Origin of the sequence: Lentzea sp. JNUCC 0626 (assembly GCF_043632865.1) — a bacterium.
In the GTDB taxonomy this organism is placed as follows: Bacteria; Actinomycetota; Actinomycetes; order Mycobacteriales; family Pseudonocardiaceae; genus Lentzea.
Window position 1 is genome coordinate 2,452,208 of the sequence record NZ_CP171635.1, and the last position, 922,746, is coordinate 3,374,953.

Sequence of the window (922,746 nt, forward strand, 5' to 3'; positions counted from 1 at the left end):
GCCCTTGACCGCGGGCAGGGTGCCGACGGACTTGGCGAAGTCCTTCATGGCGTTGCGGGAGAACAGCATCCGCAGGAACTCCAAGCCGCCCGCGACGTTCTTGCCCTGGCTCGGCACGAGGTACGCCTCGCTGCTGGCCGCATGGATGGCGTTGGTCTTGAGCTTGCTGTTCGCGAGCGACGGCACCGCGCCCATCACCATGTCGAACCCGGCGGGCGTGACGGACTTCTGCTCGGCCTCGAGCCACGAGCCGCTCGGGATGATCGCGGCCTTGCCCTGGCACCACGCGGCCTGGGCCTCGGTGTGCGACAACGCTTCCGAGCCCTGCATGAGGTAACCCTTGCCGGACAGCTCGGCGATCGCCTCCGCCGCGGCCTTCACCGACTCGTGACGCCAGGCGTTCGGCTGGAGGTTGTCGATGGACTTGAGCAGGTCCATCCCGCCACCCCGGACGGCCATGACCAGCAACGGATCGGTCATGTACTCGGGGAACTTGCCCTGGTAGGTCCAAGGCGCGACGCCGGTCTTCTTGATGTCCTCGCAGAGGTCGAGCATCTCCTGCCAGGTCTGCGGCCACATCCAGCCGTTCTTCTCGAACAGCGGCTTCGAGTACCAGAGGCCCCAGGCGGTGTAGGCGTAGTTGAACCGCACGAACGCGCCGTCGTAGACGCCGTCCTCGACCACGCCGGGCAGCAACGTGTCGCGCAGCTTGACGTTCGGGTCGTCCCAGGACGGGGCGTCGAGCAGCTTGTCGAGGTTCTCCAGCTGCCCGGACTGGTTCAGCGCGGCGATGTCGAGCCTGCCCGCGCCGGTGTTGTTGACGACGTCCGGCGGGCTGCCCGCGACGAACCTCGGCCGCAGCGTGTCGCCGACCTTCTGGATGCCCTTGTGGTCGATGACCGCGGCACCGAACTGCTTCTTGTACACGCCTTCCGCGGCGAGCACGTAGTCGTCCCCGTAGGCGCCCTTGAAGACGACGACCTCCAGCGGGGCGTCGGCCTTGACGCCGAACGGGTTCGTGGCGCTCTTGTCGCCGGTGCTCTGGGTCTGGCCGCCGCTGCCGCCGGCGGTGACGCACGCGGCCAGCGCGGGAGTGCTCAGGCTCAGCACGGCGGCGGCTCTGAACATGGTGCGCCGCGAGAACTCGGTGGAGGACATGGCGGGGTCCGTTTCTTCTTGTCGGGTCAGGGAAGGGCGAGCCAGCCGCAGCCCTGGCGCCAGTGGCCGCCCGACTGGAGGTGGCGGACGATGGCGCGCTGCAAGGTGGTCGTCTGGGGCAGGTGCGCCAGGTCTCCGGTGCCGGGCGGGAGGTGGTAGACGAACTCCAGGACGTCGCTGTCGCAGTCCGGCGTCGGTCCGAACGCGCTCCAGCGGCGCTGGAACCGGACGATGTTCGAGGTCTCCGGCAGGTGGTCGGCGAGCTGCGGGTCGAGCAGCCACGACCGGCACGTGCCGTGCTCGTAGCGCTCGTCCGGGAAGTGGGCCGCGAAGAACGGCCTGGCCCTGCGGAACGACTCGTCGCACGCTTCCGGTGTCATCGGCCCGTCGCCGGGGATGTGCACTTCGAGAACGGGAGTGCCTTCCTTCGGGCCGTTCTCGCTCTCGGCCTTGTACTCGTCGACGGTGAGGATTGCGCGGTCGAACTGGAGCTTGCCGAGGCGGAAGAGCGTGCCGCGGAAGTGCCGGACGAGCCAGCCCTGGCGGTCGAACCCGCCGGTGTCGTAGTACTTCCGGTAGCTGATCACCTTGGCGCCGAGGTCCTGCACGGTCGCCGTGGTGACGTCGAACGGGATGTTCAGCCTGCGATGCAGGCCGAGCAGCGACGGCAGTGCGAGTAGGAAGAGGTGGACGTAGAAGTACCGCCCGGCCTCGCCGAGTTCGGCGGGCGCGTTCGGCCAGTCGATCTCGCGGCTGGGGATCGGGTCGGCCGCGTAGAGCACCTGGTGGCAGCGCAGCAGCGCCTCCCACAGCTCCGGTGTCCGGTGTGGACTCGGCAGCGTCGCCAGGACGCCGTGGTGGTCGACGTCCGGAACGCCGAGCAACGCGAGCCGCCGCGCGGCCTCCTCCGTCGTCACCGGTTCCAGGTCCGGGACGTCGGCCTGAGGCTGTTTCAGCAGCGCGGCGAGCCAGTCGCCGGTCTCGCTCATGGGCGGCACCTGCTTTCGGAGATTCCTTCCCCGAAAAGGGAATGAATATGGCGTGTCTTGCCCTGGTTCGGCACATCATTATGTGTGACCTCCTGCACGTCAATGATTCTTCGCAGGTCACACGAACAGCTGAAGAATGACTACCCTGCGCTCATTCCCCCAGGTCCGAGCCTTGCCGTGCGTGAGGATTCATTCCTTCGCCGCCGGATTCATACCGTTGACTCGGCAATCCGCCGCGCATTTCAATGGACTGCATGCCCGATCCCGTTCTCCGGCTCGCTGTCGCCGGAGCAGCGCATCCGCACGTGTCCTACGTCCTCGACGAACTCCCTCTCCGCACCGATGTCGAACTGGTCGGCATCAGCGATCCGGACCCGTCTCTCGCGCAGTCGTGGGGTGTGCCCGCCTACTACGACCACCGCTCGCTGCTCACCGCCACCCGGCCCGATGTCGTTGTGGTGGCAGGCATCTACTCCGATCGCGGCACCGTCGTGGTCGACTCCCTGCGTTCCGGAGCGCACGTGCTGGCCGACAAACCGTTGTGCACCAGCCTGTCCGCTTGGGATGCGATCTCCCGGGCCGCTGACGAGACAGGCCGGTTCGTCTCGTTGCTGCTGGAGAAGCGCGGCTACCCGGTGACGCTGGCCGCCCGTTCGGTGCTGGACTCGGGGGCGCTCGGCGCGGTGACGCTGGCGGCCGCCTCGGCGCCGCACAAGCTGAACCGGGACGCTCGACCGTCGTGGTTCCTCGACCCGGAGACCTACGGCGGGGTGATCGGTGATCTGGCCGTGCACGACATCGACCTCGTGCTGTGGCTGTCCGGCGCTCGCGAAGGCACGGTCAGCGCCATCGGTAGCCGATGGTGCGGCGCGGTGCTGCTGCGCGCCGGTGACGTGGCGGCAACACTTGAGGTCAGCTGGCTGACGCCCGCTTCGGCACCGTGGCACGGCGACTACCGGATGCGGCTGACCGGCACGTCCGGCACCGCGGATCTCCTGTGGGCACAGGAAGAACTCCTCGTGGAGACGCACGACCGTCCGTTGTGGAGCATGCCCCTGCCAGATGTCGAACGCCCTGCGGTCGCCGCGCTGGACGCGTTCGTGGCGGGCGTGGAACCCCCGGTGACCACGGCGGCGAGTCTGCTGGCGACGCGGATCGCCCTGCTGGCCCAGGGCAGCGCCGACAACGGAAGCGTGGTGCACAGGTGGGCGGCATGAGGTTCGCACTGGTAGGAGCCGGGGTGATCGGCGAGGCACACGCGCGCCTGATCGCCGCCTCGGCGGAGTTGGCGGTCGTCGTGGACAACGACCTTGAACGCGCCCGGCGGGTGACGTCCCGGTTCGGCGGCATCCCTCTCACTTCCCTGGCCGAGGCGTTCGATCTCGTCGACGCGGTGAGCGTGTGCCTGCCGAGCGGTGCGCACGCCGACGCCGCCGTGCTGGCGTTGCAGGCGGGCAAGCACGTCGTCATCGAGAAGCCGATCGACATCACCCTGGCGGCGGCCGACCGGATCATCGCCGCCGAACGCGCGTCCGGCCGCACCGCCGCCGTGATCAGCCAACGCCGTTTCCAGCCGGAATCCGTTGCCGCGCAACGGCTCGTAGCCACCGGTGCGCTGGGCCGGATCACCTCGGGCATCGCCGAGTCGACGTTCTGGCGGCCCCAGTCCTACTACGACGCCAAGCCGTGGCGCGGCACGTGGGCGCTGGACGGCGGCGGGGCGTTGATGAACCAGGGCATCCACGCCGTGGACCTGTTGCTGTGGCTGATGGGCGAACCGGTGGAGGTGCTGGCCCGCACCGCCTGCCTGGCGCACGACCGCATCGAGGTGGAGGACACCGTCGCCGCCGTGGTGACGTTCGCCGGCGGCGCCCTCGGCACGATCACCGCCACCACCGCCGCCAACCCGGGCCATCCCGTGCGCGTGGCGGTGCACGGCGACCGCGACAGCGTGGTCATCGGCGAGAGCGACGACCTCGACGTCGCCCATCTGGCTCAGTACACCGACTTCTTGGAGGCCGTCCAAGAAGGCCGTCCGCCGCTGGTGACGACGGCGGACGCCCGTCGCGCCCTGGCCGTCGTGCTGGCCGTCTACGAGTCCGCCCGAACCGGAACCCCGATCGCACTGAACGGAGACCCCTGGTGCGCCTAGGCATCATCGGCACCGAGAACAGCCACGTCGACCACATCATCGACCACTTGGCCGCAGGTCCGTCCGAGGTGGTGGCGATCAGCGGCGGGGACACGCCCCGCAACAGGGCGTTGCGGGCCAAGGGAGCCCCGGATCGGCTGCGTCTGGTGGACCGGCCCGAGGACCTGCTCGGCCTGGTCGACGCCGTGGTCGTGGCCGACCGCCACGGCGATCTGCACCGCGCCCACGCCGTCCCGTTCCTGCGCGCGGGCCTGCCGGTGTTCGTCGACAAACCGCTGGCCTGCACGGTGGAGGACGCGCAAGCGATCATCGCCGAGGCCGCGACGGCTCCGCTGACGTCCTACTCCGCTCTCCGCTGGCTCCCCGAAGTCGACGCACTCGCGTCCACTGGCCCGGCACGCCGTGTGACGGCATCCGGCCCCGTGGACCCGGCCAGCCCGTACGGCGGCATCTTCTTCTACGGCATCCACCCGGTGGACGTGGCGCTACGCCTCGCCCAAGGCCCGATCCACTCGTGCGACGTGGTCCGGCTCACCGACCGCATCACCGTTTCCGCCGAGGTCGGCACCACCGAGGTGGAGGTCACCCTGATGCTCACCGACGCCCCGTTCACCGCCTCCGCCGACTCCGCCGTCCGCACCTTCGAACTCGGCGAGCACTACTTCGTCCCCGGCCTGGAGGCGTTCCTGACGATGACCACCACCGGGGTACCACCCATCACGCACGACGACCTGCTCCGCCCGATCCAGCTGCTCGAGACCGTGACGAAGGCGATCGCATGATCATCCCCAAGCCCCTGCACCTCACCCGTTCCCCCGGCAGCTACCGCCCGGCCGCGATCGCCGCGACCGGTGACGCCCTCCCCGCCGCCGAGCTACTGCGGACCTATGTGGACCTGCCTTTGTCGGCGGACGGGGACGTCGTGCTGGAGACGTCGGGCGAGGGCGAGGCCTACACGCTCTCCGTGACGCCGTCCGGCATCCACCTGCGCGGCTCCACCACCGGCCTGCTGCACGCCGTCCAGTCGTTGCGCCAACTGATGTCCCACGGCCGCGACGTTCCGCTGGTGGAGGTCCGCGACGAACCCCGCTTCGCCTGGCGAGGCGTCATGCTCGACGTGGCCCGCCACTTCCAGCCGATCTCCTACCTGTACCGCCTGGTCGACCAGATCGCCCTCTACAAGCTCAACGTCCTGCACCTGCACCTCACCGACGACCAGGGCTGGCGGATGCCGATCGACCGCTACCCGGCCCTGACCTCCACCGGCGCGTGGCGCACCGAGAGCATGATCGGCCCGGCCGGCAGCACCACCCGCGACCACACCCCGCACGGCGGCGCCTACACCAAGGCCGAAATGCGCGCCCTGGTCGCCCACGCCGCCTCCCGCGGCATCACCGTGGTCCCCGAGATCGAGATGCCGGGCCACGCCCGTGCCGCCCTAGCCGCCTACCCTGACCTGGGCAACTTCCCGTCCCGCGCGCTACCGGTGTGGACGGACTGGGGCGTCTCGGACGCGTTGTTCGGCGTCCAAGACCACACCTTCACCTTCCTGCACGACGTCCTGACCGAGGTGCTGGAGGTGTTTCCGTCCCCGCACATCCACATCGGCGGCGACGAGTGCCCCACCACCGAGTGGCAGACCAGCCCGTTGGCCGCCACCCGAATCGCCGCCGAGGGTCTCCCCGACGCCGCCGCCCTGCACGGCTGGTTCCTCGGCAGGATCAGCGAGTTCCTGGTGTCCCAAGGCCGCCACCCGCTCTGCTGGGACGACGGCGAGAACCCGCACGGCCTCCCCCTGAGCGCCGCCGTGATGATCTGGCGGGACCCGAAACACGGCCTCGAAGCCGTCCGCCGGGGCCACCACCTGGTGATGGCCCCGTTCCGCAACACCTACCTCGACTACCCGCAGTCGTCAGCCGGCGAGCCACCCGGCCAACCGGCGGCCGTCGTGTCCCTGGAGGACGTCTACCGCAACGATCCGCTGCCAGCGGAGTGGGACGAGGAGTGCGCGGCACGGGTGCTCGGCACGCAGGGACAGCTGTGGACCGAGTTCGTGAAAACCCCGGAACACGCCGAGTACCTGGCGTTCCCGCGGCTGTGCGCGCTGGCGGAGTCGGCCTGGTCGGTGGACCGGTCGTGGCCGGACTTCACCGACCGCCTCTCCGCCCACGCGCCGATGCTCGCCCAGATCGCCCCGCATCACAGGCCGCTCGACCTGGCCTGAGCCTCAGGCCTTGACGCGGCCCTTGGTCGTCCACATCCGGTAGCCCGCCGACAACGCCTCGGCCTCCGAGCCGAACGTCATGTCGCCCTTCATCCGCCGGTAGTAAGGCGATTCGGGCGTGTGGTAGACCATCGTCTTCGAGTTTCCCTTGACCGGCAACGGGTCCTGCTTCGGTGCCTGCCGGGGCGCGGGCTGCTCGGCGATCACGACCTGCTCGGTGGCCGGGCGCGGGGCGGGCAGGGCGAGGCGGGTCTTCGGGCGTTCGGGCTGCAGGCGACTGCGCACCGACAGCCACGTCACCAGGACGCCGACGGCGAAGGACGCCAGGCACAGCAGGAACATCTGCGAGAACAACCAGAGCACAGGACTCTCCTAACGGACTACGACGTCGACCTGGCGCGTGGCCGGGTCGTACTCGCCGTCGGGGGCGGGACGGGTCTCGATGGCGATCAACGCGGGTGACACGCCCTGGCCCACCAGGACGTCGCGGACCATCTGGCCGCGCGTCTGGGCCATCTTCTGGTCCGTGCCGTGGGCCACCAGGGTGATCGAGGCTCGGGGTGCGACCAGCAGCATGCGGCCGACGCGCTGGATGAGCACGGTGCCGTGGCCCTCGTAGGCGGTGGTGCCCTGCACGAAGCGGATGGCGCCGTTGCCGTTGACCAGCCGCGAGATCGAGTCGTGCAGCGCCTCGACGTTCAGGTCGCCTACGGAGGTGGACGGGCCGACCTCGATGCGGTCGGTGACCTGGAGGCCGTTGGCGGCCTGCTTCAGGGCGTCCCGCACCACGACGGCTCTGGCCTCGTCGGGGACGCGGGCGGCGACGACCACCTGTCCGTTGTGGACGGTGGTGGTCACCTCGGACACCTTGGCGGACAGCGCTGCGGTGACGACTCTGCCGATCACGGCGGGCGGGATCGGCAGCAGTCCGCCGAGTCGCAACGCCGCGGTGACGCGGTGGCCGTCGGTCTGCACCGCCTCGATCAGCGCGCGGCGTTCCGCGTCGTCCGCGACCGCGCCGGACACCAGGATCTCACCGCCGCGCACGGCCACGAGCAGCTGTTCCGGCTCGGCCTGCCGCACGTCCGCGCTGCCGACGCCGGAGACGTCCGACACCACCGCGCGCACGGCGTCGACCGAGCGCGGCGAGACCTCGCTGACCACGACGGACCGGCCGTCGACGGCGACGACGCCGTGGTAGCCGGCCTTGCCGAGCGCCGCACGCACTTCCGCGTGCAGGTCCCGCTCGATGCCACCGCCGTAGACGAACACGCCGGTGGCGGCGAGCAACGCGGGCACCAAGAGCCCGCCAATCCAAACCGCGTGAGGCAAACGCACGGCGAACTGGCTATCGAACCTCGGCCCGGCAAATCCAGCCAGTACATCCGTTCGGGCGGAACTTCACCCGGTCAGGTGGCCGGGTGAAGTTCCGAAGGGCTCAGTCCACCACGGTCCGCGTCCGGCGCCACGCGATCACGATCAACGCGATCAGGCCGAAGAGGGGGATGGTGCTGATCGCCCAGGACAGGCCCATCGGCGGGCCGGGCTGGTCCATCACCTGGAGGTTCTTCAGCTCGCCCGAACCGGGGCCGGCGGGGCCGTCGACGTCGAACTTCATCGACCAGCTGCCCTGCTCGGGCAGCGCGAAGATGTCGAGCCCCCACACCTCGCGCTTGCGGGGGTGCCGCGCCAGCGGGCTGTCGTCGGCCTCGACGCCCTCCCGGAACAGGGTGAGCGTGCCCTTCTTGCCGTCGATGCCGTTCTCCGGCGCGAAGGTGAAGTCGAGCGACTGCATGGCCTTCACCGGCCACGTGCTGAAGCCGATCGTCAGGTCGTACGGTCCGGCCTGCACCTTCTCGGTGTGCACGACGTTGACCGGTTCGAACGCGAGGGCAGGAGAGGCCAGCCCGAACAGCAGCGCGGCCGTGCCCGCGAGTGCCAGCAGAGTCTTACGCATGGCGGTTTTCCTTTGCTGGTGCGAGATGACGGAGCATGTGACCGAACCGCCTGCCGAGCATCCCGGCCAGCGCGCCGAAGACGGCACCCGCGACGACGGTGGCGATGTAGCGCTCGGCGTTCGGGAAGCCCGCGCCGTAGGTGATCATCCGCTGCACCGGCGCGAGCGCCGTGATGATCACGCCGGCGGCCGCGCCGGTGATCCACGCGGGCAGGCCGCGCAGCAGTTCCACGAGGACGGCGACCAGGATCAGGCTCATCGGGATCATGTTCGGCAGACCGGGCACGCCGTCGACGTAGTCGCGCAACGGCAGGCCGGTGGCGTCGGCGTAGACCTCGGTGGCCCACGGCGAGAACCACCAGAACACGGCCTGCAGCGCAGCCACCACGACACCGACGGCGAGCGCGCCGCCGCGGCGGTTGAGCACGTACGCGCCCATGAACAGGATCATCACCGAGAAGAACGCGCTGCCGGCGCTGACCGTGTTGACCGGACCGCCGGGCAGGGCGCGCAGGCCGAGCACGGTGACCATGCTGAACGCGAGCAGCGTGCCCGCCGCGCCCGCGACGCCGTAGACGCCCCAGCCCCGGTCACGGGCGACCGCGAAGATCATGACCGCGCCGACCATGGTGATCGAGATCGACAGCAGCAGGCCGATGTGCGGCGGCGAGTCGATCACCGCGTCGAACCCGTACAGGCCGTGCCACCACTGGTCCCACAGGCCGTAGACCAGGAACAGCGCGGCACCGATGCCCGAGACCAGGTAGCCGACGGGCGCGGCGAACGTGCGGCCGAAGACGCCGACCGCCCTGCCGCCGACCAGCGGGTCGACCTCCTTGTCCCGCTTGGCGTTCGCGGTCGTCAGCAGGACGACGGCGAGGCTCGCGAGGCCGGAGATCGCGCTGCCCGCGTACAGGAACAGGTGCGGCATCGTGAAGAACGTGTCCGGCCCGACGTCGCTGTGCCACTGGATGTCCCAGGTCAGGCCGATCAACGAGAGCAGGGTGCCGCCGAGCACGACGCTCGCCGGGACCAGGCCCCTCGGGACCGTCCTCGCCGACGACGCCGAGGTCGCCGCCGTGATGTCCGCTGTGGTCAAGGTGTTTCCTCCCCCTTCAGGTGAGCAGCAGCGGGATGACGACCCGCTCGCCGCGCAGTGACACGGTGATTTCCCATTGGCCCGGCATGGTCAGGTCGACGCCCGCGACCCGGTACCGGCCCGGTGCCTGCGCCGCCGCCGTGATCGGGGCGAGCGCGTGGCCCATCTGCGGCATCGCCGGTTCGACCGTGACGTCGCCGTCGGCGGCGTTGCCGGAACGGTCGGTGATGCGCAGGTCGAACGCGTTGCTGCCGGACCTGGTGCTGTCCGGGGTGAGCTCGAACCGCAGGTCGGCGCTCTCGGCCAGGTGCGGCTGGGCCTCGACTGTGCGCGGCCACAGCACGACCACGGCCGCAAGCACGGCGAGCACGCCCGCCACGACGGCTATGACTGATCGCTTCACTTCACGGCCGCCTTTCCCGGAGGAACGTCGACGGTCCTGGGCACGGTGACGACCGAGTAGTCGCGTTCGACCTGGATCCACACGAGGTACTTGCCCGGCAACGGGAACGAGTAGGTGAACGGCACGTCCGGCCCGTACGCGGCGACGCTCTCGTCCGGCTGGTCGGGCATCCCCGGCCGGGGCGGGAGCATCGAGTGCACGTGCGCCCAGATCGGCGCTTTCGCGGGCACGTCGGTGATCGGGCCGACGACGATCATGTGGCCGAGCATGCCGAGCCACGGCTGCAGGTCGCGGTCGCCGAACTTCGCGGTGATCGTGCTCGGCCGCCCGGCCTCGCGGATCTCCATCGCCGTATCGGCTTCCCCGTCGTGCGCGGGAGCGGCCGCACCACCCTCGACGTCCACAGTGGACCGCAGCAGCTGCACTCCCCCGCCACGCCGGGCGATCTCCGCCGCCAGCGCGTGCATGCCCTGTTCGGGGTCGCGCAGCTTCGCCCGGTACTCACCGGGTGCCGTGCGGACCGGGTGCAGGTGCCGCAGGTGCCCGGACGGCGACACCACGACGAGGTGGATGAACGCGCTGTCGTGCACCAGCAGGTCGTCCACCGGCCGTCCGGACGAGCCGTCGGTGAGGCTCAGCACCAGGTCCCGGCCGTCCATCCGCGGCACCAGGTTCACCGGCGGCCGCGAGAAGTCCACGATGGACGTTCGCTCCCAGGGGTTCATCACGGTGTCGTAGGTGGGGTCCAGGTCGGTGCCCGGTGCCGCGGCCGGCGGGATGCTCGGCGACAGCAACGCCGCCGTCACCCCCACCGCGATCGCCGCGACCATCCCGGCCGCGGGCACGAGCGCGAAGCCCGGTTTGCCCAGCACGGCCAGCACCAGCGCCGCCAGCAGCAGCACGCCCGCCGCGATGAACCCGCCGTAGGTCGCGTTCTCCCAGGGCGACGGCACGAGCGCGGGCACGACGAACGGGATCGTCGCCTCGTCCACCGCGAGTTCCCACGGGCCGGGCCGGTCCACGTGCAGCTGACCGGAGTAGAAGCCCGGCGTGGCACCGAGAACCACCTTGGTGTCGCTGGACGGCGCACCCGCCGAGCGCAGGGTCAGCGAGAGCTCACCGGCCGGTGTCCCGGCGTGCGTCACGACGTCCACGTGCACCGGCCCGGGCACCTCCGCGACCCGCCGGATGATCACCGTGAGATCGCGGTCGCCGAGGCTCTGCGCGACGTGGACGTCCGCGCCGTTCTGGGCACCGTCGGCCAGTGCGGGGGCCGCGATCGAGAAGATCGCCCCCAGCACGAGCAGCAAGGTCACAACACGTCGTTTCATCGCGACCGAACGTAGCGATCATGCGGTGCCCGGCGCGTCACTGCGGAGTCGGAAACCGGGTCCCCCGCGCGGGGGATCCCCGACCCCTGCGACGCGGGAGGTTCTCAGGGACGCGATGGGGCAAGATTCTGGGCGATGGATCTCGTCAAACTTCCCCTCAAGCACCAGTCGTGGCTGGTCGCGGCCGTGTGCATGGTCGTGGACGGCGGGTTCGTGCTGCTCGACCGCGAACCGATGCCTCAAACCGTGGTCGTACTGCTGATGACCCTCGCCGTGGACGCGATGCTCGCCGGTCCCGCGCGCCTGTCGTTGTGGGTGGCGGTGGCGCAGGCGGCGGTCCCGGTGATCGTCCTGCTGACCTGGTTCAACGGCGCCGACGCGAACGACGCGGGCCTGCTGATCGCCGGGTACCGCGCCGGGGCGTGGTTGCGCGGCGTGCCCGCGTGGGCGGCGCTCGGCGTGCTCACCGCGAGTCTCATGGCCACCATGTTCATCAACGGCCATGGCCTGCTCGTCGCCGTGCTCGTCGCGGCCAAGGGCGCGCTGCTGCCGTGGCTCGTCGGCCGCTACACCACGGCCCGCCGCGCCTACCTCGCCGAACTGGAGAAGCAGTCGGCGATGGCGGAGAAGGACGCGAAGGCGGCGGTGGCCAAGGCGGTGACCGAGGAACGCGGCGCGATAGCCCGCGACCTGCACGACGTGATCATCCACCACGTGAGCGCCATCAACCTGCACGCCGGCGCCGCCCGGCTCGGCACGTCCGAGGGCAACCCGAAGCTGATGACATCGTTGCGCGCGGTCGAGACGTCCAGCCGCGCGGCCATGGTCGACCTGCGGCACCTCTTGGACCTGTTGCACGGCGACAAGTCCGAGGGCGCGCGCCAGCCCGGGCTCGACAACCTCGACGAACTGCTCGACGGCATGCGCGCGGCGGGCACCCCGGCCCGGCTGGAGGTGCGCGGGCAACGGCGGGACGTGCCGGAGTCGTTGGACATCACCGTCTACCGGATCATCCAGGAGATGCTGACCAACGCGCTGCGGCACGGCGACTCGTCCGGCGTGACGGTGACCTTGGAGTACGCGCCGGACTCGCTGACCATCGCCGCGGAGAACGTCGCCGGGCGCGGTGACGACTCGGGTGCGGTGCGGCGCGGGCTCGTCGGCATCCGCAACCGCGCGGGCATGTTCGCGGGCACCACCCGGTCCGGACTCGACCCGGACGGCCGCACCTGGCGCACCGTCGTCACGTTCCCCCTGGAGGCCTCATGACGCTCTCGGTGCTGCTCGCCGACGACCACGCGATGCTGCGGTCCGGCATGCGCGCGATCTTCGACACGCAGGACGACCTCCAGTGCGTGGCCGAGGTCGCGGACGGTCACGCGGCGGTCGCGGAGGTGGCGCGGCTGCGGCCGGATGTCGCCGTGCTCGACATCCGCATGCCCAAGCTCGACGGACTCGGTGCCACGGAACGGATTCTGGCCGATCCCGGCAACCGCACGAAGGTCCTGCTGCTCACCACCTACGACACCGACGAGTACGTCTACCGGGCGTTGAAGGCGGGGGCGAGCGGGTTCCTGCTGAAGTCGTTGCCGCCGGAGGAGCTGATCTCCGCGGTGCGGGTGGCGGCGCGCGGGGACGCGTTGATCGACCCGTCCGTCACGCAACGGCTGATCGCGCGGTTCGCCGTCAGCCTCGCCCCTCCCCCGACGCCGCCCGAGCTCTCGTCGCTGACCGCGCGCGAACGCGAGGTGCTGCAACTCGTCGCGGCCGCCTACAGCAACGCAGAGATCGCCGCGCGGCTGCACGTCGGGGACGAGACGGTCAAGACGCACGTGTCCCGCGTGCTGGCGAAACTCGGGCTGCGGGACCGGGTGCACGCCGTGGCGTACGCGCACATGAACGGGCTGGTGCAGAACCGCTGAGCCGCGGGGACCCCTCGTCGTACCCCGCGGCTCAGCTCTCCCAGACCACCGGCGACTTCCCGTAGTCGCCGCGGTTGTACTCGCCCGCCACGACCGCGGAACCGTCCGGTGCCGCGGTGAGCACGCAGGTCTCGTAGGTCTCGCCGGACGTCTTGAACGTCCTCGGCGCGCTGGTGGAGTCGCACTTCGGGGTGTCGCCGCTGATGATCACGCCGGTGCCCTTGCCGTCGGTGCCGAGGCCGCGCAACGAGACCGAGGTGTAGCTCAGGTCGGTGCCGCTGAGGTTCTCGACCTTGACGCGCAGGTAGAACGGCGTGACGTTCTTGGCCTTGTCACCGAACTTCGCCAGGTCCTCCTTGGCACCCGCCTCGATGGCGGTGAGGGTGACGGAGATCGTGCCGGTCTTGTCGCCCGACGCCATCGGCAGCACGGCGCGGGCGCCGACCTTGAGCTTGGTGCCGGGCGCGGTGATGTCCCCGCCCGCCGCGACCGGGGTGTCTGCCTTCTTCGACGTGGTGGCCGGACTCTCGGACGTCGTCTCGGTCTTGGTCTCCGGTGCGGCGACGGGTGATCCGGTGGTCTCCGAACCGCAGGCCGTCAGCAGCAGACCTGCTGCCGCGACGGTGGCGAGGAACAGGGGGCCACGGGCGTGCGTCACTGGTGGAACTCCATCCGGCTGCGGAACCTGGGGATGCCCAGGAGGCTAGGCCAGATGCCGCAACGTCCGGTATCGGTCGTTCACACCACATCGATCTTCTACAAGTCGTCGAGGCCGATCAGTCCGTCCTGGATGGCCCGCGCCACGAGTGCCGCTTTCGTCGGGGCCTGCCTGCCGATCGCCGCGTACTTGACGCGGATCCGCTCCAGGTGGGAGTTGACGGTGCTGAGCGTGATGTTCAGCCGTTGCGCCACGAACTCCTTCGACTCCGACTGGAACCACTCGACCAGCACCTCGGTCTCGCGCGGCGACAACGCGGGTCGCGTCTCGGACCGGTCCCCCGCCAACGCGCCCGCGAGTGCCGGCGGCGTGTACGACTGACCTTCCGCCGCCGCCTTCACGGCCTGCACGAGGTGGTCGGCGCCCTCGGCCTTGGTCAGGTAGCTGAGCGCCCCGATCTCCAGACACAGCAAGGCGATCTCGTCGTCGGACCGCATCGAGTAGACGATGACCTTGCGCCCGTCCTCGACCAGCTTGCGCAACTCCGCCGTCGCCGGGGTGACCGAGTTGAGGTGCAGGTCCAGCACCACGACGTCGGCCGTCGCACCGGGTCCCGTCCACGCGGTGTCGGGGTCCTCGCCGGACGCCACGAGCTCGATGTCCGCTGTGGACAGCCAGTGCGCGACCCCCGCCCGCACCACGGGGTGGTCGTCGACCAGGACCGCCGTCACGCCGTCCGCCATCGCGCCTCGCTCCTCACCAGTCCGCTGTGGACACTAGTCTCGACCGTGATCATCTTCGGCGTTCCGGCTTGCGGCGGTTCGTGCTCCGCGTCCGCCACCACCGCGACCCGCACCTCGGTCGCGGTGCGCAACAGACTCACCTTCGCACGCCCCTGCGCCGCGGCCAGCGCCTGGGCCATCGGCGCGACCAGCTCCCGCCGCACCTCCGTCGGCACCGCCGTGGCCATCCCGCTGACCGCGAGCTGCACCACGACCCCGCGCCGTTCCGCCACGTCCACGCACGCCGTCAACTCGTGCAACAACGGATCGGGCACGTCGTCGTTCTCCGCGAACAACCGCCGCAACTGCACCGCGGCCACCGAACACCTGAGCCGCGTCTCCGGGTCGTCGATGCTGACCCGTTCGTCGGCGAGGTCCGCCAGCAGCGGCAGCAACGCCCCCAACTGCCCCTCGAACCCGGCCCGCAGGTCCTGCTCCCGTTGGCGGGCGAGCTCTTCCTGAGTTCTGGCGGCCTCGAGTTCGGCTGCGGCCTCGGCGGCGAGTTCCGCGTCGCGCTGCAGCACGCGGGTGATCACCAGGACGCCGAGCTGGAAACTCGTGCCGCTGAGGATCACGACCCCGGCCGTGCCGACGTCGCCGTTCCCGTCGTGCGCGAACCAGCCGACGCTGAAGCAGATGTGCGCGGCCAGGGCGGCGATCAGTGCCGGCGGGCGGTCGACGAGGACCAGCAGCAGGTACCAGCCGACCAGGCCGAAGCCCCAGTCGGCGGGGCCCAATGACGCTCCGTCGGGGAGAGCGGTGGTCGCCAGGACCGAGGCGCCGAGTGGGAGCGCGGCCAGGATCGGGGGCACGGTCGGGGTGCCGGCGGCGACGAGGGTGGCCACCGCCGCCAGGACGGCGGTGAGAAGGGCGTAGGCGAGCCAGGCCGGTGGGGCGTGGGGGTGGTCGATGAGCTGGGGCAGCATGAGGACGAGTTGGACGGCGAGGACCACGACGAGCAGGACGCGCCGGGTGAGGGTGACGACGGCGACGTCAGGCATCGGCCGCTCCACCGTCCGGCCGCACGCTCATCGGCCACTCCAGCCGCACCCGCGTGCCCTGTCCCGGCGCCGACTCGACCACGGCCGTCCCACCCGCGGCCGCCATCCGATCAATCACCGACCCCCGCAACCCTCGCCGGTGTTCCGGCACGTCAGCGACCTCGAACCCCCGCCCTTCATCCCCGACGACCACCACCCCGGGTGACACCACGAGATCCGCCCGCCCAGTCCCCGCGTGCCGCTCTACGTTGGTCAGCAACTCCCGCACCGCCCGCACCAACACCAACGCCACCCCGGCCGGCACCGGCACCACGGCGGCCTCCACCCGCACCTCGACCCCGGAGTCCCGAGCCACGGCCGAGAGCGCCGCCCCGAGGTCGACCGTCCCCGGCACGTCCCGCTCAGCCAGCACCACCAGGTCCCGCCGAGCCTGCGCCGCCACCGCCGACGGGTCTCCGTCATGCGCCGCCATCAGGAACGTCGAAGCGGCCGTGTCGTGCAGCAACGCCAGGTACTCGCGCTCCCGCCGCCCCTGGTCCAGGGCGACCGCGGCGGCCCGGCTCCGCAAAGCAGCACGTTCCCGCAGCCCGTCCACCCGCCGACTGGACCGGCGCAGCAGCTCATAAGCCAACCGGGCGAGCACCGACTCCAGCACGGCCCGCACCAGCACCCCGGGCCCGGTCGTCACCACCTGGACGGCGAGGAGGGCGGCTGTCGCGGGCACGGTGACCTTGAGCGGCCACTGCCACTGCCAGGTGATCAGGGTGCTGGTGAGGACGGTCAGCACCCACTGGTCGGCGTCGGCTCCCAGCAGCACCGAGAGCAGCACGACCCGCAGGAACGCCACCGGCAGCGCCACTCGGGGCAGCCGGAAGTCGGCGACGGTGCTCAACCCGACCACCACGAACAGGCCCCAGCCCAGCGGCGAGTTCAATGAAAAAGCACCGAAGAGGCTGATCAGCGCGACGCCGGCGCCGCGGACAGGCCCCGCGAGACGCGAGACGGTCGCAAGCAGTCTCGCCTCCAGCACGCCAGCATTCTGCACATATCGTCCGCGTATGCAAAAACGTGTACGCCCCGGCAACGCGGACGAAGCTTGAGTGGGCACCTTCGTCACCGGAAGCTGGAGAGAACGTGCTCAACACCTGGCAGGAGTGGGTCGGAACGGAGACCGGGGTGGTGCTCGGGTCCGTGCTGGGACTGCCGCTCGCGATCCTGGCCGTGGTGCTCCTGGCGCTGTTCCGCAAGGCCCCCAAACGACTGGCGCTGGCCGACGTCGGGATGGTCTACGGGACGTTGCCGTGGGTCTGGATCATCATGCTGCCGGGCGCAGAACCGGGGACGACCGGCGAGGTGAGCCTCGTGCCGTTCGCGGACATCGCCGACCTCCTCCAACACGACGACTGGGGCCAGATCGTCGGCAACATGCTGGTGTTCGCGGCGCTGGGCTGCTTCGCGCCGCTGCGGTTCGCGAAACTCCAGAACGTGGGGCGAGTCTTCGTGTTCGCGGTGGCCTGCTCGGCCTCCTTGGAGGTGCTCCAGTTCGTGTTGATGTTGGACCGGGTGTCCTCTGTGGACGACGTGCTGCTCAACGCCACGGGCGCGGCGCTCGCGAGCCTGCTGTCCTGGTACTGGTGGCGCCCCAGCCACACCACGAACGAGCGGCACCTGGTCGCGGTCTGAATACGCGGCCGATATGCACGACTCCCTAGGCTGGGCCGCATGCGCGTGCTGATCGTGGAGGACGAACCGTTCCTGGCCGAGGCCGTCCGGGACGGGCTGCGGCTGGAGGCGATCGCCGCCGACATCGCGGGCGACGGCGACACCGCGCTCGAACTGCTGAGCGTCAACTCCTACGACCTCGCCGTGCTCGACCGCGACATCCCCGGGCCGTCCGGGGACGAGGTCGCGCGGCGGATCGTCGCGTCCGGCAGCGGCATGCCGATCCTCATGCTCACGGCGGCCGACCGGATCGACGACAAGGCGTCGGGGTTCGGGCTCGGCGCGGACGACTACCTCACCAAGCCGTTCGAACTGCGGGAGCTGGTGCTGCGGTTGCGAGCGCTGGCCCGTCGCAGGGCCTACGCGCGGCCGCCGGTCAGCGAGATCGGCGGGCTGCGGCTCGATCCGTTCCGGCGGGAGGTGTTCCGCGACGGGCAGTACGTGGCGTTGACCCGCAAGCAGTTCGCGGTGCTGGAGGTGCTGGTCGGCGCGCAGGGCGGGGTCGTCAGCGCCGAGGAGCTGCTGGAACGGGCGTGGGACGAGAACGCCGACCCGTTCACCAACGCCGTGCGCATCACGGTGTCGGCGCTGCGCAAGCGGCTCGGCGAGCCGTGGCTGATCGCGACGGTGCCGGGGGTCGGGTACCGCATCGATGCGTAGACCGCCCGGCCTCAGCGCCCGCCTGAAGCTCACGCTGAGCTACGCGGGCATCGTGATCGTGTCCGGCACGGTCCTGCTGGTGCTGGTGTGGTTCTTCCTGCTGCGGTACCTGCCCGACACCCAGCAGGGACTGCTGTGGCGCAATCCCAGCCGCGACCTGCTCACCATGATCTTCGGCCGGGTCGCCGCGATCGCGATGGTCGCGCTCACCGCGTTCGGGCTCGTCGGCGGCTGGCTGCTCGCCGGACGGATGCTGGCGCCGCTGACGAAGATCACCGATGCCGCCCGGCTGGCCGCGCAGGGGTCGCTCGCGCACCGGATCCGGTTGCCGGGCAAGGCGGACGAGTTCCGCGAGCTCTCGGACGTCTTCGACACCATGCTGGAACAGCTCGAGTCGCACGTCGGCGAGCAACGCCGGTTCGCCGCCAACGCCTCGCACGAACTCCGCACGCCGCTGGCGATCTCCCAGTCGTTGCTGGACCTGGCCCGGCAGGACCCGAGCAAGGTCGACGCGGCACTCCTCGACCGCCTGCACACCGCGAGCCGCCGCGCGATCGACCTCACCGAGGCGTTGCTGCTGCTCAGCCGGGGCGAGCGCGGCGCGTTCACGCGCGAGACCGTCGACCTTTCCCTGCTCGCCGAGGAAGCCGCGGAAACCCTGCTGCCACTGGCCGAACAACGCGGCATCACGCTCGACGTCTCTGGTGAGAACGCGACCACGACCGGATCACCAGACCTGCTGCTGCGGATGGTCACGAACCTCGTGCAGAACGCGATCGTCCACAACGTGCCCGACGGCCAGGTGACCGTCCACGTCGAACCGCAGCACCAGGCGTGCGTGCTGCGCGTCGAGAACACCGGCAGGCACCTGCCACCCGACCTGGTGCCGACGCTCGCCGAGCCGTTCCAACGCGGGTCACGGGCCCGCACCGACGATCACGCCGGCGTCGGGCTGGGCCTCGCGATCGTGCACAGCGTCGCGCGTGCCCACGGCGGGGCGCTGGACCTCGCACCCCGCCCGGACGGCGGCCTGCGCGTCACGATCCGGCTGCCCAGCGCGTGAGCCCCGGCCCGATCTCGGTGAAGAACGCCGTCTTGGCACGGGTGTAGTCGTCGTAGTCGGCCGCATCCGCGTGGTCGTCGGCGAGATCGCGCTTGATCCGTTCGTAGCGGGCGGCCTGGTCGGGGTGGGCGCGCAGCCAGTCGCGGAAGTCGACGACGAACCGCGCGAACGGCGAGTCGGCCCGCCGGACGTGCAGGATCACGGTGTCCGGCACGTGGAACAGCCGCTTCTCGTAGACGGCGTCGTCGTGCTCACCCGGCCGTCGTGCGTCGCGGTACACACCCGGCGAGTCCGGCCGCGACCCGTGCGCCGGGACGAACGGCGTCGGGGCCAGCAGCGCCGCCAACTCGTCCAGCGCGGGCAGTTCCGGCAGGCACACCTGGAGGTCGATGATCGGCTTCGCTCCCAGGCCCGGCACGGACGTGGACCCGATGTGGTCGTAAGTGAACCCTTCTGCTCCAGGCAGCACGGAGAACGCCGCGCGCACCTCGTCGAGCAGGTGGTGCGCGCGAACAGGCCACTCAGGGTCGTACTCGGCGATCACAGCGGAGGGCATGCCCTCCACCCTAGGCAGATCGGCGGACTAGACGCGGCCGAGCAGGTGGCGGGCGGCCTCGAAGTCCCGCACCCCCACCAGGAACTCCCGCAACGCCTGCTCCAGCTCGTCGCCGTGCACGGTCCCGTCCCCGTCGTGGTCGAGCTCCCGCAGGGCCGCGATCAACTCGTGCCGCCGCGGACTGTGGTCGAGCAACCGCGTGTACTCGTCCTGCCGCACCTCGCCGTTGCCGTCGCGGTCGATCAGCCCGCGCACCACCGCCGCCACCGCGCCGTACCCGCGATGGCGATCAGCGGGACCGGGGTACGCGCGATCGGCCAGCGCCACGGCGTACGCGGCCTCGGTCACGCTGCCGTCCAACGGTGTTCCGGTCGCCGTGGCCAGTTGCTCCCACCACGACCGGAAGGCGTCGTGCAGCCTGTCCTCGTCCTTCTCGTCGAGGTCCAGGTGGGTGCTGATCTCCCGAGCCATCGCGAGCAGGTCGCTCCACCGCAGCACCCCGTCGCCGCTCTGGTCCAGCACCGTGCCGAAGAACGACTCCGGCACCAACGCGGCAGCAGGCTGTTCAGCGGCCCTCAAAGCGGCGGCGGCCAGCGGCAGGTAGCGCCACGGCTTCGGCAGCAGGTCGGCAACCATCCGCACGGCCAGGTGCAGGCCGTTCACCGCCAACTCGGAACCGGGCACCGGCGTCAGCCGCAGCCGTTCGCGGTACGCGGCGGGCAACGTCGCCGTCGTCGCCTGCACGGCGGCCGTCACGACGGCGAACCGCAGCGGCGCCCACAGCAGGTCGGGAATCGGCACGCCGGACGGCGGCGGGATGCGGTAGATGCTGCCCGACAACAGGTCCCGGACCGTCGCGTTGTCCTCCAGCACCTCGGCCACCACGTGGTCGAAGTACGCGCGGAACTCCTCCGGAGTCGCGGGCAGGTCGTCCTCGGCCAGGCCGAACTGGCGGCCGACACGGCGCCACTCGTCGTAGAAGCGACCGGTCTCCTCCGACGACAACGGTTCGCCACCAAGCCGTTGCATGGTCAGCACGGCCTCGAACAACGTCAGATGCACCCACGCCCTCGACGAGGAGTCGCCCGCGTCGTACGTGCGGCCGTAGCCGTCGGTGCCCTGCATGCGGCGGTGCAGTCGTTCGAGGCGGGCGAGTTCACGACGTTGTTCGGCGGGGCTGCCGTAGACGTAGGTGTGCAGGCTTTCGATGGTGCGGAACAACCTCCGCCACGGCCGTGCGTTGTAAACCGAGTACTCGGCAACGGCGGCACCCACGGCGGGATGGGCCGCCTGCAACACCAACGCCCGGTGCATCACCATCAGGAAACGCCACTGCCCCAGGCGTTCCCACGTGCTCGATCCCGGCCCCAACGCCACGTCCACGGTCATTGAGCCGAAGCTAGTCATGACGTCGGGACCGGAGAACGACATTCACCTCATGCGGTCACGGATTCCACCCGGTCGCCGCAACTCACCGCCGGTACACGCCCAACTCGTACAGCGAGTAGCCCCAGCCGGTGCCGCGCTGGGTGGCGTGCAGCCGCACGTACCGGCCGGTCGCGGTCACGTCGATCGAGTCGACGCCGCCGTTGCCGGTCGTGGTGCCGTAGACCGAGCGCCAGTTGTTGCCGTCGTCGGACACCTGGATCTCGTAGGCACGGCCGAAAGCGCCTTCCCACACCAGTTGCACGTGCTGGAAGGTGGTCACGGCACCGAGGTCGACCCTGAGCCACTGCGGGTCGGCCCAGTCCGTGGCCCAACGCGACGACCCGTTGCCGTCGACCGCGTTGGACGGCGGGAACGGCGCCCCGTCGCCGACCTGCTGGTACGACGAGGCCGTCACCGGCTTGCCCAGTGCGACGTTCGTGCCTGCCGGCTGGGGTGCGACGACCCGGACGGACTTGGTCTCGATGCCGATGTTGCCGCGCCCGTCCTCGGCCATCACGTACACCTTCCAGACGCCGAGGCGGTCCGGAGCGGTGACGGTGAGGCGGTTCCCGTTGACCTGCACGGGCGCGTTGGCGAGGCCGCCGCTGTTGTCGATGTACTTGCTGTTGAACGCCGCCGACCAGGTGATCGCGTCACCGTTCGGATCCGACGCGGCCACGTCGATGTTCAGCGGCGCCCCGGCCGCGATGGTCTGCGGCAGGTTCATCGCGGAGATCACCGGCGGGGTGTTCGACGGCGTCGCGCCACCGAACGCGCGCTGCACCGAGTAGAACGACAGGCGCTTCTTGCCCGCCGGAGTCAGGTTGAACCACACTGCGCCGAAGTCGTACTCCGTGCCGTAGTGGAACAACGTGCCACCGAAGGAAACGCCGGTGTGCCCGGTGATGCAGTTCCAGGCCTGGGTGTAGCCGTCGCGCTTCTGGATGTCGGTCGGCTCGGCCGGGACACCGTTGGCGTCGTTGGGCACCTCCCACTCTCCGGCGGGACCGGCCTCGGTCAGGATGTACGGCTTGGTGTAGCCGCCGTCGATCCAGTCCTGGCGGACCTTGCACACGTTGCCGTAGGAGTTCACGGAGTAGAGGTCCAGGTCCGGCGTGTGCGCCTTGAGGTACACCCACGCACCGGTCCACGCGTCCGTGTTCGTCACGGGGTGGTTGGTGTCGATCGCGTGGATGGCCCGGGACGCCTCGTTGATGTACTTGGCGTACTCGACGCGCTGCGTCTCCAGCTCGGCGCCGGAGTAGCAGTTCTGCAGGCCCAGGATGGACTCGTTGCCGACGTTCCACATGAGAACGCCGGGGTGGTCCTTGTACGTCGTGACCCACTGCCGGATCTGGCCGAGCATGTCGGCCTTGTAGGCAGTGTCGGTCACGTAGTTCACGCAGCCGCCGGAACCGGGACCGCCGCCGGGCTGCAACCAGAACCCGTTGATGACGCGCAATCCGTTGGCGGCAGCGGCGTCGAGCAACGGCCGGGTGGACGCGTCGGTGCCCCAGGTGCGCAAGGTGTTGACGCCCATGGACTTCAGCTCCGGCATGTACCGGGCGGCGTCCGCGGCCGGCGGACCCCAGGTCAGGCCCTTGACCGTCCACGGCGCACCGTCGACGGTGAGCTGCCAGTTGCCCTGCGAGCCGGTCACACGCACACCGGTGCCGGGTTGCGGGTTCGTGCCGCCCTGTTCGCCGAAGACGCGGAACTCCCACAGCGAGACGCCGTAGCCGTTGGCGCGCTGGGTGGCGTTCATGCGGACGTAGCGGCCGGTGCCGGTGACGTCGAAGCCCTGGTTGCCGCCGGTGCCACCGGTGACGGACCTGATCGTCTGCCACGAGTCGCCGTTGTCGGAGACCTGGAGGTCGAACGCCGTGGCGTAGGCGCCTTCCCAGTCGAGTTCGATCCTGGACAGCCGGGACGTGGCGCCGAGGTCCACGCGCAACCACTGCGGGTCGCTCCACGTGCTCGACCAGCGCGTTCCTGAGTTGCCGTCGACCGCGGCCGGTGCGGGCGTGCCGGCGCCCTCGATGGACGAGGCGGTGGCGGTTTTGCCTTGGGACAGCAGTGAAGGCGCGGCACTGACCGTGCCTTGCGCCACTGCTAGTCCCAGCAGCACGGCGATCACCGTGCCGACAGAGCGGAGGCGGTACATGGCGTCTCCTGCAGGGGAATCGGTGGGTTGAAGTGCGGGAGAGCGCTCTCCCAACCCTGGCGGCGAATGTTACGAACGGACTTCACCGATGTCAACCAGGCCCCTTGACACCTCGCGGTACGAGCGGGACTCTTCTTGGGAGAGCGCTCTCCCAAGCCGGTTCCCACATCGGCAGGAGGACACCGTTGTCCCGAAAATTCAGCGCGCTGGCCGTCGCGGCCAGTCTCGTCGCCGCGGTGCTCGCGGTGGCGACCCAGTCGGCCCAGGCCGACGACTACGTGAGTCACCACGAGTTCCAGGCGAACTGCTCCTTCGCCACGGACCGCCCGGACGACCCGATCGTCTTCCCCGGTCTGCCGGGCGCGTCGCACCTGCACACCTTCCTCGGCAACAACTCCATCAACGCCAACAGCACCAACGACTCGCTGCGGCAGGGCAGCACGAACTGCATCACCCCCGACGACAAGTCGGCGTACTGGTTCCCGTCCGTGCTCAACGGCGACCAGGTCGTGCGCCCGACCGGCAACCAGGTCGTCTACTACAAGTCGGGAATCCTGAAGTACCAGGACGTCCAGCCGTTCCCTCCGGGCATGCGGTTCGTGGTCGGCAGCCCCACCTCGACCCTCGAGCAGTTCCGCGACCACCCCGGCGCGATCGAGGGCTTCGAGTGCGGGGACAGCGCCAAGAACTGGGACATCCCGTCCTGGTGCGCTCCCGGCAGCCAGCTCAACGTCCGCTTCCAGGCGCCGAGCTGCTGGAACGGCCGTGACCTCGACTCGGCGGACCACAAGTCGCACATGGCTTATCCGGACCGCGCAACGCTCGTCTGCCCGCCGTCACACCCGGTGGCGGTGCCGATGATCGAGTTCAAGATGGCGTTCCCGGTCTCCGGGGACATGTCGCGGGTGAGACTGTCGAGCGGACGCGGTTACACCTGGCACTACGACTTCATGAACGCCTGGGACGCTCCCACCCAGGCCGCGCTCGTCCGGCACTGCATCAACGGTGGCCTGCAATGCGATCCGCGCGGCTACGACCAGTACAAGCCCCACCGGGGCGCGGCGCTCGGACCGGACTACCGCCTGCCGCGGTGATCCTCCGGCGCTGACAACGTGGAACCCTGCACGAACTCGCACGCGATGAGCTCGTGAGGACGCTTCTGGGGCAGGCGGGCCAGCAGGTACACGGCCCGCCTGCCCGTTTCCCACCTCGGCACGCGCAGTCCGGTGAGGCCCAGCAGGTCGGTCTCCGGCACGTCGAGCGCCAGCACCGAGAGTTCCCCAGGTACGGACATACCCCGGCTGCGCGCCGCACGGACGAGTGCGGAGGCGTCGTCGGGGTGTTCTGCTATCACGGCCGTCACGCCGATGCGCACGAGCTGGTCGAGCCAGACCGCCGGCGCGTGCAGTCCCTTGACGTTCATGGCTTCCGCCGCGGCGAGGAATCCCTGCCGGCGTTCGACGGAGGCGGTGCCACTCGGCAGTCCGATGTAGACGATCTGCTGATGGCCGAGAGCCGCGGTGCGCGCGACGAGATCGCGCACGCCCGCGGCGTAGTCGACGTCCACATAAGGGACCTGCCTGGACGCGCTGTCCCGTCTGCCGATCGACACGAACGGGATCGCGTGGTCGGCGAGGCAGGCCAGGTCGTGCTCGTCGGCGGTGCGGTCGAGCAGGACGCAGCCGCTCAGGGCCACTCCCCGCGTGTCCACGAAGTCGAGATCGGCGCACAGGAGCAGGCCGCTGCCCGCCCTGTGCGCCGCGTGTCCGATGCCCGCCAGAGCGGGCGTGCTCTCACCGGGAAGGGTGTCCCGGGAGAGCACGCCGATCAGACTCACGGATAGGTCACCAGGTATCGGACCTGGTTGGCGGTGTTCGCGACCCCGCCCACGCCGTTGATGACGTTGGCGATCGTGCCCACGCCGCCGAGCGACACGGTGACCAGGTGCGTGAAGCGCACACCGGGCCGGTTCGGTGCCTCGAAGCCGTTGTCCGTGACGATGCTCGGGTCCGCCTGGTTGAAGGCGTACACCCCGACGCCGAACGCCTCGTGGGTCGTCACGGTGTCGGCGACCTTGTACCCGGCCCAGCCGCGCTTGGACCCGTTCATCCAGGCGGCCTGGTTCGGCGGGTCGTACGGCAGCTCGTTCTGGTACAGGTAGACCTTGCCGCCGTTGGCGTTCCACACCAGGTTGTGCTGCTGGTAGTGCTCCACGAACAAACCGTACGCGATCACGTTGTCGCCGTTGACGACGACTCCGTTCTGGCCGGGGTTCGCGGTCCAGCTGACGCCCTCGCCGTGGTCGGCGCGCCAGACCCAGGTGTGGTCGATGATCGTGTTGCGGCTGTTGACGCGGAGGCTCGTCGTCGCCTTGCCGGCCTGCGATCCGCCGACGCGCAGGTACACGTCGTGCATCGACGTCGGGTTCGCCGCGTGGTCGGTGGTGTTCGAGTTGCCGATCTCCAGCAGCACCGGGGAGTTCTGCACGCCCGCGTCGACCAGGAAGCCCGCGAGCTTCACACCGTCCACATCGGACGTCGTGAGGGCGGCCTTGCCGGTGGTCGGCGTCAGCGTCGCGAGGCCGAGGCCCAGGACGACGGTGTTCGGCCGGGTGATCCGGATGGTGTCGTCGAGCTGGTGGATGCCCGGCGTGAGCAGGAGGTGCTTGCCCTGCTGGAGCGCCGCGTTGATGGTGGCCGCCGGGGTGCCGGGCTTGACGATGAAGAAGTCCGCGAGCGACATGGACGAGCCGGGGTTGCCGTTCTCCCAGCTGGTGCCGCGCGAGTTCTGCCGCAGCGCCGGGACGAACACCCGGTACTCACCGTCGTTCGTGAAGTACAGGTAGGGCTTCTCGCGGGTGACCGGCGAGGTGTCGACGGTGGTGTGCGAGGGGTTCGGGAAGTTGTTGGGCGGCGCGCCCTGGGTGCCCGCGAAGACCATGTTCCAGACCGAACCGGCCCAGCCGCCCGCGAGGTTGCTGTTGCGGGTGAGGAACTGCTGCTGCGAGCCCGAGATGACGGTGCCGTCGATCTTGCTGTCCACGATCAGACCGCCGCTGGCCCAGCCGTCGTAGCCGTTCCACAGGTGCTGCTGGCCGCGCAGGTGCATCCGCCGGTACGCGGTGGCCTGCGAGACCGCCCAGCGCTCGACCTGGTTCGCCGGCAGCGTGACGGACAGGTTCTCCGCTCCGCGCCAGAAGTTCTGGGTGGCGTTGCCGAGGTTGTTCGGGTCGTCGCCCTGCTGGAGCCAGTCGGCCTCGACGCGGATGTGGCCGTTGATGTTCACGTCGTCCGGCATCAGGCCCAGACCGGCGACCTGCGTGTAGAAGCGCAGGTTGACGTCGGCGTTGTAGGTGCCGGGCTTGAACAGCACGGCGTGGCGCTGCGGGCCGAACTGGTTCGTCTTCATCTGCGCGGAGATCGCGTCGAGCCGGGCCTGCATGTCCGACTGCGACGATCCCGGGCCGTAGACGTACACGTTCGGGCCGAAGTCCGGGTTGCGCGGGTCGGTCGGCGTGACGCCGGGGACGTCCGGGGTCGTGGCGAAGACTCCCAGTTCCCACAACGAGTAGCCGTAGCCGGTGCCGCGCTGGGTGCCGAACACCCGGACGTAGCGACCGGAACCGGTGACGTCGAGCGTCTGGTTGCCGCCGGTGCTCGTGGTGGTGGAGTACACGTCGCGCCACGAGTTCGCGGCCGCGGTGTCGGACACCTGGATCTGGAACGCCTTGCCGTGCGCGGTTTCCCAGTTCAGGGAGACGCGGCAGACCTCCTGAGTGGAGCCGAGGTCGACCTGGAGCCACTGCGGGTCGGCGAACTGAGACGACCAGCGCGTTCCGGCGTTGCCGTCGACGGCCGCACTCGCAGGAGTGCCACCGTTCTCGGTCGTCGACGCCGTGGCTGGTTTGTTCAGCGCTACGTTGGTGGTGCCGCACGCGGCGGCCCCGGCCGGGAAGCTGATGCTTGCTGTGGTCACGAGACACAAGGCAGCGGCCGCGAGACCGGCCGCCCTGGACAGGGGAGAGCTCATGAGCCTGCCTGACACCTTTGGGGCGAGTGAGCCCGAACGGTGACGCCCGTGGCACCGGGCGTCGGGAGAGCGCTCTCCCGCAGATTAACTCGTGATGTCCGGCAGGTCAATCACGCGGACCCCCTGAGGACGAGTTCCGGTTCGAAAATGATGGACCGCGGCCGCAACTCGGGGTCGTCCAGGGTCGTGAGCAGCACTTCCGCCATCGTGGCCGCCATCTGCTCGACGGGCTGGCGAATCGTGGTGAGCGGCGGGCGGCAGGACGCGGCGGGCGCGCTGTCGTCGAAACCGACCACCGCGACGTCCCCGGGAACGTGCTTTCCCGCAGCTTGAAGCACCTCCACGGCCCCTTGGGCCATCAGATCGTTGGCCGCGAACACCCCGTCGACCTCGGGGTACTCGACGAGCAGCCGGTGCATCGCCCGCGCACCGCTGACCGCCGTGAACCCGCCCTCGATCGCCGGCACGTACGGAATCCCGTTGCGCGCCATGGCATCCCGGAACCCGGTGAGCCGGTCCTGGCTCGCGAGCACGTCCAACGGCCCGGCGATCACGGCGACCTTGGTGCGTCCGATCGCAGTGAGCCGGCCGGCCGCGAGCCGTCCTCCCGCCTGGTGGTCGAGGTCGACGAAGCTGACCGGCAACGGCCTGCCGGGCCGCGCGTAGAGCACCGCGGGCACCCCGGCCTCCAGCAGCCGATCGGGCAACGGCTCGGCGGCGTGCGTGGTGACCAGCAACGCCCCGTCCGTGCTGCCCTGCTTGAGGAACTCGACGACCTCGGTGCGCGCCTTGTCGGTGTCCGCGAGCATCAGCACCGGGTGCACGCTGTGGCCGCGCAGGAAGTCGACCACCCCCGCCGTCACCCGGCCGAAGAACGGGTCCACGAACACGTCCGACCCGCCACCGGCCCCGGAGATGATCAGCGCCACCGTCCCGGTCCGGCGCGTGACGAGCGACCGCGCGGCGTGGTTGGGCGTGTACCCGGTCTGCTCGATGGCGTCGCGCACCGTCTCCTGCAACGTCGGGTCGACGTTGCGCGTGCCGTTGACGACGCGACTGACGGTCGCCCGGGACACCCCGGCGACCCGCGCGACGTCCTCCAGCGTCGGGATCCCCCTGATCATGTGCTTACCGCGGCCTCAAGACGTGCCTGGCCGCGAGTCTTATGCGCGTGGCGCCCGCGTTCGGTCCGATGTGGACGGTGAACCCGCCCGACTCGGTGACCCACCCGTTCTCCCAGTGCCGCGTGGCCTGCGGCGGGATCTCGACCAGCACCTCGACCGTCTCCCCCGCGTCGGCGACGACGCTCGCGAAGCCTCCCAGCCACCTCCGGGGTCGCGGGGTGGTGCTGTCCTCGCGCGACAGGTAGACCTGCACGACCTCCCGCCCGCGCCGCCGCCCGGTGTTGCGCAGCCGCACCCGCACCGCGCCGCGCTCGGCCCGCGCTCCCAGGTAGTCCCAGGTGGTGTAGCCGAGCCCGTGCCCGAACCAGTACGCGGGCTCGACGTCGTGCGCGGCCCAAGCCCGGTACCCGATGTCCAGGCCCTCGTCGTACTCGAGCTTTTGGTTGTCCGGCAGGAAATTCGCGACCGGCACGTCGGATTCCCTGACCGGCCAGGTGGTGGGCAGCCGCCCGCCGGGTTCGCGCTCGCCGAACAGCACGTCCGCGAGTCCGTGCCCGCCCTCTTGCCCCGGGAACCAGGTGAGCAGCACCGCCGCGGTGTCGTCGCGCCACGGCAACAGCACCGGACCGCCCGAGTTCACCACGACGACGGTGTTCGGGTTGGCCAGGCACACGGCCGTGACCAGCGCGTCCTGCTCCCCCGGCAGGCTGAGGGTGGTGCGGTCGCGGCCCTCGCCCTCTATCGCGTCCGTGGTACTGACGACCACGATCGCGACGTCACTCCGGCTCGCCGCTTCGATCGCGGCCCCGAACTCCTGGTCGGCGTTCGGGGTGGGCGGGTCGGCGGCGAGCAGCGAGGCCATGCCGCTGTCCTCGCCCAACTCGCGGCGGGCCACCAGCTCGACCTGCGTCTTTTCGAGGTGAACCTCGACCTCGTGGTGGGGCGGGCGGAGGTGCTTCACGGCGGGGTCGTCGGTGTCCACGGGCTGCACCACGTCGAGCACCCTGGTGCCGTCGACGTCCAGGGTCAGCCTGCCGTAACCCGCGACCGCGAGTCTCCACGGGCCGGTCTCGGTGACGTGCAGGGTGGTGCTGATCTCCAGGACCCGCGCGCCTGGCACCTCCTCGGTTTCGAGGATGCGGCCGGTGAGGCGGCGTTCTTCGAAGAGCACCTCGTCGTTCTGACCCAGGACGCGGACTTGGACGGGTGCGCGGACCGGGGTGGGCTCGTCGTTGATGCGGACGCCGGGTGCGTGCACGACCTCGGCTCGGCTTGTGAGGGCGTCGAGCAGGGAGTTCTCGGCGGACGGGTAGAGGCCGGAGCTGCCACCGCCCTGGACGCGCGGGGCGGCGGCGCCGGGGCCGATCAGGGCGATGGTGCGGCCGGGGTGGAGGGGGAGGATTCCGTTGTTGCGCAGGAGGACCGTGCTCGCAGACACCGCTTCGCGAAGCAGCGCTGCGTCGTTGACAGCAGGAGCGAACTCCTCCCGCTCTGCACCGCTTTCCAACGCTCCGACCCGTGCGGCCAGGCGCAGCAGCCGGAGCACCTTGTCGTCGATCGCGCTCTCCGCCACCTCCCCGGCCTCGACCGCGGCCACCAGCAGATCCCCCCACGGCCCCCAGGGCCCGGGCATCGACAGGTCCTGCCCGGAGGACGCCGACTCCACCGTCGTCCGCACCGCCCCCCAGTCCGACACCACCACCCCGTCGAACCCCCACTCCTCCTTCAGCACGCCCGTGAGCAGCGGGTTCTCCGACATCGGGTGGCCGTTGACACCGTTGTAGGCCGACATCACCGCCCACGCGCCCGCCTCCACCACCGCCTCGAAGGGCGCCAGGTAGAGCTCCCGCAAGGTGCGCTCGGAGACACGCACGTCATGGGTGAGGCGGTCGGTTTCGGTCTCGTTCGCCACGAAGTGCTTCGGGGCCGCCGCCACGCCGCCGGATTGGACGCCCTGCACGTAGGCGACGCCGAGACGGGCGGTGAGCAGCGGGTCCTCGGCGAAGCACTCGAAGTGGCGACCGCCGTACGGGGTGCGGTGCAGGTTCAGGACCGGGGCGAGCAGGACGTCGACGCCCTTGCGGCGTGACTCCGCAGCCAGCAGGGCTCCCAGGCGGTGCACCAGGTCCTCGTCCCAGGTGGCGCCAAGGGCTGTCGGCGATGGCACGGCGAGTGAGGTGCGGCGTTCGTCCCAGCCCGGGCCGCGGACTCCTGCCGGGCCGTCGGAGAACGTCAGGGCGCGCAGGCCGATCGACGGTTCGGCGCAGGTGCGCCAGACGGAGCCGCCGGCCAGCAGGCGCACCTTGGCGCGCAGGTCCAGCTTGCCGACCAGTCTGACCAGCTCGTGGTCGTCGTGCACGGAACCTCCTCGGAGAGCGCTCTCCAAAGAGTCGGGGTGTGGGGCTCCGCTGTCAATGCGTCGGAAGGTCCCTTCTCGGACGGGTCAGCCGGACGCGCCGGTCTCCAGGAGGGCGGCGAGCGGGAGGGTCGCGGCACCTACGGCTACGGCATCCGGGCCGGTCAGGGCCAGTTCGATGCGGACCTGGCCGAAGGGGTGGCGCAGGGCGTGCGAGGAGGTTGCGGCGATGATCTCGTCGAGCTTCGAGGCGCCGAAAGCGAGTCCGGCCCAGCCGCCGAGGACCACGCGTTCCGGGTTGAAGAGGTTCACCAGGTTCGCGATACCCGCGCCCAGATAGCCCACCGACTCGTCCACCACCCGGCGGGCGACGGCCGAGCGCGAGGTGAGGAGTTCCTCCAAAGCGGACTGCTCGTCCGGCGAGGAATCCGCACCCCGCCGGGCTTCCCGGTAGCGGTCGAGCATGGCCGAGGCACCGGCGTAGGCCTCCAGGCAGCCGCGCGCTCCGCACCGGCAGCGCCTGCCGCCGTACGCGATCGTGGTGTGGCCCCACTCCCCCGCGTTGCTCGTGGCACCCCGGTGCACCACGCCGCCGGTCACCACGGCGATGCCGACGCCCGATCCGACCAGCACGATCACCGCGTGCCGGGCGCCGCGGCCCGCGCCGAACCACATCTCGGCCTGGCCCTGGGTCTTGGCACCGTTCTCCACCAGCAACGGCAGCGAGACGCCCGCCGCCCGGATCATCTTCTCGAACGGCACGGCGTCCCAGCCGATGGTCTGCGCGTGCACGACCGCCGACTCGCCCTGCTCGACCGTGCCGGGCACGCCGACGCCGACCCCGAGCACCGACGAGGCGTCGATGCCCGCCAGCACCTCGTCGACCCCCGAGGCGATCAGGTCGGCGACCAGCGAGGGCTCCAGGGCCGTCAACGGACGATCCACAGTGGACAGACGGGTCATGGCGAGGTCGAACAGCTCGACCTTGATCCCCGTCTCGCCCACGTCGACCCCGATGACGTGCCCGAACGCCGGATTGACGCGCAGCAGCACGCGCGGTCTACCGCCGTCGGAGTCGACCGAGCCGGCCTCCACCAGCAACCCCTCGTCGAGCAGTTCGCCGGTGATCGTGGACGCCGTCGCCGGACTCAGTCCGGTCGCCAGACTCAGCTGCTGACGGCTGAGCGGGCCGTCCAGGAAGAGGGCTGTCAAGAGCACCGATCGGTTCTGCCGGCGGAGGTCTCGCACGGTCGCCCGAGTACGCACCATGGACGCCGAGGTTAGTTCGCGCCTAAAAATAAGCCTCGGGTCGTGACCTCTTCGTTATTGACTTGCCCAAGAGGTCAGGCGTCTACTCTACGGCGACCAGAGGGCCCCGACGGCCTCACCCGCGATGGCACGCGCGGTCACCTTCTTCCAGCGCTCACTTGATTCTTCTCGCTTTCGTTGGAGAACAAGGAGTTTCCATGAGAATGAGGCGTGTTTGCGCTGCCGTCACCGCGACCGCCCTGGCGTTCACCGGTGCCTGTTCAGCGACAAACCCAGGCAGTGGGGGCAACTCCGCCGGCGTGCTCAACGTGGGCATGCCGAACGGACCCCAGACCGAGAACAACAACCCGTTCCTCAACTCGTCGGCGTCCTCGTCGCTCGGCTACCGGCGGTTGCTCTTCGAACCGCTCGCCATGGTCAACGAGGTCAAGGTGACAGACCAGCCGAAGCCTTGGCTGGCAACGAAGTTCACCTGGTCGGACAACTTCCACAAGCTGTCGCTCACCATCCGCGACGGCGTCTCGTGGTCCGACGGCAAGCCGCTGACGGCCGAGGACGTGGCGTACACCTTCGAGCTCCTCAAGAAGAACCCCGGGCTCAACATCGAAGGTGTGCCGTACCAGGACATCTCGTTCTCCGGCAGCGAGGTCACCGTCGGCTTCCCGAAGTCGCAGTTCGTCAACCAGAAGAAGATCCTCGAGCAGTTCGTGGTGCCCAAGCACCAGTGGTCGACGTTCGCCAACCCGTCGACCGAGACGTTGAAGGACCCGATCGGCAGCGGCCCGTACACGCTGAAGTCGTTCACCCCGCAGACGGTGACGCTGTCGGTCCGGGACAAGTACTGGCAGGAGCTCCCGAAGGTCAAGGAGCTGCGCTACACCTCCTACAGCGACAACAACGCGCAGACCAACGCGCTCGCCACGGGTGCCGCGGAGTGGAGCTTCGTCTTCATCCCCAACTACGAGGCCGCCTACACCAGCAAGGACCCGCAGAACCACAAGCTGTGGTTCCCGCCGGTCCTCGGTGTGCACGGACTCTGGTTCAACACCAAGGCGAAGCCGTGGGACGACCCGGCTCTGCGCCGCGCCGCGAACATGGTCGTCAACCGCGACGACATCTTCATGCAGGGTGAGGCCGGTTACTTCTACCCGAAGGTCGACAACATCACCGGCATCCCGACGCCCGCCGGTGAGTCGTTCATCGCGCCGCAGTTCAAGGACAAGAAGGTGACCGTCGACGTCGAGGGCGCGAAGAAGGCGCTGACCGAGGCCGGCTACACGTTCGACGGGAACACCTTGAAGGGCAAGGACGGCGCGCCCGTCACGATCACGCTCACCGTCCCGTCCGGGTGGTCCGACTACGTCACCGACCTGGAGATCATCAAGGACAACTTCTCCAAGATCGGCATCAACGCCACGGTCAACCTTCAGAACGCCGACGCCTGGACCAAGGCGCTCGACGTGGGCGACTTCGGTGCCGCGATGCACTGGACCAACAACGGCCAGACGCTCTACGACATCTACCAGTCCATCATGGACGGTGCGCTGTACAAGCCGATCGGCACGCCCGGTGTCAACGGCAACTACGGCCGCTACGAGAACCCCGCCGCCACCAAGGCGCTCGACGACTTCGCGAACGCGGCGGACGAGTCGGTGCGCAACGCGGCGTTGCAGGAGCTGCAGAAGATCTTCGTGCAGGACATGCCGGTGATCATCACGTCGGCCGCGAACGGCGGCGGCCAGTACAGCACGAAGAACTGGGTGGGCTGGCCGAGCGACTCCGACCAGTACGCCCCCGTGCAGCCGACCCTCGAAAACGCCCTCGACATCGTGCTGAAGCTGAGGCCTGCCTCGTGACGGCCGAGGCAGCGCCGGCGGTCTCCGGGACGGTCTCTTCGGAGATCGTCCTGGAGGCCGACGGCCTCACCAAGCACTTCCCGATCAGCAAGCCGTTCGCGCGCACCAGGAAGGCGGTGCGCGCGGTCGAGGGAGTGTCGTTCCAGCTGCGCAAGGCCAGCGTCACGGCGCTCGTCGGCGAGTCCGGCTCGGGCAAGTCGACGGTCGCCCGCCTGCTGGCCCAGCTCTACCCGCTGACGTCCGGCGAGATCCGGATGCACGGCGCGAACGTTGCCGTAAGAGGTGGCCTGACGCGCGGCAGGAAGTTCCGCGCGTACTGCCGCCGGGTCCAGATGATCTTCCAGGACCCGTTCGCGTCGCTGAACCCCGTGCACACCATCCGCTACCACCTGACCAGGGCGCTCACCATCCACGGCAACCGCGGCGACGACCTGGAGACGTCGCTCGCGGACCTGCTGACCCGAGTGCACCTGACGCCCGCCGAGCGCTACCTCGACCGGTACCCGCACGAGCTCTCCGGCGGGCAACGGCAGCGCGTGGCGATCGCGCGGGCGCTGGCGGCGAGCCCGGAGGTGCTGCTGGCCGACGAACCGGTGTCCATGTTGGACGTCTCGATCCGGCTCGGCGTGCTGAACCTGTTGCGGGACCTGAAGGAACGCCTGCACCTCTCGATCCTCTACATCACGCACGACATCGCGTCCGCACGGTACTTCGCGGACGAGACGATCGTGATGTACGCGGGTCAGATCGTGGAGGGCGGGGACAGCGAGACCGTCACGCAACGGCCGGCGCACCCGTACACGCAGTTGCTGATCGAGTCGGCCCCAGACCCCGACCGCCCGGCAGTGGAGGACAAGGACGGCGGGTTCGGCGAGCCGCCGTCGTTGATCGAACCACCGCCGGGCTGTCGGTTCCACCCGCGCTGCCCGTTCGCGAAGGACGTCTGCCGCACGGACGTCCCGCCGCGCTTCGAACTCGGCGACGGGCACTTCGCGGCCTGCTGGCTGTACGGCGAGCACGGCGAGCGGGAGGCGTCGTGAGCTATCTGCTGAAACGGATCGGCTTCTACCTGCTCACCGTCTGGGCGGCCGTCACGATCAACTTCTTCGTGCCGCGGATGATCCCCGGCGACCCGGTGCAGGCGCTGATCACCAAGCAGCGCGGTCAGATGACCAGCGAGGCCGTCCGGTCGTTGTACGTCCTCTTCGGACTGGACAAGAACGAGAGCCTGGCCAGCCAGTACTTCTCGTACCTCGGCCAACTCCTGCGCGGCGACCTCGGGATGTCGTTCACGTTCTTCCCGAGCCCGGTGGCGGACGTGATCGGCGACGGCCTGCCGTGGACCGTCGGACTGGTCGGCATCACGACCGTGATCGGCTTCTTCCTCGGCACCGCCGCGGGCGCCGTGGTGGGCTGGCGGCGCGGCACGTGGGCGGACTCGCTCATCCCGGTCACCACGTTCGTCTCGTCGATCCCGTACTTCTGGCTCGGCCTGGTGGCGATCGCGCTGCTCACCGGTCCGGGGAGCTTCTTCCCGGCGTCCGGCGCGTACGAGATCGGCCTCGTCCCCAACTGGGACTGGCAGTTCATCGGCAGCACCGTCCAGCACGGTCTGCTGCCCGCGTTCACGATCCTGGTGTCGTCGGTCAGCGGCTGGATCCTCAGCATGCGCAACATGATGGTGACGGTGTCGTCGGACGACTACGTGACCGTGGCGCACGCCAAGGGCCTGCCCGAACGCCGGGTGATGCTCGCCTACGCCGCACGGAACGCGTTGCTGCCCAACGTGTCCGGCTTCGCGCTGGCGCTCGGGTTCATCGTCGGCGGCACCCTGCTGGTGGAGATCGTGTTCTCCTACCCGGGCCTGGGTCTCCAGCTGTTCCAGGCGGTCGGCGCCAAGGACTACCCGTTGTTGCAGGGCATCTTCCTCATCATCACGCTGTCCGTGCTGCTGGCGAACCTCCTCGCGGACGTCGCCTACCTGGCGCTGGACCCGCGCACCCGCAGGGAGGCCTGATGCGCCACAACCGCAAGGCGTTCGTCGGACTCGTCGCGCTCGGCGTGTTCGCCGTGCTGGCGGTCGTCGGGCCGTGGCTCGCGCCGTTCGAGCCGTCGGGACGCAGCAACGCGCTGTTGCAGCCACCGTCGGCGGAGCACTGGTTCGGCACCACGCACCTCGGCCAGGACATCTTCAGCCAGGTCCTCGTGGGCACCCGCAGCGTCGTGTTCGTCGGTGCCGTCGCGGGCATCGTCGCGACGGTGCTGTCGGTGCTGGTCGGCGTCACGGCCGGGTACCTCAGCGGCTCGGCGGGCGAGGGACTGTCCGCGCTGTCCAACGTGTTCCTGGTGATCCCGGCGCTGCCGTTGATCGTCATCATCACGTCGTCGCTGCCCGAGACGAGCAACCTCACGATCGCGCTGGTGATCGGCTTGACGTCGTGGGCGTGGAACGCCCGTGTGCTGCGGGCACAGACTTTGTCTCTCAGGCGCAGGGACTACGTGGAGGCGGCCCGCGCGAACGGCGAGTCGACCTGGCGGATCGTCCTCTTCGAGATCCTGCCGAACCTGTACGCGGTGATCGCGTCCGGGTTCGTCGGCACCGTCCTGTTCGCGGTGATCTCCGAGATCACGCTGGCGTTCATCGGCGTGTCCGACGCGGGCGGCTGGAACTGGGGCACAGTGCTCTACTGGGCCCAGTCGCAGCAGGCGCTGGCCCAGGGCGCGTGGTGGTGGTTCGTGCCGGCCGGTCTCGCGATCGCCCTGCTCGGCACGGCGTTGTCGCTGGTCAACTTCGGCATCGACGAGTACGTCAACCCGCGGCTGCGCACCCGGTCGTCCCTGCGGGGCGTGCGCATGCGCGTCGGCTTCACCCCCGTGCTGATCAAGGAGTCGTCATGAAGGAGCGCATCCTCGACGTGCGCGGGCTGACCGTCGGCTACGGCCTCGGTGACGACGCGGTGCGCGCGGTCCGCGACGTCGACCTGACCCTGCACAAGGGCGAGGTGCTGGGCCTGGCCGGAGAGTCCGGCAGCGGGAAGTCCACTTTGGCCTATGGCATGACCAGGCTGCTGCCGCCGCCCGGTGTCGTGACCGGCGGCGAGGTGATCTACCACCTGGAGGACGGCACGTCGGTCGATCTGCTGCGGTTGCCCGACGCGGACCTGCGCAGGTTGCGGTGGTCCGAGATCGCGATCGTCTTCCAGGGCGCGATCAACTCGCTCAACCCCGTGCAACGGATCTCCACCCAGCTGATCGACGTGCTCAAGGCCCACTCCCCCGGCACGCCGCACCGCGCCCGCCAGGACAAGGCGCGCGAGCTGCTCACCCTGGTCGGCATCGCGACGGACCGGCTGCACAGCTACCCGCACCAGCTCTCCGGCGGCATGCGGCAACGGGTGATGATCGCGATGGCCCTCGCCCTGCAACCCCGCGTGGTGATCATGGACGAGCCGACCACCGCGCTGGACGTGGTGGTGCAGCGGCAGATCCTGCGCACGCTGGTCGACCTGCGCGAACGGCTCGGGTTCTCGGTCGTGTTCATCACCCACGACCTGTCGCTGCTGGTGGAGTTCTCGGACCGGATCGCGATCATGTACGCGGGCCAGGTGGTCGAGGAGGCGCAGTCGGCGGAGCTGTACCGCACTCCCCTGCACCCCTACAGCGACGGGCTGCTGCGGTCGTTCCCCGCGTTGAAGGGGCCGCGCCGCGACCTCGCGGGCATCCCCGGTTCGCCGCCGGACCTGCGGATGATGCCGAGCGGGTGCGCGTTCCACCCCAGGTGCCCGCGCGCGTTGGACGTCTGCGACAGCCAGACCCCGGCGTTGGGGCAGAGCAGGCAGAACCGGTCAGTGGCCTGCTGGCTGCACCCGGTCGCGGTGCCCTGATCGGGCCCAGTCTCGCAACGAGGAGAAGCAGGCGTTCGCCGCCTCGCACGCCGCCGGAACGTCGGCGGCGGGCAGGGCGGCCTCCGCCATCGCGGCGAACCTCCGGAAGCGGCGGCGCGCGTCCCCGTCCCCGGCGAAGAACGAGACGGGCACCGGGCCGAGGGCGTCCACGACCCAGCGCGTGATCACCTGGCCGCCGAGCCGCGCGCCTTCGACGACGTACAGCGCGCCGATCAGGGCCGGCAGCGTGCTCACGTCCGGTGGCGCCGATCGCGGCAGAGAGGAAATCCCTGCTGGGCTCCAGCCGAGTCCACTCAGGTCCGAACGGAGCTTTTCCGCGCCGGGTAACAGTTCCCAGTGCGGGAGGTGTGCTCGGGCCGACACCGCCAACGCCCGTTCCAGCGGCTCGTGGAAGCCGAGGAAGAGCGCCAGCACGTCCTCGTACCGAGCCGCCGAGATCGTTCCCGGACCGAAGCCGAGCTCGTCCTCCAGCGCGAGATGAGCCACGCGAGTTTCCGTGCGCAGGCGGGAAAGCAGCGTCATCAGTCGGTGCTGGGACGCACGAAGTCGTTTGTGTGCCAGTAGTCGACGGCGCCCTGGAGCACCGTGCGGAACAGCGTGAAGTTCACCGGCTTGTAGACGTAGCTGTCCGCACCGGCCTCGTAGCACCGGTCGATGTCCGACGAGGTCGTCGACGACGTGAACACGACGACGATCACGTCCCGCAGCCGGGGATCGGGGTCGGCGCGCACCTCCGCGAGCACCCGGTAGCCGTCGACGCCCGGCATGTTCAGGTCCAGCAGCACTAAAACCGGGAACGGCCGGGTGTCGTCGTGCAGCCGGTCCGCCACCCGGTCCCCGTCGGGCAGGAACTCGAGGACGAGCTCGGGGTGCGAGCGAGAGAGGGCGCGCTGGATCGCCTCCCGGTCCTCCTCGCTGTCCTCCACGATCAGCACGACCTGGTCGTCGCCCGCGGTCACCGGATCTCCCACCACGTCTGCCCGTCCTGGTGGAACTCGACGCGCGCCCACTCGGCGTCGCCGTCCACGGTGATCCGCACCTCGCCCGGTCCGAGCGCGGTGGTGAGGCGGTCGACCGGCCGGCCGAGCGCTTGAACGGCGGCGTGCGCGGCGTCGAGCGCCTGCTCCGCCGGGAGCGTCGTGTCGAGGACCCGGTCGCCCCGGTACCGGATCAGCAGGACGGCCGCGTCGTCGTCCACGGCGTACCGGCCGTCGCCCTCGACGAGCGTGCGTGCCATCCGCGGCAGCGGGAGGTCGTGCAACGCCGCCAGCGTCGGCTCCAGGTCGGTGTCGCCGAAGAACGCCCCGGCGGGGTCGCGGGCCTCCACCAGCCCGTCGGTGAAGAGGATCACCGCGTCACCGGGCCGCAGCACGTCGTCGGCCGGGGTGAACTTCAGCTCCTCGATCACGCCCACGAGCTGGCCCCGGCAGGTGCTCTCCTCGATGCCGCCGTCCCTGCGGATGATGATCGGTGGCGGGTGGCCGGCGGTCAGCGCGCGCAACGGCAGGCCGTCCGGTCCGGGCGTGCCGAACGTGATCGTGGCCAGCGTCAGGAACTTGGTGACCTCGTTGCGCAGCATCTTGGCGTTGAGCAGGCGCACCGCGTCCTCCGCGCGCCCACCCTCCTCCAGGATGGTCTCGACGGTGTGCCGGGCCAGGCCGGTGAGGGCAGCGGCGGCGGCGCCTCGGCCGCACACGTCGCCGATCAACGCGGTGAAGCCGGTCGGCTGCCGGACGACGCCGTAGAAGTCGCCGCCGACCTCCAGCAGGTGGCCCGCGACGTTGTAGCCGGTGGCGATCTCGACGCCGGGCAGCTCGGGCAGCACCGAGGGCAGCAGGTGCAGCTGGAGTTCCTCGACCTCCGCGCGCCGCTGGCTGTAGAGGGTGGCGTTGTCGATGGCGAGCGCCGCCCGTGCCGCGATGTCGCGGACGAACTCCCTGGTGGGCACGCGGCGCCCGCCGGAGCGGTGGAAGAAGGTCAGCACGCCGAGCACCCGGCCGCGGGCCCGCAGGACCGCGCTGGTCATCAGTTCCAGCCCCACGTCGGCGGGCAGCAGCGACGGCGTCGCGTCGATCTCGTCGCCGGACGCCTGCACCCCGGCCCACCGGCCGTGCCGCAGGTGCTCGTTGAGCAGGCGTTCCCGGCGCACGTCGACGTGGGCGGCCGCGATCTGCACCAGCTTGTCGTCGCGCTGGACGTGCACGGCGGCGCCGTCGGCGAGACCGGGCACCGCCATCCGCACGACCGCGCGCAGCGTCTCCTCGACGTCGAGCGACCGCGCGAGCCTCAGCGAGACCTCGGCCAGCACCGCGTCCGCCGCCAGCCTGGTGTCGAGCAACGCCTGGTCGGCGATCCGGTCGTCGGCCGCGATCACCACGTCGGCGATCTGCCCGAGCGCGGTCGCCACCGTCGCGGCTCCGGCCGGAGCGTCCATGGTGACGAGCAGCAGGCCCCGATCCCCCTCGGCGGCGCGGAACGACGCGGCCACCACGACGGTGCCGCCGGCGTCGCGCATCCGTTCGGCCAGGTGCGGGGCGAACGCGGCCACCTCGTCGACGGTGAGGTCGGCGATCTTCGCCTGGCCCTCGTCGCGGGTCACGAGTTCGGGTGAATTCCGCACCCACGGCCGCACGTCGGCGGCGAGCCCGGCCGGTCCGGTGCGCACCCCGCCGTCGTGGTCGGCCCACCGCACGACCGGCAGGTCCCCGGACGGGCGGATGCGGGCTCCGAGCACGCCGCGGACGTGCGGCAGCTCCAGGAGCCCCAAGTAGAGTTCTTTCGCGAAGACCTTGGTGCTGCCCGCCGCGAACGCGGCCCTCCAGAGGGCGTGCAACAGGTCTGGCCAGGTCGGCACTTCTCGCTCGGTCACGCGGCCCGGCGCCTCCTTTCCGCACGTCCACCGGGAGCAGGAACGAGTATGCACGACGATCAAGAACGTCCCGGTACCGATGAGATCGCGTTGGGGGCCGAATGGGCCCTGGTCGCGCGGGCGGAGGCCGAGGCGGGCACGACGTCGTTCGACCTCACGGTGTGCCTGACCGAGCCGATCCACCTGCTGGGAGGCATCCAGTCCTACGGCGCGTTGCTCGCGGTGGACGGCGCGGATGTGGTGGAGGTCGCCAGCGCGAACACGACGTCCGTGCTCGGCGTGGCGCCGGAGGATCTGCTCGGCACTCCGGTCGAGGCGCTGGTCGGTGCCGAGGGGCTGGCGGCGGTGCGAGCGACGCTGGACGCCCCGACCGGGGACCGCGGCCTGGTCGGCCTGGTGCTGCCCGGCTCCGGCGGCCACTTCGACGTCACTGTCTACCGCGCGGACGGCCGGACGGTGCTGGAGTTCGAGCCGCGCCCGGCGCAGGAGGCGTTCCGCTTCTCCCAGTTCTTCCCCCGGCTGCGCGCCTCGCTCACCAAGCTCCAGCACGAACGGACCGTCGTCGACGTGTGCGCGTCGGCGGTGGCGGAGATCCGGGCGCTGACCGGGTACGACCGGGTGGTGGCGTACCGGTTCGAGGGCCAGGCCGGCCCGGGCGAGGTGATCGCCGAGTCGGTCGCTGCCGGGCTGGAGCCGTGGCTCGGCCTGTGGTTCCCGGCCACCGACATCCCACCTCAGGCCAGGCGGCTCTACGAGCGCAACTGGATCCGGGTGATCCACGACGTCGACGACGAGACGGCCACGCTGGTCCCGCAGGTGCTGCCCGGCACGTCGGCGCCGCTCGACCTGTCCGACTCGTCGTTGCGCACGGTCTCGTCGTTCCACCTGGAGTACCTGCGCAACATCGGCGTGGCGTCCTCGATGTCGGTGTCGCTGCTGCACTCCGGTTCGTTGTGGGGCCTCATCGCCTGTCACGGCGTCGCGCCCCGGCGACTCGACCCGGAGGTGCGTTCGGCCTGCGAGTTCTTCGGCGTGACGCTGTCGTTGCAGCTGGCCGCGCTGGAGGAGGCGCAGACCTCCCGTGCCCGGCACGACACCCGCACGGCGCTGTCGCGGCTGGTCACCGAGCTGAGCACGGACATCACCCAGTCCGTCTCGACCAGCGTCGACCTGCTGCACGAGCTGATCGACGCGTCGGCTGTCGTGCTGCGGCTGGAGGGTGCGACGACGATCGTCAGCGGCGACCAGGAGGCTCTGGTGCCGGGCCTGCGCGCGTTGTGGGACGTGGTGCCGCCGCTGGACGCGGGCGAGGTGTGGAGCACCGATGAGCTGTCCGCGCACTCCGACTCTCTGGCGGCTCACGCCGAGCACCTCAGCGGGGCGCTGGTGTTGTCCCTGGCCAGCGGGACTGGTGACCTCATCGCGTGGGTGCGTCCGGAACGCCGGGCGAGCCGCACGTGGGCGACGGACCCGAGCAAGCCCGTGCAGCTCGGTGAGCGGGGCGAACGCCTCACCCCGCGCGGCTCGTCGGCGGTCTACCAGGCTGTGACACGCGGCCACTGCGTGCCGTGGACCGCCACCGACGAGGCCGTGGCGAGTGAGTTCGGCCGTGCGGTCACCACGATGGTGTTGCGCCACCACGCGCGGTTGGCGTCTCTGAACGACGAGCTCAGTCGCGCGAACCGCGACCTCGACACGTACGCGCACGTGGCCGCACACGAGCTGAAGGAGCCCCTGCGCGGCATCTTCAACTCGACGGCGTTCATCCGTGAGGACGCGACGGATCTGGACGACACCACGGTCCGTCGCCTCGACACCGTGCAGCGGCTCGCTCAGCGGATGGACGAGCTGATCAACTCACTGCTGCACTTCGCCCAGCTCGGGCACGGGTCGTTGATGCGTTCGGAGATCGACCTCCGTGACGCGGTGGTGGCGGCGTTGGAGGTGGCTGGGCCCCGGCTGGACGAGTGCTCGGTGTCCGTGGTGCTGCCTCCGCCCGGTCAGCTCGTGTGGGCTGATGCTGCCCGGCTGTCCGAGGTGCTGGTGAACCTGCTGGTCAACGCCGCCAAGTACGCGCGTGCCGAGGGACCTCGTGTGGTGGAGGTGTTCGCCGTCGGGGATGCGGTGCACGTTCGGGACAACGGCATCGGGATCGCTGTGGAGCACCGGACCGAGGTGCTGCGGTTGTTCCGTCGGCTGCACAAGCGGGATGCGCACGGCGGCGGGCACGGCGCGGGGCTGGCGATCGTGCACCGGATCGTCGAGCGGCACGGCGGGGAGGTGTCGTTGCTCGGCACTCCCGGTGGCGGCACGACCGTCGTGTTCACGCTGCCGCGCTGAGAGTTTCCATTCGTCCAAGGCTTCGTGGCCCGGTTGTTGCGACGATGGGTTCATGGCTACCTGGGACGACGTGGTTTCGATGGGTTTGCGGTTGCCGGAGGTCTCGGAGTCGACCTGGTACCGGACGCCTTCGTTGAAGGTGGCCGGGAAGGGGTTCGCCCGGTTGCGCAGCGAGGCCGAGGGTGGGGTCGTGTTGATGTGCGGCCTTGACGAGAAGGCCGCGTTGCTCGCGTCCGGGGATCCGGCGTTTTACACGACCGCGCATTACGACGGGTACGGGGCAATCCTCGTCGACCTGGCCGTCGTGGACGTCGGGCAGCTCGCCGAGCTCGTCGAGCAGGCATGGCGGATCAAGGCCCCGGCTCGCGTTCTCGGGGCGTTCGATCGCGGCTGACTACTCCTTGGTGCCGCGCCAGGCTCGGACGCCGAACCATCCGAACACCGCCAGGACCATCGCGGCGCCCAGAGCGATGACGATCTGCGAGGCCAGGGTCACCCCCGTCATCACCACGACCAGGCCGGCCACGTAGAACGCCAGCACGCCGGCCAGCATCAGGGTCCGATGAGGGACTCTGGGAGCGGGGCGGTTGAGCTTCGCCGCGAACTTGGGGTCGTCCTCGGCCAGTCTTCGCTCGATCTCTTCCAGTTCGCGCTGCTCGTGGTCCGGCAGTTTCACGTCCGGTCCTCCCGGTGGATCGCTGGGCGTTCACCTTCACCAACGCACGGGAGGGGCTGAGGTTCCCCGTTCTCTATCGGTCCAGCCACAAACCCGTGCAGATGGCGGCTACCGCTATGACCATCGTCAGGTGGGTGGCTCGTTGTTTCAGGGCCAGCGATCTGGCTGTTCTGGGTGAGGTGGGTTCGGCTTTGACCAGCGCGTATGCCAGGAGAAAGACGACAGAACCCACCAGCAGTGACGCCCCCGCGAGCAGCAAGGCACCACCCACTCCATGCATCGCAACCACCAACTCGTCACCAGGCCCGGTGCGCGTGGCCGTTCTTCAGCGCACCCGATCACTTGCGAGCATATGGCTATTGCGAAATAGTGGCGATAACGGGCCGCGGCAGCGGGTGCTCCGACAGAACACCGGGCTGCCGGAGCGTGTCCTCGCCGAGCGAGGGCACGCTCAGCGGTCCGGGTCGTGCGCACGGTCGTGCAGCAGGCAAAACGTGAGATAGTGGACATCCACACCGCCTCCCGGTCTCCGCACCGGCGGGCGCGTCTTCATCCCGGAGCGAACGCCGCCTCATCCAGGCGCGTTTCACCGCTCCCGGAAAGCATCACTCCACGCCCTCACCGGGCTCGCGAACGACCCCACAAGGGAGACCTCCCATCACCATTTCGGCGCTCTCGCCGGCCACGGCCGCTCCCCGCACGCTCACCGACATCTACGGTCCTGACGTCGCCGTCTGCGCTCGTCCCGCGCAGGAGCCCACGGTGTCACCGAGCAGGCACCGCACCATGCGCGACGTGCTGTCCGCCCGGCCCCTCGCCGTCGCCGCCGGCACGCCCGTCATCAGCAGCGCGGGCGGCACCGAACCCAACCTGATCGCCGCCCTGCGCGACGGGGGCCTGCCGGTGGGCACCGACGCGCGCGAGTTCCGCACCGAGGCCGAGTTCGCGTCCCGCGTGGCCGAGGCGCTCAGCGACGGGCTGCGCCTGTCCATGGAGTACCCGCAGCCGGCCGACCTGGGGCCCGACGAACGGTCGGTGAAGAGCGCCGAACTCGTCGGGTACCTCAACAACAAGGCCAGCATCAGCACGTTCGTCGACCCTCGTTTCCAGGCTCGCCGCCAGATCGTCGCCACCGGCGACCTCGCCCAGGCCGCGCCCGCCGAGAAGTCCTGGGTGCTCAAAGCCGCCACGAACGCGGCCCACGGCGCCAGCCTCGACGTCTACCTGCACCGCGCCGGGGACCTGGTGTGCCTGCCCGCGTTCACCGACCTGCTCAGCGAGGTCGTCGTCGAGGAGTACCTGAACATCCACCGCAACTGGGGAGTTCAGCTCTACGTCGCCGCCGACGGCCTGGCCCGGCTGCTCGCCGTCACCGACCAGCGGATCGACGCGGACGGCGTCTACACCGGCGGCCGCTTCGGGCTGGTCGTGCCGCTTCCCGCCGATCTGCTCGCCGAGTGCCTGGCGATCGCCCAGCGCGCCGCCGACGTCGGCTACCGCGGCATGTGCAGCCTCGACTGCGCACAGACCCACGACGGCAGACTCGTCATGCTCGACCTCAACTTCCGCATCACCAGCGGCTCCATTCCCCTGCTGGCACTGCACACGGTCCGCCCCGACGCACTGGACCGCCCGTCCGAGTCCACGAAGCTGACCACCGCGGCCCCCATCGCCGCGCTTCTCGCCGCCCTGCGGCCCGCGCTGCTGGCCGGAGGACTGCTCGTCACCGGCGGCCACGACACCCGCCGCACCGACAACCTGGTCAAGCAGACCACGTTGCACCTCATCGTCTTCGGCGACGATCCCGGCGACGTCACCTCTCGCCGCACCAAGCTGGAGCACATGTACAACCACTGACGCGGGGCAGCGTCCGGAATCGGCACGCGGTAGGTTGGGCGCGCTGATCCCGATGTGGTCACGTACGGCGTGGGCCCAGACCTCGCTACGTCCAGGTGTGACTGGAAGCAGTCTCGACGTGGTGGAGGATTCCGGTGGCGGACACGGATGATCTGAGGTTTTCCGGTGGTGTGACCACCTGTGCAAGTTCCTGACGGGGTCCACGAGTCGGTGAGCCGGGCGCGGGCGACGGTGATGGCCGCCTTGCGCGACAACGAGAACAACCTCAACGCGTTGGCTCGCGTGATCCGCGCCTGCGTCGACGTGCTCCCGGTGGACGGCGCGTCGGTCTCGGTGCTGAGCGGACCGCGCGAGCGGGAGACGTTGTACGCCACCGACGAGCTCGCGGCCCGGATCGAGGACGTGCAGTTCGGCCTGGGCGAGGGGCCGTGCTTCGAGGCGTTCGCCTCACGCAGGCCGGTGCTGGTACCCGACCTCGCCCAGGCCTCCGCGGTGGAATGGCCGGTGTTCGCTTCGACGCTCGCCACGTTGCCCGTGGGCGCGATCTTCGCGTTTCCGTTGCAGGCCGGCGCGATCGGCGTCGGGGCGGTCGATCTCTACCGCCGCCGGCCGGGTTGGTTGTCGGGGGACGAACTGGCGGTCGCGCTGGAGGTCGTCGACCTGATGACAGCGGTGTTGCTCGGTCTGCTGCTCGGGGACACCGAGGACACCGACGGGGCGCGGGACGTCCTGTCGCCCGGACGCGAGCAGGTGCACCAGGCCACGGGCATGCTCATCGCGGCGTTCACGATCTCCGCGGACGAGGCGCTGGCCCGCCTGCGCGGGTACGCCTTCGTGAGGGACCGGCCGCTCGACGAGGTCGCCCACGACATCGTCACCCGCCGGCTCTCGCCGCTGGAGCTCGGCACATGACCGCCTGCGGTGACGCTGGCGGCAAGATCCGGGCGGCACTACCTTCGGACGAACGAGACAGGAGCGGTTGATGAGCGGTAGGGCACCTTCCAGGACGGAGCGGGAGTCCCGGCTGCTTCAGGCGTTCGTCGAGCTGGCCGACACGCTCGTCGACGACTACGACGTGGTCGACGTGCTGCACCGGCTGGTGGACCACTGCGTTCGGCTCCTGGACGCGACAGCGGCCGGGTTGATGCTCTCCGACCAGCGCGGCGGTCTGCGCGTGATGGCGTACTCCTCCGAGCAGACGCAGATGCTCGAACTGTTCCAGCTCCAGGCGAGCGAAGGACCCTGCCTCGAATGCGTGCGCACCGGCGAGCCGGTGTTGATCGCGGACCTGGCGGCGACCACCGAACGCTGGCCCCGCTTCGCACCGCTCGCCATCGCGGAGGGATTCGTCTCCGTGCACGCGGTGCCGATGCGGTTGCGGCGCGAGACCATCGGCGCGCTCAACCTGTTCCGGCGCGAGGCGGGCTCGCTGAGCGACGAAGACCTGCTGGTGGTGCGGGCGCTGGCGGACACCGCGACGATCGGGATCCTGCAGGAACGTGCGATCCGGCGCGGTGAGATCGTCACCGAGCAACTGCAGACGGCGCTGAACAGCCGGGTGGTCATCGAGCAGGCCAAGGGCGTGCTCGCGTTCGCCGGGAACCTGGAGATGGAGGAGGCGTTCGAAGCGTTGCGGGGGTACTCACGCGGCCACAACCGTCGCCTCGCGGACGTGGCGCGGGAACTCGTCGTCGGAGAACTGCGCCCGACCGAACTCCTCGCGGTGCGGCGACAGTCCGGCAGCGGATGATCCGTCACCATCAGCCACATCTGCTGGGCCGGGTGCCTCGGAGCCGCTAGGCTCGGTGTGGCTGTCTGACGCAGCACACCGCCCTGCCCCCGCGGTCTCATCACCTCGTCGTGAGGAGAACACCGTGGCCGCCGGTACGCAGGGAATCCCGTTCGACCGGATGAGGATCGCGCTCGTCTCGGAGCACTCCAGCCCGCTGGCGGCTCCCGGCACGCTCGACTCGGGCAGCCAGAACCTCCACGTCGCGGAGCTCGCGACCGCTCTGGCCGCGCTCGGCCACAAGGTCGCCGTCTACACGCGGCGCGATGATCCCCATGTGCCACAACGGGTGCAGACCGCGAGCGGCTACGAGGTGGTGCACGTGAACGCCGGACCCGCGATCAGGATGCGTGGAGACGACGTCCTCGACCACACCGGGGATTTCGTGCAGTTCCTCAAGCTCGCGTGGAAAGCGCGCCGCCCCGACGTCGTGCACGCCCACGGCTGGCTGTCCGGTATCGCCGCGGTGCTCAGCGCACGCAACACCCAGGTGCCCGTGGTGCAGACGTACCACCGGATCAGCACCGCCACGCCGCAGCACCGCCGCCTCAACGGATCGACTTCCACCAAGCGCATGGCCGTCGAGCGGCTCGTCGGCCACGAAGCCGCGCGCATCGTCGCGACCTGTCAGGCCGAAGCCCGTGACGTGCTCGGCATGGGAGTGGACAAGTCGAAGCTCTCCGTCGTGCCGCGCGGTGTCGACCTGAACCTCTTCTGCCCGCCGACCACCCTTGTCGACCGGCTGTGCGCACGCCGGGTCGTGTCGGTCGGCAGGGTGATGCCGCGCAAGGGTTTCGAGGAGACCATCCGCGCTCTGTCCACAGTGGAGGGCGTGGAGCTGGTGATCGCCGGTGGCGGCGCGCAGGGCGACGTGCGGGACGAGCCGGAGACGAGGCGGCTGATCGCGCTGGCCGAGTACCTCGGGGTGGCCTCCAGGCTCGTGTTCGCGGGCCACCTGCCGCACGCCGAGTTGCCTGTCCTGCTGCGGTCGGCGGACGTGGTGGTGTGCGCCCCTCGACAGTGGTCGTCGGGCTGCGCGGCGCTGGAAGCGATGGCGTGCGGCACCCCTGTCGTCGCCACGTCGGTCGGCGGACTCACCGACGCCGTGGTCGACGGGGTGACCGGCGTGCTGGTGCCGTCGGGGAAGCCGGACGGAATCGCCAAGGCGCTCAGAGGTCTGCTCGCGGACGGCACCCAGCGAACACTGCTCAGCGCCGGCGGGCAGGAACGCGCTCGGGCGCGGTACTCGTGGCATCGCTGCGCCGCCGACCTCGTGCGGATCTACACCGCGGTGTCGGGGAAACGCACGGCCGGGAACGGTGGGAACAACCGCACCATTCGTTCCACGAGGAGTAACGGCCTCGCTCCGAAGCGCGACAGTCGGTAGCCTGGAAAGCGTTCACACCGCCTGGCCCCCGCGGTCTCGTCACCTTCGCAGTGAGGAGATCCACCGATGGGCAGGATCGCGCTGGTGTCCGGGCAAGCCAGCCCGCTGATGGCGCCGAGCGGGCTCGACGCGGGAAGCCTCAACGTCTACGTCGCCGCACTTTCGGCCGCGTTGTGCGGCCTCGGTCACGACGTGGTGGTCTACACCCGGCGCACCGGGCCACGCGCCCCCAGCCGGGTGCGCACTCCGGCGGGGTACGAGGTGGTGCACGTGCTTTCCGGTCCGCCCAAGGAACTCTCCGAAGACGAGGCGACGGTCCGCGTCGCCGACTTCGCCCGCTCCCTGCGCGCCGACTGGCACCGGAAACGGCCTGACGTCGTGCACGCGCAAGGATGTCTGTCCGGGATCACGGCGGTGCTCGGAGCACACGACACGCAGGTGCCGGTGGTGCAGACCTTCCACGCGCTGGCCGTTCCCCACCGCGAACCCACCGTCGAGCGACTGCTCGCGCAGACGGCGGCACACGTCGTGGCCGTGCGCACGGACGAGGCGGACGACGTGGTCAGCATGGGAATCCCGCGGGCCAAGGTGTCCGTGATTCCGCACGGCGTCGACCTTGCCCTCTTCACCCCGCACGGCTCGGTCGCGCCACGTGACCGCACCCGCCGGATCGTGACGGTCGGCCGGCTGCTCCCGCACCAGGGATTCGACGACCTCATCGTCGCACTGTCCACTCTGGACCACACCGAGCTCGTGATCGCAGGAGGGTCCGCCACCGGGCACCTCCGCGGCGACGCCGAGGTGAGAAGACTGCGGGCGCTCGCCCGAGTGCGCGGTGTGGCGAGCCGCGTCGCGTTCACCGGGCACGTGCGGTACCACCAGTTGCCCGCCCTGCTGCGGTCAGCGGACGTCGTGGCGTGCACACCGCGGCACGGATCGTTCGGCGTGACCGCACTGGAGGCCGTGGCGTGCGGCGTCCCGGTGGTGGTGACCGCCGCCGTGGGCCTGCTCGACGCGGTGGCCCACGACCAGATCGGCCTGCGGGTCCCACCGCAGGATCCCCGAGCCCTTGCCGAGGCGTTGAACCGCCTGCTCACGCACACGACGCGAAGGGCCTTGCTGGTCGCCGCCGGACGGGAGAGGGTCCGAGCCCGGTACTCGTGGGATCGCATCGCCTCCGAGATGGCGCAGGTCTACACCGCGGCGCTCAGCTGAAGTTCACCGGCCGTGCCCGACCACCGGCCGGTGCCGCACCTGCGGGAGTTCAGGAGCAGATGCAGCCTCGGGTCAGGGCCGCCGCCGCGGTGGCGGTGCAGTACCGCACTCCGAGCCGGTCGTGCTCCTGCCACGGGTGCGGGCAGACGTCGCAGGTCACCGCGGGGTCGACGAGGATGATCAGCTGTTCGGCCGTGGGCATGTGGACACTCCAGACATCGGGGGTCGGACAGTTCGTCAGGACCACCGCGGCGCGATCGCGAGGTCTTCCTCCGCGTGCACGACCATCGATTCCAGGATCGGACCACCGAACGTGGTGACCATCGCGACGTCGGCGGCGTCCCGGCCTCGTCCGACGACGACACGTCCCTTGCGGGGCGTGTTGTTGCGCGGGTCGAAGGTCCACCAGCGGTCTCCGAGCCAGACTTCCATCCAGGCCGCGAAGTCCATCGGCGCGTCGGTGTGCGGCACGTCGACCTCCGGCAGATAGCCGAAGACATAACGGGCGGGGATGTTGAGCGCACGGCAGAACGAGATCGCCAGGTGCGCGAAGTCGCGGCAGACCCCGATGCCCGCGGCGTTGACGTCCGCGGCGGTGGACAACGAGGTGGAGGTGCCGTAGCCGAAGCCCAGCGATTCGTGGACGTGCCGGCAGATCTCCCTCACCCTGCGATAGCCGGGCGCCACCGCGCCGAACCTGGACCAGGCCTCGTCACCGAGCACGTCGGACAGGCAGTAGCGGCTCGGCAACGTGAACACCAGCACGTCGTCGGGCAGTTCGTCGGGCCGGGTCTCCGGCGCGTCGTCGTCGACCTCCTCGGTCCGGTCGGGCGTCACCGCGCGCGCACGGTAGTTCACAGTGGACAGTCCGGCCGGCAGCACCAGGCGGGCGAACCGGTTGCCGTAGAGGTCGACGTAGTGCCGCACGGCGAGATCGGGTTCCGACGTCAGGCGTTCGTCGCTCACGCGCACGGCGCCGTGCCGGTCCGGACGCACGAGGAACACAGCCGGTGTGGGAACTTCGGCTCGATAGGTGAACGCACAGCCGACGCGGAGCATTCGGGGTGCCCGCGCCGGCTGTGCCTCGCTGCCGTGGTTGCGGTGCGAGGTCAACGAACGCGCTCCGGGATGTGGTCAAGAACGCGCAACACGTGCACGGCGAGTTCGCGGGCGGCCTTGTCTTCGAGTCCGGTGTGGCTCGTCACCTCGTCCTGCACCATCTTGAGCCTGCGTTCATACCTGGTCAGGTACTGCGATGTGGTCATGGGTTACCTCGCGCCGTCTGCTGGATGACGTCGACCGCCGGCCTTCTGCCGGAGAGCAGTTTCTCGACGGTGTCGGTGTTCTGGCGATGTGCGGCGTGCAGCATCGCCTGGTGCGCGGTGAACGGGTCGCAGTCCGGTGGCACGAGCAGCAGGACGAGGCGCCGCCGGTTGCCCGCGACCACGGCCACCGTGTGCTCCGGCCGGGACCAGAACCCGTCGAGGTGGACGCGCACGCCTTCGACCGCGATGTGCCGCGGCGCCGTGTCCCACTCCGTCAGGTTGTAGCTCACTCTCGAGATGTCGCCCAGCCGAACTGCCGGCACCGCGAGCAGTGCGGGCAGTTCGGCGGCGAGGTCCCGGGTGCGCGGCCACCAGGCACCGTCCACGTGCCCCGTGGTGGGCGCCTTCGGCCGCAACCGCACTCGCAGCGGACACCGAGGCTGCACGCTGGCCCTGGGGGCCGGTGGGGCGTGGAAGAGGTGCGGAGCCGACGTCATGCCGGAACTCCCGTCTCCGGCCGAGAACGACCGGTTTTGGTCGCCGGGCACGACATGAACTTGACCGCTCACGCACAAAAAGTTCCCGACGAATTCGACCCTACACGCCCGGAGCCGTGATCCGCCGAAATTATCGCAATTATTTTCCCAGGCCAGCTATCGGATCACGGACCGGACGACGACGTCTTTGAGCCATTCAGACGTAAATTCCCGTTCAAACTCGAACAGCACGCGAAAAAACAGAAATCGCCTCAGGCCTGAAACCGGTAGCCCATCCCGGGTTCGGTGATCAGGTGCTGCGGGTGCGACGGGTTCTTCTCCAGCTTGCGCCGCAGCTGCGCCATGTACACCCGCAGGTACTGGGTCTCGTTGAGGTGCTTGGGACCCCACACCTCCTGCAGCAGCTGCTTCTGCGTCACCAGGCGGTCCGGGTTGCGGGCGAGGATTTCGAGGATGCCCCACTCCGTCGGCGTGAGGTGCACCTCGCGTTCGCCTCGGTGCACGCGTTTGACGGTGAAGTCGACGGTGAAGGTGGCGGTCTGGACCAGCGGTTCGTCCGGAATGCGGACCGTGGTGGCTTTTCTGCGCACCGCGGCGCGCAGGCGGGCCAGGAGTTCGTCCATGCCGAACGGCTTGGTCACGTAGTCGTCGGCGCCTGCGTCGAGGGCTTCCACCTTGGCCGCCGAGTCGGTGCGGGCGGAGAGGACGATGATCGGGGTGGAGGACCAGCCCCGCAGGCCCGCTATCACGTCGACTCCGTCCAGGTCGGGTAGGCCGAGGTCGAGGACGACTACGTCGGGTTTGGCTTCTACGGCGATGGTCAGGGCCGTTCGGCCGTCGTAGGCCGTCATGACGTTGTAGCCGCGCGCGCTGAGGTTGATGCGGAGCGCTCGGACGATTTGCGGTTCGTCGTCTACTACCAGCACTGAGGTCATTTGTGGTTCTCCTTGTGCACCGGCAACGAGATGACGACGGTCAGGCCGCCGCCTGGGGTGTCCTCTGCGGTGATGTCGCCGCCCATGGCGTTGGTGAATCCCTTGGCCACGCTCAGGCCCAGGCCCACGCCCGGGGTGGCGTCGCGGTCGCCCAGGCGTTGGAACGGGGTGAAGACCGTGGCCAGGGCCTTTTTGTGCAGGCCTGGGCCGTGGTCGACCACGCGCAGTTCCACGAACGCGCCGTGGGTGCTGGCGCGGACTGCGATTTCTGGTTCGTCCTGGGATATTCGGCCGTCGCCGTCCACGTCCACGGTGCGGCGCGGGGTCATGCGGCCGTGGCGCAGGGCGTTGTCGATCACGTTGGCCACCACTCGTTCCAGGAGGCCCAGGTCGGCGTCCACGGTGGGGAGGTCCTCGTCCACGTCGACTGTGACGGTGCGGCGTTCGTCCACGGCGGAGAGGGCTCTGGCCACCACCTCGTAGTAGCCGACCGGGCGCATGAGCGGGGTTACTGAGCCGGTGGCCAGGCGGGAGGAGTCGAGGAGGTTGTCCACCAAGGCGTTCAGGCGGTCGGCGGAGTCCTCGACGGTTTCCATGAGGTCGTTGGTGTCCTCGAAGGACAGTGCAAGGTCGTGGTCGCGGAGGCTGCCTATTGCCGCCTTGATGGACGTCAGCGGGGTGCGGAGGTCGTGGCCCACGCCGGAGAGCAGGGCGGTGCGGAGTTCGGTGGTTTCCACCTTGCGTTGGGCGGTGCGGGTTTCGTCGGCCATTCGTTGTTGGCGCAGGGCCATCAGTGCTTGGCCGGCGGCGGCTTCCAGGACGCGTTGGTCGCTGGCGGGCAGGGTTCTGCCCTTCAGAGCCAGGTGGATGTCTGCCGTCACGGCTATGTCGGCGTCGGCCTCGTCCGGTTCGTCGCACGGGCGGGCGCCCACGCAGGCCACGCGCTCCCAGTCGTTGCCTCGTTTTTCCAGCAGGGCGACGGAGTCCAGGCCGAAGTTCTCGCGGATCTTCTCCAACAGCCGGGCCAGTGGATAGGGAGAGGTGAGGACGGTGCGGGAGTAGGAGGCCAGCAACGCGGCCTCGGTGCGGGCTCGGGCGCCCTGTTCGGCCAGGCGGGCCGCGCGGTCTACCACCAAGGCGACGATCACGGCCACGATCACCATGGCCGCCAGGGTGATCACGTTCTCCGGCGAGTTCACCGCCAGGCTGTAGTAGGGCTCGGTGAAGAAGTAGTTGAGGAGACCGGCGCCCAGGAACGCGCTCACCAGTGCCGGGCCGAGGCCTCCGATCAACGCGACCACGCAGGTGGCCAGCAGGAAGCCCACGAGGTCGGTCGAGTAGGTGACGTCGTCACGCCAGGACATGCCTAGCAGCGTGGTCAAGGAAGGCAGCACTACCGACGCCACCCAGCCCGCGAGTTGGCGGGACGGGCTCAAAGCGTTGCGGCCGATCTTCCAGCGCAGTACGCGGTGCGACTCGTCGTGCGTGACCATGTGCACGTCGATCGCGCCGGACTCCTGCACGACCGATGCGCCGATGCCCTCGTCGAACGCGCGCGCGAGCCGGGAACGGCGGGAGGTGCCCAGGACGAGTTGGGTCGCGTTGACGCCGCGGGCGAACTCCAGCAGCGCGGTCGGCACGTCGTCGCCGACCACCTGGTGGAACGTCGCGCCGACGTCCTCGGAGGTCCTGCGGCACTTGGCGATCAGTTCCGGGGTCGCGCCGGTGAGGCCGTCGCCGCGCAGCACGTGCACCACCAGCAGTTCGGCTCCGGCGCGCAACGCTATCCGGCGGGCGCGGCGGATCAGGGTCTCGCTCTCTCGACCGCCGGTGACCGACACGACGACCCGCTCGCGCGTCTCCCACGTGTCGGTGATGTGTTGTTCGCTGCGGTAGCGCTGGAGGGCGACGTCGACCTGGTCGGCCACCCACAGCAGGGCCAGTTCGCGCAACGCGGTCAGGTTGCCGACCCGGAAGTAGTTGCCCAGCGCGGCATCGATCTTGTGCGCGGCGTAGACGTTGCCGTGCGCGAGCCTGCGGCGCAGCGCTTCCGGGGTGATGTCGACCAGTTCGAGCTGGTCGGCGCCGCGCACCACCTCGTCCGGCACGGTTTCCCGTTGCGGCACACCGGTGATGCGTTCGACGACGTCGTTGAGCGACTCCAGGTGCTGGACGTTGACCGTGGACAGCACGTCGATGCCCGCGTCGAGCAGCTCCTCGACGTCCTGCCAGCGCTTCGCGTTGCGCGAGCCGGGAACGTTGGTGTGCGCCAGTTCGTCGACGACGGCGACCTCGGGGGCGCGGGCCAGCAGGGCGTCGACGTCCATCTCGGAGAAGTCGACGCCCCGGTGCCGGAACTCCCGGCGCGGCAGGATCTCCAGGCCGTCCAGGAGGTTGCGGGTCTTCTCCCGGCCGTGCGTCTCGACCAGGCCGACGACCACGTCGGTGCCGCGCTCCCGGCGCCGGTGAGCCTCGCCGAGCACGGCGAAGGTCTTGCCGACACCGGGAGCCGCGCCGAGGTAGATCCTCAGCTCGCCGCGGCGACGCTCAGGCTGCGTCGAGGGCACGGTTGAGCGCCGTCACGTTGACGGTCGTGGTGAACGTGCCCTCGGTGGCGGCCGCGACCAGCTGCCGCACCTTCTCCACCGGCAGCCCGCTCTCCCGAGCGACCCGGGGCACCTGGATCTCGGCGTAGGCCGGACTGATGTGCGGGTCGAGACCCGAGGCCGACGCGGTGACGGCGTCCTGCGGCACCGACGATTCGGCCACGCCCTCGCGTTGCGCGATCTCCGTCCGGCGTTCGGCGACGACCTTCGTGTAGTCCTCGTTGATCTCGCTCTTGTTGGTGCCACCGGACGCGGGCAGCGTCGCGGCGGACGGGCGCGGCACGAAGTACTTGCCGCCGTCCCGCACCACCGCCACCAGCGAGGTGTCGGCAGCTTCGGCATTGGCGTGCAGGCCGGGGACGCGCGAGACGCCCCACACGACGGCCGGGTAGGCCACGCCGAGGATCACGGTGAGCGCCAGCAGGACCCGCAGTCCCGCCCACGCCTGCTTGAAGAAGTTGTCCATGGTTCAGCCGATCCCGGGGATGAGTCGCACGAGCAGGTCGATCAGCCAGATCCCGGCGAACGGCGTGACGACGCCGCCCAGGCCGTAGATCAGCAGGTTGCGCCGCAGCAGCGCCGAGGCACTGGACGGCCGGTACCGGACGCCCTTCAAAGCCAGCGGGATCAGCGCCACGATCACCAGGGCGTTGAAGATCACCGCCGAGAGGATCGCGGACTGCGGCGTGGCCAGGTGCATGATGTTGAGCTTGTCCAGCGCCGGGTAGATCGCCGCGAACATCGCGGGCAGGATCGCGAAGTACTTCGCCAGGTCGTTGGCGACGGAGAACGTCGTCAGCGCGCCCCGCGTGATCAGCAGCTGCTTGCCGATCTCCACGATCTCGATCAGCTTGGTGGGATCCGAGTCCAGATCCACCATGTTCCCGGCCTCCTTGGCCGCGGACGTGCCGGTGTTCATCGCCACGCCGACGTCGGACTGCGCGAGCGCCGGTGCGTCGTTCGTGCCGTCACCGGTCATCGCGACGAGCCGGCCGCCCTCCTGCTCCTTGCGGATCAGGGCCATCTTGTCCTCGGGCTTGGCCTCGGCGAGGAAGTCGTCGACCCCGGCCTCGGCGGCGATCGCCCTGGCGGTCAGCGGGTTGTCGCCGGTGACCATGACCGTGCGGATGCCCATCGCGCGCAGCTCGGCGAAGCGTTCCTTCATGCCGGGCTTCACGACGTCGCTCAGCCTGATGACGCCGAGCACCCGGTCGTTCTCCGCGACGACGAGCGGGGTGCCGCCCTGGCCGCTGATCTCGTCCACGATCTCGCGGGCCGTGTGGGGCAGGTCGAACGCGGACGCGGCGCCCTTGCGGATGCGCCGGTCACCCAGGTCGATGCCGGACACGCGGGTCTGCGCCGTGAACGGCACGAACTCGCCGGTCTTCTCGTGATCGCTCGCCTCGGCGGGCAGGCCGTACTTCTCCACGCACAACTCGACGACGCTGCGGCCCTCGGGCGTGCCGTCGGCCAGGCTCGACAGGCGGGAGGCCTCCGCCAGGGTGCGTTCGTCCGTGCCGTTGACCGCGATGAATTCGGTCGCGCGCCGGTTGCCCCACGTGATCGTGCCGGTCTTGTCCAGCAGCAACGTGTCGATGTCGCCCGCGGCCTCCACCGCCTTGCCCGACGTGGCCAGCACGTTGCGCTGCACCAGCCGGTCCATGCCCGCGATGCCGATGGCGGACAGCAACGCGCCGATCGTCGTCGGGATCAGGCAGACCAGCAACGCGGTCAGCACGATCACCGACTGCTCGCCGCCGGAGTAGATCGCGAACGGCTGCAACGCGACGACCGCGAGCATGAAGATGATCGTCAGCGTGGACAGCAGGATCGTCAGCGCGATCTCGTTCGGCGTCTTCTGCCGCTCCGCGCCCTCGACGAGAGCGATCATCCGGTCCACAAAGGACTCACCGGGCTTGGTCGTGATCCGCACGACGATCCGGTCCGACAGCACGGTGGTGCCACCCGTGACCGCACAACGGTCGCCACCCGATTCGCGGATGACCGGCGCGGACTCCCCCGTGATCGCGGACTCGTCGACGGTCGCGATGCCCTCGACCACGTCGCCGTCGCCGGGGATCACCTCGCCCGCCTCGACCACGACCAGGTCGCCGATCTTGAGTTCGGTACCGGCCACGACGCTGCCGCTCACGAGCCGCGCGACGGCGTCCTTCTTGGTCTTGCGCAACGACTCGGCCTGCGCCTTGCCCCTGCCTTCCGCGACGGCCTCGGCGAGGTTCGCGAACAGCACCGTGAACCACAGCCACAGCGTCACGGCGACGTTGAAGACGTTCGGGTCGGTGACCGCGAAGAACGTGACCAGCAGCGAACCAACCCAGACGACGAACATGACCGGGTTGCGCAGCTGGTGGCGCGGGTCGAACTTGCGCAGCGCGTCCGGGAACGACTTGAGCAGCTGCTTCGGGTCGAAGATGCCCGCGCCGACCTGGTGGCCCAGGTTCTCCGCGTGCCGGGTGCGGTTCTCTTCCGGAGACCGCTGAAGTGTGCTGGTCACAGCAAAGCCTCCGCGATGGGACCAAGAGCGAGAGCGGGAACGAACGTGAGCGCGGCGACGAGCACGATGCTGGCGCCGAGCAGGGTGGCGAACAACGGCCCGGTGGTGGGCAGCGTGCCCGCCGTGACCGGCACCTTCTTCTGCGCCGCCAACGATCCGGCGAGCGCGAGCACCGCGATGATCGGCACGAACCGGCCGAACAGCATGCACAGGCCGAGTGACGACTGGAACCAGTCGCTGGTCACCGTGATGCCGCCGAACGCGCTGCCGTTGTTGTTGGAGGCCGACGCGTAGGCGTAGAGGATCTCCGACAGCCCGTGCTCGCCCGGGTTGTTCAGCACCCCTTGGGTGCTCGGCAGGATCGCGGCGATGCCGGCGCCGATCAGCAGCACGGTCGGCATCGCGAGGATCGACACCGCGGCGGCGGTGACCTCGCGGCGGCCGAGCTTCTTGCCGAGGTACTCGGGCGTGCGGCCGACCATGAGGCCCGCCAGGAACATCGCGATGATCGCCATCACCAGGATGCTGTAGAGCCCCGTGCCGACACCGCCGGGCGTCATCTCGCCGAACAGCATGTTCAGCAACGTGCCGCCACCGCCGAGGCCGGTGTAGCTGTCGTGCCACGAATTGACCGCGCCGGTCGACGTGCCGGTCGTCGAGTTCGCGAAGAGCGCGCTGGCCGCGACGTCGAAGCGGAGTTCCTTGCCCTCCAACGGCCTGACGCCGTTCGCCTCGGCGGCCCAGATGACCGCGAGCATCGCGGACCAGATGGTGCCCATGACGCCCAGCAGCACGTAGCCCTGCCTGGTCTGCCCGACCATGCGCCCGAACGTGCGGGTGAGCGCGACCGGGATGACCAGCAGCAGGAAGATCTCGACGAGGTTGCTCCACTCGTTCGGGTTCTCGAACGGGTGCGCGGAGTTGGCGTTGAGGACGCCGCCGCCGTTGGTGCCGAGCTCCTTGATGGCCTCCTGCGAGGCCACGGGGGCGTTCGCGACGGTCTGGCCATCAACGTCCACACCGGACTTGAGTGACATCGTGACGCCCAGCGCGATCAGCACGATCGCGAAGACGAACGCCATCGGCAGCAGGATCCGCAGCGTGCCGCGGGTGAGGTCGACCCAGAAGTTGCCGAGCCGGTCCGTCTGGTGCCGCACGAACCCGCGGATCAACGCGACCGCGACGGCCAGCCCGACGGCGGCCGACACGAAGTTCTGCACGGTCAGGCCGATCATCTGGACCGTGTGGCCCATGACGGCTTCCGGCACGTACGACTGCCAGTTCGTGTTGGTGACGAAGCTGATCGCCGTGTTGAACGCCATGCCCTCCGGCACGTTCCCGCGGTCGAAGTCGAACGGCAAGACCGCCTGGATCCGCTGGATGACGTAGAGGAACACGATGCCGACGAACGAGAAGCCCAGCACGCCGTACGCGTAGGTGCTCCACTTCTGCTCGGCTTCGGGGTCGATGCGGGCGAAGCGGTAGATCGCCAGCTCGACCTTCGAGTGCTTCTGCTGTTCGGTGTCCCGGACGCGGAAGACGCGGGCCATGTAGTCGCCGAGCGGGCGGTACGCGACCGCCAGCGCCGCGACGAGGATGCCGACCTGCACGAGGCCGGCCACGAGGGGTGACATCAGAACTTCTCCGGCCGGACTAGTGCGACGAACAGGTAGACGATCAACGCGAGGGCGAGCACGCCCGCGACGACGTTCGCGATCAGACCGGTGCCGCTCACAGCTTCTCCAGTCCGCGCACGGTGAGTCCCAGCACGAGGAAACTCACGATCAGCAGCAACGCGTAGGCCAGGTCGGCCATGGCGCGCTCCCTTCCGACTTCAACGAGGTTTTCCTGACGCCGGGAAGCGTGCATCAGGAAAACCCGCAGGTCAGCGCCGCCTGACAACACCTTGACACCGGCGGTGCCTTCCTTGACGGGTTCTTGACGCGGAGCGACCTGCGTCTCACCCGAACGGGCCCGGAGAGGGTTACGCGATGTGACCTGGACGACCGAGCGAGCGTCGATCGGGTCGGCTGTCGTCACTCGATGCGGGGGCGGCCTTGCGCGGTTCTCACGCCCGCGCCAGGCCGCGCCGGTCAGCCTCCGACGTGGATGCCGGGCCTGCGGTCGGGGTCGGGCTCGCTCGCCCGGATGATCTCCCGCACCACCGGCGCGGTGTCGCCGCGGCCGAGCAGCAGGTACCGGAACAGGTGCCCCAGCGGGTTGCCCTCGCTCCAGGCGAAGTGGCAGTGCGGCCGCACGCCGGTGCAGTCGCGCAGGGCCAGCAGGATCGCGGCGATCGCGTTGGGCGCGGCCGGGCTGTCCGCCCGCAGGATCCGGTGCCCGTCCACCTCGACACCGCGCACCTGGAGCACCTCGCTGAAGTCCGACGGGTCGACCACGTCGATCTCCAGGAACACCACGTCCGCCGTGCCGGGCACCGGGTTCATCCCCCGTTGCTCGGCCTCCTTCTCGGCGTACTCGGCGGCGTCCCCCGCCTGCCTGCGGTTCGCGATGAGGGTGACGGCGCCGTCGTGGGCGAGCGTGTCGGCGACGAACCGGCGCGCGGTCTCGTCGAACTCGATGTGCTCCACCCGCAGCTCGGTGGTGCGGGTGACGCGGGAGACCAGCGAGATCGCGATGATGCCGAGGATGAAGAACAACGAGATCGTGAGGCCGTCGGGCTTCTCGATGACGTTCTCGACCAGCGCGTACACCAGGATGAGCGTCAGGACGGTGAACGCGGCCGCCGCCTTGCGCTGCCTCCGGCGCACGGCCGAGATGGCCACGGCGACCGACGCGGACACCATCATCGCGAGGATGCCGGTCGCGTACGCGCCTGCCTGGGCGTTGACGTCGGCGTTGAAGACGACCGTGACCAGCACGCAGATCACCGTGTAGACGATCACCACGGGCCGCACCGCGCGCGACCAGTCCGGCGCCATGCCGTACGACGGCAGGTAGCGCGGCACGATGTTGATCAGGCCCGCCATCGCGGACGCGCCCGCGAACCACAGGATCAGGATGCTGCTGATGTCGTAGGCGGTGCCGACGCCCTCCCCCAGCAGTTCGTGGGCGAGGTAGGCGAGCGCGCGGCCGTTGGCCTCCCCGCCGGGCCGGAACTCCTCGGCCGGGATCAGCACCGTCGTGACGAAGCTCGTGGCGATCAGGTAGACCGACATGATCAGCGCGGCCGTCGTCAGCAACTTGCGAGTGTTGCGCACCCGGTCCGCGAGCCGCTCCTCCGCCGTCTTCCCCTTCGACGCCACCAGCGGCATCATGCTCACGCCGGTCTCGAAGCCCGACAACCCCAGCACCAGCAACGGAAACGCGAGCACCGCCGGCCCGACCGCGCCGCTGAACCCGCCACTGGCCGTCAGGGCGTCCACCCACCGGTCGAGCACGACCGGTTCGGCCAGCACCTGCACGACGCCCGCGACCACCACCACGGCGTTGAGCAGCAGGAACACCGCGACCAGCGGAATCGCCACACCGACGGCCTCGCTGAACCCGAGCAGGAACACCCCGCCCAGCACGAGCAGCAGCACGACCGTCACCGCGACCTCGTGCCCGTGCAGAAACCCTGGTGCTAACGGGTTCTCCAGCAGGTGCACCGTCGCGTCCGCAGAGGACAGAGTGATCGTGATGATCCACGACGTGGCCACGAACCCCAGGAGGACGAGAACGAACAGCTTGCCGCGCCAGAACGGCAGCAGGTTCTCGAGCATCGCCACCGAGCCCTGCCCGTGCGGACTCTCCTTCGCCACCCGCCGGTACATCGGCAGCATGCCGAGCAACGTCAGAGCCACGATCAGCAACGTGGCGAGCGGCGACACGGCCCCGGCCGCGAGCGCCGCGATGGCCGGCAGGTAGGACAGCGTGGAGAAGTAGTCCACGCCCGTCAGGCACATCACCTTCCACCACGACTGCGGCACGGCGTGGGTCTCGCCGCTCTCCGGCCCCACCACCGGCTGCACGCGGTGCTTCAGCAACCACCGTCCCAGCCCCGTCGCGGGGACGGCCGGGCGCACCGGGCTGTCCACGCGTTCAGGTATCGCGTACTGCGACGTTTCGGTCATGCCGGTGCCCCCGAGGTGCTGTGCAGTCATTTGGGAGCGAGTCAACTTCGCGTGAAGTCCGGCCTTTGTGAGGAAAGGAGGGGTAAGGCGTCAAGATCGCGTAAAAACGGTCGGCGCGTCCGGGTGGCGCCCCAAGACCTAGCCATACAGGTACCGGACAGGTATGGTTCAGGTATGGACAAGCAAGCGCGCGGCCGGTCGTCGCTCAAACGCCAGGAGGTCGCCGAACGCCTGCGCGAGGCGATCCACTCCGGCGAGCACCCGACCGGGTCCCTGCTGCCGGGCGAGAACGAGCTGGCCCGCCGGTTCTCCGTCAGCCGCAGCACCATCCGGGGCGCGCTCGAAGGACTGGCCCGCGACAACCTGATCGAAACCCAGACGGGTGTCGGTTCGTTCGTCACGTTCGACGGCCGGTCGCTCGACGAGTCGCCGAGCTGGGGTCTCGCGCTCGCGATGACCGGTGTCCACACCAAGGCCGAGATCGTGCGCGCGGAACGGGTGGTCGATCCCGATCTGGCCGCCACGGTCGGGGCGGGGGCGATGGAGTTCCTGGCACTTGACCGGATCCGGCGGCTCGTGGGTGACGGGACCGCCGTGTCGCTGGAACGCAGCCGGGTGCCCGCAATCGGTGCAATCAAACAGGTTCCCGAACTGGGGCTCACCGACGACTCCTTGTCGGAGACCATGACGGCTTCCGGGCTGGTGCCGGCGCGCGGCGACCAGTGGATCGCGGTGGCTGCTCTCAACGACGCCGACGCGCGGCTGCTCGGACGGGAGCCGGGCGAGATGTTCCTGCACACCACGCGGATCGCGCGGGACGCCGACGGGAACTTCGTCGAGAAGGTCGTGAGCTGGCTGGATCCGACGCGGTTCCGGCTGCACGTGAGCTTTGGGGGCTGAGGTGAAGAGCAACGCGCTCGGGGCGTTCTGGGGACTGGCGCTCGGCGACGCGCTGGGGATGCCCACGCAGTCGATGTCGCGCGCCGAGATCCTCGCCGACTACGGGGGCATCACCGGGCTGGTCGCCGCCGGGCCGCGGCAGCGGATCGCGCACGGCATGGCGGCCGGGTCGATCACCGACGACACCGAACAGGCCGTGCTGCTCGCCGAGTTGCTGGTCGAGAGCGACGGCGTGGTCGACCCGGCCGAGTTGGCGCGACGGTTGCTCGCGTGGGAGGACCGGATGCGCGAGCGCGGGTCGCTCGACCTGCTCGGGCCGTCCACGAAGGCGGCGCTGGCGCGGCTCGAGGACGGGGTTCCCGCGGACGAGGCCGGTCGGAACGGGGCCACCAACGGGGCGGCCATGCGCATCACGCCGGTCGGGATCGCGGTGGACGCCTCGGACTTGAGGTCCTTTGTGGACGTCGTCGCGCACACCAGTGCTCCCACGCACAACACGGGGCTGGGCATCGGGGCCGCTGCCGCCGTCGGGGCCGCGGTGAGCGCGGGTGTGGGCGGGGCGAGTCTCGCTGAGGCCGTCGAGGTCGCCGTTGCCGCAGCCGACGAAGGTGGTCGGCGCGGGCACTGGGTGGCGGGCGGCACGATCGCGGCACGGCTGCGCTGGGCACTCCCCTACCTGACGTCACTTCCCGAGAAGGCGCGGGAAGAGGCGTTGATCGAGGTCGTCGGCACGTCCGTGGCCGCGCAGGAGTCCGTGGTCGCCGCTGTGGCGCTCGCGGCGTTGGCCGAGGACCCGTGGGCCGCGCTCTGCCAGGCCGCGAGCCTCGGCGGGGACACCGACACCATCGCCGCCATGGCGGGCGCCGTGCTCGGGGCGGTGCACGGGATCGAGGTCTGGCCCGCCGCTGCCGTGGCGACCGTCGAGAGCGCCAACGACCTCGCGCTCGACCCACTGGTGAGCAATCTGCTCGCTCTCCGCGAAAGGCCGCAGAGCCGACCCTGAAGCGTTTCCACCACCGTCGTCTGGAGACAGCCATGTCCACCACCACCCGCGGCGCGCTGAGCGCCGTCGAGCAGCGCGGCATCGAACCCGTGCCGAACGCCGAGCGCAACGGCAACCCCCTGCAGCTGTTCTGGGTGTGGTTCGCCGCCAACATCTCCATCCTCGGTCTGCCGCTGGGCGCCACGCTGGTCGCGTTCCAGTTCCTCAACATCTGGCAGGCGCTGATCGTCGCGGCGGTCGGCGCGGCGGGGTCGTTCGCGGTGGTCGGTGTGGTGTCCGTCGCCGGACGGCGGGGTGGCGCGCCGAGCATGACGTTGTCCCGCGCCGTTTTCGGCACGCGCGGCAACGCGGGCCCGACGCTGGTGGCGCTGGCGTCACGCCTCGGCTGGGAGACGGTGAACACCACGACCGGGGCGTTCGTGCTGCTGTCGTTGTTCACGATCGCGTTCGGCACGGCCACCGACGCCAAGTCCGTGCCGGTGCTGACGATCGTCGCGATCGCGATCTTCGAACTCTGCACGCTGCTCGTCTCCGGCCTCGGCCACGCCGCGATCCTGGTGATCCAGAAGTGGGCGACGTGGATCTTCGGCGCCCTCAACGTGGTCGTGGGTGTGGTGCTGGTGGCCACAGTGGACTGGAGCGCCGTCGCCGCGATGCCGGCGGGCCCGATCACCGCGGTGCTGGCCGGGATCGGCGTGATCGCGGGCGGCACGGGCATCGGCTGGGCCAACGCGGGCGCCGACATGGCCCGTTACCAGAAGACGAGCGTGCGCGCGGGCAGGCTGATCAGCGCGAGCGCGGCCGGTGCCGGCATCCCGCTGGTGCTGCTGATCGGCCTCGGCGCCCTGCTCACGGCGGGTGACGACTCGCTGGCGTCCGCGTCCGACCCGGTCGCCGCGATCCGCGAGCTGCTGCCGTCCTGGATGGCCGTGCCCTACCTGATCGCCGCGTTCGGCGGCCTGCTGCTGTCGAACCACCTGTCGGTCTACTCGGCCGGACTCACCACGCTCACCCTCGGCGTCCGGGTGCCGCGGGTGTACGCGGTGGCGCTGGACGTGACCGTCACGTTCCTCGGCGCGATCTACTTCATGCTGCTGGCCGACAACTTCTACGGCCCGTTCATCGGTTTCATCTCGCTGCTGGCCATCCCGATCACGGCCTGGCTCGGCGTGTTCCTCGTCGACATGATCAAGCGCCGCCACTACGACCCGGCCGCACTGCTCGACATGACCCGCAAGAGCGCCTACTGGTACCGGGGCGGCGTCGAATGGCGTGCGACCGCGGCCTGGGCCGTCGCCATCGTCGCGGGATATCTGTTGCTGGCCAACGGACTCAGCTCCATCGGCTGGATCGTCACGTTCGTGGTGGCGGCGGCGGGCTACTTCGCTCTGAGCGGTGCCCGTGACTGAGCCGAGGCTGATCTCGACCGGCAACGTGATCGTCGACATCGTCATGACCGTCGCCCACCTGCCGGAACCGGGCGGCGACATCATCGCCGCGGACTCCCGGATGACCGCCGGCGGCGGCCTCAACACCCTCGTCGCCGCTCAGCGCGCCGGCCTGCCCGTCGTGTTCGCGGGCCAGTACGGCACCGGACCGATGGGCGACATCGTCCGGGCCGCGCTGGAGGAGAGCGGCGCGACAATCGTCCAAACAGGACTCGAAGACGCGGACAGCGGCTACTGCGTCGTCCTGGTGGATCCTTCTGCCGAGCGGACGTTCGTCACGACGGTGGGCGCGGAAGGTCACCTCACCCGCGCCGACCTCGACCGCGTGGACGTCACCGAACACGACCTGGTGCACGTGTCCGGCTACAGCCTGGCCCACCCGGTCAACGCGGCGGCACTCACCGGCTGGCTGCCCGGCCTGCCCGGCGGCACACGGGTGATCACCGACCCGTCCCCGCTCGTCGGCGATCTCGACCCCGCCGTGCTCGGCCCGGTGCTGCGCCGCACCGACGTGCTGAGCGCCAACGCCCGCGAAGCCACCATCGCGACCGGACTCACCGACCTCGCGTCCGCTGCCACGGCGTTGGCCGAGCGCATCCGCCCCGGCGGGCTCGTCGTGGTGCGGGACGGCGCGGCGGGCTGCTGGCTGGCCGGGTCGACGGGCCCGGAACCGTTGCTGGTGGCCGGTTTCCCGGTGCACGCCGTCGACACCAACGGCGCGGGTGACGCTCATGCCGGGGTGCTGGCGGCCGGGCTTGCCGCCGGGTTGACGCCTCTGGAGGCCGCTCGCCGGGCCAACGCGGCTGCTGCTCTCGCCGTCACCCAGGCTGGTCCCGCCACCAGCCCGACTGCGGCCGAGATCGACGGGTTCCTTGGCGCGATCGTTCAAGACAGGCGGTAGCGACGGGCTTAGCGTTGTCCCCGACCGGTTCGGAAGGGGGTGGCGCGGGTGGACGAGTTCGCGAGTGGGGCCTTGGTGGCGGCGGTGCGGCAGTCGCTCGCCGCTGAGGGCATAGAGGTCCCGCAGATCCCTACGACCGCGTTGGTGCCTCTCGAGGTCAAACGCGCGCTGCTGGCGGACGTGGCGCGGACACACGGCCTGCTCCCCCTCCTGCGGGCGGGCCAGATCCTCCCGACCCTGCCGCCCGACCCGGCCCTCTCCGCCCTGACAGCCGCGACCACCCCCAGCGATCTGTTCGAACGCTGGACCCGCCTCGAACGCTTCGTCCACTCCCACCACCGAGTCGTGGTGCGCGAATCGTCCCCAACCCACCTGGTAGCCGAACACGTCGGCCGAACCCCTCCAGCCCCCTCCGAAGACGCAGTCGTTCTCGGCGTGCTGGTGGCGCTGCTGACGATGATCGGTGCACGCGACGTCACCGCCACCCTCGAACCGCACGGGCAGAAGGTGTTCGGCAACGGTGAGTTCGCCGAGCCGTCGAGTGGGCACGGCACCGCACGATGGGGCTTCACCTGGTCATCGGTCCCCCGGCCGGAGCCGGCCCCACCACCCGGCGACCTGGCCACGCACGCAAGGGAAGTCCTGTCCGCCGACCTCCCCGCCCGCTGGACGGTCCAGACTCTTGCCACCCGGCTGGGCCTGTCACCCCGCACTCTCCAACGGCAGCTACAGCCCGGCGGCGGGTTCCAAGCGGTGCTCGCCACCGCGAGGGCCGACGCCGCCGCGGACCTGCTGATGAACACCGCGCACCCGCTCGGCGTCGTGGGCTTCGCCTGCGGCTACACCGACCAGCCGCACCTCACCCGCGAGTTCAAGAGGCGCACCGCCATGACCCCGGCCGCGTACCGCTCAGCGTTCACCCGGCTGCCAGAGAACGAGGCCACCGCATGAACCTCCACGGCACCACCGCCCTCGTCACGGGCGCGACCCGCGGCATCGGCCGCCACCTCACCCGGCACCTGATCACGCACGGCGCGCAGGTCGTGGCCGTAGGACGCGACCGGAAACTGCTGGAGGACCTGGCAACGGAGCACGGCGAGGTCCACCCCTGGCCGCTGGACCTCGCCGACCCCAACGCCGTCGACGCCTTCGTCACAGCGGTGGCGGACAAGCACCCCGATCTGTCCATCGTGATCAACAACGCGGGCGTGCAGACGCTGACCGACTTCCTCTGCGACGACCCCGACACCCTGCGACCCAAGCTCCGCCAGGAGATCGCGATCAACTTCGACGCCGTCGTCGCGTTGTCGACCGGACTGCTGCCGTATGTCCGCCGCCACCACACGGCCGCGATCGTGAACATCACCAGCGGACTTGCGCTGGCTCCCAAGAAATCAGCGCCGGTGTACTGCGCCACCAAAGCCGCCGTGCGCACGTTCAGCCGGGCGTTGCGCTACCAGTGCCAGGACACCGCACCGCACATCAACGTGATAGACGCCGTGATGCCGTTGGTGGACACCGAGATGACGCGAGGCCGCGGCCGCGACAAGATCAGCCCGGACCGTGCCGCGGCGGCGGTTGTCGACGGGATCGTCAGCGGTGCCAACGAGATTTACGTCGGCAGGACCCGGTTGTTGCCCGCGTTGCTGAGGCTTTCGCCTGCGCTCGCTCACCGGGTCCTGCGCGACAGCTGAAGAAACACCACCGGTGGCGGCCCGGCCCTGCGCACGGGCCGCCACCGGGGATCAGCGGAGGCCGACCGCGCGGAGCACCGTCTGGCTGACGGTGTTGCCCGCGGAGTCGTCACCGCTCACCCGGAGGGAGGCGAAGTGCGCCTTCCTGGGTGCGTCGAACCGGTACTGGCCGCCGTGCTCCGACAGCCGGGACCACGAGGCGCCGTCGTCGTAGGACACCTCGACCCGCGGCTTGCCGACCCTGCCGCCGCCTCCGACTTGGATGTCGGTCAGGCCGACCGACACGGCGGCGCGTTGCTCGACGGTGATGCCGAACTTCGCGTCGCGCGACACGGTGCCGTCGCCGTCCGTCTGGAGGCCGTAGCGGATCTGGAGCAGCGGCAGCAGTTCCCGCGTCCCGGCCACCTTCGGCTTGGCGGAGTTGAACGTCCACGTCGTCGTGGTCGCGGTCGAGTGCGGGCTGACCGTCGCGTCGCGCTTGTTCTCCACGACCAGGCGGTACCGCTGGGACTCGGCTTTGGCGAGATCGGCGTACATGATCAGGCCGCTCGACGAACCGGCGAGCCGGGTGTCGCCCTGGTAGAGCGTGGTCGTCTGGGACGCGCGCGACCAGTCCTGCATCGAGCCGGTGTGGTCGGCGTTGCCGTAACCCGGGACGTCGATGCGCAGCTGGTTGTCCGTGCGGGCCGGGCCGAGGTAGTTGTTGTTGAGGTACGGGCGCTGGACGGGCTTGAACCACTCGTCCTTCGTGGTGCTGGCCGGCACGTACTTGCGCCGCACGCCCCACTCGTTGAGCACGCCGTCGGTGACCTCGTGGCCCCACCTGTTGTCGCCGTCGGTGCTGACCCAGTCCGTGCGGCGGGTGCCGAGGGCGACCGGGACGTAGTTGCCGATGCCCCACTCCGTGTACGCCGGGAAGTCGTACCTCCACTCCTCACCGCGGCCGCCCGGTGAGGTGGCGGCGAAGTTCTCGTCGATGCGCGCGAGGTTCTTCTTCGACGTGGGCACGACCATGTTCTTCGGCAGGTCGTTGTGCCAGGTGTGCGCGATGTCGTAGAGGTACGACGGCACCGGGTGCGACTCGGCGCGCAGTTCCGCTCCCCTGCGCTGGGCCTGGCCGATGAGCTTCTCGCCCTCGTCCCGGCTCAGCAGCGCGACGTCGATCGTGCTCGCGCCGAAGTACAGGCGTTCCCGGCCCTGCCTGTCGTTGGCGACGATCAGCAGCTTGGCACCGGCGTCGGCCGCGGCCTTGGCCAGTGCGGCCGGGGCGAGGGCGTCGGTGCGGCGCACCACGACGGCCTTGCCTCGCGCGTTGACGTTCTTGTAGTTCGTCCCGTCACCGGCGAAGACGAGGTCGAGGTTCCGGGTGCCGTCGGCCAGCGGGGTGACGCCGGACTGCCGCAGGACGTCGGTGTAGTCGTCGCCGCGCACGGACAACGCCAGCGCGGGCTGTTCCTTGCGCCACCGCGCGCCGAGGGCGAACTCGCCGTGCGTCACCTTCTCCTGCGCCTGGACCCAGAGGCTGTCGACGCTGGTGCTGGCGAGGCCGAAGTCGTGCATGCGGCCGTCCGCGTGCAGCATCCGGGAGTACTCGAGCCGCAGGTAGCTGGAGGCCGAGGCCTGCGGGGTGGTCTTGTCGACCAGCCGGACCTTGGTGCCGTCCAACGTGATCGTGGTGTCCTTGTCCAGCGTGAAGTCGGGGTCACCGACGAGCGCGAGCCCCTGCGAGTTCGGACCGTGCGCGCCGCGGACGGCCATGAACGCGAGCGCCGAGTAGTGGTCGCGCGGCAGGTAGAAGGTCGTGGTGCGCTCGACCCAGACGGGGATCGGGTTCGGGTCGCCCGCCCTCAGCATCATCACGAACGCGTTGGCGGGCGCACCGGTGGCGTCCTTGACGTTGAGCGTGATCTTGTGGGTGAGCCCGCCGAGCGAGACGGCGGTGTGCGCGGCGAGCGCGCCACCGGGTGCCTTGGCGAGGACCTGGCCGCTGAAACCGTCGGAACCGGAGCCTTCGACCTTCGGGTCCAGCGTCACGGTGACCTTCGCCGTGCCGTGTGCGGGCACGGTGACGCGCTGGTCCGAGAGCCGGAAGACCCCTTGCGGCACACCGGGTGCGTCCAGTGACAGGTCGAGGTTCACCGGTGCCGCGCCGAGGTTGGTGTAGGTCACCGGGCGCTGCACGGCGGCCGGTTCGTTCTGCCCGGCGTAGGCGGTGGCCGAGGCGAAGATCCCGGTCTTCGCGGCGGCCGCCACGTCCACGCGTCCGCTGCCCGCCTGGAACGCGGTGTAGTCGGGAGTGCGCTTGGTGGTGCTGGTCAGCAGGTCCTTGAGCTGCGCGCCGGTGAGGTCCGGGTGCTGCGCCGCGAGCAACGCGGCGGCGCCGACCACGTGCGGCGTGGCCATCGACGTGCCGCTGTGGGTCGCGTAGTAGCCCTCGCCACCGGAGTGCTGGGACCGCGCGGCCGAGATGTCGACACCGGGAGCGGTGACCTCCGGCTTGAGCGCGCCGTCCCCGGCCCTCGGTCCCTGGTTGGAGAAACCGGCGAGTTGGTCGCCCGCGTCCACCGCGCCGACGGTCAGCGCCGCGTCGGCGGCACCGGGCGCGCTGACGCTGCCCGAACCGCCCTCGTTGCCCGCCGCGATCACGAACAACGCGCCGGTCTGCGCGCTGAGCCGGTTCACCGCCTGCGACAGCGGATCGGTGCCGTCGGACGGCATCTGGTTGCCCAGGCTCATGTTGATGACCTTGGCGCGGGCCTCGGTCGCCGCCCACTCCATGCCGGCGAGGACCTCGGAGTCGCTGCCGGAGCCCGCGTTCGACAGCACCTTGCCGATGTGCAGCCGGGCGCCGGGAGCAACACCCTTCTCGGTGCCACCGGACGCGGCACCCGTGCCCGCGATGGTGGAGGCGACGTGCGTGCCGTGGCCGTGGACGTCGGTGGTGTCCTCACCGGCGATGAAGCTGCGGGTCTCGGCGATCCGGCCCACCAGGTCGGGGTGGGTCGCGTCGACACCGGTGTCGAGAACGGCGACGTCGACGCCCTCGCCGGTGTTCCCGCCCGCCCAGACCGCGGGCGCGCCGATCTGCGCGACCGACTCGGCCAGATCCGGGTAGACCTTGCCGTCGAGCCAGATCCGCTCGATGCCGTTCGTGAACGCCGAGTTGTCCGGAACGAGCGATGACAACGTTGTCTGCTTGCCGGTCAGCGAGGTCCAGAAGTCACTCGCCCGTGCGTGATCCGCGGTGATGGCGGCACCGCCGACGCTCGCGAGCGGGCGGACCAGTTCGGCACCGGCGGGGGCCGCGTTCGCCCGGAGACCCTGCTGCTCGCCGTAGGAGACGATCAGCGGGAGGTCGTCGCGGTGGGCGTCGTCGTAGCCGTCGGCGATCAGGTCGGTGACGTTGAACAGGCGCCGGTCGAGCTTGCCGCCGGCGAGGTAGGCCAACGCCGAGTTCGGGTAGACGTAGACGTCACCGCCGGACTCGACGACCCGTGCGTCGGCGGGACCGCCGTCGGGCCGTGCGACGGAGATGGTGCGGCCGGAGGTGTTCACGGTGACCACGTCTCCGGTGATCAACGTGACGGTGCCGGCGGTCAGGGCGGTGCCCGCGACCGGCTGACCCACCGGCGCCGCGGCGTGGGCCGGCGTGAGCGGGATCAGCAGGGACGCGAGACACCCGGCCGTGACGACGGCCCGGCGCTTGCGGGAGGTTCTCACCGACGGAGTCCTCTCTGTACAGGGGGTGGCGGTGGTGCGAAGCCTGGGTGGCCGAACAGTGCCAGTCGGCAACTACCTGCCACAAGAAGTTGGTTGGCCATTCACTGCCACCTGGCACAACCTCGACAATTCCTGTACGACTGTCGGATGGAACTCGCCGTACTGGGTCTGTCCGCCGACGAGGAACAGGTCTACGAAACCCTTGTGGCACAACCCGGTGCGACCGCCGCCGCACTAGCCGACCACCTCTCGACCCCACAGGCCGCGGTGCAGCGCACCCTCACCGCACTCGCCGCGAAGCACCTCGTGAGTTGCAGCGGCCGCCCGTCCCGGTTCGTCGCGGCACCCCCGGACATCGCGATCAACCAGCTCGTGCAGCTGCGCGAACGCGAACTGAGCGCCGCCCGCGCGAAGGTCCACTCGCTGTCCGAAGTGCACCGCAGCGCCCACCGCACCAGCCCCGAACTCGTGATCGAACAGCTGACCGACCGCGAGACCATCGCCGCGGCCGTCGCCCACCTGGAATCCGAGGCACGCCACCAGGTCCGCGTGTTCGACACCCCGCCGTACTACGAGAGCCCCGGCGGCGAGGGCGCCGCCCGGTTCACCCAGGAGCAGATCACCCGGCACCAGAACGACGGCGTCACCCATCGCGTGATCTACAGCCTCGACGCGGTGAACTGGCCCCGGAAGCTGGAAACCGACATCCTCCCGGCCGTGCACGGCGGCGAGCAGGCCCGCACCCGCCGCAGCCTGCCGATCAAGCTGATCATCCGGGACGACCAGGACGCCCTGATCCCGTTCGACCTCAGCAGAAGCGGCCTGCAGGTCGCCTACCTCGTCCGCCGCTCCCCGCTGCTCACCGCGCTCGAGGCGTTGTTCGAGGGCGAGTGGGCGCAGGCCGCACCGCTCGACGTGTCCACACCGGACCCCGGCGACGGCGCGCACCCGGACGAGGAGACCAGGGCGTTGCTCACGATGATGAAGGCGGGGCTGACGGACACGGCGATCGCGCGGGCGAACGGCTGGAGCACCCGGACCACGTACCGGCGGTTGCAGCGACTGATGAACGAACTCGGGGCGTCGTCGAGGTTTCAGGCGGGATCGCTGGCGGAGCAGCGCGGCTGGCTGTGAAGTGAGCTGAACTGCGCTCCGTTGCTCAGGGCTTCGCGGACAACGGGAACGTCACCCCGGTGAGGCGTTCCGACGTCTCCCACAACCGCCCCGCCAGCACCGGATCGCTGGCCGTCGCCGACCGCCCCACCAGCGTGGGATGGCCGTGCAGCTCGAACCGCCCGTCCGGCCCGACGTAGCCCGCGCCCGGCACGTCCTGAGTCGCCGCGTACAACGACGGCCAGGCGCCCTGCGCCTCGGTCTGCGCGAAGTGGCGGCCCACGAAGTTCGCGATCTTGACCAGGTACGGGTTGCGGCCCTTGGTGCCCAGGTTGCTCGCCGTGTAGCCGGGGTGCGACGCCACCGCGAGCACCGGCGACCCGGCCTCCCGCAGGCGGCGGTCCAGTTCGAGGGTGAACAGCAGGTTCGCGAGTTTCGAGCGGCCGTAGGCCTTCGGCGGCGAGTAGCGGGCGAGGTCCAGGTCGTCCAGGTCGAGCACGCCCACCTTGTGCGCGCCCGACGCCACCGTCACGACCCGGCTGGTGATCGACGGCAGCAGCAGGTTGGTCAGCGCGAAGTGGCCGAGGTGGTTGGTGCCGAACTGGAGCTCGAACCCGTCCGCGGTGCGGCCGAACGGCGTCATCGCCACGCCGGCGTTGTTGACCAGGACGTCGAGATCTCCTTGCCAGGCCTCGGCGAACGCCCGCACCGAGGCGAGGTTCGCCAGGTCGAGCTCGCGGACCTCGGTGGTGCCGGACATGGCGGCCGCCGCGCGTTCACCGGCGGCGACGTCGCGCACCGCCAGCACCGTGCGGGCTCCTGCGGCGGCGAAGGCGGTGGCCGTGCCCCGGCCCACCCCGCTGGCGGCCCCTGTCACGACGACGGTGCGCCCGGTCAGGTCGGGAAGATCCTCGGCGGCCCACCGGTGCTTCGTCATGATCGCCAGCCTAGTGCCGCCGTGTCGAAACGGCCGACGCCCGATCGACGCAGAGGTGAGCACCGGAAAGGGGCACTCACCATGGCACTCGTCATCTGCGACATGTCGATCTCGCTCGACGGCTACGTCACCGGCCCGAACGCGAGCCGCACCAACGCGTTCGGCGACGGCGCGCACAGCCTGCACGACTGGATGTTCGAAGATCCGATCGACGCCGACCGCCGGTACCTGGAGGACGCGATCGCCCACTGCGGCGCGATCGTGATGGGACGGACGTCGTTCGACAAGACCGTGGACGCGTGGGGTCCCGGCGGCCCGGTGCCCGGTACCCCCAACTTCGTGGTCACCCACAACGCGCCCGCAGAGCCGTACGAGGGCTACACGTTCGTCACCGACGGCGTCGCGAGCGCGATCGAACAGGCCAAGAGTGCCGCCGGGAACAAGTGGGTCGGACTGCACGGGGCCACGGTCATGCAGCAGGCGTTGCCGCTCGGCCTGGTCGACGAGATCTACGTGCACGTGGTGCCGTTGCTGCTCGGCGGCGGCACGCCGTTGTTCGCCGCGCTCGGCTCCGCGATCCAGCTGGAACGCATCGAGACGCACCCGTCCCCCGCCGTCGACCACCTGCGGTACCGGGTCGGCAGCCCCACCCCATAACGCGAACGCATTCCGCTCCGATGTACCGGCCGAGTCGAAGTCGTGTCCGCACCAGGAGGAATTCCCGCCGATCCGAGGAGCAACGATGGCCAGGTCATCCGTCGACGAGATCGACAACGCCCGCCGCCGGGCAGAACTGAGCTGGGACGACTACGCGCGCCTGCTCCGCGGCCATCCCGACGGCCCCCGGTTGCTCCGCGAGTACCGGGTGGTCGGCGGCCGGGACCGGCAGGGCCGGCTGCGCGACCTGGAGGATCTCGGGCGGCTCGGCGGGGGACGGTGACCGGCCGTGGCCCTCTCCGTGGTGAACGACCAGCGCATCAGGGCAGCCGTGCGCGCCTACCTCGAGGCGCAGGTGGCCGCCGCACTCAACCCCGCGGCGGCGCCCGCCGTCTCCGCCCGGTTCAGCGAGCTGATCTCGGTCGTGTTCCCCGTGTCCGGGGTGCAGGACCGGTCGGCGTGCATGATCAACGAGTTCGCCGAGTTCTGGGGCAGGTCCGTCGCCACCCTCATGGACGTGGCGAGGGCCAGTGGCGCAAGTCCCGATCTGGCGCAGGTCGCGAAGGTGCTGCTGAAGGGACCGGGCGAACTCATTTGACGGAGTGAGCGCTCACTCCGCACAATGGAGGCATGACACCAGCACCCGAAACCCGGCGGCGAGCGCCGGGCATGAGCGTCGACGAGCGGCGCGCCATGATCGTGCACGCGGTGCTGCCGCTCCTGATCGAGCACGGCGCCAACGTCACGAGCAGCCAGATCGCCCGTGCGGCCGGCATCGGCGAGGGCACGATCTTCCGCGCGTTCAAGGACAAGGACGAGCTCCTCGAGGCCTGCACGGCCGAGGCGTTGAAGCCCGACCACGTGCTCGACGCGATCGCCGAGATCGGCCTCGACCAGCCCCTGGAGGACCGGCTCGTCGAGGCCGCCGAGGCACTCGGCGCGCACCTCGAACGCATGGGTGCGCTGATGAGCGCCTTGCACGCGTCCGGCCGGGTCCGCCACCGCGATCCGAAGGGCCCCCGCAAGGGCGGCCGCCGCGAGTCGATGGCCGCCATCCGCGCGGCGATGGTCGACCTGTTCGACCCCGAGAAGGACCGGCTGAGGCTGCCACCCGAGCAGCTCGCCGGCCTGTTCCTGACTCTCCTGTTCGGCGGCCGCAGGCTGGCGCCGGACGTCGAGCCGCCCACCACGCGCCAGGTGGTCGACTTCTTCCTGCGTGGCGCTGTGGAGGCTGAATGATCCCGGGCATGGAGTTCGCGCTGGGGCGGCGCAACCGTCGCCGGCGCGCGTCGACGGTGCCGGACAGCGGACTCACCGGACCGGTCGACATCCCGGAACCGACCCAGGACGACGAACCGAAGGACCTGCGCTCGCGACTCAAGCGCGTGCGGACGTCGGTGGCGGGCACGGTCCGCGGCCTGCCGAAGGTCGCGCGGCTGACCTGGGAGGCCAGCCCGGTCCTGACGGTCGTGCTGGCGCTGATCACGGTGCTGGCGGGGCTGCTGCCGACCCTGACGGCCTACATCGCGAAGCTGTTGCTGGACTCGGTCGTCGCGGCGATCCAGGGCACCGGCACCACCCGTGACATCGTGAACGTCGCCCTGTTCCAGTTCGCGGTGCTCGCCGCCACCGCGTTGAGCAGCGCGCTGACGTCGATCGCGCAGTCGTTGTTGCAGGAACGCATGACGCTGACGATCCGGCACCGGGTGATGGGGCACGCCAGCGACCTGCACCTCGCGTACTTCGAGGGCTCGACATCGTACGACATGCTGCGTCAGGCCGCGCAGGAGGCACCGACGCGCCCGCTCGCGATGATGAACTCCGCGCTGGGCTTGGTGCGCACGCTGATCACGTTCAGCAGCATGATCGCCCTGCTTGTCGCGATCAGCCCGCTGCTGGCCCTGGTGGCGTTGCTGGCGCCGATTCCGGCGTTCATCTCGCAGTCGAAGTACGGCTCGCGCGCGTTCTGGCTGACGTTCATGATGTCGCCGATCAAGCGCCGGATGGACTACCTGTCCTCTTTGGTCACGACGGACACGTACGCCAAGGAGACCAAGCTCTTCGGCCTCGGCCCGTACTTCGTCGACCGGTTCCGCCGGCTCGGCACGGTGGCCTACGAGCGGTCGCGCAAGCTGACCATCAACCGCAACATCAGCTCGACGTCCTGGGGACTGCTCAGCACCGCCGCGGGTTCGGCGATCACGCTGTACATCGCACTCGAAGCGGTCGGCGGCCGGCTCACTTTGGGCGACCTGGCGCTGTACACAGCAGCGGCGGCATCCGTGCAGGCGTCGGTGTCCGGGCTCTTCACGGCGTTCTCCGGGATGTACGAGAACAACCTCTACCTCGACACGCTGTACCGGTTCCTGGACACGAAGCCGGAGATCACCGCGCCACCGGAGCCGCGCCCGATGCCGTCCACAGTGGAGGGACACATCAGGTTCGACGGGGTGACCTTCAGCTACCCCGGCGCGCAGGAACCCGCCCTGGACCACGTCAGCTTCGAGATCCGTCCCGGCGAGACGGTGGCGGTCGTGGGCCGCAACGGCGCGGGCAAGTCGACGTTGTTCAAGCTGCTCTGCCGCCTCTACGACCCGACGGGCGGCCGAATTCTGCTCGACGGCGTCGACATCCGCGAGTACGACCCGGTGGCATTGCGCACGAAGATCAGCGCGATGTTCCAGGACTACGTGACGTACCAGGGCACCGCGGCGGAGAACATCGGCCTCGGCGACCTGACGCGACTGGAGGACCGGGACCACATCGAGGACTCGGCCCGCCGCGCGGGTGCGGACGAACGGATCGAACGACTCCCCCGCGGCTACGACAGCCCGCTCGGCCGGTGGTTCGACCAGGGCGTGAGCCTGTCCGGCGGCGAGTGGCAGAAGATCGCGCTGGCCAGGGCGTTCCAGCGGGAGGCACCGATCCTGGTGCTCGACGAGCCGACCTCGGCGCTCGACGCGCAGGCCGAGCACGACCTGTTCGCGCGGCTGCGGGAACTGTCGGAGGGCCGGACGACGCTGTACATCTCGCACCGGTTCTCGACCGTGCGGCAGGCGGAGCGCATCCTGTTGCTGGAGCACGGGAAGGTCGCCGAGTACGGCACGCACGAGGAGCTGATGGCGGCCAAGGCCGGTTACGCCGAGCTGTTCACGCTTCAGGCGCAGGCGTACCTGGACGAGGTGCCGAGCTGATCCCGTAGAGACCGGCGATCGCTTTCGCCTGTGCGGCCAGGGCTTCGCGCGCGGCGTCGGGGCTGAGCACCTCGACGCCCGCGCCGAACGCGAGCAGCGTCTCGACGGCGCGCAACGACCGGAACCGCACACCCACCTCGCTCCAGCCCGGCTCGCGCGGCACGGGCGGACCGTCGAGATCTCCCTCGTGCATCCGCAGGAACAACGCCAGGAGGTCGTCCCGGACGAGCGCGGTGACGGCCACCGGTGACGGGAGGTCGTCGATCCGGCGGCGCAACGCCTCCCAGACGTCGTCTAGTTCCACCCCGGCCCGGCGCCGGACGGGCTCGGCGACGACGACGGCCGACTGCGCCCGGTCCAGCCGGTAGAGGTTCGGTTCGCCCTTGTGGTCGGCGACCAGGTACCAGACGCCCGCCTTGTTGACCAGGCCGTACGGGTCGACGGTGTAGGTGCGGACCCGGTTGTCGCGGCCGTGCCGGTAGCGCAACCGCAGCCGCCAGTCGGCGAACACGGCCCATTGGTAGACCTCCAGATCCGAGGCTCCAGGAGAGCCGCGCCAGCGGACCGGGTCGATCAGGATGCGCCTGCTGGTCAGGTCGGCGCCACCCTGGTGCGGGGCGGGCAGGGCGGCCATCACCTTGCGCAGCGCCGACCCCAGGGCCTGGCCGAGGCCGAGGTCCGCGTGGGCCGAGCCCGCCAGCACCACGAACAACGCGCGCGACTCGTCGGCGGTGAGCCCGGTGACGTCGGTGTGATAGCCGGGCAGCAGCGCGATCCCGCCCTGAGGTCCGCGCACGGTGTAGACCGGCACGCCCGCAGCGGACAACGCCTCGAAGTCGCGCATGATCGTGCGCGCCGAGACCTCCAGCCGTCCGGCCAGGTCCGCGGCGGACAACTGCCCGTGCGTCTGCAGGAGCAGCAGGATCGAAAGCAACCGGTCCGACTTCATGGTCCCCAATCTCCTCGACGTACATGACAGGGGATGTCATATAAGTAGCGCAAGACTCAGGTCCACATCGGATCGAACGAGAGGGATCACCGAGTCATGACCGCGCAGATGATCGCTGAGCAGTACGTGCAGGCCTGGACGAGCGGCGACGCCGAGACGGCGTTGGGCTTCGTGGCCGACGACGTCGTGTGCGAAGCACCCACGGGGCGCATCGAAGGGATCGAGGGCTACCGGCAGTTCCTGGCGCCGTTCGTCGGCAGGCTCACCAGGGGCGAGGTGCTCGACGTGCTCGCGCGCGACGCCCGTGCGGTGACCGTGTACTCCATCGACCTGCCGTTCGTGCAGAACGTGCACGGCACCGAGTACCTGACCGTGACCGACGGCAAGATCAGCCACGTGATCAGCGTGTTCGACATGGCGCCGATGCTGCGGGCGCAGGGCTGAGCCAAGCCATCAGGAATTCCTATGTATCGCCGGGCGAGCGTGGGCGACTTCTCCGGTTATGGGAGAGAAGTTCCACGTCGAGCCGGATGAGCTCCGTGGGTACAGCGGGCTGCTCGATCGTCAGGCAGAGCACTTCCTGACGATCCGGGAGCACGCGATCGAGAAGGGCGGGGACACGTCCGGGTTCACCGGGCTGCTGTCCCTGCTCGATCCCGTCGTGATCGGGGTCGCGCAGCTCTACGGCGAGACGCTGACGGCGGCGAACGAGAAGATGGGCCAGGACGCCGAGTCGCTGGTCAAGGCCGCCCACGCCTACGAGAAGGCGGACGAGGTCGGTGTCTGCCTGATCGACTCGGCGACCGGGCAGATGGAGGCCCCGTCGTGGCTGGGCCGGTTCCTGGGGCTGGGCGGATGAGCGCCGGAGTCTGCAACGGGTACCAGGACGTCGAGGACCCGAACGTCGCGTTGCGCGCCGCGCCAGAGGACCGGCCCGGACGGCAGACGGTCAAGGAGCTGATCGAGGCCGCCGGGTGGAAGATCCAGGGCGTCAACTGGATCTACCAGCAGGTGACCGGCGACGACCTGGTGCGCGACCTGGTCATGCCGCTGGCGGGCGACTTCGAGAAGATCGACGCGAACGCCGCCGCGTGGGACCGCATCGCCAAGGCGCTCGACAACGTGCGGCACAACGTGAACAACGGCATCGAGGAGCTCTCGCCGCACTGGGACGGCGGCGCGGCGCAGAGCTTCGAGAACCGCATGCGCCGCACGTGGACCACCGCGATCGAGTGGGACTCGCAGATCGCGAAGTTCATCGGCGACCGCTTCAAGAACATGGCGAGTTCGTGCCGTTCGGCCGCGAAGCTCGCGCTGACGTTGCTCGACAAGATCTGCGACAAGCTGATGAAGGCCGCGATGACGGCGTGGATCCCGCTCGTCGGCTGGGGCCGGGCCGTGTGGATGGTCTACGACGTGGTCAACATCGTCGACCAGGTGCGCAAGCTCATCCAGTCGATGCAGACGCTGATCGAGGGCGTCAAAGGCATGATCAACGGCATCAAGCTGATGGGCACCGCCCTCGCGCGCATCCCGGACGTCCGCGACGTCAACGACTTCTTCGACGTGGTCGACGCGTGGCAGGACGGCAGGGAGAAGTTCAGCGACGGCGCGTCCGCGGCGGGCAGCGGCGCGTGGGGCGTGGCCAAGAGCGGCTACAAGGCGCGCAGCAAGTTCAACGAGACCGCGAAAGAAGAACGCTGGGCCGACAAACCCGCTTCGGGCGGTGCGGAATGACGTTCCCCTACGACAGCGCCCGGCAGCAGTTGCAGGCGTGGCAACAGGATCTCGACGCACGCGGCGCGCAACTCGAGAAGGTCGCGCTGGAGGCGTCGCGGGTGCAGAGCCGCGGTGCTGACCTCTCCCCCGCCGACATCGCGGAGATCGAGAAGTTCGCGAAGTCGAAGGACGCGCCCAACGCGTTGAAGGACCTCCAGCGCAAGGTCGACTCGGGTGCGTTGTCCTGGCAGGACATCGCGTCCGGCCGGGCCGTGCGCGACCCCGACGTGCAGCGGGCGATGCAGACCAGCATGCCGTCGTTGAAGCGCGCGTACACCGGGATCAAGGAGGGGCAGAACCTCGACGAGATCGTGGCGGCCGGGCAGCAACGGGCCAGGCCGTCGCGCGGTGACTACGACGACGATCTGCCGAGCGACTTCACGGAGGACGCTTTCTAGCGCGCGTCGGTAAGGTCGTGCCGTGGAGCTGAAGGAGACCGCCACCCTGCTCGGTGTTCCCTTCGAGGAACTGGACCGCGTGCACGACCTCGCCGGCGACCGGCCGTCCGCTCCCCTGCCCGCCTTCGCCGAGGCACCCGCGCTGCTCGAACGGCTCGGGGTGCCTGCGGATGACGCCGCCGAGATCCTGGCGGGCTGGCCCGGTTCTCCACTGTGGACACCGGAGCTGGACTGGTTGCTGGACCGGTCGATCGCGCTGGTCCGCGCCGACCTCGGCGGCTTCGAGTGGTTGCCGCCAGGCCCGGAGCTGCCCCGCGAACGCGGTCCGGCGTGGCGGTACTTCTACGTGTACGTCTACCTTGCGCTGGTCGGCGTCGTGCGCGGCTATCACCGCGAACGCGGCATCGCCGACTCCGATTCGGGGAGGACCCTCGCGGACCTGGGCCGCAACCTCGCGATCGATCGGCGCATGGGTGGTGAGGGCTGGCCGGTCATGCAGAGCTGGCTGACGCTGCACGTGCGCGGCGGTGTCTACCAGCTCGGCCGGTTGCAGCACCAGCGCGGTGCCACCGCGATCTCGTTGCACGTGCCGGACGAAGGACCGTTGGCACCTGAGGAGGTCGACATCTCGCTCGACGCGGCCCGCGCGTTCTTCCCGCTCCACTTCCCGGACGAGCACTACACGGCGTTCTCCTGCGGGTCGTGGCTGCTGGACCCGCAACTCCTCGACCACCTGCCCGCCGACTCCAACATCATCCGGTTCCAGCGGAGGTTCGAGCTGGAGCCCCACGAGGAGTTGGAAGGGATCGACGCCGACGTCGAGGTGCTGCGGTTCGTGTTCCGGACCCTGACCACACCGCTCGACCGGCTGCCCCGCCGCACGTCGTTGCAGCGCGCGGTCCTCGACCACCTCGAGGCCGGTCACCACTGGCAGTGGCGGGTCGGAAAGTTTTCTTTCTAGGTGTCGAAACCGCGTCTCGCCGTTCGTGTAGAGGGTGACTTCGACTTCCTAAGGGGTGCGGTGATGCGTTCAATCTCGGCAACGATGTTCATGACGCTCGACGGTGTGGTGCAGGGTTTCGGCCGCCCGGACGAGGACACCCGCGGCGGGTTCACCCACGGCGGCTGGGGTGGGGCGTACAGCGACGACGTGCTGGCCGCCGAAATGGGCAAGGGCATGGTGCAGAGCGGGGCGATGCTGTTCGGGCGCCGCACGTGGGAGGACTTCATCGGGGTGTGGGCGGGGGCGACGGACGGCAACCCGTTCAGCACGCACATGAACGCCGCCCGCAAGTACGTGGTGTCGTCGAGCTTGGAGGACGCGGCGGCGTGGGAGAACTCCGTGCTGCTGCGGTCGGTTGACGACGTGGCCGCGCTCGACGAGGACCTGTCGATCATCGGTAGCGCGGCGCTGGTGCGGTCGTTGCACGCGGCCGGGTTGATCGACCGGTACACACTGGTGATCCACCCGCTGACGCTCGGCACCGGCGCGCGCCTGTTCGACGGGAGCGCGCCGGTGACCGAGTTCGAGCTGACCAGCAGTGTCACGACCACCAAGGGTGTGATCGTCGCGACCTACGCGCGGATCACGTCCCGTTGATCAGCCGGACGGCCAGGTCCGGGTTGAACGTGCCGGCCGGGGTGGACGGCGCGATCCCGCACGGACCGTCCGACACGCCAGGTGTCTTGACCCACAACAACATCTCGGCGCCGCCGCCCGTCTGGGCGGTCACCCCGAGCTTGGCGCCTGCCGGGTTGCACCAGCCGTTCGGGTCGGAGTTGCGCCCGTTGGCGTTGCGGCTGGTGTCGACCACGAACGGCTTCGCCGCCGGCAGGAAGCTGTTGACCTGGTTGGCATAAGTGATCGACTGGCTGGTCGTGTAGTAGTTGGACACGTTGACGGCGAACCCGCGGATGTTGGCCACGCCGGCCTCGTTCAGCCGGTACGCGATCGTCGACGGGGTGCCCCAGCCGGCGTTGCCCGCGTCGAGGTAGGCGTAGGTGTTGGGCGCCTTGGCTTTGAACTGCTCGGTGGCGTACTTGAGCAGCCCGGCCATCTCGTCGCGTTGCGCCTGGGTCAGGCAGCCGTACGCGGCGAGCGCGTCCGGTTCGATGATCACGACCGCGGGTTTGGTGCCGATCCCGGCCGCGAAGCTCGCGATCCAGGTCCGGTACGCGCCCGCGCTGCCCGCGCCGCCGCCGGAGTGGCCGCCGCACGCGTCCCTGTTGGGGATGTTGTAGGCGACCAGGACGGGGAGTTTGTCCTGGCCGTCGGCGGCGCCGGTGTAGTTGGCGACGGTCGAGGCGATGTTCGTGTCGTTGCCGAACCAGCGCGCGATCGGCTTGGAGCTGATCGAGTTCTGGATCTGGGTGCGCCGCGAGTCGTTCGGGTTGTTCTGCACCCAGGTGGCCGGAGCCGAACCCGGGTTGACGTACCAGCCGCTGGTCAGGCTGATCGGACTGGCTGCTGTGGCAGGGGTTGCGGGTGACAGCAGCAAGACCGCGCAGACGGCGACCGTGGAACGGACAATCCACCGCACTGTGGATCTCCTCTCGGACGGGGACCTTTCCTCTCACCCGCCGCGGGTCCCCGCCCGCACGACGGTGTGCGGGCGGGGAGGCGGCGGGAGTTCTCAGCGGGTGTCGGCGAACGCCGCCACCCAGGCGAGCGCGGAGTTCCAGTTGATCGCGACCTCGTTGGTCGACCAGGACCCCAGCTCGTCGATGTAGCACTTCGCCGGGGCGCAGCCGGGCAGGTTCTGCTGCGCGACCGGGTCCTGCAGGCCCGAGTTCGGGCCGCCCGCGAGCGATCCGGCGGGCGGGTTCGGGTAGGCGGCGTTGACCGAGTGCGCCCAGTGCCGGTGGTGCTGGTTCTTGCTGGCCTGCTCGCCGTAGCCGCTGACGAACGACTGGTTCAGGCCGTTGCGGCCGAGCAGGTAGTCCATCGACTCGAGCACGCCGTCGCTGTACTTGCGGTTGAGCGTGGTGTCGTAGGCCATCGCCATGATCATCGACGCGGTGAGCGTGGCGCTGGTCGAACCCCAGGCGTACTGGCCGTCGGCCGGCTTGGAGGGATTGGGGTAGCCCTGCGACTTCAGGTCACGCAGGTGGCCGTCGGCGACGTTGATCAGCCGCGCGCGGGCCGTGATCACGCGGTCGAGCGGGAACTTCAGCGGCAGCCTCATGATCGTGAGGTCGGCCAGGCCGCCGGTGTCCTTCCAGGAGAACCCTGCCGAGGTCAGCTTCGTGGTGACCTTGTTCAGGTACTCGCGCTTGCCGGTCGTCGCGTAGAGCTCCGCGCCCGCCCAGGAGAACTCGTCGGTGACGTTCGTGTCGTCGTAGGCACCGCCGCCGACGCTGTCCTCGTCCGGCGCGTACTTCGCGGGGTTGGCCAGCGCGGCCTTCCACGCGGTCTCGGCCGCGGCGAGGCACCGGTCGGAGAAGGCGCGGTCCCAGATCTTGAAGACGCGGGCGCACTGGGCACCGGCGGCGGCGAGGTTCAGGGTGGCGGCGGTGGACGGGGCGTGCAGGTAGCGCGGCTGCGGGTCGTTGCTCGGCAGCATCGGGTGGCCGGTCCAGGCCAGGTCGTGGATCTTGTGGTGGGCCATGCCCGCGAGCGGCTTCCCGGCCGGGACCTGCATCTTGAGCAGGAACTCCACCTCCCAGCGCGCCTCGTCGAGCACGTCGGGCCGCCGGTTGTCCTGCTCGGGGATGCTGAGCAGGCCGTCGCGGATGCCCTCGATGTCGAACGTGTAGAGCGAACGCTCGTAGGTGTCCATCAGCTGCCACGCGGCGAGCGCGCCGTTCACGACGTACTTGCCGTGGTCACCGGCGTCGTACCAGCCGCCGCTCACGTCCAGGGTGTAGTCGCACTCCCCCGGCAGGCACGGCACGGAGATGTCGCCCTGGTTGGGAGCGGCGCCGACGTGACCTGCCGGCCGCGCGTAGGCGTCACCGACGTACTTCGCCTCGATCGGGGTGCCGCTGCGGTTGTGGTAGAAGTACGCCAGCGAGTCACGTCGTAGCTGGTCATAGGGCTTGTCGGTGATGTCGAACGGGTAGCTGCTGTCGGTTCCGACAGTCATGCTGTAACCGCTTCCAGCCTTGCGGTAGGACGAGAAGTCGGCGATGTGCACGTCGTCGCGCGTCATCGCGTCCTTGCCCTTGACCTGCGTCCTTCCCGTCTGGACGACCTTGCCCGCAGCGTCTTTGAGCTGCCAGTCGAGCGGGGTCGTGGAGCTGCTGACGATCGAGGCGCGCTTGCTGCCCGCCGTCGGGTACGCGTACTGGTTGGTGCGCACCGGCGAGCCGTAGTCCCAGCCACCACCCGGCGCGACGATGCCGCCGGTCAGCGACACGTCGTCGATGCACAGCGTGTAGGGCTCGGCGGACGCGCCACCGGCCTGGATCGCGACCTGGCCGCCGGTGCGGGTGGCCACTGTGGACGTTCCGGTGAACTCGAACGTCTTGGGGGTGCTGGTGAGCGCCGCCGGCTTGTTCAGCACGGTGGTGTTCGGCGGAGAGGCGAGCGCGACCGCGGCCCTGACCGTGACGTTCTTCGTGGCGGAGGCGGTGAAGCGCAGCGTGTAGGGCTGGCCGGCTTCGAGCGGGACGTCGTTCTGGCCGATCATCGCCGTCCACGGGTTCGCCGTGCCGCCGGGGATCTGCGCGCACAGCTTGCCGTCGGCCACTGTGGACGGAGCGATTCCGCTGCTCCACCACGGGGTCTTGACCGAGTCGAACGTGCCGTTGAGCACGCGCTCGTAAGCCTCCGCGGCGTGGGCGGACGGCACGAGCGCGCCTATCAGGACCAGCGGAAGGCCGACCGCTGTCAGCCTGGTTTTCACGGACATACCGGAGCCTCTTCTGGAGTCGAAGGTCGTCCGGCACGACCGCAGCGTCGGAGCGAATGTTCACCCACCCGACTCGCGGTGTCAACGACCCCGCGTCATCGAAATGTGATCGGGGCGAGGTCTTCCCATCCCGATGAACTCGTGGTTACAGTCCTGTAAGCGCTCACAGTCTCCCCCGATCCCGCTGGGCGCACACCGGCCGAAGCCGCAGCGTCGCAGCAGTTGAACGGTGTTCCAGGGGTCCGTGAAGCAGCCAATTTCAGGTGTTAGCGCTTGCGGACCATCCGCCGACTGGAGGTACTTCGATGGGTGTTCGACCAGGGCGCGCTCTGCTCGCCACGACTCTGCTCGGCTCGCTCGTGGCCGTGTCCGCGTGTGGTGGCGGTGCCGCCGACTCCGCGTCGGGGGACGTCACGCTGATCGTGAAGACGTTCAGCCAGTTCGGCTACGACGAGCTCTACAAGGAGTACGAGGCGAGCCACCCCGGCATCAAGATCAAGGAAGAGAACATCGGCAAGCTCGGCGACTACACGCCGAAGCTCCAGCAGTGGCTCGCCACCGGCAAGGGCGCGGGCGACGTCGTGGCGATCGAGGAGGGCATCCTCTCGCAGTTCATGGCGAAGCCCGACCAGTTCGTGAACCTGCTCGACCACGGCGCCAAGGAACTCTCCGGGAACTTCCTGCCGTGGAAGTGGCAGCAGGCGTCCACTTCGGACGGCAGCAAAGTCGTCGGCCTCGGCACGGACGTCGGCGCGCAGGGCATGTGCTACCGCAAGGACCTCTTCGAGGCCGCCGGACTGCCGACCGACCGGGAGGCGGTCGGCGCGCTCTGGCCCACCTGGGAGAAGCACCTGGAGACCGGCAAGCTGTTCAAGTCCAAGAAGCCCGACATCGGCTTCTACGACTCGACCGGCAGCGTCTACCTGAACATGCTCATGCAGTCCGGCGACCACACCTACTACGACGCCGCGAACAAGCTGGTCATCGACTCGAACACGGCCGTCAGGACCACCTGGAACTCCTCGATCGACATGGTGAAGGCCGGACTCTCGGCCAACATCGAGCAGTGGAGTCCGCAGTGGAACGCGGGCTTCAAGAACGGCACGTTCGCCACGATCCCCTGCCCCTCCTGGATGCTCGGCACGATCGAGAAGCAGGCCGGGCCGGAGAACAAGGGCAAGTGGGACGTCACCCGCGTGCCCGGCAACGGCGCGGTGCGCGGCGGCTCGTTCCTCGCGGTGCCGACGCAGAGCACGCACCAGAAGGAGGCCGCCGAGCTGGCGAAGTTTCTGACCAGCGCGAAGGGCCAGACCGCGGCGTTCAAGGCGAAGAACAACTTCCCGTCGTCCCCGCAGGCCATCGACGACCCGGTGGTGCAGGACTTCAAGAACCCGTACTTCAACGACGCGCCCGTCGGCAAGATCTTCGGCGACAGCGTGAAGGCGTTGAAGCCGGTCTACCTCGGCCCCGACAACAACGCCATCGGCGACCGCGTCGGCAACGCGCTGCTCGCCGTGGAGCAGGGCAAGCTCCAGCCCGACGAGGCGTGGGCCAAGGCCGTCGACGACGCGAAGCGCCTGGCCAAGTGATGGTCGACCTGAAGCCGCGCCCGGCCGTTCGCAAGACGGCCGGGCGCACGCCCCCAGAACGACCACGGCTGCGGGATCGCGTCTCGCGCGTCGAGGTGCGGTGGTCGCCCTACCTGTTCATCGCGCCGTTCTTCGTGATCTTCGCGGTGTTCGGGCTGTTCCCGCTGGTCTACACGGCCTGGGTGTCGTTGCACGACTGGGACATCACCGGCGCGGGCGCGTTCGTCGGGCTGGACAACTACGTCACGTTGTTCGCGGACCCCGACTTCTGGAACTCGGTCTACAACACGGTCGGCATGCTCGTGCTGGCCACCGTGCCGCAGCTGCTGATGGCGTTGGTGCTCGCGAGCCTGCTCAACCAGCACCTGCGCGCCGTCACGTTCTTCCGGATGGGCGTGCTGCTGCCGATCGTCACGTCGGTCGCGGCCGTCGGCATCGTGTTCAGCCAGATCTTCGACCGCGACGCCGGCATGGTGAACGGCCTGCTGGGCCTCGTGAACGTCGACGCGGTCGACTGGCGCGCGGACAAGTGGTCGTCCTGGACGGCGATCTCGACCATGGTCAACTGGCGGTGGACGGGCTACAACTCGTTGATCTACCTCGCGGCCATGCAGGCGATCCCGCGCGACCTCTACGAGGCGGCCACTGTGGACGGTGCGGGCAAGATCCGGCAGTTCTGGAGCATCACCGTCCCGAACATCCGGCCCGCCATCGTCTTCACCGTCGTCATGTCCACCATCGCGGGCATGCAGCTCTTCACCGAGCCGCTGATCTTCGGCCAGGGCAGCTTCGCGATCTCCGGCGGCAGCCTGCGCCAGTTCCAGACGGTGTCGATGTACATGTTCGAGAAGGCGTTCCGGGACTTCGACTACGGCTACGGCTCGGCCGTCGCGTGGATGATCTTCCTGCTGATCACGCTGCTCGGGGCCGTCAACTTCCTGATCACGCGGAGGTCTCGTTGATCACGCGCAAGACCCAGCCGCTGCTCTACGCGACGCTGCTCCTCGGCATCGTGCTGTCGGCGTTCCCGCTGTACTGGCTCTTCGTCGTCGCGACCCGCTCCAACGACGTGGTCGGCGACTGGCCGCCCCCGCTCGCGCCCGGCGGGAACCTCTGGGACAACCTCGGCAGGCTCTTCGCCGCCGAGGACGCGAACTTCCTGCTGGGCATGGGGAACTCGCTGCTGACGTCGGCCGTCGTGACCGTGTCGGTGGTGTTCTTCTCGTCGCTGGCCGGGTTCGCGTTCGCCAAGCTGAAGTTCTGCGGCCGCAACGGGCTGCTGCTCGTCATCCTCGCCACCATGATGATCCCCGTGCAGATGGGCATCATCCCGCTGTACATGATCATGGTCGAGCTGGGTTGGCAGAACCGGATGGAAGCAATCATCGTGCCCGCGCTCGTGTCGGCGTTCGGCGTGTTCCTGATGCGCCAGTACGCCGAGCAGGCCGTGCCGGACGAGCTGATCGAGGCCGCGCGGATCGACGGGTGCAGCACGTTCCGGATCTTCTGGTCGATCGTGCTGCCGGCGTTGCGGCCTGGCGCCGCGGTGCTCGCGCTGACCACGTTCATGGGCACGTGGAACGAGTTCCTGTGGCCGTTGGCCGTGCTGGAGGCGGACAACCCGACCGTGCAGTTCTCGCTCTCGCAGCTCTCGACGACCTACTACACCGACTACACGCTCATGTTCACCGGAGCGCTGGTCGCGACCGTGCCGCTGCTGCTGGTGTTCATCGCGTTCGGCCGTCAGATCATCGGCGGCATCATGGAGGGGGCGGTCAAGGCATGACCACGTTCGTACCGGATTTCCTCTGGGGCGCCGCGACTTCCAGCTACCAGATCGAAGGTGCCGCTGACGTCGACGGCCGTGGTCCGTCCATTTGGGACACCTTCTGCGCGACGCCGGGCAAGGTCGACAACGGCGACACCGGTGCCGTGGCGGCCGACCATTACCACCGCTATCCCGAGGACGTCGCGATCATGCGCTCGCTCGGGCTCGGCGCGTACCGGTTCTCGATCGCCTGGCCGCGCGTGCAGCCGCTCGGGTCCGGCGCGGTCGAGCAACGCGGCCTCGACTTCTACCGCCGTCTCGTGGACACGTTGCTGGACAACGAGATCCAGCCGTGGCCCACCCTCTACCACTGGGACCTCCCCCAGCCGCTGGAGGATCTTGGCGGCTGGCCCGAACGCGACACCGCGCTCCGGTTCGCCGAGTACGCGCAGATCGTGCACGAGGCGCTGGGCGACCGCGTGACACACTGGACGACGTTGAACGAGCCGTGGTGCTCGGCGTTCCTCGGCTACGCCACCGGCAGGCACGCGCCGGGCCGCCAGGAGCCCGCAGCGTCCGTCCGCGCCGCCCACCACCTGCTGCTGGGCCACGGACTCGCGGCACGAGCCATGCCCGGCGCGTCCGTCGGCATCACGCTCAACCTCACCCACGTCACGCCGGGCACGAGTGCTGCTCCCGACGTCGACGCGGCGCGACGGATCGACGGCCTGCAGAACCGGTTGTTCCTCGACCCCGTGCTGCTCGCCGAGTACCCGGCCGACGTGGTGGCCGACCTCGCTCCGGTGACTGACTTCTCCTTCGTGCAGGAGGAAGACCTCAAGACCATCGCCGCGCCGCTCGACTTCCTGGGCGTCAACTACTACTCCCCCATGCTCGTCGGCCACGGTTCGTCGTCCGGCCCGTCCGCCTACGTCGGTTCCGAGCACGTCTCGCACCTCGACGGCGGCCGCGCCCGCACGTCGATCGGCTGGGAGATCGACGCCCGCGGCCTGCTCGACCTGCTGGTGCGACTCGACCGCGACTACCCCGCGATCCCGTTGTACGTCACCGAGAACGGCGCCGCGTTCGACGGCGTGCAGGACGCGGATCGCGTGGCCTACCTCGACGGTCACGTCCGGGCGTGTTGGGCGGCCGTGTCGCGCGGCGTCCGGCTGCGGGGTTACTTCGCCTGGTCGTTGCTGGACAACTTCGAGTGGTCCTACGGCTACGCCCAGCGCTTCGGCCTGGTGCACGTCGACTACCAGACCCTGGACCGCACGCTCAAGGACAGCGCGCACTGGTACGCGGCCCTGATCCGGCGTGGCGGACTGTGAGCGCTTACAGAGTTGCTACGCTGCCCGTACGCCGACGCACACAGGGGGACCCCACGATGACCAGACCTCCCACCCTGGAGGAAGTGGCGCAACGAGCGGGAGTCTCCACCGGCACCGTGTCCCGCGTCATCAACAACGCCCGCCACGTCAGCGAGAAGTCCCGCCTGGCCGTGCAGAGCGCCATCGCGGACCTCGGCTACGTCCCGAACACGGCGGCCCGCTCCCTGGCCACCCAACGCCGAGGCGTCGTCGTCCTGGTCATCTCCAGCGACGACCCGGCCCTGTTCGCGAATCTCTTCTTCGCCGAGGCCATCACCGGCGTCAACGCGGCGTTGGAAGAAACCGACCTGCACCTCATGCTCCTGCTGGCCGCCTCCCAACGCGGTCGAGACAGGTTCGCCCAGGTGATCCAGTCGCGCGGCGCCGACGGCATCATGCTGCTGGCGTTGAAGGAGAACGACCCGCTCTCCAAGATGGCGGAGGACAGCGGCCTGCCCGCGGTGCACGGCGGCCGCTCCCTCGACCGAGCCCCGCAGTGGTACGTGGACGCCGACAACCGGGGTGGTGCCCGCACTGCTGTGGAGCACCTCATCGTCAAGGGCCGCAAGAACATCGCCACGATCACCGGTGAGTTGGACACCCACGCCGGTATGTCGCGTTACATGGGGTACCGCGAAGCTGTGGTGTTGGCGGGGTTGAGCGATCACCGGGTGGCACATGGCGATTTCAGCGAACCCAGTGGTGCTGCTGGGATGAAGTTGTTGTTGGACGACCATCCTGATCTGGACGCGGTCTTCGTGGCCTCTGATGCCATGGCCACCGGGGCGTTGACCGTGCTGCGTTCTGCGGGCCTGCGGGTGCCGGAGGACGTTGCGGTGGTCGGGTTCAACGACATCGTCACGGCGCAGCACACTCAGCCTGCGTTGACCACCGTGCGCCAGCCGATCGAGGCGTTGGGGCGGGAGATGACTCGGATGTTGGTCAGGTTGTTGAACGGGGAGCAGCCTACGTCGCTGATCCTGCCGACTGAGCTGGTGGTGCGCGACTCGGCCTGATTTTCCCGGTACCGCAACGGTGTTCAGTCGATCAACTGAGGTTTGACGCGCCTCGCCGAGGCGGTCGACCCTCTGGAGGCGCGGCGGTGGGCCGCGCTCCTGGGGAGGTCGAGAACGTGCCGAGTTCACGAGCGAGAAAACTTCTGGCCAAGGGTGCCGCCGTCGTCGCGGTGGCCCTCAGCGCGATGTCCGGCCTGATCGGCACCGCGGCGGCGAATCCCGAGACACAACTCGCGTCGGACGCTCAGTTGTTCATCAACTCAGGTAGCGGTGACGGTTGCATGGACCTGACTTCCTACGCGGCCGGCACGCCGGTGTCGCTGTACCGCTGCAACTTGGCGATTACCAGGAGCCAAGTGTTCCTCACCTCTGGAGACGGGACGATCCGCAGCCTCCACAACGGTTACTGCTTGGACCTGCGCTCCTACACGACCGGTGCGGTCGTGCACATACAGCCGTGTCACCAAGGCGCCAGCCAGAAGCGGCACTTCTGGGGGGACAGGACAATCTCGCCGAACAGCAGCCGCACGTTATGCATGGACCTGACTTCCTACAACAACGGAACGCCCGTGACCTTGCACCCGTGCAATGGTGCCCTCAGCCAGGTGTGGCGAAGCCATTCCTGACCAGGTGAACGAAGTGCTGCCCGCCATCGCCGTGACAAACGAGATGGCGGGCAGCACGGGTTCACCACTGGTAGGGCAGGAACTTCCCGTCCAGCGTCACGACCACGCGGTCGCCCGCCGGGTCCTCGACGCGTTCGACGTTCATCCGGAAGTTGATCGCGCTCATGATCCCGTCGCCGAACTGCTCGTGGATCAGTTCCTTGATGGTCGGGCCGTAGACCTGCACCACCTCGTAGAACCGGTAGATCGTCGGATCGACCGGCACCGCCGTCTCCAGCGCACCCCGCGAAGGCTGGGCCACCAGCGCCTCGACCTGCACGGGGGACAGTTCCAATAGCTTGCCCGCGACAGCGGCGGCGTCGACCGGCACCGGGTGCTGGCCCAGCAACGCCGCGGTCGTCCACACCAGCGGGCGGTCGAGTGCCTCGGCGATCGCCGCCCAGGTCAGTCCCAGCCGGGTCTTGGCGGCCAGGACTGCCTGTGCCGCTTCGGGTTTCGCGGTCATCAGCTGTTCGTCGAGTAGGAGTGGGCGCCGGTGCCGGCCAGCTTGCCGCCGTCGACGATCAGGTACTCGTCGCGGATCGGGGTGCCGGCGAAGAACGACTCGAGGATCTCGCGCGTGCCTGCGGCGTAGCGGGCCTGGGCGGACAGCGAGCTGCCGGAGATGTGCGGGGTCATGCCGTGGTTCGGCATCGTGCGCCACGGGTGGTTGGCCGGGGCGGGCTGCGGGAACCACACGTCGCCCGCGTATCCGGCGAGCTGGCCGCTCTGCAGGGCCCTGACGACGGCGTCGCGGTCGGCGATGCGGGCGCGGGCCGTGTTGATCAGGTAGGCGCCGCGCTTCATCGTCGCGATGAGTTCGTCGTCGAAGAGGCTTTCGGTTTCCGGGTGCAGGGGTGCGTTGATCGTCACGACGTCGCAGTGCGGGACCATGGCGGCCGCGCTCTCGTGGAACGTCAGGTTGTACTCGCGCTCCACGCTCTCGGGCAGGCGGTGGCGGTCGGTGTAGTGCAGGTGCATGTCGAACGGCGCCAGGCGCTTGAGGACCGCGAGGCCGATGCGTCCTGCCGCGACGGTGCCGACGTGCATTCCTTCCACGTCGTACGAGCGGGCCACCGCGTCGGCGATGTTCCAGCCGCCGTCGAGCACGATCTGGTGGGACGGCACGAAGTTGCGCACCAGGTTGAGGATCGACATCACGACGTGCTCGGCGACGCTGATCGAGTTGCAGTACGTCACCTCCGCGACCGTGACGCCGTGCGCGATCGCCGCGTCCAGGTCGACGTGGTCCGAGCCGATGCCCGCCGTCAGGGCGAGCTTGAGCTTCGGGGCGCGCGCGATCCGTTCCGCCGTCAGGTAGGCGGGCCAGAACGGCTGGGAGATCACGACGTCCGCGTCGGCGAGTTCCCGGTCGAACACCGAGCCGTCGCGGTCCTTGTCGGAGGTGACGACGAGCGTGTGGCCCTGGCTCTCCAGGTACTGGCGCAGGCCCAGCTCACCGGAGACGCTGCCGAGCAGGTGGCCCGGCGTGAAGTCGATCGCGGACGGCGTGGGCAGCGTCTGACCGCCCGGGTAGCCGTCGAGGTGCGGCAGGCCGTCCCTCGCGTAGGTCTTGGGGTAGCCGTTGATGGGGTCGTCGTAGAGGACGCACAGGACCTTCGCCATTGCAGGTCTCCCTTGCCGGATTCGGTGAGGTCGAGCGATTTCGACCTTCCTCCGGCAAGGGATCCGCTGTCCAAACGAACGTTTCTATTGCCTGATAGTCCTCAGCTATCAGGCGGGTCAGACGAGGGTGTTGTCCACGAAACACCAGCGCCAGGTCTCCCCCGGCTCGAACGAACGGATGATCGGGTGGCCCTCGTCGGCGAAGTGCTTCGAGGCGTGCTTGGCGGGCGAGGAGTCGCAGCAGGCGACCTTGCCGCAGCCGAGGCACAGGCGCAGGTGCACCCACCGGCCGCCGACGGCCAAGCAGTCCTCGCAGCCCTCCAACGTGGACGGTGCGGGCTCGGCGGGAAGCTCGGCGACGTGTGCACAGGTCTTGGTGGTCACGCGACGACGGTACCTCTGTTGAGGACATCGACAAGTTCTGGTGTTTGACTGGACGCATGACGACTGCCGGTCGCGTCGCGCGGCCTTCGATTCTCACGGTGGACGACGACCCTGCCGTGTCCCGGTCGGTCGCGCGCGACCTGCGCCGTCAGTACGGCGAGCACTACCGGATCGTGCGGGCGGAGTCCGGGGCGCAGGCGCTGGACGCCCTGCACGAGATCAAGCTGCGCGGCGAGGAGGTCGCGGCGCTGCTGGCCGACTACCGGATGCCGCAGATGAGCGGCATCGAGTTCCTCGAACAGGCGATGGACGTGTTCCCGCAGGCCCGCCGGGTGCTGCTGACGGCGTACGCGGACACCGACGCGGCGATCCAGGCGATCAACGTCGTGGACCTCGACCACTACCTGCTCAAGCCGTGGGACCCGCCGGAGCAGAACCTCTACCCGGTGCTCGACGAGCAGCTGCGGGCGTGGGCGGTGAGCGACCGGCAGCCGCCGCAGCGGGTGCGGGTGGTCGGGCACCGGTGGTCGCCGCGGTCCTACGAGGTGCGCGACTTCCTGGCGCGCAACAGCGTGCCGTTCGTCTGGCACGCGCTCGAGGAACCCGAGGCCCAGTGCCTGCTCAAGGCCGCGCACCAGGACGGGACGACGTTGCCGATCGTGGTCACGGCGCAGGGCAAGGCGCTGGTGGACCCGTCCGACGCGGACCTCGCCGCCGAGGTGGGGCTGAGCACGCAGCCGTCGGCCGACTTCTACGACCTGATCGTCGTCGGCGGTGGGCCCGCCGGGCTCGGTGCCGCGGTGTACGGCGGGTCCGAGGGGTTGCGGACCGTCCTCGTGGAACGGATCGCGACCGGCGGACAGGCGGGCACCAGCAGCCGCATCGAGAACTACCTGGGCTTTCCCGACGGCGTGTCCGGCGGCCAGCTCACCGAACGCGCCCGCAGGCAGGCGGTCAAGTTCGGGGTCGAGCTGCTGACGACCCGTGACGTCGTCTCGCTGGAACGCCGGGGTTCCGCCCGCGTGGTGCGGTTCGGCGACGGCACGGAACTCGCCGCGCACACCGTCATCCTCGCGACCGGCGTCTCGTACCGGCTGCTCGACGCGCCGGGCCTCGGCACGCTCACCGGGCGTGGTGTCTACTACGGCGCCTCGACCACCGAGGGCCCGAACTGCGCCGGTCAGGACGTCTACCTGGTCGGCGGCGCGAACTCGGCGGGCCAGGCGGCCGTCTACTTCTCCGGGCACGCGCGCAAGGTCGTGCTGCTGGTGCGCGGCGACGGGCTGGAGCAGTCGATGTCGCGGTACCTGATCGACCAGCTGGACGCGATCCCGAACGTCGAGGTGCGCACGCACACCGAGGTCTGCTCCGGCACGGGCGAGGACCACCTCGAAACGCTCACGTTGCTGCACAACAAGACCGGCGAGCGGACGACGGTCGAGGCCAGCTGGCTGTTCGCGTTCATCGGCGCCGCCCCGCGCACCGACTGGCTCGACGGCACACTGGAACGTGACGACCGCGGCTTCCTGCTGGCCGGGCCCGACCTCGGCACCACCCCGCCGGGCTGGGACCTCGGCCGGGCGCCGTACCACCTGGAGACGAACGTGCCGGGCGTGTTCGTGGCGGGCGACGTCCGCGCGGACTCGGTCAAGCGCGTCGCGTCCGCCGTCGGCGAGGGCGCCATGGCCGTCACCCTGGTCCACCGTTACCTGGAGAGGTCCTGATGGACAGGCTCACCACCGCGGAGCTGCGCGAACTGTTCCTCTTCGAAAAGCTCGACGACGCCCAGCTGGAGTGGCTCGCGTCCCACGGGCACATCGAGACGCGCGACGCGGGCACGCCCGTGCTCACCGAGGGCGACGCCGCGACGTGCTTCTTCGTGCTGCTCGACGGCACGGTCGCGCTCTGCCGCACGATCGGCGGCCAGCGCATCGAGGTGAGCCGCAGCGACCAGCGCGGCTCGTACTTCGGCGCCACCCAGGCGTACCTGGAGCTCGACCAGCCGACCTACCAGATGACCGTCGAGTCGATCACCGCCACGTCGATGCTCCAGTTCGACGCCGACGAGTTCGGCCCGATGATCCGCACGTGGTTCCCCATGGCGATGCACCTGCTGGAGGGCCTGTTCTGGGGCATGCGCAACACCCAGGCGACGGTGGGCCAGCACGAACGCCTCACCGCCCTGGGCGCCCTGTCCGCAGGCCTCACGCACGAGCTCAACAACCCGGCCGCCGCAGCCGTCCGAGCCACCGCCGCCCTGCGCGAACGGGTGGCGGGCATGCGGCACAAACTCGCGCTGCTGGCCCAGGGGGCGCTCGACCCGGCCGAACTGCCCGCATTGGTGAAGCTCCAGGAGAAGGCGGTCGAACAGGTCGCCAAGGCACCGAAGCTCAGCCCGCTGGAGACCAGCGACGCCGAGGACGAGGTGTCCGACTGGCTCGACGACCACGGCATCACCGGCGGCTGGGAACTCGCGCCCGTGCTGGTCGCGGGCGGCCTCGACGTCGAGTGGCTGGAGACGTCGCTGCTGCCGTGCTCGGCCGCGATCACGGGCTCGGCCGTCTACTGGCTGCGGTACACGGTCGAGACCGAGATGCTGATGAACGAGATCGAGGACGCCACCACCCGCGTGTCCACCCTGGTCGGCGCGGCCAAGCAGTACTCGCAGATGGACCGCACGCCGTTCCAGGTCGTCGACGTGCACGAACTGCTCGACTCGACCCTGGTCATGTTCGGCGGCAAGCTCGGCGACGTGCAGGTGGTCAAGGACTACGACCGAGGGCTCCCCCGCATCTCCGCGTTCGCCGGCGAGCTCAACCAGGTGTGGACGAACATGATCGACAACGCCCTGAGCGCGATGGGCGGCTCGGGCACGTTGACCGTGCGGACGTTCCGGCAGGAGCACTACCTGGTCGTGGAGATCGGCGACACCGGGCCTGGTATCCCCGCTGAGGTGAAGAGCCGGATCTTCGAACCGTTCTTCACCACCAAGCCGGTCGGGGAGGGCACGGGGCTCGGGCTGGAGATCTCGTGGCGGATCGTGGTCAACAAGCACCACGGCGACATCCGGGTCGAGTCGGTGCCGGGCGACACGCGGTTCCAGGTGCGGCTGCCGCTGGAGGCCTAGACCAGGCCGGACCTCTGCTTGTGGCCGTTCGCGTGCGTTTCCCGCCTGCCCGTGAGGGCGGGCGGGTACTCGAGCACGTCGAACCCCCACGCGTGCCGGAACCGCGACACGCCCTGCCAGGCAACGCTCGGGCTCGTCGCGAAGGCCTGCCGCGCCGTGGCGAGCGATCCAAGTGACCTGGGTTCGTTGCCGGCACCGGCGACCTGCCACCGTTCCTCGTCAGCGTCATCGTCGAAGAACTCCAGCAACGTGGCCGCGTAGTAGTAGAAGCCAGCGAGCTCCCCGATCAGCCGACACAGCTGCCGGGTCGCCTCGTCCACGGGCATGATGTCGCCCGGCACGATCTCGCCCGTCAGTCGTGCCAGGACGTCGTGATCGATCTCCCGCCGGGCCACCTCGTCGCACGTAGCGAGGAAGCAGCTCATGAGCGGCTCGGCGTCCAACCGCCGCGCCGCGACTACGACCGCACGCGTCTTGCGCCTCACGTCCTCCGACACCAGCCGCTTCGCGATCACCCGGAGACTCGTGGGCGGCCGCTCCTGCTGGCTGTCGAGCATCATCCGGACAACCCGGATCAGGTCACGAGGCAGACCGCCCGATAAGGTGAAACACAACTGCTTGAACGGAATCGGCACCAGCACCCGCCGGTCGATCGTCGCGGTCGCCTCCACGGTGCTGAGGTGGTCGAACCAGACGATCTCGTCGAAGGTGCTGTCGAAGACGTCGCGGAACGGCAGTCCGCGCCGTTCGAACGTGCTCATCGCCTCCTCGGACACCGACACGAGGAAGTAGACGTTCTTGATCCCGAAGATCCCCTTGATCTCGTTGAGGAACTGCTCGGCCGCCGTCTCCGACTTCATCTTGTCGAGTTCGTCGATACCGATGATGACCCGGCCGCGGTCGTGCGCGACCTCGGCGAGGAAGCTCCTCAAGGAGTCCACGATTTCGGGCAGGTGCATGGGTTGCCGGACGAGGCCGCGGGCCTTGCTCAGCGCACCCTCGATGCCGATGGGCAGTTTTACCGTTCCGGTCGCGGTCGTGGTGTAGGTCTGCTGGTAGCGGATCTCTTCGAGCCGGTCGGCCGCTCTCGCCCGCAGCGATGAGCCGTATTCCAGATTCCGCCGTTGTCGCGGAACCAGAGTGCTCTCACGGGCGAGTGTCACGAAGCTGACAGAAAGACCCGACAAGAGGAGCGCCAATCCCCACAACTGACTGGGCGCAGCAGTCTGTATCTCTCGGCTGAAGCCGTACACCACCATGCCCAGCGCCGCCACCAAGAATCCGGAAGACATCACGGCGATGATCCGATTGGCGCGGCGACGCTCGGCACGAGCGCGTTCCCAGAGGAATCGCATGTCGCGTTCTTCGCCGAGCACCTCCATGCACACCTTCGAGTAGAGGTGCAGGAGAAACTCTCGCGCCGCGTACTCCACGGGCGCGGCGACCATCGTCGCCAGCGTCTTGTCCGGATTGACGCAGTAGGACTCCATCAAGGTCGTCTTGCCCGAACCTCGCGACCCCGCCAGTCCGATGCTGCCGCCGGGCATGCCCTTCAGCAGGACGCCAACCCTCGCTGCGGCGGCCGTCGGAACCCGGTAGAGGCTGTCGAACACCTGGCTGATCCCCGGCGCGTCGGGGACGTTCAGCTGTACCGAGAAGTCGTCGAGGTGCCTGGAGATCTCACCTCTCAGGAACGGGAGGACGTGTTCCTGCACCAACGACTCGATCAGCGCCTCCTGCCGCCACGTGTGAACGGCACGCACTTCCTCGACCGTCGGCCTCCACCTGCCCACCAGCACGATCAGGCCGCTGGCGGCCAGGACGACCTCGCCGGCGATGACGAAGACCAGATCGGGCGTGCCCGTCAGCATCTTCATCGAATCGATCTGGCTCACCAGGAAAAACATCACCGGCACGCTCACCGAGGTGGCCGCGAGCAGCCAAAGACCCAGGAGATCTCTACGGCGACCAACCCCTCTGTTCAGGCCTGCGAGCAGCGGTGCAAAGACCAGCGCACCCGTGAACGCGCTCGCGATCGCGAGCCAGCCCGCCTCGTCCGCTCCCTGGACCGTCTTCAGCTCGTCGCCTCGCACCACCCGCACGACCTCCAGGTAGAAGAGCGCCACGCCAATGCCGATGAGCAGAACCGGGCTGGGGACGTCACCTCGCCGGCGTGCCCGGTGCGCACGCTTCTTCTTCGCGGTTCGGCGATCTCCCGAGTCGGTCAGGAACACCAAGGCCGCCAACCCGAAGAACATCTCGACCACGACGAGCACGGAGACGCTCACGACGGTGTTGGACGCGCCGGGACCAGCACGTTGAAATCCCAGAACGATGAGCAGCAGCCCTACCAGCGGCAGCAGGCAGTACGTGCGCCAAGACGTGACGAAGTTCCACATCACCCGCCCTGGCTTGCCCAACGCCTCCACGCGTTCGACGCGTTCGATTGAGATGTCGAAGGCCTTGACCTGCTCTCGGAGTTCGTCCCAGATCCGGTCCGACTCGCGCAGGCATCGCTCCCGGAGTACTTCCCCAGTGATCGACTTCGTCTCGCTCAACCCTCGCTGGATCTCGTCACCGGCGAGGGCCTTGTCCAGTTCCTCGGCAAAGAGTTCGTTCCGGCTCATGGGCATGCACGTAAATCGGGACGTGATCAGCGCCGTTACACGAGTTCGCGGTGCTCGCGGGCCCCTCTCGCGTGGAATACCTCCCGTGCCCGCGCAAACGCCGCGTCCGCCGCGACAACGTCGCCGCGGGCCCGATGCAGCAGGGCGAGGTCGTGTTCGGTGCGTGCCTGCCAGAGCGGGGTTTCCATGCTCTCCCACAACGACATGGCAGCGTCGAGGCAGTCCTGGGCGAGGTCCAGCCGGCCCCCGCCCAGATGCAGTTGGCCGAGGACGCGGAGGGTGGCGGCCTGGCCCCAGCGGTCCTCGTGGGCGCGGGCCGTGGCGAGGGCGGATTCGAGGCGTGGCAACGCTTCTGCGGCGAACCCTGCCCGCATCTGCGCTTTGGCGTGGGCTCGGACGGCGTAGGAGTGCATGAGGTCGTCGCCCAACTCGGCGAAGATCACGGCGGCGTCGGCGCAGGCGGCCATGGACTCGTCGTACTCGCCGCGTGCGCGGTGGTAGAGGCCCATGGTGCGCAACGAGAGTGCGACGCCTCGGCGGCTGCCGGCTCGGTGGTAGGCGGCCAGGGACTCCTCCAGGTCCGACCAGGCCGCGGGGAAGTCGCCCAACTCGAGGTGCACGGAGCCGCGGATGCGCAGTACCTGGCCGATGCGGACCTGGTCGTCGAGCGCCTGCGAGAGGGTGGCGGCCTGGCTCAGGAAGTGGACCGCCTCGGTGAGGTGGCCCGGTTCGCGGCAGGCGACGCCCATGCCGGCCAGGGCCGCTGCCTGGCCGCGCACGTCGTGCTGGTTGCGGCAGAGGCTCAGCGCCTCGCCGTAGAGGCGGCGGGAGTCGGCGAAGCGGTCCTGGGCGTAGCGCAGGGCCGCAAGCACGGCGAGAACGTCGGCTTCGAGAGCGGGGTCGCCGGTGTGCTTCGCGGACGTCATGGCGACGGCGATGATCCGGTCGCGCAACTCCTTGCGGTTCGTCACCTGCTCGATCGCGTTGTGGGCGGAGACGAAGTCGCAGACCTGGCGGTGCAGGCCGATCGCGGCGGCGCGTTCGACCGCCACGGCCAGGGACGGTTCCTCGCCCTGCAGCCACGTGTCGAGGTCTGCGGGCAGGCGGGCGGCCAACTCGGCGATGTCAGCCGGGTCTCGGTGGTCCAGAGCTGGGTGCCAGGTGGACTCCGCCGGAGGGTTGTCGCGCGTCGTGGCGCCCAGCAGGGCGATCCAGCCGCTGAGGACGCGGGCGGTGGAGCCGGTGAGCTCCAGAGGTTCATCGGCCTCGGCTCGTTCGCGGGCGTAGAGGCGGACCAGGTCGTGCAGGCGGTAGCGCAGGACGCCTGCCGCGTCGGCGCCGGACAGGGTGGCGAGTTGCGCGTCTACTAGGACTTCCAGGACCTTCTCGGCTTCTGCCTCGGAGGTCTGGAGCATCCAGCTGACGACCCAGGTGGAGAAGTCGGGCAGGCCCAGGTGGCCCATGCGGCCCAACGCTGTGCGCGCCGAGGTGTCCAGGGATCGGTAGCTCAGCGAGATGCTGCTGCGGACGGCGAGGTCGCCGGCGGCGAGTTCGTTGAGGCGGCGGCGTTCGTCGGTCAGGCGGTCGGCGAGCACCTGCAACGGCAGCCGGCGTTGGGAGGCGAGGCGGGCTCCGGCGATCCGCAACGCCAGCGGTAATCGGCCGCAGGCGTCGACGATCCGGCGCGCGGAGGATTCTTCTCCGGCCAGGCGGGCGTCACCGGCGATGCGCGCCAGCAGGTCGTGCGCCTCCTCCGGCGTCACCAGGTCCAGCTCGGTGAACAACGCGCCGGCGAGCCCGGCCAGGCGGTCGCGTGACGAGATGAGCACCGCGCAGCGGGCCGCACCTGGAAGCAGCGGGCGCACCTGTTCCTCGGACGCGGCGTCGTCCAGCACGACGAGAACCCTGCGGCCGGACAACAGGGTCCGGTAGAGCTCCTGGCGTTCCTGCGTCGACTCGGGCAGCGCCGGGGTGTCGATGCCCAGTGCGCTCAGGAACCGGCCCAGGATCTCGCCGGGGGTGGCCGGGACGTCGGAGGTGCCGCGCAGTTCGGCGTACAGCTGGCCGTCGGGATACCAGGCGGACGCCTCGTGCGCGGCGCGGACCGTCAGCACGGACTTGCCGCAGCCTCCCTGTCCGGCCACGACGTGCACGGCGGGCTGCTCGTCGGCGAGACCGGCGGCCAGGGCGGCGAGCTCGCGGACTCGGCCGGTGAAGTCGGCGGGTGAAGCGGGCAGCTGCGCGGGCACCACGGCGGTCTGGCCGATCGGCGCGACCTCGGCCGGGACCAGTTCCAGCGTGCCGCGCAGGATCGCCGAGTGGATGGCGACGATCTCGGAACCCGGCTCCACGCCCAGTTCGTCGACGAGCGCGTCCCTGCCCTCGCGGTAGCAGGCAAGGGCGTCCGCCTGCCGGCCCAGGCGGTAGAGCGTGACCATCAGCTGGCCCCGCAACCGCTCGTTGGCCGGGTGCCGGGTGACCGCGCCGGTGAGTTCGGCGAGGTGCTCGACCCGGCCGAGGCCCAGTTCGGTGGCGAAGCGTTCTTCCTGCACGGCCACGAGGAGTTCGTCGAGCCGTCTGGCCTCGCCGCGCAGCAACGTGTCCTGCAGGCCGGACAACGCGGGCCCGCGCGACAGGGCCACCGCCTCGCTCAACAGCCGCGCGGCGTGCGCCTGGCTCTCCTGCTTCGCCTGAGAGAGCAGGAGAGCGAGCGCATCGGCGTCGACCTGGGCGCCGTCGAGGCGGACCAGGTAGCCGGGCGAGCGCGACACGATCACGTCCGGGGCACCGTGGTCCGCCAACGCCTTGCGCAGCTTGGAGACGTACGTCTGGATCAACGACCGGGCGCTGGTGGGCGGGTCCTCGCCCCACACCAGTTCGACGAGCCGGCTCGTCGACACCACCTTTCCCCGTTCCAGCACCAGCGCGGCCAGCAGCACCTGCGGCTTGAGCCCGCCGAGTGGTACGGGCGTGCCAGCGACCACGGCCTCGACGGGGCCGAGCAACCGGAACTCCAGCAAAAGACGCGACCTCCCCGGTGTCACCAAGGGGAAGTAGATCAGATCGTGCGGCCGCGCGGGGACGTTCAGGGCACAGTCGGTCCGTACCAGGCTTGGGGGGACCCAGTCAGGTGAGCCCAGTACCGGTCGCCGTAGGACCAGTGCCACCACGCGTCCGGGCAGTTCACCAACCCCGCGCCGCGCAACGCCTCCGCCAGGACGTCGCGGTGGCGCAGGTCCTCCGTCGTCAGGTCGAGCTCGACCTGGTCCACGGTGCAGAGGCTCAGGTCGACGGCCGCCCCGGCGAGGTGCGGCGGCCCGAACCCGGCGGCCGGCTCAAGCGGCCTGGGCAGCGCCAGGGGCCGGTACCCCTCGACGACCAGCAGCCGCAGTCCTTGGGGCAGCAGGGTTTGCGCCGTGACGAGCCGGTCCACCACGCCGATCCGCAACCGGGCGTACCAGCCCTCGTCGTCGGCGAAGCGGCTGTCGAGCCGTAGGGCCGCGACGGTGCGCAGATCGACCAGGGGCTCGCCGCGCTCGCACACCGGGATGTCCGCGACCGCAGGATCCGACAGCGACACCTTCTCCAAAACGTGCTCCTCCAGCTTCACGCGTACCGACACGGGTCGCGCCCGAGGGTGCCGTCGGATCCTGGAATTTTTCTTTAACGCACCGCGGGCCGTCCGGACGCGGGCGGTTCACCCAAGCGGCGCACCCCTTCCGGAACCGCGCCGTCCGAAGGCGCTTTCGCCTGCGGATAAAGGATTCCTGAACCATCTTGAAACCCGGACTGACGAACTTGGGATCCAACAGCGGCCCGGCCACCACGACCGAGCCGCCCACCACAGGAGGAGATCCCGTGAAGAAGTCAGGAATCCGGATGATGGCCGCCGCGATCGCCATGGCGGCCGGTGCGCTGCTGATCGCACCGCCCGCCCAGGCCGCGCCGTCCAGAGACCGGATCGTCGACGTCGCCACCGGCCAGATCGGCGGCTCCGCCTGCAACCCGGGCTACTTCAACAGCTGCGGCATGGCGTGGTGCGCCGAGTTCGCCCGCTGGGTGTGGGACCGGGCAGGCGTCGAGGACATCAAGGGCCTCGACGGCTGGGCGCAGTCGTTCAAGACGTACGGCACGAAGCGAGGGCTCTACCACTCCCGATCGAGCGGCTACAAGCCACAACCGGGCGACGCGATCGTGTTCGACTGGGACCACAACTCCGGTGACGACCACCCGATCGACCACGTCGCGATCGTCACGAGCTCCACCAGCTCCCGCGTCTACACGATCGGCGGCAACCAGGGCGACGCGAGCAGGGTCACCCGCGCCAACTACAGCCTCTCCAACGGCGACATCGACGGCTACATCTCCCCCGCGGGCGTCGGCAGCGGCGGCGGAGGCCCCGAGGAGAAGGCCGGGCACAGCGTCACCGGTGACTCCTACCACGACCTGGTGGCCCGCAAGACCGACGGCACTTTGTGGCTGTACGCCAACAACATCATCCGCGACAACGGCGACGCCTACAGCGCCACCCGGCAGATCGGTCAGGGCTGGGGCAACCTCGACATCATCCCGGCCGACGTCACCGGCGACGGCTTCACCGACCTGGTCACCCGCCGCACCGACGGCACGCTCTGGCTCTACGCCAACAACTACGTCCGCGACAACGGCGACGCCTACAGCGCCTCCCGCCAGATCGGCCAGGGCTGGAACGTCTTCGACAAGATCATCGGCGCGGACGTGACCGGTGACGGCTTCACCGACCTCGTGGGCCGCAAGCCCGACGGCACCCTGTGGCTGTACGCGAACAACTTCGTGCGGGACAACGGCGACGCCTACAGCGCGGGCCGGCAGATCGGCCAGGGCTGGAACGGCTTCAACGAGATCCTCGGCGCCGACGTCACGGGTGACGGCTTCACCGACCTGGTGGCCCGCCGCACCGACGGCACGTTGTGGCTCTACGCCAACAACATCATCCGGGACAACGGCGACGCCTACAGCGCTTCCCGCCAGATCGGCCAGGGCTGGGGCAACCTCGACATCATCCCGGCCGACGTCACCGGCGACGGCTTCACCGACCTCGTCGCCCGCCGCACCGACGGCACGCTCTGGCTCTACGCCAACAACTACGTCCGCGACAACGGCGACGCCTACAGCGCGTCGCGGCAGATCGGCCAGGGCTGGAACGGGTTCAACAAGATCGTCTAGTCGACCGACCCGACGTGGCGCGTCCGGCCTCCTGCCGGGCGCGCCTTTCGGCGTCCACGGGTTTGCGGCTACCGGGGGTTCTCGCGCTCGTCCTGGGGCTCTTCCCGCAGCCCCGCCGACTCGGCCTTGAGGATCTTCGCCGAGCGTCCCAGCGACCGCGCCATCTCCGGCAGCTTCTTGCTGCCGAACAACAACAGCACGACCGCCGCGATGATCAGCAGTTCGGTGGCTCCGAGGTTGCCCATGTGCTCACTTCCTCCGGTTGTCCCTGAACTCGACAATAGCTTGCGCCACAAGGAGAACAGGCACCGGCAGCAACGACCCAGAACGTCCATGTCGGACGTTGCGGCACAGGCGAGGACAGTCCGGGCCCGCGAAGTCCGCTGTGCCCGAGTTGCCCGGTTGTCCGGTTGGGGTCAAACTGTCACCGGGTCGCAGCGGAGGTCTGGGCGAAATGCGTTTCGAGTTCCTTTCCACCACAGAGGAATCCGCGGTGGTCCGGGCGGCTGAGCTGACGGCGTTGGAGTCCCGTGTGGACGCCGTGCGGACCGGCGGCCGGTGCGCGGCGGTCGCCGTGGCGGGTGATCCGGGCATGGGCAAGTCGACGTTGCTGGCGCGGCTCGCGTCGGCGGCGCACCGCGACGGGTTCCTCGTGCTGGCCGGACGAGTCGGCGAACTCGAGCGGACGCTGCCCTACGGGGTGTTCGTCAGCGCGCTCGACGACCACCTGGCCGGGCGCGAGGACCTCTGGTCGCCGACGTTGGGCTCGTGCTTCCCCGCCGTTCCCGGGAACGGCGAGCCCGTCGGTCGGCACGTGCTGCACCGGGAGGTGCGGGCCCTGCTCACCCGGCTGGCCGGAACCGGGCTCCTGCTCGTGCTGGACGACCTGCACTGGGCCGACGAGGCGTCGCTGCACCTGCTCACCTCGTTGCTGCACGACAAGCCTGCGGCCCCGGTGCTGATCGCCTGCGGCTACCGGCCCCGGCAGCTCACCACCGAACTGGACGTCGAGGTCGTCGAGCTCGGGCCGGTGGCGCTCGACGACGCCGCCCGGATCGTGGGCAGGGCGCCGCGGCAGTGCGCCGAGATGTACGAGCTGAGCGGCGGGAACCCGTTGTACCTGGCGGCTCTCGCGGACGACGGCACCTCGCTGGGCGCGGTGCTGCGGGGAGAACTCTCGGGGCTGAGCGACGACGCGACCAGGGTGTTGCAGGTCGCGGCCGTGCTCTCGGACCCGTTCGAACCGGCCGTGGTCGCCGAGATCACCGGGCTCGGCGTGGACGAGGTCTACGGCTTCCTGGACGAACTGAGCGCCGCCGACCTGGTGCGGGGCGGCGAGGACCTGCGCAGCTACCGGTTCCGGCACCCGACCGTGCGGACAGTCGCCTACCGGTCGGCACCGGCGTCCGTGCGGCACCGGGCCCACCGGTGTGCGGCGACCGTGCTGGAACGGCGGGGCGCGTCGGCGGGCAGCCGGGCGATGCATGTCGAGTTCGCGGCGCAGCCCGGCGACCACCAGGCCGTCGCGGTGCTGACCGCCGCGGCCGACGACGCGCTGCACCGGGCACCGGAGACGGCGGCGCACTGGTACGGCAAGGCCCTCGAACTCGATCCCGACGCGGGGCTCGACCTGCGGTGGGGGCGGGCTCGGGCGTTGGGGCTCGCCGGGCGGCTCCGGGAGAGCCGGGACGCGCTGCACTCGTTGCTCGACCAGCAGCCCGCAGGGCACCCGGACCGGCCCGCAGTGGTGGCGTTCTGCGCCCACGTCGAACGGTCGCTCGGCCGGCACGCCGAGGTCAGGGCCCTGGCCCAGCGCGAACTCGCGGCGATGCCGGACCACGGCTCGCCGCACGCCGCCGTGCTGAAGCTCGTGGTGGCGCTGTCGTTGTCACAAGCGCTCGAATCGCCGCTGGCCGTCACCGCGCACCTGGACAGCGCGCGGACGCTCGCCCGCCGGTTGGCCGACCCGGTGCTGGAGGCCGGTGCGCACGCGGTCGAGGCGTTGGTGGCGGGCAAGGACAGCGCCGACCTGCGGGAGGCAGCGCTGGCGATCGACAACGCGACCGACGAGGCCGTCGCCGAACGCATCGAATCGGTGGTGTGGCTCGGCTGGAGCGAACTGCGCGTCGGCCGTTATCGCGACTCCCTGCGGCACTACGAACGCGCGCTCGCCGTGGCCGGGGTGACCGGGCAGCACCACATGCTGGGCAACCTGCTGCTGGGCCGGGCCAACGCGGTGCGCTGGCTCGGCGGGCTGGAGGAGGCCGAACGCGGGGCCGAGGAAGCCGTCGAGGTTGCGTATCTCAGCGGCAGTGCGGACCTGCACGCGCTGACGCTCGCTGTGCACTCGTGGGTGCTCATCCTGCGTGGCGATCACGTGCGCGGCATGGAGGTCGCGCGGCGTGCGGCGGACGTAGCGCGCACGCTCAAGGGCTGGCACCACACGCTCGCACGGTTGCGCATCGGGCACGCACGACTCGCCGCAGGGCAGCACGAGGCCGCGTTGTTCGACCTGCGAGCCGCAGGCGGTGGGCCGGAGCTGCCGGCCGTGCCGCAGGCGTACCGGCCCGAGTTCGCCGAACTGCTGGTGCAGTGCTGCCCGCAGGACGTGGCGGAGGCGGAGAGGTGGGCGACGGAGGCGAGCGCGGGCGCGGGCAGGTTGCGGTTGCCGGGCTGCGCCGCGTTCGCCCACCTCGCCTGGGCCCAGGTGCACCTGGCGCGGCGGGAGTTCGACAGCGCCGCCGAACGGGCCGGGGAGGCGATCGCGTTGTTCGGCCGCACCGAGCAACGCCTCGAAGCCGCACGCGCCCACCTCGTCCGTGCGAAGGCCCTGACGGCACTGCGGGCCGACGCCGAACCGGACCACCGGCGTGCGCGCGCTCTGTTCACGGCGTGCGGGGTGCAGTCACCCGAGCAGGTGAGCACGACGGCTGCGGACGTGCTGACCAGGCGGGAACGGGACGTCGCCGCTCTGGTGGCGGACGGCATGACGAACCGCCAGGTGGCGCGGCGTCTGGAGATGTCGGAGAAGACGGTGGAGGGACACCTCTCCAAGATCTTCGCGAAGCGAAGCGTCCAGTCCCGATCAGGCCTGGTCAAGGTGTTCACCAGGCCGACGTGACCGCGCAACGTGCCCGGTCAGGCCGTGCTCACCCGGTCGGGTGCCCGGGGTTTCCCTCGTTGAACTCCAGGGGCGGCCGCCGACAGCCTTGGTCCCAGAGCAACCCACCGTTGAAGGGACCGAGGACATGACGATCAAGCGCTCCTCTCTACTGGTCACGACCTGCGCGGCCGTGCTGGCGTCGCTGACCCTGACCTCACTGCCCGCCACCGCGGCACCGTCCGCCGAGGCCGCGCGGCCGGGCTTCGAGATGCCGTTCCCGTGCAACCAGAGCTGGCGGGCCGGGACGCGCACCAACCACAACCCGCAAGTACGCGATCGACTTCAACATGGGCGGCGGCGACGCGGACCGGTACAAAACCGTGTCGGCCAGCGCGGCCGGTACCGCGACCGTGACGCACAAGTCGGGCAAGGGGTACGGCACGTACGTCGTGATCAACCACGGCGGCGGCTGGTCGACGCTCTACGCGCACCTGGAGGACGCGGCGGTGAAGAGCGGCGCGAAGGTGACCAAGGGCCAGAAGATCGGCCGCGTCGGCAAGAGCGGCCAGCAGGACTCCGCCCACCTGCACTACGAACAGCGCCTCAACGGCAACGACGTGAAGGCCGTCCTGCACGGGGCGAACGTCTACTACTTCGGCGAGCGGACCCTGACCAGCAAGAACTGCTGAGCGCCCGCACCGGGAACCGCGACCTCGCGGTTCCCGGGCGTCGCGGGTCAGGACTGGTCGAACTCCGGGATCAGCTCCCCGATCAGCCTGATGCTCGTCATGACCTCGTCGGCTCCGATCGGCCCGATCTGCTGCAGGCACATCAGCCGGTCGATCCCGAGGTCCGCGTAGGCCCGCAGCTTCTTGCGGCACGTGTCGGGGCTGCCGACGATCAACGACTGCTGCGCCGACAGCACCTCGAACAGCTCGTCCTCCGGCACGTCCTCGCCCTGGATGATCCGGCCGATCACGAGCTGCGCGTCGGTGGGCGCGGCGTCCACCTCGGCCCGCAGGAACTCGCCGGTCAGGCCTCCGTCGCCGGCCGCGAGGATGTCCTGGTGGCGTTGCATGGTCGCGGCGAACTCGGCGGCGGCGTTGAAGAAGCGCAGCGCGGTCACCGTGTACCAGGCAGCGGCGGCGGCCGCTCCGTTGCGCATGGCCTGCTCGTCGGTCTCGGCGCAGTGCACGAAGGTGAAGTAGGCGACCTGGTTGTTGACGAACGAGCCGACCGGTGAGGTGCACTCGTTCGCGGCCGAGCGGTACAGGTCGATCATGCGGGCGACGCGGTCGATGGACTCCCAGATCGTCGTCCCCAGCACGCCCACGCCCCGGCGGCCCGCCTCCTCGAACGACGTCGGGGACGCGGCGGCCTGCCACAGCGGCGGGTGCGGGCTCTGCAACGGCTTCGGGATGATCGAGACGTCGGAGATGTCGTAGTGCTCGCCGCGGTGCGAGAACCGGTCGGTGGTCCACATCTTCGGCACCATCTCGAACGCCTCGGCGGTCTGGGCGCGGGCGTCGGCGGGCTCGATGCCGAAGAGGTTCCACTCGGGGATGGTGGAGCGGGTGAGGCCGAGTTCGACGCGGCCGCCGCTCAGGTGGTCGAGGGTGGCGGCCCGCTCGGCCACGCGGATCGGGTGGTTGAACTTCCCCGGCGCGAGCACGGCGGCGTGGCCGAGGCGCATGCGGGAGGTCTGCTGGGACAGCGCGGCGAGCATCAGTTCCGGCGCGGAGGACAGGCTGAACTCCCCCGCGCCGTGGTGCTCGACCTGCCACCAGCAGCCGTAGCCGAGTTCGTCGGCGAGTCTTGCCTGGTCGAGGGCCTGACGGAAGCGGAACTCCTCGGGCGCGGGGCCGGGGTTCTGGATCTCGTTGAACAGGTCGATCTTCATCGGCACACACCCTCAGCTCGTGCGGACACCAAGGCTGATGTCTCTGAGAGCGACCGACTCGTTACGCCGGCGATACAACTCGCCCGAGACGGAGCAACCCGGACGTCATTCGCAGGCGCAGCAACTCGCGTCGGTCCCGCACTCCGGCCGACCCGGCGTGGGCTCGTGGACCGGGCCGCTGCGCGGGGCGAGCGGCGGCAGTTGCCGCCCCTGGTCCGAGCACCGGTCGGTGCCGGGACAGCTCTTCACCAGCGTCACGGCGGGCGCCTCCGTGATCACCGGCGGGCGGCGCTTGGCCCCACCCGGCCACTGCACGGAGATCGAGATGGACGAGGAGTTGTTGTCGTAGCGCGATTCCACCAGCGTGCGGTCGGAGTTGACGGTGTTGACGAGGTCGTAGGTGCCCGAGGTGACGTTGGTGAGGTCGAGCCACTGGAAGTCGACGGCCTTGCGGTAGTCGTCGCCGCTGCCGACCGAGATGCCCTCGAACATCTCGGTGGCGTCCGGGTTGTCGCGGCCGCAGTTGCTCTTCTTCAGCCGTTCGGCGAGCTGACCTTCCGGGCTGGCGGCGTCACGGACAGCGCCGGGCAGGCGGTCGGCGTCGGCGGTGCGGTAGCGGTCGCCCAGGCAGAAGCCGTTCTTGCGGTCGGCGACGACGGTGCGCCCACCGGGTGTGCGCAGCTGCATGCGGGCGAACCCCATGAGGTGCCAGTGCTTGTGCGTCGGGGCGGGCTCGAAGTACATCGACGTGGCCGTGGCACGCCGCGCGTCGTCGAAGGTGGCGGGGATCTGGGCACCGCGCGTGGTCTGGAACGCCTGCCGCACGTCCATCGCCGACCCGCCGGAGCGGCGGCCGTGCAGCATCAACGGGCCGTCGCCGACGTTGTCCATGGCGGTGGTGAATCGGATGCGGACGGCCCTGATGTCGCCCGACGTGACGCACTCTCCGTTGGGCGCCTTGGCATCGGCGACCGGGCACACGTCCCAGTCACGACACAGCGACGGATCGCCGCCGTACCCGCCGGGGCAGCCGACCGGTGCCTGGCGGAGGTCGGGGAGCAACGGGCCGTCCGCCTGAGCCGGTTGCGCCAACGCCGCGGTGAGCGCGAGCGCCAGGCCTGCCGCGCTCCACGTCTTGCCAGAACCCATGGGGCACAAGGCTAGGGGCGCGAAGTGACATCACCCGCATCGCTGCGGAAGGTGTACCCGGCCGAGTGAACGCGCACAGCTCGGCCGGGGACCGCCGACTGCCGAATCCTTGGGCAGTCAGCGATCCCCCGACACGCGGAGGCGTTACGGATCACGGCCTGTCCCCGGCGCGGTCGACCACTCCGGTGTCGACGGCCGTGAAGGAGACGTCGGTCCCCGCCGGCACACCCGCCCACGAGTCGGTTCCCGGCTCCGTCAGCACCATGCGCATGCCGATGTAGCGCCCGGACTCCGGGTCGATGATGATGTCCTCGCGGGTTGCGCCGCCGGGCACGCCGAGCGCGGTGCCGACCCTCCCGTTGAGGTTCGCCGCCCGTTCGGTGACCTGGAGGTTCGGCAGGTGCTGCAACGCCTGGTAGAGCGCGGACCGCAGTTCCTTCGAGGCATCCGGGGAAGCCAGGACGATGCCGGCGTTGTACAGCGCGCTCGCGCCGTTCTGGTGGGACTCGTTCCACAGGCGGTCGTACAACGCCTGGGGTTCGGTCGGCAGCGCGCCCAGGAACCGGGGGTTGGGCGTGTACCAGCTGCCCACCCGTTCGAGGCAGGGCTTGCCCCAGTCGGGGTCGCCGCCGAGGGGCTCGTTCCAGCCGGGGTAGTCGCCGCACAGACCCCGCATTTCCTCCATCGCTTTGCTGCTGGCGAACAAGCCGCCGTCGCCCTCGGCCTTGGCGAGCTCCTCGCTGCCGACCACCCACCGGTGGTCGAGGACGGCACGGCGTTCGAGCCACTCGCCCGTGCGGTCCGCGGGGATCCACTTCTCCTGGAGGTTGTGGAAGAGCACGGACAGGGGCTTGCCGGTCCTGGTGTTGGCGCCGCCGAGATCCCAGGAGTGCGTGGCGATGTAGCGGTACTGGCCCGTGGACGGGCCGGGCTGCGCGGTCGTGGCGGCGGCAGCCTGACGCAGGGTCTCGGCCGCGCTCGCGGCGGGGCCGGAGTCGCTCGACCACAGGGTGGGGGCGGCGACGAGAGCGCCGGCGACGAGGGTCACGGCCGCGGCAGCCACGAGCCACCGCCGGCCGACGGCCCCCGACCCGCGCCTTCCGCCACGCTGCGGTACTTCGCCCGCGGCGACCAGCCCGCGCTCCTCGGCTCCTTCCTCCGCCACGGCGGCGAGCACGCGGGCGAGCGCTCGTTCTTTCGCCTCGGCCGAGAAGGCGGGGCCCTCCGGCTGCGCCGCGATCGCGGCGTCCAGTTCCTCTTCGGTCCAGGTGGTGTCAGTCATCGTTGCTCTCCAGGACGACGGCGGGACAGGCGGCGCGCAGCTGCTGCCGGACGCGGTGGAGCCGGGAACGCACGGTGCCGACGGGGATGTCGAGCGCCTGTGCGACCTCGGTGGTGTCCAGACCGGCCCAGCTCGTGAGCAGCAGCACGTCGCGGTCCCGTTGCTTGAGCTGTTGGACCGCCACGGCGAACTGACGTGCCTTGGTCTCGGCGTCCACGGTGTCGACCACTCGGCCCTCGTGGCTGTCGCTCTCGTGGCCGGGCGTCAGGCGCGCGTAGGCCTCCCGTTCCCGCCTGCGGCCGCGCAGGTGGGTGTGCAGGAGGTTGGTCGCGATGCCGAACAGCCAGGCCCGCGCGGTGCCGCGGGTGGCGTCGAAGCGGGTGCGGCTGTGGATCGCCGAGACGAACACGTCCGCGACGAGGTCGTCCGCCGCCATCGGCACCCATCTGGCCAGATAGCGGTGCAACTCGTCGGCGTGGCGGGTGAACAGAACTGTGAAGTCCTCCCCGGACTGGTGCTCGCCCAGGCCGGGTGGGACTTCGTCCCGCGAACTACGGTTGATCACGGTCATCACGCTGGTTCTTAGCCGCAGACCGCTTCGACGTTCACGCGCCTCAGCCTGCCAGGGCGGCTCCGAGTTCCGCGATCAGGTCGGCCGGGTCCTCGATGCCCACGGACAGGCGGATCAGGCCGTCGGTGATGCCGAGCGCGTCCAGTTCGGCCTGCGGCAGGTCCTTGTGGGTGGTCGTGGCCGGGTGGATCAGCGTCGTGGACACGTCGGCGAGGCTCGGGGACAACGGGATCGTCCCGTTCAGACGGTGGATCAGCCGGTCGACGGCCGGACGCCCCGAGAGTTCGAACGAGAGCATGCCGCCGGTGCCGAGCGGGTAGAGCTTCGCAGCGGTGGCGGCCTGCGGGTGGTCCGAAAGCGACGGGTGGTGCACGCGCAGAACGCCAGGGTGCGCAGCCAGGAACTCGGCGACCGCCGCAGCACCTCGCGAGTGCGCCTGCATGCGCAGGCCGAGGGTTTTCAGGCCCAGCAACGCCATCCACGCGTCGAACGGGCCGACCGTGGCGCCGAGGTGCACGACCGTCTGCCGGATCCGCGCCACCAGGTCGGCGGGACCGGAGACGATGCCGCCCATCGCCGCCGAGTGCCCGCCCAGGTACTTCGGCACGCTGTGCCACACCAGGTCGGCGCCGTGCTCCAACGGCCGCAGCAGCGCGGGCGTGACGAACGTGGCGTCGACGACGAGCTTGGCCCCGACGTGCCCGGCCAACGCGGACAACGCGGGCAGGTCCGGCACCCGCACGGTCGGGTTGGTCAGGGCCTCGACCAGGAGGAGCTTGGTGCGCGGCGTGAGGGCGCGGCCGACTTCGGCGAGGTCCGCGCCGTCCACGAGGGTGACCTCGATGCCCAGCCGCGGCAGCTCCGCCTCCAGCAGGCTGCGGGTGCCACCGTAGACGTTGCGGTCGGCCACGACGTGGTCACCGGCACCGGCGAGGGCGAGCACGGTGCCGGTGATCGCCGCCATGCCGGACGCCGTGGTGACCGCGTCCGGCGCGCCCTCCAGGTCCGCCACGACCTGTTCGAGCACCTGGCCGTTGTAGTGGCCGAAGCGGTAGTAGGCCTGACCGCGTTCCTCGCCGTTGTTGACCCGGTGCAGCGACGCCAGGTCCGGGTAGCCGTACACCGTGGTCTGGTGCAGCGCGGGCACCAGCGGCAACGCGGCTCCGGGGGCGACGTGCGCGCCCGCCCGTGCGGCGCGGGTCGTCAGGTGAGAGCGGTCGTTCATCGGCACCGTCCACTTCGGTTGCGAGCGAGCACCCATGATTACCGAACGATCGGTAAGGTTCAAGGGTGCTCGTGCTCACTACTCCGTGTCCGTCTTGATCGCCGTCAGGATCGGGATCCGCGCCGCCCGACGAGCCGGGACGAACGCCGCCGCGACCCCGATCACCACCGTGATCAGCATGAACAACGCCAGCCGGTCCCACGGGAGCACGGGACTGGTGCCCGCCTGCCCGCTCACCGTCATCGCCCCGATCACGCACCCGGACACCACGCCCGCGAGCGCGCCGATCACCGCGATGATCACCGACTCGATCCGCAGCACCGACCCCACCTGGGACCGGCCGAGGCCGATCGCGCGCAGCAGGCCGATCTCGCGGATGCGTTCCATGGTCGACATCGTCATGGTGTTGACCACCGACATCGCGCCGATCAGCACCGAGACGCTCAGCATCGCGTAGAGCAGGTTCAGGTACAGGTCGTACTCGGAGGCCTGCGCCTGGACGTACTCGTCGCGCGTCTGCACCACGAGGACCGGGTTGTCGAGCTTGGCGCGGATGGCGTCGCGCACCTGCTCCGCCGACCCGCTCACCTTGACCAGCACCTCGCGGTTCCACAGCTCGTCGGACGGGACGTTCGCGGTGTCCACGAGAGCGTCGGCACCGAACTCCGCAGGGGCGTCGAAGATCGCCACCAGCGGGAGCGGCTTCTCCTTGCCCAGCACGGTTCCGAGCGTCCAGCCGCGTTGTGCCGCGATCTCGCTGCTGACCGCGATGCCCGACCCCAACTGCTCCAGCGAGCCGGAGCGGATCTGCAACGGCACGAGCGTGCTGATCGCACCGGCGTTCACCGCCGTCACCTGGAGAAAGCCCTTGTCCAACGGCAACGACGCCTGCCGCAACGCCGTGACGTGCGTGACGCCGGGAACCTGGGCGATCTCGTCGGCCACGCTGGGCGCGATGTCCGCGAACGGCAGCGCCTCCAGCCGCACGTCGGCGGTGTTCCACGTCTTGGCGGACTCCTCGGCCTTCGCCGAGATCGACGCGATCGGCACGGTGACGGCGGCGCACACCGACAGCCCGATCATGAGCGCACTCGCCGTCGCGCCGGTGCGACGCGGGTTGCGACGCGTGTTCTCCACAGCGAGCGTGCCGGTCAGTCCGGCGACGCGGGTCAGCGGACCGCGCAGCAGAGCCGTCAACCCCGACGCGAGCAACGGCGTGAGAATGATCAGGCCGATCAACATGGTCGGCGCCCCGAGGTAGATCATCGTCTCCTCGGTGCGTCCGAACACGACCATCGCCGTCCCGAGCGCGGTCACCACGAACCCCGTGATGTTCCGCAGCCGCAACGACTTCGCCGACGGCGGCAGCCCGGTGCGCAGTGCCGCGATCGGCGGCACCGAAGCTGCCCGGCGAGCCGGCAGCCACGCCGCCAGCAGCGTCACCCCGAGCCCGACGCCGAACGCCGCGAGCAGTGTCGTCGGCGCGAACAGCCGCAACGGCACCGGCGCCCCGTCGAACACGGCGAACTGCGACTTCAGCACCGCCGCTCCCCCGACCCCGAGCAGGTAGCCGACCACGGTCGCGACGACGCCCAGCAGGGTCGCCTCGGTGAGCACCAGCCGCAGCACGTACCGGCGTCCGGCGCCGACCGCCCGCAGCAACGCGTGTTCACGCGACCGGGCGGCGGCGAGCATCGTGAACGTGTTGGCCACCAAGAAGACCGACGAGAACAACGCCACGCCCGCGAAGATCAGCAGGATCATGGTCAGCTTGTCGTTGTAACTCGCCTCGAGCCGAGTCAGTTCGTCCGCAGTGGACACCCGGAACAAATCGGAATAGGCCTTCTCCACCGCGACGGCCAGCTCAGAAGGACTCGTGCCAGGCGCCACGGTCAGCAACGCCGTGGTGTACCCGCCGCCGAAGTACTCCTGGGCCGCCGCGTCCGCGAACGCCACGAGCGTCCCGCCCTGCGCGAGTTCGGTGCTCTGGAAGTCGAACACCCCGGCGAGCCGGGCATCCCGCGCCACCCCGGCCACCACGACCCGCAGCTGGTCACCGACCTGGTAGCCGGTGCGTTGCGCGGCCCACTTGTCGAGCGCGACGTCCGAAGGCCCGGATGGTGCGGACCCGCTGATCAGCTTGTGCCGCTGCGGATCGAAGTTCACGCCACCCTTCGAACCGGGCGTGCCGACGAGCGCACCGTCCTTGCCCACCAGGAACGCCGGACCCTCCGCGACCGGCCGCAGACCACCCACCCCGGCCACGCCGCGCAGTTTCTCCAGGGTCTCGGCGGACAGGGCGTTGTTGTCGCGCTGGTCGACCTGCACGTCGAAGTCCTTGGTGACGCCCTCCACGGCCGCGCGCACGGTGTCGCCGTAGACCAGCGACCCGGTGACGAACGCGACGCCGAACACGATCGCGATCGCCGGCAGCAGGAAGCGCAGCCGGTTGTCGGTCATGGACCGCCAGGCCACCCGGATCATCCGCGCACCGCCTGACCGTCGAAGTGGCGCATGCGGTCCAGCACCAGGTCGGGCGTCGGGTTCAGCATCTCGTCGACGATCCGGCCGTCGGCGAGGAACAGCACGCGGTCCGCGTACCCGGCGGCGATCGGGTCGTGCGTGACCATCAGCACCGTCTGGCCCCACTCCTTCGCACACCGGCGCAGCAACGAGAGGATCTGAGCGCCGGTGCGGGAGTCGAGGTTGCCGGTCGGTTCGTCCGCCACCACGATCTCCGGCCGCGACACGAGCGCCCGCGCGCACGCCACGCGCTGCTGCTGACCACCGGAGAGTTCGGACGGCCGGTGCTGCAGCCGGTCGCCGAGGCCGACCGCGTCGATCACCCGCCGCGTCCAGTCCTGGTCGGGCTTCACCCCCGCGAGCGTCAACGGCAGCACGATGTTCTCCCACGCCGTGAGCGTCGGCAGCAGGTTGAACGACTGGAAGACGAACCCGATCTTCTCTCGCCGCAGCTTCGTGAGCTCGGCCTCCTTCAACGCACCGAGGTCCACCCCGCCGACCCACGCCTTGCCCGAGGTGGGCGTGTCGAGCCCGGCCAGGCAGTGCATCAGGGTGGACTTGCCGGACCCGGACGGTCCCATCACGGCGGTGAACTCACCACGCCGGAACCGCGCGGACACCCCGGCCAGCGCCGTCACCGCGGCCTGGCCGGACCCGTACACCTTGCCGAGCTGGTCGGCCACCGCCACCGTTGCCTGATCCATCGGACACCGTTCTCGTCGTCGTGAAAGGGGAACGGCTCCCAGCCTGCTGACGAGAACGATCACGCGGATCCACCGCACTGTTGAGTGACTTCGGGGTCGGTCCGCCAAAAGGTTGAGGCCCCCGGCGACCGCTCTGACCTACCGTCGCTGCCATGACAGGCATCCTGACCCGGCTCACGTGGTGGCAGCGCGTCGTCTTCTGGCTGATCATCGCGGCCGGCGGCGCCCTGCTGACCGTCGAGGCGTTCAGCTCACCCAGCGTCTACGGCGCGGTGGGCCTGGTGCTGTGCGGGGTCCTGCCGTCGGCGGCGTTGTTCAGCCGCAACCTCACCGAGGGCGCCGTGGCGGGCATCGGCACGTTGTCGATCGTCTTCACGATCGTGTGCGCGACCGTCCTGCCTGGACACCTCGACAACACGTTCGGGCTGTTCGAACTGATCGGGCTGGCCTGCCTGTCCGTGCGGGTCCTGCTGGCGTTCCCGGCCTGGCGCGCGGCCGGGCTGTGCGTGCTGCTGGGGATCGCCGCGACCACGTTGCCGTTGCGGCTGGAGGACCTCGACCCCCAGCTGACGCCCGCCATGGCGTTCTTCATCGCCGTGGTACTGGGGTTCGTGCAGCTGCTCGGCCTGGTCATGCGGCTGCACGACCGCACGCGCACCGACTCGTTCCAGCTCTCCCGCCAGGCGCAACGGCTGGAGTACGCCCGCGACCTGCACGACTTCGTGGCCCACCACGTGACCGCGATCGTCGTGCAGACCCAGGCGGTCCGGTTCGCCACCGGCAGCGGGCAGCTGCCGGACCCGGCGGTGCTCGACAAGATGCTCGACGGCATCGAGAAGGCGGGCTCGCAGGCGTTGACGTCGATGCGGACCATGGTCGACGTCCTGCGCGACGACAACGCCCCGATGCACCCCCACCAGGCGCTCACGTTGATGGTGAACGACCTCGCCACCAGCTTCACCGGCCCGCCGGTCAGCACGAACGTCGACCCGGCGATCGCCGACCTCGACCTGCCGACGTCCACTGTGGACGCAGCGCGGCACGTCGTGCAGGAGGCGCTCACCAACGTGCTGCGGCACGCCACCCACGTCACCCAGGTGACGATCAACGCGACGTCCCGGGGCGCCGAGGTGGAGATCAGCGTCACCAACGACGGTCAGGCGAACGACAACGGCCTGCCGAAGGGCGGGTTCGGGCTGGTCGGCCTCGCGGAACGGGTCGAGTCGGCGGGCGGCAGCCTCACCGCGGGACCGGCGGGTCGCGGGTGGACGGTCACGGCGCTTCTGCCATCCTCGGGCGCATGACGATCCGAGTACTCATCGCCGACGACCAGGAGATGATCCGCTCGGCGTTCGGGATGATCCTCGGCACGCAGCCCGACATGGAGGTCGTGGCGAGCGTCGGCGACGGCGAGAGCGCGGTCGCCCAGGCCCGCAGGCTGCGCCCCGACGTGTGTCTGCTCGACATCCGGATGCCGGCGCTCGACGGGCTGGAGGCGACCCGGCTGCTCGCCGGGCCGGGCGTGGACGCGCCGCTCAACGTGCTCATCGCGACGACGTTCGACCTCGACGAGTACGTCTACCGGGCGTTGCAGAACGGCGCGTGCGGGTTCCTGCTCAAGGACATGTCCCCGGCGTTGCTGGTCGAGGCCGTGCGCGCGGCGTCCACCGGCACCAGCCTCATCTCCCCCGCCATCACGGTGCGGCTGCTGTCCAAGCTGGCGCCGTCACGCCAGTCCGAGCCGCAGCACCGGCCGTTGCCCGAACCGCTGACCGACCGCGAACTCGACGTGGTGCGGCTCGTCGCGAACGGCAACACCAACGACGAGATCGCCGCGAAGCTCTACGTCTCCGTCGCCACCGTGAAGACGCACCTGGCCAACGCCCAGCGCAAGCTCTCCGTGCGCAACCGCGTCGAGGTGGCGGCCTGGGCGTGGCGCACCGGCGTCGTCACCCGCTGAGGGCCGGCACCTTCACCTCGTCGGGCTCCCGCGTGGTCAGCAGGCTGAACGCGCCGTTGGCGAGGACCGCGAGCACGGCGATGACGATCGCCATCGGCAGCGCGGAGTGCCCGGTGCCGACGCTCACCAGCGGCGAGATGGCCGCGCCGAACCCGAACTGCGCGGCACCCAGCACGGCCGATCCGGTACCGGCGGCGCCCGGCACGGCGTCGAGCGCCAGCGCGGTGGCCGAGCCCATGACGAAGCCGAGCGAGGAGATGACGAAGAAGATCGGCGCCACCAGCCAGATCGGGCTGATCGGCAGCACCGCGACCACCAGCAGCACCGCGGCGGCGACGAGCAGCCAGCGCTGCCCGATGGCCAGCACCTCGCGCGGGTGCCGGGTCTTCAGCAGGCGTGAGGCGGTCGCGCTGCTCGAGACCAGGCCCAGGGCGTTCAACGCGAAGAACAGGCCGTAGCTCACCGGGCTCATGCCGATGACCACCTGGTACAGGAACGGCGAGGCCGAGATGTAGGCCATCAGCACGGCGAACGAGAACACGAACGTGGCCGTGGCGGTGAGGTAGGCGCGGTGGCCCAGAGCGCGGAACCGGCCTTCGCGCGCGGTGCCCCGGCGTTCCCGGGGCAGGGTCTCCGGCACGACGACCGCGGACCCGGCGAGCATCGCGACCGCGAGTCCGGCGAGCACGAACAGCACGCCGTGCCAGCCGATGCCGTCCACCAGCAGGCTGCCCAGCAGCGGCGCGACCACCGGAGCCACGCCACCGACGATCATCATGAGGCTGAACGCGCGGGCGGCGGCCCGTCCCGTGGCGAGGTCGGCGATGACCGCGCGCCCGATCACCATGCCCGCGGCGGCGGTCAGGCCCTGCACGAGCCGCCCGGCCAGCAGGAGCTCGATCGTGGGCGCGAGCGCCACGAGCACGCTGGCCGCCACGAACACCGTGGAGCCGATCAGCAACGGCCCGCGCCTGCCCCAGCGGTCCGAGATCGGCCCGAACACCAACTGCCCGGCGGCGAGCCCGAGCAGGAACATCGTGAGCGTGAGCTGGATGGACGTGTCACTCGTCTGCAGGTCCAGTGCCATGCGCGGGAACGCGGGCAGGTACAGGTCGATGCCGAACGGCGCCACGCTCGCCAGCAGCGCGAGCACGAGCAGCAACGGCGTCGGGATGGTGCTGCGAGACGGCGCGTCCACCGCAGTCCCCTCTCAGGTGATAGCTATCATCTGAGAGGAAAAGTACCATGGGCAGGTGGACGAGGCGCAGAAGTCGCGGTTGTTCGAGCTCGCCGACCTGATCGCGGCGGTCGGCCGGCAGATCACAGCGACCAAGGAGGGCGTGACCAAGGAGACCTGGTCGGCGTCGGACATCGCGGTGATGCGCTACGTCGACCGCAACCCCGGCACGTCCGCCCGCGCCGCCGCCGACGCCACCCAGCAGACGTCCAGCAACTTCAGCCGCTCCCTGCGCGGGCTCGAGGAGAGGGGCCGGGTGCGCCGGGAGACCGACCCCGAGGACGCCCGCAGGGTCCGCCTCTACCCCACCGCCCGCGCGCAGGAGAACCTGCGGCGGCTCAACGACATCTGGAGCGACCTGCTCGACGGCGTGGTGACCGACGAGGACGAGATCGACGCGATGATCGCGATGCTGCGGCGCCTGGAGTGCGGGATCGCGGAGAAGACGCGCGCACGCCGTTAGTCCGCCGCCACCAGGTGCCCGCAGTGGTCGCACGAAGCGGGCCTGTTCTCCAGCACCTCCGCCGCCGACACCACCGTCAACCCGTGCGTGGCGGCGAACGCGGCCAACTCCTCCGGCCCGGCCATCCCGACGGACCGCTCCGACACGATGCCGCTGAGCACCGCCGCGCCGCCCTTCCCCGCCAGCCGCACGAGTTCCAGCGCGGCCTCGGCCCGTCCGGCCCGCGCAGGTGACGTGCGGATCGGCACGACGTGGCCCGGCCGCGCGAAGTCGGCGGCGTGCGCGGCCGGGTCCGCGAGCAGGCGGATCGTGTGGGCGCGGTCCGTCGCGGAGATGCCGGTGCCGCCGGTGCGCGCGTCGACCGTGACGGTGAACGCCTCACCGCCCGCCGCCACCGCGCCGTAGTACATCGGCGGCAGGCCCAGGCGGTTGCAGTTCTCGTCGGTCATCGCCACGCACACGAACCCGTCGGTGTGCCGGACGGCGAGCGCCACCAACGCGGGCGTGGCGGCGGAGCCCGCGAAGACGAGGTCGCCGTGCGTGCCCGCGACCACGACGGGCCGTCCGGCGGCGATCTCGGCGAGTGCCTCGGTCAGCGGTCCCACTCGACCTCCAGGCTGATCGGGCCGCGGAACGAGATGTTGCGCGGGTAGCGGACGTCCTGGCCCGGCACGAGCCGCATGCTCGGGAACCGCTGGGACAGCAGGCCCAGCACGGTTTCCAGCTCCACGCGGGCGAGCAGGTGGCCCAGGCAGAAGTGGATGCCGCGACCGAACGAGAGTTGCGTGTGCGCGTTCGGGCGTTCGACGTCGAACTCCTCCGGGTCGGGGAACACCGCCGGGTCGTGGTTGGCGGCACCGAGGGCGAGCATCAGCCGGGCGCCCTCGGGCAGCGCGGTCCCGCCGATCTCCGCCGGGCGGGTGGTGACGCGCCGCCACGCGATGACCGACGAGTCGTAGCGCAACGTCTCGTGGACGGCGCCCGCGATCAGGCTCGGGTCCTCGCGCAGGCGGCGCCAGAGGCCGGGGCGGGCCAGCAGGTGGTGCAGGGCGTTGCCGATGAGGTTCGTCGTGGTCTCGTGGCCCGCGAAGCTCAGCGCGAACACGACGCTCGCCACCTCGCGGTCGTCCAGGGCGTCCGGATTGGACTCCCGCTGCCGCAGCAGGTCGCTGGTGAGGTCGTCACCGAGGTCCTGCTTGCGCACCGAGACGTACTTCTCGCAGTAGTCCCAGAACAGGACGATGTTCTTGGTCGCCCGCAACTGGTAGTCGGCGTCGGGGCGGCCCCAGTTGACCTCCAGCTTCTCGCCGCACCACGACTTCAGCCGTTCGGCGTCGTCCTCGGGGAAGCCGAGCAGGCGGAACAACGTCAAGGCGGGCAACGGGAACGCCAGCGCGTCGATGATGTCGGCCCGGCCGCGCGACTCGACCACGTCGAGGAGTTCGGTGGTGAACCCGGCAATGCGCGGCTTGAGCTCGGCCACCCTGCGCAACGAGAACAGCGGCGCGAGCAGCCGCCGCACCCGGTTGTGGCCGGGCGGGTCGAAGTTCGACAGCACCGGGGTGTTGCGCAGGCCGGAGCGCAACGTCTCCGCCGCCTCCGGGACGAGAGTCGTCAACGGTGACTGGGCGTTCGCCGCGGAGAACGTCGCCGGATCGGCCAGGATCGTTGCCACGTCGGCATACCGCGTGACGATCCAGTGGTCGATCGACGGCACGTAGTGCACGGGTGCCTGCGAGCGCAGGTCGTTGAGCACGGGGTACGGACTGCTCAGGTAGCCGTCCGCGAGCGGGTCGAAGTCGTGGGCGACAGGACAACCGGACATGGAACCTCCTTCAGCCGATCGGCCACTGGGGTGCACGGGGACCGCCGAGCACGGCCTGGGCGGAGGCCGCGGCCTCGTCGACCTCCAGCGCCAGCGCCGGCACGTCGACGGTGGTGAGCACGCGGTCGCGCAGCACGACCCGGCCGCCGATCACGACGGTCGTGGCGTCGGCGCCGCTGCCCGCGTAGACGAGGTCGGCCACCGGGTTGCCGAACCGGAACGGCCGGTAGGCGAGACCCGACAGGTCGAACAGGGCGAGGTCGGCGATCTTGCCCGCCTCGACCGACCCGAGCCGGTCCCCCGCCCGCAACGCCTCGGCGGCGTTCACGGTCGCCATCTCGAACACGGACGTGACGGGCATGATCCGGGGGTCGCGGTGAGAGTCCTTGTGGCACACCGCGGCCAGGTTCATCACCCGCACGAGGTCGAGGTGCCGGCTGATGGACGCGGCGTCCGTGCCGAGCACGAGGTGCGCGCCCGCGTCGACGAGTTCGGGGATCACGCCGCAGGCGATCCAGCCCTTGCCGCCGAGCAAGCTCGTGGACGGGCAGTGCGCGACGAACGCCGGCGACTCGGCCAGCAGCTTCACGTCGGCGTCCGGCAGCCAGCCGACGTGGGCGAGCACGGGCGCGAGGTCGAGCACGCCCAGGCAGGCGTAGCGCTCCAGGTGGGCGTTGCGGTCGGACCTGTCGGGGAACCCGATGAAGTGGCCGGAGATCCCGGTGTTCCGCGCGGCGGCGTGCCGCACCACCCCGGAGACCAGCTCGTCGCTGACCGACGTCGGGTCGTCGAGGCCGTACCAGACCTCGATCCGGCCGCCGGCCGCGCCGTGGAAGCGGTCGTAGACCTCGTCCGCGCGCGCCAGCACGTCCTGCGCGGGCTCCGGTTCGCGGCCGAGCATGCCGGGCAGGTCGCCCGTGTGCGGGACGACGACGCCGCGAATGCCGATCTCCTCGGCCGCCGCGGCCACCTCCGCGACCTGAGGGCTGCCGGCGTCGACGAACGTCGTGGTGCCGTGCCGGATCATCTCGGCGAACGTCGCGAGCGAACTGACCCGGGCCTGGTGCGGTGTCAGCAGTTTCTCGTGCGGGACCATCGTCCTGAGCCCTTGCCCGGGCGGCAGTTCGTCCAGGAAGCCTCCGCCGACGAGGAACCCGCTCGCGGGGTGGTGGTGGGCGTCGACGAGTCCCGGGGTCAGCAGGCTGCCGGGTTCGTCGACCAGGACCTCCGGCCGGTACCGCGCGAGGACGTCCTCCCTGGCGCCGACCTCGACGATCCGCTCACCGTCGATCGCGACGGCGGCGTCGAGCAGGATGCGCCGCCGACCGTCCATCGTGGCGACCGCGCCGGCGGTCACCACCAGCGACACCGGCCGCGCGTTGTCGTTCGCTCGCAACGGGAAGACCTCCAGAATCGGGTGAAGGTCCAAGAATCTCCCCGCCGCGAGCGTGCGGCCATAACCCCTGGGTGTTACTCGAGCTCGGAGATCTCCGCCGCGATGACCTTCGCCGCGTCCAACAGGTGGCGGGTCAGCACGCGCGCGCTCGCCGACGGCGGGCGGTCCACGAGGGTCGTGACGCCGATGGTGCGCGGCACGGTCTCCAGCCGCACCGGCAGGTGGTCGAGGCCCTCGTCGGTGGCGCCGACGAGCAACGGCAGCGGCGCGATCGCGTCGGTCTGCACCAGCACGGATCGCATGGTCAGGATGGTCGAGCACTCGATCACGTTGCGCGGCAACGCCATCCCGTGCCGCGTGAACAGCTCGTCCAGTTCGTCGCGCAGCACCGTGGGCCTGCCCGGCAGGATCCACGGGTAGTCCTGGAGGTCCTCCAACGACGACGTGCGCGCCCGCGCGGCCGGGTGGTCGCGGCGCACGACGAGCCCGACCGGTTCGTCGTACAGCGGGACGTGCTGGAACCCGTTGGACACCAACGGGAACGGCAGGCGGCCCACGATCAGGTCGATCTCGCCGCGGGAGAGCCGCACGTCGAGTTCGGTGCCGACGCCCTCCACGACCGTGACGGTCATGGCCGGGTGGTCGGCCTTGAGCCGGATGAGCGCCGACGGGAGCAACGTGTGCGCGCCCGCCAGGTGGGTGCCCACGCGCACCGGGTCGAAGCCGTCGCGGCGCAGGCCGTCGATGCGGTCCTGGGCCGAGGTCATGTGGCTCACCACGGCCTGCGCGTGTTCGAGCAGGATCTCGCCGAACGCCGTCGGCCGCACGCCGCGAGGGCCGCGCACGAACAACTCCTCGCCGACGATGAGTTCGGCCTCGCGCAGCGCCCTGGTCACCACCGGCTGGGTCACGTGCAGCTCCTTGGCGGCGCCCACGAGGCTGCCGTGCGCAGCGATCGTGATCACGAACATCAGGTGGCGGAGCTTGAGCCTGCCGTCGAGCAACAGGGTGCGGTCCAGGGAAATCACCCCCTCACCGCAGAGGTATAGCACATGCACCAGCTATGCCCAGGCGGTTATAGCTGGTGCTCAATAGGCATTGGTGCGACAACACCGTCGAGGCACACCATGAACCGCATGCCCCTTTCTCCCGACGCCGGAACCCTGTCCGCGCTGGCCTCCGCACTCGCCGACGGCACGGTCTCGGTCATCGAGCTCACGGCGCCCCTGTCCTCCGACACGCCCGTGCTCGACCTTCCGCCGGACATGGCCCCGATCCCCCGCTTCCGTCTGGAGGAACTGGCGAACCACGACGAGCGCGGGCCGTACCAGAACGGCATCCACACCGGCGAGCACGTCGGCACGCACTTCGACGCGCCCATCCACTGGATCACCGGCCTGCATCTGGAGGACGTGGCGTCCGTGCCGCCGGCCCGGCTCGTCGCGCCCGCCGTGGTGATCGACCGGACCGACGCGGTGGCCGAGAACCCGGACTTCCTGCTGCGGCGCGAGGACGTCGAGGAGTGGCAACGCGAGCACGGCCCGTTGCCCGCGGGCTGGCTGCTGTACCGCACGGGCTGGTCCGCGCGGTCGCACGACCAGAAGCTGTTCCTCAACGCCGACGAGAACGGACCGCACACGCCCGGAGTCGACCCCGAGTGCGCGCGCTGGCTCGCCGAGGAGACGCCGCTGCTGGGGTTCGGGGTCGAGACCGTCGGCACGGACGCCGGGCAGGCGTTCGGGTTCGAGCCCGCGTTCCCCGCCCACTCGTACCTGCTCGGCGCCGGGAAGTACGGCATCACGCAGCTGCAGAACCTGCACCTGCTGCCGGTCACCGGCGCGGTGCTGATCGTGGCGCCGCTGCGGATCGTCGGCGGGTCCGGCAGTCCGGCGCGCGTGCTGGCGCTGGTCGAGGGCGGGGCGTGAGCATGCGGGTGCACGAAGCGATCGGCCGGTACCTGGCCGACCAGGGCGTGCGGACGGTGTTCGGCGTCGTCGGCAGCGGCAACTTCCACTTCACGCAGGCGCTGGTGGACGGCGGCGCGCGGTTCGTGGCGGCCCGGCACGAGGGCGGCGCGGCGACCATGGCCGACGCCTACGCGCGCATGTCAGGCGAGGTCGCGGTGCTGTCGCTGCACCAGGGTTGCGGCTACACCAACGCGATCACCGGAATCGCCGAGGCTGCCAAGAGCCGGACACCGTTGCTGGTGCTCACGGCCGAGGCGCCCGACCCGGCGTCCAACTTCGCGATCGACCAGGCCGCGATCGCCGCCGCCGTCGGCGCGGTGCCGTTGCGCGTCACCTCGGCTCAGACCGCGATGCGTGATGTGGCAAAGGCTTTGGCGCTCTGCGCCACGCAGCGGACCGTCGTGCTCAACGTGCCGATCGACGTCCAGGAGCTCGAACTGCCGGACCAGGCGCCGCTCGCCGCACGCGTCGAGGTGGCCGCGCCGCAGCCCGCGTCCGGGCCGTTGGAGGAGTTCGCGCGGATGCTCGCCGAGGCGTCGCGACCGGTGTTCATCGCCGGGCGCGGTGGGCGTTCTCCCGGTGCGGGAGAGGCGATCCGGGCGCTCGGGCGGCAGGCCGGGGCGTTGCTCGCCACGTCCGCCGTGAGCCGCGGGCTGTTCAACGGCGATCCGTGGAACATCGACGTCTCCGGTGGGTTCTCGTCGCCGCTGACCGCCGAGCTGATCGCGGACGCCGACCTCGTGGTCTCGTTCGGCTGCGCGCTGAACATGTGGACGACCCGGCACGGCGCGTTGCTCGGCCCGGCGGCGCGGCTGGTCCAGATCGACCTCGACCCGGCCGCGATCGGCAGGCACCGCCCGGTCACCCTCGGCCTGCACGGTGGTGTCGCGGAGACCTCGCTCGCGGCCGCCGCGCTGCTGCCCGAGGCACGGGTGGGATACCGGCGCCCGGAGATCGCCGAACGTATCCGGACGAGCCTGCGCTGGCACCAGGTCCCGTTCACCGACGAGTCCACTGAGGACCGGATCGACCCGCGCACGCTCTCGGTGGCGTTGAACAGCGTGCTGCCCGCCGAGCGGACGGTGTCGGTCGACTCCGGCAACTTCCTCGGCTACCCCAGCATGTACCTCGACGTGCCGGACGAGCGGGCGTTCTGCTTCACGCAGGCGTTCCAGTCCGTCGGGCTCGGGCTCGCCTCGGCCATCGGCACGGCGCTCGCCCAGCCGGACCGCCTGCCCGTCGCGGCGCTGGGTGACGGAGGGTTCCTGATGGGCGTCTCCGAGCTGGAAACCGCGGTGCGGCTGGAACTCCCGTTGCTGGTCGTGGTCTACGACGACGCGATGTACGGCGCGGAGGTGCACCACTTCGGTGTCGTCCCCGGCCTGGACAACGTCACGTTCCCGGACCGCGACCTCGCCGCACTGGCGCGGGGGTACGGGTGCGAGGGCCTGACCGTGCGGTCGGCCGACGACCTCGGCGCGGTGAAGGACTGGCTGTCGGCGCCGACGCGGCCGCTGGTGGTCGACGCCAAGATCGCGCCCGACGGCGGATCTTGGTGGCTGCACGAGGCTTTCGGGCATTGAACCGTCTACATTGAACGTCCGCCGGACGGGAGGAGTCGCAGATGGACCGCGTCGACTGGCAGGACGTCGCTCGTTTCGGCGAGGTCGCCTGCGGCTCGCTCTCGCCAGCCACGGTGCTCCAGCGGACGTTGCCCGAACTGGTCAGGGCGCTGCGCTGCGACTCCGGCGCGGTGCAGCTGCTCGACCGCCACTACCGGGGCAGGCTCTCCACGGTGACGGGCGCGCCGGTGCAGATGCTGCTCGACTTCGAGATCATCGCCGGGCCGGCGGAGCCGTACTTCCAGCGCTCGACGTCGTCGCGGTTCCCGATCCACGACGCGGTGATGTACCCGCACCCGTCCGATCACCTGAGCTCGCCGGTGGGACGACTGCTGAACCGCTACGGGTTCGACCACTGCCTGCTGGTGTCGCTGGTCGTGGACGGCCGCCCGATCGGCAAGGCCACGTTCGCGCGGCGGCTGGGGCAGCCGCCGTTCAGCGCGCAGGAACAGGGCACGATCCACCGGATGGCGAAGTTCCTGGCGCTCGGCCTGTCCAACGCCGTGACGCACCAGGAACGCGTGGGCGGCGCACCGAGCATCAGCCCGTCGCACCGCGTCGACACGGTCGACCTGTCCTCTCCCTCCGGCCGGCCCGCGACGTGCGCGCCCCGGTCCGGCGACGTGCTGACCAGGCGCGAACGAGAAGTGCTCGTGCTCGCCACGAGCGGGCTGACGAACGCCGAGCTCGCGGTGGAGCTCGGCATCGCCGTCAACACGGTGAAGCAGCACGTGCGGCACGCGTTCCACAAGATCGGCGTGCGGTCCCGGCTGGAAGCGTTGCGGTACCTGCAGAACGGGTCCTGACGCTCACCGCACCGGAGCGCGCAGACCCGCCTTCTCCAGCTGCGGCAGGACCTCGGCGGCGAACTTCTCCAGGCCGCCCTCGTAGTCGAGCCAGATCAGCATCAGGCCGTCGACGCCCGCCTCGGACAGTTCGATCATGCGCCGCGCGATGTCGTCCGACGAGCCGACCAGCGGGTAGCCGCCGTAGCCCGCCTTGAACTCGTACGACATCTCCTTGATCGCGTCGTCCGGCATCGTCTTCGAGTTCGGGATGTTGGCCTCGATCATGTCCCGGACGGCCCTGTCGTCGCCCTGGGTCACGATGTAGTCGAGTGCGTACGCCTCGGCCTCCTCCGTGGTGTCCTTCTGGACGACGTAAGCGGAAAGCCAGATCTGGATCTCCTTGCCGAATTTCTGCCGCGCCTCTTCGCGGTATTCCTCGACGCGCGCCTTGACCGCTTTCGGGTCCGGGTCGTCGGGAATGGTGAACGCGACGTCGGCGTGCCGGCCCGCGAATTCACGGCCGCGCGGCGAGCCACCCGCGTTCATGAGAACGGGACGTGACTGCAGCGGCCGCGGCTGGGACATCGCGTGCGCGAGGTCGAAGTGCTCGTTCTTCAGCGCGAAGCTCTCGTCCGAGGACCACAGCTTGTCGAACACCTCCATCCAGCTGTCGGAGTAGTCGTAGCGATCGGCGTGCTCGCGCAGTTCGAGACCGAACAGGTCGAACTCGGGCGGGTACCAGCCGCAGACGAGGTTCAGGCCCGCCCGGCCGTTCGAGATGATGTCGACCGTCGCCTCGGCCTTCGCGACGAACGCCGGACTGATCAACCCCATCTGGAACGTGCTGATGATGCTGATCTTCTCGGTGATCGCGGCGATCGCGCCGGCCCACGCGAACGTCTCGTGGTAGTCGCCCGAGTAGTGGTTGTCGCCGCCGAACGCGATCCAGCGGGCCGCCGAGACGAACCCTTCGATGCCGATCTCGTCAGCGCGCCTGGCGAGCCTGGTGATGGCGTCCCAGTCGCCGGAGAACCGGTCGGGGTGGTGCGTGAAGGAACCCCCGGTGCCGTTCACGCCGAAGATGCTCAGCTTGAGCTTGTTGGCCGAGTCCCTGATCGGGTTCGGTTTCACGGTCCTGTTCTCGTTCATGAGGAAGAAGATTCCAGCGCGCCCGTCCGCCCGGCCATAACACCTGGGTGTTATTTCTTTCTGCCTATTTCAGCAAATCGGCGAAGAATGTTGACCGAAGCGCAATCGCGTGGCTAGTTTCGCTGTCGTGAAAACCACCGTCGTCGTGGGAAACCCGAAACCCTCCTCCCGCACCCTGCAGGTCGCCGAGGCGTTGCTCGACCGCCTGGTGCCCGGCTCCGACCGCCACGTGATCGATCTCGCCGTCGCCGACGACCTCCAGCCGCTCACCGAGCGCGTCGCCGCGAGCGACCTGGTGGTGGTCGCGAGCCCCACCTACAAGGCCACGTACACGGGCCTGCTCAAGTCGTTCCTCGACCGCTACGGCAACGACGGCCTGGCCGGTGTCACGGCCATCCCGGTGATGACGGGTGCGAGCCCCGCGCACTCGCTGGGCGTCGACATCCACCTCACCCCGCTGCTGACCGAACTCGGCGCCGTCGTCCCCGGCCGCGGCTGGTACTTCGTCACCTCCGACATGGACCAGCTCGACGCCCAGGCCGCCGAGGCCGCCGCCCGTTACGCCCGCGCGTTCGCCCGGATCGCGCGCCTGGCAGAGGAGGTGCGCGTCCCTTGATCACGCTGGGCTCCCGCGCCTACCGCGACGCCGTGGGCAGGTACGCCTCCGGTGTCGTGGTGATCGGCGCGACCACGCCGCAGGGCGAACGGATCGGCTTCACCTGTCAGTCGTTCCACAGCGTCTCGCTCGACCCGCCGCTCATCTCGATCGGCGTGGCGAAGACGTCGACGACCTACCCGGCGATCAGGGACGCGGGCCGGTTCTCGGTGTCCGTGCTGGGTCATTGCCACCAGGGGCTCGCGTCGACGTTCGCGTCGAAGGGCATCGACCGGTGGAGCGCCGTGGAGTGTGCGGAGACCCGCGCGGGCAACCCCGTGCTCACCGACAGCCTGCTGTGGATGGACTGCGAGATCGACGCCGAGCACGAGGCGGGCGATCACCACATCGTCGTCGGCCGCGTGCTGGAGATGGCCACAGTGGACACTCACGACCGTGATCCGCTGCTGTTCTACCGCGGTGGTTTCCACCGCATCGAACCGCGTTGATAACGCGGTGCCGGGCGCCCGGTTTCGGAGCGCCCGGCACCGCGTGGTCCTACTTCAGCAGGAACGCGTCCACGATCGTCTGCGTGACCGAGTTGCCCGCGTTGTCCTTGGCCGTGGCCTTGAGCGACACCGAGGTGGCGCCCTTCGGGTGGCTCAGGACGGCGAACCACTTGCCGTTGCCGCCCAGCAGCGGCGCGGTCCGCCAGGTCGCGCCCTTGTCGTGCGACACCTGGACGCTCGTCGGTCTGGCATCGGCACCGGTGTTGTGGTTCACCCACAACGGCACGATCGTCGACGCCAACCGGCTCGCCCTGTTGTGGCCGTCCAGGGTGGGCGCGAACTTCACGGCCATCAGCGGCAACGCCTCAACACCTTCGGCGACCGTGTCGGACCGGAAGGTCCAGTCCGCGACGATCTTGCTGGTCAGCGTGCGATCCCTGACCGCCTCGGTGTGCAGGCGGTAGGTGGCCGCACCGGGCTGCGCCTCCATCAGGCCGCCGGTGCTGTTGAGCTTGGCGATCTCCTTGCCGTCCCGGTACAGCGTGGAGCTGCCGGTGTGCGCGGAGAAGCCCTCGCGGTCGGTGCCGGAGTCGGCCCACAGCGGGACCTGGAAGATCATCGTGTCACCGGAGCGGCTCGCGTACCTGGTCGGCCTGCCCGGGTTCCTCGGCAGATCAGGGCCGAACACGGCGAAGTTGTACGAGTCCGTGGCGGTCTTCACCCGAGGGAACGACCTGGGGCCGCTGGAGAACAGCCGCGACCGGTACTCCCCTGCCGCCGTCACCTCGGTGAACTCGTTGAGCCACGGCGTTTCCGGCGAGTAGAGCTCGTCGAGGACGAACGGCAGCGGCTTGGTGATCATGCCCTCCCGGTTGCCGGTCGTGCCGGGCGTGGTCGCGGCGTGCGTGGTGCGGACCTTGACGAGGTCCTTGTCCCGCACCCTGAGCACCGGGTCCGCGGGCATGCGGCCGGTGACGTCACCGCGCACGTTGTAGAGGTACGGGCTCGCGTCGAAGCTGCCGGCGGTGTCCTGCTCGGCGAACCGGCCGCCGGTCGAGTAGCGGAACTGGCCGGGTGCTGAGGTCTTCGACGGGCTGACGAGGACGTCGCCGAACTCGGCGGGGCTGATCTTGGTGAGCAGGAAGTCCTTGCCGCCGTAGGAGGTGGAGCGGGCGAACTCGACGAACTTCTCGCCCGCCTTGGCGTTTTTTCGGTCGAGCACGAGTCCGGCGGGCTTGCCCTGCCGCGCGTCGACGGTGATCGCGGTCTTCGCGCCGAGGTTCACGTCGGGCTCGATGGCCACGGACAGCTTGCCGTCCGCGGTCAGCACCTGGGACTCGAAGTAGTAGTGGCCCTTGGGCGCGCGGAGCGTCACGGCGCCCGACGCGTCGTACGGCACCCGCATCTCCGGCTTGGCCAGGTCGACGAGCCGGAACGCGTAGTCCGGCGTCGGCTTGCCGTCCGTGCCGAGCACGGTGACGCTGAGGTCGTAGCTCTCGACCTCGCGCGTGACGGTGATGGGCGTGCGCACGTCACCGGCGGTGATCACGCCGCTGTAGATGCCGTCCGCGCCGTTGACCCTGGTGTTGGTGGTGACGGTGGCCTGGGCCGCCGCGCCGGGTGCGATCGTCAGGGTCGCGGGCGACACGGTGAACATCCCGGCCGCGGCGGCCTTTCCGCTGGGGTCCTTGACGTCCGCCACCAGGTTCAGCGTCACGGGCGCCGTTCCGGTGTTGCGGTAGGTGACCGCGGTGGGGATGGGCGCGTCGTCGGTGTGCGGCCACTGCACGATGCCGTTGTTGATGCTGCTGACGGACGCGTGCACGGTGTTGCGCACCGCCTTGGCCACGTCGACCCGGCCGGCACCCTGCTCGAACACGGTCTGCGCGGGGTGCGGCTTCGCGCTGCCGACGAGGGCGGCCTTGAGTTCCGCCGCCTTCCAGTCGGGGTGCTGCCCGGCGAGGATCGCGGCGGCGCCCGCCACGTGCGGGGTGGCCATGGACGTGCCGTCGAGCGCGACGTGGTTCTCGCCCACGTGCGGGAACTGGCGGCTGATCAGGCTGTCCTTCGCCAGTGCCGCGACGATCGCCACGCCCGGCGCGGTGATCTCCGGCTTGATCCCGTTGTCCCCGAGGCGCGGGCCGCGGCTCGAGAATTCGGCCAGCGCGTCGGTGTGGTCGACCGCGCCGACGGTCAGCGCGGCCTCGGCGGCGGCCGGTGAACCGGGCGTGCGCCCGCTGTTGCCCGAGGCGATCACGAACAACGCGCCGGTCCGCGCGGTGAGTTCGTTGACGGCCTGCTCCAGCGGGTCCGTGCCGTCGCTCGCGGCGGAACTGCCCAGGCTCATGTTGATCACCTGGGCGCCGCTGGTCGCGGCCCACTCCATGCCGGCGATGATGCCGGACTCCGTGCCGCCACCGCTGTCGCCGAGGACCTTGCCCACGAGCAGCTTCGTGTCCGGTGCAACGCCTTGGTACTGCGCGTTGTCGCCCGTCACGATCGACGCGACGTGCGTGCCGTGGCCGTGCTTGTCGACGGTGCCGCTGGCGCTGCCGGTGAAGTCCTTCGCCTCGATCACCGCGTCGGTGAGGTCGGGGTGCGTCGGGTCGATGCCGGTGTCGAGGATCGCCGTCACCGTGTCCTTGCCGGTGAGCCCCGCCTGCCACGCCGCCGGCGCGCCGATCTGCGGCACGCTCTTGTCCAGCACGGCCTGCACCGGGCCGTCGAGCCAGATCCTGGTGGCGTCCCTGGTCTTCCAGAACGCCGTGTCCTTGGCCGCCACCACGGCGGCGCCGCCGATGCTCGGCAGTTCCCGCACGGCCCGCGCGGTCAGGTTGCGGGGCTGCGTGACGATCAACGGGATGTCGGCCCGGTCGGCGTCGCCGTAGCCGGTGCTCAGGAGCTCGGTGACGTTGAACAGCCGGGGATCGAGCTTGCCCTCGCGCAGCATGCCGAGCGCGTCGAACGGGGTGACCGTGACGTCGCCGTCCGGTTCGGTGCGGGTGATGAACCCGACGTTCTCCCGGCCTTTCGCGGCCCGCACCCGAGCGTGCCCGGACGCGGTCAGCACGACCTGGTCACCGGTGACGAGGGTGACCGTGCGGTTCTCCCCGTCCGGCGCCTGGGGTGCGCTGGGTGCTGCGTGCGCCTGCGTTGCCGGACCGGCCAGACCGGTTGCCGCGATCACGGCGACCGCAACCGACCTTCTCCACCTGTCGCTCACTACGACCCCTCCAGAGGTTGTCGGGCGCCCAGGTAGAGATCTACTTGGTGGGAGAACGTTTTCCACGCCTTGCCAGTTGCCAGAACTGTGCTCTCCGTACCGGGAAAACGGTGCCCACGAGCCAAGTTCGCAGGCACCGTCCCTCTTTCGTCGCTAGCTCACCGGCGGCAACGTCGGCCCCGTGGTCCCGAGGTGCTCCTGCGTGATCACCTGCGGCACCGGCCAGGTGATCCCGGCAGGCGGGAACGTCTGTCCGGTACGGGACAAGAAGTCCGCGGGCGGTTGGTACAGCGGCTGCTGGATGCCGTCCGGGATCATGCTCTTCCACTGCGCGGGCGCGGTCCGGGCGACGAACTCGTCCTTCATCCGCTTCAGCAGGTCCGGCTGGGTCAGCAGGTCGATCGACGTCGCCGCCAGATACCGGGCCGCCGACAACGCGGCCTGGTGCCCGATGTTCGTCGACGCGACCGCGGACACCGCCCAGTTGTGGTGCGGCACGCCGATCGGGAACGTCGCCACCAGCGCGGTGACCTTGGGCGCCTGCCAGCTCACGTCGGCGGCGTCGGTCGACGGGCCGCCGAGGTAGACCGGCGCGGGCGCGGTCAGCGGCACCAGCGTGGTCGACATGCCTGCCTCCGGCCGTCCCAACGCCCGTTGCAGGCCCTTGGCCAGGTCGTGGTCGGCGGCGGTGAAGGCGGGCGGGCCGATCTTGACCATGTTGTCGTTGAGCACCTCGGCGGCGACCTTGTTGCCGAGCGAGTTCCAGGTGCCGGAGTGGAACTTGTGCACCAGGCGGGTCTGGCTGGCCTGCGCGGCCGCCTTCGCGCACTCGACGATCTTGTCGTAGAGCACCTGGGCGCGGGCAGGACTGCCTTCGCGGACGAAGAACCAGATCGAGCACATGTCCGGGGTGACGTTGGGCGCGCCACCGCCGTTGATGATCGCGTAGTGGAACCGGCCGGACGGCGCCACGTTCTTCTCGCGCAGGTACTCGCTCATCGTGGCCATCAGCAACGCGCCGTCGAGGCCGCTCTTGTTGCCCAGCGGGGTGCCGCCGTGGCCCGCCGCGCCGAGGAACGTGAACGTGGCCGACATCAGCGCGGCCGTGGTGCCCCAGTCGGCGAGCGTGGAGGTCAGCGGATGCCAGTCGAGGTAGGCGTCGAGTCCGTTGTAGACACCGGCCTTGGCGCTGAACGCCTTGCCCACCAGCTGTTCCTCGCCGCTGGAGCCGTAAACCTTCAGCGTGCCGGTGAGGTTGTCCTGCTTCATCGCCTTGCTCACGGCGATCGCGGCGCCGATCGACCCCGCGCCGAGCACGTTGTGCGCGTCGCCGTGACCGGCACCGTAGGTCGGGCCGTACGCGTCGTAGTTGTAGACCAACGGGTCGTGCGTCGCCACGCCCTTCTTCTGCGACAGGCCGGGCAGCGCGTCGTACTCGGCGTTGAAGCCCAGCACCGGCTTGCCCGACCCGTACGTCGCGGTGAACGCGGCCGGGAACCCGCCGGTGCCCCACTCGATCGTGAACCCGTGCCGCTTCAGCAGTTCCGCGCTGTCCCAAGCGGAGTTCCACTCCCGCAACGACAACTCGGCGTGCTGCCAGATCCGGTCCGACAGCCCGGTGACCTCACCGCCGTGGTCGCGCAGCCAGTTCAGCGCGGTGGTCTTGCCCGCGCTGTCCTTCGCGATGCCGGTCGGGGCCGCGTACGTGGCCGGGTCGACGCCGATCGACTCGTCGTAGCCGAGCGTCGCCCCGAGCACCGGATCCGCCGCGTACATCGCGGCGGCACTCGCGGCACCGGCCGCACCGAACGCTTGCAGCACCTTGCGGCGGTTGAGCTGATAGCTCATGGAGAAACCTCTTCAGTCTCGCTCCAGGTATTGCCTCCTCTCCATGAAAACCACGGGCACGACGACCGGAGCGATACGAGACGGGAAGCGTCTATCGCGAACGTCACAACCAGCCCGTTCAGGCAGATTTCCCGGTACTTGCGGCACGATTTCCGGGATGTTCAACGGTTTTTCGTCACTTGGCGAGTTCCTGGTCGAGCGCTTCCTTCAGGCCCTCGTAGCTCGCCCGGCCGGTGAACTTGGTGCCGTTGAGGAAGAACGTGGGCGTGCCCTGCACCCCGACGGTCGCGCCGTCCTTGCGGTCCTTCAGGACCCGCTCCAGCGTGGCGGGATCGTTGAGGTCGGCCTCGAACTTCGCCATGTCGAGCCCGAGGTCGCGGGCGAAGCCGACGAACAGGTCGCGCTGCTCGACCTGCTTCTCGCCCCACTCGGCCTGGGTCTCGTACATGCGCTTGTACATCGCTTCGAGCTTGCCCTGCCTGCTCGCCGCCTCGACGACGGTCGCGGACAGCTCGGCGTTGCGGTGGCTGGGAATCGGGAAGTACCGCAGCACGAACGTCACGCGGTCGGCGTACTCGGAGCGCAACCGCTCGACGCTCGGGTAGGCGGCCCGGCAGGACTCGCACTCGAAGTCGAGGAACTCGACGAGCGTCACCTTCGCGTTCGGCACGTCGGTGAGCTTGTGGCTGTCGGGCCGGACGAGCAGGTCCGCCGGGGCCGCGGCCACCGGTCCTGCCGCCTTGGTGTTCCCGGCCTGGGGCTGCGACGGGCTGGCGAGTCTGCTCAGCAGGATGAAACCGCCCACCACCACGACGACGGTGGCGATGATGATCAACGAGATCCGGGCGTTCTTGGACATGACGACACACCTCTGGGGTTCGTGGACGTGGAACGAGCGCTGAACGGGCTCGGTCTACGTCCGCAACACGCAGAGCTGGGCGAGACGCACTTCAGGACGCCTGCGAGGACCACCGCGCCGCACCGGCACGGACACGACCTGTGCCAGGAACAGCTGAGGGAGCCGGAGTCCGCCGACCACCAGCAGCACGGCGAACAGCAGGGCGAGACAGATCTCGGGCACAGCGCCGAGATCACCGGGATCGGCCATCACCTGGACGCTGGAGATCGAGCACTCCGCCGACGGCACCAGGTCGCCTTCGCACGGCGTCCCCTGGAGCAACGCGATCCCCACGACCAGCGCGAGCACGGCGAAGACGCGCACGAGACCCACTCGCGCGATCTTCCGCATCGTGCCGACCACGCGCCCAGGCTAGCCCGTGTCCCGAAAGTCCGTCGGGCGGCAGTAGCGGCCGAGGGCCCCGCAGACGACACCGCCGCGAAGCCCGAATACGCCCGGTATGAGGGCAACGCGGCGGCGCCGTCTGCGGGTCTCTCGCCCGCGCCTGCCACCGGACGAACTTTCGGGACACGGGCTAGCGGTACGGGTGTGGCGCTCGGGTCAGGACAGCTCTGTGATGATCTTCTCGATGCGCCGGGCGCGGGTCTCGGCCTGCTTCGCCGCCGCCACCGCCTCGGCCCGTTGCCGCTGGTTGCTGTACGACAGCGCGGTGAACGCGGCCTTGGCCTCCGGGTGCCGGTCGAGTGCTTCCGCGAGGTCGGCGGGCAACTCCACGGTGCGTTCCGCGAGGTCGAGTTCGAGAGTCACCTCGACGGTGTCCCCGGCCGCGACGCCCGCCGCCTCCCGGTTCGCGGCACTCAGCGGCAGCATGAAGTCGCCGTCGTAGACCGCGACGGTGCTGCGGTAGGTGTGGGCGCCGATCGTCACCAGCACCCTGGGCTTCTTGCCCTGGCCGAGCGCCTCGACCACGGCCGCCGGGACGCGCAGCCCGGTCGCGGTCTTGCCGTTGAGTTCGACCGGGGTGCTGAACGAGTGGGTCACGGGTCGTCCCTCCGGGGATCGGGGTGCCTGGATTCGACCACATATGCTGCGGCCGTGCCCGGAACCTCCTTCGACGCCGCCGACCTGCCCGCCTTCGAGTCGCCGGAGTTCGACGAGGAGCAGCCGGACGACGACGAACGCCCGCCGTTCCGCGGCGCGACGACGCCGCCTGCCGGGATGGCCGACGTCGACTGGGCCTCCCTCGAAGACGCGTACGACACGGCCGACCAGACGCCGCTGTTCATCGAAGCGATCACCAGTGACGACGCCGGCGACCGGGGCTTCGGTCTCTACGGTCTGTACTCGGCGACCACGCACCAGGGTTCGGTCTACACGGCGTCCGAGGCCGCGATCCCGTTCCTGGCCGAACTGGTCCGCCACGACAACGCTCTGGCCGTGCAGTTCCTCGCCCGGATCGCGGTCGGCGAGACGCACTTCGTGACGCGGCCGGACGACCTGCGCGACGCCACCAGCCGATACGCGGGCGCGGTGGCGGAGTTCGCTCCGGACGTCGAGGCGATGTGGACGCGCACCGGCGACGACGAGGCGTTGCGGCTGCTGGTCCTGCTGGGCCGGGAACCCGCGTTGCCCGCGCTCACCCCGGACGCGTCCGCCGGTCTGTGCCTGGCGCACGGTTTCGCCGCCGCCCGTGCCAACGGAGTCACGGCGGGCGCTTCGCGGCAGACCGACGTGCGGGTGGATCACGTTGCGGTGGCCCGGGATCTGATGACGACCAGCCCGTCGCTGTACGTGCGGTGCGCGGCGGCGGCGTCCATTGTGTACTCCGGTGTCGCAGACGAGTACGCGCTGGCGTTGCTGCACCACCTCGCGCAGGGCGAGTACCGGGTCTACGACGCGTGGACGGGCGACCTCGCCGAACTGGCCGCCGCCGCGTGGACGTTCGGCACGACCGACGACGACCTGCTCGCCACGCCCTCGCACGCCACCCCGACCCTGCACACCAGACTGCTCGAACGCATGACGCGGCAGTTCCGCCGCAGCGGCGAGGTCTACCGGCCGCTGGCGCCGGAGGAGCTGACGGCGGCGCAGCGCACCACGCTGGAAACGGCGCTGCGGTCCGCGCCGGCAACGATCACCGGCGCGGACATCACCTACCGGTGGGTCGACGTGCCGGGATCGGTGCCCGCGGCACACCGGTTGCTCGGCACCGCGACCGGCGAACTCACCCGGCGCACGTCGGCGGGCCTGCTCTGGTTCGTGCTGGAGGACGGCCTGCTCGCGTCGGGCGATGCGAAGACCGCGCTCACCGCGCTGGCCGAGGTGGACGCGTGGGCCGCGCTCGGCGAGGTGTTCGCGCCGCCGCGACCCGACAGCAAGGCCGAGAAGATCACCCTGACCGTGCGTCATTTCTACGGCGACCGACGGGAGAACGCCGCAACCCTCCTGCTGTGCTCGACGTTCGCCGACGCCCTGGTCGGCTACCGCGCGCAGGCCGAGGCGTTCCTCGACGAGTGGCTGCCGGTGGTGTCCGAAGTAGAGGGTCACGACCTGGCGTTCCAGGTGCCCGGTCAGCGCATCGGCACGGCACTGGCGGCGCTCGCCCGGTCCGGCGGGGTGCCGGACCGCTTCCGCCCGATGGTCAAGCCCTACCACCGGTTCCCGGAGTACTCGACGGTGCCGCTGCCGCTGCTCAGGGAGATCGCCGAGACGCTGGACATCCGCGCCGAGTGGGCGGACTGACGCCCACCCGGCACCCGCGCGTCAGGCGACCTTGGTGGAACCGCCGTCCACCGCCCAGTTCGAGCCGATGACGCTCGGCATCGTCGGCGACGCGAGCACCAGCACGGCACGGGCGATCTCCTCCGGTTCGATCATCCGGCCGGTCAGCATGCCGAGTTCCTTCGGCAACGCCGCCAGCAGGTCGCCGTGCTCGACGCCGATCGCACCGGCGACCTGCGCGATGTAGCCGCCCTCGCCCGCGATCGTGTGGGTGCGGGTGAGCGACGGCGACACGGCGTTGACCCGCACGCCTTCCGGGCCGACGCGTTCGGCGAGGGCGCGGGTGAACATGTTGATCGCCGACTTGGCCACCGCGTAGGGCAGCGGGGTGGCGCCGGGAGCGCCGATCCGCCGTCCGCTGTCGGAACTGATGTTGACGACGGCCCCGCGTGCCTCGAGCAGCGCCGGCAGCGCGGTCCTGGTGACGCGGACGGTGGCGTGCAGGTTCAGCTCGAACACGTCCTGCCAGATCTCGTCGCCGCCGTCGAGCACGTCACCGAACGAACCGTCCGGCAGGCCGTCGCCGCCACCGGCGTTGTTGACGAGGACGTCCAGGCTCCCCAGGGTCTCCAGCGCCGCCTCGACCGCACGGCGTGGTCCGTCCACATCGGACAGGTCGGCCGCGACGAAGGTGGCGCCGGTGGCCTCCAGCTCGGGCGTCGTGCGGCGCGAGACCGCGACCACGTCCGCGCCCTCCTGCCGGAAGGCCCGCACGATGGCGAGGCCGATGCCCTTGCTGGCGCCCGTCACGAGCACGCGCTTCCCGGCGAGGTTCAGATCCATGACTCTCAACTCCTTGTCGAACGACCGATGCCACAAATGCAACACCTCAGTCTCACTTCTGTCAACAAGTGCGACTTCGGTGTTGCATTTATCCTGGTCGTTAGGCTGAGCCACCATGGAGGTCAGATGAGCGCGCCCAAGCCGGTCCGAGCGGACGCCGAACGCAACGTGACGCGCATCCTGGAGGCCGCCAAGATCGTTCTCGCGGATGACCCGACCGCGTCGCTGGAACGCATCGCCGACGAGGCCGGGCTCGCCCGCGCGACCGTGCACCGCCGGTTCTCCTCGCGCAGGGCGTTGCTGGAAGCGTTGTTCGCGCAGCTCAACGACCAGTACGTGCACGCGTTGAACGAGGCCAGGGCGGAGACCTCTCCCCCGCTCGTCGCCCTGCACCGCATCACGGAGCTGGTCATCGAGATCAAGTTCCGGCACCGGCTGGCCGTGGAGATCGTGAACGGCAGCGGCGTCGGCCACTCGTTCCTGAGCGCCGAGGTGCAGGACCGCGCGAGGGCGTTGTTCGTCCGGCTGCACGAGGCCGGAGCGATCACCGCCGCGAACCCGACCTGGTGCCTGCGCGTCTACCTCGCGATCCTCGACGAGGTCCACCAACTGCCGGTCGGCGCACCCGAACTGGGCGACGGCGACGACCTCACGGCACGCACCGCCCTGCAGGTCTCGACGGTCCTCGGGGCGCTCGGCCACCGCTGACAGCCCCCGTACCGGTTGCGGACCTGATCGCACAACGGCAGCCCGGCGGTCCCGCCGTCCACCGGCACGTACGGCACCACCACCTGGGACGACTACGACGCCGCGGACGTGCAGCGAGTCGCCGACGCGATCGCGAACGGCGCGAGCTCCGGGAACGCTGGAACGCCGGCTTGATCGCGTTGCTGGTGCCGGCGGGGATCGAGACGCTGGTGCTGCTGACGATCTACGGCTGAGCCGGTCAGATCGTCGGCGCGGCGGACGGCAGCCTGCCGCCCAGCAGCCGCGTGGCCTGTTCGGCGGCGTCGACGATCAGGTCGATCCACTCCGTGGCCCGCTCCAGCGGGATGCGCAGCGTGGGGCCGCTGATCGTGAGCGCTCCCACCAGGTCCGCGCTCGCGTTGAACACCGGGGCGGCGAGGCCGGACGCGCTCTCCTCGCGTTCACCGACCGAGATCGCGTAGCCGTCCGCGCGGGTCTGTTTCACCGCGAGCCGCAGCTCGTCGGCGCTGGTGATCGTGCTGCCGGTGATCTGCCCCAGCGGGTGGGACAGCACGCTCTGCGTCAGCTTCTCGTCCCACGCCAGCAGGACGCGCCCGGCGGCACCCGCGTGCAACGGCAGGATCTTGCCGACGTGCATCTCGCGCCGCAGCGGGTGGTCGGTCTCGGCCATCGCCACGCACACGCGGTACTCCTGCTCGGCGCGGAAGAAGCACGTCGTCTCCCCCGTCACGTCGCGGAGTTCGCGCAGCACGGGGAGAAGCAGATCGAGGACGTCGATGCCCTTCACCGCGGGCGCGGCCCAGTAAGCCATCTTCACGCCGATGCGGATCTGGTCGCCGTGGCGGTCCAGGATGCCGAGCGCGGCCATGTTCGTGACCAGGCGCTGCACGGTCGAGGTGGGGAACCCGGTGGCCTCGCGGATCTCACCGAGCGTCATCGACGGGCGGGCGAACGAGAACGCGTCGAGGATCTCGACGATCTTGCCCAGTACCAGTAGTGGCTGGCCGCTGGTGCCCGAGTCGCCGTTTCCCATGTCGTCAGGGTAGCTCACTGGGTGTCACCGCCCAGGCGAAAGCCGTGGTACCGGCGAGCGCGCCCGCCGCCGACCGCGACCGGTTCGGCTCGCCCAGGTCGTCGAGCAGCCGGGCGGAGTGCCGCACCACCGCACCGAACTTCTCCGGGTCGAGCCAGTCCGGCCGCAGTGCGAACAGCAGGTCCTCGGTGGCGGTGTTGCCGGCGGCGCCGGGCGCGAACGGGCAGCCGCCGAGCCCGCCCAGCGCACCGTCCACAGTGGTCGCTCCGGCGGCGACGGCGGCCAGCGAGTTCGCCACGCCGAGTCCCCACGTGTCGTGCCCGTGATACGTGATCTCCCTGCGGTCCAGGGACTTCGTGCGGCTCACCAGGTCGTGCACCTCCTGCGGGACCGCCTGCCCGAGCGTGTCGCACAGCACCACCTCGCTGGCGAGCACGGCCCGTTCGTCGCGCACGATCGAGAGCACGCGGTTCGGGCTGATCGCGCCTTCGAACGGGCAGGTGAACGCCGTCGCGACGCACAGCTGGACGGTGCCGCCGACGGCCGCGGCGAGTTCGGCGGCCTTGGGCAGGGCCTCCAGGCTGGCGTCGGTCGTGCGGCCGATGTTGGCCTGGTTGTGGGAGTCCGACGCCGACAGGCAGTACTGGAAGTTGCGGGCGCCCGCCTCCGCCGCCCGTTCGACGTGCCTCGGCGTCGCAACCCACACCCAGCAGTCCGCGAGCTCCTCCGCGGTGAGTTCGGAGATCACCTCGACGGTGTTGGCCATCGACGGCACGAGGTCCGGCCGGGCCATCGACCCGATCTCGAGCAGCGGGACGCCCAGCTCCCGCAACGTGCGCACGGTGTCGAGCTTTTGCGCGGTGGACAACGGTTTTCCGGTCAGCTGGAGCCCGTCGCGCAGGGTCACGTCGCGAAGCCTGGTCATGCCGGCACCTCTTCCCCGATCGCGGTGATCTGCTCGTCGTCGAGGCCGAGCAGGTCCTGCAGCACGGACTTGGTGTGCTCGCCGAGGTCGGGCCCGAGGCTGCGGATGGGCAGCGACCGCCCGCCGATCACCGGCACGATCCCGGGAAAACCCACCTGTGGCAGGACTTCCTCGCCGTTGGACACGTCGAAGTGCTGGATCATGCCGCGCGCCGCGTACTGCTCGTCGCGCGTGATGTCCTCGGCGGTGTAGATCGGGCCGGACGGCACGCCCGCGTCCTCCAGCGCCTGAAGCGCCTCGACCGACGGCAGCCCGGCGGTCCACCGGCCGATCGCCTCGTCGAGTTCGTCGCGCCGGTTCCACCGTCCGGCGTTGGTGCGCAGGCCGGGGTCCGTCAGCAGATCGGCGCGCCCGATGACGTTCATGAACCGCTCGAAGATGCGGTCGCCGTTGCCCGCGATGACGATGCTGGCGCCGTCCGCGCACAGGTAGGCGTTGGTCGGCGCGATGCCCTCCATCCGGCCGCCGACGCGTTCCCGGAGCACCCCGTACGCCTCGTAGTCCGGGATGAGCGACTCCATCATCGAGAGCATCGACTCGTTGAGCGCGACGTCGATGATCCGGTCCGCCAGCGGCACCGTCTCCGATTTTCGCTGGTACAAAGCCATGATCGAGCCGAACGCCGCGTAGAGGCCCGCGATCGAGTCCCCGATGGACACTCCGACGCGCGCCGGTGCCCGGTCCGGATGTCCGACCAGGTCGCGGAACCCGCCGTGCGCCTCGGCCACCGCGGCGAACCCCGGCCGTCGCGACATCGGGCCGGTCTGGCCGAACGCCGAGATCCGGGTGAGCACCAGGTTCGGGTTGGCCTCGTTGAGCACCTCCGGCCCCAGGTCCCACTTCTCCAGCGTCCCAGGGCGGAAGTTCTCCAGCACCACGTCGCACCGCGCGGCGAGGTCGAGGACCGTGCGCCGGCCGAGCGGTGTGCGCAGGTCGAGCACGACGGACTTCTTGTTGCGGTTGATGGTCCGGAAGAGCATCGAGGTCGTGCCCGCGTACAGCCGCCAGTTGCGCAGCTCGTCGCCCGTGCGCGGCCGTTCGACCTTGATCACCTCCGCGCCGAAGTCGGCGAGCAGCCTTCCTGCCGTCGGTGCCGCGATGTAGTTGCCCAGCTCCAGGACCCGGATGCCGGCGAGTGGTGCCTTCATCTTTTCCTTTTCCCGTCAGAAGATCAGGCTGATCGGCAGCAGCAGGCAGAGCGCGACCACGGACGCGACCGACACACCGGTGGTGCAGGTCTTCAACGTGCCGCGGGTCGTCTGCCCGAGCAGCGACTGCAACAGCCAGAACGTGTTGCTGGTGACGTGCACGGCGAACAGCGACCCGGTACCGGCCGCGAGCGCGATCAGCACGGGATCGAGCCCGAGCGCGGGGGCGATCGGCGCGAGGATGCCCGCGGCGGTGATGGCCGAGATGGTGACCGAGCCGACCGCGACGTGCAGCACCGCCGCGATCACCCACACCAGCAGGATCGGCGCGAACGTGTGGGCGCCGAAGTAGCCGCGCAGGATGTCGCCGAGCCCGCCCGCCGCGACGACCGCCGCGAGCGACCCGCCGACCGCGGTGAGGATCAGGATCTGGCCGCTCTCGTGGAACCCGCGGGCGATGGCCTTCTCGACGTTCGGCTGCCCCACGACGTACCGGCCGACCACGCACGTCCCGACCAGGCCGACCAGCAACGCGAACACCGGGTCGGACACGAAGGCCAGCACGCCGTTCTCCCAGTCGGCGGCCTCGGCGATCGCACCGCTCGCGATCAGCAGCAACGACGCCAGCAGCGGCGTGAAGAGCAGGATCAACGGCCGGGTGAGCCGTTCCTGTTCGGGCGCCTCGCTCACGTCCGCGGAGTCACCACCGCCGGTCTTCACCGCCACGGACGACGTGCCGCTCTCCCCGGACTCCGCGACCTCCCTGACCACCGCGGCCTCGTCGACCGCCGCGTTCCAGAACCCCTTGCGGAACAGGAACGTCATGACGGCGATGGAGATGATGATCGTCGGGATGATGAGCACCAGGCCCCACAGCAGCATCTTGCCCAGCGGCACCTTGAGCAGCGCGGCGAGCGCGAGCGTGCCGACCCCGGGGACCATCAGCACGATCCCGCACTCCAGCCCGATCGCCATGGCGACGGCCATCCGCGGCGTGCCGAGCGGCCCGATGCGCTTGGCCGCCGTCCGCGCGAGCGGCGCCGAGATGACCAGCAGCACGTCCAGGTAGATCGACTGCAGCAGCGTGCCGATGGTCAGCGCCATCGAGTACGGCATCCGCTTCGGCCCGAACAGCTTCAGCAGCTGGTGCACCAGGCGTTCGATCGCGCCCATCTGCTGCAGGATCGAGCCCATCAGCACGCCGAAGGCGATCAGCAACCCGACCTCGGCCATGATCTCGCCGAAGCCCTTGGTGATCGTCTCGATCGTCTTGCCGAGGCCGAGCTTGGTGACGATCCCCAGGTAGAGCGACCCCACCACCAGCGAGATCACGGGGTTCACGCGGAAACGCACGATCAGCACGACGATGGCCAGGATGGCCACCGCGGTGTTCGCGAGCACTCCGATGTCAGACATCAGGCGGTTCCTTTGCACGACGACGATGTCGAGATGAGTTGCTCACAATATGAGCACGCACCCACTTTATGAGCAAGGTCTTCGACGCTGAAGAAGCAACCGGATCGGTCCAGACTCGGTTACCGGTTCACGAACCGGTCCGACCGGAACGGTGGCCGGGCCCTTGACCTCCAACAACCTGGAGGGTGTTGGCTCGCGGTCGTGGAGATCACCGGATTGGGTTGGCTGGGCACGAAGACCAGGCACGCGAGCGCGTTGGCGGAGTTCTACGGCGAGGTGCTCGGGCTGCCGCTCGTGCACCGGGAGGAGGGGTTCTGGGCGTTCGGGCTGCCCGACGGCCGCAACGTCGAGGTGTTCGCCGAGGACTACCGGACCAAGGAGCACTTCGTGACCGGCCCGGTCGCCGGGTTCGCGGTGCGGGACCTGCCGGCCGCCGTCGCCGAACTCGAGGCGGCGGGCGTGGAACTGCTGGGCGTCCCCGGTCCGACCTGGCAGCACTTCCGCGGGCCGGACGGCAACGTCTACGAACTCGTGGCCGCGGACGGCGAGCACGAGTTCTGACGTGAACGCCCGTCAAATGACGGGCGCTGCGGGCCGGCGCTCCCGTCGAGGATGGAGTCGATCGACCTCGACCTCGACGGGAGCACGGACATGTCGAACACAACTGCGGGCGTCGACCCGGCGGCGGCGCCGAGCGGGACGGGGTGCGCCGAGTGCGAGGCGAGCCAGGGCTGGTGGTTCCACCTGCGACGGTGTGCGCAGTGCGGGCACATCGGCTGCTGCGACTCGTCGCCGTCCCAGCACGCCACGGCGCACTTCCAGGCCACCGGCCACAAGATCCTGCGCAGCTTCGAACCCGGTGAGGAGTGGTTCTGGGACTTCGAGACGCAGACGGGTTTTGACAGCGGCCCCGAGCTCGCGGCTCCCGCGCACCATCCCATCGACCAGCCCGCCCCTGGTCCCGCCGGACGCGTTCCTGCCGACTGGGTCGAGAAACTGCACCGGTGAGTTCCCTCGGCCAGGTGGCCTACGTTGGGGTGCAACGACTTTCGGCCCGGCAGAGCCTGGTGTCGTTGGCGTGGCGGGAGAATGATCGGACGCATGACTGGGGCCACGTGGGAGCGGGACGTCGCGGAGAACGCGCGCCGGCTCGGAGCGTTGCGGGATCGGTTGTCCGCTCAGACGGTGCGGGAGGTCTCTCGCGACGGGACGATCGAGGTGAGCGTGTCCACCAGCGGCGCGCTCACCGGGCTCGTGTTGCGCGAGGGGCGTTTCCGGGAACCGCTGCCGGTGATCGCGGCGCAGGTGATGGACTGCGTGCGCCGGGCTCAGGCGCGGATTCCGGAGCTGATGGGGCAGGCGATGGCGGAGACCATCGGCCCGCACGACCCCGCCGCCCAGCTCATCCTGGCCGAGACGAGAGAGCGCTTTCCGCAGCCGCCCGCACCCAGAGACGGACACGGCGACAGGCACCGGGAAACGCACCAGGCGCCCCCACCTGCACCGTCCGGGCCACCACCCGCCCGTCCCTCCCAGGACGGCGACGACTGGGACGGGCCGGAGATCTTCGAACGCGGCTGAACCCGCTGTGCGCTGTACGGCCCAACTTCGGCGGTAGCGGTGTCGTCACGGGTTGTGGCTGGGCCATTGTTGACCGTGACAGGTGTGGGGTGACACCGGGAGCGGAAATGCGGGATGGCTACAGCGTTTCAGCCTCAGTTCTCGTGGAGCAGGCGCGCAGGGTCGGTGAGCTGGCAGCAGAGTTGCAGGCGGCCGCGAACACGGCCGGATCGGTCGCGCTGACGCCCACCGCGTTCGGAGATGCCGCCGGTGCAGCGGTTCCGGCGCTGGACCGGCTCGGTGCCGACGCGCTCGACGCCGTGGTCGCCGCGCTGAACGCGTTGACGGAGACCGGTTCCCGGCTGCGCGCGACGGCGCAGGAGTACGAGCGCCGCGAGACCAACGCGGTGACGTCGTTCGGTGCGGTCGGAGAGCCAGCCGAACAGCCCGGACTCTCGGCATGACCACCGCCGAACAGCTGGCGACCACCGTCTCCGGCGGCGAATGGGTCGCGCCGGGGTTGAGAAGCGGTGCGGTGCCTCAGGGTGGGACGCGTCCGGCGCAACGGCTCGCCACTGCGGGACTCGGCGACCTGGTGTCGTTGATCGAGCCGATCCAGCAAGCCGTCGACCGGATGGTGGTCGACGGGTCGGTCGCCGCGTTCACCGAGGCCGTGCAACGTGCCGGTACCGCCGTCGAGGAGGTCGGCCGCGAGTTCGTGCGCACGGCGACGGCGGGTGAGGCCGAGTGGACCGGTGACGCCGGTGACCGCTACCGCGAGCGGGCCAAGGCGGTCAGCGAGGCGCTGGCCGGTGTCTCACGGCTGCTGGCCGCCGGTGGTGCGGCGGCGAAGTTGCTGGGGACGGCCGTCGGTTCCGCGCGGGCGCAGGCCGACGCGTTGCTCGACCACTGCGTCACCCAGCTCATCTCCTACGTGCAGATGGCCATGTCCGTGCAGGGCGGCAACTCCGTCGCCATCCGCGCCGAGGCCGCGTCGCTCGTCGCGTCCTACGCCCGTCCCGTGGCCGACCTGGAGCAGATGCTGCGCCAGACCGCCGGACAGCTCGCCGGAGCGTCCGGCGTGGGCCAGGCCGCCGAGGTGCTGGCCGGGCTGCGCGAAGCTTTCGTGCTGCCAACACAAGGCTCTTCCGACTTCACGCACGCCGCCGGTGGCGTGTCCGTCGGCGATCCCCTCCTGATCAAGGCCTCGTTCGACGGTGGCACGGGCGGTACCGGCGACGCCAGGAACGTCCAGGTGGCCGCCGCCGGTGGATGGCGCAACACCTGGCGCCCGAACGTCCAGAAGGGGAAGACCCCCGGTGGCAGGCCCGGCACGCAGCGGCCCGGCTCCATCGGACGCCCGGTCGGCTCGCCGGGCTCCGCGCAGAAGGTCACCGGTCGCAAGACCGACCCGTTCGACCTGAGCAAGCTGCGGCCCACGCCGAAGAACAAGCCCGGCCTGGACCGCTCCAAGCCGAAGGACCGCGAGGAGATCCAGGAAGCGGCCGAGGAAATCCATCACCAGCTCGAAGAGACGCTCATCGACCTCACCAACGGTATGCGCGACGAGGTGGCCCACGACCTGGCGAACGTGCGCAAGAACTACCCCGCTGACTGGACCACCGAGCGGGTCATCGGCACCGAGACCGACAAACGCGTCGGGCAGTGGGTCACCGACAACCACAACAGCCTGATCGACCCCGACAGCGGCTGGCGGATGCGCACGCAGGTCGCGTTCATGAACCCCGAGGCCGAGGTGCCGTGGAGCACGGACCGGTCGAAGCGCCCGGACCTCATCCTCGAACGGGAGATCCCCAATCCCAAGTGGAACGGCGGCGCGAACTCGTTGCCGCAGTACGGGCACGAGGTCGTCACCGTCTACGACGTGAAGACCGGTGACAAGGGCATCACGGACGAATGGGCGCGTGACGTCAAGCGCAAGTTCGACCCGCTGTTCGAGCCGGTGGAGATCCATCCCGACCGGGGCATGGTCGACCGCAGCTCGCTCAGGAGCATGCGGATCAAGTGAAGCCGGGGCACTTCGGTGCCCAGGGCCGCGTTCCGCTCCGCGAAGCGGAACGCGGCCCCTGTCACCTCACCAGCCGGAGTTTCCAGTCCCCCGCTGGATCGTGTAGCGGTTCTCGTCGTTCGCCATGCCCTGACTACCGCTTCCCTTGACACCGCTGACCGTCACCCGGTCGAACCGCCCGGTCCCGGACACCAGGTTGAAGTGCATCCCGTGCGATCCGGCGTTCGACACCGCCACGCCCTTGTCGTCGGTGAACGCGTCGGTCGCCCCGCCCGTCCCGCTGATCCGCACGTCGGCGACGGTCAGGTTGGTGATCGCCTTGTTCCAGCTGAACAAGATGCCGTGGTAGCTCGCGTCGACGATGTCGAGGTCCTTCAGCACCAGCGCTCCGGTGATGTCGGACTTCTCCGCGAACACCCAGACCGCGCCGGTGTGCGTGTTCCAGTCCCAGTTGCGGGTGCCGGCCCGCGTCAACGTGGTGCGCTGCACGGCCGTCGTGCCGCCGAACGGCTTGGCGTCGTGCCAGCTCGACACCATGACACCGGAGCCGTTGAAGACCGTGTCGGAGATGAGCGAGTCCTCGATGCGGTTGTCGGTGCCGCCGTAGATCGCGGCGCCGTTCGCGAGGATCGGCAGCGCGATCGTGTTGAACGCGAACACGCTGCGGCTGACGGCGTTGTTCGGGTTCCACGACCACATGGCCATGCCGTCGTCGCCGGTGTTGCGGAACGTGCTCTGCTCCACGCGGACGTTGGTGGTGGGGCCGTTGTTGCCGTTGATGTTGAGGCCGTCGGCCAGGGTGTTGCGCACGCGCAACGCCGCCGCGTAGAAGCCGTCGGCCTGCTTGAGCCAGAGACCGGTCTTGGCGTGGTTGGTGGCCACGTTGAAGACCGTGGCGCCGGACCCGTTCTCCACCTCGACGAACGAGTCGGAGTTCGGCGCGTCGTCGGGGTCGCGGGTGGTGACGTCGCCGTCGAAGGTGAGGTCGGCGATGGTGGCGGCGCCGGTGATCGCGAAACCGCCGCGCCGGTTCGCACCGGTGAGGACGGTGTGCCAGATGCCCGCGCCACGGACGTCGACGCCGCTGACGTTCACGATGCTGTTGAGGTTGTAGGAACCTGCGGGCAGCCACACGCCCTTTGCCGTAGTCCCCTGTGCCGCGGTGATCGCCGCACGGAGGCCCGCGCTGTCGTCGGTACCGTCACCGGGGTTGGCGCCGTGGGTGCGGACGTCCACGTAGCCCGCCGGTGCGGTGGTCGCGGCGGCGATCTCGGCGTCCACCAGGTCCACGGTGATGTAGGCGCTGGCGGTGGTTTCCTTGATCAGGCGGATCACCGTGCCCGCCGGGTAGGTCTGCGGGAGCAGGACGCGGGCGTCGTCGAAGTAGCGGTGCGGACGGGCGCCGCCGGGCGATTCGGCGAACGGGTAGCCGCCGTACATCCAGCTGTACTTCGAGGTCAGCGTCAGGTCGGCGACCTTGGTGCCGCCCGCGTGCACGGCCAGCGGTGCGGTGGTGCCGTCGGGGATGCTCGCGCGGACGGTCAACGCGTTGGCGGGCTTGGTCAGGGTGATCTGGACGTGCTGGCCGGTGCCGGTGAGCTTGACGGCGCTGCGACCCGAGGCTTCGGCCGCCTCGGTGGTGTAGGTGCGGGTCGGGGTGATCTTGGTGCCGGTGGTGGTGCCGGACTCGGCTTCGTAGGTGGTGAACGGGACGGTGGCGCCTCGGGCGTCGAGCGCGGCCGAGCCCGTCACGGCGACGTTGTCGAGCACGGCACCCGTCGCGTTCTGGTAGCCGAGGATGTTCACGCCTGCCCTGAGCACCGCGGTGTGCGTGACGGTGCGCCAGCCGCTGCCGCCGGTCAGCGAGAGTTGGGCGCCCTGCACGCCGTTGACGTACGGGGTGACGGTGCCGGACGCCGATGCGGTGTAGCGCAAGGTGATCGTCGCGGCGCCGGCCGCGGTCTGGTTGATCGTCCTGATCACGCGGGCCGAGGTGGCCGGGAGCGACACCGCGCCGGAGCCGGTGGCGCCTGCCGTGGCGGTCGTGACAGCGCCGCCGCCGAGGAAGCCGGTTTCGAGTTCGATCGTGCCCTCGGGGGTGGTGGTCTCCGGGGTGAGGGCGATGTTGTCGAGGTTGATGTTGCCGTTGTCGTTGCTGCCGAACGACACCACGACGGTGTTGGCACCCACGACGGAGTTCACCGAGACGCTCGCGGTGGACCACTCCGCCCACGAAGCCGTCGCGGGCAGCGAGATCTGTTGCGCGGCACCGTTGACCGTCGCGGTCATCGTGCGGGTCGAGCCGGTTCCGTTGGCGTAGCGCAGGGTCAGGTTCGACCGTCCGGCGGTGCCCGTGACGGAGAACGCCGCCGCAGCGCCTCGGTTGGCGTCCACGAACCCGCCGACGTAACCCGAGCCGGTGTACCCGGCGTGCTCGGACTCCACCCGCGCGCCGCCGGAGAGCACGGCGGACTCGGCTTCCCCTGCGGTCAGGGCGACGGGTTCGACCGCCAGCGAATCGATGTTGACGTTGCCGTTGGTGCCGTACGACACCGCGAGGGTGTTCGCACCGGCGTTCAGGGTGACGTTCTGGGTCACACTCCCCCACGACGCCCAGCCGACGGTGGCCGGGAGGGTCAGCTGGCGGGCGGAGCCGTTGACGGTCAGCGTGAGCGTGCGCGCGGAGCCGGTTCCGTTGGCGTAGCGGAGAACCAGCTGGTTCGAACCCGCCGTCGCACCGCTGGTGGTGACGGTCAGGGCGGCGCTGCGGTTCGAGTCGACGAACCCGCCGACGTACCCGGAACCGGTGTACCCGGCGTGTTCGGACTCGGCACGGGCGCCGCCGGACAACGCTCCGGATTCGGCCTGGTAGACGGTGGGGGCGGCCGACACCGTTGGTGTGACGGCGATTCCGCCCGCTACTAAGACGGCCACGAGGGCCGCGCGGATCTTCGACAACATCGTTGTTGTTCTCCTGGGACTGGGGACGGGGGCTTAGCCCTTGACGGCGCCTTCGAGTGCGCCGCTCTGCAGGAACAGCCGTTGGAACACCAGGAACAGCGCCACCGGGATCACCGACGAGATGGCGAGCGCGGCGAGGAACACGTCGAGTTCGACGTAGCGCTGCAACGCGGGCAGCCGCACGGACAGCGGCTGCACCGCCGGGTCGGGCAGCACCAGCAACGGCCAGAGGAAGTCCTTCCAGCTGGCCACCACCGCGAACACCGACACCACGCCAAGGATCGGGCGTGACAGCGGCAGCACCACCGACCAGAACACCCGCACGGGACCGGCGCCGTCGACCCTCGCGGCCTCCAGCACCTCGCGCGGCAGGTTCGCGAAGAACCGTTGCACCAGCACGACGTTGAACGCGCTGGCACCGGCGGGCAGCCACACCGCCCAGAACGTGTTGATCATCCCGGTGCGCACGACCGTCAGGTACAGCGGCACCAGCAACACGATCGCCGGGACGAACAACGTGCCCAGCACGACCGCCGTGATCAACGGCCCGTAGCGGGGCCGCAGCACCGCGAGGGCGTACCCGGCCGTGGTGGCGACGACGAGCTGCACGAGCCACGACCCGGCGGCGATCACCACGGTGTTGAGGAAGTACTTGTCGATCTCCACCCGTGTCCACGCCGTGGCGAGGTTCGCCAGGTCGAAGCCGGTCGGGAACAGCGCCAGCGGCGTGCGCAACGTGTCCTGCGTCGGCGTGAGCGCGGCCTTGGCGAGCCACAGCATCGGCCCGAGACCGGTCAGCAGCAACGCCCCGAGCAGCACCGACTGCACGACCCGCAACGCGATCCGGATCGACGGCGTCGCCCGTTCCGACGGGGAGATCAGCCCGCGTTTCACGACGCGCTCCAGGACCGGGTGATCCGCAGGTAGAGCGCCGAGAGCACGGCCAGCACGGCGGCGAGCATGATGCTCAGCGCCGTCGCGGCGCCGTAGTCACCGCCGAGGCTGCTGGCGAAGGCGTAGTCGTAGATCAGCAACAGCACCGTCATCGTCGAGTTGGCCGGACCACCGCCGGTGAACAGGAACGGTTCGAGGAACACCTGCGCGGTCCCGATGATCTGCAGGATGAACGTCACCAGCAGCACGCCCCGCAACCGCGGCAGCGTCACGTGCCAGATCTTGCGCCAGATCCCGGCCCCGTCGATCTCGGCGGCCTCGTACTGGTCGGCGGGCACCCCGGCGAGCGCGGCGAGGTAGATGATCACCGTGCCGCCGGCCGCCGCCCACGTCGCCTCCAGCACCAGCGCGGGCATGACGCTGCCGGGGTTCTGCAACCACTGCCACGGCCCGAGCCCGACCCACCCGAGCACGGTGTTGAACACCCCGGACGGGCTCGCGTCGTAGAAGAACTTCCACAGCAACACAGCGACCACCGGCGGCACCACGACGGGCAGGTAGGCCAACGCGCTGAACAACCCGCGCCGCGCCCGCACCTCGCTGATCAGCACGGCGGCCACCAGCGGGATCGGGTAGCCGAACAGCAGTGCCAGCACCGCGAACCACGCCGTGTTGGTGATCGCGGTCCACAGGAGAGGGTCGCTCAGCACCTGCGTGAAGTTGTCCAGGCCGACGAACTCGACCGGCCCGACCAGGTTCGTCCGCTGGAAGCTCATCACCACCGACTGCACGATCGGCGCCCACGAGAACACCCCGAACACCAGCAGCAACGGCAGCAGGAACAGCAGTGTGGTCAGCCCACCACGACGGACCCACGTGACCACCTGATCATCCCCGGCCGATCGTGGCCTGCGCGTCGGCGTCGGCCGCCTTCAGCAGCGCGGCGATGTCGGCACCGGACTCGGTCAGCAGCTTCTGCACGGTCGTGTCCAGGATCTTGTAGACCTCCTGGGTCGACTTGGTCGGCTCGGTGACGAGCGGCTGGTCGAACATCGCGTCCGTGTACGGCTTCATCTGCTGCAACGGCACGTTGACGTACTGCTTGACCCACTCCTGCTGCTTGTCGTAGGTCGCGCGGTCCACCACCGGCAGCGCGGGCGCACCGACGGGTTGCTTGGTGTCGGCGAGCGTCTTGGCGTCGGCCACCGCCGCGTCTTGGTTGGTCAGCTTGCCCATGTAGTAGAAGTCGATCCACTTGACGGCGGCGTCCTTGGCCTTCTCGCCCGCGTTCGAGCTGACGACGGCGAGCGTGCCGCCACCGAGCACCCCGGCGTCGGGCTTGTCGGCGAGTGGGAGCGCGGCCACGCCGTAGTCGGCGGGCTTGAGCCCGTTCTGAGTCACCAGGTTGCCGTAGTTGCCGCCACCCGACACGTACATGCCGATGCGGCCCGCCGCGAAGTCCTGGTTGATGCCGGCCCAGTCGTAGAGGAAGTTCGCGCCCATCGAGTTGTCGTCCCACCGCATGGCGCGCAACGTCTGGAGCACCTCGGCCATCTCCGGCGTGTCCACTGTGGATTCGGCGTTGTCACCGCTGATCTTCTCGGTGCGGCCGCCGAACGCGTAGTCCAGCGTCGTCAGGATCCACCCGCCGGTGTTGCCCTGGGTCATCTGCGCGTAGCCGGCCTGCCCGGTGCGTTCGGCGATCTGCTTGGCCGCGCCGCGCACCTCGGCCCAGGTCGTGGGCGGCTTGTCCGGGTCGAGCCCGGCCTGGGTGAACAGCGTGCGGTTGTAGTGCAACGCCTGGCCGTAGGCCGCGATCGGCACGGCCCACTGCTTGCCGTCCGACGACTGGCCCGCCTTCGCGACGGTCGGGTTGAGCGACTTCGCGTACGGCAGCCCCGACACCTGAGTGCTGATGTCAGCGATCTGCCGGCGTTCGATGAGACCGCGACCGTCGGTGAACGGCACGGTCAGCACGTCCGGCGCGGTGCCACCGGCGAGCTGGGCGGTGAACGTCGCCGCGGTCCAGGTGTACTCCTGCGGCTTGACGTCGACGTCCGGGTGGGCCTGCTCGAACTGGGCGACGCGGGCGTTGAACGCCTCGATCGCCTTGGCCTCCAGGCCCGCGTCCATGGCGACGGTGAGCACGACCTTGCCGTCGGCGTTGAGCTCGTCGTCGTTGGCTGTCGAGCAGGCGGCGAGGGTCAGCGCGAGGGCGATGAGTGTCAGGCGGTGGGACTTCATTGTCTCTCCTGGGGGACTACGCGCGGAGCCACGCGGCCGCGTCGGTGTGCAAGAGGTTGTTCGTGAGCGGCGTGCTGGTGAGCAACAACTCCTGGTGTGCGGGCAGGGCGAGCGGCTCGGGCCCGAAGTTGACCACGCACACCACGTCACCGCGGCGGAAGGCGAGCGCGTCCGGCCCCAGGTCCACCCACTCGAACGACTCCCCACGCAGCCCTTCCTCGGCCCGCCGCACCCCCAGCGCGGCCCGGTACAGCGCCAGCATCGAGCCCGGATCGCCCTGCTGGGCCTCGACCGACCGGCTCCCCCACCCGTCCGGCTGCGGCAGCCACGTCGGCGAACCGTCCTCAGGCCCGAACCCGTACGACCGCCCCTCCCGCGTCCACGGCAAGGGCACGCGGCACCCGTCGCGACCGGGGTCGACGCCCTCGGAACGGAAGTGCATCGGGTCCTGCAACACCTCCAGGGGCAGGTCCTCGACCTCGGGCAACCCCAGCTCGTCGCCCTGGTACAGGTACAGCGCGCCGGGCAACGCCGCCGTCAGCAACGCCGCCGCCCGCGCCCGCCGCTCCCCCAGCTCCAGATCGGTCGGTTGCCCGAACCGCTTGGCCAGGAACGAGAACGACGTCTCGGCACGCCCGTACCGCGTCACCGGCCGCGTCACGTCGTGGTTGGACAGCACCCACGTGGCGGGCGCGCCGACCGGGGCGTGCGCGTCCAAAGTGGACGAGATCGAGTCGCGCAGTTCCTTGGCGTCCCAGGGACGGCCCATGAAGTCGAAGTTGAACGCCGAGTGCATCTCGTCGGGGCGCAGGTAGCGGGCGAAGCGCTTCTGGTCGTCCAGCCACACCTCACCGACGAGCACACGCGGTTCGGCGTAGGAGTCGGCGACGGCACGCCAGCCGCGGTAGATGTCGTGGAGTTCGTCGCGGTCGATGAACGGGTGCCCGCCGTCGGCGTGCGTCTCCGGCACCTCGGGCAGCGCGGGATCCTTGACCGGCATGGACGCCGAGTCGACGCGGATGCCCGCGACGCCGCGGTCGAACCAGAAGCGCAGCACGTCCTCGTGTTCGCGGCGCACGTCGGGGTGGTTCCAGTTGAGGTCGGGCTGCTCGGGGGCGAACAGGTGCAGGTACCACTGGCCGTCCGCGACCTGGGTCCAGGTGCCGCCCGCGAAGCTGGAACGCCAGTTCGTCGGGGGTGCGTCGCCGTCGCGGAACCAGAAGCGCTCGCGTTCGGGCGAGCCCGGCCCGGTGGCCAGCGCGGCCTGGAACCACACGTGGTCGCTGGAGACGTGGTTCGGCACCACGTCGACGATCGTGCGGATGCCCAGCGCCTTGGCGTCGGCGATGAGCGCCTCGGCGTCGGCGAGCGTGCCGAAGGCGGGGTCGATGGCGCGGTAGTCGGCCACGTCGTAGCCGCCGTCGGCCATCGGCGAGAGGTACCAGGGCGTGAACCAGATGGCGTCCACGCCGAGGTCGCGCAGGTGCCCGAGCCGCGCCCGCACCCCGGCGAGGTCACCGACGCCGTCGCCGTTCGCGTCGGCGAAGCTGCGCGGATAGATCTGGTAGATGACCGCGGTGCGCCACCAGGGCGGGTCCGTCGTCACGGCTGCGAGTCCCCTCGTTCGGAGTTGAGGCGCGCGACACCGTGCCGATCATCGCTGATCAGAGTAGGTATAGCGCTAAATCATCGTGGTGTGGAAAGCTAGCCTGCGGCACGGAAGGTGTCAACGACGGAAATGGAGGGGCAGCTCTTGCGGGTCACCTTGAAGGACATCGCCGAAGCGGCCGGCGTCAGCGTGATGACGGTGTCCAACGTGATCAACGGCAAGAGCGCGCGCGTCTCGGCCGACACCGTGGAACGGGTGCGCCGGATCATCGACGAACGGGGTTACGTCCCGAGCGCGTCGGCCCGCAGCCTCGCCGCGAACCAGTCCCGCCTGGTCGGTCTACTGGTGCCCGCGGCCAGCGAGGACAGCCTCGCGATCAGCCCGCACAACATCGCGATCATCGGCCAGATAGAGCGACGCCTGCGCAAGCGCGGCTACCACCTGCTGCTGCGGGGCGTCGCCGACACGTCCGAGATCGGCGAGGCGCTGCGCTCGTGGAGCCTCGACGGCGCGGTGCTGCTGGGGTTCCTGGACGAGGAGATCGCCGACCTGCGCCGCCAGGTCACCGGCGCGACCCCGGTCCTCGCGATCGACAGCTACGCACCCAACCCGCTGACCACGGGCGTGCGGTCCGACGACTTCACCGGCGCCCGCCTGGCCGCCGCGCACCTGCTGTCCCTGGGCCACCGCCGGATCGTCTTCGCGGGCCCGTCCTTCACGGACGTCGGTGTCGTGCACGAACGCTTCCTGGGCTTCCAGAAGGCCTTCGAGGAAGCCGGTGCGTCCACTGCGGACTGTCCGATCGAGACTCTCAACACCACGCACGAGAACGGCGTCGCCCTCGGCCGGCGCTGGCTCGACACCCACCCGGACGCCACCGCCGTGTTCGCCACCGCCGACATCCTGGCGATCGGCATCATCGAGGGCATGCTCCAGGCCGGGGTGAGCGTGCCCGGCCAGGTGTCGGTGGTGGGCTTCGACGACCTCGACATCAGCGCGTACATCACGCCGAAGCTGACCACCATCGCGCAGGACATCGTCGGCAAGGCCACCCACGCCGTCGACCGCCTGCTCACCCTCATCGACGGCGGCGACCGCCCGGCCGACCCCCTGGTCCTGGACGTGCGCCTGGTGGAACGAGGCTCGACGGCCCCGTCACGCTGACTTCCGCCGCTCCCACAGCAAGGCACCGGCCGTGATCACCGCCCCCGCCGCCTCCCACACCGCCGCCCCGACGTACGACACCGGCGCCACCCCGGTAGCGATCATGACGAGGAACCCGGCGGCCTGCGCGGTGCGGGTGGCTACGGTCAGGGCGGGCAGCCACCGCCAGCCCTGCGCGACCCCCAGCACGTACACCGCCCCGGTGTTGAGAGCAGCCACGGAGGCGCTGGTCATGGTGACGCGCAACGGATCGGCGGCAGGGTGCGCGGCCGGGTCCAGGCCGACGGCGCTCAGCTGACTGTCCTGATCCACCAGGCCCAGCACGCCGAGCCCGAAGGCGATCACGCCGGCCACGGCGACGGTCCAGTCGGCGACGCGGTACTCCCGCAACGGTCTCATGTGGACGCACGCTAGTCACGGTTTCCGCTGCCCCCAAAGACTTGTCATGCTGTGCACGCACCGCCGATCCCCGATCACGACGTGAACCGGCGAAGGCCCCCCAATCATCATGTGATCGAGCTTTGACAGGCCCGTCGCCCGCCCGTTCACTCGCGTCATGACCTGGGAACCACCCGATCTGAGCGGCCGCACCTACGCCGTCACCGGTGGCAACGCCGGCATCGGACGCTTCATCGTGCGCCGGCTCGCCGACGCCGGAGCCGACGTGCTCGTCCTCTCCCGCGACGCCGGGGAGGCAGCGATCTGGCTGGACCTGGCGGACCTGGACTCCGTCGCGGCCGCCGCGACCGAACTGTCGGCACTGCCCCGCCTGGACGGTCTGATCCTGAACGCGGGCACCAACGCGGGCAAACAACGGCTCACCACCGAGCAGGGGTTCGAGCTCGCGATGGGCACCAACCACCTCGGCCACTTCGCGCTCACCGCGCTGGCGATGCCGGCACTCACCGCGACTCCGGGCAGCCGCGTGGTGTCGATCGGCAGCATCATGACCAAGGCGTTCGCCTTCGACCCCGACGAGCAGCGCTACTCTCGACAGAAGGCCTATGCGCGGTCGAAGCACGCCGTGCTGTTGTTCGCGTTCGAACTCGACCGGCGGTTGCGGGCCGTGGGCGCGGGCGTGCGGTCGCTGGCCGCGCACCCCGGTCTCGCGGTCGAGGGCATGCCCCTGCCGTGGCCGATCCAGGACAAGGATCGCGGAGCCCGGCCCGCCGTGCGCGCGGCGAGCGACCCGCATGCGCTCGGCGGCTTCTACTACGGTCCGAAGTTCGGCACCGCAGGCGTTCCCGTCCCCGTGCGTCCTCCTCAGGTCAGCAAGGATCCCGTCCAGGCCGAACGGATCTGGACGTGGTCCGAGGAGCAGACCGGCATCACCTTCGACCTCCCGGCAGGCACCCCATGACCGCGCTCGACACCATCGCGAAGAGCAGCAACGTCAGCCTCACCACCTTCCGCAGAGACGGCACGCCCGTGGCGACGCCCGTCGGCGGCGTGGTCGACGCCGGCAAGCTCTACGTGCTCAGCTACGCGAACACGGGCAAGCTCAAGCGGCTGCGCGCCAACTCACGCGTGGTCGTGGCGCCGTGCGACTCGGCCGGCCGTATTCCCGCAGGCGCCCAGCACCTCCACGGCACCGGCCGGATCCTGGACCGCGACGAGACAGAACGGGCCTACCGATTGATGGCGCGCAAGACGCCGCTCGCCCGGCTCGCCCGCGCGTGGTACGCGCTGCGCCGCAAGAAAGATCCGTGGGTCGGCGTCGAGGTGACGTTCTGAGGTCGCGTCCGCACCGCCACCCGTCCAGAATCGGCGCGTGGAAAAACGCGTGACCGACGAGCCCGCGGTGAGCGGTACCCAGAGCGTGTTCCGGGCCTTGTCGATCCTGCACGCGTTCACCGCCGACAGGCCCACGCTCACCGGACCCGAGGTCGCGGACCTGTTCGGTTACTCGGTGCCCACGGCCTACCGGTTGCTGCGCGCGTTGGAGGCGGAGAACTTCCTCGTCTTCCACCGGACGACCCGCGCCTACGGTCCCGGTCCGGAGATCCTGCGGCTGGCAGGGGTCATGCTGCACCGCGACGCTCTCGTGGCCCATACGCAGACGAGCCTCGTCCGGCTGCGCGCGCTCACCGGCGAGACCGTCGCGATCTACTGGCGCCTCGGCAACCGGTGCACCTGCACGCAGGAGATCGCGCGCCCCGAGAGCGTCGAGGCCGGCATTGGCGCCGACTTCCCGCTCACCCGCGGCGCAGCGGGCAAGGCACTGCTGCTCCACCTGGCAGAAAACGAGATCCGCGCCCTGCTCGACGATCCGGACGTGCCCGCACCGCCCGGCGGGGCCGACGCGTTGCTCGCCGACCTGCGGGCCAGCCGGGAACGCGGGTACACGATCAGCGCCGGGGAGATCGCCGCGCCGCTGCCGTGGGCGGGTGACGAGCTCGCGGCTTACAGCGTGCGTGCCCCCGAGGCCCGGTTCGGGCGCCGGGAACGGGACGCGGCCGGTCGCACGCTCGTCGACGAGATGGCGCGGCTGCGGGCGATCCTGCACGACCAGGTGCCCTGAAACGTCGCCGCGGCCGGAGGGTCGTCCCTCCGGCCGCGGCGGTTCAGCACACTCAGATGCGCTCGGACTCCACGGTGGTCGCCGGCGCCTGCGCGGCGGGCTCCTCGCGGTTCTCCAACTTGATGCCGCACTTGCTCACCAACGCGAGACCGGCACCGATCGTCGTGGCCACCGGGGCCGCCAGCGCCGCGACGACGCCGAGAGCCACCGGCACCTCCAGAACCACGTCGTCCTTGCTGTCACGCACGACCACGCGGCGGTTGATGCCCTCGCTGACCAGCCCACGAACGGCGTCGACCACCGAGTCGACGGCGGAACGGGCGGACTCGGGCTTGGGTTCGCTCATGACTCTCCTAGAACTGCGGTTGTCCCTGACAACTACAGAGTGCCCGCGTTCGGTCACCTGCGGCATCAGGGTTTCCCCTGACGATCGCCTGATATCCCCCTCAGACCCCAGGCGGATCTGCCCGAACGGTCAGCGCCTGGTCGCGGTGAGACCCCAGGTGGCGTACCTCAGGGTCACCTCGTCACCGATCTCGGCACCCACCACCGCGAGCACCGCGTCCACATCAGACGGTGGCAGCATCGTCAGGCCGCCGGAGGTCGGGATCAGGTCGAGGAGTTCGGCACGGGTGTAGGTGCGTTCCCAGTCGTGGCGCCAGATCTCGGGTTCACCGAAGCCGCCCGCCTCGCGAATTCCGTCCGCAGCCCGGACGTACAACCCCTGGTAGGCGTCCAACATGGACGTTCGCGGCACGATCGGCGAGTCGGGGGCAAGTCGCCGGAACGCCGTGGCCAGTGCCGCGGCAGCAGCTTCGGGGAGTTCGTAGACGTGCCCGAACGGCGCCAGCACGCCTCCCGAACGAAGGACCCGGGCGGCTTTCCGGGCGCCCGCGACGGGGTCGATCCAGTGCCAGGCGGTACCGGAGACCACGGCGTCGAACGTGCGCCCGGCCGGTTCCCACTCCTTGAAGGTGCCGACCTCGACGTCGACGCCAGTGCCCGTCGCGAACTCGGCCATCCGCGCGTCCGGTTCGACGCCGAGGACAACGTGACCACGCGCCAGCAACTGGCGAGCGACGATGCCGGTCCCACAGCCGACGTCGAGAAACTCGTGGCCAGGCAGGCGGTCGAGCAACGCCTCGGGATAGGCGGCACGGGTGCGGTCGTAGCGGGCGGGGTCGATGCCGAACGACTCCGCCACCGCGCGGTGACTGTGCGGCGGTAAAGTGACCATGCGCCCACCCTAGTGGGCAAGTGCCCACTAAGGAGAAGCCTTGCCCACCGGAGTGGCGCTGCACGACGCGCGCCGGCAGTTGTTCGACGCGGCCGCACGGGTCCTGCTGCGGGACGGCCCGAGCGAGCTGACCAGCAGGTCCGTCACGACCGAGGCCGGAGTCGCCAAGGGCGTCCTGCACCGGCACTTCACCGACTTCGACGGCTTCCTCACCGAACTCGTGCTGGACCGCATCACCCAGATCGAGGCACAGGCCGCCGACCTGCGCGACGCCACCGGTTCCGTCGCCGACAACCTCACGAACGCCCTGGTCAAGGGCTTCGAACCGGTGATGGTGTCGATCATCGTGCTGGTCATCGCCCGAGACGAACTGCGTAGGCGACTCCGTGCGGCCGGTACCGCACACCTCCCCCTCGTAGGCGAGTACACCGCGATGATCGCCGACTACCTCAGGTCCGAGCGCGCAGCGGGCCGCATCGCGGCGGACGCCGACGTCGAGACGCTCGCGCCGACGTTGATCGGCGCCGCGCACCTCAAGTTCACCGAGAAGAGCGACACCGCACCCGAGGCGGTGCACAAGGTGGTGACGTCGCTCCTTTCCGGGAATGCGGCCGGGACCCGAGACGTTGATCACTGACATGGCAGACGTAGAGCTCAGCCCCACCGGATGGGTGCACGACCAGACCAAGAAGATCCTGGAAACCGGGACGACCGAGGGCGTGAAGGTGCTCGGCCGCCCGATCGTGCTCCTGACCGTGCGCGGCGCGAAGAGCGGCAAGCTCCGCTACACACCGGTCATGCGCGTCGAGCACGAGGGCAGCTACGCGGTAGTGGCGTCCAAGGGCGGCGCGCCGGAGCACCCGGCCTGGTACCACGGCATCAAGGCGCACCCGGAGATCGTGCTGCAGGACGGCGCCGAGCCGAAGCACTACGTCGCCCGCGAGGCCGACGGCGCCGAGCGCGCGCAGTGGTGGGAACGCGCCGTCAACGCCTTCCCGAACTACGCGGAGTACCAGGAGAAGACCGACCGGCTGATCCCGCTGTTCGTGCTCGACCCGAAGTGACGGCCTGGGGCTGTCCCGCTCACCAGGGCCGAGACAGCCCCGCCAGGTAGTCGCTCAGCTTCAGCCCGGTAGCGCCGCTCAGTGGCTGAGGTGGCCTTCGCTCGCAGGGCAACATCCTCGGCTGATCGCATGACGAGTGGTGCTGGGTGGCTGTCCGATGACGAGTGGACGCTGTTCGGTCGATTGCTTGCGGTACTGCGAGTTCGACCTCGACCAGTACAGCAGCTGGATCGTGACCACCTCGTGCAGCGATGCCTTTGTCACCTCACGCGTCAAGATCCTCCAGCCGACCACATGGCGTCCTACCGCCGCTTGCCGACCTAAGCGCCACACGACGATGCCGGTGGGCACAGGCGCGAACAACGTTTCGTCAGCCGAACGCCTGCTTCGGCCGATGAGCGTGCGGCCATTCGCGGCCACACCGCGTCGCCACTTGGTCGGAGTCCACGCAGGAACTACTGCCGTGCAGGCAATGCTGCCTCAAGTGCCGCCAGGTCGCGCACCGCGTACCGGTGGTGCTCGGCTTCTTCCTTCAGCACAACTTTGAGGCACCGGCGCACGACGTACTCCTGCTCGGGATACATGTCCGCTGGCTTGCGGCCACACACTCGGTCGAGTTCGTCCGCGGTGAGCCCGTCGACGACACGCCGCATCGTGGCCATGCGGGCGAGCCGCGGCGCCAACGCCTCCTCGAACGTCGGCGTGGCTTCGAGGGTGAGGCCAAGCTTCGCCGCCTCCTCCGGCGGCGTCCCCCCGGCGGGGAAGCCCAACGGGTGGTAGGGCGCTTCCTCCTCGAGCACGGCGTTGCCGAGCCAGGCATCGCTGGCGAACAGCAGATGCCGTTGCGTCTCGACGAACGACCACTCGCCGCCGACTTGCTCGTGCAGTGCGGCCTCGGGCAACTGCCTCGCCCGAACGAGGGTTGCGTCCCACAGGGTCTCGATGGCGTCCCAAGCAGCCCGGTAGTCCTCGGGGGAAGCCGCCTCCCGCGCCAGCACGCGGGCGGGGTGCCGGCGGTCGAGTTCGGCCTCCACGTAGGCGGTCACGTCGACGTCGTTGACGACGAGGCGCTCGAAGTAGCCACCGAGGTAGATGTCGCTGCCGTAGCTGTCGACGATCTTCAGACCAGTCACGTCGCAGTCGCGGATCTCGACACCATCGAGGTTGCACAGGTGGAAACGAGCGCTGCGGAATTGGTCGCTCTGGGCGTATTCGGAAACCATCGACGCAGTCTCGCTCAGTCATCATGCCCGCGCCAGGTTCGGCAGTCCGGTGTTCGACACCGAGCAGTTCAGGCGACGACGACCTCGACGCCCGCCGCCCGCAGCCGGTCCAGCTCCTCGGTGTTCGCCGAGGAGTCGGTGATCAGCACGTGCACGTCGGTGATGGCGGCGATGCGGGAGAACGCCCGCTTGCCCACCTTGGAGCCGTCCGCGAGCACGACCACGCGGGCGGCGGTGCGCAGCAGGCAGTGGTCGGTCTGGGCCTCTACCTCGTCGTGCGTGGTGATGCCGGCGCGGCCGTCGATGCCGTCTACGCCTAGGAACACCAGGTCGAGGCTGATGCCGGCGAGTGCCCGGTCGGCGATCGGGCCCACCAGCTCGTAGCTCTCCGGGCGCACGCCGCCGCCGGTGACCACCAGGTCGATCGTGGGGCGCGAGCACAGGTCCGAGGCGATGTTCAGGGCGTTCGTGACGACCTTCAACGACCTGGTGGTCGCGAGCAGGCGGGCGAGTTCGGTGGTCGTGGTGCCGCCGTTGAGGCCCACGGAGTGCACGGCCTCGGTCACGAACTTGGCGGCCGCCTCGGCTATCTGCCGCTTCTCCTCCTGCTGGCCGACCCGGTAGCGCAGCGGCAGTTCGTAGATGACCTCGACCGCCACCGCGCCGCCGTGGGTTCGCTTGAGCAGCTTCTGCTCCTCCAACGCCTGGAGGTCGCGGCGGATCGAGGCGACCGACGTGTCCAGGGTCTCGGCGAGCCCGGTGACGGTGACCGAGCCCGTGTCCGCCAGCTGACCCAGGATGGCAGCGAGCCGCTGCTCTTGACGCATCCGATCACTATAGCGCACGAATGTTGCTCGCTTTACGCGAACTTGGTGCCCAATCACGCATCGGCCCTGCGCGTTATCTCTACCTGATGCGCCAGCGCCGACGCCTCGGCCCACGTCGGCTGGGTCGCCGTTCCCCCGGCACCGCGCGTGGACAACGCCCCGGCGGCCGCACCGAGGGCCAGCGCGAAGGCGAGGTCGAAGTCCCGCAGCCAGCCCGCGAGGAAGCCCGCGTCGAACGAGTCGCCCGCGCCGACGGTGTCCACCGGTGCCAGCACGGGTGGGCGGGCGGTGATCCGTTCGCCGCCGAACAGCGCGACGCACCCGTCGGCGCCGTTCTTGACGACCGGGATGGCGCCGGTGGCGGCGAGTGCGGCCAGCGGGTCCTCGGCGCCGGTCAGCGCCGCCGCCTCGGCCCGGTTGGGCAGCACGAAAGTGCAGTGGCCCAACAGTTCTGGCTGCACCTTCCAGTTCCCGGACGGGTCGTCGTTGGTGTCGAGCGAGGTACTCCCCCGAGCCTGCCGGAACACCTCGGGCAACCCGGCGGCCAGGCGCGGCTGGAGGAAGTACGACGCCGCGTGCAGGTGCCGGGCCTCGACGTCCGGCACGTGCTCCGGGCCGAACTCGCCCAGACATCCCGGTGCCGTCAGGATCGCGCGGTCACCGCCGGACTCGTTGAGGCAGACCGTCAACGCGGTGGGCAACGACTCGTGTCTGATGCACGTACTGATGTCGACACCGGCAGACTTCAGCTCGTCCAGCACGAAGTCCCCGGCCGCATCCCGTCCGACCATCGCCGCCAGTCCAACGGACAGCCCGAGCCGCGCGGCGCCGTGCGCGACGATCGCCGCCGAGCCCCCGAGCGCCAGCACCCCTTGCTGCACCAGCGTTTCCGCCTGTCCGTAGGCCGGGACGGCGGGCGCGCCGAAGACGAGCACGTCCGGGTTCGCGTCCCCGACGACGAGGAGGTCCAGCATCACGCGCCCCGCAGCAGGTCGCCGTGCGCTGCCATCATCGCCGACACAAGGTCGTCGATCTGCCCGACGGTCAGCGCGGCGGCAGTCGCCGGATCGCACAACGCCGCATGTCGAACGTGATCAGGATTGCCCTCGACGGCGGCGGCCACGGTCAGGTCGACCACGTTGAGGAAGCTGCGGTTCAACGCCGCGAGCTGCCGTGGCAACGCGCCGACGTGGTGCGGGTGCACGCCCAGCCGGTCGAGCGTGGCGGGCACCTCGACCGCCGCTCCGGCGGGCAGGTTGGTGATCAGGCCGTCGTTCGCGACGTTGACCTGGATCGTCCGCCGCTGCCCGGTGACGAGGCTGTGGATCACCTGCGGCGCGTACTCGACGGCGTCCTCGGTCAGCGGTGGCGGCTCGTCGCCAGCTCGAAGCGCATCTCGCGTCTTCTCATACGTGGCCACGTTTTCCGCGCTGATCGTCGCGTAGTCGCGGATCGGCAGCCGCAGTCGCTCCACTTCGGACTCGTGCTTGAGGTACCACGGCACGTACTCCGACGAGTGCTCGCTGGTCTCCGTCGGGTAGAAGCCGAACCGGCGGTACAGGTCGACGCGCACCCGCCGGGCCAGCCCTGGATCGGCGGCGATCGCGGCGTCCAGCGCCGGGTACAGGTCACGGCCTTCGTGCTGCCACCGCAGGATCCACGCCTGGTGGTTCACCCCGGCCGACAGGAAGTCGACCTCCTCGGGCGGCACCCCGACCAGCGCGCTGAGGTCGTGGATCGTCCAGTGCACCGAATGGCACAACCCCGCGACCTTGAGCCTCGGCGCGACGGTCGCCAGGTACTGGATGTTCATGGCCATCGGGTTCGTGTAGTTGAGCAGCCACGCGTCCGGGCACACGGCGAGGATGTCCGCCGCCAGCCCGTCCAGGAACGGGAACGTGCGCAGCCCCCGGAAGATCCCGCCGATGCCGAGCGTGTCGCCGATGGTCTGCCGCAGCCCGAACGACTCCGGCACGTCGAAGTCCTTCAACGTCGCCTGATGCCCGCCGATCGCGACCATGTTGACGACGACGTCCGCCCCTTCCAACGCCTCGCGGCGCTCGAGTGAGGTGCGCACGTTCGCCGCCCCGGCCAGCCGCGCCAGCTTCCCGGCGACTTCCAGCCGTTCGGAGTCGATGTCGTGCAACGAGATCGTGCACCCGGCCAACTCGGGAAACGACAGGACGTCGCGGAGCAGCTGGCGGGTGAACTCGACGGAACCCGCGCCCACGAACGCGATGGTGAACATTGATCAGCCTTCCAGTACCCGGATGAGCCGAGCGACCTCGGCGGACATGGCCTCGCGACCGGCACCGAGGTAGCGCCGGGGGTCGACGAGCGACGGCTGCTCGTCGAGCACGGTCCGCACGCTCGCGGTGAAGTGCTTGTTGAGCTGGGTGGCGATGTTGATCTTCCGCATGCCGGCCCGCACCGCCGCCGCCAGACTCTCGTCCGCCACCCCGGACGACCCGTGCAACACCAACGGCACCGACACCGCGTCCCGCAACAACGAGATCAACTCGAAGTCCAACTCGGCGTCCCGGGTGAGCATCGCGTGCGACGACCCGACCGCCACCGCTAGCAGGTCGACCCCCGTCGCCGCCACGTAGGCCGCCGCGTCCTGCGGATCGGTGCGCACCCCCGGCGCGTGCACGCCGTCCTTGCCCCCGATCTCCCCGAGTTCCGCTTCCACGGCCACCCCGGCGTCGTGACACTCCCGTACCACCGCCGCCGTGCGCTCGACGTTCTCCTCGTGCGGCAACGCGGACGCGTCGAACATGACCGACCCGAACCCGAGCCGCACGGCCTCCCGCACCAGGTCCTCGGACGTGGCGTGGTCGAGGTGCACGGCGATCGGCGTGCGCGCGCCCGCCGCCACCGACAGCGCGGCCACCCCGATCGGCTTCAGCGAACCGTGGTAGCGCACGGCGTTCTCGCTGATCTGGAGCACCACGGACGCGCCTGTCTCGTCGGCAGCGGCGGCGATGGCCTCGGCGTGCTCGACCTGGATCACGTTGAAGGCGGGCACCGGCGCGGGCCCGTCGATGATCTCGCGGAGCTGGATCAACGGCATGGTCTTGGTCCCCGTCAGAGTCGTCTGGGCACGATGGTGGCCCGGTGCTGGTCGTAGAAGGAGCGGTCGAAGTCGCCGGCGAGCGGGGCGCGCACGGCCGCGGCGGACAGCGCGACGGCCTCGACGAGTCGTTGGGGCCACGGCAGGTGCCAGTTGGCGACGAGGGCGGCGACAGCGGCGTCACCGGCGCCGGTGGGATTGCCTTGGAGGACTTCAGGTGGCGACGCGGTCCAGACGCCGTCGGGGGTGTGGGCGGTCATGCCGTGAGGGCCGTCGGAGACGAGGGCGGCTTGGGCACCGAGAGAAAGCGGATCGACGTCGGACGACGCAGCGGCCAACTCCTTGCGGTTCGGCGTGATCACCGCAGGCCCCGCCGCGGCTCCCCGAGCGAGCGGCGCTCCGTCCGCGTCGAGCACCACCGGTGCCCGCGAGGCCCACACCAGCGTCGCGTAGGCATCACCGGGCACTCCCTGCGGCAGCGACCCCGACAACACCACGACGTCGGCCTCCAACCCCGCGAAGTGCCGCACGAAACCCGTCCACTCCTCAGCCGTGACCACCGGCCCCGGCTCGGCGAAGAGCGTCGCGTCGCCCTCCCCCACCACGGCGACCGTCCGCCGCGTCTCGCCCGCGATGGGGAACATCGCTTGCGCAACCCCGGCTCCGGCCAGGTCGTGGCACAACAACTCCCCCGCCGTCCCACCCACCAGCCCGGTCGCGACCACGGACACCCCGAGCGCGTGCAACACCCGCGCCACGTTCACGCCCTTGCCCCCGGCCCGCACCGCGACCGAAGAAACCCGATGCGTGGCACCAGGTTCAAGCGCGCGAACCCGGTAGGTGACGTCCAAAGCCGCGTTCAGGGTGACCGTCAACGCCTTCACGGCGTGCCGTCGAGGATGACCGACCGGGTGAGGTTGCGCGGCGCGTCGGGGTCGAGCCCGCGCAGCAGAGCGACCTCCACGGCCAACCGGTGCACCGCCACGAGTTCGGCCAGCGGGTCACGGTCGCGCGCGACCCACCGACCCCCGACAGCAGCGACGTCAGCGTCCAACCCGGCCGGTGGCGTCCCGAAAGACCACACCAACGACCCCTCGTCGGTGATCGCGATCGGCCCGTGCCGGTACTCGGCGGCCGGATACGACTCGGCCCACGACAACGAAGCCTCACGCATCTTCAAGGCCGCCTCGGAAGCCAGCCCGGTAGTCCAGGGCGCGCCGCCCAGGAAGGTGAACTGGTTGCGCTCGACCAGATCCGGCCCCAGCGGATCGGCCAGCGCCTGCTCGGCGTCGAGCACCGCACGGTCCAGGCGTTCACCGAGGTGGGCGCGCAGCAGCACGAGGGCGGTCGTCGCGAACCGGGTCTGCACGACCGAGCGTTCGTCGGCGAACTCCAGCGCCACCACGTGGTCGGCCAGCGCGGTCACCGGCGTGCCCGGCGTCCCGACGATCACGGTGGTGGGCACCTCCGACAACCGCCGCACCACGTCGATCACCTCGGTCGTGGTCCCTGAACGAGTCAACGCCACCACGCGGTCGTAGGCACGGCCGAACGGGAACTCCGAGGCGGCGAAGGCGTCCGTCTCGCCCAGGCCCGCGTCCTCGCGCAGCCGGGCGTAGGCCTGGGCCATGAACCACGACGTGCCGCAGCCGATCACCGCGACGCGCTCACCCGGCGACGGCAGGGCAGCCACGGTGTCCGGGTCAAGAGCCAGTGCGATCGCCCGGCGCCAGCACGCGGGCTGGGACGCGATCTCCTCGGTGGTGTGCAGCTGAGTGCGCATGGCGGATTCCTTTGGTTGTTCAGTCACTTGATGCCCGCTGCGGCCACCGACCGCACGAAGAACCGCTGGGCGAAGAAGAAGACGAGCAGGACGGGCAGCTGGCTGAGCACCGTGCCGGCCATGAGCTTGGGCCAGTTCGTGGTGTGCGCGCCCTGGAACGACTGAAGTCCTAGTTGGACGGTCATCACGCCGGGGCTCTGCACCGCGATCAACGGCCACAGGAAGTCGTTCCAGGTCTGGAGGAACGTGAGCACCGCCAAAGTCGCCAGCGTCGGCCGCATCAACGGCAGCAGCACCTGCACCAACGTCCGCAGGCGAGAAGCGCCGTCGATCCGCGCGGCCTCCTCCAGCTCACGAGGCAACGTCGTGAAGAACTGCCGCATCAGGAACACCCCGAACGCCGTCGCCAGGTTCGGCGCGATCAACGCTCCGAGCGTGTCGACCAACCCCAACGACCGCATCATGATCAGCAACGGCAGCATGACGATCTGGAACGGCACCATCAGGGTCGCCAGCATCAGCACGAACGCGACCTTCGACCCGATGAACGGAATGCGCGCGAACGCGTACCCGGCCAGCGAGCACAACAACAGGTTGCCGCCGACACACACCACGGACACCACGAAGCTGTTGAACAGCCACGAACCGAGTGGCGCGTCCTGCACGGCGGCGAGGTAGTTCTCCCACTCGATGCCGCTCGGCAGCCCCGGCGGGAACCTGCGGGACTCCTCCTGGGTGGAGATCGACACGAGGATCATCCACACCAGCGGCGTCACCATCACGAGCGAGAGCGGCAGCAGGATCAGGTGCAGGGCGCTCGGCCTTCTCATCGGACCTCGTAGTGGGACGTGCGGCGGTTGAACCGCAGCTGGACGAGGGTGAACGCACCGATCACCAGGAACACCGCGCAGCCGATGGCCGCCGCGTAGCCGCCGTCGAAGCTCACGAACGCCTCGTTGTAGAGGTGGTAGACCAGCACGGTGGTCGCCCGCAGCGGCCCGCCCTTGGTCGTCACGTAGACGGCGTCGAACAGCTGCAGCCCGTTGATCGTCAGCCACACCAGCAGGAACCCGGTGGCGGGCGCGACCAGCGGCAGTTCGACGTGCCAGAACGACCGGGCGCGACCGCAACCGTCCAAACTGGACGCCTCGATCAGGTCCTTCGGCACGTTCTGCAGCGCTGCCAGGTAGATGATGACCGCGAACCCGAGCCAGCCCCACACCGTCATCGCGACGACCGAGAACAACGCCTGGCCGGGGTCGGCGAAGAAGCCCTGCTTCGGCAGGCCGACAGCGTCCAGCGCGGCGTTGACCAGCCCGAACTGCGGGTTCGCCAGCCAGCTGAACATGATGCCGGTCGCGACCGTCGACGTCACCAGCGGCACGGACACCGCGAGCCGGTACAGCACAACACCGCGGATCTTCTGGTTGAGCATGACCGCGATCGGCAACGCCAGGGCCAGCGTCACCGGCACGAACAGCACGACGTAGATCAACGTCCGGCGGGCCGCGTCCCAGAACAACGGGTCGGCGACGAGCTTCGCGTAGTTCTCGCCGCCCGCGAACGTGCCGGGCGAGGTGAGGTCGGTGTGCTGGAACGACAGCACCGCCGACCACACCACGGGAACCAGGCCGAACACGCCGATCAACACCACGGCCGGAGCGGCGAAGCCCCAGCCCGACAGGTGGTCGGCGGCTTTCCGGGACGTCATGAACCCGCCAGCTCCTGGTCGATCTCACCGCGGGCCTGGTCCAGGGCCGCCCGCGGTTCGGCCTGCCCGAGCAGCACCGACTGCACCGCCGTGCCGAGCACCTGCGAGATCTTCGGGTACTGCGGGATGTTCGGTCGCGCCTTCGTGACGTTCTTCGAGAGGTTGTCGACGAACACCTTGGTACCGGGGTACTTCGCCTCGAACTCCGCGTATCCGGCCAGGTCCACTTCGGACTGCCGGATCGGCAGGTGCCCGGTCTCCATGGCGAACTCGAGGTGGATCTCCGCCGACAGCAGCCACTTCAGGAACGGCACGGCGTTCTGGCGACCGTTCTCGCCGAACACGACGAACGTGTCGGGGCCCGCGATCGTCGCGTGGCTGACCTTGCCCGGCAGGAACTGCACGCCGTACGACACGTCCTCGTTGATCGAGCCGAGGTCCCACGGCCCGGTCCAGAGCATGCCGATGCGCCCGGAGTTGAACAGGTTCAGGTACTGCTGGTCACCGGCGTCGAGGTAGACCGACTTGTCCGTGACCGCCATGTCCTTCAACAACTGCATGGCCGCGACACCGGCGTCCGACGCGAACGCCGACTTCTTGCCGTCGGACGACAACAGGTCCCCGCCCGCCTGCCAGAGCAGCGCGAGGAACCGCCAGACCGTGTCCTCGGTGCCGTCGTTGACGTAGGCCCAGCCGAACCGGCCGTCCCCGGTCAGCTTCTGCGCCGCCGACCGGAACTCGTCCCAGGTCCAGGACTCAGTCGGGTGCGCGATCCCGGCGTCGTCGAACAACTTCTTGTTGTAGACCAGCGAGAGGTTGTCGACGAGCGCCGGGACGCCGTAGATCTTGCCGTCCACGGTCGACGCCTCGCGGCCCGCCTGGAACAGGTCGTCCCAGTTGAACGCGCTGTCGCCGCGCAGCAGGTCGGTCAGGTCCTGGGTCTGCTGCCTGCCGGTGAGGCCGGTGATCGAGGAGCCGTACTGGTAGGCGGCCTCCGGCGGGTTGCCCGAGGCGAACGAGGCCAGCGTCTTCTGCAGCGCGTTGTCGTTGCCGCCGTTGAAGACGAGCTCGACCTGCTGGTTCGGGTGCGTGGTGTTCCAGCGGTCGGCGAGCTTGGTGAGCGCGGACGCTTCCTTGTCGGTGTAGCCGTGCCACACGCGCACCTTGCCGTCGGAGCTCGACCCCGTTCCGCAGGCGGCCGTCATGACCAGCGCGGCGCCCATCGTCAGCACCGTGCGGCGACTCAGCCCTCTGCCGTGCGCCATGTCGACTCCCTCACGTGGTGGTCCGGCTCTGTGGTCGGGGACACTAAGCCGAAATCGCTCAAACACGCAAGAGTCGTGACCGATTGAGATTGCTTCCTAGCCTGATTCGGACATTCTCGGTACGGTCGCTCACACCCAATCAGTAAGCCTGAGCGATCAAGGAGATTTGGCGCCTATGACCTCCCCTGCCCGCGCCCTCGCCGGAACAGTCCTCACCGCCCTCGCCGTGGCTGCTTGCGCGGTCGCCCCGCTGACCTCCAGCGCGGCGAGCCCCGCAGCGATCCAGCTGCCGCCCACCGGCGCTGTGCTCGACTACCAGCTCGGCGCCGCGTACACCCCGCCGTCGGGCGTGAACCTGGTGACGCGCGACAGCACGGCCTCACCCGCGTCCGGGATGTACTCGATCTGCTACGTCAACGGCTTCCAGACCCAGCCCGCCGACCGCGACGTCTGGCTGAACCAGCGGGGACACCTGATCCTCAAGGGTTCCAACGGCAAGCCGGTCATCGACCCGAACTGGCCGGACGAGTTCCTGCTCGACACCTCGACCTCGGCCAAGCGCAGCGAGCTCGCCGGGATCATCGGCGCGACGATCGACACCTGCGCGAACAAGGGCTTCAAGGCCGTCGAGGTCGACAACCTCGACTCCTACCTGCGCTCCAAGGGCAAGCTGAGCGTCAACAACAACCTGGCCTACGCCAAGCTGCTCGCCGACCGCACGCACAACCGCGGCCTCGCGATCGGCCAGAAGAACTCGGCCGAGCAGACCGCCCGCGCCCGCAGCGAGGTCGGCTTCGACTTCGCCGTCTCGGAGGAGTGCCACCGCTGGGAGGAGTGCGCGTCGTACTCCGACGTCTACGGCGACCACGTGATGGACATCGAGTACACCGACGACCTGCGCGGCACGTTCGAGGACGTCTGCAACGACCCGGACACCCCGGCCACGACGACGTTGCGTGACCGCTACCTGGTGGCGCCGGGCAACTCCGCGTACGCCTTCGACCACTGCTGACGAACTGAAGCGGGGTGGGCTTCCCCAGCCCACCCCGTTCTCACAGCTCCGTGTTGATGATCGCCTCCACGAGCACCTCGCCGTCCTCGGTCAGCGCGACGCCCTCAGCGTCCACGGTGACCAGACCGCGGTCGGCCAGCGACGCGAACTTCTCCCGCCACGGGGTGTCGTGCAACGACTTCCCGTACCGGGCGCGGTGCAGGTCCTCTCGCACCGGCTGCAACGTCGACAGCGCCATCTTGACCGCGCGGGCCTCCTGCGCGCCCGCGTCGAACCCGGTCGCCGACCCGAGCGGCACCCGTCCCGCCTCGACGGCCTGCGCGTAGTTCTTCCAGTTCACGTCGGTGATCGCCTCCGACACCCGGCAACTGGAACTGCCACCGAGGCCGATCGCGACCTCGGCCTCCTGCTTGTCCTGGTCCACCATGATGGACTTCCACTTCTCCGGCCCGAGCCCGTCGCGCGCGAAGTACATCGTGGGGTGCTCGGTGTAGCCGGCGGCCCGCAGCCCGTCCGTCAGCACCTCGCGCATCTGGTACTGCTCCAGCAACGTCGGCCAGAAGTGCCCGTCCCGCACCAGCTTCTCCCGGTACTGCGGCAGCTGCCACGGCGCGGGCTGCTCCCCCGCCACCCCGGTCCTGGTCTCGGCGTACGACTTCAGGTGCAGCTTCGTGCACACCACGGCCGTGACCTCGTTCTCCAGCACCACGTCCAGGTCGCGCCGGACGCTGTCGACGGTCTGGTCGAGCAGTCCGTACATCAGGTCGATGCTGATCCACTCGAACCCGGCGGCCTGCGCGTTGCGCACGAAGTCCACGCACATCTGGGACGAGTGCTCACGGCCGCACTCGCGCAGCACGTGGTCGTCGAACGACTGCACCCCGCTGGACAGCTTGGTGCAGCCCAGTTCCCGCAACGTTTCCAGCTTCGCCGGGGTGAACGTGCTCGGGTCGCCCTCGAACCGGATCGTCGTGTCGTCGGTGAACCCGAAGTTCTCCCGGTAGAAGTCCAGCAACCGCCGGATGTCCCGCTCCGGCAGCAACGACGGGGTGCCGCCGAAGACGTTGAACTCGCCGACCGGAGCGCTCCGCAGTTCGGGCACGCGGTCCAGCCACAGCTGCGCCTCGCGGATGTTCCAGTCCACCCACTGCGAGAGCTTCTCCTCGTTGCGCCCGCCCTTGACGAGCACGACCGGGTACTGGCAGAAGCGGCACTTGTAGGCGCAGGTGGGGATGTACGACCAGAGGTGGATCGGCGCGGTCCCGGCCAGCTGCGAACTCAGGTCGCCGAGGAAGTCGTCGACGCCGTACCCGGGAACGTTGCCGGGAAACACGTGCGCACCGAACGGGTCCTCGGTGACGTAGTCGAGCAGGTGCGCGTTCGCGGGATCCTGCAACGCCGCCCACACCCTGGGTTCGGCCGTCAGCACTCGTGCCATCAGAACACGCCTCCATTGCCGAAGTAGTTGTGCGCCTCCCCGGACTCGCGGTCCTCGCAGTAGTACTTCACGAACTCGGCGAACCGCCCCTCCGGCACGTCGGCGAAGCATTCCGGCAACGGCGGCGGGTAGCCGATGTCCTCCCCGACGGTGGCGCGCAGCCGGGCGAAGATCTCGTCGCGGAACTCCAGGTACAGCCGGTACGACGGCGTCTTGTAGGAGTGGATGGGGAGGAAGTCGGTCACGCTCATCTCGGTCTTGATCTCCGAGATGCGCGTCGCGAGCCGGGCGGCCAGGTCCTCGCCGAAGAACGCGACCACCGCGTCCTCGTCCAGAAAGGACGGTGTCAGCAGGACCGGCAGGATCGTGTTCTTCGGGGTGAAGTCCTTGATCGAGAACTCCCACGCCTGGAGCGCCTCGGCCTCGGTGAGGTCGGCGGTCTTCGCCGGTGCCTCCGGCCGGATGTCGCGCATGACGATGATGCCGTCGTTGCCGTACGCGCGGCCGGTGATGACCTCGTCGATCGCGTGGTTGACCCGCCGCGGGTTGATCTCGACCTTCGACAGCGGGGCGTAGGCGATGTCGTGGCCTGCGCCCGCGACCCGGATGCCGAAGTCCCAGTCGTCGGACAGGTGGTTGACGAACCGCCCGTTCTGGAGCTGGTAGAAGATCTCGATGCCACCGACGGACTCGTACGCCTCGCGTTCGACGGCGAAGCCCTTGCCGTCCGGGAAGCCGCCGAACAGTGAGAACGTCACCGCGCGGCACCGCAACGTGCGCTGGATGGCGTCCCAGAGCCGTGGCCTGCCGACGAAGTGTTCTTCGTTGTAGTAGTAGTCGCAGACGCCGATGGCGGCCTTGTCCTTCTCCATCACCGCGATCAGCTCGGTGATCCACCGCCGGTCGACCTGGCAGTCCGCGTCGGCGGAGAGCAGGTAGAAGCGCTCGCCGGGGTCCTTGCGGTGACGGCTGCGGCGGACCGCGAACTCCATGCCTGCTCTGCGTGCACACGCCACGCCCTGTTCGGACTCGCTGATCACGTGCACGGCGACCGGCGAGGTCTCGGCGAACCGGCGGGCGAGTTCGACCGTGGCGTCGGTGGAGTTGTTGTCCACCAGCACGATCTCGTACGTCTCGGGGTCGACGTCCTCCTGGTCGCGCAACGACGCCAGCACGGCGTCGATGTTCGCGGCCTCGTTCAGCACCGGCAGCACCACGCTGACCTGCACCCGCGGCCCCATCGCGGGCGGGAACAGCTCGCCGACCAGGCCGGTCGCGGCCTCACGGGTGTGCGTGCCGAGCCGCCTGTTGTGCTCCACCACTTCCGCCCGCCTCTCCGCGTTCGTCATCAGCTCGTGCACCTGCTGGGCGAACTCCGCCGTCGGCAGGTCGTGGTCGAGGATCTCGAGCACCGGCGCCTCGTAGCCGCCGTACACCGTGTCGTACAAGGCGTACCGGCTCGCGACGTACGGCACCCCGGCCGCGATCGCCTCGCCGATCGGGTTGCCGAAGCTCTCGTAGTCGTACGAGGTCAGGAACGACACGACCGAGGCGTGCGCGAGCAGATCGCGCACACTGAACCCCGCACCCGCCGACTCGCACGGCTCCAGCACGCCACCGAAGACGACCGGCACCTTCAGTTCCTCGGCCAACGCGCGGAGCCTCGCCGTCTCGGCCGGGTCCTCCTCGGTGTCGCCCGCGACGAACAGGCACGTGCCCGGCAGCTGCGCGACCAGGTGCAGATCCCGGTCGACGCGCTTCTGCGGGATGATCCGCGTGAACCGGGCGATGACGGGCGTACCGGGCGCGATGCCGTGGTGTTCCAGGAAGTCCGGTCTGGCCTCACGCGTCGGCGCGGTGAAGGTATTCGGCAGCAGGTCGAGGTTGCGCAGGTGCGGCATCCACTCCAGCGTGCGCAGCCGCGCCTCCTCGTGCAGCGCGAAGTAGTGGACGTGCGGCGAGTTCACCATCGGAGGCGTTGCGGGATAAGGGAAGCTGCCGTACTTGACCGGCTCGCTCTGCCACATCAGGTCGTGGTCGCGCCACAGCACGAACCGGCCGAGGTCGTGCGCGGCCCCGTACCGTTCGATGGCACGGTAGAGCGCTCTCGTGTAGGCGACGTTCTCCGGCAGCGTGCCGTTCTCGACCATGACGAGCGAGACCTCGCGGGCCTCCCACGTGCGCACAAGCGCGTCGGCCAGCGCCTCGGTGACGCGCTCGGTGTCGGGAAGCTCGTTGCGGCGCACCGAGTCCAGTGTGGCCGCGACGAATTCCCGGTCGTATCCGGCGATGTGCTCGATGCCGTCAACGCGATCGAGTCTTACCCACTCCGGCACCAGTTCATGCCGATACGGCTCGAAAAACCGGTTCTTGTCGGCCTTGATGTCGTAGCCGAGGTCGAGGTGAACGCGAAAACCCTGCTCCGCAAAGGATCTGGCGGTCTTGAGGAACTCCACCACCACGCCGGACATGGCCGTGGCGTCGAACGAGACACCCCAAAGAGCCGGCATAGGCTGCTCCGTTCCGAGAGGTCACTCTCACCCGAAGCTAGCATGAAAGCGCTTCCCCGCCAGGTCGCGTCTCAATCGGTCAGTGCGCTCACCAGTCGATCTGAACAGGCAAGAAGGGCTCCTCGTCGGACGCCTTCTTGCGTGCTTCCAACGCCTTCGCCGCAGGCGCGCCGACGGGCACACGCAGCGGTGGAGCGGGGTGTTCGATCGTGTCCGCGACGGCCGCGGCGACCTCCTCCGGCGTCACGGACTCGCCGCGCAACGCGGGCACCTGACGCAGCAACGGCAGATACGGATCGTCATCGGTGAAGAACGACTTCGCCCGTTCGGCCCCACCGGACGACACCGCGCCGGGCTGCACGATGCTCACCTTCACCCCGAAGTGACCGGTTTCGAGGGCCAGCCCCTCGGCGATCGCCTCCAGCGCCCACTTGCTCGCGCCGTACGGGGCGATGATCGGCAGCACCACCCGCCCCTGCACGCTCGACACGAAGACCAACCGGCCGTCGCCGCGTTCGCGCATGCCCGGCAGCACCGCCTGCGCCACCCGCAGCGCACCGAACGTGTTGAGCTGGAACAGGCTCTCGACCTCGCCCAGCGGAACGCTCTCCAGCGGCGCGCGGACCGTGGTGCCCGCGTTGCTGACCAGCACGTCGACCTGTCCTGCCCCGGCCACGACCTCGTCGACGCTCGCCTGGTCGGTGACGTCGAGCCGCAACTTCAAGGCCACCGGCAGGTCGGCGAGGTGCTCGGGGTTGCGGGCGGTGGCGATCACGCGGTGACCCCGCCCGGCCAGTTCGACGGCGATGGCACGACCGATCCCCCGCGACGCACCGGTGATGAGCACTGAAGACATGACGACCTCCTGAGTTCTGCGTACCTCCGATGCTATGTCGGTCGTCATACATGTCAAGAAGCTATGTCGCACGACATACTTTGGAGTACGCTCGGCCTCATGGCAGGACGGCGCTCTGACGCGCGGCAGAAGATGGTTTCCGCAGCTCGGGAGCTGTTCCGCGAGCAGGGCTACCACGCGACGGCGTTGTCCGACGTGCTCAAGCGGAGCGAGGCGCCCCGGGGTTCGGTGTACTTCCACTTCCCCGGAGGCAAGTCCGAGCTCGCGGTGGAGGCGGCCGCGCTGCACTCGCAGGAGCAGGTCGACGCCATCGACAGCGCGGCGGCCGCGGCCACGTCCCCCGCCGAGCTGGTCCGCGCCTACCTGGAGCGGGCGCGGACCAACCTGACGGCGAGCGACTACCGGCAGGGCTGCACGATCGCGCCCCTGGTGATCGAGTCCACCCGCGACTCCGACGAGCTGGACGCCGTGGGTGGACGGTCCTTCGAAACGATCATCGCGGCGCTGGCCGGGCACTTCGCCGCGTTCGGGATGGCCCCCGACGACGCCCGCCGGCTCGCGGACGCGACCGTGGCGGGCGCCGAAGGAGCGTTGATCACCGCGCGGGCGTTGCGCGACGACGCCCCGTTCGACGCGATGATCGACGTGCTCACGCGCAGCGCGTCGTGAAGCCCGCGCCGAGCAGGCCGCACAGTGCCGAACGGCCCTGCGGGTACTGGCTGATCAGCGAGTTCACGAACCATCCCGACGAGTTCGGGAACCCGAACGGCGGGTTGGCGCCGACCTTGCCGTCGAAGCCGTAGCGCCAGTCGAGGTCGATGAACACCACGGAGTCGATCACGTCCGACAGGTCGTAGCCGGTGCCGAGGAAGTCCGTCTGCCTGCCGTCGACCACGCCGTTCGGGATCGGGCCGCGGTAGTTCAGCAGCGTGCCGAGCCGGTCCACGAACGTCCGGTAGTCGCCGTCGGACTGCCTGCCCGAACCGTCCAGCGAGCTGCTCATCCGCTGCACGCCGACCTCCGACAGCACGATCTTCTTGTTGTGCTGCTTGGCCCACCACAGCATGCGCAGCACGTTGAGGTCGACCGGGTACTCGTGCCGGACGGCGTTGCGGTTGCCGTTGATGATCGCGTCGTAGTAGCCGAGACACGTGCGGTTGGCGGTGTTCTGCTCGCCGTTCCAGTACGCGGTGCCGTTCTCCCAGAACGGCTGGCACAGGTCCTGGTTGAAGATGCTCAGGCCCACCTGGTCGACCACGTCGTCACCGGGGTAGAGCTTGTCGAACTCCCCGCGCACCGGGTGGTAGACGTAACGCACGTCGGCACCGCCGGTGCGGGCGTCGATGAGCTGGACGAGCTTGCGGAACGCGTTGCGGTACGAGGAGCAGTCGGTGCCGTTCGTGCAGTGGAACGCACTGCTGACCTCGTAGTCCAGCCGCAGCAGGAACGTCGAGCCGCGATGGGCGTTGATGTAGTTCGTCAGCGCGGTGAACTGGTTGTCGTACCGGCCGTTGGCGATGTCCACAGTGGCCTGACGTGACGCCTGGAGCTGCGTGTTCGGGTCGCCGTTCCAGGCGGGCGGGTAGTCCTTCCAGCTGATGCCGACCTGGATCTGCTTGCCGCGTGCCGCCAGGAAGTCGGCGTAGGCGAGGTGCGACGACGAGCCGGACTGGCCGGCGAAGTTGCCGTCGCGCACGCCGTAGTAGACCGAGCCACCGGCCGGGTCCGCTCCGGTCGCGGACGTCAGGTCCTGCCACGCGGCCGTGTTGCTCTGGCCCACCAGCAGCTTCCTGCCCGAAGCAGGAGGCGGCGGGGTGGTGGTGCCGGCCCCGTTGACGTACTGGGACTTGCGGATCTCGGCGATCCAGCGCGCCTTCACCGTCGGGTCGGCCTGCACCCGCGAGTCACCCCAGTAACCGTTGGCGCAGCCGGGCTGACCGGCCGGGGCGCCGTTGCACTGCCACTGGGTCTGCACGTCCCAGTTGGTGTTGATGTAGGCGACCGACCGGATCACGTCGCGGTTCGCGGTGACGTAGGAGAACAGGTCCTCGAACCAGGTGTCCACGATGGCCTGACCGCTGACCGGCTGCGGGTTCTTGCTGAAGATGCAGCTCTGGGTCTTGCTGCCGGTGGTGAAGCCCTGCGGCGCGGCCTCGGCGATCATCACCTTCTTGCCGTGGCCCCTGGCGAAGCTCAGGATCCGGTCCTGCAACGCACGCGGGTTGATGCTCGGCGCCTTGCACGACCACTGGTAGCGGTTGTGGGTGCTGCCGTAGAACGCGGACATGCCGACCCAGTCGACCACGTCGTCGCCGGGGTACCAGACGTCGAAGTGGTTCGGCGCGGTGACGACGTAGTTCCACTCCGGGTTGCCGGTGTGCTCGTTCAACGGCCAGGCCGCCGACTGCCAGACCGTCGCGATCTTGTTGGCGCCCAACGCGTTGATGCGGCCCTTGATGTAGCGGAAGGCCTGCTTGTAGAAGTCGGCGTTGTAGCAGTTCCACGGGCCGTCGTACTCGTAGCCGATGCGCAGGAAGATCTCGCGGTTGTACGACTTGAGCTTGGTCACCATCTCGTCGACCTTGGCGCGGTACTGCGCGACGAGGTTGCCGGAGACGAGGTCGGCGTCGTTGCGGCCGATGATCGCGCGCAACGGCTGGTTGCCGCAGCCTGCCGAGGCGTCGGACAGGTACAGGCCGACGGCGAGCGAGGCGCCGGGGAACTCGCTGAGCGTGCGGTTGAAGTCCACCGTGCCGGAACCCCAGTTGACCGGGCCGTTCATGCCGGCCAGCGGTCCGGGATCACCGCCCAGCACCAGGTTCGTGTACAGGGTGACGCCGCCGGGCTGGGGCACGCCGCTGGTGAGCACGTCGCGCTTGTAGTCCGAGAGCGTGTCGCTGTCCTGGCCGACGAACATGCGGATCTTGTCGTTGGCCGGGATGTTCGGGTCGGCGGTGGCGGGCTGGGCGAGCCCCAGAGCTATCGCGGCGGCGACCACGATGGTGAACAGAGATCGTCGTTGACCCATGTTGCGTTCTCCTTCGATTGCAGGGGAATCAGGAGGCGTCGAGCACGTCGCAGACCATCCGCGCACCGGTCAGGTCGGTGGCGCAGACGCCGAGGAACGCGCCGGTGAACCCCTCGACCGCGGTACCCGTGCTGCCGGCGACGGCCGTGCGGGCGGCGTGCTCGTCGGACAGCAGGCGCGTGTCGAGGACGGGCCCGACCGGCTGCCACTCGCCGTGCGGGCGGGCGACGGCGAACCGCAGTTCGGTGCGGTCGACCCGCGCCCGCATCCGCACCGGACCTTCGTGCGGCCACGGAATCGGGGCGCCGAGCGGATCGAGCAACGTGCCCTGGTCGCAGGTGAGCACGGTCAGGCAGCGGCCGATCCGCTCGTCGTGGGTGAGCTGGAGCCAGTGCCACAACGCCGAGTCGTAGTAGTGGATCAGCCCGGCCATCTGCTGGAAATGGCTCGGCTGGGCGTCGATCACAACGGTCAGGTCCTCGGACATCGCCTGCTGGCGGCGGGCGAACAGGCTCACGTCGTGCCGGCTCGCCGGTGACTGGTCGGCACGCAACCGGATCGCGCCGAGCCGTTCGCTGCGCGAGAGCCACGACGGATCGGGCACCCGCCGGACGCTCTGCCACTGCGGCCCGAACGCCGTGACAGGCGCGGCCTGCTGCACCGGGTAGTCGTCGGGAATCGGCACCGACGTGGCGGGCACTCCTCCGTCGACGCGCGGCCAGCCGTCGATCCACTCGACGCGCTGGATCGACGTTTCCCGCCCCAGCACGCAGTGTCCGGCGTTGTCGACCGGGCGGGCGGCGAGGTGGGCGACGAACCAGCGGTCGCGTTCGTCGTGCACCAGGCTGCCGTGGCCCGCCTTCTTCAGCTCCAGCCCGGTGTGCCCGGCGCTGGTCAGCATCGGCCCTCGAGGATCAGCCTCGTAAGGGCCGTGCAGATCGCGGGAACGGGCCACCGTGACCGCGTGCGACCAGCTCGTGCCGCCTTCCGCGACCACCAGGTAGAACCAGCCGTCGCGGTGCAGCAGGTGCGGTCCCTCGGTGAGCCCGATCGCGGTCCCGGTGAAGATGACCTCGGCATCGCCGATCAACGTCCGGGTCGCGCGGTCGAACTCCTGCAACAGGATCCCGGAGAACCGCGTGCGGCCCGGCCGGTGGTCCCACTGCATCGACAGCAGCCACGACCGGCCCTCGTGGTGGAACATCGACGGGTCGAAGCCGCGCGCGTGCAACGGCACTGGATCCGTCCACGGCCCGTGCAACGACGGCGCCTGCACGTGGTAGTTGGGCGAGTCGTAGAAGCCGTCGACGTTGTAGCCCAGCATGTTCGTGTAGACGAGATGGAACGTGCCGTCCACATGCGACAGACCAGGCGCCCACACGCCACCGGAGTCCGGCACCCCGCGCAGGTCGAGCTGCGCGCGCCGGGTCAGCGGGTGCGGCAGCGGTTCCCAGGTGACGAGGTCCGTGCTGCGGTGCAACGTCACGCCGGGGAACCACTGGAACGTCGAGGTGGCGACGACGAACTCGCCGTTCACCCTGATCATCGACGGGTCGGGGTGGAAGCCCGGCAGCACGGGGTTCTGCGCCACCCGTACGCTCGTGCGCGTCGCCGTCACGCGACCACGCTCCCCTGCGCCAAGCCCTGCCTCCAGTGCCGTTGCAACAGGAGGAAACACACGACGAGCGGCACCACGGCCAGGAACGCTCCCGTCACGACGAGGTGGAAGATGACCTGGTTGCCGACCGCGGGCTGGGTGTTCCAGTCCTGCAACCCGAGCGTGAGCGGGAACAACTCGCGCGAGTTCAGCATCACCAGCGGCAGGAAGAAGTTGTTCCAGATCGCCACGAACTGGAACAGGAACACCGTCACCAGGATCGGCGACATGATCCGCAGGACCACCGTGCGGAAGACCCGCCACTCCGAAGCTCCGTCCATCCGCGCGGCCTCCAGCACCTCGTCGGGCACCGAGGAGATCGCGTACAACCGGCAGAGGTAGACCCCCATCGGCGACACCAGGCTCGGCAGCAACACCGCCCACGGCGTGTTCTGCAGGCCCACCGCCGACATGAGGAAGTACAACGGCAACGCCAGCGCCGTCACGGGCACCAGCACCGCACCGACGATCAGCCACGACACGGTTCCGTTGCCAGGGAAGGAGAACTTGCCGAGCGCGTACCCGGCCATCGCGGCCAGCGCCGTCGCCCCCAGCGCCCCGCCACCCGCGTACAGCAGCGTGTTCGCCGTCCAGCGCAGGTAGATGCCGTTCTCGTAGGACAGCGTCTGCCCGATGTTGTCGAACAGCGCGAACCGTTCGGGCAACGCGAACCCGAACGTGCTGAACAACTCGTCCCGGCCCTTCGTCGCCGAGATCACCAGCCAGAGCAACGGAAGCACGAAGTAGGCCGACGCGAGCACCAGCACCACGTGCGCGGGCAGGAGTTTGAGCCTCATCAGATCACCCCGTGCCGACGGCCGAGTCGCAGGAAGTACAGGCTGCACAGGAACGTCACCACGGCGAGCGCCACCGCGATCGCCCCCGCGTAACCGGACTGCCCCTCCGCGAACGCCTTCTGGTACGCGTACACGTTCGGCGTGTAGTAGCTGGTGATCGTCGCCGACAACGGCTTGAGCACCGCGGGTTCGTTGAAGAACTGGAACGCCCCGATCAACGAGAACAACAGGCTCAACCCGATGGCGGGCAACACCATCGGCAGCTTGACCCGCACCGCGAGCCTGAACTCACCGCACCCGTCGAGCTTCGCGGCCTCGTGCACGCTCACCGGGATCGCCTGCAACGCGGCCAGCACGATGATCATGTTGTAGCCGATCCACTCCCACGCGGCGATGTTCGTCATCGACAGCAGCACCGCGTTGCCGTTCAGGAAGTCCGGGCTGTCCCAGCCGACCGCGGAGAACGTCCGCACGATCGGGCTGAACTGCGGCTGGTAGAAGAACCCCCACAGCAGCGTCGCGATCACCGCGGGCACCGCGTACGGCAGGAACACCAGCAGCCGGAACACCTTCCGGGCCCGGACGAGGGCCGAGTCGAGCAGCAGCGCCAGCACCGTGGCGACGACCATGATCAGCGGGATGGTCAGCAGCGCGTAGGCCAGGACGCGGAGCAGGCCCTCGTGGAACTTCGGGTCGGCGAGGACGTCGAGGTAGTTGGCGAGACCCGCGAACGTGTCGGTGGTGGTGCCGAGCAGGCCGTTGCGGCGGGGTTGGAAGAGGCTCTGCCAGACCGCGACGCCGATGGGGACGAGGAAGAACGCCGCGAAGGCGAGGGCGAAGGGGGCGAGGAACAGCCACGGCGCGAAGGACTTGCGGCGCGACACGAGCGTTGTCACGAGGAACCTTTCGAAGTGGGGCCCACCCGGCGCCGTGCCCAGGACGCGACGACGCCAGGTGGGTGTCCGGTCAGCCGCCGACGGCGAAGCCCTGCTTGCCCATGTCCTCGACCGTCCGCCGCTGCAACGCGTCCAGCGCCTGCGACACCGTCTGCCCGCCGCCCGCGACCTTGCCGAACTCGTCGGTGAACGCCGGGAACGCGCTCGTCATCGTCGGCCCCCAGGTGAAGTTCGGGTTCACCTGCTTCGAGGCCTCGTTGAAGATCTCGTAGATCTTCTGGCCGCCGTAGAACTCCTGCGGCTTCGCGAACGACGGGTCGAGCAGCCCCGACCGGTCGGCCGGGAAGATCGACGACTTGGTGATCAGCGAGTTCAGCGACTGCTGGTCGGTGTTGAGCCACTCGATGAACTTCGCGGCCCGATCGGCGTGCTTGCTGCTGCTCGTCACCGAGATCGACGAACCGCCCCAGTTGCCGACCTGCGGGGTGGCCGGGTCCCACTGCGGCAGCGGGGCGACGGCCCACTTGCCGGTGCTCGCGGCCATGGCGCCCTTGAGGTACGAGCCCGCCCACACGGGTGCGGCCCAGGTGGCGACCGTGCCGGTGGTCAGGTCGGAGACCCAGCCGGTACTGAAGTCCGGTTCGGCCTTCACGAGCTTGCGGCTGATCAGGTCCTGCCAGAGGTCGGCGACGGGCTTGGACTCCGGCGGGTTCATGGACACCGTCCACTTGTCACCCTCGGTGCCGAACCAGCGCGCACCGGCCTGCCAGTTGAGGCCCGCCCACTGACCGGCCTCGTTGGTGGCGAACGTGGCGAGGTACTTCGACGGGTCGGCGGCGTGCAGCTTCTCGGCCTGCGCCTTGTACTCGTCCCAGGTCTTCGGCACGGTCAGGCCGTACTGGGTGAAGACGTCGGTGCGGTAGAACAACGCCATCGGCGCGATGTCCTGCGGGACGCCGTAGAGCTTGCCCTGCTGGAAGACCTGGTTCCACACCCACTCGGGGAAGCGGTCGCGCAGGCCGTCGCCGACCTTGCCGGTCAGGTCCGCGAGGCACCCGCAGGCGATCATCGACGGCACGAACTGGTACTCGACCAGGGCGATGTCCGGCGCGTTGCCGGCCTTCACCGCGGCCTGGAGCTTCGCGTAGTAGTCCTGGGCGGGGACCTTCTCCGCCTTGATCGTCGTGTCCGGGTTGCGCTCGTTCCAGATCGCGACCTCGGCACTGTTGTCGAGGAACGTCCAGAACGTGAGCTCCACCGGTCCGGTGCTCTGGGTGGAGCCGGTGCCGCAGGCGGCGACGGCGAGCAGGGCCGCGACGACGACGGCGGCGAGGCGGCGTCCGCGTTGACTCATGGCAGGTTCCTCCGACGAGGGCGAGGTGTGTGCCGCGAGACGCTAGGAACCGGCGTTCGCAACCGACAAGGTTTCGGCTCCGAAAAGCGTCCGACTTTCGACCCAGCACCGAAAACCCGCAGTTCAAAGTTACGAAACTCGACCGAAAGCCATCGCAACCCTTATCGTCGCGGCGTGACTGGCAAGCCCACGTTGGCGCACATCGCGGACCTGGCCGGGGTGTCCGTCCCGACCGTGTCGAAGGTCCTCAACGGACACCGGGACGTCGCCGCGAGCACCCGCGAGCAGGTCGAGCGGATCGTGGCCGAGGAGGGGTATGAACGTCCACAGAGGACGGCACCGCGACCGCGCCGCAGCCGGGCCGCGCTGCTGGACCTGGTGATCAACGAGTTGGACAGCTCGTGGGCCACCGAGATCCTCGCGGGCACCGAGGAGGTCGCTCGCGAGCACGGCATGCACCTCGTGCTGACCGCCGTGCACAAGTCGCCGACGCCGGACAAGGGCTGGCTCGAGTCGCTCACCGCGCGCGGTACCCGAGGTGTGCTGCTCGTGCTCTCGGACCTCAGCGCCCGGCAACGCTCCGAGCTGCACCGGCTGTCGATCCCGTTCGTCGTGGTCGACGCGCTGGGCAGGCAGGACCCGGCGTCGCCGTCGGTCGGCGCGACCAACTGGCACGGCGGCTATTCGGCGGTGCAGCACCTGGTGTCGTTGGGGCACAGGCGGATCGCGGTGATCGGCGGCCCCGAGCAGATGATGTGCACGAAGGCGCGGCTCGCCGGGTACCACGCGGCGCTGGAGGTCGCGGGCATCGCGCCCGACCCCCGACTGGTCCGCTACGGCGACTTCCGCCACGAGCAGGGATACCTGCACACCAAGGCGTTGCTGGCGCTGCCCTCTCCCCCGACCGGCATCTTCGCGGGCAGCGACCTGCAGGCTCTCGGCGCGTACCAGGCGTTGCACGAACACCACCTGCGCGTGCCCGACGACGTGAGCGTGGTCGGGTTCGACGACCTGCCGTTCGCGCCGTGGACCGCGCCCCCGCTGACCACGGTCCGGCAACCGCTGCGCGAGATGGGCGCGCTCGCGACCCGCATGCTGATCTCGTTGATCCGGGGCGAGAAGCTCACGGCCCCCAGGGCCGAACTGGCGACCAACCTCGTCGTGCGCGGCAGCACGGCCACCGCGAAGCGCGCCTGACTGCCACAGAGCGCGTCCAAGCAATACGCTCGAAGATCATGGGCGCACACAAGCCGAAACGTCCCGTCATCAACGACCCGATGCTCACCACACCGATGGCGAGGCTGATGGCGCTGGCCATGGGCACCAACATCCGCGTGTTCGACGTGCCCGCCCGGCACAGCATCGGGCTCGCCGGTCTCGTCGGCGTCGACCTGGACGCGCCGGGCGGGCCGGTCTGCAAGATCGGCCTCACCGACGACCTCGACGACGACATGCGCGCCGACGTGCTGGCGTTCGGCATCGCGGTGCTCGTCGGCACGCCCGAACTGCTCAACGAGAGCGAGGACGGCGTGCTCGGCATCAGCCGCGAACGCCTGCCGCAGGCGAACAACGGCCCCGGCAACCTGGCGTGGCACATGCTGGAGACGTGCGGCCGCAACTCGCCGTCGGCGACGTTCCGGCTGATGGTCATCCAGTCCGACGACGACTGACGGGGTGCGGGCAGGAAGCCCGCACCCCGTTCCGGATCAGTCCACCACGGCCTTCAGCCGGGCGATCGCGTCGGTCTCGGCGTCGTACAACGCGCTGAGCTGCTTGCCCATGTCCGCGAACTCGGTCAGCGCGCCCAGCGCGTGCCACATCTCGGCGATCTCCCGCCAGCGCGGCGCCTGCTCGGAATGCCCTGCCTCGTCGAGGAAGTCGGCGAACAACGGCCGCAGGTTGCCGCCGGTGACGCCGTACCGTCCGTCGACGCCCTCCCGCACCCCGCGCAACGCGACGTCGAGCCCCTGGCCGTCCGCGAAGACCTTCGGCCACGCCTTGGCGGCCTTGGTGTCGGTCATCATCCGCGCCCACTTGCGCCACGCGGGCAGCGAGAACGAGTCGGACTTCTGCGACAGGTGCTCGACGCAGTCCCGCAGCCCCTCGCGCACCGCCACCTCGACGTCGATCGCGCGGTCCTCGTCGGTGATCACGAGCGCCTGGTTCTTCCAGGTCCCGACGCGGGCGTTGGCGCGGTCGAGGTCCTCGCGGGCCACGGTGAACGGCGCCAGGTTGCGGTCGTCGAGGTACACCTGGTCCCCGGCTGTGGCGTAGGCGACGACCGGGTGACCACCGTGGCCGTCGAACTCCTCCGGCAGGTCCCAGTAGCCGATCTGGAAGCGGTCCGGCCACACCATCACGGCGTTGCCGGCGTCGAGCTGTCCGGTCAGCCACGTCTGCGCGGCCTTGTTCGCGGACCGGTGCCACTCGTGCTCGATCCCCAGCCGGTTGAGCGCCTTCTCGGTGCGGCGGGTGATGTACTGCCAGGAGTTGCAGAAGCCGAGCGTGACGTGCCGGCTGTTGTGCTGCTTGAACTCCCACAGGATGTAGCCCGCGCCGAGCCCGCCGCCGATGCCGAAGAGCAGCGCCTCGGTCAGGCCGGTGATCCCCCGCGCGGCCAGCATCGTGTTCACCCCGGCCGAGTCCGGGTCGGTGCCCCCGCGCAACGTCCAGCCGCCGGCGGGCGACGCGCCCGTCAGGTGGGCCAGTGCGGTCGTGTAGCGCTCGCCGGTCTTCGCCATTCGGGCACGGACCTGGGCCTTGAGCTGCTTGCGTGACGTCATCGCCGAACTCCCCGGCCGTCGCACCAGACACCCGAACCCCACGCGCTCCGATGTCACGACAGCCTTGGTTCGGAAGGCATGACGAGGTCGGCGTCCCGAGGCACTCAGGTCCCCTTTGCCCCCGCGAGAGCCGGGTGGCGTGGGCACCCGGTCAGGAGGTTCGGCGTGGAACTCGCCGGGACGCATCCTAACCGCAAGAGCGCTTCTCGGGCATCCCGCCGCGCCGACGGTTCACATCTGCCAGCCGACCCCGTACCCCAGGTAGAGCGCCGGTCGTTCGAACCTCAGCTCGGCCTCCCCCGCGTCGTCCAGTTCGACGGGAGTCGCGGCGGGTTCGGCGTTGTCGAACGTCCGCACGGTCTCCCCGTCCACTCGCCGGACCCACCTCGGTGTCGCGCCGAACCGCACGCGCACGATGAACCGGTTGTACTGGCACTCCGCCGTCAGCACGTAGTGCGGGCGCATCGGCTGGCCCGGCGGAATCCTCAGCAACAACCCGTACTCGTGGCTCTGGCCCGCGCGCAACGGCTCCGGGAACCTGATCGCGAACCGGAACTGACTGCGCGTGGGCTGCTCGCGGCGCACGATCCGGCCCCCGTAGAGCAGCTCGCCGTGCAGCGCGGGCCGGGACCCGCCGTCGTCCTGGGGCACGTCCATCCACGCCCGCACCTCGCGCAGGCCGTCGCGGAGGGCCACGATCCTGCGGTGCTCGTGGAACTCGGGACTCGCGACGTCCAGGCGCACCAACGTTCTCAGCTCGTCCACGTACCAGCCCGTCGGCGCGGTGCCGTCGCGGCGGTGCAGTTCCACCGCGATCTCCCGCGCGAGCAGCCGTTCGGCGTCGTCGATGCGCCGCAACGCCGTGCGCTCGTCGCGTTCCAACCGTGCCGCGAGCCACGACACCCTGTCCTTGAAGTGCCGCATGTCCTTCGTCTCGCCGGCCAGCCCCAGACTCGCCCGCACGGACGTGCGCAGGTCCTCCGGCAGTTCGGCGGCGCACGAGTCGAGCGCGGTGATCAGCACCCCGCGCCCGACCAGTTCCCGCAACGAGTCCCCCAGCAGGTCGTCCACGTTGCCCGCGCGGACCCCACGCCCCTTGCGCAACGCGCGGATCTCCGCCCTGATCAGCTCGGCCGACCCCACCACTGCGCTCCCCCCGCGGATGTCAACTACCTGACACTCGTCGCCCCTCCCTGTCATCTTCGGCACGAGCTGTCGTCCGTTACGACTCCCCCGCGGCGGCCGCGCCCCAGAGGATTTGGGCCGGTACAAACCCGGAGGGGATTTCATGAGACGTGTCATTTCAGGTGTTCTGGCCACGGTGTTCGCGGCGGCGGCGCTGGTCGCGGGCTCGGGGACCGCCTCGGCGGACTGGACCTTTCCGCCGGGGCAGACCGGATCGACCTGCACCAGCCCCGAATACCTGCCGGGGAGCACCTCGCGGTACTGGACGACCTGCGTCCACGTCACCCCCACCGAGGTCTACTTCACCATGAACTTCAGCAACTACGGCGGCTCCCCGTGGCTGATCGAAGTCGCCCTCAACATGTACACGGTCAACTCAGGCACCCAACAGGGCTGCAACCCGTTCTTCAACTTCACGGTGCCCACCTCCTCGACGTGGACCACCCCGGCGTCGAACTGCACGGTGCCCCGCCAGATCGCGACCTACCAGGGCAGGGGCTTCGTGGCCATCGGCAACCTCTACCGGGACAGGTACAACGTGCCGGTCCACGCCCAGTAGCGGGGCTCGGGGGTGGCGCCTGCACGCGAGAGGCGCCGCCCCGAGGGTCACTTCTTCAGCCGGCGGCTGCCCGCGTGCCAGTCCTCGACCTGCCCGGTCTCCTCGACCGTCACGCCGAACGACGGCAACTGCGGGCGTTCGCGCAGACTCCGCTTCAGCTCGGCGAAGCCGGGGAACCGGGCGAGGCCGACCACGTGGTCCCACAGTTCGGCGGCCTGGTCCTCGTCGGGCAGGCGGCTGATCACCGGTCCGAAGAACGCCACGCCGTGCGGCGGTTCGAAGTGGACGATCGGGGTGCCGACGTCCTTGCCGGTCAACGACAACGCCTCGTCCGACTCGGCCTGGATCTCGGCGTCGCGGCTCTCGTCGTCGAGAGCGCCCGCGAACAGGACGGGCAGCCCGGCCTCGGCGAGCGCGTCCGAGGCGAGTTCGCGGGAGCCCTGCCAGCCCGGTGCGCGGGTGTCGTCGGGCAGGACTTCGAGGATCCGCTTGCCGAACGCCTCGTACAGCGGGCCGATCGCCTCGCGGCCGTGCTGCTCCCGCACCGCCGACGCCACCCGCAGCAGTCGCAGGCCCGCCGTGTGCTGGGCCTCGTACTCGGGCGGGAAGTGCGTGGCGTAGTCGAGGTGGGAGTTGATCTGGCGCAGCGAGATGAACCGCCAGTCGACGGTGTAGCCGCGCTGCGCCTGCACGATCCGCAGCCACTTGCTGGTCATCCAGGCGAACGGGCAGATGGGGTCGAAGTAGAAGTTGACGTCGGCGTTGCTCATGACTGTCCTTTCGGGACTCAACGGGTCGGGAAGGCGTGCTTGCGGGCGAGGATCACGACAGCGACGGCGGGCAGCAGGAGGACCACGGCGGCGATCATCAGCGAGCCGGAGCCGAAGCCCGCGAGCAGCACACCGCCGACGAGTCCGCCGAGTCCGATGCCGAGGTTCCAGGTCGTCACCATGGACGACTGGGCCACGTCGGCGTGCTCGCCCGCCGCGCGCATCAGCGCCGACTGCAGGAGGATCGCCGCGCCACCGAACGCCAGGCCCCACGCGGTGACCGCGAGGTAGTCGGCGAGCGGGCTGGAAGTGGCCACCGCCAGCACCGCCGCCGAGACGGCGAAGAGCGCGGTGCTCGCCACGACCAGCCTGCGGTGGTGCCGGTCGATCAGCACGCCGGTCAGCCAGATGCTGAGGATCGAGGCGATGCCGAAGGCGAGCAGGATCCACTGGAGGTGATCCTGCAGGCCGACAGAGGCGAGGACCGGCGCGATGTAGGTGTAGAGGATGGTGTGCGCCAGCACGAACGCCCCGGTCACCGCGAGCACGGTGCGCAGGCCGTCGAGCTTCAGGATGCGGCGCAACGGAATCCGGTCGCCGGCGGGACGGCCCGGGAAGTTCGGCAGGGTCCACGCGGTCCAGGCGATCAGCAGCCCTGCCAGGGCCGAGACGAGTCCGAACGTGAGCTGCCACCCCACCACCTTGCCGAGGTAGGCGCCCACAGGCACGCCGAGCGACAACGCGACGGGCGTTCCAGCCATCGCGAACGCCATCGCCCTGCCCTTCAGACCGGGAGCGACGAGCCGCGCGGCGTACCCACCGAGCAGGCTCCAGACGACGCCGGAGGACGCGCCCGCGAGGAACCGGGCGACCATCGTGACGGTGAAGTCCAGCGAGACGGCGGTGACGAGGTTGGCGATCACGAACCCGGCCAGCGCGGTCAGCAACAGGTTCCGGCGCGGCCAGGACGCCGTGGCGAGCGAGACGGGGATGGCGGTCAGCAGCGTGCCGATCGCGTAGATCGTGACGGTCTGGCCCGCCACGGATTCGGGGACGCCGAGCGCGGTGCTCATCTGCGGCAGCACGCCCGCGGGCAGCGCCTCGGTGAGCGTGGTGATGAGTCCGGCGGTGAAGAGCGCGATGAGCGGCAGCAGTGGCAGGCGTGTCGCGGGAGCCACGCGCGAGACGTCGATCTGGGTGGTGGACACGATTTCCTCGATCTGGGGTCGAAGTCGCCGCGTTCGCGGTGACTTCGGCTAGGCTCCAACGTTGACATAGGTGTGAGGGCAAGCCGCGGGAGCTGTGATGCGCATCAAAGAGCTGTCCGAGCGGACCGGCGTCTCCCCGCGACTGCTGCGCTACTACGAGCAGCAGGGGCTCCTCGCACCGCAGCGCCAGGAGAACGGCTACCGCGACTACGACGAGCCCCTGGTCGTGCGGGTGGAACAGATTCGCAGCCTGCTGGACGCCGGACTGACGACCGAGATCATCAGGGCCGTGCTGCCGTGCATCGCCGAGGCGGCCGATTCCCGTTACCCCGCACCGGATTTCGTGAGCAGGGTGTGCGAGGAGCGCGAACGCATGGCGGAGCGCCTCGCGCATCTCGCCAAGAACCTCCAGGCGATCGACGACTACCTGGCGGCGGTCGTACAACGTTGAAAGGGCGTGGCTCATCGCGAGCCACGCCCTTTCCGTTGAACGACTCTTCAGTTGAACCGGGAGTACGCCGGATCCGTCCACGAGCCGGGGAAGGCGTTCTCGGTCCACACCGCCTCGTGCACGCGGAAGACCGTCTCCTGCCCGTTGCGCGGTCCGCCGCCCTGCTCCGCGGACCAGCGGACCTCCGCCGTCCCGGTCAGCTGCAGCGTCGCGCCGGACTCCCAGTCGGGGAACAGCAAGCCCGCCAACGGGTTCACGGTGAGGTTACCCGCCGTCATCATCATCGCGTTGCCCACGAAGTCCGGCCACACCAGCTCGGTGGGCGAGACGACCCGGACGAACCCGGGGTTGCCGCCGCGATGCGAAACGTCCACACCGGACTCCACGCCCGTGGCGATGAAGAAGGTGTCGGCGGTCGACACCAGCACCGACTGCCGCGTGTCGAGCGCCTCGCTCCGTTGTACGACGGGGTGGAACTCCGGCGGCTCCTCGGTCATGACGCGGGCCTGGATGTACTTGGGGCAGTTGCCGAACGCCTGGTGCACGTCGACTTCCCCGCCACCGTCGACGGGCCGCCACCGGCCGTTGATCCGCAACCTCTTGCGCATCACCAGGTCGATGGCGAGCGTGCCGACGTCCGCCTCGTGCCGCAGGACGTCCGCCAGCGGGTCGGTCGGCACCACGGTCGCCTCGGCGCGCAACGTGTATGCGTCGGGTGCCGTCAGGAAACCCTCCGACCCCACCAGCGTGGTCGCCCACGGGCGGCCGCGTTCGTCACGGGCGCCCAGCACCAGCATCTGCTGGCGCGTCAGGAAGTCGAACGCTCCGCGCGGGATGGCGTCGGAGATGATCGGGTGCACCCTCGCCGCCGGCTCGGCGGTTCCGGCCACCCGTTGCGCTTCGAGCTCGCCGGGGTGGAAGGCGAGCCGGTCGACGAGGTCCGTCATGGCGGCTAGAAGGTCAGGACCTGGTAGCCGGTCGCCACCAGTTCCCTGATGCTCGCGCCGGCCGGGATGCCGGGCGCCTGGTTCTGGCTGAGCTGCTTGACGTCCTCGCCCTCGACGCTCTCGGTGGCGCCGAAGACGGTCGCGCACCCGGCGGACGCGACCGTGGCGACCTGCTTGCGCACGGCGGTGTACAGCTCGTGGGCGGGGTGCTCGGGGTCGGCGAGCACGGCGGGCCAACGCGTGCCGGTGCCCTGGAACACCACCAGCGCCTCGCCGCCCTGTCCGAACTCCCACGCGGTGGCGAGGGCGTTGACGACGCGGCCGAGCGCCTCCTCCGTGCCGGTCGACGGGTCGGACAGCACCACGACGGCGGTCTTGCTGGTCATGATCGTTCTCCTTGCGGTCGGAAACTGACTCGCTCAGCATTACCGAACGATCGGTAAACTTCAAGGTGACCAACCCCACCTCGCTCACCAGCGGGTATTTCTTTACCGTTCGTTCGGTAACCGCTCGGCCACTGCTGTGAGGAACCCCCGCATGAACGTCACGATCACCGCCAGGACCACCGTCGCGACGGGTGTCGTCGCCCTGTCGCTCAAGTCCGGGGACGACCTGCCGCCGTGGCGTCCCGGCGCGCACGTCGACGTGACGCTGCCGAACGGGCTGACCCGGCAGTACTCGTTGTGCGGCGACCCGGCCGACCGGTCGACGTGGCGCATCGCGGTCCTGCTCGAGGAGTCGTCGCGCGGCGGTTCGGCGTGGATCCACGCGCAGGCGTTCGAGGGCGACGCGCTGACCGTCAGCGCGCCCAGGAACCTCTTCGAGCTGGAACCCGCCGAGCGGTACGTGTTCATCGCGGGCGGGGTGGGCATCACGCCGATCCTGCCGATGATCGCCGAGGCCGAGCGGTCGGGAATCCCGTGGACCCTCTGGTACAGCGGGAAGTCCGGCAAGTCGATGGCGTTCACCGACGAACTCGAACGCTACGGCGACCACGTCCGTCTCGTCCCCGGCGGCCGTGTCCCCGTCGACGAGGTCCTGGCCACCCCCGCGCCGGGAACCGCCGTGTACTGCTGCGGACCCGAGTCGATGGTCGAGGCCGTCGAGAACGCCTGCCGCACCTGGGAACCCGGCACGCTGCACGTCGAACGCTTCACCGCGGCCACGCCCCAGGACGGCAGCTTCGACGTCCACCTGACACAGTCCGGAGTGGACATTCGAGTCGAGGAGGGCGTCTCGGTGCTGGACGCCCTGCTTGAGGCCGGGGTCGAGGCCGACTACTCGTGCACGCAGGGGTTCTGCGGGACGTGCGAGACGCGGGTGCTCGAAGGCGTGCCCGAGCACCTCGACGACTACCTGGACCACTCCGCGCCGACGGACACGATGATGATCTGCGTGTCGCGCTCCCGGTGCGCGCGGCTGGTCCTGGACCTCTAGGGCATCAGCAGCTTCGGCAGCAGTTCGATGCTCTCGGCGAACGCCGTGTGGTCCCCCATCACGCGGCCCAGCACCAGCGCGCCCTCGATCCGCAGGAAGACCTCCCTGGCGGCCCGTTCCACGTCTTCGGGCGAACGCCCGGCGCGTTGCGCGGCCTCGGCCATCGCGTCGATCCACGCCGTCGCGAGCGAGCGCGCCTGGTCGCGGATCTTCTGCGGCGTCCCGCCGAGCGTCATGGTGTCGAGCACGCAGGACAACGCCCCGGCGCCGTAGAAGTCGCCGATGCGGCGGGCGGTCTCGGCCATGCCCTGCGCGACGTCCTCGTCCTCCTTCAGCGGCGCGAGGATCCAGCCGAACGTCTCGCCGATCTTGGCGAGGACCGTCTCCGCCATCTCCTCCTTGCCGCCGGGATACCGGTGGTAGAGGCTCGCCCGCTGCAGGCCGGACGCCGTCGAGAGGTCGCCGATCGCGGTGCCGTCGAAGCCCTTCTCGCGGAACACCGCCGTCAGCGCGATGAGCAGGTCGGCTTCGTCGATGGAGGGAGGTCGTGCCATCCCCCCATGTTACCGAACAATCAGTCAAATAGGCCGGGGCAGACCCACTCACGGTGTCCCCTGTCCGGCTCCGGCTGACCGAACAGGTGGTTTACCGCCTCACCGGCACTGGCCCGTTTCGGAACGGGGTACCTCAGCGGGGAGTCTCCAGAGCCAGGAGGAACGATGCTTGAGCAGGCAGGCAAGATTCTTCTCCCGGTGGTCACGCTGATCTCCGGTCTCGTCGCCGGACCGACCGAGGCCACCACCATCAGAACAACGGCCCCGGTCGCCCGGACGCAGTCGTTCTGGCTGCACCTCAACAGCACGCCGGTGTCCGACGCCACGATCGCCACCGAGGCCAAGCGCCGTGCCCACGTCGTGCTGAACGCGTGGGAGGGCGACATCCTGAAGAAGCTCAAGGCCGCCAACCCGGCCGTGAAGGTGTACGTCTACAAGGACCTGTCGTCGACCCGGTCGTACGCGTGCAAGGGCGGGAAGGACGACGCTCACCTGCCTGCCGGGCTGGGCTACTGCGCCGTGCAGGCGTCCAATCCGGACTGGTTCCTCAAAGGACCGGACGGCCGGAACCTCGAGTACGCGGGCTACCAGGACCACTGGCAGATGGACGTCGGCAACCCCGCCTACCGCAAGGCGTGGGTGGATGCTGTCGTGACCACCTCCAAGGCCACCGGGTTCGACGGGGTGTTCCTCGACAACGCGCTGTACACGTGCGACGCGCACCACCCCGGCGTGTGCCCGCCGAAGTACCCCGACAACGCCTCGTTCCACGAGGCCTACAAAGGCATGCTGGCCGAGGTGAAGGCCGGGTTCGGTGCCGCGGGCCTGCTCTCGGTCGGCAACCTGACCAACGCACGCCTGCACGAGGGCGGCTGGGACGCGTACGGCGCCTACCTCGACGGCGGCTTCGACGAGTGGTGGCTGACGTTCTCCAGCGACCGGCTGCTGGAGGACTACCCGCAGGGCTGGCGCCGGCAGGTCGCCGAGATCGCCGGCAACGAGTCGAGCGGCAAGATGACCTGGGTGCAGCCGCACTTCGACGCGGGCGACACCAGGGCGTTCCGCTACGCGCTGGCCAGTCTGTTCATGACCACGAGCGGCAACGCGGCGATGGCCGAGATCGCGAAGACCGACGGCTACGCGGACCCCACGCCGTGGCACCCGGAGTACGACTGGAACCTGGGCCACCCGGCCGGTGCCTACCGGGCCATCGGCGACAAGGTGTTCCGCCGCGACTTCACCTGCGGTGTGGCGCTGGTCAACGCGAACCCGACCGGCAGCCCGCCGACCACGGTCCAGCTCCAGCGCACCTATCAGGACCACGACGGCAAGCCCGTGACGTCCGTGAGCATGCCCGGTACTACCGGCGTGCTGTTGCGCGCGAACTGCTGACCGCGAGCGCCGCGCCCGCCACCGTGACGACCGCCCCGACGAGTTGCAGCTCCGTCAGCGACTCGCCGAGGAACACCACGGACAACGCCGCGCACCCGACGTACAGCAGATCGCCCGCCAGCCGCCCGCCGCTGAACCCCGCCGCCAGGACCCCGGCGAAGAACACGACGGATCCGCCGACGCCCAGCACCAGTCCGAAAACCCGTGCGGGAGTGGCAGTTTCCTTGCCGCGCGCCAAGAAGAAGATCGTCGTCAGCACCGGCACGATCACGCTGCCGTCGATCGCCGGGGCCAGCGACACCGCCCAGAAGAACAGCACGTTGTAGCCGAACACGCCGATCAGCCCGGCGCCACCGGCCCGCCTCGAGAACCGTCCGGCGGAGCGAAACCGAAGCAGCACAACGAGAACGAGTGCCGCGCAACCGAACCGCAGCGGCGTGTACGTTCCTGACGCTCAGGCCTGCGCGCCGACGATCGCGGCGAGCAGCATCATCAACTCGGCGTCCCGTCCGGACGGCACCACGAACACCGACCGGGCCAGCGCGGTCCCGATGAGCACGAGGGTGAGCACGTCGATCTGCGCGGGATCGATCTCCCGCGCCAACTCACCACGCCGCACGGCCTTGGCGATGAGCTCGCCGAGCTGCGTGCGGACCGCGAGATACACGTCGTCGTGCAGGATCTGCCGCAGTTCGGGGTCGTGCGCGGCCTGGCCCATCAGGGAGAGCAACGCGGGACCGGTGGCGGTTTCGAGGATCTGCCGCTTGCGGTCCAGCAACTCCCGCAGGTCGCCTTCGAGCGTCCCGGTGTCGATGCCGGACAGCTCGGACTGGGCGATGTGCCGCGCGACGGCCCCGGCGAGCGCCTGCTTGGAGGGCCAGCGTCGGTACAACGACGCCGTGGAGGCACCGGCCCGCTTCGCGACGGCGGTGGTGGTGAAGGCGGCCCAGCCCGACTCGGTCAGGACCTCGATCGCCGCGCTGATCAGGGCCGCGTCCACCCGAGGATCTTTGGGGCGTCCCTGTGCCGCATCGTTCGTGGTCATCGCCGCCGAGTCTACAGGCCGCAGGAAACGAAAAGGATCTGTTTCGTATTGGTGTACGGTGGGCGCCATGCCCACGACGACAGCCGACATCCCCGCGGTCGTGTCCGCCGCGCGCGAGGTCTTCGACTCCGGTGCCACCCGCTCCCCCGCCGTGCGGGCAGCGAGCCTCAGGGCGATGCGCGCCATGCTCGTCGAGAACGAGGCCGCGTTCGAGGCCGCGCTGCACGCCGACCTGCACAAGAGCGCGGGCGAGGCGCAGTTGACCGAGATCAGCGTCGTGCTGGCGGAGATCAGCCACACGCTGCGCCACCTGCGGAAGTGGACGCGCCCCCGGCGTGGCCCGGTGCCTATGGTGCTGTGGCCGGCGCGGGCGAAGCTCGTGTCCGAACCGCTGGGTGTGGTGCTGGTGATCGCGCCGTGGAACTACCCGGTGCTGCTCCTGCTCGGCCCACTGGTCGGAGTGCTGGCGGCGGGCAACACGGCGGTGCTCAAGCCGAGCGAACTGGCTCCGGCCACGTCGGCGTTGATGGCGAAGCTGGTGCCGCAGTACTTCCGCGACGGTGCCGTGCGCGTGGTCGAGGGCGCGGTGCAGGAGACGACGGACCTGCTGGAGCAGCGGTTCGACCACATCGTGTTCACCGGCAGCGGCACGGTCGGGCGGATCGTGATGCGCGCGGCCGCCGAGCACCTGACGCCGGTGACGCTCGAACTCGGCGGCAAGTCACCGGCCTGGTTCGACGACGACGCGCACCTGGAGCAGGCGGCGCGCAGGTTGGTGTGGGCGAAGTTCACCAACGCGGGTCAGACCTGCGTGGCACCGGACTACGTGCTGACCACCCCGGACCGGGTGCCCGCGCTGGTCGAGGCGTGCCGGAAGGCGATCGCCGACCTCTGGGGCACCGAGCCGCGGGCGAGCCGCGACTACGGCCGCGTCGTGAACGAGCGGCAGTTCGACCGGCTCGTGTCGTTGCTGGACGGCACGAACGTGGTGATCGGCGGCGAGCACGACCGGGCCGAGCGGTACCTCGCGCCGACGGTCGTGACGTTGAGCGGCACGGCGGCGATCGGCCCGGACGCCGCGCATCCCGTGCTGCGGGAGGAGATCTTCGGCCCGGTGCTGCCGATCGTCGCCGTCGACTCGGTCGACGACGCGGTCGACCTGATCACCGGCTGGGACAAGCCGCTGGCGCTCTACGTCTTCTCGGCCTCGGCGCGCACCCGGCGGCTGTTCGAGCAGCGCACGTCGTCCGGCGCGGTCGTGCACGACGCCGGCCTGGTGCACGTGGCCGCGGCCGGACTCCCGTTCGGCGGAGTCGGCGCCAGCGGGATGGGCGCCTACCACGGCACCTACTCGTGGCAGTCCTTCTCGCACCTCAAACCGGTGCTGCGCAAGCCACTCCTGCTCGACACGCTCCGCCTGGCGCAGCCGCCGTTCCACGACCTCGGCCGCAAGCTGGCGCAGCGGCTGATGCGCCGGGGCTGACCGTCAGCCCAGCACGACCTTCAGCTGGGCCGGCAGGATCTCGCGGAACCCGGCGGGCGACGGCGCGGGCAACCCCTGCGCCTGGCACACGATCGCGCCGGCCAGCGCGGCGATCACCAGGTCGGTGATCTGCTCCGCGTCCCCGGACGGCCCGATGTCGCGCACCGCGGCCAGAAACGGTGCGCGATACCGGGTCTGCACCTCGGCGCTGTACGCACGCGTCGGCGACGGCCTCGAGCTCCGCGACCTCGTGGTCGGTGGCGAGCTCCACGGCCTCGATCACCATGTCCTCGCGCGCACCGAAGTAGTGCTGCAGCTTGTCACCGCCCGCGCGCCGCCTGCGCAGCGTCGTCGCCATCAGCAACCCCTCCCGGGCTCGTCACACAGCCGCGAGAGGCGGGATGTCGTGGTTCCGGGAACGTATCAGGCCGCACCCGATCTCGACGGTCCGCGACCACTGTCAGGCGAATTCGACGTTCGCGCTTGACCTTCCAGCGGCTGCAAGGTCGAGGATCGCTTCATGGACGAAAGCACGGACCTGCTCACCATCGGCGAGCTCGCGCGGCGCACGGGTCTGCCCGCGCGCACCCTGCGGTTCTGGTCGAACGAGGGGGTCATCGCGGAGGCGAGCCGCTCGGCGGGCGGCTACCGGCTGTTCGACGCCGCCGGGGTGGCGCGCGTCGAGCTCATCCGGACGTTGCGCGAACTGGGCCTCGGGCTCGACGACGTGCGCCGGGTGCTCGACCGGGAGGACACGGTCGCCGACGTCGCCGCCGCGCACGTGGCCGCGATCGACGCGCAGATCCGCTCCCTCAAGGTGAGCAGGGCCGTGCTGTCCACAGTGGCGCAACGCCGCTCGACCCTGGAGGAGACAGCACTGATGAACCGGCTCGCACGACTCTCGGCCGCAGAACGGGTGCAGATCATCGACGAGTTCAAGACCGAGGTGTTCGGGCGCCTCGACATCGACCCCGCGGTGCGCGAACGGGTCGCGGCCCTGCGCATCGACCTGCCGGAAGACCCGACGCCCGACCAGGTCGACGCCTGGGTCGAACTGGCGGAACTGGTGCAGGACCAGGACTTCCGCGCCCGGCTGACCACCTTCCTGGAACTCAACACGCCCACACCGGAGCAGAAGAAACCGCCTGGCGCGAACATCTGGTGGGCGCGGCAGGTGGTGAACACCGTCGCGCAGGCCAGGGAGCAGGGCGTCGAGCCCGGCAGCGAGGCCGCCGCCGAGCTGGTCGACACCACGTTCCGCAACACCGATCTCGGAGCCGTGCTGGCGTCCCTGCGCGCGGGGATCGACGCGGGCGCGGAACGCTATCGCGTGCTCGTCAGTCGCGTGCAGGGACGCCACAGCGCACCGGACTCCACTGTGGACCTGTGGTGGCTGAAGACCGCGATCGAGGTTAGGCTGTCGTGAGGCGTTCGAGCCTGGCCGGCACGTGCTTGTGCCACGGCGTGCCCGCCCACTCGTCGCGGTCCTCGGCGGAGGTGAGCTCGTTGGGAGCGACGCCGGTGCGCTCGTTCACCGTGAGGCCGAGGCCGTTGGGCAACGAGATGTGGCCGACGCGCATGGTGTCCGTGGTGTCCACCGACACCTCCGCGCTGCCACGGCGGGTGGTGAGCCGCACCCGGTCGCCCGTCGTGACGCCCAGCCGGGTCGCGTCGGCGACGCTCATGCGCAGGCGGCCCTCCTGGTCCCGCCGGCGCCAGCTCGGGTCGCGCATGATCGTGTTGGCGGTGAAGGCCCGGCGTTCGCCCGCGGACAGCACGAACGGCCAGTCCGGATCCTGGTGCGGCACCGGCCTTTCGCCCAGGGCGGCCACGGCGGCGAGCAGTTCCGGCACGTCCAGGTTGACGCGCTCGCCGGAGATCCGCCCCCACGACACGTCGTACTCGTCGTCGGTGATGTGCACGCCGTGAGCACCGTCGACGATCGCCGCGAAGAGCCGCTCCCCCGCCTCCAGTCCCGTGCCGTACCCGGCTTTCTCGACCCCGGAAGGGTTCTTGCGGGCGCACTCGTGCGCGGCCATCCACAGCACCGCGGCTGCCGAGGCGTCGTGCGGCAGCGTCGGCCCGAGCGTGCGGTACAGCAACACGGACGCGAACCGCCGCTTGGCGGGGTCCGCGAGCAGGCCGAGGAACGCCTGGGCGAACTGCACGCGCCCCTCGGCAGCAGCCGCGCGCAGGGGTGCGTAGTCGGCCTCGGTCAGCGCGCCGGACGCCTCCACCAGCCGGGCGTGGATCTCCGGCTCGGGCAGCACGCCGTCCGGGGCGGTCACGACCGGGTGGCGCAGGTGGAAGACGTTGCGCGGGAAGTCGAAGTTGAAGAACGTGGCCTCGAACTTCTCGAACTGCGTCGGCGCGGGCAGCACGTAGTCGGCCAGCCGCGCGGTCTCGGTCATCGCGATGTCGATGACGACCACCAGCTCCAGGGCGGCGAGCGCCTCCCGCATCCGCGCCGAGTCGGCCAGCGAGTGCGCGGGGTTCGCGCTCTCGACCAGCATCGCCCGGTAGCGCGCCGGGTGGTCGGTGAGGATCTCCTCGGCGATCACGTTGCACGGCACGAGCCCGGTGATGATCCGCGCGCCCGCGACAGGGCTGCGCGGCCCCTCGACAGGGCTGCGCGGCCCCTCGTCCCCGGCGTGCCCGCGGTCGCGGCCGATCGGCACGAGACTCGAGGGCACGTACTGGGCGCCGCGCTTGCCGAAGTTGCCGGTGAGCAGCCAGACCAGCTTCTCGACGTAGCTCACCAGCGTGGAGTCGCGGTTCATCTGGACGCCGAGGTCCTCGAACACGGCCACGGAGTCCGCGGCGGCGATCCGCGCGGCGACCGCCCGCACCAGCGTCTCCTCGACGTCGGCGACGGAGCAGTATTCGGCGACGGGCACCTGCCGCAGCACGGCGGTGACGGCGTCGAGGCCGTCCGCGTGCGCGGCGAGCCAGTCCGCGGCGACCAGGTCCTCCTGCACGAGCACGGCGGCCAGCGCGGTCAGCAGATAGAGGTCGGTGCCGGGCCGGACCTGGAGGTGGAAGTCGGCGAGTTCGGCGGTCTCGGTCCGCACCGGGTCGATCACGACCAACGACCGGGCGGGGTCCTTGCCGATCTCCTTGAGCACCGAGCGGGCGCGCGGGAACCCGTGCGACTGGTAGGGGTTCTTGCCGACGAACAGCGCGACCTCGCAGTGCTCGAAGTCCGCGCGGGTCATGTTGCCGAGCATGCGCGCGCTGACCCAGAACTCGCCGGTCTTCTCCTGCGCGAGCGCCGAGGAGCGGTACTTGGCGCCGAACGCGGCGAGCGTGGCGGGCGAGTAAGCGCCGCCGAGGTGGTTGCCCTGCCCTCCGCCGCCGTAGTAGAAGATCGTCTCGCCGCCGAACGTGTCGCGGACCTCGCCGAGGCGGGCCGCGATCTCGCTGATGGCGGTGTCCCAGTCGATCTCCTCGAACCCGCCGTCGGGAAGCCTGCGCAGCGGGCGCGTGATCCGGCCGGTGTCACCGTTCTGGTGCAGGTCGAGGCGCAGCGCCTTGTTGCAGGTGTACCCGGCGGACGCCGGGTGGAGCTTGTCGCCGCGGATCTTGTCGAACGACCGGCCGTCCTCGCCGACGAGGATCTCGATCCCGCAGTTGCACTCGCAGAGGATGCAGGCGCTGGGTTTCCACACGGTCGGACTCCTAGTCTCGTCGCTCCAGCAGAGGCCCGATCTCGGCGAGCACGTCGTCGAGCGGACCCAGGTCGCGTTGCGCGCGGCAGAGGATGATGGCGCCCTCGATCGCGGACACGACCAGCGTCGCCAGCCGCTGCGCGCGGTCGGGGGTGAAACCGTTGGCGGACAACGCCTCGGCGATGCCGTCCTGCCACCGGACGAAGATCTCGCGCACCAGGTCACCGGCCTGCGGGACGAGGTCGCGGCTGTCCATCGCCATCGCCGCGGCGGGACACCCCGCCCGGTAGTCGGTCTTGGCCAGCGACCGCTTCCAGAAGGCACCGAGCCGGTCCAGCATCAGCCGGACGTCACCCTCGGCCGCGGACTCGCGGACCATCGCGCTGATGTAGTCGCCGGCCTGGCGGACGGCGCCGAGCACCATCTCGTTCCGGCCGCCGGGAAAGTGGTGGTAGACGGACCCGCGCGGCGCACCGCTGTGCGCCAGCACCGCGTCGACCGTGACGCCGGCGGCGCCGCGTTCGCGCAGCAGCAGCACGGCGCTGTCCAGCATCCGCTGCTTCGTGCCCCGCCTGCCTGGCTCGCCCATCGCACCTCCCTGATTCAGGAGTATGGCAGAGACCATAGTCGCGGCGCACGGGTTCGCACCCGCACGCACCTTCGAGCAGGTCAGCCGAGGAGTTTGCGGATGATCTCGGTGGCGGTGTCGATGTCCGGCGGCGCGCCGGTGATGACGTCGGAGTAGCAGAAGGACTCCGCGAGCCGGACCACGGCGTAGGCCAGCTTGGTCACCGGGATCTCGAATGCCGCCTCACCGCGTTCGGCGCGGATGAGGTCTGCCAGCCCGGTCACGAGGCGGTGCTGCACCACCCCCTGCTGGGAGGTCAGCACCCGCAGCGCGGTCTCGGGGTCGCGTTCCAGCAGGACGCGCAACGCCGACGACGCGACCGTGTCGCGCATCGCCTGGTCCAGCACCGAGACCACCCGAGCCATGCCCCGTTCCGCACTGGCCCGCCACAGCCGCGCCCACACCCGGTGCGTGATGGCCCACAACACCTCGCCGAGCACGCGGTCGCGGTCGCCGAACCGGCGGTACAGCGTGGCCCGGCCGATGCCGGCCTCGACCGCCAGTTCACCCATGTCGATGCGGCTCTCCCTGAGGAACTGCCGCAGCGCGTGCGCGACGACCGGATCCACCTCGGGTTCGGTGGTCAGGTCCACGTTGGCCACCGCGTGAGACACCATGTATAAATTGTCTCACCTGAGACATCGAGCCACAACGTCTCACCCCTGCGCTGAGGAGGACCGCGTGCCGAGGCTTTCGAGCATGCTCCCGTTCGCGCTGGTAGGACTCGCGTTGCTGCTGGCCCCGGCCACCAACGGAGCCGCCGGCTGGAACCTGCTCGTCCAGGTCGTGCTGTTCACCCTGGCCGCGGCGATCCCCGGCTACCTCACCCGGCACGTGTCGTACGTCGACGTGGCCTGGCCGTGGGGCCTGGTGGGCATCGGCGTGGTCACCCTGCTCACAGCGGACGACCTCACCGCGGTGACCGTCGCGATCTCGCTCGCCTACCTCGCCATGGGCCTGCGGATGGGCCTGTGGAGCCTGGCCCTGACCGCGAAGCACGGCTGGTGGAAACCCGGCGCCCCCAAGGTCGAACTGCCCCGGTACCAGTACCAGCGGCAGCGGTGGGAACGGCAGGGATTCCGCAACGAGACGTTGTCGGTCCAGTACGAGATCTGGTTGCAGGGCCTGGCGAACGCGACGGTGCTGGCCGTCCCGGCGTTCCTCGTGGTCGGCGATCCGGAACGGACGCTGTCCTTCTGGTCCGTGCTGACACTGGCCGTGTGGGTCGCCTCGTACGTGCTGGAGTCGTTGGCAGATCGGCAGAAGCAGCAGTTCGCGGCGCGCGGCTCGCGCGGCACCTGCGACACCGGACTGTGGCGGTACAGCAGGCACCCGAACTACTTCTTCCAGTGGATGCAGTGGAACGCGTTGGTGCTGTTCGCGTTGCCGTCACTGTGGACCCTCTTCAGCGACACCGTTCTGCCGGTGTGGGTGGTGCTGGCGCTGGGTTTGTTCCTCGCATCGTGGACGCTGTACGTCACGCTGACCAAGCACACCGGCGCGCGTCCGGCCGAGTACTACAGCCTGCGCAAGCGTCCCGACTACGCGCGCTATCAGGCCACCACCAACATGTTCTTCCCCGGCCCCGTGAAGACCCCGACGGACCAGTGATCGGCCTCACGCCGGCGGGATGTTGTGATTCCAGCGGAACGTGTTCGCCGGGTCGTACTCGGCCTTGATCGCCTGGAGCCGCCGGTAGGTCGCGTCGTCGTAGACGCGGCGCACGACCGACGGGTCCGCGTCCGCGCGGTTGAGGTTCTGGTCGACGCCGCGCACGTCCGGGGGCAGCACGGTCAGCGCGAACAACGCGTACCCGGCGTCGCGGCGGCCCACAGCGTTCGGGACGGCGGGCGGGTTCGCGAACGCGCCGTCGAGTTGGCTGATGTCGACGAGGGTGAGGCGGCCGGCGGAGTCCGGGCCCGCCTCGGCCAGGATCGCGTCGAGCGCTTCGGGCGTGAGGTCGTCGAGGAGCGCGAAGTGTTCGACGGACGCGCCGGGCTGGGTGGGGTCGTTGGTGATCGTGGGTAGGACAGCCGGACGGACACGGTCAGGTTGCCGCGCATGAACTCCGGGACGAACGGCAGGTCGGGTGCGCGCAGGAACAGCACCCGACGACCTCAGCTCGTCGGGTGCCTTCGTGAAGAACAGGCCACCGGACTCGCGCGTCACGTGCCGGAACTCGCCGTCGGCGGTCACGACGTCGATCGAGTGGACGTGGTCCGTGTTGTAGCCGTGCTTGCGGCCCAGCAGCACGCTCGACCCGCCTCCCAGCGTGTAGCCGACGACGCCGACCTCCGGCGAGGAACCCGCCAGCGGCACCAGGCCGGACTCGGCGGCGGCCGCGACGACCTGGCCCCAGCGCACGCCCACCTGCACGCGTGCGGTGCGGCGGTCGGCGTCGATCGTCATGCCGGACATGCGGCGGGTGGTGATCAGCACCGCGTCGCCGGTGACGTCCCTGGCCGGACCGCTGCCGGTGTTGAGCACAGCGACGGACCTGCCCGCGGCGGCCGCGAAGCGCACGGCGGTCTGCACGTCCGCGGCGTTCGTGGCGCCGATGACGATCTGCGGTTCGTAGGACACGGCGAGGTTGAACGCCGCGACCTCCTCCGCGAAACCGTCCTCACCGGACAGCAGGACGGGCCCGTCGATCGACGCGCGCAGCTCGGACGTGCTCGGGACGGTCATGGCGAAACCCCTCGTCAACGGTTGGTATCGCCATACGGTTCTGCCGTACCGCCATTGTGGACGGTGCGAGATGACGAAGGAGACGCCGCTCAGGCCGCGGAACGGTGGATCGGGCCGGAAAGACCGCCCAACGGCACCCCGCTGCCGCCGCCGCGCACCGCGACCATCTCGGCGGCGATCGACAACGCCGTCTCGGCGGGTGTGCGTGCCCCCAGGTCTAGGCCGAGCGGCGACCGCAACCGGCCGAGTTCCGCAGCGGTGAGCCCGGCCTCGGTCAGCAGCTGCACGCGTTCGGCGTGGGTGCGGCGCGAGCCCATCGCCCCGACGTACGCCAACGGCATGCGCAACGCCCGTGTGAGCACCGGGATGTCGAACTTCGGGTCGTGCGTCAGCACGCACACGGCCGTGCGCTCGTCGGTGCCGGTCTGCTCCAGGTAGCGGTGCGGCCAGTCGACGACGACCTCGGCGGCCGGGAACCTCGCCGCCGTCGCGAACACCGGCCGCGGGTCGCAGACGGTGACCCGGTAGCCGAGGAACGCGCCGACCTCGCTCAACGCGGCGGCGAAGTCGAGCGCGCCGAAGATCAGCAGGCGGGGTGCCGGAGCGCTGACCTCGACCAACGCCTCGACGGGTTCACCAGTAGCGCAGCCAATCCAGCGCACGACGCCGGTGGCCGGGGCGGCGAGCGCGAGTTCGTCCAGTGCGGGATCGCCGAGCGTGCCCGCGATCTCGCCGTCGCGGGCGGTCAACGTCGCGGATCGTCCACTGAGGACCCTCGCCACGACGACCCGGTCGGCGGGCGCGGGCACGTCCGGTTCGGGGTCGACGAAGACCTCGATCTCGCCGCCGCAGGTCAGTCCGACGGCGAACGCCGACTCGTCGGACCAGCCGAAGCGGTGGACGCTCGACTCCCCCGTGGTCAGCGCCTCGCGGCACAGTTCGTAGACGGCGCCCTCGACGCAGCCGCCCGACACGGTGCCGAGCACCTCGCCCGCCGAGTCGACCGCGAGGGCTGACCCGACCGGGCGGGGAGCGCTGCCGGACACGGACACCACGGTGGCGACGGCGAAGCGGCGGTCCTGCCGCTTCCACTCCGTGAGCCTGTCAGCCAGTTCCAGCATCTGTCGGGTCCCTCAGAGCAGCTTGTCCTGCGTGATCGGCAGGTCGCGGACGCGTCTGCCGGTGGCGTGGAAGATCGCGTTGCCGATCGCGGCGGGCACCCCGGTGATCGGGGTCTCGCCGAACCCGCGCGCGCCCATCGCCGTGCTCGCGGGGTCGGGCTTGTCCACGAACAACGTCTCCACCTCGGGCGGTGCGTCGGCGTTGACCGGCACCAGGTAGGTCGACATGTTCGGGTTCACGACCCGGCCGGTGGTGCGGTCGAACACGGTGTGCTCCATCAGCGCGTGCCCGATGCCCCACGTGACACCGCCGAGGACCTGGCCACGTGCCGTGCGGCGGTTCATGACCCGGCCGATGTCATGTGCGGTCACGACTCGTGTGACGCGCACGGAACCCAGCCGTGCGTGGACGCGGGCCTCCACGAACACCGCCCCGTAGCTGTGGCCCGCCTTGTTCAGCACGGTCGCGGTCCGCAGCACGCTCGCTCCCGAACGGCCGACGACGGCGCGGTAGCTCTCGCGGCGACGGCCGTCGCGGGCGTGCACGAGGAAACCGTCGCGGGTCACGACTTCGGCGGCCGTGGCACCGAACAGCGGCGATCGCGGGTCGGCCACGGCCAGGTCGATCACGGCCGCGCGGACGGTGCGGGCCGCCTGGTCGACCGAACCGCTGATGCTCGCGATCGTGGCCGACGCGGCGGACAGTCCGGCCGGGGGCAGCGCGCTGTCCCCGATCTGCGCGCGGACGTCGGCGAGCGGCATGCCCAGGGCGTCGGCGAGGATCTGGCAGAGGACCGTGTACGTGCCGGTGCCGATGTCCTGCGTGGCCAGCTGCACCAACGCCTTGCCGTCGGTGCCGACCGTGACCGACGCCGTGGAGGGCATGGCGTTGAACGTGTGCGTCTCGGTGGCCATGCCCCAGCCGACGTACTCGTCGCCGTCTTTCGTCGCCCCCGCCTTCGGCTTGCGCCGTGCCCAGCCGAACCGGTCGGCGGCCATGGCGTAGCAGTCGAGCAGGTGCTTGTTCGCGAGCCGTTCGCCGGTCTCCTGGTCGAACTCGGCGTGGTTGCGGCGGCGCAGTTCGAGCGGGTCGAGGCCGAGTTGCCAGGCGAGCTCGTCCATCGCGGTCTCCAGGCCGAAGTGCGACGTGGTCTCCGGCGAGCGCATGTAGCTGGAGGAGGCGACGTCGAGCCGCACGCCCTCGTGCCGGACGTGGACGTTCGGGCACGTGTAGAGCTCGACCGTCGAGTCGCTGCGGTTGAAGATCGACTCCTCGGTCTGGGTGAGCTGCGCGGCCGACGTCTCGACGATCGAGGTCAGCTTCCCGTCGCGGGTGGCGCCGAGCCGCAGGTGCTGGCGGTACTCGGCGCGGTGCCCGGTCAGCGTGTACATGTGCGCACGGCTGAGCACGAGCCGCACCGGCTTGCCCAGCACGCGGGCCGCCGCGACGGTGAGGATGGTGTGCGGCCAGCCCGGTCCCTTGGCGCCGAACCCGCCGCCCAGGTAGGGCGCGATGACGTGCACGGCGTCCGGCGGCAGGCCGAACGCGGCGGACACGATGGTCCTGGTGACGAGCACGCCCTGGGTGGACTCGTGCAGCGTGACGCGGTCGCCGTCCCACTGCGCGGTGGTCGTCGGCGGTTCGATCGGGTTGTGGTGCCGGGTGGGGCTGGAGTACCGCGCCTCCAGCCGGACCGGTGCCTGGGCCAGTGCCGTTTCGGCGTCACCGCGCCGGATGTCGTTGGGCAGGTCGCGGAAGTTCGGCGGCAGGTACTGCGGTTCGCGGCCGTCCTCCAGCACCACGCTCGGCTTCAGCGCCCGGTACTCGACGCGCACCAGCTCCGCGGCCTCGTGCGCCTGCTCCACAGTGGACGCGACGACGATCGCGACGGGCTGGCCGACGTGGTGGATCGCGGTCCCCTGCATCGGGATGAACCGCCGGAAGTACGGGAAGTTCGGCACGACCAGCTTCGGGATGTCGTGGTGCGTCAACACCGCGACGACTCCGGGCACTGCCAGGGCGGCCGAGGTGTCGATGCGCACGACCTCGCCGCGCGCCACCGTGCTCATCACGAAGAACGCCTGGAGCACGCCCGGCACCGGCTGGTCGGCGGCGTACAGCGCGGTGCCGGTGACCTTCGCGCGTCCGTCGACCCGGGCGACCGCCCGTCCCACGAGCTCGGTCATCGCAGTCCCTCCAGCACCTCGGCCAGCGCGCGCTGCACCAGCTCGACCTTGAACTCGTTGTCGTGCCTGGGTTTCGCGTCCCGCACGAGCGCCTTGCCCGCCCGCGCGACCGTCTCAGCGCTGAGCTCCCGGCCGCGCAGTTCGTTCTCGGCCTCCCGGGAACGCCACGGCACGGTGCCGATCCCGCCGAACGCGAGCCGGACGTCGCGCACCGACCGGCCGCGCAGGTCAATCGCGACCGCCACGGACACGACGGCGAACTCGAACGTCGCACGATCGCGCAGCTTGAGGTACTTCGACTTCCGCGCGGCCTGGCTCCTCGGCACCTCGACGGCGGTGATCAACTCGCCGGGGCGCAGCGCGTTCTCGACGTGCGGGGTGGTGCCGGGCCGCCGGTAGAAGTCGCCGATCGGGATCTTGCGCTCGCCGGCCTGCCCGCGCACCGTGAGGACGGCTTCGAGCGCGGTCAGCGCGACGGCGAGGTCGGACGCGTGCACGGCGATGCAGGCGTCGCTGCCGCCGAGCACGGCGTGGCCGCGGCTCCAGCCTTCGAGGGCGGGGCAGCCGCTGCCGGGCACGCGCTTGTTGCACGGCGAGGCGGAGTCGCGGAAGTAGCCGCACCTGGTGCGCTGCAACAGGTTCCCGCCGATCGAGGCCATGTTCCGGACCTGCGGCGACGCCGAGGCGAGCAGCGCCTCGGAGATCACCGGCCAGCCGCGCGTGACGGCCTGGTGCTCCGAGACGCCCCGCATCCGGGCGAGCCCGCCGATGCGCAGACCCGTCGCGTTCTCGGTGATCCGCGCGAGGTCGAGCCGGTTGACGTCGATCAGGTGCTCGGGCCGGGTGACGCCGTCCTTCATCAGGTTGAGCAGGTCGGTGCCGCCGGCGACGAACGCGGCCCCCGGCGTGCGGCCGGCCAGTCGCACTGCCTCCCCGGCGTCGCGCACGGAGGTGTACCCGAAGTTCTTCATCGGCCTGCCCCCTTGGCCACGTCGGCGACCGCCGCGACGATGTTCTGGTAGCAGGCGCAACGGCAGATGTTGCCGCTCATCCACTGCCGGATCTCCTCGTCCGATCCGGTGTGCCCCTCCCGCACGCAGGCCACCGCGGACATGATCTGGCCGGACGTGCAGCCGCCGCACTGGAACGCGTCGTGCTTGATGAACGCCTCCTGCACCGGGTGCAGGCGGTCGCCGTCGGCCAGGCCCTCGACCGTGGTGATCTCGGCGCCCTGCCGCATCACCGCGAGCGTGAGGCAGGACTTCACGCGCTCACCTTCGACGAGGACGGTGCACGCGCCGCACTCTCCGCGGTCGCATCCCTTCTTGGTGCCGGTCAACTTCAGCCGTTCACGCAGGGCGTCGAGCAACGTCACCCTGGGTTCGACCTGCACGGCGTGCCGCTCGCCGTTGACCTTGAGCGTGATTCGCGCGGCGCCCTCGACGTGCTCGACGACCTGCTCGGGAGCGGCTTCCGCCGTTCTGGGCAGCAGCGCGGCGCCACCCGCGGTGACCGCCGCGGTCTTGAGGACCGTTCTGCGGGTGTGCTCGGTCGCGGTTGACTCGGCCACGTTCCCTCCCCGACTCCGTTATCGTTGATATCAGCGTTGCCGTATCGCCGGTAACGTAGCGGAGGGTAGGTAACTGTGACAAGTATGCGTATAACAGCGATATAAGACGCTCAGGATTCCGTGGCGCGCCGCTCCCGGAAGGCGATCATGTTCATCCGGTTGCCGCACCGGACCGTGCAGAACCGCTTCAGGCCGTTGCGCGACAGGTCGAGCAGCAGGCCTTCGCAGTCGTCGGCCGCGCACACCCGCAGGCGATCCATCTCGTTCATCCGGATCACGTCGATGAGCGCGAGAGCGGCCTCGACGCGAATCCGCTCGGCCAGCGGCGAGGTGGGTTCGGTGGCGTGCATGTGCCAGTCGAGGTCGTCGTGCCGCACGAGGTGGGGCAACGCCTTGGCGTCGCGCAGCATCTTGTTGACGGCCTCGACGGCGTCGTCGCGATCGAGCGACCACACCCGCCTGAGCAGGGCACGAGTGCGGTGGACGTCCTTCAGTTCCGCCTCGTCGCCGTCGATGCGGCCGGTGTAGTGGTACTGGCCGAGCAGGGTCTTGAGCTGCCCGACCGTGGTCAGCTCGTCGTCCCCGCCGCGCGAGGCCGACGGATCGGTGTTGCCCAGCGCCACGACGAACGCGAGCGACTCCTCCGTGTCAGGGGCAAAACGCAAATTGACTCCTTACTTCGACTGACTTAGCGTCAGGAGTGTCAGCCAGGTTAGGCCATGACATCGCTCGGAGCTGGGAGGCAAGCGTGGGGATGCCGTCGAAGTCCACCGGCCTGATCGCGGCCGCGGTCTCGTTCATCTCGTTCGGCACGTCCGGCGCGTTCGTCAAACCGCTGCTGGAGGCGGGCTGGTCACCGGCCGCCGCCGTCACGTTGCGCGCGCTCACCGCCGGGCTGGTGCTGCTGCCGTTCGTGATCGTGCTGATGCGCGGCCGCTGGAACCTCTTACTGGCAGCGAGATGGCCCGTGCTGGGCATGGGTCTCGTGGGTGTCGCGATCACCCAGGTCCTCTACTTCGCCGCTATCGCCCGGATCCCGGTCGCCACGGCGTTGCTGATCGAGTTCCTCGCGCCGCTGATCCTGGTCGGGTTCACCTGGGCGGTCAGCCGCAAGACGCCCGCGCCGGTCGTGCTGATCGGGTCGGTGCTCGCGGTCGGCGGTCTCGTGCTGGTGATCGGGCCGGGCGCGATCCAGGCCGTGGACCCGCTCGGGCTGCTCGCCGCGTTCGGTGCGGCCATCGGGTGCTCGGTGTACTTCGTGATCGCCGCGCGCCCCAACAACGGGCTGCCGCCGGTCGCGCTGGCCGGTGCCGGACTGCTGCTGGCCGCGCCGGTGCTCGCCGTGATCGGTGGTCTCGGACTGCTGCCGTTCACCGCGACGTTCGGCGACGTCGCGCTGTTCGGCACGCCGGTGGCCTGGTGGGTGCCGTTGCTGATCGTCGCCGTCATCGGGACGGCGCTCGCTTATGCCAGCGGGATCACGGCTTCCGGGATTCTCGGGTCGCGAGTAGCGTCGTTCATCGCGTTGCTGGAGGTCGTGTCGGCGTCGATCTTCGCCTGGCTGCTCCTGGGTGAGGCACTGTCCCCGTTGCAGCTGCTCGGCGGTCTGCTGATCCTCGCGGGGATCGCGTCGGTGCGGGCGGAACGGCAGCAGGTCGAGCCCGTTCCGGCAGCGGCGGTCGCCTGACGGACGGGCCTGCCGAGCGCTTCGGCAGGCCCGTCCCCGTCTCAGGTCAGCTCTGCCGGGTCCACATCTGGTAGGTGCGGCCGTTGCAGCCGACGAGCCGCACGCCCTTGCTCACGCTGCCGTCCAGGCACAACCCGGTCCCGCGGTGGACGATGGCGTCGCTGTCCTTCGACCAGGTCCACTGCTGGTAGGCGCTGCCGTTGCAGGCGTTGAGCCGCACGCCCTTGGTCGCACTACCGTCCAGACACAGCCCGGACTGCACCTGCTCGATCTTGCTGCCGATCTCGAGCCAGACCTGGAAAGTGCTGCAACACTCCCCCAGACGCACCCCCTTCGTCTCACTGGCGTCCAGGTGCAACCCGGTCTCGTAGTTCCTGATGTAGATCGACGGGTCAGCCGACGCCGACGCGGGCGCGGCGAACGCGGCCGTCGCCAGCGCGGCGGCGACACCGACCACGGCCATCCCCCTGGAAAACTTCATCAGACTCCCCTTGCCGACTGCTCTCACGCGATGGACGTCGGAGTCACGACCGAGCAGGGGCGTCCGTTGCCGTGGCCGGCTGATCAACCGTTGACACTGCGGCGGAACCACGACGGCACGGACGCGAGCGCCACGACGACGAGCATCGCGAGTCCGGCCACGGACAGGCCGTTGATCCACTGTTCGGCGGCCTGTCCGACGTAGTAGATGCCCAGCGTCGTGCCGAACGACCACGCCACCGCGCTCACCGTCATCGCCACCGCGAACCGCCGCACCGGCACGCCCAGGGTCCCCGCGAGCGGAGCCGCGATCATCCGCAGCACGGCGGAGAAGCAGCTCACCACGACCACCCACGCACCCCAGCGTTCGAACAACCTCTCGGTCGCGACGACCCGCTTCTCCGGCAGCACTCGGGGAAACCGCGTCACCAGCCGGGCCAGCACGGCCCGGCCGCCCCGCGCTCCCAGCCGGTAGCCCACCGCACTGCCCGCCAGCACTCCGGCCGCCGCGACCAGGCTGATGCCCACCGGCGACACCGCGCCCTGCACTGCGATCAGCCCCGCCGTCGTGAGGACCACCCCACCCGGCAGCGGCAGGCCCACGAACTGCCCGCCGATCAGGAAGAACACCGCCAGGTACACGACCACGGCCGGTACCTCGGACAGCCACGCCTGCATCGGATCTCCCTGTGCGACGGCCTCCCGATTGGCGGCCCCTCGACGTTCACGGTAGCGTGTTCATTAGCCGATTGGCTAACCAAACTCGACACGATGAGGTTCCGTTGACGAACGTCGTTCTGCTCGGCGCGACCGGACTGGTCGGCCACGGCGTCCTGCACACCTGCCTGGCGGACCCGTCGGTCAAGAAGGTGACGGTGATCAGCCGCCGCCCACTGGAGGTCACGCACCCGAAGCTGGACGTGGTGCTGCACCAGGACTTCACCGACCTCCGCCCGATCGCCGAACGCCTCGGCACCCCGGACGCGTGCTTCTACTGCATCGGCGTGCCGTCGGCGGGCGTGAGCGAGGCCGACTACACGTTGGTGACCGTCGACTACGCCGTCGCGGCTGCCGATGCGCTCCTGCCGCTCAATCCCGCGCTCACCTACGTCTACGTGTCGGGCGCCAGCGCGTCGGCCGACTCGAAGCTGATGTGGGCACGGGTGAAGGCGCGCGCGGAGCAGGAGCTGCTGGCGTATCCGTTCCACACCTACGTGTTCCGGCCCGGCTACATCCGGCCGATGTTCGGGGTGAAGCCCCGGGTCGGAGCGGTGCGCGTGGTGTACGCCGCCACGTCGTGGCTCTACCCGTTGCTGAAGCGGATGTTCCCGGACAGCACGACGTCGATCGGCGCGATCGGCAAGGCGATGGTCGCACTGTCCACGATGGACGGAAAGGGCGAGCGGATCCTGAACAGCGGCGCCATCAACAGGCTCGCGGGCGAAGCTTAGTCTTCACGGCCGTACGCGCGGCGGGCGAGACGGGCGGCGGACGGAGCGTGCGCGTCCGCCTCGGCCCTGACGTCCGCGATGGTCTGCGAGGCGAGCGACTGACGCCACTGGAGTTCGGCGCGTTGCATGGCGCCGTGCACAGCGCACGGACGGCGGAACGCGCTCTTCGGCGCGTCCTCCCCCATGCCCTTGCGGCGGATCTCGGTGCAGGTGAACGCCGGTTCGGGGCCCTCGATGGCGGTCACGACGTCCATCAGCGTGATCTTGTCCGCCGGACGGGCCAGCAGGAACCCGCCGCGCGCACCCGGAATCGACTCGACCAGGCCGGCCCGCGCGAGGGCTTGCAGCTGTTTGTGCAGGTACGCCTGAGGAAGGTCGTAGCTCGCGGCGAACGCTGCGGTGCTCACCGGACGGTCGTCGTCGAGCCACGCGAGCGAGAGCAGCACGTGCACCGCCCACTCGACGCCCTGGTTCATCCGCACCCGGCCGATGCTAGGAACCTGGACATCGAGCGTCAAGTTTACGCGCCCGGACAGTTAATATGGACAGCTGTCAATTTCCGAGCTATGTTGACATCTGTCCATATAAAGCCGACACCGGGGGCTCCCATGGCCACCACCACACCCTCCTGGCCCGCTCACCGCAGCCGACGCTCCACAGTGGAGGTCCAGTTCGGCGCGGACAGAGCGGAACTGCTCCGCACCGCGCTGGTCACCGGCGACCCGCTGGCCGACGCCGTCGTGGACGAGATCCACGAGCAGGGCAGGCACGTCCGGGTCGCCCTCCACCAGGGCATCGCCCACGGCCTCGACTCGCTCACCGATCCCCCGCCCGCCGTCGCGAAGCTCCTCGCGCAGGTCGAGGCCACTCCGGAGTACGTCGACGACGCACTGCTCGACGAGGGATCGCTGCCGTTCTTCACCAAACCCGCCGCCGTCACGGCGATCTCGCTCTCGGCCGGCGCGCTCGTCCGCACCTACCAGTCGCCGTCGATCTCCACCGTGCTGGACCTGACGGGACGGCTGGTCGAGGGCGCGCCACGCCGGTTGCAGGAGACCGGGAAGTGGCTCAACGCCGCGATGTTGCCCGGCGCGATGCGGCGCGGCGAGCCTGGTTACGTCGGCACATTGCAGGTCCGCCTGCTGCACGCGGCGATGCGCCGGCTCGCCCGCGACCGCGGCTACGACGAGGCCGGGTACGGCGTGCCGATCAATCAGGTCGACCTCGCCCGCACGTGGATGGACTTCACGCTGACGTCCCTCAACGCCGAGCAGCAGATGGGCTTCGACATCACCACCAAGGAACAGGACTCGCTGTACCGGTACTGGTGGTACGTCGCGCACGTGCTGGGCGTCGAGCCGAACCTCGTCGAGGGCATCACGAGCAACGAGCAGGCCCAGCGGGTCGACGACCTGCTGCAGTCGGTGACCGGACCGCTGATCCCGCAGGCCTCGACGCTCACCGCCGCCACCATCACCGCGGTCGCGGGCCGCTTGCACGAACTGCAGAAGGTGCAGCCTGCGGTGGCGACGGCGGCGCTCAGGGCGTTGACCCGCAAGATCCACGGGCCGGAGATCAGCAGGGAGTTGTCCGTCCCGGAAGGACGGTTCGCCGACCGCCTCCTGGTCGCGGCGGTACCCGTCGTCGCACGGAAACGCGCCAAGCTCCGCGCCGACCCCGAGGCCTGGCGCCGGGAACAGCGGAAGAACATCGACTTCGCCCGGCAGCGGGTCACCGCGCCCGACTCCCCCACCGGCTACGAGCACAACGCCGCCGCGTGATCAGTAGGATCCGGGTCGTGCCGGAGGAGACCCCACGCCGTCCAGGCCGCCCCCGCAAGGGGACGGCCCCGGCGTCGACCGAGGAGATCCTCGCGGCGGCACTGCGGGCGTTCGCCGCGCAGGGCTTCCACGGAGTGTCCATTCGCGACCTCAACCGCGTGCTCGGCGTCAGCCACAACGTGCTGCACCAACGGTTCGGCTCGAAGGAGGGCGTCTGGTACGCCGCCGTCGACTGGGGTTTCGGCGCCATCGTCGCCCTCGTCGCCGACGCCGACGTGCCCGGCACCGACCCCGGCGCCCGGCTGCGCACCATGATCCGCACGTTCGTCGGCTTCTCCGCCCGCAACCCCGACCTGGGCGCGATCATGAGCAACGAGGCGCGGCAACCCAGCGAACGGCTCGACCACCTGCTCGAACGGTTCGTGCGGCCGATGCTCGACGCGTTCACGCCCGCGTTCACCGACCTCGTGAACGCCGGCAAGCTCGACCACGTGCCGCTACCCACGCTCTACTACCTGATCACCAGCGGCGGCGCGGCCCCGTACACCAACGAGGGCATGACCCGGCGCCTGTTCGGCGACGACCCGTTCACGCAGAAGGAGATCGACCGGCACGCGGACGCCGTGAGCCGGTTGCTCGCGGGCGATCTGTGAGCACCAGGTCCGGTTCGAAGGCGCGCAACAACAACTCCCGCATCCGCTCCGGCGCCATCTCGGTCGACCCGGCCAGGATCTGGATCGCGAGGCCGTCGACCAACGCCGTGAACCGATCGGCCAGCGCCTCGACGTCGGCGTCCGGGGACAACCCCTCCGCACGGCAGTCGTGCAGCAGCGCCACGACCACCCGCCGCCACTCCGAGTAGACCCGCCGCTGGGCGGGGCGCAGCCGCGGTTGCAGCATCGCCTGACCCCAGAACTGCACCCACACCGACCACTCGTCGATGTCGTCGGCGGCCAGCGGGAGCTGCACCTCCACCAGGCGCCGCAGCTTGTCGCGCACCGACGTGGCCTTGCCGAACTCCCGTTCCACGCGAGCGCGGAACGTGCCGGCGTAGTACTCCAGCGCGCCGTTCAGCGCCGCTTCCTTGGTCGGGAAGTGGTAGTGGACGGTCGCGGTGCTGGTGCCGCACTGCCGGGCGATGTCCGCGACCCGCACGTTGTGGTAGCCGCGCCGGGCGATCAACGCGGTGGCGGCCGCGAGGATCTGGTCGCGCCGGTCCGGTGCCGCCAGCGCGCGGTCCCGAACGTCCTGCGGCACAACGGGTTCCGGGCCCGCCCCGGTCGTGAGGTAGGCGACGCTGACCTCGCACGCCGCCGCGATCGCCGCGATCTCCTCGTCCCGCAGTCTGCGCGTGCCGCGCAACGACTTCGACAACGCCGTCGGGTCCATCCCGATGCGCCCGGCCAGCGCGCGCTGCGACAGCATGGCCGCCCGAAGCGCCGTGCGCACCCGGGAGGTGAGGCCATCTGTGCTGGTCATCGCGGTCAGTATGGCAGCGCGACGACCTTCACGCCGGTTGTCCGGGAATCTTCAGCGCGGCCATCACCTCGTCCGCGGCCCGCTCCCCGGACGTGAGCGCGCCGTCGACGTAGCCGTTCCACACCGACGCCGTCTCCGTGCCCGCCCAGTGCACGCTGCCGGTCGCCCGCCGCCAGCCGTGCTCGCCGTACTCGGCCCAGCCACCGGGCGTCACGAAGCACTCGTAGCCACCCATCGTCCAGCCGTCCTCGGACCACGCCATCTCGACGTACTCGATCGGCATGCGCGCCCGCGGCCCGGCCACCTCGCCCAACGCCTCCAGCACGTCCGAACGCCGCGTCGAGTCCGGCGCGGCGACCCAGCGGTCCACCCGGTCGCCGTAGACGAACGCCACCAGCACCCCGCGCGAACCGTCCTCCGGCGAGTTGTCGAACACCACGCCGACCGGACTGCGGCTGAACAGGCTGGCGATGCCGGAGCGGTCCTTCTTGCGCCAGAACGGTTCCTCGAACACCGCGTGCACCTTCGCGACCCGCCCCATCGGCGTGTGCCCGGCCCAGCCACGCCGCGCCATCGGCAGCGCGGGCTCGAACCCGATCCGTCCCACCGCGGCGGGCGGCACGGTCACGATCGCCCGTCTCGCGCGCACGATCCCGTTGTCCGTCAAGGCTTCGACTCCCTGAGCCGAGTGCCGGAGCGTCAGCACGGGCTCGCCGAGCCGCACGACCCCGGGCAACGCCGCCGCCATCGCCACCGCGAGAGCGTCCGCGCCGTCGGTGAACCGCGAGTCCTGCGCACAGCCCGAGGTCTCCATCAGCTGCTCGAACCCACCCGCCGACGCGAGGTAGAACAGCACGTGGAAGAACGAGATCTCCCTGGGCTCGCAACACCACACGCCCTGCACCGCGAGGGCGAGCCTGCGCTGCGCGTCGTTGTCGTGGGTCTGCCGCAGGAAGAAGTCCTCGGCGGACTGGGTGTCGAACTCCTCGAACCGCGGCGTGCGCCACGGCTCCTCCAGGTCGACCGTCCGCGCGAGCTCGTCGAGCGTCTCGGTGACCCGCCGGTACTCGGCGATCCCCGGTCCGTTGTTGGGCTCGTCGGCGGAGTAGTCCGTGCGCGTGCCGTCGTGCCACACCTCGACGTGCCGGCCGGTCTCCCAGGTGGGGAACGTCGTGCAGCCGAACCGCGCCGCGAGTTCGTGGAACCGCTTCTGCGACGGCCCGATCCACTGCGCGCCGTGGTCGATCCGCACCCCGGACGGCAGCACCTCGCTGAACGCCCGCCCGCCCACCCGGTCCGCGGCCTCCAGCACGACGACGTCCACGCCGGCGGACGCCAAGCGCGTCGCTGCCGCCAGTCCCGCGTACCCCGCGCCGACGATCACGACGTCGGCCGAGCGCTGCTCCACTTCAGTCACGCCGCACACCCTGGGCAACATTGACTCCGGAGTCAAGATTTCCCCGAAGAATTGCGATTCTTCGGACCTACCGCGGCGGCAGCACCCGGTGGATCAGAGGCAGCACGACCGACCTCGGCGGGTCCCAGACGTGCCGGTCCTCGAACCGCCACGCGTACGTCAACGCCCCGTCGCGCACGCAGTCGAGCAGCCCGGAAGCCCCCAGATCCGCCGCCGACCACTCGTAGAGCCGGTCCAGCCGGGGCACGATCATGCCGAAGTCGACCAGCCGCGCGAACCCGTGCTCCTGCGCGAGGTAGTAGCTCACCTCGTCGTCCAACGGGTACCGCGCCGGCAACACCCGCGAGAGCTGCAGGAAGATCCCGGTCATGCCCAATCGGGGGTCACCGAGCACCGGCGCCAGCCCGCGCAACCAGCCCAGCGAGAGTCTTGGCGCCGCCACCAGGGCGTGCGTGTAGAGCACCCGGCACAGGATGACGTTCAGGAAGAACCGCTCGGGCTCGTTCTCCCGCTCCGCCAGCGCCCGGTGCTCCAGGTAGGCCGCGACCACGCTGCCGTTGTGCGCCCGGTACCAGGCCCGCGCCGTGGGTTCGAGCGCGAACGCCAGCCAGTCCGCGGCCGTGCGCGACGAGGGCGGGCCACCGAGCCCACCCGACAACGCCACGGCCTCGCAGCCGTCGCGCAGGATGCGTTCGTTGACCGCCCGCCACCACGGACTGCCGGTCTCCGGCCGCAGCACACCCCGGCTCAGCTGCCAGCGCATGAACGACCGCGCGGCCCGGCGGAACGGCAGGTGCCGGGGCGCCTGCCCGAACGGTCCGCTGTAGCAGCGTTCCATCAACGCCAGGCGCCCGGCGGGGTCGTCGCGGACCGCCGCCACCTGCTCTTCAGCCCAGGCCGCAGCTGGTGGCACTAGAACGCGTCGCGGCTCGTCAGCTCGTGCTCGATCACGTCCGCCCGGCCGACCAGCAGCGCGAGCGGCCGTTCGAACTCCTCGCGCACGCTCAGGTCCTCCAGCGGCACCACGTGCTTGAGCAACGCCAGCCCGTCCACCACGGCGGCCCCGCCGACCTGCGACTCACCCGCGAGTTCGAGGAAGCGGCGCAGGTCCACGTCGTCGGCCCGGCCGACCGGCGAGGAGATCTCCACCCACGCCGCCCCGCCGAGATCGCTCAGGTGGTGCACGGACACCTGCTGAGTGCGGTCGCCCTCGGTGTCGAGGCGGAAGCGCAGCCAGTCGTCGGTCTCCTCCAGCACCTCGTAGCGCAGCCGGACATAGTTGATCACATCGACCCAGGACGTCACGCCCGGTTCCGCCTCTCTCACGTCCCTTTGCCGTCCCCACCGTAATGCGGCAACAGGGCGTTCGTGTTGCTTTGCGAGATCGTGTCGGATCGGTGTCACAACCGGTGTGCGGCTACCGTTCGCCCGTGGCCACTGGCAATGAGAGCGCCGTCAAGCTCGCGGTGCTGATCGACGCGGACAACGCCCAGCCCTCGATCACCGAGGCACTGCTGGCCGAGATCGCCAAGTACGGGACCGCGCACGTCAAGCGCGCGTACGGCGACTGGACCGGCACGAGCCTCAAGGGCTGGAAGGACCACCTGCTGGCCCAGTCGATCCAGCCGATCCAGCAGTTCGCGTACACGACCGGCAAGAACGCGACCGACGCGGCGATGGTCATCGACGCGATGGACCTGCTCTACTCCGACCGCTTCGACGGCTTCTGCATCGTGTCGAGCGACTCGGACTTCACCCGGCTCGCCGCCCGGCTGCGCGAGTCGGGGCTCACCGTGTACGGCTTCGGCGAGCGCAAGACGCCCAAGCCGTTCGTCGCGGCCTGCGACAAGTTCATCTACGTCGAGAACCTCGTCTCGCCCGAGTCGGAGGTGCCCGCCGAGACACCGCTGGCACGCAAGCCGGTGGCGGCCGCGGCGCAACTCAAGGGCGACACGACGCTGGTGAAGCTGCTGCGCAACGCCGTCGAGGCGGCCTCGGACGACGACGGGTGGGCGTCGCTGTCGTCGGTCGGCAGCATCATCACCAAGCAGCGGCCGGAGTTCGACTCCCGCACGTACGGCTACTCGAAGCTCAGCGACCTGATCACGGCGACGACGTTGTTCGAGGTGGACCGGCGCGGTCACGGCGAGGGCAAGCAGTCGGCGGTCTACGTCCGCAACCGTCGCCGCTGATTGCCTTCTGGGCTGGTGGCGACTCTCCTGATCCCCGGTCGAAGACTTCTTTTGGTCTGCACTGAAGCTATTGCAACACCTGACTGAGGATGTCCTCGAACCGGGCGATCGAGTCCTCGTCCTCCAGCGGGGCCGTGCCGGCCATCGAGGTGCGGCCGATCAGGACGCCGCACCGGCGATCCACCGCGACCCCGATCGTCACGGCCGTGTCCCGCGACGCCGCCCTGGCCGCGGCCGCGATCACCACCGCGTCCTGCGCACTCGCGGCCTCGGCCAGGTACACCAGCACGAAGTGGCCGGTCCGCCCGTCCGCGTCGGGGGCCGGTTCGGCGTGCACGCTGACCACCGCGGACAGGCCGCGGAGAGCCCGCATCGCCTCGTCGTCGTCCTCGTCCAGCCACACGGCGTGCAGGGTGGAGCCGACGGTGATCTCCGCGTGCGGGTACAGGTCGGCTTCGAGCGCGCCGGCGACGGCCAGGGCCTGCGCACCCAGATCAGCGCCGCGGACACCGTTCCCGCTCTCTGTCTGGAAGTAGACGACGCCGTCGGCGGTGGTCACCTCGCACAGGCCCCAGTCGCCCGCCAGGTCGATCTCCTCGGTGACGGAGTCGAGCAGCAGGTCGGCGGTCTCGCCGTCGGCGCGGGAGGCCGCGGCCGTCGCGGCGACCTGGGCGACGCCGACCCGTTGTCCCGCGTGCGCGACAACGGCGGCGGCCCAGCTCACGTCCCGCCAGTCGAGCTTCTCCAGGTCGATCGCGGCCAGCGCCTCGAACCCCGCGGACACGTGCGACGGGTCGTTCGTGCGCAGCGTCGCGAGCGCGGACCGGCGGGCGAACGTGATCAGCGTGTACAGGTCCGATTCGGTCAGGCCCGCCCGCAGCCTCGTGCGCGCGTCGACGTCCAGGGACGCCTGGCGCGCGACGAAGTCGGCCACCTCGGCGTCCTGCGGCGCGTCCACCCAGCGCCAGAGCCGGTGCGCGGCGGACGCGTACCGGGTCCCGGCCAACGGCGATCGCTGATCGTCCATGGCCGGACCCTAATCACTGAGACGTGCGCGGCGGCCGTGATCGCCGTCAGCGCCACCCGAGTGCCGGAGCGACGTGCACGAGGATGTTCTCCAGGACGTGCGCGTTGAAGTCGACGCCGAGCTGGTTCGGGACGGTCAGCAGCAGCGTGTCGGCCTCGGCGATCGCCTCGTCCTCCGCGAGCTGCTTGACGAGCAGTTCGGGTTCGGCGGCGTAGGAGCGGCCGAAGATGGCCTTCTGCGGTCCGTCGATGAACCCGATCGAGTCGGTGCTCTTGCCGTCACCGCCGAAGTACATCCGGTCGAGGTCCGTGGTCAGCGCGAAGATGCTGCGCGACACCGACACCCGCGGCTCGTGCTCGTGCCCGGCCTCGGTCCAGGCCTTGCGGAACGCCCTGATCTGCTCGGCCTGCTGGACGTGGAACGGCGCGCCGCCCTCGTCGAACTTGAGCGTGGAGCTCATCAGGTTCATGCCCTGCTGCGCCGCCCACACGGCCGTGCCGTTGGAGCCCGCGCCCCACCAGATCCGGTCCCGCAGGCCCGGCGAGTGCGGCTCGAGGCGCAGCAGCCCCGGCGGGTTCGGGAACATCGGCCTGGGGTTGGGCTGGGCGAACCCGCCGCCTTCCAGCACCTTCAGGAACAGCTCGGTGTGCATGCGCGCCATGTCGGCGTCCGTCTGGCCCTCCGCCGGCCCGTAGCCGAAGTGCCGCCAGCCGTCGATGACCTGCTCGGGCGATCCCCGCGAGATGCCGAGCTGGAGCCTGCCACCCGAGATGAGGTCGGCCGACCCGGCGTCCTCGACCATGTACATCGGGTTCTCGTAGCGCATGTCGATCACGCCGGTGCCGATCTCGATGCGCTCCGTCTTCGCGCCGATCGCCGCGAGCAGCGGGAACGGCGACGCGAGTTGCCGGGCGAAGTGGTGCACCCGGAAGTACGCCCCGTCCGCGCCGAGCTCCTCCGCCGCGACGGCCAGGTCGATCGACTGCGTCAGCACGTCGGCCGCCGACCGCGTCTGCGAGTGCGGGCTGTCCGTCCAGTGCCCGAACGACAGAAAACCGATCTTCTTCATGACGTCCAAGATAGTTCAATTTTCAAGTAAATGCGCGCGGCGTCGGTCACTGCCGCTTGAGCAGCCGATGTGTCCTGCGCACGGCCGCCAGCCGCTCCTCGCCGTTGATCGCGAGCGCCTTGACCACGGGGTCCTCCGGCCCGCGCCGCTGCCGGATCTCCTGCAACCGCCCCTGCACCGTCGTCGGCTGCCCGTCCGGCCCGGTACTCATGTCGCAGTACCAGAGCGCGTCCCGCAGCCGCCCCCGGTTGTCCGGGAACTCCGCCAACTCGCCCCCGAGCCCGACCAGCTGCGCCACCGCCGACGCCCCCGAGTGGTGCGCCACCAGCGAGCAGACCCGTTCACTCAGACCGGCGCGCTTCAGATACCGCGCCCCGTCCAACGAGTGCAGCCCGGTGTCCTTCACCTCCGCCGCGTACCCGATGTCGTGCACCCAGGCCGCCGCCACGAGCAACTCGCGTTCGTCCTCGGGCAACACCCGAGCCACCCGCTCGGCCCGCCGCGCCACCCCGGCCGTGTGCGCCCACCGCTTCGGCAACTCGGGGGCGAGCAACCTGCGTGCCGTGTTCCGCGCCCAGGTGGCCAGGAACGAGCTCTCCTGCGCCTCCACCGGGAACGCCTTCGCCGAGGCCCGCACCTCCCGCGCCACGAAGAGAGGCACGTACTCCTGCACCCTCGCGCTCCCGAACCGCGCCTTGGCCCGTTCGATCCACTCGTGCACGAGGCTCGGCGGAACGTCCCCGAACTCGCGCACCAGCCGCGACTCCAGGCGCCGGATCCGCTCGTCGGCCTGGCTCACAACCTCCGCCGTGGTCGTCACGGCTCCACCGTAAGCCTTCAGCGGGACGCGGTCACCCGGTCGGCCGCACCCCGCGCAGCCGGAGCACCTCGGCGCGGGCGTGCGCCACCTCGGCCGTCTCGTGGCCGCGCGCACGGGCGATCTCCCGGGCCAGGTCCGCCGCCGCCTCCTGGAGGTGCCGGGCCCGGCCCCGGTTGTGCACGAGCTTGCGGAACGCCTTGCGGTCCTTCCGCAGACCGCTGACAGCCGACAACAGCGCCGGATCGACGGCCTCGCTCTCCGGCCCGAGGATCTGGCGGATCCAGATCCGTTCCTGCCGGGCCGCGTGGCGCAGGACGTAGAAGAGCGTCAGCAGTTCCACGACCGCGATCACGAACGGCAGCAGAATGGCCAGCACGGCGACGCCCCCGCTCAGCCCTCCCATGTCGTCCCAGGCGAAGTGGAACACCATCGCCGTCAGCATGGTCAGGACGCCGCGCGGCACGTTGCGGTCGCCGGGCGTGCGCCCCAGCACCCACATGAGGCCCGCGCAGAAGATCGCGCTGAACAGGGCGTGCGAGACGATGCCGACGGCGCCGCGGACCACGAAGATCTGGACCGACGAGGCGAGCTGGTTGGTGCCGAACGTCTGGGCGGCGCCGTTGTAGACGTAGAGGACGTCCTCGAACACCTGGAAGCCCAGGCCCAGGAACGCGCCGATGATGAACCCGTCGTAGGCACTGCGCACCAGCCGCGGGGCCAGGCCGATCAGCAGCACGAGGCCGAGCGCCTTGCCGAACTCCTCGTTGATCGGCGCGGTGAGGCCCGCCGCCCAGTCGGAGGCGAACTCGGTGCCGCCGACCTTGGACCAGATCTCCAGCAGCGCGGTGTTGGCGGGCAGCGCGATCCAGAACGTCGCGGCCAGGCCACCCCAGGCGAATGCCGCCGCCAGCAACGTCGCGGGCTGTGCGGTGTACCGGTTGTGGTGGCGCAGCAACAGCAACCACGGCACCAGGTACAGGCCGAACAGCAGCACGCCGCCGGTCAGCGCCGGGCTGTAGAAGTGCGCGCCGGGGCCGAAGTAGCGCAGGATCGCGAGCGCACCGCCCCCCACGCCCACCAGGTAGACCCAGAACGCCAGGTTGCGCGGCTGCACGAAGCGGAACGGCAGTCCCCAGCCCGACTCCTCGATGGCGGCGAGCTGCGCGGTCTTCGGGTCGGCTGTCGTCGTCATCGGGTCGCTCCCGCGGTGATGCTGCGGACGAACTCGCCCACGACGTCCTGCTGCCGTTCGTACTGCCCCGGCGCCGTCCGCACCCGCACCAGCAACGCGGGCGCCGTCTCGGCCTGCCCGGCCGGTCCGGCCATCTTGAACGCCACGTCGAGGCCGTCGCCCTGTGGCGAGGTGCTGCCGAGCGCGACCCCGACCAGGCCGCTCGCCGTGGTCACGGTGCCGCGCGGTCCGTCGACCCCGGCACTGCCCTCCGACCGCACCACCTGGTCCAGGAAGGCGTCCGCCGTGCCGGTGAACGCCGTGCCGCGCAACGAGATCGTCGCGCCGCCGGTCGCGAGCTGCACCTGCAGGCTCGCCGGGGAGGCCGAACCGGAACCGGTCAGCGCGCCGTCCTCGAGCTGCCACCCGACCGGCGGGACGGCGGTGGCGCCGCCGCCGAGGTCCAGCACGTCGCCCGCGCGGATCTCGTTGTGCCACGGGATGAGGGCGTTCACCGCGGGCAACCCGGCCAGCAGCACCAGCGCGATGACCAGGACGCTCAGGGCGGCGCCGAACGTCCGCCGGTCGAGTCCGAGGAACCGGTGCTCGACCGGCACCCACCCCTGCGGTGCCGCCTCTGTCATCCCCAGCTCCTTCGTCGTCGCCGCGCACCACTGGACCACAGTTGACCGGGCTCGGCAGGGCGACGAGCAAGATCGGACTACGGTGTGATCATGACGTTGAGCGGTGACGCCACCCTGGTCCTGCCCGAGTTCGACGCGCCCCCGGCCGACCCGGTCGTCCTGCTGGCCGAGTGGTTCGCCGGCGCCGTCTCCCGCGAGGTCAGCGAGCCGTTCGCGATGGTCCTCGCCACCGCCGACGACCGGGGCCGTCCGTCCAGCCGCGTCGTGCTGTTCAAGGAGTTCGCGGACGGCGGCCTGGTCTTCGCCGGCTCGAGCACCAGCCGCAAGGGCCGTGACCTGGCGGCGAACCCGCAGGCCGCCGCCAACTTCCACTGGCGCGAGACCTTGCAGCAGATCACCGTCGTCGGCACCGTGCAGAAGGTGGCGCCCGAGGCCTCCGACGCCCTGTTCGCCGACCGCCCGCGCGCCGCCCAGGCCGCGGTCATCGCGTCGGAGCAGAGCACGCCGCTCGACGACGAGTCCGCTCTGCACGGCCGCGCCGCAGCCCTGGCCGACAGCGACGAACCGCTCTCCCGCCCGGAGGCGTGGACGGGGTATCTCCTGGTGCCGGAGGAAGTCGAGTTCTGGCAGGGCAAACCGAACCGCCTGCACCGCCGCCTGCGCTACGTCCGCACCGGCGAGGGCTGGCTCGCCGAACGCCTGCAGCCCTGACGGTTCACACCGGGTAGGTGTGCGTCTCGGTCGCCTTCACCGCCGCCCACAACGAGTCGCCGGGCCGCAGCCGCAGGTCCGCGAGCGTGGCCGTGGTGATGTCCGCGAGCACGGACGGCACGCCGTCGAGCCGCACGCGGGTGGTGTGCGCGTGCTGCTCGATCGCCGACACGGTCACCTGCCACGTGTTGCGCGGGCTGCCGTCCGGCCGGGCCACGTGCAGACTCACCGCGGTGGGCGGGAAAGCCACGTGCACCTCGCCGGTCACCGGCGCGGCGACGGTGAGCACACCGCCGTCCGCCAGGTCGACGACCGTGCCGTTCGCCTTGCCCCGGTAGAGGTTGAGGCCGACGAGGTTGGCCACGTAGTCGGTGCGCGGCTGCCGGGCGACCTCGGCGGGCGGGCCCTGCTGGACGGCGCGGCCGTGCTCCAGGATCACCAGCCGGTCCGCGAGGACCATCGCGTCCAACGGGTCGTGCGTCACCAGCAGCGTGTGCCCGCCGAACTCGGCCAGGTGCCTGCCCAGCTCCGTGCGGACCTGCAGCCGGGTGCTCGCGTCGAGCGCGGCCAGCGGTTCGTCCAGCAGCAGCAGGCTCGGGCCGGTCGCGAGGGCGCGGGCGAGCGCGACCCGTTGTGCCTGGCCTCCCGACAACGCGCGGGGCTTGCGCTGGGCGAACTCCGCGAGCCCGACCCGGTCGAGCCACCGCGCCGCTTCCGCCCTGGCCTCGACGCGCCGGGTGCCGCGGGCTCGCAAGCCGAACGCGACGTTCTCCAGCGCGGTCATGTGCGCGAACAGCAGGTAGTCCTGGAAGACCACGCCGATCGGGCGCTGCTCGGCGTGCAGGAACGCGCCGTCACCGTCCCAAGTGGACTCGCCGAGCGTGATGCTGCCCGAGGTCAACGGCGACAGGCCGGCCAGCGCACGCAACGCGGTCGACTTGCCCGCGCCGTTCGGGCCGAGCAGCGCGACCACCTCGCCGGGCGCGATCGCCAGGTCGAGTTCGAGGTCGAAGGTGCCGCGCGTGACGCGCAACGCAGCGGTCAGGGTCATGTCGGCCCGCTGATCCACCGGTCGCGCAGACCGGCCAGCACACCGACGGACACCAGCAACAACACGATGCTCAGCACGATCGCCGCGTCCGGATCCGTTTCCAGCGCCAGATAAACAGCCAACGGCATGGTCGTCGTCTCGCCGGGGAAGTTGCCGGCGAACGTGATCGTCGCCCCGAACTCCCCCAGCGCCCGCGCCCAGCACAGCACGGCACCGGCCACCACCCCCGGCAGCACGGACGGCAGCGTCACCCGCCGGAACGTCAGCCAGCGCGACGCCCCCAGCGTGGCCGCCGCCTCCTCGAACCGCGGATCGGCCGCCCGCAGCGCGCCCTCCACCGAGATCACCAGGAACGGCATCGCCACGAACGCCTCGGCCACCACGACCCCGGCCGTCGTGAACGGCAACGAGATCCCGAACCACGCGTCGAGGTGCTCACCGATCAGCCCACGCCGTCCCAAAACAAGCAACAGCGCCACACCGCCGACGACCGGCGGCAGCACCAGCGGCACGGTGACCAGCGCCCGCAGGAACCCGCGACCGGGCAACCCCGAGCGCGCCAGCAGCCAGGCCAGCGGAATCCCGAGGAAGAGGCAGAGCACGGTGGCCAAAGAGGCACAGATCAACGACAGCCGCAGCGCCTCACCGACCTCGGCGCTGAGCAAAGTGGACAGCGACGTCCACGGCGTCTTGATCAGCAGCCCGGCCAGCGGCACCAGCAGGAAGGCCAGCCCGAGCACGGCGGGCAGGACGAGGACGACGGGCAGCCGTCCCCGCACCCGGTTGCGCGTCACGGGCGGCCGGAGCCCGGCGCGATCGGGAGTGTGGACATTTCAAGCCTCCGGCACTTCTCGACGGCGACGTGGATCCGCAGATCCGACACCAGATGATCCTAGTTGCCGCTTCTGCGGAACAGCGACAGGTCCCGTCCCGACGTTCGGCGCGGCCTAAGGTGTGGCCATGGCGGACCTGCTGACCATCGACGACGTCCGGGCCGCGGCCGAGGTGCTCGACGGCCGTGTGCTGCGCACGCCCACGCTCGCCTCGCCGGGCCTGTCCGCGCTGCTGGGCGCACCGACGACGGTGAAGCTGGAACTGGTGCAGCGCAGCGGTTCGTTCAAGATCCGCGGCGCGCTCGCGAAGATCCTCTCGTTGTCCGACGAGGACCGCGCAGCCGGTGTGGTCGGTGTCAGCGGCGGCAACCACGGCATCGCGCTGGCCGCCGCCGCACAGGAACTCGGGGTGGCCGCGACCGTCGTCATGCCGTCCTCGGCGCCCGCCCGGTCCGTCGAACTCGCCCGCGCCTCCGGTGCCGACGTGCGCCTGACCGACGGACTCGCAGCGGCGTTCGCGCTGCTGGGCGACCTGGTGGAGGCGGGCGCGACGCTCGTGCACCCCTACGACGACCCGATCGTCGTCGCCGGGCAGGGCACGGTCGGGCTGGAGTTCGCGACCGACGCGCCGGACGTCACCGACGTGCTGGTGAGCGTCGGCGGCGGCGGGTTCATCTCCGGTGTCGCCACGGCGTTCCACTCTCTCGTGCCGGGTGTGCGCGTGTGGGGTGTGGAGACCGAGGGCGCCGACGCGATGCGCCAGGCACTCGCCGCGGGCGGACCGGTCGACATCACCCCGACGTCGATCGTCTCGACGTTGTCGGCGCCGCACGCCTCCCAGCTGACCTACGACCACGTCACGTCGCTGGTGGAGGACGTGGTGCTGGTGTCCGACGCGGACGCCGTTCGCGGGTCGATCACGCTGGCGGAGACGCAGAAGGTGTGGGCCGAGCCCGCCGCCGGATGTCTGCTGCCGGCCGCCCGGACGGTGCTCGACCGGGTCGGGCCCGGCGCGCGGCTGGGCGTTGTGGTGTGCGGCGGCAACGTGACGTTCGACGACGTCGTGCGCTGGACCCGTTAACGGAGCTTCGCGAGGCGCGTGACCATCTCGCCGATCGCGGCGTCCAGCGGCGGCAACGGGAACGCGTCGCGCGTCTGCACCAGCCCCGTCAGCGCGGCCAGCAACAGCGCGGTGTCGAGGGCGGGGTCGGTGCTCGCCGACTCCCCGGCCGCGACACAGCGGTTCAGCACGTCCACCAGCCCGTCGAACGCGACCCGCGCGCCGAGGCTGACCTCGTTGCCCGGGGTCAGGATCAGTTTCCTGCGCGCGGGATAGGCGAAACCCAGCTCGACGTAGGCGGAGTAGCGCGCGAGCATTTCCGCGCGCGGATCGGTGATTTCCGCGACGGCGGCGTTCGTTTCTTCCGCGATCTGGTCGAACGCCATTTCCCGCAGCCGCGCCTGCAACTCCGACAACCCCGGGAAGTGCGGGTAGATCGCCGGTCCGGTGATCCCCGCCGCCCGCGCCACCCCGCGCAACGTCACCAGCTCGGGTGAACCCAGTTCGTCCAGCAGCTTCAGGGCCGCCTGCTCGATCTCGGCGCGCAGCAACCCACCCTGGCCGCGCCGGTTCTGCCGGCGGCGCGGCGCCTCCCCTGCCGTCATGAACCAGATCGTACCCATTCCGGAATGCCGTCGATCGAGTCGTGACCAGCATCACTATGCACCCGTTTAGCGATGGTGCATGCTGGAAGCCGGAAACACCGATCGAGGGGAACGAACATGACGACCGTGGACAGGCCCGCGTATTTCGACGGGTTCATGGCACCGGTGCCGGACGAGATCGAGGCCGTCGACCTGGAGGTGACCGGCACGCTGCCGCCGGAGCTCACCGGCCGCTACTTCCGCAACGGCGCCAACCCACTGCCCGGCACCTACCCCGGCCACAACTTCATGGGCCAGGGCATGCTGCACGGCATCCGCCTGGAGAACGGCCGCGCGGGCTGGTACCGCAACCGGTGGGTGCGCACGCCGATGCTCGACGGGGTGCACCCGGACATGGGCGACCCGTTCGGCCCGAACGGGATCATGCGCAACAACTCGTCGAACACCAGCGTGCTGCACCACAACGGGCGCATCCTGTCGCTGGTGGAGAACGGCTTCCCGACCGAGGTCGCGCCGGACCTCACCACCGTCGGACCGTTCGACTTCGGCGGCAGGCTCAGGACGGCGATGACCGCGCACCCGAAGGTCGACCCGGTCACCGGTGAGCTGCACTTCTTCGGCTACGGCATGCGCCCGCCGTTCGTGACCTACCACGTGGCGACCGCCGACAGCGAGATCGTGCACAGCGCCGACATCGAGGTCCCGGCGCCGACGATGATGCACGACTTCGCGATCACCGAGCACCACGTCGTGTGGCTCGATCTGCCCGTGGTGTTCGACTTCGACCTCATTCGCACGCCGGGGCTGCCGTTCCGGTGGAGCGACCGGCACCGCCCGCGCATCGGCGTGATGCCGCGCCACGGCACGAGCGCGGACGTGCGGTGGTTCGACGTGCAGCCCGGTTACGCCTTCCACGTGGGCAACGCGTTCGAGGACGCGCACGGCCGTGTGGTGCTGGACGCGGTGGCGTACAACGCTTCCGGCTTCAACGAGATCTGGACGGGCCTCGGCGGTTACGCGGACCTCTCGACCGCGCTGTCGAACACCCCGACCCTCGGCGGCAACCTCTACCGCTGGACCCTCGACCTGGCGACCGGCACCGTGACCGAGGCGCCCGTCGACGACCTGCCCGTCGAGTTCCCCACGGTCAACGACACCCGCACCGGCGTCGGCCACCGCTACGTCTACGCGGTCAGCACACCGCTGCTGCTCGACTCCGTGCGCCGCCCGTCGATCGTCAAGTACGACTCCACCACCGGCGAGCGCCGCAGCCACGTGCTGGCCGACGGCTGGATCCCGGGCGAGGCGGAGTTCGTGCCCGCCGCCGACGACACCGGCGAGGACAGCGGCTGGCTGCTCTCGATCGTCAGCAACGAACGCGCCGACACGGCCGAACTGCTCGTGCTCGACGCCTCCGACGTGACGGCGGGGCCGGTAGCCTCCGTGCGGCTGCCCAGGCGGGTGCCGTCCGGTTTCCACGGCGCGTGGATCGCCGACGAGGCCTAACGGAGGATCCGACCGTGCGACACGACGATCCGCTGGCCGTCGCGGTGGTCACCGCTATTCAGACAGGTGACGTCCCCGCGCTGGCACGCCTGCTCGCGGACCATCCGGGCCTCGCGACCGCGCGGATCGTCGACGAGCACGGCCACGCGCGGAGCCTGCTGCACGTGCTGACCGACTGGCCCGCACGCCGCCCCAACTCCGCACGGACCGTGGCGGCACTGGTGGAAGCGGGCGCCGATGTGAACGCACGGTTCGAAGGCCCGCATCGGGAGACGCCGTTGCATTGGGCCGCCAGCGCCGATGACGTCGAGGTGCTCGACGCGTTGCTGGACCACGGCGCGGACATCGATGCCGACGGGGCGGTCATCGCCGGCGGCACCCCGCTGACCGACGCGCGGGCGTTCGCGCAGTGGGCGGCGGCGCACCGGCTGGTCGAGCGCGGCGCGGCCGTGACGCTCGCCGACGCCGCGACGCTCGGGCTGCGCGACCGGCTCGAAGCACTGCTGGCCGGGGCGAGCCAGGACGAGCTGAACGTGGCGTACTGGGGCGCGGGCCAGGGCGGTCAGCCGGAGTGCGCGGCACTGGTGGCGGCCGCGGGCGCGGACGTGGACTGGGTCCCGCCCTGGGAGTCGCGGGACACGCCCTAGTCGAGGAACGCCCAGTCGATCTCGCCGTCCCGCACCTGCGCGCGGTACTTCCCGAGCACCACGCCGCCCGTCCGCAACGCCTCCAGGACGTCGGCGAGCATCGCGTCGACGCTCGGCCACAACTTCGCCCACATGTAGTCGTCGTGCCACCACTCGCACACGCAGCCCGACTCCGGTCCCGGCCGTTCGTCGACGTAGAGGTAGTCACCGGAACCGTTGGAGGCGATGGGCAGGAACGTCCGGCGGAAGTCGGCCGACGGCGTTCCAGCCGGTCCGTCCGGGTCCTCGGGGTGCGGCGAGTCCTCGCACAGCTCGGCGAGCCGGACACGATCCGCCGCGGCGTCGTCGGGGGCCAGGACCTCGTACATCGTCGGGATGAGGTTGCGCAGCCCCGCCAACAGCCAGATTCTCTGGTCGCCGGGCCGCGCTGTGGAGGTCGCGAAGGTGACGGGCGCGTGGACCCGCACCCAGTCGTGCAGGAGAACGGCGGGATCATCGGTCACGACGACGATCTTCGCGTCCCCGGCGGCTACCGGGTCGCGCGGGTCCCGGTCACCGCCGCCCAGACCGCGAGTCCCAGATAGGCGACGCCCTCGACGCGGGGCTGGGCGGCCCGCAGGCGCGGTCTCGTGCGCAGCCAGCCGCCGATCGTGCCGGACGCGTAGGCGAGCAGGACGTCCCAGACCACGCCGATCACCCAGAACACCGTGCCCAGCACCAGGATCTGCCGCGCTTCCGGTCCTTGCCCGGCCTGCACGAACTGCGGGATGAACGCCAGGAAGAAGATCAGCGTCTTCGGATTGCCGAGGCCCACCAGCAGCCCTTTGCCGAGCGAACGGGAGACCGGGGCGAGTTCCGGTGCGGGCGCCTCCTGCCACCGGCTGCGCAACGCCTGCACGCCCAGGTACGTCAGGTAGGCGACGCCGGCCCAGCGGATCACCTCGAACACCGCGGCGGACGACGTCAGCAACGCCGACAGTCCGACCGCGGCGAGCAGGACGCGGATCGCGGACGCCGTCGAGATGCCCGCGACGGCGGCGAGCGCCGCCCTGCGGCCGTGGCCGATGCCCTGGGCGAGCACGAAGATGGTGGACGGGCCGGGACTGACCATGGCGATGACCGAGACGACCGCGAACGTGAGAAGTGTCTGCTGCGTGGGCACGGCGTTCACGCAACCCCACCGGACCGCCAGCTACAAGCGATGATTTCCACCGGACCGTTCGGTGTCACCGTACAATCGCGGTGTGCTGGACATGCGCCGCCTTCAGGCACTGCACGCCGTCGTGGAACACGGGTCGGTGCGGGCGGCCGCGCAGGTGCTCGGGTACACGCCGTCGACGATCAGCCAGCACATCAGCGCGTTGGAACGGCAGACCTCGACGGTCCTGCTGGAACCGTCGGGCCGCGGCGTCCGGCCCACGGCGGCTGGTCTGCTGCTGGCCGAACGAGCCGCGGACCTGCTGGCGCGCATGGCGGAGACCGAGGCCGCGCTGTCCGCGCTCACCGCCGGGGAGATGGGCGTGCTGCGGCTGGCCTCGTTCGCGACGGCCGGCGCCGAACTCATCCCGCCCGCGCTCGCCACGACGCGCGCCCAACTGCCCGGCCTCGACATCACGTTGCGCATCGCCGAACACGACGACGCCCTCGACCTGCTGCGCGCCGGAATGCTCGACCTGATCGTCGTCGAGACGCACGACCACCCCGAGAACACCGGCGCGTTGAGCTACCTGCCGTTGCTGACCGACCCGTTCCGCATCGTGCTGCCGAAGGGCCATCGCCTGGCGCGACGCCGGGTCGTGTCGCTGGCCGACGCCGCGGACGAGCCGTGGATCGACATCCGCAGCGAGATCGGCTGCTGCCACGCTGCGACGAACGCCGCCTTCCGCGCCGCCGGGTTCACGCCCCGGCGCGAGGTGGAGGCCGACGAGTACTGGCCGGCGCAGGGGTTCGTCGCGGCCGGGCTCGGGCTCGCGCTGATCCCGGTGCTGGCGCTCGGCGTGCAGCACACCGGAGTGGTGGTGCGCCGGCTGGCAGCTCAAGACCAGCCGGTGCGTCACGTCCTGGCGGTCACCCGCCCGGCGGTCGAGCAGACCACGCCGGTCCGCACGATGATCGCCGCGTTGCGCCGCGAGATCAGCCGCTGAAGTTCGCGAACAGCAGGCTCGCCAGCCCGAGTCCCACCAGCAGGTTGAACACCGTCGCGCTGGCGAACACCCCGATCGGCTTCCAGCCCGCCTCCCGCAGCGGCGCGACCCGGAACTCCAGTCCGATCGACACGAACGCGAGGATCAGGAACAACGTCCGCAGGTCGTTGACGGTCGTGATCACCGTCTTGTCGCCACCGGACTCCAGGAACACCGTCGCCACGACCGACGCGACCAGGAACCCGAGCACGAACTTGGGGAAGCGCTCCCACAACGCCCGCCCGCTGACCTTCGCCTCGCCGGTCTTCTCGACCTTCAGCGCGAAGTAGGCCGTCAGCGCCACCGCGACCACGCCGAGCAACGCGTTCTGCGTCGTCTTGACGATCGTCGCGATCTGCAACGCCTCCTCGCCCACCAGCGCACCCGCCGCGCTCACCGCCGCGGTCGTGTCGATGTTGCCGCCGATCCACGCGCCCGCCACCGCCGTCGGCAACCCGAACGCGTCCACCAGCAACGGCAACACGAAGATCGACGGCAACGCGAAGATGATCACCAGGCTCGCGGTGTACGCGAGCTGCTCCCGCCGTGCCTGCACGGCCCCGGCCGCCGCGATCGCCGCGCTGACCCCGCAGATCGACACCGCCGACGACAGCAACGCCCGCAGCTTCGGCTCCAGCCCGACCTTCCCGCCCAGCCACCAGGTGAACCCGAACACCAGCGTGATCAGCAGGAACGCCTGGGCGATCGCGGGCCCCGCCGCCTTGACGATCACCGCGAAGTTGATCGACGCGCCGAGCAGCACCAGGCCCGTCTTGATGAAGAACTCGGTCCGGAACCCGGCGGCCAGCTTGTCCCGGAATCCGAGACCGGTCAGCACCGCGTTGCCCAGCAGGCCGAGCACGATCGCGTAGACGGGGTACTCGACGCTCTTCGCGATGCCGCCGAGCCAGGTGCCCTTGGTGAACACCGGCACGTTCTGCTCCAGGTACCTGGTGAGCGCGCCCAGCACCACCACGACCGCAACGCCGCCGACCGCCCACCAGAGCTGAGACCGTTGCCGCGCCTGGACTTCCGTCATCAGGGCACCAGCCAGCCCGGGATGAACTGCGTCAGCACCAGTGCCAGCAGCACCAGTCCGACGATCGTGGCGGCCCAGTCCTCGTTCCACGCCAGCCTGCGCTCGCGGCGCACGCCCTCGTCCGTCTCCACCCGGTCCTCCTCCGCTCGGGCGTCATCGTCCGAGCCGAGCGGCAGGCCGGGCAAGGGCTCCCGCTATGTGGAACGGCGTTCTCGTGCAATACCTCCTCCTCCGACGTCGTCACGCGATAAGGAGACAGCGCACACGTGACGACCCGGAGGGGAAGCAATGCGTCGAGTCGGTACAGCAGTGATCTTGGCGGTGCTCGCGAGTTTGCTCACGGCACCGGCCGCGCGCGCCGCCGAGAGGTTCTGGACGTTGCAGCTCAACCTGTGCAACAGCGGGATCGCGGGCTGCTACGCGCAGGGCCGGTCGGTCGCCGAGGCCGCCGGGCTGATCCGCCAGGTGCGCCCGAACCTCGTGACGCTCAACGAGATCTGCTCCGGCGACGTGCCGGGTCAGCTCGCTCCGGCGTTGACGGAGGCCTGGCCGGGCGACCGGATCTACCACTTCTTCGCACCCGCCCTGCGGCGCGATACTGGCGCCCCGGTCAAGTGCGCCAACGGTCAGGACTACGGCAACGCCGTGCTCGGCCGCGTGTCCGCCGCCGCCTACCAGGGCGTGACGACGTGGACCGGGAAGTACGCGACGCAGGACAGCGGCAACGAGCAACGCACCTACGCCTGCGCGTACGCCGTCGGTGACCACCTCGGGTGCACGACGCACCTGTCGGCGAGCAGCGAACCGGTCGCGCTGGCGCAGTGCCGGTCGTTGCTGTTCGACGTGATCCCCGGCATCCGGTCCTCGACAGGTCTGACCGGCAAGACGATCGTCGGCGGCGACTTCAACCTGGAGTACGACACGTCCGATCCGGAGAACGCGCAGAACTGCGTCCCACCGGGACACGTCCGCAAGGGCGACGGCAGCGTCCAGCACGTTGTTTTCACACAGGACAACGCGTTCGTCAGTTCGTCGAAGTACGGCCTGCGGTACACCGATCACCCCGGCTGGCTGGTGCGCCTCACGAAACCGTGAGCCGGGATCAGGCGGGCGGTGCGAGCACCACGGCGGAGTTGTGGCCGCCCATCCCGAGCGACGACTTGACCGTCAGCCCGTCCCGCACCGGCGTGGGCCCGTTCAACAACCGGGGGTGTCCCGGCGCGACGATCGGCGGCGCCGGGATCACGCCGCTGTCGTACCCCATCGCGGCCACGGCCACCTCGATCGCCGACGCCGCCCCCTGGCAGTGCCCGGTCAGCGGTTTCACGGAATAGATCCCGGTCTCCGGACCGAAGAGCTGCTCCAGCACGGCGGCTTCGGCGGTGTCGCACTGCGCGGTGCCCGGCCCGTGCGCGTTGAGGTAGCGCACGTCGGCGGCGCTGACCGAGGCGTTGTCCAGGGCGTCGGTGAAGCAGGCGGTGATCTGGTCGAGCGCCGGATCGATCGACGTCACGTGGTACGCGTCGTGCGACATAGCGCCGCCGAGGGTGAGGGCGTACGGGTTGGTGGCGTGCCGGGACAGGACGAACGCGACGGACGCCTCGCCCATCACGAAGCCCCTGCTGCCCTCCTGGAACGGCCGGCACGCGTCGAGCGGTTCGGAGTCCACGATGGCCACGCCGAGGCGGACGAAGTGGGACACGTTCTCCGGCGTGAGAGACAGATCGGTTGCGACGAACACCACGTCGTCGACGATTCCGGCGTCCAGCCAGGCCTTCGCGGTGATCAGACCGGCGTTGCCGGACGCGCACATCGCCGAGACGTTCATCGCGGGACCGTGGAACCCGTATTCCTGCATGAACGTCGACATCGGAGTCGAAGGCATCAACGCGAGGTAGTCGTGGACCGGCAACTTCCCGCCGCGGGTGACGTAGAAGTCGCGCCACAGGTCCACTTCGCCCAACACCACTGCGTGCATTAGGCCCACTCGCCGACCGGGACGCCACCCGCGCGTTCCGGCGTCCTCGATGGCCTCCCGGGCCGCCGCGCGCATCGCCCGCGCGAACCGGCTGGGACCGTCCACCGGGTCGCCGCCCTCGCCGACGTACGCGGCCCAGACCGTGTCACCGGGGTATCGGCCCAGCTCAGGAACTATGGACGCGGCGGGCTTGCCGCTCATCAGCCCCTCCCAGAGCGACGGGCGGTCCCACCCGTACGCGCTGACGACACCGATTCCGCAGATGCCCACACCAGGCGCGACCATAGCTTCCAGCTCCCCCACACCGAGGGCCAACGACTCGAATGCCTGCAAGGATAACTGGGCAAAAGGGCTCCCAGCGAGCACCTCCCCCGTCCACAATGGACCAGGAAGGGACGGACCCTGGTCACGACCCGGTAGGTTCGACCGGATATAACGGCACACCATGTTGAAGCCACACGTGTGATCTCGGAGCCAAGACGTGAGCGACCTGATCGGTGACGCCGAGTTCGACCACGAACTGCTGGTCGACCTCGCGCTCTCGGTCGGTGCCGCCGTGGTGTGGTGGCTGGACCTGGGCACGGACCGGCTCGGCTGGGCGCCGGGGCTCGACGTGGTCATCGGCGTGCCCGGTGAGGACGCCGACGCGGTGCGCGCCCGGCTGGCCGAACTGGTCGCACCGCTGACCGTCGCGACGAAAGCCGCGGCGGCGTGGCAGGACTTCGAACTCGAACAGCCGCTGAACACCCCGACCGGCACGCGCTGGCTCCAGTTCCGCGCCCGTGTCTCGACGCACGACTCGGCGCGCGCGTTGGTCGGTGTCGTGGCCGACGTCACCCGCAGGCACACCCAGCAGCAGGAGCTCGCCGACCTCGCGGACCGCTACCGGCTGCTGGTCGACCTCGCTCCCGAGGCCATCGTCGTGCACGAAGCGGGCCTGCTGGTGTACGCGAACCCGGCGGCGGTGCGGTACGTGCGGGCCAAGTCCGAGGCGGACCTGCTGGGCAGGCCGATCACCGACTTCGTCCACCCGGACTCCACGCAGGACATGCTGCGGCGCATCGCGAAGCTGACCGAGCCGGGTGCGGCGAGTGATCCGGCCGACGCCGTGCTGGTCAGGTTCGACGGCGGCACCACGGACGTCGAGTCGGTGTCGGTGCGCACCACCTGGGAGGGCAGGCCCGCGTTCCAGGTGATCATGCGGGACGTCACCGAGCAGAAGGCGGCCGCGGCGGCGTTGCGCTACCAGGCCGCCCTCGCCGCGCACGTCAGCGACGCGTTGATCGCGACCACCTCGGACGGGATCGTGACGAGCTGGAACCCCAGCGCGGAGACCGTCTACGGGCACAGCACCGCCGACGCCGTCGGTCAGCCGATCAGCCACGTCGTGGGCGCGCCACTGGATCCCGTGGCGGTTCTCCAGTCGGGCGGCGTCGTCCACGCCGTGCACCGCCGTTCGGACGGAGCCACGCTCGCGGTCCGCGTCTCGGTCGCCAGGATGGACGACGGGTACGTGCTGATCTGCGCGGACGAGACCGCGCGCCGCCGGGCCGAGCACCACTTCACCGCCGTGGTCGCCGCGATCGAGGAGGGCGTGCTCGTCGTCGGCCCCACCGGCCTGGTCGAGTCGGTGAACCCCGCCGCCGAACGCATCCTCGGCGTCAGCGCGCACGAGGTGATCGGCAAACCGGCGTCGCTGGCCGAACTGCACGACGAGTCCGGCCAGCCCGTGCCGCACAGCGACTACCCGTCCGCGAACACCCGCGCCAACGGAAAAGCGCAGCACGGCCGGATCCTGCGGTCGCTGCGCCCGGACGGCACGCACGTGTGGCTGTCGCTGAGCGCTCGTGCGTTGTCCCCCGACGGCTCCGTGCCGTCCGCGACGGTCGTGTCGTTCACCGACATCACCGAACGCCGCATGATCGACAGCCAGCTGGAGCACGAGGCGACGCACGACTCGTTGACGGGCCTGAACAACCGCACGGTCATCATCAACCGCCTCAGCCCGGCCGCGCGCTCGCACCGGTCCGGCCCGACCACGGTGCTGTTCATCGACCTGGACAAGTTCAAGGTCATCAACGACTCCCTCGGCCACAGCGTCGGCGACGAGGTGCTCCGCGTCGTCGGCACCCGGCTCGGCCGCAGTTCCCGCCGGGGTGACGTGATCGGCAGGCTCGGCGGCGACGAGTTCACCGTGATCGCGTACGGCCTGAGCGGCCCCGAGGAGGCGGCCGCGCTGGCCGACCACGTCCGGTCCGAGCTCAACCGCCCGATCACGGTCGCCGGACGGCAGCTGCACGTGGACGCGAGCGTCGGCATCGTGATCGCCGAACCGGGCGACCGCCGTGACGGCGCCGACCTGCTGCGCGACGCGGATCTCGCCATGTACCACGCGAAAACGCGGGGCCGGGGGCGCACGGCGTTCTTCGACGTCGAGCTGCGCGAACGCATCCAGCGCCGTCTCCAGCTCGAGCAGGACCTGCGGATGGCCCCGCTCGGCCACGAGCTGTGGGTCGCCTACCAGCCGATCGTCGACCTGCGCACGAACCAGCGCACCGCCGTCGAGGGCCTGCTGCGCTGGACACACCCGAGGTACGGCCTGATCACCCCGGCGGAGTTCATCGTGCTCGCCGAGGAGAGCGATCTCATCAACATCATCGGCGCGCACATGCTGCACACCGCGACCCGCGAGATCGCCGAGCAGGCCCCGGAACTCCAGCTGACCGTGAACCTCTCGGCCCGCCAGCTCGACGACCCGTGGCTCGTCTCGGCAGTCCGCAACGCCACCCACAAGGCGGGCCTGCCGCCCAGCTCGTTGTGCCTGGAGATCACCGAGAGCGCTCTCACCCGCGACCCGGCGCTGGCGTCCCGGACGCTGGCCGCGTTGCGCGAACTGGGGGTCCGGCTCGCGATCGACGACTTCGGCACCGGCTACTCGTCGCTCGCGCAGCTGCTCACCCTGCCGCTGGACACGCTCAAGATCGACCGCTCGTTCACGGTCGGGCTGGGCAACTCCGGCGAGGCGAAGGCGATCGTCACGAGCATCATCGCCATGGCGCACGCCGTCGACATGACCGTGGTCGCCGAGGGCGTGGAACAGCCGGAGCAGCTGGAGATCCTGCGCGAGCTCGACTGCGACCTGGCGCAGGGGTTCTACCTCGGCCGGCCGGTGCCGATCGCCGAGCTGTGAGTCAGCGCAGGTACGAGGCCCCGTTGAGGTCGAGAACCGCACCCGACGACCACTGCGCCTGCGGCGAGGCCAGGTAGACGATCGCCGCGGCGATCTCCTCTGGCGTGCCGACCCGGCCGAACGGACTCTGCTCGCGCACCCCGTCACCCTCGGCGCCGTCGAGCTTCGCGGCCTGGCGTTCGGTGGCGACGAACCCCGGCGCCACCGACGTCACCGAGATCCCGTGCGGCGCGAGGGTGATCGCCGCCGACTGCCCGAACGCGTGCAGCGCGGCCTTGCTCGCCGCGTACGCCGGGTGGTCGGCCTCGCCCCGGAACGCACCCCGCGACCCGACGTTGACGATCGCGCCGGGCACACCGCGTTCGATCAGGTCCCGGGCCACGGCCCAGGTGACGTTGACGGCGCCGTGCAGGTTGACCGCGAACATCTGCTGCCACGCGCCGGTCCACGTGTCCCACCCGGCCTCGCCGACGCGGTGCTGGTTGGCTCCGGTGGGTGCGACGGCGGCGTTGTTCACGAGCACGTCGACCGCGCCGAGGTGATCGACGGCCTGCGCGACGAGGGTGCGGGCGGCCTCCGGGTCGCCGAGGTCGCCGCCGAGCACCGCGTGCCCGTCGCCTTTCAGCAGCGACAGGGTTTCCTCGGCGTCGTCACGGCGGCTGCTGTAGTGCACGGCGACGCGGTGCCCGAGTTCGGCGAACGCCTGCGCCGTCGCCCTGCCGATTCCGCGTGACGCACCCGTCACCAGCACTGCCCTGTTCTCCGCCATGGTTCGCACCGTACGTCAGAACAGGCGGCCGTCCTCCTCGGCGGGCGGCTCCTCGAGTTCGAGGAGGTACCGCTTGCGCTGCAACCCACCCGCGTACCCGGTGAGCGTTCCCTTCGAGCCGACCACCCGGTGGCACGGCACGATGATGCTGATCGGGTTCCACCCGTTGGCGTTCCCGACGGCCTGGGCCGCCGCGGGGTCACCGAGTTCGGCGGCCAGCTGCCCGTACGTCCGCGTCTCGCCGTACGGGATCGCGACCAGCATCTTCCACACGCTCCGCTCGAACGCGGACCCCCGAGGCGCCAGCTCCAGGTCGAACTGCCTGCGCTCGCCGGCGAAGTACTCGTCCAGCTGCCGCCGGACCTCGTCGAACCCGGCGTCCGACTCAGTCCCGAAGTCGAGGCGCGGGGTGCGCAGGTGGCCGTCGAAGTAGAGGCCGATCAACGCGGTGCCGTCGCCGACGAGCGTGAGCGGCCCGACCGGGGAGGAGATGACGGTGTGGTGCATTCCGCCCATTCTCCTCCCCCGCCTGACTCGCCCCTACAGGCCGTGGCCGAACGGGAAGAGCGGGTCGTCGTACCCCGCGACGTCCTCGGCGTGCTGCCGCACCTGCTCCATCGAGCGCGGCAGGTCGAACGGCAGCCTGCCCACCGGCGGGATGGCGCCCGTCAACGCGTCGGCCAGCGCCTCGTCCGTCGATCCGTAGCTGACCACCAGCGTCGAGGCGAGCGGCAGCAACGGTGTCAGCACCGCGGGCCGGTCCAGCGTCACGTCCACCACCAACGGGCAGACCGCCGCGATCCGCGCCAGCCGCGAGGCCAGTCCGGGCTGGAACTCCAGCGATCCCTGGTGGAACCACGACTCCAGGAACAGGTCCGCCCTGGGGTCGAACGGCGCCATCAGCCGCACCAGCGCCAGATCGGCCTCTTCCGGGGTGGCGACGACCGTGCCGAACCGTCCCGCGACCTCGGCGGAGAAGTTCTCCAGGTACAGCTTCAGCCCGGACCGCAGGGGCAACGAACCCTTCTGCAGGACGGTCACCGACCGGGCCTGCGCGGCGTGGCCCTCGTCGCGGAAGTCCTGCCGTCCCACGACCTCCGCCGCGCGGTCCTCGTCCACGAACGGGTTGTCGAACAGCCCCAGGCGGAACTTCACGGCCAGCAGCCGGCGAGCGGACTCGTCGATGCGCTCCTCGGTCACCCTGCCCTGCGCGACCAGTTCCAGCAGAACGTCCACGCACTCCTCGCCACCGAACTGATCGGCCCCCGCTTCGAGGATGAGTTCCATGCGCCCCAACGCGTCCAGGTGCTCGACGCCCCACGCGCGGGCGGGCAGCACCTTGTCGCCGACGTGGTTGTCCATGACCAGTTCCCAGTCGGTCAGCACCACGCCGTCGAACCCGAGCCGGTCGCGCAGCATCCCCGTGACGACCTGCTTGTTGTAGCCGAACCCGACCTGCTCGATGGCCTCGCCGTCCACCTCCAGCCCGACGGGCATCCCGTAGTACGGCATCACCGCTGCGGTCCCGGCGTCGATCACCGCCTGGAACGGCGCCATGTGGTCGTCGAAGCGGCCGCCGGGGTAGACCTGCTCGCGTCCGTACGGGAAGTGCGCGTCCTCGCCGTCCTTCTGCGGGCCGCCGCCGGGGAAGTGCTTGCTGGTGCAGGCCACCGACTCCGGCCCGAGCGCCGGACCCTGGAACCCGCGCACGTACGCGACGGCGAGTTCCGCCGTCAGAGCGCTGTCCTGGCCGAACGTGCCGGCCTGACGGGCCCAGCGCGGTTCGGTGGCGAGGTCGATCGCCGGGTGCAACGCGCACCGGATGCCCGCCGCCACGTACTCCTGGCGCGCGACGTCCGCGAAGCGTTCGACCAGCTCCGGTGAGCGCAACGCGGCCAGTCCCAGCGACTCCGGCCACTGCGAGAAGGCCTTGGCGCTGAACGACACCCCGGCGTTCTCGAGGAACGCGTGCCGGGGGTCGGTGGAGATCGTCACCGGGATGCCGTGCGGGGTGCTCTCGGCGATCAACTGGAGGTTGTTGTACCAGCGCGCCGCCATCCGCGCGTCGTGCAGCGCGTGCACGTTGAAGTGGCTCAAGTGCTTCTGCGTCACCACGACGCTGGTCGGCGACTTGCTGATGTCGCCGGGCGCTTCCTTGACCGTGCCGTCGGTGCCCGCCTCGATGACGGTGTGGAACAGCAGGCCTGCCTTCTCCTCCAGCGACAGGCGCCCCAGCAGGTCGGCGACCCGGTCGGCCACCGGCAGGCGCGGGTCCTCGAAGGGGTCCATCACGCCGTTGCCGTTGAGGTCGCGGTACTCGACGCCGTCCTCGGAGATCAGCCGTACGGGCCGCATTCCCTTACCTCCTGAGATTTTCAGACTCGGCTCGCGCCGAACTCCTCGACACCGATCACCGGACGCAGCGCGCGTTCGACGGCCGGCGTGCTGAACGCCCTGCGGATCACGTCACCGCACAGGACGTTCCCGATCGCTCCCATGACCATCGCCTGGTCGAGGGAGAGGTAGCGGCGGGCGATGGTGCCCGACCGGACGGCGACGGCGTCGAAGAAGCCGCCCCTGCCGTACGCGCGCAGGTCGTTCTGGACGCGCGCGAGGTTCGCGAACGCCTCGTCGCGTTCGTGCATCATCGCGAGGAACGCGGCGTGCGGGGTGACGACGCCGTCCCCGTACGCCGGGGTGGGCGCGGTGGCGGGACGGCAGGTGCCGAAGCCGACGTCGTAGTTCGTCATCTCCTGGTCGGAGAAGTAGCCGTTGGCGCCGTTGCCCGGTTCGTTGCCGGGGCCCATGCCGAGCGCGTCGACGCCGTACTCGCGGTAGCCACCGGCCGGGTTGCTGGACGGGCTGAAGCCCCAGTAGCCGTACTTCGCTTCCAGGAGACCGTGTTCGCGTTGCGCGCGGACGTGCAGACGGTGGTTGCGGCCCCACGACCTCGGCGCCCACTTCGCTTCCGGCACGAACACGTCCGGCATGAGTTCCTCGAACATCGACCCGCCCCAGCCGGGCACGATCCGCATGCCGCGATAGGTGTAGGCGCCCTCGAAGACCTCGATGCCGTAGTAGGTCCGGTTCTCCCCCACCGGCTGCATCTCGTGCCACGACCAGTCGCACGACGCCGGGAACGTCCGCCACATCGCGAAGTACTGCTTCGCCGGCACCTGCCCGGTGATGATGCCGAGGTAGCTGGTGATGCGGGTTTCCGACACCGTCGTGTCGTAGTGGTGGTTGGTCAGCCACACGGGCTCGCCACCGATGTGCGTGCCCTGGTAGACGCCGCCGGGCCGGTCGTGGTCGAACGGGAAGAACCCGCCGTGGATCAGCCCGCCCGGCCGCACGGCAGGATGGCCGGCGACGTCACCGGGGTTGTAGAAGGAGTCCCACCGCATCCGGGCGAAGATCCGGCGCGCGAGGTCCGCCGCCGCCCGGTCCGCGCCCGCCACGACCAGCAGGGCCGCGCCGAGCCAGCCGTTGTCGACGCTGGAGCAGAACGGGTGCACGACCGCGCCGGTGCCAGGCCAGGCCCGCAGCGCCTCGCCGGTCTCCTCGTCGTACCAGTTGTAGTACATGCCACTCGCGGTGTGGTGTTCCATCCGGTCCAGGGTGGACAGAGTCCGGACCAGCCGCGCGGACGCCTCGTTCTTCGAGATGAAGCCGAGTTCGCGGGCCACGACCGTGGACCACAGGTAGCCGCCGATGTTGGTCGGCGAGGTGTAGCCGGACCGGTCCCCAGCCGCGAGCGACTCGGGGATGTTGTCGGCGGGCAGGCCCGTGTTCGACGGCGTCATGGCGACGAGGCTGCGCCAGGTATCCTTCGCCCAGCCCCGGACCCGGACGGGATCGAAGCGCTTCGGTGCGGCGGTGGCGGAAACGGCGGGTGCGGCGAGCGCGACGGCGCTGCCGAGGAGCAGGGTTCGGCGGGTGAACGTCACAGGAGTCCCCTTTGGACTGGTCACTTGATGCCGGTGGTCGCGATGCCTTCGATGAAGCGCCGCTGGAAGACGAGGAACACGAGCAGCACGGGGACGACGACGATCGTGGCCCCGGCGAGGAGCAGGCCGTACTGGATGGAGTTCTGGCCGGTCGAGTACAGGGCGAGCGCGACGGGCAGGGTGAACTGGCTCTCCTGCTGCGCCACCACGAGCGGCCACAGGAAGTTGTTCCAGCTGCCCAGGAACGTGAGGATGCCGAGCGTGGCGAGCGCGGGCCCGCACAGCGGCAGGATGATCCGCGCGAAGATCCGGATCTCCCCCGCGCCGTCGACCCGTCCGGCGTCCAGCAGCTCCCGAGGCAGGCCGGAGATGAACTGGCGCATCAGGAACACGCCGAACGGCGAGACGAGGAATGGCAGGATCAGCGCGGGCAACGAGTTCGCGAGGCCGGCGTTCACGACGAGCACGTACAGCGGCACGAACGTGACCACGCCGGGGATCATCAGCGTCGCCATGACGATCGTGAAGAGCAGCTTCTTGCCCCGGAAGTCGAGCATGGCGAGCGCGTAGCCGACGGCCGAGCAGAACAGCAGGTTCCCCAGCGTCACCGCCACCGCGACGACCGCCGAGTTGAAGAAGTACGTGCCGAACTGCAGGCGGGAGAACAGCTGAGTGTAGTTGTCGAGCGAGGCGCTGTCGGGCCACCACGTCGGCGGGTTCCGCAGGATCTCGCCCTCGCCCTTGAAGCTGCCGAGCACCATCCACACGAACGGTGCGACGACGGCGACGAACGCGACCGTGAGCGGCAGGTAGAGCCAGCGGTTCTTCACGTCAACTCCTCTCCCGCAGCAACCGGAACTGGATCGCCGTGACGATCGCGATCACGACGAAGATCAGGTAGCTCATGGCGGACGCGAAGCCGTAGTTGCCGAAGCCGAACTGCTTGTAGGTGTACATCGTCGCGGAGATGGTCGAGTTGAGCGGGCCGCCGTTGGTCATGACGAACGGCTCCTCGAAGAACTGGAGGTACCCGATCGCCGTCGTCACCGAGACGAACAGCAGCGTGGGCCTCAGCAACGGCAGCGTGATGTGCCGGAACCGCCGCACCGCACCCGCGCCGTCGATCGACGCGGCCTCGTGCAACGACTGGGGCACCGCCTGCAACCCGGCCAGGAAGATGATCATCGCCGTGCCGAAGTTGCGCCACGCGGCCATGAGGATCATCGCCGGCATCGCCCAGTCCGGGTCGCCGAGCCAGTTCGGGCCCTCGATGCCGACCCAGCCGAGCATGGTGTTGATCAGCCCGTACTCGTCCTGGAGCAGGAACCGCCACACCACCGCGATCGCGACGATCGACGTGATCACCGGGGTGTAGAAGCCGAGCCGGAAGAACGCGCGGAACCGGTTGATGCCCTTGTCCAGCACCACGGCGGCGGTGAGCGCGATGACCAGCGTCAGCGGCACGCCGACCAGCACGAAGTACGCGGTGTTGCCCGCGGCCGTGCGGAAGAGCGGGTCGCTGAACGCCTGGACGTAGTTGTCGAGCCCGACGAACTCCACCGCGAACGGCGTGCGCAGGTCGCGGTTGCGGGTGTCGGTGAAGCTCATGAACAGCGACTGCACCACCGGCCACGCCGTGAACACCGCGAACAGCAGGCAGAACGGGAGGATCAGCAACCACGCCGCCCGTTCTGCCCCGCGGCGGCGCAGCGTCACGGACGAGCTCACTTGCCGGTACCGATGGAGTCAGCGGAGGCCTGGGCGGCCTTGAGCGCCGATCCCGCGTCGGAACCCGAGCGGGCCACCTTCTCGACCTCGGTGTCGAGCGCGGTGATCGCCTGCTCCCAGGTGGGGAAGGTGGGCGGCGACTGCGCGGTGTCGAGCTGCTTGCCGAACGTCGCGAGCTTGGTGTCGGCGGTCAGCGCCGGGTCCTGCCAGGCGCTCTTCACCGACGGCAGGTCGGTCGAGGACTGGTACCACTTGACCTGCGTCTTGGCGTCCGCGAGCCACTGCACGAACTTCCAGGCGGAGTCGCGGTTCTTGCTCTCCTTGAACACCACGAAGTTCGAGCCGCCGACGAAGCTCGACGACGTCTTCTTGGTCGGCATCGGCATGACGTCGTACTTGTCCTTGAAGCCCTCGCCGCCGAGCTTCTCGACCGCGGACATCATCCACGGGCCGGAGATGAACATCGGCACGCGACCGCTCGCGAAGTCCGGTTCGGTCGTGGGCTGCGCGGGCGCTTCCTTGTCCGCGATGCCCTCGGAGAAGAAGGAGCCGTAGTACTCCAGCGTCTCCTTCATCTCGGGGCTGTCGAAGTTGTAGGCCTTGCCGTCGTTCTTGGTCAGCTCCGCGCCGTTGGACCAGGCGAACGGCAGCAGCGACTGCCACGACCCGGTGCCGCCGGGCTGCAGACCGATGCCCCACTTGGCGCCGGCCTTGGCCTGCAACGCCTTGGCCATCTCCTTCACGCCCGCCCAGTCCTTCGGCGGCGTCTCGAACCCGGCGGTCTTGGCGAGGTCCTTGCGGTAGTACAGCAGTCGAGTCTCGACGTACCAGGGAATGCCGAACGACGTTCCGTCCACTTCGGTCGTCTTCTGCGCGCCCTCGAAGAAGGAGCCCTTGTCGATCGCCGACGGCGTCGCGTCGAGCGCGCCCATCCCGGCGAACTCACCCATCCACGTCGACCCGACCATGGCCGCGTCCGGCGCCTGCCCGGCCGTGATCGCCGAGGTGAACTTGTTGTGCGCGGAGTCCCACGGGATCGCGGTCACCTGCACGTCGACGCCGGGGTTCGCGTCCTCGAACTCCTTGGCGAGCGCCGGGAGCTTCTCGCCCTCCGCACCCATGGCCCACACGGTGATCGTCCCGGTGGCGGGCCCCGAGCCGATCTCCGCACCCGTCTGACCACCACCCTGCTCATCCCCGCGCCCGCACGCGGCCAGCACCAGCACCAGGGCGGACACGCTCGCGAGCATCTTGGAAGTGCTGCGCGCCATCGGCTTCTCGCTTCCTCTCGGCGTTCGTCTGAAGTGGACTGCGGCGTCAGCAGCCGCAGGAGGAGCGCACCACGAGCTGAGTGGGCAGCGTGCGCGCGTCCGACCGCGCCGCCTCACCACCGATCAGCTCGTGCAGCCTGGTGGCCGCCAGCGCTCCGAGTTCGTGCACGGGCTGACGCACCGTCGTCAGCCCAGGCCTCACGTACCGCGAGGTCATCACGTCGTCCCAGCCGACCACCGCCACGTCGCCGGGCACACTGCGTCCCGCGTCCTGCAACGAGGTCATGACCGACAGCGCGAGCTCGTCGTTGGCGCACATCAGCGCGTCCGCCTCGAGCTCACCGTCCAGCAGCTTGCGCGCGACCACGAGCCCGTCGGCCTCGTTCAACGCGACCCGCACCGGCTCGGCCGCCGTCAGCCCGCGATCCTGGTGCGCGGCAACGAATCCCGCGTACCGGTCGCGGATGTCGGGCCCACTGTCCGGGTCACCGACGAACAGCACCTGCCGCCGTCCGTGCCCGATCAGGTGCCCGGCCAGTTCCCGCGCGCTCTCCAGGTTCTCCGCCGACACCGCCTCGACCCCGTCGCTCGCCTCTCCGGCGATGACCACGACGGGTTTCTTGGCGCGCAACAACCGCACCACGTCCTCCGAGGCCGCCGACCCGAACACCGCGATGGCGTCGACCCGCGTCGCGAGCTGCCGCACCGCCGCGGCCAGGTCGGTCCGGCTGTTGGTGAGCACGAGCACGACCGACTGCGCCAGTTCCGCGGCCCGCGCCTCGAACCCCATGAGCAGCTCGGCGTAGTAGGGACCGGACAGCTCCGGCAGCACCAGGCCGTGCGCCTCGTGGTGCCGGACGGCAAGACTGCGCGCCGCGCCGAGCGGCACGTACCCGAGCTCCTCGACGGCGGCCAGCACCTTCTGCTTCGTGGTCTCGGCCACGACCGTCGCGCCCTGCAGGACCCGCGAGACGGTGGCGATGCTGACGCCGGCGCGCTCGGCGACCGAGTAGATGGTCGCCCCCGCGGACCTGGCCTCGGGTGAGGCCTGCTGCTTGCCCATACGCGCTGCCTGCCGCCTCTGTCGTCGCTGACTGTTCATGTAAGCGCTTACATGTCACCTTTTGTGATGTAAGCGCTTACATTCGGCTGTTTCGGCAAATATAGGCACGTGATGCGGACCGGCACAAGGGCAGCACCGCCGGAGACCGTCGCCGAGACGCCGTTGAGCAGCTCAATTGCCCACGAAATCGCACCGCGACTGGACCACGACCGCGGGCCAATCCGCGGCTAGCGTCGTGATCATGACAGTCATCGGATCCTCGACCACGAACTCACTGGACGTGCTGCTGCACCAGTCCCCCGAGATCCCGCGGGGCTCGGCGGGCATGGTCGCCACCGTCACGATCCCGCCCGGCGACCCCGGCTCGGGCCCGCACCGCCACTCCGGCCCGGTCTTCGGCTACGTCCTGCAGGGCGAGATCCTCTTCGAACTGGAGGGCGAGGAACCCCGCGTCTACCGGGCCGGCGAGGCGTTCTGGGAGCCCGGCGGCGACGTCGTGCACTACCAGGCCGCCAACCTGCGCACAGACATCGACAGCAAGTTCGTCGTGTTCATGCTCTGCGCACCCGGCGTCCCGATGATGACCTACCTCGACGCCGAAGAGATCGCCGACCGGTCCCACCTGCGCGTTCAGTCCCCCAGCAACGCCTGAGCCATCGCCGCGACCGCCGTGACGACCGCCTGCCGGTGCTCGGCCTGCCGCTGCGCCGGATCGCCGCCCAGCGGATTGCGAATCCGCACCGCCGTCGTGTTCCACGCGAGCGCCGCCGCCAGCGCGATCATCATCGCGTCGGTGGCGGCGGTCAGCGACACCCCGGTGCGTTCGGCGATCTCCGTCGCCTTCGCCACGTGCGCCTGGATCTCACCCTCGGACGGCTCGTCGAACTCGAGCATCCGCCACTGGCTCAACCGCTGCAGCCCGGGGTCCGCCACCAGCGCGTCGAACAACGCCCCCGCGTACCCGGGCAGATCATCGGCCGTCAACGGCGCCTCGTCCGCGAGCACCCGCAGCCGATCGGCCATGACGGCGTCGAACAACGCCTCCTTGGACCCGAAGTAGGCGTAAATCGCCTGCTTGTTGGCCGAAGCCGCCGCCGCGATCCGATCCACCCGCCCACCGGCGAGCCCCACCCGCACGAACTCGTCGTACGCCGCGTCCAGCAGCCGGGCACGGGTCGCAGCCGAGTCGTAGCTCATGCCGTCCACTCTAAACCAACTAGATGGTTGACATCCAGCGAGCCGCCGTTCTACGGTCGTCTCCAGATCCAACCAACTAGTTGAATTATTTGAGGACGGACTTCGCATGACCCCCAAGACCTGGTTCGTGACCGGCGCGTCCGCCGGCATCGGCCGCCTGGTGACCGAACAACTCCTGGCCGCGGGCCACCGCGTCCACGCCACCGCGAGGCGCCCGGAAACCCTGGCCGCACACCCGAACCTGACCACGGCCGCCCTCGACGTGACCGACACCGCCGCCCTGCGCACCGTCGTCGACCGCGCGTTCCACGACCTCGGCACGATCGACGTGGTGTTCTCGAACGCGGGCCGAGGAGCCGTCGGCGCAGCCGAGGAGATGACCGACGCCGCCATCGCCGAACAGATCGCACTGAACCTGACCGCACCGATCCACCTGCTGCGCGCCGCACTCCCCCACTTCCGCGCGCAAGGCGGCGGCCGCTTCATCCAGACCACGACGATGGGCGCCCACATCACCACCCCGGGCGCGAGCCTCTACCACGCCTCGAAGTGGGGCGTAGAAGGCTTCCTGGAATCGGTGATCCCGGAGGTCGCCCCGTTCAACGTCGGCATCACGATGGTCGAACCGGGCGTGGTGCGCACGACGTTCGGCGCCAACCTCGACGTCGCCACCCCGCTGCCCGCCTACACCGACACCGTCGTGGGCCAACTCCACCGGTACCTGGCCACCACCGACAGCGTCACCGCCGCAGCACCGGGCGACCCCACAAAGGTGGCCGCCGCCATCGTCGCCTCGGCAGACACCACCCCGGCCCCACGCCGCCTGGTACTCGGCTCCGACGCCCACGAAGCAATCCGCGCGGCACTTACCGCCCGCCTGACCGAAATCGACGCCACCAAGGAAACCGCGGCAGCGGCCGACTTCTGACCCCGAAAGCACCTCGATGACCCCCGTGATCGCCATCTTCGGCGCCGGCCCCGGCCTGGGCACCGCTCTCGCCCGCCGTTTCGCCAAGGAGGGCTACCGAGTAGCCCTGGTAGCCCGCAACTCCACAAAACTGGCCACTCTCGCATCCGACCTGACCGCCGAAGGCATCGAGGCAGCCGCCTTCCCCCACGACCTCTCCACCCCGTCCAACGGCAGAGCGGCAACGAACGCGATCCTCGCCCACTACGGCAGAATCGACGTCGTCTCCTACCAGCCACTCCCAGCAGGCACGGCCTTCACCCCAGCGACCACCCTCACCGCCGAAAACCTGACCCCGCTGACCAATCTCTTCTTCCTGACCCCGGTAGAAGTAGCCGCGACGGTCGTCCCCACCATGGTCACCCGCGGCAGCGGCAGCTTCATCGTCACCGGAGGCTTCACCGCCGCCGACCCCCAGCCGTTCATCAGCGGCATAGGCCCAGCGATGGCCGCGATCCGCAACTACATCCACTCACTGCACGGCGAAATCGCCACCGCGGGCGTCCACGCGGGCGTGGTGACCCTCGCCGCCCTGATCAAGCACAGCGAGTCCTACAACGCCATCACCCCAACCCAACTGGCCGAGATCACCGGCGGCACCACGGGCCTGACCGTCCTGGACCCGGACGACCTGGCCGAAACCTACTGGCAGCTCCACACCACCCGAGCCCAACTCGAGTACCGCTACCCCACCACCTGACAGGCGCGCTCCGGAGCCGGCCCGGAGCACGCCCGCCGCTCACTCACCCGATCCGAAACGACTGAGCCGCACTCCCGTTGCACCCCAACTGAACCAACTGCACCTCATCAGCCGAAGACCCACCGGGCACCGTCAAACACTTCCCACTGTGCCGAGCAACCAGGTGGTAGTACCCACCACCTTCGGCCACCGCCTGCCACTGCTGGTTGTTCCCACCGCCATAGGTCCACAACTGGATCCCGGCGTTGTCAGCCCCCGAAACACCCGCCACGTCCAGCACCAACGCCGAGTTGGTCCGGTTGTTGGCCCGACTGAACCCACCACTGGTCCCCTGGAACTGGAACTGCTGAGCCGTGGTCCCGTTGCACGAGTACTGCTGGATCACCGTCCCGTTGACAGCACCAGCAGCCTTGGCGTCAACACACTTCCCGTTCCCCTTGTTGACCACCGCATACCAAGCAGCAGGGTCGATCCCACCCGGATCACCGGTCCCGCCACCACCAAGCCCGCGTAGCCCGTCCAAAATCATCTTGTTCTGCTGAGCACTCTCAAACGTCGACGACAACGCGGTGTCCGTCGCGTAGTTCATCTTGTTGTGCCCGAAGTTGGCGTACAACATCTTGTAGTTCTTGTTGGTCCACACGATGGGGTAGTCCCCAGAGAACCAGATCTCCCCGGGGTTGTCTCCCACCGGAAACGTCGACTGGTCCAGCGACGCCAACACCGTGATGTCGGGGTTCTGCCGAACGTTCTTCTCCCACGCGTACCACTCGCTGGCCGACGACAGGATCGTGTCCGGCAACCCGGCCGTAGCCGGATTCCCCTTGTTCTCAATGCGCAACGTCTCAGCCGTAGGCGACCAACTGTTGTCAGCGAGGTGCCCGGACCCGAGGAACTCGTAGTGGTACCACCGCGTGTACGCCTGATCGTTGGAGTCCGAGTACCCCGACACGTGGAACCCGAAGAACGCCCCACCAGCATCCAGATACCGCTTGAACCCCTCGTACTGCGACTGCGTATGAGGCTTGTCATCCAAGAACATCACCACCTGGTACTGCCCAGGAGTGATGCTGTTCAGCAGGTTCCAATCCTTCGTAGCGGTATAAGCAAACCCGTTGGCCCCAGCCTGCTGAGGAAACCACACGTTGGCCTCACGCTGAAAACTGCGGTGAGCCTGATCCGCAGCCTCACTGTAGAACGCGAGCACCTTGAACGGCGCGGCAGCCTCAGCCCGCGGCACGACAGCCGCAGAACCAGACACCGCCGCCACCACCGCACCGGCAGCGGCAAGCGCTTTCCAGGCACGCGACAAGAACCTTCCGGACATACAGGATTCCTTTCCGGCACTGCAGGGCGGGCACCGGGCCAGCGGACATCCGGATTAAGGCACACCTCAACCCGAGTGGTCCAGACCTTTGGGGGCCGTTACGACGACCGGAACAGAAACCGCGCCACGCCAAGCACATCAAAAGTAGTGCGGTGCCAACCGCAGTCGTCAACGCAGGCCAACCACCTACGCAAGCCAGGCGCGCGCACTCAACCGGACAGCCACCAACGCAACGCAGCCACCTACGAGTCCTGGCGTGGCGATGCGAAGCGAGCCCGAACGGGCTGATGCCTGGTTGGCCAGCCGGTTACGCCGTTCATGGCGATTGGGGCTTGACCTTGAGGGGCTGGATGCCAACCTGTCCGGTCCGGCCGGGGAGCTTCTATCCCCGGCTTTGGAGGCCGCGAACGCATCCAGCTAGAGGCTCAAGGTCAAGCCCCAATCGCAACCCACTTCTTTCGTCACGACCCGCGCGCCCACCCTCGCAACCGCAGCCCAACCAACAAAACGCGACCAACCCCGCTGGAACCGCAACGGCAACGCAAAGCCGACCCGCGAACTACCCCCTCAACGCCCCCACAATCGAAACCCCGCCCCCGTCCCACCGAACCGACCTCAAATCCGGCACCACAACAGCAGCAGGCGTCTCCAAAGCCGAAACCCCAACCCCCACCACGGCACCGGCCGAAGCAGCGATCCCGGCCGCGACCCCGTTGCCGCTGTCCTCGAACACCACGCAATCCCCAACAGCCACCCCAAGCTTGGCAGCAGCCCTCAAATACCCCTCAGGATCAGGCTTCCCAGCCCCAACCGAATCCCCGTCAACCACCACAGCAGGCAACGGAATCCCCACCGCAGCCAACCGAGCCTCCAACAACTCCGCCGGAGCCGAGGTGACCAACGCCCACCGCTCCCCCAACGACGAAACCAACTCCACCGCCCCAGGAATCGCCACCGCATCCCCGGAATCCGCGACCTCGATCTCGTTGATCCGCCGCAAAGCCCGAGCGTGCAACGAATCCGGCACATGCATCCGAACGGTGTCCGAGGCCCGCCGCCCGTGCAGCCCGCGCAACACCGCCGAAGGCGAAACCCCGAACTCACCGGCCCACTGCGTCCAGGCCCGCTCAGCAGCCGCAGTCGAGTCGGTCAACACGCCGTCCATGTCGAACAGCACGGCCTGACAACCCAGGTACATCGTTCTCCCTCAAGACGGCAGCGGAATCTCCAGGCTCACCGTGCCCCGCAGATCCAGCCACGCACGATCACGGCCGCGAACCAGCCGCAGCACCACCTCTTCACAGGCGGGACAACGCGCCACCACGCCAGGAGCGTTGTGATAGACCCGCAAACTGGCCACCGACCCCTTGTACCCGCAGCCGGAACACTGTCCGGTGGCGACGGTCAGGTCCACGGCGAAGATCTCCCGCAGATCCCCGGCCAGCGCGTTGCCGTCCACGTGGGTGTCGCTCATCAATCCACTCCCGTCAGCCAAAGCGTTCCGTGCGAATCCGGCGCGGATCGTGCCCGAGCGCCACGAACACGTCCGACACGGTCTCGACGAACCCGGTGGGCCCGCACACGAACACATGAGGCGCGAAATCGGCAGGCCAAGCATGGGTGTTCAGGACAGCCAACCCAAGCCGCCCAGGCACCCCGGGCCACCCCTCAGGCGCAACACGCGTGTACACGATGTGGACGTCCAGCCCACCATCCTCACGAGCACGCCGCCGCAACTCATCGGCGTAGTAGACGTCATCAGGCGTCCGAACCGAGTAGATCAACCGAAACGGCACCCGACTCCCGGAAAACGCCCGCGCCCGAATCATCGCCATCAACGGCGCGATCCCCGACCCACCGGCCACCAACGTCACCGGCGCCTGATCAGCACCACGCCACACGAACCACCCGCCAACGGGCCCGCGCAGCTCGACCTCGGCCCCAACAGGCAACACATCGCACAGGTAAGGCGACACCTCACCACCATCAACCCGTTGCACGGTCAGCTCGAACCGCTCGCCGTCCGCCGCAGACGAGATCGAGTAGCTGCGCTGCACCGAGTAACCGTCCTCGGCGGTCAACCGCACGTCGACGTGCTGACCGGGCAGGTGACCTGGCCAGCCGGGCACGTCGAACACCAGACTCCGCGCGCTCCCGGTCACGTCGGTGGCCTCGGCGAGTGCCGCCGTCCGCCAGGTCAGTCGCCCTGATACCGCTGTTCGCGCCATGGGTCTCCGTAGTCGTGGTAGCCCGCGCTCTCCCAGAAGCCGGGTTCGTCCTCCAGCAGCAACTGGATCCCGCGGACCCACTTCGCCGACTTCCAGAAGTACAGGTGCGGCACCAGCAGGCGGGCCGGGCCACCGTGTTCGGGGGTGAGTTCCTCGCCGTCGTAGCGGTAGGCGATCCACGCCTGGCCGTCGATCAGGTCCTCGAGCGGCAGGTTCGTGGTGTAGCCGCCGTAGGACTGGACGAGCGCGAAGTCCGCGGCCGTCTCCACGTCCTCCAGCAACACGTCGAGCGACACGCCCTTCCAGCGGGTGCCGAGCTTCGACCACTTCGTGACGCAGTGGATGTCCGTGGTGATCTTCTCCGCGGGCAGCTCGATCAGCTGCTGCCACGACCAGTCGTAGCGCTGACCGGCCTCGGTGTTGATCGTGAACTGCCACCGGTCGGTCGGCACGCGCGGCGTCGGGCCCGCGGTGAGGACCGGGAAGTCTTCCGCCAGGTACTGGCCGGGCGGCAACTGCACGTCCGGTGACTGGCGCCGCCCGGTGAAACCGGGAGAGACGATTGGCATCGTGTCAGTAGACGACAGCGGCGACCCGAACGCCACTGCTGATCACGGAGGTCACATGGACGTGCTGGTCGAGACCGTCGGCGTGGTGACGGTGATCCGGATGAACCGCCCAGACCGCCGCAACGCGGTCGACGGGCCGATGGCCGAGGCGCTGAAGACCGCGTTCCTGGAGTTCGAGGAGTCACCGCAACGGGTGGCGGTGCTCATCGGTGAGGGCGGGACGTTCTGCGCGGGCGCGGACCTGACGTCGGTCAGCGATCCGGAACGGCGCAACGAGCTCGATCCGTCCGGCGGCGGCAGTGGCCCCATGGGTCCGACGCGCCTGCTGCTCACCAAGCCGGTGATCGCGGCGGTCAGCGGGTACGCGGTGGCGGGCGGGCTGGAACTCGCGTTGCTGGCCGACCTGCGGGTGGTGGAGAGCGACGCGGTGTTCGGGGTGTTCTGCCGCCGGTGGGGTGTGCCGTTGATCGACGGCGGCACCGTGCGGCTGCCCCGGATCGTCGGCCTGGGGCGGGCACTGGACCTGATCCTCACCGGACGCCCGGTGCACGCCGAGGAGGCCCTGGCCATCGGCCTGGCCAACCGGGTGGTTCCGAAGGGCCAGGCACTCGCGACCGCGCTCGAACTGGCCGAGCAGATCGCCGGGTTCCCGTTCGAGTGCGTGCTGGCAGACCGTGCGTCGACCTACGGCGCGCTGGACCTGCCGCTGGCGGACGCGCTCAGAGCCGAAGGCGCGGCGGGGGTGCCGATCGTGGCGCTGGAAGGTGCGGCCGGCGCCGCCAGGTTCGCGGACGGCGCCGGTCGGCACGGCACGTTCACCGAAGGCGGGTGACCACCAGGTCCGGGTTGCGGGCGATCTCGCGTTCGGTGAACTCGCCCTTCACCCACTGCTTGCGCGCGTACAGCCGCGCCTGGTCGGTGTGGTGCGGCGAGGCCGGGTCAGCGGACTGCCCGTAGACCAGCAACGAACTCATCCGCGGCCCGGACCTCGTCAGCTCCACGGCCATCACGAAGCTCGTGCCATGCGGAATCCCGACAGCCATCCCCGGCCGCGGCGGCCCGGGCACCGAGATGACGTTGAAGCACCCCTCGGGCCCACGGCAGCCGTGGATCGGGACACCCTCGTACTGCTGGACGGCGTCGAGCGGCACGTCCACCGCGACCCCGGCCTCCGCGAACAGCTTGACCGTCTGCGCGAACGCCCGCTGCACCCCCGGATCGGCCGTGTTGATGCCGCGCGGCGTGTGCACGGGGTCGGCAGGGTCGAACGGCACCTGCCACACCTGGTTGCCGGGCCTGCCCGAAAGAACCAGGAAAGAACGCCAGAAGTACGCACCACGGCTGGTCTCCCCGGTATCTCCCGTGCCGGGCCAGGAAGCCAACGCCGTGCACGCCGCAGACACGTCGACGAGCTGACCGTCGACAGCGGGCAAGCGAGGATTGGCCTGGCACATCGCGACGACAGCGGCCAGTCCCTGCTCAGCGGTCAGATTCCGGTTGCCGAACATAGAGGATTCCAGCGAGGACAACGAGAATCGGTTGGTACCGATCATGTCCAGCCCCAGCCGGGTGCGCGCGGACCGTTCGGTCCCGACGTCGCCGACGATCGACGGGTAGCCGGTCAACGGCGCGGCCGGATTGGCCAGCCACGGACTGTCGTTCATGTTGCTGACGTGGTCGCGGCGGACCAGCGACGGCAGGCGGCCAGGCCCGAACCTCCCCGGCGTCACGGCGTCGGCATCGGTGCCCCAGCCGCACTCGGAACGGCTGCCGTCCAGCACGACCAGGCCGATCTGCGCCGGGGCGCTGCACCGGGCGCGCTGCTCGTCGGTGACGTGCGGCACGACCTGGACGTCACCGAAGTAGGCGGTGCCAGAGGCATCAGAGGCGAGCGTGTTGACCCAAGGCAACGCCTGGTGCCGAACCAACGCCTTCTGCAGGTCGGGGACGCTGCGGGCACGGGCGATGGCGAGCCACTGGTCGACGACCTGGAGGTTGCCGAGGTTGGCGTCGCGCAGCACGAACGCGCTGCTCTCGGTCCACTGCAACGCCCGGTCGTCCTCGACCACCGGCCCGTCCGGGGTGCGGTACAGGGTGCGCGTGACGCCGCCGGCGGTGACCTGCTCGGCGATCATCCGCTGAGCCTTGCCGTCGACGAGGTAGCTGGTCGGGTCGCCGGGGACGAGGGTGAGCTTCGAGAGCGTGATCGTGTGCGCCTCGGACGCCGTGTGGGTCCAGCCGAGGCTGTCGTTGTGGCCGATGTTGACGACCGGCACGCCGTACAGGCCCGCGCCGCTGACGTTCAGCTCGCCGGGGATCGTGAGGTGGTGCTGGTAGAAGCGGAACGTGTCGGCCCAGTCGAAGTGCGGGTTGCCGAGCACCATGCCGGACCCGGACGTGGTCGCGTCCCGGCCTAGCGCGATTCCGTTGCTGCCAGGGCGTTCCTTCTCCACACGCGCGGGTGCCACGACCGAAGCTCCCGGTGGCTGGGCGGACACGAGTTGCTCCTGGAAGCCCTCGCTGCCGGTCAGTCCGGCGACCTGGTGCACCCGCCGCCACACCTCGATCTCGGTGATCGGCCGTGCGTACGCGGCACACGTCTCCGGCACGCGATGCCTTGTCAGGTAACGGTTGTACCCGGCGGCGTACCCGCGCACGAGATCGCGCGCCTGCTTCGACGGACCGGACGCGAGCGCGCGTTCGACCACTTTGGACTGGTTGAGCCGCTGGTAGTAGAGGTCGCTCGCCGCGTTCTCCGGCCCGAACCACCGCGACCGCTGGGCCGCGAGCGTCACGACGATCTCCGCCATCACGCAGACGTTGTCCTGGGCGAACGCGTACCCGAGCCCCTCCCCCGCCCCCCGGTAGTCACCGGCGAGCACGTGCGGGATGCCGTACGAGGTCCGCCGGATCACCGTGCCGCCGCTGTCCGCAACGGCTGGACTCGAACTCACCAACACGGTCAACACCAGCAAAGACGCCACTAATCGGCGCATGAAGACCTTCCCCCTCATTCGTTGTGCAGAACGGTGGCGATCGATTGGCGTGCCGCTCCCCTGGCCGGCACGACGGCGCCCAGCACGGCGATCAGCACGCCCGTGCAGGCGAGCAGCGCGAGTGACGGCGAGTGGTAGACGTTCATGAGGATGTCGATGGCGTCGGACTGCCCCGCCGCGGCCATCAACGGCACGACGAACTGGTGCGCGGCGATCCCGGCGGGCACGCCGACCAGTCCGCCGAGCACCCCCAGCCCGCCCATGGACGTCACCAGCAGCACGGTGACCTGGCGCGGGGTCATGCCGATCGACTTGAGCATGCCGAGGTCGCGGCGGCGTTCGCGGGCGTTGAGCACCACGGTGTTGAAGACCCCCAGCGCCGCCACCGCGCCCAGCACCAGCGTCAGCACGACCGAGGCGCTGATGATGATCACGGCGGTCGACGACGTGCCGTCGCGGGGCGGCAGCACGCGCAGCCCGGGATCGGCCGCACTGACCGCAGCGGTGAACGCCTCGCGGTCGGCCGAGGTCTGCACGAGGTAGGAACTGGCGCGGGCACCCGGCGCGAGAACGTCCACTGTGGACCAGTCGGCGAAGATCTGGTCGGCGTTGTTGGTCAGCACGACTCCGACGATGGTGAGCTGCGTCCGGTTTCCCCGGTACTGCACGGTGATCGTGTCGTTCAGCGCGAACCCGCGCTGGTTGAGGAACCTCGACGGCACCGCGACCTGACCCGACTGATCCGGCCAGTGCCCGCTGAGCACCCGAGGCCGCAACGAGGTGTCGCCGCGCTGGAAGTGGATCGTCGTCTCCTGGGTGCCGCCCGCGACCTCGGCGTCGATCCGGGTCGTGGCGAGGACGGCCTCGGTGCCCGGCGCCGCGCGCAGCGCCGCCTCGTCCTCGGCATCGCTCAGCCGCGCGGCGGGTCGTTGCTGTCCCGGGATGCCCACGTCCGGGGCGCCCGGCGGCGGTCCGGCCATCAGCTCGAACCGGCCGGGGTAGGTGTAGCCGGGGCGGACCGCGTCGTTGTAGGCGGTGACCGACGTGGTCAGGCCGGTCGCGAGCGTCACGACCAGGACGCCCAGCACGACCGAGGCGAGCGTCAGCGCGCTGCGGCCGACGCGGACGAACGGCATGCCGAGGCCGAGGCTGACCGAGCGGGGCAATCGCGTTCCACTGAGCCAGCGCTGGATCCGCAACGCCCGGCCGGTGTGCGCGGTGGTGCCCGCGCTGATCGCCCGCGCGGCCGGGAGCGCCCGTGCCCGCAGTGCCGGGACCAGGGCGGCCAGCACCACCAGCAGCGGCATGCCCAGTGCCGCCACGAGGTTCACCCACAGCGGGAAGCTCAGCTCGTCGACGCCGAAGCCCTCGACGGCGTCCTGCACGATCGGCTTGGCGAAGAGGTTGCCGGCGAGCGTGCCGACGAGGCACCCCGCGACGGCCGGGATGGAGATCATCACCAGGTACACGGCCATGACCTGGTCCGGGGTGAACCCGATCGCCTTGAGCATCCCGATGTGCCGCAGCCCGGCGACGACCGCGCCGCTCACGACGTTCGCGACGATCAGCACCGCGACGATCAGGCCGAGCACGCCGAAGATCAGCAGGAACGGGATGAACACGCCGAGTTCGGAGGTCGCCTTGTCCTTGACGGTGAGGTGCGAGAGCGTGCCGAGCAGCCCGTCCTGCGGCAGCGACGCGGCGAAGGCGGCGACCCCGGCGGCCGTGTCGGCGTGGTCGAACCGGTAGAGCACCTGCTGCGCGGTCGGCTGCAGCGCCTCGACCTGCTCGGGCGTGACCCAGGCGTCCGCCGACCCGGTCACCGAGTGGGCGAACCCGACGACGGCGAGCGCCGGACCTCCCGGCGGGGTCAGCCGGAACCCTACGTCGATCCGGCCCTCCGAACCAGGCGCGCGGTTCAGCACGATCTCGCCGGGTTTCGTGGCCCAGGAACCCTTCCAGACCGCGAGGCGATCGACCGGGCCGGCGGGATCGGCCCGTCCGACGACGGTGAGGCTACCCAGGAAGACGTCCGCGGCCGAAGTGTCCACAGTGGCCTGGCGGAACGGCCCGGCGGACACCCCTCGCGTGAGATCTCGCGCCGTCAGGTCGTACTCGGCGGCCAGGTGCGCGCCCTGCCGGTCGGCGAACGCCCGGTCGAACGGCGCGGCCGCCGCGGCCAGCAGGCCGAGCGCCATCACGAGCGTCGCACTGGCCGCGCACACCACGACGCCGATCACGACGGTCTGGAGCTTCCTGCGTCGCACGGCCGCCCACGCCGCGGCCCAGACCGCGTTCACGCCCGGGCCACGCTGTTCTCGCGGGCGATCCGGCCGTCCACGACCTCGATCAACCGGGTGGCGCAGCGGCTGGCGAGACGCTCGTCGTGGGTGACGAGCAGCAGGGTCTGGCCGATCTGGTTGAGGTCGAGCAGCAGGTCCACGACCTGCTCGCCGGACCTGCTGTCGAGCGCGCCGGTCGGTTCGTCGGCGAGCAGCAGGGCGGGGCGGTTCATCAACGCCCGCGCCACCGCGACGCGCTGTCGTTCCCCGCCGCTGAGCTGGGCCGGGTAGACGTTCTTGCGGTTCGCGATGCCCAGTTCCCCGAACAACTCCAGCGCGCGGGCGCGGGCCTGGCTCGGTTTCGTGCCGGTCAGCTGGGCGGCCAGCGCGACGTTGTCGAGCGCCGACAGGTCGTCCAGCAGATTGAAGAACTGAAAAATCATGCCAATGCCCCGGCGGCGGAACAACGCCAGGCCGGTCTCACTCAACCTCCCCAGGTCGGTGCCGTGCACGACGACCTCGCCGGACGTGGGGCGGTCGAGGCCCGCGATCATGTTGAGCAGCGTGGACTTGCCGCTGCCCGACGGCCCCATCACCGCGACGGCCTCGCCGGCGTGGACGGTGAGCGACACCCCGTCGAGCGCGGTCGAGTCGCTGTACTCCTTGCGCACGTTCGTCAGTGCGACGACGGCGTCTGCGTTCTGCATGGCGGCAATACTTCTCAGTCGCGCGGGCAGACGCGTCAGCCTGCGGAGGTAAGTCACCGATCGGGGTCATCCCGGGGATGTAGGGCCTGCATCCGGGGAGTGATGCGCGGGCCGTGCGCGCTCTGACACAGTGACGGGGTGTGGGAGCTGGTGGTGGCCGTCGTCGCCTGCCTCGTCGCCGGATTCCTGGCGGCCCGGCTGGTGGTGGCACGACGCGCGTACACCCGCGCGATGGAGGAACGCGGCTGGCTGCTGGAACGCGAACGCGAGTCGGCCGCCCGTGCCGCCGTCGACGCCGAACGTGCCCGGATCGCGCGCGAGCTGCACGACATCGTGAGCCACAACGTGAGCGTGATGGTGGTGCAGGCCGGTGCCGCACGCCGGGTGCTGTCGTCCGGCGACGAGGCGACCGACGCGTTGCTGGCCGTCGAGAGCGCGGGCCGCGACACGATGACCGAGCTGCGGCACATGCTGGGCCTGCTCGCGCCGTCCGGTGACAGCGACGATCTCCTGGCGCCGCAACCAGGTCTGAGCAGACTGGGGTCTCTGGTGGACAGGATGTGCTTCGCCGGGCTGCCGGTGGAGGTCCGGGTGTCGGGCGAGCCGCGCCCGTTGCCGTCGGGCGTCGACCTGACGGCGTACCGGATCGTGCAGGAGGCGTTGACCAACGCGCTGAAGCACGGCGACGGCCGCCAGGCCGAGGTGACCGTCCGCTACGCCGACCACGCACTGCGCATCGAGGTCCTGAACTCGGGCCCCAGCGCACTGTCCGGCACCCCGGTGTCCACTGAGGACGGCCACGGCCGCGGCCTGCTGGGCCTGCGCGAACGCGTCGCGGTCCTCGGCGGCGACCTGGACGCGCGCCGCCGCCTCGGAGGCGGGTTCCGGGTCCGCGCCAAGATCCCGATCGAGCGTCCGTGACCGCCCCGCGCGTGGTGATCGCGGACGACCAGGCGTTCGTGCGCGTCGGCTTCCGGATGATCCTGAAGTCGGGCGGCATCGACGTGGTCGGCGAGGCGGCGGACGGCGCCGAGGCGGTCTCGGTCGTCCGGGACGTGCGGCCCGACGTAGTGCTGATGGACATCCGCATGCCGACCATGGACGGCCTGGAGGCGACGAGGCGGATCGTCGGCTCGTCGGCCGCCTGCCGGGTGCTGATGCTGACGACGTTCGACCTGGACCGCTACGTCTACGACGCCCTCGCCGCGGGAGCCAGCGGCTTCCTGCTGAAGGACGTCACACCGGAGCACCTGGTGGCGGCCGTGCGCCTGATCGAGACGGGCGACGCCCTGCTCGCGCCGTCGATCACCCGCCGCCTCGTGGAGCGGTTCGCGTCCGGCGCGGCGCCTGCGGTGCACGGGGACCTGACGGCGTTGACGCCGCGCGAGCGCGAGGTGCTCACCCTGGTCGGCGGCGGCCGGTCCAACACCGAGATCGCCGGGCTGCTGACGTTGAGCGAGGCGACGGTGAAGACGCACGTCGCCCGCATCTTCGCGAAGCTCGGGCTGCGGGACCGCGCGCAGGCCGTCGTCCTCGCCTACGAGACGGGCCTGGTGACGCCTGGCGCGTGACGTCCGTGCCGAGCCTGCACCCGTCCGGTCACCGAAGTGGACCCAAGGATCCATTGGAAACCGGTCCACCTCTTGTACCGGTCTTTTCCCGAGCCGGGACCGGTACCGGCCAAGCGCTGTACCGTTCTCCCAGCACAACACCCCAGCACCGATCCAGCTCGATGACATCGATGTCGTCCCCGCTCATTCCTGTCTCGTTTGTCTTGTTGACCATTCGTGTTACGAGCCTGAAGCTTCCTGGCAACGTTGTCAGGACAGGGATCGGAGCACGGCATGGCGGAGGACTTCGGCAGCGGTGTGTCGCGGCGGCAGGCGTTGACCATGGGTGGCGGGCTGCTCGCCGGGTTCGGGTTGAGCACCCTGCTGCCGGGGACCACGTCGGCCGCGCCCCAGCAGGCCGCGGCGCAACCGAAGACGATCGACCTCGCGCTGTTCCGGCCCGTGTCGGTGTCCTCGACGGACTACGCGGCGACGCCCGCCGAGTTCGCGGTGGACGGGCTCGCGCAGGTCGGCGTGCAGGGGTCGGGGTGGCGGGCCGGGCAGGGCGACGGCCAGTGGATGATCGTGGACCTGCAGGGCCGGTGCGAGATCGGCTCGATCGTGCTGACGTTCGAGGCCAAGCCCGGTGACGGCCCGTTCGACGCCAACGGCTCGCGCGCCGACACCATCGGCACCGAGATCCTGTCCAGCTACGCGGTGGCGTTCGACCTCGACGTCTCCGACGACGGCCGGGTGTGGCGGACGGTGCACCACACGGAGTCCGGTACGGGCGGAGCGATCACGATCCCGTTCACGCCGAACGTGAAGGCACGCTGGGTGCGGTTCTCGGCGACCCGCAGATCGACGACGAACCCGTTGGGGCTCAACGGCTTGCAGGTCTACGGCACGAGCCGCGACAACCGGCCCGCGGTCAAGGGCTGGACCAACTGGCCCGTCAAGGACCACCCGAAGCCCGCGTTGACGGTGGCGGCGGACGGGTCGGTGCCGCTCGAGTCCGGCTGGGTGCTGACGATGCAGGACTTCGCACCCGGCAAGGACGGCGCGGCGCTCTCGGCTCCCGACGTCGACACGCGCGGCTGGGTGCCGGCGACCGTGCCCGGCACGGTGCTGGCGTCGCTGGTCGAGCAGGGCCACCTGCCGGACCCGGTGTACGGCATGAACAACCTCAAGATCCCCGAGGCCCTCTCCCGGCACACCTGGTGGTACCGGCGGTCGTTCGGGCTGCCGCGCGGCCTCGACACCGGTGCGGGCCGGCACGTGTGGCTCGAGTTCGACGGCATCAACCACGAGGCCGAGATCTGGCTCAACGGAGCCAAGATCGGCGCGGTCAGCAACCCGTTCGGCCGGGCCGCGCTGGACGTGACGCCGACGTTGCGCCGCTCCGGTGAGCAGAACATCGCCGTGAAGATCACGCCGATGCCGTTCCCCGGCAGCCCTGGCGACAAGGGGCCGCGCGGTGAGGCGTGGGTCGGCGCGAACAGCACGATGTTCAAGAACTCCCCCACCTACCTCGCCGTGTCGGGCTGGGACTGGATGCCCGCCGTTCGCGACCGCGCGTCGGGCATCTGGAACCACGTGCGGCTGCGCTCGACCGGTGCCGTGGTCGTCGGCGACCCGCGCATCGACACCGTGCTGCCGGACAAGACGACGGCCGAGGTCACGTTCACCGTGCCGGTCCGCAACGTCGAGGCGTCCGCGAAGAACGTCACCGTCACGGCCGAGTTCGACGGCGTCAAGGTGAGCAGCCCCGTCAGCGTCGCGGCGAACTCCACGCAGGACGTCGTGTTCTCGCCGAAGACGCACTCCCAGCTGCGGATCAAGAACCCGAAGCTGTGGTGGCCCAACGGCTACGGCGACCCGACGCTGCACGATCTGACGCTCACCGCGTCGATCGGCAACGCCGTCAGCGACCGCAAGAAGCGCAAGTTCGGCATCCGCCAGGTCACCTACCAGTACGACCTGCCGATCACGATCGTCGACGGCGCGGCCGACCAGCTCGTCGAGTTCCCGTACCAGCAGGCGCGGTACGTGCGGATGCAGGGCGGGCGGCGGGCCACGAGCTGGGGCTTCTCGATCTTCACGATGTCCGTGTCGGACAGCAAGACCCCGGACACCGACCTGGCGCGCGGCAAGACGGCCACCGCGTCGTCCGCCTCCGACTGGACCTCACCGGGGGCCGTGACCGACGGCGACCCGAAGTCGCGCTGGACGTCGAACTACAACGACAACGAGTGGGTGCAGGTCGACCTCGGCGCGGTGACCTCGTTCGACCGCGTGGTGGTGCGCTGGGAGACGGCGTACGCGGCCACCTACAAGATCCAGGTGTCGCAGGACGGCGACACCTGGACCGACGTCGCGGAGAAGGACAACTCCCCCAAGCCGCTGATCATCCTGGTCAACGGCGTGAAGATCTTCGCCCGCGGCGGCAGCTGGGGCTGGGACGAACTGCTGCGCCGCATGCCCGCCTCCCGCGCGGACGCGGCCGTGGCGCTGCACAAGGACATGAACTTCACCGTCATCCGCAACTGGGTCGGCTCGTCCTACCGCGACGAGCTCTTCGACGCGTGCGACAAGTACGGAATCCTGCTGTGGAACGAGTTCTGGCTCGGCTGGTCCGCCGATCCGGCCAACCACGAGCAGTTCTTCGCGCAGGCAAAGGACACCGTGCTGCGGTACCGTTCGCACGCCTGCTGCGTGGTGTGGTTCGGCTGCAACGAGGGCAGCCCGCCCTCCGCCGTGGACAAGGTCCTGCGGGAGATCGTCCACACCAACACCGACCTGATGTACCAGCCGAACTCGGCCAGCGGCGTGATCACCGGCGACGGCACGTACCGCTGGGTCGACCCGCGCACGTACGGCACCGGCGAGGCCACCGGCGGCAAGTTCGGGTTCTGGAGCGAGATCGGCCTGCCGACCGTCTCCACGGTCGAGAGCATGCGCAACCTCGTAGGCCAGGGCAACCCGGGCTGGCCGATCGGCGACGCCTGGTACATGCACGACTGGTCGGAGAACAGCAACCAGCAGCCCAAGGGCTACCAGGCCGCCATCGACGCCCGCCTAGCGCCGTCGAGCAGCCTGGAGGAGTTCTGCCGCAAGGCGCAGTTCGTCAACTACGAGAACATGCGCGCGATCTTCGAGGCGTGGAACGCCCGGCTGTGGAACGACGCGACCGGCGTGCTGCTGTGGATGTCGCACCCGGCGTGGCACTCGACGGTCTGGCAGACCTACGACTACGACATGGACGTCAACGGCAGCTTCTACGGTTCCCGCAAGGGATGCGAGCAGCGGCACGTGCAGGCGAACCTGACCACGTGGCAGGTCACCGCCGTCAACCACACCGCGTCGCATCTTGTGGGCGTGACGGTGCGAGCGCAGCTGTTCGGCCTGGACGGCAAGGCTCTCGGGCAGGCCCAGGAGCAGAAGCTCGACGTGAACGCGACCACGGCGACCACCCTGTTCACCGTGCCGTTCGCGGACTCGTTGCCCGCGTTCCACCTGCTGCGGTTGACTCTCGCGGACGCTCAGGGCAAGCAGATCTCCGAGAACACCTACTGGCGGTACCGCACGCCGGAGTCGATGCACGCGCTCAACCAGGTGGCGTACACGACGCTGACCACGACGTTGAGCTCGACGAAGGACGGCTACACCGCGGTGGTGCGCAACACCGGCAAGACGGTGGCGTCGATGGTCCGGCTGTCGCTGCGCGAGCGCAACGGCACCGACCGCGTGCTGCCGACCCTGTACAGCGACAACTACTTCTGGTTGCTGCCAGGGGAAACCCGGACCGTCACGATCGACCCGCAGCGCGACGTCACCCGTCCCCGCCTGCTGGTCGAGGCGTACAACTCGGCTCCGAAGCTGAGCTGAGGTCCTCCCGACCTGGGTGCCGCCGTGCCGACCACAGCGTCAGTGCGGCGGCGCCCAGCCCCACGATCAATGACGTCCAGATGTTGAGGCGCAGCCCCAGAATCGTGTTGGCGTCGTCGATCCGCAGTGCCTCGATCCACAGCCTGCCCAGCGTGTAGAGCGCCACGTACACCCCGAACGCCCGGCCGTGGCCGAGCCGGAACCTCCGGTCGGCCCAGATCACGACGGCCGCGACACCGAAGGTCCACAGCAGTTCGTAGAGGAACGCCGGGTGGAACGTGCCGAGCACGACCGGTAGCCCGTCGGCGCCGATCACGCCTTGCCGGCGTCCTGGTCCCACTCGTGGATGGTGAGCGCCCACGGCAGGTCCGTCGGACCGCCGTAGACCTCGTTGTCGAACCAGTTGCCGAGCCGGCCGATCCCTTGAGCGATCGCGCCCCACACGCCCATGCCGCCTTCCCAGATGTACGGGGCCCTGAGCGGGTCGCCGTCCGGGCCGAAGCAGGGGTGCCAGGACGTGGCAACGTGCTGCAGCCGCGCCAACGATGCCGAACGGCACACCCCAGGTCGCGATCTGGTTGATGACCCCGTGTTTCCGCCGCACTGCACGTACTGGCGTTCGGTCAGCCAGGCCGCGACGAGGACGTCCGCGATGATGCAGAACACGTAGGCGCGGATCGAGGTGCCACACACACCTGGGTCGGACTGAGAATGGCGGCGAGGAGCAATTCGGCAGGCTAGTTGTAGCGGGCCCTGTGCACCGGCGTTTCCGGTGCACAGCGCCCTCAGTTGATCAGATCGCGCCGCCGACGATCGGCAGCACCACCTTGCTGACACCCAGCGACACGTTCAGCGCGATGCCGCTCGCCCCGGTGTCGGTCGCGATGTACCCGCTGTGGTTGGTGACGAGCACGATGCCGATCCGGTGCCCGGCCGGGATCATCGCGTCCCGCGCGTGCAGCTTCCAGGTGACGTCCACGGTGGTTCCGTTGGTGGGCAACGGAGTCGCGGTCTCCAGCGACGACCTGTTCTTGGCGTCGATGGCCCCCTTCGTCAGCATCGTCGCTGACACCGCCTGGATCGAGACCTCCGGCGGCTTGGCGCAGCCGGTGCGGTCCCGCAGGTCGTTCTTGGCGCACGTCTCGGTGGAGAGTTGCAGCGGGCTGCGTTCGCTCAGCACCGCCTGGCTGGTCGGACCGTAGTCCACCAGCAACGCCGTGAGCGGCGTCGACGCCCGGTTCGAGGCGATCCGCGCGGTTACCCGGACCTCGCCTGACAGCCGCGCGTCCTTGGTGAGAGGTGCCGTCACGTAGGCGAGTCGGCGCGAGTCGGCGTTCTCCGGGTTGGCCATCATGAGCGACTCGCTGAGGTTCGCGTTGTCCCCCAGGCGTTGCGTGCCGCTGGTGACCGGGGACGTCGTGAGGGAGCCGGACATGCCGTTCGCCGCCGGACCGAAGTACAACGTGGTGTCCTGCGTGTTCGGCCGCGGCCAGCTCGCCGCCTGCTCCCAGCTGCCGTCGGGCTTCTGCACGTCGGCCATGGGCTCGCTCATGATCCCGTTGTTCGCGCCCTTGAGCCAGTGATCCATCCACAGCCCCATGACGCGCTGCCACTCGGCCTGCCGGAACGAGATCGGGTCGAGGTGACCGCCGCGGTGCAGCCAGATCTTGCGCGGCACGTTGCGGTCCTGGAGTTCCTTCCACCAGCGACCGAACTGGGACGGCTTGACGTTCCAGTCCGCCTGCCCGTGCACCACGAACACCGAGGCGGTCGTATTCTGCGCGCCCGGCCGGTAGTCACGCGCCTTCCAGAACTGCGTGTAGTCCCACGACTCGTCGCCGTCCTGGGCCGTCAGCCTGTCGAAGACCGGCTTGCACTTGGCCTTTTGGGCTGAGCTGACCACGTAGTTGGCGAGGAACGTCGGGTAGTTCGACTCCCAGCCCTTGTAGCCGATCCCCTGGTCCCGGGCGTACTCGTACCAGCTGGAGATCGCGGCGATCGGGACGATCGTCTTGACGCCGGGGATGTTGGCTGCCGCGGCGGCGTTCGGGAGCGTTCCGTTGTAGGAGACGCCGAGCATGCCGACGTTGCCGGTGCTCCAGGTGGCCTTGGCCTCGCTGCCGTTGGCGTAGAACGCCTTGGCCCTGCCGTTCAGCCAGTCGACCACGGCCCTGACGCTCGCGGTGTCCTCCGGGCCGCCGGTGGTGGGGCAGCCGGTGGAGCGGGAGGTGCCTTGCATCTCCATTTCGACGACGGCGTAGCCGCGCGGGACGAAGTACTCGTCGTACCAGCGGCCGAAGCCTCTCGGGACGTTCGTGGAGGTGGCGGCCGCCGCGCCCAGGCCGTAGTAGGGGCTGGCCTCCATGACGATCGGGACTCGTTCGGCGGTGTCCGGGCGCATCACGTCTGCGGCGATGCGGTCCAGTTTGCCGTCGGCGTCACTGTCGATTGTGGATTCTACGTAGACCGTTTCGGTGATGGCGGCTGGTGCGGCTTGGGCGGTGTGGACAGGGGTGTAGACGGTCGCTGCCGTTAGCAGGGTGGCCGCGACCAGGTAGGCCTTTCGCATGGTTCCTCCGTTGGAGGGCCCTGTTCAGCTGCAGGGGGTTGGGGCCCTCACTTCGGATCTCACCGGGTTTTGGGTGGGTGGCGGTACGGCCGAAAGATCTATTTTGGTGCGGGTCGGCTTTGCGGTTGTGTTCCGGTTCCAGCGGGGTTGGTTGCGTTCTGTTGGTTGGGCTGCGGTTGCGAGGGTGGGCGCGCGGGTCGTGACGAATGAGCGGGGTTGCGATTGGGGCTTGACCTTGAGCCTCTAGCTGGATGCTGATCGGCCTCAAAAGCCGGGGTTGAAAGCGCCCCGGCCGGTCTGAAATGTTGGCATCCAGCCCCTCAAGGTCAAGCCCCAATCGCCATGAGCGGGGTTTACCGCTTCCCAACCTGGTAGCAGCCCGTTCGGGCTCGCTTCGCTTCGCCACGCCAGGATTCGTAGGTGGTTGGCGTGCGTTGGTGGCCGCCGGTTGCGAACGCGCGCCGGGCCTAGACGGCGGTCACCTTGCGTTCGCGAGTGCGGTTGCGTGCTTGCGCGCGCCTGGCTAAGGCGGTGGTTGGGTTGCGTTCGCGACTGCGGTTGCGTGGAACGACGCAGGGGCCCCATCGCTGGGACCCCTGCGTCAGCTTGCTGTCGGACCTGTCGTGGTCAGGCCGCGACCAGTTCCTTCTTGCTGTCCGGGGTCTTGACCTTCGGCTTCTTGTTCGGCAGCGACAGGCGGAACACCTTGCGCCACGCCGAGAACACCTGCTTCGGCAGCGGGCCGGTGACGTACTCCAGCTCGTACTTCTCGAAGAGCGCGCGGACCTTGACGGCGACCTCGGCGTAGCGGTTGCTCGGCAGGTCCGGGAACAGGTGGTGCTCGATCTGGTGCGACAGGTTGCCGGTCATGAAGTGCATGGCCTTGCTGCCGCTGATGTTCGCCGAGCCCATCATCTGGCGCAGGTACCACTGGCCGCGCGTCTCGCCCTTGATCGAGCGGCGCTCGAAGACCTGGACGCCCTCCGGGAAGTGGCCGCACATGATGACCGAGTGGGACCAGAGGTTGCGGATCAGGTTCGCGGTGAAGGTCGCCGCGAGGGTCGTGAGGAACGACGGGCCCGAGAGGAGCGGGTGGATCACGTAGTCCTTGAGAACCTGCTTGCGGATCTTGCGGCCCACTGCGCGAGCGCGGGCGCGGAACTCCGGGTTGTTGCGGCGGCGCTTGTGGAGGTTCTTGCCCAGTTCGAGGTCGTAGGCGGCGATGCCGTACTCGAAGAAGCAGGCGTTGATGAAGTTCCAGACGGGCTGGCCGAGGTGGATCGGGTGCCACTTCTGGTCCTCGTCCACGCGCATGATGCCGTAGCCGAGGTCGTTGTCCTTGCCGATCACGTTCGTGTACGTGTGGTGGAGCTCGTTGTGCGAGTGCTTCCACTGGTCGGCGGGCGAGACGTGGTCCCACTCCCAGGTGGTCGAGTGGATCTTCGGGTCGCGCATCCAGTCCCACTGGCCGTGCAGGATGTTGTGCCCGATCTCCATGTTGTCCATGATCTTCGCGACGGACAGACCGGCCGTGCCGATGATCCACGCCGGCGGGAAGAACGAGAACAGCAGGATGCCCCGGCTCGTCAGCTCCAGCTTGCGCTGGGCGGAGATGACCTTGCGGATGTAGGCGGCGTCCTTCTCACCACGGCTCGCGATGATCTCGTCGCGGATCGCGTCGAGCTCGCGGCCGAGTTCCTCGATCTGCTCTGCGGTGAGGTGCGCGGTGGGGTCGATGGCGGTCATGAAACTCGCTTTCCGGGGACAGTGGCTGGGGAGGGCCACTTCGCGGGGGAGGAAGTGTGTGGTGGGTCAGCGTTCGAGTTCGCAAGGGCCCGCCGCGGCGGACACGCAGGTCTGGACGAGCACGTGGGCGGTGGGGCTGTCCTCGGCCTGGGTGATCTCGCCGGTGCGCAGGTCTCGCACCGCGCCGGACTTCAGCGGCGTCACGCAGCCGAAGCAGATGCCCATGCGGCAGCCGGACGGCATCAGCACGCCCGCTTCCTCGCCGACGTTCAGCAACGGCGTGGCGCCGTCCGCGTCGACCGTCTTGCCGGTCTTGCCGAACGTGACCTCGCCGCCCTCGCCCGCCACGACGACGGTCGGGCGGAAGCGTTCGGTGTGGAGCTTGTCCGCGATGCCGTGCTCGGTCCAGTGTGCCTCGGCGGCGTCGAGCAGGCCGGTTGGGCCGCAGGCCCACGTCTCGCGCTCGGCCCAGTCCGGGACCAGCCTGTGCAGTTCGGCGACGTCGAGCATGCCGTCGGTGTCGGTGTGCAGCTCGACCAGCGTCAGCGACTTGTCCGCGACCAGGTCGTGCAGGTCGTTGCGGAAGATCACGTCTTCCTTGCGCGGCGCGGAGTGCACCATCACGACGTCGGTGAGCTTCGCGTCGCGCAGCATGCCCATCGCGGGCGTGATGCCGCTGCCGGCGGTCAGGTAGAGCACCTTCGCGGGCTTGGCCGCGGGCAGCACGAACTCGCCGGTGGCCTGGTCGAGCTGGATGATCGTGCCGGGCTTGGCGTTGCGGACCAGGTGGTTGCTGACCTTGCCGTCGGGGATGGCCTTCACCGTGATGGTGATGCGGCCGTCGGCGCGGCTCGTCGGCGACGTCACCGAGTACGCACGCCACAGGCGCACGCCGTCGACGTCGATCCCGATGCGGATGTACTGGCCGGCCACGTGACCGCGCCAGCCCTTGCCGGGCCGGATCACGATGGTCGCGGCGTCGGCTGTCTCGCGGTGCACCGCTTCGATGCGACCGCGCAGGTCAGCGCCCGCTCGGAGGGGGCTGACCAGGTCGAGGTAGTCGGACGGCAGCAGTGGCGTCGTGACCAGCTCAAGCAGTTTCCACGCCCTGCTGCGGAGGGCGGCACTCGTCATGACTCCAGCTTGATGCGCCCCAGGGCGTAAAGTCCTGTCCGTAGGACGTGAATCTGCCGGGCCGGATTGTTCGCAGGGAACAAATCGTGACGCACGCAATGCGGCGAGCCACCGAACTCGCCCTCGATGAGAAAACAGTGACCGCGCTCCGAGCGGTGCTGAAGACGACAGCCGACGAGGTGGTCCGCGCCATCATCGCCGAGGTGCCGAGCTACGCCAACGCACTTTCCGGACGCATGGGTGGCACCATCCGCCGTGCCGTTCGCACGGCGCTCGGACACTACTTGGACTTGGCCGGCGGCACAGGCGGAGGCGGCGACGCATCGGATGCCGCCTATGAGCTCGGCCGAGGCGAAGTCCGCGACGGCCGCTCGATGGACGCCTTGCTGAGCGCCTACCGCGTGGGCGCTCGCGTGGCCTGGCGAGGCCTGGCCGCCGGAGCCGTTCCCGCAGGCCTGCCCGCCGCCGAGGTGGCGAAGTTCGCCGAGCTGACGTTCGCCTACATCGACGAACTCTCCGCCGCCAGCGCCGCCGGCCACGCCGACGAACTGGCCGCCCGAGGCCTCGCCCACGAACGCCACCTCGAACAACTCGCCCGCGACCTCCTGGCCGGCTCCAGCGCCGAGGTGCTGCTCGCCGCCGCCGGCCGCGCCGCGTGGCAACCGCCGTCGACCCTGACCGTGGTGCTGCTGCCCGCGTTCCAGGCGCGGCCCGTCTACCGTCTGCTCGACCCCGGCACTTTGGTGCTCGACGACCTGCCCGACTCCACCGGCGTGCTGCTCGTGCCCGAAGCCGACCGCGCGCATCTCTTGCGCCAGCTCATCGGCCGTACGGCCGTGGTCGGCCCGGCGCGTCCATGGATGCGTGCGTCCGCTTCTTATGCACGGGCTGAACGCGCGCGCTCCTTGTCCCCCGACATCCGCGACACCGAGGAACACCTCGCATCTCTCGTGCTCAGCGCCGACCCGGACGCGTACGCCGACCTGCGGGCGCGCGCGCTCGCACCGTTGCGCGAGCTGCCGGTCGCGACTGCCCGGAAGTTGGAGGAGACGTTGCGGGCCTGGTTGCTGCACCACGGGCGGCGGGAGGAGGTGGCGGCGACTTTGTTCGTGCACCCGCAGACCGTGCGGTACCGGATGCAGCAGCTCCGCGACCTGTTCCCGGACCTGGGGTCGGCGCAGCGGGTGCTGGAGTTGACGCTGGCGGTGGCGCTTCCGACAGCCTCGGACTAGCGAGGCGCTGGGCTGGCGAAGGCACGAGGTCGGTGGCGAGACGGCGGCTTCGCCTTGGTGGTGAGTCGTGGCTGATGCGTGTTCCTGACCTGTCTGCGGCCTTGACCACGGCCCGAGCATTCCTTTTGGTCTGCACTGAAGCAATAGCGAAGCTTGGGGTGGCGCACGTCACGTGCTCGCGAGAACCTCGATCGCGATCTCGACGTCTTGCGGAGTGTGAGAGCCATCCGGGGTGAGCCGGCCGACCTCGACGAGGAGCAGCTCGTGCGCCGTGTCGCACGGGGTGATCGGCGTGCGTTCGAGGAGCTGTACCGGCGGACGTCGCCGTGGTTGACGGTGCGGTTGCGCAGGCGGTGTTCGGACGACCAGGTCGTCGCCGAGGTGCTGCAGGAGACCTATCTCGCGGTGTGGCGGGCGGCTGACGCCTTTGCCGGGGCCGCTGCCGGCGGAAGTGCGGTCGGGTGGTTGTGGACGATCGCGGCGCGGCGGTTGATCGACGCGTTCCGGCGGCGGGCCCATCACGCCTCGCCTCCTGCCACGGCCGCTCCCGAACATTCGACGCCTGGGGCTGAGGAGGCCGTGTTGGACGGGGTCGTCGGGGACGAGGTGGGGGACGCGTTGCGGCGGCTCGCTCCTGAGTTGCGGCAGGTGTTGCAGGCGATGGTGTTGGACGGGTTGTCGGTGCGGGAGACGTCGGTGTTGCTCGGCGTGCCGGAGGGGACCGTCAAGACTCGGGCCCGGCGTGCCCGGATCGCGATGAGGGAGGCATTGGCATGAGCACGAACCACCCGTCCGAGCCGTTGTTGCGGCGGTATGCGCGTGGTGATGCCGACATCGCCGCTGATCAGTTGTGGGCGGTGGAGGCGCACCTGGAGACGTGTGCGCCCTGCCGCGGAAGACTGGCGCCCGAGCCGATCGCCGAGGCCGTGTGGGCTGAGCTCGTGCCTCAGCTCGAACGCACCCCGCAGATGCCCCGATCGAGGCGGCGGTACTGGTGGGTTTCGCCGGCGGCCGGACCGTGGCTTGCGATGATCTTGCTGGTGACCGCGGTGGCCGTGGTGCTGGACCGGGTCGGGTTCGCGGTGGGTGATCGGGTGTCGGTGGTGCTGCTGATCGCACCGGTGTTGCCGGTGCTGGGGGTGGCGGCGTCGTGGAGCCGGGCGCTGGATCCCGCGTACGAGGTGGCTGCCGCCACGCCTCGGGCCGGGTTGCCGCTGGTGTTCCGCAGGACGGCGGCGGTGCTGGGCGTGCTCATCCCCGGCCTGGCCGTTGCGGGCCTCGTCACGGGTGTCGGGTTCGCGCGGTGGTTGCTGCCGTGTCTGGCGTTCACGCTCGGCACGCTCGCGCTCGGCACGCTCATCGGTGTCACGCGGGCGGCCATCACGCTGATCGCGACGTGGGCCGTCGTGATCGTGGCGCCGACGATCGCGTTCACGAGGACGTCCACGGCGTTCGACCCGAAGAGCGCTCCGGTGTGGGCGGCCGTGCTGGCGGTCAGCGTCGTGGTGATCGTGGCGCGCAGGATGACGTTCACACGGCTGGAGGCCACCCGATGACCGCGCCCACCACGTACGCCTGGGAGATCGCGGCCGAGCACCTCAGGGTCAAGGCCGGGAAGAGGATGGCCGTCGACGGCGTCACCCTGAAGATGGGGCGTGGCGTGCATGGGCTCCTGGGGCCCAACGGCGCGGGCAAGACGACGCTCATCCGCACGCTCGCGACCGTCCTCAAACCCACTGCGGGCGAGCTGAACCTGTTGGGTGGCCTGGAATCGCGAGAGCTCCGGAAACGGGTCGGGTACCTGCCGCAGGAGTTCGGGCACTACAAGCGGTTCACGGTCCGGGAGTTCGTCGCGTACGTGGCGTGGCTCAAGGAGATGCGCGACATCCCCGCGGCGACGCAGAGGGCGATCGACCGGGTCGGGCTCGCGGACCGGGCCGACGACAGGATGAAGACGTTGTCAGGCGGCATGATCCGCAGGGTCGGCATCGCGCAGGCGATCGTCAACGACCCGGAGATCCTGCTGCTCGACGAACCGACCGCGGGCCTCGATCCCGCGCAACGGCTCAGGTTCCGCGAGCTGCTCGGCGAAGTCGGCACCGACGCGTGCGTGGTCGTGTCCACGCACCTGGTCGAGGACGTCGCCGCCGCGTGCACCGACGTGGTCCTGCTGTCCCAGGGGAAACTCGTCTTCCAGGGCACACCGGACGACCTCAAGAACCGAGGCGCAGCACAGCATCCCGGCGACAGCCCGATCGAACGCGGCTACAGCGCCGTGCTCGGCCTCCCCCACCGCCCCGGTACGTGGTGACCCAAGTCACAGCATCCGGAGAACCCGCAGGGCCGCACCGCCGTCTAGCCGGGTGAAGCGGAAAACACTTGAGGGAGAACAGGATGCGGGCGATCGAAACCGACACCCTGGTGGTGCGCAAAGGAAAGCGCAACGCGGTGGACGGGCTCAGCCTGAGCCTCGGTCAGGGCGTGCACGGGCTGCTCGGACCGAACGGCGCGGGGAAGACGACGTTGATCCGCACGCTCGCCACCGTGCAGCAGCCGACCAGCGGCACGCTGCAACTGCTCGGCAGCAACGACTTCAAGGCGGTGCGCCGCAAGCTCGGCTATCTGCCCCAGCACTTCGGCTACTACAAGCGGTTCAAGGTGCGGGAGTTCGTGGAGTACCTGGCGTGGCTGAAGGAGATGCCCGCCAAGGAGATCCCGAAGGCCGTCCACAGCGCACTCGACCGCGTCGGTCTGGCAGACCGCGCGGACGACCGCATGAAGTCGTTGTCCGGCGGCATGGTCAGGAGGGTCGGCATCGCGCAGGCCATCGTGAACGACCCGGAACTCCTGCTGCTCGACGAACCCACGGTCGGCCTCGATCCCGCGCAACGGCTCAGGTTCCGCGAACTCGTCGCCGAACTGGGGCAACGGAGTTGCGTGCTGATCTCCACCCACCTGGTCGAGGACGTCGCGGCGGCCTGCACGGACGTCGTGCTCGTGAACGAGGGATCGCTGGTGTTCCAGGGAACTCCGCGCGACCTCACGAACGCCGGCACGGACGCGCACGTCGGCGACAGCCCTATCGAACGCGGCTACTCGGCGTTGATCAGCGCGAACGCCGGAGGTGCCTGGTGACCGGACTGCGCATCGAACTGCGCCGCTCGACCGCGCTCTGGGCAGGCCTGCTGGTCCTGGTGTCCGGCGGCGGAATGCTGTGGCTCATCACGTCGGAGGGCTCGCTCTGGAAGGGCAACTCCACGTCGGCCCTGCTCGAACTCCGCCTGCCGATCGCCTACGTCTGGGCGCTCGTCGTCGGACTGGCCACCCTGCAGGGGATGCGCGACAGCCGGGCGGGCGTCACCGAACTGTTCGCCACCACGGCGAAACCCACCTGGAAGCGGCTCGGCACGCTCGCGGGCTCGGTCGCGGGCGTCGTGGCGGTGGCGACGGCCCTGCTGTGCGCGGGTCTGGTCGCACGGGTCGTGTTCCACGGCGGGTTCGTGTCGATCGGGTTCGTCCCGCTCGCCCTGACCGCGATCCTGGCGCTCGCGTCGAGCACGCTGCTGGGCCTCGCGATCGGCAGGCTGCTGCCGCACCCGCTGACCGTCCCGGTGGCGCTCGTGGCAACGTTCATGGTTGCGACGACAGGGGGCCGGGCGCTCGAAGTCCGCTCCCCCGGCGACGAGATCTCCGCGCTCGCCCTGCTCACCCCCGTCATGAACCCGCCGAGCTCGGACCTCGTGACCACCTCCACGTCGGTCGACCTGGGCCAGCTCGCGTGGTTCACCGGTCTCGGCGCGACGGCGTTCCTGCTGCTCGTGGCGCGTGGCCTGCTCGGCCGCCTCGCCGCGCTGGTCCCGGCCGGCCTGGCGCTGGCCCTCGCGCTGTCGATCATGCCGACCAAGTACTCCGACGTGCTCGTGCCCGACTCCATCGCGAGCAAGCTGGTGTGCGACGACGACGTCTGCGTCGGCCAGGTGCACGCCGACCGCCTCCCGGCCGTCGCCGAGGCGGGCAAGGCGGCGCTGGCCAAGCTCGCCGTGCTGCCCGGCGCACCGAAGGCCGTCCACGAGGACACGTCCGCGATGGCGCATCTCACGGCACCGCAACGAAGCCAGCAGATCGTCTACCTGAAGACCACGGGCTATCCCAGGACGCTCGCGATGTCCGCGGACGAGATCCGCCTCGAACTGCTCTCCGGAGCGGGAGTCGCCTCCTGCGACGCACCAAACTCCTTCAACACCTTCGAAGGAACCGTCCGCTACATCACCGCCGGGTACTTCAACGGCGACCTCGCGAAGCTCGCCTCCGAGCCTCTCATGTGGACGAACGGCCAACTCCGTGGCGAGATCGACCAGACGTGGCAGCGGTTCCGCGCCCAGCCCGCCGGCGAACAGCTGGCCAGGATCACCGAGGTGCGGCGGATGATGCTGGCGTGCGAGGACGCCGAACGCATGGTGGACGTGCTGAAGGCGGGCCGATGAGGCCTCTCACGCTGTACGCCCGCTCCCGCAACATCCCGTCCGCCCTGGTCGTCCTCCCCGTCGTGGTGCTGATCGCGTGGTCCGCGCTGCACTCGCCGTGGACACCGCTGAGCGCGTCGCTGACCTGCCTGGCCGCCGTGCTGGTGGCCACCGTCGGCCTCGCGGGCCAGGACCCGGAACTCGACGCCTCCACCGCTGTGCCCTGGCCGTTCTGGCGGCTGGCGCACCTCCTGCTCGCCACGCTCGCCGCCACCGCGGCGGTACTTCTGGTACAGGAACTGGGATACGAGCCGTCCAGCGCCACGTTCGTCGTGCGCGACACGGCGGGCATGATCGGTCTGGCCGGGCTGGCGGCGACCTTCGCCGGAGCGAGGCTCGCCGCCACCGCCCCGGTGCTGTGGTGGGCGGTGGCGGCGATCATGCGGCCGGGCGAGTCCCTCACGGCCAGGATCGTCTCGTGGCCGCTCGGTTCCCCCGACGACGCCGTGACGACGTGGACGGCCGCGATCCTGTTCGCGGCCGGTGTCACGGCCTACAGCGTCAAAGGCAGCCGTTAAACGAGGGTCTCCAGCGCGATGTAGTCCGCGATCGCCTGCTGTCCGGTGATGTTCGCGTGAACGCCGTCGCCCGTGTCGTAGCGCGGGTTGACGGCGTTCGGCCGGATCGGGTCCTCCAGCACCTGGTCGAAGTCCTGCACCGTCGCGCAGGCGTCCGAGCAGTCGCCGCCGCGCTTCACGAAGTCGTTGACGGCGTGCCGGTCGACGTTGTTCTGGTCGCTGTACCCGGGACGCGGCGTGATCGGCGTGACGTGCACGGCGATCCCGTCCTTGCGCAGCCGCTCGAACACCGCCCGATAGCTCGCCACGATCTCAGCGGCCGTGCAGCCGTTCGCGAGGTCGTTCGTGCCGTAGTAGTAGATGACGTCCGTGACACCGTGCAACGCGAGCACGTCCCGTTCCAGCCGCGTCATCGCGTCCAGCCCGACGAACGGCGCCGGGGTGCGCGGACACACCGCGCTGGTCGTGCCACTGATCCCGGCGTTGGCGACGGCGAACTGAGGGCCGCCGGACGCGACGATCCGGCGGGCCAGCACGTCGGTCCACCGCTTGTTCGTCCCGATCTCGGTGCACCCAGGCCCGCAGTTCGTGCTGCCCACGCCGTCCACCACCGAACTGCCGAACGGCACGACCGTCCCGCGCAGCCGAGGATTCACCACGTCGACCGCGCTGACCACGTACGTCGACTGGACCTTCTCCGTGAAAGCGCCACCCTTGTCGGTGGTCTTGTCCCCCGCGCCCGACGGCGTCAGGTAGTTGTCGCGGAACGCCGACTCGTGCCGTCCGGGCACGACGTCCCCGGCGACGTGCATGCTCACCGCGAGGTCCGCGCCCGGTGTCGACACGAGAGTGGTCCGGTCGCTCCACATCTCGCCACCGGCGGGGATCGTCACCGACCGGCGCCCCTCGAACGTCACGTCCCGCGTCCCGTCCACGGCCGCGCCACCGGCACTCAACGCCACGGTCGTGCGGTCGATCGTCAAGGGCGTCTTACCGAACGTGTTCTGCACCCGGATCCGGACCGCACTACCGCCCTGACTCAGGTGCGTGATCATCCGCATCGACTGGTCGTGCAAGGTCACGGGCGCGAGGTGCTGCTGCGACTGCGCCCACGACGTGAACCACACCGGACGGTCGGCTTCGGCAACGGGCGTGAGCAGGGCACCAACGGCGAGCACGGTCGACACGAGCGCAGGAGTTCTCATGCCGAGGTTCTTACCGCCTCGTGACGAAGAGGTCACGTCTCGTAATCGCTCGATAAGGTCAGTTGACGAGCCCGCGCCGATACGCATAAACGACCGCCTGCACCCGATCCCGCAGGTCGAGCTTGGTCAGGATGCGCGACACGTAGGTCTTCACCGTCTCCTGGCTGATCACCAGCGCCGCCGCGATCTCGCTGTTCGACAGGCCCTCCGCGATCAGCCGCAACACCTCCAGCTCCCGGGGCGCGAGCTGCGACTCCGCGACCTCCTCGGCGGGCCGGATGCGCGCCGCGAACCGCCCGACGAGCTGCCGCGTCACCTCGGGCGCCAGCAACGCGGCACCGCTCGCGACCGTCCGGATGCCGTGCAGCAACTGGGCCGGCGGCGCGTCCTTCAACAGGAACCCGCTCGCCCCGGCCCGCAACGCCTCGTAGACGTACTCGTCCAGGTTGAAGGTCGTGACCACGAGAACCTTGATCGGGTCGGGCACGCCGGCGCCCGCCAGCAACCGGGTCGCCCCGATGCCGTCGAGCACCGGCATCCGCACGTCCATCACGACCACGTCGGGCCGCAGCCGCCCGGCGAGGTCCACCGCCGCGCGCCCGTCCCCGCACTCGGCCACCACCTCCAGGTCGGGCTGGGCGTCGATGATCGTCGCGAACCCCGTGCGGATGAGCGCCTGGTCGTCGCACACGAGCACGCGCACCGGTGCGGTCACGCCGGGTTCCCCGCCGGGATCCGGGCCTTCACCACGAACCCTCCGCCGCTCCGGCCCGCCGAGAACTCGCCGCCGAGCACGTCCACGCGCTCACGCAGCCCGGCCAACCCGCGACCGCTGCCCCCGACCGGACTGGACGACGCGGCGCCCTCCGTGCCGACCTCCACCGTGATGTCCCTTTCGCCGTACCGCACGTACACGTTCGTCGCGTTGCCGTGCGCGTACTTCAGCGCGTTCGTCAACGCCTCCTGCACCACCCGGTACGCCACGGCCTCGGCACTGCCCGCGTCGCCGGTCGCCTCGCCCTCCTCGGCGAACTCGACCGGCTGCCCGGCCAGGCGGGTCTGCTCGACCAGCATCCGCAGGTCGCCGACCTGTTCGGGGCTGTGGTCGGGGTTCAGCAGGTCGAGCAGGTGCCGCAGGTCCGTGAGCGAGCGCCGCCCGGTGTCGGTGATCGCCTGGAGCGTCTGGTCCAGTTTTTCCGGTGCCGCGGACAAGTAGCGTGCCGCCTCCGCCTGCACGACCATCGCCGTGACGTGGTGCGTCACGACGTCGTGCAGTTCGCGGGCGATCAATGTCCGTTCGGCGACGCGGGTGGCCACCGCGACGTGCTGCCGTCGTTCGGCCTCGGCACTGCGCGAGAGCCGCAGCCACGCCCCGATCGCCCACGCCGCCGCCAGCGCCAGGTAGAAGGTGACGAACCCGGCCACGCCCTCGGTGGACCCGCTGAGGTCCAGCGCCACCGCCAGCCCCAGGTAGGCCGCGGAGGCCGCGATCACCACCGCGCGCCGGTCGCGGTCCAGGTGCAGTCCCGCGCTGATCAACGCGATCGGCAACGCCGTCCCCGCCACGGTGTGATAGCCGCGCAGCTGGTCGACGACGAACGCCGCGGACACCAGTGCGAGCACCACGAGGGGCCACTTGCGGCGGAACACCAGCGGCAGGGCCTCGACCGCGATCACCAGGATCGCCAGCCAGTCGAACGGCCGGGTCGGCAGCTCCCCGAGCTGGGTTCCCTTGCTGTGCAACGCGGGGATCAGCGATCCGACGACGAGCGCCAGCGCGATCGGCGCGTCCTGGACGCGGACGTCCAAGGCGCGCCAACGCTCGAGGCTGATCACGCGCCGAGGGTAGCGGCCGGGGCGGTGCGGCCACCGCGGGGCACGAGGTTGCCCCGGCGCTTCGCGAGCCACAGGAACACCACGGTCACCGCGACGCCGACCCCCACCGAGTAGATGCTGGCCTCGGGCCCGAACGCGCCACCGGTCACGATCGACGGACCGGACGTGACGCCGTCCAGCAGCCCCTGCGGCGCGTCCTGCCCGGACACGCTCGTGCTGAAGATGCCGCCCTGCGCGTAGTTCCAGGCGAAGTGCACCCCGATCGGCACCCACAGGTTGCGAGTCGCGGCGTACGCGGCGGCCAGCATGAACCCGGCTTCGACTGCAATGGCGAGCGACGTCCAGAGCGTCGCGTTGGCGTTGAAGAAGTGCGCGAACCCGAACAGCACACCGCTCAGCGTCAACGAGATCCACGTGCCGAAGCGTTGTTCCACCAACCGGAACAACAGGCCGCGGAACATCAACTCCTCGGTCACCGCGACCGCCGCCATGAACCCGAAGATCGCCAGCGCACCCGTGACCGACCCGAGTCCGCGCACCTCGTACCCGCCGAGGAACGCGATGTTGACGATCACCGCCACGAACATCAGCAACCCGATCAGCACGCCCCGGCTCAACGCCCCAGGCGCGGTCGCCCACGCCACCTCGGTGGGTTCGCGGTTCTCGGTCTTCCGCACGATCCAGCCGTACGCGACCACCGCCAGCACGGCCGCCAGCAGGCCGACGACCAGCGTCAACGGCCAGTTCCAGCCAAGCGCCTGCACCCCGGTGCCGGCCACCCAGGACACCGCCACCACCACGACGATCTGCAACAGAATTCGCATGGCCGAAACGCTAGGGATCACGCCGCTCCGGCACGTCCCCGCGCGGTGGACACCTGCGTGTAGCTCGCACGGGGGACACGGCGTTGATAGGCGCGAGCTCTCACCGTCCCACCCGTGGTGACCACGCCACCCAAACCTCCCGCGCCCTGAGATCCACCCCACTATCGGGTTACTTGAGCATTACCATTCCTTTACCTATGCTGTCCGGCGAGGGGAGTACTTCCCAAGCGCCTGCCCGGTCAGTACGGACGTCCCCAGCGGTGTCCCCGGGAGGCCGCCCCACCAGGGGTGAAGGAGACCTCGAACGATCTTGTTCGAGGAGGTCCCTGCCCGTGCACTCCGTGGCATCCCCCGCTCTGTGGTTCATCAGCATCGCGGTGCTGCTCGGCCTGCTGGTCGTCGACTTCCTGGTCACCCGGCGCCCGCACGAGGTGTCGATCAAGGAAGCGGCCGGCTGGTCGATCTTCTACCTGGCGTTGCCGTTCGTGTTCGGCCTCTGGCTCTGGTACGAGTTCGGCAGCGGCCAGTCGCTGGAGTTCATCACCGGGTTCGTGGTGGAGAAGTCCCTCTCCGTCGACAACCTGTTCGTGTTCATGCTGCTGCTCGCGGCGTTCAGCGTCCCCAGCGAGATCCAGCAACGCGTGCTGCTCTACGGCATCGTCGGCGCTCTAGTGCTGCGCGGCATCTTCATCGCAGCCGGTGCGGCGATGCTGTCGGCGGGCACCTGGGCGTTCCTGGTGTTCGGCCTGGTACTGCTCGCGTCGGCGGTGAAGATCCTGCACGCCGCGCTGGCAGGCGAACCCGAGGCCAAGGACACGTCGAAGATGCGGTCCGTGCGGTTGCTGCGCAGGCTGATGCCGGTCACCGACGACTACCGCGGCACGAAGATGATCGTCCGCGAGCAGGGCCGCCGCGCCCTCACCCCGCTCGCCATCGTCGTGGTGGCGATCTTCGCGACCGACGTCGTGTTCGCGATCGACTCGGTGCCCGCCGTCTACGGCATCACCGAGGACCCGTACCTGGTCTTCACCACCAACGCGTTCGCGCTGCTCGGCCTGCGTGCCCTGTATTTCGTGCTGCACTCGGCGCTGGCCAAGCTCGTGCACCTCAACCACGGCCTCGCGCTCATCCTGGCGTTCATCGGCGTGAAGCTGGTGCTGCACTGGGCGCACGACGTGTGGCCGTCCGTCCCGACGATCCCGACGCCCGTGTCGCTGGCCGTCATCGTGGCCACGCTGGGGGTCGTCACCCTCACCAGCCTCCGTGCCAACCGCAAGGAACCAGCCAGTTTGGACTGATCGCCATGGCCACCGCGCGCCTGCTCGATTTCCTCGTCGACGTCAGCGTGACACTGCTCGTGCTGTCCGCACTGGTGATCGCCTGCGCGGTGCTGGCCTCCAGACCGTAGGCCGCGACTATCGCGGGCGAGACTCCCAGGACGTGGCCTAGGTTCGGTGCATGCAGGAACAGCCTCTGGCCATCGAGGTGCGGGGCGCGCGGGTGCACAACCTGCGCGACGTCGACGTCACGGTGCCGTTGCGCAAGCTCGTCGCGATCGCCGGTGTGTCCGGGTCGGGCAAGTCGTCGCTCGCGATGGGCGTGCTCTACGCGGAAGGCTCGCGGCGCTACATCGAGGCGTTGTCGACGTACACGCGGCGCCGGATGTCCCAGGCGCCGCGGGCAGCGGTGGACAGCGTGCGGCACGTCCCGGCCGCGCTCGCGTTGCGGCAACGGCCGGGCGTGCCGGGGGTTCGGAGCACGTTCGGCACCTCGACCGAGCTGCTGAACGTGCTGCGGTTGCTGTTCTCCCGGCTCGCCTCGCACGTGTGCCCCAACGGGCACCGGCAGGAGCCGTCGATCAACGTGGCGGCGGAACTCGGCATGACCTGTCCGGTGTGCGGGGTGGCCTTCTCGCCTCCTGGTGCGGAGGCGCTGGCGTTCAACTCCGACGGCGCGTGCCCGCACTGCTCGGGCACTGGCGTGGTGCGGGAGGTGGACGACGACCGGCTGGTGCCCGATCCGTCGTTGACGATCGCGCAGGGTGCCGTCGCGCCGTGGGGCATGTTCGGGCTGTCGATCATGCCCGAGGTGATCGGTGAGTTCGGGGTGCGCACCGACGTGCCGTACGCCGACCTGACCGACGCCGAACGCGAGATCGTCATGAACGGCCCGGCCGAGAAGCGGCAGATCCGGGTGCCGTCGAAGGCCGGTCGGCTGTTCGACCTGAACTTCACCTACCGCAACGCGCGGCTCGCCGTGCGGGAGGCGTTGGACAACGCCACCACCGAACGCGGCCTCAACCGCGTCAACCGGTTCATCAGCACCCAGACCTGCCCGACCTGCCACGGCACCCGGCTCTCCCCCGCCGCCCTCACCCCGCAGGTCGACGGCATCAACCTCGCCGAGGCCACTGCCAAGACCCTGGACGACCTGGTCGCCTGGGTTCCGCTCGTGGTGAAATCCCTGCCCGAGGACATGTTCGCGATGGGCCGGAGCATCGCCGCCCAGCTGTTGGGCACCGCGCGGCGGCTGGTCGAACTCGGGCTCGGCTACCTGAGCCTGGACCGGGCGTCCTCGACCCTGTCGACCGGCGAACGGCAACGCGTCCAGCTCGCGCGGGCGGTGCGCAACGAGACGACCGGGGTGCTCTACGTCCTCGACGAACCGTCGATCGGGCTGCATCCGTCCAACGTGGACGGACTGCTCGGCGTGGTGCGGGACCTGTTGCGGGACGGCAACTCCGTGGTACTGGTGGACCACGACGTGCAGGTGCTGCGCGAGGCAGACTGGCTGATCGAGATCGGCCCGGGCTCCGGCGCGGAGGGCGGGCGGGTGCTGACGACCGGCACCGTGGCGTCGCTCGCGGACGACCCCGACTCGTTGCTGGGCGGCTTCCTCGTCGGCCGCGAGTCCGTGGTCGTGCGGGACCGCGCGCTCGACCTGTTCGAACACGGGCGCATCCACCTGGCCACCCGGCCGGTGCACACCGTTCATGCCCTCTCGCTCGACCTCCCGGTGGGGCGGCTGACCGCTGTCACCGGTGTCTCCGGGTCGGGCAAGACCACGCTGGTGCTGGAGAGTCTCGTGCCGGCGGTGCGGGCCAAGAACTCCGGCGAACGGCCGCCCGCGTGGGTCGCGGAGGTCGACGCCGGCGCGATCACCAGGGTGAACGTCGTCGACGCGACCCCGATCGGCGTCAACGTCCGCTCGACCGTCGCCACCTACAGCGGTGTGCTCGACGACCTCCGGCGTGCCTACGCGGCGGTGGCGGACGGGCTGACCGCGAGCGACTTCTCCTACAACACCGGGTCGTTGCGCTGCCCGCGCTGCGAGGGCACCGGGGAGATCTCGCTCGACGTGCAGTTCCTGCCGGACGTCGACATCGCCTGCCCGGACTGCGGCGGCACCCGCTACTCCCCCGCCGCATGCGCGTACGTCCGCGACGGGATCACGTTGCCGGGGCTGCTCGCGCTGACCGTGCGGCAGGCCGTCGACCACGTGCGGGGCCTGCGGAAGGTGCGCACCCGGCTCCAGTCGTTGATCGACCTCGGCCTGGGTTACCTGACCCTGGGCGAGGCGACGACCGCGTTGTCCGGCGGGGAGGCACAACGGCTGAAGCTCGCCTCCGAGCTCGACCGCGACCAGTCGGACGCGCTGTTCGTGCTGGACGAACCCAGCGTCGGCCTGCACCCGCTCGACGTCCGCACGCTGCTGGCGGTGATCGGGAGGCTGACGGACCGGGGCGCGACGGTGGTGGTCATCGAGCACGACCTCGACCTGATCGCCAACGCCGACTACGTGGTGGACATGGGGCCGGGTGGTGGGGCGGCGGGCGGCACGATCGTCGCGGCGGGCACGCCGTCGTCGGTGGTGTCCGAGCCGCGCAGCCTCACCGGCCAGTACCTGGGCAAGCACCTCCAGCCGTAACGGACACCTGTCCGTTATCGTGGGCACATGCCTGCTCGCCCTGACACCGGCCCCGACTTCATCGAGGCACTGGCCCGCGGCCTTGACGTGATCCGCGCCTTCGGGCCGTTGCGCCCGGTGATGACGCTGAGCGAGGTCGCCGCCGCCACCGACCTGGCCCGGCCGACCACCCGCCGCATCCTGCTCACCCTGGTCGAACTCGGGTACGCACGGCAGAGCGAGGCCGGCTTCGCACTCACCCCGAGGGTGCTCGAACTCGGTGTCGCGTACGTGCGCTCGATGGGCCTCTGGGACGTGGCCCGCCCGCACATGGAACGGCTGTGCGCGCGCACGAACGAGTCGGTGTCGATCGCCCAGCTCGACGGCTCGGACATCGTCTACGTCGCCCGCGTGGCCGTGCCGAAGATCGTCACGCTGTCCGTGCAGATCGGCACGCGCTTCCCCGCCCTGCCCACATCCCTCGGAAAAGTACAGCTGGCGGCACTGCCGCCGGACGAGCTGGAGGCCGTTCTCGCGCAGCCGACCCGGTCCGGGCTCGCCTCGCGCTGGAACCCCGAACCGGCCGAGCGCGACGCCGAACTGCGGGACGTGCGGGCGCGCGGGTGGGCGTTGACCGACGAGCAGCTGGCGCTGGGCATCCGGTCGATCGCGGCGCCGCTGCGGGACGGGACGGGCGCGGTGATCGCCGGGATCAACGTCAACTGCCACGCGTCGGAGACCTCGGTCGAGCAGATGGTCGATCATCACCTGCCGCTGCTGTTGCAGGTCGCGGGCGAGATCAGCGCGGACTTCGCCCGGCTGGGCACGGTGCCGCACGAGGTCGTCGCGTCCTGAGGGCTTGACCAGGCGCCGGAGAAGGTTGAGGATTCAACGGACACCTGTCCGCCAGACGGTCAAGGAGTTCCCTCATGAGTTCCATCGTCCTGAGAAACGGCACTGTCCTGACCATGGCGGGCCCGCCGCTGCCCGACCACGACGTCCTCGTCGTCGACGACCGGATCGCGGCGATCGGTCCGGCGCTCGAGGTGCCTGAGGGGACCGTCGAGGTCGACGCCACCAATGGCATCGTCATGCCGGGCATGATCGACACGCACCGGCACATGTGGCAGACGGCGATGCGCGGGTACGGCGCCGACTGGACGCTGACGCAGTACTTCGTCTGGTACTACCTGGAGTGGGGCAAGGTCTTCCGGCCGCAGGACATCCACGCCGGCAACCTCCTGGGTGCCGCCGAGGCGTTGGACGCCGGGGTCACCACGACCGTCGACTGGTCGCACGGCCTGCAGACCCCCGACCACGCAGATGCGGCCGTGGACGCGTTGCAGGCGGTGCCGGGCCGGTTCGTGCTGGCGTACGGGAACATCCAGGACAGCCCGGCCTCGTGGACGGCCAAGCCCGAGTTCCGCGACTTCGTGTCCCGGCGCATGACCGGCGGCGACATGCTGGGTTTCCAGCTCGCGTTCGACGTCACCGGCGACCCGTCGTTCCCGGAGAAGCCCGCCTTCGAGGTGGCGCGCGAACTCGGCGTGCCCGTCACGACGCACGCGGGCGTGTGGGGCGCTACGAACGACGACGGCATCAGGTTGATGCACGACAACGGGTTCATGACGCCGGAGTCGATCTACGTGCACGCGGCGACGCTGACCGCCGACTCCTACCACCGCATCGCGGCGACCGGCGGGTCGATCTCCGTGTCGACCGAGAGCGAGCAGAGCGCGGGCCAGGGCTACCCGCCCACCTGGGCGATCCGCGAGCACGGCATCCCGGTGTCGCTGTCGATGGACACCTCGGTCTGGTGGAGCGGCGACCTGTTCTCGGCGATGCGCACGACGCTGGGTGCCGACCGGTCCCGTGAGCACATGGCCGCGCACGCCAACAACGACACCGTCACGCACTCGGCGTTGCGCGCCGAGCAGGTGGTGCAGTGGGCGACGCTGGGTGGCGCGAAGGCGTTGGGACGGACGGACCTGGGCAGCCTCGAAGTCGGCAAGAAGGCCGACGTCGTGTTGCTGCGCAACGAGAACTCCCCCGCGATGTTCCCGATCCTCAACCCGTACGGCCACGTGGCGTTCCAGGCGCAACGGTCCGATGTGGACACCGTGATCGTCAACGGGAAGATCGTGAAGCGTGATCACAAGCTCGTCGGCGTCGACCTCGGCGCCATCCGCTCGCAGGTGTCGCAGACCGTCGACCACCTGCGCGCGCAGCTCGGCGAGGAGGCGTGGCAGAAGGGCATGAACCCCGACATCCCGGAGTCGAAGGTGCTGGACAACCCGTACACCTACACCGAGTACCGCGGCGACACCAGGACGTCCGTCTGATGGGTGCGCTCGACGGACTGCTCGTCGCCGACTTCTCCCGCGTGCTGGCGGGCCCGTACGCGACCATGCTGCTGGCCGACATGGGCGCCTCGGTGATCAAGGTGGAGGGCCCGGCCGGGGACGAGACCCGCACGTGGACGCCACCCGTGCGGGAGGACGTCTCGACCTACTACCTCGGCATCAACCGGGGCAAGCGGTCGATCGCCCTCGACCTGCGCTCGGAAGAAGACGCCGCACTGGGCCGCGAACTGGCCCGGCGCGCGGACGTGGTGATCGAGAACTTCAAACCCGGCGGCCTGGCCAAGTACGGCCTCGACCACGCCTCGGTCAGCGCCGCGAACCCGCGGGTCGTCTACGCGTCGATCACCGGTTTCGGCTCGGGGGCGGGCAGTCACGTGCCCGGCTACGACCTGATGGTGCAGGCGATCTCGGGTCTGATGAGCCTGACCGGCGACCCGGACGGCCCGCCGTACCGCGCGGGCATCTCGGTGTTCGACGTGATGGCGGGCAACCACGCGGTGATCGGCATCCTCGCGGCGTTGCGGCACCGGGACGCGACCGGCACCGGCCAGCTCGTCGAGGTCAACCTGCTGTCGTCGGCGTTGACGGGCCTGGTGAACCACAGTTCGGCGTTCGTGGCCGGTGGGGTCGTGCCGTTCCGGATGGGCAACGCGCACCCCAGCGTGTTCCCGTACGAGCCGCTGCCGACCGCCGACAACGACCTGATCGTCGCCGCCGCCAACGACGGCCAGTTCCGGCGGTTGTGCGAGGTCCTGGAGTTGCCGGAGATCCCGGACGACCCGAGGTTCGCCCGCAACGCCGACCGCACCCGCAACCGCGAGGAGTTGCGGCCACTGCTGGAGGAACGGCTGCGCACCCGCGGCGCGGTGGAGTGGTTCGACCTGCTGGTGGCGGCCGGGGTGCCGTGCGGGCCGATCAACACGATCGACGGCGGGTTCGCGATGGCCGAGCGGTTCGGGCTCGACCCCGTCGTCGTGGTCGGGGACGTCCCGACGACGCGGCACCCGATCCGGTTCTCGCAGACGCCGGCGGAGTACGAACTGCCACCGCCCGCCCTGGACGAGCACGGCGAAGAGCTGCGCGCATGGCTGAAAGAGGAGCAGTGACGGTCTACGAAACGGCGCTCGGCGCGTCGACCACCGACACGATCACGTTGCTGGGCAAGGATCTCGCCCGGGACGTGATGGGCAACGTCGGCTTCGGCGAGCTGGCGTTCTGGCTCGCCACCCAGCGCAGGCCGAGCGCCGGCGAGACGAGGCTGTTCGAGGCGGTGCTGGCGGCGCTGGCCGACCACGGGTTCACGCCGACCGCGATCGTCAGCCGCCTCACGCTGCTGTCCGCGCCCGACTCGGTGCAGGGCGCGCTCGCGGCCGGACTGCTCGGTGGCGGGTCGAGGTTCCTCGGCGTCACCGAGGACGCCGGGCGGTTCCTGAACTCGGTCGTCAGCGGCACCGACTCCACCGACTGGGACGCGCTGGCGTTGGAAACCCTGCAAACGCAAGGGAAAGCCCGCATCCCCGGGCTCGGCCACCACGTGCACAAGAACGGCGACCCGCGCACCGCCCGCCTCTACGAGATCGCCGAGGAAGAGGGCCTGGTCGGGCCGCACCTCTCCTTGTTCGCGGCGATCGGCCGGGTGCATCCGCAGGTGCTCGGAAAGACGTTGCCGCTCAACGGCGCCGGCACGTGCGGGGCGGTGCTCGCCGACCTCGGGCTGCCGCTGGAGTTGTTGCGGGGATTCGCGTTGCTGGCCCGCACGGCCGGGTTGATCGGGCAGCTCGCCGAGGAGCTGCGCAACCCCGTCGCCAACCAGATCTTCCTGTCAGTCGACACGAACACCAGGTCAGTCGCGCCTGTCGAGGAGTGAGCAATGCAGCTCGTCACCGAGGACAACATCACCGCGCTCGCGCAGCAGCGCTGGGCGACCGCGAAGGAACCGCGCACCGCCGAGCTGATGACCGCGCTGGTGCGGCACCTGCACGACTTCGCCCGCGAGGTGCGGCTCACCGAGGCCGAGTGGATGGCCGCGATTCAGTGGCTGACCGCCACCGGGCAGATCAGCGACGAGAAGCGCGAGGAGTTCATCCTCGCCTCGGACGTGCTCGGGCTGAGCATGCTGGTCGTGCAGATGAACCACCAGTTCGACGCCGCCGCGACCCCGGCGACGGTGCTCGGGCCGTTCCACATCGACGGCTCCCCCGAGCTCGGCTTCGGCGGGGACATGTCCGACGACGTCGACGGAACTCCGCTCTACGTCACGGGAACCGTGAAGTCGCTGGACGGGACGCCGGTGGCCGGGGCGGTGCTGGACGTCTGGCAGGCCGACGCCGAGGGTGCGTACGAGGCGCAGCTCGAGGTCGACGAGGCGCGGTTGCGGGCGAAGTACCGGGCGCGCGAGGACGGGGCGTACTGCGTGCGGACGATCACGCCGAAGGGCTACGCGATCCCGATGGACGGGCCGGTCGGCGCGTTGATCGAACAGACCGAGATCAGCTACTTCCGCCCGGCGCACGTGCACTTCCTGCTGACGGCCGACGGGTTCGAGCCGTTGATCACGCACCTGTTCGAGGAGGGTGCCGAGTACCTCGACAGCGACGTGGTGTTCGGGACGAAGCAGGAGCTGGTGGTGCGGTTCGTGCCGCAGGAGCCGGGGCCGACACCGGGCGGCGGGTCGTCGGAGGTGCCCTGGGTGTTGGCGGAGTACGACTTCGTGTTGCAGCCGTGCGCGCCGCGGTAGTCGTTCGTCCCGGTCAGCCGCCGTCGCTCGCTGACCGGGGCGAGCCTTCCGCCGGGCCTGGGCAGGTCGTGGTGGACGTGCTCGCCGCGCCGATCACGCCGCTCGATCTGTTGTGCGCCAGTGGGACGTCGTACTTCGGGGTGCCTTCGACACCCTATGTGCCTGGCGTGCAGGGGATCGGGACGGTCGACGGGCGTGCGGTGTGGTTCCCGACGAGCGCCGGGATGGCTCCCGGCGACGGCAGCATGGCTCCGCAGGCGGTGGCACGGCAGGAAGATCTGGTGTTCCTGCCGGAGGTCGACCCCGTGCTGGTCGCGGCGCTCGGGTTGTCCGCGGTGGCCGCGTACATGACGTTGCAGGTCGGCGGGCTGGTCGCGGGCGAGTCGGTGGTGGTGCTCGGCTGTGGTGCGGTCGGGCAGTCCGCGATCCAGCTCGCCCGGTTGCTCGGTGCCGGGAGGGTGATCGCGGCGGCGCGGTCTGCGGCCGGGCGGGACTGTGCGGTGCGTGCTGGGGCTGACGTGGTGGTGCCGCTGGAGGACATCGGTGCCGCCGCTGCGGGTGCCGATCTGCTGATCGACCCGTTGTTCGGGGAGCCCGCCGCCGAGGCCGCCCGGGCGTTGCGTCCGGGCGGCCGGTGGGTGAACCTCGGCGGGTCGGCGGGCGAGACGAGTTCGATCACGTCGTCCACGTTGCGCAGCAAGTCGCTGCGGCTCTTGGGGTACACCAACAACGAGCTGACCGCGCAGCAACGGGCCGAGGCCATCTCGGTGATCGCGCGGTACGCGGCCGAAGGTGTGCTGACCGTCGATCACGAGGTGGTGCCGCTCGCCGAGGTCTCCGAGGCGTGGCACCGCACGGGTCAAGGCCGGGTCGTGCTCACGCCGTAGTCGTGCGGGGGTGATCATGGCGTGCCACCATGGACCGGGTGGATCGCCGCAGGTTCCTGAAGATCGCCGGGCTGGCCGGGGCGGGTGCCGTGCTCGCGGCGTGCTCCTCCCCCACCACCCCGGTTCCGCCACCGTCCACTTCGTCCGTTTCGAGTGGACCGCCCGACTGGGCCGCGTTGCGCTCGCGGATGTCCGGTCAGCTCGTGCTGGCGGGCGAGGACGGGTTCGCCTACCAGGGCTTCAACCCCGTGTGGGACGCCCAGAAGCCGGCCGCGATCGCCAAGGTGACCTCGGCCGCCGACGTGCAGGCGTGCGTGTCGGCTGTGCGGGGCCGGGTCGCGATCGCCGCGCGCAGCGGTGGCCACAGCTATGCCGGGTACTCGTCACCATCGGGTGGTCTCCAGGTTGACGTGCGCGGGCTGGCGGAAGTCGAGATGCTGCCGGGTGACCAGGTCCGCGTCGGCTCTGGTGCCGCTTTGAGCGCCGTGTCGAGTGCGTTGGTCGCGTCGGGCCGTTGTCTGCCTACGGGCACGTGCCCGTCCGTCGGCGTCGCGGGCCTCACGCTCGGCGGTGGCATCGGCGTGCTGTCCCGCAAGTACGGCCTGACGTGCGACCACCTGGTGTCGGCGAAGGTTGTCACGGCCGACGGACAACTTCTCGCGGTCTCCGCCTCCGAGGAACCCGACCTGTTCTGGGCGTTGCGCGGCGGCGGTGGCGGCAACTTCGGGATCGTGACGGAGTTCGTGTTCTCGACCCTGCCCGCGCCGGACGTCACCGTGTTCTCGCTCGCCTACCCGGCCGGCGCCGCCGCGGACGCCCTGGGCGCGTGGCAGACGTGGCTCGCCCAGGCACCGCCGGAACTCTGGTCGAACGTCGTTGTCCGCGGCGGAGGACAACCGTCCGCCCGCATCGGCGGCTGCTTCGTCGGCGGCGTCGGCGCGCTGGCCTCGTTGCTGAACGGTCTGCCCGCGCCCGAGTCGCGGTTCATCCAGCCGCAGACCTACGCCGAGGCCGTGCAGTACTTCGCGGGCGGCCCGATCTCCCGCGAGTCGGCCGTCGCGTCGTCCCGCGTGGCCCGAGAGCCGGTCGACGCCTCGCGCGCGGTCGAGCTGCTGGCGGGCCAGTCCGACGAGACGTACCTGATCTTCGACGGCCTGCGCGGCGCGGTGGCCGACGTGGCACCCGACGCCACGGCGTTCCCGCACCGCACGGCCCTCGCGAACGTGCAGATCTACCTCAAGACCCCGCCGGAGTCCGCCGACGAGGCCCGCACGAAGCTCGCCGGCATCCGCGACGGCCTGGGTGCGCTGACGGGCGACACCGGCTACGTCAACTACATCGACCCGCAGATGCCGCGCTGGGCCGAGGCGTACTACGGCGGCAACCTCGCCCGCCTGCACTCCGTCGCCTCGCGGTACGACCCGGATCGCGTGTTCGCCTTCGCGCAGTCGGTGACACCGGGCCAGTGAGGTGACCGGCCCGGTGTTGACCGCGTCCACTGGTCGGACCGTGCGGCCGTCAAGTTCCTGATCTCACCCGACCGAGGGAACTGATCACCCGCGCGCACCGACTAGATGCTCGTGGAAACGACAGGTCTGCCGGTGCGGCTGGCGGGGGTGAGCTGTGCGCACGGCGGCAGAACCGTGGTGCGCGACGTCTCGCTCGACGTCCCCGCCGGCCAACGCGTGGCGCTGACCGGCACGAACGGCTCCGGCAAGACGACCCTGCTGCGCGCGGTGCTCGGCCTGCACTCGGCTGCGCGCGGCGTGATCGAGGTCGGGGAGCACCAGGCCCGCACGTCCGCTGACTGGACTCGCCGTCGTCGGGAGATCGCGTGGATTCCGCAACGGCAGGCCGCCGGACGGTTTCCGTTGCTGGTGGACGAACTGCTGGCCAGCGGTGGCGCGCCGGAGCGTGCTCGGGTCGCGGCTGCTGAGCTCGGGGTTGGCGAGTTGGGGCGGCAGCCGGTGCACACGTTGTCCGGTGGGCAGTTGCAGCGGGCCTATCTGGCTCGGGCGCTCGGATGCGTCGAGGCCGGGGCCGGGTTGTTGCTGGCCGATGAGCCCACGGCGGCGCTGGACTTCGAGGGGCAGGCGGCGGTGGCCGAGTTGCTCGCGGGGTTGCCGGTGACGGTCGTGGTCGTGACGCACGACCGGGCCGTGGTGGAGCGCTGCGAACGCGTCTTCGAGATGGCCGCGGGTGCGCTGCGGGAGATCACGTGATCGAGCTCCTCGAACTCGCGGCCGTCCAGCGCGCCGCCTTCGCACTCCTGCTCGGCGCGGTCGCGTTGCCCATCATCGGCGTCGTGATCATCGGCCTCGACATCATGCCGGTCCGCTTCGCCATGATGCACATAGCGTTGCTGGGCATCGCGATCGGCCTGCTCACCGGCCTCGACCCGTTGCTGTGCGCGGTGGTCGCCTGTGGACTGTCCGGCGCCGGACTCACCCCGCTCGCCCGCAGCCCGTCCGGCCTGTCCGGCGCGATGGGCCTGCTGATGAGCCTCGCCATCGCGGCCGCCCTGCTGGTCCTGTCGATCTCCGGCGTCAACGCCTCGGCGGCGTTCGAGCTGTTGTGGGGTTCGATCCTCGCCACCAAGACCGGTGACGTGGTGCTGCTCGGCGCGCTCGCGGTGATCGTTCCGGCGTTGTTCGTCTGGCGCCGCAAGCAACTCGCGTTGCTGCTGCACGACCGCGAGTTGGCGGCGTGCAGTGGCGTGCCGGTCAACCGCCTCACGCTCGTCCTGCTGGTGCTGGTGGCCGTCGCGATCGCCGGCGCGATCCGGCTGACGGGCGCGTTGCTGGTGGACGCGCTCACGTTGCTGCCCGCGCTGGCGGCCCGGCGGCTCGCGCAGTCGTTGACCGGCATGGCGTTGTGGGCGGTCGGGATCGGTGTCGTCGTCAACCTGGCCGGGTTCGCCCTGGCCCTGCTGCTGGACCAGCCGCCTGGTCCGGTCCTCGTGCTTCTGGCGGGCGCCGTCGCGCTCGCCGCTCATTTCCTTCCCGAACGGAGAACCCTCGCATGGCAGTCCGCCTCCTCGTCCCACTGACCGCCGCGCTGCTGCTGGCCGGATGCGGATCGGCCGCGGCACCCCAGCAGCAGCAACAGACCGGACCCAAGGTCGTGGCGACGACCAGTTGGGAGGCCGGCTTCGCGAAGGCGGCCGGTGCCACGAACGTCACGGTGATCGTGCCCAAGTCCGTGCTGCACGCGCCGGACTACGACCCGAAGCCGTCCGACCTCAAGGCCGTGGCGGACGCGGACTACGTGCTGTACGCGCCGTTCGAGTCGTTCGCGCCGAAGATCACCGACGCGGCCGGGTCCAACGCGAAGAAGGTCGAGGTCGCGCTCGACAACTCGCGCGACAAGGTCAAGGCCGAGGTGACGCGGCTCGCCGAGTTGTTCGGCACGCAGGACGCGGCACGGAAGTGGATCAGTGACTTCGACGCCGAGTACGCGAAGCTCTCCGGTGAGGTCAAGGCGAAGTGGCCCGGCGGCAAGCAGCCGAAGGTCGTCGCGCAGATGTTCGTCGGGTACGCGGCCGACCTCGCCGGTGCCGAACTGCTCGGCGTGTACGGGCCGGAACCGGTGACGCCGTCGCAGCTCGCGGAACTCAAGGGCAAGGCGCCGCAGTTCGTCTTCGAGAACTCGCACATGAGCACCGGCACCGTGCTGCCCGACGGCGGCGCCAAGCAGGTCGACCTCGTCAACTACCCGGAAGAGGACAACGACCTGCTCGGCGTCTACCGCGCCAACGCGAAGAAGATCAGCGAGGCGCTCGCCTAGCCAGGTGGCGCAGCGCGTCGCGGTCGACCTTGCCCGCGGGGGTGAGGGGGAACTCGGGCAGCACCAGCAGGTGCTCCGGGTGCTTGTAGCGGGCCAGCCCGCTCAGGAACTCCCCCAGCCCCGCGACGGTCACCGGCTCCGACACCACGAGGCAGGCGCACAGCCGTTCGCCCATCAGCTCGTCCGGCACCCCGACGCACGCGACGTCGCGGACCGACGGGTGCGCGGCCAGCGCCTGCTCCACCTCGGCCGGACTGATGTTCGCGCCGCCCCGGATCACGATGTCCTTGCGCCGCCCGACGACCGACAGGTACCCGTCCGCGTCGAACACCCCCAGGTCACCCGTGCGGACCCAGCCGTCCTCGGTGCGGTAGCGGGCGTTGAGGTCGTCGTCCACGTACCGCAACGGACTCATCGGCCCGCGCGCGATGATCTCCCCGACCGAGCCTGTGGGCAGCGGCTGCAGGTCGTCGTCCACCACCAGGATCTCGGCCACGGCGGGGTTCGGCCGTCCGGCACCGGAGTTCGGCGGGTCGTCCAGCGCGGTGTGGCAGTTGACGCCGTCCGCCGAACCGTAGACGTTGACGACGATCGCGTCGAAGACCTCCCGGCACGCCTGCGCCGTCGCCTCGTCCAGCTGCGCACCACCGGGCGCGATCACGCGGATCGACGAGTAGTCCCCGGGCTGCGACAACAACATCTTGAACATCGTCGGCACCCCGAACAGGTGCGTCGGCCGCGCCCGTTCGATGAGCTCCACAGTGGACTCCGGGCTGAACCTGCTCTGCAGGACGAGAGTGCCGCCGTGCCGCGCCAGCGTGACCGTCGTGCCGTTGCTGCCGAACGACGACGCCAAGGGCACCAGGAACAACGCCCTTAGTTCTTCCCCTGGTGGGATAAGCCTGCCGACGAAGGCCCCGCGCCCGCCGAGCAAGGCGTTGTGCGAGTACAACACCATCTTCGGCTCGGCCTCCGACCCCGACGACACGAGCACACGCGCCGGACCGTTGGGATCCGGCCGGTGCGGCTCGACCACCCCGGCCGGAGCGAGCAACTCCGCCGTCGACCAGGCTTCTTCCAGGTCGTCGGCGATCAACCCGGCCGCGCCGCTGCGGCTGACCAGCGACCGCGCCTCTTGCTCACCCCGCCCCACCGGGAACGGCAACACGACGCCCCCGACCGCAGCGACGGCAAGATCGGCGGCGACCGCGTACCGGCCGTTCGGCAACTGCACGGCCACGACATCGCCGGGCCGCACCCCTCTGGCGGCGAGGTTCGCGGCCATGCGCAGGGCGAGTTCGTTGAGCTGCACGTACGTCAGCTCACCATCGTCGTCGATCACGGCTGTTCGCAACGGATCTAAGAACACCCGCACGGCGAACAGGTCGTAGATGTCGCGATCCGGGTAGTGGCCCTGCTCGGCCCACTCGTGGCGCAGCGCGGCGGGCACGAGGTCGTGGACGGCGGTGGTCGTCATCGGAACCTCCAAGGTGTCAGGACTTCGGGACAACGGTCGGAGTCGAGCCCGACCACACCGGCGAACCGGGGGTCGGCGGGAATCGAGGCGAGGTCGTCGGTGACCGGCACGCCCTCGTGCGTCCAGCCACCGTCGCCCAGCAGCGGCCTGCGGAACCCCGGCGCCGGACGGCCGTTCGCGTTGAGCTGCAGCAGTTCGGCGGCCGCCAGCAACGACGACTCGGCCCGGATCGCCCGCCCGGTGCGCTCGCGCTGGAGCAGGGCCGCGACGGTGGTGTAGGCGCCGAGCAGACCACCGAGCACGTCGAGCAGGGTCACGAGGGACGGCGCGGGTGGTTCGTCCGACGGGCGCAGGAGGGCGCCGAGGCCGGTGCGGGCCTGGGCCATGAAGTCGGTGCCCATCGGGGCGTCTGCGAGCCTGTTCGCCCAGCCCGAGGTGTGCACGAACACCAGGGCCGGGTTGACTCCGGCCAGGTCCTGGGCGCCCAGGCCGAGGCGTTCGGCGGTGCCGGGGGCCCAGTTGTGCAGGAAGACGTCGGCGGTGCGGACCAGGTCTCTTAGGCGGTCGCGGTCGGCCGGGTTCTTGATGTCGATCTCGACGGCGGACTTGCCCCGGTTGAGGGCCAGCCAGCGGGCCGAGGTGTCGCCGCACATGGGTGGCATGCCGCGCAACGGGTCGCCGCCTGGGGGTTCGACGCGGATCACGGTGGCGCCGAGGAGGTGCAGGAGGTGGGCGGCCAGTGGGGCTTGGACTCGGCGTCCCGCCTCGAGCACGACCACGCCGGACAGAGGAAGCACGCCGGTTTCACGAACACGACTGCCGACGAAGTCCAAAGTGGTCAGTTCAAAGGCTGGCCCACCCGTCACGTTCGGCGCGTGCAGCCGGCAGATGCTCATCCCGGTCGCCCCCGCCAACTCCTCCAACTCCCCGAACGGGCGCGCCCCCATCGCCTCCTGCAACTCCCGAGGCAGCGGCGCGGTCGCCGTCGGATAGCGGAACTGGAACGGCCGCCACCCCGCCCCGATCACCTTCCCCGGCACCCCGAGCCCGGCCCAGAACCCCTGCCACACCGACGGATCGAGCGCCTCGATCTCGAACAACACCCCGTCCGCGCTCAGGAACGGCGGCCCGCCCGGTTCCAGCGCCGTCGCCTCCGCCTCCGGTGCCCCGGCCGCCGCCAGGTACTGCGAGACCGTCAGCAAAGCAGCCTCGGCCACGCTGGTCGTGACGCTCGACGCACCCCCGAACAGGGCCGCGAGCAGTCCGGTGCCGCCGACCACCCCGGCCGCCGTGGAGCAGTAGTCGAGGCCGAGGCCGCGCGGCGAACCCTGGCTGCGGCCGTGCACGTGCATCAGCCCGCACACGGCCTGGGCACTTACTTCGTCGCGGACGTCCGGCACCGATCCCCAGCCGACGGTGAGCGAGGCGCCCGCGTCGACGTGGGCGGGTTCACCGGCGGCGTCCGGGAACCGGGAGACGGTCGCGCCCGACTGGTGCAGAAGCGCGCCGAGCACGTCGGCCGCGGCGGTGTCGCCGTGGACGGTGATTTCGGTGGCGGACAACGGCGGATCGCTCGTCGTCCGGTCGAGGTGCAGGGTCACGCAGGCCTCCTCCTGGCGGCGACGGTCGGTCGTCCACCAGTCGGGCGGAATGCCGCCCGAGTTCCCAGCGGAGAGGAAAAGGCAGGTGCTAGAACGGGTTTCCGCGTTCTTGCGCGAGCGGGTGTGGCCAAGTGAGACGGTGCTCGACGCCGGTGGTCAGGCCGCACAGGAGGAACTGGCGCGGCTGCGCGGCGAAGCGAAGGCCGAAGGGTTGTGGGCTTTGCCACTGCCGCGCGAAATCGGCGGTGGCGGACTAGGCCTGACGGAGTACTTCTCGTTGGCGGAGCAGGAAGGCAGCAGCGATCACGGACCGGCCGCGCTCGGGTCGGCGTGCCTGCTGGACGTGCGGATGTTCCAGCGCTTCGGCAGGCCCGCGGTCAAGGAGCTGCTGAAACCGTTGGTGGCCGGGGAGATCAGCGGCAGCTACGCGATGACCGAGCCGGGAGTCGCCGGTTCTGATCCACAAGCCGCACGCACCACGGCCGTTCGGACGAGTGACGGCTGGCTCCTCAACGGCCGCAAGTGGTTCACCAGCGGCGCCGGAAGTGCCTCGTACGTCACGGTTCTGGCGAGCGGGTCGCTGTTCGTCACCACGGACTTCAGCGTAAAACGGGAGATCCCGGTGCTGGGTGCCGCCGGGCAGTTCGAAATCGCGCTGGACGACGTGCACGTGCCGCACGACCACCTGCTCGGCGAGGAAGGCGACGGGCTGCGAATCGCCGGAACCCGCCTCGCACTGGGCCGAACACTCCGATGCCTGCGGTGGCTGGGTATGGCCGAGCGCGCGTTCGATCTGATGTGCCGTCGCGCGACCGAACGCCAGGTGAGTGGCAGCGCGCTGGCCGACCGGCAGTTGGTGCAGCAGCACGTGTTCGAGTCGGCACTGGCGATCCGTTCGGCGCGGGCGTTGACGCACCAGGCGGCCGATCTCGTTGCGGCAGCAGCAGACGCGCGCATCGAGATCGGACTGGCGAAGGTCGCGGCGGCCCGCACCCTGCACCAGGTGTCCGATTCGGCGATCCAGGTGTTCGGCGCGGAAGGCCTCGGCCCGGACACGCCGCTGCCGATGCTCGCACGGATCGGCCGAGCGGCACGCATCCTCGACGGCGCCGATGAGATGCACGTCTCCGACACCGCACGCCGCCTGCTCAGAACTCGCGCGGACTGACCTGCCCGGCCACGATCGCCCGCACCAGCACGGAGAAGAACGTGCCCCACACCAGTTCGAGGTTCTCCTGGCCGTCGTAGACACCACCGAGCAACCGGCCGTCGTGCATCGCGCCCCGCAACCGACTCAGCGGCCCCGACGCGTCCAGTCCCAGCTTCAGCAACGCGACCGCGGCAATCGCGTCCGCCGAGGTGTCTCCGGGATCCGACCACTCCCGCGCCCGCGCCTCGGCATCAGCCCGGTAGTCCTCGCCGAGCCACAGCACCGCGTCCGCCGCCGCCAGCAACAACCAGGCACGACCACGCGGCCACGTCTCGGCAAGCCGCAGGTGAGCGTCCACATGAGACTGTGCGAGGTCGTGCAGACCGGCCGCACACAACAACGGCACCACCCCAGCCGCGCCGTCCGAACGGAGTCCGGTGTCAGGTCCGAACGCCGTTCCCCACGGGATCACGCCGTCCACCGCGTGCGAAGCCAGCGACTTCGCCGCCCGTTCGACGTCTCCCCTGCCGTACCAGAAGATCAGCGCCTGCAGCACGGTGTCGCTGTCGTGCCAGCAGTCGAGCTTGGCCGTCCACCGCCCGGCGTCCGGATGCCCGTTCACCCACAGCAACCCGGCCCAGCACCCACCCGTCCACGAACCACGAGCCGTCGTCCGCCACCCACCAGAGGCCGGGGCGTACAACGGAAACCGTTCGCCCACCTCCCCCAGCACGGCCTCGACGTTCATCGCGCCCGCCAAGCCACGACCGCCGCCAGCCCGAACTCGACCGCCACCAACACCCACCCTGCGCCATAACCGACCAGCCCGAACAACGGCGGCCCGACCGCGAACCCGGCGAAGAACCCGGCCGACACGAGCGCGGAGTTCCGTCCCAGCTCCGCACCTTGGGAAGCCGCGACCACGAGCACCATCGAGATCGCGTTGGCCGCCACCGCGCACCCGCCGACGACCACCATCGCGACCCACGCCAGCGCGGGCACCCCGGTCAACAGCAGGAGCGGCGCCAGCACGGCCGCCGCAGACAGCCCCACCAGCAACTCCCGACCGGCCACGCGCGACCAGACGATCCGCCCGGCGATGCCGACCACACCGAGCACTGCCACCAGTCCGGCCGCGACCGGCGCGCCGAACCCGAGTTCCTCGGTCGCGTACAACGCCACGTAGGTGTTCACCGCAGCGATCCCGGACCCGAGCAGCAGGGAGAAGCCAGCGAGACGCCAGATCAGCCTGCTCGCGCCGAGGGTGACGGTGAGCAGTGGCCGCCGCGCCACCTCCAGGAGCGAAACCCGCCGAGCCGGAATCGGGTCCTGCGGAAGCGCCATGCACCCGAGCCCCGCCACCAATGCCAGCCCGGCTGCCACCCCGACGGCCAGCCGCCAGTCCACCCCGTCCGCCAGCCACGCGAGCGGCAACCCCGCGACGAACGCCCCCAGCTGCACCCCGGACTGCTTGATCCCCAACAGCACCGGCCGCCGCGCAGCCTCCACCGACCCCGCGATCAGCTTGTTGGTCGAGGGATTCGCCAACGCCTGCGGCACCCCGCCCAACCCCACCGCGAGCACCAGCACGGCGTAATGCGGCGCAGCAGCGAACACCGTCAACGCCACCGCGCTCGAAGCGAACAACACGATGATCGACCGGCGCGGCCCCAGCGCGTCCACGACGGGCCCGATCGCGAGCGACAGCACCACCGCCACCCCGAACCCGGCCGTCACGAGCACGCCGAGCAACGGCCGGGCGATGCCGAACTCCCGCACCAAGGCTGGTGAAAGCGCTCCCACCAGGAACAACGGCAGCATCGACGCCGTCATCGCCGCTGTCGTCAGCACCGGCACCGCGGCCCGCCCGCGCACGGAAACCTCTTCCACAGCCACTAGTCGCGCCGAAGCAGCGTGCGGTTCCCCAGGAACCGAACGGGTTTCCCGTCCGACCTGTGTGCCATGGAACGCCGAACCTTCATACGCGCCTCAGCGTTGTCCCTGGGTCTCACCGGAACCGCCGCCGCCACCGCCACGGCCGCAGCACCCCTGCGCGTGCAGGTGCTGATGTTCGACGGGGTGGAGGAGCAGGACTTCATCGCCCCCGTCGAGGTCCTCGGCCTGGCGGGCCGGATGAGCGGAGCCATCAGCACCACCCTCGTCTCACACGACCGCCCGCGCACCGTGACCTGCACGTACGGCACCGAGGTCAAGGTCGCCCAAGCCTGGAACCCGGCCGAGGCGGACGTCCTCGTCGTCCCAGGCGGCGGCGGCTACACCAACCGCACCGGGCCGGGCGTGCACAAGCTGATCGGCGACAAGGGCTTTCTGCGTCGGCTGAAGGAGTCGAAGGCCCTGCCGGTCGGCATCTGCACGGGCACGATGATCCTGTCCGCGGCGGAGATCACCAAGGGCCGCAACGCGACCACGCACTCGGGCGCCAAGGCCGATCTGGCCGCCCAGGGCGCGACGGTGATCAACGCGCGGGTGGTGGACGACGGCGACCTGATCACCGGCGGCGGGATCACGTCCGGTCTCGAAGTGGCGTTGTGGCTGGTGGAACGGTTCGTCGGGGCGCAGGTGGCCCAGCGGACCGAGACCGTGCTGGAGTACGAGCGGCGCGGCACCGTCTGGCGCCGCTGACCTGCAGGCGACTAAACGACGCCGACGTCCTCGTGGCCCTGCCCGTTGATCAGGTCCTCGCGCGCCCTCGCCACCCGCGACCGCACGGTCCCGATCGGGCAGCCCGCCACCTCGGCGGCCTCCGCGTACGACAGGCCGAGCACCTGGGTGAGCAGCAACGCCTCCCGCCGCTCAGGTGCGAGGCCGGCGAGCAGCACGGTGAGTTCGACGACGTCCTCGAACCCCGCGGACCGGGCGTGCTCGGCGTAGCGGCCCGCGTCCGAGGCCACCTGGTAGTCGGCCGACCAGGCGATCGACGGGCGGGCGACGGCGGCGCGGATGTGGTCCACGACGGTCCGGCGGGCGATCGACAGCAGCCACGTGCGGGCTGACGAACGAGCCTCGAAGCTCGGCAACGAGCGCAGTGCGCGCAGGTAGACGTCCTGCGTGAGGTCATCGGCCACGGAGATGCCGCCGAGGTGCGCGACCAGCCGCCACACGTCGCGCTGCGTCAGGCGGATGAACCGCTCCAACGCCTCGCGGTCACCGGCACCGGCGGCCAGCGCGCACGCCGTCACCGCCTCGTCGTCACCCCTCGAAGTCGACACGGTTGCGCAGACTAACCCACTGTTCAAGATTGCTGGGAACTGTGAACGGCCAATAGCCGACAATGAACGGTGTGGAGTGCAACATCTGCCGCGAAGCCCTGTCCGCGAGGATCGACGGGGAACCAGAGGGCGTGCCCGCCGACCAGGTGGACGCGCATCTCGACAGCTGCGCGTCCTGCCGTGAGTGGCACGACAGCGCCACCGCGCTCACCAGAACGCTGAGGGTGAGACCCGCCACGCCGGTGCCCGACCTGACCGCGGCGATCATGGAGGCGGCCCCGCCGGTCGTCCCGGCCACGCCCAGGGGCTGGTTGCCGCGCGGGTTGCTGACCGGGGTCGCCGTAGCGCAGCTCACGCTCGGCCTCGCGCAGGTGATCGGCGTCAACTCGGCGCACAGCGGTCACACGTCCGGAGTGGACAGCAGCCACCTCTTCAACGAGAGCACGGCGTGGAACCTCGCGCTCGGCCTCGGTCTCTTGTGGACGGCGCTGCGCCCCAGTGCGGTCAGCGGCATGCTGCCGGTCACGGCGGCGTTCGTGGCGGTGCTGATCCCGTACTCCGCCAGCGACCTCGTCAGTGGCACGGCGACGGCGGGCCGGGTGTTCTCGCACTCGTTGCTGCTGATCGGCTTGGTGCTGCTGGGTTTCGTGTACCACAGCGAACGCGGCCCCAGCGACCGCACGCCGCTCACGAACGACGAACACGACACCGCACGCAGTGCGTCCAGCTCAACAGACCGCGCTGGACGCACTCGCGTGCGGCGCCGGATCAGGCTGCGCCCCGTGAGCAGACGGGACGCGGCCTGAAGCACTCAGCCAATTCGCGCGCCGACCGCGGCGAGCGCTCTGGTGACGGGCTGGAAGAACGTCACACCACCGCGCCGGCAGTCACCGCTGCCGCCCGAGGTGAGACCGATCGCGTTGCCGTTGGCGGTGAACATCGGCCCGCCGCTGTCGCCGCCCTCGGCGCACACGGTCGTCTGGATCAGGCCGGTGACGCGCCCTTCCGGGTAGTTCACGGTGGCGTTGAGGCCGGTGACACGTCCCGTGCGCAGGCCGGTGGTGCTACCCATCCGCTGCACCTGCGTGCCGACGCGGGCCTCGGCGGCGCGCTGGATCCGCACCTTGCGGCCGTTGCCGGTGTCGACCTCGCTGGGAGCGTTGGCGTTGCGGTCGTTGTAGGTGAGCAGGGCGAAGTCGCCGTTGCCGGGGAAGGTGGATTGCGCGACGGTGGCGACGGCGCGGCCACCGGGGTTGAGCGAGAACTGGCGGCCCGCCGCCGTGCAGTGGCCTGCGGTGAGGATCGCGGGGCGCCCGTCGCCGGTCTCGACGTTGAAGCCCAGCGAACACCGGCTGCCACCGGCGAAGATCGCGTCGCCGCCCTCGGCGAAGAGTCTGAACGTGCCTTCGGTGCGCTGCAGTTTCACCCCGGCGCCCATGGATTTCACCGTGGACACGAGGTTGTCCCACTTGGCACCGGTCACCGTGCTGTCGGCGGTGACGAGCACCTCGTTCGTGGTCGGGTTCACCGCCCACGCCGTGCCCGCCACGGATGCCTTCTCCCGCAACGTCTGAGTGGCCTGCTCGGGAGCGGTGCGCTGCTCCGGTGCGGCCTGGCTGGCGGTGAACGTCGAAGCGGTGATCGCCACGGCCACGAGCCCGATGGCGCCCGCGATCATCTTCACCCGACTGCTGTCATCGCGGTGTTTGCCCATGTGGCGCCCTCTCGTTACCGGACTGAGATCCGCTCATGTCTGGGTGTACGTACAGCGGGCCGTTCCGGTTTAGGTGAATCGTCGGAGTCCTCCCGACCAGCGGATCACCTGGACATGTCCTCTTAGGACACACACGGGAAGATGGGCACATGAACTCGCTGTTGCTGGCCGCCGCGGTCGCCATGGTCATCAGATCGCTGGCGGCGAACCGGCTGGACCGCTGGTACCTGAACGCGCCGCTGGTCATGGTGCTGGCCGGGGTCGCGGTAGGCCTGGCGGAACCGGAGGCCATCGCCGAGGGCCTCAACACCGAGTCCGTGCAGCACGCGGCCGAGATCATCCTCGCGGTGTTGCTCTTCGTGGACGCCACCGAAGTGCGCGCGGGCCGCCTCTGGGGTGCCTACCCAGGCCTGGTCGGACGCGTCCTGCTCGTGGCGATGCCGATCAGCCTCGCCGCTGCCGCCGTGCTCGGCTGGCTGCTGTTCCCCACCCTGTCGTGGGCGGTCCTGCTGCTCATCGCGTGCGTGGCGGTACCGATCGACTTCGCCCCGGCCGAGAAACTCGTCCGCGACCCGGGCCTGTCCGCACGGGTCCGCAGCACCCTGAACGTCGAGAGCGGCTACAACGACGGCATCGTCTCGCCGCTGTTCCTCTTCGCCCTGATCCTCGCCGGCGACGACACCCAGGACCGCACCCCGCTGGAGGCACTGGGCACCGTGCTCCCGTTCGCGGTGAAGGCCCTGGTGGCGGGCCTGATCATCGGCGCACTGCTCGGCTGGCTGATGGACCTCGCCCACCAGGCGAACTGGGTGACCGACCAGTCAGCACGAGTAGCTGTCCTCCTGGCCCCTCTGCTCACCTACACAGCCACCGTGGCCATCGACGGCAACGGCTTCGTGGCGTCCTTCATCGCCGGCATCGCCTTCCGCTACGTCCACCGGCTGCTCAAGGCCCGCCGCGTCCGCACCGGACGGGCCGAGGCACGCACCGACGCCCTGAACAGCGACCTCCACCTCCTCGAAGACGTCACCGGCCTGTTGACCATGACCATGTGGTTCGTGGTCGGCATCGCCGCCGTCCTGATCTTCTACCTGGGCGTCGACTGGCAGGTCGTCGTCTTCTGCGTCGCCGTCCTCACCGTGATCCGCCTGGCCCCCGTGTTCCTGGCCCTCACCGGCTCCCGCATGCCCCGCCGTGAACGCCTGCTGGTCGGCGCCCTGGGCCCCCGCGGCACCACGACGATCGTCTTCGGCCTGCTCGCCTTCAACCGCCTACCGGAAGGCAACTCCGCCGACACGATCCTGGCCATCACGGTCGGCTGCGTCCTGGGCAGCGTCGCCCTGCACGGCGTGGGCGCGACCCCGTTTCAGAGACTCTTGGCGAAGTGGAACGCGGGAATCACGAAACCCGAGGCCAAGTAGAGCCGATGCGCGTCGTGCCGCGCCGTGCCGGAGTCGAGGTGCACCCCCACACACCCCAGCCGCCGAGCCTCGTCGTCCACCCACCGCAGCAGCGCCCCCGCGTGCCCCTTACCGCGCGCGGACGGCAGGGTGCTGAGGTCGTCGATGTAGAGGTGCGACCCGGCATAGAGGCTGGTCAGGTGCCGGAACCCGGCCAACGAGACGACCCGGCCTGACTCGTCGTAGGACACGACCAGGCGGTAGCCCTCGCGCCGCTGGGCTCGGACGAGCTCGACGAACTCGTCGGCGTCAGTGAGGTGCGGCCGGAGTTCGCGCATCACCTCGAAGGCCTGGGCGGTCTCGCCCGCGTCCAGTTCGGCGATGGCGTGGGTGGTGGAAGTGGTCACGCTCCGATGCTCGCGCACCAAGTGGCACCCTAGAAGACCCATTCAGCTCGCAAACCAGAAGGCCACTCGGCCAGCGAGACACAGACGCGATGTCGACCAGGAAAGTGACCCGCGTCTCATTCCATCGGATTAACGGGACGCAAGCGAACCCTCAAGACAACTCCTATCGTGACCCGCATCGCCGAGCAGGGGCACCGTCCCGACCTAGCCACGCAGGACCCGAAGGAGGTCTTCGCGTGGCTCTTCGACACCTACGCAGGCCAGATCCGCGCCTATCTGGCCGGCCGAGTGGGCCCGGACGAAGCAGACGACCTGGTAGCCGAAACGTTCCTGGTGGCCCTCAAAAGACGCGCCGCCTACGACCCGTCCCAAGCCACAGCGAGAAGCTGGCTCTACGGCATAGCCACGAACCTCATGCGCAACCACGTGCGCCAAGAGGTCCGCACCCTGCGCCTGACCTCAAGGGCGGCAGCCGCAGAACCGAACATCGAGAACCACGACACCACGGTCGCCGCCAGAGTCGACGCCGAAGCCAGAATGCGCACCCTGGCCGGCGCCCTGGCCAAGCTCACCGAACAGGACCGCGACGTCCTCTTCCTCACCTCGTGGGCGGGCCTCGAACCGGCCGAAGTCGCCGACGCGCTCAACATTCCGCCCAGCACCGTGAGATCCAAACTCCACCGCCTGCGCACCCGCCTGCAGACCCTGCTGGCCAACTCCCCGAAGGAACCACCCCGATGAAAGAGCTCGACGAGGCATTCGAGCTGCTGCACCGCGAGGCCCGCGAGTCCCCCGCCGACCTCACGAACGCCCGCGCCGCACTGATGGCGGAACTCCACGGGGTGACTCCGCTCAGAAAACGCCGCCGCTGGCAGATCCCCGCCGCCGCGGCCGCGGTCGTCCTGGCCGCAGCGTCGATCATCGGCGTGAAGGTCTACAACGCGCGCACCCCCGAGCTCCAGGTCGCCTCCGAGGTCCTGGAACGGGCGGCGGACCGCATCCACGCCGTCGACCCGACACTCGCGCCCGGCCAGTACCGGCTGGTGAGCGAGCACGTGTGGTCGGCCCGCGGGACGGTCGAATACCCGGACAACAAGACCGGCTACACCTACCGGCTGGAGCAGCGGATCGAGCGCTGGATCCCCAAGAACGACCGCGACCTCTGGCAGGAAACGCGAACCCTGATCGGCGAACCGCAGCTGATCGGCGCGAACGTGCCGGTGGGCCCTCCGTCCATCTCGGACACCGACACCGGCACCAGGACGGGCGCCTGCGGCGACTTCTTCCCGAAGTCCAAGCCGCCGAAGATCTGCGGCAACCCGGAGGACTGGGACAGCCCGGAGTTCTACCAGCGCCTCTCCCGCAACCCCAGCGCTCTCTACGACCAGATGGTGCAGCAGAACGCGAACCGGGGCGCGGAGCCGCACACGGTTTTCCACTACGCCGTCCAGGTCCTGGCCGCCGGCATGATGCCCGCGGACCTGCGCCCGCAGTGGTACCGGGCGATGGCGAAGATCCCCGGCATCACCACCTTCGACCAGGCGACCACTTTGGACGGACGAAGTGGAGTGTCCATCGGCCTGACCACCGAGGCCGAGAAGCGCGAACTGATCATCGATCCCGACACGGGTGAGTTCATCGGCGAACGAATAATGGCCGGCGAGAAGCCCTATCAGCCGTGGATCGCACCGGGTACCGAGACGTACGCGCGGACCATCAGCACGAAGGTCGTCACCGGCCTCGGCTCGCCCAACTGAAGAACGGGTGGGGCTCCCCCGACAGGAGCCCCACCCGCATCACCGGGCGGGTTTCGCCAGCAGTTGCGACGACGCCCGCCTCGGGCGCGGATCCACACTCCCCGTCACGAAGATCTCGAACCACAGGCAGAACACCAGGACGGTCCAGATCTTGCGGCTGTGGTCCGCGACGTTCTCCTTGTGCTCCTTCAGCAACCCCCGCACCAGGTCGAGGTCCAGCAGGTGCCCGGCGCGCGAAGTGTCGAGCAGGTGGTGCGCCCAGTCGTACATCTCCGAGCGCAGCCACACCCGGATCGGCGTGGGGAAACCGAGCTTCACGCGGTTCACGATGTGCTCCGGCACGACGCCTTCCAACGCGCGGCGCAGCGCGTACTTCGTGTCCGTCGAGCGCGGCGGCAGTTTGAGCTCGCGCGGGATGGTCGCCGCCACGTCGAACACCGCGTAGTCGAGGAACGGCACGCGCACCTCGAGCGAGTTCGCCATCGACATCCGGTCGGCCTTGACCAGGATGTCGCCGCGCAGCCACGTGTAGAGGTCGACGTACTGCATCTTCTCCACGTCGCCGAGGTGCCGGGCCTCGGCGTAGACCGGGCCGGTGACGTCGGTGTAGCTGACGGACGGGTCGTACTGTCGCATGAGGACGGACTTCTCCACCTCGGTGAACATCCGCGCGTTGCCGTAGTAGCGTTCCGCGATCGGGGTGGTGCCGCGTTCGAGGAAGCTCTTGCCCTTCACGCCGTGCGGGATCGCCTTCGAGACAGCCCTGAGTCCGCGCCGCACGCCCTCGGGCAGGCCGCTGACCGCTTTGAGCGACAAGGGTTCCCGGTAGATCGTGTAGCCGGCGAAGAACTCGTCGGAGCCTTCGCCGGACAACGCGACGGTGACGTGCTCGCTCGCCTTCTTGGCCACGTAGTACAACGGCACGAGCGCGGGGTCGGCGACCGGTTCGTCGAGGTGCCAGATGATCTCGGGCAGCGCCTCCATCATCATCTTCGCGTCGACCACGACCGGGTGCATCGTGACGTCCAGCGCACGAGCGGTTTCCTGGGCCACCGGCAGCTCCGAGTAGCCCTCGACCTCGAGCGCCGCGGTGAACGTCAGGATGTCCGGGTTGACCTCCCGCGCCAGGGCGACGACCGCCGTCGAGTCGATGCCGCTCGACAGGAACGCGCCCACGGGCACGTCCGAACGCATGTGGATGCGCACGCTTTCCCGCAGAGCTTCCCGAATCCGGGCGTAGAGCCGTTCCGGGTCGTCCTGCGGCGTGGGGCGGAACTCGGGCTGGTAGTACCGGCGGACGGCGAGCCCCTCGTCGGGCCGGTAGGTGAAGCACTCCCCCGAGCCGATCCGCTTCACGTCGCGGTGCAGCGTCGCCGGCTCCGGCACGTACTGCAGCGTCAGGTAGTACGACAGGCTCGCCGGGTCGAGCGTGTGGTCGCCCCACGCGCAGAACGGCAGCAGCGCCTTCTTCTCGCTGGCGAAGTAGACGCCGTCGTCGTTGACGAGGTGGAACAACGGCTTGATGCCGAACGGGTCGCGGGCACCGAACGCGAGGCGCTCCTGGCGGTCCCAGATGACGAACGCGAACATGCCGCGCAGCCGCCGGACCGCCGCCTGCCCCCAGTGGTGGTAGGCGGCGACGATGACCTCGGTGTCGCCTTTCGTGGTGAACGTGAGCCCGGCCGCGATCAATTCATCTCTGAGTTCCAGGTAGTTGTAGATCTCGCCGTTGAACGTGATGACATAACGTCCGTCCGCGTATTCGAGCGGTTGCTCGCTGTGTTCGACGTCGATGATGGACAATCGTTTGAAGCCCATCACCACCTCGTCCCCGACGGTCTTGAGGCCGGTGTCGTCCGGGCCGCGGTGGTGCAGGGTCTCGAGCGCGCGTTCGATGGCGGCGGTCTTGTCCTTCGCCGAACCGCGGGCGCAGATGTAGGTCAGCAGTCCGCACATGGGGCTGGAATCGTCCTCACTCAGGGAATCAGGGCGGGAATGCTGGAGTCGAGCAGGCCGCGACCGGCCAGTTCCCCGTACAGCGGGGTCGTTTCCGGGAAATGGCCCCAGGCGTGGTCGCCGCTGCCGTCGCCGACGTTTCCGAGCAGTTGGCGCTGCACCGGTGAGGTGTACTTCCACCACGGCTGCTCGGGCAGGTCCTCGACCTCGTCGCGAATGTGGATCCAGCGCTGGGTGTAGCCGAAGAATGCGACCTTGCGGGTCACGTCGGAGTGGTTGTCGGACCGCGCGTGCCAGATTCGGCGGTCGAAGAAGAGGACGTCGCCGGGCTCGACGAGCACCTGCATCGCACCGGCCGGCGCGGGCCACTCGACGTTGCGCTTCGGCGGGCCGGGCAGCCAGTTGGTCTTGTGGCTACCAGGCACGATGGCGAGGTTGCCCCGGCCGGGATGGGACACGTCGGAGAACCAGTAGGCGAGCTTCACGGACAGTCTCGGGCGCGGATCCGTCTCGATCTCGCGGTTCTGCCTGCCACCGTCCTGGTGCCAGTGCCACCAGAACGGCTTCTCCTCCTTCACACGCGGGTGCACGTCGATGTGCGAGTGGTAGACGTGGGTGTTCCAGCCGAGCATCGACCAGACGTACCCGAAAACGGCGGGGTGGTCGAGCAGACCGGCCAGATCCGGACAACGCGTGACCGCGCTCAGCAAATGCATCGGCTCGCCCTGCGGGTACTGCTCGTAAACCCGGTCGATCGCATTGCGATAAAACTCGACCTCGTCGCGGGAAAGCGCCCCGCGAATCAGCAGGTAGCCGTCCTCGTCGAACTGCTCGCGTTCCGCCTTGGTCATCGTCGTCCAGGCAGCATTCATCACGGGTGCGTTCAAGGAAACAGCCTTTCGGGTCCGAAGAAGCGATCCGGGATCAACGTCCCGGCGCATTTCGATTTGAAACCCGTGAAGTGCGGAAAAGCGAGCTTTTGTGGGATGGGTCTCAAGGTCCGCGATTCGCGGGACGCACCCGGCGGCGGCGGACAAGCGAACTTCAGCGTTCTGTAACAGTCCACAAAGGTCTCGCGGCGAGCCAACCCCGCGGCGATCCGGTGCGTCGAACTGGGTATGACCACGGACATGGATGAGGGCCCCGGCGAACCGGGGCCCTCGTCATGCGGATCGACGTGCCGACACGGCTACGGGGCCAGGTTGAGGCCCCACGTGTCGATGGTGCCCACGTCGGACGCGGCGAGGTCGCGGACGCGCAGCTTCCACGTGCCGTTCGCGGCCTCGCTCGACAGGTTGACCGTGAAGGTGCGGTCGATGTTGTCGGCGGAACCACCGGTGCGGCTGTGCAGCGTGTACGACGTGCCGTCCGGTGCGATGAGCGCGACCGTCAGGTCACCGACGTACGGGTGCACGATCCGCACGGTGACCACGGAACTCGCGGACGGCGTGGCGGAGCAGCCCGAGATCACGAGGTCGCTGTCGACCGCGGCACCCGCGTCCGGAATGGACACGTCGTTCGGGTTGGTGCCGTTGCAGCTGCCACCACCGCCACCCGTGACGGTGAGCGTGTAGGTGGCATTGCGGTTCGCCGTGCCCGCCGCGGTGATCGTCACCGGGTAGGTTCCGGCGGGGGTGGACGCGGTGGTGCTGATCGTCAGCGCCGAGTTCGCTCCTGTTTGGACGGACGCGGGGCTGAACGAGGCGGTCGCACCGGAGGGCAGCCCGGACGCGGACAGCTGCACGGTCTGCGCGGAGCCGCTCACCGTGGCCGTGCCGACCGTGGCGGAGACGGACGAGCCCGCCGCCACCGAACCGGACGTCGGCGACACCGACACGGAGAAGTCCTGTGACGGCGTTCCGGTGCCGACGGCGGACTTCCACAGGGTGTAGGCGATGCCGTCGACCGCGCGGTTGAGGTGCGTGTCGCTGATGTTCGCGGTGGTGTCGCAGGACGCGTGGTAGCAGGGGTCGAACGCCGCGCCGGACGTGCCGCCCCACTTGGTCGCCTGGGCCGCGGTCTTGCGGGCGCTCGCGCCCATCGCGTAGCCGGACGCCGGGATGCCCGCGTTGGTGAACGACGCGTCGTCGGACCGGTTGCGGCCCTCGGTGTTCTCCTCGGGCGACAGGCCCAGCGAGTCCCAGTACGCCTTCATGTGCGTGGACTGCGCCGAGGTGATGTTGTTGATGAAGTAGCCGCCGTTGGTCGAGCCGACCATGTCGAAGTTGTGGTAGGTCTTGATCTTCGTGCGCTCGGCGGACGGCAGCTGCGAGACGTAGAAGCGCGAGCCGTTGAGGCCCTGCTCCTCGTCGGTCCACCAGCCGAAGCGGACCTTGTTCGCCATCGTCGGGTTGCGCTGGGCGAGCACGAGCGCCGTCTCCAGCAGCGCCGCCGAGCCCGAGCCGTTGTCGTTGATGCCGGGGCCGGCGGACACGCCGTCGAGGTGGGCGCCGAACATGTAGACGTTGTTGGCGTTGCCGCCGGGCCACTCCGCGATGACGTTCGGACCGGCGCCGCTGGTGCAGCCGCTCGTGCAGGGCTGCTCGGTGACGGTGTAGCCGGCCGCGGTGAGCTTGTCCTTCACGTACGCCACGGACGCGCGGTAGCCGGCCGACGTCGAGCGCCGGTTGCCGCCGTTCTGCGAGGCGATCGTGCCGAACGCGGTCAGGTGCGCCTTGACCGCGGCGATGTCGATGTCCGGGATCTGCGGTCCGGTGCCGCCGGTGACCGTGAGCGAGTAGGTCGCGGTCTTCGTGGTGCTGCCCGCGGCGCTCACCGTGATCGGGTAGGTGCCCGACGAGATCGACGCGGTGGTGCTGATCGTGAGCGTCGAGTTCGAGCCGGTCTGGACGGACGACGGGCTGAACGACGCGGTGGCGCCCGACGGCAGGCCGCTGGCGGTGAGCGCGACGGTCTGCGCCTGGCCGTTGGTGGTCTGCGTCTGCACGGTCGTGGTGGCGTTCGACCCTGCGGCCACGGTGCCGGAAGTGGGCGACACGGCGACGGAGAAGTCGTTCGCGGGCGTCGACCCGCCGAGGTTCAGCGTCCAGGCGTCGATCCGGCCGGTGTCGTTGTTGGCGTTGTCGTTGACGCGCAGCTTCCACGTGCCGTTCGACGTCTCGCTGGACAGGTTGACCGTGTAGGTCTGGTCGATGTTGTCCGCGCTGCCGCCGCTGCGGTTGTGCAGGACGTACGCCGAGCCGTCCGGGGCGATGAGGCTGACCTGGAGGTCGCCGATGTAGGTGTGCACGATCTTGACCGGCACGGTGGCGGTCGCGGACGGCGCCGACGCGCAGCCCTCGATGAGGATCGACGACTCGACGGTCGTGTTGTCGCCGATCGCGACGTCACCGTCATTGGTGCCGGAACACCCGGCCGCGAGCACTGGGGTGGCAGGGAGGGCCAGCGCCGCGGTAACCAACGCCGTCATGGCCGTGGCGAGGAGAGATCTTCTTCTTCGCACTTGTCGGGCTCCTTCGCAGGGATCGCAGGGTCACGCGACCGTAGCTGTCGTTTCGGCGTGCGGCATCCGGTCGTTCGGATGGTTGTCGGCACGGTTCGCGCGCGGCTGTCCGTTTTCACTTTTAAGTCCCGGCTTCCGTTGCGCCATAAGAGGGATAGCGTCGAGCGACCCGGTACTTAGGAGACAACGATGTCGCTACCCGACTTCGCCGATGTCCTGCGCTCAGCCGTGGTGGCGCGTGGCCTGTCGCTCGAACGCATCCGCTCGCACCTCGCCCGGCGTGGTTCGTCAGTGAGCCTCGCAACGTTGAGCTACTGGCAGACGGGCCGTAGCCGTCCCGAACGCCGTGCGTCTTTGTCTGCCGTGACGCACCTCGAAGAAGTGCTGGAGTTGGAGGCCGGTGCGCTGTCGTCGTTGTTGGCACCGGCGTTGCGCGGCTCGCGCCGTGTGGCGGGCATCAGCGCGTTCTGGCCCGAGCCGTCGGTGATCGAGGACGTCGTCGGCGGCGTCGACACGCGCTGGGACTCGCGGCTGACCCGGATCAGCCAGCACGACCGGGTGGCGGTGGCCGGGCGGGGCGAGCGGTCCTACGTGTCGCGGCAGGTGTTGCGGGCGGAGGAGGACGGGCCCGACCGGTGGGTGGTGATCCTGCACCTCGACGAGCACGACCGGGCGTTGCCTGTGATCAGGCCGCTGCACAACTGCCGGCTGGGGCGGGTGGTGACGCGGCCCGAGGAGGGGCTGCTGGTCGCGGAGCTGCTGTTCCGGGCGCCGTTGCGGCGGGGGCAGACGGTGATCACCGAGCACTCGCTGGAGAACGCCGCGCCTTATCCGCCGGCCACGAACTACTCGCGGAAGTTCCGGCGGCCGGTGCACGAGTACGTGCTGGAGGTGACGTTCGACTTGCCGCCGCGCAGTGTCCGTCGGGTGGAGCAGGACGCCGAGGGTGAGCGGACTGCGGGAGTCCGGCTGGACGAGGGCGGGTCGGTGCTCGGGGTGGCTTTGAAGTTCGGGCCGGGGTGTTACGGGTTCGAGTGGACGTGGTGAACGACAGGGCGAGTGGGTGCGGCTGAACCTGGCGGGCCGCACCCACTCTCCTTTCCCTAGACCGTGAGCGACCAGCCGCTCAGGACGCCCGTGTCACCGGGGCCGTTGTCCCCGATGCGCAGCGTCCACGTGCCGCTCGCGGCCTCCCCTGCACCGGGGACCACGGTGAACGTCCTGCCCGACGCGAACGCGTGGCAGCCGTAGTTGCCGCCCGGCGTGCGCATCAGCGGGTAGCTGCGGCCGCTCGGCGCGACCAGGGTGACGTTGAGGTCCTCCTGGCAGGTGTGGGTGGCGTCGACCTTGACGGTGATCGGGTTCCTGGCGGCGCCGGTGGCGGTGGATCGCACCGCGCTGACGGCCACCTGGAAGTCGCGGATCTGGTGGTCCGTGTCGTTGGTGAACGTGCGCCCGCCGCCGGTGTTGCCGGACGTGCGGGCGGTGACCTCGGCCGAGGACTTCGACTGGTTGCCGGCGGCGTCGAGGGCGCGGACGGTGAACGTGTACTGCGAGTCGGCGGTCAGGCCGGTGACGGTGGCCGTGGTGCCGGTGGAGGTCGCGGCGACGGTGGTGCCGTTGAGGACCTCGTAGCCGGTGACGCCGACGTTGTCGGTGGAGGCGTCCCAGGCGAGCGAGACGCTGTTCGACGTCACGCCCGTGGAGCGGAGGTTGTCCGGGGCGGTCGGGGCCTCGGTGTCGCCGGTGCCCGGTTGGGTGCGGGCGGTGACGGCGGCGCTGGCGGCGGAGGTGTTGCCGGCCGCGTCGCGAGCCTTGACGGTGAAGGTGTAGTCGTTGTCCGCCTTCAGGGACGACACGGTGGCGGTGGTGCCGGTGACCGTGGTCGCGAGCGTGCTGCCGTTGTAGACGTCGTAGGCGGTGACGCCCACGTTGTCCGTCGAGGCGTCCCAGGCCAGGGAGACGCTGGACGACGTGGTGCCGGTGGCGCGCGGGTTGGCCGGGGCGGTGGGGGCCGCGGTGTCGCCACCGCCGGTGACCAGGGTGAGGTTCCACTTGCGGAGCGCCTCGTTGACCGGCTGGAAGAGCGACATGTCGCCGTCGGTCGGATTCTGGACGCACTTCGACGGGCCGCCGTCGTGCAGGCCGACCGCCTTGTCGCCGAGGAGCCAGGCGCCGCCGGAGTCGCCGCCCAGGGAGCAGGCGGTGGTCCAGGTGAGGCCCTCGATGATCAGGCCGCCGCCGTAGTCCACGGCCTTGTTGGTGTACTTGACCTCGCCGCACTGCCACTTCGAGGTGTTGCCGGAGTGGCAGACGCGGTCGCCGACCATCGCCTCGGCCGAACCCGTGACGGTGACGGCGGGCTGGCCCCAGGTGTTGACCGACGGGGACAGGGTCCAACCCGCCTCGGTCACGGCCACGACGCCCATGTCGCCTTCGCGGGCGTTGACGCTGCGGGTGCCGCCGACGTTCGACGTGCCGAGGCGGTTCTGCTGCCCGGACTGGCCGTAGGCGGCCTGGTTGGCGTCGTTGGTGCAGTGTCCGGCGGTGAGGAAGTGCTTGCCGCCGCTGGCATCCGTCGCGGCGAAGCCGATCGAGCAGTTCGACTCCGAACCCGGCCACCACGGGCTGCCGGGCTGCACGGTGCCCGCCTGTTGCCGTTGCTGGGACTGGGTTTCCACGATCTGCACGCCGGCGAGGCCGCGCACCTTCGTCAGGAACCGTTCGGTGGCCTCGGTTTTGCGGGTCGTGTTGACGGTGACGTCGACCTGGTTGTCGCGCACGTCGACGCCCCAGCTGAACACGCCGGGCACGCCGTCGCCGATCTGCGTGCGCACCTCGGCCAGCAGGCGGTCGAGGTCGGCGGCACTGCGTTGCACGACCACGACGTTGACGCCTTCGGAGCGGGCGCGCTGGGCGGCCTGCTCGGACGGCACCGCGACGGTGAGCTTGCCGGAGGCCGCGTCGAACCAGTGCCCGGCAAGTTGGCCGCGCAGCTCGGACGACAGGACTTTGAAGCGCTGGTGTGCCTCGTTCTGCTGGGCCGCGGCGTCCGGTTGCACCGCCGCCGCGCTGTGCACGACGGAGAGCGTCAGGACCGATCCGCACGCGGCAGCGATGATTTTGCTGCGCAATCGCATGAGTGGAACTCCTTCGCAGGCAGGGTGCGAAAACCGTATTCCGCAAAACCCGCGACCTGCGAATTTAACTTTTCGGTCCGGGGCCACAACACGAATGCGACCCCCGCTCCCACCGCCGTCAAAGCACCGAGAACGACGAACGCCGTCGTAATGCCCGCGGCCGTCGCGACCCACCCGGCGAGCGGATAGCAGACCAGCCAGCACGCGTGCGACAAAGCGAAGTCCGCGGCGAACAACGCGGGCCGATCAGGTCCCTCGGCCGACCGCCTCAGCAGACGCGCACCGGGCGTGAGGGCGAGCGAACACCCGGCGCCGATCAACGCCCACAACACCAGCAGCACCGGCCAGTACCCGGCGAGGAACACGCCCGCACCCAGGACCACGACCAACGTCGACGCCGCCCGCAGCACGACCGCGCGATCGGAGAACCGGTCGAGCAGCCGGGGCAACGCGCACGCCGCCACCAGCGACCCGATCCCGTTGGCGGCCAACGCCAGCGCGACGTCGGACGCGTCCCGCCCGAGCCCGTCCCGCATGTGCGCCACGGTGTTCACGAAGACCATCGACCCGGCCGCGGCCGCCGCGAAGTGCACGGCCAGCAGCCCGCGCAGCCGAGGTGTCGCCAGGTAGAGCCGGATTCCGCGCGTGGTCGCGTCGTACCCCCTGCGCGGCAGAACCTTCGGGCATGGCACGACCGCGGACAGCACCAGCAACGCCGCCCCGCCGAACCCCAATGCCGTGCCCAGGAACAACTCGTGGAAGCTCACCACCGTCAGCGCGGCCGCGGCCAGCGCGGGGCTGAGCAGGCTCTCCAGGTCGTAGGCCATGCGGGACAACGTGATCGCGCGGGTGTACTCGCGTTCGTCCGGCAGCACGTCCGGGATCGTCGCCTGGAACAACGGGGTGAACGCGGCCGATCCCGCCTGCAGCAGGAAGATCAGCACGTAGACCTGCCACACCTCGCCGACCCACGGCAGCACCACGGCCACTCCGGCCCGCACCACGTTCAACGCCACCAGCACCGCTCGGCGCGGCAACGCACCGAGCAACGCCGTGGCCATCGGCGCGACCGTCACGTACGCGATCATCTTGATCGCCAGCGCCGTGCCGAGCACCGCGCCCGCCTCCGCACCGGCGAGGTCGTAGGCGAGCAGGCCGAGCGCGACGGTCGTCAGTCCCGTTCCGGTCAGCGCGACGACCTGCGCGCCGAACAACGCGCGGTAAGCCGGATGACGGAGAACGGAAATCACGGCGGAACTATAAGCACCACAATAGGTTTGCGTCGACGGTGCAACAGCAGAACACTGGCAACAGCAAAGGACTCACATTTGATTATTCAGGGCGATAGGGTCGCTTTGTGACCCCTTACGATTCCGTCGCGTCCCTGTACGCCGAACTGTTCGGCGACATGCTCGACACCCGCCCGCTCGACCGCGCGATGCTCGCCGCGTTCGCCGAACTCACCGCGAACCCGGTCGCCGACCTCGGCTGCGGCCCCGGCCACCTCACCGCGCACCTGCACGGCCTCGGGCTGGACGTCTTCGGACTCGACCTCTCCTCCGAGATGATCGCGCTCGCCCGCCAGGCCCACCCGCACCTGAGGTTCGACGTCGGCACGATGGCCGCGCTGGACCTCGAAGACGGCTCCCTCGGCGGAATTCTGGCCAACTACTCCGTCATCCACGTCCCGCCGCACGACCTGCCGAAGGTGTTCGCGGAGTTCCACCGGGTGCTCCGGCCGGGCGGGCACGCGCTGATCGGCTTCTTCGCGGGCGACGACCCCGAACCGGTGGAGTTCGACCACAAGGTGACGCCCGCCTACCGCTGGTCGCCGTCCGGTCTGCTGGATTTGGCGCTTGCAGCCGGTTTCGCCGAGATCGGGCGAATGGTCCGCCAACCGATCGAAAGCGAACGTTTCCTGCAGGCGCAGTTGTTGATACACAAGGCTTAATCGGCCAATCATCCGTACACTCCGGACCGTGACTGAGGTCTTGGTAGCAGGGGCGAGCATCGCGGGACCGGCTCTCGCACACTGGTTGCATCGGCGTGGAGCCGAGGTGACCGTGGTGGAACGGGCGCCGGGGCTACGGCCGGGCGGTCAGGCAGTGGACGCGCGCGGCGTCGCCAAGGACGCCATCCGGTTGATGGGCCTGGACAAGGAAGTGCGCGCGGCCCGCACCGAGACCGCGGGCGCGCACACCGTCGACGCCGACGGCACGGTGCTGGAGACGTACCGCGCGGAGGACGACGGCGGCGACGGCTACATCGCCGACATCGAGATCCTGCGCGGCGACCTCTCGCAACTCCTCCACGACGACACGCGCGACGGCGTCGAGTACGTCTTCGACGACCGGATCAGCGAGCTCACCCAGGACGCGGACGGCGTCGACGTGACGTTCGCGAGCGGCGGCAAGCGCAGGTTCGACCTGGTGATCGGCGCCGACGGCCTGCACTCGTCGTTGCGCGCCATGGTCTTCGGCCCGCGCGAGAACTACGTCCGCCACCTCGGGCTAGTGCTCGCCTTCTACAGCGTGCCCAACGAGTTCGGCATCGACGGCTGGATGATCGACCACCAGGACCGCGAGTCCGGCCGCACCGCCGGCCTGCGTCCGCTGAAGGACAAGAGCCGGGCGATGGCCATGATGTCGTTCCCGGCGGCCGACTTCGACGTCGACTTCCGCGACGTCGAGGGCCAGAAACGCCTGCTGCGCGAGCAGATGGCGGGCATGGGCTGGGAGACCGAACGGATCCTCGCGCACCTCGACGACACCCCGGACTTCTACCTCGACCAGGTCGCCCAGGTGATCATGCCCAGCTGGTCGACCGGCCGGGTGGCGCTGATCGGCGACGCCGCGTCCAGCTCGTCGCCGATGTCCGGCGGCGGCACGGGCCTCGCGCTCGTCGGCGCCTACCTGCTGGCGGGCGAACTGGCCGCCGCCGACTGGAACCCCGAGGCCGGGTTCGCGGGCTACGAAACACGCATGCGGTCGTTCGTCGAAGCGAACCAGGAGATCGGCCGGATGCACGTGCACAACCTGCTGCCCCAGCCCGAACCCGCGTCCGAACCCGCGCCGGAACCGGACATGGAGGCGTTCACCGCCCTGATCGACCGCGCGATCAACGGTGCCGAGCTTCCGGACTACGCGGGGCTGCCGGACTCGCGTGCCTGAGCGGCCCGAGATCGTCTGTCTCTGCGGCTCCGCCCGGTTCGTGGACGAGCTGCGCGCGGCCAACCGGGGGCTGACGTTCGCCGGGGTCATCGTCGTCGCGCCGGGCGAAGCGGGCGAGGTGGTGACCGCCGAGCAAAAGGTCGTGCTGGACGCCCTGCACCTGCGCAAGATCGACCTGGCCGACCGGGTGCTGGTGGTCAATCCCGGCGGGTACGTCGGCGAGTCCACCAGCCGGGAGATCGCCTACGCCCGCGCCACCGGCAAGCCGGTCTCGTTCACCGAGCCCGGCTTGCCGGTCTAGCGGAACCTAGCGGAACACCACCGTGCCGTTGCCGTTGAGCAGCACGCGGTGTTCGCAGTGCCACCGCACGGCCCGGGACAACGCGAGCGCCTCGGCGTCCCGGCCGGCGGCGGTGAGGGCGCGCGGGTCGTAGGAGTGGTCGACCCGCAGCACCTCCTGCTCGATGATCGGGCCCTCGTCGAGGTCGGGCGTGACGTAGTGGACCGTCGCGCCCACGTACTTCACGCCCCGGTCGTAGGCCTGGTGGTACGGCTTCGCGCCCTTGAAGCCCGGCAGGAACGAGTGGTGGATGTTGATCACGCGGCCGGCCAGCTTCGCGCACAGGTCGTTGGACAGCACCTGCATGTAGCGGGCCAGCACGACCAGGTCGGCCTGGTACTCCTCGACCAGTTCGATCAGGCGTTGCTCGGCGGCCTGTTTGGTGTCGGCGGTGTTGGGCACGTGCACGAAGTCGAGCCCGGCCGCCTCCGCCATCGGGCGCAGGTCCTCGTGGTTCGAGACGACGGCCGCGATCTCGCCGCCGAGACTGCCCGCTCGCCAGCGGAAGAGCAGGTCGTTCAGGCAGTGCCCGGCCTTCGAGACCATGACGAGGACGCGCGGCGGGCGTTCGTCGTGCAGGTCGAAGTCCATCTCGAACTGCGTGGCGACGGCGGCGAACTCACCGGCCAACGAGTCGCGGTCGGTGTCGGCGCACGAGAACGCGGTGCGCAGGAACAGCTTGCCGCGCACGTCGTCGTCGAACTGCTGGTGCTGCACGATGTCGCAGCCGTGGTCGACGAGGAACGACGTCACGGCGTGCACGATGCCCGCCCGCTCCGGGCAGTTCAGGGTCAGGACGAACTGGGGCATCACGGCACCGCCAGGTATTCGGTGGTCGCGTCGACGAGCCACGCGGCGAAGTACTCGGCGAACGACGAGCGCACCAGGATCGTGTAGCTGTCGTCGTTCACCTGCAGGACGATCCCCGTCCGTGCGAGCAGCGTCTGCACGCAAGTGCCGCGGGGAGCCGAAGCCGGGTGCAGGTCCACGGAACATCCGTGAGCCAGCACGTCTCGTGCGCGCGGCCCTTGAAGGACCACGGTCGTGCGTTGAGCCGAAGTGTCCACAACGGACCCTCGGACGTTCTGGAGCGCGCCACGCAACACCTCCTCGATCGTGACCTGCAGGTCGGGCGCGGCCGTGACCAGGAACTCGTCCGGACCGAGCCAGAGCACCTCGACAGCTCCGAACTCTCCGGTGCCCGAGGTGAAAGTGCAAGGGACAGAAGGAAATTGCACACCGAGCGTGGTTCCCATCGCCGCGATCGCGCCGGGATCGGACACGCGGACGGTGAGCTGCGAGCGGAACGGCACCTCGGCGACGTCCAGCGCGGGTGCGAGCGCCGCCAGCCGATCGGTCCAGGCGGCGAGGGGACTAACCGTCACGACGGGCTCCTTCCTTGTCGTACAGCACGGATTCGGTGACGGTGACCGGCACGAGCGCGTCCTCGACGGGCACGTACAGGGTCTCGCCGATGCGTTCGTGGCCGGAGCGCACCAGCGCCAGCGCGAACGTGCGGCCCAGCGCCGCGCTCGGGTAGCTCGACGTGACGTGGCCGAGCATCCGCACCGGCGGTTCGGGCAGCCGGTCGGTCTCGACGATCTGCGACCCCTCCGGCAGCAGCACGGCCGGGTCGACCGGCAGGAGCCCGACCAGTTGCTTGCGGTCCGAGCGGTTGTTCTCGGCGCGGGAGAACGACCGCTTGCCGATGAAGTCCGGCTTCTTCTTCGACACCGCCCACGACATGCCGAGGTCCTGCGGCGTCACCGTCGCGTCGGTCTCCTGACCGATGATCGGATACCCCTTCTCGGCGCGCAGCACGTGCATGGTCTCGGTGCCGTACGGCGTGATCCCGTACGGTTTCCCGGCCTCCATCAACGCCTTCCACACCGTCAAGCCGTGCCAGCCGGTCACGTTGATCTCGTACGCGAGCTCACCGGAGAAGCTGATCCGGCACACGCGCGCCGACACCCCGGCGACCGTCGTGTCGTGCCAGGTCATGAACTCGAACGCCTCGTTGGAGACGTCGAGGTCCGGCGCCACCGCCGCCAGCACGTCGCGGGACTTGGGGCCCACCAACGGGATCGTGGCCCAGTGCTCGGTGACCGAGGTGCAGTGCACGTCGAGGTGCGGCCACTCCGTCTGGAGCCACTCCTCCATCCAGTCGAGGATCTTCGCGGCGTTGCCGGTGGTCGTGGTGACGATGTAGCGCTCTTCGCCGACCCGGATCACCGTGCCGTCGTCGATCACCATCCCGTCCACACCGCACATGACGCCGTAGCGGATCTTGCCGACCTTCAGCGTGCTCATCAGGTTGGTGTAGAGCATGTCCAGGAACTTCCCGGCGTCCGCGCCCTGCACGTCGATCTTGCCGAGCGTCGAGCCGTCCATCATGCCGACGCTCTCGCGCGTCGCCTTGCACTCACGCAACACGGCCGTGTGCAGGTCCTCGCCAGGCTGCGGGTAGTACCAGGGCCGCTTCCACTGGCCGACGTTCTCGAACAACGCCCCGTGCTCCACGTGCCACGGGTGGATCGAGGTGACGCGGACCGGGTCGTGCAGCTCGCCGCGGTCGCGCCCGGCCAGCGCCGCGAACGACACCGAGGTGAACGGCGGCCGGAACGTCGTCGGCCGCTGCTCCCCCAGCTCCACGCCGAGCGCCTCGGCGACGATGCCGGCGGCGATCATGCCGGACGTCTTGCCCTGGTCGTGGGCGGTGCCGATGGTCGTGTACCGCTTGATGTGCTCCAACGACCTGAGGCCCGCACCGGTCGCCCGCAGCACGTCGGCGACCGTGGAATCCCGCTGCAGGTCCACGAAGCTGGTGTCGTCGGAGCCCGGAACGCGCCACAGCACCAGGCCGGAGCGGGCGGTGCAGCGGGAGTCGGAGGCGGGCAACGGGACCTGGCCTCCGGGGGTGAACCCAGCCTCGCGGGCGGCTTCGACACCGGCGTCACGGCCTTGGCGGGTGCACGCCGTGAGGTCGAGTTCGCCGGTCGCGGATCCGGCCACGTGGACGGTGGACAACTTCTGGCCGGGGACGAAAGCTCCGAGTTCGGAGTCGTAGCGCAGCGTGCCTCGGGCCTGGCTGAACAGGCTGACCACAGGGTTCCAGCCACCGGACACCAGGAGCGTGTCGCACGGGATGGTGGCCGCAGCGGCGGAAGGGGTGGTGGAGGTGGCCAGCGCAGCGACGTGCACCCCGCTCACCCGTCCGTCCCCCTCGGTTCCCACCACCGCGTGCCCAGAGCGGACCTCGATCCCCCTCGCCGCACACTCCTCAGAGAGCCGCGCCGGAGCCTCCGCCCTGGCGTCCACGATCAGCGCGATGTCCACACCGGACTCCGCGAGGTCGATCGCCGCGCAGTAAGCCGAGTCGTTGGTCGTGAACACCACCGCCCGCGACCCCGGCAGCACCCCGTACCGGTGCAGGAACGTCCGCGCCGACGACGCCAGCATGATCCCGGGCCGGTCGTTGTCCGCGAACACCACGGGCCGCTCGTGGGCGCCGGTCGCCAGCACGGTCTGCCGCGTCCGGATCCGCCAGACCCGTTGCCGCGCAACCGCGGCAGGCGCCGCGAAGCCGAGGTGGTCCGTCCGCTTCTGAAGTGCCAGCACGAACCCGTCCTGGTACATGCCGAACGCCGTCGTGCGCTCCAGCACCAGCACGCCGGGGGTCGACTTCAGCTCCGCCACGACGTCCGCGACCCACTCGGCGGACGGCCGGTCGTCCAGGTACTCGTCCACACCCAGCAACGCGCCGCCGGCCTGGTTCTGCTCGTCCACCAGCACCACGCGGGCACCGGCACGAGCGGCCGTCAACGCCGCCACCAGACCGGCGGGCCCGGCGCCGACCACGAGCACGTCGCAGTGTTCGTGCTTGGCGTCGTACCGCGCCGGGTCGGGGTCGGCGGACAACCGCCCCTGGCCGGCCAGCCCGCGCGCTACCAGGCCGTCGTACAGCTCGACGGTGGTGGCCAGCAGCATGGGCTCGGAGAACGGCGCCTCGACCTGGACCAGCGAGGTCGGGTCCTCGGAGCCCGCCGCCACGACGCCGCGCGGACGGCCGAGTTTCACGCTGGAGCCGATCGAGTGCACGCCGTGCGCCAGCAACGCCGACGCCAAGGTGTCGCCAGGGTGGCCGGTGTACGCGACGCCGTTGAAGGTGAAGTGCAGCAACGTGTTCCGGTCGATCGAGCCGCCGGTCGGGATGCGGAAGGTCATGCGGTCACCTCGGGCATCGGCTCGCCCACGCGGTAGACGGCCAGCAGGTCGTGGGTGCGGGTGTCGCGGACGGCGTTGAACCAGCGGCGGCAGCCGGCGTTGTGGCTCCAGCGCTCGGCGAACGGGCCGCTCGGGTTCTCCCGGAAGAACACGTACTGGGCCCATTCCTCGTCGCTCAACGCGGACGGGTCCTCGGGGTAGGCGACGTGGGCCTGGCCGCCGTAGTGGAACTCGGCTTCCTCGCGCGGGCCGCACCACGGACACGGGATGAGTTGCATCGCAAGTCTCCTAGTGGGCCACGGCGGCGGCGCCGTGCTCGTCGACGAGAGCGCCGGAGGTGAAGCGCTCCAAGGTGAACGGCTCGTTGTACGGGTGCGGCTTGTCGTGGGCGATGGTGTGCGCGAAGCAGTCGCCGACACCGGGCGTGGCCTTGAAGCCGCCGGTGCCCCAGCCGCAGTTCAGGTACAGGCCGCCGACAGGCGTGAGTCCCACGATCGGCGACGCGTCCGGGCTGACGTCCACGATGCCCGCCCACGTCCGCAGCAGGTGCGCCCGCGCGAACACCGGGAAGAGCTCCAGGGCGGCGGCCATCTGCTGTTCGATGATGTGGAACGAACCCCGTTGCCCGTACCCGTTGTAGCTGTCGATGCCCGCGCCCATCACCAGTTCACCCTTGTGCGCCTGGGAGACGTAGACGTGCACGGCGTTCGACATCACGACCGTCGGGTGCACGGGCTCCAGCAGCTCGGACACCAAGGCCTGCAACGGATGCGACGCCAGCGGCAACCGCAGTCCGACCATCTTGGCGAGCACCGAACTGTGCCCGGCGGCGCACAGCGCGACGCGACCGGCGGCGATGCGGCCACGGGACGTCTGCACGGCGGTGATCCGGCCGTCGACCGTCTCCAGGCCGGTGACCTCGCAGTTCTGGATGAGGTCGACGCCCATCGCGTGCGCCGCCCGCGCGTAGCCCCACGCCACGTAGTCGTGCTTCGCGATGCCCGCGCGCGGTTGGTAGGTCGCGCCGAGCACCGGGTAGCGGACGTCCGGTGAGGTGTTGACGATCGGGCAGATCTCCTTGACCCCGGCCGGATCCACCCACTCGGCGTCGATGCCGTTGAGGCGGTTCGCGTTGACCCGGCGGACGCTGTCGCGCACGTCCTGCAGGCTGTGCGCGAGGTTCAGCACGCCGCGCTGGTCGAACAGGATCGGGTAGCCGAGATCTTCTTCCAGGCCCTCCCACAGCTTCAGGGAGTGCTCGTAGATGCCGGAACTCTCGTCCCACAGGTAGTTCGACCGGATGATGGTGGTGTTGCGGGCCATGTTGCCGCCCGCGAGCCAGCCCTTCTCCAGCACCGCGACGTTCGTGATGCCGTGCACCTTCGCGAGGTAGTACGCGGTGGCCAGGCCGTGCCCTCCCCCGCCGACGACCACGACGTCGTAGGACGCCTTCGGTTCCGGGTTGTCCCACAGGAACTCCGGGTGCTCGGGCAGGTGCGCTCCGGGCGGGCTGGTCATCGCGAGGCCTCCAGTGACACCATCTGGTCGACTCCTGATATATCAGTCTGTGCGTTACAGTAGGTCACATGAACGCACGGGTCAACGACGTTCCGGCGGCCATCTCACTCACCGAGCAGGCGTACGCCGTGCTGCGAGATCGCCTGGTCATGCTGGAGATCAAGCCCGGCGAGCCCATCAACGAGGACAGGCTGCGCACCGAGCTCGGCGTCGGCCGCACCCCGATCCGCGAGGCGTTGAAGCGGCTCGAGCAGGAACGCCTCGTCGTCGCCTTCCCGCGCCGCGGCACGTTCGCCACCGACGTGAACATCTCCGACCTCTCCCACATCTCCGAGGTGCGCCGGACGCTGGAACCCCTGGCCGCCGCAGCCGCAGCCGAACGCGCCACGAGCGAGGACCGTGCCGCGCTCACGGACCTCCGCTCGCAGCTCGACACGACGCCGACGGGCGACAACACGGAACTGCTGCGCGCCGACGTCGGCGTCCACCGCGCGATCTACGGGTGCGTGCACAACCCGTTCCTCGAGGACACCCTGATCTCCTACGACAACCTCGCCACCCGGATCTGGTGCGTCTTCCTGCCCCGGCTGTCCGGAATGGCCGGTCACGTCGACGAACACGTGCCCCTCCTGACGGCGATCATCGACGGCGACGCGAAGAAGGCGAGCGAACTCGCCTCACAACACGTCGTCGGATTCGAGCGCGCGATCCGGGCGTTGATCTAGGACGAGCGGGTCGCTGCGCAGGTCCTTCACCAAAGCCACGCACGCCACGACCATCACGAGCCCGAACGGCGCGGCGGCGATGATCGTGAGGTTCTGCAACCCGGTCAACGCGGTCGCCCCTCCCCCGCCGACCAGCAGCATCACCGCGGCGACGCCACCGGTCGCGACGCCCCAGAACACCACCAGCCGGCGGTGCGGTTCGCCGTCCCCGCGCTGGGACAACGTGCCCATCACCAACGACGCGGCGTCGGCGCCCGAGACGAAGAAGATCGCCACCAGCACCATCACGACCACCCCGGCGACCGCGGCCAGCGGGAACTGGTCGAGCACGCCGAACAGCTGCGACTCGGGGTTCGCCGCGCCCGCGAGGTCGGTGCCGTCGCGCTGCACGGAGATCGCGGTCCCGCCCATGATCGAGAACCAGATCAGGCTCACGACCGACGGCACCAGGATCACGCCCTTGACGAACTGCTTGATCGTGCGGCCGCGCGAGATCCGGGCGATGAACATGCCGACGAACGGTGTCCACGAGATCCACCAGGCCCAGTAGAAAATCGTCCAGCCGGACAGCCACGTCTCCATCGCATCCCCGCCGGTCCCGGCCGAGCGCGACACCATCTCGCCCATGTCGCGGAAGTAGTCACCCACAGCAGCGGGGATGAGGTTCAGGATCAACACCGTCGGCCCGACGAGGAACACGAACACCGCCAGCACGGTCGCCAGCACCATGTTGATGTTCGACAGCCACTGGATGCCCTTGGCCACGCCCGAAACAGCGGACGCCACGAACGCCACCGTCAGCACCGCGATGATGCCGATCAGCACGCCCACACCGGGGTTCTCGCGGACGAACCCACCGGCCTTGAGCCCGCTGCCGATCTGCAACGCGCCCAGCCCGAGCGAGGCGGCCGACCCGAACAACGTCGCGAAGATCGCCAGCACGTCGATCACCCGGCCGAGCGGCTTCTCCGACACGTGGTCGCCGAACAGCGGCGCGAACACGGCGCTGATCAACTGCTTGCGGCCGCGCCGGAACGTGCCGTAGGCGATGGCGAGCCCGACGACGGCGTAGATCGACCACGGGTGGAACGCCCAGTGGAAGAGCGACGTCGCCATCGCGACGTCGATCGCCGCGTCCGTGCCGCCCTGCACCGAGCCGGGCGGCGGTTTCACGTAGTGCGCCAGCGGTTCCGCGACGCCGTAGAACATCAGCCCGATGCCCATGCCCGCGCTGAACATCATCGCGACCCACGAGACCGTGCGGAACTCCGGCCGCTCGCCGTCCTGGCCGAGCGGGATCCGGCCGTACTTGCTGAACGCGAGCCACAGGGCGAAGATCACGAACCCCGTGGCGGCGGTCAGGAAGGCCCAGCCGGTGTTGCGGATGACCCAGCCCAGCACCGTCGAGGAGACGGTGCTGAGGCTGTTCGTGCCGATGATCCCCCACGCGAGGAACGCGGCGGCGACGACCGCCGAGACGGTGAAGACGACGCGGTCGGTGTGGGATCTGGTGGTGGGTAAGAACTCCGGTTCGGGTTTGACGGACATCGTTGTACCGCCTTCTAATCAGTCCCCCTGATCAGCTTCCTCTGGACCCAGTCGTGGAACTCGCCGATGTGGTGTTCCGACGGCACCAGCACGCCGCCGTTACGGTACGCCCGCGACGACATGGCGGGCTGACACCGTTCGCACGCCTCGAAGTCCTGCTCGTTGACGCGGTGGAACAGCTCCACCGACCGCGAGACGTCCTTGCCGGTCGCGACGACGTCCTTGGCGTAGAGCCAGTCGCACTCGACGATCGTGCGGTCGGCTGCCAGCGGGAACATCCGGTGGATGATCACGTGGTCCGGCACCAGGTTGATGAACACCTGCGGCCGCACGGTGATCGCGTAGTACCGGCGGTCCTGGTCGGACGCGACGCCCGCGAGGTTGTCGAAGCCCTCGCTGCCGTCGATCGTGAAGCCCTTGATCTCCTCGCCGAACACGGCACCGTGCCCGACGTAGTACTGCGCGGCGTACCCGTCGGCGAACTCGGGCAGCACCTCGGTGAGCTCGGGGTGGATCGTGGCGCAGTGGTAGCACTCCATGAAGTTCTCGATGATGAGCTTCCAGTTCGCCTTGACGTCGTAGGTGATCCGGCGCCCCAGGTCGAGTTCGCTGACCTGGTAGTTGCCGATCGCGTCGAGGTTGCCCAGGCGTTCCTGGACGTCGCGCTGCACGGTCTCCTCGAACGACGCGGGCTCGTCGGCGAGCGACACCCAGACGTAGCCGAGCCATTCGCGCAGGTGCACGGTCTTGAGGCCGTACTCGACGCGGTCGACGTCCGGCATCGACGTGAGGTTGGGCGCGGCGACCAGCTTGCCGTCCAGGCCGTAGGTCCAGGCGTGGTACGGGCACTGGAAGTTGCGCTTGACCGTGCCGGACTCCTCGACGCAGAGCTTCGCGCCGCGGTGCCGGCAGATGTTGAGGAACGCGCGCAGCGAGCCGTCGCGGGAGCGGGTGACCAGCACGCTCTCGCGTCCGATCTGGACGGTCCGGAAGTTGCCCGCGTCCGGCAGGTCGGCGCTTCTGACCGCGCAGAACCACATCTCCTCGAAGATGTTCTGCTGTTCCAGCTCGAAGATCGCCGGGTCGGTGTAGGTGTGGCCGGGCAGCGTCGGGATGAGGCTCGAGGGGAGTTCGGTCTGGGTCATGAACGGATCCGCTTCATCTCGGGGTCGAAGAGCGGTTCCGCCGCCACGACCGCTGGGACACGTGCACCGAAGTACTCGATCTCGACCTGCGCGCCCTCGACGGCCACCTCGGCGGGCAGCCAGGCGTAGGCGATGTTCTTGCCGATCGAGTAGCCACGCGCCGCGCTGGTGACGTACCCGACCGGGACACCTCCGGCGAAGACGGGCTCGGACCCCATGACGACCTGGTGGTCGTCGTCGATGATCAGGCACGTCAGCTTGCGCGTCGCGGTCTCCTCAGACCGGCCTTCCAACGCCTTGCGGCCGTGGAAGTAGCCCTTGTTCATCCGCACCGCGAACCCGAGTCCCGCCTCGAACGGGTCGTGCTCGGTGGTCACGTCGGTGCCCCACGAGCGGTAGCCCTTCTCCAGCCGCATGCTGGTGAAGGCACTGCGTCCGGCCGCGATGACGCCGTGCTGCTGCCCGGCCTCCCACAGCGTGTCCCACAGCCGCGCGCCCATGTCCGCGGTCGTGTAGAGCTCCCAGCCGAGTTCGCCGACGTACGACAGCCGCATCGCGGTGACCGGCACCTCGCCGATGAACGCCTCCTGCGCCTTGAAGTACCCCATGGCGCTGTGCGAGAAGTCGGTTTTCGTCAGCGGCTGCAACAGGTTGCGCGCCTCTGGGCCCCACAGACCGATGCAGCACGTTCCTGGCGTGATGTCGGCGATGTGCACACCGCCGTTGGGCGGCAACCGCCGTCGCAACCAGTCGAGGTCCAGCGGGCCGTTCGCGCCGACCTGGAACCGCTGCTCGCCGAGGCGGGCGATGGTCAGGTCGCTGCGCACTCCCCCGTCCTCGTTGAGCAGCAACGTGTACACGACCGCGCCGGGCTTGCGGTCGAGCTGGTTGGTGGTCATGGTCTGCAGGAACGGCAACGCCTCCGGCCCGCTGACCTCCAGCCTCTTGAGTGCCGTCATGTCGAACATGGCGACCCGCTTGCGCGCCACCAGTGCCTCGGCACCCGCGATCGGCGACCAGAACCTCGACGCCCACTCGTTGCGGTCCGGGATCTCCGCGACCTCGGGCAGGGTGGCGTTGGCCTCGTACCAGTGCGGCCGCTCCCAGCCCGACGCCTCCAGGAACACCGCGCCGAGTTCTTTCTGCTGCTGGTAGAACGGGCTCTTGCGCAGCGGTCGCGGCTTTTCGGCGGGCTGCAACGGGTGCAGGATGTCGTAGACCTCGACGAACGCCCGGCAGCTGCGTTCGTGCACGTAACCGGGTGAGCGCTGGGCGAGTTCGAACCGGTTGAGGTCGCAGCCGTGCAGGTCGATCTTCGGCTGGCCGTCGACCAGCCACTCGGCCATCGCCTTCGCGACACCGGCGGAGTGCGTGATCCACACGGCCTCGGCGACCCAGAACCCCGGCAGGCCGGGATGTTCACCGAGCAGCGGGTTGCCGTCGGGAGTGAACGAGAACAGGCCGTTGACGCCCTCCTCGACCTTCGAGTCGGCCAGGGCCGGTAGCAGGTCGACGGCCGCGTCCCAGGAGGTCTCGAAGTCCTCCGGGGTGAACGCGATCTCGGACGGCATGGTCGGCGCCACGTCGAAGTCGAGGATGTCGTCGGCGTCGATCGGCATGGGCCGGTGCCCGTAGGCGCCGATGCCGATGCGGTCGACGTGCTCGCGGAAGTACAGGTCCGCGTCCTGGTGCCGCAGCAACGGCGTCGACATCTCGGACAGCTCGGTGTTCTTGCCCTTGAGTGCGGGCAGCGGCGCCGTCTTCGCGTACTGGTGCGCCATCGGCACGAGCGGGATGTCGAGGTCGACCATCCTGCCGATCCGCGGCCCCCACATGCCGACGCACGACACGACGATGTCGGCGGGGAAGGTGTCCTTCTCCGTCACCACGGCCTTGACGCGGCGGCCGGTGCGTTCGATGCCGGTGACCTTCTGGTGCTGGAGGAACTTCGCGCCCCGGTCCATCGCGCGCCTGGCCTGGGCCTCGGCCGCCCTGAGGGGTTTCGCGAGGCCGTCGGACGGGATGTGGAAACCGCCGAGGATCTTGCCGGGGTCGAGCATCGGGTGCAGCCGCGCGCACTCCTCGGGGTCGCGCAGGAAGCTCTCGACGCCCCACGCCGTCGCCCATCCGTGGCGGCGCTTGATGTCCGTCCACCGCTCGGGCGTCGTCGCGACCTCGAGTCCGCCGAGCTGCTGGAAGCACCACTGGTCGTCCAGCGTCATCGCCGTGTACTTCTCGACGGTGTACTTGGCGAACGAGGTCATCGTCCTGCACCCGGTGGTCTGGAAGACCAGGCCGGGCGCGTGCGAGCTGGACCCGCCCGTCGCGAACAGGGGCCCCTGCTCCAGCACGGTGACGTCGGTCCACCCGCGCGCGGTCAGTTCGTCGGCCAGCGCGCACCCGACGATGCCCGCGCCGATCAGCACCACTCTCGGCTGAGTCACAGGACCACCACCGAACGCAGCACGCGGCCGTGGTGCATGTCCTCGAACGCCTTCTCGACGTCCCCGAGCCCGATCGTCTCCGAGACGAACGCGCCGAGGTCGAGCCGCCCCTGCAGGTACAGGTCGATCAGCATCGGGAAGTCCCTGCTGGGCAGGCAGTCCCCGTACCACGACGACTTGACCGCGCCGCCCCGGCTGAACACGTCGATCAACGGCAGCTCGAGCTTCATGTCCGGCGTCGGCACCCCGACCAGCACGGCGAGCCCGGCGTGGTCACGAGCGTAGAAGGCCTGCTCGAACGTCTCGGGCCGCCCGACCGCGTCGATCACGACGTCCGCGCCGTTCCCGTCCGTCAACTCCCGGATCGCCTCGACGACGTCCTGCTCCTTGGCGTTGACCGTGTGCGTGGCCCCGAACTTCGCGGCCCACTCCAGCTTCGTCGGATCGAGGTCGACCGCGATGATCGTGCGCGCGCCCGCGAGCCGCGCCCCGGCGATAGCCGCGTCCCCGACCCCACCACACCCGAGCACCGCGACGCTGTCCCCGCGCGTCACGCCACCGGTGTTGATCGCGGCCCCGATGCCCGCCATCACCCCGCACCCAAGCAACCCGGCCACCTCCGCAGGCGCCTTCGGGTTCACCTTCGTGCATTGTCCACTGTGGACGAGCGTCTTCTCCGCGAACGCCCCGATCCCCAGCGCGGGCGACAACGGCGTGCCGTCCTGCAACGTCATGGGCTGAGCCGCGTTGTGCGTGTTGAAGCAGTACTGCGGCCTTCCCCTGAGACACGACCGGCACGCCCCGCACACCGCCCGCCAGTTGAGGATCACAAAATCCCCTGGCTCAAGATCGGTGACCCCGTCCCCGACCGCCTCCACGACCCCGGCCGCCTCGTGCCCGAGCAGGAACGGGAACTCGTCGTTGATCCCGCCCTCCCGGTAGTGCAGATCCGTGTGGCAGACCCCGCACGCCTGCACCTTCACCAGCGCCTCACCGGGCCCGGGATCCGGCACCAGAATGGTCTCGACCGAAACCTTGGCCCCGCGCCCCGCCGCCACGACACCGTTCACCGCATGTACCACTTCGATCGCTCCCGTCAGAGGTGGGGGTAGAGGGGGTTCTTGGCAGCCAGCACAGCAACGCGCGCTTGCAAAGCCTCCGCGTCGAACACGGGCTTGAGCGCCGCCGCGATCACATCCGCAACCTCGACGAAGTCCTCGCTCTGGAACCCTCGCGCCGCCAACGCGGGCGTCCCGATCCGCAGCCCGGACGTGACCATCGGCGGCCGCGGGTCGAACGGCACCGCGTTCCGGTTCACCGTGATCCCGATGCCGTGCAACCGATCCTCGGCCTGCTTGCCGTCCAAAGAGGACCCGACGAGATCCACCAGTACCAGGTGCACGTCCGTGCCGCCGGTCAACACCTTCACCCCGGCCTCAGCGCAGTCCGCTTGCATCAGCCGCTCAGCCAGTAGTTGAGCGCCCTCGACGACCCGCCCCTGCCGTTCCTTGAACCCTTGCTGCGCCGCAACCTTGAACGCCACCGCCTTGGCCGCGATCACGTGCTGCAACGGCCCACCCTGCTGCCCGGGAAACACGGTGGAGTCGACCTTCTTCGCCAACTCCTGCCGACAAAGGATCACCCCACCCCGAGGCCCACCAAGGGTCTTGTGCGTGGTCGTCGTGACCAGATCCGCAAACGGCACCGGACTCGGATGCAACCCCGCCGCCACCAACCCGGCGAAGTGAGCCATGTCCACCATCAACCGGGCACCGACCAGATCAGCGATCCGCCGAAACTCCGCGAAGTCCAACTGCCGCGGGTAAGCCGACCACCCAGCGATGATCAGCTTGGGCTTCGCCTCCACCGCCAGCCGCTCGACCTCAGCCATGTCCACACGACCCGACTCGGCGTCCACGTGGTAAGCCACCACGTTGTAGAGCCGCCCGGAGAAGTTGATCCGCATCCCGTGCGTGAGATGCCCACCGTGCGCGAGATCGAGCCCCATGATCGTGTCCCCGGGCTGCAACACAGCCGCCATCGCGGCAGCATTGGCCTGGGCCCCGGAGTGCGGCTGCACGTTGGCGTGCTCAGCGCCGAACAGCGCCTTCACCCGCTCGATCGCCAACGCCTCGATGACATCCACGTGCTCACAGCCGCCGTAATACCGGCGCCCCGGATACCCCTCGGCGTACTTGTTGGTCAACACCGACCCCTGCGCCTGCAACACGGCGACAGGCGCGAAGTTCTCGGAGGCGATCATCTCCAACGTCGACTGCTGCCTGAGCAACTCGGCGCGGATCTCAGCGGCAACCTCGGGATCGAGCTCGTCGATGCCCAGATCGAGGTCTGTGGTGGTGGGAACGGAGAGTGACACGGGCCAACCCTTCCGAGCGAGTTCCGTAATACGCAACCTGATTCGCATTATGCAACTACAGCGCGCATCACGGTGAGACCACGCGAAGCCGTTGTCAAGACCTGGTCGCTCGGACGGAGGCACCCACGCCTGCCCGAACGGGCGCGCCAGCCCCCGCCGCACAAGGGATGCGGGCACGGCAAAGGCGGCACCGGGCGCAGACGGCGGGGGCAGGAAGACAGGCGAGGCAGGGGCGGAGGCGAGGTAGGGGCGGAGGCGAGGTAGGGCGCCGGAGAGCGGAGGCGCGGCGGGGCGAAGACGCGGCGAGGCGGAAGGAGGGCAGCGGTGGAGGTGCGGCAAAGGTGAACGCGGGCCAGGGTGGAGGCGGGGGTCCTTAGTTCTTGGCTAACGACAACGCGCGCCCGAGCTACGCAATGCCGAAGGCGAGCCGACACTCTTGACTGCACCGATCAGCCGGTGTCGGTGACGTGCCTGCCCAACTCAGCCACGTACGCGTGGGATTGGGGCTTGACTTTGGGTGCGAGGTGCTACCACTCGTGGCTCGGCCGGGCGCTTTTCAGCCCGGCCCTTTCCGGCCCGACCAGCGCCTCGCAAGGGCCCCGAAGTCAAGCCCCAATCCCTATCGACGCGCCAGCGGCGATGCCTGAACCACTCTCGTCCAGGTTTGCCCGACCACCGCACTGGTGACAGAAACCACCTACGCCACCGCATGCCCCATCCGAGCGGACAAATCCCGAGAAGCCACCCTCAACTCCTCCACGATCTCCGGCATCCGAGCCGAAGACAACCGATAAGCCGGCCCAGCAGCACTAATAGCCGCCACAACATCCCCAGAAGACCCGAAAACCGGCACCGCAACCGCGTGCAGCCCAGCCTCCAACTCCTCCATGCAGGTAGCGAACCCGTCCTCAGCAGTCCGCCGCAAAACCCGCCGCAACCGCGAAGGATCCGTAATGGTCCGAGGAGCGCAAGCCTCCAACTCCCCACCCAGCAACCGATCCTGCTCAGCCACAGAAGCCGCCGCCAGCAAAACCTTCCCAGAAGAGGTGGCGTGCAACGGAGTCCGCTGCCCCACCCAGTTCTGCGCGGCGACAGCCGACCCACCCCGTGCCTGCGACACGTTCAACGCAACATCCCCGTCCAGAACAGCGATGTTGACCGTCTCCCCAAGACGATCAGCGAGGTCAACGCAAACCGGCCCACCCACGCGCACGTAGTCGATCGGCCCGGAGACGGCACCGGCGAACCGCAGCATCCCCAGCCCGATCCGGAACGGGCCGCGCTCGCCGTCCTGTTCCACCAGCTCACGGGCCTGCAGGGTGTAGACGAGTCTGGACGCCGAGGACTTGTGCACGCCGAGTTCGGCGGCGATCTCGGTGATGCCCGCCTCGCCGTTGCGGGCCAGCAGTTCCAGGACGGTCACCGCCCGATCGACCGATTGCACGAGCGCGGGATCGCGCCCTACCTCGTTGTTGCCCATCGCGCAACGGTATCCGATTGACGCAACAGTGTCCGGTTACCGCCATGCCCTCAACGGGTTCTTGACGGCATTCATGATCCTCAGTCATCCTCGCTGTTGCGTATCGCACGCCCAGTTCCGTAATACGCAACGGAGGGTAGAGATGATCACCGCCTGCACCGTCGAGGACCTGCCGCCGGGTGAGTCCGTGCGCATCGAGGGCGATCCCGCCATCGCGGTCTTCAACGCCGACGGCGAGTTCTACGCGATCGACGACACGTGCACGCACCAGGACGCGTCGTTGTCCGAGGGCTGGCTGGAGGGGTGCTTCGTCGAATGTCCGTTGCACGCGGCCAGTTTCGACCTGCGCACCGGCGTGCCCACCTGCCTGCCGGCCAAGAGGGCCGTGCGGACGTACCCCGTGGTCGTGCAGGACGGCGTTATCTACGTCGACACCGGCAGCCACGAAGCCGTCGCGTAACCCTCACAGACACTCCAGCAGGGCGGCCGCTCGCCGTTCCAGGTGCGGCCGCACGTCGTAACCCGTGAAGATCCACGGCGAGCGCTTCTCCATGCCCGCCAGCACCATCTCGCCGACCGAGTCCACATCAGGACCGCTGCCGAGGAACGCCGACACGGCGGGCACGAGGTCGGCGCGCAGGCCCACCTCGGCGTGCGCCTCGCGGGTGTGCAGGACGATGCCCGTGTCGACCGGGCCTGGGCACAGCACGCTGACGTCGACGCCGCGCTCCACGACGTTGAGCCGCAACGACTCCGACAGGCCGACCACGGCGAACTTCGTGGTCGCGTACAGCAGGTTCGGGTCGGACACGAGGCCCGCGGCCGACGCCGTGTTCACGATGTAGCCGGAGCCGCGCGCGAGCATCGACGGCAGGAACGTCTGGACGCCGTTGATCACGCCGGTCAGGTTCACGGCCAGCGCCAGGTCCCACTTCTCGTACGTCAGAGAGTCCACGGACGAGTGCGGCACGATGCCCGCGTTGTTGAACAGCAGGTCCACCGGCCCCACGGCAGCGGCGACGGAAGCGAACGCGGCACGGTCGCGCACGTCGAGCTCGAAAGTCGCGGCGCCCAACTCCTCACCGGCCTCCCGCAACGCAGGGCCGAAGACATCGGCCAACGCCAGTCGCACTCCCCGCCGCGCCAGGGCACGCGCGATGCCCAGGCCGATCCCCCTCGCCCCGCTGGTGATGAACGCCGTCGACCCAGCCCAGTCCCGCATCCGAACCCTCCTATGCCGAACGACCAACACTATGTTGACCAACACAGTAGCCTGCTCAGCATGCCTACGAAGACAGAGATGTCGCTGAAAGACGTCTTCGCCACGAGCGGCGGGGCGACCGTCGGCGTGCTGGCCGGGTTGCAGGTGCTCGACAGCGTCGACGGCGTGATGTTCGTGGTGTTCGCGCCCGACATCCGCGCGGCGCTCGGGGTCAGCACCGCGACCATCGGGATCGTCGGCGCGCTCGCCGGGGTGATGGTCGCGGTCGCCGCGCTGCCGCTCGGGCTGTTGGGCGACCGGCGCAGCCGCACGAAGATCGCCGGGGCGGCCACGTTCGTCTGGGCTGTGGCGGCCGCGCTGCTCGGGCTGGTCCACAGCCTGTGGCAGGCCGTGGCGATCAGGATCGTGGCGGGCGCGGGCAAGGCGAACGAAGGTCCGATCCAGTCGTCGCTGCTCACCGACGCCTATCCAGCCCATGGACGTGGGCGGATCCTCGGGCTGCACCGCGCCGGTCAGCCGCTCGGCATCGTGGTCGGTCCGCTGGTGGCGGCGGCGTTCGCGGCGGCGATTCCCGCGCAGCACGAGCCGTGGCGCTGGGCGTTCGCGTTCCTGGCGGTGCCGGCCCTGCTGCTGGGCATCGCGGCTTACCGCCTGCCCGAGCCGCCACGACGCCACGCCACGAAGATGCGCGGAACGTTCGGGAAGCTCAGGAAGATCCGCACGTTCACCGGGGTGATGGTCGCGCTGGCGGCGTTCGGCGTCGCCGTCACGACCGTGCCGATCTACCTCACGGTCATCCTCGAGGAGCAACTCGGGCAGGGTGCGGCGGCGCGGGGCGTGATCACGTCGGTGTGCGCGGCCGGCGGGCTGGCCGGCGCGGCGCTCGGCGGGCTGGTGAGCGACCGGCTGTTCCGGCGGTCGCCGGGAGCGTGCCTGCACCTCGCGGCGGCCGCGTTGTCGTTGCTGGGCATCGGGTTCGCGGCGCAGGCGTACGCGCCGGACGTCACCACCTACGTCGTGATCGGGGTGCTCACCCAGGCGATGACGTTCGCGAGCATCGTCCCGTTGAGCCTGGTCGTCGCGAGTGTGACGCCGGAGGAGGTCCGGTCGACGGCGTTCGGGCTGGTCGGGGCGGTCACGGCGGTGATCGGCGGGCTCGGCGGCGCGGTGCTCACCGGGGTGGCGGAGAAGATCGTCGGTGCGCAGGCCGCGGTCGCCCTCGTCGCCCCCGCGGCGGCCGTCGTCGCCGGTCTGGCGCTCGTCAGGACCGCTCAGCACGTGCGGGAAGACGTCGTACGATGATCGCCGTGAACTCCCCTGGGACGCGCCGGATCGACGAGATCGGCGACGAGAGCCGCCGCCGCATCCTGGACGCCGCCGAGGAGTTGTTCGCGGAACGCGGGTTCGACCGGACGTCCTTTGTGGACATCGCGAAGCGGTCCGGCATCAGCCGCGGCTCGATCCCGTGGCACTTCAAGAACAAGGACGGCCTGGTGATGGCCGTCGTCGAACGGGCGGTCGCGCGGATCTGGCCCGCCGAGCGGTACGACGCGGTGCCGTCGTTCGCCGAGGTGTTCGGGGAGACGGCCGAACTGCTCAGGACCGGCAACTCCGCCCTGGTCTTCATGATCCTGGTCGAGGCGCTCGGCGACCGGGGTGTCGTGCACGACCAGTACCGCGAGTTCTTCACCCGCAGGCGTGCGGGCATCGAGGAACTGCTGCGCCTCCAACGTCCCGAGGGCGTCGACCCCGACCGCGCGGCCGAGCAGGAGCGCACCGCCGCCGTGGCGTTGAACGGCGCGCTCCTCGGCATCCACCTCCAGGCGCTGGTCGACCCGGACACCGTCGACCTCAACGCCGCACTGGTGTCGATCGCGACGATGTTCGACCGCAACCTCGCGGACATCTGGCGCTAGCCGCGACTAACACAGTCGTTCGAGAATCAGGTCGATGTCGGCCTCGGACGTGCGGTGGTTCGTGATGCACGCCCGGATGCCGCGTTTCCCCGCCACCACAACGGGTCCGAGCAACGCCACGTTCTCCGCGGCGAGCTTCTCCAGCAACGCGGTGTGGTCCTCAGGCGTGTAACCGTCGACCTGGAAGCACACGGCGGTCAGCGTCACCGGCGCCATCAACGTCAGCCCCGGCGTCTCCTCGATCCCCCGGCCGAGACGCTGGGCAAGCGCCAACGTCCGTTCGTTGGCGTCGCGGAAAGCCTTGACCCCGAACGCCTGCAGCGCACTCCACACCTTGAAAGCCTTGAAGTTGCGGGAGAGCTGCGGCCCGTAGTCCATGTAGTCCGTCATCAACGGGTCCTCGGCGACCGTCAGGTACGAGGAGTCGAACGCGTAGGTCTCGCGCAGCTTCGTGCCGTCCCTGACGAGCAGACACCCGGCCTCCAACGACGCGTACAGCAGCTTGTGCGGATCGAGCGTGATCGAGTCCGCTCGCGCACACCCGCCCATCAACGGCCGCATCCCCTCCGACAGAAGAAAGAGCGCGCCGTAAGCCCCGTCCACGTGCAGCCAGAGATCTTCAGCGGAACACAGGTCGGCGATCTCGTCGAGCGGGTCGACCGACCCGGTCGAGACCGTGCCGCAGGTGGCGACGACGCACCACGGCCGCAGCCCGTCGGCGCGGTCCTGCTCGATCGCGGCACGCAACGCCGACACGTCCATGCGGTGGAGCGAGTCGGTGGCGATGTGCCGGACGTTGTCGAGGCCGATGCCGAGGATCGCAGCGGCCTTGTCGACGCTGCGGTGCGCCTCGACCGACGTGTAAACCACCAACGGCGCGGCATCACGCTGCAAGCCGTTGGCGTGGAAGTCCGGCACGCGGTCGTGCAGCGCCACCGCGAGCGCCTGCAACGTCGCCAGCGAACCACCGCCGGTCAGGATTCCCTTGGCACCAGAAGGAAATCCGACGACGGACGCCAGCCACTCCAGCACCGACCGTTCGACCACGCTGGCCGCCGGAGACAGTTGCCAGAAATTGCAGTTCTGGTTCAGCGCGGCGGAAAATGCCTCGGCGTAGGGCGCGATGCCATGCGGCGGACCGAGAACGTAAGCGAGGAACCGAGGGTGCGCGACCGTCGTCGAGTTCGGCAGGATCGTGTCCTCCCACCGGTCGAACAGCGCGTCCACGCCCACACCCTGTTCCGGCATCGGGGTGGCGAGCAACGCCGCCAGGGCGTCCCGGTCGGGCTCCGGCAGGATGTCCGCCTTGGGCAGGCCGCGCTCGTAGCCGTCCAGCAACGCGAGCAGCCGCGCGCCGGCCCTGTCGCGTTCGTCGTCGGTCAGCAGAAGTTCGTTCACGCCAAGCAGATTAGGCTTCAACGCCTGGCACGCGATTGCTACTTCAGCCCCGCCAAACCCAATCTGTGGCATGATCTGCCAATGGATCGGATCGATCGCGCAATCATCCGCCACCTCCAGGAGGACGGTCGCCTCACCAACACCGAACTCGCGGACAAGGTGGGCCTCACGCCGTCGCCGTGCCTGCGCCGGGTGCGGGCGCTGGAGGAGGCCGGGGTGATCACGGGCTACCACGCGGCGATCGACCCCGGCGCGCTCGGCCGCGGCTTCCGGGTGCTCCTGCACATCGACCTGGCTGCCCAGGACACGGCGACCATCGAGGCGTTCGAGCGGAAGATCGCCGAGATCGACGCCGTGGAGCAGTGCGTGCGGATGTTCGGCCAGCCCGACTACCACCTGTGGATCGCCGTCGCCGACATCCAGGCCTACGAGCAGCTCTACATGTCGGCGCTCACCAGCCTCCCCGGCGTCGCGCGCACCAACTCGCAGTTCCCGATGAAGACCGTGCTACCCCGGTAGCACGCGAAGAGGGCGCCCGCGTACGACGACTTCCGGGCGCGATCTTGCGAGCGTTCTCGCATGCTCAGTACTCGATCGGCACCTGATGTAGGTTCGACTCCCGTGGGGGCGGTGGGGCGCGTGAAGTTCGCTGAGGTCAAGCAGTTCTTCGTCACCGGGCTCGCCACGGTGTTCGCCGTCGGCAGGCTTGAGCGCGCGCCGGCCCCGGCACCCTGGCAGCACGTCCGGGTGTCGTTCACGATCGGCGCCGCCGTGCTGGTCTTCGTCCTCGACCTGATGAACCCACCCGGACGGTACGGCTGGGACTACCCCGTCAACGGCTGGTGGTTCACCGCGGCCGCGGCGGCAACGGTGCTGCTCACCCTGACGCAACCGCTGTGGGCGTGGCGGATCTCGGTGCTGCTGCTGACGGTGACGCCGCAGATCAACTGGGGCTGGAGCGACGACTGGCTCTGGCCCTGGTCACCCGGCCTGATCCTCGCCGCCGTCACGGTGCTGCTGACCGTCGGCCAGAACTACCGGCAGATGGTGTTGACCTGGGTCTTCGTCGTCACCACCGGCCTCGTGTGGCTGCTGTTCTGGGGCTATCCGCCGTACATGCTGATGATCTGCGCGATCATCGGCGCGCCTCTCGTGGTCGGCAACGCCGTGCGGTTGCGGCGCATCGCGGACGTCGACCGCGTGGAGCAGCGGGCGCGCGCCGACACGTTGGAGGAACGCGCGGTCATCGCTCGTGAACTGCACGACGTCGTGGCGCACCACATGTCCGTGCTCGCGCTACGGGCCGGGAGCGCGCGCTACCGGTTCACGGACGTGCCGCCGGATCTGGTCACAGAGTTCGACGAGATGCAGTCCACGGCTCGCGAGGGCCTCACCGAGATGCGCCGCCTGCTGGGCGTGCTGCGCAACTCCGACGGCGTGCTGGAAACCGCGCCACAGCCGCGCGTCGAGGAGATCGCCGAACTGGTCGAACGGTTGCGCGGCGCCGGGGTCGCGATCTCCCTGCGGTCCGACGGGGACACCGTGCGCGTGCCGGACGGCGTGGCGCTGTCCGCGTACCGGATCGTCCAGGAAGCCCTGAGCAACGCCGTCCGGCACGCGCCGGGGTCCACTGTGGACGTCGAGATCACCAGCACACCGGCGGACCTGCGGCTGCTGATCACCAACGACATGACGGCCGGGCCACCGTTTCCGGACGACAAGGCCAGGCACGGTCTGCTGGGGATGCGCGAACGGGTCGCGGCGCTGGGCGGCGAGTTCCGCGCCGAACCGGAGAACGGCGTGTTCGTCGTGGCAGTGGCGCTGCCGCTGAACGGAGGATGACGGGCTTGGCCATCAAGGTGCTGATCGTCGACGACCAGACGATGGTGCGGCAGAGCTTCCACGCGGTGCTCAACGCCCAGCCGGACATCACCATCGTCGGTGAGGCGGGCAACGGCGCCGATGCCGTTCACGCCACCACCCGCGAACGGCCGGACGTGGTGCTGATGGACGTCCGCATGCCCGTCATGGACGGCCTGGAAGCCACCCGCGAGATCCTCGGCGACACCGGCCTGGACACCAAGGTCCTGATGCTCACGACGTTCGACATCGACGAGTACGTCTACGGTGCGCTGCGGGCCGGTGCCAGCGGGTTCCTGCTCAAGGACGCGCCGCTGGACGACCTGGTCAACGCCGTGCGGGTGGTCGCGGCGGGCAACGCCCTGTTCGCCCCGGCCGTGACGCGCCGCCTGATCGCCGAGTTCGCCGCCCGCCGCGAGCCGATCGCCCCGGAACGCGCCGGTCGCCTCACCGCGCAGGAGCTCAAGGTGCTGCGGCTGGTCGCGCGCGGCCTGTCGAACACCGAGATCGCGGCGGCGCTGGTGATCGTCGAGCAGACGGCGAAGACGCACGTCAGCAGGGTGTTCGCGAAGCTCGGCGTGCGGGACCGGGCGCAGGCGATCGTGGCGGCCTACGAGATGGGCGTCGTGGTTCCCGGCGAAAACTAGAACAGTTTCAGTTTCGGAGCCGTTCTGGCTATGGTGGAACGGTGACGGGCAGACGTGACCGCAAGAAGGCGGCGACCCGCAAGGCACTGGCCGACGCGGCCCTGGAGCTCTTCCTCGAGCGCGGCTACGACAACGTGACCGTGAAGGAGATCGCCGAGGCCGCCGACACCGCCGTCGCGACGGTGTTCGCGCACTTCCCGGCCGGCAAGGAGGCGCTGATCCTCGACGACAGCGGGGAGCGCGAGGCCTCGCTGACCGCCGCCGTCCGGGAGCGGCCCGAAGGAACGTCCGCACTCGACGCGCTGCACGCGTTCTTCGCGAGCCGGGCGCCGTTCCGCGCGGATCTGCCCGAGGAGTACCAGCGGCGCATGGACCTGGTGATGACGACTCCGGCGTTGTGGGCCTACGCGCGCACGGTGTGGATCGCCAGCACGGACACCCTCGCGGCGTTGCTCGCCGAAGCCGCCGGCCTGCCCGAGCCGGACGACTCGCTGCACGCGCTCGCCCGCTACGTCCTGGAGACCCCGGACCTCGCGGCGGGCAGGCCGGATCGCACCGCCGCGCTGGCCCAGGCCTTCGCCCACCTCAAGGCAGGATGGCCCGCCCGGTGAACGTCCTGGTCACCGGCGGAAACGCGGGCATCGGCTACTTCACCGCCGAACAGCTCGCCGAGGCAGGCGCGACGGTCGTGCTCGGCTGCCGTTCCGAGGCCAAAGCCGAGCGCGCCATCGCGGCGATCCGGTCTCGCGTGCCCGGTGCCGACGTCCGCCACCTGCCGCTGGACGTGTCCGACCCGGCGTCGGTCAGGACGGCCGATCTCGACCCGCTCGACGCGGTCGTGTTCAACGCGGGCATCGCGGACGCTCCCAACGAGCTGATGTTCGCGACCAACCACCTGGGGCACTTCGCCCTCACGTACTGGCTGGCGCCGCTGCTGACGTCCGCGCGGATCATCACGGTCGGCAGCTTCGCGGCAAGGTCCGAACGGCTCGACCTCGACGACCTGACCTCCGCCGGCGACGTCACCACGAAACGCGCCTACGGCCGGTCGAAGCTGGCGCAGATGAGCTTCGGGTTCGAACTCGACCGCCGCCTGCGGGCGGCCGGGAGCAAGGCGATGAGCGTCGTCGTCCACCCCGGCGGCGCGCTCGACTCGCTCACCCCGTCCCGCCCCGGCGTCCACACCCGGCCGGCCTCGACTCGGGTGGCCGGGCTCCTGTTGCACGGCAAGGACTCCGGTGCGCGCCCGGCCGTGCACGCGGTGCTCGGCGGCGACGTCGAGGGCGGTCAACTGTGGGGGCCGCGGCAGTTCGGGCTGCGCGGCGCACCGCACCTGGAGACTCCGCACGAGCACATGACCGACGAACGGACCGCCAAGGCGTTGTGGGACAGGAGCTGCGAGCTGACCGGGTTGGACCTAGGCGAGGTCCTCGGCCTGTAGTTCCGCCCGCGACGACACCCCGAGCTTCCGCAACACCCGTGCCGCGTGCTGCTCCACGGTCCGCGGCGACAGGAACAGCACGTCCGCGATCTTGCGGTTCGTGTGCCCCGCGACCAGCAGCCGCGCGACCTCCTGCTCCCGCGGCGACAACGCGTCCCCGTACCCGCGCCTCCCCCGCCGCGACGGCTTGCCGCCGCCGATGCTCCGCAACTGGTGCCGGCACCGGGCCGCATCGCGTGTGGCACCGAGCCCGTCGAACGTGTCCACCAGCGCGGACAGGATCTCCGCCGCCTTCTCCTGGTCGGAGGGCACCAGGCAGGCGGCCTCCCGTTCGGCCACCAGCGCCGCCAGGTAGGGAGCGGGCAACGCCGAGTACCGGTCGGCGGCCTGCCGGTACAGCTCCAGGGCGTCCTGACCACGAGCCTCGGCGAGCAATCCCCGGCACCAGGCCAGCGCGGCGAACGCCATCGGCGCGTCCCGGCCCTCTACCCCGGCGGCGATCTCCTCGATCAACGTCTCCGCGTCGGTCTCGCGTCCGGCGGCCAGGAAGGTCGACACCGCGACGGGCCCGAGTTCGGTCGCCCACACCCACACACCCTTGGCGCGCACGATCGCGAGCCCACGATCGACGTCCACGCACGCGCGGGTGATCTCGTCCTGGGCCAGCATCGTCCTGGCCAGTGCCGCGCAGCCCGCGATGGCCACCGGAGTGATCGACTCCTCGGGCGCGAACGCACCGGTCTCGGTCAGGTAGCTGGTGGCCTCCGCCCACTCGCCCCGCGCCGTCGCGAGTGACCCCAGGATCAGGCACAGCTCGCTGGCCAGCGGGAACAGGTCGCGGTACTCGTCGAGCAACGTCTCCGCGCGCTCGGCCAGGCCGTCCCAGTCGCCGGTCAGCCAGTCGAGGCGCGCCCTGGTCGCGTTGGCGGTGCTCGCGGTGAACGGCGCCCCGCACTCGGCGGCGTACCGCAGGCCGTCGCGCAGCAGTTCGGCGCAGAGCCCGAAGTGCCCGGTCGTGGTCAGCGCGTCCGCGAGGTTGCAGTGCGCGCGGGCGAGTTGGCGCAGCTCACCGGACGTGGTGGCGGGTGGGAAGGACCAGCCCGGCAGCACCGACGGGTCGCCGAGGTGCATCTTGGAGCCGACCTCGTTGGCGTACAGGGCCATCTTCTGTTCGAGATCAACAGCCGAAACACGGGCCGCACTGATCCGGTCGAGCCACGGCCGGACCTCGCTCATCGGCGTCATGCCCAGGTAGGACAACCCCAGCACGGCCTCGCCGCGTGCGGCCAGGTCAGGGCGTTCGGTCAGGTCGGCGACGGCCCGTTCGAGCTCGGACCTGGCCTCCTCGATCCCACCGGCCTGGCGGATCAGCAGCACGCCCCGGTAGTGCCGCACCTCGCCCCGGGCCGCGGTGGACAGGCGCCGGTCGGACAGCAGCCGTTCCAGGGTCTCGGCCGGATCGAGCTGGTCGAGGCCCTGGTGGGCGATCTGGCCGAGCTTGATCGCGAGCCGGTCGACGTCGGCGGCGGGCACGGCCGGGTCCGCCAGCAGCTTGTTCAGCAACGCGGTGGCGGTGCTCGCGTCCCCGATCTCCACGGCCCGGTCGGCGGCGGCCTCGCCGTAACGCAGCCACGCCGACGTGCTCCCGGCCCGTTCGGAGTGCTCGGCGAGCTGGACCAACGGCTTGGGGTCGACCTGGTCCAACACCTCGACGGCCCGCTGGTGCAACTCGGTCCGGTCCGGTCCGCTCAACGTGTCGTAGACGGCCTGCTGCGCCAACGCGTGCCGGAAGCCGTACCGCCGTGGCCCGACCTCGTGCAGCACGTGACCCGTGAGAGCGTGTGTCAACGCGGCCGGGCTCTCGTTGATCCGCGCGACGGACCCCAGCAGCTCCAGCCCCGCCGGAGCGCCCAGCACCGCTGCGGCCTGCACCAGGCGAACAGCGGACGACGGCAACGCGGCCAGGCGTTCGGCGATCGCGTCGCGCAGCAGCACCGGAACGTCCACGTTGTCCAGCAACCGCCGGGCCGTGGCACCGTCCGCGTGCACCGCGCCGGCCGGATTCCGCAACGCCCGCAACGTTTCCTCGACCACGAACGGAATGCCCGCCGTGCGTTCGTGCAGCTTGGCCGCGAACTCCGCCGACACCGGTTCGCCGTCGAGGATCGCGGACGTCAAAGCCCGCACCTCGGCCACGTCCAGCGGTTCCAGCTCCAGCAACGCGCTGGTGATCCCCGTGGGCGGCCGGTATGCCGAGCCCAGCGGCACCCCGCCCGGCACGTCCTCGCGCCGGTAGGTGACCACGATGGACAGAGTCGGCGGCGGATCGCCCATCAGGAACCGCAACAACTGCCGCGAGCCGTCGTCCGCCCAGTGCAGGTCCTCCACGACCAGCAGCACCGGCCCGAGGATGCCGAGCAGTTCTCGCAGCGCGCGGAAGAACCTGTGCCGTTCGGCGCGCGGATCACCGGTCGGTGGAGGCGGTTCAGGCAAGTAAGAAGCCAGTTCCGGCAACGGTCCGGCGAGCACGCCCGCCACCGGACTCAGCCGTGAGTGGTTGCGCGCCAGGCGTTCCGTGCAGTCGCGCAGCGCCTCCAGCACCGCGCCGTACGGGAACGGCTCCCCCACCGGCTGGCAGTGGCCCATGAGGACGGCGATCGGCCCGAGGTCGGCGTCGAGCAGCTCGCGCACCAGGCGTGACTTACCGACGCCCGCCTCGCCCTCGATCATGATCACGGCGGGCTGGCTGGGCACGGCGGCCCGCAGCGCGCCGAGCTGGTCGCCTCGCCCCACCAGCACCGGCGAGCTCGTGCGCATCAGTCCCGTGGGGTCGCAACGCCGCGCCCTGGACTTCGGTGTCCGGCTCATCCGGACCGATGGTAAGTGAAAGACGGGTATCCCTACGTAGAGATATCCGGATTGTTCGCCGTTGCCCGCCGACCGATGGTGATCGGCACGTGCCGCCCATCCCTGCCGTGGCGGCCAGAACGGAGAACCCGAGATGCGACTTGATCGCACAACACGCGTGCTCGCGGCCGCAGGCCTCGGCCTGGCCGTCGCGGCGGCGGTGAGCAGCCCGGTCATGGCACAAACGGGCTCGATCCAGAAGACGGCCGAGCCCGTCGCGGGCAGCTACATCGTGGTGTTCAAGGACGGTGCCAGCGACGCCCCGACGACCAACGCGAAGGCGCTCGACCTCGCCCGCAAGCACGGCGGCAAGGTCAGCAACACCTACGTGGCGTCGGTGCGCGGTTTCGCGGTGAAGCTGGACGAGGCGGCGGCCAGGCGCCTCGCCGCCGACCCGGCCGTCGCCTACGTGCAGCAGGACGGCTGGGCGCGGATGTCCGACACCCAGACCAACGCGACGTGGGGCCTCGACCGGATCGACCAGGCGAACCTGCCGCTCGACCAGAAGTTCACCTACCCCAACACGGCCTCGAACGTGACGGCGTACATCCTGGACACCGGGATCTACAAGCAGCACACCGAGTTCGAGGGGCGGGCCAAGGACGGCTACGACTTCATCGACAACGACGCGGACGCGTCGGACTGCCAGGGCCACGGCACGCACGTCGCCGGCACCGTCGGGTCGAAGACGTACGGCGTGGCCAAGAAGGTGAACCTGGTGGCGGTCCGCGTGCTCGACTGCTCGGGCAACGGCCAGTACTCGCAGATCATCAAGGGCATCGACTGGGTCGCGCAGAACGCGAAGAAGCCCGCCGTGGCGAACATGAGCCTCGGCGGTGGCGCGGACTCCACTGTGGACAACGCGGTGAAGCGCGCGATCGCGGCGGGCGTGACGTTCGGCCTGGCGGCCGGCAACAACAACGGTGACGCCTGCCAGACCTCCCCCGCCCGCGTGCCGGAGGCCATCACGGTGGCCGCCAGCGACTCGGCCGACAAGCGGTCGATCTACACCGGCGGGCAGGCCTCGAACTGGGGCTCCTGCGTCGACATCTTCGGGCCCGGCTCGAACATCACGTCGACCAAGAACGGCGGCGGCACCACGTCCATGGGCGGCACCTCGATGGCCACCCCGCACGTCGTGGGTGCCGCCGCTCTGTACGTGTCCGCGAACCCGAACGCCACCCCTGCCCAGGTTCGCGACGCGCTGGTGAACAACTCCACGCCGGACAAGATCAGCGACCTGCGCGGATCGCCGAACAAGCTGCTCAACATCAGCTTCATCGGCGGCGGTGGCCCGGACCCCGAGCCCTGTGCCGCGGCCACCAACGGTGACGACGTGTCCATTCCGGACAACAACACCGCGGTGTCCTCGTCGGTGAACGTCACCGGCTGCACGGGCAAGGCGTCCAACGCCACCAAGGTGAAGGTGGACATCAACCACCCGTACACCGCCGACCTCGCCATCGACCTGGTCGGTCCGTCCGGCGCCACCTACAGCCTCAAGAAGGCCAAGGGCGCCACCTCGACCGGTGGCGTGCACGAGACCTTCACGGTCGACGCCTCCGCCGAGAACCGCAACGGCACGTGGAAGCTGCAGGTGACCGACGTCTGGACCTACGACGCCGGGAACATCGACACCTGGACCCTGACGTTCTGACGAGCCCGGAAGGACTTCCCATGCACCGCACCACCTGCGGGCTCGCGGTTCTGGCCCTGGCCTCCGCCGTGCTGGTGACCCCGGCACAGGCGGCCGAGGCCGACTTCGTCAAGGCCAAGAACCCGGCGGCCGGCGGCAGCTTCATCGTGTCGCTCAAACCCGGCGCCGCCATCCAGGCGTCGTCCGAAGCTCTCAACAAGAAGTACGGCGGCACCCTCGACGCCGTCTTCTCCCACGCCATGCGCGGTTTCCAGGTCACGAACCTGACCGAGGCCGCGGCGCGCAAACTGGCGGCGGACCCCGCCGTCAAGGCCGTCTACCAGGACGGCACCGCGAAGGCGTTGGACGTGCAGAACAACCCGACGTGGGGCCTCGACCGCGTCGACCAGGCGTCGCTGCCGCTGGACAAGAAGTTCACCTACCCCAGCGGCGGCGCTTCGAACGTGACGGTCTACATCACCGACACTGGTGTGAAGACGAACATCGCCGACTTCGAGGGGCGGGCGTCCGTGGGCGCCGACTTCATCGAGGACGGCCAGAACGGGCAGGACTGCTCCGGCCACGGCACCCACGTGGCGGGCACGGTCGGCTCGAAGACCTGGGGCGTGGCGAAGAAGGCCAAGCTCGTCTCGGTCCGCATGCTCGGCACGAACTGCACGGGCAACGGACCGGACTCCGCGGGTGTCAAGGCCATCGAGTGGATCACGGCGAACGCTCAGAAACCCGCCGTGGTCAACGCTTCCTGGACCTTCGACACCGCGGACATCGGCAACGACGCCATCGCCGGCATGGTCGCCTCCGGCGTGCAGATGGCGGTCGCGTCGGGCAACAGCTCGACGAACGCCTGCTCCACCGGCCCCGCCAAGATCGCCTCGCTGATCACGGTGAACGCGACCTCGTCCAACGACGCGCGTGCCTCGTTCTCGAACTACGGCACGTGCACGGACATCTTCGCGCCGGGTGACAACATCACCTCGCTCGGACTCAACGGCGGCAGCACCAACATGTCCGGCACGTCGATGGCCACCCCGCACGTCGCGGGCGTCGCGGCGCTGTACCTGTCGGCCAACCCGTCCGCGAGCCCTCAGGCCTTGCGCGACGCGCTGGTCGACAACGCCACCGACGGCAAGGTGACCAACCCGGGTTCCGGTTCGCCGAACAAGCTGCTGTACAGCGGTTTCATCGGCGGCGGCGACCCCAACCCGCCGCAGTGCGGTCCCGGCACGAACGGCGACGACGTGTCCATTCCGGACACGAACACCGCGGTCTCGTCGTCGGTGACGATTTCGGGCTGCACGGGCAACTCCACCGCGTCGGCCACCGTCAAGGTCGACATCAACCACACCTACACCGGCGACCTGGCCATCGACCTGGTCAGCCCGTCCGGCAAGTCCTACGTGCTGAAGAAGGCGGGCGGCGCCTCGTCCTCGGCGGGGGTCCACGAGACCTACACCGTCGACTTGTCTTCGGAGGCGCGCAACGGCACCTGGAAGCTCCAGGTGAAGGACGTCTACACCTACGACACCGGCAACATCGACACCTGGACCCTCACGGTCTAGTTGTCCGGCAAGAAGAAGAGCCCTGGAGCTACGGCTCCGGGGCTCTTCCCTGTTCCCCCTGCCAGGGGAGCTATCGGGTGACGGTCAGCGTGAACGTCGTCGTGCCGGTCTTCCCGTCGGCGGACCTCGCCGTGATGGTGATCGGGTAGGTGCCGGGCGGGGTGGAGAAGTTGGTGAAGATCCAGACGTTGCTGCTGCCGTTCTGGCCGATCGTGGCCGGGTTGAACGACATCTGCGCGCCCGTCGGGACACCGGACGCGGTCAGCGTCAGGTTCCCGGTGCCACCGGAGGCCTTCACGATCGTCTGACCGAGCAGGCCCTGCTTCACCGTCGCGGACGACGGCGTCGCGGTCACGGTGACCTCACCGGTCGGCGGGTCGGTGCCCTCGACCGTCAGCGACACCGTGGTGGTGGCGGTCTTGCCACCGGCGTCGGTGCCGGTGACCGTGATCGTCGAGGTGCCGGCGGTCGCGGTGCTGGAGACGTCGAGCGTGAGCTTGGCCGAGTTGCCCGCGCCGATGGACGTCGGCTGGAACGTGGCCTTCACGCCGTTCGGCACTCCGGACGCGGACAGGTTGATGGTCTGCCCGTTGCCCTCCGAAGAGATCGTCGTGGAGACGTACTTGCCCTTGGCCGCCTTGACGCTGCTCGGCGACGCGCCCAGCGTGAAGTCGCCCGGCTGCGGGTCGCCGCCGCCGGTGACTGTCAGCGAGTACTTGCCGGACGCCGTCTTGCCGCTCGACGTCGTGCCGGTGACCGTGACCTCGTAGGTGCCGTTCGGCGCCGAGGTGCTCGCGTCGAACGTGACCTTGGCCGAGTTGCCGGTGGTGACCGACGTCGGCTGGAAGACCGCCTTCACGCCGCTGGGCAGACCGGACGCCGACAGCGTGGCGTTCTCCGCGCCACCGGACCCGGCCGTGGTGGTGATGCCCGCCGACAGCGTCTTGCCCGCCGCCACCGAACCGCTGCCCGGCGCGACGCTCAGCCCGAAGTCACCCACGGGCGGCTGCTCGCCGACCTCGGTCTTGACCCAGTCGCCCATCTCGTTGTCGAGGCGGCCGTAGATCGAGTACCACTTGAAGTCCGACCGGCTCCACGACGCGACGCCGTAGATCTTGCCGTCGAAGACCAGCGGGCCACCGCTGTCACCGGGCAGGATCGTGATGCGGCCGTCGTTGTAGCCGGCGCAGATCATGGTCGCCGACTTGAACCCGGCGCCGACGCCCTGGCAGACGCTGTCGCCGTTGACGACCGGCAGGCTCGCCTTGTCGAGGGTGACGTCCGCCGAGGTGTCGTTGAAGTCCTTCTTGCCGTAGCCGTACCCGACACCGGTCTTGCCCGGCGCCGCACCACCGGAGTCCGCCGACGTGGCGAACTTCGGGTACGCGGCACCGCCCTTGAGCGCGATGTCGCGGTCCACGGTCACGACGGCGACGTCGAAGCCCTGGTCGAAGTTGACGTACTTCGGGTGCTTCTTGTAGCTGACGACGTTGACGGCGAACCCGGACCCGTTGCCGTTGTTGTAGTCCTTGAGGTCGTCGAGCCCGTAGACGAACTTCTTCTCCCCCTGGGCGTCCGCGCAGTGCGCCGCGATGAGGATCTTGCGCGGCGCCACGACCGTGCCGGAGCAGGTCTGACCCTGCGGCCGGGTGCCCCCGGCGCGGATGCCCGCGATGATGCCGGGGAACTCGCTCACGGTGGAGTTCTGCCCGCCCGCGAAGAACGGCGAGGCGTCACCGAGGTTGGCGGGGACGGTGTCCCCCAGGTAGTTCGCTGCAGGGGCGTTCGGTGCCGCGGCGTTCGCGGTGCTGACGGGCGTCAGCACCGAGGCCGCGACCAGGGCCACCAGGCCCCATGACCGTGTTCTCGTCACGTCGGTTCCTTTCCGGATCTCAGGAACGCCCACCTCAGGGCAGGGACGGCGGTCGTTCACTGCGATCACTGTCGGAGCCGGACACGTGCGGAACAATCAGGGACGGCATCCGTAGGGGTACGGAACTTTCACTACCTAGGTGTGATGTCCGGGGAGGTTGGTCAGCCTGGTGATGGGCGGCTGGCCTGCGAGGGCGGAGTGAGCTCGGTGGTGATTGTAGAAGTGGATCCAGTCGGGCAAGGCGGCTCGTCGTTCGGTCTCTGACTGGTAGTGGCGGGCGTAGGCCCAGCCGTCGGCCAGGGTGCGGTGGAAGCGTTCGACTTTGCCGTTGGTCTGTGGCCGATAGGGACGAGTGCGTTTCGGGGTGATGCCGAGCTCGGCGCAGGCGTCGCGCCAGGCAAAGGAGCGGTAGGCGGAGCCGTTGTCGGACAGGACTCGTTCGACGACGACTCCGTGTTCGCGGAACCAGGCCACGGCTCGGCGCAGGACGGCGGTCGCGGTGTCGCCGCGTTCGTCGGCGTGGATCTCGGCGTAGGCGACGCGGGAGTGGTCGTCGACGACGGTGTGCAGGAAGGCTTTGCCGGTCAAGGGTTTGTAGTCCTTGCCTTTGGGCAGTCCGGGCGTGGCTCGTTTGTTGCGGTCGCCTTGTTGCCTGCCGACGAAGCGGTGGCCGCCGCCGTCGGGGATGTTGCCGAACTTGGTGACGTCGACGTGGATCAGCGAGCCTGGATGCGGGTGTTCGTAGCGGCGCAGGGGTTCGCCGGTGACGCGGTCGATGCGGGACAGGCGGTTGATCCGGCAGCGGGTCAGCACGGCGTGCACGGTCGAGGCGGCCAGTCCCAGCCGGCCGGCGATCTGGACCGGCCCAAGCCGGTGCCGCCAGCGCAGGACCACGATCTGCCGCACGACCGGCTCGGATGTCCGGTTCGGGCTGTGATGTGGTCGTGAGCTGCGGTCGAGCATCCCTGCCTGGCCCTCGTCGCGGTAACGGGCGGCCCACTTGCGGGCGGTGCGCTCCGCGACCATGAACATCTTCGCCGCGGCGGCCGCGGGCCAGTTCTGTTCCACGATCAGACGCGCGAGCCGCAGCCGTGTCCGCGGAGTCAGCGTGGCGTTAGGGTGGGACACGAAGGCCTCCGGTGTGTGAAGCGGTTCCTAGACAGCTCCACTTCACCTCCAGAGGCCTTCACCTGTCTTCACGACAGGCCATCACATCCAGAACAACGTCCCCGGACATCACACCTAGGCGCTGTATCACTGGCGGCGGAAGATCGTGATGGAGTGGCCGACGACGTCGATCGGAACGCTCGAGTCGAGCAGTTCCCGCAACGCCGCGTCGGCCTTCGCGATGGCCGTGTTGGACACGACGAGCAGCCCGTGCACCCGCTCGGGCACGACTCCGCGTGGGTCGGCGGCCCGGATACCGTAGTACTCGGGCACGCCCGCGCCCTTGTAGACGAGCCACTTCTGCTCATCGGGATAGCGCTTCAGCCGTTCGGCGAGCCGGCCGAGGTCCTGGCCCCAGTCGACGTTGGAGTCATGCAGGTGCAGGTGCGTCTTGGACGGGCCGCCGAACAGCTCGTTGGAGTACGGCAGGTAGTACGGGAACGTCCACAGTGAACTCGCAGCGGCCAGCGCGACCGCGATCGTGGCGTACCGGCGGTGTGCGACGACCGCTGCGGCGACGGCCAGGAACATCGGCACGAAGATCGCGTACCGCACGCCGAGGTCGCGGCTGCCGGTCATCGCGACAGCGAGCAGCACGCCCGCAGGTGCGAGCACGTACGCCGCCGCGGGCCGTCTGACGAGGGCAACGGCGCCCGCAGCCCACAGCAGCAACGCGCCGAGCGGCGTCTTCACCAGCAACGCGGCCGGCAGGTAGTACCAGCGCGAACCCTCGTAGTGCGTGCCGAACAGGTAACCACCCCAGACGCGTTGCTCGAACCCCCACTGGACGCGCATCCCGTCGAGGTAGGCCTGGACGAACGACACCGACGGATCCACGGCGACGTACGAGATCCAGACGACGGTGATCGCCGCCAACAGGAAACCGAGCGCCGCCCGCCACCGGGCCTGCCACAACACCAGGGCCAGCAGCACCGGCACGGCGGCCAGGGTGTTCATCTTCGTCGCGAGAGCGGCGCCGAGCGCCAGTCCGGCGAGTGGCAGGTTCAGCGCGGGATCGGTGCGTGCGCGCCACAGCAGCCACGCCGAGGTGAGCACGAACCCGGCGGCTGGAACGTCCAAAGTGGCCAGTGAGCCGTGCGCGATGAGGTCCGGCGAGAACACGTACAGCGCGAGGGCGAGTGTGCCGCCGGTCCGGCTCCGCGAGATGTCTGCGGCGAAGAAGTACACGACGAACCCGAACAGCAGGGTCAGCGCGATCATCGGGAGTCTGGCGGCGAGCAGCAGGTCGCCGGGGTCGTTGCCCGACTCGTAGAGCAGGTGCCGTCCGAGTTTGGTCTGGTCGCCCTGGAAGCCGGGGTCGAGCGTGACGCCCGTGAACGCGAGCCCGGTCGCCATGATCAGCTTGCCGAGCGGCGGGTGCTCGGGGTTGTAGCGCAGGCTGTGCTGCTGCGCCTGGACGACGGCCGCGCCGAGGTACACCGGCTCGTCGATGGTCGGGGTCTGCTGCACGGCGGTGGTGATCATCGCGATCGCCATCTGCCCCAGCAGCAGGGCCGTGACCAGCACGAACGGCCAGCGCCGAGGTGCTGCGGCCCGCACTGACGGCAGGGGCACCTCGGTGGGGCGGCTGATCGTGGCGAGCGCCAACTCCGCTCGGTCCTTTCACGTGGCTGAACACAACCCGGTACTTCCCGAAACGGGATGCCCGCGCGTTCGGTTGCTTGCACCGGACCGCGAGGCCCCGGCATCAATTCGCTACAGGTTGTCGCCAAAGCCTCTGGCGGCTTTGCGCTACACGTTGTAGCTTTACTGGCCCCCGGACCAGGGAGACCAGCCGTGACCACTGTGAACACCCGCCCCGCGATGGCGGTATTAGCCGCGTTGGCCGTGACGATCGGCGCGCTGGAGAGCATCCCGTTCCCCGCTCTCCCGCTGCTGCAACGCGAACTCGGCCTCGACCCCGCCCAGGCGGGGCTGCTGTCCACGACGTTGATCATCACGTCGGCCATCACCATGCCGGTCGTCGCGAAGATCGCCGACGATCGCGGCGGCCGCCGAACCCTGTTGGTACTGACCTGGTGCATCGTCGCCGGGGCGGTGCTGTCGGCGTTCGCGACGACGTTCCCGGTGATCCTGCTCGGCCAGTTCCTGCAGGGGCTGGGAGGTGGTGTGCTGCCCGTGTCGTTCGTCGTGGCGCGGCAGCTCTTCCCCGACTCGACGCCGGTGGCCGTTGGCGTGCTGACCGGCCTGTTCACCGTGGGCACCGGACTCGGCGTGCTCGCCGCCGGACCGCTCGCCGACGCGTTGTCCCGGCAGTGGATGTTCCTGTTGCCGGCGATCGCCGTGGCGGTCGCGGCACTCCTCGCGCCCCTGTTCCTGCCCCGCCCGGCGACGGTCCGGCGCACTCGGCTGGACTGGCAGGGCGGCGTGCTGCTGGCGTTGGCGCTCGCCACTCTCATGCTGGCGCTTTACCTGGTGACGCAGGCACTTCTCACCGCCGTCGTGCTGCTCGTGGTGGCGTTGGGGTTCGGTGCCGGCTGGGTCGCCGTCGAACGCCGGTCCGCGCATCCGTTGGTGGAGCTGGGGATTCTCCGGACGCGCGGGGTGTGGACGGCGAGCGTCACGGCCGCGGCGCTCGGGGCGAGCTACTCGGCGACGTACTTCCTGGTGCCGCAGCTGCTCACCGGGTTCGGTGCGACGGCGAGCGAGATCAGCCTGTACCTCTTCCCGACCGTGCTGGTCGCGGTCGTGGTCGGGCCGCTGTCCGGCGTGTTCGTGCGCCGGGTCGGGACACGCGTCGCGCTGCTCGCGGGGCTCGCGCTCACCGCCGCCGGGACGGTGTTCGTGGCCGCCTGGCACGAGAAGCCGTGGCAGATCGTGGTGGGGCTGCTGGTGACGCTCGGGCTTGGCGTCGGGATCGCGTCCACCGCCACCTACACCTCGGTGATCGCGGCGGTCGGCGAGCAGGACACCGGCGTGGCGTCGGCGACGTGCGGGATCGCGCGGGCAATCGGGGCGGCGCTGGGCGTGCAGGTCGCGGCGGCGTTGCTCACGACCGGCGGCTCGTTCCGGCTCGGCTTCCTGCTCGCGGCGGTCGTCGTGCTGGCACCGCTCGCGCTGCACCGGAAAATGAGTTTCAACCCGGTGGTCGTGCGGGGCTAACCTGCCCGGATGTCGTTGGCACAGATCGACGAGATCGCCGCGGAGACGGACTTCTCCGGCGTGGTGCGGGTCGACCACGCCGGGAAGGTCGAGTTCGAGAAGGCCTACGGGCTCGCCAACCGCGCGTACGGCGTGCCCAACACCGTCGACACGCGGTTCGGCATCGCGAGTGGCGGCAAGGGTTTCACCGCCCTGGCCGTGCTCTCACTGGTGCGCGAAGGCCTGCTGTCGCTCGACACCACTGCGCGGTCTGTGCTCGGCGGCGACCTGCCGTTGATCGCGGACGACGTGACGGTCGAGCACCTGCTGACGCACACCTCGGGCATCGGCGACTACCTCGACGAGGAAGGCGACTGGGAGGCGAACGACTACGTCATCGGCGCCGTCCACGTGCTGACGACGACCGAGGCGTTCCTGCCGTTGCTCGACGGCATCCCGACGAAGTTCAAGGCGGGCGAACGGTTCGGCTACTGCAACGGCGGCTTCGTCGTGCTCGCGCTGCTGGCCGAACGGGTCAGCGGCCGCGGCTACCACGACCTCGTCCGCGAACGGGTGCTCGCACCCGCAGGTATGACCCGCACGGACTTCCTGCGTTCCGACGAACTCCCGGGCGACGCGGCCGTCGGCTATCTGGAGGACTCGGACCGCACGAACGTCTTCCACCTGCCGGTCGTGGCGAACGGCGACGGCGGCATCCACACCACCGCCGGTGACATGACGAAGTTCTGGCACGCGCTGACGGCGAGTCCGGACTTTTTGGCCGCGACGGCTCCGCGTCACCACGTGCCGGAGGAGTCGCTGCGGTACGGCCTCGGGTTCTGGCTGCACGAGACCGGCGACGAGGTGATCCTCGCCGGGTACGACGCGGGCGCGTCGTTCAAGTCCACGCACGACCCGCGCACCGGCCGCACGGTCACCGTCCTGTCCAACACCTCCCCCGGCGCCTGGCCGATCGCCCGCGCGCTCACGTGAGCGGGCACTGTTCTGAACGGGTGACGGGTGCGAACATGTGTTCGTGAGCACCCCGATCCTGCACGCCGACCTGGACGCGTTCTACGCGTCGGTCGAGCAGCGGGACGCGCCTGACCTGCGCGGACGCCCGGTGATCGTGGGTGGCGGGGTGGTGCTTGCCGCGAGTTACGAGGCCAAGGCGTTCGGCGTGCGCACCGCGATGGGCGGGACGCAGGCGCGCAGGCTCTGTCCACACGCGATCGTCGTGCCGCCACGGTTCTCGGCCTACTCGGCGGCGAGCAAGGCCGTGTTCGAGGTGTTCCGCGACACGACACCGCTGGTCGAGGGCCTGTCGATCGACGAGGCATTCCTCGACGTCGGTGGCCTGCGCCGGATCGCGGGGCCGCCGGAGGCGATCGCCGCACGCCTGCGGGCGGCCGTGCTGACAGAGGTCGGCCTGCCGATCACGGTCGGGGTGGCGCGCACGAAGTTCCTCGCCAAGGTCGCGAGCGGCGTGGCCAAGCCGGACGGGCTGCTGGTCGTGCCGGCCGAGGGCGAGCTGGAGTTCCTGCACCCGCTGCCCGTCGAACGGCTGTGGGGCGTCGGCGACGTGACGGCCGCGAAGCTGCACGGCCTGGGCCTGCGCACGGTCGGCGAGGTGGCCCGGCTCGGCGAGACCGCGCTGGTGTCGATGATCGGCAAGGCAGCGGGGCGGCACCTGTTCGCGTTGGCGCACAACCACGATCCGCGTCCGGTCCACACAGGACGACGGCGCCGGTCGATCGGGTCGCAACGCGCTTTGGGCCGTCGCGAACGCACGCGCGCCGACCTGGACGCGATCCTGGCCTCGTTGATCGACGGCATTTCGCGCCGGTTGCGCACGGCCGAGCGCGCGTGCCGGACGGTGATCCTCCGGTTGCGGTTCGCGGACTTCAGCCGCGCGACCCGGTCGCACACGATCCCGCATCCCACGACCGAGACCGAGGTGTTGCTGGCGGCGGCGCGGGAGTTGCTGAGCGGGGCGATGCCGATGATCGAGAATCGCGGCATCACGTTGCTGGGGCTGTCGCTCACCAACCTGCAGAACGACACCCCGATGCAGCTCGTGTTGCCGTTCGAGGAACGCAAACCGGCCGCGCTCGACGCCGCGTTGGACGTCGTGCGCGACCGGTTCGGGTCGAGGTCGGTGACGCGGGCGGCGCTGATCGGCCGGGATCCGGGGATCTCCGTGCCGTTGCTGCCAGACTGACTCAGAGCACTCGCACGGAGAGCGCTTGCGGTCCCTTCGGACCCTCGCCGATCTCGAACTCCACCGGCTGGTTGTCCGGGATGCCCCCGGAGTCGTAGTCCCGCACCTCGGAGTGGTGCAGGAACAGGTCAGGCCCGCCGCTTTCCGGTGCGATGAAGCCGAAACCCTTGGTTCCGTTGAACCACTTGACAGTTCCTCGAGTCACGCGCGTGCTCCTTCTGAGCCGGTGGACGCCGGCAGGTTCGCCAGGCCGAGCATGGACAGCAGGTCACGGCAGTCGCCGGCGTCGCGCGAACGTTCCGCGACGCGCCGGGCTGCCTGGCGCTGCTGGTGGGATTCGGCCAGTTCGGCCGCCTGACGCGCCTGCGCGAAACCACTCGCGGGCCGCTGAGATCGAAGAGGAGAAAAGGAGTCCTGGCGTTCCGGCTGCAAGCCGGCGCTCCTGTCTCCGGCCGGAGAACGCCGGACCGGACGGGGATCGGGGACCGCGGCGGCTGGTTGCCGACACCTGGTACCCCGACTGCCGCCACAGTAGCGCACCGGCGCAGGTCACGCGCACGGCGTACGGTCGGCGCATGCCAGAAGACGCAGGTGGGCCCGCACTCGAACCGACGTTGTCCGAATGGCTCAAGGCGCGGGCGGAGACCGCCCGCCACCTCGCGGCGGGTTCCGCGCACACCGTGGACGACGGCTGGGTGCAGCGGCTCGCCGACCTGCTCGCGACCGAGGGGTCGTGGCAGGACCAGTACACCGACCTGGTGGCGCTCGGCAGCCAGGACGGGCGGTTCCCGCCGTCGAGCCGCTGACGTCACATCAGGTGGATGGGCACGACGTCGCCGCCGCCCACGACGAACTTCACCTGACCGATCGCCTGCCCGTTCGTGCCGATCTGCAGCCGCAGGTCGGAGTGGTTGTTCTGACGGCTGAGCAAAGCCGCCTCCGGCAACGGGATCACGGCCGTCTTCCACGTCTCGCTACCGGTGTTCGTGACGAACGCCGAGTCGCGGTAGGCGTTGTTGCCCACGTTGCCGTACGAGTCGTACTGGATGTTCCAGGTCGCGGTGCCGCGGTCGAAGTACGTCACGTGCGCGGCGGCCTGGTAGCTGCCGCCGGGCACGATGCTGTCGTCGATGTCGAAGTACATGAACGGCGACGCGGAACCCGTTGTCGTGCGGCCGGTTCGGCCGCCGACGGTGACCGGCACGGTCCGGCCGTCGTCGCCGTCCTTGATCCACGCGCCGTGCGGGACGTCCGTGTTGCCGAGGTCCGCGCCGACGATCGCGTCCGTCGAACTGCCGATGCCGACGGCGAAGAGGTGCATCGCAGGGTTGTTCGGCACCTGGGACTGCGCGATGTCCGGCAGCACCACGTACTTCACGGTCTTGGCCGGGTCGAGTGGCGCCCACGCCAGGTAGACGTGCACGCGCTGGTCCTGGCGGGTGCTGGTGGGACCGACGTTGAGGTACGGCGTGGTGGCGGCGATCGACGTGCCGGGCAGGGCGTTGCCGGACCACCAGTCGGCGAACGACAGCGAGTAGCTCTGCGTGCTGCCGTCGGCGTAGACGATCGTGCCGGGGGCCGAGGTGCTGCCGAACGCGCTGGAACCCAGGAAGCCGAGCAGCCTGCCGTTGCCGTTCACCGGCACGACCTGGCCGCCTGCCACGACGTTGTTCGGGACGTTCGGCTGCGGCCAGGTGAAGCCGATGCCGCCGACGATCACCTGTCCCGGGGCGAGACCGGAGGCGGCGAGTGCCTGGGCCGAGTAGTTCAGGCCGCTGCCGTCGAATGCGCCCTGGACGGGCTGGTTGTCGTTGGAGATGCCGGTGTTGTTGAAAGCTGACTGAACCGAGCCGTAGGGCACCTTGACCGTGCCGTCCGAGGTGAACGTGCCGAACGCCGAGGTCGCGGTGAAGCCGAGCTGGTACGAACCGGGCGTCGCGGTGCCGGTGACGTTCCAGCGCACCGTGACCGACGCACCGGCCGGGACGCGGTCGAACGTCGTCGGGGTCGTCGGGGTGGCGGTCCAGCCGTTCGGGGTGGTGATCGCGACGGTCAGCCCGCGCACGTCCGCCGCGCTGCCGTTGGTGAACGTCGTGGACGCGACACCGGTCGTGCCGGATGCCAGGATCGACGGAACGGCGCTGGTCAGCGTGCCGCTGACGATGATCGGCGCCGAGCCCGAGACTCCGTTCACGGTCGCGGTGATGGTCGCGGCGCCGTCCTTGATCGCCCGCACGATCCCCTGCGCGTCGACCGAGGCCACGGCGGGATTGCTGCTGCGGTAGGAGATCTGTGCGCGATTGAGGTCCACAAAGGTCTGGTCGTCGTTGACGGCCTCGACCACCCGGTCCGCGGTGACGTTCGTGTCGGTGGCGAGCCAGCGGTTCCTGGCCTTGAGGTCGAACGTCTGTCCGGGCTTGTGGACGACGGCCTCCGGCTGGACGGTCACGTGCTTCACCTGTGGCGTCACGGTTCCGCTGACCCGGACGTCGAACCGCGAGGCGATCGTGGCGGCGTCCGTGCCGAGCCGGAACTGGTAGGTGCCCGCCGGGACCGTCTCGCGCTTGCCCGGCGTGTCCCACTGGGCGAGGTCGCGGACCTTCACCGGCAGCACGACCCGTTGCGTCGCACCGGGCTGCAGGAGACCGGTCTTCCGGAACGCCGCGAGTCGTTGCCGCGGCACGTCACCGGTGCCGGCGCCCGGCGTCGCGACGTAGACCTGGGCGACCGTCGTGCCCGCCCGGGAGCCGGTGTTCGTGACGTCGAGGCTGACGTTCACGGTGTCGTTCGGCGAGGCCGAGGTGCGGTCGACCGTCGCGTTCGCGAAGCGGAAGGTGCTGTAGCTCAGGCCGTAGCCGAACGGAAAGGTCGGCGTGCCGGTGAAGTACTGATAGGTGCGGCCGAGTCCACCCGTGCCCGCCGCGTTGAGGCGGTAGTTCTGCATCGGCGGGAGCTGCGAGTCGTCGCGGTACCAGGTGAAGTTGAGGTGCCCGTCCGGGTTCTGCCCGCCGAACAGCACGTTGGCGAGCGCCGTGCCCTGGCTCTGGCCGTTGTAGCCGCTGAACACCACTGCGGGCATCTTGGCCTGGTCGAACGTCACCGGCCCCATCGCCTGGATCGCCAGCACCGTGCGCGGGTTCCCCAACGCCGACACCTGGTCGATCAACGACGTGTAGTTGCCCGGCATGGCGATGGTCGGCCGGTCCTTGCCCTCCCGGGCGACCTCCATGTCCGTGCCCGCGAACACCACGACCAGATCAGCCGCGCGCACGGCTGCCTTCGTCGCTTCCGACAGCACGGCCGGGCCGGTGGCGGAGGTGGACGTCGAAGCCGCGTCGAAGAGCACCGACGCACCGGGCAGCGCGGCCTGGATTCCCTGCACGGCGTTGACCGTGTGGGTGGGCTTGCCGCTGTACCCGCCGAGCGTGACCTTGCCCGCCAGGTCGCCGAGCACCACCACGCGCGAGGTCCGCGCCGGGTCGGCCGGCAACACACCTTGATTCTTCAACAACACCAACGAGTTGTCGGCGACCTTGGTGGCGAGCGCCTGGTTCGCCGGGCTCTCCAGCACCGACTTGGTGATCTTCGTATATGCCACCCGGTCGGCCGGGTCGAACTCCCCGGTGGCCATCCGCATCGTGAACACCCGCACCAGGGACGCGTCCAGCACGCCCTCGGACAGGATGCCGGCGTCGATCGCCGCCTGGACGTTGGCGAGCGTCGCGTTGGCGCCCTCGCAGTTGAGCTGCGTCCCGGCCCGGAGTCCCCACGCCAGCGCGCCCGCCGCGGCCGGGATCTTGCGGCCCGTGGACGTCTGGGTCCACACGACCTGCGCACCCTCGATCGCGGAACGCCAGCCCGGCGCCGCCCAGAGGTGACCGGTGGGCGGCGGCTGCCAGACGGTCGCGATCGCGTCGCAGTCCGACACCGAGTAGCCGTCGAAGCCGTAGGTGCGTTGCGCCAGCTGGTTCACGAGGTAGCCGTGCACCGCGCCGGGCGTGCCGTTGATCGAGTTGTACGACGTCATGAGGCCGCTGGCGTGGTCGTGCTCGATCAGGTTCTGGAACTGCTTGAGGTAGTACTGCCGCAGGTCGGCCTCGGTGGTCGCGGAGTTGCCGGAGAGCCGGTCGTCCTCGACGTTGTTGAGCGCGTAGTGCTTCAGGGTCGCGGACACCTTGAGGTACGGGGTCGTGGCGACGCCGTCGATCGTGTTGCCCTGGTAGCCGTTGACGAACGCCCCGGCCATCTTCGTGACCAGGTGCGGGTCCTCGCCGAAGCCCTCGTCGGTGCGGCCCCAGCGCGGGTCGCGGTCCATGTTCACGGTCGGCGCCCAGTACGTCAGGTCGCCGTACTCGTTCACGTCCGGGCCGATGTTGTTCTGGGCGTTGCCGAACAACGACTTGTCGAGGAATCCCCTGGCCTCGTCGGAGATCGCGGTCGTCTCCGCGTGGATCAGGGCGGGGTCCCACGACATCGCGGCGGCGAAGTTCACCGGGAAGCTCGTGGCCTTCACGTTGTCCACGGAACCCTGGCCACCGCCGCCCGCGTCGCCGCCGAGCCGGTTGATGCCGTGCTGGCCCTCGCTCCAGTACGTGTACTGCTGCACGCCGAGACGCGGGATCGCCGGGGCGTTGTTGGTGTGCAGCTGCCGCACCTTCTCCGGCAACGTCATGCGCGCCACCAGGTCCGCCGCTCTCTCCGCGAACGTGTACCAGGTGTCGCGGTAGATCGGTGTCTCCGCGGCCGCGACGGCCGGGAGCGACGCCACGACTCCGCCGGAAAAGGCAAGCGCGGCAACGAAAAAGGGCAGCAAGCGACGCGACATGGGGGGCCTCCGCCAGGACCGGAGTGAGCCTTCGTAACGCAGAGTTCACGGTTCCGCCGAACGCGGACACAAGTCAAGAATTTGCGCGAGTTCCGGTACAAACTTTCGCTCAAAGTCGGAAGAAGTCAACGACTAGAGTTGATCTGTGTCAGCGACTCCGGCCAACCTGCGGCGCCTCGGCCGCCTGCGCGTTCTCCAGGCGTTGAGCGAGATCGGCGAGGTCTCGCGCGGAGATCTGTTGCGGCACACCGGCTTGTCCAGGGCGACCATCAGTTCGCTCGTCGCCGACCTGGCCCGCGAGGGGCTCGTGCGGGAGCAGAGCTCGGCGGCGACCCGTCTCGGCCGGCCGCCTCAGGTCGTCTCGCTCGTGCCGGAGGCCGGGTACGCGTTCGGACTCGACCTCGGCCACGACCACGCCCGGCTGGTCCTCGCCGACCTGGCCGGCACCCCGGTCTGGGACGACACCGTGGAACTCGACGTCGACAGCTCGGCCGAGCACGCCGTCGCCACCGCCGCCGGACTGGTCGAGGCGGCGCTGGAGGACTCCGAGATCGAGCGAAGATCCGTGCTGGGACTGGGCGTCGGCATCGCCTGCCCGGTCGACCGGCGCACCGGCATGCTGCGCGCCGAGGGGATCATGCCCGCGTGGGCAGGCGCGAAACCGGCGGAGATGCTCACCGGCCGGACCGGCCTGCGCACCCTGGTCGTCAACGACGCCAACGCGTGCGTCGTCGCCGAACGCCGCTACGGCGTGGCCCGGCACTGCGACGACGTGGTCTACCTGCGGCTCTCGGCGGGCATCGGCGCCGGGGTGGTGTGCGACGGGCGGATGCTGCTCGGCCACGACGGCCTGGTCGGCGAGCTCGGGCACATCTCCGTCGACCCGCGCGGCGAGGTGTGCCGGTGCGGCAACCGCGGCTGCCTCGAGACGATCGCGAGCCCGGCCGCCGTCGCCCGGTTGCTGTCCCGGAGCTGGGTCCGGACGGTCACCAACACCGAGCTGATGGCGTTGCTCGACGCGAAGGACCGGGGCGCCGTCCGTGCGGTCGAGGACGCGGGCGAGGCCGTCGGCCGGACGCTCGCCATGACGGTCATGACGCTCAACCCCCAGCTCGTGGTCGTCGGCGGCGAGCTCGCGGCGGCGGGCGCAGTGCTGTTCGAGCCGATCCGCCAGGCGTTGCGCCGCAACTCGCTGGGCGACCTGCACGGCGAACTCCAGGTCGTCGGCAGCGCACTCGGCGACAGCGCGAGCGCGAGAGGCGCGGCGGCGCTCGTGCTCGCCGAGGCACCCAACCTGCTGACTATTGACAAGGTTTGATCAAAAACCGATAGTCAAAGTTCATGCGCTGTGCAACTGTCTTATCACGGAGCGTGGTGGCAGCCCTGCTGGTCCTCGGTGTCACCACACCACCCGCAACGGCCGTTTCCCTGGTCACGGACCCGGTTTCGCACGTCGACCCGATGATCGGCACGGGCAGCGGCGGCGAGTCGGTCGGCCAGATCAACAACTTCCCCGGCCCCGCCGTGCCGTTCGGCATGCTGCAGTGGAGCCCGGACACCCCCGGCGCGTACGCCGGGTACCACTACGACAGCGACAAGATCAGAGGCTTCAGCCTGACGCACGCCTCGGTCGGCTGCACCCAGTACGGCGACGTCCCGATCCTGCCCCTCGTCGGCGACGTCGGGACGACGCCGTGGAACCGCACGGAAACCTTCTCGCACAGCACCGAGACGGCGAAGGCCGGCGAGTACGCGGTCACGCTGGCCGACTCGAACGTCCGCGTCGACATGACGTCCGCGACCCGCACCGGGCTGTCCTCCTACACCTTCCCCGCGACCGACCAGGCCCGCGTCCTGATCAAGGCGGGCGCGAGCCTCAACGGCAACAAGGCCGCGTCCCTGCGCGCCACCGGCGACCGCACCGTGGTCGGGTCCGCGACCACCGGTGACTTCTGCGGCAAGCAGCACAGCTACACCGTCCACTTCGCGCTGGAGTTCGACCGTCCTTTCACGACGGTCGGCAGCTGGGACGGCACGACCGTCACACCCGGCACCCTCGACGTGTCCGGCCCGCGCTCCGGCGGCTACCTGACGTTCGACACGCGCACGAACCAGACCGTGAAGGCCAAGGTCGCGCTCTCGTTCGTCGGGACCGAGGGCGCGCGGAACAACATGCGCACCGAGATCCCCGGCTGGGACCTCGCCCCGATCAAGGCCGCGGCGAAGAAGCTCTGGCACGACAACCTGTCGCGCATCCAGGTCGGTGGCGGCACACCCGAGCACCTGCGGACGTTCTACACCGCGCTCTACCACTCGCTGCTGTACCCGACGACGTTCAGCGACGTCGACGGCCGGTACATCGGCTTCGACAACCAGATCCACACCGTCCGCGCTCCGCAGAAGGTCCAGTACGCCAACTTCTCGCTCTGGGACACCTACCGCTGCCTCGCCGCGCTGCAGGCGTTGCTGCGCCCGGACATCGCGAGCGACCTGGCCCAGTCGCTGGTCAACGACGCCGAGCAGTTCGGCTGGCTGCCCAAGTGGCCGGTGATGAACTCCGAGTCCGGCGTGATGAGCGGTGACAACGCCACTCCGTTCCTCGCGTCGCTGCACGCGTTCGGCGCGCGGAACTTCGACACCGCGACAGCGTTGCGGTACATGCTGAAGGGCGCGACCACGCCCGCCCCGCCGGGCTTCCCCTACCAGCAACGGCAGGGCGTGGTGGACTACCAGAAGTTCGGGTACGTGCCGAACGACAGGTCCGAGCAGGGGCACGTGCGGCTCGGCGGGTCGCAGACGCTGGAGTACGCGGTCGACGACTTCGCGATCTCCCGGTTCGCACAAGCTCTGGGCAAGCCCGACGTAGCCCGCACGTACTCGACCCGTGGGCAGAACTGGCAGAACGTCTTCGACGGCGGCACCGGCTACCTGCGGCCCAAGGACAGCACCGGGGCGTTCCCGGCGGGTCCCGGGTTCGTGCCGCCGAAGCCCGGCCAGTTCGGGCAGGACGGCTTCGACGAGGGCAACGCCGCGCAGTACAACTACTTCGTCCCGCAGAACATGGCGAGCCTGATCACCGCGATGGGCGGCCGCGACGCCGTCAACCAGCGCGCCGACATGTTCTTCCAGCAGCTCAACGCCGGTCCGAACGTGCCGTACCAGTGGTCGGGCAACGAGGTCGACTTCGCGACGCCGTGGCTCTACGACTACACCGGCCGGCCGTGGAAGACCCAGGAGGTCGTGCGCCGCATCCAGACACAGCTCTTCTCGGCCACCCCGAACGGCGAACCGGGCAACGACGACCTCGGCGCGCAGTCATCCTGGTACGTGTGGGCCGCGCTCGGCGCGTACCCCGTCACGCCCGGCACGACCGACCTCGCGCTCGCCAGCCCGTTGTTCCAGAAGGCCGTGATCCACCTGGCCAACGGCCGGCAGATCACGATCAACGCCCCGTCTGCCGCCGTCGACAAGCCGTACGTCCAGAAACTCACGCTCAACGGCCGGACCTGGAACAACACCGCCCTACCGTCCTCGATCCTGACCAACGGCGGCACGCTCGACTTCGACCTGTCCGCGCAACCGAACCGCTCGTGGGCGACGAACGCACCGCCACCGTCCTATCAGGAGGGTCAGAAGGGCGCGATCGGCTACACCAGCCCTACCGGCCAGGTCGTCGCGAAGCAGGGCACGTCGTTCCCCGCCACCGTCGGCACGGTCGACACCGACGGCCGCGCCGACGTGGTGCGCTGGACTGCCAAGCCACCGCCGGGCATCACCGTCACCCCGTCGTCGGGCGTGCTCAACGGACGGCAGACCCAGCAGGTCACCATCGCCGTCGCCGCGGACACGCCGTCCGGCTACCACCCGGTGCCGATCAGCTTCAACGACGGCGCCCTGCCCGGCGGCACGATCACCGTCACGGTCGCGGCAGCCGACGGCAGGGCCACGACGTGCGTGACGCTCGCCGCCACCGACACCGAGTGCGGCCTGCAGCGCCGGGACAACGACGACGGTCGCAGCGAACCGGTCGAGGGCGGCCGCAAGACCCTCAGCCCGTACCTGTACTTCGCCGTCACCGACGACCTCGTCCCACCGGGATCAGCGCACACCGCGACGATCACCGTCGACTACCTCGACCAGGGCACGAGCAGTTGGAACGCGCAGTACGACTCGGCGACCGAGGCCTACAAGGGCAGCGCGTCGGTGACCAACACGGGCACCGGCACGTGGAAGCAGGCGACGTTCACACTGCCCGACGCCGGGTTCGGCAACCGGCAGAACGCCGCCTCCGACTTCCGGCTCTCCACCGGCCCAGGCTTCGTGATCGGCAAGGTCCAGGTGGCGGTCTCCGGCGGCACGGTCCTTCCCATCCACCTCTGTCCCGGCGACTAAAGTTCCGGTTCGTCAAATTCTTGCGTGATCCTGTTCACATCTTGCACTCTGGAGTCGAATCGCCGACAAAGGAGTTCGCGATGTCCCTGTCACGCCGAACACTGCTCAGCACCGCGCTCGCCGTTCCCGCGCTGGGGGTCCTGCAGGCCCCGGCGCGGGCGGCCAGCCCACCCGGCGACGTCGTCGGCAAGGTCACCGTCGGGTACCAGGGCTGGTTCGCCTGCCGGGGAGACAACTCCCCCATCGACGGCTGGTGGCACTGGAACAACAACTGGAGCCAGCCGCCCGCGCCTCCCACCAGCTCGATCGTCGCCTGGCCGGACGTCCGCGACTACGCGCGCACGTACCAGACCGCGTTCGCCAACCTGAACGACGGACGGCCCGCGACGCTGTTCTCCAACTACGACCGCCAGACCGTCGACGTGCACTTCCAGTGGATGCGCGACAACAACATCGACACGGCGGCGTTGCAGCGGTTCAACCCGACCGGCGGCGAGGGCCCGATCCGCGACGCCGTCACCGCGCACGTCCGGCCCGCCGCCGAGGCGACCGGCCGCAAGTTCTACATCATGTACGACGTCACGAACTGGACGAACATGCAGTCGGAGATCAAGACCGACTGGCTGAACAAGATGTCCGCGTACACCTCCTCCCCCGCGTACGCGCGGCAGAACGGCAAGCCCGTCGTCTGCATCTGGGGCTTCGGCTTCAACGACCCCGGCCGCCCGTTCGCGCCGGAACCCTGCCAGGACGTGATCAACTGGTTCAAGGCGCGCGGCTGCTACGTGATCGGCGGCGTGCCGACGCACTGGCGGCTGGAGATCGAGGACTCGCGGCAGGGCTTCGGCACCGTCTACCGCAGCTTCGACATGATCTCGCCGTGGATGGTCGGCCGGATCGGCACGCCGGCGGACTCGGATCGCTTCTACACCAACGTGAACTCGCCCGACCAGGCCGAGTGCGACGCGCGTGGGATCGACTACCAGCCGTGCGTGCTGCCGGGTGATGTCGGCTCGCGGCAACGGTTGCACGGCGACTTCATGTGGCGGCAGTTCTACAACATGGTCCGTCTGGGCGCGCAGGGCATCTACATCTCGATGTTCGACGAGTTCAACGAGGGCAACCAGATCTGCAAGACCGCGGAGACGCAGGCGGACGTGCCCGCCGGGTCCGGGTACCTCGCGCTGGACGAGGACGGCACCCGGTGCTCGGCCGACTACTACATGCGCCTCACCGGCGACGGCGGCCGGATGCTCAAGGGTCAGATCGCCCTGACCGCGATCAGGCCCACCCAGCCGTGGATCGGCGGACCGCCCACGCCGGACGTCGACCTGGCCGCCGGGCGCCCGACGACGCAAAGCTCGCAGACCCAGCACTACGGCAGCGGGTTCGCCGTCGACAGCGACCCGCACTCGTACTGGGAGAGCGCGAACAACGCGTTCCCGCAGTGGCTCCAGGTCGACCTCGGCACGGCGGCCGCCTTGAAACGGGCCGTGCTCGCGCTCCCACCGAACCCCGCGTGGGGCAGGCGCACGCAGACCGTGACCATCGAGGGCAGCACGAACGGCCAGCAGTTCAGCCCGCTCGTGTCCCAGACCGGGTACGTCTTCGACCCCGCCACCGGCAACTCCGCGACGGCCACGTTGCCAGGCACGCAGGTCAGGTACGTGCGGCTCACGTTCACCGGCAACACGGGCTGGCCGGCGGGCCAACTCGCGGGACTGAAGCTCTACACCTGATGGACCCTTGAAAACTGAAACGTGTTCTAGTTACGCTACCCGCATGATCGCCACGGTGGTGTGGGGCACAGGGAACGTGGGCCGCAGCGCGATTCGCGCCGTCGAGGCCCATCCGGCGTTGAAGCTGACGGCCGTGATCGTGCACAACCCGGAGAAGGCCGGCCGGGACGCGGGTGACCTCGCTGGACTGGGCACCGAACTGGGAGTCGCGGCCACCACGGACATCGACGCGGTGCTCGCGGCGAGTCCGCGCGCGGTCGTGTACGCGGCGTCCGGCGACATCCGCCCGGAAGAGGCCCTCGCCGACATCACCAAGGCGATCAGGGCGGGCGCGGTCGTCGTGACGCCCTCGCTGTACGCGCTCTACGACCCTCGCAGCGCGCCACCGGAGTTGCGAGAACCAGTTCTAGCGGCGATCAAGGACGGCGGCGGGTCGTTGTTCGTGTCCGGGGTCGACCCGGGCTGGGGCAACGACGTGTTCCCGTTGATCGTCAGCGGGCTCGGGCACACCATCGACGCGGTGCGCTGCCAGGAGATCTTCGACTACTCGACCTACGACCAGCCCGACGCGGTGCGGTGGCTGATCGGGTTCGGGCAGCCGCTCGACTACCAGGCGCCGATGATCATGCCGACCGTGCCGACCATGATCTGGGGCGGGCAGATCCGGTTGATGGCACGGGCTTTGGGCGTCGAGATCGACGAGATCCGCGAGACCGTCGACCGGCGCGCGCTGGACGAGACGGTCACGACGCGGACCATGGGCGAGTTCGAGAAGGGCACGCAGGGCGCGATCCGGTTCGAGGTGCAGGGCATCGTCGGCGGCGAGCCGTTGATCGTGATCGAGCACGTCACCCGCATCCACGCCTCGTGCGCCACGGACTGGCCGATGCCGCCGTCCGGCGACGGCGCGCACAAGGTGATCATCGAGGGACAGCCGCGCATCGAGGTGTCGGTCGAGGCGGTCGACGAGGGCGAGAACCGGTCCGCTGGTGGCAACGCCACGGCCGTGGGCCGGATCGTGAACGCCATCGACTGGCTCGCCGACCAGGAACCCGGCCTGTACGACGCGCTCGACGTCCCGTTGCGGCCGGTCGCCGGCAAACTCGGAAGGGGCAGGGCGTGAACATCGACATCCCCGAGGGCAAGGACCCCATCGGGTACGTGTGGGGCGAACTCGTGCCGGGCATCGGCATGGCCGCCGCGACCCTCTCGCTCGCCGTGTACCAGCACACCACGCTGGGGCTGCGCGAGTTCGAGGCGGCGCGGCTGCGGATCGCGCAGATCAACGGCTGCATGTTCTGCCTCGACTTCCGCACCGAACGCGACGGCGTGAAGGTCGAGGAGGAGTTCCTCGAGGCGGTGAGCCAGTGGCGCACCGCCGACGCTCTGGACGACCGGGCGAAGCTGGCCGCGGAGTACGCCGAGCGGTACGCACTGGATCACCACGGTCTCGACGACGAGTTCTGGGCCCGGATGACCCAGCACTACACGCAGGTGGAGATCGTCGAACTCACGATGAGCGTCGGGGCCTGGCTCGTGTTCGGCAGGCTGAACCGGGTGTTCGGCCTCGACGCGATGTGCGTGCTGCCGAAGTTCTGATCAGTCCACAGCGGACGGATCAGAAGTCGGTGGCGATGATCTTCTCGATGTTCCTCTCGGCCAGCGCCGTGATCGTGACGAACGGGTTCACCACGGTGCTGCCGGGAATCAACGACCCGTCCATGACGTACAGGCCCGGATACCCCTGCAGGCGGCCGTAGTTGTCGGTCGCCTTGCCGAGGATCGCGCCGCCCAGCGGGTGGTACGTCAGGTGGTCGCCCCAGATCTTGTACACGCCGAAGAGGTCGGTCCGGTAGATCGTCCCCTCCTTCGAGTTGATCTTGTCGAAGATGGACTTCGCGGCGTTGATCGAGACCTCCTTCCACGCCGTCTGCCAGTTCAGCTCGGCCTTGCCCGCGGCGGCGTTCCAGGTGAACGTGCCGCGGTTCGGCGTCTTCGTGATCGACAGGTAGAACGACGCGTAGGTCTCGATCCCGGTCGGCAGCGGCGCCACCTCGGCGAAGGCACCGCCCGCGGCCCAGTTGTCGATGCCCAGGGTCGGAATGGACGACTGCAGCGTGCCGGTCGCGTCCCACATGTGGTTCGCGCGGCCGCACATGACGTTGCCGTTGTCGCCCCAGCCCTTGCCGACCTCGCCGTTCAGGTTCGGCAACGCGCCCGTCGCCTTGAACTTGACCAGGAGCTTGCTGGTGCCGACGCTGCCGGCCGCGAAGAACACCTTCGCCGCGGTGACCTCCTTGACGGTGACCACGTCACCGGTGGTGTTGAGCTGCTCCATGGTGACCTTGTAGCCGCCGGTCGCGGGCCGGACGTCGATGACCCGGTGCAGCGGTGAGATGGTGACGCGGCCGGTCGCCCTGACCTTGCTGAGGTAGGTCTTCTGCAACGACTTCTTGCCGTAGTTGTTGCCGAACAGGATCTCCCCCGCCAGTGCCGACTTCGGCACCGTCCCGGCGGCTTCCTGCTCCATGTAGTTCCAGTCGTACACGGTGGGCACGAAGACGTACGGGAAGTTCGACCGCTGGGCGTGCTTCCGGCCGACCCGCGCGTACTGGTAGGCCGGGGTCGAGTCGAACCAGGCCGCCCTGATCAGGCCGACGCCGAGTTCCGCGTTCGCCCTCGGGTAGTAGGTGTTGTACATCTCGTCGGCGTTCACCGTCGGCAGGACGTCGGCGAAGTTCTCCCGCTTGGGCGTGACGGCCATGCCGCCGTTGACGAGCGAACCGCCGCCGACGCCACGTCCCTGGTAGACGGTGATGCCCGGGAACTCCTCGGCGTCGAGGATGCCGGTGTACTTCGGGATGTTCTTGTCGATCGGGAAGCCCAGGAAGTGGCTCAGCGGTTGCTTCGTCTTGGTCCGCAACCAGAAGGACCGCTGATCCGGGGTCGTGGTGTTCGCGAAGATCTTCCCGTCCGCGCCGGGGGTGTCCCACGCCATGCCCATCTCGACCATGTGGACGTCGACACCGGCCTGGGCGAGCCGCAGGGCCGTCACACTTCCGCCGTAGCCGGTGCCGATCACCAGGGCGGGAACGACTGCCGCATCGGAGATCGAGGCCGCCGCCCGTGCCACCGGAGCGACACCCCCGAGGGCGACTGCCCCAAGAATAGAACCTGTTCCAGCTATGAACGAACGTCGTGAAGGACCTTCAAAACCGTTGTCACACGTCATTGTGTGGGTCATGTGATCTTCCTCACTGTGGGCGCATGAGAACAAGTTATACCGGCGCTTGTAGATCAAGTCACTACCTGGTAGTCCCGGTTCCCTCGGGGAGCGCAGTGCTGGTGGCGGCTCTGACGTCGAATTTCGGGACGCTCGCGGACAACCCGGACGGCCCAGCGCGAGCACACGATCCGGGAATGTTCGGGCACGGATGGTTGCCCGACAATCGAGCGATGCCCTCGGTATCTGATGGTGGTGAGGACGCGAGATCGAGCGTCCTGGTGGTGGGTGCGGGAGTGTCCGGACTGACGGCGGCGCGGGCGTTGCGCGACCTGGGACACCGGGTCACCGTGCTGGAGGCGCGTGACCGGGTCGGCGGCCGGATCTGGACCGACGAGCACGGCGTCGACCTGGGCGCGCACTGGATCCACGGCACGGACGGCAACCCGATCACCGAACTGGTCGAGGATCTCGGCATCCCGTACAGCTACGTGGGCGGGGACAGCGCCTACACCGGCGGGTTCGACAGCCTCGACCTGTTCGGCAGCGACCGGCGGGCGGTGAACCACCGCTACAAGAGCCGGACCCTGGAACTGGCCGACGAGGTGCTGCACGAGCTGGAACGCCGTGCCGCCGTGGCCCGCAAGGCGGAGCACCCGGACGTCCCGCTGGGACAGGCGATGAAGGAGATCCTGGCCGACCACCGGCTGTCGCCCGAGGACGAACAGGCCGTGCGGTACCACCTGAACGTGATCCTGCGCGAGGACGCGGCGGAGGATCCGGACAAGCTCTCGTTGCAGCACTGGGAAGACGGCTACCTCGTCTACGGCCACGGCGACAGCACGTTGCACCACGGCTACCAGTCCGTTGTGGACGCTCTGGCCGACGGTCTCGACGTCCGGCTGGGACACGTGGTCACCCGCGTCGAGGCCGGGCGGGTGACCACGGACCGGGGCGTGTTCGAAGCCGACAAGGTGCTGGTGACGCTGCCGCTCGGGGTGCTGAAGGCGGGCGCGGTCGAATTCGTGCCGCCGTTGCCCGAGGCCAAGCGGTCCGCGATCGCCCGGCTCGGTTACGGCACGCTCAACAAGATCGCGCTGCACTACGACGAACCGTTCTGGCCACGTGAGCAGTACGTCTTCGGCTACCTGTGCCGCGACACCGACTGCTACCCCACCGTCGTGATCAGCATGTGGAAGTCGCACGGCAAGCCGATTCTGGTGATGCTGCTCGGCGCCTCGCTCGGCCGTGAGGCGGAGACGTGGTCCACAGAGGACGTTGCCTCGTACGCCACCTCGGTCGTCCGGGACCTCTTCGGTGACGACACGCCGGCACCGGCCAGCATCTCGCGTACGGCCTGGTCGTCAGATCCGTACTCGCTGGGTTCCTACACCTGCATCGGTGTCGGCTCGTCGTCGAAGGACATCGCGACGCTCGCCGAACCGGTCGGTGACGTCCACTTCGCCGGTGAGGGCACGAATCCGTACCACTGGGGCTGCGTGCACAGCGCGTACGAGAGCGGGTTGCGCGAGGCCGCCCGGATCAGCGGCCACTCCGAGCTCTACACGCCGCCGAGCGCCGGGAAGTCGCGGGCGCAGTCGCGCAACACCGACCGGATGCTGCGGTTCGTGCGGATGCGGATGAACCACATCACCGAACCCGAGCTCACCGAGCGGGTGGCGTGCCTGCGGGAGAGCGTCGATCCCCACGGCGTGCGGCTGTTCGCCGCCCTGGCCGACGCCGAACTGGAGACGCTCGCGTCGATGTTCGACGAGATCCCGTACGCGACCGGCGACACGTTGTTCCACGAGGACGACGAGGCGCACGGCGTGTTCCTGGTGGCGTCCGGACGGGTCGAGATCGACTTCGGCGGGATCTACGAACGGGCGGTGCTCGGCCGGGGCGCGCTGCTCGGCCACTACGACATGTTCTTCAACGCCCGCACCACGTCCGTGACGGCGTTGACCGACGACGTGCTGGTGTTCTACCTCGACCACTACCGCTATCAGAGCTTCCTGTACGCGTTCCCCGACGTGCTGATGCTGATGCTCTCCGACCTCGTGACGCGGTGGGAGCAGCTGGAGAGCGCACTCGGGTCAGCGACCCTGCCGAAATTGAGTGGAATGGTGCCGCCTCAGGCCGTTACGTTCCTGCCCGACTGAGTCGTCGAGGCTAGTGGCGCGTCTCGGAACATCGGCGAGGTAATCCACGCTCAGCGGGGCACCTCGCGGCACCGCCCCCACGCCCCCGTACCACCAGTACGAGGACGTGGGGGCGGCACCACGATGCACCCGTCTGACCGCGCATTCCCCCGGCGACGTTCCGAGCCACACCACTAGGACGTGCCGTTGTACATCGCGTGAGTTCTCCCAAGCGCTGGTCTTCGTTGCGCGCCGCTCACTGAGCGGGGTGCTCCCTTTGCTGCGGATTTCTCACCGAACGGTGTCCTCCTGTGCTCATCACCTGGGCCGTCGTGCCCACCTGTCTTCCTGCTGTCCGCCGGCGTTGCCACATCTGCTCTTCCGACCGGTTCCGGCCGAGCGGCAAGTTCCGGGTCAACGCCAACCACAAGGTCCTCGACGCCTGGCTCCTCGTGCTCTGCGAGGGCTGCGGGGACACGGCCAAGCTCACGATCTTCGAACGGGCGCACGTGCGGACCGTGCGACCGGCGTTGCTGGAACGCCTGCACGTCAACGACCTCACGCTCGTGCCCGAGTTGTTGCAGGACCCGGTGCTGCAGCGCCGCAACCACATCTCCCTCGACTGGGAGGGCGCGTGGCGGCTCGACACCGGCGGCTCGGATCACCTCGACCAGGACGTGATCGACGTCGAGGTCCGGTTCGAGGCTCGTATCCCGGTCCGTCCGGCGCGGCTGATCGCGGACGCGTGCGGGCTGACGCGGGGTGAGGTCGAACGGCTCGTCGCCGAGGGCAGGGTGGTGTCGGGAATCCGGTTGACCGGCAGGGTCACCGGCGACTTCACCTTCACCCTGAAGCGCTGAACGAACCCTGAAGTGCCGTGAGTACGGCGGCCACGCCCGGAGGATCGGGCGGGTCGCCGTACGTCACGGCGTGGATCTCCCGGTGGAAGCCGACGAGTTCGGACGCCTCGACGTCCTGCCTGCGGTGCGCCTGCAACCCCAGTCCGGCGAGGATCGCGACGCCTGCTCCGGCCGCGACCAAGGCCTGCACCACCACCATGTCGTCGCTGTGGGAGGCGATCCGCGGGGCGAAGTCCTCGCTGCGGCACACCGTCTCCAGCTCGGCCTGGCAGGCGTCGCAGCCGCCGATCCACCGCGAGTCGTGGTGGTTCACGAGACTGTCGTCGGCCTGCTTGCTGATCAGGTAGATCGGGTCGTCGCCGAGGTGGACGAACCGGAAGCCGTCCGGCCTCGGTTCGCCGGGGTGCCGGAAGACGACGGCGATCTCGATCTCGCCGTGCCGCAGCAGTTCCAGGGACTCGACCGGATGCCGTTCGAAGAGGCTGAGTTCGAGCCCGGGGTGCTGCTCGGCCAGTGTCACCGCCGCGCGCGGAACGATCGTCGCGGCCGTGGAGGCGTTGGCGGCGACCCGCACCCGGCCCGCCTGGAGTCCGGCGTGGGCGGCGAGTTCCGCGGTGGCGGCGTCGACCCTGCCGACGATCTCGGCCGCGCGGTTCGCGAGCAGCAGGCCTTCCGGGGTGAGGCGGATGCCGCGGCCGACCCGTTGCACGAGCTTGACGCCCGTGGCCGCTTCGAGTCGCGCCAGGTGGTGGCTCACCGACGGTTGCGAGTAGTGGAGTTGTTGGGCGGCCTCGGTCACCGAGCCGTACCGAGCCACCGCCGCCAGCACCTTGAGGTGCACGAGGCTGAGCATTCATCAAGGCTATCAATGCTTCGGGCCTCGTTTTGGCATTGGACGTCATGGATCTCGCGGGCCAGGCTGGGTGCATGACCAAGGTGACGTGCGATCTCTCGATCTCCCTCGACGGCTACTCGGCGGGAGTCGGCCAGGCCGAGGACCGCCCGTTCGGCGACGACGGCGGCGACGGCTGGGGCAGCGTGCTGCACGCGTGGGTCGAGGACGCCGAAGAGATGAAGTGGCAGATGGACCGTCTCGCCGAGACGAAGGCGTTCATCATGGGGCGCAACATGTTCGGCCCGGTCCGCGGCGAGTGGGATCGCGAGTGGAACGGCTGGTGGGGGCCGAACCCGCCGTACCACGCGCCGGTGTTCGTGCTGACCCATCACGCGCGCGAACCCCAGCCGATGGAGGGCGGCACGACGTTCCACTTCGTCACGGACGGGCCCTCGAAGGCGTTCGAACTCGCCCAAGAGACGGCCGGGGACGGCAACATCTCCATCCACGGCGGCGCGTCGACGATCAACCAGTACCTGACGCTGGGGCTGATCGACGAGCTGCGGCTGCGGATCGTGCCGGTCACGCTCGGCGCCGGGACGCGGTTGTTCGACGGCGTTCCCGGGCTGCGGCTGGAACAGACGTCGTCGCGGTCCGGCGACGCGTTCACGCATGTGACGTACAAGGTTCTGCGCTGACTGGCCTCTTGATCGCTCCACATCGTCACGCCAGGGTGAGAGGTGTTCACGTTCCTGAACACCTCGGAAGCCGACGGCGTCAGACGAGGAGCACGGATGCGGAAACGCGCGTTAGTCCCCCTGCTAGCCCTACTCACCCTGGGGCTCCCGGCCCCCGCGACCGCCCAGCCGAACGGCACGGTGATCTCCGGGCAGGCGAGGTTCCAGGTCCTCTCCCCCACGCTGATCCGGTCGGAATTCGCCGGGGACCGCCGCTTTGAGGACCAGGCCACTTACAACGTTGTAAACCGCACCTTCCCGCGCACGGCCTACACCTCGCGGGTGGCCGACGGGTGGCTGACGATCACCACGTCGGCGCTGACCCTGCGGTACCGCGTGGGTTCCGGGCCGTTCCGCGCGGACAACCTCGAACTGAAGACCGGTGGCACGACCGCGTCCCCGTGGCGGCGGGTGGTCTGTGCGACCGGGCAGCTGTGCGAGGCCGAGGACACGGCACGGGAGGGCCTGCTGGTCGCGGCGGACCACCCCGGCGCCACCGGCTCGGGGTTCGTGGCCGGGTTCTCCTACCGGAACAACGGGATCACGGCGACCGTGCGTGCTTCCACGGCCGGTCGGCATCGCGTGGTGGTGAAGTACGCGAACGGGCAGGGCGGCGACGGCAAGCACGAGAACCGCACGCTGAGCCTCTCCGTCGACGGGCAGGCTCCCCGGCAGCTCACGTTGCCGGCGACCGCGAACTGGAACGACTGGCGGCAGGTGTCCGCGGACGTCGACCTGACCGCAGGTGAGCACCGGGTCGCGTTGACGCGCGGCGCGGCCGACTCGGGCAACGTCAACGTCGACAGCCTGGCGTTGCTGAGCGGCGACCAGGGTTATCCCGGGGTCAGGACAACCGACGACTGCCGGTTCGGCACCACCTGCGAGGCCGAGAACGCGGCGGTGAGCGGCGCGGCGAAGATCGCGGACGAGCACGCCGGGTTCGCGGGCACCGGCTTCGTCGCCGAACTGGTCGGCGGCACGCGGCTGACGCAGCGGGTGTCGAGTGTGCCCGCGGCCGGTGCGTACCCGGTGACCTTGCGGTACGCCAACGGTGTCGGCGGCGACGGCAAGCACGAGCCGCGGACCGTGCTGGTCAACGGGCAGGCGGTCGTCCTGCCCGTGACGGCCGACTGGAAGACCTGGGCCACGGCGACAGCCTCGATCTCGTTGCCCGCCGGGACTTCCGACCTGAACATCACGTGCCCGGACTCCGGGTGCCACGTCAACCTCGACACCATCGGCATCAACAACTCGGTGCAGCACCTGGCTCTTGGCGGCTATCGGCGTTCGCTCGACGGCTACACGGGCAACAACGGCGATCCGCAGCTCACACCCGGTCTGCTGTACCGCGACGGCTGGTACCTGCTCGACGACACGCCTTCCGCGCTGCGCAACGGAAACCCACGCGGGGACCGGGGCGCGCAGCCGTACCAGGACGGGTACGTGTTCGGATACGGCACGAACTACAAGGCGGCGCTGGGTGATCTGGCGACGTTGACCGGCGGCCCGAAGGTGTTGCCCCAGTGGGCTTACGGCGTCTGGTACTCCGAGTACATCGACCGCACGGCCGCCGACTACCGCGACCGGATCCTGCCCGCGTTCCGGCAGCACGGCGTGCCGCTGGACGTGCTGGTGGTCGACACGGACTTCAAGGCGCACAACCTGTGGAACGGCTGGCGGATGGACCAGGCGAAGTTCCCCGACCCACAAGGGTTCCTGGACTGGGCGCACGGCGAGGGCCTGCACAGCACGTTGAACATCCACCCGAGCATCCAGGGCGACGACCCGGACTTCGCGCAGGCCCAGGCCACCGCGAAGGGCAAGCTGGCGAAGGGTTCCTGCACCAACTGCTACGTCTTCGACTGGGCCGACCCGGACCAGCTGCGGGCGTACGTGGAGTTGCACCGGAAGATGCCGACGGACTTCTGGTGGCTCGACTGGTGTTGCGACGGCTCGGGTTCGTCGCTGCGCGGCGTCACGCCGGACACGTGGATCAACGAGCAGTACTCGAAGATGGGCTCGTTCGCGTTCTCGCGCGGCTTCGGGTCGTTGCAGGCGGGCGGCTACAGCGGTTCCGGGCCGTTGCCGACAGGTCCGTGGGCGGAGAAGCGCACGACGTTGCACTTCACCGGCGACACCTCGTCGACGTGGGGCACGTTGAAGGCGACCATCGGCTACACCTCGGCCGAGGGCGTGGCGACGGGCATGTCGAACATCAGCCACGACATCGGCGGGCACAACGACACGACCGGGCTGCGCGGGTCGGAGCAGTACCTCGACAACGGGCAGTTGCGGTGGACGACCAAGCTGCCGGACGACCTGTACGCGCGGTGGGTGCAGCTCGGGGCGTTCCAGCCGATCACCCGCCTGCACAGCAACCACGGCGACCGGCTGCCGTGGCAGTACGGACCGGCCGCGCAGGCGTCCGCGACGAAGTTCCTGAACCTGCGCGAACGGCTCGTGCCGTACCTGTACTCGGTGGCGGAGCAGGCGAATCGGACCGGTGTGCCGATGGTGCGTCCGGCCTACATCGAGTACCCGGGTTCGCCCGAGGCCTACTCCACTGTGGACAGCCAGTTCCTGCTGGGGTCCGACATGTTGGTCGCGCCGATCACCACTCCCGGTGACGTCGGCTCGACGCGCGTGTGGTTCCCGCCCGGCCAGTGGACCGACTACTTCACCGGCCAGGTGTACCAGGGCAACAGCTGGGCGACGGTGAGCGCTGGTCTCGACACCATGCCGGTGTTCCTGCGGTCCGGCGGAATGGTGGTCGAGCGGTCGGCCGACGTCGCGCACGACGTGGCGGGCGGGCCGTTGACCGTGCACGTGACGGCGGGCGCGACCGGTGAGTTCACCCTGTACGAGGACAAGGGGAAACGCACCCGGATCGTGCAGGCGCGTGATCACCTGCTCGTGCTGTCGGCGTCCAAACGGGACTGGACGGTCGTGGTGCACGACGGCGGCTCGACCCGGACGGTGAAGGGGTCGGGCGCGGTGATCAGTCTTCGGGCACCCAGGTGAGCAGGCGGACCTTCGCGACGGTCCGCACGTGCTTGCGCATCGCGGCGGCGGCCTTCTTCGCGTCGCCCGCCGCGATGGCCTCGTAGATCGCCGTGTGCTGCGCCAGTGACCGGGAGGGACGCCCCGGCTGGCGCAGCGACTCGGTGCGGCTCTCGGTGATCTGCTGGGCGATGGTCTTCATGAAGTCGGCCAGCAGCGAACTGTGCGCCGCGGCGGTGACGGCGGCGTGGAAGCGGCGATCCCCTTCCACGCCGTTGTCGCCGTCGGCGATCTCGTCGCGCATGAAGTCGAGGGCCGCTCTGATCGTTTCGAGTTCTTCGTCGGTGCGGCGTTCGGCGGCGAGTTCGGCGAGCTTGGTCTCCAGGGCCTCGCGGGCCTCCAGCACCTCAGGGAGGCGCTTGCGGCGTTCGACGAGCTGCTCGACCGGTTCGACGTCGAGCGTGTCGCGCACCAGGTAGGTGCCGCCGCCGTGCCGTGCCTCGACCAGGCCCTGGACCTCCAGGACCACGATCGCCTGTTTGATCGACGCGCGGCTGACGCCGAGACTCGCGGCCAGGTCGCGTTCGGCCGGCAGCCTGTCCCCCGCCTGGAGCCCGGCCTCGATGACGTGCGCGCGCAGCCGTTCGAGCACCTGCTCGTACAGGCGGGACTTCACCATCGGCCTCAGCGCCTCGGACATACCGACCAGAATAACCGGTCAAGTGGCTCAGCCACTAGGCCACCTCTTGACATCTGCTCGACAGTGGGCGGAAAGTGGCTGAGCCACTCGGCCACTGATCCCCCGGCCGCCACCGGACAGCCCCAACGACGGGAGCCCTGCATGTCCGCCGAACTGATCTCGATACTCGTGCTGGTCGTGGTGTTCGTGATCGCCACGACCAGGTCGATCAACATGGGTGCGCTCGCCTTCGCCGCCGCCTTCGGGGTCGGCACGCTGGTCGCGGACATGAAGACCGACGACATCTTCAAAGGCTTCCCCGGCTCGTTGTTCGTCGTGCTGGTCGGGGTGACGTTCCTGTTCGCCATCGCCCGCGCCAACGGCACCACGGACTGGCTGGTGCACATGGCGATCCGGGCCGTGGGCGGGCGGATCGCGCTGATGCCGTGGGTGATGTTCGCGATCACCGGCGTGCTGACGGCGATCGGCGCGGTCAGCCCGGCGGCCGTCGCCATCGTGGCGCCGATCGCGATGGGGTTCGCGGCCAAGTACCGGATCAACCCGTTGCTGATGGGTGTGATGGTGGTGCACGGCGCGCAGGCCGGTGGGTTCTCGCCGATCAGCATCTACGGGACGATCGTGAACGGCATCGTGGCCAAGGAGGGCCTGCCGGGCAACGAGATCGTGCTGTTCCTGGCCAGTCTCGTGGTGAACCTGCTGATCGCGGCCGTGGTGTTCGTGGTGCTGGGCGGGATGAAGCTCGCCCGCCAGCCGCTCGACACGCCCGCGCTGGTCAGTGCCGGAGGTGGTGGAGACGTTCCGGGAGAGAAGGCCGCCGGTTCGTCCGATGACTCGTCCGACGAGCGCGTGTCGTTGACGGCGCCGCGCCTGGCCACCCTGCTCGGTCTCGCCGCCCTGGTCGTCGCCGCTCTCGTCTTCGACCTCGACGTCGGCCTCGCCGCCATCACCGTCGCGGTGCTGCTGAGCGTCGTGTGGCCGGAGACCTCCAAGCACGCCATCACCCAGATCACCTGGCCGACGGTCCTGCTGATCTGCGGCATCCTGACCTACGTCGCAGTCCTCCAGACCATGGGCACGATCAAGTGGGCAGGCGACTCGGTCGCCGGTGTCGGTGCTCCGCTCGTCGCGGCGCTGCTGATCTGCTACATCGGCGCGATCGTGTCGGCGTTCGCCTCGTCGGTCGGCATCATGGGCGCTTTGATCCCCCTGGCGGTGCCGTTCCTGTTGCAGGGCGAGGTGAGCGCGGTCGGCTTGATCGCGGCTCTGGCGGTGTCGGCGACGGTGGTCGACGTGAGTCCGTTCTCCACCAACGGCGCGCTCGTGCTGGCGGGCGCGCAGGACGTGGATCGCGACAAGTTCTTCAAGCAGTTGATGGTCTACGGCGGGATCATGGTCGCGGCAGCGCCGCCGCTGGTCTGGCTCGCCCTCGTCGTCCCGGGAATCTGGTGAGTCGATGTTCGCCTTGCAGTCCGACCGCGTCGCCCTCCGCTTCGGCGACCGAAGCCTGACCCACGCCGAACTGGGCGCCTGCGCTGGAGCGTTGGCCCGGGAGCTCGACGGGCTCCCCCGCGTCGCCGTGTGGGCCACCTCGACGATCGAGACGTGCGTGGCCGTCGTGGCCGCGTTGCTCGCCGGGGTGCCCGCCGTGCCGCTCAACCCCAAGGTGGGCGAACGCGAACTCGCGCACATCGTGGCCGACAGCGCACCGGCCCTGGTGCTGGCGGGACCTGGTGTTCCCCTGCCTTCCGGCCTGGACTCGGTGCAGCGCAAGGACGTCACACTGGACGGCTCGTCCGGCGAGCCGTTCGCGGACCACGGCGACGAGGCGCCCGCGCTGATCGTCTACACCTCGGGCACGACCGGCGCACCCAAGGGAGTGGTGCTGCCGCGCCGCGCGATCGAGTCCACTTTGGACGCGGTGGCGCAGGCGTGGCAGTGGACCCCGGCGGACGTGCTGGTGCACGCGTTGCCGTTGTTCCACGTGCACGGCCTGATCCTCGGCGTGCTCGGCCCGCTCCGGCAGGGCGGCACGCTGCACCACCTGGGCAAGTTCTCGACCGGCGCGGTGGTGGAGGCGTTGAACGGCGACGCCACGATGATGTTCGGCGTCCCGACCATGTACCACCGGATCGCCGAGGAGGTCGGCGACAGCCCGGCCCTCGGCCAGGCCCTGGGCAAGGCGCGGCTGCTGGTGTCGGGCTCGGCCGCGCTGCCCGTGCGCGACCACGAACGCATCGCCGCCGCGACCGGCCAGCGCGTGGTCGAGCGCTACGGCATGACCGAGACGCTGATGAACACCAGCGTCCGCTTCGACGGCGACCGCAGGCCTGGCACCGTCGGCGTGCCGCTGCCCGGCGTCGAGGTGCGACTCGTCGACGACGCGGGCCTGACGTTGGACGAGGTCGGCGCGGTCGGCGAGATCCAGGTGCGCGGCCGCAACCTGTTCACCGAATACCTGAACCGGCCCGACGCCACCACCGAGGCGTTCGCCGACGGCTGGTTCCGCACCGGCGACGTCGGCACGCGCGACGACGACGGCTACTACCGCATCGTCGGCCGCAAGGCCACGGACATCATCAAGAGCGGCGGCTACAAGATCGGCGCGGGCGAGATCGAGAACGCCCTGCTGGAACACCCGTCGGTCAAGGAGGTCGCGGTCACCGGCGAGCCCGACGACGACCTGGGCGAGCGCATCGTCGCCTGGGTGGTGCCCGCCGGGGCCGAGCCGTCGCCCGACGACCTGGCCGACCACGTCGCCCGGCTGCTCACGCCGCACAAGCGGCCTCGGACCGTGCGGTTCGTGGAGTCGTTGCCGCGCAACGACATGGGCAAGGTGATGAAACGTGCCCTGCGGACGTGAGTCGGCGCGCGAGCTGATCGGGAGGGTCGCGGCGGCGTTCTCCGAGCTGCCGGATGGTCAACCGCACGAACGAAGCGCGGACGGACCGTTGGGTTGGCCGGGCTACGACGACCAGCTCACCAAGGCGACCACCCTCACCGGCGAGCACGAGTCGGTCGTCTGCGGCGTAGCCGACCTCGGCGGCACCTCAGCGGTCGTCGTCGCGTTCGAGTTCGGCTTCCTCGGCGGCTCTCTCGGCACCCGCACCGGCGCGCGTATCGAACAGGCCTTCACCCACGCCCGCGAACACGAACTCCCCATCGTCTCCCTGGTGGCAACGGGTGGCAGCCGCATGCAGGAGGGCACCCTCGCCCTGATGCAACTCCCCCGCATAGCCCGCCAGCTCGCTCTGACCCGACGTGCGGGACTGCCCCACATCACCGTCCTGCGAGACCCCACCACCGGCGGCGGCTGGGCAACCCTGGGCGCGGGCGCCGACGTGGTCCTCGGCCTGCGGGGTGCACAGGTCGGGTTCGCCGGTTCACGGGTGCGGCCACCGGGCTACTCGGTGACCCAGCAGTTCGCGGCCGGTCTGGTCGACCAACTCCTGACACCCGACGAACTCCCCGGCAGGCTGCACCGCTGGCTCCGCCTGCTCACCACCCCCGGCGACGAGGCCCCGGTGCCGCCGGCACTCGGTCTGGCCACGCTGCCGAAAACCGGCTGGGACGCCGTGACGAACGCCCGCGCTCTCGGCCGGCCGAGGGCCAAGCAGTACCTGGGCGCCTACTTCGACTGGCACGAGCCGATCAACGGCGACCGCGCCGGAGGTGTCGATCCCGGTGTCCTGTGCGGGTTCGGGCAGCGCGACGGCCGGACGTTCGCCTACGCCGCGCAGTGCGGAACGGCCACGCGCCCGGCCGGGTTCCGCACGGCCGCCAGGCTCGTGAGGCTGGCCTCCAGGCTGGGGGTGCCGGTGCTGACGCTCGTCGACACACCGGGGGCGGCCAACGACGCGGGGGCAGAGAGGGCCGGGGTGGGGGCGGCGATCGCCGAGCTGTTCACCGCGATCGCCGACGCCACCGTGCCGGTGACGACGCTGGTGGTCGGGGAGGGCGGGTCCGGGGGCGCACTGGCGTTCGCGGCGCCGGACCGGATGTGGGTGACGCCGGACAGCTACTTCGCGGTGATCTCCCCCGAGCTCGCCACCGCGATCCTCAAGCGGGATCCGGCGCAGGCCCGGCGAACCGCGGACGAACTGCGGTTGCGACCGCAGGACCTCGTCGAGCTGGGCGTGGCCCGAGGGATCGCCCAGCCCGACCGGTCCGTCGACGTCGGTCAGGCGACGGCGATGTAGAGGAACGCCAGCAGCGACGAAGGGACGCAGATCGTGACGAGCCCGACGACGCCGTAGAACGGCTCTTTCCGCTGCACCATCGCAACCAGAGCGCCGACACCGAAGATCACGGACAAAACGAGCAGCACAAGAACTACGTACGACATGAAGAGGTCCTCAAGGGTCAGGGGAACGTGGAGTCAGGCGATCGCCGCGAACGGCGGTGCCCGGCTCGACCACTGACCTGAGGAGGTTCCGTCCACGCTCTCCGCGCACGCCACCGAGGCCGCATGACGCGCGGACGGCGGGCGAGCGTCGATCAACGTCCCGACCAGGGCCCAGCACGCGTCCGGTGCACCCGTCGCGTGCACGTGCACGGCCGAGACCGGGGCGTTGAGCCCCGATCCCGGTTGGTCGGCCGCCGTGTCGCGGGCGCTCGTTCCGACGAACGCCAGCAACACCGCCAGCAGGAGTGCCGGCCACCTCATCCAGTCGCTGCCCGCCTGCGCCGCAGGAAGAACTCGCCGACCGGTTCCACGTAGCGCGCCGCGATCGGGCCGATGATCGCCATCAGCAGCACGTACGCGGTCGCCAGAGCGGCCAGCTGTTCGCTGACGTGGCCCGACGCGACCGCGAGTCCGGCGATGACGATCGAGAACTCACCTCGCGCCACCAACGCGGCGCCGGTCCGAGCTCTACCCATCGGTCCGATGCCTTGCCGGCGGGCGGCCCACCAGCCCGTGGCGACCTTCGTCAGCGTGGTGATGATCGCGAGCACGATCGCCATGAACAGCACCGGCGGAATCGTGCGCGGGTCGGTGTTCAGGCCGAACACCACGAAGAACATCGCGGCGAACAGGTCGCGCAACGGTTCCAGCAGGCGGGTGGCGTTCTCGGCGGTGGACCCGGAGATGGCGATGCCGAGGAGGAACGCGCCGACGGCGGCGGACACCTGCAGCTCGGACGCGATGCCCGCGACCAGCAGCGCGGAACCGAGGAGCTTGAGCAGGAACACCTCGTGGTCCGGACTGTCCACGATGGCCGAGATGACCCGGCCGTACTTCAACGCCACCACGAGCACGATGGTGATCGCGAGCAACGAGATGCCGACGGAGGTGAGTCCGCCCCAGAAGCTGACGCCCGCCAGCACGGCGGTGAGCACCGGCAGGTAGACGGCCATCGCCAGGTCCTCGAACACCAGCACCGAGAGGATCACCGGCGTCTCGCGGTTGCCGAGACGGCCGAGATCCCCGAGGACCTTCGCGATGATGCCGGACGACGAGATGTACGTGACGCCCGCCATCGCCAGTGCGCCGACGGGTCCCCAGCCGAGCATGAGAGCGACGATCGCGCCGGGTGCCGCGTTGAGCACGATGTCGAGCAGACCGGCCATCCACGACTTCTTCAGGCCGGTCGTGAGTTCGGACGCCGAGTACTCGAGGCCCAGCAACAACAGCAGCAGCACCACGCCGATCTCGCTGGCGAGGTGGGTGAACTCCTCGATGCCGTGCAACGGGATCAGCCCGCCGGAGCCGAACGCGAGGCCGCCGACGAGGTAGAGCGGGATCGGCGAGATGCCGAATCTCCACGCCACGCGGCCGAGCAGGCCCAGTCCGAAGAAGACCGCACCCAGTTGGATGAGCGCGATCGTTGTGTCGTGCACTGTGGTCAGCCGCCCGTCAGGATGTCCGCGGCGGTGTCGAGACCCTCCGCGGTGCCGACGACGACCGCGAGATCGCCGTTCTCGAACTGGAAGTCGGGGCCCGGCGAGGGGTGCGCGGTGCCCGCCCGCACGACCGCGACGATCGACGCGCCGGTGCGGGTGCGCAGCGCGGTGTCGCCGAGCGTGCGGAGCGCGAACGCCGTGACGGGCAACTGCCGGGTCGTGATGCCGGCGATGTCGCGGTGCTGCCGGTCGAGCTGCGAGACGAGCTGCGGCGCCCCGAGCAGCCCGGCGAGCGTGCCCGCCTCCTCCGGTGCGAGCGGGATCGACGCGGCGGTGGCGTCCGGGTCGTCCTGTTTGGACAGGATCAGCTCGAACTTGCCGTCGCGGTAGGAGATCACGCCGATCCGGCGGCCGGAACGGATGGAGAAGTCCTGCCTGACCCCTATGCCGGGCAGGGGCGTCACTTCGACGTTCACGCGTGGTTCCTAGGGTTCGATGAGCCCGGCGCGGATCGCGTACCGGGTGAGTTCGAGGCGGTCCTTGAGCCCGAGTTTCTGCAGCAGGTTGGCCCGGTGCCGCTCGACGGTCTTGACGCTGATCACGAGCATGTCCGCGATCTCCTTGGAGGAGTGCCCCTCCGCGACCAGCTTGAGGATCTCCTCCTCGCGATCGGTGATCGCCTTGGCCGGAAACCCGTTGCCCTCCTTGGCGCGGTCCAGGTAGTTGCGGATCAGCGAGTTCACCGCGCCGGGGTAGAGGAACGGCTCGCCGCGCATCGCCGACCGGCACGCCTCCACCAGGTCCCGGTCCGCCACCGACTTCAGCACGTACCCCGACGCGCCCGCCTTGAGCGCCTCGAAGAAGTACTGCTCGTTGTCGTACATCGTGAGGATCAGGATGCGCAGGTCCGGCAGCAGCCTCGACAACTCGCGCGCGGCCTGGAGCCCGGTGAGCCTGGGCATGGCGATGTCGAGGATCGCGAGGTCCGGCTTGTCCTTGCGCGCCAGGCTGATCGCCTCGGCCCCGTCCCCCGCCTCCCCGATGACCTCGAGGTCGGGTTCGTTGTCGAGGATCATCCTCACGCCGCGGCGGACGAGCGCGTGGTCGTCCGCGAGCAGGATGCGCACGCTCATTCGCTGTCCCCCTTGGCCTTCACCACGAGCCTGACCTCGGTCCCACCGCCGGGCGCTCTCCCCACGGAGAGGTCCGCGCTGATGAGCAACGCCCGTTCCCGCATCCCCCTGATGCCCGCGCCTTCCTGACTGGTGCCGATCCCCTGGCCGTCGTCCGTGATGCGCAGCTCCACTTCTGACGGCCGGGCGGTGAGGCTCACCACGGCCCTGTCGGCGTTCGAGTGCCGCACGGTGTTGGTCAGCCCTTCCTGCGCGACGCGGTAGACCACGAGCTCGGTCTCGGCGTCGAGCGCGGGCAGGTTCTTGTCGAACGACCGCTTGATCGCGAGCCCGGTCGGTTCGGAGATCTCGTTCGTGAGGGCCTTGAGCGCGCTGACCAGCCCCAGCTCCTCCAGCACACCGGGCCGCAGCCGCCGCGCGATCCGCCGGATCTCGTCCAGCGTGCTGCGCGTCGTCTCCTGCACGACGAGCAGCTCCTCGCGGGTCTCCTGCGGCGACTGGTCGGCCACCCGCTTGAGACTGAGCAGCACGGCCGTGAGCGACTGCCCGACCTCGTCGTGCAGCTCCTGCGCGACCCGCCGCCGTTCCGACTCCTGCGCGGACAACGCGATCGCGGAGCTGTAGCCGCGCTCGGCCTCCAGCCGGTCGATCATGCTGTTGAACGTGGTGATCAGCTCGGCGATCTCGCCGTGCCCCGTCGCCTGCAACCGCGGCCCGGGCTTGAGCAGGTCGATCGTGGTCATCGCCCGGGTCAACCGCCCGAGCGGCGCGAGCCCGACCCGGATCAGCGCGGCGTTGGCGATCAGCATCACCGCCAGTCCCGCCGCCAGCACCAGCATCTCGCGCGACAACGCAGGCGTGGACACCGTGGCCGGCCCGAACACCAGCAGTGCGGCCGCTACGGCCAGAACCAGGGCGTTGAGCAGGAAGATCCGCCCGAACAACGACACACGAGCCGCCTCTCCGTGATCACTTCCCGCCACGCCTGCGAGGCTGACGGGCGGGGACGCCACCTGTCCATCCGTGGCAACACCCATGTTCGCGGGGCGGCGGCATGCGCGCCGGTCGGCGGCGGGTGGGGTGGCGACACTCACGACCGTGCGGAGGGGTGGGCGTCTCCCCCATCCCGAGTTGGGTGCCGCGACCGATCGCCAAACCGGACATATCGGATGCAGGGTGGACGTGACGCCCTCAAGCCCCCCGGAGGCGCCCGATGAAGACAGTCACGAAGTCAGCCACCGACACCCGCAGGCGCACCTGGCCGTGGCACGTGGTCGCGCTCGCCCTGGTCGCGGCAGGCCTGCTCGTGCCGCACGCCCTGCTCGTCGCCGCAGGTCTGATCCTGGCCGGCTCGGTCGCCCTCAGGCCGCGCGCGGAGCGGTGAAGACGCGCAGGAACGTGTCCAGCAGCTTGCGCCGACCGGCCAGCTCGACCGCGCCCTCGCGGATCGCGTGCACCACCGCGCGGAACGATGGCAGCGCGTCCTCGTCGAGCTGAGGCGTGATCACCAGGTCCGGCTTGACCGGGGACTCCCCGAGGCCGGTCGTCAGCGCGCCCTCGTCGATCACGACGTGGACCACGGCGTCGCGCACGTGGATCTCCCAGGCCGCCGTCATGTCCACGGCCTGCTCCGGCCGGAACGCCGCGCGCATGTTCAGCGCCATGCCCTCCGGCGTCACCCGGTCACCCGGCTGCGGCTCGCCCAGCTGCGTCGCGCCCCAGCGGGCCAGCGACAGCAGCGCGGGCTCGAGCGAGCGGCCCACCTCGGTGAGCGCGTAGACGACGCCCCTGGCCGGTGCGGGCGCCACCTGGCGTTCGACGAGGCCCGCCTGTTCCAGCTCCTTCAGGCGCGTGGCCAGCACGTTCGTCGGGATTCCCGCGAGGCCCGTCTGGAGTTCGGTGTAGCGGTGCGGGCGCACCAGCAGGTTGCGCACGATCAGCAACGCCCACCGCTCGCCCACCAGTTCCAGGGCGCGGGCGAGGCCGCAGTACTGACCGAAGTCGCGTCGCTTCACAACGCTGATCGTAGCGCGCTTGCTTGAACGTATCCAGCTGCGCGATGTAGAGCACACTTGCAAAAATGAAGTGAACAGGCCTACGGTCGTCGCATTGCCCGCTCCCCAGTGAAGGAAGTGCGATGACCGCACTGCTCGACCGTCCCGCCGCGACCGCGCGGCGGCCTCTTCTGTCCCGCGGCGCCGGATTCGCGGGCATCTCGGCGGCGATGGTGGCGATCCTCGTCGCGGCCGGGGCACCGACCCCGTTGCTGCCCGTCTACCAGCACGAATGGGGCTTCGCGCCGTGGGTGCTCACCCTGGCGTTCGGCATCTACGCGTTCTCGCTGCTGGTGTCGATCCTGGTGATCGGGTCGCTCTCGGACCACGTGGGACGGCGGCCGTTGATGCTCGCGGCACTCGGCGTCGACCTCGTGGCGATGCTGATGTTCCTGTTCGCGCCGTCGATCGGCTGGGTCATCGCCGCCAGGGTCGTGCAGGGCGTGGCGACCGGGGCCGCGTCCGCCGCACTCAGCGCCGCGGTCGTGGAACTCGCGCCGGAGAAGTTCAAGAAGCTCGGCGCGCAGATGACCAGCATGGCGCCGCTCGGCGGGCTGGCGATCGGCGCGCTGTTCGCGGGTGTGCTGGCCGAGTTCTCCTCCAACGCCGCGTTCGACGTGTGGCTGGTGCTCGCCGTGGTCATGGCGGCCGGCACGCTGTTCGCCTACTTCACGCCCGAGACCGCGACGCGCAAGCCGGGTGCGATCGCGTCGCTCAACCCCCGGCTGAAACTGCCGGTCCAGGTGCGCAGGCTCTACTGGACGACGGTGCCGGGCATCGTCGGCGGGTTCATGACGATGACGGCGTTCATGGGACTCGTGCCCGCGCTGCTGGTCGCCGTGTTCGCGGTGCAGAGCCCGATCGTCGGCTCACTGCTGGCTTTCGTCGCGCTCGGAGCGTCCACTGTGGCCTCCGCGTTCACCAGCCGGTACCGGCCGCCGACGCTGCGCACGGTCGGCATCGGCGCGATGGTCGTGGGCGCGGTGCTGTTCATCGGCAGCATCGGCGCCACCTCGCTGCCGTTGCTGTGGGCGTCGGCGATCATCGGCGGCGCAGGCATCGGGGCGTCGTTCGCCGGCACCACGCGCGGGCTCGTGCCCGAGGTCGCGCCGCACGAGCGGGCGGCGTTGTTCACGGCGATCTTCTTCGTGGGCTACCTCGCGATGGGCAGCGCGGCGATCATCGCGGGCCTGTTCGTCGGCGTGGTCGGCGCGGCCACGATGGCCGTCGGCTACGGCGTGATCCTCGCGGTGATCACGGTGATCGGCCTGATCGCGACCCGATTCAGCCGGGCGTGATCTGGTCGGCCTGGACGTGCGCGCGCACCCCCTGGGGGTCGAACAGGATCAGCAGTTCGACCGCGCCGCCGTCCGCGCTGCCGAGCCAGTGCGGTTTCCCGGTGTCGAACTCGGCGGCCTCGCCCGGCAGCAACGTCAGGTCGAGGTCGTCGAGCACCAGCCGCAGCCGTCCGTTGAGGACGTAGAGCCACTCGAACCCGTCGTGCGTCTTCAACGCCGGTTCCAGCGGTTCGGGCACGGCCGGGATGAGCATCTTGAACGACTGCACGCCGCCCGGACGTCGCGACAACGGCACGAACGTCATGCCGTACTTGTGGATCGGCTTCAGGTGGATGCGCGGGTCACCCGTGCGCGGGGCGCCGACGAGGTCGTCCAGCGGCACGTCGTACACGCGCGACAACGGCAGCAGCAGTTCCAGCGTCGCCCGTCGTTGCCCGCTCTCCAGCCGCGACAGCGTGCTCTCCGAGATCCCGGTGGTCGTCGCGAGGTCGGCGAGGGTGATGCCGCGGTGCCGCCGCAACGCCCGCAGCCGTGCACCCACCCCGTCGAGGACCTCTTCGGTTTCGCGGTTCATGACCGGGCATCTTGCCATGACGGCAAGTTTTCGTGCCAGCTTCGGCAACCGGTGGTCAAGATCAAGGCATGAAACGCCTCGTAGTCGCACTGCTGCTCCTGATCACCGCCTGTACCACGCCCGTCGAAACCCCGGCGCACGCAGGCGTCACCCAGAACGATCCGGCCTTCCAGAAGACGTTCCGCCACGAGTTCACCGACGTCGACGGCGTGCGGATGCACTACGTCACCGGCGGCAGCGGCAGCCCGGTCGTGCTGCTGCACGGCTGGCCGCAGACCTGGTACGGCTGGTGGCCGATCATGCCCGCGCTCGCCGAACGCCACACCGTCTACGCCCTCGACCTGCCGGGACTCGGCGACAGCACCGGCACTCCGAAGGGCTTCGACAAGGCCACGCTCGCGAAGTACGTGCACGGGCTGACCAGCAAGCTCGGCATCAAGAACGCCTCGATCGTCGGCCACGACCTGGGCGCCGCCGTCGCGTTCCAGTACGCGAGCCAGTTCCCCGAGGACACCGCCCGCCTCGGCTACCTCGACCTGCCGTTGCCCGGCCCGGCGATCGACGCGCGCACGTACCGGAGCCTGAGCTGGCACATCGCGTTCCACTCGCAGCCGCAGGTGCCGGAGGCCGTCGTGCAGAACGACGTCCGCGACTACCTGAAGCTCTTCTACCCGCAGGTGTCCTACCAGGGCAGCGCGTTCGGCGGCACGTCCACGAAGTCCCCGTTCACGGACAACGAAATCGACGAGTACGCGCGCACCTACGACAAGACGTTGTCCAACGGCTTCGGGCTGTACCGCGCGCTCGACCAGGACGTCCGGGACACCGAGGCGGCACGGCCGGTGGAGGACCCGACCCTGGTGATGGCCGCGGAGGGCCAGGCGGAGGCGATCAAGGGCACGATCGCACCGCGCGTCCCGAACATCGTGGCCGCGCTCGACGTCCCGAAGGCGGGACATTGGCTCGTCGAGGAGAACCCGCAGTTCGTGACCACCGAACTGCTGAAGTTCCTCAGTTCATGACCGGCACCCGATCAGCCCACGGCGCGGCTTCCTCGAGCTGCGCCGCGAGCTTGATCAGCAACGCCTCCCCCGCCAGCGGCGCCACGAACTGGACGCCGAGCGGCAACCCGTCCGCCGTCCAGTGCAGCGGCAACGACAGCGCGGGACGCCCCGTGATGTTCGCGAGCTGCGTGTAGGGCACCCAGCCGAGGTTGTCCCTGATCATGTCCTCGACGATCGGGGTGTGCTTGAGGAACCGGGCGGTGCCGGTCTTGAGCAGCACGTCCGTCGCCCGTTGCAGCGATACCGGCAGGTCGAACTGGCCGACCTTCGGCGGCGGGGTCGCGAGCGTCGGCGTCAGCAGCAGGTCGAACGACTCGAAGTAGGTGCTGAGCCGGCGGGTGTGCTCGTGCCGGCGCTGCACCGCGTCCACGTAGTCGACGCTGCTCGTGGCCCGTCCCAGCGCGGCCATGAGCAGCGTGTCGCGTTCGAACGCCAGGTCCGGCGCCCCGGTCAACCGTTTCGCGTCGGCGACCTTCCAGGCGAGGTTCACGAACCACGTCAGCAGGAAGTCCTTGGCCAGGGCCGCGTCGTCGAACGGCGCCTCCGGCAGTTCCTCGACGTGGTGGCCCAGGTCGGTGAGCGTCTTGACCGCCGACGCGACGGCCGCGACCGCCTCCGGGTGCGGGTCGGGGTTGATCGCGGACGGCACGCGCACGCCGATCCGCAGTTTGCCCGGCGCCTGGCCGACGTAGGACGCGAACGCCTCCGGCGGCAGCGCGGGCGAGTACGGCCCGGCCGGTTCGCCGCCGCAGATGACGTCGAGCATCGCCGCGGTGTCGCGGACCGTGCGCGAGACAACGCCCTGCACCGCCGCGCCGTGCATCATCTCGGCGGTCTCCGGGCCGAACGGCGTGAGGCCGCGGCCTGGCTTCAACCCGACGAGACCGCAGCAGGCGGCCGGGATGCGGGTCGACCCACCGCCGTCGTTGGCCCCGGCGCACGGCACGATCCCGGCGGCGACCGCGGCGGCCGAACCACCCGACGAACCACCGGGAGTGCGTTCCAGGTCCCACGGGTTGCGCGCCGGACCCCACGTGGTCGACTCGCTGATGGCCTTCGCGCCGAACTCCGGCAGGTTGGTCTTGCCGAAGATCACCAGACCGGCGTCGATCCAGCGCTGGACCACGGTGGAGTGCGCGGCGACGTTGTGCGTCTTGAGCGAGCGCGACCCGTTCGAGGTCGGCAGGCCCGCGTAGTCCTGGCCCAGGTCCTTGATCAGGAACGGCACGCCCGCGAACGGACCGGTGAGGTCGTCGCGCGGGTCGGCGGGCACGTCCCGGACGATCGCGTTGAGCCGCGGGTTCACGGCGGCGGCGCGCTCCTGTGCCACGGCGAGGAGTTCGGCCGCGGACACCTGCTTCTCGGCGACGAGCCGGGCGAGCCCGGTGGCGTCGTACTTGCGGTACTCGTCGAAGTCCACGCGCTCAAGGTAGCTGTTCGGCCACCCCGAAAATGGTTTCCCGGACGATCTCCGGCGATTCCTGGGGAATGAGATGTCCCGCGCCTTCGACGACGACCATCTTTCCGCGCGGGGCGGCGTCCATCAGGTCCTGCGCGTACTGGTTGAACAGCGGGCGCCATTTCGTCATGCCGCGCTCGACCAGTCCGGCCTGCAGGCTGACGACCGGGACGTCCGGTGTGCCGTTCGCCTGCACGCGGCGCAGGACCGGCAGGGCGTTCGCGATCTGCGCGGCCTCCCGGCTGCCAGCCTTCATTCCGCGCGGGTTGGCGTAGTCGCGGGTCATGATCTCCACGTCGGCCGTGGAAATCTCGGGCGCGACGCCGTTGCGAAAGGTCTGCTTCCTGATCAGTTCCTTGCCGCCGAACCTCGCGATCAGCCCCATGAGCGCGAAGAAGCCCGCCGCGACCTTGGCGTTGCGGGTGGCCATGATCTCGGCGAGGGTCGCGTCCACGAACACCATTCCGGCGACGCGGTCGGGGTGGCGGTCGGCGAACACGCGGATGATCGGGCCGCCCCAGCTGTGTCCGACGAGCACGACTGGGTCGGTTTCGTTCACGGCGTCGAGCACGGCCGTGAGATCGTCCACGATGCGGTCGAGTGTGCGATCGTGCGTGTCCGGGTCGCTGCCGACGTACCCCGCGCGGTCGTAGGACAACGTCCGGTAGCGCGCGCTCACCTCGCGTTGCGTGTGGATCCAGGACGACGCGGGCGCGCTCATCCCCGCCTCGAAAACGATCAACGGCCCTGGCGCCTGTCCTGCTCGGACGGTGCGGATGGCACGTCCGTCGGGCAGCGTGACGGTCTGCTCGGTCAGGCCGAGTCCGGGATCGGGCATCGCGGCGCCCCTTTCACTCGTGCCAGGCGGGCGGGTGGCGGTCTTCCCACAGCCTCGCGCTTTCCAGTTGGGCGGCGAGGGCGAGGAGTTCGGCGTCCCTCCGTGCGCGGCCGACGAGGTGGACGCCGTGCGGCAGTCCCTGGTCGTCCACGTGCGACGGCAGCGAGATCGCGGGCACTCCGGCGAGGTTCACCCACGGCGTCGGGCACGACCACTTGAGCATCAGGTCGGCCTCGTCGCCTGCGTAGTAGCCGATCGGCACCGGCGGGCCGTTCGTCGTGGGCGTGAGGACGACGTCGTAGTCGTCGGTCGCGGCCAGGAACGTGCTGGCGTAGCGGGCGAGCAACGTCTGCGCGGCGACGACGTCGTCGGCGGACAACGTGTCGTTGATCGCGAGCAGGTGTCTGGTGTACGGCCGCAGCAGTTCGGGGCGTGGCACCATCAGCTGGGCCACGGCACCCACCTGGTAGGCGAACCAGACCACGATCGCGCGGCTCGCTGGCTCGTCCCAGCGGGCGGGCAGCGGGATCTCCCGCACCTCGTGTCCCAGCCCCGTCAGCACTTCCCGTGTTCTCCGCACGGCCCGTTCGGCTTCGGGGTCGGGTGCTTCGGTGGTGCCGGTGTCCGTCCAGGTCGCGATCTTGAGCGGGCGCCGGAGCTTGAGCGCCTGGGCGAAGCTGCCCACGTTTCGCCAGCCGTAGAGGTCGCCGGGCGCGGGTGACGCCATGACGTCCAGCAGCAGTGCCGCGTCCTCGACGGTGCGCGCGATCGGCCCTTCGGTGCCCGCGCTCAGGAACGACGCGGCGGGTGCCGGGCTCACCAGTCCCCTGCTGGGCTTCATCCCGACCAGGTGGCACGTCGCCGCGGGCGTGCGGATCGACCCGGCGCCGTCGCTGGCGTGCGCCACCGGCAGCAACCCGGCCGCGACGGCCGTGGCCGCGCCGCCGCTCGACCCGCTGGAGTATCTCGTTGGGGCGTAAGGGGTCACGGCCGGGTGCGGCGTGACGTCGTTCTCGGTGTAGCAGGTGGCGCCGAACTCGGACGTGTTCGTCTTGCCGATCAGCACCGCTCCGGCCTGCCGGATCAGCCCGGCCGTCCAGGAGTCCTGTGGTGGCACGAAGTTCTCGAGCGCCGCCGAGCCGAACGTCGTGCGGATTCCCGCCGTGGCCGCGAGGTCCTTGATGCCGATGGGCAGGCCGAGCAACGGCGCCTGGTGTCCCGCTGCGAGTTGCTCGTCGGCTTTCTTCGCCTCTTCGAGCGCGTCGTCGTTGATGGTGACGAACGCGCCGAGGTTCTCGTGCCTCTTGATGCGATCGAGGTAGTGCTCGGCCAGTTCACGCGAGCTGAACTCCTTGGCGCGCAACCCTTCCAGCTGCTGCGCCGCCGTCAGGTCGTGCAGCGTCACGGCGTCACCGACGTCCCGGTGAGCAGCCGGTGCACCGACTCGGTCACCACGTCCAGTTCGTGCGACGTCAGCGGCTCGCCCCCGAACATCCGCCGGTGCATCACCGGCCCTTCGAGCAGGTTGCCGACGAACGGAAGCTCCGGCACCTCCGCGATCTCGCCACGCCGCACCGCCCGTGCGATGGCGTCCACCAACGGCTGCGACCTGCGTGCGACCAACGATCGGAACGTCCGTTCGGCGTCGGAGTCCCCGCGCAGATCGGCGAGGAACCCGACGAGCCCGTCGTTCCACGGCTCGTTCCAGGCCCCGGCCAGATCCTCCGCGAACGCCCTCAGGTCACCGCGCACCGTGCCGGTGTCGGGGTCGGGCACCGGCGGCAGGTAGGCGTCCAGCACGTCCGCCACCAGCCGCACCTTGCTGCGCCAGCGCCGGTACACGTCGGTCCGGTGCGCGCCGGACTGGGCCGCGACCTGCGTCAACGTCAGCGCGTCGTAGCCGTTCGAGGTGAGTAGCGACCACGCCGTCGCCAGCAGTCGCTGTTCGAGCTCGGGATCCCGCGGACGCCCCGCCACCGGCAGCCCTCCAATTCGCAACAGGTTGTTGCGATACCGTAGAGCCACCGGCGGGAGTCCACAAGGGTCAGCGGCTCTCGACCACGCTCTCGCCCAGGTCGTGCAGCGCCGCTGCGATCCCGACGTCCAGCGCGTCCTGCATCACCTGCGGCCGTCGCTCGGTCCGCCCGATCGGCGCGCTCCCCAGCGGCGGCCGGATCTGCAGGCAGTCAGGATGCGTGGCCAGCAGGTTCTCGTCCTCGACCCGGATCTCCTCCCGCCGCAGGAAAGCGCCCATCACCCCGGGCGCGTGCCGGGCGGACCACCGCCCCAGCACCATCCGTTCCACCCGCGACGGCGGCGACCCGCCCTCGTCGGCGCGGCGCGTCCGCAACGCCACCACGTGCGTCGCCCCCTGGGCCAGCGCGGTCCGCACCGGGATCGTCTCGCTCAGCCCCGCGTCGACGTACGGGCGGCCGTCGATCACCACGGGCGGCCCGGCCAGCACGGGCATCGCGGCCGAGGCCCTCAGCGCCGTCTGGATGCCGAGTTGGTCGCGGACGTGCGGGTGCAGGTCGGCGGCCTCGCCGGTCAGCCCGTCGGTGGCCATCGGGTGGAACTCGACGGGGTTGTCGAGGATCTCCTGGAACCCCATCGGGTGCACCTGGGTGTAGATCGTGTGGATCAGGTGCTGGGTGTCGACGACAGGGCGTTTGCCGAACAGGCGGCGTGGGTCGATCGTCGTGCGCATGACGATCGGGTCCCACCACGCGTGCTTGCTGCGGTCGGCGCGCCCGCAGAGCAGCCACGCGGCGTTCAGCGACCCCGCCGAGCTGCCGTAGACGGCGTCGAACAACGGCAGCAGGCCCAGGCGTTCGATCGCCACCGTCATGCCGCTCGAGTAGACGGCCCGCGAGCTCCCGCCCTCGATCAGCAACGCCAGGCGCGCGCCGTCCGTCCGTTGGCCCGGCACGCTTCGTTGCAGCCTGCGTTCGCGCAGCAACTGGAGAACTGTCACGACTCCACAGTGCCACCCGGCGGCGAAACCCCGTCGGCGGAGTCCTCGGTGCGCTGCTACGGTGGAAACGAGATCAACCGAGGAGTGCGACGTGTTGGCAGGTGAAGACGACATCTCAGGGTGAGCCCTGGATGTGACGGGCCATTGCTTGGCGGTGGCCGTCCGAGTCGTCCCCTTTTCCCACTCGCGCGGTCGTTGTCCGCGCGCAGCACATCCTGAGGTCTCACACCCATGTCCGACGCATTCATCGTCGTGTCGTCCCTGTCGTTCTCCTGGCCCGACGACACCCCCGTGTTCGACGGCCTGTCCATCTCGGTGCCGGGCGGGCGCACCGGTCTCGTCGCCCCCAACGGCGCCGGCAAGTCGACGTTGCTCAAGCTCGTCGCGGGCGCGCTGGAGCCGTCCGGCGGCAGCGTGGCCGTCGAGGGCGTGCTCGCCTACCTGCCCCAGGACCTGCCGCTCACGGCCGGACTGACGGTGGCCGAGGTGCTCGGGGTCGCGGACGTGCTCGCGGCCATCCGCGCCGTCGAGTCCGGTGACGTCGCCGAGGAGCACTTCACCACCATCGGCAACGACTGGGACCTGGAAGAACGCACCCGTGCGCAGCTCGACCGCCTCGGGCTCGGCGACCTCGCGCTGGATCGCGGGCTCGGCACGTTGAGCGGCGGTCAGGTCATCTCGCTCGGCCTCGCCGCGCAGTTGCTGAAGCAGCCTGATGTGCTGCTGCTCGACGAGCCCACCAACAACCTCGACCTGGAGGCCCGGCACCGGCTCTACGACGTGCTGGACGACTGGCGCGGCTGTCTGCTCGTGGTGAGTCATGACCGGGCGTTGCTGGACCGGATGGACCGGATCGCCGAGCTCGACGGCGGCGAGATCCGCTTCTACGGCGGCGACTTCAGCGCGTACGAGGAGGCCGTGGCGGCCGAGCGCGAGGTGGCGGAGAAGAACGTCCGCAGCGCCGAGCAGGAGGTCAAGCGCGAGAAGCGGGAGATGCAGCAGGCCCGCGAACGGGCCGCGCGCCGTGCGTCCAACGCCCAGAAGAACCTCTCCAACGCGGGCCTGCCCCGGATCTTCGCGGGCAACATGAAGCGCAACGCGGAGGTGTCGGCGGCCAAGGCCGACGGCACGCACGCGGCCCGCCTCGGTGCCGCCCGCTCGAAGCTCGACCAGGCCGAACGGGCCGTGAAGGACGAGCAGAAGATCAGCCTCGACCTGCCGCAGACCGTCGTCCCCGCCGGCCGGACGTTGTTCGACGGCTCGGACGTCCGGGTGCGGGAGTTGTTCTCCGGCCTGGACTTCGCGATCCGCGGCCCCGAACGCATCGCGCTGGCCGCCCCGAACGGCGCGGGCAAGTCGACGCTGCTGCGGGTGATCCACGGATCGCTGGCCCCGGACAGCGGCGAGGTGAAACGGGCCGACGGCCGCGTCGCGTACCTGTCCCAGCGGCTCGACCTGCTCGACGACGGCCGCACCGTGGCCGAGAACCTGGCGGCGTTCGCCCCGGCCATGCCCCCGGCCGACCGGATGAACCTGTTGGCGCGCTTCCTGTTCCGGGGCACCCGCGCGCACCTGCCCGTCGGGGTGCTGTCCGGCGGCGAACGACTCCGCGCCACGCTCGCGTGCGTCCTGTTCGCCGAGCCCGCGCCGCAACTCCTGCTGCTGGACGAGCCGACGAACAACCTCGACCTGGTCAGCGCGGGCCAGCTGGAGAGCGCGCTGAACGCCTACCGGGGCGCGTTCGTGGTGGTGAGCCACGACGAGCGGTTCCTGAACGAGGTGAAGATCGACCGCTGGCTGCGTCTGGAGAACGGCAAGCTGCTGGAGGCCGCACGTGGCTGAAGCAGCCCTGGTGGCCACCGAACTCGTGCGCGGCTTCGCCGGGCGGCGGGTGCTCGACGGCGTCTCGCTGACCGCAGCACCCGGCCGCCGGATCGGCCTGATCGGCGAGAACGGCGCGGGCAAGTCGACGCTGCTGCGCCTGCTCGCGGGCGTGGATCAGCCGGAACGTGGAAAGGTGCAGCGGCCCGCCGACATGGGGTTCCTGCGCCAGGAGATGCCGTTCACCGACGAGGCCACGCTCGCCGACGTCCTGGACGACGCCTTGGCCCAGGCCCGCACGGACCTCGCCGAACTCGACCGGCTCAGCGCGGTGCTGGACGATCCGGCCAGGCTCGCCGAGTACTCCGAACGACTCGAACTCGCGCAGCTGCACGAGGCCTGGGACGCCGACCGGCGCGCCGACATCGTCCTCAGTGGACTCGGGCTCGGTGAGGTGGGCCGGGACCGGGCGCTCGGCTCGTTGTCCGGCGGCCAGCGACGGCGGCTCGATCTGGCGGCGCTGCTGATCCGCCGCCCCACCGCACTGCTGCTGGACGAGCCGACGAACCACCTGGACGACGACACGGCGGCGTTCCTGGAGGACCAGCTCCGGGCGTTGCCGGGGACGGTCGTGCTGGCGAGCCACGACCGCGCGTTCCTGGACGCGGTCTGCACCGACCTGGTCGACCTCGACCCCACCCCGGACGGCCCGGTCCGCTTCGGCGGCACCTATTCCGCCTACCTGCACCAGAAACGCGCCGACCGCGACCGCTGGGAACGCCGGTTCGCCGAAGAGCAGGAGGAGATCGCCGAGGTCCGCTCGTCGCTCGACCTGATCGCGGGCCGGGTGGCGCCGGACCGGCCGATGCGCGACGGCGACAAGATGGGCTACGGCGTCCGCGCGAACCGGGTGCAGAGCCAGATCTCCCGCCGCGTCCGCAACGCCACCCGCCGCCTGGAGGAGCTGGAACGCGCCGCCGTCCCCGCTCCCCCGCGCCCGCTGCGCTTCGCCCCGGACGTGGTGGCCGTCGAGGCCGAGGACATGGTGGCACTGCGGCACGTCCGGGTCCCCGGACGGCTGGCTCTCGACACCCTGGACATCCGCGACGGCGACCGTCTGCTCGTCACCGGCGTGAACGGCGCGGGCAAGTCGACGCTGCTGCACGTGCTCTCCGGACGCCTGCCGGCGGAAGGTGTCCGGCTCAGCCCTGGTGTGCGGGTGGGGTCGCTGGACCAGGACACGTCGTTCGCCAACCCGCGCCTGACCGCCCGCGCCACCTACGGCCGTGCGCTCGGTGCCGAACGGGTGGCCGCGACGCCCCTGGAATCGTTGGGGCTGCTGCACAAATGGGACCTCGGCAAGCCCGTCGGCTCGTTGTCGGTGGGCCAGCAACGGCGGCTGGCGCTCGCGTTGCTGGTGGCCGATCCACCCCACCTGCTGCTCCTCGACGAGCCGACGAACCACCTGTCGCCGACGTTGTGCGACGAGCTGGAGGACGCGCTGGGGCAACGAGGTCCGGGCGCGATCGTGGTCGCGAGCCACGACCGCTGGTTGCGGAAACGCTGGCGGGGCCAGGAAATCGGGCTGAGCGGCGTTCGCTCTCACTGAGCACGACGCACCTGCCCGTACGGCACCGCGTTCAGCACCGTGACGCGGACCGTGGCACCGCTCGGCGTCCGGTACGCGCGCTGCTCGCCCTGGCGGGCGCCGTTCACCGCGATACCCAGCGGGGAGTCCGGCGAGTACACCTCGGTCGTGCCGTGCTCGGCGCCGCGGACGCCGAGCAGGAACGTCTCGGTCTCACCGGTGTCGTCGAAGCTGACGGTGAGCACCATGCCGGGTTCGGCGACGCCGTCGTCCGGCGGGTCCTCGCCGACGATCGCGTTGACGAGGAGGTCCTTGATCTGGCGGATGCGCGTCTCGCGATCTCGCTGGGACAGGAAACCCGACTCGCCGGGTTCGTCGTGGTGGCGGACCGGGGAGAGCAGGGTCATCAGTTCGTTGCGGAGGCGGTGGTGCGCCTGCGGCGAGAGCCACACGCGCGGAGTCGTGCTCGTCATGTTCGCTCCATGCGTTGAGTGCCGTCAGGGCGATCTGGGGGAGGCATCGCCCTGACGGCGGGGGTGTCCGCGTCAGCCGGGTTCGGTCGGCTCTCGACTCGCGCGGACGGGAACGGGGCCGCGCAGCACGGCCTCGAAGTCGTGGGCGTAGCCGGTCGCCACGTCCAGGAGGATGTCGCGCTGCACTCGGAGGAAGTCGTTCTCCTTGCGCAGCCAGGCGAGTTCGGCGCGCTCGTCGTCGGTCAGCGGTGGTTCGGTGGCCACGCCGGCGTCACCGGAGCGGGTCGAACTCGCGCAGCGCGGCGGGCTGCTTGCCGGTGGTGATCTGCTCCGCCAGCAACCTGCCGGTGACGGGTCCCTGGGCGAGGCCCCACATGCCGTGACCGCCGGCCACGTAGACGCCGGGCAGGCGGGTCGCGCCGATGAGAGCGCGGCCGTCCGGGGTCACCGGGCGGGGGCCGACCCAGACGTCGGTGCGGTCCTCCCAGCTCACGCCGTCCAGCAACGGCCGGGCGGAGGCGACGATCGCGTCCACGCGGGCCTCGTCGGGCGGCGCGTCGGGGCCGCGGAACTCCATGGTGCCCGCGACCCGGAGGCCGCCCTGGTACGGCGTGCAGGCGACGCGCACCTCGGGCAGGTAGATCGGACCGGGGACCGGTTCCCGCACGGGCACCGTGAACGAGTAGCCGCGCCCGGCGCGCACCGCCGTGCGGACGCCGGTCGCCGCGGCCAGGCCCGGCAGCCAGGCGCCGGTGGCCAGCACGACGGCGTCGGCGGAGATCCTGTCACCGTCCTTCGCCACCACGGTCGCGCAGCCGCGGCCGGCGCGGACGTCGACCGCTTCGAGGGTGCGGAGGGAGGCACCGCGAGCGACCACCGCGCGTCCCAGCGCCCGCACGAACTCGCCGGGGTCGACGAACCGCTGCCCGTCTACGCGCACCCCGGCCGTGATCGCGGACGAGGCGAGCGGCGCGTGCTCGCGCAGGTCCGCTGTGGACAGTCGAACGTGGTCGACCTGCTGTCCTGCCGCCGCAAGGCGTTCGAGCTCTCGCAGCAGACCACGCGCCCGCCCGGCCGAGGTGAAGGCGGCGGTGATGGGCGCGTCGACGGTGAGCGCCTCGACGCCGTTGGCGGTGAGCACGTCGTAGGCCTCGACGCTCTCCTCGTTGAGCGGGAGGTTCGCCCGCACGGCCCTGGTCCACGACGGCCACCGGCAGTGCGCGGCGAAGCGCACGAGGAACGACCACAGCTTCGGGTCGGCGGTCAGCGGGACGTGCAGCGGCGCGGCCGGGTCGAGCACCGCGCGCAGGCCGTACCTCAGCACGGACGGCTCGTTCAGCGGAATCGCCAGTCCCGGCGCGATCCACCCGGCGTTGCCCCAGGACGCGCCCGCCGCGACCCCGGTCCGGTCGACCACGGTCACCTCGACCCCGCGTTCCTGCAGGAACCACGCCGCGGACAGACCGACCACGCCCGCGCCGACCACCACCGCGGAGCGCGGACCGCCGTCCAGGCGCTCGACGCCATCCATCCCGTCCTCCTGTCCTCGGTGCAACCGATTCCAGGGTGGGGTGGAGCAGGACCTCACCGCTTGTCCGATTCCTACAATCAGCAGTCAGCGATTGTCGGTTTCCGACACCGTCGCGGCGAGGTCGATCAGCATCGCGACCCGCTTGGCCGCGTCGTCCAGGCCGAGAGCGGTCACCTCGCTCATCTTGCGCAGCCGGTTGCGCACGGTGTTGCCGTGGACGCCGAGGCGCTCACCGGCGACGGTCAGGTCGCCCTGCGCCTCGAGCCACGCGCGCAACGTCGCGACGTGGTCGGTGCCGTGCTCGGCGTCGTGCCTGCGCAGGTCGGCCACCGGTCCGCGGGCCGGCGCCCGGCCGACCCGTGCAGCAGTCCGCAGGCGCTGCAACAGGATCTCGTCCCACGACTCGTCGTACGCGGGCGCGCGGGGCGCACCGGCCTCGTGCAGCGCCAGGCACTCGTCCGCCTCCTGCCGCGCTGCGGGCAGGTCCGCGGGCGGCGATCCCGCTGATCCCCGCAGACACGGTCACGTTCGCGGGCAACGCAGCCCTGAGCACGGCCAGCCACTCCCGTGCCGCCGCGACCCGCTCCCCCGGCAGGACCGTGTAGACGCTGTTGCCCGCGACGGCGCTGCGTCCCGGCCGTGACCAGCCGAAACCGGTGGTCGCCTGGTCGAACGCCTGCAGCACCGCCGCGTGCCGTTCCTCGCCGACCTGCGCCCGGACCGCGACCACCCTGGCGGGCCCCGGCGGGAGCCCGAGCTGGCTGATCACCGTGGCGGCGTCGGCCGTGCCCTCCAGGAGCCGGGTCACCCACTCCGACTCCACCTGCCGTTCCAGGTCCGCGCTGGCACGCGACCGCAGCAGGTGCAGCGCCACGATCCGGGCGCCGTCGGTCAGCGCGGTCCGCCGGGCGCCTTCCAACGGCGCGGGGCAGGCCACCCAGATCGTGCCCAGCAGCTCGCGGCCGACCCGGACCGCGACCACCATCCGCCCGGTCAGACCGCGACCGGGGTCCCCGGCCACGAAGAGCGGTTCGTCGGAGTCCCGCAGGTGCGCGCCCACGCCCGCCGCGTCGAACAGCTCCTGGACCCACGCGGGCGTCCGGCGCCCCATGATCGTCTCCAGCCGGGCAGCGTCGACCTCCTGCTGGGGGCCGGAGTAGGACAGCACGCGGGACAACCGGTCTTCGATGGTCACCGGGCCGCCCGTAGCGGCGGTGAGGCTGTCAGCGAGGGCGAACAGGTCGGTGGGCCCACGCCCGGACTCGGTCTCCCGCCCTTCGAGCACCAGGCCGTAGACGACGCCCGCCAGCTGGCTCCACGACAGGGACGGGTCGGCCAGCATCACCGCGACCCCGGCGGTCTCCCCCGCGGCGACGGCCTCGTCCCGGAGCTCCTCGCCACCGCGAACCAGCACGACGACCGCACGTGCCTCGGTCGCCGCGGCCACGGCCTCCCCGACGGACCCGGCTCCCACGGCGAGGTACACGTCACCGACCTCGGTGCGGTCGTCCGCGGCGTCGCGCAGGACGACACCGCGCAGCTCGGCCGAGCGCGACGCCGGGCGGCAGCACAACCGGACCCCGTACCCGCCCAGCACGTTGACCAGCCGGTCCAGCCTCACCATGTCGCCACCGTAGACGCCGGGCCAGCGGCGAGCACCGGCGTCCTCGGCGGAGGGGTCAGCCGGAACGACAGCTGGTGGCGCAAACGCTGACATGGCAAGGAGATCGGCACAATTCGGTGGACAGCCTCCTCATGATGGACCGATGGTCGTGTTCGAGTGCGTGGCGTGCGGAGCGGCGCTGACCGTGCCGCTGTCCCAGGTGGACCGTCCCGACCACGAGGACGTCGAGTGGGCCAACACCACCGACTTCACGCCTCCGCTGCTGGCCGACGGCACCTACGCCGCGCAGGGCGACTTCCTCGTCGCCCCCGGTGACGCCCGCGGGTTGTCCTGGATCGAGGACGGCTACGCGGGGTGGTGCTGCGGTGTCGACGGCTCGGCAGGCCCGAACCTGGCGTGCGCCTGCGGGCGGCCGGTCGCGGTGCGCGTGGACGACTGCTCGCGCTGGCAGGTCGTCCGCTTCGCACCGGGCGCTGTGCGTCCTGCGGGCTCGCCCGATCCCGTGCGGCCGTGGGAGGACTTCGACTGGCACGGCCCGTCGCTGGCAGACGGCGACCTGTGGTGGCAACGGCGCGTGGAGATCGCTGCGGGCATGGCCGTCGCACGCGCGTTGTTCGCGGCGGACGGGGCACGCGTCACCGTTGTGGAGGGACCGTTGGCCACCGTGTTCCAGCGCGCCCTCGACGAGTGGCAGCCTGCCGCCGGCCCGGCGCGGTCGCTGGCCCTGGCGGGTCCGGGTGTGCCGGGCGAGGCGGACCTGCTGCTGGTGCCGCGGCATCCGCAGACCGGCGAGGCGTGGCCCGGCGGTGCGGTGGCGGTGTCCGCCGAACTGTGGCGCTTGCTCGCTCACGACGTGCACCCGGTGCTGCCGAGGACCGGGGGCCAGTGGTCGGTCGAGCTGCGCGACGCCGCCCTGCCACCCCGCCCGCGTGACGTCGTCCCTGCTCACTGGGCGATCCGGCGCGAACTCGCGAAGTTGCGCGGCTGAGGCGAGCTCAGCCGTCCGTCGTGGACTTCGGCGATCCGGTCGACCGCCGTGAGGTGCGTGCGGTCGTGCGTGACCAGGACCGTCGCGGTGGACTGCTGGTGGGTGAGGCGGGTGAGCAGGTCGAGGACGGCGGCGCCGCGTTCGTGGTCCAGGGCGCTGGTGGGTTCGTCGACCAGCAAAACCACAGGGTCGTTCATCAACGCGCGGGCGATGTTCACGCGCTGGCGTTGCCCGCCGGAGAGCTGGTGCGGGCGGCGGTGCGCCTGAGGTGCCAGGCCCACGGCTTCGAGAAGCTCCAGGGCACGGGTGCGGGCCTTGGCCGGGGTTCGGCTCATCACCTGGAGCTGTTCGGCGGCGGTGAGGGCGGGCAGCAGGTTGGGCTGCTGGAAGACGATGCCGATCTTGTGGCGGCGCAGGCCGGTGAGTTCTCCTCGGGTCAGGTCGGCGGTCGCGGTGCCGTCGATGGTGACGGTGCCGGTGTCGGGTGTGATGAGGGCGGCGGCGACGGCGAGCAGGCTGGACTTGCCGGAACCGGACGGGCCGACCACGGCGGTGAGGCTGCCGCGCGGGACGTCGAGGGTGACCTGGTCGAGCGCGGTGAGGCGGGTGTCGCCGTCGGGATAGGTGAGGGTGACGCCGGTCAGGGTGAGACTCATCGGGCGCTCCCGAGGGCGGTCAGCGGGTCGACGGACGTGATGCGGCGGACGGCGAGCCCGGCGCCCAGCAGGCCGAGTCCGATCGTCACGGCGGCCGGGACGAGCACGGTGCCGGGCGTGAGGACGAACGGGATCGCCGAGCCGTCGAGCGCGGCACCGAGTGCGGCGGCGAGGCCGGTGCCGATCAGGGTGCCGCCGGCGAGCAGGAGGACGGCCTGGCCCAGCGCGTCCTTGAGCAGCTCGGCCGTGGTCGCGCCCAAGGCCTTCAGCACCGCGATGTCGGCGCTGCGCTGCACGGTCCAGACCGTGAAGAACGCACCGATCACCAGGGCCGAGATGACGAACAGGAAACCGCGCATCAGTTGCAGGGAGCCGTTCTCGGAGGTGTAGGAACCGATGGCGGACAAGGACTCGTCCTTGGTGACCGTCGTGGTTCCGGCCGCCTGGTCGGTGGCGGCGATGTCGACGCCGGACGTCGTCAGGGCGACCACGGTCGCCATCGCGTCGGTCGGAGGGGCGGTGGCACGCCAGACGTCGAGGGTGGTCCAGATGACCGGGGTGTGGCTGAACGACGCGTCACCGGACACGGCGACGACGGTCAGCCGCCGCCCGGCCAGGACCAGGTTGTCGCCGGGCCCGATCCCGAGGTCGCGAGCGGCCACAGTGGACAGCACGACCGAGTTCTCGGCGAGGCCGGGAGCGAGAGCGGACCCGGTCCGGACGCCGAAGACCGAGACGCCCGCGCTCCGGTCACCCGCGATCGCCTTGGTGGTGGTGATGCCCAGCGGTTCGGCGCTGGTGACCCCCGGCGTGGCCGCCCACTGCCGCCACTGCGCCTCGGTGACGGCCGAGTCCGCGTAGGACACTCCCTGCGCGAAGACGATGTGGTCGGCGGGCAGGCCGGTGATGGCGGAGACGTTCTGGCGGCCGAGTCCGGCGGTCAGCCCGGACAGCAGGCCGACCAGCAGCGTGATCAGCACGATGACCGAACCCATGAGGGCGAAGCGACCCTTGGCGTGCAACAGGTCTCTCCAGGCGACGAACAACGGCCTGGTCCTTTCCGGTGGTGGAGCAGGGACGTTCTCCACGATCGACCTCGGCGCCCCGTTCCGGATCTGGCCGCGGATAGCAACTCACGAGCGGAAAGGCGGCGCGCCGGTTGTACCTTTCGACAGAGGTGGCAACCGCCGGCGCTGCGTAGCCTGGGACGCACTGTGAACGCCACTCCCGCCGTCGCCCCGATCAACCAGGTGCTGACCCGATGTCTGCACCTGCTGCTCATCGCGCTGCTCGCGCTGGCGGCAACACGGGCCGTGACGGGCGGAAAACCCCAGGCGGGAGCCGTCATCGTGGTCGCCGTGCTCTGCGCGGCGGTGTACGTGCTCGGACCTCTGTCCCCGCGGGTCCGCTCGTCCCGGGTGGTCGCCGCGCAGTGGCTCGGTGCCGTCACCGTCGCCTGGCTCGTGCTGGTGATCCTGACACCGGACGGCGTGTGGGTCGCGTTCCCGCTGTACTTCCTCCAACTCCACCTGCTGCCACGGCGAGGAGGCCTGGGCGCGGTGTCCATCACGGCGCTGGTCGCGATCACCGCGTTCGCCGCGCACCAGGGGACGTTCAGCCCGGCCGCCGCCATCGGCCCGGCGCTCGGTGCCGCCGTCGCGGTCGCCGTCGTGTGGGGCTATCAGGCCCTGTACCGGGAGAACGAGCAGCGCCGGCGGTTGATCGAGGAGCTCACCGCAACTCGCGCCGACCTGGCCGCCGCCCAGCACGACGCAGGGGTGCTGGCCGAACGCGAACGGCTGGCCCGCGAGATCCACGACACCCTCGCCCAGGGCCTGTCGAGCATCCAACTGCTGCTGCGCGCCGCCGGACGTTCGCTACCCGAGGGCAAAGCGGCCGGATACGTGGAACAGGCCCGCCAGGCCGCAGTGGACAACCTCGCCGAGGCCCGCAGGTTCGTAGCCGCTCACACCCCACCCGCACTAGACGGCACAACGCTGGCAGGCGCGCTGGAACGCCTGTGCGCAGCCACCCCAGGCACGCGCTTCCAGCTGGTCGGCACCCCAGGCGCACTGCCGATCGCGCACGAGGTCGCTCTGCTGCGCATAGCCCAGGCAGCCCTCGCCAACACGCTCCGGCACGCGAACGCCACGACCACCGACGTAACCCTGACCCACCTCGCCGACGAGGTCGCGCTGGAGATAGCGGACGACGGCGTCGGCTTCGACCCGTCGCTCCCGGTTCCCGACGGCTTCGGACTGGCCGCCATGCGCGCCCGAGCCCGCGCGCTGGGCGGCTCGCTCACGATCCGGTCGACCCCAGGCAAGGGCGCGGTGCTGACCGCCCGGTTTCCCCTGGCCAGGTCATGATCCGCCTGCTGCTGGCCGACGACCACCCGATCGTCCGGGCGGGCCTGCGAGCCGTGCTGGAAACCGAACCCGGACTAGTCGTGGTCGCCGAAGCCGCCACCGCCGAGGACGCCGTGACACGGGCGTTCCAGGGCGACATCGACGTAGTGCTGATGGACCTGCGGTTCGGCGCCGGCATGACCGGAGCCGAGGCCACGGCGGCGATCACCGCACGCCCCGGCGCACCCCGAGTGCTGATCGTCACGACCTACGACACAGACGCGGACACCCTGCCCGCCATCGAGGCGGGCGCCACCGGCTACCTGCTCAAGGACGCGTCACCCGAAGACCTGGCAGCCGCCGTGCGCACCGCCGCCGCCGGACGCAGCACCCTCGCCCCCACAGTCGCCGACCGGCTGCTGACCAGGATGCGCCTGCCCGACGCCGCACTGACCAGGCGCGAGATCGAGGTGCTGTCCCTGGTAGCGGACGGCCTGTCGAACCGGGCGATCGCGGCTCGCCTGCACCTGACCGAGGGCACGGTGAAGTCGCACCTGGCCCGCTGTTACCCCAAACTCGGCGTCGACTCGCGCACGGCCGCCGTGGCCACCGCCACGGACCTCGGTCTCATCCGCCGCTAGCCGACGAGATCGACTCGGTGGCACGGGGAGCGAATCGTGTGATCGGCCCGATCCCAGACACGGTGCCGGCGAGGAGTCGCTCGTCGTCAGGGCTCAGACGGCTTCCGTGCTGTTCCAAACCGCGGGTCTGCAGCGGCGGGAAGTCAACACCACTGACATTCGGGCGCGTTCCGAATACGCCGGTGTCAAATTCGCGTCAAAGCCGCACTGATGGACTGAGCGACCATGGCCATGGTGCCGCGGGCGCGGGCCGGGTTCTCGGTGAGGAAGTAGTGGTCGACACCGGGCGTCTCATCGTGGTGCACGGCCACTCCGGCCTCACGCAGGCGTGCGGCGTAGCGCCGGCCGTCGTGGCGAAGGACGTCGCGCTCGGCGGTCAGCACCACTGCGGGCGGCAAGCCGGACAGGTCCTGTGCCAGCAACGGAGAAGCCCACGGCTCCAGCCTGCTGGCGAGGTCGGGGAAGTAGACGCGGCGCACGAGTCGGCGCAGCTCCGGTGTGATCATGCCCGGTTCGTCGAGACCGTGGTCGTCGCGGAAGTCCAGTGCGGGGATGCCGAGCACCTGCAATGCGGGCAGCCAGCGCCCCTCGTCTCGCGCCTGCAGGCTGACCGACGCCGCGAGGTTGCCGCCGGAGGAGAACCCGCCCACCGAGATCCGATCGAGCCGCAGGTCACCACCACCCGATGCAGCCCACTCCGCAACGTCGTGGCACTGGTGGTGGGCTACCGGATACCTGACGTATGGACCTGCGCGGAAGTCGACGTTCAGCACAGGGACATTGGTCGTCGCGGCGAGGTAGCGGCACCACCAGTCGTCCATGAACGGGTAGCGCATCAGGAAGGCGCCGCCGTGGAAGTGGACGTGCGCGGCTCCGGCCACCGGCTCGGAGGCGGGCCGGTAGACGTGCACGCGGACGCGGCCGTGCCGGGTGGGCACCCTGATCAGCCGCGGGCGGGGCAGGTCGGAGCCCGCGAAGCGGAGCACCTCGCCGTAGCGCACGGTCCAGCGGGCCGTGGCGTGCATGGTCGCCGCGGCGATCCGGTCACTGAGCTTCACATCGATTCCTTCGTCGCCGCACGGCCCGTCGGATCGGTTTCAGCTGAGCAGCGTGGTGACGTTGGCGCGGTCGGCGCCCAGCGTCACGTACAGCTGGGCCCACTGCTTGTCGGTGTCGGTGGGTTTTTGGCTGTCGCAGAAGGGTTTGCGGCCGTGTGCGGTGTAGTAGCGCAGCAGTGACAGGGTTTCGCCGGTGCTGCGCATCGACTCGTCGGTGTAGCGCGGGCCGGGTGGCTGGGGCTGGTGGCGTAGGCAGGTCAGTTCGGTGCCGTTCTCGTTGTCGAAGACCGGGCCGGGATCGGGTGGTGACGAGCAGGCGGTCAAGGCGGTGGCGCAGCAGAGGATCAGGAGCGGAACGCGCATCGCGTCTCCTATTCGACCAGGGCTCGGACGGTCAGTCCGATGCCCACGACGAGGACGAGTCCGGCGGTGATGGCGGGCAGGGCGGTGAAGCGGTCCCGGAAGCGTTCGACGGCGGCCAGCCGATCGCGAAGGCGGACCAGGAGCAGGCCGACCGCGGTGAGGGTGGTGGCCATGCCGAGGCCGTAGGCCAGGACGAGCAGGACGCCGAACCAGGTGCGGCCCAGGGCGATCGCGCCGAGCAACACGACCAGCGCCGACGGACTGGGCACCAGACCGCCGGCCACGCCCATGCCGATCAGGCCGCCTCGCCCCACCCGGTGCCCGTGGCCATGCCCGTGCCCGTGCCCGTGCCCGTGCCCATGACCGACGGCGACTGGTTGCCGTTGGAGAGCGGTGCGCAGCAGGTAAGCGCCGATCGCGGTGACCAGGACGCCGCTGGCGACGCCGAGGATGCGCAGCAGCGACTCGCCGGCCAGTGCGCTGGAGGCGCTGATCACCAGGCCGATGACCAGTACTCCGAGGGTGTGGGTGAGGGTGACGGTGGCGCCGACGACGACCGCGTCGCGGGCGGTGCCGTCACGCCCGGCGAGGTAGGCGGCGATGACCGTCTTGCCGTGTCCGGGCAACGCGGCGTGTGAGGCCCCCAGCAGCAGCGACAGCAGCACGGCGAGCATGCCGACCAACGGGGTGAGGTCCTGCTTGCCGGCGAGGTCGGTGAAGGCGCGGGTGGCCGCGCCGAGCACCGTGCTGCCGCCCTGGGCCGCGGCCACGCCCGAGGACGAGGAGACGCCGGGTTCGACGCGCAGGCTCACCGCGCGGACGTCGAGGGGGTCGGCGAGCAGGTCGTCGGGGTAGGCGCGGAGCTCGTCGCTGGAACTGGTCGCCGGTACGGGCGGGTCGATCAGGGCGATGCCGTCGCCGGTGGCGGTCATCTCGTGCCAGCCGACGCGGCCCGGGCGATAAGTGTCGCGCACGTCGATGGTGGCAGCGGAACCGAGGTCCGCCGCGGTGGTGAGCCGGCAGGTCAGGCGCGTGGTGGCCAGTCCTGCCTCGCCGGGCGGGTACTCGACCGACGCCGAGCGCAGCGACAACGGGGTGCGGGTGCCGTTGACGGTCACCGCGAGGCCGCCGAGCACGGCGCCGCATTCACGGTCGGCGTAGTCGGTCTGGCGGGCGGGTTGTTCTTGCAGGGTGGGGATTTCGGCGAGGTCGACGACCGAGACGACGTCGATCCGGTCGGGGTGCGCGGTGATGGCGTGGTGGTGGTTGATCGTGAAATTGCCCAGCGGGTGCGCGCTGGCGTTGGTCGGAACGGCCAGCAGGGCGAGCCCGGCGAGCAGGAGAACCGCGAGCGCCTTCATCGCAGGCCGTCCAGGGCGGTGCGGGCGGCGGGGGCGTCGACCGGGGAGAAGTGCGGGTTGGTGCGCAACGCGGTGTCGAGCGCGTCGGCGGCCTCTGTGGTCCGGCCGAGGGCGCGCAGGATCATGCCGCGGTGGTAGGCGAACGTCGCGTTGCGCCAGCCGGTGGCGGCGGCGCGGTCGGCGTAGCCGAGGGCCTCGGCGTCGCGTCCGGCCAGGTGCAGCGTCCAGGAGAGCGCGTCCGCGACCAGGGGGTTCTGCCTGCGGTTCCACTCGCGTTCGGCGGCGGCCAGCGCGGCGGCGGTGTCACCCCGATCAGCGGCGACGATCGAGGCGGCGAGTTCGTCGGTGCTGCCGGCGGCGGCGAGCAGCCGTTCCTGCTGGGCGAGCAGGTCGAACTGGCGGGTGGCGTCGTCGGTGCGGCCCGCGGCGCGCAACAGGAGTGCGTACTCGTGCAGGTACTGCGGTGAGGGCACGCGGGTCACGAGGCCGGCGTAGCCGGTGAGGGCGTCGTCGAGGTTGCCGCGGGCGGCGGAGATCTTGGCTCGGCCTTGCAGCAGTGCAGGGTCGAGCGGGTCGACGAGCAGGCCCTGTTCGTACTGGGCGGAGGCTTCGTCGAGGTCGCCGTTGTCGAACGCGAGCTCGCCGAGGTGGTAGCGGCAGAACAGCGCGTCGGCCGGGGACGAGGAGGCGTCGAGGGCGCGGGTGAGGGCAAGGCGTGCGGAGTCGACGTCGCCGCGTTGCTCGAAGTCGTAGGCGGCGCGGGTGAACGCGGGCACGCCGGGTTCGAGGTCGAGCATCCGTTGCACGGCGGCGCGTGCGTCCTCGGTCTTGCCGAGCTGGGTGAGGGCGTCGGCGAGCACGCCGTAGACCTCGGCGGTGTCGGGCAGCGCGGCGCGGGCGAGCTCGGCCTGGTCCCGGGCGGTGGCGAAGTCGTGGCGCGCGTTGGCCAGCGCGCCGAGGCCCAGGTGGGCGGCGCCGTTGCCGTCCGCCTTGTGCCGCAAGGAAGTCTCCAGGGCGCCCTGGGCCTTGCCGTAGTAGGTGGGGTCGCCGGTGATGCGGGCCTGTTCGACGTAGGCCGAGCCGAGCGACGCCCACGTGGCGGCGTCCTCGGGGACGCGCCGCAGCCGTTCCTGCGCGGCGCTGATGGCGCGCTGCACGTCGCTGCGCGCGACCGCGGCACCGGAAGCCGGTGGCGCGGGGTCGTCGCTGCGGCTCAACGCGGTCGCGGTGGTGGCGAGCAGCGCCGCGCCGGCGGTGATGGCCAGCACAGCGATGATCTTGCGGCGGTTCATGGCGCACTCCGTGTGGTTGCTGCCGGGGACGTGCCGGGGAACGGGATCCCGTTCCCCGGCACGCTGTTACGCGACTGCGGGTACCGCTGTCCGAAGTGGACGGCGGCTCAGCAGCCACACGCCCGAACCGATCAGCAACGCCGCGAGGACGGCGTTGAGGATCAGCCCGTCCGGCAGACCTCCGCCGCCTCCACCACCGCCGACGGGCGGCACCGCGCCCGCCGCGCCGGAGTTGACCGCGGTGTTGTTCGGCAGCGCCACGTACGGGAACGAGGTGCCGAACGCCTTGTCGTTGGCGTTGACCTTGTCCCCGGTCGCGAGCGCGGGCACGATGCCGCTCACGGCGGCGCCTTCCAGTGCCTGCACGCCGATGTCGACCACGTCGTCGGTGAGCCTGCGGCCGTTGGGGAAGCCCTGCAGGTCACCGGCGAGCACACCCAGCCGGTTCGGCGAGGCCGCCGGCGGGATGGACACGTTGAGCCGCAACTGCTCCGACGGCGTGAACCTCTTCGGGTTCACGTCGGCGTTGTTGAGCTGCGAGTTCAGGTCCGCCTTGATCGGCCCGCCCGCCTTGGTGGTGATGCCCGTCAGGAAGATCTCCACCAGGTCGTTGCGCGGCGTCGCCGGTGCCGGAATGCCGTAGATCGCCTGGATCAACTTCGGCACCTCGGGGTCGGTGACCCGGTTGACCAGCTCCGGCGTCTTGCCGTCGCGGTCCGGCGTGAGCGCGTTGAACTTGTCCTTCAGGCCCGCCGGCACGACGACCTCGTTGACCAGCGGGTTGCCCAGGCGCGAGACCTGCACGAACGGGCCGACCCCGTGGGACTCGCCGGGGCTGAGGATCATCGACTGGCGCTCGGTGTCGCTCCAGATCCCGATGACCGGGTTGCGGGTGGCGTCGCCCTTGAGCGCAAGCTGCGACTTCGGCACCTGCAACGCGATGGTGTTGACGTTGTAGCCGCGCAGCGTGTCCTGGCCGACCTCGGACAGGTTGCCGCCGTAGAGCAGGTCGAACACCCGCAGGTCGAGGAAGAACGCGTCATCGGACTGACCGACGTAGCTCTTGCCACCACCGGGCACGTCGGAGATCGCCTGGGCACGCAACGCGCCGTAGTCCGGCATCGACGCCGGGCCGGTGTTGGACGGCGTGACCTTGCCCGAGCGGATCAGCTTGCGATCCTTGCCGTCGCGGTCGATCAGCTCCAGCGTGTAGGTCTGCCGGAACAGCAGGTTCTCGTCGTCCAGCGACGTGACCGGCCCGTTGTTGTACAGGAACGTCGACTTGCCCCGACGGTCCTCGGTGCGGAACGTCCACCGGTACGTCAGGTCCGCCTTCGCGTCCCCGTCGTTGTCGATGTTGATGTCGTAGCGGGCATCGGTCGCCCACGGGTAGAAGTTCGGACCACCGTTGGGCTCCTGGAACGGCGACCAGTTCGCCACCAGCGTCACCGTGTCCGGCTTGTCCGGGCTGACGAACGCGTACACGTCCGTGTTGTCCACCGCCGGATCACCCGCGATCAACGGCGCTTCCCGGTGACTCGACGCCCCGGCCGGACCGGAACCACCGATCAGACCTGCCGCGAGCAACGTGCTCCCGACCGCGATCAGACTTACCGCCACACGTCGTCGTCGACGCGTGGGAGGGGGTGCTGACATGCTCCATCCCTTCGGATCGAAGCCCGTCCGCAGTGACGACCGCCACACGGACAGGACTCGACTCATTCGCCACCGATGAATCAGAGGCTTGCTGGGTTCACTCGAATGCCCTCTTGCACACTGCTGGCATCAAGCTCGCGGTAGACGAACCTGCGGCACTCAACGAAAGTCCACTTAGGACTCCATACCCAGGGCAATCCGTTCACCGGGCGGTTTCGAGGCATTGCCGTGAAACCGGGAACGCCGCGTGCGATCACTCCGCACCTGCCGACCGGTGCCCACGCGCTCGGCGCGTTGCCGGACGCGACCGCGGCTCGCCTCGGTCGCGCCGTCGACCTCATCGCCCCGGCAGACCTCCGGCCACCCGTGTTGCAGGCGGTCCGCCAGGTACGACAGGCGCCACCGACGTCTCACTTCGAGAAAGTCCATTCCCAGCGCCAAGGCCTCGGACGCGCCGCGACACTGGTCGCCGCGGGATCATCGCAGGGCGCCGTGGCGACTCCCGCCGCAAGGACGAGATGCTGTTCTGCGCGAACGAGCTGCGCCCGCTACCGCGAGACCAGGTCTACCAGTTGTCATTCACTGAACCGGACGCAATCCGACTCGGCCGGCGCACCGAACCCCTGACGTGACCGATCACGTTCTCGCCATCGGATACGGCGACGCCGGCCGTGCCGCCGTGAACGCCGTCCTGGCCTCGCAGCCGGACGCGCGGCTGACCGTGCTCGACACCGACTACCTCGCCGTCGCGGAGGCAACCGCCAACGGCGCCGCTGCCGTGGTCGGCGATGGGCGGCACAGATGCGCGCTCGACGAAGCCGCCGCCGACCTGGCCGATCGGGTCATCATCGCGGTCCCCGACGACCTCAACGCGTTCATGATCACCAGGGCGGTGCGGCGGCTCAATCCCGACACGGTGATCGTCGTCGTGATCCGCGAGCCGGAGAACCACGTTGTCTTCGAGTCCGACGGCACCGTGACCATCCACAACAGACCGTCTGGCCGACAAACGTGAAAACTCCGGGAACCGCAACGCAGTGCGGTTCCCGGAGTCGCGATGACTGCTACCCCTGGAGATGTCAGGCGGGGAGCAGCACCGAGTCGATGAGGTAGACGGTGGCGTTCGCGGTGTGCACGCCGCCGCAGATCACGTTGGCGTCGTTGACCTTCAGCGCGTCCTTGGTGCCGGTGACCTTGACGGTGCCGGTCTCGACGGTCTTCTGGTCGCCCACGATCTTGTCCGGGGAGATCTGGCCCGGGACGACGTGGTAGGTCAGGATCTTGGTCAGCAGCGCGTCGTCGGTCTTGAGCTTCTCGATCGTCGCGGCGTCGATCTTGGCGAACGCCGAGTCGACCGGGGCGAAGACGGTGAACTCGGCGCCGTTGAGGGTCGAGACGAGGTTGACCTTCGGGTTCAGCTGAGCAGATGCAGGGGTCTCCGACCACGCGGCAGCCCAGTTCTCGGACAGGGCGACACCGTTCTCGGCGGCTCGGCACTGGGCTGCCTTCGTCCACGTCGGGGCGTGACGAGCGTCAGTCGGGGCGCGCCGACCGTTCGATGATCGCGGGCAGGGCGCGGCCGAACGAAGCCAGGCTCTTGTACGGCTCGCCTGACAGGACCCGCTCCGCGATGCCGAACGGGAACGCCGTGTTCCCCTGCACCACGACGACGAACGCGCCGGGCGTCTGCTCGTGCGTGGTCCCCTGTCCGTTGTAGACGCGGACGAGCACCTCGCCGGTGTAGGCCCCGATCAGCTTCCACCACAGGTCCAGGCGTTGCCCGTCCAACGGTCCGTCGGACAGCAATTCGGCGCACACCGCGTCGAGCTCGTCGAGGCTGGCCAAACTCCAGTCCAGGTCACGGCCGAACTGAGCCGCCACCAGACCGACGCACTGCGAGGCGACCTCGCGCAAGCTGTCTGCGGGATCCATGATCAAGAGGCTAGGGCAGCCGACTGAGCTCCGCACTCGATTAGTGGTGCGCGGCGGCCTCGTCGACCGCGAGGTGGGCGACGCGGTGTTCATCACCGCCAAGACGGTGGAGCACCACGTCACCCGATCCGACCGAGCGACGACGGGAGCGGCGCCCGGTCTCGCTCAGCCGATGGTGATCCTGGAAACGAATCCGTAGTGATCGCTGATCCAGTTCGGGTCGGACCAGCTGCCGATCATCGCACTGGAGTCGGTCCGCACGGCCGCGCTCGCCGCGCTGCCGCTCTTGGTGAGGATGTAGTCGATCCGGTCCTGCGGGTCGCCGCTGTTCGACGGCTTCGCCGACCAGCTGTCGCCGGGCGTGGTCGCCGGGTTCGGGTTGGCGACGCGGTACGTGTCCTGCCAGCCCGCGGCGTAGAACGTCCGCATGGTCTGCCAGTCGTAGACGGTGTCGCAGTTCCGCGACCTGGCCGAGGCGACCCAGTCCAGCCCCGACGGGCTGTTGAAGTCGCCCATCAGCACCTGCGCCTTCGGCGTCTGCGCCCAGTTCCTGATCGCGACCGCCTGGTCCACCTGCGACTTCATCTGCGCCGTCACGGTGGCGGCGGAGGCGCCGTCGTTGCAGAACAGGTACGGCCCGTACGGGTCGTAGTCGAGGTGCGTGGAGTAGTACCAGACACCGCCGATCTGGGCTCCGGCCACGGGGGCGCCGGCGGCGGTCAGCCGGTCGGTCGAGGTGTGCGCGGCGGCGGAGATCACCGAGACGTCGCCGTGGGTGACGTGGCTCCAGCCGAGCTTCGCGGCGACGGCGGCGGTGAACGCCGAGGACGTCTCCTGCAGTGCCACGATCGTCGAGTTGTGCGCGCGGATGGTCGCCGCGACCGCAGCCGCCGAGTCAGGAGCCGGGTCGCCCGTGCCGCGCAGGTACACGTTGAGCGTCATCAGGTTGACCGTGGTCGCTGCGGTGGCCGGAGGTGCCATCGCCATCGAGCTGAATGCGGTCACGGCGAAAACGGCCGCAATTGATTTGCGCAGGGTGCTGCGGCGATTCGAAGTCATGAAATCGTCTCACTCGTCCTTCGTGGGGACTCGGGGTTCCGGGCAGGGTTTGCTCCGCTGGGCACCATAGATGGTCTTGATCGTCACGATGGAGAACGGGAAATCAGCACTCCCAGAATTCAGGCCGCGTGCAGGAGTTGTTCAACAGCTCACCCCGCCAAGGTCACCCGATCAGCGCACGCGGGTCACAGACGGCGTGTCACCGCACTGATGCCGGCACCCTGCTTCCGGTGAGCCAATTCCCTGCCTCACCGAGCGGCGATGAATCAGGAGTGCGTCGCAAAAATCAAAGAATGGGGGCGACCAAGACCACGACGCTCACGACGACGCTCTGGCGAATCGAGTTCTCCCACCCCGTCGCGATCACGTCTCCGCTCTGCTGAAACGAGTTCAACGACTATTCACCGTGGGTCCGGTGCGGCAACCTGATGCCGGGCAAGACCCAGATCGGGTGCGTCACCCCGCGATTCGGTCCACGGTGGCGGCCCCACGACGTCCGACCGGCATGATCACCTCATGGGCACCGGGAAGAGTTGGGCGATCGCGCTCGTCGGCGGTCCGTCCGGGGTGGGCAAGAGCAGGCTGAGCTACCCGTTGGCGCAGCGGCACGGCGCCGCACTGGTCGAGGTGGACGACCTCGTCGTCGCGGTGCAGAGCATGACCACGCCGGAGCAGCACCCCGACCTGCACCACTGGCTGACCCACCCGTACCACGACGGGCTCTCGGCCGAACACGTCGTCGAACGGCAGATCGCGCTCGCGGAGGCGTTGGTACCCGCGCTCGACGCCGTTGTCCGGAACCACCTCGATGCCGGCGACCGGGTGGTCATCGAGGGCGACTACGTGCTGCCGTCGTTCTGCGCGCGCTGGGCCGCCACAGCTCAGGTCGCCGGTGTGATCGTGCACGAACCGGACGAGGAGCAGGTGCTCGCCAACTACCTGGCGCGGGAACCGGAGTCCGGCCCGCAGACTCATCGGGCAGCGGTGAGCGTCCACCACGGACGGTGGCTCGTCGACCAGGCCGAGCGGCACGGCGTTCCCGTGCACACCCCGCGACCGTGGAGGTCCGGTCTCGACCGCCTAAACGAGCTGCTCGGTTCTTGAACGGCGAACAGCCCCGGACCTGGCACGGTCCGGGGCTGCGGTGGCGCTGCTGGGATCAGAGGCCCAGGCCGAGGCCCTCGGTGAGGCCGCCGACGCCGTCGAGCACGTCGAGGTCGGTGACGTTGCCGAGCAGGTCGCCGCCGAGGGCGTTGCCGCCCAGCGCGTTGCCGACGGTGCCGTCGACGACGCTGTGGACGGTCTCGTGCACGCCGTTGACCGGGGCGACGTCCGGGACGACGTCGTGGACGATCTCGGTGACGTGCGAGACGTCGGTGGTGGCCGCGCCGAGCACGCCGGGCACGCCGTCGACGGAGACGATCTCGGTCGCGCCGGTGACGGTGCCGAGGACGCCGTTGACGTCCGCGACGCCGGTCAGGCCGGTCGCGGTGCCGAGCAGGTCGCCGGAGCCGACGAGGCCGGTGACGTCGCCCAGGTCCGCGACGTTGCCGAGGTCGGTGATGTTGCCGAGGTCCGTCACGTTGCCCAGGTCGGTGACGTTGCCCAGGTTGGCCACGTTCGCCACGTTGCCGAGGCCGGTGACGCCGTCGAGGGTGTCCGACAGGTCGCAGTGGCCGGACAGGTCGCCGACCAGGCCGGTGGCCGCGCCCACGTTCGCGAGGCCCGTGACGGCGCCGAACGACGAGAGGCCGTTGACGTCCGCGATCGAGACGGCGTCGAGGACCAGCGGGAGGATCTCCTGGACGTCACCGGGGGTGATGTCGCTCAGGCCGCAGGCGCTGAGGACGCCCTCGGGGTCGAGGTCGAACGCCGACAGGGCGCTCGGGTCGTTCAGGAGGTTCAGGGCGAACTCCTGCAGCGTGGCCGGCTGAGCCTCCGTCGGCACGGCCGCGGGGGTGGCCGGGGCGACGACCTCAGGCGCGACCGGCTGCGCGGGCTGCTGCGGGGTGGCCGGCTGGATGTCCTGCTGCATCATGGAACTGGAGCTCCCTTGAGGGCGGTGCGGGGGATGTTGGCAGGAACCGTATTGAGATCAACACGCCCCCGGCATCGGGTGTGATCCCTAGATTTCGAGCGGCCGAACTCCTTAGGGGCCGAAGGTCACCCGTTAGGGGGATGCTGCCACTCGTTAGGGGCGCGCCGGTCGCGCCGTGTCGAGACGGCGGCGTCCGCTTCGACATGGTTTGTGCAAGCAAGTCCGCACACCCTTGGAGGACCGATCATGACCGGACTACCGCCCGTCACCGACCTCGCCACCTGGCAGAAGGCTCGCGACGAGCTCCTGGTCCGCGAGAAGGCCCACACGCGCGAGGGCGACGCCATCGCCGCCGAACGCCGCCGCCTGCCGATGGTGGAGTTCGACGCCAACGTCACCGTCGTGGGCGCCGATGGCCCCGTCCCGTTCCACACGCTCTTCGACGGCCGCGACGAGCTGCTGATCTACAAGCACATGTGGTGGGACGGCGCCCCGCACCAGGGCCAGTGCGAGGGCTGCACGCTCATGGCGTACCACCTCAACAGCGCCCCGTACCTGAACGCGCGCGGCGTCTCGTTCGCGATCGTCACCGTCGGCGCGTGGGAGGAGGTGGCGCCGTTCGTGGAGTTCATGGGCTACACGCAGCCTTGGTACTCGGTGCGCGGCGTGGAGGAACCCGTCGGCGGCGAGATGGGGTTCCTGACGAGTTTCGTGCGGGAGGGCGACCGCACGTACCTCACGTACTCGACGACCGCACGCGGCAGCGAGCAACTGATGGGCGCGCTTCCTCTGCTGGACATGACCGTGCGGGGGCGCGGCGAGGAGTGGGAGGACCACCCGGAGGGCTGGCCCGCCGCACGGCCCGCGGGGTGGTTCTGGCGGACCGACGCGGACGGCGAGCCGACCTGGGGCGAGACGGGCAGGCCGGTCGCGCAGTGGACGCGGCCGGGCGCGGGACCGGCGACGACGCTGGGACGTAACGGCCACTGCCACTAGCGGCCCGGATCGATACAGACTCGCACGCCCCCTGGGGGGATCGGGTCCCCATCCCAATCATCTCAAGCAGGTCTGACAGTTTCGGGCACGGAGGCGGTGGCCAGCACCCGCCGCCTCCGCTCGAACACGGCCAGCACCCGCCGCGCCTCCTCCTGCATCGACACCATCGCGGGGTCCCCGGCCGCGTCGGTGGCGAGCGCCTCCTCCCACATCCGGCGCTCGCTCACCCTCCACTCGGGCCGGTCGGCCACCGACACGTCCACGAACCCCGCCTCCGGCAGCCGCCGGGCCAGATCCAGGTCGCGGAACTGCCGCGGCACCGTCTCGTCGGCGGGGTCGACCGCCTCCCAACAGGTCACGGCAAGGCGCCCGCCGGGCCGCAGCACCCGTCGGCACTCCCCCACCACGGCCGGCTTCGAGTCGGCGAACTGCAGCGCGTCCACCACCATCACCGCGTCCACCGACGCATCCGGCAGACCACACGCCTCCAAGGTCCCCACGCGGAAATCGCCACCACGTGACAACGCCTGTGACACCGCGACGGCCGAGAAGTCCACTCCGATCACCGAACACGAAGCCCGCCGCGCGACCTCCCTGCCGTACCCACCACGCCCGCACGCCAGATCCAGCAGCACCTCACCAGGCCGCAGCGCCAGAAACGCCGCCACCTCGTCCAGGCCTGGACCGCTCAGCAGGCTGGTGGACTCCAGGTCCGGCGGGAGCTCCAGCGTGCGGCGGACCAGGTCGTCAGCGGCAGGAGAGCTGGTCATCTCGGCGTACCAGCGGTCGAAGTGCTCGGCGGACGTCATCGGGCGGCCGGAGCGGTGGCGGTGGCGAGCACGCGGCGTTTCGTGTCGAAGGTGGCCAGGACGTGCCGGGCCTCGGTCTGCATCGACACCATCGCCGGGTCGTCGACCGCGTCGGTGGTGAGCGCCTCGTCCCACATCCGCCGCTCCACCACCCTCCACTCAGGCCGATCGACCACCGACACGTCCACGAACCCGGCCAACGGCAGCTGAACCGCCATGTCCAGGTCGCGGAACTTGCGCCACACCGACGTGTCGGCGGGGTCGACGGGCTGCCAGCACGTCACCACGAGCCGCCCACCCGGCCGCAACACCCGCAGACACTCGCGCATCGCACCGACCTTCGACTCGGCGAACTGCAACGCGTCCACCACCATCACGGCGTCCACCGACGCGGAAGGCAGACCAGTGGCTTCCAAAGTCCCCACCCGGAAGTCACCCGGACCACCAGAAGCCTGTTCAACTGCGACCGAAGAGAAGTCCACCCCGATCAACGAGCACGACGACCGTCGCGCGATCTCCCGGCCGTACCCGCCCCGCCCGCATCCCAGGTCGAGCAGCACCTGCCCAGGCCCCAACGACAACGCGGCGGCCACTTCGTCCAGCCCCACCCCGCACAGCAGGCTCGTGGACTCCAGGTCCGGCGGGAGGCCCAGGGTGCGGCGGACCAGGTCGTCGGCCACGGTGGAGCTGCTCCGGTCGGCGTACCAGCGGTCGAAATCAGCGGCGGAAGTCACCCGTAAGATCCTGCCAACTGAGAGTCTTTGAACGGCCAACCAGGCGCCTGTCCCGGTTTTGATCTACATCTGGACCAAAGTATGACGGCGCGTTAGGCCCAGGTATGACGACGTGCGAGCGGCAGCGTCGTTATTGTCCGTTCCGATGGACATCATCAGCTCGTAACCCCCTTTCCGCCGAAGGGACAGCCGCGTCATGTGGGAAGTGCTTCAGTCAGCGACCGACGTCCGGTCGCGCGTGACCGAGTGGATGGGGAAGCGGTTCCTCGCGCACCTCAGCAAAACCGGGTTCGACCTCGAGTCGTCCTGGTTCGTCCCCTCGCGCGTGCTCGCCCCGCTGCGGCGCAACGGGGTCGACCCCGTGCCGGAGATGGCGCGGATGCAGGCGCACGGGCCGGTGACGCGGTTGCCGCTGCCGGTCACGGTGTGGCTGGTCACGGGCTACGAGGCGTCCAAGCAGGTGCTGGTGGACTCGGTCGCGTTCAGCAACGACTTCGGTCATCTGCGTGAGCTCGGGTTGTTCTCCGACGAGGCGCCGGGCGGGCTGGGCTTCAGCGACCCGCCGGAGCACACGCGGTTGCGCAAGGTGCTGACGCCGGAGTTCACGATGCGGCGGCTGTCGCGGCTGGTGCCGCGGATCGAGGAGATCGTCAAGGACCAGCTCGACCTGATGTCCATGCAGGACGGTCCCGTCGACCTCGTCGAGCACTTCGCGATGACGGTGCCCGCGCTCACGATCTGCGAGCTGCTGGGCGTGCCCGCGAGCGAGCGCGAGGAGTTCCAGCGGCGCAGCGTCTCGCGGTTCGACCTCGGTGGCGCGGCGACCACGTCGTTGTCGGCGGTGTCCGAGTCGATCGTGTACTTCCGCGAACTGGTGCGGTCGCAGCGCCTCAACCCCACCGACGGGCTGCTCGGCGAACTGGTGCGCAAGCACGGTGACGAGCTGGACGACGACGAGTTGGCCGGTCTCGCGGACGGGCTGCTCACCGGCGGGTTCGAGACGACGGCCAGCATGATCTCGCTCGGCACGCTCGCGATGCTGCGCGATCCCGGTCTGCGGGAGAAGGCCCTCGGCGACGACAAGACCGTCAACGGGCTGGTCGACGAACTGCTGCGGCACCTCAGCGTCGTGTCGGTGGCGTTCCTGCGGGTCGCCCGGCACGACATCGAGGTCGCCGGCACGAAGATCAAGGCGGGCGACATCGTGGCCTGCTCGCTGTCGCAGGCGAACCGCGACCCGAGCGTCTACCCCACCCCGGACGTCCTGCTCGCCGACCGCCCGGCGAGCCAGCACCTGGCGTTCGGTTACGGCGCGCACCGCTGCATCGGCGCCGAACTGGCCAAGATGGAGCTGCGGATCGCCTACCCGGCGCTGGTGAAGCGGTTCCCGGAGATGCAGCTCGCGGCCGACCCGGCAGCGCTTCAGTTCCGCAAGCTCTCGATCGTGTACGGACTGCACTCGCTGCCGGTCCGCCTCGGCGCCCAGCCCAGCCCGATCCAGCAGGTCCTCTGACTGAAACGGGGGAGGCCGAAAAGGCCTCCCCCGCACCGTCACTCCCGCGTGCCGATGGTGTCGATCGGCTTGCCGCGCAACGACAACCGCGTCGACACGGCCACCGACACGACGCCGAGCAGCACCGCTCCGCAGAGCGCGCCCAGCCACACGCGGGCCGGACCGGACGGCACCGGACTCCCGGTGAGCCCCAGCGACAGCAGCACCAACGGCACCGCCGCCACCACCGACCCGAGCACCAGCGCGAGCCCGGCCGTGAGCAACGCCTCGGTCCGCATCATCCGCACGATCTGCCGCCGCCCGGTGCCGACGAGCCTCAGCAGGGCGAACTCCCGCCGCCGCGCCGCCGTCGACATCACCAGCGTGTTCGACACCGAGATCACCACGTACCCGAGGATCACGCCGACCGCGACCAGGTTCAGCAGGAACTGGGTCCGCTCCTCACCGCGTTCCCGCGCCGCGACCCGTTCCGTCACCTGCAGGCCCGGATAACGGCTCACGACCTCGTTCACGTCCGCGGAACCGACGAGCACCGCGCTGTCCAAACCGGACGTGGTGTGCGCACGGGCGTCATCGGCAGACAGCACGTAGTCACCGAACGCCAGGTCGTGGTCGTACGTCGCGACGACCTTCAACCGAGCCTGCTGCCCGTCCGCGAACCAGAACTCGACGTCGTCCCCGATCGCCTTGTCCTCCCACGACGCGTGCCCGGCGCTCAGCGCCACCGTCCCCGCCCTCAGGTCGTCGAGGCTGCCGGACACGACCCCGAGGTCCACTCCGTTCACCGCGCCGAGCCCGGTGGCGGCACGGCTCTGCACCTCGACGCTGTCCCCGGTCCGCGACGAGGTGATCACCTGCGTCCGCACCAGCGACGTGCCGCCGACCTCCCGGGCGACCTCGGCCGGTACCCCCGCCACACCGGTGATCACGCGCTCGGCCGTGATCGACCGCTCGGTCTGCTGCCCGACGGCGGCCGTCAGCGTCGTCTGGCTGTAGAAGTTCACCACCAGGAACCCGACCGCGAGCATCAGCGGCGTCACCGCGGCCGCGAGCCGGCGCGAGTTGCGCGCGACGTTCGCCGAGGCCAGGAATCCGCTCACGCCGAACCGGGCGAGCACCGGCACGATCCACCGCACCGCCACCCCGATCACCCGAGGCCCGGTCAGGGTCAGCCCGATGATCAGCACCAACGCCGCCATCACGGACATCGCCGCGCCGATCTGCCCGCCGATGAACAACGGCACGACGGACGCCCCGAGTCCCAACGCGACCAGCACCCACCCGATCGCGAGCCGTACCCGCCCGACGTCCTTGCGCTGCACGGCGGCCTCCCCCAGCGCCTCGACCGGGTTGATCGACGACGGCCGCCGGGACGCGCTCCACGCCGCGAGCCGGGCCGCACCCACCCCGATCAGCAACGCCGCCACCAGCGGAATCGGGCTGATCGACAGCTCGAAGTCCGCGGGCACCACGCCGATCCGCGCGAACGCGTCGCGCAGCCCGTGCCCGACCCCGATCCCCAGCAGGCTGCCGAGCACCCCGGCCACCACGGACACGACGGTCGTCTCGACGCCGATCAGCCTGCGCACCTGCCGTGGCGTCGCGCCCACGGCCCGCAGCAGCGCGAACTCGCGGCGGCGTTGCTCGACGGTCAACGCCAGCGTGCTCGCCACGACGAAGATCGCCACCAGGATCGCGTACCCGCCGAACGACCCGGCCAGGATCGCGAGGATCGCCTTCGTGCGGCTGACGTCGTCGAACTCGGCCGCGCTGCGGTCCGCCCCGGCCGACACCGTGACGTGCTCCCCGGCCAGCGCGGCCTCGACGCGCTTCGCGTCGGCCCCGAGCACGCCGATCGCGCTCACCCGCTCGGCTCCCCCGGCGAGTTCGACGGCCTTCTCGTCGTGGAAGAACACCGACGCCTGCCGCGCCACCCCGGCGGACTCGGCGACACCGGCCACCCGATAGGCGACGGGCTGCGAGCGGGTCATCACCCGCACCTCGTCCCCGACGCGCACCCCGGCCTCGGCCGCGAGCGCCGCGTCGAGCACGACCTCGTCCCGCCCCGGCGCTTTCCCCTCCTTGACCGCGAACGGCGCCAGCACCGCGGAACCCCAGTTGTGCCCGAACACCGGCTTGGACGCGGCCGGTTGCCCCGACGGCCCGACGACCACGGCGGGGAACGTCCGCTCCGCCACCGCCTTCGCGCCGGGCACGGCCGCGATCTTGGCAACGAGCGCGGCAGCGATGGTCGGCTGCTCGGCCGCGTGCTCGAACGAGAGCGCGTCCGCACCGGGCGGCCGCACGGTCCGATCACCGGTGACGACCACGTCGGCGGCCGCGTAGCGCTGGGTCGGCACTCCCCCGCGCAGCCCCGATTCGAGGAGGATCCCGCAGGCCGCGACCAGCGCGGTCCCGCACAGCACGGCGACGAAGGCACCGATGAACCCGCTGGTCCGGGCTTTGACGGTCTGCCAGGCGAAGGTCAGCACGGCTCACCACTCCCCGAGGTGCGTCATGCGCTCGGCGACCTTCTCCGGCGTCGGCGCCACGAGTTCGCCGGCCAGCCGTCCGTCCGCCAGGAACAACACGCTGTGCGCGGCCGAGGCGGCCACCGGGTCGTGCGTCACCATCAGCACGGTCTGTCCCATCTCGTCCACAACGGACCGCAGCAGCCCCAGCACCTGTTGCGCGGTCCGGGAGTCCAACGCACCGGTCGGTTCGTCGGCCAGCACCACCTCGGGCCGGGCGATCAACGCGCGGGCGATCGCGACGCGTTGCTGCTGCCCGCCGGACAACTCGGCAGGCAGCCGGTCGAGCCGTCCGTCGAGGCCGACCCTGCCGACGATCTCGCGCAGCCAGCCGCGGTCCGCCGACCGTCCCGCGAGGCGTAGCGGCAGCGTGATGTTCTGCTCGACGGTCAGCGACGGCAGCAGGTTGTAGGCCTGGAACACGAACCCGATCCGGTCGCGGCGCACCTGGGTCAGCGCCGCCTCCTTCAGGCCGCCGAGGTCGGTGTCGCCGAGCAGCACGCGCCCGGACGTCGGCCGGTCCATGCCCGACGCGCAGTGCAGGAAGGTGCTCTTGCCCGAACCGGACGGTCCCATCACGGCGGTGAACGTGCCCCGCCGGACGCTCACGGTGACCTCGTCCAGCGCGGTGACGGCTCCGCCGCCCGAGCCGTACACCTTCCGCACCGCCTGCAACGACAGCGCGTCTGCCCTCATCACGTTCTCCTTGGCTCGCAACGACTTCTGGCCAAGAACGTAATTTCGCGGGCACTGCGGGCACGATCACGCAGGCTGCCCGGACCGAGGTAGAGCCTGCTCCACCTCGTCGGCGCGGACAGATCCGAGCCGCTCGATTCGTCGGCCACGACGAACCAAGAGCCCGGCCCCGGACCCAGAATTCCTGGCAGGGTGAGAAGGACCGGACTGGTGGATTAGGGGGATCGCGAACACCATGACGAAGATCGAGGACCTGTACGGCCACGCGCTGCCGGAACAGCCCGCCATCTCACCCGACGGCTCCGACATCGTCTACGTCCTGCGCACCACGAACCGCGAGGAGGACCGCGACGAACGCGCGCTCTGGCGGATCAGGGACGGCAAGCCGAAGCAGTTGACCAGGGGCAAGGCCGACACCGCACCCGCGTGGTCCGCCGACGGCAGGCTCGCGTTCCTGCGCGCCCAGGACGGCCCGGCCCAGGTGTGGCTGCTCGACGGCGAACCCGAACGGCTCACCGACCTGCCGCTCGGCGCGGGCGCTCCGGTGTGGAGCCCGGACGGCACGAAGATCGCGTTCGCGGCACCGGTCGACCTCGCGGACGCCACCGCGCCGATCGTCACGACCCGGCTGAGCCACAAGGCGGACGGGGCGGGCTACCTGCGCAGCGTGCGCGTTCACCTGCACGTCCTCGACGTCGAGTCCCGCGAGGTCCGTCAGCTGACCACCGGCGACTGGAGCGCCGGCGGCCCCAGCTGGTCCCCGGACGGCACGCGGCTCGCGTTCACGGCGGCGACGGACGACGACGCCGACCTAACCTACCGCTGGCCGGTCCACGTGGTCGACGTCGACGGCAAGACGGAACCGAAGCTCGTCGGGCTCGCCGAGGGGTACGCCGAGTCCGTCACGTGGACCGCGGACGGCCTGCTCGTCGTCGGCCGCGCGAACGTCGAGGCCGGGCACCTCCACCTGCTGCGCCTGACGCTCGACGGTGAGGTCGCGAACCTGTCCGCGCCGCTCGACCGCAACATCCTGCCCGGTGCCCCCGCCTACCCCGGCGGGCAGCCCGCGCAGGTCGGCGGCACCGTCTACTTCTGCGCCCGTGACCGCGGCTGCTCCCAGCTGTATGCCGTGGACGAGGACGACCCGCGCCTGGTCCTCGGCGGCGGCGATCGGGTCGTGTCGGGGTTGTCGGTCGCCGGGTCCACGGCCGCGACCGTGCTGAGCACGCCCACCTCGTACGGCGAGGTCGCCACGATCGACCTGACCACCGCCGAGGTCACCGTCCACACCGGACACAACAACCCGGACCTGTTCGTCCGCGAGGAACGCGAGTTCACGATCTCGGACGGCACGGTCGTGCACGGTTGGCTCGTCCGCGACCCCGAACGCACCGGCCCGTTGCCGCTGCTGCTGGACATCCACGGCGGCCCGCACAACGCGTGGAACGGCGCCGCCGACTCGATCCGCCACTACCAGCAGGCGCTCGTGCGTGAGGGCTGGGCGGTGCTGATGGTCAACCCGCGCGCCAGCGACGGCTACGGCGAGGCGTTCTACCGGGCCACCGTCGGCTCATGGGGCTCGTCCGACGCGAAGGACTTCCTCGAACCGCTCGACCAGCTCGTCGCCGAGGGCCTCGCCGATCCGGCGAAGCTCGCCGTCACCGGCTACAGCTACGGCGGCTACATGACGTGCTATCTGACCAGCCGGGACAGCAGGTTCGCGGCGGCCGTCGTGGGTGGTGGGGTCAGCGACCTGACCAGCATGGCCGGCACGTCCGACGGTGGCCACTACCTGACCGAGTTCGAGTTCGGAGGCCCGGCGCGGTTCGCGGACCAGTCGCCGCTCACGCGCGTTGCCGATGTCCGCGCGCCGACGTTGCTCTACCACGGCGTCGACGACGACCGTTGCCCCGTCGGCCAGGCCGAGCAGTGGTTCACCGCGTTGCGCCGGGCCGGTGTTCCCGCGAAGCTCGTGCTCTACCCCGGCGAGTCGCACCTGTTCGTGTTGAGCGGCAAGCCGTCGCACCGCGAGGACTTCAACCGCCAGGTGGTCGGCTGGCTGCGCGAACACGTCGAAAAGCGCAAGCCGCTCGACGCGAAGCATTGGCAGCGCAGGCTTTCCGCGCTCGCGCAGAAGCACGACGTGCCCGGGGCGGTGCTCGGCATCGACCACGGCGGCGAGATCGCCCAGGCGCACCACGGCGTGCTGAGCAGGACGACCGGCGTCGAGGTCACGAACGACGCGGTGTTCCAGATCGGGTCGATGTCCAAGGTGTACACGGCGACGGTCGTGCTGCAGCTCGTGGACGAGGGGCTGCTCGACCTCGACGCGCCGGTCAAGGACGTGCTGCCGGAACTGCGGCTCGCGGAACCCGTGACCGTGCGGCACCTGCTCACGCACACCAGCGGCATCGACGGCGACAACTTCACCGACACCGGGCGCGGCGACGACTGCCTGGAGCGCTACTCCGACGTGCTCGGCGACGCGGCCCGGAACCACCCGCTGGGCGCGACGTTCTCCTACTGCAACGCCGGTTTCGCGCTCGCGGGCCGAGTGATCGAGAAGGTCACCGGCAGGACGTGGGACGAGGCCGTCCGCGAACGCCTCTTCGCCCCGCTCGGCCTGACGCACACCGGCACGTTGCCCGAGGAGGCGTTGCTGCACCGCGCCGCCAACAGCCACGTGACCCACGACGGCGAGCAGGAGACGGCGAAGCTCTGGATGCCGTTGCCCAGGGCGATGGGACCGGCCGGAACGATCTTCGCGTCCACCGGCGACGTGCTGAAGTTCGCGCGGATGCACCTGAACGGCGGCCTGTCCGCCGACAACACGCGCGTGCTGTCGGAGGAGTCCGCGGCCGCGATGACCGAGGAGCAGGTGACGTTGCCCGACACCGGCGGCCTGCCCGACTCGTGGGGACTCGGCTGGATCCGGTTCGGCTGGGACGGCGAACGGCTGATCGGCCACGACGGCAACACCGTGGGCCAGTCCGCGTACCTGCTCGTCGCCCCGGACCACGACCTGGCGGTGACTCTCCTGACCAATGTGGACACTTCGCGCGAGCTGTACGTGGAGCTGTTCCGGGAGATCTTCGCCGAGCTGGCCGGAATCGCACTCCCCCAGGCGCGCACGCCCGCCGCCGAACCGCCCACCGTCGAACTGGAGAAGCACGTCGGCCGGTACGAACGCGCGTCGCTGCGCTTCGACGTCACGCTGGGAGAACACGGGCTGCGGCTGGACACGACGCCGACCGGCACGTTCGCCGACGTCGTCCCGAAGCCCGAGATCGTCGACCTCGTCCCGTTCGCCGACAACGTGTTCCTCTACCGCTGGCCGCAGGACAAGGCCTGGACCTCCCTGGTCTTCTACTCGCTGCCCGGCGGCGAGCCGTACCTCTACTCCGGTTTCCGCTCCACGCCGAAGGTGTCCTGACATGGACCTGCTGAACGACATCGAGCGCCTCGTGTCCTGCGAGTCGCCGTCCGACGACCTGGCCGCGGTCGCCCGCAGCGCCGAGGTCACCGCCGAGGTGGGTGCCGCCCTGCTCGGCGCCGAGCCCGAACGGATCGTGGTCGACGGCCGCACGCACCTGCGGTGGCGCCTGGGTTCGGGACCGCGCAAGGTGTTGCTGCTCGGCCACCACGACACGGTGTGGCCGATCGGCACGCTGGCGCGCATCCCGTTCGGCGTCACCGGCGGCGTGCTGCGCGGCCCCGGCTGCTTCGACATGAAGACGGGCCTCGCGATGATCTTCCACGCCGTGGCGGCGGCCGGATGTCCCGACGGCACGACGATCCTCGTCACGGGCGACGAGGAGATCGGCTCACCGTCGTCACGCGACCTGATCGAGACCGAAGCTCAGGCGCACCAGGCCGTCCTGGTCACCGAGGGTTCGGCGGACGGCGGCGCGCTGAAGACCGAGCGCAAGGGCACGTCGATGTACGAGGTGACGCTGCACGGCCGCGCCGCGCACGCCGGTCTCGAACCCGAACGCGGCGTCAACGCCACCATCGAGGCCGCGCACCAGATCCTGGCAGTGGCCGGGCTGGCCGATCCCGTGCTGGGCACCACCGTCGTGCCCACCGTGTTGTCGTCCGGCACGACCACCAACACCGTTCCGGCGCAGGGCAGCTTCAAGATCGACGTGCGCGTGCGGACGCTCGCCGAACAGCAGCGGGTCGACGCCGACATGAGGGCGTTGCGGCCGGTGCTGGACGGCTCGGAGGTCGAGGTGTCCGGCGGCCCGAACCGCCCGCCGATGGAACCGACGATGACCACCGCCTTGTTCGAACGGGCGGAACGACTCCTGCCCGGCGTCACCCAGGCGGCCGTCGGGGGCGCGTCGGACGGCAACTTCACCGCAGGGCTGGGAATTCCGACGCTCGACGGACTCGGCGCCGTCGGCGGCGGCGCCCACGCCGAGAACGAACACGTGCTGGTGTCCGAGATCGGCCCGCGCACCGACCTGCTGGCCGCGCTGGTGAAGGAGCTGACATGACGCTGGTGGCCCAGGACGTGACAGTCCGGCAGCTCACCTCGCACGCCGATCTCCTGGCCGCGCAACGGCTGTTCGAGTCGATCTGGCAAGGCGACGTGCCCCCGGTCACCGCCGAACTGCTGCGCGCGATGGCCAAGGCGGGCAACTACGTCGCGGGCGCGTTCGACGGCGACCTGCTGGTAGGCGCGTGCGCGGGTTTCTGCTCACCACCCGCCGCGCGCTCGTTGCACAGCCACATCGCCGGCGTCGCGGCAGGCACGCGCGGCCGCGCCGTCGGCCTGGCGTTGAAACTCGACCAGCGCCAGTGGGCTCTGGACCGGGACATCACCGAGATCTCGTGGACGTTCGACCCACTGGTGCGCCGCAACGCCCACTTCAACCTGACCAAACTCGCCGCCGAGGCGACCGAGTACCTGCCGGACTTCTACGGCGACATGCACGACGGCATCAACGCGGGCGCCGAGTCCGATCGCCTGCTGGTCACCTGGCGCATCACAGACCCCGTCGTCCCGCGCACTGTCGTCGTTGAGGGTTCGGTGGCACTGGGCATCAGCGATGGTCTTCCGGTACTCGGAAATCCTTCTGGTGCAACTGTTCTGGTAGCCGTGCCGCCCGACGTCGAGACGCTGCGGACCACGAACCCGGCCGCGGCGCGCGAGTGGCGACACGCCGTGCGGGAGGTGCTCGGCAGCCTGCTGGCCGAGGGCGCCCGCGTCACCGGTTTCGACAGGTCCGGCTGGTACGCAGTGGAGAGGAACACGCAGTGAAGCTGTCCGGGGTGGAGATCCGCTGGATCGAAATGCCTTTGAGGTCACCGTTCCGCACCTCGTTCGGCACGCAGACCGTGCGCCAGCTGTTGCTGCTGCGCGCTGTCACGGACGAGGCCGAGGGCTGGGGCGAGTGCGTGACGATGGCCGACCCGGTGTACTCGTCGGAGTACATGGAGGGCAGCGCCGACGTCCTGCGCCGCTTCCTGATCCCTTCTCTGACCGGCCAGATCGACGCCGTCGCGGTAGCCCCTCGCCTGCGCAGGTTCCGCGGCCACCGCATGGCCAAGGCAGCACTGGAAACGGCCGTCCTGGACGCCGAACTGCGCACGCGCGGCGTGTCCTTCGGCCGCGAACTGGGCGCCGTCCGCGACCGAGTGCCTTGCGGCGTGTCCGTCGGCATCATGAACTCGATCCCCGAACTCCTCGACGCCGTGGACGGCTACCTGGCCGAGGGCTACCAGCGAATCAAGCTGAAGATCGAACCCGGCTGGGACGTGGAGCCCGTCCGCGCGGTACGCGAACGCTTCGGCGACATCCAACTCCAGGTGGACGCCAACACCGCCTACACCCTCGGCGACGCCCGCCACCTTGCCCGCCTGGACCCGTTCGACCTGCTCCTCATCGAACAACCGCTGGACGAGGAAGAAATCCTCGCCCACGCCGAACTCGCCAAGGTGGTACGCACCCCGATCTGCCTGGACGAGTCGATCACCTCAGCGTCCTCGGCGGCCGACGCGATCAAGCTCGGCGCGTGCCAGATCGTCAACATCAAGCCCGGCCGAGTAGGCGGCTACCTCGAAGCCCGCCGCATCCACGACGTCTGCGTGGCGCACAACATCCCGGTGTGGTGCGGCGGAATGCTCGAGACGGGCATCGGCCGCGCGGCGAACGTAGCTCTGGCCGCCTTGCCCGGCTGCACGCTGCCCGGCGACACCTCGGCGTCCGACCGCTACTACCAGCTGGACGTCACCGAGCCGTTCGTGCTGGCGGACGGCCACCTGACCGTGCCGACCGGACCGGGCCTGGGCGTAACGCCGCTGCCGGACGTGCTCGACTCGCTCACGGTGAAGACGGGGTGGATTCCGCTGCCATCGGAGTCACGCTGATCAGCGGAAACGCAAGTCCGTTGCACCCTTCAGCGTCGCACGGCACCAGGCCAGCAAATCTCAGAGTGGCAGTCCCGGCAGAACATCAACCTCGCCAATCAGCCGATTTCATCAATCTCGACGTTACGGCATGGGTACGGTCCCGAACCGCGTCGCGGGTCCGTGGAAGACCGGCGGCGTCGGGGTCGGCCCGAAGATGGTGAAGCCGCCCTCCGCGAAGAACACCCGCAACGCGGCAATCAGGGCGAGCGACTGGCCGACCCGGATCCCGAGCACTCCCGCGAACGCGCGCCACCACCAACGAGCGATTCCGCCGCTCAGGTCCAGGCCGTGACATACGAGGAACAACGGCGCGCCTGCGAGCAGGATGACGGTGACCGCCACGCGCACGATGTACGTGACGACGAGAGGGAGATGAGCAGCACGACGGTCCCGAGGGAGATCAGCGTTCCGAAGAACCCAGCTTGGTTGATGCCACTGGACGTGTACCGGCGGGTCTCGTTCGAGAGCGCACCCTCAATCGTCTACTTCGGCGTCGAGGTTCGCGACCGCGGCACGTTGCAGGTACTTCAGGCCGGTCTTGAGTTCAACTTCGGGGAACCCGCGATGACGATCTGCATCCTGCCACCGGACATCCAAAGCCACGATCAGCAAGACGAGGTGCGGCTCATCGACCAGGACAGGCTGCGGACGAGCATGTTCACCCTGTCCAAGGCCACCCGCCGCCTGCCCCTTGCGGTTCCGCGGGTTCGTCCAGCTCGGCGACGAAAGCCAGGTGAACGGAGACTGGACGTCGCTCCGGGAACTGCCGATCTGGCGCGACCACATCATCCCGAGGACGACCTGGCGCGCCTGATGCGGCACCCCGGCCGGCGTTGACCACCTTCGTGGCCGTGTAGCCTGTCCAGCCTCAGTTCACCTGGAACAACCGCCGTCCCAGCTCCTCCTTCAGCAGGTCCTTGAGCGAGGCGGGGTCTGCGGTGTGGTGTGCGCCGATCCGGACGGTGTGGACCCCGCACCGGTCCCAGTGACGATCGCGGTCAGCGTCGTCGGCCTTGCGCGTGAGGCCGTAGTGGTGCGGGCCATCCACCTCGATGACCGTGGGCGACGTCAACACTACGGCGCGCAACCACGGTGTTGAAACCAGTGGACAGCGGCGACACCCTCTGACCAGTCCTCATGCTGCTTGCGACCTCAGAATACGTCCAGGAGCACACCGTTCAGCTCATTGAGCGTGACACGTCAGCATTCTCGTCCCAACGGCGACGGTCCCACCGCCCGCGGCAGCGGCGGCGACCGTGTTCTCGTTGCTGCTCGGGTGGTTCGCCGGCGTGGTGCTGCTGCTGAGCGTCGCGGGCGGGTGGGCGTACAACCTCGGTCTCAAGGCCGCCGCCTTCTCCGGCGCCGCCTACCTGTTCGCGTTCGGCGCGCTGACCGTCGGCGTGTACGTGGCCGCGCCGAGCGAGCCGTGGTGGGTGCCGGTGGTCAGCGCGTTGCTCGGGTTCGGCGCGCATTTCGCCAACGTTCTCCGGGATCTGCGCGCGGACGCCGCGACGAGTGTGCGCGGTCTCCCCCACCGGCTCGGCCCCCGCACTGGCGTGATCGCCATGGCCGCGGCCCTCGCCACGGCGTCCGTCGTGTCAGGACTCGCCCCCGCCGGAGCGGCCGTCCTCTACTCGGCTTCTGTTGTGACGACTGGAGTCGTGCTGGCCGCCGCCACGACGACGGCCGCGGTCCGCGCACCGCACAGCGCGATCGCGTTCCGGCTCACCGTTGTGATCGCACTGCTGGACGTAGTGCTGCTGGTCAGCGCTTGACGGGCCACCGTCCGTGCGTTCTCTCCAGGGCCGCGCACGGCTCGAACACGTTGCCGGACGTGGGCTCGACCGGCGTCCTCGTCAGTCCCGCCAGGCGGAACAGCGGGCCGACGAGCCTGTCATAGAGCCTCGGCACGCATCGGAACGCCGCGACGATCACCGGGTTGCCCGGGCCCACCGGCACCGAGACGTGCCGGCGCGGGCGGTCGGCCAGGTGGAGGATCGTCAGGGCGACCCGGCGCGGGCTCAGGACCGGAACCGGCGGCCGCATGGCACGGCCCGTGTAGTTGGCGGCCTGGTAGTACACCGGCGTGTTGACGCTGCCGGGGCTCACGACGCACACGTGCACTCCAGGTTCGTCGCGGTTTTCCTGTTGCAGGGTCCGCAGCAACGCGCGCTGGCCCCACTTGGCAGCCGTGTACGCGCCCATCCTCGGTACGGTGACCGAGCCGAGCAACGAGTTCACGCCGACGAACACACCGCGGTGCTGGCGCCGCAGCACCGGCAGGACGGCCTGAGCCAGGTGGAGCGTGCCGTGGATCGCCGTGTCGACGACCGAGGTGAACACCTCCGCGGGCAACTCCTCGACCGTGCCGTAGGCCATCGTCGTCGCGCTGTGCACGACGACATCGATGCGGCCGTGCCGTTCCAGCACGTGCGCGACGATCCGGCCGGCGCCACCGGGATCACCGATGTCGACGGCGATCACGTCCACCGCCGCGGTTCCCACCGCCCGGCAGGCCTTCTCCGCCGCGTCGAGAGCCTCACCGCTGCGGGAGACCAGCACCACGTCGTCCGCGCGCGAAGCGAACGCCACTGCGGTGGCGAGGCCGATCCCGCTGCTGGCCCCGACGACGAGCACGACGCGCCCCGTCACGGGCTGAGCACGACCTTGACGCAGCCGTCGCTCTTGGCGCGGAACATCTCGTAGCCCCGCGCGGCCTCGGTCAGCGGAAGGCGGTGCGTGGTCAGGTCGAGCGTGCCCAGCGGGTCTGCGGGGTCGAGCACCAGCGGCAGGATGTCATCGGTCCAACGCCGCACGTGGGCCTGCCCCATCCGCAGTTGGATGCCGCGGTCGAACATCTCCATCAACGGCATCGCGTCCATCTCACCGCCGTACACGCCGGACACCGACACCGTGCCGCCGCGACGCACGCCCTTCAGAGCGGCGTGCAGCGCGTCCAGCCGGTCGACGGCCAGCTTGTCGGTGACCATCTGCGCCAGGCGGTCGGGAAGCAGTCCGGTGGCCTTCTGCGCGGTGGCGACGAACCCGCCGCCGTGGGCTTCCATGCCGACGGCGTCGATGGTGGCGTCCGGACCGCGGTCGTCGACCATGTCGATCAACGCGGTCGCCAGGCCCTCGGCTCCGTCGAAGTCGTCGAAGTTCACCGGCTCCGCGCCGTGCTTCTCGGCCAGCGCGAGGCGTTCGGGCACCCGGTCCACGCCGATGACGCGGCCGGCGCCGAGCTGCTTCGCGATGCGGACGGCGAACTGCCCGACCGGGCCGAGCCCGAGCACGGCGACGGTGCCGCCGGGCGGCACGTCGGCGTAGCGCACGGCCTGCCACGCGGTCGGCAGGATGTCCGACAGGAAGAGGAACTGGTCGTCCGGTGTGCCGTCCGGCACCACGATCGGCCCGAACTGCGCCTGCGGCACGCGGAGGTACTCGGCCTGGCCACCGGGCACCGCGCCGTAGAGCGAGGTGTAGCCGAACAGGCTCGCGCCCTTGCCCTCACCGCGGACCTGCGTCGTCTCGCACTGCGCGAACAGGTCGCGCTCGCACATCCAGCAGTGACCGCAAGAGATGTTGAACGGCACCACGACCCGGTCGCCGACCTTCAGGTGACCGCTCGCTTCCGCGCCCACCTCCTCGACGACGCCCATGGCCTCGTGACCGAGCACGTCGCCAGGTTTCAGGTAGGGACCGAGCACGCCGTAGAGGTGCAGGTCGGAGCCGCAGATGGCGGTCGAGGTGACCTTGATGACCGCGTCGGTCGGCGTCTCGATGCGCGGGTCGGGCACCTCGACGACTTCGACCTTCTCGTTGCCTTGCCATGTCAGCGCTTTGATGACGTCTCCTCGGTCAGGGCGTGGTCGAGCTGGCCGCGCACGGTGTCCGCGAGCTCGTGCCAGCTGTCGGCGAACTTGCGCACTCCCTGGCGTTCCAGCTCATCGGTCACTTCGCGGTAGTCGATGCCGAGCGCGGCGATCTCGCTCAGCACGTCGTGGGCCGGTCCGTAGATCTCCTCCAGCGCGAGCACGGGCACGGTGCCGTGGTCGGCGAAGGCTTCGAGCGTGGCGCCGGGCATCGTGTTGACCGTGCCGGGGATGGCGAGTTCGGACACGTACTTCGTGTCCGGGTAGGCGGGGTCCTTCACGCCGGTGGAGGCCCACAGGGGCCGTTGCGGTCGTGCGCCGGACCTGGCCAGGCGCTGCCAGCGTTCGGTCGCCAGGCTCTCCGCGTGGATCTCGTGGGCCAGGAGTGCGTTGGCGACGGCCGCCTTTCCCTTGACAGCCCTGGCGCGGTCGGTGCCGATCGCGTCGAGCCGCGCGTCGATCTCACCGTCCACACGGGACACGAAGAAGGAGGCGACCGAGTGGACGACCGACAGGTCGTACCCGTTGAAGGCCGCCGTCTCCAGGCCGGTGTGGTAGGCGTCGACGACGTCGCGGTAGCGCTCGAGCGAGAAGATCAGGGTCACGTTGACGCTGATGCCCTCGGCGATGACGGCGGTGATCGCGGCGAGACCCTCGGCGGTGGCCGGGATCTTGATGAGCAGGTTCGGCTCGTCCACCGCCGACCACAGCAGGCGGGCCCGCTCGATCGTCGCCTCGGTGTCGTGGGCGAGGCCTGGGTCGACCTCGAGCGAGACCCTGCCGTCGACCCCGTCCGTGCGGTCGTACACCGGGCGCAGCACGCGGCACGCGGCTCGGACGTCGTCGGTGGTGATGGTGAAGACGGTGTCGTCGACGCTCGTGCGCTCCTCCGCGAGCCGTCTGAGCTGCGGTGTGTAGCTCTCACCTCGGGACAGGGCCGAGGCGAAGATCGTCGGGTTGGTCGTGATGCCGACGACACCGCGGCCGGCGATCAACGCCTCGATGCGACCCCCGGAGAGCAGTTCGCGGGACAGGTCGTCGAGCCAGATCGACACTCCGGCATCGGCGAGAGCGGCGAGCGGGTGGTCGTGACCGGTGGACATGAAGCCTCCGTGTTTCTCGCGGTCAGGCAGGACGGTCACCGGTGCCGCCCGTGGTCGGCGCGACCGTCTGCCGCACCCCTCCCGGACGGACCTGGCCGGCGGCGTCGTGCAGGCTGTCGTGCGCGGCCTCGGCCACGGCCGTGGCCGTGACGCCGAACTCGTGGTAGAGCCGCCGGTGGTCGGCGGACGCGCCGAAGTGCGCCAGCGAGACAGTCCGGCCGGCGTCACCGATCAGGTCGCGCCAGCCCTGCGCGACAGCGGCCTCGACGCTCACGCGGGCGCGCACGCCCGGCGGCAGCACTTCGTCCTGATAGGACTGTTCCTGGGCCGCGAACCACTCCAGGCAAGGCATCGAGACCACGCGGGCCGTGATGCCGTCGTCCTCGGCGAGAAGCCGGCGGGCGTCCAGGGCGATGTGGACCTCGGAGCCGGTCGCGATCAGGATCACGTCGGGCTCGCCGGAGTCCGCGAGGACGTAACCGCCCCGTGCGGCGCCCTCGGCGGAGGCGACGCCACCGGGACCGCGGTCGAGCACCGGAACGTCCTGCCGGGTCAGCGCGAGCCCGGCGGGGCGGTGCTGGTTCTCCAGGATCCGCCGCCAGCAGACGACGGTCTCGTTCGCGTCGGCGGGACGGACGACGTCCAGGCCCGGAACGGCACGCAACGCGGCGAGGTGCTCGATCGGCTGGTGAGTGGGCCCGTCCTCCCCCAGCCCGATCGAGTCGTGCGTCCAGACGTAGGTGACCGGCAGCCCCATCAGAGCGGCCAGCCGGATCGCGGGGCGCTGGTAGTCGCTGAAGACCAGGAAGGTGCCGCCGTATGGCCGGGTCAGGCTCTGCAACGCGATCCCGTTGAGCGCGGCGGCCATGGCGTGCTCGCGGATGCCGAAGTGCAGCGTGCGTCCGTAGGGACCGCCCTGCCACTTCGCGGTCTGCTTGCCCGCCGGGACGAACGACGGTTCGCCGTCCATCGTGGTGTTGTTGCTGCCGGCCAGATCCGCCGAGCCACCCCACAGCTCCGGCAGCACGGGCGCCAGTGCGGTGAGGACCTCACCGGAGGCCTTGCGGGTCGCCATCCCCTTGGTGTCAGCGGGAAACACGGGCAGCACGTCGGTCCAGCCCTCGGGGAACCGCTGCTCCCTCAACCGGTCGAGCAATTCGGCGCGTTCCGGGTTTTCGGCACGCCAGCGCGAATACTCCGTCTCCCAGCGTTCGTGGGCGGCACGACCGCGCCACGCGACCTGCCTGGCGTGCGCCAGCACCTCGTCCTCCACGGCGAAGCTCTCGTGCGGGTCGAATCCGAGCAACGTCTTGACGGCCGCGACCTCCTCGTCGCCGAGGGCGGACCCGTGCGCGGTCCCGGTGTTGCGCAGCTTCGGCGCGGGCCAGCCGATGACGGTGCGCAGGACGATCAGCGACGGACGGCCGGTGTCGGCCTTGGCCGATTCGACGGCGGTGAGCACGGCGTCCACGTCCTCGACATACCGGCCGGTGCTCGTCCAGTCGACGCACTGCACGTGCCAGCCGTAAGCGGCGTAGCGCGCCGCCACGTCCTCGCTGAAGGAGATTTCCGTGTCGTCCTCGATGGAGATGTGGTTGGCGTCGTAGAACGCCACCAGGTTCCCGAGCTCCTGATGCCCCGCGAGAGAGGCGGCCTCGGCCGTGACGCCCTCCATCAGGTCGCCGTCGGAGGCGAGGACGTACACGTGGTGGTCGAACGGGCTCCGGCCCGCGTCGGCGTCCGGGTCGAGCAGACCGCGTTCGCGCCGCGCTGCGAGCGCCATGCCCACGGCGCTGGCGAAACCCTGTCCGAGCGGGCCGGTGGTGATCTCCACGCCACGGGTGTGCCGGTGCTCCGGGTGGCCGGGGGTCGCCGAGTCCCACGTGCGCAGCGCGGCCAGATCGGCCAGCTCCAGCCCGTAACCGCTCAGGTAGAGCTGTATGTACAGCGTCAGGCTCGTGTGGCCGCACGACAGCACGAACCGGTCGCGGCCGAGCCACTGGTCGTCGGCGGGGTCGTGCCGCATCACCCGCTGGAACAGCAGGTACGCGAGCGGTGCCAGGCTCATCGCGGTCCCGGGGTGCCCGTTGCCGGCGTTCTGGACGGCATCTGCGGCGAGCACCCGGATCGTGTCCACGGCACGGAGATCGGTGTCCGTCCACCCCGCGGCACGCGCGACGGGCGGAGGCAGCGACTGGTCGCGACGGACCGAAGAGGGGGCCGTACGAGTCATGGATGGATACCTTCCGGAGCTGAGCGCGTTCCACGTGGCCGGTCGACGGGGTCGCGGGGTCCGGGCGGCTCCTCGAAGCGAGTAGCCCGGATGAGCGACCTCAAACACGTCTCACGACACAGGGGTCCACCCGCCCGTGCCGCATAAGCGCGACGAATCCGGGAACAGAGTGGACACCGCACCTCCGTCCGGGGGTCGGGCAGGAGAGGACCGGTCATGATCGAGACACGTCGTGTCGTGGGCACGAGCACGGACAACGTCTTCGCCGTGCTGGCCGACGGCTGGTCTTACGCGGGCTGGGTCGTCGGCAACTCGCACATCCGCGACGTCGACGCCGGCTGGCCTGCCGTTGGCACCCGCATCCACCACAGCGCGGGCGCGTGGCCCGCGCAGATCGAGGACACCACCTCGGTCCTGGCCGTCAAGCCCGGCAGGTACCTCGAGCTGGAGGCGCATCTGTGGGTGCTGGGCACCGCGCGGGTCCGCATCAGCATCATGCCGTTGCACAACGGCACCGGCGCGGAAGTGATCATGGAGGAGGAGATCACGGGCGGCCCGGCCAAGCGGCTCCCCGAGGTGGTCCAGGGCGCGCTGTTCCGGTCGCGCAACACGGAGTCGCTCGCCCGGCTGGGCGACCTCGCCCTCGGCCGCGCCACCGCGGTCCTCAGCGCCGACGAGACCGTGGTTCAGTGACGGCCACCGTCGACGCGGTGGTGGTCGGCGCCGGCCCCAACGGGCTGGTGGCGGCGAACCTGCTCGCCGATGCGGGCTGGGACGTGCTCGTCCTGGAGGCCGCGGACGAGCCCGGTGGCGCCGTCCGCACCGCCGAGCTGATCGAGCCCGGCTTCCACAGCGACCTGTTCAGCTCCTTCTACCCGCTGGGGGCGGCGTCCCCTATCCTGAGGGGCCTGGACCTCGACCGGTACGGGCTGCGCTGGGTGCACGCGCCCGCCGTCGTCGCACATGTCCTGCCCGACGACCGCTGCGCCGTCCTGTCGCGGAGCCTCGACGAGACCATCGCGTCGCTGACGTCGTTCGCACAGGCCGACGGGGACGCTTGGCAGGCCGAGTTCGCGCTGTGGCGCCGCATCCGCGGGGATCTGCTCGACTCGTTGTTCACGCCGTTCCCGCCCGTGCGCCCAGGGGTGCGGCTCGCACGGACGCTCGGCGTCGCCGAGGCGTTGCGGATGGCCAGGATGCTCACCATGCCGGCCAGGACCCTCGCCGAGGAACGCTTCACCGGCGACGGCGCCCGGCTCCTGTTCACGGGCAACGCCCTGCACTCCGACCTGGGCCCGGGCCAGGCCGGCAGCGCCGTGTTCGGCTGGTTGCTCTGCATGCTCGCGCAGGACGTCGGTTTCCCCGCGCCCGAGGGCGGGGCGAGCGCGTTGACGGCGGCACTGGTGCGCAGGCTGACCGCACGTGGAGGCAGGGTCGAGTGCGGGCGTGAGGTGACGAAGGTGCTCGTCGCCCGAGGCAGGGCCGTCGGCGTCGAGGACGGTGCCGGCGACCGGGTTCGGGCACGGCACGCGGTGCTGGCCACCGTGCCCGCTCCCACCCTGTACGGACGGATGGTGGACGCCGAGCACCTGCCCACGCGGCTGCTCGACGACCTGCGGAACTTTCACTGGGACGATGGCACCGTCAAGGTCGACTGGACGCTGTCAGGACCTGTCCCGTGGACCAACCCGGCGGCGGGCGCGGCCGGCACGGTGCACCTCGCCTCGGACCTCGGCGGCCTCACCGACTTCGGGTCGGCGCTCGCCGCCGGCCGCGTGCCCGAGCAGCCGTTCCTCCTGCTGGGCCAGATGACCACGACCGATCCGACCCGCTCCCCCGAGGGCACCGAGGCCGCCTGGGCCTACACCCACGTGCCGCGCGGGCAGCGCTGGGACCTCGACGCGGTCCGCCGCCACGCCGACCGGATCGAGCAGGTCGTCGAACGGCACGCACCCGGCTTCACCGCCACGGTCCGAGGACGGCACGTGTCCGGCCCGCACGACCTGGAGAGCCACAACGCCAACCTCGTCGGCGGCGCGATCAACGGCGGTACGTCCGCGATCCACCAGCAGCTGGTGTTCCGCCCGCTGCCGGGAGCGGGGCGCGCCGACACCCCGGTCGACCGGCTCTACCTCGCGGGGGCGTCGGCCCATCCGGGTGGAGCCGTGCACGGCGGGCCGGGAGCCAACGCCGCCCGTGCCGCACTGGCCAGAGCGGGAGTGGGTGGCGCGCTGTACGGCCAGTCGATGAGGACTTTGCAGAACCTCGTCTACTCCTGAGCCGATCAGCGCAACGGCGCATGAACGGGGAAACCACGGGTACCGCCTGGATGACGTTCCCGCACCGAGGAGGAAGCAGTGGCTGCGCACAAGCCAGGCAAGCTCGTGAAAGCAGCGCTGGAGAAGGCGGTGGAAAAGGTCGTCGAACTGGCGAACCCGCCGATCCCCGGCGCCCCCGCCAGTGCACCGCCATCGCTCGACGAGCCGACCGCCCCGCGCGGGCCGTTGCCGCCGAAGGCGGACCAGAACAGTCCCGAGACGGTGTCCCCGACGGGTGCGCCCACCGGCGCCCCGAAGACCGCCAACGGGCAGCAGGGCGATTTCCTCACGACGTCGGCGGGCGTGCGGCTGCACGACACCGACCACTCGCTCAAGGCCGGCCCGCGCGGCCCGACGCTGTTGCAGGACCACCACCTGCGCGAAAAGATCACGCACTTCGACCACGAGCGCATTCCGGAACGTGTCGTGCACGCCCGTGGCTACGGGGCACACGGCGTGTTCGTGGGCTACGGCACGGCCACGAACGTCTGCAAGTCCCGTTTCCTGGCCAACGGTGTCGAGACGCCTGTGTTCGTGCGGTTCTCCACAGTGCTGGGTTCGCGCGGATCAGCGGACACCGTCCGCGACACGCGGGGGTTCTCGACGAAGTTCTACACCGACGAAGGCAACTTCGACCTGGTCGGCAACAACATCCCGGTGTTCTTCATCCAGGACGGCATCAAGTTCCCGGACGTCATCCACGCCGCCAAGCCGCACCCGGACCGCGAGATCCCGCAGGCACAGAGCGCGCACGACACGTTCTGGGACTTCGTGTCGACGCACACCGAAGCCACCCACCACGTCCTGTGGAACATGTCCGACCGCGGGATCCCCCGCTCCTACCGCACGATGGAGGGCTTCGGCGTCCACACGTTCCGCCTCGTCAACGCCGACGGCGAGACGGCGCTCGTGAAGTTCCACTGGAAGCCCAAGCTCGGCGTGCACTCCCTGGTCTGGGAGGAAGCGCAGATGCTCAGCGGCTTCGACCCCGACTTCCACCGCCGCGACCTCGCCGACGCCATCGAGTCCGGCGCGTACCCGCAGTGGGAGCTCGGGCTGCAGATCATGCCCGACACGCCCAGGCAGACGTTCGAGAACATCGACCTGCTCGACCCGACCAAGATCGTGCCGGAGGAGCTCGCGCCCGTGCAGCCGGTCGGCGTTCTCACGCTGAACCGCAACACCACCAACTACTTCGCGGAGACCGAACAGGTCGCGTTCCACCTCGGCAACCTGGTGCCGGGCATCGACGTGACCGACGACCCGCTGCTGCAGTCGCGGTTGTTCTCCTATTTGGACACTCAGCTGTCGAGGCTGGCCGGGCCGAACTTCAACCAGATCCCGATCAACCGCCCGCACGTGCCGGTCAACGACATGCTGAGGGACGGCTTCCACCAGCACGCGGTGCACGCCGGCGCCGCGCCCTACCACCCGAACACCCTCGACGGCGGCAACCCGTTCGAGGCGGGTGCGGAGGAACGGCCGTTCGCCGAGGTGGCGCAGCCGTTGCCCAAGTCGGCGAAGGTCCGGGAGTCACCCACGTCGTTCGCCGACCACTACACGCAGCCGAGGATGTTCTGGCTGAGCCTCTCCCCGGTCGAGCAGGAACACGTCGTGCGCGCCTTCACCTTCGAGCTCGGCAAGTGCTACGAGCAGACCATCAAGGAACGCGAGCTGCTCGTGCTGGCCAACGTCGACCCGACGCTGTGCGCCGAGGTGGCCAGGGGTCTCGGACTGCCGGCCCCGGCCGCCACCGTGCGCCCTAAGAAGGTCGAGCCGAGTCCTGTCCTGTCGCAGATCGGGCGTACGTGGCCGACTGACGGGCGCGTCATCGGGATCGTGGTCGACCCGGCCGATCTCGACGGCGTGCGGACGGTTCGCGAGACCGTGCTGGCCGGCGGGATGGTGCCGCTGCTGATCGCCCCGACCGGCGGTCCGCTCGACACCGACAGCGGTCTGGTCGCCCAGCGCACCCTGCTCACCGCGCGGTCGGTCGAGTTCGACGTCCTGCTGCTCGCGGGCAGCCCGCCCTCCGGTGCGGACACGCCGGGAGGCCCCGTCGAACCGGTGGGCGCGATCGACCCGCGCGTCATCCGCATGGTCCAGGAGTGCTACCGCCACGCCAAGGCGATCGGCGCGTGGGGCTCCGGCCGTCTCGCCGTCGAGGCCGCCGGGTACGCCACCGAGCCGGGCATCGTGCTCGACGACGATCCGGCGGACGTGCTCAAGGCGGTGACCGTGCTCCTCGAAGCACACCGGGTGTGGGAACGCTTCCCCGCCACGATCGCCTGAGGAGTCCGGTCGTGACCGACGCTCTCACCGACGAGGAGCTCACGTTCCTCCACTCGATGTTCGACCTGGCGCGGGCAGGCGAGACAGCCCGGCTGGCGGAGGCGATCGACGCGGGGTTACCGGTGAACCTCACCAACAGCGCCGGCGACTCCCTGCTGATCCTCGCCGCCTACCACGACCACCCGGACACCGTCCGGGCGTTGCTGGAGCGGGGCGCGGACACCGGGCGCGTCGACGACCGGGGCCAGACGGCGCTCGGAGCAGCGGTCTTCCGCCGTTCCGAGCTCACCGCCGGTCTGCTGCTCGACGCGGGCGCGGATCCCGCACTGGGGCCGAGGTCCGCGCTCGACATCGCCCGGCACTTCGACCTGCCCGAGATGCTGGCGCTGCTGAGCTTCCGTCCCGTCGCGACCGGTGAGCGGACCGCGTAGACGAGGTCCGGCGCCGGACGCCGGTCCCCCGTCCAGGTGGCAGGATGCGGTGATGGACGCGCACCGGAGGAACAACGTGACCGTCACCGGTCGCGAGGACGGCCCGACGGTGCTGCTCGCGACCGAGTTCGGCTGCGACCAGAACCTGTGGAGGCTGGTGGTGCCGGACCTGGCCGAGCGGTTCCGGCTTGTGTTCTTCGACCACGTCGGCGCGGGCGGGTCGGACCCGGCGGCGTGGTCACCGGCGCGGTACTCCTCCCTCGCCGGGTACGCCGAGGACGTCCTGGACATCTGCGCCGAGCTCGACCTGCGGGACACCGTGCTGGTCGGGCACTCGGTCAGCGCGATGATCGCCGTGCTCGCCGCCAACCGCGAACCGGCCCGCTTCGCCGGGCTCGTGCTGCTGACGCCGTCGCCCTGCTACGTCGACGACGGCGACTACCGCGGCGGCCACACCCGCGCCGACATCGACGAGCTGCTCGAGTCCCTGGAGTCGACCTACCTCAGCTGGTCCGCGGCGATGGCGCCGGTCATCGCCGGCAACCCGGATCGTCCCGAGGTCGCGGGCGAGCTGGAGGCCTCGTTCTGCCGCACCGACCCGGCCATCGCGCGGGTGTTCGCCCGCACGACGTTCCTGTCCGACAACCGAGCGGACCTCGCGGCGATCGCCGAGTTCGCGATCGCCAGGTGAGTCGACAGCCTGGTGCGCACCCTCAGGACTCCGGCGACCAGGTCTCGGCGTTGCTGGAGGACAGCGCCGAGGACCTGTACGAGCACGCGCCGTGCGGCTACCTGTCCACGTTCATGGACGGCACGATCGTCAAGATCAACGCGACGCTGCTGGGCTGGCTCGGCGCGGACCGCGACGAACTGGTGGGGCGGCGCCGGTTCTCCGACCTGCTCACCATCGGGGGCCGGATCTACCACGAGACGCACTTCGAACCGTTGCTGCGCATGCACGGAGAGGTCGGCGGCATCGCACTGGAACTGCGGCGCGCCGACGGCACCCGGCTGCCCGTGCTGGTGAGTTCGGCCGTGAAGACCGGCGCCGACGGCACCGCCCGGCTGATCCGCACCACCGTGTTCGACGCCCGCGACCGCCGTGCCTACGAGCAAGAGCTCCTGCGCGCCCGGCAGGAGGCGGAGCGGGAACGCGACCGGGTGCAGCTGCTGGCGTCGACGTTGCAGCGCACCCTGCTGCCGGACGTGCCGGGCATGGACGTCGCCGCCTACTACCACCCAGCCTCGGCCGACGAGGTCGGCGGAGACTTCTACGACCTCTTCCCCCTCGCTGACGGCAGGTGGGCGTTCTTCCTCGGCGACGTGTCCGGCAAAGGCGCCGAAGCCGCCGTGGTCACCTCGCTGACGCGTTACACGCTGCGCGCCGCCGCCGTGTTCGACCCCAGCCCCGTCGCCGTGCTCGAACGCCTCAACACCGCGCTGCTGGAGGAGGAAATCACCTCCACACCCCGTTTCTGCACCGCCGTCCACGGCCTGCTCGAACCGGTCTGCGGTGGCGCGATGATCACCCTCGCCAGCGGCGGCCACCCACCCGCGCTGCTGGTCCTCCGTCACGGACCGGCCGAGCTGATCTCGACGCGCGGCGGTCAGCTGATCGGCGCGCTGCCCGATGCCCGGTTCGTCGAGCGCCAGGTGCGCCTGGGGCCCGGCGACACGCTGCTGCTCTACACCGACGGACTCACCGAGGCCCGTGTGCGAGGCCGTGTCCGCTACGAAGAGGAAGACCTGCGCGACTTCGCCGACACCCTCGACACCACCAGCGCCACCGAGACCGTGGCCGCCGTGTCCCGCCTGCTCGCCAGCTTCGGCGACGGCGTCGACGACGACACGGCGCTGCTCGCGCTGAGCGTCCGCCTCGACCAGGACTAGTCCCTGTCCCACGGGGTACTCGGCGGACAACCTGACGGGAGCAAGCCATGCGTGGTGACATCGAGACCTACTTCGAAGACGGCCGGTGGAAGAACAGGGTCGAGGGCAACGACTCCGCCTCGAGCACCCACTTGTCCAAAAAGGACGCTTGCACGAACGGCCGTGAGATGGCCATCGTGCACGCGGTGGACCACATCATCCGCGACCGGGATGGCACGATCAGCGAGCACGACGTCTACCCGCGCGGACGCGACCCGCACACCGTCGCGAGCTGACCTCGGACAGGGACGGCGAAACAGGGCCGGACGCCTTCGGTTTGCCTCGAAAAGTCACGGGTAGCCGCCCGATGACAATGCCCACCCAGAACGAGGTGACCACCATGGTCGACGTACGAACCCGGACACCGCTCCAGCAAGCCGCACTCGGCGTGGGAGCTGTGTTCGCGCTCGTGGGCGTGCTCGGTTTCATCCCCGGCATCACGACGAACTACGACACCATGACGTTCGCGGGGCACCATTCCGAAGCGATGCTCCTCGGCGTCTTCGGAGTCTCCGTCCTGCACAACTTCGTGCACCTGTTGTTCGGCGTCGCGGGTTTCCTGGCGGCGCGGACGGCGAGTGGCTCGCGGGCGTTCCTCATCGGCGGCGGCGCGATCTACCTCGTGCTGTGGCTGTACGGCCTCGTGATCGACAAGGACAGCGCGGCGAACTTCGTGCCGCTCAACGGAGCCGACGACTGGCTGCACCTCGTGCTCGGCCTCGGCATGATCGGCCTGGGTGTCGGGCTCGCCCGGCGGGTGCGCTGATACCGTTGGCGTAGAAGAAGAATCTCCGTCCGTCGGTGCGGAGTCCACGCACACCACCGTGCGCGGACTCCGCACCGGACTGTGTCACGGGTCTTCAGCGGCGTGCATCCGACCCGGAACCGTCGTCCTGAACAGCCGGCGAGACGTCACTCGCGAACCCGCCTGCGGTGGCTGGTGTCGTATGACGGATAGCGCTTGCTGCGACGACACGCGCACACCGCGACCACGAACCGGTCGCTCGTGTGCGTGACCCCGTCGTCGGTGACGATCTCCACTGGCCCCTCGACGAGCATCGGCCCGCTCGGGACAATCGTCATCGTGCACGGGCTTCGCTGAGTCACGGTCGAGGAGTCGGCTCGGCGAGGCACCGCGAAACCGGTCGGGAAAACCTGATCTGCGGCCGGGAGTCGCACGCAGTACGGTAGGTGCGTTGAACCTGATGCGATCTCGCGATGCGTGGGCTTGGACCTCGCCACGTCCAGGAGCGACTGGAAGCAGTCGACGTGGTGGAGGAAACTGATGCCGACCGGGGACGATCGGGCGATGTTCGGTGGTGTGACCACAGGTGAACGAACCTGATGGACCCCAGCGGTCGTGGAGCGACGCGCGGGCAACGGTGATAGCAGCGCTGCGCGACGACGACAACGACCTCGACACGTTGGGGCGTGTCATTCGAGCGTGCGTGGACGTCCTGCCGGTCGACGGCGCCTCCATCTCGGTCATGAGCGGACCTCGTGAGCGGGAGACGGTGTACGCCAGCGACGGGATCGCCGCCCGGATCGAGGACGTCCAGTTCAGCCTCGGCGAGGGCCCGTGCTTCGAGGCGTTCGCCACGCGCAGGCCCGTGCTGGTGCCCGACCTGCGCGTGGCATCGGTCGTGGCGTGGCCGGTGTTCGCCGCGTCGATCGCAGAGTTGCCGATCGGCGCGATCTTCGCGTTCCCGTTGCAGGCGGGTGCCATCGGCATTGGCGCGATCGACCTCTACCGCGCTCGCCCCGGCTGGTTGTCGGCCGACGAACTGGCCGTCGCGCTGGAGGTGGTCGACCTCGTGACGGCGGTGCTGCTCGGACTGCTGCTGGGCGATGCTGACGACCTCGGCGGGCTGCGGGGTGTGCTCTCGCCGCGACGCGAGCAGGTGCACCAGGCGACCGGCATGCTCATCGCCGCTTTCCAGATCTCCGCCGAGGAGGCGCTGGCCCGGCTGCGGGGTTACGCCTTCGTCACGGGAAGGCCGCTCGACGAGGTGGCCGACGACATCGTGCGCCGCAGGCTCTCCCCACTGGAGCTCGGCACATGACCACGTACTCGATGGCGACCCGATCCGGGCAGCACTACCGTCGGACGAAGACAGACAGGAGCTGGTGATGAGCGGTGGCGCACTGTCCAGGACAGAGCGTGAGTCCCGGTTGCTCCGGGCGTTCGTCGAGCTGGCGGACACGCTCGTCGACGACTACGACGTGGTGGACCTGCTGCACCGGCTGGTCGATCACTGCGTTCAGCTGCTCGACGCCACGGCGGCCGGGTTGATGCTGTCCGACCAGCACGGCGGCCTGCGGGTGGTGGCGTACTCCTCCGCGCAGACGCGAATGCTGGAACTGTTCCAGCTCCAGGCGAGCGAAGGCCCCTGCCTGGACTGCGTCAGCACCGGTGAGCCGGTTCTGGTCGGCGACCTGTCGGCACAGACCCGGCGCTGGCCCCGGTTCGCACCGCTCGCCGTCAAGGAGGGGTTCGCCTCCGTGCACGCCGTGCCGATGAGATTGCGCCGCGAGACCATCGGCACGCTGAACCTGTTCCGCCGCGAAACGGGCCTGCTCAGCGACGAGGACCTGCTCGTCGTGCGGGCCCTGGCGGACACGGCGACCATCGGAATCCTTCAGGAACGCGCGATCCGGCGTGGTGAGGTCGTCACCGAGCAACTGCAGACGGCGTTGAACAGCAGGGTGGTCATCGAGCAGGCCAAGGGAGTGCTGGCGTTCGCCGGGAACCTGGAGATGGAGCAGGCGTTCCACGCACTGCGGAGCTACGCGCGCAAGCGCGGCCGCCGTCTGGCCGAAGTCGCGCGCGAACTCGTCGACGGCGAGCTCCGCCCGGAAGATCTCTCCGACTGAGGCCAGCCTCAGTCGGTGTGGGGTGACGCCCTGTCGTGTGTAGGGCGACACCGTTGTGGGTAGCCTCGTCCCGCTGACAGACTCAGCAACCGCCCGGACCCGCGGTCTCATCACCTTGTCGTGGGGAGAACGCCGTGGGCGGCAGTACCGAGCCAGTCACGTACCGGCGGATGAGGATCGCGCTCGTCTCCGAGCACGCCTGCCCGCTCGCCACACCCGGCGCCGGAAGCCAGAGCCTCCACGTCGCGGGGCTCGCGACCGCGTTGACCGCTCTCGGTCACCACGTTGCCGTCTTCACGCGGCGCGATCATCCCCATGTGCCGCAACGGGTGCGGGCCGACGGTGGCTACGACGTGGTGCACGTGCCCGCCGGGCCAGCCGTGCGGCTGAACGGGAACGAGGTGCTCGCTCACGCCGGTGACCTCGTCGGTTTTCTCAAGCGCGCCTGGCAGGAACGACGTCCGGACGTCGTGCACGCCCACGGCTGGCTGTCCGGCATCACCGCCGTGCTGGGGGCCCGCGACGGCCAGGTGCCGGTGGTGCAGACGTTCCACGAGGTGAGCTCGGAGCCGCCGCACGAGCACGCCGGGAACTCGGCGATGTCCCAGCGCCTCACCGTCGAGCGACTGGTCGGCCACGAGGCCGCCCGAGTGGTCGCGACCTCCTCGGCGGAGGCACGTGCGGTGCTCGGCATGGGGATCGACCGGTCGAAACTCGTGGTGGTGCCGCGGGGTGTCGACCTCGACCTGTTCTCACCGGGACGCGCACCCACCGGCAGGCACCGCCCGCGCAAGATCGTGTCGGTCGGAAAGCTGTTGCCCGGTAACGGCTTCGAGGAGATCATCCGCGTACTGCCCACAGTGGACGGAATCGAGCTGGTGATCGCAGGCGCCGGCGCGCAGGGTGACGTCCACGGCGATCCCGAGGCGAAGCGGCTGCTCGCGCTGGCTCGTTCACTGGGGGTGGGAGAGCGCGTCGTGCTGGCCGGGCACGTGCCGTACGCCGAATTGCCCGTCCTGCTGCGCTCCGCGGACGTGGTGGTGTGCGCACCGCGGCAGCAGTCGTCCGGCGGCATGGCGCTGGAAGCGATGGCCTGTGGCACACCGGTTCTCGCCACCGCGGTCGGCGGTCTCATCGACTTCGTGGTGGACGGGCTGACCGGCGTGCTGGTCCCGCCGGGCAAACCGGAGGCGGTGGCCAAGGCGTTGCGCGGTCTGCTCGCCGACAGCACGCAACGGGAGCTGCTCAGCGCCGCCGGGCACGACCGGGCGCACGCGCGGTACTCGTGGCACCGCGTCGCCGCAGACCTGGTGCGCACCTACTCCGCCGCGGCCGGACCCCGGACGCAGGCCCGCTCCGCCGGCTCGTCCCGCTCGGGAACGAGTTCTGCTACCCGATGACGGCCTGCGGCCGACTCAGTGCTGGTCGGGTGGGCGCAGTGACGTGGGCGCGGCGGCGTCGAGGTCCGCCCTGCGCAGGCGGTACACCTGCAGCTCGATCCCGAAGTATTTCGTGGTCTCGCCCACCCAGTGCATGCCGTTGTTGCGCACGGTGGCCGCGGCGCGGGCGTTGTCCGGGCGGACGACGGCGAAAAGCTCGTAGGCGTCGTGATCGAACGCCCAGGCGGCGAGCGCGTGGGTCGCCTCGGTCGCGTAGCCGTGCCCCCACTCGTCGGGACGCAGCTGCCAGCCGATCTCCAGGTCCTCCTTGCCCGGCGGCAACGGCAGCAGGATCGCGCCGCCGATCAGCCGGCCGTCACCGGTGCGCTCGATCGCCCAGCGGCCCGCCGGGACCGGCAGGCGCGCGCACTCGGCGATCCACTGCTGCAACAACAACCGCATGGCCGCCTTGTCCGGCACCCTGTCCATCTCGGGGCTGAGCCAGCGGGTCACCTCGGCGTGCCCGTAGACCTCCAGCGCCGCCGGGGCGTCGCTGACCTTCCACGGACGCAGGGTCAGCCGCTCGGTGGTCAGGGCGTTCGTCGTCGCGGTCACGGGCAGACGCAGCCGCGAGTCAGCGCGGACGCCGTGGTGGCGGTGCAGTAACGCGCGCCGATCGCGTCGTGCTCTTCCCACAAGTGAGGGCACACGTTGCAGACGCCGGTGGAGTCGGCCCGGCCTTCGAGTTCAACGGTCAGGGAAACGGACGTGGGCATGCGGATGCTCCGATGAGAGTGTGCGAAGAAGAGATACCGGGCTGCTTGGTGCGCCCAAGGCGGCACCAGCTCGACCGCTGCTGCACGACATGCCCTCGGTGACCCCATCCTACCTGGTCCCGAGGCTGCCCGACGACTTCACCGACTCGGTCACCCGCGCGGCTGCCTCGTGAGAGCGATACCCCCGTTTGCCAGCAGGAAACCCTTATACCGCAATAACTTCCGTCCTACCCAACTCGTTTGTGAGGGGTGCTGCGGGGTAGCTCGAACTGCGAGCACACGTCGAGACGCTGAGGAGAAGTCGTGAACCACGAAGGCAATGCGGTGGTGCACCAAGCAAGGGATGCCGCCGGCGAGGTGCGCGCGACGGCTGAGGACCAGATCGGGCACGTCGCGCAGGAGGCCAAGTCCCAGGCGGGCAACGTCCTGCACAGCGCCAGGGACAGAATGGCCGACGAGGCCGAAACACAGGCGCGGAAGGTCTCCGGCCAGCTGGACAGGATCGCCGACGAGCTGAGCTCGATGGCCGAGACCGCCGCACCGGACGCCCTGTCGGCGGGAGCCGTCCGCCAGGTCGCCGACACCAGCAGGCAGGCGGCGCGCTACCTCGACGACCAGGGTGCCCGCGGGCTGCTCGACTCCGCGCAGGACTTCGCCCGGCGCAAGCCCGGCGCGTTCCTGCTCGCCGCCGCTGTGGCCGGGTTCCTGGTCGGACGCGTGGTGAAGAGCGCCACCGGCACGCCAAGCGGACGTCCGGCCGCCCAACCGCCACCTGTGCCTGACCCGGAAGTGCCGCAGTTCGCCCCTGCTCCCGTCGCACCGGCTCCCGAGCTCGCCTCGTCGTTCGAGGACGACGGCGTCATCGGCACCGAGGGCGATCGGCAGCGGTTCGCCCCGTACGCGCAGGACTCGGTGCCCGCCGGAGGTGCGCGGAATGTCCAGCCCTGACACGGGTCTTCCTCCCGCACCCGAGCGCGAGTCGCTCGGTGAGCTCGTCGGAGAGCTCGCCCAGGACCTCTCCCGGTTGATGCGCCAGGAGCTCGAGCTCGCCAAGGCCGAACTCCGCGAGGAGGCGAAGAAAGCCGGCAAGGCAACGGGAATGCTCGCCGGCGCGGGCTTCGCCGGGTACATGACCGCGGTGCTGCTGAGCCTCGCCGCGGTCTTCGCACTCGGTGCCGTGCTGCCCCTGGGATGGGCGGCGCTGATCGTCGCCGCCGTCTGGGGCGTCACCGCCTTCGTGCTCTACCACAGCGGCCGCGCCCAGCTCCGCGGAGTCGCCCCGAAACCCGAACGCACAGTCGAATCTCTCCAGGAGGACGCGGCATGGGCACGACACCCGACCAAATAAGGCGCGAGATCGACGGCACCAGAGCGGAGCTCGTGGACGACGCCAACCGCCTCGTCGACCGGACGAGCCTCAGTCGCATCGCCCAGCGCCGCACGGAGAAGATCCGCGGTGGCCTCGCCAGGATGAGGGACAGCGTCATGGGTTCCGCCTCCGGCACCAAGTCGACGATGCAGAGCCAGGCGCACCAGGCCGGGGACGCCGTCGCCGACAACGCGGGCCGTGCCGCGGACGCGGTGCAGGACGCTCCCCGGCAGGCGATGCGGCAGACGCGGGGCAATCCCGTCGCGGCGGGACTCATCGCGTTCGGCGGCGGCCTGCTGGTCGCCTCGCTGCTGCCGCGCTCGCAGGCGGAGCAGGAGGTCGTGGAGGAGATCGGCGAACGCGCGAGCGGCGCCATCGAGCCCGCGAAGCACGCGCTCGCCGAGTCCGCGGGGCACCTGAAGGACGACACGACCTCCGACGTGCGCGACGCGGCGGACGAGGTCAGGCAGGCCGCCTCCGACGCGGCCAGGACCACGGCGGAGCACGGCCGCGCGGTCGTTCACGACGTCAAGTCCTGACGCACCCCGTGCGGGCGGCCGGTCTCCGCCGAGGCCGCCCGCCCGCACGGTTCCGGCGCTCGGTGCGGTTCCGTTGTAGCTCAACGGCATCGGCACGCGCTGATCGACAACACCGGTGCCGGACCGGCACGTCCTGCGCGCGGCGTCCGTGAGCGTAGAGTGGGAGCTCCGAGGGGAACTCGCGCGTCGGCGACCGAGCCAGGCGCCACCCCCGGAGTGTCAGCATCCCCGCCCGGACGGAGGCGGGAGAACCGAGATGATCTCGGGCCCGATCCGCACCAGCCCCACGACGTGGCGCACGAGGGCGTGAACCGACCCACCTGACGGCCGCATCCGGTCGTCTCCTGTGGACAGTGCCTCGCGCCGGCCTCCAGCCGGTGCCGGTGCCGCCTGCCTTCGATCCGAAAGGCCCTTCCGCTTCATGGTTCGCACCTTTGGCTTCCTGAGCACCTATCCACCCACCCAATGCGGCCTCGCGACGTTCACCGCGTCCCTGCGGCGCCACCTGACCGCCGTCACCCCAGGCAGCGGCAGCCGTGTCGTCCGCGTTCTTTCCGACGCCGATCCCGACACCGCGGCGTTGCCCTCCGTGCACCCCATGCGTCCCGGCGCGGTGCAGGACGCGGCCGACGTGCTCAACACGTGTGACGTCGCGGTGGTCCAGCACGAGTACGGGATCTACGCCGGGCGCGACGGCGCGGAGGCGCTGGGCGTCCTCGCCAGGCTGCGGGTCCCGGTGATCGTCGTGCTGCACACGGTGCTCACCTCGCCCACTCCCGGGCAACGCCAGGTGCTCGAGGCGGTCGTCGAACACTCCGACACCGTCGTCACCATGTCGGAGGCCGCCAGAAACCGTCTCCTGGCGGGCTACGCGGTCGAACGGCCGAGCCGGGTCGTGGTTATCCCACACGGTGCCGTTCCCACCGACAGGCCCGCGGTCGGCACGCCCGGCCGCGGACCTCTGATCCTCACCTGGGGCCTGCTCGGGCGCGGCAAGGGCGTGGAGTGGGGCATCCAGGCGCTCGCCTCCCTGCGCGACCTGCGGCCGCGCTACCTCGTGGCGGGCCAGACCCATCCCAAGGTGCTGGCGCACGAGGGTGAGGCGTACCGGACGCACCTGCGTGGCCGCGCCGCCGCCTCCGGCGTCACGGACCTGGTCGAGTTCGACCCGGCCTACCTGGGGGCGAGGGCACTGGCGGACCTGGTCGGCAGAGCCGACGTCGTGCTGCTGCCGTACGACTCGTCCGAGCAGGTCACGTCCGGGGTGCTCGTCGAAGCGCTCGCGGCGCGGAAACCGGTGGTGGCGACCGTGTTCCCGCACGCGGTCGAACTGCTCGGCGACGGCGCCGGCCTGCTGGTGCCGCACCGCGATCCGGCCGCCATCGCCGCGGCACTGCGACGAGTGCTGACCGAGCCCGGCCTCGCCTCCGGAATGCGCCACCGTTCCGCGAGCCTGGGAGCCGTGCTGAGCTGGCCCGCGGTGGCGGGTCGCTACCGCGAGCTCGCGGAGAACCTGATCGCGGAGAAGCTCTTCGACGCGCGGGTCGTGACGAGGTGACCGGCCCCGACTTCACCCACCTGATCCGGCTCAGCGACGACACCGGCCTCTACGAGCACGCGGAGGGCCCGCTGCCGCGCATCGAACACGGCTACTGCCTCGACGACGTAGCGCGCGGCTTGGTCGTGCTGTGCCGCGAACCGGAACCGGCCACCGAACTGGCCGCCCTGGCCGAGCACTACCTCGCCTTCGTCGCCTACGCGCAGGCCGAGGACGGGCGTTTCCACAACCGGCTCGGCCCCGACCGGCGCTGGCGGGACGAACCGGGGCTGGGCGACTGGTGGGGGCGCGCGCTGTGGGGACTGGGCACCGCCGCCGCCCGCTCGCCGGTGCCCGCGGTCCGGCTGGCCGCGCTGGAGTGCTTCGAGCGCGCCGCCCACCACCGGCCGCCCTCGGTGCGCACGATGGCGTTCGCCGCCCTCGGTGCCGCCGAGGTGCTTGCCGCCGATCCGCTCCACACCTCCGCCGCCGCCCTGCTCGGCGACATCACCTCGTACATCGGCGGACCGCGTCCCGGCGCGGACTGGCCGTGGCCGGAGAACCGGCTGTTCTACGCCAACGCCGTGCTGCCGGAGGCGTTGATCGCGGCGGGTGACCTCCTCGGCAGCGACGAGGTCCGCGACGGCGGCCTGCGGCTGCTGGACTGGCTGCTGACCGCGGAGTCCACGGACTTCCACCTCTCGCCGGTCTCCCCCGCCGGGTGGTACCTCGGCGAGCCGCGTCCGGCGTTCGACCAGCAACCCGTCGAGGCCGCCGCGATGGCCGACGCCTGCGCCCGCGCCTACCGGGTCACCGCCGACCCCCGGTGGCTCGCCGGTGTCCGTTGTTCGATCGCGTGGTTCAACGGCGACAACGACCGCAGCGCGTTGATGCACGACGTGCGGACCGGCGGTGGCTACGACGGGCTGACCCCGAACGGCCCCAACATCAACCAGGGCGCCGAGTCGACCCTCGCGCTGCTGTCGACGCTGCAACACCTGCGCACGCTCCAGGAGAGCACCGGATGATCCCCCGCGTCACGCGCGACCCGCTGCGGCTGCGCCCGGACCCCCGCCGGGTCATCACCAAGCTCTTCGTGCCGGGAGAGGAGGTTCCCGAACACGAGTCGCGGGCCGCGGGCGTGATCCGGAGGGTGATGGCACTCGACGAGGACACGGTGCTGGCCGCGCTCGAGCGCACGGTCCGCCTGTTCGCCGGACGGCACCGGGACGTGCGCGTGACCTTCGCGGACAACTTCGCGAGCGTCAGCCACCGGCTGGCCGCGGACGCCGACCTCTCCGAGTCCCGCCGGTTGCTGATCGGCGCGTACTTCACCCACGAGTACGCCGTGGAGGGCGCCGCGCTGTGCAACCCGTCCGTGGTCGCTCACCCCGACCAGGCTGGAACGGCACCGGGTGAGCTCCGGTTCGTGCTGAGCGTCCGCGGCATCGGCGAGGGCCACGTGTCCTCGGTCGGCTTCCGGACCGGACTGGCCGGTCCGGGCGCCGCGCTCACCGTGGACCCGCAACCGAGCATCATCAGCACGGGTGCGCGGACGGAGGCGGTCTACGAGAAGAGCCTCTTCCTCGGCACGCTCGCCGAACGCGGCCACGACGACGAGGTCTCCGCCGTGCTGACCCGGTGGCTGCCCTCGCGGTTCACCGGCGCGGAACTGGACGAGCTGCTGGCAGGCCTGCACCCGAAGCTGGTCGCCAGGCAAGCCGCGCACCGGACCATCGAGCTGATCAGGTGGATCGCCGCGTGCAACTACACCACCGAGTTCCCGGACGACTCGGTGGTGAGCGGCCGGGTGCTCTGGCCGTCGGGCCCTTCCGAACGCCACGGCATGGAGGACGCCAGGTTCGTGCGCTTCACCGACGACGACGGCGAGCAGACCTACTACGCCACCTACACCGCGTACGACGGCGTCGACGTGGCACCACAACTGTTGCAGACCAACGACTTCCGCACCTTCCGAGTCACCCAGACGACCGGCTCGGCCGCGCGCAACAAGGGCATGGCGCTGTTCCCGAGGCGAATCGGCGGCAGGTTCGTGGCGTTGTCCCGAGGAGACGGCGAGAGCACGGCCGTCACGACGTCGGGCGACATCAGGACCTGGGACGAAGCACGGCCCGTGGCACGACCCGCGAGGGACTGGGAGCTCGTCCAGGTCGGCAACTGCGGCTCACCGATCGAGACGCCAGAGGGCTGGCTGGTGCTGACCCACGGCGTCGGCCCCATGCGGCTCTACTCGATGGGAGCGATGCTGCTCGACCTCGACGAACCCCACCGGGTGCTGGCCAGCCTGCCGGAACCGCTGCTGACGCCGAGCTCCGCCGAACGCGACGGCTACGTGCCCAACGTCGTCTACTCGTGCGGCGGCCTGCTGCACGACGACACGCTGGTCATCCCGTACGGCGCGAGCGACGCCACCATCGGCCTCGCCACGGCGCCGATAGGCGACCTGCTCGCCGCGATGGTCCGGTGACTCCGTCGCGCTCGCGTTTCGCTGCGGCCGCAAGGCGGGTAACCGGTGCCGACAGGCAGTAGCGTTCGCCCGAGACCCCGGCGGCACTGACGAAATCGCCGTTCCGGAGGTTCGCGACGTGAACACGACAACGACACCACGCGTGCAGGCAGCACCACAGCCGATGCTCGCGGGTGAGAACACCCCGTTCGAGAGGTTCCTGGTCAAGCTCTTCGCGGTGGTCCCCGCGCTGGCGCTGGCCGCCGCGGTCCCGTTCGCCTGGGGCTGGGGCCTCGGCTGGACCGACATCGCCCTCGCCGCCTTCTTCTACACGCTCACCTGTCTCGGCGTGACGATCGGCTTCCACCGCTACTTCACCCACGGCGCCTTCAAGGCCAACCGGGGCCTGCGGATCGGGCTCGCGGTGACCGGCAGCATGGCGATGCAGGGACCGGTGATCGGCTGGGTCGCCGACCACCGCCGCCACCACGCCTTCGCCGACCGCGAGGGCGACCCGCACTCCCCCTGGTTGTTCGGCACCTCGGCGGGCGCGCTGGCCAAGGGGTTCTGGCACGCCCACATGGGGTGGATGTTCCGCCGCGAGCTCACCAACGCCGCCCGCTTCGCCCCCGACCTGCTCGCCGATCACGACGTCCAGCGCGTCAACCGCCTCTTCCCCGTGCTGACCGCCGTGACACTCCTGGCACCGGCAGTGGCGGGCGGGCTGATCAGCTGGAGCTGGTGGGGCGCGCTCACGGCGTTCTTCTGGGCGAGCCTCGTCCGGGTGGCCGTGCTGCACCACGTCACGTGGTCGGTCAACTCCCTCTGCCACATGATCGGCGACCGGCCGTTCGAGGCACGCGACAAGTCGGCGAACTTCTGGCCGCTCGCGATCCTGTCCATGGGCGAGTCCTGGCACAACTCCCACCACGCTGACCCCACCTGCGCACGCCACGGTGTCCGCCGCGGGCAGATCGACATCTCCGCACGGCTGATCCGGGTGTTCGAGATCCTCGGCTGGGCCACCGCCGTGCGCTGGCCGAGGCCAGAACGCCTGGCGCGCAAGCTGAAGCCGGTCGGCGACGCCCGCACGGCGGCTCGGTAGCTCACCGCCACGCCGGGGCGAGGTCCTCCTCGGCGTGCACGACCATGGACTCCAGCACGGGGCCGCCGAACGTCGTGACCATCGCGACGTCCGCGGCGTCCCGGCCCCGGCCGATCACGACACGTCCTTTGCGGGGCGTGTTGTTGCGCGGGTCAAAGGTCCACCAGCGGTCACCCAGCCAGACCTCCATCCACGCCGCGAAGTCCATCGGCGCGCCGTCCGGCGGCACGTCCAGATCCGGCAGGTAGCCGAAGACGTACCGGGCGGGGATGTTGAGCGCACGGCAGAAGGAGATCGCCAGGTGGGTGAAGTCGCGGCAAACCCCGATCCCCGCCTCGTTGACGTCGGCCGCGGTGGACAGGGCCGTCGAAGTGCCGTAGCCGAACCGGAGCGACTCGTGGACGTGCCGGCAGATGGCCCGCACCCTGCCGTAGCCAGGCCGGTGCGCGCCGAACCTCGACCAGGCCTCGTCGCCCAGCACGTCGGACACGCAGTAGCGGCTTGGCAGCGTGTACAGCAGCACGTCATCGGGAAGATCGCCGGGCCACACCTCCGGCGCGCCCTCGTCGACGTCCTCGACGCGGTCGGGCACGTCCACCCACGCGGAGTAGTTCACTGTGGACAATCCCGGTGGCAGCACCAGGCGCGCGAGCCAGTTGCCGTAGACGTCGAAGTGGTGCTGCACGGGCGCGTCCGGTTCAGCGAACAGGTTCTCGCTGCTCACCCGCACGTCGCCGTGCCGGTCCGGGCGCACCAGGAACACCGCCGGCGTGGGCACCTCGGCGCGGTAGGTGAACGCACACCCGACGCGGAGCAGTCGAGTGCCCCGCGTCGTGTGCGCCCCGCCGCCGTCGCGTGCCGTCACCGCACCCGCTCAGGGACGTGGTCGAGCGCGCGCAACACGTCGACGGCCAAGTCCCGTGTGGCCTTGCCATCGAGCTCGGTGCGGTTGGTCAACACGTCCTCCACCATCTTGAGCCGGCGGCCATAGGCCGAGGTGTAGTTCGATTCGGTCATCAGGCTTCTCTCGTCTTCTGCTGGGGCAACCGGCCACCCTCGGTGTCCCATGCGTCCACAGTGGACTCTTCGGAACGCTTGACACCCGCGCGGAAGAGGTCCTCGACGGTGTCGGCGTTGTCCTGCCGGGCAGCGCTCGTCATCATGTGGTGGGCGGCGAACGGGTCGGTGTCCGACGGGACGACGAGCAGCGTGAGCCGGCGCCGGTCTCCTGCGATCAGGTCGAGGGTGTGCGCGGGCCTGGTCCAGAACCCGTTCAGGCGAACGCGGACGCCGTCGGCGACGAGCCGGCGCGGCGCCGCCTCCCATTCGGCCAGGCCGTAACTCACCCGCGTGATCCCGTCCAGCCGAACTGCCGGCGCCGCGAGCAGCGCCGGCAGTTCGGCGGCGAGGTCCCGGGAACGCGGCCACCAGGCACCGTCGACGTAACCCGAGACGGGCGCCTCCGGTCGCAGCCGCAGTCGCGACTGCTGCAGAGGCCGTTCGCCGGCCGATGGGGTTGCGGACAGGTGCGGAGCCGACGTCATGCCGGGACTCCCGTCTCCGGCCGGAGAACGGCCGGTTCAGGCTTTCGCCGAGCACGACAGGAGCTCGATCGCTCAGGTGCGGGATGTTCTCGGTGAACTCGACCGTACTCCCTTTTCTCCTTCCCCACCGATCAGGCACCCGCGGCGTCAGAGCGGGGAGAGGCCTGAGGTGTGCTCGACCGGTCCTTCCGGCGCCAGGCTGGGAAAACCGCCCGGACCCCGCGGTGCTCCGTTCTCGCAACCGCCCGCCTCCGCGTCGATCCGGAACAACTGGCCCGTGTCCGCACCTCATCTCGTCGGCTCCGCGAACGCCAGGCGCCGGTGGCTCACTCGAACCCTGGGCACGCGCCGCTGTGGTGTTGCTCGCCGAAGCGGTGACCACCCTGGTGCTGAACCAGTTCGTCACCACTCAACTCCGCGCACGCTCACCGGAGGTCACCGGCCTGACGAGGGAGCCCCGGCCCCGCCGGTGACGCCGAACGGGCGGCGGACAGGCAGAACAGCGCCTCGCCGACGTCGAGGTGGAGATCCAGCACACCGGACAACCCGGTTCTCAGCAGGGGCAGCCTCACCTGCCGGGTGCGCGCCACCACGCACAGGTTCGTCGCGGTCGAATGCGCGGCTTCTCGCACCTCGAGCAGGACGGTGAGCCCGGCCGCGCACAGGAGGCTCACCTCGGAGAGGTCGACCACGAGGTGGCTCGTGATCGGCAACTGCACGACTACGCGCTCCCGCAGCACAGCGGCGGTGGACATGTCCACCTCGCCGCTCACGGACACCACAATCGCACCGGACGCCGCGGTCCAGGTGGTCGTGGCAAGAAGGGCGGTGGGCCGGCCCGTCCGAGCAGGACACGGGCCGGTCATGGTGGTGACGTCCTGGTGTGCCATGGCACCTTCCCTCGTCGCTGACGACACGCCGGGTCCAGGGCACTTGCCTCGACGTTACACCCGCGAACGGCCCAGGCGGAAGCTCAGCGGCCACGCCACCGGAAAGATCCACAGTGGACGTTCGCGCGGAACCGAGGCAAGGGCGTAGCGTTGGGACATCGAAGAATCGCTGAACGACCAACGACAGAACACGGGCTCGTCCCAGGTCACGGGGAGGGTTCGGACCGGCGCCGCCGTGGTGGCAGGCGTGCTGGTGCTCCTCGCGGCGGCTTTCACCGCGCTGCTCGGCATCGACCAGGCGGGGACCGTGCTGCTCGGCGCCCTCGGCTGGATGGTCGCGCTGGCGGCGCGTCTGCCGGTGCTGGGGTCGGCGGGAAGGCTGCACGCCGTGCGCCGCCGGGACACCATCATCGCGACGGTCTCCGGCGCCACCGACGAAGTGGTGCGGCTCGCGCTGGTCCTCGTCACCGTCAACGGTGCGGCGTCCGCGCTCTGGGCCGGCTTCGGCTGGGCGCTGGCAGCGCTCGTGTTCGTCGCAGCCACCGAACTGACGGCGTTCACCTGGCCCCTCGGGCGTCAAGCGACCGAACAGCTGAAGGCGCAGGGCGGGTTCGTGAGCACGCATCCCGTGCACAGCGCGGTGCGCGGCCTCGTGGCCATCTCGTTCCACCTGGGCGCGACATCGCTGCTCACCGCCGGGCCGTGGTGGGTGCTGGCCACCGCGGCCGCGCACGTGTCGGTGAACGTGGCGTTCGCGCGGTGGGCCCGCTCGCGGCTCGTGCCGGTCGAGGTGTTCGGTGCCGTCGTGAGCGCAGGACTGGTGCTGGCAGGCTTGCTCAGCACCGGAGTGCTCGGCTGAGCACCGAGGGAGCGTGCGCCGGGGGAGGCACGCTCGCCGCGGTGGACAGAATGCCGGTCAGTCCTTCTTGAAGGCGTCCTTGAGCTTTTCCGTCGACTCCTTGAGGTGGCCCTTGGCCTGGTCCTTCTTGCCCTCGTTCTCGAGCGACCTGTCACCGGTCGCCTCGCCGACGCCTTCCTCGACCTTGCCCTTGAACTGGTCGGCCTTGGCGTCGAACTTGTCGTCGGTGCCCATGATTTCCTTTCCCCCCACCTGAATTTCAAGTGGGACGTCGACCCCAGGATGCCCCCGGACACCCGCCTCAACCCTCGACAGCGCCACAGCCCGTCAGGGTTTGCGACGCCGGCGGCGGGGAATTCCAGACGAGGGCGTGCGAGTGCGCACCGTTCACCTACCGATGACCCCGGACCCCGGCGTCGGCGATCGACACCGGAGGTACAACCGTCGTGAGCAACGACCGCGTGGGCTCGTCGTCCACGCGGAACACAGTTCCTCCCGCCTTGCGCGTCAGTGCGGCGCTGGGGTGGCGTTTTCTCGTCGTTGTCGCCTCGATCTACGTGATCGGCGTCATCTTCGGCAGGCTGGCGTCACTCGTCGTGCCGCTCGCGATCGCCTTGCTGCTGGCCGCTTTGCTCGCACCGGCCGTGGGTTTTCTCATGTCGAAGCGGTTTCCCCGCGGCCTCGCCACCGTCGTAGTCCTGGTCGCAGGGCTGGTCGTGCTCGGCGGGCTGCTCACGTTCGTCGTGATGACCTTCGTCAACGGCGTGCCGGACCTGGCCGCACAACTGGCCCGCAGCATCGACGCGGTGACCGGCTGGCTCGTCAACGGCCCGTTGCGGCTCAGCGAGTCACAGCTGAGCGAGTTCGCGGACCGAATCGTGAAAACCTTGCAGGACAACCAGTCCGGCATCACGTCGAGCGCGATCACCACCGCCGCGACGGTGGGCGAGACCCTCGTCGAGATGCTGCTGGTGCTGTTCGCGCTCGCATTCTTCCTCTACGACGGCCCGCGGATCTGGCAGTTCCTCATCCGCGTCGTCCCCGACGGCCCTCGCCGGCGGGTGGACGTCGCGGGCAGGCGCAGTCTGGCGGCGCTGGTCAGCTACGTCCGCGCCACCGGAGCGGTCGCCGTGGTGGACGCGCTCGGCATCGGCATCGGACTGGCCGTGCTGGGCGTCCCTCTCGCGGTTCCGTTGGCAGCGCTGGTGTTCATCGGCGCGTTCGTCCCGATCTTCGGCGCCGTCGTGGCGGGCGGAGTGGCCGTCCTCATCGCACTCGTCGCGAACGGCCCGGTGACCGCGGCGATAGTCCTGATCATCGTCATCGCGGTGAACCAGCTGGAAAGCCATGTCCTGCAACCGTTCCTGCTGGGGCGTGCGGTGAAGCTGCACCCCCTCGCGGTCGTGCTGGCCATCGCGAGCGGACTCCTCGTCGCGGGCATCGCCGGAGCGTTGCTCGCGGTGCCGCTGCTGGCCGTGCTCAACTCCGCCATCCGCTCGCTGCTGAGCGAGGCGGACGAACACGTGGCACCCGCCGACGTGCACACCAGCGAACCAGAAGAGTCCGCGCCGGACGAACCCGGACAGGACGCGGAAGCCGACACACCGAGACCCGGAGCAGGTACATGACCTCAACGCACGACGTGCTTCCCGCGAAAGCGAACCGACCACGCGGCAGCGACTTCGCCCGGCTGACGGCGGAGCTGAAAGCCGCCGGCCTGCTGGGCCGTCGCCGCGGCTACTACCTGGCGCGCATGGCGATCAACGGCGTCCTGCTCGGCGCGATCGCGGTGACGTTCGCACTGCTGGGTGACTCGTGGTGGCAAGTGCTCCTGGCGGTGGCCCTGGCCGTGGCCTCGACGCAGCTGGCGTTCATCGGCCACGACGCCGGACACCGCCAGATCTTCCGCAGCCGCCGCAACAACGACGTGGTCGGGCACCTGCACGGCAGCCTCACCGGGATCAGCTACCAGTGGTGGGTGGCCAAGCACAACCGTCACCACGCCAACCCCAACCACGAGGGCCAGGACCCGGACATCGAGATCCACGCCCTCGCGTTCAGCCGCGCCCAGGCACAGGGGAAGCGGGGCCTGTACGGCTGGATCACCCAGCACCAGGCGTTCCTCTTCTTCCCGCTGCTGCTCGCCGAAGCGACCGTGCTGCGGATCTCCGGCCTGATCGCTTTGTACCGCAACGAACTGCGCAACCCGTGGCGCGAGGCCGCGCTGCAGATCGTGCCGCTGGCCGCCTACCTGGTGGCCGTGTTCCTGGTGCTGTCGCCGCTGAAGGCCGTCGTGTTCATCGCCGTGCACCAGGGGCTGATGGGCGTCTACCTGGGCTGCTCGTTCGCGCCCAACCACAAGGGAATGCCGATCATCGCCGAGGGCCAACGCCTCGACCACCTCCACAAGCAGGTGCTCACCTCCCGCAACGTCACCGGCGGCCGCTGGGTCGACACCCTGCTCGGGGGCCTGAACCACCAGATCGAACACCACCTCTACCCGCACATGCCGCGCCCCGACCTGCGCCGCGCACAGCCCCTCGTCGAGGACTTCTGCCTGCGGCACGGCATCCCGTACAGCAAGACCACCATGATCCGGTCGTACGCCCAGGTGCTGCGCCACCTGCACGACGCCGGAGCACCTCTGCGGAACCGATGAACCCCCTGCCTTGTCCCCCAATGGAAAGCATCCAATGACCTCGTGCACGACGAACGACCTGTTCAGCCACACCGAAACGCAGCACCCCGGCGCGCGGAGCACCGGGACCGAATCCGGCCGACCGATCTGGACGAACCTGTTCCAGGAGCCCGGCCGGCACCGCGACCGTCCCCGGCCGGCCGAGAAGAACCCCGATGCCGGACGGGTCTAGAGGCGTCGCAGGAGCACCAGCGCGATGTCGTCCTGTTTGCCGGTGCCGAGTTCGGCGAGCAGCCGGTCGGAGAGCTCGTCCATGTCGTCGCCGTGGGACGCGGCGACTCGGAGCATTTCCATGCCCTCGTCCAGGTCGAGGCCCGGACGTTCGATGAGTCCGTCGGTGGTGAGCAGGACCGTCATCCCGACGGGCAGCGGGACCTCGGTGGGTTCCGGCCGGGCGAGGCCGATGCCCAGCAGCGGGCCTTTCACGTCGAGGTAGCGGGAGCCGTCCTCGTTCGTCACGAGGGGAGGCACGTGGCCCGCGTTGGCGACGAGCATCGTGCCCTTGTCCAGGTCCACCTGCAGCAGGCACATGGTCGTGAGGCCGCTGATGGGGTGGAAGCGCTCCAGCATGGTGTCGAGCCGGCGCAGGATCTCCGCCGGTGGGTGTTCTTCGGAAGCGAAGGCGCGCAACGCGTGCCGCGCCTCGCCCATGATCGTGGCCGCCTCGATCGAGTGCCCGCACACGTCGCCGATCGCGATCAGCATCTGACCGTCGACCTCGATGACGTCGTAGAAGTCGCCGCCGATCTCGGCGTTGCTCGACGCGGGCACGTAGCGCGCGGTCATCGCCAGGCCGGGGTGGCTGGGCAGGTCTCGCGGCAGCAGGCTGCGCTGCAACGTCAACGCGAGCGAGTGCTCCTCGGCGAACACGCGAAGGCCTTCCGCCGCCAGAGCGGTCGTCTGGGCGAGCTGCCTCAGGAGGTTGCGGTCGTCTTCCGCGACGGCCGCCGTCGGGTCGACGGCGATGCAGATCGGCGGCCTGCCCGACTTCGAGCGGGCGACCGCGGCGAAGGCCGGCTTCTGCTGCCACACCGGCTCGTCCACCGCGACGCCCCTGACGCCGACCCCGGGGCTCTCAGCGAAGATCCAGTTCCCCAGTCCGCCGGACTCCGATCGAAGGTCCACTTCGGACCGACGGGCGGCGCAGGCCGCGACGCGCACCGAACCCGCCGGGGTGATGAGGACCGCGGTCGCCTCGCCGTCGAGCACGTCCGCCGCACCGGCCGCCGCGGCGGAGACCAGTTCGTCGAACGTCGTGGCCCCGTTGATGGCGAACGTGGCGGCGGTCAGGCGGGTGAGCCGGTCGGCCAGGTGCTCGGCGCGGGCTCGGGCCCGGTGGTAGCGGACGGCCGCCTCGACGTTCGCGAGCAGCTCGCCGGGGTCGAGCGGCTCGGCGAGGTAGGCGTCGGCGCCCCGCCGCAGCCCGTTGATCTTGTCCTCGGGTTCGATGTAGGTGGCCGAGACCAGCACCACCGGGATCGAGCTCGTGCGGGGGTCGCTCTTGATCCGCTCGGTGACGTCGAATCCGCTCATGTCGGGCAGGTTCACGTCGAGCAGCACGAGGTCGAACGGACGCTCGGCCAGGATCGCGAGCGCCTGCGCGGCGGTGGTCGCCTCGGTCACGGTGTGCCCGCTGCGGCGCAGCCAGCTCGACGCGATGAACCGGCTCGCTTCCAGGTCGTCGACCACGAGCACCGACGCGACGGCGGCCTCCGCGACCTCACTCATCGGTTGTCCGTCCTCGTGCGGCGAACTGGGCGTCGCGCACCGCGCGACGTACGGACTCCGTGGAGACGCGCGAGTGGTGCAGCAGGGCGGCGCCGAGTCCGTTGACGGTGCGGGCGAGGCTTCCGGGGTCGTCGCCGCACACGACCACGACCGGCACGTGCCGCAGTTCCGGGTCGAGGCGCAGCACCGCGAGCACCGCGCTGCCGCTCATCAACGGCGTGCTCGCGTGCAGCACGATCAGGTCCGGGTGCCGCGACTTGGCGAGGTTCAACGCCCTGCGCCCGTCCTCGGCCTCGACGACCTCCTCGGCCAGCTCCCCCACGACATCGGCCAGCCGGGCACGCTCCTGCTCGTCGCCGTGGGCGATCAACGCCCGGCCGACCGGGGCGGGCTGAACGTCCTCGTCCTGGGCGACCGGCAGGACGAGCACGACCTGGGTGCCGGAGCCCGGCGTGCTGCTCAACGTCAGCGTGCCGCCGAGGATCTCCGCGAGTTTGCGGGCGTAGGGCAGGCCGAGGCCGGTGCCTCCGGCGTCGACCTGCAACGCGCCGGGGACCTGGTAGAACTCCTCGAAGACCTTGGCCTGCTCGTGTTCGGGGATGCCGATACCGGTGTCGGTGATCTCGAAGCGGATCTCGTCCGGGCCGGGTCCGCGCAGGGCGGTGAAACGCACCTCTCCCTGTTCGGTGAACTTCACCGCGTTGGACAGCACGTTGCGCAGGATGCGCACCAGCAGCGTCTCGTCGGTGACCAGAGACGGCAACTCCGGCAACGGGTCGACGACCAGACGCACGTCCCCGCTGCGCAGCAGCGGTTGCAACGAGGCCCTCAGCTGGGCGAGCACGTAGTCGAGGGCGACCGGTGCCAGCTGCGGCTGCAGGCCTCCCGACTCCGCCTTGGCCGTGTCGAGCAGCTCGTTGACCAGCGACAGCAGGGTCGCCGCCGACGAGTTGATCAGGTCTACGTGCCGGCGCTGGTCGTCGGTCATCGGATCGCCGCCGGGGGCGCCGAGCAGCCGGGTGAGTCCGACGACCGAGTTGATCGGGGAACGCAGTTCGTGGCTGATGTTGGTCCAGAACCGGATCCGTGCCGCCGCGCCGTCGCGCAGCTCGGCGGACTTGGCGTCCAGGTCCGCGTAGAGCGCGACCACGCCCTGGTTCGTCTGCTCCAGCTCGTCGGTCAGTTCCTGGTGCAGAGCGACGACGCCGCGGTTGGTGTCCTCCAGCTCGGCGTTGAGCCGCTCCAGCTCCTTGCTCTTGAGCTCCAGGTTCTCCAGGGTCTCCAGCAGTTCCTGGTTCTGGGCTCGCAACTCGTCCAGGGCGGTGCCGCTGCCGGCGTCGCGGAGCTCGTCGCGCAGCCGCGCGAGCCGGTCCTCGTCGACCGTCACCGCGGCGAGGTGCTTCACGAGCGTCACGCCGGACGCGTCGAACCGGACCTCGTCCATCAGCCTGCGCGCGGTGTCCCAGCCGGGTCCCGAGTCGGTCGACGCGGTGCCGGACCAGGTCAGCTCGACCAGCAACGCGGGCGTGGCGCCGTCCTGGACGCGGAACACGGCTTTCGTCGCCACGTGCTGGCGAACCAGTTCGCGACCGACATCGCTCAGCGCGGTCGCGACCCTGACCTGGTTCTGCCCTTCGAGGCCGACCGCCGCGGCGACCTCACGACCGTGGTGGCGCACCAGGAACACGTCCTGCTCGCCACCGATGGTCAGCCGCACCAGTTCCGTCGTGCTCATCGCGGCTTGCCCACCAGAACGCACGCGTCGTCCTTGCGCACCCCCGCGCCGCGCAGCAACGTCGCCGCGATCAGCACGGGCGGATCGACGAACAGATCACTGCCGTGATCGTCGAAGCCCCACCGCTCGGTGAGGCCGTCGGAGTGCAACACCACCACGGCATTGTCCGGCAACGCGTAGTCGAACACGCGGATCGTGCGTGCCTGGTGGCCCGCGACGCCGGGAACCGAGATCATGCCCTGCTTGCGCCCCTCCCCCAGCACCGCCGCGGCGATGTTGCCCAGCCCGCAGTACCGCACGGACTTGGCCACGAGGTCGATCTCCGCGATGCCCACCGCGCCACCACGAGTGCCGCGCAGTTCGGCGTGCACTCGCGCGACGATCTCCTCGGGCCGTGCGTGCGACATCTCGCGGAACAGCCGGACGGCGGCGGTGGACGCGGTGGCGGCCAACGGGCCGTGCCCAGAACCGTCGCACATCATCAGCATCAACCGGCCCGGTGTGCGGCAGGCCGCGTAGGCGTCACCGCACACTTGCTCGCCGCTGATCGGCCTGGTCAGACCAGCGGCGTCATCGGCAGCCACGGCACCACCGCGGACCGGGAAGCGCGCCACCAGAACGGTGCCCAGGCCCGAGCGCGAGGTCATCGCGGTGCTCCCCGCCAGTCTCGCGACCGCGCCGAGTCCCACGCCCAGGGTGCCGGTGGTCGACTGACCGTCCTGACGCGCCAGGTCGAGGTCGCGGATGCCCGGTCCGCGGTCGATCGCGACGATCTCCACTGCCTCGTCCCGCTCACCCCGGATCGCGCGGATCAGCACGATCCCCTGCCGCGCGTGCTTGTGCAGGTTGGTGCCGATCTCGGTGACCGCGATCCCGAGCTCCGCGACACGGGTGCCGCTGAAGCCGAGCCGTTCGGCGAGCGCGGTCGCCGAACGACGGGCGCGGCCGACGTGGGCGGGTTCCTCGACCGGCAGCCAGGCGACGTCCTCCGCCGTCGGCAGACACGACGAGTTGATCATCTCTTCCACTTCACCACCGTCACGACCGTGCCGCGACCGGGTTCGGTGTCGAGGTCGAACTCGTCGGCCAGCCGGCGGGCTCCGCTCAGGCCGAGACCGAGGCCCTGTCCGCTGCTCCAGCCGTCGGCCAGTGCCAGCGTGACGTCCGGGATACCTGGCCCCTCGTCGTGGAACGAGGCGCGCACGCCGGCCCGGCGGCCGTCGTGGATCTCTTCGACGCGGGCGAAACCGCCACCGCCGTAGATCAGGGTGTTGCGCGCCAGCTCGCTGGCCGCGGTGACGAGCTTCGTCTGATCGACCAGCGAAAGCTTCACCCGCTGTGCGTAGGCGCGCACCAGCTGACGAACCCGCACGACATCGTCGTCGCCGTTGATCGGCAGTTCTTCCGGCCCATCGGACCGGGCGGTCATCAGGCGTCCTGCGGAAACTCGTCGGAGCGCACGCCCCGACGGTGCCGGTCGATCTGACCGAGGATCTTCATGCCGCGTTCCAGATCGAGCGCGGTGCGCACGCCGCCCAGCGTGAGCCCGAGCTCGACCAACGTGATCGCCACGGCGGGACGCATGCCCACCACGACGGTGTCGGCGTCGAACAGCCGCGAGATCGACGCGATCGTGGCGAACATCCGCCCGATGAACGAGTCGACGATCTCCACCGCGGAGATGTCGATGATCACGCCGTGCGCACCGGTCGCGCTGATCCGCTCAGCCAGATCCTCCTGCAACGCCAGCACGCTCTGGTCCTGCAGGTCGATCTGGATGGAGACCAGCAGCACGCCGCCGATCTTCAGAATCGGGACGCGTTCCATCAGCGCGTCTCCCGGCGGACGACGTCGACGCCCTCGCGCCGCAACGCGTGCCGCAGAGCGTCCGCGAGCGAGGCCTTGGTGACGATGTCGCCGAACTCGATGCCCAGCGCCACGATCGTCTGCGCGATCTGCGGCCGGATGCCGGACACGGTGCACTCGGCTCCCATGAGCCTGGCCGCCACCACGGTTTTGAGCAGGTGCTGCGCGACCTGGGTGTCCACGGCGAGCACACCGGTGATGTCGATGATCGCGTGCTCCGAGCCGGTTTCGACCAGCGCTTCGAGCAGCTTCTCCATCACCACCTGGGTGCGCGCGGAGTCCAGCGTGCCCACCAGCGGCACCGCGAGCACGCCTTCCCAGATCTTGACCACCGGCGTGGTCAGTTCGAGCAGCTGTTCCGACTGCTCCTTGATGATCTCCTCACGGGCCTGCGCGTACGTCTCGAACGTCCACAAACCGAGACTGTCCAGCAGACTGGAAAACGTCATGACCTGACGGAACAGCTGCGGGTCGTCGTCGTTCTCGGTGAGTTCGAAGACCGCACGCTTGAGGGAGAACACGCTCGACGCGGTCTCCGAAGGAGTGAAGCCGACCCGCGCCCGGCCGCGCGAGTACTCCTCCAGCAACGACCGGATGTCGCCGAACTCCGGTGCGGAGATGTCCCGCCCGTCGTTGCCCACCAACGGCAGCAGCGCCTGGAAGAACTCGCGGAAGTCGCCCTCCAGCTCGGCCTTCGCCGCCCGGCCGCGGAGCAACGCCGCGACCCCGCTCACCCACTTCTCGACCAGCGGATCGGTGTTCGCCCTCAACAGCTCCGCCAAGCTGGCGCGCCCTGCGTCCGCAGTCACTCAGGCCTCCTCGGCCTAGTACATCCCACAGACGGTAGTCAGCGAGACCGACAGTCAACCTCATCGACCCGATCAACACCATTGACCGGGTCGATCACCAGGTACTAGTCGCCGGAGCGGCGCACACGGGCGTACACGGTCTTGCCCCCGTCAGCCAGGGACCGGGTGCCCCAGGTGTGACACACCATGTCGACCATCACGACACCCCGGCCCCGCGCGCTGCCGAGCCGGGAGCAGCCCCGCACCGGAAGCTGCGACGAGGTGTCGTCGACCTCGATGGTGATCTCGCCGTCCGCGACGCCGCGGAGAACCCTGATCCGTCCGGTGCCCGGTGTGTGGTCGAGGACGTTGCTCACCAGCTCGGTGGCGACGAGCAGCACGTCGTAGCAGAAGTCCGCGCCGAGATCCGTGAGCGTGTCCGTGATCCGGCCGCGCAGGTCCGACAGGCCGATCGCGGGTCCGATGGGCAGATCGAGCACCAAGGAGCCCGAGTCCCCATCGATGGTCGTCACCAGGCTCCTTCGCGATATGCACTTTTGCTCGCACGTTACCTACTACTGGCCGACTACACCCCGTCGGAACGGCCTAAACCGCCCGCGGGTTCGCAATCCGCCAGCGGTAGGCAGGTCACGGTGCGCCAACGGGCCGACCCCGACTTCCCCATTCGGTGGCACGATGTGCCGATGAGCGTGCTGCGCAGGAACAACGTCGTGGTCACCGGCCGCGACGACGGCCCCGCGGTGCTGCTCGCCCACGGGTTCGGTTGTGACCAGAACCTGTGGCGGCTGGTCGTTCCTCACCTGTCCGAGCGGTTCCGGGTCGTGCTGTTCGACTACGTCGGCTCCGGCAGGTCGGATCTGTCGGCGTGGACGCCACAGCGGTACTCCTCGCTCGCCGGCTACGCGCAGGACGTCCTCGATATCTGCGCCGAGCTCGATCTTCGTGACGTCGTGCTGGTCGGGCACTCGGTCAGCTCGATGATCGCCGTCCTCGCGGCCACCCGCGAACCCGAGCGGTTCGCCAAGCTCGTCCTGCTGACTCCCTCGCCCTGCTACCTCGACGACGATGACTACCGCGGAGGATTCAGCCGCGCCGACATCGACGAGCTGCTCGACGCGCTGGAGTCCAACTACCTCGGCTGGTCCGCGACCATGGCGCCGGTCATCGTCGGCAACCCCGACCGACCCGAACTCGGCGACGAGCTGGAAGCGTCATTCTGCCGCACCGATCCCGCGGTGGCGCGGGTGTTCGCGCGCACCACGTTCCTGTCCGACAACCGCACGGACCTCGCCGGCGTCACCACCCCCACCGTCGTGCTGCAGTGTTCGGCGGACGCGATCGCGCCACCCGAGGTCGGCGAGTTCGTGCACGATCAGATCGACGGCAGCGTTCTCGTGACGCTGAACGCGACAGGGCACTGTCCGCAGTTGAGCGCCCCCGAGGAGACCGCGACCGCGATCATCGAGTTCGCGGCCGCTCGGTGATCGACCACGAGGCGGCCGACGACCCTCTGTCGGAACTGCTGGAAGACAGCACCGAAGACCTCTACGAGCACGCGCCGTGCGGCTACCTGTCGACCCTGATGGACGGCACGATCGTCAAGATCAACGCAACGCTGCTGGGCTGGCTCGGCACCACCCGCGACGACCTGGTCGGACAACGGCGGTTCGCTGACCTCCTCACCGTCGGAGGCCGGATCTACCACGAGACGCACTTCGAGCCGACGTTGCGCATGCACGGCGAGGCCGGCGGAATCGCACTGGAACTGCGGCGCGCCGACGGCACCCGGCTACCGGTGCTCGTGAGCTCGTCGGTCAAAACCAGCGCCAACGGCACCGCCAAGCTGATCCGCACCACCGTCTTCGACGCACGCGACCGCCGCTCCTACGAACAGGAACTGGTGCGCGCCCGGCAGGAAGCCGAACGCGAGCGCGACCGGGTGCAGCTGCTGGCTTCGACGTTGCAACGCACGCTGCTCCCGCCCTCGCTGCCGGACGTGCCCGGCATGGACGTCGCCGCCTACTACCACCCAGCCTCGGCCGACGAGATCGGCGGAGACTTCTACGACCTCTTCCCCCTCGCCGACGGCAGGTGGGCGTTCTTCCTCGGCGACGTGTCCGGCAAAGGCGCGGAGGCCGCCGCGGTCACCTCGCTGACCCGCTACACGCTGCGCGCCGCGACCGTCCACGACCCGCACCCCGTCGCTGTGCTGCGGAACCTCAACGCGGTGCTCATCCAGGAGCTGCACGGCACCTCGCCCCGTTTCTGCACCGCGATCCACGGCCTGCTCGAACCGGCTGCCGGCGGCGCCACGGTCACGCTTGCGAGCGGCGGGCACCCACCTGCGCTGCTGATCCGCCACGGCGGGATCGCCGAACTGCTCACCACCCGCGGAGGCCAGTTGATCGGCGCGCTGCCCGACGCACGGTTCGTCGAGCGGCAGGTGCGCCTGCTGCCCGGCGACACCCTGCTGCTCTACTCCGACGGTCTCACCGAAGCCCGCGTCCACGGCCAAGGCCGCTACAGCGAGGAAGAACTGCGCGATTTCGCCGACACCCTGGACACCAGCACCGCGACCGACACCGTGGCCGCGATGACCAGGCTGCTCACGAGTTTTGGCGACGGAGTCGACGACGACACCGCGTTGCTCGCACTCAGCGTCCACTTGGTTGGAGATGGCCCGTCATGACCCCGTTCACCGTCCTGACCCGCGACACCCCGGCCGGCCCCGTACTCGAGATCTCCGGCGAACTCGACACGGCGACGGCCCCTCAAGCGCTGAGGGCGATCGAGGCCCTCGCACCGCGCCCCGGCCAACAGGTGGTCGTGGACCTGGCAGGCTTGCGGTTCTGCGATTCCAGCGGCATCTCGGCATTGATCGCAGCCCACAAGTCGGTGCACGCGTCCGACGCGGGCCTGGCGTTGACCGGCGTTCCTCGTCACCTCGCACGGACCCTCGCAACAGTTGGTCTGGGCGACTTCTTCGTCACCCACGCCACCGCTTCCGACGCTCACGCTCGATGGGCGGAGTCCCGATCGGACCAGTAGCCGGCTGGGGTCGTACCCGCGTTTGACTACTCCGCGTGGCCCGTGGCGTGACCGTGCTGTGCGCGGCCGTCGCCGTTGGGCGCAGAAGGCAATCCGTTCATGGCCTGGCCACGAAGCAGCAGTGTGACACCGGGAAGAGAGCGTGCGATCAACGCACACTTGCTGACCGGTGCCTACGTGCTCAGCGCACTGTCTGACGCCGAGCACGCGAAGTTCGAAACACATTTGCGCGCGTGTTCGAGCTGCACCGACGAAGTGACCGGGCTGAGGGAAGCCACAGCCCGGCTCGGCAGCTCTGTCGACAAGGTCTCTCCGAGGGTGCTCCGACCGGATGTGATGCACGCGGCCGGGCAGGCGCAGCAGGTTCCGCGCACCTCCGAGATCGGAGCGACTCCGTCACGACGACAGGGTCTCCGACACGCTGCCGCACTCGTCTCGGCCGCCTGCGTGGCCGCCGTGCTGGTTGCCGGCGTGCATGGGGCACTGACAACGACCACGACCGTACCGGCGACCTCTCTCTCGCCGCGCACCCAGATCGGTGATCTGCTGGCCGCGCCGGACCTGCGTCTCGTCGGCACGGGAAACGCCACGGGTACCGCGGCGATGTCTCGCCACCGCGACGAGATGCTCTTCCTGGCGGACGACCTGCCCGCGTTGCCACATGATCGTGCCTACCAGCTGTGGCTGGTGGATTCTCGCGGTCCGCACCCGGCCGGCGTCCTGCGCCCCACCGGCGGAGTGGCATCGCTTCTGGTGGCAGGGATCGAAGACGTCCGTGAAACGATCGTCACCGCGGAACCTCTCAGCGGATCACCGAGCCCGACAGGCAGTCCCGTTATCTCAATCGCCCTTCGCTGACCGCACAAGCGACGATCCACATAGGACAGCAACGCTCCCGTCACACACAAAAACTCCGGAAACCGCATCGCAGTGCGGTTTCCGGAGTCGCGGTACTGCTACCCCTGGAGATGTCAGGAGGGCATCAGGACCGAGTCGATGAGGTAGACGGTCGCGTTGGCGGTGTGCACGCCGCCGCAGATCACGTTGGCGTCGTTGACCTTGATGGCGTTGCCGGAGCCGGTGACCTTGACGGTGCCGGTCTCGACGGTCTTCTGGTCACCGGCGATCTTGTCGGGCGAGATCTGGCCGGGGACGACGTGGTAGGTGAGGATCTTGGTCAGCAGCGCGTCGTCGGTCTTGAGCTTCTCGATCGTCGCGGCGTCGATCTTCGCGAAGGCGGAGTCGACCGGGGCGAACACGGTGAACTCGGCGCCGTTGAGCGTCGAGACCAGGTCGACCTTCGGGTTCAACTTGCCGGACACCGCACTGACGAGCGTGGTGAGCAGCGGGTTGTTGGACGCGGCGACGGCGACCGGGTCAGCCGCCATGCCGGTCACGGAACCCGCACCGGACGGAACCTGCTTCGCGTAGTCGGCACAGCCGGGACCGACGAGGTCCTTGGCCGGGTCTGCCATCGCCTGCGACGACGCGGTCGTGGTGGGCGCGGCGGCGGTGGAAGAGCTGCCACTGGAGGCCATGTCGCCCGAACCGCACGCCGCGCCGAACAGCGCGAGTGATGCGGTGCCGATGGCGAGAACGGTGTTGCGGACGGTCTTGTTCATGACGGATGTCTCCAAGGACTGAGCGGGGGAGCTTGTTGCCGGTGATTCGCGGCCCCTCGGAGAACGGATGGGTCTGGTTATCGATCTGTTACCAACTGGCTCACGCATCACGCGCGAACAGCGCAGACACCGCGCGGCAGATCCATCGTCCACAGTCGACTGTCGCTGCGAACCACTCTCCTGCAAGCCACAAGTGCCTGTGTCAACTGAGCAATCCGTTGTGCGTTCAGCCTCGAAGGACTGACATCACGTACTTCCGTCAATCCGAGTAGGGCCCCACATGTTGACCCTCGCACTGATCGGTCTGATCGGCGGCCTGGTCACCGGTATCTCGCCGTGCATCCTGCCCGTCCTGCCCGTCATCTTCTTCTCCGGCGGCACTCAGAGCGCCCGCTCCACGACGCCTGAGGCGGGCGCGGTGGCCGTGGCGACCAAGCCTGCGTCACGCACGCGGCCCTACCTCGTCATCGCCGGACTCGTCGTCAGCTTCAGCCTCGTCACACTGTTCGGGTCACTGCTGCTGACCGTGCTGAACCTGCCGCAGGACGTCCTGCGCTGGGGCGGCATCGTCGTGCTCGTCCTGATCGGCATCGGCCTGATCGTGCCGCGGTTCGAACAACTGCTGGAGAAGCCGTTCTCCTGGATCCCGCAACGCAATCCCGATGCGACCCGAGGCGGGTTCACACTCGGCTTGGCACTGGGCGCGGTCTACGTTCCCTGCGCGGGACCGGTTCTGGCCGCGATCACCGTGGCCGGCTCGACCGGCCGAATCGGCACCGAGACCGTCGTCCTGACGCTCACGTTCGCCGTCGGCGCCGCTGTCCCGCTGCTGATCTTCGCGCTCGCCGGCCGCCGCGTCGCCGAGCGGGTGCGGTCCTTCCGCAAGCGTCAGCGCGGCATCCGCATCACCGCGGGCGTCGTCATGATCGCGCTCGCGTTCGGTCTGGTGTTCAACCTGCCGCAGCTGCTGCAGCGTGTCATCCCGGACTACACCAGTTCGTTGCAGGACAAGGTGAACAACTCCGAGCAGGTCAAGCGAGCGCTGAACCTCGGTGGCCTGGTCAACGACCAGAACAAGGACCTGGACAAGTGCTCCGACGGCGGCACCGAGCTGGAGAGCTGTGGCACCGCACCGGACATCACTGGCATCCAGCAGTGGGTCAACTCGCAGCCACTGGAGCTGAAGGCCTTGCAGGGCAAGGTCGTCATGCTCGACTTCTGGGCCTACTCCTGCATCAACTGCCAGCGCTCGATCCCGCACATCGTCGCGTGGGACAAGGCTTACCGCGACGCCGGGCTCCAGGTCATCGGCGTCCACTCCCCCGAGTACGCGTTCGAGAAGGAACCCGCCAACGTCGAGGCGGCCGCGAAGAACTTCGGCATCACCTACCCCGTCGCCCTCGACAACAACCTCGGCACCTGGACCAACTACCGCAACCGCTACTGGCCCGCCCACTACCTGATCGACGCGTCCGGGACCGTGCGGCACATCAAGTTCGGCGAAGGCGACTACAAAGTCACCGAGAAGCTCATCCGCCAGCTGCTCACCGACGCCAATCCCGAAACGAAACTCCCCGCCTCGACCGAACTGGCCGACGACACCCCGGACAACGCCGACATCACCCGCGAGACCTACCTCGGCTCCACCAAGCGCGTGAACTTCGCCGGCACCGAGGAGTACACCAGCGGCGAGAAGTCCTTCCAGTTCCCCGAAAACCAGGCCGCGGACTCGTTCGCGCTTTCCGGCGCCTGGAAGCTCGACACCCAGTCGATCGCCCCCACCGACGCATCCGGGCAGATCAAGCTCAACTACCGCGCCAAGGAAGTCCGAATGGTGTTGTCCGGCAGGGGAACCGTCACCGTCGAGAACAACGGGCAGACCAAGACGATCGAGGTCGACGGCACCCCGAACTCCTACCAACTCGTCCTCACGCCCGAACTCCAGAGCGGCTCGCTCACCGCGACCGTCAGCTCCGGCGTCCAGGCCTTCTCCTTCACCTTCGGCTGATCAGGAACACCACCCATTCAGTTCACCGACATCGCCGTCCGCTACAGCGTTCTCAGCACCCCACCCCGATGCTGTTCTCAGGCGGCGAACCCGTCGCCACCCTCACCGCACCCCGCAACCGCGCCACCATCGTCAAGGCGCTGTCCACCTGGCTCTGAACACCAGCATCGTGGCGGGCCGTCGCGTGCTACGACCAGCGTTCCTTTGTCCGTACTTGTCAACCTGTTGGCGTCGACGGTGGCTGCTGCTCGTCGGTTTCGGGCCAGGGCAGCACTGTGAGTTCAGGCCATTGTTCTTGCCAGCGTTGAGCTTTGGCCTCGTAGACGTTGCGGGGAGCGAGTACGGGGTTGGGTCGGACGACGAGGTTGAACACGTCGGCGAGTCCGTGCGGCGCGTAGACGCGCCAGTGGTCGTCGCCGTCGAGGCGGATGCCCAGGCAGCAGGTTGTCGCCGCGAACGAGTCGATGGCCGCTTCGGTGGAGGTGTGGGGCCTGCAGGGAACCCCGAAGTGATCCTCGTACCTAGAGGTGCACGCGTGCCTCGTTGCGGATCTCGACGACCGCCGGCAAGTCGCGGAAGGCGTTCACGCCGGCCTGGATGACCTCGTCCTCGGCTTCCCAGCTGAGGTCGGTGTCGTCAAAGTAGAACAGGTCGTAGTCCTTGATGCCCTCGGCCGGTGGCCGGCCGGTGACCACGTTCCACACGGTCTGGAACACGCACCCTGCGGTCAGGTACCAGCCTGGAAGGTCCAGCTTCTTGGCGCGGGCCAAGACCTCCATCAACACCTCGTTGCGAGCGAGGGTCGTGCGCAACGCGTCGAGTTGTTCGTCCACCGGGAGTCGGCCGATCAGCATGCGGGGCCTCTGGTCCTGCTCCCGGCGGTCGCCTGCGATGTCTGGATCAGGAGACGGGCCTGATCTCCCTTTGCAGGAAAGCGACAACGATGTGTTGTCCCCGCTTCACGTCATCGTAGCTGTCACGGCCGTGCAGGCGACGACTCTTGGCCGGGCGACGTGCGCGACCGGTGTTCTGGTCAGCCCGGCGACATCGGCCCATCCGCCGCCGTTCCAGCGCTGGACCTGGTACGACGCCGGCGCCCGGTAGCGGTTGCCCGCGCGGTCGTCGCGGAAGTGCAGCCGGCCCTCACCGGCTGTGCGCTACCGCCGCCCCTGTCGACGTGCCGGAAGCCGTGCAGGGCGCCGACACCGCCGCGCCCTGCGCCAGGTTGGGCCGCGTGGAGGTCAGTTCGACGCCTGCCTTGGCGAACACGTCGACCATCCGCGCACTGTTCCGGACGACGTCGCGCGGAGCCTGAACGCCTCCGACCGTCGTCTGGTACACCACCGAACCGCCCGACGACAGTGTGACCAGTCCCTTCGCGGGGTTGCAGGGCACGCGGGTGAGACGGTCCACGATGAAGGCGCGCATTCCGATGCCCGAGTTCTGCTCGCACACGATCCAAGCCGCGCTCACGGCCACTGACCTCTTCGCGATCACCTGGTGGTGCTCGTACGACGTTGGCCACAGCCAGCAGGGCCGTCGGCCCGCGACGCCTGCCGCGCAGTCCCTTCAACGCCACGACACCCGCGAGCGCGAACGCCCAGCGCTACCTGAGTACCAGCAGGCCGACGGCAACGTCCACGTTTCGACGCCTCCCTCACGTCGCAATCTTCGCGGACCGCGAACGTCCCGCACTGCCGCTGAGCAAGTCGAGCACGGCCAGCCTGGTTTCGGGAGCCACTCCTCGCCGGGTCCATCTCTACGGAAAGTAGAGACACCGCTTCCCTTCGACCTCGCGTGTCATCCATTCGGCCCACTCACCCTCTACGCACGGCCAGATAGTGGAGCGATCACTGGGCCAGTCGCGGCCTCTTGCCGTGAGAGTGGTTTCACGGCTCGACGATTGGTCCATACCTATTGCCGTAGTCCACACGGGATCGGTCGTATCGCGCACGACCGGCATGACAAGAGGAGTTCCGAATGTCGACACCCCGGTTCCTGAAGCGCGCCGGAGTGGCCGTGGCCGCACTCGTCGCCACCACAGGCGCACTGGTGCTGCCCGCCACGACCTCGTCCGCCCAACCGTCCACATCGGACGCTTCGTTCGTGGTGAGCGAGGCCCAGTTCAACCAGATCTTCCCCGGCCGCAACAGCTTCTACACGTACAGCGGCCTGACGGCGGCCCTCGACGCCTACCCCGGCTTCGCCAACACCGGCGACGACACGGTGAAGAAGCAGGAAGCCGCGGCCTTCCTGGCCAACGTGAACCACGAGACCGGCGGCCTCGTCCACATCGTGGAGCAGAACCAGGCCAACTACCCGCACTACTGCGACGCCGGCCAGCCCTACGGCTGTCCTGCGGGCCAAGCCGCGTACTACGGCCGCGGACCGATCCAGCTGAGCTGGAACTTCAACTACAAGGCCGCCGGAGACAACCTCGGCATCGACCTTCTCGGCAACCCCTACCTCGTCGAGCAGGACGCGGCCGTCGCGTGGAAGACCGGCCTCTGGTACTGGAACACCCAGAGCGGCCCCGGCACGATGACCCCGCACGACGCGATGGTCAACGGCCGCGGCTTCGGTGAGACCATCCGCAGCATCAACGGCTCCATCGAGTGCAACGGCGGCAACCCGGCACAGGTGCAAAGCCGGATCGACAAGTACACGCAGATCACCGGGATCCTCGGAGTCCCGACCGGCAGCAACCTGTCCTGCTGACCGAACGCTGTGCGAGGGCCTTTCAGGCGAAAGGCCCTCGCACAGCTATAGCCTCACGGCGCCTGGCAACGCAACTCGGGCGGACCGCTACGCGCGCCTGACAACGGCGAATACCTGAACCTCTTCACCAGGACTCACCGCCCAGACGAACTCCAAATCCGAGAAGTCCAGCTGACCTGCGGTCCGCCGGTCGCGCTGCGGCGGCCCACATCCGGCACGCACCCCCCGGTGTGCATTTACCGGCCTAGAGGCCGGCACCCGGCTCGGTGGCCTCGTCAGCCGCGACACCGCACTCGGCGTACCGACCCGCGCAACAGAGCCTGGACGGCGGCGTGCGGATCTCCGGCAGCGGTCCCCCGCCCGATGGCCTTGGTCATCGATCGAGGTCGACGCGGTCGATCAGCTCCCTGATGACGACCAAGTCCAGGAAAGCGTTGCACCGCACGACTTTGTCGTTCCTCAGCTGCCAGATCCAGCAGTACTCGTTGCGATAGGGCTTTCCGTCGAGCGCGGTCGCGTCACCGTCGAAGTGGATGATCACGACGTCCCTGTGGGTCCACAGGTCCCGGATCGTCATGGCGAGCGGGGACGACAGGCGGTCCAGGATCGGAGCCGCGCCCTGGCTGAGGAACTCGGACTTCGACGTGTACGTGCTGCCGTTGACGATCGTCCACTCGACATCGTCGTCGAGGACGTCGTACACACTGCCGCCGACGTTCTGCCGTGCGAACGCCTTGGTGACCTCAGCCCGATTGCGCCTTTCCTGCGCAGCAACGGCGTGCTGCGGGCCGTGGTCCCGTTCAGGTGACGCTCCTACGGTCACTTCGGACAGCATCGTGGCACCGGCGGCTGCTCCGCTTGCCAGGAGCCACCTCCTGGTGTGCGCGGTCATCGGTTTCCCTCCTCGGCCTGGGAGTGTGCCTCGCTGCCCTCGCGGTAGAACAGGTATCCCCCGTGGCTGAGCACGTCCCCGTCGAACTCTCCGTCTGCGCTGAATCCGGTGTCGTCGACGTAGAAGATCCGGTTGCCGGAAATCCGGTAGGAGCCGGTGTAAGCGCTCTGGCGTTCGCCCCGGGCTTCGTCGTAGCGGCCGTTCGGGAGCAGTTCCTGGCGGATGTGGTTTTCGGCGGTCACCCACATACCGATGTACGGGTGTGATTGCGACTCGGACGAGGACTGTGGTCGATCGTCGTCCCGGCCTGACGCGGCACACGCGTTCACCGCGGCCAGGAACAGGACCAGGCAGGACCGGGCGGTCAGGGACAAGGTGGTCACGTTCGCGGACTCCTCTGGACGACGGGACTCAGTGGCGGTTCTGGTGACTGGTCGCGGCCAGGCTGCCCAGCAGGCGCAGGCCGTCCTCGCTGGGGCTGCCGGGCTCGGCGTGGTAGACGACGAGTTGCTGGCCGGGTGCGGAGCTGATGTCGAACGTCTCGTAGAACAGGTGGAGTTCGCCGACGGCAGGATGGCTGAACAGCTTGTCCTTGTTCGTCTTCCCGAGGACGTGGTGGCGCTCCCACAGCGAGCGGAAGCGTTCGCTGGCCGCACTCGCCTCGGAAACCAGTTCGTGCAGGCGGGGCAGACCCGGCTGATGCCCGGTCGCCAGCCGCAGGTGCCCGACGGTTTCCCGTGCCACGCGGTCCCACTCGGTGAAGAAGCGGTGGGCGAACGGATCCAGGAACGTCATGCGCACCAGGTTGTCCGTGAGAGCGAACCCGGAGTGCAACTCGGCGGCGAACTGGTTGCGCGCCAGCACGTCCAGCGTTCGGTCGATCACCATGGCGGGGTAGGAGGTCCACCCTTCCATCAGCCGCCGCACGCCGGGCGAGACGGTGCGAGAGGGGCTCGCGACACCGACCGCCGGATCAAGGCGCGCGAGCCGGTAGAGGTGCCTCAGTTCGTCCTCTCGCAGCCCGAGCGCCCGGCTGATCGCGTCGACGATCTGGCTCGACGGGCGACACTCGCGGCCGCGCTCGAGGCGCGTGTAGTAGTCGGTGCTCAGCCCGGCGAGGACAGCGACCTCCTCCCGGCGCAGGCCGGGGACCCGGCGCCTCCCGGTCGTGGGCAGACCGACGTCGCCTGGCGTCAGCTCCTCCCTCCGCGACCGCAGGAAACGCCCCAGCGCGTTGTCGTTCTGACCTGCGGTCAGCGACGGGTTCTCGTCCGGCATGTCGGTCTCCTCGGGACTCGATCACGTCGAGCGTAGGTCGAGTCCGCGGAGGTTTCCTGGGTGCGCTGCACCCCGGCTGAGCCCGCAGGGAAGCCGTCGAGACAACAGACTGTCCACATAGGTCGTCGTGTGCGAAACCCGCATTTCATGAGCCGGGCGATGGGAGAACGCGATGGTGAACGACGATCTGCTGATCCAGGCTCGCGGGGGAACCGGCGAGGCATTCAGGCAGCTCTTAGAACCTTTCGAGCGCGAGTTGCACGCGGAGCAGGCTGAGGACCTGATCATCGTTGCTGACGAGATGGTGTCGAACGCCTTGCGGCACGGATCGACGCCGAGGGCGATCCGCCTGAGACGACAGGCGGATTCCCTTCGGCTCGAAGTGGATGACGGCAGCACGACCACGGCTCATGCCCGCACCCCGGACTTTCACGGCGGGCGAGGGCTGACGTTGATCGGCACACTGGCTGCTGCGTGGGGACAGAACGTCCGCGAGAACGGGAAAACGGTGTGGGCCGAATTCACCCTTATGGTAGCGGTGCTCCGTCGAAAACTGCCGCCTCGCAGAAGTGTGGGCCAAGAATGGGCGGGGTATTGAGTGATCGCCGTGCGCACGCGTTCCACGGTAGGCCTACAACAGCGTGGGCCGGGCCGAACCGGCGCGGGAGGTTGAGCACTCACAGCACCCGCCGCCGGTCCGGTTCGACTCCCCCGCACGCGACCGCGAACATCACCGGCACCGTACGATGCCCCAACGTGCGTCAAGCAGCCGGCGCCGTGGACTCCCACTCCCGACGAAGGGGCACTGCGGAATGGCCGGCGACGCGACTCCACCATCGATGTCGTTGAACGACGATCGTCCGACCCCCTTGACGCGTCTGGACGAGACCACCGCGGCCTTGAACGCCCTCCGTGAGGCGTTCACCGGCGAGGAGCCGCTCGACCAGGCACTGCAACGCTTGGCGGAGACCGCGGCGAGGGCGATCCCCGACGCCGACGCGGTCACCGTCTCGGTGGTGGCGGATGACCAGCACCGCACGGCGGCGACCACGGACTCTCGTCTGGCGGACATCGACGAGAAGCAGCACAGCGCCGGTCGCGGACCGAGCGTGGAATCCGCGAAGCTCCTCGATGCGGTCCGGGCAGAGGTCGGTCAGCACCGCGAACTGTGGCCGGAGTTCGAATCGGCGGCAGCGGAACTCGGAGTCCGCGCGTACCTGTCCGTCCCCGTGGTGCTGCCCGCGGTGGACGACAGCGAAGCGCGGCACGTCGGGTCGCTGAGCGTCTACAGCTACATCGCCACGGCCTTCGACCCGTTCGACGAAGGACTCCTGCGTCTGTTCACCACCGCCGTCTCGGCGGCGATCACCAGTGCACAGCGCTGGCAACACTCCAAGAAGCAGGTAGAGCAACTCGAGCGTGCGCTCAGCTCACGAGCGGTGATCGATCAGGCGAAAGGTGTGCTGATGGCCGTGCACTCCTGCACCGCGGACGAAGCGTTCGCGAAGCTCGTGCACAACTCGCAGCGCGACAACGTCAAACTCCGCGTCGTGGCTGCCAACCTCCTCGCATCCGTGATGCGCACATGACCGCTCAAGGCTCAGCCACGCAAGGGCGAGATCAGTCGGTTGAGGATCGATCGACGATTTGCGACGGTTCCTCTCCGGCGGCGTACTCGCGCAAGGCCACCGTCAGCTCCTCCATGAACCCGAGCACTGTCACGACCTGGTCGTCGTCGAGGCGGTCGGTGATGGTGGTGATCTCGCGCAGCAACGGCGTCAGCGCCTGCCGCACCTCGCCGCGAGCGTGATCGGTGGCGCCGAGCACGACGCGGCGGCGGTCGTGCGGGTCCGGAGACCGGGTGAGGTGTCCAGCACTGACCAGCCGATCCACCAGGACCGTGGCCGAGGCGGAGCGGATGCCGAGCCGGTCGCCGAGCTCGACCGTGCCGAGGGGCGAATCGGCCGACACCACCTGGTCGACCGCCTGCACGTCGGTGATGCGCACGCCGAGGCGACGCGCCATCGCGGCCTGCATCTCGCGCCCCGCCTGCAGCATCCGCCGTACCGCCAGAGCGACTTCGCGAGGTTTGTCGTGATTCACCCGGTCATGGTAGCTAGATTTTCTAGCTAAAGAGTATCGTCGAGAAGGTGACTAGAAGTTCTAGCGAGCTCAACGCGCAGATGATCGAGCAGATCCTGGTCAACCCCGCACAGCCCGTGGCCGACGACGGCTACGGGCTGCGGGTGGTGGAGATACGCGGGCGGCGGTCGGGCAGGCCTCACCGCACGCCGCTCGGCTTGACCCAGGTCAGCGGCCGCCAGTACCTCGTCTGCCCGGATCGGCGGCGTGACTGGGTGCGAAACCTTCGTGCACGCGTCGAGTGCATCCTTCTGGCCGGTGGCGAGCAGCAGTCGAGAAGTGCCGTTCCCGTGGAGGGTGAGGAGGCCGCGGTCGTGGTGTCGGTCTACCTGTCCGCCGTGAAAGCGCCGTGGGCGTTGCGGGCTTTCCCGGTGGCGCCAGGCTCCTCCACGACCGAGATCGAACGCCATCTCGGCGAGATGGCGGTGTTCCGCCTGGACGGTGGCTCATGACGGACTGCGTGATCGCCGGTGGCGGACCGGGTGGCATGGTGCTCGCCTACCTGCTGGGACGCGCGGGGATCTCCGTCTCCCTGCTGGAGAAGCACCGCGACTTCGACCGGGACTTCCGCGGCGACTCGCTGCACCCGTACACGTTGGAACTGCTCGATCAACTCGGCCTCGCCGGGCAACTGCTGTCGTTGCCCCATCACAAGGCTCACCTGTTTCGGTTTCACGTTCCCGGCGCGACCATCACCGCCGCGGACTACGGCAAGCTCCGCTCGCCTTTCAACTACGTGGCGCTGATGCCGCAGGCGCGGTTTCTCGACTTCCTCTCAGAGCAGGTCCAGGCGTTGCCCGGCTGCCGGGTCATGACCGGATGCACCGTGACCGATCTGCTCACCGCCGAGAAGGGTGAGGTACGAGGTGTCCGGTACCGCGACAGCACGGGCAACCACGACCTGCCCGCCGCGCTGACCGTCGGCTCCGACGGCAGGTTCTCCCGGCTGCGCAAATTGGCCGCCCAGCCCGCCCACTCCCTGGGCGCGGCCACGGACCTCCTGTGGTTCCGCCTTCCCCGGCGCGACACGGACCCACCCGACGCGGACGTCGACCTCTACTTCGGCCGTGACCACTACGTCGGCCTGCTCGCCGGCACCGCCGGGTGGCAGGTCGGCTACACGCTGCCCAAAGGCGGTTACCCGGCTGCCCGTGACGAGGGGGTCGAGCCGATCCGCCGGTTCGTCGCCGGCCAGATCCCGCGGCTCGCCGACCGCGTCCACCTGCTGGAGGACTTCACGCAGACCACCTTGCTGTCGGTGGACATCTCTCGCGTCACGTCCTGGTGGAAACCGGGTTTGCTCCTGATCGGCGACGCCGCGCACGTGATCTCCCCGGTCGGCGGCAACGGCATCCTCATGGCCATCCAGGACGCGGTCGCCGCCGCCAACCACCTCGTCCCCGCACTCCGCACGGGCAATCCGGCGTCCGACGAGGTGCTCGCCGCGATCCAGGCTGAACGGGAGCCCTCGATCCGCAGAGTTCAGGCCCAGCAGGTGCGCACCGAACAACGCATCGCCTCCGCCAGGGCCAAGGGCAAGGCGATCGCTCCACCCGCATTGCTCCGGTACGTCACGGCGATACCGGGCGTTCGCCGGATTCTCGCTTCCGCCAACGCCTACGGCCCACGGCCGCCGCGGCTGCTGCCGATCGCCGACAGCGTCTCGTCGTGATCCCGAGTTGGCGGTTTCGCTGCGCAACAATACGATCCCGCCCTGGCTCGGCATCGGATGGTGGTCGTTCTGCTGGACGACGTTCTGCCGCTCGACTACGCGATCCCGATTCACGTCTTCGGCAGGGAAGCGCCCGAGGCGTACGACCTCGTGACGGTCACGATCGGGGGTGGCCCGGTTCGAGTGGCCGGCGGGACCACGGTGACTCCGGACGGCGGGCTCGAACTGCTGCGCCGAGCACGCACGGTGGTCGTGCCGGATACGCCGACGCGCGGCTGTGACCATGTCGGAGAGGACATTTCACCGGCGGTTCTGCGAGAGAGTCGGCCTTTCACCGCTGGCCTGGCTGCGTGATCAGCGCATCGCGAGAGCGAAAGAACTGCCGGAGACCTCAGAACTGTCTGTTGAGGACATAGCCCGTCGAGTCGGGCTGGGAACGGCGACCAACCTGCGAGTGCAGTTCCGGCGGGCCACGAACGTGTCCCCTCGTGAGCACCGCAGGTCCTTCACGTTCGGCCGCGACTGAGGTGCACGGGGGTGCCCGGGATCCGGCGCGCGAAGTCCGGGCACCCCCGCATGATCAGCCGACCATGAGCGCGAACTTGGCGATCACGGCGGCCGTGGCGTTCGGCTTCGCGGTGTTGACCAGGTCGACCGGGTTCTGCAACTGGTGGGTTTCACCGGTCGGCGGGAACTTCTTCAGCGTGCCGACCAGCTTGGCCGCGTCCTTCGTGGACAGCACCAGCGGCTCCGGGCTGACATCGGGCTGGTTCACCGTCACCCGCAGGCTGAGCGACAGCGTGTGCGTCAACGTCGGAGGAACGGCCGTGTTGAGCCGCAATTCACCCGCGGCCGCAGCGTCGTAGGTGTCCGGCCTGATCGACACGTCACCCTTGGGCAGCTTGCCCGCGAGATTCAGGTCGAGCACACGCAGGCGCACCGCCTTGAGGGGATCGGTCTCCCCCGCGACGACGCGGACGACGATGTCACCGCTGAGGTCGACCTTCTCCGTCTTCGCACCGATCCTGATCTCGACGCCCGGAGCCGTGAGCTTCAGCGTGGCCACCGCCCCCAGCGCGGGGATGGCCGGAACGGGCGGGGCTGCTGCTAGAGCGGGCAGAGCGGCAAGGCTGGCGAGTGCCGTGGTGCAGGCGATGATCGAGATCCGGCGACCGATGGTACGCACCGTGATTCCTCCTCATGTTCACGCTGATGCCGTTGAAGACTCCGACTCCTCCAGGTTCAGCCGACGGGAAAGCCGGGAACACCCGTGCCCCCTGACCGTCGGGGAACGTCACCCCGCCGGTGCCGCCGCCATCCGGAGACCACCTCCGCCGGTGGTCTCCGCCATTCGTTTGGGACCAATGAATCGGCGTCGAAACCACCCTTCCAGCTGAAACGCGACCACGAATCGTGCACGGCCTCTGGCGGGAAGCTTTCGATAGGTGGCGGAGCCGCCTCCTCCGTGTGGCGCCGGGTGTCCGCACAACCGCCTGCTGACCCCGGACAACCTGGTCGTGCGCGACTGTCCCGGTGGCACCGAGGTGTACTTGCGTGCTGACAAGTTCGCCGAGGTCTACGCGACCACGCGCGACCAGACGATTCTCGCCGTCGCGCAGAAGCCGTTCGCCCCGGCCACCCTGGAAGGCAGTTTCACGGGATCGCCAGCTGGCACACGCTGCCCTCGTGGTCCGTCGTGTCCACACAGGACAACTCCGTTCCACCCAAGACGCAACGGTGGATGGCGCAGCGTGCGGGATCCCGCACGGTCGAAATCGCGTCCTCTCACAAGGTTGATCGGGGCCAGCACCACGCTCAGGAAGAGCTCTCCTGACGGGAGAAGCGCCGCAGGGTCGGATTCGCTGTGGCGTAAAGGGTGAGCAGACCGGCCCCTGCGGCGCACGTGAGGATCGCCTGTCCCGGGGTCAGGAACTCCACCAGCAGACCACCCACCGCAGGGCCTGACACGGCCGCGACTCCCAGCGCCACTCCCATGACGCTGCTCAGCCGGCCACGCAGCTCGTCCGGTGTGAGCAACAGCTGGTAGGTGGTGATGGTCGTGTTCGCGGTGGGTGCGAGAAACGCGGCGGCGGCGAACAGCACACCGGTCGCGATTCCGGGTTCTACGAACAGCGCCAACGGAATCAGCGCGGTGATGGCCCAGAACACGCCGACGATGGCCCGGTGCGGGCGGAGCACCCGGTGCAACCACGGGGCCACCAGGGAACCGAGGATTCCGCCCGCACCGAGCATCGCCGCCATCACGCCGATCTGCCCCGCGGACACGCCCTTCTGGTGCGCGATGGCGATCATCAGCAAGTAGAACGCCTGGAAGAAGAGGTTGAGGCCCACCGCGCAAAAGGCGACCACACGCACCACCGGCTGCGTCCACACCCAGCGCAGGCCTTCACCGATCTCCCGGTGGAACCGGCTGGCCGGCGCCGGTTCCCGTTGTCGCCCTGGAACCCTGATGAACAACAACGACAGGAACGTCGCGAGGTGCGTCACCGCCTCCACGGCGAACGGCAGCCAGCGCCCGAGTCCGAACAGGACACCTCCGAGCGCCGTGCCGGAGAGCTGTCCCAGATAGCCGCGTGCGGCGTTCATCGCGACCGCGTCCGAGAGCTGCTTCTCGGGCACGATCGCGGGCAGCGCCGCCTCCTCGGCGGGCTCCGACATCGCCCGGCAGATTCCGAGCACGACCACCACCAGGACGACGTGCACCACTCCGACGACGTGCCACCACAGTCCCAGCACCAGAAAGCCGACCGCCAGGGCCTGGACCGCTTCGCAGACCAGCATCACCGTCCTGCGGTTCCACCGGTCGACCAGCGCTCCGGCGGGCAGCCCGACGACGAGCTGCGTGGCGGCGGCGACGCCCAGCACCAGACCGGATGCCGCCGCCGAGTCGGTCAACGTGAGCACGAGCAGGGGCAGCGCGATGATCGAGGCGCTGGCCCCGGCCTCGGAGAGCGCCTGACCGATCCACAGGAGCCGGTAGTCCCGGTTGCGGGACAACGACGTCGTCGTCATCGGTCACCCCGGCAGTCCGCGGCGATGTCGCGCAGTGCTTCGGCGAAGTGCTCCGCGACCCGCCGAACCGTGGCCTCGTCGTGCCGGTCCGGCTGGTAGTGCCAGGTGAAGCGGAGTTCACCCGCTGCGACGCCACCAACCACCTCGAGCAGGTGCGGTCCACGATCGGCAGGGTCACCGTCTTGCCCGACGGGGTCGAGAACGGTTCGGTACAGACCGCCTTCGGCGTCGTCGGCGGTGCTGCCGGACTGGCCGAGGTAGTTGAACGCGATCTGCGGTCCCGGTGCGGCCAACCGCTTCTGGACGTCAGGTGCGCCCAGGTAGCGCAACGCTCCGAAGCCGAATCCGTTGCCCGGCAACGTCCGCAGCTGCCGACGGACAGCCTTGACCAGGTCGCGCCACGACAAAGCGCCGTCGCCCGGCAACGTGAGCCGGACCGGGTAGAGCGTCGTGAACCAGCCGACCGTGCGGGACAGATCCGCGCCGAGCACGTCCTCGCGGCCGTGTCCCTCCATGTCCACCGACACCGTCCGCTGTCCGGTGAACCGCGCCAGCGCGTGGGCGAGCGCGGCGAGCAGCACGTCGTTGATCCTCGTCCGGTACGCGGTGGGAGCGCTGTGCAGCAGGGCGTCGGTGTCCTCCACACCCAGCACGACCTGCACCTCGGCGGCCGGAGTGCCCGAGGTCGGCTGCTCGTGGTCCACGGGCAGCGGAACCGCGTCGAGTGCCGACGCCCAGTGGTCCAGCTCGTGGTCGAGGGCTCCGCCGGCGACGTGGCGCGCGAGGCCGGCCGCCCAGTCGCGGAACGACGTGGACTTGGCGCCCAGGTCCACCGTCTCGCCTCGGGTGGCCTGCCGGTACGCGGTGTCCAGGTCGTCGAGGAGGATTCGCCAGGACACCCCGTCCACCACGAGGTGGTGCACGGTCAAGAACAACATCGGCGCGGGTTGCTCGTCGGCGTGGAACAGCACGACCCGGTACAACGGTCCCGCGGTGAGGTCGAAACCCGCGTGCGCGTCATCCGCGATCTTCACCAGATGGGAGTGCCGCTCCGATGCGCTGATCGAGGTGAGGTCGTGCCGTTCCAGCACGGCGTCCGGCACGACGGGGGCGTTGTGCTGTCGCCACTCGCCGTCCTCGTGCACGAAGCGCATGCGCAGCGCGTCGTGATGGGCGATCACCGCGACCAAGGCCTTCTCCAGTGCCCCCTCGTCCACCTCTGGGGTCAGCTCCAGCAGCATCGACTGGTTGAAGTGGTGCGGCGCACCGGTGCGGGTGGCGAAGAACCACTGCTGGATCGGGGTGAGCGGTACCTCGCCGACGACCTCGGCCGTGTCCGCCGGCGCGGACTCGGACTCGGTGACGAACGGGGCGAGCGTCTCGATGGTCTGGTTGCGGAACAACGACTTCGTGGTGAGGGTGAGCCCTGCCTTCCTGGCACGGGACACCACCTGGATCACCAGGATCGAGTCGCCGCCCAACTCGAAGAAGTTGTCCCGGATTCCGACGCGGTCGGCGCCCAGGACCGCGGCCCACACCTCGGCGAGCACGGTCTCCACAGGCGTGGTCGGCGGCACGTAGCTCGACACGTCCTCGGCGATCGGCTCCGGCAGCGCGGCCCGGTCCAGTTTGCCGTTCGGTGTCACCGGCAGGACCGGCAGCGGCACGAAGGCCGACGGCACCATGTACGACGGCAGGTGCTCGGCCAGGAACGTGCGGAGCTCCGCGGCCCCCACATCGGCGACGAAATACGCGACCAGTCGAGTCTGACCGGTGTCCCTGGCCACCACGGCGGCCGCGGTCACGCCGGGGTGGCGCAGCAACACGGACTCGACCTCGCCCGGCTCGACGCGGTGACCGCGGATCTTGACCTGGTCGTCGATGCGGCCGAGGTACTCGACCACGCCGTCCGCGCGCCTGCGAACCAGGTCACCTGAGCGGTACATCCGCTCTCCGGGACGCCCGAACGGGCAGGCCACGAACTGCGCCGCAGTGAGTCCTGGCCTGTCCAGGTAGCCCCGGGCGAGCCCGTCACCCGCGATGCACAACTCACCGGGAACCCCGACGGGCACCGGCCGCAACAGGTCGTCGACCACGTAGAGACGTGTGTTCCAGGCCGGGCGGCCGATTGGCACCGGACCAGGTTCAAGTCGTTCACCGGGTTCCACCCGGTGCTCCATGCAGCCGACGGTCGCCTCCGTCGGACCGTACTCGTTGATCACGGTGGCGGTGGGGTTCAAGCGCCGCCACTCGTCCAGCGGCGCACTCAGCAACTGCTCCCCTCCGACCACCAGATCAGCACTCGGCGACAGCGCGGGCGGCACGGTGCCGAGAAGCGGGAGGTGGCTCGGCGTCGCCTTGACGAAAGCCGCCTGTCCCAACGGAATCGCGTCCTCGTCAAGATCACTGACCAACACCCGGCCGCCGACCGACAACGGCCCGAAGAGGGTGGTCACCGTGAGGTCGAAGGACACCGGTGAGTGCAGGACCGCCGCATCGCGCAGGCCTGGATACACCTCGGTGGCCCACGAGAGGTAGTTGACCACGGAGCGGTGCTCGACGACGACGCCCTTGGGACGGCCGGTCGATCCCGACGTGTAGATCACGTACGCCGGGTCGTGGGTGGCAAGCGGTGCGGTCCGGTCGGAGTCAGCGGGGTTGTCGTCCCTGCCGCCGGCGAGACGGAGGAGATCCGGGTCGTTCAGCACCACGACGGGCCGTGCGTCGTCGAGGACGAACGCGACTCGATCCGCAGGCTGGTCCGGCTCGATCGGCACGTACGCGGCGCCCGTTTTGAGCACCGCCAGCACGGCCACGAGCAGGTCCGCCGAACGAGGAAGTGAGATGCCGACGAACGTGCCGGGGCCGACGCCCTGCGCGATCAGTCCGTGTGCCGTCCGGTTGGCGCGGGTGTTCAGCTCCGCATAGGTGAGCACGCCACCGGAATCGACGACCGCAGCGGTGTCGGGCGTCCTCACCACCTGTGCCTCGAATAGGCCGGTGATGGTGGCGTCCGGCACGGCGTGATCGGTGTGGTTCCACGCGTGCAGGACGTGCTGCTCCTCCTCGGCGTCCATCAACGGCAAGTCGCACAGTGGCCGGTCGGGAGCGGCGACGATGCCCTCGATCAGCACGCGCAGGTGTCCGGCCATCCGTTCGACGGTCTCGGCCTCGAACAGGTCGGTGTTGTAGTTGACCGCCGCGTGCAGCGCCTCGCCGGTCTCCTGGAACTCCAGGGTCAGGTCGAAGTTGGCCGCCACCGCCGGCAGCGGCAGGTCCTCGACGTGCAGGCCTGGCAGATCCGGAGCGGGCTCGGGCGTGTTCTGCAGGATCACCATCGCCTGGAACAGCGGGGTGCGGCTGGTGTCGCGCTCAGGACGCAGTTCTTCCACGACGCGTTCGAACGGCACGTCCTGGTGTGCGAAGGCGTCCACGGTGGTGCCACGCACGTCACCGAGGAACTCGCGGAACGTGCGCCGAGCATCCACAGTGGACCGCAACACCACCGTGTTGACGAAGAACCCGACCAGAGCCTCGAGTTCCGAGCGGTCCCTGCCCGACGTCACCGTGCCCACCGCGATGTCGTCCTGACGCGACCAGCGGGCGAACAGCACCTGGCACGCGGCGACCAACGCCATGAACAGGGTGCCGTCCTGGTGGCGCGCCAGGGTCTTCAGCCCGTTCGCCACGTCGGCGGGCAAGGTGAACAGGTGCACCGCGCCGCTGTTGGTGCGCACCGCGGATCGTGGCCTGTCGGTGGGCAGTTCCAGCGGGGCGACTCCGGCGAGCGTGTCGCGCCAGAACGCGAGCTGGTCGTCCAGGAACGGGCCGGTCAGCCGATCCCGTTGCCACACCGCGTAGTCCGCGTACTGGATCGTCGGTTCGGGCAGGGAGCTCCCGCGGTAGAGCTGGTTGAGCTCGGCGGTGAGCACGCCGTTGGACCAGCCGTCGGTGATGATGTGGTGCGCCAGCAGGAGAAGGACGTGGTCGTCCTCCGCGACGCGCACCAGCACCGGACGCAGCAGCGGACCCCGGCTGAGGTCGAACGGCCGGGTGCTCTCCCGCGCCAGCACGTCGGCCAGATCACCTTCTCCCCCGGGCACCTCGATCACCGGAACCTCGATGGGCCCAGCCGGGTGCACGACCTGCACACCTCGCCCGTCGACGGTGTCGAAGGTCGTGCGCAACGACTCGTGCCGTGCGACCAGCGCGGTCAGCGCCCGGTTCAGGACATCGAGATCCAGGTGGCCCCGCAGTCTCAACAGCGACGGGGACAGGTAGTCGGTGCTGCCCGGTTCGAACTGGTCGAGGAACCACAGTCGCTGCTGCGCGAACGACAGGGGCAACGCTCCGTCGCGCGGAACGCGGGGGATGGACTCGTAGCCCTCCCGGCCGTCCGTCCCGGTCTCCTGGATCAGCCGGGCGACCGTGGGAGAGGTGAACAGGACCCGCGGCGACACGGGCACGCCGAGTTCGGCGCGCAGCCGGGAGACGACCTTGATGCTGAGGATGGAGTCACCGCCCAGCTCGAAGAAGTTGTCGTCGAGCCCGACCCGTGGCACCCCCAGCACGTCGGCCCAGATCCGGCAGACCTGGTGTTCCTCGGAAGTGCTCGGCGCGCGGTAGGCCGACTCCTCGGCCCTCAGGTCGGGAGCGGGCAGCGCGCGGCGGTCCACCTTTCCGTTGGCGTTCAACGGAATCGCGTCCAAAGCGACGAACGCCGACGGCACGAGGTAGTCGGGCAGGCGCTCGGCCAGCCACGCCCGGAGATCGGGCTTTCCGCTGGTCGTGACGTAGGCGACGAGCCGTTGGTGACCGTCGTCCTGCCGGACGACGACAACCGCCTCCCGCACTTCCGGGTGCTGGGTCAGCACCGCTTCGATCTCACCCGGTTCGACGCGGAAGCCGCGGATCTTGACCTGGTCGTCGGTCCGCCCCAGGTACTCCACCGTCCCGTTCGGCAGCCATCGCGCACGGTCCCCGGTGCGGTACATGCGCTCGCCGGGTCCGCCGAACGGGTCGGCCAGGAACCTGGCGGCGGTCAGCCCCGGCCGGCCGAGGTAGCCGCGCGCGACCTGGACACCGGCCAGGTGCAGTTCCCCCGGTACGCCGACGGGCACCGGACGCAGGTTCTCGTCCAGCACGTAGGCCCGCGTGTTGAGCAGCGGACGCCCCACCACGACCGGGGAGTCAGGTTCGATGCGGCAGGACAGAGCGTCCACTGTGGCCTCGGTCGGGCCGTAGAAGTTGTGGACGTCCGTGCCCGGCACGTCGGACAGTCTCCGCCACAGGGACTGGCTGATCGCCTCCCCGCCCAGCATCAGGACCTTCGGCCGGTGCGGACCGTCCAGCAGGCCGGCCTCGAGCAGCTGGCTCGCGTAGGACGGCGTCAGGTCGAGGAAGTCGATCCGGCGGTCCACCACGTAGCGGACCAGTGCGGGCGGGTCGAGCCGGACGTCCTCGTCGAGGACGTGCAGCTCGTGGCCGTCGGCCATCAGCACGATGCCTTCGAGCGAGGTGTCGAACGAGAACACGGCCGACAGCGCCACCCGCAACCGGTCACCCCGGACGAAGTCCTCGCGGTGGTTCACGAGCAGGTTCACCAGACTGCGGTGCTCGACCAGCACTCCCTTGGGCCTGCCGGTCGATCCGGACGTGTAGATCACGTAGGCGGCGTGGTCCGGCCGCACGGGCGGCAGGTTCCCGGACTGCTGGTCGTCCGACTGCGGCAGGGATCCGCGCACGACCAGCACGGGGTCGGCGTCCCGCACCAGGAACTCCACCCGGTCCACCGGCAGGGAGGGATCGATCGGCAGGTATGCCCCTCCCGCCTTCCAGATCGCCAGCAACGCCACCACGAACTCCACCGATCGCGGCAGGGACAACGCCACAACGCGCTCGGGGGTCACCCCCGACGCCTGCAACACCCGAGCGAGCCGGTTCGCCCACGCGTTCAGTTCGGCGAACGTCAGCGACCTGTCCCCCACCACCACGGCAACGGCGTCCGGTGTGATGCGCGCGTGGTCCTCGAACACCTCGACCACCGTCTGCTCCGTCACCGGACGAGCGGTGGCGTTCCAGTCGACGAGCACCCGATGGCGCTCTTCCGCTGTCAGCAACGACAACTCGCCGAGTGTGCGGCCCGGATCGGCGGCGATCCCCTCCAAAAGCAGCACGAGGTGCGAGGCGAGACGCTCCGCCGTGGCGGTGTCGAACAGCCGCGGGTCGTAGTCGAGTTCGAGCCGCAGGCGGTCCCCGAGGTTGGCGCTCAGCGCGAGCGGGAAACTGGTGGTGTCGTCGCCCTCGACGTCGAGCACCCGCACTCCCTGCTCGGCGTCGAGCAACTCGTCGACCGGGTAGTTCTCGAACACCACGGCGCTGTCGAACAACGACGAACCCGCGGGGACGTCGCTGAACGACCGCAGGTCCGCCAGCGACACGAAGTCGAACCGCCGGGACTCCAGCTGCTCCGCCTGCACCTCACGCAACCACGGCAGCACCGGCGCGTGCGGGTCGACCCGCACGCGGGTGGGCACGGTGTTGATGAACATGCCGATCATCGCTCCGACCCCGGGCAGTTCTTCCGGACGGCCGGACACAGTCGTGCCGAACACGACGTCGGACTCGCCGCTGTAGCGCGACAACAGCAAGGCCCACGCACCCTGGACAACCGTGTTGGCGGTCAGTCCGGCCGCACGGGAGACCCGGTTCAGGCCGGCCGACCGCACCTCGTCGAGTTCACAGTGGACGGACGCGCTGGACTCCGCCCGGTGTGCCTCCAGCGGTGGGCGGTCCCACGGCAGCGGGGTCGGGGCCTCGATGCCCGTCAGCACCTGCCGCCAGTGCCGTTCGGCTGCCTCGGTGTCCTGGCGGGCCAGCCAGCGCAGGTAGTCGCGGAACGGCCGCCGCGAGGCGAGTTCCGGCTCCACGCCACGCGTGAGAGCGGTGTACTGCTCGCAGATCTCGGCCAGCACCTGGGCGAAGCTCCAGCCGTCGAGCAGGACGTGGTGTGCGGTCCAGAACAGCGTGACCTCGTCGTCGGTCACGCGGGCGATGGCCAGGCGCAGCAACGGCGGCGTGGTGAGATCCAGCTCCTCGCCGCCAGCGGACTCGTGCGCGGCTTGCTGTTCCTCGGCGGACAGATGCCGCCAGTCGTGCTGGAGGATCGGGAGGACGACCCGGTGGCGCACGACCTGAACCGGCGCCTCGACTCCTTCCCACACCACACCGCCGCACAGCACCGGCGTGCGTTCGACCACCCGGTTGCAGGCCTCAGCCAGTAGGGCCGGGTCCGACACACCAGAAAGCCGCAGCCGGAACCGGTTCGAGTAGGCCGTGGACGTGTCGTCCACCAAGGTGTGGAACACCATTCCGGTCTGCAACGGGGTCAGCGGGTAGATGTCCTCCACCTCGTCGCCTGCCCCGGTCAGCCGGTCCACGGCTGCCTGGTCCAAGCGTGCCAACGGGAAGTCCGATGGTGTGCGGCCGCCGGCACCTGGTGCGGCGCAGTGCGCCACGATCTCCTCCAGCGCACGCACCACCGCATCGGCCACGGTCCGCACGGTCGACTCCTCGTGCACGTGCTTGGAGTAGAACCAGGACAGCACCAGCTCGCCGTCTTCCACGCCGCCGACCACGTCGAGCAGGAACGGGCGTGCGCTCTCTGTGGCAGCCTCGGCTCCGACGCCGTCGAGACGGGCCCGCACCAGGCCATCTCCGGACGCGGCGGCGTCCCAGCGGCCGTGGTAGTTGAAGCTGATCTGCGGCAGCTCGGTTCCAGCCAGGCCGGGAGCCCGGCCGAGCTGACGCAGTGCCTCGAACCCGAAACCCCGGCCCGGTACCGCGCGCAGCTGTTCCTTCACCGACTTGAGCACCGCTCCCCAGTCTCCTGAGGGCATGGTCAGCTCTACCGGGTACTGCGTGGTGAACCAGCCGACCGTACGCGAGATGTCGGCGCCGTCGAGCACGTCCTCGCGGCCGTGGCCCTCCATCGTCACCGCCACGCGTGCCGAGCCGGTCCACTGCGACAGCGCGTGGCCGACGGCGCTCAGCAGCACGTCGTTGACCTGCGTCCGGTAGACGTCCGGGACGCGGTGCAGCAAGGCGCCGGTGCGCTCGCGGTCGAGTCGCACCGACAGCACGCGCGCCGAGCCCGAGGTGTTGTGCCCGTGGTGGTCGACAGGCAGTTCCGCTACCTCGCCGACCACGTCCTCCCAATAGGACAGTTCGGCGTCGAGTGCTCCCGACCGCACGTGCGCCGCGAGGTGGTGGGCCCACTGCGTGAACCGGGTACCGACCGGGGCCAGCTCCAGCTTCTCCCCCGTCACGGCCTGGCGGTAGGCGGTCTCCAGGTCCTCGAGCAGGACGCGCCACGACACGCCGTCCACGACGAGGTGGTGGACGACGAGCAGCAGCCGTTTGCGGGAGAACAGCAACGCTCGCACGACCGCACCACGGGCGATGTCCAGCCCGTCCCGGGCCTCCGCGACCACGGCGTCCACATCGGACAGATCGTGCTCCTCCAGCTGGACCTCGACGTCGGTGACTTCCTGTACCCAGTCCCCGTTCTCGCGGAAGAAGCGCGTGCGAAGGCCCTCGTGGTGCGTCACGACCGCGTGCAAGGCCCACGCCAGGGCGGCCGGGTCGACGTCCTCGGACAGCTCGACGTAGGACGACATGGTGAAGTGGTGCGGGTTCTCGGCGTTGGCGTCGAGGTACCAGCGCTGGATCGGCGTGAGCGGAGCCGGTCCCTCGATCTGCGGCAACGGGACGGCCGCGTCGTTCTCGACGCGCACGACCGTGGCGAGCTCGGCGATGCTCTGGTGGGTGAACACGTCCTTGGTGGCCAGCTCCAGGCCCGCCTGGCGGGCGCGGGACACGATCTGGATGCTCAGGATCGAGTCGCCGCCGAGGTTGAAGAAGTTGTCGTGCACGCCCACCTGGTCGATCCGCAGCGCGTCGGCCCAGATCCGCGCCAGCTCCTGTTCGACCGGCGTGCGCGGCGGCACGTAGTGCTGTTCGGCGGCGCCACTCGCGTCGGGCGCGGGAAGGGCGCGACGGTCGACCTTGCCACTGTCGGTCGTGGGCAGGTCGTCGAGGACCACGAACAGCGACGGCACCAGGTGGTCCGGCAGGTGCCGCTTCAGCCCGATGCGCAGGTCCTCCGCTGCGGCGGTGCCCACGACGTAGCCCACGAGGCGATGCAGGCCGGGCTCGACCTCCTGCGGCACGACCACGGCCTGCGTCACGTCGGTGAGCCGGAGCAGCGCCGCTTCGATCTCGCCGGGCTCGACCCGGTAGCCGCGGATCTTCACCTGGTCGTCCGCGCGACCCTGGAACTCCAGCAGTCCGTCGGCGGTCCAGCGGACGAGGTCGCCGGTGCGGTACATCCGGCTGCCGGGCTCGCCGAACGGGTTCGCCACGAACCGGTCCGCGGTCAGGCCGGGCCGGCGCAGGTAGCCGCGGGTCACCTGATCACCGGCGAGGTGCAGCTCGCCGGGAACGCCGACCGGCTGCGGCCGCAGTGCGTCGTCGAGCACGTAGGCGCGCAGGCCACGACCCGGAGTCCCGATCACCGGCCGGGCGCGATCGGTGATCTCCGTCCAGACGGAGTCCACGGTGCACTCGGTCGGGCCGTAGAGGTTGAGCCCGGTGACCCCGTCGGCGTCGGCCAGCGTGCGCCACAGCGCCTCGCCGACCGCTTCTCCGCCCAGTGCGATCAGGCTCGGCCGGTGCCGCGCCTCGCTCAGCAGTCCCTCGGGCAGCAACTGCTGGAAGTAGGACGGGGTGCAGCTCAGGAAGTCGATCCGGTGCCGCGCGACGTACCGCGCCACCTCGCGGGGTTCGAGCCGGACGGACTGGTCGAGCAGGTGCAGCTCGTGGCCTGCGGCAAGCAGGAGCAGACCTTCCCAGGAAGCGTCGAACGTGTACGCGGCCGTGGCGATGCCCCGCAACGTCGTGCCATCGCCCGGCAGCAGCCGCGAGTGGTGGTCGGCGACCAGAGCGGCGAGGTTGCGGTGCTCGACCACGACGCCCTTGGGACGGCCGGTGGAGCCGGACGTGTAGATCACGTACGCCGGGTGCACTGGGAGCAGTGCAGCTGTGCGGTCGGCGTCGGACGGGTCGGTGGTGGGCTGTGCGGCCACAGTGGACTCGTCCAGCCGCAGCCCGTCCAGCTCACTGCCAGGCGAGGTCAGCACGAGCGTCGGGCGGGCGTCGTCGAGCAGGAACGCGATCCGCTCGGCCGGGTGGGCCGGGTCGACCGGCAGGTACGCGCCCCCCGCCTTCAGCACGGCCAGGATCGCGAACACCAGTTCCGGCGACGCGGGCAACGCCAGTGCCACCACCGACTCCGGCCCGACCCCTTCCGCGATCAGGCGGTGGGCGATCCGGTTGGCGCGGGCGTTCACCTCGGCGAACGTCCACGACCGAGCACCCTCGACCAACGCCGTGGCGTCGGGCGTGCGGGCAGCGCAGTCCTGGAAGACCTCATGGTAGGCCGGTGCCGGGCCAGCCGACCCGGTGTCGTTCCACTCTTCCAGCACCTGTCGCAGTTGGTCGTCGCTCAGCAGTGGCAGGTCGGCGACCGGGCGGCCAGGATCGTCCGCGGCACCGGCCAGCACCCTGCCGACGTGCGCGACCATGCGCTCGGCTGTGGCGGTGTCGAACAGCGCGGTGTCGTAGGTCAGCACCGCTTCGAGGTGGTCGTCGACCTCCTGGAACTGGAAGGACACGTCGAAGCCGGCGGCGACCGATGGCGGTGGCAGTTCCTCGACGTCCAGGCCGGGAAGGCTCAGACCGTCGTCAGGGATGTTCTGCAGGACGACCATCGCCTGGAACAGCGGTGTGCGACTGGGATCGCGCTCGGGGTGCACCTCGTCCACGACCCGTTCGAACGGAACGTCCTGATGGGCGAACGCGTCCAGCACCGTCTCCCGCACCTGGTCCAGCAGAAGCCCGAAGCCCTGGTGTGGATCGACGTCCGAGCGCAACACCACCGTGTTGACGAAGAACCCGACCAGGCCTTCCAGTTCCGATCGGTCGCGCCCGGAGACGGCCGTGCCCACAGCGACGTCGCGCTGCCCGGACCACCGGGCGAACAGCACCTGGCACGCCGCCACCAAAGCCATGAACAAGGTGCCGTCGTGCGAGCGGGTCAGTGCCTTCAGACGACGGGTGACCTCGGCGGGCACCTGGAAGTGCGCCAGCGCGCCCTGCTTCGCCCGGACGGCGGGGCGGGGACGATCGGTCGGCAGTACCAGTGGACGAAGGCCGTCGAGCGCGTGCCGCCAGTGCGCCAGGTGCGCCTCCAACGACTCCTCAGTCGAGGTCTCTCGTTGCCACACCGCGAAGTCCGCGTACTGCACGGGCAGTTCGGGCAGCGAGGCGTCTGTGCCGGCCTCGTAGCAGGCTCCCAGCTCGTCGAGCAGCAGACCGTTGGACCACCCATCGGTGACGATGTGGTGCAGTACGAGGGAAAGCACGTGGTCGTCCTCGCCGAGCCTGGCCAGCAGCACCCGCAGCAGCGGGCCGCGACTCAGGTCGAACGGTGTGGACGTCTCGCGGGTCAGGACCTCCCGCAACTCCTCTTCAGTCACGTCGAGCACCGGCAGATCGACCTGGTGGGGCGCGTGTACGACCTGCACACCTCGCCCGTCGACGGTGTCGAAGGTGGTGCGCAACGACTCGTGCCGGGCCACCAGAGCGGTCAGGGCACTTCTCAGGGCGTCGACGTCCAGGGGCCCGCGCAGCCGCAGGATCGACGGGGTGAGGTACTCGACGCCACCTGGTTCGAACTCGTCCAGGAACCACAGGCGTTGCTGCGCGAAGGACAGCGGCAGCGCGCCGTCGCGGGACACCACGGGAATGTCGGTCAGCGCCCGGCCGACGGACTCCGCGACCAGCGACGTGATCCCCTCGACGGTGGGATGTGCGAAGAGCGCGCGCGGCGACATCTCCACGTCGAAAGCGGCGCGCAGCCGGGAGATCACGCGGATGCTGAGGATCGAGTCGCCACCGAGCTCGAAGAAGTCGTCTCGCACCCCGATGTCCGGAACGCCCAGGACCTCCGCCCAGATGCCGGCCACGGTCCGCTCCGCTTCGGTGCGCGGTGCGACGTGACCGGCGCGGTCGCCACCGAAGTCGGGCGCCGGCAGAGCACGGCGGTCGACCTTTCCGTTGAAGGTCAAGGGGATCGCGTCCACCGTGACGAACGCGGAAGGCACGAGGTAGTCGGGCAGGCGTTCGGCGAGCCACGCCCGCAGGTCCGGTGCCCGGTCGGTCGTGACGTAGGCGACGAGGCGCTGGTGGCCGTCGTCCCGGCGGGCGACCACGACAGCCTCGCGGACGTCGGGATGACGAACCAGGGTCGCCTCGATCTCGCCCGGCTCGACGCGGAAACCGCGGATCTTGACCTGGTCGTCGGCGCGGCCGAGGTAGTCGAGCGTGCCGTCCGCCACCCAGCGCGCCCGGTCCCCCGTCCGGTACATCCGCTCACCCGGCGCACCGAACGGGTCGGCCAGGAACCGGTCCGCGGTCAGACCTGGGCGCCCGAGGTAGCCGCGAGCGACCTGGGCACCGGACAGGTACAGCTCTCCCGGCACCCCTGCGGGAACCGGTCGCAGGCGTTCGTCCAGCACGTAGGCCCGCACGTTGCGCAACGGCCGTCCCACCACCGGCCTGCCCTCGCCGAAGACCCGGCAGGACAACGCGTCCACAGTGGACTCGGTCGGCCCGTAGAAGTTGTAGCTCCTGGTGCCGGACACGCGGGCCAGCCGGCGCCACAGGTCTGCGCCGATCGCTTCTCCGCCCAGCATCAGCACCTTCGGCCGGTGCTCGCCGTCGAGCAACCCGGCTTCCAGGAGCTGTCGCGCGTAGGACGGGGTGAGGTCGAGGAAGTCGATCCGGTGTTCGGCCACGTACCGCACGAGCGCGGCCGGGTCGAGTCGCACCTCGTCGTCGAGGACGTGCAACTCGTGCCCGTCGGCCATCAGCACGATGCCTTCCAGCGACGTGTCGAACGAGAACACCGCGGACAGGGCCGCCCTGAGGCAGTCACCGCCGACGAAGTCTTCGCGGTGGTTCACCAGCAGGTTGACCAGGCTGCGGTGTTCGACCACCACGCCCTTGGGCTTGCCGGTGGAACCGGACGTGTAGATCACGTACGCGGCATGGCCGGGGTGGACCGCCGCCAGGTCGCCCGCCGAGAACTCCTCGGCGTCGAGCAGCTCGTCGCGGACCACCAGCACCGGTTTCGCGTCCTCCAGCAGGAACTCCACGCGATCAGCCGGGAGAGAGGGATCGACCGGCAGGTACGCACCACCTGCCTTCCAGATCGCGAGCAGGGCGACTACGAACTCCACCGAGCGCGGCAGCGAGAGCGCCACCAGCCGTTCCGGACCGACTCCCGACGCGACGAACGCTCGCGCCAGGCGGTTCGACCACGCGTTCAACTCCGCGAACGACAGCGACCGGCCGTTCACGACGATCGCGGTGGCCTCCGGAGTCGACCGCGCACGTTCCTGGAACAGGTCGACGACCGTCGCGTCCGGCACCTCCCCCGCCGTGTCGTTCCACTCCACGAGCACCTGGCGCCGCTCGTGGTCCGTCAGCAGCGACGGTTCGGTCTCCTCGGCGATGGCGTTGATCAGCAGCACGAGACGATCGGCGAGGCGGCGGGCCGTCGCACCGTCGAAGAGGTGCGGGTCGTGGGCGAGGTCCAGGCGCAGCTGGTCGTCGAGAACGGCGCTGAGGGTGAGCGCGAACGTGGTGGTGTCGCGTGCCCGCACCTCGGTCGTCCGGATGCCGCCGACCTCGGTGACGTCGTTGAGCGGGTAGTTCTCGAACACCACCGCGCTGTCGAACAGCGGAGTCCCCGCGGGCACGTCGCTGAACGACCGGAGCTCGGCCAGCGACACGAAGTCGAATCGCCGCGCCTCCAGCTGTGCCGCCTGAACCTCCCGCAGCCAGGCTGTGACGTCGAGGGCCTCGGGCACGACGACCCTGGTCGGCACGGTGTTGATGAACAGGCCGACCATCTGCTCCACGCCGGGAAGTTCGGCGGGACGCCCGGAGACCGTCGTGCCGAACACCACGTCGGACTCGCCGCTGTGCCGGGCGAGCAGCAACGCCCACGCCCCCTGCACCACGGTGTTGACCGTCAGGCCGTGGCGGCGGGCGGTGCCGCGGAGCCGTTCGGTCTGCCCGGCCGTGAGCGCCACCGGCACGGCCGCGGACGACTCCGTCTCGTGGCCGTCCGCAGGTGAGCGGTCGTGGGGCAACGCCGTGGGCGCGGAGAAACCGGCGAGCACTCCACGCCAGTGCCGCTCGGCCTCGGACCGGTCCTGCGTTCCCAGCCAGCGCAGGTAGTCGCGGAACGGTCGCCGGGTGACGACCACCGGTGTGCGTCCGTCGGCGATCGCCCGGTATTGCTCGCACACCTCGGTGAAGACCTGCGCGAGACTCCACCCGTCCAGCAGCACGTGGTGGAACGTCCAGACGAGCAACACCTCGTCCTCGTTCAACCTCGCCAGGTCGATCCGCATCAGCGGCGCCTGCCGCAGGTCGAGGGTCCGCGCCGCCAGCGCGTCCAGCTCGCGGTCACGGTCCTCTTCGGACAGCCGGCTCCAGTCGTGGTGCCCGATGGGCACCTGCACGTGCGTGCGGATGACCTGCACAGGTCGCTCGACGCCCTCCCACACGAGCGCGCCGCGCAGCACCGGTGTGCGGTCGACGACGCGCTGCCAGGCGGTGGCGAGGGCCAGCTCGTCCTCCACGCCCGTCAAACGAAGCCGGATCTGGTCGAAGTAGGCCGTGGACGACGGGTCGGCCAGGCCGTGGAACAGCATCCCCTCCTGCAGGGCGGTCAACGGGTAGACGTCCTCGACCTCTCGGCCGTCGCCGACCAGGAGGTCCACGGAGGCCTGATCCAGCGCTGCCAGTGGGAAGTCCGAGGGCGTGCGTCCGCCCGTGCCCGGCGTCGCGCAGTGCGCCACGATCTCGGCCAGGTGGTCCAGCATCGCGCCGGCCACGGTCCGCACGGTCGACTCGTCGTGCACGCGGCCGGAGTACAGCCAGGTGAGTTCGAGCTCTCCGTTCTGCACCAGGCCCACCACGTCGATCAGGTACGGGCGGGTGTTGCCGGGAGCGGTGTCCCGGCCGAGCGGAGCACACCTGGCCCGGTAGAGCCCGTCGTCCTCCGGCGCGACGTCCCACTGGCCGTGGTAGTTGAAGCTGATCGCCGGGTGCGGGTCGTCGCGCAGTGCCTCGGAGGAGCTCAGGTAGCGCAGCGCCGCATAGCTCTGGCCCCGGCGCGGCAGTGCGCGCAGCTGTTCCTTCACCGACTTCAGCACGTCGCCCCATCCCCCGGCCGGCACGTGCAGGGCGAGCGGGAACTGGCTGGTGAACCAGCCGACGGTGCGCGAGACGTCGAGGTCGTCGGGCACGTCCTCGCGCCCGTGCCCCTCCAGGCCGACGAGAACGCGGTCACGGCCCGTCCAGGCCTCCAGCGCCCGGCCGAGCGCGCTGAGCAGGACGTCGTTGACCTGCGTGCGGTAGACGCCGGGAACGTGGTGCAGCAGTGCGTCGGTGTCGGCGCGTCCGAGCCGGACGGTGACCGATCGGACGTCCTCGGCCGGGTCACCACCGTCGTGGTCGACGGGGACGTCCGCGGACGCGGTCTCGGCGAAGCCGGTCCAGTGCGCGAGATCGGCGTCCAGCTCGCCCGCCTGCACCCGGTCGGCGAGACGGTGCGCCCAGGTGGTGAACGCGGTGGCCACGGGTTCCAGCTCCACCGGTTCGTCGTGCGTCAGCTGCTGGTAGGCGGTGCTGAGATCGCCGAGCAGCACGCGCCAGGACACCCCGTCCACGACGAGGTGGTGCACGGCCAGGAACAGCCGTGAACGTCCCTCGCCAAGCCGGAACAACAGGGCTCGCACGAGCGGGCCGTTGCCGAGGCTCGACTGGGCGGCGAGCGCCTCGGCGTGTGCGGATTCTTCGCGGTCCCGTTCCTCGATCCCGGACAGGTCGCAGATCCGCAGGATGCCCTGCGGCGGGGCGGCCGCCAGTTCCTGGTTCCACCGCTCGCCGTCGTGCGTGAAGCGGAAGCGCAGCGCGTCGTGGTGCGCGACGACGGCGTCAACGGCCCCGGAGAGCGCCCGCTCGTCGAGGTCAGGCGTCAGCTCGACGTGGGTCGACATCGTGAAGTGGTGGGGACTTGCGAGCGCGGTGTCGAAGAACCACTCCTGGATCGGAGTGAGCGGTGCGGGGCCCGAGGCGGGCGCGGCGGGTGCCTCGTTGTCGGTCAGCTCCGTGACGGACGCGGCCAGCTCGGCGACGGTGGGGTGCAGGAACACGTCTTTCGACGACAGTCGCAGCCCGGCGCGCCGGGCCCGGGCCACGAGCTGGATGCTGAGGATGGAGTCGCCACCCAGTTCGAAGAAGTTGTCCTCGGTCCCCACCCGGTCGACCCGCAGCACCTCGGCCCAGACACGGGCCAGCTCCCGTTCGATACGCGTGGTGGGTTCGACGTGACGACTCGCGGCAGCCTGAGGTGCGGGCAGTGCCCGCCGATCGACCTTCCCGTTGCCGCTCAACGGAAGCGAGTCCAGGCGTACGAACGCGGCCGGCACCATGTAGTCCGGAAGTTCGCGCTTGAGCCACGTCCGCAGGTCGGCGTGGGACGGCTCCGACGTCGACACCAGGTAGGCCACCAGCTGTTTGCGGCCGTCCTCGTCACGGGCGACGGTGATCGCCTCAGCGACCTCGGGGTGACGCACGAGCAGAGCGTCGATCTCGCCGGTCTCGACGCGGAAACCGCGGATCTTGACCTGGTCGTCGGTGCGGCCGACGAACTCCACGGTGCCGTCCGCGCGCCACCGGGCGACGTCACCGGTGCGGTACATCCGTGAGCCGGGCGGTCCAAAGGGGTTGGGCAGGAAGCGTCCGGCGGTCCAGCCGGGTTCACCGAGATATCCCCGTGCCACTCCGGCACCTGCGAGGAACAGTTCGCCCGGCACGCCCACGGGCACCGGTCGCAGTCCCTCGTCCAGCACGTACGCCGCCATGCCGTCCAGCGGACGTCCGATGGGGATCACGTCGGGCACAGAGCCCGTCATCGGAAACGAGGTGGCGAACGTCGTCGTCTCGGTCGGACCGTAGCCGTCCACAACCGTCAGGCCGGGGCACGCGTCCAACACACGGCGCACTGCGGCGGCGGGCACGACGTCACCGCCGGTCCACACCTGCCACAAACCGGCGAAAGCCTCGGGTGCCTCCTGGGCGATCAGGCGGAACAGCCCGGCGGTCAACCAGATCGCGGTCACCCCGTGCGCAGTGACGGCGTCCCGAACCGCGTCGGCGTCGACGTCACCGGGCGGCGCGATGACGACCTGGCGGCCGCGCAGCAGTGGCACCCACATCTCGTAGGTGGAGGCGTCGAACGCGGACGGGGAGTGCAGCAGCACCCGTTGGTGTGCGCCTCCGTCGAAGCGGGAGTCCAGTGCCAGAGCCACCACGTCGCCGTGCTGCACGGCCACACCTTTGGGCTCGCCGGTGGAACCCGAGGTGTACATGACATACGCCAGCTGCCTGGGCCGCACGACCACGTCGGGACCGTCCGCGCCCGGCACGGAGCCGTCGAGCATCAACGTTCGTCCGTTGTGGACGGACCGCGTGGTGGTCTCGTTGACGACGTCGGTGATCACGACTGCCACCCCGGACTTGCCGAGCACACGTCGAAGGCGTTCCGCCGGCGCTCGACCGTCCAGAGGCAGGTACGCCGCGCCTGCCTTGACCACGGCCAGCTCGGCCACGACGAGGTCGGCGGAGCGCTCCACCAGCAGACCGACCGGGTCCTCCGGCCCGACCCCGAGCTCGATCAACCGGTGCGCGAGGCCGTTGGCACGCGCGTCGAGCTCGGCGTAGGTGAGAACGACGTCGCCGGCGATGACCGCCGGTTCGTCGGGCGTCCTGCCCACCTGTGCCGCGAACAGGCCCGTGATCGTCCCCTCGATCAGTGCGCCACCGGGGTCGTTCCAGGTGTTCAGCACGTCGTCGCGTTCGGCGTCCGACATCCACGGCAGCTCGCCCAGCGGCCGGTGCGGGTCGGTCGCGGCACCGCCGAGCAACCGCACGAGGTGATCGGCGAACCGGGCGACCGTGGTGGCGTCGAAGAGGTCCGTGTTGTACTCCACCAACCCTTCCAGGAGGTCGCCGCGCTCCTGGAACTCGATGGTCAGGTCGAAGATCGCGTCCCGCCGGGACAGGCCGACCCGGTCGACCTCCAGCCCCGGCAGGCTCGGCGGGGTGCGTTCCACGTTCTGCAGCAGCACCATGACGTCGAACAACGGATTGCGGCTCACGTCGCGGTTCTCGCTCACGGCGTCCACCAGGTGTTCCAGGGGAATCTCGTCGTGAGCGAACGCCTCCTTGACGTTCTCCTTGACCTGGTCCAGGAACGCGGTGAAGTCGACGGCGCTGTCCACAGTGGAGCGAACCACCACGGTGTTGACGAAGAACCCGACCAACCGTTCGAGACCGGGCTGGTTGCGCCCGGTCGTGACGGTGCCCACGGCCACGTCGTCCTGGCCCGCGTACCGGGCCAGCAACGCCTGACACCCCGCCATCAGCACCGAGAACAGGATCGTGCCGCGCTCGCGTGCCAGCTCGCGCAGCGCTGTGGTGACCGCGGCGGGCACGCTGAAGGCGTGCACGGCACCCCCGGTGGTGCGCACCGGAGGCCGGGGCCGGTCGGTCGGCAGCTCCAACGGAGTGATGCCGGTGAGCCGCTGCGTCCAGTGGTCGAGCTGCCCGTGCAGCGCGTCACCGGACAACCGCTTCCGCTGCCAGCTCGCGAAGTCCGCGTACTGGAACGGCAGTGCGGGCAGCGACGCCTCGCCTCCTCGCACCGCCGCGCCGTACAGCTCCCCCAGTTCCTCGGTGAGCACCCCCATGGACCAGCCGTCGGTGACGACGTGGTGCGCGGTGACGAGCAGCACGTGCTCTTCCTCGGCCAGCCGCACCAGGATTGCGCGCACCAGCGGTCCGCGCCGCAGGTCGAAGGGCAGGGAGTACTCCTCGGCCACCACGTCGTCCAGCCGGTGGCGCTCGTGCAGTTCGATCACCGGCAAAGCGAGTTCGAACGGTGGGTGGACGATCTGCACACCGACGCCGTCGACCTCGTCGAGCGTGGTGCGCAACGACTCGTGTCGTGCCACCAGCCCCGTGAGCGCGACGGTCAACGCGGTGATGTCCAGCCGGCCGTTCAGGCGCAGCGGGATCGCGCTGTTGTACCCCGAGCCGCCCGGCTGGAACCGGTCGAGGAACCACAGGCGTTGCTGGGGGAACGACAGCGGCAACGGCTCGTTCCGGTCGACCGGCTGGATCGCGTCGGTCCGCGCGGACCGGCCCGACAGGCGGCGGCGCATCTGCTCCCTGAGGTGCGGAGGCAGTGCGGCGATCCGGTCCTCCATCGACGACGACATGATGTGGTGTCTCCTCACAGGTCGGGGTGGGCGCCGTCGAAGGCGACTCGTTCGAGTTCGAGCAGGACCTTCTCCTCGACCAGCCCCGCCAGTTCGGCGACCGTGCGGGCGGTGAGGACGTCGTGCGGGGTGAGCGAGACGTCGAAGGCGGCCCGGCAGCGGGACGCGACCAGCAGGCTGCGCATCGAGTCACCGCCGAGTGCGGCGAAGTCGTCCTCGACGCCGACCCGCTCCAGTCCGAGGACGTCCGCCCAGATCCCGGCCATCACCTCTTCCGTGTCGGTCGAGGGCGGCACGTACCGGTCGGCGGGCACGGGAGCGGACGGGACCGGCAGCGCAGCTCGGTCGACCTTTCCGTTGGCGCTCAAGGGCAACGCGTCGAGCACGACCAACACCGGGGGCACCATGTAGTCGGGCAGGCTTCGCGCGGCGAACGCGGAGATCTCGGCCGCGTCCAGCACGCGACCGGCATCGGCCGGAACCAGGTAGGCGACGAGTTGTTTGCCACCCGACTGGTCTTCCCGGACCACCACGACGAGTCCACCGACGTCGGGGTGACGGCCGAGCACCGCCTCCACCTCTCCGAGCTCGATCCGGAACCCGCGCAGCTTCACCTGGTCGTCGGCCCGGCCGGCGAACTCCAGCACGCCCGTCGGCAGCCACCGCACGACGTCACCGGTGCGGTACATCCGCTCCCCCGGTGTCCTGAAAGGACAGGCCGTGAACCGGGAAGCCGTCAGACCGGGCCGGTCGAGATAGCCGCGGGCCAGACCGGCGCCCGCGAGGTACAGCTCGCCGGGCACGCCGACCGGAACCGGGCGCAGCCGACCGTCCAGCACGTAGGCCGACATCCCGTCCAACGGTGTGCCGATCGGCACGGTGTCGGGCACGTGATCCAGATCGGTCATCCGGTAGGTGCTCGCGAAGGTCGTGGTCTCGGTCGGTCCGTACCCGTCGACCACGACCAGGCCTGGACAGGCCTCCATCACACGACGAACCGCAGCGGCGGGCACGACGTCACCGCCGGTCCACACCTCCGCCACGCCCGCGAAGCACTCCGGAGAGTCCTGAGCCAGCACGCGGAACAGACCCGCGGTGAGCCACAGCGAGCTCACGCCGTGTTCCTCGATCAACTCCCGGAGCTTGGCCGCGTCGAGGTCTTCAGGAGGAGCGACGACCACACGCCCGCCGCGCAGCAGCGGCACCCACAGCTCGTAGGTGGAGGCGTCGAACGCCAGCGGGGAGTGCACGAGCACCGTGTGGTGGGCCGGGCCGTCGAAACGCGAGTCCAGCGCCAGAGCCGCCACGTCGCGATGCCGAACGGCCACCCCCTTGGGCGTGCCAGTCGACCCGGACGTGAACTCGACGTACGCGAGTCCGTCCGCGTACGTGGCCACATCGGGTCGGTCCTCCCGGCCATCGCCCGGATCGCAGTCGAGCACGACGACGTGATCGCCCACGGCGACATCGCGATCCGTGATCAGGATCCGGCATCCGGCCTGCTCCAGGACAAGACGGCGGCGCTCCTCAGGAGCCCGCTCGTCCAGCGGCAGGTAGGCACCGCCCGCCTTGAGCACCGCGAGCACGGCCACCACCACGTCGGCGGACCGGCGCAGCAACAGCCCCACCCGGTCTTCTGGACGCACGCCGTCTGCGATCAGCCGATGTGCCAAGCGATTCGCGCGACGGTCCAGCTCCGAGTACGTGAGCGAGATACCGGCAGCGACGACGGCCGTCGCCTCAGGCCCACGATCGGCCTGCGCGGCGAACAGCTCGGTGATCGTGGCTTCGTGGCCGCTGGAGCCATGGCGCTCGGCGAGCACCAGCCGGCGGTCGGCGTCGCTCAGGACGTCGATCTCCCCCAGCGGACGGCCGGGGTCGGCGGTCAGACCGGCCAGGGCGGTGGTCAGGTGTTCGGCAATGCGCTCAACGGTGGTGCGGTCGAACAGCGCCGGGTCGTAGCTCACCCGGATCTCCAGCTCCGCACCGGGACGAACGCCCACGCTGAGCGGGTAGTTGGTCGTCTCCACGGCGTCGAGGTCGCGCACGGTGACGCCGTGTGCCGCGGCCTCGTCGACCGGATAGTTCTCGAACACCAGGATGCTGGTGAACAGCTCGGTCCCGCTCCAGGCGTGCAGATCCGCGAGTGAGACGTGTTCGAACCGCCGGGCGTCGGCCTGATCCGCCTGCAGCCGCCGCAGCCACACCGCGACGGGCTCGTCCTCCACGACCTCGGTGCGCACGGGCAACGTGTTGATGAACATGCCCGTGATGGCGTCCGCGCCGGGCAGGTCGGCGGGGCGGCCGGACACCGTGGAACCGAAGCACACGTCGGTCTGCCCGCTGTAGCGCGACAACAGCAGTGCCCACGCGCCCTGCACCAGGGCGTTGAGCGTCAAGCCGTTGCGCTGGGCGAAGTCGCGCAGCGCACCGCCGGGCAGCGTCACGGTGGTCCACGCCGCGGAACGGGTGGCGTGGCCTGGTTCGGCGGACCGGTCCAGCGGCAGTGGCGTAGGTGCCTCGAACCCGCGCAGCACCTGCCGCCAATGGGCTTCCGCCTCGCCGGGGTCCTGAGTGGACAGCCAGCGCAGGTGGTCGCCGAACGGGCGCCGGACGGGCAGTTCGGGTTCGTGGCCGACGTGGAAAGCGGCGTAGCAGGTGAGGACGTCGCTCAGCACCTGGAACGTGCTCCACCCGTCGAGCAGCACGTGGTGGAACGTCCAGCCGACCCGGACCGCCGTGTCCGACTCGGGGGTCAACGCCAACCGCATCAACGGTGCGGCCCCGAGATCCAGGTCGGCGGAGTCGAGCGTCTCGGAGATCGGCAGGTCGACCTCGCGGCGCACCACCTGCAACGGCCGGTCGACGCCCTCCCACACGACGTGGCTGCGCAGAACCGGTGTCCGGGCGACCACCTCCCGCCAGGCGCGGGCCAGCAGACCGACGTCGGTGACGCCGTCGAGGACGAACGAGATCCGTTCGGTGTAGAGGCCTTCGTGGCCGTGGGAGAGGCTGTGGAAGAGCATGCCCGCCTGCATCGGCGTCAACGGGTAGACGTCCTCGACGTCCCGGCCGTCTCCGACGAGGCGGTCCACCGTCGCCTGGTCCAGGCCCGCCGACGGGAAGTCGGACGGCGTGCGACCACCGGCCTCCGGCAGCGCGCAGTGCTCGACGATCTCCTTCAACGCCGTCGTCATGGCGTCGGCCAGGTGCCGCACCGTCGACTCGTCGTGCGTGTCCTCGCTGAAGTACCACGTCAGCCGGAGCCGCTTGTCCTCCACGGCACCGACGACGTCGAGGAGGTGTGGCCGGGGCGTGTCGGGGTCCGCGTCGGCGGTCAGCCCGCCGACCGTCCGGAACACGGCCCCGCTCGCCACCCCGTCGAACTGCCCGAGGTAGTTGAACGCCACCGCCGGACCGGGGGTGCGATGTGCCGCGCCGTGGCCGATGCCGCGCCGGGGCACCGCGCGCAGCCGCTCCTTGGTCGTCTTCAGCACCTCGCCCCAGTCGCCGCCCGGTACCTCCAGCGCCACCGGGAACACCGAGGTGAACCAGCCGACCGTGCGGGAGAGGTCGACGCCGTCGAGGAAGTCGCCGTCGCGGCCGTGCCCCTCCAGGTCGACCAGGACACGGCTGCGACCCGTCCAGCCGGCCAGGACGCGGCCGAGTGCGCTCAGCAGGACGTCGTTGATCTGCGTGCGGTACACGGCAGGCACGTCCTGCAGCAGGACACGGGTCTGGTCCACGTCCAGCTCGGCCACTACGCCGCGCACGGAACCGGTCGTGCCGGTCCCGTGGCGGTCGGTGGGCACCCCGGGATCACCGGTGACACCCGCCCAGTGGCCGGACTCGTCGTCGAAGCCACCGGCGGCGATGTGGCCGGCCAGCCGCGACGACCACTCCCGGAACGACGTGGTCTTCGCTCCGAGAACGACTTCCTCGCCCCGCACGGCGTGCAGGTAGGCGGTTTCCAGGTCCTCCAGCAACACCCGCCACGAGACACCGTCCACCACGAGGTGGTGTGCGGTGATCTGCACTCGGCGAGCACCGGTCGCCGCGGCGCGCAGGAGCACTCCCCCGGAGAGGTCGAACCCTCCGTCCACTCCGGACAGCACGTCGGCCGGGCCGACGGGAGCGTTGTGCTGTCGCCAGCCGGATTCCGTGCGCTCGAACCGCATGCGCAGCGCGTCGTGGTGCTCCACCAGAGCCGCCAACGCCTTCCGCAACGCCTCGACGTCGATCTCGTCGGCGAACTCGATCTGAACAGACTGGTCGAAGTGCTCCGGGCGCGGCGGTTCCGCGTCGAGGAACCAGCGCTGGATCGGCGTCAGCGGGACCTCACCGACCACCGGCTCCTGCGACACGCTCTCTCCGGGTGCGTCGGTGGACGCGGCCGCGGCGAGTGCCGCCACCGTCCTGCAGGAGAACAGATCCCTGGGCACCAGGCGGTATCCGGCCTGCCGTGCGCGCGACACGACCTGGATGCTGATGATCGAGTCGCCACCGAGCTCGAAGAAGTCGTCCTCGACGCCGACCCGGTCGAGCCCCAGCACCTGGGCCCAGACGTCCGCGAGAACGCGCTCGGCTTCGGTTCGAGGTTCCACGTGCCGGGCGCCGGTGATCTCCCACTCGGGTGCGGGCAGCGCCTTTCGGTCGAGCTTGCCGTTGCCGGTCAGGGGAAGGCGGTCCAGGCGCACGAACGCCGAGGGCACCATGTGGTCCGGCAGCGTCCGGGACAGGTGGTCCCGCAGATCGGTGGCCGGACCGCCGACGACGTATCCGACGATCACCTTGCGCCCAGCGTGTTCGCGGACGTCGGCCGCTGCCGCCCTCACGTCGGCGTGTGCTTCGAGCGCGGCCTCGATCTCGCCGAGTTCGATGCGGAAGCCGCGGATCTTGACCTGGTGGTCGGCGCGGCCGAGGTAGTCGAGCCTGCCGTTCTTCCAGCGGGCGAGGTCGCCGGTGCGGTACATGCGGGCGCCGGGCTCGCCGAACGGATCGGCGACGAACCGGGACGCGGTGAGTCCTGGCCGGTTGAGGTATCCACGCGCCAGTCCCGCTCCCGCCACGTGCATCTCACCGACGACACCGGGAGGTACGGGCCGCAGGTCCTCGTCGAGGACGTACACGCGCAAGTCCGGGATGGGTTCGCCGATCGTGCCGTCGGCCGGCGTCCACGTGACGTGGACGGTGGTCTCGGTGATGCCGTACATGTTGACCAGCTCGCCGGGGCCGTCCCAGGAGGCGAGCTTGCGCACGTCCAGCGCCTCGCCCCCGAAAACGACGTACCGCAGGCACAGCCCCGTCGGTCGTTCGGCGATGAGCTGGTAGAACGCCGACGGCGTCTGGTTGAGCACCGTCACCCGCTCGCGCGCCAGCAGTGCCGCGAACTCCGCAGGCGACCGGGAGATCTCGTGCGGCACGACCACGAGCCTGCCGCCGTGCAGCAACGGTCCCCACAGCTCCCACACCGAGAAGTCGAAGGCGTAGCTGTGAAACAACGTCCACACGTCGTCGGAGCCGAACCCGAACCACGCGTCGGTGGCCGTGAACAACCGGGCGACGTTGGCGTGCGGCACGACCACGCCCTTGGGCCGGCCCGTGGAACCGGAGGTGTAGATGACGTAGGCGGGATTCTCCGGGCACAGCGATGTTTCCGGTGCCGTAGCAGGCCATCCGGACAGGTCCGGCAACTCCGTCAGCACGGCGACCGGCCCGGTGTCCTCGACCATGCCCGCGATCCGCTCCGCCGGGTACGACGGATCGATCGGCAGGTAGGCCGCGCCGGACTTCAGCACCCCCAGCACCGCCACCACCAGGTCGGCGGAGCGCGGCAACCGCAGTGCCACGTACTTCTCGGGACCCGCTCCGCGCTCGACCAGCAGGTGTGCCAACCGGTTGGCGCGAGCGTCGAGCTCGGCGTAAGTCAGGTGCTCGCCCTCGCAGGTGACCGCGACGGCCTCCGGTGTGCGGGAGACCTGCTCGGCGAACAACCGGGGCAGCGTGGCCACCGGGGAGTCCCGTCCGGTGGGGTTCCACTCGACCAGGACCTGCTCGCGTTCGGTCTCGTCGAGCGTCCGGAGCTCGTTCAGGGGCAGTGCCGGATCGACCAGCACGTCGTCCAGCAGCATCCCCAGATGGCGTCCCAGCCGTTCCACGGTCGGCTCGTCGAACAGGCTCGGGTCGTGATCGATCTCGACGACGAGCCGCGGGCCGGGTGACACCACGACCGTGAGCGCGTAGTTCGTCGGCTCGTCCGCTCGCACGTCGTGCAGCCTCAGGCCGTGGACGGCCATGGCGTCCTCGTCGAACGGGTAGTTCTCGAACACCACGATGCTGTCGAACAGGCTGGCTCCGCCGGGCAGAGCACTCCAGGCACGCAGTTGTGCGAGAGGCAGGTGTTCGAAGTGACGTGCCTCGGCCTGGTCGGCCTGCAGATCGCGCAGCCACGACAGCTGGTCGCGGCCGCGGTCGACGGCGACCCGCGTGGGCACGGTGTTGATGAACATCCCCACCGTCGACTCGACGCCGGCGAGGTCGGCGGGCCTGCCCGAGACGGTGGTGCCGAAGACGACGTCGGAGGTGCCGCTGTAGCGGGCGAGCAACAATGCCCAGGCTCCCTGCACGACGGTGTTCATCGTCAGGCCGTGGCGCTGGGCCGCCGCACGCAGCCGTTCGGTGCTCTGCGGCGTCAGCTCGAAGCGGACCGTGCCTCCGGACTCGGCGCGGTGGGCCTCGACGGGCTGGTGGTCATAGGGCAGCGGGGTGGTCTCGCCGAACCCGTCGAGCACGCGGCGCCAGTACCGTTCGGCCTCACCGCGATCCTGCCTGTCGAGCCAGCGCAGGTACTCGTGGAACGGCGGCCGGGCAACGGCGGGACCGGGCGCGCCACGCGTGATGGCCGCGTGGTGCTCGCACACCTCCGTGAACAGCTGCGCCGCGCTCCACCCGTCCAGCAGGACGTGGTGGAACGTCCACAGCACCTGGACCTCGTGATCCGCCAACCGTGCGATGGTCACGCGCATCAACGGCGCGGTGCCGAGATCCACGCCGGCGGCGCGGTCGCGGGCCAGCAGGTCTCGCAGCTCCTCCTCGGTGTCGAGGTCTCGCCAGTCGAGGTAGGTGATGGGCAGAGAGACGCGATGGCGCACGAGCAGCAACGGCTCGGGCAGCCCCTCCCACGCCACCTCGCCCCGCAGCACGGCGTTGCGGTCCACCACCCGTTGCCAGGCTTGACCGAGCGCCGTTGCGTCGGTGACCCCGGTGAGCCTGAACCGCACCTGGTTGAAGTACGCGCCGGAGGTCGCGCCGTCGACCAGGCTGTGGAAGATCATGCCCGCCTGCATGGGCGTCAGGGCGTGGACGTCCTCGACGTCGTCGCCGACCAGCCGGTCGATCGCGGTCTGGTCCAGCCGTGCCAGCGGGAAGTCCGACGGAGTGCGACCGCCGGCTCCCGGCCGCGCGCAGTGCGCCACGATCTCGCGCAACGCCTCCCCCGCCGCCTCGGCCAGCCCCCGGACGGTCGACTCGTCGTGGACCTGATCGCTGAAGTACCAGGTGAGGTCGAGACAGCCGTGGTCTACCGCGCCGACGACGTCGAGCAGATGGGGCCGCGGGGCTTCCGGCGCGCTGTCCAGTTCCAGACCACCACGCACGCCGCGCAGCAGGCCGCCTTCTACGGCGTGCCAGTCCATCCGGCCGAGGTAGTTGACGCTGATCGACGGACCACCGGGGCCGGGCTCGTGCAGGGCGCCGTGCCCGATTCCCTTGCGGGGCACCGCGCGCAGCTGCTCCTTGACCGACTTCAGCACCACACCCCAGTCGCCCTCTGGGACGTCCAGCGCGACGGGGAAGATCGTCGTGAACCATCCGACCGTGCGTGAGAGGTCGACGCCGTCGAGCAGGTCCTCGCGGCCGTGGCCCTCGAGGTCCACCGGTACCCGGCGCCGCCCGGTCCACTCAGCCAGAACGCGTCCGATCGCGCTCAGCAGCACGTCGTTGATCTGCGTGCGGTACGCACCGGGGACGTCCTGCAGCAACGCTCTGGTGGTCTGCTCGTCGAGCCGGACCGACACGAGGCGGGTCGACCCGGCGGTGTTGGGCCCGTCGTGGTCGATCGGCAGCTCGGAATCCGCTTCCGCCACGGCATCCCAGTGGGCCCGCTCGTCCTCGAACCCGCCCTCGGCGGTGTACCGGGACAACCGGTGCGACCAGTCCTTGAACGAGGTGGTCTTGGCTCCCAGGCGGACGGGCTCGCCCCGTGCCGCCTGGTCGTAGGCGGTGACGAGGTCCTCCATCAGAATGCGCCACGAAACGCCGTCCACGACCAGGTGGTGCACGGACAGGCGCAGAAGATGCCCGTCCAGCACGGCTTCGAGCAACGGTCCGGCGCCGAGGTCGAACACCGTCGAGGAACGCGCCACCAGAACGTCGGCTCGCTCCACCGCCGCGTTGTGCTGCCGCCAGCCGGAGTCCGTGCGCTCGAACCGCATCCTCAGCGCGTCGTGGTGTTGCACGAGCGCGGCCAAGGCCTGACGCAGGGCGCCGAGATCCACGTCGTCGACCAACTCGACGAGTAGTGACTGGGCGAAGTGCTCGGGATGGTCCGGATTGGTGGCGAACAGCCACCGCTGCACCGGGGTGAGCGGCACGTCGCCGGAAACCGTGCCCTGCTCCGCCTCCTCGATGGTGACGGCGTCGGCCACGGCCGCGAGGGCCGCCACGGTGGGGTGCCGGAACAGGTCTCCGGCGGCGAGGGCGAGTCCTGCCCGGCGAGCGCGGGACACGACCTGGATGCTGAGGATGGAGTCGCCGCCCAGCTCGAAGAAGTTGTCCCGCGCTCCGACCCGGTCCACGCCGAGCAGCTCGGCCCAGATCCCGGCCAGCACCGTCTCCGGCCCGTCGGCAGGCACGACGTGCCCCGAGGACTCGACGGACCACGGCAGCTCCGCGAGGGCGGCCCGGTCGACCTTGCCGCTGGCGTTGAGCGGCAACGCGTCCACGACGACGATCGCGTGGGGCACGAGGTAGTCCGGCAGCCGGCGGCCGAGGAACTCCTTCAGCTCGGCGACCTCGACCGGTTCGTCCACGAAGGACAGATAGGCGACCAGGTGTTTGCGGCCGTGGTCATCGACGCGCACGGACGTCACCGACTGGGCTACGCCGTCGTGTGCGGACAACGCCGTGTCGACCTCGCCGGGCTCGACGCGGAACCCGCGGATCTTGATCTGGTCGTCGGTCCGGCCGACGAACTCCACCGTGCCGTCGTCCCGCCACCGGACCAGGTCGCCCGTCCGGTACATCCGCTCCCCCGGCTCGCCGAAGGGATCGGGGACGAACCGCGACGCGGTCAGGCCAGGTCGGCCGGCGTAGCCACGCGCCAGGCCGTCACCCGCGATGAACAGCTCGCCGGGAATTCCGATCGGCGCGGGCGAAAGAGACTCGTCGAGCACACGGACGCTCATGCCGTCCAACGGCTGGCCGATCGGCACCACGTCCCCGACAGCGTCGGCATCGGGCATGCGGTGGGAGGTGGCGAACGTGGTGGTCTCGGTGGGGCCGTATCCGTCGACGACAACGATCCCCCGGCACGCGGCCAGCACTCGCCGCACCGCCGGCGCTGGCACGACGTCCCCGCCGGTCCACACCTCGCGCAGGCCGGACAGGCAGCCCGGATCGTCCTGCGCGATCACGCGGAACAACCCCGCGGTCAGCCACACGGCGGTGAGACGGTGCCGCGTGACCAGATCGCGAATCCGGTCAGGGCCGAGTTCTCCCTCGGGAGCGACCACCACGGTGCCGCCGCGCAGGAGCGGCACCCACAGCTCGTACGTGGTGGCGTCGAACGCAGGGGCGGAGTGCAACAGCACCCTGTCGTGCGCCCCGCAGGAGAACCGCTGATCCCGGACGAGATCGGTCACGTCGCGGTGCCGGACGGCCACACCTTTGGGCACACCGGTGGATCCCGACGTGTACATCACGTAGGCCAGGTTGTCCGGGCGCACGACCACGCCGGGGTCGGTGCTCGACCTCGTGGCCGGGCTCTCCTCGTCGACCACGACCACGAGGCCTTCGTGGACCTGCTCCGCGACGGCGCTCCAGGTCTGATCCGTGAGGACGATCCGGGCGCCGTTCTCCTTGAGCAGCAACGCCAGTCGCTCGGCGGGTGCCCTGGTGTCCAGGGGGACGTACACGCCACCCGCCTTGAGCACGGCCAGTTCGGCGAGCACGATCTCCGCCGAGCGGCTCAGCAGCAGGGCCACCGGCTCCTCGACGCCGACCCCGAACTCCAGCAGGCGGTGGGCGAGGTGGTTCGCACGCGCGTCGAGTTCCGCGTAGGTGGTCACCTCGTCGGCGGCGATGACGGCGTCGGCGTCAGGCGTGCGCCGGACCTGTTCGGAGAAGAGGTCGGTGATCGCGACCGGCGGCCTGTCGTGAGCGGTGCCGTTGAAGGTGTCGAGAACCTGGTGCCGTTCGTCCGGCCCGAGCAGTGCGAGCGAGCCGATCGGTGCGCCGGGATCGGCGGCGACGCCCGCGAGCAGAACCTTGAGATGACCGGCCATCCGCCGAATCGTGGTGGGGTCCCAGAGGTCGGTGTTGTACTCGAGGGTGAGGTCCAGCGAGCCGTCCCTCGGCCAGAACTCCACCAGCAGTTCGAACCGCGCCCTAGGTCGGGGCAGGTGGTGTTCGTCGATGTGCAGGTCGTCGATCGAGGCCGATCGCACCATCTCCTGCTGAAGCACCACGAGTGCCTGGACGAGAGGGGCGCTGCTCGGGTCGCGGCCAGGTCGCACCGCGTCCACGACTCGGTCGAAGGGCAGTTCGTCGTGGGCGAACGCGTCGAGCACGGTCTCCCGGACGTCGGCGAGGAACCGGTCGAACGTCAGGTCCGGATCCACCGTGGACCGGATCACCAGGGTGTTGACGAAGAAGCCGACCAGGTCGTCCAGTTCCGGTCTGCCCCGACCGGCGGAGGCGGTGCCCACCGCCACGTCGCGCCGGCCGGTGTAGCGCGCGAGCAGCACCTGCACGGCGGCCGCCAGCGTGGTGAACAGGGTGGTGCCGCGATCGCGTCCGATCGCGGTCAGGCGGTTCACCAGACCGGCGGGCAGCGGTTCGCGGTGCACCGCACCGGCGGTGGTGCGCTGAGAGGGTCGAGGGCGATCGGTGGGCAGGTCGAGAGGCTCCAGGTCGGCGAGCGCTCGTCGCCAGTGGGCCAGGTCGTCGCTCGTGCCGGAGTCGAGGCGGCGGCGCTGCCACACCGCGAAGTCGGTGTAGCGCGTGGGTGCCGGCGTGAGATCGGCTGGACTTCTTCGGACGGCGGACCGGTACAGCTCGATCAGGTCGTCGACCTGAATGCGCACGGACCAGCCGTCGGTGATGATGTGGTGCTGGTTGAGCAGGAGGACGTGGTCGTCGCCGGCCACCTTGGCGAGCACGGCGCGCACGAGCGGTCCGACTCGCAGGTCGAACGGCGTGGTCAGCTCTTCGGTGAACAGCCGGTCCAGCGTGTCGTCCGCGGCTCCGGACAGGTCCTCCACACGCAGCGGAACCGTCCCTTGTGGAGCGACGACCTGAACGCCCTGACCGTCGACCTCGTCGAAGGTGGTCCGCATGGTCTCGTGCCGCTGGACCAGGCCGTCCAGCGCGGTGCGCAGAGCGACGAGGTCGAGCGGGCCTCGTAGCCGCAGGCCGACACCGGTGTTGTAGTCGGTGGCCTGAGGATGGAGCCGATGCAGGAGCCACAACCGTTGCTGGGCCGGCGACAGCGGAACGGGCTCGTCGACCGTGACGGAGACGATCCGCTCGTCCTCGGCGATCGGCGTCCTTCCGGTGATCAACTCCGCGAGACCGGCCACCGTCCGAGCGTCCAGCAGATCCTTTGTGGACAGTGACACGTCCAGCGCCGTGCGAAGCCGGGAGACCGCCCTGAGCGCCTGGATGGAGTCCCCGCCCATCGTCAGGAAGTCGTCCTGCGCTCCGACCTGATCGGGTTCCGCGCCGAGCACCTCGGCCCACACCGCCGCGACGGCGTGCTCGGCAGGTGTCTGAGGGGCGATCCGCCCGGTCGGCCGGGAGACCGCCCAGTCAGGCTCGGGCAGGGCGCGACGATCGACCTTCCCGTTGGCGTTCAACGGAAGGCTGTCCAGCATCACGAACGCCGACGGCACCATGTAGTCGGGCAACGAACGCAGAACGACGGCGCGGAGGTCATCGTCCGACGGCCTGTCCGCAGCGACGACGTAGGCGACCAGCCGCTTGGTCCCGGTGCGGTCCTCTCGCGCCAGTACGGCGGCCTGCTCGATCTGCGGGTGCAGGTGCAGCACGGCCTCGATCTCGGCGGTCTCGATCCGGAAGCCCCGGACCTTCACCTGGTCGTCCGCACGGCCGATGAAGTCGATCGTCCCTTCCGCCGTCCTCCGAACCAGGTCACCGGTGCGGTACATCCGCTGTCCCGGCGGCCCGAGGGGGTCTGCCAGAAACCGATCTGCGGTCAACGCGGGCCGGTTGAGGTAACCGCGCGTGAGACCCGTGCCCGCGATGAAGAGCTCTCCGGTCTCACCTTCCGCCACCGGGGTGAGGTCGTCGTCCAGGACGTGCAGCCGAACGCCGTCCAGTGCCGTACCGATCGGGAGCACCTCGGGTACCGCGTGGACGTCCGGCAAAGGGTGAGAGGTGGCGAAGGTGGTGGTCTCGGTCGGACCGTAGACGTCGACCACGGTGGTGCCGGAGCAGGCGTCCAGCACCCGCCGCACCGCCGCGGCGGGCACCACGTCTCCGCCCGCCCAGACCTCCCGTGCACCGGCCAGGCAAGCGGGATCGTCCTGCGCCAGCACCCGGAACAGTCCGGAGGTCAGGAACAGTCCGGTCACGCCCTGGCCGCCGATCGCGTCCCGCAGCACCGGCCCGTCCACGTCACCGGGAGGCGCGATCACGACGCGACCGCCCGTGAGCAGAGGGACCCACACCTCGTAGGTGGACGCGTCGAACGCCACCGGCGAGTGCATCAGGACGCGGTCGTGCGCACCTCCGGCGAAGCGCGCGTCGCGCGCGAGGTCCACCACGTCGCGGTGACGTGCCGCCACTCCCTTCGGCACCCCCGTCGATCCGGAGGTGAACACGACGTAGGCGAGGTTCTCCGGGTCGACGGTCACGTCGAGCGCAGCCGAGGTTTCGCGTTGTTCGGCGCCCACGACCAGCAGATGGCCGTCGTGGACGCGACCTCCGACGGTCCGCCACGTCTCGTCGATCACCAGCACCGACACGCCTGCCTCAGCGAGGACGGTCCTCATCCGTTCGTCCGGCGCGCGAGCGTCGAGCGGCACGTAGGCACCACCGGCCTTCAGCACTCCGAGCAGGGTGACGACCAGTTCCGCCGAGCGCTCCGCCAGCACGCCCACGAGCCGCTCCGGCCCGATCCCCAACTCCACCAGGCGCCGCGCGACCACGTCCGACTCGGCGTCCAACTCCGCGTAGCTGAGCTCGCGGTCCCGGTCGACCAGCGCGGTGACGGCCGGGGCACGGCGGACCTGCGCGGCGAACAGGCCGATCACGGTGTCGTGTTGCGCGGACAGGAGCGGACCAGGTGCTGGGGTTGTGCCGGGCACGGTGCCGGGGAACGTCATCGCCGTCCAACCTTTTTCGGGCGCGTTGCAGCGCCACGCCTGCAGGGGAAGAGGTGTGAAGTCGTGCGGTGTCAGGCCACGTCGCGTTGCCGGCCCGCCACCCGCCCGCCGATCTGGATCCGGTCGATCCGGCCGCTGCGGGGATCGCGCAGGAACCTGCCTGGGCGACCGGTTGTGCCGTTGGCCAGGTCCGTCACGGAGAAGACGAACCCGTCGCGGACGGCGAGACGTGCGGCGGGCTCGTCGTCGACCACGAGGTGCAGTTCGTCGTCGCGGACCACCACGCAGTAGGCGATGTCGCCGTTGACGTACGTACCGGTGCAGTCGCTCGGAATCGGTGTCTGAGGCCTCGATTCCACGGCCGGAGCGTCCTCGGCGATGTCGATGCCGGCGGCCCGCAGTTCGGGCAGCAGGTCGTTCCAGAGAGCGGACCCCGTGGCGGAGTTGGCGGTCAGGGCGACGACGGTGCCGGATTCCGGGTCCAGCCGCAGGTGGCAGGAGGTGCCATCGGCCGTTCCGTCGTGACCGAGCCAGCCCGCGCCGTCGCCCTGGAACAGCGCGAGGCCAAGTCCCCAACCATCGGCGAGCCCGAACGGGACCGCGCCGGGAACCGGACGGCGCATCTCGGCGAGGTGGTCGGGATCCACGAGTCCGGGATCGATGCCGCCGTGCCTCGGGGTGAGGTGCATCTTCGCGAGTTCCACGAGATCGGCGGCGCTGGCGGCGAGGCCACCTGCCGGAGCCTCGACCGACATCAGGTCCTGCTCGACGGGACGAACGAGGCTGAGCGCCCGGTTGACGGTGTGACCGCTCGCGGTCGACGCCGAAGAGCTCTCCGGCCCCGCGACGAAGGCCAGGTCGATGCCGAGAGGCTTGACGAGGATCGCCTGGACCGCCTCTGCCCAGGTCATGCCGGTCACGACCTCGATGAGGCGGCCGATGAGGGCGTATCCGGCGTTGGAGTAGGAGAAACCCGCACCGGGTTCCTGCACGAGGTCCGTCACGGACGACGCGAGTGCCGCGCCGCCACCGGCAGACGGTGGGACCACCTCCGCGTGCAGGCCACCGGTGTGGCTGAGCAGGTGCCGGGCCGTGAGCACGTCCGCGATCGGGCCGAGAGCACGGCGAAGTTCAGGGAGGTGTTCGACGATCGGCTCGTCCAGACCGAGGTCGCCATCGGACACCAGGACCATCAGCAACGTCGCGGTGAAGGTCTTGGTGATGGACCCGATGGGCACCTTGCTGTCCCGCCGCACCGCACGTCCCGAGCCGTGCCGCTCCTCTCCGAACTCGAACTCCGCAGCCTGTCCCGAGCACCAGACCGCGAGCTGCGCACCCGGTACGTCGTTGCGGAGAGCCGCTCTCCTCAGCGCCTCGTACAAATGATCCATGTTCCCTCCTCGCCGGTCGAACTCCGAGAAGTTCCCCGGCCGAATCTTCACGTTCACAGCACTCCGCGGAAGACGCGAACCAACACCGAAGATGTCCGCGCGAGCATTCAGGAGCACAGGCCCGAATTAACTTCTACCCGCTGCCCGGGCCGTTGACACCGGCAATATCGGGGCGTCCCGAATTCCAGTCGGCGACGAAATGCCGAACATTGCCCTCACAGGTCCCAACGACCGAACAACTCGACAGTGACGGGTCTCATCCCATGGATATGGGATGAATTACAAATCGATCCAACTGGACAGAGCGTGACAGGCACGCAAAACAATTTCACCCGAACGCCAGGTTTGGGCGCCGCCCTGAAGCGCCGGCACACGAGAGAGCCTGGTGTGACGCGTCACACCAGGCTCTCTCGTGTGGAGATGCTCAGGCCGATCGGCCTGCCTCCATGCGTTCGCGCAGGCTGCGAGGCCTCATGTCCGTCCACACCTCGTCGACGTGATCCATGCACTCCTGCTTCGTCCCCTCTTTACCTGCCTGACGCCAACCGTCGGGGACCTCCTTTGCCAGCGGCCACAGCGAGTACTGATCCTCGTCGTTGACCAGAACCTGATACTGCAGGTCGTCGTTCACGAACTTCCCCTTCCAACGTTGATCACCAAGCACAAAGCCGGACATACAGGAGCTTCAGAAGCTTCGACAAAAGTGATCAGCCCACGGACAACCCAGCCGCCCACGCGGCCCCAGACAACGTTCGCGGGTCAATACCGCCACAGACACCGCCAAAGGGAGCATCAGCGACCCGCGTGAAATTCCTATCAGAAAAACAGATGTTTAGCGTTTATCCCAGCGGGCAGGACGGACTACGCGAGAGTAACTCGTCTTTCGCCTTTGACAGAACTTTCCGGATGGAATGAAACTCCCGCGCAACGGGACGACCATCGCCAGCTCGAGATCCACGACGAACCTCTCCCAGTAGCGCCTGCGTTCGCGCCCCGCACCTCCGACAGCCAAGTACATACACTTGTGTGCATATACACTGTCGCGTATGTTGGCGGCATGACCGCGACCGTGCAGCAGCGACTGGCTGTGATCTCGGAGCCGAACCGGTTCCGGATCGTCGAGTTGCTCAAGGACGGGCCGCGCTCGGTCGGCGGCATCGTCGACGAGCTCGGCCTGGGCCAGCCGCAGGTGTCCCGGCACCTGCGGCTGCTCGCGGAGGCGGACGTGGTCGAGGTGACCAAGCAGGCTCAGCAGCGGATCTACCGGCTGCACCCCGATGCGATGCAGGTGATCAACGACTGGGTGCAGGGCTTCGCCGCACTGTGGGCGGAACGGATGGACCGCCTCGGCGCGCTCCTCGACGACGACCGCGCACCCGAGCAGAACCCGTGAGGAGGTCGACCGTGCCCGACGGCATCGTGATCGACAAGACGAACAACACCGTCCACATCAGCCGCACCTACGCCGCAGGTGTCGACCGCGCCTGGTGGGCGTGGACCGACGCCGAGGCGATCAGTCGCTGGTGGGGGCCGCAGGGCTGGGCGGCCACCGTGTACGAGATGGACGTGCGGCCCGGCGGTCGCTGGCGGTTCGAGATCGCACCGGTGGACGGATCGGCAGCCGCGGTGCGCGGTGTCGCCACCTACAGCGTGGTCGATCCGTGTGCCGAACTGGCCTACGACGACACGTTCGCCGACGAGGCGTGGCAGCCCGACGGCACGGACACCTTCCCCACCACGGTCATCTTCACCGCTGCCGGCACCGGCTGCACCGTCGACGTCGCGGCGAGCTTCCCCGACGGTGCGGCGCTGCAACGGGCGGTCGAGCTGCGGATGGCCGATGGCTACGCCGAGGCGCTCGAACGGCTCGCCGGCCAGTTGAACCCGCAGGACAACCCCGCCGCAGGAGAAACGATCATGCGCACCATCACCTCCACCGACGGCACCACGATCGCCTACGAGCAGACCGGCTCGGGCCCCGCGATCATCGTCGTCAGCAACGTCGCGGAGGACCACACCGCCGTCGCCGGCCTGGTCACGGCGTTGGCCAAGGACTTCACCGTGATCAGCTTCGATCGCCGCGGCCGCGGCGGCAGCGGCGACCCACAGCCTTACGACGCGGCACGCGAGATCGAGGACATCTCGGCGCTGATCGACGTCCTCGGCGGTTCCGCGGCCCTGGCCGGCGGGTCCGGTGCATGTGGGCTCGCACTGGATGCGGCCAGCGCGCTCGGCGACAAGGTCAGCGGCCTCTACCTCTACGAGCCTCCGTTCATCGTCGACGGCTCCCGGCCGCCAGTTCCCGCCGACTCCGTCGAGCACCTGGAAGCGCTGGTCGCGGCCGGCAGGCGCAGCGAGGCCAGCGAGTACTTCATGGCCGAGGTGATCGGCGTCCCCGCCGAGTACCTCCCGATGATGAAGGCGGACCCGTCATGGGAGCAGATGGCGGCCTACGCCCACACCTACGCCTACGAATTGCGGATCTGGCGCGGCCTCCAGGACGGCACACCACTGCCCACCGACCGCTGGACCATCAACGCGCCGATCGCCGTCGCCGTCGGCGGCAACAGCGAGGCGTTCATGCGCACGGGCGCCGAGGCACTGGCCGCGATCCTGCCGAACGTCACCGTGCTGACTCTGGCCGACCACGACCACGGGGCCTTCTGGGCGGCCCCCGATCCCGTCGCCGAACAGGCCCGCACGTTCCTGCTCGGCTGACCAACCGAGTGGCTCTGGGCCGAGGTGATCATCGACCGCGTCACCCGCAGAACGACGAACGACTACGGGAAGACGCCGGCCGAACGAGCGATGATCCTGGCCGATCTCGCCGAGGTCGAGCCCTTGCTCAGAGCGACCTGCACACACGAGCTCGATGCGAGCCGGCCTCTCGACCACGTCGTCACCGACCTGATCGCGATCGCGGAAGCGCCGATGACCACCCGCCGGCGACACACCGACTGACGCGGCACCGCAGGACACGTCAGCCGGCCGCCGCGGCGATCGCCTCGACCCGGCTCTGGTAGACGTCCAGCACCTGACGCATGCCCATGACGTCGAGGATCCCGTTCACTGCCCGGTTCGCCGCCACCACGGCCAGCCTCACCTGGTTCGCTGCCGCTTCCTCTCGCAACGCGACCAGCATCTCCACCCCGGACGAGGCGAAGAACGTCACGGGACCCAGATCGATCACCAGCGCACGTGGGAAGCGGTGCACTTCTTCCAGCAACGCCGCGCGTACCTGTCCGACGGTCGCCATGTCGATCTCGCCGAACACCAGCGCGACCACGACCCCGTCCTGCTCGAACACGACCACCCTGGCGAAATGAGGTAGAGCTTCTCTCGCCTGATTGCTTTCGCTCAACGTGCTCACGGCGCTCCTTCACCAGCGCCACTGGCACACTGTTTGACCTGGGACGCGCCTGTCGGCCCGCAGCTTGCAGGCACGAGGACATCCTACGCTCAGCCGCGCAACACCGCCCCGAACGATCTCAAGATCACCGGTTCGGCGCGGGAGAAGTCGCGTCGGCGTAGGGCAGCGTGAAGTGCATGGTGGTTCCGGTGGTGGCCTCGGTGTCGAGCCAGATGCGGCCACCGTGGTACTCGACGATCTTGCGGCACATCGCCAGACCGATGCCGGTGCCAGAGTACCGGTCCTTGGTGTGCAGCCGCTGGAAGATGACGAAGATCCGCTCGGCGTACTGCTCTTCGACACCGATTCCGTTGTCGCGCACCGAGAACACCCACATGTCGTCCTCGCCTGGCGACGCACTCACGTGCACGTGCGGTGGTTGCTCCGCGCGGAACTTCACCGCGTTGGCAATCAGGTTCTGGAACACCGCCGTGAGCAGCCGGACCTCACCTCGCACTTCAGGCAAGGAGCCCACCTCGATCCGGGCGTCCGAGTCCTCCACCGCCTGGGCCAGATTGCGCACGGCGTCGTTGACCAACTGGGTCGCCGGGACCACCACGTGCTTGTCCTGGTGCCTTCCCACCCTGCTGAAGGAGAGCAGGTCGTTGATCAGCTGCTGCATGCGTTTGGCACCGTCGACCGCGAAGTCGATGTACTGCGTGGCGCGGTCGTCGAGTTGGTCCCGGTAGCGACGCTCCAGCAGCTGACAGAAGCTGGCGACCTTCCGCAACGGCTCTTGGAGGTCGTGGGACGCGACGTAGGCGAACTGCTCCAACTCGGCGTTCGAACGCTCCAGCTCCGCCGTCGCGGCGTCCAGCGCCAAGTTGCGCTCCTGCGCCGCGTCGAGCTCTTTCACGATGCGTACGCGCATGACATCGACACCACGACCCAAAGCCCGCAGCTCTTCCGGGCCCGTTGCCGTCACGGTGTGCGCGAAGTCTCCACCGGCCACCATGGCGACATGGCCGCGCAACCTGGTCAGCGGCCTCACGACCTGCGTGAGCACCGCGATGACGCACCCGAGCACGGCTACCAGCAGCAACCCCAGGGCGACGATGCACGTCGTCGCCATGCGATTCGCGGCCTACGTGGGATCGCTCAACCTGCACAGCCTCACGCCGGATGCCTTCGACCCGTTCGACGAAGGGCTCATGCGCCTGGTCACCACGGCGGCTTGCGCCATCATCGCGGATGCGCGCAAGCGGCAGCATTCCCAGGAACAGGTGCACAACATGGAACAGGCACTCGTCTCCCGGGCGGTCATCGAGCAGGCCAAGGGTGTGCTGATGGCCGTGCACGGCTGCACCGAGCAAGAGGCGTTCACGATGCTCGTCGAACGATCCCAGCACCAGAACGTCAAGTTGCGCGACGTCGCCAGAACACTGCTCTCGTCGATCAAGAACTCGTGACACCCGGGCCAAGGTCTTAGGACGAGATCACGCAGCCGTTCGCCGGGCAGCCGACGCTCATCGAATGCCGGTCCGGTTCCGCAGCGCCCCGACCTTGGTCCCGTACAAGAAGAACACCGCCATGAACACCTCGATTCGCTGCTGAGGCGTCGTCCCGTCGAGGTCCATCGCGACCTCGGTGCTCCGCACGTCCGCGTGCTGCGCGAGTCGTTGGTTGAACACCGCACGGGCGATGCTCTGGCTGTGTTCGTCGATGTCCACGTGGAACAGCCGGCGAAGATCGCAGCCCTGCGGCAGAGGGCGATGAACGAGCTCCTCGGGATAGCGAGCGTTCATCACGCGTGCAGCGGTGTTGAGGGTGTGAGCGGTGAGCGTTGGCCCTTGGTCGAGGTGCTCGACCAGCGCGACCAGTTCGTCAAGGCTCGCGCCGTCTTCCTCGATGCTGACCGGTGTGCTGGTGTCGAGGTCGAGCCGCTCCATCGCCATGGCGACGTTCGCGAGGACTTGATCTGGATCGACGATCAGCCGGTCGCCGGGGTGAATGCTCGCGCGGTGGTGATGCGGGTCCAACAACTCCTGGGTGTCGCGGTCGAGATGCGTGTGCTGCGCTGGCGCACCAACCCACTCAGGTGCGCGCAGTGCTCGACTGGACCTGGCCGATCAGCACGTCGAGTTCACCCAGCGACGGGATGTCTGCCGCAAGGCGCTCCACCAGGCGATCGGTCTTCCTGGTCTCGCGCCGACTTCGCGGCCGGGACGGCACAACGCTGATGCTCGGCGAGCCCTTGTCCGTCCGGCTCATGGCCAGAACGCTGACCCGGTGTCGCACTACGGCACGGACCGGGTCGAGAAAGAACTGGGCGAACACGACCGGCGTCGGCCTCCCGTCCCGCCCCGCCGCATCGAACTCCCCTCGGTCGAACCGGAGCACCGACCGCAGCTCGGACCCGTTCCTGCCTCGGCCACTCACCAGCATGATCGCAACGTCCTCATCGACGTTGTCGAGAACGACGCCGAACCCCTCCCGAAACAGCCTGGACAGGGCTTCGTACCGCGCTCTCATCTCCGGGGTGGCGTGCCGTTCGGCGCGTAGCTCCCTGCGCGCCGAAGAGATCAGGAACACGAGCGCCGGCAGGCAGACCGCCAGAAACACGACGCAGAGCAACGCCGGTAAGACGAGGAACACCGCCACGACGACCACCGGCAGGACCACCACAGGCCCGAAGATCATCGAGCGACGCAGCCAGCGCGACGGCGGCGAGGACGAACGATTCAACCCAGCCCTCCCACAACAACGGTGTGCTGGCCAGATCGGAGGATCGCCGCGCCGCGTTACCTCCGGCAGCAGACACGACCGCGATGGCCGAACCGGGCGGGTCGGCGCACGTGGTCCGCTGCATTGGCAGGCCGTGCTCCGGACATGAAGGGGTCCGGCGCGCCTGGGGGTGCGGGCCGGACTGTTCCAAGCACTTGCCGGCGGACGGGTGCCACGATCACGCCTTCTCGCAGTACCACCGAGCCGGAATGAACCGCTCACCACGACCTGATCGAGTTGGGCATCCTCGGCGAGGCCGCCGTGCGGGGCGCCGTAGAGAGGTAGCTACCCACACGCGCAACGAGCATGTTCATCTCGTACGCGATCATGCCCATGTCGGAATCCTCGTCACCCACCACCGCAAGACAAGCGCCCTGTCCCGCCATGGTCACGAACAGGTGGGAGCGCTCCATTTCCACGATGGTCTGACGAACCTGGCCACCTCCGAAATAACGTCCGGCTCCATGAGCGAGACTCTGGAACGCGGACGCCGTCGCCGACAGGTGATCGGCGTCGTCCCTGGCGAGTTCGGGAGAGCGGGCGAGCAGCAGGCCGTCCGCGGAGAGCACCACCGCGTGCCGGGCACCGACCACTCTCGCGACCAGGTCCTCCAGCAGCCAGTCGAGCTCGGGGTGCCCGCCGGTCAGGTCGTCCACGGAAATAGCCCTTTCAGCGTCTGTGTTCACCGTTCCACGACGTCGTCGACCTAGTGGGGTCACACGTGCCCGCAGGAAGGCCGAGCTGCCGTCATGGGCGCGTTCCGACAAGGTCTCGGCGGACGAATCCGCCTACCGTGCGAGACCGCTCCATCACTTGAAGTGAGCGCTAACATACGGCCGTTCGGCGGCTGTGTCGAGAGCCAACGTGACCAAGGCGGCGTACGGAGTGAACGTTCTCCAACAGACGCACAGGCAAGAGGGGCGCGCCCTCGGCGCCTCCCGACATCTTCGTGATCCGTGCGCGCAGACGCTCCTGTCCGCGAACGCGCCGAGCACCGAACGAAATTGTCAGACACCGCCTGGTCCTGGTGCCGTTCCATGCCCGGTGTGACGGCCACGAGCGCCGTCACACCAGGCACGGAATCAGCTCGCCCTGAGCGGGACCGCCCAGCGCTGCTGAGGCGTGCCGACGCAGTCCCAGAGCTGCATCTTGGCACCGTTCTCCACGCTCGCCGACTGCACGTCCATGCACCGCGACGCCTCGACGTGCACGAACGTGGCGTTCGGACGGACGGCCCACTGCTGGCTGTTGCCGTTGTGGCAGTTGGCGATGACGGTCGGCGTGCCGTTGGTCAGCGCGCTGACGTCCAGGCAGGCACCCATCGAACGTGCGGTGCCGTCGCCGGTCGCCGTCCACACCTCGCCGGGCGGGCTGAAGCACTGCCACAGCCACACCACGCCGTTGGCGGGGTTCTCGCCCTTCACGTCGGCGCATTTGCCGCCGTTGCCGACGATGGCACCGGTCCACAACGACTGCGCGCTCATCCGCCACACCTGGTTCGGCGCGCCCGTGCAGTCCTGAATGGACTGACCGGACCCGTTGACGAGGCCGGCGGCGGTCAGGCACCGGCCCGACACCGGATTCACGACCGTGCCGTCAGCACGCGCCTGCCACTGCTGGTTCGCGCCACCGTTGCAGTCGAAGATGTTGACGGCTGTACCGGCGGCAGTACCGCTGTTGAACACGTCGAGGCACTTGCCGCTGCTGGTGATCCTGCCGTCACCGGTGACCGCCCACTGCTGCGCGGAGTTGCCGTAGCAGTCCCACGATTGCGCCTTGTTGCTGCGCGAGTCGTTGTTGGCGATGTCGAGGCAACGGCCGGAAGCGCCGTTGACGAACGCGCCGATCTGGCCGTGCTGGTCGGGCAGCGCCCACACCTGGTCCGAACGCGAGGTGCAGTCCTGCAGTTGCAGGGCAGCGCCCCGGTCGGACGTGGTGGGTGTGAGGCACCGGCCGGAGCGGACGTTGATGATCGCGCCGTCCGGGCGGACGACCCACTGCTGGTGGTACTCGGGGTTGCACGTCACCAGCACGACCGGGGTGCCGGCGGCGGTGCCCTGGTTCTGCGCGCCGAGGCACTTGCCGACGTTGGTGATCTGCAGGTCGACGTTCGTGGTCCAGCGCTGGTTCGGGAAGCTGTTGCAGTCCCACACCTGCACCTGGCCCGCGGCCGGGTCGTTGCCCACGACGTCGAGGCAGCGGCTGTTGATGCCCTTGATCTCGCCGTTGCGGACCGCCGTGTTGTTCTTCACGCGGAGGTTGCGCAGGTACGACGTGCGGTAGGCGCCGTCGTTCTGCACGCCGATGAAGCTGTTCGCGAACGCCCGTCCCGCGGCGGTCACGGTGTGGCGGTTGATCTCCTGGCCGTCGAGCTTCACGATCACCGTGTTCCAGGCGACGGTCACCTCGACCGCGTGCCACTGGCCCGCCGCGGGAGCCGGCCGGGTGATCGGTTTGCCCGGCAGGATCGAGCCCATGGTGTCGTCGGTGGAGAGATCGACCTCGACGCCGTTGTCGCGTGGAACCGCCGGGTTGCTGCCGGGATCGGGGAACATGACGAACAGGCCGCTGTTGACGCCCGTCGAGTTGCCCTTCCAGTCGAACTTCACGGTGTAGTCGTTGCCGAACGAGTGCGCGGCGTACCAGCTGATGTCGGTGCCCTCGGTGGTGGTGAGCTCACAGCCGTTCGCCGCGACGGACGTGCTGCCCGCGACCCTCCACGCGGACAGGTTGGTTTCGGCGCGACCGTCGAACATGCTGGTGTAGCCCGCTTCCCCGGTCGGCAGCGCGCAGGCGCCGTCGTCGGTGAACCGGCTGCCGCCGAGGAAGTAGCCCTGGGCGTCCAGCGCCACCTGGGCGTTGCCGCGTTCGTTGCGCACGGCGACCTTGCCGCTCTCCCCCAACGGCGCCAGCACCGTCGTGGACAGCCGTTGCCGTTGCCTGGTCGCGATGTTCGTGACCGGCGACCAGCCGATCTCCGCCGGGGAGACGGAGAGTTCGGTGCCGAGCACGTTCTCCGCGACCGAGGGCATCAGGACGGCACCGGTGGCGTTCGCCGGCACCCCCGCGAGACCGGTGACCTGGAGCCGGGTCGTCTCGCCCTGGCCCAGCGCGGCGTTGTCGGCGATCCTGGACGGCTCGTCGAGTGGCACGTACTTCGCCCCGTCACCGGGTGCGAACCAGCCGGCGACGTCGAGCAGCACGTGCGAACGGCCGGAGGCGTTGCGGATCCGGATGTTGCCGTCCTCGGCGATGGCCACGATGGACGCGTTGGAGCGGCGCTCGTTGCGGTTGACGCTCAGTGCCGTACCGCCGTTCTCCGTGCCGAAGACGCCCATCGCGGTGCCCTGCGTCGACTCCACCGAGGTGAGGCTGACCGCGACCGCCGTGGCGTTGTCCGGAACACCGTTGGCACCACGCGCCTTCACCGTGATGACCTCGCCGGCGCCGAGCGGCGTCGAACGCGGGCTTCCGTTCAGTCCTCGCGTGTCGAGCACGCGGACCGGGCTGTGCTGCGGGAAGTAGCTCGACGCGCTGTTGCCGCTGAAGTAGCCGAGCAGGTCGACGTTGTCGAACACCGGACCGGCACCGGCGCGCAGCCGGATCGCGCGGTCCTGGCCGACCTTGGCGATCACCATCGCGTTGACCCAGCCGTCACCGGGCTGCACCCGCACGGTCGTGGCCTTGCTGGTCGACTGCGCCGGGTTCTCCGGGAACACGTCGAGCCCGCTCGGCACGTCGGCGGCACCGGACGCCGGGTTGGTGCGCACGGAGACGTTCAGCGCCACGGCCGTGGTGTCACCGGGGATGTCCGGGATCGGCAGCGTGAACACCTCGCCCGCCGTGAACGCCTTGCCGTGGATGGTCGCGATCTTGGGGAACGGCGTGTACCCGTTGCCCTTCACCACCGGCACGGTGTCCGGGGTGCCCAGCGCGAGCACACCGGTCCCCCACTGGTTGTCGGACTTGCGCGGGTTGGTGCGCGTCTGCAGCGCGCTCTGGATCTGCGCCGGATCGAGCTGCGGGTTGGCGGACCTGAGCAACGCCGCCGCGCCCGCCACGTGCGCCGCCGCCGTGGACGTGCCGGTGAGCTGCTGCGGGCCGTAGGTGGACGTGCTGACCTTCGCGAACCCGGTGATGTCCGGCTTGGTCCTGCCGTCGATCGTCGGGCCTTGGCCGCTGTAGCCCTCCAGCGTGCCGCTGCCCGGCACGGTCGCGCCGACCGCCATCACGTACGGCGACGTGGCCGGTTCGGTGACGCTGCCCGCGGGAGTGTTGTACTGCAACGGATCGCTCGGCCCCGACACGAACAGGTCCATGCGCGTCGTGAACTTCGCGTTGTGGTTGCGCACGTACAGGTAGTAGAACTGCGCGGCGCCGGTGTCGTTGGTGAACGTCACCTCCTCGGTCGGCCGCGCACCTCCCGCGACGTCGCGCTGGTTCGTCGTCGATGCCGCCTTGATCGCGGTGTCGGCGGGGTCGCTCGGCACCTTCGGCTGCTTCATGACGTAGAGGTCGAGGTCCTCGTTCGTCTTCGGCCAGGCGTCCCACTTCAGCGCCACGGTAGCGGTCGCGCCCGCCGCGAGGTTGAAGCCGTTGTTCTGCGCGGTGCCGTCGAACTCGACGTACCCGTTGCCGTTGGCGTCGACCGCCTTGCCCGCGAAGTGAGTCCTGGCGAGGTTGCCCGCCGCCACCGACCACGTGATCCCGGCCTCGCGGGACTTGCGGACCACGTCGGCGGGGCTGCCCGGCTCACCGGAGCCGTCGCCGCGGCCGGAGCTGAGGAACCCGATCGCGGCCGTGATGACCTGGACTCCCTGTTGCCGCAACCACTCCGCGGCCGCCTGGAAGTCCAGCGGGCCGTCGACGCAGGCGAGGAACAGCTGCGCGTCCGGGGCCATGTCGTGCACGACCTCGGCGATCGCCGTGCCGTGGTCGTCAGACCTCGTCACGTCGTGGCAGCCGGAGTTGTCGACGGCGATCCCCGTCGGCAGCTCGCCTTCCTGCTGCGCCTCGTCCAAGCGGGCGAAGCCGACGTCGATCACGCCGACCTTGACGCCCTGGCCCTTCTTGCCGTCGGCGATCCACCCTGCGGCGCCGGAGGCCTGCACACCCTCGGAGGTGATAGCCATCGGGACCGCGCGTTCCGGCCGTTTCATCTCCACGATGGACTGTTCTTCGCCCAGCGCGGCCACCTGGTCGGCCGGGACGGCGACCTGGGCACGGGTGCCCTGGGCGCTGGTGACCTTGCCACCGTGCTTCGCCACGGCGTCGCGGACCGACTTCTGGTCGCGGCCGTCGACGTAGAGCAGGACCTTGCCGTCCCGGTCCTTCGGGGTCGCCTCGCCGGGTCTCGGTTCGGTGATGGCGTGCGGGACGTCGGTCGTGGCCACCGCCGGAACGGTCACCACCACGGACAGTCCCAGCGCGACCCCAGTGGCCAGTGCGGCCACGCGCTGTCGGGTTCTCACTGTTTCTCCATTCATCGGTTTCACATCCCGTTCGCGCCGGCGGGGTTCTGACATCGTGGCCGCGGCGCGTACCTGTCCCACTTCTCCCTGGTGTAGAGATCGGTGTTGGGGATGATCTGCACGCACAGGAACCCCTTGTCCCCCACCGCGTAGAGGCTGATCGACGAGGGGATCGCCGTGGTGGGGTTGTCGTACTTGGCGACGACCCGGTAGTAGACGCGCTGGCCCTGGTAACCCACGGCGCGCGCGATGTCGTTCTCCACGTCCCGCATCACCGGCGTGTTCGACTTCTCGTACTGCGGAACGATGTTCTTCACCTCGCGGCTGCCGTGGAACTGGTGGCCGATCAGGTGCCCGCGGTGCATGCCGGGCAGGCGGCCGACGGGGTCCTGCGGTCGCGTCCGCTTCTGGTCGTTGGTCTCGGTGAGGCACACCTCGCCGCCGGTGGCGCGTTCCGCCGGGTTGCCCTGGTAGGTGAACGCCTCCATCGGGTCGTTGTAGGCCTCGTCGGTGTCCACAGTGGAGTCCCCGTCGAGGCAGCCCTCCTCGTCGGGCTTGCGCTTGGGTCCGCCGCCGAAGACGAACGGAAGCACCAGGCCGGCCGCGTCGATCATCGCCTGCACGCCGGTGCTGACGGTGGTGACCGCGGTCGTGCCAGCCGACGACACGGCGGTCGCGGCGTCGACGAGTGCGTTGGCGATGTCCGTGATGACGGTGAGCGGACTGGTCGGGTCGTACGAGCCGGGCGGCGGGTTCACGGTGTGGCCGGGTGGTGGCTTGCGCACCGGCTTGTGCAGGTCCACCCACCAGCGCGGTGGGGGCGGCGGAGCGGGCTTGTAGATCGGCTTCGGCCTGCCGCCGGGACCGGTCGGCTTGCCGCCCTTGGTGCCGGGCGGGGGCGGTGGCGGCGTGTAGCGGCGGGCGTTGCAGCCACCGATGTTGTACTTGCAGTTGCCCATCCGCAGGTCGCCGGCGTCGCCCTGTTTGTTGCACCGGTAGTACCAGCACTCGGCGTTCTGCACCGGGCTCGCGCCGCAGATCATCTCGTCGAGGATGATGCCGATGACGGTGCCGGTCTTGATCGCGCGCTTCACCCAGCGCTTCGCCTCCCTGGTCGGCGCGTCACCGCCGCCCAGGTCGCAGGCGTCCTGGATCCAGTCGTGGCCGGACGGGTCGGTGCCTGAGAGCGGGCTCGCGTTGCCGTAGGCGAACCGGTTCGCGGCGGCCGAGGGCGACGGGTCGAGCGTCCAGTCGTCCCGGCTCGCGAACGCCCCGGTGCCCGGCAGGTACCAGCGAGCGGCCATGTTCACCGCGCCGGTGTCACCGTCGGTCCAGCCGCCCTGGTAGCCGACCGAGGAGGTGTCCCCGGACGAGGCCGTCACGGTGCCGAACGGGTCGAAGGTGCGTTGCCCGTCCACGGTGTTGCTCAGGTACCGGCCGACCACGTCACCGTGCCCGTCGGCGAAGAGCATCCTGGCCGTGCCGCTGCCCTTGTCCGCGAAGACCGTCCCGTCCGGCAGACGGCTGACCGTGCGGGATCCGTCGGTCACGGTCTCGTTGGTCTGCGCCAGGTACTGGAAGTTCGTGCCGTTGCGCGACGACACCCGGTCCAGCGAGTCGTAGGTGTACTTGGCCGCGCCCATCGACGTGAGGCGGTCGAACGCGTCGAACGCCGAGGCGTTGGCGTTGCCGTCCTTGGTGACCGAGGACAGCGTGCCGCGCGCGGTGTAGGCGTACGTGACGCCGTCGCCGGTCTTCAGCCGGTTCCGTTCGTCGTAGGAGAACGCCTTGTCCCCTGCCGAGGTCCGGTTGCCGGAGTCGTCCCAGCCGTACGCGGTCGTCTTGGCCGCCGGGTCGGTCCAGGACGTGAGCCGTCCGGCGCCGTCGTAGCCGTACCCGTTGGCGCCCTTGGTGGTCAGCTGGTTGTCGCGGTCGTAGCCGTACGTGGTGCCGAGCAACACCCGTGGCGGCACGCCGGCGTCGATCGTCTGCTCAACCTTGTCGGAGGTGAGGCGGCCCAGCTCGTCGTACCCGAGCCGCCGCACGGTCTTCCCGCCCAGGGCGCGGTCCGCGATCGACGCCGAGCGCCCGACCTGGTCGTAGCCGTAGTCGACGGTGCGGCCGGTGAGCCCGTCCGCAGTCGAGGTCAGGCGGCCCGCCTTGTCGTAGCCGAACGTCGCCGTGCCACTGGCGTCCGTGCGGGTCGCGACGGTGCCGTCTCCGTTGTAGGTGAACGTGGTCGAGCCACCGGGACCGCGTGCGGTGAGCAGGTTGCCGCGGTCGTCGTAGCGGTAGAGGTCGTCTCCCGCGACGGCCAGCCGGCCGGCGGCGTCGTAGCCGAACGTGCGGTCCGCGGTCGGGGCCTCGGCGCCGGATCCCTTCTCCCGCTTGACCCTGCCCTGCGCGTCGAACTCGCGGTCGACGGCGACGTTGCCCGGTTTGACGAGCCTGGTCGCCTGTCCGGCCGCGTCGTAGGACGTGGTCCAGGCGCCCCCGCCGGGTTCGACGACCGACTCCGGCAGGCCCCACGACGTGAAGGTGTACGCGGTGGCGTTGCCGCGCCCGTCGACGTACCGGCTGCGGTTGCCGAGCTTGTCGTAGCCGGTGGTGGTGACGATCTGCTTGGTGTCGCTGACCTTCTCGGTCTGCTGCACCCGGCGGTCGAGGGTGTCGTACCCGAACGTCACCGTCCGGCCCTCGCCGCTGACCGTGGCGACGATGTTGTCGTTGGCGTCGTAGTCGGTCCGGGCGGCCCGCTTCTCCTGCCCGCCAACGGACTGCGCCACGCGCACGGCCCGGCCGAGCAGGTCGTAGGAGGTGGTGGAGGTGAGCCCGAGAGCGTCGGTCACCGTGCTCTGGCGGCCCGCGACGTCGTAGCCGTAGGTGGTGGTGCGGTTGGTGGCGTCGGACGCGGAGATCACCTGGCCCGCGGCGTTGTAGGCCGCCGTCGAGGTGAAGTTCTGCGGGGTGGTGACGGCGACCGGGTTGCTCGCGTCGTCGTAGTCGGTCCTGGTCGTGTAGAAGAGCGTGCCGCCCGGCGTGCGGTCGGCCTGGGTGACGGTCAGCCTGCGGCCCAGCTCGTCGTAGGTGAACGTGGTCCGCGCGCCGCTCGCGTCGGTCCGCGCGGTCAGCTCGCCGTTCTTGTCGTAGCCCGACGTGATCACCGTCGGCTGGTCGCCCGCCTGCGGCAGCATCTCGGTGAGCACGCGGCCGTACGGGTCGAACGTGCGGATGGTGACGCGGTTCAGCGCGTCGGTCGACTTCACCGGGTTGCCCGCCCGGTCGTACTCCGTGCGCGACCCCGCTCCCTTGATCGGGTCACCGCCCGGCGGGGTGTAGTCGGGCAGCTTCGCCCCGGCCGCGCGTCCCATCGGGTCGCGGTCGGTCGTGGTGACGTTGCCCGCGCCGTCCTTGGTGTGGGTGGTGTCGCCGAAGGTGTTGTAGCCGACCAGCTCGGTGCGGGCGAACCCGGCCGTGCGGGTGCCGGCGACCCACGCGTCGGCGGCCGGGCTCGTCGTGCGCACCAGGCGTCCGGCGAGGTCGTGGTCGTAGAACGTGGTGATGCCGCGCCGGTCCGTCGTGCTGCGCGGCAGTCCGCGTTCGTCGCGGTCGACGCTGGTGGAGAACGCGGTGGAGGCGTCGAGGAACGCGTCCTCGCGCACCAGCCTGCCCTCCGGGTCGTACCCGTACGTCGTGGTCTCGACCCGGTTCGGGTCGGCCGCTCCGCGCAGCTCGCTGCGCACGACGTTGCCGTCGAGGTCGTACAGGTCACTGGTCACGCGGTTCAGGCCGGCCGGGTCGAACGCCGTCGTGACGACGTTGCCCGCCGCGTCGTAGGCGAACGTCGTGCGCCGCCCGCCCGCGGTCGTCTGGTCGACGAGCTGCCCCGCCGGGTCGTAGACGCGCTGGTCGAGCTTGACGTCGCGGCCCCGCACCTTGCGGGTCGTGGACTCGACCAGGTTGTCGTCGTAGTAGTTGTAGGAGGTCAGGCGGCCCATCGCGTCCGTGACCGAGGCCAGGCGACCGGCTGGGTCGTAGGCGCGCGCCTCCAGGGTCATGGTGGTCGCGGCGGGGTCCTCCGGGTTGACGCCGGAGCCGGATGCGACGCGGGACAGCAGCCTGCCCAGCTCGTCGTAGCGGTCGGTCCAGGACGTGCCGCGCACGTCCTTCACGACCTCGGTGAGGGTGTCCGGGTAAGAGCGTTCCTCGACGCCGCCGTCGGGGAACTCGGTGCGGCTCACCCGGTCCGCACCGTCGTAGGAGTACTTCGTGGTGCGCGTCGGGTCGCCGCCGGTGGAGTCGGAGACCGCGGTCTCCAGCAGGTTCCCGTTGCCGTCGTAGCGGTGGGTGGTCACCCTGGTGTGCGTGACACCGGTGACCTCGTTGCGGATCGCGGGTTCGGTGACCTTCAGGACCTCGGACCGGGGCGTGTACTCGTAGGTCGTCGTGCCCAGAGCGCCGTTGCCGCTGTTGAGCGACGACACGGTGGTCTGCCGTCCGAGCGCGTCGTAGCCGTACCTCGTGCGCAGCCCGGTCGGGCCGGTGAGCTCGTCCAGGTCACCGTTCGCGCGGTAGGCGCGCTTGGTCAGCTGGCCCCGCGCGGCGGTCTCGGTCAGCAGCAGCCCGGCGGGCACCTTGCCACCGCCGGCGGCGTCCTCCACACCCGTGGAGTACGCGGTGCTCTCGGTCGGCGCGGTGCTCTGGCCGGCGGGGACCGGGTAGACGACGCGCGTCGGCCGTCCGGCGGAGTCGTAGGTGTAGGTGGTGCGGTAGCGGGTGTCGGCTGGGCCGGACGAGCGGGCGTCCGAGGCGGACTCCAGCTTGTCGCGGCGCGGGTCGAGCACCACGTCGGACTTGACGTAGGTGAAGTACGCGGTGTTGCAGGAGTTGGTGGTGCGGCAGGTCTTGCGGCTGAGCATGTTGCCGCGTTCGTCGGTGGTCTGCTCGGTCCGGTGCCCGTTCTCGTCCACCACGGCGGCGGGGAACCCGGCGACGTTGTACTCGTAGCGCACCACGTCGTCGCCGTGCGCCCGCGACGTCAGTCTGCCGCCGTTGTCGATGTCGAAGGTGTAGACCCAGTCGCCGTACCCGGACGGCCCGCGGACCTTCGCGGTGCGCACCGAGTCCTGCACGACCGGCGTCTCGACCGTCCACACGCGACCGAGGTGGTCAGTGAGCGTGCGCACCCGGTCGAAGATGTCGTCGTAGCTGACGGCGGCGAACCCGCGTTCGTCCTGGGGCAGCTTGATCTCGGCGAGCTGTTCGGTGGCCTGTCCCGCCTGGAAGTGCGTGGCAGCGGCCAGCGAGCCGAGGGTGTTCTGGTAGATCGCCACCTCGTCGATGGCGCCGGCGAAGTAGAAGTCACCGCCGTTGGTGGCGGGCCAGTCCTTGGCGTTGCCCGCGCCGAGGGTCAGGCGGCCCTGCTGCCGGTGGTCGACGAACCCGAGCAGTTCGCTGCCCGTCGGCACGCCGTCGAGGTACATCCGCTGCCGGTCGATCGCCGCGGACAGCACGACGTGGTGCCACTTGCCGTCGTCGACCTGTCGCTCGCTCACGATCTGGCGCGGTCCCCCGCTGTCGCGCAACGAGAAACCGCCGTACAGCAAGCCGTCCGTGCCCACGTACAGGATCGGCGTCGACTTGCCCGCGGCCGTGGGGAACGACTGGTCGGCGTAGCTCAGCAGCGTGCCCTGGCTGTCGGTCTTGAACCACAGCTCGGCGGCCAGTGACATGGTCGAGGTGGTGAGCTGCTCCGGCAACGTCACGTAGCTGCTGTTGCCGTCGAACGTGCCCGCCTTGTCCGAGGTGCCCGCGAGCCCGCCCGCGCCGCCGAGCAGAACGCCGTGCTGCTGCCCCGCGTCCGCGCCGGAACGCCGGGCGACCGCGTTGGCGAACGTCGTGCCGCTGGTCTCGCCGAGCCGCCAGTAGCCGCGCGGACCGTTGTCCAGCACCGTGCTGCGGTAGTGCGACCCCTGCTGGTAGCCGTAGGTCGTGCAGTTCGGCGCGGCACCGGGAGCACAGGCCTTGGTCAGCTTGTCGCCGTCGTAGGTGTAGGTCCACGTCTGGTCGCCGCCCGCGGTCACGGACGTGACGTGGTCGCCCTGCCAGACCATCCGCAGCGACCGCTTGCTGACGTCGTTGGTGATGGTCGTGACTCGGTCGGAGGTGTCGTAGGCGAGTGTCTCGGTGAGCCCGGCCGGGTCGGTGATCGTCACCAGCCGGCCGAGGTTGTCGAACGTCCAGCGGCTGCCGGAGACGTCACGCATCGTGTAGGTGGCGGTGTCCGTGCGGTAGACCAGGTCGACGTTCTGCCCGAGCGGTGACACGTAGCCGCCGTCCGGGTTGCGGCCGAAGCGGACCTGTCGCCCGGTCGGGAACGTCAGCACCTCGTTTCCGGAGTGGTCGTCGTCGTGCTTCAGCCGCATGTCGAGGCGGGACGCCCAGCCGAGCCCGAACGCCGTGTCGCGGCGCGGGTCGAGGCTGTTGTAGGTGCGGGTGATCGTGAGGTCGGGGCCGACGGTCGCGACCGCGGCGTCGGAGGAGACCGTGGAGTAGTTGCCGATCTGCGGGTCGATGCCGGGCGCCTCGGTGCCGTCGGGGCTGCCCGCGAGGTGCGAGGTGATCTCCGGCTGGTGCACGCGGGTCGTGAACGACAGGCGCACGCCGTCCTTGACGCTCACCCAGAACGGCGTCTCGTCGACGGTGTCGAAGACCTTGACGCCCCAGAAGTAGGTGCGGCCCCAGAAGAGACCCTGCGGCGCGAACGACTGGGCGGTCCAGCCCGACTCCTGGCAGTCCTTGGTGAGGTCGGGGTCGGAGCAGACGCGGAACTTGTAGGTGAGGCCCTTCTTCGGCCAGTCGTCCGGGTCCTTGCCCTCGGCGTACAGCGTCGGTGTGAGCGACTCCACGACGGCGCCCGCGCCGGGTTGTTGCAGGTTCGAGGTGGGCGGGACGTTGTTGACCTTGAGCGCGAACTCGCCGTACGGCACCTGGTAGGCGACGAAGAAGTCGTTGCCCTGCGGGTTGAACATGGTCAGGAACACCTGGTAGTCGCCAGGGGTGAGCGGGTCGATCGGTACCTCGAACGTCTGCGTCCGCATCGGCGCGACGGTGGCCTTCCAGCCTCGCGCGGTCCGCACCTTCGTGCTGCCCTGCAGGATGATGTAGCCGAAGTCGAAGCCGTTGGACGGCGTCCAGGTGGTGGAGCCGAGGTTGGTGACCTTCGCGGTGATCTTGCCGGCGGTCGCGGCCGTCGGCAGCGTCACGGCGGTGACCTCGAACGCGACGCCCTCCGGCGAGTACCGCACGTCGAGGTAGGGCGGGTTGGCGGAGTTCGCGGAGCCGAACCGCATGCCGTTGGGGTCGGCCTCGTTGCTCGACCGGACCGAGAGACCGTGCTGCAACGCGGTTCCGTGCGACCAGCGGGACATCAGCTCGTACGGCAGCGGGATCGCCTCGCGTGCGGAGGTGGCGCACCCGGGCCCGCCGTGGGCGAAGGCCTTGCTCGCGATCGCCTGCCCGACCTCGGCGCCGGGCCAGGCCATCCCGCCGTTCCACGGGCTCGTGACCTCGTACACCGAGACCGACCGGGCGGCGCAGGTGGTGGACTCGACGTTGTAGAGGTTGAGCGAGGCGCCAAGGATGTACTGGTTGCGCAACGATCCGAGCGCACCGCCGAAGTGCAGGTACGACCGCGCGAGTCCGCCCGCCATGAACCCGGTGCGCAGGTCGGCGGTGTCGTCCCTGGTCGTCTGGCCCTTCTGCACGAACTTGTCGTCCAGGTCGGCGTTCGGCTGAGCCGCCGACGGGTCCACGACGACCGGGTAGACCCTGGCGGGGTCGCGCAGCCAGGCCTGGTCCAGCTCGACCTTCAGCCGCCAGCCCTTGTCCGTGTTGGACAGTCCATAGCGGACTCCCGTCGACCGTGCGCCCGCGGCGTCGTCCATGAACCCGGAGGGCACGATGCCGACGACCCGGTCGCCGTCGCGCAACTCGATCGCGCCGGAGTCGGTCAGCCGCGGTTCGAGGTTGGTGAGTCGCAACGAGAAGGTGTACGTGGGAGCGACGTCAGGACGGGCGAGGACCAGTTCCTCCTTCAGGCCCAGGCGCTGAGCGGTGAGCCGGAGGTCGACGCCCTTGTGCACCTGCGGGTAGGTGATCGACGCCGCGCTGGCCTGGCCGCGCGCGTCCGCGGCACCGTCGAGCATGAACTCCATGCGGTGCCTGTCGTCGAAGGCGATCGACGAGGTGCCTGTGCTCGTGTGAGCGAAGGCGAGGCCGACCGCGCTGACCTGAGGCTCCCAGTGGCCGTTGCGATCGGTCAGCGTGACGTCGATGGGCGCCCACGAGCCGTCCGGCAGCTTGGCGTTGTTCGGCGCGGTGTGCAGCCGCAGCGTGCGGGTGCCGTCCGGGTTCTCGAACGTCTCGGTGGTGGCGGTGCGGTCACCGGTGCGTTCGCGGGCGGCCGCGTCGATGGCCAAGATGTCCGTTCTGGCAGCCAGATCCGGTTTTGCCTGGTGCGGTGCGGCGACGTCGGGATGTGCGTCGCCCGCGGGTGGTGACGTCTTGTCCGCCACCGCTCCCGGCGGCCGCGGTTGTTCCCGCACGGGGCCGGCCAGGGTGGTTCCTGCCTTGCCCACGCGGTGAGTCACGCCGTCGGCCGTGCCGCTGACCTGTTCGGGAGCACTGTCCGACGCCCCGAGCGGCACCGCGCCGCCGGACAAAAAGGACGGTGGAACCGAAGCGGTCGAAGCGGATGCCACCAAAGCAAGAACGACGACGGCGATCAACGAACGGCGCGCTAAAGCGACGCGTCTGCGCATGGTCCATCCCCCAGTACCGGCGGGCGCCTCCCTCAGGAACCCAAGCCGTGGCGAACAATGCTCGGCGGACCTTGCACGAACCTGTCACGCGTCTGATAGAACCAACGGCATGGGGGACGGGGACCCCGTGAGCGCTCGGTTCAGGCTGCTCGGGGAAGTGGGAGTCGTGGTGGCCGGGAAACCGGTCCCGATCAGGCATGCCCGGGTGCGGTGCGTGCTCGCGGCCCTGCTGGTCGACGTGAACAGGACCGTGTCCGCCGACACACTCGTCGAACGGCTGTGGGGCGAGCGTCTGCCGCGCAACCCCAGGGACGCCGTCTACAGCTACCTGTCGCGGCTGCGGCTCGTGCTGGCGGACTCGGAGACCGCCGAGATCGCGCGCCGGTCGGGTGGATACGTGTTGCGGGCCGCCCCGGACACCGTCGACCTCCACCGGTTCCGCGAACTGGTCGCGCACCGCGTGCCCGGCGACCGCGCCCGCGCCGACGTGCTCACCGAGGCGCTCGATCTGTGGACCGGCGAGGCACTGGCCGGGGTGGACTCGCCGTGGGCAGCGGCTCTGCGGGAGGCACTCGCGAGCGAGAAGCTGGCCGCGCAGCTCGAGGACAACGACCTCCGGCTGCGGCTCGGCGAGCACGCCGAACTGGTGGCACCGCTGACGGCGCTGGCCGCCGCCAGGCCGTTGGACGAACTCCTCGCCCACCAGCTGATCGAGGCTCTGGCCCGCAGCGGGCGGCAGGCGCAGGCGTTGGCGCACTACGAGTCGTTGCGGCGGCATCTGGCCGACGAGCTCGGCGTCGACCCGAGCCGGCAGCTGCGCGACCTGCACCAGCGGTTGCTGTCCCCCGCGGTGGAGGTCCGGCGCGACGTGCCGCGCCAGCTTCCCCTGGCACCCCGGCACTTCCAGGGCCGGGCACGCGAGCTGACCGTGCTGTCCGGAGGCCACACCGTGCTCATCTCGGCGATCCGCGGCTCCGGCGGCGTCGGCAAGACGTGGCTCGCGCTGCACTGGGCACACCGGCACGCGGCGGCGTTCCCGGACGGCCAGCTCTACGTGAACCTGCACGGGTTCGACTCGGCGGTGAAGCCGACGGACCCGGCGGTGGTGCTGCGAGGTTTCCTCACGTCGCTCGGCACCGCCCCTGACCGGCTGCCCGACGACGTGGACACGCTCGCGAGCATGTACCGCAGCGCGGTCGCGGGCCGCACGATGCTGGTGCTGCTGGACAACGCGGAGGGCACCGAGCAGGTCACCCCGTTGCTGCCGGGCAGTGACACGTGCCGCACGCTGGTCACGAGCCGCCATCCGTTGACGGGCCTGGTCGCCACGCACGGAGCGGTGCCCGTGGCGTTGGACGTGCTGCCTGACGACGAGGCTTTCGAACTGCTGACCGCACGGCTGGGCGCGCGCGAACCCGAGTCGATGGCGGAAATCCTGCGGCACTGCGGAGGCCTGCCGCTGGCGCTGGGCATCGTGGCCGCCCGCGCCGCGGTCAGGACGGACCTCAGCCTGGCCGTGATCGCCGCCGAACTGAACGACTCGCGACTCGACGCGCTCGACGCCGGCGACGTCAGCCTGCGCGCAACGCTCTCCTGGTCGCACAGGGCGCTCAGCACGTCCGCCGCCGCACTGTTCGCGTTGCTGGGCCTGGCTCCCGCGCTGGACCTCGGCACCGCCGCCATCGACGCTCTCGCGGGCACCGGTTCCGCCGAAGCCCTGGCCGAGCTGGAGACCGCGCACCTGATCGTCCGCACCGGCACGGACCGCTACCGGATGCACGATCTGGTCCGCCTCTACGCAAGCGAACAACAGGTACCCGACGGCGAGGCCGCGCTGCAACGCCTCGTCGACTTCTACCTGCACACCGCGCACGTGGCCGACCGCTTGCTGGAACCGGACAGGCCGCAGTACCCGGTCCCCGACTCTCCCGTCGCCCCGCTCCCCTTGGGGGACAAAGACTCCGCACTCGCGTGGTTCGAGGCGCAGCACACGATGCTGCAGGCGATCCAGATCGTCGCGGCCGACCACCGCTGGCACAGTCGCACCTGGTCGTTCGCCTTCACTCTCATGTCGTACCACTGGCAACAGGGCTTCCGCGCCGAGGCGATCGCCGTGGGCAGCACCGCCATCGCCGCCGCGGAAGCCGCCGGCGCGCACGAGAACCAGGCCCGCCTGTTGCACGCCCAGGGTCAGCTGTGCGCGAGGGCCGGCCTGAACGAACAGGCCGTGGCGCACGTCGAGGAGTCGGCGCGGCTCAGCGCGCGCCTCGGCGACGTCGTCTCCGAGGGCCATGCTCACCTGGTCCTCGCCAGGGCGTGGGGCCAGCAGGACGACCTCGACCAGGCGAAACACCACGGTGCCAAGGCGCTCGATCTCTACCGCCGTGCCGAAGACTCCGGCCTCCAAGCCAGAGCGCTCAACAGCCTGGGCTGGATCTGCGCCCTGCGCGGCGAACACGCCGAGGCGTTGCGTTACTGCGAGGCCGCCGTGGTCCTGCACCGCGCCAGCGACCACCCGTCCGGCGTGGCGGAGACCCTCGACAGCATCGGCTACATCCACGAGCAGAGCGGCGCGCTGGCCGAGGCCGCCACCGCCTACCGCGAGTCGATCGACCTGTTCTCGCGGCACGGCCACGACTTCGAGGCGGCCGTGACGCTGGAACGGCTGGGCGGCGTGCTGCCCGACCCGGTCGCGGCCAGGCAGGCGTGGGAACGGGCCCTGAAGATCTTCCGCACCCGCGGCCTCGCGGAGGCCTACGCACTCGAGAAGCGGATCGCGGCACTCTGAAGGCCGAACCTACCGGTCCTTCTCGTCCGGGTAGGTGAACCGCGTCAGCAGGTCGATCAACGTGCGGTACTCATCGGGGCCGAGGTGCTCGACGAGGTCGTCGAAGATGGGCGCCCCGTTGACGTGCGCGGCGTCGAAGACCTCGACGCCACGTGCGGTGATCTCGACGTTGCGGACCCGGCGGTCGGTCGCGATGGGCTTGCGCTCCACGAGGCCCGCTCGTTCGAGGTCGTCCACAACGCGCACGACCATCGCCTTGTCCATGGCGATCGCCGTGCCGAGGTCGCGCTGGTTCAGCGTGCCGCTGTGGTGCAGTTCGATCAGCACGGCGAAATGCCGCAGTTCAAGCCCGAGCGGCCGCAGCGCACCTGCCAGATGTGACGCCGCGCGGTCGTGAGCGCGCCGCAGCAGCAATCCGACCGCGAACGGCGAGGCGTCACCTGGGCGGTCGGTCGCCTTGGCCGGCCCGACCGCGGACCTCTTTTCTGCCACAGCACCCCACTCCTACACGCTCACGACCATCTCATCAGAGACGGACTCACACGAGACCATCTTAGGGGCATCCACAAGTAGGTTTGACTGAGATAGATTCACTCGATACTTTCTCATCATGAACCAAACACGGACACCCGTCGCTCCCCAGCACGCGGGCTTCAGCGAAGCGCTCCGTTCGGCGTGGAAGAGTTCCGGCGGAGTCGCCGGAATCCTGGTGACCGCGTCGCCGGCAATCGCCTTCGTGGCCGTCAGCACGATCAGCGGTCTGACCGCCGCGATCGTCGCGGCCGCGGTGACAGCCGCGCTGGCGTTCGGCTACCGGATCGCCCGAGGAGAACGGCTCGGCGGCGCGATCGCCGGACTCGTGATCGCCGCGGTCTGCGCCCTGGTGGCAGCGGTGACCGGTGAGGCGCGCGCGTTCTTCCTGCTGCCCACCCTCCTGCCCGCGGTGATCCTGCTCCTCTGCCTGGCCAGCGTGATCGCTCGACGCCCGGTCACGGGACTGGTGTTCAACCGGATCGCGGGAGGCCCCGCCGACTGGCGGCACGACCGCGGCCTCATGCGGATCTACGACGTCACCACGCTGATCGCCGTCGGCATCAACGTCGTCAACTTCACCCTGCAGGCCCTGTTCTACGCCGCCGACGAGACCGTCGTGCTCGCGGTGGCACACGCCGCCACCGCACCGGTCTTCGCCGCACTCGCCGCCGGCACGCTGTTCGCGGCCCGCCGCCGGATCACCAACCCGAAGCAGGAGAAGACGTGCGAGTCCTGATCATCGGCGGCGGCCTCGGCGGCCTGACCCTCGCCCACGGCCTGCGTTCCGCCGGCATCGATGTCGCCGTGCACGAACGCAGCGCACGCACTGGACCGCAACCGGCCAGCTACGGCATCCACGTCAACGACCACGGCAACCGCGCTCTGCACGCCTGCCTGCCCGAACGGAACTGGCGCCGCTACACCGAAACGAGCGTCCCGGCCCCCAACGTCATCCGCTTCCGCGACACGGACCTGGAACCCCTCACCACCCTGCACCTCTCCACACCGGCCGAGGACGCCGACCCGATCACGCACCGCCGGGCCGTCCGGCGCCAGCAACTGCACCAGGCGTTGCTCCTCGGCCTCGACGACGTCGTGCGCTGGGACTCGACCTATCGTTCCCACCGCACCGGACCGGACGGCCGAATCCGAGTCGAGTTCGACGACGGCACCACGGACGAGGGCGACGTGCTCGTCGGCGCCGACGGCAGCAACTCCCGCGTCCGGCACACTTACCTCCCGTACCTGCGCCGCCGCGAACTCAGGGTGCTCACCGTCGCAGGACGCCTCCCCCTCACCGACCCGGCCGCCCGCGCCCTGCCCGCCGGGTTGACCGACGGCTCGGTCAACAACATCGTTCCCGGCGGCACGGGCTGGCTGTTCGCCTCGACCTGGCCCGCAGCCCACGACACCGACCCACGTCAACCGGGAACCGACGCGGACTTCCTGGTCTGGGCGTACGCCGCGGCCCGTGACACCTACCCCTCAGACGTCGCTTCTCTCTCCGCCCCGCAACTGCGACACCTTGTGCTGCAACGAACCCAGCACTGGGACCCGCGACTCGCGGCCGCGATCGCCAACAGCGACCCGGCCACCATCGCCCCGGTTTCGCTGCGCACCATGGATCCCCTGCCCGAATGGGAACCGACAACCGTCACCTTGCTCGGCGACGCGATCCACAACATGACCCCCATGGCGGGCATCGGCGCCAACACCGCACTGCGGGACGCGGATGTGCTGACGCGCGCCATCGCGTCCGACGGCAACAACAGCATCCTCGACCGCATCGGCCGGTACGAGGCGGAGATGCGCACCTACGCGAACGAAGCGCTCGCCCTCTCCACCCGCAACACCCGCAACGCCGCATCGAACAAACGACTGCCGCGCATCGCGTTCCGCACACTGCTCAAAGCGAGCAACGCGATCCCGGCCGTCAAACACCGGGTCTTCCCCGCAACGGCGCACGACCGGCGGCGGGCGCCGCATCTCGACCAGCGCTGAAGGAAGGACGACCTCGCCTAGAAGACGTCGTGCAGGGTCTCCAGAAGGCGGGCGATGTTCTCTTCGTCGCGGCGGTAGTAGGTCCACTTGCCGCGCCGGGTGGCGATCGTCAGCCCAGCCTCCCGCAGCATCGTGAGGTACTGCGAGGTGGTCGGCTGGCTCAGCCCGGCCCGCCGTTGGATGTCGGTCACGCAGACGCCGATCTCGACGTCCTCCCGCTTCTGGCCGGGGAAGCCCATCGGCTCCTTGAGCCACACCAGGATCTGACGGCGGGCCGGATTGGACAGGGCCCGGAACACAGCCAGCAACTCCGCCTCCGAGAACACCCGATCATCGTAACGCAACCTCACATTGACGATTTGCAATGTATCAATTTATGGTGGCCGCATGCCTACTTCCATGCGTGCGGTCGAACTCGTTCGCTTCGGCGGCGCGGACACCGCGTTCTCCACCCGAGAGCGGCCGCAACCGGTTCCAGGGCCCGGCGAGGTGCTGGTGCGGGTGATGGCCACGTCCGTGAACCCCCTTGACCTGCAGACCCGGCGCGGCGACTACCGCGACCAGGTCACCCTGCCCGCCGTGATCGGCAGCGACGTGTCCGGAGTGGTGGTCGCGACCGGCCCCGGGGCAGACGACTTCCAGCCGGGTGACGAGGTCTGGTACCTGGCGCCGGCGTTCACCGGGCACGGAACCTATGCCGAGTTCCACGTCGTCGACCAGGCACTGGTCGCCCGCAAACCCGCGCACCTGTCGCACGCCGAGGCCGCGGGTCTCGCGCTCGTGGGCGTGACGGTGTGGGAAGCGCTGGTCGAACGCGCCGCGGTGCAGGCCGGGGAGCGGGTCCTGGTGCACGGCGGAGCGGGTGGGGTCGGTTCGATCGCCGTCCAGATCGCCAAGGCACTCGGCGCCGAGGTGATCACCACCGCGCGAGCCAGGGACCACGAGTTCGTCACCGAACTGGGCGCCGACACCGCGATCGACTTCTCGGCCGGTGACTACGCGCCGCAGATACGCGCGATGGGCGGGGTGGACGTCGTGCTGGACACCGTGGGCGGGGACACCCTCAGCCGCAGCCCGGAGATTCTCGCCGACCGAGGCCGAGTGGTGTCCATCGTGGACATCGCCGAACCCCAGAACCTGCTCGCCGCGTGGGGCGTGAACGCGACCTACCACTTCGTGTTCGTCAGCCCCGGCCGGGCGAAGCTCGAGGCCCTCGGCCGACTGGTCGACCGGGGATCACTCCGACCGGTGATCGGTGCCGTGCTGCCGCTGAATGACATCGCGCAGGCACACACGCTGCTGGAAGGCGGCTCCACCGCCGGGGGCCACAAGCGACCCCGCGGCAAGATCGCCATCGCCGTGCAGTAGCCGAACCGCTTGCCGCCCAGGCTCTTTCACCCATCGGCACTGCGAACCGGCCGCGAGGACGAGGCCCAGAGCTCGATGCCGATCTCCCCCGACCGGCTTGACTGTGCCGCTGCGGCACGGTTTTTCCTGGACGAACTCGACCCGCTGATCCAGGAGGAGACATGAGCACGACCGATCGGAACCGATTCCCCGCGGAAAAGGAGCCGGCCGTTCGGACGTCCGTCCCCCAGCGGCAACCGACGCCACTCGACCAGATGGGCGGACCGGCCGGGTTCGCCTACTCGGCAGCCCCGGTCATCGTGTTCGTCGCGGCCAACGCGTTCCTGCCGCTGACCGCGACGATCATCGTGTCGGTCGCCGTGGGACTGACCATCGCCGGCTACCGGCTGCTGCGCGGGGAACGGTTCAGCCTGGCCGCGGGCGGGCTGCTCGGTCTTGCCCTCGCCATCGGCATCGTCAGCCTGACCGGATCGGCGCGCGACTTCTTCGTCGTCGGCATCTGGGTCTACCTGGCGGCGTTCGTCGTCACGTTCGGGTCCGTGCTGCTTCGCAGGCCGCTGACCGGCGTCGCCTGGAACCTCGTGCACGGCCGCAAGCACGCCTGGCGTTCCGACCGGCGCGTGCTGCGCGCCCACGACATCGCCACGCTCGCCGCCGCCGCGGTGTCCGGCGCCCGGTTCGCCGTCCAGCAGTGGCTCTACGTCAGCAACGAGACCGGCTGGCTGGGCGTCGCCAGGATCGCGATGGGCTGGCCGCTCACCATCCTGGCCGCACTGGTCGTGGTCTGGGCCTGGCGGCGCAGCAACCGACTGCTGCCGACCGGCTGACGCGATCCGAGGTGGAGTGACGTGGAGCACGCGAGAGATCGCCGAACCGGCCGGAGGCAGACCGGTCACTCGTCCTCGTCATGTCCCGCATCCTCGGTCCGCAGCGCCTGGCCGAACGCATGGTCCCGCGCGACTGGTGCCTCAGTTCACGAAGCGCCGCACCTTCTCGGGATGCAAATCAATGCGCACCCACTCGAGGGCCAGCATTCCGGCGAGCTCGTCGGCGCGTGATGGCGCTTCAGCTCCCCAATAGCGGGCGAAAAGACGGGCGACCAGGTCGGACGCACCGTCCTCGCCCAGGGTCACGCGCCCTGTGATCGACAGCCAGCGTTCACGCTCCCCCACCGGCGCGATCACCACCAGCGAAGCGCGTGGGTCGCTGCGAAGACGACGGACCTTCACCGCGTCGGGCGCGGTGAACAGGTGGACCGTGCCGTCCTCTCCCACCTCGAACCACACCGGCCTCGGCTGCGCAGGAACCGGGCCCTCCGCCGTGGTGAGAATCCCGTACAGCGGACGACCGAGGAACTCGCGGTCGTCGCTGTTCAGCGGGCTGTCTTCGTCACTCATCACCTGCTCCATCCCGTGTGCGGCAAACCTTGTTTACCGCCAGGACAACGCACGAAACCCCGGCGGGGTGCCAACGCGAGCGGTTCGCCGACGTCGTCGTGCACAACAAGCGGGGCTGCTCTCCACAGTGGACCGAAGGCACCTTGATGACGCAGGCGACGGCTGCGAATCGACATGGTCATCACATGGTGCGGCTGGCCCTCACTCAGCCGGAGGCCGGGGAAGGGTCAACCGTTGAGATCATCGCGAACCGGCGCGCGAGGTCCCGGCACGCGTCGCGCAGTTCGGCAGGGTGCAGGTCGGTCAGGTCGGTGTCGAAGGTGACGAGGATGCCGGCCATTCCCGCCCAGGACCAGGCTCCGAGAGTCAGGCGGCAGTGGCCGGCGTCCAGGTGTTCCACGACGGAGCCTCCGGGAGCCCAGCGGGCCACCACGTCCGCTGGCAGGTTGAGCGTGGCGTTCCCCGTGCACTGCCACGCCGCCGGGGTGTCGCCGCGGTCGGGGCTGCTCATCACGAACTGCCCCAGATCTCCGCCAGGCAGCGCACGGGACGCGAATGCGGCGGACGTGGTGCGTGCGTGCAGCCGATCCACCCGGTGAACACGCCATCGGTCATCGCCCAGGTCGTAGACGACGACATACCACCGGCCCGCCCAGACCACGAGGTGATGGGGTTCGATGCGGCGGGCGGCCGCGAAGTCAGGTTCGTCGGGCATGGGTCGCGTCCCGTCAGGACGAAGCAGTTCGGCGACGAGAACATGGCGCTGCCGAACCGCCGACCCGACGGTGCTCAGCGCGGCGGGATCGATCGGCGGTGCGGGAAACTCCCAGTAGTTGCGCAAAGTGTTCACGCGCAACGACTCCATCGTTGTGCGCAGTGCCTCGGGCATGGCCTGTTGCAGCACGGCCAAGGCTCTGGCCGCGTCGTCCTGGAGCCCGAACACCGTGTTGGGGGCGGTTTGCAGTGCGACGGCGATCGCGCGGGCCTGGTCGTGGTCGAACAGCAGCGGCGGCAACGTGCGTCCGGTCCCGAGTTGGTATCCCCCGTCCGGTCCGCGGACGGTGCTGATCGGGTAACCGAGTTCGCGCAAGGTGTCCAGGTCTCGGCGCACTGTGCGCTCGCTGACCTCGAGGCGCGCCGAGAGATCGCGCAGCGACCACAGCCTGCGGGTGCCGAGCAGGGACATCAGCAACAGCGCCCTGCGTGAGGTGTCCGCCATCTTTCGCATCCTGCCACCGGTACTGGTCATTCGGTGACCAGTACCGGTGGCAGCGTGTGCTTCGAACAGGGGTCGTCGGTTGCGAAAGGACGGTTGAGCATGCGTGTCGCGGTGGTCGGTGGACTGGCGCTGGGGGCTGGTCTGCGCCGCGGCGGCTACGAGGTGTCCGTGTTCGACCGGGACATCGACGTCTCGGCGACGGGCGGCTACCACATCACCCTCGACGAGCGAGCCCAATCAGCACTCGAACGGCTCGTGGATCCGGCGATCATGCGCAGGCTCCGGGCATCGGGGTCGGCATTGCGCCTGCGCGATCGGGACGCGCTCTGGGACCGGAGAGGCCGTGTGCTCGGCTACGGCCCGGATCTGACCGGCAGCGCGAGCATCGACGTCGATCGCATCACGCTGCGCACCCTGCTGGCCGAGGCCGTCGGCGACGACCTGCACCTCGGACGGGCCGTGTCAGGTGCCGGTCGTGACGAACTCGGGAGGCCGCGCGTAGTGTTCACCGACGGATCCTCGGTCGCGGCGGACCTGGTGGTCGGCGCTGACGGTACCCATTCGGTCATCGCACGGCACCTGGCGCAAGGACCCACGAACCGGCCCGCGGGCATCATCGGCTTCTCCGGCCGCACCCGACGTGCCGATCTCAGCTCCGACGAGCAGCAGCGGCTCGGCGAACGTTCGACGATGGGGATCGGCCCGAGAGGTACGGCGCTCTACGTCGGGTTCCTCGACCCGGTCGGCAACGCTGCCCTCGACGCGCCCGAACTGCGCATGTCGATCACCACCGGCCCGACTTACATCTGGGGCGCGATGTTCCCCGACACAGCCGGAACACAGTCCTTGCGCGACCTCTGCGGCACTCGACTGCGAGCAGCCCTGCTCGACCGTTATCGCGCGCACCAGTGGAGCGATCGCACGCTGGAGGTCATCGCCCGCGCGAATCCTTCCAGCGTGGCGTCCTTTCGCTTCAACGCCGCCTCGACCCGCGCCACCGACCTCGCACCGTGGAACGCGTCCGACATCACCGCTCTCGGCGACGCTGTCCACGCCACACCACCCACTGCCGGCATGGGTGCGGGTATCGCGATCCAAGATGCCGCCGACCTGATCACCCAACTCGACGCGGTCGTCGGCGGCACCACGACGATCACCGACGCGGTCGGGAGTTTCGAATCTCGCATGCGACAGCGTGGCAGCGAAGCACTCACAACGGCCATGAAAACCGTCCGGCTGATCCTGTGGACCGACACCGCTCTCGGTGCCACGGCGACCAGGATCATCACTCCGCTGCTCGCCACGACCGCCCGCTTCCGCCGCTGAACGCCCCCGGCGGCACTGATCATCGACAAGGGTCGACGCGATCGATCAGCTCTCCGATGGCGACCGGGTCCAGGAAAGCGTTGCAGCGCAATACTTCTCCTGCGTTGGCCCGGACGTCGCCGTCGACGGCTTGCGCTGTCTGTTACGGAAGGGACGTCAGCGGCATCCTCGCGATTCGAGGAGATCGTTCGGATCTATGACCAAATACGCGGTGGCGGTGGAGAGCTCCTCGTACCGCTGGTCCAAGCCGGCCGCAGCTCGAACCATCTCGGAGACGAGCAGCAACTCCGCGCCGGGGCCTGGTTTCAGCATGATCGTTCGTCGAGCCGGCGGGGCACAGATGCCCGATCGGGCGATCTTCTCTCTTCAGGCGGACGCAGCCGTCACCCGATCGCCTTAGCGGCCCTGCGCTCAGTTGTGTCTTTCTACTGTCGGTGGGTCAATACACTTTGGATGACGTATCCGACGGCGATGGGCGGGCCACATCCGTGGATGGACGAGCCGCCCGGTGGGCGGGCCAGCGAGCAATGCGCCGCGCCGAGGTCGTAGGTGCAGCGCTGGATGTCATAGCCGAACACGGCCCACGGGTGTCGACCGAGCAGATCGCCGAACGAGCCGGGATCGCCCGTCCCATCCTGTATCGGCACTTCTCCGACGCGGACGACCTGTACGACGCGGTCGCACAACGGATCGGCGAACTGCTCGTCTCCGAACTGGCGCCGACGATGCTCTCTCCGGAGGGAAGCGCACGAGAGATCATCACGCGCATCGTCCGAACCTACGTCGTGTGGTTCTCCGAAAACACGCAGCTGTACCAGTACCTGGTTTCCCGTTCGATGGAGCCACATGCCAGCGAGCCAGGACCGGCGGCGGCCGTTCGTCAGCAGATCGGCGAGCTGTTGCGAGAACTGGTGGCGGGGTACGTCTCATTGCTCAACGGAGATCCGCAGGTTGCTGATCCGCTTGCGTTCGGACTGTTGGGGATGACGGAAACGGCGGCGGCACGGTGGGTGACCGCGCCTCCTGCCTCACTTGGCCGCGAAGAGCTGATCACCCACCTCGCGAGTTGGGTCTGGGGTTCGCTCGACGTCGCACTGCGCGGGATCGGTCTCCTGCTCGATCCCGACGTTCCACTACCGCAACTGCCGCGCCGGAACGACTGAAACCGCAGTTCAGCAGGGCCTCATCACCCAGAGTGCGCAAATTGGCCTGGCTCGCACAGTTACTGCTACGTTCACGTATCCCTTACTTGTAGATTGGGCCTGATGGCGCAATCAGATCGATCTAGTGGCGGAACACGTGAGTGAGCCAGACGAGGGGCAGTCGTGGCTGAACGACGCGGCCCGGCAAGCCAAAGAACGCATCGAGTCCCTGTATCTGGAAGGCCTGGAGTCACTCGGAACGAACCCGCCTGGGAAGTCCGGCGCAGCTCAACCGCCGAACAGTCCGGCCGCCCACGCGGTGGCGCCAGGCCCTGAGTCGTGAACCGCACGTTCGGACCGTGGAACCCCGTGACCTCGCCGCACGCCGCGTCCGAGTCACTGCGGGTGCTGGCAGCAGACGCGACTCCTGTGTTCCGAGAAGGTCTGCGCACAGTCGTTCAGCGGACGATCGGCCTGGAATGGGCCGGTGGCACCGATCATCCCGACGTCATCCGCGACGGTGTGCGCACCATTCGTCCGCACGTCGTCATGCTCGACAGCGCGATCGACCCGCATGGTGTCCTCACCGGAGAACTCGTCACCGAGGATCCGAGGTTGACGGTCGCCATCCTCTTCCGCGAACGCGATCACACCCCTGGGCCGGTGCGAATCGCCCGAGCGGCCGGCGCACGATGCCTGCTCAGCAGAAACACCGATGCCGTCCTCATCACCAGGGCGATCCTGCAGGCGCATCCAGCCAGCCAGTACGTCGATCCCCAGCTGGTGCTGGCCCTCACCGCGGCGCCGCAGAGGAAGCGGGGCGGTACCGAACACGAACTGCTCACCCCGCGGCAACGCCAGGTCCTCGCGCTGGTCGCCGAGGGCAACAGCGAGTCAGACATCGCACAGAGGCTCGACGTTGCCGTGAACACCGTGAGAAGCCACATGTCGAAGATCCGGGGCCGCCTCGGCGCACGTGACCGCGCACACGCGGTCGCCCTGGCCTGCCACGCCGGGCTCCTCCCACTGTGACGCCCCCGATCACCACGTCATGCGAAAGCCCCGTCGATGCCTCTGCCTGAAACCCGGCCGGAACCTTCGGACACCGAACTGATCGCCATGACGCGCACGCGCCCCGCGGCCGCGTTCGACGCGTTGTACCGGCGCCACTTCGAGGCCGCCCATGCCCGTGCCCGATGGCTGGTCCACAGTTCGATCGACGCGGACGACCTCGTCTCGGAGGGGTTCGCGCAGGTGATGGCGATCCTGCTCGCCGGTCGTGGCCCCACCCGCTCGTTCCGCGCCTACCTGTTGACGACGATCACGCACGTAGCGCTGGCCCGCCAACGCAGGGACGCGCGACTGGTGCTCGTCGCGGACCCCGGCGAGTACGACACGGAGCCGAGCTGCGCACAACCAGCGTCCTTCCAGGAGTTGGCGCTCGAACAGGTCGTCGACCGCCGGCTGGCGATGATCGCCTTTGAGTCGTTACCCAGCACGGCACGGGAGGTGCTCTGGTACACCGAGATCATCGGAGCGAGTCCCGCCGCGGTCGCCAGAACGCTGCGGGCCTCGCCGAACGCGGTGTCCGCACGTGCGCTCCGCGCAAGGGAAGCCTTGCGCACCGCCTACCTCGACGCGTTTCTGCCTGACAGCAGAAGGCGACCTGCGTGCACACCGTTCGTACGCGATCTCGCGGCCTGGCAGCGCAACGCACTGCGGCCACGACGCCAACGCGGCATCCACCAGCACCTCACCCGATGCCCACATTGCCGGGACTTGGCCGAAGGCCTTGCCTCGGTCAACACCACGCCTGATGCAGTCGTGTTCATGCCATCATTCCGCGGCCCCACTGCTGACCCGGCAGCCGACTGACTGCTGACAGCGTGCGCAATCCGCTTCGCACAGGCGTTTCATCAGCGTCGACCACAGTGGAGGGCTGCCGACCGGCCGAGCAATCCTCATTCGTGTCACAAGGTTCTGGGACCCGGGGAAGCAGCGTGAGCCGACGTCTGCTTGCTTGGGAGGTCGCCGGTCAGGGACTAGAGGTCTTCAGCCTCTCGCCTTCTCACCGGTCGGGGTCACCGCGAACCAGGCTCCGTCGATGCCGGTGATCGTTTCCATCTCGGCCGTCATACGTCGAGTGCGTCGACGACTGAGATCACACCCGCGGATTTCCAGGCACCTGTAACGCAATCCAGCGCGAGACCGAACACCGAGACGACGAGCTACTACTAAGGGGTCTAGTAGTCGCCGTGTCGCAGAGAGTGTTCGGTTATCCGAGAGGTGGACTGCATGACGGCGCCGAAGGCCAGACCCCCTTCCGCTGCGAAGACGTCTTTTCCGTGCGTTCCTGTCCCTTGTGGTCGGTGCGGGCGTGGCCATGCCCTTCGTGGTCGCGTCCGCACCGATGGCGTCGGCGGCTCCGTGCGACACGCCGGTGTCCAACAAGGTGCTTTGCGAGAACACCAAGCCCGGCACGCCGGACTGGCAGGTGTCCTCAAGGGACGACTCGATCCTCGGGTTCACCACGGACATCAGCGTCACGCCCGGTGGTCGCGTCGACTTCAAGATGCTCACGACGGCATCGCAGTACACGATCGACATCTACCGTTTGGGCTGGTACGGCGGCATTGGTGCGCGGCACATGGGCCAGACCAGCCGGAACACCCCGCAGAACCAGCCGCCGTGTCTCAGGGACGGCCCCACCGCGCTGATCGACTGCGGGAACTGGGCGGTGTCGCTCAGCTGGAACGTGCCTGCGGACGCGGTGTCGGGCATCTACTACGCCCGCACCAAGCGCACCGACACGGGCGCCGAGAACGAGATCGTGTTCGTCGTTCGCGACGACACCTCGCACGCGAAGATCATGCTGCAGACGTCGGACGCGACCTGGGTGGCGTACAACCGCTACGGCGGCAACAGCCTCTACTTCGGTGACGGCCCCGGCCAGGGTGGCAGCTCGTACAAGGTCAGCTACAACCGCCCGTACACCGGTGGCGACGGCGACGAGAACTTCATCTTCAACGCCGAGTACCCGATGCTGAGGTTCCTCGAAGCCAACGGCTACGACGTCACCTACACGACCGAGGTCGACACGGCGCGGCGCGGCCAGCTCATCAAGAACCACAAGGTCTTCATGCCCGTCGGGCACCCCGAGTACTGGTCGAACGAGCAGCGCGCCAACGTCGAGGCCGCCCGCGACGCCGGGGTGCACCTGGCGTTCCTCACCGGCAACGAGATCTTCTGGAAGCACCGCTGGGAGAAGAGCATCGACTCGTCCCAGACCGACTGGCGCACGGTCGCGAGCTTCAAGGAGACCAAGGGCACGCAGGACGACGGCCTCAACGACTGGACCGGTACGTGGCGCGACCCGCGGTACAGCCCGCCGCAGGACGGTGGCAGGCCGGAGAACGCGTTGCTGGGCAACATCTTCACCGTCAACGGCCGCCGCGACGACGCCATGCAGGTGCCCGCCGCGTACGGCAGGATGCGCCTCTGGCGGCACACCGACCTGCAGACCATGGCGGCCGGCAGCACCTACACGTTCCAGCCCGGCACCCTCGGCTACGAGTGGAACACCGTGGAGGACAACGGGTTCCAGCCGCCAGGCGTGGCGCAGCTGTCGCGCACGACGGTCGATCTCCAGGGCTACTACGTGCTGAAGAACCACGGCGACGAGTACGGCTCCGAGGTCAAGACGCACGCCGTCACCTACTACCGGCACCCGAGTGGTTCGCTCGTGCTCGCGGCCGGCACCGTGCAGTGGGCCTGGGGCGTCGACGACGACCACGCGTTCCGCACCAACACGCCGACGTCCGACGTGCGCATGAAGCAGGCCACGATCAACTTCCTCGCGGACATGGGCGTTTTCCCGTCCACGCTGCAGGCGGGCCTGACCGCGGCCACGCCCAGCAACGACACGGCCCCACCGGGCGTGACGATCAGCAACGTGCCCGCGCAGTCCACGGTCGGGCAGCCGTACACGTTCTCCGGCACGGTGATCGACGCCGCCGGGCAGGTCGCGGGCGTCGAGGTGTCGACGGACGGCGGCAACCGCTGGCACCCGGCCAACTGGGTCGCCGGCCAGACCACCTGGAACTACACCTACACCCCGGCGCAGTCCGGTACCGCTCAGCTGAGGGTCCGCGCGGTCGACGACTCGGCCAACCTCTCACAACCGGTCTCGGCGACGCCTGGCGTGACATCGAGAACCTGTCCGTGCGGCGTGTTCGCGGGCAGTGACCTGCCGAAGGTCGCCTCCGCCAACGACAGCTCCGCGTTGGAGCTCGGCATGAAGTTCCGCAGCGCCACGGCTGGTTACGTGCGCGGCGTGCGGTTCTACAAGGGCGACGGCAACACCGGCTCGCACACGGGTTCGCTCTGGTCGAGCAACGGTGACCTGCTGGCGTCGGGCACGTTCGTGAACGAGACGGCGACGGGCTGGCAGACACTGCTGTTCCCGTCCCCGGTCGCGGTGCAGGCGAACACCACCTACATCGCCTCGTACTTCACCCCGACCGGCCGGTTCTCCTACGACACCGAGTACTTCTTCCGCAAGGACAAGAAGCTGGAGCCGCTGACCGGGCTGCAGTCCGGCACGGACGGCCCGAACGGCGTGTTCAAGTTCGGCGCGGGTTTCCCGAGCAACACCTTCGGCGACACCAACTACTGGGTCGACGTGGTGTGGGCGCCGGACCCCGGGCCGGACACCCGCGCGCCGATCCAGACGTCCAGTTCCCCCGCCGCGAACGCGGGCTCGGTCGCGCTCACCACGACGGTCTCGGGCACGTTCGACGAGAACGTGTCGCTGACCGGCGCCCAGTTCACCGTCACCGGCCCGAACGGCGCGGTGGCCGAATCGACCTCGTTGTCCGCGGACACGAGAACCGTCACCTTCACCCCGTCCGCGCCACTGGCCGCGGCGACGTCGTACACGGCGTCACTCCGGGCCGCGGACGCGTCGAACAACCTGTCCGCCGCGACGACCTGGACCTTCACCACCGGATCGCCACGACCGGCGGCGTGCCCGTGCACTGTGTGGGACGACTTCGCCGCACCGGCCACAGTGGACTCCGGCGACACGAACCAGGTCGAGGTCGGCACGAAGGTCAGGTTCGACGGCAAGGGCGAAGTGCTCGGCGTCCGGTTCTACAAGGGTCCCGGCAACACCGGCACCCACACCGGCAGCCTCTGGACCTCGACCGGCCTGCTGCTCGCCACCGGCACGTTCACCAACGAGACCACATCGGGCTGGCAGAAGCTGACGTTCAGCACTCCGGTCGCGGTGCAGGCGAACACGACCTACGTCGTCTCCTACCTCGCCCCGAACGGCCGCTACTCGGTCACGTCCGGCTACTTCAACGGACAAGGCGCGGACTACAAGTCGTTGCACGCCTTGCAGAACGGCACCGATGGCGGCAACGGCGTGTACAAGTACGGCAGCGGTTTCCCGAACAGTTCGTACAACGCGACGAACTACTGGGTCGACGTCGTCTACCGCAACGGCCTCAACGGCGACACCACTCCCCCGACGATCACCAACCGCACGCCAGGCATCGACGCGACGAACGTGTCGCTCACGGCTCCGCTGACGGCGACGTTCAGCGAACCGGTCGACCCCGCGTCGGCGCAGATCTGGCTGACCGATCCCCGGGGTGGCAGGCTGTCCGGCTCGGTGTCGTTGTCCGGCGACCAGAAGACGGTCACCTGGACCCCGGCCGGAAAGCTCGCACCCGGAACCCGGTACCAGGCACACCTCGGCATCGCCGACGCGAACGGCATCGCCCTGGCAGCCCCGGCGGAATGGGCCTTCACCACGACAACGACACCGACCTGTCCGTGCTCGCTCTTCAGCACGGCGACCGTGCCCGCCGAGACGTCCGCGGACGACAGCGGCGCCTACGAGCTCGGCGTCCGGTTCACGCCCACGCAGTCCGGCCAGATCACGGGCGTGAAGTTCTACAAGGGCACCGGCACGCACACCGGCAGCCTCTGGAACGCCAACGGTTCCAGGCTCGCCACCGGCACGTTCACCGGCGAGACCGCGACCGGCTGGCAGACCCTGACGTTCGCCCAGCCGGTGATCGTCAGCGCCGGCCAGACCTACACCGCCTCGTACACGACGACCACCGGGCACTACGCGGTGAACGCCGGGTACTTCGGCACAGGTCCGGTCAACAGCGGCCCGCTGTCGGCACCGCAGGAGACCAACGGCGTGTTCGTGCCCGGCAGCGGGTTCCCGACCATGACCTACGGCTCCGGCAACTACTGGGTCGACGTCGTCTACCAACCCAACTCGGACAACGACGCCCCAGTGGTGCAGAGCAGGACGCCGCTCGACGGTGCGAGCGGCGTGAGCCTGACGAGCACCGTGACGGCCCAGTTCGACGAGCCGGTCGAGCTGAGCACGGCGCAGTTCGCCGTCACCGACCCCGGCGGCGCGAAGCTCACCGGCGCGCTGGCATTGTCCGGAGATCAGCGGACCGTCACGTGGACTCGGTCGTCACGTCTGGCCGCAGGCACGAAGTACACGGCGAGCCTGCGGATCGCGGACGCCTACGGGAACCTGATGCCCGCGGCGACCACCTGGTCGTTCACCACGACGACGCCCCAGACGTGCCCGTGCTCGTTGTTCAGCGCCGCAACGGTTCCGACAGTCGCGGCGACCGATGACAGCGGCGCCTACGAGCTGGGCGTGCGGTTCACGTCGTCCGTCAGCGGCAAGGTGACCGGCGTGAAGTTCTACAAGGGAGCGGGCAACACCGGCACCCACACCGGTTCGCTCTGGACCTCGGACGGAACGCGCCTGGCGACCGGCACGTTCTCGAACGAGACGGAGACCGGGTGGCAGACGCTGACGTTCAGCACACCGGTCGACATCACGGCCGACACCACCTACGTCGCCTCGTACACCACGACGACGGGCAGGTACGCGCTCGACACCGGGTACTTCTCGGCATCGGCCGTGACCAGTCCTCCGCTCGCGGCGGGGATCGCCAACGGCGTGTTCCAGGCGGGATCAGGGTTCCCGTCGACCACGTACAACGGCGGCAACTACTGGGTGGACGTGGTGTTCCAGCAGAACTGACCGAACAAAGCTGAAGGGGCGGACCGAATGAATCGGTCCGCCCCTTCGTCGTACGTACCTACAGCGGAAGGATCAAGGGGCACAACGCGAAGGCCGCCACCGCCAGCAACGCGGTACCGACGATCATCGGCAACGCCATCGCGGCCGCACCCGCGAACCACGTCCTCGCACCGGAGACCTGAGGCCCGCCGAGGTTGCGCAAACGCAGCTCCACGCAGTCACCGGCCATCGCCAGCGCGGTGGGAGGCGTCGCTCCACCGGTCATCGTGACCAGTGCGGACCGCACCGCGTCGGCACCGTGCATCCGAGCGGCAGTGGCATCCGCGGCGAGCTCGACCAGGGCCGCGACCAACTCGGGAGACCGTCGGGTCAGCGGCGTCCACGGCACAGCAGAGGCAAGAGCGTTCGCGAACCCGACCAGCAGGTGGTGGTGGCCGAGGATGTGCGCCCGCTCATGCTCGATCACCGCGGCCACCGACACCTCGCTGAGGTGCTGGTTGAGGCCCTCAGTCGCCACGATCAGCGCCGGGCGACCCGCCAGGCTGTAGGCGAGCGGATGGTCGTGCGGGATCCACCACGTCGGGATCGCACCGGGTTGTTCTTGTGCGACGAAGTTCAGCGCGTCCCTCTGCTTGCGCTGCAACCTTCCCTGCGAGCGGTGGTGCCGCACGAGCAACAGGGCGAGCTTGACCACCACGCCGAGCAGGATCGCCGCGAAGAGCAGTCCGGCGATCTCCTCCGTTCGCGGCGAACCGCCGTGCCGCAACGTCTGCCAGCACTGGTGCACGAGCCCCACCAGCAACGGCGCCGGGCCGTGACCGGGTAGCACCGCGATCACGACCGCGGCGGTGACCGTCGTCAGACAGCCGGCGACCATCATCAGCCAACCGGTCAGCAACGCACCTGCGGGCGCCCGCAGCACCAGCAGGCGGTCCAGCATCCGGGGACCAGTCCAGGCCACGGTCAACGCGCCCAGCAGAAGCGCGACGGCGACGGTCATCGGCGCTTCCGCAAGGCCTTGCGGAGCGCGTCGGCCTCCTCGTCGGACGCCGACCGCGCGAAGTGCAGCAGCACTCCAGCCGGGTCGTCGGTCGACTCGAGGACCGCCCGCAGCGCTCTCGCCGCCGCTTCCTCACGGCTCAGCGCGGCCTGGTAGTGGAACGCCCGGCTGACCTTCTCGCGTTCGACCCAGCCCTTGCGGTGCAGGTTGTCCAGCACCGTCATGACCGTCGTGTACGCCAGTTCCCGTTCCTTCGACAGCTCGTCGAGCACGTCGCGGACCGTCCGGTCGCCGTCACCGCGCCACAGCACGTCCATGACCGCCGACTCGAGCTCACCCAACCCCTGCATGGCACCTCCGTCCGGGAAGAATACGGTCACCCGGCGATGCGCCGCGCTCCCATGAGGTGCCCGTCGCCGCGGCTCGACCGGATGTCGACGACCTGGCCGTCGGTCGGCGAGTCGACCATCTTCCCTTCGCCCACGTACATCGCGACGTGGTGGATGGTCGCGGGATTGCCGGTTCCGTCGTCGTAGAACAGAAGATCACCGGCCACCAGTGCGTCGAGCGGGACCGCCCGGCCCGCGTTGAACTGCGCCGCCGCGACGCGGGGCAACGTGATGCCCGCCTGCTTGTACGCCCACAACATCAGGCCCGAGCAGTCGAACCGGTCGGGCCCGGTCCCGCCCCAGAGGTAGAGCGAGCCGCGCTTCGACAGCGCCGCCTGCAGCGCCGTGTTCGCCGCACCGGGTGGACCGAGGTAGCTGCCGTTGTCCTTGACCCGGCTCAGGCCGTTGCGCACGGACGGGTCGAGGGCCCCGAGCGCCGCCTTGACCTCCTTGATCTTGCCGTCCAGCTCCTTCTGCTTGCCCTCGACCTCGCCAACCAGCTTCTCGGCGGCCTGAGTGGCCTCCTGCGCCTGTTGACGCGCGCCCTCGGCCGTGGTGACCGCGGTGGCCAGCCTGGTGAGCGCCTCGGCGTTGTCGGCGGCGATCAGGTCCATCGCCGACATCCGCTCGAGGAAGTCCTGCTGGGAGTCGGCGACGAGCATCGCGGAGAGTTTGGTGAGCCGCGCGCCCTCGAACGACGCCGTGGTCAGCGCGTCGACCTGGCCGCGGAACCTGTCCTCCTCGCTCCTGGCCCACTTCTCCGCCTCGTCGGCCTTGGCCAGTTCGGCGCGCTTGGCCGTCAGGTCCTCGCGGGCCTTGAGCAGGTCCTCGTTCGTCTTCGCCGCTTGCGCGCCCAGTTCGTTGTAGCGGGCTAACGGGTCCTGTGCGGGCTGCGCGGACGCGGGTGCGACCGCGACCGCCACAAGTGCGCTGGTCAGAGCTATCGGCAGGAGTCGCCGCTGTGCCGGCACCTCGCCTCCATCTACTAGGTGGCATAGTTTCCGCAGCGAGTTTAGTACTAAGGTCGTTAGTAATTGACAACCGGTGGGAGCTGGGGATGACGAGTGGCCGCAAGACCAAGCAGCGGCGTGCCAAGAAGCCGATCGTCAGCACCAAGGCCACACCGTGGGGCACGATCATCGCCGTCGTCGCCGTGCTCGGACTGGCCGGCGGCGTGTTCGGCTACGCGTTCACCCAGATCTCCAAGAACAACGACCGCGAGGCCGCGCTGGCGCAGTGGAAGCCGTCCGACACGAACAAGGACCCGTCCGACAAGATCACGGGCGTCGTGAAGAAGGAGTTCCCGGCCGCCAAGCACGTGCAGCCGACCGAGCGCGTCGCCTACGAGCACAACCCGCCCATCGGCGGCGCGCACGACGGCCAGTGGGCCGACTGCACCGGCGTCGTCTACACGACGGCCGTGCGCAGCGAGAACATGGTCCACTCCATGGAGCACGGCGGGCTGTGGATGGCCTACAACCCCGACCAGATCACCGGTCCGGCGCTGGACAAGCTGAAGTCCAAGGTGGAGGGCATCCCGTACACGATGCTGTCCCCCTACCCCGGTCTCGACCAGCCGATCTCGTTGCAGACCTGGGGGCACCAGCTCAAGCTCGGCAACGCGGACGACGAGCGCATCGACCAGTTCGTCTCCGCGCTGCTCCGCAACCCGAACACCTACCCCGAAGTCGGCGCGTCCTGCGAAAACCCGCAGTTCCTGTCGAACCCGGCTCCGTTCGTCGCGGAGAAGCCCGGCCCCGACGCCGTGCCGGTGAACGGTCGCCCCGAGTCCGAGTCCGCCGCGCCAACGCCGAGCGAGGGTCCGTGAACTGGACGCTTCTCCTGATCCTGGCCTTCTTCGGCTTGGCCCTGGTGATCGCCGGCTACCTCGTGGGCGTCGCCTCGGCCAAGCCTGCGGCGCCGTCCAAACTGCTCGGACACCACGCGATCGCGGTGCGGATGGCAGGCTTGGCGATCCAGCACAGCGACGACCCGGAGATCCGTCGGATCGCGTTCGACATCGAGACGGACCGCGTCGAGCTGATCACCCGAGCACTCGGCCGCGCGGACGACACTCGGATCACGAAGCTGGGAGAACGCTCGGGCCGCGCGTTCGACGTCGCGTTCCTCAAGCTGATGCTCCGGCACGACCAGGCCGAGACGGCCTTGGCCAAGAAGGTTCGCGCGGGACATCGGTCCGAAGTCGAAGAACTCGAGTCCCTGCTCGTCGCGCGCACAGTCCACCGCTGAGAGAAACGATGTCCGCACAACTACTTCTCCAGACAATTCCCCTGGCCAGCCACGACGGTGAAGGCAGCACCTGGATCCTCGGCGTGGTGGCCTTGGTGATCATCACGTGCCTGATCGCCGTCGCCGTCGCGCAGTACCGCGACCCGAATCGGAAGGCCAACCAGGAAGTGCGGCGCATGCTGATGGGCACGGGCCCGCGGCGATCGTTCGTCCCGGAGTCCGAAGAGGACGGAAGATCGACCTGACGTGCATTTTGCGCGACGTGGTCAGCATTGCGCGGTGACCGGACGTCCGGAGCTGCCCAAGACGCTGCGCGTGGTGCGCGGCGGGCTGCTCGCGACGTGCGCGACCGCCCTCACCGTCACAGCTCACGGCATCGGCGGCGGCGACTTCCCGGACGGCGCGATGACGCTCTTCGTCACCGCGCTCATCGGCGCCGCCGCCACCGCGTTCGCCGACCGGAAACGCTCTCCGGTGGCCGTCGTGCTGGCGCTCGGCGTCGCGCAGCTCTTCATGCACCTGCTGCTCAACACCGGCGGATCGCACCACGGCCCGTCGACCGGGCCGGACAGCCTGCGAATGGCGTTGGCGCACGTGCTGGCAGGCGTGCTGCTCGGCGCGTTGCTGGCGAAGGCCGACGCGTGCCTGCTCGGCTTCATCACAGCTGTGCGCCGGACGTTGCCTCTCGTCTTCGCGCCGATCGTCGTACCTCGGACCGTGTCCAGGCCGGTGACCGACTTCGCGGACGTGCTGCACGGCGTTGTCGTGTTCACGTCCGTGAGCAGACGCGGCCCTCCGCTCCCCCGCTGACATCCCCTACCGACCGGCCCTCGCGGGCCGGTGTTCTGTCATGCGAGGAGCTCCATGTCCCCGAAGTACCCACGCGTGTTCGCGACGGCCGCGGTCGTCGCGTGCGCGGTCACGTTGTTCAACAGCACTGCGGCCTCCGCCCATCTGGAACCCGTGCCGGGCCAGGCGGTCAGAGGCAAGTCCGCGACCATCACCTTCAAGGTTCCCAACGAACGCCCTGACTCCGGCACCGTCTCGGTGCGGCTCGACCTGCCCGCCGAGTTCCCGTTGCGCACCGTCCGGACCCGCAGCACCGCGGGCTGGAAGGCCGACGTGGTCAAGGCCAAGCTCGACCCGCCGGTCAAGGTCGGCAACAGCGAGTTCACCGAGGCGTTCCGCAGCATCACCTGGACCGCCGAGGCCGGAACCCGCATCGCCCCCAACGAGTTCGCGGAGTTCGCCGTGACGCTCGGCACGATGCCGGACAACGCCGATCGGCTCGTGATCAACGCCGTGCAGACCTACGAGAGCGGCGAAGTCGTGAACTGGAACCAGCCGCCGCCAGCGGAAGGTCAGGGCGAGCCAGACCATCCCGCGCCCGTACTCAAGCTCGTCGCCACCGATGCCGAGGCGTCGTCCGACTCGTCCGGCGAACACAGCACTCCAGCCCCCGCTGCCGCTGCTGCGCCGAGCTCGTCCGCGACCTGGCTCGGCGGCTCCGCCCTCGGAGTGGCCGCCCTAGCCCTCGGCATCGCGGCCGGCACCGCCCTGCGTTCCCGCTGCACCACACAGACCGGAGACCCGAAGTGAAGCGCGTCCTGATCCTCCTGCCGATCTTCCTGCTGTCGTTCCTGGCGACCGCGCCACTGGCCTCGGCGCACACCCAGCTGATCTCCAGCGACCCCAAGGACGGCGCGGAGGTCGCCGCGCCGCCGCAGCAGATCACGTTGACGTTCAACGAGCCCATCCAGGTCGACCAGACCACCGTCACCATCACCGGTGCGGACGGCACCGCGTGGACCGTCGGTCAGCTCACCGGCAAGGACGCCTCGCTCCTCGTGCCGGTCACCCCGGCCGGTCCGGCAGGCCTCTACACGCTCAACTACAAGATCGGCTCCGCGGACGACCACGCCGTGACTGGAGCGGTGAAGTTCACGATGACCGTTCCGCCGACCACCACGACCACTCCTCCCCCGACCACGACGACCGCGCCGAGCTCGGCCGCGCCCTCGATCGCCCCGGCGGCTGACGCGCAGACCGATCAGAGCAGCGGAATGCCCTGGTGGGTATGGCTGATCGTCGCCGTGGTTGTGGTCGGCGCGGTAGGCGCCGTCGTGTTCATCAGGAAGCGCTCTGCCACGTCAGTGTGACCCTCATCCACACGGGACGCCATCCGGTGTCCCGTGTGGACCACAACCTCAGGCAGGGAGCGGCCTGCACCGCCTTGAGGGAAGGATCAGCAGGCGTCGCAGCAGCCGGAGCCACCCTGCTTGTTGCCAGCGACCGTGAGGTTCAACGCCTGTGGTGTGGCCGGAGCGACCGCGGTCACCTCGGGCAACGGTGTGCTCTTGGCCGCGCGGATCGCGTTGACGATGACCAGCACCTCGGCGAACTCGTGCACGAACACCACCGTCGCCAGACCCATGACCCCGAACGCCGCCAACGGGATCAGCACCCCGATGATCGCCAACGAGAACCCGACGTTCTGCAGCATCACGCGACGCGCGTGCCGTGCGTGCGCCAGAACCTGGGGCAGGTGACGGAGGTCCTCGCCCATCAACGCCACGTCCGCCGTCTCGATCGCCACGTCCGTTCCCATGGCGCCCATGGCGATGCCGACGTCGGCGGTCGCCAGTGCGGGAGCGTCGTTGACGCCGTCACCGACCATGGCGATCCTGCGCCCGTTGCGCAGCCGCTCGACCAGGGTGGCCTTGTCCTCCGGCAGGAGCTCGGCGTGGACGGTCGAGATGCCCGCCTTGCTCGCCAATGCCGTTGCGGTGGCGGTGTTGTCGCCGGTGAGCATCGCGGTGTCGATGTTCAACCCGCGCAGGCTGCTGACGACCCCGGGAGCCTCGTCGCGCAGCTCGTCGCGGACCGCGACGGCGCCAAGAAGAACGCCATCCCGTTCCAACAGCACCACGGTGGCACCCGCCTGCTGAAGACGGTCGACCTCGCCACGCAACGCGCCGGCGTCCACCCACCCCGGCTTGCCCAGCCGGATCGAGGCACCGTCGAGGGTTCCGGTCAGTCCGTGCCCAGGCACCGCGGTGACATCATCAGCAGCGGGCACGGCTGCCGAGGCCTGCAGAATCGCGCGGGCCAGCGGGTGCTCACTGCGGGCTTCGAGCGCGGCTGCGGTCGCCAGCACCTGCTCGCGCGTCGCCTCCCCAGCGGGGAGGACGTCGATCACGCGCGGAGCGTTGCGGGTGAGCGTGCCGGTCTTGTCCAACGCGACCGTGCCGATGCGGCCCAGCTCCTCCAGCGCAGCGCCGCCCTTGATCAGAGCACCCTGCCTGCTCGCCGCCCCCACGGCGGCAACGACGGTGAGCGGAACAGAAATCGCCAGCGCACAAGGGGAAGCGGCGACGAGCACGACCAAAGCGCGTTCGAGCCACAACATCGGATCGCCGAACAGCGCCCCGAGGCCGGCGATGAGCGCGGCCAAGACCATGATCGCCGGAACGAGCGGACGCGCGATGCGGTCAGCCAGCCGTTGCCCGGCACCTTTCCGGTCCTGGGCCTCTTCGACGATGTGCACGATCCGCGCGAGCGAGGAGTCCGACGCCCGGGACGTCACCTCGACCTCGATCGCACCGCCGCCGTTGATCGCACCGGCGTGCACGACATCGCCAGGCCCGGCCTCCACCGGCACCGACTCACCGGTGATCGCCGACAGGTCCAGGTTGGTGTGGCCGGTCCGGATGACCCCGTCGGTCGCGGCACGCTCACCGGGCCGCAACACCATCCGGTCGCCCACCACGAGCTCGTCCGGCGAGACCTGCAGCTCGGTCCCGTCTCGCAGCACCGACGCTGTGGGCGGCACCAGCCCGAGCAGAGCGCGCACGCCACGGCGGGTGCGAACGATCGCGTAGTGCTCCAGGCCCTCCGCGATCGAGAACAACACGCCGAGCATCGCGGCCTCGGTGAACTGCCCCAGTGCCACGGCACCGATAGCGGCGATGGTCATCAGGGTGCCGACGCCGACCCGGCGCCGCAGCAGGCCGCGCACCGCCCCCGGCACGAACGACGCCGAGCCCACCACGGCCGACGCCAACGTCAGCCCGTCGCCCGCCAGCTCCGCGCCCGTGGACCCGATCCACCACCCAACAGCCAGAAGCACCGCGGCGACAACGGCCAGCTGCAGTTCACGAACCTGCCACAGGCTTCCCGGCCCCTCGTCGGGACCGCGTTCGTCACCCTGCCCCGTCGTCCGCGACTCCTGCGGCCCGCAGCACTCCTCAGCCACGACTCACCCCTTCAACGCTCCGCCGTCGCCCGCAGGCACGACCTGCTCCGTCTGCACTTCGAGAACCGCGGTGACCAACGCGCGCCCGCGACCGGTCAGCGCGTACATCACCAACCGACCGTCCCGCCGCGACGACACCAGCCCGCCGATCTTGAGCTGCCGCAGGTGGTGCGACGTCAGGTTCTGCGCCGCACCCACGACCCACGAGGCGTCGCACACGCACAACTCGCCACCGCTCAACAACGCAGCGGCGATCCGCAGCCGGGTCGGATCGCCCAACGCCCGCGCCGCAGCTGCCGCCGCCTCCACCGCACCCACCTCGGGCAGGCCCGTCCGGATCTCCTCGGCATGCGGCAGGTCCAGGCACAACAGGTCGCAGGAGTCCTGGCGTCTGTCAGTCACAGCGCTCATCCTAACGTTCGTTGATACGTTGGAATCTACTCCAAGTGAGAGTGTCATCTCAACACTCATCGATATGTTGGCATCGACGTGGGAACTCTCGACCAGCCGCCGGAGGCGGCAAGACCGGTGACGACCGCCCGTCCAGGTTGTGAAAGGGTCGGCGCATGCACGGAACGGCACCAGGCATCGTCGGCACCGGCTACGAAGGGGTTGATCTGGACGCGTTCCTCGCGCGCCTCGGCGAACAGCGGATCAACGTCCTCGTCGACGTTCGCCTGACTCCGATCTCCCGCAAGCGAGGTTTCAGCAAGACAGCACTCTCGACGGCGGTTACCTCCGCAGGTGCCGGCTACCTGCACCTGCGGGGCCTGGGCAACCCCAAGACCAACCGGGCCGGATTCGGCGGCAGCCTTCAGGAACTCTCCGAAGCCCGCGATCGCTATTCGGCACTGCTCACCGACGAGGCCGCGGAGACCGCACTGGACCAACTCGTCGAGCTCGCCAAGCACCAGCGCGTGGCGGTGATGTGCTTCGAGGCCGACGAGCAGCGGTGCCACCGCGACGTCGTCCTTCACCAGGTGCGCCTTCGGCTGGAGCGCGACCTCGTCGAGGTTTAACGCGGCGGCCAGTACACGCCGACCACTCCGAACACGTGTTGCCGTTTGGCCTGGTTGCCGACGAAGAACGCGACGTCCTTGCCAGCAGCACACATCTCGCCGAAGTACCTTTTGCGCAGCTCGACCTTCAAGGCGTCGTCACCAAGCCTGACCAACCGGCGCTGAAGAGCCACGAACTCCCAGTCGAGGATGCCCTGGCGATGGCCACCGCAGGTGGTCGTCGTGCACTTGTAGCGGTACCAACCCCTGAACCGAGGAGCCTCCAGGGCCGTGCGGTCAGTGCCGAACATGTCGATCTGACCGACGTACCTGTTGATCTTGTCTTGCTCGTCCGCCGTCCAGCCAGGATGAGGCTCGAGGTCGATGCCCTGCACCGAAGCAGGACGGACCGCCGCCAACGAACGAGCCGGCGGATGAGCCCTGACCCCGTTCAGCACCTCGCACATCGACTCTTCGACGTACGGCTCGACCAACGGCCGCCTTCTCTTCCAAGGCTTGAGGTAGTCCCGCACCTCCAGACTGGTCATGTCCGGCTTCCAGCTCTCGACACGAGGGTCGTTGCGAGCAGGCTTCACCTTGATCGACACGATGTCGTACTTCCTGAACCGCTGCGCGGACTCCAGATCGCGGAAGTTGATCGGATACAGGCGCACCCACCCCGGCGCGTCCAAATCCATGCTCAACCCCGCGACGCAGACGGTCTCCCCGTAGGCAGCGGACGGGTTCGGCGCGGCTTTGACCGTGACCAGCACCTTCATTCGACGCCAAGCGTCATCAGCGGCCTTCATCACCGGCGCCGCCTCCGGCCCGAACAGCGATCCTTGACTCACCGCTCCCCCTTTCAGCGATGTTCACCTGGATCGAGTCTGCAACGCCGCACACGCTCGGTCATTCACCCGGCGGAGTGCAGAAAGCAGCTGTGAACGCGGTGGCGTTCAGATCTGGTCTGCGGATACGAAGAGGCCTGATGGTCGACACCGGTTTCTCACACCGGGTCAGTCATCGCGAAACTCGGAAACCAGTCCAGCTCTCGAATCGCGATGGTGCTGGTCCAACGGGGTGACTCAGGCGAGTGGAGTGCTCCGGGGATCCCCCGTCGGAGCACAATCGCTCGGTGCCAGTGGGAACCAGCGTGACGAACGGCGTGTCCGGAGCGTGGTCGGCAACGTAATCCAAACGGGCACGCTCACGATCACAGAGGCTGTGCCGACGCGACCGGCGTTGCAGGGCCTGCCCTATCAGCCTGTGTTCGTGGGCAGAGAGGACCAGGTCGACGGGCTCCTGGAACTGCTCCAGCCAGACTCGGACAGCATCGCCGCCGTCGCCGTGGACGGGCTCGGCGGTACCGGCAAGACCGCGCCAGTGGTGCACGCCGCGAAGGTCGCGCGCAACCGGAACTGGTTCCCGGGCGGCATGTTGATGATCAACATCTATGGCTACGGACCTGAGGAGCAACACGTCACCCCGCTCGTGGCCCTCAGTCGTTGCTCACCGCAGTGGGGGTCCATCCCGACCAGGTATCGGAAGACGTCGAAGCCAGAGCGTGGCTGTGGCGGACCGTCCTCGCCGAGCACGGCGGGGCCGGCCAGCGAGTCCTTGTCGTGGTCGACAACGTGTCGTCGGCGGACCAGGTCCTGCCGCTGCTACCGGGTGACTCGGAGCAAGGACACCGGGTGCAGATCACGAGCAGGCACCGGCTCGCGGGTTTGCCGGGAACCAGGTTGGTGACGCTTCCGACTTTGAGGGAAGCCGGCCGCGAGGTAGCGGAGAAAGCCGGACTCGTGCTTCCTGCGCTGGGACGCAAGCTGTATGTCCATGAGTCCCGCTTCCGCTACAAGGACCGCGACCATCACCGCGTCGATCACGTGCTCTTTTGCCGCATCACGGATACGGCCCCGAAGGTCGCGCTCAAGCCCACCGAGAACGAAAAGCCAGCCTGATCGAGCGGCGCTGGTGGCCGGCCTCCGACCTGCGCGCCACCACCGCCAAGCTGCTACCGGCCACGCTCCCCGTTCTGATGGACAACCTTCTGGCGGGCACTTTCAGCGCCACGCCGCTCAGCCTGTCCGACTGACTCTCAGACGATGAACCACCTGGAGCTCGGGGCGTCGTCCAGCTGCGCGATCCGCCGATGCACCTCGTCGGCCTGTGGACTCCCCACGGCCGATTTCCGGGCGTTCGTCGTGATCATCCTCAGCTCACGCAAGTCCTTGAACGTACGGCAGCCCGACCACTCACGGACATCACGGCCGTAGCGCTCGCAGAACTCGTCGTACTCGGTGTGCGCGAACCCGAACCTGCGGCAGTGGACCTCGATCGTCACGAGGTCCCACTCCACGGGGCCGAACACCGCACTCTCCCAGTCGATTAGGACCGCCGCCTGAACGCCGTTGTCCAGCAGCGCACGTTCGCCATCCGAGAGCAGCGCGCTGGTCTCGATCGAGTTCCGGTTCGCACCTAGAGCGTCGAGCTGCGGCAGTTCGAACGGCACATTCTCCAAGCTGTGCAAGGACAACAACGGTTCGGCGATGTCCCCAGCGGTGATCGCCTGGTCTTGCGGAAGGAACCGCCACAGGGTGACTGCACAACCACGCAGGCTATCGGCATCAGCACCGACGAGTTCGCCCGCGCGAAAGACTCAGACGTGCGCAACCTGCGCAACGTCATTCGGCTGATCGACCTCGGCTGGGCCCGCGCGCGATGCGTCGACTACCTCGTCGAGCACGGATTCGGCTCAACCGCGAAGTCCGCCTGCATCGGGTGCCCTTTCCACAGCAACGTGGGCTGGCGATGGCTCCGCGACAACGACCCCGTTGCATGGGCGAGCGCCGTCGAGCTCGACAACGCAATCCGCAACGGATATTCCCGTGCCACCTCACACCGGCAGGAGCTTCACGGGCGCTACTTCCTCCACCGCTCCTGCAAGCCCCTCGACAAGGTAGAACTCGACGCACCGTCGCGTGGCAAGCGACGCCTCCAACTCGTCACCACGGATCCAGCCCAGCGGGGCCTACGTCCAGCAACGATCGACATCAGCGCCAAGGAGTTCGCCCGGGCGAAGGGCTCAGCCGCGTGCTATCCGTACAACGTCTTTCCTCCGATCGACCACAGCAGGGGTCACCCCCGATGCCAAAGGGTCCGGCAAAGCGGCGACGTAGTGCGCACGGTTGTGCCTCACTTGGTTGAGAGCGGTCGTTGGTTCGACCGGTCGGGTTCGATCGAGCGCAGGTCGCGGTGACGCGTTTCGCCCGCGCACAGGAAGGCGGCGATCGTGCAGATTTCGGTTATCGCGAGGAAGACGGCGACCGGGGTGGTCGAGCCGAACCGGCGCAGCAGCGCGACACCTACGATCGGCGCCAGCGAGCCACCGAACACGGTGGCGAGTTGGTAGCCCAGTGATGCGCCGGTGTAGCGGACGGCGCTGGGGAACAGTTCGGCGAAGAACGCGACCTGGGCGCCGGTCATGAGGCCGTGCAGGGTGAGCCCCACGACGGTCACCAGGATGACCTTGCCGAGCTCGCCGCTGTCCACAAGAGGCAGTCCGAGGAAGCCCCAGGCGGCGAGCAGCACGGCCAGCGTGATGCTGACCGGGCGCCTGCCGTACCTGTCGGACAACGCGCCTCCGGCCAGCATCGCCGCCACCTGGAACACCGAGGCGACGGCCACGGCGGTGAGGCCCACGCCGCGCGGTGCCTTGACCTGCTGGGCCAGGTACGTGAGCAGGAAGATGCTGAACGTGTAGAAGGCGGCTTTCTCGCCGACGTTGGCGAGCGCGGCCATGGCCACTTGGCGCCGGTGATCGCGCAGCACCACCCGGATCGGCGCCGCCTCGCGCGGTGCGTCCGCCTCGAACAGCGGGGACTCCTCGATGGAGTGCCGCAGCCACAGGCCGATGACCACCAGGACGGCCGACACCGCGAACGGGAGGCGCCAGCCCCAGGACAGGAACTGCTCGTTGGTGATCGTCGGCGTCAGTGCCGCGAGAACGCCGGTGGCGAGCATGTTGCCGAGTGGTCCGCCGGTCTGCGGCCAACTGCTCCAGAAGCCTCGGCGGCGGTCGTCGCCGTGTTCGGCAACCAGGAGGATCGCGCCGCCCCACTCGCCACCCAGCGCGAAGCCCTGGACGAGTCGGAGCAGCACCAGCAGGATCGGCGCGGCGATCCCGATCGTGGCGTAGGAGGGGATGAGTCCGATCGCTACGGTCGCGCCGCCCATCAGGACCAGGCTCAGCGCCAGTGTGCGCCTTCTGCCCCAGCGGTCTCCGAAGTGGCCGAACACCACGCCGCCGAGTGGGCGAGCCAGGAAGCCGACCGCGTAGGTGAGCAACGCGAGCAGCACGCCGGTGATCGGGTCGCCCGACGGGAAGAACACCTTGTCGAACACGATCGCCGCGGCGGCGCCGTAGAGGAAGAAGTCGTAGAACTCGATCGTGGTGCCCGCGACGCTCGCCGCGATGATCTTGGCGAAGCCCTTCCGGGGCTGACCTGCTTCTGCCATGACACAGCTCCGTTCTTCAGCGGCTGCTCAGCGCGGGTTCGGCCTCGCGCGGCACGTCGAGCGGGTCGGGCAGCGGGTTGAAGACGATCGCGAGGTGGATCCCGTAGATCCAGTGCCACACGAAGACAGCGGCGATGTACTGCCATCCCAGGTTCAGGCTCAGGAAGCCGGGGTCGGAGCCGCGCGCCGGGCCGTAGACGAACGGGGTCATGAACACGACGCTGAGGACGGAGAGCAGTGTGCCGAACACGAACCCCTTGGCGAGGTTGCCGAGCTGCGTGTTGCGCCACGGCAGCAGCGGATGGAGCGCGCACGCGAACACCACCGCGAACACGATGCCGTCGAAGTAGTGGAAGACACCTCCGACGAGGAACTTCGCCAACGGCCCGGCGGCAGGCGTGTAGACGAAGCCGTTCGCGGTGTTCCAGTCCAGTCGGGTCAGGCCGATCCCGGTGAACCAGTAGCCGCACGCGGTGGCGACGTGCGTGGCGACGAGGCCTGCCAGCAACGCGGCGAGCACCCGGTGCCGGCTGGCCCACGTGCGCCACCACAGGATCCCGGGCACGGCCGCGGATCGGTTGTCGAAGCCGGGCTCCACAGCGAGCTCCTTCGATTCGAGGATTGAAGAGAGAAGATGGCGTGAACGACGCACGTGCCGTGCGCTTTTCGCTCAACGGGGCCGAGCTGGACAGACCTGGAACCAGCCACGTCGAAACGCTCGCGCGTGCCATCGGCGTGCACGGCGGAACTGGGCATGGGGCGGTGGTTCCTCGTTCTCCAGCGCGGGTGCGAGCACGCCGACGCTACGAAGAATCGCGCGATCCGGAATCGGTCACCGTATCCGTCGGTGCCCCCGCGGCACCGTCGAAGTCCACCTTCGCCAGGTCGGACCGCGAGATGATGCCGAGCTTCGGGAAGACGTTGGACAGGTGGTGGCCGACCGTCCGCGGGCTGATCAGCAGCTGTGCCGCGATCTCCCGGTTGGTGAGCCCCTCCCCCGCGAGCCGCGCCACCCGGAGTTCCTGTGGGGTGAGGACGTCCTGCCGTTCCGACCCTCGTGCGGACCGGTGGGGGTGCGCCCCGGTCAGCTCCTGTTCGGCCTGCGCCCGTTCGAGCAACGGCGTGGCTCCCAGTCGCTGGAACGCCTCCGCGGCCTCGGCGAGCTGGACGCGGGCCTCGGAACGGCGGCGGGCGCGACGCAACCACTCCCCGTACAGCAGCCGGGTGCGCGCGAAGGAGAAGGGGCGTGACGACGCGCCGGGCACCTCCAGGGCGAACTGGAACCACTTCTCGGCATCGGACGCGTCGGCCAGCAGCGCACGGGCGAGGTGGGCGCCGGAGACGGCCCACGCGGCCTCGGTGTGGTCCGCCCACCTTCGCAGCAGTTGTGTTTGTGGCTCGGCCGCTTCCGGCCTGCCGGCCCGCAGCGCGGCTTCCACGGTGTCGAGGACGGCCAGCACCGCGAAAGTCGGGTGCGCGGCGTCGTGGCCTGGCTCGGTGAGCCGCAGCAGGCGTTCGAGCGCTTCGTCGGCGCGGCCGGCGAACAACGCCGACATGCCGAGGTACCAATGCGCGGCGGCGCTCAGCGCACGCACCTCCCGCGGCACGGAGAGTTCGAGGGTGCGAGCGGCGGCAGCCGCGACGGTCTCCTCGTCGCCGCGCATCGCCGCCAGCAAAGCCAGGCAGTTGCGGCACTGCGAGGCCAGGTGGTCGGCGCCGATCTCCTCCGCGACCCGCATTCCCTCGGTCGCGTTGGCCGTCGCCTCCGACCAGCGCCCCAGAACGATGTCCAGGGTCGCCGACTGGGCGAGAGCCAGCGTCAGGACACCCACCTCCTCCGTGCGCCGCACCTTCGCGATCTTGTTCCGCAACGCGACGGACAGAGGCTGCTCAAGACCCCACGCCACTCCCAGGGGTGTGGGAGGGTGCAACCGCAGCAAGCTGGACGAGAGCCGGGCCAGTACGTCCCCGGTGAGCACAGCGGGGCCCGGTTTCGCGTCTTCTCCGGGCTCGGTGGTCCACCAGGCGCGCAGCACCGGCAGCAGATCGGCGTCCGGGAACGGGCGGCGGCGGGCGAGTTCGCCGACCTGCCGCAAGGCCTCGGCCTGCAGTTCGGGGCGGCCTGCCGCCCAGCCGGCCCGCACCGCGAGGCAACCGAGGTCGAGCGCCTTGGCGGGGTCGGGTACCTCCCGCATGTCCAGCAGCAGGAAGCCGTGGGCGCGTTCCTGGTCCCCGCGAGCGAACTCGATAACCCCGCGCAGCCCGCCGCTGAGCCGGGCCACAGCCGCTTCGGAGGACATTTTCTCCGAAGCCCGCAACAGTTCCCTCGCCGTGGCGACCTGCCCGGCGTCCCAGGCCGCGGCCGCACCACGGCACAGTCGCCTGACCGCATCGCCGTTCTCCGGCGAAAGTGCGGCGGCTCTGCGTAGGGCGCGCACGGCCGCCGCGCAGCCACCGCGCCCCCAGGCGCGCTCGGCCGATCTCTCCAGCAAGAGCGCCACCTGTTCGTCGGCCTTCTCGGCGGCAGCGGCCAGATGCCAGGCACGGAGTTCGCCTGTCGCGTCGGCGGTGAGCGACTCGGCGAGCGCCCGGTGGACCGCCTGCCGATCGGCAAGGGTCGCCTCCTCGTAGACCACGGCCCGGATCAGCGAATGCCGGAGCCGGAGCCGGTCGCCGCGTGCGGTGAGCAGACCGGACCTCAGCGCGAGCTCCCAGGCTTCGGCCTCGACACCGAGAACGGCGCCTGCCCGGCGCAGCACCGCACCCTCACCGCGGTCGTCGGCGGCCGCGAGCAGCAGCGCGGTGCGGATCGCGGAGCCCAGGGGATCGATTCGGGCTCGGAACGCGCGGCGCAGTCTGGGGCCGACCGCGACCGGGTCCCCCTGCGACAGGAGAGCGGCGCCGGTCTCGCCGAGTGTGCGGGGAAGTTCTTGCAGGGCCAGCGGATTACCTCCTGCCACGCGGACCGTGTGTTCGATCAGCACGTCGTCCACGTCGCGGGCGGCCGAGGAGGCCAGCAGACGTGCGGCGCTGTCGTCCAGACCTCGAACCTCCAGCGATGGCACCAGCTCCCAGTCACCGAGCGCAGGATCCTCGTGCACGGCCACCAGCACGGCCACCGGCTCCGCCTGCACCCGTCTGGTTACAAAGGACATACGCTGCGCGGTCGGTTCGTCCAGCCACTGCCCGTCGTCGACGACCACCAGCACCGGACGGACCTCGGCCAGATCGCTCAGCAACGTGAGAACAGCGGCGCCGAGGAGGAACCGGTCCGCTTGGTCGCCGCTGTGTCCGAGGGCCCCTTTCAGCGCGCGTGCCTGGGGTAGCGGCAGTGTGTCGATCCGGTCCACCACCGGCCACAGCAACTGGTGCAGACCAGCGAACGCGAGACCCGACTCCAGCCTGGTGCCCCGGCAGGTGAGGATCGTGAACCCAGGGCCGGCGACGTCGGTCGCGTGCTCGAGCAACGCCGTCTTGCCGATGCCCGGATCACCCCACAGCACCAGGGCAGCGCCCTGACCGGACATGGCCCCGGCGACGACCCGGCTCATCGCCGCCTGTTCCAACTGCCGCCCGAAGAGGTCCATTGTCAGGAAGCGTACGGGACCAGGCGCTCGTCGATCTACAAAGGACGAAGAGCCATCTTCAGGTGGGCCGCGACATCGCCGAGGCCCGGTGTTGTCCCGCGCCGCCACCGGACATCAGGATGGCGCGGTTGCCGTTGCGGTCGTCCCGAAGTCCGAGGCCGTACCTTCTCGTGGGTGATCACCCGCAGCCGCGAGCAGCCTCGCCGATCCGCGGAACAACCCGCACATCGGTTGCTGCTATGGAAAGTTGGGATCTGGTTGCGATCCCGCGCGGCTTCCTACGCTGAAGAGGCCCAAGTCAGTCGAAGGGTGTTCAACTCAGCTACCGGGAGTTCTCATGCTCAAGCAAGCAGTTGCCTGCATCGCGGCGACCTTGGCGGTGACCGCGTTGCCCGCCACCGCCTCGGCCTCTGAAGCGGCGCCCACAGTGATCTGCTACGACTCCAGCCAGGTACGTGACTGGGACGAAGCGCTAGGCCAGAACAGCTGGTACTGGTCGGGTCACGGCAAGACCGTCACGCTCGGCGACACCAGGTTGTGGCCGAACGAGGGTTGTCGCCCGGTCATCCGCTTCGTGCCCTCCGACTCGATGCCGGACAACACCGTGATCGGCCCGGTTCGGCCGAACGACCGGCCGATCACCGTCCGGCTCAGCCGCGCGGCTCTCCGGAAGGGCTTCTCCGCAGAGCGCCTCGTGGCACGTGAGTACGGCCGGATCTTCGGACTCCCGATGAACAACAGCGGGAAATGCGATGACATCATGTCCGGCGTGTCAGCGGGCAAGGACTGCCACAACTTCTGGTGGCCCGAGGCACAGGTCGCGCAGATGAACGACAACTACCGCTGACCACGACACGTGGTGTCGATCGCAAGGCTTCGTGTTCCACACGCCGGGTGATCTGACGTTGTCGGCAGCCTTCCGTTGCACCGCACGAGGTGCACGCATGCTCTGACGTTGCGCGCCTCCAGCAGCCCTGAAGGCGCGCAACGTCGATCCGGCGCCCAGTCACAGCGACGATCTCACGAACGCGACGAGCTCAGGAGGTTTCCTCCGATGACATCCGACGTCCACCCAGGTCAGTCACAGGCCGGAGCGATGGCGGTCACCGTGCTCCTCGTGGAGGACGACCCGCTCATGTCGGACGCCATGTCCCGGCGGTTGCGCGGCATCGGCTATCGCCTGCGGGTCGCCTCGTCGGTTCCGCGCGCCGTGCGCATGATCAGCGGCCGGCGGCCTGACCTCGTCGTGCTGGATCTCGGTCTTCCGGATCTGGACGGGCAGGACGCGTTGCGCGTCATCCGCGACATCACCTCCCTGTCCGTCGTGATCGCGACCGGCGTGCACGACGAGCTCGGAATCGTCAGAACGTTGAACGCGGGCGCTGACGACTACCTGGCCAAGCCGTTCTCATTGGAACACCTGGCCGCACGCATGCGCGCTGTCCTGCGCCGGTCGTGCCGGATCATCAGCGCGCTGCCGGTCCTGACGATCGGCGGCCTGCGGGTCGACCGAGCCCGTCGGGAAGCCACTGTGGACGGACGACTTCTCGAGCTGAACCGCAAGGAGTTCGACGTCCTGACCTACTTGGCGGAGCGGGCCGACCGGGTCGTCAGCCGCAAGGAGGTGGCCGAGGCCGTCTGGGGACGCCTCCACCGCCCGGGAGACCAGTGCGTGGACGTGCATCTCTCCTGGTTGCGCCGCAAGCTGGGCGAGTCCGCGTCTCGACCGAGGTACCTGCACACCGTCCGCGGTGTGGGAGTGCGTCTGGCCGACTCCCGCACCGCGGATCCCGTGCCTGTCGCCTATCCGGTGTAACTCCGGATCCAGCTGCTCACCGCCGGGACGTCCATGTAGAGCGACGGACCGGTAGCGCACAACTCGTTACCGTTGCCGGAACCGCTGGTCGCCCCCACCAGCTGCCAGATCCCGTTGACGCGCTTGATCTGCGGACCACCGGAGTCGCCGTAACACGCTCCGGCGTTGCCGTCCGGGTTGTTCGTGCACAGATCGGTGGCTGGGTTGCGCCCGACGGGGCACCTGTTGTCCGGCACGATCGACGTGTCCAGCTCCATCAGCTGCGTGGTCCTGCCGTTCCCCGGCACCGGGCTCGTCTGCCCCCACCCGATGATCCGGGTCGCGGTTCCAGCGGGGCCGGAGGTGGCGGCGATCTGGATCGGCGTCTGCGGCACCGAGGTCGCCAACTCGATCAACGATACGTCCACCCCGTTTCCGGGGTGGTGGATCGTCCGCCGGACGCGGGCGACGGTGCCGCCGCTGTTGCTGTTGGTGGTACCCACCCGCACCTGCACCGGATTTCCGCAGTGCCGGGCGCTCACCACCCAGTTCGGCTTGATCAGCGCACCGCCGCAGTAGTGCCCGCCGCCCACGGAGATGTTCGTGGACACCATGAACGAGTAGACCTGGCTGGCCGGACGGCCGTTCACGATCATCGACTGCACGTCCGTCGGCGCGGTCTTGGCCACCGCCGGAGCTGTCAGGCACGACAGCACGGCCGCGACGGCGGCGACGCCGGCGAGCAGGGAACGTGTCTTCATTCGCGTATCTCCTCAGGATCAGTCCAGCGACCACAATGGACAACGAGGACTCGCTTGCAGGGAGAGAACCCGTTGCCGGGCGCCGGATCGGTCATTCGAAACGCACGGGCGCGGAGCGAGCACTGCTCGACCACAACGTCCTCAACCAGACGTACGCGACACGTGACACCTCCACAACCAAAAGCGCCGCAAGACGCCTGCTGGTTAAGGAAGATTCAAGGTGCGGCTCGTGATCGTCCCCGCTCACGGGCCGCCCTCGATCAGGACGGCCCGTGGTTCACCAGGTCTCCTCCGACACCGACCCTCACGTCGCCGCGCGTCGCATGTCCCTGGTACGGACGACTTCCCTGGCGGAAGGTCCAGCCGCCGATCGTCATCCCGTCGACCGGTACCTCGGCGCCGCCCACCATCAGCGTGAAGTGGACGTGCGGAAGGTTGCTGAACCCACCGCAGGGCAGCTCGTTCCCGATGCGCCCCAGGTACGCGCCTTCGTCGACGTATCCGCCCTCGTTCACAGTTGTGAGGTCGGTCATGTGGTAGTACCGGGAGCTGTAGCCGCTGTCGTGCACGACGGTGATGAAGGCACTGGTCCCGTTGTCGCAGCTGCGGTACAGGCGGCCAGGTGCGGCCGACAGCACCCGGCCGTCTCCACCCGCGAAGTCGAGAGATCCCCACGGACCTTCGCTGCCGACAGGCCCGTGCGGTCCCCCGCCGAACCACCAGGACTGGTTCCTCGGCCACGGAAGGCCAAGGCCCGTGCTCGGCGTCCGGGCGCGGGAAGCCCTGTGGTTGGCGGCGAAGGTGGCCTTCTCCTCGTCGCTCACCACCTCGGCCGGTGCCGCGGCGACCAGGTCCGCGAACTCGTCGGTGCCGTGCAGCGCGACCTGCCAGCCCAGGCCGGTCCTGGTCGCGACGAAGATCGCGGTGTCCGGCGAACCGTGCGTGTCCGCCGCGAGCGGAACGGTTGTGGTGCCGAACGCCCACGACCCGTTCACGGCGACGGGCTCGACGAGTGGCGCCACCCCCGCCGACTTCCCTCCAGTCCGTTCGTCGGTCATCACCGCTCCCACGGACCAGTGCAGGTCGTGCTCAGCGGTGTTGTGCCCGGCCACAGCCGGAGCACCGATCATGGCACCGCACAGAGCGAGAGTGGAGACGATCGTGAGAAGTCTTGGCCTTGCCACACGAACCACCTTTGGCGTGACCGGCAGCACTGCTGAACCCCGGCCGGTCAGGTCACGGCCACGGTCACCGCGGCGGTGTGCAGCCTGCCGGCGTGGGAGAACTCCAGGAAAAGCCGGTACTCACCGCGTTCGGCGAACACCGAGCGGAACGTCAGCTCGCCGTCGATGAGCGGCGCACCGGCCGGTTCGACGGGATGCAGATGGGTGGCGGACAGCAACATGGTGTGAAAGCCGGTCATGTGCCCGTTGGCACCGAGGTGTGTTTCGAGCTTCGTGACTGGCTGACCGTCTGGGGTCCGGATCGCGAATCGCAACGAACGCTCGTTCAGCACGGGAAGCACGGCGGGCTCGTCGACACGCGTCACGGTGTATCCGGTAGCAGTGACGGTCCGCGCGTCCGGCGCGGGCACCTCGGCCAACGTGGTGTCGCCGGCGACACTGAACGGCACGCCGAGCACCACCGGGTGACGGGGATCCTTGGTGTCCAGCGGAATGAACTCGGCGAACATCCGGTAGGCGCCGCCGTCGGGGAGGTCGACCTCGGTGTGCCAGGTATCGCCTTCCAGCTTCGGGTGGACGTGCCGGAACACGTGCATGTCGTCGCGGATCACGAAGAAGTGCATCTGCTTGGTCTGGTTGTCGACGAACCGGGTCATCGGTGTGCCGTCAGCCGCCCTGATGCGGAACGCGACGGGAACCGCTGTTCCGCGTCCGGACGGCATGACGACGCGTTCGAAACGATAGCCACCCTCCACTTCGGATAGTCCGTCGCTGTGGCTCGCGGGGACGACGGCCGCGGCCTGCTGGTGGTGCACGGGGGCCGGTGTCGAGCGGAACAGCATGACGCCGGCGCCTGCCACCACCAGGAAGGCCACCAGCGCGAAGATCCAGTCGGTGGCGCTCAGTCTGCGCATGATCGGCTCCAGGACGGGGTGCCCCGATGGAGGGACACCCCGATCGATCGGGAACTGGTAGCTCAGGCGACTACTTGGCGGCGCCGAGGTTCGGCTTCACCACGACGAGTCCCTGCTCGATGCCGTTGATCAGGACGATGCCGCTGGAGAAGTACGGGTAGTTGCTCCAGGCCCCGTTGAACGCGGCCTGGTTCGACGCCGGGTAGATGTCGAAGAACCCGGCCTCGGTCAGCCGCGCGGACGCCACACCGCTGAGGTCGAGGATCCGCAGGCCTGCCTGGTAGTTGGCCTGGTAGGAGTACTTGCCCTTGACGTACTGGTTGTGGTCGATCGCGCTCGCCGGCGAGTTGTAGACGCCGGTGTGCACCGGGTTCGCCAGCGAGGACAGGTCCCAGATGTAGGTCTTCGTGCGCTTGTCGGTGCCGCGCGACTCGTCGAGCTCGTCGTCGAGCAGGAAATGGCGCTGGTCCTCGGTCAGCCAGCCCTGGTGCGAGTACTGCGCGCCCGAGTAGCCCTTGCGCGCGATCTGCACCGGGTTGGACTTGTTGGTCACGTCGACGATCGTCAGCGTGTCCTCGTTGGAGTTGAAGCAGATCTCCCGGCCGCGGTAGGTGGCGTCCGGGCCTCGGTAGACCACGCACTGGTTGTCGTGCGTGTAGCCGTCCTGCGAGACGCAGCCGGCGTTCCTCGGCTGCTTCGGCGTGCGGATGTCGACCATGTGAGGGCCGCCGCGGCACGTGTTGGAGCCGATCGCGTACGCGTAGCCGGTCTCCTCGTTGATGGCGATGTTGTGCGCAGGGCCGAACTCGCGGTAGACGGTGTCGGCGGTCAGCGTCTGGGGCGAGGTGATCGTGCGCAGCCGGGTCAGGTCGAACACCTGCATCCCGTGACCGGTGATGAAGTCCGCGACGATGAACGCGTGGTCCTTGTAGACCTTCATGTCACGCCAGGTGCTGCTGCCGCCGTTGGACGGCAGGTTACCCAGGAACCTCGGCGCGGTGGGCGTGCTGACGTCGACGAACGCCGTGCCGTTGGTGCGGCCGACGATCGCGTACTCCTTGCCCGAGGACCTGTCGGTCCAGCCCCACACGTCGTTGCCGTTGCCGCCGCCCATCGCGGACAGAGGCAGGACGCTGAGCAGGTCCACGTTCCTGCAGGGGTAGATGTCGGCCCTGCCGTTCACGCACGGCACTCCGGCCGCGGTGCCGGTGACGGCGTGCCGGGTGGCAGGCTCGTAGTCGGCCATGAACGCCTTGGCCGCTGCCTGTCCTTCCTGGGTTTCGGGGTCGTGCGCCGAGGCGCCCGACATCGTGAGGGCGATCGCCGATGCCGTCAGCACCGCGAGCACCCCCAAGCGCAGGGTTTTCATGAAGTCGTTCTCCTCACTGGGATCCCGGCCGCTCAGGACGCGGACGGGCGGGGGTTCCGGAACTGCTGTGTCACAGCTGAGCCGTGATCAGGGCGTTGAAATGGGAGACCTGGGCGTAGACACCCGGATAACGGGCGTCAGCGCAGAAATACCCCCAGGACGTGACCCCGATCAGCTTGCCGCCGGCCACCATCGGACCGCCCGAGTCGCCCTGGCAGGTGTCGGTGCCGCCGTTCGGATAGCCCGCGCAGACGCTGTCCTCCTGGACGAGAACCTCGTCCGGGGAGTACTTCGCCGCGCACTCCGCGTCGCTGACCACCGGGACAGTCGCCTTGAGCAGGTACCGCGATGCCGGGCCACCGGAACGGATGCGGCCCCAGCCGAGGACGGTCGTCTGCGTTCCCGCGTTGTACAGCGCTGCATCGGCAGTGGTCGCCAGGGGCAGGTAGGGACCCGCGAGGTTCCTGTCCAGGGTGAGCACGGAGACGTCGTCTCCGGTCTCGACCCTGCGGAAGGACGGGTGCTGCCAGAACCTGACCACCCTGGCCACCACGCCGGCGCTGCTGTTCTTGTCCTCGCGCCCCCAGACCACCCGCAGGCTCGAGGCGGTGCGGAACTCGGTGCAATGCGCGGCCGTGACGACCTTGTTCGCCGCCACCAGCGTTCCGCCGCAGACATCTCCTCCCGCAGCGTTCTCGATCTTCACGGTCCACTTGTAGTCGTTGATGTTGGCCCGTGTGCCGTTCACGATCGGCGGGGCGGCTTGAGACGAGGGCACGGACACAGTCGCCATGGCGCCCAGCACGAACGTCAACGCGGTGATGCTCACTCGGGCGACACGGCGCAGGGTAGCCGTCATAGCACTCCTCCTCGTGGGAGCGAACAAACGAACAACCCCACTAGGCGAGCACGATCAAGGCGCGCGACGGCAATCCCGAGTTTCCATCGTCTTCGCCGATGACCCGACGGTGATAGCCAAAACCGATAGCACGGCAGATTCTCCTTGCCCACCGGCATTTCATGCCTGAAAACTCGGCGGGGGAACTCCTCGCCGAGCTCTCGGCGGCACGCGTGTCCGATCCCTGTGAGACGAAGGACGAGCGATGAGGAAGAACATCTCGCTGTGCTGCTCGACCGCTTTGGCCATCGTCTGCACGGCAGCACTCCTCTCTCCCACCGCGACCGCGGCACAGCGGGGAGAAGTCCTCGGAGAGGGCGGCGCGGACTCCGTCCAGAACAGCTACATCGTGGTGTTCAAGGACCTCGCGACCCAGCCGTCCGCGATCAGAGAACGCGCTGAAAGCCTCGCGAGTCGGTACGAGGGCGTGGTCGAGCACATCTACCGGGTTGCTGTGAAAGGCTTCTCGGCGACCATGTCGCCCGTTCAGGCCAAGCGGCTCGCCGCGGACTCGTCGGTGTCGTACGTCGAGCAGAACAGGGTCGTCCGCGGAACGCAGGCCGACCAGATCAACCCGCCATGGGGACTCGACCGCGTCGACCAGGCCGACCTGCCGCTGAACAACAGGTACTCCTCCAGCACCGAGGCCTCGAACGTCACCGCGTACGTCATCGACACCGGCATCAACTACGACCACGCGGACTTCGGCGGTCGCGCGTCACCCGGCTTCGACGCCTTCTCCGACGGGCGCAACGGCAGGGACTGCCAAGGACACGGTACGCACGTCGCCGGCACCATCGGCGGCACGCGGTTCGGCGTCGCCAAGGGCGTGAGGCTCAAGGCCGTGCGGGTCTTCGACTGCCAGTCCAACAGCAGTCTCGCCGCGCTGGTCGCCGGATTCGACTGGGTGACCGCGAACGCCGTCCGCCCGGCCGTCGCGAACGCGAGCCTCCACACCGGCCGGCCGAACGACCCCAGTCGTGCCGTCGACGACGCGGTCCGCGCCTCGATCCGCGCCGGCATCACCTACGTGGTCTCGGCGAGCAACACCGCCGACGACTCGTGCAGGTACTCACCGCCCCGCGTCACCGAGATGATCAACGTCGCCGCTACGACCCGCACCGACGCGCGGCGCCGGTCCTCCAGCTACGGCAGGTGCGTGGATCTGTTCGCGCCCGGTGAGGACATCATCTCGGCGTCCCACTCCAGCAACACCGGGACGCAGCTCGCCAGCGGAACGTCGATGGCGGCACCGCACGTCGCCGGCGCGGTCGCGCTTCACCTCTCCGCGAACCCCGCCGCGACGCCGGCCGCGGTGCACAACGCCATCGTGGCCTCGGCCACGCCGAACAAGGTCACCGATCCCGGTGCCGGAACGCCCAACCGGCTTCTGCGCACCCGCTGAACCCCGGCAGGGGAATGAAACCTCGTGCCGGGCCGCTTGGGAGGCCCGGCACGAGGTCGTAAGCGACCTACGCACTTCTCATCCACGAGCGCCCACGACCTCGGCGATCCGCCGCAGACACGTCGCGGCGTCCTCGTTGAGCCCGTCCAGAGTCGTGGCCATCACGACTGAGGAGAACGTGTCCACCACGATCTGTGTCTCCTCGCTCAGGGCCTGGGAGATGGCGACCAGGCGATCTTCCGCCGCTGCGGACAACCGGATCTGCAAGAGGCCCGTCTCGGAGTTCAGCACGACCGCCACGTCTCCCGTAGGGTCGGTCACGTGATCGAGGTCGACGCAGAGACCCACGTGAGCGGGATCCACCCGGTGCGCCAACCACGCCACGGCACTGGTCACAGTGCCGAGCACACACCCTGACTCGGGACTGAACACGAGACGTACCGGACGCTCCAACTCCGTCAACGCCTTGGTCACGTTCTCGATCGCGACTTCGGCGAGAACGTCGTGCAACGCCGACCATCGTGTGTGCTTCGCCAGCGGAAGCGTGGACACGCAACCGTGCGGCGCGTCATCGGACAACAGATCAGACAGCACGACGGCGCAGTTCCTGGTGTACAGCTCCCTGCGCGGATCAGTCCAATCAGGACTGTGTACGCCGGAACCGCCGCGAGGCATGTCGCCGTACGAGTACGCGTTCAGCGCCCAGACGCCAATGCACCGGGAGTTCAACTCTGACCTCAGCCTCCTACGCACGGACGGACTCGTGGCAAGCGCCCACGCGAACGCGGCGGGAAGCCACAGCTCGATCCGCAGCACATCGGCGCGCTGCTTCTTGCGCAATCCCACCTCATAGCGGTCCAGATGCCGCAACAGGTCCTTGACGTCCTGCGCCGGATGAACGTCCACGCGGTGCAGAATCACCGTTCCCCCAACAGATCGAGGTGTCAGGCGGCCGACGAGGTCACCGCGCGGCTTACCAGCTCCGAGTGCAACGCGAGAGCCACACCCGCAACGTCCGACTGGCCGCGCCACGCCAAAACCAGTCGGCGCGACAACGGTTCTCCCGCCAGCGCGACCAGTCTGAGCCCCCTGTCCAGCACGTCTTCTCTCCCAGGTAGCACGAGGGTGATGCCGTGGTCACGTGCGACGATCACCTGTGCGTTGTGGCTATCGGCCACCTGGTGGGCGATCCGCGGCCGGAACCCCGCCCGAGCGCAAGCACGCGCCAAGAACTCACCGAAGCCTGCGACCTCGTGCACGGGCAGTACCCAGCGCTCCTCCGCCAGCTCGGCAAGATCCACCTCGGGCACGTGCGCCAGCCGATGACTGGCCCCGACCCCCAAGTAGAACGGCTCCGCCACCAGAGACCGGGTGACGACTCCCTCAGGTGGGTCGTGCGTGTCCTCCGCGAACATCCACAACAGCGCGACGTCGAGGTTGCCGGCGGCGAGCAACGCGAGCAGCTCCGCGTTGCCGCGGATCGTGCGGCTGGTGAGCTCCCTGGTCGGCATCAGCGTGACGAGCACGTCGATCAGTTCCGACATCTGTCCACAAGGCACAGACCCGATGCGGACCGGGGCGCTGGGACGCGAGGCCTCCGTCGACCTGATCGTGACGGGCATCTCCGCCAGCTCTCGCAGCACCAGCCGAGCCGAGCGAACGAACGTCTCCCCGGCCTGGGTCAGCAACATTCCGCCCGCGTGGCGCACGAACAACGGCTCGCCCACGGCTCCCTCGATGCGGCGCAGCTGCGTGGTCACCGCGGGCTGGGTGAGCTTGAGCCGCGCCGCGGCCCGGCGCAGACTGCCTTCCTCCGCTGCGGCGACTACCAGTTCCAGGTGCCGGCGATCGAGCTTCACCCCTGTCCCGCCAACCAGTCCTGGGCGTCACTCAGCCACCGTTCGGCCACAGCGACGTGCGCGAGCGCCCGCGCCGACGCGAGTTCCTCATCACGACGGACGAGCGCCGCGACGATTTCACGATGATCGTCCGCGACCGCGTTCTCACCGTGAGGCTTCCACACGCTGCGGAACAGCCGCAGTCCGCGCAACGACTCACCCGCCTCGGCGTGCGTTCTAGCCAGAAACCTGTTGTCCGCGAACTCCACGACGCACCTGTGAAAGTCGTGATCAAGCCGTGCCCGCGCCTCCGGGAGCTTCGCTGCTTCGTAAGCGCCACAGAGGCGATCCAGCCGCCGCAGGCCGAGCTTGGTAATCCGACCGGCCGCGAAGGCGGTGGCGGCGGGTTCGACCACACGCCAGGCCTGCAACGCTTCCCTGATCTTCGACGGATCGCGCTGGAGAGAGTCGAACAGCGAATGCAGGTCGAAGAGGCCCGCGTTCCCCGTTTCACCAAGAAGCACGCGCAACCTCGTCACCAGTTCCGAGGTCACGAACGGCCACTGCCCCTCCGGGTCACGAGCACCAACGGAGAGGTAGGACCGTGGGCCCGCCGGCGCGCGGAAAGACCGGATGACGTGTGCACGTCCTGCACGTTAGAACGGGACGCCACACCGTCGAATGGGACAGTCCCCTGACAAACCTGGACTATTCGGCTGCCGGATCCTCCTGGCACCACGGACGCGGTGCGCAACTCCGGCAATTCGCCCGACTCCAGCCGGTCGTCGGTAGCGCGACCCCAACCGGACTCGGACCATCGTTGATGGTCGTGCCGTCGGCGCGACGCGATCCCACAACCCGGCCGACGCAGGCCGGCCCGCTCGCCGGCTCCCTCACCGGCTCGCACACCCGGTGGTGAAGTTGCAGGTCAGGCACCTCAGGCAGGTCGAAGCCATCCACGCCGCAGGCAGCATCACCCAGGCCGCGGCCGCACTGGGGCTGTCCCAGCCCGCGCTGTCGGGCCAGCTGCATCGCATCGAGCAGTTGGCGGGCAGACCCATCTTCACGCGAGGCAGGCACGGTACGACGCCGACCTCGTTCGGCGAGGCGGTGGTCGCGCACGCCCGCGAAGTGCTGGTCACGCTGGACGAGATGAACCATGCCATTCGCGAGTACCACAACGGTCTCACCATCCGGGTCGGCACGTACGACCTCGCGCTGGCGGGCAGGCTCGGCGACGCCATCGCGACCGCGATTCCGGAGCGAGCCGCCGAGCTGGTGGTCGAACCCCGGTGGAGCTCCCTCGTGAACGCGGTGCGGTCAGGCGAGATCGACCTGGCGCTGACCGCCGACTGTCCCGGCTACGAGTACACCCCTGACGGCTTCGACATCGCCGTCGTCGGACATGAACCGCTATTCGTATTCGCCTCGCGGGCGACCACGGGCGAGATCGCGCTCGACGACCTCGACGGCGCCACCTGGGTGCAGACGCTGGACGCTGACGAGCCCTACCTGCGCTACCTGGCGGACACGTGCACGCGGGCGGGGCTTTCGTCGCCTGCCGTCTTCACGGTGAGCAGACTGGTGATGGCGGAGATGATCCGGAGGGGAGAGAACCTGGCGATACCGCTCCAGGCCGTCGACAACGGTCAGCGCGCGCCCGGTCCGGCGGTGTCGTTACGAGGCAACCCGTTGCGGCTGCGGCACGTGCTGTTGTGGACGGACGCGGCCGTCGGCGAGCACGTGGGGGTGGTCTGCGACGCGCTTCGAGCTCATTACCGGCAGCTTGCTCAGCACTCCCCGAGAATCCCCGGCTGGTTCGACCGCAATCCCGGCTGGATCGGGTCGTGATCGCGCACCGGTTCCGGTGGGGTGACCGTCCAGCCCGGATTGGCGCTCATCCACTCGCGGTACCCCTCGGTCGACTGGACCACCTTGCGCCGCAACGAGGACAGCCCTTCCCACAGCTGCCGCACCTCTCCTTCCACCAGATCTCCCTCCACGTGGTGCACAAGGCTGGTCGTGCACCTCAGCGGGTTTCCGGTCAAGGGCCTGAACACCACTCGTGACCGGCGGCGCGCCCCCGGCGTCACGGGGGCCACGGCCGAGTCAGACGTGGCCAGTCTGGAGAAGTCGACCTGGTCGACGCGGCGGACCACCGCGTCGACACCGGCCGCTGCGCACACGCTGGTGAGATACCGCGGCATCCTGCTGCGCCGCAGGTCCATCACCAGCCAACGGGCGCCGGCGAGATCGGCCAGATCGATCTGCTGACGGCAGGCCAGCGGATGACGCTCGGACATCGCGACCAGCAGCGGTTCCACCGCCACCACAGTTCGAAGGACACCGTGCGGTAGTTCGTGCTCATGTCCCGGCAGGTCGTGGACGAACCCAGCCTCGATCTGCCGGGCCGTCACGAGTTCCAGCGGCTGTTCCACGTCGTGGACCGTGCGCACGTCGGCTTCCCTTCCCAGCACCCGAGGCACCAGGTCGAGCAGGTACGCCTTGTGAGCGAACGGGATGGCGGCGATGCGGACGACTCCAGTGGACCGTCCCTCCACCAGATCGTCCAAGCGTTGCAGGGCGAGAAGCGCCTTTCTCGCGTGCGCCGCGACGATCTCGCCCAGCGCTGTTGCCACCGCGCCTCTCGCCGAACGCCGGAACAGCGGCCCGCCAACGATTCTCTCGGCCTGCTGCATCGTTTCGGTCACTGTCGGTTGTGCCATGCGCAGTTCACGCGCCGCTGCGGTGAGCGTGCGCCGATCCGCTACCGCCTTGATGACCCGGAGGTGCCTGAACTCCAACTCCATAGGGAAACCTTATGCGCAGCTGGGATTGCACGGCTATGGGGAAAACGGCTCACCATCACCAGATGTGGCGAGTGGACGCTCAGCCGCACGCTCGATCAAGGCCTTCCCTGTCACGGCGCCCTGAATCCGCCGTGCCGCGCCCTGAAGGAGTGAACTTGTACAAACGCGCTCTCAGCACCGCCCTGACGGCGGCGGCTCTCGCCGTCACCTTCGTCCCGGCCCAGGCGACCGCCGCGGAAGCCCTGGCGACAACTCTCTACTACACCGACAGCCAGGCGGCCGAGTTCCGCTCGGTGATCCCCGCCGGCGTGGCCGCGTGGAACAACTCCGTGCGGAACGTCCGGGTGGTCCGCGCGACCGCCGGCCAACGGGTCGACATCAGGTTCGTCGCCGACCCCGGCTGGCCTCGTGCCGAACTCGGACCCGTCCGCCCAGGACGAGGCCCGCTGACCGTGTGGATGGGCCGCGCGGCGACCGCACAGGGCCACGACGCAACGCGCATCGCCTCGCACGAACTGGGTCACGTGCTCGGTCTGCCGGACATCAAGCCAGGGCCCTGCTCGTCGCTCATGTCCGGATCGACCGCCGGCACGAGCTGCACAAACCCGCTGCCCGACGCCCGCGAGAAGGCCTCGGTCGAGCGCAACTACGCGGGCACCGCCGCACCTGCGGGCATCACGATCACCGACGCGGCGTTCTGACCGCCCGACAACGGGAGATCCCTGTGAAGTCCTCCTCTCGACTCATTGCCACCGTCCTCACCGCGCTTGGCTGCGTCCTGCTCGCCGCTCCAGTCGCCGCGGCGGCTCCCCCACCGGCGCGGCAGGCCCTGGCCGTGACGATCTACTACAGCACCGGCAGCGCCGCGGAGATGGCCGACGAGGCCGACCAGGCCGCCGCGATCTGGAACGCGGGCGTGACGAACATGCGCCTGGTCAGGGGAACGGGCGGCATCAACGTCGTGACCCGCAACAGCGGACCGGCCCCCGGCGAGGCCAGCTGCATCGGCTGCACCCGCGGCACGATCTGGATGTACCGCAACCAGATCACTTCCTCCGGAGCTTCCGCGCTGCGGGTGATGGTGCACGAGTTCGGTCACATCCTGAGCCTGAACCACCCGAGCGACATCGGGAACTGCTCCAAGGTGATGGCCGGCGGCAGGTGCACGAACCCTCAGCCGAGTGCGGCGGAGTTCTCCGCGGTGCAGCGCTACTGGGCGCGCTTCCCCGCGTTCGAACCTGGCCTGGGCACCGAGTCCGGCCGTGTCCTCGACGAGGCACGAGTCCTCTCGGCCGCCTGAGCATCAACACCTGCGGTTGCCGGAGGCCCTGTTCGCCTCCGGCAACCGCGTTTCTCCACCATTTTGAGGATGCGACAGTGACGGACAACCCCGGCAACCGCCAGGTCGAGGCCATTCCTGAGATCACCGTTCTACTGGTGCAAGACGACCCTCTGGTTTCCCGAGCGGTCGCGAACGACCTGCGGCAGGCCGGCTACCGGACGCAGGTCTCGTTGTCCGGCTTGAACGCCGTGCACGCGATCAGTCATCGAAGACCCGACTTCATCGTCCTGGACCTGACCCTGCCCGACATCGACGGCGGAGAGCTGCTGCGGGTCATCAGGAAGATCAGCACTCTTCCGATCGTGATCGCGTGCGGGCCGCACGACGAGCCGAAGATCATCCAGACGCTGAACGCAGGTGCCGACGACTATCTGGTGACGCCGTTCTCCGTGGCACACCTGACCGCTCGCCTGCGGGCACTTCTGCGTCGGAACAGAAGGATCACCAACTCGCTGCCACCGCTCACGATCGGGCAGCTGAACGTGGACCGCGCACTCCGTCAGGCCACTTTGGACGGACGGCCGCTCGACCTGAACCGCAAGGAGTTCGACGTCCTGGTCTTCCTCGCGGAACGCAGCGACCGCGTGGTCAGCCGCAGAGAGATCGTCGAGGCGGTCTGGGGACATCGCCACCGCGCCAAGGACCACAGCATCTCTGTGCACATCTCCTGGCTGCGCCGCAAGCTGGGCGAGTCCGCGACCCGGCCACGCTACCTCCACACGCTGCGCGGGGTCGGAATCCGCCTGACGGAACTCCCGGCCGACGGCACCCCGGCGATCGGCGGGACGCCCACTGCGCCCAAGATCCGCTAGGCCGTGCGGCCGGTGAGCCTCCGCAGCGACTCACCGGCCGGCACCACAGCGGGAACAGAGTGCGAGCCCACGTCACTCCCTGCGATAGAGCTCGCACCCCACCCCCAGATTTCGGAATCTCAAGAGGGCTGACCGAGATTCCTTCCCTGCACCCTGGGAGAGCTACGACGACCTCTCCCCGAGGCACGCCCAGACTATCAAGTCCTCCCATGACTTCCAACCCTCTGATCGTATCTTGTGCGCATTTGTCCGCCTGTGCAGACTTGAACTCGCAATACATCCCATACCTTGCTCCTGAGAGGTAACGCCTCCCGTCCTGAGGGAGGCAGTTTTCACCTGTTCGTCCACCCCTGCATCGAAAGCTGGACGCGAATGAACAAAGTGAAGCTCTCCACCCTGTTCGCCATCACCGCCATGGTCGGTGTGGGACTTTCCACGCCGACCGCCGCGGCCTCCGACTACGACTCGGCGATGCTCACGGTGCTCGCCGCCGAGTTCGGCACCACCCCGTCCCAGGCCGCGGTCCGCCTCGACCGCGAACAGCGGCTCACGGCCGAACTCGACCGGCTGCGCGCGAAGGGCACGCAGATCGACGGCGCGTACTTCGAAGGCGAGCGGCTGATCGTGAACACGGTGGCCGTCGGCGAGGCGGCCGCGGCTGGACTCACGCCACGCAAAAGTGCTCGGGGCGAGCGGGCCCTCGTGCGGTTGTCCGACCAGGTGGTGCGGACCATCGGCGACGACAGCGCACACGTGCAGTCCGTCGGCCCGGACGTCGCCGGCGACAAGGTGGTGGTCGAGGTGACCGACGCGGCGTCCCACAGCCTCGTCACCAAGCTCTCCTCGATCGACGGCGTGACGGTCAAGCGCGGAGCGAAGCCCTTGCCCCAGGCCGATGTCGTGCCGGGCCGGATCATGGACATGGTTCCTGGAACGAACTGCAGCCTCGGGTTCAACGGCCTGCGCGGCACGCAGAAGGTCGTGCTCACCGCAGGCCACTGCGTCCGGGGCAACCCGGACATCCTCGACGCCAACGGAACCCACATCGGACGGGGCATCGCGCACCGCATGCCCGACTTCGACATGGGTCTGATGTCGGTCGACGCCGAGGACACCCAGCGGACGTATGTCGACACCCGCATGAACACCACCGTCCGCGTCACCGGCATGTCCCGCGGACCGGTCGGCAGCGCGATCTGCAAGGCGGGCAACACCACCGGCTGGACCTGCGGCACGATCACCTCGTACAACAACACGGTCTTCTACCGCGGTGAGGTGCGGCAGACCGGCGGGCTCGCCAGGGCGACCGTGTGCACCGAAGGCGGTGACAGCGGCGGTGCCTACATCTCCGGCAACACCGCGCAGGGCATGACGTCCGGCGGTCCGGTCAACGGCCCCGACTGCGGTTTCAACAGCGGCACCCGCGTCCAGAGCTACTCCTTCTACCAGCCGATCGTCGACGCGGCGAACCACTACGGCGTGCAGCTGCTGACGTCCTGATCACCAACTGACCGGAGTCCATCGCCGGCGTGGCCGTCCTTCGGCCACGCCGGCCCGTTCGTCAGGTGCGAGACCATGTCCGATCCGCACGGCTTCCCCGGTCGTCCGGCTGACCAGGAACACGCCGGTGTCGCGGTCTGGCGCTCCCAGGCGGACCTCCCCACGCACGCGCGCCGGGCACCGCAGCACCGCCCGTACCGCGACTACCCCTTGCTCACCACGGACGGCGTGGCCGCCAAGCCACATCTCGCCCCGTGGGCCGTGGTGCACATGGAGAACCCATGGGTGCGAGTCGGAGTGCTGCCGGGCGCCGGCGGTCTCGTCCACGTCGCCTGGGACCTCCTGACCGGACGTCACCTGCTCGCACCACAGCCGCTCGCCTGGACGCCACCGCCCGCCGACGTCGAAGTCGAGCAGGACGAAGACGGCGCCGTCACCACGTGGTTCTCCCGCCACGACCCGGTGAGCGGGCTCAAGCTCATGCACGGCATACGACTGAGACCCGACAACTCGGCGCTGGAGCTGCGTTCCCGCGTCTACAACGAATCCGAGTGTCCGCGTCCACTGCGCTGGGACGAGACGGACTTCGTGCACGTTCAGCCTGAGCAGGTGTCGAACACGGCGCACGTTCCACCGCCGGAGCCGTTCAGAGCGGGCGTGCTGCTCCAGCCCGGCGAAACCCTGAAGTTCTCGGCGTTCTGGTTCGGCGCCAACGGCGTCGGCCGCGTGCGGGCCGCTACGGAACACGCCGCCCTGCACGTGATGCAAGGCCGAGGACGCGTGAACATTGGACTCGTCGCCACCTCGCACCGGCAGGGCTGCGTGGTCGAAGCCTGGTCGCGGCGCGGGCAAAAGCTGGCCACGTGCGTCGTGGACGTCCTCCCCAGGGAGCCCCAGCTGCGCGCTCTCCCCGTGCCGCGCGGCGACGAACACCAGATCGGACTCGTTCGTGTCACGCACAACGGCGAAGAGCTCGTGCGCGCGAGGCTGCCCAGTCAACCGTTGCTCGCCCCGCAACCGACACCGTCTCGCACGAACGCCCCTCCTTGGCAGCTCTACGAACGAGGCGAGTTCGAGGCGGCGCAGTCCCGTCTGGACAGTCGGAAACAGGACGACGCCTACCTCCTCGGACTCGTGCACGAACGATGCGGCCGTCATCCCGAGGCCGCCGACAGCTACCGCGACGCGGTGGAGTCGGCTCGGTGGCGCGTGCCCGCCCGCTACCGGCTGGCGCGCCTCCTGGCTCTGGCCGGGCGGCACGAACACGCGCTCGTCGTCGTCACCAAGGTGCTGGCCGATGACCACGATCATCTGCAGGCGCACGCCCTGCGCGTGATCCTGAGCCGCAGGCTCGGCAGAACCGAACAGGCCGGGTCGGCGCTCGCCGAGGCCCTGCGCGTGGACCCGACCTACCGGTGGGCACGGGATCTGGCAGGGCTTCCCTGCGCGCCGGATCCGCACGCCTGCTACGACCTCGCGCACGAGTACCTGGGGACCGGCGAACACGAGGCCTCGTTGCGCCTGTTCGGTGCGGCGGCGGACAGCGACCACGAACGCGACCCGCGGCAACCGTCGGTCGCCTACCTCGCGCGCCACCGAAGAGCCCGCCTGTTCCAGGTTCTGGGCCGCTTCGACGAGTCCGCCGAGGAGATCCTCGCGGCGGACTCACGAGACTGCGTCCCGTTCCGGTTGGACGACCTCGACCTGCTCGAAGCGACGACCGAGGAGGACACGAGTGCCATGTTCCTGCGAGGGCTCTGGTATCACGGTCACGGCCGGGTCGACGACGCGATCTTCACGTGGCGGCAGACCAAGTCACTTCACTCCAGGGACGCACGACTGTGGCGGTGTCTCGGTCTGTCCTCACAGGACGATCTCCCCTACGCACGCGTCTGCTTCGACATAGCGCTCGCACTGGCGCCAGACCCCGTGCTCGTCTGGGAGAGCGACCAGCTCGACGCCCGCTCCGGTGTCCTGCCGGCCTTCAGGCTCCACGCGCTGCGCCATCGCGGCGCCGCGGTCGAGCTCACGGACGAGTTGGCGCTGGCGATGGCCGACCTGCTGCTCACCACCGGCGCGGTCGCCGAGGCCGAGGAGCTGATGAACGGGCACGAGTTCCACTCCGATGAGACGGCGGTCCTCGCGCGGACCTGGGCCCGGCTCGGCGCGCTCCAGGTCCCGACCGGGAACCTGAGGTTCCCGGCGAGATCCCTGCGGCTGCGCACCACGCCACGCGACCTGCCCGCGTTGTACTTCCGGTTGGGCAGCCGCCTGCTGGAGGCAGACTCGGGCGCGGCACGGCGTGCCTGGGCCCTGGCCGTACCCCCGGGCGAGTTCGACCGGCCGGAACAGGCCTTCTGGTCGGTCCTGGCGTTGCGCGGACTGGGCAGGCACGTCGACGCGCAGTCCATCCGGGACAGACTGCGCTCCTTCTGCGACGACCTCGCGGTGTCGACCGCCGTCACCTCGTCCGGCGAGCCGTTCCCGGACGACCCGATCGCCGCGCACGGCCGAAACGTGCTGCTGTTGCGGACCCAGCTCGATCTGCTCGACGGGCGCACCGACCTGGCCGCGGAGAAGCTCACCATGCTGCTCCAGGAAGAGCCGGCGCACGCCGACGCGATGGACCTGGCCGACTGGATGACGTCGGGCAGACCTGGATGATCCACGCGCCACGCCTGGACAGTCCGGCGGCCGTCAGCGGTAGGGTGCACGCTGATGATCGAGGAGGTGACCCGGTGGCGCTTGCGGACGACGCGATTGCGAGGATCCGTTCGCTGATCATCGAGGGCAGGCTCGCGCCCGGCGACCGGCTCCCCCACGAGCACCGCCTGGCCGAGGAGCTCGGCATCTCCCGCAACTCGACCCGTGAAGCCGTCCGCGCTCTGGAGCAGGCTCGCGTTCTCGAGGTGCGGCAGGGCTCCGGCACCTACGTGACGAGCCTGGATCCCGCACTGCTGCTGCAAGGTGTCGCGCTCGCCGTCGACCTGATGCGCGACGACACGTTGCTGGAGGTGCTGGAAGTCCGGCAGATGCTCGAACCCGTGGCCACGGCACGCGCCGTCGCCGTGATGGACGACGACAAGCTCCTCGCGATCCGCAGGGCACTCGACTCCGTCGGCCCGGACTCCTCCGTGGACGAACTGGTGGCCGCGGACATCAGGTTCCACGCCGCCGTGGCGGCGGCGACCGGCAACTCGACGCTGCGTTCGATCCTCGACGGCCTCGGGAGCCGCACGGTGCACCTCAGGATCTGGCACGGGGTCGTCTCCGCGGACGCCACCGCCCGCACGATCGCCGCGCACGAGTCGATCTACGAAGCTCTCGCGCAACGCGATCCGGCGCTGGCGCACGCCTCAGCCCTGGTTCACCTGAGAGACGCGGCGTCGTGGCTGCGCACGTCGCTCGGCGACGAGCGGGACGAACCTGAGGCACCGGCGTCCGGCCGCAAACAGGGCAGGCCTCCGGTGAGCACGGTCGCCACCACGGCCTAGGAGCCGAAAAGTCCAGGCCTGTCAGGCAGGCTGACCATTCAGCGGATCCCCCGCCGCACCTACCTTCAGTGCATGGTCAACGAGCGTCTCACGTGGGCACCGACGTCCGCAGTTCGTCACCGTCGGGACGCGTCACCCGCTGCCTGCGGTAGCCGGTCGGGCTGACGCCGTGCACGGCGTGGAACTGCCTCGCGAAGTAGAACGGGTCGGGGTACCCGACCAGCGCCGCTATCTCGGCCACGCGCCGGCTACCGGTGCTGAGCAGCTCCCGTGCTCGCGCCATGCGTTGTTGCTTCACGTAGGCCGTGACGCCCATCCCCGTCGAGGCACGGAACAACGCCGTGAAGCGGGACTCGGACAGGTTGACGAGGCGAGCGAGATCGTTGACGCGCATAGAGGTGCCGAGGTTGCGGTCGATGTGCTCCCGCGCGATGCGGCTCGGGTCGGAGCTGCGCCGCACGGGTGCGGCAAGGCCGGCGAGCAGCACCCAGCCCTGCGCGGAGGCCACCGCGAGGGACTCGGGCGACTCGACGTCCACCAGCACGCGCAGTGCCTCCTGAACCGCCGACACGCACCGGTACGGATCGTCGAGCACGACCACCCTGACGTCTGCGCCGGCGAGCAACGAGGGCACGAGCGTTCCGGCGGCGTGCAGCCACCACAACGTCCACGGCGCTCGATCATCGCTGTGGCACAGGTGGGGAACGCCCGGCGGTATCACGAACGCCTGGCCCGGCCCCACCGCGTGCGACCGGCCACCGGCCGTGATCGTGCCCGCTCCGGCCACGCACACGGCGGCGATCGCCTCGTCCGTCGAGCCGTCCGGGAGCGCCCGGTGCCGAGCTATCCGAGCCGCGTAACCCGCCTCCGTCACCAACAGACTCGCTGTCGGCTCCTGGTCCAGCGCGGATCGCACCCGCTCCTGGGGCACCGCGCGAATCGTGCGCTCGGACATCGCGGGCATTTCCTCTCTGAAGACACTTCCGACATTCAAGGTGCACCATGCGTGTTTACGCAAACATGACACTTTTTCGCGGCGTTCCCCCGCCTGACGTCGTCCGGCTGGTGACCGGCGTCTGGGCAGGCACGGGCCGGTTGGCGCACGTCGATTCGGTTGCACACCTGGATGCCGCGCTGAAGATCTGCGATCACGATGACGACCTGGTGTTCGGTCCCTTCCCCGGCCGCAAGGGAAAGCTCGTGCGAGGTGAAGGTGACCTCGCCACGGAGGGCGACCAGTTCGCCACCTCGGCGGGAATCTGCCGTGTTCTCAGCTACTCGACCACCGCCGCGCGAACGGGGAGCGCGGTGGTCCGCGTGATGTCGAGCCTCGACTACCGGTCGTTCCTCGCTGACGCGGACAGGGCGCGCGGCACCGGTGCCTTCGCCCCGTTCCTGACCGATCCCACGACCGTGCTCGGTGACCTGTGCGCACTCGGCGACGGCGACGACTGCGGCGGCGCACGCCTGGCGAGGCTGCACGTCTCAAGATCAGGCATCGTGCGCCCCACTCCGGCGGGCGCGCTCCTCGGTTCGATCGGCTTCGACCGCGCGCGCCTGACAGATGCCGCCGCCGCCCTGTCCGCGAACGGAGACGTGTGTCTCAACGGAGTGGTGCGGGCGGAGGTGATCAGCGAGGCACGCGACCGGCGACCGTGGCTCAGCCGGTATCTCACCGCGCTGCACGTGCTGAGGTTGTTGCGGGACAGGGGAACGACCGGGTGGAACGTCAGCGGGTTCGGTGCGCGACTCGCGCCGGCCGACGAGCACAGCCGCGCCGAGTTGCCTGGCGCACCGCTGCTCCTGTGGAGGGGTGACTCGTACCGGCTGTGGCCGGACGGGGCGACCAGGGCGTTGTCGCTGCGGCGCACCAATGCCGCGGTGGCGGACATCATCCTCACCTCGCCTGATCTGGGGTGCGCCCGGCATCGGGTGTCCCGGCACCTCGGCACGCCCGGAGTGAAGGCCACGCAGGCGATCGTCGAGCTGCTGACCGGCTACCCGGAGCTCACGGGCTCGCTTCGCTGGGGTGGCGGCCCGTGAACCTCGGTCCACGGGCCGCCGCCCGTCAGGACGGTCCGTAGTTGGTCAGACTGCCTCCGACGTTGACGCGGAATCCGTTGCGCGTCGCGTACCCGGCGTACGGAGTGCCGCCTTGGCGGAAGGTCCAGCCCCCGATCGTCATGTTGTCGATGGACACCTCGGTGCTGCCCGACATCAGCGTGAAGTGGACGTGCGCGACCCTGCTGATCCCTCCGCAGGGCAGCTCGTTACCGATTCGCCCGAGATAGGTTCCCTCGGACACGTAGCTGCCGTTGGCCAAGCTCGTGAGGTTGGTCATGTGGTAGTAGCGCGAGCTGTAGCCGCTGTCGTGCACCACGGTGATGAAGGCACTGGTCGCGGTGACACAGCTGCGGTAGACGCGCCCTGAAGCGGCTGCCAGCACCCGGCCGTCCCCTCCCGCGAAGTCGAGTGAGCCCCACGGCGGGCCGTTGCCGATCGGACCGTGTGGGCCTCCGATGAAGCCCCAGGCCTGGCCGCGCGGCCAGGGGAGCCCGAGACCTGTCGGAGCCAGCTGTGCGCGAGCGGCCTGACGACTCGAGGCGAACGTGGCCTTCTCACCGTCGCTGACCACGTCCGCGGGTGCCCTGGCCACCAGGTCGGTGAACTGGTCCGTCCCTTCGAGTGCGACCTGCCAGCCTCGTTTCTCCTTCGTAGCGACGAACAGAGCGGTGTCAGGAGCACCGTGTTCGCCGCGGGCCACTGGAACCGTCGTGGTTCCGAAAGCCCACGAGGCCTTCGCGGTGATGGGTTCGACCACCGGACTCCGGCCAATGACCCCTTCTCCCCCGTTGGCCTCGATCATGGCAACGCGCACCGAGACGACCAGGTCGCCGGACCCTGATGTGGCGGCCGTGGGTGAGATGAGGATCGCGGAGCACACGGCTAACGCGGACACTACGACAAGAACTCGTGATTTGTTCATACGAAGCCACCTTCGTGGACTTGCGTGCAGGGATGAGCGCCGAACACGTCCGAAGTGGACGATGAATGGTTGTGTTCGAGTGTGGGCGAGCGCCTGCCGCAGGTCCATCGATCAGGGCTATAACGGATCCCTATAGCATCCACTGGTCCGGCACAGTGGCGCCTGCCACACCTCGTGCGACGTCACAACAACCGGCGAGCACGTCACCGAATCCGCCGGATGCTGGTGCGCACCAGTGGGCCGGAGCGCTATCGGCCTTGGCGCGGTACCTCTGGCATCGTGATACCGAGCATTTCCCGTGCCTGCGCGAGAGAATCGGCGATGACCGCTGCGGCCCGCAGGAGATCCGCATCCGCGTGGTCCGCCATGAGCTGAAGCCGGTAGCGGGCCTGGTTCCTGGGAACGGCGGGGTACTCGACCGGCGAGATGATCACGCCCCGTTCCTCCGCAAGGCGCCATGCGAGCCGCGACACCGCCGGCGTACCGCTCTCCACCGGCACGATGGCGCTGACCTCGCCGCGCACGCTCAACACGTTCGCCCGCAACGCGGTGCGCGTCAGGACTGACTTCTCGCGCAGGAGCGCGCGGCGTCGTTCCCCCTCGGGCGACTGGATGATCTCGGCGCAACGCAAGGCCGCTGCGGTCTGCAGCGGGGACAACGCCGACGAGAACAGGTGGGGCCCGGCATAAGTGGCCAGGTAGGTCGCGGCCACCTCCGAACTCATCGCGACGAACCCACCGTTGGTGGCGAAGCACTTGCTGAACGACCCCATCACGATGTCGGCCGAGCCGAACATGTCCTGTTCACCGAGCTTCCCGGTGCCACCGGGACCCATCGCACCGAGATCGTGGGCGACGTCGACCAGGAGCGCCGCGTCGTAGGTGTCGCAGATGGCTCGCAGACCGCGCAGATCAGGCGAGTCCGAGTCCATGGAGAACACGCCTTCGGTCACGACCAGGATCGCGTTCTCCTCGTCCACGGCCCTGATCGCCTTCAGCCTCGCGCGGACCGAGTCGTTGTCGAGATGCCTGGCCAGACGGACGTTCGACGTGGCGGCGCGCGCCGCCGTGCTCAGGCAGTTGTGCGCCAGCACGTCGATCACGACGTGGTCGTGGCCGCGCACCAAACCGGTGATCGCCCCGTATCCCGCCGCCCATCCTGTCGGGAAGAGAACCACGTGGGACTTCCCCGTCAGCGAGGCCACGTGCTCGCAGAGCCTTCCGGACAGCGGAGTCAGCCCGGTGAGGGCAGGCGAACTGCCCGAGTGCGGCCCGTAAGTGGACAACGCCTCGGCCACCGCCCCGCGCACCGACGGCTCCCTCGAGAGTCCGAGGTAGTCCTGAGTGGACAGACAGACACCCTCGGTGCGCGTTCCCGTCGGCGACGAGCTGACCGCACCACGAGGAGAGACGTCGTTCTCCAGCGTGCGCCAGAACGGCCACACGCCGGCCTCGACCAGGTCCTTGCGCCACTCGCCGTAGGCCTCGTGGCGATCGAGCAGGCTACGACCGCGTACCGCGCTGAATCCGCCCAACGTCTTGCAGGAGGTGACCGACGCCTCGGCAGGACGCATCCTCGCCTCCACGGTTCCGCGCCGTTCACATCCCTGGAGACGGCGTCGGCGCCAGAGTAGGGGTACCAGGCGAATCCGGCTCACCAGACGAGCCAGCGGGAGCGACCTGCAGCCGGTACGCGGTGGGGCTGTGGCCGTGCATGGCGTGGAACTGACGACTGAAGTAGTGCGGATCGGTGTACCCGACCAGCGCGGCGATGTCGGTGACCAGATGGGAACTCGTCCGGAGCAGCTCTCGCGCCCGCAGCATGCGTTGCTGCTTCACGTAAGCGGTCACGCTCATGCCCGTCGTCATCCGGAACACCGCGGAGAAACGCGACTCGGACAGGTTGACCATGCGAGCCAGCTCCGTCACCTTCAGCGGCCGATCGAGGTGCGCGTCGATGTGGGCGCGGACCACCTCGCCGGGGCCTGCCCGGCCACCCGCCCGAGCAGGACGCCCCGCCAGTCCGGAGAGCAGCTCCCAACTCGACGCCGACGCCTCCACCAGCGCCGGGTGCGACTCGTCCTGTTCCAGCGTCCGCAGGACGTCGCGCATGGTCCACGCCGTGCGGTAGGGATCGTCGATCGAGACGACTTTGGGTCCTCCCTCCGGCACCACCACCGACAGCAGCGCCGCCGTCAACCTCCCGGTCACGTGCAACCACCAGATCGACCAGGGATCGCGCGGATCGCCGCGATACGACTGGGGCGTACCGGAAGGGAGCACGAACGCGGTGCCGGAGTGCAACCCGAGAGGCATGTCTCCGGCCCGCAGCACGCCACGACCGGTGACGCACACCCCGACGACCACCACGTCCGCGACCGCCGGTCGCTCCCAGCACTGTGCGCCGTCGCCCGGTACGTGACCGGCCTCGACGACCAGAAAACTCGCGGTCGGTTCACGACGGCGCGCCTCGCGCACGGCGTGCTCGCCGACCGCGACCCCCATACCACGCGATCCCAGTTGTTCGAGCAAGGAAAACCCCTTCAAAGGTCTGCAAAGGACGATCTCAGCCGCGCACCCGGTGCGCGCCTTCCGACGCGACGGTGGTCCAGCCGTCCGGCTCAGCGAACCCGTGCCTCTCGAACCCGGCGCGCACCGCGGCCAGGCATGTGCCGGCGCGGTCCTCCTCGATCAGGGCGAGGACGCTGCCACCGTTCATGCGGGCACCGAAGGCACCGGCACCGAGCAATGCGATCAAAGCGAGATCCAACTCGGGTACAGCCACCTCGCAGTCGAAGCGAAGTGACAGGTGCGAGGCGGTCATCAGGCCACCGATCGCGCGCAGCCGGCCTGCTTTCACGAGCTCGACCGCCTCGGCCACGCGCTCGTTCTCCATGACGGCGTAAGGCACACCCGGATGGCGGACTGTCACCGAAGGCCGCAGCCTGGCGTCGATCACCAGCACGCTCATCCCCAGCGACGCGGGCGTGAACGCGACGTGCTCGACGCCCGCGTCCGCCGGGTCGAGCACCAGCAGGTGGTCCCGCCGCGCGAGGAACGCCGCCGCGCGGTGCGCCGCGTCCGGCACGCCGACGAATCCGGTTTCGGCTTCACGAACCAGACTCATGAGCTCGAGACGGCTCACGGACAGGTGGGACAGCTCGGCCACGGCCAGCGCGGTCGCGCACGCCAGTGCTCCGGAAGACGCGAATCCCGCACCTGTGGGCACGTCCCCGTGGAACAGCAGGTCGAACCCTCCCACCAGATGACCGTTGCGTCGCAACGCCCACACGACGCCCGCCACGTACGCGTACCAGCGGCCCCGGTCGCCCGGGACCAGATCCGCGGCACCGATCTCCGCGATCCCCGAGTGCTGCGACGACACGATCCGCAGGTCCTCGTCGTCCCTGAGCCGGGCCGCCACCCTGACGCCTCGGGGAAGGGCGAGCTGCAGGGCGAGCCCATCACCAGGGAGTCCGCCGATCAGGTTCACCCCGCCCGGCGCGAACCACACGCCGTCGGCGTCCGTGCGGAAAAAGGCTCTGAACAGTCCGGCCGTCACCTCCGCCATTTCGTCCACATCGGACATTCGCGACCACTCCCTCCGTGCGGACAGGGCGTCACAGACGGAACTCGATCGGTCCGCACCCGTGCGTCAGGCGGAACTTCCTGATGAAGTAGCCGACGTCGGCGTGACCGGTCCGATGCGCGATCACCCCCACCGGATGCGAGGTGCTCAGCAACAGGTCTCTCGCCAAGCTCATCCTCAGCTCCGTCACGTACTCGGCGATGTCGAGCCCGGTCGCCGCGCGGAAGTCCCTGGAGAGCAGATCCGCAGGCGCCTTCGCCAACCTCGCAAGCACGTCCAGCCTCAGCGGCTGCATGAAGGTGGCCTGGAGGTACCCGACCACGCGGCCGACGGGCTCCGGGTAGACCGCGTGCTCCTCCGCGATCTCGAAGAGCCTGGAGAGCAGCAGCCAACCGCGGGCAGACGCGGCCGTCAGGTCGTCCACCGCCCAGCCCGCGTCGAGCTTCGCGACAACGCTCGCGAGTGGACCGACCACGGCCGCAGGGTCAGGTGCCACCAGCACCCGTTCACGCGACCTCGGCGCGATCAGCCGCATCATCCCGGCCGCACCGTTACCGGAGAGGTGGACCCAGAGGATCGTCCAGGGGTTCCCGTGATCGGCTCGGTGCTCGTAGGCGACCTCCGGCGGCACGACGACCACCTGTCCCAGGCCGATCGCGTGGCACCGGTCGCCGACCACCACCTCACCTTCGCCGTCGATGCACACGAGCACGAACGCGTCGGCCGAGCCCGCCGACCCCCGTCCGCTCTGCCCCGCGGCGTCTGGCCAGTACCCGGCGGCGGTGACGAGCATCGCCGCCAAGGGCGTGTGCCCGGACCGCATGGCCTCGCAGAAGACAGGCGGCAGCCGATGCTCCCGCCTCCTGGAATCCCGGCTGGACAAGTCAGTTCACCCCATCCGCGTCCACAGTGGCTTGTCGTCCTGGCGCGAAGTTGGGAGTGCCCGGCAGGTCATCGTCTGCCGGGCACCACCGTCGCGACGCTGCCTTCAGCGAGAAGCCGGCGGGGAGAAGCCGACTTACCCCAGTTGCGACGCAATGGAACCTAACGGTGACGGTGAGTGAGCCCAAGCCGTTGCGGTGACTGGTGCAGATCAGTTCCTTCCGGACGACCCGGCCGTCCGACCTCAAATCCACGTAATCGGACACTGCGTAAGCACCTGGACACATAGGGCATCCGATGGTTAGCGTGCATTCGCCCCAAATGATTACGCAAACATCCGCCGCCGACCCATTGCCGAGCACACTCATGTCATGGAAGTACCGCCGAATAGCGGACGATCTGATCGAAGCCATCGACCGCGGCGAACATCCGGTCGGCAGCACGCTGCCATCCCTGAACGACCTCATGACCCACTACGGCGTAGCCCGTCAGACCGCTCGCGCCGCCATCGGCGCACTGGTGGATCAGGGAGTCGCCGTACGACGTCAGGGCTTCGGCACGATCGTCCGGGAGAGCAAGTCCCCGGGCGAGACGAACTCGCCGCGCCCCGGCCAGGGTCCCGTCCCCCTCCAGGTGTACTGCGAGTGGGAACCCGCACCGCCCGAGACCGCCAGGCGGTTGTCCGTGTCCGCGCAGTCGACCGTCCTGCACCGGATCCACCACCTCCGCGGCGCCATCGGCACCGTCGTGCGCATCGACCACCAATGGCTGCCCCGCGGAGTCACCAAGGCGTTGCACCAGGTGGGCCGTGACCCCGCCACCGACCATCGACTCGACCTGGTCGACCTGCTGCGAGGCGCGGGCGTCGACCCGGTTGTGGCGATGGTCCACGTCGGTCTCGGCCGCGCCAGCAGAACCGACACGGACGTGCTCAGGATGAACGCTTCCGCGCTCGTGCTCACCTGCCGCTACACGCTCCATTCAAGCAGCGGACGCCCCATCGCGGCGACGACCACACTGCTCGCGGCCGAGGCCGGAGGACTGAGCTTCTCGGTTCCGGCGAGCGTGCTCACCGGCATCGTCGGTCCGCGCCAACAGTCCGGGAGACCACTGTCCGGAAAGGACATGCCCGAATGAGGAGATTCGCCATCGGGGAGAGCGACTTCCTGCTGGACGGAAACCCGTTCCAGGTGGTCTCCGGTGCGCTGCACTACTTCCGCGTCCACCCCGGACAGTGGGCGGACCGGATCGACAAGGCCCGCGGGATGGGCCTCAACACGATCGAGACCTGCGTGCCGTGGAACGCGCATGCGCCGACGCCACACGAGTTCGACTTCGCCGATGGCCTCGACCTCGGCGAGTTCCTGCGGCTCGTGCACGACGCCGGCCTGTACGCGATCGTCCGGCCCGGACCGTACATAGGCGCGGACTGGGACAACGGCGGGCTCCCGGCGTGGTTGCAGCGAGAAGACGGGATCGGTATTCGTGGCAACGAGCCTCGTTTCCTCGCGGCGGTACGTGAGTACCTGCGCCAGGTGTACTCGGTCATCGAACCGTTGCAGATCAACCGAGACGGCCCGGTGATCCTCGTCCAGCTGGAGAACGAGTACGGCGCGTTCGGCGCCGACCCGACGTACCTGCGCGCGCTGGTTGCGGCCACTCGTGCGGCGAACATCGTCGTCCCGCTGACGACCGCTGATCGCGCGACGGACGAGATGCTCGCCTCAGGCGGCCTGCCCGAGCTGCACAGGACCGCGTCGTTCGGCGCCGATGCCTTCGAGTGCCTCACGCTCCTGCGCGCACATCAGCCGACGGGGCCGCTCATGTGCGCGGAGTTCAGGTTCCACGGGGCCGATCACTGGGGCGACCGTCGTCACGTCACCCCCGTCAGCCGTGCCGCGGCCGAGCTGGAGACGATGCTCGCCTTCGGAGCGTCGGTGAACATCTCGATGTTCCACGGTGGCACGAACTTCGGCTTGATGGGCGGCGCCTCCGACCACGACCGCTACCGGTCGGCGATCACCTCCTACGACTGCGACGCGGCACTGGACGAAGCGGGACATCCGGCGACCGCGTACTACGCGTTCCGCGAGCTGATCTCGCGCTATCGCGCGGTGCCGGACGCTCCTCTCCCGGCTGCGCCTCGGACTCTGTTCCTCAGCGCGCAACTGTGCGACCCGGTTCGGCTGCTGGAAGAACCGGACAGGGTCCGCGCCACGCGTTCCCGCCACCACAGCGCGCCCGCCCTGGACGAGCTCGACGGCACGCCGCGGTTCGCTTTCCTGTCCACGAACCTGTGGGAGGAGAGCCGGCGATCCGTCCTGTCGGTCAGCGAGGTGCGCGACCACGTGTCGGTGTTCCTCGACAGCGCGCCGGTCGGCACGTTGTCCCGTGAGCTCAACCAGCGGACGCTCGGACTGCCCCACACGATCGGGAGGCTGACCTTGATGGTCGAGGACCACGGCAGGGTCAGCGGTGGCCACCGCCTCGGCGAGCCCAAGGGCGTGATCGGTGGCGTGGCCGTGAACGGCGTCATGCTGCGTGGCTGGGAAGCGCAGGCCGTCTCACTGGACCAGCCGCCGGTCGACTGGTGCGGGCCTTCGGGGTCCCCGGTTCAGGGCCCCGTCGCCGGGCCCGTCGCGCTGCACGCGACTTTCCTGCTGGACGAACCCACAGACCTCCACCTCGACGTGAACGGCTGGGGGCGCGGCGTGGCCTGGGTCAACGGCTTCTGCCTCGGCCGGTACTGGTCGCGCGGGCCCCAGTTCACCCTCTACGTGCCGCGGCCGGTGCTCCGGAGCGGACACAACGAGCTGGTGGTGGTGGAGCTCGAGGCGATGACCGACACCACCGCGTTCTTCGTCGACGGCCCATCGCTCGGGCACGATGGGACCTAGGACCGGTACGGCCTAGACTCTTCGACTGGGGCAGACCACCCCCAGATGGGAGCCGGGCTCAGTGACCGCGCGCAGGTCCGACGGAAAGACACGACGTGTCTCGATGGCGGACGTGGCCAGACTCGCCGGAGTCTCGTCCCAGACCGTCTCCCGGGTGTCCAACGGGCACCCGAGCGTCGTCGACCGGACGCGGGAACAGGTCCTCGACGCGATGACCCAGCTCGGATACCGGCCCAACGGTGCCGCGCGCGCGTTGAAGTACGGCGAGTTCCGCACTCTCGGCGTCGTTCTGCTGGAGCTGTCCACGGTCGGCAGCAGCAGGACGGTCGAGGCCATCGTCGAGCACGCCGCGAAGCACGGCTACGCGACCACGTTGTCCATGGTGTCCGCTCCCTCCGGAGCCGACGTGGCCGGCGCGTTCACGAGGGCCGGCGAGCTCGCGATCGACGCCGCGATCGTGGTCATGGAAGCGCAGCAACTGGGCGCCACCACGTTGGTTCTGCCAGCCGGGATTCCCGTCGTGTCGGTGTTCTCGGACAACCACGACCGCGACAGCATCGTCGACACCGATCAGGCTCACGGCGTCAAGGCCGCCGTCCGGCATCTGCTCGACCTCGGCCACCGCACGGTTCACCACGTCGCCGGACCGGCGGACTCGTACTCCGCGATCAAGCGCGCGGAGACCTGGCAGGCAACGCTGCGGGAGGCAGGTGCGCGGGTGCCGAGGTCGCTGCCCGGCGACTGGTCCGCGGAGTCGGGCTTCCTGGCGGGGGTGAAGCTCGCTCGGACACGTTCCTGCACGGCGGTGTTCGCCGCCAACGACCAGATGGCCCTCGGAGTGCTGCGCGCGTTCCACGAACAGGGCAAGGCCGTGCCGCGCGATGTCAGCGTGATCGGATTCGACAACGTCCCCGACTCGGGCGCGTACATCCCGCCGCTGACCACCGTGCACCACGACTTCGGCGAGGTCGGACGGCGTTGCGTCGAACGCGCGTTGAAGCTCATCGAACACCGCACGGCCGATCCCGAACGGTCGCTGGTGCCGACCCACCTGGTCGTCCGCGAGAGCACAGCACCCCCACCGGGGCGACGATCGTCCTGAGTGGACGTACCAGTCGAACTGTTCACCACGATCGTCCATGTCCACCGGGCACAAACGCTCCTAGGGTCCTTCCTCAGCGATACATCACGAGGAGCCCCAGAAGATGTCACCGTTCATGACCCGGCGCTCGTTGTTCACGCTCGCCGCCGCTTCCCTCTCCGTCGGCTGTGCCCGCGGTGAGGACCGGGTCGAGCGGCCGGAGCTCGAGGAGATCCACGTCGGCGCGCTTCCGATCGTCGACGTCGTCGGCCTCGACATCGCGGAGCAACGCGGGTACTTCGCGGCGGAAGGGCTGAGAATCCAGGTGCGGGAACTCACCACCGGCGCCGACGCGGTCCCCGACCTCGAGAGCGGGAAGCTGCAGTTCGCGGTCGGCAGCTACGTCTCCTGGTTCACCGCGCATCTCGCCCAGAAGCTCGACCTCTGCGTCGTGGCCGACTGCTACCAGGCGCAGCCGAACGTGTTCATGATCATGGGCAAGCCGGGCTCCCGCGTGCGCGGGATCGGCGACATGGAGGGCCGCAAGCTCGCGGTGAACGCGCTCGACTCGATCACGACGCTGATCGCCAGCTCCACCCTGCGCGCGGCGGGAGTCCGGCCGGCCACGGTCAAGTTCGTGACGATGCCGTTCCCGCAGATGCACGACGCACTGTCCAAGGGCGCGGTGGACGCGGCGTTGATGGCCGAGCCTTACATCACCGACAGCCAGCTCAAGAACGGCACGATCGCCCTGGCCGACGCGGCATCGGGCCCCACCAGGGACATCGCGGTGGCCGGCTGGGCCGCGAACCGCAAGTTCGTCACCGCCAACCCCCGCACCGCCAGGGCCTTCCAGCGCGCGGTCCAAAGAGGACAGATAGCAGCCACGAAGGACCGCTCGCTGGTGCAGGAGGCTGTGATGCGCCGCACCAGGGTCGACCACACCGTCGCCGACCTGATGCACCTCGGCCGCTGGCCCGACTCGCTCAACGAGATCCGGCTCGACCGCGTCGTGGGTCTGATGCGCGAGCACGGCGGGCTCGACGTCCACCTGGACACCGACACCGTGGTGCTGCGCAAGCCGGAGTAGCCCTCCGATACCCGGCGTTGCCGTCGCGGCGGCTCCTCGGCAACGCCTCCTCGGGAAGCAGGCCGGTCAGCCTGTAGCTCTGGCCTGCTTCCCGTCAACGACCCACAGCAGGTTTCGAGACCACCCAGGAGTGTGTTCATGATCAAGCGGGCGATCGCCTGTGCAGCGGTGTTCCTGACCGTGGCAACGTCGACCTCGGCGGCCGCAGCGGGGCCGGTGGTCCTCTTCTACGACGCGAGCCAGGCTCAGGAGTTCGGGGCCGCGCTGGCCGACAACGACTACTGGTGGTCGGGCTACGCGAAGCACGTCCGGCTGGACGACGTCCGCAAGTCGCGCAACCCCGGTCGCGTGGTCGTGCGGTTCGTCGCCTCGGACTCGATGCCGGCAGCCGGATCGATCGGCCCGATCCGGCCGGACAGCCCGACCGCGGTGATCCCCCTGAGTCGCGCCGCGGTCGGTCAGGGCCACTACGACAGGCGGGTCGTGGCTCGGGAGTACGGACGTGTCTGGGGACTCGCCCCCACCTCCGACGGTAGGTGCGATCGGATCATGTCCGGTCCGTCTGCCGGTCCGCAGTGCAAGAAGTTCCGCTGGGAGCGGAGCGAGGTAGATCTGATCGACAACAACTACCGCTGACCTGGTGTTGGTTGCCGGGGAGGCTCTCCCCGGCAACCAACAGCACGTCGATCTCAACGGCGGTAGTGCGCGGCGACCGCGCTCACCTCGCTGCTGTTCAAGGTCGTGCGGCCGCAGGTGGGACCGGAGTGGATCGCGGACATCATGGACTTGCACTGGCCGGACTCGTCCTCGGGGAGCCCCAGAGCGCGGCCGAACGCGTGCGTCGCCACCAGCACGGGCCTGCGGCCCGCGACCACAGGGGCACGACCGAGTCGTACCGTGACCACGGTCTGACCAGGTTGCACCGGTCCCACCGCCGTTTCGTCCAACGGCCCGTCCACGACCACGAACCGGATCGCGGCAGACGTCGCGGGCGGAGTCTGCGTCCCGTGAACGTTCTGCAGCTCCACACCGGTCGCGGCGTTGGCGATGTTGATCTGGTACGCGGCCAGCGCGACCGCGTCGCGGAAGTCGCGAGTCAGGGTGCTGGAGTCGTAGTACAGGGTGACGTTGTCAGCAGCCACCGCCGCCGGTGCGGGTACTGCCATCGCGGCCAGCGCGAGTCCCGCTGCGACAAGGTGTTTCTTCACAGGATTCTCCAGTGTTGTGCGGAGTCAGGCGCTGTCCGGCCGGACGATGTTGATCGTGCGCTGTCGTCGGCTTCGCACAACAATTCCAATGCTCCATCGCGTCCGCCGATGAGGTGCAGCGAAAGTCGTTGGCACCCAAGCTTTTCCCGACACCCCCTGACCGGCGCCAGGATCCCCCGGCCGCGAACCAGGCGATGAGCAGCCCTGCCAGTGACACCAGCACCAGCACGCGCACTGTCGAGTGCACCTGGGCGTGCACCCCGTCCTCGAAGTAGCCGGTGACGAACCACATCTGCGCCGGAGCCGTCGTGCGCACCTTCGCCCAGCGGAACGGACCGGCCGGTGTGGCCACGACACCCCACGACGCCGCGGAGGACGTGATCCCGTCGAGCGCCGCACGGTCGTTCTCCAGTGCGTAGGTCACCCCGGAACGCTGGACGAGCACGCGACCGGGCAGCACGGCGAGGTGGAGCTCGTGCTCGTCGGGGGACTGCAGGCGCAGGTGGCCCTCGGCGACAGCACCGGCGTCACCCGTGTGGTTCTCGGCGTAGGCGATGAACTCGCCGGTCTCCTGTTCCAGGGCGCGGTTCACCCGGTCGTCCACGTCCACGAGCAGGAATCGCCACACCACGACCACCGCGGTCACGAGGACGAGCGTCATCAGGCCGAGGAGCCGGCACATGATCTTCATGCCGCCCGCGACCACGATTCAGAGCGGCCAGGAGGACGATGTCGGGACGGCTCTGGTGACGGAGATCTTGTCCATCTCGAGCAGCTCGTACACCACAGGTCCGATCTCGTCCTGCCAGCGCGCGTTCTCGTACACCGCCCGGTACAGCTTCTCCCGATCGTCCTCGTCGGCGAATCTGCGGATCCAGACGTAACCATCGGGATCCTCTTCATCCACAAAGGACGCGAGCACGTCCATGCCGAGGGAGGTCTGGTACGGCAGGACCACACCTTCCATGTACTCCACCCATTCGTCGCGGCGGCCGGGTTTGGTCTGGTAGCGGCGGATCTCGTAGAACATGTCAGAGCTCTCTTCCGGTTCGTCTGGTTCAGTGCAACGCGGATCGCGCGGCAACCGCGATCTCGTGGTCCTGGTCGGGAGCGCCGCCCCCGACGCCGATCGCACCGATGATCCTGCCGTCCTCGCCGATCACCGGCACGCCGCCCGGGATGAACGCCAGCGGCTCCACGACGGCGTTCGCGACGCCGTAGAGCGGGGCGCCCGGCTGCACCGCGCCGACCAGGTCCTTGGTCGGCGCGGAGAACAACGCCGATGTGCGGGCCTTCGTCCGGCTCGTCTCGACCGCGGCGAGCGGTGCTCCGTCGAGACGGGAGGCGGCGATCAGGAGGCCGCCCGCGTCCACGACGCTGATGGTGTAGGCACCGCCGAGTTCGGCGGCCTTCTTCTTGCCTGCCTCGATCGCGTTTTCCGCCGAGGACAGGGAGATGTGCGACATCACGTGATTCCTTCTCATGCTGAGACCACGGCGGCCGTGGTCGTCGACGTGAACAGGTCGAGCACAGCGGGCACCACATCGCGTGCGGCGCCAGGCGAGACGACGTTGACCCGGACCGGTGCCGCCGCGGACGCCAACGCGCACACCAGGCGGGAGACAACGCTTTCCGGGCCGGGAACGACGGTGAGCGAGCCCCGGACGTCCAGGTGCCAGGCGAGCAGGACCACTCCACCGATCTCCGTGACCGGCGCCGGTGCCCACTCGAAACCCTCAGGGCCGTAGCCCCACTCCGTCGCCACCGAGACCAGGTGGTCCGCCGCGCCTGCCTGCCGCGCGAACGACTCCGTCGAGGCGTCGTCGGCCGGGTCGACGTGACGCACCTCGACGCGGCCGTCGATCTCGGCCGCCGTCCACTCCAGCCGCCGGACGTCCCGCCCGGCGAGCAGCAGGTCGGCGCCGAGTGCCGACGCCGCCAGCGCGACGGGCCGGCCGAGCCGGCCACTGCCACCGACAATCACCACCCGGTGTCCGGACAACCTCGCATCGACCATGTACCAATGCTGTTTCACCAGGCTCTATATGTCCAAGGACAGTAAATTCTGGAATTGATAACCTGAGTGCATGACGATCAGCCTGCGGCAGCTGGAGTACTTCGTGGCGATCGTCGAGGAAGAGTCGTTCACCCGCGCAGCCGAACGCCTGCACGTGAGCCAGCCCGGGTTGTCCCGGCAGTTCCAGGCACTGGAGAAGGCGGCTGGCGGCCCGCTGGTGGAACGCCTCCCCCGGCACGCTCGCCCCACGCCCGCCGGTCGCGCGATGCTGCCCCACGCGCGCGCCGCGCTGGCAGAGGCCGCTCGCGCCCGTGACGCGGCCCGCAGCGCCTCCGGTGCCGAGCAGGGCGAACTGCACGTGGCCGCGCTGTACTCGGTCAGCCTCGGCGTGCTGCCGGACGCCCTGCGCGTCTGGCGCCGGGAGCGGCCCGGCATGAAGGTCAAGCTGGTCGAGTTCCGGCACACCGACGACATGGCGGCGGCCATGCGCGAGGGGCTGGCGGACGTCGCGATCGGTCCGGCCCCCGCGGACTGGGACGGCCCGGTGCGCGACATCGGCACGGAGGAGTTCGTGCTCGTGGTGCCACCGGGCGACCCGCTCACCGAACTGCCCGTGCGCCAGGTGCCGATGGCGAGCCTCGCCTCGCGGGACTGGGTACATTTCACCCCGGAGTCAGGGCTGTCCACGGTGCTCGACCGCGCCTGCCTGGCGGCCGGCTTCGAACCGCGCGTGGCCGTGCGCACCGAACAGGGCCCCACCGCCGCGCGACTGGCGGCAGCCGGTCTCGGGCTCGGCCTGGTCCCGGCGAACGTCCTCGCACCGCAGTGCGACGGACACCTCTTCCGGCCGGAACCCAGGGTGCTGCGCGCGCTCACCGCGTACACGAGGGGCAGGCCCGACCCGGTAACGAGAGCGTTCGTCGACGTGCTCGCCGACCACGCGCAGATGACACCACCCCACGTGCTCGACCGCCTCGCCGAGCCGACGGTGATCACGGATCCCGCCTGATCTCGTCAGCGATCCTGCCCAGGAGGTCGCGCGCGAGCGCGTGGCCAGGATCAGCGCGCAACACTCCGCTGAGCCCGTCCCGCGCGGCGGCCAGGTCCCCGTTGAGAAGGTCCAACTGGGCGCTCAGGAACGACACGCGCCGGTCCCGCAGCACCACCGGGCTCTCTTCGTACGCCACCGGTGGAAAAACCTCGGCCACCGGCTCCGCGACCAGGTCGTCGCGCAACCTCCGCAACCGGTCGCGTTCCACACGCGCCTCGTCGTCCCTGCCCAGTCTGCGCAGCACCAGCACCAACGCGAACGTCTCCTCCGAACATTCGGCGAAAACACTCGTGTCGGCGACCGCGCGTTCCCACACCCCTTGCGCCGCCACAGGATCGTCGCGTGCCACAAGGTCTCCGTACGCGAGGTGCACCGCGACCAGGTCCCTGGCCGAGGCGCGTTCCGGCCACGGCGGGGCGAGGGCGTCGAGGAACGCGCGCTCGTCGCCCGCGTCGACACGCAACAGGCAAGCCCTGAGCCACACGCGCAGAACCGCTCGCTGAGGTGAACCGAACTCCTGCGACTGCAACAGCGCTGACGCGTCCCTCACCTGACCGGTGGTGAGCAGCAGGTCCGCCACCACGAGCGTGAGTTCGTGGGAACGACGCAGGTCGTGCGTCAGCAGCGCGGCCAGCCGGGCCTTGGGCTCGACGCCGAGCCTGGCGTTCACCCGGTCGCTCTCCCACACCAGCCGCAGGTCACCTCCTGCCAGCCGCAGCGCGTGGTCGTAGCAGACACGGGCATCCGAGGGGCACTTGCTCATCCCGAGGTTGCGCCAGATCACCGGGTCATCCGGATCCAGCACCAACGCCGACGTCCACGTCGCGATCGCGTCCGCGATCCTGCCGTGCGCCGAGTACCACTGACCGCGCAGCCTGACCACGCGCACGTTGGCCTCGACCTCCCGTTCCAGCACCGGCAGATCGTCCAGGCGCACCGGGAACGCGTCGTCCACATCGGCCTGTTCTGCCGCGACGAGTGCCTGGTCAGCCGCGCGCCACCTGCCCAGCCGCTCATGCATCGACGCGAGGTGCCGGTACGCCAGGTAAGCCTCGGACGGCAGGCCTGGACCACGGTGCGCATCCCTCTCGGCCGCGGTCTCGAACACCTCCGCCGCCGAGTCCCACTCCCCGACGTCGGCGTAGTGCAGCGCGACCTCGAGGCAGGTGGCCGGGGTCGTGTCGAGGGGCAGACCGGCGAGGTGCCGGACCCACCAATGCATCGGGTCGAGGTGCATCGCCACGGCGAGTTCCAGGTCGGCGTCGCCGTTCGCCTTGGCGCGGCGCAGCAGGATCGCTTTCAGGGCACGGGCTTCCAGATGAGAGGGGTTCTCCTCCAGCACCATGTCCACGTGCGACAACGCGAACGCGCGATGGCCGGATCTCGCCTCGTGGCAGGCCAGGCGGTAGCGGGCGGCGGCCGACCAGGGGCCTTGGCGCAACGCGGCTCGATAGGGGTCCAGCGCCTTGTCCGGCCGGCCGAGGCGCTCCCACACCAGACCGAGGTAGTAGCAGGCCTCGATGTCAGGTGTGCGTGTGAGCAGTTCCAACGCCATGCGCCACTCGCCGCGGTCGTAGGCGGCGCGCGCGTCGTCCAGGATCGACGGCGGCTCGGTCCGTTGCTGGGCAAGCGGTTCGGCATCACGACGTTGACCGTCCGCCGCGCAGAACCACCACGACAGGAACGCCACCGTCTCGCCGGGATAGACGGTCGTGCCCGTTCTGGCGGGGTGGTCCTCTCGCCCGTGGACGCACGACTCCTCTCCGAGCGCCGCCGGGTGGTCACCGGTGACCTCGGAGTCGTCCCACACCAGCGGATGCGCCCGCTCGGTGCGGTTGTACACCCGCACGAGCAGTTCGAGCACTCGTGAGCCGGGCCGCAATCGCCAGCCGTGCATGCGTTTGAGGCCGGTGCTCCTGTCGTGCCGGGAACACCAGACCGTGACCGCCCCGCTCATCTCGTGCTGGATCTCGCTGTCGGCGAGAGGGTCCGTCCCCGAAAGACCGGCGGGCGGCAGGAAGTCCAGGCCGGTCTTCAGGTCTCTGGCGAGCAGGACGCGTCCGCCGGCGCCGGGCAGCACGACGGCGTGCACCTGCCCGTTCTCCAGGTGCACGGCTTCCCACAACGCCGGCGCGGTGCCGGAATGCGCACCGCGATCCTGGCCACCGCCGAACCGTGAAGCTCGCCGCGGTAGCGGGGTGTCCAGGGTGAGGGTGCCTCGCCAGGCGACCGCGGTGTCAGGACCGGCTCCGCCCGGCCGGCCGGGAAGGTCGGGGAAGCTGATCACCTGATGGAGGCTATGGAGCATTCCGGCGATCATGAATAGTCGTTCCTCCTGGAGGGCATGGACATTTCGGCTGCCGCGCCCGCTCGCACGGAGCGAGCGCGGCACGACCTCACAGGACCGCGCGCCATCCCGCCGCCCCGGTCATGGGCAATGTGGCGGAGTGGTCGGGGGCCGACCGCGACCGGCGATCGTTGAACTCGTCGATCGAACGGTCAACCGCGGCCTTCGCCCTCCACCAGTCCGCCTGCCGGGCATCGGCTTCGCGTTGTCGTCCGGCGAGGTCGGCGGTGCCGCGTGCGACCGCGTCGTCGAACTCGGTGCGCGACCTCAGCGACGCGTACCGCGCGACCGCCACCCGGCGCCGGTCCTCCGCGGCTCCCAGCGCCCGGTTCGCGCCGTCCACCTCCACGCCGGCGGCGTCCAGCTCTCGCGACAGGACCGCGATGTCCGCGTTCGCGCCGGCCAGCTTGGCGTGAACCCTTGCGGCGTGGCCGGTTCCGTCGTCCGGCCGTTGTTCCACCTGCCGTGCCACCATCGCGAGTGTGTTGCGCTGGGCGGTCGCCACGCTGAGGCCAGCACTCAGCTTCTCGGCGACGGCGACGGACCGTTGCCGCTCTTCCGCGGCGAAACCGCGTTCGGCCTCCGCCGTCTCGACGGCGGCACGCGCATCGGTCAACTGTGCCTCCCACGAGGCCCGCTCGTTGATCGCGTTCTGGGCGCGGTGCCGGGCGGATTCGACCGCCGCTTCGGCCTCCCGCCAGGACTTCGCGTGGTCGCGGACCGCCGACTGCACCTCGTCCAGCTCGTCGATCGGCCCGCCGAGCAACGGGGCCGCGTCCGGTGCGGGCATGCGCAGCCGTGCCGACTCCGGTGCCGCCAGGTCCACGACCCCGGTGCGATCGCCGACCTTCGCGACCACCCGGTACTCGACCCCGAACTCCACGAGTGCGGTGCGCCCCTGGGGCTTCGGGTTGTTCGTCTTCTGCGCGCCCGATCTGTCCGAGCGGCCGGCCGCGGCGTCGGAGAACGGCCGCCAGGTGAGGTCCTCGGCGGCTGTGATCTCCGGGCGTCCTTCGAAGGACGCGAGGTCCGCGCCATGTTCACCGGTGTGCGTCAACTGCGTTCCGGACGTTCTCGCAGTCGCGTACGACTGCTGGTGTTCCAGCAGGACGCTGTCACTCAGCGCGGCCAGCCTCGGGTCCACCAGCCTGGCGTGCACCGACACCGCCGCCGATTCCTTCTTGACCAGCGACGCGTTGTGCAGACCGGGCACCACCAGCTCGCGTGACGTCATCGACGGCAACGCCGCCTGGAGCACCTCCGAGCTCAGCGCCGCCAGCAACGCGTTGCGGGCCCCTGTCCCCGGAGCGGTGAGGCCGTCCGACGCCCCTGCCTCGGTCAGCGCGCGGATCGCTGCGGCACGCAGGTCCGCCGCGCCCACCAGAGCTTCGACCGAGGCTGTCGTCGGTGGGGTGGCAGTGCTCTGCCACCACGTCAGCAGGGCGACCTCCTCGGCGTGCTCGGGTGTCCTCACCGCCGTGTTCGCGGGTTCCCGCCAATGCGCGGCGCCGTCGGCGATCCTCTGGTTGTCGCCGTGCAGCCGCACGACCATCTCGTGCCCTGGCCCCGTCGACGACGTGCCGAGCACCTCGTTCCCCTTCTCCACCACCAGCTCGAACTCGATCGGCACGCGGTAGCGGACCGCGGGCCCGGTCGCGCCGCGCAGATGCAGGTCCGTCGTCGTCCGGGAGACGGCGGAGTCCGTCGTGCGCGCGGCACCGACGCTGTTCTGGACTGCGCCTCCGGAGGTCGCGGAGGTGCTGTGGCCGTCGATGTTCCGGACGTCGGCGGAGCCGGGCACCCGGCCGGTGACCGTGGTCGCGCTTCGGTTCGCCGTGGTGACGGCGCTGACCGACTGGCGGGTGACGACGTGCTCCACCTCGATCCCGTCGTTGACGACGGAGTCGAACTTCGCCTCGCCGATCCTGGCTCGGAGCGTCACCTGGTAGACGTCCTTGCCGAACAGCACACCCGGCTTGTGCAGCAGGAGTGGCACGCCGCCGTCGAGCGCGCCGTCGATGGTCGCCTTGACCGTGGTCGGGCTCGTGAGATCGGTGAGCCGCTGGAGGTTGTTCATCGCGTCGTCCAGGGTCGACTCCGGCAGCAGCCGCTCCCCGAGCCTGCCCAGGCCCGCGCGCAGTTCGGGAAGCAGTTCCGACACGTCGGGAAGCACCTCGACCAGGCCGAGACCGAGAGTTCCCGACCTGCCGGGCCCGAGCGTGCCGGGTGGCGCCATCCGGCCGTGGTCCGGCAGGACGCGCCGCGGGGTCGAGGGCAGCATCCCTAGATCGCGGGCCACGTCCTCGTTCACCCGCACGAACACGGAACCGGGCAAGATCGCCTTCGCCGCGGCCGCACCAGGTTCGCCGTCGCGCACGGCGCTGGTGGTCCTGCTCTCCGCGACGACGGTGAACTCCGCGTCCATGCGCACCAGGGCGGACCGGGCGAGACCGACGGCGACCAGGCTGTTGCGCCCGATCGTGCCGGCCACCTCCTCGGTCGTCGTGCGGGTGCTGGATCTGGTGTGCCGCACGGCAGCGGCAGCACCCAGCGTTCCCGCGTTCGCCGTGTGCGGCAGGGTCGCCGCCAGGCCAACCCCGGCCGACACGTCGGCGAACGTCCGCGTCCGCGTCGCCGAGCCCGACGCGCGCGAACTGCCGTTCAGCTGGTTCTCGGTTCCGGCTTCATCCGAAATGGACACCAGCACGGGGTTCTTCAGCTCGGCGGACACACCGACGTCCCCGATACGGTTCGCCATGCGGCGCTCGTAGCTCAGGCCGCCTTCCCTCACACCGGTCTCCAGCAGCCTCACGAGGTTGCCGCGCAGGAACTCCGGGCTGAACATCCGGTCCAGCCGTTCGCGCGTGTCCGAACCCGGCAGCGCCAACACCCGGTCACCCCTCGCGGCCTCGGTCAGCGCGCCGATCGCCGCTTCCTTCACGACGTGGGCGTTGACCACCGCTTCCACGTGCAACAGCTCCGGCGCGGGCAGGCGAGCGGCGCCGAGCAGCTCACGAATCGACGTGCGCGCGGACGGCACGATCTGCGGAACGCCGGGCGCGAACGGCGCCGGATCGTTCTTCATCGCGGAGCTGTCAGTGACCCACAACGACACTTCTCCGGTGATCGGGCGCAACCCGCCCACGCCAGTCTTCGCCACCACCTCCGGTTCGGGAACCGACCGCAGCGGTGAACCAGGAGACGTGCGGTGCACCCAAGGGCTGAGCCTGCTGAACCGCGTCACCTCGACGTTCAACTCGACGGGGTGACGGAACACCTGCGCGTTCGCGGTGCCGGTGTTCATGCTGATCCGCGCGGCGCCTGGACCCGCCGCGACCCTGTCCGAGGTGGACTGACCACCGCGAACGGCCGCGCTCAGCGGGAAGGCGGCCCCCGGAGCGCCGGGAGCCCTGACCCTTCCCTCGACGCCGATCGACCACTCGCTCTGCCGGGTGGTGCCGCTGTCCAGCCGCGGACCCGTGTTCGTCGAACCGCGGATCCGGCGGCCGTCGGCCTGGCCGACGTGGGTGCCCGCACCAAGTCTGGCTTTCACGACCACGTCGACGAAGTCGTTGCGGACCATGCCGTCTCGCCGCAGCCGGACGTGCACCCCGGGGCCGAGCAGGCTGTCGAGCCGTGCCCGCAACGCAACCGGTGACAGCTCCGCGTCCAGTTTGCGCTGGTTCGCCGATCTCTCGAGGGCGGCTGAGGCCCCGTCGCCGAGCCGCGCGTTCGCCCTCGGGTCGTTCCAGGTAGGCAGGTAGCCGTCGAAGTCCTTGAGCCCTCGCAGAATCGACTCGACGTGCGCCTGAACTTGGTTGGCCGCGACGAACTCGCCGACCTTGACGTGGCCCGCCGCGAGCGAAGACGCGAGGTAGGGCGGTTCGAACCGGGGGCCGTCCTCGGTCGGTTTGGCGATCGACGGCGTGGTGCCATCCGGTACCGGCAGTCCCTGGGCCGCCGCTTCCGGCAGTGCGACACGCAGATACGCTGTCGCAGGCACCATCACGTTGGCACCGTTGGGTGTGCGGATGTCCAGCGTCGCCGACACCTTGTACAGACCGGTGGGACCGCTCGACTGCACTCCGGCCATGGCACTCGCGTTCGTGCCGCTCTCCGAACTCTCCTCCGTCCTCCACGACACCGATCCGGTGAGAGCGATCGATCCCGTCGCCGTCGTGGGCAGCGCCACGTCCACCAGCGGCGTGACGCCCGCCGGGTTGGCGCGCACCGCGAACCCGACCGCGCCGCCGACGTTCACCCCGGCTCTGGTCGTGGCCGTCTGACTCAGGTTCGTGCTCGTGCTCTCCTGCAAGCGGAGCTGATAGCTGTGCACGCCCAGCAGTTCCGCCGTGCCCAGCCGCGCGCGCATCTGCACGACCGCCCCCTTGTCGCTGACCGCCTTGACGGCGGCCTTGAGATCGCCTGCCCGGACCGCGGCCTTGAGCTCGCCCGGTTTGACCTTGGGCAGCACCCCGGTCGCCGCGGCGAGATCGGGCGACGTGACCCAGCCGTGCAGCATCGTGCCGAGGTTGTCCCGAATCGTCGTCGGGGCGAGGAAGTCGCGCAGCGCGTCCCGGCCGGGGGCGCCGATCGCGGTGATCGACGGGTGCAGTCGTGCGGCGACGTCAGCGAACGCCTTCTCGGTGTCGAGGTCCGTGACCGCCTCCGGTACCGGGTGTTCGAGCCGCTCGCCCCACCCCGGCGTGGTCGTTCCCGGCCCGGCCGCCGGCCGGTCCACCGACATCAGCTCACCGGGGATCTGCACCGTGACGTCCACCCGACCGTCCACATCGGACATCACGGTCCACGAACTCGCTCCACCTCGGGTGTCGGTCAGCGCCACCTCGTAGACGACGGGCAACGTGGCGATGACCGAGTCGATGCCAGAGCGAACCGACCGCATGTCCGACGCGGCCGAGGTGATGCGCGAGGTGGTGGTGGCCTTGGCGAGCGGTGCGCTCATCGACACGCTTCCGTACGGGCCGGCGCCGGGCACCGATGGAGCCAGGACGATGCCGAGCGACCCCGCAGCCGGGTGCGCGGTGGTCTCCGAACTGCCCCTCGTCCCGTTGGTCAGCAGGTCGACCTTCGTGAGAGTTCCCGGTTTCGTGGTCGTGCTGTCGAGCACGGGCCGCAGCTCGGCGCGGATCGTCGCCTCGAACCGTTCCCGGCCGACCTTGACCGGGAACCGCCTGCCTTCACCCAGGAACGACTCGAAGTCGCCGTCGAGCGTCGTCCGCACTCGGTCGAGGCCCTTCGGCCGCACGCCGTCGCGCTGCGGCAACAGCTGTGACAGCGCCTCCACGACTTTGCCAGTGCCGGTAGAACCGACCGCCGCCACCGACCCGAGTGCCTTGCTGTCGTTGAGGAAGTCGGGGAGCCGGACGGACGGGACCAGGGACTGGCGATCATCGCGGCGAGGGGCCGGATCCGGGTCGGGGCCGGGCCGTCCGAACGTCACCGCGCCCCGCTCCGGGTCGAGCCGCGCCACGAACGGCCGCGCCGCGGCGGCCGTCGTGGCCGCGTCGTCGCCATCCCTGGACCTGATCGTGCCGTCCGGACCATCGTCCACCACCAGCACCGCGGCGGTCCGCGGCTGGGCATACCGGTTGGTCCGGTCCTCTCCCCCTTGCTGCCCGGCCGGTGGCATGACCGGCGGGACGGGTGACATGCCCGGCGGCACGACCGCGTCCGTCATCCTCGGCAGGCCCGCAGGCGCCGCGGCGAGGGCCGTGCGCGCCTCGGGCGGCAGGATCCCCGCAGCCGTTCCCGGTGCGGAGACAGGTCCCGCGCCGCCACCCGCGCCACCGGGAGCACTTCCTGTTCCCGGTGCGGCGGAACCGCCACCGGGCATGCCTGTCGCCGGAGCGGGGAGCAGGCCCGCTCCTGCCGCGGCTGGGCCGGCCAGAGGTGCGCCGCGACCGACTGGGTCCGCCGCCACCGGGCGCGTGCCCTGACCTTCCACAGTGGACTGTCCGGCCAGGCGTTGCCCTGCTGAACCCGACGTCTCCCCCGGCACCGCTGACGGCGTGGCGACGCGCTGCGCGTCCCCTGCCGACGCGCGGGCGGGCAGCCCCTGCTCCACGCCCGCGGCGATGGCGGTGAGGCGGTCGCGTGCGGCGGCGTCCACGTTCTGCTGGGTCTGGAGCGTCGCACGCACACCGTCCCGCACGTTGCCGAACGTCGCGGCAGCCCTGTCCGCCTCAGTCGCCGAGTTGGACGTGGAGCTGTTCAACGCGGGCACCGCGGCCAGACCGATGGGCCCCAACGCGTTGGGAGGCAAGGCCAAGCGGCGCAGGCCATCCGTGACGTCACCCATCCTCGTCTGGTAGTTGCCGCTGACCTGCTGCAGCTTCTCCATCTGCGCCGGATCCATGCTCACCGCGGCCGCGGAAGGCGCCGGGCTGGTGTTCGGTCTAACGCGGACCATCGATCCGTCCTCCTGACTTGGTCACTGCTTGTTCGCCGCGTAGCCGGAGGCCGCCTCGGCGACACCCGTGTTCACGGCTCGATCGACGCGGTCCACGGCCTTGTAGCCCTCCCAGGCGACTTCGGCGACGTCGGCCACGTTCTCGAACCGGTCCCAGTTCTTGCCGAGCTTCTTGATCACGTCGTCGAGGTTGCGGATCCGCCCGAGCTGCCTGCCGATCGCAGCCACCAGCCGCGAGATCCGCGAGACGATGTTCACCGCGAGCGCGATGCCCTTGCCCACCGCGTACCCGACGAAACCGGCGATCGACGCGCCGAACGTGATCGCCGCCGAAGCCGCCGCGATCAGCGCGCCCGCGAGCAACGAGCCCAGGAACTGGGCGATCATGTCGCGGACGATGTCGCGCAACAGGCTGACCAGCAGGCCGCAGATCGAGACGATCTTCGCCTTGGTCTCCACCGCTCCGGCCAGGGCTTCGAGCTCGCGCGCGAGCTCGGTCATGCTCGCCTGGAACCGGTCGAACGCCGCGCCCGTCCAGCCGCCGAACCCGACGACCTCCTGGCGGTGTTCGTCAACGAGTGCCCGGATCGACACCGCTTGGCTCTGGGTCGCCTCGACGTTCGCGTTGATCGCCTCCGGGTCGCCCATGAGCTGGTCGAGTCCTTCGCGGATGAACGAAATGTGCTCGATCAGCCAGCCGATGCCCGCACCCAGTGCCGCGCCCAGCGGGTCGGCCGCGACCATCGCGATCGAGGACGCGGCACCGATTGCGTTGAACGTGATGTCGAGTGCCTTCTCCGTTTCCGTCTCCGCGCCCACGCTGATGGAGTCGACCAGTCCGGCGAAGGCTTCGACGAACAGCGAACCCTTGTAGGCGTTCTCGGAGTTGACGTCGATGAAAGGGGCGTTGAACCCGTCGAACTGAGCGGCCGTCATCGTGCGTTCTCCCGCGAGTTCTCGCCGTCCGCCGGGATCGAGTCCTGGACGAATCGCATTGCTTCGGTGTCAGCGCCCAGTTCCTGGAAGACTTCGAGAAGCCGGCTCGCCGTCTGCCGCTGGGCGTGCCCGGCTGTACGCACGATCAACGCGCCGAGCGCGTCCGGCGCGAGCTCGTAGGCGCGCCTGCCGAGTTCGACGGCCAGCAGCCCGCCGTTCGGGCCGACCTCGACGGTCACTCGACCGTCCTCGCTGGTCACCCGGCCGCGCATCGCCTCGTAGCGCTCGTTGAGGCCGTCCGACTTCGCCTTGAGCTCAGCGAGTCGCCCCTCGTAGTCCTCGATCCACACCTGCGGGTCCACAACAGTCCTCCGGTCCGGCGTCCGCCCAGGAGGACGAACGCGAGTTCGTTGAATGCCTTGTTGGACGCACGGAGTTCACGATTCTTTCCGCAGATTTCGAACACTTAGGGAGCCGACAGCTTCAATTGAGCTGGAGTTGACAATCGACTCCGGTGTTATCACCAAATCGATATCACCTTTTCCGCGGCGCACGCCCTGGAGTCCCCGTTCTGTCGCTGGTCACGTGCTTTGCTCTGTGCGATCAGTCCGGTTTTCAGTCAGGAGTTGCAGGAACAGATGGTTGATGTCAGCGAACGGCGGCGCGGTTTCGACAGACGCGGCCTGCTGCCGGGACTGGTGGTGCTGGCGGCCGGCGCGCTGTTCGGGTGGGCGCTGCCTCAGCTCGACGAGGCCGTGCCGATGACGGACGTGGTGCGGCCAGGCGAGAGGTTCACCCTCGGCGACGGGATCAGCATCGCGCCCCCGACCGGCTGGCAGGTCCTCGACGGCGTCCGGACGCACGAGAAGGGGACACTTCCTGAAATCTCGTCCTCCAAGGTCTCGGTGACGAAGAGCAGAATCTCGATTCGCGTCGAGGTGGGCACCTTCACCGGAGACGTGAACGGGCTCATGGACCGGCTGGTGGCCAACCGCAGCGGAACGGCTTTGCTACCGTCGTTCGAGGAACGAGGCCCCCGCGGCAACGTCGCCGACGCCGTGATCCAGGCGTTCACGAGCGACGAGGGCAACGGCCTCGTCGCCGCCTTCGTGCTTTTCGACGACAAGGGCGTTTCGATCGAGGTGCGGGCAGCCGATGACGCAGTGTTCGCTGGCAACAACGCGGAAGTGACGTCGATGCTGGGCAGTCTCCAAGCGGAGCCCGGGAAATGACCACCACGAGCTTCGACTCGGACCGCGCCAGGACCATCGAAGCGTCCGGCCGCTCCGTCCCGTTCCAGTTGGCGCAGCCGCGCAACGCCGCGTTCTGGGTGCTGACGCTGGGGCTCGCCGCAGGCGCATGGGTGACGACTCAGATCTACCTGCGCGAACTGGCGGCGTACTGGGTGGCCCTGTCGACCGGCCTGGCCGGGTCGGCGCTCTACGCGGCTCTGTGGCTCGCGATCCTCCTCCGCTGCAACAAGTTCGTCCAGTTGCCCCGGCGGTTGCTGGCCATGGTCACCGTCTGGTCCGGCCTCGTCTCGACGATGGCGATGGCCGCGCCCGCCAACGATGCGCTGTCATCGTTGTACGCCAAGGCGTTCGGCCAGGCGTGGGTCGCCGAGTGGTCAAGCGCGTGGGCAGCTCCGTTCACCGAGGAGATATCCAAGGCCACGGCGGTCGTGCTGGCCCTCGGCCTGGCTCCCCACCTGGTTCGCAGCGCTCGCGACGGCCTCATGACAGGGGCCTTCGCGGGCTTGGGCTTCCAGTTCGCGGAGAACGTCCTCTACGCGTTTCAAGCAGCTCACCACGACTTCGGCACCAACCAGTTGCTCTACTCGGTTTCGACTCTGACGACCCGTGCCGCCAGCGGCCTCCTCGCGTCAAGCCACGTCGTGTTCAGCGCATTGTTCTGCGCCGGCCTCCTGTGGTTGCTGGGCCGCCCGGACAAGGAGCACCGCCTGCACGGTGCAACACTGATGGCAAGCGCGATAGCGCTGCACTTCCTCTTCAACGGCGCCGAACCGATCGCACATCTTGCGGGCCTGCCCGCCGAGGCGCTGCGCTTCGCTTTCGTGTCTCCAGTCCTCTACATGTTGCTGTGGTGGGCATTGCGACTGTCCGAACCGGAACACAGGGTCTGGACGCGCGCCGTCCTCACCCCAGAGGTCGCGCGTGGTGTTCTCACCGACGCGGAAGCCACCGCCGCAAGCGGAGGGTGGAGACATCGCCGCGCCTACCTCAGGACGCGGCCGAGAGGGCCGGCCCGCAAGCAGGGCAAGCGGGTCCTCGCGAGCACACTCGACCTGGTGCGGGAGCTGACGAGATCAGCGGGCAGCGACACCGAGGAGGTGCGGCTGGTTCGCGTCCGCACCGAACTTCTGCGCCGACGAGCCGGAGCAGGCTGAACCAGCTGGTCCGCTGGAGCTTCCAGCCCGTGCTCCGGGCCTGGTGCTATCACCGTTGCCCGAAAGCCTTCAACGAGGCCTCACCTGACGAACTGTCCGTCGCCAAGCACAATGTGCGGGCGATTGTTGACCGCATCGGCGGCCCAAACGGTCACTGCCACCCTCACCGTGATGATGCCAGCGCTCGCGACTGACTCGTCGATCTGCTGCGACTCTCCTGCACGAAGCGTCTTACGGGCAACGGAGGAGCCATCGCGCCGCATGATGTCGATCTGTGCGACGTAGTCCGGCAACGTGTTGTCGTTGAGGCCGACAGTGGCCTTGAACCTCCCCAGCCCAGAAGGCACGGTGAACGAGAGATCCTTCACCGTCTTGTTGAACACTCCAGGCGAGAAGGTGACGCTCTTGGTGTACGCGACTCCCGCGATGGTCGCCACCCCAGCACTTTCAAAGTTTCCGTATCCCCCGATCGGCCCGATGTCGGTGAGGTAGCGAAGCGCGACCTGGGGCTCCGCGTTGACGGTGGGCTTGTCCTGGACCTTGACCGCCGGAGTGGTCGTGGCGGGCTTCGGCGCTGCGGGAGTCGTAGTCGGCAGCGCGGTCGTGGCGACAATCTCCGGCAGGCCGACGGTAGTCGTGGCGACACGGCCGCCACTCCGTTCGTCTTCCTGAGCCGTCTGTTCACCGTCATGGGCGTCCTTCACGATCGTGACCACCGCAAGTGATCCCAGCGTCAGGACCACGATCACGATCAAGGCGCCGTTCTTCAGCCAGCCCGGACGCGCGAACCAGTTCGCGAGCACGCCGGCGACAAACCCCAGAACAACGATGATCACCACGTAAGCCGAGTTCATACACTCCCCTTCCCAACACGATCAGTGCACTCACGCCGCAATTCGCCCAACCCACGTGGAATCCCTGCACATCAACAACTTCACGCTGCTCACGGAACGTCGCATCGAGCTTCGCGATCGCTACACAACGGCTTGGTTCGTGATCGCATCGCGATCTTCGACGAACCACAGCAGGCAATCGCGGAACTTGCGATCAACAAGGACCCGTACAGGTTTCCCGCACTTGCGCGCGGGCATCGGCCCAGAGTCAGACTTCGTCCATGAGTTGTGGCACGCAGCGCGGGCGACGCTCGGCGAACAGAGCGCCATGAGCACGGCGGTGTTCGATTTCGCGGCCAACACTCAAGAGGTCCCGCCGGTAGATGCATACGCACCAACAGCTCAACCGCCTTGCTCTCCGCGTTGGTGCCGCGCGCGTCTTCGAGCAGCCCGACGACGTCGAGCAGGAAGTAACAGCCGACGTAGTTGAAGAACTCCACGACGCGCTCCGCCTGCAAGCCGGGTTCGACACGGAGCAACATTTCGCTGTCCTCCAGGCGGCCGTCCACAATGACCGTCTCGCCGTCGCGCTCGACCACCTTGAACCGTGGCGCACAGTTGGCGATGCGCCGAACGACGTTGACGCCGTTCTCGTAGGCCTCGCGCTGTTGCGGAGTCATGCGGCCCATGCGCCGCAGAATCGCACACGCGTTTGATGTCCTGTCAAAACGAGAGCCCCGCCGTGACGCAAGTGGCGGGGCTCTGTGCTGTCCGTGGTCGGCTACGGGCAGAGGTGCGTCTTCACGGCGTCGAGGATCTTCTCCACCGTGGCGGGCGGGAAGCCCTCCGGGTGGTCTGGGCTCGTGAAGCGCTGCCGCGTGAGGTCGAGCAGCTTCGCCCGGTCGTTCGGGTTGTTCTTGATGCTGTCGCACTGGTTGCGGCCACGGTCGTAGGCCTTCTCCGCCTTGCCGTGTGCGATGTCCTTGTCAATCGCGTCGAGCGCGGCGACGAAGGCGGCTTGATCTGCGGAAACAGCGGTTGTCGCCGCAGCGACCGTGGTGCTTCCTGCGGCACCTGTGGCTGGCGTAGGCGCGCTCTGACCGGAGCTTCCAGCCCCGCAACCAGCGGCAGCGAGAGCGGCGACCGCGACAGCGGTTACTGCGATGAAGCGCATTCATCCCCCTAGATCGTCTTCACGGAGACCATCGCGAGACGTGGCGGCATGGTTACGCGACGCATTTCACCCGTTTCACCCTCACACTCGGGGTGCAACGGGCGAATCACCGGATGTGAAGGCACTGGACAGCACAAGAGCCCCACCCGGATTTCTCCGGACAGGGCTCAAGGCGGCTCGGGACCGGCGATTAGGTCCGTCCCGGACGACACCGAACGTCAGCATGGCAAAGCGGTTGCAGCGGTCAAACGACGCGCTACCCTTGTCGCCGCTCAGAGGCCTCGTTCGCAGGTGGTTCCGCTAAGACACCTTCGTTCAGCAGTCGGCCCGAGACTCGTGGCTCACCACCCACGCTGGTTCCACCGCTTCTCCGAGTAGAGGCGGCTTCGCAGGCTCACCACCTGCATCAGAGCACTGCTATAGATCCGAATACGACACGACACCGTCAGCTACTCGGGGCTGACGTGGGTGGAGTGTGTTCGGATGCCTTGGTGGGCAACGGTTCTGTCATTGGCGGCATCGCCTGGGCTTGTGTGGGCATTGGTCAGCTATGGCAAGTACCACACGCGGATGGGGCTACTTCGGCACGCTTTCGACAGTGGCGGGCCGCGCGGTGTTCGCGCACTTGGTGACGCGATCGCGGCCTCGGAAGGACGTCATCGGGGAGACGGTTCTGACCCTGAGCAACCCCCGCCCGTACAGGCGACCGCAGAACGAGAGCCGCCGAAAGCGATCGAGCCCAGCTCTACCGAGACGCCGCCATAACCCGGCCCACCGCAACAAGGCTCTTGGGTCTAGTCAGCTTCAGGTGACGGTGTCGGGGTACCCCCGCCGCGTCGCCCACGCCCTCGCACCATCACCGACCGCGCCGTCCGCAACGGATCATCACCCTGCAACACCACGTTCGCGCACCGGGAAACTGAACCACCACCGGAACGATATCCAGCGTGAAGGCGCTCAACGACGTCGCCTCGAACACCTTCCGCTCCTCCAACGAGGAGCCGGTCAGAATGGCGCTTCTGCAACTGCTACTTGGTGTTCGCTACGGTCGCCCTATGAGCATGCAGCGCGTACACCTTGCTTCTCTCGATGGTGTGCACCTCGAGGCCGCACTTCACCGCGCACCGGACAACTCGCGCGGGACCGTGGTGCTGGCGCACGGGATCACCGTCGACATGGATGAAGGTGGCATGTTCGTGCGTCTGGCCGACCATCTGGCCGACAACGGTTTCGACGCGCTCAGGTTCAGCTTCCGCGGCCACGGCAACAGCGGTGGCATGCAGGCGGGCACCACCATCGCAGGTGAGGTGCTGGATCTCCAGGCCGCGGTCGAGCACGCGCACGGTGAGCTTCCTGGCCCGCTGTCGATCATCGCCGCGAGTTTCGGCGCGGTCTCCACGTCGCTGTCGCTTCCGTGGCTCCAGCACGCGCTCGAAAAAGTCGCCTTCTGGAACCCGGTGCTCGACCTGCACCGCACCTTCGTAGAACCGGAACTGCCGTGGGGTAAGGAGAACTTCAACCGCGAGCAGCAAGAGCATCTGCGTGCCCAGGGCTTCCTACTCGTCGATGGCGAGTTCCGGCTTGGCCGCGTCATGTTCGACGAGTTCAGCCGGTACCAGCCGGTACAGGAGTTCGAGCGAGACACCCGGCCTGCGCTGGTGGTGCACGGCGATCTGGACAGCTACGTCTCCTACTCCATCGCACGTGATGCCGCAGCCGCGCGGGCGAACTGCGACTTCCACACTGTCATTGGCTCAGATCATGGTTTCGATTCGCGGGAGCGCGAAGATGAGGCGATCATGGTGACGGTCGGCTGGTTGCTGGACGGAAAGCTGGGCACCGCGTGAACATCGAGTCCCTCTACGCGCCGGTCAGCATCGGTGAGACCTCGGTGGTGGGATCGCACTGCATGCTCGGCTATCCGAAGGAAGCGCGGATCAGTGCCGAGCAGAAGATGCCTGGTTCGCCGAAGGTCGGCTCGCGCATGATCATCGGTGAGCGGTGCCAGCTGGCGAATCAGGTCGTGCTCTACGAAGGCGTGCGGATCGGCGACGGCTGTGTGCTTGAAGACCGTGTACGGGTCGGCTACGACAGCACCGTTGGTGCTGGGACGCGCATCGCCTACGGAGCCTTCGTCTGCGACCGTGTGACGATCGGCGCGAACGCGGTCGTCGCCGGCTTTGTCTGCGATGGCACGCGGATCGGGGACCGGTCCACCGTGATGGGCGAGCTGGTGCACGAGTAGACGCGACCGCACCAGGACTGGTGAGAGATCGACGAAGCTCTGCCGGTAATCGAAGCCGACACGGTGGTCGGGTTTAGGGCCTCGCGTTGTCCGCGGGATTCGAATCGGCCCGCGCAGCTACGTCGCCGCCGGCGCGATCGTGACAAAGGACGTACCGCCCGAACACATCGTGACCGGCATGAACGAGCACACACCCGCCGATAGGTGGCAGGGCAAACGCCTCCAGGGCCTCATCGAGCACTGGCGCGGCAACGCACCAGAAAGCCCTAGAAGACCACGAGCTCATGATCAGGTTTAAGCGGGAAGCGCCCGAGGTAGAGCAGATCGAACTCCATAGCGGCCTGCACAAGGGAATCCAGCCCACCGAGGAGCTCAGCCAAGAAGTCGCTCGGTAGGGCGGCGTCGTCTCCAGGACAACGACGTACGCCTCGTCGCCATGCTCGACCGCATCACGCCAGCAGGCCAGGTGCGCCAGCGTGCAGCCGATCTCCCCGTACTTCAGAGGTCTGTTCCATTACGGGTTGTCCGACTCGACCTGGCACGGGAAGAGCTTGTAGCCCGCAACGTCGAGAGCCTCACGAGTGAGGCTCCGGCCTTCGAACGGGCCGGGCCAGTCCGAGGTGAAGGTGACCATGTTCTTCGGGTTGTTCCCGACCGCGAGCACTGTCGGTTCCTGCCGAACCCCACCAAATTTCTCGATCAACAGCCGCTCAGCCACCATCGCTCCGTCCCACGGTCGAAGATCGGCCTGCTCAGGCAGGCTAACTCCGGCAACCGGGCTTCGCTTGGAGCTTCTCCAAGAAGCTGACACTGCGACTCTCAGTTCATTCAGTTGGGTGAATCATTTAGTTGCGTCGACCGGAGGGATCCAATTTCTCGTGAAGACGCACGAGCAGCGCCTTGGACTCGGCCGCGTCGAGACTGATGCTCTCCAGCGCGCCCACTATGCTCACGTAGCCGGCAACCGCCTCCTTGTGCTCTACGAACAGGCTGGAGTTGGCGGTCTCCACCCACACCAGGGGTGCGTACCTCTCGAAGGTCAGGGAGGTGAAGGGGCCGGCCAGTCCTGCGTGCGCCCCGACCGAGGAAGGAACTATCCGAATGCTGATGTTCGGGGAAGCCAACATCAGGAAGAGGTGAAACACCTGTCCGGCGAGCACCTCGGTGCCGCCTACCTCCAGGTGCAGAGCGGACTCGTGAACGTAGAAGATGCAATTCACCTGGTGCTGCCGAACCGCTTCCTGCATGGCGAGTTGTGCTCGCACCCGGTCCTTGATCTCGGAGGCTGGCACCGTGGGCGACGCCATCAGCACCGCGGACATGTAGTCCGCGGTCTGCAGGAGCATCGGGATCACGTGCGTCTGCACGCCCACCAACGCCTTTGCGACCTTGAGGTTCTCGGTGACCGTGCGGAGCAGGATTGGCGAGCTCTTGCCGTGCTGCTGCCACCAGCCCTTCTCCTCGGTCGCCGGGTAGAGCGACAGGAGGTGGGTCTGCTCAGCAGGGCTTGCCTGGCAGATCCCCAGCAGCAGGGCGACCTCGATGTGAGTCACTCCGCCCCTGCCGTTGATGGCGCTCGACAGCTTGGACTCGTGCCAGTCCAGCTTCTCCGCGATCTGGCGAGCCGGCAGCCCAGTCGCGTCGACAACCGCCTGCACGCCATAGCCGAACTCGCGGCCGCGTACGGTGGAATCCCTCTTCGGCATACCTGCATCCCTTGTGCTGTTTGAGCGACTGGTCATGCGACCCGTGTTCTCAGAGACTTCGTCCGCTGCCGCTCCTGCTTCACCCTGATCGCGAACGAGTGAGCGAGAACAGCGCGGAGAACCGGATCGGCAACCCTCAACGAGTCGACACGCTGATCCACTTTGGAATGACATGCCGCGCGCACGACAAGCTCGCTCGGATCAACCTCGTACGCCTGGGCCAGCTCGGCGACGACGATCAACGACGGAACGCCGTCCCCGTGCTCGTACCTGCACAGCGCCTCAGCGGTGACCGCCCTGATCTTGATCGCGGCGTCTTCAAGGCTCCACCCGAACTCTCGGCGGGCGTCACGCAGCGCCTTGCCCAGCGCCACCTCGTAGGGTTGCCGCTCTGGAAAGAGACCGAGTGCGCGATCCACGTCAAGTGCACGTTCTGCCGCCAGCTCTCTGAGAACGCCTTCGTCCGCAAGTTGCACTTTCAGGCGCACGCGGTCAGCGGTCGAATCAGGGAGATGGAAGAAGTCCTTGGCAGGGAAGACGTCCTGATCCGTGCGGCGGCTCAACAAGCCTTCCTTGATGAAGCGACGCAGTTGGTTGACCACGTCCAGCTCATCCAGCTGCACCAGCTCGGTGAGGCGGTTCAGTCCGAACTCGACGCCGACGCGTTCGAGCATCACGATCAGGACGAGGCTTGCCTTTCGCTCCCAGGTGAGGCGGTCGTCGGAGGCTTTGTCGATCGGCTTCACGGCTCACCTCGATGTCCACGCGAGACGGACGGTCAGCAGCATCTGGCAGGTTCGCGCCCAGGGAAGCCATCGGAACCGGCAGCAATGAGAACAACGACCGTCGGCGTTCGGCTTGTGTAGCGCTACAAGGGCTAGCAACGATGCGGCCATACGGGGAACGTCCTGTCGCGCCATCAAGAGGACCGAGCCCTCGTCGCCCTCATCGGCGATCTTGGTGAGCTGCTCCAGCTCGCGAACGAGCTCGTTGCGCAACGCCGCGTCGAGAACACCGTTCGTCATGGCCGCACTCCGGACGTCCCGGTCGGCACAGGAGACTGCTGACGTTGCGGTCTTCCCATCGCCTGACGCCATTTCCGGTCGCACTCAGGGCATTCCGGCCACAGCCAGTCCGGATACTTCGGCGGCGCCACGTGCGGGACGATCAGAGCTTCATCACAGAGCGAGTCGATTCGGCCGCCCGGCGGGACATGACGCCGGGGAATCGCGTGACGCGCTCCGAGGAACGGGCACCAGCGGAATGGTTCCGGCGGTGTACGACCGCTCAGATTGATCGGTACGGCCTGACCCGTGGTGGTCATGATCCCCTCCTTCCGGCTGCGAACCGGTGAGCGAGATCGACTAAACGACAGAGCCGCAGCCCGCGACCACGTCGCAGACGCAGCGCGAATGCCACACATGTGCCACACGCAAGCCTTTGAACAGCTAAAACACACACTGACCCGATCGAGTGAAAGTAAGACTTCCCCGTCAACGGCCGCCATTCGGCGAAACTCGCGCGATAGGCTGCTGACCAGCATCATCGGAAACTTTTGGGGGCTCCAATGGCCAGATGGCGAAGTGCGTTCGCACGGCGCCGCGAAGTCATGGGCTACACCCAGGAGACGCTGGCGAACCACCTGGACGTCGACCGGGTCACAGTCGGCCGATGGGATCGGCTGGAGAACACGCCCGACCCGTTGATCCAGCCTCGACTGGCCGCTGCCCTGAATGTGAGCGCCGCAGAGCTGATCGAGCTTCTCGATCCTGACCAGAAACACCGCCCGCCCGCGGTGGTTCCTCACATGGCGAGGCGGCCTGGACACGATGCCGTCAGCCGCATCCAGGGCGCCGCGTTGGCGTTCCAGGAGACAGACCGGCGCCTTGGCGGTGGCGTGCTGCTCCCGTCGGTAGAGCTGTACCTCAACCAGGAAATCGCGCCGCTCCTGCTCGACGCTCACAGCGGCGCCGCAGCAGGAATCTTCTCCGCCGCCGCGTCCATGACGGAGATCGCGGGCTGGATGACGCACGACAGCGGGCAGAACCCCCGCGCCCGCGCGTACTTCGAACGTGCGTACCGCTTGGCCGTCGCCGCCGAGAACAACGCGTTGGCGGGCAACGCATGCGCGTCGATGTCGCATCTCGCGATCGAGCTCGGACAGCACACCGATGCGCTGAGGATCGCCACCAACGGCATCGTCAGGTCGAACCGGGCCGGCGGCACCGTCCGGCTCACCGCCCGTCTGCACACGATGCGGGCCAGAGCGCTGGCGCTCAGCGGGGAGAATCAGGCCTGCGCTCAGGCGCTCGACACAGCGGAGTCGCTGCTCGACCGCGCGGCAGGCGAGAAGCCGGCCGACTGGATCGCCAACTTCGACGAGGCGTCACTCGCCAGCGAGGCGGCCCAGTGCTTCCTCGACCTCGCCGAGTACGCGGAAGCGGAGCAGCGCGCGACCACCGCGATCGCGCTGCGTTCCGGCGACCGCGTGCGCAGCCGGGCGTTCGGCCAGCTCACGATGGCGAACATCCTGATCGGCGCCGGACGACCGGACGAAGCCGCCGCGTTCGGCAACGAGGTGTGCAAGGTGACGGCCTCGCTCAGCTCGACCCGTGTCCTTGATCAGCTGAACGACCTGGGGCGTACCTTGGCGTCGGCAAGCAGCGTTCCTGAGGTGGCGCATTTCTTGGCCACCTTGGGCGCGCTGAGCCACGTATCCGACGCTCAGGAAGGTCAATCCGCGAAGTGGCCGGTCTGACGGACGACGACGCCCGGTTCGCCTATCTAGCCGACGGCAACGCAAAACAGGCTCGAAAGCGTGTCGCCGCCGATGTGCTCATCCGGGACTCGCACGGGCACGTCGTGCTCGTGAACCCGACGTACAAGGAGTACTGGGACCTGCCAGGCGGCATGGCAGAGAACAACGAGCCTCCCCGTGCCGCCGCGGTCCGTGAGGTGGGCGAGGAACTAGGCATCACGATCGTTCCGGGCAGGGTGCTCGTGCTGGACTGGATCGGACCGCACGGACCGTGGGACGACCAGTTGCTCTTCATCTTCGACGGTGGCGTCCTGTCAGGAAACGACGTTCAGCAACTCACGCCGCGCGACCCGGAAATCAGCGAAGTCACTGTGGTACCGATCCAGGAAGCAAAGCAGCTTCTTCGCGCTGACATGGCCCAACGGCTCGAACGCGCCATTGATGCGCTTGAGCACAGCTCGACCGACTACACGGAGATCCCGCGGTGAAGTACAGCTCCGCGCGAAGCCGCAGGTGACGACGCAACAGATCGGCCTTCACAGCAGCGTTTCGATGTGAGCCCTCAAGGCAGGAACCAGGTCTGGGTGATCACCCTTGTCGATCCGCTGCAAGAGCCTGGAGGCGACGTAGATCTGTGCCAGGCGACCCGCCTTCGACTCCAACACGTCACCGAAGACTGACCAGACCCGCTCAACCATCTCGGGCACGAGAAGGCTGTAGCTCAACAAGGTCGCGGCGTCCGTTCCCGCCGGGCCGCGCCCCCACCCTTCCCAGTCGAGCAGCCCGAAGTCCGGCCCCATCAGATTGGCCCAGTGCAGATCGCCGTGCGCGGTCTCCCACGCGGGCACAACGTGATCCGTCGAGTCCGAGAACCGCTGCCGGATCCTGCTGCCGACCATCTCCTGGTCCGCGTTGACCCGATCCGTTGGAGTGGATGCAAGCACGTCGACGGTGCGCCGGAGTTCCACCCACCACGCTTCGGACAGATCGACGGGTTCGCGCAGCACGTCGGATTGCGAGCACGGTCTGCCCGGCAACAGGGTGAGCACCTCGGCGCGCTGCTGCCGGTGTTCTTCCCACTCGTAGACGTCCAGCACACGAGGTTTGGCCAAGCTGCTCAACACGGTGGAATCGAGGTTGCCGGTCCAGAAGTCACCACTCGCCCACCGCACGTCCTCAGACACAACACGCAGCCAGAACCTCTGCTCACCACGGCCGGCGAGCGCGCCGATCGAGCGATCCATCCAACCGAGCCGCGGCTCACCGAGCAGATCAAGGCCGAAATGCGTTGCGGCTCGCCCGAGGTTCTCGCGCATCCACTCGCGGAACTGCACGTCGGCGTCGCTGAGGTTCTCGGCCACCGCTCACTCCTCGGTGACGTAGCGCAGGTAGGCCTCCGGGGTCGCCATGTACCTGCGCCAGTGATCGACCAGCGCCAGGTCCTCCCACTTCGACCGCTGGAACCCGTGCTCCCCCACCTCGATGATGTCCGCGCCCGGTGTGGACGCCAGGATCGGCGAGTGCGTGGCGCAGATGATCTGCGCCCCCGACTTGCCCAGCTCGTACATCAGGTGCATCAACCGCAGGCAGGACTGGAACGACAGCGCGGCCTCGGGCTCGTCCATCAGGTAGAAGCCTGGTTCACGGAACATCGCGGCGAACACGGTGAGGAAGCCCTCGCCGTGGCTCATCTCGCTCGTGTCCTCGTCCCAGTACCCGTTCATGCCGGAGACCGCGTTCATGAACCCGAACGCCGTCTCCGCGCGCAGGAAGTAGCCCTTGCGCTTGGTCCGTGACCCCACCCGATGCCGGGCGCCGAGGGCCGTGGTCTCGAACTTCACCATCTCGCCCAGCTCGGACTTCGGCCTGTCGTTGACGTACTTCCGCCCGGCCCGCCCACCGTGCGAATCCAGCCCCCACGCCTCGGCGAACGCCTCGACCAGGGTGGACTTCCCGGAGCCGTTCTCGCCGACCAGGAAGGTCACCGGCCGTTCGAACGTCATCCCTTCGTCCGCCAACTGGGCGACGCACGGAACGTCGAGCGACCAGGCCCTTCGTGAGCCGCGAGGCAAGGACTCGTCGGGGATGTAGGCACGGCGGGCGAGCATGAGCGGAAGTTCCTTCGGTCAGCGGCAGTCCGGAGCGCAGGCTCCCGTAGGCGTGCAGTTGCCGGCTGGTCGACACGCCGGGCTGCAGCTCGGCCCGCACTGCGGATCACACATGTTGGGAACGCAGGGATTCAGCGGACGCCGAGCGAACTCAGTCGCGAGCGCTGCTGCGGTCTCCGTCATCCTCGATCCCGTCAGAATTTTGGCGAGCGGCTCCTCCAGCACGTTGCCCACGGGCAACCAACGAGAGAACACGCACGGCCACACCGACCCGTCCGGTGCGATCGCGACCCTACCGTCACCACACTGACCACACAGTTCACCCAGGTCAGTGCCATGATCACGGACACCTCGCCCGACCTGACGCAGCCGATCCACGCGCACCTCGCCGTCCACGCCGAGGTCGCGCAACTGCGCGACTGCCTCCTCGACCCGCTGTCCTTCATCAACGTCGATCACGCCGACCCGCACCGGGATCGCACGCCGGGCGGCCTCAAGGAGGTTTGACTTCGTCCGCTCGTGGCTGCGCCGACCACGTGTGATCCGCTCGTGTTGCTCAGCGTTGTCGGAGTAGTAGCTGGTGGCGAGCTGAACCCCTGGCTGACAGAAGACCTCCCACAACTCCGGGCCGACGTGCACCAGATTGGTGAACACCTCGACCGCCAACCCGCGGTCCAGAGCGTGCCGGACGAGCTCGGGCAATCGTCGGTACAACGTCGGCTCGCCGCCGATGAACTGCACCATCGTCGTGCCGAGGTCGGCGAGCTGTTCTATCGAGTCACGCCAGGCTTCGGTGGTCATTGCCCCGTGCGAGCCAGCGGGGCCGGAGTCCGCATAGCAGTGGTCGCACCGCAGTTGGCATTTCCCAGTCACCTCAAGCCACGCGAACGTCAGCCTCGTCCGCACGTCGAGTCGAGCCCCCACTTGTGTCCCCTGTCCCTCGCCCTACGCCGCACTACCTGCGTAGGCCTTGGAGGCTCTCCAAGCCAGAGTCGAGCAGGTGATCCACTGGATCAGGACTTACTAGCCAGCCGACGTCGCGCCGAGCCGTCCGCGAATCGAGCGCCGGAATCGCGGCGATCTTCGCCGGGTCCAACTCCAACCACAGGATCCCGGCCAGTCGGCGCGGAGGCCCGCCCTCGATGACCTGAGTCGGCATGACGATCAGATCATCTGAGAAATCGCGGCTGGTCTCGGGGAGATCACCGTCAACCACCTGAAGGTCGTGGACCATCGTGGCAGTCGTCGTTGCCACACTGATCAGCCCTGTCTTCTGCGACAAAGCGATCTCGATGTCGGCGCATCCGCACCTTTGCCCAGCCGAGTGCCCACCGCCACCAGAGAGATTGACTGGAGCATGCCCGGTCCTACCTCGGCCCACCCGATCAGCAACACCGGCACGACCGCGTCGAACGCAGCCTTCCCGAAGTCACCAGCTAGCAGTGGCTCCGCGATGTTGAGCGCCAGCGTCACGACGCTCACGAAAAGTGTGAATCGACGCAGCGGCCGCAGTCCCCCTTCTGGCGCGCCGCGCAGGGCGATCTACCTCGTCGCGAGCAGCACACCCAAGATCGACAAGTCGACGGCGGGCGCGATGAGCCGAGCGACCCACACCGGAACACCGTGCCGCAGAGCGAGGCTGAGCACGTTGCCGAACAGGAGCGTTAGCCCAACAACGGCAGCCATGATCACCGTGACCGCCCGCTCGGCGGCGTAAAGGAGCCCGGGAACGGTGCCCGAGGAGCCCGAGCCGCGCCCGAGATCCCCGACCTGCACCGACATGGGGCGGCATGGGGCGGCAGGAGCGGTCGACACATTCTGGCCTTGAAGTGCGAAAACGGCACTCACCAACATCACCGACACAGCCGTCGGGGTTTACCCGAGGACTCTTGATCAGCGGGTGGTTGAGGACCATCAGGTGGGTCCCTCGATGCCGAGGATCGGCTGACAGCGCGCTGGAGCAGCGCACGCTTCCAACACCGCTGCCCTCCCAGTGCAGCCGACGGTTGGGGGCGCGCCAGTCCAGCTCGCCGGGGGCACGACGTAGACGTGCCGGCGATCGCCCCGCCTTCCGCTGACAGATCGTCGAGCGTGGCGAAGCCTTAGGGTGGCCACGGTTGATCCAGGTCGATGGTCAGGACCAGCTGTCGCTGGAGCTTCTCGGGGTTCGCAACACGACCTACGACAACTTCGTGGCGGGCAACATGCGGGCGCAGATCGTGGCCACCAACGCGGCAACGACCACGAGCACCAGCGGTGTGGACTGGGGCCGCAAGGGCGGCAGCTGGGGCAAAGAAGGCGAGTTCTGGAAGAAGTGAGCATGGACGCCGCGGACATCGAGCGAGCCGTGGAACAACGACGGATCTGGCTCGACGAGCAACTGGTCGTCGCCGCTTCGGCGCTGGACGTGCACGTGATCGGCCAGCCGGTCAACACCTTCGACATGCGCTCAGCCGGCGCGGTCGCCCGTGGTGAACGCGGCGACGTCTGGCTGAGGGTCGTGGTGCAGGACGCCGACTACGAGCCCGTCTGCCGTTGGGACGGCAACGTCGAAGCCAACTCGATCCGTGGCGTCGCCAAGCCCGAGGTCCTCCGGTGGCACGACTGGCAGCACGATCACGCCTACCTGCGGGGCCGCCGTCTCCGGGGCGAGGTGATGACCCTCGCCCCTGGGACGACCATCGCGCCTGGGGGCGTGTTGCACGAGGACCCCCAGCTGTCGGAAGCCTGGTGGAAGGACCTGCGCCGATCACTGGTCGCCCTGGCTGCTCATCCGCTCGAACCGGACAACGAACTCGGCGCCGTTGCCTCCACCATCAGCAGCGTCGAACACCACTTCGGCATCAAGTTGCCCGAAAGCGTCTTCGCAGACGTGCAATGGACCACGGCGCACGGAGACCTGCACTGGGGCAACCTGTGGCAACCGACGTTGTGCATCCTCGACTGGGAGAGCTGGCGCCCCATGTTCGCCGGCTACGACCTGGCCACGCTCTACTGCAACAGCCTCCTGCACCCGGAAACCGCTCAGCGCATCCGTGACATGCCCGAACTGCACACTCGAAGCGGCGCCCTGGCGCTCCTGTCCGCAATCTCTCGTTACCTGTGGATCGCGGGAGAAGGCAGCGACTGGGACCTCCTGGAACCTCACCTCCGCACCGAAGGTGAGGCTGTTCTCTCCAGCCTCACGACGGAGACCGACTAAATCTCACATAACTCCAGGCCTTGAGCGGCGTAGCGGGAATTTAGTCCGGAGTGGAGCGTCGATTGGTTGTGGTTTAGCGGGTCGTTAGCAGGTGTCGTGGCTTCCTGGCGTGGTCGTTGCAGCCCCACGCCAGGAGCCGACCGTGGCCAAGTCAGTGCACTGCCTGGACATCGCCAGGTACTCGTTTTCGTTGCTCACCGCAGGACCACATCCCGTCTCGTTGGACGGGTCGCTGTTCGAAGGGTTTCCTGATCGGCAGGTCCCTGTCGACGAGGTGCGGGATCGCCTTCTCGATCACGCATGCCCGCCCGCGACGAAGGACGCCGTCTGGGCAGGCCTCGTGCGGCGTTCTCGTGCTGAGGGATCGACCTGGACGGTCGTGGCCGTCGGGGTGGCGTTGCCTGCGTTGTTCGCTGTCGCCTCACAGGTGGAGGCCCAGTCGCCGGAGGACTGTGATGTCCACGCCGGGGTGCTGGACGGTTTCCTCGATGCCCTGCGCACCGTGGACCTCGGGGCGCCACGGGTCCTGGCGCGGTTGCGTCGGGCGGCTTTGCGTGCCGGCCACCGGGCTTGCCGGGAGTCGAGGGAAACACCGGTTCCGTTGCGGTCGGAACTCCTCCAACAGAGTGCTTCTCCTGAGTGGGGGCATCCCGATCTGGTGCTCGCGCGGGCGGTGGCGGACCGCGTCCTGTCCGGTGACGAAGCAGACCTGATCGGTGCGACGCGGCTGGAGCACCGGTCCGTTGTGGACTGGGCGCGGTCGCGGCGTGCCGATGTGCGCGCGGCCTACCGGTCTCGTGCGCGGGCTGAGCGTCGCCTCGTCTCCTATCTGCGCGATCAGATCGACGAGGTGTCGCGATGCGCGTGACAGAGTTCGTCATCGCTGCCGCGCCGACGTTGCAGGCCGTTCTGGACAACGTCCGCAACTGGCTCATGGGCATCGCGGGTGCTTTCGCCACGGTGTGTCTCACGATCGCGTTCCTGAGGCGAATGGCTGGCGCCACCGACCCCGGTGAGATCGAGAAGTCGAAGGTGGCGTTCCGCGCCGCCTGCTGGGGTTACGGCGGGATGTTGCTCACGCCGCTGGTGGTGCAGATCCTCACCGGTCTGGTCGGTGCCTGATGAGCGTCCACTTCGGATCGTTCTGGACAACGCCACCGGTTCACCGGGCTCCTCCCGAGGAGTGCGGGATCACGAGTCCGGCCGCGTGCATCGGTGAGGGCGTGTCCGGGATCGTGCACATGCTGGTCGGCGAGTCCTTGAACACGCTGTTGAGTTTCGTGGGCAGCACTTTGTTGTCCACGCCGACTCTCGACCAACTGCCCCGGATCGGGGAGCTCTGGGAGCAGTCACGGCTGATCGTCGTCGCGGCCTACTCGCTGGTCGTGACGGTCGCTGGGCTGGTGGTGATGAGCCACGAGACGGTGCAGACGCGCTATGCGCTGCGCGATGTCGCTCCGCGCGTGGTGCTCGGGTTCATCGCGGCCAATGTCAGCCTCCCGATCGCCGACTACGCGATCCGCACGGCGAACGCGCTGTCGGCGGCGTTGTTCGGCGAAGGCGTCGACCCCCAGCAGGCCGGGCAGGCAGTGGCCGAGTCGCTGGTCGGAATCGCGGCGGCGAGCCTGTTCAGCGGTGGGCTCTTCGCGGGATTGCTGGGCGTGGTCCTGATGGCCTTGCTGGTCGCGTTGCTCGTCGGCTACGTGGTGCGGGTGATGTTGACGGTCGTGCTGGTCGCCGGCGCACCGTTGGCGTTGATGGTGCGCGCGCAGTGGTTCTGGCGGGCCGGCGCCGCTGTGCTCGGCATCCAGGTGGTGCAGAGCCTGGCGTTGATCTGCGGTGTGAAGGTCTTCCTGGACCCCGGCGGCTTCCAGTTCTTCGGCTCCTCCACCGACGGCACGGTCAACCTGATCGTGCTCATCGCGTTGATCTGGATCATCACCAAGGTGCCGAACTGGATGCTGCACCAGGTCTGGGCCGGGCACGGGCAGCGCTCGTTCGCCACGAAGCTCGTGGGCACGCTGATCGTCGGGAAGACGATGGGTGCTCTCGGTCTGCGCAAGCGCGCGGCTGCGGCGTTCTCCGGCAAGCGCGGTCAAGGTTCGAGGCCGGTGCCTGCCATGTCCAAAAGCGGGGCGGGCACGCGGCCAGTCCGAAACGTCTCCCACTTGCCGGTCCTGGCACATGCACGCCCATCCGTCTCCGGCAGAACGAACATCTCGTTCCGTTCGCCACTGCCCAGTCCGGCACCGTCATTTCGCCAGCCGCAGCCGTCTGGATCCACTCCCCCGCTACGCAAGCCGTCCGTCCCTCCCGAGCTCACGTTCCGCACGGCGGCCGCCCAGCCCGCATCCGTCCCGCGCACAGCAACGTCCGCTCCGAAGGCACCTGTGTTCCAGCCGCCGGTCCCGCCTGCGCGAGGCGGTGGACAGCGATGAGCCAACCGGTGCGCATTCCCGCCGACGTGGACCGCGAGGATCGTGTCCTCGGTAGTCTCACGGCACGCCAGGTCGCGATTCTGGCGGTGGTCGGGCTGGGCCTGTACGCGTTGTACTCCCTTTCGCGTGCTGTGGTTCCACTTCCTGTGTTCCTGGTGGCCGCGTTGCCCGTGGCCGCAGCGGGAACGATGCTCGCGATCGGTCAACGCGACGGTGTGAGCCTCGACCGTCTCGCGCTGGCCGCCTTGCGGCATCGGCTGCGTCCGCGCCGCCAGGTTGCGACGACGGATCCGGTACCCGACGTCCCCGGTTGGCTCCCGCAGGCCACGGAAACCGAAACCACAGGCGGCTCGGCGCCGTTGCGGCTTCCCGCACAAGCGGTCACCGACGCCGGCGTGATCGACCTCGGCGCCGACGGTGTCGCGATCATCGCGGTCTGCTCGACCATCAATTTCGCGCTCCGGACAGCTGCCGAGCAAGAGGCACTCGTCGCTTCGTTCGGCCGCTACCTGCACAGCCTGACCGCACCTGTGCAGGTGCTCGTGCGGGCCGAACGCATGGACCTGAGCTCACACGTCTCGGAGTTGCGGGAGCAGGCGACAAGCCTGCCACATCCCGCGTTGGAGACCGCCGCACGAGAGTTCTCCGACTACCTCGAGCAGCTGAGCCGGGCGACCTCGTTGCTGCGACGTCAGGTGCTGCTCGTACTTCGCGAGCCGGTGCACACGTCCGTTGTGGACGGACTCGGCGGTCGCTCTCCCCTGGCGCGACGCCGTTCGCGTCAGGTCACCGCGGCCGAGCGTGCGGCCGCCGAAGCGCGGTTGGTGCGCAGGATCGGTGAGGCCGCGGACCTGCTCGGCGCGGCAGGGATCGCCGTCACACCACTCGACGCCGGGCAGGCGACGAACGTCCTCGCCGCGGCGTGCAACCCCGATCGTCTGATCCCGCCGGTGCTCGGCCTGGCCGGCGCCGACGACATCATCACGACCTCCGCCTCCGACGACGGATGGGCATCATGAACGCGCAGAACGCATTCATGCCGGACGCGATCTCCATCCATCCTCGCGCGGTCGAGGTCGGCGGCGAGTGGGTGGCGAGCTTCGCCATCACCGGCTACCCACGCGAAGTGCAACCCGGCTGGCTCCAGCCGGTGCTGACCTATCCCGGCCGTGTCGACGTGAGCCTGCATTGCGAACCGATCGATCAGGTCACGGCCGCCGGTCGGCTGAAGAAGCAGCTCGCCCGTCTCGAAGGTGGACGCAGGCACACCCACGACGCGGGCAAGCTGTTCGACCCGCACGTCGAGGCAGCGACCGAAGACGCCTACGAGCTGGCATCACGGGTGGCATGCGGCGAAGGGAAGCTCTACCGAGTCGGTCTGTACCTGACGGTGCACGCGCCCGACAAGCGAGTGCTAGCCGACGAAGTCGAGGCAGTCCGCGCGCTCGCGGCGTCGCTGCTGCTCGACGCGAAGCCCACCACTTACCGAAGTCTGCAGGGCTGGGTCACGACGCTGCCGATGGGGTTGGACCTGCTCGGAATGCGACGGACGTTCGACACTCAGGCCCTGGCCGCGGCGTTCCCGTTCACCTCGCCCGACCTGCCGCCGGCGGACCCGGCGTCCTTGGCCGCGCCGCAAGGGGTTCTGTACGGGTTCAACCTCGGCAGCCAGGGGCTCGTGCACTGGGACAGGTTCTCCTGCGACAACTACAACTCGGTGGTGCTGGGGCGATCAGGTGCGGGCAAGTCGTACCTGACCAAGCTCGAACTGCTGCGTTCGCTCTACAGCGGCGTCGAGGCGTTCGTCATCGACCCCGAAGACGAGTACACCCGGCTCGCCCAGGCGGTGGGCGGCACTGTCATCAGGCTGGGAGGCGGCCAGGTCCGGTTCAATCCGCTCGACCTGCCGACGTACACCAGGCCGGACGGCAAACGCACGGCGCCGAAGGACGCGCTCACCCGGCGCGCGCTGTTTCTGCAGACCGTTGTCGGCGTGCTGCTCGGAGCCGACCTGACGGCAGTCGAACGCACCACCCTCGACACCGCCGTCACCGCCACCTATGCGAAGGCAGGTATCACCGACGACCCGCGCACTTGGTCGCGCCCCGCACCGCTGCTCCGCGACCTCGCCGACATGCTGCACAGCACGGGAGCCGCGGAGTTCGCGGCCAGGTTGCGGCCGTTCACCGCCGGGGCGTTCTCCTCGTTGTTCGACGGCCCCACGACCACCCGGCCCGAAGGCCACCTGGTGGTGTTCTCGCTGCGCGACCTCGCCGACGAGCTCAAGCCGATCGGCACGCTGCTGGTACTGGACTCGGTGTGGCGCCAGATCAGCAATCCGGCGATCCGACGTCGTCGGCTGGTCGTGGTGGACGAGGCGTGGCTGCTGATGCAGCAGCCGGAGGGCGCGCGGTTCCTGTTGCGGCTGGCCAAGTCCGGCCGCAAGCACTGGGCCGGCGTCACCGTCGCCACCCAGGACAGCGATGACCTCATCGGTTCCGAACTGGGGCGTGCCGTGGTCGCGAACGCCGCTACACAGGTCCTTCTGCGACAAGCACCACAGGCGATCGACTCGGTTGCCCAGGCGTTCGGCCTCTCGCTCGGCGAGCGACAGTTCCTGCTCTCCGCTGACCGCGGCCAAGGCCTGCTCGTCGCCGGCACCCAGCGCGTCGCGTTCCAATCCCTGGCCTCGCCCGCTGAGCACACGCTCGTCACCACTGATCCGACCGTCCTCGCACACGATCAGGAATCCGACACCGCTGCCTCGTGGGTGGAACTGTGAACACTTCACTGCTGCACGACTTCCTCCGCGATCCGACCTCGTTCGGCATCGCCTTGTGGAACCTCGTCCGTCCATGGCTCACGGCGTGGGGTCCGATCCTCGGCGGTGCGTTGCTCGCGGCAGCGGGCGGCGTCGCAATGTTGAGGACGTGGTGTGGCCGACGCCACCACCTCTCTTCGGCGTCCAACGCCCGGCTGGTGACCGTCCTCGCACCTCCCAGCGCCGGTCTCGCCGGAGCGGAGATGCTCTGGTCCAACCTCATCGGGTTGCTCCGGCAACGGCGACGCTGGCTTCCGCTGCCGAGGCCGCATGTGTCGTTCGAGTACCACTTCTCGTCCAACGGACTGCAGATCGTGGTTTGGGTGCCTGGCATCGTGCCGTCCGAAGCCGTGGAACGTGCGATCGAGGCGGCATGGCCGGGAGTCCGCACGAGAACCGCCCCAGCACAACCGCTCGTCGAACGTGAAGAACAGAGCCGCTCTGCGGGTGGGGCGATGAGACTTGCCCGATGTGCAGCACTCCCGATCCGCACCGACTTCGCGGTCGACCCGCTGCGGACGCTGTTCGGCGCGACCGCTGGGCTGGGCAGTGAACGCGTTGTCGTTCAGGTGCTTGCGCGGCCCGCCAGCCGCAGTCGGACGGCAAAGACATCTCGTGCTGCTCGCTCACTCGGGACCGGAAGCAGTTCTCGCGGACTGGACAGCCAAGAGCGTCTCAGTCGCAGCGCCGACGACAGGGCGATCGTCGCGAAGCTGCGGACGTGTCAGTACGAAACACTCGTTCGCTACGCGGTCACGGGCCCTCAGTCCAAGGGACGAGCCCACGCCATCGGCTCCGCGTTCTCCACGTACTCGGCACAGAACCACTTCCGTCGTGCCCGCTTGAGGAATCCCGTTCAATCGGTCGCCTCCCGTCGATTCCGGCACGGTGACCTTCTGTCCATTTCGGAGCTGGCCGCGCTCGCTCACCTTCCGCTGGACGAAGCGGCACCCGGCGTTCAACGCGCCGGGGCCAAAGCCGTGCCGCCACCGCCTGGCGTGGCCCACAGCGGCAAGCCGATCGGGCGCAGTGACTCCGGCTTGTCCCGGCCGATCGGTCTGGCCGTCGCGGACGCGCGCCACCACGTGCACATCATGGGCGCGACCGGTTCCGGCAAGTCCGAGCTGATGGCGAGGATGATCCTCGCGGACGCCGAAGCCGGCCGGGGTCTGGTCGTGATCGATCCCAAGGGCGATCTCGTGGGCGATCTCCTCCAACGGCTGCCCCAGCGGCTCGGCCAGAAGGTCGTGCTGTTCGACGCGGACTCCAGTTCACGGCCACCGGTGCTCAACCCGTTGGAAGGCAAGGACAGCGCACGAGCAGTCGACAACCTCATGTCCATCTTCTCCCGGGTCTACTCCTCTTCCTGGGGACCGCGGACTGACGACATCCTCCGCGTCGGACTCCTCACTCTCACCTGCCTGCCTGGCACCCCTACTCTCACCGATCTGCCCAAGCTCCTCACCGTCACCGAGTTCCGTCGGCACGCGCTGACCCATCTCACCGACGAGGTGCTGATCGGGTTCTGGAAGTGGTACGCGGAACTCTCGGACGCCTCCCGCGCTCAGGTCATCGCGCCGCTGATGAACAAGGTCCGAGGGTTCCTGCTCAGGCCGTTCGTGCGCGCCTCCATCGCCGGTGGGGCCTCCACCTTCGACATGGACGACGTCCTCGACGGCGGGATCTGCCTGGTCCGCATCGCGCGCGGAACACTCGGCATGGAGACCGCGAAGCTCATCGGATCGATCATCGTGGCACGCACCTGGCAGACCGCGGTGCGCCGCGCTCGGCTACCGCACCACCAGCGACGCGACTGCGGCCTCTACATCGACGAGTGCCACAACTTCCTCAACCGTGCGGCCTGAAAGTCGCTTGTAGCCAGTGAATTACCAGAGAGGACAAGGTGATTCCCCGCCCCGTGGTCAAGGTAGGGCGGGTCTCCTAGGGCGAATGCGGGACTGGTAACGGACCCGTGTTAAGCCGCCTGACACGAAGCCCCAAGAGCCGGTGGACCATCACCGGCCACAGGGCAAGGAGAAGATCTGAAGGACGAACGCAAGTGAACCCTTGATGAGGCCTCGTGAAAGTTGACCCGCGCCAATGGTTTGTAGTCGGCGGGAAGGGCCCGGAGCTGTGAGGCTCAGGTGGCAACGGAGGGCGATTTTCTTCCGTTGCGTGACCACCACCGGTCCCGGGGTAAAGAGGGCGTCCTCCCAGATCGCAACTGGCACAAGCGGAACAGGACAACCCCGTAGAGGTCCAGGACGGATGCGCCCTGGTAAGCCGACGGCAACGGAAGCCGAAACCCTCTGCGGGCGAAGGAAGACCCGAGAAGCGAATGCCGCTGGGGCGAAAGCCCAGGGGAAAACGCGGACCAAGGCACCTCAGCCTCCGCGCATAACCCGGCGGATACCGGGACTGTGTTCCCGGACCCGAAAGGGAGCCCACGCGGGTCTGGTGGGCCTGTGAAGAACCGAAGCAAGAAGCCAGAACCAGCGCCGGAGTTGGATACCGAAGGAGGAGAAGTGACACACCAAGTCGACACGACCCAGGAGTCCCCGACCCTGCCCGAGGGGAACCACGCGCTGGACGACGCACGGTACTGGCACAGCATCGACTGGGCCACCGCCGAGCGATCCGTACGGCGACTGCGGCAGAGGATCTTCACGGCGACGCAGGAAGGGGACCTGAAGAAGGTCCGTAATCTCCAAAAGCTCATGCTGCGCTCGCACTCCAACACGCTCGTGAGCGTGCGGGGCGTGACACAGCGGAGCCTGGGACGCCGCACCCCCGGGGTAGACGGGGAAATCGTGCTGCGGCCGCAGGATCGGGGACGGCTGGTGAGGACACTCACCGAACAGCCCCGGCCCAAGGCCCGGCCGGTGCGGCGTGTGCACATCCCGAAGGCGAACGGGAAGACCCGTCCGCTCGGTATCCCGGTCATCCGGGACCGAGTGCAGCAGACCAGGGTGAAGAACGCCCTGGAACCTGAGTGGGAGGCACGGTTCGAGGCACGGAGCTACGGCTTCCGGCCCGGACGCAGCTGTCACGACGCGATCGCCGCGATCTTCAACTTCGCGGCAGGTAAGAAGGCCCGGCGACGCTGGGCTTTGGACGCGGACCTGACAGCCGCCTTCGACCGGATCAACCACGATCGCCTGATGGAGGCCATCGCAGGATTCCCGGCTGCGGCCGAGATCCTGCGCTGGCTCAAGGCCGGTGTGATGGAAGGCGGGCGGTTCGCCCCGACCGATGAGGGAGCCCCTCAAGGCGGAGTGATCAGCCCACTGCTCTTGAACATCGTCCTGCACGGCATGGGGACCGCTGCCGGGGACCGTGAAGACGGCACCGCCCGGCAACGCTGGGTGCAGTGCGCCCCGGCGTTCATCCGCTACGCCGACGACTTCGTGGTGCTGTGCACCACGAAGGAGGAGGCCGAGCAGGCGAAGCAACGGCTTGCGGCCTGGCTGGCACCCAAGGGGTTGGCCTTCAACGAGGACAAGACGCGCATCGTCCACCTCGACGAGGGTTTCGACTTCCTCGGGTTCAACGTCAGGCGCTACAACGACAAGCTGCTGATCAAGCCGAGCGATGCAGCGGTGAAGAAGGCCAAGGACAAGGTCCGGGACACGGTGAAACGGATGCGCGCGGCCACGTGCGCAGACGTCATCCGCACCCTGAACCCCTTGATCAAGGGCTGGTCCACCTACTACAGGGGCGTGGCCTCCACGGAGACCTTCACGACCCTCGACCACTACGTGCACTACCGCATGTACAGGTGGGCCAAACGCAAGCACCACAACAAGTCGGTGGCGTGGATTCGCGCCGCCTACTTCGGGTGCTTCAACCCGACACGGCAAGACGTCTGGGTCTTCGGAGACAAGGACACCGGGCGGTACCTGTACCGGTTCGCATGGACCCACATCGAGCGACACGCCCTGGTCACCGGGCGGGCGTCGAAAGACGACCCAGCGCTTGAGGGGTACTGGAAGGCACGTACCCGGAAGCGGAAGCACCCAGAAGCCGACAGGCGCAACCTGTCGCTGGCTGCCAAGCAGAAGGGGCTGTGCCCGCTGTGTGGACTGGACTTGATCGCCGGAGCCGGCTACGAGCCGCAGTCCGTCCGTGAATGGGCGGCCTGGTTCTGGGCCAACTCCCGCACGATCAACAGACACCACCTGGTCTTCAAATTCCACGGCGGCTCGGACGATCGCGCCAACCTCATGCTCATCCACTCGGAATGCCACCGGCAGTACCACGCCCGGAGCATTCTCGAAGGAACCCAGGAGATCCCGAATGCGCGTCCATAGTGGCCTGCTTGAGCCGGATGCGGTGAGAGCCGCACGTCCGGTTCTGAGGGGGCTCTCGACCCGAGAGGGTCGTGGAGCTACCCGACTGCCCTATCCCGCAGAGGACATGCTCGCCGAGGCGCGCGCGTACCGGCTCTCGATGGTCCTCGCCCACCAGTACACCCGGCAGCTCACGCCTGAGCTCGCGGAAGGCATCAGCACCAACGCCCGGTCGAAGATCTACTTCAGTGCCGGACCGGAGGACGCGCGCATCCTCGCCCGCCACACCTCACCGCGGCTCAACGAGCACGACATCGCGCACCTGCCGAAGTTCCACGTCGCCGCTCGCCTGGTCGTCAACGGAGAGGAAGCGCCCGCGTTCACCGCGGTCACCGAGCAACTCCCGCCGCCCGTCCCCAGACGGGGTGACCAGATCCGTCGTGCCGCACGTGCGAACACCCGTCGGGCCACGGCTTCGACCACTGCACCAGACCCCAGGCGTGCCGCCTGATCGAGAGGACAGCCGTGAGCACCTATCCGACTCCTCAACGCCAACTGCGCGGCCACATGCCGTCACGTCCCACATCCCGACTCGCGTCCACCGGGGAGCACCAGGCCTGGCTCGCCCGACGCCTCACCGCACGGGATCGGTGGCTGGCCCGCATGCTCTACGAGCACCGGGTGCTGACCACGCACCAGATCGCCGAGCTCGCCTGGCCGACCGTGCGCGCCGCCAACCACCGGCTGCTCGACCTGTACGGGTGGCGCGTGATCGACCGATTCCAACCCTTCGTGACCACCGGCAGCGCACCCATGCACTACGTCCTCGACGTCGCAGGAGCCGTCCAACTCGCCCACGAGGACGGCCTCGACCCGAAGTCGTTGGGCTACCGCCATCAAGCAGCGCTCGGCATCGCACACTCGCTGCAGCTCGCGCACACCGTAGGCACCAACGGTTTCTTCACCAGCCTCGTAGCCGGTTCCTGCGGCCCCATGCGAGGGCTCACCACCTGGTGGTCGGAGCGTCGGTGTGCCACGTACTTCGGCGACGTGGTCCGGCCCGACGGCTACGGTCGCTGGACCGAAGCCGGGGCGGTGCTCGAGTTCTTCCTGGAGCACGACTGCGGCACCGAGACCCTGGACAGACTCACCGACAAGGTCCGCCGCTACGCCGGGCTCGCCACCAGAACAGGTATCTCCACCCCGGTCCTGTTCAACTTCCCCGGCAGTCGACGCGAGGCCAACGCGCGACAGGCCTTCGCCGCTCTGGCCGACGTCGCGAGCGTTCCGGTCATCACCACCAACGCGAAGTTCCCGTCCAGCGTGGCGGCTCAGCGCTGGCTGCCGGTCGTGTCGACGAGGTCAGGCCGGCTCAGGATCGGCGAGCTCGCGCTCCTGTTGCCCTGTCAGGCGAGCGAGACGGCGGCCGACTCCAGCACTCGGCTGTCGCCACCTGCGCCCCTCCCACCAGAATCGCCAGGTCTGTCATGAAGATCGCGCTCACGGCCGGCGCGGCCCTGCTCGCGGTCGTGGTGGCGGCAGCGGCGACAGGGCAAGCGCTCATCTCGTCGCTGTTCGCCGGAGAGCAACCCTCGCAGGAGGCGTTGGCCGACATCCCCGGCGACTACCTTTCGCTCTACTTCGAGGCCGCGCGGAGCTGCCCGGGGTTGAGCTGGTCTGTTCTGGCGGCCATTGGCAAGATCGAGAGCGATCACGGCAGAAGTCCGCTCGTCGGCGTCGCGGCGGGTACTGAGAACTTCGCCGGGGCGCGAGGGCCCATGCAGTTCCTCCAAAGCACCTTCGACAGTGTGGTGTCTCAGCACCAACTCCCCGCTGGAGGTCAGGTGCCGCCCTCTCCGTGGGACCCGCACGACGCTGTTCACGCCGCCGCCCACTACCTGTGCGACTCGGGCGCCCGCGAAGGCCGTGATCTCCGTGCCGCGATCTGGGCCTACAACCACGCGGACTGGTACGTCGCCCAGGTACTCGCTCAAGCCGACCGCTACGCGAGCGTGATCGGCCGCGGTGCCGATGTGGCCCCCTCGTCCGCCGCTGCGCTCGCTGTCAACTTCGCCCGAGGGCAGCTCGGTCTCCCCTACGTCTGGGGCGGCAACGGACCTGCTGCCGGGCACGCAGGCTTCGACTGTTCAGGTCTCACCAAGGCTGCCTACTCAGCTGCCGGCGTCGATCTCCCACGCACCGCGCAGCAGCAACACGACGCCAGTCCGCGCCTGCCGCACGACGCCACTCTGCGGGCAGGCGACCTGGTCTTCTACGGCACGCCCGCCAACGTCCACCACGTCGGTCTGTACATCGGCGACGGCCAGATGATCCACGCCCCCACGTTCGGGCAGCCCGTTCAGATCGCGCCGTACCGCTGGACCGGGGACGACTACCTGGCCGCCGGGCGCCCCACCCGGAACGAAATCAACCGATGAACCCCATCAAGTCGGACGCCACGCTGGTAGCGGCCACGGCGTTCGCACCAGCGGTTATTCGTCACCTGTGCCCTACCCACCTAGGCGGAAGGCCCCCTGGTAGGCCTACGAGAAGTCCGGTTGGTGCGCGAGCAGGCGTTCGACGAGGCCGATCGTGGCGCGGCTCGGCTGGTGTTCGATCTCAGCCAGTTCACTCGTGAGCAGGGCCATGGTGCGGGGAACTGCGTCGAGCTGTCCCAGCCCGGCCTGGACGGTCATTATGTCGCGGTAGACGCTCTCGTTGTAGCGGTCAATCCGGCGGACCTGTTCCAGCACGGCGAGTAGTCGTCGAGGTTGGCGGATCAGATCACGGGACACATCTCCCAACGCGTCGAGCAGGTCGCGTCGAATCGACTCCCGGTTGGGCTCGACCCAGGACGATGTGAGGTCGTCGGCGAAGTCGCCTTGGTAGACCGCGAGTATTCGTGACAGCTCTCCAGGGTCGCCCTTCGCGATCGCCGCGCGCACGATGGCGAGATCCGTGTCGACCACGTCGGGATTCAGCCTGATGCGGCCCTTCCGGTCGTTGCCGATGACTTCCCCGCTCACATCCGCGAGGGCGCGGCGCAGACGAGACGTCGCGTTGTTGAACGAATTGCGGGGGCGATCGGACGGGGCTTCAGGCCAGACGGCCGCGTTCAACGCCTCGACACGAACCTCCTGCGGATGGTGCACAGCGAGGTAGGCCAGAAGCTCCAGCTGTTTACCCGTCAGCAAGGCGGTAACGTCGTGCTCGCCGTCATCGCGGCGTCGCACCAAACGGATCTCTCCGAGCACGCGGAGCAGAAGCGGCGTATCGGGGGCCTGCAGATCAGCCTGTTGTTCCGCTCCCTCTGCTTCGTGGAAGAGCCGCAGCAGTCCAGCACTGTCCGTTAGCGGAAGGGAGTACAGCTTGGCTTGCTCGAGCACGTCGCGGAGCTCGGGAGTGGCGGCACTTACCGTGCCGTCCTCGTGCACTCGAATGGTGCCACCGGCGTTCCATTGACCGAGGAACAGCCCAGAGGCGTTCCTGGTGCTCAAGGTGCTCTCGAACTCGGGACGCGCACGACCGATCAGGACTGTCGGCCTGCTTCCCAACTGCAGAACGTCTACAGCGGAGTCCACGTCAGGTACGAGCGTGATCACCGACGGAAGGTCGGTCGCATCACCGAAAATCAGGACACGGTCGTGTTCGCTGACGACGATCTGGCGATCGCCCGTGGCGACGAGGTGGATGAGCATCGCGCGAACCGCCGCGAGCGCTCCTGGACCCGTGAGCCCCAAGCCTTTGGCGGCTACGAGGTCCAGCACGACTTCGCGGCCGTCACGAACACCGACGGTCACCTCCGGCTCGGCGGGCAGGACTGCCGGCTCCTCGGGCTGGAGGTCGCGAACGATGCGCAAAGTCCGCACTACCGGCGCCTGCGGGCGTTCGAGATCCGCACGAACCCGGCTACCAGGCCGATAACCGCGCCGCTGCCACATACGGGCACTCGCGAGCGCGGTGCTGACAGCAGCGGCCAGTCCGGCTGCGACGAACGCACCGGTCGGCACCGTGACGCCAGCGCTGTCCTGTCGGGGCAAGGGAGGCGGGCCGTCTCCTTCGTTCAGCAGAGGTTGAGGCCCGACCGATGATGTACGAGGAGAAGGTTGCGGTGGATCTGGGTCCGGCACTTCGATCGTCCAACCGGGACGGATGTGTGCGGGGTCGTTCAGTGCCAAGCCATCCGGTTGAACGACTCCGTGGTTGAGCTCGACCAGCTCAGGCCACCTGGTGCCGTCACCGAGCGTGCGATCCGCGATGCGCCACAAGCTGTCGCCTTCGACGACCTCGACTGAACGAACATTCGCCGGTGCTGCCCCGGCCATGCGGTTGTCCAGCAGGCTCAGCACGAACGAGCCGACCAGGACTGCGCTGAACCGCCGCATCCAACTCCCGGCGCCGGATACCTCACCGTGCCGGACCGCCGAGACGATCGCTCCAATGACACCCGTCATCAGCCACAACCACAGCACCCAGCCGAGGCAGGCGAGCAACCGGACGAGCACCCAGGTGCTCATCGGGCTTTGGGTGAGCACCTGCAGTTCGTGCCACGTCGGCAGGTGATCGGGGAGGGGCCAACCGACGAAATGTGCCAACGCCAACGGGGGCACGACGACCGCTACCAGAGGCACCGCACCGTCCCTGCTCCACCGAGCGGCCTCGCTGAGCCAGCCGCGCAGGCTTCTCACGGCGTGACGACTGCGGGTGCTGGAGGCGCCTCATCCGCCGCCTGAGCCACGGGCACGCGTCTGCGTCGGGGACGCCGGGTCTTCACCGGGGCAGCGAGGCTCGTGAGCACGTCGATGGGGACGTCCGTGAACTTCGCCAGGTCCTTGAGCGAGATGATGTTCTCGGCCTCGGCGAGGGCTCTGCTCATCTCCGACTTGGTGTCGAGGAGCTCGGCGGCGAGAGCGCTGTGGCGTTGCGCGAGATCTCCTATCCGTTCGGCGATTCCAGCTCTCTTAAGGCTCAGCGCCTTGTCCGCCTCGATCACGCGAAGCCTGATTTCCTCGGTGGTTGCCATCGGGCTGCTTCCTCTCAACGTTCGCTAAGACGTCACGTCGCGGTGGGGGCTCGCGCGTCCGGTGCCGCGCACGGTGAGCGACGAGATGCCGATCAGACCCAGAAGCCGAGTGGGTTCGTCGATGACGATCACAACCTCAACGGTGTCGCCCACAACCGCTGCACGCCCTGGCATTCCCGACTCTTCAAGGAACTGCACGGCCGCATCTGCCGCGTCACCGGCTCGCAGGTGGAGAGTGCCGTCGGTCCGGAACGCCGTCAGGTCGATCTCTTGTGCACCTGCCCTGGCCGCTTCCTGAGCGATCCCGCTCGCACGTGCTTTCGTCGAGAGCGCCGCTCCACCGTCAAGGACAAGTCCAGCCAGCCCCAGCGCGCTGGCGACGAACAGGAGCACGAACGCGGTCATGACGTGCCCGCTTGCCGATATCGGTCGACAACGGAGCTGCCAGTCGCGGTGATGGTGTGGGCACGACCGATACCGAGCAGGTCTGAACCCACGATGTCCACCGTGCACGACACGGTCGCGGTGATCGTGCCGCCGGGATGGAAGTCTCCGTCGACCGCGACTTCGAGCGACCCGCACTGCACTCCGGCGGCGCTGAGCGCACCCGTCGCGACGGAAAGGCCTTCAACGTCGGCGAGATCCCGGCTGATCGACGCCGCGCGTGCTGTCTGGTGCGCCGCGTCGTTCACTCGAAGCTTGGTGCTCACAAGACTTCCACCTGCCGCAACGGCAAGACACAACCCGATCAGCAGCGGCACGAGAAGTACGAACTCAGCTGCCGCGCTGCCACGGTCGTTACGCGATCCTGTCTTCCTCACCTGGAACCTCCGGCACCTGGGTTCGTGAACTGTTCGACGGGACCAGAAACCTCGGCGCGCACTTCGAACTCCCACATCGGCAACAACTTCACCGTCGCGCCGGACACCCTCACGGTCGCCAGGTCTCGTCTCCTGTCGACGACGAGCTCAGCACCGCGCAGCGCACTGGAGTCGAGACCGGTGAGCAACCACTCGCCGTGCGCTGATGCTTCGGCTGAAGATCCATCGACTGCTTGGGCAACGGCAAGCGTTTGAACGGCGACGGTGTGAGCGCTGTGCACGGCGTGCAGATGCAGGGCAACCTGGGTGCCCGCGAGCCACACCAGGAGCAGCAAAGGGAACACCAGCGCCAGCTGGGCACTCACCGCTCCGGTGTCCTCCCGCACGAACCTCTCAAGCCCGCGCATCGCTCACACCCTCAGCTTGGCCACGATGCCGCCGACCAGCTCGAGGATCGCCGGGCCGAGAAGCGCGCCGACCGCTACGCAGATTCCGATGAAGAGCGCGGTGACCAACGCGGCCTCGCTGACGTAGCCGTCGTCTTCCCGGTAGAGGATCAGGAGCCTGGTGCGCCATCGGCACAACGACTTCTGGATCGTGATGGTCATGGTGGAACCTCCTTCAGAGTCCGTTGAGGACAGAGATCGTGGCGGGATAGCCGATGAACAAGAGAAATCCGGCGAGGAGCAGCACGACGGGGAGCGTCATGCGTTCGGTGGCCGCGTGCGCGTTGCCTTCGGCCTCGGCGGCCTCGCGGATCCGGAGTGCCGCCGCCCTGGCCGCGAGACTGGCGCGGATCTTGGCTCCTTCAGAGCCGGTAAGACTGATCGACGCTGCGAGTTCGCGCAGAACACGCTCGTTCAGCTCCTCGCCGAGCCGTCCAAACGCCTGCCACGGAGTGGTGCGGGTGACGTGCGCGGTCAGAAGTTCCTGCCGGATCAAGCGGAACGCCCAGCCGGAACCGATGCCGGCAGCCGCCGTGAGAGCGGAGTCGATGCCCGTACCACCGGCCAACAGGACACGGACGAGGTTGAAATAGGCGCCGAGGGCGTGCCGGAACGTCGTGCGGCGTCGCGCCGCGGCACGAGTGACGACCAAGTCGGGTACCCAGAAACCTGCGGCACCCAGACCGATTGCCGCAGCTGCCGTGACGGTCCACGGGCGGCCGGCGTCAAGTGCCGCCAGCACCCCGTTGATCGTCGCGGGCAGCAGGAGGCCAAGTCCAGCGAGTACGACTTTCTCCGTGAAGTGTGCGTCGGATGTCTTGTCGACCACGGCGAGATTCGCCCGCAGACCCCGCGAGGAGAACCGCGCCACGCCGCTCGCGATTGTCCGGTCGGTGCCAGAATCGGCGTTGAGCCGTCCCAGCACGACGTGCAGCGCAGGGCGGGGCGGAAACGTCCACACCAGCAGTCCCCACAGACCGAGTCCCAGCCCTGCTCCCCAGATCAGTCCGTCGATCACGACCCCTCACCTCCCCCAACACCGGTGAGGAACCGCTCCGGCTGATGAGCTCGGGCGATCCTGGCGATCCAGACGAACGCCGCCGCGAACACCGCTGCGACCACGGCCAGCACCAGCTGACCGGCGCTCGTGTCGTAGGGGTCGAGGTAGCTGCGACTGAACAACACCAGTGCCCCCGCGAAGACGATCGTGGTCGCGACCACGACTCGAACGCTGGTGCGCAACTGCCGACGCCCTGCCTCGATCCGCAACCTCAGCGATGTCTGCTCGCGTGCCTCGGCCGCGAGCTCTCCGAGCAGATCGGCGAGTTGGCGAGTGGGGTGGTCAGCGGCCAGCACGAGCGCGGAGATGACCAGGTCAGCGGTCGGATCGTGAAGATCGTCGCCCAGCCGGCGCAACGCGACCGCAAGCCGTTCACCCTGCTTCAGCTGCTCGGCGAGCGCGTGCAGCTCACGCTGAATCGCCTCTGGTGCAACGGCTGTGGTCGCGACGATCGCTTGTTCCAGCCCGGAAGCCGCCTCGATGGTGTCGCGCACCATTTCTGTCCACGTCGCCACCGCTTCGAGCACGTCGAGCCTGCGCCGCCGCTCGGCATCGGCTCGCACAATGCGTGGCAGCAGCACGACAGCGACCAGGACGGTCACCGATGCAGCGACCCATCTCGTCATCACGAGGACCAGACCCGAGCTCGCCAGTGCGATCACCCACTGGACCTGGACCTGCCTGCTGAGGCGCGGCCAGTTAGTCATACCGGCCACCCATCCGGCTCGTATCCGACCGCGTGAAGCAGCTCCCGCGTCTCGCTGCGAAGCGGAGCGCCGGGGACAGCACTGATCTCCGGACCTGGACGCCACACCTCGTTGCTGACGATCTGGCGGCCGTCCGCGTCTACGACCTCACGGATCGACGCCAGCACACGCCTGCTGTCGCGGCGTTTCTCCAGATGCACCACGAAATGCACCGCTGAGGCGACGAGGAGGTTGCTCTCCTCGATGGTCAGGTGTTCCGGACCCTGGACCGCGTAGGCGGCGAGTTTGAGGAAGGCTCCGCGGCTGGAGCTGGCGTGCAGCGTGCTCATGGAGCCGTCGTTGCCCATCGACATCGCGTTGAACAGCGGGATCACCTCAGGCCCGCGAACCTCGCCAACGATCACGCGGTCCGGCTGCATCCGCAGTGACTGCCACACCAACTCGGACAGGGTGACGATGCCGCGCCCCTCCACGTTGGCCTGACGGGCTTGCAGGGCGAGAACGTCGGGGTGCGCTGCGCGGTCCTCGTCGAGGCGCAGTTCGAAGACGTCCTCGACCGTGATGAGGCGTTCCGCCGGCGGTATGGCCGATGCCAAGGCACGCAACAAGGTGGTCTTGCCCGTCGTGACTCCGCCGGTGACGAGGATGTTGCGCCGGGCCCGCACCAGTGCCGTCAACAGGTTCTCGACCGGTTGATCGATGGTGCCGTTCGCCCGCAGATCCGCGAGGGTGACGCGCTTGAAGCGGTGCCGCCGGATCGACACGACCGGCCGGGCGGTGACCGCGATGGCGGCGGCGACGCGTTCGCCGGTGGACAGGCTGAAGTTGGCGAGTGGCGAGCCGACGTCGAACCTTCGTTCCTCGATGCCGTCACGGGCTGCCAGATCGCGGACGAGCTGGACCAGTTCGTCGTCGGCGCCGACGATCGGAGCGACGCGTTCTCTGGTCCCATCGGCTCGGGTCACGAACACGCGGTCAGCACCGTTGATGTCGATGCTCTCGATCGTCTCGTCGGCGAGGAGCGGTTCCAGGCCGGCAGCGCCGAAGATCTCGGCCAGTACGGCGGTGATCACGCGATCCTCGTCGTCTTCGCTGAGCAGCTGCCGCCGGTCGTTCAGCCGTCGGCGGGCCTCCGCGTCGACCGAGTCGCGCAGGACCGCTTCGGCGAACTGGCGGCGCTGCAGGTCCCCCATGGGCGGTCGCTGTGCTCTTCCGTCGTCACGGAGGCGGCCGCCCAACTGTTCGGCGAGTTCCTCGCGGAGACGGGTACGCAGTTCCTGGAGATCTGGTGAAAAGCTCATGGTGTGCTCCTGTTCGAGGCTTCGAGTCCTTGCACGAGTTGTTTGGTGGCCCGCCGGCGCCGCCTCATCTGCCTTCCGGCAGGCGTCGTACCGAGTACCGGAATCCCTGTTGCAGCGGTGATTTCGACTGCGGAGAAGCCGATTCCGGCAAGTACCAGACCAGGCCTGGACGACCAGCCGCGAACGTCAGGTGCCCTCGCCGCGAGGTGGGCGAGCCCGTGCGCGTCCGGACTGGTGACGATGATCAAGGCGTCCGCCGCACGCATGAGCGCGAGCGTCACCGGATCTGGATCGACCCTGCCCAGGTCGACGATGACAGTCACGTCCGCGGCGTTCGCTGCCTCGCGGATGACGGGCGCGGCGACGGTCAGCGCTGCGCGGCATCGCCCAGGGTCGAGCGGGGCGGGCAGCACGTGCAGTCCATTCGGCGCGCGTTGTGAATGCTCCGCCAAGAGGTTCTTGGCGGGATCACGACGGTGTGCGGCCGCGAGGCTCACAAGTCCGGGTGACCTCCGCAGCCCGAACCGGAGTTGCAGATCTCCACCACCCTGGTCCGCTTCCACCACGACCCGACTGCTCGCGGTCGAATGCTCGCAGAGGTCGAGCGCCAGGCGAGTCGCTCCTCGCGACCCCTTCAGCCGGCAGATCGCGATCATCATCACCGACCACCAGACGTCATCACGACGGCTACTCGATCGGCTTGTTTCGCGGCGACCTCACGTGCGTCCACTTGGGACAAATCGAATGACACCACCGCGGCAGCCGTTTCGCGGCGATCTTCGACCGCGGCTACCACAGCGGGCCAGAAGTCCGACTCCCGTTCGGAATCCGTCGGCCGAATCAGCACGATCACCGAGGTACCTGCGGACAGACCGGGCGGGTACTGGCCAGGTTTGAGGGCAAGTGCGACAACTGCCCTTCCGGCTGCCGGCACCTGCGGGTGACCGACAGCGGATCTCGTAAGCAGAATCCCGACCGGCAGGCGATAGGCGGCGGGTCTACCCAGCAGACTCGGCGCGTCCGACGCTGGCACCAGATCAACGACGTCGGAGGCGCTGAGGTTCACCTCGACGAGGTCCTGCTCGACGAGCAGTTGCCCGACTTCGACTGGTCGTGCGAGTGCGAGTGCTTCCTCGTGGCCGGTGAGTCGCTGCACGCCGACGACGCCGACAGCACCGCCGACCAGGACGAGAACGCCCAGAACCACAGGACGCGAGATACGCCGACGCGTCCGAGCTGCCTGGTCACCGTTCGATCGCTTCATTGGTTCCTCCTTGGAGCGAGGCGTTTCAGCGCGAGTTGAGGGCCTGGCTTTCCACGACGCGCAGCGCTGTCGACGAGTTCGTGGTCAAGTCGGAGAAAGATCCGCTCTGGCCGGCTCCGGACCAGCGGACGTTCCACCTCAAGGTCACCGACAGCCGGTAGGTGCCGGCAGGTTGTGCGGCCGAGGCACGTCGGAAGGTGTGGCCACAGTCCGGCGAAGCGCCTTTCGGATCGCGACCGACGGCGAACGCGCTGCCTGGCCCGGAGCACGTCACGGTGGTGCCATCTCCTGTCGACCACACCGCTGCGACGGGCTCGGCCACCGCCGTCACGACCACACCTGGCACGGATGCGGTCGCGGCGATCGGCCTCCAGCCGTCGCTCAGCCAAAGCCAGGTCGGCAGGTTCACCAACTGCTCGCGTGGAGGGTTCATCGCGATGGCCGGATCGGGCAGCCGCAGCCTGCTCCGTGCTATCTCCGCGACCTGGTCGGGCGCGAGCGCCGGGCCGGCTTGACCTGCGGGCAGCCACACCGGTGGCCGGGAAGCGGTGTTCTTGCCGTCCGCCGAACAGATCAGGCGGAACCAGCCACCGGGTCCATCGGGGCGTGGGATTGCCGGGTCGACGTGGTCCACCGGTACGTACCTGCACGCGAACGCGTCTTCGCGCCCGTCCTGGGATACGTTGCCGCCGACATCGGCGGACCCGGTGCTGACTCCGGCGACGAGGTCACAACCCGGATTTCCCGCTGGGTCGCAGGTGACGCCTCCCCACGGATCCGCGGCGCTCGCTGAGGAAGCCGTGAGGAGAACGCACACCACGGTTGGGGCGAGCAGTTTGTGCGTCAGCATGTTCCGAGTCCTCTCACCGCGAATCTGGTGACCCGCCAGGCCCCGTCCGGCTGCACGACGACTTCCGCGATGATCGACCGGCGGCCTCCGGCCTCGCCGTCGACGAGTTGACCGTTGTCACGCCGGTACTTCAGCCAGTCGGTGCTGTCACCGCAGTCCCGGAGCCTGACCACGTTCACGACTCCCTCGTTTCTGTCCACATTGGTCACTTGTGGATCGCCCTTCGGCCGCCCCTTGGAAATGTGGCCGTCACGCTCCATCTCGTGAAGGCTGTTGTTGATGAGGCTGAGCGCTTCTCCCGTCGCGTATCTCGCCAGCTCGGGCGATCGCGGGTTCGCCGTCTCGCCGGCCACCGCCATCTCCCGCCACATGCCGAGGTAGGCGTCGATCGCCTTGCGTTCGGGCAGATCAGGCAGTGGCGCGACGCTGGTGGACGGAGTGTTCGTGTGCGTCGCGGGCGGGCTGCTCGGAGGCGCACCGCACGCCACCATCAACGCGGTGCTTCCTGCTATGACTGCCGGCGTGAAGTGCTTCACCTCGGCCTCCAAAGCGGTGTCGAGGGTGCCGAGGTGGCTTCCGAAGGGGAGACGGAAGCCACCTCGACCGGTGCGCCCGGAGTGAAGGTAATCTCCGGGCGAAGATCGTCGGCTTGTCCGGTGAGAACGATGAAGGTGAACAGCGCGACGGCGCGATGCAGGGCCCGGGGTGCCTCGTAGGCGATGACCGGGTCCGGTTCCGGAAGCGGCAGGCACATCACGCCACCTCTGTCAGAACTGCACGATCACGTACACAGATCCGAAGATCAGCCCTGGTCCCAGGGCGACTCCGCACCCTGCTCGAGTCAGGTGGGCCGCCCAGAGCGTGGCCGTCGTGATCGCGGTGATCAGCAGCGCCACCGAGATCCCCGCGGCGACGTGCCGCCAGCTGAACCAGCCGAGGAACAGCGCGACCGCAGCCGCGAGCGTGACGTCGCCGAGCCCCAGCGCCCGCCGTGACAGCAGGTGAACGGTGATCCCGCAGGCGAACACCACCGTCAGCGCGGCGACTGACCGGATCAACTGGCCCACGCCGACGAGGCCGAGCAGGGCGACACCTCCGCAGATCAGCAAGCCGGTGACCCGGTGCGGCAGTCGGTGGCAGGTCCAGTCGACCGATGCCAGCACCATGCCGGTGATCAGCAACCACGAGACGGGAGCAGCGAACGACGGGACTCGCGCCGCCACGAAGCACAAGACGGCCGCGGTGGCGACGCCCACGGGCAGCACCCATCGTCCGAGGCCGATGGGGAGCTCCCAGGGAGCTGCTTCGTTCCTCGCCACCGAATGACCGAAGATCATCGCGGTGGGACCGGCGACGGCCCCGAGGAACCCGTAGGACAGCAAGATCGACATGCCGGTGGCCCTCCTCATTCCGGCCGATCAACGAAAGTTGTCGTTCGTCCGGGTGAGATCTCACGCGTGACAGTCGAGAAACCGGGACAAATGGGGCCTGGATCTGCATACCCTCACCTTCTCGACCTGCTGTTTGCACTGCACGTAGTTGGGGGACCACGTTCAGTGTTGGTGGGCGCGAGACGGATTCGCCAGGGGAGGGGCGTCTTCAGATGAACAGCAGACAGCGGAAGACGGATGTCCACACGGGAGCGTCGACGTTCGCCCAGAAGCTCCACGAGCTTCGGGATCGGAAAGGCATGTCGTTGTCGGAGCTCAGCGGCGCCGCCAACGTCAGCAAGAGCCATCTCGGCAACCTCGAGCAGGGCATCCGGAGTCCCAGCCCTGAGATCGCGGAGGCCATCGACAATGCCCTCGAAGCACGCGGGGATCTCATCGCGTTGGCCGTACCGAGACCTCGAACTCAGCTCAGCCGTGAACGTGTGAGACCCGCTCAGCTCCCGGCAGCACTTCGCGGCTTCGTCGCCAGAAACGATCTTCTCGAGCAGGCCGACGCGGGTCTGGCCGCCCACGAAGGCGTGATCGCGTTCGACGGCACGGCGGGTGTGGGCAAGACCGCGTTCACGATCAGCTGGGCCCACCGGATCGCCCACGAGTTCCCGGACGGCGTGCTCTTCACCGACCTGCGCGGCTACTCCCCCGACCCGCTCGAAGACCCGTGCGTCGTGCTCGGCCGGTTCCTTCGTGCGCTCGGCGCTTCACCCGCCGACATCCCCAACGACCTCGACGGCCGGGCGGCTCTCTACCGGACACTGCTGGACGGCACCCGCACGCTGATCGTGCTGGACAACGCCGCCGACGCCGACCAGATCCGCCCGCTGTTGCCCGGCGCGCCGGGCTCGCTCGTACTGGTCACCAGCCGGAACAGGCTGTCCGGCGCGGTCGTTCGTGACGGTGCGGTCCGCATCACCCTGCACCCGATGGCGGAGACCGAAGCCCACGACTTGCTGCGCGGCCTGCTCGGGTCGAGGGTCGACGCCGACCCCCAAGCCGCGCGGCTGATCGCCGAACGCGCGGGCTGGTTGCCTCTGGCGTTGCGCATCGCGGGTGAACGCGCGAGCCTGCTGCCGACCGTTCCGTTGCGCAAGTTCGCCGACGAACTGACCCGTCACCAACCGCTCGACGTGCTCGCGGCCGACGAGACCTCAGCGATCAGAACCGTACTTTCGTGGTCGCACAACGCACTACCCCAGGACATGGCGACGACGTTTCAACTGCTCGGTCTGCATCCCGGCGGGCACATCCGGATCGAAGCGGCGGCCGCGTTGATCGACTGCTCCCCCAGGCAGGCGCAAGGACACCTCTCCGCGCTCGCCGCCGTCCATCTGGTCGAACAGACCGCCACCGACCACTTCGTCATGCATGACCTGGTCCGCGCCTATGCCCTCGAACAGGCCCGCGAACTCAATCCCGCGCAACACAACATCGCTGCCCTGACCCGCCTGATCGACCTCTACCTCAGCACCGGCGAAGCGGCGATCCGCATGCTCTGGCCGTCGCGCCCACGACGTCCGTTGGGCCTGGACCGCCGCCGGATGACAACACTGACCTTCCACCAGCCTGCGGACGCCGTGCGGTGGCTCGAGAGCGAACTGCAGCTTCTCGCGAACCTGGTCCGCTGCGGCGCGAGGTGGAGCATCACCTCGGTCGCCTACCTGCCGGTCACGATCAACGAGATGCTGTTCCACCGCCGAGCTTGGTCGTGGTGGATTCCCGCTCTGCGCGACGCTCTCACCATGGCCCGCCTGGGCGGTCATCGAGACGCGGAAGCGTGGCTGCTGGAGACGCTGGGCGACGCCGGCATCGACGAATCCGACGTGGCCGGCTCACTGGCTCACTACCACCAGGCACTCCGGATCCGGACCGAACTCGGCGACCTCAGCGGAGTAGCTGCCTGCCACGTCGGCCTGGGCCGAGCCCACCTCCATCTCGGTGAACTCGACACCGCGGTCGAGCACCACGAAACCGCGCGCACCGCCAGTGCCCAGGCTCACGACCCGTGGCAGTTCGCCGTGGCCACCGCCCACATCGCTTCCGCGATCGCCGCACAAGGTGACAACGCAAAGGCGCGAAGCCTGCTTCTCGACGTCCAGGCGACGTTCGACGAAGCCGGCGACCTGATGTCCTCTGGATGCACCTCAACCCTGCTCGCCGGTCTGGCCGAGGCCTGCGGCGAACGCGACCTCGCGCTCCAGCACTACGACAGCGCCCTGCACACGTTCAGCACGGTCTGCGACGTCTGGAGCCAGGCCCACGTCCACAGCCGCATCGGTGACCTGCACGCGAGCCGCGGCGATCAACGCGCAGCCCACCGAGCGTGGTCCGCTTCCGCCGAACTGCTCAGCGGCAACACCGAACCCACCGCCACCGTGCTGAGGCAGCAAATGATCAGCAGCCTCGAGGAGGACCAAGAGTGCACCCCGCGTTGGCCGACGTCCCCAACCTCACAGGCACCCTCGACACAGACGACCAGACCCTCGAACGAGCTTCACGCGACTACGGCGGAACCGTCCACAAACGACCCATCGCGGTCCTGCAGCCCAGGAACCCCGCCGACATCAGCGCCTTGATCAAACACGCTCGTACGCACGGACTTGCGGTCATCCCGCGTGGAGCCGGGCACTCGACCAGCGGCCAAGCCCAAGCCCCAGAGGGATTCGTGCTGGACATGACCTCCCTCGCCACCATCCACGACATCAGCCCGACCCAAGTCGTCGTCGACGCCGGCGCGCGCTGGAGCGACGTGTTGCGCGCAACCCTCCCCCACGGCCTCACCCCACCGGTGCTCACCGACTACCTGGAACTCACCGTGGGCGGCACCCTCTCCGTCGGCGGCCTCGGCGGCGCCAGTCACCACCACGGCGCCCAGACCGACAACGTCCTCTCCCTCGAAGTGGTCACACCCGCTGGCGAAACCATCACCTGCGCCCCTACCTCGAACCGAGAGATCTTTGACGCCGTCCGAGCAGGCCGCGGCCGCAACGGCGTCATCACCCGAGCCACCCTGCGCCTGATCCCCGCACCGGAGTTCGTGCAGTGGCACAAGCTCCACTGCACCGACACCGACCAGCTGGTGGCCGACCAACGCCTGCTCGTCAACGCCGGCACCTTCGGCTACGTAGAAGGCCAACTGAAGATCCGCGACGGCCACCACGTGGCCGAACTGGAAGCCGTCGCCTTCAACGCCTCACAAGGCAATCTGAACGGCCTCGCTTTCCAGGACATCGAAACCCAGAGCACGACTTACTGGGACTTCCTCAACCGCCTCGCCTCTGGCGAGCCACTCCTGCGCGAAGCAGGCCTCTGGGACTCGCCACATCCCTGGTGCAACGTGCTGGTCCCCAGCAGCGCGGCAGAAGGACTGCTCCAGCACCTTCAACAGGAACTCGGTGCCGACCTCTACAGCGACTTCGGCCTGGTCCTCGCCTACCCGCTGATCAGCAGCAAGATCACAACCCCCCGATTGCGACTTCCACCGGGCGACCTGGTGTTCCTCATCGCCGCACTCCGCTACTCCCCCACCGACGCACCCGACGTCGTCACAGCCATGCAGCAAGCCAACGACGTCCTCGTCACCAAGGCGCTCAACGCCGGCGGAACCCTCTACCTCGCCCCGCTGTAGCCGTATTCTTCCCAGCGGAATACGGAAGACCCGTTGTCAGTCCGCTCAGGACACTCCAAAACTGAAGTGCACCAACCACTTCAGGGAGCAACCAATGAGCGGATCCATCGCACGCACCCTCATCATGATCGGCACCGCCCTGGCCACCACCGCCGTCGGCATGATCAACGAGCCGGCGACGAAGATAATGCCGCCGCAGTGCGGCTTCTACGAACTGAGCCCGCCGTACCGCGAGATGACCGCCCGCTACTCTCACTGCGGCGACAGCTTCATCCTCATCAAGTTCCACTGGAACACGGGCAGCACCGGAACAAGGTGCGTTGCTCCCTGGGAGCAACAGCCCTTCTTCAAAGACGGCCCGTACAGAGTCGTCAACGGCTACTACGTCAAGACCCCGCCCAACCTCGGCTACAGCAACGGCCAACACTTCTGCCTCACCCGCCAACCACAGGTGTGAGTGCTGCTCACCCAGCTGATCCACCGTTCAAGGCCTGCCTGAACCGTCCGATCCAGACGCGGAACCGCGACGGCTTCTCACCCCCTCCGTCAGGCGGGACGCGCACGGCCATGAGTTCGTCGACGACGGCGGCGACCTCCCGGCCGTCGCCCGGATCGATGGCACCGGCGATCAGGATCTGGGTGGCCTTGCCGAGCACGGAGCAGCGGCCGTGGTGGTCGATCACCTTGCCGCCGGTGGCGCCGATGTGACGCAGGCTCAGGCCCTGGGCCATGCCGGTCAGCATCATCGTCAACTCGTCGAGGGAGATGCCTGGGCGCAGTGAGACGCCGCGCGCTTCGAGGATCTCCGCGTACACGTCCCGCCAATAGTGGAAGGAGTGCTCGTAGACGCCGGCGAGCGCCTCCCTGATCTGTTCGTGGAAGTCGGCGAGGCCAGTGGCGAGGTACTGGAACCGCGCCGAGGTCTCGTCGGCGTACACGATCTTCATGTCCTCGTAGGCGACCTTGTCCACCATGGCGCTGAAGGACGGCGCCTCGCGCAGTTGTGCGCGGGTGGCGTCGGTGAGCATTCCTTCAGTGAGCGAATAGCGGTCCAGCAGCGCGTACCTGACCAGGTCGCCCATGTAGAGGGCGAGGGTGGGCCACGGGTCCTTCGTGGTGCCTACCGAGGGCCTGGTCTTGGCCTTCTTCCAGTCGGGCGGCGTGTCGAAGAGCGCGCGGGCGGTCTGGCCGTCGCGCCTTGCCTCCGCCTCGGCGAAGATCAGCTCCGCCTCGGCGGCGATGTTCTCGCGCGTCAAGGTTCGCAACGGGCGGTGCAGGTGCTCGTCGCCCACCTGGCCCATGAGTTCTCGTTCGGCCAGGCGTCTGCCGCTCTCGAGGCAGGCTCGGACCACCGGGCTGTTGGCCAGCTTGCGGCCTGTCAGCAGCCTGCCGCTCTTCGTTCTCGCGTTGATCGCCACGTCGTCGAGGGGACCGTCGTACATGGCGGTCGAGTATTCCGGGCTTTGGCTCTAAACGGTTCCTCCGGACGGGAGGAACTGCGCGGAGTAGCTGGTCAGGGCGGGTTCGCGGTTTTCTGCGGTCACCGAATCCCCTAGAGAGGTGGCCACGGTGACCAAGCAGTCTCGCAAGCCCCGCCGACCGTCGCGGGTCGTCCTGGTAGTGCAGGTCGGTTTCGTCGCGCTGCAGCTTTGCGTCGTGCTGATCGAGGCCGTGGAGGCGATCAGCCGGTTGCTGAGCGGTCTGTGATGCGTGACGGGACCTCGTCCACGCTGATCGGGTACTCGACGTAGGCGATGCGGCGGGAGTCCGGGGACCAGCTGTTGACGTTGATCGTGCCCTGCCCGCCCTGCAGCGCGACGAGGGTTCGCGGCGCCGAACTCGGCAACGTCAGCAGTCGAAGCTCGACGGGCAGGTCGGCCGGGTGTCCGACGGTTCCGGCCGGATAGCTCAGGTAGGCGACGTGGGCGCCGTCGGGCGACGGGTGCGGGAACCAGTTGACCCGCTCGTCGCCGGTCAGCTGTTCCACCGTCCCGGACTCCTCGTCCCGCCGGAACAGCTGGGCGTGGCCTTCGCTCGTCGAGCGGAACTCGGAGTTGAAGTACAACGCCGTTCCGTCGGGCGAGAACTCCGGTCCGTCGGCGGGCGAGTAGCCGTCACCGACCTGCGTCTCGGCTCCCGTGACGAGCTCGAGGGTCCACACGGCGCGACGCCCCCACTCGTCGCCGTCCGCCATCTCCACCCCGACGTAGGTGAGGCGGCGGCCATCAGGCGAGATGCCGTGCAGGAAGTGGCGGAAACGCCGCTCCGGTTCCTTGCCGGCCGTCACGCGCACGGCCTCGCCGCCGTTCCACGGCACGCGGTAGAGGTGACCGTCGACGGCGGACGCGATGTGCCACAGGCCGTCCGGGGTGACTACGTGATCGTTGTTGACCGGAGGGAGACCGACCGCCGGAATCGTCGTCGGCGTGCGGTCCCCCAGCAGATCGACCCGCAGCAGCACCCCGTCGCCGTTGACCACCAGATGCCGGCCGTCCGGGTGGAACTGCGGAGCTTCGATCAGGCGATCGGAGCTGCTCAGCACGAGCTCGGACTTCCCCGTGGCGACGTCGAGCAACCGGAGATCGGCTCGCTGACCAGGAAGGAGTTCACGCCACAACGGAAGGTCCTCCCAAGTTCACACGACCCGCGCCACACGCAACATACCTGGCTCATCGGGGCAGAGTCGCGAAAGTGGCGGTGTCGCGGATCCGCGACACCGCCACCATCACCGAAACGACTTGCGTCGCTTCAGAAGCAGCGGTCTCAGCTCAGGGCGAACTGCCAGCCCTGAGTGTGGACGTCCCCACCTCCGGAACCGGCGGCTGCCCTACTCGTCGCGGCGGCCGGAGCAGCGCCGCCGAACGACGTGAGGACGATGCCCGCGGAACGCGGATCGCCGTCGTGCACCAGGGACTCCTGGGCCTGCACGTCGTCGAACGCGAACCCGTAAGCCTTGCCGTCCACCATGTTCTGGTGCACGAGCTTCGAGTAGTGGTTGGTGATCGCGCCCTGGTAGAAGTCCGCCGGGCCACCACCGGGCTGCACGTCGATGCGGTCCAGCGTCGTGCGGTGCAACGCCGCGCACAGGGTGCGGGCGATCGGGCCGACGATCTGGTCGTTGGGCGCGTGCAGCGCCCCGTCGCAACCCCACACGTCCGCGGTGGACGGCTTCGCGAACGACGCCACCTGCTGGCCCGCACCGTCCGTGAAGTTCATGTTGTTGCCCGACGTGCGGCCGAAGTACTTCACCTCGGGCCGGTCACCGAACGGCTGCACGGTCAGGTTCTTGCCCGTGTAGGCGTTCCACGCCTGCGTGATGTACGGGTCCAGGTAGTTGCGGTCGAAGTTGCCGACGTCGGCCGCCTTGCCCGGCGCCAGCACGCGCAGCACGGTGCCGTCCGAGCGCGACATGATCGACCCGCCCCAGCCCTCCTGGCCGCGCACACCGTTGATGACGGCGTCACGGCCACCGGGCTTGAGCTCGCCGGTCTTCTTCGTCTCGCCGGACGCCCCCGTCACCGTCACGGCGTGAGGCACGGCGAACATGTCCACCTGCGAACTGTTGAGCCACAGGCCCGCGTCGTTGTAGGTGAACTCGCTCCAGTCGAACAGGATCCCGCTGTTGGCGTCGCCACCCGCCCACGGCGCCGGCTGCACCAGGCCGTCGGGCGTCAGGAAGAACTTCAGCTTCTCCCCGAACGACATGTACACGCGGCCGGAGATGAACCGGGGCACGTTGAGGGTGGTGGTACCGCCCTGACCTGGGCCGTCGATCGAGACGTCCGGCGCGGGGGTGGGCGGGTTGCCACCGGGCGACCACGGCGTGAACGCGCCCGCCTGGTTGACGTAGCCGAGCCGGCCGCTGCGAATGTCGGTGCCCAGGACGTACAGGTGCACGGCCTCGGAGCGGCCGCTGTTGTTGGTGACGTTGAGGGGCAGCAGGTCAGGGCCTACCGCCTGAGCAGGGATGACCCCGACGGCCGCGGACGCGGTCGCCGTCAGGGCAGCCAGCGCACTCAACAACTTTGTTCGAAGGCGCATGTGACTCCTTGTGCAGGGGTGCTCTGCTGGAAGGTCATCCGACCTGGACAGGGCGGTCGGCGACCTCCGGCGAAACTGGTCTACACCGGTTATGAGAGCGCTTCCATGCTCATTGCCGATGCAACCGATGTCAAGACCGGGACCCGGCAGAGACCCCCGAGACACACTTCCCACACAAGCGAAACACCGCGCGGAGCAGGCACTAAACATTGAAAACAAGCCGAAAAATCGTCCCCGGGGAGCCCGGGCCACACGAGCACCAGCACCTCACCCGAACTTCACATCAAATTGTCCTTTCAGCGCAAACTTTCCTCAGGTCTGTCCTAAGTGGATTGAAGCCCCCCGGCGGCCGACGAAGACGACCGTCCACAGCGGACACCACTCGCCGCCGTCACGTGCGGGCTGACTCCCAGGCGGCCCAGAGCTGGGCGTAGTGCCCGTCCGCGGCGATCAGCTCGTCGTGGGTCCCCGATTCGACGATCCGGCCGTGCTCCAGGACCAGGACGCGGTCGGCCGCGGCTGCCTGCCGCAGCCGGTGTGCCACCACGAGGCCGGTCCGTCCGTCGAGGACGGCGGAGGCCGCGTCCTCGAGCCTGGTCGCGTCGCGGCTGTCGGCCTCGGCCGTGGCCTCGTCGAGCAGCACCACGGCCGGGTCGGCGAGCAGCGCGCGAGCCAGGGCGACCTGCGCGGTCTGCGTCGGGTCCAGCGCGCGCCCCAGTTCGCCGACCACGGTGAGGACGCCGTCGGGCAGTTCGTCGATCCAGTCCGCGCCGACGGCGCGCAGCGCCTTCTCGGCGTCCTCGTCGGTCGCGTCCGGGTCGGCCAGGCGCAGGTCCTCGGCCAGCGGGCCCGCGAAGACGTGCGTCTCCTGAGTCACCAGCACCAGCGGTGCCGCCCGGTCCGGAACCGCCCCCGCCCAGCTCACGCGTCCCTCGCTCGGCGGCGTGATCCCGGCCAGCAGCACGGCCAGCGTGGACTTCCCGGCACCGCTGGCGCCGACCAGCGCGACCGTCTCTCCCTGCCGCAGCCGCAAGGACACCTCGTGCAGGACCGGTTCGGCCGTGCCGGGGTAGCGGTGCGTCACCGCTTCCGCGTGCAGGTCTCCGGTGCGGGCCGGCGCGGAGACCGCCTGGCTCGGCTCGGAGGTCCCGATCACGCCGACGATGCGCTGCAGGCTCGCCATCGCGGACTGCACCTGGTCGAAGCTGAACACCAGCAGGCCCAAGGGGTTGAACAGCCGGTGGAAGTACAACGCCGCCGCGGTCACCGCGCCGACCGACGCCGATCCCGTGCGCACGAGGACGAATCCGGTGATCACGATGGAGACCAGGCCGACCAGCTCGGCGATGTTGATCCACTTGCCCCAGGCGGTGGAGAACCACAGGATCGAGCGCGAGACGTCGCGGGCCCGGCCCGAAGACTCCTCGATCAAGCCGACATGCCGCTCCTCGGCACCGTAGGCGCGCAACGTGGGAAGCCCTTCGAGCGCGGACACGAGCGTTTCGGCGCGATCGCCGAACGCCGCGCGCTCCTCGGTGTACCGGACCGCCGCGCGGGGCAGGTACCAGCGCAACGCGAAGCCGTACACCGGGATCGCGAGCAGGCCGGCGACGGCGAGCCAGGGATCGAGGGCGAACAGGCCCACCATCGTCAGCCCGACGGTCAGCACGGCCCCGACCCACTGCGCGAGCAGCGTGGCCACGACCTCGCTGACCACGGCGACGTCGTCACCGACCCGGCTGAGCAGGTCTCCGCGCCCGGTCTCCTCGACCTCGGCCGCGGGCATGCGCAGCGCGGCGGCGACGGTGTCCTCCCGCATCCGGGCGAGCACCCGTTGCCCGATCCGCGCGACGAGTGCTCCGCTGAGCGCGGTCAGCACGGCCGCGCCCAGCCCGGCCACCCCGACCAGGACCGTGAGACCGACGACGCTCGCGGCGTCCGCGCCGCCGATCACCTCGTCGACCATCCTGCCGACGACCCACGGGGCGACGAGTCCCGACAACGACGCCGCGACCGCCAGCACCATCGTCGCGGCGGCGAGGCTTCGGTGGTCGCGCAGGTACTCGCGCACGGCGCGACGCACCTCGCCTGCCGTGGCCAGGGGAAGACGGCGGCTCATCCGAGCACCCTCCTGCGGTAGTCGGCGTCGGTGTCGAGCAGCCCGTGGTGGGTGCCGATCACCACGTCCCCGGAGGAACGCGCGAAAACGACCTGATCGGTTCGGTCGAGCAGGATCGGGCTCGTGGTGGCCACGACCGTCGCCCGGCGCTCGGCACCGGGACCGTGCCGATGTGCGCGCACCCCGTCCGCGACGGCGTGCTCGGTCACCGGGTCCAGCGCGGTCGTCGGTTCGGTCAGCACCAGTGCGGGCGGGTCGGTGTGCAACGCGCGAGCCAGGACGATCCGCTGCCGCTGCCCACCGGACAGGCTCAGTCCGCGATCGCGCAACGGCGCGAGCAGGCCACCCGGCCGGGCGTCCACGACCTCGGCGGCCCCGGACGCGACCAGCGCCGGCCGCAGCTGGTCCGGCGAGTTGACCGGCCGCCCCAGCGTGAGGTTGTCCTCGAACGTGCCCGTGAACAGATGCGCCCGGACCGGCTCGACGTGCACCCGCGCGGGCGCCTCGCCCCGCCACTCCACCCGCACCCGTCCCGGCGCGCGCCCCCGCAGCGCTTCGAGCAACTCGTCGATCACCGCGGGATCCGCGACGACGCCGGTGCACCCGTCGGCCGGCAGCGGGATCGTGACGGTCGCCCCCTCGGCGGGTGCCGCGGCAGCGGGCTCCTCCTCGTCGTCCAGGACGGCCCCGACCCGACCGGAGCTCGCCAGCGCCGCGGCCCCGAAACGCAGGTACATCCCCACCCCGGACAGCGGTTCGGCGATGAACTGGGCGGCACCGATCGCCGCGACGAACGCACCGATCCCGATCGCCCCCTGCACCGCGAGCAGACCAGCCGACAGCACAGCCACGACCAGCACGATCGTGCCTGCCAGGACGGTCACCCCCACCTGCAGCGACGCCGCCGTGCCGGCGCGGATCCCGGCCGCCTCGGCAGCCCGGCTCACCGTGCGGTACCGCCGCACAGCGGTCTCCTCGGCCCGCAAGCCGTGCACGACCCGCAGCCCGGTCACCAGATCCGTCGCCAACGCGGACGCGGACGCCAGCGCCTCCTGCTGCCCGGTGACGCGCCGGGCCAGCAGCGGCGAGAGCACGTTCAGCCCGAAGGTCGTCACCACCGCGGTCACGATCAGCAGCAACCCGAGCCGCACGTCGATGCCGACCAGCACCGCGCAACTTACACCCAGGGCCGCGACCGCCCCGGCAAGACCGGCGATCCACACCACCGCACGGGAAACCTGATCCGCGTCCGACGACGCGATCGTCAGCAACTCACCCCGATGCCGCGAGCCCGCCGAACCGCCGACGCGCAACAACCGGGCCCCGAGCTCGACCCGCAACGCGTGAGCCTCGTCGATCACGGCCAGCTGAGCAGACCGGGCGAACCAGCGATAACACGTGTTCAGCGCCGCGAACAGCGCCACCAGTCCGCCGACGGACAGCAGCAGCGCGCTGACCTCACCGGTGGCCACCGCCTGGTCGATCGCCAGCCCGAGTGCGACCGGGACCAACGCCTCGCAGGTCTGGTGCCCCATGAGCAGCAGGGAGGCGCCTGCTACCCGGCCCCGCTGCCGCCGCAACACCCGCCGGCGGATCCGTGCCTCGTTCCCCACGCTGTTGATGCCACCCTCCCGATCAAAGATAAGGACACCCTAACCTTTGACCCGGAGCCGCGGTTCACCCCCGGCCACAACCACGATCGAGTGCACTGTGGACGATGCGCACGCACTCAGTCCCGATTGTCGAACAGCAGCAGTTCGATCAGGTAGCAGGCGAGCTCGCCGTCCTCGGTGCGACCGATCCAGGTCGGGTAGACGCCATCACTTCCGATCTTGAACCCCACGGTCTCACGGCCCTCGTCGTCCTCCGACGAGGCCAGCCGGTCACCGAAGTCCAGGTCGATCTTGGCGTCGTCGACGAACTCGAGGTAGGTACCTGTGTCGTGCAGTTCTCGGAGGCACTGGGCGTCGATCAGATTCCCCTCACCGCCGTCCACCGCGAACCCGAAGAAGCCGTCCTCGCTCAACTCCGCCGGGTCCTGACCGGGCAACAGCGCCATGCTCCACGACACGACCGGTGCGTCACGGATGACCAGCCGCACCGCGAGCGGATCGGGCGCCCACGACTCCCCGCCTTCGGGCAGCAGCGAGTAGAGCAGCACCGGATAGCGGCCGGGCGGCGCGATCTCGGTGAACCCGATCCCCTCCCAGCGCCATCCTGAAGCGACCACCTCGCCGGAGGGCAGGAACAACTCGGCGCGCAGCGGTTCGCTCACCGTGCCCGACCCGGACATCAAGCCGGCGCGGGCTCCCGGAACAACACGCCGATCAAAATCCACCGGTGTCAACGGCATGGAGCGACCCTATCGACGACCGTCGGCCTGGGGCACACGAGTGCGCCGGTCAGTCGATCCCCCACCGGGGAGCCTGGAGGTTGGCGTAGTCGGAGAGATCGCCGGACAGGTAGGCGGTGGCGAAGCGGTCGAAGGTGTAGGCGGGGTCGTAACCGAGGGACGCGCGGGCCCGGTCGGACGGCCAGGTGGAGCGGCCCCACAGGTGTGACCGGGCGTCGTCGCCCTTGTCCGACAGGCGGTTCATGAAGTCCGGGTAGAGGTCTCGCAGAACCTCGACGGGCTCGTCGGCGAGCTCCGTCGTCAACGGGATCAGCGGGGACGGTGCGTGGATGTTCAGGGGGCGCACACCGGAGGCCGGGTGGGTGGCGGCCAACGCCACCGCGTCGGCGGCGTCGCGGACGTCGACGCCGCCGAAGAGCAGACGGAACGCGTAGTGCAGCGGGGTGCACGGGGTGAAGTGGCCGAAGCGGAGGATGGTGGTGGACACCCCCGACGTCGCGGCCGCGTACTCGGCTATGCGCTCGTCGGTCAGCTTGGTCAGCGAGTAGGCGTCGTAGGCGAGGGTGGGGGTGTCCTCGGTCCGGGTCTCCCACTTCGAGCGGGGCGCGGTCGGAATGGGGCCGTAGACGGCCATCGAGCACGCCAGGACGACGTGGCGGACCGGCGTGTGGGGCAGCGCCCGATAGAGCGCGAGGGTGCCGTCCACGTTGGTGGACCAGAACTCCGAGAAGCCGAAGCGGGACATGTGGTCGCGGCCGTGCAGGCTCGCCAGGTGGACGACCACGTCGGCGCGCTCGAGCAGCGCGCGGTAGGACTCGGGATCCCGGATGTCCGCGGTGCGTCCGGAATTGGGGCGCATGTCCAGAGGGACGACGTCGTGCCCGTCGGCCTCCAGACGCCGTACCGCGGCCGCGCCGAGTGTGCCGAGACTTCCGGTCACGACAACCGTGGACATTCAGACCTCCTGAGTCGGGAAGTGCGGCAGGACCTCGTCGGCGAGCAGCGCGAGGCACTCGTGGTCGGTGGGGTCGGGAAGCTTGAGGATCATCCGGCTGACGCCCTGCTCCTGGTAGCGGCGCAACGCGGCCACGAGCGTGGCGGGCGTGCCCGCGAGGTAGGGCTCGGGCAGGTCGGCGGCCGCGACCCCGCGCAGGAACGGGTTGTGCACCGCGGCGGCGGCCAGCCGGTCCGCGACCTCGGACTCGGTGCGCCCGACGGTGAAGTCGGTCATGACCGACAGCGGCGGGACCGTGCTCCTGCCCGACTCGGTGCAGTGGCGGGCCAGCGCTGTTCGCACCTCGGCACAGCGCTGCGGCGTGACGAAGACCAGGTTGTACTCGTCGGCCCAGCGCGCGGCGAAGGCCAGTGACCGGGGGCCGCCGCGCTTGCCGATGACCAGCCTCGGCCGAGGCTCCGGCCGGGGCCGGTGGTCGGCGCCGTCGAGGCGGTGGAACTCACCGTCGAAGGAGAACGGGCCGGTCCACAGACCGGTGAGGATCTCCGCCTGCTCGGCGGCCATCCGGTAGCGGACCGACGCGGGCGGGAACGGCAGGCCGGAGGCGCGGTGCTCGTGCTCGTTCCAGCCGATGCCGAGGCCGACGTCGACCGCCCGGCCGCCGATCGCGGTCACCGACGCGGCGATCTTGGCCAGCACGGCGGGCGGGCGGAAGGTCACCGGGCTCACCAGGGTGCCGAGCCGGACCCTGCTGGTGCGGGCGGCGGCGGCGCTGATCGCGGTCCACGCGTCGAGACAGTCCGCGGGTTCGGCGCCCGCGTAGTGGTCCGAACGCAGCAGCGCCTCGACACCGATGGCGTCGGCCGTCTGCGCCAGGTCCAGCCACGCACTCGCGGACAGGCCGTTCTCCCCGTCCACCATGATCGCTAAATGCATCCGTTCTCCTTTTGTCGCAAGGGATCGAATCACACCACCGCCGCCGTTTATGATCCCCGCCTGATCCACATCTGGGAGGGCTGGCGATGACCGGGCTGCACACCCTGCTCGCGACCGAGTTCGACACCACCCTGCGCTGGTTGCTCGAACAGCCCGGCCCGGTCCGCGACGACGAGACGGGTGCCTGGTTCGTCGGCAGGCACGCCCAGGTCCGCGCCGCCCTGACCGACACGCGCTTCCTCGGCCGTTCCACCGAGCACGCCACCGCCGGCTTCGACGACGCCCAGCGGGCCACCGTGAGCGAGTTGGAGGACCACCTGAGCCGCTGGCTGGTCTTCTCCGACGCCCCGGCGCAGGACCTCCTGCGGGAGAAGCTGCGCCGGGCCATGCGCGGATCGGCGCGTGCGGCCGAACTGCCGGCGCGATTCGCGGCGCTGGCCGGGGCCGCGGCGGGCACGGTGGGCGCGGACCTGTTCTCCGGCTTCGTCGTTCCGTACACCTCGGCGGCCGTGATGACGGTTCTCGGCGCTCCCGCCGAGGACGCCGAGCGGGTCACCGGCTGGGGCGTCGACGTGCTCGGCTACCTCGGCATGGGCCGGTTCGACGCGGGTGTGGTCGACCGGGCGCGCGCGGGACTGCGCGGGCTCACCGAGTACTGCCTCGGCGACTACCGGCGCACCGCCTCCGGCCTGCTGGCCGAGGTGGTGCGAACGGGCGCCGACGACGCCGATCTGGTCGCCGTGTTCACCCAGGTCCTGACCGGGGCGCTGGAACCGACGCGCACGGTGCTGGCGGAGGCGCTGGCCACCGTCGCCGATCCCGGTGCGCTCAGCGGTTTCCGGGCGGCGCCCTCGGTGTTCACCGACGAGATGGTCCGGCTGTGCTCGCCGTTCCACTTCGCCTCCCGGCGTGCCTCGGTCGAGATCGAGTTGGGCGGACAGGTCATCGGTGGCGGCGACCGCGTCCGCCTGGTGCTGCCCGCGGCGAATCGCGATCCCCAGGTCTTCCCGGTGCCGGAACGGGTCGACATCGGCAGAGCACCGCGCAGGCACGTGGCGTTCGGGTGGGGCAAGCACGTGTGCACGGGGGCCTGGCTGGCCGAACAGATCACCGTCGCGGGAGTCGAAGCGATGACCGATCCCAGCCGGGGGCTTCCCGCTCAGTTGCATTGCGACCGGGTCCGCACACCGGGAATGACCGTGGCCACCGGTTTGCGTCCCGCTTCGAACTGACAATTCGGACTATTTTCGCCGACCATTGTTCTGCGTTTCTCCCAGCGCTCCGAACGACGTCTTGCCGAAATTCGCCATCTCCTGCTTGCACTGTCCCCCAACACTTCCAGGCCTCCAAACCGCCCATTCGAAAACCGAATTGCTACGTTCGCCGTATTGACAGAGCAGAACGATGCAATCGCGCAAACGGTCGGCGTACGCGTGTTACCTTTGCCTTCCCACCACGAATGCGAACGTCGAGGTCGAATGCTGGCCACACCTCCGCCTGCCGCCGCGATTCTGGAGAGAATCGCGGCTATCGGCGACGAAACTCCGGACCGGACCGCTTTTGTCGTCGCGGGCCGCCACGGCGGCGTCGACCGGCTCACCTACGGCGACCTGGTCTCCTGGTCTCACGCGATGCGCCGGACGTTCGAGGCCGACGGTCTCGGGCCGACCGACCTGCTGGTCATCGGGGTCCGCAACCACATCACCTACCTGAGCATGGTGTTCGGTGCCTGGCTGGCCGCGATCCCGGTCCTGCCGATCAGTCCGAACCTGACGCCGGACGAGCGCGACGCGCTGCTGGAGCTGGTGGGTGCCGAGCTGGGCAGGCCGGTTCTGGTCGACCCCCTGCCCCATCGTCGTTACGACACCTACGTTCTCGGCCCTGACTGGATTCCCGAGTTCGTCGCCGCGCCCGAGGCGTACCGCACGCCGGGTCGTGTGTGGACCGACGGCGGCGAGCAGCCGCCCTACCTGTTCCTCACGTCCGGCGGGACGACCGGACTGCCGAAGGTCATGGAGTACCGGATGCGGTTCGCGGGCCGCTCCGACATGCCCTACGCCAAGGCAGGACTGCGCGACACCGGCCGCGGTGCCGTTCCCGGCGCGGCGACCCGGCTGATCACGGGGAACCTCTTCCACACCGGCAACTTCGCCCCGTCCCTGCACGTGCTGCTCACCGGCTCCGCGGTGATCACGATGACCGAGTTCGACCCCCGAACGGTGGTGGAACTGCTGCGCGCCAACGAGGTCTACTCGCTGGGCATCGCGCCGTCGCACATGATGGCCGTGCTGGCCATGCCCGATCTGGACCGGTCCGCGTTCGCGGGACTGTCGCGGGTGACCCACGGCGCGGCACCGTGTCCGCACTGGGTCAAGCGCGGGTGGATGGACCTGGTGGGCCCGGAGCGCCTGTTCGAGATCTACTACAGCTCCGAACTCGGCGGCGCGGCGCGACCGGTGATCGTCAACGGCACCGAATGGTTGCAGCGGCCGGGAACCGTGGGCAGGCCCGAGGGCGTGCGGGTGGTCGACGAGCACGGCCGGGACGTTCCCGCCGGGACCGTCGGCGAGATCTACTTCCCCGAGTCGCACGGCCGTGCGCACAGCCTCGTCGGTGGACGGGCCGTGCGCACGACGTCGGCCCTGCCCGGCCATGTCAGCGTCGCCGACCTCGGCTGGCTGGACGAGGACGGGTACCTGTTCCTGGCCGACCGCATGTCCGAAGTCCTCGAGATCGAGGGCAGGAAAGTGGTTCCGAGCGCGGTGGAGGAAGTGATCGCCTCCGACCCGGACGTGGCGGACGTAGCCGTGGTCGGCACCACCACAGAGGAGGGACGCATGCGCCTGTACGCGTTGGTGCAGCCGCGTGCGGGCGCCGCCCTCTCCACCGGGGACGTGCTGCGGCGCTGCCGCAACGCGCTCGAACCGCACGAGATCCCGGCGGACGTCCGGTTCACCGACGCCCTGCCGCGCACCGAGGAAGGCAAAATGCGCCGCTCGGTGGTCCGCTCCCTGGTCGAGCCCGAGGCCGGTTCATGAGCGACAAGCCCGCCAGAAAGAAGTCGGAGTCACCCTCCATCCTGCGGGACCCGGTGCTGCTGCGCCGGATCGCGGCGTCGGCGCGTCCCTACCGAAGCCGGATCGCGCTCCTGCTGGTGTTGGTGCTGGGCAGCACGATGCTGCCGCTGAGCCAGCCGGTGCTGCTGCGCGAGCTGATCGACGATCTCGGCGCGGGCGGCGGCATGGCGGCCGCGGTGTGGCCGCTGGTGTTGATCGGCGTCACCGGGCTGCTCGGGGTCGCCGCCGCGTTCGTCGCCTCCAGGGTCGCCGACGGCATCGGCCACAGCGTCACGAGCGACCTGCAGCGCAGGCTCTTCGACCACCTGGTGTCGTTGCCGCTGCCCTTCTACACGACCGTGCGCTCGGGCACCCTCGTCAGCCGGATCACCAACGACGTCTACGCCGTCGAGCCGTTGTTCACCAGCGTGCTGAGTTCCGCACTGGCCAGTTCGCTCACCCTGGCCACCGCCGCCGTCGTGCTGCTGGTCGTGGACCCCCGCCTCGCCCTCGTGTTGCTGATCGTCCCGCTGGTGCTGTGGCCGGTGCGCCTGGCCGAGGCCAGGATCAACTCGGTGATCCGCACGTCCTTCCAGCACAACTCCGATCTGTCCAACCACGTCGAGTCGGTGCTCAACCGCGACGGCGTGTTGCTGGCCCGGCAGGCGGGAGCGGTCGACGCCGAGCGAGCCCGCTTCGCCGAGCTGGCCGGCAAGGTTCGCGAGACGGCCCTGCGGCTGGCGTCGTGGCGGGCCGCCGTGGGCCGCAGCTACGACCTGGTGTTCACCATCACGACCACCGCCCTGCTGGCCGGCGGCGCGATCCTGGTCACCGGAGGGAACATCACCCTCGGCACCCTGATCCTGTTCCTGTTGTACCTGCGGCAGATCCAGGCTCCGGTGAGCACGCTCATCGGGCTGCGCTACCCCGCCTTCCGCGCGGGTGCGGCGTTCACCAGGGTGTTCGACGTGCTCGACTCCGACCTGCGGCCCGCGACCGTGGCCCGGCGGGCGGGCGGCGAGCGCGCCGCGGACGACGCCGTGCTCCGGTTCAGCGGTGTCAGGTTCGACCACGTGTCCACGGCGGAGGTGTCGATCCCGGGTCTCTCCCACGCGCCGACGGTGACGGGGCCGGGCATGTTCGGGATCACCACGGTCCCCCACGCGGTCGCGCACGCGGACGCTCCGGCCGACCAACTCCCCGAAGGACATCGCCGGGTCCTGAACGGCATCGACCTCACCGTCGCGAAAGGACAGACGGTCGCCATCGTCGGTGAGTCCGGCGCGGGCAAGAGCACGATCGCGATGCTCGCCGCGGGCCTGTTCACCCCGACCGCGGGCGAGGTGCTGCTGGGCGGGGTGCCGACCACGGAGCTGACGCCCGCGGAACTGGCGAACTCGGTCGCGCTGATCACCCAGGAAACCCACGTCCGGCACGAGAGCATCGCCGAGAACCTGCGCTACGTGTGCCCCGACGCCTCCGACAGCGACCTGGTGGAGGCGTGCGAGGCGGCCCAGCTCGACCGGCTGGTGCGCTCACTGCCCGACGGCTACCAGACCGTCGTCGGCGAGAAGGGCTACCGGTTCTCCGGCGGCGAGCGACAGCGGCTGTCCGTCGCCCGCGCCCTGCTCACGCGCGCCGATCTGGTGATCCTCGACGAGCCGACGTCGCAACTGGACGCGGTCACCGAGGAACAGCTCGACCTCGCGCTGCGCGAGCTGTTCGCCGACCGCGCCGTGCTGCTGATGGCCCACCGGCTGCGCACGGTGCGTTCCGCCGACCGCATCCTCGTCCTGGCCGACGGAAGTGTGCGCGAGGACGGCACGCACGACGAACTGCTGGCCACTCCGGACGGGCGCTACGCCAGGTTCTACCGCAGCCAGGTCGACGCGGACGCCCGTCCTGGCCGCGGTGAGTGAGCGGCCGGCTGTGCTGTCATCTGGGCTGCATCGTCCGGTCGGCGAGCGCGACGAAGAACCGGTGGGTGGCGTCGAAGGCCTCGATCGCCTCACCCACGACCCTGGCTTGCTCGTCCTCGTCCCACGGCACGGCGTCGAGGAGGTCGTGGTAGCGGGTGCGGAAGGCGGGCACGTCCGGGATGCCGGCGAAGTCGTAGAACCGGATGCCCGGTCCGGTCAATCCGTGGTGCTTGGCCATCTTCTCGCGGAACACCTGCCCGCCGAGCAGGTCGCCGAGGTAGCGCACGTAGTACTGGGCGACGTAGCCGCCCGGCCAGTCGCGGGCGAGTTCCCTGACTCTGGCGCAGTGTTCGGCGACCGCGGGCAACGGCTCGATGACCTTTTCCCAGTGCCGGCCGTGGAAATGCTCCAGATCGGTGCGCACCACGGCAAGGCGCGACAGCTCGTCGAACACGAACCGGCCCGCCACGGGGTCGGCGCGCACGGCGGAGTCGTCGTCCTCGAAGGCCGAGTACAGGAAGTACCGCTGTGCGGTGAACTCCACGAACGCGGCCATCGGCAGCGTGCCGCCCAGCAACGCGTCCAGGTAGTCCCAGCGTTCGGACCTGCGGTGCACATCGGCCAGCGCGTCACGCAGCGTCTGGGAGAACCCCATCACGAGCTCCTGTCAGTCGGTTCCGTCGCCGGAATCCTAGAGGCATCCGAAGGACGGTGGCGCCGATGTTGAGCGTGATTGTGCCTGCCAGGAACGAAGAACTGACGCTGCCGCACACCCTGCCGCACATCCTGGCCGCCGCCGACCAGGCCCGCGCGCAGGTTCTGGTGGTGGTACCCGAGGGCACCTCGTTCCACACCGCTCTGCCGGTGCCGCGCGGCCGGGTCGAGTGGATCACCACGGACACCGTCGGCAAGTTTCCCGCGCTCCGGGACGGAGTGGCGCGGGCGGCGGGAGATCGGCTGCTGTTCTGCGACGCGGACGTCGTTCCCGAGCCGCACGCGTTCGCCGCGCTGGACGCCGCACTCGACCGGGGCGCCGACGTCGCCGCAGGGCAGATAGCGCTCAGCACCGACCCGCGTCACCGCGGCCCCGCCGTGCTGCGCCGGTGGTCCGCCATCACCTTCGCCACCTGGCACGACCTGCGCACCGAACACCCGGAGCTGCGGTGGGCGTTGCCCGGTGCGCTCTACGCGTTGCACAGCAACTACTTCCCCGCCGCCGATCCTCTCGTCCCGGTCCTCGACGACGCCTCGGTCGGACTCAGCGCGCGCGACCGCGGCGCCGTGATCGACTACGTGCCGTCCGCTCGGGTGCTGGTCACCGCGCCCGCGTCCACCGGGCAGTGGATGCGCCAGAAGGTCCGCACCCAGCAGGGCTGGACGAGGCTGCGCGCACTGCGGCTCGCCGACGCCACGGCGCTGGAGTCCGCACTGGCCGAGTATCGGGCCCGGCACATCGGCAGTGACCCCGTCGGGATGCTTTTACCCGTGCAGGACCGGGTTCTCGGCCTGCTCGCCCGCCGGCGGGGCGCCGAGGCCGCGGGCGCGTGGCGGCCCGAACGCACCGAGTGGGCGGAAGTCGGCTGAATGGGAGAGACCGAAGTGGACGACACGAACCCCGGCTATCCCAGGGTGTCCGACGGCGTGGACGGACTGCGCGACGCCATCGCCGACGCCGGGCTGGAGGGACACGTGGTGGACCTCGAGACCACCGGGTACACGGTCGTGCCCGGCGCGCTCGACGGCGACCAGGTCGCGGAGTTGACCGAGGCGCTGGTCCGGCTGGCCGCCGAGGACGAGGGTGCCCCGGTCGACGTGGTCTCCGGACGCAGCCACGCGGACCGCACCCAGGAGGTGCCGCTGCTGCTCACCCGCGGCGGACGCGCGTTCGAGGAGCTGATCCTGAGCCCGCGAACCCTGCCGCTGGTGACCTACCTGCTCGGCGCGAGCCGGATCGTCAGCAGCGTCACCGGCTACGTCAAGGGTCCGGGCCGCTGTGCGCTGGGCATCCACTCCGACACCGCCTACGTGCCCGACCCGCTGCCGCCCTACGCGCAACTGGCCAACGTCAACTACGCGCTGACCGACTACACCGTCGCCGACGGCTGCCTGTCGATGGTGCCGGGCAGTCACCGCTACTGCTACCGGCCGAGAGAAGGCCAGGGCGTCCGGGAAATGGTCCCGGTCGAGGTGCCGTCCGGTGCCGCGATCGTCTTCCACGGCAACACCTGGCACGGCGCCTATCCCCGCACCGCCGCCGGGGTCCGCCTCACCATCTCGACCCTGTTCGCCCGGATGTACCTGCGCCCGCAGGAGAACTACGCCGCCCTGTACGACGACGCGGCGTTGGAGGGCAGACCTCCGGCCTTGCGCGCGCTGGTGGGCCGGGACGTCCCGACGGGCTGGGCGTCGCCGCGGGAGTTCGCCGAGATCACCGATCGGCGCGGGTCGCACAGCAGGGCGTACTACAGCACCCGCGGCCAGCACTGGTGAGGACGAGAGGAAACCCCACGATGCAGAGCCAGACGGACTCGGTGAGCGGCAGAGTCGAACCGGGAGAGCTGCTCGAAGACGTCTGCGAGCGGGTACGCGCCCTGGCCGCCCGGCGCGCGGAGCTGGTGTGCGCCGCCTTCGTCACCGGCAGCTACATCGCGGGACAGTGGGACCGCGAGCGGCCCAGTCTCAACGTGTACCTCATCGCCGCCGACCACCAGGCCGACGCCCTGCGCCTCGAACTGGCCGCGGAGTGGGCGGCGCTGCGCGAGGAACTGGCCGGGCGGGACTGGGAGTTGCTGATCGACTGCCATCCCTACACGGTCTCCCACCGCCCGATCCGCGCGTCCCGCCTGCTGACCGTCACGACGAAGGTCCTCGAGCACGAGCACGCGGACATCCGCTACCGGCTGCCGCCGACCATCGGACCCGGCTGGTGCCTGGGTTTCCGGATGCTGCACGGCGACGAGGCCGACGTCCTGCTGCTGGCAGGCCACCCCCGCCGCGACGCCGAGTGGGCGCGGACCCTGCACCGCGCCCTGTCGCACTACCGCAACGTCCTCGACCACCTGCCGTGGGCACTGGACTGGCACAACCGGCCCGAGGTGCTCGTGGAGGAGTCCAGCCGCTACGCCGAGGAGGCGTTCAAGGACGCGATCTCCTTCGGTCTGCGCGCCGACGAACTGGCCGCGGGCAGGCATATGGCCCTGCTGGCCGACTGGGCGGTCAGCGCCCGCGAGCACGTGGCCGAGCGGTTCGGGCCCGCGGGCCTGGTGGTCGCCGACGAGGTGTCCGCTCTCAAACGTCAGCGCGGCCGGGACTGCTCGCGGGCCGAGGCGGAGCGGAACTGGTTGCGGGCCAAGGCCGTGTGGGAGTGGGCGTGGAACCAGTACCTGGACGTCGCCGCCGAGTTGCTGCCCGGACAGGCCGACTTCGCGCGTGTCGACGCGTTCGTCTGAGGAGGCGGGGATGAGCAGCGGTCCGCTCAGGGTCGGAGTCGTCGGGCTGGGCTGGTTCGGCCGGATCCACCTCGACGCGTGGGCCTCGGTGCGCGGCGCCGAGGTCGTCGCGGTCTGCGACCGCGACCCGTCGGTGTTCGACACCGCCGGGCACGCCCAGGCCGACTTCCACGCCGACGCCGGGGAGGCTGACAGCGCGGTGCCGGAGGGCGTCCGCAGGTACGCCAGCGTGGAGGAGATGCTGGCGTCCGGGATCGACCTCCTCGACGTCGTGGTCACCGAGGAGCAGCACGAACCGTGCGTGCGCGCGGGCCTGACAGCGGGTGTCGACGTGGTGGTGGAGAAGCCGCTGGCGACCACGTGGCAGGCCTGCGCCGACCTGGTCGAACTCGCCGGGACCCTGGGCCGCAACCTGTACGTGGGTCAGGTGTTGCGCTTCGACTCCCGGCACGTCGCGCTGGCCGAGCTGGTGCGTGGCAACCAGTTGCGGCACATGTCTTTCAGCCGCCACTTCCAGACTCGCGCCCACGACGTCTACGGCCGCGCGCACCCGGTGCTCAACGCGTCCGTGCACGACATCGATCTCGCCGTGTGGTTCGCGGGCTCGGCGCCGGACCGGGTCTTCGCGCACGCCTCGCACTGGCTGGGCCGCGAGACCCCGGACGCGGTCGATCTGGTCCTGGAGTGGGAGGGCGGGCTGCGCGCGGTCGTGCAGAACTCCTGGCACCTGGCCGAAACGTGCCCGTACGGGTTCGTCTTCGACACCGTCGTGCACGCCGTGGAAGGCACTTACACCCTGCGCAGCGAGCCGGTGGTGCAGCAGTGGTCGGCAGCGGGTGTCAGCGCACCGGAACTGTTCTTCTGGCCCCGCTACGCCGGAGCGCGCCACGGCGCGCTCGTGGCCCAGCTGCAGCACTTCGCCGACCGGTCGGCGGCCGGCGAACCCAGCGAGCGCGTCCTCCTCGACCACGTGCTGGACGTGATGGCGACCTGTGAGGCGGCGATCACCGCCATCGGCACCGGGCGCGCCGAGCGTCCCCCGAGGCGGTGACGTGAGCGACGCCGATCGGTTGGCGGAGCTGCGTTCCCGCGCGGAACGCATCGTGGGCGGGCAGCGGGTGAAGGCCGACCCGGACACCCTGCGCCTGCACTCCTACGACGCGTCGATGGAGCACGGGCTGCCCGACCTGGTCGCCGCACCGCGCGACCGCGACCAGTTCCGCGCCCTGGTCGCGGCGGCCCACGCCTGCGGGGTGCCCTACGTGGTGCGCGGAGCGGGAACGGGCTACAGCGGTGGTGCCGTGCCCGCCCGCGGCGGGATGATCGTGCTCACCGCCGGGCTGGACCGGGTGCTGGCCACCGACTTCGACGCGGGATGGGTGCGCTGTGAGCCCGGGGTGTTGCTGGCCACCGTGCACCGGCTCGCCGCCGACGCCGGCTGGAAGTACCCGCCGGACCCGTCCTCGCACCAGGTCTGCACCATCGGCGGCAACATCGCCGAGAACGCTGGCGGGCCGCACGCGCTGGGCGGCGGTCAGACCGCCCACCACGTGCGGTCCCTGGAGCTGGTCCGTCCCAACGGTTCCGTGGTCGAACTCGGCGACCAGCGCGTGTGGGCGGGCGGACTCGACCTGGCCGCCCTGCCCGTCGGCGCCGAGGGCACCCTCGGCGCGGTGTCCGCGGCGACACTGCGGCTGGTGCGCGCCCCCGAGATCGAGCGGGTCGTTCTAGCAACCTTCGCCGACCAGGACGCCGCGGTCGCCGCCGTCACGGACGTGTTCGCTTCGGGGATGCTCCCGTCCGCGATGGACATGCTCACCAGCGCGCACGTTCCCGGCCTGCCCGGCCACACCGACTCCTCGCTGCTGTTCGTCGGGCTTCAGGGCCACCGCGAGGAGGTCGCCGATCAGGCGGACCGGCTGCGTGCCTGCGTGCACGCGCACGGCGGTCACTACGAGGTCCTGCCGGTGACGGAGTTCCTGCCACGCCGGGCGGAGCTGGTCCGGGAGAAGGTCCGCCGCATGGTCGCGGTGAGCGGACACCCGCGCTACTACCTGTTCGACGCCACCGCCCCTCGCGGCAGGCTGGCCGAGCTGATGGCGGTCATCCGCGCCGCGGCGGACGAGTACGGCCTGCCGGTGCTCAACACCTTCCACGCGGGCGACGGCAACGTCCACCCCACCCCGTTCTACGATCCCGACGACTCTGGGCACCAGCAGCGGCTGCGGGCCTTCTCCGACCGCATCCTGCGCGAGTGCGCCGCCATGGGCGGGGCGCTGACCGGCGAGCACGGTGTCGGCCTGGAGAAGCGCGAGCTGATGCCCGAGTTCTTCCCGCCCCGCGTCCTGGACGTCATGCGCGGGGTGAAGCACGTGTTCGACCCCGATGGCCTGGCGAACCCCGGCAAGCTGCTGCCCGCCGAGGCCAGGGCGACACCGCCGCCGTTCCACGCCGCACACCCGCGCGTGGACGTGCTGGACGCCTACCTGGAGGCGGACGAGAGCACCACGTTCGCCGAGGCGGCGGCCATGCTGGCCGACACCCCGTACGAGCTGTGCTACGAGCCGTTGGGCACCACGCCGGACCACGGGATCGTCGCGGCCGTCGACGCCGGCCTGCCGGGGCTGCGCGAGCCGCACCCGATCCGGCCGAGGGACCTGCTGCTCGGCGCCACCGTCGGCGACCTGGACCTCGGCGGCACGGTGACCAAGGACGTCGCCGGCTACGACCTGCGCAAGCTCGTCCACGGCGGCCGGGGCAGGCTCGGCACACCGCGGCGGGTCCGGCTGCGGCTGCTCCCCCGCCCCTCCGACACGCGCCGGATGTCCGTTGCCGGCCTGGCCGTTCCGGACGCGCTCGATCTCGTGCTGCGCCTGCACCGAGCCCGGCTTCCGTTCGCGCACCTCGGGGTTCTGGTCGAGGCGGGTACAGCGACCGTCACCGGGAGACTCGAACTGCGCGGTGGAACGCTGCGGCGCCACCTCGACCGGCTCACCGAGCTCGTGCCATCGGCCACTGCGAAGGAAGGTCCACTGTGGACTGATCCGCCGATGCGGATGCCCTGCGGCGCAGGCGTGTCAGGGGCTCCGTGGGACCACCCCGACCTGCTGGGCCGTCCGGGGACGACCGCGTACGCCTCGGTCGGGCACCACCGGATCTGGTGGGACGGCACGCCCGAACCCGACGACGAGCCGCTCGCCCACGCCGTCGTCGCCGCGTTCGGGGGTGGACGATGACCGACACCGTGCGCGCCGAGACCCGCAAGTGCACCGACTGCGGGCTGTGCCTGGCCTCGTGCCCGACGTTCACCCCCGAACGCGCCGAGGGCGACTCGCCCCGCGGACGCGTGCACCTGCTGCGGTCGGCACTCGACGGCCCCGTCGGCACGATCGCGGCGGCGCACCTGGCCGGATGCCTGGAATGCGGCGCCTGCCACGATCCGTGCCCCACCGGCGTCCGGGTGGCCGACGCGGTCCTGGCCTACCGGGCGACTGCGGAGACGGCGCCGCTGGCCGAGCGGGCCGCCGCGGTGGCCGACGCCGTCGACCGCGACCCCGGCGTCCGGCTGACCCTGACCGCAGTGCACGACCTGCTCGCCGCCACACCGGGAAACGCCCGCGCCGACCGGGACGACGGCGTCCTCCCGGTGTTCGGACCTCTGCTGCGCCGCGTCGCTCCCGAGGCGGTGGCCCGCGTCGCGAACCTGCATCCGCGCACGGTGGTCGACGAGGAGCTCGTCCACGCCGTCGAATCGGCGAGCGGACTTCTGCGCGACGTGGGACTGCACGCCGAGCACGACACCGCCGCCGCACGGCTGGCCGCCCTGGCCCGTTCCCGGCCGCCCCTGTCCGTCGTGGTGTTCGATCCACTGCTGCGCCCGGATCCGGCCTTGCTGCCCGAAGGCTGGCGGCTCGCGGAACCGCACGACGTCTACCCGCTGCGTCCGTCCCCTGTGGACTGGGTCCGCGACGACTCCCCCGACGTGCCGGTGACGCTGGCCCGTCCGGTCCTCGACACCGTCTATGGACTCGTAGAAGCCAAACGGCGCGCACTGGGTGACCGAACCCTGCTCACCGCCGATGCGCGGGCCCTGGTGCGGTACCCGCGCGCCGTCCACATCGCCACCCTGCTCGACGCGACGGAGGGAACCGAATGATCCCCGACGTGCTGGACCTGTGCAGGTCGCTCATCGAGTTGGACACCCAGAACCCGCCGGGCAACGAGAGCCGGGTCGGCGACCTCGTCGGCGACGTGCTGTCCGCCCACGGCTTCCAGGTGCGCACCGTCGCGGCCACACCCGGCCGGGACAACGTCGTGGCCAGCCTCACCAGGGGTCCGGGCCCCAGGGTGATCCTGCAGGGACACGCCGACACCAAGCCCGCCGGCGACCTCCGCCAGTGGACCTCGGACCCCTTCGACAGCCAGATCCGCGACGGCAGGCTCTACGGCCTGGGCGCCTGCGACACCAAAGGCGGCCTGGCCGCGTTCGTGGCGGCGGCGTGCGAACTGGCCGAAAACCCCGCCTGGACCGGCGAACTGATCGTGCAGTCGGTCGCCGACGAGGAAGACGGCAGCGTGGTCGGCGCCGCGCACCTGCTGGCCCAGGGCGAACTCACCGCAGACGCCGCGATCGTCGCCGAACCGACCGGCTGCGTGCCCTCCCTGGCCCAACTGGGCAACGCCTGGGCCGAGATCGAGATCACCGGCCGCGCCGCCCACGCGGGAACCCCGGACGAGGGCGTGGACGCCTTCCGCGCCGCCGTCGGCTACGTCACCGCGCTGGAAGAACGGGTGGCGCGGCTCCCGCGTTCGGCGGACTTCCCCGGCCACCCGCGCCTGAACGTCGGGCACCTCGATCTGCCCGGCCACCCCGGCACCGTCCCCGGCCGCTGCACGCTGCGCTGCGACATCCGGGTAATGCCCGGCACCGAGCGCGACTCAGTGTTCACCCTCTACTCCCAGGCCGCCGAGGACATCGGCACCGAAGGCCTGTCGATAGAGGTGCGCCGCTACCAGGGCGGCGGATTCCTCTCCCACTCGATCGCGACCGACCACCCGCTGGCACTGGCGTTCCAGGACGCGCAGCGCGACACCGGCCGGCCGATGTCGACGCTTCCGTTCCTGGGCGCGACCGACGCCCGCTTCTTCGGCCAGGCGGGCACACCCGCCGTCGTCTACGGCCCCGGCAGCCTGCGGCGGGCCCACGCACCCGACGAGTACGTCCCGATCGAGGAACTCCACCTGGCACACAAGCAGATCACGGCCGTGCTGCGGACCCTGCTCGGGTAGGTCCGATCGGCCCGCCACGCCCACCGCCCGGCGACGTAGTGCGTGTGGAACGACTGAGCGCCCACGAGAACCTGCCTGAGCGACGAACTCGGTTTCGGGCTGCCGGAGGTCCGCTGGCCAGGGCACGGTGCGGCCAGCGGACCTCCTGGCGTGGTCAGGCGCTGACCGCGCCCGCCAGCCGTCCGGTGATGGTCCGCAGCAGCACGTCCTGGTGGCGGGTCAGGAAGAAGTGCCCGCCGGGCAACGGGATCAGCTCGAAGCCGCCCGTGGTGTGCTCCGTCCACGCCTCCACGTCCGGCACGGGTGCCACCGGGTCCTCGGTGCCGGTGAAGGCCACCACGGGCGTCGAGAGCACCGCGCCGGGTTCGTGGCGGTAGGTCTCCACCGCGCGGTAGTCGTTGCGCACCACCGGGAGGATCATGCGCACGACCTCCTCGTCGCCCAGCAGGTCGGTGTCCGTGCCGCTCAGGCGGCGGATCTCGGCGATCACGCCCTCGTCGGATCGGGTGTGGACGCGGTCGTCGCGGTAGCGGTCAGGGGCGCGGCGGCCCGAGACGAACAGGACCTCCGGGGCGGCGCCCGCCGCTTCCAGGCGCCTGGTCACCTCGTAGGCCACCATCGCGCCCATGCTGTGGCCGAACAGGGCCGTCGGCAGCGAGGACTCCTGCCGCAGCAGGGCGGTGATCTGGTCTGCCAGCTCGCCGATGGTCGGCACGAACGGTTCGTGGCGGCGGTCCTGGCGGCCTGGGTACTGCACCGCCAGGACCTCGACGTCCGGGGCCAGGGCTCGGGACACCGGGAAGTAGAACGACGCCGAGCCGCCCGCGTGCGGCAGGCACACGAGGCGTGCACTGGGTGCCGCGGACGGGTGGAAGCGCCGGAACCAGGCGTTCTGCATCACCACGTCACCGGCAGCTCGGCCACGCGGTACACGCCCAGGCCGCCTGGCGGCACGTCTTCCGCGGGCACGGCCAGGCGCAGGCCGGGCAGGCGCGCGAACAGGGTCGAGAAGACGACCTCCAGGGCGGCGGTGGCGAAGTTCATGGCCACGCACTGGTGCGGGCCGTGGCCGAACGTCAGGTGCGTCTTGTCGTCACGGCTCAGGTCCAGCTCGTCCGGCGACGGGAAGGCCTCCGGGTCGCGGTTGACCGCGGGGGTGGCCAGGATGACGCCCTCGCCCGCGCGGATCGTCTGGCCTCCCACCTCGATGTCCTCGGTGGCGAGGCGCGAGATGATGTCGCCCGCGGAGATGTAGCGCAGCAGTTCCCCGACGGCGCGCGGTGCGGCGCCGATCGGGTCCTCGCGCAGGACGTCGGCCTGTGCCGGGTTGTTCAGGACGGCGAACGCGCCCAGCGAGATCATCGTCATGGTCGACTCGTTGCCGGACACCGTCACCAGCATCGCCGAGTTCAGCAGCTGCTGGAAGCCGATCTCGCCCGGCCGTTCGTCGAAGCTCGTGACCATGTGCGTGGCCAGGTCCTCGCCCGGCTCGGTGCGCTTGCGGTCGAAGAGCTTCGTGTAGAAGTCGCTCAGGGTGTAGATCGCCGGGATCATCATGTCCGGCCGCGTCGCCAGGTACTGGACGTGCTCGGTGTAGACCCCGCGGTCCTCCTCGGGCACGCCGAAGAGCTCCGCCATCATCATCGACGGGAACGGCACGGCGAACTGCGAGACCAGGTCGGCGCTGGTGCCGCCGGCCAGCATGCCGTCGATCAGCCCGTCGACGATCCGCTGGATCTTCGGACGCATCAGCTTGGCCTGGCGCAGGGTGAAGCTCGGGATCACCAGGCGGCGCTGGGCGTTGTGCTCGGGGTCGTCGAGTTGCGCGAACGTCAGCGCGTCGCCCTCGGGCACCGGCTGCGGCATGCCCGTGCCGGGCATGATCTTGGCGTTGTTCGGGAAGTCCGGGTGCGAGCGGGCGGCGGACAACCGCGGGTCGGAGAGCAGCGAGCGGGCCTCCGCGTAGCCGGTGACGACCCAGGCCGTCTTCTCGTCGACGAGCTTCACCTTGGACAGCGGCGCCGTCCGGTGCAGTTCCGCGTAGCCGGCGGGCGGCTGGTACGGGCACTTGCCGCGCGGCAGGGGGAACGCCGGCAGCGCGGTCGAAGTGTCGAGGGTGTCGGTCATGCCGGATCTCTCCGATCGTTCGTGGTGGTGCTGACGACCAGCGGGACCCGCTTCGGTGCGAACAGCAGATGGGATTCGCGGTACTCGACGACGTCGTCGACCGTCCACTCGGGAATGCGGTCGAGAAGGGCGTTCAACGCGCCCGCCACTTCCACGCGGGCGAGCGTCGCGCCGAGGCAGAAGTGGATGCCGTGGCCGAACGTCAGGTGCCGGTTCGGGCCGCGGTGGATGTCGAACGTGTCCGGTTCGGCGAACACGGCGTCGTCGTGGTTCGCCGAGAGCATCCACGGCACGACGACCGCGCCCGCCGGGATCGGGTGCCCGGCGATCTCGGTGTCGGCCGTGGTGTAGCGCTGCAGGCGCGTCGACGGCGGACGGCACCGCAGCACCTCCTCGACCGCGCCGGGGATCAGTGAGCGGTCGGTCCGGATGGCCGCCTGCGCCAGGGGGTGCTCGGCGAGCAGCACGAGGGCGTGGCCGAGCACCGCGGCGGTGGTGAGGTGGCCCGCCTGCAGGATCTGCACGGCCAGGCTGGCGATCTCGGGGTCGGTCAGTCGCTGGCCGTCCAGTTCCGCGTGCACCAGGTCGTTGATCAGGCCCGGTGCGGACTCGGCGCGGCGCCGTGCGCACAACTGCAGCAGGTAGCCCATCAGTTCGAGGAACGGGCCGCCCAGCGCGTTGTCCGCGGCCGCGCGCACCGCCGCGGAGTCCTTGAGGTTCGGCGGTTCGATGTCCATGATCTGCTCGACCAGCGTCCGGAACGCGCCCGCGTCGGCGGCCGGAATCCCGAACAGCTCGGCGATCATGATCGCGGGCAGGTCGACGGTGAAGTGCTCGACGGCGTCGAAACCGCCTGCCGGCGCGCGATCCAGCAGCTCGCCGGCGATCTCGGCGACCCGCGGGACGAGGTCGCGCATCTTGCGGGGCGTGAACGCCTGGGCCGCGAGCCGCCGCAGCTTGCCGTGCTGCGGCGGGTCGGTGACGAGCATCATCCCCTCGGTCATGTTCGGCACGTCCGCCGGCAGCACGTGCGACGGGTTGCTGGAGAACGTGGCCGGGTCCTTGGTGACCCGCTCGACGTCGGCGAAGGAGAAGACGTGGTGGTTGCCGAACGCGTCGACGTGCACCTCGCCCCGCTCCCGCATGCGCCGCAGCCAGGCGAGTTGGTCCGCGAGACCGAACCGCGCCGAAGGGATGTCCTCAGTGGACAGTGAACTGGTCACGCCCGCTTCACCCGGACGCGGACCGACTTCGGCGTGAACAGCTCGCTCTCGTAGAACTCGACCGGCTCGTCGGTGACGACCTCGATCGCGCTGTAGCGGTTGAGCAGTGCGGCGAGGCCGAGCTTCGCCTCGGTCTTGGCCAGCGCCGCGCCGAAGCAGTAGTGGATGCCGTGACCGAAGGTGAGGTTGCGGGAGGCGCCGCGGTCGATGTCGAACGTGTCCGGGTCGGTGAACTCGGCCTCGTCGTGGTTGGCCGAGAGCAGCGACAGGAAGACCATGCTCTTCGCCGGGATCTGCACGCTGCCGAGCTCGGTGTCCTTCGTGGTGAACCGCTGCAGGCGCGGCACGGGCGGGGTGAATCGCAGGACCTCGTCGACCGCGGCGGGGATCAGGGCGTGGTCGGCGCGCAGCCTGGCCTCGATCTCCGGGTTCTCCGCCAGCTTCAGCACGGCGTTGGCCAGCACCGACGCCGACGTGATGTGCCCTGCCTGCAGCAGCTGGATGGCGAGGTTGACCGCCTCGTGGTCGGCGAGCCGCTCACCGTCCACTTCGGCCTGGAGCAGGTCGCTGATGAAGCCGTCACGCGGGTTCGCGCGCAGCTCGGCGCACAGGCCGGACATGTACTGCTGCATCTGCACGAGCGGGCCGAACAGGGCGGCCTGCAGGGCGGCGTCCATCTCGGCCGCGTCGTTCGGGTTCGGCACGGTGACCTGGAGCAGCTGCTCGGTCCACGTGATGAACTGCGGCAGGTCGGTCTTCGGGATGCCGAGCAGCTCCGAGACCACGACCAGCGGCAGGTACTGCGAGAACGCCGTGACGAAGTCGAACTCGTCCTCCGGCGCTGCGTCGAGCAGTTCCTCGGCGATGCCCGAGATGCGGTCGTTGAGGTCCTTGACGCGCTTCGGGGTGAACGCCGCGCTCGCGATCCGGCGGACCTTGGTGTGCGCGGGCGGGTCCATCACCGCGAGCATGCCGGCGGACAGCTCGGCGGCGGCCTGCGGCATCACGTGCGACGGGTCGCTGGAGAACGTGCCGGGGTTGGCCAGCGCCTGCTGGACCTCGGCGTGGGTGAACACGTGGTGCATGCCGAACGGGTCGCGCAGCACCGGGTTGGCGGCACGCATGCGGCCCAGCCACGGCAGCGTGTCCGACAGTCCGAACCGGACGGACGGGGGCAGCAGCGCGGGGTCGAACGCGGGCATGACGAACTCGGTCATCTTCTTCCTCTTCCTTGGCGTCAAAGCTGTTCGAGCCACGTGCGAACGGCGTCGGTGCTGGCCGCGGCGTGACCTTCCATCATCGACCAGTGGTTGCCGGGCACGTCCACGCCGACGTGGGGCGCTGTCCAGGTCGGCCGCCAGGCGTCGCCGGACTCCCCTTCGCCGCTCACCGACTGCAGGGACTCGGTGGCACGCACGAACAACGTCGGCACCGACGTGTCCTGCGGCTCCCAGTCCGCGAACACCCGGAAGTAGCAGCCCATGCCGGTCAGCCGCAGGTCGTCGATCCCGCCGACGGCCTCCTCGCGGTCCTGGGCGCTGGTGACGAAGGTGCTCTTGAACCGGTCGATCTGGCCGCTCTGCGGCAGGTAGGTGTCCATCAGCACGATGCCCTCCGGCGGCGAGCCGAGCCGCTCCAGGTGGGTGGCCACCGCGTGCGCCAGCCAGCCGCCGGACGAGTGGCCGAGCAGCACGAACGGCGTGCCGCCCGCGCGGTTCCAGACCAGCTCCGCCTGCAGTTCGACGGTCGCCTCCACCGACGCCGGCAGCAGTTCGCCCGGTCGGAAACCCGGTGCGGGCACCATGGTGACCTCGCGTTCGCCGCGAAACCCACCGGCGAAACGCGCGTACTGCTGGGCCCCGGTGATCGCGACGGGTGCGGCGAAGCAGAGCAGGTCCGGGGTCCGGTCACCGCGGGCGAGCCGCACCGGTTCCGGCAGCTGCTTGACTTCCTCGATGCCGTCGAACGACGGCCTGAGCCGGGACGCTGCCTTGATGAACTCGACGGCCTCGGCGATCTTCCCCTCGTCGCAGGCCTTCCGGTAGAGCAGCTGGATGGAGCCGTTCTCCTGGAAGTCTTCCACGGTGTCCTCTGTGGACGTCGCGACTTGCTCCTGCGGCACGAGCTCGCCGCTCAGGAACGAGACGAGCGCCTCCGCCGTGGGGTGGTCGAACACGAGCGTCGCGGGCAGACGCAGACCGGTGAGGCCGATGAGCCGGTTGCGCAGCTCGACGGCCGTGAGCGAGTCGAAGCCCAGCTCCGGGAAGCCGGCCCCGTGCGGAATCGCGTCAGGGCCGGAGAATCCGAGCACACCGGCCACCTGCGTCAGCACGACGTCCCGCAGGACGGCTTCGCGTGCGTCGCCGGTGAGCCCCGCCAGTCGCTCCGCGAGTGACGCGGCGTCCCCGGCGGTCGCGGCCTTGCGAGCCGCAGGCCGGACGAGACCGCGCAGCAACGGCGGCACACCGCCCGCTCCGAACTGCGCCCGCAGTGCGGCGACGTCGAGGTGCATCGGCACCAGCACCGGTTCCTCCGTCCCGCGGGAGGCGGCGAACAGGCGCAGGCCTTCTTCCGACGACAGCGGCCGCAACCCGGCGCGGTTCACCTTGTCCCGGCCGACGTTCCTGGTCAGGTCGCTGGCCTCGTCCCACAGTCCCCACGCCAGCGACGTGGCGGGCAGACCCGCCGACCGCCGGTGCGTGGCCAGCGCGTCGAGATAGGCGTTGGCGGCGGCGTACCCGGCCTGTCCCGCGTTGCCCAGCACACCGGCCGCGGAGGAGAACAGGACGAAGTCCGTCAGTCCGGCGTCCCGGGTCAGCTCGTGGAGGTGCCACGCCGCAACGGCCTTGGGTTCGAGCACCGCGGCCAGCCGCTCCGGGGTGAGGTCGTCGAGCATTCCGTCGTCCAGCACACCAGCCGCGTGGATCACGGTGCGCAGCGGGAACTCCGCCGGGATCGCTGCGAGAACCGCGGCCAGCGCGTCGCGGTCGGACGCGTCGCACGCGGCGACGGTGACCCGTGCTCCGGCTGCTTCGAGGTCCGCGACCAGCTCTTCGGCCCTGGCAGCGTTGCTGCCGCGGCGGCTGGTCAGCACGACGTGCCCGGCACCGGCGTTGGCCACGTGCCTTGCGATGAGGCCACCCAGCAGACCGGTTCCACCGGTGATGAGCACCGAGCCGGCCGGGTCGAACCCGGCCGCCTCGGTCTCCGGTCCGGCGGCACGGGCAAGGCGCGGTGCGAGGATCTGCCCGTGCCGCACGGCGGTCTGCGGCTCGTCGCTGCTCGTCAGCAGGTGCTCTGGTGTCCCTGGTTCCGCGTCGATCAGCACGAAGCGGCCGGGGTGTTCGGTCTGCGCGGATCGCACGAGGCCCCAGACCGCGGCGGCGGCGAGGTGAGGGACGTCCTCGCCCGGTGCGGTCGCGACGGCTCCGCGAGTGATGATCGCCAGGCGCTGGGAACCCTTGTCGGCCAAGAACTCCTGCAGCTTCGCGAGAGTCTGGGCGGTGGCCTCGTGGACGTCGCCCGAGGTGACCTCGAAGAGTTCGACGGGCTCGGCCTCCGAAGAGACGGCCACCGGCGTCCACTGCACGCGGAACAGCGGGTCACGCCGTGCGTTCAGCGCTTCAGCCGACACCGGCCGCGTCACCAGCGAGCCGATGGTGATCACCGGTGCGCCCGTGCCGTCGGCGATGTCGAGTTTCAGACCATCGCCGACCGGGGTGATCCGGACGCGAATCGCCACCGCACCAACAGCATGCAGCTCGACCCCGGTCCACGCGAACGGCATCCGCGCGCCGCCATCAGCGTCACCGGCCACCATGCCCGCGTGCAGCGCGGCGTCGAGCAACGCCGGGTGCAGACCGAACCGGCCGGCGTCGGTGGCCTCGACGGCGACCTCGGCGAAGATCTCCTCACCGCGCCGCCACAACGCCTTCAGGCCCTGGAAAGCCGGTCCGTAGCCGAAGCCTCGCTCGGCGAGCGCCTCGTACGCACCGTCCAGCTCGACCTCGGTGGCACCGGCGGGCGGCCACTCGGCCAGTGACGTCCCGGAGGTCTCGCCGGTGCCGAGCCGCCCCGCGGCATTACGCGTCCACGGCTCCTCCGCACCGGCCGGACGCGAGTGGATCGTGACCGTGCGGTCCTCACCAACCGCCACCTGCACCTGGATCCCTTGTGCGGACAGGACGATCGGCGCTTCGAGCGTCAGTTCCTCCAGCACCGGACTGCCTGCCTGCGCACCGGCCTGGAGCGCGAGCTCGACCAGCGCGGTGCCAGGCACCAACGCCGTGCCGAGGAGTGCGTGATCAGCGAGCCACGGGTGCGATCGCAGGGAAAGCCTTCCGGTGAAAAGGAACCCGCCGTCGTCGGGCAGCGCCACCATCGCACCGAGCAGCGGGTGGTCGGCGGAGTCCAGCCCGGCCGAGCCGAGATCTCCTGCTCCCGCAGGCGATTCGAGCCAGTAGCGCTCGCGCTGGAAGGCGTAGGTCGGCAGGTCCACCCGCCGCGCGTCGTGGAACGCCTCGGTCCAGTCGACCAGCACACCCCTGACGTAGGCCTCGGCGAGCGAGGTCAGCATCCGCACCTGCCCGCCGTCTTCGCGGCGCAGCGTGCCAACGGCGACCACTGGCTTCTCGGCCGTCTCCTCGATCGCCATCGTCAGCACCGGATGCGGGCTGCACTCGATGAACACACCGTGGCCCGACTCGGTCAGTTTCTCCGTGGCCGCGGCGAACTCGACGGTCTCCCGCAGGTTCCGCGCCCAGTAGGCGGCGTCGAGCGCGGTGGTGTCGAGGAAGTCCCCGGTGACGGTCGAGCAGAAAGGGATCTCCGAGGTGCGCGGCGTGATCGGGGCCAGCGCTTCGAGGAGCCGGTCATGGATGCGGTCGACGTGCGCGGAGTGCGAGGCGTAGTCGACCGGGATCAGCTTGGCGCGCACGCCGTCCGCGACACACGCGTCGACGAACTCCGCCAGCGGACCGGCGTCTCCCGAGATGACCACCGAGGACGGGCTGTTGACGGCGGCGAGCGAGAGGCCTTGCGGCAGCCGTTCCGCCGCGGCTTCGGCCGACAGCGACACCGAGGCCATCCCGCCGCCGCCCAGCGCCAGGATCTCCTTGCTGCGCAACGCGACCACCCTGGCACCGTCGTCCAGGGACAGCGCGCCCGCGACGACCGCCGCGGCGATCTCGCCCTGGCTGTGCCCGACGACCGCGGCGGGTTCGACGCCGTGCGCACGCCACACCGCGGCCAGCGACACCAGCACCGCGAACAGCGCCGGCTGGACCACGTCGACGCGGTCGAGGTCACGTCCCTCGCGCAGCACGTCCACGACAGAGAAGTCCACATAGGACGACAGCGCCGCCGCGCACTCGGCCAGGCGGCCCGCGAACACCGGCGAGGTGTCGAGGAGTTCCGCCGCCATGCCCTGCCACTGCGAGCCCTGGCCGGGGAAGACGAACACGACCTTGCCCGGCTTGGTCGCCGTGCCGTGCAACGGGTGCGTGCCTGCCGCGACGGCGTTCAGGCCGGTGGCGAAGTCGCCGATCACGACGGCTCGGTGGTCGAAGGTGGCGCGGGTGGTGGCGAGGGACCAGCCGATGTCCGCCGGGTCAGCGGTGACGGAGGACAGCGCCTCGGCCTGCCCTCGCAGGGCGGCTTCGGAACGCGCCGAGATCACCCAGGGTACGACGGTGGCAGGTCGTTCGGGCGTCGTCACCGGTTGATCCGGGCTCTCCTCCAGAATCGCGTGCGCGTTGGTACCGCTGACCCCGAACGACGACACCGCGGCCCGGCGCGGCCGCCCGGTCTCGGGCCACTCCCGAGCCCCGGTGAGCAGCTCGACCCTGCCCGCGGCCCACTCGACGTGCGGCGACGGCTCGTCGACGTGCAGCGTCGCCGGCAGCACACCGTGCCGCATGGCCTGGACCATCTTGATCACACCCGCGACCCCGGCCGCCGCCTGCGTGTGCCCGATGTTGGACTTGACCGAACCGAGCCACAACGGCTCCTCCGCACGGTCCTGGCCGTAGGTGGCCAGCAGGGCCTGAGCCTCGATCGGGTCGCCCAGCGCGGTGCCGGTGCCGTGCGCCTCCACGGCGTCCACATCGGAGGGGGACAACCGGGCAGCGGCCAGCGCGGCGCGGATCACGCGTTGCTGAGCCGGACCGTTCGGTGCGGTGAGCCCGTTCGACGCACCGTCCTGGTTCACCGCGGTGCCGCGCACGACCGCGAGCACGCGGTGGCCGTGGCGGCGCGCGTCAGAAAGCCTTTCCACCAACAGCATTCCCGCGCCCTCGGCCCAGCCGGTGCCGTCGGCGGACGCGGCGAAGGACTTGCACCGCCCGTTGCCCGACAGACCGCCCTGGCGGCTGAACTCGAGGAACGCGGTCGGTGTGAACATCACCGTCACACCACCTACGAGCGCGAGCGAGCACTCCCCCGACCGCAGCGACTGCGCCGCCAGGTGCAGGGCGACGAGCGAGGACGAGCACGCGGTGTCGATCGTGACCGCGGGTCCCTCCAGCCCGAAGGTGTAGGCGACCCGGCCGGACGCGACGCTGCCCGCGCTGCCGTTGCCGAGGTAGCCCGCGAGGTCCTCGGGCACGGAGGTGAGCCGCGAGACGTAGTCGTGGTACATCAGGCCGGCGAAGACACCGGTTTTGCTGCCCCGCAGGGAAACGGGGTCGATGCCCGCGTGTTCGAACGACTCCCACGCCGTCTCCAGCAGCAGCCGGTGCTGGGGGTCGATGGCCATGGCCTCGCGCGGTGAGATGCCGAAGAACTCCGGGTCGAAGCGGTCGGCGTCGTAGAGGAACCCGCCCTCCGGCACGAAGTCCACGTCGGGCACGTCCCAGCCGCGGTCGGCCGGGAACCCCGAGATGCCGTCGCGGCCCTCCGCGACCAGGTCCCAGAACTCGTCCGGCGAACTCACGCCACCGGGGTACCGGCAGCTCATGCCGATGATCGCCAGGGGCTCGTCGACCGGTCCGGACACCTGCACCGGGGTGACCGGCGCCTGCGCCCCGCCCAGTTCGGCGACGAGGTGCTCGACCAGCGCGGCGGGGCTCGGGTAGTCGAAGATCAGCGTGGCCGGCAGCCGGAGACCGGTCGCGCCACCGAGGCGGTTGCGCAGCTCGACCGCGGTCAGCGAGTCGAACCCGAGGTCCTTGAACGCGCCGTCCAGGTCCACCGCGGCCGCCGAACCGTGCCCGAGCACAGCGGCGACGTGCGTGCTCACCACGTCCGCGAGCAGCTCGCGCCGGGCGGACTCGTCCAGTCCGGCGAGGCGCAGCGCGAGGGCGGCGTCGACCGCTTCGCCCGCTCGCCGCATCGGTGTGCGGACCAGGCCGCGCAGCATCCAGGGCAGCATCCCGGCCGCCGCCTGCCTGCCCAGGGCGGCCAGGTCGAGCCTGCTCAGGACCGACACCGGCGCGGAACCGGCCAGGGCGGCGTCGAACAGCGCGAGTCCGTCCGCAGTGGACAGCGGCACCATGCCGCCACGGCTCATCCGGCGCAGGTCGGCGTCGGCCAGGTCCGCGGCCATGCCCGTGGCCCAGGCGCCCCAGGCCATCGCGGTGCCCGGCAGACCGGCCGCGCGGCGGTGGGTCACCAGCGCGTCGAGGAACGCGTTCGCGGCGGCGTAGTTGCCCTGCCCCGCGCCGCCGAGCACACCGGCAGCCGACGAGAACACCACGAACGCGGCCAGCGGCCGGTCGCGGGTCAGCTCGTGCAGCGCCCAGGCGGCGTCGACCTTGGGCCGGAACACGGCTTCGAACCGTTGCGGCGTCAGCGATTCCACCACGCCGTCGTCGAGCACACCCGCCGCGTGCACGACGGCGGTGAGGTCGGGGATGGCGTCGAGCACGGCGGACAGCGCGTCGCGGTCGGCGACGTCGCACGCGACCACGGAGACGTCAGCGTGCAGCTCCGAGACGAGTTCCGCGGCTCCGGGGGTGTCCAGCCCGCGCCGGCCGGTCAGCACCAGCCGGCGAACGCCCTGCTCGACCAGGTGCCGGGCGACCAGCGCGCCGATGCTGCCCAGACCACCCGTGATCAGCACGGTGCCGTCGAAGGAAACGTCCACATCGGACTCATCAGCGCGAACCAGTCGCAGCATCCGCAGTTCCCCGCCACGACAGGCCAGTTGGGGCTCGCCGGTGGCCGCTGCCGCCGCGAGGACGTCGTCGGCGAGGTCGTCGGTGTCGACGTCCAGGAGCACGAACCGGCCGGGGTTCTCCGACTGCGCTGCCCGCACGAGACCCCACGCGGCGGCCCCGGCCATCTCGGGCACGTCGTCGCCGTCGTGCACCGCCACCGCGCCACGCGTCACGAACACGAGCCGGGCATCGGCCGGGTGATCACCGGACAGCCAGTCCTGCAGCCGCTCCAAAGTCGTCGCGGTCGTCTCACGGACCTGCGAGGGCACCGCCCCCGCAACGGAAGGAAGTCGCACCACCTCGACGGATCCGGTGAAGTCCCCGGCCGGAGCAGGCTGCCAGTCCAGGCGGAACAGCGCGTCACGCAGGCTTCGGGAGGTGTTCAGCGCCTCGGCGGCCACCGGCCGCGAGACCAGCGAGCCGATCGTGGCAACAGGTTTGCCCGCGGGGTCCGCGAGGGTCAGCGACACCGCACCGGTTCCAGCGGGAACCAGCCGGACCCTGACCGCGGAGGCACCGGCGGCGAACAACGAGACATCGGTCCACGCGAACGGCAACCGCCCCTGCGGCGCCTCGTCCGACGTCAGGCCCGCCGCGTGCAGGGTCGCGTCGAGCAGCGCCGGGTGCACACCGAACCGCTCGGCGGCGGCAGCGTGGTCCTCGTCGAGCGAGACCTCGGCGAACACCTCCTCGCCCCGGCGCCAGGCCGCGCGCAGACCGCGGAAGGCAGGCCCGTAGTGGAAACCGGCGGCCTCGACGGCGTCGTAGATCCCGTCCACCGGCACGGGCTCGGCCCCGGCGGGCGGCCAGACGGTCAGGTCCGGTCCGGCCGAGGCCGTCCCCCGCGCCAGGAAACCGGTGGCGTGCCGCACCCACGGCTCGTCGAACGCGGCGTCCTCCGGCCGTGAGTGCAGGCTGACCGTCCGGCGGTCGTCCTCGTCCGGCGCGCCGACGGACAGCTGCACCTGGACACCGTCGTCGCCGAGGATCAGCGGGGCTTCGAGGGTCAGTTCCTCGACGCGGTCGCAGCCCGCCTGCTCCCCCGCCCGCAACGCGAGCTCGAGCACGGCGGTCCCCGGCAACAGCACCGTGCCGAGCACGGCGTGGTCGGAGAGCCACGGGTGCGCCCTCCGCGACAGCACGCCGGTGAACAGGAAGCCCTCACCGGCGGCGAGGGACACCGCGGCTCCGAGCAGCGGGTGCCCGGTCGCGCCGAGGCCGACCGAAACCGCGTCGCCGTCGGTCTCCTTGGCGTCCAGCCAGTAGCGCTCGCGCTGGAACGCGTACGTCGGCAACGGAATCCGCCGGGCACCGTCGAACAACGCGGCCCAGTCCACCTCACGGCCACGGGTGTGCAGCCGGGCGATCGCGGCAGCGAACGTCAGGGGTTCCGAGCGCTCCGGGCGCAGCGTGGCAACCGCCGCGACCTCGTCCGGTACGCACTCACCGACGAGGGCCGCCAGCCGGCCCCCGGGACCGACCTCGACGAAGGTCGTCACGCCCGACTCGTGCAGCGCCGCGACGCCGTCCGCGAACCGGACGGTGGCGAGCACGTGCGCGACCCAGTACTCCGGGCCGAGTTCGGCGACCGGCTTGCCGGTCACCGTGGACACGATCGGAATGGTCGGCGTGCCAACGGAAAGGCCCGAGATCGCGGTCCGGAACTCCTCGATCATCGGCGCCATCAGCGGCGAGTGGAACGCGTGGCTGGTCGTGAGCTCGCGGGTCTTGCGGCCCTTGTCCGCCCAGGCCGCGGCGACCGCCGTGACCGCCTCGGCCGGACCGGCGAGCACCACCGAGCCCGGCCCGTTGACCGCGGCGATCGCGACGTCGTCCGGCAGCGTCGGGCTGATCTCGCCCTCCGCCGCCGCGACGGCGATCATCACGCCGCCCGAGGGCAGCGCCTGCATCAACCTGGCCCTGGCGGTGACCAGCGCGGCCGCGTCCGTCAGCGAGAGCACACCGGCGACGTGCGCGGCCGCGATCTCACCGATCGAGTGCCCCAGCAGGAAGTCCGGCCGCACGCCCCAGGCTTCGAGGAGCCGGAACAGCGCCACCTCGACGGCGAACAACGCGGGCTGCGTGAACTCGGTGTCGTCGAGCCGGTCGCCGTCGAACACCGCACTCCGCACGCCGGGGTCGAACTCGGCCAGCGCGGCGTCGAGCGCGGCGCGGAACACCGGGTAGGTCTCGTACAGCTCGGTGGCCATGCCCCGGTACTGCGCGCCCTGCCCGGAGAACAGGAACGCGGTCTTGCCCGGCGCGGCCGTGTCCGTGACGGCGTGGGGTTTCCCGGCCGCGAGGTCGGCCAGCCCCGCCAGCAGCTCCTCGCGGTCGCGGCCGAGCACGACCGCGCGGTGCGGGTGCCGCGCGCGGGTCGTCGTGGTGAAGGCAGCGTCCACAAGGGACGATTCGCCTTCCAGGTGGTCCAGCAGCACCGCAGCCTGGGCCGCCACGGCGTCGCGGCTGCGTGCCGAGATCAGCAACGGCAGCACCGGCGGGCTCACGCGGTCGGCCGGCGCCTCCGCTTCGGGCAGTTCGAGGACGACGTGGGTGTTGGTGCCGCTGACACCGAACGACGACACACCGGCGCGGCGCGGCCGCCCGGTCTCCGGCCACGGCCTGGCCTCGGTGAGCAGCTCGACGGCGCCCGCGGTCCAGTCGACCCGCGGGTTGGGCTCGTCGACGTGCAGCGTCTTCGGCAGCACGCCGCGACGCATCGCCTGCACCATCTTGATCACACCGCCGACACCGGCGGCGGCCTGGCTGTGGCCGATGTTCGACTTCAGCGAACCCAGGTAGAGCGGCTCCGGTTGCTGATCCTTCCCCAGGGGCCGGTTCTGGCCGTACGTGGCGAGAACCGCCTGCGCCTCGATGGGGTCACCCAGCACGGTGCCGGTGCCGTGCGCCTCCACCGCGTCCACTTCGGACGGTTCCAGTCCTGCGGCCGCGAGCGCTGCGAGGATCACCCGCTGCTGGGCCGGCCCGTTGGGCGCGGTGAGGCCGTTGGACGCGCCGTCCTGGTTCACCGCGGTGCCCCGCACGACGGCGAGCACGGGGTGGCCCAGTGCGAGCGCGTCGGAGAGCCGTTCCACCAGCAGCACGCCGGCGCCCTCGCCCCAGCTGGTGCCGTCGGCGGAGGCGGCGAAGGACTTGCAGCGACCGTCCGGCGCGAGGCCCCTGGCGCGGCTGAACTCGATGAACGCGGTCGGCGTGGACATCACGGTCACACCGCCGGCCAGCGCCATGTCGCACTCGCCGCGGCGCAGTGCGGCGACGGCCAGGTGCAGTGCCACCAACGAAGACGAGCACGCCGTGTCGATGGTGAGCGCCGGACCCTCGAAGCCGAAGGTGTACGCGACGCGACCGGACGCGATGCTGCCGGCGCTGCCGTTCCCGATGAACCCCTCGAAACCATCGGGTACCGGCTGCAACCGAGCCGCGTAGTCGTTGTACATCACGCCCGCGAACACACCGGTCCTGCTGCCGCGCAACGATGCCGGTGCGAGGCCCGCCGACTCGACCGCCTCCCACGACAGCTCCAGCAGCAGCCGCTGCTGGGGGTCCATCGCGAGCGCGTCTCTCGGCGAGATGCCGAAGAAGGCCGGGTCGAAGTCGGCGGCACCGCGCAGGAAGCCGCTCTCCTGGACGTAGTACGTGCCCAGGTTGTCCGGGTCCGGGTCGTAGAGCGCGCCCAGGTCCCAGCCGCGGTCGTCGGGGAACTCGGTGATGCCCTCCCGAGCCTCGTTGACGAGGTCCCACAACCCGTCAGGAGTGTCGGCGCCACCGGGGTACCGGCAGCTCATCCCGACGATGGCGATCGGTTCCCTGGCCCTCGCCTCGAGCTCGGCCAGCTGCGACCGCGTCGCGCCCAGCCGCTGCCGCGTCTGCTGCAGGTCTGCCGTGGCCCGCTTCAGGTAGTCGCGGAGGGTGTCTTCGTTCGCCATTGCGGGGCGTCTCCTCGGGGTGGATCGGTGGGCCGGCGGACGGCCGCTCAGCGGACCTCGACGTCCTGGTCGATCAGTGCGAACAGCTCCTCGTCCGTGGCGGTGCCGAGGTCTCCACCGGTCACTGCGCCGTCCTGGTCACCGGTCTGCGGGTAGAGGGTTCCAAGCAGCACTTCCAAACGGGTTCTAAGAACCGTCAGCGTCGCTTCGCCCGGGGTGACGGCGGCCAGACCGGCTTCGAGCTGCGCCAACGCGGTGAGCGCCGGGTCGGCGGCCACCGCGGCGGGCTCGCTCAGTTCCGCGAGGAGGAAGCCGGTGAGAACCACGGGGTTCGGGTAGTCGAAGATCAACGTCGCGGGCAGCCGGAGGCCCGTCGCCGCGGCCAGGTTGTTGCGCAGCTCGACCGCGCTGAGCGAGTCGAACCCGAAGTCGCTGAACGCCCGCTCCGGGTCGACCGCGTCGCCCGACGCGTGTCCCAGCACGGCCGCGACCTGCGCCCGGACCAGGTCGAGCAGCACGGCCTCGTGCTCCTCCGGTGGCACGCCGGCCAGCAGCGCGTCGTCGGTGGGAACAGCCGAAGGACGCCTCGCCGCGCGGATCAGCCCGCGGAACAACGGCGGCACGGTGCCCCCGCCGATCCGCGTCCGCATCGCCGCGACGTCCAGCTCCATCGGGAGCAGGACCGGCTGGGTCAGGCCCAGCGCGGTGTCGAACAGGACGAGCGCGTCCTTCGTGGCCAGCGCGCCGAACCCGCCGCGGTTCATCCGCCGCCGGTCGACGTCGGTGAGCTCGCCGAGCAGCCCGCTCGACTGCTCCCACAGACCCCAGGCCAGCGACGTCGCGGGCAGTCCGCGCGCGTGCCGATGACGGGCCAGTGCGTCCAGGACGGCGTTCGCCGCGGCGTAGTTGGCCTGGCCCGCGTTGCCGAGCGTGCTCGCGGCCGACGAGAACATCACGAACGCGGCGAGGTTCTCGTACTGGGTCAGCTCGTGCAGGTGCCACGCCGCGTCCGCCTTGGGCCGCAGCACGGTCGCGAACCGCTCCGGCGTCAGCGACGCCAGCACGCCGTCGTCGAGAACGCCGGCGGTGTGCACGACCGCGGTCAACGGGTGCTCCGCCGGGATGCCGGCCAGGAGCGCTTCCAGGGAGTCGCGGTCGGACACGTCGCAGGCCACGACCGACGTGTGCGCGCCGAGAGCGTCCAGTTCGGACACCAGCTCGCCGATGCCCGGCGTGTCCCGGCCCCGGCGGCCGGCGAGCACGAGGTGCCGGACGCCCTGGGCCGCGAGGTGGCGGGCGAGCAGGCCGCCGAGGGTGCCGGTGCCGCCCGTGATCAGCACGGTGCCGTCGGGGTTCCACGGCCGCGGCGACGGTTCCTGGACCGCGACGCGCGCCAGCCGCGGTGCGAGGGTCTCGCCGTCGCGCAGCAGCACCTGCGGTTCACCGCCGCCGAGGGCCGCGAGGATCGCCGCGCCGTCGGGTTCGCCGTCGAGGTCGAGGAGCGTGAACCGGCCGGGGTTCTCGGCCTGGGCCGTGCGGACCAGGCCCCAGGCCGCGGCGGCCGCGACGTCGGTGACCTCCCGCTCCGCGCCTCGGGTGACGACGACCAGGCGGCCTTCGGGGCGAGTGAGCCAGTCCTGCACGCTCGCGAGAACGTCGGTGGTGACCTGGTGGACGCTGTCCCCGACGACCGGCAGGAACACGAAGTCCGGGGCCTGCTCGGCCGGGAAATCGGCCAGGGTGTCGTGGGACGTGACGACTGCTCCCCCGCCGCGCAACGCCTCCGCCACCGCGGTGTCACCACCGACCACGCAGATCGTCGCGGACCCGGCCGCGTTGATCGCGGAAGTGGTCGCCGTGGCAGCAGGCGCCCACTCCACCTGGAACAACGACCGGTGGTGTTCCCGCCGAGCCTCGATGCCCGCCGCCGAGATCGCCCTCAGCAACAGCGAATCGGCCGAGGCGACCGGCCGTCCCGCGCTGTCCGCGACGGTCAGGCTGATGGTGTCCGGGCCGACCGGCGCCAGCCGGACCCGCAGGCTCGCCGCGCCGGACGTCCGCAGCGCGACCCCCGACCACGAGAACGGCAGGTGCCCCTGTCCCTTCGCACCGACGAAGTCGCCGAGTCCGACGGCGTGCAGCGCGGCGTCGAGCAACGCCGGGTGCAACCCGAACCGACCGGCGGAGTCCCGCTGGCCCTCCGGCAACGCGACCTCGGCGAAGACGGCGCCGTCGAGCGACCAGGCCGCCCGCAGCCCCTGGAAGGCCGGGCCGTAACCGAACCCGTTGTCCTGCAAGCCGTCGTAGAGCCCGGTGACGTCGACGACCTCGGCGCCCTCCGGAGGCCACACCGCGAGACCGGCTGCCGGACCGGGCTCCTCCGGCGTGAGCGTCCCGGTGGCGTGCAGGCTCCAGGAGTCATCGGTGGCCGAGTGCACGGTGATCGACCGCTTGCCCAGTTCGCCGGCCGCGCCGACGGCCACCTGGACGCGTGCCGCGCCCCGAGGCGGGATGACCAGCGGCGCGGCGAGGGTCAGTTCCTCGATCGCGGCACAGCCGACCTCGTCGGCGGCGCGCAACGCCAGTTCGACGAACGCGGTGCCGGGCAGGATCACGGTGCCCTGCACGGCGTGGTCGGCGAGCCACGGGTGCGTCCGGACGGAGAGCGACCCGGTCAGCACGCAGCCGCCCGAACCCGGCAGCTCGACGGCCGCGCCGAGCAACGGGTGCTCCGCCGCCGCGAGCCCCGCGGCGGTCACGTCCGCCGCCGCCTGCGACGGCTCCACCCAGAACCGGTCACGCCGGAACGCCTGGGTCGGCAGCCCGACCCGCCTGCCGGTGACGACCGCGGCCCAGTCCGGCGTGACGCCGCGGACGTGCAGCCGCGCCACCGCGCCGAGCGCCGTGCGGAACTCGTCGTGACCGGCGCGCAGGACCGGGATCGCGTCCTCGACCATCGCCGAGAGCACGGCATCCGGGCCGAGTTCGACGAACGTCCGCGCGCCGCGTTCCCGGGCCGCCGCAACGGCGTCGGCGAACCGGACGCACTCGCGGACCTGCCGCACCCAGTACGCCGGCGAGCCGTCGCCGCCTCCCTCCACTGTGGACACGAACGGGATCGCCGGCTCGGCGGGAACGAGCCCGTCGAGCGCCGCGGCGAACTCGGCCAGCATCGGTTCCATCAGCGCGGAGTGGAAGGCGTGACTGGTGTTGAGGCGCTTGGTCTTCGCGAATCGGGCGGCGATCTCGGTGACCGCGCTCTCCTCGCCGGACAGCACGACCGCGTTCGGACCGTTCACCGCCGCCAGCGAAACACCGTCGGGCAACGGCAGAACGTCCTCCTCCGACGCCTGCACGGCGATCATCACGCCGCCCTCCGGCAGCGCCTGCATCAGCCGGCCCCGCGCCGCCACCAGCGTGGAGGCGTCCCCGAGCGTGAGCATCCCGGCGACGTGCGCCGCCGCGATCTCGCCCACCGAGTGGCCGAGCACGAGGTCCGGCCGCGCGCCCCACGACTCCAGCAGGCGGAACAGCGCGACCTCGACCGCGAAGATGCCCTGCTGCGCGAACTCCGTCCCGTCCAGCTCAGGGGCACCGCCGAACACGACCTCCCGCACCCGCGGGTCGAGATGCGCGCAGACCTCGTCGAACGCCGCCGCGTACACCGCGGACCGCTCGTACAGCTCCCGGCCCATCCCGGCGCGCTGGGAACCCTGGCCGGTGAACAGGAACGCGACACCCCCGCTCACCGCCGGACCCTGCACGAGCGAACGGTGCGGACGGCCCTCGGCCAAGGCGTCGAGGCCGTCCAGGAGCTCGTCGTGATCCGCCGCGAGCACAGCGGCCCGGTGCTCCAGCGCGGCCCGTCCGGTGGCCAGCGTGTGGGCGACGTCGGCCGGCGCGAGCTCGGGGCCGATTCCGTCCCGGAGCTTCGCCGCCTGCGCGCGCAGCCCTTCCGCGTCCCGGCCGGACACCAGGAAGGGCAGGACGGGCAACGACTCGGCCGGGGCACCGGCGACCGCGGGCGGCTCCTCGATGACGACGTGCGCGTTGGTGCCGCTGACGCCGAACGACGACACCCCCGCGCGGCGCGGCTGATCGGTCCTCGGCCAGTCCACGGCCCCGGTCAGCAGTGCGACGGACCCCGCCGTCCAGTCCACGTGCGGTGAGGGTGCGTCGACGTGCAGCGTCCTGGGCAGCACGCCGTGCCGCATCGCCTCGACCATCTTGATCACACCGGCGACACCGGCGGCGGCCTGGGTGTGCCCGATGTTCGACTTCAACGACCCCAGCAGCAACGGCCGGTCACGATCCTGGCCGTAGGTCGCCAGGACCGCCTGCGCCTCGATGGGATCGCCCAGCACCGTGCCGGTGCCGTGCGCCTCCACCACGTCCACATCGGACGGCGTCAGGTTCGCGTTGGCCAGCGCCGCACGGATCGCCCGCTGCTGCGCGGGCCCGTTCGGGGCGGTCAGGCCGTTGGACGCGCCGTCCTGGTTCACGGCGGAACCCCGCACGACGGCGAGGACCTCGTGCCCGTTGTGCAGGGCGTCGGACAGCCGTTCCACGAGCAGCATGCCGGCACCCTCCGACCAGCCGACCCCGTCGGCGGCCGCGGCGAACGACTTGCAGCGCCCGTCCGGTGCGAGCCCGCGCTGACGGCTGAACTCGATGAACCCGGCGGGCGTCGACATCACCGTCACGCCGCCGGCCAGCGCCATCGAGCACTCGCCGTTGCGCAGCGCCTGTGCGGCCAGGTGCAGCGCCACCAGCGACGACGAACACGCCGTGTCCACGGTGAGCGCGGGGCCCTCGAAGCCGAGGCTGTAGGCGATCCGGCCGGAGATCACGCTGGACGCCGTGCCGGTGCCGACGTACCCCTCGGCCTCGGCGGGGATGGTGGCGAGCAGCGAGCTGTAGTCCTGCGCCGAGGTCCCGGCGAACACGCCGACCTTCGCGCCGCGCAGGGCCGTGGGATCGACGCCGGCGTGGTCGAACGCCTCCCAGGACGCCTCCAGCAGCAACCGCTGCTGCGGGTCCATCGCCAGCGCCTCGCGCGGCGAGATCCCGAAGAACCCGGCGTCGAACTCGGCGGCTCCGGTGACGAACCCGCCTTCGATCGAGTACGTCGTGCCGGGCCGCGACAGGTCGGGGTCGAACACCGCGTCGACGTCCCAGCCGCGGTCGTCGGGGAACACCGAGATCGCGTCGGTTCCGGTGGCGACCAGCCGCCAGAGATCGTCCGGCGAGCTCACCCCGCCCGGATACCGGCAGCTCATGCCGATGATGGCGATGGGTTCACCACTCGCCAGAACGGTCTCGTCGGCGATCGTGGTGTCCACTCCGGACAGTTCGGCGTCGAGGAACGCCGCCAGCGCCGCCGGGGTCGGGTGGTCGAAGACGAGAGTGGCGGGCAGTTCGCGGCCGAGCGCGGTGGCGAGCGACGTGCGCAGCTCGACGGCGGTGAGCGAATCGAAGCCCAGCTCCTTGAACGGCCGGTCCGCCCGCACCTCGCCGACGTTCTCGTGGCCCAGCACCACGGCGGCGTGCCCGCGGACCAGCTCGGTCAGCTCGCGCATCCGCTCGCCTCCCCCCAGGCGCAGGGCCGCCCGCCGCGGTTCCGGCTTCGCGGCGGGCTCGACGAACGTGCCGGAACCGGTGGCCTCCAGCCAGAACCGCGTGCGCTGGAAGGGATAGGTCGGCAGGTCGGCGCGACGTGCCCCGCTCCCTTCGAAGTAGGTGGCCCAGTCCGGCGTGACGCCGCGTGTGTGGAGGCGGGCCAGCGCGGCGACGGCCGACCGCACCTCGGGCCGCCCGGCGCGCAGTGCCGCGACGGCCGCACCGTCCGGCAGGCAGTCCTGGGCGAGCGCGCTCAGCACGCCGTCCGGTCCGAGTTCGAGGAACGTGCGGACACCCTCGGTGTGCAACGCGGTGACGCCGTCGGCGAACCGGACGGCCTCCCGGACGTGCCGCACCCAGTAGTCCGGGTCGGTGACCTGGCCCGGCGTCACGAGCGTCCCGGTCACGTTCGAGACGAGCGGAATCCGCGGCTCGGAGAACGCGATGGTCGCGATGGCCGCGCGGAAGCCGGCCAGCATCGGGTCCATCAGCGCCGAGTGGAACGCGTGGCTGGTGGTGAGCGCCTTGGCCTTCCCGAACCCGGCCGCGACCTCCGCCACCGCGTCGGCTTCGCCGGACAGGACGACCGATCGCGGACCGTTGACGGCGGCGATCGAGACGCGCGGGGTCAGCGCTGCCCGCACCTCTTCCTCACTCGCCCGGACCGCGACCATCGCGCCGCCCTCGGGCAGCGCCTGCATCGACCGCGCACGTGCCGAGACGAGCTTCTGCGCGTCCTCCAAGGAGAACACCCCGGCGACGTGCGCCGCCGCGATCTCCCCGATCGAGTGCCCCAGCAGGAAGCCCGGCCGCACACCCCAGGCCTCGAACAGCCGGAACAGCGCCACCTCGACGGCGAACAACGCCGGCTGGGCGAACTCGGTCCGGTCGAGCTCCGCCCCGCCGTCGAGCACCAGCTCCCGCACCCGCGGGTCGAACCCGGCGCAGACCTCGTCGAACGCCCGCGCGTACGTCGGGAACGCCGCGCACAGCTCGCGCCCCATCCCGGCGCGCTGCGAACCCTGCCCGGTGAACAGGAACGCCAGATCGCCCGGCGCGACCGCGTCCCGCACCACCGAAGGCGACGGCTGCCCGGCCGCGATCGCCCGCAGCCCTCCGGCGAGGTCGTCGAGCACCACCGCCCGTTCGTTGAAAGCAGCCCGGTGCAGCGCCAGCGAAGCGGCCATCGACACCGGATCCGCGTCGCTCTCCAGCAGCTGCGCGGCCTGTGCCCGCAGAGCGGCGTCCGTCCGTCCGGAAAGGACCCAGGGCAGCACCGCAGGGGCCGGGCCGGGCTCCGGCACCTCCTCGTCCGGCGCCTGTTCCAGCACGACGTGCGTGTTGGTGCCGCTGACACCGAACGACGACACCCCGGCGCGGCGCGGACGACCGGTCTCCGGCCAGTCCACGGCCTCGGTGAGCAGCTCGACGGCGCCCGCTTCCCAGTCCACGTGCGGCGAAGGCGAGTCGACGTGCAACGTCCTGGGCAGCACGCCGTGACGCAGGGCCTCGACCATCTTGATCACGCCACCGACACCGGCCGCCGCCTGGGTGTGCCCGATGTTCGACTTCAACGACCCCAGCAACAACGGCCGCTCACGACCCTGCCCGTACGCCGCCAGCACCGCCTGCGCCTCGATCGGGTCACCCAGCACCGTGCCGGTGCCGTGCGCCTCCACCGCGTCCACATCGGACGGACGCAGACCCGCGTTCTCCAGCGCCGCACGGATCACCCGCTGCTGCGCCGGCCCGTTCGGCGCGGACAGCCCGCTGCTGGCACCGTCCTGGTTGACGGCGGTACCGCGGACCACGGCGAGCACCGGATGCCCCAGGCGGCGCGCGTCGGAAAGCCGTTCCACCAGCAGCATCCCGGCGCCCTCTGCCCACGCGGTGCCGTCGGCCGCCTCGGCGAACGACTTGCAGCGGCCGTCCGGTGCGAGCCCGCGCTGGCGGCTGAACTCGATGAACCCGGCCGGTGTCACGATCATCGTGACACCCCCCGCCAGGGCCATCGTGGTCTCGCCGCGGCGCAGCGACTGCACGGCCAGGTGCAGTGCCACGAGCGACGACGAGCACGCCGTGTCGACGGTGATCGCCGGGCCCTCGAAACCGAACGTGTAGGCCACGCGCCCGGACGCGACGCTGCCCGCGTTGCCGCTGCCGAGGTAGCCCTCGACGATCTCCGGCACCGACGTGAGCCGCGCGGCGTAGTCCTGGTACATCACGCCGGCGTAGACGCCGATCCTGTGCCCGCGTACGGTCGCCGGGTCGATCCCGGCGCTCTCGAACGCCTCCCACGACGTCTCCAGCAGCAGCCGGTGCTGCGGATCCATCGCGAGGGCCTCGCGCGGGCTGATGTCGAAGAAGCCGGGGTCGAAGTCGGCGGCACCGGACATGAACCCGCCCTGCCGCACGTACGACTTGCCGGGCTTGTCCGGATCCGGGTCGTAGACGTCGGCGGCGGTCCAGCCGCGGTCGTCCGGGAAGTCCGAGATGGCGTCGGTCCCGGAGGCGACCAGCCGCCACAGATCGTCCGGTGAGCAGACGCCGCCGGGGTAGCGGCAGCTCATGCCCACGATCGCGATCGGCTCGTGGTCGCGTTCCTCGAGCTCGTTCACCCGGCCGCGGGCCTCGCGCAGGTCCTTGGCGGCCTGTTTGAGGTAGTCGCGCAGCTTCTGTTCGTTCGACATCTGGTTGCTCCTGGGTTCGGGGTGGCTCACGAGATCCGCAACTCGTCGAGGACGCCGAACAGCTCGTCGTCCGAGGCCGCGTCGATGTCGTCGGCCGCGGTCGTGTCGCTCCACTGCGACAGCAAGTCCTTGAGACGCACCGTGATCGCCGCGCGGGCGGCGCCGTCGGCCGCGAACGGCGACAGCAGGGTTTCGAGGCGGCCGAGCTCGGCCAGCGCCGGGGCGAACGCCGGCCCCTCGGCCGCGCCGAACCGCTCCGCGAGGAATGCCGCGAGCGCGGTCGCCGTCGGGTGGTCGAACACCAGCGTCGCCGGCAGCCGCAGGCCGGTGGCGGTCTGCAGGCGATTGCGCAGCTCGACCGCGGTCAGCGAGTCGAAGCCCAGGTCGAGCAGACCGCGGCCGGGCTCGATGGCGCCGGGGCCGGAGTGTCCGAGCACCGCCGCGGCCTGGGCCCGCACCAGCGTGAGAAGCACACGGTCCCGTTCGTCCGGCGTCAGGCCGGCCAACTGGCGGCGCACCGAGGCGTCACCACCGGCCGTACCGCGCCGGACCGGCGTGCGGACGAGGCCGCGCAGCAACGGCGGCACGACCTGGCCGGCCCGCGGGCGCAGTGCCGCCGGGTCGAGCTGCACCGGCACCAGCACCGGCTCGCCCGTCGCGAGCGCGAGGTCGAACGCCGCCAGGCCGTCCTCGGCGGTGAACGCCCGGGATCCGGTGCGGCGCAACCGGTCCTGACCGGTTCGGCCGAGGGTTCCGGTCAGCTCGCTGGTGTCGGCCCACAGGCCCCAGGCGAGCGACTGCGCGGGCAACCCGGCAGCCCTGCGACGCCGTGCCAGCGCGTCGAGGCAGGCGTTGGCGGCGGCGTAGTTGCCCTGACCCGGCGTGCCGAAGGTGCCGGCCGCGGACGAGAACAGGACGAACGCGGAGAGTTCGCGGTCGCGCGTCAGCTCGTCCAGGTGCAGGGCCGCGTCGACCTTCGCGCGCAGCACGGTGTCGAGTCGCTCCGGCGTGAGGGCCTCGACGACACCGTCGTCGAGCGCACCCGCCGTGTGCACCACGGCAGCGAGATCCGGCACGCCTGCCAGAACTTCGGCGAGCCGCGTGCGGTCGGCGACGTCGCAGGCCACCACGGTGACCTCCGCGCCCAGCTCGGTCAGGCCGGACACGACGTCCGCGGCACCGGGCGCGGCGTACCCGCGGCGGCTCACCATCACGAGCCGGCGCGCGCCGTTGCGGGCGAAGTGCCCCGCGACGAGCCGGCCGAGCGTCCCGGTGCCGCCGGTGATCAGCACACTGCCGTCGACCGTCCGCGGCTCGGCGGCCCCGGCGGGCACCGGAGCCAGTCGCGGCACCCAGATCTGTCCACTTCGGACGGAGAGCTGGTCCTCGTCCGCGGGCAGAGCGGGGACCGGATCGCCGGGACGTTCGAGGTCGAGCAGGACGAACCGCTCGGGGTGCTCCGCCTGGGCCGAGCGCACGAGGCCCCACGCGGCCGCGGCGGCGAGATCGGGTTCGTCGGCCGTCGCACCGGACGTCACGAACACGAGCCGCCGATCCTCGCGCAACGATGCCTGGATCTCCGCCAGCACCGCACCGAGGACCGCGCGGACGTCCTCCCCGGCGACGCGGACGACCTCGGCGTCCGACCGCGCCGCGGTTCCGTTCATCGGTACCCAGTCGACGCGGAACAGCGGGCCGGACCGCCTGGCCGCCCGCACCTGGCCCGCCACCACGGGACGCGAGACGAGCGCGTCGACCGCCGCGACCGGCGCCCCGGTCTCGTCGGCGACCTCGACGCTCAACGTCTCGCCCGCCTGCACGAGCCGCACGCGCAACGCGGTCGCCCCGGTCGCGTGCAGCCGCACCCCGGTCCAGGAGAACGGCAGCCGCCCGGTGCCCTCGGTGGTGAGCGAGCCCAGCGCGATGGCGTGCAGACCCGCGTCGAGCAGCGCCGGGTGCACGCCGTACCGCGCGGCTTCACCGTGGTGCTCCCGCGGCAACGCGACCTCGGCGTACACCTCGTCGCCGCGCCGCCACACCGCCCGCAGCCCCTGGAACACCGGCCCGTACTCGAACCCGCGCTCCGCCGCGCGCCCGTAGACGTCGTCGAGCGGCACCGGTTCGGCGGCCACCGGCGGCCACAGGACGAGTCCCGGGGCCAGGCCGGTGTCCCCCTGCGCCGCGAACCCGGCCGCGTGCCGCGTCCATTCGGCGAGCGGGTCGTCCTCCGGCCGCGAGTGCACCGCGATGGCCCGGCGACCGTCTTCCGCGGCCGCACCGACGGTCAGGTGGATCAGCACGGCGCCGTCCGGCGGCAGCACGAGCGGTGCTTCGAGAGCGAGCTCCTCCACCTCGGCGCACCCGGCCACGGCCGCGCCGTGCAACGCGAGCTCGACGAACGCCGTGCCCACCAGCAGCACCGCGCCGTGGACGGAGTGCTCGGCCAGCCACGGGTGCGACCGCAGGGAAAGCCGTCCGGTGAACAGGAACCCGCCGTCGTCCGGAAGCTCGACCGCCGCGCCGAGCAGCGGGTGCCCGGCGTCGGCGAGACCCGCGGAACCGAGGTCGGCGACGCCGGCCGAAGCCGGGAGCCAGTAGTACTCGCCCTCGAACGGATACGTCGGCAGCGCAACGACGTGCGCGCCGTCGAAAGCGTTCGCCCAGTCCACGGGAACGCCGCGCACGAACGCCTCGGCAGCAGAGCGCAGGAACCGCTCCGAGCCACCGTCGTCGCGCCGCAGCGACCCGACGGCGACGACCTCGCGGTCCGCGTCCTCCGCCGTCTCCTGCACCGCCGTCGTCAGCACCGGGTGCGGGCTGCACTCGACGAACACGCGGTGCCCGTCGGCGAGCAGAGCCCTCGTCGCCTGCTCGAACTCGACGGTCTGCCGCAGGTTGCAGTACCAGTAACCGGCGTCGAGCTGGCTGGTGTCCGCGGGGCGGCCGGTGACGGTCGAGTAGAACGGCAGCTCCCCCGCCCGCGGGCGCACCGGCTCCAGGACCTCGAGCAGCCGTTCCTCGATGGCCTCGACCTGCCCGGAGTGCGACGCGTAGTCCACCGGGATCCGCCGCGCCCTGATGCCGTCGGCCGTGCACCCGTTGATGAGCTCGTCCAGGGCGTCCGGCGTTCCGGAGACGACCACGGACCTGGCCCCGTTCGCCGCGGCGAGCGACAGCCCGGTACCGGCGATGCGGGCGTTCACTTCCGCCGCGGGTGCGGCCACGGACACCATGCCGCCCGCACCGGCGAGGCTCGCCAGTTCACGGCTGCGCATGGCGACCACGAGCGCGGCGTCCTCCAACGACAGCGCGCCCGCGACGCACGCGGCGGCGATCTCACCCTGGGAGTGACCGATCACGGCGGCGGGCTCGACCCCGTGCGCCCGCCACACCGCGGCCAGCGACACCATCACCGCCCAGATCGCCGGCTGCACGACGTCCACCCGCCGCAGCGCGACCTCGTCCGACAGCACGCCGAGCAGATCCCAGTCCACAAAGGACTTCAACGCGTCCGCGCACTCGCGCATCCTCGCGGCGAACACCGGTGAGGACTCGAGAAGTTCCCTGCCCATGCCGGTCCACTGCGAACCCTGGCCGGGAAAGACGAAGACCGCGCCACCGGTGGCGGACGGCACGCCCTCGACGACCCCGGGGTCCGGCTCGCCCGCGGCCAGTGCGGCGAGGCCGCGGCGCAGTTCGTCCCGGCTGCCGCCGAACACGACCGCGCGCTGCTCCAGCGCGGTCCTGGTGGTGGCGAGCGAGAAACCGATGTCGGCCGGGTCGGCGTCGAGTCCGGCCAGCTGCCCGGCCTTGGTGCGCAGGGCGGCCCGGGTCTTGGCGGACAGCACCCACGGAACGACTCCCGCCGCACCGGACGCCGGGTTCGCCGCGGCCTCGGGCGCCTCCTCCAGGATCACGTGCGCGTTCGTCCCGCTCACCCCGAACGACGACACCCCGGCCCGCCTCGGCCGGTCCGGCACGGCCCAGGGCCTGGCCTCGGTCAGCAGCTCGACCTCACCCGAAGACCAGTCGATGTGCGGCGAAGGCGCGTCGACGTGCAACGTCCGCGGCAACACGCCGTGCCGCAACGCCTCGACCATCTTGATCACTCCGGCGACCCCGGACGCCGCCTGCGCGTGCCCGATGTTCGACTTCACCGAGCCGAGCCACAACGGCGCACCCGCCCGCGCCTGGCCGTAGGTGGCCAGCAACGCCTGCGCCTCGATCGGGTCGCCCAGCTCGGTCCCGGTGCCGTGCGCCTCGACGACGTCGACCTCGGCCGGGGTGAGCCGCGCGTCCGCCAGCGCCCGCCGGATCACCCGCCGCTGCGCCGGACCGCTGGGCGCGGACAGGCCGTTGGACGCCCCGTCCTGGTTGATCGCGGAGCCGCGGATGACCGCGAGCACGGTCCGCCCCTTGGCAAGCGCGTCGGACAGCCGTTCCAGCAGCACGACCCCGGCGCCCTCGGCCAGCCCCATGCCGTCGGCCGCGGCCGCGAATGCCTTGCAGCGCCCGTCCGGGGCAACACCGCGCTGGCGGCTGAACTCGATCAGCACGGCCGGCGTCGACATCACCGTCACACCACCGGCGAGCGCCGCCGTGCACTCACCACGCCGCAACGCCTGCACCGCCAGGTGCACGGCCACCAACGACGACGAGCACGCCGTGTCGATGGTGACCGCGGGCCCTTCGAGGCCGAGCGTGTAGGCGATCCGTCCGGATAGGACACTGCCGGCCTTCCCGGTCACGAGGTGGCCTTCCACGCCCTCGGGTGCGGACTGCATCGGGCCGCCGTAGTCGGAGAAGCCGCCGCCGACGAACACACCCGCGGGTTCGCCGCGCATCGACGCCGGGTCGATGCCCGCGTCCTCGAAGGCCTCCCAGGCGATCTCCAGCAGCAACCGCTGCTGCGGGTCCATCGCCAGCGCCTCGCGCGGACTGATCGAGAAGAAGCCCGAGTCGAACTTCCCGGCGTCGCGGTAGAAGCCGCCACCACGGGCGTACGTGGTGCCCTGGCTGTCCGGGTCCGGGTCGTAGAGCGCCTCGACGTCCCAGCCGCGCTCGGCGGGGAACTCGCCGACCGCGTCGCCCCCCTCGGCGACCAGCCGCCACAGGTCGGCTGCCGAGCGCACCCCGCCGGGATAGCGGCACCCGGTGCCGACGACGGCGATCGGTTCGTGCGCCCGGTCTTCGAGGTCGGCGAGCCGCTTGCGGGTGTCGCGCAGGTCCGTGGTGGCGAAGCGGAGGTAGTCCCGCAGCTTCTCGACGTTCTGCGCATCGGGCGTGGCCATGGTGGTGCTCCTTGGTGCGAAAGAGGTCAGGGGGTGCGCAGGCCGTCGAGGACGTCGAACAGTTCGTCGTCGGTCGCCGAACCGAGGTCGCGGTCCTCGGGCAGGAGCTGGGCCGGGCCGAGCCGGCGCAGCAGGGTTTCCAGCCGCAGGGCGAGTTCCGCGCGGACGGCACTCTCGTCGACGCCGTCGGCGAGGGCCGCTTCCAGCCGGTCGAGCTCCACGAGTCCCGGTGCCCGGTCGCCCGGCACGACCTCGGCGAGCACGTGGCCCGCCAGCGCCTGGGCGTTCGGGTGGTCGAAGACGAGGGTGGCCGGCAGCCGCAGACCGGTCGCCGTGGCCAGGCGGTTGCGCAGGTCGACCGCGGTGAGCGAGTCGAACCCGAGGTCCTGGAACGCCTGGGCCGGGTCGAGCGCGGCCGGTGACTCGTGGCCGAGCACGGTGGCGGCGGTGCGGCGGACGAGATCCAGCACGGTCCGCCTGCGTTCCTCCGTGCTCATGGCCGTCAACCGCTCCCGCAACGCTTCGAGCGTGCCGAGCGCCGCCGCGTCCGCCTCCGCGTCCGCGGCGATGAGGCGCTGGACGTCCTCGATCCCGTTCAGCAGCGGGCTCGGGCGGCCGGAGGTGAACGCGGCGGTGAACCGCGCCCAGTCGACATCGGCGACGGCCACGAAGGTGTCGTCGAGGTCGAGCGCCCGCTGCATGCCGCGCATGCCGGCGGAGGGGGCCATCGGTGACAGCCCGTGCCACTCCGGGTTGAGGTCCATCAGGTCCTCGACCACGACACCGTCGTCCAGCACGTGCAGCGCGTCCCAGACGCCCCAGGCGATGGACGTCGCCGTGCGGCCGCCTGCCCGGCGTCGCTCGGCGAGTGCGTCCAGGTAGGCGGATCCGGCGGCGTACGCGCCGTGGTCGCCGCTACCCCACACGCCGGCGATCGAGGAGAAGAGCACGAACGCGTCGAGGTCTCGGTCGGCGAACAGCTCGTCGAGGTGCGCGGCACCCGCGACCTTGGCCGCGAGGACGTCCGCGAACTCCTCCGCGGTGGACTCGGCGAGCGCGGTGAGCCTGATCAGCGCGGCGGCGTGCACCACCGACCGAATCGGCCCGCGGTCCGCCTCGACCTGCTCGACGAGCGCCCGCAGTGCTTCGCGGTCGGCGACGTCGCAGGCGGCGACGGTCACGCCGACCCCGGCCTCGGTGAGTTCGGCGGTCAGCGCGGCCATTCCCGAGGCCTGGTCGCCCCGGCGACTGGTCAGCACCAGGTGTTCGGCACCGTCCTCGGCGAGCTTCCGCGCGATCACCGGGCCGAGCGCACCGGTCGCACCGGTGACCAGCACGGTGCCACGCGGCCGCCAAGGGGCCGGCGTCGAGTCCGGCCTCGCGGCACGAACGAGCCGCCTGCCGAAGACCCCGTTGCCGCGCAGGGCGACCTGGTCCTCGGTGAACTCCCCGGTGAGCACCGCGTGGCAGCGCCGCAACGCCTCCGCGTCCGGCTCCACCGGCAGGTCGACCAGCCCGCCCCAGCGCCGCGGCTGTTCGAGGCCGAGCACCCGGCCGAGACCCCAGGTCTGCGCCTGCACCGGGTCCGGCGGCAGGTCGGCCCCGACGCTGACGGCACCGCTGGTCACGCACCACAGCGGTGCGCTGATCCCGGCGTCGGTCAAAGCCTGGGACAGCACGAGGTTCGCCACGAGGCCTGCCGTGACGCCCGGCCGCAGTTCGGTCCGGTCGAACGCGAGCAGCGACACCACGCCGTCGAACGACGTGTCGGTGCGGAGCTGCTCCGCCCATTGCTCGCGGTCCGCACCGGCGCCGGCGGTCACGACCTCCGAGCCCTGCCCCCTGAACGCCGCGACCAGCCCCGCGTCGGCACCGTCCGCGGTGACGACCAGCCACCGTCCCGGTTCGCCCGCGACCGGCTCGGCGACGGCCTCCCACTCGACGCCGTACCGCATCGTGTCCACAGTGGACTGCTCCGCGCGGTCGGCACGCCACCGCGCCAGCGCCGGCAGCACCGAGGCCACGGCCTCGGGGTCGGCGTCGAGCGCCGCGGCCAGGTCGCCGTTCTCGACGGCGGCCCAGAACCCGGCGTCCTGCGACGCCGCCGCGGGCAGCTGGAAGTCGATCCAGAACCGCTGGTGCCGGAACGGGTACAGCGGCAGGCCGACCCGCCGGGCACCGGCGCCGGCGAAGACCGCGGCCCAGTCGACCGGCAGGCCGAGCACGTACAGCTCCGCCGCGGACATCAGCACCCGGTCGTACCCACCGGCATCGCGCCGGAGCGTGCCGCCGGTGACGACCTGACGCTCCGCCTCGTCGGCCGTCTGGCTGATCGCCGTCGTCAGCACCGGGTGCGGGCTGCACTCGACGAAGACGCCGTGGCCCGCCTCGATCAACGCCTTCGTGGCCTGCTCGAACTCCACGGTCTGCAGGAGGTTCCGGTACCAGTACCCGGCGTCGAGCGTGGTGGTGTCGATCGGCTCACCGGTCACCGTCGAGTACAGCGGCACGCGACCGGCGACCGGCGACACCGGCGCCAGCAACTCCCGCACACGCTCCTCGATGCGGGTGACGTGCACGGAGTGCGACGCGTAGTCCACCGGAATCCGCCGGACACGCACCCGGTCGGCCGCGCAGGCCTCGTAGAACCGCGTCAACTCGTCGGCACCACCGGACACGACCACGGACTGCGGTCCGTTGACCGCGGCGACCGCCAGGTCCACGTAGTCCGCGAGCCGCGCCCGCACCGCGTCGGCACCGAGTGCGACGGACACCATCCCGCCCTGCCCGGCGAGCTCCCGGATCGCCTGGCTGCGCAGGGCCACGACCCTCGCACCGTCGTCGAGCGACAACGCCCCGGCGACACACGCCGCGGCGATCTCGCCCTGGCTGTGCCCGAGCACCGCGTCCGGCCTGATCCCGAACGACTCCCAGACCGCGGCCAGCGACACGAGGATCGCCCACAGCACGGGCTGCACGACGTCGACCCGTTCGATCGGCTCGCGCTCGCGCACGACACCGAGCACGTCGAAGTCCACATAGGACCGCAGGGCCGCCGCGCACTCGGCCATCCGCCCGGCGAACACCGGCGACGCGTCGAGCAGATCGGCCGCCATGCCCGCCCACTGGGAACCCTGGCCGGGGAAGACGAACACGACCTTGCCCGGAGTGCCCGCCACGCCCTCCGCCACGCCGGGCCCGTCCAGCGCCTCCAGGCGGCCGCGCAGTTCGGCGGTGTCCCGGCCGATGACGACGGCCCGGTGCGCGAACTCCGATCGCGTCGTCGCCAGCGAGAGCCCGACGTCGACCGGGTTCTCCCGCAGTGCGAGCAGGTTGGCGGCCTGGTCCCGCAGCGCCTCGGCGGTGCGCGCCGAGAGCACCCACGGCACCGCGGGCGGCGCGGCGGGCTCGGCCTCGGGTGCCGGTTCCGGGGCCTCCTCCAGGATCAGGTGGGCGTTGGTGCCGCTGACGCCGAAGGACGAGACACCGGCGCGGCGCGGGTGGTGGTTGCGCGACCACGGCTGCTGCGACGTGAGCAGCTCCACCGAACCCGCCGTCCAGTCGATGTGCGTCGAGCGCTCGTCGGCGTGCAACGTGCGCGGCAGGACCTCGTGCCGCAGGGCCTGCACCATCTTGATCACACCGGCGACCCCGGAGGCGGCCTGCGTGTGCCCGATGTTCGACTTGACCGATCCGAGCCACAGCGGGACGTCCCGGTCCTGCCCGTAGGTGGCCAGCAGCGCCTGCGCCTCGATCGGGTCACCGAGCGACGTGCCCGTGCCGTGCGCCTCGACAGCGTCCACATCGGACGGTGCCAGTCCGGCGTTCGCCAGGGCGGTGCGGATCACCCGCTGCTGCGACGGGCCGTTCGGCGCGGTGAGGCCGTTCGACGCGCCGTCGGAGTTGACCGCCGAGCCGCGGATCACCGCGAGCACCGGATGCCCGTTGCGCCGCGCGTCGGAGAGCAGTTCCAGCACCACCATGCCGATGCCCTCGGCCATGCCCATCCCGTCCGCGGCCGCGGAGAACGCCTTGGAGCGTCCGTCCTTCGCCAGCCCGCGCTGACGGCTGAACAACACGAACGGCGCCGGCGACGCCATCACCGTGACACCGCCGGCCAGCGCCAGCGACGACTCGCCGGTGCGCAGCGACTGTCCGGCCATGTGCAGTGCCACCAACGAGGACGAGCACGCCGTGTCGAGCGTGACGGCCGGCCCTTCGGTGCCGTACACGTACGCCAGCCGCCCGGCCGCGACACTCATCGAGGTGCCGGTGAGCAGGTGCCCCTCGGTGCCCTCCGGCGGCTCCGCCAGTCCCGAACCGTACGACGACGTGCTGGCACCGACGAACACACCGGTCCGGCTGCCCCGCAGCGTGCCCGGCGTGATCCCGGCGGCCTCGAAGGCCTCCCAGGACGTCTCCAGCAGCAACCGCTGCTGTGGGTCCATCGCCAGCGCCTCACGCGGCGAGATCCCGAAGAACGCCGCGTCGAAGTCACCGACGCCGTCGAGGAACCCGCCTTCGCGGACGTAGGACTTTCCGGGAGCGTCCGGATCGGGGTCGAACAGCCCGTCGAGGTCCCAGCCGCGGTCGGCGGGGAACCTGCTGATCCCCTCGCCGCCGGCCTCCAGCATCCGCCACAGGTCCGCGGGCGACCGCACGCCACCGGGGAACCGGCAGCTCATCCCGACGATCGCGATCGGCTCGTCCGAGCTCGCGACGGCGACGGTCCGCGCCTGCTCGGACTCGCCGCCCAGCTCGGCGGTGAGGTGACGCGCCAGCTTGTCCGGGCTCGGGTAGTCGAACACCAGCGTCGCGGGCAGCCGCAGCCCGGTGGCCGCCTGCAGCCGGTTGCGCAGCTCGATCGCCGTGACCGAGTCGAACCCGAGGTCCTTGAACGCGCGATCGGCGTCGACGTCGCCACCGGAGTCGTACCCGAGCACCGCCGCGACCTGGGCCCGCACCGCACCCAGCAGATCCCGCACCGGCTCGGCGACCGCTTCGGTGACGAGCCTGCGCACCTCCGGGATCTCGCGGAACAACGGGCTCGGCGTGCCGGACACCGCGACCACGCGGGCCCAGTCGATGTCGACCACGACAGCACTGGTCTCGCCGCGGTCGAGCACGCGCTGCAGCGCCGCGATCGCCAGGTCCGGGTCCATCGCCGGGACGCCGCGGGAGAGCATCCGTTCCTCGACCGCACCGGTCGCCATCCCGCCCGCGGCCCAGTGCCCCCACACGACGGCCGTCGCGGGCAGGCCTTCCTCCCGCCGCCGGCGCGCGAGCGCGTCGACGAAAGCGTTGCCGGGCGCGTAGTTGCCCTGCCCGGCCGCGCCGAACATGCCGCCGAACGACGAGAACAGCACGAACGCGCTCAGGTCGAGGTCACGCGTCAGCTCGTGCAGGTTGACGGCCGCCTCGGCCTTGACCCGCAGCACGTGCTCGACTTGGTCGAGGCTCAGGTCGTCGAGGAGGGCGTCGTCGAGCGCCGCGGCGGTGTGCACGACCGCGGTCAGCTCGCCGGGACTGTCGGCGAGCAGCGCCGCGAGCGCCGCCCGGTCCGCGAGATCCACAGTGGACACGGTGACCGCGCTGCCCAGCTCCTCCAGCTCGGCGACGAGGTCCGTCGCACCGGGCGCTTCGAGGCCACGCCGACTGGTGAGGACGATGTGCTCGGCGCCACCACGGGCGAGCCACCGTGCCACGTGCGCACCGAGAGCACCGGTGCCGCCGGTGACCAGCACGGTCCCGGACGGGCGCCAGGTGCCGCTCACCTCACCGTCGACGCCGTCGATCACGTGGGCCAGCCGCCGTGCCAGCACTCCGCCACCGCGGACCGCGAGCTGGTCCTCCCCGCCGGGTGCGGCCAGCACGGCGCTCACGCGGTCGGCCGCGGCGGGATCCGGGGTGGTCGCGAGATCGATCAGGCCGCCCCAGCGGCCGGGGTGTTCCTGTCCCACGACCGGGCCGAGGCCCCAGACGAGCGACTGCTCCGGGTCGTCGACGGGGTCCGCGGGGCTCGTGCTCTGCGCGCCGAAGGTGGTCACCCAGAGCGGGGCGTCGATCTCGGCGTCGCCGAGGGCCTGGACGAGCGTGACCGTCGCGGCGTGGGCCAGCGGCACGGCCGGGTGGCCGGGGTGCCGGCCGCGGGCACCGGCGAGCAGCGACAGCACGCCCGCGACGCGGTGGCCGGCCAGCCGCGCGGCGAGCGCCGCGCGATCGGCGGACGGGTCGACGGTGAGACGGACGACCTCCGCGCCCTGACGGGTCAACGACTTCTCGAGGGCGTCGGCCCATCCGGCGCCGCTCTCCGGCACCACCACCAGCCACCGACCGCTCAACCTCGACGCGGCCGGTGCGAGCGCCCTCCAGGTCACCCGGTACCGCCACTGGTCCACGGTGGACTTGTCCTGCTGCCGCCTGCGCCACGAGGACAGCGCCGGCAACACCGCGCCGAGCGCTTCGCTCTGCTCACCGTCGACCCCCAGGTCGTGCGCGAGCGAGGCCAGGTCGTCCCGCTCCACCGCGGTCCAGAACCGCGCGTCGACCGGATCCGCCGCGCCCCGCACCACTTCGGGCTCGCTGGGCCAGAACCGGCGATGCCGGAACGGATAGGTCGGCAGCGCGACCCGCACGGCACCGGTGCCCCGGAACGCCACCGCCCAGTCGACCGGCACACCCGCCACGAACGCCTCGGCCAGCGACCGCGCGAGCCGGCCGGCACCACCGTCGTCACGGCGCAGCGTGCCGGTCACCACGACCTCGCGCTCCGCGGCGTCGGCCGTTCCCTCGACGCCCGCGGCGAGCACCGGGTGCGCGCTGCACTCGACGAACGCCGTGTGCCCCTCCGCGAGCAGCCAGGCGACGGCCTGGTCGAAACGCACGGTCTCCCGCAGGTTCCGGTACCAGTACCCCGCGTCCAGCTCGGTGGTGTCCAGCACTTCACCGGTCACCGCGGACACGAACGGGATCCGCGCGGCCAGCGGGGAGACATCGGCCAGCGACACCGCGAGCTCGTCGGCCAGCAGTTCCACCTGAGCCGAGTGCGACGCGTAGTCGACCGCGATCCGCCGCGCACGTGCGTCCTGCGCGGCGGCCACGAGTTCGTCCAACGCACCGGATTCACCGGAGACCACGACCGACGACGGGCCGTTGACCGCCGCCACGGAGATCCCGCCGGCCCAGGGCGCGATCAACTCGGCAGCGCGTTCCGGAGAGACCGCCAGCGACACCATCCCACCCGAGCCCGACAACCGCAGAATCGCCTTGCTCCGCAGTGCGACCACGCGAGCACCGTCCTCAAGGGACAATCCCCCGGCCACCACAGCGGCAGCGATCTCACCCTGCGAGTGACCCACCACAGCCGCAGGCTCAACACCATGCGAACGCCACACCTCGGCGAGCGACACCATCACCGCCCACAAGACGGGCTGCACCACATCCACCCGCACCAACGCGTCAGCATCGTCGAGCACGTCGAACAGATCCCAGTCCACAAAGGACGACAGAGCCTCGGCGCACTCCCGAAGGCGCGCGGCGAACACCGGCGACGCGTCCAGCAGCTCACGCCCCATGCCGGCCCACTGCGACCCCTGACCGGGGAACACGAACGCGACCCGCCGGCCGGGCCGGGCGATCCCGCTGACGACGTCCGCAGGGGCGCCACCCTCAGCGAAAGCCCGCGCCGCCGCCGAGTGCCCACCCAGGACCACCGCGCGGTGCTCGAACAGCGCGCGAGTGCTGACCAGTGAAAACCCGATGTCCACCGGATCGCCGGACGGCACCCGGGCCGCCTGGGCCCGCAGCGCCTCCTCGGATCGCGCGGACAGCACCCACGGCACCACCGCGGGCACAGTCCGTCCTACCGGGGCCTCCACAGGACCAGGTCCGGCTTCGAGGATCACGTGGGCATTGGTGCCGCTGATGCCGAACGACGACACCGCCGCACGCCGCGCCCGCCCCGTCTCCGGCCACGGCTGTGCCGACGACAGCAGCTCGATCGCACCCGACGACCAGTCGACGTGCGGAGAAGGTGTGTCGGCGTGCAGGGTGCGCGGCACCACGCCGTTGCCCAACGCGAGCACCATCTTCACCACGCCCGCGACACCGGCCGCGGCCTGGGCGTGCCCGATGTTGGACTTCACCGAGCCCAGCAGCAGGGGCCGTGCCCGGTCCTGCCCGTAGGTGGCCAGCAGCGCGTCCGCCTCGATCGGGTCACCGAGCGACGTGCCGGTGCCGTGCGCCTCCACGACGTCCACATCGGACGGTGCCAGCCCGGCGTTCGCCAGGGCGGCACGGATGACGCGTTGCTGGGACGGTCCGTTCGGCGCGGTGAGGCCATTGGACGCGCCGTCCTGGTTCACCGCCGTACCTCGGACCACCGCGAGCACCTGGTGGCCGAGGCGTTCGGCGTCCGAAAGCCGTTCCACCAGCAGCATGCCGACGCCCTCCGACCAGCCGGCACCGTCGGCGTCGGCGGAGAACGCCTTGCAGCGGCCGTCCCGCGCGAGCCCGCGCTGCTGGGAGAACTCGACGAACGTGCCGGGCGTCGCCATCACGGTCGCGCCGCCCGCCAGCGCCATGGTGCACTCGCCGGAGCGCAGCGACTGCACCGCCAGGTGCACTCGCCGGAGCGCAGCGACTGCACCGCCAGGTGCAGCGCGACCAGCGACGAGGAGCAGGCGGTGTCGACCGTGACGGCCGGGCCTTCGAGCCCGAGCGTGTAGGCGATCCGCCCGGAGGCGACGCTGCCGGAGTTGCCGACGCCGAGGAATCCCTCGACGTCGTCGGGTCCACCGGACAGCCGCGCGCCGTAGTCGTGGTACATCAGGCCGGCGAACACGCCGGTGCGGCTGCCGCGCACGGTGGCCGGGTCGATCCCGGCCCGTTCGAACGCCTCCCACGCCGACTCCAGCAACAGCCGGTGCTGCGGGTCCATGGCGAGCGCCTCGCGCGGCGAGATGCCGAAGAAGGCGGAGTCGAAGTCGGCGGCGCCGTCGAGGAAGCCGCCGGCGCGCACGTAGGTCTTCCCGGGCCGCGGCTGCGGGTCGTACAGCGCCTCGACGTCCCAGCCGCGGTCGGCGGGGAACTCGGTGATCGCGTCACCACCCTCGGCCAGCAACCGCCAGAGGTCCTCGGGAGAGGCGACCCCGCCGGGGAACCGGCAGCTCATCCCGACGATCGCGATCGGCTCGTCCGAGGCCGTCACCTCCACGACCTGCCGGACCGCCGCGTCGCCGGCGAACTCGGCCTGCAGGAACGCGGCGAGCGCAGCCGGGGTCGGGTGGTCGAACACGAGCGCGGCGGGCAGCCGCAGCCCGGTCGTCGCCGACAGCCGGTTGCGCAGGTCGACCGCGGTCAGCGAGTCGAACCCCAGCTCCCGGAAGGCGACCGAGGTGTCCACCGCGGACACGTCGGCGTGGCCCAGCACCACCGCGACCTGGGTGCGCACGATCTCGGTGAGCGCACGTTGGCGGCCGGCGTCGTCGAGACCGGCCAGCCGCGCCCGCAGGCCGTTGTCCTGCGCGGCGACCGCGCGCGCCGGGACGAGCCTGCGCAACATCGGCGGCACCGCCTGGTCGCGCAGAGCGGGAACGTTCAGCTTGACCGGCACCAGGACCGCGTCGGCCAGCGTCCGGGCGGTGTCGAACAGCGCGAGCCCCTGCTCGTCGGACAACGGCGGGAACCCGGCGCGCGTCATCCGCCGCAGGTCGACGTCGGTCATCGCGCCGGTCATCCCGCCGCCGCGCGCCCACAGCCCCCACGCCAGCGACTGGGCACCACGCCGCCGCGCGGCCAGTGCGTCGAGCACGGCGTTCGCGGCGGCGTAAGCGCTCTGCCCGGCGCTGCCGAACGTGCCGGTCGCCGACGAGAACAACACGAACGTCGCGGCGTCGGTGAGCTCGTCGAGCGCGAGCGCGGCATCCACCTTGGCCCGCAGGACCTTCTCGAAGTCGTCGGCCGTCAACGACTCCACGACACCGTCCGCGAGCGCGCCCGCCGCGTGCACGACAGCGCTGATCTGTTCGCCCGCGAGGAGTTCCGCGAGCTGGTCGCGGTCGGCGACATCGCACCGGACGACCCGCACGTCGGCGTCGAGCCGTTCCAGGTCGGGATGCCCGGCACCGGTGCGGCTCGTCAGCAGCAGACGGCGAGCGCCGTAGGCGGTGACCAGGTGCCGAGCCAGCAACGACCCGAGCGCGCCGGTACCACCGGTGATCAGGACGGTGCCGGTAACGTCGAACGCGGGCGCTTCGTCGGAAACCTGAACCCGTGCCAGCCGCGGCACGAGAACGGAGCCGTCGCGCAACGCGGCTTCCGGTTCCTCTCCCGAGGCCAGGACCGCGACGAGTGGAGCCGTCTCGCCCGTGTCGGTGTCGGCGAGCAGGAACCGGCCGGGGTGCTCGATGCGGACCGAGCGGATCAGGCCCCACACCGCCGCCGCGGCGAGGTCTTCCCCTGTCGTCGCACCCGAGGTGACGAACACGAGGCGACCGTCATCGCCGGCGAGGTGGTCGCGGACGAGTTCGAGCGCACGGCCCAGCACCGCCCTGACACTGCCCGCGATGTCGGACGGATCACCGGTGATGCGCACCAGTTCGAGGTCGGCGCCGGAAGCCGCGTCCGGCACCACCACCTCCGTCCATTCCGGACGGAACACCGCGTCGGCGACGAGTTGCTGCGCCACCAAGGGCCGCAACACCAGCGACGACACGGTGGCCACCGAGACCCCGGACGCGTCGGCGACGTCCAGCGCCACCGCGTCCTCCCCCGCAGGCCTGATCCGCACCCGCGCCGCCCCGGTGCCACCGGCTCGCAGAACCACGCCGGACCAGGCGAACGGCATCAGCGCACGATCGCCACCGCCGTGCGCCCCGAACTGCAGCGCCCCAGACCGCAGCGCCGCAGCCTGCAACGCCGCGTCCAGCAACGCCGGGTGCAGCCCGAACCGCGCCGCCTCGGCGGCGATGCCGGAAGGCAGCGCGACCTCGGCGTAGATCTCCTCGCCCAGTCGCCAGGCCGCCCGCAGGCCGCGGAACGCCGGCCCGTACGCGAAACCCTGCTCGGCGAACCGGTCGTGCAGCCCGTCGACCTCGACGGGTTCGGCGCCGGCAGGCGGCCAGATCACCAGGTCCGCGGCCGCCGGCTCCGCACCACCGAGCACACCGCCGGCGTGCCGGGTCCAGCTGTCGTCCCCGGCGCGGCTGTGCACCGCGACCGCACGCCGCCCGCTGCCGTCAGGAGCGCCGACCGACACCTGCACCTCGACCGCACCGTCCTCCGGCAGCACCAGCGGTGCCTCCAGGACCAGGTCTTCCACGGCCCGGCCGTCGGTCTCCTGCGCCGCCCGCACCGCGAGCTCGAGCAGCGCCGTGCCGGGCACGACGACGGTGCCGCGCACGACGTGATCGGCCAGCCACGGGTGCGAGCGCAGGGAGAGCCGCCCGGTGAACAGGTGACCGTCGCCCTCGGCGAGTGCGACGACCTGGTCGAGCATCGGGTGGCCAGCCGAGCCCAGACCGGCGGAATCGCCGGCCAGCGCGGGCGCGTCCAGCCAGAAAGCCGAACGCTGGAACGGATAGGTCGGGAGCTCGACCCCCACGGGATCGACGCCGTCGAACTCGGCGGACCAGTCGACGGCCACGCCCTGGCTGAAGGCCACGCCGAGCGACGTCAGCAGTCGCGCCCGGCCACCTTCGCCGCGACGGAGAGTGCCGACGGCCTCGTCGAGACCGGTCACGAGCACAGGGTGCGGACTGCACTCCACGAACACCGGACGGTGGGCGAGAAGTCGTGCCACGGCCTGGTCGAACCGGACGGTCTCACGGAGGTTCCGGTACCAGTAGGCCGAGTCCAGCGCGGCGGTGTCGAGCACCTCACCGGTCACGGTCGAGTAGAACGGCACGTCACCGGTGCGCGGGCGGATCGGGCCGAGGACGGCGAGCAGCTCGGCTTCGACGGCTTCGACGTGCCGGGAGTGCGACGCGTAGTCGACGGCGATCCGCTTGACCGGAAGGTCCTGCGCCAGCAGCTCTTCGAGTGCGTCGGCGTCGCCGGAGACCACGACCGAGGACTCGCCGTTGACCGCGGCGATCGACAGTCGCCCGCCCCAGGGCGCGATCACCTCTTCCGCGCGCTCGAGCGACGCGGTGAGCGAGACCATCCCGCCCTTGCCGGACAAGGCCAGCAGAGCCTTGCTCCGCAGCGCGACCACGCGCGCACCGTCCTCAAGGGACAATCCCCCGGCGACCACAGCGGCAGCGATCTCACCCTGCGAGTGACCCACCACCGCGGCAGGCTCGACACCGTACGAACGCCACACCTCAGCGAGCGACACCATCACCGCCCACAACGCGGGCTGCACGACATCGACCCTCGACAACGCGTCGGCGTCGTCGAGGACCTCCGGCAACTTCCAGTCCACAAAGGACGACAGAGCGGTGGCGCACTCCTCCATCCGCGCCGCGAACACCGGCGACGCGTCCAGCAGCTCACGCCCCATCCCGGCCCACTGCGACCCCTGACCGGGGAACACGAACACGGCCCGGCGCACACCGCGGGCCACCCCGGCACCCGCACCGTGCTCGGCCAACGCGGTCAGCCCTGCTCGCAGATCACCGGCCACCACCGCCCTGTGCTCGAACAGCTGACGGGACCTGACCAACGCCGCGCCGACGGCCGCGACGTCCCCCTCCACCAGGGACAGGAGGTTGCGCGCCTGGTCACGCAGGGCCGGTTCGGAGCGGGCGGAAAGCACCCACGGGACGTCCGAGACCACCCCGGCCACGGCTTCGGGCCGAGGCCGCCCCTCCAGGATCACGTGCGCGTTGGTCCCGCTGACACCGAACGACGACACACCGGCCCGGCGCGAGGAACCGGTCGAGGGCCACTCCACGGCCTCCGTCACCAGCTCGACGGATCCGGCCGACCAGTCCACGTGCGGCGAGGGCGCGTCGACGTGCAAGGTCTTCGGCAGCACGCCGTGGCGCATCGCCTCGACCATCTTGATCACGCCGCCGACACCGGCCGCGGCTTGCGCGTGCCCGATGTTCGACTTCAGCGACCCGAGCAGCAACGGCCGTTCCCGGTCCTGCCCGTAGGTCGCCAGCAGAGCCTCGGCCTCGATCGGGTCTCCCAGCGAGGTACCCGTGCCGTGCGCCTCCACGACGTCCACGTCGGACGCTGCCAGCCCGGCGTTCGCCAGCGCGGCACGGATCACGCGCTGCTGCGCCAGGCCGTTCGGCGCGGTCATGCCGTTGGAAGCACCGTCCTGGTTCACCGCCGTACCGCGCACCACCGCCAGGATCGGATGTCCGAGGCGCTCGGCGTCGGAAAGCCGCTCCAGCACCAGCACACCGACGCCCTCGGCCCAGCTCGTGCCGTCGGCGGCGGCCGCGAACGCCTTGCAGCGCCCGTCCGGCGCCAGCGCGCGCTGCCGGCTGAACTCGACCAGCGCGGACGGCGTCGCCATCACCGACACACCGCCGGCGAGCGCGAGGGTGCAGTCGCCCTGGCGCAGCGCCTGCGCGGCCAGGTGCACGGCGACCAGCGACGACGAGCACGCGGTGTCGATCGTGACCGCGGGTCCCTCCAGCCCGAAGGTGTAGGCGACCCGGCCGGACGCGACGCTGCCCGCGCTGCCGTTGCCGAGCAGGCCTTCGAAGCCCTCCGGCACCCGGTACATCCGGCCTGCGTAGTCGTTGTACATCACGCCGGAGAACACACCCGTACGGCTGCCGCGCACCGCGTCCAGCGTCAGCCCGGCCCGTTCGAAGGCCTCGTACGACACCTCCAGCAGCAGCCGCTGCTGCGGATCGATGGCGAGCGCGTCCCGCGGGCTGATGCCGAAGAACGCCGGGTCGAACTGGTCGGCGTCGTGCAGGAACCCGCCCTCGCGGGTGTAGACCTTGCCCGGCTCGTCGGCGTCCGGGTCGTACAGGCCGTCGAGGTCCCAGCCACGCCTGGCCGGGAAACCGCTGATGGCGTCACCGCCGCGGGCGACGAGATCCCACAGCTCCTCCGGCGAGCCGACGCCACCGGGGTAGCGGCAGCTCATGCCGATGATCGCGATGGGTTCCCCCGCCGCTGCCTCGAGGCGCTTCGTGAGCTCCCGCAACCGATCGCTCTCCTTGAGCGACGCGCGCAGAGCTTCGACGATCTTGTCCGGTGTGGTGGCCATGCTGGGTCTCCGCGATCAGGTCAGGAGGGGTCGAGCGCCAGCGAGACGAGGTCGTCCACGTCCATGGCGTCGATCGAGGCTTCGGCGGGTGCGGCGGTGGCGGAGCCGGGATCAGCCAGCCGCAGCAGGGGTTCGAGCAGTCCGGCCGCCCGCAGCCGGTCCACCCCGATCGCGGCGAGCACCGCGGTCAGGTCCGGCTCCGCCGGTTCGACGTGCAGCTCCGACTCCAGGTGCGTGGCGAGCGCGGCCGCGTCCGGGTAGCTGAACACCAGCGTCGCGGGCAACCGCAGCCCGGTCGCGGCGCCGATTCGGTTGCGCAGCTCGACCGCGGTGAGCGAGTCGAAACCCAGGTCGCGGAACGACTGCCGGGCGGGGATCGCGCTCGGGTCGGCGTGCCCGAGCACGGCGGCCACCTGGGTGCGGACGAACCCGACGAGCAGGTCATGACGGTCGGCTTCCGGCACCGCCGCGAGGCGGTGGGCCAGCTGGTCCGGCACGGCCGCCCGCGACGGCCGCCGGACGAGGCCGCGCAGCAACGCGGGCACCTCGCCCCGCACCGTGAGATCGAGCCGCATCGGGACCAACGCCACGCCACCATCGGCACGCGACGCGTCGAGCAGCGCCAGACCGTCCTCTGTGGACAGGGCCTTGACCGCGCCGCGGTTCTCCGCGTCTCCCATGCCTTCGGCCCACAGCCCCCAGGCGAGGGACTGCGCGGGCAGACCCGCGGCCCGGCGGTGGGCCGCCAGTGCGTCAAGGAACGCGTTGGCGGCCGCGTAGTTGGCCTGGCCGGGTGTGCCGAGCGTGCCGGCGGCCGACGAGAACAGGATGAACTCGTCGAGGTCACCGGCCAGCTCGTGCAGGTGCCAGGCCGCGTCGGCCTTGGCCTTGAGCACGGTCTCGACCTGGTGCGGCGTCAGCGTTTCCACCACGCCGTCGGCGAGCACGCCGGCGGTGTGCACCACCGACGTCACGGGATGCGCGGCCAGCAGCGCGGCCACCGCGTCGCGGTCGGCGAGGTCGCACGCGGCGAGCGTGACGTCCGCGCCGGAACAACGCAGCTCCTCGGCCAGTTCGGCGGCACCGGGCGCCGCGTCACCCCGGCGGCTGGCGAGCACCAGGTGCTGCGCGCCGTTCGCCGCCAGATGCCGGGCGACAGCCGCACCCAGCGCGCCGGTGCCACCGGTGACGAGCACGGTTCCCGAGATCGCCGGAACCGCGTCCTCTCCGACCCGGACACGAGCCAGCCGGGGAACCAGCACCTCGCCCGAGCGGATCGCCGCCTGCGGTTCTCCGACAGCGACGGGAACCGCGGCGGGGTCGTCGAGATCGAGCAACGCCAGCCGGTCCGGGTGCTCGGCCTGGGCCGAGCGCACCAGGCCCCACACCGCTGCGGCGGCGAGGTCCGGCACGTCCTCACCCGGCCGGGTCGAGACCGCGCCGCGAGTCACCACGACCAGTCGTTCCCCGTTGCCCGCCAACCACTCCCGGACGGCTTCCAGCACCGACGTGACGGTTTCGCGCACCCCGGCACCAGCGGGCACCGGCAGGAAGGTGACGTCGTGCGCTTCGCCGGACACCGTGCCCGGCACCCACTCGACGCGGAACAGCGCGTCCCGCACTCCCAGCGCGTCGGCCGAGAAAGGCCGCAGGGTCAACGAGTCCACGACTCCGACCGGTGCGCCCGTCCCGTCGGCCAGAGCCAGCGCGAAGCCCTCCGGCGCCGGGGTGAGCCGGACCCGCAGGCTGGTCGCACCTCGTGCCGACAGGTGCACACCGGCCCAGGAGAACGGCAGCCGCGCCGTGCGGTCGCCCCTCAGCGCGGCCGTGTGGAGCGCCGCGTCGAACAACGCCGGGTGCAGCAGGAACCCCGTGGCGGTCTCGGGCAGCGAGATCTCCGCGAACAGCTCCTCGCCACGGGCCCACGCGGCCCGCAGACCTCGGAACACGGGGCCGTGGGCGAGCCCCGCCGAGGCGAACCCGTCGTACACGTCGTCCACCGCCACGGGTTCCGCTCCGCTGGGCGGCCACTCGGTCAGGGCCACCGCGGGTTTGGAGCCCTCGGTGACCGTGCCCGCGGCGTGCCGAGTCCACGGTTCGGTGTCGTCACGACGAGCGTGCACGCGCACCGGGCGTTCCCCGTCCTCCGCGGCACCAACGGTGACCTGGAGCTGAACGCCCTGGTCCGGCACCACGAGCGGCACTTCCAGGGTCAGTTCGCTGACCACGTCGCAGCCGGTCTCGGCCGCGGTCCGCAGCACGAGCTCCAGCACCGCGGTCCCCGGCAGCACCGCGATGCCGCCGATGGTGTGCTCGGTGAGCCACGGGTGTGTCCGCGGCGAAAGCCTGGCCGTGCCGAGCACACCGTCCTCCCCTGCCAGCGGGACGACCGCGGCGAGCAGCGGGTGACCGGTCGCGACCAGGCCGGCGGCGGTGACGTCCCCGGCCTTCGCGGCGGCGGCGAGCCAGAAGCGCTCCCGCTGGAACGCGTAGGTCGGCAGGTCCACGTGCCCGCCGGAACCGAAGCCCGCGGCCCAGTCGACCCGGCGTCCCCGCACGTGCACCCTGGCGAGTGCGGTGATCAGGGTCTCTGGTTCCGGCCGGCCCGCCCGCAGCACCGGGACGGCTTCCACGTCCCCGTCGACCATCGCGGTCAGCACGCCGTCCGGGCCCAGCTCCAGGAAGTCCGTGACGCCTTCGGCAGCGCGCAGCGCGTCGTGAAAGCGGACAGGTTCGCGCACCTGGCGAACCCAGTGCGTCGCGGTGGCCGGGTCGCCGTCCTCCACTGTGGACAGAAGAGAGATCACCGGCTCGGCGAAGGTCAGCCCCTCGACGACGACGCGGAACTCGTCGAGCATCGGTTCCATCAGCGCGGAGTGGAACGCGTGACTGGTGTTGAGCCGCTTCGTCGTCGTCCAGGCCGCCGCGAAGGCGGTGACCGCCTCTTCCGCACCGGACAGCACGACGGAGTCCGGACCGTTGACCGCGGCGAGTGAGACACCGTTCGGCAACGGCAGAACGTCCTCTTCGGACGCCTGCACGGCGATCATCGCGCCACCGGCGGGCAGCGCCTGCATGAGCCGTCCCCGAGCGGCGACCAGCGTGGCCGCGTCCGGCAGGCTCAGCACCCCGGCGACGTGCGCGGCCGCGATCTCACCGACCGAGTGGCCCAGCACGACGTCCGGTTCGACGCCCCACGACTCCAGCAACCGGAACAACGCGACCTGCAGCGCGAAGATCGCCTGCTGCGCGAACTCGGTCGTGTCCAGCTCCGGCTCACCGTCGAAGACGACCGCCCGCAGCCTCGGGTCGAGGTGCGCGCAGACGGCGTCGAACGCCTCGGCGTACACCGGGAACGTCTCGTACAGCTCGCGGCCCATCCCCGGCCGCTGCGAACCCTGGCCGGTGAAGAGGAACGCGGTCCGGCCGTCCGGCACGACCTCTCCGGTCACGGCAGCGGGCTCACCACGGCCGAGCGCCGCCAGCCCCGCGTCCACGTCACCGACGACAACGGCGCGATGAGCGTGCTGCGGTCGTTCGGTGACCAGCGCCCTGGCGACGGCGGCGAGTCCGAGCCCGGGACGGCTGATCAGGTGTTCCCGCAACCGGGTCGCCTGCGCACGCAGCGCGGCCGGCGACTTGGCCGAGAGAACGACGGGCGGGCACGGATGCGCTGGCACTTCCGCGTCCGCCGGCTCGGCCACGGCTTCGAGGATGACGTGCGCGTTGGTACCGCTGATGCCGAACGACGACACGGCGGCCCGCCGGACCCCTGCGGGCCATTCGACCGGTTCGGTGAGAAGCCGGACGTCCCCCGATGTCCAGTCGACGTGCGGGGTCGGCTCGTCGACGTGCAACGTCCTGGGCAGCACACCGTGCCGCAGCGCCTGCACCATCTTGATCACGCCCGCGACACCGGCCGCGGCCTGGGTGTGGCCGAGATTCGACTTCACCGAACCGAGCCACAGCGGTGTCGTGCGGTCCTGACCGTAGGTGGCGAGCACCGCCTGGGCCTCGATCGGATCGCCGAGACGGGTTCCCGTGCCGTGCGCCTCGACAGCGTCCACATCGGACGGTTCGAGCCCGGCGCTCGTCAGGGCGGCGCGGATGACGCGCTGCTGGGACGGCCCGTTCGGCGCGGTCAGGCCGTTCGACGCGCCGTCGGAGTTGATCGCGGAGCCCTTGACCACGGCGAACACGCGGTGACCGTTGCGCTGGGCGTCGGACAACCTCTCCAGGACCAGGACGCCGACGCCCTCCGACCACCCGGTGCCGTCGGCGGCAGCGGCGAACGGCTTGCACCGCCCGTCCGGTGCCAGGCCGCGCTGACGGGAGAACTCGACGAACGTCGCCGGCGTCGCCATCACGGTCACACCACCGGCGAGTGCGAGCGAGCACTCCCCGGCACGCAGCGCCTGCGCGGCGAGGTGCAGGGTCACGAGCGAGGACGAGCACGCCGTGTCGACGGTGACCGCGGGCCCCTCAAGACCGAACGAGTAGGCCACGCGTCCGGAGAGGACACTGCCGGAGTTGCCGATGCCGACGAACCCCTCGACCCCTTCCGGCACCTCGGTCAGCCGGGCACCGTAGTCGTGGTACATCTGGCCGGCGAACACACCGGTGCGGCTTCCGCGCATGGAACCAGGGTCGATTCCCGCACTTTCAAACGCCTCCCACGACGCTTCCAGCAGAAGCCGTTGCTGCGGATCCATGGCAAGTGCCTCACGGGGCGAGATCCCGAAGAACGCCGCGTCGAACTCCGCCGCGTCGTAGAGGAAGCCGCCCTCACGTGCGGAGGTGGTGCCGGACCGCTCGGGATCCGGGTCGTACTCGACGTCCCAGCCTCGGTCGGCGGGGAACTCCCCGATGGCGTCACGCCCGTCGAGAACGAGCCGCCAGAGGTCGTCCGGCGACGTGACCCCACCGGGGTACCGGCAGCTCATGCCGACGATCGCGACGGGCTCGTCCACGGCCTGCGTCGTCGCCACCGCCCGGTCGGCCCGTTCGCCGGTCAACTCGGCTTCGAGGTGCTCCGCCAGCGCGGCGGGCGTCGCGTAGTCGAACACGACGGTGACCGCGAGCCGGAGCCCGGTGGCCGCGTCGAGCCGGTTGCGCAGCTCCACGGCGGTCAGCGAGTCGAACCCGATCTCGCTGAAAGCCTGGTCCGGCTCGACCGCGGCGGCCGACGCGTGCCCCAGCACGGCCGCGGACTCCGCGCGCACGAGGTCGAGCAACGCCTTGCGGTCCTCGGCGACCCGCCTGGCCGCCCGCCGCACGGGAACCCGCACGAGCCCGCGCAGGATCGCCGGCAGGTGCTCGCCCTGGGCGCGCAGCACCGCGTGGTCCAGCCGCACGGGCCACAGCACCGGCTCGTCGTGTGCCAGCGCGGCGTCGAACAGGGCCAGGCCGGTCTCGCTGTCGATCGGCCGCAACCCGGTGCGCTCGATCGCGCGCCGCTCGGCGTCCGCGAGCCCGGCCGCCATGCCGCCGTCCAGCCACGGTCCCCAGGCGAGTGACCGCGCGGGCAGCCCGTTCGCGATCCGATGAGCGGCCAGGGCGTCGAGGTAGGCGTTCGCGGCCGCGTAACCCGCCTGCCCCGCGCTGCCAAATGCCCCGGCCACCGACGAGAACAGCACGAACGCATTCACCCCGTGAGTCAGCTCGTGCAGATGTCGTGCCGCGTCTGCCTTCGGGCCGAGCACGGCAGCGAGCCGCGCCGGGTCCTGAGCGGTGATCACCCCGTCGTCGAGCACGCCGGCCGCGTGCACGACCGCGGTGACCGGGACCTTCTCGAGCAACGCGGCGAGCTCGCCGCGATCGGCGACGTCGCACGCCGCCACCGTGACCTGGGTTCCCGCAGCTTCCAGTTCCGCGACGAGAGCCTTCGCGCCCTTGGCCTCCAGGCCTCGGCGTGAGGTGAGCAGCAGGTGCCCGGCTCCCTGCCCGGCCAGATGCCGTGCGACGGCGGCACCGAGCGCACCCGTGCCGCCGGTGATCAGGACGGTGCCATCGGGGTCGGCGATGCTCGTGGGCTCACCGGCGGCGGCTCGAGCCAGCCTCGGCACGAGGACGGTTCCGTTGCGGACCGCGGCTTCCTGCTCGTCGGGCAGGGTGCGGAGCTCGTCGTCGTGGCCGAGGTCCACCAGGCCGAACCGGCCCGGGTACTCCTGGGCGGCGGTGCGCACCAGGCCCCGGGCGGCTGCGGCGGGGAGGTCGGTGACGTCCTCACCCCGGCTCGTGGCGACGGCGCCGCGGGTGACGAGAACCAGGCGGGAACGAGCGAACCGCTCGTCGGCGACCCAGCTCTGGACCAGCTCGAGGGCACGGGTGACGGCGTCACCCAGCTCGCTCCGAGCCCATTCGACCGCCACGACAGCGGGCACCGGGGTGGTGAGATCGGCAAGCCCGGCCACCGCCAGCGGGTGGACACCGGTCTCCCCCGCCGGCACCCACTCCAACCGGTGCAACGCGTCCAGCCGCGCCGCCACCTGACCCACCGCGACCGGCCGCAACGCCAGCGTTCGCACGCTCGCGACGCCCCGGCCGGTCGCGTCCGCCAGCATCAGGCTGATCGAACCCTGCCCGGCAGGCCGAATCCGAACCCGCAACGACGCCGCACCCGCGGCGGCCAGGGACAAGCCCGCCCAGGAGAACGGCACGAACGCGCCATCGGGAACGAACGACCCCAGCCCGACACCGTGCAAAGCCGCATCGAGCAACGCCGGATGAAGCCCGTACCCCTCAGCCTCCGCCACCCGTTCCGCGGGCAGCTCGACCTCGGTGAACACGGCCTCGCCGTCCCGCCAGGCCGCCCGCACGCCCTGGAACGCCGGCCCGTAACCGAATCCCTGTTCCGCGGCCCGGTCGTACAGGTCCTCGACCGGCACCGCCTCCGCCCCGGCGGGCGGCCACTCCGTCAGGTCGTCAACGGAAACCTCGGCAGCACTCACCACACCGGTGGCGTGCAGAACCCAGGAGTCATCGGACGACCGCGAGTGAACGGCCACCGACCGTCCCTCGGCCGGCGGCCCGACGGTCACCCGCAGCGCGACCTGACCCCGCAACACCAGCGGCGCACCGAGGGTGAGCTCCTCGACGACCGGGCACCCCAGCTCGGCCCCCGCGCACAACGCCAGCTCCGCGAACGCGGCGCCGGGCAGCAACACCTCACCCAGCACCTCGTGCTCGGCGAGCCAGGACGTGGCCGACAGCGTGCCGGTGAACACCGCTCCGCCGTCCGGCAGTTCGACAGCGGCACCCAGCAACGGATGGCCGGGCGCGGACTGCCCGAGCGAGGTCACGTCCGCGACCGGAACCGCGTCGAGCCAGTACCGGTTGCGCTCGAAGGCGTAGGACGGCAGGTCGACCGGCGCCGAGCCGGTGCCCGCGAACACCTCGGCCCAGTCCGGCTCGACACCGCGCACGTGCAACCTGGCCAGCGCGGCGATCACCGCGGGCACCTCCGCACGCCCTGCCCGCAGCAGGGGAACCGCGCCCTCGACCATCGCGGACAGGACGCCGTCCGGCCCGATCTCGACGAACTCGGTGACGCCCTGCTCCCGAAGCCGCTCAACGGCGTCGGCGAACCGGACGGGCTCACGAACCTGCCGCACCCAGTACTCCGGCGACAGCTCAGCCGAAACATCCACAGTGGACACGAATGGAATCAGCGGATCCGCACACGTGAGCCCATCGATCGCCGACGCGAACTCGGCCAGCATCGGCTCCATCAACGCCGAGTGGAACGCGTGACTGGTGTTGAGCCGCTTGGTCTTCGCGAACCTCGAAGCCACCCCGGCAACCGCATCTGCCTCACCGGACAGCACCACCGCCGAAGGACCGTTGACCGCAGCCAGCGAAACACCCTCCGGCAGCGGCAGAACGTCGGTCTCGCCGGCCTGGACCGCAGTCATCACGCCACCCTCGGGCAGCGCCTGCATCAACCGCCCGCGAGCGCCGACCAGTGAAGCAGCGTCCTGCAGCGACAGCACCCCGGCAACGTGTGCCGCGGCGATCTCACCGACCGAGTGCCCGGCGACGAGCCCAGGCCGGATGCCCCACGAGTCCAGCAACCGGACCAGCGCCACCTCGACGGCGAAGATCCCCTGCTGCGCGAACTCCGTTCCGTCCAATTCGGGACGGCCCTCGAAGACGACCTCCCGCACCCGTGGATCCAACTGCGCACACACCGCGTCGAACGCCGACGCGTAAGCCGGGAACACCTCGTACAGCTCACGGCCCATGCCGGCGCGCTGCGAACCCTGACCGGTGAACAGGAACGCGACCTTGCCGGCACCGGCACGTCCGATGTGACCGCCACCGGACGCCAGAGCTTCAAGACCCCGCAGCAGTTCCTCACGATCAGAGCCGACAACAGCCGCGCGGTGCTCCAGCGTCGCACGCCCATGAGCCAATGCCCGCCCCACAACGGCATCCGGCAGGTCCGGCGCTGCCACCAGCAACCGCCGAGCCTGCTCACGCAACGCATCCGGCGTTTTGGCCGACAACACCCACGGCACCGCGGGCAACGAGCGTTCGGCCGCCACCACGGGCACGTCCGGCGCTTCTTCGAGCAGCACGTGAGCGTTGGTGCCGCTGATCCCGAACGACGACACCGCGGCTCGGCGGACCCGGTCACCGGCAGGCCACGCGACGGGCTCCGTCAGCAGCCGGACCTCGCCGGCGGTCCAGTCGACGTGCGGGGTCGGCTCGTCGACGTGCAGCGTCCTGGGCAGCAGTCCGTGCCGCAGCGCCTGCACCATCTTGATCACGCCCGCGACGCCGGCGGCGGCCTGGGTGTGGCCGAGGTTCGACTTGACCGAGCCCAGCCACAACGGCGTCTCGCGATCCTGGCCGTAGGTGGCGAGCACCGCCTGGGCCTCGATCGGGTCACCGAGCCGGGTTCCCGTGCCGTGCGCCTCGACCGCGTCCACATCGGACGTTGTCAGCCCGGCGGTCGCCAGGGCCGCCCGGATGACGCGCTGCTGGGACGGCCCGTTCGGCGCCGTCAGGCCGTTCGACGCGCCGTCCGAGTTCACCGCGGAGCCGCGCACCACGGCCAGTACGCGATGCCCGTTGCGCCGGGCGTCGGACAGCCGCTCCAGCACCAGGACACCGACACCCTCACCCCACCCGGTGCCGTCGGCGGCAGCGGCGAACGACTTGCACCGGCCATCCGGCGCCAACCCGCGCTGACGCGAGAACTCGACGAACGTCGCCGGCGTCGCCATCACCGTCACACCACCGGCGAGCGCCAACGAGCACTCCCCGGCGCGCAACGCCTGCGCGGCCAGGTGCAACGCCACCAACGACGACGAACACGCCGTGTCCACGGTGACCGCAGGGCCCTCCAGCCCGAACGAGTAGGCGATCCGTCCGGAAAGGACGCTGCCGGAGTTGCCGATCCCCAGGAAACCTTCGACATCGGCGGGCGCGGTCGTGAGCCGGGCGCCGTAGTCGTGGTACATCAAGCCCGCGAAGACGCCGGTTCGGCTGCCTCGCAGGGAGTCGGGAGCGATACCGGCGTTCTCGAAGGCTTCCCAGGACGACTCCAGCAGCAACCGCTGCTGCGGATCCATCGCCAACGCCTCACGCGGGCTGATCCCGAAGAACGCCGCGTCGAACTCCGCCGCGTCATACAGGAAACCGCCTTCGCGCGTGTACGTCGTGCCGGACCGCTCGGGGTCCGGGTCGTACTCGACGTCCCAGCCGCGATCGGACGGGAACTCCCCGACGCCGTCTCGACCTTCCGCCACCAGCCGCCACAGGTCCTCCGGCGACGTGACGCCACCGGGGTACCGGCAGCTCATGCCCACGATGGCGATGGGCTCGTCGGCCGCCACGACGGTCGTCGCAGCGACGGAAGTCGAGGTGCCCAGCAGCTCGGCCCCGAGGTGTGCGGCCAGCGCCGCCGCGCCGGGGTGGTCGAACACCAGCGTCGACGACAACCGGAGCCCGGTCGCCACGGCGAGCCGGTTGCGCAGCTCGACCGCGGTCAGCGAGTCGAACCCGATCTCGCTGAACGCCTTGCTCACGTCGATCCGGGCGCCGCTCTCGTGGCCCAGCACGGCCGCGGCCTCGGTCCGGACCAGCTCCAGCAGCAGCGCCTCGCGGTCGGCCGCGCTCGCGGATGCCAGCCGTTCACCGAACGCCGACCCGGCCGGCGCGCGTCGAGCCGTCTGCCGCACGAGGCCGCGCAGCAGTGCCGGTACCGGACCCGCGCGGAAAGCGGCGAGGTCCAGCTTGACCGGCAGGGTGACAGCGCGGTCCACGGCCAAGGCGGCGTCGAACAGCGCGAGTCCGTCCTCAACGGACAGTGCCGTCACGCCACCGCGCGAGGTGTGCGCGGCCATCCCGGTTTCCCAGGCGCCCCAGGCCATCGCCGTGCCGGGCAGTCCTGCGGCCCGGCGATGCGCCATCAGCGCGTCCAGGTAGGCGTTGGCGGCGGCGTAGTTCGCCTGCCCGGTGGCACCGAAGACACCGGCCACCGAGGAGAACACGACGAAGTCCGACAGACCGGCGTCGCGGGTCAGTTCGTGCAGCAGCCAGGCCGCGTCCACCTTGGGGCGCAACACGGTGGCGAGCCGCTCCGGAGTCAGCGAGCCGAGCATTCCGTCGTCGAGCACACCGGCCAGGTGCACCACGGCGCTGAGGCCGGGCACCGAGCCGAGCAGCGCCGAGACCGCGTCCCGGTCGGTGACGTCGCAGGCCACGACCTCGATGCCGGGTTCGGCCGGCCCGCCCCGGCGGCCGGCGACGACGACCCGCCGGGTGCCGCGGTCCAGCAGGTGCCGGGCGAGGGCCGACCCGAGCGCGCCGGTGCCACCGGTGATCAGCACCGTGTCCCAGTCCAGCGGACCACCGGCGAGCGCGGCGGCCCTGGTCAACCTGGGCACGAACGTGCGCCCGCCGCGAACCGCGAACTGCGGCTCCCCCGCCGGGAATCGCGTCAGGCCGGCCTCGTCGTCGGTGTCCACCAACAGGAACCGGTCGGGGTGCTCGGCCTGCGCGGCCCGCACCAGCCCGCCCACGGCCGCACCGGCGAGATCGGTGACGACCTCGTCCTCGACAGCGACCGCACCGCTCGTGACGACCACGAGCCGTTCGTCGGGCGCAGGCTCCGAGTCGAGCCACTCCCGCAGAGCGACCAGCACCCGTGCGGTCGCGGCGTGCGTGGCCTCGGGATCGGTGCCGCCGTCGACCGCGAGGATCGTCGGCCGGATGTTCTCGGCCGTGCCGCCAGGGGGCAACTGCGGCCAGTCCACGGCGAACAGCGACTGCCGGGGCACCGCCACCGGGCGCACGGTCAGTCCCTCGACGGAGACGACCTGCTGCCCGGTCTGGTCGGTGGCCGTGAGCGTGACGGTGTCCGGTCCGGTGGCCGACATCCGGACGCGCAGAGCCGACCGGCCGCGCACGGGCACCGTGATCCCGGTCCAGCTGAACGGAACCCGCCCCACACCGGTGTCGGGCAGCACGCCGAGCGCCATCACGTGCAACGCGCTGTCGAGCAGCGCGGGGTGCAGTGCGAACCGTTCGGCGGAGTCCGGGAGCTCGACCTCGGCGAAGAACTCGGCATCGCGTCGCCAGGCGGCGCGCAGGCCCTGGAACGCCGGGCCGTAGTCGAAACCGCGGTCGCCGAACCGCGCGTAGACGTCGTCGACGTCCAGGACTTCGGCTCCTGCGGGCGGCCATTCGGCCGATCCGGTGGCGGGTCGGCTGCCCGCGGACACCGTGCCAGTGGCGTGCCGGGTCCACGGCTCGTCGAACGCCGAACCCGCTGGGCGCGCGTGGACGCGCAGGCTGCGGGCGCCGTCCCAGCCGGGGGCGCCGACGGCGATCTGGATCTCGACGCCGCCGTCGGGCAGCGTCAGCGGTGCTTCCAGGGTGAGCTCGTCGATCCGGTCGCACCCGGCCTGTTCCGCCGCGCGCAGGGCCAGTTCGACGAAGGCCGTGCCGGGAACCAGCGTCGAGCCGAGCACGACGTGATCAGCGAGCCACGGGTGCGAGCGCGGCGAGAGGACGCCGGTGCAGAGGAACCCGTCCCCGTCGGCGAGAGCCAGCGCGGCGCCCAGCAGCGAGTGGTCGAGGTGGGTGAGTCCGGCGGCGCCGACGTCACCGGTCGCGGCGGGCGCGGCGAGCCAGAACCGCTCGTGCTCGAACGGGTAGTGCGGCAGGGAAAGTCGCCGGGTGCCGCCGAAGAACGCCGGCCAGTCGACGGAGGTGCCGCGGACGTGCAGCGTGCTCAAACCGCGGATCAGCGTCTCGACTTCGGGTTTGCCGGCCCGCAGCAACGGAACGGCGCCGTCGGCGAGCGGGGTGAGCACCGCGACGGGGCCGAGCTCGGCGAAGACCGTGACGCCCTGGGCGCGCAGCCGTTCGACGCCGTCGTGGAACCGGACCGGTTGCCGCACCTGGCGGACCCAGTAGTCCGCGTCCCACGACGCTGCTTCCTCCACGGTGGACAAGATCGGCAGCACGGGTGCGGCGAAGGTCAGCCCGCTGATCGCCGCCGCGAACTCGGCCAGCATCGGTTCCATCAACGCCGAGTGGAACGCGTGGCTCGTGTTGAGCCGCTTCGTCTTCGCGAACCGAGAGGCCACCGCGGCAACGGCGTCCGCCTCACCGGACAACACCACCGACGACGGCCCGTTCACCGCCGCCAGCGAAATCCCGTCCGGCAACGGCAGAACATCATCCTCACCGGCCTGCACGGCGATCATGGCGCCGCCCTCCGGCAACGCCTCCATGAGCCGCCCGCGCGCGGTCACCAACGCGGCCGCGTCCCCGAGGGTCAGGATCCCGGCGACGTGAGCGGCCGCGACCTCTCCCACCGAGTGGCCCAGGACGAAGTCGGGCCGGACACCCCACGACTCCAGCAACCGGAACAAAGCCACTTCGAGCGCGAAGATCGCCTGCTGCGCGAACTCCGTGCGGTCCAGCTCCGATGAACCCAGCACGTCCTTCAGCCGCGGGTCCAGGTGTGCGCAGACCTCGTCGAACGCCGACGCGTAAGCCGGGAACGCCTCGGACAGCTCGCGACCCATGCCGGCCCGCTGCGAACCCTGACCGGAGAACAGGAAAGCGGTCTTCCCGCCAGGCTGCCCCTGAATGACGTCGAACTCGCGCAGCGCGGTCAGCAGCGCGCCGCGATCCGCGGCGACGACTGCGGCGCGATGCTCCAACCCGCCGCGCGTGGCCATCGCGGCCGCCAGCTCCGGAAGCTCGTGCTCCACAGTGGACAGCAGCTCCGCCTGCTCGCGCAGCGCGGACGCTGTGCGGGCGGAGAGAAGCACCGGCACGACAGGCAGGACAGGTGCCGCGGAGCGCTCGGCGGCCGGAGCCTGCTCCAGGATCACGTGCGCGTTCGTGCCGCTCATCCCGAACGACGACACACCGGCACGGCGCGGCCGGCCGGTCTCCGGCCACGGCGTCGCCTCCGTGAGCAGCCGGACGTTGCCCGCCGCCCAGTCGACGTGCGGCGTCGGCTCGTCGACGTGCAGCGTCCTCGGCAGCACACCGTGCCGCAGCGCCTGGATCATCTTGATCACGCCACCGACACCGGCGGCGGACTGCGCGTGCCCGATGTTCGACTTCAGCGAACCGAGCCACAGCGGTTCGGGCCGCTCGCCGCCGTACGTGGCGAGCACGGCCTGCGCCTCGATCGGGTCGCCGAGCCGGGTTCCCGTGCCGTGCGCCTCGACCACGTCCACATCGGACGGTGCGAGGCGGGCACCGGCGAGAGCGTCGCGGATCACCCGTTGCTGCGAAGGGCCGTTGGGCGCGGTCAGCCCGCTGCTCGCGCCGTCCTGGTTGACCGCGGAACCGCGGACGACCGCCAGGATCTCGTGGCCGTTGCGCTGCGCGTCGGCCAGCTTCTCCAGCAGGACCAGCCCGACGCCCTCCGCCCAGCCGGTGCCGTCCGCGGCCGCCGCGAACGACTTGCAGCGCCCGTCCGCCGCGAGCCCGCGCTGCCGGCTGAACTCGACGAACAACGTCGGCGAAGCGAGCACCATCACGCCGCCCGCGAGTGCGAGCGAGCACTCCCCCGCCCGCAACGCCTGCGCGGCCAGGTGCAACGCCACCAACGACGACGAACACGCCGTGTCGACCGTGACCGCGGGACCTTCCAGCCCGAACTGGTACGCGAGCCGCCCGGAGATCACGCTGCCCGCGTTCCCGGTCAGCAGGTGGCCTTCGAGTCCTTCCGGGGCGACCGGGAAGCCGGTCGCGTACCCCGACGAGGACGCGCCGACGAACACACCGGTCCGCCCGCCGCGGAGGCTCACCGGGTCGATGCCGGCGTCCTCGAACAGCGCCCACGACGACTCCAGCAACAGCCGCTGCTGCGGATCCATCGCCAGCGCGGCCCGGGGCGAGATGCCGAAGAACTCCGCGTCGAAACCGGCGACGTCGTCGAGGAACCCGCCGGCGGCGGTGTAGCTCGCGCCGCGTCCCTCGGGGTCCTGGGTCAGGGCGGCGAGGTCCCACCCTCGGTCGGCGGGGAACGACGTGATGGCGTCACGGCCGTCCCGCACCAGCTCCCACAGATCGTCCGGCGAGGCGACCCCACCGGGGTAGCGGCAGCTCATGCCGACGACGGCGATCGGCTCCGGTTCGCCGGACTCGATCTCCTGCAGGCGCGTGCGCGTCCGCTGCAGGTCGGCGGTCACCCGCCGCAGGTACTCGACCAGCCGGTCCTCGTTGGACACCGTCAGTTCCCCAATGTGTTGTCGATGAAGTCGAAGAGGTCGTCCGCGGTGGCCGTGGCGAGGCTGTCCGGGACTTCGGCCACGGCGGTGCCGGACCACTTGGCCAGCAACGTCCGCAGCCGCCCACCGAGTGCGGCGCGGTCGGCGTCGTCGAGGTCGGCGGCCAGCAGCCGCGCCTCCAGTCCGTCCACTTCGGACAGCAGCCGGTCGGCGGCCGGCGCGGAACCGGACAGCTCACCGCGCAGATACGTCGCCAGGCCCGCGGGCGAGGCGTGGTCGAACACCAGCGTCGACGGCAACCGCAGCCCGGTCGCCGCGGCCAGCCGGTTGCGCAGCTCGACGGCGGTCAGCGAGTCGAACCCGACCTCCAGGAAGCCGCGTCCCGGCTCGACACCGGTGGCGTCGGCGTGCCCGAGCACTGCGGCCATCGCCTCGCACACCAGCTCCAGCACGACCGCGTCCTGCTCGGCCGTCGTCCGCCCGGCCAGTCGCCGCGCCAGGTCCGCCGCGTCGGACGGCGTGGCCGCCCGCTTCGGCTTCGCCTTGACCAGCCCGCGCAACAACGCCGGCACGTCGTCGCCCCGCAACGCCGCCGGATCGAGACGCATCGGCACGAGCAACCCCGCCTCGGTGGCGGTCGCGTCGAACAGTCCCAGACCGTCCTCGACGGACAGAGGGAGCAACCCGGACCGGCTCATCCGGCGGCGATCCGTCTCCCCGAGGGCCCCGGCCATGCCCGTGTCCCACGCACCCCAGGCGAGCGAGACCGCCGGCAACCCGGCCTTCTGACGCTGGTGCGCCAGACCGTCGAGGTAGGCGTTGGCAGCCGCGTAAGCACCCTGCCCCGCCGTGCCCGCAAGCCCGGACACCGACGAGAACAGCACGAACGCGGCGAGGTCGGCGTCGCGCGTCAGCTCGTGCAGGTGACGCGCGCCATCAGCCTTCGGCCCCAGAACTGCCCGGAGTTCTTCGGTGCCGAGCCGGTCGACGGTGGCGTCCGCCAGCACACCCGCCGCGTGCACCACGGCGGTGAGCTCCAGCCCGTCCAGCAGCTCGGCCACCGCGACACGATCAGCGACGTCGCACGCGGCGATCGTCACCTGCGCTCCCGCGGCGGTGAGTTCCTCGACCAGCGCGGCCGCGCCAGGTGCCCCCGCACCACGGCGACCGGTGAGCACCAGGCTCTTGGCACCGTTGTGGACCAGGTGCCGTGCGAGCACGGCCCCCAGCGCCCCGGTACCGCCGGTGATCAGCACGGTGCCTTCGGGGTCGGGCCGGTGCGGGACGGTCAGCGCGAGCTTTCCGACGTTGCGGGCCTGGCTCAGGAACCGCAGCGCGGCCGGCGTCTGCCGCACGTCCCACGCCGCGACTGGCAACGGCCGCAGGTGCCCTTCGGCGAACAGCGCCAGCACGTCCGCGAGCATCCGGCCGAGCCGCTCGGCCCCCGCCTCCGCGAGGTCGAACGCGCGGTAGTCGACACCGGCCACCTCGCGGACGTCGGTCTTGCCCATCTCGAGGAACCGCCCGCCGTCCGCCAGCAACGACAGCGACGCGTCCACGAACTCGCCCGCGAGCGAGTTCAGCACGACGTCCACGCGACCGAAGCGCTCGGCGAACTCGAGGGTGCGCGACGAAGCCAGGTGCTCGACACCGAGTTCGCGCACGACGGCGTGCTTGCCGGGACTCGCGGTCGCGCACACTTCGGCGCCGAGGTGCCGTGCGAGCTGGACCGCGGCCATGCCGACACCACCGGCGGCCGCGTGCACCAGCACGGTTTCGCCGGGCTTCAGCTCGGCGAGTTCGACCAGGCCGTAGTAGGCCGTGAGGAACGCGACCGGCGTCGTCGCAGCCTGCGCGAAGGTCCAGCCGGCCGGGATCGGCGCGAGGAGCCGGTGATCGGTGACCGCGTGGGAGCCGAAGGTGCCGGGGAACAGCCCGAACACCCGATCGCCCTTCGTCAGCCCGGTGACACCGGCGCCGGCCTCGGTCACCACGCCGGCCGCTTCCTGGCCGAGCGGGACCGGGCCGCCGGGGTACTGCCCGAGGGCGTTGAGGACGTCGCGGAAGTTCACGCCGGCCGCGCGGACGACGACCCTCACCTCGCCCGGGGCGAGCGGGGGTGCCTGGTGCGGCCTGGCCGTGACGCCGTCCACCGTGCCGGGTGCGGTGACCTCCAGCCGCCAGTCGCCGGACGGCAGCTCGATGCCCGGTGTGGTTCCCCGAACGATCCGGGGGACGAGGACTCGGCCGCCGCGCACCGCGACCTCCGGCTCGTCGGCGGGAAGCGCCGGCATCTCCGTGCCGGAGTCGATGTCCACCAAGCGAAAACGACCGGGGTTCTCGGATCGCGCGGACCGGACGAGCCCCCAGGCCGCAGCCGCACCCAGGTCGGGCACACCGTCGCCGTCCGCCGCCGCCACCGCCCCGCGCGTGACGAACACCAGCTCGGCATCCGAAGGCGTGGCGAGCCACGAGTGGATCGCGGAGAGCACGGCCGCGGTCGTGGTGTGCACGTCGGCGGGAGCGACCTGGTGCAGGACAGCCGCGGTCTCCGCCTCACCGCGAGCCTCGACCCACTCGACGTGGAACACCGCGTCCCGGACACCGAACTGGTCCGGCGCCACCGGCCGCAACACCAGCGACTCCACGGACAGCACCGGCCGCCCGGCACCATCAGCCACCGTCAGGGCAACGGTGTCGTCGGCGACCGGAGTCAGCCGGACCCGCAAGGACGCGGCACCTTCGCCGTGCCGAGCCACACCGGACCACGCGAACGGCAACCGCCCCTGCCCGTCATCGGGCAACAGCTCACCGAGCCCCAACCCGTGCAACGCGGCATCCAGCAACGCCGGGTGCAGCCCGAACCGTGCCGCCGCGTCGCGATCGGCGACGGGCAACGCCACCTCGGCGAACACCGACCCGTCCCGCAGCCAGGCCGCGGTCAGCCCCCGGAACGCCGAGCCGTACAGGAACCCCCGGTCCTCGAACCCGGCGTACAGGTCCGTCACGTCCACCTCGGACGCACCGGCCGGCGGCCACTCACCCAGTTCCTCGGCCACCGGCGAAGACTCAGTCAGCACACCGGTGGCGTGCAGGGTCCACGGCGAGTCGTCGGCACCGCGCGAGTGCACCGTGACGTCGTGCCGGCCGTCGTCGACCGGCACGACCGCCACCTGAACGCGAACGGTGTCCGCCACCACGAGCGGCGCCGCGATGGTCAGCTCCTCCAGCGCCGCACAGCCGACCTCGGCCCCGGCCCGCAGGGCGAGCTCGACGAACGCCGTACCGGGCAGGATGACCGTGCCGTGCACAGCGTGCCCGGCCAGCCACGGCGAGGTCCGCGTCGACAACGCACCGGTCAGCACCCACCCGCCCGAAGGCAGCTCCACGGCCGCACCGAGCAACGGGTGGCCGGTGGCGGCCTGACCGAGCGCGTCGACGTCGCCGGCCGCGGCCCCGTCCAGCCAGAACCGCTCGTGCTGGAACGCGTAGGTCGGCAGATCCGTGCGCACCGGACCAGGCCCGAACACCCGCGGCCAGTCGACCGGCACCCCGGCCGCGGCGAGATGTGCCAGCGCGCCAACGCAATCCGCGCGGCCCGCGGCCAGCGCCGGCACGGCCTCCTCGACCATCGGCGTCAGCACCGCGCCGGGACCGAGCTCGACGAACTCGGTGACCCCCAAGGCACGCAACCGATCGACGGCGTCAGCGAACCGCACCGGCTCCCGCACCTGCCGCACCCAGTAGGAGGGTGTGACCGCCGCGTCTGCTTCCACAGTGGACACGAACGGCAACACCGGCGCGGCGTGGGCCAGCCCGGCGACGACGTCACCGAACTCGTCCAGCATCGGTTCCATCAGCGCCGAGTGGAACGCGTGGCTCGTGTTGAGCCGCTTCGTCTTCGCAAACCGCGAGGCCACCGAGACAACTGCGTCCGTCTCACCGGACAACACCACCGACGACGGCCCGTTCACCGCCGCCAGCGAAACCCCGTCCGGCAACGGCAGAACATCATCCTCACCGGCCTGCACCGCGATCATCACGCCGCCGCCGGGCAACGCCTGCATCAACCGCCCACGCGCGACGACCAGCGCAGCCGCGTCCTCGAGCGTCAAGATCCCGGCAACGTGCGCCGCCGCGATCTCGCCCACCGAGTGCCCGGCGACGAAGTCCGGCCGCACACCCCAGGACTCGAACAACCGGAACAACGCGACCTCGAGCGCGAAGATCGCCTGCTGCGCGAACTCCGTCTGGTCCAGCTCCGGCGACCCCAGCACCTCCGGCAGCCGCGGATCCAGCAACGCACACACCGCGTCGAACTCCGCCGCGTAAACCGGGAACGCCTCGTACAGCTCCCGGCCCATGCCGATCCGCTGCGATCCCTGACCCGAGAACAGGAACGCCGTCTTCCCACCGGGCGAGCGGCGGACGACCTCGGCGACCGGCCGCCCCTGCGCCAGCGCGGTCAGCCCGCGCCGGAACCCGTCGGCGGCGCTGGAGAGCACAACGGCCCGGTGCTCGTGCGAAGCCCTGGTCGTGGCAAGGGTCCTGGCCGTCCCGACCAGGTCTGCGTCGAGACACTCCAGCAACCGCGTGGCCTGTGCCCGCAACCCGGCCTCGGACCGCGCCGACACCAGCCACGGCACGACCGGACCGGCGTACGTCTCCACCGGCGCGGGCTCGGAAACCGGCGCTTCCTCCAGCACGACGTGGGAGTTGGTCCCGCTGATCCCGAACGACGACACCCCTGCCCGGCGGACCCGCTCCCCCGCGGGCCACGGCACGGCCTCGGTCAGCAACCGGACGTCCCCGGCCGACCAGTCCACGTGCGACGAAGGCGAGTCGACGTGCAACGTCTTCGGCAGCACCGAACGCCGCAGCGCCTCCACCACCTTGATCACGCCGGCGACACCGGCGGCGGCCTGGGTGTGCCCGAGGTTCGACTTCACCGAGCCCAGCCACACCGGAGACTCCCGGTCCTGCCCGTACACCGACAGAATCGCCTGCGCCTCGATCGGATCACCGAGCCGGGTTCCCGTGCCGTGCGCCTCGACGGCGTCCACATCGGACGGTCGCAGCCCCGCGGCGGACAGAGCCTGCCGGATCACCCGCTGCTGCGATGGACCGTTCGGCGCCGTCAGGCCGTTCGACGCGCCGTCCTGGTTGACCGCGGAACCGCGCAGCACAGCGAGCACGGGATGACCGAGGCGGCGGGCGTCGGACAGCCGTTCCACCAGCAGCACCCCGGCGCCCTCACCCCAGGCCGTGCCGTCGGCGGCATCCGCGAACGGCTTGCACCGGCCGTCCGCCGCCAGGCCGCGCTGGCGTGAGAACTCGACGAACCCGATCGGTGTCGACATCACCGTCACACCACCCGCGAGCGCGAGGGAGCACTCGCCGGCCCGCAACGCCTGCGCGGCCAGGTGCAGGGCCACCAAAGACGACGAACACGCCGTGTCGACCGTGACCGCAGGACCTTCGAAACCGAAGGTGTAGGCGACCCGGCCGGAGAACACACTCGCCGAACTGCCGGTGCCCAGATAGCCCTCGACCTGTTCGCGGGCGTTCATCAACAGCGTGCCGTAGTCCTGGCCGTTCGTTCCCGCGAACACGCCGACCCGGCTGCCGCGCAACGCCACCGGGTCGAGCCCGGCACGTTCGAACACCTCCCACGACGTCTCCAGCAGCAACCGCTGCTGCGGGTCCATCGCCAGCGCCTCACGCGGCGAGATCCCGAAGAACGCCGCGTCGAACCCGGTGACGTCGTCCACAAAGGATCCGTGGCGGACGTAGGAACGGCCCGGCACCTCGGGATCGGGGTCGTAGACGCCCTCGACGTCCCACCCGCGGTCGGCGGGGAACGGCGCGACCGTGTCACGACCGTCGGCCAGCAGCTCCCACAGGTCCTCCGGCGACCGCACACCGCCGGGGAACCGGCAGCTCATCGCCACGATCGCGATCGGCTCGTCGGCCGCGCCCTGCTGCACGAACTCGGTGTCCGGAGCAACGGCACCGGTCGAGCGCTCCGCGAGATAGCGGACCAGCGCGTCCGGGCTGGGGTGGTCGAAGACCAGCGTGGCGGGCAGCTTCAGGCCGACCGCCGCGCCGAGCCGGTTCCGCAGCTCGACCGCGGTCAGCGAGTCGAAGCCGAGATCGCGCAGGGCACGGGAGGGATCGATGCGGCCGGGCTCGGAGAACCCGAGCACGGCGGCGATCTGGGCGCGGACGATCTCCAGCAACCGCCCCGGCGTCAGATCGGCGACGACCTCGGCACGCACGGATCGGTCGCGCAGCTCGGGCAGGTCGGCGAGCAGTGGGCTCGGCGCCAGGTCCGCGGTCCAGTCGACGTCGGCGACCACGACGGCGGTGTCGTCGAGGTCGAGGACGCGCTGCAGGCCGTCGAGGGCCAGCTCCGGCGGCATCGGCGGAACCCCGCGCTGCCGCAGCCGGGTCTCCAGGCCACCGTCGGCCATGCCGCCGCCCGCCCAGTGCCCCCAGCCGATCGACGTGGCCGGCAGTCCCAGGCCGCGGCGGTAGCGAGCGAAGGCGTCCAGGAACGCGTTGCCCGGCGCGTAGTTGCCCTGCCCCGCCCCGCCGTACGTGCCTGCGAGCGACGAGAAGAGCACGAACGCGTCGAGGTCCACCCCGGCGGTCACCTCGTGCAGGGCCACCGCCGCTTCGGCCTTGACCTGCAGCACCCGGCTCACCTGCTCGAGGCTCAGCTCGTCGAGGACGGCGTCGTCGAGGACCGCGGCGGTGTGGATCACCGCCCGCAGCGGCACGTCCAGCGCGGCGATCAACGCGCCGAGCGCGTCCCGGTCGGCGGCGTCGCACGCGGCGATCGTGACCGCCGAACCGAGCGCGGTCAGTTCGGCGTCCAGTTCGGCGGCACCCTCGGCGTCCGGTCCACCACGGCTGACGAGCAGCAGGTGCGGCGCTCCCAAGGCGGCCATCCGGCGCGCGACGTGGGCTCCGAGCGCGCCGGTGCCACCGGTGATCAGGACGGTGCCGTCCGGGCGCCAGCTGCGCAGGGCACGCCCACCGGCGGACCGGACGAGCCGGCGCGCGAACACACCTCCCGGCCGCACGGCCAGTTCGTCCTCGACGCCGGTGAGAGCCCCCAGGAACAGGTCGATCGTGGCGTCGTCCGCGTCGGCGGGCAGGTCCGCGACGCCACCCCAGCGGGCGGGTTGCTCCTTGCGCACCACCGGGCCGAGACCCCAGACGAGGGCCTGCCCGGGGTCGGTGACCGGGTCGGTGCCGGAGGTGGAGACGGCACCGCGCGTGATGGTCCACAAAGGAATCTCGTGGGCCGCGAGCGCGTGCACCGCGGCGAGAGCGGCGGCGAACCCCGCCGGCACCGCGGGATGGCCCGGAGCACGACCGGCCGGAGCGACCAGGAGGACTCCGCGAACACCGGTCAGATCACCCGGCTCTGCCGAGCGGATCACGTCGGCGCCGTGGCGCGCGAGCCCCTGCGCGACGCCGTCGGCAAGGCCGTCCGCGCCGCACACCACCCACTTGCCCGCGACAGCAGGGGTTTCGGCGGCGACGAGCCGCCAGGTCGTCTCGTGCCTCAGGTCGTCGACGGACGTGCGGACCCGCGCCGCGGCCTGCCCCGACCAGTAGCGCTCACGCTGGAACGGGTAGGTCGGCAGGGTGACCCGGCGATTGCCGGTGCCGGCGAAGAATCCGGCCCAGTCGACCTCGGCGCCACGGGCGTAAGCCTCACCGAGCGAGGTGACCAGCCGGTCGAGGCCGCCGTCGTCACGACGGAGGGTGCCGACAGCGGCGGCGGAGACGCCGGCGTGCTCGATCGTCTCCTCGACGCCGACGGTGAGCACCGGGTGAGCGCTGCACTCGACGAAGACGGTCCCGCGGTGCGCGAGGAGGGTCGTCACGGCCCGGTCGAACCGGACGGGCTCGCGGAGATTGCGGAACCAGTAGGCCGCGTCCAGCTCGGCGGTGTCCACGACCTCACCGGTCACGGCGGACACGAACGGGATCCGCCCGGCCACCGGGCGGACGTCGGCCAGCACCTCGGCCAGTTCGTCGGCCAGCGCCTCGACCTGGACGGAGTGCGACGCGTAGTCGACCGCGATCCGGCGAGCCCGCACCTCCACCGAGGCCAGCAGCTCGTCCAGCGCCTCGACCTCGCCTGACACCACGACCGACGACGGACCGTTGACCGCCGCCACCGAGATCCGCGAGCCCCACGGCGTGATCAGCTCACGCGCCCGGTCGACCGAGGCGGCCAGCGACACCATGCCGCCCAGACCGGACAGCCGCAGAATCGCCTTGCTGCGCAAGGCGACGACCCGTGCACCGTCCTCAAGGGACAGTCCTTCCGCCACCACGGCGGCAGCGATCTCACCCTGGGAGTGACCCACCACGGCAGCGGGCTCGACGCCGTGCGAACGCCAGACCTCGGCCAGCGACACCATCACGGCCCACAGCGCGGGCTGCACCACGTCGACCCGGCTCAACGCCTCTTCGTCGGCGAGAACGTCCAGCAGGTCCCACTCCACGAAGGAGGACAGCGCGGCAGCGCACTGCGCCATCCGCGCCGCGAACACCGAAGACGAGTCGAGCAGCGAACGCCCCATCCCCGCCCACTGCGAACCCTGACCGGGGAACACGAAGACGACGTCACCGGGGTTCGCCGGTGCGCTGACACCGTCGGCGACCGCGTCGAGCCCGGCGGCGTCGAGCACCACGGCCCGGTGCTCCCGCGCCGAGCGCGTGGTGACCAGCGCACGCCCGACGTCGACCGGGTCGTCGTCCAGGTTGGCGCGGAGCGCTCGGGCGAGGTCTCGCAACGCCTCCCCGGTCCGGGCGGAGAACACCCACGGCACCACCGGCAGTTCGGAAGTCGGCCCCTCGTCCTCGGCGGGAGCCGCCTCGATGATCACGTGGGCGTTCGTCCCGCTGACGCCGAACGACGACACCCCGGCACGCCGGCACTCCCCCGTCCACGGCACGGCTTCGGTGAGCAGCCGGACCTGGCCGGAACTCCAGTTCACGTGCGACGACGAAACGGCGGCGTGCAGGGTCGCGGGCAGCACGCCGTGCCGCATCGCCTCGACCATCTTGATCACGCCGGCGACACCGGCCGCCGCCTGCGTGTGCCCGATGTTCGACTTCAACGACCCCAGCCACAGCGGTCGCTCGCGGTCCTGCCCGTACGTGGCCAGCAGAGCCTCGGCCTCGATCGGGTCCCCCAGCGTCGTGCCGGTGCCGTGCGCCTCGACGACGTCCACATCGGACGGCGCCAGCCTCGCACTGGCCAGTGCCGCACGGATCACGCGCTGCTGCGCCAACCCGTTCGGCGCGGTCAGGCCGTTGGACGCCCCGTCCTGGTTGACCGCCGAGCCGCGCAGCACCGCCAGCACCGGATGACCGAGCCGACGGGCCTCGGAAAGCCTTTCCAGGACGAGCATGCCGGCGCCCTCGCCCCAGGCCGTGCCGTCGGCGGCGTCCGAGAAGGCCTTGCACCGGCCGTCAGCCGCGAGCCCACCCTGCTGGCTGAACTCGACGAAGCCCTCCGGTGTCGTCATCACGGTGACTCCGCCGGCGAGGGCGAGCGTGCACTCGCCCGCCCGGAGCGCCTGTGCCGCGAGGTGCATCGCCACCAGCGACGACGAACACGCCGTGTCGACGGTCAGCGCCGGCCCTTCCAGACCGAAGGTGTAGGCGATCCGGCCGGAGAACACGCTGGCCGCGCTGCCGGTGAGCAGATACCCCGACAGCGCCTCGATCTGTTCCTCGGACGGACCGGAGATCTGGGCCATGCCACCGACGAACACCCCGGTGCGACTGCCGCGCAGACCGTCGACCGGCAGGCCCGCGCGTTCGAACGCCTCGTGCGCGACCTCCAGCAGCAGCCGCTGCTGCGGGTCCATCGCGACGGCTTCTCGCGGTGAGATCCCGAAGAACTCCGGGTCGAAGTCGGCGGCCTCGTGCAGGAAACCGCCCTGGTGCACGTAGCTGTGCCCAGGTCGTGGCTCACCGGGCCGGTAGAGCCGGGCGGTGTCCCAGCCGCGGTCGACGGGGAACTCGGAGATCGCGTCGACCTCGTCCGCGACCAGCTGCCACAGCCGTTCCGGCGTGGTCGCGCCTCCCGGGTAGCGGCAGGCCATGCCGACGATCGCGATCGGCTCGCCCGCCTTCTCCTCGGCGTCGCGCAGCCGGGCGCGCACGTCGTGCAGGTCGGCCGTGACGCGCTTGAGGAAGTAGCGGAGCTTGTCTTCACTCGACATGGGAGGTCCTCGGAAAGCGGTGGGTCGGTTGGCGCATCAGGAGATTCCGAACTCGGTGTCGAGCAGCCGGAACATCTCGTCGTCGGTGGCGGAGTCGAGCTGGTCGGTGATCGACTCGCTCTCCGCACCGTCACGCCACTGGGCGAGCAGGACTTCGAGGCGGGCGAGGACGCGGCCGCGGTCCTGCGCGCCGGCCGCGGCCAGACCGGTCTCGAGCCGGTCCAGGTCGTCGGTGAGGCGGTCGGTCGCGGGCTCCACCAGGGTCCTGAGGTGGGCGGCTGTCGCGGCGGCCGTCGGGTGGTCGAACACCAGCGTGCTGGGCAGGACGAGGCCGGTCGCCCTGGACAGGCCGTTGCGCAGCTCGACCGAGGCCAGCGAGTCGAGGCCGAGATCGCGCAACGGCTGGTGGACGTCCACCGAGCCGGGCGCGGAATGCCCCAGCACCACGGCGATCTCGCCGCGCACGATGTCGAGCAACAGCTGGTCGAGCTCGGGGCCCTGGGCGGTGCCGAGGATCTCGGCGACCGCGCCGTCGGCCACCGGCTTCGCCGCCAGCACCGCGCGCACCTCGGGCAGGTCGCCGAGCAACGGGCTCGGGCGCTGCGCGGTGAACGCCGGCACGAACCGGGTCCAGTCGACGTCCGCGACGACGGCCACCGGCTCGTCCCGTTCGACGGCCGCGACCAGTTCCGCGACCGCTCTCTCCGGCGGCAGCCCGGCGACACCGCGCCGCGCCATCTGCACCCCGGCCTCGCCTTCCGCCATGCCGGGCCCGGCCCACGGACCCCACGCGACCGACGTCGCCGTCAGGCCGCGGGCCCGGCGGGACTCGGCGAGGGCGTCGAGCGCCGCGTTGGCCGCCGAGTAGGCGCCCTGGCCGCCACTGCCCCAGGTGGCCGCGATCGACGAGAACAGCACGAACGCGTCGAGCGGGGTGTTCCCGAGCAGGCTGTCGAGGGTGATCGCGCCGCCGGCCTTGGCCGATCGGACGCGGTCGAACTCGGCGACCGTGGTGTCCACCAGGTAGTCCGGATCGCCGACTCCGGCCGCGTGCACGACGGCCGACGGCGGGAACTCCTTCAGCAGCAAGGCGAGCACGTCCCGGTCGGCGGCGTCGCACGCACGAACCGTGACCCGTGCGCCGAGTGCGGTGAGCTCGTCGACGAGCCCGGCGTCGGCCTGACCCCGGCGGCTGGTGAGCACCAGGTGCTCGGCACCGTCGGCCGCCAGTCGCCTCGCCACCTGACCGCCCAGCGCGCCGGTGCCGCCGGTGATCAGGACGGTGCCGCGGGGCCGCCAGTCACGTGCCTTCTTCGAGCCGGACACCCTCTGCAGCCGCCGCCCGTACACGCCGGACGGCCGCACCGCGATCTGGTCCTCGGTGCCGCCGAGCACCAGCTCGACGTCGCCGCCGAGATCGACGCATCCGCCCCAGCGGCGCGGGTGCTCCAGGCCGACCACGCGGCCGAGACCCCAGATCTCCGCCGCTGCGGGGTCGACCGGTTCGCCCGGCTCGACCTGCACGGCGTTGCGGGTCACGCACCACAGAGGTGCCTCGCGGCCCGCGTCGCCGAGTGCCTGGACGAGCACGAGCACCTGGCCGGCATCGGTGAGCAGCGACAGCACGCCGTCGGTGGCCGGCAGCAGCGCGGCGAGGTCCGCCCGGCCGATTCCGGCGGGCATCTCCAGCACCGCGGCGTTCTCGATGATCTGCTCGGCCGCAGTGCCTTCCGGCACGACGACGAGCCACTTGCCCTGTGGCCGCCGGTGGCCGTCGATCGGCTGCCAGGTGACGCGGTAGCGCCAGTTCGTGGCCCCGCCGTCGGCCTCGGCACGCCACCGGGCCAGCGCGGGCAGCAGACCGTCCGCGGTGGAGCTGTCGACGGCGAGCGCGTCCGCCAGTCCGGTGACGTCACCGTCGCGGACGACGGCCCAGAACCGGTCTCCCGCCGGGTCGGCCGCCGGCGGCGTGCCGGGAGCGAGCCAGTACCGCTCGCGTTCGAACGGGTAGGTCGGCAGCTCGATCCGCGCCTTCCCCAGCACCTCCGTCCACTGTGGACTCTTGCCCTCGACGTGCAGGCGAGCCAGCGCGGTGAGCAGCGTCTCCGGTTCGGACCGATCCCCCCGCAGCACCGGCACGGCACCGTCCACCAGCGGGGACAACGCGGCGTCGGGGCCGATCTCGACGAACCTCGTGACGCCGTCGGCGCGCAGGGTCTCGACACCGTCCGCGAACCGGACAGTCGCCTCGACCTGCCCCGCCCAGTACTCCGCCGTCGCCGGGTCGGCCGTTCCGCCGGTGGCCACCAGCGGCAGCACGGGCGTGCTGAACGTGAGGCCGTCGAGCACGGTTCGGAAGTCCGGGAGCATCGGCGCCATCAACGGCGAGTGGAACGCGTGACTCGTGTTGAGCCGCTTGGTCTTGGCGAACTTCGACGCCAGCCGGGTGACCACGTCCTCGTCGCCGGACAGCACCACGGCGTCCCCGCTGTTGACCGCGGCCAGCGACACCCCGTCCGGCAGCGGCAGCACCTCGTCCTCCGCGGCCTGCACAGCGATCATCACGCCACCGGCGGGCAGCGCCTGCATCAGCCGTCCACGCGCGCTCACCAGCGTGGCCGCGTCCTCCGCGCTCAAGATTCCGGCGACGTGCGCCGCGGCGACCTCTCCGACCGAGTGGCCGAGCACGACGTCCGGACGCACGCCCCAGGCGTCGAGCAGCCGCACCAGCGCGACCTCGACCGCGAAGATGCCCTGCTGCGCGAACTCCGTGCCGTCCAGCTCCGGCCCGCCCTCGAAGACGACCTCCCGCACCCGCGGGTCGAGGTACGCGCACACGGCGTCGAACGCCGCCGCGAACTCCGGGTACGTCTCGTACAGCTCGCGCCCCATCCCGGCGCGCTGAGAGCCCTGGCCGGTGAACAGGAACGCGGTCCGGCCGGACCCCGCGGTTCCGGTGATCGCTCCGCGACCGTCCCGGATCGCCGCCAGCCCGGCGACGCGCTCCTCGCGGTTCGTCGCGACGACCACGGCGCGGTGATCGAACACCGCCCGCCCGTTCGAGAGCGTCCGTGCGACCTCCACCGCGTCGGCGTCGACCTCCAGCAACTGCTCGGCCTGAGCCCGAAGTGCGGCCTCTGTGCGCGCCGACAACAGCCACGGCACGGGTCCGGCGAACTCGCGGTCCGGTGCCGTGGTCGTCGCCGGCTGTTCGAGGACGACGTGCGCATTGGTGCCGCTGACACCGAACGACGACACCGCGGCCCGGCGGACGTCGGTCTCGGGCCACGGCACGGCCTCGGTCAGCAGCTCGACCGCACCGGACGTCCAGTCCACCTTGGACGAGGGCGTGTCGAGGTGCAGCGTCCTGGGCAGCACGCCGTGGCGCATCGCCTCGACCATCTTGATGATCCCGCCGACGCCCGATGCGGCTTGCGCGTGCCCGATGTTCGACTTCAGCGACCCGAGCCACAGCGGGGTCTCCCGGTCCTGCCCGTAGGTCGCGAGCACGGCCTGCGCCTCGATCGGATCGCCCAGCACGGTCCCGGTGCCGTGCGCCTCGACGACGTCCACGTCCGAAGTGGACAGACCAGCGTTCGCCAGCGCCTGCCGGATCACCCGCTGCTGGGACGGCCCGTTCGGCGCGGTGAGCCCGTTCGACGCGCCGTCGGAGTTCACCGCCGATCCCGCGACCACGGCGAGCACCCGATGCCCGTGCCTCTGGGCGTCCGAGAGCCGTTCCAGCAACAACATTCCCGCGCCCTCGGCCCACGCCGTGCCGTCCGCGGCGTCGGAGAACGACTTGATCCGCCCGTCCGGTGCCAGCCCGCGCTGACGGCTGAACTCGACGAACGCACCCGGACTCGACATCACCGTCACGCCACCCACGAGCGCGAGCGCGCACTCCCCCGCCCGCAGCGCCTGCGCCGCGAGGTGCAGCGCGACCAGCGACGACGAGCACGCCGTGTCGACGGTCAGCGCCGGCCCCTCGAACCCGAAGGTGTAAGCGATCCGCCCGGACAGCACGCTGGCCGCCGTACCCGTGCCGAGGTTGCCCCCGACGTGTTCGGGCGCCTCGTGCAGCGGCGGTCCGTAGTCCTGTGACGCGGTGCCGGCGAACACGCCGACGCCGCGCGTCGCCCGTGGATCGATGCCCGCGTGCTCGAACGTCTCCCAGGTGACCTCCAGCAGCAGCCGCTGCTGGGGATCCATCGCCAGCGCCTCACGCGGGCTGATGCCGAAGAACGCGGCGTCGAACCCGGCCGCGTCAGCGAGAAACCCACCGTGCGCCACATAGGTCCTGCCCGGCCGCCCTGGCTCCGGGTCGTGGATCCCGTCGAGGTCCCAGCCGCGGTCCGCGGGAAACGGCGTGATCGCGTCGACCCCGTCTCGCACGACCTCCCAGAGCCGCGCCGGTGACGTGATCCCACCCGGATAACGGCACCCCATGCCGACCACGACGATCGGGTCGTCCGATCCGGCGTGCGCGACGGCCGCCTCCGTCGAGGCCTCACCGACGAGCCACGCGGCCAGCGCGGCGGGGTTCGGGTAGTCGAAGACGAGCGTGGGCGGCAGTGCCGATCCGATCGCCTTGCCCAGCCGTGCGCTCAGCTCGACCGCGGTCAGCGAGTCGAACCCGAGGTCGGCGAACGCGCGGTCGTCGTCGAGCGCCTCCGCGTACCCCAGCACGGCGGCGGCCTGCGCGCGCACCAACTCGGTCAGCTCACCGAGGGTCCGCCCTCGCAACACGGGAATCTCCGTGCGCGACGCGGTGGGAACGGTGCTCCCCGTCGTGAGCCAGTACCGCTCGTGCTGGAACGCGTACGTGGGCAGGTCGGTCCGGCGCGCACCGGTTCCGGCGAAGAACGCGGCCCAGTCGACCGCGACTCCGTGCGCATGCAGGGTCGCAACCGCGGTCAGCAGTGTCGTTGCCTCGTCCCGGTCCCGGCGCAGCGCCACGGCCGTGGTGGCGTCGGTGAGCCCCCGTGCCAACGCGGTCAGCACGCCGTCGGGCCCGAGTTCGAGGTAAGCCGTGACCCCCTGGTCCTCCAGCGACGCAACGGCTTCGGCGAAGCGCACGGGGCCGCGAACCTGTCCGGTCCAGTGGTCGGCGTTCGACAGGTCCGCCGTGTGCCCGGTGCGGGTGGACACGAGCGGCACGGCCGGCGCGTGGAAGTCCAGCTCTCGCACCACTTCCGCCAGCGGTGCGAGCACCGGGTCCATCGCCGCGGAGTGGAAGCAGTGACTCGTCACCAGGCGCTTGGTTCGGCGCCCCTGGGCGGCCCAGTGGGCGACGACGTCCGCAACGGCGTCCTCGGGACCGGAAACGACGACCGACGACGGCCCGTTCACCGCGGCGAGGTCAACGCTCGCGGGCAGGGCGAGCTCGGCTTCGCTCGCCTCGATCGCGGCCATGGCGCCACCGGCGGGCAACGCGGCCATGAGCCGGCCTCGCGCGGCCACGAGCCTCGCGGCGTCGGCCAGGCCGAGCACACCGGCCAGGTGGGCGGCGGTGACCTCGCCGAGCGAGTGCCCGGCCACGACGTCGGGGCGGACGCCCCACGACTCGACGAGCCGTGCGAGGGCCACCTCGAGGGCGAACAAGCCCGCCTGGGCGTAGTCGGTGCGGTCGAGCAGGGCATCGGACTCGCCGAACACCACGTCCTTGAGCGACGGCACACCCTGCCGGTCGATCTCCGCGCACACCTCCTCGAACGCGGCAGCGAACACCGGGAACGCGGCGTACAGCTCCCGCCCCATCCCGGCACGCTGCGAACCCTGCCCGGTGAACAGGAACGCGAGCTTCGTCTCGCCGCGAGCCTTGCCCTGCACCAGACCGGCGGCAGGCAGATCAGCGGCAAGGGCGTTCAGCCCGGCCCGAAGTCCGTCAGGCCCCGCCACGACCACCGCCCGGTGGTCGAGGTGCGCACGGCTCGTCGCCAGCGAGTAGGCCGCGTCCAGGGGATCGACGTCCACTTCGGACAACCTGCTCGCCTGCGCGCGAAGCGCGGCCGGGGACTTCGCCGACAGCAGGTACGGCACAACGCCGGGCGTCCCGGCCGGCACGACACCGTCGACCAGAACGGGAGCTTCCTCCACGATCACGTGCGCGTTGGTCCCGCTGACCCCGAACGACGACACCCCGGCCCGACGTGGCCGGTCCGCGGCAGGCCACGCCCGCGCGTCGGTGAGCAGCGAGACCGACCCGGTGGACCAGTCGACGTGCGGCGACGGCTCGTCGGCGTGCAGCGTCCGCGGCAACTCCCCGGCCCGCAGCGCGAGGACCATCTTGATGATCCCGCCGACACCGGCCGCGGCCTGGGCGTGCCCGAGGTTCGACTTGAGCGACCCCAGCCAGAGCGGAGCCGGACGGTCCTGCCCGTAGGTCGCCAGCAGGGCTTCGGCCTCGATCGGATCACCGAGAACCGTGCCGGTGCCGTGCGCCTCGACAGCGTCCACATCGGACGGAACCAGCCTGGCGTCCGCCAGCGCCGCCCTGATCACCCGCTGCTGTGCCAGACCGCTGGGAGCCGTGAGCCCGTTGGACGCACCATCGGAGTTGACCGCCGACCCGGCCAGCACGGCCAGCACGGTGTGACCGTTGCGCCGGGCGTCGGACAGCCGCTCCAGCACCAGCACGCCGACACCCTCGGCCCAGCCGGTGCCGTCCGCCCCGGCCCCGAAGGACTTGCAGCGCCCATCCGGTGCGAGGCCGCGCTGACGGCTGAACTCCACGAACCCACCGGGAGTGCTCATCACCGAGACACCCGCGGCCAACGCCAGCGTGCTCTCGCCCGCGCGCAACGACCGGATCGCCAGGTGCACCGCGACCAGCGACGCCGAGCACGCGGTGTCGACGGTGAGCGCGGGGCCCTCCAGCCCGAAGGTGTACGCGATCCGTCCGGAAAGGACAGAGGCGGCCAGGCCGGTGAGCAGGTGCCCCTCGACCTCCTCGGGTGCCTCGTGCAGCCGGGGTCCGTAGTCCTGGCCGTTGGTGCCGACGAAGACGCCGACCCGGTGGCCGCGCAGGGAGTCCGCCGCGATGCCGGCCCGTTCGAACCCCTCCCACGCTGCCTCCAGCAGCAGCCGCTGCTGCGGGTCCATCGCGAGGGCCTCGCGCGGGCTGAGGCCGAACAGCTCGGCGTCGAACCCCGCCACGTCGTCGAGGAAGCCGCCGTGCCGGACGTAGCTGGCCCCGGCCGCCTCACCGCTGAGCCTGTCCAGGTCCCAGCCGCGGTCGGCGGGGAACTCTCGAACGGCGTCGCGCCCCTCGGACACGAGCGTCCAGAGGTCCTCCGGCGTCGTGACTCCGCCGGGGTACCGGCAGCTCATGCCGACGACGGCGACGGGCTCGTGCGCCTGGTCCTCCAGCTCGCGCACCCGGCCGCGGGCTTCGCGCAGGTCGCCGGTGGCGCGCTTGAGGTAGTCCAGGAGCTTTTCTTCGTTCGTCACGACGCGGCACCCAGTTCCTGGTCGAGCAAGGCGAACATCTCGTCGGCGCTGGCGGAGTCCAGATCGGCCGTGGTGTCGGGGCCGGTCGCGATCAACGTGCGCAACCGGGTCAGCACCTGGGCGCGGGCCTCGCCGTCCAGCTCGCGCAGGCCCGACTCGACGGCGTCGAGGTGGCGGTCCAGATCGGTGGACGAGCCCGACAGCCCGGCCTGCAGGTGTGCGGCCAGCGAGGACACCGTCGGGTGGTCGAACACCACCGTGACCGGCAGCTCCAGCCCGGTGGCGGCGGCGAGCCGGTTGCGCAGCTGGACGGCCGACGCGGAGTCGAGGCCCAGTTCGCGGAACGACCCGGTGAGTTCGACGTCCTCCGGTGTCGCGTGACCGAGCACGGCCGCCGCGGCGGAACGGACGAGCTTCACCAACGACCCTTGCCCTGTCAGGTCCTGCTGCACCTCCGGCTGAGCACCTGCGACCGGCCCGGCGGTGGTCAGCCAGTAGTTGCGGTGGTCGAACGCGTACGTCGGCAGGTCGACCCGGCGCCCCGCAGGCAGCAGCCAGTCGACGCTCACCCCGCGCACCGCCAGTTCGGCCAGCGACAGCCGAACCCGCGCGAGGCCACCGTCCCCACGACGCAAGGCCCCTGCGACAACAGCGTCCGGCGCGGTCTGCTGCATGCCCGGCGTCAGCACGGGATGCGGGCTCAGCTCGACGAACGCGGTCTGCCCCTCGGCCGCCAGCATCCGCATCGCCCGGTCGAACAGCACCGGCTCGCGCAGGTTGGTGAACCAGTACCGCGCGTCCAGGCCGGTGGTGTCGGGGACCGAGGCGGTGACCGTCGACACGAACGGGATCTCGGCGTGGCGCGGCCGGATCGGGGCGAGGTCGGTCAGCAGCCGCTCCCGCAGCGAGTCGACCTGCGCCGAGTGGGACGCGTAGTCCACCGGGATCCGCCTGGCGTGCTCACCGCAGTGCTCGACCAGCTCGGTCAACGCCTCGGGTTCCCCGGAAACGACGACGGACGCGGCCCCGTTGACCGCGGCGATCGAGATCCCCGGCCGTCGCGCCAGCAACGTCTCGACCTCGCCGACCGGCAGCCGCACCGACACCATGCCACCGCGACCGGACAGTTCGGCCAGCGCCCGGCTGCGCAGCGCCACCACCCGCGCACCGTCCGAAAGGGACAGTGCACCGGCCACGCACGCGGCCGCGATCTCGCCCTGGCTGTGCCCGAGCACAGCCGCCGGGCGAACACCGTGGGACTGCCACAACGCGGCCAGCGACACCATCACCGCCCACAAGGCGGGCTGCACGACGTCGACGCGGTCGAGCTCGTCCCCGCGACGCAACACGCGCAGCAGGTCGAAGTCGGTGAACGGCGTCAACGCCGCAGCGCACTCGACCAGCCGTGCGGCGAACACCGGTGACGTGTCCAGCAGTTCCCGGCCCATCCCGGCCCACTGCGAACCCTGGCCCGGAAAGACGAACACCGCGTCCGGCCCCGCATCGGCGACCCCGGTGACGACGGTCGCCGACTCCTCACCGGCCGCGAGCGACGCGAGCGCGCGGTCCGGGCCGAGCACGACCGCGCGGTGCTCGAACGAGCTGCGCGAAGCCAGCGAATGCGCGACGTCGACCGCACGTTCGTCCACAACGGACAGGCGGGCGGCCTGCCCGCGCAACGCGGCCGCGCTCCGAGCGGAGAGCACCCAGGGCACGGACACGTCGTCCGGCCCGAACGACTCCTCGGCGACCGCCGGCGCTTCTTCGAGGATGACGTGGGCGTTGGTGCCGCTGACACCGAACGAGGACACCCCGGCACGACGCGGCCGTTCCCCCGCACCCCACGGCCGTGCCTCGGTCAGCAGCGACACCGCGCCCGCCGTCCAGTCCACGTGCGGCGACGGCTCGTCGGCATGCAACGTCCTCGGCAGCACGCCGTGGCGCAGGGCCAGAATCATCTTCAACAGCCCGGCCACCCCGGCCGCGGCCTGCGTGTGCCCGAGGTTCGACTTCACCGAACCGAGCCACAACGGCGACGGCCGGTCCTGCCCGTAGGCCGCCAGCAGGGCCTGAGCCTCGATCGGGTCTCCCAGAGCGGTACCGGTGCCGTGCGCCTCGACAGCGTCCACATCGGACGGGGAGAGCCGCGCGTCGGCCAGCGCCGCCGCGATGACCCGCTGCTGGGCCGGACCGTTCGGCGCGGTGAGCCCGTTGGACGCGCCGTCCGAGTTCACCGCCGAACCGCGCACCACGGCCAGCACCGGGTGCCCGTTCCGCACCGCGTCCGAAAGCCGTTCCAGCACCAGGACACCAGCGCCCTCGGCGAACCCGGTCCCATCCGCTCCGGAACCGAACGCCTTGCAGCGCCCGTCTGCGGAAAGCCCGCCCTGGCGCGAGAACTCGACGAACACCGACGGCGTGGCCAGCACCGTCGCCCCGCCCGCGAGAGCGAGCGTGCACTCGCCGCGGCGCAGCGACTGCACCGCGAGATGCACGGCGACCAGCGACGACGAGCAAGCGGTGTCGAGCGTCAGCGCCGGGCCCTCGAAGCCGAACGCGTAGGCGACCCGGCCCGACGCCAGCGACCCGGACGTCCCCATCAGCACCCGGCCGGCGAGATCGGCGTCGGCCGCACCGGTGCCGTAGTCCTGGTACATCGTCCCGGCGAACACGCCCGTCTTGCTGCCGCGCAACGACACCGGGTCGATGCCCGCACGCTCGACGGCCTCCCACGAAACCTCGAGCAGCAGGCGGTGCTGGGGATCGGTGACCTCGGCCGCGGCCGGGGAGATGCCGAAGAACCCCGCGTCGAACGCGCCCGGCTCGGCGAGGAACCCGCCGTGACGGGTGCTGGAATGCCCCGGCGCGTCCGGCCGGTGCAGGGCGTCGACGTCCCAGCCGCGGCTGGACGGGAACTCGGTGATCGCGTCGGTGCCGTCGGCGAGCAGCCGCCACAGGTCCTCCGGCGTCGTGACGCCACCGGGGTACCGGCAGCCGGCACCGACGATCGCGATCGGCTCCTCCGCCGCCTTCAGCCGCTCGCGCGCCTGGTGCAGTTCGACGGTGACCCAGCGCAGGTTCTCGAGCACCCGGTCGTCGTGCTCAGCCATGGTTGCCCAGCTCCTTGGAGATGAAGTCGAGAAGTTCGTCGGCGGAAGCCGTCCGCAGCCGCAGCGCCGGGTCGTCCGGCACGGGCTCCGGCCGTCGCAGCCGGGCCCCCAGCGCGTCCAGCCGGGCCGCCACCGCGGCCAGCACCGCTTCGTCCACAGTGGACTCGGTCAGCGCCGCCTCCAGCCGGTCCACGTGGTCGAGCACCTCCGGCCGCACCGGTGCGGACACCAGCCCGCGCTCCAGGTGCGCGGCGACGGCGGCCGGCGTCGGGTGGTCGAACACCAGCGTCGTGGGCAGCCGCACGCCGGTCGCCGCGGTGAGCCGGTTGCGCAGCTCGACCGCTGTCAGCGAGTCGAACCCGATCTCGGCGAACGGCTGGCCGGGATCGATCGCGGCCGTCCCCCGATGCCCGAGCACCGCCGCGACCTCGCCGCGCACCAGCTCCAGCACGACCTTCGGCAGCTCGGCGGCGGGCACGTCGCTCAGCCGGACCTGGTTCTCGGCCGGGGCCACCGGCGAACGCACCAGGCCGCGCAGCAACGGCGGAACCTCACCGAGCCGCGCCGCCGACGTCTCCAGCCGCACCGGGAACAGCACCGCGTCCCCGGCCGCCCAGGCCGCGTCGAACAGGTCGAGCCCCTGACGGTTCGACAACGGCAGCACACCCGAGCGCCCCAGCCGCCCGAGGTCCGCGCGGTCGAGCCCGCCGGTCATCGTGCTGGCCTCCGCCCACAGCCCCCAGCCCAGCGACACCGCGGGCAGGCCGAGATTCCGGCGATGCCGTGCCAGCGCGTCGAGGTACGCGTTCGCCGCCGCGTAGTTGGCCTGCCCCGCCGTGCCGAGGGTGCCCGCGACCGACGAGAACAGCACGAAGCTGCGCAACGGCAGGTCCGCGGTGAGCTCGTGCAGGTGCCGCGCGGCGTCGACCTTCGGCTGCAGCACGGTGTCGAGCAGATCCGGGGTCACCGCGGTGAAAGTCGCGTCGGCCAGAACGCCGGCGGCGTGCACGACCGACGTCAGCGGACGTTCGACTCCGGCGATCACCTCGGCGAGCCGCGCCCGGTCAGCGGCGTCCGCGGCGACGACTTCAGCAGCCGCGCCGAGTTCCGCGAGTTCGGCGACGAGCTCGGCCGCGCCCTCGGCGTCCGCACCACGACGGCTGAGCAGCACCAGGTGCCGGGCGCCGTGTGCGAGCGCGAGGTGCTTCGCGACGAGTCGCCCCAACGTGCCCAGCGCTCCGGTGATGAGAACAGTCCCGTCCGGGTCGAGCAACGGTTCGGTGGCAGCACGGACTTCCGCACGGGCCAGCGCCGGGACGTAGGCCGTACCCGCGCGCACCGCCAGTTGTCCTTCACCGGTGCCGAGAGCGGCCGGAAGTGCTTCCAGCGACCGCGGGTCGTCGTCGAGGTCGGCCAGGACGATCCGGCCGGGGTGCTCAGCCTGTGCCGAACGCAGCAGCCCCCACACCGCCGCGCCCGCGAGATCGGTGGCGTCGGCGTCGGTGGCGACAGGGCCGGTCGCGTGGCGCGTCAGCACGACCAGGCGCTCGTCGCCCGGACGATCCAGCCACTCGCGCACGTGCTCCAGCTGTTCGAGGAGAACCTCGCGGACATCGCCACTGCCCACGGGCACGATGACGTCGGCCTGCGAAGGCACTCCGGTGTGCTCCAGCGGCTGCCATGCGAGCCGGTACAACGAGTTCGACCCGGCGGCGAGCTGCGCGGGCGAGAACGGACGCAGCGTCAACGCCTCCGCGGTGAGCACGGGCCGGCCGTGCTCGTCGTCGACCGCGAGCGACACCGTGTCCGGCCCTGCGGGCGAAAGCCTGGCGCGCAGCCGCTGACCACCGGTGCCGTGCGCGGTCACGCCGGACCAGGTGAACGGCAGCCGCGGCGCGTCGTCGGCGAAGAACCCGCCCAGCCGCACCGCCTGAGCGGCAGCGTCGAGCAACGCCGGGTGCACGACGAAGGCACCGGCGTCAGCCTCGATCCCGACCTCCGCGTAGACCGAGTCCCCGGACCTCCACGCCCGCCGCAACCCCTGGAACGCGGGCCCGTAGTCGAACCCGTCCTCGGCCGCGGCGACGTAGAACTTCTCGACGTCCACCTCGATCGCACCGACAGGAGGCCAGGTCAGCGAAGGCCGAGGCTCCGATGCGGCGGCGATGGTGCCGGACGCGTGCCGGGTCCACGGCGTGTCACCGTCCTCGGCACGGGCGTGCACCCGCAGCTCGCGCCTCTCGGCAACCGTGACCTGCACCAGCACAGCACCGTGACGCGGCAGCACGAGCGGCGCCTCGACGGTCAGGTCCCCGACGGCCAACCCGGCCTCGCGCGCCGCGTGCAGAGCGAGATCGAGGAACGCGGTGCCCGGCAGCAAAGGCGTGTCCAGCACGGCGTGGTCGGCGAGCCATGGCAGCGTCCGCAGCGACAACCTGCCGGTGAACAGCCGGACATCCGGGTCGGCGAGCCGGATCGACGCGGTCAGCAGCGGGTGTCCTGCGGCGTCGAGCCCCAGACCGGTGACGCCCGGCGCCGTCTCCGGAGCGTCGAGCCAGAACCGCTCGCGCTGGAACGGATACGCGGGCAGCACCGCCGCAGGACCGGCGGGCAACGCCCAGTCCACCGGCACACCGTGCACGTGTGCCTCGCCGACGGCGTTCAGCACACGAACCAGGTCACCGTCGTCCCGCTTCAACGTCCCCAACGCGACGGCGGTGTCGGACACGTCGTCGAAGGACTCGGCGAGCGCGCTGACGAGCACCGGGTGCGGGCTGCACTCGACGAACACGTCGTGACCGGCGGCCAGCAGCGTCTCGGTGGTGCGCGCGAACTCGACCGGCTGCCGCAGGTTGCGGTACCAGTACCCGCCGTCGAGTTCCGCGGTGTCCGCCGGCGAGGCCGTCACCGTCGAGTAGAACGGGATCGCGGCCGAACGCGGGCGCACCGGTGCCAGCACTCGGGCCAGCTCGTCCTCGATCAGCTCCACGTGCGCCGAGTGCGACGCGTAGTCGACGGCGATCCGCCGCATCCGCACGTCACCCGCACCGGCCAGCAGCTCGTCGAGGGCGTCGGCGTCGCCGGACACCACGGTGGACGACGCTCCGTTCGCCGCCGCGACCGAGAGCCGTCCGCCCCACGGGCCGATCAGCTCGGCGGCCCGCTCCACCGGCACGGCCACGGAGACCATGCCGCCGCGCCCGGAGAGCGCCAGCAAGGCCTTGCTGCGCAGCGCGACCACCCGAGCACCGTCCTCGACGGACAGCGCGCCCGCGACCACGGCGGCGGCGATCTCGCCCTGCGAGTGACCCACGACGGCCGCGGGCTCGACGCCGTGCGAACGCCAGACCTCGGCCAGCGACACCATCATCGCCCACAACGCCGGCTGCACCACGTCCACCCGGGCCAACGCCTCGGGGTCGTCGAGCACGGCCGGCAAATCCCAGTCCACAAAGGACGACAGCGCGGCTGCGCACTCCGCCATCCGCGCGGCGAACACCGAAGACGAGTCGAGCAGCGAACGCCCCATCCCCGCCCACTGCGAACCCTGACCGGGGAACACGAACACGACCCGCCGACCGGACCGCGCCACACCCGCACCACTGCCCCGCTCGGCCAGCGCGGTGAGACCGGCCCGCAGATCACCCGCGACGACAGCGCGGTGCTCGAACCGCGACCGCGCCACCAGCGCACGCGCGACACCGGCGACGTCGCCGTCGGCCAACGACAGGAGCTGACGCGCCCGGTCCCGCAGCGCCGGTTCGGTCCTGGCCGACAGCACCCACGGCATCGGCGCCGGCACCACCGGAGCCGATGCCGGCGCCGGAACGCCTTCCAGGATCACGTGAGCGTTGGTGCCGCTGATCCCGAACGACGACACCGCCGCACGCCGCGGCCGCGCGACCGAGGGCCACCCGGAGTTCGAGGTCAGCAGCTCCACCGCGCCCGAGGCCCAGTCGACGTGCGGTGACGGCTCGTCGACGTGCAGCGTCTTCGGCAGCACACCGTGCCGCATGGCCTGCACCATCTTGATGACCGCGCCGACACCGGCGGCCGCCTGGGCGTGCCCGATGTTCGACTTGAGCGACCCCAGCAGCAGCGGACCGCCCGAGCGGTCCTGGCCGTAGGTCGCCAGCAGGGCCTGTGCCTCGATCGGGTCACCGAGCGGCGTGCCGGTGCCGTGTGCCTCGACCGCGTCGACGTCCGAAGTGGACAGACCAGCGGTCGCGAGCGCCTGGCGGATCACTCGTTGCTGGGAAGGCCCGTTGGGAGCGGTGAGGCCGTTGGAGGCGCCGTCGGAGTTGATCGCGGACCCGCGCAGCACCGCGAGCACCGGGTGCCCGTTGCGGCGCGCGTCGGAAAGGCGTTCCAGCAGCACCATTCCGGCGCCCTCGGCCCAGGCGGTGCCATCGGCCGCGGCGGCGAACGGCTTGCACCGGCCGTCCGGCGCCAACGCGCGCTGACGGCTGAACTCGACGAACGAGCCCGGCGTGGCCATCACGGCGACACCACCGGCAAGTGCGAGCGAGCACTCGCCCGCACGCAACGCCTGTGCGGCGAGGTGAAGCGCCACCAGCGACGACGAGCACGCCGTGTCGACCGTGACCGCGGGACCTTCGAAACCGAAGGTGTAGGACACCCGGCCGGAGACGACGCTGCCGGAACCGCCGGTGAACGAGTACCCCTCGGCCTCCTCCGGCAGCGGAGCCAGCCGCGCGGTGTAGTCGTGGTACATCGCACCCGCGAACACACCGGTGCGGCTGCCCCGCAGGGCGTGCGGATCGATCCCCGCGTTTTCCAAGGCCTCCCAGGAGGTTTCGAGCAGAAGCCGCTGCTGCGGGTCCATGGCGACGGCCTCACGCGGGCTGATGCCGAAGAACTCCGCGTCGAACAGGCCCGCGTCGTGCAGGAACCCGCCGCGCGTGGTGTACGTGCGACCAGGGCGGTCGGGATCGGCGTCGTAGAGCGACTCGACGTCCCAGCCGCGATCAGAGGGGAACTCGGTGATGGCATCGCGGCCGTCGACGACCAGGCGCCACAGTTCGTCCGGAGTCGTCACCCCACCGGGGAAACGACAGGCCATGGCGACGATCGCGATCGGATCGCCGGAGACCTCGGCGGGTGCGGCGGAGTCCGCGCTCTCGGCGGGACCGGCCAGTTCCTCGTGCAGGCGGTCCACCACCGCGGCGGGGGTCGGGTGGTCGAACAGCAGCGTGACGGGCAGCCGCAGCCCGGTGGCGGCCGCGAGCCGGTTGCGGAACTCGACCGAGGTCAGCGAGTCGAACCCGATCTCCTTGAAGGCGCGATCCGGCGCGGTGGCCGCCGGGTTCGCGAGCCCGAGCACGGCCGCGATCTCACCGCGCACGAGCTCGGTGAGCGCCTCCCGCGACATCGTCCCGTTCGTCGGGGCCTTGGTGCCGCCCGCGCGCAGGCGGACGAGACTCCGCAGCATCGGTGGCACCGCACCCGCGGCCCGCAGTCCGGCCTCGTCGAGCCGCAACGGCACCAGCACGGCGTCCTCGGCACCGCGGCACCGGTCGAACAGGTCGAGCCCGTTCGAGGTGGGCAGCGCGCCGACACCGGCGCGGGACATCCGAATCCGGTCCTGGGAGGCGAGCCCGCCACCCATGCCCTCCGCGGTCTCCCACAGCCCCCACGCCAGCGCGGTGCCCGGAAGTCCCGCAGCACGCCGATGTGCGGCCAGCGCGTCGAGGAACGTGTTGGCAGCCGCGTAGTTCGCCTGCCCCGCCGTGCCCAGGGTGCCCGCGACCGAGGAGAACACCACGAACTCGGCGAGGTCGGAGGTCAGCTCGTGGAGGTGCCAGGCGGCGTCCACCTTCGCCCGCAGCACGTCGTCGAGCTGCTCGGCCGAAAGTGCTTCCACGGGACCATCCGCGAGAACACCGGCCACGTGCACCACGGCGGTCAGCGGGCGCGAAAGCCCGTCCAGCAACGCCCTGAGCGCGTCGCGGTCGGCGACGTCGCAGGCCGCCACCGCGACGCTCTCTCCCAACTCCGCGACCAGGTCGTCGGCTTGGCCGCGACGACTGACGAGCAGCAGGTGGCGGTATCCCTGACCGGCCAGCCGCCGCGCCAGCTCACGACCGAGCCCACCGGTGGCGCCGGTGATCAGCACCGTGCCGTCCGGGTCCGCGGCCGGCGCCACGTCCGGCACGGTGGCCCGGACGAGCCGCGGCACGAGCACGACTCCGTCCCGATGCGCGACCTCCGGTTCGCCCGTGGCCGCGGCGGCAGCGATCTCGGCCGGGGTCAGCTCGTCTTCGGTCTCCAGCAGCACGAACCGGCCGGGGTGCTCGGTCTGCGCCGAACGGACCAGGCCGCGCACGGTCGCGTGCGCGAGCTCGCTGATCACGAAGACGAGCCGGGCACCGTCGAACCGGGGATCGGCGAGCCACGCGCGAACGAGCTCCAACGCGTGTGCGACAGCGGCATGCGCCTGTTCCGGCACCGAACCGGACCCGGTTTCCGGCCGCACGGCGACGAAGTCGGGCACCTCGACGAGCGCGTCGAGGTCGGCGGTCACCACACAGCCCGACGAGGTTCCCGCCGCGGGCACCGGTGTCCACGTGATCCGGTAAAGATCGTCCTGGACGACAGTGGCCGTCAGCTGGGCGGAAGTCACCGGCCGCAGCACGAGTGCACCGACAGACGCGACCGGCGCACCCGCGGCATCCACAACGGACAGCGAGTACCCGTCGGCAACCGGGGCGCACCGGACGCGGATCGTGCTCGCACCGGTGGCGTGCAGACGGACGTCGTTCCAGGAGAACGGGATCCGCCCCGCACCGACCGGCTCGCCGAACGCGACGACCTGCACCACACCGTCCAGCAGCGCCGGGTGCAGCCCGTAGCCGGCGGCCTCGGCCACGCGGTGCTCCGGCAGCGAGACCTCGGCGAACAGCTCGTCGCCCCGCCGCCACAGCGCGCGCAGGCACTGGAACTCCGGCCCGTAGGCGAACCCGGCCTCGGCGATCTCGTCGTACCGGCCGGTGAGGCCGACCTGCTCGGCGTCCGCGGGCGGCCAGCTCTCCGCGGACGACGGCACCTCGCCGCCGGCCGAGACGAACCCGGCCGCGTGCCGAGTCCAGCCCGCGGTCACCGAAGGCTGATCGGGCCGCGACGACACGACGATCGTGCGCCGGCCGGAGCGGTCCGGCGCACCGAGTGCTACCTGGAGCTGGACCCGGCCGTCGGCGGGCAGCACGAGCGGTGTCTCCTGGACGAGCTCGTCGAGCCGGTCACAGCCCGCCTGCCCGGCCGCGAGCAGCGCCAGCTCCACGAACGCGCTGCCGGGCAACAGGTTCGCGCCCAGCACCACGTGCCCGGCCAGCCACGGCTGCGTCCGCACCGACAGCACACCGGTGAACAGCACACCATCGGTACCCGCGATCTCGGCGCCACCGCCGAGCAGCGGATGCCCCGTGGGGGTGAGCCCGGCGGCCGCGACGTCCGCGCGCAACGAACGCGGCGGCAGCCAGAACCGCTGCCGTTCGAACGCGTACGTCGGCAGATCGACGGGAGAAGCCCCTGGCACGACGGCCGACCAGTCGGCGTCCACGCCGCGCACGGCCACCCCGGCCAAGGCGGTGAGCACGGACTGGAGGTCGTCGCGCCCGGCCCGCAACGTCGGAAAGACCGCGAAGTCGCCCTCGGGCAGACAGTCCCTGACCATCGCGCTCAGCACGCCGTCCGGCCCGATCTCGACGAACGTGGTGACGCCTGCCTCGACCAGGTTGCCCACCGCGGCCGCGAAACGGACGGTGTCGCGCACGTGCCGGACCCAGTGGCCGGCGGTGCGGGGATCTCCGTCGGTCACCAGCGGGATCCGCGCCGGGCGATAGGTGACCGACTCGGCGACCTCGCGGAACGCGTCGAGCATCCCGTCCATCAGGGGCGAGTGGAAGGCGTGGCTGACGTTGAGCCGTCGCGTCCGGCGACCGCGCTCCGCGAAATGCGCCGCGATGCCCGCAACCGCCTCTTCGGCACCGGCGACGACGACGGAGGTCGGCCCGTTCAGCGCGGCGAGCGAAACCTGGTCGTTCAGCAGCGGACCGACCTCGTCCTCGGTCGCCTCCACCGCGGTCATCGCGCCCTCGGCCGGCAACGCGGCCATCAGCGCGCCCCGGGCCGCGACGAGCCGGGCGGCGTCGGCCAGGTCGAGGATTCCGGCGAGGTGCGCGGCGGCGAGCTCGCCGATCGAGTGGCCGGCGAGGAAGTCCGGCCGGACGCCCCAGTGCTCGAACAGCCGGAACAACGCCACCTCGACGGCGAAGAGCGCGGGCTGGGTGTAGCGGGTGTCGTCGAGCAGAGCCGAGTCCGCCGCGAACACCACCGTCCGCAGTGGACGGTCCAGGTGCGGGTCGAGCGCGGCGAACACGTCGTCGAGCGCGGCCGCGAACGGCAGGCACGTCTCGTACAGGTCGTGCGCCATCCCGGCGCGCTGGGAACCCTGACCGGTGCAGAGGAACGCGAGTGCGCCGCCCGAAGCCCGCCCGATGCCGGTGCCACGCTCCGCCAGCGCTTCCAGCGCGGAGAGGTACCCGGCGCGATCGGCGGCGACGAGACCGGCCCTGTGCTCGAACCGGGTCCGCGCGGCCAGCGTCACGGCGACACCGGCGAGCGGCAGGTCCGGTCGTGCGACCAGGTGCTCCCGCAGCCGCCGGGCCTGGCCGGCGAGCGCGTCCTTCGTCTTCGCGCTGAGCAGCCACGGCGCCGGGCCGTCTCCAGCCTCGTCCGCGGTGACCGCGGGTGCCTCCTCCAGCACCACGTGCGCGTTGGTGCCGCTGATCCCGAACGACGACACAGCCGCCCGGCGGACGCGGTCCCCGGCCGGCCACGCGACGGGTTCGGTCAGCAGCCGGATGTCCCCCGCGGACCAGTCCACGTGCGGCGACGGCACTTCCGCGTGCAAGGTCTGCGGCACGACACCGTGCCGCAACGCCAGCACCAGCTTCAGCACACCGCCGATCCCGGCGGCGGCCTGCGCGTGCCCGATGTTCGACTTCAGCGACCCCAGCCACAGCGGGGTCTCCCGGTCCTGGCCGTAGGTCGCGAGCAGAGCTTCCGCCTCGATCGGATCGCCCAGCACGGTCCCGGTGCCGTGCGCCTCGACGACGTCCACGTCCGAAGTGGACAGACCGGCGTCGGCCAGCGCCTGCCGGATCACCTTGCGCTGAGCCGGACCACTGGGCGCGGTCAGACCGTTGGACGCGCCGTCGGAGTTCACCGAGGTGCCGCGGACCACCGCCAGCACGGGATGCCCGTGGCGACGCGCGTCGGACAGCCGCTCCAGCAGCACGATTCCCACGCCTTCCGCCCAGCCGGTGCCGGACGCGTCGGCGGAGAACGCACGGCAGCGGCCGTCGTCGGAAAGCCCTCCCTGCTTGGCGAACTCGACGAACATCCCCGGCCCGGACATCACGGCCACACCACCGGCGAACGCGAGCCCGCACTCCCCCGCGCGCAGCGATCGCACGGCCATGTGCAGCGCCACCAACGATGACGAGCAGGCGGTGTCCACGGTGACGGCCGGGCCCTCGAGCCCGAAGACGTGCGCGACGCGGCCGGAGATCAGACTCGTCGTCGTGCCGGTGAGCAGGTGCCCCTCGGACGCCTCGGCGGCCTCGTGCAACCGCGGTCCGTACTCGTGCTGGGTGGCACCGAGGAAGACGCCGTCTCGGTGACCTCGAACGGTGTCCGGCCGGATGCCGGCGCGTTCGTAGGCCTCCCACACGGCCTGCAGCACCAGCCGTTGCTGGGGATCCATCGAGAGGGCTTCGCGTGGGCTGATGCCGAAGAACGCGGGATCGAACTCGGCCGCACCGCTGAGGAACCCGCCGTCGCGGACCGCCGCGCTGTCCCAGCCGCGGTCGGCAGGCGGCGGACCCACCGCGTCCCGCCCCTCGGCGACCAGCCGCCACAGGTCCTCGGGGCTCTCGACATCACCGGGGAACCGGCAGGCCATGGCGATCACGGCAACGGGTTCGTCCGAAGCCCCTGACACCTCGGATGCCTCGTCCTCGGTCGCGCCGGCCAGGTGCGCGGCCACCGCCTCGGGCGTGGGGTGGTCGAACAGCAGCGTCGCCGGGAGCGTGCGGCCGGTCGCCTCCGCGAGCCGGTCGCGCAGTTCGAGGCCGGTCAGCGAGTCGACGCCCAGGTCGCGGAACGTCCTGGCCGGGTCGACGTCGGTCGTGGAGCGGTGCTCGAGGACGGCCGCGACCTCGGCGAGGACGAGGTCCAGCGGACCGACGAGATCGCTGATGCCGAGCGCGGGTTCCACCCGCACCTCCCGGCGTTCCCGCGGCTGGTCCGACAACCAGTAGGTCTCCCGCTCGAACGGATAGGTCGGCAGTTCCACCCGGTTTCCGTGCCACGCGGCGAAAACCGCGCCCCACTCGACCTCACGACCGGTCACGTGCAGTGCCGCCAACGCCCGCACCAGCGCGGCGGTCTCGGACCGGGCACCGCGGTGGGCCGGGACGACCTCGGCCCCGGTGACCGTCGCGCGGGCCTGCTCGGTGAGCACCCCGCCCGGACCGATCTCGACGAAGTCCGTGACCCCACCGGCTTCCAGAGTGCGCACGGCGTCGGCGAACCGGACGGCCTCGCGTGCCTGACGCACCCAGTACCCGGCGGTCCCCAGCTCGGTCGCGAGAAGTCCGGTCACCGTCGACACCACCGGCAGCCGCGGGTCCGAATAGGACACTTCACCGGCGATCCGGCCGAACTCCGCCAGCATCGGCTCGATCCGGGCGGAGTGGAACGCGTGACTGACGGTGAGCCGCTTCGTCCGGTGCCCCCGCGCGGCCAGTTCCTCCGCGGCGGCGAGGACCGCGTCCTCGTCACCGGACAGCACAACGGCCGCAGGCCCGTTCACCGCGGCAAGCGAAACCTGATCGCCCAACAGCGAACGGACGTCCTCCTCAGAAGACTCCACCGCGACCATCGCGCCGCCGACGGGCAACGCCTGCATCAAAGAGCCGCGAGCGGCCACCAGCTTCGCCGCGTCGGAGAGCGAGAACACCCCGGCGACATGGGCCGCGACGAGCTCACCGACCGAGTGCCCGGCCACGAAGTCCGGCCGCACCCCGGCACTCTCGAACAGCCGGAAGAGAGCCAGCTCGAAGGCGAACAGGCCGGGCTGGGTGTACTCGGTGCGGTGGAGGTCGTCTCCGTCCTCACGAACGACCTCGGCGAGCGGCCGGTCGAGCAGCCCGTCGAACGCTGCGCACGCGGCGGCGAAAGCCTCCGCGAACACCGGAAAGTCCGACGCCAGCTCCACCCCCATCCCGGCACGCTGGCTGCCCTGACCGCTGAACAGGAACGCGAGCGAGCCGCGCGTGGAAACTCGGCCGCGGACGATCTCGTGCGCCCGCCCGCCACCGGCCAGGGTGTCCAGGCCGCGCACCAACGCCTCGTGGTCGCGACCGACGACAACAGCCCGGTGCTCGTGATGCTTCCGGCCGACCGCCAGGGAGAACCCGATGTCCACGGCGTCCACTTCGGACGCCCGAAGCCGCGCGGCCTGGTCACGCAGGGCTTCCGGCGTGCGCGCCGACAACAACCAGGGAAGCGCGGTCGGCACCGCGGAGGCCGCGGACTCCCGCGCCGGAGCCTCCCGCACGACGACGTGGCAGTTCGTGCCGCCCATGCCGAACGACGACACGCCCGCGACAAGTGGTGCGTCGGGCTCGGGCCAGTCCGACAACGTCGTCTGCACCCGCAGCCCCAGTTCCCGCACCACCGGGTTGGGCGTCTCGAACCCGAGGCTGGCCGGCAGCTTCCTGTTGCGCAGTGCGAGAACGACCTTGACCAGCCCCGTGACACCAGCGGCAGCCTCGGTGTGACCCACGTTCGTCTTCGCGGAACCCACGACCACCGACCGCCCGAAAACCTGCCCCAGCGCCGCGGCCTCGACCGGGTCACCGGCCTTGGTGCCGGTCCCGTGCAGCTCGACGTACTGGACCTCCCGCGACACGATCCCGGCGCGGTCATGCGCCAGCCGCAGCACTTCAGCCTGGGCGTCGGCGTCCGGAGCGGTGAGTCCGGCCCCGCCACCGTCGTTGCTCACCGCGCTGCCCGCGATCACCGCGTGCACGAGATCACCGTCGGCGAGCGCCTGGCCGAGGGGCTTGAGGACGACGGCCGCGCCGCCCTCACCGCGCACGAATCCGTTGGCGTGCAGGTCGAAGACGCGAGCGATCCCGTCCGGCGACAGACCGCCGAAGCGTTCGGCCAGGACCGCGCCCTCCGGCACGAGGTTGAGGTGCACACCACCGGCGACGGCGACCGCGCACTCCCCCCGCAGCAGGCTTTCCACGGCCTGGTGCACGGCGACCAGCGACGAGGACTGCCCGGAATCGACGACAAAACTCGGCCCGCGCAGCCCCAATGCGTAGGAGACGCGGTTCGCGATCAGACCACGCCGGACACCGGCCATGGAGTGCTGCGTGACCGCGCCCGCACCCGCGCGGTCGAGCAGAGTGGCGTAGTCGTCGGACGCCGCGCCGACGAAGACACCGGTCCGCGCGCCCGGCCTGATCCCTGCGTTCTCCACGGCCTCCCAGGCGAGTTCGAGCATCAGCCGCTGCTGCGGGTCGATCGCGGCGGCCTCTCGCGGCGAGATGCCGAAGAACGCCGGGTCGAAGTCGGCGACCCGATCGAGATAGCCGGCGGGTGGCGCACCGGGAGCGGTGGCCCGGCCGGTGGGCGGCTCGCCGATCGCGCGACGACCGTCGCGCAGCAAGGCCCAGAAGCCGGCCGGGTCCTCCGCCGAGGGCAGTCGGCAGGACAGGCCGATGATCGCGATTCCCTGCGGCATGAGCCCTCCTCGCCGTTGTGCCCTCGGTACCTCCGAAAAGCTAGGAAGGACGGCTTGCCGCTCGCTTCCACCGACTTCCCCGCACCTGAAAGTGACTCATCGCAACGGAAGCGCTGCTTTCCGTGACGAGCTGGACAGCGGAAACGGGGCGGTCCGGAACGTGCCCGAACCGCCCCGTTTCCCGCGACCTCAGAACTCCGCGAGCGCCTCCCGGGCACGGCGTTCGAGCGCCGGCAGACCCTCCGCGAGAGTCAGTCCCTCCGCGCACAGACCGTGTGCGACGCCCCGGTCGCCCAGACCCGCCTGCGCCCGCGCCAGTGCCAGCAGGCAGTGCACCTCGATCTGCCGCAACCTGTCGTTCCGCGCCAGCCGCAACGCTTCGGCGCCGACCAGCAGCACCTCGTCGTGGTCACCGCGGGTGCCGAGAACGGCCGCCATCCCGGAGAGCGCTTCCGCCACGTGCCAGGGCGAACCCCAGTCCCGTGCCACCTCGACGGCCTCCTGCTGGTGGCGCACCGCCGACTCCGTCTCGCCGAGTGCCGCCTCGGCGGCGGCCAGTGCGTTGAGCGCCCCGACCTCGGTCTCGCGGTTCTGCTCGTGGCGGGCGATCTCCAGTCCCCGCAACGCCTGTGCGCGACCCTGTGCGAAGTCGCCGAGATCGTTCGACACGAGGCTCAGCCCGCACAACGCCGAAGCTTGGCCGTACGGATGGGACAGCGCCAAGTGCTGCTCGAACGCCTTGGTCAGCGACCGCCGCGCGCCGGGCAGATCGTCCTGCAACCGTTGCACGAGCCCGATCCCGACGAGCACCGCGGCCGTGCCGAGCTGGTAGTGCTCGGCGGCCGCGAGCTCCAGTGCCTCGTCCAGGCAGGCACGCGCCGCGTCGAGCGCGCTCCGCTGCCGGTGCACCGAGGCGAGGTTGTTGAGCGCGATCATCTGCCCCAGCCGGTGGCCGGACGACCGTTGCAGCGCCAGCGCACCCTCGAACTGCTCGGCCGCCCGGTCGAACCGGCACGCCACGCGCAACGCGATCGCCGACGCGTTGAGCGCGGAAGCCTTGCCCTCCGGCCAGTCGACCTTCTCGAACACGCGCAGTGCCTCGGTCATCCACTCGATCGCCTGCTCGTGGCGTTCCCTGTGGACGAACGCCAGCCCGATGCTCTGCGCCGTGACCGCTTCCACCGCGGGGACGTGGTGCCGGCGCGCGGCGGCCAGGACCGCGGTCGCGAGTTCGACCCATTGCACCCGCCGGCCGCGGTGGTAGAACAGCGCGCGCACGGCGTCCGCGAGGTACCAGGCGACGGGGAACGGCCCTTCCGTCACGGCCTGCGTGACGACGGCGGACAGGTTCTCGTGTTCGGCGTCGAGCCAGGCCGCGGCCTCGGCCGAGTCCGCAAAGGAGATCGGGTTGTCCAGCACCACAACGGGTTCGCGCGGCAGCCGGGTCTCGTGCTTGCGGCCGAACATGCGCTCGGCCGCGTCGGCACCGGAGAGGTACCGCGCGATGAACCGCTGCCAGGCCTGGGCCCGCGACTGGGCCGGCTCGTCCGCTAAGGCCTGCCGAAGCGCATAGGCCCGCAACAGGTCGTGCAGCCGGTAACGACCGATCACGTGCTGCTCGACCAGGTGCGCGGCGGCGAGCTGACGCAGCTGACGCGCCACGACGTCGACCGGGTCACCGGTGAGTGCCGCGGCACCGGAGGCGGTGAAGTCGGGACAGGGGGCCAGCCCCAGCAACCGGAACAGCCGCCGCAGCTCCGGCGCGAGCGCCTCGTAGGAGACCGCGAACGCCCGCGTCACCGCGCTCTCCTCGGCGTCGTCGAGGATCAGCTCGTTGAGCCGGTCGCCCTTGGCCAGTCCCGCGGTCATCGCCGCGACCGTGCTGTCCGGGCTCGTCGCGATGTTCGCGGCGGCGATGCGCATCGCCAGCGGCAGATGCCCGCACAACCGCGCGAGCTCGCCGGCGGCCTCAGCCTCGGCGGCCATCCGCCTCTGCCCGAGCAGCCCTCCGAGCAGGGCCCGCGAGTCCTCGTCGGTGAGCGGCCCCAGACCGAGCGAGAACGCACCGAGCTCGGCGACCAGCCGCCCGAGCCGATTCCGGCTGGTGACCAGCACAGTTCCCGTGGGCGGCAGCAACGGCAGCACCTGCTCGGCGTTCCGCGCGTTGTCGAGCACCAGCAACACCCGGCGATCCGCGAGCAGCGACCGGTAGAGCCCGGCCTGCGCGTCGACCTCCTCCGGCACCCGTTGCGGGTCGACACCGAGCGCGCGCAACAGCTGAGCCAGCGCCACCGTCGGCTCCATGGGCTCGCGGTCGGCGTCGAACCCGCGCAGGTTCACGTACAGCTGCCCGTCAGGAAACTGCTCCCGCACGCGATGAGCCCAGTGCAGCGCCAACGCGGTCTTGCCGACACCGGGAATGCCGTGCACCACCCACACGTCCGACGTGCGGTCAGCCTCCCAGGAAGCGAGCTGCCGATCCAGCCGCGCCAGCTGCTCGGCCCGCCCGGCAAACCCGCGCACGTCCCGGGGCAGCTCCGCGGGCGGCGGCGGTGCGACGACCTCGACCGCCTGTGGGGCAACGGCCTCGGGCTCGTCGCCATCACCCTGCAGCACCTGCACGTGCATGGCACGCAGCCGCTTCCCAGGCTCGACTCCGAGCTCGGCGTCAAGACGCTCGCGCGTCTCGTGGTAGACCTCCAACGCCTCCGGCGTCCGCCCAGACCGCTGCAACGCCAGCATCAGCTGTTCCTGCAGCCGTTCCCCGAAGGGGTACTCGTTGACGTACCGACGCAGCTCCTGCACCACGTGCGCGTGCCGCCCGATCGCAAGCTCGGCGTCGAACAACGTCTCGAGCGCCGCCACCCTCTGCTCCGCGAGCACCTGACCGCTGCGACGAACGAGCATCTCGGTAACGCCACCCAACGGCGGCCCCTGCCACAACTCGAGCACAGCACGCAGCCGGTCGACGCCAAGGCGCGGCTCGCCACACCCGATGAGCCGCCGAGCATCCTTGGTGATCTCGCCGAAGACCTCGACGTCCAACTCACCGGCCCCGACCTCGATCAGGTACCCGGGCTCGCGCCGCACGATCACCTCACGGCCGAGCAACTTCCGCAGCTCCCAAACCCGAACCTGCAGCTGCCCCCGAGCACTGGCAGGCGGCCGGTCCTCCCACAACAGGTCGATGAGCTGGTCCTCGGACACGACCTGATTGGCGTTGAGCAACAACGCCGCCAGCACAGTCCGCTGCTTGGGCCCACCAAGCCGAGCAGGCCCATCAGCCCCGACCACCGCAACCGGCCCCAGCAACCGGTACTTGAGGTCCGCGAACGCCGGAATCGTCAACAACGGCGCGCGCCGACCAGACGTGTGCGGAACGAGCGACCTGTTGGAAATGCTGTGGTCGACCGTCATCGGCCACCTCCCCTGCAATTCCATTCCCTATTGATGCATTTCTTTGGTCCGCTCAAGCGCGCTGACCCCACACGCTCGTCCGCACCAGCAACAGCATCACCAGACCCGCCGACACGACAGGCACACCAGGGTCCACATCGGGCAGTGCGGCCTCGACCGCGGGAACGGTCTCCGTGTTCCACATGATCAGCAGATTGACCAGGAACACCAACGACATTCCGGCCAAAGTCCAGTTGCGAGCATCGTCTCGCAGACGCGCGAAGGCGGCGGAGATATCCATGCCGGCGATCCTCACCAGGCCCGCTGACACACCGCTGACACCTCCGAGCCCTCCCGCAAGCGCGAAGCCGGCCCGCCCACCCAATTCAGGCTCTCTCCACTGCTGCGATCAGCGAACTCTTCGAATCCAGCCCTCAGGACGATCAATTGAAAGTTCAAAGGGCAGCAAAAGAGTGTGATCCAGCTCGCCCACAAGGCACCCGCACACGCCACCAACCGTGATCAGCACAGCACACAGGGCAACCTGGTCGACGACGACCACACCGTTGATCACGAGATCGATCGCGCCCTCGATCGAGCCGAGGTCCGGCGGAGCGGTCCGGCTTCGACCACAGGCGTGCACGAGCGAGGTTCATCAAACAGGGTCAATCCTGGATACCTACTGCCACACAACTCTGAACTGCGGAAACACCGTGATCGACGATCAACGGCGGGTCGTCTGAGCACGACCTGCCACCCTTCCTGGCTCTCACGCGGTTATCCGCAGCGTCGCGGCGAAAGCCGCCGGGCTTCGGACAGCGTTGATCCGTGATGGCTCCTGGGGCCATCTCTGGGCTGACGATCCGCTCGTTGACAGGGATGCGGGCCGGGTGATCGACTCGCCCAACGAGCTTCCGGCGTTGTTGGCCGGGTAGGGACAGGCCGGTCAGCTGACCCTGGCAGCCAGGTCGGCCACCCTGCTGTTGCCCGTTCGCAGCTTCCCGCGCGCTTTCGATGCACGCGTAAGCTCACCGATGACCGTCGCGGCCACTTCCCGAGCGCCCGACTCGCCAGTCTCCGAGGTCGGTGGCGAGGAGCTAGATCTCCCACCACGACCGCGGACGCCACGCCCGGCACTCAGCTCAGTTCAGGTGCCTGCTCGAACTCGGCGAGGGGCAGATCCGCGAGGCCCCAGTCGGCTCGGCGCTGCCGCACGGTATCCGTGTCCACAGTGGAATAAGCGATGGCGCGACCTTCGTCGTCGGTCCAGACGAGCGTGGCGAAGATCTGCGGCCGGCCGGTGTGCACGCGCACTCGATCCTCCAGATGCGCCAGGTGTTTCGCGGGCGCCGCACCTCCGGTGACCTCCACCGCGAGCAGGTCCACGCAGTCGAGCTGGAACGCCCGGTCGAGGTCGGCGTGCAGGATCAGGCTCCAGGCCGCTTCGGCGGCCTCGGCGCCGACGAGAGCGATGCCCGGCCATCCCCGCTGCCGAACGATCTCCTTCAGCCACGGGGTGTTCTCCCGGTCCACCTGCCTCACCCGCTGCCGGTTCGCCTCGGACCTGTCCACCCACCAGGCGAAGCGCGACTCCTCGTCCTTCGCGTACCGGTGCAGCAACTCCCGCCGGAGGTCCTCGTCGCGTTCAACGGGTGGGCGCGCCACGACGTCGTCGATCTGGCCGAACAACAGCGCGGCGAGAGGGTTCGCACCCTCCGCCTCCGGCAGGCGCAGCCAGCTGACGGACTCGACCCGCACGGTCTGCAGATAGGCACGGTCGACCACAGCGACGAACAGGTCTGCCTTCTCTGATAAAGGAAGTAAACGTCCGTCCGGGCTGAGCGCGGCCACCAGTCTGCCCTCGTAGCCGGTCTTGGCGACCACGTGCCGCAGCGCGGCCGACGTCGGGGTCTCCCACTGCTGCACCGCACCCGTCACCACTGCCGATGACGAGGCGGCCACGCACATGCGCCATCCGTCGTGGAACCGCGCCAGAACATGGACACCGACGGTCGTCGTCATCGAACGCCTCCTCGGCGCAGTAGGCGGATGTGGTCGCGAGAGCGGAAGCGGGGAAAAACCGCGCGGATCAGCGGAATCGAGCACATCCGGCCGTCCGGCGAGGTGACAGCACACAGGCAAACACTTCCGAAAAAGCTCGTCAACGATCAGGGCACGGCGTGACGGCACACATTTGCACCGCAACTCGAGACACCAACCGAGTCGCACCCGAACAATGAACCGAACAATGCCGCCGGATCCGTTGACCCGTGCACTCGGGTCGTGACTGACTGAAGCGACCGAAGTCCGTTCTCTCCGAGGAGGTTCCGCATGCCCAGCAGGTCGCACCCCTTGGCCGGGACACCGCTTTCCGTCCAGTCGACGCACCACGCCGTGGTCGACCAGGGCGTCGCGGACCGGCTGCGGTCCTCCGAGATCGTCACCGAGCAGGTCGTGCCCGCGAGAAGCCAGGAGTACCCGGCCTTTCGCAACCCCTGCACGCTGATGTGACCGAACCACCGGCCCGAGGTGGAGGCGGTGGGCGACGCGCGATCATGGCAGCGGCTGCGCGACGTCCACCCGCCGATCAGGGCGACGTCACCCCCGCGGTGACGTCACGAGTGCCCGCTGTGCCCTGGCACAGCGGGCACTCGCGTTACGAAATCGTTCGCCGCGAACCGACAAGGCCGTGATCGCATCGTGAAGCTGAGCTGCCGGGGCGTGCTGTTCGACGTCGACGGTGTCCTCGTCGACTCCACAGCAGCTGGAGAGACGGCGTGGAGGCAGTGGGCGACGGAGTACGGACTCGACCCCGACGTCGTTCTCCAGGGCGTGCACGGCCGTCGATCGGCGGAGACCGTACGACTTCATCTGCCGTTGGTCCTGCACGGGCCGGCATTGCGCCGCATCAACACCATCAAGATCTGCGACGCCATCAGCACCTCGCCCGTCCCCGGTGCCCGTGATCTGCTCTCGTCTCTGGCCGCGAACTGGGGTGTGGTGACGTCCGCGTCCCCCGGTCTGCTGGCGGCCCGGTTCGCCGCCGCCGGACTGCCACCTCCGCCGGTCACCATCACCGGCGACGACGTGACGCGCGGCAAGCCCGATCCCGAGGGCTACCTCCGCGGCGCCACCGGGCTCGGGCTACCGGTCAGCGAGTGCGTGATCTTCGAGGACAGTCCGGTCGGAGTGGCCGCGGGACTCGCCGCACGCCCGGCAGAGGTGGTCGGCGTCGGCCTTCGGGCGCCCGCCGCCGTAGCGGTGCGCGACCTGCGGGGGATCCGCTGGACCGGCAACGGCCTGCGCCTGCCGCACCGGCTCAGACGATCAGCAGACGAACCCCGTGCTCGGCGCAGATCGCCATGACGTCGTCGCACGCGGCCTCGGTGATCACGACGTCGATCCGGTCGAGCGGGCAGACCGCGACGAAGTCCTGCACACCGAACTTGCTGCTGTCCATGGCCAGCACGACCCGCCGCGCCCGCTCGATCACCGTCTGCTTGACCTGGGCCTCGGCCACGTCGGCAACGGACACTCCGTCCTTGGAGAACCCGCTCGCGCTGATGAACGCGGTGTTCACGGTGAAGCGGCCGAGCGTCTCGATCGCCACCGGGCCGACCAGGGTGCCGCCGAGCGACCTCACCGATCCCCCGACCAGCGTGTGCCTGACCATCGGCCGGTCCGCCAGCGTCGCGGCGACACCCAGCGCGTTCGTCAGGACGTTGACGTGCACCTGGTCCAGCATCTCGGCAATGCGCTGCACGGTCGTGCCGCTGTCGAGGAAGATCGAGTCACCGGCCACGATCTCCGCCAGGCACGCCTTCGCGATCAGGTCCTTGGCCGCGCCGTGCAGATCGCTGCGCGCGGCGATCGTGCGCTCGAACTGGGTGTGCACCGCAATGGCGCCGCCGTGCGTGCGGCGCACGAGCCTGCTCTCCTCCAGCGAGCTCAGGTCCTTGCGGATCGTGGGTTCCGACACCTTGAGCACCGTCACCAGTTCAGCGATCCGGACCCGCCCCTGCGCGTTGACCATCGCGAGGATCTTCTGTTGCCGTTCCTCGGCGAAAACGGGCTGCTCAGCGGGCACACAACGACGTTAGCAGGCGACGGCCGGCGGGCGACCGCACCCGGTCGCACCCGGTCAGACGCGCAGGCACATCGGCCTTGTCACAGTCCCGCCCGGTCGCCTTGACATGTTTGGATGCTTCTTATTTGCTTCTTTTCAGCAGCAGTTTCGATCGAATACGAAAGCAAAGCGAAGACACCGAACGCCTTGCACGGCAGCCGGAAAGCGCTTACCTCACCTCCAGGACGGCCGAGCACACCATGACACCAGAGCATCGACTGACCGGGCGTGACGCCCAGGTGAGCGCTCTCACGGACCTGGTCACCGCCGGGGTCGCCGGACCGCGGACAGCTGTCGTACTCGGTGAGACGGGCTCGGGAAAGACCTCGTTGGTCGACGCCACCGCGCACGCGGCGGCGCGGGCGGGGTGGCGGGTGCTCGCCGCCCGCGCCTGCCAGGACGAGGCCGCGCGCCCCTTCTGGTTGCTGCGGCAGCTGCTCGGCCCGGTGATGCCCGAAATCGCCAAGCTGCCACCACACCTGAGCCGGGAACTGCGTCTCGCCGTCGGCATCGCCGCCGAGGACGACACGCCGAACCACCTGGTGCTGTGCACCGCGGTGGTCGAACTGCTGACGACGATCTCCGCCGGCGCCGGCCCCACCATCGTGCTCGTCGACGACATCCACCTGGCGGACGGCGCCTCGCACGACCTGCTGTCCCTCGTGCTGCGCGGGCTGGACACGCCGGCCGTCGCGATGGTGGTGACCAAGCAGGGGTTCACCCGGCCGAGATGGGCGACCGCTACCACGAAGATCGTCGAACTCGACCCGCTCGACCCGCCTGACGCCGCGCAGCTCGTCGACGCGTTGCCGTGGCCGGTGACCGGGTCCGCACGGCTCGACGTGCTGCGGCGGGCCAAGGGCAACCCGTTGGCGCTGATCGAGCTCAGCCGCGCCTTCTCGCCCGAGGGCACGATGAGCCACCGCACCCGTGAGCTCTTCGCCCACCGGGTCCGCGCGATGCCGGTGCAGACGGCCCGGCTGCTGCTCTACGCCGCCGCGCACCACGACGGCGACCTCAGAGCGGTGATGCGGGCCAGCGGCGCGAGCAACGACCTGTCCGGCTGGGAACCCGCCGAGAAGGCCGACCTGGTCACCATCGCCCGCGGTCACGTCGTCTTCCACCACCCGCTGATCCAGCACACCGTCTACGAGTGCGCACCCGCGAGCCGGCGTGCCCGTGCACATCGCGATCTGGCCGACGTGTCACCACCGGAGTGGCGGGCGTGGCACCTCGCCGAAGGCACCGTGCTGGCGGACGAATCGGTCGCGGGGACGCTGGAGCAGGCCGCCGAGGCCGCGCTGCGACGCGGGGCTTTCGAAGCTGCGGCACGGGCGTTCGAACGGTCCGCCGAGCACACACCGGCCGATGACCAGCGAACCGGTCGCTACGCGAAGGCCCTGCACGCCGCGAACTACGTCGGCGACTCCGCGTGGTTGCTGGACCTCCACACGAAGCTCGTCGGTTTCGGCACCGATCCGCAAGTGCGGGCGGCCGCCGCGGTCGGCGCGGCGCACGCGATGATGCTCGACGGTGCCCAGCGCGAGGCGTTCTCGCTGGCACACAACACGTTGCGCTTCACCAGGCCGGTTGGTCAGGGCACCGCACTCACGCTGATCTCACTGCAGGCGTCGATCGCGTTCCAGTCGGGCCTGCCGGAACATCAGCGGGCAGTGCGCTCCTCGATCGAGGATCTCGGTGACGACGACGGCACTCCGTCGGACCTGCTGCCACCGGATGTCCGGCCGGCGGTGAGGGAGTTCGTCAGGGCGGTGGAGGAACCGGCGCACGCCTTGCACCTGATCCGTGCCGAGGGCGCCGCGGTGCACCGTGCGCTGGACGGGCTCGCCGATGTCATCCGCCAGAAATGTCTTGGTGTGGTGGCGTTTCTGGCCGACGAACCGGAACAGTGCGTCGCCGCCGTGCGCCCGGTGCTCACCGCGCTGGAAGCCCAGCAGGTACGAGGCATCGATCTCGCTTTCCTTCCTCTGGTGGCGGCGTCGTTGATCGCCACCGGGCACTGGGACCAGGCCGATCGACTGCTGGGCAGGCTTCGTTCCGTCGCGCTGGTCCGCAGGCACCAGCACCTCGCCGTGGACACGAGGGCGTTGCAGGACGAGCTGCGCGCCCTGCGCGGTGAACCTGTGACGAGCCCTGGGGAGATGCCGCTGGACCACTGCGAGAACGGGGCCACGCACGCCAGAGTCCTGCGCGCCGCGGGCATGGTCGCGCTGATGCACGGCGACAACGACGGCGCATATCGGCAGTTGCGGTCGTTGTTCACCGCTGACGGCCTGCCCCTGCATCCTCAGCTCTCGACGCGGTCGCTCACCGAACTCGCCCTCGCGGCGGCTTTGACCGGCCGTGCTCAGGAAGTCCTGCCGATCGTCCGCACCGTGCGCGCCCACACGCACCTCACCGAGCGCATGATCATCACCCTGCACCACGCGGAAGCGCTGCTGGGCGACGCCGAGGACGTCGAGGAGCACTACCGCGTCGCGACGACCCATCCGTCCGCACCCAGATGGCCCCTGCACCACGCCATGTCCCAGCTGCACCACGCGCAATGGCTGCGCCGGCAGCGACGGTCGGTCGATGCCCGGTCGTTGCTCGTCATGGCACTGGACACGTTCGGGCGCCTCGGCGTGCCGGCGCTGACCGACATCACCCGCCGCGAGCTGCGCGCCACCGGTGTCGGCGGCGGTCAGCAGGCCGAGTCACCGCTGGCCGCGCTCACGGCCCAGCAGCGCGAGATCGTCCGGCACGCCGCTCAGGGGCTGCGCAACCGCGAGATCGCGGAACGCATGTACCTCTCGCCCCGCACCGTGGGATCGCATCTGCACCAGGCCTACGCGAAGCTCGGTGTCCGCGGGCGGCATCAGCTCCACGAGTTCGTGAGCGACGACTGACCACCCGCGGTTCCAGTCGCGTCACGGGCCAGGCACTCCCTCCTGGCCGAACAGGCCGGCGAGTTGAGCCCTGCTCTCGATGCCGAGCTTCCGATAGGTCCTCGTGAGGTGCACTTCGACGGTGCGTTCCTGCACGAAGAGCGCACGGGCGATCTCCCGGTTCTTGTGCCCTCGCGCGGCGAGCCGGGCGACGCGACTCTCCGCTCCGGTCAGGCTGCCGACGCCCGCCATGCTGGGTTTCGGAGGCCGGCCGCCCGCCGCGGCGATCTCGGCGCGGATGCGCCTGAGCAGGTGATCGCACTCCAGGCCGGCCGCGATCTCGTGCGCCCGCCGCAACTCGGTCCTGGCGGCCGCCACGTCACCGTCGTGCGACAGCAGCCGACCTCTGCGCAGAAGGACCTTGCTGAGCAGGAACACGTCCTCGGATCCGGTGAGCAGCTCGGCTGCCTCGTCGAGCATCGTCATGGCATCACCGGTCATCACCGCCGTGCCGGTGAGCAACGCCCGCGCGATCGTCGCGGGGGCTCCCCACCGTCGTGCCGCCTCGATCTCGGTGGTGGCGAGGTCCAGCGCGGACCGTCCGGCTCCGACCGCTGCCAGCACCACGGCGAGCCTGCCCTGCCAGGGCACCCCTGCCGGATTGCGAATCCCCTTGGACACCACCAGGTCGCCGCACCGCATCAGATCGGCACGAGCTCGGTGGAAGTCGCCGGTGGTGGCGCGCAACCGCCCCCGTGCGAAGAGGAGCGCCTCACTTCCGGGCTCGCCGATGTCGGTGTCGATGGGCTGACTCGCCCTGAGGAGGTCGGCGGCACCACCGGTGTCACCCATGTCCAGGGAGATGTCGACGAGCCGGGCGAGCATCGACCGGACCGCTGTGCCCGTCTGGTCCAAGCCGCACGCGATCGCCTCGTCGAGCGCACGTTCCGCGTCCAACGCGGCCGCGACGAGTTCCCCCTTGCGCTGCCGGACATGCGCGCGCACGGCCAGCGCACAGGCCAGCACGGGCCGGTGCCGCAGGGATTCAGCGAGGGCGACGACGGGATCGCAGGTGTCCAACGCGCTGGCGAGCCCACCCGCGAAGAGGAACAGGTCGGTGGAGATGATCCGCGCCAGCATCACGTCGGTGTCGATCGGCGGGCGGTCGGAGAGTTCGGCCGCGACCTCCAGCACCGCGGCCTGTGACCTCCCCGCCATCGCGTGGTTCATCGCGCCGAGCGCGGAGATCAGCGCGTCCTCGGTGGCGAGCAGCGGCTCCGGCAGGTCCTCGTGCCGCCACGACGTGCGGGCCAGCACCCGCGCCGCGGCGCCGTTGCTCTTGTCTGCGGCTGCCGCGACCATCGCCGCCTGATCCCCGCGCCCGTCCAGCAGCATCACATCGAACAGGCCGAGATCCACCACCGCTGTCGCCGGCGGCGCGGACCTCACCGCGGCGACCAGTGTTCTCGACGCCTCGACGACATCGGTGCGCGCGAGGGCCTCGGCGAGGCGCAGCCGCACGGTCAGCTCCTGGTCTCGATCGTGCCGGGACTCGGCCAGTGCACGGCGCAGCAACCGCACGGCCAGATCCGGATCGCCTGCCGTCATCGCGTTCTCCGCGGCGGCGCGCAGCACCTCCGCCGCCCAGCTCTCGGTGCCGGTTTCACCCTGCAGCAGGTGCTGGGCGACGTCGGCGGGCCGGGCGCCCTCGGTGTGCCGGAACCTCGCGGCTCTTCCTTGCAGCGCCCGCAGTTCGGCGGGCGGGCACTCCCCCAGCACCGCCTGCCGCACGAGAGGGTGCGCGACCGAGATCTCGGTTTCCACGCACTCGATCAGTCCCGCCGCCTGCAACGTCGCGCACAGAGCGATGACCTCGGTGCTGGAACGACCGCAGAACCGCGCCACCGCGTCCGCCGACACGGTGCCGAACACCGCGACGCAGGCGAAGATCTCCTCCGCCGCGGAGCCCATCCGACGCAGCCGCACCCGAGTCGACAGCGCGACGCTGCCCGTGTCCACGTTGGCGAACGCCGTCACCAGCAACGGAACACCTCCGGTGGTGCGCAGGCATTCCGTCACGGTCGACTCGGACGGCCGCTCATCCCGCAACCGTTCCAGCATCACCCGCACCCCGGAGCGGTCGAGCCCGCCGAGCCTCACGTGATGTGCCGCGGCGTAGAGAACGTCCTCGACCTCGTTGCCACTCGATCCCGGCGCGCCGTCGCACACCGCGACGACCAGGAGGACGGGCAGCTGGGCGGCCTGTTCCGCGAGCACCGACAACCACTGCAAGGAGTGACGATCAGCCCACTGGAGCTCGTCGACGACGAGCACGACGGGATCCTCGCCATCACGGCACTCCCGGACCGCGGACGCGGGCGTGAGCGACGCCCTGCCCAGCTCCGGGAACAACCTCTCGACAAGACCGAGGTCGCGTCCCTGCTCACCGTAGGTCCCGACCGCGCTCAACACGGTCACCGTCCCGGTCGCCTCTGCCTCCCTGCCGAACTCGCGCAACGCGGAGCTCTTGCCGACACCCACACCGCCGCGAACGACGACCACGCCGCCCGTCCCGGACCGCGCGGCGTCGAGCGCGTCCCGGCACACCGACATCACCTCATCCCTGCCGACCAGCAGCGAGGGCCTTGACGTGACCAGAGCATCTGGCGACAACAACATGCGCTATCCGTTCCTCCTGAGTAAGACCACTGTGGACTGAATTGATCCGCCGCCGCTTCCGGACAACGACGGGCATCTCTCTTCGCAGCGGGACAACGCTCTCTCTAAGTCAACTGACCGATGCGCTCGGCGACGCGGTGTCCGGGCAGCGTGCGCCGAGATTCGCGACCGCTACAGGAAGTCGTTGTGCCACAACGACTTCCCCGCCCGCCGAGTGGTTTCTGCGACGAAGCCGGAACGGACCGGCCGAGAGACCGGGAACAGCGCCGGTCCTCCACTCGTCCGAACTTGTGAAGAACCTGTTTACAACCTGTTTTGCAGCCATGAAGAGCCGCACGTCAACGACTCGCGCATGTACGGCACACATTCACCCAGCAACTGAGACGCCATACGAGCCGCACCCGAACAATCACCCGAACAACGCCACCACCTTCGTTGACCTGCGCACTCACACCATGAATGACTCGAGTGGCCGCACTCCCGTTCCGCGTTCGAGGAGACAGCACCTCCATGAGCAAGGCGTCAGCACTGGTCCGACGCGCACCGGTCGCGGCGTTCGGGCTCAGCGTGATCCTCGGCGCCAGCGCAACCAATGGCAACACTTGAACATTCAACAGTCGCCTGATACCTTGCCGCTTGAACGTTAAACAGTAGCCTGATTCCCTCTATGCAGCGCACACCCGCAATCGGTGCGCGACGCCGCCGCGCGTCCAAGCGGCAAAGAATCGAAGTAACCGAGAAAAGGAGTGCCGTTATGCGCATCTCTCGCATCATCGCAGTCGTCTCCGCAGCCCTGGCCATCCTGGCCGGCCCCGTCGCGGGCAGTGCCGTGGCCGTCTCCGCGACGTCCGTCAACGTGGCTTGCTTCCAGAACTGCCAGACGCCGGGCTGGTAACTCGGAAAGCACATGCCCGGCTGTCGGGGGCGTGCTCAGAGCGTCTTCGGCAGCCGGGTGCCCATCCGAGGTTCTGCAGATCGACTCGACCGGGAAGGCCTGATCGCGGAGTCATGACTTTTCGAATCACGAAGAAGTTCGAGTTCTCGGCCAGCCATCAGCTGTCCGGCCTGCCCGCGGGGCATCAGTGCGCCCGCCTGCACGGCCACAACTACGTCGTCGAGCTCGAACTGAGCGCGATCGACGAGCTCCTCGGAGAGGTGGGGTTCGTGCGGGACTACGGCGACCTCTCCTCGTTCAAGAAGTGGATCGACGAGACGGTGGACCACCGCCATCTCAACGACGTCGTCGAAGAGAACCCGACCGCGGAGAACCTGGCGAGGTGGCTGTTCTTCCGCTGGCGCGGCGACTTCCCCGAACTGTCGTCGGTGCGGGTCTCCGAGACCCCGAAAACCTGGGCCGAGTACCGCCCCTGACCGAGGTGGATGAAACAGCACATGACGATCAACAGCAGTGAGCGGGTCGAGCTGACCGAGCTGACCGAGGACCCGCTGGTCGACCTGGCACGGCAGCTGCTCAAGGAGATCGGTGAGGATCCCGACCGCGACGGCCTGCGGGACACCCCGCAGCGCTTCGCCCGGTGGTGGCGGGAGTTCATCGACTACGAACCGGGTGTGGTCGAGACGCTGTTCGAGTCCACGACGACCGGCCAGCTGGTCATCGTGTCGGACATCCAGGTGTGGTCGCTGTGCGAGCACCACCTGTTGCCTTTCAACTGCTCGGTGACCATCGCCTACCGGCCGGTCGGAGAGCTGCTCGGACTGTCGAAGTTCGCTCGGGTGGCGCACCGGCACGCGCACAAGCTCCAGGTGCAGGAACGGCTGGTGGCCGACATCGCGTCGGACATCACCCGCATCACCGGGGCGCCGGACGTCGCGGTGATCGCCCGTGGTGAGCACCTGTGCATGACCATGCGCGGCATCAGGGCGAGTGCCCTGATGACCTCGACCGCGTTCCACGGCGTCTTCCGCGACGACAGCGTGCTGCGCGGGGAAGTCCTCTCGCTCGCCCGTCCCTGACACCACCACTGGTTCACACGCTTTGGAGAACTCGTCATGGGGAAACCCGCGATCCTGCTCGTCGATCCCGTGCGCAGCGGAGTGAAGTACAAGGCTGCCGCCGGTGATCTGGGATTCGCCGTCGCCTCGCTGTACACCTCGGAGTTCAGCGCGAGCACGCCGGCCAACGAAGCCGGTGACGACTTCTCCACGTACGGCGCGGACATCGACGCCGTGGCGCGGCAGATCGCGGACAGCGGGCTCGACGTCAGGGCGGTGGTGCCCGCGACGGAGGGCGCCGTGTTCCTGGCAGATCACCTCGCCGACCGACTGGGGCTGGCCGGCAACAACCCCCGGTTCGCGTGGGCTCGGCGCAACAAGGCGGCCATGCGAGAGCGTGCCGCCGAGTCCGGCCTGCGTGTGCCCGAGTTCCGGTTGGCGCACGACGAACAGCAGGTGCGGCAGGCGGTGGCCGAGCTCGCTTTCCCGGCGATCGTCAAGCCCACCATGGGCGCCTGCTCGCAGGGCGTGGTGGTGCTGTCCTCCGAGGCGGACCTCCCCGTGCTGGACGACCTGGTCACGCACGACCTGTTCGGCGAGCCGATCACCGAGTGGCTGGTGGAGCGGTACGTGCGCGGCTCGGAGTACGCGGTCAACTTCTACAGCGTGGACGGCGAACACCGGTTGGTCGACGTCTGGGAGTACCTGATGCCCGACGACCGCGACTACGACTTCCCGGTCTGGGAAACGATCCAGCTCGCGCCCACCGACGCCAGGGTCGAACGGGTCGCGGACTTCGTACAGTCCACTTTGGACGCGTTCGGCATCCGGCTGGGGCCGAGCCACACCGAGGTGAAGCTGGACGAGGACGGCGAGGTGCACCTGATCGAGGTCGCGGCCCGCCTGCCCGGCGGGCCGTTCACCGAGATGTGGGACCGGCACAGCGATGTGATCCGGCCGTTCCACGACTCGGTGGAGTGCTACCTGGGCCGGCGGCCCGCGCTGATGGACGAGCCGCCGGCCTTCAAGGCGGTGTTCGGGTCGCTCGCCATCAACAACGAGGACCGGCCCGGCACGCTGCGCGCGGTGCACGGCCTCGAGCACCTGGACAGGATGCCTGGCATCGACCGGGTGCTGGTGGACTGCCGGCCCGGCGACCACCTCCGGGTCACCACGGACAGCTCGCACATCCCGCTGAGCGTGTTCGTCACGGGGCCGGACGCCGACGCGGTGCTGGCCACCATGAAAACCGTCCGATCCCTGGTGTCGCTGGACGTCGAACCCGACCCGGTGCCTTGATGCCGACGGCCACGAAGAGGTTCGCCGCCCCGTATCGGGAGGTGCTGTCGAGCGCGCCCGCTCGGCGGCTGGCGGTGGTGAGCGTGTTGTCGAAGATCCCCTACAACATGTTCCCGATCAGCACCGTGTTGCTGCTGTCGCCGCGGTATTCCTACGGCTCGGCCGGCACCGCGGTGGGTGTGGTGCTGTTCGCCAACGCGGTGACGAGTCCGCTGCGCGGGAGGTTGTCGACCTCACGGCGAGCACGTCTGGTGCTCGCGGTGTGCGTCACGGGCTATCTCGTCGGCGTCGCGGGCCTGGGATTCGCGGCGGTGCGGCAACTTCCGCTCGCCGCGGTGTTCGGCCTGGCGGTGGTGGTCGGGATCTGCACGCCCCCGGTCGGCATCCAGCTGCGGGCTCGCTGGGCGGCGGCGGATCGCGGTCGCGACCGTCCGACCGGCACCGCGCTGGAGTCGGCGCTGATGGACGTCACGCTCGTCAGCTCGCCGCTGCTGGCGGCGTGGCTCAGCGTAGTCGCGCCGCCTGGGTTCTCCTACGTGGTGATCGGCGTCCTGATGTCGGTCGCGGTGGCCCTGCTGCTCCCGGTGGTCAAGGACGGTCTGCCGCCGCGACCGGCCGGGCCGCAACGGCGGGCAGGTGGGTGGACAACTGGGCTCGCGGTGGTGTTCGGCGCGCAGTTCCTCTACTGCGCCGGGCTTTCCGCGATCGAGGTGGCACTGCCGATCTACGCCCAGCAGCAGCACGCGACCGGCTACAGCGGCTGGTTGCTGGCCGGGTTGTCGCTGGGCAGCGTCGTCGGCGCGCTGGCTCTGGGCTCGTCGCGGACGCTGGCACGGGTCGGCACGGGCACCCTGCTCGGCGTCTTCTCGGCCGGTGCCGCCGTGCTGGCGGCGGCGACCACCGCGTCACCGGCGGCCGCTCTGCTCGTCAGCCCCGTCGCGGGCGTCGCGGTCGGCACCGCGTTCGCCCGGTTCTACACCACGATCGACGCGCTCACGCCGCCCGGCGCGGACGGCGCGGTGCAGGGCTGGGCGGTCAGCGTGACCGCGGTCGGCTTCTCCGCCGGCACCGTTCTCGGCGCTACCGCGGCCGATGCGCACGGCGCGACCACAGCGGTGCTGCTGGGTCCGGCCGCCGGTGTGGCGGCGATCGTCCTCACTCTCGGAGCGCGCCTGCTCCGGGACCCCAACGAGGTGGAATGGCGATGAACCCGGAATTCTATTCGAAGGTGGCCGACCGGTTCGGCGGCTACTCCAGCGGCGCGCGCCGCACCGAGGTGTTCCCGGACGGTGATCCCGAGGACGCGTTCGACGCCATCGCGACCGCGCTCAGCGGTCCGGACGCGCGCCTGCTCGACGTCGGGTGCGCCGACGGCCGCAACCTGCTCCGGCTCGCCCCCAGGTACGGCCACGTGGTCGGCATCGATCTGTCGCAGGAGATGCTGGCGTCGGCGAAACTCCACCAGGGCGATCTGTCCACTGTGGACTTCGAGCTGCGGGACGCCGGTTCGACAGGTTTCCGCGCCGACTACTTCGACGTGATCACGTCACGGCGCGGGCCGGTGTTCCCGGACGAGTACCGGCGCGTCCTGCGGCCCGGCGGCTCACTGGTGCACCTGGGCATCGGCGGCCACGACGTGCGCGAGCTCAAGGAGGTCTTCGGCCGCGGGCAGCTGTTCGGCCGCTGGAGCGGCCCGTCCGTGGAGCTGGAGACCCGGAAGAGCCTGGAGGAAGCCGGTTTCACGGTCGTGCGCGAGCAGACCTTCCACTACGAGGAGTTCTTCCACACGTCGGCCGACCTGGACGTCTTCCTGCGCCAGGTGCCGATCTTCGAGGACTACGACTCAGTGGCCGACCGCGAGCGTTTTGGCGACTACGTCCAGAGGGCAGGGAGCGAAAGCGGCATCCGCCTGGCCCGGCACTGGTTCCTGCTGCACGCCCGGAAGAACGCCGAGCGGACGGGAGGCGCGGAGTGACCGTCTTCGACACGCGGGAGTCCCGTGTGCGCAGCTACAGCCGCTTGTGGCCGGTGGTGTTCGACCGGGCGGAGGGCAGTCGGCTGCACGCCGAGGACGGCACGTCCTATCTCGACTTCTTCGCCGGCGCGGGCGCACTCAACTACGGGCACAACAACCCCGTGCTCAAGCAGGCCCTGCTGGACTACGTGTCCCGCGACGGCGTCACGCACGCGCTGGACATGTTCACGGTGGCCAAGCGCGATTTCCTGGAGACGTTCGAGCGGCTGGTGCTGCGACCACGCGGGCTCGACCACAGGGTCGTGTTCCCAGGGCCTGGAGGGGCCAACGCCGTCGAGGCCGCGCTCAAACTGGCCCGCAAGGTGACCGGCCGGCACGCGGTGATCAGCTTCACCAACTCCTTCCACGGCATGACTCTCGGCGCGCTCGCGGTCAGCGGCAACAACGTCAAGCGCGCCGCCTCCGGTGTGCCGCTGGTGCACACAACGCCCATGCCGTACGACGGCTACCGGTCGGGCGACGGAGTGGCACTGCTGGAGGGCCTGCTCGCCGACGCCGGCAGCGGGCTCGACCGGCCCGCCGCGGTGATCGTCGAGACGGTGCAGGGCGAGGGCGGTCTGCACACCGCGTCCGATGGCTGGTTGCAGCGGCTTTCCCTGCTGTGCAGCCGGTTCGGAGTGCTGTTGATCGTCGACGACGTGCAGATGGGGTGCGGCCGGACCGGGCCGTTCTTCAGCTTCGAGGACTCCGGTGTCGTACCGGACATGATCTGCCTGTCCAAGTCGATCGGCGGCTACGGCCTGCCGATGGCGCTCACCCTGGTGCGGCCGGAGCTGGACGTGTGGCAGCCGGGCGAGCACAACGGCACCTTCCGCGGGGTGAGCCCGTCGTTCGTCACCGGCGCCGAAGCGCTGCGGACGTACTGGAGCGACGCCGCGCTGGAGAAGTCCGTGCGCGCCAAGGGAGAACGAGTGGCAGCGGCGCTGACCGAGATCGCCGCGGCCCACCCCGGCGTCGAGGTGCGTGGACGTGGCCTGGCCGCCGGACTCCGGATCGGTGAGCCGGCCGGCCGGGTGTGCGCCGCGGCATTCGACCGCGGCCTGCTGGTGGAGACCTCCGGTGCCGCCGACGACGTGGTGAAGCTGTTGCCACCGCTGACCATCAACGACCACGAGATCGACGAAGGACTGGACATCGTCCGGAAGTCCGTCGACGCCGTACTCACGCGAGGAGAGTGAACGTGCAGACCGATGTTCCCGTTGTGGATCTCGCGGAGTGGCAGTCGGCCTCCGCGGACCGGCGTGGCGCGGTGGCGGCCGAACTCGACGCCGCACTGCGCGCGACCGGCATGTTCCTGCTGGACGGGCACGGCGTGGAGCGGGCGGTGATCGATCGCTTCCGGGCGGCGGCGCGGCGGTTCTTCGCGCTGCCCAAGGAGATCAAGGCCCAGTACGCCATCGAGGCGGCGTACGACAGCGGCTGGCTCGAGATGCACCCCGGCGGTGGCGTCGGTGTGCCCCAAGCCGAAGGCACCACCGACGCCCCGCCGGACCTGCACGAGTCGTTCTACATCGGCCCGGGGCGTGACGCCGACAGCTCGGGTCTGGACCGCTACTACTACCCGGCCAACCGCTGGCCGTCCGAGATGCCGGAGCTCCGAGCCGCCGCCGATGACTACACCGCGCACATGCTGCGGGTCGCACACGGCATCAACGAGATCCTCGCGGCAACGCTGGGCCTGCCGGTCGACTTCTTCACCTCTCGCGCCACCGAGGCCACCTGGACGCAGAACGCCAGCTGGTACCCGTCGTTGAACGCGGTCGGCCAGGTCGCCGCCGGTCAGCTGCGCAACGGCCCGCACACCGACCTCGGCACGTTCACCGTGCTGAGCCGGCAGCTGGGCGTCGGCGGGCTCCAGGCGTGGAACGAGGCCGACGGCTGGTTCGCTCCGCCCTTCAGCCCGGACTCGCTGATCGTCAACCTCGGCGACCTGATGGAGCGGTGGACCGACGGGCGCTGGCGGGCGCTGACGCACCGGGTGCTCGGTCCCAGCCCGACGGCGCCGGACGAGGAGCTGCTGTCGCTGGTGTTCTTCTACGAGAGCGATCCGGAGACGCTGATCGAGCCGCTGGCCGCACCGGTCGGAGGCGGACGCGGGCTCGCACCGGTGGTGTCCCGGCGGGACGTGCTGGGCAAGCTCGGCGTGTCGCTGGAGGCGGTGTGAGCAGGATCGTCGCGGTGGTGTCCGGCGGTATCGACTCCGTGGTGACGGCACACCACCTGGCCGCTCAAGGCCATCAGCTGCACGTCATGTCCGTCGACTACGGGCAGCGCCACCACAAGGAACTCCAGTTCGCCCAAGCCGCCGCGGAACGGTTGTCGGCCGGCTACGAGGAGGTGGACCTGAGGTCGGCGCGGTCCGTGATGCGCGGATCGTCGCTGACCGATCCGTCCGTGGCCGTACCGGACGCCGCCCGCCCGCCGAGCGGTCGCAACCCCAACCTCGTGCCCAACCGCAACGCGATTCTGCTGTCTCTGGCGTTCGCCGTCGCGGTGGTCGAGGAAGCGGACGCGGTCGCTTTCGGGGTGATGGCCGACGACGTCGGGCCTTCGGACACCTCGCCGGAGTTCCTGCGGCTGTTCCAGGCCATGGAACGGGTCGCGATCGCCAAACCGGAGGTCGAGCTGCTGGCGCCCTTGGTGGCGTTGCACAAACCGGAGGTGATCGCCCTGGGTGAGGAGCTCGGCGTGCCGTGGGCGAGCACGTGGACCTGCTTCCGCGGCCAGGAGATCCACTGTGGAGTGTGCGCGTCGTGTCTTGAGCGCCGTGGGGCGTTCGTGCACGCCGGCGTCAAGGATCCGACGGAGTACGCCGCATGAGCGCCGCCGAACTCGTCGTCAACGAGATCTTCGGGCCCACAGTCCAGGGCGAGGGGCCCTCGACGGGACGCCGGTGCGCGTTCCTGCGACTGGGCGGGTGCAACCTGTCTTGCACGTGGTGCGACACCCCGTACACGTGGGACTGGCAGGGCATCGGCGAGACCGGGGTGAAGTACGACCCCAAGGAGGAACTGCACCGCCGCACGGTCAGGTCGGTGGCCGACGAGCTGCTGGCGTTCGGCGTCGAGCTGATCGTCATCTCCGGCGGCGAACCGCTGGGTCAACAGGCCCGGCTGGTGCCGCTGGTGGAGATCCTGACCACGCACGGCGTCCAGGTGGAGATCGAGACCAACGGCACCCACGCGGCCGATCCCGCGCTGGTCGCGGCCGGGGTGCGCTTCAACGTCTCGCCGAAGCTGGCCCACGCCGGGGATCCCCTGCGCAGGCGAATCCGGCCCGAGGCGTTGCGGAACCTCGCCGCCACACCGGATGTCGCGTTCAAGTTCGTCTGCCGCGACAGCGAGGACCTCCACGAGGTCGAGGCGCTCGTGACCGAACTCGGGCTGTCGCCGGTGTGGATCATGCCGCAGGGACGGAGCGGAGCCGAGCTGGACAAGCACCTCGGCGCGCTGGCCGACGAGGTCGTCGAGCGTGGCTGGAATCTCACCACGCGCCTGCACGTCCTGCTGTGGGGCGACGAACGGGGTGTCTGATCCCTGCGGCGGATCGAATCGGAAACTCACGGACGAGGAACGGGACAATGACAACGCTCGTGCCGGTCGACGCTGTGAAGACCGCGCTGATCTACCACCTGCAGGACCTCGACGGAGCAATGGGACACCCGTTCGTGGCCGAGGAAGTGCTGCCGCACCTGCTCACCGCGGCGGAGCTGGTGCGAGAGAACGCGGAGATCGGCCGCCCGGTCGAGCTGCTGATCTGGGACGCCTACCGGACCCAGGGCACGCAGCACGCCATCTACGACAGGTACGCCCGCGAGTTGATGGTCAGCGAGGACGTCGACTACGAACGGGCGTGGGAGCTGGCAGCGGCGTACATCACGCCGCCCGGCGGCTACCACCCTCACGGCACCGGTGGCGCGCTGGACGTCAGCCTGCTCATCGACGGCAAACCCGCTTACATGGGAACGGGTTTCGACGAGTTCTCGGTGCGGTCGCACGCCGACTGGTACCGGCACAACCCGCCGGAGACCGAGCAGGAGCGGGAAGCGGCCCGCAACCGGGAGGTCCTGCGGTCGGCGATGGAGGCCGCGGGGTTCGTGGTGCTGGCCAAGGAGTGGTGGCACTTCGAGTGGGGCACGGACCGCTGGGCCGGCCCCAAGGGTGAACCCGTGGTGTTGCGGGACATGCAGGCGAAGCCACTGGTGACGGACTCGGCGACGGCGACGCTCACGCTGCCCGCACGCCAACCGGTCCGGCACGCCGGCGTGGCCCACGTCTTCAGCGATCCCCTCCGGCGGGCGGCGGCGCTGGCAGGTCAGGCGCCGGGGCATCTGTACGCCCGGTTCAGCAATCCGACGGTTCTCGCGCTGTGCGAGTTCATCCGCCGAGACAGTGCGCCGGCACGACACGCGATGGCCACGACGAGCGGGTCCTCGGCCTGTGTCGCCACGTTCCAGGGGCTCGTGCCCAAGGGTGGCACCGTCGTCTACGACCGCTACGTCTACTACGAGGTCGAGCGAGCGTTGATGGCCCTGGGGGACAGTCTGGAGTGGACGATCCAGGCCGTGGACTTCGCCGACCTGCGGGCGGTGACCGAAGCGTGCGAGCAGCTCACCGCGACCGGACGGAACGTGGACCTGTTGTTCTGCGACTCGCCGCGCAACTGGTGGCTGGAGTGCCTTGACGTAGCCGGGTTGGCGGAGATCGGTCGCGGGTTCGGGGCCAAGCTGGCGGTGGACTCGTCGGTGCAGCCCGTGCAGGACCTGATGCCGCTCGGCGCCGACGTGGTGATCCTGTCGTTGAGCAAGTACGCGAGCCTGGGCATGGCGCTGGGCGGCATGGTGCTGACCGATGACGACGAGCTGCGGGCGAAGATCTTCGCCGCCGTCGTCGACCGGTTGGTGATGCTGTCCGCGGACGCGGCCATGACCATCTGGACGCAGGCCGTGTCGTTGCGGGACCGGATGACCGCCCTGTCGGACAAGGCGGAGCGGATCGCCACTCATCTCGCCACCCGCGCGGACATCACGGCGGTCCGGGTCGCCGACGCGAAGCAGTGCGGTTTCGCGGGCGGGCAGGTCGTGTTCCACGCGGCCTCGCCGGACGTGGCACACACCGCGGAACGCCTGGTGGGGCACAACTCGCTGCGCGTGCGGTCGGGATTGCACCTGGCTTGCACGTACGGCAGCGCCATGACCACCTACGAGCACTTCGCCTCCAACACCAGGCATCGCACCGGAATCGCCTGGGACGCCACGAACGAGGCGCTGCTCACGGACGACATGGTGCGCATCGGTGTCGGCTGCGAGCCGGTGGAGGACATCATCGCCGACCTCGACATGGTCCTGAACTGTGCTTACGACGTCCTGCGACCCGGAGCGCCCCGGCCGTGACCACCACTGGTTCGGTCTGGGAACAGCAGGCCGGAGTGCCGGCGGCCCTCGATCCCCGGCCTCGTCAGGAACGGCTCGCTCTTCTCGCGGCGACCTCGCCGGAGCAGGGCCGGCACCGCGCCGGACTGACGGTGGGGTTGTCCGGGCCGCTCGACGAGGGGCGGATGCGGCACGTGGTCGAGGCGGTGGCGGCCCGTCACGGGTTGACCGACTCGATGCACGTGTCGTTGCTGCGACGCAACGACGTGGAGCACGAGCTCACACTCGGCTGGGACCGCGCGGTAGCGGATGCCTGGTCGGCCTGGGTGCTGTTCGACGAACTCGCTCTGGGTTACGCGTCGACGACACCGGCGCCTGCCGCCGGGAAGGCAGCACGGCACTCCACTTCGGACGAAGACCTTCAGCACCGGGTCGAGCGTCTCAGCGGCGGCACCTTCGGCGTGATGCCGCCACCCGATCGTCCACTTGAGAACGACGGGGCCGCCGCCCTGCGGTCGCTGCCACTGGACCGAGCGGTGATCGCGAACCTGACCGCGGCGTTTCCCGACGTGCCGGAACCGGTGGTGTTGCTGACAGCGTTCGTGCAGCTGCTCGCCCGGTTCACCGCGGAGCGGGACCTGACGGTGGCGCTACCGGTGTCCGGTCGCCCCGAGGCGGCGTTGCAGGAGATCGGCTCGTTCGAGAACGCCGTCCTGATCCGCGTTGATCTCCGCGCGGATCCGACGTTCCGGGAACTGCTGCACGCGGTGCACGAGGAGGTCATGGCGAGCCTTGCACACCAACGTGTCCCGGTGGAGGCAGTGCTGGCCGAACTCGTCCCCGGCGGCTATCTCGACCGCGGGCCACTCGCGGCGGTCTCCTTCGACGTTGTCGTGCCGCCGCCATCGAGCCGGGACTGCGGCGGCGTGCGGATGTCGGTGCTCGACAGCGCCGGCCCGGACGCCGAGTTTCCGCTGGCGATGAGGATTCGGCCCGACCACCAGGTCGAGGTGCGGCACACCGGTGTGCACAGTCCAGAGCTCGTCGACAGCTTCCTCCTGGCGTACCGGAAGCTGCTGGCAATCGCCGCACGCCGGCCGGACACTTCATTGAGCCGCCTATCTCTTGTGGACGCACCGCGGGCGGTGGTTCAGCAGGTGCGGCGGCGGTACCCGAACGTCGCCGAGATGGTCGCGGCGGTCGACCCCGCACTGACTGCCCTGGTCAGCTCCGGCCGCTCGTGGACGTACGGCGACCTGGTCGACCGGGCCTCCGAGGTCGCGGAAACCCTGCGGTCGCTGGACGTCCGCCCGGGACAGACCGTCGCGATCTGCGCCGGTGGCCGCGGCTTCGAGCTGTACGCGAGCATGCTCGGGGTGTGGCAGGCGGGTGCGGTCCTGGTCATGACCGACCCCGGCCTGCCGGCGACGCTGCTGGACCGAACGGGGACGAGGACACTGCTGGTCACCGGTGAACCGCCGCGCTGGTGCCGAGACGCCGACGTGGACAACGTGCTGGTGCACGATGGCGACTTGGCTGTGGTGCGCCGGGGCGGTGCGGGCGCACGGGCGCTCGCCGAGCGGGACGCCGCCTACGTCTTCTTCACGTCGGGCACCACCGGTGTGCCGAAAGCGTTGCTGGGACGGCACAACAGCCTGGCCCACTTCCTCACGTGGCAACGGGGCGAGTTCCGGTTCGAGCCCGGAGACCGGTGTGCGCAACTCACCAGCCTGGTCACCGACGGAGTGCTGCGGGACATCTTCACCCCGCTGATCAGCGGCGCCACCCTGCACGTACCGGCGCTGCCCCCGGCCGACCCCGGCATCCTGGACTGGCTGCGAGACGAAGCGGTGACCTCCGCGCACACGATGCCCACGACGTCCAGTCGCTGGCTCGCCCGTGCCGACGCCGTGGGCGAGCTTCCCGCGCTGAGGCGGCTGTTCTTCTCGGGCGAGCCGATGACCGGCGCGCTGGCCGAACGCTGGCACCGGATCGCGCCGAACGCGCGACTGGTCAACCTGTACGGCACCAGTGAATGCACCATGATCCAGTCTCGCCACCGGGTCAGCCGGACCACCCCCGAGCTGACGAACCCGGCCGGAATCAGCATGCGCGGGGCCGAGATTCTCGTGCTGACAACCGGCAACGCGCCGTGCGGCCCCGGCGAGGTCGGCCAGCCACATGTGCGAACCCCGTACGGCACCTACGGCTACGTCGGCCAGGCTGACGGCGGCTTCGTGCCCAACCCGTTCCGGGACGACCCCCGCGACCGGGTGTTCCGCACCGGCGATGTGGCCCGCCGACGCTCGAACGGCGCGCTGGAAGTGCTGGGCCGAGCCTCCGACGAGGCGGTGGCCCACGGGGTCAACGTGAATCCCGAGCACGTGAACGCGGTCCTGGTACGGCAACCCGGAGTTCGTGCGGCGGCGACGGTGTGGGCACCGCACGCCGCCGGCCGCGACCGGCTCGTGTCCTTCGTGGTGCCGGACAACGCGAGTCCCTGGCTCGTCGGCGCCGTGCGGCGGAACCTGCGCCGCAGACTGCCCGCGGTGATGATGCCCGAACGCGTTCTGGAGATCACCGAGCTGCCGGTGACCCCCGTGGGCAAGCTGGACCGAGGCCGCCTCCGGCGCGAGTTCGCAGCGCACGGCGACGGCCCGGTCGCGGACACCAGTCGTGTGCGAAAAGCAGTTCTGGCGGCGTGGTCCGCAGCGCTGCGGACCGCGGAACTTCTGCCGCACGACCACTTCTTCGATCTCGGCGGCACACCGGGCGACGCGGTCGCGGTGGCCGCCGGGCTGCGAGACGAACTCGCGCTGCCGCTGGCTCTCGATGCCGTGTTCACCACCCCGGTGCTGGCCGAGTTCCTGCGCGTGCTCGACGAGCCCCTCGACTGACACCCCCATCCCCACAGGAGGAACCCGAGATGAGCACTGCCCAGTTGGAGACCGCGGTGATCGACCGATCCCTGCGCGAGGCCGACCCCGAGGTGGCCAGGGAGCTGACCGGCGAACTCGGCCGGCAGCGGTCCGAACTGAGCATGATCGCGTCGGAGAGCTACACCCACTGGGCCGTGATGGAGGCGCAGGGGTCGGTCTTCATGAACAAGCTCGCCGAGGGGTACGCGGGTCTGCGGTACAGCGCCGGCTGCGACCACGTCGACGCGGTCGAACGGCTGGCCGTGGCGCGGGCGAAGTCGTTGTTCGACGCGGAGCACGTCAACGTGCAGCCGCATTCCGGCGCACAGGCCAACGCGGCCGTGTACGACGCGTTGCTGGATCCCGGCGACACCATCCTGGCTCTGGACCTCGCGCACGGCGGCCATCTCACGCACGGCATGCGGCTCAACTTCTCCGCCCGGTTCTACCACTGCGTCGCCTACCACGTGCGCCCGGAGGACTCGCTGGTCGACATGGAGGAGGTGGAGCGACTGGCCCGTGAGCACCGGCCACGCCTGATCGTGGCCGGCTGGTCCGCTTACCCACGACAGCTCGACTTCAGCGAGTTCCGCCGGATCGCCGACGAGGTCGGCGCGTACCTGATGATCGACATGGCGCACTTCGCGGGGCTCGTCGCCGGGGGTGTGCACCCCAACCCGATGCCTTATGCGGATGTGGTCACGTCCACCACGCACAAGACGCTCGGCGGCCCGCGTGGCGGCATGGTGCTGTGCAGGGGCGAACACGCCGCCAGGATCGACACAGCGGTGTTCCCAGGTCAGCAGGCAGCACCGCTGGCGCACACCATCGCGGCCAAGGCGGTCGCGTTCAAGATCGCCGCCGGCGCCGAGTTCCGCGACTGCCAGCGCCGCACCGTGGCGGGCGCGCGGATCATCGCCGACCGGCTGTCCACTCCGGACGTCGCGGCAGCCGGCATCAAGGTGCTCACCGGCGGTACCGACGTCCACCTCCTGCTGCTCGACCTGCGGGAGTCGGAACTGACCGGCAGGCAGGCGGAGGACCGGTTGCAGGAGATCGGCATCTCGGTGAACCGCAACACCATTCCCTTCGACACCCGACCGCCCCTGATCACCTCCGGGCTGCGAATCGGCACCTCCGCCCTCGCCACCCGCGGCTTCACGGCCTACGACTTCACCGCCATCGCCGAAGTCGTCGCCTCGGCACTGCTGCCAGGCCCCGACGTCCTCGAGCTGCGGGAGCGGGTGGCTCGGATGGCCGACAAGTACCCGATCTACCAGGCCCTGTCCGCCGACCTCGACTGAACAGGGCGTTGTGCCGCCGGACCGATCCCCGTGCTCCGGCGGCACAACGGCACGAACACAGGCCGAGCGCCGTTCAGTTCACCTGACCGCTCGGCGGCGGTGTCGAAGGCTCACCGTCCCAGTCGGAAGTCCAGGCCCGGTCGCGGAAGGTGAGCGCCCCGCCCGGATCGAGGCGGTCCAGCAAGCGCCCGAGCACGTCGCCGAACTGGTCGACCTCTTCAGGCTCGATGGCGCTGAACACGAGCTCACGCACAGCTCGTAGGTGCTCCGGAGTCGCCTGGGCCACCCGTTCCCAGCCCAGCGCGGTCAGCGTGGTCAACACGACGCGGCCGCTGTCCGGCGACCGGTGCCGGACGGCCAGTTCACGCCGTTCCAGCCTGGAGACCAGGTGAGACAGGCGTGACGGCGTCGAGTTCGTGCGCGCGGCCAACTCGGACATGGTGAGCGTGCGTTCGGGTGCGTCAGCCAGTTGTGTCAGCGCCAGGTACTCGACATGACTCAGCCCAGCCGAACGAACCAGACGGCCGTCCAACTCACTGATGAGCAACACGGACACCGCGGCCAGGCGCGTCCATGCCCGCATCTGTCCAGGGTCCAGCGGCGCTCCGTCCACCCTCACAAACTACAGGTGGCGGTGGGTCCTGGCCGTGATCGCGTGGCGCGGTCGGGCCGGAGAGGTCGCGCGAAGGCCCGCCTTGCCCGCTGAGCTGAGGGCGAGGCGGGCCTGAATCTGGAGCTAGCGGACCTTGAAGACGTTGGCGGGCAACGAGGAACGCGGGGTGTCGGTGTTGAGGGAGATGAGTTCGGCGACGGTGTGCCGGTAGTCGATGCCGTAGCGGTGCCGGATCGAGGTGAGAACCGGGTCGTTGAGGTGGTGGAATCGGTCGCCGTCGCGCAGTGCGGTGAACTGACGGGTCCACATCGCCAGCTGCAGCTCACCGAACTCGGTGCCCGGGACGAGCGGTTCGGAGGCCATCGCGACGATCGGGTCGACGTCGGAAACGTCGCCGTAGATCGCTTTGAGTCGTGCGGCGACCGGCGTGCGGCGCTCGCCTGAGGTCGCCGAGTCCTGTGCGCGCGGGCTGTCGAGCGGAATGGTCCGGCCGTGGACATCGCGCAGTGCGAGGAAGTCGAGGCTGTCGGGGTCGTTGATCTCGTCGCCCGCGGTCAGCTCGGAGTCTGCGGGGAACGAGTCGGTGCGCTCGCCGGTGATCGACTTGAAGTCCGCTCTGGGCGCGAGACCGTAAGCCCGTCGCAGATCGTTGTAGTTCGCGATGCCGTGGTCGCGTCCGCGCTGGATGTCGATCGACGTGATGTCGAAGATCCCGTTCTCGCAGGGAGCTCCTGGCCGGCAGACCGGGATCGGCAGGCTGCGAAGCACGTCGGCGATCTGCTCGTCGTTGCGGAACTGCGGTCTGGCCGCCAGACCGGCGAGGAACGGCCCGGTGCCGATGCGCTCGAACAGGGGCGTGTTGAAGACGACCTGGTCCGGCGGAACGACGATCCGCACTGTCCGGCCCTGCGGGGTGACGGTCATCCCCTGAGCGCGGAACTCCGCCAGCTGCGCCTCGGTGAACCTGCCGGCCGGTACGTCGGCGGCGAAATCGCCGCGCACCATGCTGTGGGCGCGGTAGCCGATCGTCGCGAACTCGTTGGTGATGGTCGCGTCGACATCCGGCCGGTACCCGCGGTACGCCGGGAGCTTCACTCCGAGTGAGGGCAGGAACTCGTTGTAGGTGACGTATTGCTGGGTGGCGATCACCACTCGTCGCGCCAGCTGGAACTTCTCCTCTTCGGACAAGTTCTGCGGAAGGAGCGACACGATCCGGTTGTGCTCCTTGGCGAACAGGGTCTGGACCGCGAGCAGGCCGAAGTTCTCGTTACCGCGGAAGTCGCCCGCGACGGCCAGGTCCGCCACGTCGACCGCGACGGTCCGGTCCATGAACGGAGCGGCGTTCGCGTCGCCGCGGGCGGTGGTTCGCGGTAGGAACCCGTTGGGCATCAGGAGTCTGGCGCTGTTGTTGGAGAGGTCTCCGTCCAGCGGGCCCTCGCGCATCCACTCCAGCCGGTCGGGCTCGTCGCCGTACACGGCGTAGGCGTTCAGGTAGGAGCCGCGATCGTTGAGCTGCTGACGCGGTGTGGTCTGCCCGGTGTCGGCGGCAGGCACGCTGCGGAACACGGGCACCCCGGGGAAGGCGCTGGTGAAGCGTTCCATCGGGTCGCCGGTCGGATAGATCACCGAGACGTTCTCGTCACCGTCCATCCGCAGCGCGAACGTGTGGTCGAGGAACTGGCCCCAGGCCGGAGCCCACTGGCTGACCCCGCGTGGCGAGAACAACGGCTGACCTGAGTCGTTGAAGATCCGGTTCGTGACCATCCGCGGATTGGGCCCTGCGACCATGGCCCCCACGCCGTCCGCGTACCGCGCGGCTGCGGCTCGCAGGTACGGCGTACCGGCCTTTCCCTGGTCCGGGCGCAGCAGGTTGTTGCGTCCGCCGTCCAGACTCTCCACCTCGAAGGGCAGCACCCCGGAGCCGGCGGTCGCCGGCGGTGCGGTCAGACCTACCACTCCCGCGCATGCGAGCAGCAGGGGAATGACACGTTTTCGCATGAGAATCCACTCTCTTGTTGATCGGGTTCACGGCGCGGGGTGCCGGCTTCGGAAATGGCGACTTTCTCGGAACGGAATCTTCCCGTCGAGTCATTCATGATCCGGGCCCACGCGTCAACGAACCCCGTCACGTTGTGCGGTTGACTGTTCGGGCGTGACTCAAATGGTTTCTCGAGTTGTCACGCTTCCAGCCGAGTTCACTCGCTGTCCCAGGTGACCGGCAACGTCCGCACGCCGTAGACGAGTGCGTCGTGCTTGAACTCGACGTCCTCGAACGGCACCGCGAGCCGCAGCGTCGGAACACGCTGGTGCAGTCGCGTGAACACCTCCTGCAGCTCGATCCGTGCCAGTTGCTGACCAAGGCATTGGTGGACGCCGTACCCGAACGTCAGGTGTGGGGTCGCGTCGCGCCTCAGGTTGAGGCTGTCGGCGTCGGGGAACACCGACTCGTCCCGGTTGCCGGCGGACAGCGCGGCAACGAGCCACTCGCCGGCCTTGATCGTCTCGTCCCCGATGGTGACGTCACCCGTGGCTTGACGCAGCACACCGAACTGGACGATCGACAGGTAGCGCAGCATCTCCTCGACGGCGGTGCTCGCGAGGTCAGGATGGGCACGCAGGTCGGCGAGTTGTTCAGGCTGTCGCAGGAGCACCAGGGTGCTGAGAGCGATCATGTTCGCTGTCGTTTCATGCCCTGCGATCAGCAAGGTGACGCTCAGGGTGACCAGTTCCTCGACGGTCAGCTCCTGGCCGCTCTCCTCGGCCCGGGCGATCAGCCTGCTGAGCAGGTCGTCACCGGGTCGTGCCTGCTTGGCCAGGACCAGCTCGGCCATGAACCCGTTGACCTGGTGCATGGCTTGCGACATCAAGGCGATGTCACTGGTGGTGTTGATCAGCACCGCTGTCTGCTGCTGAAACCTGTCGCGGTCGCCGTAGTCGACGCCCAGCAGCTCGCAGATCACCAGCGAGGGGATCGGCAACGCGAAGTCGTGCACGAAGTCGACGGGTCCTGTCTCGGCCAGGAGCGCGTCGATGTGGTCATCGACCAGCTTCCGGATGTAGGGACGCATGGCCTGCATCCGCCTGACGGTGAACTCCGGCGCCAGAAGGCGACGCAGGCGGGCGTGTCCAGCATCGTCCGACGTGAGCACGCTGCCGGGCGCAGGGACGCGGTCGTCGAGCTCGGCGCCCATCACCATGTGCGTGGACGGGGCCGCCTTCGAGCTCATGGCGGGATTCCTCAGCATCGTGCGCACGTCGGCGTACTTGCTCACCACGCGGACGTTGACGCCTGCCGGGCACGCCGCCTCGGTCGTGCCTTCCCGAGCACGCATCCGGGCGTACTCGGCGGGCGGATCGAAAGGGCACGCGGAGTCGCGCGAGATCGGAAAGGGAGCCGGATCGGTCGCGGCGTTCATGGTCTCACTCACAATTCTGAGCACCTCAAGAAGGAGAAATGGGAACAGGTGTTACAAGAGTCAAGTCGTCGCCAATGGGCATGCCGAAATCCGGCATCCAGTCGTGGAGCAGCAGCGGCCGAACTCCAGGAATTTCTGCGCAAAGTCTTCTACCGGCGAATTTCGCATTCTGCCGTTGCGGCAACGCAAAGATTGCCCATGCCGTGGCCCACCAGGCCGACGCGTGGTCTCAGTTGTTCTTGCGGGTGCGGGTGGCGTGCAACGAGGCGAGCAGGCGAAGGCGGTCGGCGTCGGCGCTGCCCGGTTCGGCGGTGAAGACGAGCATCACGGGGCCGGGGTTTCCCGGAAGCGGGTAGGTGTCCCAGTCGAGGGTGATCTGGCCGACCTCGGGAACGTGGAACGTCCCTGCGCCGCTGGTGGTCGAGCTCACGTCGTGCAGGGCCCAGAGTCTCCGGAAGTCCGCGCTGCGAATGCTCAGCTCGCCGATGATCGCCGCCGCACGGGGATGGGCCGGGTCGGTGGCGACCGAAGCGCGCATCATGCCGATGTACTGCTGCGCCTGGTGTTCCCAGTCCCGGCAGCCCGATTCTCGGACCTGTTCGTCGTCGAACATCAGCATCAGCAGGTTGAGCCGGTCGGACGGGTACGACCCGAGGTCGCCGAACAGGGCTTCGGTGGCCTGGTTCCACGCCAGCAGGTCGAGGTGCCGGCCGAGCACGAGTGCGGGGACGTTCATCGCGTCCAGGAGCCGCCGGGTGTTGGCGGGCACCCGTTCCGGGGGCCGGTGCACCGTCGCGGGAGCCGGCCTGCGCGCGGCGCCGGCCAGTGCGAAGAAATGCCTGCACTCCTCGTCATCGAGCCCGAGCGCGTCGGCCAGCGCGGCGAGGACCTGGTCGGACGGGCGCAGCTCGCGGCCCTGCTCCATCCGCTGGTAGTAGTCGGTGCTCAGGCCCGCCAGCAGTGCGAGCTCCTCGCGGCGCAGACCCGCGACCTTGCGCCGGCCGCCTGGTTCCAGGCCGACGTCCTCTGGCCGCAGCCGGCTGCGCCGGGCACGGAGGAACTCGCCGAGTTCACGAGCGTACGGATGCGTCATGTCTCCATTGTGGAGGGCCGAGAGCGCACGAAGGTAGGACTGGCAAACCTAGGGAAACCGATACGACGGAGACCTCGCGCGTCGCCCCTAGCTTCGTGACATGACCTCGAACATCCCCAGCCAACACGGCCGAGTCGCCGTCGTGACCGGCGCGAACTCGGGCCTCGGTCTGTACACCGCCCGCGAACTGGCGGGACGCGGCGCGCACGTGGTGCTCGCCGTGCGCAACCTCGCCGCTGGTCACATGGCCGCCCGCACGATCAAGGGCAAGGTCGAGGTGCGGGCACTGGATCTGGCGTCGCCGATCTCGGTGCGAGCGTTCGCCGAGAACCTGGACGCTGATCACCCGACAGTGGACCTGCTGGTCAACAATGCCGGAACGGCGCTGCTCGGCCCGCGTCGCACCGCCGGGAACGGCCATGAACTGCACCTGGCGACCAACGCCCTGGGGCACTTCGCGCTGACCGGTCTGCTGCTGCCCAACCTGACCTCCGCCCGCGCCGCCCGCGTGGTCACCATCAGCTCACTCACCCACCGCAACGCACACCTCGACTTCGACGACCTCATGTTCGCCCGCGATTACCGGCCGAACGCCGCCTACGGTCGTTCCAAACTCGCCGCCACGGTGCTCGGTGTGGAGCTGGACCGCCGGTTGCGCGCCGCCGGGTCGTCCGTGGTCAGCGTGCTGGCCCATCCGGGAATGACCCGCACCAACCTCACCCCGAACGCCTGGAAAAACCGGGGCCTGCTCGGGCGGCTGGTCTCCGCGGCCGTCCTGCTCGGCGGCCAGCCGGTACGGCGCGGCGTTCTCCCGCAGCTGCACGCGGCGACCGGCCCGGGAATCCGCGGCGGCCAGTTCTTCGGTCCGGCCGGGCCGGGTGAACTGCGTGGACGCGTCGGCACGGCCCGGTTCAGCGAGGAAGCGACGGACGAGGCCGTGGGCCGGCGGTTGTGGCACGCGGCCGAGGAACTCACCGGAATCGCCTACCTGACCACGAATCAGCAATCCCACCAGGAGAAGTCATGACACACGCCCACCTGCCGCTGGACGAGTTCGGCCCGTGGGCGGTGGTCACCGGAGCCTCGGCCGGGATCGGGCGCGAGTTCGTCCGGCAGCTCGCGGCCAACGGGTTCAACGTCGTCCTCGCCGCCCGCCGTGCCGAACCGCTGACCGATCTCGGCGACCAGATCGAGCGCGAGCACGGAGTGCTGCACCGGTCCGTCATCGTCGACATGAGCACTCCGGACGGACCGGACCGCCTCGTGCAGGCGACCGCCGACCTCGACATCGGACTGCTGATCTCCAACGCCGGCGACCTCGTCCCCGGCGAGTTCCTGGGCCGAAACCTGCAGCACGCCTACAACTCGTGGCTCCTGAACGCCGCCAGCCACCTGGTTCTCACCCACCACTTCGGGAATCGCTTCGCCGACCGAGGCAAGGGCGGCGTGCTCCTGGTCGGTGCCGCCGGCGCCGAGGCGGGTATTCCGTGGCTGGCGGCGCACGCCGCCGCGAAGGCGTACACCAACACCCTGGCGCGCGGTCTGCACGCCGAGTTCGCCGAGCGCGGGATCACCATCACCGTGCTGACACCAGGACCGACGCGTACCGAGTTGCAGAGCCGTCGCTCCCTGCCGGACACCGGCGGGACAACGGTTGCGAACAGCGTGTCCACCGCTTTCAAAGCTCTGAGTGCCGGACTCGTCGAGGTCACCCCCGGTCTCACCGCACGCCTGCTCAGCAGCCTGCCCGCCTCGATGTCCCGGCGCATGTCCGGCCGGACCATGGCCGCCGTCGCCGCCCACCAGCCGATCCCCCGGTAGAGATCCATCAGCGCTGTTGCCCTGCCCTCAACTGACCCCGGAGCCGGAGAAGACCATGTCCAGTCAGACAACCACCGCTCGTCCACCCCGTAGCTCCGCCATCGCAGTCGTCGTCGGCATCATCACGGCCGCGGCTTTCTCGATCGCGCTCAACGCGGGCGTCGCCGCGATCGCACTCGCCGCTGGTGCCTCATCCGACTTCGTCCCGCTCACCCCGCAGGCCTACGGCATGTGGAGCGTCGTCGGCGTACTCGCCGGATTCGCGGGCTGGGCCGTCGTTCGCGCCCGCTCGTCTCGCCCGAGGCGACTGATGCGCCTGCTGGTCCCCACCGTGGTGAGCACCAGCTGGACTCCTGACGTCCTGCTGGTCGTGAACGACTGGCTCCCCGGCGCCGGCTGGGGTGCGGCCATCGCGTTGATGGCCATGCACGTCGTCGTCGCCGCCGTCGTCGTGGTGATCTGCCTGCGAGTGCTGCCCCTTCCCACCGACCGCCGCTGACCCCAACAACATCTGTCTGGAGCTCCAATGAGCACGAAAGCAACCATCGCGGCAGCCATCGCCGTGCTGATGACCGCGGCGCCCGCCGCAGCCTCCGCGACCAACGGGTCGAACCCGCTGACGCCACAGGAGATGCGGAACGAGCGAGTCACCATGGCGGTGGTGCACGAGCTGTTCAACAAGCACGACCTCGGCGCGGTCGACCGCTACTTCAGGGAGCCGTTCGTCCAGCACAACCCCACCATCGCCAACGGATTCGCGGGCATCAAGAAGTACGTCCGCCAGTCCCCCAAGATGCGCTACGAGGTCTACAAGCTGATCGCGGACGACAACTACGTCACGGTCAACTCCCGGGTCACCGGGGTCGGGGCCACCAAGATCGTCATGGACGTCTTCCGCTTCGACCGGGGCAGGATCGTCGAACACTGGGACGTCGTCCAGGACGAGATCCCCGCCTCTCAGACCGTGAGCGGCAACCCGATGATCTCCCGTTCGAAGTCCCTCCCGTCGCCTCGTCACGACAACGAGCGAATCATCGCCAAGGCCCTCCACGAACTGTTCGACAAGCGAGACCTGGGCGCCGTGGACCGCTACTGGAGCGACCCGTACATCCAGCACGCGCCGTTCACCGCGAACGGGAAAGCCGCACACCGCGAGACCATGCGGAACCTCCCACCGGGCATCCGCTACGAGCCCGGCCTGATCATGGCCGAGGGCAACGAGGTGGTGGCGCACCACCGGTTGATCGGTGTCGCGCCGCAGCCGGTCATGGTGTTCCACATCTACCGGATGGAGAAGGGAAAGGTCGTGGAGCACTGGGAGAACGTCCAGTTCGAGGTGCCGGCGAGCGAGACCGCCAACGGCAACTCGATGCTCACGCCGCGGGTGGGCCCGTAGTCCTATCCGGACACCAGAACTACCCGACGGCGGGAGTGGACTCAGGTTTGCCGCAACATCACCGATCGACCGGCGTCCTGAGTGAAGATCTGGCGTGACGCTCGGCTGGGCTTCTCCAGCCGAGCGTTTGCCTGATGGCACTCCCCCGCCGGGACCCCTCCCGGCCCCACTCACCCAGAATTCCGCCGTGAACCAACCTGTGGCGACCGCTCGGACCCTGCGGTACTCAGCCGCCGTGGGATCGGTCAGCGCGATCCTGAACGCGATCCTCCTGGAGATCGGTTCTTTGTTGTGGCAGGTCACCCTCGTGACCACCTTCGCCTCGATCAGCCTGCTCGTCGTTCACGCCTGGACGTCACGTGACCCTCGGCCATGGACTCCCAGACGTGGCACGGGTGTGGCCGCCGGCGTGGTGGGCATGACGGCGGCTCTGGTGTCCGGCGCCCTGACGGTTCTCGCCCTCTCGAGCCTGCCCCCGGACGAGGAGGGCCTGCGGCGCACCTGCACCTTCCCCGCAGCGCACCGCGGCTCACCGGCCCTCTCGGACGGCGAGCGCGTGACGCGCACGTACGTCGAAACCAACGAGGAGTACGTGCGCAAGCGCCTGTTCGACGTGCGGCCGACCGCTCAGGCCGAGGAGGTTCAGCAGGTGGCCTGCCTGCGCATGATCACGGGTGGGGCGATGCGGCGCACCTGCGAGTACGGCGACCGCTTCGGCGTCTTCACCCGCCCGGTCACGCTCTACCAGGGCGTGTGGCAGCTGGAGGTCTACGAGGCCCGCACGGGCAGGAGACTCGCCGTCCGCGACCTGACCGGTGACAGCACCTCCGGGTGCCCGTCGTCCGCGCTCGTCCCCTTCGGAGGCTCCCCGGCCGCCATCTACGCCGAACCCTCGCTCGCGGCCGTGCTGGACGCCGTCAAGACCGGCTGACAGGCCAGTCCCGAAGTCGTGTGTTCGTCGACACGGATCACCAGGCTCACCGTCCGATGTGGACGTACTGGGCCCAGACCGCGGGACCGCGCGGGTTGCCGGAGTTCAGGTCACGCTCTCGCAGTTCGAGCACCGCCGCGTGGAGGGCGCGGGCGGTCTTCGTGAGGTCCAGGTCGCCGGATTCCGTCATGATCTCGTAGACGGTGTCGGCGACGTCCGGCGCGACGACGTCGTAGATGAACCACAGCGTGCCGACAACGTGCTGGTACCCGCTCATCCGCAGCGCCGCCGCCAGGTGGATCGCCTCGTCGGGCAGACGGCCGGATCCTGCGGCCGTGTGGCAGGCCGAGAGAAAACCGAGTGCCGCTCCTCGAAGCCGCAACTCGGCGATGTCCGCGACGGTCAGCTTGCCGTCGTGCAGTTCGATGGACGCGTTCGACGGGTCTTCGAGGTTCTGCAGACCGTGGCAAGCGAAGTGCACGTAGGCGTGTTCCTGCAGATCCGCGAGAACGGCAGCGCGGTTCGCCTCGGTTCCGATGCGGGTCGTCGACCGGTGGGGAAACCGCGGCGCAACGCGGGCGGCCTCGTGCTCGACCCACTTCAGGTCCTTCATCCTGCGCCTGCCCGGCAACGCCGGGGTCTCCGGCAGGCCGACCACCAGCATCGTCCGCTCCGGGTGCGCACGGTCTTCGGCTCGACCGTGAGCGAGCAACCGCAACGTTGGTGTGTAAGAAGAAACGGTCCGATCCAGCACGGTGCTGCCGTCGTCTGCGGCATGGCGGCCTGCGGCGTGCAGAGGCAGCACCGTGAGCGGGCCGGTCGGACACCACCAGATCCGGTCGTGCGGTATGCGAAGGCTCTCCAGACGCGCCAGTACCGGCTCGGCAACGGCCTCCCAGAGCCACTCGAGCGTCTCGTGCACGAGCGGCGCCTTCTCCCTGCTCTTGAGCGCATCGGCGAACCGGTCGGCGTGGATGGACACATCGGCCCCGGACAGCCGGGGCAGTTCGACGAGCTCGCAGGCCGTGCGGGTCACGATGATCGCGTCGCACCGGAGGTCGTCGACGTTGACGATCACCACCGCACCGTCCGGCAGTCCGCTCTGGAGCGCCTCCAGCGGCGGGATTCGCAGGAGGTATTCCAGACCGGGCAACGTCCTGGCGGTCTCGGCCAGCCGGTGCCACTCCTCCGCGAGATAGGTGCGGTGTTCCAGTCCCCGCAACGAATCCGGCTCGATCAACCTGCCGGTGCCGGGGTCGAAGTAGCCGACGGCAGTGCGCGCGTCGGCGAGCTGCCTCGCCACCTCGGACAGTTGCTCGGCGAGGTGTGGGTCCTGTGCCCGCAGGTCCGCGAAGTCCGACCGGATCTGCAGCATCTGGGACCAGAGCACGGCGCGCCCGTGTTCGAGCAGTTCGACCGCACGCCGGACGTCACCGGAGGCCAACGCGAACGCCGCCGCCCGCGAGGCCATGCCCTGCCAGCGCGCGAGCCTGTTCTCCCGCTGCGCGCGGTCCATGCCCAGCCACACCGACTGGGGCAACAGATCCATCGCCGCCGCCAGCGCGTCGGCCGCTGTTCGCCAGTCCTGTGTCCGCGCGGCCCACTCCGCCAGCAGCCTGCCCGCGTAGATCCCGTACCCGCTGAAGTCCGTTTCCGACCGCACAGCCTCCGCGAGGACTGCCATCCCCTCGTCGTGGAACTCGCCCGTCCCGTCACCCGGCGCCGTGACCGCACGGAGCATGAGCGCAGTTCCCAGATGCGCCCGTCGGAGCACGTGATCGGCGTAGTGCTCCTCGCTGAGGCGAACGGACTCCCGCCCCAGCAGGATCGCTTCGTCGAGAGCCGCGACGTCCCCCGTCGTCGTGTACCGCAGGCGCAACGCGTATCCGAAGGCGCTCTGCACCCGCCCCAGCCCTTGCTCGTCTCCGGCGTTCGCGACCAGGGCGGCGCGGTACACCTCGATCGCGTGATCGAGGTGTACGAGTTCCCGAGTGTGCTCAAACGCCGTGACCGACGCGTCGCCGAGGCGCGAGACCAGGAGTCCGAGCAGCGGGTCTTCTGGCGAAACCCTTCCTGCCGCTTGCCCGAGCACGTTGACGGCCTCTGTCAGGTCCTCCCACGTCTTCCGCAGCTGGTAGCGGTCGAGCAGCGCGCTTCCGACCCCGAGCAGTTCCCAGGTTCGGTCGGAGCGGCCCGGAGGCAACGTTTCGAGCGCCTCGCGGTACGCCCCGATCGCCTCCGTCAGGTAGCGCTCGTCCTCCGTTCGAAGGTGCAGTACCTCGTACACCATGCCGAGATTGGTGAGCACCTTGCCGCGCACCGGGTTGTCCTCGCCAGCCAGGCTGAGCGCCTCACGGTGGAAGACCACCGCCTCCCGCAGCTTCGCCAGCTCACCGGTCTCCACGTAGGACCACCGCAACACCGCACCGATCTCGGTCAGCACCTCCGCCCGGGCCGGATGCCCTGCCGGAGTGTGCTGCGCCGCAGCGCGGTAGAGGTCCACCAGATCCGGGAGCGAAATGTCGATCTGACCGAGGGCGCGCCGTCGTCGCAGGACGTGGGCCACGTCGAGCCGGTACTCCCAGAGGCTCGGATCCCAAGGCTTCGACGACTCGACCGCACCCCGGAATACCTCGGTCGCTTCAGCCAGGTCAGCGGCGTCCTTCTGATGGCTGTACCGCATCTCCAGGCTGGTGCCGAGGCTGTGCAGCAGTTTGGCGCGTTTGCTCGAGCGGGGCGGGCAAACGTCCACCGCCCAGCGGAAGCGATCGATGGCCTCGTCGAGGTCCTCTCGATCGGCGTTGATCCTGAACCGGGCGAGCAGAGCGTCCGCCAGCACGCCTGCGGCTCGCGACAGCAGGAGACTCCACGGCGGGAGGGTCTCGATCGCCGCACGACTGAACAGGATCGCGGACTCGACGTCGTCGAATTCACCGGCCAGGTCGTACCTCTTCAGCACGGCCGCGCCGAAATCGAGCAGGTACTCGGCGCTCCGGCCACCCTGCACAGCGGCGTCAATCCTCTGGCAGCTCCGGATCGCGTCGTCCAGCGACGTGAGGTCCCAGGTCGCCGTAGCGCTGACCAGCAGCGCGCGACTGACGTCCCTCACCCGGCTCGGGTAGGCGGGGTCGCCGGACCGCGTCAGGTCCGCCACCGACTGGTACGCGTCGACGGCGAGTTCGGCATCCCCCGCCTGAGCACGCAAAGAGAAGAGTGCGAGGTGAAGACGTCCGCGCTGTGACTGCAGTGCCAGCGCCTGGGCCGAGCTGATCGCCGGCACGACCATGGCTCTGGTCAGGCAGGACAGCGCCGAGTCCACGTCCTCGGGGTCACCGTCGCGTTCGCCGCGCACGTGCAACGCGTCCGCCAGCTCGCCCAGGACCGTGGCGCGGTAGGGGTCGCCGCACCGTACGTGCTCGGCCGCTCGGCGCTGGAGTTCGATCGCCTGGTCCAGTTCGTCCGGCACGCCGAAGACCACGCTGCTCGCCGCGAGAGCCGCTCCGAGCGTGGAGAGGTGCACCGCGTACTCGGAGTGGTCCTCCGCGACCGAATCCAGCGAACGCCTCGCGACCTCGACGGCTTCCACCAGGAACTGCGGTTCGCGCAGGCGGGCGAACCTCACTTGCAGGACCGTGGCGAGGTTGCACAGCTCACGAGGAAGGTCGACGTGGTCCGGCGAGAGCTCGGCGACCGTCTTCCTGAGCAACTTGACCAGCCGGTCGAAACCCGCGTTGTCGCCGTGCAGCACCACCGAGGCGAGCAGGTGTTCCACCTCTGCGGCGTGCCGCAACCGGGCCCGTTCGCCGAACACCGTCACAGACCGCCGATGACGAGTGCCGTGGCAAGACCCAGCGCGGTCAGCGCGACCACCTGCGTGATCAGACCGGCGCTCACGCACCTGGCCTTGAACCTGTTGCCGCGGCGCAGGGTGTCGATGGTGAACGTCTGCACGGTGGCCACGTTGTTGCGCGCGTCCACCTCGTCGTCGGTCCAGTGCACCCCGACCATCTTGTCGAGAGTTCGGTGCGTCGCGACCGCGTAGTGCCGGTTCCAGCCGGCGGCGATCCCGCAGACCGCCGCACCCACGAACAGCACCAACGCCACGATCACGACGACCTGTGCCGCGACCGGCACCCGCGTGGTCGTGCCGGTGCGCACGATCGTGACCAGTCCGGTGAGAACGGTGACCAGCACGCCCGAGGTCGTGATCAGGGCCTGACCGCGGGCGTCGAAAGCCGTGCGCCTCTCGCGCTCGGCCTTGAGTTCCGTCTCGATGAACGTCTGGTAGGTCTTGCCCTGATCACTCACGCACGGCCACCGACGTGGTCATGATCGTCGAACGGGTCGTCGCCGCGAACGTCCTCCACCTCCAGCCACGCCTTGTCGACGGGTGGTGGCTTCAGCGGCCCGGACGGCGGCACCACGGGTTCGTCACCTGCCACGGGTTCGTCACCTGCCACGGGCTCATCAGGACTACCTGTCACGGATCCTCCACGCAATGTCACCACGAGTCTAGAGCCCGCCTCGGCGCCCACGTGGACGAACTCAGAAGATGATCAAACTTCTCGCCACCGCCCGGCGTGCGCAGGATCACGGGTGCGCGTCGAGGCGCCTGCCCGCTTCGTCAGCCGCTGCGGTGATCCTGTCCAGGAACCCGGCGACCACGCGGAGCTCGGCCGGTGACGTGGAGCGCAGCACGTCCGCGATCTCGGCGCCGGCGACGGCGAGGAAGCGGCGGGCGTGCTCGCGTGCGGCCGGGGCGGGTCTAAGGGTGACGCGGCGGCGGTCGGTGCTCTCGCGGCTGCGGACGAGGTGCCCGGCAGACTCGAGCCGGTTGAGCAGGATCGTGGTGGCTCCGGTCGTCATGCCGATCTGACGGGCCAACTGCACCGGCGAGAGAGGCTCGCCCGTCTCGGCCGCCCAGATGATCTGGCCCAGCGCGTTCGCGTCGGAGGCGGGCAGGCGCGTCCACGCGGCGAGGTGCTGGTTGAGCGCGGTGAACGCCAACGTCCAGTCGCGCAGACCGTGCATCACCTCGATCTGCGCCGGTGACCAGCTCTCCACCAGCGGGTCCGCGTCTGTCATGCATGCTCCTCCGGCGCGAAGTAGCTTTGCTGCAAAGCTATCAGCGGGGAGTGGCACATGACGACACGGCACGCGGTGATCTCCGGCGCGAGCATCGCCGGGCTCTCGGCCGCGTTCTGGCTGCGGCGCACCGGATGGGAGGTGACCGTGCTGGAACGCGCCGGAGCGTTCCGCGACGGCGGGCAGAACGTCGACGTCCGCGGCACCGCCCGCGACGTCCTCACCAGGATGGGACTCTTCGACGCGGTCAAGGCGCAGAACACCACCGAGACGGGCACGGTGTTCGTCGACTCGTCGGGCCGGGTGCTCGCGGAACTGCCCGACGCGGGCCCGGACGGAGCGACGGCCGAACTGGAGGTGCTGCGCGGCGACTTCGCTGCCACGATCCTGCGCGCCCTGCCGGACGGGGTCGAGATCGTCTACGGCGACACGGTGTCCGGCGTCGAGGACGGCTCCGAGCACATCACGGTGAGCACCGCCGCGGGCCGTCGTCTGCGCGCCGACCTCCTCGTGATCGCCGAGGGCGTCCGCTCCACCACCCGCGATCTGCTCTTCGCCGAGGTCGAGCGCCGCGACCTCGGTGTCGCCATGGTGTTCGGCACGATCCCCCGCACTGCCAACGACGACACCCGCTGGCGCTGGTACACGACGACCGGCGGACGGCAGGTCCACCTGCGCCCGGACAACCACGGCACAACGCGCGCGATGCTCGCCTGCACGGGAGACTTCGGCGGGTTTGACCGCGCCGACGCACTGAGCCGGTTCCGCGACCGCTACGCCGATGCCGGCTGGGAGAGCCGCCGCGTGCTCGACGGGTTCGACGTCTCCGAGGACGTGTACGTCGACCAGCTCACCCAGATCCGGATGCCCGCGTGGCACCGCGGCCGGGTGTGCCTCGCCGGTGACGCCGCGTGGTGCGTCACCCCGATGGGCGGAGGTGGCGCGTCGCTGGCCCTCATCAGCGGCTACGTCCTGGCCGCCGCGACGGCCGCGCCCGGGCGGATCGAGGACGGGCTCGCGGCGTACGAGGAGTGGATGCGGCCGCTGGTCGACGACGTGCAGAACTTCCCGGGGTGGCTCCTGCGGTTCGCCTACCCGCGCACGCGGTTCGGGCTGCGGCTGCGGCGGCTGGCCGATCGGGCGTTCACATCACGCTTGCTGGCACCGCTGACGGCGAAGATCACCCAGGTCGCCGCCAGCGACCGGGAACTGCCGCCGGCACCGGTGTCACCCCGGCGTTCTTGACAGATCGATCCATAACCTCCTAGAGTTCGGGACATGGCGCGACCGCGTGAGTTCGACCGGACAGAGGCACTGCAGAAGGCCACCAAGGTCTTCTGGGACAAGGGGTACGCGGCCACGTCCACCGACCACCTCCTCAAGGAGATGAACATCGGTCGGCAGAGCCTCTACAACGCCTTCGGGGACAAGCGAAAGCTCTACCTCGAGGCACTGGAGTCCTATCAGGACACCACGGTCGCCGGGCACGTGCGGCGCCTGACCGACGCCGAGTCCCCGCTGGAAGGCATCCGGCAACTCCTCGCCGGAATCGCCCCCGAAGACGACGAACTGCGGTCCCTGGGCTGCCTCGGAGTCGGGTCGGTCAGCGAGTTCGGTCCCGCAGACCCGGAACTCGCGCGCCTGCGGGACCGGACCAACCGGATCCTGGGCGAGGAGGTCTCGACCAGGATCCGGGCGGCTCAGGCCCTCGGTGAGATCGACGAGTCGGTCGACGTCGCCGACGCCACCGGGTTCGTGCTGCTCACGATGACCGGCCTGCAGGTGTCCGCCCGCGCCGGCGCCGACGTGGCGTCCATGCGCCGTCAGGCCGACTTCGCGGTCGACCGTCTCGCCGCCCGCTCCTGACACTTCCCGGGCACGGCAGCGCATTTGTCGTGCCCTAATTATTGACTGATCTGTCCAGAAAGGGATTTCCCATGAGCAGCAGCACTTCCCGGTCCCTCCGTCCGGCCGCCCTCGTCTTCGGCGGGTCCCGCGGGATCGGGGCGGCAGCGGTCGCCCGGCTGGCCGCCGAGGGCCACGCGGTGACGTTCACCTACAACACGAGCCCCGGCAAAGCGCAGGACCTGGTCGAAGCGGTCGAACGCGACGGCGGCCGCGCGTTCGCCGTGCAGGCCGACAGCGCCGATCCCACGGCCCTGCGCGCGGCGGTCGACCAGGCCGTCGAGCACTTCGGCGAGCTGGGCGTCGTCGTGGTCAACGCCGGCGTCCTGCGCACCGGGACCATCGACACCGTCAGCCTGGAAGACCTCGACCTCATGCTGGCCGTGAACGTCCGCGGCGTGTTCCTCGCGATCCAGGCCACCGTGCCGCATCTGGTGGACGGCGCCCGCGTCATCACGATCGGCAGCAACGTCGCGATCCGCACCGGCACCCCCGGCGCCAGCGTCTACCAGCTCACCAAGACCGCGGTGGCGGGCATGGTCAAGGGCGTGGCACTGGACCTCGCGTCCCGCGGGATCACGGTGAACAACGTCCAGCCCGGCCCGATCGACACCGACCTCAACGCCGGGGCGCTCGACCAGCTCGCGGCCGGCAGCCCGCTGCGCCGCGTCGGCGACGCGGCCGAGATCGCGGGCCTCATCGCGTTCCTCGCCGGCGACGACTCCCGGTACATCACCGGCGCGAGCCTGACCGCCGACGGCGGCTACACGCTCTGACCCCTGCCCGACCGTCGTCGCCAACACCGAGCAGCACCACGAGGAGTACGGCCATGTCGAACAAGGAAGTCCTCCGCACCGCGATGCGCGAGCTCTTCGAGGAGAAGGACGTCACCGCGCTCGACCGGTACTGGGCGGAGCCCTACGTCCAGCACAGCCCGAATCTGCCCAACGGGCTCGACGGGCTGCGCGCCGCGGTGCCGTCGCTCGTCGGATTCCGCTGGCAGCCCGAACGGATCTTCGAGGACGGCGACTTCGTGATCGCGCACAGCCGGGTCAGCGGCTGGCTGCCCGAGGGCGATGCGGCGATCGTCGACATCTTCCGCTTCGAGAACGGCCGCATCGTCGAGCACTGGGACGTGGTCCAGCCCTACGTGCCGGCCGAGCAGACCGCGAGCGGGAACGCCATGGTCTGAGCCGGCGGTCGCACCTCACCCGGCGACGTCCAGTCCTGCCAGGAGTTCCTCGGTGGCCTCCCACAGCGCGCGTTGCACTGCCTCGTCACGACCAGCTTCCGGGCACCGCAACGACTTGGCTTCCCTGACCGAGAAGTAGCCGCCGGTGACGCCGTCGAACGCGGGGTCGGTCGCGAGGCGGGCGATGATCGAGGCGCCCCTGGCCGGGTCGCCGACCCGCACCGCGTGCAGCACCTTCTCCAGCACGCCCGCGAACGGCAGCTCCCTGCCCAGACCGGTGGTGTTGAAGCCGGGGTCGCAGCAGTTCGACGTGACCACGGTGCCGGCCAGCCGGCGCGCGAGCTCCTGGCTGAACATGATGTCCATCAACTTGGTGCGGCCGTAGTGGGAGGCCGACGTCAGCGCGGTCGCCGGGTCGATGCCGCGGGCCTGCCTCGACGCCTCGGACGCGACGGTGACGACGCGGGCGGACGACGCGATCAGCTTGGCGCGCAACGCGTTCGTCAGCACCCAGGGCGCCAGGTAGTTCACCGCGGTCATCTCGGGCAGGCCGTCCGCGGTGAGGCGCGGGCTGAACGCGTGGATCCCCGCGTTGTTGACAAGCACGTCGATGCGGTCGTAGTGCGCGTCCACGGCCTCGGCGGCGCGGCGGACCTCCCGCAGCGAGGACAGGTCGGCGACGAACGCGGTGACGGTGACGCCCGGACCGATCGCGGCGCGCAGCTCGTCCACCTTGGCGGCACTGCGGGCGACCACGCCCAGGTCGATGCCCCGGCGGGCCAGGTCGAGCGCGACGAGCCTGCCCAGACCGCGCGTCGCACCGGTGATGACAGCGGTGGTCATGACTCTCCTATATCGTGAGGTACCTCAATACTGCCACAACGCTGAGGTACCTCACGAATGACGCCCCGCACGAACGCGGCCGACACGGGCCTGCACTACCTCACGACGTCCGCGAAGATCCGCAGGGCGGTGGACGAGCACATGGCCGGCGGCGGCGTTTCCCTTGCCAGGACGAAGGTCCTGCAGGTGCTCGCCGAACTGGGCCCGGTCAAGCAGACGCGACTGGCCGCCGAGCTGGGCATGGCCGCGCGGTCGATCACCCAGGCCGTCGAGACGATGGAACGCGACGGCCTGGTCGAACGCTCCCCGGACCCCGCCGACAAACGAGCGAAGGTGGTCGCCGCGACCGAACGAGGCGTGCTCGCCCTCGCCACCGGCGAACAGGCGGGCCGCGAGGTGCTGCGGTCGATCTTCGAGCGGCTGAGCCCGGACCAGCTCAGGGCACTGGACGAGATGCTCGACGTGCTGAACCGCGCCTGACCCGGCGACGTCACCCGTGGCCGTCCCGGGCGCCCGTTCGGCCGCATTTGGTGCCGTTGAAGCACGTTAGCGGCGATCTCTCGGCCATCATGGCTCGCATGACGCCTTCGGTCCGGATTGCCGTGGACGGCGACGAGCTGCCGTTGTTGCGCGAGTGGCTCAACGCGGAACCTGAGCTTCGCGGCCGCGTCACGGCGGTTGGTGGCGAGGTGGCGCCGGATGAGATGGGTGTGGCGACAGAGCTGGTCGTGGCCGCCGGCGCGGCAGTGCCACTGGCGTCGGTGTTGGCGCGCGCCGTGACCACGTGGCTGGTGCAACGGCGGTCCGACGTGACGCTGACGATCACGGGGCCGGACGGGAAGAAGGTCACGCTGAACGCCAAGCGGGTCAAGGACGCCGAGGCGTTGATCCGAGAGGTGATGGAACCCGGTGATGCTTCCTGACCACAGCCGCTCGTGCGCGGTCCTGATCGGCACGTCGCACTACCGGTCGCCGGAGCTTCCCCCTCTGCCCGCGGTCAGGCAGAACCTCGACGATCTGCAGGCGGTGCTGACCGACCCCGCGCTGGGCTGGCTCGATCCCGCGCACTGCGTGGTCGCGGCGAACACCAGGGACGTGCGGACGGTCTTTCGTTCCTTGCGCGACAGTGCGATGGCCGCCGAGGACACGTTGTTCGTGTACTTCGCCGGCCACGGACGGGTGGGGCCTCGCAACGAGTTGTTCCTCGGACTGACCGACACCGATCCGGACGAGCTGCAGGTCAGTGCCCTGGCCTACGACCTGGTGCGGGACACGCTGAACCACAGCCCGGCCGCGAACAGGGTGGTGATCCTGGACTGCTGCTTCAGCGGGCGGGTCGTCGACGACATGGCGGGCGACGTGATCGGGCAGCTCGAGGTCGAGGGCACCTACGTGCTGGCCGCAACACCACCGAACGCGGTGGCGCTGGCACCGGCGGGGGCCAGGCACACCGCGTTCACCGGGATGCTGCTGGAGTTGCTCGGCAACGGGTTGCCGGACGCCCCGCCGTTGCTGACGCTGGGACGGATTCACCAGGAGTTGGTGCGCACCGCGGTGAAGCGGGGCCTGCCGCAGCCGAGACAGCGGGGAACGGGCACCAGCCAGAACCTGGCTCTCGCGCGCAACGCCGTGAAGGTGGACCGATCGGCACCGGTCGTCGCGAAGGTTCCAACGCCGACGCCGCCCAGGCGACGCGGAACTCAGGTTCCTTGGGGCTTGGCCCTTTTCACCGTGCTGGTCGCAGCCGCGATGATCGGGCTGTTCACGTTGTTCAACGGGCCCCTTCTTCGATGGAACCCGAACTACGGGGGCAGTCTTGTGGTCTACAGCCCCAGTGGCAGGTACGTCATCGGCGTCACTTCCGGTCCTGTGCCGGTGCTGGACCACGCAGGCCACACCATCGCGAAACTCGGCAACAGCCCGTCCGCGTCGAGGGTGGCGATCAGCGATGACGGAAAGTTGGCTGCCGTGGCGATGCAGGACGAGGTGAAGGTCTACGACGTCGATCGCGAGGCCGAGGTGGCCACGGTGCCGGACGGCCGAAGGGTCCGCGACAACGCGCTGCTGACCAGAGGCCTGTCCTTCAACAAGGACGCCACACTTCTGGTGGCGGACAACATGGTGTGGGACTTGCGCGCCAACAGGCCGATCGGTGATCTGCCAGTGCCTGACGAAGCGGACGTGTGGGACCCCGACGGCCCCAACAGAGTCCTGAGCGCCAGGTTCCACCCGATCGACCCCGACGTGCTGGCGCTGGAGACGTACGCGTCCACACGCCTGTGGAACGCACGAACGCTGACGCCGGTCAGCGAGCCGCTCCGCCACGGCAATTCGCTCACCGGAGGCCACGTCGAGTTCAGCGCCGACGGCACACTCCTGTCCGCGAACGGTGCGCTGTGGTCACTGGAGCGCCGGGAAAAGCTGTGCCATGACACGGACGAATGGGACAGGGTGATAGCACTGTCGCCGGACGGTCAGCTCATCGTCGTGGTCAAATCCAGGCGCGAGAAGGCTTATCTGGCGCGGCCCAACTGCCTCCGGTTGTCCCGCGAGATATCTGATTTCAACGATATCGCGTTCAGCCACGACAGCAAATGGTTGCAGGTCGTCAGATCGGACGAAACAGAAACGATTGAGGTTCCCTGACCCCTGAACCGGCGACCTCCCAGGCGCGACTCAGCTCGGACACCGGAGCAGGTAACCGCACAATGCCGACTATCCTGCCGGTCAGCAGTCCGGCACGGCGCCGGGCACGGCCGGCCGGAAAGCTCCAGGGATGACGCGCAGCAAGACGCCAGAAGACACGAGGGCACGCATCCTCGAGACCGCCGAGCGCATGTTCGCCGAGCACGGTGTCTTCTCGGTCTCCAACCGGCAGATCAGCGACGAGGCGGGCCTGGGCAACAACACGGCGGTCAGCTACCACTTCGGCAGCAAGGCCGAGCTCGTCCGGGCGATCTACCTGCGGCACAGCGAGCCGGTGGAGCGGATGCGCGAGAAGGCCGTGGCGGAGCACGCCGGCAGTACCGAACTGCGCGACTGGCTCGCCTGCGTCGTCCTCCCGTACACCCACCACCTCGCTTCGCTGGGGTCGAACAGCTGGTATGCCCGCTTCGTCGTCCAGCTCATGACGGAACCGAAGCTGCGCGAACTCGATCTCGTCGACATGGGACAGACGCCGTTGCAGCACACGATCACCGACGAGCTGCACCGCTGCCTCCCCGGCCTGACACCCGAGGTGCTCGCCGAGCGGGACGAGATGGCAAGGGCCCTGATCGTGCACATGTGCGCCCGGCGGGAACAGAACCTGCCGGAGAACAGCACGGACATCTGGGACGTCGTGGCGACCGGCCTGATCGACGCACTCGCAGGCCTGTACCTGGCGCCAGCAAGCCGATAGATCCACTACAGCTTCCCGGGCGGGCCAGCACACCCAACCTCAATTAAGTCAATCAATTGATTTAACATGAGCAGATGAGCACGATCACCGCCCCCTCCCGGCGGACAGTCCTGAAGTCCCTCACCGGCCTGCTGCTCGCCCTGTTCGTCTCCACCCTGAGCAGCACGGTCGTGGCCACCGCGCTTCCCCGGATGATGGGCGATCTGCACGGCTCCCCCACCCAGTACACGTGGGTCGTCACCGCCACCCTGCTCACCACGACCGTCACGACGCCGATCTGGGGCAAACTCGCCGACCTCTTCGACAAGAAGTCCCTGGTCCAGGCCGCCACGGTGATCTTCCTCGTCGGCTCGGTCGCGGCCGGTCTGGCCCAGGACGGCAGCCAGCTCATCGCCGCGCGCGCCCTGCAGGGCGTCGGCGTCGGAGGCGTGCAGGCGTTGGTCCAGATCGCCATCGGCGCGATGATCCCGCCCCGCGAACGCGGGAGGTACGCGGGCTACCTGAGCAGCGTCACCGCGCTGTCCACGATCGGCGGGCCGCTGCTCGGCGGTGTCCTCGTCGACACGTCGTGGCTGGGCTGGCGCTGGTGCTTCTTCGTCGGGGTGCCGTTCGCGTTGGCGGCACTGGTCATGCTCCAGCTCACGCTGCGGCTTCCCCTGTCGCGCAAGGAGAACGTCCGCATCGACTACTGGGGAGCGTCCCTGCTGACCGCCGGCGTGAGCGTCCTGCTGATCTGGATCTCGTTCGTCGGCGACGCGTTCGCCTGGATCTCCTGGCAGACGGCAGCCATGGTCGGCGGCAGCGTGCTGCTGCTCGGCCTCGCGGCGTGGGTGGAGACGAGAGTGGCAGAACCGCTCGTGCCGCCTCGGATCATCACGCGACGGACCACCGCGCTCGCCGTCCTGGGCAGTCTCTCCGCGGGCACCGCGATGTTCGGCGCCGCGGTGTTCCTGAGCCAGTACTTCCAGGTCAGCCGTGGCCACACGCCGACAGAAGCAGGCCTGCTGACCATTCCCATGATGGCCGGCATCCTGGTCTCCTCCGTCGTGGCCGGGCGGTTGCTCAGCAGGACAGGTCGGATCAAGCCCTACCTCGTGGCCGGGGCCGTGAGTCTCGCGGCCGGGTTCGCCTGCCTGGCGTTCCTGGACGAGCGCACACCGCTCGTCCTCGTCGCGTTCCCGATGGTGCTCATCGGCACGGGCGTCGGCATGACCCTGCAGAACTTCGTGCTCGTCGTGCAGAACGCCGTCCCGCTCGCGGACATCGGTGCCGCCAGCGCGACGGTGTCGTTCTTCCGCTCGCTCGGCGGCACCATCGGCGTCACCGTGCTGGGCGCGGTGCTCGCGCGTCAGGTGGCCGGCCACACCGCGGCGGGCCTGGCGGTGCCGGCCGCCTACGGTGAGGCGACCGGCACCGTCTTCGCCATCTCGGCGGGCGTCGCGGTGCTCGGCGTCGTCGCCGCCGTCCTGCTCGAACCGGTGACGTTGCGCACGAGCCTCGACGTGTCCAAAGAGGACTAACGTCGCAGGCGCAGCACACTGCCCTCGCCGTTCGCCGAGACGTAGAGCGAGCCGTCCGGCCCCACCGCGACTCCGGCGAACGGCGAGGGCACCGCGGCGCCGTGCCCTGACGACTCCGGCTGGACTCGCGTCACACCCGGCGGCAGGCCGACCGCCAAGTCCTCGGCCTCGACACGGCGTTCCCCGGTGACCAGATCGATCGACACCAGCCGCCGATTCCCCGCCTCCACCACGAAGAGCTCGTCGCCGCTCACCGCGATGCCCTGCGGTCGCTCGAACCCCACCGCCACCGGCACCACACCGCCATCCTCGACGCGGAGAACCACACCGCGCCCCTCATCACTTACGTAGCAACGGTCATCCGCGTCGAACGCGACGTCGACCGGGGTGTGCATCCCGTCGGCGAGCACGGTGAGACCGTCCTCCTCGTCGATACCGACCACACGGCCCGCGCCGGTCTCCGCCACCACGAGCACCCCGTCGGAGCGCACCGCGGCACCACCCGGCCGGGCGAGGTCCGCCCGGTTCCGGAACACGCGCTGCTCCGGGTCGTACGTGCGCACGGCACCTGACTGGGAGGTGACGTGCACCTGCCCAGCGCCATCTGCAGCGACGCCATGACTCGACGCGAGCAGTTCCTGGGTGCGTGCCTCGCCGTCCGCGACGGTGGCGAGCCGGAAGTTGTCCGCCGCGTACACCGTGCCGGCCTGGTCGACCGCCACACCGTAGGGACCGACGAGGCCCTTCGGCACGATCACCCTCGCACGCCCGTCCGGCGCCAGCTCCGCGATGCCGCCCGCCGCGAAGCTGGAGACGAACATCCTGTTCTCCGCGTCGAACGCGGCGTTGTCCATTCCGGACAGTTCGCCGGGTACGACCGCGCGTTCGCCGGAGCCGAGGTCGATCCGCGTGACGATGCCCTCGGCACCGCGCGACACGACGGTGAGCACCCCGGCCAGGTCGAAGCGGACCGCGACCGGCTGGTGGACGTCCCGCGCCACCAGTTCCGGCGGCCCGCCGTCCGGGGACACGCGGTGCACCTCGTTGGTGATCATGTGCGGGTAGTAGAGGTAGCCGTCCGGTCCGAGCTGCATGGCGTTGCCGAACGCCAGGCCTTCCGCGAGGACCACGGGTTCTCCGCCGCCGGGGAAGAGTTCCAGCACGCGGCCACCCACGCGCATCTCGTTGACGAACAGCCTGTCGCCGGCGCACGCGATCCCGTTGGGCTGCACGACGTCGTCGGCGACGAGCGTGAACTCGCCGTCCGGGCTGCGTCGCCACACCCGTCCGGGCACGAGGTCCGTGATGTACATCGAGCCGTCGGCACCGAAAGCGAGGTCGTCCGGCGACTGCACCGGGCCGTCCATCTCCACAACGGTCTCCACCTCACCGGAGGCGAGGTCCACCGCGCTGATCCGGCCGGCCACGAACTGCGCGACGTGCAGCCGCCCGTCGGGTCCGAACGCGACACCGTTCGAGCCCCACAACGGGCTGGGCGGGGTGAGCCGCTCGACGGACCTGGTGCCAGAGCGCGGAGTTCTGGTGTCCCCGTACCGGCCCTCAGCCCGCATCGCCGAGCACCTCGTCGATGCCGTCGCCGGTGCGCCAGTCGCGCAGCAACTGGTGGAAGGCCGCGGGACCGGGCCCGTACGTCTGCCGTGGCCCCCGTGCCCTGCCCTCACCGTTGTAGTAGCCGGGAGTGCACTCGGCGTCGTACCGCCCACGGTCCGGGGAGCTCGCGCGCACCGTTTCCACCCACGCCCGCTCGGCGTCCGCGGTCGGTTCCACGCACTTCACCCCGCGCCGGCGGGCCTCCGCCACCACCTCGCCGATGTGCACGGCCTGTTCGTCCAGCACGTGCGTGAAGTTCACCGACGGAGCGTTCTGCAACGACCCGAGGTGGAAGAGGTTCGGGAAACCGTTGCTGCTGAAGCCGTGCAGCGTGCGGATCCCGCCGGTGGCCCACGAGTGCAACAGGTTCACGCCATCCCTACCGAAGACAGGCAGGCGTCCGGTCATCACGTCCGACATGCCGACCGCGAAGCCGGTGGCGAAGATGACGCAGTCCACCTCGTACTCGACGCCACCGACGACGATCGCGTTCTCGGTCATCCGCTCGACGCCGCCGTGGTCGGCCGTGTCGACGACGGTCACGTTGGGGCGGTTGAACGTCGGCAGGTACTCGTCGCTGAACGTCGGCCGCTTGCAGCCGTAGCGGTACCAAGGCTTCAGCAACTCGGCGGTCGCCGGGTCCTCGACGACCTCGCCCACCCTGATGCGCAACTCGTTCATCTTGCGGAAGTCGAGGTGCTCCTCGATCCGTTCCCACTCCGCCGGTTCCAGATGCGCGTTCGCGTCCGTCGGGACGATCTTGCCCAGCAGCCGGCCACTCGCCGTCCACGCGTCGTCGACCAGATCGATGTCGACGTCGTGTCCCGTCACGACAGCCTGGAAGTTCTCCCGGCGCCGGGTCTGCCAGCCCGGCTCGAGCGACGCCGCCCACTCCGGGTCGGTGGGCCGGTTGCCGCGCACGTCGACCGAGGAGGGCGTGCGCTGGAAGAGGTACAGGCGCCCGGCGTCACGTCCGACGTGCGGTACGACCTGGATGGCGGTGGCGCCCGTGCCGATCACCGCGACGCGCTTGTCCGCGAGGCCGGTGAGGCCACCGTTCGCGTCACCTCCGGTGTAGCCGTAGTCCCAGCGGCTGGTGTGGAACGTGTGCCCGATGAAGTCCTCGATGCCGGGGATGCGCGGCAGCTTCGGGTGGTCGAGAGTTCCGTTGGACACCACCACGTACGTCGCGCGGACCTCGTCGTCGCGGTCGGTGCGCACGACCCACTCGCCGTCGTCCCAGCGCAGGTCCCGCACGCCGGTCTGGAAGAAGGCGTCCGCGTACAGGTCGAACTTCCTGCCGATCGCCATCGCGTGCTGCCGGATCTCCTCGCCCGGCGCGTACTTCGACCGCGGGAGGTACCCGACCTCCTCCAGCAGCGGCAGGTAGACGTAGGACTCGATGTCGCAGTGGATGCCCGGATACCGGTTCCAGTACCACGTGCCGCCGAAGTCACCACCCTTCTCGATGATCCGGATGCGCTCCAGGCCTGCCTGTCGCAGCCGTGCCCCCGCCAGCAGGCCGCCGAATCCGCCTCCGATGACGACCGCGTCCACCCGGTCGCGCACGGACTCCCTGGTGAAACCTGGTTCTGCATAAGGGTCTTCGGCGTAGTAGCCGAACTCCGCCTCCGCTCGCGCGTACTGCTCTCCGGCGTCCGGCCGGATCCGCCGGTCCCGCTCCACCTGGTAGCGCTCACGCAGGGCCTCGGGGTCGAATCCCCACTCGTCAGGGGTCCCCAAGGGTTCGAGTGCCGCCATTCCCGCCCTCTCTTCACGGCGCCGCGCCTCTCCGGCACGACGCCCGTTTAAATCAATTGACTGACTTAAACCTACACGGAGTGATCGCCCGCGTGCCCTGTGCACCCAGCCCTTGCGGCGTCAGACAGCCGCCCAGCCGTTGTCCACGGGCAGGACGGCGCCGTTGATGTTGCTCGCGGCGTCGGAGGCGAGGAACACGATGACCGCCGCCTGTTCGTCAGCCTCGGCGACGCGGCCGAAGTTGTGGGCGTACCGGCCGACGATCTGCGGCCCGTGCGCGGCCGGGTCGACGTTGAGGCCCGCGCCGATGCCGGTCAGCGTGCCACCGGGGGCGATGGCGTTGGTGCGGATGCCCTTCTCGCGGTACATGACGGCAAGGGACTTGGTGAGCCCGGCGATGCCGTGCTTGGACACCGTGTACGCCGTCCCCGCGGCACTACCGCGCAACGCGGCCTCCGACGCCGTGTTCACGATCGCACCCTTGCCCTTCGCGAGCATGAGAGGCAGCACGGCCCGAGTCAGCAGGAAGGGCGCCGTGAGGTTCACCCGCAGGACCCGCTCCCACTCCTCGTCGGACACGTCCGCGGGCGCCGACATCCCGTCCATCACCGCGGCGTTGTTGACCAGCACGTCCACCCCGCCGAACGTCTCGACCGCGACGGACACGACCCGGTCGATCACCGCGCTCTCGCTGAGGTCACCCACGACGGCGACCGCTTTCCCTTGCGCCGCCTCGATTTCAGCGACCACGGCCCGTGCCGAGTCCTCATTCAGATCGGCGACCACGACGTTCGCGCCTTCCCGCGCGAAACGCAGCGCCGCCGCCTTGCCGATACCCGACCCGGCTCCGGTCACCACCACGCTGCTGCCCTCGAACTCGCCCATTGCTGTCTTCCTCCACCGATCGCCGAGAACTTAATGGCACGGTACGCCATAAAGGCACAGCGTGCCGTAAATGGTAGGGTGCAGAGGTGGACAAGCCGAGCTCCGTGCGGTCGGGAAGGCCGCCGCTGACCGAGCGCCGCAAGGCGGAGACCAGGCTGGAGATAGCCCGGGAGGCGGTGCGCCTGTTCGCGGAGAAGGGAGTCTCCGCGACGACGGCCGAGGAGATCGCGGCTGCGGCGGGCATCTCCCTGCGCACGCTCTGGCGCTACACCGCCTCGAAGGAGAACTGCGTCCTCCCCCTGCTCACCACAGGAATCGACGCCATGGCGCACAGCCTGCGGACCTGGCGAACCGAACAGGGCGTCGACGGACTCCTCGACGACATGCAGCGCGACAGCGGCCGGCTGATCAGCCACCTGTCCGCCCAACTCGACCTGGTGCGCCTCACCAGGACAGAGCCCTCCCTGCGCACCGTGTGGACGCAGGCCCACGCCGACGCGGAACCGGTCTTCGCCGAGGTGCTAGCGGACCGCCTGGGCACGTCCGCCGACGACCTGTCGACCCGCCTGCACGCCGCCATGATCAACGTGGCCCTGCGCGTGGCCGTGGAGCACCACGCCTTCCACGAGACACCGACGACCGCCGAGGCCGTGTTCGCCACAGTCCGCGAAGCCTTGACGCCTGCGGTGCGCTGCCTCGAAGAAGCACTGCCGCGCTCGACGTGAGGCCTTTTCTCACACGATCGTCGGCTCAACGCTGATCATGCCTCAGCGGCGCCACCGAAGCCGGCTCAACTGATCTTTGGCGCGGGACAGATTGGCCAGGGTGTGACGGTCGCCCGATGCGCCCCACCGGAACTCGGCGATCGCGGCTTTGGTGACCTGTTTGGCCTCTTTTCGGCGCCCGGTCACCTCGTACAACCTGCCGAGGTTCAACAGCGCGACACCTATGGAGCGCCCGTAGAACTCGTTCTGCGGCGCAAGCGATCGATACTCGGTCAGCACCCGCTCCAGTTCGACGACAGCGGCATGCGGACTGCCGGACTTTTCGAGCGCGTCGGCGAGCGCCGCGCGGGTCTCCGCCACCGCAGCGAGGTCGCCGTGTGCCTGGAACAGGGACATCGCCTCGCGCAACAGGCTGACTTGGTCGTTCGGGGACACACGTCGGGCGCGTTTGAACAGCGCAGTGCCCAGCAGGCTGTCGATCTCCGAAATTCCTGCCAGCGCGCGGAGGGCCTCGATGGCCTTGCCCGTGCCGTAAGCGCATTCATCAGGCACGCTACGCCGAAGAAACTCGGCCACGCCGCGATCCGGCGACGGCTTCTTCAGCAGTGCCACCAGTTCCAGCGCGATGGCATCCGCACGCTCGGCTGACGACGTCTCCGCGTCCAACTCGGCGAGCGAGGCCAAGGTGTCGCCCACGGTCGTAGGTCCGATGCGCGCCGGCCGGTCGTACCGGGCGCCGTCGGCTGTCTCGTAGGACTGCACCACCTCCGGGTGCGCGCGGGCGAATTCTTTCGCATCGGCGGCGCTGATCCGCGGCCCTCCAGCGGACCACCCGTTGGCGATCGCCACCCAGATCTCCAACGGCAACCCACCGAAACCGGCCCTGCCCAGCGCCCGTGCCAGCGGGGTCCGGGCGGCAGAGGAACTCATGCAGGGCACCGTAGGCCTGCCGCCCCGGGACCCCTCCCTGTACGAGTCCGGACGCCGCCGGGCGGCACGCACGACCGGGTCATCACTTCCTGAGCCGTTCGATCCAGGCGCGGAACCGCGACGGCTTCGGGCGCTCCCCTCCGGACGGGACTCGCACGGCCATGAGTTCGTCGACGACGGCGGCGACCTCTCGGCCGTCTCCCGGATCGATGGCACCGGCGATGAGGATCTGGGTGGCCTTGCCGAGCACGGAGCAGCGGCCGTGGTGGTCGATCACCTTGCCGCCGGTGGCGCCGATGTGACGCAGGCTCAGGCCCTGGGCCATGCCGGTCAGCATCATCGTGAGCTCGTCGAGGGTGATGCCTGGGCGCAGTGAGACGCCGCGGGCTTCGAGGATCTCGGCGTACACGTCCCGCCAGTAGTGGAAGGAGTGTTCGTAGACGCCGGCGAGCGCCTCTCTGATCTGTTCGTGGAAGTCGGCCAGGCCGGTGGCGAGGTATTGGAAGCGTGCTGAGGTCTCGTCGGCGTAGACGATCTTCATGTCCTCGTAGGCGACCTTGTCCACCATGGCGCTGAAGGACGGCGCCTCGCGCAGTTGGGTGCGGGTGGCGTTGTCCAGCATGCCTTCGGTGAGCGAGTAGCGGTCCAGCAGTGCGTACCTGACCAGGTCGCCCATGTAGAGGGCGAGGGTGGGCCACGGGTCCTTCGTGGTGCCTACCGAGGGCCTGGTTTTGGCCTTCTTCCAGTCTGGTGGTGAGCCGAAGAGTGCGCGGGCGGTGTGGCCGTCGCGTCTTGCCTCTGCCTCGGTGAAGATCAGTTCTGCTTCGGCGGCGATGTTTTCCCGGGTCAGGGTTCGCAGTGGGCGGTGCAGGTGCTCGTCGCCGACCTGGCCCAGGAGTTCTCGTTCGGCCAGGCGTCTGCCGCCTTCCAGGCATGCTCGGACTACCGGGCTGTTGGCCAGTTTGCGACCTGTCAGCAGCCTGCCGCTCTTCGTTCTCGCGTTGATCGCCACGTCGTCGAGGGGACCGTCGTACATGGCGGTCGAGTATTCCTGGCTTTGGCTCTAAACGGTTCCTCCGGACGGGAGGAACCGTGCGGAGTACCTGGTCAGGGCGGGTGCGCGGTTATCTGTGGGCACCTAATGCCGCAGAGAGGTGATCACGGTGACCAAGCGATCGCGCCAGCCCCGTCGACCGTCGCGGGTCGTTCTCGTCTGTTTTGTCGCGCTGCAGTTCTGCGTCCTGTTGATCGAGGTCGTGGAGGGGATCACCGGGTTGGTGAGCGGGCTGTGAATGCCTTGGTGTCGATTGGATTCCTCAGTGGGCGGTGGGCAGAGTGGTGGGATGACAGGACTGACCCGCGTGCTGGACGACCTCGGCACCACGGTGATCGACCTCGTGCGCGGCGATCCCGGGCGGGTCGTCGGCGGCGTCGTCATCCACGACCCCGATGACGACCCGGTGCCACCGGACGTCCTGGTGCTGGGTGTCGGTGTGCGGGATCCGGCGGAGTTGCTCGGCAGGCTGGCCGGGGCGGCGGCGCTTGTCGTGCGTGGGCCGGTGGTGGTCACGGACGAGCTTGCGGAGGCCGTTGATCGGTCCGGTGTTGTGTTGCTCGGTCTTGCGCCTGGGGCTTCGTGGACGCAGTTGGCCGCGTTGTTGCGGTCGTTGTTGGAGCCTGATCCGTCGGAGACGCTGGGTGGGGTGCCGTCCGGGGATCTGTTCGCGCTGGCCAACGCGGTGGCGTCGTTGATCGATGCGCCGGTGACGATCGAGGATCGCAGTTCGCGGGTGCTCGCGTTTTCTGGGCGGCAGGACGAGGCGGATCCGTCTCGGGTGCAGACGATTCTGGGGCGGCAGGTGCCTGAGAGGTACTCGCGGTTGCTTGCCGAGCGCGGGGTGTTTCAGCACCTGCATCGGAGTGATCAGCCTGTGCACGTCGAGGGGTTGCCTGAGGAGGACGGCACGTTCTGCCTGCCTCGGGTTGCGGTGGCTTGCCGGGCCGGGGACGAGTTGCTCGGGTCGATTTGGGCGGCGGTGCGGGAGCCGTTGTCGGTGGAGGGTTCTGCGGCGTTTCGGGATGCGGCCAAGCTGGTGGCGTTGCATCTCATGCGGCAGCGGGCTGGGGCCGATGTCGAACGGCGGTTGCGTGCGGATCTGGTGTCCACGGCTGTCGAAGGGGGTGCCGGGGCGGCGGAGGCGGTGCGGCGGTTGGGGTTGTCGGATCAGGCTTGCGTTGTGGTGGCGTTGGTGCTGGCTCACTCGCACGGCGATGATCCGGCCGCGCACGCTCGGTTGTTGGGCGAACGTCGTCAGGTGGCTGATGCGTTGGCCATGCATTTGACGGCGGTGCATCCGCGTGCGGCGGCGGCTTTGGTGGGCGACGTCGCCTACGCGATCTTGCCTGTGTCGGAGGATCGGGCGTTGGGCATCGCCTCCGATTTCCAGGCTCGCGTTGGGCATCAGGTGCTCATCGGCGTTGGTCAGGTGGCGGACGGGCTCTCGTTGGCCCGGTCGCGGGCTGGTGCGGATCTGGTGTTGCGCGTGTTGCGGGCCGGGCGGGCGGCGTTGCCGGTGGCGCGAGTGTCCGATGTGCACGGTGAGGGGTTGTTGCTGGAGTTGGCTGATCTCATCGCCGAGCGCGGGGACGTGTTGACCGGGCCCGTTGCGCGGCTGGTGGCTTACGACCGCAAGAACGGAACCAGCCTGGTCGAGACGCTGGCCGCATGGCTTGACGCGTTCGGGGACGTCACGGCCGCGTCGGCCGCGGTGTTCGTGCACCCCAACACCTTTCGGTATCGGTTGCGGCGGCTCGGTGAGGTCGGGGAGATCGATCTCAGTTCGGCTGACGCGCGGTTCGCGGCGATGCTCCAGTTGCGGTTGTGGCGGCCAGATGGCGCCGTGCCAGGTCCAGGAACGCCTCCGTCGCCGGGTGAGCCGCCGGTTTCGGCCACGCCAGGTGCACGGTGATCATGCCCGCGTCGGTCAGCGGCAGGTAGGTCACGCCGGGGTGCGGGTAGTCGTGGCTCGACCCGGCCGTGGTGACGCCTACCGTGGTGCCGGCCGCGATCGCCGTGATCCACTCGACTGCGCCTGGCACGTCGAGCGTGCGCGGGCGGTCGCCTTCCGGCCAGAGTTCGGCCGAGCTGGTTGCTGACATCTCGCACACCGCGACGTTCTCGTGGACGAGATCCTTGAGCGCCAACGATTCTCGTGTCGCAAGTGGATGGTCGGTCGCCAGCGCCACTACGCGGGGTTCCTCGGCTATCGCGACGTGGTCGACGCCGGGCTGGTCGGGCAGCGTGCGCAGGATGGCCACGTCCGCGTCGCCCTTGCGCAGCGCTGCCACCGGGTCTTCGGACTGGTGGATGCGAACGTCGGTCTCGGGGTGTTCCGCTCGCCACTCGCGCAGGAACGGCGTGGTGTAGCTGCCCAGCGCGGCCCAGGCGAAGGTGAGCCGGAGTGGTTGCGGGGCAGCGGTTTCGGCCAGTGCGGAGTCCAGCGAGGCGAGGATGCGGTGGCTGTGCTCCCACAGGCGGCGGCCGGGTTCGGTCAGCGCGACGTGGCGGGTGGTGCGGTCGACGAGCTTGACGCCGACGCGGCGTTCGAGTTGTTCGAGCGTGCGGGACAGCGCAGGCTGGGTGACGTGCAGCGCCCCGGCCGCCGCGGTGATCGACAGGTGGTCGCCGATCGCGGCGAGCGCCCGCAGGTGACGCAGCTCGACATTCATAACCGCCGAGTATAAGTGCTGCAAGAACGGCATTTCTCAAGCTCCGGAAACGCACCTAGCGTCGGGGTCATGAGGATTTTGCTCGTTGGAGCTTCCGGCACGTTGGGCACCGCACTGCACTCGGAGCTCGTGGAACGCAAGCACGACGTCGTCACCGTCTCCCGCACGTCGGGCGACTTGCGGTACGACGTGTCCGACCCGGCCCAGGTGGCCGAGATGTACCGGACGGCGGGGCCGTTCGACGCCGTCGCCTCGGCCGCGGGGCACATCCCGTTCGGGCCGGTGAGCGACCTGACCGTCGAGGACTACGGCGCCGCGATGACCGGCAAGGTGCTCCCCCAGATCCTGCTGGTGCGCGAAGGGCTCGCGCACGTCACCGACTCGTTCACGCTGATCACCGGCATGCTCGCGCGGGAGGCCGTGCCCGGCGGTGCCGCGGCCGCGCTGGCCAACGGTGCGCTGGAGGGGTGGGTGCGCACGGCGGCCGTCGAGATCGCGCCGAAGCGGGTGAACGCCATCAGCCCCACGGTCTTCACCGAGTCGCTCGACGCGTACGGCGACTTCTTCCCCGGCCTGAAGCCGGTGCCGCTGGCCGAGGTCACGCGGGCGTACGTGCGGTCGATCGAGGGACGGCAGACCGGTCAGGTCTACGTGCCCTGAACCACGACGCGCCCGAGCAGGCGGTCGACGAGGCCGGGCAACTGCTGCTTGCCCCCGCCTTCGAGCCACAGGGCGATGCCGGTGCGGATCGTGGCGAGGAAGGTCGCGGCCATCAGGCGGGCGACCTCCTCGTCGGGTTCACGGAGCACGAGGACGGCGGTCAGGTCGCGTTCGAGCGCGACCTGGTCCCCTGCTTGTCGTGCGAGCAGCGACGGGTGCCGGCGCAGCAGCCGGAGCTGGGCCATCCACTCTACGTCCGGGAGCGGCCGGTCGCGGTAGAGGTCGGCGGTCGACGCGCGGAGGGCCTGCCAGGCGCATTCGTGCTCCGGCCGGGCCTGCACGAGCGTGACGAGGGCCCGCATGCGCTGGCGGTCGGCGTCGAGGACCGCGTCCTCCTTGCTGGTGAAGTAGTTGGAGAACGTCCGGCGCGAGACGCCCGCCTCGTCCGCGATGTCCTCGACCGTCACGCCGTCCAGGCCGTGCTCCATTGCGAGCCGCAACGCCGCTCCGGCCAGCGCCTGCCTGGTCACCGCCTTCTTGTGCTCGCGGCGAGTGGTGAGGGTCTCCATGCCGTCCAGCCTAGCGGGTGTACGTTGCCCATTGCGCAAATTTGCACAACGCGCAAGAATTAGAGGCGACGAAGGGGCGGATGTGAAGATCGAGACTCAGGCGATGGGGCACCGGCAGGTGCTGGAGTCGCTGTCCGGACTGCTGCTCGCGCTGTTCGTGGCCATGGTCAGCTCCACGGTGGTGTCCACCGCGCTGCCGCGGATCATCGGCTCGCTGAACGGCACGCAGACCCAGTACACGTGGGTGGTCACCGCCACCCTGCTCACGGCGACGGCCACCACCCCGATCTGGGGCAAGCTGGCCGACCTGTTCAACAAGAAAACGCTGGTCCAGGCCGCGATCGTGATCTTCGTGATCGGCTCGCTGCTCGCCGGCTTCGCCCAGGACACCGGCCAGCTCATCGCCGCCCGCGCGTTCCAGGGCCTCGGCGTCGGCGGCCTCCAGGCGTTGGTGCAGGTCGTGATCGCCGCGATCATCCCGCCCCGTGAGCGCGGCCGGTACAACGGCTACCTCGGCGCGGTCATGGCCGTCGCGACGGTCGGCGGCCCGCTGCTCGGCGGCCTCATCGTCGACGTGTCGTGGCTCGGCTGGCGCTGGTGCTTCTGGGTGGCCGTGCCGATCGCCGCGCTGGCGTTCGTGGTGCTCCAGGCGACTTTGAAGCTCGAGACCGTGCGCCGGGAGAACGTGAAGATCGACTACCTGGGCGCCGCTCTGATCGCCGCCGGGGTGAGCGTGCTGCTGATCTGGGTGTCGTTCGTCGGCAACTCGTTCGACTGGGTCTCGTGGCAGAGCGGGACCATGGTCGCGGCCGGTCTGGTGCTGTTGGGTGCTGCCATCGCGGTGGAGACGCGGGTCGCCGAACCTGTTGTGCCGCTGCACATCGTCGTTCAGCGCACCCCGGCGCTGGCGATCATCGCTTCGCTGTCCGTGGGCATGGCCATGTTCGGTGGCGCGGTGTTCCTCGGGCAGTACTTCCAGATCGGGCGCGGGTACTCGCCCACCGAGGCCGGGCTTCTGACGATCCCGCTGATGGCGGGTGTGCTGGTGTCGTCCACGGTTTCCGGGCGGTTGATCAGCCGGACCGGTCGGATCAAGCCCTACATCGTCGCGGGCACCATCATCTTGGTGCTCGGGTTCCTCGGACTTGGGTTCGTCGACCACGCCACCGCGTTGTGGATCGTCGGTATTGCCATGGCCGTGGTGGGCATCGGTGTCGGTATGACCATGCAGAACCTCGTGCTGGCCGTGCAGAACAGCGTGCCGTTGAGCGAGCTCGGCGCTGCTTCGGCGACCGTGACGTTCTTCCGTTCGCTGGGCGGCACGATCGGCGTGTCGGTGCTGGGTGCGGTGCTGGCCAACCGGGTGACCGCTGATCTGTCGGCCGCGTTGCACGTGCCGGCCGGGCAGTCGACCGGGAACACGAGCGCGTTGAACTTGTCCGCGCTGCCGCCTCAGGTGCAGACCGTGGTGCACACCGTCTACGGCGACGCCACGGCGCACATCTTCCTGATCTCGGCCGCGGTCGGGGTCGTCGGGATCATCGCGGCGCTGCTGCTCAAGCCGATCACGTTGCGGACCACGATCGATCTCGAGAAGAAGGAAGCAGACTCAGCGGTCGCTCGCTGAATTTCTTGAGGGGGAACCATGAGCGCCGGCGCCTTCAACGCCTTCGAGTCCACCGTGGATCAGTTCGGTCCCGCTCCCCTGCCGTCCGCCCGCACCGTCCTGGTCGGGCTGGACGGCTCGGACACCGCGATGCGGGCAGCCGCGTCGGCGTTCGGGTTCGCCCGGCGGCAGGGGGCTCGGTTGGTGGTCACGTTCGTGGCTTGCCATTCGTCGTTGGCCGCGCTCAGTCCGGCGGTTGCCTCGGTGTTCGAGCACGAGGCCGCGGCGACGTTGTACGCGGAGTTGGTGGAGCAGGTTCGGGTGTTCGCCGACGAGTTGGACGTGCCGGTGACGTTCGTCAAGGCGTTCGGGGACCCGTACACGGTGTTGCGGGAGTCGGCCGATCAGTGTCAGGCCGACATGGTGGTGGTCGGGGCTTCGCAGCAGGCCGGGCACCGGTTCGCCGGGTCGGTGGCGACCCGGTTGATTCGGGCTGGGCACTGGCCGGTGCTCGTCGTGCCGTGAAGCCGGCTGGTCAGCGCGGCTCCGAGGCACCCGCGGATCTTGGTGAGGTCGCGGGGACTCGTGGAGCACGCGCTCGGAAGTCGTCCGGTCATGATCTCGACCTGTCGCGCCGCAGAGGTGGCGTGCGTTCGATCGCCACGACTCCGGGCTTCTCGTCCCGGGCGGCCTGTCGAGTCCTTTCAGGAGCAGAGCACCGCGGAGTCGGCATCGCGGCGCTCATCTCCCAGCGGACCCCAGAGCGATCAGACCCCTTTCAGGCGCAACACATGCTGCGGGAAGTCGCGCCGATCGCCTTCACACGTCGCGGGACCTGAGGCCCCAGCGCTGCGAGCATGATTCTCTCCACGAGCGCTGACCTGGAGTGACGCATGAGATCACAGCCGCAGCAGCCGTTTCGGGTGGTCCGTCACGACGCACGATCCGCAGAGGAGCGGCGGGTAGCTGCGGATCGGGCACTCTGATCAACAACGCGATGGTCGACGCCGTGCCGGCGCGCTGAGCGAGTGCGTGATCTACCCCGGCGAGGGCCACGGCGTACACCACTTCCCTGCCGTGATCGATCAGCTCACGCGCATGCTCCAGTTCCTGCGCAGGCATTGCCGAAAGTCGAAACAGTCGGGCAACGGATGCAACCTGATCGGCCTCCGGCGCGATTTGTACCTGAAAGGGAGTTTCTGGGGTTTTGGTCGGAAGGGGGTGCGGGTTGTTCGCCGCACGCGCGTCAGCTTTGGTCAAGTTGCTGGGGTTGTGCCTGACGGCGGGTGTGCTCCTCGCCGCGATGGTGTTCCCGTTCGTCGGAGGTCTCGGGCTCGCGTCCAACCGCGCGGCCGACACGGTCGATCAGACGTCGGGTGATCTCGCGAAGGGCGAGCTGCCGCTCGTCACCACCATTCAGGACATGGACGGCGCTCCGATCGCCTACCTGTACGACCAGTACCGCATTCCGTTGGAGTCCAAGGGCATCGCGGACACCATGAAGGGTGCGATCCTGGCCATTGAGGACAAGCGGTTCTACGAGCACCGGGGTGTGGACTGGCAGGGCATCGCGCGTGCGGCGGCGAAGGCCGGTGTGGACGGTGGGGCGACGCAGGGCGCGTCGACGCTGACCCAGCAGTACGTGAAGAACTACATGGCGTTCGTGCTCGGTGCCGACAACGAGCAGGAGGCCTGGGAGAAGGCCACCGAGGCCACGATCGGCCGCAAGATGCGCGAGGCGCGCGTCGCGTTGCAGCTCGAGCAGCAGATGAGCAAGGACGAGATCCTCACCGGCTACCTGAACATCGTGCCGCTGGGCAACCAGACGTACGGGGTGGGCGCGGCGGCGAAGGCGTACTTCAACACGACCGCGGACAAGCTGACCGTGCCGCAGGCCGCGTTGCTCGCCGCGATCGCGAACCGGCCGTCGTCGCTGAACCCCGGTGCCTCGCCGGAGAAGGCGTTGGAGCGCCGCAACCTCGTCATCGACAAGATGCGGGAGAACGGCGCGTTCGGCGCGGACGAGAACGAGGCCAGGAAGAAGGCCGACGAGTACAAAGCGTCGCCGATGGGTGTCGTCGAGGACTTGAAGATCCTGCCGAAGGGCTGCGTCGGCGCCGGTGACGGCCCGATCTACGGCTTCTTCTGCTCCTACCTGCTCGACTACCTGCGCGAAGCGGGCATCACCAACAAGCAGCTGCAGCGCGGCGGCCTCACCATCAAGACGACGATGGACCCGAAGGCCACCAAGGCCGCGAAGGACGCCGCCGAGCAGCAGGTCAGCAAGACCCAGGACGGCGTCTCCAACGTCATCTCCGTCGTGCAGCCGGGCAGCGACAAGCACCGCGTGCGCGCGCTGGCCGCCTCCCGCGACTACGGGAACAACGCCGAACTCGGCCAGGTCGCCCGCCCCGTGCCCGCCGAGGTCCTGCCCTTCGGCCCCGGCTCGGTGAACAAGATCTTCACCGCGGCCGCGGCGCTGGAGCGCAAGGTCATCGGCATCGACAAGTCCATGGACGTCCCGAAGGTCCACCACTCCAAGGTCTACCCCAACGGCGGCGCGCCCTGGAAGGTGGAGAACGCGGGCACGTACGGCGAGAAGATGACGCTGACGGACGCCCTGGCGCAGTCACCGAACACCGGCTTCGTCATGCTGCAGGAGAAGGCGGGCCTGAACAACGTCGTGGACATGGCCTACCGCCTCGGCATGCGCAGCACCCTCCAGGGCTCCAACCGCTCCGGTGAGCCCCTCAAGGCGGACAAGTCGAACGGCCCCTCGCAGGGCGACTGGACCAAGCAGAACAACGCGGGCTCCTACACCCTCGGCCCCGGCGCCACCAGCGTCCTCGAACTCGCCAACGTGGCCGCCACCATCGTCTCCAGCGGCACCTGGTGCCCGCCCACCCCGGTCGAACAGGTCCTCGACCGCCACGGCAAGCCCATCCCGCTCAAGGAAGCCCCCTGCGAGCAGGCCGTGGAGCCCGCCCTCGCCGACTCCCTCGCCCAGGGCATGTCGAAGGACACCGCGGCCGGTGGTACCGCCTCCGGCGCGGCCTCGGCCGCGCGCTGGAACCGCCCCGTCATCGGCAAGACCGGCACCACCGAGGAGCACAAGTCCGTCGCCTTCCTGGCCGCGACCCCGCAGTACGCCGGCGCCGCCATGACCTACGCCGACGGCAACAACCCCCAGGTGATCTGCGGCGACCCGATCCGCCTCTGCCCGGGCAGCCGCAACGGCATCTTCGGTGGCCAGGGCGCCGCACCGACCTGGTTCAACGCCATGAAGGTGATCCACGAAGGCCTGCCCGTGCAACAGCTGAAGCCGGCAGCGGCCAAGTACAGGTAGCCGCACGGTCGAGGGGCCGTCGAACGTCGACAGGCGTTCGACGGCCCTTTCGCTTCGAGGAGGCGAGGTGCCCGATCAGACGTAGCTGATGCTCGGCGTCCAACTCACCGCGCCACCCGCGGCGCCGTTCGCGTGCACGACGAACCGGATCACGTCACCGGCGTTCACCGTGGTGGTGACCCGAGAATTGACGCCCTTGCGGTCCCCCGCGGCGATCGTCGCGTAGGGGCCACCGCTCGACGGCCAGATGATCGAGCTGTTCCGCTCGATCAGCACCTGTCCCGCCGTCGCGGAGCCATCGTCCTTCGCAGCCTGCCCGTTGATGCGGACGGTGCCGGACTGCGGCGCGACCCAGGTCCGTGCGACCCACTGACCCGAGCCGACACCCGGGGTGAGGGTGAACGCGTCGACGGACGCGCCGCCGGTGCCGGTCCACCGCGACGGCTGGGCGCTGTAGCCGGGCAGGTCGGTCCAACTGCCCGAACCGCTGTAGCTCTGCCAGCGCCAGCCGTGGTTGCCCTGCGTCGCACCGAAGTGCCAGGCCGCCGGGTACATCGAGCTGACCGCGGCGTTGCCGGTCTGGGTGACGTTGGTCAGGTTCGGGTTCTCGTTGACGTCACTGATGAATCCCGTCGGGCTCACCTGGTGGTCGTTGTGGCGGATCGCGATCTGGGGTCCTGTCGCGTTGGGCGCGTGCACCGCGATGTGACCCGTCTGCCCTTCGGTGCCGCCGCCACCGTTGTTGTAGAACGTGTTGCCTTCCACGACGCCACCGGTGCTGTAGTCGCCGGCGCGACCGAGCTGGAGGAACTCGACGCCCGCGCCCGCGTTGTCCTTGAAGAAGTTGCCGCGCACCAGCGAGTCGCGGACCTTGTACTCGAAGTCGATGCCGGACTGGTCGTGGGAGTCGGTGTCGTTCATGTTCATCACGACGTTGTTCTGGATGACCGAACCGTCCACTTTGGAGACGAAGAAGCAGGTGGTGCCCTGCGGTTCGTAGACGTGACCGCCGCAGTCGATCCAGTTGTTCGCGATCACCGGGTCGAGGGCCGCCTCGACCGCGAGGATCGGGGTCTTGCTGCGGGAGAAGTTGTTGTGGGTGATGTCGACGTCGCGATGCGTGGACGGGGCGGAGTCGGGCAGTCCGTTCACCATCGGGTCGGACATCAGGTAGACACCGGCGGCGTTGGCCACGTGGTTGTCGCGGACCGTCAGGCCCGTCAGCACGCTCTGGCCCGGTGCCTGGAGCGGAGCGCCGCTGGACGCGACCGTGATGGCCGCCGAGTTCTGCAGGTCCGGGAAGTCCGCCTGCCTCGGCTTGGCGTGCATGATGCCGTCGAGGTCGTGCGCCCAGAGGTTGCGGATGTCGAGGCCGTGGTGGCCTGCCGTCGTGTACTGCACGACGAGGCCCATGCCCGCGTTGCGCAGTTCGAGGTCGCGGATGCGCCAGTAGTCCGGGTTCTGCACCACGACCGTGCGGTCCGAGGCCTGGTTCGCGCCCTGGATCACCGGGTTGTTGCCGGTGCCGTACGACCCGAGCGTGATCCAGTTCCCGCTCGTGCCGGACCCGGTCAGGACGAGCGGGCCGCTCCAGACACGGCCGCGCGCCAGCAGGAGCTGGGCGCCGGGAGCGAGTGCGCGGTTCTGCACCGGGCCGAAGTCGCACCACGGCTGTGCCTGCGACGTGCCAGGGCCCGCGTTGGTGCAGTTGCTGCCAGGAGCGTTGTCCACGTATCGGGTGCCGGCCACGGACGACTGCCCGTCGTCGACCGTGAAGAAGTCGATGTCGGTGTAGCGGCCGGAGCCCGAGGTGTCGGACCGCACGGTGACGACGAGGGTGTGCGTGCCGGACGCCAACCCGGCGGCCGAGAACAGGACCTGACGGGTCTGCACGGTGGCCGAGTAGGTGTCGATCATGGTCGTGCCGCCGCAGCTCGCACCGTTGGCGTCGCAGATCTTCACGTCGGCGCGACCGTGGTCGGCGTTGCGACCGCCCGTCAGCACGACGGACGTGCCCGAGAACCGGAACGAGGCGGTGGCGCCGGCGACGTTCGTGTAGTGCGCGTCGCCGAAGGCGTAGCCGGGCGAACCGCTGGACTGCAGCCAGCCGGACGAGTAGGTCACCGCTGCAGAAGAGTTGTTGAACGTGGTGACAGCCGCCGCGGCGGGAACGGCGGCCAGCACCGAGAACGCCAGGGCTCCGGCGGCCACCAGCGCCGTCCGGGCACGCGGGCTTCGAACAGGGATCGGTAACGACATCGCGCTCTCTCTCATCGTCGAGGAGGGACGGTGAACCGGTTCACCTGAAGCCCGGAGAGTGTAAGCACACGAACGGCCGCTTGATAAGCCCCGAGTTCTCGTGAAGATCCAACGCGGAACGAACGCAGTCGCGCAGCCGGTTACACTTCCGAGGTCACAGAGCCCCGCTCACGTCGAGAGAAGACCAGATGACTTCCGCCGCCACCATTCGCGACGTCGCGAGCAGGGCGGGCGTCTCGCTGGGCACGATCTCCAACTACCTCAACGACAACAAGCCGATCGCCGAGCCGACCCGCAGGCGCATCGAGGCCGCGATCGCCGAACTCGGGTTCGTGCCGAACTCCGCGGTGCGGGTCATGCGCGGCGCCCGCAGCCATGTCGTCGCGTTCATCGTCCCGGACAGCGCGAACCCGTTCTTCACCGAGGTGGCGCGCGGTATCGAGGACGTCGCGATCCAGACCGGTCACGTCGTGGTCTCGTGCAACACGCAGGGCGACCGCGCCCGTGAGCAGCACTACGCGAAGGCGCTCACCGAGATGCGGGTGCGCGCGGCGATCGCCGTGCCGTCGGGCACGTCGGACGAACTGCTGCGCACGTTGCGCAAGTCCGGCGTCCAGGTCGTGACGCTGAGCGGCGTGAGCGAGGACGAGGCTTTCTCCAGCGTGTCGATCGACGACCGGCTCGGCGGGGCGTTGGCCATGGACCACGCGCTGGACCTGGGCCACCGCGACATCGTCTACCTCGGCGGGCCCGCCGCCCAGCCGCAGATAAGAGCACGCGTCGAGGGCTGCCGCGACAGCCTCAAGCGGCGCCGGATCAAGGTGTCCTCGCTGCGCAGGGTCGACGCGATCGGCGCCACCCCCGCGCTCCGGTCCGCTGGTGCCGCCCAGGTGCTCGCGCTGTCCCCCCGCCCGACGGCGGTGGTCTGCGCGAACGACCTGCTGGCGCTGGCCATGGAGTCGGAGGCGATCCGCCAGGGCGTGCGGGTGCCGCAGGACCTGACCATCATCGGCTACGACGACATCGACGGCGCGGTCGCCGCACCCATTCCACTCACGACAGTCCACCAGCCGCAGTACGACCTCGGCCGCAGGGCCGCCGAGATCGCTTTCTCCACAACGGACTCACAGCCGGTGCACGAGTGGTTCACCCCCGTGCTCACCGTGCGCGAGTCGTCCGCCGCACCTGCCTCACGCGCCTGATCCGAGCGCTCCTCCCGCAGATCTTTCACGCCTGGGCGCTTGACCGCGCCGCTGTGGCCTGCCTAACATCCGCGCATTCGGTGAACCGGTTCACCGCCCGCTTCCGCTCCACGTACATCCGACCCATCGACGCATCGGAGTACCGCCAATGTCCATCCGCCACAACGCACGTACCGCCATCGGCGCGTTGCTGGCCGTCGCCGCACTCGCCACCGGCGCGTGCAGTTCCGCGACCGGCCCAGCGGCAGTCGACAAGGGCGAGGGGACCTTCTCCGTCGACGAGGTCCGCAAGGCCACGAACGACCGGGTCACCTCACCGCTGTTCGCCGTGCCGAAGAAGCGCGACGGGTACACGTTCGCCTTCCTCAACCCGGGACTGTCCATTCCGACCTTCGTCGAGTGGAAGAACGGGATGAAGGCAGCCGCCGAGTTCTACGGCGGCGTCACGCTCGTCGAGACCGATCTGGCACTCGACTACCCGAAGAGCGCCAGCGCGTTCGAGACGATCGCCGTGCGCAACCCGACGATCGTCGGCACGGGCGCCGGCGCGGGAACCCCCGGCCTCCTCGAAGCCGTGCGCAAGAACAACATGAAGCCGCTGCTCATCGACCAGGAACCCGCCGCCGACAAGTTCGACTGGTTCGGCGTGAACAACGTCGACGTGGGCCGAATCGGTGCGGAGGCCCTGGTCAAGAAGGCCAAGGAGCGCGTCGCCGGCGACTGGGCCGGCGCGGACGTCGTCTACCTCGGCGCCAGTGTCGCGAACTGCCCGCCGTGCGACGCCCGCGTCCGCAAGGGTGGCGAGGTCGTGAAGCAGGAGCTCGGGCTGAAGGACGACAAGCTGCAGTACCTCTCCCCTGCCGACGGTTCGGCCGCGGCCGAGGAGGCGGCCATCACCGATTTCCTCACCGCGCACCCGAACTCGAAGGTCGTCGCGCTGGGCTACGGCGACGGCGGCGCGGTCGGTGCCCTCAACGCGCTCAACAAGGCAGGGCGGCTGAAGGACGGCCTGGTCGTGAGCCTCGGTGGCGACCCGTCCGGCCGGGCGGCGCTGCGCGACCGCGCGATGCGGGACACCTTCGTGGGCGCGGTCGACTTCAACCCGTACGCACAGGGCTGGAACTGGGTCGAGGCGGCGATCGCACTGCAGCAGGGCAAGCCGTTCGAGGCCTACCAGGTCGAGCGGTTCCTCACGTACGACAACGTCAACATGTTGTACCCCAACGACTAACGCGCCAAGGGAACCTCTCATGAGTGTCACCACCGCGACGCAGGCACCACCCGCGCCGCACACCTCGGAGGCCATCGACCGCGCGATGCGCAAGCGACGGCTGCTCAACCTGATGCTCGACTACGGCCTGTACGCCGCGCTCGTCAGCCTGGTCGTCTACTTCTCGATCGCATCGCCGTACTTCCTCAGCACGCGCAACCTGCTCAACATCGCCATGGCGATCGCGGTCACCGGCATCCTCGCCGCCGGCTTCACCGCGGCGCTGATCGCCGGTCAGGTCGACATCTCCATCGGCGCGACCGTCGGCCTGAGCGGTGTCGTGTTCGCGGTGCTGCAGGAACAAGCCGGCCTGCCGTGGTTCGTCGCCGCGCTCGTCTCGATCGCGGTCGGCATGGTCACCGGGATGCTCAGCGGACTGCTGGTCATCCTGGTGTCGATCAACTCGCTTATCGCGACGCTCGCGATGTCGATGCTGATCACCGGGATCGGCCTGATCCTCGCCGAGGGCCAGCCGATCCCGCTCACCGACGGGACACTGGGCTCGATCATCAACGCGCGCCCGCTCGGCATTCCGATACCGGTGATCGTCCTCGCGGTCGTGTTCGCCGTCGGCTGGGTCGTCTTCAACCGCATGCGGCTCGGCTGGCACGTCTACGCCGTCGGCGCGAACCCCAGCGCGGCGCTGCGGGCGGGCATCAACGTCAACCGCATCTGCCTCGGCCTGTTCGTCCTCAGTGGAGGGTTGGCGGCGCTGGGCGGGCTCATCAGCACGGGGCAGGGCGGCAGCGCGTTCCCGGGTTCCGGTGACGCACTGGCGTTCCAGGTGCTCGCGGCCGTGCTGCTGGCGGGCTTCGGGATCAGCGGCGGGGTCGGCAAGTTCGAACGCGCGCTGGTCGGCGTGCTGCTGGTCGGCGTCCTGCTCAACGGACTCGTGCTCATGCAGGTCGAGCCCTACTACCAGTACCTCGCGCGTGGCGTGATCTTCGTGCTCGCGGTCGTGCTGGCGTCCGTTTCGCTGAGGAAGGCGGCCCGATGACCACCCCCGCGCTGTCCGCACGGAACATCTCCAAGACGTTCGGGCACGTCACCGCTCTCAACGACGTGACGTTCGACGCCTACCCCGGCGAGGTGCTCGCGATCGTCGGGGACAACGGCGCCGGCAAGTCGACGCTCATCAAGACGCTGTCCGGGGTGTACGACGTGGACAGCGGCGGCCTCGAGATCGCGGGCGAACCGGTGGAGTTCCGCAAGCCCGCGGACGCCACGAAGGCGGGCATCGCCACTGTGTACCAGGACCTCGCGCTCGTCGACACGCGCGACGTGGCGTCGAACCTGTTCCTGGGCAAGGAGTTCACCAAGGGACTGTTCGTCGACCGCAAGCGGATCTACGCCGAGGCACGGGCCGCGGTGGACAGGTTCTCGCTCAAGCTGCCGTCGGTGAAGGTGAACGTCGGCATGCTCTCGGGCGGGCAGCGGCAGGTCGTCGCCATCGCCCGTGCGCTCGTGCAGGGCGCGAACGTCGTGATCATGGACGAGCCCACGGCGGCGCTCGGGGTCACCGAGTCCGCCAAGGTCATGGAGATCGCCGCACAGCTGCGCGATTCCGGTACCAGCGTGCTCGTCATCAGTCACAACCTCCAGCAGATCTGGCCCGTCGCCGACCGGTTCCTGGTCATGCGACTCGGCCGGGCGGCGGCGATCCGCCGCAAGGAGGACACCTCGATCGACGAACTCGTCAAGCTCATCGTCTACGGCGCCGGGGACGACGCCGTGCAGGAAAGGACCGCCGGCGCGTGACCTCCCGACCCAAGATCCTCGCGTACTACTTCCCCAGCTGGCACAAGGACTCCCGCAACGCCGAGTGGTTCGGCCCCGACTGGGACGAGTGGGAACTGCTCCGGCACGCCACCCCGCGCTTCCCCGGTCACCGCCAGCCCAGGGTGCCCGCGCTGGGGTACCAGGACGACGCCGACCCGGCGACGTTCGACGTCCAGATCCCGCTGGCGACCCAGCACGGCGTGAACGGGTTCATCTTCGACTACTACTGGTACGACGACGGCCCGTTCCTCCAGCGGGCGCTCGACGAGGGCTTCCTGGGCAGCGAGCGCAACACCGACGTCGAGTTCGCGATCATGTGGGCCAACCACGAGCTGACGAACATCTTCCCCGCCGCGGAACGCGACTCGCAGCCGACGCTCAAGCGCGGCGAACTGAACCGCGAGCAGTTCGAGCGGATGACGGACCACGTGATCGAGCACTACTTCGCGCGGCCGAACTACCTGAAGGTGGACGGGAAGCCGTGGTTCTCGCTCTACGAGGTCGGCCGGCTGGTGTCCGGGCTCGGCTCGCTGGAGGCGACCGTCGAAGCGCTCGACAGCTTCCGGGCGAAGACGATCGCGGCAGGTCACCCTGGGCTGCACGTCGACGCCGTGCTGTGGGGGTTCGGCGTGCTGCCCGCCGCGACGCTGCTGCCGGACCCGTTCGACCTGGTCGAACGCCTCGGGTTCCTCTCCGCGTCGTCGTACGTGTGGATCCACCACACCGACTCGGCGCGGTCGGACTTCCCGCGCGGTGACTGGCTCTCCGTCGGCCGTGACGCGTTCGAGGACTACGAGAAGTCGGCGAAGGCACTGGACGTGCCGGTCTACCCGAACGTCTCCGTCGGCTGGGACTCCTCGCCCCGGACGTCGAAGACCGCGGAGTTCAGCAACGGCACCTACCCGTGGGTGCCGGTCTGGGACGGCACGCCGGACGACTTCCGGTGGGGCCTGCACCGCGCCAAGGAGTTCCTCGACGAGCACCCGGTCGACCAGCCGCTGGTCACGGTGAACGCGTGGAACGAGTGGACCGAGGGGGCGGCGCTGCTGCCCGACCGCGACCGCGGACTCGCCTACCTGGAGGCGATCCGCGAGGTGTTCGGCACGGCCGACGAGAACTGAACCTCCGGACGATCAAGGCGGACAACGATGTCAGCTTCCCCGAGAACAGTGTTACGCAGGCACACCGCACTGCTGGTCGCCCTCGGGGTGCTGGCAGCGCTGCTCGTCGCGGTCGCCTCCCCCGCACGGGCGGCCGATCTGACCGTCGAACGCTGGCGCAGCGGTGAGCTCGTCCTCACCGCCACCCAGTCCTACCCCGACCCGCTGACCGGCGTGCAGGTCAACGCCACGTTCGCCGGGCCGGGCGGCACGGTCGTCACCCGGCCCGCGTTCTGGGACGGCGGGAACACCTGGAAGGTCAGGTTCGCGCCGACCAGGACCGGTCTGTGGACCATGACCACCTCGGCGTCCAACACCGCGGACTCCGGGCTGCACAACGTGGTCCGGACGATCGACGCCGTCCCGTACGCCGGCTCGCTGGAGATCTACCAGCGCGGGTTCCTGAAGAAGAGCGCGGACGGGCACCACCTGACCTACGCGGACGGCACGCCGTTCTTCTGGCTCGGCGACACGCACTGGATCATGCCGCACGAGCGGTTCTCCACCTCCAACGCACCGGGCGTCGCGTCGCAGTTCAAGTACACAGTGGACAAACGCGTCGAGCAGGGCTTCACCGTGTTCCAGTCCGAGCCGATCTGGCAGGCGCACGGCGGCACGCACACCGGCCCCGACGAGGAGCCGGTCGCGGACCTGACGAACGGCTTCTCCGCCGCCGACCTGCCCGGTTTCGCCAACCTGGACCGCAAGTTCGCCTACGTCGCGGACAAGGGCCTGGTGCACGCCAACGCCCAGGTCACGTGGGCGAGGGATCCGGCGAACTTCCCCGTGTTCACCGACGCGTTCATGGCCGCGATGGCGCGCTACTGGGTCGCGCGGTTCGGCGCGTACCCGGCGGTGTGGACGCTCGCGCAGGAGATCGACAAGAACCACTACAACACCTACAACAGCACCACGCTGTCGAAGTGGTTCGCCGTCGGGGACACGCTCGCGGCCACCGACTCCTACCAGCACCCGATCATGCCGCACCAGGAGCACACCGGGTCGACCAACGTGCCGGACTCGACCTTCAAGGACAGGTCCTGGCACACGGGCTTCGCCGCCCAGATCATCGACAAGGGCAACTGGAACAAGACCGTCGCGAAACGCTACTGGGACGTCTCGCCCGCCAAACCCGCGCTCGCGTACGAGACCTCGTACGAGGACCTGGTGTACAGCGCGGACCACAACATGGCGCTCTCGGCCGGGTACAAGTCGTTCCAGCTCGGCTACTTCGGGTACGGATTCGGCGTGAACGGCGTCTGGAACGACATCTACTCCGCGCCCGGCCAGCCGCTCGACGCCGGCACCGAGTACCTGCTCGACCAGGACGGCTACTCGTGGTGGTACGACGGCGCCAACACCCCCACCGGACCGCGCCTGACTCACTTCCGCGACTTCTACCGGTCCTTCGAGTGGTGGCTGCAGACGCCGCGCTTCGACGACGCGGCCTGGGGCACCGTCGGCGCCGGCGGCTACCTGTCGTCCAAGGGCAACGACAACTACGTGGTGCTCTTCGCCAACGGCAGCACCGAATCCGGCGTCCTGCGGCAGATGGACGACAACGCCCACTACCGCGCCGTGTGGTTCGACCCGCGCACCGGCACCTACCAGACGATCGGCAACACGATCACGTCCAACGGCGGCGCGTGGACCGTCCCGCCCAAGCCGGGTGAGTCGGACTGGGTCCTGCGCGTCACGAAGCAGGGCGCACGGGCCTCGGTGACCGGCGCCCCCACCGCGTCGCTCGCGGCACCCGATCTGCACGGCTCGGCCCAGGTCCGGCTGACGGCCGAAGCGGGCAGCACGATCCGCTACACGGTGGACGGGTCGGCACCGACCGCGTCGAGCACCGTCTACACCGGACCGATCACCATCGCGGGCACCACGGCCGTGACAGTGAGGGCGCAGGCCACGTCGACCGGACGAGCGGCGAGCCCGGTCATGACCGAGACCTACCCGGCGCGGCGCGGACTCACCCAGGGCGCCACCTACAGCGCCAGTTCCCAGTGGGACGCGAACCAGGGCGCCGCGAAGGCGTTCGACGGCGATGCGGGCACGAACTGGCAGGCCTGCAACGGGTGCTGGTCCGGGCAGTGGCTGGAGGCGAACTTCGGCGGCAACCGGACGGTCAGCCAGGTGACCCTGGCCGAGTACGGGGACCGCACCACCGGCTTCCGGATCGAGCAGTGGAACGGCAGCGCCTGGGCCACCGCCCACACCGGCACGACGATCGGCCGTTCCAGGGTGATCTCGTTCCCGGCCGTCACGACCAGCAGGCTGAGGCTGTTCTTCACCTCGGGCACCGCGAACGCGCCGATCATCTACGAGTTCGGCGCCTTCGACCCGCCCGCCAACCTCGCCCGCGCCGCGACGATGGCCGCCAGTTCGACCTACGACGGCAACCAGACCGCGGCCAAGGCGGGCGACGGCGACCTGACGACCAACTGGCAGGCCTGCGGCGGCTGCGCCGGACCGCAGTGGCTGGAAGCGAACTTCGGCGCTCCCAGGACCTTCGACCAGGTCACGGTGTCCGAGTACGGCAGCCGCACCAGGACGTTCCGGGTCGAGTACTGGAACGGCACCGGCTGGTCTGCCGCGTACACCGGGAACGCCCCGTTCGGTGAGTTCCGGGCGGTCCACTTCCCCGCGGTCACCGCGACCAGCGTGCGCGTCGTCTTCCTGACGTGGGAGGGCACCGCGCCGATCGTCTACGAACTGGGCGTGCGGTCGACGCTCGCTCCCACCCTCACCGCCGGCGCGTCGTTCAGCGCCAGCTCGACCTACGCGGCGGGACAGGAGGCCGCGCGGGCGTTCGACGGGTCGCTCGCCACGAACTGGCAGGCGGCGAACGGCCGGTACCGCGGCGAGTGGCTCCAGGCGGACTTCGGGGTGAACCGGACGTTCTCCAAGGTCACGCTCTCCGAGTACGGCGCCCGCACCTCGGGGTTCCGGATCGAGTACTGGACCGGCTCGTCCTGGCAGATCGCGTTCACCGGCTCCACACCGATCGACCAGCACCGGGAGATCTCCTTCCCGGCGGTGACCGGCTCCCGGGTCCGCGTCCACTTCACGTCGCGCACCCTGATCCAGCCGATCGTCTACGAGTTCGGCGTGCACGCCTGACGAAGGGAGGGCGGCGATGGTGACGATGCGGGACGTCGCCGCCCTCGCCCGCGTCTCGGTGGCGACGGTCTCCAACGCGCTCAACCGCCCGGAGGCCGTCGCCGAGGCCACCAGGACGAGGGTGCACGCCGCGATCACCGAACTGGGCTTCGTGCGCAACGACTCGGCACGCCGCCTGCGCGGCGCACCCGGCCGCACCCTCGCCTACCTCGCGCTAGACACCACCAACCCGTTCTTCGCCGACGTGAGCCGCGGCATCCGGGACGAGGCCGAACGGCACGACCTCTCGCTGTTCGTCGGCGACGTCGGTCGCGATCCCCGGCGCCAGGCGACCTACCTGGACCTGCTGGAGCAGCAACGCGCCGAAGGAGTCCTGGTCACGCCGGCCGACGACCGCGACGAGAGGTTGCGCGCCCTGCCCCGGCGCGGCATCCCCGTCGTGCTCGTCGACCGGCACCTGGGCACCGGGTTCTGCTCGGCGGCCGCCGACGACGTGCTCGGCGGCGACCTGGCCGCGACCCACCTGCTCGACCTGGGCCACCACCGCCTCGCGTTCCTCGGCGGCACCGGCGGGTTCCCCCAGATCGCCGACCGGGTGAGGGGTGCGCGCAGGGCGATCGGCCGCACGGGCCGCGGCAGCCTCCTCGTGGTCACCAGCGAGCGCCTGGACGTCCACGCCGGACGGCGGGGCGGCGAACGGATCCTCGGCCTGCCCTCCGCACGCAGACCCACGGCGGTGTTGTGCGGCAACGACCTCGTCGCGCTCGGGCTGCTCCAGCACGCCACGTCGCTGGGGGTCGCGGTACCGGACGAGCTGGCGATCGTGGGCTACGACGACATCGCCATGACCGAGGTGGCCACCACGCCCCTGACCTCGGTGGCCCAGCCGCGCGCCCTGCTCGGCCGGACCGCAGCCGAACTGCTGGTGACCGAGATCGCCCGCGACCCCGGTCACGTGCACCGGCAGGTGGTGTTCCGGCCGGAGCTCGTGATCCGCGCCTCGACGTCCGGTTCGAACGCCTGAACGACCCGACTGGCCGGACCCTCGTCGAATCAACGGAGTGCTGTCGCCCACCTCTGTCCGATGAGGACGGACTGGTCGGCGCTGTAGTGGATGATGTCGGCGAACCCGTCGCGGATGTCGTCCGTGCGCACGTACCGCACGCGGGCCGGATCAGCGGCTGCCATCGCGGCCATCGCCTCGTTCACCTGTGCCACGCCCGGCCGTCCGACGAGGGCCGGCATGTTCGGGTTGATCTGGGTGAGCACCGCGGACAGGCGCGGCGCGTCGAGATCGGTGCGCAGGTCCGCCATCAACTTCGTCATGTTCGCGCCATAAGCGGCGGCGGTGCCGTCACCCGAGTCGGTCTCGCCCAGCAGCCAGTACACCGTGCGCAGCCGAGGCGCGAAACCCTGCTGCCGCAACTGGTCCAGGCCCGTGGTGAGCTGGGTCAGGAAGTCTCCGTAGAGAGGTGCGCCGTAGGGCGACTGCTTGAGGTAGTTCCTCGCCAGCCCGGAGCTGCCGACGGCGTACTTGATGACGGCGACCCTTCCGCGCCGGTCGGCCAGATCGGTGCCGAGGGAGAGCTCGGGCCCGAACCCGCTGAAGTGCGACACGAACCCGGCCCCCTGCGGGGCGAGTTGCCCCATCGAGCCGATGTTGTCCGCGGGCTCCGGCAGATTGCGTTGCCGGTAGCCGAGCAACGCGTGGGGATTCGGCGCGGTGGCGTAGTGGCGGTTGGCCTCGCTGAGCTTCGCGGTGTCGGAGGCCCAGCCGTGTGCGTTGGACTGCCCGGCGACCACGACGACGTCGATCGGTTGGCCGTGGGCGCGGGGACGAACCCTGGTCGCGGTCAGTCGCACGTCGTCCAGGTCCGCGTACCCGAACACGGACCCCACCTGGCCGAGGGTGATCCGGAGCCGCTCCCCTCGTCCCACAGGTGCGGGACCGGTGACGAACGAGCGCGTGACGTCGGTGAACGTGCCGGGTGCCGCCGGGTTGGTGTTCACGCCCGTCCAGCTGCCGACGGGCTTCCCCGATTCCGTCTCGAGCCTGATGTCGTAGCCGGCGAACTGCTCGGTGGTGGTGCGCGTACCGGTGCCGAGGGTCAGCGCGTATCTGGTGTGCGGGGCGAGGCGCTCGTTCGTCACCTGGGTGATCCGGGACGGCCCGCCGTGGTGGTAGTCGACCTTGTCGCCGTGCAGTCCAGACGTGACACCCGGATAGAACCGCTCCGCACCGGGCGCGTCCGGCGCCAGCAAGCCCCGCTGGCCACCGCCTCCGGCGTCGTCCCATCCTGCGGGCGGAGCGACGCGGACCTCGAACGCGGGCGCGTACGTGCCGGTGATCGCGTCCTGGTCGAAGCTGTGGTTCGCGATCGGGACGTTCCGCGTCGGTGCGGCCTGGCTGAACGGAGCGGTCGTAGTGCACAGCACGGCGGCAAGCAGCGCCGATAACGTCGTCACTCTTCTGCGAGACATCCGGTCCTCCTGCGCCTCTCCGGTTTTAACGTTTCAATCCTATCGTTTGCAACTCGACAAAACGGCCGCTAAACATGCTTTAGATCGTTTCATTGAGCCCGTACGGATGTGAGGCCGTGGCGGTTCGACGTGTCCGAGCTGGTGCGGGAAGGTGTGAACGAGGTCGAGGTGACGGTTCGCGGCACCCTCGCCGACTTGTTCGGTCCGGTGCGGCTGCTCCGTCAAAGTTGACCCCGGCAGGCCGAGAGGGGGAGGCCACGCTGCCTCCCCCTCGCGTCCCCTCCCCCGGGCTGCTACCGGATCTCGGCCTCCAGGTGCAGGCTGCGGCCTGCCTCCGTCCGCCAGGTGGCTCCGGAGTCGTTGCTGATCAACGCACTGCCGCCGGAGTACGGATCGGTGTCGGTGTAGGCGATGCCGTACGAGCCCGTGCCCGAAGTCGTCCGCACCACGAGGGCGAACTGGTCGCCCTTCTTCACCTTCAACGACAGGCTGAGCGGGACCCACGACGCCGCCCAGGACACGTTCTCCCGTGCGACCACAGTGGACGCGACGGTCTCGCCGGGAACGCCGTCACGCAGCCGCTTGAGCTCCAGCGTGAGACCGGCCTCCGGATAACCGGTCTGGAAGCTCGTGAACCGCACCTCGGTCAGCTTGCCGGTCTTGGGGACCGTGAAGGTCTGCGCCCGCGCGAGACCACCGCGGATGTCCCAGTGCGTCTGGTATCCGGCGTTCCCGGTCGACACGGCCGGAGTGCGCGGCGTCTTCTCCTTGCGGGCCGGAATCGTGACGTCGTAGGAGATCCCGCACTCGATCGGCTTGATCGCACCGGACGCGTCGAACCGCAACGGCTGCCAGTAGTGCTTGGCGAGCGCCTCGTTCGGTTTGGCGTTCATCCAGACGTCCGACTGGTAGAGGTACAGCGGGCCGGACCTGGTGTCGAGCTTCAGCACGTCGGTCGGCTGGCCACCGCACGAAGTGGTGGTGATGTTGGTACCGGTCAGGATCGCACCGGGAGTGTCCCACTGGGACAGATCACCGGAGAAGTCGTCGGTCAGCAGCACGGTGCCGTCGGGGGTGGTCACCGAGACGCTGTCGACAGAGGCGCGTTCGCCGGTGTGCTGGCGGAATCCGACCCGCCCGGCCGGGCTTGCCTGATCCGTCGTCGTGTCGACCAGCTGTCCGTCGACGAACGTCCTGATCGTCGCGCCCGACACCTCGACCTTGAACTCGTAGCGCTGACCGGCGGTGATCGTCATCGGCAACGGCACGGTCGTGGCGCCCTTGCCGGGGATCAGCTTGGTCAGGTTGCCGCCGGTGGCACCGGGGTGCGGGTAGTTGCCGATCAGCCAGCGGTAGTCGCCGGCGTTGGAGCCGCGCACGACGAGCCCGGCCTGCGCGTAGTTCCCCGCCGTCGCCTGCTCCGGGGTGACCTGGGCGGTGAAGGTGTAGTCGCGCCAGGACTCCCCCGCCTTGCTCAGGCCGACGTCGCCGCCGTCGATCCGCAGCGCGCCACCGGAGGCCTGCCACGCGTCCGGCCGCACACCGGTGCCGGTCCACGGGCCGAGCGGGCTCGACGCGGTGACGAACCCCGTGCCCGTGGTGGTGTAGCCGCGGTTGGGGTCGGAGTAGGTGAGGTAGTAGCGGCCGTCGCGCTTGAAGATCGTCGGCGCCTCGGTGGCGCGGATGCCCACCCGCCTCCACTGGCCGGATCCCGTGGTGTACGTGCGGTCGAGCTTCTCGACGATCAGGTCGCCGGAGCGCCGCCAGTCGGTGAACGCCAGGTACGCCGTGCCGTCGTCGTCCACGAAGACCTGGTGGTCGCCGTAGTTCACGCCGCCTGCCGGCCCTTCCGCCGGGCCGAGGTCGGGTGCCGCGACCTCGCGGAAGCCCGATGTCGGGTTCGAGGAGGTGAAGACGCGGTAGCCGACACCGTTGTCGTAGGTGTTGATCCACAGCACGTACTTGCCGGTCTTCTTGTTGTGCACGACGTGCGGGCGGAAGCAGCCGTAGGTCTTGCCGTCACAGCGTTTCTGCCACGTCTCGCCGCGGGCGTCGAACAGCGGGCCGCGCGGCGTCCAGTTGACGAGATCAGGCGAGGAGTAGGAGACGAAGCCGCAGAACCTCGCTCCCGGCGTGTTCCACTCGAAACCGCAGCCGTAGGAGGTGCCGTAGAGGTAGTAGGTGTCGCCGAACCGCTGGATCTGGCCGTCGTGGGCGTCGATCGCGTTGCCGTTGACGTCGAACCGGATGGCGGCGTTGCCCGCGCTGTCCTTGTTGACCAGCTTCACGGAACGTTCTGGGGAATGAGCCAGTGCGGGTGGGGCGCCGGCGAGCAGCAGACCGAGCAACGCCGCTAACGCCAACGCACGTCGGGGCAACATCGTTGTTGGTTCCCTTTCATCGCAGGGGTGTGAGTCGTCTTTCCGCCTCGTCCCAGACCGCGCCGGAGCCGCTGGGCTCGTAGCGCCGCAACGGCTGGGTGTGGGCGACGAGCTCGCGCAACGCGGTCAGATCTCCTTGCAGCGCACCGAGTGCGCGAGCCTGCACGAGGGCGTTGCCGACGGCCGCGGCCTCGACCGGTCCGGCGATCACCGGCAGACCGCAGGCGTCCGCCGTCAGCTGGCACAACAGTTCGTTGCGCGCACCGCCACCGACGACGTGCACGACCTCGACCTTCGCGCCGGAGAGCGCGGCGGCCTCGCGGACGCTGCGCCGGTGGGCCAGCGCAAGGCTGTCGAGCACGCACCGCACGACCGCCGCACGGGACGTCGGCGGTGCGCCGTGCCGGGAGGCGGCCGTGACGATCCGCTGGGTCATGCCGCCGGGCGGGATGAACTCCTGGTCGCCCGCGTCGACCACGGCGGCGAGAGCCGGCTGCGCGGCTGCCCGTTCCAGCAGCTCGCCGAGGTCGGGGTCGCCCCACTCGCGCAGGCACTCCTGCAGCAGCCACAGGCCCATCACGTTGCGCAGGTAGCGGACCGTGCCGTCGACGCCGAGCTCGTTGGTGAAGTTCGCGGCGCGGCTATCCGGCGTCAGCACCGGTTTCGCCAGCTCGACGCCGACGAGCGACCACGTTCCCGTTGCCACGTAGGCGAAGTGCGGGTTCGTCGCCGGAACGCCCACCACCGCCGACGCTGTGTCGTGCGAGCCGACCGCGATCAACGGCGTGGCGTCCTCCCGCACGTGCGGGAGCAGGTCGCCGATGACCTCTCCCGGTGTCACCAGAGGCGGGAACAGGCCGGGGTGGAGGCCGATCGCGGTGATCAGCTCCTGCGCCCACTCGCGCGTGGTCGCGTCGAGCAACCCGGTGGTCGAGGCGTTCGTCGTCTCCGCGACCCGCCTGCCGGTCAGCCAGTATCCGAGCAGGTCGGGGATGAGCAGCAGGCTGCGGGCCACCTCGAGCTGGGGCGTGCCCGCCGCCGCGACGAGCTGGTAGATCGTCGTGAAGGGCAGCTCCTGCAGGCCGTTCGTGGAATAGAGGTCGGGCAGCCGCTGGTGCAACCGTTGCGCGACGCCGTCGGTGCGGGAGTCGCGGTAGTGCACCGGGTTGCCGAGCAACGCGCCGGTGGAGTCCAACAGGCCGTAGTCGACGGCCCACGAGTCGATGCCGACGCCGTCGAGGGAACCGGCGGCCTCCAGTCCGCCGAGGACGCCGCTGTACAGCGCAGGCGCGTCCCAGTGCAGGGTGTCGCCGAGCCGGACGGGACCGTTGGGGAACCGGGCCACCTCGTGGAGTTCGAGCCGGTCCGGCCCGACCACGGCCTTCAGCACGCGGCCGCTCGACGCTCCGAGGTCGACGGCCGCCACGGTGACGGTCATACGCGCACGAACTCCAGGTTCATCAGCTCGGCGACCGCGGCGAGGTCGGCGGCCCGGTGACCGGTGCCGAGCGCCCAGTGGTGGTCGACGCCGGACGCGCTCCAGCGGTCGGTCCACTCGCCGGGGTCCTCGCCGAAGTCGACGCGGCTGGTGGTGTTGCCGATGCGCAGCAACGGTCCTGGCACCACCGTGCCCTCGCTCGTGACCAGGACGTACCTGCCGTCGCGGCGCTGGCCGAGACCGCACAGCGTCACCGGGCCGGGCTTCACGTCGAACTCGACCGACACGCCCCACCCGCGCTTGCCGTGGTAGGTGCCGAGACCGCGCAGCAACGGGCGGCTGGCGGAGATCGCCAGGTGCGCGGGCCCGTCGTGACCCATCTCGACGACGTCGTCGGCGAAGTTGAGCGCCTGGAACTCGGTGAACGAGCCCCCGGCGCCCAGCCGGTCCATGATCAGCATGGCGAGCGAGTTGCGCAGCTCGTACTCTCCCGCGACCGGCACGCCCCGTGCCGTCAGCAGCGAGGCGCCCAGGATCAGGCCCGCACCGAGCCGTTCGTGCTGCTCGCCGTCGAGACCGCGGTGGTAGTAGGCCAGCGAGTCGAGCTCGAAGTCGTCGATCAGCCTGTCCAGGCCGACGGACACCTTGGCGCCCCAGGAGAAGTCGTCCTCGTCGACCGAGTCGTCCAACTCGAACAACTCGCGCGCCAGCGCCTTGCGTTCGTCCACTTCGGACTCGGTGACGCGCTCGACCCGCACCCGCAGGTCGTCGAGCTCCAGCACCTCGACGTGCCCGCCGAGCTGGGTGGACACCGAGGTGAGGTCGGTCGAGACGTCGAGCATGCCGGGATAGAGGTGGCCCATCAGACCGTGCCTGCCGTGCCGGAGTCCGCCGCGCACTCCGGCCGCGCGGACCCAGCGCTCGATCCGCTGCCAGGCCCGTTCGTCCTCCAGGTAGCCCGAGACCGAGCGGAACGAGATGCCCGCGCGTTCGAAGGCGTTCGCCATCTCGGGCAGGGGGCACGCCCCGCAGTAGGCGAGCCAGGCGCCGGTGTCGAACGTGGCGTGGTCCATCTTCTCGGTGGGCTGCAGGTTGATCAGCAGCACCGGCGCGCCGCTGCGCTGTGCGATGGGCAGCAGCATGGTCGCGGTCATGTACGTCGTGAGGAACCCGACGATCAGGTCGCAGCCGGCTTGGCGCAGGCGTTCCGCGGCGACCGCGCCCTCCTGGGCGTCGGAGATGAAGCCGACGTCGACCAGTTCGATCGGACCTTCGATCGCGCCGAGCCGTTCGGAGACGCGCGCGGCGGACCGCTGCAGTTGAGGCAGCAGGTCCGGGAACTGCGGCCAGTAGGCGCCCAGCCCGCCCGCGACGAGGCCCACCTTCGTGGGCCGGACCGCGGCACGGGTGAGCACGGCGGGGGTTTCGGCGAGTGAGGTCATCGTTGATCTCCTGGTGGTGTGGCTTGGAGTGTGGCCGGTGTGTTCTTGTTCAGACGGGTGTGTCGGGGTGCCGCCCCCACGCCCTCGTACCGGTTGCACGGGGGTGTGGAGGCGGTGCCGCGACGGATCCTGCTGGGCGGTCCAAGCCACACCACTAGCGCAGGAAGGCGGCGGCTACACCAGCGTCCACGGGCACGTGCAGTCCGGTCGTGTGCCGCAGGTCGCCCCCGGTCAGGACGAACACCGCGGCGGCGACGTGCTCGGGCAGCACCTCGCGCTTGAGCAGCGTGCGCTGGGCGTAGAACGCGCCGAGATCGTCCTCGGCCACGCCGTACACCGCGGCTCGCTGCGCTCCCCAGCCTCCCGCGAAGATCCCCGACCCGCGCACCACGCCGTCCGGGTTCACGCCGTTGACCTTGATCCCGTGCTCGCCCAACTCGGCCGCGAGCAGCCTCACCTGGTGCGCCTGGTCGGCCTTCGCCGCGCCGTACGCGACGTTGTTCGGGCCGGCGAACACGCCGTTCTTCGAGGAGATGTAGACGATGTCGCCGCCGAGGCCCTGGGCGATCATCGCCCGGGCCGCCGCGCGGGAGACGAGGAACGAGCCCCTCGCCATCACGTCGTGCTGCAGGTCCCAGTCCGCGTCGGTGGTCTCCAGCAACGGCTTCGAGATCGACAGGCCGGCGTTGTTCACCACCAGGTCGACACCGCCGAACGCGAGCGCGGCGGCGTCCACAGCGGACTGGACGGCGGCGGCGTCGGTGACGTCCACGGTCACCGGCACGGCGACGTCCGCGGAACCCAGTTCCTCCGCCACCTTCGCGGCGGCCGCACCGTCCCGATCGGACACGACGACGCACGCGCCCTCGGCGGCGAGGCGGTGCGCCACGGCACGGCCGATGCCCGAACCGCCGCCGGTGACGAGGGCGACGCGGCCCGCGAGCGGCTTGGGCTTCGGGCGGCGGGCGAGCTTCGCCTCCTCCAGCGACCAGTACTCGATGCGGAACTTCTCGGATTCGGCGATCGGCGCGTAGGCGGACACGGCCTCGGCGCCGCGCATCACGTTGACGGCGTTGACGTAGAACTCGCCGGCAACCCGTGCGGTCTGCTTGTCGGCGCCGAAGCTGACCATGCCGACGCCCGGCACCAGCACGATCGCCGGGTCGGCACCGCGCATGGCGGGGCTGTCCGGGAGCGCGTGCCGTTGGTAGTAGGCGGCGTAGTCGGCGCGGTACTGCTCGTGCAGTTCCTTGAGCCGTGCGATCGCGACGTCCAGAGGCGCGTCCGGGGCGACGTCCAGCACCAGGGGCGAGACCTTGGTGCGCAGGAAGTGGTCCGGGCAGCTGGTGCCGAGCGCGGCGAGCGCGTGCAGCTTCTCCCTGGACAGGAAGTCCAGCACCACGTCCGAGTCGGTGAAGTGCCCGACCTGCGGCCGGTCCGTGGACGCGAGACCGCGGATCACCGGTGCCAGCGCGGCCACACGAGCGCGGCGTTCGTCGCCGGGCAACGGCTCGAAGCCCGGCCGCACCGGACCGAACGGCTCGGCCACGCCGCGGTCGTCGAGGTACCGCTGGGCCTCGGCGATGATCGTGCGGGAGTTGGCCTCGCACTCGTCGCTCGTGGCACCCCACGCGGTGATGCCGTGCCCGCCGAGGATCACCCCGATCGCCTGCGGGTTCGCGGCCTGCACCGCCGCGATGTCGAGCCCGAGCTGGAAGCCCGGCCGCCGCCACGGCACCCACAGCACGCGGTCGCCGAAGATCTCCTTCGTCAACGCCTCGCCGTTCGCGGCCGTCGCGATCGCGATGCCCGCGTCGGGATGCAGGTGGTCGACGTGCGGCGCGTCCACGAGGCCGTGCATCGCGGTGTCGATCGACGGCGCGGCACCGCCCTTGCCGAACGAGCAGTGGTCGAACGCGGCGACCATCTCGTCCTCGCGCTCGACACCGGGGTAGACGGTGGTGAGCGAACGCAGGCGGTCCAGGCGCAGCACCGCGAGGCCCTGCTCGGTCAGCGTGCCGAGGTCTCCGCCGGATCCCTTGACCCACAACAGCTCCACGTCCTCCCCGGTGACCGGGTCGACGGCGGTGCCGGATGCGGAGGTGTTGCCGCCCGCGTAGTTCGTGGTCGTGGGATCGGCGCCGAGGCGGTTGCTCCTGGCGAGGAGCTGGTCGACGGTCACGCGGCTCATGTCTTCCTCCTGCTCGGGCATCAGGCTCCCCAGCCCGCCTGCACGCCGCCGACTCGGGTGGTCTCGATCCGTTGCTGGTAGCCGGAACGGTGGTAGGCCTCGACGGGATCGGGGTCGAGGCCCTGCTCGTCGCGCAGGGCTCGCAGCAACGGCCGGACGTCGGTGGAGAACGCGTCCATCAGGACGGCGTTCGCGGCCAGGACGTCACCGGACTCCTGTGCCTTCTCCAGCGCCACCTCGTCGACGAGCAGCGCCTTCGCCTGTGCTTCCTGGATGTTGAGCACCGAGCGGATGATCGCCGGGATCTTCGCCTCGAGGTTGTGGCACTGGTCGAGCATGAACGCGATGCCCGCGTCCGTCCTGGTCGCGTTCGCCTGCACGAGTTCGAACATGATCCGGAACAGCTGGAACGGGTCCGCCGCACCGGCCATCAGGTCGTCGTCGGCGTAGAAGCGGGAGTTGAAGTCGAACGCCGCGAGCTTCCCCGCGCGCACCAGGAACGCGACGATGAACTCGATGTTCGTGCCGGGAGCGTGGTGACCGGTGTCGATGCAGACGCCGGCCTTCGGTCCCAGTTCGACGCAGTGCGCGAAGGACGTGCCCCAGTCAGGAACGTCGGTGGCGTAGAAGGCCGGTTCGAAGAGCTTGTACTCCAGCAACATCCGCTGGTCCGGACCGAGCCGGTCGTAGACCTCGCGCAACGCCTCCGCGAGCCGGTCCTGCCGGGCGCGCAGGTTGTCCTGGCCCGGGTAGTTGATGCCGTCGGAGAACCACAGCTTCAGGTCCTTGCTGCCGGTGGCGTCCATGACGTCCACGCAGTGCAGCAGGTGGTCGGTCGCCTTGCGGCGGATCCTCGGGTCGGGGTTGGTCACCGACCCGAGCTTGTAGTCGTCGTCCTGGAACACGTTCGAGTTGATGGCGCCGACCTCGACGCCCTGCTCACGCGCGAACGCGGACAGCGCCGCGTAGTCGTCGACCGCGTCCCACGGAATGTGCAGCGCCACCGCCGGAGCGACCCCGGTCAGCCGATGCACCACCGCCGCGTCAGCGATCTTCTCCTGCGGGGTGCGCGGCACTCCTGCCTGCGCGAACACCTTGAACCGCGTACCCGAGTTCGCGTACGCCCACGACGGCGTCTCGATGCGCAGGTCACGCAGAGCGGCTCGCACGTTCTCCGCCACTTCCGCCACCGGTCACGCTCCTTCACCACGCCATTGAAACCTTTCAACAATCCGACCGTAGGTTGTCGAGACAGGACGGTCAAGAGACCTTGTCGAACCAGTTCGGAGCGGCTACGGTGCCCGATTAAATCGTTTCAAGTGTCGACGACGACAGGGGCGAAGCCGATGACCTCACGTGAAGCGCCACCAGCACCGGGCACGACCACCGGCATCACGCGTCAGCAGTGGAAGTGGACGGCGCTGGCGGGCATGGCGTCCTATCTGGACGCGGGGTCGATCGTCGCGCTGGGCGCCGCACTCCCGTTGTTCCAGGAGATGATGGGGCTCTCCGGCTTCGCCGTCGGCGCGCTCGCGGCCATCGGCCCGAACGCCATCGGCTGCGCGATCGGCGCGTTCGCCGGCGGGCGGCTCGGCGACAAGCTCGGCCGCAAGAAGATCTACAAGTGGGACCTGCTCGTCTACGCGTTCGGCATCCTGCTCATCGCGGCCAGCATGAACCCCGCGATGCTGTTCATCGGCACGTTCATCGTCGGCGTCGCGGTCGGCGCCGACGTCCCGACCTCGCTCGCGCTCGTCGGGGAGATCTCGCCCGCGAAGGGACGAGGACGGCTGGTCGGCTTCACCCAGGTCGCCTGGAGCCTCGGCCCCGTGGTCGTGCTGCTGATGGCGCTGGCGGTGGCCCCGCTGGGCGTGTTGGGCATCAGGCTGGTGTTCCTGCAACTGTTCCTGGTCGCGATGATCACCTGGGCGCTGCGGCGCGGCATCACGGAGTCCACCGTCTGGCAGGCGGCCTCGACCACGGCGGCGAGCGCCGGCACGAAGTTCGCGGCCCTGTTCCGCGGCGCGAACCTCAAGGCGTTGCTGTGGACGGGTTCCATCTACACGTTCTGGGGTCTCGCGGCGGGCACGGCGGGCATCTTCACGCCGTACATCGTCACGACGCTCAACGCGGGCTCGCAGGCGGCGGGCGTGGCGCTGGCGTGCGCGCAGTTCAGCATCAGCATCGTCGTGGTGATCTTCATCGTGATGAGGCACAGCGACTCGACCTACCGCGCCCGGCGGCTGATGTGGGGCGTCGGCTCCATCATGTCGGTGGTGGCGTACGGACTGTTCCTGGTCTTCCCGTTCACGGTGCCGCTGGTGCTGGCGAACGTGATCCTGTTCGGCATCGGTGGCACGATCGCCGGCGAGGCGACCTACAAGACGTTCTCGCAGGAGCTGTTCCCGACGATGCTCCGCAGCACCGCGCAGGGCTTCACGTTCGGCGTCGCCCGCGTGGTGCTGGGCATCTGGAGCTTCTTCGTCCCGGTGCTCGCCGCGGCGGGAATCGGCGTGGTCGGTCTGCTGCTCGCCGCGTTCCTCGCGATCGCCGGGTTCATCGGCTACTTCTACATGCCCGACACCGTCGGCAAGTCGCTCGAGCAGATCGAGCGGGAACGCGCGACGGCGTGAACCGGTACTGCGGTCAGGCGACCCCGGAGTCGCGGTAGAACCCCTCGATGTGCGCCCGGACAGCCCGTTCCGCCTCGTCGGGCTGTCCGGCCCGCACCGCGGCGAGGATGTCGCGGTGCTCGGCCCGCAGCCTTCGCGCCATCGCGGGCCAGTCGGACAACGAGGCCGCACCGGCCCGCACGTAGTTGCCGACCGCGCCGCGCACGCCGGACATCACGGCGGTGACGAGACCGTTCCCCGCCGAGTCGGCGAGCATGGCGTGGAACTCGCCGTCCAGCTCCAGGAACTCGGCTGCTCCGAGCCCCGGCGCGTCCATGCGGTCGAGCAGCGCGGCCGCCTTCGCGAGCCTCTCGTCGTCCGCTCCGGCCGCCGCCTCCCGCACCCCCCAGCTCTCGACCAGCACGCGCAACGTCACGACGTCGCGCACCGGCACGCTCCGGCTGGCGACGTGCAGGCGCAACGCCACCCCGATGCCCGCGGCCGCGTCGGCGATGAGGATCGCGCCCGCGGTGGGCCCGGACCCGGTCGCGCTGCGGACGACGCCGAGCGACTCCAGGACGCGCACGGCCTCGCGCACCGACGGCCGGGAGACACCGAGCCGGTCCGCGAGCACCCGCTCCCCCGGCAGCCTGCCGCCCAGCGCGAGCCGGCCCGCCTCCAGCTCTGCCTCGATCCACGCGAGCACGCGTTCATGGGTTCGCACGGCAGAACTCTACCTGTGGTCAGGCCACAGGGCTAAGCTGTGGTCTGACCACACCGCCCCCAGAGAGGACCGCCGTGCGGATCGCCCTGTTCGTCACCTGCCTCGCCGACGCCATCGCGCCGCAGGTCGGCCGTGCCACCGTGACGTTGCTCGAACGCCTCGGCCACGAGGTCGTGTTCCCCTCCGCGCAGACGTGCTGCGGACAGATGCACGTCAACACCGGTTATCGCCGCGAGGCCGAACCCCTGGTGCGCCACCACGTCTCCGTGTTCGAGCCCTACGACGTGATCGTCGCGCCGTCCGGGTCGTGTGTCGGCTCGGTGCGGCACCAGCACGCGGACGTGGCGCGCGCGGCCGGGGACGCGAAGCTGGCCGGCCGCGCGGAATCCGTGGCGGGCCGGACCTTCGAGCTGTCCGAGCTGCTCGTCGACGTCCTCGGGGTCGAGGACGTCGGCGCCTACTACCCCCATCGCGTCACGTACCACCCCACCTGCCACTCGCTGCGGATGCTGCGGGTGGACGACAAACCGTTGCGACTGCTGCGGAACGTGCGCGGGATGACCTTGCTGGAGCTGCCGGCGGCCGACCAGTGCTGCGGGTTCGGCGGCACGTTCGCGCTCAAGAACGCCGACGTGTCGACCGCGATGCTGGCCGACAAGATGCGCAACGTGCTCGCCACCGGAGCCGAGGTCGCCACGGCCGGTGACGCGTCGTGCCTCACCCACATCGGCGGCGGCCTGTCCCGGCTGCGCACCGGCACCCGTTCGGTGCACCTGGCGGAGATCCTCGCGACCACGGAGGCGTCATGACCACGTTCCTCGGCATGCCCGCGCCCCGCGGCGTCGGCCACCTGCGTGGGAGTGAGTCGTTCCCGGAGGCCGCCCGCACGGCCCTCGCCGACTCCCAGCTGCGCCGCAACCTCGGCCACGCCACCGCGACCATCCGCGGCAAGCGCGCGTCCGTCGTGGACGAGCTGCCGGACTGGGAGGAGCTCCGGCTCGCCGGTTCGGCGCTGAAGGCGGCGACGATGGCCCGGCTCGACGAGCACCTCGAACGGCTGGAGCGCGAGGTCCAGGCCCGCGGCGGCGTCGTGCACTGGGCGCGGGACGCGAACGAGGCCAACGAGATCGTCACCTCGCTGGTGCGCGCGACCGGCGAGACCGAGGTCGTGAAGGTCAAGTCGATGGCCACGCAGGAGATCGGGCTCAACGAGGCGCTCGCGGACGCGGGCATCACCGCGCACGAGACCGACCTCGCCGAGCTGATCGTCCAGCTCGGCGGCGATCTGCCGAGCCACATCCTGGTGCCCGCGATCCACCGCAACCGCGCGGAGATCCGTGAGATCTTCCTGCGCGAGATGCCCGGTGTCGACCCGTCGCTGACCTCGGAACCGCGCCGGCTCGCCATGGCGGCGCGCGCCTACCTGCGCGACCGGTTCCTGCGCGCGAAGGTCGCGATCTCGGGCGCGAACTTCGGCGTCGCGGAGTCCGGCACGCTGCTCGTGGTCGAGAGCGAGGGCAACGGCCGGATGTGCCTGACGCTGCCCGAAACCCTGATCACCGTGATGGGCGTGGAGAAGGTCGTGCCGACGTGGACCGATCTGGAGGTGTTCCTGCAGTTGCTGCCGCGCTCGTCGACCGGCGAGCGGATGAATCCGTACACCTCGGCCTGGACCGGGGTCACGCCCGGCGACGGACCGCAGGCGTTCCACCTCGTGCTGCTGGACAACGGCCGCACCGCGACGCTCTCCGACGAGGTCGGGCGGTCCGCGTTGCACTGCATCAAGTGCTCGGCGTGCCTCAACGTCTGCCCGGTCTACGAACGCACCGGCGGCCACGCGTACGGCTCGGTCTACCCCGGTCCGATCGGCGCCGTGCTGACCCCGCAGCTGACCGGAGTCGAGGACAACGCCTCGCTGCCGTACGCCTCGACGTTGTGCGGCGCCTGCTTCGACGCCTGCCCGGTGCGCATCGACATCCCGTCCCTGCTGGTGCGACTGCGGACCAGGCACGTGGACGAGAACCGCGGCGGTGTCCCGTCCGCCGAGGCGCTGGCGATGGCGGCGGCCTCGTGGGTGATGTCCTCGCCACGTCGTTTCTCCGCCGCCGAGGCCGCGTCCCGGCTGGGCAGGGTGCTCGGGCGCAGGACGGACCGCATCTCGTCGCTGCCGCCGCCGATGTCGGGGTGGACGGCGAGCCGGGACGCGCCGAGGCCGCCGAAGGAGACGTTCCGGCAGTGGTGGGCACGGGAGAAGGAGGGGCGATGAGCGCACGTGACGAGGTGCTGGGACGGATCCGCGCGGCCAACGCGGCCGCGGGAAGTCCTGCTGCGCCACCGGTTCCGCGCGAGTACCGGCGAGCCGGGATGCACGCACCGGGGTCGGACGCGGTGGTCGAGCTGCTGGTCGACCGGCTGCTGGACTACAAGGCGCAGGTGATCGACGCGCGCGAGGGCACGGCGGGCGGCGTGCCCACCGCCATCTCCACCGCTCTGTCCTCTGTGGATGGACCGGTGCTCGTGCCGGCCGGTCTCCCGGTCGGCTGGTGCCCCGCAGGCGTTCCCGACACCGGTTTCTCACCCTCCGAACTGGACGGCTTCGCCGCAGTGGTCACCGGGTCCGCTGCGGCCTGCGCCACGACCGGCACGATCGCCCTCGACGCCGGACCCGACCAGGGTCGCCGGGCACTCACCCTGGTGCCGGACGTGCACGTGTGCGTGGTGCGCACCGACCAGGTCGTCGAGTCCGTGCCGGAACTGCTGGCACGCCTGGATCCGGTGCGCCCCACCACGTTCATCAGCGGCCCGTCCGCCACCAGTGACATCGAGCTGGAGCGGGTGGAAGGGGTGCACGGGCCGCGGACGTTGATCGTCGTCCTCGCCTGAGGCCCGCGCACCCTGTTCCGTGCCCACTCCCACCAGTTCCGTCCCCACCACTCGCACGTACCGGGCCGACGCCGGCGGCACCTCGAAGGTCTGCGCCTCACCGGCGCGGGCCTCGGGGTCGTGTCGCAGCAGCCTTGAAACGTTCCAATCAAGGATGAGACGTGCCGTGCAAATGGTCAAGAACTACTCTCCGCGCACAACGCGCCGGAGAGGTCCATCCCGAGGACGTGGGACCGCGAGGGATATCCTTCCGATCTCGGAAGATCACGGATCGGAGCGACGAACAGCGATGGGCGAGCCCTTGTCGGCGAGGATGAAGGACGTCGCCGCGCGGGCGGGGGTGTCGATCGGCACCGTCTCCAACGTGATCAACAGGCCGGAAGCGGTCAGCCAGGCCACCCGCGACCGGGTGCTCACGGCCATCGAAGAGCTCGGCTTCGTGCGCAACGACTCGGCCCGCCGGCTGCGCGGCGCGCCCGGCTCCACACTCGCCTACCTGGCCCTCGACATCGGCAACCCGTTCTTCACCGACGTCAGCCGGGGCATCACCGAGGAGGCCGAGCAGCACGGACTCTCGGTGTTCCTCGGCGACGTCGGCCGCAACACCCACCGCCAGGCCACGTATCTCGAGCTGCTCGAACGTCAGCGGACCGAGGGCATCCTCGTCACCCCGGCCGACGACCACGACGAGCGCCTCCGCGTGCTGCCCCAGCGCGGCACCCCGATCGTGCTGGTCGACCGCCAGCTCGGCGAGAACTTCTGCTCCGTCACCGTCGACGACGTGCAGGGCGGCGACCTGGCCGCGACCCACCTGCTCGAACTCGGCCACCGCCACCTCGCGTTCATGGGTGGCACCGAGAACGTCCGGCAGATCGGCGACCGCGTGACGGGGGTGCGCCACGCGATGACCCGCGCCGGCCTCGACCCCGCCGACCTGGTCGTCCTGCCGAGCGAACACCTCGACGTGCACGGCGGGCGCCACGGCGGCGAACGGCTCGCGGGACTGCCGTCGAGCCGCAGACCCACGGGCGTGATCTGCGGAAACGACCTGGTCGCACTCGGACTGCTCCAGCAGGCGTTGCGCCTGGGCATGCAGGTTCCTGACGACCTGGCGATCGTCGGCTACGACGACATCGAGTTCGCCGAGGCGGCCATGGTGCCGCTCACCTCCGTCGCGCAGCCGCGTCATCTGCTCGGCAGGACCGCCACCCAGCTGCTGCTCGCCGAGATGGAGCACAAACCCGATCACCGGCACCGGCAGGTCGTCTTCCAACCGGAACTGGTCGTGCGCACCTCGTCCCGCCGACGCCCCTGAATCGCGCCCGAGCACGGAAAGTAGCGGCGGCCGCGTTCTGCGCCGTTCCCTTGACGGGCCCTGAACCGAACCATAGCCTCGTGCTTTGAATCGTTTCATCGGCGACCGGGGAGCTGCCGTGCCCGTGCTCTGGCGAGCCAAGATGATCAGCCCCGTCGTGGACACGCCTTCGCCGCGGCTGCGCACCGAGTTCACCCTCGACCAGGGCCACGGCGCCGTCACGGCCGCGACGTGGCACGTGAGCGCGCTGGGTGTGTTCGAGGCGCACCTCGACGGTCACCCCGTGAGCGACGACGTCCTCTCCCCTGGCTGGACCTCCTACGAGTGGCGACTCCGCTACCGCACCTACGACGTGACCACGTTGCTCCGCAGCGACTCCGCGGTGCTGGGCGTGCACCTCGGCAACGGCTGGTACCGCGGCAGGCTCGGCTGGACCGGGAAGCGCGCGTTCTACGGAGACCGCCTCGGCGCCCTCGCCCAACTGGAGATCACCTTCGCCGACGGGCACCGGCAGACCGTGGCCACCGACGAGAACTGGGAGGCGGGTCCGTCCGAGGTGACGGCCGACGACCTCTACGACGGCCAGACCACGGACGCGCGGCTCACCGCGGACTGGCTCACGGCACTGCCGGGACAGGTCGAGGTCCTCGACTTCGACCACGCCACGCTCACCCCCTACATCGGCCCGCCGACGCGCCGCCAGGAGACGCTCCGGCCCGTCACCTCGCACGGGGCACCGTCAGGGCGCACGATCCTCGACTTCGGCCAGAACCTGGTGGGACGACTCAGGATCCGGGTCAGGGGCGAGGCGGGCGCGGTCGTCACGGTCCGGCACGCCGAGGTGCTGGAGAACGGCGAACTGGGCACGCGCCCGCTGCGTTCCGCACTCGCGACCGACCGGTTCGTCCTGTCCGGCGGTGACGACGAGTTCGAGCCCGCGTTCACGTTCCACGGCTTCCGCTACGCCGACGTGCACGGCTGGCCCGGCGAGATCGCCGAGGACGCGGTCGAGGCCGTGGTCGTCCACTCGGAACTGACCCGCATCGGCACGTTCGAGTGCTCGGACCCGGAACTGAACCGCCTGCACGAGAACGTGGTGTGGAGCATGAAGGGCAACTTCCTCGACGTGCCCACCGACTGCCCGCAGCGCGACGAACGCCTGGGGTGGACCGGCGACCTCGCCGTGTTCGCTCCTGCGGCCGCCTACCTCTACGACGTCGCGGCGTTCCTGGAGGACTGGTCCGCCGACCTCGCAGCCGAACAGACTGCCGCAGGCGGACGAGTTCCTTTCGTCGTACCGGACATCCTCAAGTGGGGCGCGCCGGCCGAGTTCGGGCCGTCTGAAACGACCGCCGTGTGGGGCGATGTCGCCGTGTGGATGCCGTGGGCACTCTGGGAGGCGTACGGCGACAAGGACCTGCTGGCTCGCCAATGGCCGATGATGACGTCCCACGTGCGCCACGCGGCGAGTCTGCTGTCCGCGGAAGGGCTGTGGGAGAAGGGATTCCAGTTCGGCGACTGGCTCGACCCCGACGCCCCGCCGGACGACCCGGCGGCAGCGAAGGCAGACCCGGCAGTGGTCGCGACCGCCGCCCTGTACCGCTCCGCACGCATGACGGCGAGCGCGGCCGAGGTGCTGGACCACGACGCGACGGAGTTCGACGAGCTCGCACAACGGATCGGCGCCGCGTTCCGTTCGTCCTATGTGGATTCCGACGGTGTCGTCACCAGCGACTGCCAGACCGTGTACGCCCTGGCGATCTGCTTCGGCCTGCTGGAACCCGAGCACGAACGGGCTGCGGGCGAACGCCTGGCCGAACTCGTGGAGAAGGCACGGCTTCGCATCTCCACGGGCTTCGCGGGCACCCCGTTCGTGCTCGACGCACTGACCCGCACCGGCCGCCCGGACCTGGCCCACGCCATGCTGGCCCAACGCGAGGAACCGGGCTGGCTGTACCCGGTGACGATGGGAGCGACGACGATCTGGGAACGCTGGGACTCCATGCTTCCCGACGGCAGCATCAACCCCGGCGAGATGACGAGCTTCAACCACTACGCGCTCGGGGCCGTCGCGGACTGGATGCATCGCGTCATCGGCGGCATCGCCCCGTTGGCCCCCGGCTACAGCAGGGCACTGGTCGCGCCCGTCCCGTCCAGGACCATCACCTCGGCGCGAGCAAGTCTTCGCACACCGCACGGCCTTCTCTCGGTGGCGTGGTCGTGCGAAAGCGGGCCGATGCGCGTGGACTTGACGGTGCCGGAGGGCGTCACGACGGTGGTGCGGCTGCCCGGTAAACCCGATCGCGTTGTCACGGCGGGTACCCACCACCTGTGAACCGGGAATGATCACCCGCGCCGAAACGAATTGCACGTGCTCGTCCGGGTCGTAACGACCTCGCCGCCACGAGCGACTTCCAGCGGCTCTACGGCGAGGCCGTGTCGATCTGGAAGACCTGGAACGCGCTGATGAGCGCCTTCCCCGCCGGGTTCGATGCACCCCAGGACGCCAAGTGGACGTGTCTGCTCCGTACGACCACGGCGGAGACCGCTCAACCGAGCAGCTTCACGAGCTTCGCCGGCGCCAGCACGCGGTAGCTCTCGGTCAGCAACTCCCGCACCTCGTCCCAGTCCACATCCGGCAGCACCTTCAGCCCGACCACGTCCTTGCCCCACGCCGCCCGGAAGAACGGCTCCCCGGCTTCGGCCAGGGCATCGAACTCCTCAGGCTGGGCCCGGAACGTCATGATCACCGTTGGTTCGGTGAGTTCGGCGGCCCGGCTGTACGCCCCGGTCTCACCAGGATGCGCCGTGAAGACGTGCACGAAACTGCGGTTGCGGATGCTCCACCGCACGCCCACCCACGCCGCTTGCTCAGTGGCCTCCGGCAACGCGGCGCAGATGGCCCGCACCTCGTCCAGCACCCGGTCCGGCACATCCGCACGATCATTCACGGCGCCCAACGCTACGCGCCCGCTCCCCCGTCCACGGGATGATCGCCCCGTTCACACTCCGAACGCTTCTCGCCCCTCGCCTCCTTCCCTCTTCAACCCCTCCGGCTTGTCGCAGCGAACCGGCAGGGGTGCCTCTGGGGGCACCGGGCGTTACCCGCAGGCACCCCACACCTCCGAGGACCTTGACCTGAATCGGACAGGTCGAGGCCGGATCGGGCGCAGACCGTTGCCATAGGTCGGAGGGCTGTTACGGTGCGTACGGGCGCAGGGATTTCTAAACTTAATTTAGTATTTATTCTTGACGCGATCGGGTGACCGAAGCATGCTTTGGCCACTCGACGACGAGAGGTACGGGTATGCCGAGAACCCTGCTGTCCGCGGCCACCATCGCTTTGGCGCTGTTGGCGCCCACGGCGGTTGCCGCTGCGCCTGCTGCCACTTCCGCCCCGGTTGAGCACGCGGGCGTTGACCAAGGGGCGCCCACCTACTACGACTCCGGTGTCGCACGCACTCCGTACATGGGGTGGAACTCCTACTTCGCCGTTGGGGCGGCGTCGGAGGAGAAGGTGCTCGGGGTGGCGGACCACCTCGTCAGCAGTGGTCTGGCCAAGGCCGGGTACAACATCGTGTGGATCGACGGTGGGTGGAACGCCAACCCGCCGCGCGACGGCAAGGGTTCGCTCGTGCCCGACCCCGCGCGGTTCCCGTCCGGGTTCAACAAGCTCACCGACATGTTGCACGCCAAGGGGTTGAAGGCGGGCATCTACACCGACGCCGGCGCTTGGGACGGCAAGAACTGCGCCGCCGGCAGTGGTGGTGGGTACTACGAGGCCGACGCCAAGCAGTTCGCCGGGTGGAAGTTCGACGCCATCAAGATCGACTTCCTGTGCGGCATCGCGCAGAACATGGACCCCGCTGTCGCGTTCACGCAGTTCTCCGCCGCCGTGCAGAAGGCCGGGCGGAAGATGATCCTCAACCTCTGCAACCCCGTCACGGACGAGTGGGGTGTGCCGCACCGGTGGGACCAGACCGCTTACGTGGCTTACACGTACGGGCCTCGGGTCGGTGACTCGTGGCGGACGAGCACCGACGTCGCGTTCGGCACGCCGTACGAGGGCATTTGGCGCGACGTGTTGCGCAACATGGATCGCAACCTCTACCGGCCCGGCGCGCAGGGACCCGGTCACTACAACGATCCCGACTACCTGATTCCCATGCGCAAGACGGAGCAGGGCACGTACGAGCTCAACGAGGAGGAGTCGACCTCGCAGCTCGTCATGTGGTCGGTGATGGCCTCGCCGCTCATCATCGGGTCGGACCCGCGGACGTTGCCGCAGTCGATGATCGACACGTTGAAGAACCCCGAGATCATCGCGGTCGACCAGGACCCGCTGGCCATCCAGGGAGTGAGGGTCGCGGGGTCGAACAACGTCGACGTGTACAGCAAGGTGTTGTCCGGCAAGGGTGAGCGGGCCGTGGCGGTGCTGAACCGCAACGACCAGCCCGCCGAGTTCGCGGTCAACGTCGCCGACGCCGGGCTCAAGGGCACGGTCAGCGTGCGGGACCTGCGGGCGCGGGCCGACAAGGGCACCACGACCGACAAGATCACCGTCACGGTTCCCGCGCACGGCACGGCGTTCCTCAAGTTGCGCGGTGAGACCGCGGTACCCGGCACGGACGTCGGGGGCGAGACCTCGGCCAGCCCGGCGCTGGTTCGGTGGGACGACAGGACGATGGCCACGTTCGCGCGGGACAAGTCCGGTCGGCTCACGCAGCGGTCGATGGTCAACGGTGAGTGGCGCAACTGGGTCGTGCTCGGTGGCCCCAAGAACGGGCAGATCCTCGGCCAGCCGAGTGCTTTCGCCGGCGCGAACGGGCGGATCGACCTCTTCGTGCGAGGCACGGACAACGTTGCGTACCAACGGACTTACGCGAACGGCAAGTGGGGCAACTGGTCCTCGCTCGGCGGCACCCTGACGGACTCGGTGTCGGTGGCGTTCACGAGCCCGGACAGCTGGAGCCTCTTCGGTCGTGGCGCTGACGGTCGCGTGTGGACGCGCGACAAGAACAACGCCACCTGGACCTCGGTCGGTTCGCCCGGCAACCAGCAGATCTACGGCAGGCCTTCTGCCGCAACGGTGTCCGCGGGCACGTTCGTCACGGTCCGGCTGCAGGACGACTCCGCCTGGTACCGCAAGCGCACCGCGAACGGCTGGTCCGCGTGGACCTCGCTCGGCGGCGTGATCAGCGGCAGCCCGACGGCCCTCGCGAACGGCGACCGGGTCAACGTGTTCGTGCGCGGCAGCGACTACACGTTGTGGCAGCAGGACCTCGTCGACGGCGCGGGCACCTGGTGGTTCAAGCGCGACCAGTTCGTGAGCAACGCGCTCACCGGTGCGGTCGGTGCGGCCGCGGGTGACGGCGGCACGTCGTGGGTCGCCGTGCGCGGACCGGACAACGCCGTGCACGTGTCGGCACTCCCCACCCCGTGACCAGGACAGTCACCCGATGAACCTCCACGGAGCTCAAAGATGACCTCACGTCGCACGTTCCTCAAGGCCACCGGCGCCCTCGGCCTGGGCGCGATGGTCCTGCCCACGTTCACCTCGCACGCCGAGCCCTACCGGCCGACCGGCAACCCGCTCACCGCCAACCCGACCACGCTCTGGTACCCCGCTCCCGCCGACGAGGCGAAGATCATCGAGCAGGGTCTCCCGATCGGCAACGGGCGTCTGGGCGCGCTCGTCGGCGGTGGCGTCGAGAAGGACTTCCTGTACCTGACCGACGTCACCCTGTGGACCGGCGAGCTGAACGACGCCCTCGAAGGCGACGGCCAGCTGCCCTACGACCCGACGCACTTCGGCACGTTCTCCATGCTGGCCAAGCTCTACATCACCGTGCCGGGCCACGCGGGCGCCACCAACTACCGCCGCGAGCTCGACCTGAGCAACGGCCTCGTCACCACGAAGTACACGCACGGCGGCAAGCAGTACCGGCGCGAGATCTACTCGAGCCACCCGGACGACGTGGTGATCGTCCGGCTCGTCGGCCCGAACCAGACCGGCACGATCGACCTCGTCGGCGCGCACGGCGAACCGTCCGTCGGCGACGCGCCGCACACCGCGGCGGTGTTCACGGGCTCGTTCGCGAACAAGCTGGCCTACGCGGGTGTCGTCACGGCGTTCAGTCCTGATGGGACGGTCAAGGTGGACGGCGCGAAGCTGTCGTTCACCGGCTGCTCGGACCTCGTGATCGTGTTCTCCGGCGGCACGAACTACGTCCCGGACCACACCGTCGGGTTCATGGACCCGGTGATGGAACCGGCGAAGCTCGCGCTGGAGAAGGCCAGGGTGCGCGCCAAGGCGGACGCCCTGCTGCGCACGCACGTCGCCGACTACCGCAAGAAGTACGACCGGCAGCGGGTCGACCTCGGCCGCTCCACCGACGCCCAGCGCGCGATGGACACCTGGACGCGGTTGCAGGCCAGGGCGACGAGCAACGCGCCCGACCCGGAGCTGGAGGCGAGCTACCTCCAGTTCGGCCGCTACCTCGCGATCACGGCGTCGCGCGACAACCTGCCGATCAACCTGCAGGGTCTGTGGCTGTCGAGCAACAACCCGGACTGGTACAGCGACTACCACACCGACATCAACATCCAGATGAACTACTGGCTCGCGGACCGGGCCGCGCTGTCGGACACGTTCGAAGCCCTGGCGGACTACTGCCTCGCGCAGCTGCCGGCATGGACGAACACCACGCAGGCGGTGTACCAGGACGAGCGCAACCGGTTCCGCAACACCAACAACAAGGTCGCCGGCTGGGCGATCGCGTTCTCCACCAACATCTACGGCGGCAGCGGCTGGTGGTGGCACCCCGGCGGCAACGCGTGGCTGTGCATGTCGTTGTACGAGCACTACGAGTACACGCTGGACCGCGACTACCTGGCCAAGATCTACCCGTTGCTCAAGGGCGCCTGCGAGTTCTGGGAGGCCAGGCTCGTCGAGACCCCGCAGGGCCTCGTCGACGACCACGACTGGTCACCCGAGCACGGCCCGCAGGACACCCGCGGCAACACCTACAACCAGGAGTTGGTGCACCACCTCTTCGGCACGTACCGCACCGCGACCGACGTACTGCGCCGCGACCAGGCATACGGCCGCAAGATGTCCGCGTTGCGGGACAAGCTCTACCTGCCGGTCGTCAGCCCCAAGACCGGCATGCTGCAGGAGTGGATGTCGCCGGACGACCTCGGCGAGACCACGCACCGGCACCTGTCCCCGCTCGTCGGGTTCTTCCCCGGTGACCGCATCAACCGCGACGACTCTCCCGCCGCGATCCTCGACGGCGTGAAGCAGCACCTGATCACCCGCGGCATGGAGAGCTTCGGCTGGGGACTCGCGTGGCGCGCGGCCTGCTGGGCGCGGCTGAAGGACGCCGACCGCTCGTACGAGCTGATCGGGAAGGTCATCCGGCCCTCGATCAACTACGCGAACGGCACGGCGCCGAACTTCTTCGACATGTACAGCTTCGGCGACCGGTCGATCTTCCAGATCGACGCGAACCTGGGCGCTCCGGCCGCCATGCTGGAGATGCTGCTGTACGGCCGTCCGGGCGTGATCGAACTCCTGCCCGCGCTGCCCAAGGCGTGGAAGACCGGTTCGGTGACCGGGATCGGCGCGCGCGGCGGCTTCACCGTCGACCTGACGTGGAAGGACAGCAAGGTCACCAGTGTGACCGTGCGCAGCGTCGGCGGCACGGAGACCGAGGTCCGCTTCGGGAACTGGAAGAAGAAGGTCAAGCTGCACAAGGGTCAGTCGGTGACGTTGCTCCCCTGATGCAGTCCCCGCTGGTACCGCTGGTGCTCGGACTCCTCCCACTCCGCGACGTTCCCGTAGCGCTTCTCGAGGAACGCCACGAACGCCAGGCGTTCCTCGTCGTCCGCGAGCAGGAACGTCTGGTCGGGCCGGGAGTCCGGGCCCACGTTCAGCAGGAACCCGCCCCCGGGCTGCGGCGTGCAGTGCATCAGGCTGCCGCGGTCCGGGTGGCGGGCCGCGTTGTAGGCGCTCTGCACGTACATGTGCCCCCAGTCCCACTCGCGCATCTCGATGAGGAACGACTGGAAGCGCAGCTCACGGCGCCGCGCCGCCATGCTCTCGTACTTGTCGCCGACGAAGCGCTCTTCGAGGTACGCGATGAACCGCAGGCGTTCGTCGTCGTCGCACAGCGGTCCCTCCTCGGTCAGCCCGAGGTCCAACTCCCCCGCCACGATCGCGTCGTAGACGTCGTGGAGGCGGCCGCTCCGTTCGAGCAGGCTGCCTGCGAAGCTGAAGTTCATCGCGGCAGACTAGGCGTCGCCCTTGCCCTGCTCGAACCCGGCACGGACGCGGTCGATCTCCTCGGCCACCTTCTCCATGAACCAGCGCATGATCTCGTAGGGGATGACGTGCTCGTCGTGGCTGTGGAGGTGGACTTCCGGTTCCCGGTCGGGGTCCTCGTCTGCGACCAGCGCCACGATGAAGGCGTTTCCCGGCCAGTGGGTCTCGTCCGACGTGGCCGGCGCCGGGACGGCCTCGCTCAGCTCCACGCTCCACGCGTCGTCCGGCAGGGCGCAGTGGAACTGGACGGCGTAGTGACGGCCGTCGTGCACGCGCAGTTCTTGCATGTCCGGAGGTTGCCACAGCCTCCACACCGGAGTCCCGCGAGTATTCGTTCTAGGATCTCCGCGTGACCACAACCCCGGCCGAAGTGGTGCTGACGAACCCGGCCATCGCTGTCGCGCAACGAGCGTTCGCGGGGACCGTGGCGGCCGCGCTGGCCCTCGGCATGGTCGCGCTCCCCTTCTCGGGCGATCCGTGGTGGGCGATCGTCCTCTGGGAACTCGCCGAGCTCGGCGGCTTGTTCATCATGTTCAGGGTCTGGTCGTCGGCCGGCACGTCCGCGAGCGAGACCACCGCCTTGCGCGCCAAGGGCACCACGGTCACCGCCGAGGTCGTGAGCAGCACCAAGGACTTCGACGGCGAGTCCGTCACGCACGAGCTGAAGCTCTGGATTCCGCTGGAAGACGGCGGTTTCGAGGTGCGCCACCACTGCAACCACTACCGCGGCCAGCCGCAGCTGAAAGTCCTGGTCGACCCGGCCGACCGCACGTGGGCGGTCGTGCACTAGACGGCGGTTGTGGAGTCCCGCACCACCAGCGTCGTCGCCAGTTCGATGTGCAACGCCTCGGGCTGATGCCCGTCCAGCACCCGCATGAGCTGCGTGACGGCGATGCTTCCCATCTCCTGCAACGGTTGCCGCACGGTCGTGAGCCGCGGGTTGGTCGCCTCGGCCAGGTCGATGTCGTCGAACCCGGCCACCGACAGGTCCTCCGGCACGCGCAGGCCCCGTTCGCGCGCCGCCTGCAACGTGCCCACGGCGACCTTGTCGTTGAAGCACACGACTGCAGAAGGCCGAGGTTCCAGCGCCAGCAACTCAGCGGCCGCCGCCTTGCCGTGCGCGGTCGTGGGTTCCACGTGCCGCAACCGGCTGGGGGACAGCAGCACGCCCGCTTTCGCCAGCGAGGCGCGGTGACCTGCCAGACGGGCGTCACCGGCGAGCCACTCCTCCGGGCCCGCGATCACGGCGATGTCGCGGTGCCCGAGATCGATCAGGTGGTCCGCGACGGCCCTGGCACCCGCGAAGTGCGCGGCGGACACGGAGGCGATGTCCGGTAGCGGCAGGATGCGCGGGTCGACCACGACGAACGGGTAGCCAGCGCGGGTCAGGGCGAGCAGCTCGTCGCCCTCCTCGGGCGGCAGGATGAGGATGGCCGCGTCGACGTCGGTCATGTCCGGCAACGCGCGCAACGCGGCGGAGCCCTGGCCTGACTCACCCGCGTCCAGCAGCATGCGCAGGCCGTGCAGTTTCAGCGTTTCGGCGATCGACGAGACGATCAGGCCGAAGTAGTCGGTGAGGACGTACGGGCAGCGGACGTAGACCGTGCGCGTGCGCTGCTCGGGGACCACCTGCTTGCGTCGCTCCACGGCCTGAAGGACCAGGTCACGGGTCCGCTGCGCCACGTTGACGTGATCGTTGAGCACGCGGGAGACGGTCGCGATCGAGACACCGGTCTCCGCCGCGATGTCCCGCAGGCTCGCGCGTTGTTTCACGTTCTCGATCTTGCGTTCCACCAGGTCACTGTACCGGAACTCCCCCAGACCATTGACGATCGCCACACCCCGGTGTTTCATCCTGAAACACCAGCGTTTCACAGTGATCTAGACGTGTTACATGTCGTGAGGACGTCAATGAGAACAACCGCGATCGTCGCCCTGGTAGTCGGTCTCACCGCCGTACCGGCCGCCGAGGCTTCCAGTGCCCCGCAGGTCCGCGTCTGGGTCACCACCCCGGACCGGGCGGAACTGATGCACGAACGCCCTCGGGTCACGTTCGGCACCAGCGAGTCGGCGCACCCGACGATCGTGGTCGACCCCGACCGCCGCTACCAGGAGATCGACGGCTTCGGCGCGTCGATCACGGACTCGTCCGCCGAGGTCCTCGCGGGCCTGTCCCCTGCCGTCCGCGCCGAGACCATGCGCAAGCTGTTCGACCCGAAGAACGGCATCGGCGTCAGCTTCCTGCGCCAGCCCGTGGGTTCGTCGGACTTCACGGCGGCCGAGGAGCACTACACCTACGACGACGTGCCCGCGGGCCAGACGGACTTCCCGCTCAGGCACTTCAGCATCCGCCACGACGAGGCGAAGATCCTCCCGTTGCTGCGCGAGGCGAAGCGCCTGAACCCGAAGATCAAGATCATGGCCACGCCGTGGAGCCCGCCCGCGTGGATGAAGGACAACGACTCGCTCGTCGGCGGCAAGCTCAAGGACGACCCCAAGATCTACGACGCCTACGCGCGCTACCTCGTGAAGTTCGTGCAGGCGTACGCGAAGGCCGGTGTGCCGATCGACTTCTTGTCGGTGCAGAACGAACCGCAGAACCGCAAACCCGACGCCTACCCCGGCACGGACATGGGTGTCGCCGCGCAGGTCCAGGTGATCGAGGCGCTCGGCCCGAAGCTGAAGTTCGCGAGCCCGCGCACCAAGATCCTCGGCTTCGACCACAACTGGGCCACGCACCCCAACGACGGCACGGCGGAAGCCGACTACCCGTACCAGATCCTGCGGTCCAAGGCCGCGAAGTGGGTCGCGGGCACGGCCTACCACTGCTACTACGGTGACCCGAGCGCGCAGACCGCGTTGCACAACGCCTTCCCGGACAAGGGCATCTGGTTCACCGAGTGCTCTGGCTCGAAGGGCGCGACCGACCCGCCCGCGAAGGTCTTCAGCGACACGCTGCGCTGGCACGCCCGCAACGTCGTGCTCGGCACCACCCGCAACTGGGCCAAGAGCGCGGTCAACTGGAACATCGCGCTCGACAGCACCGGCGGCCCGCACCTGGGCGGCTGCAACACCTGCACCGGCCTCGTCACCGTGCAGCCGGACGGCTCGGTCGACACCGACGCCGAGTACTACACGATCGGCCACCTGTCGAAGTTCGTGAAGCCGGGCGCGCGCCGGATCGCCAGCACCTCGTTCGGCACCACCGGCTGGAACGGCCAGATCATGGACGCGGCCTTCCGCAACCCCGACGGCTCCACGGCTCTGGTGGTGCACAACCAGCACGACGACCCGCGTTCGTTCGCGGTCAACGTCGGCGACCGCACGTTCGAGTACACCCTGCCCGGCGGTGCGCTGGCGACGTTCACCTGGACCAGCCAGCACCGCAGCAGGCTCGACGCCGTCTCCCTGGCCGGCGCCACCGCCACCCCGGACGGCGCGGCGGCGATCGACGACGACGCCTCCACCCGCTGGTCCAACAACGGGGCGCAGGCTCCCGGCCAGTTCCTCCAGGTCGATCTGGGGCGCCGCAAGGACTTCCGCCGCGTCGCGGTCGACTCCGGTGGCAACCTCGGCGACTACGCCCGCACCTGGGAGCTCTCGGTCAGCGACAACGGCACGAGCTGGCGCAGGATCGCGTCCGGTGAGGGTGTCGGCCAGCTGACCAACATCGACGTTCGCCGCACGAGCGCGCGCTACGTCCGCATCACGTCCACCGGTGCCGCGAGCAACTGGTGGAGCATCGCCGATTTCCGGCTCTACAACTGAATATCTGCTATCGGGCGCTTACACCCCTGCAAGGAGCGCTATGTCAATGAGGACAAAACGTTGGCGCGGAATCGCGATCGCGGCGGCCGTGGTGACGGTGGGAAGCACACTCGTGTCCTCCCCCGCCGCCACCGCGGCGACCAACGCGAGCGTCTGGCTGACGACAGGTGACAAGGTCAACGCCCTTACCAGGCAAGGGGACGTGACGTTCGGCTCGGGTGGCTCCGGGTCGACGATCACCGTGAACCCGAACTCCACCTTCCAGTCCATGGTGGGCTTCGGCGCGTCGTTCACCGACTCCGCGGCGTGGAACATCTTCAACTCCCCGCGCCGCGGCGAGATCATGAACAACCTGTTCAACACGTCGAGCGGCATCGGGCTGAGCTTCGTGCGCCAGCCGATCGGCGCGTCGGACTTCTCGCGGAACTTCTACACCTACAACGACGGCGCCGCGGACCCGTCGCTGTCGCGGTTCTCCATCGACCACGACCGCGCGTACATCCTGCCGTTGTTGCAGCAGGCCAAGCAGCTCAACCCGCAGGTCTCCTTCATGGCGACCCCGTGGAGCGCGCCGGCGTGGATGAAGAACAACAACAGCCTCATCCAGGGCCAGCTGAACGACAGCCGCATCGGGGTCTACGCCGACTACCTGGTCAAGTTCGCCCAGGCGTACAAGGCCGCCGGCATCCCGATCGACTACCTGTCGGTGCAGAACGAGCCGAACTTCGAACCGCCGGGCTACCCCGGCATGAGGATGTCGGCGCAGCAGCAGGTCAACGTCATCAACACGTTGGTGCCGAAGCTGCGCGCGGCCGGTGAGCAGGCCCGCCTGCTCGGCTACGACCACAACTGGGACGACACGAACTACCCGCAGACCGTCAACAACGGCGCGGGCAACAACGTGATCGGCTCGGCGTGGCACTGCTACGGCGGCAACCCGAGCGGCCAGTCGGTCGTGAAGAACAACCAGCCGGGCAAGGACATCTTCTTCACCGAGTGCTCCGGCACGCGGTCGGGCAACGACGCGGCGACGTTCCGCGACACGTTGCGCTGGCAGGGCATCAACCTCGCGATCGGCGCGACCCGCAACCACGCGCGGTCCGTGGCGATCTGGAACATGGCCCTGGACCAGAACAACGGCCCGGTCATCGGCAGCTGCACCAACTGCACGGGCGTCGTCACCACCTCCGGCGGCAACGTCACGTACAACGCCGAGTACTACGTGCTCGGCCACCTGTCGAAGTTCGTGAAGCCCGGCGCGGTGCGCATCGACTCGACCGGCTACGGCGAGGGTGGCGTGCAGAACGTCGCCTTCCGCAACCCGGACGGCCAGATCGTGCTCGTCGCGCTGAACTCGGGCGGTCAGCAGAACTTCCGCGTGCAGTACAACGGCCAGACGTTCGGCTACAACATGCCGGCCGGCGCGATGGCGACGTTCACGTGGCCCGGCAACCTCGACCCGGGTCAGCCGCCGACGGGCCGCACCGGCCAGATCTCCGGTCTGGGCGGCAAGTGCCTCGACGTGACGAACGGCTCGACGGTCAACGGCAACCTGCCGCAGATCTGGGACTGCTTCGGCGGCCCGAACCAGACGTGGACGCTGTCCTCGGACGGCACGGTGCGCGGCCTGGGCAAGTGCCTCGACGTGACCGGCAACGGCACGGCGAACGGCTCGGCGGTGCAGCTCTGGGACTGCTTCGGCGGTCCGAACCAGAGGTGGACGGCGTCCGGCGGCACGTTGGTGAACGCCGGCAGCAACAAGTGTCTCGACGTGATCGGCAACAACAACGCCAACGGCGCGAGGGTGCAGATCTGGGACTGCACGGGTGGGGCGAACCAGCGGTGGACCGTGCCCGCGTAGGTGGATAGGCGGAAAGGCCCGGTGTCCGAAGACGGCGGACACCGGGCCTTTCTCTTGCCCTGGAACTGCGTTGTCCTGGTGCTAGGACAACGCGGTGCGCTGCACCGGGAGGACCGCGGCGAAGTCCCGGTTGCCGCGCTCGTCGCCGTGCAGCAGTTCCTTCACCCAGGCGACGACCGACGCGGGAGAGGGGTGCAGGCCTTCCAGCCTGGCCACCTCCACGAGCTCCCCCAGCCGGTTCTCGATCGCGATCGACCAGCCCGCGCTTTCCTTCCACACGAGCGCCACGTAGTGGTCGGGGTGCTCGGCGAGCCGCCCATCCAGTGCGATGTAGGCACCGGGCAGCGGCGTGAGCTCGAAGCACGAGCTGTCCCCGCGCAGGCCGAGCCCCGTGACGACCTCCCGGACGTAGCGCCTGAGTTGCCGCGCCGCCGAGTCGTCGAAGTCGATGTCGAAGCCGAAGTCAATGGTCATGCCGCGGTCCATGACGGGCGAATACCCGCACGGGGTGTCAGGAAAACGTGACCCAGGACATCCGTACGGGTATCCGAGTGCTCACCCGCCGTAGGGGTTCGCGGCCTTCTTCGTGGCGTAGGTCAGCATCGGCTTGACCTTGGCCCAGTGCCCGTCCTGGCACGAGTACGCGGGCAGGAACCCGGTGCACTCGCCTTCCCAGTTGCCGATCTCCCAGGTGTAGTGCGGAACGCCGAGTTCGCCGTACACCCAGTCGTCGATCGAGCCACCCGCCGTGTAGAGCAACTCGCCGGGCTGGCCGTACTGCCACTCGGGTCCGGCGAGTTCCGCCATGTCCTTCGCCATCGCCCGCAGCGGTTCGTCGTTCGGCGACGGCGTGGTGGTGTAGCCCCACGGCAGCAGCACGACGTTGAGCGCGGCGTGCATGGTGACGACCATGCCGCGGGTCTTCGGGTCGGCCGGGTCGGTCACGGCGGGGCCGCGGGTGTCCTTGAAGAGAGACCGGAAGAGCTTCTCCAGCGCCTTCGTCTCGACCTCGGAGTCCGGGCTCGGCCCGCGGTAGACCTGGTGGCACGGGTCGGACGACGTGCCGTTGTCACCCCACTGCGCGTCGAAGTTCCGGTTGACGTCGACGCCGATCTGGGCGCCGGGGTCCTGCGTCGTCGGGCAGTCCTTCGGGCCGTTGGTGTGGTTGGCGTTCTTGCGCTGCAACTTCGGCGATTCGCCGCCGGACTGCACGATCTGCACGCCGTCCGGGTTCGCGATCGGGATGACCCAGACCTCGGTCGTGTCGAGCAACTTGGTGGCCTCGGGGTCCTTGCCGTAGCCCTGGGTCAGGTGGTCGATCCAGCGCCACGCCATGTCGCCGGTGGTGATCTCGCGGGCGTGGATCTGGCCCGACACCACCATCCGCGGCTTGCGGACGTTCGGCGTCAGCTTGCAGTCGCCGAGAGCGCGCTTGGTGAGGCAGACGGCCTTGAGGTCGTACCCGCCTGCGCCCTGGGTCTTGCGCCACGAGTCGCCGTAGTCGACGACCTTCGCGAGGCCCGCGTACTTGAACGCCACCTGGTCGAGGTGGGCGTAGTGCGCCTTCACCGTGCGGTAGCCGCCGTAGTACGTCTCGGTGACGCCGTGGCCGCGCGTCTTGAGGTCGGACGACGGCGGCGCCATGACCGACTCGACCTTGCCCTCGAAGCCCGCCTCGGTGAGGTCGGTGTGGGTGGTCTTCGACCCCAGGACGAATAGGTCGTCGCCGTCGCGCTGCTCGAGGACGTCGAACCCGCGGGCGAGCAGGTCCTGCGCCTTCTGCCCCAGCGGCGCGGGGACGCGGTAGACGTAGGTGGCGCCGTCCTGCGTCACCGGCTGGTCCGGCGGCGCCGCCACCGAAGTGCCCATCAGGAAAGCCGCGCTGACGACACCCGCCAGCGCGAGGCTCAGCCTCTTCATTCCGGTGAAACCCCCTGTGACTCCATCAGGCACGCCACCAGTCCGCCCTGGTGGGCTCGCGGAACGCGTTGGTCCCGCAGTGCACCTCCCCCGCACCGGCGTGCAGGAAGTCCCAATCCTCCACCCACTTGATCTTGACCGCAGTGCCGGTCAGCGCCTGTTCGGTCTTGGCCTTGAACAGGTCGACGCCGTTGACGCGCGGTCCGTGCGGGTCCGGTGCGCCGAACACGCCGCCACCGAGCGAGATGCCGTTGGGGATGCCCGCCGAGTGCGCGACGAAGATCGAGTCCGGTGCCTGGCCGGTGCGCATCCGCTCGCCCAGCGCGGTGAGCTGCTCGCGGGTGATCCGGCCGGACGCGGTGAGCTCGTCGGTGGCCGCGGCCAGCTGCGGCCAGCGGAACTCCTGGAACAGCACCGGAACCCGGACGAGTTCGCGGTCGCTCAGACCGGTCTCCCTGGTGAGCACGGCGAGCTGGGTGTCGATGTGCTTGGCCGCGGTCTCGTTGCGGGCCAGGAAGTCCTGGTCGGCGAGTGCCTGGTCGATCGTGGGCTTGTCCCGCTCGCTGGTGCCCTCGAACAGCACCGCGCCGCCATGACCGTCCTTTGTGGCCTTGCGCATGACGTCGAGGGCGAGCCTCGGGTCTGCGACCATCAACGTCCAGCCGCGGGAGTTGCGGGCCGGGATGGCGTGCACGGTCTCGTCGGAGTGACCGACGGCGAGCCACGACGTGTCGATGATGACCGGTTCCGCGTACTGGTCGCCGATCATCTTGGCGAACGTCGGGTCGGGCATGCGTGCCTGGGTGCTGCCGAACAACGGCCTGCCCAGTTCGTGGCCCCGGTAGGGCGGCAGGCTCTCGTAGTTGCCGGTGGAGTTGAGGCTGTCGTCGACGGCTTCGGTGCGCTCGGCCGTGTACTGCTGCACGACGCCGACGTCCGGGCCGCGCAGGGCGCTGAACACGACGCGTCCGGCGGGGCGCAGGGCCGGCGGGTAGTAGACGCCCTCGAACTCCATGCCCGGCCGGTAGTTGGCGCTGCGCAACAGCACCCGCATGACCTGAGGCTTGCCGTTCGGGCCCGGCATGGACGCCGTGGTGGGCTCGAAGATGTCCTGGAACCAGCGGTCGTCGTTGGCGACCACCTGCAGTGCCTCGTCCGGCAGGTTCGCGGCCTTCATCGCGGCCTTGAGGCCGTCGACGAACTCCTGGTAGCCGGTGTCGAGGCCCGGGCTGATCGGCTTCGAGGTGACGACCTTGCTCGGCGCCTTCAGGTCGTTCTGCAGGATCAGCGGTGCGACGCGGAGCTGGACCGAGTCCGTGCTGCCGCCGGTCTTCAGCGTCACGGTGACGGTGCCGTCCCACACGGCCTTGTCCCGGATGACGTCCCTGCCCTCCAGGCCGAGCTTGACGCCCTTGCGCAGTTCGGCGGCGGTGAGCGTGCCCTTGTCGCCCAGGGACGTCCAGGTGCCGTCGCGTTCGATCCACAGGCGGGCGTAGCGGCCCTGGTTCGCGCCGAGTTCGATCGTGCCGTCGGCCCTCGTGTTGCGCGGCATCGTGCGCAGCGGGGCGAAGTCCTGGGCGTCCTGCGCGCCGTTGAGGACGTCGTCCTGGGCGTCGTTGCAAGCCGCGAGCCGTTCGTCGACGGCGATGGCGTGGTTCTTCAGATCTTCCTCGGTGACCTTGCAGCGCTTCGCGTCGTCGTCGAGGTTGGGCAGGAAGATCGCTCCCCTGCTCTGCGTCCACTTCCCCTTGCCGGTCTGGTCGGCCCAGTCGACCGTGCCGCTGCGGTTGGTGTCGGCGAGGAGCGTCGCTCCCGGCGCCGCCTGGGCCGGTACCCCCGTGAAGATCACACTCGTCAGTGCGGCCACACCGGTGGCCGCCAGAACACGTCTCATCACAAGTTCCCCCTCGTGATCATGTGCTTGCGAGGGTATTGAACTTCCCAATGCGGACGCATCCGACTTCAGGCGACTACGCATCCCCCTGAGGTTGTGGGCCGAACGGGTGACGCGTCTCGGTTGGCCTCGCATACGGTGCGTTCATGGACGCGCTCACCACCCCCTCGCTGCTCGGACGGGACGACGAGATCCGTTGTCTGTCCGGGATGCTCTCCGCCGGCCTCGAAGGCCGGGGCGGTGCCCTTGTGCTGCGCGGAGAGGCGGGCATGGGCAAGAGCACGCTGCTCGATCACGTGCGCTCGTCCGCCACCGGGTTCCGGGTGGTCGAGGTCTCCGGGTCGGAGTACGAGACGTCGCTGCCGTTCGCCGCGCTGCACCAGTTGTGCCTGCCGTTGCTGGACTCCTCCGCCGGTCACCACCGGGAGGCGCTCGACGTCGCGTTCGGGCTGGCCATCGGAAAGCCTGATGTGTTGCGGGTCGGCATGGCCGTGCTGGACCTCCTGGGCCGGTCCGGGCCGTTGGTCTGCCTGGTGGACGACGCGCACTGGCTGGACGAGGCGTCGGCCGGGTTGTTCGCGTTCCTGGGACGGCGCCTCGCCTCGGAGGCCGTGGTGCTGGTGTTCGCGGCGCGGCCCGGACCGTCCCGATTGGACGCACTGCCGGGGTTGGAGCTGCGCGGGCTGACCGACGCCGACGCACGGGCGTTGCTGACGTCGGCGGTGGTGGACGACAAGGTGCGCGAACGCCTGTTGTCCGAGGCGCGCGGGAATCCGTTGGCGTTGCTGGAACTGCCGAAGGCGGGCGGGTTCGCGATGCCGGACGTCGCGTCGGTGCCTAGCCTGATCGAGCGCAGTTTCCAGGACCGGGCTGCCTCGCTGCCCGCGGACGCCAGGCTGCTGCTGACGGTGGCGAGCGCCGACCCGACCGGGGAGCCGGGATTGTTGTGGGCCGCGGCCGCCCAGCTCGGCATCGAGGTGGCCTCCGCCGGGGTCGAGGCCGAGGGATCCGGGCTGGTCGGCATCTCCACGCGGGTGCGGTTCTGCCACCCGCTCGCCCGCTCGGCCGTGTACCTGGCGGCTTCTCCGTCTGAGCGGCAGGCCGCCCATCTCGCGCTGGCCGCCGTGACCGATCCGCGCACCGACCCCGACCGGCAGGTGTGGCACCGCGCGCAGGCGGGCACCGGACCTGACGACGCGCTCGCCGCGGACCTCGAGCGGTCCGCCGATCGTGCCCGGGCTCGTGGTGGAGTGGCTGCGGCAGCGGCGTTTCTGGAGCGGGCGGCGGCGTTGTCGGTCTCCCCCTCTTTGCGGGCTTCGCGCACGGTTGCGGCGGCGGAGGCGAAGCTCGACGCCGGTGCGGTGGACGACGCCGCCGAGTTGCTGACGACCTTCCCTGCCGATGATCCCCGGGCTGATCTGGTGCGCGGGCGGATCGCGTTCGTGCGCAGCGAGGCGAACGACGGGCCGTCGTTCGTCCTCCGTGCCGCGCGCCTGGCTTCCGGTGCCGAGGCACGTGATCGGGTGCTGGACGCGTTGGAGCTCGCGCTGGCCTTCGGGCGGCCGTCCGGAGTGATGGACGCCGTCGTGCGCGAGGCTCGGGCGCTTGATCGTGGTTCGGACGCGTTGGAGGCGTTGGTGCTCCTCGCCGACGAGGGACACGCTGCTGCGGTTCCGTTGCTGCGCCGGGTGTTCGCCTCCGATGATCGGGCGTGGACCCGGCATCCGGCGTTGGCGACGATGCTCGCCGGGGAGTTGTGGGACACCGAGGTGCACTCCTCGGTGACCGACTGGCTGATGAAGACCGGGCAGCAGGCCGGGTCTCCGTTCGTGCTGCGGCTCGGGCTGGCGCAGGTGGCGACCGGAGCGGTGCTGCGCGGAGAGTTCGGGGCGGCGGTGTCGGCCATCGCCGAGGAGGAGGCCGTCGCGGATGCCGTCGGGATGGCGCCTTTGCGGTATCCGCGGTTGCACCTGGCGGCGTTCCGCGGACAGAAGGAGGCGGTGCTGGCGGAGTCCGAGCACTCGTCGCGGCGGGCCGGGGTGCTGGTCGCCAACACGCATTGGGCTTCCGCCGTGCTGCACAACGGATTGGGCGACTACCCGGTGGCGCTGGCCGCCGCTCGGGCCGCCGTTGCTCCTGGGGATCTCTACCTCGCCGGGATCGCGTTGCCCGAGCTGGTCGAGGCGGCGGTGCGGTGCGGTGAGACGGAGTTGGCCGCTCGGGCGTTGGACGATCTCGTGGCCCGGACTTCTCCTTGCGGCACCTCGTGGGCTGCTGGGGTCGCGTCGTGTGCTTCGGCTTTGGTGACCGGATCCGAGGAGTGCTTCGTGACGGCCGTGGAGCAGCTGTCGGCTTCCGCTGCTCGTCCTCATTTGGGGCGGGCGCATCTCTTGTACGGGGAGTGGTTGCGGCGGGCCGGGCGCCGGGTCGATGCGCGTGTTCAGTTGCGGTCGGCGCACGAGTTGTTCGCTGCTATGGGGATGGAGGCGTTCGCTGGGCGGGCGGCTCTGGAGTTGCAGGCGACCGGAGAGGTGGCGCGGAGCCGGTCCGTTGATGTCGCCGAGTCGTTGACCATGCAGGAGACGCACATCGCTCGGCTGGTGGCTGGTGGGGCCACGTCGAAGGAGGTGGCGGCGCGGTTGTTCCTGAGTCCCCGCACGGTTGATGCCCACCTGCGGAACATCTACCGCAAGGTGGGCATCAACTCACGTCGTCAGCTGGCCGGGCTGTTCTAGTTGCGTGGCATGAGGCCGAGTTGCTGGGCGGCCCACAGGCCGTCGGCGTTGAGCCAGTACTCGGCGATCCTGCCGTTCTCGACGCGGAGGATGTCCGTGCCGTGGAAGGAGATCTCGTTCGCCTCGGCCAGCCACCTGATCACGATGTACGGCGCCTGCTCGATCGGGCCGACGTCGATCGTGAACTTCAGGCCGGGCATGTTCTCGTGGGAGCTCCTGACCCACTCGACGAGGTTGTCGCGGCCCTGGTGGTCCTGCTGCGGGCCGCCGGTCAGCGGTGCCACGTGCCAGACGAAGTCCTCGGCGACGATGTCGTCGGCCTTGGCGAGGTCGCCGTTCCAGAAGTCGATCCAGGCCTGCATCACTTGTCTCCGTGCTGTCCGGGGGCGGCGCTGCCCGTGTACTCGCCGAGGTCCGACACGAGCTGCGTGAGCTCGGGGTCGGCGTCGTAGCGCTTCTGGTGCAGGGCGGCGATCTTCGCGCCCATCTCGGGGTCCTCGTCGTCGGTGATGTCGAACGAGGCGAACTTGTCGACGAGCGGCAGGCCGACGCGGTCGGTGTTGCGGTGGGCGGGGTGGATCAGGTACTCCCAGTACCCCTCCAGGTCCTCGATGACGAACGTGGCGCCCCACTCGTACTCGCCGCCGTAGTCGCGTCCGACCACGAAGGACTTCACGCTCGGGATGACCCTTCCCTGGTTGCGCAGGCTTTCCAGTGCCTCCTCGATCTGCTCGGGCGAGGCATCCTTGCGCAGGGTGAAGCGGTTGCCGTGGTAGATCATGCTGTCTTCTCCTTGTAGGTCAGGGCGAGTGCTGCCCCTGCTGCGATGGTGGCGATGCCGGTCGCGGCGAACGCCTTGGCGATGCCGGTGGCTTGGATGACTGGTTCGAGTGCGAGTGGCGACAGGAACTGGCCCAGGAAGATGCCTGCTACGAGGCCGCTGAGGATTCGGCCTCGTTGGGCCGGTTCTGCCAGGTTGGCGAGGGTGGAGTTCAGGTTCGGGACCACCAGGCCCACGCCCAGGCCGCCGATCAGGAGTCCTGCGGTGACGGTGGTGATGTTCGGGGCGTAGCCGATCACCAGCCAGCCTGCGCCGAGCAGTCCCACGCTGATCGCGGTGGTGTGGGTGGTGGTGAGTTTCGGGTAGAGCAGGGCGCCTACGACGCTGCTGGCGGTGCTGCCGGCGATGACGATGCCGATGGTGGTGGGGGTGGCGTTCATCGACTTCAGCAGGAACGGCAGTTGGGTTGGTGCCATGTAGAAGATCAGGGTGGCCGTCAGGGCCATGGCGTAGATGCCCAGGGCCTGTTTGGGGAACGGGCCGGTCGTCTTGGTGCGGCTTGGCGGGCGTTCGTTTTTCAAGCCCGTTGCGGCTGCTGCGGCTATCAGTGCGGCTGCGCTGTAGAGCCAGAACGGCAGGCGCCAGTCCTGGGCCGCGAGGACGCCTGCCAGTGGGAGGAAGACGACTCCGCCGAGGCTTGCCGCTGCCTGTTGGTAGCCGAGGAACTTGCCGCGTTCCTTGCCCTCGAACCAGTCTGCGATCAGGGCGCTTACGGCGGTCATGATGCCGCCTACCGCCAGGCCCAGGACTGCTCTGGTGGTGAGGAGCAGGGGCAGGTTCGTGACGAAGTAGCCCGCGGTGCCTCCTGCGGCGTAGAGGGCGAGGCTGGCCGTTAGCAGGGGTTTTCTGCCTGTTTTGTCGGCTAGCAGGCCTGCTGCCGGTGCGCTGACCGCGATGGCCAGGGAAGTGATGGTGAGGGCCAAGCGGATCAGCACGCCCTCGCCGTACACCTCGCCCATCGCGGGGAGGCTGGGGGCGATGATCGCCGCTGCCATGATCGTGAGGGTGGCGGAGGCCAGGACCACCGCCCTTGCCGTTCGCGTTGGCGCAGTTCGTGTTGTCACGAGAGAAAGCTTGGTTCTCGTGGTGGGTGGTTCGCGTCGGTAGTCGTTACGTAGGTATGTCACCTAGTGCGGTGGTCGGGCAGACCTGGACGAGCCGGGTCATTTCATCGCCGCTTCGCGACGATCGGGATTGGGGCTTGACTTCGGGGCCCTTGCGAGGCGCTGGTCGGACCGGAAAGGCCGGGCTGAAAAGCGCCCGGCCGAGCCACGAGTGGTAGCACCTCGCACCCAAAGTCAAGCCCCAATCCCACGCGTACGTGGTTGAGTTGGGCGGGCACGTCACCGATACCGGCTGATCGGTGCAACCAAGACTGACGGCTCGCCTTCGGCATCGCGTCGCTCGGGCGCGCGTTGCTACATGCGGTCCAGCAGGCGCGAGCGGGCGATCTCCAGGTGTGCGGTCATCGCCTGGCTCGCCGCCTCCGGATCCCTGGCGGTCAGCGCGTCCACGATCGCCCTGTGCTCGGTGATCGTCTGCACCCCGAACGGCTGCTGGAAGTTCAGTCGGAACAGGTGCAGGTGGCAGTGCGTCTTCACGAACGACTGCAGGACCGCCTCGTTCCCAGCGATCCGCAGGATGAGTTCGTGCAGCCGTTGGTCGTGGGCGGTGAGGTTCTTGTAGTCGTCGTAGGCGTTGTCCGCCGGGGCCGCCGGGCAGGTCGCGAGTTCCGCCTCGATCTGGTCGGCGGCTTCGGGGGTCATGTTGAGCGCCGCCAGTGCTGCCGATGGGGGTTCCAGCAGTAGGCGGAGGGCGTAGAGGTCGGCTACCTGTTTGCGGTTCAGCAGGTCCGTCACGCTGTAGCCGCGCAACGGGAGCCTGCTGACCAGTTCTTCGGATTCCAGGCGTGCCAGGGCTTCTCGGACCGGGGTTGGGGAGACGTCGAGTTGGCGGGCCAGTTCGTCTATGTTCACTCGCGCGCCTGGGGCCATGCCGTCGCTCATGATCAGGGCGCGGATCTGTTCGTAGACGTCATCCGCTAGTACGCGCCTGGTCGGTATCCGCAACACCACTCCTGAGACTCCCGTCTTAGTTCTTGGCCAGTATCTCCTGCGAGACGCGTTCCATCTCGGCGAACACGTCGTCGGAGCGTTGGCCTGCGAAGTACGCCTCGAAGAGGGGTTGTTCGCCGGACTGGATCGCGCTGCCGTTGGCGTAGGCGGTGGACGGATAAAGGACGTTGTCCTTGACGTACTGGTTGAAGACGGTCAGGTCCACGCCCTGGGTCTTCATCGAGGTCACGGTGTTGTCCATGGCGGAAGGAATCGAAGGGAAGAAGGTGCCGGTGGCGCCTGCCTTGGACTGGCACTCCTCGCTGCCCATGAAGCTGACCCACTTCCAGGTCAGGTCCGGGTTCTTGGTGCCCGCCCAGATGTTGTTGCCGTTGGAGTTGGAGAGGACCGAACGCTTGCCCTCAGGGCCGAGGACGGTGGGAGCGATGCCGACCTTGACGCCCGGGATCTTGCCGAACGACGGAGCGGACCAGGAGCCACCCATGGTCATGGCGACCTTGCCGGAGCCGATCAGGTCCACGTCGGAGATGGTGGACTGGTTGCCGGTGGTGAAGGTGCCGAGCTTCGGGGAGAAGCCGCGGTCGGTGAGGGAGAGGACCCACTTCATGGTCTTGGTGAAGCGGGAGTCGGTGTAGTTGAACTTCGTCGGCCACTGGTCCTTGTCGCCCAGGCGCCAGCCGAGCGTGTTGACGAACGGGGCCCAGGAGGTTTCGCCGATGAAGCTGCGGCCCGCCATGGCGCCGATGCCGTAGGTGGCGATCTGGGTCTTGTCGAAGCCCGGTTCGTCGCCGTGCTTGCCGTTCTTGTCGATGGTGAGGCGGGCTACGACCTTGTCGAACGTGCCGCCGTCGTCGGGGTTCCAGGTGAGCTTCTGGACGTCGGCCTCGGGGACGCCGGCCTTGGCGAGCATGTCGGCGTTGTAGTAGAGGGCGGAGGCGGCCCAGTCGAGCGGCAGGGCGTACTGCTTGCCGTCGGTGAACTTCCAGGTGTCGACGCCTACCGAGTACTTCTTCAGGTCCACAGAGGACTTGGTGATGAGGTCGTCCAGCGGCATGAGCTGGTTCTGCGAGGCGTAGGCCTGGAGGAACTGGACGGAGTTCTGGAACGCGTCGGGGGCGGTGCCCGCCACGAAGCCCGCGGTGAGCTTGGTGAAGTAGTCGTCGACGTTGTAGCGGGTGATCTTCACGTCCGTGCCGGGGTTGGCGGCCTCGAACGCCTTCTCGCACTCACCGTAGGCGACGGCCTGCTTGTCGTCCCACGTCCACCAGTTCACGGTGTTGCTGCCGGAGCCCGAGTCGGAACTCCCGCAGCCCGCGACCACCAGGGCTGTTGCTGCGACGAGGGCAGCGGCGGCGATTTTCATGGCTTCTCCAAGAGACGGGAACGGAAGGCGTCGAGTGCGATGTCGAGGTCGTCGGAGCCGCCCGCCTCGTGGGCGCTGTGCTCCCAGACCGCGATCTCCTTCGGTCCGGCGTAGGCGTGGTAGGCGCCGAACACGGTGGACGGCGGCACGATGTCGTCCATCAGGCCGATCGAGAACCACGCCGGGGCCGTGGCCCTGGCGGCGAACCCCAGACCGTCGAAGTAGGACAGCGCTGGGAAGACGTCGGAACGCCGGTTCTCGGCGAGGTAGGTGGTCAGTTCGGAGTAGGGCGGGCGCCCGCAGACGTTCAACGCCCGCCTGATGTCGCAGAGGAACGGCGCCTGGGTGTGCACCGCGGCCAGGTCGGGGACGAGACCCGCTGCGGCCAGGGCGATTCCGCCGCCCTGGCTGTTGCCGAGCACGGCCACTTCCGTGGAACCCAACACGCGCACGGCGTCGATCGCGCGGACGGCGTCGGTGAAGACGCGGCGGTAGAAGTAGGTGGAACGGTCGGTGATGCCGCGGGTCAGGAAACCGGTGCCGCCGCGCTGGTCGCGCACCTGGACCTGGAGGTGGGCGAACCCGGCGCTCGCCCAGGTCAGGTTCTCGACCGCGCTCCCCCGGTTGCCGCCGTAGCCGTGGTACTGGACCACGGCGGGGAAACCGGTGGCGCCTTTCGGCGTGCGCAGCCAGGCGTGGATCCGGTCGCCGCCGAAGCCCGCGAACGACACGTCGTAGACGTCGAGGGTGCGCAGCGGGGTGTCCACCGGCACCGCTTCGACTGCCAGGTCGAGGGAACGCGCTTCGGCGAGCGTGGAGTCCCAGAACTCGTCGAAGTCGTCGGGGCGGACGTAGGTGCTGCGGTACTCCCACAGCGCGTCCAGGGTCAGGTCGGTCAGCAAGAGATCCTCCCGCGCACTTCCACCACGTCGCTCACGACCACCTCGGTGACCTCGCCGCCGATGCTCACCGGCACGAACTCCCCGGCGTCACCGGACACCCGGCGCAGCCGCACGACCACGTCGCCGTCGTCCCAGGTCACGTCGACGGCGAGGCCGCCCCGGCAGCGCAGGCCGCGGGCCGCGCCGCTCGACCAGCCAGACGGCAGCGCGGGCAGCACGTCGATCACGCCGGTGTGGCTCTGCACCACGACCTCGGCAAGCGCGGCGGTGAAGCCGTAGTTGCCGTCGATCTGGAACGGCGGGTGCGTGCTGAACAGGTTCGGCAGCAGGCCGCCCCACTCGGAACCGTCGACCGGCGCGTCCCGGTGGCGGTCGCCGGTGAACGGCTGCGCGGCCTCCAGCAGCAGCGAACGCACGGTGTCGCCGTCGCCGAAACGGGCCCGCAGCGCCATCTTCCAGGCCCACGACCAGCCCATCGCGCCGTTGCCCCGTCGTCGCAGGACCTCGAAGGCCGCGTCGCCGAGCTGGGTGCCCGCGACGATCTGGCCCAGCGGGTACACCGACACCATGTGCGACATGTGCCGGTGCGTGGAGTCTTCCTCGACGAAGTCGCCCGCCCACTCCCCCAGCCGCCCGTCGAACACCGGGACGGGGCGCAGCCGCGGGAGTGCGGCCGAGATCTCCGCGAGCACCGGGTCGGTGCGGCCCGAGGCGAGGGCCAGCGCCAGCGTTCGTTCGAACACGGCGCGGATCAGCACCACGTCCATCGTCACGGACCACGTCAGCGCCTGAGGCTTGCCGTCGACCAGGAACCAGTTCTCCGGGGACGTCGACGGGCACGTGTCCAGGTAGCCGTCGGGGCCTTCGACCAGCCAGTCGAGGCAGAACTCCGCGCAGCCGCGCAGCAGCGGCCAGGCACGCTCCAAAGTGGACCAGGTGCGGGCGAAGTCGTAGTGGTCCCAGGCGTGCTGGACCAGCCACGCGCCGCCCATCTGCCAGATCGCCCACGACGGCGCGCCGTGGCCCATGCCGACCGGCAACGCCCACGCGTGCGCGTCGGTGTTGTGGTGCGCCACCCAGCCCCGTGCGCTGTAGAGCTGCGACGCCACGTCCGCGCCGGTCACCGCCAGCTTCTCCAGCAGCTCCAGCAACGGGTCGTGGCACTCGGCGAGGCCGGTGACCTCGGCCGCCCAGTAGTTCATCTGGGTGTTGATGTTGATCGTGTAGTTGGACGACCAGGCGGGCCGCAGGTCGGCGTTCCACAGGCCCTGGAGGTTCGCGGGCGGTGCGCCCGGCCGCGACGACGAGACCAGCAGGTACCGGCCGTACGCGAAGAGCACGGAGGCGATGAGCTGCTCGTCCTTGCCGCTCAACAACTCCGGCACGTCGATGACCTCGGGCAGGTCACCGAACCGCACCTCGCACGCGTCCATGAGCGTCATGTGGTTGCCGTGCCGCCTGCCCTGCCACGACGTCTCCGCCGTGGTGGAGCTGGTGAGCGTGAGCAGCCAGCGCTCGCCCTCGGTGATCTTCACCGTCACCGAGCCGCGTTCACCGCCACCGTAGACAGGTGCCTCGACCTGGGGCTCGTGCCGGGGAGCGGAGTCGACCGGGATCTCCACGACCAGGTTCAAGCCGTCGCGGCTGATTTCACGCAGCGGCGTCGAGACGTCCACTTCGGACGGCGTGGCACCGGTGATCTCCACGCACAGCGAGGTTTCCGACGCCCACACGCGCCTGGTGACCTCGGCACCGTCGATCGTCAGCCGTTCGGTCACCACCCCGGTCGCGAGATCGAGGGTGCGGCCGTGCGACTCGCCGTCGGACAGCGTGATCCACAGGTCCACGTACGGCAGGAACGTCTGGCTGTACGGGCCCTCGAACGACATCAGCAACGAGGTCGCCCGCTCCAGGTCACCGCCGAAGATCGCCTCCCGCACCTGCGCGAGCCGGTCCGGACCGGCACCTGCGGCCAGCACGTCGGCCAACGCACGAGAAGGCCCGTCAGCGGTACCCGACCAGACGGTCGCGTCGTTGACCTGCACGCGGGACCGGCCGGCCCCGCCGAACACCATCGCGCCGAGACGGCCGTTGCCCACGGGCAGCGCCTCGGTCCACTCCTCTGCCGCGGCAGGCCAGTGCAGTCTCACTTGATCCCCGTGAAGCCGATGGAGTTGACCAGCCGCCGCCCGAACACCACGAACAGCAGCAACATCGGCAGCGCCGCGACCAGCGTCGCCGCCATCAGGCCCGCCCAGTCCAGCGATGCCTGCGGTGAGGACTGCTTGAACACCGCGAGCGCGAGGGTGAGCGGACGGACCGACTCGTCGTTGGTGACGAGCAACGGCCAGAAGTAGTCGTTCCAGGTGGTGATGAACTGCAACAACGTCAGGGTCGCCATCGGCGCGATGCTCATCGGCAGCACGATCCGGAAGCACACCCGCAACGGCCCGGCGCCGTCGATGATCGCGGCCTCCTCGACCTCGTGCGAGAGGCCGAGCATGAACTGCCGCAGGAAGAAGATGTTGAACGCGGAGAACAACGCGGCCGGCAGGATCATGCCGCCGAACGTGTTGAGCAGCCCCAAGTCCTTCATCAGCACGAAGTTCGGCAGCAACGTGAACACCGACGGCACCATCAACGCGGTGAGCAGGAGCCCGAACACGAAGTCGCGGCCCTTCCACTGCAACCGGGCGAACGCGTACGCGGCCAGCGCCGACAACCCGACCGTGAGGATCGTCAGAATCCCGGCGTACACAACGGAGTTCCACAGAGCCAGAGCAAGATCGATGCTGGCACCGGACCCGCCCTCCGCAGCTGCTTCAGCCGGTGTGGCGAGACCGAGGGCGCGCTTGAACGGGCCCCACGTGAAGTGCACCGGCAGCAACGACGACGGGTCGGTCGACATCGCGAAGTTGTTGGACAGCGCGGTGCGCAGCATCCAGTAGAACGGGAAGATCGTGATCAGCAGCACGACGACCAGGTAGCCCCAGGCGACGCCCCTGCCGAGTTTCATCGAGAGGTTCACCGAGCCTCCTAGTCGGTGTCGGACTCGCCGGCGCGGGCCATCCGCATCTGCGTGAAGGTGACCGTGACGAGCAACAGGAACAACGCGAGCGACATCGTGGCCGCGTAACCGAAGTCGAACTGGCCGAAGGCCTTGTCGTAGATGTACATCTGGAGCACCAGCGACGCGTCCGCCGGACCGCCCTTGGTGCTGACCTGGACGATGTCGAAGACCTGGGTCGAGCTGATCACGTTGAGGATCACGACCATCACCAGGATGGGCCGCAGCAACGGCAACGTGAGCGAGCGGAACATCTGCCACTCCGACGCGCCGTCGATCCGCCCGGCCTCGTAGATCGACGCGGGGATCGTCTGCAGACCCGCGAAGATGAGAACCGCGTTGTAGCCCATGGTCTTCCACACGTTCAGCGCGGCCAGCGTGGGCACCGCCCAGTCGTCGGAGGAGAAGAACATGATCGGCTCGCCGGTGATCCAGGTGATCAGCTGGTTCACGATGCCGAGTTGCGGGTCGAGCATCCACGTCCACACCAGCGCCGTGACGACGCCGGAGATGAGGAACGGCAGGATCATCAGCCCGCGGACCGTCGTGTTGACCCCCAGTCGGTGCAGCACGACGGCGGTGAGCAGGGAGACGCCGATACCCAAGATCACCGACAGCACCACGAAGTAGACGGTGACGCCGAGCGAGTGCCAGAACCTGCTGTCGTTGATCAGCTCGGTGATGTTGTCGAGACCCGTCCAGACCGGCGGGCTGAGGATGTGGAACTCGGTGAAGCTGAGGTAGACGCCCCGCAGCATCGGGTAGGCGAAGAACACGCCGAACCCGATGAGAGCGGGGGCGACGAGGAGCCACGCGACCCACGTGTCGTTGCGGCGCGAGGCGGGTCCCCGGCGTTTGCGCGGGGGCGGAGACGCCGTGGTGGCAGGGCCACGCACGACATGGGCGCTGGAGTCTTGCACGGTTGTCACCACGACGCCTCCTGGTCGGTGAACTAGATGCGGATGCTGTCGACGTCGAACACGGAGTCGTCCGGGTTGCCGATGCGGATGGTGTTGTTGCCCTTCAACAGGTAGATGGGCACCGTGACCTTCTGCGGCGTGTTCCAGTCGTCGTCGTTCGAACCCGCGACGGGCAGCTTGAAGCTGGTGCCGTTGACGGTGACCACGCCGGTCCTGCTGGCGTCGGCGGAGATGTAGGCGAGTTCGACGAGGTACGTGCCCTCACGAGGTGCCACGACCGTCGGCATGGTGATGTTGCCGCTGCCGCCGATGTACCCGACCTTGCTGCCGCCCGAGCACGCGCAGCCGTAGACGGTCGCGCCGCCGCCGGGGCTGCCCTTCTCCGCCTCGTACGTCACGCTTTCCTGCGGTGTCACGAAGGTGACGGGCTTGGAGCGCGCGCCGTTCTGCACGACGGTGAACTCGTAGGCCGTGGCCGGGGTGAGGCCGTTGACGGTCGCCTTGGTGTCCGTGGTGGTGGCGACCTTCTTGTTGCCCGCGTAGACGTCGTAGCGGACGCCCGTCTTTCCGTACCACTTCAGGGAAACACTGTTCGGCGTGGCCGCGGTGCCCTGCACGACGCCCGGCGCGACCGAGGTGCGCGGGGTGATCGTGAACAGCTTCGAGCCGTGCACCGGCAGTTCTTCGGTGATGGAGCCGGACTTCTGACCGACGTCCTTCTTGGCCCACACGTCGCGGACCTTGGCGTTGCCGGTGATGCCGAGCTTGGCGAAGTCGGCCGTGACGGACGCCGGGCGCGAGCCGAGGTTGAACAGCGCCACGGTGTAGCTGCCGTCGCGGTTGCGGGCGTACCAGACCTGCTGGTCGGTGAACTGGTCGACCGGACGGGCCGGGATGCCCGCCTGGTTGATGCGGATGACCTCGTCGTTGGTCAGCAGCTTGTAGCCGTAGTCGTCGATCTTGGTGAGGTCGTCGCCGATGTAGAGCGGCGAGGACGAGATCGACCACAACGTCATGTAGCTCTGGCGTTCGGCCTCGGTCAGGCCGTCCATCTGGCCGTTGCCGACGGCCACGCTGTCGAGGTTGTTCCAGTGGCCGGGGCCCGCGTCGTCGATCCACTGCACGACGTCGTTCCAGCGCTGCTTCACCGAGTTGTTCCAGGTGACGAGCGTGTCGCAGTAGCACTCGACGTCGGTGTCGACGCGCCAGCCGTTGGTGTTGGCCTTCCACACGTCGGCGTAGCGGTGGCTGAGCGCCCAGGAGATGAGGAACTCGATCGGCCGCCCGGTGCTCTTGAGCGCCGAGTTCCACGCCTTCACGTCGGTCGTGTTGTCGTAGCGCTCACCGCCGCGGAAGCTGCCGGGGCCGACGCCGTCGAGCTTGAGGAAGTCGACGCCCCAGCCAGCGAGCGTCTGCGCGAGCGAGTCGATGTACTTCTGCGAGCACGGGTTCGCGAAGTCCATCTTGTAGGAGGAGTCCCACCCGTTGGTCTTGCGCAGGTCGGGGTAGACGACGTCCTTGGTGGTGCAGCCGGGCGCGTTGAAGATCGGCGTCTTGCCGTCGTTGTACGCCTTGGGGTCCAGGCCGACCGCGAGGTAGGAGCCGAACTTCAGCCCCTTGCCGTGGATGTAGTCGCCGAGGAACTTGAAGCCGCGCGGGAACTTCTTGGCGTCCACCACTGGCCTGCCGTACTCGTCGAACGAGCCGAGCCAGCCCGCGTCGACGTTCACGTGGTCGTAGCCGGCCTTCTTGAACCGCGCGGCCAGCACGTCCGCCTGCGCCAGCACGTTCTTCTCGTTGAGCCAGCTCGCCGGGCCGTCCGGGTTGACGCCGGGGTAGTTGGTCGCCTGCAACGTCCAGCTGCTCCAGCCCATGTAGGGCTTCTCGGCCTTCGCCGCAGTCTGTTGTGTTGCGGGTGCTTGGGCTTGGGCCGCCGGGACCGCGATCAGCGACGCGAGCAGGCCGGCAACGACACCTAACGCTCTCAAGACCACTCCTTTGTGATTTCCCGTGGTGTTTCAGGCGACCCGGAGGTCGTCCATCGCGTTGCGGTCCCAATCAATGCCGAGACCCGGTGAGTCAGGGGCGAGTGCATGTCCGTTGTGGACGGTCATCTCGCTCTTGGTGATCCCGCGCAGCTGCGGGATGTGCTCGACGAACCTGCCGTTGGGCAACGCCGCCGCGAGGCTGACGTGCAGCTCCATCAGGAAGTGCGGGCAGACGTCCGCGTTGAACGCCTCGGCGAGGTGCGCGACCTTCAGGAACGGCGTGATGCCCCCGATCCGGGCCGCGTCGACCTGCACGACGGAGGCCGCGCCGCGTTCGAGGTACTCGCGGAACTGCGCCACGGAGTACAGCGACTCCCCCACCGCGATCGGGATCGGCGTGGTCCTGGCGAGCCTGACGTGCCCGCTGACGTCGTCCGCCGGCAGCGGCTCCTCCAGCCAGGTGAGGTTGACGTTCTTGAACGCGTCGGCCCGCCGGATCGCCTCAGCACTGGTCATGGACTGGTTGGCGTCCACCATGATCGCGAACCGCTCACCCACGGCTGCCCGGACCGCTTCCAGCCGTTCGGCGTCCTCGGTCAGGTCCGGCTTGCCGACCTTCATCTTGATGCCCTGCCAGCCCTGCGCGGCCGTCTCCTTGGCGCCCGCGACGAGCTCCTCGGTCGTCAGGTGCAGCCAGCCGCCCTCGGTGTCGTACAGCGGCACCTCCTGCGTGAACCCGCCTGCCATGCGCCACAACGGTTCCTGCGCCCGCAGGCACTTCAGGTCCCAGAGCGCGGTGTCCACGGCGGCGAGCGCGAGTGAGGTGATCGCGCCGACCGTCGTCGACCGCGTGTACGCGAACAGGTCGTGCCACACGTGCTCGATCCGCCGCGCGTCGACGCCTTGCAGGCGTGGCAGCAGGTGGTCCTTCAGGAGAGCGAGGACCGAGCTGCCGCCCGTGCCGATCGTGTAGGCGTACCCGAGGCCGGTGAGCCCGTCGTCCGTCGTGACCTCGACGAACACGGTCTCCTGCTTGATGAACTGCTGGACCGCGTCGGTGCGCAGGGTCTCGACGGGGACGTCGACCTGGAACGCCTCAGCACGCACGACCTTCGCCACGCCAACTCCTCGGATCTCTGATCCTATAGGATATTTGACGGGGATTGAACAAGGGCGTTACGAGCGTGTCAACGGTCGTTTGGCCACCGTCCCACGCTGATGAGAGCGTTTTCAATGGCTCACCGCGACCGGATCTCGTTCCGGTCCTCCGATGTCTGCAGCTCACAGCCGCACAACACCCATGAGCGGGCTTGTGGTGGTGTGTTTAAAAGTGAGTGATTCTGTCTGATTGTCAGACGGACTCGGCGGCGCTCTTCAGCCGCTGCAGGGTGGCTTCGATGTTGCGCTGGTTCGTCACCGCGCGGTTCCGGACCCCGGTCGCCAGCTGCGTGATCGGCACGTACCAGCCGGGGCGGCGGTCCCAGGTCGACTCGGTGACGCGGCACCCGTCCGCCGTCTCCTCGATGTCGTACTGCCAGCGCGACACAGCGAGCCCCAGGGACTTCACCTCGAACGCGAACCGCGTCGTGGAGCAGTCGGTGACGGTCGAAGTGGTGGGCCAGACCCTCCAGCCGCGCCGGTTGACGCCGCGGAACCGGGCACCGACCTGCGGGCCCGGCGCGTTCAGCCAGCGGCCGCCGGAGTACTCCTCGGCGCACCGGCCGAGCCCGCGCAGTGAGCTGACCAGCTCGAACACGCGCTGCGGCGGGGCGGCTACGTCGATGTGCGCGGAGGCGTCCGGCGTCATGCGGCCGAACTTACTACCGGTAGGTAACTCACCGCTAGAGTTGCCGGATCGGTTCACCCGCGAGGTAGGCGTGGACGTTCTCCACGGCCTCGGTGAAGTAGGTGCGGTAGTTGGCCTCGGTGACGTAGCCGAGGTGCGGGGTGGCGAGGACGTTGGGCAACGAGCGCAACTCGTCGGTCAGCGGGAGCGGTTCGACCTCGAACACGTCGAGGCCCGCCCCCGCGATCAGGTTCGAGCGCAACACGTCGAGGAGGGCCTCGCCGTCCACGATGGCCGCGCGGGAGGTGTTGACCAGGAACGACGTGGGCTTCAGGCAGGCCAGGGCGGCCGCGTCGACGATCCCCCGAGTGCGATCGCTCAGCACGACGTGGATGGACGCGAAGTCGCTCTGCGCCAACAGGTCGTGCAGGCTCGACGCCAGCCGGACGCCCTCGGGTTCGACGCGGTCGAGCGTCAGGTTCTGGCTCCACGCCACCACGTCCATGCCGAACGCCTTGCCCACGCGCGCGACGGCACGGCCGATGTGGCCGAAGCCGAGCAGGCCCAGGGTGCGGCCACTCAGGTCAGCTCCGACCGTGCTCTGCCACGGGCCGCCGGCGTGGAAGGCCGTGTTCTCGACGGCGATGTGGCGGGCCAGGCCCAGGAGCAACGCCCAGGTGAGTTCGGCCGGTGGGGTCTTGGCGCTGCCGGTGCCGCAGACCGTGACGCCGTGGGCGCGGGCCGCGTCCAGGTCGATCGCGGCGTTGCGCATACCGCTGGTGATCAGCAGCCGCAGCTTCGGCAGGCGGGCGAACAACGCTGCGTCGAAGGGCGTTCGTTCACGCATGATCACGACGCACTCGGCGTCCGCGAGGACCTCGGCCGGGTCGTCGAGGTGCTCACGTTGCACCGTCACGTCGAGGCCTGACCAGTCCGCGTTGGCGAGCGCCACACCCTGGTAGTCGTCGAGCACCACACACCGCATGGGCTGATCATGTCAGAGTAGGCGCATGGGAGCCTTCCACCTGGCACAGGCCAACATCTCGACCGGGCGGTGGGCGTTCGACCACTGGCGGATGCGCGGGTTCGCGAGCCGGGTCGACGCGATCAACGACCTCGCGGTCGAGGCTCCCGGGTTCGTGTGGCGGCCGACGTCCGAGCGGATGATGAACGACCTGGTGCGGCTGGGGCGCGACCCGATGCGCGAGGCCTACAACCTGAGCGTGTGGGAGTCGGTCGAGTCGTTGTGGACGTTCGCGTTCGGCGGCATCCACCTGGAAGCGGTGAAGCGCACCAAGCAATGGTTCGAGCCAGGAAGCGCGTTCGATGTGATGTGGTGGGTCCCCGCCGGGCATCGGCCGACGACGGAGGAAGGCCTCGCGAAGCTGGACCTCGTTCGAGAGCAAGGACCGACGCCGGACGGGTTCACGTTCCGGCGCCGGTTTCCCTGTCCTAGCAGTTAGGGCGGGTCGAACGGCCGGCGAAGCGGTCACCGAGCCAGTTCATGGCGTTCGTTCCCCACGCGCTGACGGCGGTGACGTGGCCGAGCAGCGGCAGCGGCGTCCACTGCACGTCGGCGCCGAGCGAGCACCACTGCGAACGCAGCTTCTGGCCGACGCCGTACGGGATGAGCTCGTCCAGCGTGCCGTGGTAGAGGTAGACGGGCGCGGCGGGCTTGACCGACCCGAGGGTGTTCTCCTTCAACCTCTTCTGCCACAACGGGTCCTGGATGACGTTCGGCGTGGTGGTCAGCGAGTTCAGGCGCGTGAACGGTGCCACCAAAGCGATCTCGGCGACGCACGCCGCACGGATGCGGTCGATCACCTGCTTGCCGCGTGCGTTCAGGACGTTCGACAGCGGCAGTTCGGGGTAGGCGGCGGCATATCCGGCAGCCGCAGCGAACACCAGGCCCGAACCGGCGTTGCCGTCGTTGAACTTCGCGACCGCGTTCAGGTCCGCCGGCACTCCCCCGGCCGCAACGCCGACGACGTTCACCTCAGGCGCGTAGGACTTCCACTGCTCGGCAGCGGACGACGCGGCCTGACCTCCTTGTGAGTAGCCGAAAACGCCGACGGGAGCGTCGGCCGACAGACCGGGCACGCTGCCTGCCGCCCGTGCCACGTCGAGCAGGGCGCGTCCCTCCGAACGGGACACCGCGTACGTGTGATCTCCAGGCGTGCCAAGGCCTTCGTAGTCGGTCACGGCGACCGCCCAGCCCTTGAACATGGCCTGCGCGAGGAACGCGATCTCGACCTCGGTGCCGCCCTGCAGCTGCCGCGACGGCGCGCACTGGTCGCCCATGCCCTGCGTGCCCATCGCGTACGCCACGATCGGGCGCGGACCGTTGTTCCACGGCAACGGCGACACCAGCACCATGCCGGACACGACGGTGCTGCCGCCGGTCGCGGTCGTGGAGCGGTACCGGATGTCGTAGGCCTTCACCGGCGCCGGGAGCAGTCTGAGCGGCTCCGGGTGCCACGCCACCTCCCTGCTGCTGACCAGCTCCCCCGGCGAGGCGGCGGAAGCTGGTGTGACCAGGGTGAATAACAGCAGGACGGCGGCGAGCACGGCTCGGAGCTGCATCGGTGGACCCCTTTGTGGTAACCGGCGTTACCGCAATGTAGGGCTGAACGCAGCAGCGGGGCAATAGGCTGTTCGGCTTGATGGATTCACGACCGGGTGGCGCGCGAAATTCGCGTGCCCGGTCCTGGTCGCGCGAACTACCTTTCGCGACATGGCAGAGAAAGCACGGGTGCATCTCGACCGCGGCGGCTTGCACCTCGATGACGTGTTCGTGCAAGACGTGTCTCTCGTGCACGCCGAGATGATGACCAAGCGCCGGCTCTGGATGAGCTGCTACCTCGAGGGCACCGGCGTCGAGGGCGACCGGGTCACCTTCATGATCACCGCGAGCGGCAACAGGCTCATCTTCGAGGTCGAGGAACGCCCTCGGGGGAACGTCTCGGTCGAAGGGTGACTCACGCGATCCCCTGCGCGAACGCGAACACCCGGTCCGGGTCATACTTCCGCGCCACCTCACGAAGTCTGGTCAGCGACGAGCCGTAGTAGGCCTGCGCCCAGTTCGGCATCTGCGGGTCGATGTAGTTCACGTACCCGTTGGCGCCGAACATCTTCCCGAGCTCGTCGCGGGCAACCCCCATGGCCCGCCGCGCGTTCGCCTCACCCGCGGCCAGCGTGCATTCGACCTGGATGCTCGCCAGCGCCGTGCGGTGCGGGAACGCCGTGGCGGGCCCCCGTCCGACCGCACCGCCCAGCGCGTCGATCATGTTGTACGAGTTGGGCGTGTTCTTGAAGATGTCGGCGAGCTTCTGCGGATCGGTGATCGGCTTGGTCAGCATCCGTGACGTGGCAACGTAACTCCCGCGCGACTGCGAGCCGCCGCCCCCGTTCCAGCTGGGCTTGCACGAGCCGTCGTTCACCCGGCACCACGCGAACCGCTCCATCGCGGCCAGGAAGCTCTGCTCGGTTTCGCGCCGTGAAGTCGGCTGCGACCCGACGCGCCGCGCCAGATCGTCCAGCAGGGGCTTGAGGTTCGCGGGTGTGCCGACGAAGCAGCCGCCGACCTCGACGTACGGGTTCGAGCCGCTGCCCACTCCGACGGTCGAGGTCACCGCGTCCGGCGCCTTGCCCTGCCAGTCCGGCCACACGCTGAGCAACGAGGGCAACGCGGCCGAGGCGAACTGGAGCGTGAACGTCGTGAGGTTGCGCGCGGGTTCGGTGCGGAACACGAACGACGTCACGATGCCGAAGTTGCCTCCGCCACCGCCGCGCAACGCCCAGAACAGGTCGGCGTTCTCGGCAGCGGACACCGTGCGCAGCACCCCGTCCGGCGTCACGATCCGCGCGCTCACCAGCCGGTCGCAGGTGAGTCCGAACGCTCGCGCGGTCACCCCGATCCCGCCGCCGAGCGTCAACCCGGAGATGCCGACGGTCGCGCACGTTCCGGCCGGCATCATCCGCCCGGCGTTGGCCAGCGCGATGTAGAGGTCCATCAACAGCACACCCGCGCCGACCTCGACGGTCCCGTCCGCGCGGACGTCGATCCTGTTGAGCCCGCGCACGTCCACGACCAGCGCGCCGTCCGCCGTGGAGTAGCCCGGATAGCTGTGTCCGCCACACCGGGCGGTGATGCGAGTCCGGTCGGTTCGC

Annotated in this window: 747 protein-coding genes and 5 pseudogenes (2 of these 752 only partly in view); 342 read left to right on the forward strand and 410 right to left on the reverse strand. The window is 69.8% G+C overall.

Going from position 1 to position 922,746, the window contains the following annotated elements; all coding sequences use genetic code 11:
- Window positions 1-1,158 carry the 5' portion of an N-acetylglucosamine/diacetylchitobiose ABC transporter substrate-binding protein gene (ngcE, locus tag JNUCC0626_RS10890; protein ID WP_394619575.1) on the reverse strand. Its footprint begins 246 nt before the window's first position, so 1,158 of the gene's 1,404 nt are visible here — the first part of the coding sequence; it begins with the start codon at window positions 1,156-1,158; its stop codon lies off the left edge, out of view.
- Window positions 1,159-1,184: 26 nt separating this feature from the next.
- On the reverse strand, window positions 1,185-2,147 hold the full coding sequence (locus JNUCC0626_RS10895) for an acyltransferase domain-containing protein (RefSeq protein WP_394619576.1): 963 nt from the start codon (window positions 2,145-2,147) through the stop codon (window positions 1,185-1,187).
- A gap of 254 nt (window positions 2,148-2,401) precedes the next feature.
- On the opposite strand from JNUCC0626_RS10895, the gene JNUCC0626_RS10900 reads away from it, so the two are divergent.
- Genes JNUCC0626_RS10900 through JNUCC0626_RS10915 form a run of 4 tightly spaced genes read left to right on the forward strand, consistent with a single transcriptional unit; the run spans window position 2,402 to window position 6,523 of the window.
- Entirely contained in the window at window positions 2,402-3,364 is a 963-nt protein-coding gene (locus tag JNUCC0626_RS10900; protein WP_394619577.1) for a Gfo/Idh/MocA family protein, read from the forward strand.
- Complete coding sequence (locus JNUCC0626_RS10905) at window positions 3,361-4,299, forward strand: Gfo/Idh/MocA family protein (RefSeq protein ID WP_394619578.1); 939 nt, start codon at window positions 3,361-3,363, stop codon at window positions 4,297-4,299. Before JNUCC0626_RS10900 ends, JNUCC0626_RS10905 begins: the two co-directional genes overlap by 4 nt.
- A complete protein-coding gene (locus JNUCC0626_RS10910; protein ID WP_394619579.1) occupies window positions 4,290-5,081 on the forward strand; it encodes a Gfo/Idh/MocA family protein in 792 nt (263 codons plus the stop codon). The genes JNUCC0626_RS10905 and JNUCC0626_RS10910 overlap by 10 nt, the downstream gene beginning before the upstream one ends.
- The gene (locus tag JNUCC0626_RS10915; protein ID WP_394619580.1) at window positions 5,078-6,523 is read left to right on the forward strand and encodes a beta-N-acetylhexosaminidase; all 1,446 of its coding nucleotides are present in this window, start codon (window positions 5,078-5,080) and stop codon (window positions 6,521-6,523) included. The genes JNUCC0626_RS10910 and JNUCC0626_RS10915 overlap by 4 nt, the downstream gene beginning before the upstream one ends.
- Window positions 6,524-6,526: 3 nt before the next feature.
- On the opposite strand, the gene JNUCC0626_RS10920 is transcribed toward JNUCC0626_RS10915, so the two are convergent.
- The 6 genes from JNUCC0626_RS10920 to JNUCC0626_RS10945 all read right to left on the reverse strand — a co-directional run bounded on the left by JNUCC0626_RS10920 (window position 6,527) and on the right by JNUCC0626_RS10945 (window position 11,313).
- Window positions 6,527-6,886 (reverse strand): hypothetical protein, encoded by a 360-nt coding sequence (locus JNUCC0626_RS10920; protein WP_394619581.1) that lies wholly within the window; start codon window positions 6,884-6,886, stop codon window positions 6,527-6,529.
- 9 nt (window positions 6,887-6,895) lie between these two features.
- Window positions 6,896-7,822, reverse strand: a complete 927-nt coding sequence (locus JNUCC0626_RS10925; RefSeq protein WP_394619582.1) for a hypothetical protein — start codon at window positions 7,820-7,822, stop codon at window positions 6,896-6,898.
- 139 nt (window positions 7,823-7,961) lie between these two features.
- Window positions 7,962-8,480: a hypothetical protein gene (locus JNUCC0626_RS10930; RefSeq protein ID WP_394619583.1), complete on the reverse strand. Its 519-nt coding sequence runs from the start codon at window positions 8,478-8,480 to the stop codon at window positions 7,962-7,964.
- Window positions 8,473-9,579, reverse strand: coding sequence for a hypothetical protein (locus JNUCC0626_RS10935; RefSeq protein WP_394619584.1), 1,107 nt, complete (start codon window positions 9,577-9,579; stop codon window positions 8,473-8,475). The genes JNUCC0626_RS10930 and JNUCC0626_RS10935 overlap by 8 nt, the downstream gene beginning before the upstream one ends.
- 16 nt (window positions 9,580-9,595) lie before the next feature.
- Window positions 9,596-9,982, reverse strand: coding sequence for a FixH family protein (locus JNUCC0626_RS10940; protein ID WP_394619585.1), 387 nt, complete (start codon window positions 9,980-9,982; stop codon window positions 9,596-9,598).
- Entirely contained in the window at window positions 9,979-11,313 is a 1,335-nt protein-coding gene (locus tag JNUCC0626_RS10945) for a hypothetical protein (RefSeq protein ID WP_394619586.1), read from the reverse strand. The genes JNUCC0626_RS10940 and JNUCC0626_RS10945 overlap by 4 nt, the downstream gene beginning before the upstream one ends.
- 135 nt (window positions 11,314-11,448) lie before the next feature.
- Here JNUCC0626_RS10945 and JNUCC0626_RS10950 point away from each other — a divergent pair, with 135 nt between their 5' ends.
- Together JNUCC0626_RS10950 and JNUCC0626_RS10955 are read left to right on the forward strand one after the other, a co-directional pair.
- A complete protein-coding gene (locus JNUCC0626_RS10950) occupies window positions 11,449-12,582 on the forward strand; it encodes a sensor histidine kinase (RefSeq protein ID WP_394619587.1) in 1,134 nt (377 codons plus the stop codon).
- Complete coding sequence (locus tag JNUCC0626_RS10955; protein ID WP_394619588.1) at window positions 12,579-13,235, forward strand: response regulator; 657 nt, start codon at window positions 12,579-12,581, stop codon at window positions 13,233-13,235. Before JNUCC0626_RS10950 ends, JNUCC0626_RS10955 begins: the two co-directional genes overlap by 4 nt.
- A gap of 31 nt (window positions 13,236-13,266) precedes the next feature.
- Here JNUCC0626_RS10955 and JNUCC0626_RS10960 read toward each other — a convergent pair whose 3' ends face one another.
- The 4 genes from JNUCC0626_RS10960 to JNUCC0626_RS10975 form a co-directional block, all read right to left on the reverse strand.
- The gene (locus JNUCC0626_RS10960; protein ID WP_394619589.1) at window positions 13,267-13,893 is read right to left on the reverse strand and encodes a hypothetical protein; all 627 of its coding nucleotides are present in this window, start codon (window positions 13,891-13,893) and stop codon (window positions 13,267-13,269) included.
- Window positions 13,894-13,991: 98 nt separating this feature from the next.
- Window positions 13,992-14,636 (reverse strand): response regulator, encoded by a 645-nt coding sequence (locus JNUCC0626_RS10965; protein ID WP_394619590.1) that lies wholly within the window; start codon window positions 14,634-14,636, stop codon window positions 13,992-13,994.
- Entirely contained in the window at window positions 14,621-15,676 is a 1,056-nt protein-coding gene (locus tag JNUCC0626_RS10970) for a hypothetical protein (RefSeq protein ID WP_394619591.1), read from the reverse strand. The genes JNUCC0626_RS10965 and JNUCC0626_RS10970 overlap by 16 nt, the downstream gene beginning before the upstream one ends.
- Window positions 15,669-16,706, reverse strand: a complete 1,038-nt coding sequence (locus tag JNUCC0626_RS10975) for a sensor histidine kinase (protein ID WP_394619592.1) — start codon at window positions 16,704-16,706, stop codon at window positions 15,669-15,671. The genes JNUCC0626_RS10970 and JNUCC0626_RS10975 overlap by 8 nt, the downstream gene beginning before the upstream one ends.
- Window positions 16,707-16,810: 104 nt before the next feature.
- Here JNUCC0626_RS10975 and JNUCC0626_RS10980 point away from each other — a divergent pair, with 104 nt between their 5' ends.
- Genes JNUCC0626_RS10980 through JNUCC0626_RS10990 form a run of 3 tightly spaced genes read left to right on the forward strand, consistent with a single transcriptional unit; the run spans window position 16,811 to window position 19,121 of the window.
- Window positions 16,811-17,359, forward strand: coding sequence for a VanZ family protein (locus tag JNUCC0626_RS10980; protein WP_394619593.1), 549 nt, complete (start codon window positions 16,811-16,813; stop codon window positions 17,357-17,359).
- Between the two features lie 39 nt (window positions 17,360-17,398).
- Window positions 17,399-18,058: a response regulator transcription factor gene (locus tag JNUCC0626_RS10985; RefSeq protein WP_394619594.1), complete on the forward strand. Its 660-nt coding sequence runs from the start codon at window positions 17,399-17,401 to the stop codon at window positions 18,056-18,058.
- Window positions 18,051-19,121 (forward strand): sensor histidine kinase, encoded by a 1,071-nt coding sequence (locus tag JNUCC0626_RS10990; protein ID WP_394619595.1) that lies wholly within the window; start codon window positions 18,051-18,053, stop codon window positions 19,119-19,121. The genes JNUCC0626_RS10985 and JNUCC0626_RS10990 overlap by 8 nt, the downstream gene beginning before the upstream one ends.
- On the opposite strand, the gene JNUCC0626_RS10995 is transcribed toward JNUCC0626_RS10990, so the two are convergent.
- The 3 genes from JNUCC0626_RS10995 to JNUCC0626_RS11005 all read right to left on the reverse strand — a co-directional run bounded on the left by JNUCC0626_RS10995 (window position 19,096) and on the right by JNUCC0626_RS11005 (window position 23,269).
- On the reverse strand, window positions 19,096-19,677 hold the full coding sequence (locus tag JNUCC0626_RS10995) for a GrpB family protein (RefSeq protein WP_394619596.1): 582 nt from the start codon (window positions 19,675-19,677) through the stop codon (window positions 19,096-19,098). The two genes, JNUCC0626_RS10990 and JNUCC0626_RS10995, sit on opposite strands and share 26 nt — an antisense overlap.
- A 27-nt stretch (window positions 19,678-19,704) precedes the next feature.
- Window positions 19,705-21,066, reverse strand: a complete 1,362-nt coding sequence (locus JNUCC0626_RS11000) for an oxygenase MpaB family protein (RefSeq protein WP_394619597.1) — start codon at window positions 21,064-21,066, stop codon at window positions 19,705-19,707.
- Window positions 21,067-21,148: 82 nt separating this feature from the next.
- On the reverse strand, window positions 21,149-23,269 hold the full coding sequence (locus tag JNUCC0626_RS11005; RefSeq protein ID WP_394619598.1) for a discoidin domain-containing protein: 2,121 nt from the start codon (window positions 23,267-23,269) through the stop codon (window positions 21,149-21,151).
- Between the two features lie 185 nt (window positions 23,270-23,454).
- Between JNUCC0626_RS11005 and JNUCC0626_RS11010 the strand changes: the two genes are divergently transcribed.
- Window positions 23,455-24,363: a DUF1996 domain-containing protein gene (locus JNUCC0626_RS11010; RefSeq protein WP_394619599.1), complete on the forward strand. Its 909-nt coding sequence runs from the start codon at window positions 23,455-23,457 to the stop codon at window positions 24,361-24,363.
- On the opposite strand, the gene JNUCC0626_RS11015 is transcribed toward JNUCC0626_RS11010, so the two are convergent.
- From JNUCC0626_RS11015 to JNUCC0626_RS11035, 5 genes are all read right to left on the reverse strand, one after another.
- Window positions 24,345-25,106: a substrate-binding domain-containing protein gene (locus JNUCC0626_RS11015; RefSeq protein ID WP_394619600.1), complete on the reverse strand. Its 762-nt coding sequence runs from the start codon at window positions 25,104-25,106 to the stop codon at window positions 24,345-24,347. The genes JNUCC0626_RS11010 and JNUCC0626_RS11015 overlap by 19 nt on opposite strands.
- Window positions 25,103-27,244: a discoidin domain-containing protein gene (locus JNUCC0626_RS11020; RefSeq protein ID WP_394619601.1), complete on the reverse strand. Its 2,142-nt coding sequence runs from the start codon at window positions 27,242-27,244 to the stop codon at window positions 25,103-25,105. Before JNUCC0626_RS11020 ends, JNUCC0626_RS11015 begins: the two co-directional genes overlap by 4 nt.
- Window positions 27,245-27,408: 164 nt before the next feature.
- Window positions 27,409-28,422, reverse strand: a complete 1,014-nt coding sequence (locus JNUCC0626_RS11025; RefSeq protein WP_394619602.1) for a LacI family DNA-binding transcriptional regulator — start codon at window positions 28,420-28,422, stop codon at window positions 27,409-27,411.
- A 4-nt stretch (window positions 28,423-28,426) separates the two neighbouring features.
- On the reverse strand, window positions 28,427-30,781 hold the full coding sequence (locus JNUCC0626_RS11030; protein WP_394619603.1) for a glycoside hydrolase family 3 C-terminal domain-containing protein: 2,355 nt from the start codon (window positions 30,779-30,781) through the stop codon (window positions 28,427-28,429).
- Window positions 30,782-30,865: 84 nt separating this feature from the next.
- Window positions 30,866-32,047, reverse strand: coding sequence for an ROK family transcriptional regulator (locus JNUCC0626_RS11035; protein WP_394619604.1), 1,182 nt, complete (start codon window positions 32,045-32,047; stop codon window positions 30,866-30,868).
- A gap of 203 nt (window positions 32,048-32,250) precedes the next feature.
- Here JNUCC0626_RS11035 and JNUCC0626_RS11040 point away from each other — a divergent pair, with 203 nt between their 5' ends.
- Genes JNUCC0626_RS11040 through JNUCC0626_RS11060 form a run of 5 tightly spaced genes read left to right on the forward strand, consistent with a single transcriptional unit; the run spans window position 32,251 to window position 37,787 of the window.
- The gene (locus JNUCC0626_RS11040) at window positions 32,251-33,903 is read left to right on the forward strand and encodes an ABC transporter substrate-binding protein (RefSeq protein WP_394619605.1); all 1,653 of its coding nucleotides are present in this window, start codon (window positions 32,251-32,253) and stop codon (window positions 33,901-33,903) included.
- The gene (locus JNUCC0626_RS11045) at window positions 33,900-34,943 is read left to right on the forward strand and encodes an ABC transporter ATP-binding protein (protein WP_394619606.1); all 1,044 of its coding nucleotides are present in this window, start codon (window positions 33,900-33,902) and stop codon (window positions 34,941-34,943) included. The genes JNUCC0626_RS11040 and JNUCC0626_RS11045 overlap by 4 nt, the downstream gene beginning before the upstream one ends.
- On the forward strand, window positions 34,940-35,920 hold the full coding sequence (locus JNUCC0626_RS11050) for an ABC transporter permease (protein WP_394619607.1): 981 nt from the start codon (window positions 34,940-34,942) through the stop codon (window positions 35,918-35,920). The genes JNUCC0626_RS11045 and JNUCC0626_RS11050 overlap by 4 nt, the downstream gene beginning before the upstream one ends.
- On the forward strand, window positions 35,920-36,801 hold the full coding sequence (locus tag JNUCC0626_RS11055) for an ABC transporter permease (RefSeq protein ID WP_394619608.1): 882 nt from the start codon (window positions 35,920-35,922) through the stop codon (window positions 36,799-36,801). Before JNUCC0626_RS11050 ends, JNUCC0626_RS11055 begins: the two co-directional genes overlap by 1 nt.
- A complete protein-coding gene (locus tag JNUCC0626_RS11060) occupies window positions 36,798-37,787 on the forward strand; it encodes an ABC transporter ATP-binding protein (RefSeq protein ID WP_394619609.1) in 990 nt (329 codons plus the stop codon). The genes JNUCC0626_RS11055 and JNUCC0626_RS11060 overlap by 4 nt, the downstream gene beginning before the upstream one ends.
- Here the strand turns inward: JNUCC0626_RS11060 and JNUCC0626_RS11065 are convergent.
- From JNUCC0626_RS11065 to JNUCC0626_RS11075, 3 genes are read right to left on the reverse strand one after another with little or no spacing between them, the layout of a single operon-like run.
- Window positions 37,749-38,330 (reverse strand): biliverdin-producing heme oxygenase, encoded by a 582-nt coding sequence (locus JNUCC0626_RS11065; RefSeq protein ID WP_394619610.1) that lies wholly within the window; start codon window positions 38,328-38,330, stop codon window positions 37,749-37,751. The two genes, JNUCC0626_RS11060 and JNUCC0626_RS11065, sit on opposite strands and share 39 nt — an antisense overlap.
- Window positions 38,330-38,767: a response regulator gene (locus JNUCC0626_RS11070; protein WP_394619611.1), complete on the reverse strand. Its 438-nt coding sequence runs from the start codon at window positions 38,765-38,767 to the stop codon at window positions 38,330-38,332. The genes JNUCC0626_RS11065 and JNUCC0626_RS11070 overlap by 1 nt, the downstream gene beginning before the upstream one ends.
- Entirely contained in the window at window positions 38,764-40,677 is a 1,914-nt protein-coding gene (locus tag JNUCC0626_RS11075; RefSeq protein WP_394619612.1) for a PP2C family protein-serine/threonine phosphatase, read from the reverse strand. The genes JNUCC0626_RS11070 and JNUCC0626_RS11075 overlap by 4 nt, the downstream gene beginning before the upstream one ends.
- A 48-nt stretch (window positions 40,678-40,725) precedes the next feature.
- Between JNUCC0626_RS11075 and JNUCC0626_RS11080 the strand changes: the two genes are divergently transcribed.
- Window positions 40,726-43,017, forward strand: coding sequence for an ATP-binding protein (locus JNUCC0626_RS11080; protein WP_394619613.1), 2,292 nt, complete (start codon window positions 40,726-40,728; stop codon window positions 43,015-43,017).
- 52 nt (window positions 43,018-43,069) lie between these two features.
- Window positions 43,070-43,411, forward strand: a complete 342-nt coding sequence (locus JNUCC0626_RS11085) for an MmcQ/YjbR family DNA-binding protein (RefSeq protein WP_394619614.1) — start codon at window positions 43,070-43,072, stop codon at window positions 43,409-43,411.
- Here the strand turns inward: JNUCC0626_RS11085 and JNUCC0626_RS11090 are convergent, their stop codons facing one another.
- A complete protein-coding gene (locus JNUCC0626_RS11090) occupies window positions 43,412-43,693 on the reverse strand; it encodes a DUF3040 domain-containing protein (RefSeq protein ID WP_394619615.1) in 282 nt (93 codons plus the stop codon). It abuts the gene before it with no gap.
- Window positions 43,694-44,455: 762 nt separating this feature from the next.
- Here JNUCC0626_RS11090 and JNUCC0626_RS11095 point away from each other — a divergent pair.
- The 5 genes from JNUCC0626_RS11095 (at window position 44,456) to JNUCC0626_RS11115 (ending at window position 49,941) form a co-directional block, all read left to right on the forward strand.
- Window positions 44,456-45,550: a hypothetical protein gene (locus tag JNUCC0626_RS11095; protein WP_394619616.1), complete on the forward strand. Its 1,095-nt coding sequence runs from the start codon at window positions 44,456-44,458 to the stop codon at window positions 45,548-45,550.
- A 180-nt stretch (window positions 45,551-45,730) separates the two neighbouring features.
- The gene (locus JNUCC0626_RS11100) at window positions 45,731-46,462 is read left to right on the forward strand and encodes a GAF and ANTAR domain-containing protein (protein ID WP_394619617.1); all 732 of its coding nucleotides are present in this window, start codon (window positions 45,731-45,733) and stop codon (window positions 46,460-46,462) included.
- A 70-nt stretch (window positions 46,463-46,532) separates the two neighbouring features.
- Window positions 46,533-47,300, forward strand: coding sequence for a GAF domain-containing protein (locus JNUCC0626_RS11105; protein WP_394619618.1), 768 nt, complete (start codon window positions 46,533-46,535; stop codon window positions 47,298-47,300).
- A gap of 124 nt (window positions 47,301-47,424) precedes the next feature.
- Window positions 47,425-48,726 (forward strand): glycosyltransferase, encoded by a 1,302-nt coding sequence (locus JNUCC0626_RS11110; protein WP_394619619.1) that lies wholly within the window; start codon window positions 47,425-47,427, stop codon window positions 48,724-48,726.
- 66 nt (window positions 48,727-48,792) lie between these two features.
- On the forward strand, window positions 48,793-49,941 hold the full coding sequence (locus JNUCC0626_RS11115) for a glycosyltransferase (RefSeq protein WP_394619620.1): 1,149 nt from the start codon (window positions 48,793-48,795) through the stop codon (window positions 49,939-49,941).
- 49 nt (window positions 49,942-49,990) lie between these two features.
- Here the strand turns inward: JNUCC0626_RS11115 and JNUCC0626_RS11120 are convergent, their stop codons facing one another.
- The 12 genes from JNUCC0626_RS11120 to JNUCC0626_RS11175 all read right to left on the reverse strand — a co-directional run bounded on the left by JNUCC0626_RS11120 (window position 49,991) and on the right by JNUCC0626_RS11175 (window position 61,835).
- Window positions 49,991-50,143 carry an RGCVC family protein gene (locus JNUCC0626_RS11120; protein ID WP_394619621.1) on the reverse strand — a complete coding sequence of 51 codons (153 nt, stop codon included), beginning with the start codon at window positions 50,141-50,143 and terminating at the stop codon, window positions 49,991-49,993.
- A gap of 35 nt (window positions 50,144-50,178) precedes the next feature.
- A complete protein-coding gene (locus JNUCC0626_RS11125; RefSeq protein ID WP_394619622.1) occupies window positions 50,179-51,054 on the reverse strand; it encodes a transglutaminase-like domain-containing protein in 876 nt (291 codons plus the stop codon).
- Window positions 51,051-51,206: a DUF6307 family protein gene (locus tag JNUCC0626_RS11130; RefSeq protein WP_394619623.1), complete on the reverse strand. Its 156-nt coding sequence runs from the start codon at window positions 51,204-51,206 to the stop codon at window positions 51,051-51,053. Before JNUCC0626_RS11130 ends, JNUCC0626_RS11125 begins: the two co-directional genes overlap by 4 nt.
- Window positions 51,203-51,703, reverse strand: a complete 501-nt coding sequence (locus JNUCC0626_RS11135) for a DUF5994 family protein (RefSeq protein WP_394619624.1) — start codon at window positions 51,701-51,703, stop codon at window positions 51,203-51,205. Before JNUCC0626_RS11135 ends, JNUCC0626_RS11130 begins: the two co-directional genes overlap by 4 nt.
- Before the next feature lie 251 nt (window positions 51,704-51,954).
- Window positions 51,955-52,638, reverse strand: a complete 684-nt coding sequence (locus JNUCC0626_RS11140) for a response regulator (protein WP_394619625.1) — start codon at window positions 52,636-52,638, stop codon at window positions 51,955-51,957.
- The gene (locus tag JNUCC0626_RS11145; protein WP_394619626.1) at window positions 52,635-55,205 is read right to left on the reverse strand and encodes a DUF4118 domain-containing protein; all 2,571 of its coding nucleotides are present in this window, start codon (window positions 55,203-55,205) and stop codon (window positions 52,635-52,637) included. The genes JNUCC0626_RS11140 and JNUCC0626_RS11145 overlap by 4 nt, the downstream gene beginning before the upstream one ends.
- Window positions 55,186-55,710, reverse strand: a complete 525-nt coding sequence (locus tag JNUCC0626_RS11150; protein WP_394619627.1) for a potassium-transporting ATPase subunit C — start codon at window positions 55,708-55,710, stop codon at window positions 55,186-55,188. The genes JNUCC0626_RS11145 and JNUCC0626_RS11150 overlap by 20 nt, the downstream gene beginning before the upstream one ends.
- Window positions 55,711-55,713: 3 nt before the next feature.
- Window positions 55,714-57,759, reverse strand: a complete 2,046-nt coding sequence (gene kdpB, locus JNUCC0626_RS11155; RefSeq protein ID WP_394619628.1) for a potassium-transporting ATPase subunit KdpB — start codon at window positions 57,757-57,759, stop codon at window positions 55,714-55,716.
- A complete protein-coding gene (gene kdpA, locus JNUCC0626_RS11160; RefSeq protein WP_394619629.1) occupies window positions 57,756-59,393 on the reverse strand; it encodes a potassium-transporting ATPase subunit KdpA in 1,638 nt (545 codons plus the stop codon). The genes kdpB and kdpA overlap by 4 nt, the downstream gene beginning before the upstream one ends.
- Window positions 59,393-59,494 (reverse strand): K(+)-transporting ATPase subunit F, encoded by a 102-nt coding sequence (kdpF, locus tag JNUCC0626_RS11165; RefSeq protein WP_394619630.1) that lies wholly within the window; start codon window positions 59,492-59,494, stop codon window positions 59,393-59,395. The genes kdpA and kdpF overlap by 1 nt, the downstream gene beginning before the upstream one ends.
- A complete protein-coding gene (locus tag JNUCC0626_RS11170; protein ID WP_394619631.1) occupies window positions 59,491-59,799 on the reverse strand; it encodes a hypothetical protein in 309 nt (102 codons plus the stop codon). Before JNUCC0626_RS11170 ends, kdpF begins: the two co-directional genes overlap by 4 nt.
- Before the next feature lie 53 nt (window positions 59,800-59,852).
- Entirely contained in the window at window positions 59,853-61,835 is a 1,983-nt protein-coding gene (locus tag JNUCC0626_RS11175; protein ID WP_394622012.1) for an amino acid transporter, read from the reverse strand.
- A 174-nt stretch (window positions 61,836-62,009) separates the two neighbouring features.
- On the opposite strand from JNUCC0626_RS11175, the gene JNUCC0626_RS11180 reads away from it, so the two are divergent.
- The 6 genes from JNUCC0626_RS11180 to JNUCC0626_RS11205 are packed head-to-tail and all read left to right on the forward strand — an operon-like array spanning window position 62,010 to window position 67,781.
- Window positions 62,010-62,735: a GntR family transcriptional regulator gene (locus JNUCC0626_RS11180; RefSeq protein ID WP_394619632.1), complete on the forward strand. Its 726-nt coding sequence runs from the start codon at window positions 62,010-62,012 to the stop codon at window positions 62,733-62,735.
- Between the two features lies 1 nt (window position 62,736).
- The gene (locus JNUCC0626_RS11185) at window positions 62,737-63,738 is read left to right on the forward strand and encodes an ADP-ribosylglycohydrolase family protein (RefSeq protein WP_394619633.1); all 1,002 of its coding nucleotides are present in this window, start codon (window positions 62,737-62,739) and stop codon (window positions 63,736-63,738) included.
- A 32-nt stretch (window positions 63,739-63,770) separates the two neighbouring features.
- Entirely contained in the window at window positions 63,771-65,147 is a 1,377-nt protein-coding gene (locus JNUCC0626_RS11190) for a purine-cytosine permease family protein (RefSeq protein WP_394619634.1), read from the forward strand.
- Entirely contained in the window at window positions 65,140-66,087 is a 948-nt protein-coding gene (locus JNUCC0626_RS11195; protein ID WP_394619635.1) for a PfkB family carbohydrate kinase, read from the forward strand. Before JNUCC0626_RS11190 ends, JNUCC0626_RS11195 begins: the two co-directional genes overlap by 8 nt.
- Before the next feature lie 48 nt (window positions 66,088-66,135).
- On the forward strand, window positions 66,136-67,038 hold the full coding sequence (locus JNUCC0626_RS11200; protein WP_394619636.1) for a helix-turn-helix transcriptional regulator: 903 nt from the start codon (window positions 66,136-66,138) through the stop codon (window positions 67,036-67,038).
- On the forward strand, window positions 67,035-67,781 hold the full coding sequence (locus JNUCC0626_RS11205) for an SDR family oxidoreductase (protein ID WP_394619637.1): 747 nt from the start codon (window positions 67,035-67,037) through the stop codon (window positions 67,779-67,781). Before JNUCC0626_RS11200 ends, JNUCC0626_RS11205 begins: the two co-directional genes overlap by 4 nt.
- A gap of 51 nt (window positions 67,782-67,832) precedes the next feature.
- On the opposite strand, the gene JNUCC0626_RS11210 is transcribed toward JNUCC0626_RS11205, so the two are convergent.
- The gene (locus JNUCC0626_RS11210; protein WP_394619638.1) at window positions 67,833-71,501 is read right to left on the reverse strand and encodes a S8 family serine peptidase; all 3,669 of its coding nucleotides are present in this window, start codon (window positions 71,499-71,501) and stop codon (window positions 67,833-67,835) included.
- Window positions 71,502-71,648: 147 nt separating this feature from the next.
- Here JNUCC0626_RS11210 and JNUCC0626_RS11215 point away from each other — a divergent pair, with 147 nt between their 5' ends.
- The gene (locus JNUCC0626_RS11215) at window positions 71,649-72,635 is read left to right on the forward strand and encodes a helix-turn-helix domain-containing protein (protein WP_394619639.1); all 987 of its coding nucleotides are present in this window, start codon (window positions 71,649-71,651) and stop codon (window positions 72,633-72,635) included.
- Window positions 72,636-72,660: 25 nt separating this feature from the next.
- On the opposite strand, the gene JNUCC0626_RS11220 is transcribed toward JNUCC0626_RS11215, so the two are convergent.
- Window positions 72,661-73,551 carry an oxidoreductase gene (locus tag JNUCC0626_RS11220; RefSeq protein ID WP_394619640.1) on the reverse strand — a complete coding sequence of 297 codons (891 nt, stop codon included), beginning with the start codon at window positions 73,549-73,551 and terminating at the stop codon, window positions 72,661-72,663.
- Window positions 73,552-73,632: 81 nt separating this feature from the next.
- Here JNUCC0626_RS11220 and JNUCC0626_RS11225 point away from each other — a divergent pair, with 81 nt between their 5' ends.
- The 5 genes from JNUCC0626_RS11225 (at window position 73,633) to JNUCC0626_RS11245 (ending at window position 77,402) form a co-directional block, all read left to right on the forward strand.
- Window positions 73,633-74,208, forward strand: coding sequence for a dihydrofolate reductase family protein (locus JNUCC0626_RS11225; protein WP_394619641.1), 576 nt, complete (start codon window positions 73,633-73,635; stop codon window positions 74,206-74,208).
- A gap of 85 nt (window positions 74,209-74,293) precedes the next feature.
- Complete coding sequence (locus JNUCC0626_RS11230) at window positions 74,294-74,491, forward strand: hypothetical protein (RefSeq protein ID WP_394619642.1); 198 nt, start codon at window positions 74,294-74,296, stop codon at window positions 74,489-74,491.
- A gap of 6 nt (window positions 74,492-74,497) precedes the next feature.
- Window positions 74,498-74,806 carry a hypothetical protein gene (locus JNUCC0626_RS11235; RefSeq protein WP_394619643.1) on the forward strand — a complete coding sequence of 103 codons (309 nt, stop codon included), beginning with the start codon at window positions 74,498-74,500 and terminating at the stop codon, window positions 74,804-74,806.
- 71 nt (window positions 74,807-74,877) lie between these two features.
- Window positions 74,878-75,447 (forward strand): TetR/AcrR family transcriptional regulator, encoded by a 570-nt coding sequence (locus JNUCC0626_RS11240; protein ID WP_394622013.1) that lies wholly within the window; start codon window positions 74,878-74,880, stop codon window positions 75,445-75,447.
- An 8-nt stretch (window positions 75,448-75,455) separates the two neighbouring features.
- Entirely contained in the window at window positions 75,456-77,402 is a 1,947-nt protein-coding gene (locus JNUCC0626_RS11245; protein ID WP_394622014.1) for an ABC transporter ATP-binding protein, read from the forward strand.
- Here JNUCC0626_RS11245 and JNUCC0626_RS11250 read toward each other — a convergent pair.
- Entirely contained in the window at window positions 77,359-78,351 is a 993-nt protein-coding gene (locus JNUCC0626_RS11250) for a helix-turn-helix transcriptional regulator (protein WP_394619644.1), read from the reverse strand. The genes JNUCC0626_RS11245 and JNUCC0626_RS11250 overlap by 44 nt on opposite strands.
- Window positions 78,352-78,447: 96 nt before the next feature.
- On the opposite strand from JNUCC0626_RS11250, the gene JNUCC0626_RS11255 reads away from it, so the two are divergent.
- From JNUCC0626_RS11255 to JNUCC0626_RS11280, 6 genes are all read left to right on the forward strand, one after another.
- Window positions 78,448-78,795: a nuclear transport factor 2 family protein gene (locus tag JNUCC0626_RS11255; protein WP_394619645.1), complete on the forward strand. Its 348-nt coding sequence runs from the start codon at window positions 78,448-78,450 to the stop codon at window positions 78,793-78,795.
- 58 nt (window positions 78,796-78,853) lie between these two features.
- Window positions 78,854-79,210, forward strand: coding sequence for a hypothetical protein (locus tag JNUCC0626_RS11260; protein ID WP_394619646.1), 357 nt, complete (start codon window positions 78,854-78,856; stop codon window positions 79,208-79,210).
- A complete protein-coding gene (locus JNUCC0626_RS11265; protein ID WP_394619647.1) occupies window positions 79,207-80,088 on the forward strand; it encodes a WXG100 family type VII secretion target in 882 nt (293 codons plus the stop codon). The genes JNUCC0626_RS11260 and JNUCC0626_RS11265 overlap by 4 nt, the downstream gene beginning before the upstream one ends.
- Window positions 80,085-80,528, forward strand: coding sequence for a hypothetical protein (locus tag JNUCC0626_RS11270; protein WP_394619648.1), 444 nt, complete (start codon window positions 80,085-80,087; stop codon window positions 80,526-80,528). The genes JNUCC0626_RS11265 and JNUCC0626_RS11270 overlap by 4 nt, the downstream gene beginning before the upstream one ends.
- A gap of 22 nt (window positions 80,529-80,550) precedes the next feature.
- The gene (locus tag JNUCC0626_RS11275; RefSeq protein WP_394619649.1) at window positions 80,551-81,489 is read left to right on the forward strand and encodes an acyltransferase domain-containing protein; all 939 of its coding nucleotides are present in this window, start codon (window positions 80,551-80,553) and stop codon (window positions 81,487-81,489) included.
- A 63-nt stretch (window positions 81,490-81,552) separates the two neighbouring features.
- Entirely contained in the window at window positions 81,553-82,128 is a 576-nt protein-coding gene (locus JNUCC0626_RS11280) for a dihydrofolate reductase family protein (protein WP_394619650.1), read from the forward strand.
- Here the strand turns inward: JNUCC0626_RS11280 and JNUCC0626_RS11285 are convergent.
- Window positions 82,115-83,068, reverse strand: a complete 954-nt coding sequence (locus JNUCC0626_RS11285) for a glycoside hydrolase family 6 protein (protein ID WP_394619651.1) — start codon at window positions 83,066-83,068, stop codon at window positions 82,115-82,117. The genes JNUCC0626_RS11280 and JNUCC0626_RS11285 overlap by 14 nt on opposite strands.
- Before the next feature lie 93 nt (window positions 83,069-83,161).
- The gene (locus tag JNUCC0626_RS11290) at window positions 83,162-85,381 is read right to left on the reverse strand and encodes a glycoside hydrolase family 9 protein (RefSeq protein WP_394619652.1); all 2,220 of its coding nucleotides are present in this window, start codon (window positions 85,379-85,381) and stop codon (window positions 83,162-83,164) included.
- 305 nt (window positions 85,382-85,686) lie between these two features.
- Between JNUCC0626_RS11290 and JNUCC0626_RS11295 the strand changes: the two genes are divergently transcribed.
- The 6 genes from JNUCC0626_RS11295 to JNUCC0626_RS11320 all read left to right on the forward strand — a co-directional run bounded on the left by JNUCC0626_RS11295 (window position 85,687) and on the right by JNUCC0626_RS11320 (window position 91,753).
- Complete coding sequence (locus tag JNUCC0626_RS11295; RefSeq protein WP_394619653.1) at window positions 85,687-86,970, forward strand: extracellular solute-binding protein; 1,284 nt, start codon at window positions 85,687-85,689, stop codon at window positions 86,968-86,970.
- The gene (locus JNUCC0626_RS11300; RefSeq protein WP_394622015.1) at window positions 86,970-87,932 is read left to right on the forward strand and encodes a carbohydrate ABC transporter permease; all 963 of its coding nucleotides are present in this window, start codon (window positions 86,970-86,972) and stop codon (window positions 87,930-87,932) included. Before JNUCC0626_RS11295 ends, JNUCC0626_RS11300 begins: the two co-directional genes overlap by 1 nt.
- Window positions 87,929-88,756, forward strand: coding sequence for a carbohydrate ABC transporter permease (locus JNUCC0626_RS11305; protein WP_394619654.1), 828 nt, complete (start codon window positions 87,929-87,931; stop codon window positions 88,754-88,756). Before JNUCC0626_RS11300 ends, JNUCC0626_RS11305 begins: the two co-directional genes overlap by 4 nt.
- Window positions 88,753-90,072 carry a GH1 family beta-glucosidase gene (locus JNUCC0626_RS11310; protein WP_394619655.1) on the forward strand — a complete coding sequence of 440 codons (1,320 nt, stop codon included), beginning with the start codon at window positions 88,753-88,755 and terminating at the stop codon, window positions 90,070-90,072. The genes JNUCC0626_RS11305 and JNUCC0626_RS11310 overlap by 4 nt, the downstream gene beginning before the upstream one ends.
- A gap of 56 nt (window positions 90,073-90,128) precedes the next feature.
- A complete protein-coding gene (locus tag JNUCC0626_RS11315; RefSeq protein WP_394619656.1) occupies window positions 90,129-91,127 on the forward strand; it encodes a LacI family DNA-binding transcriptional regulator in 999 nt (332 codons plus the stop codon).
- 86 nt (window positions 91,128-91,213) lie between these two features.
- On the forward strand, window positions 91,214-91,753 hold the full coding sequence (locus JNUCC0626_RS11320; protein ID WP_394619657.1) for an RICIN domain-containing protein: 540 nt from the start codon (window positions 91,214-91,216) through the stop codon (window positions 91,751-91,753).
- A gap of 61 nt (window positions 91,754-91,814) precedes the next feature.
- Here the strand turns inward: JNUCC0626_RS11320 and cynS are convergent, their stop codons facing one another.
- The 3 genes from cynS to JNUCC0626_RS11335 all read right to left on the reverse strand — a co-directional run bounded on the left by cynS (window position 91,815) and on the right by JNUCC0626_RS11335 (window position 93,802).
- Window positions 91,815-92,258 (reverse strand): cyanase, encoded by a 444-nt coding sequence (cynS, locus tag JNUCC0626_RS11325; protein ID WP_394619658.1) that lies wholly within the window; start codon window positions 92,256-92,258, stop codon window positions 91,815-91,817.
- A complete protein-coding gene (locus tag JNUCC0626_RS11330) occupies window positions 92,258-93,418 on the reverse strand; it encodes an NAD-dependent formate dehydrogenase (RefSeq protein ID WP_394619659.1) in 1,161 nt (386 codons plus the stop codon). The genes cynS and JNUCC0626_RS11330 overlap by 1 nt, the downstream gene beginning before the upstream one ends.
- Before the next feature lie 117 nt (window positions 93,419-93,535).
- Window positions 93,536-93,802 carry a UBP-type zinc finger domain-containing protein gene (locus JNUCC0626_RS11335; RefSeq protein WP_285640604.1) on the reverse strand — a complete coding sequence of 89 codons (267 nt, stop codon included), beginning with the start codon at window positions 93,800-93,802 and terminating at the stop codon, window positions 93,536-93,538.
- Window positions 93,803-93,858: 56 nt separating this feature from the next.
- Here JNUCC0626_RS11335 and JNUCC0626_RS11340 point away from each other — a divergent pair, with 56 nt between their 5' ends.
- Window positions 93,859-95,526 (forward strand): FAD-dependent oxidoreductase, encoded by a 1,668-nt coding sequence (locus JNUCC0626_RS11340; RefSeq protein ID WP_394619660.1) that lies wholly within the window; start codon window positions 93,859-93,861, stop codon window positions 95,524-95,526.
- Window positions 95,526-96,929, forward strand: coding sequence for an ATP-binding protein (locus JNUCC0626_RS11345; RefSeq protein WP_394619661.1), 1,404 nt, complete (start codon window positions 95,526-95,528; stop codon window positions 96,927-96,929). The genes JNUCC0626_RS11340 and JNUCC0626_RS11345 overlap by 1 nt, the downstream gene beginning before the upstream one ends.
- On the opposite strand, the gene JNUCC0626_RS11350 is transcribed toward JNUCC0626_RS11345, so the two are convergent.
- From JNUCC0626_RS11350 to JNUCC0626_RS11360, 3 genes are all read right to left on the reverse strand, one after another.
- Window positions 96,926-99,556 carry a P-loop NTPase fold protein gene (locus tag JNUCC0626_RS11350; protein WP_394619662.1) on the reverse strand — a complete coding sequence of 877 codons (2,631 nt, stop codon included), beginning with the start codon at window positions 99,554-99,556 and terminating at the stop codon, window positions 96,926-96,928. The genes JNUCC0626_RS11345 and JNUCC0626_RS11350 overlap by 4 nt on opposite strands.
- Before the next feature lie 35 nt (window positions 99,557-99,591).
- Entirely contained in the window at window positions 99,592-102,576 is a 2,985-nt protein-coding gene (locus tag JNUCC0626_RS11355) for an AfsR/SARP family transcriptional regulator (protein WP_394619664.1), read from the reverse strand.
- A gap of 65 nt (window positions 102,577-102,641) precedes the next feature.
- On the reverse strand, window positions 102,642-103,178 hold the full coding sequence (locus JNUCC0626_RS11360; RefSeq protein ID WP_394619665.1) for a dipeptidase: 537 nt from the start codon (window positions 103,176-103,178) through the stop codon (window positions 102,642-102,644).
- A 236-nt stretch (window positions 103,179-103,414) separates the two neighbouring features.
- Here JNUCC0626_RS11360 and JNUCC0626_RS11365 point away from each other — a divergent pair, with 236 nt between their 5' ends.
- A complete protein-coding gene (locus JNUCC0626_RS11365; RefSeq protein ID WP_394619666.1) occupies window positions 103,415-104,761 on the forward strand; it encodes an FG-GAP-like repeat-containing protein in 1,347 nt (448 codons plus the stop codon).
- 68 nt (window positions 104,762-104,829) lie between these two features.
- On the opposite strand, the gene tatA is transcribed toward JNUCC0626_RS11365, so the two are convergent.
- A complete protein-coding gene (gene tatA, locus JNUCC0626_RS11370) occupies window positions 104,830-105,006 on the reverse strand; it encodes a Sec-independent protein translocase subunit TatA (protein ID WP_394619667.1) in 177 nt (58 codons plus the stop codon).
- Window positions 105,007-105,215: 209 nt separating this feature from the next.
- On the opposite strand from tatA, the gene JNUCC0626_RS11375 reads away from it, so the two are divergent.
- Together JNUCC0626_RS11375 and JNUCC0626_RS11380 are read left to right on the forward strand one after the other, a co-directional pair.
- Window positions 105,216-107,882, forward strand: a complete 2,667-nt coding sequence (locus tag JNUCC0626_RS11375) for an ATP-binding protein (protein ID WP_394619668.1) — start codon at window positions 105,216-105,218, stop codon at window positions 107,880-107,882.
- A 329-nt stretch (window positions 107,883-108,211) separates the two neighbouring features.
- Window positions 108,212-108,553, forward strand: a complete 342-nt coding sequence (locus JNUCC0626_RS11380; RefSeq protein WP_394619669.1) for a M23 family metallopeptidase — start codon at window positions 108,212-108,214, stop codon at window positions 108,551-108,553.
- 47 nt (window positions 108,554-108,600) lie between these two features.
- On the opposite strand, the gene JNUCC0626_RS11385 is transcribed toward JNUCC0626_RS11380, so the two are convergent.
- The 7 genes from JNUCC0626_RS11385 to JNUCC0626_RS11415 form a co-directional block, all read right to left on the reverse strand.
- Complete coding sequence (locus JNUCC0626_RS11385) at window positions 108,601-109,764, reverse strand: LLM class flavin-dependent oxidoreductase (RefSeq protein WP_394619670.1); 1,164 nt, start codon at window positions 109,762-109,764, stop codon at window positions 108,601-108,603.
- Window positions 109,765-109,869: 105 nt separating this feature from the next.
- Window positions 109,870-110,913 (reverse strand): lysyl oxidase family protein, encoded by a 1,044-nt coding sequence (locus tag JNUCC0626_RS11390; protein ID WP_394619671.1) that lies wholly within the window; start codon window positions 110,911-110,913, stop codon window positions 109,870-109,872.
- 151 nt (window positions 110,914-111,064) lie between these two features.
- A complete protein-coding gene (locus JNUCC0626_RS11395) occupies window positions 111,065-112,195 on the reverse strand; it encodes a CU044_5270 family protein (protein WP_394619672.1) in 1,131 nt (376 codons plus the stop codon).
- Entirely contained in the window at window positions 112,188-112,766 is a 579-nt protein-coding gene (locus JNUCC0626_RS11400; protein WP_394619673.1) for an RNA polymerase sigma factor, read from the reverse strand. Before JNUCC0626_RS11400 ends, JNUCC0626_RS11395 begins: the two co-directional genes overlap by 8 nt.
- A 43-nt stretch (window positions 112,767-112,809) precedes the next feature.
- Window positions 112,810-113,991, reverse strand: a complete 1,182-nt coding sequence (locus JNUCC0626_RS11405) for a trans-sulfuration enzyme family protein (protein ID WP_394619674.1) — start codon at window positions 113,989-113,991, stop codon at window positions 112,810-112,812.
- Between the two features lie 78 nt (window positions 113,992-114,069).
- Window positions 114,070-116,475, reverse strand: a complete 2,406-nt coding sequence (locus tag JNUCC0626_RS11410) for an ABC transporter permease (RefSeq protein ID WP_394619675.1) — start codon at window positions 116,473-116,475, stop codon at window positions 114,070-114,072.
- A complete protein-coding gene (locus tag JNUCC0626_RS11415) occupies window positions 116,472-117,218 on the reverse strand; it encodes an ABC transporter ATP-binding protein (RefSeq protein ID WP_394619676.1) in 747 nt (248 codons plus the stop codon). Before JNUCC0626_RS11415 ends, JNUCC0626_RS11410 begins: the two co-directional genes overlap by 4 nt.
- A 152-nt stretch (window positions 117,219-117,370) precedes the next feature.
- On the opposite strand from JNUCC0626_RS11415, the gene JNUCC0626_RS11420 reads away from it, so the two are divergent.
- On the forward strand, window positions 117,371-118,522 hold the full coding sequence (locus JNUCC0626_RS11420; protein ID WP_394619677.1) for a sensor histidine kinase: 1,152 nt from the start codon (window positions 117,371-117,373) through the stop codon (window positions 118,520-118,522).
- Window positions 118,519-119,178, forward strand: coding sequence for a response regulator (locus JNUCC0626_RS11425; RefSeq protein WP_394619678.1), 660 nt, complete (start codon window positions 118,519-118,521; stop codon window positions 119,176-119,178). The genes JNUCC0626_RS11420 and JNUCC0626_RS11425 overlap by 4 nt, the downstream gene beginning before the upstream one ends.
- Here the strand turns inward: JNUCC0626_RS11425 and JNUCC0626_RS11430 are convergent.
- Entirely contained in the window at window positions 119,168-120,376 is a 1,209-nt protein-coding gene (locus tag JNUCC0626_RS11430; RefSeq protein ID WP_394619679.1) for a multidrug effflux MFS transporter, read from the reverse strand. The two genes, JNUCC0626_RS11425 and JNUCC0626_RS11430, sit on opposite strands and share 11 nt — an antisense overlap.
- Before the next feature lie 55 nt (window positions 120,377-120,431).
- On the opposite strand from JNUCC0626_RS11430, the gene JNUCC0626_RS11435 reads away from it, so the two are divergent.
- Window positions 120,432-120,878, forward strand: a complete 447-nt coding sequence (locus tag JNUCC0626_RS11435; RefSeq protein ID WP_394619680.1) for a MarR family winged helix-turn-helix transcriptional regulator — start codon at window positions 120,432-120,434, stop codon at window positions 120,876-120,878.
- Here the strand turns inward: JNUCC0626_RS11435 and JNUCC0626_RS11440 are convergent.
- The 4 genes from JNUCC0626_RS11440 to JNUCC0626_RS11455 are packed head-to-tail and all read right to left on the reverse strand — an operon-like array spanning window position 120,875 to window position 125,127.
- The gene (locus JNUCC0626_RS11440) at window positions 120,875-121,483 is read right to left on the reverse strand and encodes a 3,4-dihydroxy-2-butanone-4-phosphate synthase (RefSeq protein ID WP_394619681.1); all 609 of its coding nucleotides are present in this window, start codon (window positions 121,481-121,483) and stop codon (window positions 120,875-120,877) included. The two genes, JNUCC0626_RS11435 and JNUCC0626_RS11440, sit on opposite strands and share 4 nt — an antisense overlap.
- The gene (locus JNUCC0626_RS11445; protein WP_394619682.1) at window positions 121,471-122,703 is read right to left on the reverse strand and encodes a cytochrome P450; all 1,233 of its coding nucleotides are present in this window, start codon (window positions 122,701-122,703) and stop codon (window positions 121,471-121,473) included. Before JNUCC0626_RS11445 ends, JNUCC0626_RS11440 begins: the two co-directional genes overlap by 13 nt.
- Window positions 122,704-122,713: 10 nt before the next feature.
- The gene (locus JNUCC0626_RS11450) at window positions 122,714-124,132 is read right to left on the reverse strand and encodes an amidohydrolase family protein (protein ID WP_394619683.1); all 1,419 of its coding nucleotides are present in this window, start codon (window positions 124,130-124,132) and stop codon (window positions 122,714-122,716) included.
- 41 nt (window positions 124,133-124,173) lie between these two features.
- Window positions 124,174-125,127 carry a LysR family transcriptional regulator gene (locus tag JNUCC0626_RS11455; protein ID WP_394619684.1) on the reverse strand — a complete coding sequence of 318 codons (954 nt, stop codon included), beginning with the start codon at window positions 125,125-125,127 and terminating at the stop codon, window positions 124,174-124,176.
- A 108-nt stretch (window positions 125,128-125,235) separates the two neighbouring features.
- On the opposite strand from JNUCC0626_RS11455, the gene JNUCC0626_RS11460 reads away from it, so the two are divergent.
- Genes JNUCC0626_RS11460 through JNUCC0626_RS11470 form a run of 3 tightly spaced genes read left to right on the forward strand, consistent with a single transcriptional unit; the run spans window position 125,236 to window position 128,494 of the window.
- A complete protein-coding gene (locus tag JNUCC0626_RS11460) occupies window positions 125,236-126,024 on the forward strand; it encodes a cyclase family protein (protein WP_394619685.1) in 789 nt (262 codons plus the stop codon).
- Window positions 126,025-126,026: 2 nt separating this feature from the next.
- Entirely contained in the window at window positions 126,027-127,649 is a 1,623-nt protein-coding gene (locus JNUCC0626_RS11465; protein ID WP_394622016.1) for a thiamine pyrophosphate-binding protein, read from the forward strand.
- Window positions 127,650-127,690: 41 nt separating this feature from the next.
- Window positions 127,691-128,494: a helix-turn-helix transcriptional regulator gene (locus JNUCC0626_RS11470; protein WP_394619686.1), complete on the forward strand. Its 804-nt coding sequence runs from the start codon at window positions 127,691-127,693 to the stop codon at window positions 128,492-128,494.
- A 3-nt stretch (window positions 128,495-128,497) separates the two neighbouring features.
- Here the strand turns inward: JNUCC0626_RS11470 and JNUCC0626_RS11475 are convergent, their stop codons facing one another.
- On the reverse strand, window positions 128,498-129,625 hold the full coding sequence (locus JNUCC0626_RS11475; RefSeq protein ID WP_394619687.1) for an LLM class flavin-dependent oxidoreductase: 1,128 nt from the start codon (window positions 129,623-129,625) through the stop codon (window positions 128,498-128,500).
- Window positions 129,626-129,752: 127 nt separating this feature from the next.
- On the opposite strand from JNUCC0626_RS11475, the gene JNUCC0626_RS11480 reads away from it, so the two are divergent.
- Window positions 129,753-130,241 carry an NAD(P)H-dependent oxidoreductase gene (locus tag JNUCC0626_RS11480; RefSeq protein ID WP_394619688.1) on the forward strand — a complete coding sequence of 163 codons (489 nt, stop codon included), beginning with the start codon at window positions 129,753-129,755 and terminating at the stop codon, window positions 130,239-130,241.
- Window positions 130,238-130,729 carry a flavin reductase family protein gene (locus JNUCC0626_RS11485; RefSeq protein ID WP_394619689.1) on the forward strand — a complete coding sequence of 164 codons (492 nt, stop codon included), beginning with the start codon at window positions 130,238-130,240 and terminating at the stop codon, window positions 130,727-130,729. Before JNUCC0626_RS11480 ends, JNUCC0626_RS11485 begins: the two co-directional genes overlap by 4 nt.
- Before the next feature lie 49 nt (window positions 130,730-130,778).
- Here JNUCC0626_RS11485 and JNUCC0626_RS11490 read toward each other — a convergent pair whose 3' ends face one another.
- The 5 genes from JNUCC0626_RS11490 to JNUCC0626_RS11510 all read right to left on the reverse strand — a co-directional run bounded on the left by JNUCC0626_RS11490 (window position 130,779) and on the right by JNUCC0626_RS11510 (window position 137,700).
- Window positions 130,779-133,916: a S8 family peptidase gene (locus JNUCC0626_RS11490; RefSeq protein WP_394619690.1), complete on the reverse strand. Its 3,138-nt coding sequence runs from the start codon at window positions 133,914-133,916 to the stop codon at window positions 130,779-130,781.
- Between the two features lie 189 nt (window positions 133,917-134,105).
- A complete protein-coding gene (locus tag JNUCC0626_RS11495) occupies window positions 134,106-135,800 on the reverse strand; it encodes an amidohydrolase (RefSeq protein WP_394619691.1) in 1,695 nt (564 codons plus the stop codon).
- Between the two features lie 175 nt (window positions 135,801-135,975).
- A complete protein-coding gene (locus tag JNUCC0626_RS11500) occupies window positions 135,976-136,659 on the reverse strand; it encodes a DsbA family protein (RefSeq protein WP_394619692.1) in 684 nt (227 codons plus the stop codon).
- Between the two features lie 54 nt (window positions 136,660-136,713).
- Window positions 136,714-137,061, reverse strand: a complete 348-nt coding sequence (locus JNUCC0626_RS11505; protein ID WP_394619693.1) for a hypothetical protein — start codon at window positions 137,059-137,061, stop codon at window positions 136,714-136,716.
- A gap of 198 nt (window positions 137,062-137,259) precedes the next feature.
- Window positions 137,260-137,700, reverse strand: a complete 441-nt coding sequence (locus tag JNUCC0626_RS11510; RefSeq protein WP_394619694.1) for a YdeI/OmpD-associated family protein — start codon at window positions 137,698-137,700, stop codon at window positions 137,260-137,262.
- 54 nt (window positions 137,701-137,754) lie between these two features.
- Between JNUCC0626_RS11510 and JNUCC0626_RS11515 the strand changes: the two genes are divergently transcribed.
- Window positions 137,755-139,401, forward strand: a complete 1,647-nt coding sequence (locus JNUCC0626_RS11515) for a hypothetical protein (protein WP_394619695.1) — start codon at window positions 137,755-137,757, stop codon at window positions 139,399-139,401.
- A 21-nt stretch (window positions 139,402-139,422) separates the two neighbouring features.
- On the opposite strand, the gene JNUCC0626_RS11520 is transcribed toward JNUCC0626_RS11515, so the two are convergent.
- On the reverse strand, window positions 139,423-140,223 hold the full coding sequence (locus JNUCC0626_RS11520; RefSeq protein WP_394619696.1) for an SDR family NAD(P)-dependent oxidoreductase: 801 nt from the start codon (window positions 140,221-140,223) through the stop codon (window positions 139,423-139,425).
- Between the two features lie 126 nt (window positions 140,224-140,349).
- Between JNUCC0626_RS11520 and JNUCC0626_RS11525 the strand changes: the two genes are divergently transcribed.
- Window positions 140,350-140,931, forward strand: coding sequence for a TetR/AcrR family transcriptional regulator (locus tag JNUCC0626_RS11525; protein WP_394619697.1), 582 nt, complete (start codon window positions 140,350-140,352; stop codon window positions 140,929-140,931).
- A gap of 238 nt (window positions 140,932-141,169) precedes the next feature.
- Here JNUCC0626_RS11525 and JNUCC0626_RS11530 read toward each other — a convergent pair whose 3' ends face one another.
- The 4 genes from JNUCC0626_RS11530 to JNUCC0626_RS11545 are packed head-to-tail and all read right to left on the reverse strand — an operon-like array spanning window position 141,170 to window position 145,540.
- Window positions 141,170-141,964 (reverse strand): IclR family transcriptional regulator, encoded by a 795-nt coding sequence (locus JNUCC0626_RS11530; protein ID WP_394619698.1) that lies wholly within the window; start codon window positions 141,962-141,964, stop codon window positions 141,170-141,172.
- Window positions 141,965-141,968: 4 nt separating this feature from the next.
- Entirely contained in the window at window positions 141,969-142,889 is a 921-nt protein-coding gene (locus tag JNUCC0626_RS11535) for a hydroxymethylglutaryl-CoA lyase (protein ID WP_394619699.1), read from the reverse strand.
- Window positions 142,886-144,097 (reverse strand): CaiB/BaiF CoA transferase family protein, encoded by a 1,212-nt coding sequence (locus JNUCC0626_RS11540; protein WP_394619700.1) that lies wholly within the window; start codon window positions 144,095-144,097, stop codon window positions 142,886-142,888. The genes JNUCC0626_RS11535 and JNUCC0626_RS11540 overlap by 4 nt, the downstream gene beginning before the upstream one ends.
- A 15-nt stretch (window positions 144,098-144,112) precedes the next feature.
- Window positions 144,113-145,540 (reverse strand): GntP family permease, encoded by a 1,428-nt coding sequence (locus JNUCC0626_RS11545; protein ID WP_394622017.1) that lies wholly within the window; start codon window positions 145,538-145,540, stop codon window positions 144,113-144,115.
- Window positions 145,541-145,714: 174 nt separating this feature from the next.
- On the opposite strand from JNUCC0626_RS11545, the gene JNUCC0626_RS11550 reads away from it, so the two are divergent.
- The 5 genes from JNUCC0626_RS11550 to JNUCC0626_RS11570 all read left to right on the forward strand — a co-directional run bounded on the left by JNUCC0626_RS11550 (window position 145,715) and on the right by JNUCC0626_RS11570 (window position 149,102).
- Window positions 145,715-146,074: a VOC family protein gene (locus JNUCC0626_RS11550; protein ID WP_394619701.1), complete on the forward strand. Its 360-nt coding sequence runs from the start codon at window positions 145,715-145,717 to the stop codon at window positions 146,072-146,074.
- Between the two features lie 90 nt (window positions 146,075-146,164).
- Window positions 146,165-146,521 carry a UBP-type zinc finger domain-containing protein gene (locus JNUCC0626_RS11555; RefSeq protein WP_394619702.1) on the forward strand — a complete coding sequence of 119 codons (357 nt, stop codon included), beginning with the start codon at window positions 146,165-146,167 and terminating at the stop codon, window positions 146,519-146,521.
- A gap of 93 nt (window positions 146,522-146,614) precedes the next feature.
- Window positions 146,615-147,094, forward strand: coding sequence for a YbaB/EbfC family nucleoid-associated protein (locus JNUCC0626_RS11560; protein WP_394619703.1), 480 nt, complete (start codon window positions 146,615-146,617; stop codon window positions 147,092-147,094).
- A 143-nt stretch (window positions 147,095-147,237) separates the two neighbouring features.
- A complete protein-coding gene (locus JNUCC0626_RS11565) occupies window positions 147,238-147,537 on the forward strand; it encodes a hypothetical protein (protein WP_394619704.1) in 300 nt (99 codons plus the stop codon).
- A complete protein-coding gene (locus tag JNUCC0626_RS11570; RefSeq protein ID WP_394619705.1) occupies window positions 147,534-149,102 on the forward strand; it encodes a hypothetical protein in 1,569 nt (522 codons plus the stop codon). Before JNUCC0626_RS11565 ends, JNUCC0626_RS11570 begins: the two co-directional genes overlap by 4 nt.
- A 66-nt stretch (window positions 149,103-149,168) precedes the next feature.
- Here the strand turns inward: JNUCC0626_RS11570 and JNUCC0626_RS11575 are convergent, their stop codons facing one another.
- The 5 genes from JNUCC0626_RS11575 to JNUCC0626_RS11595 are packed head-to-tail and all read right to left on the reverse strand — an operon-like array spanning window position 149,169 to window position 156,807.
- Window positions 149,169-152,063, reverse strand: a complete 2,895-nt coding sequence (locus JNUCC0626_RS11575) for a carbohydrate-binding protein (protein ID WP_394619706.1) — start codon at window positions 152,061-152,063, stop codon at window positions 149,169-149,171.
- Between the two features lie 33 nt (window positions 152,064-152,096).
- Window positions 152,097-152,957 carry a carbohydrate ABC transporter permease gene (locus JNUCC0626_RS11580; RefSeq protein WP_394619707.1) on the reverse strand — a complete coding sequence of 287 codons (861 nt, stop codon included), beginning with the start codon at window positions 152,955-152,957 and terminating at the stop codon, window positions 152,097-152,099.
- A complete protein-coding gene (locus JNUCC0626_RS11585) occupies window positions 152,954-153,841 on the reverse strand; it encodes a carbohydrate ABC transporter permease (RefSeq protein WP_394619708.1) in 888 nt (295 codons plus the stop codon). The genes JNUCC0626_RS11580 and JNUCC0626_RS11585 overlap by 4 nt, the downstream gene beginning before the upstream one ends.
- A 4-nt stretch (window positions 153,842-153,845) precedes the next feature.
- The gene (locus tag JNUCC0626_RS11590) at window positions 153,846-155,201 is read right to left on the reverse strand and encodes an ABC transporter substrate-binding protein (protein WP_394619709.1); all 1,356 of its coding nucleotides are present in this window, start codon (window positions 155,199-155,201) and stop codon (window positions 153,846-153,848) included.
- Window positions 155,202-155,217: 16 nt separating this feature from the next.
- Window positions 155,218-156,807 (reverse strand): glycoside hydrolase family 13 protein, encoded by a 1,590-nt coding sequence (locus JNUCC0626_RS11595; protein ID WP_394619710.1) that lies wholly within the window; start codon window positions 156,805-156,807, stop codon window positions 155,218-155,220.
- Window positions 156,808-156,939: 132 nt separating this feature from the next.
- Between JNUCC0626_RS11595 and JNUCC0626_RS11600 the strand changes: the two genes are divergently transcribed.
- Window positions 156,940-157,974: a LacI family DNA-binding transcriptional regulator gene (locus JNUCC0626_RS11600; protein WP_394619711.1), complete on the forward strand. Its 1,035-nt coding sequence runs from the start codon at window positions 156,940-156,942 to the stop codon at window positions 157,972-157,974.
- Here the strand turns inward: JNUCC0626_RS11600 and JNUCC0626_RS11605 are convergent.
- Window positions 157,966-158,373, reverse strand: a complete 408-nt coding sequence (locus tag JNUCC0626_RS11605; protein WP_394619712.1) for a hypothetical protein — start codon at window positions 158,371-158,373, stop codon at window positions 157,966-157,968. The genes JNUCC0626_RS11600 and JNUCC0626_RS11605 overlap by 9 nt on opposite strands.
- A gap of 157 nt (window positions 158,374-158,530) precedes the next feature.
- Between JNUCC0626_RS11605 and JNUCC0626_RS11610 the strand changes: the two genes are divergently transcribed.
- The 3 genes from JNUCC0626_RS11610 to JNUCC0626_RS11620 are packed head-to-tail and all read left to right on the forward strand — an operon-like array spanning window position 158,531 to window position 160,495.
- Window positions 158,531-159,334, forward strand: coding sequence for an SDR family NAD(P)-dependent oxidoreductase (locus tag JNUCC0626_RS11610; protein ID WP_394619713.1), 804 nt, complete (start codon window positions 158,531-158,533; stop codon window positions 159,332-159,334).
- Window positions 159,331-159,708, forward strand: a complete 378-nt coding sequence (locus JNUCC0626_RS11615) for a PPOX class F420-dependent oxidoreductase (RefSeq protein WP_394619714.1) — start codon at window positions 159,331-159,333, stop codon at window positions 159,706-159,708. Before JNUCC0626_RS11610 ends, JNUCC0626_RS11615 begins: the two co-directional genes overlap by 4 nt.
- Window positions 159,709-159,745: 37 nt before the next feature.
- Complete coding sequence (locus JNUCC0626_RS11620) at window positions 159,746-160,495, forward strand: IclR family transcriptional regulator (RefSeq protein ID WP_394619715.1); 750 nt, start codon at window positions 159,746-159,748, stop codon at window positions 160,493-160,495.
- A 52-nt stretch (window positions 160,496-160,547) separates the two neighbouring features.
- Here the strand turns inward: JNUCC0626_RS11620 and JNUCC0626_RS11625 are convergent, their stop codons facing one another.
- Both JNUCC0626_RS11625 and JNUCC0626_RS11630 read right to left on the reverse strand, forming a co-directional pair.
- The gene (locus JNUCC0626_RS11625; RefSeq protein ID WP_394619716.1) at window positions 160,548-160,841 is read right to left on the reverse strand and encodes a DUF4342 domain-containing protein; all 294 of its coding nucleotides are present in this window, start codon (window positions 160,839-160,841) and stop codon (window positions 160,548-160,550) included.
- A 129-nt stretch (window positions 160,842-160,970) separates the two neighbouring features.
- Entirely contained in the window at window positions 160,971-161,732 is a 762-nt protein-coding gene (locus JNUCC0626_RS11630; protein ID WP_394619717.1) for a class I SAM-dependent methyltransferase, read from the reverse strand.
- Between the two features lie 40 nt (window positions 161,733-161,772).
- Between JNUCC0626_RS11630 and JNUCC0626_RS11635 the strand changes: the two genes are divergently transcribed.
- A complete protein-coding gene (locus JNUCC0626_RS11635) occupies window positions 161,773-162,369 on the forward strand; it encodes a TetR/AcrR family transcriptional regulator (RefSeq protein ID WP_394619718.1) in 597 nt (198 codons plus the stop codon).
- Window position 162,370: 1 nt separating this feature from the next.
- Window positions 162,371-162,796 carry a nitroreductase family deazaflavin-dependent oxidoreductase gene (locus JNUCC0626_RS11640; RefSeq protein ID WP_394619719.1) on the forward strand — a complete coding sequence of 142 codons (426 nt, stop codon included), beginning with the start codon at window positions 162,371-162,373 and terminating at the stop codon, window positions 162,794-162,796.
- A gap of 455 nt (window positions 162,797-163,251) precedes the next feature.
- Here JNUCC0626_RS11640 and JNUCC0626_RS11645 read toward each other — a convergent pair whose 3' ends face one another.
- From JNUCC0626_RS11645 to JNUCC0626_RS11690, 10 genes are all read right to left on the reverse strand, one after another.
- On the reverse strand, window positions 163,252-164,019 hold the full coding sequence (locus JNUCC0626_RS11645; RefSeq protein ID WP_394619720.1) for a DinB family protein: 768 nt from the start codon (window positions 164,017-164,019) through the stop codon (window positions 163,252-163,254).
- Between the two features lie 68 nt (window positions 164,020-164,087).
- Complete coding sequence (locus tag JNUCC0626_RS11650; protein WP_394619721.1) at window positions 164,088-164,846, reverse strand: DeoR/GlpR family DNA-binding transcription regulator; 759 nt, start codon at window positions 164,844-164,846, stop codon at window positions 164,088-164,090.
- A 53-nt stretch (window positions 164,847-164,899) separates the two neighbouring features.
- Window positions 164,900-165,820, reverse strand: coding sequence for a carbohydrate kinase family protein (locus JNUCC0626_RS11655; protein ID WP_394619722.1), 921 nt, complete (start codon window positions 165,818-165,820; stop codon window positions 164,900-164,902).
- On the reverse strand, window positions 165,820-167,094 hold the full coding sequence (locus JNUCC0626_RS11660; protein ID WP_394619723.1) for an alpha-glucosidase/alpha-galactosidase: 1,275 nt from the start codon (window positions 167,092-167,094) through the stop codon (window positions 165,820-165,822). Before JNUCC0626_RS11660 ends, JNUCC0626_RS11655 begins: the two co-directional genes overlap by 1 nt.
- Before the next feature lie 3 nt (window positions 167,095-167,097).
- A complete protein-coding gene (locus JNUCC0626_RS11665) occupies window positions 167,098-167,919 on the reverse strand; it encodes a class II fructose-bisphosphate aldolase (protein WP_394619724.1) in 822 nt (273 codons plus the stop codon).
- Between the two features lie 14 nt (window positions 167,920-167,933).
- Entirely contained in the window at window positions 167,934-168,803 is an 870-nt protein-coding gene (locus tag JNUCC0626_RS11670) for a 1-phosphofructokinase family hexose kinase (protein ID WP_394619725.1), read from the reverse strand.
- A complete protein-coding gene (locus tag JNUCC0626_RS11675) occupies window positions 168,800-169,702 on the reverse strand; it encodes an SIS domain-containing protein (protein ID WP_394619726.1) in 903 nt (300 codons plus the stop codon). The genes JNUCC0626_RS11670 and JNUCC0626_RS11675 overlap by 4 nt, the downstream gene beginning before the upstream one ends.
- Window positions 169,703-169,725: 23 nt before the next feature.
- A complete protein-coding gene (locus tag JNUCC0626_RS11680) occupies window positions 169,726-170,532 on the reverse strand; it encodes a carbohydrate ABC transporter permease (protein WP_394619727.1) in 807 nt (268 codons plus the stop codon).
- Window positions 170,529-171,413 carry a carbohydrate ABC transporter permease gene (locus tag JNUCC0626_RS11685; RefSeq protein WP_394619728.1) on the reverse strand — a complete coding sequence of 295 codons (885 nt, stop codon included), beginning with the start codon at window positions 171,411-171,413 and terminating at the stop codon, window positions 170,529-170,531. The genes JNUCC0626_RS11680 and JNUCC0626_RS11685 overlap by 4 nt, the downstream gene beginning before the upstream one ends.
- Complete coding sequence (locus JNUCC0626_RS11690; RefSeq protein ID WP_394619729.1) at window positions 171,410-172,678, reverse strand: ABC transporter substrate-binding protein; 1,269 nt, start codon at window positions 172,676-172,678, stop codon at window positions 171,410-171,412. The genes JNUCC0626_RS11685 and JNUCC0626_RS11690 overlap by 4 nt, the downstream gene beginning before the upstream one ends.
- 175 nt (window positions 172,679-172,853) lie before the next feature.
- Between JNUCC0626_RS11690 and JNUCC0626_RS11695 the strand changes: the two genes are divergently transcribed.
- Entirely contained in the window at window positions 172,854-173,690 is an 837-nt protein-coding gene (locus JNUCC0626_RS11695; RefSeq protein WP_394619730.1) for an endo alpha-1,4 polygalactosaminidase, read from the forward strand.
- 40 nt (window positions 173,691-173,730) lie between these two features.
- On the opposite strand, the gene JNUCC0626_RS11700 is transcribed toward JNUCC0626_RS11695, so the two are convergent.
- The 3 genes from JNUCC0626_RS11700 to JNUCC0626_RS11710 form a co-directional block, all read right to left on the reverse strand.
- Window positions 173,731-175,128, reverse strand: a complete 1,398-nt coding sequence (locus JNUCC0626_RS11700; protein WP_394619731.1) for a radical SAM protein — start codon at window positions 175,126-175,128, stop codon at window positions 173,731-173,733.
- Window positions 175,128-177,638 (reverse strand): glycosyltransferase, encoded by a 2,511-nt coding sequence (locus JNUCC0626_RS11705; RefSeq protein WP_394619732.1) that lies wholly within the window; start codon window positions 177,636-177,638, stop codon window positions 175,128-175,130. Before JNUCC0626_RS11705 ends, JNUCC0626_RS11700 begins: the two co-directional genes overlap by 1 nt.
- An 88-nt stretch (window positions 177,639-177,726) precedes the next feature.
- Complete coding sequence (locus tag JNUCC0626_RS11710) at window positions 177,727-178,494, reverse strand: SDR family oxidoreductase (RefSeq protein ID WP_394619733.1); 768 nt, start codon at window positions 178,492-178,494, stop codon at window positions 177,727-177,729.
- Window positions 178,495-178,593: 99 nt separating this feature from the next.
- Here JNUCC0626_RS11710 and JNUCC0626_RS11715 point away from each other — a divergent pair, with 99 nt between their 5' ends.
- A complete protein-coding gene (locus JNUCC0626_RS11715) occupies window positions 178,594-179,163 on the forward strand; it encodes a TetR/AcrR family transcriptional regulator (protein ID WP_394619734.1) in 570 nt (189 codons plus the stop codon).
- Here the strand turns inward: JNUCC0626_RS11715 and JNUCC0626_RS11720 are convergent.
- The 5 genes from JNUCC0626_RS11720 to JNUCC0626_RS11740 form a co-directional block, all read right to left on the reverse strand.
- Entirely contained in the window at window positions 179,144-181,522 is a 2,379-nt protein-coding gene (locus tag JNUCC0626_RS11720) for a hypothetical protein (protein ID WP_394619735.1), read from the reverse strand. The genes JNUCC0626_RS11715 and JNUCC0626_RS11720 overlap by 20 nt on opposite strands.
- A 28-nt stretch (window positions 181,523-181,550) precedes the next feature.
- The gene (locus JNUCC0626_RS11725; protein ID WP_394619736.1) at window positions 181,551-183,140 is read right to left on the reverse strand and encodes a glycoside hydrolase family 43 protein; all 1,590 of its coding nucleotides are present in this window, start codon (window positions 183,138-183,140) and stop codon (window positions 181,551-181,553) included.
- Complete coding sequence (locus JNUCC0626_RS11730) at window positions 183,137-183,976, reverse strand: carbohydrate ABC transporter permease (protein WP_394619737.1); 840 nt, start codon at window positions 183,974-183,976, stop codon at window positions 183,137-183,139. The genes JNUCC0626_RS11725 and JNUCC0626_RS11730 overlap by 4 nt, the downstream gene beginning before the upstream one ends.
- Window positions 183,976-184,872 (reverse strand): carbohydrate ABC transporter permease, encoded by an 897-nt coding sequence (locus JNUCC0626_RS11735; RefSeq protein WP_394619738.1) that lies wholly within the window; start codon window positions 184,870-184,872, stop codon window positions 183,976-183,978. Before JNUCC0626_RS11735 ends, JNUCC0626_RS11730 begins: the two co-directional genes overlap by 1 nt.
- A 70-nt stretch (window positions 184,873-184,942) precedes the next feature.
- Window positions 184,943-186,226 (reverse strand): ABC transporter substrate-binding protein, encoded by a 1,284-nt coding sequence (locus tag JNUCC0626_RS11740; RefSeq protein ID WP_394619739.1) that lies wholly within the window; start codon window positions 186,224-186,226, stop codon window positions 184,943-184,945.
- 174 nt (window positions 186,227-186,400) lie between these two features.
- Here JNUCC0626_RS11740 and JNUCC0626_RS11745 point away from each other — a divergent pair, with 174 nt between their 5' ends.
- On the forward strand, window positions 186,401-187,423 hold the full coding sequence (locus JNUCC0626_RS11745) for a LacI family DNA-binding transcriptional regulator (RefSeq protein WP_394619740.1): 1,023 nt from the start codon (window positions 186,401-186,403) through the stop codon (window positions 187,421-187,423).
- A 38-nt stretch (window positions 187,424-187,461) separates the two neighbouring features.
- Window positions 187,462-187,896 carry a hypothetical protein gene (locus tag JNUCC0626_RS11750; protein ID WP_394619741.1) on the forward strand — a complete coding sequence of 145 codons (435 nt, stop codon included), beginning with the start codon at window positions 187,462-187,464 and terminating at the stop codon, window positions 187,894-187,896.
- Window positions 187,897-187,932: 36 nt separating this feature from the next.
- Here the strand turns inward: JNUCC0626_RS11750 and JNUCC0626_RS11755 are convergent, their stop codons facing one another.
- Together JNUCC0626_RS11755 and JNUCC0626_RS11760 are read right to left on the reverse strand one after the other, a co-directional pair.
- Window positions 187,933-189,009, reverse strand: a complete 1,077-nt coding sequence (locus JNUCC0626_RS11755; RefSeq protein WP_394619742.1) for a BtrH N-terminal domain-containing protein — start codon at window positions 189,007-189,009, stop codon at window positions 187,933-187,935.
- Window positions 189,010-189,240: 231 nt separating this feature from the next.
- Window positions 189,241-190,152, reverse strand: a complete 912-nt coding sequence (locus tag JNUCC0626_RS11760) for a hypothetical protein (protein ID WP_394619743.1) — start codon at window positions 190,150-190,152, stop codon at window positions 189,241-189,243.
- A gap of 145 nt (window positions 190,153-190,297) precedes the next feature.
- Here JNUCC0626_RS11760 and JNUCC0626_RS11765 point away from each other — a divergent pair, with 145 nt between their 5' ends.
- Window positions 190,298-190,753 carry a hypothetical protein gene (locus JNUCC0626_RS11765; RefSeq protein ID WP_394619744.1) on the forward strand — a complete coding sequence of 152 codons (456 nt, stop codon included), beginning with the start codon at window positions 190,298-190,300 and terminating at the stop codon, window positions 190,751-190,753.
- Between the two features lie 47 nt (window positions 190,754-190,800).
- Here JNUCC0626_RS11765 and JNUCC0626_RS11770 read toward each other — a convergent pair whose 3' ends face one another.
- A complete protein-coding gene (locus tag JNUCC0626_RS11770; RefSeq protein WP_394619745.1) occupies window positions 190,801-191,523 on the reverse strand; it encodes a hypothetical protein in 723 nt (240 codons plus the stop codon).
- 17 nt (window positions 191,524-191,540) lie between these two features.
- Window positions 191,541-192,731 (reverse strand): MFS transporter, encoded by a 1,191-nt coding sequence (locus JNUCC0626_RS11775; protein ID WP_394619746.1) that lies wholly within the window; start codon window positions 192,729-192,731, stop codon window positions 191,541-191,543.
- Between the two features lie 97 nt (window positions 192,732-192,828).
- Here JNUCC0626_RS11775 and JNUCC0626_RS11780 point away from each other — a divergent pair, with 97 nt between their 5' ends.
- Entirely contained in the window at window positions 192,829-193,182 is a 354-nt protein-coding gene (locus JNUCC0626_RS11780) for a MerR family transcriptional regulator (RefSeq protein ID WP_394619747.1), read from the forward strand.
- 47 nt (window positions 193,183-193,229) lie between these two features.
- Here the strand turns inward: JNUCC0626_RS11780 and JNUCC0626_RS11785 are convergent, their stop codons facing one another.
- A complete protein-coding gene (locus JNUCC0626_RS11785; RefSeq protein WP_394619748.1) occupies window positions 193,230-194,129 on the reverse strand; it encodes a pyridoxamine 5'-phosphate oxidase family protein in 900 nt (299 codons plus the stop codon).
- 5 nt (window positions 194,130-194,134) lie between these two features.
- The gene (locus JNUCC0626_RS11790) at window positions 194,135-194,515 is read right to left on the reverse strand and encodes a hypothetical protein (RefSeq protein ID WP_394619749.1); all 381 of its coding nucleotides are present in this window, start codon (window positions 194,513-194,515) and stop codon (window positions 194,135-194,137) included.
- A gap of 151 nt (window positions 194,516-194,666) precedes the next feature.
- Here JNUCC0626_RS11790 and JNUCC0626_RS11795 point away from each other — a divergent pair, with 151 nt between their 5' ends.
- Window positions 194,667-195,566, forward strand: a complete 900-nt coding sequence (locus JNUCC0626_RS11795) for a PDR/VanB family oxidoreductase (RefSeq protein ID WP_394619750.1) — start codon at window positions 194,667-194,669, stop codon at window positions 195,564-195,566.
- Here JNUCC0626_RS11795 and JNUCC0626_RS11800 read toward each other — a convergent pair.
- Entirely contained in the window at window positions 195,563-196,120 is a 558-nt protein-coding gene (locus tag JNUCC0626_RS11800) for a TetR/AcrR family transcriptional regulator (RefSeq protein WP_394619751.1), read from the reverse strand. The genes JNUCC0626_RS11795 and JNUCC0626_RS11800 overlap by 4 nt on opposite strands.
- 165 nt (window positions 196,121-196,285) lie before the next feature.
- Here JNUCC0626_RS11800 and JNUCC0626_RS11805 point away from each other — a divergent pair, with 165 nt between their 5' ends.
- Complete coding sequence (locus JNUCC0626_RS11805) at window positions 196,286-197,512, forward strand: putative glycoside hydrolase (protein ID WP_394619752.1); 1,227 nt, start codon at window positions 196,286-196,288, stop codon at window positions 197,510-197,512.
- Here JNUCC0626_RS11805 and JNUCC0626_RS11810 read toward each other — a convergent pair.
- A complete protein-coding gene (locus JNUCC0626_RS11810; protein WP_394619753.1) occupies window positions 197,481-197,912 on the reverse strand; it encodes a hypothetical protein in 432 nt (143 codons plus the stop codon). The two genes, JNUCC0626_RS11805 and JNUCC0626_RS11810, sit on opposite strands and share 32 nt — an antisense overlap.
- Window positions 197,913-197,966: 54 nt before the next feature.
- Entirely contained in the window at window positions 197,967-198,557 is a 591-nt protein-coding gene (locus JNUCC0626_RS11815) for a TetR/AcrR family transcriptional regulator (RefSeq protein WP_394619754.1), read from the reverse strand.
- A 67-nt stretch (window positions 198,558-198,624) separates the two neighbouring features.
- Between JNUCC0626_RS11815 and JNUCC0626_RS11820 the strand changes: the two genes are divergently transcribed.
- Entirely contained in the window at window positions 198,625-200,040 is a 1,416-nt protein-coding gene (locus JNUCC0626_RS11820; protein WP_394619755.1) for an aldehyde dehydrogenase family protein, read from the forward strand.
- 3 nt (window positions 200,041-200,043) lie between these two features.
- On the opposite strand, the gene JNUCC0626_RS11825 is transcribed toward JNUCC0626_RS11820, so the two are convergent.
- Complete coding sequence (locus JNUCC0626_RS11825) at window positions 200,044-200,205, reverse strand: hypothetical protein (protein WP_394619756.1); 162 nt, start codon at window positions 200,203-200,205, stop codon at window positions 200,044-200,046.
- Here JNUCC0626_RS11825 and JNUCC0626_RS11830 point away from each other — a divergent pair.
- Both JNUCC0626_RS11830 and JNUCC0626_RS11835 read left to right on the forward strand, forming a co-directional pair.
- The gene (locus tag JNUCC0626_RS11830) at window positions 200,195-200,527 is read left to right on the forward strand and encodes a hypothetical protein (RefSeq protein ID WP_394619757.1); all 333 of its coding nucleotides are present in this window, start codon (window positions 200,195-200,197) and stop codon (window positions 200,525-200,527) included. The genes JNUCC0626_RS11825 and JNUCC0626_RS11830 overlap by 11 nt on opposite strands.
- Window positions 200,528-200,560: 33 nt before the next feature.
- Window positions 200,561-201,466, forward strand: coding sequence for a MerR family transcriptional regulator (locus JNUCC0626_RS11835; RefSeq protein WP_394619758.1), 906 nt, complete (start codon window positions 200,561-200,563; stop codon window positions 201,464-201,466).
- Here the strand turns inward: JNUCC0626_RS11835 and JNUCC0626_RS11840 are convergent.
- The 3 genes from JNUCC0626_RS11840 to JNUCC0626_RS11850 all read right to left on the reverse strand — a co-directional run bounded on the left by JNUCC0626_RS11840 (window position 201,453) and on the right by JNUCC0626_RS11850 (window position 204,953).
- Window positions 201,453-203,708, reverse strand: coding sequence for a molybdopterin-dependent oxidoreductase (locus tag JNUCC0626_RS11840; protein ID WP_394619759.1), 2,256 nt, complete (start codon window positions 203,706-203,708; stop codon window positions 201,453-201,455). The two genes, JNUCC0626_RS11835 and JNUCC0626_RS11840, sit on opposite strands and share 14 nt — an antisense overlap.
- Window positions 203,709-203,718: 10 nt before the next feature.
- Window positions 203,719-204,297 carry a TetR/AcrR family transcriptional regulator gene (locus JNUCC0626_RS11845; RefSeq protein ID WP_394619760.1) on the reverse strand — a complete coding sequence of 193 codons (579 nt, stop codon included), beginning with the start codon at window positions 204,295-204,297 and terminating at the stop codon, window positions 203,719-203,721.
- Window positions 204,298-204,377: 80 nt separating this feature from the next.
- Window positions 204,378-204,953 carry a QsdR family transcriptional regulator gene (locus tag JNUCC0626_RS11850; RefSeq protein WP_394619761.1) on the reverse strand — a complete coding sequence of 192 codons (576 nt, stop codon included), beginning with the start codon at window positions 204,951-204,953 and terminating at the stop codon, window positions 204,378-204,380.
- A gap of 64 nt (window positions 204,954-205,017) precedes the next feature.
- Here JNUCC0626_RS11850 and JNUCC0626_RS11855 point away from each other — a divergent pair, with 64 nt between their 5' ends.
- Entirely contained in the window at window positions 205,018-205,947 is a 930-nt protein-coding gene (locus JNUCC0626_RS11855) for a DUF1295 domain-containing protein (RefSeq protein ID WP_394619762.1), read from the forward strand.
- A 6-nt stretch (window positions 205,948-205,953) separates the two neighbouring features.
- Here the strand turns inward: JNUCC0626_RS11855 and JNUCC0626_RS11860 are convergent, their stop codons facing one another.
- The 6 genes from JNUCC0626_RS11860 to JNUCC0626_RS11885 form a co-directional block, all read right to left on the reverse strand.
- Window positions 205,954-207,024 (reverse strand): FAD-dependent oxidoreductase, encoded by a 1,071-nt coding sequence (locus tag JNUCC0626_RS11860; protein ID WP_394619763.1) that lies wholly within the window; start codon window positions 207,022-207,024, stop codon window positions 205,954-205,956.
- 89 nt (window positions 207,025-207,113) lie between these two features.
- Window positions 207,114-208,145, reverse strand: coding sequence for an XdhC family protein (locus JNUCC0626_RS11865; protein ID WP_394619764.1), 1,032 nt, complete (start codon window positions 208,143-208,145; stop codon window positions 207,114-207,116).
- 12 nt (window positions 208,146-208,157) lie between these two features.
- Complete coding sequence (locus JNUCC0626_RS11870; protein ID WP_394619765.1) at window positions 208,158-210,332, reverse strand: xanthine dehydrogenase family protein molybdopterin-binding subunit; 2,175 nt, start codon at window positions 210,330-210,332, stop codon at window positions 208,158-208,160.
- Window positions 210,329-211,303: an FAD binding domain-containing protein gene (locus JNUCC0626_RS11875; protein ID WP_394619766.1), complete on the reverse strand. Its 975-nt coding sequence runs from the start codon at window positions 211,301-211,303 to the stop codon at window positions 210,329-210,331. Before JNUCC0626_RS11875 ends, JNUCC0626_RS11870 begins: the two co-directional genes overlap by 4 nt.
- Complete coding sequence (locus JNUCC0626_RS11880; protein ID WP_394619767.1) at window positions 211,300-211,902, reverse strand: (2Fe-2S)-binding protein; 603 nt, start codon at window positions 211,900-211,902, stop codon at window positions 211,300-211,302. The genes JNUCC0626_RS11875 and JNUCC0626_RS11880 overlap by 4 nt, the downstream gene beginning before the upstream one ends.
- 110 nt (window positions 211,903-212,012) lie before the next feature.
- Window positions 212,013-212,567, reverse strand: a complete 555-nt coding sequence (locus JNUCC0626_RS11885) for a CGNR zinc finger domain-containing protein (RefSeq protein WP_394619768.1) — start codon at window positions 212,565-212,567, stop codon at window positions 212,013-212,015.
- Between the two features lie 89 nt (window positions 212,568-212,656).
- On the opposite strand from JNUCC0626_RS11885, the gene JNUCC0626_RS11890 reads away from it, so the two are divergent.
- Window positions 212,657-213,589 carry an EamA family transporter gene (locus tag JNUCC0626_RS11890; RefSeq protein ID WP_394622018.1) on the forward strand — a complete coding sequence of 311 codons (933 nt, stop codon included), beginning with the start codon at window positions 212,657-212,659 and terminating at the stop codon, window positions 213,587-213,589.
- 46 nt (window positions 213,590-213,635) lie between these two features.
- Here JNUCC0626_RS11890 and JNUCC0626_RS11895 read toward each other — a convergent pair whose 3' ends face one another.
- Complete coding sequence (locus JNUCC0626_RS11895; protein WP_394619769.1) at window positions 213,636-214,070, reverse strand: RICIN domain-containing protein; 435 nt, start codon at window positions 214,068-214,070, stop codon at window positions 213,636-213,638.
- A gap of 83 nt (window positions 214,071-214,153) precedes the next feature.
- Entirely contained in the window at window positions 214,154-214,747 is a 594-nt protein-coding gene (locus JNUCC0626_RS11900) for a DedA family protein (protein WP_394619770.1), read from the reverse strand.
- Between the two features lie 104 nt (window positions 214,748-214,851).
- Here JNUCC0626_RS11900 and JNUCC0626_RS11905 point away from each other — a divergent pair, with 104 nt between their 5' ends.
- On the forward strand, window positions 214,852-215,520 hold the full coding sequence (locus JNUCC0626_RS11905; RefSeq protein WP_394619771.1) for an epimerase: 669 nt from the start codon (window positions 214,852-214,854) through the stop codon (window positions 215,518-215,520).
- On the opposite strand, the gene JNUCC0626_RS11910 is transcribed toward JNUCC0626_RS11905, so the two are convergent.
- Entirely contained in the window at window positions 215,517-215,996 is a 480-nt protein-coding gene (locus JNUCC0626_RS11910; protein WP_394622019.1) for an RrF2 family transcriptional regulator, read from the reverse strand. The genes JNUCC0626_RS11905 and JNUCC0626_RS11910 overlap by 4 nt on opposite strands.
- 132 nt (window positions 215,997-216,128) lie before the next feature.
- Between JNUCC0626_RS11910 and JNUCC0626_RS11915 the strand changes: the two genes are divergently transcribed.
- Both JNUCC0626_RS11915 and JNUCC0626_RS11920 read left to right on the forward strand, forming a co-directional pair.
- Complete coding sequence (locus JNUCC0626_RS11915) at window positions 216,129-217,301, forward strand: oxygenase MpaB family protein (RefSeq protein WP_394619772.1); 1,173 nt, start codon at window positions 216,129-216,131, stop codon at window positions 217,299-217,301.
- Window positions 217,298-217,954, forward strand: a complete 657-nt coding sequence (locus JNUCC0626_RS11920) for a TetR/AcrR family transcriptional regulator (protein WP_394619773.1) — start codon at window positions 217,298-217,300, stop codon at window positions 217,952-217,954. Before JNUCC0626_RS11915 ends, JNUCC0626_RS11920 begins: the two co-directional genes overlap by 4 nt.
- Here JNUCC0626_RS11920 and JNUCC0626_RS11925 read toward each other — a convergent pair.
- From JNUCC0626_RS11925 to JNUCC0626_RS11940, 4 genes are all read right to left on the reverse strand, one after another.
- A complete protein-coding gene (locus JNUCC0626_RS11925; protein ID WP_394619774.1) occupies window positions 217,890-218,780 on the reverse strand; it encodes a TetR family transcriptional regulator C-terminal domain-containing protein in 891 nt (296 codons plus the stop codon). The two genes, JNUCC0626_RS11920 and JNUCC0626_RS11925, sit on opposite strands and share 65 nt — an antisense overlap.
- 28 nt (window positions 218,781-218,808) lie before the next feature.
- Entirely contained in the window at window positions 218,809-220,197 is a 1,389-nt protein-coding gene (locus JNUCC0626_RS11930; protein ID WP_394619775.1) for a flavin monoamine oxidase family protein, read from the reverse strand.
- Window positions 220,198-220,264: 67 nt separating this feature from the next.
- Window positions 220,265-221,077: a hypothetical protein gene (locus JNUCC0626_RS11935; RefSeq protein WP_394619776.1), complete on the reverse strand. Its 813-nt coding sequence runs from the start codon at window positions 221,075-221,077 to the stop codon at window positions 220,265-220,267.
- 32 nt (window positions 221,078-221,109) lie between these two features.
- Window positions 221,110-221,502, reverse strand: a complete 393-nt coding sequence (locus tag JNUCC0626_RS11940; protein ID WP_394622020.1) for a hypothetical protein — start codon at window positions 221,500-221,502, stop codon at window positions 221,110-221,112.
- Between the two features lie 125 nt (window positions 221,503-221,627).
- On the opposite strand from JNUCC0626_RS11940, the gene JNUCC0626_RS11945 reads away from it, so the two are divergent.
- Window positions 221,628-222,389 (forward strand): NYN domain-containing protein, encoded by a 762-nt coding sequence (locus tag JNUCC0626_RS11945; protein ID WP_394619777.1) that lies wholly within the window; start codon window positions 221,628-221,630, stop codon window positions 222,387-222,389.
- A 67-nt stretch (window positions 222,390-222,456) separates the two neighbouring features.
- On the opposite strand, the gene JNUCC0626_RS11950 is transcribed toward JNUCC0626_RS11945, so the two are convergent.
- The 5 genes from JNUCC0626_RS11950 to JNUCC0626_RS11970 are packed head-to-tail and all read right to left on the reverse strand — an operon-like array spanning window position 222,457 to window position 227,120.
- Window positions 222,457-223,416: a hypothetical protein gene (locus tag JNUCC0626_RS11950; protein WP_394619778.1), complete on the reverse strand. Its 960-nt coding sequence runs from the start codon at window positions 223,414-223,416 to the stop codon at window positions 222,457-222,459.
- A gap of 46 nt (window positions 223,417-223,462) precedes the next feature.
- Window positions 223,463-224,485 (reverse strand): LLM class flavin-dependent oxidoreductase, encoded by a 1,023-nt coding sequence (locus tag JNUCC0626_RS11955; RefSeq protein WP_394619779.1) that lies wholly within the window; start codon window positions 224,483-224,485, stop codon window positions 223,463-223,465.
- Between the two features lie 46 nt (window positions 224,486-224,531).
- The gene (locus tag JNUCC0626_RS11960) at window positions 224,532-225,305 is read right to left on the reverse strand and encodes an HD domain-containing protein (protein WP_394619780.1); all 774 of its coding nucleotides are present in this window, start codon (window positions 225,303-225,305) and stop codon (window positions 224,532-224,534) included.
- A gap of 31 nt (window positions 225,306-225,336) precedes the next feature.
- On the reverse strand, window positions 225,337-226,497 hold the full coding sequence (locus JNUCC0626_RS11965) for a PrsW family intramembrane metalloprotease (RefSeq protein WP_394619781.1): 1,161 nt from the start codon (window positions 226,495-226,497) through the stop codon (window positions 225,337-225,339).
- Window positions 226,494-227,120, reverse strand: coding sequence for a hypothetical protein (locus tag JNUCC0626_RS11970; RefSeq protein ID WP_394619782.1), 627 nt, complete (start codon window positions 227,118-227,120; stop codon window positions 226,494-226,496). The genes JNUCC0626_RS11965 and JNUCC0626_RS11970 overlap by 4 nt, the downstream gene beginning before the upstream one ends.
- A gap of 90 nt (window positions 227,121-227,210) precedes the next feature.
- On the opposite strand from JNUCC0626_RS11970, the gene phzG reads away from it, so the two are divergent.
- The gene (phzG, locus tag JNUCC0626_RS11975; protein WP_394619783.1) at window positions 227,211-227,831 is read left to right on the forward strand and encodes a phenazine biosynthesis FMN-dependent oxidase PhzG; all 621 of its coding nucleotides are present in this window, start codon (window positions 227,211-227,213) and stop codon (window positions 227,829-227,831) included.
- A gap of 4 nt (window positions 227,832-227,835) precedes the next feature.
- Here the strand turns inward: phzG and JNUCC0626_RS11980 are convergent, their stop codons facing one another.
- Window positions 227,836-228,882, reverse strand: coding sequence for an ABC transporter ATP-binding protein (locus JNUCC0626_RS11980; RefSeq protein ID WP_394619784.1), 1,047 nt, complete (start codon window positions 228,880-228,882; stop codon window positions 227,836-227,838).
- Entirely contained in the window at window positions 228,879-229,676 is a 798-nt protein-coding gene (modB, locus tag JNUCC0626_RS11985; RefSeq protein WP_394619785.1) for a molybdate ABC transporter permease subunit, read from the reverse strand. Before modB ends, JNUCC0626_RS11980 begins: the two co-directional genes overlap by 4 nt.
- Window positions 229,677-229,842: 166 nt before the next feature.
- On the opposite strand from modB, the gene JNUCC0626_RS11990 reads away from it, so the two are divergent.
- Window positions 229,843-230,796 carry a threonine ammonia-lyase gene (locus JNUCC0626_RS11990; RefSeq protein WP_394619786.1) on the forward strand — a complete coding sequence of 318 codons (954 nt, stop codon included), beginning with the start codon at window positions 229,843-229,845 and terminating at the stop codon, window positions 230,794-230,796.
- Here the strand turns inward: JNUCC0626_RS11990 and JNUCC0626_RS11995 are convergent.
- A complete protein-coding gene (locus tag JNUCC0626_RS11995) occupies window positions 230,793-231,380 on the reverse strand; it encodes a TetR/AcrR family transcriptional regulator (protein WP_394619787.1) in 588 nt (195 codons plus the stop codon). The two genes, JNUCC0626_RS11990 and JNUCC0626_RS11995, sit on opposite strands and share 4 nt — an antisense overlap.
- Window positions 231,381-231,497: 117 nt before the next feature.
- Between JNUCC0626_RS11995 and JNUCC0626_RS12000 the strand changes: the two genes are divergently transcribed.
- Together JNUCC0626_RS12000 and JNUCC0626_RS12005 are read left to right on the forward strand one after the other, a co-directional pair.
- Entirely contained in the window at window positions 231,498-232,886 is a 1,389-nt protein-coding gene (locus JNUCC0626_RS12000) for a carotenoid oxygenase family protein (protein WP_394619788.1), read from the forward strand.
- 14 nt (window positions 232,887-232,900) lie between these two features.
- The gene (locus tag JNUCC0626_RS12005) at window positions 232,901-233,533 is read left to right on the forward strand and encodes an ankyrin repeat domain-containing protein (RefSeq protein ID WP_394619789.1); all 633 of its coding nucleotides are present in this window, start codon (window positions 232,901-232,903) and stop codon (window positions 233,531-233,533) included.
- On the opposite strand, the gene JNUCC0626_RS12010 is transcribed toward JNUCC0626_RS12005, so the two are convergent.
- Together JNUCC0626_RS12010 and JNUCC0626_RS12015 are read right to left on the reverse strand one after the other, a co-directional pair.
- Window positions 233,530-234,036 (reverse strand): SMI1/KNR4 family protein, encoded by a 507-nt coding sequence (locus tag JNUCC0626_RS12010; protein ID WP_394619790.1) that lies wholly within the window; start codon window positions 234,034-234,036, stop codon window positions 233,530-233,532. The genes JNUCC0626_RS12005 and JNUCC0626_RS12010 overlap by 4 nt on opposite strands.
- Window positions 234,037-234,062: 26 nt before the next feature.
- The gene (locus JNUCC0626_RS12015) at window positions 234,063-234,695 is read right to left on the reverse strand and encodes a LysE family translocator (RefSeq protein ID WP_394619791.1); all 633 of its coding nucleotides are present in this window, start codon (window positions 234,693-234,695) and stop codon (window positions 234,063-234,065) included.
- A 91-nt stretch (window positions 234,696-234,786) separates the two neighbouring features.
- Between JNUCC0626_RS12015 and JNUCC0626_RS12020 the strand changes: the two genes are divergently transcribed.
- Window positions 234,787-235,677, forward strand: a complete 891-nt coding sequence (locus tag JNUCC0626_RS12020; RefSeq protein ID WP_394622021.1) for a LysR family transcriptional regulator — start codon at window positions 234,787-234,789, stop codon at window positions 235,675-235,677.
- On the opposite strand, the gene JNUCC0626_RS12025 is transcribed toward JNUCC0626_RS12020, so the two are convergent.
- Complete coding sequence (locus tag JNUCC0626_RS12025; RefSeq protein ID WP_394619792.1) at window positions 235,667-236,755, reverse strand: YeiH family protein; 1,089 nt, start codon at window positions 236,753-236,755, stop codon at window positions 235,667-235,669. The genes JNUCC0626_RS12020 and JNUCC0626_RS12025 overlap by 11 nt on opposite strands.
- Window positions 236,755-236,886, reverse strand: a complete 132-nt coding sequence (locus tag JNUCC0626_RS12030; RefSeq protein WP_285640710.1) for a hypothetical protein — start codon at window positions 236,884-236,886, stop codon at window positions 236,755-236,757. Before JNUCC0626_RS12030 ends, JNUCC0626_RS12025 begins: the two co-directional genes overlap by 1 nt.
- A gap of 157 nt (window positions 236,887-237,043) precedes the next feature.
- On the opposite strand from JNUCC0626_RS12030, the gene JNUCC0626_RS12035 reads away from it, so the two are divergent.
- A complete protein-coding gene (locus JNUCC0626_RS12035; RefSeq protein ID WP_394619793.1) occupies window positions 237,044-237,850 on the forward strand; it encodes an endonuclease/exonuclease/phosphatase family protein in 807 nt (268 codons plus the stop codon).
- A 7-nt stretch (window positions 237,851-237,857) separates the two neighbouring features.
- Here the strand turns inward: JNUCC0626_RS12035 and JNUCC0626_RS12040 are convergent, their stop codons facing one another.
- A complete protein-coding gene (locus tag JNUCC0626_RS12040) occupies window positions 237,858-239,018 on the reverse strand; it encodes a beta-ketoacyl synthase N-terminal-like domain-containing protein (RefSeq protein ID WP_394619794.1) in 1,161 nt (386 codons plus the stop codon).
- A 196-nt stretch (window positions 239,019-239,214) separates the two neighbouring features.
- Between JNUCC0626_RS12040 and JNUCC0626_RS12045 the strand changes: the two genes are divergently transcribed.
- Window positions 239,215-241,923 carry a sensor domain-containing protein gene (locus JNUCC0626_RS12045; protein WP_394619795.1) on the forward strand — a complete coding sequence of 903 codons (2,709 nt, stop codon included), beginning with the start codon at window positions 239,215-239,217 and terminating at the stop codon, window positions 241,921-241,923.
- A gap of 1 nt (window position 241,924) precedes the next feature.
- On the opposite strand, the gene JNUCC0626_RS12050 is transcribed toward JNUCC0626_RS12045, so the two are convergent.
- The 8 genes from JNUCC0626_RS12050 to JNUCC0626_RS12085 are packed head-to-tail and all read right to left on the reverse strand — an operon-like array spanning window position 241,925 to window position 250,701.
- Window positions 241,925-242,692, reverse strand: a complete 768-nt coding sequence (locus JNUCC0626_RS12050; protein ID WP_394619796.1) for an SDR family NAD(P)-dependent oxidoreductase — start codon at window positions 242,690-242,692, stop codon at window positions 241,925-241,927.
- 15 nt (window positions 242,693-242,707) lie between these two features.
- Window positions 242,708-243,199, reverse strand: coding sequence for a methylated-DNA--[protein]-cysteine S-methyltransferase (locus JNUCC0626_RS12055; RefSeq protein WP_394619797.1), 492 nt, complete (start codon window positions 243,197-243,199; stop codon window positions 242,708-242,710).
- A 33-nt stretch (window positions 243,200-243,232) separates the two neighbouring features.
- Entirely contained in the window at window positions 243,233-245,047 is a 1,815-nt protein-coding gene (locus tag JNUCC0626_RS12060; RefSeq protein ID WP_394619798.1) for a glycoside hydrolase family 3 protein, read from the reverse strand.
- Between the two features lie 20 nt (window positions 245,048-245,067).
- Window positions 245,068-246,639 (reverse strand): glucoamylase family protein, encoded by a 1,572-nt coding sequence (locus JNUCC0626_RS12065; protein ID WP_394619799.1) that lies wholly within the window; start codon window positions 246,637-246,639, stop codon window positions 245,068-245,070.
- A 20-nt stretch (window positions 246,640-246,659) separates the two neighbouring features.
- Window positions 246,660-247,469 (reverse strand): carbohydrate ABC transporter permease, encoded by an 810-nt coding sequence (locus tag JNUCC0626_RS12070; RefSeq protein ID WP_394619800.1) that lies wholly within the window; start codon window positions 247,467-247,469, stop codon window positions 246,660-246,662.
- 1 nt (window position 247,470) lies between these two features.
- Window positions 247,471-248,367 carry a carbohydrate ABC transporter permease gene (locus JNUCC0626_RS12075; RefSeq protein WP_394619801.1) on the reverse strand — a complete coding sequence of 299 codons (897 nt, stop codon included), beginning with the start codon at window positions 248,365-248,367 and terminating at the stop codon, window positions 247,471-247,473.
- Complete coding sequence (locus JNUCC0626_RS12080; protein WP_394619802.1) at window positions 248,364-249,638, reverse strand: sugar ABC transporter substrate-binding protein; 1,275 nt, start codon at window positions 249,636-249,638, stop codon at window positions 248,364-248,366. The genes JNUCC0626_RS12075 and JNUCC0626_RS12080 overlap by 4 nt, the downstream gene beginning before the upstream one ends.
- A gap of 46 nt (window positions 249,639-249,684) precedes the next feature.
- Complete coding sequence (locus JNUCC0626_RS12085) at window positions 249,685-250,701, reverse strand: LacI family DNA-binding transcriptional regulator (RefSeq protein ID WP_394619803.1); 1,017 nt, start codon at window positions 250,699-250,701, stop codon at window positions 249,685-249,687.
- Window positions 250,702-250,942: 241 nt separating this feature from the next.
- Here JNUCC0626_RS12085 and JNUCC0626_RS12090 point away from each other — a divergent pair, with 241 nt between their 5' ends.
- Window positions 250,943-251,353, forward strand: coding sequence for a cupin domain-containing protein (locus JNUCC0626_RS12090; protein ID WP_394619804.1), 411 nt, complete (start codon window positions 250,943-250,945; stop codon window positions 251,351-251,353).
- Here JNUCC0626_RS12090 and JNUCC0626_RS12095 read toward each other — a convergent pair.
- Window positions 251,332-251,898, reverse strand: a complete 567-nt coding sequence (locus tag JNUCC0626_RS12095) for a TetR/AcrR family transcriptional regulator (protein WP_394619805.1) — start codon at window positions 251,896-251,898, stop codon at window positions 251,332-251,334. The two genes, JNUCC0626_RS12090 and JNUCC0626_RS12095, sit on opposite strands and share 22 nt — an antisense overlap.
- 106 nt (window positions 251,899-252,004) lie before the next feature.
- Here JNUCC0626_RS12095 and JNUCC0626_RS12100 point away from each other — a divergent pair, with 106 nt between their 5' ends.
- Both JNUCC0626_RS12100 and JNUCC0626_RS12105 read left to right on the forward strand, forming a co-directional pair.
- Window positions 252,005-252,826, forward strand: coding sequence for an SDR family oxidoreductase (locus tag JNUCC0626_RS12100; protein WP_394619806.1), 822 nt, complete (start codon window positions 252,005-252,007; stop codon window positions 252,824-252,826).
- A 16-nt stretch (window positions 252,827-252,842) separates the two neighbouring features.
- Window positions 252,843-253,565 carry an SDR family NAD(P)-dependent oxidoreductase gene (locus tag JNUCC0626_RS12105; RefSeq protein ID WP_394619807.1) on the forward strand — a complete coding sequence of 241 codons (723 nt, stop codon included), beginning with the start codon at window positions 252,843-252,845 and terminating at the stop codon, window positions 253,563-253,565.
- Between the two features lie 43 nt (window positions 253,566-253,608).
- Here JNUCC0626_RS12105 and JNUCC0626_RS12110 read toward each other — a convergent pair whose 3' ends face one another.
- The 5 genes from JNUCC0626_RS12110 to JNUCC0626_RS12130 form a co-directional block, all read right to left on the reverse strand.
- Window positions 253,609-254,892, reverse strand: coding sequence for an RICIN domain-containing protein (locus tag JNUCC0626_RS12110; RefSeq protein WP_394619808.1), 1,284 nt, complete (start codon window positions 254,890-254,892; stop codon window positions 253,609-253,611).
- 559 nt (window positions 254,893-255,451) lie between these two features.
- Complete coding sequence (locus JNUCC0626_RS12115) at window positions 255,452-256,090, reverse strand: HAD-IA family hydrolase (RefSeq protein WP_394619809.1); 639 nt, start codon at window positions 256,088-256,090, stop codon at window positions 255,452-255,454.
- A gap of 9 nt (window positions 256,091-256,099) precedes the next feature.
- A complete protein-coding gene (locus JNUCC0626_RS12120) occupies window positions 256,100-256,366 on the reverse strand; it encodes a DUF6510 family protein (RefSeq protein WP_394619810.1) in 267 nt (88 codons plus the stop codon).
- 13 nt (window positions 256,367-256,379) lie between these two features.
- Window positions 256,380-257,120 (reverse strand): ferredoxin reductase, encoded by a 741-nt coding sequence (locus JNUCC0626_RS12125; protein ID WP_394619811.1) that lies wholly within the window; start codon window positions 257,118-257,120, stop codon window positions 256,380-256,382.
- Window positions 257,090-257,689 (reverse strand): sulfite oxidase-like oxidoreductase, encoded by a 600-nt coding sequence (locus JNUCC0626_RS12130; RefSeq protein ID WP_394619812.1) that lies wholly within the window; start codon window positions 257,687-257,689, stop codon window positions 257,090-257,092. Before JNUCC0626_RS12130 ends, JNUCC0626_RS12125 begins: the two co-directional genes overlap by 31 nt.
- Window positions 257,690-257,744: 55 nt before the next feature.
- On the opposite strand from JNUCC0626_RS12130, the gene JNUCC0626_RS12135 reads away from it, so the two are divergent.
- The gene (locus JNUCC0626_RS12135) at window positions 257,745-258,521 is read left to right on the forward strand and encodes a crotonase/enoyl-CoA hydratase family protein (protein ID WP_394622022.1); all 777 of its coding nucleotides are present in this window, start codon (window positions 257,745-257,747) and stop codon (window positions 258,519-258,521) included.
- Here the strand turns inward: JNUCC0626_RS12135 and JNUCC0626_RS12140 are convergent.
- Genes JNUCC0626_RS12140 through JNUCC0626_RS12150 form a run of 3 tightly spaced genes read right to left on the reverse strand, consistent with a single transcriptional unit; the run spans window position 258,505 to window position 263,674 of the window.
- Window positions 258,505-260,685 (reverse strand): penicillin acylase family protein, encoded by a 2,181-nt coding sequence (locus tag JNUCC0626_RS12140; protein WP_394619813.1) that lies wholly within the window; start codon window positions 260,683-260,685, stop codon window positions 258,505-258,507. The genes JNUCC0626_RS12135 and JNUCC0626_RS12140 overlap by 17 nt on opposite strands.
- Window positions 260,686-260,699: 14 nt before the next feature.
- Window positions 260,700-262,985 carry an FtsX-like permease family protein gene (locus JNUCC0626_RS12145; RefSeq protein ID WP_394619814.1) on the reverse strand — a complete coding sequence of 762 codons (2,286 nt, stop codon included), beginning with the start codon at window positions 262,983-262,985 and terminating at the stop codon, window positions 260,700-260,702.
- Entirely contained in the window at window positions 262,982-263,674 is a 693-nt protein-coding gene (locus JNUCC0626_RS12150) for an ABC transporter ATP-binding protein (RefSeq protein ID WP_394619815.1), read from the reverse strand. The genes JNUCC0626_RS12145 and JNUCC0626_RS12150 overlap by 4 nt, the downstream gene beginning before the upstream one ends.
- 138 nt (window positions 263,675-263,812) lie before the next feature.
- Here JNUCC0626_RS12150 and JNUCC0626_RS12155 point away from each other — a divergent pair, with 138 nt between their 5' ends.
- The 3 genes from JNUCC0626_RS12155 to JNUCC0626_RS12165 all read left to right on the forward strand — a co-directional run bounded on the left by JNUCC0626_RS12155 (window position 263,813) and on the right by JNUCC0626_RS12165 (window position 269,112).
- Window positions 263,813-264,595, forward strand: a complete 783-nt coding sequence (locus tag JNUCC0626_RS12155; RefSeq protein WP_394619816.1) for a sensor histidine kinase — start codon at window positions 263,813-263,815, stop codon at window positions 264,593-264,595.
- Window positions 264,592-265,245: a response regulator gene (locus JNUCC0626_RS12160; RefSeq protein WP_394619817.1), complete on the forward strand. Its 654-nt coding sequence runs from the start codon at window positions 264,592-264,594 to the stop codon at window positions 265,243-265,245. Before JNUCC0626_RS12155 ends, JNUCC0626_RS12160 begins: the two co-directional genes overlap by 4 nt.
- A gap of 273 nt (window positions 265,246-265,518) precedes the next feature.
- Window positions 265,519-269,112, forward strand: a complete 3,594-nt coding sequence (locus JNUCC0626_RS12165) for a discoidin domain-containing protein (RefSeq protein WP_394619818.1) — start codon at window positions 265,519-265,521, stop codon at window positions 269,110-269,112.
- Here JNUCC0626_RS12165 and JNUCC0626_RS12170 read toward each other — a convergent pair.
- The 5 genes from JNUCC0626_RS12170 to JNUCC0626_RS12190 form a co-directional block, all read right to left on the reverse strand.
- Complete coding sequence (locus JNUCC0626_RS12170) at window positions 269,057-269,452, reverse strand: prolipoprotein diacylglyceryl transferase family protein (protein WP_394619819.1); 396 nt, start codon at window positions 269,450-269,452, stop codon at window positions 269,057-269,059. The genes JNUCC0626_RS12165 and JNUCC0626_RS12170 overlap by 56 nt on opposite strands.
- Window positions 269,425-269,805, reverse strand: coding sequence for a prolipoprotein diacylglyceryl transferase family protein (locus JNUCC0626_RS12175; RefSeq protein WP_394619820.1), 381 nt, complete (start codon window positions 269,803-269,805; stop codon window positions 269,425-269,427). The genes JNUCC0626_RS12170 and JNUCC0626_RS12175 overlap by 28 nt, the downstream gene beginning before the upstream one ends.
- A gap of 100 nt (window positions 269,806-269,905) precedes the next feature.
- Entirely contained in the window at window positions 269,906-271,681 is a 1,776-nt protein-coding gene (locus tag JNUCC0626_RS12180; protein ID WP_394619821.1) for a CocE/NonD family hydrolase, read from the reverse strand.
- A gap of 627 nt (window positions 271,682-272,308) precedes the next feature.
- A complete protein-coding gene (locus tag JNUCC0626_RS12185; RefSeq protein ID WP_394619822.1) occupies window positions 272,309-273,427 on the reverse strand; it encodes a fatty acid desaturase family protein in 1,119 nt (372 codons plus the stop codon).
- Between the two features lie 66 nt (window positions 273,428-273,493).
- Window positions 273,494-274,561 carry a ferredoxin reductase gene (locus JNUCC0626_RS12190; protein ID WP_394619823.1) on the reverse strand — a complete coding sequence of 356 codons (1,068 nt, stop codon included), beginning with the start codon at window positions 274,559-274,561 and terminating at the stop codon, window positions 273,494-273,496.
- A gap of 137 nt (window positions 274,562-274,698) precedes the next feature.
- On the opposite strand from JNUCC0626_RS12190, the gene JNUCC0626_RS12195 reads away from it, so the two are divergent.
- The 7 genes from JNUCC0626_RS12195 to JNUCC0626_RS12225 all read left to right on the forward strand — a co-directional run bounded on the left by JNUCC0626_RS12195 (window position 274,699) and on the right by JNUCC0626_RS12225 (window position 280,834).
- Complete coding sequence (locus JNUCC0626_RS12195) at window positions 274,699-275,793, forward strand: PucR family transcriptional regulator (protein ID WP_394619824.1); 1,095 nt, start codon at window positions 274,699-274,701, stop codon at window positions 275,791-275,793.
- 225 nt (window positions 275,794-276,018) lie between these two features.
- The gene (locus tag JNUCC0626_RS12200) at window positions 276,019-276,570 is read left to right on the forward strand and encodes an RNA polymerase sigma factor (RefSeq protein ID WP_394622023.1); all 552 of its coding nucleotides are present in this window, start codon (window positions 276,019-276,021) and stop codon (window positions 276,568-276,570) included.
- Complete coding sequence (locus tag JNUCC0626_RS12205; RefSeq protein ID WP_394619825.1) at window positions 276,567-277,349, forward strand: zf-HC2 domain-containing protein; 783 nt, start codon at window positions 276,567-276,569, stop codon at window positions 277,347-277,349. The genes JNUCC0626_RS12200 and JNUCC0626_RS12205 overlap by 4 nt, the downstream gene beginning before the upstream one ends.
- Complete coding sequence (locus JNUCC0626_RS12210) at window positions 277,346-278,104, forward strand: ABC transporter ATP-binding protein (protein WP_394619826.1); 759 nt, start codon at window positions 277,346-277,348, stop codon at window positions 278,102-278,104. Before JNUCC0626_RS12205 ends, JNUCC0626_RS12210 begins: the two co-directional genes overlap by 4 nt.
- Window positions 278,105-278,187: 83 nt before the next feature.
- Entirely contained in the window at window positions 278,188-278,928 is a 741-nt protein-coding gene (locus JNUCC0626_RS12215) for an ABC transporter ATP-binding protein (protein WP_394619827.1), read from the forward strand.
- Window positions 278,925-280,277, forward strand: a complete 1,353-nt coding sequence (locus JNUCC0626_RS12220; RefSeq protein ID WP_394619828.1) for a hypothetical protein — start codon at window positions 278,925-278,927, stop codon at window positions 280,275-280,277. The genes JNUCC0626_RS12215 and JNUCC0626_RS12220 overlap by 4 nt, the downstream gene beginning before the upstream one ends.
- A complete protein-coding gene (locus JNUCC0626_RS12225) occupies window positions 280,274-280,834 on the forward strand; it encodes a hypothetical protein (protein WP_394619829.1) in 561 nt (186 codons plus the stop codon). The genes JNUCC0626_RS12220 and JNUCC0626_RS12225 overlap by 4 nt, the downstream gene beginning before the upstream one ends.
- Here JNUCC0626_RS12225 and JNUCC0626_RS12230 read toward each other — a convergent pair.
- From JNUCC0626_RS12230 to JNUCC0626_RS12245, 4 genes are read right to left on the reverse strand one after another with little or no spacing between them, the layout of a single operon-like run.
- Window positions 280,831-282,039, reverse strand: a complete 1,209-nt coding sequence (locus JNUCC0626_RS12230) for a GDSL-type esterase/lipase family protein (protein WP_394619830.1) — start codon at window positions 282,037-282,039, stop codon at window positions 280,831-280,833. The two genes, JNUCC0626_RS12225 and JNUCC0626_RS12230, sit on opposite strands and share 4 nt — an antisense overlap.
- A 58-nt stretch (window positions 282,040-282,097) precedes the next feature.
- The gene (locus JNUCC0626_RS12235; protein ID WP_394619831.1) at window positions 282,098-282,754 is read right to left on the reverse strand and encodes a response regulator; all 657 of its coding nucleotides are present in this window, start codon (window positions 282,752-282,754) and stop codon (window positions 282,098-282,100) included.
- Complete coding sequence (locus JNUCC0626_RS12240) at window positions 282,751-283,875, reverse strand: sensor histidine kinase (RefSeq protein WP_394619832.1); 1,125 nt, start codon at window positions 283,873-283,875, stop codon at window positions 282,751-282,753. The genes JNUCC0626_RS12235 and JNUCC0626_RS12240 overlap by 4 nt, the downstream gene beginning before the upstream one ends.
- On the reverse strand, window positions 283,872-284,699 hold the full coding sequence (locus tag JNUCC0626_RS12245) for a CPBP family intramembrane glutamic endopeptidase (RefSeq protein ID WP_394619833.1): 828 nt from the start codon (window positions 284,697-284,699) through the stop codon (window positions 283,872-283,874). Before JNUCC0626_RS12245 ends, JNUCC0626_RS12240 begins: the two co-directional genes overlap by 4 nt.
- Window positions 284,700-285,031: 332 nt before the next feature.
- On the opposite strand from JNUCC0626_RS12245, the gene JNUCC0626_RS12250 reads away from it, so the two are divergent.
- The 12 genes from JNUCC0626_RS12250 (at window position 285,032) to JNUCC0626_RS12305 (ending at window position 298,378) form a co-directional block, all read left to right on the forward strand.
- Window positions 285,032-285,997, forward strand: a complete 966-nt coding sequence (locus JNUCC0626_RS12250) for a TerC/Alx family metal homeostasis membrane protein (protein ID WP_394619834.1) — start codon at window positions 285,032-285,034, stop codon at window positions 285,995-285,997.
- Window positions 285,998-286,157: 160 nt separating this feature from the next.
- A complete protein-coding gene (locus JNUCC0626_RS12255; RefSeq protein ID WP_394619835.1) occupies window positions 286,158-288,626 on the forward strand; it encodes an excinuclease ABC subunit UvrA in 2,469 nt (822 codons plus the stop codon).
- A 27-nt stretch (window positions 288,627-288,653) separates the two neighbouring features.
- Window positions 288,654-289,460, forward strand: coding sequence for an IclR family transcriptional regulator domain-containing protein (locus tag JNUCC0626_RS12260; RefSeq protein ID WP_394619836.1), 807 nt, complete (start codon window positions 288,654-288,656; stop codon window positions 289,458-289,460).
- Window positions 289,461-289,534: 74 nt separating this feature from the next.
- Window positions 289,535-290,947, forward strand: a complete 1,413-nt coding sequence (locus JNUCC0626_RS12265; RefSeq protein ID WP_394619837.1) for an amidohydrolase family protein — start codon at window positions 289,535-289,537, stop codon at window positions 290,945-290,947.
- Window positions 290,947-292,074, forward strand: coding sequence for a CaiB/BaiF CoA transferase family protein (locus JNUCC0626_RS12270; protein ID WP_394619838.1), 1,128 nt, complete (start codon window positions 290,947-290,949; stop codon window positions 292,072-292,074). The genes JNUCC0626_RS12265 and JNUCC0626_RS12270 overlap by 1 nt, the downstream gene beginning before the upstream one ends.
- Window positions 292,071-292,835: a citryl-CoA lyase gene (locus JNUCC0626_RS12275; RefSeq protein WP_394619839.1), complete on the forward strand. Its 765-nt coding sequence runs from the start codon at window positions 292,071-292,073 to the stop codon at window positions 292,833-292,835. The genes JNUCC0626_RS12270 and JNUCC0626_RS12275 overlap by 4 nt, the downstream gene beginning before the upstream one ends.
- Window positions 292,836-292,838: 3 nt before the next feature.
- Window positions 292,839-293,705 (forward strand): dioxygenase, encoded by an 867-nt coding sequence (locus tag JNUCC0626_RS12280; protein ID WP_394619840.1) that lies wholly within the window; start codon window positions 292,839-292,841, stop codon window positions 293,703-293,705.
- On the forward strand, window positions 293,690-294,592 hold the full coding sequence (locus JNUCC0626_RS12285; RefSeq protein WP_394619841.1) for a quinone oxidoreductase family protein: 903 nt from the start codon (window positions 293,690-293,692) through the stop codon (window positions 294,590-294,592). The genes JNUCC0626_RS12280 and JNUCC0626_RS12285 overlap by 16 nt, the downstream gene beginning before the upstream one ends.
- Before the next feature lie 29 nt (window positions 294,593-294,621).
- On the forward strand, window positions 294,622-296,061 hold the full coding sequence (locus JNUCC0626_RS12290) for an FAD-binding oxidoreductase (protein WP_394619842.1): 1,440 nt from the start codon (window positions 294,622-294,624) through the stop codon (window positions 296,059-296,061).
- 111 nt (window positions 296,062-296,172) lie between these two features.
- On the forward strand, window positions 296,173-296,814 hold the full coding sequence (locus JNUCC0626_RS12295; RefSeq protein WP_394619843.1) for a metal ABC transporter ATP-binding protein: 642 nt from the start codon (window positions 296,173-296,175) through the stop codon (window positions 296,812-296,814).
- Entirely contained in the window at window positions 296,811-297,641 is an 831-nt protein-coding gene (locus JNUCC0626_RS12300; RefSeq protein ID WP_394619844.1) for a metal ABC transporter permease, read from the forward strand. The genes JNUCC0626_RS12295 and JNUCC0626_RS12300 overlap by 4 nt, the downstream gene beginning before the upstream one ends.
- Window positions 297,614-298,378, forward strand: coding sequence for a metal ABC transporter solute-binding protein, Zn/Mn family (locus JNUCC0626_RS12305; RefSeq protein ID WP_394619845.1), 765 nt, complete (start codon window positions 297,614-297,616; stop codon window positions 298,376-298,378). Before JNUCC0626_RS12300 ends, JNUCC0626_RS12305 begins: the two co-directional genes overlap by 28 nt.
- Here the strand turns inward: JNUCC0626_RS12305 and JNUCC0626_RS12310 are convergent.
- Together JNUCC0626_RS12310 and JNUCC0626_RS12315 are read right to left on the reverse strand one after the other, a co-directional pair.
- Window positions 298,359-299,855: a class I adenylate-forming enzyme family protein gene (locus JNUCC0626_RS12310; RefSeq protein WP_394619846.1), complete on the reverse strand. Its 1,497-nt coding sequence runs from the start codon at window positions 299,853-299,855 to the stop codon at window positions 298,359-298,361. The genes JNUCC0626_RS12305 and JNUCC0626_RS12310 overlap by 20 nt on opposite strands.
- A complete protein-coding gene (locus JNUCC0626_RS12315; protein ID WP_394619847.1) occupies window positions 299,852-301,456 on the reverse strand; it encodes a CoA transferase in 1,605 nt (534 codons plus the stop codon). Before JNUCC0626_RS12315 ends, JNUCC0626_RS12310 begins: the two co-directional genes overlap by 4 nt.
- Window positions 301,457-301,505: 49 nt before the next feature.
- On the opposite strand from JNUCC0626_RS12315, the gene JNUCC0626_RS12320 reads away from it, so the two are divergent.
- The gene (locus JNUCC0626_RS12320) at window positions 301,506-302,624 is read left to right on the forward strand and encodes an acyl-CoA dehydrogenase family protein (RefSeq protein ID WP_394619848.1); all 1,119 of its coding nucleotides are present in this window, start codon (window positions 301,506-301,508) and stop codon (window positions 302,622-302,624) included.
- Here the strand turns inward: JNUCC0626_RS12320 and JNUCC0626_RS12325 are convergent.
- Together JNUCC0626_RS12325 and JNUCC0626_RS12330 are read right to left on the reverse strand one after the other, a co-directional pair.
- Window positions 302,605-303,366 carry a hypothetical protein gene (locus JNUCC0626_RS12325; RefSeq protein WP_394619849.1) on the reverse strand — a complete coding sequence of 254 codons (762 nt, stop codon included), beginning with the start codon at window positions 303,364-303,366 and terminating at the stop codon, window positions 302,605-302,607. The genes JNUCC0626_RS12320 and JNUCC0626_RS12325 overlap by 20 nt on opposite strands.
- Window positions 303,351-304,481 (reverse strand): MFS transporter, encoded by a 1,131-nt coding sequence (locus tag JNUCC0626_RS12330; protein ID WP_394619850.1) that lies wholly within the window; start codon window positions 304,479-304,481, stop codon window positions 303,351-303,353. Before JNUCC0626_RS12330 ends, JNUCC0626_RS12325 begins: the two co-directional genes overlap by 16 nt.
- A gap of 87 nt (window positions 304,482-304,568) precedes the next feature.
- Here JNUCC0626_RS12330 and JNUCC0626_RS12335 point away from each other — a divergent pair, with 87 nt between their 5' ends.
- Window positions 304,569-305,249 (forward strand): DJ-1/PfpI family protein, encoded by a 681-nt coding sequence (locus JNUCC0626_RS12335; RefSeq protein ID WP_394619851.1) that lies wholly within the window; start codon window positions 304,569-304,571, stop codon window positions 305,247-305,249.
- 11 nt (window positions 305,250-305,260) lie between these two features.
- On the opposite strand, the gene JNUCC0626_RS12340 is transcribed toward JNUCC0626_RS12335, so the two are convergent.
- Window positions 305,261-305,836: a sigma-70 family RNA polymerase sigma factor gene (locus tag JNUCC0626_RS12340; RefSeq protein WP_394619852.1), complete on the reverse strand. Its 576-nt coding sequence runs from the start codon at window positions 305,834-305,836 to the stop codon at window positions 305,261-305,263.
- A 62-nt stretch (window positions 305,837-305,898) separates the two neighbouring features.
- On the opposite strand from JNUCC0626_RS12340, the gene JNUCC0626_RS12345 reads away from it, so the two are divergent.
- Window positions 305,899-306,642, forward strand: a complete 744-nt coding sequence (locus tag JNUCC0626_RS12345) for a zf-HC2 domain-containing protein (RefSeq protein WP_394619853.1) — start codon at window positions 305,899-305,901, stop codon at window positions 306,640-306,642.
- A 5-nt stretch (window positions 306,643-306,647) separates the two neighbouring features.
- On the opposite strand, the gene JNUCC0626_RS12350 is transcribed toward JNUCC0626_RS12345, so the two are convergent.
- Window positions 306,648-307,550 carry a S1 family peptidase gene (locus JNUCC0626_RS12350; RefSeq protein ID WP_394619854.1) on the reverse strand — a complete coding sequence of 301 codons (903 nt, stop codon included), beginning with the start codon at window positions 307,548-307,550 and terminating at the stop codon, window positions 306,648-306,650.
- 149 nt (window positions 307,551-307,699) lie between these two features.
- Between JNUCC0626_RS12350 and JNUCC0626_RS12355 the strand changes: the two genes are divergently transcribed.
- Window positions 307,700-308,971, forward strand: coding sequence for a cation:proton antiporter (locus JNUCC0626_RS12355; protein WP_394619855.1), 1,272 nt, complete (start codon window positions 307,700-307,702; stop codon window positions 308,969-308,971).
- Here the strand turns inward: JNUCC0626_RS12355 and JNUCC0626_RS12360 are convergent.
- Window positions 308,917-309,357: a GNAT family N-acetyltransferase gene (locus JNUCC0626_RS12360; protein ID WP_394619856.1), complete on the reverse strand. Its 441-nt coding sequence runs from the start codon at window positions 309,355-309,357 to the stop codon at window positions 308,917-308,919. The two genes, JNUCC0626_RS12355 and JNUCC0626_RS12360, sit on opposite strands and share 55 nt — an antisense overlap.
- A gap of 168 nt (window positions 309,358-309,525) precedes the next feature.
- On the opposite strand from JNUCC0626_RS12360, the gene JNUCC0626_RS12365 reads away from it, so the two are divergent.
- Window positions 309,526-310,098 carry an RNA polymerase sigma factor gene (locus JNUCC0626_RS12365; RefSeq protein ID WP_394619857.1) on the forward strand — a complete coding sequence of 191 codons (573 nt, stop codon included), beginning with the start codon at window positions 309,526-309,528 and terminating at the stop codon, window positions 310,096-310,098.
- The gene (locus tag JNUCC0626_RS12370; RefSeq protein WP_394619858.1) at window positions 310,095-311,114 is read left to right on the forward strand and encodes a CU044_5270 family protein; all 1,020 of its coding nucleotides are present in this window, start codon (window positions 310,095-310,097) and stop codon (window positions 311,112-311,114) included. The genes JNUCC0626_RS12365 and JNUCC0626_RS12370 overlap by 4 nt, the downstream gene beginning before the upstream one ends.
- 39 nt (window positions 311,115-311,153) lie before the next feature.
- On the opposite strand, the gene asnB is transcribed toward JNUCC0626_RS12370, so the two are convergent.
- The 3 genes from asnB to JNUCC0626_RS12385 form a co-directional block, all read right to left on the reverse strand.
- A complete protein-coding gene (gene asnB / locus JNUCC0626_RS12375) occupies window positions 311,154-313,070 on the reverse strand; it encodes an asparagine synthase (glutamine-hydrolyzing) (RefSeq protein WP_394619859.1) in 1,917 nt (638 codons plus the stop codon).
- 20 nt (window positions 313,071-313,090) lie between these two features.
- A complete protein-coding gene (locus JNUCC0626_RS12380) occupies window positions 313,091-313,957 on the reverse strand; it encodes a phytanoyl-CoA dioxygenase family protein (protein ID WP_394619860.1) in 867 nt (288 codons plus the stop codon).
- 302 nt (window positions 313,958-314,259) lie between these two features.
- The gene (locus JNUCC0626_RS12385) at window positions 314,260-316,533 is read right to left on the reverse strand and encodes a M28 family peptidase (protein ID WP_394619861.1); all 2,274 of its coding nucleotides are present in this window, start codon (window positions 316,531-316,533) and stop codon (window positions 314,260-314,262) included.
- A gap of 189 nt (window positions 316,534-316,722) precedes the next feature.
- On the opposite strand from JNUCC0626_RS12385, the gene JNUCC0626_RS12390 reads away from it, so the two are divergent.
- Complete coding sequence (locus JNUCC0626_RS12390) at window positions 316,723-317,580, forward strand: XRE family transcriptional regulator (RefSeq protein WP_394619862.1); 858 nt, start codon at window positions 316,723-316,725, stop codon at window positions 317,578-317,580.
- Between the two features lie 56 nt (window positions 317,581-317,636).
- Here the strand turns inward: JNUCC0626_RS12390 and JNUCC0626_RS12395 are convergent, their stop codons facing one another.
- A complete protein-coding gene (locus tag JNUCC0626_RS12395; protein WP_394619863.1) occupies window positions 317,637-319,673 on the reverse strand; it encodes a fibronectin type III domain-containing protein in 2,037 nt (678 codons plus the stop codon).
- The gene (locus JNUCC0626_RS12400) at window positions 319,625-320,923 is read right to left on the reverse strand and encodes an MFS transporter (RefSeq protein WP_394619864.1); all 1,299 of its coding nucleotides are present in this window, start codon (window positions 320,921-320,923) and stop codon (window positions 319,625-319,627) included. Before JNUCC0626_RS12400 ends, JNUCC0626_RS12395 begins: the two co-directional genes overlap by 49 nt.
- A gap of 158 nt (window positions 320,924-321,081) precedes the next feature.
- On the opposite strand from JNUCC0626_RS12400, the gene JNUCC0626_RS12405 reads away from it, so the two are divergent.
- The 3 genes from JNUCC0626_RS12405 to JNUCC0626_RS12415 are packed head-to-tail and all read left to right on the forward strand — an operon-like array spanning window position 321,082 to window position 323,144.
- Complete coding sequence (locus JNUCC0626_RS12405; protein WP_394622024.1) at window positions 321,082-321,624, forward strand: class I SAM-dependent methyltransferase; 543 nt, start codon at window positions 321,082-321,084, stop codon at window positions 321,622-321,624.
- A gap of 28 nt (window positions 321,625-321,652) precedes the next feature.
- Window positions 321,653-322,843 (forward strand): FAD-dependent monooxygenase, encoded by a 1,191-nt coding sequence (locus JNUCC0626_RS12410; protein ID WP_394619865.1) that lies wholly within the window; start codon window positions 321,653-321,655, stop codon window positions 322,841-322,843.
- Complete coding sequence (locus JNUCC0626_RS12415) at window positions 322,836-323,144, forward strand: hypothetical protein (protein ID WP_394619866.1); 309 nt, start codon at window positions 322,836-322,838, stop codon at window positions 323,142-323,144. The genes JNUCC0626_RS12410 and JNUCC0626_RS12415 overlap by 8 nt, the downstream gene beginning before the upstream one ends.
- Before the next feature lie 6 nt (window positions 323,145-323,150).
- On the opposite strand, the gene purU is transcribed toward JNUCC0626_RS12415, so the two are convergent.
- The 5 genes from purU to JNUCC0626_RS12440 are packed head-to-tail and all read right to left on the reverse strand — an operon-like array spanning window position 323,151 to window position 328,925.
- A complete protein-coding gene (purU, locus tag JNUCC0626_RS12420; RefSeq protein ID WP_394619867.1) occupies window positions 323,151-323,993 on the reverse strand; it encodes a formyltetrahydrofolate deformylase in 843 nt (280 codons plus the stop codon).
- Complete coding sequence (locus JNUCC0626_RS12425) at window positions 323,993-324,568, reverse strand: sarcosine oxidase subunit gamma (RefSeq protein ID WP_394619868.1); 576 nt, start codon at window positions 324,566-324,568, stop codon at window positions 323,993-323,995. Before JNUCC0626_RS12425 ends, purU begins: the two co-directional genes overlap by 1 nt.
- Window positions 324,558-327,407 carry a 2Fe-2S iron-sulfur cluster-binding protein gene (locus JNUCC0626_RS12430; RefSeq protein ID WP_394619869.1) on the reverse strand — a complete coding sequence of 950 codons (2,850 nt, stop codon included), beginning with the start codon at window positions 327,405-327,407 and terminating at the stop codon, window positions 324,558-324,560. The genes JNUCC0626_RS12425 and JNUCC0626_RS12430 overlap by 11 nt, the downstream gene beginning before the upstream one ends.
- Window positions 327,404-327,685, reverse strand: coding sequence for a sarcosine oxidase subunit delta (locus JNUCC0626_RS12435; protein WP_382445240.1), 282 nt, complete (start codon window positions 327,683-327,685; stop codon window positions 327,404-327,406). Before JNUCC0626_RS12435 ends, JNUCC0626_RS12430 begins: the two co-directional genes overlap by 4 nt.
- 10 nt (window positions 327,686-327,695) lie before the next feature.
- Window positions 327,696-328,925: a sarcosine oxidase subunit beta family protein gene (locus JNUCC0626_RS12440; RefSeq protein ID WP_394619870.1), complete on the reverse strand. Its 1,230-nt coding sequence runs from the start codon at window positions 328,923-328,925 to the stop codon at window positions 327,696-327,698.
- Window positions 328,926-328,993: 68 nt separating this feature from the next.
- Between JNUCC0626_RS12440 and JNUCC0626_RS12445 the strand changes: the two genes are divergently transcribed.
- Window positions 328,994-329,650: a GntR family transcriptional regulator gene (locus JNUCC0626_RS12445; protein ID WP_394619871.1), complete on the forward strand. Its 657-nt coding sequence runs from the start codon at window positions 328,994-328,996 to the stop codon at window positions 329,648-329,650.
- Here JNUCC0626_RS12445 and JNUCC0626_RS12450 read toward each other — a convergent pair.
- The 6 genes from JNUCC0626_RS12450 to JNUCC0626_RS12475 all read right to left on the reverse strand — a co-directional run bounded on the left by JNUCC0626_RS12450 (window position 329,603) and on the right by JNUCC0626_RS12475 (window position 338,644).
- Entirely contained in the window at window positions 329,603-331,198 is a 1,596-nt protein-coding gene (locus tag JNUCC0626_RS12450) for a BCCT family transporter (protein WP_394619872.1), read from the reverse strand. The two genes, JNUCC0626_RS12445 and JNUCC0626_RS12450, sit on opposite strands and share 48 nt — an antisense overlap.
- A gap of 14 nt (window positions 331,199-331,212) precedes the next feature.
- A complete protein-coding gene (locus JNUCC0626_RS12455) occupies window positions 331,213-332,343 on the reverse strand; it encodes an aromatic ring-hydroxylating oxygenase subunit alpha (RefSeq protein WP_394619873.1) in 1,131 nt (376 codons plus the stop codon).
- Window positions 332,340-334,787, reverse strand: a complete 2,448-nt coding sequence (locus tag JNUCC0626_RS12460; RefSeq protein WP_394619874.1) for a GcvT family protein — start codon at window positions 334,785-334,787, stop codon at window positions 332,340-332,342. The genes JNUCC0626_RS12455 and JNUCC0626_RS12460 overlap by 4 nt, the downstream gene beginning before the upstream one ends.
- On the reverse strand, window positions 334,784-335,869 hold the full coding sequence (locus JNUCC0626_RS12465; RefSeq protein ID WP_394619875.1) for an S-(hydroxymethyl)mycothiol dehydrogenase: 1,086 nt from the start codon (window positions 335,867-335,869) through the stop codon (window positions 334,784-334,786). The genes JNUCC0626_RS12460 and JNUCC0626_RS12465 overlap by 4 nt, the downstream gene beginning before the upstream one ends.
- 14 nt (window positions 335,870-335,883) lie before the next feature.
- The gene (gene glyA, locus JNUCC0626_RS12470; protein ID WP_394619876.1) at window positions 335,884-337,164 is read right to left on the reverse strand and encodes a serine hydroxymethyltransferase; all 1,281 of its coding nucleotides are present in this window, start codon (window positions 337,162-337,164) and stop codon (window positions 335,884-335,886) included.
- Window positions 337,165-337,861: 697 nt separating this feature from the next.
- Window positions 337,862-338,644 (reverse strand): IclR family transcriptional regulator, encoded by a 783-nt coding sequence (locus tag JNUCC0626_RS12475; RefSeq protein ID WP_394619877.1) that lies wholly within the window; start codon window positions 338,642-338,644, stop codon window positions 337,862-337,864.
- Between the two features lie 142 nt (window positions 338,645-338,786).
- Between JNUCC0626_RS12475 and JNUCC0626_RS12480 the strand changes: the two genes are divergently transcribed.
- Entirely contained in the window at window positions 338,787-339,104 is a 318-nt protein-coding gene (locus JNUCC0626_RS12480; RefSeq protein ID WP_394619878.1) for a bifunctional 3-phenylpropionate/cinnamic acid dioxygenase ferredoxin subunit, read from the forward strand.
- Between the two features lie 3 nt (window positions 339,105-339,107).
- On the opposite strand, the gene JNUCC0626_RS12485 is transcribed toward JNUCC0626_RS12480, so the two are convergent.
- Window positions 339,108-339,866: an SDR family oxidoreductase gene (locus JNUCC0626_RS12485; RefSeq protein WP_394619879.1), complete on the reverse strand. Its 759-nt coding sequence runs from the start codon at window positions 339,864-339,866 to the stop codon at window positions 339,108-339,110.
- Between the two features lie 60 nt (window positions 339,867-339,926).
- On the opposite strand from JNUCC0626_RS12485, the gene JNUCC0626_RS12490 reads away from it, so the two are divergent.
- Both JNUCC0626_RS12490 and JNUCC0626_RS12495 read left to right on the forward strand, forming a co-directional pair.
- Complete coding sequence (locus tag JNUCC0626_RS12490) at window positions 339,927-341,168, forward strand: MFS transporter (protein ID WP_394619880.1); 1,242 nt, start codon at window positions 339,927-339,929, stop codon at window positions 341,166-341,168.
- Between the two features lie 5 nt (window positions 341,169-341,173).
- Window positions 341,174-341,782 (forward strand): TetR/AcrR family transcriptional regulator, encoded by a 609-nt coding sequence (locus JNUCC0626_RS12495; protein WP_394619881.1) that lies wholly within the window; start codon window positions 341,174-341,176, stop codon window positions 341,780-341,782.
- Window positions 341,783-341,788: 6 nt separating this feature from the next.
- Here the strand turns inward: JNUCC0626_RS12495 and JNUCC0626_RS12500 are convergent, their stop codons facing one another.
- Window positions 341,789-343,180, reverse strand: coding sequence for a pyridoxal phosphate-dependent decarboxylase family protein (locus JNUCC0626_RS12500; protein ID WP_394619882.1), 1,392 nt, complete (start codon window positions 343,178-343,180; stop codon window positions 341,789-341,791).
- A gap of 81 nt (window positions 343,181-343,261) precedes the next feature.
- On the opposite strand from JNUCC0626_RS12500, the gene JNUCC0626_RS12505 reads away from it, so the two are divergent.
- The 5 genes from JNUCC0626_RS12505 (at window position 343,262) to JNUCC0626_RS12525 (ending at window position 347,128) form a co-directional block, all read left to right on the forward strand.
- Window positions 343,262-343,699 carry an Lrp/AsnC family transcriptional regulator gene (locus JNUCC0626_RS12505; RefSeq protein WP_394619883.1) on the forward strand — a complete coding sequence of 146 codons (438 nt, stop codon included), beginning with the start codon at window positions 343,262-343,264 and terminating at the stop codon, window positions 343,697-343,699.
- A 120-nt stretch (window positions 343,700-343,819) separates the two neighbouring features.
- Entirely contained in the window at window positions 343,820-345,022 is a 1,203-nt protein-coding gene (locus JNUCC0626_RS12510; RefSeq protein ID WP_394619884.1) for a sensor histidine kinase, read from the forward strand.
- A complete protein-coding gene (locus JNUCC0626_RS12515) occupies window positions 345,019-345,687 on the forward strand; it encodes a response regulator (protein ID WP_394619885.1) in 669 nt (222 codons plus the stop codon). Before JNUCC0626_RS12510 ends, JNUCC0626_RS12515 begins: the two co-directional genes overlap by 4 nt.
- Before the next feature lie 41 nt (window positions 345,688-345,728).
- Window positions 345,729-346,298, forward strand: coding sequence for a TetR/AcrR family transcriptional regulator (locus JNUCC0626_RS12520; RefSeq protein ID WP_394619886.1), 570 nt, complete (start codon window positions 345,729-345,731; stop codon window positions 346,296-346,298).
- Window positions 346,295-347,128: an SDR family NAD(P)-dependent oxidoreductase gene (locus JNUCC0626_RS12525; RefSeq protein ID WP_394619887.1), complete on the forward strand. Its 834-nt coding sequence runs from the start codon at window positions 346,295-346,297 to the stop codon at window positions 347,126-347,128. The genes JNUCC0626_RS12520 and JNUCC0626_RS12525 overlap by 4 nt, the downstream gene beginning before the upstream one ends.
- Here JNUCC0626_RS12525 and JNUCC0626_RS12530 read toward each other — a convergent pair.
- Window positions 347,105-349,996 carry an ATP-binding protein gene (locus JNUCC0626_RS12530; protein ID WP_394619888.1) on the reverse strand — a complete coding sequence of 964 codons (2,892 nt, stop codon included), beginning with the start codon at window positions 349,994-349,996 and terminating at the stop codon, window positions 347,105-347,107. The two genes, JNUCC0626_RS12525 and JNUCC0626_RS12530, sit on opposite strands and share 24 nt — an antisense overlap.
- Window positions 349,997-350,129: 133 nt before the next feature.
- Here JNUCC0626_RS12530 and JNUCC0626_RS12535 point away from each other — a divergent pair, with 133 nt between their 5' ends.
- Entirely contained in the window at window positions 350,130-351,692 is a 1,563-nt protein-coding gene (locus tag JNUCC0626_RS12535) for a S8 family peptidase (RefSeq protein ID WP_394619889.1), read from the forward strand.
- A gap of 20 nt (window positions 351,693-351,712) precedes the next feature.
- Window positions 351,713-353,251 (forward strand): S8 family serine peptidase, encoded by a 1,539-nt coding sequence (locus JNUCC0626_RS12540; protein ID WP_394619890.1) that lies wholly within the window; start codon window positions 351,713-351,715, stop codon window positions 353,249-353,251.
- A gap of 70 nt (window positions 353,252-353,321) precedes the next feature.
- On the opposite strand, the gene JNUCC0626_RS12545 is transcribed toward JNUCC0626_RS12540, so the two are convergent.
- The 3 genes from JNUCC0626_RS12545 to JNUCC0626_RS12555 form a co-directional block, all read right to left on the reverse strand.
- Window positions 353,322-355,124, reverse strand: coding sequence for a trypsin-like serine protease (locus JNUCC0626_RS12545; protein WP_394619891.1), 1,803 nt, complete (start codon window positions 355,122-355,124; stop codon window positions 353,322-353,324).
- Between the two features lie 135 nt (window positions 355,125-355,259).
- The gene (locus JNUCC0626_RS12550) at window positions 355,260-356,252 is read right to left on the reverse strand and encodes an IS481 family transposase (protein WP_394619892.1); all 993 of its coding nucleotides are present in this window, start codon (window positions 356,250-356,252) and stop codon (window positions 355,260-355,262) included.
- Window positions 356,253-356,378: 126 nt separating this feature from the next.
- Window positions 356,379-357,899 (reverse strand): phospholipid carrier-dependent glycosyltransferase, encoded by a 1,521-nt coding sequence (locus JNUCC0626_RS12555; RefSeq protein WP_394619893.1) that lies wholly within the window; start codon window positions 357,897-357,899, stop codon window positions 356,379-356,381.
- A 216-nt stretch (window positions 357,900-358,115) separates the two neighbouring features.
- Between JNUCC0626_RS12555 and JNUCC0626_RS12560 the strand changes: the two genes are divergently transcribed.
- From JNUCC0626_RS12560 to dinB, 3 genes are read left to right on the forward strand one after another with little or no spacing between them, the layout of a single operon-like run.
- Window positions 358,116-359,414 carry an MFS transporter gene (locus tag JNUCC0626_RS12560; protein WP_394619894.1) on the forward strand — a complete coding sequence of 433 codons (1,299 nt, stop codon included), beginning with the start codon at window positions 358,116-358,118 and terminating at the stop codon, window positions 359,412-359,414.
- A gap of 9 nt (window positions 359,415-359,423) precedes the next feature.
- Window positions 359,424-360,386, forward strand: coding sequence for a serine hydrolase domain-containing protein (locus JNUCC0626_RS12565; RefSeq protein ID WP_394619895.1), 963 nt, complete (start codon window positions 359,424-359,426; stop codon window positions 360,384-360,386).
- Window positions 360,387-360,423: 37 nt separating this feature from the next.
- Window positions 360,424-361,614 carry a DNA polymerase IV gene (dinB, locus tag JNUCC0626_RS12570; protein WP_394619896.1) on the forward strand — a complete coding sequence of 397 codons (1,191 nt, stop codon included), beginning with the start codon at window positions 360,424-360,426 and terminating at the stop codon, window positions 361,612-361,614.
- A 1-nt stretch (window position 361,615) separates the two neighbouring features.
- On the opposite strand, the gene JNUCC0626_RS12575 is transcribed toward dinB, so the two are convergent.
- Entirely contained in the window at window positions 361,616-361,819 is a 204-nt protein-coding gene (locus JNUCC0626_RS12575) for a cold-shock protein (protein ID WP_394619897.1), read from the reverse strand.
- Window positions 361,816-362,046 carry a hypothetical protein gene (locus JNUCC0626_RS12580; RefSeq protein WP_394619898.1) on the reverse strand — a complete coding sequence of 77 codons (231 nt, stop codon included), beginning with the start codon at window positions 362,044-362,046 and terminating at the stop codon, window positions 361,816-361,818. Before JNUCC0626_RS12580 ends, JNUCC0626_RS12575 begins: the two co-directional genes overlap by 4 nt.
- A 143-nt stretch (window positions 362,047-362,189) precedes the next feature.
- Between JNUCC0626_RS12580 and JNUCC0626_RS12585 the strand changes: the two genes are divergently transcribed.
- Window positions 362,190-362,420 carry a hypothetical protein gene (locus JNUCC0626_RS12585; RefSeq protein ID WP_394619899.1) on the forward strand — a complete coding sequence of 77 codons (231 nt, stop codon included), beginning with the start codon at window positions 362,190-362,192 and terminating at the stop codon, window positions 362,418-362,420.
- Window positions 362,421-362,422: 2 nt separating this feature from the next.
- On the opposite strand, the gene JNUCC0626_RS12590 is transcribed toward JNUCC0626_RS12585, so the two are convergent.
- On the reverse strand, window positions 362,423-366,439 hold the full coding sequence (locus tag JNUCC0626_RS12590) for a glycoside hydrolase family 3 C-terminal domain-containing protein (protein ID WP_394619900.1): 4,017 nt from the start codon (window positions 366,437-366,439) through the stop codon (window positions 362,423-362,425).
- Between the two features lie 145 nt (window positions 366,440-366,584).
- Here JNUCC0626_RS12590 and JNUCC0626_RS12595 point away from each other — a divergent pair, with 145 nt between their 5' ends.
- From JNUCC0626_RS12595 to JNUCC0626_RS12615, 5 genes are all read left to right on the forward strand, one after another.
- The gene (locus JNUCC0626_RS12595; RefSeq protein ID WP_394619901.1) at window positions 366,585-367,757 is read left to right on the forward strand and encodes an ROK family transcriptional regulator; all 1,173 of its coding nucleotides are present in this window, start codon (window positions 366,585-366,587) and stop codon (window positions 367,755-367,757) included.
- 56 nt (window positions 367,758-367,813) lie between these two features.
- Window positions 367,814-370,831, forward strand: a complete 3,018-nt coding sequence (locus JNUCC0626_RS12600) for a GH92 family glycosyl hydrolase (protein ID WP_394619902.1) — start codon at window positions 367,814-367,816, stop codon at window positions 370,829-370,831.
- 80 nt (window positions 370,832-370,911) lie between these two features.
- A complete protein-coding gene (locus JNUCC0626_RS12605) occupies window positions 370,912-372,570 on the forward strand; it encodes a discoidin domain-containing protein (RefSeq protein WP_394619903.1) in 1,659 nt (552 codons plus the stop codon).
- A gap of 43 nt (window positions 372,571-372,613) precedes the next feature.
- Window positions 372,614-373,693 (forward strand): NAD(P)H-dependent amine dehydrogenase family protein, encoded by a 1,080-nt coding sequence (locus tag JNUCC0626_RS12610; RefSeq protein WP_394619904.1) that lies wholly within the window; start codon window positions 372,614-372,616, stop codon window positions 373,691-373,693.
- Window positions 373,690-374,169 (forward strand): carboxymuconolactone decarboxylase family protein, encoded by a 480-nt coding sequence (locus JNUCC0626_RS12615; RefSeq protein ID WP_394619905.1) that lies wholly within the window; start codon window positions 373,690-373,692, stop codon window positions 374,167-374,169. Before JNUCC0626_RS12610 ends, JNUCC0626_RS12615 begins: the two co-directional genes overlap by 4 nt.
- A 19-nt stretch (window positions 374,170-374,188) precedes the next feature.
- On the opposite strand, the gene JNUCC0626_RS12620 is transcribed toward JNUCC0626_RS12615, so the two are convergent.
- A complete protein-coding gene (locus tag JNUCC0626_RS12620) occupies window positions 374,189-375,802 on the reverse strand; it encodes a GMC oxidoreductase (RefSeq protein ID WP_394622025.1) in 1,614 nt (537 codons plus the stop codon).
- A 224-nt stretch (window positions 375,803-376,026) separates the two neighbouring features.
- Between JNUCC0626_RS12620 and JNUCC0626_RS12625 the strand changes: the two genes are divergently transcribed.
- Window positions 376,027-377,955, forward strand: a complete 1,929-nt coding sequence (locus JNUCC0626_RS12625; RefSeq protein WP_394619906.1) for an FAD-dependent oxidoreductase — start codon at window positions 376,027-376,029, stop codon at window positions 377,953-377,955.
- Window positions 377,956-378,245: 290 nt separating this feature from the next.
- Window positions 378,246-378,794 carry a DUF1062 domain-containing protein gene (locus JNUCC0626_RS12630; RefSeq protein WP_394619907.1) on the forward strand — a complete coding sequence of 183 codons (549 nt, stop codon included), beginning with the start codon at window positions 378,246-378,248 and terminating at the stop codon, window positions 378,792-378,794.
- Here the strand turns inward: JNUCC0626_RS12630 and JNUCC0626_RS12635 are convergent.
- Window positions 378,778-379,647, reverse strand: coding sequence for a LysR family transcriptional regulator (locus JNUCC0626_RS12635; RefSeq protein ID WP_394619908.1), 870 nt, complete (start codon window positions 379,645-379,647; stop codon window positions 378,778-378,780). The genes JNUCC0626_RS12630 and JNUCC0626_RS12635 overlap by 17 nt on opposite strands.
- A gap of 74 nt (window positions 379,648-379,721) precedes the next feature.
- Here JNUCC0626_RS12635 and JNUCC0626_RS12640 point away from each other — a divergent pair, with 74 nt between their 5' ends.
- Both JNUCC0626_RS12640 and JNUCC0626_RS12645 read left to right on the forward strand, forming a co-directional pair.
- The gene (locus tag JNUCC0626_RS12640; protein ID WP_394619909.1) at window positions 379,722-380,327 is read left to right on the forward strand and encodes a dihydrofolate reductase family protein; all 606 of its coding nucleotides are present in this window, start codon (window positions 379,722-379,724) and stop codon (window positions 380,325-380,327) included.
- A gap of 96 nt (window positions 380,328-380,423) precedes the next feature.
- On the forward strand, window positions 380,424-383,387 hold the full coding sequence (locus JNUCC0626_RS12645) for a TIM-barrel domain-containing protein (RefSeq protein WP_394619910.1): 2,964 nt from the start codon (window positions 380,424-380,426) through the stop codon (window positions 383,385-383,387).
- Here JNUCC0626_RS12645 and JNUCC0626_RS12650 read toward each other — a convergent pair.
- Window positions 383,365-384,066 (reverse strand): FadR/GntR family transcriptional regulator, encoded by a 702-nt coding sequence (locus tag JNUCC0626_RS12650; RefSeq protein WP_394619911.1) that lies wholly within the window; start codon window positions 384,064-384,066, stop codon window positions 383,365-383,367. The genes JNUCC0626_RS12645 and JNUCC0626_RS12650 overlap by 23 nt on opposite strands.
- Before the next feature lie 141 nt (window positions 384,067-384,207).
- Here JNUCC0626_RS12650 and JNUCC0626_RS12655 point away from each other — a divergent pair, with 141 nt between their 5' ends.
- From JNUCC0626_RS12655 to JNUCC0626_RS12665, 3 genes are read left to right on the forward strand one after another with little or no spacing between them, the layout of a single operon-like run.
- Window positions 384,208-385,515, forward strand: coding sequence for an SLC13 family permease (locus JNUCC0626_RS12655; protein ID WP_394619912.1), 1,308 nt, complete (start codon window positions 384,208-384,210; stop codon window positions 385,513-385,515).
- 4 nt (window positions 385,516-385,519) lie between these two features.
- Window positions 385,520-386,926, forward strand: a complete 1,407-nt coding sequence (locus JNUCC0626_RS12660) for an acyl-CoA synthetase (RefSeq protein WP_394619913.1) — start codon at window positions 385,520-385,522, stop codon at window positions 386,924-386,926.
- A complete protein-coding gene (locus JNUCC0626_RS12665) occupies window positions 386,910-388,262 on the forward strand; it encodes a carboxyl transferase domain-containing protein (RefSeq protein WP_394619914.1) in 1,353 nt (450 codons plus the stop codon). The genes JNUCC0626_RS12660 and JNUCC0626_RS12665 overlap by 17 nt, the downstream gene beginning before the upstream one ends.
- Here the strand turns inward: JNUCC0626_RS12665 and JNUCC0626_RS12670 are convergent.
- Genes JNUCC0626_RS12670 through JNUCC0626_RS12695 form a run of 6 tightly spaced genes read right to left on the reverse strand, consistent with a single transcriptional unit; the run spans window position 388,244 to window position 392,023 of the window.
- A complete protein-coding gene (locus JNUCC0626_RS12670) occupies window positions 388,244-388,408 on the reverse strand; it encodes a hypothetical protein (RefSeq protein WP_394619915.1) in 165 nt (54 codons plus the stop codon). The two genes, JNUCC0626_RS12665 and JNUCC0626_RS12670, sit on opposite strands and share 19 nt — an antisense overlap.
- 33 nt (window positions 388,409-388,441) lie before the next feature.
- On the reverse strand, window positions 388,442-388,729 hold the full coding sequence (locus JNUCC0626_RS12675) for a hypothetical protein (protein WP_394619916.1): 288 nt from the start codon (window positions 388,727-388,729) through the stop codon (window positions 388,442-388,444).
- Complete coding sequence (locus JNUCC0626_RS12680; RefSeq protein ID WP_394619917.1) at window positions 388,726-389,904, reverse strand: cation:proton antiporter; 1,179 nt, start codon at window positions 389,902-389,904, stop codon at window positions 388,726-388,728. Before JNUCC0626_RS12680 ends, JNUCC0626_RS12675 begins: the two co-directional genes overlap by 4 nt.
- Window positions 389,905-389,909: 5 nt before the next feature.
- On the reverse strand, window positions 389,910-390,383 hold the full coding sequence (locus JNUCC0626_RS12685; RefSeq protein ID WP_394619918.1) for a cation:proton antiporter regulatory subunit: 474 nt from the start codon (window positions 390,381-390,383) through the stop codon (window positions 389,910-389,912).
- Window positions 390,384-390,392: 9 nt separating this feature from the next.
- Complete coding sequence (locus JNUCC0626_RS12690) at window positions 390,393-391,040, reverse strand: response regulator (protein WP_394619919.1); 648 nt, start codon at window positions 391,038-391,040, stop codon at window positions 390,393-390,395.
- Entirely contained in the window at window positions 391,037-392,023 is a 987-nt protein-coding gene (locus tag JNUCC0626_RS12695; protein WP_394619920.1) for a HAMP domain-containing sensor histidine kinase, read from the reverse strand. The genes JNUCC0626_RS12690 and JNUCC0626_RS12695 overlap by 4 nt, the downstream gene beginning before the upstream one ends.
- Window positions 392,024-392,253: 230 nt before the next feature.
- On the opposite strand from JNUCC0626_RS12695, the gene JNUCC0626_RS12700 reads away from it, so the two are divergent.
- Complete coding sequence (locus JNUCC0626_RS12700) at window positions 392,254-392,424, forward strand: hypothetical protein (RefSeq protein ID WP_394619921.1); 171 nt, start codon at window positions 392,254-392,256, stop codon at window positions 392,422-392,424.
- Here JNUCC0626_RS12700 and JNUCC0626_RS12705 read toward each other — a convergent pair.
- Window positions 392,402-393,055, reverse strand: coding sequence for a winged helix-turn-helix transcriptional regulator (locus JNUCC0626_RS12705; RefSeq protein WP_394619922.1), 654 nt, complete (start codon window positions 393,053-393,055; stop codon window positions 392,402-392,404). The two genes, JNUCC0626_RS12700 and JNUCC0626_RS12705, sit on opposite strands and share 23 nt — an antisense overlap.
- Before the next feature lie 122 nt (window positions 393,056-393,177).
- Between JNUCC0626_RS12705 and JNUCC0626_RS12710 the strand changes: the two genes are divergently transcribed.
- Window positions 393,178-394,392 carry an MFS transporter gene (locus tag JNUCC0626_RS12710; RefSeq protein ID WP_394619923.1) on the forward strand — a complete coding sequence of 405 codons (1,215 nt, stop codon included), beginning with the start codon at window positions 393,178-393,180 and terminating at the stop codon, window positions 394,390-394,392.
- On the opposite strand, the gene JNUCC0626_RS12715 is transcribed toward JNUCC0626_RS12710, so the two are convergent.
- Entirely contained in the window at window positions 394,379-394,966 is a 588-nt protein-coding gene (locus tag JNUCC0626_RS12715; RefSeq protein WP_394619924.1) for a helix-turn-helix domain-containing protein, read from the reverse strand. The two genes, JNUCC0626_RS12710 and JNUCC0626_RS12715, sit on opposite strands and share 14 nt — an antisense overlap.
- Before the next feature lie 68 nt (window positions 394,967-395,034).
- Here JNUCC0626_RS12715 and JNUCC0626_RS12720 point away from each other — a divergent pair, with 68 nt between their 5' ends.
- Entirely contained in the window at window positions 395,035-395,988 is a 954-nt protein-coding gene (locus JNUCC0626_RS12720; RefSeq protein ID WP_394619925.1) for an alpha/beta fold hydrolase, read from the forward strand.
- Here JNUCC0626_RS12720 and JNUCC0626_RS12725 read toward each other — a convergent pair.
- Genes JNUCC0626_RS12725 through JNUCC0626_RS12745 form a run of 5 tightly spaced genes read right to left on the reverse strand, consistent with a single transcriptional unit; the run spans window position 395,978 to window position 401,301 of the window.
- On the reverse strand, window positions 395,978-397,450 hold the full coding sequence (locus tag JNUCC0626_RS12725) for an amidase (RefSeq protein ID WP_394619926.1): 1,473 nt from the start codon (window positions 397,448-397,450) through the stop codon (window positions 395,978-395,980). The genes JNUCC0626_RS12720 and JNUCC0626_RS12725 overlap by 11 nt on opposite strands.
- A 4-nt stretch (window positions 397,451-397,454) precedes the next feature.
- Window positions 397,455-398,327 carry an alpha/beta fold hydrolase gene (locus tag JNUCC0626_RS12730; protein ID WP_394619927.1) on the reverse strand — a complete coding sequence of 291 codons (873 nt, stop codon included), beginning with the start codon at window positions 398,325-398,327 and terminating at the stop codon, window positions 397,455-397,457.
- A 13-nt stretch (window positions 398,328-398,340) separates the two neighbouring features.
- Window positions 398,341-399,732, reverse strand: coding sequence for an amidase (locus JNUCC0626_RS12735; RefSeq protein WP_394619928.1), 1,392 nt, complete (start codon window positions 399,730-399,732; stop codon window positions 398,341-398,343).
- On the reverse strand, window positions 399,729-400,352 hold the full coding sequence (locus tag JNUCC0626_RS12740; protein WP_394619929.1) for a TetR/AcrR family transcriptional regulator: 624 nt from the start codon (window positions 400,350-400,352) through the stop codon (window positions 399,729-399,731). Before JNUCC0626_RS12740 ends, JNUCC0626_RS12735 begins: the two co-directional genes overlap by 4 nt.
- 19 nt (window positions 400,353-400,371) lie before the next feature.
- The gene (locus JNUCC0626_RS12745; protein WP_394619930.1) at window positions 400,372-401,301 is read right to left on the reverse strand and encodes a patatin-like phospholipase family protein; all 930 of its coding nucleotides are present in this window, start codon (window positions 401,299-401,301) and stop codon (window positions 400,372-400,374) included.
- Between the two features lie 231 nt (window positions 401,302-401,532).
- Between JNUCC0626_RS12745 and JNUCC0626_RS12750 the strand changes: the two genes are divergently transcribed.
- Both JNUCC0626_RS12750 and JNUCC0626_RS12755 read left to right on the forward strand, forming a co-directional pair.
- The gene (locus tag JNUCC0626_RS12750; protein ID WP_394619931.1) at window positions 401,533-403,143 is read left to right on the forward strand and encodes an ABC-F family ATP-binding cassette domain-containing protein; all 1,611 of its coding nucleotides are present in this window, start codon (window positions 401,533-401,535) and stop codon (window positions 403,141-403,143) included.
- A complete protein-coding gene (locus tag JNUCC0626_RS12755) occupies window positions 403,136-404,731 on the forward strand; it encodes an ABC-F family ATP-binding cassette domain-containing protein (protein ID WP_394619932.1) in 1,596 nt (531 codons plus the stop codon). The genes JNUCC0626_RS12750 and JNUCC0626_RS12755 overlap by 8 nt, the downstream gene beginning before the upstream one ends.
- On the opposite strand, the gene JNUCC0626_RS12760 is transcribed toward JNUCC0626_RS12755, so the two are convergent.
- The 4 genes and pseudogenes from JNUCC0626_RS12760 to JNUCC0626_RS12775 all read right to left on the reverse strand — a co-directional run bounded on the left by JNUCC0626_RS12760 (window position 404,725) and on the right by JNUCC0626_RS12775 (window position 408,338).
- Window positions 404,725-405,183 carry a GreA/GreB family elongation factor gene (locus JNUCC0626_RS12760; RefSeq protein ID WP_394619933.1) on the reverse strand — a complete coding sequence of 153 codons (459 nt, stop codon included), beginning with the start codon at window positions 405,181-405,183 and terminating at the stop codon, window positions 404,725-404,727. The genes JNUCC0626_RS12755 and JNUCC0626_RS12760 overlap by 7 nt on opposite strands.
- Before the next feature lie 72 nt (window positions 405,184-405,255).
- Window positions 405,256-405,447 (reverse strand): hypothetical protein, encoded by a 192-nt coding sequence (locus tag JNUCC0626_RS12765; protein WP_394619934.1) that lies wholly within the window; start codon window positions 405,445-405,447, stop codon window positions 405,256-405,258.
- Window positions 405,448-405,454: 7 nt separating this feature from the next.
- Window positions 405,455-406,714: an NAD(P)/FAD-dependent oxidoreductase gene (locus JNUCC0626_RS12770; RefSeq protein ID WP_394619935.1), complete on the reverse strand. Its 1,260-nt coding sequence runs from the start codon at window positions 406,712-406,714 to the stop codon at window positions 405,455-405,457.
- Between the two features lie 84 nt (window positions 406,715-406,798).
- Window positions 406,799-408,338, reverse strand: a pseudogene (locus JNUCC0626_RS12775) (PucR family transcriptional regulator).
- A gap of 142 nt (window positions 408,339-408,480) precedes the next feature.
- Between JNUCC0626_RS12775 and JNUCC0626_RS12780 the strand changes: the two are divergent.
- Window positions 408,481-409,326 (forward strand): hypothetical protein, encoded by an 846-nt coding sequence (locus JNUCC0626_RS12780; protein WP_394619936.1) that lies wholly within the window; start codon window positions 408,481-408,483, stop codon window positions 409,324-409,326.
- Here the strand turns inward: JNUCC0626_RS12780 and JNUCC0626_RS12785 are convergent.
- Together JNUCC0626_RS12785 and JNUCC0626_RS12790 are read right to left on the reverse strand one after the other, a co-directional pair.
- On the reverse strand, window positions 409,284-409,982 hold the full coding sequence (locus tag JNUCC0626_RS12785) for an ABC transporter ATP-binding protein (protein ID WP_394619937.1): 699 nt from the start codon (window positions 409,980-409,982) through the stop codon (window positions 409,284-409,286). The two genes, JNUCC0626_RS12780 and JNUCC0626_RS12785, sit on opposite strands and share 43 nt — an antisense overlap.
- Window positions 409,979-411,028, reverse strand: coding sequence for an ABC transporter permease (locus JNUCC0626_RS12790; protein WP_394619938.1), 1,050 nt, complete (start codon window positions 411,026-411,028; stop codon window positions 409,979-409,981). The genes JNUCC0626_RS12785 and JNUCC0626_RS12790 overlap by 4 nt, the downstream gene beginning before the upstream one ends.
- A gap of 168 nt (window positions 411,029-411,196) precedes the next feature.
- On the opposite strand from JNUCC0626_RS12790, the gene JNUCC0626_RS12795 reads away from it, so the two are divergent.
- Both JNUCC0626_RS12795 and JNUCC0626_RS12800 read left to right on the forward strand, forming a co-directional pair.
- A complete protein-coding gene (locus JNUCC0626_RS12795; protein WP_394619939.1) occupies window positions 411,197-412,351 on the forward strand; it encodes a sensor histidine kinase in 1,155 nt (384 codons plus the stop codon).
- Window positions 412,348-412,971 carry a response regulator gene (locus tag JNUCC0626_RS12800; RefSeq protein WP_394619940.1) on the forward strand — a complete coding sequence of 208 codons (624 nt, stop codon included), beginning with the start codon at window positions 412,348-412,350 and terminating at the stop codon, window positions 412,969-412,971. The genes JNUCC0626_RS12795 and JNUCC0626_RS12800 overlap by 4 nt, the downstream gene beginning before the upstream one ends.
- A gap of 185 nt (window positions 412,972-413,156) precedes the next feature.
- Here the strand turns inward: JNUCC0626_RS12800 and JNUCC0626_RS12805 are convergent, their stop codons facing one another.
- The 5 genes from JNUCC0626_RS12805 to JNUCC0626_RS12825 form a co-directional block, all read right to left on the reverse strand.
- The gene (locus JNUCC0626_RS12805) at window positions 413,157-414,029 is read right to left on the reverse strand and encodes an alpha/beta hydrolase (RefSeq protein WP_394619941.1); all 873 of its coding nucleotides are present in this window, start codon (window positions 414,027-414,029) and stop codon (window positions 413,157-413,159) included.
- A gap of 39 nt (window positions 414,030-414,068) precedes the next feature.
- The gene (locus JNUCC0626_RS12810) at window positions 414,069-414,392 is read right to left on the reverse strand and encodes a hypothetical protein (RefSeq protein ID WP_394619942.1); all 324 of its coding nucleotides are present in this window, start codon (window positions 414,390-414,392) and stop codon (window positions 414,069-414,071) included.
- 8 nt (window positions 414,393-414,400) lie between these two features.
- The gene (locus JNUCC0626_RS12815; RefSeq protein WP_394619943.1) at window positions 414,401-415,753 is read right to left on the reverse strand and encodes a nickel/cobalt transporter; all 1,353 of its coding nucleotides are present in this window, start codon (window positions 415,751-415,753) and stop codon (window positions 414,401-414,403) included.
- Window positions 415,750-417,045, reverse strand: coding sequence for a tetratricopeptide repeat protein (locus JNUCC0626_RS12820; protein ID WP_394619944.1), 1,296 nt, complete (start codon window positions 417,043-417,045; stop codon window positions 415,750-415,752). The genes JNUCC0626_RS12815 and JNUCC0626_RS12820 overlap by 4 nt, the downstream gene beginning before the upstream one ends.
- A 66-nt stretch (window positions 417,046-417,111) precedes the next feature.
- Window positions 417,112-418,665, reverse strand: a complete 1,554-nt coding sequence (locus JNUCC0626_RS12825) for a DUF4331 domain-containing protein (protein ID WP_394619945.1) — start codon at window positions 418,663-418,665, stop codon at window positions 417,112-417,114.
- Between the two features lie 664 nt (window positions 418,666-419,329).
- On the opposite strand from JNUCC0626_RS12825, the gene JNUCC0626_RS12830 reads away from it, so the two are divergent.
- A complete protein-coding gene (locus JNUCC0626_RS12830; RefSeq protein ID WP_394619946.1) occupies window positions 419,330-419,716 on the forward strand; it encodes an NAD-binding protein in 387 nt (128 codons plus the stop codon).
- Between the two features lie 64 nt (window positions 419,717-419,780).
- On the opposite strand, the gene JNUCC0626_RS12835 is transcribed toward JNUCC0626_RS12830, so the two are convergent.
- Together JNUCC0626_RS12835 and JNUCC0626_RS12840 are read right to left on the reverse strand one after the other, a co-directional pair.
- Complete coding sequence (locus JNUCC0626_RS12835) at window positions 419,781-420,170, reverse strand: fasciclin domain-containing protein (RefSeq protein ID WP_394622026.1); 390 nt, start codon at window positions 420,168-420,170, stop codon at window positions 419,781-419,783.
- 64 nt (window positions 420,171-420,234) lie between these two features.
- Entirely contained in the window at window positions 420,235-420,633 is a 399-nt protein-coding gene (locus JNUCC0626_RS12840; RefSeq protein WP_394619947.1) for a hypothetical protein, read from the reverse strand.
- Between JNUCC0626_RS12840 and JNUCC0626_RS12845 the strand changes: the two genes are divergently transcribed.
- Window positions 420,632-420,832 carry a hypothetical protein gene (locus JNUCC0626_RS12845; RefSeq protein WP_394619948.1) on the forward strand — a complete coding sequence of 67 codons (201 nt, stop codon included), beginning with the start codon at window positions 420,632-420,634 and terminating at the stop codon, window positions 420,830-420,832. The genes JNUCC0626_RS12840 and JNUCC0626_RS12845 overlap by 2 nt on opposite strands.
- On the opposite strand, the gene JNUCC0626_RS12850 is transcribed toward JNUCC0626_RS12845, so the two are convergent.
- A complete protein-coding gene (locus tag JNUCC0626_RS12850) occupies window positions 420,799-421,638 on the reverse strand; it encodes an endonuclease/exonuclease/phosphatase family protein (RefSeq protein ID WP_394619949.1) in 840 nt (279 codons plus the stop codon). The genes JNUCC0626_RS12845 and JNUCC0626_RS12850 overlap by 34 nt on opposite strands.
- 570 nt (window positions 421,639-422,208) lie before the next feature.
- On the opposite strand from JNUCC0626_RS12850, the gene JNUCC0626_RS12855 reads away from it, so the two are divergent.
- Entirely contained in the window at window positions 422,209-422,796 is a 588-nt protein-coding gene (locus JNUCC0626_RS12855) for an AAA family ATPase (protein WP_394619950.1), read from the forward strand.
- 55 nt (window positions 422,797-422,851) lie between these two features.
- Here the strand turns inward: JNUCC0626_RS12855 and JNUCC0626_RS12860 are convergent, their stop codons facing one another.
- Window positions 422,852-423,730 (reverse strand): IniB N-terminal domain-containing protein, encoded by an 879-nt coding sequence (locus JNUCC0626_RS12860; protein ID WP_394619951.1) that lies wholly within the window; start codon window positions 423,728-423,730, stop codon window positions 422,852-422,854.
- 246 nt (window positions 423,731-423,976) lie between these two features.
- Here JNUCC0626_RS12860 and JNUCC0626_RS12865 point away from each other — a divergent pair, with 246 nt between their 5' ends.
- A complete protein-coding gene (locus JNUCC0626_RS12865; protein WP_394619952.1) occupies window positions 423,977-424,726 on the forward strand; it encodes a DUF899 family protein in 750 nt (249 codons plus the stop codon).
- Window positions 424,727-424,788: 62 nt separating this feature from the next.
- Here the strand turns inward: JNUCC0626_RS12865 and JNUCC0626_RS12870 are convergent, their stop codons facing one another.
- Window positions 424,789-425,535 (reverse strand): class I SAM-dependent methyltransferase, encoded by a 747-nt coding sequence (locus JNUCC0626_RS12870; RefSeq protein WP_394619953.1) that lies wholly within the window; start codon window positions 425,533-425,535, stop codon window positions 424,789-424,791.
- The gene (locus tag JNUCC0626_RS12875; RefSeq protein ID WP_394619954.1) at window positions 425,532-426,269 is read right to left on the reverse strand and encodes a class I SAM-dependent methyltransferase; all 738 of its coding nucleotides are present in this window, start codon (window positions 426,267-426,269) and stop codon (window positions 425,532-425,534) included. The genes JNUCC0626_RS12870 and JNUCC0626_RS12875 overlap by 4 nt, the downstream gene beginning before the upstream one ends.
- A gap of 196 nt (window positions 426,270-426,465) precedes the next feature.
- Between JNUCC0626_RS12875 and JNUCC0626_RS12880 the strand changes: the two genes are divergently transcribed.
- Entirely contained in the window at window positions 426,466-427,782 is a 1,317-nt protein-coding gene (locus tag JNUCC0626_RS12880) for a cytochrome P450 (RefSeq protein WP_394619955.1), read from the forward strand.
- Between the two features lie 38 nt (window positions 427,783-427,820).
- Here the strand turns inward: JNUCC0626_RS12880 and JNUCC0626_RS12885 are convergent, their stop codons facing one another.
- Entirely contained in the window at window positions 427,821-430,274 is a 2,454-nt protein-coding gene (locus JNUCC0626_RS12885; RefSeq protein WP_394619956.1) for an FtsX-like permease family protein, read from the reverse strand.
- Between the two features lie 3 nt (window positions 430,275-430,277).
- Window positions 430,278-431,009, reverse strand: a complete 732-nt coding sequence (locus JNUCC0626_RS12890) for an ABC transporter ATP-binding protein (RefSeq protein ID WP_394619957.1) — start codon at window positions 431,007-431,009, stop codon at window positions 430,278-430,280.
- A gap of 235 nt (window positions 431,010-431,244) precedes the next feature.
- On the opposite strand from JNUCC0626_RS12890, the gene JNUCC0626_RS12895 reads away from it, so the two are divergent.
- From JNUCC0626_RS12895 to menC, 4 genes are read left to right on the forward strand one after another with little or no spacing between them, the layout of a single operon-like run.
- Window positions 431,245-434,442, forward strand: coding sequence for an LpqB family beta-propeller domain-containing protein (locus tag JNUCC0626_RS12895; RefSeq protein WP_394619958.1), 3,198 nt, complete (start codon window positions 431,245-431,247; stop codon window positions 434,440-434,442).
- Between the two features lies 1 nt (window position 434,443).
- Window positions 434,444-435,508, forward strand: coding sequence for a M20 family metallopeptidase (locus tag JNUCC0626_RS12900; protein WP_394619959.1), 1,065 nt, complete (start codon window positions 434,444-434,446; stop codon window positions 435,506-435,508).
- Window positions 435,505-436,275: a GNAT family N-acetyltransferase gene (locus tag JNUCC0626_RS12905; RefSeq protein WP_394619960.1), complete on the forward strand. Its 771-nt coding sequence runs from the start codon at window positions 435,505-435,507 to the stop codon at window positions 436,273-436,275. Before JNUCC0626_RS12900 ends, JNUCC0626_RS12905 begins: the two co-directional genes overlap by 4 nt.
- On the forward strand, window positions 436,272-437,384 hold the full coding sequence (gene menC, locus JNUCC0626_RS12910) for an o-succinylbenzoate synthase (protein WP_394619961.1): 1,113 nt from the start codon (window positions 436,272-436,274) through the stop codon (window positions 437,382-437,384). The genes JNUCC0626_RS12905 and menC overlap by 4 nt, the downstream gene beginning before the upstream one ends.
- Before the next feature lie 123 nt (window positions 437,385-437,507).
- On the opposite strand, the gene JNUCC0626_RS12915 is transcribed toward menC, so the two are convergent.
- On the reverse strand, window positions 437,508-437,732 hold the full coding sequence (locus JNUCC0626_RS12915) for a hypothetical protein (RefSeq protein ID WP_394619962.1): 225 nt from the start codon (window positions 437,730-437,732) through the stop codon (window positions 437,508-437,510).
- Between JNUCC0626_RS12915 and JNUCC0626_RS12920 the strand changes: the two genes are divergently transcribed.
- Window positions 437,715-438,263 (forward strand): hypothetical protein, encoded by a 549-nt coding sequence (locus JNUCC0626_RS12920; protein WP_394619963.1) that lies wholly within the window; start codon window positions 437,715-437,717, stop codon window positions 438,261-438,263. The genes JNUCC0626_RS12915 and JNUCC0626_RS12920 overlap by 18 nt on opposite strands.
- Window positions 438,264-438,294: 31 nt before the next feature.
- Here JNUCC0626_RS12920 and JNUCC0626_RS12925 read toward each other — a convergent pair whose 3' ends face one another.
- Entirely contained in the window at window positions 438,295-438,513 is a 219-nt protein-coding gene (locus tag JNUCC0626_RS12925) for a hypothetical protein (protein ID WP_394619964.1), read from the reverse strand.
- A 118-nt stretch (window positions 438,514-438,631) separates the two neighbouring features.
- Between JNUCC0626_RS12925 and JNUCC0626_RS12930 the strand changes: the two genes are divergently transcribed.
- Complete coding sequence (locus tag JNUCC0626_RS12930) at window positions 438,632-439,201, forward strand: UbiA family prenyltransferase (RefSeq protein ID WP_394622027.1); 570 nt, start codon at window positions 438,632-438,634, stop codon at window positions 439,199-439,201.
- On the opposite strand, the gene JNUCC0626_RS12935 is transcribed toward JNUCC0626_RS12930, so the two are convergent.
- From JNUCC0626_RS12935 to tkt, 4 genes are read right to left on the reverse strand one after another with little or no spacing between them, the layout of a single operon-like run.
- Window positions 439,191-440,078, reverse strand: a complete 888-nt coding sequence (locus JNUCC0626_RS12935; RefSeq protein ID WP_394619965.1) for an SDR family NAD(P)-dependent oxidoreductase — start codon at window positions 440,076-440,078, stop codon at window positions 439,191-439,193. The two genes, JNUCC0626_RS12930 and JNUCC0626_RS12935, sit on opposite strands and share 11 nt — an antisense overlap.
- The gene (locus JNUCC0626_RS12940; protein WP_394622028.1) at window positions 440,075-441,271 is read right to left on the reverse strand and encodes a zinc-dependent alcohol dehydrogenase; all 1,197 of its coding nucleotides are present in this window, start codon (window positions 441,269-441,271) and stop codon (window positions 440,075-440,077) included. Before JNUCC0626_RS12940 ends, JNUCC0626_RS12935 begins: the two co-directional genes overlap by 4 nt.
- Complete coding sequence (tal, locus tag JNUCC0626_RS12945) at window positions 441,259-442,401, reverse strand: transaldolase (protein WP_394619966.1); 1,143 nt, start codon at window positions 442,399-442,401, stop codon at window positions 441,259-441,261. Before tal ends, JNUCC0626_RS12940 begins: the two co-directional genes overlap by 13 nt.
- Before the next feature lie 22 nt (window positions 442,402-442,423).
- Entirely contained in the window at window positions 442,424-444,634 is a 2,211-nt protein-coding gene (gene tkt, locus JNUCC0626_RS12950; protein WP_394619967.1) for a transketolase, read from the reverse strand.
- Window positions 444,635-444,850: 216 nt separating this feature from the next.
- Here tkt and JNUCC0626_RS12955 point away from each other — a divergent pair, with 216 nt between their 5' ends.
- The 8 genes from JNUCC0626_RS12955 (at window position 444,851) to JNUCC0626_RS12990 (ending at window position 452,370) form a co-directional block, all read left to right on the forward strand.
- The gene (locus JNUCC0626_RS12955; protein WP_394619968.1) at window positions 444,851-445,327 is read left to right on the forward strand and encodes an SRPBCC family protein; all 477 of its coding nucleotides are present in this window, start codon (window positions 444,851-444,853) and stop codon (window positions 445,325-445,327) included.
- Entirely contained in the window at window positions 445,324-446,913 is a 1,590-nt protein-coding gene (locus JNUCC0626_RS12960) for a phytoene desaturase family protein (RefSeq protein ID WP_394619969.1), read from the forward strand. The genes JNUCC0626_RS12955 and JNUCC0626_RS12960 overlap by 4 nt, the downstream gene beginning before the upstream one ends.
- A gap of 78 nt (window positions 446,914-446,991) precedes the next feature.
- Window positions 446,992-449,244, forward strand: a complete 2,253-nt coding sequence (locus tag JNUCC0626_RS12965; protein ID WP_394619970.1) for a catalase — start codon at window positions 446,992-446,994, stop codon at window positions 449,242-449,244.
- Between the two features lie 11 nt (window positions 449,245-449,255).
- Entirely contained in the window at window positions 449,256-449,675 is a 420-nt protein-coding gene (locus JNUCC0626_RS12970) for an ankyrin repeat domain-containing protein (RefSeq protein ID WP_394619971.1), read from the forward strand.
- Between the two features lie 52 nt (window positions 449,676-449,727).
- Entirely contained in the window at window positions 449,728-450,366 is a 639-nt protein-coding gene (locus JNUCC0626_RS12975) for an alpha/beta fold hydrolase (RefSeq protein WP_394619972.1), read from the forward strand.
- Window positions 450,363-451,565 carry a PP2C family protein-serine/threonine phosphatase gene (locus JNUCC0626_RS12980; RefSeq protein WP_394619973.1) on the forward strand — a complete coding sequence of 401 codons (1,203 nt, stop codon included), beginning with the start codon at window positions 450,363-450,365 and terminating at the stop codon, window positions 451,563-451,565. The genes JNUCC0626_RS12975 and JNUCC0626_RS12980 overlap by 4 nt, the downstream gene beginning before the upstream one ends.
- A gap of 47 nt (window positions 451,566-451,612) precedes the next feature.
- The gene (locus JNUCC0626_RS12985; protein WP_394619974.1) at window positions 451,613-451,840 is read left to right on the forward strand and encodes a DUF2188 domain-containing protein; all 228 of its coding nucleotides are present in this window, start codon (window positions 451,613-451,615) and stop codon (window positions 451,838-451,840) included.
- Between the two features lie 104 nt (window positions 451,841-451,944).
- On the forward strand, window positions 451,945-452,370 hold the full coding sequence (locus JNUCC0626_RS12990) for a DUF4383 domain-containing protein (protein WP_394619975.1): 426 nt from the start codon (window positions 451,945-451,947) through the stop codon (window positions 452,368-452,370).
- Between the two features lie 146 nt (window positions 452,371-452,516).
- On the opposite strand, the gene JNUCC0626_RS12995 is transcribed toward JNUCC0626_RS12990, so the two are convergent.
- Window positions 452,517-452,687, reverse strand: coding sequence for a CDGSH iron-sulfur domain-containing protein (locus JNUCC0626_RS12995; RefSeq protein ID WP_394619976.1), 171 nt, complete (start codon window positions 452,685-452,687; stop codon window positions 452,517-452,519).
- A gap of 248 nt (window positions 452,688-452,935) precedes the next feature.
- Between JNUCC0626_RS12995 and JNUCC0626_RS13000 the strand changes: the two genes are divergently transcribed.
- The 3 genes from JNUCC0626_RS13000 to JNUCC0626_RS13010 all read left to right on the forward strand — a co-directional run bounded on the left by JNUCC0626_RS13000 (window position 452,936) and on the right by JNUCC0626_RS13010 (window position 455,878).
- On the forward strand, window positions 452,936-453,667 hold the full coding sequence (locus JNUCC0626_RS13000) for a GAF and ANTAR domain-containing protein (RefSeq protein WP_394619977.1): 732 nt from the start codon (window positions 452,936-452,938) through the stop codon (window positions 453,665-453,667).
- 67 nt (window positions 453,668-453,734) lie between these two features.
- Window positions 453,735-454,478: a GAF domain-containing protein gene (locus JNUCC0626_RS13005; RefSeq protein ID WP_394619978.1), complete on the forward strand. Its 744-nt coding sequence runs from the start codon at window positions 453,735-453,737 to the stop codon at window positions 454,476-454,478.
- A gap of 134 nt (window positions 454,479-454,612) precedes the next feature.
- A complete protein-coding gene (locus tag JNUCC0626_RS13010) occupies window positions 454,613-455,878 on the forward strand; it encodes a glycosyltransferase (protein ID WP_394619979.1) in 1,266 nt (421 codons plus the stop codon).
- A gap of 15 nt (window positions 455,879-455,893) precedes the next feature.
- On the opposite strand, the gene JNUCC0626_RS13015 is transcribed toward JNUCC0626_RS13010, so the two are convergent.
- Together JNUCC0626_RS13015 and JNUCC0626_RS13020 are read right to left on the reverse strand one after the other, a co-directional pair.
- On the reverse strand, window positions 455,894-456,472 hold the full coding sequence (locus JNUCC0626_RS13015; RefSeq protein ID WP_394619980.1) for a GNAT family N-acetyltransferase: 579 nt from the start codon (window positions 456,470-456,472) through the stop codon (window positions 455,894-455,896).
- Window positions 456,469-456,633, reverse strand: a complete 165-nt coding sequence (locus JNUCC0626_RS13020; RefSeq protein WP_394619981.1) for an RGCVC family protein — start codon at window positions 456,631-456,633, stop codon at window positions 456,469-456,471. Before JNUCC0626_RS13020 ends, JNUCC0626_RS13015 begins: the two co-directional genes overlap by 4 nt.
- A gap of 303 nt (window positions 456,634-456,936) precedes the next feature.
- Between JNUCC0626_RS13020 and JNUCC0626_RS13025 the strand changes: the two genes are divergently transcribed.
- The 7 genes from JNUCC0626_RS13025 (at window position 456,937) to JNUCC0626_RS13055 (ending at window position 463,650) form a co-directional block, all read left to right on the forward strand.
- Entirely contained in the window at window positions 456,937-457,581 is a 645-nt protein-coding gene (locus JNUCC0626_RS13025; RefSeq protein ID WP_394619982.1) for a hypothetical protein, read from the forward strand.
- Window positions 457,568-457,981: a phage holin family protein gene (locus JNUCC0626_RS13030; RefSeq protein WP_394619983.1), complete on the forward strand. Its 414-nt coding sequence runs from the start codon at window positions 457,568-457,570 to the stop codon at window positions 457,979-457,981. Before JNUCC0626_RS13025 ends, JNUCC0626_RS13030 begins: the two co-directional genes overlap by 14 nt.
- A 32-nt stretch (window positions 457,982-458,013) precedes the next feature.
- Window positions 458,014-458,541: a DUF3618 domain-containing protein gene (locus tag JNUCC0626_RS13035; protein WP_394619984.1), complete on the forward strand. Its 528-nt coding sequence runs from the start codon at window positions 458,014-458,016 to the stop codon at window positions 458,539-458,541.
- 421 nt (window positions 458,542-458,962) lie between these two features.
- On the forward strand, window positions 458,963-460,099 hold the full coding sequence (locus tag JNUCC0626_RS13040; RefSeq protein WP_394619985.1) for a glycosyltransferase: 1,137 nt from the start codon (window positions 458,963-458,965) through the stop codon (window positions 460,097-460,099).
- Window positions 460,096-461,106 (forward strand): hypothetical protein, encoded by a 1,011-nt coding sequence (locus JNUCC0626_RS13045; protein ID WP_394619986.1) that lies wholly within the window; start codon window positions 460,096-460,098, stop codon window positions 461,104-461,106. The genes JNUCC0626_RS13040 and JNUCC0626_RS13045 overlap by 4 nt, the downstream gene beginning before the upstream one ends.
- Entirely contained in the window at window positions 461,103-462,566 is a 1,464-nt protein-coding gene (locus JNUCC0626_RS13050; RefSeq protein ID WP_394619987.1) for a glycoside hydrolase family 130 protein, read from the forward strand. Before JNUCC0626_RS13045 ends, JNUCC0626_RS13050 begins: the two co-directional genes overlap by 4 nt.
- Window positions 462,567-462,729: 163 nt before the next feature.
- Window positions 462,730-463,650, forward strand: a complete 921-nt coding sequence (locus JNUCC0626_RS13055) for an acyl-CoA desaturase (RefSeq protein WP_394622029.1) — start codon at window positions 462,730-462,732, stop codon at window positions 463,648-463,650.
- 1 nt (window position 463,651) lies between these two features.
- On the opposite strand, the gene JNUCC0626_RS13060 is transcribed toward JNUCC0626_RS13055, so the two are convergent.
- The 4 genes from JNUCC0626_RS13060 to JNUCC0626_RS13075 form a co-directional block, all read right to left on the reverse strand.
- Window positions 463,652-464,515, reverse strand: a complete 864-nt coding sequence (locus JNUCC0626_RS13060) for a transglutaminase-like domain-containing protein (RefSeq protein WP_394619988.1) — start codon at window positions 464,513-464,515, stop codon at window positions 463,652-463,654.
- Window positions 464,512-464,667: a DUF6307 family protein gene (locus tag JNUCC0626_RS13065; RefSeq protein ID WP_394619989.1), complete on the reverse strand. Its 156-nt coding sequence runs from the start codon at window positions 464,665-464,667 to the stop codon at window positions 464,512-464,514. Before JNUCC0626_RS13065 ends, JNUCC0626_RS13060 begins: the two co-directional genes overlap by 4 nt.
- A complete protein-coding gene (locus JNUCC0626_RS13070) occupies window positions 464,667-465,194 on the reverse strand; it encodes a DUF5994 family protein (protein WP_394619990.1) in 528 nt (175 codons plus the stop codon). The genes JNUCC0626_RS13065 and JNUCC0626_RS13070 overlap by 1 nt, the downstream gene beginning before the upstream one ends.
- 425 nt (window positions 465,195-465,619) lie before the next feature.
- A complete protein-coding gene (locus tag JNUCC0626_RS13075) occupies window positions 465,620-466,084 on the reverse strand; it encodes an STAS domain-containing protein (protein WP_394619991.1) in 465 nt (154 codons plus the stop codon).
- A gap of 247 nt (window positions 466,085-466,331) precedes the next feature.
- Here JNUCC0626_RS13075 and JNUCC0626_RS13080 point away from each other — a divergent pair, with 247 nt between their 5' ends.
- Entirely contained in the window at window positions 466,332-466,943 is a 612-nt protein-coding gene (locus tag JNUCC0626_RS13080) for a hypothetical protein (protein WP_394619992.1), read from the forward strand.
- A gap of 57 nt (window positions 466,944-467,000) precedes the next feature.
- On the opposite strand, the gene JNUCC0626_RS13085 is transcribed toward JNUCC0626_RS13080, so the two are convergent.
- The gene (locus tag JNUCC0626_RS13085; protein WP_394619993.1) at window positions 467,001-467,177 is read right to left on the reverse strand and encodes a CsbD family protein; all 177 of its coding nucleotides are present in this window, start codon (window positions 467,175-467,177) and stop codon (window positions 467,001-467,003) included.
- Window positions 467,178-467,389: 212 nt separating this feature from the next.
- On the opposite strand from JNUCC0626_RS13085, the gene JNUCC0626_RS13090 reads away from it, so the two are divergent.
- Genes JNUCC0626_RS13090 through JNUCC0626_RS13100 form a run of 3 tightly spaced genes read left to right on the forward strand, consistent with a single transcriptional unit; the run spans window position 467,390 to window position 469,813 of the window.
- Window positions 467,390-468,571: an AI-2E family transporter gene (locus JNUCC0626_RS13090; protein WP_394619994.1), complete on the forward strand. Its 1,182-nt coding sequence runs from the start codon at window positions 467,390-467,392 to the stop codon at window positions 468,569-468,571.
- Complete coding sequence (locus JNUCC0626_RS13095; RefSeq protein WP_394619995.1) at window positions 468,568-469,602, forward strand: fatty acid desaturase family protein; 1,035 nt, start codon at window positions 468,568-468,570, stop codon at window positions 469,600-469,602. Before JNUCC0626_RS13090 ends, JNUCC0626_RS13095 begins: the two co-directional genes overlap by 4 nt.
- Before the next feature lie 34 nt (window positions 469,603-469,636).
- Entirely contained in the window at window positions 469,637-469,813 is a 177-nt protein-coding gene (locus JNUCC0626_RS13100) for a hypothetical protein (RefSeq protein WP_394619996.1), read from the forward strand.
- On the opposite strand, the gene JNUCC0626_RS13105 is transcribed toward JNUCC0626_RS13100, so the two are convergent.
- The 7 genes from JNUCC0626_RS13105 to JNUCC0626_RS13135 all read right to left on the reverse strand — a co-directional run bounded on the left by JNUCC0626_RS13105 (window position 469,810) and on the right by JNUCC0626_RS13135 (window position 476,291).
- Window positions 469,810-471,369: a SpoIIE family protein phosphatase gene (locus tag JNUCC0626_RS13105; protein WP_394619997.1), complete on the reverse strand. Its 1,560-nt coding sequence runs from the start codon at window positions 471,367-471,369 to the stop codon at window positions 469,810-469,812. The genes JNUCC0626_RS13100 and JNUCC0626_RS13105 overlap by 4 nt on opposite strands.
- Window positions 471,362-473,104, reverse strand: a complete 1,743-nt coding sequence (locus JNUCC0626_RS13110; RefSeq protein WP_394619998.1) for an ATP-binding response regulator — start codon at window positions 473,102-473,104, stop codon at window positions 471,362-471,364. The genes JNUCC0626_RS13105 and JNUCC0626_RS13110 overlap by 8 nt, the downstream gene beginning before the upstream one ends.
- Window positions 473,101-474,123 carry an ATP-binding protein gene (locus JNUCC0626_RS13115; RefSeq protein WP_394622030.1) on the reverse strand — a complete coding sequence of 341 codons (1,023 nt, stop codon included), beginning with the start codon at window positions 474,121-474,123 and terminating at the stop codon, window positions 473,101-473,103. Before JNUCC0626_RS13115 ends, JNUCC0626_RS13110 begins: the two co-directional genes overlap by 4 nt.
- The gene (locus JNUCC0626_RS13120) at window positions 474,120-474,533 is read right to left on the reverse strand and encodes an anti-sigma regulatory factor (protein ID WP_394619999.1); all 414 of its coding nucleotides are present in this window, start codon (window positions 474,531-474,533) and stop codon (window positions 474,120-474,122) included. The genes JNUCC0626_RS13115 and JNUCC0626_RS13120 overlap by 4 nt, the downstream gene beginning before the upstream one ends.
- Window positions 474,533-474,931: an STAS domain-containing protein gene (locus JNUCC0626_RS13125; RefSeq protein ID WP_394620000.1), complete on the reverse strand. Its 399-nt coding sequence runs from the start codon at window positions 474,929-474,931 to the stop codon at window positions 474,533-474,535. Before JNUCC0626_RS13125 ends, JNUCC0626_RS13120 begins: the two co-directional genes overlap by 1 nt.
- Window positions 474,931-475,779 carry an STAS domain-containing protein gene (locus JNUCC0626_RS13130; RefSeq protein ID WP_394620001.1) on the reverse strand — a complete coding sequence of 283 codons (849 nt, stop codon included), beginning with the start codon at window positions 475,777-475,779 and terminating at the stop codon, window positions 474,931-474,933. The genes JNUCC0626_RS13125 and JNUCC0626_RS13130 overlap by 1 nt, the downstream gene beginning before the upstream one ends.
- A gap of 104 nt (window positions 475,780-475,883) precedes the next feature.
- A complete protein-coding gene (locus JNUCC0626_RS13135) occupies window positions 475,884-476,291 on the reverse strand; it encodes an ATP-binding protein (RefSeq protein ID WP_394620002.1) in 408 nt (135 codons plus the stop codon).
- Window positions 476,292-476,462: 171 nt separating this feature from the next.
- Here JNUCC0626_RS13135 and JNUCC0626_RS13140 point away from each other — a divergent pair, with 171 nt between their 5' ends.
- The 4 genes from JNUCC0626_RS13140 (at window position 476,463) to JNUCC0626_RS13155 (ending at window position 479,685) form a co-directional block, all read left to right on the forward strand.
- Complete coding sequence (locus JNUCC0626_RS13140; protein ID WP_394620003.1) at window positions 476,463-477,263, forward strand: alpha/beta fold hydrolase; 801 nt, start codon at window positions 476,463-476,465, stop codon at window positions 477,261-477,263.
- Window positions 477,260-478,468, forward strand: coding sequence for a PP2C family protein-serine/threonine phosphatase (locus tag JNUCC0626_RS13145; protein ID WP_394620004.1), 1,209 nt, complete (start codon window positions 477,260-477,262; stop codon window positions 478,466-478,468). Before JNUCC0626_RS13140 ends, JNUCC0626_RS13145 begins: the two co-directional genes overlap by 4 nt.
- On the forward strand, window positions 478,465-478,827 hold the full coding sequence (locus JNUCC0626_RS13150; protein ID WP_394620005.1) for an STAS domain-containing protein: 363 nt from the start codon (window positions 478,465-478,467) through the stop codon (window positions 478,825-478,827). Before JNUCC0626_RS13145 ends, JNUCC0626_RS13150 begins: the two co-directional genes overlap by 4 nt.
- A gap of 159 nt (window positions 478,828-478,986) precedes the next feature.
- Window positions 478,987-479,685 (forward strand): anti-sigma factor, encoded by a 699-nt coding sequence (locus JNUCC0626_RS13155; RefSeq protein ID WP_394620006.1) that lies wholly within the window; start codon window positions 478,987-478,989, stop codon window positions 479,683-479,685.
- 113 nt (window positions 479,686-479,798) lie between these two features.
- Here JNUCC0626_RS13155 and JNUCC0626_RS13160 read toward each other — a convergent pair whose 3' ends face one another.
- On the reverse strand, window positions 479,799-480,449 hold the full coding sequence (locus JNUCC0626_RS13160) for a fasciclin domain-containing protein (RefSeq protein WP_394620007.1): 651 nt from the start codon (window positions 480,447-480,449) through the stop codon (window positions 479,799-479,801).
- A 280-nt stretch (window positions 480,450-480,729) separates the two neighbouring features.
- Between JNUCC0626_RS13160 and JNUCC0626_RS13165 the strand changes: the two genes are divergently transcribed.
- On the forward strand, window positions 480,730-482,457 hold the full coding sequence (locus JNUCC0626_RS13165) for a cytochrome c biogenesis protein DipZ (protein ID WP_394620008.1): 1,728 nt from the start codon (window positions 480,730-480,732) through the stop codon (window positions 482,455-482,457).
- Between the two features lie 217 nt (window positions 482,458-482,674).
- Here the strand turns inward: JNUCC0626_RS13165 and JNUCC0626_RS13170 are convergent, their stop codons facing one another.
- The 3 genes from JNUCC0626_RS13170 to JNUCC0626_RS13180 form a co-directional block, all read right to left on the reverse strand.
- Window positions 482,675-482,923: a nucleotidyltransferase family protein gene (locus JNUCC0626_RS13170; RefSeq protein WP_394622031.1), complete on the reverse strand. Its 249-nt coding sequence runs from the start codon at window positions 482,921-482,923 to the stop codon at window positions 482,675-482,677.
- Window positions 482,924-482,978: 55 nt separating this feature from the next.
- Window positions 482,979-483,311 (reverse strand): nucleotidyltransferase family protein, encoded by a 333-nt coding sequence (locus tag JNUCC0626_RS13175; protein WP_394620009.1) that lies wholly within the window; start codon window positions 483,309-483,311, stop codon window positions 482,979-482,981.
- A gap of 289 nt (window positions 483,312-483,600) precedes the next feature.
- Complete coding sequence (locus tag JNUCC0626_RS13180; RefSeq protein WP_394620010.1) at window positions 483,601-483,930, reverse strand: hypothetical protein; 330 nt, start codon at window positions 483,928-483,930, stop codon at window positions 483,601-483,603.
- 507 nt (window positions 483,931-484,437) lie between these two features.
- On the opposite strand from JNUCC0626_RS13180, the gene JNUCC0626_RS13185 reads away from it, so the two are divergent.
- Window positions 484,438-485,175, forward strand: a complete 738-nt coding sequence (locus JNUCC0626_RS13185; protein ID WP_394620011.1) for a chitinase — start codon at window positions 484,438-484,440, stop codon at window positions 485,173-485,175.
- 373 nt (window positions 485,176-485,548) lie between these two features.
- Here the strand turns inward: JNUCC0626_RS13185 and JNUCC0626_RS13190 are convergent, their stop codons facing one another.
- Genes JNUCC0626_RS13190 through JNUCC0626_RS13200 form a run of 3 tightly spaced genes read right to left on the reverse strand, consistent with a single transcriptional unit; the run spans window position 485,549 to window position 487,345 of the window.
- Window positions 485,549-486,067: a nuclear transport factor 2 family protein gene (locus JNUCC0626_RS13190; RefSeq protein WP_394620012.1), complete on the reverse strand. Its 519-nt coding sequence runs from the start codon at window positions 486,065-486,067 to the stop codon at window positions 485,549-485,551.
- Complete coding sequence (locus JNUCC0626_RS13195) at window positions 486,064-486,450, reverse strand: Atu4866 domain-containing protein (RefSeq protein WP_394620013.1); 387 nt, start codon at window positions 486,448-486,450, stop codon at window positions 486,064-486,066. The genes JNUCC0626_RS13190 and JNUCC0626_RS13195 overlap by 4 nt, the downstream gene beginning before the upstream one ends.
- 28 nt (window positions 486,451-486,478) lie before the next feature.
- Window positions 486,479-487,345 (reverse strand): helix-turn-helix transcriptional regulator, encoded by an 867-nt coding sequence (locus tag JNUCC0626_RS13200; protein ID WP_394620014.1) that lies wholly within the window; start codon window positions 487,343-487,345, stop codon window positions 486,479-486,481.
- 172 nt (window positions 487,346-487,517) lie between these two features.
- Between JNUCC0626_RS13200 and JNUCC0626_RS13205 the strand changes: the two genes are divergently transcribed.
- Both JNUCC0626_RS13205 and JNUCC0626_RS13210 read left to right on the forward strand, forming a co-directional pair.
- A complete protein-coding gene (locus JNUCC0626_RS13205) occupies window positions 487,518-487,943 on the forward strand; it encodes an ATP-binding protein (RefSeq protein WP_394620015.1) in 426 nt (141 codons plus the stop codon).
- Window positions 487,944-488,190: 247 nt separating this feature from the next.
- On the forward strand, window positions 488,191-488,934 hold the full coding sequence (locus tag JNUCC0626_RS13210; RefSeq protein ID WP_394620016.1) for an ANTAR domain-containing protein: 744 nt from the start codon (window positions 488,191-488,193) through the stop codon (window positions 488,932-488,934).
- Between the two features lie 31 nt (window positions 488,935-488,965).
- Here JNUCC0626_RS13210 and JNUCC0626_RS13215 read toward each other — a convergent pair whose 3' ends face one another.
- Window positions 488,966-489,448 (reverse strand): MarR family winged helix-turn-helix transcriptional regulator, encoded by a 483-nt coding sequence (locus tag JNUCC0626_RS13215; RefSeq protein WP_394620017.1) that lies wholly within the window; start codon window positions 489,446-489,448, stop codon window positions 488,966-488,968.
- A gap of 47 nt (window positions 489,449-489,495) precedes the next feature.
- On the opposite strand from JNUCC0626_RS13215, the gene JNUCC0626_RS13220 reads away from it, so the two are divergent.
- From JNUCC0626_RS13220 to JNUCC0626_RS13235, 4 genes are read left to right on the forward strand one after another with little or no spacing between them, the layout of a single operon-like run.
- Entirely contained in the window at window positions 489,496-489,939 is a 444-nt protein-coding gene (locus JNUCC0626_RS13220) for a nitroreductase/quinone reductase family protein (RefSeq protein ID WP_394620018.1), read from the forward strand.
- The gene (locus JNUCC0626_RS13225) at window positions 489,936-491,159 is read left to right on the forward strand and encodes an FAD-dependent oxidoreductase (RefSeq protein WP_394620019.1); all 1,224 of its coding nucleotides are present in this window, start codon (window positions 489,936-489,938) and stop codon (window positions 491,157-491,159) included. The genes JNUCC0626_RS13220 and JNUCC0626_RS13225 overlap by 4 nt, the downstream gene beginning before the upstream one ends.
- A gap of 57 nt (window positions 491,160-491,216) precedes the next feature.
- Window positions 491,217-491,513, forward strand: a complete 297-nt coding sequence (locus JNUCC0626_RS13230) for a hypothetical protein (RefSeq protein WP_394622290.1) — start codon at window positions 491,217-491,219, stop codon at window positions 491,511-491,513.
- The gene (locus JNUCC0626_RS13235; RefSeq protein ID WP_394620020.1) at window positions 491,443-491,685 is read left to right on the forward strand and encodes a helix-turn-helix domain-containing protein; all 243 of its coding nucleotides are present in this window, start codon (window positions 491,443-491,445) and stop codon (window positions 491,683-491,685) included. The genes JNUCC0626_RS13230 and JNUCC0626_RS13235 overlap by 71 nt, the downstream gene beginning before the upstream one ends.
- Window positions 491,686-491,739: 54 nt before the next feature.
- Here JNUCC0626_RS13235 and JNUCC0626_RS13240 read toward each other — a convergent pair whose 3' ends face one another.
- From JNUCC0626_RS13240 to JNUCC0626_RS13265, 6 genes are all read right to left on the reverse strand, one after another.
- Window positions 491,740-492,345 (reverse strand): hypothetical protein, encoded by a 606-nt coding sequence (locus JNUCC0626_RS13240; protein WP_394620021.1) that lies wholly within the window; start codon window positions 492,343-492,345, stop codon window positions 491,740-491,742.
- Between the two features lie 629 nt (window positions 492,346-492,974).
- On the reverse strand, window positions 492,975-494,192 hold the full coding sequence (locus tag JNUCC0626_RS13245; RefSeq protein WP_394620022.1) for an MFS transporter: 1,218 nt from the start codon (window positions 494,190-494,192) through the stop codon (window positions 492,975-492,977).
- Window positions 494,189-513,673: a non-ribosomal peptide synthase/polyketide synthase gene (locus JNUCC0626_RS13250; RefSeq protein WP_394620023.1), complete on the reverse strand. Its 19,485-nt coding sequence runs from the start codon at window positions 513,671-513,673 to the stop codon at window positions 494,189-494,191. The genes JNUCC0626_RS13245 and JNUCC0626_RS13250 overlap by 4 nt, the downstream gene beginning before the upstream one ends.
- Before the next feature lie 14 nt (window positions 513,674-513,687).
- On the reverse strand, window positions 513,688-527,298 hold the full coding sequence (locus JNUCC0626_RS13255) for an amino acid adenylation domain-containing protein (protein ID WP_394620024.1): 13,611 nt from the start codon (window positions 527,296-527,298) through the stop codon (window positions 513,688-513,690).
- Between the two features lie 71 nt (window positions 527,299-527,369).
- A complete protein-coding gene (locus tag JNUCC0626_RS13260) occupies window positions 527,370-528,689 on the reverse strand; it encodes a serine hydrolase domain-containing protein (RefSeq protein WP_394620025.1) in 1,320 nt (439 codons plus the stop codon).
- A 424-nt stretch (window positions 528,690-529,113) separates the two neighbouring features.
- Entirely contained in the window at window positions 529,114-529,320 is a 207-nt protein-coding gene (locus tag JNUCC0626_RS13265) for an MbtH family protein (protein ID WP_430623492.1), read from the reverse strand.
- 426 nt (window positions 529,321-529,746) lie between these two features.
- On the opposite strand from JNUCC0626_RS13265, the gene JNUCC0626_RS13270 reads away from it, so the two are divergent.
- From JNUCC0626_RS13270 to JNUCC0626_RS13280, 3 genes are read left to right on the forward strand one after another with little or no spacing between them, the layout of a single operon-like run.
- Complete coding sequence (locus tag JNUCC0626_RS13270) at window positions 529,747-530,082, forward strand: ArsR/SmtB family transcription factor (RefSeq protein ID WP_394620027.1); 336 nt, start codon at window positions 529,747-529,749, stop codon at window positions 530,080-530,082.
- Window positions 530,083-530,093: 11 nt separating this feature from the next.
- Window positions 530,094-531,407: an alpha/beta fold hydrolase gene (locus tag JNUCC0626_RS13275; RefSeq protein ID WP_394620028.1), complete on the forward strand. Its 1,314-nt coding sequence runs from the start codon at window positions 530,094-530,096 to the stop codon at window positions 531,405-531,407.
- A 24-nt stretch (window positions 531,408-531,431) separates the two neighbouring features.
- Window positions 531,432-531,650 (forward strand): hypothetical protein, encoded by a 219-nt coding sequence (locus tag JNUCC0626_RS13280; RefSeq protein WP_394620029.1) that lies wholly within the window; start codon window positions 531,432-531,434, stop codon window positions 531,648-531,650.
- Between the two features lie 19 nt (window positions 531,651-531,669).
- Here the strand turns inward: JNUCC0626_RS13280 and JNUCC0626_RS13285 are convergent, their stop codons facing one another.
- Both JNUCC0626_RS13285 and JNUCC0626_RS13290 read right to left on the reverse strand, forming a co-directional pair.
- Complete coding sequence (locus tag JNUCC0626_RS13285) at window positions 531,670-531,996, reverse strand: STAS domain-containing protein (protein WP_394620030.1); 327 nt, start codon at window positions 531,994-531,996, stop codon at window positions 531,670-531,672.
- Window positions 531,997-532,183: 187 nt separating this feature from the next.
- Entirely contained in the window at window positions 532,184-533,170 is a 987-nt protein-coding gene (locus tag JNUCC0626_RS13290; protein WP_394620031.1) for a sensor histidine kinase, read from the reverse strand.
- Here JNUCC0626_RS13290 and JNUCC0626_RS13295 point away from each other — a divergent pair.
- Window positions 533,169-533,507, forward strand: coding sequence for an ANTAR domain-containing response regulator (locus JNUCC0626_RS13295; protein ID WP_394620032.1), 339 nt, complete (start codon window positions 533,169-533,171; stop codon window positions 533,505-533,507). The genes JNUCC0626_RS13290 and JNUCC0626_RS13295 overlap by 2 nt on opposite strands.
- Before the next feature lie 57 nt (window positions 533,508-533,564).
- Here JNUCC0626_RS13295 and JNUCC0626_RS13300 read toward each other — a convergent pair whose 3' ends face one another.
- From JNUCC0626_RS13300 to JNUCC0626_RS13320, 5 genes are all read right to left on the reverse strand, one after another.
- Window positions 533,565-534,077, reverse strand: a complete 513-nt coding sequence (locus JNUCC0626_RS13300) for a hypothetical protein (protein ID WP_394620033.1) — start codon at window positions 534,075-534,077, stop codon at window positions 533,565-533,567.
- Window positions 534,078-534,132: 55 nt separating this feature from the next.
- Window positions 534,133-534,783, reverse strand: a complete 651-nt coding sequence (locus JNUCC0626_RS13305; protein WP_394620034.1) for a hypothetical protein — start codon at window positions 534,781-534,783, stop codon at window positions 534,133-534,135.
- 257 nt (window positions 534,784-535,040) lie between these two features.
- Entirely contained in the window at window positions 535,041-535,478 is a 438-nt protein-coding gene (locus JNUCC0626_RS13310; RefSeq protein WP_394620035.1) for a roadblock/LC7 domain-containing protein, read from the reverse strand.
- Window positions 535,479-535,904: 426 nt separating this feature from the next.
- On the reverse strand, window positions 535,905-540,293 hold the full coding sequence (locus tag JNUCC0626_RS13315; RefSeq protein ID WP_394620036.1) for a ricin-type beta-trefoil lectin domain protein: 4,389 nt from the start codon (window positions 540,291-540,293) through the stop codon (window positions 535,905-535,907).
- Window positions 540,294-540,313: 20 nt separating this feature from the next.
- Window positions 540,314-549,055, reverse strand: a complete 8,742-nt coding sequence (locus tag JNUCC0626_RS13320; RefSeq protein ID WP_394620037.1) for a LamG-like jellyroll fold domain-containing protein — start codon at window positions 549,053-549,055, stop codon at window positions 540,314-540,316.
- Window positions 549,056-549,242: 187 nt separating this feature from the next.
- Here JNUCC0626_RS13320 and JNUCC0626_RS13325 point away from each other — a divergent pair, with 187 nt between their 5' ends.
- Window positions 549,243-551,903 carry an AfsR/SARP family transcriptional regulator gene (locus JNUCC0626_RS13325; RefSeq protein ID WP_394620038.1) on the forward strand — a complete coding sequence of 887 codons (2,661 nt, stop codon included), beginning with the start codon at window positions 549,243-549,245 and terminating at the stop codon, window positions 551,901-551,903.
- A 9-nt stretch (window positions 551,904-551,912) separates the two neighbouring features.
- On the opposite strand, the gene JNUCC0626_RS13330 is transcribed toward JNUCC0626_RS13325, so the two are convergent.
- On the reverse strand, window positions 551,913-552,395 hold the full coding sequence (locus tag JNUCC0626_RS13330; RefSeq protein WP_394620039.1) for a MarR family winged helix-turn-helix transcriptional regulator: 483 nt from the start codon (window positions 552,393-552,395) through the stop codon (window positions 551,913-551,915).
- A gap of 118 nt (window positions 552,396-552,513) precedes the next feature.
- Between JNUCC0626_RS13330 and JNUCC0626_RS13335 the strand changes: the two genes are divergently transcribed.
- Both JNUCC0626_RS13335 and JNUCC0626_RS13340 read left to right on the forward strand, forming a co-directional pair.
- Entirely contained in the window at window positions 552,514-553,173 is a 660-nt protein-coding gene (locus JNUCC0626_RS13335) for a DUF3159 domain-containing protein (protein ID WP_394620040.1), read from the forward strand.
- Window positions 553,161-554,438, forward strand: a complete 1,278-nt coding sequence (locus tag JNUCC0626_RS13340; RefSeq protein ID WP_394620041.1) for an FAD-dependent oxidoreductase — start codon at window positions 553,161-553,163, stop codon at window positions 554,436-554,438. Before JNUCC0626_RS13335 ends, JNUCC0626_RS13340 begins: the two co-directional genes overlap by 13 nt.
- Window positions 554,439-554,455: 17 nt before the next feature.
- Here JNUCC0626_RS13340 and JNUCC0626_RS13345 read toward each other — a convergent pair whose 3' ends face one another.
- Complete coding sequence (locus tag JNUCC0626_RS13345) at window positions 554,456-554,764, reverse strand: ArsR/SmtB family transcription factor (RefSeq protein WP_394620042.1); 309 nt, start codon at window positions 554,762-554,764, stop codon at window positions 554,456-554,458.
- A gap of 61 nt (window positions 554,765-554,825) precedes the next feature.
- Between JNUCC0626_RS13345 and JNUCC0626_RS13350 the strand changes: the two genes are divergently transcribed.
- Together JNUCC0626_RS13350 and JNUCC0626_RS13355 are read left to right on the forward strand one after the other, a co-directional pair.
- A complete protein-coding gene (locus JNUCC0626_RS13350; protein ID WP_394620043.1) occupies window positions 554,826-555,806 on the forward strand; it encodes a zinc-binding dehydrogenase in 981 nt (326 codons plus the stop codon).
- A gap of 161 nt (window positions 555,807-555,967) precedes the next feature.
- Entirely contained in the window at window positions 555,968-556,633 is a 666-nt protein-coding gene (locus JNUCC0626_RS13355) for a DUF3159 domain-containing protein (protein ID WP_394620044.1), read from the forward strand.
- A 141-nt stretch (window positions 556,634-556,774) separates the two neighbouring features.
- Here the strand turns inward: JNUCC0626_RS13355 and JNUCC0626_RS13360 are convergent, their stop codons facing one another.
- The gene (locus JNUCC0626_RS13360) at window positions 556,775-557,203 is read right to left on the reverse strand and encodes a pyridoxamine 5'-phosphate oxidase family protein (protein ID WP_394620045.1); all 429 of its coding nucleotides are present in this window, start codon (window positions 557,201-557,203) and stop codon (window positions 556,775-556,777) included.
- Between the two features lie 205 nt (window positions 557,204-557,408).
- The gene (locus JNUCC0626_RS13365) at window positions 557,409-558,422 is read right to left on the reverse strand and encodes a helix-turn-helix transcriptional regulator (RefSeq protein WP_394620046.1); all 1,014 of its coding nucleotides are present in this window, start codon (window positions 558,420-558,422) and stop codon (window positions 557,409-557,411) included.
- Between the two features lie 99 nt (window positions 558,423-558,521).
- On the opposite strand from JNUCC0626_RS13365, the gene JNUCC0626_RS13370 reads away from it, so the two are divergent.
- From JNUCC0626_RS13370 to JNUCC0626_RS13390, 5 genes are all read left to right on the forward strand, one after another.
- A complete protein-coding gene (locus JNUCC0626_RS13370; RefSeq protein WP_394620047.1) occupies window positions 558,522-559,748 on the forward strand; it encodes an FAD-dependent oxidoreductase in 1,227 nt (408 codons plus the stop codon).
- A 527-nt stretch (window positions 559,749-560,275) separates the two neighbouring features.
- Window positions 560,276-560,911, forward strand: coding sequence for a TetR/AcrR family transcriptional regulator (locus JNUCC0626_RS13375; RefSeq protein WP_394620048.1), 636 nt, complete (start codon window positions 560,276-560,278; stop codon window positions 560,909-560,911).
- Window positions 560,912-561,229: 318 nt separating this feature from the next.
- Window positions 561,230-561,922 carry a helix-turn-helix transcriptional regulator gene (locus JNUCC0626_RS13380; protein ID WP_394620049.1) on the forward strand — a complete coding sequence of 231 codons (693 nt, stop codon included), beginning with the start codon at window positions 561,230-561,232 and terminating at the stop codon, window positions 561,920-561,922.
- 87 nt (window positions 561,923-562,009) lie between these two features.
- Window positions 562,010-562,765 (forward strand): RNA polymerase sigma factor, encoded by a 756-nt coding sequence (locus JNUCC0626_RS13385; RefSeq protein ID WP_394620050.1) that lies wholly within the window; start codon window positions 562,010-562,012, stop codon window positions 562,763-562,765.
- 508 nt (window positions 562,766-563,273) lie between these two features.
- Entirely contained in the window at window positions 563,274-567,980 is a 4,707-nt protein-coding gene (locus JNUCC0626_RS13390; protein ID WP_394622032.1) for a DUF4082 domain-containing protein, read from the forward strand.
- 58 nt (window positions 567,981-568,038) lie between these two features.
- On the opposite strand, the gene JNUCC0626_RS13395 is transcribed toward JNUCC0626_RS13390, so the two are convergent.
- From JNUCC0626_RS13395 to JNUCC0626_RS13405, 3 genes are read right to left on the reverse strand one after another with little or no spacing between them, the layout of a single operon-like run.
- Complete coding sequence (locus tag JNUCC0626_RS13395; RefSeq protein WP_394620051.1) at window positions 568,039-568,980, reverse strand: M56 family metallopeptidase; 942 nt, start codon at window positions 568,978-568,980, stop codon at window positions 568,039-568,041.
- Window positions 568,977-569,330: a BlaI/MecI/CopY family transcriptional regulator gene (locus tag JNUCC0626_RS13400; protein WP_394620052.1), complete on the reverse strand. Its 354-nt coding sequence runs from the start codon at window positions 569,328-569,330 to the stop codon at window positions 568,977-568,979. The genes JNUCC0626_RS13395 and JNUCC0626_RS13400 overlap by 4 nt, the downstream gene beginning before the upstream one ends.
- A gap of 26 nt (window positions 569,331-569,356) precedes the next feature.
- Window positions 569,357-570,340 carry an NlpC/P60 family protein gene (locus tag JNUCC0626_RS13405; RefSeq protein WP_394620053.1) on the reverse strand — a complete coding sequence of 328 codons (984 nt, stop codon included), beginning with the start codon at window positions 570,338-570,340 and terminating at the stop codon, window positions 569,357-569,359.
- Window positions 570,341-570,426: 86 nt separating this feature from the next.
- On the opposite strand from JNUCC0626_RS13405, the gene JNUCC0626_RS13410 reads away from it, so the two are divergent.
- From JNUCC0626_RS13410 to JNUCC0626_RS13435, 6 genes are read left to right on the forward strand one after another with little or no spacing between them, the layout of a single operon-like run.
- Complete coding sequence (locus tag JNUCC0626_RS13410) at window positions 570,427-571,197, forward strand: DUF3105 domain-containing protein (RefSeq protein ID WP_394620054.1); 771 nt, start codon at window positions 570,427-570,429, stop codon at window positions 571,195-571,197.
- Complete coding sequence (locus tag JNUCC0626_RS13415; RefSeq protein ID WP_394620055.1) at window positions 571,194-571,619, forward strand: hypothetical protein; 426 nt, start codon at window positions 571,194-571,196, stop codon at window positions 571,617-571,619. Before JNUCC0626_RS13410 ends, JNUCC0626_RS13415 begins: the two co-directional genes overlap by 4 nt.
- Before the next feature lie 8 nt (window positions 571,620-571,627).
- Entirely contained in the window at window positions 571,628-571,864 is a 237-nt protein-coding gene (locus JNUCC0626_RS13420) for a hypothetical protein (protein ID WP_394620056.1), read from the forward strand.
- 34 nt (window positions 571,865-571,898) lie between these two features.
- Window positions 571,899-572,429, forward strand: coding sequence for a hypothetical protein (locus JNUCC0626_RS13425; RefSeq protein ID WP_394620057.1), 531 nt, complete (start codon window positions 571,899-571,901; stop codon window positions 572,427-572,429).
- A 54-nt stretch (window positions 572,430-572,483) separates the two neighbouring features.
- Window positions 572,484-573,218 (forward strand): YcnI family copper-binding membrane protein, encoded by a 735-nt coding sequence (locus JNUCC0626_RS13430; protein ID WP_394620058.1) that lies wholly within the window; start codon window positions 572,484-572,486, stop codon window positions 573,216-573,218.
- Window positions 573,215-573,778 carry a copper resistance CopC family protein gene (locus tag JNUCC0626_RS13435; RefSeq protein WP_394620059.1) on the forward strand — a complete coding sequence of 188 codons (564 nt, stop codon included), beginning with the start codon at window positions 573,215-573,217 and terminating at the stop codon, window positions 573,776-573,778. Before JNUCC0626_RS13430 ends, JNUCC0626_RS13435 begins: the two co-directional genes overlap by 4 nt.
- A gap of 86 nt (window positions 573,779-573,864) precedes the next feature.
- Here the strand turns inward: JNUCC0626_RS13435 and JNUCC0626_RS13440 are convergent, their stop codons facing one another.
- Both JNUCC0626_RS13440 and JNUCC0626_RS13445 read right to left on the reverse strand, forming a co-directional pair.
- A complete protein-coding gene (locus tag JNUCC0626_RS13440) occupies window positions 573,865-575,874 on the reverse strand; it encodes a heavy metal translocating P-type ATPase (protein ID WP_394620060.1) in 2,010 nt (669 codons plus the stop codon).
- Window positions 575,875-575,877: 3 nt separating this feature from the next.
- Window positions 575,878-576,276: an ArsR/SmtB family transcription factor gene (locus tag JNUCC0626_RS13445; protein ID WP_394620061.1), complete on the reverse strand. Its 399-nt coding sequence runs from the start codon at window positions 576,274-576,276 to the stop codon at window positions 575,878-575,880.
- Window positions 576,277-576,440: 164 nt separating this feature from the next.
- Between JNUCC0626_RS13445 and JNUCC0626_RS13450 the strand changes: the two genes are divergently transcribed.
- Window positions 576,441-576,893: a DUF488 family protein gene (locus JNUCC0626_RS13450; protein ID WP_394620062.1), complete on the forward strand. Its 453-nt coding sequence runs from the start codon at window positions 576,441-576,443 to the stop codon at window positions 576,891-576,893.
- On the opposite strand, the gene JNUCC0626_RS13455 is transcribed toward JNUCC0626_RS13450, so the two are convergent.
- Complete coding sequence (locus tag JNUCC0626_RS13455) at window positions 576,890-577,723, reverse strand: hypothetical protein (RefSeq protein ID WP_394620063.1); 834 nt, start codon at window positions 577,721-577,723, stop codon at window positions 576,890-576,892. The two genes, JNUCC0626_RS13450 and JNUCC0626_RS13455, sit on opposite strands and share 4 nt — an antisense overlap.
- Before the next feature lie 654 nt (window positions 577,724-578,377).
- On the opposite strand from JNUCC0626_RS13455, the gene JNUCC0626_RS13460 reads away from it, so the two are divergent.
- Window positions 578,378-578,833 carry a hypothetical protein gene (locus tag JNUCC0626_RS13460; protein WP_394620064.1) on the forward strand — a complete coding sequence of 152 codons (456 nt, stop codon included), beginning with the start codon at window positions 578,378-578,380 and terminating at the stop codon, window positions 578,831-578,833.
- A 137-nt stretch (window positions 578,834-578,970) separates the two neighbouring features.
- Here the strand turns inward: JNUCC0626_RS13460 and JNUCC0626_RS13465 are convergent, their stop codons facing one another.
- Complete coding sequence (locus JNUCC0626_RS13465) at window positions 578,971-579,384, reverse strand: phosphotransferase family protein (protein ID WP_394620065.1); 414 nt, start codon at window positions 579,382-579,384, stop codon at window positions 578,971-578,973.
- 12 nt (window positions 579,385-579,396) lie between these two features.
- Between JNUCC0626_RS13465 and JNUCC0626_RS13470 the strand changes: the two genes are divergently transcribed.
- Window positions 579,397-580,131 carry a hypothetical protein gene (locus JNUCC0626_RS13470; RefSeq protein WP_394620066.1) on the forward strand — a complete coding sequence of 245 codons (735 nt, stop codon included), beginning with the start codon at window positions 579,397-579,399 and terminating at the stop codon, window positions 580,129-580,131.
- Here the strand turns inward: JNUCC0626_RS13470 and JNUCC0626_RS13475 are convergent.
- The 3 genes from JNUCC0626_RS13475 to JNUCC0626_RS13485 form a co-directional block, all read right to left on the reverse strand.
- Window positions 580,068-581,390, reverse strand: a complete 1,323-nt coding sequence (locus JNUCC0626_RS13475; protein ID WP_394620067.1) for an MFS transporter — start codon at window positions 581,388-581,390, stop codon at window positions 580,068-580,070. The genes JNUCC0626_RS13470 and JNUCC0626_RS13475 overlap by 64 nt on opposite strands.
- Window positions 581,391-581,406: 16 nt before the next feature.
- On the reverse strand, window positions 581,407-581,988 hold the full coding sequence (locus JNUCC0626_RS13480) for a DUF6789 family protein (RefSeq protein WP_394620068.1): 582 nt from the start codon (window positions 581,986-581,988) through the stop codon (window positions 581,407-581,409).
- Between the two features lie 205 nt (window positions 581,989-582,193).
- Complete coding sequence (locus JNUCC0626_RS13485; protein WP_394620069.1) at window positions 582,194-584,977, reverse strand: AAA family ATPase; 2,784 nt, start codon at window positions 584,975-584,977, stop codon at window positions 582,194-582,196.
- A 337-nt stretch (window positions 584,978-585,314) separates the two neighbouring features.
- Here JNUCC0626_RS13485 and JNUCC0626_RS13490 point away from each other — a divergent pair, with 337 nt between their 5' ends.
- Together JNUCC0626_RS13490 and JNUCC0626_RS13495 are read left to right on the forward strand one after the other, a co-directional pair.
- Entirely contained in the window at window positions 585,315-585,824 is a 510-nt protein-coding gene (locus tag JNUCC0626_RS13490; RefSeq protein ID WP_394620070.1) for a snapalysin family zinc-dependent metalloprotease, read from the forward strand.
- A gap of 207 nt (window positions 585,825-586,031) precedes the next feature.
- Window positions 586,032-586,793, forward strand: coding sequence for a response regulator transcription factor (locus tag JNUCC0626_RS13495; protein ID WP_394620071.1), 762 nt, complete (start codon window positions 586,032-586,034; stop codon window positions 586,791-586,793).
- Here JNUCC0626_RS13495 and JNUCC0626_RS13500 read toward each other — a convergent pair.
- The 5 genes from JNUCC0626_RS13500 to JNUCC0626_RS13520 form a co-directional block, all read right to left on the reverse strand.
- Window positions 586,781-587,533, reverse strand: a complete 753-nt coding sequence (locus JNUCC0626_RS13500) for a S1 family peptidase (RefSeq protein WP_394620072.1) — start codon at window positions 587,531-587,533, stop codon at window positions 586,781-586,783. The genes JNUCC0626_RS13495 and JNUCC0626_RS13500 overlap by 13 nt on opposite strands.
- 260 nt (window positions 587,534-587,793) lie before the next feature.
- Window positions 587,794-588,717 (reverse strand): M23 family metallopeptidase, encoded by a 924-nt coding sequence (locus JNUCC0626_RS13505; RefSeq protein ID WP_394620073.1) that lies wholly within the window; start codon window positions 588,715-588,717, stop codon window positions 587,794-587,796.
- A gap of 47 nt (window positions 588,718-588,764) precedes the next feature.
- Window positions 588,765-589,631: a hypothetical protein gene (locus tag JNUCC0626_RS13510; RefSeq protein WP_394620074.1), complete on the reverse strand. Its 867-nt coding sequence runs from the start codon at window positions 589,629-589,631 to the stop codon at window positions 588,765-588,767.
- A 70-nt stretch (window positions 589,632-589,701) separates the two neighbouring features.
- On the reverse strand, window positions 589,702-591,000 hold the full coding sequence (locus JNUCC0626_RS13515; protein WP_394620075.1) for a choice-of-anchor B family protein: 1,299 nt from the start codon (window positions 590,998-591,000) through the stop codon (window positions 589,702-589,704).
- 70 nt (window positions 591,001-591,070) lie between these two features.
- On the reverse strand, window positions 591,071-591,859 hold the full coding sequence (locus JNUCC0626_RS13520; protein ID WP_394620076.1) for a S1 family peptidase: 789 nt from the start codon (window positions 591,857-591,859) through the stop codon (window positions 591,071-591,073).
- A gap of 244 nt (window positions 591,860-592,103) precedes the next feature.
- Here JNUCC0626_RS13520 and JNUCC0626_RS13525 point away from each other — a divergent pair, with 244 nt between their 5' ends.
- Window positions 592,104-593,303, forward strand: coding sequence for a S8 family peptidase (locus JNUCC0626_RS13525; RefSeq protein ID WP_394620077.1), 1,200 nt, complete (start codon window positions 592,104-592,106; stop codon window positions 593,301-593,303).
- Window positions 593,304-593,381: 78 nt separating this feature from the next.
- Here the strand turns inward: JNUCC0626_RS13525 and JNUCC0626_RS13530 are convergent, their stop codons facing one another.
- Genes JNUCC0626_RS13530 through JNUCC0626_RS13540 form a run of 3 tightly spaced genes read right to left on the reverse strand, consistent with a single transcriptional unit; the run spans window position 593,382 to window position 595,695 of the window.
- Entirely contained in the window at window positions 593,382-594,209 is an 828-nt protein-coding gene (locus JNUCC0626_RS13530; RefSeq protein ID WP_394620078.1) for a hypothetical protein, read from the reverse strand.
- A gap of 38 nt (window positions 594,210-594,247) precedes the next feature.
- A complete protein-coding gene (locus tag JNUCC0626_RS13535; RefSeq protein WP_394620079.1) occupies window positions 594,248-595,162 on the reverse strand; it encodes a LysR family transcriptional regulator in 915 nt (304 codons plus the stop codon).
- On the reverse strand, window positions 595,159-595,695 hold the full coding sequence (locus JNUCC0626_RS13540; RefSeq protein ID WP_394620080.1) for a FadR/GntR family transcriptional regulator: 537 nt from the start codon (window positions 595,693-595,695) through the stop codon (window positions 595,159-595,161). Before JNUCC0626_RS13540 ends, JNUCC0626_RS13535 begins: the two co-directional genes overlap by 4 nt.
- Window positions 595,696-596,056: 361 nt before the next feature.
- Here JNUCC0626_RS13540 and JNUCC0626_RS13545 point away from each other — a divergent pair, with 361 nt between their 5' ends.
- Window positions 596,057-596,992 (forward strand): LysR family transcriptional regulator, encoded by a 936-nt coding sequence (locus JNUCC0626_RS13545; protein ID WP_394620081.1) that lies wholly within the window; start codon window positions 596,057-596,059, stop codon window positions 596,990-596,992.
- Here JNUCC0626_RS13545 and JNUCC0626_RS13550 read toward each other — a convergent pair.
- The gene (locus tag JNUCC0626_RS13550) at window positions 596,932-597,951 is read right to left on the reverse strand and encodes a LysR family transcriptional regulator (protein ID WP_394620082.1); all 1,020 of its coding nucleotides are present in this window, start codon (window positions 597,949-597,951) and stop codon (window positions 596,932-596,934) included. The two genes, JNUCC0626_RS13545 and JNUCC0626_RS13550, sit on opposite strands and share 61 nt — an antisense overlap.
- A 155-nt stretch (window positions 597,952-598,106) precedes the next feature.
- Between JNUCC0626_RS13550 and JNUCC0626_RS13555 the strand changes: the two genes are divergently transcribed.
- The 6 genes from JNUCC0626_RS13555 (at window position 598,107) to JNUCC0626_RS13580 (ending at window position 605,099) form a co-directional block, all read left to right on the forward strand.
- The gene (locus JNUCC0626_RS13555; RefSeq protein ID WP_394620083.1) at window positions 598,107-598,652 is read left to right on the forward strand and encodes a snapalysin family zinc-dependent metalloprotease; all 546 of its coding nucleotides are present in this window, start codon (window positions 598,107-598,109) and stop codon (window positions 598,650-598,652) included.
- A gap of 23 nt (window positions 598,653-598,675) precedes the next feature.
- Window positions 598,676-599,251 carry a snapalysin family zinc-dependent metalloprotease gene (locus JNUCC0626_RS13560; protein WP_394620084.1) on the forward strand — a complete coding sequence of 192 codons (576 nt, stop codon included), beginning with the start codon at window positions 598,676-598,678 and terminating at the stop codon, window positions 599,249-599,251.
- A gap of 77 nt (window positions 599,252-599,328) precedes the next feature.
- Window positions 599,329-600,105, forward strand: a complete 777-nt coding sequence (locus tag JNUCC0626_RS13565) for a response regulator transcription factor (RefSeq protein ID WP_394620085.1) — start codon at window positions 599,329-599,331, stop codon at window positions 600,103-600,105.
- Between the two features lie 372 nt (window positions 600,106-600,477).
- A complete protein-coding gene (locus tag JNUCC0626_RS13570; protein ID WP_394620086.1) occupies window positions 600,478-601,605 on the forward strand; it encodes a S1 family peptidase in 1,128 nt (375 codons plus the stop codon).
- A gap of 75 nt (window positions 601,606-601,680) precedes the next feature.
- Entirely contained in the window at window positions 601,681-604,269 is a 2,589-nt protein-coding gene (locus JNUCC0626_RS13575) for a tetratricopeptide repeat protein (protein WP_394620087.1), read from the forward strand.
- Between the two features lie 74 nt (window positions 604,270-604,343).
- Window positions 604,344-605,099, forward strand: a complete 756-nt coding sequence (locus tag JNUCC0626_RS13580; protein ID WP_394620088.1) for a FadR/GntR family transcriptional regulator — start codon at window positions 604,344-604,346, stop codon at window positions 605,097-605,099.
- A gap of 88 nt (window positions 605,100-605,187) precedes the next feature.
- Here the strand turns inward: JNUCC0626_RS13580 and JNUCC0626_RS13585 are convergent, their stop codons facing one another.
- Window positions 605,188-606,054, reverse strand: coding sequence for an AraC family transcriptional regulator (locus JNUCC0626_RS13585; RefSeq protein ID WP_394620089.1), 867 nt, complete (start codon window positions 606,052-606,054; stop codon window positions 605,188-605,190).
- A 47-nt stretch (window positions 606,055-606,101) separates the two neighbouring features.
- Between JNUCC0626_RS13585 and mpaB the strand changes: the two genes are divergently transcribed.
- Window positions 606,102-607,142 carry a daptide biosynthesis RiPP recognition protein gene (mpaB, locus tag JNUCC0626_RS13590; protein ID WP_394620090.1) on the forward strand — a complete coding sequence of 347 codons (1,041 nt, stop codon included), beginning with the start codon at window positions 606,102-606,104 and terminating at the stop codon, window positions 607,140-607,142.
- A gap of 25 nt (window positions 607,143-607,167) precedes the next feature.
- Here mpaB and JNUCC0626_RS13595 read toward each other — a convergent pair whose 3' ends face one another.
- The 5 genes from JNUCC0626_RS13595 to JNUCC0626_RS13615 all read right to left on the reverse strand — a co-directional run bounded on the left by JNUCC0626_RS13595 (window position 607,168) and on the right by JNUCC0626_RS13615 (window position 612,497).
- Complete coding sequence (locus JNUCC0626_RS13595) at window positions 607,168-607,920, reverse strand: M23 family metallopeptidase (protein WP_394620091.1); 753 nt, start codon at window positions 607,918-607,920, stop codon at window positions 607,168-607,170.
- A gap of 413 nt (window positions 607,921-608,333) precedes the next feature.
- Window positions 608,334-609,659: an aminotransferase class I/II-fold pyridoxal phosphate-dependent enzyme gene (locus JNUCC0626_RS13600; protein WP_394620092.1), complete on the reverse strand. Its 1,326-nt coding sequence runs from the start codon at window positions 609,657-609,659 to the stop codon at window positions 608,334-608,336.
- Window positions 609,660-609,684: 25 nt separating this feature from the next.
- Window positions 609,685-610,590, reverse strand: coding sequence for a helix-turn-helix domain-containing protein (locus JNUCC0626_RS13605; protein WP_394620093.1), 906 nt, complete (start codon window positions 610,588-610,590; stop codon window positions 609,685-609,687).
- Window positions 610,591-610,651: 61 nt separating this feature from the next.
- On the reverse strand, window positions 610,652-611,674 hold the full coding sequence (locus tag JNUCC0626_RS13610) for a galactokinase (protein WP_394620094.1): 1,023 nt from the start codon (window positions 611,672-611,674) through the stop codon (window positions 610,652-610,654).
- 31 nt (window positions 611,675-611,705) lie between these two features.
- Complete coding sequence (locus JNUCC0626_RS13615; protein ID WP_394620095.1) at window positions 611,706-612,497, reverse strand: AraC family transcriptional regulator; 792 nt, start codon at window positions 612,495-612,497, stop codon at window positions 611,706-611,708.
- Window positions 612,498-612,922: 425 nt separating this feature from the next.
- Here JNUCC0626_RS13615 and JNUCC0626_RS13620 point away from each other — a divergent pair, with 425 nt between their 5' ends.
- The 5 genes from JNUCC0626_RS13620 (at window position 612,923) to JNUCC0626_RS13640 (ending at window position 618,260) form a co-directional block, all read left to right on the forward strand.
- Window positions 612,923-613,693, forward strand: a complete 771-nt coding sequence (locus JNUCC0626_RS13620) for a GntR family transcriptional regulator (protein WP_394620096.1) — start codon at window positions 612,923-612,925, stop codon at window positions 613,691-613,693.
- Entirely contained in the window at window positions 613,690-615,453 is a 1,764-nt protein-coding gene (locus JNUCC0626_RS13625; RefSeq protein WP_394620097.1) for a beta-galactosidase, read from the forward strand. Before JNUCC0626_RS13620 ends, JNUCC0626_RS13625 begins: the two co-directional genes overlap by 4 nt.
- Before the next feature lie 103 nt (window positions 615,454-615,556).
- Window positions 615,557-616,555, forward strand: a complete 999-nt coding sequence (locus JNUCC0626_RS13630; RefSeq protein ID WP_394620098.1) for a LacI family DNA-binding transcriptional regulator — start codon at window positions 615,557-615,559, stop codon at window positions 616,553-616,555.
- A 103-nt stretch (window positions 616,556-616,658) separates the two neighbouring features.
- Window positions 616,659-617,624 carry an ABC transporter substrate-binding protein gene (locus JNUCC0626_RS13635; protein ID WP_394620099.1) on the forward strand — a complete coding sequence of 322 codons (966 nt, stop codon included), beginning with the start codon at window positions 616,659-616,661 and terminating at the stop codon, window positions 617,622-617,624.
- Between the two features lie 138 nt (window positions 617,625-617,762).
- Window positions 617,763-618,260 (forward strand): hypothetical protein, encoded by a 498-nt coding sequence (locus JNUCC0626_RS13640; protein WP_394620100.1) that lies wholly within the window; start codon window positions 617,763-617,765, stop codon window positions 618,258-618,260.
- Window positions 618,261-618,313: 53 nt separating this feature from the next.
- On the opposite strand, the gene JNUCC0626_RS13645 is transcribed toward JNUCC0626_RS13640, so the two are convergent.
- From JNUCC0626_RS13645 to JNUCC0626_RS13665, 5 genes are read right to left on the reverse strand one after another with little or no spacing between them, the layout of a single operon-like run.
- Window positions 618,314-618,790, reverse strand: coding sequence for a snapalysin family zinc-dependent metalloprotease (locus tag JNUCC0626_RS13645; protein ID WP_394620101.1), 477 nt, complete (start codon window positions 618,788-618,790; stop codon window positions 618,314-618,316).
- Window positions 618,756-619,523: a hypothetical protein gene (locus JNUCC0626_RS13650; protein ID WP_394620102.1), complete on the reverse strand. Its 768-nt coding sequence runs from the start codon at window positions 619,521-619,523 to the stop codon at window positions 618,756-618,758. Before JNUCC0626_RS13650 ends, JNUCC0626_RS13645 begins: the two co-directional genes overlap by 35 nt.
- Before the next feature lie 18 nt (window positions 619,524-619,541).
- The gene (locus JNUCC0626_RS13655; protein ID WP_394620103.1) at window positions 619,542-619,862 is read right to left on the reverse strand and encodes an NIPSNAP family protein; all 321 of its coding nucleotides are present in this window, start codon (window positions 619,860-619,862) and stop codon (window positions 619,542-619,544) included.
- A 28-nt stretch (window positions 619,863-619,890) separates the two neighbouring features.
- Window positions 619,891-620,298, reverse strand: a complete 408-nt coding sequence (locus tag JNUCC0626_RS13660) for a GlcG/HbpS family heme-binding protein (protein WP_394620104.1) — start codon at window positions 620,296-620,298, stop codon at window positions 619,891-619,893.
- A 14-nt stretch (window positions 620,299-620,312) separates the two neighbouring features.
- The gene (locus JNUCC0626_RS13665; protein ID WP_394620105.1) at window positions 620,313-620,849 is read right to left on the reverse strand and encodes a hypothetical protein; all 537 of its coding nucleotides are present in this window, start codon (window positions 620,847-620,849) and stop codon (window positions 620,313-620,315) included.
- A gap of 70 nt (window positions 620,850-620,919) precedes the next feature.
- Here JNUCC0626_RS13665 and JNUCC0626_RS13670 point away from each other — a divergent pair, with 70 nt between their 5' ends.
- Window positions 620,920-621,858, forward strand: a complete 939-nt coding sequence (locus JNUCC0626_RS13670; protein ID WP_394620106.1) for a LysR substrate-binding domain-containing protein — start codon at window positions 620,920-620,922, stop codon at window positions 621,856-621,858.
- Here the strand turns inward: JNUCC0626_RS13670 and JNUCC0626_RS13675 are convergent.
- From JNUCC0626_RS13675 to JNUCC0626_RS13690, 4 genes are all read right to left on the reverse strand, one after another.
- Window positions 621,842-624,187 carry a tetratricopeptide repeat protein gene (locus JNUCC0626_RS13675; RefSeq protein ID WP_394620107.1) on the reverse strand — a complete coding sequence of 782 codons (2,346 nt, stop codon included), beginning with the start codon at window positions 624,185-624,187 and terminating at the stop codon, window positions 621,842-621,844. The genes JNUCC0626_RS13670 and JNUCC0626_RS13675 overlap by 17 nt on opposite strands.
- Before the next feature lie 109 nt (window positions 624,188-624,296).
- The gene (locus JNUCC0626_RS13680) at window positions 624,297-630,680 is read right to left on the reverse strand and encodes a hypothetical protein (RefSeq protein ID WP_394620108.1); all 6,384 of its coding nucleotides are present in this window, start codon (window positions 630,678-630,680) and stop codon (window positions 624,297-624,299) included.
- A gap of 21 nt (window positions 630,681-630,701) precedes the next feature.
- A complete protein-coding gene (locus tag JNUCC0626_RS13685) occupies window positions 630,702-631,616 on the reverse strand; it encodes a WXG100 family type VII secretion target (RefSeq protein ID WP_394620109.1) in 915 nt (304 codons plus the stop codon).
- The gene (locus tag JNUCC0626_RS13690; RefSeq protein ID WP_394620110.1) at window positions 631,613-631,978 is read right to left on the reverse strand and encodes a YbaB/EbfC family nucleoid-associated protein; all 366 of its coding nucleotides are present in this window, start codon (window positions 631,976-631,978) and stop codon (window positions 631,613-631,615) included. Before JNUCC0626_RS13690 ends, JNUCC0626_RS13685 begins: the two co-directional genes overlap by 4 nt.
- Before the next feature lie 228 nt (window positions 631,979-632,206).
- On the opposite strand from JNUCC0626_RS13690, the gene JNUCC0626_RS13695 reads away from it, so the two are divergent.
- Window positions 632,207-632,848 carry a hypothetical protein gene (locus tag JNUCC0626_RS13695; protein WP_394620111.1) on the forward strand — a complete coding sequence of 214 codons (642 nt, stop codon included), beginning with the start codon at window positions 632,207-632,209 and terminating at the stop codon, window positions 632,846-632,848.
- On the forward strand, window positions 632,845-634,023 hold the full coding sequence (locus JNUCC0626_RS13700) for a PrsW family intramembrane metalloprotease (protein ID WP_394620112.1): 1,179 nt from the start codon (window positions 632,845-632,847) through the stop codon (window positions 634,021-634,023). Before JNUCC0626_RS13695 ends, JNUCC0626_RS13700 begins: the two co-directional genes overlap by 4 nt.
- An 80-nt stretch (window positions 634,024-634,103) precedes the next feature.
- Here JNUCC0626_RS13700 and JNUCC0626_RS13705 read toward each other — a convergent pair whose 3' ends face one another.
- The 3 genes from JNUCC0626_RS13705 to JNUCC0626_RS13715 all read right to left on the reverse strand — a co-directional run bounded on the left by JNUCC0626_RS13705 (window position 634,104) and on the right by JNUCC0626_RS13715 (window position 636,030).
- Window positions 634,104-634,877: a hypothetical protein gene (locus tag JNUCC0626_RS13705; protein ID WP_394620113.1), complete on the reverse strand. Its 774-nt coding sequence runs from the start codon at window positions 634,875-634,877 to the stop codon at window positions 634,104-634,106.
- Window positions 634,878-634,966: 89 nt separating this feature from the next.
- Window positions 634,967-635,545: a hypothetical protein gene (locus JNUCC0626_RS13710; protein WP_394620114.1), complete on the reverse strand. Its 579-nt coding sequence runs from the start codon at window positions 635,543-635,545 to the stop codon at window positions 634,967-634,969.
- A gap of 92 nt (window positions 635,546-635,637) precedes the next feature.
- On the reverse strand, window positions 635,638-636,030 hold the full coding sequence (locus JNUCC0626_RS13715; protein ID WP_394620115.1) for a hypothetical protein: 393 nt from the start codon (window positions 636,028-636,030) through the stop codon (window positions 635,638-635,640).
- 947 nt (window positions 636,031-636,977) lie between these two features.
- On the opposite strand from JNUCC0626_RS13715, the gene JNUCC0626_RS13720 reads away from it, so the two are divergent.
- Window positions 636,978-637,877, forward strand: a complete 900-nt coding sequence (locus tag JNUCC0626_RS13720; RefSeq protein ID WP_394620116.1) for an alpha/beta hydrolase — start codon at window positions 636,978-636,980, stop codon at window positions 637,875-637,877.
- Window positions 637,874-638,275 carry a DapH/DapD/GlmU-related protein gene (locus tag JNUCC0626_RS13725; protein WP_394620117.1) on the forward strand — a complete coding sequence of 134 codons (402 nt, stop codon included), beginning with the start codon at window positions 637,874-637,876 and terminating at the stop codon, window positions 638,273-638,275. Before JNUCC0626_RS13720 ends, JNUCC0626_RS13725 begins: the two co-directional genes overlap by 4 nt.
- Before the next feature lie 514 nt (window positions 638,276-638,789).
- Here JNUCC0626_RS13725 and JNUCC0626_RS13730 read toward each other — a convergent pair.
- The 4 genes from JNUCC0626_RS13730 to JNUCC0626_RS13745 all read right to left on the reverse strand — a co-directional run bounded on the left by JNUCC0626_RS13730 (window position 638,790) and on the right by JNUCC0626_RS13745 (window position 641,527).
- The gene (locus JNUCC0626_RS13730; protein ID WP_394620118.1) at window positions 638,790-638,939 is read right to left on the reverse strand and encodes a hypothetical protein; all 150 of its coding nucleotides are present in this window, start codon (window positions 638,937-638,939) and stop codon (window positions 638,790-638,792) included.
- A gap of 181 nt (window positions 638,940-639,120) precedes the next feature.
- Window positions 639,121-639,981 carry a DUF5753 domain-containing protein gene (locus JNUCC0626_RS13735; protein WP_394620119.1) on the reverse strand — a complete coding sequence of 287 codons (861 nt, stop codon included), beginning with the start codon at window positions 639,979-639,981 and terminating at the stop codon, window positions 639,121-639,123.
- Between the two features lie 32 nt (window positions 639,982-640,013).
- Window positions 640,014-640,727, reverse strand: coding sequence for a helix-turn-helix domain-containing protein (locus JNUCC0626_RS13740; protein WP_394620120.1), 714 nt, complete (start codon window positions 640,725-640,727; stop codon window positions 640,014-640,016).
- A 275-nt stretch (window positions 640,728-641,002) separates the two neighbouring features.
- Window positions 641,003-641,527, reverse strand: coding sequence for a zinc finger protein (locus JNUCC0626_RS13745; RefSeq protein ID WP_394620121.1), 525 nt, complete (start codon window positions 641,525-641,527; stop codon window positions 641,003-641,005).
- 21 nt (window positions 641,528-641,548) lie between these two features.
- Between JNUCC0626_RS13745 and JNUCC0626_RS13750 the strand changes: the two genes are divergently transcribed.
- Entirely contained in the window at window positions 641,549-642,739 is a 1,191-nt protein-coding gene (locus JNUCC0626_RS13750) for a helix-turn-helix domain-containing protein (protein ID WP_394620122.1), read from the forward strand.
- Window positions 642,727-643,227, forward strand: coding sequence for an NUDIX domain-containing protein (locus tag JNUCC0626_RS13755; protein ID WP_394620123.1), 501 nt, complete (start codon window positions 642,727-642,729; stop codon window positions 643,225-643,227). The genes JNUCC0626_RS13750 and JNUCC0626_RS13755 overlap by 13 nt, the downstream gene beginning before the upstream one ends.
- A 48-nt stretch (window positions 643,228-643,275) precedes the next feature.
- On the opposite strand, the gene JNUCC0626_RS13760 is transcribed toward JNUCC0626_RS13755, so the two are convergent.
- The 5 genes from JNUCC0626_RS13760 to JNUCC0626_RS13780 all read right to left on the reverse strand — a co-directional run bounded on the left by JNUCC0626_RS13760 (window position 643,276) and on the right by JNUCC0626_RS13780 (window position 646,629).
- The gene (locus JNUCC0626_RS13760; protein WP_394620124.1) at window positions 643,276-644,073 is read right to left on the reverse strand and encodes an aminoglycoside phosphotransferase; all 798 of its coding nucleotides are present in this window, start codon (window positions 644,071-644,073) and stop codon (window positions 643,276-643,278) included.
- A gap of 30 nt (window positions 644,074-644,103) precedes the next feature.
- The gene (locus JNUCC0626_RS13765; protein ID WP_394620125.1) at window positions 644,104-644,847 is read right to left on the reverse strand and encodes an AAA family ATPase; all 744 of its coding nucleotides are present in this window, start codon (window positions 644,845-644,847) and stop codon (window positions 644,104-644,106) included.
- Window positions 644,848-644,865: 18 nt separating this feature from the next.
- Window positions 644,866-645,771: a radical SAM protein gene (locus tag JNUCC0626_RS13770; protein ID WP_394620126.1), complete on the reverse strand. Its 906-nt coding sequence runs from the start codon at window positions 645,769-645,771 to the stop codon at window positions 644,866-644,868.
- A gap of 31 nt (window positions 645,772-645,802) precedes the next feature.
- A complete protein-coding gene (locus JNUCC0626_RS13775; RefSeq protein WP_394620127.1) occupies window positions 645,803-646,129 on the reverse strand; it encodes a hypothetical protein in 327 nt (108 codons plus the stop codon).
- A gap of 260 nt (window positions 646,130-646,389) precedes the next feature.
- Complete coding sequence (locus JNUCC0626_RS13780) at window positions 646,390-646,629, reverse strand: hypothetical protein (protein ID WP_394620128.1); 240 nt, start codon at window positions 646,627-646,629, stop codon at window positions 646,390-646,392.
- Between the two features lie 335 nt (window positions 646,630-646,964).
- On the opposite strand from JNUCC0626_RS13780, the gene amcA reads away from it, so the two are divergent.
- The 12 genes from amcA to JNUCC0626_RS13840 all read left to right on the forward strand — a co-directional run bounded on the left by amcA (window position 646,965) and on the right by JNUCC0626_RS13840 (window position 660,035).
- Window positions 646,965-647,165 carry a multiple cyclophane-containing RiPP AmcA gene (amcA, locus tag JNUCC0626_RS13785; protein WP_394620129.1) on the forward strand — a complete coding sequence of 67 codons (201 nt, stop codon included), beginning with the start codon at window positions 646,965-646,967 and terminating at the stop codon, window positions 647,163-647,165.
- A 2-nt stretch (window positions 647,166-647,167) separates the two neighbouring features.
- On the forward strand, window positions 647,168-648,049 hold the full coding sequence (locus tag JNUCC0626_RS13790) for a hypothetical protein (RefSeq protein WP_394620130.1): 882 nt from the start codon (window positions 647,168-647,170) through the stop codon (window positions 648,047-648,049).
- 142 nt (window positions 648,050-648,191) lie between these two features.
- Window positions 648,192-648,917, forward strand: coding sequence for a hypothetical protein (locus JNUCC0626_RS13795; protein ID WP_394620131.1), 726 nt, complete (start codon window positions 648,192-648,194; stop codon window positions 648,915-648,917).
- Complete coding sequence (locus JNUCC0626_RS13800; RefSeq protein ID WP_394620132.1) at window positions 648,908-649,171, forward strand: hypothetical protein; 264 nt, start codon at window positions 648,908-648,910, stop codon at window positions 649,169-649,171. The genes JNUCC0626_RS13795 and JNUCC0626_RS13800 overlap by 10 nt, the downstream gene beginning before the upstream one ends.
- Window positions 649,171-650,487 (forward strand): hypothetical protein, encoded by a 1,317-nt coding sequence (locus JNUCC0626_RS13805; RefSeq protein ID WP_394620133.1) that lies wholly within the window; start codon window positions 649,171-649,173, stop codon window positions 650,485-650,487. Before JNUCC0626_RS13800 ends, JNUCC0626_RS13805 begins: the two co-directional genes overlap by 1 nt.
- On the forward strand, window positions 650,484-651,506 hold the full coding sequence (locus JNUCC0626_RS13810) for a PrgI family protein (protein WP_394620134.1): 1,023 nt from the start codon (window positions 650,484-650,486) through the stop codon (window positions 651,504-651,506). The genes JNUCC0626_RS13805 and JNUCC0626_RS13810 overlap by 4 nt, the downstream gene beginning before the upstream one ends.
- Window positions 651,503-653,269: a VirB4 family type IV secretion system protein gene (locus JNUCC0626_RS13815; protein WP_394620135.1), complete on the forward strand. Its 1,767-nt coding sequence runs from the start codon at window positions 651,503-651,505 to the stop codon at window positions 653,267-653,269. Before JNUCC0626_RS13810 ends, JNUCC0626_RS13815 begins: the two co-directional genes overlap by 4 nt.
- Complete coding sequence (locus JNUCC0626_RS13820) at window positions 653,266-655,173, forward strand: type IV secretory system conjugative DNA transfer family protein (protein WP_394620136.1); 1,908 nt, start codon at window positions 653,266-653,268, stop codon at window positions 655,171-655,173. The genes JNUCC0626_RS13815 and JNUCC0626_RS13820 overlap by 4 nt, the downstream gene beginning before the upstream one ends.
- 555 nt (window positions 655,174-655,728) lie before the next feature.
- Window positions 655,729-657,618: a group II intron reverse transcriptase/maturase gene (gene ltrA, locus JNUCC0626_RS13825; RefSeq protein ID WP_394617353.1), complete on the forward strand. Its 1,890-nt coding sequence runs from the start codon at window positions 655,729-655,731 to the stop codon at window positions 657,616-657,618.
- A gap of 106 nt (window positions 657,619-657,724) precedes the next feature.
- Window positions 657,725-658,108 (forward strand): hypothetical protein, encoded by a 384-nt coding sequence (locus JNUCC0626_RS13830; protein WP_394620137.1) that lies wholly within the window; start codon window positions 657,725-657,727, stop codon window positions 658,106-658,108.
- Window positions 658,109-658,122: 14 nt separating this feature from the next.
- Window positions 658,123-659,088: a replication-relaxation family protein gene (locus JNUCC0626_RS13835; protein WP_394620138.1), complete on the forward strand. Its 966-nt coding sequence runs from the start codon at window positions 658,123-658,125 to the stop codon at window positions 659,086-659,088.
- Window positions 659,085-660,035: an NlpC/P60 family protein gene (locus JNUCC0626_RS13840; RefSeq protein WP_394620139.1), complete on the forward strand. Its 951-nt coding sequence runs from the start codon at window positions 659,085-659,087 to the stop codon at window positions 660,033-660,035. Before JNUCC0626_RS13835 ends, JNUCC0626_RS13840 begins: the two co-directional genes overlap by 4 nt.
- Before the next feature lie 105 nt (window positions 660,036-660,140).
- Here the strand turns inward: JNUCC0626_RS13840 and JNUCC0626_RS13845 are convergent, their stop codons facing one another.
- The 14 genes from JNUCC0626_RS13845 to JNUCC0626_RS13910 all read right to left on the reverse strand — a co-directional run bounded on the left by JNUCC0626_RS13845 (window position 660,141) and on the right by JNUCC0626_RS13910 (window position 670,460).
- A complete protein-coding gene (locus JNUCC0626_RS13845; RefSeq protein ID WP_394620140.1) occupies window positions 660,141-662,228 on the reverse strand; it encodes a LysM peptidoglycan-binding domain-containing protein in 2,088 nt (695 codons plus the stop codon).
- Window positions 662,229-662,281: 53 nt separating this feature from the next.
- The gene (locus JNUCC0626_RS13850) at window positions 662,282-662,620 is read right to left on the reverse strand and encodes a hypothetical protein (protein WP_394620141.1); all 339 of its coding nucleotides are present in this window, start codon (window positions 662,618-662,620) and stop codon (window positions 662,282-662,284) included.
- Window positions 662,621-662,644: 24 nt separating this feature from the next.
- Window positions 662,645-663,025: a pilus assembly protein TadG-related protein gene (locus JNUCC0626_RS13855; protein WP_394620142.1), complete on the reverse strand. Its 381-nt coding sequence runs from the start codon at window positions 663,023-663,025 to the stop codon at window positions 662,645-662,647.
- Entirely contained in the window at window positions 663,022-663,516 is a 495-nt protein-coding gene (locus JNUCC0626_RS13860; RefSeq protein WP_394620143.1) for a TadE/TadG family type IV pilus assembly protein, read from the reverse strand. Before JNUCC0626_RS13860 ends, JNUCC0626_RS13855 begins: the two co-directional genes overlap by 4 nt.
- On the reverse strand, window positions 663,438-663,848 hold the full coding sequence (locus JNUCC0626_RS13865) for a pilus assembly protein TadE (RefSeq protein ID WP_394620144.1): 411 nt from the start codon (window positions 663,846-663,848) through the stop codon (window positions 663,438-663,440). The genes JNUCC0626_RS13860 and JNUCC0626_RS13865 overlap by 79 nt, the downstream gene beginning before the upstream one ends.
- A gap of 3 nt (window positions 663,849-663,851) precedes the next feature.
- Window positions 663,852-664,049 carry a hypothetical protein gene (locus JNUCC0626_RS13870; RefSeq protein ID WP_394620145.1) on the reverse strand — a complete coding sequence of 66 codons (198 nt, stop codon included), beginning with the start codon at window positions 664,047-664,049 and terminating at the stop codon, window positions 663,852-663,854.
- A gap of 13 nt (window positions 664,050-664,062) precedes the next feature.
- Window positions 664,063-664,905, reverse strand: coding sequence for a type II secretion system F family protein (locus tag JNUCC0626_RS13875; RefSeq protein ID WP_394620146.1), 843 nt, complete (start codon window positions 664,903-664,905; stop codon window positions 664,063-664,065).
- Complete coding sequence (locus JNUCC0626_RS13880) at window positions 664,902-665,654, reverse strand: type II secretion system F family protein (RefSeq protein ID WP_394620147.1); 753 nt, start codon at window positions 665,652-665,654, stop codon at window positions 664,902-664,904. The genes JNUCC0626_RS13875 and JNUCC0626_RS13880 overlap by 4 nt, the downstream gene beginning before the upstream one ends.
- Entirely contained in the window at window positions 665,651-666,847 is a 1,197-nt protein-coding gene (locus tag JNUCC0626_RS13885; RefSeq protein WP_394620148.1) for a CpaF family protein, read from the reverse strand. Before JNUCC0626_RS13885 ends, JNUCC0626_RS13880 begins: the two co-directional genes overlap by 4 nt.
- Before the next feature lie 104 nt (window positions 666,848-666,951).
- Window positions 666,952-667,452 carry a hypothetical protein gene (locus JNUCC0626_RS13890; protein WP_394620149.1) on the reverse strand — a complete coding sequence of 167 codons (501 nt, stop codon included), beginning with the start codon at window positions 667,450-667,452 and terminating at the stop codon, window positions 666,952-666,954.
- Window positions 667,453-667,613: 161 nt separating this feature from the next.
- Window positions 667,614-668,219 (reverse strand): hypothetical protein, encoded by a 606-nt coding sequence (locus JNUCC0626_RS13895; protein ID WP_394620150.1) that lies wholly within the window; start codon window positions 668,217-668,219, stop codon window positions 667,614-667,616.
- Window positions 668,220-668,244: 25 nt separating this feature from the next.
- Window positions 668,245-669,069 (reverse strand): hypothetical protein, encoded by an 825-nt coding sequence (locus JNUCC0626_RS13900; protein ID WP_394620151.1) that lies wholly within the window; start codon window positions 669,067-669,069, stop codon window positions 668,245-668,247.
- Window positions 669,063-669,605, reverse strand: a complete 543-nt coding sequence (locus tag JNUCC0626_RS13905) for a hypothetical protein (protein WP_394620152.1) — start codon at window positions 669,603-669,605, stop codon at window positions 669,063-669,065. The genes JNUCC0626_RS13900 and JNUCC0626_RS13905 overlap by 7 nt, the downstream gene beginning before the upstream one ends.
- A 231-nt stretch (window positions 669,606-669,836) precedes the next feature.
- Window positions 669,837-670,460 (reverse strand): prepilin peptidase, encoded by a 624-nt coding sequence (locus JNUCC0626_RS13910; protein ID WP_394620153.1) that lies wholly within the window; start codon window positions 670,458-670,460, stop codon window positions 669,837-669,839.
- A gap of 212 nt (window positions 670,461-670,672) precedes the next feature.
- Between JNUCC0626_RS13910 and JNUCC0626_RS13915 the strand changes: the two genes are divergently transcribed.
- From JNUCC0626_RS13915 to JNUCC0626_RS13925, 3 genes are all read left to right on the forward strand, one after another.
- Window positions 670,673-673,090 carry a helix-turn-helix domain-containing protein gene (locus JNUCC0626_RS13915; RefSeq protein ID WP_394620154.1) on the forward strand — a complete coding sequence of 806 codons (2,418 nt, stop codon included), beginning with the start codon at window positions 670,673-670,675 and terminating at the stop codon, window positions 673,088-673,090.
- Window positions 673,087-674,142, forward strand: a complete 1,056-nt coding sequence (locus JNUCC0626_RS13920; protein WP_394620155.1) for an FAD-binding protein — start codon at window positions 673,087-673,089, stop codon at window positions 674,140-674,142. The genes JNUCC0626_RS13915 and JNUCC0626_RS13920 overlap by 4 nt, the downstream gene beginning before the upstream one ends.
- A 94-nt stretch (window positions 674,143-674,236) precedes the next feature.
- Window positions 674,237-674,599: a DUF6355 family natural product biosynthesis protein gene (locus JNUCC0626_RS13925; RefSeq protein ID WP_394620156.1), complete on the forward strand. Its 363-nt coding sequence runs from the start codon at window positions 674,237-674,239 to the stop codon at window positions 674,597-674,599.
- A 7-nt stretch (window positions 674,600-674,606) separates the two neighbouring features.
- Here the strand turns inward: JNUCC0626_RS13925 and JNUCC0626_RS13930 are convergent, their stop codons facing one another.
- The gene (locus tag JNUCC0626_RS13930; RefSeq protein ID WP_394620157.1) at window positions 674,607-675,584 is read right to left on the reverse strand and encodes a hypothetical protein; all 978 of its coding nucleotides are present in this window, start codon (window positions 675,582-675,584) and stop codon (window positions 674,607-674,609) included.
- Window positions 675,585-675,711: 127 nt separating this feature from the next.
- Here JNUCC0626_RS13930 and JNUCC0626_RS13935 point away from each other — a divergent pair, with 127 nt between their 5' ends.
- The gene (locus tag JNUCC0626_RS13935) at window positions 675,712-675,849 is read left to right on the forward strand and encodes a hypothetical protein (protein WP_394620158.1); all 138 of its coding nucleotides are present in this window, start codon (window positions 675,712-675,714) and stop codon (window positions 675,847-675,849) included.
- Here the strand turns inward: JNUCC0626_RS13935 and JNUCC0626_RS13940 are convergent.
- From JNUCC0626_RS13940 to JNUCC0626_RS13970, 7 genes are all read right to left on the reverse strand, one after another.
- Window positions 675,824-676,759: a TolB family protein gene (locus tag JNUCC0626_RS13940; RefSeq protein WP_394620159.1), complete on the reverse strand. Its 936-nt coding sequence runs from the start codon at window positions 676,757-676,759 to the stop codon at window positions 675,824-675,826. The genes JNUCC0626_RS13935 and JNUCC0626_RS13940 overlap by 26 nt on opposite strands.
- A gap of 146 nt (window positions 676,760-676,905) precedes the next feature.
- A complete protein-coding gene (locus tag JNUCC0626_RS13945) occupies window positions 676,906-678,183 on the reverse strand; it encodes a glycoside hydrolase family 64 protein (protein WP_394620160.1) in 1,278 nt (425 codons plus the stop codon).
- Between the two features lie 391 nt (window positions 678,184-678,574).
- On the reverse strand, window positions 678,575-680,302 hold the full coding sequence (locus JNUCC0626_RS13950; protein WP_394620161.1) for an ABC transporter ATP-binding protein: 1,728 nt from the start codon (window positions 680,300-680,302) through the stop codon (window positions 678,575-678,577).
- Window positions 680,299-681,837: an ABC transporter transmembrane domain-containing protein gene (locus tag JNUCC0626_RS13955; protein ID WP_394620162.1), complete on the reverse strand. Its 1,539-nt coding sequence runs from the start codon at window positions 681,835-681,837 to the stop codon at window positions 680,299-680,301. The genes JNUCC0626_RS13950 and JNUCC0626_RS13955 overlap by 4 nt, the downstream gene beginning before the upstream one ends.
- Before the next feature lie 194 nt (window positions 681,838-682,031).
- Window positions 682,032-682,655, reverse strand: a complete 624-nt coding sequence (locus JNUCC0626_RS13960; protein ID WP_394620163.1) for a DUF4241 domain-containing protein — start codon at window positions 682,653-682,655, stop codon at window positions 682,032-682,034.
- A gap of 49 nt (window positions 682,656-682,704) precedes the next feature.
- Window positions 682,705-683,610 carry an NAD-dependent epimerase/dehydratase family protein gene (locus JNUCC0626_RS13965; RefSeq protein ID WP_394620164.1) on the reverse strand — a complete coding sequence of 302 codons (906 nt, stop codon included), beginning with the start codon at window positions 683,608-683,610 and terminating at the stop codon, window positions 682,705-682,707.
- Complete coding sequence (locus JNUCC0626_RS13970) at window positions 683,611-684,546, reverse strand: LLM class flavin-dependent oxidoreductase (RefSeq protein ID WP_394620165.1); 936 nt, start codon at window positions 684,544-684,546, stop codon at window positions 683,611-683,613. It lies immediately after the preceding gene.
- A gap of 86 nt (window positions 684,547-684,632) precedes the next feature.
- On the opposite strand from JNUCC0626_RS13970, the gene JNUCC0626_RS13975 reads away from it, so the two are divergent.
- The 3 genes from JNUCC0626_RS13975 (at window position 684,633) to JNUCC0626_RS13985 (ending at window position 689,521) form a co-directional block, all read left to right on the forward strand.
- Window positions 684,633-685,778 carry a cytochrome P450 gene (locus JNUCC0626_RS13975; RefSeq protein WP_394620166.1) on the forward strand — a complete coding sequence of 382 codons (1,146 nt, stop codon included), beginning with the start codon at window positions 684,633-684,635 and terminating at the stop codon, window positions 685,776-685,778.
- A gap of 246 nt (window positions 685,779-686,024) precedes the next feature.
- Complete coding sequence (locus JNUCC0626_RS13980; RefSeq protein WP_394620167.1) at window positions 686,025-687,584, forward strand: class I adenylate-forming enzyme family protein; 1,560 nt, start codon at window positions 686,025-686,027, stop codon at window positions 687,582-687,584.
- Entirely contained in the window at window positions 687,581-689,521 is a 1,941-nt protein-coding gene (locus JNUCC0626_RS13985; protein ID WP_394620168.1) for an ABC transporter ATP-binding protein, read from the forward strand. Before JNUCC0626_RS13980 ends, JNUCC0626_RS13985 begins: the two co-directional genes overlap by 4 nt.
- A gap of 16 nt (window positions 689,522-689,537) precedes the next feature.
- Here the strand turns inward: JNUCC0626_RS13985 and JNUCC0626_RS13990 are convergent, their stop codons facing one another.
- On the reverse strand, window positions 689,538-690,176 hold the full coding sequence (locus JNUCC0626_RS13990) for a heme oxygenase (biliverdin-producing) (protein WP_394620169.1): 639 nt from the start codon (window positions 690,174-690,176) through the stop codon (window positions 689,538-689,540).
- Between the two features lie 65 nt (window positions 690,177-690,241).
- On the opposite strand from JNUCC0626_RS13990, the gene JNUCC0626_RS13995 reads away from it, so the two are divergent.
- The 7 genes from JNUCC0626_RS13995 to JNUCC0626_RS14025 are packed head-to-tail and all read left to right on the forward strand — an operon-like array spanning window position 690,242 to window position 698,259.
- On the forward strand, window positions 690,242-691,105 hold the full coding sequence (locus JNUCC0626_RS13995) for a glycosyltransferase (protein ID WP_394620170.1): 864 nt from the start codon (window positions 690,242-690,244) through the stop codon (window positions 691,103-691,105).
- Entirely contained in the window at window positions 691,106-692,011 is a 906-nt protein-coding gene (locus JNUCC0626_RS14000; protein ID WP_394620171.1) for a phytanoyl-CoA dioxygenase family protein, read from the forward strand. It abuts the gene before it with no gap.
- Between the two features lie 20 nt (window positions 692,012-692,031).
- Window positions 692,032-692,970 (forward strand): hypothetical protein, encoded by a 939-nt coding sequence (locus tag JNUCC0626_RS14005; protein WP_394620172.1) that lies wholly within the window; start codon window positions 692,032-692,034, stop codon window positions 692,968-692,970.
- 10 nt (window positions 692,971-692,980) lie between these two features.
- A complete protein-coding gene (locus JNUCC0626_RS14010; protein ID WP_394620173.1) occupies window positions 692,981-694,021 on the forward strand; it encodes a Gfo/Idh/MocA family protein in 1,041 nt (346 codons plus the stop codon).
- Between the two features lies 1 nt (window position 694,022).
- Entirely contained in the window at window positions 694,023-696,206 is a 2,184-nt protein-coding gene (locus JNUCC0626_RS14015; RefSeq protein ID WP_394620174.1) for an FAD-binding oxidoreductase, read from the forward strand.
- Window positions 696,203-697,126 (forward strand): 4Fe-4S dicluster domain-containing protein, encoded by a 924-nt coding sequence (locus tag JNUCC0626_RS14020; protein WP_394620175.1) that lies wholly within the window; start codon window positions 696,203-696,205, stop codon window positions 697,124-697,126. Before JNUCC0626_RS14015 ends, JNUCC0626_RS14020 begins: the two co-directional genes overlap by 4 nt.
- Window positions 697,123-698,259, forward strand: a complete 1,137-nt coding sequence (locus JNUCC0626_RS14025; RefSeq protein WP_394620176.1) for a M20 family metallopeptidase — start codon at window positions 697,123-697,125, stop codon at window positions 698,257-698,259. Before JNUCC0626_RS14020 ends, JNUCC0626_RS14025 begins: the two co-directional genes overlap by 4 nt.
- 154 nt (window positions 698,260-698,413) lie before the next feature.
- On the opposite strand, the gene JNUCC0626_RS14030 is transcribed toward JNUCC0626_RS14025, so the two are convergent.
- The 18 genes and pseudogenes from JNUCC0626_RS14030 to JNUCC0626_RS14145 form a co-directional block, all read right to left on the reverse strand.
- Window positions 698,414-699,157: a thioesterase II family protein gene (locus JNUCC0626_RS14030; protein ID WP_394620177.1), complete on the reverse strand. Its 744-nt coding sequence runs from the start codon at window positions 699,155-699,157 to the stop codon at window positions 698,414-698,416.
- Window positions 699,157-700,386, reverse strand: coding sequence for a cytochrome P450 (locus JNUCC0626_RS14035; protein WP_394620178.1), 1,230 nt, complete (start codon window positions 700,384-700,386; stop codon window positions 699,157-699,159). Before JNUCC0626_RS14035 ends, JNUCC0626_RS14030 begins: the two co-directional genes overlap by 1 nt.
- The gene (locus JNUCC0626_RS14040) at window positions 700,383-701,609 is read right to left on the reverse strand and encodes a cytochrome P450 (protein ID WP_394620179.1); all 1,227 of its coding nucleotides are present in this window, start codon (window positions 701,607-701,609) and stop codon (window positions 700,383-700,385) included. The genes JNUCC0626_RS14035 and JNUCC0626_RS14040 overlap by 4 nt, the downstream gene beginning before the upstream one ends.
- Window positions 701,606-702,826 carry a cytochrome P450 gene (locus JNUCC0626_RS14045; RefSeq protein ID WP_394620180.1) on the reverse strand — a complete coding sequence of 407 codons (1,221 nt, stop codon included), beginning with the start codon at window positions 702,824-702,826 and terminating at the stop codon, window positions 701,606-701,608. The genes JNUCC0626_RS14040 and JNUCC0626_RS14045 overlap by 4 nt, the downstream gene beginning before the upstream one ends.
- Before the next feature lie 20 nt (window positions 702,827-702,846).
- Window positions 702,847-713,712 carry an SDR family NAD(P)-dependent oxidoreductase gene (locus JNUCC0626_RS14050; protein WP_394620181.1) on the reverse strand — a complete coding sequence of 3,622 codons (10,866 nt, stop codon included), beginning with the start codon at window positions 713,710-713,712 and terminating at the stop codon, window positions 702,847-702,849.
- A 47-nt stretch (window positions 713,713-713,759) separates the two neighbouring features.
- A complete protein-coding gene (locus tag JNUCC0626_RS14055) occupies window positions 713,760-722,021 on the reverse strand; it encodes a type I polyketide synthase (RefSeq protein ID WP_394620182.1) in 8,262 nt (2,753 codons plus the stop codon).
- Window positions 722,022-722,047: 26 nt separating this feature from the next.
- Complete coding sequence (locus JNUCC0626_RS14060) at window positions 722,048-727,312, reverse strand: SDR family NAD(P)-dependent oxidoreductase (RefSeq protein WP_430623493.1); 5,265 nt, start codon at window positions 727,310-727,312, stop codon at window positions 722,048-722,050.
- A gap of 260 nt (window positions 727,313-727,572) precedes the next feature.
- A pseudogene (locus JNUCC0626_RS14065) lies at window positions 727,573-735,894 on the reverse strand (type I polyketide synthase); the annotation flags it as partial.
- A pseudogene (locus JNUCC0626_RS14070) lies at window positions 735,867-741,482 on the reverse strand (SDR family NAD(P)-dependent oxidoreductase); the annotation flags it as partial. The pseudogenes JNUCC0626_RS14065 and JNUCC0626_RS14070, both read right to left, overlap by 28 nt.
- A gap of 29 nt (window positions 741,483-741,511) precedes the next feature.
- Window positions 741,512-756,202 (reverse strand): SDR family NAD(P)-dependent oxidoreductase, encoded by a 14,691-nt coding sequence (locus tag JNUCC0626_RS14075; RefSeq protein WP_394620185.1) that lies wholly within the window; start codon window positions 756,200-756,202, stop codon window positions 741,512-741,514.
- Window positions 756,203-756,204: 2 nt separating this feature from the next.
- Window positions 756,205-766,461, reverse strand: a complete 10,257-nt coding sequence (locus JNUCC0626_RS50530) for an SDR family NAD(P)-dependent oxidoreductase (protein ID WP_430623494.1) — start codon at window positions 766,459-766,461, stop codon at window positions 756,205-756,207.
- 270 nt (window positions 766,462-766,731) lie between these two features.
- Window positions 766,732-773,913 (reverse strand): annotated as a pseudogene (locus tag JNUCC0626_RS14115) (type I polyketide synthase); the annotation flags it as partial.
- Window positions 773,910-777,023, reverse strand: coding sequence for a type I polyketide synthase (locus JNUCC0626_RS14120; RefSeq protein ID WP_394620187.1), 3,114 nt, complete (start codon window positions 777,021-777,023; stop codon window positions 773,910-773,912). The pseudogene JNUCC0626_RS14115 and the gene JNUCC0626_RS14120, both read right to left, overlap by 4 nt.
- Window positions 777,016-789,864, reverse strand: a complete 12,849-nt coding sequence (locus JNUCC0626_RS14125) for an SDR family NAD(P)-dependent oxidoreductase (protein WP_394620188.1) — start codon at window positions 789,862-789,864, stop codon at window positions 777,016-777,018. Before JNUCC0626_RS14125 ends, JNUCC0626_RS14120 begins: the two co-directional genes overlap by 8 nt.
- A 189-nt stretch (window positions 789,865-790,053) precedes the next feature.
- Window positions 790,054-793,281 (reverse strand): AfsR/SARP family transcriptional regulator, encoded by a 3,228-nt coding sequence (locus tag JNUCC0626_RS14130; protein ID WP_394620189.1) that lies wholly within the window; start codon window positions 793,279-793,281, stop codon window positions 790,054-790,056.
- 52 nt (window positions 793,282-793,333) lie between these two features.
- On the reverse strand, window positions 793,334-793,561 hold the full coding sequence (locus tag JNUCC0626_RS14135; RefSeq protein ID WP_394620190.1) for a hypothetical protein: 228 nt from the start codon (window positions 793,559-793,561) through the stop codon (window positions 793,334-793,336).
- Window positions 793,562-793,669: 108 nt separating this feature from the next.
- On the reverse strand, window positions 793,670-793,834 hold the full coding sequence (locus JNUCC0626_RS14140; RefSeq protein ID WP_394620191.1) for a hypothetical protein: 165 nt from the start codon (window positions 793,832-793,834) through the stop codon (window positions 793,670-793,672).
- A gap of 563 nt (window positions 793,835-794,397) precedes the next feature.
- Window positions 794,398-795,282 (reverse strand): DUF6624 domain-containing protein, encoded by an 885-nt coding sequence (locus JNUCC0626_RS14145; RefSeq protein ID WP_394620192.1) that lies wholly within the window; start codon window positions 795,280-795,282, stop codon window positions 794,398-794,400.
- Window positions 795,283-795,591: 309 nt separating this feature from the next.
- On the opposite strand from JNUCC0626_RS14145, the gene JNUCC0626_RS14150 reads away from it, so the two are divergent.
- Window positions 795,592-795,771, forward strand: a complete 180-nt coding sequence (locus tag JNUCC0626_RS14150; protein WP_394620193.1) for a hypothetical protein — start codon at window positions 795,592-795,594, stop codon at window positions 795,769-795,771.
- Window positions 795,772-795,960: 189 nt separating this feature from the next.
- Window positions 795,961-796,626 (forward strand): HAD-IA family hydrolase, encoded by a 666-nt coding sequence (locus JNUCC0626_RS14155; protein ID WP_394620194.1) that lies wholly within the window; start codon window positions 795,961-795,963, stop codon window positions 796,624-796,626.
- On the opposite strand, the gene JNUCC0626_RS14160 is transcribed toward JNUCC0626_RS14155, so the two are convergent.
- The gene (locus JNUCC0626_RS14160; RefSeq protein WP_394620195.1) at window positions 796,580-797,347 is read right to left on the reverse strand and encodes a DeoR/GlpR family DNA-binding transcription regulator; all 768 of its coding nucleotides are present in this window, start codon (window positions 797,345-797,347) and stop codon (window positions 796,580-796,582) included. The genes JNUCC0626_RS14155 and JNUCC0626_RS14160 overlap by 47 nt on opposite strands.
- Before the next feature lie 239 nt (window positions 797,348-797,586).
- On the opposite strand from JNUCC0626_RS14160, the gene JNUCC0626_RS14165 reads away from it, so the two are divergent.
- Window positions 797,587-800,295 (forward strand): helix-turn-helix transcriptional regulator, encoded by a 2,709-nt coding sequence (locus JNUCC0626_RS14165; protein ID WP_394620196.1) that lies wholly within the window; start codon window positions 797,587-797,589, stop codon window positions 800,293-800,295.
- Window positions 800,296-800,316: 21 nt separating this feature from the next.
- Here JNUCC0626_RS14165 and JNUCC0626_RS14170 read toward each other — a convergent pair whose 3' ends face one another.
- The gene (locus JNUCC0626_RS14170) at window positions 800,317-802,953 is read right to left on the reverse strand and encodes a LuxR C-terminal-related transcriptional regulator (RefSeq protein ID WP_394620197.1); all 2,637 of its coding nucleotides are present in this window, start codon (window positions 802,951-802,953) and stop codon (window positions 800,317-800,319) included.
- A 754-nt stretch (window positions 802,954-803,707) separates the two neighbouring features.
- On the opposite strand from JNUCC0626_RS14170, the gene JNUCC0626_RS14175 reads away from it, so the two are divergent.
- The 13 genes from JNUCC0626_RS14175 to glyA (JNUCC0626_RS14235) all read left to right on the forward strand — a co-directional run bounded on the left by JNUCC0626_RS14175 (window position 803,708) and on the right by glyA (JNUCC0626_RS14235) (window position 817,833).
- Complete coding sequence (locus JNUCC0626_RS14175) at window positions 803,708-803,848, forward strand: hypothetical protein (protein WP_394620198.1); 141 nt, start codon at window positions 803,708-803,710, stop codon at window positions 803,846-803,848.
- A gap of 113 nt (window positions 803,849-803,961) precedes the next feature.
- A complete protein-coding gene (locus tag JNUCC0626_RS14180; RefSeq protein WP_394620199.1) occupies window positions 803,962-804,324 on the forward strand; it encodes a 6-pyruvoyl trahydropterin synthase family protein in 363 nt (120 codons plus the stop codon).
- Window positions 804,325-804,345: 21 nt separating this feature from the next.
- Window positions 804,346-804,927: a GTP cyclohydrolase I gene (folE, locus tag JNUCC0626_RS14185; protein ID WP_394620200.1), complete on the forward strand. Its 582-nt coding sequence runs from the start codon at window positions 804,346-804,348 to the stop codon at window positions 804,925-804,927.
- A gap of 36 nt (window positions 804,928-804,963) precedes the next feature.
- Window positions 804,964-806,205: an ATP-grasp domain-containing protein gene (locus JNUCC0626_RS14190; RefSeq protein WP_394620201.1), complete on the forward strand. Its 1,242-nt coding sequence runs from the start codon at window positions 804,964-804,966 to the stop codon at window positions 806,203-806,205.
- Window positions 806,205-807,413: an MFS transporter gene (locus JNUCC0626_RS14195; RefSeq protein WP_394620202.1), complete on the forward strand. Its 1,209-nt coding sequence runs from the start codon at window positions 806,205-806,207 to the stop codon at window positions 807,411-807,413. Before JNUCC0626_RS14190 ends, JNUCC0626_RS14195 begins: the two co-directional genes overlap by 1 nt.
- Window positions 807,410-808,180, forward strand: coding sequence for a class I SAM-dependent methyltransferase (locus tag JNUCC0626_RS14200; RefSeq protein ID WP_394620203.1), 771 nt, complete (start codon window positions 807,410-807,412; stop codon window positions 808,178-808,180). The genes JNUCC0626_RS14195 and JNUCC0626_RS14200 overlap by 4 nt, the downstream gene beginning before the upstream one ends.
- Window positions 808,177-809,418, forward strand: coding sequence for a diaminobutyrate--2-oxoglutarate transaminase (gene ectB / locus JNUCC0626_RS14205; RefSeq protein ID WP_394620204.1), 1,242 nt, complete (start codon window positions 808,177-808,179; stop codon window positions 809,416-809,418). The genes JNUCC0626_RS14200 and ectB overlap by 4 nt, the downstream gene beginning before the upstream one ends.
- 2 nt (window positions 809,419-809,420) lie before the next feature.
- Window positions 809,421-810,404 carry an isopenicillin N synthase family dioxygenase gene (locus tag JNUCC0626_RS14210; RefSeq protein WP_394620205.1) on the forward strand — a complete coding sequence of 328 codons (984 nt, stop codon included), beginning with the start codon at window positions 809,421-809,423 and terminating at the stop codon, window positions 810,402-810,404.
- Complete coding sequence (locus JNUCC0626_RS14215; RefSeq protein ID WP_394620206.1) at window positions 810,401-811,060, forward strand: 7-cyano-7-deazaguanine synthase; 660 nt, start codon at window positions 810,401-810,403, stop codon at window positions 811,058-811,060. The genes JNUCC0626_RS14210 and JNUCC0626_RS14215 overlap by 4 nt, the downstream gene beginning before the upstream one ends.
- Entirely contained in the window at window positions 811,057-811,773 is a 717-nt protein-coding gene (locus JNUCC0626_RS14220) for a 7-carboxy-7-deazaguanine synthase QueE (protein ID WP_394620207.1), read from the forward strand. The genes JNUCC0626_RS14215 and JNUCC0626_RS14220 overlap by 4 nt, the downstream gene beginning before the upstream one ends.
- A gap of 47 nt (window positions 811,774-811,820) precedes the next feature.
- Window positions 811,821-813,632, forward strand: coding sequence for a PLP-dependent transferase (locus tag JNUCC0626_RS14225; protein WP_394620208.1), 1,812 nt, complete (start codon window positions 811,821-811,823; stop codon window positions 813,630-813,632).
- Entirely contained in the window at window positions 813,629-816,508 is a 2,880-nt protein-coding gene (locus JNUCC0626_RS14230; protein WP_394620209.1) for an AMP-binding protein, read from the forward strand. Before JNUCC0626_RS14225 ends, JNUCC0626_RS14230 begins: the two co-directional genes overlap by 4 nt.
- Window positions 816,509-816,537: 29 nt before the next feature.
- On the forward strand, window positions 816,538-817,833 hold the full coding sequence (gene glyA / locus JNUCC0626_RS14235) for a serine hydroxymethyltransferase (protein WP_394620210.1): 1,296 nt from the start codon (window positions 816,538-816,540) through the stop codon (window positions 817,831-817,833).
- A gap of 73 nt (window positions 817,834-817,906) precedes the next feature.
- On the opposite strand, the gene JNUCC0626_RS14240 is transcribed toward glyA (JNUCC0626_RS14235), so the two are convergent.
- The 4 genes from JNUCC0626_RS14240 to JNUCC0626_RS14255 form a co-directional block, all read right to left on the reverse strand.
- The gene (locus tag JNUCC0626_RS14240; protein ID WP_394620211.1) at window positions 817,907-818,416 is read right to left on the reverse strand and encodes a MarR family winged helix-turn-helix transcriptional regulator; all 510 of its coding nucleotides are present in this window, start codon (window positions 818,414-818,416) and stop codon (window positions 817,907-817,909) included.
- Between the two features lie 153 nt (window positions 818,417-818,569).
- Window positions 818,570-820,444 (reverse strand): peroxidase family protein, encoded by a 1,875-nt coding sequence (locus JNUCC0626_RS14245; protein WP_394620212.1) that lies wholly within the window; start codon window positions 820,442-820,444, stop codon window positions 818,570-818,572.
- A gap of 197 nt (window positions 820,445-820,641) precedes the next feature.
- Window positions 820,642-821,874, reverse strand: a complete 1,233-nt coding sequence (locus JNUCC0626_RS14250) for a cytochrome P450 (RefSeq protein WP_394620213.1) — start codon at window positions 821,872-821,874, stop codon at window positions 820,642-820,644.
- Window positions 821,875-822,091: 217 nt separating this feature from the next.
- Window positions 822,092-822,955, reverse strand: a complete 864-nt coding sequence (locus tag JNUCC0626_RS14255; protein WP_394620214.1) for a helix-turn-helix domain-containing protein — start codon at window positions 822,953-822,955, stop codon at window positions 822,092-822,094.
- 100 nt (window positions 822,956-823,055) lie between these two features.
- Here JNUCC0626_RS14255 and JNUCC0626_RS14260 point away from each other — a divergent pair, with 100 nt between their 5' ends.
- The 5 genes from JNUCC0626_RS14260 to JNUCC0626_RS14280 all read left to right on the forward strand — a co-directional run bounded on the left by JNUCC0626_RS14260 (window position 823,056) and on the right by JNUCC0626_RS14280 (window position 827,103).
- Complete coding sequence (locus JNUCC0626_RS14260) at window positions 823,056-823,982, forward strand: oxidoreductase (RefSeq protein WP_394620215.1); 927 nt, start codon at window positions 823,056-823,058, stop codon at window positions 823,980-823,982.
- Window positions 823,979-824,776, forward strand: a complete 798-nt coding sequence (locus JNUCC0626_RS14265) for an SDR family NAD(P)-dependent oxidoreductase (protein ID WP_394620216.1) — start codon at window positions 823,979-823,981, stop codon at window positions 824,774-824,776. Before JNUCC0626_RS14260 ends, JNUCC0626_RS14265 begins: the two co-directional genes overlap by 4 nt.
- 55 nt (window positions 824,777-824,831) lie before the next feature.
- On the forward strand, window positions 824,832-825,275 hold the full coding sequence (locus tag JNUCC0626_RS14270) for a DUF6069 family protein (RefSeq protein ID WP_394620217.1): 444 nt from the start codon (window positions 824,832-824,834) through the stop codon (window positions 825,273-825,275).
- 27 nt (window positions 825,276-825,302) lie between these two features.
- On the forward strand, window positions 825,303-826,172 hold the full coding sequence (locus JNUCC0626_RS14275; protein WP_394620218.1) for a nuclear transport factor 2 family protein: 870 nt from the start codon (window positions 825,303-825,305) through the stop codon (window positions 826,170-826,172).
- Between the two features lie 187 nt (window positions 826,173-826,359).
- Window positions 826,360-827,103: a hypothetical protein gene (locus JNUCC0626_RS14280; RefSeq protein WP_394620219.1), complete on the forward strand. Its 744-nt coding sequence runs from the start codon at window positions 826,360-826,362 to the stop codon at window positions 827,101-827,103.
- 46 nt (window positions 827,104-827,149) lie between these two features.
- Here the strand turns inward: JNUCC0626_RS14280 and JNUCC0626_RS14285 are convergent, their stop codons facing one another.
- The 4 genes from JNUCC0626_RS14285 to JNUCC0626_RS14300 form a co-directional block, all read right to left on the reverse strand.
- The gene (locus JNUCC0626_RS14285; RefSeq protein ID WP_394620220.1) at window positions 827,150-830,914 is read right to left on the reverse strand and encodes a CHAT domain-containing protein; all 3,765 of its coding nucleotides are present in this window, start codon (window positions 830,912-830,914) and stop codon (window positions 827,150-827,152) included.
- 2 nt (window positions 830,915-830,916) lie between these two features.
- On the reverse strand, window positions 830,917-831,411 hold the full coding sequence (locus tag JNUCC0626_RS14290) for a hypothetical protein (RefSeq protein ID WP_394620221.1): 495 nt from the start codon (window positions 831,409-831,411) through the stop codon (window positions 830,917-830,919).
- A complete protein-coding gene (locus JNUCC0626_RS14295) occupies window positions 831,408-831,545 on the reverse strand; it encodes a hypothetical protein (RefSeq protein WP_394620222.1) in 138 nt (45 codons plus the stop codon). Before JNUCC0626_RS14295 ends, JNUCC0626_RS14290 begins: the two co-directional genes overlap by 4 nt.
- 148 nt (window positions 831,546-831,693) lie before the next feature.
- Window positions 831,694-832,188 (reverse strand): MarR family winged helix-turn-helix transcriptional regulator, encoded by a 495-nt coding sequence (locus tag JNUCC0626_RS14300; protein ID WP_394620223.1) that lies wholly within the window; start codon window positions 832,186-832,188, stop codon window positions 831,694-831,696.
- A 57-nt stretch (window positions 832,189-832,245) separates the two neighbouring features.
- On the opposite strand from JNUCC0626_RS14300, the gene JNUCC0626_RS14305 reads away from it, so the two are divergent.
- From JNUCC0626_RS14305 to JNUCC0626_RS14320, 4 genes are all read left to right on the forward strand, one after another.
- Complete coding sequence (locus JNUCC0626_RS14305) at window positions 832,246-833,433, forward strand: FAD-dependent monooxygenase (protein ID WP_394620224.1); 1,188 nt, start codon at window positions 832,246-832,248, stop codon at window positions 833,431-833,433.
- A 33-nt stretch (window positions 833,434-833,466) separates the two neighbouring features.
- Window positions 833,467-834,054: a TetR/AcrR family transcriptional regulator gene (locus tag JNUCC0626_RS14310; protein WP_394620225.1), complete on the forward strand. Its 588-nt coding sequence runs from the start codon at window positions 833,467-833,469 to the stop codon at window positions 834,052-834,054.
- A gap of 71 nt (window positions 834,055-834,125) precedes the next feature.
- Entirely contained in the window at window positions 834,126-834,869 is a 744-nt protein-coding gene (locus tag JNUCC0626_RS14315) for an SDR family oxidoreductase (RefSeq protein WP_394620226.1), read from the forward strand.
- A 53-nt stretch (window positions 834,870-834,922) separates the two neighbouring features.
- Entirely contained in the window at window positions 834,923-835,285 is a 363-nt protein-coding gene (locus JNUCC0626_RS14320) for a nuclear transport factor 2 family protein (protein WP_394620227.1), read from the forward strand.
- 15 nt (window positions 835,286-835,300) lie between these two features.
- Here the strand turns inward: JNUCC0626_RS14320 and JNUCC0626_RS14325 are convergent, their stop codons facing one another.
- Window positions 835,301-836,128: an SDR family NAD(P)-dependent oxidoreductase gene (locus tag JNUCC0626_RS14325; RefSeq protein WP_394620228.1), complete on the reverse strand. Its 828-nt coding sequence runs from the start codon at window positions 836,126-836,128 to the stop codon at window positions 835,301-835,303.
- Between the two features lie 57 nt (window positions 836,129-836,185).
- On the opposite strand from JNUCC0626_RS14325, the gene JNUCC0626_RS14330 reads away from it, so the two are divergent.
- The 5 genes from JNUCC0626_RS14330 (at window position 836,186) to JNUCC0626_RS14350 (ending at window position 841,048) form a co-directional block, all read left to right on the forward strand.
- Complete coding sequence (locus tag JNUCC0626_RS14330; protein ID WP_394620229.1) at window positions 836,186-836,608, forward strand: MarR family winged helix-turn-helix transcriptional regulator; 423 nt, start codon at window positions 836,186-836,188, stop codon at window positions 836,606-836,608.
- 98 nt (window positions 836,609-836,706) lie between these two features.
- Window positions 836,707-837,051, forward strand: a complete 345-nt coding sequence (locus JNUCC0626_RS14335; RefSeq protein ID WP_394620230.1) for an effector-associated constant component EACC1 — start codon at window positions 836,707-836,709, stop codon at window positions 837,049-837,051.
- The gene (locus JNUCC0626_RS14340; protein ID WP_394622035.1) at window positions 837,041-838,774 is read left to right on the forward strand and encodes a caspase, EACC1-associated type; all 1,734 of its coding nucleotides are present in this window, start codon (window positions 837,041-837,043) and stop codon (window positions 838,772-838,774) included. The genes JNUCC0626_RS14335 and JNUCC0626_RS14340 overlap by 11 nt, the downstream gene beginning before the upstream one ends.
- Window positions 838,775-838,904: 130 nt before the next feature.
- On the forward strand, window positions 838,905-839,528 hold the full coding sequence (locus tag JNUCC0626_RS14345; protein WP_394620231.1) for a TetR/AcrR family transcriptional regulator: 624 nt from the start codon (window positions 838,905-838,907) through the stop codon (window positions 839,526-839,528).
- Between the two features lie 74 nt (window positions 839,529-839,602).
- Entirely contained in the window at window positions 839,603-841,048 is a 1,446-nt protein-coding gene (locus JNUCC0626_RS14350; protein ID WP_394620232.1) for an MDR family MFS transporter, read from the forward strand.
- On the opposite strand, the gene JNUCC0626_RS14355 is transcribed toward JNUCC0626_RS14350, so the two are convergent.
- The 3 genes from JNUCC0626_RS14355 to JNUCC0626_RS14365 form a co-directional block, all read right to left on the reverse strand.
- A complete protein-coding gene (locus JNUCC0626_RS14355; protein ID WP_394620233.1) occupies window positions 841,045-842,619 on the reverse strand; it encodes a hypothetical protein in 1,575 nt (524 codons plus the stop codon). The two genes, JNUCC0626_RS14350 and JNUCC0626_RS14355, sit on opposite strands and share 4 nt — an antisense overlap.
- Complete coding sequence (locus tag JNUCC0626_RS14360) at window positions 842,609-844,420, reverse strand: flavin-containing monooxygenase (RefSeq protein ID WP_394620234.1); 1,812 nt, start codon at window positions 844,418-844,420, stop codon at window positions 842,609-842,611. Before JNUCC0626_RS14360 ends, JNUCC0626_RS14355 begins: the two co-directional genes overlap by 11 nt.
- 120 nt (window positions 844,421-844,540) lie before the next feature.
- Complete coding sequence (locus tag JNUCC0626_RS14365) at window positions 844,541-845,305, reverse strand: SDR family NAD(P)-dependent oxidoreductase (RefSeq protein ID WP_394620235.1); 765 nt, start codon at window positions 845,303-845,305, stop codon at window positions 844,541-844,543.
- Window positions 845,306-845,391: 86 nt separating this feature from the next.
- Here JNUCC0626_RS14365 and JNUCC0626_RS14370 point away from each other — a divergent pair, with 86 nt between their 5' ends.
- Window positions 845,392-846,030, forward strand: coding sequence for a TetR/AcrR family transcriptional regulator (locus tag JNUCC0626_RS14370; protein WP_394620236.1), 639 nt, complete (start codon window positions 845,392-845,394; stop codon window positions 846,028-846,030).
- A 42-nt stretch (window positions 846,031-846,072) separates the two neighbouring features.
- Here JNUCC0626_RS14370 and JNUCC0626_RS14375 read toward each other — a convergent pair whose 3' ends face one another.
- The gene (locus JNUCC0626_RS14375) at window positions 846,073-846,960 is read right to left on the reverse strand and encodes a hypothetical protein (protein ID WP_394620237.1); all 888 of its coding nucleotides are present in this window, start codon (window positions 846,958-846,960) and stop codon (window positions 846,073-846,075) included.
- Between the two features lie 82 nt (window positions 846,961-847,042).
- Window positions 847,043-847,996, reverse strand: a complete 954-nt coding sequence (locus tag JNUCC0626_RS14380) for a hypothetical protein (RefSeq protein ID WP_394620238.1) — start codon at window positions 847,994-847,996, stop codon at window positions 847,043-847,045.
- A gap of 127 nt (window positions 847,997-848,123) precedes the next feature.
- Between JNUCC0626_RS14380 and JNUCC0626_RS14385 the strand changes: the two genes are divergently transcribed.
- Both JNUCC0626_RS14385 and JNUCC0626_RS14390 read left to right on the forward strand, forming a co-directional pair.
- Complete coding sequence (locus JNUCC0626_RS14385) at window positions 848,124-848,252, forward strand: hypothetical protein (protein ID WP_394620239.1); 129 nt, start codon at window positions 848,124-848,126, stop codon at window positions 848,250-848,252.
- Between the two features lie 51 nt (window positions 848,253-848,303).
- Window positions 848,304-849,929 (forward strand): PucR family transcriptional regulator, encoded by a 1,626-nt coding sequence (locus tag JNUCC0626_RS14390; RefSeq protein ID WP_394620240.1) that lies wholly within the window; start codon window positions 848,304-848,306, stop codon window positions 849,927-849,929.
- On the opposite strand, the pseudogene JNUCC0626_RS14395 reads toward JNUCC0626_RS14390, so the two are convergent.
- A pseudogene (locus JNUCC0626_RS14395) lies at window positions 849,910-850,722 on the reverse strand (LysR family transcriptional regulator); the annotation flags it as partial. The gene JNUCC0626_RS14390 and the pseudogene JNUCC0626_RS14395 sit on opposite strands and share 20 nt — an antisense overlap.
- Before the next feature lie 36 nt (window positions 850,723-850,758).
- Here JNUCC0626_RS14395 and JNUCC0626_RS14400 point away from each other — a divergent pair.
- The gene (locus tag JNUCC0626_RS14400; RefSeq protein ID WP_394620241.1) at window positions 850,759-851,349 is read left to right on the forward strand and encodes a short chain dehydrogenase; all 591 of its coding nucleotides are present in this window, start codon (window positions 850,759-850,761) and stop codon (window positions 851,347-851,349) included.
- Here the strand turns inward: JNUCC0626_RS14400 and JNUCC0626_RS14405 are convergent.
- Window positions 851,337-851,918: a TetR/AcrR family transcriptional regulator gene (locus JNUCC0626_RS14405; RefSeq protein ID WP_394620242.1), complete on the reverse strand. Its 582-nt coding sequence runs from the start codon at window positions 851,916-851,918 to the stop codon at window positions 851,337-851,339. The genes JNUCC0626_RS14400 and JNUCC0626_RS14405 overlap by 13 nt on opposite strands.
- Window positions 851,919-852,021: 103 nt before the next feature.
- On the opposite strand from JNUCC0626_RS14405, the gene JNUCC0626_RS14410 reads away from it, so the two are divergent.
- From JNUCC0626_RS14410 to JNUCC0626_RS14420, 3 genes are all read left to right on the forward strand, one after another.
- Window positions 852,022-853,545, forward strand: coding sequence for an MDR family MFS transporter (locus JNUCC0626_RS14410; RefSeq protein WP_394622036.1), 1,524 nt, complete (start codon window positions 852,022-852,024; stop codon window positions 853,543-853,545).
- 18 nt (window positions 853,546-853,563) lie between these two features.
- Complete coding sequence (locus JNUCC0626_RS14415; protein WP_394620243.1) at window positions 853,564-854,049, forward strand: universal stress protein; 486 nt, start codon at window positions 853,564-853,566, stop codon at window positions 854,047-854,049.
- Between the two features lie 703 nt (window positions 854,050-854,752).
- Complete coding sequence (locus JNUCC0626_RS14420) at window positions 854,753-856,870, forward strand: transglycosylase domain-containing protein (RefSeq protein WP_394620244.1); 2,118 nt, start codon at window positions 854,753-854,755, stop codon at window positions 856,868-856,870.
- Window positions 856,871-856,945: 75 nt separating this feature from the next.
- On the opposite strand, the gene JNUCC0626_RS14425 is transcribed toward JNUCC0626_RS14420, so the two are convergent.
- Window positions 856,946-859,129: a right-handed parallel beta-helix repeat-containing protein gene (locus JNUCC0626_RS14425; protein ID WP_394620245.1), complete on the reverse strand. Its 2,184-nt coding sequence runs from the start codon at window positions 859,127-859,129 to the stop codon at window positions 856,946-856,948.
- Between the two features lie 188 nt (window positions 859,130-859,317).
- Between JNUCC0626_RS14425 and JNUCC0626_RS14430 the strand changes: the two genes are divergently transcribed.
- The 7 genes from JNUCC0626_RS14430 to JNUCC0626_RS14460 all read left to right on the forward strand — a co-directional run bounded on the left by JNUCC0626_RS14430 (window position 859,318) and on the right by JNUCC0626_RS14460 (window position 868,687).
- A complete protein-coding gene (locus tag JNUCC0626_RS14430; protein ID WP_394620246.1) occupies window positions 859,318-860,331 on the forward strand; it encodes a LacI family DNA-binding transcriptional regulator in 1,014 nt (337 codons plus the stop codon).
- A 148-nt stretch (window positions 860,332-860,479) separates the two neighbouring features.
- Window positions 860,480-861,562 carry a sugar ABC transporter substrate-binding protein gene (locus JNUCC0626_RS14435; RefSeq protein WP_394620247.1) on the forward strand — a complete coding sequence of 361 codons (1,083 nt, stop codon included), beginning with the start codon at window positions 860,480-860,482 and terminating at the stop codon, window positions 861,560-861,562.
- Between the two features lie 19 nt (window positions 861,563-861,581).
- Entirely contained in the window at window positions 861,582-862,598 is a 1,017-nt protein-coding gene (locus tag JNUCC0626_RS14440) for an ABC transporter permease (protein ID WP_394620248.1), read from the forward strand.
- Entirely contained in the window at window positions 862,595-863,359 is a 765-nt protein-coding gene (locus JNUCC0626_RS14445) for an ATP-binding cassette domain-containing protein (RefSeq protein ID WP_394620249.1), read from the forward strand. Before JNUCC0626_RS14440 ends, JNUCC0626_RS14445 begins: the two co-directional genes overlap by 4 nt.
- Window positions 863,356-864,501 carry a glycoside hydrolase family 99-like domain-containing protein gene (locus JNUCC0626_RS14450; RefSeq protein ID WP_394620250.1) on the forward strand — a complete coding sequence of 382 codons (1,146 nt, stop codon included), beginning with the start codon at window positions 863,356-863,358 and terminating at the stop codon, window positions 864,499-864,501. Before JNUCC0626_RS14445 ends, JNUCC0626_RS14450 begins: the two co-directional genes overlap by 4 nt.
- A gap of 48 nt (window positions 864,502-864,549) precedes the next feature.
- Window positions 864,550-867,663, forward strand: a complete 3,114-nt coding sequence (locus tag JNUCC0626_RS14455; protein WP_394620251.1) for a discoidin domain-containing protein — start codon at window positions 864,550-864,552, stop codon at window positions 867,661-867,663.
- A gap of 16 nt (window positions 867,664-867,679) precedes the next feature.
- Window positions 867,680-868,687 carry a LacI family DNA-binding transcriptional regulator gene (locus JNUCC0626_RS14460; protein ID WP_394620252.1) on the forward strand — a complete coding sequence of 336 codons (1,008 nt, stop codon included), beginning with the start codon at window positions 867,680-867,682 and terminating at the stop codon, window positions 868,685-868,687.
- A 29-nt stretch (window positions 868,688-868,716) separates the two neighbouring features.
- Here the strand turns inward: JNUCC0626_RS14460 and JNUCC0626_RS14465 are convergent, their stop codons facing one another.
- From JNUCC0626_RS14465 to rhaI, 6 genes are all read right to left on the reverse strand, one after another.
- Window positions 868,717-870,144, reverse strand: coding sequence for a sialate O-acetylesterase (locus JNUCC0626_RS14465; protein ID WP_394620253.1), 1,428 nt, complete (start codon window positions 870,142-870,144; stop codon window positions 868,717-868,719).
- Between the two features lie 293 nt (window positions 870,145-870,437).
- Window positions 870,438-872,525, reverse strand: a complete 2,088-nt coding sequence (locus JNUCC0626_RS14470; RefSeq protein ID WP_394620254.1) for a family 43 glycosylhydrolase — start codon at window positions 872,523-872,525, stop codon at window positions 870,438-870,440.
- A 16-nt stretch (window positions 872,526-872,541) separates the two neighbouring features.
- Window positions 872,542-873,963: a rhamnulokinase gene (locus tag JNUCC0626_RS14475; protein WP_394620255.1), complete on the reverse strand. Its 1,422-nt coding sequence runs from the start codon at window positions 873,961-873,963 to the stop codon at window positions 872,542-872,544.
- The gene (locus tag JNUCC0626_RS14480) at window positions 873,960-875,405 is read right to left on the reverse strand and encodes an arabinose isomerase (protein ID WP_394620256.1); all 1,446 of its coding nucleotides are present in this window, start codon (window positions 875,403-875,405) and stop codon (window positions 873,960-873,962) included. Before JNUCC0626_RS14480 ends, JNUCC0626_RS14475 begins: the two co-directional genes overlap by 4 nt.
- 154 nt (window positions 875,406-875,559) lie before the next feature.
- Entirely contained in the window at window positions 875,560-877,596 is a 2,037-nt protein-coding gene (locus JNUCC0626_RS14485) for a bifunctional aldolase/short-chain dehydrogenase (RefSeq protein ID WP_394620257.1), read from the reverse strand.
- Between the two features lie 20 nt (window positions 877,597-877,616).
- Window positions 877,617-878,786 carry an L-rhamnose isomerase gene (gene rhaI, locus JNUCC0626_RS14490; protein WP_394620258.1) on the reverse strand — a complete coding sequence of 390 codons (1,170 nt, stop codon included), beginning with the start codon at window positions 878,784-878,786 and terminating at the stop codon, window positions 877,617-877,619.
- 156 nt (window positions 878,787-878,942) lie between these two features.
- Here rhaI and JNUCC0626_RS14495 point away from each other — a divergent pair, with 156 nt between their 5' ends.
- The gene (locus tag JNUCC0626_RS14495) at window positions 878,943-880,229 is read left to right on the forward strand and encodes an MFS transporter (RefSeq protein ID WP_394620259.1); all 1,287 of its coding nucleotides are present in this window, start codon (window positions 878,943-878,945) and stop codon (window positions 880,227-880,229) included.
- A 13-nt stretch (window positions 880,230-880,242) separates the two neighbouring features.
- Here the strand turns inward: JNUCC0626_RS14495 and JNUCC0626_RS14500 are convergent, their stop codons facing one another.
- Entirely contained in the window at window positions 880,243-880,932 is a 690-nt protein-coding gene (locus tag JNUCC0626_RS14500) for a FadR/GntR family transcriptional regulator (protein WP_394620260.1), read from the reverse strand.
- A gap of 74 nt (window positions 880,933-881,006) precedes the next feature.
- Between JNUCC0626_RS14500 and JNUCC0626_RS14505 the strand changes: the two genes are divergently transcribed.
- From JNUCC0626_RS14505 to JNUCC0626_RS14525, 5 genes are all read left to right on the forward strand, one after another.
- Window positions 881,007-881,741, forward strand: coding sequence for a (Fe-S)-binding protein (locus tag JNUCC0626_RS14505; protein WP_394620261.1), 735 nt, complete (start codon window positions 881,007-881,009; stop codon window positions 881,739-881,741).
- Window positions 881,738-883,198: a lactate utilization protein B gene (locus JNUCC0626_RS14510; protein ID WP_394620262.1), complete on the forward strand. Its 1,461-nt coding sequence runs from the start codon at window positions 881,738-881,740 to the stop codon at window positions 883,196-883,198. Before JNUCC0626_RS14505 ends, JNUCC0626_RS14510 begins: the two co-directional genes overlap by 4 nt.
- Window positions 883,195-883,815, forward strand: a complete 621-nt coding sequence (locus JNUCC0626_RS14515) for a LutC/YkgG family protein (protein ID WP_394620263.1) — start codon at window positions 883,195-883,197, stop codon at window positions 883,813-883,815. The genes JNUCC0626_RS14510 and JNUCC0626_RS14515 overlap by 4 nt, the downstream gene beginning before the upstream one ends.
- Window positions 883,816-884,104: 289 nt before the next feature.
- A complete protein-coding gene (locus tag JNUCC0626_RS14520; RefSeq protein ID WP_394620264.1) occupies window positions 884,105-885,130 on the forward strand; it encodes a LacI family DNA-binding transcriptional regulator in 1,026 nt (341 codons plus the stop codon).
- A gap of 85 nt (window positions 885,131-885,215) precedes the next feature.
- Window positions 885,216-887,465, forward strand: a complete 2,250-nt coding sequence (locus tag JNUCC0626_RS14525) for a family 78 glycoside hydrolase catalytic domain (RefSeq protein WP_394620265.1) — start codon at window positions 885,216-885,218, stop codon at window positions 887,463-887,465.
- A gap of 214 nt (window positions 887,466-887,679) precedes the next feature.
- Here the strand turns inward: JNUCC0626_RS14525 and JNUCC0626_RS14530 are convergent, their stop codons facing one another.
- A complete protein-coding gene (locus JNUCC0626_RS14530; protein WP_394620266.1) occupies window positions 887,680-888,081 on the reverse strand; it encodes an MmcQ/YjbR family DNA-binding protein in 402 nt (133 codons plus the stop codon).
- 356 nt (window positions 888,082-888,437) lie between these two features.
- Here JNUCC0626_RS14530 and JNUCC0626_RS14535 point away from each other — a divergent pair, with 356 nt between their 5' ends.
- Window positions 888,438-890,573: a hypothetical protein gene (locus JNUCC0626_RS14535; protein ID WP_394620267.1), complete on the forward strand. Its 2,136-nt coding sequence runs from the start codon at window positions 888,438-888,440 to the stop codon at window positions 890,571-890,573.
- Between the two features lie 39 nt (window positions 890,574-890,612).
- Window positions 890,613-892,916, forward strand: a complete 2,304-nt coding sequence (locus tag JNUCC0626_RS14540; protein WP_394620268.1) for a glycoside hydrolase family 95 protein — start codon at window positions 890,613-890,615, stop codon at window positions 892,914-892,916.
- Here the strand turns inward: JNUCC0626_RS14540 and JNUCC0626_RS14545 are convergent.
- Both JNUCC0626_RS14545 and JNUCC0626_RS14550 read right to left on the reverse strand, forming a co-directional pair.
- The gene (locus tag JNUCC0626_RS14545; protein ID WP_394620269.1) at window positions 892,892-893,416 is read right to left on the reverse strand and encodes a hypothetical protein; all 525 of its coding nucleotides are present in this window, start codon (window positions 893,414-893,416) and stop codon (window positions 892,892-892,894) included. The genes JNUCC0626_RS14540 and JNUCC0626_RS14545 overlap by 25 nt on opposite strands.
- 9 nt (window positions 893,417-893,425) lie before the next feature.
- Entirely contained in the window at window positions 893,426-893,743 is a 318-nt protein-coding gene (locus tag JNUCC0626_RS14550) for a hypothetical protein (RefSeq protein ID WP_394620270.1), read from the reverse strand.
- Between the two features lie 62 nt (window positions 893,744-893,805).
- On the opposite strand from JNUCC0626_RS14550, the gene JNUCC0626_RS14555 reads away from it, so the two are divergent.
- Window positions 893,806-894,246, forward strand: a complete 441-nt coding sequence (locus JNUCC0626_RS14555; protein WP_394620271.1) for a hypothetical protein — start codon at window positions 893,806-893,808, stop codon at window positions 894,244-894,246.
- On the opposite strand, the gene JNUCC0626_RS14560 is transcribed toward JNUCC0626_RS14555, so the two are convergent.
- Window positions 894,243-895,250 (reverse strand): LacI family DNA-binding transcriptional regulator, encoded by a 1,008-nt coding sequence (locus JNUCC0626_RS14560; RefSeq protein ID WP_394620272.1) that lies wholly within the window; start codon window positions 895,248-895,250, stop codon window positions 894,243-894,245. The two genes, JNUCC0626_RS14555 and JNUCC0626_RS14560, sit on opposite strands and share 4 nt — an antisense overlap.
- Before the next feature lie 117 nt (window positions 895,251-895,367).
- Here JNUCC0626_RS14560 and JNUCC0626_RS14565 point away from each other — a divergent pair, with 117 nt between their 5' ends.
- Together JNUCC0626_RS14565 and JNUCC0626_RS14570 are read left to right on the forward strand one after the other, a co-directional pair.
- On the forward strand, window positions 895,368-897,224 hold the full coding sequence (locus JNUCC0626_RS14565; RefSeq protein WP_394620273.1) for a discoidin domain-containing protein: 1,857 nt from the start codon (window positions 895,368-895,370) through the stop codon (window positions 897,222-897,224).
- A 46-nt stretch (window positions 897,225-897,270) separates the two neighbouring features.
- Window positions 897,271-899,085 carry a ricin-type beta-trefoil lectin domain protein gene (locus JNUCC0626_RS14570; RefSeq protein WP_394620274.1) on the forward strand — a complete coding sequence of 605 codons (1,815 nt, stop codon included), beginning with the start codon at window positions 897,271-897,273 and terminating at the stop codon, window positions 899,083-899,085.
- A gap of 81 nt (window positions 899,086-899,166) precedes the next feature.
- Here the strand turns inward: JNUCC0626_RS14570 and JNUCC0626_RS14575 are convergent, their stop codons facing one another.
- From JNUCC0626_RS14575 to JNUCC0626_RS14585, 3 genes are all read right to left on the reverse strand, one after another.
- Window positions 899,167-899,559 (reverse strand): DUF6292 family protein, encoded by a 393-nt coding sequence (locus JNUCC0626_RS14575; RefSeq protein WP_394620275.1) that lies wholly within the window; start codon window positions 899,557-899,559, stop codon window positions 899,167-899,169.
- An 81-nt stretch (window positions 899,560-899,640) separates the two neighbouring features.
- Window positions 899,641-901,005 carry a M14 family zinc carboxypeptidase gene (locus JNUCC0626_RS14580; RefSeq protein ID WP_394620276.1) on the reverse strand — a complete coding sequence of 455 codons (1,365 nt, stop codon included), beginning with the start codon at window positions 901,003-901,005 and terminating at the stop codon, window positions 899,641-899,643.
- A 25-nt stretch (window positions 901,006-901,030) separates the two neighbouring features.
- The gene (locus JNUCC0626_RS14585) at window positions 901,031-902,899 is read right to left on the reverse strand and encodes a protein-arginine deiminase family protein (RefSeq protein ID WP_394620277.1); all 1,869 of its coding nucleotides are present in this window, start codon (window positions 902,897-902,899) and stop codon (window positions 901,031-901,033) included.
- A gap of 146 nt (window positions 902,900-903,045) precedes the next feature.
- Here JNUCC0626_RS14585 and JNUCC0626_RS14590 point away from each other — a divergent pair, with 146 nt between their 5' ends.
- Window positions 903,046-905,634: an AAA family ATPase gene (locus tag JNUCC0626_RS14590; protein ID WP_394620278.1), complete on the forward strand. Its 2,589-nt coding sequence runs from the start codon at window positions 903,046-903,048 to the stop codon at window positions 905,632-905,634.
- Here JNUCC0626_RS14590 and JNUCC0626_RS14595 read toward each other — a convergent pair.
- The 13 genes from JNUCC0626_RS14595 to JNUCC0626_RS14655 form a co-directional block, all read right to left on the reverse strand.
- Window positions 905,631-905,996 carry an ester cyclase gene (locus tag JNUCC0626_RS14595; RefSeq protein WP_394620279.1) on the reverse strand — a complete coding sequence of 122 codons (366 nt, stop codon included), beginning with the start codon at window positions 905,994-905,996 and terminating at the stop codon, window positions 905,631-905,633. The two genes, JNUCC0626_RS14590 and JNUCC0626_RS14595, sit on opposite strands and share 4 nt — an antisense overlap.
- A complete protein-coding gene (locus JNUCC0626_RS14600; RefSeq protein ID WP_394620280.1) occupies window positions 905,996-906,415 on the reverse strand; it encodes a Dabb family protein in 420 nt (139 codons plus the stop codon). Before JNUCC0626_RS14600 ends, JNUCC0626_RS14595 begins: the two co-directional genes overlap by 1 nt.
- Window positions 906,412-907,539 carry an MFS transporter gene (locus JNUCC0626_RS14605; RefSeq protein WP_394620281.1) on the reverse strand — a complete coding sequence of 376 codons (1,128 nt, stop codon included), beginning with the start codon at window positions 907,537-907,539 and terminating at the stop codon, window positions 906,412-906,414. Before JNUCC0626_RS14605 ends, JNUCC0626_RS14600 begins: the two co-directional genes overlap by 4 nt.
- Before the next feature lie 354 nt (window positions 907,540-907,893).
- On the reverse strand, window positions 907,894-908,550 hold the full coding sequence (locus tag JNUCC0626_RS14610) for a GntR family transcriptional regulator (RefSeq protein WP_394620282.1): 657 nt from the start codon (window positions 908,548-908,550) through the stop codon (window positions 907,894-907,896).
- A 16-nt stretch (window positions 908,551-908,566) separates the two neighbouring features.
- On the reverse strand, window positions 908,567-909,913 hold the full coding sequence (locus tag JNUCC0626_RS14615; RefSeq protein ID WP_394620283.1) for an ABC transporter substrate-binding protein: 1,347 nt from the start codon (window positions 909,911-909,913) through the stop codon (window positions 908,567-908,569).
- Window positions 909,910-910,815, reverse strand: a complete 906-nt coding sequence (locus tag JNUCC0626_RS14620; RefSeq protein WP_394620284.1) for an acetylxylan esterase — start codon at window positions 910,813-910,815, stop codon at window positions 909,910-909,912. Before JNUCC0626_RS14620 ends, JNUCC0626_RS14615 begins: the two co-directional genes overlap by 4 nt.
- Window positions 910,809-912,965 (reverse strand): glycosyl hydrolase family 95 catalytic domain-containing protein, encoded by a 2,157-nt coding sequence (locus tag JNUCC0626_RS14625; RefSeq protein WP_394620285.1) that lies wholly within the window; start codon window positions 912,963-912,965, stop codon window positions 910,809-910,811. The genes JNUCC0626_RS14620 and JNUCC0626_RS14625 overlap by 7 nt, the downstream gene beginning before the upstream one ends.
- A complete protein-coding gene (locus JNUCC0626_RS14630) occupies window positions 912,962-913,843 on the reverse strand; it encodes a carbohydrate ABC transporter permease (RefSeq protein ID WP_394620286.1) in 882 nt (293 codons plus the stop codon). The genes JNUCC0626_RS14625 and JNUCC0626_RS14630 overlap by 4 nt, the downstream gene beginning before the upstream one ends.
- 8 nt (window positions 913,844-913,851) lie before the next feature.
- Window positions 913,852-914,811, reverse strand: coding sequence for a carbohydrate ABC transporter permease (locus JNUCC0626_RS14635; RefSeq protein ID WP_394620287.1), 960 nt, complete (start codon window positions 914,809-914,811; stop codon window positions 913,852-913,854).
- Window positions 914,812-914,834: 23 nt separating this feature from the next.
- Window positions 914,835-916,790: a fibronectin type III domain-containing protein gene (locus JNUCC0626_RS14640; RefSeq protein ID WP_394620288.1), complete on the reverse strand. Its 1,956-nt coding sequence runs from the start codon at window positions 916,788-916,790 to the stop codon at window positions 914,835-914,837.
- Between the two features lie 30 nt (window positions 916,791-916,820).
- On the reverse strand, window positions 916,821-917,909 hold the full coding sequence (locus JNUCC0626_RS14645) for a mandelate racemase/muconate lactonizing enzyme family protein (RefSeq protein ID WP_394620289.1): 1,089 nt from the start codon (window positions 917,907-917,909) through the stop codon (window positions 916,821-916,823).
- A 232-nt stretch (window positions 917,910-918,141) separates the two neighbouring features.
- Complete coding sequence (locus JNUCC0626_RS14650; RefSeq protein ID WP_394620290.1) at window positions 918,142-918,597, reverse strand: SRPBCC family protein; 456 nt, start codon at window positions 918,595-918,597, stop codon at window positions 918,142-918,144.
- Window positions 918,598-918,631: 34 nt separating this feature from the next.
- The gene (locus tag JNUCC0626_RS14655) at window positions 918,632-919,561 is read right to left on the reverse strand and encodes a D-2-hydroxyacid dehydrogenase family protein (RefSeq protein ID WP_394620291.1); all 930 of its coding nucleotides are present in this window, start codon (window positions 919,559-919,561) and stop codon (window positions 918,632-918,634) included.
- Between the two features lie 25 nt (window positions 919,562-919,586).
- On the opposite strand from JNUCC0626_RS14655, the gene JNUCC0626_RS14660 reads away from it, so the two are divergent.
- Complete coding sequence (locus JNUCC0626_RS14660) at window positions 919,587-920,039, forward strand: DUF3291 domain-containing protein (RefSeq protein ID WP_394620292.1); 453 nt, start codon at window positions 919,587-919,589, stop codon at window positions 920,037-920,039.
- Here the strand turns inward: JNUCC0626_RS14660 and JNUCC0626_RS14665 are convergent.
- Complete coding sequence (locus JNUCC0626_RS14665; protein WP_394620293.1) at window positions 920,029-921,159, reverse strand: lipase family protein; 1,131 nt, start codon at window positions 921,157-921,159, stop codon at window positions 920,029-920,031. The genes JNUCC0626_RS14660 and JNUCC0626_RS14665 overlap by 11 nt on opposite strands.
- A 151-nt stretch (window positions 921,160-921,310) precedes the next feature.
- Here JNUCC0626_RS14665 and JNUCC0626_RS14670 point away from each other — a divergent pair, with 151 nt between their 5' ends.
- Window positions 921,311-921,553, forward strand: coding sequence for a hypothetical protein (locus JNUCC0626_RS14670; protein WP_394620294.1), 243 nt, complete (start codon window positions 921,311-921,313; stop codon window positions 921,551-921,553).
- Window position 921,554: 1 nt separating this feature from the next.
- On the opposite strand, the gene JNUCC0626_RS14675 is transcribed toward JNUCC0626_RS14670, so the two are convergent.
- Window positions 921,555-922,746 carry the 3' portion of an FAD-binding oxidoreductase gene (locus JNUCC0626_RS14675; protein WP_394620295.1) on the reverse strand. It continues 215 nt past the right edge of the window, so the window shows 1,192 of its 1,407 coding nt (coding positions 216-1,407); its start codon lies off the right edge, out of view; it ends in the stop codon at window positions 921,555-921,557.

Excerpts from the sequence above, each read along its gene's own strand:
- JNUCC0626_RS11750 (WP_394619741.1), top strand. The coding sequence starts at position 187,462 with ATGGGCGCACACAAGCCGAAACGTCCCGTCATCAACGACCCGATGCTC.
- JNUCC0626_RS12350 (WP_394619854.1), bottom strand. The coding sequence starts at position 307,550 with ATGGGCAAACACCGCGATGACAGCAGTCGGGTGAAGATGATCGCGGGC.
- glyA (WP_394620210.1), top strand. The coding sequence starts at position 816,538 with ATGAGCACTGCCCAGTTGGAGACCGCGGTGATCGACCGATCCCTGCGC.
- JNUCC0626_RS13450 (WP_394620062.1), top strand. The coding sequence starts at position 576,441 with ATGCACGGAACGGCACCAGGCATCGTCGGCACCGGCTACGAAGGGGTT.
- JNUCC0626_RS11035 (WP_394619604.1), bottom strand. The coding sequence starts at position 32,047 with ATGGTGCGTACTCGGGCGACCGTGCGAGACCTCCGCCGGCAGAACCGA.
- JNUCC0626_RS14330 (WP_394620229.1), top strand. The coding sequence starts at position 836,186 with ATGACGCCCCGCACGAACGCGGCCGACACGGGCCTGCACTACCTCACG.
- JNUCC0626_RS14470 (WP_394620254.1), bottom strand. The coding sequence starts at position 872,525 with ATGTTGCCCCGACGTGCGTTGGCGTTAGCGGCGTTGCTCGGTCTGCTG.
- JNUCC0626_RS12670 (WP_394619915.1), bottom strand. The coding sequence starts at position 388,408 with ATGTCGTACGTAGTTCTTGTGCTGCTCGTTTTGTCCGTGATCTTCGGT.
- JNUCC0626_RS12640 (WP_394619909.1), top strand. The coding sequence starts at position 379,722 with ATGACCAAGGTGACGTGCGATCTCTCGATCTCCCTCGACGGCTACTCG.
- JNUCC0626_RS14020 (WP_394620175.1), top strand. The coding sequence starts at position 696,203 with ATGACCGACACCGTGCGCGCCGAGACCCGCAAGTGCACCGACTGCGGG.
- JNUCC0626_RS11475 (WP_394619687.1), bottom strand. The coding sequence starts at position 129,625 with ATGAACGAGAACAGGACCGTGAAACCGAACCCGATCAGGGACTCGGCC.
- JNUCC0626_RS11175 (WP_394622012.1), bottom strand. The coding sequence starts at position 61,835 with ATGACCGAAACGTCGCAGTACGCGATACCTGAACGCGTGGACAGCCCG.
- JNUCC0626_RS11815 (WP_394619754.1), bottom strand. The coding sequence starts at position 198,557 with ATGACCACGAACGATGCGGCACAGGGACGCCCCAAAGATCCTCGGGTG.
- JNUCC0626_RS11910 (WP_394622019.1), bottom strand. The coding sequence starts at position 215,996 with ATGAACCAGGGCGTCGAGTGGGCGGTGCACGTGCTGCTCTCGCTCGCG.
- JNUCC0626_RS13390 (WP_394622032.1), top strand. The coding sequence starts at position 563,274 with ATGCCCTTCGTGGTCGCGTCCGCACCGATGGCGTCGGCGGCTCCGTGC.
- JNUCC0626_RS11605 (WP_394619712.1), bottom strand. The coding sequence starts at position 158,373 with ATGAGACCGTTGCGGGAGTACCGCGTCGCCGACTGGACCGTCGCCGTG.
- JNUCC0626_RS13665 (WP_394620105.1), bottom strand. The coding sequence starts at position 620,849 with ATGGTCGATGCGAGGTTGTCCGGACACCGGGTGGTGATTGTCGGTGGC.
- JNUCC0626_RS12260 (WP_394619836.1), top strand. The coding sequence starts at position 288,654 with ATGCCTGCTCGCCCTGACACCGGCCCCGACTTCATCGAGGCACTGGCC.
- JNUCC0626_RS13805 (WP_394620133.1), top strand. The coding sequence starts at position 649,171 with ATGAGCGTCCACTTCGGATCGTTCTGGACAACGCCACCGGTTCACCGG.
- JNUCC0626_RS11950 (WP_394619778.1), bottom strand. The coding sequence starts at position 223,416 with ATGGACGATCAGCGATCGCCGTTGGCCGGGACCCGGTACGCGTCCGCC.
- JNUCC0626_RS14475 (WP_394620255.1), bottom strand. The coding sequence starts at position 873,963 with ATGACCGTCACCGTGGCGGCCGTCGACCTCGGAGCGTCGAGCGGCCGC.
- JNUCC0626_RS13980 (WP_394620167.1), top strand. The coding sequence starts at position 686,025 with ATGCTGGCCACACCTCCGCCTGCCGCCGCGATTCTGGAGAGAATCGCG.
- JNUCC0626_RS11645 (WP_394619720.1), bottom strand. The coding sequence starts at position 164,019 with ATGGTTTCCGAATACGCCCAGAGCGACCAATTCCGCAGCGCTCGTTTC.
- JNUCC0626_RS11205 (WP_394619637.1), top strand. The coding sequence starts at position 67,035 with ATGAACCTCCACGGCACCACCGCCCTCGTCACGGGCGCGACCCGCGGC.
- JNUCC0626_RS11970 (WP_394619782.1), bottom strand. The coding sequence starts at position 227,120 with ATGACAGAGGCGGCACCGCAGGGGTGGGTGCCGGTCGAGCACCGGTTC.
- JNUCC0626_RS11900 (WP_394619770.1), bottom strand. The coding sequence starts at position 214,747 with ATGCAGGCGTGGCTGTCCGAGGTACCGGCCGTGGTCGTGTACCTGGCG.
- JNUCC0626_RS12770 (WP_394619935.1), bottom strand. The coding sequence starts at position 406,714 with ATGGATGGCGTCGAGCGCCTGGACGGCGGTCCGCGCTCCGCGGTGGTG.
- JNUCC0626_RS14595 (WP_394620279.1), bottom strand. The coding sequence starts at position 905,996 with ATGCAGGCCTGGATCGACTTCTGGAACGGCGACCTCGCCAAGGCCGAC.
- JNUCC0626_RS14390 (WP_394620240.1), top strand. The coding sequence starts at position 848,304 with ATGACAGGACTGACCCGCGTGCTGGACGACCTCGGCACCACGGTGATC.
- JNUCC0626_RS14495 (WP_394620259.1), top strand. The coding sequence starts at position 878,943 with ATGACCTCACGTGAAGCGCCACCAGCACCGGGCACGACCACCGGCATC.
- JNUCC0626_RS14375 (WP_394620237.1), bottom strand. The coding sequence starts at position 846,960 with ATGAGTTCCTCTGCCGCCCGGACCCCGCTGGCACGGGCGCTGGGCAGG.
- JNUCC0626_RS14540 (WP_394620268.1), top strand. The coding sequence starts at position 890,613 with ATGACCTCACGTCGCACGTTCCTCAAGGCCACCGGCGCCCTCGGCCTG.
- JNUCC0626_RS12245 (WP_394619833.1), bottom strand. The coding sequence starts at position 284,699 with ATGCGAATTCTGTTGCAGATCGTCGTGGTGGTGGCGGTGTCCTGGGTG.
- JNUCC0626_RS12710 (WP_394619923.1), top strand. The coding sequence starts at position 393,178 with ATGACCGCACTGCTCGACCGTCCCGCCGCGACCGCGCGGCGGCCTCTT.
- JNUCC0626_RS11625 (WP_394619716.1), bottom strand. The coding sequence starts at position 160,841 with ATGAGCGAACCCAAGCCCGAGTCCGCCCGTTCCGCCGTCGACTCGGTG.
- JNUCC0626_RS12305 (WP_394619845.1), top strand. The coding sequence starts at position 297,614 with ATGGCAGTCCGCCTCCTCGTCCCACTGACCGCCGCGCTGCTGCTGGCC.
- JNUCC0626_RS13235 (WP_394620020.1), top strand. The coding sequence starts at position 491,443 with ATGTCGGAGAGGACATTTCACCGGCGGTTCTGCGAGAGAGTCGGCCTT.
- JNUCC0626_RS14315 (WP_394620226.1), top strand. The coding sequence starts at position 834,126 with ATGAGCAGCAGCACTTCCCGGTCCCTCCGTCCGGCCGCCCTCGTCTTC.
- JNUCC0626_RS14120 (WP_394620187.1), bottom strand. The coding sequence starts at position 777,023 with ATGGCTGAGCACGACGACCGGGTGCTCGAGAACCTGCGCTGGGTCACC.
- JNUCC0626_RS13075 (WP_394619991.1), bottom strand. The coding sequence starts at position 466,084 with ATGGCACACCAGGACGTCACCACCATGACCGGCCCGTGTCCTGCTCGG.
- tkt (WP_394619967.1), bottom strand. The coding sequence starts at position 444,634 with ATGACTCGTACGGCCCCCTCTTCGGTCCGTCGCGACCAGTCGCTGCCT.
- JNUCC0626_RS12060 (WP_394619798.1), bottom strand. The coding sequence starts at position 245,047 with ATGCGGCCCGTACGGCTGATCTCCGAGGACGGCGTCGAGTACCGCGAC.
- JNUCC0626_RS11065 (WP_394619610.1), bottom strand. The coding sequence starts at position 38,330 with ATGACGCTGCTTTCCCGCCTGCGCACGGAAACTCGCGTGGCTCATCTC.
- tatA (WP_394619667.1), bottom strand. The coding sequence starts at position 105,006 with ATGGGCAACCTCGGAGCCACCGAACTGCTGATCATCGCGGCGGTCGTG.
- JNUCC0626_RS11990 (WP_394619786.1), top strand. The coding sequence starts at position 229,843 with ATGGCGGACCTGCTGACCATCGACGACGTCCGGGCCGCGGCCGAGGTG.
- JNUCC0626_RS12660 (WP_394619913.1), top strand. The coding sequence starts at position 385,520 with ATGTTCGCCTTGCAGTCCGACCGCGTCGCCCTCCGCTTCGGCGACCGA.
- JNUCC0626_RS12445 (WP_394619871.1), top strand. The coding sequence starts at position 328,994 with ATGAACGCACGGGTCAACGACGTTCCGGCGGCCATCTCACTCACCGAG.
- JNUCC0626_RS13005 (WP_394619978.1), top strand. The coding sequence starts at position 453,735 with ATGAGCGGTGGCGCACTGTCCAGGACAGAGCGTGAGTCCCGGTTGCTC.
- JNUCC0626_RS12730 (WP_394619927.1), bottom strand. The coding sequence starts at position 398,327 with ATGCCCGATCCCGGACTCGGCCTGACCGAGCAGACCGTCACGCTGCCC.
- JNUCC0626_RS12590 (WP_394619900.1), bottom strand. The coding sequence starts at position 366,439 with ATGTCGCGTCGCTTGCTGCCCTTTTTCGTTGCCGCGCTTGCCTTTTCC.
- JNUCC0626_RS14615 (WP_394620283.1), bottom strand. The coding sequence starts at position 909,913 with ATGAAAATCGCCGCCGCTGCCCTCGTCGCAGCAACAGCCCTGGTGGTC.
- JNUCC0626_RS12335 (WP_394619851.1), top strand. The coding sequence starts at position 304,569 with ATGGAACGCCGAACCTTCATACGCGCCTCAGCGTTGTCCCTGGGTCTC.
- JNUCC0626_RS13840 (WP_394620139.1), top strand. The coding sequence starts at position 659,085 with ATGAAGATCGCGCTCACGGCCGGCGCGGCCCTGCTCGCGGTCGTGGTG.
- JNUCC0626_RS10915 (WP_394619580.1), top strand. The coding sequence starts at position 5,078 with ATGATCATCCCCAAGCCCCTGCACCTCACCCGTTCCCCCGGCAGCTAC.
- JNUCC0626_RS13865 (WP_394620144.1), bottom strand. The coding sequence starts at position 663,848 with ATGCGCGGGCTTGAGAGGTTCGTGCGGGAGGACACCGGAGCGGTGAGT.
- JNUCC0626_RS13360 (WP_394620045.1), bottom strand. The coding sequence starts at position 557,203 with ATGAGTGACGAAGACAGCCCGCTGAACAGCGACGACCGCGAGTTCCTC.
- JNUCC0626_RS12905 (WP_394619960.1), top strand. The coding sequence starts at position 435,505 with ATGACGCTGGTGGCCCAGGACGTGACAGTCCGGCAGCTCACCTCGCAC.
- JNUCC0626_RS11655 (WP_394619722.1), bottom strand. The coding sequence starts at position 165,820 with ATGCTGGACCTCCTCGTCGTCGGGGACGCGAACCCGGACGTGCTCGTC.
- JNUCC0626_RS14000 (WP_394620171.1), top strand. The coding sequence starts at position 691,106 with ATGGGAGAGACCGAAGTGGACGACACGAACCCCGGCTATCCCAGGGTG.
- JNUCC0626_RS14465 (WP_394620253.1), bottom strand. The coding sequence starts at position 870,144 with ATGTCTCGCAGAAGAGTGACGACGTTATCGGCGCTGCTTGCCGCCGTG.
- JNUCC0626_RS12860 (WP_394619951.1), bottom strand. The coding sequence starts at position 423,730 with ATGATGCAGCAGGACATCCAGCCGGCCACCCCGCAGCAGCCCGCGCAG.
- JNUCC0626_RS14225 (WP_394620208.1), top strand. The coding sequence starts at position 811,821 with ATGACAACGCTCGTGCCGGTCGACGCTGTGAAGACCGCGCTGATCTAC.
- JNUCC0626_RS14005 (WP_394620172.1), top strand. The coding sequence starts at position 692,032 with ATGCAGAGCCAGACGGACTCGGTGAGCGGCAGAGTCGAACCGGGAGAG.
- JNUCC0626_RS13295 (WP_394620032.1), top strand. The coding sequence starts at position 533,169 with ATGCGATTCGCGGCCTACGTGGGATCGCTCAACCTGCACAGCCTCACG.
- JNUCC0626_RS12390 (WP_394619862.1), top strand. The coding sequence starts at position 316,723 with ATGTCGCTACCCGACTTCGCCGATGTCCTGCGCTCAGCCGTGGTGGCG.
- JNUCC0626_RS13260 (WP_394620025.1), bottom strand. The coding sequence starts at position 528,689 with ATGGATCATTTGTACGAGGCGCTGAGGAGAGCGGCTCTCCGCAACGAC.
- JNUCC0626_RS13975 (WP_394620166.1), top strand. The coding sequence starts at position 684,633 with ATGACCGGGCTGCACACCCTGCTCGCGACCGAGTTCGACACCACCCTG.
- JNUCC0626_RS12720 (WP_394619925.1), top strand. The coding sequence starts at position 395,035 with ATGAAACGCCTCGTAGTCGCACTGCTGCTCCTGATCACCGCCTGTACC.
- JNUCC0626_RS13790 (WP_394620130.1), top strand. The coding sequence starts at position 647,168 with ATGGACGCCGCGGACATCGAGCGAGCCGTGGAACAACGACGGATCTGG.
- JNUCC0626_RS13495 (WP_394620071.1), top strand. The coding sequence starts at position 586,032 with ATGACATCCGACGTCCACCCAGGTCAGTCACAGGCCGGAGCGATGGCG.
- JNUCC0626_RS13095 (WP_394619995.1), top strand. The coding sequence starts at position 468,568 with ATGACCTCAACGCACGACGTGCTTCCCGCGAAAGCGAACCGACCACGC.
- JNUCC0626_RS11150 (WP_394619627.1), bottom strand. The coding sequence starts at position 55,710 with ATGGACAACTTCTTCAAGCAGGCGTGGGCGGGACTGCGGGTCCTGCTG.
- JNUCC0626_RS14650 (WP_394620290.1), bottom strand. The coding sequence starts at position 918,597 with ATGACGCCGGACGCCTCCGCGCACATCGACGTAGCCGCCCCGCCGCAG.
- JNUCC0626_RS13375 (WP_394620048.1), top strand. The coding sequence starts at position 560,276 with ATGCGCCGCGCCGAGGTCGTAGGTGCAGCGCTGGATGTCATAGCCGAA.
- JNUCC0626_RS12610 (WP_394619904.1), top strand. The coding sequence starts at position 372,614 with ATGATCGCCACGGTGGTGTGGGGCACAGGGAACGTGGGCCGCAGCGCG.
- JNUCC0626_RS13115 (WP_394622030.1), bottom strand. The coding sequence starts at position 474,123 with ATGATCAACTCGTCGTGTCTGCCGACGGCGGAGGACGTCGCCTGGCTG.
- JNUCC0626_RS13190 (WP_394620012.1), bottom strand. The coding sequence starts at position 486,067 with ATGACCGCGCACACCAGGAGGTGGCTCCTGGCAAGCGGAGCAGCCGCC.
- JNUCC0626_RS13175 (WP_394620009.1), bottom strand. The coding sequence starts at position 483,311 with ATGCTGATCGGCCGACTCCCGGTGGACGAACAACTCGACGCGTTGCGC.
- JNUCC0626_RS12265 (WP_394619837.1), top strand. The coding sequence starts at position 289,535 with ATGAGTTCCATCGTCCTGAGAAACGGCACTGTCCTGACCATGGCGGGC.
- JNUCC0626_RS13290 (WP_394620031.1), bottom strand. The coding sequence starts at position 533,170 with ATGGCGACGACGTGCATCGTCGCCCTGGGGTTGCTGCTGGTAGCCGTG.
- JNUCC0626_RS11465 (WP_394622016.1), top strand. The coding sequence starts at position 126,027 with ATGCGGGTGCACGAAGCGATCGGCCGGTACCTGGCCGACCAGGGCGTG.
- JNUCC0626_RS10895 (WP_394619576.1), bottom strand. The coding sequence starts at position 2,147 with ATGAGCGAGACCGGCGACTGGCTCGCCGCGCTGCTGAAACAGCCTCAG.
- JNUCC0626_RS14025 (WP_394620176.1), top strand. The coding sequence starts at position 697,123 with ATGATCCCCGACGTGCTGGACCTGTGCAGGTCGCTCATCGAGTTGGAC.
- JNUCC0626_RS11190 (WP_394619634.1), top strand. The coding sequence starts at position 63,771 with ATGTCCACCACCACCCGCGGCGCGCTGAGCGCCGTCGAGCAGCGCGGC.
- JNUCC0626_RS11310 (WP_394619655.1), top strand. The coding sequence starts at position 88,753 with ATGACCACGTTCGTACCGGATTTCCTCTGGGGCGCCGCGACTTCCAGC.
- JNUCC0626_RS11055 (WP_394619608.1), top strand. The coding sequence starts at position 35,920 with ATGCGCCACAACCGCAAGGCGTTCGTCGGACTCGTCGCGCTCGGCGTG.
- JNUCC0626_RS14270 (WP_394620217.1), top strand. The coding sequence starts at position 824,832 with ATGTCCAGTCAGACAACCACCGCTCGTCCACCCCGTAGCTCCGCCATC.
- JNUCC0626_RS12165 (WP_394619818.1), top strand. The coding sequence starts at position 265,519 with ATGGCGGAGGACTTCGGCAGCGGTGTGTCGCGGCGGCAGGCGTTGACC.
- JNUCC0626_RS14125 (WP_394620188.1), bottom strand. The coding sequence starts at position 789,864 with ATGCCGCAGGGAATCGCGATCATCGGCCTGTCCTGCCGACTGCCCTCG.
- JNUCC0626_RS11405 (WP_394619674.1), bottom strand. The coding sequence starts at position 113,991 with ATGAACGACCGCTCTCACCTGACGACCCGCGCCGCACGGGCGGGCGCG.
- JNUCC0626_RS11300 (WP_394622015.1), top strand. The coding sequence starts at position 86,970 with ATGGTCGACCTGAAGCCGCGCCCGGCCGTTCGCAAGACGGCCGGGCGC.
- JNUCC0626_RS11785 (WP_394619748.1), bottom strand. The coding sequence starts at position 194,129 with ATGACGGACCTCGTCGACCGGCTCGCCTTCCACCCCGGCGAGCTCGAA.
- JNUCC0626_RS12565 (WP_394619895.1), top strand. The coding sequence starts at position 359,424 with ATGTCGTTGGCACAGATCGACGAGATCGCCGCGGAGACGGACTTCTCC.
- JNUCC0626_RS12655 (WP_394619912.1), top strand. The coding sequence starts at position 384,208 with ATGTCCGCCGAACTGATCTCGATACTCGTGCTGGTCGTGGTGTTCGTG.
- JNUCC0626_RS12780 (WP_394619936.1), top strand. The coding sequence starts at position 408,481 with ATGGTCGTGTTCGAGTGCGTGGCGTGCGGAGCGGCGCTGACCGTGCCG.
- JNUCC0626_RS11845 (WP_394619760.1), bottom strand. The coding sequence starts at position 204,297 with ATGGGCGAGCCAGGCAGGCGGGGCACGAAGCAGCGGATGCTGGACAGC.
- JNUCC0626_RS11080 (WP_394619613.1), top strand. The coding sequence starts at position 40,726 with ATGCACGACGATCAAGAACGTCCCGGTACCGATGAGATCGCGTTGGGG.
- JNUCC0626_RS12605 (WP_394619903.1), top strand. The coding sequence starts at position 370,912 with ATGTCCCTGTCACGCCGAACACTGCTCAGCACCGCGCTCGCCGTTCCC.
- JNUCC0626_RS12405 (WP_394622024.1), top strand. The coding sequence starts at position 321,082 with ATGCTCGACACCCGCCCGCTCGACCGCGCGATGCTCGCCGCGTTCGCC.
- JNUCC0626_RS11590 (WP_394619709.1), bottom strand. The coding sequence starts at position 155,201 with ATGAAGTCCCACCGCCTGACACTCATCGCCCTCGCGCTGACCCTCGCC.
- JNUCC0626_RS11520 (WP_394619696.1), bottom strand. The coding sequence starts at position 140,223 with ATGGATCTGAACCTCGCCGGGAAGCGCGTGCTCGTGACGGGCGCCAGC.
- JNUCC0626_RS13040 (WP_394619985.1), top strand. The coding sequence starts at position 458,963 with ATGGTTCGCACCTTTGGCTTCCTGAGCACCTATCCACCCACCCAATGC.
- JNUCC0626_RS11180 (WP_394619632.1), top strand. The coding sequence starts at position 62,010 with ATGGACAAGCAAGCGCGCGGCCGGTCGTCGCTCAAACGCCAGGAGGTC.
- JNUCC0626_RS12535 (WP_394619889.1), top strand. The coding sequence starts at position 350,130 with ATGCGACTTGATCGCACAACACGCGTGCTCGCGGCCGCAGGCCTCGGC.
- JNUCC0626_RS11895 (WP_394619769.1), bottom strand. The coding sequence starts at position 214,070 with ATGAAGTTTTCCAGGGGGATGGCCGTGGTCGGTGTCGCCGCCGCGCTG.
- JNUCC0626_RS11460 (WP_394619685.1), top strand. The coding sequence starts at position 125,236 with ATGCCCCTTTCTCCCGACGCCGGAACCCTGTCCGCGCTGGCCTCCGCA.
- JNUCC0626_RS12800 (WP_394619940.1), top strand. The coding sequence starts at position 412,348 with ATGATCCGCCTGCTGCTGGCCGACGACCACCCGATCGTCCGGGCGGGC.
- JNUCC0626_RS11630 (WP_394619717.1), bottom strand. The coding sequence starts at position 161,732 with ATGGTCACTTTACCGCCGCACAGTCACCGCGCGGTGGCGGAGTCGTTC.
- JNUCC0626_RS14265 (WP_394620216.1), top strand. The coding sequence starts at position 823,979 with ATGACACACGCCCACCTGCCGCTGGACGAGTTCGGCCCGTGGGCGGTG.
- JNUCC0626_RS12840 (WP_394619947.1), bottom strand. The coding sequence starts at position 420,633 with ATGGATCCCGCAGACAGCTTGCGCGAGGTCGCCTCGCAGTGCGTCGGT.
- JNUCC0626_RS12115 (WP_394619809.1), bottom strand. The coding sequence starts at position 256,090 with ATGTACCTGGGTTGTCAGGCCGTGCTGTTCGACATGGACGGCGTGTTG.
- JNUCC0626_RS13960 (WP_394620163.1), bottom strand. The coding sequence starts at position 682,655 with ATGCCGTTGACACCGGTGGATTTTGATCGGCGTGTTGTTCCGGGAGCC.
- JNUCC0626_RS13600 (WP_394620092.1), bottom strand. The coding sequence starts at position 609,659 with ATGCGTCCTGCCGAGGCGTCGGTCACCTCCTGCAAGACGTTGGGCGGA.
- JNUCC0626_RS12750 (WP_394619931.1), top strand. The coding sequence starts at position 401,533 with ATGTCCGACGCATTCATCGTCGTGTCGTCCCTGTCGTTCTCCTGGCCC.
- JNUCC0626_RS14195 (WP_394620202.1), top strand. The coding sequence starts at position 806,205 with ATGCCGACGGCCACGAAGAGGTTCGCCGCCCCGTATCGGGAGGTGCTG.
- JNUCC0626_RS13850 (WP_394620141.1), bottom strand. The coding sequence starts at position 662,620 with ATGGCAACCACCGAGGAAATCAGGCTTCGCGTGATCGAGGCGGACAAG.
- JNUCC0626_RS12310 (WP_394619846.1), bottom strand. The coding sequence starts at position 299,855 with ATGACGACCACCGCCGTCCACGACCTCGTGCCCGCCGCGCTGCGCCAC.
- JNUCC0626_RS13930 (WP_394620157.1), bottom strand. The coding sequence starts at position 675,584 with ATGTACGACGGTCCCCTCGACGACGTGGCGATCAACGCGAGAACGAAG.
- JNUCC0626_RS12515 (WP_394619885.1), top strand. The coding sequence starts at position 345,019 with ATGACGGGCTTGGCCATCAAGGTGCTGATCGTCGACGACCAGACGATG.
- JNUCC0626_RS11290 (WP_394619652.1), bottom strand. The coding sequence starts at position 85,381 with ATGTCCGTGAAAACCAGGCTGACAGCGGTCGGCCTTCCGCTGGTCCTG.
- JNUCC0626_RS12635 (WP_394619908.1), bottom strand. The coding sequence starts at position 379,647 with ATGCTCAGCCTCGTGCACCTCAAGGTGCTGGCGGCGGTGGCTCGGTAC.
- JNUCC0626_RS10945 (WP_394619586.1), bottom strand. The coding sequence starts at position 11,313 with ATGAAACGACGTGTTGTGACCTTGCTGCTCGTGCTGGGGGCGATCTTC.
- JNUCC0626_RS12215 (WP_394619827.1), top strand. The coding sequence starts at position 278,188 with ATGCGGGCGATCGAAACCGACACCCTGGTGGTGCGCAAAGGAAAGCGC.
- JNUCC0626_RS11790 (WP_394619749.1), bottom strand. The coding sequence starts at position 194,515 with ATGACCAGCAAGACCGCCGTCGTGGTGCTGTCCGACCCGTCGACCGGC.
- JNUCC0626_RS10990 (WP_394619595.1), top strand. The coding sequence starts at position 18,051 with ATGCGTAGACCGCCCGGCCTCAGCGCCCGCCTGAAGCTCACGCTGAGC.
- JNUCC0626_RS11850 (WP_394619761.1), bottom strand. The coding sequence starts at position 204,953 with ATGGTGTCTCACGCGGTGGCCAACGTGGACCTGACCACCGAACCCGAG.
- JNUCC0626_RS12785 (WP_394619937.1), bottom strand. The coding sequence starts at position 409,982 with ATGAGTCTCACCCTGACCGGCGTCACCCTCACCTATCCCGACGGCGAC.
- JNUCC0626_RS13645 (WP_394620101.1), bottom strand. The coding sequence starts at position 618,790 with ATGGCAGTACCCGCACCGGCGGCGGTGGCTGCTGACAACGTCACCCTG.
- JNUCC0626_RS12125 (WP_394619811.1), bottom strand. The coding sequence starts at position 257,120 with ATGGCGCGAACAGCGGTATCAGGGCGACTGACCTGGCGGACGGCGGCA.
- JNUCC0626_RS12320 (WP_394619848.1), top strand. The coding sequence starts at position 301,506 with ATGCCGCCCGAGTTCCCAGCGGAGAGGAAAAGGCAGGTGCTAGAACGG.
- JNUCC0626_RS12000 (WP_394619788.1), top strand. The coding sequence starts at position 231,498 with ATGACGACCGTGGACAGGCCCGCGTATTTCGACGGGTTCATGGCACCG.
- JNUCC0626_RS14240 (WP_394620211.1), bottom strand. The coding sequence starts at position 818,416 with ATGCGGGCATGGACGCGCCTGGCCGCGGTGTCCGTGTTGCTCATCAGT.
- JNUCC0626_RS13950 (WP_394620161.1), bottom strand. The coding sequence starts at position 680,302 with ATGAGCCGCCGTCTTCCCCTGGCCACGGCAGGCGAGGTGCGTCGCGCC.
- JNUCC0626_RS10985 (WP_394619594.1), top strand. The coding sequence starts at position 17,399 with ATGCGCGTGCTGATCGTGGAGGACGAACCGTTCCTGGCCGAGGCCGTC.
- JNUCC0626_RS13100 (WP_394619996.1), top strand. The coding sequence starts at position 469,637 with ATGACCTCGTGCACGACGAACGACCTGTTCAGCCACACCGAAACGCAG.
- JNUCC0626_RS13750 (WP_394620122.1), top strand. The coding sequence starts at position 641,549 with ATGGCCAGATGGCGAAGTGCGTTCGCACGGCGCCGCGAAGTCATGGGC.
- JNUCC0626_RS12870 (WP_394619953.1), bottom strand. The coding sequence starts at position 425,535 with ATGACGTCCGCCGAGCACTTCGACCGCTGGTACGCCGAGATGACCAGC.
- JNUCC0626_RS11800 (WP_394619751.1), bottom strand. The coding sequence starts at position 196,120 with ATGGCACGACCTCCCTCCATCGACGAAGCCGACCTGCTCATCGCGCTG.
- JNUCC0626_RS14655 (WP_394620291.1), bottom strand. The coding sequence starts at position 919,561 with ATGCGGTGTGTGGTGCTCGACGACTACCAGGGTGTGGCGCTCGCCAAC.
- JNUCC0626_RS12490 (WP_394619880.1), top strand. The coding sequence starts at position 339,927 with ATGCCTACGAAGACAGAGATGTCGCTGAAAGACGTCTTCGCCACGAGC.
- JNUCC0626_RS13900 (WP_394620151.1), bottom strand. The coding sequence starts at position 669,069 with ATGCTGACGCACAAACTGCTCGCCCCAACCGTGGTGTGCGTTCTCCTC.
- purU (WP_394619867.1), bottom strand. The coding sequence starts at position 323,993 with ATGCCCCAGTTCGTCCTGACCCTGAACTGCCCGGAGCGGGCGGGCATC.
- JNUCC0626_RS14145 (WP_394620192.1), bottom strand. The coding sequence starts at position 795,282 with ATGACGACGACCGTCGGTGTCCATGTTCTGGCGCGGTTCCACGACGGA.
- JNUCC0626_RS12675 (WP_394619916.1), bottom strand. The coding sequence starts at position 388,729 with ATGAGGTGGCCGGCACTCCTGCTGGCGGTGTTGCTGGCGTTCGTCGGA.
- JNUCC0626_RS11130 (WP_394619623.1), bottom strand. The coding sequence starts at position 51,206 with ATGACCACATCGCAGTACCTGACCAGGTATGAACGCAGGCTCAAGATG.
- JNUCC0626_RS13150 (WP_394620005.1), top strand. The coding sequence starts at position 478,465 with ATGACCCCGTTCACCGTCCTGACCCGCGACACCCCGGCCGGCCCCGTA.
- JNUCC0626_RS13585 (WP_394620089.1), bottom strand. The coding sequence starts at position 606,054 with ATGTCCGAGCGCACGATTCGCGCGGTGCCCCAGGAGCGGGTGCGATCC.
- JNUCC0626_RS14485 (WP_394620257.1), bottom strand. The coding sequence starts at position 877,596 with ATGAGCCGCGTGACCGTCGACCAGCTCCTCGCCAGGAGCAACCGCCTC.
- JNUCC0626_RS12815 (WP_394619943.1), bottom strand. The coding sequence starts at position 415,753 with ATGAAGGCGCTCGCGGTTCTCCTGCTCGCCGGGCTCGCCCTGCTGGCC.
- JNUCC0626_RS14660 (WP_394620292.1), top strand. The coding sequence starts at position 919,587 with ATGGGAGCCTTCCACCTGGCACAGGCCAACATCTCGACCGGGCGGTGG.
- JNUCC0626_RS12450 (WP_394619872.1), bottom strand. The coding sequence starts at position 331,198 with ATGTCCGTCAAACCCGAACCGGAGTTCTTACCCACCACCAGATCCCAC.
- JNUCC0626_RS13870 (WP_394620145.1), bottom strand. The coding sequence starts at position 664,049 with ATGACCATCACGATCCAGAAGTCGTTGTGCCGATGGCGCACCAGGCTC.
- JNUCC0626_RS12625 (WP_394619906.1), top strand. The coding sequence starts at position 376,027 with ATGCCCTCGGTATCTGATGGTGGTGAGGACGCGAGATCGAGCGTCCTG.
- JNUCC0626_RS11720 (WP_394619735.1), bottom strand. The coding sequence starts at position 181,522 with ATGGGTCAACGACGATCTCTGTTCACCATCGTGGTCGCCGCCGCGATA.
- JNUCC0626_RS13085 (WP_394619993.1), bottom strand. The coding sequence starts at position 467,177 with ATGGGCACCGACGACAAGTTCGACGCCAAGGCCGACCAGTTCAAGGGC.
- JNUCC0626_RS13520 (WP_394620076.1), bottom strand. The coding sequence starts at position 591,859 with ATGACGGCTACCCTGCGCCGTGTCGCCCGAGTGAGCATCACCGCGTTG.
- JNUCC0626_RS13120 (WP_394619999.1), bottom strand. The coding sequence starts at position 474,533 with ATGACCGCCCGGTCCGATGGGCCGGAAGAACTGCCGATCAACGGCGAC.
- JNUCC0626_RS13250 (WP_394620023.1), bottom strand. The coding sequence starts at position 513,673 with ATGTCGTCGTCGATGGAGGACCGGATCGCCGCACTGCCTCCGCACCTC.
- JNUCC0626_RS13640 (WP_394620100.1), top strand. The coding sequence starts at position 617,763 with ATGATCAAGCGGGCGATCGCCTGTGCAGCGGTGTTCCTGACCGTGGCA.
- JNUCC0626_RS13570 (WP_394620086.1), top strand. The coding sequence starts at position 600,478 with ATGAACAAAGTGAAGCTCTCCACCCTGTTCGCCATCACCGCCATGGTC.
- JNUCC0626_RS13990 (WP_394620169.1), bottom strand. The coding sequence starts at position 690,176 with ATGGGGTTCTCCCAGACGCTGCGTGACGCGCTGGCCGATGTGCACCGC.
- JNUCC0626_RS12845 (WP_394619948.1), top strand. The coding sequence starts at position 420,632 with ATGATCAAGAGGCTAGGGCAGCCGACTGAGCTCCGCACTCGATTAGTG.
- JNUCC0626_RS13140 (WP_394620003.1), top strand. The coding sequence starts at position 476,463 with ATGAGCGTGCTGCGCAGGAACAACGTCGTGGTCACCGGCCGCGACGAC.
- JNUCC0626_RS14440 (WP_394620248.1), top strand. The coding sequence starts at position 861,582 with ATGAGTGTCACCACCGCGACGCAGGCACCACCCGCGCCGCACACCTCG.
- JNUCC0626_RS14345 (WP_394620231.1), top strand. The coding sequence starts at position 838,905 with ATGACGCGCAGCAAGACGCCAGAAGACACGAGGGCACGCATCCTCGAG.
- JNUCC0626_RS11005 (WP_394619598.1), bottom strand. The coding sequence starts at position 23,269 with ATGTACCGCCTCCGCTCTGTCGGCACGGTGATCGCCGTGCTGCTGGGA.
- JNUCC0626_RS12095 (WP_394619805.1), bottom strand. The coding sequence starts at position 251,898 with ATGAGCTACGACTCGGCTGCGACCCGTGCCCGGCTGCTGGACGCGGCG.
- JNUCC0626_RS12395 (WP_394619863.1), bottom strand. The coding sequence starts at position 319,673 with ATGCGATTGCGCAGCAAAATCATCGCTGCCGCGTGCGGATCGGTCCTG.
- JNUCC0626_RS14180 (WP_394620199.1), top strand. The coding sequence starts at position 803,962 with ATGACTTTTCGAATCACGAAGAAGTTCGAGTTCTCGGCCAGCCATCAG.
- JNUCC0626_RS14510 (WP_394620262.1), top strand. The coding sequence starts at position 881,738 with ATGACCACGTTCCTCGGCATGCCCGCGCCCCGCGGCGTCGGCCACCTG.
- JNUCC0626_RS11780 (WP_394619747.1), top strand. The coding sequence starts at position 192,829 with ATGCGCATCAAAGAGCTGTCCGAGCGGACCGGCGTCTCCCCGCGACTG.
- JNUCC0626_RS11570 (WP_394619705.1), top strand. The coding sequence starts at position 147,534 with ATGACCACCGCCGAACAGCTGGCGACCACCGTCTCCGGCGGCGAATGG.
- folE (WP_394620200.1), top strand. The coding sequence starts at position 804,346 with ATGACGATCAACAGCAGTGAGCGGGTCGAGCTGACCGAGCTGACCGAG.
- JNUCC0626_RS11675 (WP_394619726.1), bottom strand. The coding sequence starts at position 169,702 with ATGCGCACTCAGCTGCACACCACCGAGGAGATCGCGTCCCAGCCCGCG.
- JNUCC0626_RS12485 (WP_394619879.1), bottom strand. The coding sequence starts at position 339,866 with ATGCGGGACTGGGCTGGGTCGACGGCGTTCATCACCAGCGGGGCGAGG.
- JNUCC0626_RS11390 (WP_394619671.1), bottom strand. The coding sequence starts at position 110,913 with ATGGGTTCTGGCAAGACGTGGAGCGCGGCAGGCCTGGCGCTCGCGCTC.
- JNUCC0626_RS11915 (WP_394619772.1), top strand. The coding sequence starts at position 216,129 with ATGGCCACCACCACACCCTCCTGGCCCGCTCACCGCAGCCGACGCTCC.
- JNUCC0626_RS13430 (WP_394620058.1), top strand. The coding sequence starts at position 572,484 with ATGTCCCCGAAGTACCCACGCGTGTTCGCGACGGCCGCGGTCGTCGCG.
- JNUCC0626_RS14590 (WP_394620278.1), top strand. The coding sequence starts at position 903,046 with ATGGACGCGCTCACCACCCCCTCGCTGCTCGGACGGGACGACGAGATC.
- JNUCC0626_RS13815 (WP_394620135.1), top strand. The coding sequence starts at position 651,503 with ATGAACGCGCAGAACGCATTCATGCCGGACGCGATCTCCATCCATCCT.
- JNUCC0626_RS14575 (WP_394620275.1), bottom strand. The coding sequence starts at position 899,559 with ATGACCATTGACTTCGGCTTCGACATCGACTTCGACGACTCGGCGGCG.
- JNUCC0626_RS14175 (WP_394620198.1), top strand. The coding sequence starts at position 803,708 with ATGCGCATCTCTCGCATCATCGCAGTCGTCTCCGCAGCCCTGGCCATC.
- JNUCC0626_RS14365 (WP_394620235.1), bottom strand. The coding sequence starts at position 845,305 with ATGGGCGAGTTCGAGGGCAGCAGCGTGGTGGTGACCGGAGCCGGGTCG.
- JNUCC0626_RS13625 (WP_394620097.1), top strand. The coding sequence starts at position 613,690 with ATGAGGAGATTCGCCATCGGGGAGAGCGACTTCCTGCTGGACGGAAAC.
- JNUCC0626_RS13515 (WP_394620075.1), bottom strand. The coding sequence starts at position 591,000 with ATGAAAACCCTGCGCTTGGGGGTGCTCGCGGTGCTGACGGCATCGGCG.
- JNUCC0626_RS11240 (WP_394622013.1), top strand. The coding sequence starts at position 74,878 with ATGAGCGTCGACGAGCGGCGCGCCATGATCGTGCACGCGGTGCTGCCG.
- JNUCC0626_RS13225 (WP_394620019.1), top strand. The coding sequence starts at position 489,936 with ATGACGGACTGCGTGATCGCCGGTGGCGGACCGGGTGGCATGGTGCTC.
- JNUCC0626_RS12975 (WP_394619972.1), top strand. The coding sequence starts at position 449,728 with ATGGACGCGCACCGGAGGAACAACGTGACCGTCACCGGTCGCGAGGAC.
- JNUCC0626_RS12035 (WP_394619793.1), top strand. The coding sequence starts at position 237,044 with ATGCGTCGAGTCGGTACAGCAGTGATCTTGGCGGTGCTCGCGAGTTTG.
- JNUCC0626_RS12110 (WP_394619808.1), bottom strand. The coding sequence starts at position 254,892 with ATGTCCGGAAGGTTCTTGTCGCGTGCCTGGAAAGCGCTTGCCGCTGCC.
- JNUCC0626_RS10900 (WP_394619577.1), top strand. The coding sequence starts at position 2,402 with ATGCCCGATCCCGTTCTCCGGCTCGCTGTCGCCGGAGCAGCGCATCCG.
- JNUCC0626_RS11925 (WP_394619774.1), bottom strand. The coding sequence starts at position 218,780 with ATGACCAGCACAGATGGCCTCACCTCCCGGGTGCGCACGGCGCTTCGG.
- JNUCC0626_RS14165 (WP_394620196.1), top strand. The coding sequence starts at position 797,587 with ATGACACCAGAGCATCGACTGACCGGGCGTGACGCCCAGGTGAGCGCT.
- JNUCC0626_RS13970 (WP_394620165.1), bottom strand. The coding sequence starts at position 684,546 with ATGCATTTAGCGATCATGGTGGACGGGGAGAACGGCCTGTCCGCGAGT.
- JNUCC0626_RS11755 (WP_394619742.1), bottom strand. The coding sequence starts at position 189,009 with ATGACGTCACGCAAGCAGCTCAAGGCCCAGGTCCGTGCCCGAATGGCG.
- JNUCC0626_RS13910 (WP_394620153.1), bottom strand. The coding sequence starts at position 670,460 with ATGTCGATCTTGCTGTCCTACGGGTTCCTCGGGGCCGTCGCCGGTCCC.
- JNUCC0626_RS13575 (WP_394620087.1), top strand. The coding sequence starts at position 601,681 with ATGTCCGATCCGCACGGCTTCCCCGGTCGTCCGGCTGACCAGGAACAC.
- JNUCC0626_RS13490 (WP_394620070.1), top strand. The coding sequence starts at position 585,315 with ATGCTCAAGCAAGCAGTTGCCTGCATCGCGGCGACCTTGGCGGTGACC.
- JNUCC0626_RS12435 (WP_382445240.1), bottom strand. The coding sequence starts at position 327,685 with ATGCAACTCATCCCGTGTCCGTGGTGCGGCCCGCGCGAGGAAGCCGAG.
- JNUCC0626_RS12050 (WP_394619796.1), bottom strand. The coding sequence starts at position 242,692 with ATGGCGGAGAACAGGGCAGTGCTGGTGACGGGTGCGTCACGCGGAATC.
- JNUCC0626_RS12480 (WP_394619878.1), top strand. The coding sequence starts at position 338,787 with ATGATCACCGCCTGCACCGTCGAGGACCTGCCGCCGGGTGAGTCCGTG.
- kdpA (WP_394619629.1), bottom strand. The coding sequence starts at position 59,393 with ATGTCACCCCTCGTGGCCGGCCTCGTGCAGGTCGGCATCCTCGTCGCG.
- JNUCC0626_RS12040 (WP_394619794.1), bottom strand. The coding sequence starts at position 239,018 with ATGGTCGCGCCTGGTGTGGGCATCTGCGGAATCGGTGTCGTCAGCGCG.
- JNUCC0626_RS11140 (WP_394619625.1), bottom strand. The coding sequence starts at position 52,638 with ATGACCTCAGTGCTGGTAGTAGACGACGAACCGCAAATCGTCCGAGCG.
- JNUCC0626_RS13105 (WP_394619997.1), bottom strand. The coding sequence starts at position 471,369 with ATGAGTGAGGTCGCGGAGGCCGCCGTCGCGTCGGTGCTCGTGGTCGAC.
- JNUCC0626_RS11700 (WP_394619731.1), bottom strand. The coding sequence starts at position 175,128 with ATGGCACGAGTGCTGACGGCCGAACCCAGGGTGTGGGCGGCGTTGCAG.
- JNUCC0626_RS12190 (WP_394619823.1), bottom strand. The coding sequence starts at position 274,561 with ATGACGAGTGCCGCCCTCCGCAGCAGGGCGTGGAAACTGCTTGAGCTG.
- JNUCC0626_RS13050 (WP_394619987.1), top strand. The coding sequence starts at position 461,103 with ATGATCCCCCGCGTCACGCGCGACCCGCTGCGGCTGCGCCCGGACCCC.
- JNUCC0626_RS13615 (WP_394620095.1), bottom strand. The coding sequence starts at position 612,497 with ATGCGGTCCGGGCACACGCCCTTGGCGGCGATGCTCGTCACCGCCGCC.
- JNUCC0626_RS12505 (WP_394619883.1), top strand. The coding sequence starts at position 343,262 with ATGGATCGGATCGATCGCGCAATCATCCGCCACCTCCAGGAGGACGGT.
- JNUCC0626_RS11415 (WP_394619676.1), bottom strand. The coding sequence starts at position 117,218 with ATGGATCAGGCAACGGTGGCGGTGGCCGACCAGCTCGGCAAGGTGTAC.
- JNUCC0626_RS13370 (WP_394620047.1), top strand. The coding sequence starts at position 558,522 with ATGCGTGTCGCGGTGGTCGGTGGACTGGCGCTGGGGGCTGGTCTGCGC.
- JNUCC0626_RS12100 (WP_394619806.1), top strand. The coding sequence starts at position 252,005 with ATGACCCCCAAGACCTGGTTCGTGACCGGCGCGTCCGCCGGCATCGGC.
- JNUCC0626_RS13335 (WP_394620040.1), top strand. The coding sequence starts at position 552,514 with ATGAACCAAACACGGACACCCGTCGCTCCCCAGCACGCGGGCTTCAGC.
- JNUCC0626_RS12270 (WP_394619838.1), top strand. The coding sequence starts at position 290,947 with ATGGGTGCGCTCGACGGACTGCTCGTCGCCGACTTCTCCCGCGTGCTG.
- JNUCC0626_RS11410 (WP_394619675.1), bottom strand. The coding sequence starts at position 116,475 with ATGATCCGGGTGGCCTGGCGGTCCATGACCGACAACCGGCTGCGCTTC.
- JNUCC0626_RS13205 (WP_394620015.1), top strand. The coding sequence starts at position 487,518 with ATGGTGAACGACGATCTGCTGATCCAGGCTCGCGGGGGAACCGGCGAG.
- JNUCC0626_RS11680 (WP_394619727.1), bottom strand. The coding sequence starts at position 170,532 with ATGAGAAGGCCGAGCGCCCTGCACCTGATCCTGCTGCCGCTCTCGCTC.
- JNUCC0626_RS14445 (WP_394620249.1), top strand. The coding sequence starts at position 862,595 with ATGACCACCCCCGCGCTGTCCGCACGGAACATCTCCAAGACGTTCGGG.
- JNUCC0626_RS13620 (WP_394620096.1), top strand. The coding sequence starts at position 612,923 with ATGTCATGGAAGTACCGCCGAATAGCGGACGATCTGATCGAAGCCATC.
- JNUCC0626_RS13800 (WP_394620132.1), top strand. The coding sequence starts at position 648,908 with ATGCGCGTGACAGAGTTCGTCATCGCTGCCGCGCCGACGTTGCAGGCC.
- JNUCC0626_RS12585 (WP_394619899.1), top strand. The coding sequence starts at position 362,190 with ATGCCAGAAGACGCAGGTGGGCCCGCACTCGAACCGACGTTGTCCGAA.
- JNUCC0626_RS11400 (WP_394619673.1), bottom strand. The coding sequence starts at position 112,766 with ATGACCGTGATCAACCGTAGTTCGCGGGACGAAGTCCCACCCGGCCTG.
- JNUCC0626_RS12890 (WP_394619957.1), bottom strand. The coding sequence starts at position 431,009 with ATGAGGGCAGACGCGCTGTCGTTGCAGGCGGTGCGGAAGGTGTACGGC.
- JNUCC0626_RS12820 (WP_394619944.1), bottom strand. The coding sequence starts at position 417,045 with ATGAACCGCCGCAAGATCATCGCTGTGCTGGCCATCACCGCCGGCGCG.
- JNUCC0626_RS12020 (WP_394622021.1), top strand. The coding sequence starts at position 234,787 with ATGCGCCGCCTTCAGGCACTGCACGCCGTCGTGGAACACGGGTCGGTG.
- JNUCC0626_RS13245 (WP_394620022.1), bottom strand. The coding sequence starts at position 494,192 with ATGACGACGACGTCGTTGTCCCGCAACCGGGACTACCGGCTCCTGTGG.
- JNUCC0626_RS11495 (WP_394619691.1), bottom strand. The coding sequence starts at position 135,800 with ATGAGCTATCAGCTCAACCGCCGCAAGGTGCTGCAAGCGTTCGGTGCG.
- JNUCC0626_RS11805 (WP_394619752.1), top strand. The coding sequence starts at position 196,286 with ATGCTTGAGCAGGCAGGCAAGATTCTTCTCCCGGTGGTCACGCTGATC.
- JNUCC0626_RS14360 (WP_394620234.1), bottom strand. The coding sequence starts at position 844,420 with ATGGCGGCACTCGAACCCTTGGGGACCCCTGACGAGTGGGGATTCGAC.
- JNUCC0626_RS11705 (WP_394619732.1), bottom strand. The coding sequence starts at position 177,638 with ATGCCGGCTCTTTGGGGTGTCTCGTTCGACGCCACGGCCATGTCCGGC.
- JNUCC0626_RS12090 (WP_394619804.1), top strand. The coding sequence starts at position 250,943 with ATGACAGTCATCGGATCCTCGACCACGAACTCACTGGACGTGCTGCTG.
- JNUCC0626_RS11610 (WP_394619713.1), top strand. The coding sequence starts at position 158,531 with ATGACCTGGGAACCACCCGATCTGAGCGGCCGCACCTACGCCGTCACC.
- JNUCC0626_RS14010 (WP_394620173.1), top strand. The coding sequence starts at position 692,981 with ATGAGCAGCGGTCCGCTCAGGGTCGGAGTCGTCGGGCTGGGCTGGTTC.
- JNUCC0626_RS11600 (WP_394619711.1), top strand. The coding sequence starts at position 156,940 with ATGGAGGGGCAGCTCTTGCGGGTCACCTTGAAGGACATCGCCGAAGCG.
- JNUCC0626_RS13550 (WP_394620082.1), bottom strand. The coding sequence starts at position 597,951 with ATGGAGTTGGAGTTCAGGCACCTCCGGGTCATCAAGGCGGTAGCGGAT.
- JNUCC0626_RS13925 (WP_394620156.1), top strand. The coding sequence starts at position 674,237 with ATGAGCGGATCCATCGCACGCACCCTCATCATGATCGGCACCGCCCTG.
- JNUCC0626_RS14275 (WP_394620218.1), top strand. The coding sequence starts at position 825,303 with ATGAGCACGAAAGCAACCATCGCGGCAGCCATCGCCGTGCTGATGACC.
- JNUCC0626_RS14310 (WP_394620225.1), top strand. The coding sequence starts at position 833,467 with ATGGCGCGACCGCGTGAGTTCGACCGGACAGAGGCACTGCAGAAGGCC.
- JNUCC0626_RS11770 (WP_394619745.1), bottom strand. The coding sequence starts at position 191,523 with ATGAGCAACGCCGACGTCAACTTCTACTTCGACCCCATCTGCCCGTTC.
- JNUCC0626_RS12645 (WP_394619910.1), top strand. The coding sequence starts at position 380,424 with ATGCGGAAACGCGCGTTAGTCCCCCTGCTAGCCCTACTCACCCTGGGG.
- JNUCC0626_RS11120 (WP_394619621.1), bottom strand. The coding sequence starts at position 50,143 with ATGCCCACGGCCGAACAGCTGATCATCCTCGTCGACCCCGCGGTGACC.
- JNUCC0626_RS14670 (WP_394620294.1), top strand. The coding sequence starts at position 921,311 with ATGGCAGAGAAAGCACGGGTGCATCTCGACCGCGGCGGCTTGCACCTC.
- JNUCC0626_RS11085 (WP_394619614.1), top strand. The coding sequence starts at position 43,070 with ATGGCTACCTGGGACGACGTGGTTTCGATGGGTTTGCGGTTGCCGGAG.
- JNUCC0626_RS14050 (WP_394620181.1), bottom strand. The coding sequence starts at position 713,712 with ATGGCGAACGAAGACACCCTCCGCGACTACCTGAAGCGGGCCACGGCA.
- JNUCC0626_RS11215 (WP_394619639.1), top strand. The coding sequence starts at position 71,649 with ATGGAACTCGCCGTACTGGGTCTGTCCGCCGACGAGGAACAGGTCTAC.
- JNUCC0626_RS13895 (WP_394620150.1), bottom strand. The coding sequence starts at position 668,219 with ATGAAGCGATCGAACGGTGACCAGGCAGCTCGGACGCGTCGGCGTATC.
- JNUCC0626_RS12530 (WP_394619888.1), bottom strand. The coding sequence starts at position 349,996 with ATGAGCCGGACACCGAAGTCCAGGGCGCGGCGTTGCGACCCCACGGGA.
- JNUCC0626_RS12455 (WP_394619873.1), bottom strand. The coding sequence starts at position 332,343 with ATGACCCAGACCGAACTCCCCTCGAGCCTCATCCCGACGCTGCCCGGC.
- JNUCC0626_RS12290 (WP_394619842.1), top strand. The coding sequence starts at position 294,622 with ATGGACCGGGTGGATCGCCGCAGGTTCCTGAAGATCGCCGGGCTGGCC.
- JNUCC0626_RS11375 (WP_394619668.1), top strand. The coding sequence starts at position 105,216 with ATGCGTTTCGAGTTCCTTTCCACCACAGAGGAATCCGCGGTGGTCCGG.
- JNUCC0626_RS13125 (WP_394620000.1), bottom strand. The coding sequence starts at position 474,931 with ATGGAACGCGTCCCGATTCTGAAGATCGGCGGCGTGCTGCTGGTCTCC.
- JNUCC0626_RS13660 (WP_394620104.1), bottom strand. The coding sequence starts at position 620,298 with ATGTCGCACATCTCCCTGTCCTCGGCGGAAAACGCGATCGAGGCAGGC.
- JNUCC0626_RS12180 (WP_394619821.1), bottom strand. The coding sequence starts at position 271,681 with ATGCGAAAGGCCTACCTGGTCGCGGCCACCCTGCTAACGGCAGCGACC.
- JNUCC0626_RS11260 (WP_394619646.1), top strand. The coding sequence starts at position 78,854 with ATGGGAGAGAAGTTCCACGTCGAGCCGGATGAGCTCCGTGGGTACAGC.
- JNUCC0626_RS12475 (WP_394619877.1), bottom strand. The coding sequence starts at position 338,644 with ATGGGCAACAACGAGGTAGGGCGCGATCCCGCGCTCGTGCAATCGGTC.
- JNUCC0626_RS11425 (WP_394619678.1), top strand. The coding sequence starts at position 118,519 with ATGACGATCCGAGTACTCATCGCCGACGACCAGGAGATGATCCGCTCG.
- JNUCC0626_RS13410 (WP_394620054.1), top strand. The coding sequence starts at position 570,427 with ATGACGAGTGGCCGCAAGACCAAGCAGCGGCGTGCCAAGAAGCCGATC.
- JNUCC0626_RS13500 (WP_394620072.1), bottom strand. The coding sequence starts at position 587,533 with ATGAAGACACGTTCCCTGCTCGCCGGCGTCGCCGCCGTCGCGGCCGTG.
- JNUCC0626_RS12560 (WP_394619894.1), top strand. The coding sequence starts at position 358,116 with ATGGCGGTATTAGCCGCGTTGGCCGTGACGATCGGCGCGCTGGAGAGC.
- JNUCC0626_RS10965 (WP_394619590.1), bottom strand. The coding sequence starts at position 14,636 with ATGGCGGACGGCGTGACGGCGGTCCTGGTCGACGACCACCCCGTGGTG.
- JNUCC0626_RS14200 (WP_394620203.1), top strand. The coding sequence starts at position 807,410 with ATGAACCCGGAATTCTATTCGAAGGTGGCCGACCGGTTCGGCGGCTAC.
- JNUCC0626_RS13705 (WP_394620113.1), bottom strand. The coding sequence starts at position 634,877 with ATGAACTCGGCTTACGTGGTGATCATCGTTGTTCTGGGGTTTGTCGCC.
- JNUCC0626_RS13700 (WP_394620112.1), top strand. The coding sequence starts at position 632,845 with ATGACCACCACGAGCTTCGACTCGGACCGCGCCAGGACCATCGAAGCG.
- JNUCC0626_RS14665 (WP_394620293.1), bottom strand. The coding sequence starts at position 921,159 with ATGCAGCTCCGAGCCGTGCTCGCCGCCGTCCTGCTGTTATTCACCCTG.
- JNUCC0626_RS11710 (WP_394619733.1), bottom strand. The coding sequence starts at position 178,494 with ATGTCTTCAGTGCTCATCACCGGTGCGTCGCGGGGGATCGGTCGTGCC.
- JNUCC0626_RS11330 (WP_394619659.1), bottom strand. The coding sequence starts at position 93,418 with ATGGCGAAGGTCCTGTGCGTCCTCTACGACGACCCCATCAACGGCTAC.
- JNUCC0626_RS14355 (WP_394620233.1), bottom strand. The coding sequence starts at position 842,619 with ATGCGGGCTGAGGGCCGGTACGGGGACACCAGAACTCCGCGCTCTGGC.
- JNUCC0626_RS14460 (WP_394620252.1), top strand. The coding sequence starts at position 867,680 with ATGGTGACGATGCGGGACGTCGCCGCCCTCGCCCGCGTCTCGGTGGCG.
- JNUCC0626_RS12025 (WP_394619792.1), bottom strand. The coding sequence starts at position 236,755 with ATGACGGAAGTCCAGGCGCGGCAACGGTCTCAGCTCTGGTGGGCGGTC.
- JNUCC0626_RS14305 (WP_394620224.1), top strand. The coding sequence starts at position 832,246 with ATGACGACACGGCACGCGGTGATCTCCGGCGCGAGCATCGCCGGGCTC.
- JNUCC0626_RS13810 (WP_394620134.1), top strand. The coding sequence starts at position 650,484 with ATGAGCCAACCGGTGCGCATTCCCGCCGACGTGGACCGCGAGGATCGT.
- JNUCC0626_RS14220 (WP_394620207.1), top strand. The coding sequence starts at position 811,057 with ATGAGCGCCGCCGAACTCGTCGTCAACGAGATCTTCGGGCCCACAGTC.
- JNUCC0626_RS13055 (WP_394622029.1), top strand. The coding sequence starts at position 462,730 with ATGCTCGCGGGTGAGAACACCCCGTTCGAGAGGTTCCTGGTCAAGCTC.
- JNUCC0626_RS14340 (WP_394622035.1), top strand. The coding sequence starts at position 837,041 with ATGCTTCCTGACCACAGCCGCTCGTGCGCGGTCCTGATCGGCACGTCG.
- JNUCC0626_RS11250 (WP_394619644.1), bottom strand. The coding sequence starts at position 78,351 with ATGAAGTCGGACCGGTTGCTTTCGATCCTGCTGCTCCTGCAGACGCAC.
- JNUCC0626_RS14565 (WP_394620273.1), top strand. The coding sequence starts at position 895,368 with ATGAGAACAACCGCGATCGTCGCCCTGGTAGTCGGTCTCACCGCCGTA.
- JNUCC0626_RS13030 (WP_394619983.1), top strand. The coding sequence starts at position 457,568 with ATGTCCAGCCCTGACACGGGTCTTCCTCCCGCACCCGAGCGCGAGTCG.
- JNUCC0626_RS11660 (WP_394619723.1), bottom strand. The coding sequence starts at position 167,094 with ATGTTCACCATCGCGTTCGTGGGCGCGGGTTCCGTCGAGTTCACCCGC.
- JNUCC0626_RS13715 (WP_394620115.1), bottom strand. The coding sequence starts at position 636,030 with ATGCGCTTCATCGCAGTAACCGCTGTCGCGGTCGCCGCTCTCGCTGCC.
- JNUCC0626_RS13420 (WP_394620056.1), top strand. The coding sequence starts at position 571,628 with ATGTCCGCACAACTACTTCTCCAGACAATTCCCCTGGCCAGCCACGAC.
- JNUCC0626_RS11025 (WP_394619602.1), bottom strand. The coding sequence starts at position 28,422 with ATGATCAGGGGGATCCCGACGCTGGAGGACGTCGCGCGGGTCGCCGGG.
- JNUCC0626_RS12440 (WP_394619870.1), bottom strand. The coding sequence starts at position 328,925 with ATGACCAGCCCGCCCGGAGCGCACCTGCCCGAGCACCCGGAGTTCCTG.
- JNUCC0626_RS12700 (WP_394619921.1), top strand. The coding sequence starts at position 392,254 with ATGAAGACAGTCACGAAGTCAGCCACCGACACCCGCAGGCGCACCTGG.
- JNUCC0626_RS11115 (WP_394619620.1), top strand. The coding sequence starts at position 48,793 with ATGGGCAGGATCGCGCTGGTGTCCGGGCAAGCCAGCCCGCTGATGGCG.
- phzG (WP_394619783.1), top strand. The coding sequence starts at position 227,211 with ATGACGTTGAGCGGTGACGCCACCCTGGTCCTGCCCGAGTTCGACGCG.
- JNUCC0626_RS12185 (WP_394619822.1), bottom strand. The coding sequence starts at position 273,427 with ATGACCGCCATCGACCCCACCGCGCACCTCACCGCAGAGCAGATCGAG.
- JNUCC0626_RS11530 (WP_394619698.1), bottom strand. The coding sequence starts at position 141,964 with ATGGGAAACGGCGACTCGGGCACCAGCGGCCAGCCACTACTGGTACTG.
- JNUCC0626_RS13765 (WP_394620125.1), bottom strand. The coding sequence starts at position 644,847 with ATGCTCGCCCGCCGTGCCTACATCCCCGACGAGTCCTTGCCTCGCGGC.
- JNUCC0626_RS11395 (WP_394619672.1), bottom strand. The coding sequence starts at position 112,195 with ATGACTGACACCACCTGGACCGAAGAGGAACTGGACGCCGCGATCGCG.
- JNUCC0626_RS11230 (WP_394619642.1), top strand. The coding sequence starts at position 74,294 with ATGGCCAGGTCATCCGTCGACGAGATCGACAACGCCCGCCGCCGGGCA.
- JNUCC0626_RS11470 (WP_394619686.1), top strand. The coding sequence starts at position 127,691 with ATGGACCGCGTCGACTGGCAGGACGTCGCTCGTTTCGGCGAGGTCGCC.
- JNUCC0626_RS11255 (WP_394619645.1), top strand. The coding sequence starts at position 78,448 with ATGACCGCGCAGATGATCGCTGAGCAGTACGTGCAGGCCTGGACGAGC.
- JNUCC0626_RS11315 (WP_394619656.1), top strand. The coding sequence starts at position 90,129 with ATGACCAGACCTCCCACCCTGGAGGAAGTGGCGCAACGAGCGGGAGTC.
- JNUCC0626_RS13710 (WP_394620114.1), bottom strand. The coding sequence starts at position 635,545 with ATGGGCCGCATGACTCCGCAACAGCGCGAGGCCTACGAGAACGGCGTC.
- JNUCC0626_RS12120 (WP_394619810.1), bottom strand. The coding sequence starts at position 256,366 with ATGAGCGACACCCACGTGGACGGCAACGCGCTGGCCGGGGATCTGCGG.
- JNUCC0626_RS13735 (WP_394620119.1), bottom strand. The coding sequence starts at position 639,981 with ATGCCGAAGAGGGATTCCACCGTACGCGGCCGCGAGTTCGGCTATGGC.
- mpaB (WP_394620090.1), top strand. The coding sequence starts at position 606,102 with ATGCGTGTTTACGCAAACATGACACTTTTTCGCGGCGTTCCCCCGCCT.
- JNUCC0626_RS14030 (WP_394620177.1), bottom strand. The coding sequence starts at position 699,157 with ATGCAGAACGCCTGGTTCCGGCGCTTCCACCCGTCCGCGGCACCCAGT.
- JNUCC0626_RS11385 (WP_394619670.1), bottom strand. The coding sequence starts at position 109,764 with ATGAAGATCGACCTGTTCAACGAGATCCAGAACCCCGGCCCCGCGCCC.
- JNUCC0626_RS11740 (WP_394619739.1), bottom strand. The coding sequence starts at position 186,226 with ATGAGTCAACGCGGACGCCGCCTCGCCGCCGTCGTCGTCGCGGCCCTG.
- JNUCC0626_RS13475 (WP_394620067.1), bottom strand. The coding sequence starts at position 581,390 with ATGGCAGAAGCAGGTCAGCCCCGGAAGGGCTTCGCCAAGATCATCGCG.
- JNUCC0626_RS13985 (WP_394620168.1), top strand. The coding sequence starts at position 687,581 with ATGAGCGACAAGCCCGCCAGAAAGAAGTCGGAGTCACCCTCCATCCTG.
- JNUCC0626_RS11340 (WP_394619660.1), top strand. The coding sequence starts at position 93,859 with ATGACGACTGCCGGTCGCGTCGCGCGGCCTTCGATTCTCACGGTGGAC.
- JNUCC0626_RS11575 (WP_394619706.1), bottom strand. The coding sequence starts at position 152,063 with ATGTTGTCGAAGATCCGCGCGGCCCTCGTGGCCGTCTTAGTAGCGGGC.
- JNUCC0626_RS11860 (WP_394619763.1), bottom strand. The coding sequence starts at position 207,024 with ATGACCGTCCCGAGCACGTCCGAGCTGCGCGCGTCGATCGACGGGCCC.
- asnB (WP_394619859.1), bottom strand. The coding sequence starts at position 313,070 with ATGTGCGGACTGCTGACCTACATCTGCGCCCGCGGTTCGGCGAAGGAC.
- JNUCC0626_RS12760 (WP_394619933.1), bottom strand. The coding sequence starts at position 405,183 with ATGACGAGCACGACTCCGCGCGTGTGGCTCTCGCCGCAGGCGCACCAC.
- JNUCC0626_RS14435 (WP_394620247.1), top strand. The coding sequence starts at position 860,480 with ATGTCCATCCGCCACAACGCACGTACCGCCATCGGCGCGTTGCTGGCC.
- JNUCC0626_RS11350 (WP_394619662.1), bottom strand. The coding sequence starts at position 99,556 with ATGAGCCGGAACGAACTCTTTGCCGAGGAACTGGACAAGGCCCTCGCC.
- JNUCC0626_RS14570 (WP_394620274.1), top strand. The coding sequence starts at position 897,271 with ATGAGGACAAAACGTTGGCGCGGAATCGCGATCGCGGCGGCCGTGGTG.
- JNUCC0626_RS11225 (WP_394619641.1), top strand. The coding sequence starts at position 73,633 with ATGGCACTCGTCATCTGCGACATGTCGATCTCGCTCGACGGCTACGTC.
- JNUCC0626_RS50530 (WP_430623494.1), bottom strand. The coding sequence starts at position 766,461 with ATGTCGAGTGAAGACAAGCTCCGCTACTTCCTCAAGCGCGTCACGGCC.
- JNUCC0626_RS11445 (WP_394619682.1), bottom strand. The coding sequence starts at position 122,703 with ATGTCCGGTTGTCCTGTCGCCCACGACTTCGACCCGCTCGCGGACGGC.
- JNUCC0626_RS13650 (WP_394620102.1), bottom strand. The coding sequence starts at position 619,523 with ATGAAGATCATGTGCCGGCTCCTCGGCCTGATGACGCTCGTCCTCGTG.
- JNUCC0626_RS13365 (WP_394620046.1), bottom strand. The coding sequence starts at position 558,422 with ATGGCGGACACCTCACGCAGGGCGCTGTTGCTGATGTCCCTGCTCGGC.
- JNUCC0626_RS13355 (WP_394620044.1), top strand. The coding sequence starts at position 555,968 with ATGAGCACGACCGATCGGAACCGATTCCCCGCGGAAAAGGAGCCGGCC.
- JNUCC0626_RS12255 (WP_394619835.1), top strand. The coding sequence starts at position 286,158 with ATGCAGGAACAGCCTCTGGCCATCGAGGTGCGGGGCGCGCGGGTGCAC.
- JNUCC0626_RS11795 (WP_394619750.1), top strand. The coding sequence starts at position 194,667 with ATGAACGTCACGATCACCGCCAGGACCACCGTCGCGACGGGTGTCGTC.
- JNUCC0626_RS11965 (WP_394619781.1), bottom strand. The coding sequence starts at position 226,497 with ATGACGACGACAGCCGACCCGAAGACCGCGCAGCTCGCCGCCATCGAG.
- JNUCC0626_RS11870 (WP_394619765.1), bottom strand. The coding sequence starts at position 210,332 with ATGACCGAGCTCGTGGGACGGGCGGTCGCCCGGGTCGACGGACGCGCG.
- JNUCC0626_RS12650 (WP_394619911.1), bottom strand. The coding sequence starts at position 384,066 with ATGTCCGAGGCGCTGAGGCCGATGGTGAAGTCCCGCCTGTACGAGCAG.
- JNUCC0626_RS12225 (WP_394619829.1), top strand. The coding sequence starts at position 280,274 with ATGAGGCCTCTCACGCTGTACGCCCGCTCCCGCAACATCCCGTCCGCC.
- JNUCC0626_RS14430 (WP_394620246.1), top strand. The coding sequence starts at position 859,318 with ATGACTTCCGCCGCCACCATTCGCGACGTCGCGAGCAGGGCGGGCGTC.
- JNUCC0626_RS13945 (WP_394620160.1), bottom strand. The coding sequence starts at position 678,183 with ATGCGCCTTCGAACAAAGTTGTTGAGTGCGCTGGCTGCCCTGACGGCG.
- JNUCC0626_RS13400 (WP_394620052.1), bottom strand. The coding sequence starts at position 569,330 with ATGCAGGGGTTGGGTGAGCTCGAGTCGGCGGTCATGGACGTGCTGTGG.
- tal (WP_394619966.1), bottom strand. The coding sequence starts at position 442,401 with ATGTCCACCGGTCACGACCACCCGCTCGCCGCTCTCGCCGATGCCGGA.
- JNUCC0626_RS11650 (WP_394619721.1), bottom strand. The coding sequence starts at position 164,846 with ATGCGTCAAGAGCAGCGGCTCGCTGCCATCCTGGGTCAGCTGGCGGAC.
- JNUCC0626_RS12990 (WP_394619975.1), top strand. The coding sequence starts at position 451,945 with ATGGTCGACGTACGAACCCGGACACCGCTCCAGCAAGCCGCACTCGGC.
- JNUCC0626_RS11685 (WP_394619728.1), bottom strand. The coding sequence starts at position 171,413 with ATGACGTCCCGGAAAGCCGCCGACCACCTGTCGGGCTGGGGCTTCGCC.
- JNUCC0626_RS14325 (WP_394620228.1), bottom strand. The coding sequence starts at position 836,128 with ATGACCACCGCTGTCATCACCGGTGCGACGCGCGGTCTGGGCAGGCTC.
- JNUCC0626_RS13780 (WP_394620128.1), bottom strand. The coding sequence starts at position 646,629 with ATGTCGGTGCAGGTCGGGGATCTCGGGCGCGGCTCGGGCTCCTCGGGC.
- JNUCC0626_RS11665 (WP_394619724.1), bottom strand. The coding sequence starts at position 167,919 with ATGCCGTTGATCCAGCTCCGCGAGATCATCGACGGGCCCGCGCCGGTG.
- JNUCC0626_RS14545 (WP_394620269.1), bottom strand. The coding sequence starts at position 893,416 with ATGAACTTCAGCTTCGCAGGCAGCCTGCTCGAACGGAGCGGCCGCCTC.
- JNUCC0626_RS11270 (WP_394619648.1), top strand. The coding sequence starts at position 80,085 with ATGACGTTCCCCTACGACAGCGCCCGGCAGCAGTTGCAGGCGTGGCAA.
- JNUCC0626_RS12810 (WP_394619942.1), bottom strand. The coding sequence starts at position 414,392 with ATGCGCGTTCCGCTCCTGATCCTCTGCTGCGCCACCGCCTTGACCGCC.
- JNUCC0626_RS12055 (WP_394619797.1), bottom strand. The coding sequence starts at position 243,199 with ATGCACCACACCGTCATCTCCTCCCCGGTCGGGCCGCTCACGCTCGTC.
- JNUCC0626_RS11995 (WP_394619787.1), bottom strand. The coding sequence starts at position 231,380 with ATGACGGCAGGGGAGGCGCCGCGCCGCCGGCAGAACCGGCGCGGCCAG.
- JNUCC0626_RS13655 (WP_394620103.1), bottom strand. The coding sequence starts at position 619,862 with ATGTTCTACGAGATCCGCCGCTACCAGACCAAACCCGGCCGCCGCGAC.
- JNUCC0626_RS11820 (WP_394619755.1), top strand. The coding sequence starts at position 198,625 with ATGCCCACGACGACAGCCGACATCCCCGCGGTCGTGTCCGCCGCGCGC.
- JNUCC0626_RS14535 (WP_394620267.1), top strand. The coding sequence starts at position 888,438 with ATGCCGAGAACCCTGCTGTCCGCGGCCACCATCGCTTTGGCGCTGTTG.
- JNUCC0626_RS13200 (WP_394620014.1), bottom strand. The coding sequence starts at position 487,345 with ATGCCGGACGAGAACCCGTCGCTGACCGCAGGTCAGAACGACAACGCG.
- JNUCC0626_RS13685 (WP_394620109.1), bottom strand. The coding sequence starts at position 631,616 with ATGACGGCCGCTCAGTTCGACGGGTTCAACGCCCCTTTCATCGACGTC.
- JNUCC0626_RS14425 (WP_394620245.1), bottom strand. The coding sequence starts at position 859,129 with ATGTCGTTACCGATCCCTGTTCGAAGCCCGCGTGCCCGGACGGCGCTG.
- JNUCC0626_RS14055 (WP_394620182.1), bottom strand. The coding sequence starts at position 722,021 with ATGTCGAACGAACAGAAGCTGCGCGACTACCTCAAACAGGCCGCCAAG.
- JNUCC0626_RS14320 (WP_394620227.1), top strand. The coding sequence starts at position 834,923 with ATGTCGAACAAGGAAGTCCTCCGCACCGCGATGCGCGAGCTCTTCGAG.
- JNUCC0626_RS14335 (WP_394620230.1), top strand. The coding sequence starts at position 836,707 with ATGACGCCTTCGGTCCGGATTGCCGTGGACGGCGACGAGCTGCCGTTG.
- JNUCC0626_RS12715 (WP_394619924.1), bottom strand. The coding sequence starts at position 394,966 with ATGAACCGCGAAACCGAAGAGGTCCTCGACGGGGTGGGTGCACGGCTG.
- JNUCC0626_RS13270 (WP_394620027.1), top strand. The coding sequence starts at position 529,747 with ATGACCGCGACCGTGCAGCAGCGACTGGCTGTGATCTCGGAGCCGAAC.
- JNUCC0626_RS14300 (WP_394620223.1), bottom strand. The coding sequence starts at position 832,188 with ATGACAGACGCGGACCCGCTGGTGGAGAGCTGGTCACCGGCGCAGATC.
- JNUCC0626_RS11615 (WP_394619714.1), top strand. The coding sequence starts at position 159,331 with ATGACCGCGCTCGACACCATCGCGAAGAGCAGCAACGTCAGCCTCACC.
- JNUCC0626_RS13955 (WP_394620162.1), bottom strand. The coding sequence starts at position 681,837 with ATGGGGCACCAGACCTGCGAGGCGTTGGTCCCGGTCGCACTCGGGCTG.
- JNUCC0626_RS14035 (WP_394620178.1), bottom strand. The coding sequence starts at position 700,386 with ATGACCGACACCCTCGACACTTCGACCGCGCTGCCGGCGTTCCCCCTG.
- JNUCC0626_RS11540 (WP_394619700.1), bottom strand. The coding sequence starts at position 144,097 with ATGAAGGCACCACTCGCCGGCATCCGGGTCCTGGAGCTGGGCAACTAC.
- JNUCC0626_RS11500 (WP_394619692.1), bottom strand. The coding sequence starts at position 136,659 with ATGTCCAAGAACGCCCGGATCTCGTTGATCATCATCGCCACCGTCGTC.
- JNUCC0626_RS14415 (WP_394620243.1), top strand. The coding sequence starts at position 853,564 with ATGAGCGCCGGCGCCTTCAACGCCTTCGAGTCCACCGTGGATCAGTTC.
- JNUCC0626_RS14550 (WP_394620270.1), bottom strand. The coding sequence starts at position 893,743 with ATGCAAGAACTGCGCGTGCACGACGGCCGTCACTACGCCGTCCAGTTC.
- JNUCC0626_RS14520 (WP_394620264.1), top strand. The coding sequence starts at position 884,105 with ATGGGCGAGCCCTTGTCGGCGAGGATGAAGGACGTCGCCGCGCGGGCG.
- JNUCC0626_RS12355 (WP_394619855.1), top strand. The coding sequence starts at position 307,700 with ATGAACTCGCTGTTGCTGGCCGCCGCGGTCGCCATGGTCATCAGATCG.
- JNUCC0626_RS11555 (WP_394619702.1), top strand. The coding sequence starts at position 146,165 with ATGTCGAACACAACTGCGGGCGTCGACCCGGCGGCGGCGCCGAGCGGG.
- JNUCC0626_RS14135 (WP_394620190.1), bottom strand. The coding sequence starts at position 793,561 with ATGGATATCTCCGCCGCCTTCGCGCGTCTGCGAGACGATGCTCGCAAC.
- JNUCC0626_RS11220 (WP_394619640.1), bottom strand. The coding sequence starts at position 73,551 with ATGACGAAGCACCGGTGGGCCGCCGAGGATCTTCCCGACCTGACCGGG.
- JNUCC0626_RS12345 (WP_394619853.1), top strand. The coding sequence starts at position 305,899 with ATGAACGGTGTGGAGTGCAACATCTGCCGCGAAGCCCTGTCCGCGAGG.
- JNUCC0626_RS14480 (WP_394620256.1), bottom strand. The coding sequence starts at position 875,405 with ATGACCTCACTCGCCGAAACCCCCGCCGTGCTCACCCGTGCCGCGGTC.
- JNUCC0626_RS13255 (WP_394620024.1), bottom strand. The coding sequence starts at position 527,298 with ATGACGTTCCCCGGCACCGTGCCCGGCACAACCCCAGCACCTGGTCCG.
- JNUCC0626_RS14380 (WP_394620238.1), bottom strand. The coding sequence starts at position 847,996 with ATGTACGACGGTCCCCTCGACGACGTGGCGATCAACGCGAGAACGAAG.
- JNUCC0626_RS12135 (WP_394622022.1), top strand. The coding sequence starts at position 257,745 with ATGGACGTGCTGGTCGAGACCGTCGGCGTGGTGACGGTGATCCGGATG.
- JNUCC0626_RS11640 (WP_394619719.1), top strand. The coding sequence starts at position 162,371 with ATGGCAGACGTAGAGCTCAGCCCCACCGGATGGGTGCACGACCAGACC.
- JNUCC0626_RS13165 (WP_394620008.1), top strand. The coding sequence starts at position 480,730 with ATGTTGACCCTCGCACTGATCGGTCTGATCGGCGGCCTGGTCACCGGT.
- JNUCC0626_RS13350 (WP_394620043.1), top strand. The coding sequence starts at position 554,826 with ATGCCTACTTCCATGCGTGCGGTCGAACTCGTTCGCTTCGGCGGCGCG.
- JNUCC0626_RS11060 (WP_394619609.1), top strand. The coding sequence starts at position 36,798 with ATGAAGGAGCGCATCCTCGACGTGCGCGGGCTGACCGTCGGCTACGGC.
- JNUCC0626_RS12085 (WP_394619803.1), bottom strand. The coding sequence starts at position 250,701 with ATGGGCAAGCAGCAGGCCTCACCCGAGGCCAGGTCCGCGGGGGCGACC.
- JNUCC0626_RS12130 (WP_394619812.1), bottom strand. The coding sequence starts at position 257,689 with ATGCCAATCGTCTCTCCCGGTTTCACCGGGCGGCGCCAGTCACCGGAC.
- JNUCC0626_RS13680 (WP_394620108.1), bottom strand. The coding sequence starts at position 630,680 with ATGGTCCGCGTTAGACCGAACACCAGCCCGGCGCCTTCCGCGGCCGCG.
- JNUCC0626_RS13745 (WP_394620121.1), bottom strand. The coding sequence starts at position 641,527 with ATGATGCTGGTCAGCAGCCTATCGCGCGAGTTTCGCCGAATGGCGGCC.
- JNUCC0626_RS12540 (WP_394619890.1), top strand. The coding sequence starts at position 351,713 with ATGCACCGCACCACCTGCGGGCTCGCGGTTCTGGCCCTGGCCTCCGCC.
- JNUCC0626_RS11830 (WP_394619757.1), top strand. The coding sequence starts at position 200,195 with ATGTCGCGCACCGCGGCCAGAAACGGTGCGCGATACCGGGTCTGCACC.
- JNUCC0626_RS11040 (WP_394619605.1), top strand. The coding sequence starts at position 32,251 with ATGAGGCGTGTTTGCGCTGCCGTCACCGCGACCGCCCTGGCGTTCACC.
- JNUCC0626_RS11295 (WP_394619653.1), top strand. The coding sequence starts at position 85,687 with ATGGGTGTTCGACCAGGGCGCGCTCTGCTCGCCACGACTCTGCTCGGC.
- JNUCC0626_RS13855 (WP_394620142.1), bottom strand. The coding sequence starts at position 663,025 with ATGACCGCGTTCGTGCTCCTGTTCGTCGCCAGCGCGCTGGGGCTGGCT.
- JNUCC0626_RS14190 (WP_394620201.1), top strand. The coding sequence starts at position 804,964 with ATGGGGAAACCCGCGATCCTGCTCGTCGATCCCGTGCGCAGCGGAGTG.
- JNUCC0626_RS13880 (WP_394620147.1), bottom strand. The coding sequence starts at position 665,654 with ATGACTAACTGGCCGCGCCTCAGCAGGCAGGTCCAGGTCCAGTGGGTG.
- JNUCC0626_RS11890 (WP_394622018.1), top strand. The coding sequence starts at position 212,657 with ATGCCGTCGAAGTCCACCGGCCTGATCGCGGCCGCGGTCTCGTTCATC.
- JNUCC0626_RS14150 (WP_394620193.1), top strand. The coding sequence starts at position 795,592 with ATGCCCAGCAGGTCGCACCCCTTGGCCGGGACACCGCTTTCCGTCCAG.
- JNUCC0626_RS12080 (WP_394619802.1), bottom strand. The coding sequence starts at position 249,638 with ATGGCGCGCAGCACTTCCAAGATGCTCGCGAGCGTGTCCGCCCTGGTG.
- JNUCC0626_RS13065 (WP_394619989.1), bottom strand. The coding sequence starts at position 464,667 with ATGACCGAATCGAACTACACCTCGGCCTATGGCCGCCGGCTCAAGATG.
- JNUCC0626_RS13385 (WP_394620050.1), top strand. The coding sequence starts at position 562,010 with ATGACGCGCACGCGCCCCGCGGCCGCGTTCGACGCGTTGTACCGGCGC.
- JNUCC0626_RS12985 (WP_394619974.1), top strand. The coding sequence starts at position 451,613 with ATGCGTGGTGACATCGAGACCTACTTCGAAGACGGCCGGTGGAAGAAC.
- JNUCC0626_RS13670 (WP_394620106.1), top strand. The coding sequence starts at position 620,920 with ATGACGATCAGCCTGCGGCAGCTGGAGTACTTCGTGGCGATCGTCGAG.
- JNUCC0626_RS11105 (WP_394619618.1), top strand. The coding sequence starts at position 46,533 with ATGAGCGGTAGGGCACCTTCCAGGACGGAGCGGGAGTCCCGGCTGCTT.
- JNUCC0626_RS12995 (WP_394619976.1), bottom strand. The coding sequence starts at position 452,687 with ATGACGATTGTCCCGAGCGGGCCGATGCTCGTCGAGGGGCCAGTGGAG.
- JNUCC0626_RS11715 (WP_394619734.1), top strand. The coding sequence starts at position 178,594 with ATGGCAGGACGGCGCTCTGACGCGCGGCAGAAGATGGTTTCCGCAGCT.
- JNUCC0626_RS14245 (WP_394620212.1), bottom strand. The coding sequence starts at position 820,444 with ATGCGAAAACGTGTCATTCCCCTGCTGCTCGCATGCGCGGGAGTGGTA.
- JNUCC0626_RS11980 (WP_394619784.1), bottom strand. The coding sequence starts at position 228,882 with ATGACCCTGACCGCTGCGTTGCGCGTCACGCGCGGCACCTTCGACCTC.
- JNUCC0626_RS11560 (WP_394619703.1), top strand. The coding sequence starts at position 146,615 with ATGACTGGGGCCACGTGGGAGCGGGACGTCGCGGAGAACGCGCGCCGG.
- cynS (WP_394619658.1), bottom strand. The coding sequence starts at position 92,258 with ATGACCGCGAAACCCGAAGCGGCACAGGCAGTCCTGGCCGCCAAGACC.
- JNUCC0626_RS12880 (WP_394619955.1), top strand. The coding sequence starts at position 426,466 with ATGTGGGAAGTGCTTCAGTCAGCGACCGACGTCCGGTCGCGCGTGACC.
- JNUCC0626_RS12105 (WP_394619807.1), top strand. The coding sequence starts at position 252,843 with ATGACCCCCGTGATCGCCATCTTCGGCGCCGGCCCCGGCCTGGGCACC.
- JNUCC0626_RS12230 (WP_394619830.1), bottom strand. The coding sequence starts at position 282,039 with ATGAGAACTCCTGCGCTCGTGTCGACCGTGCTCGCCGTTGGTGCCCTG.
- JNUCC0626_RS10970 (WP_394619591.1), bottom strand. The coding sequence starts at position 15,676 with ATGCCTGACGTCGCCGTCGTCACCCTCACCCGGCGCGTCCTGCTCGTC.
- JNUCC0626_RS13070 (WP_394619990.1), bottom strand. The coding sequence starts at position 465,194 with ATGACGTCGGCTCCGCACCTGTCCGCAACCCCATCGGCCGGCGAACGG.
- JNUCC0626_RS14600 (WP_394620280.1), bottom strand. The coding sequence starts at position 906,415 with ATGATCTACCACGGCAACCGCTTCACCCTGCGCAAGGATGCCTCGCCC.
- JNUCC0626_RS13605 (WP_394620093.1), bottom strand. The coding sequence starts at position 610,590 with ATGGGGGTCGCGGTCGGCGAGCACGCCGTGCGCGAGGCGCGCCGTCGT.
- JNUCC0626_RS13510 (WP_394620074.1), bottom strand. The coding sequence starts at position 589,631 with ATGCGCAGACTGAGCGCCACCGACTGGATCTTCGCGCTGGTGGCCTTC.
- JNUCC0626_RS10995 (WP_394619596.1), bottom strand. The coding sequence starts at position 19,677 with ATGCCCTCCGCTGTGATCGCCGAGTACGACCCTGAGTGGCCTGTTCGC.
- JNUCC0626_RS11730 (WP_394619737.1), bottom strand. The coding sequence starts at position 183,976 with ATGAGGCTCAAACTCCTGCCCGCGCACGTGGTGCTGGTGCTCGCGTCG.
- JNUCC0626_RS13830 (WP_394620137.1), top strand. The coding sequence starts at position 657,725 with ATGCTCGCCGAGGCGCGCGCGTACCGGCTCTCGATGGTCCTCGCCCAC.
- JNUCC0626_RS12210 (WP_394619826.1), top strand. The coding sequence starts at position 277,346 with ATGACCGCGCCCACCACGTACGCCTGGGAGATCGCGGCCGAGCACCTC.
- JNUCC0626_RS12150 (WP_394619815.1), bottom strand. The coding sequence starts at position 263,674 with ATGCAGAACGCAGACGCCGTCGTCGCACTGACGAACGTGCGCAAGGAG.
- JNUCC0626_RS12430 (WP_394619869.1), bottom strand. The coding sequence starts at position 327,407 with ATGACCTTCCGCATCCCGACCGGCGGCTCGATCGACCGGAACACGTTG.
- JNUCC0626_RS11135 (WP_394619624.1), bottom strand. The coding sequence starts at position 51,703 with ATGACGTCGGCTCCGCACCTCTTCCACGCCCCACCGGCCCCCAGGGCC.
- JNUCC0626_RS14130 (WP_394620189.1), bottom strand. The coding sequence starts at position 793,281 with ATGACGGTCGACCACAGCATTTCCAACAGGTCGCTCGTTCCGCACACG.
- JNUCC0626_RS14350 (WP_394620232.1), top strand. The coding sequence starts at position 839,603 with ATGAGCACGATCACCGCCCCCTCCCGGCGGACAGTCCTGAAGTCCCTC.
- JNUCC0626_RS13230 (WP_394622290.1), top strand. The coding sequence starts at position 491,217 with ATGGTGGTCGTTCTGCTGGACGACGTTCTGCCGCTCGACTACGCGATC.
- JNUCC0626_RS11245 (WP_394622014.1), top strand. The coding sequence starts at position 75,456 with ATGGAGTTCGCGCTGGGGCGGCGCAACCGTCGCCGGCGCGCGTCGACG.
- JNUCC0626_RS13885 (WP_394620148.1), bottom strand. The coding sequence starts at position 666,847 with ATGGGGGACCTGCAGCGCCGCCAGTTCGCCGAAGCGGTCCTGCGCGAC.
- JNUCC0626_RS11525 (WP_394619697.1), top strand. The coding sequence starts at position 140,350 with ATGAGCGCGCCCAAGCCGGTCCGAGCGGACGCCGAACGCAACGTGACG.
- JNUCC0626_RS12865 (WP_394619952.1), top strand. The coding sequence starts at position 423,977 with ATGACCGGACTACCGCCCGTCACCGACCTCGCCACCTGGCAGAAGGCT.
- JNUCC0626_RS12895 (WP_394619958.1), top strand. The coding sequence starts at position 431,245 with ATGACGAAGATCGAGGACCTGTACGGCCACGCGCTGCCGGAACAGCCC.
- JNUCC0626_RS12955 (WP_394619968.1), top strand. The coding sequence starts at position 444,851 with ATGATCGAGACACGTCGTGTCGTGGGCACGAGCACGGACAACGTCTTC.
- JNUCC0626_RS12855 (WP_394619950.1), top strand. The coding sequence starts at position 422,209 with ATGGGCACCGGGAAGAGTTGGGCGATCGCGCTCGTCGGCGGTCCGTCC.
- JNUCC0626_RS12280 (WP_394619840.1), top strand. The coding sequence starts at position 292,839 with ATGCAGCTCGTCACCGAGGACAACATCACCGCGCTCGCGCAGCAGCGC.
- JNUCC0626_RS12690 (WP_394619919.1), bottom strand. The coding sequence starts at position 391,040 with ATGAGCGTGCGCATCCTGCTCGCGGACGACCACGCGCTCGTCCGCCGC.
- JNUCC0626_RS13395 (WP_394620051.1), bottom strand. The coding sequence starts at position 568,980 with ATGACCGTCGCCGTCGCGCTTCTGCTGGGCGCGTTGACCGTGGCCTGG.
- JNUCC0626_RS11875 (WP_394619766.1), bottom strand. The coding sequence starts at position 211,303 with ATGAAGAACTTCGGGTACACCTCCGTGCGCGACGCCGGGGAGGCAGTG.
- JNUCC0626_RS14580 (WP_394620276.1), bottom strand. The coding sequence starts at position 901,005 with ATGAAGAGGCTGAGCCTCGCGCTGGCGGGTGTCGTCAGCGCGGCTTTC.
- JNUCC0626_RS11535 (WP_394619699.1), bottom strand. The coding sequence starts at position 142,889 with ATGACCAGGCTTCGCGACGTGACCCTGCGCGACGGGCTCCAGCTGACC.
- JNUCC0626_RS12620 (WP_394622025.1), bottom strand. The coding sequence starts at position 375,802 with ATGACGTGTGACAACGGTTTTGAAGGTCCTTCACGACGTTCGTTCATA.
- JNUCC0626_RS13020 (WP_394619981.1), bottom strand. The coding sequence starts at position 456,633 with ATGCCCACGTCCGTTTCCCTGACCGTTGAACTCGAAGGCCGGGCCGAC.
- JNUCC0626_RS11765 (WP_394619744.1), top strand. The coding sequence starts at position 190,298 with ATGAGACGTGTCATTTCAGGTGTTCTGGCCACGGTGTTCGCGGCGGCG.
- JNUCC0626_RS12140 (WP_394619813.1), bottom strand. The coding sequence starts at position 260,685 with ATGCGCCGATTAGTGGCGTCTTTGCTGGTGTTGACCGTGTTGGTGAGT.
- JNUCC0626_RS13630 (WP_394620098.1), top strand. The coding sequence starts at position 615,557 with ATGGCGGACGTGGCCAGACTCGCCGGAGTCTCGTCCCAGACCGTCTCC.
- JNUCC0626_RS14515 (WP_394620263.1), top strand. The coding sequence starts at position 883,195 with ATGAGCGCACGTGACGAGGTGCTGGGACGGATCCGCGCGGCCAACGCG.
- JNUCC0626_RS14405 (WP_394620242.1), bottom strand. The coding sequence starts at position 851,918 with ATGGAGACCCTCACCACTCGCCGCGAGCACAAGAAGGCGGTGACCAGG.
- JNUCC0626_RS14045 (WP_394620180.1), bottom strand. The coding sequence starts at position 702,826 with ATGACCGAGTTCGTCATGCCCGCGTTCGACCCCGCGCTGCTGCCCCCG.
- JNUCC0626_RS11000 (WP_394619597.1), bottom strand. The coding sequence starts at position 21,066 with ATGACCGTGGACGTGGCGTTGGGGCCGGGATCGAGCACGTGGGAACGC.
- JNUCC0626_RS11420 (WP_394619677.1), top strand. The coding sequence starts at position 117,371 with ATGACAGGCATCCTGACCCGGCTCACGTGGTGGCAGCGCGTCGTCTTC.
- JNUCC0626_RS13915 (WP_394620154.1), top strand. The coding sequence starts at position 670,673 with ATGAACAGCAGACAGCGGAAGACGGATGTCCACACGGGAGCGTCGACG.
- JNUCC0626_RS14400 (WP_394620241.1), top strand. The coding sequence starts at position 850,759 with ATGAGGATTTTGCTCGTTGGAGCTTCCGGCACGTTGGGCACCGCACTG.
- JNUCC0626_RS14585 (WP_394620277.1), bottom strand. The coding sequence starts at position 902,899 with ATGAGACGTGTTCTGGCGGCCACCGGTGTGGCCGCACTGACGAGTGTG.
- JNUCC0626_RS10955 (WP_394619588.1), top strand. The coding sequence starts at position 12,579 with ATGACGCTCTCGGTGCTGCTCGCCGACGACCACGCGATGCTGCGGTCC.
- JNUCC0626_RS14060 (WP_430623493.1), bottom strand. The coding sequence starts at position 727,312 with ATGGCCACGCCCGATGCGCAGAACGTCGAGAAGCTGCGGGACTACCTC.
- JNUCC0626_RS13485 (WP_394620069.1), bottom strand. The coding sequence starts at position 584,977 with ATGGACCTCTTCGGGCGGCAGTTGGAACAGGCGGCGATGAGCCGGGTC.
- JNUCC0626_RS13610 (WP_394620094.1), bottom strand. The coding sequence starts at position 611,674 with ATGTCCGATGTGGACGAAATGGCGGAGGTGACGGCCGGACTGTTCAGA.
- JNUCC0626_RS11690 (WP_394619729.1), bottom strand. The coding sequence starts at position 172,678 with ATGGCGCACGGCAGAGGGCTGAGTCGCCGCACGGTGCTGACGATGGGC.
- JNUCC0626_RS13965 (WP_394620164.1), bottom strand. The coding sequence starts at position 683,610 with ATGTCCACGGTTGTCGTGACCGGAAGTCTCGGCACACTCGGCGCGGCC.
- JNUCC0626_RS10950 (WP_394619587.1), top strand. The coding sequence starts at position 11,449 with ATGGATCTCGTCAAACTTCCCCTCAAGCACCAGTCGTGGCTGGTCGCG.
- JNUCC0626_RS14260 (WP_394620215.1), top strand. The coding sequence starts at position 823,056 with ATGACCTCGAACATCCCCAGCCAACACGGCCGAGTCGCCGTCGTGACC.
- JNUCC0626_RS12205 (WP_394619825.1), top strand. The coding sequence starts at position 276,567 with ATGAGCACGAACCACCCGTCCGAGCCGTTGTTGCGGCGGTATGCGCGT.
- JNUCC0626_RS11835 (WP_394619758.1), top strand. The coding sequence starts at position 200,561 with ATGGACGAAAGCACGGACCTGCTCACCATCGGCGAGCTCGCGCGGCGC.
- JNUCC0626_RS11265 (WP_394619647.1), top strand. The coding sequence starts at position 79,207 with ATGAGCGCCGGAGTCTGCAACGGGTACCAGGACGTCGAGGACCCGAAC.
- JNUCC0626_RS13635 (WP_394620099.1), top strand. The coding sequence starts at position 616,659 with ATGTCACCGTTCATGACCCGGCGCTCGTTGTTCACGCTCGCCGCCGCT.
- JNUCC0626_RS14170 (WP_394620197.1), bottom strand. The coding sequence starts at position 802,953 with ATGTTGTTGTCGCCAGATGCTCTGGTCACGTCAAGGCCCTCGCTGCTG.
- JNUCC0626_RS12370 (WP_394619858.1), top strand. The coding sequence starts at position 310,095 with ATGAAAGAGCTCGACGAGGCATTCGAGCTGCTGCACCGCGAGGCCCGC.
- JNUCC0626_RS14410 (WP_394622036.1), top strand. The coding sequence starts at position 852,022 with ATGGGGCACCGGCAGGTGCTGGAGTCGCTGTCCGGACTGCTGCTCGCG.
- JNUCC0626_RS12900 (WP_394619959.1), top strand. The coding sequence starts at position 434,444 with ATGGACCTGCTGAACGACATCGAGCGCCTCGTGTCCTGCGAGTCGCCG.
- JNUCC0626_RS14255 (WP_394620214.1), bottom strand. The coding sequence starts at position 822,955 with ATGACGCATCCGTACGCTCGTGAACTCGGCGAGTTCCTCCGTGCCCGG.
- JNUCC0626_RS13995 (WP_394620170.1), top strand. The coding sequence starts at position 690,242 with ATGTTGAGCGTGATTGTGCCTGCCAGGAACGAAGAACTGACGCTGCCG.
- JNUCC0626_RS13160 (WP_394620007.1), bottom strand. The coding sequence starts at position 480,449 with ATGAACAAGACCGTCCGCAACACCGTTCTCGCCATCGGCACCGCATCA.
- JNUCC0626_RS13110 (WP_394619998.1), bottom strand. The coding sequence starts at position 473,104 with ATGAGCACGACGGAACTGGTGCGGCTGACCATCGGTGGCGAGCAGGAC.
- JNUCC0626_RS10930 (WP_394619583.1), bottom strand. The coding sequence starts at position 8,480 with ATGCGTAAGACTCTGCTGGCACTCGCGGGCACGGCCGCGCTGCTGTTC.
- JNUCC0626_RS11280 (WP_394619650.1), top strand. The coding sequence starts at position 81,553 with ATGCGTTCAATCTCGGCAACGATGTTCATGACGCTCGACGGTGTGGTG.
- JNUCC0626_RS10905 (WP_394619578.1), top strand. The coding sequence starts at position 3,361 with ATGAGGTTCGCACTGGTAGGAGCCGGGGTGATCGGCGAGGCACACGCG.
- JNUCC0626_RS11695 (WP_394619730.1), top strand. The coding sequence starts at position 172,854 with ATGACCTCCCCTGCCCGCGCCCTCGCCGGAACAGTCCTCACCGCCCTC.
- JNUCC0626_RS11865 (WP_394619764.1), bottom strand. The coding sequence starts at position 208,145 with ATGCTGGAACTGGCTGACAGGCTCACGGAGTGGAAGCGGCAGGACCGC.
- JNUCC0626_RS11345 (WP_394619661.1), top strand. The coding sequence starts at position 95,526 with ATGGACAGGCTCACCACCGCGGAGCTGCGCGAACTGTTCCTCTTCGAA.
- JNUCC0626_RS13185 (WP_394620011.1), top strand. The coding sequence starts at position 484,438 with ATGTCGACACCCCGGTTCCTGAAGCGCGCCGGAGTGGCCGTGGCCGCA.
- JNUCC0626_RS11380 (WP_394619669.1), top strand. The coding sequence starts at position 108,212 with ATGGGCGGCGGCGACGCGGACCGGTACAAAACCGTGTCGGCCAGCGCG.
- JNUCC0626_RS11955 (WP_394619779.1), bottom strand. The coding sequence starts at position 224,485 with ATGAAGAAGATCGGTTTTCTGTCGTTCGGGCACTGGACGGACAGCCCG.
- JNUCC0626_RS13525 (WP_394620077.1), top strand. The coding sequence starts at position 592,104 with ATGAGGAAGAACATCTCGCTGTGCTGCTCGACCGCTTTGGCCATCGTC.